Source organism: Enterobacter sp. ECC-175, assembly GCF_043968675.1.
GTDB lineage: Bacteria > Pseudomonadota > Gammaproteobacteria > Enterobacterales > Enterobacteriaceae > Enterobacter.
Window position 1 is genome coordinate 2515949 of sequence record NZ_CP143776.1, and the last position, 922746, is coordinate 3438694.

Genomic DNA, 922746 nt, shown 5'->3' on the forward strand with positions numbered 1-922746 from the left:
CTTCAGCAGGGAGATGAAGGTGATCGGCTTCGCGTCAGCGTGCTCTATTTTTTTATGCGCGGGCTTAAGCGCGAAGGCGGGCAGCATCAGTACCAGCGTAATCGCAAACAGCGTGGCAAAAATCGCCTGCCAGTCAAAATGCGCCAGGATCCAGCTGCCCAGCAGCGGGGCCAGGGCAGGCGAAAGGCCAACCAGCGGCATGATGGTGGCAAAAATTCGGTTCGTGCGCGACGCTGGATAGTAATCGGTCACCAGCGCCTGCCAGGTCACCGCCGCGGCGCAAACGCCCACCGCCTGAATGAAGCGAAGCACCAGCAGCCAGGCGGCATCGCGCACCCACAGCATGCCCAAACAGCCGACGGCGAAAATGGCCAGGCCGAGCAGCAGAACCGGCTTGCGGCCAAAGCGGTCGGAGAGGGGCCCCCACAGCAGCTGTGCGAAGGCAAAGCCTGCCAGGAACAGGCTCAGGCTCGCGCTGATGGCGGCAGCAGGCGTTTGCAGATCTTCCTGCATGGCGGCAAACGCGGGCAAATACATGTCGGTCGCTAAAAAGCCCAGCACGCTCAGGCCGCCGAGCCAGACTAAAAATCCTTTCCTGGGTTGCACTCTTTTTTCTCCTCAAGGAGGCAGGTATACGGTGGCGAAGAGTGTAGGGAGTGCAAAGCAGCTTGTGAAACGCTAATATTTGGCTGTTGCAATCAAAAATTTTGCAGGCAGAAAATGTGGTCAGATTATTCTCTTGAAGTGATTGATGCCGTTGCGCGCAACGGCAGCTTTAGCGGTGCCGCACAGGAGCTGCATCGCGTCCCCTCGGCGATAAGCTATACGGTTCGGCAGCTGGAGGAGTGGCTCGCCGTTCCGCTCTTTGAGCGACGGCATCGGGATGTGGAACTGACGCCAGCTGGGGCGTGGTTTTTGAAAGAAGGGCGTTCTGTTATCAAAAAAATGCAGATCACCCGCGAACAGTGCCAGCAGATTGCCAACGGCTGGCGCGGGCATCTCTCCATCGCCGTAGATAACATCGTCAGGCCGGAGCGCACGCGGCAGATGATCGTCGATTTCTACCGTCACTTCTCGGACGTCGAGCTTAGGGTATCGCAGGAGGTGTTCAACGGCGTATGGGACGCGCTGGCGGACGGCAGGGTAGAGATGGCTATCGGCGCGACCCAGGCAATCCCCGTGGGCGGGCGCTACGCCTTTCGGGACATGGGCATGCTGAGCTGGATCTGCGTGGTCGCGCGCCATCATCCGCTGGCGGCGATGGAAGGACCGCTGAGCGATGACGCGTTGCGCAACTGGCCGTCGCTGGTGCTGGAAGATACGTCGCGATCGCTGCCCAAGCGTATTACCTGGCTGCTGGACAACCAGCGGCGCGTGGTGGCGCCCGACTGGGACTCTTCAGCAACCTGCCTGAGCGCGGGGCTGTGCGTGGGCATGGTGCCCGTCCACTTTGCGCGTCCGCGAATTGACGCCGGAGAGTGGGTTGCCCTGGCGCTGGAAAATCCCTTTCCTGACGCGGCGTGCTGCCTGACCTGGCAGCAAAATGACGTCTCGCCCGCCATGGCCTGGCTGCTGGAGTATCTGGGAGATAGCGAAACGCTGAACAGGGAGTGGCTGAGGGAGCCAGCGTAGCTGGCCCCGAAGAGAATTAACGGCGGTAGTCGCGGAAAGGACCGTCCGCAACGGAGCGGCGCTCAATCAGGCGAGGGTGAACCTCAATGGACTGCGACTCTTCGCGCTTGCTGACGATCCTGTCCATCAGCATGTTAAACGCCGTTTCGCCCAGCGAGTCTTTCGGCTGGTGAATGGTCGTCAGCGCCGGGGTGAAGAAGCGCGCGTTGCGCACGTTGTCATACCCGATCACCGAAATGTCCTGCGGCACGCGCAGGCCGAGCTCGTCTGCCGCACAGAGCGCGCCCATCGCCATGATGTCGCCGCCGCAGAAGACGGCGGTAGGACGGTGCTGCTGGGAGACGATCTGCTGCATCGCGCGGTAGCCGGATTCCGGCTCAAAGTCGCCCTGAACTATCCAGTTTTCCGGCACGTTAATCAGCGCTTCTTCCATGGCTTTCATGAACCCGGCCAGGCGTCCCGCGCCGGTGTTGCGCTCCAGCGGGCCCGGGATGACGCCGATATCGCGGTGGCCGCGCTCGATCAAATAGCGCCCTGCCATATAGCCGCCTTCAAAGGCGTTATCGATAACCGAGTCGGTGAAATCGGCACGCGCTTCGCCCCAGTCCATGACCACCATCGGAATATGGCGATACTCTTCCAGCATGGAGAGAACGGACTCCGGGTACTCGGAGCACATGACCAGCAGGCCATCTACGCGCTTTTGCGCCATCATCGACAGATAGGCGCGCTGTTTTTCAATGTTGTTCCACGCGTTGCCCAGAATCAGGGTATAGCCTTTCTGGAAGCAGTTTTTCTCAACGGCTTCAATAATTTCGGCAAAGTAGGCCGCTTCGCTGCTGGTCGCCAACAGGCCGATAGACTTGGTGTGATTAACCTTCAGGCTGCGCGCAACCGCACTCGGTGAGTAGTGCAGTTCTTTGATCGCGGCCCAGACGGCGTTGCGCGTCTCTTCCGCCACGAAGCGGGTTTTGTTAATAACATGTGATACGGTTGTAGTGGAAACGTTTGCGCGTTTTGCTACGTCTTTAATTGTTGCCATTAAATGTCACTCCAGACCCTATCCTAATATCCTGAAAAATGGGGAGGTAAACGTTTGCCTTCTCTCACCCTTATTACGCAATGTTGAATTGCGACACGCCGGGAAAACGACACAGGACGTCAGGAGGGGGTCAATGGCCGGTACGCTAATAAATTTAGCGTGGAATTTTGTCCTATCTTGAGGAAAAGGGGAAGAGCAAAAGTGGTTATCGTTATAAATCCGGGAAGATTTTTGACGCAAACTGTGCAAAAATGAGCAAGCTCACTTTCCGTGTGGGGATTAAAAGGAGAAAAATTGATGAGTTCCGATCTTAAGTTTTCGCTGATGACCACCGTTATTGTGCTGGCGCTGATTGTTGCCGGCGGGCTGACGGCTGCACTGCACTGATTTTGACGGGGGGAGAGTCCTCTCCCTCCTGCTCGTCTCTAGATTGTTACTTCTGTGGCAAAAATCTTTTGCTAAATTGTTAACTTCTCATTTTTTGTGATTGATGTCATGCTTTTGACTTCTTTGTTCTGTGTCGTGCTATGACGCGGCATTCGGAGTAAGCGCATGAAAATCAATTTTCCCCTGCTGGCCCTCGCCATTGGCGCGTTTGGGATCGGCACCACTGAATTCTCCCCGATGGGGCTCTTACCCGTTATCGCCCGGGGCGTGGACGTCTCGATCCCGGCGGCGGGGATGCTGATTAGCGCCTACGCGATCGGCGTGATGGTCGGGGCTCCGCTGATGACGCTGCTGCTTTCCCATCGCGGGCGCCGCAACGCGCTGATTTTCCTGATGGCTATCTTCACTCTCGGCAACGTGCTGTCGGCGATTGCACCCGATTACACCACGCTGATGCTGTCGCGTATTCTGACGAGCCTTAACCACGGCGCGTTCTTCGGCCTGGGCTCCGTTGTAGCCGCAAGCGTTGTGCCTAAGCACAAGCAGGCCAGCGCGGTCGCCACCATGTTTATGGGGCTGACGATTGCGAACATTGGCGGCGTACCGGCTGCGACATGGCTCGGTGAGGCGATTGGCTGGCGGATGTCCTTCTTAGCGACGGCCGGACTGGGCGTGGTCGCCATGGTGGCGCTGTTCTTCTCGCTGCCGAAGGGCGGTGCGGGCGAGCGGCCAGAGGTGCGCAAAGAGCTGTCGGTACTAGCGCGCCCGCAGGTGCTTTCCGCGCTGCTCACCACGGTGCTGGGCGCGGGCGCCATGTTCACGCTTTACACCTATATTGCCCCCGTCCTGCACGATATCACCCGTGCGACGCCGGCGTTTGTCACGGCTATGCTGGTGCTGATCGGCGTGGGCTTTTCCATCGGCAACTATCTCGGCGGCAGGCTTGCCGACCGTTCGGTCAGCGGAACCCTGAAGGGTTTTTTAACTCTGCTGATTGCCATCATGGTGGCCATACCGTGGCTTGCGCAAAGCCAGGCGGGTGCCGCCGTGGCAATGGTCGTTTGGGGAGCCGCGACCTTTGCGGTCGTTCCGCCGCTGCAGATGCGCGTGATGCGCGTTGCGCACGAGGCGCCGGGGCTGTCGTCTTCGGTGAATATCGGGGCGTTTAACCTGGGGAATGCGCTAGGTGCCGCAGCGGGAGGGGCGGTGATTTCAGGTGGTCTGGGATACGGCTTTGTGCCGGTGATGGGCGCTATCATCGCGGCCCTGGGGCTGCTGCTGGTGCTGATGTCCGGTCGTAAACAGCCGGAAACGGCCTGCGCCGTAGATTAAATAAAAACGCAGAAGGGCGGTCCCTTCTGCGTGTGACTTATGCGGCGAAGTTCTTCGCGACAAATTCCCAGTTTACCAGCGCCCAGAAGTGCTCCAGGTAGTTCGGACGGGCGTTACGGTAATCGATATAGTACGCGTGCTCCCACACGTCCACGGTCATCAGCGGCGCTGCGCTGGTGGTCAGCGGCGTACCGGCGTTCGAAGTCGATACGATAGCCAGCTTGCCATCCGCCTCTTTTACCAGCCAGGTCCATCCGGAACCGAAGTTTTTCACTGCGGCATCGGTAAACTTCGCTTTGAACTCTGCGAAGCTGCCAAATGACGCATTGATAGCGCTCGCCAGCTCGCCGGTCGGTTCTCCGCCTGCGTTCGGTGCCAGGCAGTGCCAGTAGAAGGTGTGGTTCCATACCTGCGCGGCGTTATTGAAAATACCGCCTTCTGAGCTGCGCACGATCTCTTCCAGCGTTTTGCCTTCAAAGTCGGTGCCCTTAATCAGGTTATTCAGGTTGGTGACGTAGGTCTGGTGGTGTTTGCCGTAGTGGTATTCCAGGGTCTCCGCGGAAATGTGCGGGGCCAGGGCGTCTTTTGCATATGGTAGTGCAGGTAATTCGAACGACATTGCTACTCTCCTTATTGTATTTACGTTGCCAATAGCCTTACAGACAACAGGGATAGAGTAGCAAATTGAAAGGGTATGCAAAAGAGGAACTTACCCTGCCGCCGGAGCGGCAGGGCAGGGTTTAGCGGATCGTTTTCGGCGTCATAACGCGGCGTGCGCCGACGTAGTGGCGGACCCAATACTCTTCGCTAAGCGAGGTAATCTGAATGTCGCGCCCGCTGCGCGGTGACTGAATAAACTTACCGTTGCCGACGTAGACGCCAACGTGGTCAGCCGTGCCGCGTCCCTGGGTGCGGAAGAAGACCAGATCGCCGTTTTCCAGTTCGCCGCGGTTAACCGGAGATGCGTCGCGCAGGTGGTACATTTCATTCGCCGTGCGCGGAATGCGGAACTTCACCAAATCTTTATAGGCATAATAGACCAGGCCGCTGCAGTCAAAGCCGGTGCGCGGAGAGGTCCCCCCCCAGCGGTACGGTTTGCCGATTTGCCCCATCAGCTTATTCATCGCCGTTTTTTGCGCTTTCTGCATGCGAACCTTGTGTATGTCGGCCAGCTTCGCGGATTTAACGCATTTTGTTTTACGCCCTTTACGGACGGTACATTTTTCCGTGGTGAGGTTGGCGGCGGTTTTTTGCGCTTTAAGCTTGCTTGATTGGGCTGTTCGGGAGGATTTGACGCTGGTCTTGCTGGATGCGGTTTGCTTTGTTTGCGTGCTGTTTTTTTTCTTTGCCGTTTTGCTGCTGGTTTTTTTCTTACGTTCGGTGCTTTTCGCCAGATGCGTTTTTTGTACGACAGAATGCCGCGCCTGCTGAGATGCGTTCGCCGCTGGCGTGAGAGAAAGAGTGGTAAACAGTAAAGCACAGAGCGTGATCGAGATTTTATTTATCCGCGCCACTGGGCAGTCCCCTGGTAAATGCAGGCTTTCTATAATACCCGCGTGTGATTTACAAAACCTGTCGATTCTAATCTATATAAAGCAGATAAGTTAATAGCATTTTTCAATCTAAAAATGTGTTTCGTTAGCAAGTGCAAAAAAATTCACCGTTCTGTCGCACTATTGGTCACTCCCTAAGCAAAACCTTATAGGGAATAGGGTTAAGCTACATTTCCAATGCAACTTATAGCCGCACGCGTTAAAATATATAACGTGACTAAAATGTTATTTTCCGATGTCTGCCTGAACCGCTACAATGTCAGACGATTGCCGTAACAGAAGTTTAAGGAAGCAAGATATGAGCACCACTATTGAAAAAATTCAGCGCCAGATCGCTGAAAACCCGATTCTCCTGTACATGAAAGGTTCTCCGAAGCTGCCAAGCTGCGGTTTCTCTGCACAAGCGGTTCAGGCGCTCTCTGCCTGTGGCGAGCGTTTTGCTTATGTTGATATCCTGCAAAACCCGGATATCCGCGCCGAGCTGCCAAAATACGCAAACTGGCCGACGTTCCCGCAGCTGTGGGTTGACGGCGAGCTGGTTGGCGGCTGCGACATCCTGATTGAAATGTATCAGCGTGGCGAACTGCAGCAGCTGATCAAAGAGACCGCGGCTAAGTACAAAACCGAAGAGCCGGACGCAGAATAATTTTCTGCTCAAATAAAAAAGCGACCTGAAAAGGTCGCTTTTTTTTTATTCCTCGCTGTCGCCCATCGGCAGCGGCCAGCCGCCCAGGCGCTTCCAGCGATTGACTATCTCACAGAACAGCTCGGCGGTGCGCTCGGTGTCGTAGAGCGCCGAGTGCGCCTGCGTGCCGTCAAACTCGATGCCCGCCGTAATGCAGGCCTTGGACAGGACCGTCTGTCCCAGCGCCAGCCCGCTGAGCGCGGCGGTATCGAAGGTCACAAACGGATGGAAGGGGTTACGTTTCAGGGACGCGCGCTCGGCGGCGGCCATCGTAAAGCTGTGGTCGAAGGTCGCATTGTGGGCCACCATGATGGCGCGGCTACAGTCGTTGTCCTTCATGCCCTTACGCACCATTTTGAAGATGGCGTGAAGCGCGTCATATTCGCTCACCGCGCCGCGAAGCGGGTTTTTCGGATCGATACCGTTAAACGCCAGCGCTTCCGGCTGCAGGTTTGCGCCTTCAAAAGGTTCTACGTGAAAATGCATCGTGGTGTCCGGTGTAAGCCAGCCCTGTTCATCCATCTTCAGCGTGATGGCGGCAATCTCAAGCAGCGCATCGGTTTTAGCGTTAAATCCGGCTGTTTCTACATCAATAACAACGGGATAAAAACCACGAAAACGGTCGCACAGACCGGTAAGTTGAGCGTTATCGGACATCAGGGTCTCTTACAAGGGGAAAAAAGCAGTGCGTATTATGGCAAATTTTAACAGGGGATGCAGTAAAACTACGGGCGCATAGCGCGCCCTGCGGGATCAGTTGCCCAGACCGCGACCGGCGTCTTTGGCTTCAATCAGCTCGATTTTGTAACCGTCCGGATCTTCAACGAAGGCAATGACGGTGGTGCCGCCCTTAACCGGACCGGCTTCGCGGGTCACGTTGCCGCCGTTGCTGCGGATGCGCTCGCACGCCTCGGCAGCGTTGTCCACTTCAAGCGCAATATGGCCGTACGCGGTGCCCAGCTCGTATTTATCTACGCCCCAGTTATAGGTCAGCTCGATAACCGCTTCCTCGCTTTCCGGGCCGTAGCCCACGAACGCCAGCGAATATTTGTATTCCGGGTTTTCGCTGGTACGCAGCAGCTTCATGCCCAGCACGTTGGTGTAGAACTCGATGGAACGTTGCAGGTCGCCAACGCGCAGCATGGTGTGAAGTAGGCGCATAATTTCCTCTTAACCAGTGGAATGGATTAACTTTTTTAACAGAAACGATGTTTGAGTATAGCGGCGAAACGTCGCCGCTATCAATCACTATGGCAGGGATTACAGAGAAGGGTAGTCGGTATAACCTTCCGCGCCGCCGCCGTAGAAGCTTTCCGGACGCTGTGGGTTCAGCTCTGCTTTTTTCTGCAGGCGCGCAACCAGATCCGGGTTAGCAATGTAGTCTCGGCCGAACGCCACGGCGTCGATGAGACCTTTACCAATCAGGTCTTCCGCTTTCTCTGGCGTATAAGCGCCGGCACCGATGATCACGCCGTGGAAGCGCTCGCGCACTTTCTGGCGGAAGCTTTCCGTGTAAGGCTGGCCGCCGGCCCAGTCCGGCTCGGACATGTGCAGGTAGGCGATGCCGCGTTTTGCCAGCTCTTCAATCAGGTACAGCGCATCGGCTTCTTCATTCGGGCCGTTATCCACGTTCTGGAAAGAGCCGATCGGAGAAACGCGGATGCCGATGCGGTCCGGGCTCCATTCCTGACAAACGGCATCCACCACTTCCAGCACCAGGCGGGCGCGGTTTTCAACGCTGCCGCCGTACTGGTCGGTACGATGGTTAGAAGACGGTGACAGGAACTGGTGCAGCAGGTAGCCGTGAGCGGAGTGCAGCTCAATCAGGTCAAAACCGGCTTCGCGCGCGTTTGCGACCGCCTGGCGGAAATCATTAACGATGCCGGGGATTTCGTTCAGCTCCAGCGCGCGAGGCATAGAGGTGTCAACGCGGATGGCGTTGCCGTTTTCATCGCGCAGGGAGGTGCGGGTATTCGCGCTCAGGGCAGAGGCGGAAACCGGGGCTTGACCGCCGGGCTGGATGCTGCTGTGTGAGATGCGGCCGGTGTGCCACAGCTGAACCGCAATACGGCCGTCTTCAGCATGCACGCCCGCGGTGATTTTTTTCCACGCGGCGATCTGTTCCGGGCTGTGCAGCCCCGGCGCGCCAGCGTAGCCTTTCGCCTGTGCGGAAATTTGCGTGGCTTCTGTGATAATCAGGCCCGAGCTTGCGCGCTGGCGATAATATTCACCCATCAGAGGCGTAGGGATGTCACCCGGCTCGATGCTGCGCAGGCGGGTAAGGGGAGCCATAAATACGCGGTTTGGCGCGGTAACGGCACCCACTTTCAGTGGGGTAAATAGTTTTTCAGCGGACATAAAGACTCCTGAGTAGACCAGTCGACTAGTAATGGATTAAATAAAAACGCCTGCTACACGCGAGGCGCTGTGATACTGCTTTTAACATGTGCCAGCGCGCTTTCCAGCGGCACGGCACTGCGAGAAATTTTGGCCTGCAGGTTTGCACCCAGCCAAAGGGAGTACAAAACCTGCGCCTGCGTCAGGGGATCACCCGTGAAGCTGAGCGTTTTCTCCTCGCGGCCTTTATCAAGCGCCTGCGCCAGAAGGGCAATCACGCCGCTGGCGCCTTTATCCATGGCAGTACGCATATCTTCAGAAAGATCGCAGACTTCGGCAGAAAGCTTCACCGTCAGGCAGCCGCTGATGATGCCCTGCTGACAGAACTGCGTCAGCGTCTCCTGATAGTAGTTCAGAACGCGATCGCGGAAGTTGCCTTCACCGCGGGCAAAGTGAACGGCCAGGCGCTGGTGGTAGCCAGCATAGTGCCGCTCCAGCATCGCCACGCCGAAGGCCTCTTTGGACCGAAAATAGTGATAGAACGACCCCTTTGGCACTTCAGCGGTTTTTAACAGCTCGCTCAGTCCCATACCGGTAAACCCGCGATGCATGCAGAGCCGCTCGCCGGTTTCCAGTAGATGTTCGCGCGTATCGTGTTCTGTATTTCTGCTCATGCCGTCACTCTAATAGACCATTCGGTCTAATTCAAGCCCGTTATGATCGACATTGCGCCAAAATATCCAGCTGCTGCTGATAAACGCTTGTTTTTATGTCCATCATTCCCAATACGGTGGAGAACAGATTATCCTGTGAAACCGCATTTTTTGCTGCACGGTCGCGCAGGCACTGCTCGTTGACGCCAAAGTTTTTCGTATAGTCCGGGGACAGCCAGAACATAAATGGAATATGCGTTTGCTGCTCCGGTGCCAGCAGATATGGCGTACCGTGAAGGTAGATACCGCTTTCCCCCAGCGATTCACCGTGATCTGACAGATAGACCAGCGCGGTATTCATGCTTCCCTGACGCGCCTTCAGCGCATCGATGGTTTGACTGACCATGCTGTCGGTGTACAGAATCGTGTTGTCATAGGTATTCATCAGCGCCTGGCGATCGCAATCCTGGATTTCGTTGGTATCGCAGGTCGGCGTGAACCGGCGGAAGTTCTCCGGGTAGCGGCGATAGTAGGCCGGGCCGTGGCTCCCCATCAGGTGAATGACCAGCACCGTATCCTGCTTAAGCCCGTCCAGCACGTTGTCCAGCCGATAGAAGTTCACGTCGTCAATGCACGATTTATCCTTACAGAACTGATCCAGGTTCCACTGGGTCATGTCCGTGTGCGGGATACGGTCACAGGCGCCTTTGCATCCGCCGTCGTTGTCGCGCCAGAGAAGATTCACGCCCGCGTGCTTAAGCACATCGAGCAGGCCTTCCTGGTGACGCGCAAGATCGGCATCGTAATGCTGACGCGTCATCCCGGAGAACATGCACGGAACGGAAACGGCCGTTTCGGTACCGCAGGAGGTTGCCTGCGGGAAGTTAATCACGTTCTGTTTTTTCAGCTGTGGATTTGTTTCGCGCCCATAGCCGTTCAGCGAATAGTTCGCCGCGCGGGATGCTTCCCCCACCATCAGCACCAGCACGGTTTTCTTCTGCTGGCCCGCAATCAGCGGGCCTTTATGGGCGTCTTCCCCAAGGCGCACCAGCGTTTGGTCGCCGGCAAACCAGCGCGTTTTGCTGTATTTCATGAGGGCGCTGACGTAGTTCGCCGGGGTCACCATCTTGACGATGGCCTTGTTATTGCGAAACAGCGACGCGTAATCTTTATAGAATACGGAGGCAACAAGGATAATCACCAGCAGCGCGCCCAGCATCGCGGCAACGCGCGTCAGCAGCGCGTACCACCATTTACCGGTACGAATGCGCGTCAGCGCCAGCACTACAGAGGGCACCAGACCCGCAACCACAATCCACAGAATCATCTGCGGCGTGACCAGCGCGGTGGCTTCCTGCGAGTTGGTCTCAAAGACGTTAACCATCATGTTCTGATCGATAACCGCGCCGTAGGCGTACATAAACCAGGTCGCTGCGGCGCATCCCATCGTCAGCACAATCAGCAGCGGCTTGCGAATATACGGGATATTGAGCAGGCTAAAGACAACCACCCAGCCGCAGAACAGCACCAGCGGCACCGAGGCGGCGAAAAGGACGTCATGCAGCTGCGATGGCGCGATGATCGCCCAGCTGCGTTGAATGAAAAGCGCATTAAGCCCCGTAAAGAAAAGGGCGCAGACCAGAGTGAATTTCGTATCGTTACACTGTAACTTTTTAATAGACCACATTTTCAAAAAAAACCATTCTTTATAGTGATAGCATCAGTATAGGGAGGGAAGATTAGTGAAACCTTAATGCCATAATTCTGTGCTAATCCTCTTGCATGCTGGCCATTTAGCGTCTTCACTGTAGTTGAATATTGGCCTTTTGGAGGTATTTGTGGCAGAGCAGCTGGAATTTTTCCCCATCCAGAGCCCGTGCCGGGGTATTTGTCAGGTTGACGAGCGCGGTTACTGCCGCGGGTGCATGCGTACCCGCGAGGAGCGTTTTAACTGGCAAAACTTTAGCGACACGCAAAAGCAAGAGGTGATTCGCCTCTGCCGGCAGCGTCTGTTGCGTAAATTACGCGCAAACAAAGCCGATCAAACCGAAGAACCTCAGCAACCCTCACTGTTTTAATCCGCTAATTGCGTATACTCAGGGCATGACTTCCTTGAGGAAAATGTAATGGTTCAGCGTATTACCCTTGCCCCGCAGGGCCCGGAATTTTCACGTTTTGTCATGGGCTACTGGCGTTTAATGGACTGGAACATGTCCGCCCAACAGCTTGCCAGCTTTATTGAAGAACATCTTGACCTGGGCATTACGACGGTCGACCACGCCGATATTTATGGCGGCTATCAGTGCGAGGCGGCCTTCGGTGAAGCTCTCAGGCTAGCGCCTGCGCTTCGCGATCGTATGGAGATCGTGACGAAGTGTGGTATCGCTACGACGGCCAGGCCTGAAAACGCGCTGGGCCACTACATTACCGATCGCAACCATATTATTGAGAGCGCCGAACGGTCGCTGGCGAACCTGGCAACCGACCGTATCGATCTGCTGCTCATTCACCGCCCGGATCCGCTGATGGACGCGGATGAGGTTGCGCAGGCGTTTCTTGAGCTGCACCAGAGCGGCAAGGTCCGGCACTTCGGCGTGTCGAACTTTACGCCAGCCCAGTTTGCGCTTCTCCAGTCTCGTCTGCCGTTTACGCTGGCGACGAACCAGGTTGAAATCTCCCCTGTACATCAGCCGCTGCTGCTGGACGGCACGCTCGACCAGCTGCAGCAGCTGCGCATTCGCCCGATGGCCTGGTCGTGCCTCGGCGGCGGCCGGCTGTTCAATGACGATGAGTTCCAGCCGCTGCGCGATGAGTTAGAGGCCGTCGCGCGCGAGCTGAATGCCGAAAGCATCGAGCAGGTGGTTTATGCCTGGATCCTTCGCCTGCCGTCAAAACCGCTGCCTATCATTGGCTCCGGCAAAATTGAGCGCGTCCGCTCCGCGCTGGCTGCGGAAGCGCTGCAGATGACCCGCCAGCAGTGGTTCCGCATCCGCAAGGCTGCGCTGGGCTACGACGTGCCGTAATCTAAAAAAGGGTGACTTTCCGGTGAGTTCTTCGGCCCTGGTATACACTTAAGAGGCTAAAAAATAACCCGGGAGGTCACATGAAGCGTTTTGTTCTGTCTGTAGTTGCATTGGCTTTTTGCGCAGGGGCGCAGGCGGCCAGTGATGAAGTAGAAATGAATCTCGTCACGTCTCAGGGAATCGGCCAGTCTATCGGGACGGTAACCATCACCGAAACCGATAAAGGGCTGGAATTTTCGCCCAATCTCAAAGCACTTCCTCCCGGCGAGCATGGCTTTCACGTTCACGCCAAAGGCAGCTGTCAGCCCGCAATGAAGGAGGGCAAAGCCTCTGCGGCGGAAGCGGCGGGCGGCCACCTCGATCCGCAAAAATCGGGCAAGCATGAAGGGCCGGAAGGCATGGGGCATCTTGGGGATCTGCCCGTGCTGGTGGTCAATAACGATGGCAAGGCCACGGATGCGGTTGTTGCTCCGCGGCTGAAAAAGCTGGATGAGGTTAAAGGCAAAGCGCTGATGATCCACGTCGGCGGGGACAATATGTCCGACAGCCCTAAACCGCTCGGGGGCGGCGGGGCGCGCTACGCCTGCGGGGTGATCTGATCCCCAATCGTTCCCGGTGGCGGAGCCTGTTCCAGCTGCGACAGCGAGCAGTGCAACCGCCAGACGATTGACGCTAAATCGCGCGCGGCCGGAAGGTGATGGCGCGCGAGGCTATCGCAAATTCGCTGCAGTTCGGCAAGCGTCGCGCTGAGCGGGCGCTGCTGAACGCCGCGCTCGCTCATCACGTCTCTCAGCAATGCAATGCAGATATCACGCACCTGCGAAAGCGGGTCTGAGCGCGTTTCCCAGGCGCGCAGCTGCCACACCACGTGCGAGCAGTTAAGCAGCACTACGCCCCAGCGCAGCAGCCAGCGGCGGGACAGGGAGTCCTGACTGGTGTTGAGCTGGCTTACGTGATGATAAACCAGCGACTCATATTCGTTTTCGCTCAGGTGGGGCTTACGGCTGAGCTGATCGACAAAGCCCCGGCGCAGTTCGCGAATATGGCGTCGGCTCTTGCGGGCGTCCGAGCCCGGGCGCAGGACCGCAAACGCCAGCCACGCCAGCCCGACGCCGAGGATCTTCGCCAGGTTGTCGTTGAGGAAATCAGCGTAATCATAAACCGGCGGGTTGGTGACGGAGATGAACGAGCCCATAAAGACGATCAGCTGCCCCCAAAGCCCCGCCAGCTTTGGCATTTGCAGCTTCAGCAGCTGCATAGTGGTTAACAGCGGGAAGAGAAACAGCAGGAATTGCCACAGGTCGCTAATCTGCACCATCAGTCCGAACTTCACCACGAAGCTGAACAGCGAGAGCAGCACCAGCGTGCGCAGCAGCAGCGTCAGGGAGTTGAACGGCGACGCGGCGACGGAGTAGAGCACGCAGCTGATGGCCGCCAGGGTCAGCGCGGCGCTTCCGGCGTCCCACTGGGTGGTAATCGCCCACGCGCCCACGAGCGTGAGCGCGCAAAAGGTGCGAAAGCCGCTCCACAACGCCTCCATGTAGTCCGTGTGCCTCGTTAGCGCAGGGCTGGCGGGTACCGCAAATTCCGTTATCGGCGTGGCGTTCTCAACGGCCTTTATCCAGCGGCTGCTGCGCAAATAGAGGCGGCAAAAATAGTTCAGGCGCTGCCAGAAAGCGCGATGGCGGTAGTCGTATTCGTCCGTAGGGGCGAGCGGGGCGATAATGCGCGCCACGGTGTAGATGTCCGCGTCGGGGCGCGCGAGCGCGGCCAGGAGCGCATCGATCGCCTCTCGGGTTTGCGCCGGAGGCGTTGGCCAACTGAGCAGCATGCGCCGCAGGCTGGAGATGGCGCTGGTCATGCGCAGCTGCTGGTGAAGCAGATAGTTAAGCAGCCGGTTCTGGCGACGGAAGCGGTAATGACTCCAGAAGGCCTGGATGCGCAGAAGGTTCATGGTCAGGATCTGGGCGATGACTTTCTCATGCGCAATGCGGATGTCGTCATTGGTATCCGGCTGCCAGAGAAGGCTGGCGTGCTCAAGCAGGCGGGTATGCATCGTTTTGAGGGCCGTGATGAGCGCCGTGCCATCGGACGTGCTGGGCAGAACCATCATCATCACGCCGCCGCTCAGGATACCGACGATCACCTCACAAACGCGGGCCTGCGCAATGTCCCACAGTTCCGTCGTGTCCAGCACGTTGACCACCGGAAAGGCGATGATCGCGGCGGTGTAGCCCGCCAGCTGAAAGGCGTAGGCGACGTTATTGGTAAAATGGGCGCAGGCCCAGGTGCAGAACCCCAGCCAGGCCGCCATGCTCAATAAGAATAGCCACGGATCGTTGAGGGTATGTCCCGCAATAATCAGCGCCGCCGTAGCTCCCAGCAGGCTACCGGCGACGCGCCCCAGGCTTTTACTGATCACGCCGCCGACGGTGGGGAAGCTCACGACCGCCGCAGAGGTCATTGCCCAGTAGGGCTGATCCAGGTTGAGGTAGTAGGCGACGGTCAGCGCAAGGCACATCGCAATGCCGTTACGCAGCGCATAGCGCCACTGGGGGCGCGTCGCTTTAAGCCACGGCGTATTGCGCCAGGAAAAGGCCTGTAGGTTCATCAAGGCGTACCGATGGAAACGGTACAGGTTGTCCCGGAGACCAGCGTAATGGCCTCCGGCAGCTTGTCAAATTCGACCCGCACCGGGATGCGCTGCGCCAGACGCACCCACGGCACGTTCGGTTTGATGTCGGGGACGAGGCCTGAATCCGTTTCAACGCTCTGGTCGTAAATAGCGCGACCAATACTGGAAACGTGACCCTGTAACGTTTGCGAGCCGCTATAGAGCGTAATGGTGGCAGGGGCGCCTTGCTGTATGTGGCGCAGCTTGGTCTCTTCGAAATAGCCCACCACGTGGAAAGAGTGGCTGTCCACCAGCGCGAAGACCGGCTGCCCCGTGGTCGCATAGTTGCCCACGCGCGTTGAAAGGTTTGTTACCCAGCCGTCAACCGGGGCCTTCACCACCGTTTGCGTCAGCTGCCACTCGGCCTGCTTGAGCGTGGCTTCTGCCACGTTGACGCTGGCCTGCATCGCCTTCACGTTAATGTTTGCGGTGTCTAAATCTTCTGCGGAAATGTAGTTTTGCGATAAATGACGGCGGCGGTTGGCCTCGTTATTGGCTTTCGCCAGATCGGACTGGGCCTTAGCGAGCTGGGCCTGCGCGTTGAGAACCGCGATATGGAAAGGCGTTTCGTCGATACGAAACAGGACCTCCCCCTGCTTAACAAACTGGTTATCCTTCACCAGAAGCGAGGTGATACTGCCTGATACCTGAGGCGTTATGCTGACCTGCTCCGCGCGAATTTTGCCGTCGCGCGTCCAGGGAGACTGCATATAATAATTCCACAGCCACCAGCCCGCGATCAGCGCCAGAGCAAGTACCAACAGGGTGGAAAAATATTTCAACGTTTTCATAGATATATTCACCAGACAATCAATACGGCAAGGCCCAGACACACGGACAGCGCAAACAGGGAGAGATCCATCAGCATGGGATGCCAGATATCGCCGGAATACATCCAATCGCGCAATACGCGATGCGCAACGAGCCAGATCAAAAAGCCCAGCAGAACGGCCTTAAACAGCGGGGGAAAATAGACTGAAGCACCGACGATCAGGTCCTGAAGGGGAAGCCCCGTCGAGCTGTAAGAAAACGTCACGAGCAGTGATCCTTTGCTATGGGTAGAATGTTTTTTCTTAACACACCGAGGCGTCAGCTTTCAGTGTAAGTCATACTTTGTGCGTCGACGAATGCAGTATTGCATTTGTTTTGGCAATACAAATGCTGCACACTATTCTAAAATCAGTATAATAACTTAGCAAGCTAATTATAAGGAGATGAAATTGGAATCGCCATTAGGTTCTGATCTGGCAAGGTTGGTACGCATCTGGCGTGCTCTGATTGACCATCGCCTGAAACCTCTGGAGCTCACGCAGACGCATTGGGTCACGCTGCACAACATTCACCAGCTGCCGCCCGAGCAGTCGCAGATTCAGCTGGCAAAAGCGATAGGCATCGAGCAGCCTTCGCTGGTGCGTACGCTCGACCAGCTTGAGGAGAAAGGGCTCATCTCCCGGCAAACCTGCGCCAGCGATCGTCGCGCCAAGCGGATTAAGCTTACGGAAAAAGCGGAACCGATCATCACCGAAATGGAAACGGTGATCAGCAAGACGCGAGGGGAGATCCTTGCGGGAATTTCTCCTGCTGAACTTGAGATGCTCATCGGGCTTATCGCGCGTCTTGAGCAAAATATTCACGAACTGCAGGCTCGTGACTAGCAGTATTGAAAAAGGCCTTGCACCCGCAAGGCCTTTTGTTAGTGAAAGACCACGACCCGGTTTCGCCCCGTTTCTTTGGCCTCATACATTGCTTTGTCCGCACACTCCACGCACCCTTCAGGTGACATCGCGCCTGACTCTGCGGTGAACACCCCCATACTGATGGTGATCGTCTCCGGCAGTTGACCGCCGCTGCTGGCCTTGTCAAAGCTGCTCAGATGCAGGCGGATACGCTCAGCCACCTGCCTCGCCGCGTCGGACGGCGTGTTAGCCAGCATCAGTACAAACTCCTCGCCGCCGATGCGCGCAGCAATGTCATGCGGGCGCACGGAGTCCATTAACAGATTGGCGACAAACATTAATACCTTGTCGCCCTGCAAATGTCCGTAGCAATCGTTAATGCGCTTGAAACGATCCAGGTCGCTCACAATTACGGAGACAGGATGGTTAGCGTTTGCCTTCGTCAGCGCCTGGGTTAACGATTCATAAAAATAGCTGCGGTTATAGAGCCGCGTGAGCGGATCGCGAATAGAGTTCTGGTATGACTGTTGATATTTTAACGTAGATGCGCGATAGAGATTGAATACATCATAGAGCAGCACAAAAATAATCAATAACGTTGCCACGGTTTCAAATAAACGGGCGCGATACCAGGAAAAATCTTCTGCGTGCCCGCCAAATAACAGCATGGTCAACGTCACGATATAACAGACGCATAAAAAATTACCGGCGTGCCAGAACAGATCGCGCACGCGCGTAATAATCATCAGGGCTAACAGGGTGCCCGTCCAGAGGATAATTAATATGATATTAATGACCTGACTCCAGAGCGTCATAAACTGCAGCGTTTCATTGTCGATCAGGTCAACCCTGAATAAGGGAGATTTGCTGGAGTACAGCCAGGCCAGCGTCACTATGCTGGCGGTAAACAGTACCACGCCCGAGACAACGGCGACATGGAACATCTTTGAGAGCGGACGATGGCGCAGCGTGTAGAGTACGGATGACGCCGTGAACAGGACGGACATCAGGAGGTGGCGGAACGAGAAAAAAACCATTGCGTCGTTGTAGTTAATCGCGTCACGCTTGTAGTAATGCAGCCAGGCCGGGAAGCTGGAAAGTGTTCCCACCATCAGCAATGCCGAACCGACGAATGCAAATGCAATGGCGATCAGATAAAGACGTCTTCTGTCGCATCCGTATCTCATTACCATAAAACAGGCAATAAACAGATGAAATACCAGTAAAAAAATCGTCAGCGTTGGGAAAAGTAATGGTGAAAATGAAGGTACCCACTCGGCGAGTTTTAAATACAAGGCGTTCAAAATACCAATAACCAGTATGCAGCCCATGCAGAAGCAAACATAGCGGTTCTTAATATAGCGATTAATCAATATCATAGGTGTTTTGTAACAAAATAAATTTAATTCATCATTTTTGACGTTGTGCGAAGTTTACCAATTTAAAAACGGGATGTTTTGCGCAGAAACAATATATAGGGCTTATGCCGGAAGTATTATGGGCTTAGATATAAATGGTGTGAATGTATTTGGCGGGATTATATATTTGAATGATGAATACAATAAAAGGTGTAGCCAAAAGACTACACCTTTTAAACATTAACGCGGAGAAACGGTAACCTGGCTACCGTTGCTGGCAAGCACGACGCGCTGACCGGCGGAGAAGCGGGTGTTGCCCTGTTTCTGCACAACCATAATGGTGCTGCCGTCGTCCTTACGGATTTCCAGCTCTACGCCCTGAGTTTTGTTCATTGCACCCTGAACGCCCTGACCGGCTACGCCACCAGCAACCGCGCCAGCCGCGGTAGCCAGCGAACGGCCCGTGCCGCCCCCGATAGTGTTCCCCAGGAAGCCACCCAGCACTGCACCGCCAATAGCGCCAACGACGTTGCTATCATCACCACCCTGGATTTGAACAGGACGTGCATTAACAATCGTACCGTAAGTAACGTTCTGAACCTGTTTAGCTTCAGACGCGCTGTATACGTCGCCAGAAAGAGAGCTGTCATTAACGCAGCCCGCCAGTGTTAAACCAATCAGTGAAACGCCCAGTACACGTAAAATCATTTGAATCTCCTGTTCACCAAAAAGGCCCGCGTCGGGCATCCGTCATGGCTAAATTATATGGCATAAAAAGCCATCATTCCCATCTTTGCACTACCAATAGGAAAATTGTACTTGAATTTCACTTAACGGCGCATCAACAAATGCGCCTCTGTGGTACATCCCTGAGATTGTTAAAAATTATTATTGGCGCATAGCAAAGCACCGCTGTTTATGGTGGAGTGTCTATCCTTAGCCCACATAACGTAAGGAAAGCGCATGAAATCGGGTCGCTATATCGGTGTGATGTCAGGCACCAGCCTTGATGGCGTTGATGTTGTTCTGGCCGCAATTGATGAAACCATGGTGGCACAGCAGGCGAGCCTGACCTGGCCGATCCCCGTCTCGCTGAAAGAAGATATTTTGAATATCTGTCAGGGGCAGCAGTTAACGCTTTCGCAGCTTGGGCAGCTGGACGTGCGGTTGGGCGCATTGTTCGCCGATGCGGTACAGGCGCTGATGGACCGGGAAAAGCTGAAGCCGCAGGATATCGTGGCGATTGGATGCCACGGTCAAACGGTCTGGCATGAGCCGACCGGTGAAGCCCCGCATACGATGCAAATTGGCGATAATAATCAGATTGTGGCGAAGACGGGCGTGACGGTGGTAGGCGATTTTCGTCGTCGCGACATTGCGCTTGGCGGGCAGGGCGCGCCGCTGGTGCCCGCGTTTCATCAGGCGCTGCTGGCACACCCGACGGAGCGTCGCATGGTGCTTAATATCGGCGGGATTGCGAACCTGTCCATGCTCATCCCAGGACAGCCGGTGCGCGGCTACGATACCGGGCCGGGCAATATGCTGATGGACGCGTGGATCTGGCGTCAGTGCGGTAAGCCCTACGATAAGGATGCACGCTGGGCCAGCGAAGGAAAAGTCATTCTGCCGCTGCTTCAGTCCATGCTGAGCGATCCTTATTTCGCGGAGCCCGCACCGAAAAGCACCGGGCGCGAGTACTTCAACTACGCCTGGCTTGAGCGCCAGCTGCAGCCGTTCCCGGCCCTGGCGGCACGGGACGTTCAGGCTACTTTGGCGGAGTTAACGGCCGTGTCCATTTCAGAGCAGGTGCTGCTGAGCGGCGGGTGCGAGCGTCTGCTGGTCTGCGGCGGGGGTAGTCGAAACCCGCTGGTGATGGCGCGTCTGGCAGCGCTGCTGCCGGGGACTGAAGTCACCATCACGGATGAAGCCGGGATCAGCGGTGACGATATGGAAGCGTTGGCCTTTGCCTGGCTCGCCTGGCGGACCGTTGCGGGATTACCGGGCAATTTGCCCTCGGTGACCGGCGCGCGTGAGGCAAGCGTTCTTGGAGCAATATTCCCGGCGAACCCGCGACATAATCAGAGTTAACTGACATTCAGCCTAATGCGAAGTCGTTACTATGGAAGAGAAACGGGAGGGCAGCCATGTCCTCCAGGACCAGGAAAGTCTTTGGAACACGCCCATGAAAAAATATCTTCTTATCGCACTCCCTTTATTGCTGTCCGGGTGCAGCGCCTACAATCAGCTCGTTGAGCGCATGCAGACCGATACGCTGGAGTATCGCTGCGATGAAAAACCGTTGACCGTTAAGATCAATAACCCGCGCCAGGAAGCGAGCTTCGTATACGACAATAAATTGCTCACCCTGAAGCAGGGCATGTCGGCCTCCGGCGCGCGCTACACGGACGGGATCTACGTCTTTTGGTCGAAAGGTGACGAAGCCACGGTGTATAAACGCGACAACATCGTGCTGAACAATTGCCATCTCGAAAATCCGAAGCGTTGAGATTTTCACAGGGGCGGCGCACAATAGCGCCACCCAATGTCTATTTCAGCTAACGCCATGTCAGATAACGACGAACTGCAGCAAATTGCGCACCTGCGCCGTGAATACACCAAGGGCGGTCTGCGCCGCCAGGATCTTCCCGCCGAACCGCTGGTGCTTTTTGAACGCTGGCTGAAACAGGCCTGCGAAGCGAAGCTTGCCGATCCTACGGCGATGGTTGTCGCGACGGTTGATGAAAACGGCCAGCCCTATCAGCGCATCGTGCTGCTCAAGCATTATGATGAAAAAGGGCTGGTGTTCTACACCAACCTCGGCAGCCGCAAGGCCCACCACCTGGAAAATAACCCGCGCATTAGCCTGCTTTTCCCGTGGCATATGCTGGAACGCCAGGTGATGGTGACAGGCAAGGCAGAACGGCTCTCCACGCTGGAAGTGGTTAAATATTTCCACAGCCGTCCGCGCGACAGCCAGATTGGCGCCTGGGTTTCAAAACAGTCCAGCCGAATTTCCGCTCGCGGCGTGCTCGAAAGTAAATTCCTTGAGCTCAAGCAGAAGTTCCAACAAGGGGAGGTGCCGCTGCCGAGCTTCTGGGGCGGATTCCGCATTCCCATTGAGCAGATGGAGTTCTGGCAGGGAGGCGAGCATCGCCTTCATGACCGCTTTTTATACCAGCGCGAGGACGGCGGCTGGAAAATCGACAGACTGGCACCCTAATCCCCGAAATTTGTTGTGTTAAGCGCTAGCGCTACGTGCGCCAGCGCTTTATTCTATGTTCCTTTCGCACCAGGCGAAAAGTCGTGTACCGGCAAAGGTGCAGTCGTTTATACATGGAGAATTTGATGGCAAGCAGTAACTTGATTAAACAATTGCAAGAGCGGGGCCTCGTGGCCCAGGTGACGGACGAAGAAGCGTTAGCAGAGCGACTGGCGCAAGGCCCGATCGCGCTCTATTGCGGCTTCGATCCCACCGCTGACAGCTTGCACTTGGGGCATCTTGTTCCATTGTTGTGCCTGAAACGCTTCCAGCAGGCGGGCCATAAGCCTGTCGCACTGGTCGGCGGCGCTACCGGTCTGATTGGTGATCCAAGCTTCAAAGCCGCCGAGCGTAAACTGAACACCGAGGACACCGTGCAGGAGTGGGTGGATAAGATCCGCAAACAGGTTGCGCCTTTCCTCGACTTCAACTGCGGCGATAACGCTGCCATTGCCGCGAACAACTACGACTGGTTTGGCGGCATGAACGTGCTGACCTTCCTGCGCGACATCGGCAAGCACTTCTCCGTTAACCAGATGATTAACAAAGAAGCCGTGAAGCAGCGCCTGAACCGCGACGACCAGGGGATCTCCTTTACCGAGTTCTCCTATAACCTGCTGCAGGGCTATGACTTTGCCTGCCTGAACAAGCTGCACGGCGTTTCCCTGCAGATTGGCGGTTCTGACCAGTGGGGCAACATCACCTCCGGTATCGATCTGACCCGTCGCCTGCACCAGAACCAGGTCTTTGGCCTGACCGTTCCGCTGATCACCAAAGCGGACGGTACCAAGTTTGGTAAAACTGAAGGCGGCGCGGTTTGGCTCGATCCGAAGAAAACCAGCCCGTACAAATTCTACCAGTTCTGGATCAACACCGCGGACGCCGACGTTTACCGCTTCCTGAAGTTCTTCACCTTCATGGACATTGAAGCCATCAATGCCCTGGAAGAAGAAGACAAAAACAGCGGTAAAGCGCCTCGTGCTCAGTACGTGCTGGCAGACGAAGTGACCAAACTGGTTCACGGCGAAGAAGGCCTGGCGGCAGCAAAGCGCATTACCGCAAGCCTGTTTAACGGCACGCTGAGCGACCTGAGCGAAGAAGATTTCGAGCAGCTGGCGCAGGACGGCGTGCCGATGGTCGAGATGGAAAAAGGTGCCGACCTGATGCAGGCGCTGGTGGACTCCGAACTCCAGCCTTCCCGCGGCCAGGCGCGTAAAACCATCGCTTCGAACGCGATCACCATTAACGGTGAAAAGCAGGCCGACCCGGAATATACCTTCGTCGACGGCGATCGCCTGTATGGCCGCTACACGCTGCTGCGTCGCGGTAAGAAAAACTACTGTCTGGTTTGCTGGAAGTAAGTCAACGTAGCCAGGGGCGTGGGAAACCACGCCCCTTTTGTATTTTCAGGGTGTGGTAAGCAAAAAATGAAGAATATTCTCGCCATCCAGTCCCATGTTGTTTTTGGGCATGCTGGCAATAGCGCAGCGGAATTTCCCATGCGCCGCCTCGGTGCCAACGTCTGGCCCCTCAATACGGTACAGTTCTCTAACCATACGCAATACGGAAAATGGACCGGCTGCGTTATGCCGCCATCTCATCTCACGGAGATTGTGCAGGGCATTGCGGATATCGATCAGCTCAAGCGCTGCGACGCGGTGCTGAGCGGCTACCTCGGCTCGGCGGAGCAGGGTAAACATATCCTGGGCATCGTTCGTCAGGTGAAAGCGGCAAATCCTGCGGCAAAGTATTTTTGTGACCCGGTGATGGGCCACCCGGAGAAGGGCTGCATCGTGGCGCCCGGCGTGGCGGAGTTCCACGTTCGTCATGCGCTTCCTGCGAGCGATATTATCGCCCCGAACCTGATTGAGCTCGAAATTCTCTGTGAGCACCCGGTCAACAGCGTAGAGGAGGCCGTAAGCGCCTCTCGCGAGCTTATCGCGCAGGGGCCCGAAATTGTGCTGGTCAAGCACCTGGCGCGCGCAGGGCTGAGCCAGGACCGTTTTGAGATGCTGCTGGTGACCAAAAGCGAAGCGTGGCACATTAGCCGCCCGCTGGTTGATTTTGGCACCCGTCAGCCGGTTGGCGTGGGCGATGTCACCAGCGGCCTGCTGCTGGTCAAGCTGCTGCAGGGCGCAACCCTGCGCGACGCGCTTGAGCACGTGACTGCGGCAGTGTATGAAATTATGATTGCAACGAAAGACATGCAGGAATACGAACTGCAGGTGGTGGCGGCGCAGGATCGTATTGCGAAGCCGGAACACTACTTTAGCGCGACGCAGCGTTAACTCCCCCCCGGCGCTGCGCTTGCACGGGCCTACGAATGGGTAGGCCGGGTAAGCGTCAGCGCCACCCGGCTACTCAGGCCGCTCGGTTAGTTCAAACCTTCCGCCTTCAGCGCCGCAGCAACCGCAGGACGCGCCGCTACGCGCTCCATATAAGACGCGATATGGTTTAACCCTTCCAGATTCAGCTTAACCGCACGCGCCCAGCGCAGGACGGTAAACAAATACGCATCGGCGATGGTGAATCGCGCGCCGCAGATCCACTGGTCGTCCTTCAGCGCATCGTCAACGTACTTCAGCTTTTTCTCCAGCAGCGCGCGCACGGTGGGTTTGTACTCCTCCGGCGTGTCCGGGCGGAACAGCGGCGTAAAGCCTTTATGCAGTTCGGTTGCGATAAAGTTTAGCCACTCCAGCGTCTTATAGCGCGCTACGCTGCTGGTGGGCGCCAGCAGCTGGCGGTCAGGCACGGTGTCGGCCAGATATTGCATAATTGCCACGCCTTCGGTCAGAAGCGTACCGTCGTCCAGCAGCAGGGCGGGCACTTGTCCTTTCGGGTTAATGGCAAAAAAGTCATCGCCGTTTTCCAGGCGTTTTTTCATCAGATCAACGCCATCAAGCGTAAAATCTTTGCCGCTCTCGCGAAGGGTAATATGGGAAGCAAGAGAGCACGCGCCCGGTTTATAGAACAGTTTCATCGGTAACTCCTTTTTGCTGAGGTTCCAGCTATGTTAGTGCGCGTTCGAATAAAAAAAAAGCCGCTAATGCATTAGCGGCTTTCGATCAGTCGTTTCCCGAAGACGTTACGCGGTAGCGGTTTCTTTCGCTTTCACGTCGTTATCGTCGTCCTGAGTCATGCGGTTCAGCTTAGGCGCAGTCAGCAGCATCAGCGCGGCGATAACCGCAGTGGCGATACCAATCTGCATAAATACGGTGCCGTACACGTTCAACGAGACCAGCGGATCGGTCACGTTTTCTGGAACCGCCATCAGGTTTGCAATCTTACCGGCGATGATAGCCGCGCCAGCGGTGGTCAAGAACCAGCTGCCCATGATGAAGCCCATCAGGCGCTGTGGAACCAGCTGCGCAACCATTGCCAGGCCCAGGCCAGAGATCATCAGCTCACCGATGGACTGCAGGGCATAGCTCAGGATCAGCCAGTTAACGGAGACAATACCCGCGTCGGTCGCGAACTTCGCACCCAGCGGCAGCACCAAGAACGCGCCGGAGCACAGCACCATGCCGATGGCGAATTTGTGCGGCATTGGCAGGCGGTCACCCATCTTGTTATAGATGGCGGCCAGAATCGGGCTACCGATCATGATCCAGAACGGGTTCAGCGCCTGATACTGCTCCGGCTCGAACGCGATACCCAGAATTGAGTGCTCAACGTTACGGATAGCGAAGAAGTTCAGCGAGGTTGGCATCTGGCTGTAGAGCACGAAGAAGACAATCGCTTCTACCATCAGGATAAATGCAACAATCATCTTACGGCGAGCGGCACCCTTCATAGCAAAGGCTTCTTTACCAAAGATAATCACGATACCGAGTGCGACAACGCCCAGCACGGCGCGCGCGATGCCCTGGTTGTGCAGCAGCCAGGTTGCGATAGCGACCAGCACCACTACGCCCGCGATCGTTGCCAGCAGTTTGCCCATGTGTACCGGTGCGAAGTCGGGTTTAGAACCGTAGTCTTTCACCCAGCTGCGGCAGAACAGGAAGTTCACCACGGTGATCAGCATACCCACAAAGCTCAGCGCGAAAGCCACGCTCCAGCCGAACTTCGCCGCCAGCCATGGCGTTGCCAGCATGGAGAAGAAGGAACCGATGTTGATGGACATGTAGTACATGGTGAATGCACCGTCCAGACGCGGATCGTCTTTGCTGTAGCAGGTAGAGAGCAGGGAAGACGGGTTGGCTTTGAACAGGCCGTTACCTACGGCGATAGTCGCCATACCCATGTAAACAACCGCAGCATCGTGTCCAGACCATGCAACCAGCCCGTAGCCAATGGCCAGAACAATGGCACCTAACATAATAACGCGTTTAGTACCGAGCACTTTATCGCCAAGCCAGCCGCCGATAGCGACCAGACCGTAGACCAAAGCACTAAAGGAAGAGAACAGCGTGATGGAATCGGCTTCTGACATACCCAGCTGTTTTACCAGGTAAACCGCCATGATCCCTTGCAGGCCGTAGTAACCAAAACGCTCCCATAACTCAATAGAGAAGATGAGATAAAACGCTTTAGGCTGTTTAAAAGCGTTCATGCTCACGCTTTCATCTGTTGGTTTATTGTTTGCAGTAGACACATATACCTCTTTTTTTACATCCCATATTAACGGGGGTGTTCACAGCGTGATGACCGTAGTCCATCCGCCTTATAGTTATATTGGGAGGGGGAAACGGCAGGTAATGTTCACTATCCTGAACGTTCTGGCAATACGTTTGACATACTCTGTTACATATAACCATGGCGCTATAATCCACCCGTCATCTAAATGTTATTCAGCGTTAAATTTCGATGGTGGATTTTTAGCAGTTTTTTTCACTACTAAAGCCCCGGTGAAACCGCTGTATGGCGATATCTTCTGCTATTTGTCCTTAATGGCAGTGATATAGCCTGTATTCTGAAAAATGACTGGTCTTATCTGCGGTGCAAAATGACTTTGGACCTGTCTGGATAAAGGGTTAACGGGCTTTTGCCAACAAAAAATCAACATGACGTTATCAGAGTGATCTCGATCACATATGTATAGAAATTTTTGGTGATGAAAAAACAATTAACCTGTTTGAGCGTTAAATAGCCGCACGATCGGGCAGTGGGTAGACGAAGCAGACGTACGGGGTGCGGTGAAAAGGAAGGTTATTAGTTGGCCTTCCTTTAGTAAGGTTTTGATTAGCGGGCAGACGTTTGCAAGCTGCGATCAGTCATAGACCTTTTCTTTGTATTCGCATAGATCTTCTATGATGCAGGAACCGCAGCGCGGCTTGCGCGCAATGCAGGTGTAGCGTCCGTGCAGAATCAGCCAGTGGTGGCAGTCTACCTTAAACTCTGCGGGAACCACTTTAAGCAGCTTCTCTTCAACCTGCTCCACGTTCTTGCCCGGGGCGAAGTTTGTTCGGTTTGAGACGCGGAAAATATGGGTGTCAACCGCAATGGTAGGCCAGCCAAACGCGGTATTAAGCACCACGTTAGCGGTTTTACGCCCCACGCCGGGCAGCGCCTCTAGCGCCGCGCGATCTTCCGGAACTTCTCCACCGTGCTGTTCCAGCAGAATGCGGCAGGTTTTAATAACGTTCTCTGCTTTGCTATTAAACAGGCCGATAGTTTTGATGTACGACTTCACGCCGTCAACGCCCAGTTCGAGCATCGCCTGCGGCGTATTCGCGACGGGGTAGAGCAACGCCGTTGCCTTGTTAACGCTGACGTCCGTCGCCTGCGCGGAGAGCAGCACCGCGATCAGCAGTTCGAACGGTGAGGTGAAGTTGAGCTCCGTCGTGGGATGGGGATTCTCATCCCGCAGCCGGGACAGGATCGCGACGCGTTTCTCTTTATTCATACAGCCTTCTCGGGTATCCCTTCCTGGACGCTGCGCTCGGCGGCGCGGCGCTTGCGTTTTTCATCAATGAGGTATTTTACCGCCAGCATCATGCCCAGGCCAATAAACGCGCCCGGCGGCAGCATCGCCAGCAGGAACGGCGTGTCGGTGTGGAAAACTTCAATGCGCAGGGATTTCGCCCAGCCGCCCAGCAGCGCATCCGCACCGTCAAACAGCGTGCCGTTGCCCAGAATCTCGCGCATTGAGCCCAGTACAAACATCGCGCCGGTGGCACCCATTCCGATAGAAAAACCGTCTAGCGCCGACATGGCCGGGCTATTCTTCACCGCAAAGGCCTCGGCGCGACCGACCACGATGCAGTTGGTCACGATGAGCGGGATAAAAATCCCCAGAGACTGATACAGGCCGAACGCGTAGGCGTTAATTAGCATCTGCACGATACTCACTACCGAGGCGATGATCATCACGTAAATCGGAATACGGATTTCCGTCGGCGTCCAGCGGCGCAGGGCAGAGATGGACAGGTTGGTCAGGGTCAGCACCAGCGTGGTTGCCAGCCCAAGGCCAAGCGCGTTCGTTGCGGTGGAGGTCACCGCCAGCAGCGGACACATCCCCAGCAGCTGTACCAGGGCGGAGTTGTTTTTCCAGAGCCCCTGAACGATAACCTCTTTAACCTGGCTCATGATTACTCCTCACAGGGGGTAAGATTGTTAATCTGCGCGGGCAGGGTTTCTGCGTACAGCCCGGCGCGCTTAACGGCGTTAACGACCGCGCGCGGCGTGATCGTGGCACCCGTGAACTGGTCGAACTCACCGCCGTCTTTCTTCACCGCAAACGCGGCGTCATTTTCGCCGTGAATTACCTTGCCGGCAAAGTGCAAAATCCAGTCGCTCAGGCGAGGTTCAATTTTATCCCCGAGGCCTGGCGTTTCGTGATGTTCGGTGACGCGGGTGCCCAGTACGGTACCGGAAAAATCCGTACCGACCAGCAGCTGAATCGCGCCCGAATAGCCGTCCGGCGCCGTTGCTTCCATGACCGCACCGACGGGGGCATCGCCTTTGCGGGCGATAAAGATCCTGTGCGAGCCTTTGCCGAGCTGTGGTGCCTCTACGACAAAGCAGCTTTTCTGCAGGTCATTGTCGTAGAAGTCCGAAGGGATCACCTGATCGAACAGCGCCTTTTGCTGCTTAACCGCCTGCTCGTCGATAGTGGTTTTCGTGAGCTCGTTTACCAGCGCGGTTAATCCCGTCAGGGCTGCGGCGAAAATGGCCAGCGTGACGCCGTGTTTCTGCATTGTTTTTAGCATGACGAGCCCCTTAGCGGTGGCCGTACACGCGCGGGCGCGTGTAGTAGTCGATAAGCGGAACGGTGATATTCGCCAGCAGGACCGCGAAGGCCACGCCGTCAGGGTAGCCGCCGAAGCTGCGGATCAGCCAGACCAGCAGCCCCGCAAGCGCGCCGAAAATCAGACGACCGCGGTTGGTTGTCGACGCGGTGACCGGATCGGTCAGTATAAAGAACGCGCCGAGCATGGTTGCGCCGGAGAGCAGATGCATCTGCGGGCTCGCCAGCGATTCAGGCGAGAAGAGCCAGCCAAGCGTCGAACACGCCGCGAGCGTAACGATAAAGCTGACCGGAATATGCCAGCGAATCGCCTTTTTCCACAGCAGGAATACGCCACCCAGCAGATACGCGAGGTTGACCCACTGCCAGCCTGCGCCCGCCAGCACGCCGCTGTAAATCGCGGATTTCATGATCTGCTCAACGCTCTGTCCGGCGTGAAGAGACGTTTTAAAGGTATCCAGCGGCGTCGCCTGGCTAATGCCGTCTATGCCCATACGCAGCGCGTTCATGTCCGCGCCGAGCGCCGTGTGGCCGGTAAAAATCACCTGCAGCGCGTCCATAAAGCCCGGCACCGTTGCGGCGATGTCATGCGGCGGCAGCCAGCTGGTCATCTGGACCGGGAAGGAGATAAGCAGCACCACGTAGCCAATCATCGCCGGGTTAAAGGGATTATGGCCCAGCCCGCCGTAAAGCTGCTTGGCGATAATGACCGCGAATACGGTACCCAGCACCACCATCCACCACGGCGCAAACGGCGGAATACTGATGGCCAGCAGCAGGCCGGTGAGCAGCGCGGAGTTATCGCCAAGGACGCGGGTAACGTGCATTTTGCGCAACTTGAGCACGGCCGCCTCGGCCGCAAGGGCGCTGGCGCAGCCAAGGACGAGCTGAATAAGCGTACCCCAGCCAAAAAACCAGAACTGTACGGCGATGCCGGGTAAGGCCGCCAGGCAGACCAGCATCATGATGCGCGATGTCTGGCGCTGGTTATGGGTATAAGGGGAACTTGCGATTCTGAAAACCATTTAATCCTCGTTAACTGCTTGCTGCGCGGCTTTCTTTGCCTGAACGCGCGCAATCGCGGCAGCGACTGCGGCCTTGCGCGGGTCATCGTTAGCGGCCAGTTCTTGCTCTTCCTGCTGCGCCGCTTTGCGCGCTTTGGCGCGAGCGATAGCGGCCTCTACCGCGGCTTTGCGCGGGTCAACCGGCGCAGGCGTCTCTTCCGCGGGGGCCGACTGGGCCGCTTTTCGGGCCTTGGCGCGGGCAATGGCGGCTTCAACCGCCGCCTTGCGAGGATCGACCGGTTCGGCCTCAATCACCACGTCCTGCTGCGTAGCTTTACGGGCTTTAGCGCGGGCGATAGCCGCTTCCACCGCGGCTTTACGCGGATCGACGTCCGTTTCAGCCTGCGCGAGCTGCGCTTTCTCAGCCTGGCGAGCGCGGGCCTCGGCCTTACGCGCTTCACGGGCGGCAATCGCTTCGCTGTTGTCCGGCTTTGCGCCTGCAGGGATCACCACGGCCTGCGCCGCGTTGGCCTTTTTCTCACGCACGCGCGCCAGAGCGGCGTTAATCGCATCCTGATCTTTTTCAGCAGGCTGAACGGCGGCCTGCTTATGCCGCTCCTGCCGGGCAAGCTTCTCGCGCTCCAAACGCGCCTGGCGCGCTTCAAAGCGGGCTTTTGCTTCGGCAGCGCGCTTCTCTTCCATGGAGATAGCGTAAATCTCGGCTTTCTCCTGGCGGAAGTATTGCACCAGCGGAATATTGCTCGGGCAAACCCACGCGCAGGCACCGCACTCAATGCAGTCGGCAAGGTTATGCGCCTGTGCTTTATCGTGAAGCTGGCCTTTGCTGTACCAGTAGAGCTGCTGCGGCAGCAGATCCGCCGGACAGGCGTCCGCGCAGGCGCTGCAGCGGATACAGCCTTTCTCCTCCTGCTCTTCGCCCATCTCGGTTGGGGACGGCGCAAGCAGGCAGTTGGTGATCTTAACGACGGGTACGTCCAGCCAGGGCAGGGTAAAGCCCATCAGCGGGCCGCCCATGATGACCATCTGCTCGCTGCCGGGGCAGAATCCTGCCTGCTCAAGCAGATGACGAACCGGCATGCCGAGACGCGCCCAGACGTTGCCCGGGCGGGAGACGGATTCGCCCGTCAGGGTCACCACGCGTTCCGTTAAGGGTTCTCCGTCCACCACGGCGCGCTTCACCGCATAGGCGGTACCGACGTTCTGCATCAGCACGCCGATATCCGAGGAGCGCCCGCCGTGCGGCACCTGCTTACCGGTCAGGATCTGCGTCAGCTGCTTTGCGCCGCCCGAAGGGTATTTGGTTGGGATCACGCGCAGGCTAATGTCGTGGCTGCCCGCCAGCACCGCGCGCAGCATCGAGATGGCCTGCGGCTTGTTGTCCTCAATGCCGATCAGCACCTCGCGGGGCTGGAGGATGTGCGCAAGAATGCGAATGCCTTCCACCACCTGCGCCGCGCAGTCCTGCATTAAGCGGTCGTCAGCGGTGATATAAGGCTCACATTCGGCGGCGTTGATAATCAGAGTCTGGATTTTGTCTCCGCCGCCGCGCAGCTTGGTGCCGGTCGGGAAGCCCGCGCCGCCCAGCCCGGCCACGCCGAACTGATGGATACGTTCGATGAGCACCTCGCGGCTGTGGGCGCGATAGTCGCTCCAGCCGTCACGATCGATCCAGCGATCTTCGCCGTCGGCCTCAATAATCACGCTGAGTTCAGACAGCGCGGAAGGGTGAGCAACGGTATGGGGAGCGATAGCCACCACTTTACCGGAAGTCGGGGCGTGAACCGGCAGCATGCGTCCGCGACCAAAGGTCAGCGGCTGGCCGCGCAGGACGGTATCGCCTTCCTTTACGCACAGCTCGCCCTCGGCGCCGATATGCTGTTTAAGCGGCATCACGTAGCGCGTCGCCAGTGGAATTTGGCGCAGCGGCGTGCCGTTGGACTGGGTTTTCATTTCGGGCGGATGAATACCGCCGTCGAAATCCCAGATCTTCTCTTTTCTGAAAGCAGAAAATAACTTAAGCATGTTGTTCCACAGGAATGATACGAACCGGAATGGTTTGAAGATCCCACTTCCAGCTGTCGGTAGTCGTTTCAACCGGGCGCAATTCTATGCACTGCGTCGGGCAGGGGGCCACGCAGAGGTTGCAGCCGGTGCACAGATCCGCCACCACGGTGTGCATGGCGCGGGTGGCGCCGACGATGGCGTCTACGGGGCATGCCTGAATGCATTTAGTGCAGCCAATGCAGTTGGCTTCGTCGATCACGGCCAGCATCCGAACGGGCTCCTGCACGTCTTCGTCACCTTCTGCAGGCTGAGGATCAACGTTCAGCAGCGCGGCAATTTTCAGCATGACCGCTTCGCCGCCGGGCGCGCAGCGGTTAATTTTTTCGCCCTGAACGCCCACGGCTTCAGCATACGGGCGGCAGCCCGGATAGCCGCACTGCCCGCACTGGCTCTGCGGCAGAAGCTCATCAATTTTTTCGACAACCGGGTCGTCCTCTACCGCAAAACGGCGTGAGGCATAGCCCAGAATGAGGCCAAACACTAAACCCAGCACGCTGAGCGACGCGATGGCAATCCAGATAGTACTCATTACAACTTCACCAGACCGCTAAAGCCCATAAAGGCCAGTGACATGAGCCCAGCGGTCACCAGCGCGATGGCGTTCCCGCGAAACGGCGCGGGGATATCCGCCGCCGCCAGACGTTCGCGGATAGAAGCGAACAGGACCATGACCAGAGAGAAACCGACGGCGGCAGAGAAACCGTAAAGCGCCGACTGCAGGAAGTTATGGCCGAGGTTGATGTTAAGCAACGCAACGCCAAGCACCGCACAGTTGGTGGTAATGAGCGGAAGAAAAATCCCCAGCAGGCGATAGAGCGCCGGGCTGGTTTTGCGTACCACCATTTCGGTAAATTGCACCACCACCGCGATGACCAAAATAAAGGCCAGCGTGCGCAGGTAGATCAGATCCAGTGGGATCAGAATCCAGGTGTCAATCCACCAGGCGCAAATGGACGCGAGGGTCATGACGAACGTGGTCGCTAGCCCCATGCCCATTGCCGTCTCCAGCTTTTTGGAGACGCCCATAAACGGACATAGGCCAAGAAACTTCACCAGCACAAAGTTGTTAACCAGCACAGTGCCGACGAAAAGCAGTAAGTAATCGGTCATTATTTAGCCTGAAATAAAAAAGCCGCCTATTATCGGATAAACCACAACGGGCGACAACAGGTTAACTGTAAGGTTATTACGGATTCACGAACGTATTTTTCACGCGCGTCGAGCGCTTGAAATAGGGCACCAGAAGGGCCGCGGCCAGCAGCGGGAAGAGAAGCTGCCGCACGGCGAGCAGGTCCGAAACTGGTGAAAAGGCAAACGCCTTCACGGCCAGCAGCACGGAGACCAGCAGCCAGATGATGTAATGCTTCGGCACGCTTTTGCGTCGCTTAAAGAAGGCAATCGTCAGCCACAGCGTGTAGTACCACATGGCAATCGCAAACACGAAGGAGACAAACCACATCGTTATGTTCAGCGCGCTCTGCGACATTAAGGTCTGCAGGGCGTGAGGGGTTATTAATGCGGTGGTATAAAGCAGAAGCGCCAGCGATGCGCTTAATAATGCAACCAGCAACCATGCCAGCGGGGCGATTAACCAGCCTCCAATTCTTTCTCCAGGCGATGCGGTCATGAGCTCTCCCATAAGTCTGCGCGAAATGTTGTACGGCTAATTTGCAGGGCGGAGAGTATATAACATTTCGCGCCGATGGCTACTGACTTATACGACGTAGCGCCATACGGACTTCGGCACCTCGCCCACGTTGAACAGACGCCCGCCCGAAACAAGCTCAGCCCGGCGATGGTCGGCGGCGCGATACATATTGATAATGTCCTGATTATCCGACAGCGTGTAGTTCAGGTGATCAAACAGTTTTTCCAGACTCTCAAGCGAATTGATTTTACGAAATTTTAATAAATAGTCCTGAACTGTCATTCTAATAATCTTCCATATAAAAGTGAGTCCTACCCAAGAGGTAATTCGTCAGAATAATAAACGGATTAATAAAGACGTAAACTGCTCACTCAGTTGATGCGCTGAAATTAGGAGTTTTCTCTGAAGAAATTCAGGCATCAGACGATGCCTGGAAAAGAAGGTTAACTCTGTTCAACACCGCTCGCAATAAGTTATCGACAGAATAGTCCATCCGTTATGATAACGTAGGATTACTTAGGCTGTGCGGCCGTAACGGGCTCTGGCGGCTGGTAGTTATCGATATGGCTCGCCACCCCGAGTGAGATAACCGAAACACCCAGAACAACCCATCCCGCTAATTCAATGATTCGAGTAATAATTGACGTCATGATTGGCACTTGCAATTTATCCATAAATTCAGATTGCGGATGTTACAGCGCGTTATTCATCACGGCAAGTGCTTTGGGAACGGTTCCCTTAAACAAAATCAGAAGGTTATATAAATGTAACAAAAATGGCTGACACAGAGTGCTATCTTTAAAGCATAGGCACTGTAATCATCCGTCATGGCGCAGGAAATGCCAGCATGAAATACGAACATCACGAGAGGGTAAGGCTATGAGTGAAAACATTCGTGTCGGACTGGTTGGCTATGGATACGCCGGTAAAACGTTTCACGCGCCGCTGATTTCCGGTACGCCGGGGATGGTGCTGGCCGCGGTTTCAAGCAGCGACGCGGCAAAAGTGCATTCTGACTGGCCCAGCGTTCCGGTGGTTTCCGAGCCTAAGCATCTTTTTAACGATCCAAATATTGATTTAATCGTCATTCCCACCCCTAACGACACCCACTTCCCGCTGGCAAAGGCCGCGCTCGAGGCCGGTAAGCACGTTGTCGTTGACAAGCCCTTTACCGTGACGTTGTCACAAGCGCGTGAGCTGGACGCGCTGGCAAAGGGTCTTGGCAGACTCCTGTCGGTCTTTCATAACCGGCGCTGGGACAGCGATTTTCTGACCGTGAAAGCGCTTATCGCAGAGGGGACGCTGGGGGAGATCTGCTTTTTTGAATCGCACTTCGATCGGTTCCGACCGCAGGTGCGGGATCGCTGGCGGGAACAGGCGGGGCCGGGCAGCGGCATATGGTATGACCTGGCCCCGCACCTGCTCGACCAGGCCGTGACGCTTTTTGGCCTGCCGGTCAGCATGACGGTCGATCTGGCCCAGCTCAGGCCCGGCGCCCAGACGACCGATTATTTCCACGCCGCGTTGAGCTATCCCCAGCGGCGCGTTGTGCTGCACGGCACGATGGTGGCCGCAGCCGAGTCTGCGCGCTATATCCTTCACGGCACGCGCGGCAGCTACGTCAAGTTTGGCCTAGATCCGCAGGAAGATCGCCTCAAAAGCGGCGAGCGCCTGCCGCAGGAGGACTGGGGTTATGACATGCGCGACGGCGTGTTGACGCGCGCGGAGGGGGAGATCATGGTGGAGGAGACGCTGCTGACGATCCCGGGGAACTATCCGGCGTACTATGCGGCCGTCCGCGATGCGCTCAACGGCACGGGCGAAAATCCGGTTCCGGCAAGCCAGGCGATTCAGATTATGGAGCTGATAGAACTGGGGATAGAATCTGCCAAACATCGCGCCACGCTTTGTCTGGCATAACGTAGAAATATTTTGTAGGCCGGGTAAGGCGTAGCCGCCACCCGGCAAAAAGGTTTACGCAGCGGACACCTTGTCCCGCAGCGCCTGCTTCTCTTCCGGCGTCAGGAAGGCCATCTCCAGGCCGTTAATTTGCGCCTGGCGGATCTGCTCGCGGCTCAGGCCGGCCTGTGGCGCGGCGATGTTGTATTCATGAATAATATCCACGCCCTGAACCGCCGGATCGTCCGTGTTCAGCGAGGCCAGCACGCCGTGTTCAAGGAACGTTTTCAGCGGATGCTTATCCAACGTCGCCACGGTGCTGGTCTGAATGTTGGAGGTCAGGCAGGATTCAATCCCGATGCGCTGCTCGGCGAGGAAATCCATCAGCGCGCGATCTTCAACCGCCTTGACGCCGTGGCCGATGCGCTCTGCGCCCAGCTCGCGGATTGCCTGCCAGATGCTTTCCGGACCGGCGGCTTCACCCGCGTGTACGGTAACATGCCAGCCCGCGTCGCGCGCGCGATTGAAGTGGGAAAGGAACAGGCTGCCCGGGAAGCCCAGCTCGTCGCCCGCGAGATCCACGGCGGTAATGCGATCGCGGTGAGCCAGCAGGGCCTCAAGCTCCTGAAGGCAGGCCGCTTCGCCGAAGGTGCGGCTCATAATGCCAATCAGGCGGGCCTGAACGTCGAAGGCCTCGCAGCCTTCGCGAACGCCCTCAATGACCGCTTCCACTACGCCCGCAACGGGCAGGCCGTGGGTCATTGCCATATAGCCCGGCGAGAAGCGCAGCTCAACGTAGTGAAGGCCATTGCGGGCCGCATCCTCAATGTTCTCAAACGCTACGCGGCGGCAGGCGTCCAGCGAGGCCAGCATCTTCACGCCCCAGTCGAGTTTGCTCAGAAAGCTGACCAGATCGGGCTCATTGGAGGTGACCTGAACGTGCGGGATAAGCGTTTCGAGCGTTTGGGCTGGAAGCGTTAAGTTGAACTGGCGGCCAAGATCGAGGATGGTTTGGGCACGAATGTTGCCGTCAAGATGACGATGAATGTCGGTGAGGGGAAGGCGTGTATCAATCATGGTCGCACTCTTTTCTGGTTAAAGTGCGCCACATTATAAAAACAAAACGAGGCAAAAAGCTATTTGCGCAAGGGAATATTCCGTTGCGCAAATGGTTTACAGAAGAGCGTTAATCCCCGCGATAAGCCGCTGAACGCCTTGCTCAAGCTTGGCGCGCGGGCAGCCCGCGTTCAGGCGTACGAAACCACTTCCTTCAGCGCCATAGGTATATCCCGGCATGATCGCCACCTTTTGCTGCTCGATCAGTACTTTTTGCAGCGCGTGCTCGTCGATATTCAGCGGGCGTAAATCAATCCAGGCAAGATAGGTCGCTTCTGGCGGCTGCCAACACAGTTTCGGAAAAGCACTGTTTAACGCGTGCGCAATGTAGTGCAGATTTTCTTCCAGATAGCCGCGCAGGGCGTCCAGCCACTCCGCTCCCTGCTGATAGGCAGCGATGTGTGCGGTCAGCGCCAGCACGGAAGGGGAAGAGAGCCCGTCGCGGCCTTTCAGGGCGCTCAGGTAGGCATTGCGGCTTTCCGCATCGCCGATAAGCCCGTACGCGCCGGTAAGCGCAGGGATATTGAAGCTTTTAGAGCCGGACGTCAGCAGCGCCCATTTTCCCTGCGCCACCGCGCTCCACGGCGTGTGTGCGTGATTGCTCCAGACCATATCCATATGGATCTCATCGCTGATTACGGCGACGCCGAAGCGGGCGCAGAGCGCGGCCATGGTCGCCAGCTCGTCCCGCGTCCAGACCTTGCCGGTCGGATTTTGCGGGCTGCACAGCAGCAGAATTTTGTTCTCTGGCTTCGCCAGCTCGGCTTCAAGCGCTGCCATGTTGCCCAGCCAGCCCGAGGCGCTTTTCTCCATCGCAATCGGCACAACGCGGCGCCCGTTGCCCTCGATGGCTTTGTAGAACGCATCGTAAGCGGGGGTATGAACCACAACGCCGTCACCGGGATTTGACCAGATGCGGATCAGCTCGGACGCCATGTAAATGACGGACGGGCCGTAAACCACGGATTCGGTATCGATATGACAGCCAAAGCGCTGCTGGAACCAGTGGGCCACGGCGGCCAGAAACTCATCGTTTTTCCAGCGGCTGTAGCCAAACACGCCGTGGTTAATGCGCTGGTGCAGCGCCTCGGTGATACAGGGGGCCGTGGCAAAGTCCATATCGGAAATGGTAAAGGGCAGCAGGTCGGCGGCGCCAAAGCGGTCGGCGACGTAGTCCCACTGCGTACACCAGGTGCCGTGGCGATCCACGACGGTGGAAAAATCAAACATGACGGTGCTCCTAAAAGTAAAACCCCCTCGTGGCGAGGGGGCGAGGCATCAGGCTTCTACTGTTCGCATCAGGGTGGCCAGCTCGTCCTTCACTGACTGCACCTGCGGGCCGATGACCACCTGCAAATTGTGCTGATTCAACTGTACCACGCCGATAGCCCGGTTGGCTTTGAGCGCGTCGGTGTTCACTTTAGACATATCCGCTACCGACAGGCGCAGGCGGGTAATGCAGTTATCCAGCGAGGTAATATTATCCGCGCCGCCCAGCGCCGCCAGAATGGCCGGGGTGTTATAGCCGGATTTCCCGACCGTGCCCGCCACTGCCTGCTCTACGCTGGCGGTATCCACGTCGCGACCCGGCGTTTTCAGGTTAAAGCGGGTGATAGCGAAGCGGAAGATACCGTAGTACACCGCAAACCAGATAGCCGCCACAACCGGCACCAGATACCACTTGGTGGAGAGGCCGTGCAGAATGCCGAACACCACGAAGTCGATCACGTTGCCGTCGGTGTTGCCGATGGTTACGCCCAGCACGGCCATCACGGTGAAGCCCAGGCCGGTCAGCACGGCGTGGATCAGGTACAGCACCGGCGCGACGAACAGGAACAGGAACTCGATTGGCTCAGTTGTACCGCCCACAACGCAGGCAATTACGCCGGAGATGAGCAGGCCTTTAATCTTGTGACGGTTTTCCGGGCGAGCGCAGTGGTACATCGCCAGCGCCGCGCCCGGCAGGCCGCCGAGGAAGGCCGGCATTTTGCCCTGAGACAGGAAGCGGGTAGCGCTCTCGGAGAAGCCGTGCGTCGTTGGGCAGCTCAGCTGCGCCTGGAAGATGGTCAGCGCGCCGCTCACGTCGTGGCCGCACACGTCCATGGTGCCGCCCGCTTCGGTAAAGCGGATCAGGGCCACCAGAATATGCTGCAGGCCAAACGGCAGCAGCAGACGCTCGCCGGTACCGAAAATCATCGGGCCGAAATCACCCGCGCCGTTAATGATGCGGCCAATACCGGTAATGCCCATCGCGAAGACTGGCCAAATCAGCGGAATCACCAGGCCGAACAGCCCCATGACCACCAGCGTGATGATCGGCACAAAGCGGGTGCCGCCGAAGAAGGCCAGCGCGTCCGGCAGGCGGATGTTATGGAAGCGCTCGTGCAGCATCCAGATAATCACGCCTGCAATCACCGCGCCGAGGATGCCGGTGTCGATAGACTGAATGCCGATTACGCTCTGGATATTGTTCGCTTTCAGTACGGCTGCGTCGGTGGTCGGCAGAATGCCTTTCGCCGTCAGCCAGAAGTTAACCGCCAGGTTCATGACCGCGTAGCCAACAAAGCCCGCAAATGCCGCAACGCCTTTGTTCTCGCGCGCCAGGCCCAGCGGGATGGCGATGCAGAACATGACGGGCAGGAAGCTGAAGGCAAACGAGCCGACCTTACTCATCCAGATAAAAATCGCCTGCAGCACGGGGTTGCCGAGGAACGGGATGAGGGTAATAACATCGTGACTGCTTAGCGAGCTGCCGATCCCCAGCATGATCCCGCAAAAAGAGAGAAGCGCCACGGGCAGCATAAAGGTTTTACCCAGTTGCTGGAAAAACTCCCACAGCGATATTTTTTGTGCTGCTTTCGCCGTCATAAAACGACTCCTTGGTGGTTTAAACGATAATAACCTGCTTTTGATGGCGAGAAGATAAAACGTTTTACCAAAGTTTAGTGCGCGCTGAATCACATTCCTGTGCTTTGAGTGGTAGTATAAAGAGACCTTATTGATAAAACGTTTTACCGATCTCATTACAGGGAGTCACGCCACGCATGGCTGTAGCGAAAAAAATCACCATTAATGACGTCGCGCTGGCGGCGGGTGTTTCCGTCAGCACCGTTTCGCTGGTGCTGAGCGGGAAAGGGCGCATCTCTTCCGCCACCGGCCAGCGGGTTAACGAAGCCATTGAACAGCTTGGATTCGTACGTAACCGCCAGGCGTCGGTGCTGCGGGGCGGGCAAAGCGGCGTGATTGGTTTGATTGTGCGCGACCTGACCTCGCCCTTTTACGCCGAGCTCACTGCCGGGCTGACCGAGGCGCTGGAAGCGCAGGGAAGAATGGTGTTTTTACTGCACGGCGGGCGGGAGGCGGAGCAGCTTCTCCAGCGGCTGGATATGCTTCTTGCGCAGGGCGTAGACGGCGTCATCATTGCCGGGGCGTCCGGCGTGGGGAGCGAACTGTGCGAGCGTGCCGCAGCGAAGGGCGTACCGTTGGTCTTTGCCTCGCGCGCCAGCTACCTGGATGAAGCCGATACGCTGCGCCCGGACAACATGCAGGCGGCGCAGATGCTGACCGAGCATCTGATCCGCCGCGGCCATCAGCGCATTGCCTGGCTCGGCGGGAAAAGTTCCTCCCTCACGCGCGCCGAGCGCGTCGGGGGCTACTGCGCCACGCTGATTAAGTACGGTCTGCCGTTCCACAGCGAATGGGTGGTGGAGTGTGAGTCCAGCCAAAAGAGAGCGGCAGAGGCGATAGGCACGCTGCTGCGCAGCAATCCCACCATCAGCGCGGTGATTTGCTATAACGACATCATCGCGATGGGCGCGTGGTTCGGCCTGCTGCGCGCGGGACGCCAGAGCGGCGAAGGCGGCGTGGAAACGTTCTTCGGCCAGCAGCTCGCGCTCGGGGCCTTCGCCGACGTGGGGGAAAACGCGCTCGACGATCTGCCGATAGTCTGGGCGACCACGCCCGCGCGGGAGATGGGCTACACCCTGGCAGACAGAATCATGCAGCGGATTGAAAAGGCGGACGTGCAGGTCGGACACCAGATCGTAGCGGCACGGCTGGTAACGGTGAAATAAACGCAACAAGCTGGAATCGTAGGCCGGGTAGGGTGCAGCGCCACCCGGCAATAAAAAGCCCCTCGTCGAGGGGCTTTATTTTTACTGCTGTGGTGCCGGAGGCGCTGCCGGTACCGCGGGCTGCGGCGCGCCCAGGGTTGGCATACCAAACATACCGACAAAGTCTTCCAGCGGCATTTTATCGCCGTTCAGCGTAACCTGGCCACTTGCGTACTGCAGGCTGGTGGAAATGGTGTTGTCTTCCACCTTGGTGATGCGGAACATCTGGCCCATCGCCGCCAGGCCTTTCACCTGCTGGCTCGCCAGCTTGCCGGCGTCCTCATCCCCGTAGCCTTCCAGCTTCGCAATCTGGGTCATAAACTCGGTCGCCATATCCATCGGAATGGTCAGCTTGCTGTCGAGCGACTTCACGCTGCGGTCTACTTCCTGCGCCAGCGTCTGCGGCTCGCCCGCGGCGGCTGCCGGATCTTTCAGGAACAGCGACAGGTTAAGGTTGGTTTCGCCCTTGCTGTTTTTCCAGCTCAGTGGCGCAACGGTAATGACAGGTTCGCCCTTGAGCAGGATCGGCAGATTGTTAAACAGCACGGCCATGGCCTGCTGCTGATACACTTCCGGGTTCTGCTGCAGCGCGGCGTCGGTGAGCAGGGCCTGGCTCTCTTTGCCGTATTTCTGGCTAAATTCATGCCACGCTTTGCCGTCGATATTGCCGATCTTCATCGAAAGCCTGCCGGTGCCCAGATCCTGATTCTGCACCTTCAGGCTCTTAAGGGTGTAATCCAGCTGCGTGTTGATGCTCTTGCCGTCTTTGGAAACGTCGGATTTACCGTCGAGATCCATCCCCTCCAGCACCGCCATCTCTTTGCCCTCAACGGCAATGGCGAGCTTTTCAAGGCTCAGCTTTTGGTCGCCAATACGCTCATCAAAGTCGGTCATGCGGCTGTTGCCGCTGGCTTTGATGTTATTAAAGGTGAGCTGAACCTTCTGGTTGTATTCGTTAACCGCATTGACCAGGCCGCTTCCGGCTTCACCCGTCAGGGAGACGGTTTTACCCTCGCGGTCGGCGTCAAGCTGGAAATTACCGCCGCTGAAGGCCACCTTATCGGTGCCGTTTTCGTAGTTCAGCGCTTTCAGATCGATATCGGAATGGGTATCACCGGAATAGCTGATGCGGGTGTTGATCTCAAACGGAGACGTATTTTTAGCCATGTCAAAGAGCGGTTTCGTTATCTCATTGTTGACCAATACGGTTCTGGCAGACGCCATTGAGGGGATCAGATTAAATCTCTTCAGCTGCGCCAGCGGGAAAGGGCCGTGGCTGACCGCTTCGTCCAGCACCACGCTTTGCCCAGGCTTGAGCCATGAATTTTGGCTGCCCGCGACGGGCTTCACCACGACCTGCATATGGCTGGTAAAGACGCCGCGCTGGTAATTCTGGTAGCTCAGCTCAATGCCCGCTTCAGGCGCGCTGCGCTTAATTTCGCTGTTTGCCTGCGCCATCATCTCGGCCAGACGGCCTTCCAGCTGCTTGCCGGTAAACCATGAAGCACCCGTCCAGACCACGCCTAAAGCAACAATTACGCCTACCGCTACGACCGATTTTTTCATTGCGATTATCCCTAAAATGAAACCAGGCGGTCCATAACCGCCCGGTGATAAAGTCTTTATCTAGCTTAGCAACATTTGTTAAAAAATTCAGTAAACGGCCTATAGCTTATTGAAAACGCGCGCCAGGCGGCCGGTGCCGCTCACGCTGACCGGAGATTCATTTGCCGCCACGAATGCCGACTCGCCGGGCTTAAGGACAAGACGCTGCTCGCCCTTGTGCAGGGTAGCTTCGCCTTCCACGCAGAACAGGATTGCCGCGCTCTCCTGAGCGATAGCCGTTTCTGTCTGGCTCAGATCGTGCAGTGAGAACGCAAAATCCTCTACAGGAATAGGGAAGTCCAGCTCCGCGCCGTGCTGCACGGGCCGGGTCAGCAGCTCGGCCGCCGGCTTGGCGACAAACTTGACGTTGGCAACCAGCTCGGGGATGTCGATATACTTCGGCGTCAGGCCCGCGCGCAGTACGTTGTCGGAGTTGGCCATGACCTCGAGCGCGACGCCCTGCAGATAGGCGTGCGGCGTTTCTGCGAACAGGAACATCGCTTCGCCCGGGTTCAGCTTCACCACGTTCAGCAGCAGCGGGGAGAACAGGCCGCTGTCGTCAGGATAGAATTCTGAAATGAGGCGGATCGTGTCCCACGGCTCGCCCTGATGGTCGTTCAGCGCGGCCTTAAGCACCGCCAGCGCGTGCGATTTCTCCTCGTCCTGCATGTTCAGCAGGCTGGCAAACAGCTGGCTCAGGCCTTCGGCGTTCGGGTTTTCCAGGAAGTGGGCGATGGCGTTGTTGGCGCCCGCGACAGGTTGGAGCAGGGAAATGATCTCTGAAAATTCCCGGAAGGCGTTCATCGCCAGGAAGGGGGTCAGGGCGAAAACCAGCTCCGGCTTGTGGTTAGGATCTTTGTAGTTACGCTCTGCGGCGTCTAGCGGGACGCCGGCGTCATTCTCCTTCGCAAAGCCAATCTCAGAGGCTTTTTTATTCGGGTGAACCTGAATGGAAAGCGGCTGGTCGGCGCACAGAACCTTAAACAGAAACGGCAGTTCACCGAAGCGATTCGCCACCTTTTCGCCCAGCAGCGCGGCTTTATCCGCGTCGATTGCGTCGCGCAGGCTGCGGGTTTCACCGTTTGCGTCAGCAATTTTTGAGCTGCTCTTCGGGTGTGCGCCCATCCACAGTTCTGCCATCGGCAGGTTATCCGGGTTGGCGATACCGTAGAGATCCGTTAACGCAGTTTTACTTCCCCAGGCGTAGTTTTGCACCGAGTTGATGAGTTTTTGCATTATCAAGCCCTGATTTTAATGTGAAATTAACTTCGCGTATTAAAGCAATAAACCGCGTGGAAGTAACCTTCGGATGCAAAAAGTCGTACTAGTCTCAGTTTTTGTTAAAAAATTGTGTAGGATAAGCTAACTCGCTTTTAAGCCGGGCAGCGGAACATCTGCCCTCACTAACCAGACCGAAGCAGTAAGTGAGAGAACAATGTCGAATAAACCCTTCCATTATCAAGATCCTTTCCCGCTGAGTAAGGATCAGACCGAGTATTACCTCTTAACCCGCGATTACGTTTCCGTCTCTGAGTTCGAAGGCCAGGAGATCCTCAAGGTTGACCCGCAGGCGCTCACGCTGATGGCGCAGCAGGCCTTCCACGACGCCTCCTTTATGCTCCGTCCCGCGCACCAGCAGCAGGTTGCCGATATCCTGAGCGATCCGCAGGCCAGCGAAAACGATAAATACGTTGCGCTGCAGTTCCTGCGCAACTCCGATATTGCCGCCAAGGGCATTCTGCCAACCTGCCAGGATACCGGCACGGCGATCATTACCGGCAAAAAAGGCCAGCGCGTCTGGACCGGCGGCGGTGACGAAGCGGCGCTGGCGCACGGCGTTTACAACACCTACACCGAAGACAACCTGCGCTATTCGCAAAACGCGGCGCTGGACATGTACAAAGAGGTTAATACCGGCACCAACCTGCCCGCGCAGATTGACCTCTACAGCGTGGACGGCGACGAGTACAAATTCCTGTGCATCGCCAAGGGCGGCGGCTCGGCCAACAAAACCTATCTCTACCAGGAGACCAAAGCGCTGCTCACTCCCGGCAAGCTGAAGAACTATCTGGTTGAGAAGATGCGTACGCTCGGCACCGCGGCCTGCCCGCCGTACCACATCGCGTTTGTGATTGGCGGGACCTCGGCGGAAAGCACCCTGAAAACCGTGAAGCTGGCGTCAACCAAATATTACGACGGCCTGCCAACCGAGGGTAACGAACACGGCCAGGCTTTCCGCGACGTGCAGCTTGAGCAAGAGCTGCTGACCGAAGCGCAAAACCTGGGGCTCGGCGCGCAGTTTGGCGGTAAATATTTCGCTCACGACATCCGCGTGATCCGCCTGCCGCGTCACGGTGCGTCTTGCCCGGTCGGCATGGGCGTCTCCTGCTCGGCGGATCGCAACATCAAGGCGAAGATCAACCGCGACGGCATCTGGATCGAAAAGCTGGAAAATAACCCGGGAAAATACATCCCTGAAGCGTTGCGTAAAGCGGGCGAGGGCGAGGCGGTACGCGTTGACCTGAACCGTCCGATGAACGAGATCCTGGCGCAGCTTTCCCAATATCCGGTCTCGACGCGCCTTTCTCTGAACGGCACGATTATCGTCGGCCGCGACATCGCGCACGCGAAGCTGAAAGAGCGCCTGGACAACGGCGAAGGCCTGCCGCAGTACATTAAAGATCATCCGATTTACTACGCGGGCCCGGCGAAAACGCCTGATGGGTATGCGTCCGGCTCGTTAGGTCCGACCACGGCGGGCCGCATGGACTCTTACGTTGATCAGCTTCAGGCCAACGGCGGCAGCATGATCATGCTGGCGAAAGGCAACCGCAGCCAGCAGGTGACGGACGCGTGCCACAAGCACGGCGGCTTCTACCTCGGCAGCATCGGCGGCCCGGCAGCGGTGCTAGCGCAGGGCAGCATCAAGAGCCTGGAGTGCGTGGAATATCCGGAGCTGGGTATGGAAGCCATCTGGAAAATTGAAGTGGAAGACTTCCCGGCGTTTATCCTGGTGGATGACAAAGGCAACGACTTCTTCAAGCAGATCCAGTCTTCACAGTGTTCTGCGTGCGTGAAGTAATCTGACCACATTACCCGACCACCGTTTCCGGTAGGTCGGGTAAGCGCCACCCGACACATAAAAGAGCGCACAAAGCGCCATATCGTTTCCCAGAAGTCATCAATACTTATCCTTCAGGCATGTGAGCAATCCCATCTTTGTTATCAAGGAGAAAGTAATGACTACGGTACGCCATGAGAAAGACTCGATGGGCGCAATCGAGGTTCCGGCAGACAGGCTATGGGGCGCGCAAACCCAGCGTTCGCTGGAGCATTTCCGTATTTCTACCGAAAAGATGCCCGTCTCGCTGATTCAGGCGCTGGCGCTTACCAAGCGCGCGGCGGCTAAAGTGAATCAGGATCTTGGCCTGCTGGCGGCAGAGAAAGCCACCGCCATCATCAGCGCCGCCGACGAAGTGCTGGCGGGCAAGCATCCCGAGGAATTCCCCCTTGCCATCTGGCAGACCGGCTCCGGCACCCAGAGCAACATGAACATGAACGAGGTGCTGGCGAACCGGGCCAGCGAGCTGCTGGGCGGCGTGCGCGGGATGGAGCGAAAAATCCACCCGAACGATGACGTCAACAAAAGCCAAAGCTCTAACGACGTCTTCCCGACCGCGATGCACGTGGCGGCGGTTATCGCTATTCGCGAACAGCTTATTCCGCAGCTGAAGGTTCTTAAAACTACGCTTAATGAGAAAGCGCAGGCCTTCCGCGATATCGTCAAAATTGGCCGTACGCACCTGCAGGATGCCACGCCGCTGACGCTCGGCCAGGAGATCTCCGGATGGGTGGCGATGCTGGAGCACAGCCTGAAGCACATCGATAATAGCCTGCCGCACCTGTCGGAGCTGGCCCTCGGCGGTACGGCGGTCGGTACCGGGCTCAATACCCATCCGGAGTACGCGGTGCGCGTTGCCGAAGAGCTGGCGGCGATTACCGGACAGCCGTTCGTGACCGCGCCGAATAAGTTTGAAGCGCTGGCGACCTGCGATGCGCTGGTCCACGCCCACGGCGCGCTGAAGGGGCTGGCGGCGTCGCTGATGAAAATCGCCAACGACGTGCGCTGGCTGGCCTCCGGCCCGCGCTGCGGCATCGGCGAAATCAGCATTCCTGAAAACGAGCCGGGCAGCTCGATCATGCCGGGGAAAGTCAATCCGACCCAGTGCGAAGCCATGACCATGCTCTGCTGCCAGGTGATGGGCAACGACGTGGCCGTGAACATGGGCGGCGGGTCAGGCAACTTCGAGCTTAACGTCTATCGCCCGATGGTGATCCACAACGTTCTGCAATCGGTTCGCCTGCTGGCGGACGGGATGGAGAGCTTTAACGCGCACTGTGCGGTCGGCATTGAGCCTAACCGCGAGCGCATCAGCCAGCTGCTGAACGAGTCGCTGATGCTGGTAACGGCGCTTAATACCCATATCGGTTACGATAAAGCCGCCGAAATTGCCAAGAAGGCGCACAAAGAGGGGCTCACGCTCAAGGCCTCCGCGCTGTCGCTGGGCTACCTGACGGAGGACGAGTTTGACGCCTGGGTCCGGCCGGAAGCGATGGTCGGAAGCCTGAAATAGTTACGCTGCAACGTACAGGTGCAGCCGCGGAATGATAAGACGCAGCGGCTGCGCCTGGGGCTTATAGCGATGCTGAACGTTTTCGGCATCGTAGTTCAGCAGCTCGCCAATATCCGGCACCGCCGCTCCCTGGTCCTCGTCATAGAGCGCAATCAGCGGCGTCGGGCAGGCATACTGCACCTGCTTTTGTTCCCCGGAATACCAGACGCGAGCGATGGGCTGCACCTTCACGGGACGTTTGATCTTCAGGCGGGCCTGCGGCGGCAGCGACGCAATGCTTTGATACTCCTGCTCCAGACGCTCGATCCACTGCTCGCGGGACCACGGCGCCACCGTCCGCGGCGCGCGCAGGCTTTTTTCGAGCAGGGCGAGAACCTCATTGCGGGTAAAGTTTTTGATGATGTGCTTGTTGGCCCAGCCAAAGCGCAGCGTGGCGGGACGGCGCAGCGTCGTCAGCGTGCGGTAGGCGTTAAGCGTGATCAGCCCGGGCAGCTGGCGGTGCACCCATTCAAAGCGGGCGGCGGGGGCCAGGCCTGACTCTACGGTCACGATCTTTTCAAATGCGGCTTTCAGCGCGTTGATATGGGCGATCTGCGCTTCCAGCGACTCCCGCGTCTGCGCATCGGTTTGCAGGCAGATAACGCCGGGCAGGCGCACGGCGGCCTTGCTGCTGCGGTTTTCCGACTGTTGCTGGATAAACAGATGACGATAGTGCGCAAGCGCCAGCGTCAGCCCGGCGCTGCCGATATGCTGTTTCACTTCAATGGTCGCCAGCGGATCGTGCTCAGCGCCCTTGACCACGTCGGGCAGGGAAAAAACGCGCGCGGCCAGCAGCCGGCAGCTCTGCAAATGCTCTGACAGGGTGAGCAGCGCGTGCTCGATTTCCCGGAAGGTGGTGTTCAGCCGCTCGATGAGATCGTAAGTCGCCATAGTGCCTCTCATTAGTTACAACATACTTACGGTATAGCACAGCACGCCGGGTCAAGCCAGCGTGCGGTTAAGGTCATGCAGGAACGGGAAGGGGAATGTTGTGGTAGACCGGCCAGTGAAAGGTAAAGCACGCGCCGCCAAGCTCGCTCTCGCCGCAGCGAACGGACCCACCCAGTGCCTGCGCGATGGAATGGACAATCGCCAGCCCAAGGCCGCAGCCGCCCGTGGCGCGGTCGCGGCTTGGATCAAGGCGCACAAAAGGCTCGAACACCTTCTCGCGCTCCTTGGCGGCAATGCCGGGGCCGTCATCTTCAACCGTCAGCGTGGCCTGGCTTCCCTGCAGATCTAAACCGATCCGCAGGGTTGTGACACTGTAACGCATGGCGTTGTTGACCAGATTATCCAGGACGCGCTCCATCAGGCGCATATCCAGCGCCCCGTAATCTCCCGGTGCGAGGGCGGTCAGCAGCGTGCGCTGCGGATTAACGCTTTGAACATCTTCGATGTGGGTGCGTACCCAGGCGGGCAGATCCAGCGTGGTGAGATTGAGTTCGGTTTGCGGTCGGTCCAGGCGCGCGTAGGTCAGCAGCTCTTCTATCAGCGCTTCAAGCTGACTGATATCGCGATTGAGCGCCAGAGACTCCGCCTCGGTAAGGTTCTCGCTCATCTCGAGGCGGTAGCGCAGGCGTACCAGCGGGGTACGTAGCTCGTGAGCAATACCGTCAATCAGCTGTTTCTTACTGGCAATCAGCGCGTTGATGTTATCCGCCATCTGGTTAAAGGCAATCCCCAGGCGGTCGAAGCTGGACCCACTGTCGAAATGTATCCGCTCGGCCAGATGCCCTTCGCCAAAACGCTGCGCGGCGGATTCCAGCTTCAGCATGTCCTGCCAGTGCGGGCGCATCCAGATGAAGACCGGAAACGCGAGGGAAATGGCGATAAACGCCAGCAGCGCCATGTCCAGCAGCCGCATCTGGTGCAAATAGTAGAGATAGGGCACAGGCCCCACGGCCAGCACGTAGTGGCTGCGGGGAATGCGCTGAATGAAGGTGTACTTCTCGTCAAGCGCCACGATATCGCCGTCGCGCAGCCGCTGCATGGCAGGCGCGTCTAAGTCGAAATCCTTAAGCGGTTCGATACGAAGATCGAATGACAGGTTCAAATCCAGCTCTTTCATCGTCCGCGCCCAGTCGTGCGGCGGAATTTCCCGCAGTTCGCTGCGCATCAGGTAGAGCGAACTTTTCATCAGATCGTCCAGCGACTGCCGGCCCGCGCGCTCGGCGGTGAACTTATAGACCAGCCCGACCAGCATGGTCATCACCAGAAAGCAGACAAACAGCAGAAGATAAAACTGGACAAACAGCTTTTTCATTAAATATCACCGGAAAATCAAGCAATTAACTATTTTGTTTTTAGCTTCAGGGGCACTATGGGGGCATTAGCATATCCGCCAAAGCGCTGATTCAAAAATGATACCTGATCGCTATCGAGAGCATTTATCCACGCAGAGTATACATGGAAGACCATCTCTGCATTCTCATGACCCATCTGATTCGCTATAAAAGCAGGATTAGCACCTGCCGACAACATCCAGCACGCGTATGTATGACGCAATTGATAGGGGCGTCTACGGCGAATGCCCGATCGTCTTACCGTAATATCCCATAGTGACACAATTGAGCTGACTGAATAATAGGCAGCTTGCCTTCCTTTCTGAGGTCGGGGCACAAATACAAAGTGCAGTTTCTGCGTTTCCGTTTTTCCGAACTCCCGGTGGTGAAAAGTGATTGGTACCTTAGGGGCACTCCCGGTAAGTTCTTTTTGAGCTCGCAAAGCTTCCAGAGCCGGCTCCAGTAACTTTATCGTCCGGTATCCAGCTTCAGTTTTGGGTGGTCCAAACAAGCCTTCCTGAGTTAGATTGCGCGCAATGTTGGCTTCGCCGGAATTAAGATCGATATCCTCCCAGGCAAGAGCGCAAAGCTCCCCGGGCCGAACGCCGGTGTAAGCAAAAAATTGCCACATGTTTTTCTGCTGAGCCGGAGCAGTCTCTTTCAACTGCTCAAACTCATGTCTCAGAAGCGGATCTGGTTTTGTTTGCCCTTTGCGAAGCCTTTTAATCCCGACATATGGTTGATATGAAATGACTTTATTTTTAACAGCATAGTCGAGGATTTGTCGCAGGATGGCTAAATAATAATCTACTGTTCTTACGGCGCGGCCGGTTTTATTTTTCCTCTTTTCTGGAGCATAGTTAGTCTCGCCAGTCAGTAATTCCTTTCTCCAGCCCAGAATGTCGCTGTTGGTGATGGATGCAACCAGCGTTTCAGGGCCAATTAGTTTTGTTAACGTTCTTACAGCTATCCCATAGCTTCTTGTCGCATTGGGTGAGAGATCAATTTTATGGTTTTCATACCAGGTTGATGCAAGGTCAGCGAACGTCGTAATATTTTTAGATGTATAAAACTTTGCTGCTACCTTTGACTCCGGAAACACTGTCCGGTAGTCAAAAGTGCCCAGTTGAATCTCGCTAACAATTTTAGCTCTTAGATTCCCAGCTTTTTTAATATTTGAAGCATTTACGATCCATCCCTTCAATGTTTCTCGACATCTCACACCCTGAAACTTGAAGCTTATTCGTATTTTATTGTTGTGGATCTCAACACCCGTTGGCATTGCAGCCATTATGCCTCCTTCACAAACCTGTTAATGTTTGGGATGTTGTACCAAACAAGTCCTCGCTCTTCGGAGCTGCTTCCATCCAATGGGATTCTCTTAAAATGAACACCTTCGACCCAGAGGGTTTGGCGATAGCTTTTAATCTGACGATCTGTGAGGCCTGTCTTCTCTTTTAGTTTTGAAGCAACGCCCCATTCAGAATCGTAAATTACCTGCGACATGTTTCACCTCAGGTAACCGGCACGAGTATATAAGTGCCGGTGTTATGACGTTGATAAATCGTTATCAGGCAACCTGCCCGGGAAGATTGCGCAGCCGGCGCGCACTGTTCATGGCTGTCGCGACGTAGCTGGCCCGGCGGTTAACAACTTCCACGGTGACCTTTATTCCATCCACCACTACGGTGTAGGTGGTCTTGGTCTTCTGCCTTCCAAATTCACCGTAAATTTCCACATGCTTCGCCAGTGCTGCCTCACATGCCCGGCGTGCAAGTGGCGATTGTTTGCTTCGGTTAATTAGTTGCATATCGTTACCGGGAGGGCGGAACCTCCCGCCTCCCTTAGTCCACGTATTCCGGTCTCATATCCGCTAGGGTGATGCTGAACTGATCGTGCAGTTCGTCGCCCAGGTGACGCTTTGAAGATGCCAGCACGCGCTCGGCTTCCGCGAATCGGTCAGCGGCATTCGGCTCGTCGGGCTGGGGCAGGGAGTTGATCGCCGCTTCCAACTTGTTGCGTGCATCCACTAGGTAGTAACGCTTCACGGCTTTGTTTTTCAGCTCGGTGAACAGTGCGGATCCCAGCGTAGCTTTCGCGGTTTCGATGTCGGCACGCAGCGCTTTGGCGCTATCCACATCCTGAGCGGCCTCAATGCGGTCGCGGAAATCCTTGGCCAGGATGTCGATATTTACAGATGGCTCCTGAGAATCCTGCGTGTTTACTACATTTTCACCTTTGATATCAGCCAGGCTCATTTTCTGAACCGGTGCCGGGTTAATTTCCCTTTCGGTGGGCTGTTCAATCTCATCAGGCGTGTAAACGCCTAGGATCACGTGTGGGCAGTACAAGCGCGCCCAATATTTCACGCCGAGGTAGGCTATTTGCTGGTCGGGCTTTGAAACCCACAGCGGCGAATTTCGTGTAACCACCTGCGACAGGTAAAGAGGTTTATCCCAGGTGATTTCACTTTCCCCACGAAGAATTGCTCCGACTTGAACATAGAGACCTTCTTCATCTTCATCAGTCCAGTCGCGAACGCGTTCGGCAACAGTGTACTTACCGTTCTTACCCATTTTTTCACGGGTCACTTCTTTGGTTTTGGTGCAACGTTCCCAGTCGCCGCCGTAGCGATAATGAAAACGGCCTTGAATGGCGCTAGAACTGGTGATTACAGCGTTAACAAGCTGCGCTTCGTAACCCAACTGGCCGTTGACGAGGTGAGTTTTTTGCGCCACCGCGTAAGGGTTCATGCCCCACTGCATGGCTTGCATAACAATCGCCATGCAATCCGCAGGCTTACCTGCCAGGTGCACAGGTACTGTAACGACAGACTGGGCCATCAGCCCGGCAAAAGCCTGCAACTGACCCAATGCCTGAACGTTGAAAATTGAGTTGCTGGCAGAGATAGTGTTAGGAGCCTGCTGCTCAGCAGTTACGATATTCATGTTTTCCATCATCATTCCCCTTATGCCTGTGTACGCAGCGCTTCAAGACGGCGCAGGTCGAAGTCGTTCAGTTCGTCGGTATAGTCGGCTGTGATTGGTGCTGGCCATTCACCTGTGTCGAATCCGGTTGCGATAGCGCGCATCGCTTTGCGGTACTCGAGCATGCCCAGCTCCAGCAGTTCAGCGGATGCCTCGATGATGGCGATCCAATGGTAGTTCTCGTCTTTGTTGACGAAAATCCAGAAGAACTGGTCTAGCGCCGCTGTTTCGCAGTACATGGCCGCGCTCAGGTGGTAGTCGCGGTCAATGATTTCCCGGTGCAGTCTGGCGCGCAGGCTTTCCTGCTTTACGTTCCACATGCTGATAGTTTTCAGGTCTGCGCCGATACGCACACCGTCCAGGTCGATCTCAAGGTCAGGGCGCACACGAACTTCCAGGCCCGTCTCCTCGTCAAAGCCGAAGTAACTCACCTCGACGGCGCGGCTCGGGTGGGTCAGCAGCATGCTGGCGGTCGGGTGAGCCAGAAGCGCTTTTTGAATATTCAGTGCGGTGCCCAGCTGCTGGCGGGTGACCAGCACTTTCCCCTCCGGGTTATCGCGCCAGGCATCCAGCAGCTCGTCGGCAAACACGGCATCTGGTTTGACTGTCTTCACGGCCTGAATCAGATCGGCCTTCGTGCCAGAGACTTTCAGCGGTTGTGGCTTCTGTGCTTCCTGCGCCACCATGTCAGGGTTGATGATCGCTAACTGCTCGAGCAGCGCGTCACGGCTGCCGCTAGTTTTAACCGGCGTCGGCAGGGTGGCGTTGTACTCTTTGATGCAGGCTTTCATTGCCGTTGCCGTCTGCTTCTGGTCTGCATCGATACGCTGGAAGTTAGCTGGAAGCGTCATATAGTTCTGCGCTGTTTCTTCCAGGCTAGCGCCCAGCGGCACCTGAGCGGGCAGGGTAGCGTTGTACTCTTCCAGTAACACCTTGATGTCGTCGGCAGACAGCAGCGCCGGCAGGCTGGCGTTGTACTCATCGATAAAGGTGCGCAGTGTCGCCGTGGTGGTTAATGCGCCTTCAGGGATAACCGGTTCAATGCTGAACTCTGCATCCAGCTGTTCAGGCTGCAACGCCAGCGCATGTACTAAGTTGCCCATGTCCAGAACTGCGGAGCGCTCTTTGACGATGGTTTTTTCAACGTGGCGCGCATTGAAGTACATCAGCGACACGCGCGCATCTTTTACCTGGGTAGAGCTGATGCCGTTAGCGGCGTGGTAAACCTCGTTCGGAAGACCTTCATAGCGGCCTGGCTCGAAATAAGCAGGATACTCAACAGCTGGTTCTCCCTGCGGCACTTCTGGTTCGTTTTGTGCCGATTCTGGCTCGTTCTGGTCTACTGAATCAGAAATTTGGGTTGCATCATCCCGATCCCGGCTGGCGAGACTCGGCGCGCTGGTGGCTAGAATCTCAGCGGCAGACGGCTCTACGGTAGCTGGTTCCTCACCAGCGTCAGCACTGCCGTCACCTGGCTGCAATACGACTTTGCCAGGTGACAGCGCATCACAAGTCGGTTCTTCATTACTGTTATTCTCTTGAACCTGCACATTGCTGGTGGTCTCCACTTCCGTTTTTTCTACTTCATTTGAGGCGCTCTGGTTGAGCAGGACTTCAATGGAAAACATGCCGTTGCCCATACTTGTGATTTCCGGCTGCTCTTTCACTTCCTCAGCGCGGCGGCGCGCACCTTCTTCACGAATCCGTTGTAAATTCTCTTCGTGAGTAGTGGTGGCCATACGGTGGGTTGTTTCCCATTTCGGATCTGTTGGGTCGCTAATACCCTCGACAAATTCTCCACGTTCGGCTGCCAGCTGCTTGTCCACGTCTTCACGTGAAATAACTGGGGCGGCAGAAGGCAGCGGCATTAACTCGGTCGTGGAGTTGAAATTTGTGGTCATTGTTCGATTAACAAATTCCAGATGAGCAGCAGGGGTCTTGTGGATGTTCTCAGGAGCGATACGCACGAGATTGAAGATTGCAGTGCGGTTCACTGCCAGCACCCCCGGTTGATTACGCAGGATGTTGCTCCATGATTTCCACGGTTCCTCTTTTTTAGCGACGATCTCCTTCGCGCGGCGCAGCACGCTACCTGGTATTTCGTGTGGGTTGAAATCCATGGGAAGTAGGGCGCAGGCAATTTCAAGATCAAGAGAATCAAGCGTATGGTGCGCCCCTTCGCCGCGGTCCGTTTTATAGCCCCCGTCGGCATTAGTACCGGAGTCAGTACGCTGCACTGCGCTGATGCGGTTACCTTTGGCCCATTCTTTTGTCAAAATTCCACGATCGAGGTGTGATGTTTCTGCCCACACTTGCGTGAACTTCAAAATCAGAGAGAGCTCGTGACGTTTTTCCATATCGAAAACGTCTCTGACGGCTCGGGTGTACTTCCACAAAAATGGCATATCCAGAGTCTGGATTTTTTCTACTCTTGCGGCTGCCAGCAGCAGGTTCTGGACGTACCCGTTATCAGTGTCCATTTCCAGCGTGCTTATTTCCTGATATTCCGCCTGCGTGAGATGGTAGCGAAGTTCATCCGACGTAAGCTGCGACAGCAGCTGCTTACGGAACGACATCTGCACGATTGGGTAGCGCGTGTTTTCGTCGTCGCCTTCGTCAATCTTCAGATCAGAATTGGTCGGAGGAACTGCATCAGCCTCGTTAAAAGCCTGTTCGTCGACGATTTCACCAGTAGACGTGTCAACGCCATTAACGACCGTGGCTTCGGCCATTTCCGCTTTTTGTGTTGCAGGATGCTCGGGCAGAGAAACCCCAGGGATCTGCTCCCAGTTCATTTTGCCTTTATCGAGCTGATAATAATCACAGAAGGTAAAACTAATTTCGCCTTCCGGTGGAAGTTCGTTTACAACAGGGAAATTAGTTGCGACCGCTTTGTAATAGTCTTTAAATTTGCGACCGGACTTAAGCAGTAAATAATCCAGGGTGGCATTAGCGGTTTCAAAGTCCTCGCTGCACCATAAAACTGCATCAGGCTGACCAGATTGTTTTTTTGCTCTTCGAACAAGAAATACAGGGTTCGTGTTAGTCATGACACTTGATCCTCTTATCGTGTAGACTGGAGGTGCCTGAAAGACACCTCGTATTTACCTGGGGATGTCCGGTTCGCTTTGGTCGGTGAGACCGGACAGGCAGGCCCACTTCGGTGGGCTTTTTAATGGACAGTGATGAATGCACGCTCCATGAAGTTGCGCTTATGCTGGCGATAGCTGCCGTGCCCGCTCATTTCACCATCTTTAATTTTCACGGCCAGCAGGCTGATAGCCTCGATTGCGCAATGCGGACAATCGAACGAGTCAAGAACATAACCGCCATCAAGTACAACGGTTGTTTCACCGTTTTCAGTGGTATGAATCAGGCCAGAAACTTTCTTGTCGCAGTTGAATAAAGCGATGCTTTTGTTAACTGCTTTCAGATTTAATTCGACTTTTAAGATTTCCATAAAATATTCCTTTTGGTTTATTCAGGGTGTAAGAATCCACGCCAAATAAATGGCGAATTTTACTTTTCAAATTAAAGGGCTGTTAATTACGCTTCGTGTGCCATCTGGTCTTTTTCAGCACACTGTTTTGAGCAATACTCTTTTTCTTTACGGGCAAGATTATTGCCACAAAAATAAAGCAAGGTGCGTTTAACTTCTTTCCCCGCCTCAACGGGCTTTCGGCAGTATCCGCATTCTTTCTTCATTTCCGCTCCTTACAGGCTTGCCGGGATCTCGCCGTTACGAATAATTTCCTCGACAGGCCAGCACTCACCATTCACGTTTTGCTCAACAGCAGCTGCCTGGCACTGTTGCTGGCTGTCATAGACATCGATAACTACATTTTGCGATTCACCGTTGAGGGAAATAACCGTCAGAACCAGTGCGAATAAAGTGTTCATTACGGATTTCCTTTTTGAGCCAGTATGTAACAAATCTGGCGGATTCTGACTGTAATCCAGTTGAGGCGAACGGCCTGCTGCTGTGCTGGTTTGCGTGCAAAATCAATCATCTCATCCTCTTTGCCTTGTCGCCGGCCAGCGGAACGTTTTTCACCTGACAACGATGCGCTTGTTGTCGATGGCTTAAATTTACAACCAATTATTTCAATGGTCAAGCGAATTGAAACTAACTTTAGTAATTAAGGGCGTAAAAAAACGCCGGCAATGCCAGCGTTGGAAAGTAGGGAGGGGTTAGCGGTTTAGGTTTTTTATCAGATCACCAACATCATCTTTCAGCTCTTCCAGTTCTTTCAAAACGCCCTTTGCATGAATGATAAGGCGTAATTTTTCAGCTTCGGGGAGCTGATTAAAGATAGCAAGAAGGGCCTCTTCGGTAACATCTAGTTTTTTGGGAATACCGAGCTGAGCCATCACCTCAGGATCATCTGTGTCTGGCTGCATGAAGTACCAGTGTTCGGGCTTTCCAGTTACTTCGGCGAGGGACTTGAGCTTCAGACCGCGCGGTATAGAAATTCCTTTCGCCCACTTCTGTGCCGCCTGCGGCGTAACACCAACGCGGCGGGCTAAATCGGAAAGATTCCAACCATGCTCAGTAAGAGCTTGGTTGAACCTGTATGCGAAAACTTTATTGGTTTCGGTATTCATACTTTCCATTTTACAACCCTATGTTTCAGAAGTAACTGAAACAAATTAGAGTAATTTATTTGAAACGTTCAGTTTCAATGTGTATGCTTGTTCACAACCTAAGGAGGAGTCATGAACGAGCAACTTAAGAAAAAAGTGAAATCAATCACTACTCAAACTGCGCTTGGTGAGGCTATGGGCCTTTCATCTCAGGCGGTTAGTCGATGGATGAATTCTGGAAAAGTCCCAACGTCACGAGTTCGTGCGCTTTGTCAGTTCCTTAATTGGCAAATTACACCTCATGAAATTGATCCCGAAGCATACCCCAATCCCACAGACGGGCTGCCAAAAAAGGAGTCCTGACCATGCATGCCATTTCATATCAACAAAATACCGGATTACCTACGGCGGCGATGATAAATCGCAATCAGCCCAGCGCGGCAGATAAGCATGAACAGATCCGCGACGCCGTTCGTGCCTGGGCAGCGTCACTGGATAACCAGGATGTCGTTGCCGGAATCATCGTTGAGGAATGGGAGCGACAGGGCGGCGCCGGGCTCGATTTTCCTGAAGACCTGAGCCGTAAGCGTCAGAAACTCTTCCGCTGGCTCGATGGTGATACGGAGTATGCACGCAAAAACATCAGCCAGCTGTCGCCCGCGATCATCGCCGTTCTACCGCTTGAGTTCCGTGGACGCCTGGTACCGCAGGACTGCTTTATGACGCGCTATGCAGCGATGGAGAAGGAGATCGGCGAAGCGAAACGCGCGGTGATTCTGAGGGCGCCGCAGCACCAGCTGGTGAAAGAGGTGAGGGAGGGCATTGAACACCTGCTGGCGCTTCTGCCTGGGGAGGCTGTTGTTCAGGTTCTTAGTGGTCTTGCGGTCATGAGCCCAAGCGTAATGTGAGGTGTGCAGTGAATCATGTCGAATTTAAGGTGAAAGCCGCGGTGCGCGAACACCAACGGCTTTCGGATGCAAAAACGGGACGTAATTGCGAGGTCATTATGACAAACGCATGTACTAAACACCAGGCAAAAGGGGCATAGCATGTCAAATGTCGCTTATGCCGATTTTGCGGCACGTAGTGCCATCAGGAGCAACCGGATGGAGAACCATAAGACCGGATTCATCCCGTTGTACCGGAGCGTACTGAAGAAGCCCTGGGCGAAAGATGTGTTCCTGCGCACGTTGTGGGAGAACCTTCTTTTGGGTGCTGCACGTCAGCCCTACACGGCGAACTTTAAAGGCCGTCAATGGCCCTTACAAACCGGACAACTGGTAACCACAACGGCCGATTTGGGGCTGAAATTATGCGACCGGGAAGGGAAGCCGAGTAGTCGTCACGCCGTGGACAGGATGCTTGATGTTTTCGAGCGCGAAGGAATGATCTCTCGTTCTGGAGAGAAGCGAAAAGGCACTGTGATAACCATCACAAATTATGAGCAGTATGCTCAAAAAATAGACGATTTACCCGCACAATTCCCCGCGCATAACGGCGAGCATTACACCGCGCATGACGAAGCCAGTAGTGCCGCGGCTTGCGAGGGTCATGCCGCGCATTTACCCGCGCATAAGACCGCGCAATTCCCCGCGCATCATGAACAACAATATAATAACAACAATATAAATAATAAGATCTCTTCGTCTCGGAATTCTGAAGAATCCCGAAACGAGGCGACTCAAAAATTCCTCTCTCGTCACCCTGAAGCTGCTGACGGAATTTACACCCCGGCAGGTAAATCATGGGGAACTGCTGACGATCTCAAAGCCGCTCGTTGGATTCATTCTCTGCGCCTAACGGTCAATGCCAGCCTGAGCGAACCGAAATGGGTCGAATGGGCTAACACAATTCGCCTGATGCGCGTCCAGGACAAACGTACGCACTTCGAGATTTGCGATCTGTTCAAGTGGGCCAACAAGGATGATTTCTGGAAAGACAACATCCTGAGCCCGTCAAGTCTGCGCAGGAAGTGGGACGACCTAACTACCAAGCGCCTGCGCAGCGGTGGACAGCCAACGAAGACCACCGCGAAGGGCAAGGTCGATTTCAACAACACAGACTGGATCAACGGGGTGTTCGATGAAAAGTCTTTCTGAGCAGATGGTCAGCATAGACCGTGAAAATTTTGCCCGCATAGCCCGCGGCATTCCTGAATTGCGGGATGCGCAGGACACGCCCGCCGAGCAGACCGCTGAAATCTTCAACGCGCTGTTTAGCGCCTTGCGTGCAGCATTCCCGGCTAGCGTGCATAGCTTCAGCGACCAGTCTGAGTTTGACGAACTGCGCCGCCAGTGGGCTTTGGCATTTCGTGAAAACGGGATCACCACCATGGAACAGGTGAATGCCGGGCTGCGCATTGCACGTCGCCAGGAACGCCCGTTCCTGCCGTCGCCAGGTCAGTTCATCGCATGGTGTCGGGAAGGTTATGGCGCTCTCGGTATCACGGTTGACGATGTCATGTCCGAATACTGGCGCTGGCGAAAGCTGGTTTTTCGCTATCCGACCAGTGAGCAATACCCGTGGAGCCAGCCCGTGCTCTATCACATTTGCCTTGAACTGCGCAGACGCGGTACTGACGGCCAGCTCAGCGAGAAAGAACTTGTTCGCGTTGCTGGTGATCTACTCCACGACTGGGAGAAGCGTGTTCTCGATGGGAAACCTGTTCCACCAGTACGCCGGGCACTAACCGCACCGGCTCAGGACCGAGGCCCGACTCCGGCGCAGATGCTGATGGCGAAATACAAACAGCGAAAAGACGCTGGACTGATTTGAGAGGAAATCACATGGAAACCGTAATTCAGGTACTGGAAAAATGGGGCGGGCGACATACCGCGAAGTTGCTGACCGTCTTGAAATCGACCCGGTTGATGCGCTCACCATGTTACGTGAGCAGCGTGATCAGGGGTTATGCGATTTTGGAGACGGCGGCTGGTTCCTCGGTACCGTGAAAGGTCAGTCTCAGCAGTCAACGCCAAAGGCACCTGTTCATCCGGCGCCGCGTCTGAAAGGTGAGGAGCCGGAACCCGTTGATCCTGCCGTCGTCCGAGAGCAACTGCGTGAGCAGGGGGCAATGACGACCGTTTCGCTGGCTGCGGCCGTCAATCGCAATGCCCGCGGAATGGTCTCTGTTCTTCGCGCGCTGGAGCGCCAGGGCGTTGTGGTGAAGAACGGGAAGGGCAAAGGCGTTACCTGGTCCCTTGCTGTTGTGACAGAACCCGTTAAGCAAGAACCGGTACCGGAGGCACCTGCCGCGCCGGAAGAAGCAAAACCGGTCGAACAGATCGTGAGTGAAATCCCCTCGTTCACTGAAGGGCGCGCCGCAGTCGAAGCGGTACCAGCGGTGCGGGATATTTCTCGCGAAATCCGCCGCACCAGAAACAAGCTGGAGCAACTGACCAAACTGCGTGACGCGGTTCGTGTTATTGGTCGCCACAGAAATCTCGTTCAGCAGCTGACAGGGAGGGAATAACCGATGGCCAGAAAGAAAACCGACAAAGAACGCACCCTGATCATCAACCGTATTATCGAACTGGTGAAAGAGCAGGGACGCATCACAACGAATGATGTCGTTGCGATGTTCGGCCTGCACCGGACCACGGCGGAGAAATATCTCCGCGTAGCGGTGGCTCAGGGTGGCCTGGTTCGCCATGGACGCTGCGGTGTCTTCCGTGACCTGCGGGCAACAATCGACTTTGACCTGAAACGTTTTTCGCACAACAAGGCGGCTGCATGAGCACAATTACTAAAGAATTCACCAAAGAGCAGTTGATTGCGCGCACAGAAATGCGACTCGCTATGGTTGCCGGATTCCCTGAGAGCAAGCTGGCGCAGATGGATAAATGCCTGGCTAAAATCGCTCAGGCAGTGTTGAAGGCCGAGCCGTTCCTGTATGCCATAGCTGATTCTGAAGGTGAGGCGCATTTAGATGAGTTCTGCGTTGCTTATCGCGAGGACGCCTTAGTCTCAGAAATTAGCGCCCTCAACGAAATGGCAGAATCATCGGGAGAGGAATACAAAGCGGTACCTGTGTACCGGCTACCAATGCTGGAGGGATTGAAGTGATGAATGCGCCCCTAAAAGAATGGCTAAATCAGACTATCGTGGAGCTTGAAGAAGAGCGCGATGCTACGCCAGGCACAGTAAACGAAGATGTGGCCAATGCGCTCGCTGCGATGTGGTTAGCGCTGGCATCGCTCGAAGCTGATGTCGTTGCGTGGACTGACGAGCAAGAATTGCGTGATGTTGAGAAATACGGCTGCGGCTACCTGTTTACAGCAAACCCTGTCACGCCGAACGCAGACCCGCATCGTGTTATCAAGCTATACACCGCCTCGCCAGCGCCGATGTTGCCGGAGGAAATGCCAAAAGGCCTAGCAGGACAGATTGTCAGCCTGCTGGCGCATAACATTGGCGATAAATTTTTGGCACAGAAAATCTGGAACGCCTGCCGCGCCACCATGCTACATGGTGCCGAACCTGTAACGACGGCTAACAAGTTGGGCAGCTCTCCGGAAATTCCGGATGGTTACGTGCTGGTGCCGAAGGAACCGACGGAGGAAATGTTACGGGCCTCTTATCATGAGGCATCGGTTTATAGCGCTAAGGCGTATCGCGCCATGCTGGCCGCAGCACCGCAGCAGGAGGTGTAGTTTTGGAGCGATTAGGCATATTCCTTAGACTTTATATGGCATAAAATACGCCTTAAACAGTGAGGCGATTGGCTTATGAAATTATTTAGAATTGAAGATGAGGATGACCTCTGGTGTGAATACGGCTCAGCTTACGAAGCAATCCTTACTCTTTTGAGAAGTTCGTTTAGCGAACAGGCGAAATCAAAATGGGCTTTTGACAAGGCTTATGTCAATTGGAGGGGAGATAGTTACACGGTCAACGCAACGTTTACTCGCTTTGATGAATGCCTGAAAGATGTGGTCATGGTCGGTTGTAATGCGGAAGGAAATCGAAAAAGCGAGTTAATCAAGACTTCATGTGGCGAGCCGATTCCAGTTGAGTATGATTGTTGGAAAAAGGAATACACGCCAAAGGTGGCTAGATAAATGTCTGACTGGAATATTTCAGCAAAGCCGCAGGAATAGCGCGACAAAGTTAACGTCGATCTTGCCGCCTCAGGCGTTGCCTGCAAAGAGTGTTTGAATATACCCCTCAACGCGGAGCAGGTGGGCCGAGAACAACCTGAGCAGTACTGGGAGTATTTTATTGAGCGTCTACGGTATTATCAATAACGTTCTATCACTCAGCCGAAAGGCAACGATCCGGTTTATCAGAAGCAGGAGGATGGTAGGTGAAAGTTGAATATCTATTCATTGGTTGTGGTCTCGATGGGGAGATCAAGATGGACGATTATCCCAAACAAAAGTTGCTTGTAGGAGAAGTTACCGTTCAGGCTGCTGGCAATGGAAGCCAAGGCATTCCCCTCAAAACCTTTGAGATTGACCATTTTACGCATAACGGGCATGTGTATGCGGTAGCAATTGGTCGTAGCACAACTGGGCAGGAGATAATCCAGTTCATTGAAAGCTCAGGTGTGAAGCCAATCCCAGATGAGCTGCTGTAACGAAGTTAATAAGGCCCGCTACTCCGGGCCTTTTCAAAACCAGGCTTAAGGGCGCTGGTTTACGTACTCGATGATCGCGTTAATGATCACGAACATCGGGGGTACGATTTTTAACAGCAATGCAACCATAATAGCCTCCTGGGCTTAGGGTTAGCGGTCTTTGAGGTATCCCAGCAGGGCCGTAATGATGGCCGCCACCGGGTGCGCGAGTTTTAAAAACAACAGGAGCAATGCCATGCAGTTTCCTCTTAGTTCATCGCGCCTCGCCGCAAACACCACTGGGCTTGCCTTTGCAGTTGCTGTATCAGTAGTCGCCAGATACATTCAGCACGATTTTTGGTTGGGGTGGGGTTCAAGAATCACCAAAAACCCGGGCAAAAAAATTTACTTGTATTTCAAACTTCAAGGTTCTCTATAGTGTCCAAAAGTGTTCTGGTTCCGTCCCCTCGCTTGAAGAATTCAGTTCATTTGTTTAAGCTAACTTCAGTCGCCAGATACATTTGGCACGGTAAGTGAAGTTCGCACCTCCAGTTACCGATTGAAGAACCCGGTCTAATCAGCCGGGTTTTTTCATTTCTGGCTGGCCGTAAAAATTTAAATGTTAAATACTACATATAGGGCTTGCAAAAAATCTTTTCGCTATATGATGAGTATTCTAGTATCGAATCTTTTCAGCACAAGGGTTGATTTTGGCGTTAAATTGAGGTTGTGAAAGGGTAAAAAAGGCTAAGTCCTCGTACCGTAAGGCCTAGAAGATATGTCAATAATTAAGAAAAAAAATTCAAAATTTGATCGAGTGTCGATTTCTTCAGTGATAGGTCAGAATCTCGTACCATGATGTCGCGCAATCTGCATAAGAGTCGTCAAGTATTGGTGTTTGTTTCATAGGCTGCGTATAACGTATGATTAACACTTTTTTTTTGCAAAGACCTTTGAGTCGCGTAATACAAAGTTTTTACTCTCTATGAAAGTCTCTTGATAATTAGCCAACAGAATCTCCTTTGGCAATCACCACGTAGCGATCACATTTCATCTAAAGAAGTTTCATCTAACCTGCTCGAAAGGGCTGCACAACCCCAGCCAATGGTGACAGTTGCCGCCGGCGGGGGCACGCAGAAGAAGTGAAAACCCTGCTTGCCGTTGATGGGTACGACGAGCAGCGTGCGCAGCAGGTGCTGGAGTTCCTGCGCGAATACTGTGGCCCGGACAGCACTGGCCGGGTGACGCTGGATGGGGTGGTTTACCGTATCGTTGAAATTGGCATGCGCATGCTGCAACCGCATGAGCTATACCGGGCGCAGGGCTTTCCGGAGTGGTACATCATCGACCAGGATTTCCGGGGCGTGAAGTACGCGAAGGATAAGCAGGTGGCACGTTGTGGAAATGCAGTTCCTCCGCCATTCGCTGAGGCGTTGGTGCGCGCTAATCTTTCGGAATTCTGTCGAAACAAGTACATCGCAGCTTAATTACACCCTGCCAAGAGCAGGTATACGATCAACCATTCAATGATAGGCGTTTATTGCGATTTGACTGCTGAGATAACGTTTTTATTAATGTGCTTTATCCATATAGCCAACTTTTCATAGTGATTTATGTGGGGTAATTTTTTAATTATAAAAAATCAACAATGCTGTAACATCGAATGTCCGACGTTACGACATTGTTAGATATAAACTAAAGCACCAATTATTTTATGTATGTATCGCTCTTCTTTCTTCAACTAAATCACATAAGTTATTTAAGCTTTCTAAAAGTTGTTCGTGATCATTTTCTGGATTGTACTCTAAGATATCTATATTATTGGTGTTTTTGAATGCAGCCAATATTGATGGGTGAGAGCCACTTGACATTGTGGCGTAGTGCGGGTTAGCGCTTGGGTAAGTAATAATGTTGTTCTCTAAAATTAATTGTATTTCAGGGTCATTAACGCTATACCCAATAAATAAAATTGTATGTGTTAGAAAGATACTCTCTAATGCTTCAAAGAAACCGAAGTATTTGCTCCGAGCATTAAAGAAATCAGACTTTGTTAAAATTGTTTTTTCGGGCTCGCTTATACACCCATGCGCTTTGATTATTAATCTTGTTGGAGAGCGCATTCTTGCGACTAGGCCATCGTCATAGTATCGTATAACTGAGTATCCATCTCTACCTTGACCTTGACGACATAAACTTTCATATAAAGTATCAAAATTGGTAGTAATTACAACTTTTTGGTCTAAAATTTCAACAGCTTTATGTACCCCAGTAGGTTCATATCCCGAAAATGTTTGAATAATGCAGCGATTGTATTCTGCCCTAGGCAGGCAAGTTGTTCTTATAATTTCAGCACAATCGAGATAATTTTGTTTTTCAAGAAGTGATTCAGCATTTTCTTTCGAACCAATTGCATCCTCAGGAGACCGTTCTAATAATAATTTAAGCAAGCCTGCCCAAGTTGGAGGTGATATGTCATTTTCACCAATCCGCTTTTTAGCTGAAGCAGATGCCCCAGATCCAATGAAAATAACACATCTACGCGAGGCTAATTCATCGATTAAAGAGTCTGGCCAATTTATCATTATTTTACTCCTGAACGGACATGCCAAGATTTTTAAGTAAATTTTCAGCAATTGGGCGTATTTTTTTTGAGAATTCTCGAACTGCTGAAAACTGTGAACCTACAAGGCCATCCGTGCTCGTTAGCGCATGAATAGGAACAGATTGTTTTTGGGCGAGAGGAACCAAACTATATAAGTGTTGAATATCACCCAGCTTAGAACTTTGAGGAGATGCAATTAGGCTGTCAGAGTAAAAATCAATTAGTGATGTTCTGATTTCATTATCAACATCTCCAATAATAGCCTCATAGGCTTTAGTTGCTCGACGTTCTTGCCCATAAGACTTAGTTATATATAATTGAACTGTATAGCCAATAAAGCCCTTTTTAATGCGAGGCTCTGGAAGAACAGAGAATCGTTCTTGAAGAACACTTCTCTCCTCTGGACTTAATGCCGACCAAGAATGATTGTAGTCATCAATCCAGTTGTTCAACCATGAAGAGATATTTTTTACACCAATAATGCTAAATACATCAGAACCTAGGGGAGTGAGGAAATGTTGACATCCCATGAGTACGGATCTATTTATCGAACCCAAGCTTGGACCTAAGTCAAACATAACTAAATCATATTTATCTTCTAAATAATTACATAACAAGGTATTCCAGTTTGTTTGTCTAAAACCTTGTCTGTCTCTCCCTCTGAGTTGCCCCCAGGCAACACCTAATCTGTCTTCAATTATTGCAAAATAAGGATGTCCGGGTAATAAGTCTACTCCAAAACGATTATCGCTTGATTTGAGGAAGGTTAAGTCAGTATTTATAGTTGAATCACCATCTTCTATTGGTTGTAGAACATCTTTAATGGTGCTTATAGTAGGGTTTGGGTCTAGATACAGCCCTGCTGAATTTTCAACACCCATTATCAGTTGTGTGGAATTGCATTGTGGATCGCAATCGACCACCAATACTTTTTTATCAAAATTCATTGCTATAAAAGAGGCGAGGTTACAAGTTAAAGTTGTTTTACCTACGCCTCCTTTATTGTTGAACATCGCTACTGATTTCACTTTTTTTCCTTATTTGTATTCAAAGATTAATAGAGACTCAGCAACACTTCCTTTGCAGTTTTTTCTTGCTCGGCGAGATTCAGGGATCTCGCTTGATATAGTGTCGGTTAACTCATAATCGGGCCATTCATTATTTATCAAGTCAATAACAATTTCATCAAGTCTTTTTTTTGTAGTGTTTGTGGTCGTGCCTACGAAAATAGCAAGTTTGCCACCATGACGTAAGTTTTTACGCCATGAGTTTAAGCATAAACTAAACTCTTCCACAAACCTCGTAGCACTAGGTGAAATTTCTTTATTTAATGCTGACCAGTTTTCCACACCCATAAGATAAAGTCTCAATCTATTATCGCGAGCATAGTCAAGTTGCCCCATATATGGTGGGCTAGTAATGATAGCATCAACCTTGCGCTCAATTTCAATTGATGAAGCGCTTTGCTGATAAATATTTCGGCTCAAAGAAAAATCAAGCGATGGTAATGAGTTATATACCCGGAGTATTTTCTTTTCGAGCCGAGGGAGCACTGGCCTGTACTCATAAAGCTCGGGAAACTCTGATGGCGGAAACTTCTTTGTTCGAAGATAAGGCACAGTATGACTTGAAGGATATGAGAGAAACCCTGGACGTTGGTGATGAGCAAGGGAAAGTAAACAAGCGAGTCCAAAATCATCGTTATTTGATTTCAAAACTTTTACCCATGCTAATAAATCAACTAAAGTTTCTGGGTTGTAAAATTCCCTTACCCATTCAGGAATGTCAGCAAGCGTTATTGTGGGTTTTATTTTCGCTACTAAAGTAGCGTAATAATCTAATTTCTCATGAACATTATCTAAATCATGAGGCATATAGGGGTTCAGTTTTGCCCGTGAAATCAAGCATGCATAGGGATTGAGATCAGTCCCTACAGCATCTCTTCCTTTTAACCATGCCTCAAGAAGGACAGTACCCGAACCACAGAATGGGTCATACACTAAATCGCCAGGCTTAGAGACGGTCTCGATAGCCCAACCTGCAATTTCTGGCCGCATTTTCCCAATATACGGGGCCACTGTGTGTAGTCGCTCAGTCTTCAATGGGATTTCAGCTGTTGTCATTAGATTCTCAAGGCATGTAAGGGTTCAGGTGTGTTAAGGGGCAATGATACAATTGTTTTAGCCGTCTATAAAGTTGTGTTGACCTCATTTTAACGTTAGAAACGAGGCCTACAGCGTAATGGTAATGGCATTTTGAGCTCATAAAGCGTTGACCATTTTTTCATGTAGGTATACTGTATATAAATACAGTACCTTCAAGGAGGGCCACCATGAAAGTTGAGTTAACCATTGATCGCACAAAGAAACTTCCTGATGGAGCAATTCCCGCTCTGGAAAAAGAACTCCTAAAAAGACTCCAGAATCAGTTCGAAGATTGCACCCTTGTTGTCCGACGTGCTGGTTCGGATGGGTTAAGCGTTTATGGTGGGGCAAAGGAAGCGAAGAAGACGGTTGAAGGGTTCCTTCAGGAAACCTGGGAAAGTGCAGACGACTGGTTCTATTAAGGGTGTACACAGGGGTAGCGCGCATTTTCAGAATACCGCAAATTGCGAATCCCTTTGATGCTGCTGCCGACAATTTCTAATCGCGTCTGTATGTCGCTCAGGGGGGATTTCGTGGAGGGTGTAGTTCAGTCAGATCTGCGAGTGACCATAACCGATGGGAAAGGAAGGGAGCTGCTGTCCTTCAAGTTGGGGGCGGAAGAGCGCTATATAATTTCCACCAAAGATAGCTCCATAACTCACAGAAAACTAAGCAGGGACGATCGTTACTGGTCCAAAGAAACCATTATGGAAGTTGTAAGGGAAATGGCTTCTAAAAATTGACTTGTCACTACGTACGCAATCATAATTCTTGAGCTGGCCTGAACAACCAGCAACCTGACCGCGATGCGCCACGGAGTGAACACCATGGCGCAGTTACAACTCATTAAGCAGTCCTCAGGGATCCTGATCCCGGCTACGCCGGAGACCAGCGATTTGCTGCAATCAAAAATCAAGCTCGGCGCCGTGCTGGTGGCCGACTTCAAACAGGTACGCAATCCTGCGTTTCATCGCCGCTTCTTCGCTTTGCTTAATCTGGGCTTCGAATACTGGGAGCCTACCGGCGGGGCAATCTCCTCCAACGAGCGCAAGCTGGTTACCGGCTACGCTAAATTCCTAGCCTCCTATGGCGGAAACGAAGGCGCACTGCTCGATGCCGCTGAGCACTATCTTGAGCAGGTCGCATACCGCCGGGTCACGAATGGCATTAGCCTGTGCAAATCCTTCGATGCTTACCGCTCATGGGTAATCGTCGAGGCAGGGCACTTTGATGCTATTCAGCTACCTGACGGCACACTCAAAAAGCATCCACGTAGCATCTCATTCGCCAACATGGACGAACTCGAGTTCCAGCAACTTTATAAAGCTGCGCTCGATGTTCTTTGGCGCTGGGTCCTGTCTCGTTCATTCCGCAGTCGCGATGAGGCCGAAAATGTCGCCGCGCAGCTGCTTGGCTTTGCGGGGTGATGGGCATGCAACATTCATGGTTCCATCATACCGAATGCAGCACCGAACAGGCCGACGAACTGGTTAAGCGTTACAAAGCGCGCGGCATGCGAGTTGAGCGCAGCCTAAACAAGGATTACGTGACCTGGACTGTCAGTGCTTTCCTTCCGACCTCAAATACACCAGCGCGCCCGCATAGCCGCTGGCGCAACCGGATGTGGGGGTGAACGTGAAAACATATCAAATCACTTTGCCCTGGCCACCGAGTAACAACCGGTATTACCGGCACAACCGCGGGCGTACACACATTAGCGCTGATGGCGTCGCGTACCGCTATGCCGTGGCCAGTGTCATTCGAAGCGCCAGGCTAAACATCCGAACGGCTGCACCACTCAAAATCCGAATTGAATGTCACATGCCCGACCGCCGGCGCCGCGATCTGGATAACCTCCAAAAAGCTGCATTCGACGCTTTAACTAAGGCGGGATTATGGCTGGATGATTGCCAGGTAGTCGACTATCGCGTTGTGAAGATGCCTGTCGTTAAGGGCGGGAAATTAGAACTCACCATTACCGAGCTGGAGACCGCATGAATCTTGAAAATACCCTCAAATATCACTTCGCCAAATCGACAATGATTAGCGACTCTCCGCGTGCTACTGCGTCAGACTCATTAACCGGAACAGATATTATGGCCGCTATGGGCATGACGCAGGAACGGGCCGCCATGGGTTATAGCGCTTTTCTCGGGAAGATGGGGATCAGCAATACTGACCGGAAGAGGGCGATTAAGCTGTTGGCTCAGTACGCGCTGACTAAGTGCGATCGGGTTGCGGCATTACGGAAGCTTGATGCAGAGATTAAACCAATGGTGATGCACCAACTGGCCACCATCGCGTTCGATGATTATTCCCGCAGCGCCGCCAGCGTGAAGCAGTGCGATGTCTGCAATGGGGAAGGGTTTGTTGACGCTGAGGTTTTCAGCACGAAGTCTCACACTCCGGCAAAAGAGAAGAAGTTCGTGAAGATGTCTTTGCTCATGGGCGTCGAAGATGTTCGACCTTCTGAGTTCGAGATTCGCAGACAGGTCAGGGAGATAGCGCGCGTTCTGTGCCCTCAGTGTAAGGGCAAGAAGGTAGTAAGTTGTGCCTGTAGAGATTGCCATGGTCGCGGAAAAGCCATTAATCAGGTTCTTACTGAACAGCGGGGCGTTCCGATTTTAGCTGATTGCAAGCGCTGCGGCGGACGTGGATATGAGCGTATCCCCTCAACTGAGGCTTACGCAGCGGTGCGCCAGATAACGGATACAATCAGCCTAGATACCTGGAAGAAGTCTGTTAAGCCCTTTTACGATCAGCTAATCACCAAATTTGACATCGAAGAGGCATGGGCCGAGGAGCAGTTGAAGCAGATAACAAAATAGGGCGTTATTTTGTCGTGAGCTATTTACTTTTCCCGAATCTGTGGTAATTTTGCTCTAACGATGGTTTATTGCCTTCGTTTAAAGCCCTCCGGTTAACCCCGTAGGGCTTTTTGCTTTATAGCAATTTAAGAATTACTAAAACCATACAATCCCGTAGTAACTTCTAATTTCCCAGCCATGCTGGTGGGAAAATGGAAGAGTGTTTCTACTGGCTACAGCACAACGGCAGAATTCAGGTAGCCTACTACACCGATGGTGTAACCGATGACCTTGAAACGGGCCAGTTGATAACTGGTGTATGGCATCTGACGCAGAGAGACGACATTTGCCACAACGGAGAGGCAGAGGTGATTGAAGGCCTTCTGCCTGTACCATTTAAATGAATATATTCATCTGATTACGTGGCAGATTCTTCATACTGCACATATGCTTTTTAAGCATCCTGAGTAATGGATGTTTCTGAAAGCATTTTTGTGGTGGATCCCCCTAAGCGGAGGGGCAATTCAGCAGGACATTTCTCCAGAGTGTTCAACCAGCGCGCGGAAATGAATGCTGTGATCATTTCCACCGGGAGGCACCCGGCACCACTCCCTCAGTTATTGCCAACTTAGCTATTTATGCCTGCTTTTCCGAGCAGGCTTTTTTTTTCATTTATTAATCATCCATTGACCAGATGAATGTTTCTTGTTTTAGTTATGAATGTGGTGAATCCCATCTAAGCGATGGGGCGTCTGGTTAACTGCTATGTGCAGGTATGCACGCGACTTTGACGACCAGAGATAAGTCACCGGGAGGCACCCGGCGCCACATCCTCAAAAAAACGTTTTGTCGACCACCAGGTTCTGAATCGTCATATACACTTCTAAATGAAACAATTTAAGAGGTGAATTATGAAAGAGGGATATTATTGGATTAGACACAATGACTGCGTCCAGATCGCCTACTTTTCGCACGGTAAAACTGAAGATATGGTTACAGGAAAAATAATCAGAGGCGTCTGGCATCTAACTCGTGGCTACGATCTTTGCCATAACGGTGAAGCGGTCGTTCTGGAAGGCCCCATATCCCCACCTTTATGAACATAATTCGAAGAACACAGGCTGCCTCAGGGCGGCCTTTTTTATTTTCCCTCAAATTTACTGAGAGGATTCACAGCAATATGAGGGGGGGCCGATGTCCGATCCATTTTCAGGCACGGGGCTGGCCGGTTTAGCTTTGACCGGAGCCAGTGTCTACGGTCTATTGACCGGAACTGACTACGGTGTAGTTTTTGGTGCATTTGCGGGCGCCATATTTTACATAGCGACAGCGGCTGACCTGAGTGTGTTACGTCGCCTGGCATACTTCTTCGTGTCGTATATCGTCGGCATTCTTTGTTCGGGGCTGTTGGGTTCAAAACTCACATCCTGGACGGGGTACACCGAGAAGCCTCTGGATGCTATCGGTGCCGTAATAGCTTCTGCGTTAGCCGTTCAAATCCTTACGTTCCTGAACAAGCAGGACATCGGCTCGCTGGTGGCGCTAATAACGCGCCGGGGAGGTTCAGGTGGTACTAAATGATCCAACAGCAACTATCAACGCGCAGCTCTGCGCCGGAGTTGTAATTACTCTGATGTTTTATCGCCGTGGAGATTCGCGGCATCGGCCATGGATTTCGCGTTTAGCCTGGCTGATTACCGTCACCTACAGCGCTGTACCGCTGGCGTACCTGTGTGGGATTTACCCGCATTCATCATGGGCCACCATTGCGGCAAACATCATATCCCTTTCCGTACTGGTGGCCGTCAAAGGCAACGTTGCACGTCTGGTTGATCATCTGAGGCACTAATGAACCAAACACAATTTCAGAAGGCGGCTGGCATCAGCGCCGGGTTAGCTGCGCGCTGGTTTCCGCATATCGACGCCGCTATGAAGGAATACGGCATAACCACACCGCTTGATCAGGCGATGTTTATTGCCCAGATGGGGCATGAAAGCTCCAGATTTACCCGTGTGGTGGAAAATCTTAATTATGCGGCAGAAAACTTGGTGCCGACGTTCGGCAGCCACCGCATCACATCTCATCAAGCCGCTGCACTTGGCAGAACGACAACGCAACCGGCAAACCAGGAAGCGATCGCTAATCTGGTATACGGTGGTGAGTGGGGAAAAGAACACTTGGGCAATCAGGTTGCCGGTGATGGATGGAAATATCGCGGTCGCGGGCTGAAACAGGTTACTGGTCTGAGTAACTATCGCAGTTGTGGCCAGGGGTTGAAACTGGACCTTGTAACCCACCCGGAACTGCTTGAAGAGGATGAATACGCCGCGCGCTCAGCCGCATGGTTCTATGCCTCCCGCGGTTGCCTTCTTCATTCCGGCGACGTTGAGCGCGTGACACTATTAATCAATGGCGGCCGCAAAGGGCTGGAAAAACGCCGTGCGTTGTTTAACCTGGCGAAATCAGTTCTGGTATGAGGTGAGTGTGGGTATCGAGACAATAATCGGGCTGGCCGCACTGGTCATTTCCGCTATCGCCGGCGCTTTTGGCCTAGGCCATATTCGCGGCACCAGCAAAGCAGAAGCCAAAGCCGACCAGCAGCGAACCGAAGATAACGCAGCGGCAATGGTCGCAGCAGCCGAACGCAGGGTAGAAACAACGAAAGAGGCCAGCAATGTACAGCAGACTGTTAATCATATGCCTGGCGACGATGTTGATCGCGAGCTGCGTAACGAATGGAAGCGTCCCGGTGGTGGTTGATACCGGTTGTGATTGGGTGAAGCCAATCTTCCTGACGGATCAAGACATCGACGTTCTGGACCGCCAGACGAAGAAAGACATCCTGGCGCATAACAAAGCATGGAAAGCAAATTGCGGGAAAAATTGAGTCTCATCCCTGAGGTTCGGACACAGTCTCTCCTCTGGACTTTAACCATAGCAAATATTGAGGACTCCATAATACGAATGGACAATTCTTTGAGGGGAGATAATTAAATGGCAGGGAAAAGCTTGAACAAATCAGGGTGGCTCATCCTTGAGCACACGGGTAGTCCTGAACGACGACTTTACCTGACATAGCAAAGTCTGTGTAAGAGTCTAGAAAACAATGAGTATTTATCAAGGCGGGAAAGGAAAAAAAGTCCCTTCCGAAATGAAATCCTGCAATTCGGAAGGGAGACCAAAGGGGTCATCATTACAAGGAGAATGTAAATGTAATCCATTTCTCAAAAGTAAAAAGGTGTATTAAATAAAGCAAAGGAACAAAAAACTGCTTTCTTCTAATGCCTGATGGGTATACGGGATGAATGATTAGCGAAGAATTTCAACAATGCTCACAACTTTATTTTGTCTGTCAGCTACATTTTAATGGCACGAGTGATTCGATATCTCTGCCATACAGATGAATCCCCCTGAGCGGAGGGGCAACCAGTCACTGCTGGACGTAGTGTTGCGGGTTTGCAGAGTGATGCAAGTCCACCGGGAGGCACCCGGCGTCTGAATGCTTGACTAAAGGAATAGGGTACACGTCGAAATGACGTGCGAAGTAATACCTACTTACTGCTAGACCCAGCCAGTTCTGTCCGAGCTGGCTTTTTTTTGAAAAAAAAAGCCCTCTCATCGAGGGCTACAGGAGTCTCAGTTTCGTTGCTCTTTTTATTGATGTTCCCCGGAGTTGGCATTCTCCGCATCAGAGTCATGTATAGCCTGGCAGCCAGGCAGATAACAACAAGCGTAAGCGTGGGATATTAAGAATTTCCTCAGATTGTTGTCATTGGTGGATGGGCTAAAGACCTTGAAGCAGTAAGCGGGTTTACCGCAGCCATAAAGCCATGCAGAAGCCATGATGCTGCCCCGAGTCGCGTAGTGGCGAGCAGGTATAGCAGACCGTGGTGAGGGTTAATAAGGGGAAATGCTCCGATAGGGCAGCGCGAACTCCAGACGCGTAGCGGTTTTAAGCGTCGATGAAACGACGGCAACTAAAGGGCTGGAGCGTGGCCACTCCGGGAGGTGGCAGCAATTACAAAGCTCAGCTGCTGGTGGGCTTAATAAGGTTTTTCTACAACTATCTGAGATGCGGCCTTAGCATAATTAGATAATTTTTATGATGGTTCCGGCATCTTTTAATTTTGTGTAAGTAAAACCCACCGCTCCGTAAAATGATACGCAAAGGAATATCAAAGCGAAGAGCATTACGTAGAAACTGACGTCACCCTTAACAGAAAATTGATAAATTGCAAAAAAACATAGTAAGACGAATGCTGACAGGGAGGATAGTGCAATAAAAGAATAAAGAAAAATCATGAGCATCTCGTCCTGAGGTTAACTTATGTCAAACCATTGTATCTACAGCCTGGCTGATTACCAACCTACATCAGTGCAACGCGCTTCTGAAAGGTTACATACGCATCGCCTTGAGGTACCGTTTACGATGCTGATTTTCGGTTAATTAGCTCACCGCACTGCTTGATGCTTGCAGCCTGCGGGAAAACGCAGGCAGTTTATGTCCCGGCTCCGGTAGTGCCAATAAGCTTTGACCTAATCGCAGACACGTCGATCCCCGGAATGATGGTTCCGTTCACGTGGCAGGCAAGTCTGGAGTTAAACGCTCAGCTCTATACGGCGCTGGGGCAGTGCAATTTGGATAAGGCGGGGATTAGAAAAGTAGAGGTTATGCGATCTGCATAGTAAATAAGAACATATATCCTTGAGAAGTAGTATCGAAGTTGTAATTTATGACTTCCATTTGAATAAAAGGAGGTCGTTATGTTAGAAAGCTATTTTGGAAGCGCTGGCGTTAATAGAGAAGATAAACAGCGTCTCCTTGCTGTTCAGGCAGCATTAGAAATTGCGAAGGCTTCTTCTGGAGCTAGTGGTGCAAATGCAAGGACGGACAAAGTAGAAGAAGATTTAAAACACACAGCAGAAAAAATTGGTGTACTTGCAGATGCTATCCAAGCGGCTTTAGCAAGATGATATGATTTTTGAACGAACCGCCTTCGGGCGGTTTTTATGCCATCACCATGAAAAGTCTCATCGTAATGGCACATGCTTTAGAGGCTATTCAGGTTCTCGCTTAGCTTTTACCATTGCGGGTAACGTAAAGGAGTACGTCAAAAACACCTCTGTAAATTTAAGCAACTGATCGACCTCGTCAGCAGTAAACTCTTCGTCAGAATGAACAGCACCATTAGTATCTATACGTACTATATGAGCCCAGTCAGCCATTTCTTGCGTAATTAAACCAGTCTCCCTAAGCGCTGATATGCGTCTAACAAGCTTATCTTCCTCTTTTAAGTGAAGTACTTTTGTAGCTATATCAATCACTTTTCTGCAATTCATTGCACTAGTTTCATACCTTCCGCGTGTGAAGTCATCTTTTGCTTCAATAAAGAATTTTGCTGCTCTTTCTGGTGTGTTTGCAGGAGCATCTAAGGCCAGTTTCTTGGGGTATGTTCGAAGTACATTCATTCTGTCAGCTGACCTGGCCTCTATAGGATATATTGTGTTGTTTGCCTGTTTCTCAGGGCTGCTATGGGAACCAGTTTGAATTTCAGCGATAAGCAATCTCAAGCAAGATTGGCATTGAAAAACTACAGAGTAAACTCCGGAAGCAAGGGGAGCTTCGTTAATTGAGCTGAGGACGGCATTTTCTTTCAGGCAATGCGGACATGTGTCATTGATAGATAACATTCCCATCTATTAATTCCCTTATTCTAGATAACAATAATGGTGCCCCTCACTGGCAAACTAGGTGGCTCTGAAGCAAGCGGCTTTATGATTTATCCTACTAATATCCATCAACTATAAGCAAAAAACTAGAGGTATCTATGGCAAAACCGGACTGGGGCGAGCTTCAGCAACGGTTCCTGTCCGAACATGCCGCAACCGGCGTTTCACCAAAGGAGTGGTGTGAAGCGCAGGGACTGAATTACGCTACGGCCCGTCGATATATTAAAAAACCTTCTGCGCAAACTGCGCAAAAATCTGCGCAGAAAAGAGTGCGCACTGCGCAGAAAGAACAAAGCGCAGAAGAGCTGGTGGATGATGATGGACTTACTGCTCAGCAACGCTTGTTTGTTGCGGAATACCTAAAGGATGGTAACGCCACACAAGCAGCTATCAGGGCGGGTTACAGCAAAAAATCCGCTGAACAAATTGGTTATCAACTCCTTCAGAAAACTTCAGTTGCCCAGGCTATTGCACAACAGCAGAAAGCATCCATTGCGCGCACGCTTGGCGGTGCCGATGAAGTCCTCGCGCAGATGTGGCAGCTTGCCACCTTCGATGCAAACCAGCTATCGCAGTATCGCCGCGGCGCGTGTCGTTACTGCTGGGGCTTCGGTCACCATTACCAGTGGCGCGATATGGTGGAGTTCGAAGAGAAGCGACTCGAAGCGCTTGAGCGGAAAAGTCGCGAGCCCGCTGATGTTGGTGGCTATGGCTATGACCATAATCGTGAGCCTAACCCTGCCTGCCCACGCTGCAACGGCGATGGTATCGGCCAGCCTTACTTCGCTGATACGCGTAAACTCTCGCCAGTCTCGCGACTCGCTTACTCCGGCGTAAAGGTCGGAAAGAACGGCGTCGAGATAACCGCTATCAGCCGTGAGCGAATGTTTGAAGCGGTAATGAAGCGGCTCGGCCTGGCGGATAGCGAGTTCGCTCAGCGTCTCCAGCAGATCGAAATCGACCGCCGGTTGCTGGAAGTGGAAAAACTCCGCAAAGAGCTGGCCGGTGATGGTGATGATGACGAACCGACCCCAGTGCAGATCAATATCAACGTAGTGGACGCGAGGGCGGAAGATGGGGATCAGCCCGACACTTAACATCCCTCAGGCGCGTTTCCTCGCGATGCAGCACAAATTCAAAGCCTACGTTGCCGGGTTCGGTTCCGGTAAGACGTGGGTGGGTTGTGGCGGCATCTGTAAGGGGATGTGGGAGCACCCTAAAATTAACCAGGGTTATTTCGCGCCGACGTACCCGCAGATTCGTGACATCTTCTACCCGACGATTGAGGAAGTGGCCTTTGACTGGGGGCTGAGCGTCATAATCAATGAGGGGAACAAAGAGGTTCACTTCTACGAGGGGCGACGATACCGCGGGACCACAATCTGCCGCTCAATGGAGAAGCCCGGCTCGATAGTCGGTTTCAAAATCGGTAACGCGATGGTTGATGAGCTGGACGTCATGGCGGCAGCCAAAGCGCAACAGGCATGGCGAAAAATCATAGCCCGTATGCGTTACAAGGTCGATGGGTTGCGTAACGGCATCGATGTCACCACAACGCCGGAAGGCTTCAAGTTCGTATACCAGCAGTTCGTGAAGGCGGTGCGTGAAAAGCCCGAGCTTTCTGCTCTGTACGGTCTGATACAGGCCAGTACGTTCGACAACGCGAAGAACCTGCCCCCGGATTACATCCCGTCGCTGCTGAGTTCTTACCCTGACGAACTGATTCAGGCATACCTGCGCGGGAAGTTCACGAACCTCAACAGCGGGACCATTTACCACACCTTTAACCGTAAGCTGAACAATTGTTCTGATGAGATTCAGGATGGGGATCCGCTGTTCATCGGTATGGACTTCAACGTGGGAAAAATGGCCGCGATTGTTCACGTAAAGCGTAACGGCCTACCGCGCGCGGTTCGTGAACTGGTGAAGGTCTATGATACTCCGGCGATGATTAAGCGTATCCAGGAAGAGTTCTGGCGATATGAGGATGGTCGCTACGTTAAAAGCCGTGAGATTTACATCTATCCGGATGCGTCAGGTGACTCCCGCAAATCGCAGAACGCCAGCAAGACGGATATTGCCCAGCTTAACGATGCCGGCTTCAGCGTCATCGTTGATGATGCCAACCCGCCGGTTAAAGACCGCATTAACTCTATGAACGCCATGTTCTGCAACGCCAACGGTGAGCGCCGCTATCTGGTCAACGTCCAGAATTGCCCGGTCTACACCGAGAGCCTCGAGCAGCAAATCTGGGCGGCTAATGGCGAACCGGATAAATCAGCGGATAACGATCACCCCAATGATGCTGGTGGGTACTTCATTGTGAAGGATTACCCCATCGTGAAACCGGCATATTCAATCACCATGGACACCACTTTCTGATATGGCAAACGACGACATCACCTGGGTTCGACCAGAACACCGGGCGGCTTCTGCTGCCTGGCGGAAATACAGAGACTTTTGCAAAGGAGCTGAGGCCGTAAAAGCGGCGGGCAATAAGTATCTGCCTTATCTCGATCCAACCGATAAATCCACGCGCAATCGCAAGCGCAATGAGGACTATCTGCGCCGCGCTGTATTTTACGCCATTGCCGGCAATACGAAGATCGGCATGCTTGGCATGGCGTATCGCAAAGACCCAACGTTTAACGGCCCGGAGAAGCTGAAATACCTGCTGGATAATGCTGACGGGGCGGGTACCAGCATTTATCAGCAGTCACAGCTGGTGGTCGAGAACGTGCTCGAGGTGGCGCGAGATGGGCTTTATGTTGACTATGCAGAGGCATCAGACGAAGCGATCATTCTCCGCTATCCGACAGAGAACATCATTAACTGGCGAACGAAGCGCATTAACGGACGCGATCAGCTGGTGCTGGTGGTCCTGCGCGAATGCGTAGAAGAGCCGGATGGTTACGCTTACAAGGACGAAATTCAGTACCGCGAGCTGGCGCTGGAAGAAGGGAAGTTTATCTGCCGTGTATGGCGCCTGGCAGGTGGCACTGCAAGCGGAACCTATGCCGTCGACAGCGAATATCATCCGAAGCCTAAAGGAAAGGAATACTGGGATGAAATCCCGTTCACCTTTGTCGGTGCTCAGAACAACGATCCCACTATCGATGATTCACCGCTGGCCGCGCTTGTGGAGATAAACCATGGCCATTATCGAAACAGCGCTGACTATGAGGACAGCGTGTGGTTCTGTGGTCAGGTGCAGCCTTATATGACTGGGCTTGATACCAACTGGCGCGATCACCTCGAAAAGAAGGGCGTGAAAATTGGTTCCCGATCACCGCTTTTGCTTCCTAAAGATGGCTCGTTTGGCTATGCCCAGGCGCAGCCGAACATGCTGGCTAAAGAGGCCATGGACAGCAAGCGCGATTACATGGTGCAGCTGGGCGCCCGACTGATTGAGCAGAACGCCACGGCCAAGACTGCTACCCAGGCCAGCGGTGAGCAGACATCATCAACATCGGTGCTGGGTATCTGCGTTTCGAACGTTTCTGAGGCTTACACGCTGGCGCTGGGCTGGTGTGCAAAGTACCTGGGCATTAATGGGGATGAGCCAGCTTACATCATCAACCAGGAATTTATAGCGAAGGTTGCCGAATCCGGGATGGTCACCGCCATTGTGAACGCCTGGCAGTCCGGCGCGCTGCGCGATACTGACATGATTCGGGCGCTTCAGAAACTCGACCTCATCAACCCGGCAGACAGCCCGGATGATGTGATTGATGCGCTCCGCAATCAGGCTCCCTCATTGACCGGGGGCTGATATGGCAACAGTCAACGAAAGTTTGCGGGATGAGGCCATTGCTCATTCCGTCTGGATTAGCCGCTATGCGACAGGTGTCGCTAACCGGATGGTGAAGCTGCTTAACGAGACGGACGCAGAACTATCTGCCCGTCTGCTGGATGCACTGGATCGGCTTCCGGCTGATAGCTTCACGGTTACTCGTCTGGAAAGCTTGCTCGGCAGCGTACGCGAACTTAACCATCAGGCTGTGGCTTCAATGCAGTCCGGTCTGGAAGGGGAACTGCTGGCGCTTTCCAGGAACGAGGTCAGTTATCAGTTGAGCCTGTTCGATTCCCTTCTTCCCTCACAGGTGCTGGCACGCTACCCGCTACAGGGAATCACCGCCGATATGGTTTATGCCGCGGCGATGGCTCAGCCATTTCAGGGGCGCCTGCTGAGTGAGTGGGCGGAGAATCTGGAATCGGACAGGCTGGCGCGGGTCATAAACCCTGTACGCCGTGGCTACCTTGCTGGCGACACGGTTGAAACCATCGCCCGAAGCGTGCGCGGCCATGCCAATAAAGACTATCGCGACGGCGCGCTGCAAATGAGCAGGGCAAACGCTGCCAGTATTGCAAAAACAGCAGTGAATCACCTGGCGGCTACAGCGCGCAACAGCTTCACCAGTGCCAACAGCGATATCGTGAAGGGCAAGCAATGGCTATCAACGCTGGACAACAAAACCAGTCACGACTGCATTATTCGCGACCTGCTGCGCTATACGCTTGAGAATAAGCCGATAGGGCACAAGGTGCCGTATTTACAGGGGCCGGGGAAAATACATTTCTGTTGTCGTTCTACAGAAACGTTAATCCTGAAGTCCTGGCGAGAACTCGGCATTGATGTTGATGAAATGGACGAGGGTACCCGCGCCAGCATGGATGGGCAGGTACCGGGGAAAACATCATATCTGGAATGGCTCGCGCGCCAGCCGGCACAACGCCAGGATCAGGTTCTGGGAGCTGAACGTGGACGGATGTTCCGGGCGGGTGAAATCGACCTGGGCGAAATGTACACGGACAAAGGCGAGTGGATAAGCCTCGAACAGCTCCAGGAGCGTTCCGGCGGGGTATCAACCGCAGAGTCCTCACGTTCTCTGGATGAGCTGGTGGAGTGGATGACCGGCCGCGTGGCGCAGAATGTGAAGTTCCCGGATGGTGTATCTCTGGATGAAGCGAAACAGGCAGCACAGGCGGCATTCGATGTTATCCAGCGGTTCGGGCTCCAGCCCGTTGCGGCATTCGGTAACACACTGGATGTTCCGGCAACTGCGGCAGGTGCATATGAATCATCGTCACGAATCGTGCACCTTTCCCGGTGGGCAATGGACAGCAGCGAATGGGAAAATATTCTGAAGAACAGCGCAGGGATCGACATGACAATGATGGTAAGGCCATCAGTCGCGTCATCTTCGCTGTCTCAGGGGGTGCTGGATGCTTCCCCTGCGGAGTTGCCGTATGTTGCGGTGGCATCGGTTAAGGGCACCGTGTGGCATGAACTGGGCCACCATCTGTATTATTCCCGGCCTGAAGTTGGTGCTCTGGTTGAAAGTGCTTATGATGATGGCTGGTGGCGTGCTCTCAGCGCCTATGCCGCAGAAGCGCCGAAAGAACTGTTTGCTGAGGTCGTATCGGCGTTTATGAGCGGCCAGAATGACACTATCAACCCCGAGATCCTCAAGTGGCTGAAACAACATTCCCATTCCTGAAAAAAGCGTCAGAGCTGGCTCATACGGAGCCATTGCCGGATAACGTTATCGAACAACTGGATGCTATCTGCAAAGAGGCTGGCGAGGCCACGCCTGAAGGCAGGATGATTGGCGTCCTGATCGGCTCGGTTTACACCCGGCTAAACAATCCTGATTAAGCAATAAACAAACACTCTGAGCCCTGGCAACCGCCGGGGCTTTTTTATGGGCGAGGCCCGGCAAAATCCCGAGGGGTAATTATGTTAATTCGACACATGCTTCTGAAATATTACGCTCCTGAAAATGGAGGTGAAGGTGGTGGTGGTGGTGGTGGTGGTGGTATTGAGATCACCCCCGAAATTCAGAAGCTGATTGATGAGCGCGTGACGAATGAAGTCACCGGGCTTAAATCGAAAAATAATGAGCTGCTGGGCACCATTAAGCAGCAAAAAGAAAACCTGTCCCGCTTTGACGGTATCGACCCTGATGCGGTGCGCGGAATCCTGCAGCGTTTTTCTGACGACGAAGAGGCAAAGCTGATTGCCGCCGGGAAAATTGATGAGGTGCTCGATAAGCGCACAGAGCGCATGCGTGCTGATGTAGATAAAAAGATTAAAGCGGCAAACGAACGCGCGGAAAAAGCCGAAGCGTTCTCCAACAAATTCCGGGACCGCGTCCTGGGTGATGCAATCCGAGCAACAGCCGCGAAGACTGGCGCGTTGCCGGAAGCATCGGACGATCTGATTCTGCGTGCCAAAGGCACATTCCAGCTCAACGACGAAGGCGAGGCCGTAGCGGTTGATGCAAATGGCGATGTTCTGTTCGGCAAAGACGGCAAAACCCCCCTAAGCCCTCTTGAATGGGCGGAGTCTCTCAAGGAGACGGCTCCGCACCTGTTTCCGCGCGCTGAAGGTACTGGCGCTGGTGGACATAAGCCAGGTGGCGGTGGCGGCAGTCTGAAACGTTCAGAAATGAGCGCCAGCGATAAGGCGGATTATATCCGCAAGCATGGCCAGCAGGCCTTCCTCAAACTTCCGAAATAAGGGATTTAAACCATGGCTACGACTGTTAATACCGACCTGGTTATTTATGACGACCTGGCACAGACCGCGTTCCTTGAGCGTCGCCAGGACAATCTGGAAGTGTTCAACGCTTCCTCCAACGGCGCGATTCTGCTGGATAACGAACTGATTGAGGGCGACTTCCGTAAGCGCGCCTTCTACAAAGTGGGTGGTTCCATTGAATCGCGTGACGTGAACTCTGTAGGAAAAGTCACGGGTAAAAAAATCGGTGCCGGGGAAGCGGTATCCGTTAAAGCACCGTGGAAATACGGCCCGTATGAAACCACGGAAGAGGCCTTTAAACGCCGTGGTCGCTCCGTTGATGAGTTCTCAGAAGTGATCGGCGTTGATGTCGCAGATGCCACGCTGGAAGGCTACGTGAAATACGGCCTGAAAGCGCTGACTGCGGCGATTGGTGCTAACGCCGACATGGTCGTAACCGCCGATATTGAGACCGACGGTAAAAAGACCCTGACGCGCGGCCTGCGTAAGTACGGCGACAAGTTCAACCGTGTGGTGCTCTTCGTGATGCACTCTGCCACCTACTTCGACATTGTTGATGAGGCGATTGCCAACAAAATCTACGAAGAAGCGGGCGTGGTGGTTTACGGTGGGCAGCCGGGCACGCTGGGTAAACCTGTGCTGGTGACCGACACCATGGACGCTGATGCGATCCTTGGGCTGGTAGCTGGAGCGGTTACCGTCACCGAGTCTCAGGCGCCGGGCTTCCGTTCCTACGATATCAACGATCAGGAAAACCTTGCGGTTGGCTATCGCGCTGAAGGCGTGGTGAACGTTGATCTGCTGGGCTACAGCTGGGATACCGCCAAAGGTGATAACCCTGACCTGACCGCCATCGGCACTGCGGGCAACTGGAAGAAACACTTCACCAGCAACAAATCCACGGCAGGCGTGCTGATCAAACTGGAATCCGCGGTGGGGGAGTAACGCTGTCAGCGGATAAAACCTCCGCTACTGCTGACAGCACCGACGCGGTAACTGTGTCCCTGAAATACACGCTGAACGGCTCCGGTGTATCCGGTAAAACCGTAGCGTGGACGTCCACAGGGGGCACGCTCAGCACGGCCAACTCTCAAACGGGCTCTGCTGGTGGTGCAACGGTGAAACTCACATCAGACGTGGCTGGAGCCTTCACGGTAACCAGCACGGTTGATGGCGTGGCGAAGACCACAGAGGAGATCACCTTCACTGCGCCTTCCGGTGAATAACGAATGGGGCGAAAGCCCCATAAACTGGATGATTCGATGATCAATTCCGATATCACTTCCCCGGATGCCAACAGCTATGCCACTGAAGACGATTTGATCGCTTTCGGCGCGCTACGCGGCATAGAACTGCCTGACAGTCTGATACCTCTGCTGATTAAAGCAATGGACTACCTCGAAGGGCTGGACTGGGTAGGTTACCGGGCAAACCCCCGGCAGCCGCTGACGTGGCCGCGCGAGAATGTTGTCTTGGACGGCTACGACTTCCCCGCCGATGAGGTTCCACGTGAAGTTGTTACTGCGCAGTGCATGCTGGCAGTAGAGGCAATCGACGGCGATTTACTTTCCAGCTCTCGCGAGGCTGCTGTGAAAACTGAACGCGTGGAAGGTGCTGTCACCATGACCTATGCGGTCGCAGATGGTGAAGTCTTCACACCGTCCTATCCTGCTGTCATGGCGCTGCTGGGCGACCTTGCTGGTGGTCGTGGCTACGCAATCAATTCATTTGCAGAGAGGGCCTGATATGGCGATTGATTACCAACGTATGCAGGCCAGGACGACCCGCATGCTCAGGCAGAACGGCGCGATGTACAACGTCACCCGTAAAGGCTCGGTAACGGTTATCGGCGGCGTTGAGCATAAAACTGAAGAGGTTCGTTTTACTGCTGTGGGCGTGAAGACCGAATACGCGCCTGGCGAAATTGATGGAACGGTCATCGTTAACGGCGACGTGCAGATCGTTTTTACGGCAGAGCAGGAAATTAAAATCGGCGATGTGGTTGATATCGACGGCACAGCCTACCGTGTTGTCAAACCCAACCCGGCAAAACCTGCCGTGCTGGTACTCTGCTATAAAGCGCAACTGAGGGCTTAGCATGGGCGAGAACGCGGCTTTCCTGGCTGAAATCACGGCTTTCGTTAATAAGGCGAAAACGAATCAGGAAGCAGTGGTGCGCGCCGTCGGAATCAAAATTCTTAACCAGCTGGTGGTGATGTCACCAGTAGGCAACCCGGAGTTATGGGAAGTTAACCACACGGCCGTTTCCTATAATCGCGCTGTTTACGACCACAACGAGGCGCAGCGCGCCAATCCCGACAACCTGACCAAAACCGGGCGACTGAAGAAAAAAGCCCGGGTAGTGGATGGGATGGATATCAAAGCACCGCCGGGGTATACGGGCGGACGCTTTCGCGGTAACTGGCAGGTGTCCTTTGATGCGCCAACGACTGACGAGACAGGTCGAATAGACAAGACCGGCGACCTGACAAAAGCGGCCGGGAACTACACGCTGTCGCTCTTCAAAGTCGGGATGAAGGCCATTTATTTCTGCAACAACGTGCCCTATGCCTACCCGCTTGAAATGGGGCATTCCACACAGGCTCCGGGCGGGATGGTCCGCATAACTGTAGCTGAGTTTCAACGCTTCTTTGAGGAAGCTGTAAGGGAGGTGACTAAGTGATCCCTGATATTGCATCTGCACTGGCCGCCAGACTGGGTGCCTGGGCCGATTCTGAGGGCATTTCGGTTGCATGGGAGAACGTGCCGTTTACACCTCCTGCTAACGAGATGTACCTGGCCGTTCACTATATGCCCGTTACGCCGCGAACTATCGATCTTGGATTACGCTGCCGGACTTATTCAGGCGTGTACCAGATTAATGTCGTGGCGCCGGCCGGCTCCGGCCGTACCTCCGTCGTTGCTCTGGCGGGCAGGGTTGCGGAATTGTTCCCAGAGGGGCAGGAAATTGCAGGCAAAGACTATACCTGCTGGATTAGCAGCGCGCCCGGCATATTCCGCGGCATCCTTACACCTGTGTCCTACACCGTTCCTGTCAGCCTGAATTACAGGGCTGACATTATCAGCTGATTCCCTCTTTGATGTTCCACATCTCACCGGCTTAAGGCCGGTTTTCTTGTTTCTGAAGGAGTAACCATTATGGGCTTTGCACTGCCTAACGGCGCTCATGTATATCTGGCGTCGGGCTACGGCCCGGCCATTACTTTCACCGGCGCGACGAATGCAGAGAACGCGGTGATCACCGTAAGCGCCGCGGACGATATTGCGGTCGGCGATATCGTTCACGTGAACTGCAACTGGTCGGGTATTGATAACGTCATCGCGAAAATCGACGCGATTGCTGAGAATGCTGTCACCCTTCGCAACATCAATACTACGAATAAAAACAAATACGCCGCGGGCGGCGGTTCCGGCTCCATTCGCAAGATTGAAGAATGGACCGAGCTGCCGCAAATTACCGAGGTGTCGAAATCCGGCGGTGATCAGAACACCACACAGATTCAGTTCCTGAGCGATGACCGCCAGCGAAACCTGAACACCTATAAATCCGCAGTCTCGCAGACCTACTCGATCGCGCATGACTCCACGCTCCCGGTATATCCATTGCTGCGCCAGCTGGACGAAGACGAAGAGACCGTGGCGGCTTACATGTACGTGCCGAAGGCGAAGGAGAACCGTTACTGGGCGGCCACGGCATCTTTTGACGACACGCCGACTACGGCGGTCAACGAAGTAGAAACGGTAAGCGTCGTGCTGAACCTGCAGTCGCCAGCGATGACGTTCTACAAAATCACAGGCGCCACGGCATAAGCCGGGGCCAACAATAATCAAGGCCACCCATGTGGGGGCCTTTTCGCTAAGAGGTACTGATGGCGACTAAATTCACCCTTCAGCCCAAACCAACTTTCAAGGCCAACGTCTCGATCCCGCGCGCTGGCGATGAGGATGGCGTACTGACATTCACATTCAATCATAAGCCACTCAAAGAGCTGGCTGACTTGGAAAAACTGGAAGGAAAAACCGCCATTGATTTTCTGATGGAAATTATTTCTGGTTGGGCGCTCCCCGATGCATTCAACGCGGAGAATCTGTTGGTGCTGCTGGAAAACTATCCGGCTGCAATGAAGGCTATCCCTGAAACCTACTATCGCGAATTGATGGGGCGGCGCGAAAAAAACTGATAGCGGTTGCCTCTGCGTTCTATACGCCTGAACCCACAGCGGCAGACATGGCGCCCTATGGCCTTTCCCCGGATGACTACGACGATCAATACGTCGACGTCTGGCCAGATGTATGGCCTTCATTCCTGGTCTTTCAGGCTGTCAGTACGCAGTGGCGCACGGGAATGGGAGGCGCATCAGGGCTTGATTACAACGTGCTGCCCTGGGTGATGCGTCTGCACCACGTCGACGACGAGGCAACCGCGCTTTCGGACATCCGAATCATGGAGAGCGCCGCACTAAAAGTTATGCATAAAGAGAGGGCGGAATGAGTAACGACATCGCCACAATTTCCCTGCGCGTGAATACCAGTGAGCTGGAACGTGGTAACCAGGCACTGGATCGCTTTCAGGAAACTGCGACCGCCGCGGCCGGTAAAGCTGATGACCTGAACAGTACGTTCCGTACCGGGATTGATAACCAGAAAAAAAACAGCGAAAGCCTGAAGCAGCAGCGTCAGGAACTGCAGAACCTGTTGAATAAAATCAGCCCGGTAAACAAGGCGCTGGATGAACTGGACACTATCCAGGAGAGCCTGGCGAAATTTCGCGGTAAAGGGCTGGTGGGAGACGAGGACTTTACTCGTTACAACAGCGTGCTTGAGACGACGCGGGCAAAACTGGCACAGGTAATGGAGTCTGAAACCGCAGAGGGGCGGGCTCGCATTGAACAGGCTCAGGCAGCGCAGCGTGCAGCTGCGGCGGGCAAAACCTTTATCGATTCGCTGGAGGAGCAGGTCACAGCAATCGGAAAAACGCGCGCAGAACTGTTAGAGCTAAAAGCTGCCCAACTCGGCGTATCCGATCGTGCTGCACCAATGATCGCAAAGCTGAAAGAGCAGGAGGAAGCGTGGAAGTCTGGGGCTATCAGCGCGGGGCAATACCGCAATGCTATGCGTTATCTCCCGATGCAAATTACCGACATTGTGACCTCACTGGCTTCCGGTATGCCGGTTTATATGGTTGCTATTCAGCAGGGCGGTCAGCTACGTGACTCGTTTGGCGGTGTAGGCAATGCGCTGAAAGCGATGTTGTCGATGGTGACCCCTGCCCGAGTGGCAATTGGCGGCCTAGCCGGTGCTGTACTGATTGCGGCCAAAGCGGGATCGGACTATTTCACCGCCTACGACGAAATCAACAAGGCTATTATCAGAACTGGCAACATTGCCGGCACGTCAGCGCTTCAGGTTATGGCTTCCTCCCAGTCTATTGCTGCTTCTACTGGCGCGACTGTAGGAGCCGTTCAGAGTTTGATGACTGAGCTGGTTGGCATGGGATCGCTGACACAGCAGCAACTTGAAAAAGCAGCGGGCTCCACGGCGCTGGCGGTTCAGACCGGTATAGTCTCGGCGCAGGACATAACCAAAGCCTATAAGGACATCGAAAAAGACCCTGTTAAAGCGCTGCAGAGTCTCAACGAACAATATAATTTCCTGACCGTTTCACAACTTAAGCATGTTGACGATCTGATCAAGCAAAAGGACCAGACCGCGGCCGTTACTCAGGCTATGGACCTGTTTGGCGATACGATGTCAAAGCGCGGAGAACAGGCTTACGACTCGCTGACGCCGTTTGGTCGCCTGTGGCTGGATATTAAAGGCTGGGCGTCTGAGGCCATGCAGAGTATCGGTCAGTGGGTAGCTGAGCTGGCGTCAAACACCCTGAAGGAATTCAACGCAATTTATTACAGCGTTGCGATCGTTTTCCAGAAGCTGAACCAGATCATTTCTTCCTCTATCGCTGCCGCGATTAACCTCGTTCCCGACTGGGCGAAAACCGATACTTTGCAGGGATGGCAGGACTACAACGAACAGATGACCGGCGCTTATGGTGACAGTGTTTCTCAGCTGAAAAAAGACTGGGATGTGGCTGATATCAGTGCAGGTAAATACCTCGATACAACCAGAAGGATAAGTACCGCAACCACCCAGAGGGATCGGGAGGGAGTCGCTTCTTTTGGTAAAAAGACCAAAACCGGAAAGCAGGGTACTTTATCGGCTGGCGATCGCAGCACGGATGCTGCCCAGGCTGAGCTACTGGCGCTTCAGGCACAGTTACGCGCGCTGCAGCAGCATAAAGGGCTTAACGACACTATCAGCCAGCAGCGCAAAGATCTGTGGACGACTGAAGCGAAATTTCAGGTGCTGGAGGAGGCCTCGCGTTCACGTTCACTGACAAAGCAGGAACAATCCCTGCTGGCGAGTAAAGACCAGGTGCTTCAGTTGGCACGGCAGAAAGCCCTGTTAGGTGATCAGATTACCGCACAGGAACAACTGAACAAGCGAATGGATACCTCGCAGAAATACGTCACACAGATGGCAGAGAAGCAGGCTGCATTAGTGAACGGTGCCGGGATGAGTGACCGTCAGGCACAACGTGAGTTGGCAAAAAGCCAGCTTTCCTCTGGCTGGATTAACTCCGGCGGCACGCTTGACGACGAGGGCTACCAGAAGCAGCTTACAGCAGCGAATGATTACTATGATGCAGAGGACAGGTTGCGTGGCGACTGGTTGACCGGCGCGAAAAAGGGCTGGGCTGAATTTGAGGACAGCGCGACCAATGTTTACTCGCAGGTACAGACGATTACCAGCAATGCTTTCACCGGGATGGCCAGCACCCTGACTGATTTCTTCACCACCGGTAAATCTAACTTCTCAGATTTCCTGTCTACCTTCCTGAAGGGCACCGCCCAGATGCTGACGCAACTGGCCCTGGTTAATGGAATGAAGTCAGCCTTTGGTGGCACAGGAATCGGTGCGTTCTTTGGTTTCTCTGGTGGCGGTTTGGTGCCGGGATTCGATAGTGGTGGCTACACCGGTGATGGTGGTAAGTACCAACCGAAAGGCGTAGTTCATGGCGGTGAGTTTGTGTTTACGAAGGAAGCGACCAGTGCGCTGGGTGTCGGTAATCTATATGCGCTTATGCGGGGGGCTCAGGGCTATGCAAACGGCGGGTATGTTGGCACCGCGCCCATGTATGGATTGCAATCAGCTGGCGCTGGCAATGTGACGGTGCAAACGTCTGTTATTGTGCAAAACCAGAACCCGCAACAGCAAACAAGTGCTGGGAGTGATGCGATGTCCCGAGCCTATAAGCAAACTATTGATCAATCTGTACGTGAAGGTATAACGAAGCAATTGAGACCCGGAGGACTTATCTGGAACGCTACAAAATCTAGATGAGCGAACAGTCCGGTTTTTTTCAAATCCCTATCCCTGTTAGGATTATCCTCGATTTTTACTTATGGGATAGGGAAATGAAGAAATTTTGGCTTGTCATTATTTTGCTTGTGGCTGGGTTTACGTTGACCTCGCTGAAGAATCATAATTCATCACCTGATACTGAAGCTGCGAGCGATAAATCTGCAGATAAATCTAAGGAAAGATATGCAATCCAGTACTGCTGGGAGCAGTATGACAGGAAGTCATTAAATGCTGATGAGAAGCGCTTCATCGCCGGCTCATGCGAAAAAATGGAAGCAAAATTTAAGGATAAATATGGTGTTAAACCTTAAACCCAGAACTCGTAACATCTGAGCACAAGCCCACTTCGGTGGGTTTTTTTACGCCCGGAGAAAACATGGCAATAGAAACATTTACCTGGCGAACGCAGATACAAGCGGGCATGGAGGGAACGTTCAGCCATAAAACCCGCTCTGCAACCTTTGGCGACGGCTATGAGCAGATCGCCGGGGAAGGCATTAACCCTGAAAAACAGTCATGGCCTGTCACACTCACGGGGAAAAAAGCGGACCTGCTTCAGGCCCTGAAGTTCTTTCGTTCTCACGTCACCAAATCATTCATCTGGACATCGCCAGTTGGCGAAACTGGGCTCTACCGGATTGAGGCTGAATCAATAAAGTCACAACCTTTATCCAGCAACGTTCTGACAATTTCCGCAACATTCAAACAGGCATACGCGCCATGATTACCGCAGACTATCAAAAGCTTGAACCGGGGGAAAAGATTCGACTTATCGAGGTTGACGGTTCGACGTTCGGCCTTGAAGACGTTCTGCGCTTCCATGCCTATAACCTTCCCCATACAGAGCAAGAAATCAACGCCGCTGGCGGTGATGAATCAAAACTTAAGGTGAAGAGTATTTGGTGGCAGGGAGAAGAGTATGGTGCCTGGCCGTATGAGATTGAGGGCCTAGAAGCTTCAACCGATGGCAGTAGCGCGCAGCCTACACTCACAGTGGCAAACATTGATAGCTCCATCACTGCGCTTTGTCTGGCTTATGACGATATGCTTCAGGCCAAAGTCACGATTCACGATACATTCGCTCGTTACCTTGATGCGCACAACTTTCCCGATGGAAATCCTACAGCCGATCCTCTCCAGGTAAGGAAACGGGTTTTCTACATCGACGGTAAAAATAGTGAGTTGCCCGGCGAAAGCATTGAGTTTGTTCTCACCAGTCCGATGGACCTGCAGGGGTTGATGATCCCGACGCGCCAGCTTCATTCACTCTGTATCTGGTGCATCCGTAACAAATACCGCACCGGCGACGGCTGCGACTATGCCGGTTCCCGCTATTTCGACAAAAACAACAACCCGGTTAGCGATCCGTCGCTGGACGAATGCAATGGCACGCTGACAGCCTGCAAACTTCGGCATGGAGACGGCAACGAACTGCCGTTCGGTGGGTTCCCTGGCACGTCTTTAATCAGGAGCTGATATGCGTCAGAAAACAATTAATGCGATTATGGCGCATGCTGCCGCTGAATATCCTCGTGAGTGCTGTGGCGTGGTGGCGCAAAAAAGCCGTGTTGAACGTTATTTTCCTTGCCGGAATCTTGCCGCGGCGCCGGAGGATAATTTTGTCCTTTGCCCGGAAGATTACGCAGCGGCTGAGGACTGGGGTACGGTGATCGCCATCGTTCACAGTCACCCTGACGCCACAACGCAGCCGAGCGAACTGGATAAAGCGCAATGCGATTCAACCCTTTTACCCTGGCATATCGTGAGCTGGCCGGAGGGGGATTTACGTACCATCCAGCCGCGTGGAGAACTGCCGTTGCTCGAGCGTCCGTTTGTGCTTGGTTACTTTGACTGCTGGGGGCTGGTGATGAGCTATTACCGGCAAACGTACGGGATAGAGCTTCACGATTATCGGGTCGATTACCCCTGGTGGGAAAACGACTATCCCGACAACTTCTATCAGGATTGTTGGTACGAGTGCGGATTCCGTGAATTTAACGGGCCACCGAAACCCGGCGATATGGTGATCATGCAGGTCCAGGCTGATAAGTGGAACCACGCAGGAATCCTGCTGGAGGGGAATATGCTGCTGCACCACCTGTACGGACATCTGAGCCAGCGCGTGCCATATGGCGGCTACTGGCGCGAGCGTACAATGAAAATACTGCGCTTTAAGGAGTGCTTCTGATAACCGTTATTGGCGGTTTTATGGGAGAGAGAATGACTTTATCACTCAATGCTGAACCTGTCAGAACGGTTCGATTATACGGTGTGCTCGGCGCTACCTTCGGACGTGAATATCGTTTATCAGTCGCCTCGCCAAAGGAGGCTATCCGAGCCCTGAGTGTTATCGTGCCGGGGTTTGAGCGTTTTCTAAATACCAGCAAACAGCGCGGCCTGACATATGCCGTTTTTAGCGGCAAGCGTAACCTGAATAATGATGAACTCGTCATGGATCAGAGCTCAGCTGATATCCGAATAGCGCCTATTATGGTCGGGAGTAAGCGTGGAGGCATTTTCCAGACCATCCTCGGCGTTGCACTTGTCGCGGCTGCGATCTGGATGCCTGGAGTTGGTATTGCGGCAAGCAACATCATGTTCCAGATCGGCGGTGCAATGGCCTTAGGAGGCATCGTGCAGATGCTCTCGCCACAGACAACCGGACTCGCCAGCAAGCAATCGGCGGACAACAAGGCCAGTTATGCCTTTGGTGGAGTCACAAATACGACAGCCCAGGGGAATCCGGTACCGCTACTGTATGGTCGCCGGCGTATAGGCGGGGCGATTATTTCTGCCGGAATTTATGTCGAAGATCAGCAGTAGATAAAAACTTTCTTCAGGCCACCTTCGGGTGGCTTTTTTTATGGGCGCAATATGGCTACAGAAAAAGTGATAAAGGGCCGCAAGGGCGGCAGCTCCAGTTCCCGAACCCCTACCGAACAGCCTGATGATCTGCAATCTGTAGCGAAGGCAAAAATTCTCGTAGCGCTGGGGGAAGGGGAGTTTGCGGGGCAGCTAACCGGCAAAGATATCTATCTGGACGGAACGGCCCTGGAGAATGCCGACGGCTCCCAAAACTTCAGCGGCGTGACGTGGGAGTTTCGCGCGGGAACTCAGGCGCAAAAATATATTCAGGGCATTCCCGGCACCGAAAACGAAATAAGCGTGGGAACCGAGGTATCAAGCTCAACTGCATGGACGCGCACCTTGACCAATACGCAGCTTTCAGCGGTTCGCCTGCGTCTGAAATGGCCCTCGCTTTTCAAACAGGAGGACAACGGCGATCTGGTTGGTTACTCGGTTAATTATGCGATTGACCTGCAGACGGATGGCGGCACATGGCAAACGGTACTCAATACCAGCGTAACCGGGAAAACTACGTCAGGTTACGAGCGCAGCCACCGTATTGATCTACCGCAGGCAGGCAGCACCTGGACAATCCGGCTTCGTAAGATTACCTCTGATGCTAACAGCGCGAAGATCGGCGACACGATGACGCTACAGAGCTTTACCGAGGTGATTGACGCCAAGTTACGCTATCCAAACACCGCGCTGCTCTACATCGAGTTTGATTCCAGCCAGTTTAATGGCTCTATTCCGCAGATCTCCTGCGAGCCCCGCGGCCGCGTTATCCGCGTACCGGATACTTACGACCCGGAAACCAGGACGTACAGCGGTACCTGGGCTGGCACATTCAAATGGGCGTGGACAGATAACCCTGCATGGATTTTCTACGACCTGGTGGTTAGCGACCGTTTCGGGCTTGGGGAGCGTCTCACAACAGCTAACATAGACAAATGGACGCTTTATCAGGTTGCTCAATACTGCGATCAGATGGTGCCAGACGGCAAAGGTGGAAGTGGTACCGAACCACGTTATACCTGCAACGTGTACATTCAGGAACGCAACGACGCTTATACGGTCCTGCGTGATTTTGCAGCTATCTTCCGTGGGATGACCTACTGGGGCGACGAGCAGATCGTGGCGCTGGCGGACATGCCGAGAGATGTTGATTTCAGTTACACACATGCGAACGTTATTGATGGCAGGTTTACCTATTCCAGCAGCACCACAAAGAACCGTTACACCAATGCACTGGTTTCCTGGTCCGATCCTGATAACGCCTATTCTGATGCGATGGAGCCTGTATTTGAACAGGCACTGGTTGCGCGTTATGGATTTAATCAACTTGAGATAACCGCAATTGGTTGTACCCGTCAGTCAGAAGCGAATCGGAAAGGGCGATGGGGGATTCTTACCAACAACAAAGATCGCGTTGTTACTTTCAGTGTTGGGGAAGACGGCAACATTCCACAGCCTGGCTATGTTATCGCTATAGCAGACCGGAATCTTTCCGGGCGTGACCTTGGTGGCCGTATCTCTTCAGTGAATAGTCGTGTTATCAAACTTGACCGCGTGGCAGATGCAGCAGCGGGTGATCGCCTTATTCTCAACCTTCCTTCCGGAGCGTCACAGAGCAGGACCATTCAGGCAGTGAACGAGGAATCAGTCACAGTCACTACGGCATACAGTGAGACGCCACAGGCCGAAGCTGTTTGGGTAGTCGAATCTGACGAGCTCTACGCGCAGCAGTATCGCGTTATTACTGTGACGGATAATAACGATGGCACATTTACGATCGTCGGTGCAAATCACGATCCGGATAAATATGCCCGTATCGATACCGGAGCCATCATTGACCAGCGGCCGGTGAGTGTCATCCCGCCGGGTAACCAGTCGCCGCCTGCCAACATCGAGATCAACTCGTTTTCCGTGGTGCAGCAAAATATCAGCGTCGAAACGATGCGCGTGAGCTGGGACCAGTCGCAGAACGCTATCGCCTATGAAGCGCAATGGCGCCGCAACGACGGGAACTGGGTTAACGTGCCGCGCAGCTCCACCACGTCATTCGACGTTCCGGGGATTTATGCCGGGCGCTACCTGGTGCGCGTGCGTGCAATCAATGCCGCAGAAATTTCATCCGGATGGGGCTATTCAGAAGAGAAAACGCTGACGGGCAAAGTGGGCAATCCACCGAAGCCGGTTGGCTTTATCGCTTCTGAAAACGTTGTATTCGGTATCGAGCTGAACTGGGGATTCCCGGCGAATACCGATGACACGCTGAAGACGGAAATTCAGTACAGCCTCACCGGGACCGAAGACGATGCGATGCTGCTGGCCGATGTGCCTTACCCGCAGCGCAAATATCAGCAGATGGGCCTTAAGGCTGGGCAGATTTTCTGGTACCGCGCGCAGGTGGTGGACCGCAGCGGCAACGAATCAGGTTACACAGAATGGGTGCGGGGACAGGCCAGCATCGATGTTTCCGACATCACCGATGTGATCCTGGATGAAATTAAAGACTCCGATACGTTCAAAGACCTGATCGAGAGCGCGGTGGACAGCAACGAAAAAATAGCTGGCATGGCTGACGACATCAAACAGAACGCCGACGACCTTGAGCAGCAGGCGCTGGCCATTCAGGAAAACGCTGATGGTCTTGCGCAGGCCGAGGTGAAAATCGACGAGATTTCAGTTTCGATGGACGGTATGTCCGGAGGGGTGAAGAACTCTGCTATCGCAATTATCCAGAACGGACTGGCGCAGGTGACCTCCCGCCGTTCTCAAACCGTGACCAATGCAGGAAACAGCGCCAGCATCGATCGTATCGATACCACCATTGCAGATACCAGCCAGGCTGTCGCGCGCGCGCTGGTGACGCTGGATGCGTCTGCCGGTGGTAATGTCTCAAACGCGACCGATCTCACCGAAACGCTGGTTGATTTCACGCAGGCCTCTGCAACAAAAATTAACTCGCTCACCGTGACGGTTAATGGGCAGACAGCAGCCATCAATCAGACGGCGCAGGCTGTAGCTGATGTAAACGGCAACCTTAGTGCGATGTACAACATCAAGGTGTCCGTGGATTCGAACGGCCGCCAGTATGCTGCTGGAATGGGTATCGGCGTGGAAAACACGCCTTCGGGAATGCAGTCGCAGGTGCTGTTCCTGGCCGACCGCTTTGCGGTTATGGCTCAGGCAGGTGGAGCCGTCACACTGCCGTTTGTCATTCAGAATGGGCAGACCATTATCCGTGATACGGTCATTGGCGATGGGACTGTCAGTAACCTTAAGATTGGCAGCTATATCCAGTCGTCAACTTGGGACGGGACCGGGAACGTTGGCTGGCACATCAACAAGTCGGGTTATGCTGTTTTTAATAACGTAACCGTGCGAGGCACCGTTTACGCCACGAATGGAGAGTTTACAGGGAAGGTAACAGCAACAAGTGGATCATTTAAGGGGGTTGTGGAAGCTGACAGCTTCGTTGGTGACGTCGCTAATATGTATGTGGCAGCTGATACAGACCCTGGGGTCAGGAACGTGACCAGAACGATCACATTCACCGATAGCACAACAACAGCTAGGTCTAAGTCTATCAGTATTGACTTTGTTGCAAAGGTTCTGGGAAACAACTCGTCAGGGTGGATCGACTTCACGGTAGATATTGCCGGAAACTCAAGACGGTACAGAGTCAGCGGTTCTGATGCGGGAACATCGGCTGTGACATACGTGCCAATAAAACACACGCATACCGGAGTTACTGCCAGAACCGTTACAGCCACCATCACCGTATCAATTAATGGCATGTCTGGTTTTTCAATTTACTCACCAACCATGATCGTTACGCGTGGGTCTGGTGCGTGGTCTTCAACTTAATGGCCTCCGCTTTGAGGGGGAACCAGAAAATATCTGTTTTTTAATCAACCTCGCTTCGGCGGGGTTTTTTATTGCCTGGAGAAAATATGCTTTATAACACTGGCACCATCGCTATTAGCGGAAATACTGCAACCGGCACCGGAACAAACTGGACGGCGCCCGCCAGCCAGGTCCGCGCTGGCCAGACGATTATCGTCATGTCTAACCCGATCCAGATGTTCCAGATTTCAGCCGTGAACAGCGCCACGTCAATGACGGTTACGCCAGCCGCCTCTCCGGCGCTGAGCGGCCAGAAGTACGGCATTCTGGTATCAGACAATATCTCGGTCGATGGCCTGGCGCAGGCGATGTCGCAGCTCATTAACGAGTATGACGAGAATATCGGTGCGTGGGAGACGTTCGCCACTACCACGGCAAACCAGAGCATCACTGTCACCATCAACGGCAAAGCAGTAACCATTCCAGCGATCGGCAAGTTACTGCAGAAAGGAAGCAATAATGCGCTTGCTGTAGCAGACGGCGGAACCGGCGCAACGAAGGCAGAAGACGCTCGCACAAACCTCGGTTTGGGAAGTAGCGCGACAAAGGACGCCGGAACGGCGGCCGGGAACATCATGCAAGTTGGGGCGTTCGGACTTGGAGCTGCAATATATGACAATATACCCAGTACTCCGTCAGCCGAAACGGATGCAAATTACATGGCGGTTAATGGATTTTTTTCTGCACCAGGCGCCGCAGCATTAAACTATGCAGTTCCATATGGTCCGGTAATGGTCATGACTCGCGGATTAACACAGATAGCTCAGGTCCAGGTGAGCGGAATTGGGGGTATATTGGCGAGGTTTAGAGATGCTGGAAACTGGTCATCGTGGGCCACTCACTATCATACAAATAATACAACTAAAGCCAGTGATGGTACGCTTAAGGCGGCATCGCCAGTAGCCCGTATTGTCAAAAGCAGGGAAGAAACTGAACGTACTGATGTGGCAGAGGATGCCTTCACATGGTGCGGCTGCGGCACGGCGAACTCTGAAGCTGCGGGTATAACCCTTTCCCGGCGCGACGTAGGTTTTTACGTACTCACCGGTTCGGCAGGACTGGCATCAGAGGGATGGCAGCTACTGCCACCGATGGACCCTGGCGGCATTGGAGAACTTGGCGTGGTTGAGGCAGAGCAAACCGAGAACGGCGAGCTGATAATTCGCCTGTTTAAGCGCAAATACATGCTGGGCGATGACGGAGAGATCATCAAAACTAAAGGTGAAGCGATGGACGTGCCGGCGAACAGCTGGATCGATGTTCGCCTGGATATGCCTGAAGATTCCCTGTTTAACCAGCGGATGAATCGGCAGCAGCAGATTTAGTTATGAGCTTTTCTAGGGAGTCGATTTTTCTTAATGCAACCTGGAGGGCGCAGAGTAGATCCATTTGCAAAGCGTTGGTGTCGATAACGAGTCGCTCTCTCAATGCCTGAGATATTTTATTTCCCTTTTCGTCGAACTGCTCTGTTCCATCAGGTTCAAACGTACGCTTTACATACAATGGTTCTACTATCTGCGCCTGCTGAGCAATAATCCCTCGTCTTGTTCTTCCTTTTTCATCATCAATGTAAACAAATTTTTTTAATTCAAGCGAAAGAATTTTTTCAACAGAATCAAGACCATCATAATCAACAATATCTTTCTTGTAACTGATATCAGAAGTGCCTGTTAATGCGATCGTGCCTGCAGCATCAGGAAATTGGATTACTTTCTGACCTGTACTGTTTAATTGGTTTCTTCTCACAACATAAAAAAGAGGTTGCGAGCCTGGCACTGACCCGGCCACTTCGAGAAAGTTTTTTGTTCCAACCACACTGTCGTCATTAGACTTCGAGTTCAAGACAAGTGATAGATAACTGCCTGTTGTTTCGAAGGTCTGACTTGCAGAGAAAACGTTACCGGCAGCAAGTAGCGGTACTTGATCTTTGTTCAGTGTGGCGATACTTCCTAAACCGACGTTTTATAGATTGCCCTTTGGCGTCTTGACCGATAACTTCACCTGATTTTTTTGCAGTATTTATTGGGTGAAAAATATGCAAATTGGCTATGTCAGGGTGTCAACAAATGACCAAAATACAGATCTCCAGCGCCAAGCGCTCGAACGCGCAGGATGTGAACAGATTTTCGAAGAAAAAATGAGCGGAACTGTGGCGAACCGACCGGCGCTTAAAAAGCTTCTGCGAACACTTAACGAGGGCGATACGCTTGTAGTGTGGAAGCTGGATCGTCTTGGTCGTAGCATGCGTAATTTGGTGCTACTGGTGGATGAACTTCGTCAGCGTGGTATCCACTTCAAGAGCCTCACGGACAGTATTGATACATCCAGCCCAATGGGGCGATTCATCTTTCATATCATGTCAGCCTTGGCGGAAATGGAGAGGGAGTTGATTGTGGAGCGCACCCGGGCTGGTCTGGCTGCAGCTCGTGAGAAAGGACGAATCGGTGGCAGGCGCCCGAAGCTTACCCAAGAACAATGGGACCAGGCGGGCCGACTGATTGCGAATGGCCTGGACAGGAAGCAGGTAGCGATAATTTATGACGTTGCTGTATGCACGCTCTATAAAAAATTTCCTGTATCAAAGCCGGTTTAATTGTGAGCATAAGTGGTCTTTCCTCGATAATTTACAAAAAATATATTCTGAAGCGAGATAGAAACTTACAAACCAAACGGCGAAGCTTTGCACAGTCCCAGGAACTGGAGCGTCTTGCGCACATACTCAAATAAAACTACTGTATATAAAAACAGTATTTGAGGTATGTATCATGGAGTTCTTCAAGCCAGCAGAATTACGCGAAATTATTGCTATCCCGCTTTATAGCGATTTAGTGCAATGTGGCTTCCCGAGCCCGGCAGCTGACTACGTTGAGCAGCGCATTGATCTCAATGAGCTTTTAGTTGCACATCCGAGTTCAACATATTTCGTAAAAGCCGCGGGCGACTCAATGATAGAGGGTGGTATTAACGACGGCGATCTGCTGGTGGTTGATAGCTCCCGGACAGCTGAACACGGGGATATTGTAATCGCCGCGGTAGAAGGGGAGTTCACCGTCAAACGTCTGCAGCTCCGCCCGACCGTTCAGCTTAATCCGATGAACAGCGCTTATTCTCCGATTATCGTCGGCAGCGAGGACACTCTGGATGTGTTCGGCGTCGTGACTTTCATCGTTAAATCGGCGAGCTGAGCATGTTTGCGCTCTGTGATGTGAATTCATTCTACGCATCATGTGAGACAGTGTTTCGTCCTGATTTAAGGGGACGGCCGGTGGTCGTTCTCTCAAATAATGATGGCTGTGTAATCGCACGTAGCGCAGAAGCAAAAGCGGCCGGAATAACCATGGGGGAGCCATTCTTTAAACAAAAGGAGCTTTTTCGGCGTGCTGGTGTTGTTTGCTTCAGCAGTAACTACGAACTGTACGCAGACATGAGCAATCGGGTTATGACCACACTGGAGGAAATGAGCCCTCGCGTCGAAATTTACTCAATCGACGAGGCTTTTTGCGACCTGACTGGTGTCAGGAACTGCCGGGACATGACGGAGTTCGGTAAAGAGATCCGCGCGACAGTTCTGAAGCGCACGCATCTGACTGTAGGTGTTGGTATTGCTCAGACAAAAACGCTCGCTAAACTCGCCAACCACGCCGCAAAGAAATGGCAGCTGCAGACGGGCGGGGTAGTTGACCTCTCAAATGTCGATCGGCAACGTCGGCTTTTGAATATCGTGCCTGTAGAGGATGTTTGGGGGGTTGGCAGGCGCATCAGTAAGAAGCTGAACGCCATGGGCATTAAAACAGCTCTGGACCTCTCAGAGCAAAGCACCTGGATTATCCGTAAACACTTTAACGTCGTACTGGAGCGAACCGTCAGGGAGCTGCGCGGCGAACCCTGTCTTGATCTGGAAGAGTTTGCCCCCGCAAAACAGGAAATCGTCTGCAGCCGCTCGTTCGGCGAACGCGTCACAGATTACGAGCAAATGCGCCAGGCTATTTGCACCTATGCGGCGCGCGGCGCTGAAAAGCTGCGAGGTGAGCACCAGTATTGCCGTTTTATCTCAGCGTTCGTGAAGACGTCTCCCTTTGCGCTCAACGAGCCATATTATGGTAATAGCGCTTCAATGAAGTTGCTCACGCCAACGCAGGATAGCCGCGACATTATCAACGCCGCGGTAAAGTGCCTGGACAAAATCTGGCAGGATGGACACCGGTACCAGAAAGCCGGAATTATGCTCGGCGATTTCTTCAGCCAGGGAGTGGCTCAGCTCAACTTGTTTGATGAGAATGCGCCGCGAGCCGGTAGCGATAAGTTGATGGAGGTACTCGATCAGCTCAATGCCAAGGGCGGAAAAGGAACACTATATTTTGCCGGGCAGGGCATACAGCAACAGTGGCAGATGAAGCGTGAAATGCTTTCGCCGAGATACACTACGCGCTATTCTGACTTAGTTATTGTTCGATAACTGGTTTGACTGGTTAAGGTTAATATGGAAATTTTATGAACGAAGAAAAAGACGCATATGAAGCCGTTAAAAAATATGATGAAATCATACATCAGAATTTACGAAATTCTTTGATAGATAGTGCAAGCCTAGCAACTATTGAGACTACATCAATTTTGGATAAGTTTAGCATGTGGTTATTAGTTGGCGTGGGTGCGACAGCAACATTAATGATAGCTAATATCGATAAGGTATTGCCTTTTATTACACCTCTAGGATTTAAAATTTCCGTTTTTTTATTGGCTATTTCCTCAATTGCTGGATTTGCATCTAAGTATTTTGCTTTAGTAGTTTGTTCATCTGCAACTGTAACTGTAAGAATGACAGAGTTGATACAGAGTAAAATAAAAGAATACGCAGAAAATTGTAAGATCAGAGACGAGATCGGGCGAGATGTTGGATATGTTAGTGATATAGAATTAAGCATTGATTCTTTTACAGAACAATATGTTAGCCTTTTTCCATTTCAAGGGCTTAGGAATAAGGTAAAAAAAGGAATGAACTTCTACTCAGAAAATAGATCTGGCAATAGAGCGGCAGTACATGGCGTAGTTTTCCAAGGGATTGCTCTTTTTGTGCAAGCCTTATCCTATATTGCATTCTTGATAGTTATTACTTCTTTTATAAATCTACGTTAGCTGAAATAAGCAATTCTGGCCCTTGATTCTTTACATTGCCTACGGCACGCGTAACGGCATGCCAGATAAACTTGTCGGCGGGGACTGTCCCGTCGGCTATTATCTCCTCAGCTTCTTTCCCTCCTACATCCTGACGCATCCATTCCCTTGCAGCTTCCGGCGACAGAACCAGTGGCCGACGGTCATGAATATCGACCAGTCCTTTGTCAGAAGCAGATGTCACGATCAGGAAGCCCTCTGCTTCATCGCCGCGTTCAAATGGCGTGCTGCCGATCGCCGCCATGAATATCGGCTGCCCGTCGGCCCGGTGAATGAAGTAGGGTTGTTTTTTGTCACCTTCCTTCTTCCATTCGAACCATCCATCGGCAAAACAGATCGCCCGGCCATGCTGCCAGAGAGGTTTGAACATGCGGCTCGTGGCCGCCGTCTCGACTCGCGCGTTAATCAAAGGCGCTTTATCCCACCACCCCGGTGCGTAACCCCAGAACACCGGATCGAGGTGCAGCTGCTCGTCGCGTTCGCTCAGTAGCAGGACCTTGGTACCGGGAGCGACGTTGAATCGGCCAATAGGTTCCGGGTCATAAGCGATGTCACGATCGGCTTCATCGGCCAGATATGCCAGATATTCTTCACGGGTTTGGGCTTGTGCAAAACGTCCACACATAGAAACCTCCAGTCAGTCAGACTGAAAGTATAAGGCAGGGAGAAAAGTAGCGCGCGTTGGTTAAGTCTTACAATCGGATCGGTTGTGATTATGCTTAATCGTCAGATGGGCGTAAAGCGGGACGTTGCGAAACTGGAAAGAGCTACGCAAAAGAGGGGGATTTTGGGGGCAGATTTGGGGGCATTTTGAAAGAGGGGGCACCGATAGGGGCACAAAAAAGACCGTGCACGTCCGTAGATGTCCGTTAAACGTTTTTAGCTAACTCATTGAAATGTAATTATTTATTATAATTTCAATGAGTTGCGAATTTCCTGCACACTAAAACTGGACGAACAGCTTTTTCATGGAGTCTCACCGCTCTTTATTAGGACATGACGTAGCATGGGCCGAGGGCTGGTGAATATCCACCAAATTATGCTTTCACGCAATATGTGGCACGCCGTTTTGCAGGGAGGAAAAGGCGAGCACTCTCTCGCCTTCAGTTTCCAAATGACTTTGAATGTGCCCGGTTTCTTTCCGCAACGAGTTCAGCGTAAGCGGCTTCGAGTATCCATAGACAGTTTGCGCCATCGCGCGTTGTCAGCAATGCCATCCGGGTAAGGTGGTAGAACGCATCAATTTCGGTCCATGTTTTCTCCGCTGGGGGAGTACAAACAATTTCGCTCCCGAGCATATGAGGCCATTTCCCGGCATCAATGGTCCGCAGGGCTTCTAGCGTAACGCTGGGATTGGTAACAAGTGCAGCCGCCATTGCATCCTCAAGCAGCTGCGCCTCGCTCGCGTTTGCAACCGCGGCTAACGCGGGCGTCTGATTGAGCCACTGTGCATCACCCGCTGTCACGCCGCGTAACGCAACGGGCCAGTTAACCGTGCCAGCAAATACGGGCAGCGTAATCCCTGTGAACAGTAGAACAGCCGCCGCGCGCTTCACCTCACCACCTCTAACTCACCGCCTTCGCGGAGGATTTTCCTGCGCGTTTTCAATGAGAGAATAATGCACCCTGCTGAAGCATAACCCGCCGGTCCCGTTATGTGTTCACCATGTATGCGAAACGCTGAACGCCCGAAAGTGTCACCCGACGTTTGTTCAAGAATAATGGTCACAGGCCCCACGGAGTTTGAATGCCCCGCAATTTTATACGTGCCGCGCGGTAGCGGACCAAGTCCCTTGACGTGCTGTCTGTCAGGATTATTTTTATTCGTCAGGGCACCCGAGTAGCCGGTTTTTATCAGCGTACCGTCTTTGTATATTTTCCCGGTTGACTGCTCATATTTCCATGCCATTACATTTATTCCTTATGCAGTTACGCGGACGTTCCATCCGTCCCGGTGTATTATATTTCCATCGGCATAGCGCCAGGTGATTTTTTCGTAAAGCATCTCAATAAGCTCTATGTGTCCATGCTTCTCATTGCTGGCGTCTTTAATATCCAGCATCAAAGGACATACGCTAATGATTTTTACCCCTTCCATATATGTTGAGAAGTATTCGACTTCCTGCCCGGCATCGTTGATCTTATAAAATCTCACTTCTGCAGATTCGAGACGCTGACCAGTCGCAACGGCTTTATACAGATAAGGGCTCGATGCATCGATCTCTTTATCAAAAGAGAAGGGCGAATGCGCTCGCAGGCCTGTTGCCTCGCCGCTATGCATGTCTGTGGGCTGCATAACACCATGATTTATGCCGATTATTTCAATGGCGCCTTCTCTTCCTTTCACCGCCACCGAACCCTGGATGGGCATACCGCCCTCATCCTTCAGCCATAAGTAGGCTGGAATTGCCATATTAACTCCTTTTAATATTTCCTCATAATATGCGCGAATATTAATAAGTGATCGGTAAGAGAAGATATTAGGCAGGAAGTGCTATATGTAATATATCCCATGGCATGCGAGAAAGATGTTTTATTTTGATGTTGTAATATACATTCCTTAATGTCTCGATTAATAAAGGGGCGCGTTATGATAAGATGTATTAGGAAACCTTGTTGAAAAATTCTAAATTTTTTTTGGGAATATTTAACGCCTGCAGTACCTCTCGGTATTTTCAGGCGTATTTAAGCATTATTATGCAGATTGCAACGCAATCAGGTTTCCCAGGCGTGCGGCGCAAACAGGTAGCCTTTGTTACGCACGGTCTTAATGCGATACGGTTCCGTTGCATTATCCAGCAGCTTCTTGCGCAGGCGCGAAATGGCAACGTCCACGCTGCGGTCCATTCCATCGTAGCTTACGCCGCGCAGGTTTTTCAGCAGGGCGTCACGATCCATGATTTGCCCGGCGTGCGTGGCCAGCTCCCACAGCAGGTCGAAATCTGCCGTTGAGAGCGCGACGGGCTCGCCGGAAAGCATCACCTGGCGGTTAACCGGATCGATAGAAAGGGTGCCGAAACGCATCGCTTTATGCGGCGTCAAAGAAGAAGGCGCAGGCTCGTGTTCATTGCTGGCGCGCTGGCGCAGGTGCAAGCGCAGGCGTGCCAGCAGCACGGCGGGAGGCGTGGTTTTGAGGATATAATCATTTGCCCCCATCTCCAGCGAAAGAATGTGGTTCATATCGCTGTCCAGCGAGGTTAACAGCACGATCGGGCCGTGCCACTGTGCCCGCAGATCCCGGCAGAGCGTCATCCCGTCTTTACCGGGCAGCATGATATCCAGCAGCACCAGATCCGGGTTTTCGCGCATGACCACCTCTTCTGCGCGATCGCCGCGAGGCTCAACAATAACGTCCATATCGTGTTTGCCGAGATAGGCAGCAATCAGTTGCCCAACCTCTGGCTCATCTTCCACATAAACAATCTTATTCATACAGCGTCTGTTATGGCGAAAAATGCCAACATACACCGCAGAACCTTAACCTTCCATTAATCTTTCAAAATTAACGCCGGTTCCGCTATGCTGCGTTTTATTGTTACTCGAATGTTATAGGGAAAGCGATGGGACTGCTGCTCAAAGCCGCGCTGGGAGCGCTGGTGGTGTTGCTGATTGGCGTGCTGGCGAAAACGAAGAATTACTATATTGCCGGACTTATCCCGCTGTTTCCGACCTTTGCGCTGATTGCGCATTACATCGTGGCGTCCGAGCGCGGCATCGAGGCCCTGCGCGCCACTATCGTGTTCGGCATGTGGTCGATTATTCCCTACTTTTTGTATCTTCTGTCGCTGTGGTATTTCACCGGCGTGATGCGGCTGCCGCTTGCCCTGGGCGGCGCCGTGGTCTGCTGGAGCCTCAGCGCCTGGGTCTTAATCTTCTTCTGGAGCCGATTCCACTAGCGCAGCGGGCGCCCGCCATCCACGGCAAAGGTTCTGCCAGTGACATAACAGCTGGTGAGCAGGTAGTCGATCAGGTCGATCACCTCTTTTTCGCCGGGCGCGATCTTCATCAGCGATTTATTGAGCGCCTGCTGACGGTACTCCGCGTCATCGCCTTCGTTAAACAGAATCATCGCCGGGGCAATGGCGTTCACCTTAACCTCCGGAGCCAACTTGCGGGCAAACGAGCGGGTCATATTATCCAGCGCGGCTTTGCTGGCCGCGTAGGCAATATGCTTGTCGCTCCCGCGCTCCACGACATAATCCGTAAAATGAATAATATCCCCGGCCGCGTGCCCGTGGCCGCGCAGCAGATCCTGCAGAGCATGGTTGAGCAAATAAGGGGCGTTGACGTGGATTTGCAGCATGCAGGAGAGCGTTTCGCCGAGCGGCGTGCCGGGCGTTTCTGCCTGCCATGCGCTGGCATTGTGAACGATCGCCCGCAGCCCGCCGGTTTCAGCTTTTACCTGCTCGGCAAAGCGTAGAATGCCTTCGTCCGTGGAAAAATCGGCCTGAATACAGACGGCGCCCGCTTTGCGTAGCCCCTCAATGGAAGGGTATTCGTTACGATAGCTAACGATAACCGGATGGCGGAGGTTGAGGAAGTGATGGGCGAGGGCGAGGCCGATGCGTCGGCCTCCTCCGGTAATCAAAATTGGGCGTTGCTGTGCGTTTCCCATCATTTTCTCCTTTCAGTTCAACAATGGGAAAGGTTTAATTATCCCATTAACATCCACGTTGCCGGCACGGCCGCGACCAGTAGCAATCCAATCAACGCCATTTCGCGGCGCTTCAGCGCGTTTTCCAGCTGGTGGGTACGACGCGCGTAGATAAACACCAGCAGGCCGGGCGCGTACAACACCACAGACAGCAGCAGGTGCATCGGACCGGAAGCATATAACAACCATAGCCCGTAAATGCAGGCACCGACACCGACAACATAGTGTGCCGGTCGGGTAGCGATTTTTAACAGATATGCACCGACGAGGAAATAGGGTACCAGAATCATTTCGGACGCGATGGTCAGCAGGGTGTTGTAGTCCGAACCTGTGAGCCAGATCAGCACCAGGCAGACCTGCACGCTAATGTTGGTCAGCCACAGCGACGCCGAAGGCGCATTGTTTTTATTCTGGCGCGCGAACAGGCGCGGAAACGCCCGGTGCGTGGCGGCCAGGAACGGTACTTCTGCCGCCATGATCGTCCAGCTCAGGTAAGCGCCGCATACGGAGACGATCAGCCCAGCGGCAATGACCACGTCACCCCATGGACCAAGCATTTTCACCATCAGCCCGGCCATTGACGGGTTACGCATCTCCGCAAGCTCAGGACGTGCGACCACGCCGAGCGAGAGCAGCGTGACCAGCAGATAAACGCCCAGCGCCGCTAAAACGGCCAGCAGCGTGGCGCGTCCTACGTCGCGCTTGTTGCGCGCGCGGGCGGAAACCACCACCGCGCCTTCCACGCCGATAAACACCCACAGCGTGATCAGCATGGTGTTTTTCACCTGTTCCCAGACGGGAACGCCTAGCGCGAGGCCTGTGAAGTCAAGGTTGAAGACGTCCAGACGAAAGGCGATAAACGCCAGCACGATGAACAGGCCCAGCGGCACCAGCTTGGCGAGCGTCGCCACGAGGTTGATGCTGGCTGCGGTCTGAACGCCGCGCAGAATAAGCAGATGGACAATCCACAGCAGCACCGATGCGCCCACTATGGACTGCCAGGTGTTACCGTCGCCGAAAATACGCAGCTCGGGCGTGTCGGTAAAGAAACTGAGCGCCGAGAAGACGATCACCAGATACGATACGTTGGCGATCACCGCACACAGCCAGTAGCCCCAGGCGGAGCAGAAGCCAATCAGCTCGCCGAAGCCCGCGCGCGCGTAGGTGAAAATGCCGCCGTCCAGATCGGGGCGAATACGCGTTAACAGCAGCATCGCAAAGGCCAGCAGCAGGATCCCCACGCCGGTAATGCCCCAGCCAATCAGCAGCGCGGCAGGGCTGGCGACCGCCGCCATGTTCTGCGGCAAACTGAATACGCCCGCGCCCAGCATTGAGCTTAAAACGAGTGCAGTCAAAGCACTCAGGCCAAGTTTCTTTTCCATTGGCTTCCTGTTATGAAAGGTCGAAATCCAGAATAATTATTTCGCACAGGCGCATAAAAATGGTGGATCACACTAAGGCGCGGAATTTTACGGAGAGTCGTGAAGGCATGCAATGATGTGCAACAGAAATTCACATAAAAGTGACAAAAAAAGGGGCAGCATAGCGCTACCCCTGAAGTAAACGACTCGTTATTTGTACAGGTCGGCGCTAATGGTCATGTTGTTACCGCGTTCCTGCCACTGGCGGGTAATGTGGTAATACTTCGCGCCTTTCTTCGCCGCACGCTTGGCAACCTGATAAGACACTTCCGTTCCGTTGCCGTAGTTGCCGGTAAACTTGATGCTGTCGAACGGGACCATCTGCGCAGCAGTGGCGTTGTTCAGCTCTTCAACTTTGGTGCCGTCCGGTAGCGTGACGGTGTAACGGCCACCTTTGGTGGTTTGCGTTTCAAAGAAGCGGCCCACTTCAGCGCTCGGTGACGCCGTGGTGGCGACGCCTGGAATTTCAACTTTCTTCGCTTCTTCACCGCCTTTCGCTAACGCCGCGCGGCCCGCGTCGGAATCAGCAGGGATAGCGTCCGGGCTTTGCAGCACGCGTTTTTTCGCATCTTTTTTATAGATAAATGCGGTAATACGCTGGTTGCCGCCCTGGTTAGCATCAACCTGACGCACGATGTAGAAGGAGTAAGCGCCTTTCGCCTTCGCGGCCTTGGTGATGACGTCATTGACTTCCGGCTGGCTGCGGTAGAAACCCTGAACGGTCACGGTGTCGTACGGCTCCAGGGCAATAGCCTGATCTTTAGGCAGTTCAACGATACCGTTAATCACGCGGTTTTTTGGCTCATCGGCCGACGGCGCATTTTCTTTATACAGCGCAATCGTCACGCGCTGGTTGCCGCTGTTGCCCTGATCGGATTGATCGAGCACGTAGAATGAGGCAGCGCCGTTTTTATCGGCGGCTTTGGATGCCGCGTTAACCGCGTCACCAATGGAGTTGTAACGACCCACAATGACCGTCTGGTCAAAAGGTTTTAACGCTGCCGCTTGCTCCGGCGTTAACTCTGTCGCGGCATTCGCAGACAGGGCGGTCGCAGAAAGAAGAGCGGACGCCAGGAGTGTGTTCTTAAGCTTCATAAAAATAGTCCTTCGCCTTGCGCAAACCATGTACTGGTATTGTTGTTAATTTGAAAACGGCCTCGATTATGGCATTTAAATCCTATTGCTGTCTGCGCCATTTTTCACACCCCGTGCCCATGGCGTGATGCGATTCGATAACATTTGCTCATATGTTGAAAAAACAGACGTTTGACAAGTAAAACTGATAAAGCATATGACTTTTACAAGTTAATTTAATGTTAATGAGTTGTTCTGTTATGGGGCTATATCATGTTTTTACCGCTTCGCTTGCGCGATTTATCGGTTCTGGCAATGATTTAAAGGTAAATATCGCTGTCAGCGACGCCGATCGCCTATTTTTCACAGATAAAGTAAGAAATAGTGTTTTCAGGCGGTAGATCGCAGGCGGTATTTTCAGTAGGTTATAGAAAGTTTGTTACTGTTTTATTTTCCGGGGTTTATCATTCTTCGCGGCTGTCAATAGCGCGAAAAATGACACGGACCGCGGGCATTTATCGACAAACCATCATCAATAACCGATGGAAGGGAAAACTATGCGTATTGGGGTACCAAAAGAACGGTTTGCCAATGAGACCCGCGTAGCGGCCACGCCGAAAACGGTGGAGCAACTGCGTAAACTGGGTTTTACCGTCGCGATTGAAAGCGGCGCGGGCAAGCTGGCGAGCTTCGACGATGAAGCCTTTATTCAGGCTGGCGCGGAAATAGTGGACGGTGCTGAGGTGTGGCAATCACCGGTCATATTAAAGGTGAACGCGCCGGAAGAGAGTGAGATTGCCCTGCTGAACGCAGGCACCACGCTGGTAAGCTTCATCTGGCCTGCCCAGAATCCTGAGCTGATGGAAAAACTGGCGGCGCGCGGCGTGACCGTGATGGCGATGGACTCCGTGCCGCGTATTTCGCGCGCGCAGTCGCTGGATGCCTTAAGCTCGATGGCTAACATCGCCGGCTACCGCGCGATCGTTGAGGCGGCACACGAGTTTGGCCGCTTCTTTACCGGTCAGATCACTGCCGCGGGCAAAGTTCCCCCGGCGAAAGTGATGGTGATTGGCGCCGGCGTGGCCGGCCTTGCCGCCATCGGCGCGGCGAACAGCCTGGGGGCGATCGTTCGCGCCTTTGATACCCGCCCTGAAGTGAAGGAGCAGGTACAAAGTATGGGCGCCGAGTTCCTTGAGCTGGACTTCAAGGAAGAGGCGGGCAGCGGCGACGGCTACGCGAAGGTGATGTCTGAGGCATTCATCAAAGCGGAAATGGCGCTTTTCGCCGCGCAGGCGAAAGAGGTCGATATTATCGTTACCACGGCGCTTATTCCGGGCAAACCGGCACCGACGCTGATCACCCGCGAAATGGTGGATTCCATGCAGCCGGGCAGCGTCATTGTCGATTTGGCCGCGCAGAACGGCGGCAACTGTGAGTACACCGTGCCGAACCAGGTGACCACCACCGCCAACGGCGTGAAGGTCATCGGCTATACCGATCTGCCGGGCCGTCTGCCTACGCAATCCTCCCAGCTGTACGGCACCAACCTCGTCAACCTGCTTAAGCTGCTGTGCAAAGAAAAAGACGGCAACATTACCGTTGATTTTGACGACGTGGTCGTGCGCGGCGTAACGGTCGTGCGCGAGGGCGAAATCACCTGGCCTGCGCCGCCGATTCAGGTTTCCGCGCAGCCTCAGGCGGCACCGAAAGCCGCGCCAGAACCCAAAGAACCGGCCAAACCGGCTTCTCCATGGCGCAAATACGCCATCATGGCGTTGGTCATCGTCCTGTTTGGCTGGCTGGCAGACGTGGCGCCGAAAGAGTTCCTTGGCCACTTCACCGTCTTCGCGCTCTCCTGCGTGGTGGGTTACTACGTGGTGTGGAACGTTTCCCATGCGCTGCATACGCCGCTGATGTCGGTCACCAACGCCATCTCCGGCATTATCGTGGTGGGGGCGCTGCTGCAAATTGGTCACGGCGGCTGGATCAGCTTCCTGAGCTTCATCGCGGTGCTGATCGCCAGTATCAATATCTTCGGTGGTTTCACCGTGACTCAGCGCATGCTGAAAATGTTTCGTAAAGGCTAAGGGGTAGCATATGTCTGGAGGATTAGTGACGGCCGCATACATTGTGGCTGCAATCCTGTTTATTTTCAGCCTGGCGGGGCTTTCCAAACACGAAACGTCTCAGCAGGGAAATAACTTTGGTATCGCCGGGATGGCGATTGCGCTGATTGCCACCATCTTCGGGCCGGACACCGGCAACGTGGCGTGGATCCTGGTGGCGATGATCATCGGCGGTGCGATTGGTATTCGCCTGGCAAAACGCGTTGAGATGACCGAGATGCCGGAGCTGGTGGCGATCCTGCACAGCTTCGTGGGCCTGGCTGCAGTGCTGGTGGGCTTTAACAGCTACCTGTACCACGAACCGGGCTTGGAGCCGATCCTGGTGAACATCCACCTGACGGAAGTGTTCCTCGGCATCTTCATCGGTGCGGTGACCTTCACCGGGTCGATTGTGGCCTTCGGCAAGCTGCGCGGTAAGATTTCGTCTAAACCGCTGATGCTGCCTAACCGCCACAAGCTGAACCTGGCGGCGCTGGTGGTCTCTTTCCTGCTGATGGTGATCTTCGTGCGTACCGAAAGCGTGGGCCTGCAGGTTCTTGCCCTGCTGGTGATGACCATCATCGCGCTGGCGTTTGGCTGGCATCTGGTCGCCTCGATCGGCGGGGCGGATATGCCGGTTGTGGTATCCATGCTGAACTCCTACTCCGGCTGGGCGGCCGCGGCGGCAGGCTTTATGCTGAGCAACGACCTGCTGATCGTGACCGGTGCGCTGGTGGGTTCCTCCGGTGCGATTCTGTCCTACATCATGTGTAAGGCGATGAACCGTTCGTTTATCAGCGTCATTGCGGGCGGTTTTGGTACCGACGGCTCATCTACCGGTTCCGATGAGGAAGCGGGCGAGCACCGCGAAATCAGCGCGGAAGAGACGGCGGAAATGCTGAAAAACTCGCACACGGTCATCATCACCCCAGGCTACGGCATGGCGGTGGCGCAGGCGCAATATCCGGTGGCGGAAATCACCGAGAAGCTGCGCGCTCGCGGCATCAAGGTGCGCTTCGGTATTCACCCGGTTGCGGGGCGTCTGCCGGGCCACATGAACGTGCTGCTGGCGGAAGCGAAAGTGCCTTACGACATCGTGCTGGAGATGGACGAAATCAACGATGATTTCTCCGATACCGACACCGTGCTGGTTATCGGTGCTAACGACACCGTGAACCCGGCGGCGCAGGACGATCCGCGCAGCCCAATCGCCGGAATGCCGGTGCTGGAAGTGTGGAAGGCGCAGAACGTGATTGTCTTCAAACGTTCGATGAATACCGGCTACGCAGGCGTTCAGAACCCACTGTTCTTCAAGGAGAACACCCACATGCTGTTTGGCGACGCCAAGGCCAGCGTGGATGCGATTTTGAAATCACTCTGACAGGGTAAAGCCCGGTGGCGCAAGCTTACCGGGCCTGGCAATCCGTAGGCCGGGTAAGGCGAAGGTGCCACCCGGCAAAAAAAAACCGCCGGTATCCCGACGGTTTTTTTTCATCTTACGGATTAATCGTCTTCGTCGTCGTCCAGCTCAACCGGCGTCTGGTACTGATCCGGCTTGATGACCAGCAGGTCACAGCGCAGGTGGTCGATCACCTGTTCTGCGGTATTGCCCAGGAACGCGGCTGAAATGCCGGTACGCCCCACGGTGCCGAGCACCACAATCCCCGCCTGCAGATGCTCTGCCAGATCCGGGATCACTTCTTCAGGCAAGCCTTTTTCCACGTGCGTCATTTTTTCATCGATGCTGAACTTCTGGCGCAGCGCTTTCATCGCCAGCAGGTGCTGGCCGCGAATGGCGTCGTTATAAACGCTGGGGTCAAACTCCGGAAGTTCGATAGCGATGTTGATAGGCGTTACCGGATACGCGCCGACAAGATGCACTTCGGTGTGGTTAACCTGATCGGCAAGCTGAATGGTCTCCTTCACCAGCTTCTCGTTCAGCGAATTGTGATAATCCTCTTCGCTTGCCAGGTTGACGGCAACGACCGCTTTTCCGCCTTCCGGCCACGGCTGGTCTTTAACCATCCACACCGGGCACGGGCATTTGCGCAGCAGGTGCCAGTCGGTTGGGGTGAAGATAACGGACTCCAGCTTGTCGTGCTGGTGCGCCATTTTCAGCAGCAGGTCGTGTTCGCCGGAGATGACTTCCTGAATGATGGCTTCGAAAGGTCTGTTGTGCCAGACAACTTTGATCTCAATAGGGACGCCCGCTTCCAGGTAATATTTCGCCTGCTCGCGGATCCACGCGGTACGTTGACCGATCACGCCCTGACGCATTGCGGTGCGCTCGTCAGGCGACAGAAGGGTGGTCATTTCGTATGAGAAGTCATAGATCGGCAAAAACGCTTTGATTTTGCCACCAATCCGTTGATGTAAATACACAGCACGCCGTAATGCGGGTTGATCGTCCTGGTTAGGATCGATGGCCACCAGCATGTTTTGATACTTTGCCATACAGGTCTCCTTACAACTGTCACCACAGTCTGTAATTCAAAGAGTAACCTATATATGTTGAATGAAACAGGGGGGAGAAGTTTGCCAGATCAATAATTACGAAAATTTATCGATCTGGCATCGGCGGTGCGGGGAGCGTTAGGCCACGTTGCGAGCGTGACCGGCGAGGATCGCCAGCGCTTCACCGTTTTCAATGGTGATGTACTTACCTTTTACGGCCAGCATACCGCTTTTCTGGAAACGTCCCAGCAGGCGGCTGATGGTTTCAACCGTCAGGCCCAGATAGTTACCGATATCGCCACGCGTCATGGTCAGGCGGAATTCGCGCGGGGAGAAACCACGCTCCGCGAAACGGCGGGAGAGGTTATAGATAAAGGCAGCCAGACGCTCTTCCGCGTTCTTTTTGGACAGCAGCAGGATCATGTCCTGATCGCCTTTGATCTCGCCGCTCATCAAACGCATCATCTGCTGACGCAGGTTAGGCATTTTACCGGACAGGTCGTCCAGCGTTTCGAACGGGATTTCGCAGACCATTGAGGTTTCCAGCGCCTGAGCGAAGCTCGGGTGGTGCCCCGTACCGATAGCGTCAAAGCCGACCAGATCGCCCGCGAGGTGGAAGCCGGTGATCTGCTCATCGCCCTGTTCGGTGATGGTGTAGCTTTTAATGGTGCCAGAACGGATAGCATAGAGCGATTTAAGTTCGTCTCCCGCCTTAAACAGCGTCTGCCCTTTCTGAATAGGCTTCTTGCGCTCGATAATATTATCAAGCTGATCGAGCTCATGCTCATTCAGGGTAAACGGGATACAGAGCTGGCTGATGCTGCAATCCTGGCAATGGATAGCACAACCGCCAGACTGAATGCGTCGTATAATTCGCTTTTCCGGGATCATAGGTTTGCTCAAGCCTTAATTGATATTGGTCAATTTTAACATCTTTTTGGTAAGTACGTAAGCCTGGCAAACCGCCAATAAAGACAAGAGAGGGCAACATGTTGCCATCCCTTTGATATTCCACAGATTGAATAAGGATTTTTAGCCTAACCGGAAGAAAATTAAGCACTAAAAGCCTGGCATTTAGAGCAAAAGATACCCTTCATGGCGCAGCAACCACTCCTTGCGCTGCACGCCGCCGGCATAGCCCGTCATGGTGCCGTTGCGGCCAATCACGCGGTGGCAGGGAACGACAATGCTGACGGGGTTAGAGCCATTCGCCGCGCCCACCGCGCGCGCGGCGCCTGCGCGCCCAAGCTGCTCCGCGAGCTGGCCGTAGTGCATGACGTGTCCACAGGGGATCGCGCGCAGCGCCTGCCAGACTTCGCGCTGGAAAGGCGTTCCTCCCGTCGCGGTGGGCAATTCATTGATGATGCCAAGATCGCCTTCAAAGTAAGCCGTAAGCTTATCGCTCAGCCCGCCGGGGTTAGTCGCGCCAATGCGTTCGTAACCCTGAGCGCGATAATGAATGTTGAGTAACTCCACCATGCGGTCGCTATGCTCTTCCCATTCGACGGCGCGCAGATTGAACTGCTCGTCCGCGAGCACCCACAGCGGCCCAAGCGGGGTGTCGATTTTATCTTCGAGTAATCTCAGCATCCTCTTATCCTATGTGTTCGAGCCTGGCGCGCTTCGCGATCCTGTCGGCAGATCGACACAATATCACGCCAGCGGCGTTTTCAGCCATACTCTGAAATGGTAAGACGCATTCTCTTTAAATAAGTGGATGTTAATTCTGGGGTAATGTTGAGAGGGGAAATAAGTCAGAACCAGACAATAAAAAAATAGAGCCTGTCGACATCAAACAGACCCTATAGAACACACAGCAGTATATCCTTTCGCATATCCCGCGAGTTTTGTCCATCAGGCAGGTATAATGAGTTATAACAGTTAATCGCCAAAAAGAAAGTAAATTGAGTGATTGATTTCACGTATTTTTAACTTAAATTTTATATTTTATCGATGCTGAAATTTTAATTAAGGAACGTTTAATCTTTTCGTTTGCTTATTTGATATATTCTCTCGGTAATTATTTATTAATATTACTTATATTACGATCTTCCCGGTCATTGAGACATGCATCGGGCGCGGGTATAGTACAGGCTCAGATGTAGCCGGAGGATTTCCATGAACCCTGACGACAAATCCCTTTTTCTTGACGCCATGGAAGATGTCCAGCCCCTGAAGCGCTGCGCGGATGTCCACTGGCAGCCGGGCCGCAACGCGCGTCCTCGCCAGGAGATCGACACCGAGCAGTTGGATAACTTCCTGACCCTGGGTTTTCTGGAACTGCTGCCGCTTGACGAGCCGCTGGCGTTTCAGCGAGAGGGGGTACAGCAGGGGGTTATTGATAAGCTCCGCGCAGGTAAATACTCCCGCCAGGCCAGCCTGAACCTGTTACGCCAGCCCGTTGAGCAGTGCCGGCAGATGCTGTTTTCCTTTATCCGCCAGGCAGTCCGCGACGGGCTACGCAATCTGGTGATTGTTCACGGTAAAGGGCGTGAGCAATATTCCCATCCTAACGTGGTGCGCAGCTATCTGGCGCGCTGGCTTGCGGAGTTTGACGACGTGCAGGCGTTTTGCGTGGCGCTGCCGCATCACGGCGGCAGCGGGGCGTGCTACGTATCGCTGCGTAAATCAGATGAGGCTAAGCAGGAGAACTGGGAGCGGCACGCCAAGCGCAGCCGCTAGCCTCCTGATAAACGCGGGCGATTTTACTCGCCCGCGCTTTCATTCAGAACGTTTCCCAGTGGCTATCGCCCGTGCCCGCGCTGGCGGTTGCCGGTCGCAGGAGCTGCGGCGTTTTAATGGCTGCGGCGCGTGGAACCGCGGCGTTTTCCTGCACGTTCAGGCGAAACGCCGCCACGGCCTGGCGCAGCTGCTCGGACTGATCTTCCAGCGCGGCCGCGGCCGTAGCGGATTCCTGCACCAGCGCGGCGTTCTGCTGGGTGACGCTGTCCATCTGCGATACCGCCAGGCTCACCTGCTCAATTCCGCGGCTCTGCTCGTCGGACGCGGATGAAATTTCCCCCATAATATCGGTCACGCGGGTGACGGCAGCGACGATCTCTTTCATCGTATCGCCCGCCTCGCTGACCTGCTCAGAGCCGGTATTGACCCGGTTCACGGAGTTCTCAATCAGCCCTTTGATCTCTTTTGCCGCCTGCGCGCTGCGGCTTGCCAGCGTGCGTACTTCGCCCGCCACCACGGCGAATCCGCGGCCCTGTTCTCCGGCGCGGGCGGCCTCCACGGCGGCGTTAAGCGCCAGGATATTGGTCTGGAAGGCGATGCTGTCGATCACGCCGGTGATGTGGGCGATTTGCTGCGAACTGTCGGCGATTTCGGTCATCGTGCGCACGACGTTATCCACCACGCGGCCGCCGCGCGCGGCGGTATCGGAGGCGTTCTTGGCCAGCAGCGTGGCCTGGCGCGCGTTATCGGAGTTCTGTTTGACCGTGGCGGTCAGCTCTTCCATGCTGGCTGCGGTCTCCTCGAGCGACGCGGCCTGCTGTTCGGTACGGGCGGAGAGATCGTTGCTGCCCGCCGCAATTTCACCTGCACCGGTATAGATTGCGTCGGTGCTGCCGCGCACCGCGCTCACCGTGCTCACCAGCGACTGCTGCATCTCGTCCAGCCCGGCGGCCAGCTGGCCCATTTCGTTATGGCCGGAGAGGGGAATGGTGCGGGTCAAATCACCGCCCGCGATGGTGCGAATATGGTCCATAATGGTTTTAAGCGGCCTTAACAGCAGATGCTGCAGGCCCTGCCAGATCACGACCAGCACGGCGATAACGGCAAGGAAAATGCCCGCAAGCGTCCACTGCATCTGGGTAAAGCTGCTCTGGTTTTCTTCGGCGGCAGCCTTAAGCAGGGTATTGTTTTCCGCGCGCCAGCGGGTGTAGACCGTCTCCATATTATCCTGCGCCTGCTGGGCGTCGAGGTCACCGTAGGCCTGGTAGTTATCCGCACGCAGGTACTCAATCGACAGGCGCATCACCTCATGCATCTGGCTCCAGGATTTCTGCATCTCCTGCGTGAGCGCCGCGTTTTGGCCGTTCACCTGCGGCATTTTTTGCCAGGCGCCGTAATAGGCTTCCGCTTTGGTCAGAGAATCGCTGGCCGTGCCCAGCAGTTTATTGATGGCCTCCAGGGACGCCGGATCGCGCTGGTTTTTCAGATAGCGAATCGCCACGCGGGTGACGGTGACGCGGGTTTTCACCAGCGTGTTAACGCTGTCGCTTAGGCTCTCCTGCTGTGCGTTCAGCACCCCGGAGTTCTGGAAGTTATGTCGGTCATTGTTGACGGCGGAATAGAACAACCCGCCCGTGACAACTTGCAGCAGACAGAATATGGTGAGAGCAAAAATAATTCCGGTAATCACGTGCAGATTTTTTAGCATGGGTTACGTCCGTTATATTGGCTGGGGTTACCTAACTACTATCGTCGTAGCGAAATTAAACTTTAATTTAACTATTGCTTAACTAATGGTTCCGTCACGGAACCTCTTGTAAACCCGAATTTTTTAATGAGGAAGGTCACGATGAGCAGCATCGATCAAAGCGGAACCTGGACGTTAGGCACGCGCACCGTTAAGCGACTCGGCTATGGCGCAATGCAGCTGGCCGGGCCCGGCGTTTTTGGCCCGCCGAAGGATAAAAACGCGGCGCTGGAGGTGCTTCGTGAAGCGGTGGCGCTGGGCGTGAACCATATCGATACCAGTGATTTTTACGGCCCGCACGTGACTAACCAGCTTATTCGCGAGGCGCTCCATCCTTACCGGGACGATCTGACGATTGTGACGAAAATCGGCGCGCGGCGCGGTGCCGATGCCGCCTGGCTGCCGGCGTTTTCCGCGCAGGAGCTGACGCAGGCCGTGCATGACAACCTGCGCAATCTGCAGCTCGACGTCCTGGACGTGGTTAACCTGCGGATCATGTTTAGCGCACACGGTCCGGCGGAGGGATCGATTGCCGAGCCGCTCGCCGCGCTGGCGGAGCTACAGCAGCAGGGGCTGGTCCGCCACGTCGGCCTGAGCAACGTAACCGCCGCGCAGGTTGCCGAAGCGCAGAAGACGGTGTCCGTGGTCTGCGTGCAGAACATGTACAACATTGTGAACCGCGGTGACGATGCGCTGATCGACTCCCTTGCGCAGCAGGGCATTGCGTACGTGCCGTTCTTCCCGCTGGGCGGCTTCACGCCGCTGCAATCATCCGGGCTACAGGCCGTCGCCGATTCGCTGGGCGCGACGGCGATGCAGGTCGCGCTGGCCTGGCTGCTCCAGCGCTCGCCGAATATTCTGCTCATCCCTGGAACGTCTTCCGTGGCGCATCTGCGGCAAAACCTGGCGGCGGCGGAACTTGTTTTACCTCAGGAAGCCCTCGACACGCTAAACGCACTGGTGGAGTAAATATGGACTTTAAGGCAGTAAAGCTTCAGGCGACGATCGCGCCGCGCGGATTCTCCGACGCGGCGCCCGTTCCGCTCACGGACGGGACCCTTCAGGCGCGAAAAGACGCTATTCTTGCCCGAATGGCGGCCGAAGAATTTGACGCGCTGATGATTTATGCCGATAAGGAGCACGGCGCGAATTTTGAATACCTGACCGGTTTTATTCCCCGCTTTGAAGAGGGGCTGTTAATGCTTAAGAAAAGCGGAGAGGCGACCGTTATTCTCGGCAATGAAAATCTGAAGATGGCCGCACACTGCCGTATTCCGGTTACGCTGAAGCACAGCCCTTATTTTTCTTTGCCTAACCAGCCGATGGAAAATGATTTACCGCTGGAAACGCTGCTGCGGGAAACGGGCTTGCAAACAATACATCGCGTTGGGCTAGTCGGCTGGAAAATGTTTACCTCCGCGCGCGCGGATAATAAGCTGCTTTTCGATCTGCCTTATTTTATTGTCGACGCTATTCGCCGCAGCGTTTCAGAAACTGCCGTCCTTGAAAACGCGACGCCTCTTTTTATTGACGGCGATATCGGCGCGCGCACGACTAATAATGCCAACGAAATTGCCCACTACGAATATGGCGCGAATCTTGCCTCGACCTGCATGCTTAACGCCATGAACGCGGTGGTTCCGGGCATTCGCGAGGCCGATCTCGGCGCCGCGCTTGCGGCGGAAGGGCAATATCATTCGGTCGTGACCATTGCCGCCGGCGGGCCGCGCTTTGAAAAAGCCAACCTGTACCCGACGCACAGGCCGATACGGCGCGGCGAGCCGCTTTCGATGACGACCGGATTTAAGGGCGGATTATCCAGCCGCACCGGGTTTGTCATTGCCGATGAAAGCGAGCTGCCGGAGACCCAGAAAGATTATCTCGACCGCGTCGCCAAACCCTATTTTACGGCCGTCGTCGCCTGGCTTGAAAATATCCGCATCGGCATGACGGGTGGAGAGATATATTCGCTGATTGAGGCCGTACTGCCGAAAGAAATATACGGCTGGCATCTTAATCCGGGCCATCTCAGCGCGGACGAAGAGTGGATGTCATCCCCCATTTTTGACCGCTCCGTACAAACCCTGAAAAGCGGCATGATCCTGCAAATCGATATCATTCCTTCCGTGAAGGGCTATTCCGGGACCAGCGCGGAGGAGAGCATCGCCCTGGCGGATCGCGATCTTCAGGCCGAGATCCAGCGTGATTATCCTGAACTCTGGGCGCGCATCGATACCCGCAGGCGCTACATTCGCGACGTGCTTAAGATTCAATTGAGTGACGACGTTATTCCGCTCTCTAATACGGTGGCGTATTTACGGCCTTTCTTCCTGGCGAAGGAAAACGCGTTTACCTGCTGAATAGTGCAGCAAGCGGTTTTTTTCATCGCAACTAAATCCTCACTGACTTCAATACGTTCGAGCCGTTGCAGCAGAAAGCGGCTTGATCGCTGTCCAGGATCCGTAATACTGTATATAAATACAGTGTATGGTGAATAGGGCATTTATGAGCACTCTCATTTCTTATCATTCCGGGCAAAACGTGGAACGTCCGCTGTTCGTCGAGCGCGTTCCCTGCGGCTTCCCTAGCCCTGCGCAGGACTACGTGGAGGAGCGTCTCGACCTTAACCGGCTGGTGGTCAGACACCCCAGCGCGACCTATTTTGTGAAGGTGAGCGGAGACTCAATGATTGGGGCGGGGATCGGCGACGGCGATCTTCTGGTGGTCGATCGATCGCTGGATGCCGTGCATGGCGACATCATCGTGGCGTCGGTCGGCGGAGAGTTCACGGTAAAGGAGCTGCAAACGCGCCCCGCGCTTCGCCTGGTGCCGCACAATCCCGGCTATAGGCCGATTGTCTTTCAGTCCGAGGAGGAGCTACAGATCTTCGGCGTCGTCACCCACGCGCTTAAAACGTATAAACATGTTCGCGCTGGTTGACGTCAATAGCTTTTACGCGTCCTGCGAGACGGTTTTTCGACCGGACCTGAAAGGGAAGCCGGTGGTGGTGGTTTCCAATAACGACGGCTGCATCATCTCGCTTTCGCGGGAGGCTAAACGGCTCGGCATCAAAATGGGAGAACCCTATTTTAAATTCAAAGAGAAGGGCTATCCGCTGCGGGTTTACGTGTTTAGCTCGAACTATGCGCTGTATGCCGATCTCAGCAGCCGCGTGATGCAAACGCTGACGGATATGGCCCCGGCAATTGAGATTTACTCCATCGATGAGGCCTTCGTCAGCGTATCGGGCGTTAACAACTGTATGTCGCTGGAGGCATTTGGGCATCAAATGCGCGATAGCGTCTATAAAAACACCGGTTTGACGGTGGGCGTGGGCATTGCCCCAACGAAAACCCTGGCAAAGCTGGCGAACTTCGCGGCTAAAAAATGGCCTTCAACGGGCGGCGTTGTCGATTTATCCTGCCCCGAACGGCAGCGCAAGCTGCTGGCGGCCGTCCCCGTTGAGGAAGTGTGGGGCGTAGGGCGGCGCATCACGAAAAAGCTTAACGCCATGGGGATCGCGACGGCGCAGGATCTGGCAGCAAGCTCGCTATGGGTTCTTAGAAAACATTTCAACGTTGTTCTGGAACGCACGGCCCGCGAGCTGCGCGGCGAGTGCTGCCTGGGGCTGGAGGAGTTTGCCCCCACAAAACAGCAGATCGTCTGTAGCCGCTCGTTTGGGCACCGCATTACGGAATACGTTGAGATGCACCAGGCCATCTGCGCGTATGCGGAGCGCGCGGCGGAAAAGCTGCGCGGGGAACGCCAGCACTGCCGCCTCATCAGCGTGTTTTTACGCACCAGCCCGCATGCGGACAATGAGGTTTATTACGGCAATCAGGCGTCAACGATACTCATGACCCCGTCCAATGACACGCGCGATATTATCCGCGCCGCGACGACGGCGCTGGATCGCATATGGATCGATGGGTATCGCTACATGAAGGCGGGCGTGATGCTGGCCGATTTTTTCAGCAGCGGCGTCGCGCAGCTGAATTTGTTCGATGCCCAACAGCCGCAGGCCAACAGCGCGGCATTAATGGACGTGATCGACAGCCTGAATCATTCCGGGAAAGGCAAGGTGTGGTTTGCCGGCCAGGGCATTGAGAAAGCCTGGAAAATGAAGCGTGAAATGCTTTCTCCGGCGTATACGACGCGGTATGCGGATTTGCCGGTAGCGAAATAACGCAGCACGCTAACTGCCTGCACCCGCGATACGGGCAGTTGGCGTGCTGTTCAGCATTACTTCTTATTGAGCATCGACTTTAAATCGGCAAACGGATTGTACGTAGCCGCGCCCACGTCCTTCTGCGCATCTTCACCCGCCACGACGGTGGTGCCGTACTGGTCGGCTTCCGTGTACTTTGAGTGCTCGTGGTCGTGGCAGAACAGGCACAGCAGTTCCCAGTTGCTGCCGTCGGCCGGGTTATTGGTATGATCGTGGTCGATATGGTGGACCGTGAGTTCACGAAGGTTTGAGTAAACAAACTCGCGCGAGCAGCGCCCGCATACCCACGGGTAGATTTTTAAGGCTTTTTCACGGTAGCCGCTTTCAAGCTGCGCGTAGTTTCTTGGGATTAAGGCCATGGCCGATGTTACCTGTGACGAAGGGTCCCTTCGCGGGACGAAAGCGTAAGAATAACGCAAAGCGAGGGCGGGATGAAGCGATCGCCGCCGCGCGCTGGCCGTGCCAAATCAACGAGGTGTGGATTACAATGCGCAGGCTATTAAATCCTTAACGTGAGATGCACCGCGTGACCGCCATGGAAAATATTGCTCTTGAGTATCGCCGTTTCGGCGAGCCTGACGTCGTTCTGCAGGCTGAATCCGTTGTCCCCGCGGCGCGGCTGGCAGGGCATCTTCGGGTGCGCATGCTGTTCGCTCCCGTTAATGCCTCCGATCTGATCCCCATCACCGGCGCGTATCGCCACCGGACGCCGCTGCCCGCCGTGGCCGGTTACGAAGGCATCGGCGTTGTCACCGACGCGCCCGCTGGGTTCGCGCATCTGCTGGGCAGGCGCGTCCTGCCGCTGCGGGGGGAGGGTACGTGGCAGCGCGTTGTTGATTGTCCGGCTGAGTATGCGGTTCCCGTGCCGGCAGAGATGGATTCGCTGCTCGCCGCTCGCGCGTATATCAACCCGCTCGCCGCGCAGATGATGCTCACGCGCTATTCTCCTCGGGGGAAAACGGTGCTTTTAACCGCAGCCGGATCGGACTGCGCTATCCTACTCGGCCAGTGGGCGCTGAACGCGGGAGCGCTGGCGGTCTACGGCATTCACCGTTCCCCGATTCATGCCGACAGGCTAGTGGCGATGGGGATTGTCCCGATCGCGCAGGACGATGCGGCAGCCGTTCGCGAGGCCGCCGTGCGCGCGGAAGTGACGTATGACGCCACCGGCGGTAGCCTGGCAGAAGCCATCCTGAGCGTCATGCCGGAGAAGGGTATTTTTGTCTGCTACGGGCTGCTTTCAGGGCAGACGTTCCGCCAGCGCCAGGCGTTGCCGCGCGTGGAATGGTTTCATATTCGCAACTACCTGGATGCGCTAGACGCGCCGGCCTGGCAGGCGCAGTTCATGCAGATCTGGCCTAAGCTTCGCGCCAGCCGGTACAGCGACGCGACGCTGTTCCCGCTGGCGGAATGGCGGGCGGCGCTGGGCGCATACCGCGAGGCCGGAAGGCTCAGCAAGCCCATGCTGGCGATGGAGGGCTGAGCCCGGCCGCTATTTGTGGCTCATGTCGCTCAGCAGAATGGCGATGCTTTGCCCGCCTTCCGTTTGCTCAAGGCCAATCTTCACGATAATGGTCAGCGGAACGGAGAGCAGCATGCCGACGGGGCCGAGCAGCCAGCCCCAGAAAATCAGCGATAAGAACACCACCAGCGTGGACAGCCCCAGGCCGCGCCCCATCATCCGTGGTTCCAGAATGTTGCCGAAAACGAGGTTAATCGCCAGATAGCCCGCCAGCAGGACAAGCGCATCGTACAGCCCGCTGAACACCAGCACCTGGAGGATCGGCGGAATGGCTGCCAGCACGGAACCGATGTTGGGGATATAGTTGAGCGCGAAGGCCAGCAGCCCCCAGACAAACGCAAAGCGCACGTCCAGCGCGACGAGCATCGCCCAGACAACAAGCCCCGTCACCAGGCTGATGGCCGTTTTCAACACCAGGTAGCGAGAGACGCTGTCCAGCGCCCGCTGAATGGCTCCCATACCTTCCACCGGGCGGACCATGATCTGCTGCAGCTTGGCGGGCAGCTGCGGCACCTCCAGCAGCATAAAGACCACCGTCAGAAACAGCAGGAATATCGACGTCATCGCGTTGGAAAGCTGCGTCAGCAGGCCGGTGACGAGCGTCATCGCGGCATTCGGATCGATATACTTCAGCAGCTCCTCCACGGAGATTTCAATGCCCGCGCGCTGCAGCCAGGGTTCAAGCTGCAGCAGGGGGATCGCCAGCGATGAACGGTATTTCGGCAGGGTGCGCGCCAGCTCGTTTAGCGAGGTCCCCAGATACGCCACCAGCAGCACCATGGCGCAAATAATAATGCTGATAAGCAGCGTAATCGCCAGCACGCGCGGTATGCGCAGACGAACCATGCGCTGCACCAGCGGGTTCAGGATCACGGCAATAAACAGCGCCAGAATGAAGGGCACGATGATATCGGCGGCAAAGCGAACGCCGGTGAGAATGATCACCAGCATGCCCAGCATAATAACGATCTTCAGCCCGTTCAGCGTAATGATGGGTTTGGCCATGGAATGTCCTGATTAAACTTTTTATTTATAATAGAGCCTAACCGCCTCGCAATAAACTAACCAAAATCAAACGAACTGGGTAAAGAATTGAAAAGGCTTTGAGTAAAATCTTAGCTTGTGGTACAAATTACGCGTGTTCAACTACTGAGGACAATTTTCATCCGCAAAGACGAGAAGCAACAACGCGGATAATTGTAATTTTATGGACAATTTGTTCAGGACCTATTTTTCAAACAACACCGCAGTATTCTCTACTTCTTTTAGTCTCCTTTCTGCTGAGCAACACTGGCGCAACGCGCTATAGTCACGTCTTCTGCCTGAGCTGGCGCTATGCGCTTAGCTGACCAATCGTATTTCAAATTTTTAGGTTTGCTGTCTGCAGCGAGCCACGATGGACTATATTCTCAAGCAGGAGAAGACTATGTTTTACTGGATTTTATTAGCTCTGGCGATCGTCGCTGAAATTACAGGTACGCTGTCTATGAAATGGGCAAGCGTCAGCGATGGCAACACCGGCTTTATTTTAATGCTGGTGATGATTTCACTCTCCTATATTTTTCTCTCCTTCGCGGTGAAGAAGATTGCGCTGGGCGTGGCGTACGCCCTGTGGGAAGGTATCGGTATTTTATTGATTACCCTCTTTAGCGTTATGATATTTGATGAAGTGTTATCGCCGATGAAAATTGCTGGCTTGACCACGCTGGTCGCGGGCATCGTGCTGATTAAATCGGGTACGCGTAAACCGACGAAACAGCAGAAGGAGAGCGCACATGCAGCAGTTTGAATGGATCCACGCTGCCTGGCTGGCCCTGGCAATCGTGCTGGAAATTGTCGCGAATATCTTTTTGAAATTTTCAGACGGTTTTCGTCGTAAAATGTATGGCCTGATGTCGATTGCGGCGGTGCTGGGCGCGTTCAGCGCCCTGTCGCAGGCGGTTAAAGGTATCGATCTTTCGGTGGCATACGCCCTGTGGGGCGGATTTGGTATCGCCGCAACCCTGGCCGCGGGCTGGGTGATGTTCGGGCAGCGTTTAAATAACAAGGGCTGGATCGGCCTGGTGCTGCTGCTGGCGGGCATGATCATGATAAAACTCGCCTGATTAGCGGGTCGTCACGTAACGGGCAGCGAATTTCGCTGCCCGTTTTGTATTCTGCTATTGAGCCAGCGCCTCGAGCCTGTCGCGGAAACCGGTCACCGAGAGCGCGCGGTTATCGGCTCGCCACCGGTCCTTGGCCGCCGGGGCAGAGCTTTGAACGCCAATCAGCTGCCAGCCATTTTCAGTTTTCAACATAAGCGGCGAACCGCTATCGCCCGGCAGCGTATCGCACTGGTGCGACAGTACGCTGTTCTGCGCCCAGCCGGTGACCAGACAATCCGTATGCGTATAAAGCGTGTCCAGATGATCGACCGGATAGCCCGACTGCGTGACCTTGCGATCCGCGGCCTTTAGCGCGGCGGTCAGCGCGGCTTTATCGCCGTCAAAGAGCGGCAGCGGGGTGATGCCGGACGGCGGGTAGCGCAGCACGATCAGGCCAAAATCCCACGAGGCCGCGCCCGGGGGCACAATCCAGCCGTCGCCGTCAGGCTTTAGCCGTTTACCCAGTGAAGGATCGACCCGGCCTTCAATACCGTGGATCTCATAGCGCCACATCCCTTTTTGCGAGACGAAGCGCAGGGCAACGGCTTTGTCCGGCCTGCCGTTTGGCGGCGTGAGCAGACAGTGGCCTGCGGTCAGCGCAAGTTGAGGGGTGATGAGCGTGGCCGTACAGAGGTTGCCGCTGGCGGTTTCCAGCTGCCCAATCGCATCCCAGGGAGCCTGGGTCGGATCGGTAACGCGCGTGCGGTCGTCATGACCGAAAAAAAGCGTTTTTACGTCCTTCGCGCTGATGCCGTCATCATCGCCGTCATCCGCATGTGAAAAGCCCGCAAAAAGAGTCAACGTTCCCAGTAACAACACTACAGATTTACGCATATCACACTCTGGTGGGGGTAATTATGATTATTAAAAGTGAACCCTATGAAAATACTATAGACGGGACGGCGCGAAAGTGGGAGTAAAATCAGCGTGCTACATTCATGAAAGATAAAAATGGCTGGCGATGATCGCGCATAAAATTAGCACGATAAGAATGAACTCAAACCGATAGCGTCGCAGCATACGCCCTCCGGATAAAAAAACGGCGCCGATCCTTTTCCGGTTCAGCGCCGGTTTACCAACGTGCCCCGAAGGGCACGGTTCAGCCTGTACGCTTACGCAGCTGGCTGTGCAGCCGGTTTAGCAGCTTCGTGTTTTACTGCTTTTTTGTGATGCTTTTTAGCAGCCTGAGCTTTCTGCGCTACAGCAGGCTTAGCGGCTGCTTTGTGGTGCTTTTTAGCGGCCTGGGCTTTCTGCTCTGCAGCAGGCTTAGCGGCTTTTTTGTGATGCTTTTTAGCGGCCTGGGCTTTCTGCTCTACAGCCGGTTTAGCGGCTTTCTTGTGGTGCTTTTTAGCCGCCTGCGCTTTCTGTTCGGTTGGCGCTGCGGTCGCTGGAGCAGCGGCGTCTTTTTTCGCTGCGGCTTTGTGATGCTTCTTGTGGTGAACCGCTTTTGCAGGTGCCGCGGTAGTTGTGGCCGCTGGCGCTGCAGCAGGTGTTGCGGTTGCGGTAGTCTCAGCAGCAAACGCAGCAGAGGACAGACCCATAGCAGCGGCAACAACCAGAGCTAATACTTTATTCATTCTCATACCCTCGAATTTGGTTTTTCATGTAACCCCACTGCGGGGCCGTTGAAAGAACTATATCCCTGTAAACTCGGGGTTTCCGTGAGTGATTGGTATCGGCGTGTAACGGAATGTACAGCGCCGGGCAATAACCCGGCGCGCGGTCTTACAGATAGCGTGCGGTCAAGTGTTCGCGGAAATAGCGGATGTTGAGATCCTCCCCCGTGGCCTGGGTTATCAACTGCGAGGTGCTAAAGCGGCTGCCGTGCTGCCAGATGTTCTGGCGCAGCCAGTCGAACAGGGCGGAGAAATCCCCCTGTGCGATAGCGTCCTGCAGGCCGGGAAGGGCATTTTTGGCGGCGCTGAACAGCTGCGCGGCGTACATCGCGCCCAGCGTGTACGACGGGAAGTAGCCAAAGCCGCCGTCGGTCCAGTGGATATCCTGCATGCAGCCGTTTCGGTAGTTGTCTTTCGTCGACAGCCCGAGCCACGCCTGCATTTTCTCATCCCAGAGCGCCGGAATGTCATCCACCTCAATGTCGCCATTAATGAGCGAGCGCTCAATCTCATAGCGCAATACCACGTGCGCCGGGTAGCTCACCTCGTCGGCATCTACGCGGATATAGCCCGGCTTCACGCGCTGGTTCCAGGCGATGAAGTTTTCCTCGCTGAACGCCGCCTGGCTGCCGAAACGGGCGTGCACGGCAGGGAGAAGATGCTTGAGGAACGCCTCGCTGCGGCCGAGCTGCATCTCAAAGAACAGGCTTTGTGATTCATGAATTGCCGTCGAGCGCGCCAGCGCAACGGGCTGACCGGCCCAGGTGCGCGGCAGGTTCTGCTCGTAGCGGGCGTGCCCCGTTTCGTGGATCACGCCAAACAGCGCGCTGAGCAGCTCATTTTCATCATAGCGGGTGGTGATGCGTACATCTTCCGGCACGCCGCCGCAGAAGGGGTGCGCGCTTACGTCCAGGCGCCCGCCGTTAAAATCGAAGCCGAGCATCGTCATGGCTTCCAGCCCCAGCTCGCGCTGGGTGGCGGTCGGGAAGGGCCCCTGTGGGGGGACGAACGACCGCTGGGCCTGCTTATCTACAACGTTTGCCAGCAGGTCCGGCAGCCAGCTTTTCATGTCGGCAAACAGCGTATCGAGGCGGGCGCTGGTCATGTCCGGCTCAAAAATATCCAGCAGCGCATCGTAAGGCGAGCAGCCTTTGGCCTCGGCGCGCAGGCGGGCCTCTTCGCGGCTCAGCTTGACGACCTCCTTCAGGTTGGCAGAAAAGCCCTGCCAGTCGTTCGCCGGACGCTGCGTGCGCCAGGCGTGTTCGCACCGGCTGCCCGCCAGCGATTTGGCCTCCACCAGCGCTTCCGGCAGCAGCGAGGCCTGCTGGTAATGGCGCGTCATCTCGCGAAGGTTGGCCTGCTCAATATCGTTCAGATCTTCCTGTGCAGCCGCCTCCAGCCATTCACCGACCCGTTTATCGGTCAGGATCTGGTGCTGAAGCACGCTCATTTCGGCCAGCGCTTCACCTCGCGCGGCGCTGCCGCCCGGTGGCATCATGGTGAACATATCCCAGCTGGCGATGGAGGAGAGGTGCGAAAAGCGGGAGAGGCGCTGGAAGGTGCGGGTGAGTTGCTGGTAGCTGTTGTTTTTCATGAAGTCCTCGTGTCTGAATCAGCCGATGACAAAAATTAGCATCGGCTCGATTTAAACACGAAGAGGGCTGAAAGTTAATGCAGACGTTTATGCAGGCTGGCACCTACCAGCAGCGCCGCACACAGCATCAGCGCAATAAACCCGCCGACGCCGTTCCAGCCGTAGTTGTGCCAGAATACGCCGCCTGCCGTCCCGGCAATGCTGGAGCCGAGATAGTAGCTGAACAGATACAGGGAAGAGGCCTGGCCTTTCGCGCGGCGCGCGCGCGGGCCGATCCAACTGCTGGCAACGGAGTGCGCGGCGAAGAACCCGGCGGAGAAAAGCAGCATGCCCGCGAAAATGAGCCACAGGGAAGAAAATAGCGTCAGCAGCAGGCCAAGCAGCATCACCGCCGTGGAGACCAGCATCACCGGGCCGCGGCCAAAGCGCGCGGTCATCGCCCCGGCTTTTGGCGAGCTCCAGGTGCCGGTGAGATAGGCCACGGAAAGCAGCCCCACAACCGCCTGGTTTAAGTGCCACGGCGAGAGCATCAGCCGGTAGCCAATATAGTTAAAGAGCGTCACGAACGCGCCCATCAGCAGGAAGCCCATCAGAAACAGCCGCGGCAGGCCTTTGTCGCGCCAGTGCAGGCGGAAGTTGATAAACAGCGTTTTCGGGCGCAGGGAGGTAGGGCGAAAATGCCGCGACTCCGGCAGGATTTTCCAGAACATTAGCGCCGAGGCGAGGGCAAAGCAGCCTATCACCGCCAGCGCAATGCGCCAGGTGAAGAAGTCGGTAAATACTCCGCTCAGCAGGCGTCCGCTCATCCCGCCGATCGAGTTCCCGCTGATGTACAGCCCCATTGAAAACGCCACGAAGCTCGGGTGGATCTCTTCGCTAAGGTAGGTCATGCCGACGGCGGCCACGCCGCTGAGCGACAGCCCAATCAGCGCGCGCATCAGCAGAATGCCGTGCCAGCTGGTCATCATCGTCGAAAGCAGCGTACACACGGACGCCAGCATCAGGGCCGTCACCATCACCGGCTTGCGGCCAATGGCATCGGACAGCGGGCCGGTAAACAGCAGGCCGATGGCCAGCATGCCGGTGGAGATCGAGAGCGAAATACTGCTGCTGGCGGGGGATACGCCGAACTCGTGGGAGAGCACGGGCAGAATCGGCTGGACGCAATAAAGCAGGGCAAAGGTTGCCAGTCCCGCCGAGAAGAGCGCCAGCGTTACGCGCATAAACAGAGGGGTACCGCGTTTTATAAACTGAACCGGCTGCGATGGGGCGGATAAATCATCGACGTCGCTTGCCGGTGCGATATCAATGGAGGTTGTACGACTCACACAATTTCCTTGCTTAACATCCCCGTGATTCAGGTGACGGGTAAGACCACGCCTTAAGGGTATGAAAATGTAAATATTCTGTCTAATATATTAATAATCTCAAATGATACTTTTAAAATATGAATATCGAGCTGCGTCATTTACGCTACTTCGTCGCCGTGGCGGAAGAGCTGCATTTTGGCCGGGCCGCCGCCCGGCTTAACATCTCTCAGCCTCCGCTTAGCCAGCAAATCCAGATCCTCGAACAGCAGGTTGGGGCGCGGCTGCTGGCGCGAACCAACCGCAGCGTCAGCCTGACGGCGGCGGGCGCGCAGTTTCTTGCCGACAGCCGCCAGATCCTCGCCATGGTGGAGGAAGCTGCCGCCAGAGCGGAACGCCTGTACCTGGGCGAGGCGGGCGAGCTGCGCATCGGCTTCACCTCCTCGGCGCCGTTTATTAGCGCCGTGTCGCACACCCTTTCGTCGTTCCGCCGCCATTACCCGGACGTGCACATTCAGACGCGAGAGATAAACACCCGCGAGCAAATCGCCCCTCTGAACGACGGCGCGCTCGACCTGGGGCTCATGCGCAATACGCAGCTGCCGGACTCTCTGGCGCGGCAGGTCATCCTGCGCGAGCCGCTGATGGCGATGATCCCGCGCGATCATCCTCTCGCCGCGCGGCCAGTCATCACGCTGGCGGAGCTGGCGAAGGAGCCGTTTGTCTTTTTCGATCCGCAGGTGGGCACAGGCCTGTATGACGATATTCTTGGCCTGATGCGTCGCTACGGTCTTGTGCCCTCTATCGCTCAGGAAGTGGGAGAGGCGATGACGATCATTGGCCTGGTCTCGGCGGGGCTTGGCGTTTCTATTCTTCCCGCCTCGTTTAAGCGGGTACAATTGCAGGAGATGCGCTGGGTCTCGCTTGCAGAAGAGGATGCCGTCTCGGAAATGTGGCTGGTGTGGTCGAAGCATCGCGAGGAGAGCCACGCTGCGCAGCGCTTTAAAAACCAGCTGATTAGCGCGTCGCAGGTCGCTTAATTCAGGGAAAAAGTGAGCAAAAATGTGCGTCAAATCACATGGCTAAGTAAAAATTTGACGACGCCTGGTGAAGTGCTTCACCATAGCCCACAGTTTATTTCGAAGCTCGAAAATAAGGGAGTACGAGGTGGTTGCTGATAGTCAGCCAGGGCATATCGATCAGATCAAGCAAACCAATGCGGGCGCGGTGTATCGCCTGATTGATCAGCTTGGCCCGGTTTCGCGTATCGATCTTTCGCGTCTTGCGCAGCTGGCGCCCGCCAGCATAACCAAGATTGTTCGCGAGATGCTGGAAGCGCACCTGGTGCAGGAAACGGAAATTCAGGAGCCCGGCAGCCGCGGCCGTCCGGCGGTGGGGCTGGTGGTTGAGACCGAGGCATGGCACTACCTGTCGATGCGCATCAGCCGGGGAGAGATTTTTCTCGCCCTGCGCGATCTGAGCAGCAAACTGGTGGTAGAAGATCAGCTCGACCTGCCGCTCGACGTCGGCCACTCCCTGCTGGACGCCATTATTACCCACATCGATCGGTTCTTTATTCGCCACCAGCAGCGCCTCGAGCGCTTAACCGCCATTGCGATTACCCTGCCGGGCATCATTGATACCGAAAACGGCATTGTGCACCGCATGCCGTTTTATGAGGGCGTAAAAGAGATGCCGCTGGGCGAGGCGCTGAGAAACCATACCGGCGTGCCCGTCTATATCCAGCACGACATCAGCGCCTGGACGATGGCCGAAGCGCTGTTCGGCGCCTCTCGCGGCGCGCGGGACGTGATCCAGGTCGTTATCGATCATAACGTCGGCGCGGGCGTCATTACCGACGGGCGGCTTCTCCATGCCGGCAGCAGCAGCCTGGTCGAAATCGGCCACACGCAGGTCGATCCCTACGGCAAGCGCTGCTACTGCGGCAATCACGGGTGTCTGGAAACCATTGCCAGCGTGGAGAGCGTGCTGGAGCTGGCGCAGGTTCGGCTGAGCCAGTCGATGAGCTCCTCGCTGCACGGCCAGCCCCTGACGGTCGAATCCCTGTGCGCCGCCGCGCGGGAAGGCGATCTGCTGGCGAAGGACATTATTACCGGCGTGGGTAACAACGTCGGGCGCATTCTCGCCATTATGGTGAATTTATTTAATCCGCAAAAAATCCTCATCGGCTCGCCGCTTGGTCAGGCGGCGGATATATTGTTCCCGGCAATATCGGCCTGCATTCACCAGCAGTCGCTTCCGGCCTACAGCCAGAAGATCGTGGTGGAAAGCACGCAGTTCTCTAACCAGGGGACGATGGCCGGCGCGGCGCTGGTAAAAGACGCTATGTACAACGGCTCGCTGCTGATTCGGCTATTGCAGGGTTAACTCTTTCCCGCAGATGCAAGAAAAATTGCGCTATCTCAAGCCTGATAGCGCACACATCCCGTAGACTTCCCCCTTTGAATTATTTACCTGGTTTATATTTCCGAAGCATACCCAAGAGGTGGAGTGAGTCATGCTTAAGCGTTTCTTTGTTACGGGTACAGATACCTCTGTCGGGAAGACCGTGGTCTCCCGCGCGCTACTGCAGGCCCTGGCGGCGAGCGGTAAATGCGTTGCCGGGTACAAGCCCGTCGCAAAAGGCAGTAAAGAGACGCCTGAGGGGCTGCGCAATAAGGACGCCCTGGTCCTGCAAAGCGTCTCATCCCTTGAGCTGCCGTATCACGCGGTGAACCCCATTGCATTAAGCGAAGATGAAAGCAGCGTGGCCCACAGCGGCCTGATCAATTACGGCCTGCTGTCTGACGGCCTGGCGAACCTGAGCGATAAGGCTGACCACGTCGTCGTTGAAGGCACCGGCGGATGGCGCAGCCTGATGAACGATTTACGTCCGTTATCGGAGTGGGTGGTACAGGAACAGCTCCCGGTCGTGATGGTGGTGGGCATTCAGGAAGGGTGCATTAACCATGCGCTGCTGACGGCGCAGGCCATTGCCAATGACGGCCTGCCTTTCATCGGCTGGGTGGCAAACCGCATCAACCCAGGGCTTGCGCACTACGCAGAAATCATTGACGTCCTGAGTAAGAAGCTGCCCGGACCGCTGGTGGGGGAGCTGCCTTATCTGCCGCGCGCCGAGCAGCGCGAGCTAGCGCAGTACATCGATCTCGCGGCCTTCGGCGGCGTGCTGTCCGTAGATAGAGTCGTGGCGTAACGTCCGCGACAGCACGGACGCCACCACGCAGGCGACCAGCAGGCCGGGCAGTAAAAAATACTGCCCGGTCATTTCACAGACCATCAGCGCAGACATGATCGGCGCATGGGTCGTCGCCGCAAGCAGCGTCGCCATCCCCGTTAATCCCAGCAGAATCGCCGTCTCCGAGCCTGGAAGCCCCCACGCGAAAAGCTGCGCAAACAGCATGCCCGTCGCCATGCCGACAAACAGGGTTGGCGTAAAAACGCCGCCCGGCGCGCCCGAGCCGCTGCTGGCGAGCACCGCCAGCAATTTGCAGATGAATACGCCCGCAATCACCGACAGCAGCGGCGGCGAGATCAAAAACGCCTGCACCACGCTGTAGCCGTTGCCCCAGACCTTCGGCGTCAGCAGCGATAGCAGCCCGACGATCAGCCCGCCCAGCGCCAGCTGCCACGGGGGCGAAAGCCGAAGGCGCAGGAACAGCGCGTGGCTGGCGTCCATCAGCCACATCAGCAGCGGGCCGCAAAGCCCGGCGAGCAGCCCCGTTCCGACGATAAGAGAATAATCCATTGCGGTCAGCGTTTCGCTGAGATGAACGTCATACAGCGTATTGGCCCCCGGGCTGAGCAGCCGCGTGGTCAGCAGCGCGACCACGGCGGCAATCACCACCGGGCCGAGCGAGGCCAGCATGAGGGTGCCAAATAAAATCTCGGCGATGAAAAGGCTTCCCGCGAGCGGCGCGTGGTAGGCGCTTGCCATCCCCGCGGCCGCTCCGCAGGCGATCCACAGCTTCCACTCCGATTTAGGGGTGAAGCGGCGGGCAAACAGCGAGGCGGCGAGGGCGGCGAGCAGGATCATCGCGCCCTCCCGGCCGATGGCGCTTCCGCTGGACACCACCAGCAGCGATGCGAGGGATTTCACCAGGCTGGCCGCGTAGTCAAATTGGCCATCTCCCGTTTCCAGCGCTTCCATATAGTCCGTCGGCGCGTGTGGGCGCTGCGCCGTCATTCGCTGCCATCCCCACAGGAGCAATCCCGCCGCCAGCCCGCCCAGGGCAGGCGTCAGCGCGCGTCGCCAGGGCGAGAGGGCCGCCGCCGCGTTAACCAGGCTGCCGCTTTCGTTACTGAGAAACAGCCATTCCAGCAGATACATGGAATGGCGAAAGATCGCCACGGCGAGGGCGGCCAGAACGCCGGTGACGGTGGCTATCAGAAGTCGGCGAAACATCGCCCGGATGTCAGGGTAAGCGTGAAGGCGCTGCATGGGTTACGCATCAACGGGAAAGATACAATATTGTGGCGGCAAATCGCGGGGTTAGCAAAAGTTATGCGTGCGAAAAAAAACCGGGCAGCGCCCGGTGTGGAGGTTAGCTGTCGCTGTGGATATTGAGCGCCCGCCGCGTGCGGCCCGAGCTGAGGTATTCCGCAATGTAGTCCTGCGAGATTTCGCCGTTGTAGCGTCCGTCTTCGTCCACGATCGGCATCCAGCTGGTGTTGCTCTCATACAGGCGGGAGAGCACCACGCGCAGGTTGTCTTCCGCCTTGCCGGTCATGCGGAACGGGTGCAGCAGATCCGCGCACGTGCCGCTGGCGTGGCGCGCTTCACGGCGCTTCACAAATCCCAGCGGCTTGCCGTGTTCATCGACCACGGTGATGGCGCGAATGTCGTTATCATCCATCAGCGCAAACGCCTCCGGCAGCGGGGTAGAGCTGCGGACCGTAATCGTCGGCTGTTGGTCCGTGACGTCGCCCGCGGAGACCAGTAGCAGGCGCTTCAGGGTGCGGTCCTGCCCAACGAAGGAGCCGACAAACTCGTTCGCCGGCTTCGCCAGCAGCTCGTCCGGGCTGGCGCACTGCACGATGCGCCCCTGGCGGAAGACGGCGATGCGGTCGCCCAGCTTCAGCGCTTCGTCAATATCGTGGCTCACCAGCATCACCGTTTTCTTCAGCTTGCGCTGCATCTCGAGGAACTGGTTCTGGATCACCTCGCGGTTGATTGGGTCGACCGCGCCGAACGGTTCGTCCATCAGCAGCACCGGAGGATCGGCCGCCAGCGCGCGGATCACGCCGATACGCTGCTGCTGGCCGCCGGACATTTCGCGCGGATAGCGGTTGAGGAACTTGTGCGGGTCCATCGCCACCATGTCCATGAGCTCCTCGGCGCGCGTTTTGCAGCGGGCTTTGTCCCAGCCCAGCATGCGCGGCACCACGGTAATGTTCTCTTCGATGGTCATGTTCGGGAACAGGCCAATCTGCTGGATCACGTAGCCAATGTTGCGGCGCAGGGTCACGGTGTCCATTGCGCTGGTGTCTTCGCCGTTGATCAGGATCTTACCGCTGCTTGGCGCAATCAGGCGGTTAATCATCTTAAGCGTGGTGGTTTTGCCGCAGCCGGACGGGCCGAGCAGGACGCACATTTCACCTTCCGGCACGTTCAGATTAACGTTGTCGACGGCCTTAAACGTCTGGCCGTGCTTCTGTGAAAATTGCTTGGTGAGGTTTTCCAGTTTTATCATTATCGAATCCCCTTTGGAGTCAGAGCCACCTGCAGACGGTGCAGCAGCCAGTCGAGCACGATGGCTAAAAGACAAATCATCAGCGCGCCCGCAATCAACATACGAATATCGCTCCCGCCGATGCCGTTAAGCAGCAGCAGGCCAAGGCCGCCCGCGCCGATGACGGCGGCAATTGCCATGACGCCGATATTCATCACCACGGCGGTGCGGATCCCGCCGAAAATGACCGGCAGCGCCATCGGGATTTCAACCCAGCGCAGGCGCTGCCAGAAGGTCATCCCGATGCCGCGGCCCGCCTCGCGCAGGCCCGGCGGCAGGCTGTCCAGCGCCGTGTGGGTGTTACGCACAATTGGCAGCAGCGAATAGAGAAACACCGCGGTCACGGCGGGCAGGGCGCCAATCCCCTGACCGATTAGCGAAAAGAGCGGGATCATCAGGCCAAACAGGGCAATAGACGGAATGGTCAGCACGATGGTCGCAATCCCCAGCACCGGCGTCGCCAGCCATTTGTGCCGGACGATTAAAATCCCCAACGGAACGCCGATGATAATCGCCAGCCCCACGGCCAGCGCTACCAGCCACAGGTGCTGCAGCGTCAGCGTTAAGAGATAGTCCCAGTTATCAATAATGTAGTGAATCGTCTCCATAGCGCCTCCTACAGCAACTGTTTGCTACGCAGGAAATCACGGGCGACCTGCTGCGGTGACTGATGGTCAATATCCACCTTCTTGTTTAGCTCGGTGATGACGTCGTTATTGAGCTGGGCGGAGAGGGTGTTAAGCGCCTCTTCGAGGCCCGGATTGGCCTCCAGCGTGTCTTTGCGCACCACCGGGGTAACCGCATAGCTCGGGAAAAAGCCTTTATCATCTTCCAGCACCTTCAGGTCGAAGCCCTTCACGCGGCCGTCGGTGGTGTAGATGAGGCCAGCGTCAACGAAGCCGTCGCGCACGGCGTTATACACCAGGCCCGGGTCCATCTGGCGGATCTGCGGGCGATCCAGCGCCATGCCATACGCCGCCTGCAGCGGCTTCATGCCGTCGCTGCGCCCGGCAAACTCCAGGTCCAGCCCGAGCAGCCAGTTGTTGTCCGGGTCGGTTTTACGAACCTGTTCAATCTTTGCCACCATCTCCGACATGGTGTTGATATGCTCCGCTTCGGCGCGCTTGCGCTGCATCGCGAAGGCGTAGGTGTTGTTCATGTCCGCGGGCTTGAGCCACACCAGGCCGTGCTTCGCGTCCAGGCGTTTCACGGTCTCGTAGGACTCCTCTGGCGACATACGCTTGTTGATGTGGTTGAAGATAATCAGCGACGTACCGGTGTATTCCCAGGTCATGTCAATCTGCTTGTTGATCATCGCGTTGCGGGAGATGACGGTGGCGATATTGGTCTGCGGCTGTACCTGAAACCCTTTTTTCTGCAGATATTGCACGGTCATCGCCGAGAGGATGTGCTGCTCGGTAAAGCTTTTGGTGGCCAGGATCAGCGGGGCGGCGAGCGCCTGGCTGGAGAAGAGCGCGGCGGCGCACAGCGCCGTCAGGCTGGAAAACAGTCTCATACACAGCTCCTTGTTATTGTTATCGGGCGAGGTGCGGGCTCATCAGGCGGCCCAGCGCGGCCAGCAGCGTATCCAGAATCAGAGCGAACAGGGCGGTGGCCGCCGCGCCGAGGATCAGCGTCGGGAAATCGTTGAGGTAGATGCCCGGGAAAATCAGCTCGCCGTAGCTGCTGGCGCCGATCAGGAACGCCAGCGGCGCGGTCCCCACGTTAATCGCCGTGGCGATGCGGATGCCGGACAGCATCACCGGCCACGCGTTAGGGATTTCAACCTGGCGCAGGCGCTGCCATTTGGTCATGCCGATGCCGTTTGCCGCTTCGAGCAGCGACGCGGGCACGGAGCACAGCCCGGCGTAGGTGTTTCTGACGATAGGCAGCAGCGAGGCGAGGAACAGGGCGATGATCGCCGGCTTATCGCCGATCCCAATGACCACCATCGCCAGGGCGAGGACCGCCAGCGGCGGAAGCGTGTTGCCGACGTTAAAGATCTGCATCACGTATTCCGCAACGCCGCGCGCCGCCGGGCGGCTCAGCAGAATGCCGCTCGGAATACCGACCAGCAGCGCGAAGAACATGGATGAGAATACGAGGATCAGGTGCTGTTGCCCGAGGTAGAGCAAATCAACCTGACGCGCCTTGATCGTTTCCAGCCCAATTCCCCAGACGAGGAGGGCGAGGACCACGATAATCGCGCCGACGAAGAGCAGCGAACGTTTAAGTAATGGGTGCATTGCGGTGTGTCTCCCTGTGCGCATGCGTTATAGCAACCGCCGGTTGCCTGTTGTTATGCCATGTTTCGGCAGGGGTCATTCAGCTATAGCAAGGGAATGGGAAGGGTTCCAGCGAAGGGGTAAAAAGAGTAACCCTATGATAGTAAGGAGATCTTAATTTAAGCCTTATGGGATAAGGGCTGTCAGCGGGTGGGCAGAATAGTCTTAAAGAGAGTCGCCTAAGGTGACGTTGTCACTTTAGGCGTGCAGGATGTCATTATCGGCCGACCGCTGCGCGCACCTTTCGGACGCGCCATGAGATGCGGGCAATCGAGAACGCGGCGACGAGGACCAGCATTATTCCCAGGGCAAGCATGGCGTTAAATCCAAACCCTCTGAAAAGGAGCAGTCCCGCAATACCGCCGGTAATAAACGAAAAAAGGGTCGTCAAATGGGTTTTGAGCTGGCTCTTTTGGGCCGCCGAATCTTTAGAGTAATCCCGACGGAGCATGGCAACCGCAACGGAGGCCAGAGATATGCCCGCATCGGTCAGCGTGCCGGTAATATGCGTCGAGCGTACCCGCCCCCCAGAAAGCTGAGTCGAGGTGGAATTATGGACGCCCATCAGCCCGCAGAGGAAAATAATAATTTCACGGTTCGTGGCGAATGAATGAAAATAGATTTCGTACAGCGACACGCCCGCCAGCAAGAGACCTTCAGCAAAAAGAACCTGACTGAATATCAGCCGAACGTTGTGGATTATTCCCCAAAGGACAGTGATTCTCGCAATAATTGCGCCCGTGACAAACGACAGGATAATGGCGCTAAAGAATAGAATGTCGCTAAGATCGGTAGAGGAGACTTCGCTGGACAACTGTGAGGTGTTGCCCGTCATATGGGAAGGGAAAAAGCCAAAAGCCCCCAGCGCGATAGCATTCAACACGCCCGCTGAGGTTGCCAGCCAGAGCGCGAGCCGGCGATCTTCCCCATGCGTTCGTTCTTTCTTTAGTTTAATCAGCAAAGAATACCTCCGGATTAAGCTTTGCCTGATCTCTCACGCTAGCAAAACGATGCTGCTGGCTGACCAGGATATTGCTTAATTATTATTTGATCGGAAAGTATTCGAGGTTTTGTAATTAATTAAACGCTTACGGTGAATATGCGTGACCGGATGCTAAAGGGTAAGCAAAACTGAACTCAGAGGGCCGACCCTTGGCGTGCGCATCTTACTCCGTCTGGTCTGTAACCGTTTCGGCGTTAAGTTCAGGGAGTTTGCTGGTGCGCAGAATATGTTGCACGGTCTCTTTGTGCTCGGCGAAATAGAGCCCGAGATCCTCCGCCTGCGTTTCGTCCATTTGTATTCCGCTTTGCAACAGCCATTCGGTGAAGGCGTCTGCCATGTCGAGCAGTTTGTCGTGAGCGTCGGCCTCTTTCTTCGTGGCAAATGTCATTTTCTCTTCACCTTTTCTTACGACAACATATTTGATTTCAACAGCCATGATGAACCCCTTATACTGTAATTATATACAGTATATCAGCTTAATGTATCCGTTGCAGCAGAAATGTCATTATAAGACATGCGGCGAGCTAGCTGGCTTGCACATCGGGATGCGCAAGCCAGCGTCTATTAGCGGTACAGCGTTTTTTCAGCAACGGGGATAAGCAGGGTGGACTGCCAGTCCGCGAGCGTCAGCTGGGTGAGCCTGCCCAGCGCGGCATAGAACGGATGCCCGGCGTGGTCGATAAACTCGGAAAGGAAACGCGCGCTCCACGGCAGCAGGTGCCAGGCGAGGAGCTGGTCCCGCTCGGCGTCGCGCCCGTTTTCTGCAAGCCACGCGGCCAGCAGCAGCAGTGTGCCAAAATGGTCTTCCGGCTCATTCTGCTGGACCTCGAAGGCGATATTGTTTTCGCGCATCCACTGGCGTAGGGCCAGCGTAGAGTCGCCAAACAGCACGGACTCGCGGTCCAGCCAGACGGACCCCCACGGCGGCGCAGGCAGCGCGTACGGGCCGATAAACAGGCGCTGCCAGGCGTCTGGCAACGCTTCATCGGAAGGGGTTCTGAACGTATCGGCCACAGGCTGCAGCGCCTCGTTTGCCAGCGGCCAGTCCTGAACCCAGTCTCCCGCCGTCAGCGCATTCACCAGCGGTGCCGCCTGCTCGCTATCAGGCGCAAAATAAAACAACGCGCCCAGCACGCGGGCGCTAAAGGCAAAGGCTTTACGGTCTTCTACTTCACTCATTACTGCATTCCTTACTCGCGCGGGGGTCACCCGCGCGCTTATGTTAACCCGCGATGGCCGTTCCAACGGTCATATGCAGACCGTAGAAAAGGCCGCGGCCAATCAGCTCGCCCAGTACGACCAGAACAACGCCGACAGCGAGACCAAACGCTTTTGGCTCCCGGTGACGAATCAGCGGACAGAGCCAGCAGCCCAAACCGGCAGCAACCAGCACAATACGCCAGACCTGGAGCGTACCATAGTCGGGGAGCAGGGCGCTGGCCTGCTGGATAGCGCTGTGGATCGTGGACAGATCCTGACTTTGCAGCACAATAACGGCACAGCTCGCCAGCAGCGCCAGCGCGCTGACGGCTGCCGCCAGCGTGCCTTTGTACGTTGCGTTCGCCGCGCGCAGCAGCAGCGCCGCCAGCAGTGGGCCACCCAGCGCCGCGGTCAGGAAAAAGGCGGCGGTAGTGTAACCCGTATACCACGTTGGCACGGTGTCGATCTGATACACGCGCGTCATGGCCCAGATAAAAATAATCCCGAGGAGCTGGCTCACCGCCATCCAGATCTTGCCGAGCGCGGGCGGCATTTTACCGATAACCGACAGCAGCCACCAGAATCCCCCGACGGCGAAGAAGAGTGAGCCCGCGGCGATCTCATTGCTGAGCGCCGAGTCGACCACGCGGTTCAGGGAGTTAAACGCGCGCAGCGGCGAGCCGAGGTGCAGCACCGAGGCCATAAACCCGACGCCCATCACCACCCAGAGAAAGAACATGCTGCGAACGATCCGCGCTTTCAACGCCGCGTCTTTTTCGTAAAGCCAGGCCAATCCGGTGACGATTAACGCCCCGGCCACGCACTGCCCAAATACGGTGAAGATCACCAGCGGCCATTCGTGCCATCCACTTCCCATCTCACACCTCCTTCGGGTTTGCCAGGTAGCCGGTGGTGTCACCCGTCGGACGGCTATTGGCGTTAGGTTTAATCACAATGCTTGGCTTCGTAAAGTGCGCGGACGGCAGCGGCGCGACCGCCGCCAGCTGGCCGTGCTTTTGACGCAGCTCATCAATCGGGCCGAAGTCCAGCGCGCGCAGCGGGCAGGACTCGACGCAGATCGGCTTTTTGCCGTCGGCGACGCGGGTATGGCAGCCGTCGCACTTGGTCATGTGGCCTTTGGCGGCGTTGTACTGCGGCGCGCCGTACGGGCAGGCCATGTGGCAGTAGCGGCAGCCGATGCAGACGTCCTCGTTTACCACCACGAAGCCATCTTCACGCTTGTGCATCGCACCGCTCGGGCAAACCTTGGTGCAGGCCGGGTCTTCGCAGTGGTTGCAGGCAATTGACAGGTAATAGGCAAACACGTTCTGATGCCAGACGCCGTTATCTTCCTGCCAGTCGCCGCCCGCGTATTCGTAGATACGGCGGAAGCTGACGTCCGGGGTTAAGTCCTTGTAGTCCTTGCAGGCCAGCTCGCAGGTTTTGCACCCGGTGCAACGGCTGGAATCAATAAAAAATCCATACTGGGTTGTCATGTGCTATTCCTTACGCCTTCTCGATCTGCACCAGGTTGGTGTGCTGCGGGTTGCCTTTTGCCAGCGGCGACGGGCGATGCGTGGTTAAGGTGTTGATGCACGAGCCGTGGTCTACGCGATCCCCGTTCATGTTGGCATCGTGCCAGGCGCCCTGGCCCATGGCGCTGACGCCCGGCATGATGCGCGGCGTCACTTTTGCCGGAATGCGCAGCTCGCCGCGGTCGTTGTAGACGCGAACCATATCGCCGTTCTTAATGCCGCGTTTTTCGGCGTCGACAGGGTTTAGCCACACCTCCTGACGGCAGGCGGCCTGTAGCACGTCGATATTGCCGTAGCTGGAGTGGGTGCGGGCCTTGAAGTGGAAGCCGAACAGCTGCAGCGGATAGGTGCTGCGCTCAGGCGCGTCCCAGCCGTCGAAGGTCGAGGCATAGACCGGCAGCGGGCTGATGGTTTCGTCTTTTTCCAGCTCCCAGGTGCTGGCGATGCTGGCCAGCCTGCTGGAGTAGATCTCAATTTTGCCCGACGGCGTTTTCAGCGGATTGGCCTGCGGATCTTCGCGGAATTTCCTGTAAGCGACAAAATGCCCGTTCGGGTCTTTGCGCTTGTAAATTCCCATTTGCTTGAGCTCTTCGTAAGACGGAAGCGCCGGATCTTTCTCGAGCATTTTGGCGTAAAGGAATTGCAGCCACTGGGCCTGCGTGCGGCCTTCCGTAAACTGCTGATACACGTCCGGGCCGAGGCGTTTTGCCACTTCGCTCATGATCCAGTAGATCGGCTTGCGCTCAAACTTCGGCGCGGTGACCGGCTGCAGGAAAATCAGATACCCCATGTTTCCGGCATAGTCGTTAGGAATAATGTCTTCCTGTTCAACGGTCATCAGGTCCGGCAGGAGTATGTCGGCATACTTTGCCGAAGAGGTCATAAAGTTGTCGATGACCACAATCATTTCGCACTTGCTCTCGTCCTGCAAAATGTCGTGGGTCTTGTTAATGTCGGAATGCTGGTTGGTGATGGTATTACCGGCATAGTTCCAGATGAACTTGATGGGCACGTCAAGCTTGTCTTTACCGCGCACGCCGTCGCGGGTGGCGGTCATTTCGGGCCCGCGGGCGATGGCGTCCGTCCAGCTAAAGCATGAAATCTGCGTTTTCACCGGGTTATCCGGCAGCGGCATACGCTCGATGGTGATGGTGTAGGTGGATTCGCGCGCGCCGCTGTTGCCGCCGTTAATCCCGACGTTGCCGGTTAAGATCGGCAGCATGGCGATGGCGCGAGAGGTGAGCTCACCGTTTGCCTGGCGCTGCGGGCCCCAGCCCTGGCAGATATAGGCCGGTTTTGCGGTGCCGATTTCGCGCGCCAGCTTGATAATACGGTCGGCGGGGATGCCGGTGATGCGCGAGGCCCACTCCGGCGTTTTCGCCGTGCCGTCTTCGCCCTGGCCGAGGATATAGGCTTTATAGTGGCCGTTGGCGGGTGCGCCTTCCGGCAGCGTTTTTTCGTCATAGCCGACGCAGTACCTGTCGAGGAAAGGCTGGTCGACGAGGTTTTCGTTAATCAACACCCACGCGATGCCCGCGACCAGCGCCGCGTCGGTGCCCGGACGAATCGGGACCCACTCGTCTTCGCGCCCGGCAGCGGTGTCGGTATAGCGCGGATCGATAACGATCATCCGGGCATTAGAGCGCTCGCGCGCCTGCTCAAGGTAATAGGTGATCCCGCCGCCGCTCATGCGCGTTTCGGCCGGGTTGTTGCCGAACATCACCACCAGCTTCGTGTTTTCGATGTCCGAGGTGCTGTTACCGTCATTGCTGCCGTAGGTGTACGGCATGGCGCAGGCAATTTGCGCGGTGCTGTAGGTGCCGTAATGGCTCAGGAAGCCGCCGTAGCAGTTCATGAGGCGCGCCACCAGCGAGGCGTAAGGCGAGGAGCGGGTGATGTTACCGCCGACGATGCCGGACGAGTAGTTAATGTAGACCGCTTCGTTACCGTATTTTTCCACCACCCCCTTCAGGCTGGCGGCTAGCGTGTCCAGCGCTTCATCCCAGCTGATGCGCTCAAACTTGCCTTCGCCGCGCTTGCCCACGCGCTTCATCGGGTAGTTGAGGCGGTCAGGATGATTGATGCGACGGCGAATAGACCGTCCGCGCAGGCAGGCGCGAACCTGATGATTGCCGTAAATATCATCCCCGGTATTGTCCGTTTCGACCCAATACACCTCGTCGTCACGAACGTGCAGGCGTAGCGCACAGCGGCTGCCGCAGTTAACGGAGCAGGCTCCCCAGACGACCTTATCTTCAGAAGGGTGAACGGCGCTTTGCACCGCCGCCGCCGCGCTTTTTAAGCCGAAAGGTAACGAAATCCCGCCCGCGGCGAGGGCGAGCGATCCTATAGCGGTGGATTTAACCAGAGAACGGCGGCTAATGCCGCCGTGATGTTCAACATCAGACATGACTCACCCCATCATTGATAGTCGTATTATTTTCGCCCGTGATGATAATCGGGCTAATGGTGGGGTGAATGGTACTTATTTGGAGGTATTAAATATTAATCCTCGTCAATTCAAGGGTATTGATGGGCAATTTTATTGCGGTTCTGCGGGCGCGTTCTCCTGGGTGCCCGCGCCGCCTGCCGTTTCGTTGCCGCCGCCTGTGCGGGTGTACAAAATCTTGAAGGTGTCGTTGGCGCAATGCCCAACAACCTGCGCGTCAGGACGATCCGCCTGATCGTTTGGCACGATGTTGAGGGTAAAGCCAGATTCCGGCACGCCGTTATTGATAATTTTCTGCTGAATATCGCTCTTAACGCGTTCGCAGGAATTCGGGGCGGCCAGAAGGGCCGGTGAAGCGCTCATTAGCAGCAGGGCGGTAATCCAGGGTAACCGTTTCATCTTTAGCTCCTTTTATCTGTGTGTAGATTAATTTTAGCAGGGTTCGTGTAAACATCTGTATTTGCTAATATGATTGGGAATAATCTCCCTGTATCGGTACATGACGTGAAGAAATATGCAGCAATAACGCTTCTGGCAGCGGCGCTGGCAGGCTGTGACAACAGCTCCGCACCGCTGTCGTTTACGCCTGAAATGGCGAGTTTCTCCAATGAGTTTGATTTTGATCCCCTTCGCGGGCCGGTCAAAGACTTTTCCCAGACGCTTATCAACGACAAGGGCGAAGTTTCCAAGCGCGTGACGGGGTCGATGTCCACCGAAGGGTGCTTTGATACCCTCGAGCTTCACGATCTGGAGGCTAATACCGGCGTTGCGCTGGTGCTGGACGCTAACTTCTACGTGGATGCGGAAACCCAGGAGCGAAAGGTGAAGCTTCAGGGCAAATGCCAGCTGGCCGAACTGCCGTCGGCGGGCGTGACGTGGGAGACCGACGACAGCGGTTTTGTGGTCGCCGCGCACGGCAAAGAGATGGAAGTGAAATATCGCTACGACGCGGACGGCTATCCGCTGGGCAAAACGACCGTCTCCGGCGACCAGCACCTGTCCGTCCAGGCCATTCCGTCCAAGGACCTTCGCAAGCGTATGGATTACACCGCCGTAAGCACGCTGAATGAAAAACCGCTGGGGAACGTGACGCAAAGCTGCGATTACGATCGCCATAACAACCCGGTTAGCTGCGATTTGCTGATCGTGGACGACAGCGTTAAACCCGCCGTTGAGCGCAAGTACACCATTAAAAACAGCATTGATTACTATTAATGCCTGCCGTGCAAAAATGGCTCGAGGTGAATAGCGGCACCGCAAAACAGAAAATAGCGCTCAAAGATGAGCGCTATTAATATTATTGAGCCTGACGCCTCCTGGTAATTATCTTTTTATCGATGCGAAATGAACTGCATATAAGCGCAATATTCTACGGGCTTATTTCACTTTAAGCTGGCGAGAATGATTTTCTTTCAGACAGGCGCGTTATTATTGCACCCGTCGTTGGCTTTTAATCAGTGCCTCGCTTATTTCTTTGTTTTATATATTCGCTAATAAATACAGTTGGTTATGTATTGCAGGGTGCTGGACTGTATTTCGGTTTTTTATGCGGTGCCGGGGTTATGGCCTGCGGGGCGCCATGCGTTAAATTAATTCGGCTCGCGTTGTGATAATTCCCGTCAGGTTGTTATTTCATAATGTAGCAATTATCCTAGCCGCCGCTATCGCATACATTATTTCCATCTGCGTTATCAACGTCATGACCTATTTCCGCACGCTGGCTATTTGAGCCAGGGCGCTGGCATGGATGATATTCCGTGCCTTTCAGGGACGGAAGTCAGCCTCGGGCATGTGCCCGGTTAATAAGCCTGAATAATCAGGTTCAATCAGTCATTCATTGAATGAGGAGCATAAATGAAAAAGACGCTTTGTGCAGTTCTGGCTGCGCTGACCCTGGCAGCAGCAGCGCCATCCGCTGTTGCCGCCGGTGAAGCGGCCGCGGGCACCACGGCCGCAACCGCAGGGACCACCGGAGGCGTAGCCGCCGGCGCAGTCGGGGCCGCAACCGTTGCGGGCGTAACTGCCGCCGTTGGCCTCGCGGCGCTGGCCGTCGTTGCGGCTACCGACAGCAGCAACGGTTCGCCAAACACCACCACTACGACCGCCACGCGTTAAGGCGGTCTGCGAAGGGTGATACACCCGTGCCCGTTACCCGGCGCGCAGTTTGCGCCGGGTAATTTACCCCTGATGCATTGGATCATTGAGAAGGACTGACGGTGCGAATACTCATTTTTTCCCTGACGGGGCTGTTTCTGCAAGGGTGTACGCCCAGCCAGCAAAGCATGGTGGAGACCTTCTCGGCTTCGCTGCGCGGCGCGCCGGACGTCACCGTAGCGGATGACGACATACAGTCCCTGCCGTACTCAACGATGTACCTGCGCCTGAACGGCGGCCAGCGCATTTTTGTGGTGCTCGGCTATCGGGAACATGGCCTCGACAAATGGCTGACTCAGGATCGCGCAGTCATCGTGACCCGCAGCGGACGGCTGGTCAAAACCGTAGGCCTGCGCAGCAACCTTCTTGAAGTAACCAACCTTGACGGCGATCCGCTGATGAACGCCGCAAGACTGCACAACGGCGCGCGGTGGCAGCGCGACGTGCGCTGGAGCGAAGAGGGCGAATCGCGTTCCGCCAGGCTGATCTCGACGTTTACCCCCGCAGGCGATGCCGCGCTGACGATTGCCGGCCAGCGCGTGGACACGCACGTCTGGCGGGAAAGCGTGCGTGCGTTCGTGCCGCAGCGCGAATGGCAAAACACCTTCTGGATTGAGAAAACAACCGGGCTGGTTCGTCAGAGCCAGCAGATGATTGGCGCAGGCGTATTGCCCGCAGAAACGATGCTCCTGAAACCTATCCCATGAATATGCGATTCACGCTGCCGATCGGCATTTTACTTTTCGCCACCTGCGCCGGTGCGGCAGAGCAGAACGTGGTAATGCTCTACGGACCGGATGCAGAGCGGCCGATCGCGATAGAGGGCAAGCGGCGCCTCGCCGAGCTCGTGACGTCGCCGGAGGTGAGCGCCAGCGCCTGGTGGCCCGGCGCGATCCTCACAACCGATCGGGCAAACCGGGAGGCCAACGCCCTGCGGCAGCGCGTGTTAGGCGATCTCGCCCGCTGGGAGCTACGGGCAGACGCGCCGCTGGCCGCAACGCTGCGCAGCGTGCGTGAACAGCTGGCCCGCCGCGCGGTGGTTGGCCGTCTGTTTGTGGAACTCGACCCTGACGCCGTGCGTACTCAGCCCGAAGCCAACCTTCGCCTTCAGGGGCAGTACCGGCTTTACCTTACGCCGCGACCTGACGCGGTGACGCTGCTTGGCGCGGTTGATTTACCGGGTCCACAGCCCTGGCGGCCGGGGGCGAGCGTTCGCGACTATCTGAAAGGACGCGCTTTTTTGGCCGGGGCTAACAGCCACAGCGTCACCGTCATCTCGCCGTCCGGGAAGAGTGCCACCGTGCCGATCGCGTTCTGGAACGCGCGCCATCGCGAAGCGGAGCCCGGCAGCCTGATTTGGGTTGGTCTTGCCGAAGACGACCGTGGCCTGAATGCGCAGATTATTCGCCTGCTGGCACAGCGGGAAAACAAATAATGAAAAAACAGATGCTTTTGAGCTGCCTGGCGGCAGCCGTTTCCGGCGCGTGCTATGCGCAAACGGACACCTTCCCGGACCCCGTTGGCCCGTCGCAGTCGGATTTTGGCGGCACCGGCCTGATGCAAATGCCCAACGCCCGCCTTGCGCGTGAAGGGGAGTTCAGCCTCGGCTATCGCGATAACGACCAATATCGCTTTTACTCAGCGTCGGTCGCGCTGTTCCCATGGCTGGAAGGCACCGTTCGCTATACCGACGTCCGCACCCGCCGCTACAGCGGCAACCCGGACTTCAGCGGCGACCAGAGCTACAAGGATAAATCCTTCGATTTCAAGGTTCGGCTGTGGGAAGAATCGACGTGGCTGCCGCAGGCGGCGCTGGGCAAGCGGGATATCGCCGGAACCGGCCTGTTTGACGGCGAGTATCTCGCGGCGAGCAAAATGGCGGGTCCGTTCGATCTGACGGCCGGTATCGCATGGGGATATCCGGGCAACCGCGGCAACGTCAGCAACCCGTTCTGCCAGGTTAGCGATCGATACTGCACCCGCCCCGAACTGCACGATGCGGGCGACGTAAGCTTTAGCGAGATGTTTCGCGGCCCGGCGGCAATTTTCGCAGGCGTGGAATACCAGACGCCGTGGCACCCGCTGCGCCTGAAGCTGGAGTACGACGGCAACGACTATAAGCACGATTTTGCTGGCGTAATTAAGCAGTCCAGCCCCTTTAACGTTGGCATGGTTTACCGCGCCGCCGAGTGGGCGGACCTGATGCTGAGCGTCGAGCGCGGCAACACGCTGACGTTTGGCTTTACGCTTCGCACCAATTTTAACGATCTGCGCCCCGCGCTGCGTGACAGCCCGAAGCCGGAATACCAGCCTGCGCCAGAAACCGCCGGGCTACAGTATACCGCCGTTGCCAGCCAGCTTACGGCGCTGAAATACAGCGCCGGATTTGACGCCCCGGAAATACGCCAGAGCGGCAGCACGCTCCACCTGAGCGGCGAGCAATACCGCTACCGCGATCCGCGCGAGGCCGTCGACCGCGCCAACCGCATTCTGATGAACACCCTTCCGCAGGGGGTTGAGACCCTGAGCGTAACGCAGATGCGCAACCACCTGCCGATGGTGACGACCGAAACGCAGGTCGCCAGCCTGCGCCAGCGGCTTGAGGGATACCCAATCGGGCAGGAAAAGCCGCTGGTGCAGCGGCGCGTCGAGCCGGTGGATTTTTCCGCGTGGGGCCGCGGCTACCGCATCCGGGAGAGTCGCTTCAGTTATTCCCTGTCGCCAACGCTGGCGCAGTCGCTCGGCGGCCCGGAGGATTTCTATATGTTCCAGGTGGGGATGCTGGCAAGCGCCAGCTACTGGCTGACGGACGGCTGGCTTATCGACGGCGGGGTGTTCGCCAATCTCTACAACAACTACGACAAATTTAACTCGTCGCTGCTGCCCGCGGACTCCACGCTGCCGCGGGTAAGAACCCATATCCGCGACTATGTTGCCAACGACGTTTACGTCAGCAATCTGCAAAGCAACGCCATTCGCCGCCTCGGCTCGGGCTTCTACGGCCAGCTTTACGGCGGCTACCTCGAGACGATGTACGGCGGCGTGGGAGGGGAAGTCTTGTACCGCCCGTTGGACGCCAGCTGGGCGCTGGGAGTGGACGTGAACTACGTCAAACAGCGCGACTGGAACAACATGATGCGCTTTACCGATTACGCCGCGCCGACCGGGTTTATCACCGCTTACTGGAACCCGCCGCAGGTCAACTCGGTGCTGATGAAGCTGAGCGTTGGCCAGTATCTGGCGAAAGACAAAGGCGCCACGCTGGATATCGCCCGGCGCTTTGACAGCGGCATCACCGTGGGCGTGTGGGCGGCGAAAAGCAACGTCTCGAAAGAGGATTACGGCGAGGGCGGATTCAGCAAAGGCTTCTATGTCTCCGTGCCGCTGGATCTGATGACCATTTCGCCGAACCGCAACCGGGCCGTAGTCTCCTGGACGCCGCTCACCCGCGACGGGGGGCAAATGCTCAACCGCAAATACCCGCTCTACGGCATGGCCGCTGAACGCGAAACGCCCGTGGGGCAATGACCCTGAACACCTGATAAATGATAGTGAGAAATGAAAAAGCGAACGTTTAAATTTTCCCTGCTGGGCCTGACGCTCGTGACGCTAAGCGGCTGTGCGGTCGTACCGGGCCAGGGGCTGAGCACGCGCGGTAAAGACGTCATTGAGCTGCCGGACAGCAGCGACGACCTCAATAAAATGGTTAACGTTTACCCGCTGACGCCGGGGCTAATCGACAGGCTTCGCCCGCAGCAGGTTACCGCGCGCGCCAATCCGCTGCTGGATGAACAGCTGGCGCAGTATGAGTACCGCATCGGCGTCGGCGACGTGCTGATGGTGACCGTCTGGGATCACCCGGAGCTGACGACCCCCGCAGGCCAGTACCGCAGCGCCAGCGACACTGGCAACTGGGTGAACGCCGACGGGACGATTTTTTACCCGTATATCGGCCGGCTGAAGGTGGCGGGTAAAACGCTGACGCAGGTTCGCGCCGAGATTACCTCGCGTCTGGACAAGGTGATCGAAAGCCCGCAGGTGGACGTCAGCATCGCCGCGTTCCGCTCGCAGAAAACCTACGTGACGGGCGAAGTGGCGAAGTCCGGCCAGCAGCCCATCACCAACATTCCCCTGACGGTGATGGACGCGATTAACGCCGCGGGCGGCCTGACCGCCGACGCCGACTGGCGCAACGTGGTGCTTACCCATCAGGGGCAGGACACCAAAATCTCGCTGTATGCCTTAATGCAGCGCGGCGACCTGACCCAGAACAAGCTGCTGCACCCTGGCGACATTCTTTTCGTTCCGCGCAATGACGATCTGAAGGTCTTTGTGATGGGCGAAGTGGGTCGCCAGAGCACGCTCAAAATGGATCGCAGCGGCATGACGCTGGCGGAAGCGCTGGGCCATGCCGAAGGCGTGAAGCAGGACATGTCCGACGCCAGCGGCGTGTTCGTGATCCGCTCGCTGAAGGGCAAGCAGGGCGGCAAGATTGCCAACGTCTACCAGCTCAACGCGAAAGACGCCTCGGCGATGGTGCTGGGCACGGAGTTCCCGCTTGAGCCTTATGACATCGTGTATGTCACCACCGCGCCGCTGGTGCGCTGGAACCGGGTTATTTCACAGCTGGTGCCAACCATTACCGGCATTCACGACATCACGGAAACCGCGCGGTATATCAACTCATGGCCAAACTAAGCTTCCACTCGATTCTGGTGGTCTGCACCGGAAATATTTGCCGCTCACCGACCGGCGAGCGCCTGCTGCGCCAGATGCTGCCGCACGTGCGGGTTGACTCCGCGGGCACCGCGGGCTTAACCGGGGAACCCGCTGATGCGGTTGCCTGCCAGATTGCGGCGAAAAACGGCGTCTCTCTGGAGGGCCACGTTGCCCGCAAAACCACCTCTGCGATGCTGCGCGAGTATGACCTGATTCTGGTGATGGAGGCCGGGCACATTGCTCAGGTGACGTCCATGGCGCCGGAAGTGCGCGGCAAGACGCTGTTCTTCGGACAATGGCTTAAGGAAAAAGAGATCCCCGATCCTTACCGGAAAAGCCACGAGGCGTTCGAACACGTATACGGCCTGATGCATCGGGCCAGTCAGGAATGGGCGAAAAGGCTCAGCTAATCCACGGAAGCAGTTTTATGTCGACCAAAAACCTTAGCGCGCCGCAGGGCGCTGCCGCAGCGCAGAACGAGATCGATCTTGGGCGTCTGCTTGGCGAACTTCTCGATCACGTGAAGCCGATCGTCGGTATTACCACGCTTTTTACCGCCGTCGCGGTAACCTATGCCCTGTTCTCCACGCCCGTTTACCAGGCGGACGCCATGATTCAGGTAGAGCAAAAGCAGGGCAACGCGCTGCTCAGCAGCCTGAGCCAGATGATGCCGAACGCCTCGCCGGAGGCGGCGCCTGAAATGCAGCTGCTGCAGTCCAGGATGATCCTCGGTAAAACCATTGACGATCTCAGCCTGCGCAACGTGGTTCAGCAAAAATACTTCCCGGTATTCGGCCGCGGCTGGGCGCGCTTAACCGGCGAGCGGCCGGGCGAGCTGGCAATAAGCTGGATGAACATTCCTCGCCTTTACGGCCAGCCGCAAACCCTGACGCTGACCGTCGAAGAGGAAGGGCGTTATCGCCTGGAAGGGGAAAACGTCAGCGCGAACGGCACGCTGGGCCAGCTGCTGGATGTGAACGGTATATCGCTGAAAATTTCGGATATCCAGGCAAGGCCGGGCACGCAGTTTACGCTTAGCCAGCAGTCGGAGCTGGAAGCGATCAACAATTTGCAGCTCAACTTCACCGTCAGCGAACGCAGCAAGGACAGCGGCATGCTGGGGCTGACCATGACCGGTGAGGACCCGCAGCTGATCGCCCGGGTGCTTAACAGCATTGCGGATAACTACCTGCAGCAAAATATTGCCCGCCAGGCCGCGCAGGATTCTCGCAGCCTGGAGTTCCTGCAACGCCAGCTGCCGAAGGTGCGCGGCGATCTAGACGAGGCCGAAGACAAGCTCAACAGCTATCGCCAGGCGCGTGATTCGGTTGACCTCAATCTGGAAGCCAAATCGGTGCTGGAGCAGATTGTGAACACCGACAATCAGCTGAACGAGCTGACCTTCCGCGAAGCCGAAATTTCACAGCTGTATAAGAAAGATCACCCGACCTACAAGGCGCTGATGGATAAGCGCCAAACGCTGGAACAGGAAAAAAAGCGCCTTAACAAGCGCGTTTCCGCGATGCCCGAAACCCAGCAGGAGGTGCTGCGCCTGAGCCGCGACGTGGAGTCCGGACGCGCGGTCTATCTACAGCTGCTCAACCGCCAGCAGGAGCTGAGCATTGCGCAGTCGAGCGCGATCGGTAACGTGCGCATCATCGATCCCGCGGTGGCGCAGCCGCAGCCGATCAGGCCGAAGAAGGCGCTGATCGTGGTGCTGGGGCTGATCCTTGGCCTGTTTGTTTCCGTTGGCCTGGTGCTGGCGCGCGCGATGCTGCGCCGGGGCATTGAATCCCCGGAACAGCTCGAGGAGCAGGGGATAAGCGTGTATGCCACCGTGCCCGTGTCCGAATGGCTGGAGAAAAAAACGCGGCTGCGCAGCAAGAATATCTTCTCCACCACCTTCCGCCACCGCACCAAAAACGTGCCGTTCCTCGCGGTGGATAACCCGATCGATCTGGCGGTCGAGGCGGTTCGCGGCCTGCGCACCAGCCTGCACTTCGCGATGATGGAGTCGTCGAATAATCTGCTGATGATTTCCGGCGCGACCCCGGACAGCGGGAAGACCTTCGTTAGCAGTTCGCTGGCGGCGATCGTGGCGCAGTCCGGGCAGAAGGTGCTGTTCATCGATGCGGACATGCGCCGCGGCTACTCGCACGAGCTGTTTTCACTGGAAAACAGCACCGGGCTGTCGGACGTGCTGGCGGGTACCGCCGAGGCTGAACGGGCGATTCGCTCCTTCGATAAGGGCGGATTTGACGTACTAACCCGCGGGCAGGTGCCGCCAAACCCGGCGGAGCTGCTGATGCACGCGCGTTTTAGCGCGCTGATGACGTGGGCCAGCGAGCGCTACGACATGGTGATTATCGATACCCCGCCGATTCTGGCAGTGACCGACGCCGCGGTGATTGGCCGCATCGCCGGCACCAGCCTGGTCGTTGCGCGATTTGGCATGAACAGCGTGAAGGAGATGACCGTCTGCGTGCAGCGCCTGGAGCAGGGCGGCGTGAACATCAAGGGCGCGATCCTCAACGGGGTAGTCAAACGCGCCAGCAGCCAGTACGGCTACGGCTATCACCACTACGGCTACAGTTACGCGGAAAAAGAGTGACCCACGCCCAGGCGCTGAACGCCGTCCTGGTGCTGTAGTCGGGAAATAGCGAGAGAGGAAAAACCGCGCAGCTTACTGCGCGGTAGGTTTCAGCAGGGTAGAGCCGGCAGGCTTGTGTTCGGCCAGGTGCTGGTGCTGGAAAATGCACATGCGGATAGTGTTGCGGTACTCGCCGTTGATAAAGAACTCGTGAATCAGCTCGCCTTCAACCTGGAAGCCCAGCTTGCGGTAAATGTGGATCGCTTTTTCATTCTCTTTATCAACGATGAGATAGAGCTTGTACAGGTTCAGGACGTTGAACCCGTAGTCCATCGCCAGGCGCGCCGCCCGGGAGGCGAGGCCCTTTCCCTGATACTCCGGGGAAATGATGATCTGAAACTCTGCCCGGCGGTGAACGTGGTTAATCTCAACCAGCTCCACCAGACCGGCTTTCTCTCCGTTACACTCCACCACGAAGCGGCGCTCGCTCTGATCGTGGATGTGTTTGTCGTAAAGATCCGACAGCTCGACGAACGCCTCGTAAGGCTCTTCGAACCAGTAGCGCATCACGCTGGCATTGTTGTCGAGCTGGTGGACGAAGCGCAGGTCCTCGCGCTCCAGCGGACGAAGCTTAACGTCAACTTTGGCGGTCATTTTCACTCCGTGAAATTAAGGGGCAACCGTGCGGCCGGTGCGGCGATCGAGGCAGCGCAGGGTGTTTGGCTCCCAGTAGGCGTTCACGTTCGCGCTCTGCTGGCACTTGTCGCGCGCGTCGAAGGCCACATCCTCTTTGTCCCACTCTTTTTCCGCGCGTTTGTTCACCTTATGGCGAAGATTGCGGGTGTCATTCCACTGTTCTTTGTCCATGGCGGCGTTTTGACGGCTCTGCGCGCTGTCGCCCGACTCAATGATCAGCTTGCTGGTTTCGGCAGATGCCGCGTTGGCGAAGGCGAACGATGACAGCGCCAGCAGGGCGGTCAGACAAAGGCGTTTGCGTATAGTACTCATAACGTGATCCTTAAAAATGGTGCAGACGAGCAGTATAACCCGTTCGAATTTTATACCAAACCGAAATGGCACGATATCCACCCGGCGGATATGGAATATATCGTGTCATTATCGGGTATGATGGTTAAATCAATCCTCACGAAACGCTAAAAATGATCAAAACGACGTTGCTTTTTTTCGCCACCGCGCTGTGTGAAATCATCGGCTGTTTCTTACCCTGGCTTTGGCTGAAAAAGAACGGGTCTGTTTTGCTGCTCATTCCGGCGGGTATTGCGCTGGCGCTCTTCGTCTGGCTGCTGACGCTACACCCGGCGGCCAGCGGGCGGGTTTATGCTGCCTACGGCGGGGTTTACGTATGTACGGCGCTGCTGTGGCTGCGCGTAGTGGACGGCGTCAGGCTGAGCCTGTTCGACTGGGCGGGCGCGCTGATCGCGCTGTGCGGTATGCTGATCGTCGTGGCAGGCTGGGGGCGCGCATAAGCGCCACTGATTTTGTGACCGCTCGCTGATTTTATGATCATTATACTTGTATGGTAGTAGTGTAGTTGCGTAAATTTCCTGCATCACAACACCAGATGTAAGGAATCACCTATGAAGATTGTCGGGGCCGAAGTCTTTGTCACCTGCCCGGGGCGTAATTTTGTCACCCTTAAAATCACCACCGACGAGGGGATCGTCGGCCTTGGCGATGCCACGCTGAACGGGCGCGAGCTGTCCGTTGCCTCTTACCTGAAGGATCACCTTTGCCCGCAGCTGATTGGCCGCGACGCGCATCGCATCGAAGATATCTGGCAGTTCTTTTATAAAGGGGCGTACTGGCGCCGCGGCCCGGTCACCATGTCGGCGATTTCCGCCGTGGACATGGCGCTGTGGGATATCAAGGCCAAAGCGGCCAACATGCCCCTTTACCAGCTGCTGGGCGGTGCGTCCCGCGAAGGGGTGATGGTCTATTGCCATACCACCGGGCATACCATTGACGACGTGCTTGAGGATTACGCCCGCCATAAGGAGATGGGCTTCAAGGCGATCCGCGTGCAGTGCGGCGTGCCGGGAATGAAAACCACCTACGGCATGTCTAAGGGAAAAGGGCTGGCGTACGAGCCTGCGACCAAGGGCGACTGGCCGGAAGAGCAGCTCTGGTCCACCGAAAAATATCTCGACTTCACGCCGAAGCTGTTCGACGCGGTGCGCAGCAAGTTTGGCTTCAACGAGCACCTGCTGCACGACATGCATCACCGCCTGACGCCTATCGAAGCGGCGCGCTTTGGTAAAAGCATCGAGGAGTTCCGCATGTTCTGGATGGAGGATCCAACGCCTGCGGAAAACCAGGAGTGCTTCCGCCTGATTCGCCAGCACACCGTTACGCCGATTGCCGTGGGCGAAGTGTTTAACAGCATCTGGGACTGCAAGCAGCTGATTGAAGAGCAGCTGATCGACTATATCCGCGCCACCATTACCCATGCGGGCGGGATCACCGGAATGCGCCGCATCGCCGATTTTGCGTCACTTTATCAGGTGCGCACCGGCTCGCACGGGCCGTCGGACCTGTCGCCAATTTGCCACGCCGCCGCGCTGCATTTCGACCTGTGGGTGCCGAACTTCGGCGTGCAGGAGTACATGGGCTACTCCGAACAGATGCTGGAGGTCTTCCCGCACAGCTGGCGCTTTGACAACGGCTACATGCATCCGGGCGACAGGCCGGGGCTGGGCATTGAGTTTGACGAAAAGCTGGCGGCGAAATACCCGTACGATCCGGCCTATCTTCCGGTCGCCCGTCTTGAAGACGGCACGCTGTGGAACTGGTAAACGAGGAGCAACCGATGAAAAGCGTAGTCATTCAACAGCCGAACGAGCTGGTCATTGAAGAACGCCCGATCCCCGTGCCGTCTGCGGGCGAGGTCCGCGTCAACATTAAGCTTGCCGGCATCTGCGGTTCAGACAGCCATATCTACCGCGGGCATAACCCGTTTGCCAAATATCCGCGCGTGATTGGCCACGAGTTCTTCGGCATCGTCGACGCGGTGGGTGAAGGCGTTGATGAAGCCCGCCTGGGCCAGCGGGTCTCCGTAGACCCGGTGATCAGCTGCGGCCACTGCTACCCGTGCTCCGTCGGTAAGCCGAACGTCTGCACGTCGCTGGTGGTGCTGGGCGTCCATCGCGACGGTGGCTTCAGCGAATACGCCGTCGTCCCCGCGAAGAATGCGTGGCACATTCCTGACGCCATCCCTGACAAACACGCCGTGATGGTTGAGCCGTTCACCATTGCCGCTAACGTCACGGGCCAGGCAAAGCCGACGGAGCAGGACGTCGCGCTAGTCTACGGCGCGGGTCCGATGGGGCTGGTCACCGTGCAGGCGCTGAAGGGCGTGTATAAGGTGAAGCAGGTCATCGTGGTCGACCGCATCGACGAGCGGCTGGCGATGGCCCAGCGCAGCGGGGCGGACGTGGTGTTCAACAACGGCGAGGCTGCCGTCGCTGCGATGCTCGAAGAAAAAGGCATCAGGCCGACGCTGATCGTCGACGCCGCCTGCCATCCGTCCATCCTTCAGGAGGCGATTACGCTGGCCTCTCCGGCGGCGCGCATCGTGCTGATGGGGTTCTCCAGCAGCCCGAGCGAGATTGTCCAGCAGGGGATCACCGGCAAAGAGCTGTCGATCTTCTCCTCGCGCCTGAACGCCAACAAATTCCCGGTCGTGATCGACTGGCTGGAAAAGGGGCTTATCGATCCGGAAAAACTGGTTACCCACACGTTTGACTACCACCACGTTACGGATGCAATCGAACTGTTTGAAAAAGACCAGCGGCAGTGCTGCAAAGTCTTGCTCACGTTCGACCAATAATAATTCACGCGGTTAGGGGCCCGCACGAGCGGGCTTCGAGTGGTACGCATCTTACCTTTTAGAGATAGCCATTATGACTCAAGCACAACCTCAAAGAACGACTTCAGATCTGGTGAAAGCCGCCGTGTCCGGCTGGCTCGGCACGGCCCTGGAGTTTATGGACTTCCAGCTCTATTCGCTGGGCGCGGCGCTGGTGTTCCACGAAATCTTCTTCCCGGAGCAGTCGGCGGCGATGGCGCTGATCCTGGCGATGGGCACCTACGGCGCGGGCTATATTGCGCGCATCGTGGGCGCGTTTATCTTTGGCCGAATGGGCGACAGCATCGGACGTAAAAAAGTGCTGTTTATTACCATCACCATGATGGGGATCTGTACCACGCTTATCGGCGTGCTGCCGACCTACGCGCAGATCGGTATTTTTGCGCCGGTGCTGCTGGTGACGCTGCGCATCATTCAGGGGCTGGGGGCCGGGGCGGAAATTTCCGGCGCGGGCACGATGCTTGCCGAGTATGCGCCGAAAGGGAAGCGCGGCATTATCTCCTCGCTGGTGGCAATGGGCACCAACTGCGGCACGCTGAGCGCCACGGCTATCTGGGCGGTGATGTTCTTTGCGCTCGATCGTGAAGAGCTGGTCGCCTGGGGCTGGCGCGTGCCGTTCCTCGCAAGCGTGGTGGTGATGATTTTCGCCATCTGGCTGCGAATGAACCTCAAGGAAAGCCCGGTATTTGAGAAGGTGAGCGAAGGCGAAACCGCCGCGCCCGCTGCGGGGCAGGAGGCTTCCCTGGGCGCAATGTTTAAGAGCAAATCCTTCTGGCTGGCAACCGGCCTTCGCTTCGGCCAGGCGGGCAACTCCGGCCTGATCCAGACCTTCCTCGCGGGCTATCTGGTACAGACGCTGCTGTTCGATAAGGCCATACCAACCGATGCGCTGATGATCAGCTCCATTCTCGGGTTTATCACCATTCCGCTGCTGGGCTGGCTGTCTGACAAGATCGGGCGTCGGGTGCCGTACATTATCGTCAACGTTTCGGCCATCATTCTGGCGTACCCGATGCTGTCGATCATCGTTGATAAAAGCTACGCGCCGGGCGTGATTATGCTCTCGATCATCGTTATCCATAACGTCGCGGTGCTGGGGCTGTTCGCGCTGGAAAACATCACGATGGCGGAAATGTTTGGCTCGCGTAACCGCTTTACCCGCATGGCGATCTCAAAAGAGGCCGGTGGGCTGGTGGCGGTCGGGTTTGGTCCGGTGCTGGCGGGGATTTTCTGCAACATGACCGGTTCCTGGTGGCCGATCGTTGCCATGCTGGTCGCCTACTCCGTTATTGGCCTGATTTCCGCCATTTTGATGCCGGAAGTGCGCGACCGCGACCTGAGCGAGGTGGAAGATGCCGCCGAGGTTCAGCATAACGGCTCCGTTGCCTACGGCGCGCTTTCCACCCGGCGTTGATGGTTTATATCTTGCTAAACATGTCGCATAACTTGTGTTTGATGTCACACCACATGGACAAAAGTTAATATAAATCAATATCTGAAAACGATGCATCGGTATGGTTAATGGCAGAACGTTTTACCTCAACTGCCATTCTAGTTGATGTAGTCAGCAGGCGCTGCCGCGCCATTCTCGGCGCGGCAGCGGATCTCCGCTTCACTATTTATGAGTCACCATCATGGAAAATCGGTTATTACAGGCGAAGGCGACGCTGCCTCAGTACGATCGCAACGGCCTTGAAACACGCATTGTGCATTTGGGTTTCGGCGCGTTCCACCGCGCGCACCAGGCGGTGTATGCCGACATTCTTGCGGCCGAGCACGCCAGCGACTGGGGATATTGCGAAGTTAACCTGATTGGCGGCGAGCAGCAGATTGCCGATCTCAAGGCGCAGGATAATCTCTACACCGTGGCGGAAATGTCCGCCGACGCGTGGACGTCCCGCGTGGTGGGCGTAGTGAAAAAGGCGCTTCATGCGCAGGTCGACGGGCTGGAAAGCGTGCTGGCGGCGATGTGCGAGCCGCAGGTGGCGATCGTCTCCCTGACGATCACCGAAAAGGGCTACTGCCACTCTCCGGCGACCGGGAAGCTGATGCTCGATCACCCCTTGATTGCGGCCGACCTGCAAAACCCGCACCAGCCTAAATCCGCGCCGGGCGTGGTGGTTGAGGCGCTGGCGCGGCGCAGGGCCGCCGGGCTTCCGGCGTTCAGCGTGATGTCCTGCGACAACATGCCGGAAAACGGCCACGTCATGCGCAACGTCACCTGCGCCTACGCCCGCGCGCTGGACGCCGAGCTGGCGGACTGGATTGAGGCGAACGTCACCTTCCCGTCGACGATGGTGGACCGCATCGTTCCGGCGGTCACTCCCGAGACGCTGGATAAAATCGCGCAGCTCACGGGCGTGCGCGACCCGGCAGGCGTGTCGTGCGAGCCTTTCCGCCAGTGGGTGATTGAGGATAATTTCGTTGCGGGCCGTCCGCAGTGGGAAAAAGCCGGCGCCGAGCTGGTTGCCGACGTGATCCCGTTTGAAGAGATGAAGCTGCGCATGCTGAACGGCAGCCACTCGTTCCTCGCGTATCTTGGCTACCTGGCGGGATATGCGCACATTAACGACTGCATGGAAGACGAACATTACCGCGCTGCCGCGCGCGCGCTTATGTTGAAAGAGCAGGCGCCGACGCTGAAGGTGAAGGGCGTTGATTTAGCACACTATGCGGATCTGCTGATCGCTCGCTACAGCAACCCGGCGCTGCGCCACCGCACCTGGCAAATTGCGATGGACGGCAGCCAGAAGCTTCCGCAGCGCATGCTGGACTCCGTGCGCTGGCACCTTGTGCATCAGAAAAGCTTCCCGCTGCTGGCGCTGGGCGTGGCGGGCTGGATGCGCTACGTCGGCGGCGTGGACGAGCAGGGCAACGCCATTGAGGTGAGCGATCCGCAGCTGGCGGCAATTCAGGCGGCGGTAAACGGCAGCGCAGAAGGCGAAAGCCGCGTCAACGCGCTGCTGGGCCTTGAGGCTATCTTCGGCAGAGAACTTCCGCAGGAGGCGACGTTTGTCGATGCGGTATTGAAAGCGTATCGGATGCTGCTTGAGAATGGGGCGAAAGCCACGGTGGCGCACTACGCCGCGCAGGTTTAATGCTACACATGCCGCCGTTCGCGGCGGCATGTCTTCTCGCCGGTTAGTGCATTCCCAGGCGAATCAGCTCAATCGGCTCAAATTTTCCTTCACAACCTTCGACTTCCACCGTTTTACCGCGACGCACCTGCGCGGCGTCCAGCCCGGTGCTGTGGATCGCCTTAATAATGCCCGTGCGGCCCGTGCCGTTGATCATTACGCGGCTGCCGGTGGTAATTGCATTTCGGTTACGGTCGTATGTCATCATGATCATTTCTCCTCTCTAACGTATTCGCTGCGGCGCTATTTTGGGCTACGCCGTTCACGGCCACTATAAATACGCCTCTCTTCGGTGAATGTTTTTGTTTTTGATCAAACTCACACTTTTTTCTTTATTTCGGTCGGCGTTGACGCTTCGGGACGGCTATTTACAAAACGGACAAATGTTTTCATGAACTGATAGTTTACCCACGTTATCGTTGAGGGTTTGTTTATATTGCGAGTGGCACTCTGGTAACAGGAAATACCCCTTTCATCTGAATAAGGAGTCAGGCTTATGTACAAAAAGATTTTGATGCCTGTTGATGTGTTTGAAATGGACTTGAGCGATAAAGCGGTTCGCCACGCGGCCAACCTGGCCAAAGTGGAAGGCGCGTCAATTACGCTGGTAAACATTCTGCCCGCCAGCAGCCGCTCTTTGCTGCGCGGCTTTAACGCCGATATTAAGAAGTTTGAAGCGTATATGATTGCCGAGTCAGAGAAAAAGATGACGGCGCTAAAAAGGCTATTTGATATTGCGCCGGAGGATATTCACTGCCTGGTACGCTTCGGCAGTGTGCGGGATGAAATTATCGCCCTGAGCAAAGAAGGGGAATATGACGTCATCGTCATTGGTTCGAAAAACCCAAGCATCACAACGCACCTGCTGGGCTCGAATGCCGAATCTATTCTGCGCTATGCAAGTATTCCGGTTCTGGTTGTCCGCTAATAATAACACCGCATCCGAAGGGATGCGGTGTTATTAATCCTCGCTGAACCACTCGCTATTTTCCTGACGAATAAGCTGCACGGACTCGCTTATTTCCTGCAGGTGCAGCGTCATCGCGTTTTCTACCGCATCGGTATCGCGCTTTTCCAGCGCGCTGAAAATATCATGGTGCTGTCGGAGCAGCATTTCCGGCGGAGAAACGTGATCGAGGCTCATATAGCGCACCCGGTCGATAGTGGCTTTAATATTCTCAACGGTGTCCCACGCCAGCTGGCAGTCCGCGATCTGCGCCAGCTTCTGGTGAAACTCATCGTCGAGCTGGAAGAAGTCGTTTAGCTGCTTGCGCTCTATCGCCACGCGCTGCTGATGCAGGTTTTGCTCCAGCAGATAGCACTGGTTGTCGTCGATCATCGCGGCGGCGCGGCGAACCACCGCGCACTCGATGGCCTGACGCACGAAGCAGCCGTTTCGTACCTGAGAAAGCGAAATCTTATTCACGTAGCTGCCGCGCTGCGGGCGGATCTGAATCAGGCCGTTTTCCGCAAGCTTAATAAACGCCTCGCGCACGGGCTGGCGGGAAACGTCAAACCGAACCGACACCTCTTTTTCCGAGAGCGGCGTGCCCGGCGGGATCAGGCAGTGAACGATATCACGGCGCAAAATGCGGTAGATCTGCTGATTAACGGGCTGGGTAGGATTGAGTTGCGATTCGGCGGCCATGGATATGATTTCTCAGAGAGTTAACCTGAACATACTACCATTCTTTTAACAGTCGTCCCATACCCGGCGCGGGGCCGGGAAGGGCAGTGATGCGCCGCAACTAGCCGCGATGGACGCTTAATCCCGCAAAGCTCTGGCTGACGGGCATCATTTCGACGGTGTTGATGTTGACGTGTTTTGGCAGCGTCGCCACCCACCATACCGTTTCGGTGACGTCTTCCGGGGTCAGGGCGTTGGCGTTTTCGTACGTCTTGCCCGCCTTCGCGTCGTCGCCTTTGAAGCGCACGTTTGAGAACTCGGTGCCACCCACCAGGCCCGGCTCAACGTCGGTCACGCGGATCGCGGTGCCGTGCAGGTCGGTGCGCAGGTTCAGGCTGAACTGGCGAACGAAGGCTTTGGTGGCGCCGTAGACGTTGCCGCCCGCATAGGGCCAACTGCCCGCCGTGGAGCCGATGTTGATGATGTGGCCGCTGTTACGCTCTACCATGCCGGGCAGCACGGCGCGGGTCATGTACACCAGGCCTTTGTTGTTGGTGTCGATCATGTTTTCCCAGTCTTCGACGCTGGCCTTGTGGGCGGGCTCCATGCCCAGCGCCAGACCGGCGTTATTGACCAGCACGTCAATTGCGCGCCATTCTGCAGGCAGGTTGGCAATCATCTCTTCAATGGCGGCGCGGTTGCGCACGTCCAGCTGTGCGGTCAGGATGCTGTCGCCGAGCTCATCCTTCAGCTCCTGCAGACGTTCCTGACGGCGGCCCGTCGCAATCACCTTATGTCCGTTAGCGACGAAGCGACGCGTGATGCATTCGCCAAAACCCGCCGTAGCCCCGGTTACTAAAATAATCATCTCACTGTTCCTCAACGCTTTTTGTGTAGTACTACCATAGCACGCCACCGGGCGCGGCGTTAAGGTCGCATTTGTATGACGGCATTGCAGGCGCGGGCGGCGTGGCCTACTCTGGGGGAATACACCGTTCTCAGGAGTGAAAGATGTCGGTCAATAATCCTTTCTTTGAAATTAGCCTGCTGCCGTATCAGGCCCCGCGCTTTGATGAAATCAACGATAGCCACTATCGCCCGGCCTTTGATGAAGCCCTGCGCCAGAAGCGCGCCGACGTTGACGCGATCGTCGCCCAAGCCGCGGCGCCGAATTTTGACAACACCGTGCTGGCGCTGGAGAAGAGCGGCGCGATGCTGTCGCGCGTGAGCAGCGTTTTCTTCGCCATGACCTCGGCGCACACCAATGATTATCTGCAGGAGCTGGACGAGGCGTTTTCAACCGAGCTGGCGGGGCTGGCTAACGATATCTGGCTGAACGCCGCGCTGTTTTCCCGCGTGGAGGCCGTCTGGCAGGATCGCGACGCGCTGGATGCCGAATCCCGACGGCTGGTGGAAGAGACCAGGCAGCATTTCGTGCTGGCGGGCGCGCGCCTGAGCGACGAGCAAAAGGCCGAGCTTAAGGCGCTGAACACCGAGGCCGCGGCGCTGACCAGCCAGTTCAACCAGCGCCTGCTGGCGGCGGACAAGGCTGGCGGGCTGGTGGTTGACGACGTAACGCTGCTCGACGGGCTGAGCGACGATGACATCGACGCCGCCGCGCGGGCCGCGGAAGAAAAAGGTCTTCAGGGCCGCTGGCTAATTCCGCTGCTGAATACCACGCAGCAGCCTGCGCTCGCGTCCATGCGCAATCGGCAGACCCGCGAAGCGCTCTTCAGCGCGGCGTGGCTGCGCACGCAAAAAGGGGATAATAACGACACGCGCCAGCTGATCCTGCGCCTTACCGCGCTGCGCACGCGGCAGGCCCAGCTGCTGGGCTTTGATAACTACGCCAGCTGGAGCATGGCCGATCAGATGGCGAAAACGCCCGACGCGGCGCTGAGCTTTATGCGCGGGATCGTCCCCGCCGCGCGCGCCCGCGCGGAGCGCGAGCAGGCTGACATCCAGAAGGTGATTGACGGCGAGCAGGGCGGCTTTACGGCGCAGGCCTGGGACTGGGCCTTTTATGCCGAGCAGGTTCGGCTGGCGAAATACGCGCTGGACGAGTCGCAGATCAGGCCCTATTTTGCGCTGAACACCGTGCTGGAGGATGGCGTATTCTGGGCCGCCACGCAGCTGTTCGGCATCCGCTTCGTCGAGCGGTTCGACATTCCCGTTTACCATCCCGACGTGCGCGTGTGGGAGATTTTCGACCAGAACGGTGAAGGCATGGCGCTGTTCTACGGCGACTATTTCGCCCGCGACTCGAAGGGCGGCGGCGCGTGGATGGGGAACTTCGTTGAGCAATCCCGTGAGCTTGCCGCGCGTCCGGTCATATATAACGTCTGTAACTATCAAAAACCGGCCAGCGGCCAGGTCGCATTACTCTCCTGGGATGATGTCATCACGCTGTTCCACGAGTTTGGCCATACGCTGCACGGGCTGTTCGCCAGCCAGCGCTACGCCACGCTGTCGGGCACCAACACGCCGCGCGATTTCGTCGAGTTCCCGTCGCAAATCAACGAGCACTGGGCCAGCCATCCGCAGGTATTTGCCCACTATGCGCGGCACTACAAAACCAACGAGCCGATGCCGGAGGCGCTGCGCGACAATATGCTTAACGCCACGCAGTTCAACAAGGGCTACGACATGACGGAGCTGCTGAGCGCCGCGCTGCTGGACATGAACTGGCACAGCATTGCCGGGGCGGTGGATGACGTGGAAACGTTTGAAGCGGCCGCGCTCAAAAAAGAGGGTCTGGATCTTCCCGCCGTGCCGCCGCGCTACCGCAGCAGCTATTTTGCCCATATCTTCGGCGGCGGCTACGCGGCGGGGTATTACGCTTACCTGTGGACCCAGATGCTGGCGGACGATGGCTATCAGTGGTTTGTCGAGCAGGGCGGTCTGACGCGCGAAAATGGACAGAAATTCCGCGAGGCGATTTTGTCGCGCGGGAACAGCGCTGATTTAGCTGAACTGTATCGCCAGTGGCGCGGGCGCGATCCGAGGATTGAGCCGATGCTGGATAATCGAGGATTGAGCATTTAAGCGCTTTTTTAGGTTGGAAGCAGAACCGGGCGCGATGCCCGGTTTTTCTTTCTGAATCCTTACCTTTTGAAAAATTTGCAGGATGATAGGTGGTCATACCTGAATAATTTACAAAAGATATATTCTGAAGCTCTAGAGAAACTTACAAATCAAACGGCTAAGCTTCGCACAGTCCCCGGAATGGGAGCGTCTTACTATGTCCAGGACCGCTTTGTGCCAAAAGCGGACGTTCACGTCCGTTCTTGAAATATTGGCCCGATAATTCAGCGTTAAATTTTCCGGTTAATACGCAACGCATCCACAACGAGTGAAAACGCTGGGGAAGGCTGTTTACGGCTGGGATAATAAAGATAGTAGCCGGGAAAAGGACGGCACCATTCTTCAAGCACGCGGATCAGTTTTCCTTCCTGCAGATGTGTGCCGAACTCCTCTTCAGGTAAAAAGGCAATGCCCAGTCCGGCAAGAGCTGCGTCAACGACGTGTTCCGATGTGTTAAACGTCAGTTGCCCTTCAACCCGAACGTGAAATTTACCGTTTTCCTGCTCAAACTCCCAGGCGTAAATTTTCCTCGATTGAACCATGCGCTCATTAATACAGCAGTGTTGCATCAGATCGCGTGGCGTCTGAGGGGCGGCGCACCGGGCGAAATACTCAGGGGAAGCTACAGCCGCCATGCGCAGTTTCGGGCCAATGGGTACGGCTATCATATCTTTGTCGATAGTGTCTCCGAGCCGCACGCCGGCATCAAAACGATCCGCAACGATATCCCGGAACCCGTGGTTGGCATCAAACTCAATATGAATATCAGGATATTCCCGTAACAGTGGTGTCAGCTTTGGCAGCAGCGTGGTCTTCAGAACATTAGGTCCACATGTAATACGGACGGTCCCGGCAGGTTTATCACGCAGTGCCGTCAGCATGTCCAGCTCGGCTTCAATCTCATCAATACGATGTCCCACAGACTGCAGCAGTCGTTCCCCGGCAGCCGTCACTGACACACTGCGCGTGGTCCTTGTCAGCAGGCGGATTTGCATCCGTTCTTCCAGCCCGGAAATCGCCTGGCTCAGTGCGGGCTGGGTCACGCCGAGCTGGGCGGCAGCGCGCGTAAAGCTGCCCTCACGCGCCACGGTGACGAAAGAGAGTAAGTCGTTGAGATTGCGTCTGGCCATGCTCGTTTCCGGTCCATTTATAAATTTTACTTATAAGGGTATTAAGTATTCATTAGCTAGTTAACCCGCTGCATATTGGTAACAATAATGCGATGAAAAAGTCAACGCTAACCCTTATGCAAAACGCCTACCGCAGAACGTCACTGCTGCTCCTTGCCGGCCTGCTTTTCGTCACGCAGTCCGCTGTGGCGGGTGGCAACGACCGGGGAGTGGCACAGGAGACGCTAGTGAAAATTGAGATCATTGTGGAGGGAGAAACCGCCACCGCCACCCTCTTTGATACGCCGACAGGCCGGGACTTTGCGTCTCTGCTTCCCCTCAGCCTGACGCTGGAAGACTATGCCGATATCGAGCGCATAAGCAACTTGCCGCGCAGGCTTTCCACGGTGCAGGCACCGGACGGCATAACGCCGGAAGCCGGAGATATCACTTACTACGCGCCCTGGGGCAACCTGGCGATTTTTGCCCGGGGCAGGGCTTACGCCCGTTCACTGATCCTGTTAGGGAAAGTGGATTCCGGACTGCCGGTCCTGCAGCGCCACGGACCTCTTGCGGTGCAGATCAGGGTCGCCAACTGACCCGCAGCACCTTCCGTACCGCGATTATCCCTCTTATCCCGTCCCCGTATGCCGTTTCAGCTCTTCCTGCAGCGCTGAAGGCTCCGGGGCACAGACTTCATGTTATCTACTGAAAAGAAATCCCTGAATGAGTAATAAGACAGACGAAAACAGAAAAAAAAACACCGGAAGCGGGAAACAGCCTGCGCACTGGAGTGGTGTCTTTGCCATGACGCTGTGCGTCTTCGCCCTGATCGCCTCCGAATTCATGCCGGTCAGCCTGCTGACACCGATGGCGCAGACCCTTCGTGTCACCGAAGGCATGGCCGGACAGGGCATCGCCATTTCCGGGGCATTTGCAGTGGTAACCAGCCTGTTTATTTCCGTGCTGGCAGGCACGCTTAACCGGAAAACGCTGCTGCTCGGCCTGACCTGCATTATGGCAATTTCCGGTGCTGTTATTGCGCTGGCACCCAATTACCTGACCTATATGGCGGGTAGGGCCCTGATTGGCATTGTGGTCGGCGGGTTCTGGTCGATGTCGGCCGCGACGGCAATGCGTCTGGTCCCGGTGCATCGTGTTCCGCTGGCGCTGGCTATTTTCAACAGCGGCAATGCTCTGGCTACCGTCGTGGCTGCCCCTCTGGGCAGCTGGCTCGGATCGGTGGTTGGCTGGCGGGGTGCCTTCTTCTGCCTGGTGCCGGTCGCCATCATCGCGTTTGTCTGGCAATTACTCAGTCTGCCTTCCATGCCGGTCACCCGTCAGGCCGCGGCTTCCCGCAACGTATTCATGCTGTTTCGTCGCCGGGTGGTCACGCTGGGCATGCTGGGTGTGGGGATCTTCTTTATGGGGCAATTCACGCTCTTTACCTACATCAGGCCTTTCCTTGAGACGGTGACGCGGGTGGATGCTGCAACGGTGACCCTGGTCCTGCTGGTTATTGGTGTCGCGGGCTTCATCGGCACTACCCTGATTGGCCGGGTGCTGAAACGCGGGTTCTACCCGACCCTGATGGCCATCCCGGTGCTGATGGCCATCACCGCGCTGGCACTGATTGCCTTCGGCAGTCAGGTAGCCATCGTGACGGCGCTGCTCGGGCTGTGGGGGCTGATTTCCACTGCCGCACCGGTGGGATGGTGGGCATGGATTCCGCGTACTTTCCCGCAGAATGCCGAAGCGGGCGGCGGACTGATGGTGGCGATGGTGCAGCTGTCCATTGCCCTCGGTTCGACGGTGGGCGGCCTGCTTTTCGACCATCACGGCTACCAGAGCACCTTCCTGGCCAGCGCCGCGATGCTGATTATCGCAACCGTACTGATCTTTCTGACCTCGCGGGCAGACACTTCTGCCGCAGACCATTCATAAACCCAGGAGTAATGCCATGACAGTTAAAGCTTACGGTGCCCATGCGGGCACACTGCCGCTGGAGCCGATGGATATCACCCGTCGCGCCCCCGGTGCCCATGATGTGCAGATTGATATCGCGTACTGCGGTGTCTGCCATTCGGATATCCACCAGGTACGCGCTGAATGGGCCGGAACGCTCTATCCCTGCGTACCGGGACATGAAATTGTCGGCCGTGTAGTGGCCGTTGGCGATCACGTCTCCGGTTTTTGTGCAGGGGACCTGGTGGGGGTCGGCTGCATTGTTGACAGCTGCAGGCACTGCGGTGACTGTGACGACGGGCTGGAGAACTACTGCGACCATATGACGGGGACATACAATTTCCCGACGCCGGATGCGCCAGGCCACACGCTGGGCGGATATTCGCAGCAGATTGTGGTGCATGAGCGCTATGTCCTGCGCGTCACTCACCCGGAAGCGCAACTGGCCGCCGTGGCTCCGCTGCTGTGCGCGGGGATCACAACGTACTCACCACTGCGTCACTGGCAGGCGGGGCCCGGCAAAAAGGTCGGAGTGGTCGGTATCGGTGGACTGGGGCATATGGGGATCAAGCTTGCGCACGCCATGGGCGCGCATGTCGTGGCCTTTACCACGTCTGAGTCCAAACGTGACGCCGCCAGAGCGCTTGGTGCAGATGAGGTGGTGGTCTCCCGTCATGCCAGCGAAATGGAAGCCCATGCAAAGAGCTTCGATTTCATCCTCAACACCGTTGCTGCACCGCATAACCTCGACGTGTTCACCGCACTGCTGAAACGCGACGGCACGATGACACTGGTGGGTGCGCCAGCCACGCCGCATGACGCGCCAGAGGTGTTCAGCCTCATCATGAAGCGCAGATCGATTGCCGGGTCGATGATTGGCGGCATTCCTGAAACGCAGGAGATGCTCGATTTCTGCGCCCAACACGGCATTGTCGCCGACATTGAGCTTATCCGCGCCGACCAGATTAACGATGCCTATGAGCGCATGCTCAGGGGCGATGTGCATTACCGGTTTGTCATTGATAACGCCACCCTGGCTTAATAATAAGGAGACCATCATGAAAAAATTTACGTTAGCGCTGGGGCTGTTGATCAGTGCATTTGCTTCCTCTGCGGCGGATATGTCCCGTGGGGCCGATAATTTTTATAAAAGCGATAAGGTGACGCAGCAAAAAGTCACCTTTAAAAACCAGTATCAGATGGCCGTGGTCGGCAACCTGTTTATCCCGAAAACGATGGGCCAGAACACCCGACACCCGGCTATCGTCGTGGGTCATCCGATGGGAGCCGTTAAGGAACAGAGTTCAAATCTTTATGCGCAGAAGCTGGCGGAGCAGGGTTTTGTCACGCTGGCTATCGATCTCTCTTTCTGGGGAGAAAGCGAGGGCAAACCGGGGCACCTGATTTCACCGGAAATCTACACAGATGATTTCAGCGCGGCGGTTGATTATCTGAGCACACAGCCGTTTGTCGATCCGGATAACATCGGTGTGCTGGGTATCTGCGGCAGCGGAAGTTTTGTTATCAGTGCCGCCAAGATTGACCCGCGTATGAAAGCCATTGCCACGGTCAGCATGTATGACATGGGGAGCGCGTTCCGTAATGGCCTTAATCATTCCCAGACGGGAGAACAACGTAAGGCCTTTATCCAGTCAGCCATTGAGCAACGGTTAGCCGAGTTTAAGGGCGGCGAGACGGCTTATATCCCTGGCACCGTGAACAAACTGGATGACTCCACACCGGATATTCAGCGTGAGTTCTTTGATTTCTACCGCACAGAACGCGGCGGCTACACCCCGCAGGGTCAGAAAGAAGAACTGACGACGAAACCGATGTTGAGCAGTATTGGCAAGTTTATGAACTTCTATCCGTTCAACGACATTGAAACTATCTCTCCGCGCCCGATGCTGTTTATTACCGGCGATCAGGCACACTCAAAAGAGTTCAGCGAGGATGCTTTCAAACGCGCCGGTCAGCCTAAAGAACTGTACATCGTACCGGGCGCAGGGCATGTCGATCTGTATGACCGTACCGACGTAATCCCTTTTGACAAGCTGACAGACTTTTTCCGTAAAAATCTGAAATAACGTGTTCAGTTAAGGAGCATCTGACATGAACTACAAACATCTTGGTCGTACCGGACTGCGGGTGAGCCGCATCGGTCTCGGTACCATGAATTTCGGTGAGCTGACGGATGAGTCGGCCAGCTTCAGGATCATGGATGAAGCCGTGGATGCAGGTATCAACTTTTTCGATACCGCTGACGTCTATGGCGGGCCGCAGTCGCCGGATATGGCAAAGGGTTACGGAACATCCGAAGAAATCATCGGTAACTGGCTGGCGCGTAGTGGTCAGCGTGACCGGATAGTGCTGGCCACGAAAGTTTACCAGCCGATGGACACGGGCCCGAACGACAAATACCTGTCTGCCTACCATATCCGCCGCGCCTGTGAGGCCAGCCTGAAAAGGCTGAAAACGGACCATATCGATCTCTACCAGATGCACCATATCGACCGGAACACGCCCTGGGAGGAGATCTGGCAGGCCATGGAACAGCTGATCCGTGAGGGTAAAATCAGCTACGTGGGCAGCAGTAACTTTGCTGGCTGGGATATTGCCACTGCACAGTGCAAGGCCGACGCGCGCAACCTGCTGGGGCTGGCATCGGAACAGAGCCTGTACAACCTGACCCAGCGTACGGTTGAGCTGGAGGTCATTCCGGCGCTCCGTCATTACGGCATTGGCCTGATCCCCTGGAGCCCGGTCGGGATGGGGATGCTGGGCGGTGTTCTGAAGAAAATTGCCGGTGGCCGCCGGGCATCACCGCAGTTGCAGGCACAAATCAACCGCCTGCGGCCACAACTGGAGGCCTGGGAAACACTGTGTGATGAGCTGGGGGAAACACCATCAGACGTCGCGCTGGCTTGGCTACTGCAGAACCCGGTGGTTAGCGCCGTGCTCAGTGGTCCGCGTACAGTTGAACAGCTCCGTCAGAATCTCAATGCCCTGACGCTGTCTCTTTCAGACGATACGCTCAAAAGGCTGGATACCATCTGGCCGGGGCCAGGCGGAGAGGCACCTGAAGCTTACGCGTGGTAAAAGGTTATCAGTGTTAACAATTACCGGCCTTCGGGTCGGTAATTACATTATTTCGGCGAAATTTATTTATTACCTGAAGATGTTGTACTTTTCATCAATTCTTGGATGACCGCTTTTCGCTCAAAGCGGCCTTTCAGCTTAGATAACTTGCTCGCTTCGTGCCAGGAGCGGACATTACTCGCGCTATAAAGCAATCATTGTCGAGAGCAGCTCACAGCTTAATCGGGCTGCAGCAGTCGTAAACCTTTTTATATTGCGCCGGGAACCCATTCTCTAACAGGTTCCCAGGTAAAGTTTAAAATCAACAGGCTTAGCGCCGTGACAGGCTGCAAAGGCAGGCTATTGCTGCACACGCGGTAAGGACCAGTCCCAGAAGCTGTACGATACCGGCAAGTCCCAGCATCATTCCCAGCAGGAGATAGTAGACTAATCCAAACAGCGCTCCGGCAGCTCCTGCCTGTTCACGATATTGGCTTAATGCCTGGCTGAGCACGTTTGGAATCGCAATGCCATAGGCAATCACAACCCCGGCCACTGGCACAAGGATCCAAACTGATTGCTGTAAGACCCATGCTGCGATACCCGATAACAGGGCCAGCAGGCAGGCATTTTTCACGAGCTTTTCTGGTGCCAAACCGATAGACAGCAATTTCCGGTTCCACAGGCTCCCCGATAGAGAAGCAAAAGCCAGTAAAACGCCCGTCCATCCGAAAGCCCTTGGACTCCAGCCCAATTGTCCGAAAAGAAACGGTGCAAGGCTGTAGTAACTGAAAAGCATTGTATTCAGCAGTGCGACAAGCATTGCATTTTTCCAAAGGCTTCCATCTCCCGCCATCCGGCAAACCAGCCCGCCAAATCGGGAGCCGGAAGTCTTTTCCGAGCGCGTTTCAGGCAGTAAGAATGCGGTCAGTGCGAGCAGTACCAGTGCCATCGTGACCAGGGCAACAAACACGCCTCTATGTCCGTATAGGCTAACCAGCCAGCCCCCACTTACCAGACCGAAAACGGGACTGATTGCCAACGCCGCCCCCATCACGGAGAAAACGCGGGCTAATGCCGTCGATTCGTAACTATCACGCAGCATCGTCTGAACTACAACGGATCCTGCTGCTGCGCCTACGGCTGCAACCATGCGCGCCAGGAGCAGGACGCTAAAGTCTGAGGCGACAAGCGCCAGCGCGGAACCGGTCCCGTAGCACAGAAGCCCAGCCATCATTGCAGGTCGCCGACCTACGCGGTCGCTTAACCAGCCCCAGAGCGCAACGCCGACGGCAAACGCGACGAAATAGACTGAAAGCGTCTGGGCGGCACGTTCACTGCCTACCTGAAAAGCACGGGCAATGTCTGGCAAAGCCGGGCTGTATATGGTTTCCACAAGCTGTGGAAACATGATCAGTAATGTCAGTAGCCACAGCGGTGGCTGTTTATTGATATTCATAACAACAATCCTTAGATAACAGAATATGCGGCTATTATTGAGGAAGTTGCTATGTCGTTTTATCATGATGGGGACTATTTATATTTAAAATCGGACATGTGATGAAGATTAGCCAGGACGATTATTTTGATCCGGACACGTTCGATGATGGGGTGATCGGAATTGCATCCGATATGGGGGTACACGATTCAGGGATGCACAGCCACCTTCGGCACCAGCTGCTTTTTTCGGCAGCGGGAAGCATCACCATTGAGCTGGATAATACCCTTTGCCTGCTTCCGCCCCGGCGGGCTGCCTGGATACCTGCTGGGACACGTCATCGCGCCATCATGAATGGCTCAATGGCCTATCGTTCACTTTACTTTTCAAGCGCTTTACCGTTATCCACGTTGCCCCTGCAGATCGTTGAGGTTAATCCCTTATTCTTCGAGGTGATTGAGCGGATGGCGTTCTGGCAATGGGGAATGCCTGAAGAGCAACAAAGCAGTCTCATTACCGTATTTTGTGAAGAAATTAAAAATGCCCAACGCGAAAACTGGGCGTTGCGATATCCCTCAGATAGTCGCCTGAGTGCCTGGTTAGACAACGTACGAGGGGGCGAATTACCCCCACGTTTAGTGCAGTTAGCCCAAAAGATCGGTGCATGTGAACGCACGATAAGCCGTATATTTATCCGGGATACAGGTATGAGTTATCGGAGCTGGAGGCAACAGTGGAGGCTGCTGAAAGCGATGGAAATGCTGTGTGATGGCTGGTCGCTAAGTTATGTGGCACAGCAGCTTGATTTTGTCAGTGACAGTGCCTTCATCGTTTTCTTTCGTCAGTATACGGGGACAACACCGACGCGATATCTCCGCCATTCAATCGCTGACCATCAGGACATATCGTTGGTTTCACCGTCGGTAAAACTGATTTAGCCGAGGCCAGCAAAACCTCTATGGCAGGGGAAAAACTCGCCTCCCATCCTGACATTTATCGCAGCAGGCCGCGATCGTTAAGGCTGCTGCCACGGCAGTAGTCCTGCCAGTATAAAAACATTTGCTGCCAATAAATGACAACGTCAGATAACCGTCTAAAATTTTCTTAGGATAAAACTGACTACATGGAATGACGAATGACTTTTCTCGCCGCAATTCTCTTATCTTTACTCCTTTCCGTGACCAGCCTTATCTATATTCTGCTGGAGTTAGTCAGCATTGGGTGCGATCCCGAAAGACATTAGCCACGTACGCGTAAGGGAAAAGCAGCAGAAAAAGCTTAACCTCATGCCGGATGTTCATGCCCGAACAAACGGCATTCAGCCTGGCTTATGCGACGTTATTCTGACACGAGCCACATGTCGGCTTCTTCAAACATCTCCTGAACGGCCCGGCTAATGTGTTCCTTCTCATGCTTGCTCGCGTCCGTATTGATCGCCGGCAAGGTCATCATCGGCTTAACCCGAACCTCTGCATCTGGAAAGATACGGTGAACTCTTTTGCTCAGTTCGGCGAGGATGACTTCTCTCGCACCGGGCAGACCGTCAAAATTCCTTTTGTCATATACGAGTTCCACGAACATGTCTTAACTCCTCTTTGCTGGGGAGCTTAGTATATACTGTGTATTTAAACAGTGCCAATGCGCGTGGGGGTGTGATGCCGTTTTTTTCGCTCGCCGGAGTGCGCCAGATCCGATTCCTTCGTTCAGCGCAACACGAGAGGGGAGCTCTTCGACTTAGCGCGGGTATCCGTATAAGTTAAGCTTGCCCGACAGGTATTCTCCGAGATAAACCTCGCTGATTTTTACGTAGCCTTGCTCCACGACTTTTGACTCCAGCCAGTCAATGTCTTTATCAATGATTTCCAGAACGTCGAAGTTAGCCATTCCATCGACAATAATGGGATAGCGAATATTTTCATCGCCCACTTCGATAATGGTTAACTGACCATTTTGCTCGAGTATGACGCGCTTGAGTTTTTCAATCTCGTAAACACCGTTTGCCCTGAGTTTGAACATTAGGTCGTTCGCTGAAATCCCGTTCCGCAAGCATTCCTGGACGTCAACGCTTCCATTGTGAACCAGGGTGATAGGCTTTCCGTCGACAATCCGTTTAACGAGGTGGTTATGTTCTTTTGAAAACTTGAGGATAAATACCAGCAGGGTCCAGATAATGAGCACCAAAACGAACTGCAAAACGGTAATCGATTCGTTGTAGATGACCCCGCCAATGATGCCACCTAAAACGTAGTTCTGGACCTGATCCATGGCGGAGGTCGGGGCCAGGTTGCCTTTCCCCATAAGGTTAATTTGTATGATTAGACACAATATCCCAAGGCCTAACTTTATTATTATCGGGGTATAAATCAGCATCACTTATCCTTGTTTTTAAGTAAGGTAATGTTGGGGTTGGTTAGCCAGGTTTCTTGCAGGATATAGGTGTTTTGGTCGGCGCTTAGGTTAACCTTATAATAGTTATCTTTAATCTTAATTATCACGCCGTCGACAAGTTGAAATGAGTTGGCGTAAATGTCATTGACGCTGACGTTTTTTTGCTTAGAGAGCACGTTAACGAAGTTAACCATCTGAGATGACTGGGAGTGCGCGCTTTCGCTGTTTGTGTATTCAGAGTACTGTACGCCCAGCATAAAGAGCAGAAACAAGAAGGCGATGATCGTCAGGTCTCGGTATTTGGTTTGTAGCCTGTGTCGCATATACAGGCTGAAAACAACAATCGTCACCAGTAGCGTGCTGAAGATGATGATGTATTTCAAATAATCATTCAGGCTGGACTGTGCCTGAAGATAATTGATTCCATAAAAATTCATTGCGTCCACCTTAATTCATCATCCGTTAATAAAATCTTTATGGTTGCATAAGATAATTCGTATTAAATATATACGCTTACGGAGAAAAACACGAGGCGATTTAATTGAGGGGATTACAGGAGAGCATTCAGGCCGCGAAGTCAGCCTGAACGCATGTCCGTCAGTTGTAGGTGATGGTGAATACCGCCGCGCCGTTCGCCTTTCCGGCCTTAACGTCTGATTCATACTGCACGTAGCGCGCCTTGAGCGGAATGGTGTAGCTGGAGCCATCCACCGTGGGCAGGTTTTGCAGGCTGAACGCACCGGAGCCGTCCAGGTTCAACGACGTGGCGTTGTTTCTCTCCGACAGCTCAATGCCGATGCCCGCGGCAGCCGTTGGCCCGCTCTCCAGCTTCGCCAGCAGGGGATTGCTGTCCACCACCCCGTGTACGCTATTGAAGGTGAGGGCGACCTGGTTTGGCGTGCTCGTGCCGGTAGTCACTCCTGTGGTTTCTCGGTAGGTGTGGTTGCCGTAGCCGACGAAAGCCGGGCAATCGCGCAGGACGATATCAAACTCGGTCCACGGCGTAGTGCTCCCTACGCCGGTAAAGTCGCTGCGCTGGTGGGCGCCGAGATCGACATCCACTACCGACGTCGCCAGCTGACAGGTTTTGGTGTACATCGTGATCGCGCCGCTAAAGCTGAGCGTAACAAAGACGTGCTCTATGATATTGGGCTTTCTCGAACCTGATGTGACCTGAAACGTAGGGAATGACGATCCCAGCACCTGTTGGGTGCCTGTCGCAATTGGACCGGTTTTGATGAGCTGCACGTCCATCCTTGAGAATTGACCCACTCCTTGCGTCAGCGTGCCATAGCCCATTTCCATATCGTTCTCCCAGATTGCCGGAAATTTAGACGTTATGACTGAACCTACAAGGGTAAATATCGCGCCAATGCCCGGTACATTTGTTGGGTAAATCTCGTTTTCACCCGAGAGGGTTGGCGCGCCCGAAGGTGTAGCGATTGCATCTACTCTGCTGTAAACGTTGAATGGCAATAAGTCCGAACCCTCCTCAATATCTTCGATGGTAACGGTGCAGGAATACGACGTCGTTCGGGAAATGCCTAAAAACCGACCGGTGTAGAGAACCTGACCCACGGGCACGTCTTCTCCTACGGTAGACATGCCGGGCCCCACAACAGGAATGGATAGATTATCGTAAAAGAGGGTGTTGAATCCGCAGGTGAACGCCTGAGCCTGCAGCGCCGTCAGGGCTAAGACTCCGCACGCCAGGCGGCTTATCGCCCGACGCGAGTGCGTAATGAGGCTGAAGAAACGCAACGTTATTTTCATCATCTTTTCCTTTAATGCCCGCATTCTGGCTATTCGCAGCGCGAGTTGAATTTAATGGCATTGCTTTTTTCCAGATCGGCGCTGGCGGGCAGCATGTAGCGCACCTGGCACTGCTGGTCAGGCGCCTGGCCCCAGACCACTTTGATTTTGCCTTCCGTCGACGGCACGCGGGCAAACAGCCTGCCACCCTGGCCGACGACGCCAATGTGTCGGCCCTCGCTGTCGTACGCCTCGGCACCGAACGGCAGCGGCTTCCCGCTTGCGGTTGGCGCGCTGATCAGGGCGGGGTAGCCGACGGTAGTCTCATATTTCACCTTCACGACCGCGCCGCTGTAGGGCGCGACCTTTTGGCTGGTGAGGTTCAGCTCGACGTTGTTCGACAGCCCCTTTGGACTGATCTCCACTTCGTTAAGCTGGTATGCCGTCAGATACGGAATCACCGCGTAGCCGAAGCGATCCACCTTGATCCCCGGATAGCTCACCATGCTTGCGCCCTTTGCTCCCTTCGCCTCGACCAGCGCATAGGTATCCCCGCTGTAGGGGGAGAGCGTCAGGCCACCCGAATGGGCCACCATCGCGCCACTCAGTCCGGCGGACCAGGTTTCATAATGTTGACCGCCGCCCGCCAGGGCGCTCACGGTGGTGTACGGCGTGCGCGCGGAGCCGTTCATCACCAGGCTGCTGCTGGCGCTGCCGCCGCTTTGCCGGTTATGGCCCGCGGTGACGCTATAGCTGTATTCGCTTTCGGCGCCGGACGTACCGGAGGCAAAAAGCTGCTCGTTAAGGGTATTGCCCGGCCCGCGCGTGAGCGTGGAGCCCATTTGGCTGAAGCCGAGCAGGCCGTCGAGCGGCAGCGTCAGGTTCAGCATGTAGGTATTTTGAAAACGGCCATACAGGTCCTGAGTCCGGTTAACGCTCAGGCTGTAGCTCAGGCTTTTAAACCGGTTGTTGTAGCCAAACTGATACTGACGTTCGGTCGCGTCGTCGTTCCAGTAGGCCTGCTGCCACGCGCTCACATAAAACTGCCCCCAGCCCGGCGGCAGCGGCTGCGAGGCGCTGACGAGCAGCCTGTCCTTTGCGCGACGGGCGGTTTTACCGCTGCGGTTGCCTGGGTACAGCTCGGCGGTGGACATGGCGGTCATGAAGTCCATGTACCCGTCGGTGGAGTAGCGGTAGGCGGCAATGGACAGGTTGCTGCCGGTGCTCTGTACGACGTTGCTGTACTTAAGCTGGTAGCTTTCGCCGGACATTTTGTCCCATCCCGCGCCGAGGCGCGGGCGCGCGTGCGTCACGTCCAGCGAAAAGGTACCGAACGTCGTGCCCAGCGCCGCGCCGCCCTGAAGCGCCTGGTAGGCCCCGTTGCCCTGCATGCCGCCGTACAGCGTCAACGCGTTATTGATGCCGCGGCGGTAGGTTGCCTCGGCGAGCGTTGGCTCTTCGCGCAGCTGGCTTGAGCGAATTTTCCCCAGGGTCAAGCTGTAGTGGTGCGTGCCGGGGCGCAGCAGGTTGCTGGTGGCCGTGTAGGGTATTTGAAAGTTCTGCAGCGCGCCGTCCGCTTCCTCAATCGACACGTCCAGGTTGCCGCCGTAGCCGGTCGGGTAGAGGTCGGTAATTTCAAAGGGACCAGGCACCACCTGGCGTTCGTAAATCACGTTGCCGTTCTGGCGAATAACGACTCGCGCGGCCGTTCGGGCCGTTCCGCGCACGACTGGCGCATAGCCCCGCACGGAGTTGGGCAGCATTTGCTCTTCGTTAGCAAGCTGCGCCCCGCGAAATGACAGCGTGTCAAAAAGCTCGCCTTTGGTGTTAGCGTCGCCCAGCAGCAGGCGCCCCTGGATCTGCGGAATGTCGCGCTGCAGGTAGGTATTGATGTTGTTGTAATCGCTAACGGTATCCGTCGTTTTGGTGTAGACGCCGTTATGACGAAAATACCAGCCGCCGAGGTTAAAACCGCCGGTGAAATTACCGTACAGGGTGTCGTTGTCTTTGCCGTGATAGCGCGTGGTACCGGCGTTAAGGTTATAGCCCAGCGTCGCCGCCGTGATGCCGGTATCCCACTGTTCGGGGTTCACGTAGCCGCGAGGGCGGGTAATGAGATACACCTCCGGCAGGGTCAGGTTCAGCGCCTGCTCGTTAGCATCGAAGGAGACGCTGTTATCCGGCAGCAGGCGGTTGAGGGCGAGGCAGGCGTCGCTTTTGGCGCTTTTTTGCGCGGCAATCGTGCGCTGCGCCTCGGGGGATAGCTGCTCGACGTTGATGTCCAGCGCGTCCAGCGTCGAAGGCTTCACGCAGATATCCACCTCGGGATGGCTTTTCCCGGCGACGATCCTGTCCTGAACCGTGATGTCATCGCGCCCGATGCGCCGATCGTTCACGATAAGCTCGACGCTATGTCGGCCCGCGGGGGCGAGATCCTGATTATAGCGGGTTAAGTCTATCCGGCTTTGGCTGCCTGGGCTCATGAAGTGGGGGTCAAACTCAATATCGTCGTTGGCCGCGCTTTCTGCGGTGATTGCCAGCATGACGGCGACGGCCAGCGGAGACAGTAAAGGGTGAAAAACGGACATGTGAGTTCCTTTCACTTCAGCGAAGTGATGACGTACGCTGCGGTTAATCATGGCGATGCCGGTACCCGGCCTGAGGGTGTGACTACAGGCCCGGTCTGCGGTGGCCGTTAAGGTGCAACCGGCTGTGGTAGAGGATTAATTCCGCCAAAGTCATTGATATACGATGGATAAATGGTTGAAGGGCTCTTGCTTATGGCAAAGAACATTTTTCCGCCGGGAGCGATCATGCCGCCGCTACCAATCGGTTTTTTTCCGTCCTTGTCTTCAGCAATGTTGGCCAGCGAAACGTAGTAGGGCGTCGGGTTTGTTCCCTCTATGCCGCCGCTCACCTTTTTCCAGGTGACGGATTGCCCGGCGAGGTTTGCGTCTCCCGCCAGCGCGGAAGGGCGGTAGAAAATTTTGATGCGCGAGCGAAACGCCATCTGAAGCTGGCTCTGCTTTTCTTTGCTCATCGGGGGGACTTCAAGCACGTTGAGCCAGAACACGGATTCTTTATCCGCCGGCAGGGCTTCGCCCGTGTACGTTAGGCGCAGCGTTTGGCCTTTTCCAGGATTGATGCGGTTCACCGGCGGCGTAATCGTGAACGGCGCTCGCGCGGTTTCCGGCGTCGCCTCGGCATCGCCGTCATCGACCCAGCTTTGCGCCAGGACAGGCTTATCGCCGCGGTTATCAATTTTGACCGTCACTTCTCGCTCTGCTGCCGGGTAAACCACGCGCGTACCGGTGATGACGATCCCCGCAGCGGCGGGCGATATCAGGGCGACAGAAAACATGCACGCGGTGGCGGCACGGTAAACGGTGCGAAAAATCATACTGCATTCTCCTGGAATGCGGGGAGCCACGTTCGGCTCCCCGCGTGACGCGAGTCAGCTATCTCTCTAATTCAGACGTGATTAGAAGTAGTTGATGGTGAAGTTGACCGAGCTGGCGACCAGACCCGGCGTTGCTGCACCGGTTGCGTAGTATTCCACGGCATAGGGCAGCGTCGCGGAGCCAGAAGAGAGGTCATACGTGGTGGATGAAGTATGCTGATCGGGGCTACCGACCTTAATAGCGTTACCGGTTGGCGCATCGACCAGCTGCAGCTGGACGTTGCTTGCCCCGGTGCCGTCGGTGATGGTGTTGTTCAGGCGATAGCCGATCGGATCAACGGTTGAACCGTTTTCAAAGAACGCCGCCGCGCTGGTCACGGACGCAGAGCCCGAGCAGTTGCTCAGCTCAATATTAAAGCCCGTACGTTTGGCGGTATCGCCGGCTGCGCCCAGCTGGCTCTTATCTACGGCCTGCAAAACAACGGTTGCCGGGCTCGCATTCCCGTCAATCGTGACGTCACAGGTTTTATCCAGCACTTCTCCCGTAAAGTTAACGGTGCCGTTAGAAGCGGCCTGCACGCTCGCTGCGCAGAAGGTGGCTGCGATAGCGATGGCTAAGGAATGCATACTGACTTTCATGGTAAACTCCATTTTCACTTGATAAATAACCCGCGGGCTTTCCCGCAGATACGGATCATCCTGCAGCAAACGGCTAACGCGCTGCCTTAACGTTATGTTTCCAGTTCGTTAAAATAGGTATCTGCCGTATTTTTACCGCTGCTGCTGAATGAACTGTTTTTTAACAGGCACACCTGTTGTTTATTTCACTGAATCGGTTTCATGCCCAGAATATCGCGGCATAATAACAATCCAGCTGAATTACATTTTAAAAGCCCATATTCACGGAAAATGCCGCGCTTAATTTTATAAATGCTCTTTAAGTTTTCCTCCGACGACGTTGCCAGGCTCGACGTCGATTTTCCGGTACACAGTTCATCAAATAGGGTTACGGTTTTCTGATCGACTTTTTCATGATAAATCATCGACCGTACCGCTCTGCTTATGGTTGCACTCAGGGCTTCCATACTGACATTTTTGGGAAGCAGCCAGGGAAAATGAGTCAACTTCGCTGGGATAACGGGAATATCCATCATTACCAGCAGTCGACAGCGCTTTAGCCTCGGGTTACGCAATAGTTTACTGCGCAGCTTAATATCATTAACCGCAATAATAACCACGTCACCGGGTTGCGGATAGAAAAGACGGCGTTCTTCATTAACGTTATGAATAAAGCAATGGTTGCCGTTGATATTAATTTCTTCACATAAGCCGAGTATAAAAAAGCTGTCATCTGAAATTAGATAATAATTCATCAGGTATAGCTCTCCCTAATTCCTTTCAAATTAATTTGAGAGGAATACTCATCTGTCATTCCATTTGTTGTGACGATTAAAACATCGGCTTAGGCAGTTTGGTAATCGTTTTAAGTTATTAAGAATCTACTTATTAATAGCTTTTATCGATCGAATTTAAGCGGTTCTTATTATCTGCAGGAGATGATTAACAATTTATTTTCAGCAGGTTATGCTGCATTTTTATGCGTTAGGAATTTTCCTGGAAGGTCTAACTATAGGAAACTACGAGGAAAAATTTCAAAAGCAGATAAATCAAATGAAAACTATACGATGATGCCAGCATGAAACAATTGTTAACATATATTGTGTTAGTTTTTTATATTGCTAAATGAGTCACTACTGGCGTAAAGATCTTCAAGGGTAAACAATGAAGTGAAAATAATCGGTCAGGAAATGATTATTATAATTAAGAAAATATATCTTTAGAATTGTCTCTATTTAAGAGGTATTTAAAATCAGCCAGGATTATTTCGTGTAGACATTACAATTTATTCACATAAAAGGGCAGGGAAAATAAGTGGCTATTTGCAATATATGTGATCCTTGTCACATATATTAAGGGTGAGAGTCGCGATGTATTATGAAGATGGCCTTTAAAAAAGGCCGTTTTGATAAATCCAAACGATTATTGTAATAGCTATCCCATATTAATCGCTTCAAGACGTATGAAAGGTGTCCGTATTGAGCGTAAGACGCGACGGTTATGCAAAATAATCGGGGAAGAGAAGAGAGGGTAGGAAAAGCCCTCTCAGCGCGATGTGGGAGGGCAGAAGGGTAAAAAGCGTATCGCTACACTAACGCATTAGGACACGCTTCGCCTTTCTCCAGCTGGAGCAGGTTACCGAGCGTAGTTTCTGAAATGCTGATTAGCGCTTCGGCGGTCAGGAACGCCTGGTGGCCGGTGAACAGCACGTTGTGGCAGGCGGACAGGCGGCGGAACACGTCGTCCTGAATCACGTCGTTAGACTTGTCTTCAAAGAACAGATCGCGCTCGTTCTCATACACGTCCATGCCCAGCGCGCCGATTTTCTGGGTTTTCAGCGCTTCAATCGCGGCCTGGGAATCGATCAGCCCGCCGCGGCTGGTGTTGATGATCATCACGCCGTCTTTCATCTGCTCGAACGCGGACGCGTTAAGCAAATGGTAGTTTTCCGGCGTCAGCGGGCAGTGCAGAGAAATCACGTCAGACTGGGAGAGCAGCGTCGGCAGGTCGACATACTCCACGCCCAGCTCGAGCGCGGCCGCGCTTGGGTACGGATCGAACGCCAGCAGGCGCATGCCAAACCCTTTCAGGATGCGCAGGGTGGCAACGCCAATTTTTCCGGTCCCGATGACGCCCGCGGTTTTGCCGTACATGGTGAAGCCGGTCAGGCCTTCCAGAGAGAAGTTAGCGTCGCGGGTGCGCTGATAGGCGCGGTGAATACGACGGTTCAGCGACATCATCATGCCGACGGCGTGTTCCGCCACCGCTTCCGGCGAGTAGGCCGGGACGCGAACCACCTTCAGGCCCAGCTCTTTGGCCGCGTCCAGATCGACGTTGTTAAAACCCGCGCAGCGCAGGGCGATGTACTTAACGCCGTGCTTTTTCAGCTCTTCCAGCACCGGGCGGCTGCCGTCGTCGTTAACAAAAATGCAGACGCCTTCGCAGCCGTGCGCCGTTTTGGCCGTTTTTTCAGTCAGAAGAAAGTCAAAAAATTCAAGTTCGAAGCCGTAAGCCTCGTTAACATGCTGCAGATACTTTTTGTCGTACTGCTTTGTGCTATAAACCGCGAGTTTCATAAGGCTTTCTCCAGTGATTTTACAACCACGTTAGCATGATTAAAATTATCTTACAATTTTTAAAATATTATTGAAATCAATAAGTTCTATCAATTATTTTAGAGCATCTATTCTTAAAAAAGGCATTCTCTTCATCTGACTGGCTAAACATGCGACAATGATCGGCAATGTCGGCTTATTTCTTTCGCTAAATCAGGATATTAACTGCCCATGAAGGGTAAATACAAAGCCGCGATTGCGCTACTTCTGCTGCTGATACTGGTGCCGCTGACGCTGCTGATGACGCTCGCGCAGTGGGTGCCAACGCTGGCGGGCATTTGGCTGCCCGTCGGGACGCGCATCGCCTTCGACGAAAGCCCCAGGCTTACGCGCCATGCCGTTGTGATCCCCGATCTGCGCTATCTCGTTGAAGACTGCGAGATTGCGAAAGTCCAAAACATCACCTTAGCCCATCCCAGCCGCTGGCGCTTAGACGTTGGCTCACTCGATCTCAACTCCGCCTGCCTGAGCAAGCTGCCGCAGTCGGCCCCGTCCGAGGTCGCACCAAAAACGCTGGCGCAGTGGCAGGCCGTACTGCCCAATACCTGGATAACCATTCACCGCCTATCGCTCTCGCCATGGCAGCAGTGGGAAGGGGAGTTTCGCGCGTCGCTGACGCCAGAGCTTCAGTCCATTACCTATCAAGGCGAGCAGGTCAGCCTGAAGGCGAAACTCCAGGGCCAAAAGCTGACCGTGAGCCAGCTTGACGTGAGGCTTCCTGATTATTCCGATCCCGTCAGGCTGGTCGGCGACTTTACGCTGCCGCTGGTCCCGGACGGCGTGCCGGTACAAGGCCACGCGCTTGCCACCTTTAACGTGCCGCAGCTTTCGTCGCTGGTGGATGCCGATCTGGACTGGCAGGAAAATCAGGGGCAGCTGGTGGTGATGGCGCGGGATAACCCCGATCCGCTGCTGGACCTGCCGTGGACGATAACGTCCCAGCAGCTGAACATCAGCGACGGACGCTGGAGCTGGGCGCTGCCCGGCATGCCGCTGAGCGGGCGCGTGGGGCTGAAGATTGATAACTGGCAGCAGGGGCTGGAGAAGGCGACTCTTTCCGGACGGCTCAACGTGCTGACGCAGGGCGACGCGGGCAAAGGCAACGCCGTGCTGAATATCGGCCCCGGCACGCTGAGCATGGACAACAGCAGCATGCCGCTGCACCTGAGCGGCGAGGCCAAGCAAAACGATCTGATCCTCTATGCCAAGCTGCCGGCGACCTTAACCGGCGCGCTCACCGATCCGCAGCTGACCTTTGAGCCGGGCGCGCTGCTGCGCTCGCGCGGGCGGATTATCGATTCGCTGGATATCGACGAAATCCGCTGGCCGCTGGCGGGCGTTAAGCTGACGCAGAAGGGCGTGGACGGTCGCCTGCAGGCGATCCTGCGCGCCCATGAAAACGAGATGGGCGATTTTGTGCTTCATCTTGACGGCCAGGCCAACGACTTTTTGCCGGATCAAGGCCTGTGGCAGTGGCGCTACTGGGGCAAAGGCCGCTTTACGCCAATGGATGCGGGATGGGACGTCGCGGGGAGAGGCGAGTGGCGCGACAACGTCATTGAGCTAACCGACCTGTCGACGGGCTTCGACAAGCTCCAGTACGGCACCATGCGGGTCGATAAGCCGCGCCTGGCCTTAACCCGCCCGGTGCGCTGGCTGCGCGATCCGGCGAATCCCAAATTTAGCGGCACGCTGTCGCTCAACGCCGGAGAAACGCACTTTTCCGGCGGCAGCGTGCTGCCGCCGTCGGTGCTCAACTTCAGCGTTGACGGCACCGATCCAACGATCTTCCAGTTTAAAGGCGATCTGCATGCGGACAGGATTGGCCCGGTGCAGGTCAACGGCCGCTGGGATGGCGAACGCCTGCGCGGCCAGGCCTGGTGGCCAAAACAGTCGCTCACCGTGTTCCAGCCGCTGATCCCGCCGGAGTGGAAAATGACCCTGCGCGACGGCGATCTCTACGCGCAGGTGGCATTCTCCGCCGCGCCCGGGCAGGGCTTCGAAGCCGGGGGCCACGGGGTGGTGAAATCCGGCAGTGCCTGGATGCCGGATAACCAGATTAACGGCGTCGATTTTGTGCTGCCGTTCCGCTTTAGCGAAGGCACCTGGTCGCTGGGCACGCGCGGCCCGGTCACGCTAAGGATCGGTGAGGTGGTCAACCTCGTTACCGCGCACAACATCACGGCCGATTTGCAGGGCGATTATCCGTGGAGCGATGAGCGTCCGCTGCTGCTGACCAACGTAAAGGTCGAGACGCTGGGCGGTAAAATCACCATGCAGCAGCTGCGCCTGCCGCAGCACGACGCGGCCCTGCTGCGCGTGGACAACATCTCCACCAGCGAGCTGATAAGCGCCGTCAATCCTAAGCAGTTTACGATGTCCGGCCCGGTGAGCGGTGGGCTACCGTTCTGGCTTAATAATGAAAAGTGGATCGTCAAAGACGGCTGGCTCAGCAACCCGGGCCCCATGACGCTGCGTCTTGATAAGGACACAGCCGACGCCATCGTGAACGATAATATGGTGGCAGGGGCGGCAATCAACTGGCTTCGCTACATGGAAATCTCCCGCTCGTGGACGAAAATCAATCTCGATAACCTGGGGGTATTGACCCTGGCGGCGACCATTACCGGCATCAGCCGCGTAGACGGCAAAAGCAGCACGGTGAATTTGAACTATACCCATGAAGAGAATGTCTTTACCCTCTGGCGCAGCCTGCGCTTTGGGGACAATGTGCAAACGTGGTTTGAGCAACACGCGGCGTTACCCGGTACCCGCGGTTCGACCGGCAAGGAAAGTGAGGAACAATAATGAACAAGATGGCCGCTAGTCTCACCGTCGCCGCCGTCGCGCTGCTGGCGGGCTGTACGCCGCGCATTGAGGTTGCGGCGCCCAAGGAGCCGATTACCATCAACATGAACGTGAAGATTGAGCATGAAATCCACATCAAGGTCGATAAAGACGTGGAATCGCTGCTCAAATCGCGCAGCGATCTTTTCTGAGGACGCCATGAAACGATTCGCTTTGATTTTACTGGCGCTGGGGATGAACGCGCAGGCCGCGACCCTCACCCTGAACGAGGCCCGCGCGCAGGGGCGCGTGGGGGAAACCCTGAGCGGCTATATCGCGCCGATTACCCATGATGCGCAGACGCTGGAGCTGGTTAACCGCATCAACGCCGCGCGCACGGAAAGCTATCAACAGCTGGCCGACAGCAACAATTTACCGGTCGATGACGTGGCGAAAATGGCCGGGCAAAAGCTGGTGAACCGCGCTCAGCCGGGCGAGTACGTGAAGGGGATTAACGGCAAGTGGCTGAAAAAGTAATTAGCGAAAGCGCCTGCGGTATTCGCCGGGAGACACGCCAAAGCGCTGCTTGAAGGCGGTTGAAAAATGGCTATGGTCGGCAAACCCCCAGCTATAGCCAATGCCCGCCAGCTTTTCATCATCGCTGGCGGCGCGCAGAACCTGCGCGCACCTGTCCAGACGGCGGTTTTTAATATACTGCGCCACCACCAGGCCTTTATCCGCAAACATGCGGTACAGGCTGCGCACCGACACGCCAATTTCCGAGGCGATCCATTCCGGGCGCAGCGCTTCAGACTGAATGTGATCGTCAATCAACGCCAGCACGCGCTGAAACAGGCGCTCCTTGCGCGGCTGCGGCACCTCGCGCTGCTGAAACGCCGGGCGCAGCAGGCAGACCATGGCCTCCAGCGCCGCTTCGCTTTCTCTGTCGCTCAGGTCGGCGTTGCCCATGCTCTCCTGCAGCAGGCGATGGCTCAGCTGTACGGTAGGCAGGGCGCGCGACAGGGGCTGCGCGCAGCTAATTTCCTGAAAACGGCAGTGCTGCTCAATGATCTGGCGCGGAAGGAGAAGCGAAATCTGGCGGGATTTTTGCTGCCAGATAATAGAGCAGGGGCGCGAGGCGTCGAGAAGCGTAATGTCGCCGGCCTTGAGCAGGGAACGGCGATCGTCCTGTTCTATCGCCGTGCTGCCGGCGAGCTGAAACACGGTATAAAACCAGGCATCGTTACCCTGTTTAATTTCCTGACGGGTGCGGAAAAGGTTTACCCCCGCGGCGGTCACGGTGCTGAGCTTCAGGCTACGGGCGTAGCTCGTCTCCAAATCGCCGACAAATTCCCCGTCGGTCGGGCGCGCGTCAAAGCGCCCGCACACCTGGTTAATCTGCGCCAGCCACTGCTGTAACTTTTCCCCTTCGCTTGCACACGCCATGGTTATCTCGCCGCACCGTCAATGTTTTTGCATTGTTGCATTAATGTTGCATTTCGTCAGGTTCCTGAGGCTGACTATAGGAAAGAACGCTTACCGGTAACAGCGTTATAAGCGGGAATTATCGCGATTTGCGGGGCCTGTCACAGGCGGCAAAGCGAATGTCACACAGATAAAAGCAGGAATCAGAAACCCCTTTTAGACTGCAGTAATACCCTGCGAAGAATAACAAAGGAGTTTCTTATGTCTGAGTCACAGGTTGCCGTTCTGCCCGCCGTGCAGCAGTTTTTAGACCGACAGCACGGCCTGTGGATTGAAGGCCAGCAGACCGCGTCCGACGGTGAAAAGCGGCTGAACGTGTTCAACCCGGCGACGGGCGAGGTTATTGCCTCTACCGCCGATGCCAGCGTCGAGGATGTCGATCGCGCGGTGATGTCCGGCTGGCGCGCCTTCGTGGCCCGCAGCTGGTGCGGTAAGCTGCCCGCCGAGCGCGAGCGCATATTGCTGCGCTTCGCCGATCTGGTTGAAAAGCACAGAGAGGAGCTGGCGCAGCTTGAAACCCTGGAGCAGGGAAAATCAATCACTATTTCCCGCATGTTTGAGGTTGAATGCACCCTGAACTGGATGCGCTATACCGCGGGGTTAACCACCAGGATTGCGGGCAAAACGCTCGAGCTGTCAATCCCGCTGCCGCAGGGCGCGCGCTATCAGGCGTGGACGCGCAAAGAGCCGATTGGCGTAGTGGCCGGGATCGTGCCGTGGAACTTCCCGCTGCTGATCGGCATGTGGAAGGTCATGCCCGCGCTGGCGGCCGGGTGTTCTATCGTCATTAAGCCGTCTGAAACCACGCCGCTGACCATGCTGCGCGTGGCCGAACTGGCCTGCGAGGCGGGCGTGCCGGAGGGCGTGTTTAACGTTGTGACCGGCAGCGGCGCGGTCTGCGGCGCGGCGCTGACGTCGCACCCGCATATTGCCAAGGTCAGCTTCACCGGCTCGACGGCAACGGGCAAGCAGATTGCGCGCGCGGCGGCGGACACGCTGACGGGCGTTACGCTGGAGCTGGGGGGCAAAAACCCGGCGATCGTGCTGAAAGATGCTAACCCGGACTGGGTTATCGAAGGGCTGATGATGGGCAGCTTCCTCAACCAGGGTCAGGTCTGCGCGGCAAGCTCGCGTATCTATATCGAAGCGCCGCTGTTTGACACGCTGGTGAGCGGCTTCGAGCAGGCGGTGAAATCCCTGAGCGTCGGTCCGGGCATGTCGCCGGATGCCTTTATCAACCCGCTGGCGTCGCGCGCCCACTGCGACAAGGTTCAGACCTTCCTTGATGAGGCAAAATCCCAGAACGCAGAGCTAATAACCGGAAGCGCAGGCCCCGGCGGAAAGGGCTACTACGTGTCGCCTACGCTGGTGGTCAACCCGACGGCCAGCCTGAAGCTGACCCGCGAAGAGGTGTTCGGCCCGGTGGTGAACCTGATCCGCGTGGCGGACGGCGAAGAGGCGCTGCAATTAGCCAATGACTCCGAGTACGGCCTGACGGCGAGCGTCTGGACGCAGGACGTCAGCCGTGCGCTGGCGTACACCGACCGGCTGCAGGCGGGCACCGTGTGGGTCAACAGCCATACGCTGATAGACGCCAACCTGCCGTTCGGCGGCATGAAGCAGTCCGGCACCGGGCGTGATTTTGGCCCGGACTGGCTGGACGGCTGGTGCGAAACGAAGTCGGTGTGCGTGAGGTATTAATAAATGCAAAAGGCAACCGAATGGTTGCCTTTTTTAGCGTTGGTACTAAGGCTTGGTCAGGCTTGCCGATCGGACTCAATAGCGCCTTCGGTCCTTCGGGGCTGGTAGCGCTGCCACTAATGACTTCTAACTCAGGTATATTCGCTGCGATGGGGATATATGCTTGAGGAATGGTTATTGTTTATTTCGCGGGTTATATACTGACATATCTTTTCGGAACGGAAAACGTTAGTTTGAGTTAAATAAAAAATGGGGGCTTAAGCCCCATTTTTTATGCGCACGTTATCTCATTCCATGAATCTTTGAATACTATATGGCCGTCACAATATAACCATTCTATTGATTCATAACGGATTTCAATCTCTTCCATATGTTTACCTGCAATTCCTAATGGGAATAAAACTGGAGAAATTTTTGTAATCTTTACATTTTCCAGTTTTATATTGAAGTATTCAACTTCAATCCCTGCTTCATTTATGTTATACATCTTTATTAAAGCTTCTTTAAATATTTTACCTTGGCAGATCCCCTTAAAGAAAAGAGGTGTAAGACGATCAATTTCCTTTTCAAATATAATGGGAGCATGAAGTCGTGTTCCCGTAAGTTTCCCCGTGTTATGATCTGTAGGAATCCACACGGAATGATTGAAGGATTTAAGTTCAGTGGAACCTAATCGGGTTGGCATTAAACATTCACCGCGTAAAGGTGAATTATTTTCATCTGTAATCCAAATATGTGCTGGTATAGACATTTTAATTTTTCCCTTTATAAAAAAAATACACTAATGCAAAAACACTCACTACTATAAAAATTATGATTGTAATTGCAACTTTATTACTGTTTACATGATCGAATATAAAGCTTGAAATTGCTATAAAAAGAACTACAGCAACAAATCCTCTTATACGATCAATACAGTCATCTTTAATGCTTATAAATAAACGCTTAATAAAACGCCAAAGAAATTCATTTATTAAATTAAACATTGTCACATCATTTTTTTCAATGCTCTGACAATTTCTTCATCAGAGGATAAGGTAATATTCAAATAACCTGACTTCATAATTATCGGCTCAATCAAGAAATACAGCATTTCTAACCCTTCCACGTATAAAGCATTGTAAAATAATGGGCAGAATTTTTTTAGATTATCTGCGCTTTCAGAAGCACGTTGGACAAGTCCATAAATATTCACACCTCCAATCACCCATCCGATTCTACTTCCTATTTTTTTCATAAATGCGTTTTGGACTACGAAATTCATCTTGTTGCCGTAACATATGTATGCTGCTACAGCATATATTAAACCATTTTTTGAAATGTATTTGATAGAGTAGTTTGTTGTAAATGGTATTAATTTCTCAAGAATTGTTTTCTTTTTTCCTTCACTCTTATTTTTTAGAAGAGTTTCTATATAGATTTTAATCATTCGGAATATAACGTCCCGATGTGTTACAAGTTCTTTTAATGACAACAAAAACCTTACATCCTCAGTTTTAAGTTTATTACATACATCTTGATAATTGTCTGTAAAACAGGATGTATAATAAAGTAATCTTGTTGCGCCATCTTCAAGCCCATTTAAATAATCGGATACACCATCCTTTACGCCTACCATTGCCTTATCTAATCTTGCGGCTAATTCTTTGTCCGTACCTATTTTATCTATAATTTCTTCGCTGTAATACATAACATGTTCCTTGTTATAATCAGTTGATCATCTTACACGTGATGATTTAATCATAGTGATCACGCTCTCACTTCTAAAAAAGATACACAAAAAGGCCACCTGCTTATAACCTTCATAAATAGGTGGCTTTTTTTAGATTTGTCTGGGTAATAATTCGATATATCAGCTATTGTTCATTATTTCTTTTAACTTTGCTTCCCACTTTAAAAGCGCTTCCATCTTTTCTTCATTATAATCGTATCGATCATAGTGAACAGTCGACACGTCATGTAAAGCATGATGCTGTATTCTGTCACGAATTTCATTTGAGATTTTCAATTGACCAGCAAGAGTTTTAAAGGTTCGGCGGAAATCTCTCGGAATAAATTTATTAACTTGCTGCTTCTTACAATAAGGTTTAATGTTATCTGATAGCAGATCACTTGACATATGTTTCGTCGGTTCCTAGGCATGTTTTCCATTCAACCCAGTATCTAATTTTTCTTCCCAGTGTTTCATCTTTTTTTATAACCCTGATTAGGGAACAAATATTCACGTTCAGGATAGCGTTAAATCATTAATTCAATTAATTCAACAGCAGATTCACACAGTATAAAATGATACTATTTTTTAGTTTTTGATAAATGTGGGGGAATTGAAAGAGTTTTGTTTTTACTGTCATAGCATTTTTTGGGAATCCCATAATTTCATACGGGCGCTGGCCCCCGCAAAAGAAAATCAATTAAATTAGTACAGCAACATCAGGATTAAAAAAGTCAACTTGAGTTGTTTTAAGTAACACAGAGAGTTTATCAAATGTTAAAAAACGCTCACCCACATACGATTCTTTATCTGATACCTCAAGAACTTCAAACAGATCGGCAAGTGTGCCGCTTTTTTTGTCACTTTTACAACGTCAGGGCAATTAGCAAGGCTTTCAAACGTTTCAAGAGCACTGAGGAACGACATTTCGGGATATACGCCTAACGTATTGAATTTTGCACGTTTGCCCTCCTTGTCTACAAAATATCGATAGACAAAAGTTTTTCGACCTGACGGAAAAACACGTACTCCCACACGTCCCGAACAAAACTAACGCTTGTAACGTTAAAAATTCAATAAAATCAGAGTATTATTGTTTGGATTTTCTCACATTTTTTCAGTTATTTTGAACTATCTCCCTTAGAAGAGGGCCAGGGTGAGGGCATCAGGCCGCACCGGCTATTTTGTAGGCCGGGTAAGGCGGAGCCGCCACCCGGCATCATTCAACGCGACCACCGATCCCGTCCGGCCTCCTTCGCCCGGTACAGCGCGGCGTCGGCGCGGGCGATGATCTCGGTGCCGGCCAGCCCCTCGGCCATCTCCGCAATCCCCATGCTGACGGTCACGTACTCCTTTACCGTTGAGCCGCTGTGGGGAATGGCAATCCGCCGCAACCCTTGCTGAATCCGCGCCGCCACCTGTTCCGCCATCTTCTTCGGGCAGTTAAACAGGATCACCACAAACTCCTCGCCGCCGTAGCGCGACACCACATCGTCCGGCGAGCGCACCGACTTTCTGAGCACCTCGGCCACGCGGTTCAGGCAATCGTCGCCCGCCTGGTGACCGTAGGTGTCGTTAAAACGCTTGAAGTAATCGACGTCGAGCATAATCAGCGAGAAGGCTTTTTTCTGCTCCACGGCGTTCTCCAGCACCACCTCCATCGCCCTGCGGTTCGCCGTCTGCGTCAGAGGATCCTGATGGGCCAGCGCCGCGAGGCGGGAAATCAGCAGCTGGTTCTGCTGGTTGCGCCGCCACGCCTCGTCGAACCAGCTCAGCAGAATGTAGCGTCCGCAGATCAGGATCAGGGTGAATACCGTCCAGACGGTCACGAAACGAATGCTGAGCCTCTCGTTCAGCACCCAGCTCGCGACGGGCAGGGTAAGCCACAGCGGCAAAGCAAAGGACAACAGCCCACGCGGATAGAAATAGAGCGCGCTGGTACCTGCCATCAGCAGGATTACGCACAGCGGCCAGACGTGGGGCAGCTTCCAGTCGGTGATAAACCAGTAGCAGGACAACGACCAGATCGCGCTGCAGATGAACAACACCACGCTGACGCCGGGGATGCGCCGCCAGCCCATGACGATCAGCGCGGCTGACAGGATGATAATGCCAAGCATAGAGGCATCCACCAGCTTCGTGAAGTGCAAGTGGGCAGGATAAGGAGGGCGGCCCGGGTTGAGCAGCTGGTTACGCAGCAGGATGATGAGCGCGAAGCTCACGTTGATGAACGCCAGCCACGGCAGGTTCATCACCAGGCCGCGCATGACCATCGCCCGGCGGGTTGGCCAGGTTGCACGTTCAGCGGGTGGGCTTTTTCTTTTTTCCATTACTACAGCGCCGGTTAATACATCTTGCTATGTATTATGGTGGCTGCGGGCAAAATTGTGTTATTGAAGGGTAAAAAAACCGGGATTTCTCCCGGCATATGAGTCATTTATCGTCTTTTTTCTTGCCGAGCGTTGGCGTCTCGTCGAAGAAGTTCCACGGCTTAAGCAGGGCATGCACCCATTCCGTTGGCATGATGGGCCACTCCTCCGCGCGGGCTACGTGGGTCGTGCCGGTAGTCATCCAGACCACGTTATCCTGGCCGTTCAGGGACTCATTGTCCTTGCTGTACTGACCTAAACCGGTGTCGCGGGTTGAGCGGTTCGGGAACTTCCCTTCCGGGTACATTTCGTCCGGATGGTAGCGCGTTACCCACAGCTGTTTGTCCATAAAGCTCAGGCGATGATAAATCCACTCGTCGGGTGCGAATTTCGCCCCGGTTGCCACCGGATGCGTACCGCCCGCGTACGGGATTATCTGATACGAGACCGGGTTACCCATGCGGTTCTCTTTGCCGGTATTGCTCAGCAGGCGAATGGTGCCCGGGTCAAACTTTTGCGCCGCCTGCTGCTCGGTGTCGATGTCGTACTGGTTGACCTGCATGGTGCTGGTGCGCGGGCCGCCCGCGGTATTGGGCTTCACTTCCGGATCCATCGCCACCAGCTTGTTACTGGTGCCGTCAACGTCCATATCCAGGCGGAAGTTATAGATGTGCTGGTGCGTCGTGCCCACGATATTGTGATCGATAAGCGTGCCGTACCGGGTGTCGTCTTTGGCGGTGGCATCATGCATGGTTTTCGCCTTCACGCCTTTTACCGCCTCGATGCCCGTCGCGCCCGCGTCGATGCCGATGGTGCCGTTTTCGTGGAACACCCAGTCAAAGATATAGTCGTAGTTGCCGACGGTGCTGACCCAGCGCACCACCAGCTCGCGGCGCTCGGCGCTGACGTTAGGCTGGCCCATCTCCTGGTGCTTATACTCCGGCCCCGCATAGCGTTCGAAGATGGCGATCGCGCGCGGGATCTCCATCGGCGCGCCGGTGTAGTCCGGGATGGTTTCATTGAGCAGCACCGCGTTAGACGGCACGTCCTTGCCGCGCACCAGCGGGGAGGTCAGGGTGCCCATGCCGTAATCGCCCGAGTCCAGATAGGCCTTGAAATACCAGCCCACGTCCGGATCGCCATAAGGGACGATCATGCCGCCCAGCGAGCCCTGATACATGACCTGGCGTTTTTTACCGCTGTCACTGTAGGTCACGGTTGAAATCATCGGGCCGACGCGCGAGTCGAGGCTCAGGTGAAAGTCCCAGTTCTGCCAGTGAACCCTGTCGCCGGTGATGGTGTAGTTTTTGCCTTCCGGCTCACTGATCTCCAGCGGCTTCTTCACCGTCTCTATGCGGTCGCGGCCGTCATACGGGCGCGGAGTCAGCGGAACCGGCACGACGGGGCCTTCCTCTATCTTCTGAATTTTCTTCTGTTCGAGATCGACCACCGCCACCAGGTTTTCAATCGGGTGCGCCCAGTAGTTGCCGTCGCCTACGTCCAGATAGCTCACCACCTTCAGCAGGCGATCTTCCTGCTTCAGGCCGTCCTTGCCGTCGAAAAAACCGACGGTCAGCGGGGTGGTGATAACCTTCTTCGTATCGGTAATGCCGCGCTTTTTCAGCACTTCGGCAAACTCGGTGCTGTCGTTAATAATCTGCTGAACGGTCGCGAAATCGTCCAGCAGCACCATGCCATGCGCGTCTTTCACCGCCTCCCAGTACAGGATTTTCTTATCCTTCAGGTCAACCCGGCTTTCGATGACGTGCTTACCGCTCAGCATGGTCACGTTCGCCTGACGCGGGCTATCCACCGCCGTGCCGTTCAGCACAAAGTCCCAGACCTTGTTTTTTTCCGGCTCGGCCAGCGCAATCTGCGTAAAGCGGGTGTTCGGCTTAAAGTCCGCCGAGGCTTTGACGATCTCGACGGCCTGCTTAATTTCGTCCGCCGTTAGCGCGTTAAGGGGATGCGGGCTTTTTTCAACCTGGAAGGTCTGGTCAAGGCCGGACTGGAACACGTCGTTAATGAAGGTCTCCGGGATAAACGCCTTATTATCTTTCATTACCACCGGAACCTGCAGCGCAAGGGGCTTGCCGTTGACGATAGCGGTTTTCGCCCCCGGCTTGACCTTCACGAACGCGCCGTCTTTGGTGATGGTGAACATCTGCGCGTAGTCATCCCACTGCACGTCGGCGCCAAACGCCTCCAGCGCGTTATCCATCGGTACCATATGCGCCTCGCTGCCGTGCGCAAAAGCGGGGGATTGCCAGGCGCAACACAGCGCAACGGCCATGGCCAGAGCCGTTTTACGGGCGGAAAAAGAAGAAGAGCTTCCCATCGCAGACCTCATATTGTTGTGTTTATTGTGTTGTGTGGATATATCCTGACAGGCGCACATGAAAAGCGTTTGCCTGCATCTGCCAGGTTATTTGTCAGTCTTGCCAGGTTAAAAAAAGAGCGGGGATGCATCACATGCCGGGCTGAGGGATCTTCATAAATTACAGCAGGCACAGGCTACTCCCTCTCCCTTGGGGGCTGAGGAATCCCCAGAAAAATTTTATTCAGAAGCGAATAAGTTTTTATCAACAGAATAAAGAGCTTACAGCGAGCCTGGTCCGGCTGAAAATCGCTGAGGCGTTTCCTGCAGGCCGGGGCGAGGCACAGGGATGCGCCGAGAGGGCGGCTTTACAGGGACGTTGCCTCCGCCCGTCCCCGATAAGCCGGAAGGAATAAGCCGAAGGCACCGCGAAGCGGCGATTTTCTCTGCCGGGAGCCCGGATTGTTAAGGAGGCGGCGGTGAGCCTCCTTAACACGTTCACAAGTATTGTGATTTCAGAGTAGCAACGCTCATAAAGTGAACGGAATAACCACCACTGCCGTATGTTCCCCCCTCACCCCGGCCCTCTCCCTCCAGGGAGAGGGGGGATTCGGTGCCAGACTGTAATTAGTGGGGAACCCTCAGCCCTTGGGGGAGAGGGATGGGGTGAGGGAGAATTAGCTGAAATCACCCTGCTGGCGCGCCACCAGCGTCAGAATGGAGTAGAGCGCAACGGCCTGCTGGTGCTGGTTGAAAATCTCAACCGACCATTCCACCACGCCGGTGGGCTTCTCGTCGGCGGCGCGCTGTTTTTTCAGCGTTTTACGCTTGCAGGTGAGACGCACCTGGATGGTGTCGCCCGGCTTGACCGGCTCGATAAAGCGCAGGTTTTCCATGCCGTAGTTGGCGATGACCGGCCCGACGCCCGCGTCGACAAACAGCCCCGCGGCGGCGGATATCAGGAAATAGCCGTGCGCCACGCGCTCGCCGAAGATTGACTCCGCCGCGCCGATTTTGTCCATATGGGCGTAAAAATGGTCGCCGCTCAGGCAGGCAAAATTGACGATATCCGCCTCCGTTACGGTGCGGCGCGGGGTCAGCAGGCTATCGCCCGGCTGAAGCTCCTCGAAGTATTTGCGGAACGGATGCACGCGGTCTTCCTGCACCCGCGCGCCGCGCACCCACTGTTTACCGATGGCCGCCAGCATCGACGGGCTGCCCTGAACGGCGGTGCGCTGAAGGTAATGCTTCACCGCGCGCAGGCCGCCCAGCTCCTCACCGCCGCCCGCGCGGCCCGGTCCGCCGTGCACCAGCTGCGGCAGCGGCGAGCCGTGCCCGGTGGACTCTTTCGACGACTCCTCGTTGAGGATCTGAATGCGCCCGTGGGCGCGCGCGGCGCCGGCAATGAACCGGCGGGCGATGGCGGCATCCGCCGTCACCAGCGTACCGGCGAGGCTTCCGCCGCCCGCGCGGGCCAGCGCCAGCGCATGGTCCTCGCTGCGGTATGGCATCAGCGTGGCGACCGGGCCGAAGGCTTCGGTGGCGTGGACGGCCGGGGTTTCGTCCGGCTGCGGGCAGAAGAGCAGGGTCAGCGGGAAGAACGCCCCGGCGGCCTGCAAATCGGCCCTGCCGCCTAATCGCACCTGGCAGCCCGCAGAAATCAGCTGGTTAACCTTCTCCTGCACGTCCGCGCGCTGTTCGGCGTTGACCAGCGCGCCCATCTTCACGCCGTCCTGCGCCGGATCGCCAACGACCACCTTTTCAAGGCGGGCGATCAGCGCCTGGCTCACGGCCTCGATCTGGCCCTGCGGCACGATAATGCGGCGGATAGCGGTACATTTTTGCCCGGCCTTGGCGGTCATCTCGCGCACCACCTCGCGAATGAACAGCGCAAACTCCGGCTGTTCCGGGGTCACGTCGTCGCCCAGCACGCAGCAGTTCAGCGAGTCTGCCTCCATGGTGAACGGAATCGACTGCGCCACGATGTTGGGATGCACGCGCAGGCTCTGGCCGGTGCTGGCGGAGCCGGTAAAGGTCACCACGTCCTGGCTGTCGAGATGGTCAAGCAGATCGCCCGCGCCGCCGCAGATCAGGCTAATCGCGCCGTCCGGCACCAGGCCGCTCTCGACGATAGATTTCACCATCGCCTGCGTCACCTGCGCCGTGGCGGTGGCCGGCTTAACGATGGCGGGCATTCCGGCAAGCCACGTCGGGGCCAGCTTCTCCAGCATCCCCCAGCAGGGGAAGTTAAAGGCATTAATATGCACCGCCACGCCGGATTTCGAGGTTAATACGTGGCGCGCCGCAAAGCCGCCTTCCTTCGACAGCGGGATCGGCTCGTCTTCCGGCCACAGCGTATCGTCCGGCAGCTCGCGGCTGCCGAGGCTGGCGTAGGTGAAGAGGGTGCCGATACCGCCTTCGATATCTACCCAGCTGTCGGCCTTCGTCGCGCCGGTCTGCGCGGAGAGCGCGTAAAACGTCTCTTTCTGGCTCATCAGGTGTTTCGCCACCGCCTTCAGCATTGCGGCGCGTTCGATGAAGGTCATGGCGTGAAGCGCCTCGCCGCCGCGCTCAATGGCGTAACGGCGGGCGGCCGCCATATCCAGCCCTTCGCTGGTCACGCTCCACAGGGTTTCCCCGCTGATGGCGTGTTGAATGGTGCGCTCGCGGCCCCGGCCTGACTGCCAGGTGCCGGACAAGAAGCTGGCTAACTGCTGCATCGCGTATCTCCAGATGTTTCGTGATTTCACTATAAATACTTTGATAGCGAATCATAAAAATCAAGCAATGTTTTAACGAAATATTAACACTGTGATCTGGTGTCGTGAAAAGAGGACCCGAGAAGCGCGCCATATGGGGCCTTAGCGAAAAGCCTTGCGAGCGATGTCACAAAATACACAAAGGCTTCTTGGGGTTATATTTAACCTTTGTGTAACTTTTAAGAAACGAAGTGATTCATAATTTAGCTTTGCTTCGCAGATTAACGAATCATAAAGGTGACGACGTGACGCAAGAACAACGCTTTGAGCAGCGCATCGCGCAGGAGACGGCCATCGAGCCTCAGGACTGGATGCCGGACGCCTACCGCAAAACGCTGATCCGCCAGATTGGGCAGCACGCGCATTCGGAAATTGTCGGCATGCTGCCGGAGGGGAACTGGATCGCCCGCGCCCCGACGCTGCGCCGCAAGGCGATCCTGCTGGCGAAGGTGCAGGACGAAGCCGGACACGGGCTGTACCTGTACAGCGCGGCGGAAACGCTGGGCTGCGCGCGGGAAGACATCTACCAGAAGATGCTCGACGGCAAGATGAAATACTCCTCGATCTTCAACTATCCCACCCTGAGCTGGGCCGACATCGGCGTGATCGGCTGGCTGGTGGACGGCGCGGCGATTGTGAACCAGGTCGCGCTGTGCCGCACCTCTTACGGTCCCTATGCCCGCGCGATGGTGAAAATCTGTAAGGAAGAGAGCTTCCACCAGCGCCAGGGCTTTGAGGCCTGCATGGCGCTGGCGCAGGGCAGCGAGGATCAGCGCCAGATGCTGCAGGACGCGATCAACCGCTTCTGGTGGCCCGCGCTGATGATGTTCGGGCCAAACGACGACAACTCGCCGAACAGCGCCCGCAGCCTGGCGTGGAAAATCAAGCGCTTCGGCAACGACGAGCTGCGCCAGCGCTTCGTGGACAACACCGTTCCGCAGGTGGAGATGCTGGGCATGACCGTGCCGGACGCCGACCTGCGCTTCGATGAAGAGAGCGGCCACTACCGCTTCGGCGAGATCGACTGGCAGGAGTTTGACGAGGTCATTAACGGGCGCGGCATCTGCAACCACGAGCGCCTGGAAGCAAAACGCAAGGCCTGGGACGACGGGGCGTGGGTGCGCGAAGCCGCGCTGGCGCACGCGGAAAAACAACGCGCGCGCAGCGCGGCATAAGGGGAATCAAGATGAGCAACGTTTACTGGCCGCTGTACGAAGTGTTCGTACGCAGCAAACAGGGGTTATCCCACCGCCACGTCGGCAGCCTGCATGCCGCCGACGACCGCATGGCGCTGGAGAACGCGCGCGATGCCTACACCCGGCGCAGCGAAGGCTGTTCCATCTGGGTGGTGAAGGCGAGCGAAATCGTCGCCTCCCAGCCGGAAGAGAGCGGCGAGTTCTTCGACCCGGCGGAAAGCAAGGTCTATCGCCATCCCACGTTTTACACCATCCCTGATGGCATCGAGCACATGTGAGGTTAGGGATGAATAACGTATCAGCATATGCCCTGCGGCTCGGCGACAACGGTCTGGTGCTCTCGCAGCGCCTCGGTGCCTGGTGCGGCCACGCGCCGGAGCTGGAGATTGACCTGGCGCTGGCCAACATTGGCCTCGATCTGCTCGGGCAGGCGCGCAACTTCCTGGCCTATGCCGCCGAGCGCGAAGGCAAGGGCGATGAAGACGCGCTGGCCTTTGGCCGCGACGAGCGACAGTTCCGCAACCTGCTGCTGGTGGAGCAGCCCAACGGCAGCTTCGCCGACACGATCGTGCGTCAGTACCTGATGGACGCCTGGCACGTTGCGCTTTACGAGCGCCTGATCGGCAGCAGCGACGCCCGGATTGCGGCGATTGCCGCAAAAGCCATCAAGGAGGTGCGCTACCACCTGCGCTTTAGCCGCGGCTGGCTGGTGCGCCTGGGCGACGGCACCGAAACGTCCGCGCAGAAAATGCAGCAGGCGGTAAATAGCCTGTGGCGCTTCACGGCGGAGCTGTTTGAGGCCGACGAGGTGGATCTCGATTTGATTGCCTCCGGCGTGGCCGTTGACCCGCGCGCCCTGCGCCAGCCCTGGGAAAGCGAAGTGTTTGCTGGCCTGCGTGAGGCCACCCTTCGCGTGCCCGCTGAAGCAGCGTACCGCACGGGCGGCAGGCGCGGACTGCATACCGAACACCTGGGGCCGATGCTGGCAGAGATGCAGTATCTCCAGCGCGCCTATCCCGGCCAGCAGTGGTAACGGAGGAGAACGCCATGCAACGTCTCGTTGAAATCGCACCCGCTGAAATCCCGCATATCTGGTCGCTGCTTGGCCAGATCCCGGACCCGGAAGTCCCGGTGCTGACCATTACCGATTTAGGCATGGTGCGCAGCGTGAGCGCACAGGGCGGCGGCTGGGTGATTGGCTTTACGCCGACCTATTCGGGCTGCCCGGCGACGGAGCACCTGCTGGGCGCCATCCGCGAAACGATGACGGCGCACGGCTATACGCCAGTGCATATCGTGCTCCAGCTTGAGCCGGCCTGGACCACCGACTGGATGACCGCGGAGGCCCGCGTGCGCCTGCGCCAGTACGGCATTAGCCCGCCGGTCGGGCAAAGCTGCTGCGCGCACGCCCCCGCCGAGGTGGCCTGCCCGCGCTGCGCGAGCGCCAACACCTCGCTTATCAGTGAATTTGGCTCAACGGCCTGCAAGGCGCTCTATCGGTGCAACGCCTGCCGTGAACCCTTCGACTATTTCAAATGTATTTGAGGCTGCCATGACAACGTTTCATTCCTTAACAGTGGCAAAAGTAGAGCCGGAAACGCGTGACGCTGTCACGATTACCTTCGCCGTACCGCAGGACCTGCAGGAGGCGTACCGCTTTCGCCCGGGCCAGCACCTGACGCTCAAGGCCACGCTGGAAGGCGACGAGCTTCGCCGCTGCTACTCCATCTGCCGCAGCGCCGCGCCGGGTGAAATCAGCGTGGCGGTAAAAGCCATCGAGGGCGGGCGCTTTTCCCGCTACGCCCGCGAGTCCATCGCCCAGGGCATGGCGCTGGAGGTGATGGTGCCGCAGGGCCATTTTGGCTACCAGCCGCAGCCCGAACGGGAAGGCCGCTATCTGGCCATTGCCGCCGGATCGGGCATTACGCCGATGGTGGCGATCCTCTCCGCTACGCTGGCGACCGAACCGCACAGCCAGTTCACCCTGATCTACGGCAACCGCACCAGCCAGAGCATGATGTTTCGCCGCGCGCTGGCCGATCTTAAGGACAAATACCCGCAGCGCCTGCAGCTGGTGTCCATCTTTAGCCAGGAAACGCTGGACAGCGACCTGCTGCACGGGCGCATCGACGGCGAAAAGCTGCAGGCGCTGGCAAAAACGCTGATCGACTTCCGCCAGTATGACGAGGCCTTCATCTGCGGCCCGGCGGCGATGATGGACGAGGCCGAAGCCGCGCTGAAGGCGCTGGGCATGCCGGAAAAATCCATCCATCTGGAGCGCTTCAACACGCCGGGTACCCTCGCTAAGCGGACGGTCAGCGTACAGGCCGAGGGGCAGAAGGTGACCGTGCGTCAGGACGGGCGCGATCGCGAAATTACCCTGACGACAGACGATGAAAGCATTCTCGACGCGGCCCTGCGCCAGGGGGCAGACCTGCCGTACGCCTGCAAGGGCGGCGTGTGCGCCACCTGCAAATGCAAAGTGCTGCGCGGCAGGGTGGATATGGCAACCAACTACAGCCTGGAGCCGGACGAGCTGGCGGCAGGCTACGTGCTGAGCTGTCAGGCGCTGCCGCTCACCGCCGACGTGGTCGTCGATTTCGACGCCAAGGGGATGGCATGAGCGAGCTGATTATTACCCGTCACGGCCGCGTCCTGCAGCTCACGCTGAACCGCCCGGCGGCGCGAAACGCGCTCAACAACGCGCTGCTTGAGCAGATTGCCGGGGCGCTGGAAGCCGCCGCTGTGGATAACGGCGTCTCAACCTGCGTGATCTACGGCGGCGAGCGCTGCTTCGCCGCGGGGGCCGATCTCAACGAAATGGCGGAGAAAGATCTGCCCGCCACCCTGAACGACGTTCGCCCGCAGCTGTGGGCGCGGATCAACGCCTTCAACAAGCCGCTGATTGCCGCCGTCAACGGCTTTGCGCTGGGCGCGGGCTGCGAGCTGGCGCTGCTCTGCGACGTGGTGATTGCGGGAGACAACGCCCGCTTCGGCCTGCCGGAAATCACGCTGGGCATTATGCCCGGCGCGGGCGGCACCCAGCGGCTGATCCGCTGCGTGGGGAAATCGCTCGCCAGCAGGATGATCCTCACCGGGGAAAGCATCACCGGGCGGCAGGCGCAGCGCGCCGGGCTGGTAAGCGACGTCTTCCCGGCAGCGCTGACGCTGGAGTATGCCCTGAAGCAGGCGGCGCTGATGGCGCGCCATTCGCCTCTGGCGCTGCAGGCCGCGAAGCAGGCGCTGCGCCAGTCGCAGGAGGTGGCGCTTCAGGCCGGGCTTGCCCAGGAGCGACAGCTCTTCACGCTGCTCGCCGCCACCGAAGACCGCCGCGAGGGCATCGACGCCTTCTTACAAAAACGCACTCCCGACTTTAAAGGACACTAACCGTGGAATTTATCTTATGCCAGGTTGAGAACGGCGTGATGACCCTTACGCTCAACCGCCCGGAGCGGCTCAACAGCTTTAACGACGTAATGCACCAGCAGCTTGCCGACTGCCTGAAGCAGGCCGAGCGCGACGAGACCATCCGCTGCCTGCTGATAACCGGCGCGGGCCGCGGCTTTTGTGCGGGTCAGGATCTGAACGACCGCAACGTGGACCCGAACGGCCCGGCGCCGGACCTCGGCATGTCCGTTGAAACCTTTTACAACCCGCTGGTGCGCCGCCTGGCGGCACTGCCGAAGCCGGTGATTTGCGCGGTGAACGGCGTGGCCGCCGGCGCCGGAGCCACCCTGGCGCTCGGCTGCGACATGGTCATCGCCGCCCGCTCGGCCACCTTTGTGATGGCGTTCAGCAGGCTCGGGCTGGTGCCTGACTGCGGCGGCACCTGGTTCCTTCCGCGCGTGGCGGGGCGCGCCCGCGCGATGGGGCTGGCGCTGCTGGGCGAAAAGCTGAGCGCCGAGCAGGCTCAGGCGTGGGGGATGATCTGGCAGGTGGTGGAGGACGAACGGCTCTCCGCCACCGCGCAGCAGCTGGCGCAGCACTTTGCCTCCCAGCCGACCTTTGGTCTCGGGCTGATCAAGCAGGCGATTAACGCCGCGGAAACCAATACCCTCGACGCGCAGCTCGACCTGGAGCGTGACTATCAGCGTCTGGCCGGGCGCAGCGACGACTACCGCGAGGGCGTCAGCGCTTTTCTCGGCAAGCGCGCGCCGAACTTTACGGGGAAATAGCATGGTGACGACGATTCGAACCGTTGCCGTGATCGGCAGCGGAACCATGGGCGCCGGGATTGCCGAAGTGGCGGCCAGCCACGGGCACCCGGTGCTGGTGTATGACATCGCCTCCGAGGCGGTCTTCCGCGCGATTGACGGCATCCGTGAGCGCCTGGCCTCCCGCGCGGCGCGCGGAAAGCTGTCTCCTGAGGCCTGCGGGCAGATCCTCGCGCGGCTAACGCCGGTAACGGATATCGATGCCCTTGCGGCCGCGGATCTGGTCATCGAGGCCGCCTCCGAGCGTCTGGAGGTTAAAAAAGCGCTGTTCGCGAAGCTGGCTGAGATCTGCCCGGCGAAAACGCTGCTGACCAGCAATACCTCCTCTATTTCGATTACCGCAATTGCGGCGGACGTCACGCACCCCGAGCGCGTGGCCGGGCTGCACTTCTTTAACCCCGCGCCGGTGATGAAGCTGGTCGAAGTGGTGAGCGGGCTGGCGACGTCGCCAGAAGTGGCCGACGCGCTGTGCGAGCTGGCCCTGAACTGGGGGAAACAGCCGGTGCGCTGCCAGTCGACGCCGGGCTTTATCGTCAACCGCGTGGCGCGCCCGTTTTACTCCGAGGCCTGGCGCGCGCTGGAAGAGCAGGTTGCCGCGCCGGAAGCCATCGACGCCGCGCTGCGCGAGGGGGCCGGGTTCCCGATGGGGCCGCTGGAGCTGACCGATCTGATCGGCCAGGACGTCAACTTTGCCGTGACCTGTTCGGTGTTCAACGCCTTCTGGCAGGAGCGCCGCTTTCTGCCTTCGCTGGTGCAGCAGGAGCTGGTGCTGGCCGGGCGGCTGGGCAGAAAAAGCGGGAAGGGCGTGTACGACTGGCAGGGCGACAGGCCGGACGCGAAGTGGCTGGATGCGGTGAGCGACAGCGCGCGGCACGGTGAACGAAAAAGTGACGGTGTCACGGAAATTGACGGCGTGCTGCTGGTCGAAACCCAGGGCGAAACCGCCCAGTCGCTGGCGCTGCGCCACGGCCGGCCGGTGGTGGTGGTCGATCGCATGGAGCGCGACGTGGCCGTTATTGCCGTCGCCGCCAGCAACCCAGACTCCGCAAACCAAAAGGCCATCGGCTGGCTACAGCAGCAGGGCAAGCGGGTGATGCAGATTGCCGATTACCCCGGCCTGCTGATCTGGCGCACGGTGGCGATGATCGCCAACGAAGCGCTGGACGCCCTGCAAAAAGGGGTTGCCAGCGAAAAGGACATCGATACCGCGATGCGCCTCGGCGTGAATTACCCCAGCGGGCCAATCGCCTGGGGCGAACGCCTCGGCTGGCAGCGGCTGTTGGCCCTGCTGGAAAACCTGCAACGTCATTACGGCGAAGAACGCTATCGCCCGTGTTCCCTGCTGCGCCAGCGCGCGCTTCTGGAGAGTAGCTATGAGTCATAACGCCTGGCACACCGCCCGCGCCATGTACGAACGGGACGCCTGCGCCCGGGCGCTCGGGATCGACATTATCGAGATGGACGAGGGCTATGCGGTCCTGACCATGACCATCACCCCGCAGATGCTTAACGGGCATCAAACCTGCCACGGCGGCCAGCTCTTTTCCCTGGCGGACACGGCGTTTGCCTACGCCTGCAATAGCCAGGGGCTGGCGGCGGTGGCCTCCGGATGTTCTATCGATTTTGTGCGCCCGGGCTTTGCCGGAGACACGCTTACCGCCACCGCGCGGGTGAAGCATCAGGGCAGGCTGACCGGCGTATACGACATTGAAATTCACAATCAACAGCAGAAAACGGTTGCTCTCTTTCGCGGGAAATCTCACCGCACTGGCGGCAGCGTGACGGGAGAAGCCTGATGAGTAACGCATTTATTTGTGACGGCGTGCGCACCCCGGTAGGCCGCTACGGCGGCGCGCTGGCGGGCGTGCGCGCGGACGATCTTGGCGCCGTGCCGCTGCGCGCGCTGCTGGCGCGCTACCCGCAGCTGGATCAGGAGCGCATTGACGACGTAATTTTCGGCTGCGCCAACCAGGCGGGGGAAGACAACCGCAACGTGGCGCGCATGTCGGCGCTGCTGGCCGGGCTGCCGCAGACGGTATCAGGCACCACGATTAACCGCCTGTGCGGCTCGGGGCTGGATGCGATCGGCTTTGCGGCACGCGCGATCCGGGCCGGAGACGGCGAGCTGCTGATTGCGGGCGGCGTGGAGTCGATGTCCCGCGCGCCGTTTGTGATGGGCAAAGCCACGGCGGCGTTCCAGCGTCAGGCCGAGGTCTTCGACACCACCATCGGCTGGCGATTTGTGAATCCGCTCATGCATCAGCAATTCGGAACTGACAGCATGCCGGAAACGGCAGAGAATGTAGCTGAATTGTTAAATATCAGCCGCGCCGATCAGGACGCCTTTGCGTTCAGAAGCCAGCAGCGCACCGCACGGGCGCAGCAAAACGGCGTGCTGGCCCAGGAGATCGTTCCGGTTATGGTGCCCGGTAAAAAAGGGGCGGTGACGGAAGTGACGGTGGATGAACATCCCCGCGCCGACACCACCCTGGAACAGCTCGCCGCGCTGAAAGCGCCGTTTCGCAGGAACGGGGTGATCACCGCCGGAAACGCGTCTGGCGTCAACGACGGCGCCGCCGCGCTCATAATCGCCAGCGAGCAGATGGCGATTATGCAGGGGCTGGTGCCGCGCACGCGGATTGTGGCGATGGCGACTGCGGGCGTAGAGCCGCGCCTGATGGGGCTTGGCCCGGTGCCTGCCACCCGTAAGGTGCTGGAGCGCGCCGGTCTGAGCATTAACGATATGGACGTCATTGAGCTTAATGAGGCGTTCGCCGCCCAGGCGCTGGGCGTGCTGCGCCAGCTTGGCCTGCCGGACGACGCGGAGCACGTTAACCCGAACGGCGGCGCGATTGCCCTCGGCCATCCGCTGGGGATGAGCGGCGCCCGGCTGGCGCTGGCCGCCAGCAACGAACTGCACCGACGCGGCGGGCGCTACGCGCTGTGTACGATGTGCATCGGCGTGGGTCAGGGCATTGCCATGATCCTTGAGCGCGTTTGATCAAATCACCCTGTGAGCACCCTACAATGACAAATACAACAAAGCTTGACCCGATCGAAACCGCGTCCGTTGACGAACTGCAGGCGCTGCAAACCGCGCGCCTGAAGTGGACGCTAAACCACGCCTACAGCAACGTGCCGATGTACAAACGCAAGTTTGACGCGGCGGGCGTTCACCCTGACGATTTCAACGAGCTGGCCGACCTGCAAAAATTCCCGTGCACCACCAAGCAGGATCTGCGCGATAACTACCCGTTCGACACCTTTGCCGTACCGATGGAGCAGGTGGTGCGCATTCACGCCTCGTCCGGCACCACCGGTAAGCCCACCGTGGTGGGTTATACCCAAAACGACATCGACAACTGGGCAAACATCGTGGCGCGCTCCCTGCGCGCCGCCGGCGGCAGCGCGAAGGACAAAATCCACGTCGCCTACGGTTACGGCCTCTTTACCGGCGGGCTGGGCGCGCATTACGGGGCCGAACGCTTAGGGGCGACGGTGATCCCCATGTCCGGCGGCCAAACCGAGAAGCAGGCGCAGCTGATCCGCGACTTCCAGCCGGATATGATCATGGTGACGCCGTCCTACTGCCTGAACCTGATTGAAGAGCTTGAGCGCCAGATGGGCGGCGACGCCAGCGCCTGCTCCCTGCGGGTGGGCGTGTTCGGCGCGGAGCCGTGGACGCAGGCGATGCGCCGCGAAATCGAGAAGCGGCTGGGCATTACGGCGCTGGATATTTACGGCCTGTCGGAAGTGATGGGGCCGGGCGTGGCGATGGAGTGTCTCGAAACCGCCGACGGCCCGACCATCTGGGAAGATCACTTCTTCCCGGAAATCGTAAACCCGAACGACGGTACGCCGCTGGCCGACGGCGAGCAGGGCGAGCTGCTGTTCACCACGCTGACCAAAGAGGCGCTGCCGGTGATCCGCTACCGCACCCGCGACCTTACGCGCCTGCTGCCGGGCACCGCGCGCACCATGCGCCGCATGGACCGCATCAGCGGGCGCAGCGACGATATGCTGATCATTCGCGGCGTCAACGTCTTCCCGTCGCAGCTGGAAGAGGAAATTGTGAAGTTTGAGCATCTTTCTCCGCACTACCAGCTGGAGGTCAACCGCCGCGGGCATCTTGATTCGCTTTCGGTGAAGGTAGAGCTGAAAGAGAGTAGCTTGACGCTCAGCCACGAGCAGCGCTGCCAGGTGTGTCACCAGCTGCGCCACCGCATTAAGTCGATGGTGGGGATTTCGACCGACGTGACGATCGTGAACTGCGGCAGCATCCCGCGCTCGGAAGGCAAGGCGTGCCGGGTGTTTGATCTGCGCAAGGTGGCGGCGAACGGTTGATGTACCTTATTCCCCTCATCCTAACCTTCTCCCCAGTGGGGAGAAGGGACCGCTCGGTGCCGTCTTTTCCCCTCGCCCCTTTAGGGAGAGGGTCAGGGTGAGGGGGAACATACGGCTCTGGTGGTTATTCCGTTCACTTTACGCTCAGCTCAGCCCCAGAGGGGAGAAGGGACCGCTCGGTGCCGTCTTTTTCCCTCGCCCCTTTGGGGAGAGGGTCAGGGTGAGGGGATTATGCTATGATTCATCCACACCAAAAAACACAGCAGAATGAATCACATGAATAAACTCGACGCCTTTATCCAGCACGCGGTCAGCGCCGTTCCCGTCAGCGGTACGTCGCTTATCTCCTCGTTATACGGCGATGCGCTTTCCCACCGCGGCGGCGAGATTTGGCTCGGCAGCCTGGCGGCGCTGCTTGAGGGCATGGGATTCGGCGAGCGCTTCGTGCGCACCGCGCTGTTTCGCCTGAACAAAGAGGGCTGGCTGGACGTTTCCCGCGTCGGCCGCCGCAGCTTTTACCGCCTGAGCGACAAGGGCCTTCGCCTGACGCGCCGCGCGGAGAGCAAAATCTACCGCGCGGAGCTGCCCGCCTGGGACGGCAAGTGGCTGCTGCTGCTTTCCGAAGGGCTGGACAAAGCCACGCTCGCGGACGTCAAAAAGCAGCTGACCTGGCAAGGGTTTGGCACGCTGGCACCGAGCCTGATGGCCTCGCCGTCGCAGCATCTGGCGGACGTGCAGTCGCTGCTCCACGACGCGGGCGTGGCGGAAAACGTGATTTTCTTCGAAGCGCATTCTCCGCTGGCGCTCTCCCGCGCCGCGCTGCGCGCGCGGGTCGAAGAGTGCTGGCAGCTGACCGAACAAAACGCGATGTACGAAACGTTTATCGACTCCTTCCGGCCGCTGCTGCCGCTGCTGAAAGAGGCCGCGCCGGACGACCTCACGCCGGAGCGCTGTTTCCAGATCCAGCTGCTGCTGATTCATTTCTATCGCCGCGTGGTGCTTAAAGATCCGCTCCTGCCGGAGGAGCTACTCCCCGCGCACTGGGCGGGGCAAAGCGCGCGGCAGCTCTGTATCAACATCTACCAGCGCGTGGCGCCGGGGGCGCTGGCATTTGTCAGCGAAAAAGGAGAAACCTCGGTGGGCGAACTGCCCGCACCCGGCACGCTTTACTACCAGCGCTTTGGTGGCCTTAATTTCATATAAGGAGACGCTATGCCTGTTTACCAAATTGACGGCCTGACCCCGGTCGTGCCCGACGAAAGCTACGTTCACCCCACGGCGGTGCTGATTGGCGACGTGATCCTGGGCAAGGGCGTGTACGTTGGCCCGAACGCCAGCCTGCGCGGGGATTTTGGCCGCATCGTGGTGAAGGACGGGGCCAACATTCAGGATAACTGCGTAATGCACGGCTTTCCGGAGCAGGACACCGTGGTCGAAGAGGACGGGCACATTGGCCACAGCGCGATCCTCCACGGCTGCATTATTCGCCGCAACGCGCTGGTCGGCATGAACGCGGTGGTGATGGACGGGGCGGTGATTGGCGAAAACAGCATCGTCGGCGCGGCGGCGTTCGTGAAGGCCAAAGCCGAAATGCCCGCCAACCACCTGATCATCGGCAGCCCGGCGAAGGCGATCCGCACCCTGAGCGAGCAGGAGATCGCCTGGAAGCAGCAGGGCACCCGCGAGTATCAGGTGCTGGTGGAGCGCTGCAAGCTGACGATGCACCAGGTCGAGCCGCTGCGCGAGGAAGAGCCGGGGCGCAAGCGGCTGGTCTTTGATGAGAACTTGCGGCCGAAGTCGGCGGGGTGAAAATTACCACATCGTATAGGGTGCGTACAGTTGAGGTATTTTCACAATCAAATCCGGATTTATTTTTAGCATTTTAAAGTGAATTCATTGTCATTTAATTCATATTTTTTTAAGATCTAATACCTGAATATGCGCTTAAGAAGTTTTGGATAAATGTAATGAAAATCTCTCGAAGTGTCGGCGTCATGCTTATTGCTGGAGCACAGTTAGGGATGTGCTTTTCGGTTCAGGCTGGGCTTTTTAGCAAACCCATCGATCTTTCAAAGCCCTTTGTTTGTAAAGACATCTCTCCAACACCGATGAGAATCACTGAAAAAGGGCTCATCATAGGAGGCATAGTTTATCCGTTGTACAACCCTAACGCAGCATCCACCCCAACGATGACAAATTCGATTTTCCGTAGTAAGGACAACCTGGAAGAGATTGACATTGTACAATATGCGAGCGATGGCGAAATTAGCGTGAGTTACATGAAATTTTATAGCGATCCCGACCAATTCATGGATGAAGCATTAATCGAAAAAAATAAAATATTCGAGAAGGCCAGTTTCGCCGTGGACAACCCCAATCCCTATTTCCATTCCAAAAACCAGGGTTGTCATCAGTAGCATTTCTCATCAAGGCCGTATTGAGCTGCACAACTTTGCTAAAAAGGAAGCCAGTGAAAATTATCACATCTCCATTCGAAATTGATCTCGCTCTCGTAAAACTCATGCGTAAATACGCAAAATATCATATTGCGACAGCGTGGGCTTCGATGGGCTCAAAAGCGTCATTTGCTCTGCTGAAAAATAAACACAAAATAGTCAAAATGATCGTCGGGACGCATTTTTACCAAACGCATCCTAATTTCATCGATGCCTTTTCAAGTGGTTGTAATGTAAGATTTATACTGAAGACCGATGGCGTTTTTCATCCAAAGCTGTATCTTTTCTCGAACGAGAATGGGGAATGGGAATGTCTGGTAGGAAGCGCCAATTTCACTGCGTCCGCGCTGACAAAAAATCATGAAATGATGACCCACTTTAAGAGCAACGAGCCCGGAGCAGATACGGCCTTAGCGGATATTTTGCAAGCGATTGATCTCTATTGGTCGGAAGCGAGTAAGATGACTTGCCGGGAAATTTCCAATTATAAAAACATATGGAATAAAAACAGGCAAAAGTTAGATGCCTTGAAAGGTGTCTACGGCGAAACCAAAAATAAACGGAGTATATTGAGCTCTGAGATATTCTCACTCACGTGGGATGAGTACTATAAAAGAATTTCCGATGATGAGTTAAATTCCTTTCAGGGCAGGCTTGATGTACTCGACACGGTTCAGAAGTATTTTACGGAGAATTCATCCTTCTCGGCGTTGAGTGACCTGCAGCGTAAACAAGTTGCGGGGGTAATTAATGGCGTAGACATTAACTGGAAATGGTTTGGCAGCATGGTCGGAGCCGGCTACTTTAAAAATGTGATTAACACTAATAATCCCTATCTTTCTGAAGCGCTGGATCAAATACCCTTAACGGGTATTGTTATCGAGGCTGATTATAAAAAGTATGTGAGATTGTTTAGGCTCGCATTCCCCGAGGGCGGGGCAGCCATTGCGACTATGACCAGGATGCTGGCCATGAAGCGTCCAGATTATTTTGTTTGTTTAGACAGTCAGAACCGACGCGCATTATGTAATGATTTTTCCATAGCAATGAATGTAACGCCAGAAAACTACTGGCAAAATATTATTTTGCGCATAACGGATTCAGTCTGGTGGTCTTCACCTTTACCCGACAGTTTTTCCGAAGCACAGGCATGGAAAGGCCGCGCGGCGATGATCGATTCACTATTTTATCAGGGCCTGCCGTAAAGATATTAATCAGACTTACTTCCGCCCATTTCTATCATGGGCGGGCTATGGTGCGTTAAGCCGCAGCGTTCTGCTTCAGCCAGCATCAGACGATCGTTCCTCCCGACCCACCAGCGCCAGCGCGCTTGCGCTGGCCGGGTCAAACAGCGACAGGCTCTCGATGTGGCTCAGCATAATGACTTTTCTAAATGCCATGGCGCTTCGGGGTTCTGAATCCAGCGTGATGCCGTGCGCGTCATACCAGGCGCTGTAGTTATTCTCGATGCGCATGCTCATCGTTTTGACGTCGCGGTAGCCGCTCAGCATCGGGATCAGGACGATATTCGCCGTTTTTTCATATTCCAGGGTGGCGGTATGGATCATGCCGATATAGATCCTGCGCGATTTCAGCGTCACCTGCGCGAGCTCGCCTTCCTCCATGCACTGGTAGAGCAGCTGTTCGATACCGCTCGACTGCGCGAGGCGCTGGTAGAGCTTTTTTCTGCCGCTTCCGTCCAGCCGCGCGCTTCCGGCCCAGTTCGAGCGGTAAAGACAAAACAGAATGGTGAAAGCCAGCATCAGGACTACGGGCGCCTGAATGCCTAAAAAGCTCCAGTTCATAAACTCCATTTGCCAGTTGGCGTAGCGTTCGGAGCTGAAATGGAAGGTGTTATCGGCAGCGGACAGCGCGAGCAGAAGCAGCCACAGCAGCCCCGTCGCGATCACGCCCTGCAGCACGAAAATGCAGCCGTACAGCGCGACAAGAAAATAGACGTCCCAGCCGAAAGAACGCTTGATTTTGAAGCGGGTCGAGAGGTCGCGGCTGGTGTACCAGTATCCGCACACCATTAGCACCATAAAGATCGCCGTTCCCATGTCACGCCCTCTTCAGTGCGTTAACGTGGCGAAGGAAGTCTTCACGCACCTCGTTGCTTTTGAAATTTACGGACGCGTTCCCGTCCTGGTCGATGATAATTCGGTCGCCGTCCTCGACGGCCTCAATGATTTCCTGCTGGCTCATGACCTGCAGCAGGGACTCGGGGCTGGAAAATATCGACATAAACAGGCGTTTCATCGCGCGGTTTCCTTATCAATGAAAAGGATAAGCCTGGTCGACAGGTGAAGATATTTCATTCAGGTTAAGCCGAAAAGTTCGGAATGTTTCAGCGATTACCCATAACGGGTATAATCCCGCCAAATTTCCAACCGGTTTACAACGAACATGTCAAAACTCACCTTACAAGAGCAGATGCTGAAAGCGGGCTTAGTGACCAGCAAGAAAGTGGCTAAAGTCCAGCGCACGGCGAAGAAATCCCGCGTGCAGGCCCGCGAGGCCAGAGAAGCGGTAGAAGAGAACAAAAAGGCGCAGCTTGAGCGCGACAGGCAGCTGAGCGAGCAGCACAAGCAGGCGGTGCTGGCGAAAGAGTTTAAGGCTCAGGTTAAGCAGCTGATCGAGATGAACCGCATCACCGTGTCGAAGGGCAATATTACCTTTAACTTCACCGACGGTAATCTTATCAAGAAAATTGAGGTGGATAAGCTGACGCAAACCCAGCTGATAAACGGCCGCCTGGCGATTGCGCGCCTGGTGGTTAACGCCAGCGGCGACTGCGAATACGCGATTATCCCGGCGGTGGTGGCGGATAAAATTGCCCAGCGCGATGCCGACAGCATCGTTCTGAACAGCGCGCTGAGTGATGAGGCTCAGGATGAAGACGATCCGTACGCAGACTTCAAAATTCCGGACGATTTGATGTGGTAAGCCGGGCTTAAAACGGCGCGGCGTGGCGGGCGTTAACCGCCTCTCCGCTCACCGGATGAACAAAGTCCAGCCCGCTGGCGTGTAGCATTAACCGCGGTGCGTCGGCGGAGCCGGGATAGGTTAACCCGCCGTACAGATCGCAGCCCAGAATAGGGTGGCCCAGCTCCCGGCAGTGAATGCGCAGCTGGTGGGTGCGCCCGGTTTCCGGGGTTAGCAACACCCTCGTTAGCGCTAACCCCGTCTCCTGATAAACACGTTCGATTACCCGATAGCGGGAGCGCGCGGGCTTGCCGTTAACCGCGCTAATCGACATCAGCGGAAACAGTGCCGGATCTTTCGCAATCGGCGCGTCGATACTCCCTTCATCCTCTTTCACATGCCCGCAAAGCAGGGCGGTGTAGACTTTCTCCACGCCGCGCTCGCTGAACTGGCGGCACAGCGCCGCGTTGATCGCCTTGTTGCGCGCCACCACCATCAGCCCGGAGGTGCCAAAATCAAGACGATGCACCAGCGTACAGCCGGGGAAGGTCTGCACCAGGCGAAAGTGAACGGAGTCGAGGTTTTGCGGGTTTTTGCCTGACAGGCTGAGCAATCCGGAAGGCTTGTTAATCAGCACCAGATGGTCGTCCTGATACAGCGTTTCTATTGCCTCGCGGCACGGCGGAGCAATAAAGGTATCGATAATCACTGACATCAGGCAGCCCGGCGGAAGAGTGGGTGCGCATGATAGCGAAAGGTGGGGAAAAGAAAAACCCTCTCACCGGGCGGTGAGAGGGGGAAATCTTACGCTGCGACCAGGCTGTCGATAGCCGCTTTCGCATCGTTTTGCGCTTTGGTCGCCACTTCCGGACCGTAGGCAATACCCTCTGCGAACACGAAGTTCACGTCGGTCAGGCCGATGAAGCCCAGGAACACGCTCAGGTACGGGGTGACCAGGTCGGTTGGGGTATCTTTGTGAATGCCGCCGCGGCTGGTCAGCACGATAGCGCGCTTGCCCTTCACCAGGCCTTCCGGACCGTTTTCGGTATAGCGGAAGGTGACGCCGGCGCGAGCGACCAGGTCAAAGTAGTTCTTCAGCTGGGTGGAGATGTTGAAGTTGTACATTGGCGCGTTGATGACGATAACGTCGTGCGCCTGCAGCTCGGCGATCAGCTCGTCGGAGAGCGCCAGCGCTTCCTGCTGACGCGGGCTCAGCGGCGCATCGCTTGGGCGCAGCGCGCCAACCAGCTCGCCGTCCAGCACGGGAATCGGGTTTGCTGCCAGGTCACGCACGGTGATTTCGTCAGCAGGATGCTGTTCGCGCCACTGTTCAATGAAGTAGTCAGAAAGCTGACCAGACTGAGAGTAACCTGCCAGAATGCTGGATTTCAGAACTAATACTTTGCTCATGGGTGATTCCTGTATTTATTTGATTGAAGGGGGATGCCCCGTTGCTTGTTGACACTTTATTCACAATCCTGCCACAGGGATAGCGCAATATATCGAAGCCTATGTTCGAAATTTTTGAATAAGGCGTGAAAAGCGCGGGTGTGGTACTCTATACCAATCATTAAAAAGAGATTTTATCCGGCAGTGCACTGCCCGTTAACGCTATGACAGAACTCCAAACGCTCACCTTCCCGATGCTCATGCAGCGGCTTGATTCCCTGATGCTGCGCGACAAACAGCGGTTTGCCCGTCGTCTGCACGGCGTGAAGAAGGTTAAAAATCCTGATGCACAACAGGCCATTTACCAGGAGATGGCGAAAGAGATTGACCAGGCGGCAGGGAAAGTTGTGCTGCGCGAAGCCGCGCGCCCGGCGATTACCTATCCGGAAAACCTGCCCGTCAGCCAGAAAAAACAGGACATTCTCAACGCCGTGCGCGATCACCAGGTGGTGATTGTCGCGGGGGAAACCGGGTCCGGTAAAACCACCCAGCTGCCAAAAATCTGCATGGAGCTGGGGCGCGGGGTGAAAGGGCTGATTGGCCACACGCAGCCGCGTCGTCTGGCGGCGCGCACCGTGGCGAACCGCATTGCCGAAGAGCTGCAAACGGAGCCGGGCGGCTGCATCGGCTACAAGGTGCGCTTCAGCGATCGCGTCAGCGACAACACCATGGTCAAGCTGATGACCGACGGCATCCTGCTGGCGGAAATTCAGCAGGACAGGCTGCTGATGCAGTACGACACCATCATTATTGATGAAGCGCACGAGCGCAGCCTGAATATCGATTTCCTGCTCGGCTACCTGAAAGAGCTGCTGCCGCGCCGTCCTGACCTGAAGATCATCATCACCTCCGCGACCATCGATCCGGAACGTTTCTCAAAGCATTTCAACAACGCGCCGATTATTGAAGTCTCCGGCCGTACCTTTCCGGTGGAAGTGCGCTATCGCCCGATTGTCGAAGAGGCGGACGATACCGAGCGCGACCAGCTGCAGGCCATCTTCGATGCCGTTGACGAGCTCGGCAGGGAGAGCGCGGGCGACATTCTGATCTTCATGAGCGGCGAGCGCGAAATCCGCGATACCGCCGACGCGCTGAGCAAGCGCGACCTGCGCCACACCGAGATCCTGCCGCTTTACGCGCGCCTGTCGAACAGCGAGCAGAACCGCGTGTTCCAGCCGCACGGCGGACGCCGCATCGTGCTGGCGACCAACGTGGCGGAAACCTCGCTCACCGTGCCGGGGATCAAATACGTGATCGACCCGGGCACGGCGCGCATCAGCCGCTACAGCTACCGCACCAAGGTGCAGCGCCTGCCGATTGAGCCGGTGTCGCAGGCCTCCGCCAACCAGCGTAAGGGCCGCTGCGGCCGCGTGTCGGAAGGGATCTGCATTCGCCTCTATTCTGAGGACGATTTCCTCTCGCGCCCGGCGTTTACCGACCCGGAAATTCTGCGCACCAACCTCGCGTCCGTCATTCTGCAGATGACCGCGCTGGGGCTGGGCGACATCGCCGCGTTTCCGTTCGTGGAGGCGCCGGACAAGCGCAACATCCAGGACGGCGTGCGCCTGCTGGAAGAGCTCGGCGCGATCGCCACCGACGAGCAGGCGACTGCTTACAAGCTGACGCCGCTGGGCCGCCAGCTGAGCCAGCTGCCGGTCGATCCGCGCCTGGCGCGCATGGTGCTCGAAGCGCAGAAGCACGGCTGCGTGCGCGAGGCGATGATCATCACCTCGGCGCTCTCGATTCAGGACCCGCGCGAGCGTCCGATGGACAAGCAGCAGGCCTCCGATGAGAAGCATCGCCGCTTCCACGATAAAGAGTCCGATTTCCTCGCCTTTGTGAACCTGTGGAACTACCTCGGCGAGCAGCAGAAGGCGCTCTCCTCTAACCAGTTCCGCCGCCAGTGCCGGGTGGATTTCCTCAACTACCTGCGCGTGCGCGAGTGGCAGGATATCTACACCCAGCTGCGGCAGGTGGTGAAAGAGCTGGGCATTCCGGTCAACAGCGAGCCGGCGGAGTACCGCGAAATTCACATCGCGCTGCTGACCGGGCTGCTGTCGCATATCGGCATGAAGGATGCCGACAAGCAGGAGTTTACCGGCGCGCGCAACGCCCGTTTCTCCATCTTCCCGGGTTCCGGGCTGTTCAAAAAGCCGCCGAAGTGGACGATGGTGGCCGAGCTGGTGGAAACCAGCCGCCTGTGGGGGCGCATTGCGGCCCGTATCGATCCGGAGTGGGTTGAGCCGGTTGCCCAGCACCTGCTGAAGCGTTCGTACAGCGAGCCGCACTGGGAGCGCGCGCAGGGCGCGGTGATGGCGACCGAGAAAGTGACGGTGTACGGCCTGCCGGTGGTGGCCGCGCGCAAGGTCAACTACAGCCAGATCGATCCAGCCCTCAGCCGGGAGCTGTTTATCCGCCACGCGCTGGTCGAGGGCGACTGGCAGACGCGCCACGCCTTCTTCCGCGAAAACCTGAAGCTGCGTGCGGAAGTGGAGGAGCTGGAGCACAAAACGCGCCGCCGCGACATCCTCGTGGACGACGAGACGCTGTTTGAGTTTTACGACCAGCGCATCAGCCACGACGTGGTCTCCGCGCGCCACTTTGACAGCTGGTGGAAGAAGATCGCGAAAGAGACGCCGGACCTGCTCAACTTTGAAAAGAGCATGCTGATTAAGGAGGGCGCGGAGTCGGTGAGCAAGCTCGACTACCCGAACTTCTGGCATCAGGGCAACCTCAAGCTGCGCCTGACCTACCAGTTTGAGCCGGGCGCGGACGCGGACGGCGTGACCGTCCACATTCCGCTGCCGCTGCTGAACCAGGTGGCGGAGAGCGGGTTTGAGTGGCAAATCCCCGGCCTGCGCCGCGAGCTGGTGATTGCGCTGATCAAATCGCTGCCGAAGCCGGTGCGCCGTAACTTTGTGCCTGCGCCAAACTACGCCGAGGCGTTTTTAGGCCGCGTGACGCCGCTGGAGATGCCGCTGCTGGACGCGATGGAGCGCGAGTTCCGCCGCATGACCGGCACCACCATCGACCGCGAGGACTGGCACTGGGATCAGGTGCCCGATCACCTCAAAATCACCTTCCGCGTGGTGGACGATAAAAATAAAAAGCTGCTGGAGGGCCGTTCGCTTACCGAGCTGAAGGACGCGCTGAAGGGCAAGGTACAGGAGACGCTCTCTGCGGTGGCGGATGACGGCATTGAGCAGAGCGGGCTGCACATCTGGAGCTTTGGTCAGCTTCCGGAAAGCTACGAACAGAAGCGCGGTAACTACAGGGTAAAAGCCTGGCCCGCGCTGGTGGACGAGCGCGACAGCGTGGCGATTAAGCTGTTCGACAATCCTCAGGAACAGCAGCAGATGATGTGGCGCGGGCTGCGCCGCCTGCTGCTGCTCAACATCCCGTCGCCGATCAGGTATCTGCACGAGAAGCTGCCGAACAAGGCCAAGCTGGGGCTGTACTTTAACCCGTACGGCAAGGTGCTGGACCTGATTGACGACTGCATCTCCTGCGGCGTGGACAAGCTGATTGACGAGGCGGGCGGCCCGGTTTGGACCGAGGAAGCGTTTGCGAAACTGCACGACAAGGTGCGCGCCGAGCTGAACGATACCGTGGTGGAGATTGCCAAACAGGTCGAACAGATCCTGACGGCGGTATTCAACATCAACAAGCGGCTGAAGGGGCGCGTGGACATGACCATGGCGCTTGGCCTGTCGGACGTGAAGGCGCAGATGGCGGGGCTGGTGTACCGGGGGTTTGCCACCGGCAACGGCTTCAAGCGCCTGGGCGATACGCTGCGCTACCTGCACGGAATTGAAAAACGGCTGGAAAAAATGGCCATCGATCCGCACCGCGATCGCGCTCAAATGCTGAAGGTGGAGAGCGTGCAGCAGGCGTGGCAGCAGTGGCTCAACAAGCTGCCGCCCGCCCGCCGCGACGATGAGGACGTGCAGGCGATCCGCTGGATGATCGAGGAGCTGCGCGTCAGCTTCTTCGCCCAGCAGCTCGGGACGCCGTATCCGATTTCGGATAAGCGTATTTTGCAGGCGATGGAGCAAATTTCCGGTTAAAAACAGCGCCCGGTGGCGGTGCGCTTACCGGGCCTACGGAAGAATATGTAGGCCCGGTAAGGCACAGCCGCCACCCGGCACGTTCTCAGGCGCTAACCCAGCCGCCGCCCAGGGCTTTATACAAATCGATCTGCGCCAGCAGCAGGTTGTTTTTCACCTGCACCACGCTGGTCTGTACCGAATAGAGCGTGCGCTGCGCGTCCAGCACGTCCAGATAGGACGAGTAGCCGTTGCGGTAGCGGTTTTGCGCGATCCGCAGCGTTTCATCCGCGACATCCTGCTGCGCCAGCAGCTCGGTCAGCTGTTCCTGATAGCGCGTAATGGCGTCGAGGCTGTTGTTCACTTCAGCGAAGGCGTTGCGCACCGTTTTTTCATATCCGTAGAGCGCCTGGTTGCGCTGCGACTGGGAAATATCCACCTGCGCGTTCAGCGCCTGACGGTTGAGCAGCGGCGTGAGAATGCTGCCGCCAACGCTCCACAGCTGCAGCGGGTTGTCCAGTAGGCCCGAAAGGGTACGATCCTGCACCGATCCGGTGGCGGTCAGGTTGATCGACGGCAGCAGGCTGGCGCGAGACGCCGCGAGCGTCGCGTCTGCCGCAACCAGCTGCCGCTCCGCCTGGGCGATATCCGGGCGGCGGTTGAGCAGGGTGGACGGCAGCTGCGAGGGGATCGCGAGCGGAGTTAACCCGTCGAAATCACTTCCGCGCGTTATGTCGCCCGGATTACTGCCCAGCAGCAGGCTGAGCGCGTTCTCCTGCTGCGCAACCTGGTGCTGAATGACCGGCACCTGCGCCCGCGTGGCGCGCAGCTCGGAGTCGGACTGCATCAGCTCCAGCCGCGAGCTGTAGCCGGTTTCAAACTGACGTTTGGCCAGGTTGTACGCCTCTTCGAGGGATTTCAGCGTGGACTCGGTCACGCTGAGCTGTTCGTCCAGCGAGAGCAGGGTGACATAGCCGGAGGCCACCGCTGACGCGACGGTTAAATCCGCCGCGGCGGCCGCGGCCTTTTGTGCCTCAAGCGAGGCTTCGGCAGCGCTGGCGGTGCTGCGGTTAACGCCCCAGATATCCACGTCGTAGCTGGCTGTCAGGCTGCCTTTATACAGCGTGCCGTACGCGGGCAGCCCGGTTGCGGCTGACTGCGAGCGGGCGCGCGTGCCGGTCACGCCAGCATCCAGCGACGGAAAGAGGCTGCCGTCGGCGGCATAGACCCGCGCCTGATACTCGCTAATGCGTTCGCGCGCGATCAGCACGTCGCTGTTATTCACCAGCGCCTGGTCCACGTAGCGGTTCAGGTTGCTGTCGTGAAAATTGCGCCACCACAGCCGTTGCGCCGGGCTGGCGGGGCCCGCGGCGGCGCGCCACTGCGCGGGGATTTGCAGCGAGGGCTGGGCAGGCTTGACGTCGACCGACTGACATCCGGCGAGCGATATCGCCACCAGCGCGGCGGCCGCTGGGCGAAGGATCATGGCTTCGCCTCCCGCGTATCAATCGTCACCTGTACCGACATCCCCGGGCGCAGCAGCGCCGCGTCTTCCGGCTTGCCGAGCACCTCAATGCGCACCGGAATGCGCTGGGCGATTTTCACGAAGTTTCCCGTGGCGTTATCCGGCGTGATGGCGCTGAACTCGACCCCGGTGGCCGGGGAGATATTCTCTACGCGGCCCTCGTAGGCCCTGTCATTGAGCGCATCGACGGTAAATTTCACCGGCTGCCCGACGCGCAGGTCTGCCAGCTGCGTCTCTTTAATATTGGCGATCACCCAGTGCTGCGGCGGCACCAGCGTGGTCAGGTGCGTGCCTGCGGTGACGTAAGCGCCGAGGCGAACGGCTATTTGCCCAAGCTGGCCGTCGCGCGGGGCAACGATGCGGGTGTTTTGCAGGTCGATTTGCGCCAGCTCCAGCGCCGCTTTGGCGTTTTCGACATCCGCCTCAAGCGCGCCGCGGTTGACGATGACCGTTTGCCGATCCTGGCGCGACATCTCCAGCGTGGCGCTGGCCTGGTCGATATCGGCATTGCCCTGAGCCGCGCTGGCCAAGGCCGCGTCGCGTTCGCGAATCGAGAGCGAGCCGTCGGCGGTCAGCTCTTTCACGCGCTTCAGGTCGGCCTGGGTTTTCAGATTCTGAGCGCGGGCGTTTTTCAGCGCGGCCTCGTTTTTGGCAATCACCGCGTCGGCGCTTTTGCGCTGCTGCAGGTTGTTATTGAGCGCGGCGATTTTCATCGCCAGCTGCGCCTCGGCCTGATGCACGCGCTGGCGGTAGATGCGGTCGTCAATCTGCAACAGCAGGTCGCCCTTTTTGACCTGGGCAAAGTCCTGAACGCGCACCTCGGTGATATAGCCGTTGACCTGCGGGCTGATAAAGGTCGTTTGGCCGCGAACGTAGGCGTTGTCGGTGAACTGCACGTGGCGAGTAAACGGCGGCAGCTGCCACGCGTAGAGGATCACCAGCACCCCAACGATGCCAATGGCCGCGGCGGTGAATATCGACACAATGCGTACGTTTTTGCGCGTGTTGGCCTGCTCTCTGGCGGCATCCTGCTGACTCATATCCTCTCCCGAAAGATCGTTTATTCTTGATTTTTACTTGTCGCCAGTGGCGTGTTTTAACGCCAGACGGGCCGTTATGCGCAGGCGCAGCAAGCGCCATAAAATCCAGACCAGCGTGGCGGCCGCGATGCTGGCCGTCAGCAGATAGGTGTCGTTGTAGGCCAGAATGTTGGCCTCCAGCGCCGTCGCGGTCTGCAGCTGGGTAATCGCCTGCGTGCCGAGCAGCGCGCTGTCGCCAATCAGGCTTTTATACATTTGGGTATAGATCTGAATCCGCTCGTTCACCAACGGATTCAGCGTGGTGAGCTGGTCTGCAAGCAGGCTCGAGTGGTATTTCTCGCGCCACGTCTGGAACGTCCCCAGAATAGCCGAGCCGAGCAGGCCGCCCACGTTCTGGCTCATGCCGAACATCACCGAGAAGCTGACCAGGTTGCGCGGTTCAGCGATCACGCCGCCGATGGCCGCCAGCATCGCCGGGGCGAGGAAAAAGGCGCTGCTAAAGCCGAGCAGGAACTGGCTCACCATCAGCTGGTCCGGGCGGGTCAGGCTGGTGGACTGGCTGTCCAGCAGCGAGGCGACAATCATCAGCGCCAGCGAGGTGATAATCGGCCACGCCAGCTTCGTCGGTTTGATGGTCAGACAGCTGGTGACGATGCCGCAGACGATCCCGGCGAAAATCGACCACGCCAGGCGCGTCATCTGCTCATTCTGTAAGCCCACGTACTGTAGCCAGCCGATAACGCCGGTGTTTTGCTCCGCCAGCACGATGCGGATCAGCAGCATGATCAGCCCCAGGCGCACGATGCTGCCGCTCGACAGCCAGCGGGTGTTGAGCAGCGGGTTGCTGCGGTTGTGCTCAAAAACAATGGCGGAGACGATCAGCACCAGCGACAGCGCGAGCGCCCAGCCGATCCACGGCGCTTCAAACCACCAGTCGAGACGGCCGAGCGAGAGCACCGCGCAGAGCAGCGCCATCCCCGGCGCGAGCAGGAAGAAGGTAATAAAGTCCTTCTTTTCAAATACCTTGCGCCTGTCGCCCGGCGGCAGCTTAAGGACCATCACGCAGGCCAGCGAAATGAGCGCCAGCCCGAGCTCGAAGAAGTACAGCCCGCGCCACTCGTCGAGCTGCAGCAGCTCCGTGGAAAAGAGCCGCGCCAGCGGGATAGCCAGCGACGAGCCGGTGATGCCAATCGTCAGCGCCTTTAGGCGGTGCTTCGCGGGCCAGGCCTGGATTTGGTAGTAAATACCGAGCGAGCTGAGCGCGGCGGCCACCATGCCGTGCGCGGCGCGCACCATCAGCGCCGAGCTAAGGTCGTTCACAAACAGGTGGAAGAAGGTCACCAGCACGTACAGCACCAGGAAACCTTCGGTAAACGCGCGCAGGCCGTACTGCTGCCGGAACTTCACCAGCAGCAGGTTGATGGAGACGTTGGTCATTACGTACACGGCGGGAAGCCAGGCAATCTCCGTAGACCAGGCGGCGAACGTGCCCTGCAGGTTTTGCAGGTTGGCGGCGACGACCGCGTTACCCAGCGCGCCCGTCAGGCACACCAGCAGGCCAACCACGCCATAGGCGATTCGCTTTGGGGTAGGGTGTTCCGGCGTCGAAGGTGAACCCAGCAGGGCGGGTTTTTCATGTGGCTGCCACTCGCGAGGAGCATAAGGATCGCGTTTGGGCAGGCGCATAGCGACGTTTACCTTTGGAAAAGTTGAATAGTGAGCGGGCAAATGATTCGACGATTGGCGTAAATCATAATTCAATTGAATATGATTATCATACATTAATCAAATGACGATCACACACTGAGGGCAGAAGCGGCCCGAAGCGTGCCGCCCGGAGACTAGAGCTCGTGAGGCTGTGCGAGAAGCGCCGGCTGGCGCTTGACGCGGCTGGCGCAGAAGATCGCAACCAGTGAAATAACGACGGTCACCGCTAAATACCAGGCCACCGGCACCCAGTCGCCGTCGTATTTTGCCAGCAGGCCGGTGGCGATCAGCGGCGCCGTTCCGCCCGCCAGCGCCGCGCCGAGCGGGTAACCGAGCGTGATGCCCGTATAGTGGCAACCAGCGCGCCCAGCGTGACCGCCTCAAGCGCCTGCGACTTCTGGTAGGTCAGTGTCGTGGTGGCATAGCTCACCACAAAGGTCGAGAAGATATAGAAGGGCGCGGTTTCGACAACCTTCAGCCCTGCGGCAATCAGCACCTCGCGCCAGTGGTGTTTCAGCGTATCGCGCAGCGGCGCTTTTGCCACCTGACCGGATTTTTTGACCTTCTGAAAGTCCGGCGTTTCGTCGATATCCTTACGTATCCACAGTCCGAGCAGCACCAGCACCGCACTCAGCAGGAAGGGAATGCGCCAGCCCCAGGAGAGGAAATCCTCTTCGCTAAATAGCGTCATCAGCGACAAGATAAAGGTTGCCATCAGCATACCGATGGTGACGCCCGCCTGAGGAATGCTGCCAAAAAAGCCTTTGCGCTTCTCGGGAGCGTATTCGTAGGCCAGCAGCAGCGCGCCGCCCCATTCACCCCCGATGCCCATTCCCTGAATAATGCGCATCAGGATCAGCAGGGCCGGTGCCCACATTCCAATCATGTCATAGGTAGGCAGCAGGCCGATTGCCACGGTTGCACCTCCCATCAGTGAGAGAGTGAGTATCAGCGTTTTTTTACGCCCGATGCGGTCCCCGATGTGGGCGAAGAGCACGCCCCCTATGGGGCGGATGAAGAACGTTAGCGAGAAAGAGAGATAGGAGAGAATGAGCCCGATAACCGGATCGACCATCGGAAAGAAAATCTTGTTGAACACCAGCGCGGCGGCCGTGCCGTAGAGAAAATAGTCAAACCATTCAATGGCGCTGCCGGTCAGGCTGGCAATAAGCACCTTTTTGTTTTTTCACAATACCGTCGCTGTACCTTCATGTTGCGTCATGAGTAAACCTCGCCCCGTTAATGATAGACGCGGTGTCACCTGGCGAGCTCTGGTGCAACCCAATTGTTTTTGGATGTTTCTGGTTATTTCAGAAAAGTGACAAAAACAGGTCGAGCCAGCGGCGTTGGCTTTCAGAGAGATCCTCTTTTCAGATCGCAAGAGTGCGGTACGCTGGGCTTCACTGCCGTAAGGAGGTAACCATGATACCGACAATGTTTCCTGTTCTGCCTGAAAACACGCTTCGCGCCGTTAACACCGTAGGGCGCTGGCTGGCGGAAGATGCCTGGCAACCCGGCCAGCCGGTTGACCTGGTAATTCTGGCGGGCAACGCGGTGATCCCGACGATAGACGCGGCATGCAGCATCGCGGCTGCTCAGGAGAAGCCGCTGCTGATAAGCGGTGGCATTGGGCACTCCACGACGTTTTTATACGCGGCGGTTGCGCGCCATCCCCGATATAACACCATCCCGACCACGGGGCGCGCTGAAGCTGCCGTTCTGGCAGATATCGCGCGCAAATTCTGGCAAATTCCCGAGGAGCGTATTCTTGTGGAGGATCGGTCCACCAACTGCGGCGAGAATGCTCGCTTTAGCCGGGAGATGATGCGTCATCATTATCCTGGCGCGCAGAGGGTATTGGTGGTTCAGGACCCGACGATGCAGCGCCGGACCATGGCGACGTTCGCCCGCGTCTGTCGGGACGAGGCTGCTGCGCCGCAGTGGATAAGCCATCCTGGCGTGACGCCGGTGGTAGAAAATAGCAACGATGGGCTGGTGTTCCCGGGCGGCAGCGACGGGCTGTGGCCGGTGGAGCGTTATTTATCGCTGGTGCTGGGGGAGCTTCCGCGTTTAAGGGACGACCTCGGGGGATACGGTCCGGCAGGGCGTGATTTTATTGACCACGTCGAGATCCCTGAGGACGTTGAGCGTGCGTGGAACGTTCTGCGTGACGACGCCATTCTCACCGACGCGCTGGTCAGCCGTTCGCTGATATGACAGACGCAAAAATAACGGGCCATCGCTGGCCCGTTATGAACAGGTAAAACTAATCGCGTCTAACTATTACAGGTAAACCAGAGTCAGGGTTGCCTGTCCGTCCAGCTGGGTATCGTCAGTGATTGCCAGCGTTGCGGTGTCACGAATGACCAGGTTAGAGTTGAAGTTAAAGGTAGCATTGGTAACTGCCAGCGGTTCCCTGGTAGAGGTAGCCGCGAACGCCATAGTGTTGAATGCATCACTACGTGGAACGCTGGTTTTACCCCATGCAGTTTGGCTCCAGTCACCGTTAACACCAATTGAGTCAACGCTGTTACCATCTGCAGTCACGTCAGACATCCACAGACCGTAGTTACCAATTTTTACACCGCCAGCTGTTTTACCAACACCGTAGGTGTAATACTTATCCGTCACGGCCTTAGTGGTGTTAACATCAACTGGCAGCTGTGCGTTGCTGTCCATACGGTCATCGCTGATGGTAAAGCCAACTTTGGTTGGAGCAGTACAGGTGATGGTTACTGGCAGCTGTTTCTGGCCCAGCACGTTGTTTGCAGTTGCGCTCAGGTTGCCCAGTGCGATACGACCGTAGTCAATCACACCGCCGTTGCTCATGTCTGCAGAGCACGCTGCGTTAGTCAGCACGCCTTTTACTTTCAGAACGGCAGTTTCACCGGCAAAAGCTGAAGTTGTGCATAACGCGATAGCTGTAGCGAGAATTACCTTTTTCATCCTTGATCCTTTCATAGTGTATTTAAGTGCAACAAAGTGTGTCATAATGTATTACCGGTTAAGATTAATATCATTCAACCTCTCCCGGCGGCAGGAATAATATCGTATTTGATATTTATGAAAACTTATTAAAAATAAAAATCTATTTTAGTAAAATTTAGGTTTTGCTCTGCATTATGAATCTTCAATCGGCTATAAATTTAATGAATGTTTTAAAGCAGACATTTTAGAAAGTGAATTATAATTTCTGGATAATAAAATAAACAATAAAATCAATGTGTTAGATGGCGCCCGGGCCGATGGTGAAATAGGGGGTTTAGTGAGGTAGGAGCATGGGGAGGAATTTGTCACCCTTAAAAAATATTATTCGCGGGATGTAAAGCATTTTTGGATACGAAATTATTCCTGGAGCAGATTATTTAATATGTCATTGTGATGAAAAAATGCACAGAAAAATGAATTTGGGATTGGATAGAATACGTCCGCGGCACATTTATTACGTTATTCAAAAGCGATAACGACGTTCCCGCTGGCAATGCTAACGATCGGGGAATAAACAGGGCAGGAAATGAACGGTTCGTCGCGCATTCCTCTGCCCGGGTTGACTTCAGTCTTAGGGTTTTCCCCCTCAGGCGAGGGGGGATCGCCTATAACGCAGCATATTTATCCAGGGTTCGCACCAGCTGCGTTACGAAGCCATATTCGTTGTCGTACCACGCGACGGTTTTAACCAGCTGAAGATCGCCCGCTTCGCTCACCTCCGTTTGCGTGGCGTCAAACACCGAGCCAAAGTGCGAACCGATAACGTCAGAGGAGACGATCTCCTCATCGGTGTAGCCGAACGCGTCATTTCCGTCGGTCGCTTTTTTTAGCGCGGCGTGGATCTCATCTACCGTTACCTTTTTATCCAGAATAGCTACCAGCTCGGTCACGGAACCAGTTTTGACCGGCACGCGCTGGGCGTGGCCTTTCAGCTTGCCGCTCAGTTCCGGGATCACCAGACCAATGGCTTTTGCCGCCCCGGTAGTGTGGGGAATGATGTTTTCCGCAGCGGCGCGGGATGCGCGCAGGTCTTTACCGCGCGGGCCGTCCACCAGCGCCTGGGTACCGGTGTAGGCGTGGATCGTCGTCATGGTGCCAACCTGAATGCCGAACGCGTCGTTCAGGGCTTTGGCCAGCGGCGCGAGGCAGTTGGTGGTGCAGGAGGCGACGGAGACAATGGTGTCGTTTGCGTCGAGCGTGTCGTCGTTAACGTTGAAGACGATGGTTTTCATTTCTCCCGCCGGGGCTGAGATCAGCACCTTTTTGGCTCCGGCATCAAGATGCGCGCGGGACTTCTCTTCAGAAGTGTAAAAACCGGTGCATTCCACAACGATGTCGACGCCCGCTGCTTTCCACGGGATATGTTTGGCCTCTTTTTCGGCATAGACCGAAATCGTTTTGCCGTCGACGATTAGCGCGTCCTCGGTGAAATCCACGCTCCACGGAAAGCCGCCGTAGTTTGAGTCATGCTTAAGCAGATAGGCCAGTACCTTCGGGGAAGTGAGATCGTTGATCGCGACCACGGCGTTGCCGTTCTGGGTTTCGAGAAGACGACGCAGGACAAGGCGCCCGATGCGTCCAAAGCCGTTAATGCCAATGTTGCTCATTATATACTCCTGGTGAAGTGTCAGTATGACAGGGTGAACCTATCCAGGCTTAGACCATGACGGGGAGGGGGGCAAGTCAGAGGGACATCATCACCGGGCATCAAAACGGTCCGCGCGCATTTCACCGCGGTAGCGTAAAAAAAGAAGGGCATCAATATGTTGTATTGCGTAATGTGCGGTTTTAACGGATGGGTATTTCGCGCGGAAGTATATTAGTGGACCGATAGTAGTCTTAAAAAGTACAGATAAAGCTTTAGATTAGTGAGCGGGATTCCGTTAAATTTATTTCGTGGTGAATGCGGCTAAGCGCACGCGGAACAGTTAAGTTTCTCTCTACAGTCCCAATATTATTTCCGGCGATAGGTTGACTGGATATCGTCATCGGGAGGCACCCGACACCACATCCAAATTTCAACACGATGGCGCGAAACGATGTCTATAATTATTACGCATAACGCATTTTTACGCGAAGCATTAAAATGGGTGTTAGAGCACTCTTTCACAACGCGTGAAATCTGTCTGATAGACCTGGAAGGCTGTTCATGCCTGCAGAACCTGATGTGCGAGCTGGAAAAATACGAACTGTCCAGCGACGCGGAATTTTATTTCTTAGGCAGCAGAGGTATTTATTCCGAGCTGCTGGCAAAGTTTGATGTGATAAGCAGTCATTCTTCAATAAATGACGTTTTAAATCAGTTATCCAACAAGCGCGGGATAGGCATGACGGATTTGGTCGAGCATGTTTACGCATGCCGCACGCTTAAAGATCTGACGAAGTCGCAGCTAAGAACCTGTATTATGCGGCGCTATAAATCTAATGCGTCTATCGCACAAACGCTAAGGGTATCTACAAAAACCGTCGACTCTACCTTATATACCGCGATGCAGAGACTGGGATTAAGTTCGGTGACTAACCTTCAGCGCTATATCTCATGTGAATTTAGTGGTTTCGAGCTTGACTGGTTATTATTACGTCATGGCGTATGGTTTTAAACCAGTTGAACCGAATATAGCCCGTTTCAGCACGGACAGCTAAATTTATCTAAGAATGTCCTTATATTATCGGCGGCACTGGCCTCGTCGCCATTGGACGGCGGTAAGTTGGAATTATCCGCGAGGTCAGGCTATATTTTCTGGATTCATCGAACCTACATCTCGACTATACGGTCGATCGCTGCCTAACACCCGCTCCCTGTCACCGCAGGGTCACATCTGCGGGTGTTTTTTTATTCCTGAGATTTACCGCAAAACAGTTAATGAAATTTTAAGGAAAGGTCGTTATGTTGAGGCAGGTAACGTCATTTTTCAGGAAAATTTATGCGCACGAAATATACAGGTCTGCAAATTAGCATCCACTGGCTGGTGTTTTTGTTAGTCATCGTGGCCTATTGCGCCATGGAGTTCAGGGGATTTTTCCCGCGAAGCGATCGGCCGTTAATCAACATGATCCACGTATCCTGCGGGATTTCTATTCTGGTGCTGATGGCGGCACGCCTGCTGATTCGCCTTAAATTCCCTGCGCCTCCTATCCAGCCGAAGCCAAAAGCGATGATCACCGGGCTGTCGCACCTTGGACACCTGGTCGTTTATCTGCTGTTTATCGCGCTGCCGCTGATCGGTATTGTGATGATGTACAACCGCGGCAGCGACTGGTTTGCCTTCGGCCTGACGATGCCGCATGCGGCGGAGGGGAATTTTGACCTGGTCGACATGCTGAAAGCGTGGCACGTCACGCTGGCAAATCTGGGCTATTTCGTCATTGGCCTGCACGCGTTTGCCGCGCTGATGCACCACTACTACTGGAAAGACAATACATTGCTGCGCATGATGCCGAAGAAGCGCCAGTAGCTGAACGTGCCCTGCAACCCGCAGGGCATTTTTTTAGCGCTTATTGAAGCTGCGCGCGCTCCTCCGCCGTGAGTTCAAGCGCCCGGGTTGAGCCGGTTTCGGAGGACGTTACCGCCGCTTCCAGAACCGCCATCACTGCGAGGGCCTCGACCGGATGCACCGGATTATCGATTTTGCCGTTCAGGGCATCGCGCACGTTAACGTAGTACTGGCGCTGATCGCCGTTTGGCGTGGGCAGCTTGCTGGCTTCACCCTGCGCGTTAAACAGCACCATATCGTCATCGTCTTCTCCCCAGCTTTCGCTTCCTGGAACAACGCCCGCCAGCAGCTGCGCTTCCTGGCGATCGATGCGCGCCTTCACCACGCTTGCCTTGTCGCCGTGAACGGTAAAGCGAGAGACGCCCCCGGCAACCAGCATGCTGCAGTGGAGAACCACCTTATGCTCCGGGTAATTCAGCACTACGTGCGCCCAGTCGTTGATTTCCGCGCCGTCGCGCAGCGTGGCGATGTTGCCCTGCACCGACTGCGGCAGGCCGAACAGCTGTAGCGTCTGGTCAATCATGTGCGGACCGAGATCGAACCACAGCCCGCTGCCCGGCACGTTTTGCTCTCTCCAGCGCACGCGAACCTCCGGGCGGAAGCGATCGATATGCGACTCAAAGTGCTTAACCTTGCCGAGCGTGCCGTGCTCAATGGTTTGCTTAATGCCGAGAAAATCGCTGTCCCAGCGCCGGTTGTGGAACACGGAAAGGAGAAGCTGCTTTTCGTCTGCGAGCGCGATCAGATCGCGCGCTTCCTGCATGTCGAGGGTAAAGGGTTTGTCCACCACGACGTGTTTGCCCGCGTTCAGGGCCAGCGTTGCCAGCGGCGCATGGGTGGCGTTCGGGGAGGCAATCACCACCAGGTCTACGTCCGGGTGCTGAATGGCCTCTTCAGGGGTTGCCACGACAATCGCGTTCGGAACGTCGCGCTTAACCTTTTCCTCATCACGGGAGGAAACCACCGCCAGCGTAAGCCCGTCAACGGACTGGATCAGCGGGGCATGGAAGGTCTTGCCCACAAATCCATACCCGATCAGCGCAACGTTTATCGTCTTCTCTTTATTCATGATCTTCTCCAGGTGATGACGCATCTGCCACGGTGACGTGCAGGGCGCTATTGTCCCCAAGCTCTGCCCAGGGACGATCTAAAAACAGCTGTTGTATATCCGCCAGCCCGGAAACCAGATACGGCTCGCAGTGGTTTAGCTTCAAGTGGTCCGCGACGATCCAGCGCTCGCGGCTGGCGGCCAGCATGGCCCGCTTGACGTCCGCATCGGCCTCTTTGCTGGCGCTGAGGCCCAGCTCGGCGTGAATGGCGCACGCGCCGAGAATGGCAATATCCGCCCGATAGCGCGACAGGAGCGAAAGCGTTGCGCTTCCGGCAAACAGGCGCTGCTGCGGGTCCCAGTTGCCGCCGAGCAGGATCAGCTCGATGTCCTCCCGATCGCTAAAGAGCTGCGCAATATCGAGCGAGGTGGTGATTGCCGTCAGCGGCCCTTTGAGGTGCCCGGCAACCGCCAGCACCGTACTGCCCGCGTCCAGAAACAGCGTTGAACCGGCAGGAACGCACTCCGCGACCCGTTTTCCCAACAGCTGTTTCGTCTGCGGCAGCAGGACGCTGCGGCCCTGGCGCGTCATGGCGGAAAGGTTGAGCGCGATCGCTCCGCCGTGGTTCTTCTGGGCTAAGCCTTCCTTTTCCAGGTCGGTCAAATCGCGGCGGATGGTGTCAGCAGAAACCTGCATCCTTTCTGCAAGCTCTGCGATGCTGGCCTGACCCTGTTCGGTCAGAATATCGAGCACGTACTTTTGTCGGGCGGTTTTGTGCATGGGAAAAAAATCCTGCAAAATATTGCAATAGTACGCATATTACAGCAAAAGGAGAAAAAGGAAATGCGTCCTTCTGCGGGCAGGGTTGTACAACGTTTGGTTGACGGGAGGGCTATAGAGGCGCTAAAGGGGGCCGAGTGGCCCCCTTTTTAACGTGCAGCGTTTTGGCTGGTGGTGGTCAACAGGCGGTTAGATGTCGTCTCGGGTGAAGCCCACCACGATTTCAAGCGTGTTGCGGATGACGTCGCAGGCTTCAGGCTCTGGGGTAATTTCCAGCGCGTGGATCAACTGCAAAATGATCTCTTTGTTGGAGAGGTTGTCTCCGCAAAGCAAGATGCAGCGTATTGCTGAACCCAGCACTTCCGCCTCATCGCTGAGATTCTTCCCGGCGTTCTGGAAAAACTCGGCCAGACCCTTGTCATGCAGTGCCTCAAAAATGTAATTCTGCTGTGTACTGACTTTTTCCATGTTGGCGCACCGTGTTAGTTGGAGTTCAATGCTTTTTATTCGGAGAATGGTGAGGCTCGTGATGTAACATCGAACGCACCCTGGAGACGTCATAGTCACCAATGACGCGCCCCCGATCCTGCGACACGCCCGTAATTCGCTCGCGCACTTCATTCTCTGCCGCAATCAATGCATCTTTTCTTTCTGGATTGGTTTCTGCCCGGGCCATCACCAGAAGGCGTGCGGCCAGGGATGAGAAGGTGATAGGACCGTTTTCTTTCAAAATGGACAGCACCGCCTCACCAATCAAATCATCTTTCAGTCGTTCGAATTTAGTTCTATGCATAGCTTTAATCTCACTCTGCTCCAGCGTAACGGCCTGAAGCAGGTTGTTGGTCGCGCGATGATAAGAATATTTCTTCAGCTCAACGAAACCAACTCAGTAAGCTAAAAATCAGACTTGCTTACCGGGCGAAGAAAAGAGCGATCAGGCCGTTGTAATGCGCCTTCTCATCATCGCAGGATGATTCTTCAATGCGACGCAGCAGCTTTGTACAAATTGTCATTCGGCTCAGGGGGAGGTTTTCTTTGATGATCTCGCTAACAATCAACCCAAGCGTTTCCTGCTGTCCTGGAATGTTGTTCTTATTAAAATACAACGTGATAGCGTTCTCTGCTGGCGTTGGATTGTGATTGCGACGCATTGTTTACCCACCGTTTCTTGAACATTTGTGTAACATCGATGTGTTAGAATCTATACCAATAATCGAAATCTGTACATCAAAAATGTACAACTATTTTTCAAATGAACAAAAATGTTCACCACAATGCGACGAACGCAGTGGCGGGCTGGGTCAGAGTGAGGGAGGCTAAAAAAAGAGTGAGGAAGGGTAGAGCAAGGCAGATTAATCAGGCCCCGAAGGGCCTGAAACTACTTACGGCCCAACAGCAGGCCGAGAACAACGCCAACCGCACCGGCGGCAATCAGGCCGGAAAGCGGATTGTTTCTTACGGCTTCAGTAACGTCCGAAACCGCATCGCTGGCCTGCGCCGCGTATTTACGCGCTGCGCCTTTAACCTGATGTTTAGGTGAGTCCACAAAATCACCAAACTGCTGCTGAGCAGATCCTGCGAGCTCATCGAGCTTGTTTTTGGCCTTATCGCCAGCGTATTCCGCATTTTTATCAGCGTCGAAATCAGTCATAACTTCCTCCTTTTGTAGTCAGTTTAAGAATAGACTGCATTTGACGGTTCGGGGCCAGACGGGAGGAAAAGGGCGGTTTTTCGGATATGTCTCTTTGCGCTTAGGGCAGTGTGAAGGGAAAAAGTAAGGGTCGATAAAACCGTTGTTAGCCAATAGCGGAGCAAATAGCGGGCAGACCCGCTGCCCGCCTGAATTATTTACGCAACAGTAAAAATGCACAGAACGTGGACGCGCTGGCAACGCTAATTGCTATAGCGAAAAAACAGTACAAAACAAAATCCATTACCCGCTCATCCCCGTAAAACCCAAAGTACTCCGCCATAGCATATTGTGTTTCAGGGGGCACGAATCTGTAGAGAGAGAGCATCGTCAGGAAGGTTACTGCAAGCCACAATAAAACCAGGAACATGATTTTCATTAGTACACCTGCACAACGCCATGCGCAATCATGAAATTACCAAGGTACATTCCACCCGTTCGAAGCAGGGCGGAGGCGAGAATGTGAAAATCACTCTGGCTGTACAAGGTAATACATCCCTTACTCAGTCCCGATGGCCCAATCGGATGGAGCCGAAATTCACCGCGCCTGACGCTATCAATAAATGTCTCGTCATTTATTGACCCATCATCGCGGTACAATGAAAACCATTCACTTCGATTTGAACCTGTAAAGAACGCGTTAACGCTGTCTTTTGTTTGAGTAAACCAACCGCCGCGTTCCCGCAAAAGAATATAGTAGCGGCCAGGCGGAAGGGGGCCGATGTTCGGAACATTCGCGCTGTCAGGGTCATTCGTCGCGCTGCCATTACCAGAGAATGCAGGGAAATACCCTGTACACGGTACAGCCAGTGTTCCATATTTTCCGCCATTCAGATGGAAATAGCATTGCAGAAGATTCATCAGCGGTCGTTCCAGGAATCTTTGAAAATTATATTACCGTCGCAATGTTTCCACGTGATTTTTTCGTAACGTAGCGAGATATTTTCTAGATGATTATGCTTTTCCGTTGCCGGGTTTTTTACGTCATGCATTAACGGACAAATCGTGACGACTTTTACGTCCTCAAGCAGCATATTGAAGTATTCCACTTCCTGGCCCGCGTCGTTAATTTTGTACCACTTAAACTCAGCGGAGCTGAGCGTTTGGCCCGTTGCGACAGCTTTATAGAGATAGGGGCTTGCGCTATCAAACTCCTTTTCAAATACCAGGGCGCTGTGGACGCGCGTGCCCGTAATTTTCCCGGTGTTATTGTCAGTAGGGAGATGCAGACCATGTCCAAACCCCAACACTTCGATACTTCCTTCACGATCCTTTACGTCTACTGCGCCTATAATGTCTGCACCACCGTCGTCCTTCAGCCATAAATATGCGCGTATTGCCATTCTAAAACTCCTTTTTTAAATAAAAACGCCACCCACTAAACGCTTCCCGAAGAGATATATTTTTACCTTTCGTGTTATATTAAATAGATATAAATCAGTCTGTTAGGATAATCATTCAGAATGGTTTTTGCCCTGGCGGCCCTCGGCTGTCAGCACAGCCAAACCAGAAAGGTTTACACCCTTGGCATAAATATTTACTATACCCCCCTACAGTATCAGGAGGCGCGTATGCCACACTCACCCGAAGATAAAAAACGTATTCTGACCCGCGTTCGCCGCATACGCGGGCAGGTTGATGCGCTTGAGCGCGCGCTGGAGTCCGGCGATCCGTGCCTGGCTATCCTGCAACAAATCGCGGCCGTTCGCGGGGCCGCCAACGGCCTGATGGGCGAAATGGTTGAAATTCACCTCAAAGACGAGCTGGTGACGGGGGAGACAACCCCGGATCAGCGGGCGGTACGGATGGCAGAAGTCGGCCATTTGCTGCGCTCTTATCTAAAATAAATCCACAGTCATCACATAAGGGAAGTCATTATGAAATCACGCGCAGCCGTTGCGTTTGGCCCCGGCCAGCCGTTAAAAATCGTTGAAATCGACGTCGCGCCGCCGAAAAAGGGCGAAGTGCTGATCAAAATTACCCACACCGGCGTATGCCATACCGATGCGTTCACCCTTTCCGGTGACGATCCGGAAGGCGTATTCCCGGCAGTGCTTGGCCACGAGGGCGGCGGCATCGTGATGGAAGTGGGCGAGGGCGTGACCAGCCTGAAGCCGGGCGACCACGTGATCCCGCTGTACACCGCCGAGTGTGGCGAGTGTAAGTTCTGTAAATCCGGCAAAACCAACCTTTGCCAGGCGGTTCGCGCGACTCAGGGCAAAGGCCTGATGCCGGACGGCACCACCCGCTTCTCATACAACGGCGAGCCTATCTACCACTACATGGGCACCAGCACCTTCAGCGAATACACCGTCTGCGCAGAAATCTCGCTGGCCAAAGTTAACCCGCAGGCGCCGCTGGACAAAGTCTGCCTGCTGGGCTGCGGCGTGACGACCGGCATCGGCGCGGTACACAACACGGCGAAGGTCAAAGAGGGCGATACCGTAGCGGTGTTTGGCCTCGGCGGGATTGGCCTGGCGGTCATCCAGGGCGCGGTGCAGGCGAAGGCGGGCCGCATCATTGCGGTAGACACCAACCCGGAGAAGTTCACCCTGGCGGGCGAAATGGGCGCGACCGACTTCATCAACCCGAAAGACTACGACAAGCCGGTTCAGGACGTGATTGTTGAGCTGACCGACGGCGGCGTTGACTTCAGCTTTGAGTGTATCGGCAACGTGAACGTTATGCGCTCCGCGCTGGAATGCTGCCACAAGGGCTGGGGCGAAAGCATCATCATCGGCGTGGCGGGCGCGGGCCAGGAGATCAAAACCCGTCCGTTCCAGCTGGTGACCGGGCGCGTGTGGCGCGGCTCGGCGTTCGGCGGCGTGAAAGGGCGCACCCAGCTGCCGGGCATGGTGGAAGAGGCGATGGTCGGCAAAATTCAGCTCGATCCGTTCATCACCCACCGCCTGCCGCTGGAGCAGATCAACGAGGCGTTCGATCTGATGCACGAAGGCAAATCCATTCGTACCGTGATTCACTTCGGCGATAAGTAACGCTTCTGCCAGCGGTTTTTGCCGCTGGCGTTTTCGCAACAATCTTCTCTAAAGTGTGACCTGCCTTGCGCTTTTAGCCGTAAGCAAATCTCCAGCCGTGCCGATGACTCTTTTACAGGCGTGTTTTTGCGCATCTTACCTATAAAGAGAGTCGACGGTCATGGACAACACAACAACGATGCAGGCGAAGCGCACGCTGGGCTTCCTGCATCATATCCGGCTGGTTCCGCTGTTTTCCTCCATTCTCGGTGGCATTATCCTTCTGTTTGCCTTGAGCTCCGGCCTGGCGGGATACTTCCTGCTGCAGGCGGATACCGATCAGCAGGACGTTACGTCTGAAATTCAGGTGCGCATGGGGCTGTCGAACAGCTCTAACCATCTCCGCACGGCGCGCATCAACCTGATCCACGCGGGTGCCGCGAGCCGTATCGCCGAAATGGACGCGATGAAGCAAAACATCCGTGAGGCGGAAACGCGCATTAAGCAGTCGCAGGACAGCTTTACTGCCTACATGAACCGCAGCGTGCGCACGCCTGCGGATGAAGCCCTGGACGCGGATTTAAAGGCGCGCTACGACGCCTATATCGCCGGGCTGCAGCCGATGCTCAAGTTTGCCAAAAACGGCATGTTTGAGGCCATCATCAATCACGAAAATGAATCCGCCCGCCCGCTGGACGATGCCTACAACGCCGTGCTGCTGAAGGCGATTAAGATCCGCACCGATCGGGCCAGCGCGCTGACGACCCTCGCGCATAAGCGCACGCAGCTTGGGCTAGGGTTCATGCTCGGCGCGTTCGTGCTGGCGCTGCTGCTGACGGCGATGACCTTCGTCGTGCTGCGCAGGACGGTGATACACCCTCTGCAGCGCGCGGCAAAACGCATCGAGAACATCGCCAAAGGCGACCTGACGATGCCGGACGATGCGGCAGGCCGCAGCGAAATTGGCCACCTGACGCGCGACCTGCAAACCATGCAGCATTCGCTGGCGAACACCGTAGGTACCGTGCGCCAGGGCGCCGAGGAGATCTACCGCGGCACCAGCGAGATCTCGGCGGGCAATACCGACCTCTCTTCACGCACCGAGCAGCAGGCCGCGGCGATTGAGCAGACCGCCGCGAGCATGGAGCAGCTGACGGCGACCGTGAAGCAGAACGCCGATAACGCGCACCATGCCAGCAAGCTGGCGGAGGATGCCTCCGGCAAGGCCAGCCGCGGCGGCCAGATGGTCTCCGGCGTGGTAAAAACCATGGGCAACATCTCCAGCAGCTCGAAGAAAATCTCTGAAATTACCGCGGTGATTAACAGCATCGCGTTCCAGACCAACATTCTGGCGCTGAACGCCGCCGTAGAGGCCGCGCGCGCGGGCGAACAGGGGCGCGGATTCGCCGTGGTCGCAAGCGAGGTGCGCACGCTGGCCAGCCGCAGCGCCAACGCGGCGAAGGAGATTGAGGGCCTGATTAACGAGTCCGTCACGCTGATCGACCAGGGCTCGGGCGAAGTCGTGGCGGCAGGCAACACCATGAACGAAATCGTCGACGCCGTGAAGCGCGTCACCGATATCATGCTGGAGATTGCGGCGGCCTCCGACGAGCAGAGCCGCGGCATTGTGCAGGTGAGCCAGGCCATTTCCGAGATGGATAAAGTGACGCAGCAGAACGCCTCGCTGGTGGAAGAAGCGTCGGCGGCAGCGGCGTCTCTGGAAGAACAGGGCGCGCGCCTGACGGAGGCGGTGGGCGCGTTTCGCTTAGGCGGCGCGAAGCCGAACCGCGTTCCGGCATCTGCGCCTGTCCTGCAGAGTGCAGCGCTACGCCCTGCGGCGGCAGTCTCCGGGGAGAATTGGGAGACGTTTTGAGCCTTTCGCAGGTGTCGGGTGGCGCTGCGCTTAACCGACCTACAGCATCAAGCCTGTAAGCCCGCGTAAGGGCAAAAAAAAGGGACCTTTCGGTCCCTTTTGCTTTATTTCTTATCGGGTAACGCGTACGCGATGATGTAATCACCGCGGTCCGGCGACTGGCGCGCGCCGCCGGCGTTGATGATGATGTACTGCTTGCCGGTTTTCGGCGAAACGTAGGTCATCGGGCCGGACTGGCTTCCCACCGGCAGACGGTCTTTCCAGATCTCTTTCCCGGTCGCGGTATCGAACGCGCGCAGGTAGAAATCCTGCGTGCCGGCGAAGAACAGCAGGCCGGACTGCGTAGAAAGCGACGCACCGAGGGTTGGCATGCCGATTGGGATCGGCATGTGCATGCGGATCCCCAGCGGACCGGTGTCTTCAACGGTACCAACCGGAACCTGCCACACCAGCTTGCCTGACTTCAGGTCAACGGCTGACATCGTGCCGAACGGCGGCTTCTGGCACGGAATGCCCAGCGGAGACAGGAAGCGCTCGCGCATGGCGCCGAACGGCGTACCGTCCATCGGCACAATGCCCATCTCGATGCCGCTGGCGTCCTTCGCCACGTTAGCGCGAGGAACCATGTAGTTTGCCAGGCCCAGGCGCATGTCGTTCACGAACATCAGGCCGTTGTTCGGGTCAACCGACACGCTGCCCCAGTTCATCCCGCCGAGAGAGCCGGGGAACTGCAGCGAGCGGTCCAGGCCCGGTGGCGTAAAGATGCCCTGATGGCGCATCTCTTTAAACTGAATGCGGCACAGCAGAAGATCGACAGGCGTCGCGCCCCACATGTCGGATTCGGTCAGCGTCTGGTTGCCGATCATCGGCATGCCGACGGAATACGGCTGGGTAGGGGAATAGCGCTCGCCTTCGACGTTACCGACGGGAACGGGGCGCTCTTCCACTTTCGCAACCGGCTTGCCGGTTTCGCGGTTGAGCATGAAGATCATGCCCTGCTTGCTGGTCTGGACCAGCACCGGCGTGGTGCCGCCCTTACCGTCAGGCAGGTCGTACAGCAGCGGCTGGGACGGCAGGTCGAAGTCCCACAGGTCGTGGTGCGTCGTCTGGAAGTGCCAGCGTACCTTGCCGGTGGTGGCATCTACCGCCACAACGGAGGAGCTGTATTTATCGTCCAGCGCGGTGCGCTCACCGGCCCAGAAGTCAGGCGTGGCGTTACCGGTCGGGAGATAGATCAGGTTAAGCTTTGCGTCGTAAGACATGGCTGACCAGACGTTTGGCGTACCGCGCGTATAGGTTTGCCCTTCAGGCGGCAGGCCGGTCAGGTTCGGGTTGCCCGGGTCCCACGCCCACGCCAGCTTCCCGGAGTGAACGTCGTAGGCGCGGACCACGCCCGGCGGTTCGCCGGTAGAGAAGTTATCCGCCACGCGTCCGCCGACCACCACCACATTGCCCGCCACCAGCGGCGTTGAGGTCTGCTGGTAGTAGCCCGGCTTGATTTCACCCATCCCGACGCTCAGATCGACAGTGCCGCGATCGCCAAAGTCTTCGCAGACCTTGCCGTTATCGGCATTGATGGCAATCAGGCGGGCATCGGTCGTCGGCAGGAACAGGCGGCGCGGACAGGCCGCAGGCTGCGTCGCTTCCTGTGACGTTGTCACGTTCTGGTGCTCTTCATAATAGCCCAGGCCGCGGCAGCGCTGCCAGTTAGGCGCGGTGGCTTTTGAATCGTAGCGCCATTTCTCTTTGCCGGAATCCACGTCCAGCGCCAGCACCTTGCTGTACGGCGTGCACACGTAAAGCGTATCGCCTACCTGAAGCGGGGTGTTTTGATCTTCCGCGCCGGAGCCGTTGCTCTGCGGAATGTCTCCCGTGTGCGCAACCCAGGCGACCTTGAGATCATTCACGTTTTGCTTGTTGATCTGATCGAGCGCGGCGAAGCGATCGCCGTGGGTGGTGTTGCCCCAGTGCTCCCAGTTCTTTTGCTCTTCGCCAGGGACGACGGGCTTAACCGGAACCGCCTCGTTCGCCGCGACCAGCGTCTGCGGCTTAAACATCCAGCCCAGGCTTGCCAGCATGGCGACGGCCAGCACGGCCGCCACCCCGAACGCAGGGGCTTTGGCGACGGGCGCACCGCGCTGTGCCGCGCGCAGATAAGGCCAGACGAGGGCACAAAGGAACGCCAGCACCGCAAGGGTAAACAGGCGTGAGAAAAGCGGCCAGAAGTCCCAGCCCGCGTCGCTCACCGCCCAGAATAGCGAGGCGATAAACGCCACGGCGTAAAGCACGATACCGCTGGTGCGGTTGAGGAAAATCAGGACGGCGGAAACCACCATCACGATTCCTACGATCAGGAAGTACCAGCTTCCGCCTACGGTGGCGAGCTTGAGGCCCAATCCACCTATAGCCAGACCGATGATTGCCATCAGTCCGGCGAGGAGCCACTGAAGAACCCGAGGGGCCCCGCGCGGCGCACTGCCATTAGCCATTTCTGTCTCCTTAAATACTCACGTCTTTTCCGGTCCGTGCAGCGTGTACCAAATGGATAAACCCTGACGAGAGAAATGTTGTTTTATGCCAAATTATTGCGTTGAATTCACCTTTTTGGATGTTATTGCGAACCATATGGTGAATGCGCATATCATAAAACTGTTAAATTGTTTTGCGCAATTGTTAATGAGTGATTTCGCATTTAATGATTAGCGCACGGGACGTTCCCCTCACCCCTTTGGGGGGGAGAGGGTCAGGGGATGAGATTCAGGCGGGCATGGATTTACGAATGGCGCTGAGCAGCGCCTGCGCGCCCGATGAGAGCGGCGCATCCACGCGCGTGAGAATGCCGATCGGTTCGCCGGCTCCGGGCGAGGCCACGGGAAGCGCCGTTAGCGTGCCGTGGCGCAGATCGTCTTTGACCGCACCGGACGGCACGAACCAGACGTAGTCATAGTCGACGGTGAGCTGGCGAGAAAGCGAGGCCGAGAGGGTTTCAATGCAGCCGGACGGCAGCGTGCAGCCCTGAAGCTGCAGGAGTGCCTCCGCGTTGTCCCGCGGTACGGTGCCTTTCGGAGACACCACAACCGGCCACTCCATCACGCGGCTCAGGGTCACGGTGTCGTGCAGCAGCGGGTGATTAGGGCGTACAACCAGCTTGAGCGATTCGAGGAACAGCAGCTCGTAGCTGAGGCCGGTCATGAGCTCCGGGTCCGACATACGGCCGATTCCCAGATCCAGCTCGCCGGACTTCAGGCCCGCCAGCAGCATGGTGTTATTCATCGTGGCGACCTGCAGGGTGGTCTCTTTTTGCTGCTTGTGGAACTGGCCGATTACGGCTGGCAAAATGCCCAGCGCCGCCGTCGGCAGCGCGCCGATGCGGACAATGTCGTTCGCCTGCGGCTCTTTGCGGTTCAGCGCCTGGCCCGCCGTGTTCAGCGCGTCGAGCACTTTTACCGCATGCGTCAGGAACTGTTCGCCAACAAGGGTAAGCTGCGCGCCGAGGCGACCGCGGTCGAACAGGCGGGTGCCGGTAAGCTGCTCCAGCTCGTTGAGGGTTTTGGAGAGCGCAGGCTGGCTCAGGTTAAGGGTTTCAGCCGCACGCCCCAGCGTTCCCTGTTGGGCGACGGCCACAAAAGTATGCAAATGGCGCAAGCGTATGCGCTGACTGAACAGACCATTTTTTTCCATAGGCGATGTTAAAAACAGAGCGATGCGGGTGACAAGTGAAGTTGTTTAATTTTGATAACCAGATAGCAAAATATTTTTAACATTTGATCTGTTTGAGTTACAACATTTTTTTCAACGGCGGGGGTAATGAACGTCCTTGTTCATTTACTGCTCATTGCGGGGGGGGGGGGAAATCACTTTCCCGTTAGATCACGCCGTCACCGCCGTCAGAACACCACACCTGGCCGGACGCAAATGAACATTCATCCGAGGCCAGCGTAACGTAAAGCGGGGCAATCTCGACGGGTTGACCCGGGCGTCCCAGCGGGGTGTCGCCGCCAAACTCCTTCACTTTTTCCATCGGCTGACCGCCGCTTGGCTGCAGAACCGTCCAGTAAGGGCCTGGTGCTACCGCATTAACGCGAATACCTTTCGGGCCCAGCTGTTTGGCTAAGGATTTGGTAAACACGGCCAGACAGGCCTTGGTCTGGGCGTAGTCCAGGAGACCGGCGCTGGGCTTCACCGCCTGAACGGAGGAGGTATTAATGATAACCGAGGACGCTTTCAGGTGGCGCAACGCCGCCTTTGTGATCCAGAAGGGGGCGTAGACGTTAGTTTTAAACGTGGCGTCAAAGTCTTCTGTGGTCAGCTCTTCCAGGGATTCACGGTACTGCTGACGGCCTGCGTTATTGATCAGAATATCCAGTCCGCCCAGTTGAGAGACGGCTTCCTCTACCAACTTCGTACAGAAGGTTTCGTCCCGGATATCTCCCGGCAGCGCGACGGCGTTGCGTCCTTCCGCTTTGATCAGGTCAATGACCTCTGCGGCGTCTTTTTCCTCTTCCGGCAGGTAGTTGATGGCGACGTCGGCCCCTTCGCGGGCATAGGCGATGGCTACCGCGCGGCCAATACCCGAGTCGCCGCCGGTAATCAGCGCTTTTTTCCCTGCGAGGCGACCGTGTCCTTTGTAGCTATTTTCCCCGTGGTCAGGGACGGGTTGCATTTCTGACGCCAGCCCCGGCGGCGATTGTGGCTGCTCCGGGAAAGGGGGTTGCGGATAAGCGTTCTTACGTTGTGAAGTATCACTCATAGCTGACTCCTTAAGCCTTGATGGATAGTTGCAGCGTTAACGCTTTAGCGATCATTTTTGTAAACGATCGACACGAACGACGGCAGGCGAGGATTTTTTGTCAAGTGAACCATTGATACCGATCATCTGGTCGGGTTTTACCGTTCTGCCATCGAAGACTGCCTGCGGAATAATAACGTCGATTTTTCCAGTTTTATCCTGAAAAACATATTTATCGCCGCTACCCTCAATAAGATTACCGCGCAATGAAATAGTCGCACCGTCGTGCATTTCTTTTGCCTGTTCGATGGTCATCATTCGCGCGTCCTCGGTTCCACGATATCCACTATCCAGCGCGTGCGGCGGCGGCGGTGCGTCACCCTTTTGTAGGCCGCCGTTATTATCGGCCCAGGCGGCAGGAACCAGAAATATCAGTAAAGCGGAAACGGGAGCTAATTTCATTTGCTATCCTTTATTTAATCATGCCTTGACTTGTTAAGTATTGTTGCTATTCCTTTATGTGGCAAATGTAATAAGTCCTAAAAGCATTCGCGTTGAAAATCAAAAATATCGGATAATAAGCGAAACGGTGACGATGGCCATGAAACGTGAAAATCAAAAGCTGCCTGGGGTAGATGAAAGTTATCGCTTGCTGTCGTTTGAATACGCGTTTCGTCAGGTAGGTTTTATTGTACTGCTGGGTATTATTATCGCGGCGATCGCCGGTCTGTTTTCACGCGGGTGGATAAGCGATACGGTCAGGAAAAATTCCGCTGCATCACTGAGCATAAACTATGAACGCTTCGGGCGGCGTGAGACCGAGACGCGGATGGCGCTGGCGTTCCCGGTGAAAACAGAGGGGAAGTATGTTCTTAGTATGACCAGCGAGAGCAGCGATGTTTACGAGCCTGGCAGCGTCTGGCCGCAGCCGGACGCCATGTTTAGCCGCGGAAATACCCTCTATTTTGTTTATAACAGCCTTAAAAAGTCAGACAGCTTCTCCATACTACTCTTCACGACACCGTCCAGAGCCGGTAAATGGCACACGATCCTCCGCGTCAACGACGAGCCGGAAATTAACATCTGGCAATTTATCTACCCCTAGGAGGCTGATATGGATATGGTCTTTCGTGCGTTGGCTATTTACCTTTTCCTTGTCGTGGTGTTTAAAGTGGCCGGGCGGCGGGCGCTGCTGCAGATGACCAGCTTCGATCTCATCCTTCTTTTGATAATTAGTGAGGCCACGCAGCAGGCGCTTCTGGGACAAGATTTTTCCGTCACCGGTGCGATGGTTACCATTACCACGCTCGTGGTGGTGGACATTATATTTGGCCTTATGAAGAAATATTTTTCCCCGGTGGAGAATATTCTTGATGGAACCCCTGTCATTCTGGTTGAGAACGGCGTACCTGCAGCCGATAAACTTAAAAAAGTCGATGTATCCTGTGAGGATATACTGGTGTCCGCGCGCCAGAATAACGGCATTACGGAGATGAGTGAGATCAAATATGCCATACTTGAACGTAATGGGCATATTTCGATCATTCCCTTCGAGAAATAAGAGGCGGCAAGATGAGCAATCTTTTTCACGACAGTCATTATACCGTCAGTGAATTAACGAAAACGCTGGCGAGCAAATTAACCGATGCCGGGCTGCGCTTGACCACGGCGGAATCCTGCACCGGTGGAAAACTTTCGGTGGCGCTCTGCGCTGAAGAGAACACGGCCGATTTCTATGACGTTGGACTGGTTGTGTTCAGCGACGAGGCCAAATCGCGGATCCTCGGCGTTAGTCCTGAAACGCTGGCGCGCTATACCGCCGTCAGTGAGCGGACGGTGACCGAGATGGCCGCCAGCATCCGCGACATCGCTCAGGCGGATCTTAGCATTGCCATTAGCGGATATGCGGGCCCGGAAGGGGGCGACGATGGCACGGCGGCTGGGACCGTCTGCTTTGGCTGGAACATACGCGGCGAATCGCAAACCCGCACCGTTCTTTTCTCCGGCGACTGTCAGGACGTCGTGGAAAAAGCGGTCCATTATTCGCTGGCCGAGCTGGTGACAATTCTGTCGGAACGCCCTCTCAGCTGAGCTCACGCGAAGGCGGCAAGGCTGCCATTCCGTCCTCAGTGATAGCCCTCCGTATCAGACACTTTGCCCCGGAAAACGTAGTAGCTCCAGGCGGTATAGACCAGGATGACGGGAATAATCAGTAATGTCCCAACCAGCATAAATAGCTGGCTTGCCGGCGGAGCCGCGGCCTCCCATAGCGTGATGCGCGGAGGAATAATGTTCGGCCACAGGCTGATACCCAGGCCGCTAAACCCGAGGAAGATCAGCCCCAGCGTTAGCAGGAAGGGGCGTGAATGGCTATCCGGATTGCGCGTCAGCCGCCAGATCAGCACGGTAAAAAGCCCAACCAGCAGGGGAACAGGCAGGAACCAGAAGAAGTTGGGCAAGGTAAACCAGCGATCGGCCACGTACTGCCAGCCAAGCGGCGTCCAGACGCTGACCACCGCGATAACCATCACCAGCGCCAGCAGCACGTGGCGGGTCAGCTCGCGCATGCGGGCCTGCAGCGAGCCTTCGCTTTTCATAATCAGCCACGTGGTGCCCAGCAGGGTATAGGCCACGACCAGCCCGACACCGCAGAAAAGATTGAAGGGCGTCAGCCAGTCAAGCGCAGAGCCCACAAACCGTCGCCCCTCCACGTCAAAGCCGTTGATTACCGCGCCAACGACGATCCCCTGGCTAAAGGTGGCGAGCAGCGAGCCGCCGGCAAATGAATAATCCCAGAATTTGCGGTGCGACGGCGTTGCCTTAAAGCGAAACTCGAACGCCACGCCGCGGAAAATGAGCCCGATCAGCATCGCGGTAAGGGGAATCGTCAGCGCATCAATAATCACCGCATAGGCCAGCGGAAAAGCGCCGAACAACCCCGCGCCGCCGAGGACCAGCCAGGTTTCGTTGCCGTCCCACACGGGCGCCACGCTGTTGACCATCACATCGCGCTCTCTGGCATCGCCTACGAAGTTAAACAGCAGACCGATGCCCAAATCAAAGCCATCCATGATGATATACATCAGCGTGGCAAAGACGATGATGGCAAACCAGACCACAGCGATATCGACGCCCATCAGATCCTCTCCTCTTCAGGAACAGACTCAGCGGCAGAAAGCGGACGGGCAGGGGTGCCCGAGGTGTTTGACGTCAGCGTATCGACGGGCTGCGGCCCTTTCTTGATCAGCCGGATGAGGTACACATAGCCCACGCCAAACACCGACGAGTAGACAACGAAGAAGGCCAGCAGGCTGATGCTCATCTGCAGGGTACTGTGGAGTGATACCGCGTCGAGGGTGCGCAGGTAGCCATAGACGACCCACGGCTGACGGCCGACTTCGGTGGTCACCCAGCCGGCAAGCAGCGCCAGCAGCCCGGCAGGCCCCATGCAGAGGGCAAACCAGTGGAACGGGCGCGAGTGGTAAAGCCGCTGGCGATAGCGCAGCCAGACGCTGAGCAAACCGAGGGTTATCATCAGCAGGCCCATGCCGACCATAATGCGGAATGACCAGAAAACGATGGTCGAGTTTGGGCGATCTTCTTTCGGGAAATCCTTCAGCGCCGGAACCTGTTTATCCAGGCTATGCGTCAGGATCAGGCTGCCGAGCGCGGGGATCGCCAGGCCGTATTTGGTGCGCTCCTCTTCCATATCCGGCAGGCCAAACAGCAGCAGCGGGGTGGCCTCGCCGGGCGGATTTTCCCAGTGCCCCTCAATGGCGGCAATTTTAGCGGGCTGATGCTCCAGCGTGTTCAGGCCGTGCATATCGCCGACCACTGCCTGAACAGGGGCCACCAGCAGCGCCATCCACATCGCCATAGAAAACATGGTGCGGATGGCCGGGGTATCGTTACCGCGCAGCAGGTGCCATGCCCCCGACGCGCCGACAAACAGCGCGCTGCTCAGAAACGCGGCAATGGCCATATGAATGAGGCGGTACGGGAATGAGGGGTTAAATACGATCGCCAGCCAGTCCTGCGGAATGACCTGCCCGTTCTCGATAGTGAAACCCTGCGGCGTATGCATCCAGCTGTTCGAGGCGAGGATCCAGAAGGTCGACATCAGCGTGCCGAGCGCCACCATACAGGTGGAAAAGAAGTGTAGCCCCGGGCCAACTTTGTTCCAGCCGAACATCATGACGCCGAGGAAACCTGCTTCGAGGAAAAAGGCGGTAAGGACTTCGTAGGTGAGCAGCGGGCCGGTGATACTGCCCGCAAACTGGGAAAAGCCGCTCCAGTTGGTGCCAAACTGGTACGCCATGACCAGCCCGGACACCACGCCCATGCCGAAATTAACGGCGAATATCTTAAGCCAGAAGTGATACAGCGAACACCAGACGTCGTTTTTGGTGCGTAGCCACATCCCCTCAAGCACCACCAGATAGCTGGCAAGCCCAATGGTGATGGCAGGGAAGAGAATGTGGAAAGAGACGGTAAAGGCGAACTGAATTCTGGCCAGATGAAACGCGTCGAGTTCGAACATGGGCCATGCCTCATATAAGGAAACGGCTATTTTTTAGCTTCAACGCCGTCCGCGTCGGAGCGCATCAGGAACTGCTCCGTCGTTTGCGGAATATGGCGGATCAGCCAGTCGGCCATCTCACGCTCTTCTGCCAGAATGCTTTCAATCGCGGGGATGGACGCGGTGTCGCCCGCTTTTTTCGCGGCCGCCAGTAATGAAGTGTAGCAGGCAATTTCAAACTGCTCGAAGACGTATCCGCTGATGGAGCCTTTGACGATCTCATCCGAGGGGAACATGCCGCCGATAGACTGGCCGAGCGCCGCCATTTTGCTCATGGAGTCTTTTAAGACCGAGCGGGAAATATCGTTGCGATCGAGGATTTCTTCCAGCAGCGTTATTTGACGCTTCGTTTCATTAACGTGCTGTTCAATACGGGCGCGAAGGTCAGGGTAGTTGTCAATACGGCTGGCCATCGATTCGAGCATGGATTCGGCTTGCTTTTCCATCGCATGGGCATCGCGTAGCCAGTCGTGGTAGTGTTCTACGTGATTCATAGTCAGTTCCTCAGGTAAGTCTGCGTATTTGAATACAGAATGGATTGCCGGAATGCGCTCTATTACTTATGCCGTTAAATGGCATCGTATAATTAATTTGAAACTGATGCTCATTAAATTAAACCTGAAAAAAGCGAGATTATTGCGCTTTTTGATTAATATTTCCTACGGCAAGATCGGTGAGTTTAAGGTCGGTGCTTTTTTCTTCTTCAAGCGTTTGAACCAGAAGCTTAACGGCTTTTTTATAGCCGAGCTGTTCTGCCAGGGTGGCCAGGGTGCCGTAGCTGGCTATTTCGTAGTGCTCGACTTTTTGCGCTGCGGCAATTAATGCAGCATCGCGAACTTCATTCTTTTCGGTACTTTCAACCACTTCATTAGCCTCTTCAATGAGGCCTTCCATTGCAACGCACTTCATGCGTTTAATTTTGATACCTGATTCCTGCTCTACGATCTGGTCAATACGTTCAATTTGACCGTGAGTTTCTTCCAGGTGGGCTGTAAACGCGGCGCTGAGTTTTTCACTTGAGGCGGCGCGAGAAAGTTTGCTTAATGCACGCGTAAGCTGTTTTTCTGCGCTATAGGTATCTGACAGGAGATGGATAAAGACGTCTTCAAGAGTTTTCATATTCATATTGGAGTTCCTGGACAAAAGAAGAGGGAACTGCGGACCCTTGGACCCGCAGCCTGCTTTCATAAATAAATGCAAAAGTCGTTATTTCGGTCAGGATTTATCAGACTTACGGCCTCCGCCGTGGCTATTTTCTCCGCCTTTCTTGCCGGCTTCAGATGCGCGTTGCGGATCATTTTTAAAATTCCCGCCGCTGTGCTGACCGCCTTTGCGTCCGGCGTCAGATGCTTTTTCACGGTCCTGCGCGAAATTACCGGAACCACCACGATGCTCTGCCATATAAAACCTCATATATTGGTTATGTCAGTAAGATACGAAAATAATCCGTATCCGTCGTCGTTCGAGTTATAACTGTAGTTGGATATGGCCATCCGTCAAATGCGTTTTGTAAACCCGCGCTTCGTTATGATAATATTTTTTGGCGTTAGCGTTGCGTTTCATGGAAATATATTTTTGACGCAATAAGCGTTAAGTGGGTCTTCTTTATCTGGTTTTTAAAAATATCATCTGAGAATAATTGTTGATGGACCAGATTATTCTCATTAACGCAGCGTGAGAAATAAAGTGGCGCAACGTGGAGAAAGCGAAACGGCAAAGCGAAACTAAAAAGTTTCAGACGCCTCCCGCCGTACAGGGTTTGACCACTCATGTTCAAAGATCACACTTTGTAAATTCTTCCCGCCGGAAGGAACGGGTTTCTCTACACTCCAGGTAGTATTCACTGGAGATATGACATCATGGCGAACACCATCACGGCTGATGATATTCGGGAGCATTTTTCGCAGGCAATGTCGGCGATGTACCAGCAGGAAGTTCCGCAGTACGGCACGCTGCTGGAGCTGGTAGCCGACGTAAACCTGGCGGTGCTTGAGGATAATCCCCTTTTACATGAACAGCTGGCCAATGCCGACGAGCTGGCGCGGCTGAACGTCGAGCGGCACGGCGCGATCCGCGTGGGTACCGCGCGGGAGCTCGCTACGCTGCGCCGAATGTTTGCCATTATGGGCATGTACCCGGTCAGCTATTACGATCTCTCCCAGGCGGGCGTTCCCGTCCACTCCACGGCGTTTCGCCCCGTCGACGACGCGGCGCTCTGCCGCAATCCGTTTCGCATATTTACCTCGCTGCTGCGCCTTGAGCTGATTGAAAACGCCGCGCTGCGCGATCGGGCGGCGGCGATCCTGTCCCGTCGACATATCTTTACCCCGCGCTGCCTTGAGCTTCTCGACCTGCATGAATCGGCGGGAGAGTTTACCGAGGCGCAGGCGCGCGAGTTTGTTAAGGAAGCGCTGGAAACCTTCCGCTGGCACCGACACGCGACCGTGGACCAGGAAACCTATCAGGCGCTGAGCAACGAGCATCGCCTGATCGCCGACGTGGTGTGCTTCCCGGGCTGCCACATTAACCACCTCACGCCGCGGACGCTGGACATTGACCGGGTGCAGGAGCTGATGCCGAAATACGGCATCGAACCCAAGATCCTGATTGAAGGGCCGCCGCGCCGCGAGGTGCCGATCCTGCTGCGCCAGACCAGCTTCAAGGCGCTGGAGGAGCCGGTGCTTTTCGCCGGTGAGCACAAAGGTACGCACACCGCGCGCTTCGGTGAAATTGAGCAGCGTGGGGTGGCGCTCACCCCAAAAGGACGCGAGCTGTACGATAGCCTGCTGGGGCAGGCGGGGACGGGGAAAGATAACCTGACGCACCAGCTTCAGCTGCGCGAGGTGTTTAGCGCCTTCCCGGACAGCGAAATGTTCTTGCGCCGCCAGGGGCTGGCCTATTTCCGCTACCGCCTGACGCCCGCGGGCGAAGCGCACCGCCACGCGTTTCGCGCGGGCGACGATCCGCAGCCGCTCATCGAGCGCGGGTGGGTAATCGCCCAGCCGATTACCTACGAGGACTTTCTGCCCGTCAGCGCGGCAGGAATATTTCAGTCTAACCTGGGCAACGAAACCCAGGCGCGCAGCCACGGCAACGCCAGCCGCGACGCGTTCGAAGCGGCCCTCGGCAGCCCGGTGCTGGACGAATTCACCCTCTATCAGGAGGCGGAAGCGCGCAGTAAACAGCGTTGCGGTTTGCTCTGAAACCGTTACTCTGCAGGGGTGTGATGGAAAAAGAAGGTGGTTATGCAGAATCCCTCCGCCCCTGTGGTTGAAACGCGCCAGGGCGCACTGATTGGTTTTACCGATGAAAATGTCCACGTCTGGTGCGGCATTCCCTATGCCTCTCCGCCCGTGGGCGAGTGGCGCTGGCGATCGCCGCGTCCGCCAGAGCCCTGGGAAGGCGTGCGGCAGGCTACGGCGTATTCCGCGTCAAGCTGGCAAAGCCGCGAGTACTGTGAGGATCTTGGCGGCGGCGATCCGGGGCCGTTTTCCGAAGACTGCCTTTACCTTAACGTCTGGTCGCCTGCGAACCGCCCGGCACCGCTTCCCGTGATGGTCTGGCTGCACGGCGGGGGCTTTACCCTCGGCGCGGGCAGCCTTCCGCCGTACAACGGCAGGGCGCTGGCGCAGCGCGGCGCGGTGGTCGTCACGCTTAACTATCGTCTCGGCCATCTCGGCTTTTTTGCCCATCCGGCGCTGGAGGGGGAAGAAGACCGCGTGGTGCATAACTTTGCGCTGCTCGACCAAATCGCCGCGCTGAACTGGGTGCGGGACAATATTTCGATTTTCGGCGGTGACCCGGACAACATCACCCTGTTTGGCGAGTCGGCTGGCGCGCGCAGCGTGCTGTCTCTGCTGGCCTCGCCGCTGGCAAAAGGCTTATTCCACAAGGCGATTATTCAGAGCGGCTATACCTTACCCGATACCCCGCGCAGCGCCGCGCTGCAAAAAGGAGAGGCGATCGCCGCCCATTTTGGGCTGGAAAACGCCACCGCCGAGCAGCTGCGCGCGCTGCCTCCCGAGGCCTTCTGGCCGCTGACGTCACCGCTGAACATCGCGCCCGCGCCGATCGTCGGCGATTGCGTGCTGCCGGAGGCGATGCTTGACGTGTTTTTCGCCGCCCGCCAGCACCCGGTACCGATTATGGTCGGGTCGAACAGCGACGAAGCCAGCGTAATGGCGGTGTTTGGCGTCGATCTCGCCGGGCAAATTCAAAAGCTGCGCCGCGAAAGGCGGTTTGGCCTGGGGCTAATTAAGCTGCTCTATCCCGGCGTGAAGGGCGATGAGGAGCTGGGCAGGCAGGTGTGTCGCGATATGGCCTTCACCACGCTCGGATACGTGGTGATGCAGGCGCAGCAGCGCGCGGGCGGGCTTTGCTGGCGCTACTGGTTCGACTATGTTGCCGAAGCGGAGCACGCCACCTATGCCAACGGGGCCTGGCACGGCAACGAGGTACCCTACGTCTTCGACACGCTCGGAGAGGTGGAACCTTCCCGGCAGTACGTTAACGAACGCGATCTGGCGTTTGCCGCCCATGTGGCCGACTACTGGGTGAGTTTTGCACGCGATGCGGGCGCTCGCGACAGCCTGCCGGGGCCGACGCGCTGGCCCGCCTGCCGCAAGGGTCGAGATGTGCTGTTACGCATCGGCGTGAATAAACATGCGGGCTTCAGGCTGGAAAATCGCTTTATGCGCGCGCGCATGAGCCTGTTCAAGCGGGTGATGAAACACCACGTTAGCCTCGATTAAGCAGGCAGTCGCGAAAGGCCGAGAGTCCGTTTTCGTCGTTCGGCGCAGCGCGGCACACCAGCCGGTAGCTCGCCCCGGTTTGAACGCTATGTGCAAATGGCCGCGTCAGCCGTCCGGCGCGGACGTCCTCCTCCACCAGCGTTTCGTCCGCAATGGCAACGCCCAGCCCCTGAATTGCGGCAGTGATGGCGAGGTCCATGGTGTCGAAGTGTTGATTTTTATGCATGGCAACCGTAGCCATAGGCTGCTTTGCCAGCCAGAGCGACCAGTCGGTTTTGTCCCGCGTGGGGTGCAGTAAGGTCAATGATTCCAACGGCACGCCCGCGCGCAGCGGGCTGAACACCGGGGTTAACGCCTCTTCAAACAGCAGATCGCCCGCGCTCGTGTGGGTGCCAAACACGATGGCCGCGTCGTAGGACTCCGTTTTGAAGTTGACGTGATGATCGGTCGTGACGGTCAGCGCAATTTGCAAATCCGGCTGTTCCCGCTCCACCTTCAGCAGCCGCGGCACCAGCCAGCGCATGGCGCAGGTCGGCGCCTTGAGCCGGATCACGGTTTGCTGCGCGCGCGCCTGTTCGGCTACGGTCAGCAGATGTTCAAAGGCGGACTGCAGTTCCGGAAGCAGGGCGCTTCCCTGAGACGACAGGCGCAGGCCGCGGGCGTGGCGCTCGAACAGCGGAAAGCCGAACCACGCCTCAAGGGCGGCAATTTTTCGGCTCACGGCGCCCTGCGTCAGGCACAGCTCTTTGGCCGCGTGGGTCAGGTTTAAATGCCGCGCCGTTTTTAAAAAGGCGTCGACGGCATTCAGCGGGAACGAACGGCGTGACATACATTTCCCCAGCTATGCGTTTTTATCATGGCTATTATGACAACAATTCGATTGTCCCGACAGCGGTGATGTTGTTTGAATAGTTATGCAATAGCCATGAGAAGGGATACAGGATGACATTACGAACTCCGGTGCAAACCCGTTCAAAATTGCCCGATGTGGGCACCACCATTTTCACCGTTATCGGCCAGCTTTCCGCAGAGCATAACGCCATTAACCTTTCTCAGGGGGCACCTAATTTTTCCTGCGATCCTAAGCTGGTCGCCGGGGTGACCCGCGCCATGGAGACCGGGAATAACCAGTACGCCGCGATGACCGGCCTTCAGCCGCTCAGGGAGCGCATCGCGGATAAAATCGCCGCGCTGTACGGAACGCGCTACGATCCCGGCAGCGAAGTGCTGGTAACCGCCAGCGCCAGCGAAGGGCTGTACTCGGCAATCAGCGGGCTGGTGCATCCGGGCGACGAGGTGATTTATTTTGAACCCTCATTCGACAGCTACGCGCCGATCGTGCGTTTGCAGGGGGCGAGACCCGTCGCGATTAAGCTGACGGTGCCGGACTTTGCGGTGAACTGGGACGAGGTGCGCGCCGCGATCACTCCGCGCACGCGGATGATCATCGTCAACACGCCGCATAACCCAAGCGGTCAGGTTTTTTCGGCGAACGATCTTGAGCAGCTGGCGGCGCTGACCCGCAATACCGATATCATTATTTTGTCGGACGAAGTGTATGAGCACGTGGTGTTTGACGGCGAGCCGCATCACGGCATGGCAACGCACCCGCAGCTGGCTGAGCGCAGCGTGATTATTTCGTCGTTTGGCAAAACCTATCACGTGACCGGCTGGCGGGTCGGCTACTGCGTCGCGCCCGCCGAGCTGATGGACGAAATCTGCAAGGTGCATCAATTTTTGATGTTTTCTGCCGATACGCCCATGCAGCACGCCTTTGCCGAGCACATGACAGACCCGCAAACCTGGCTGTCGCTGGCGGCGTTTTATCAGCGCAAGCGCGATCTGCTGCAAAGCCTGCTGGCCGAGTCTCCGTTTACGCTGCTGCCGAGCGCCGGATCGTTCTTCCTGCTGGCAGACTACAGCCGTTTCAGCGATGAGAGCGACAGCGAGATGGTGAAGCGTCTGATTACCGAGTGCGGCGTTGCAACCATACCCCTGTCGGCCTTTTACGCCGACGGTACGGATAACAAATTGATTCGCCTTTCGTTTGCCAAAGACGAGGCGACGTTACGGGCAGGTGCCCAGGCCCTGTGCCGGGTTAAACCACGCTGAGGAGTTTGATATGAAATTACGCGCGTTAGCTGTTGGCATCGGTCTGCTGTGCTCGTTCTCGTCGCTTGCGGCCACCGAGCTGCGCTACGGTCTGGAAGCGGAATATCCGCCGTTCGAGAGCCGCAATGCCTCCGGTGAGCTGGAAGGGTTTGACGTGGAGCTGGGCAACGCCATCTGCAAAGCCGCGGCGCTGAAGTGCAGCTGGGTTGAAACCTCGTTCGACGCCTTGATTCCGGGGCTGGTGGCGAAAAAATTTGATGCGATCAATTCCGCGATGAACATCACCGACCAGCGCCGCAAAAGCATCGATTTCACGCAGCCCATCTACCGCATTCCGTCCCAGTTGGTCGGAAAAGCCGGTGCGGCGTTAGAGGCAACGCCGGAAGGCCTGAAGGGCAAAACGATCGGCGTGCTGCAGGGTTCGATTCAGGAAACCTACGCCAAAGAGCACTGGGAAAAGCAGGGCGTCACCGTGGTGTCTTATAAAGATCAGAACATGGCGTGGGGAGATCTGCTGAACGGCCGCATCGACGCTTCGCTGGTGATGTCCGCGGCCGGGCAGGCCGGTTTCCTCAGCAAGCCGCAGGGCAAAGGGTTTGGCTTTATCGGCAAACCGGTGTCGGACGACACCATCCTCGGCAGCGGGATCGGCTTCGGGCTGCGCAAGGGTGACGACGCCACCAAAAAGCAGCTCGATGCCGCGATAGATAAAGTTCGCGCCGACGGCACGATAGCGAAACTCGCTGATAAGTACTTCCCGGGTATTGATGTCAGCGTAAAATAACTCCCTCGTTAAGCCCCGGCTGTTGATGTCCTGCCGGGGCATTTTTTTACGCGCGACATACCTATCTTTACACCACTTTCAGGCCGTTCTGGTCGACAGAAAATATTTTCCACTTTGTTCATATAATCACCGGCCAACAATTGGATTCTTAACCGTTTTTGTTTAGGCTGTGCGTTCTTTCCTGCCGTCATTTCGCCGAGCGCGAAGCTCATTCACACGACCATAAGGACGTTTTCACAGGCATGAATCGCAGACGTTTTCTAAAAGGCTCCCTGGCAATGGCTGCTATTAGCGGCACCTCCGGCCTGTCTTCCCTGTTTTCCCAGGCGGCATACGCTGCTGACTCCGACATCGCCGACGGGCAAAGCCGTCGCTTTGACTTCTCCGTCCTGCAATCCATGGCGCATGACCTGGCGAAGACGCCGTGGGGCGGCGCGCCGCGTCCGCTGCCGGAAACGCTGGCGACCATGACGCCGCAGGCGTACAACGCCATACGCTATGACGAGAAGCAGTCGCTGTGGAATAACGTTGAGGGCCGTCAGCTCGACGTGCAGTTCTTCCATATGGGAATGGGGTTCCGCCGCCGCGTGCGCATGTTCTCGTTGGACCAATCGACCTCTATGGCGCGTGAGATCCACTTCCGCCCGGAGCTGTTCAGCTACGGTGAGACGGGCGTGGACACCAGGCAGCTGGAAGGGCAAAGCGATCTGGGCTTTGCCGGCTTCCGCGCCTTTAAAGCGCCTGAGCTGGCGCGCCGCGATATCGTCTCTTTCCTCGGCGCGAGCTATTTCCGCGCCGTGGATGATACCTATCAGTACGGCCTGTCCGCTCGCGGCCTGGCGATTGATACCTTTACCGACACGCCGGAAGAGTTCCCGGACTTTACCGCGTTCTGGTTTGAAACCGTCAAGCCTGGCGATACCACCTTCACCGTCTATACGCTGCTGGACAGCCCAAGCATCACCGGCGCCTATAAGTTTGTGATCCACTGCGAGAAGAGCCAGGTGATCATGGAGGTGGAAAACCATCTCTACGCGCGCAAGGACATCAAGCAGCTGGGCATTGCGCCAATGACCAGCATGTTCAGCTGCGGCAATAACGAACGCCGCATGTGTGACACCATTCATCCGCAGATCCATGACTCCGACCGCCTGGCAATGTGGCGCGGCAACGGCGAGTGGATCTGCCGTCCGCTGAACAACCCGCAGAAGCTGCAGTTTAACGCCTACATGGATAAGGATCCGAAGGGCTTTGGCCTGCTGCAGCTTGATCGCGATTTTTCCCACTATCAGGACATTATGGGCTGGTACAACAAGCGCCCGAGCCTGTGGGTAGAGCCGCGTAACAGCTGGGGTAAAGGCGCGGTGGGGCTGATGGAGATCCCGACGACCGGTGAGACGCTGGATAACGTGGTGTGCTTCTGGCAGCCGGAAAAACTGATCAAAGCGGGCGACGAGCTGGACTTCAAATACCGTCTGTACTGGAGCGCGCAGCCTCCGGTTCGCTCGCCGCTGGCAAACGTCTACGCGACGCGTACCGGTATGGGCGGGTTCCCGGAAGGGTGGGCGCCGGGCGAAAATTACCCGAAAGTGTGGGCGCGGCGCTTTGCCATCGACTTTGTCGGCGGCGATTTGAAGGCGGCGGCGCCGAAAGGCATTGAGCCGGTGATCACGCTTTCCAGCGGCGAGGCGAAGCAGGTAGAAATTCTGTACGTTGAGCCGTTTGACGGCTATCGCATTTTGTTTGACTGGTATTCAACGTCCGATTCAACCGAACCGGTCGATATGCGCATGTTCCTGCGCTGCCAGGGAGATGCGATCAGCGAAACCTGGCTGTACCAGTACTTCCCGCCCGCACCGGACAAACGTCACTACGTCGACGACCGGATCATGCGTTAACTGCGCGCGGCTGTGCCCGGTAAGCGTGAGCGCCACCGGGCATGACTTATCGCGCTAGAGTGCCCCCAGCAGCGGCGTGCGGGCGATCCGCTCGTCGCCGTTTACCACTTTTTCGCCGCGAAGATGCACGTGCTCGCCGGCAAATGCCTCAACCACCGCGTCGTCCGTTATCTCAACCCGATGTTCGATCAGCACGTCACCTCTGATGCGCGCGCGTCCCTGGATCACCACCTTGTCGTCAATCAGAATCGGACCGCCGCGCAGCCACGCATGGCCGCCAATTAACACGTGATGCTTGATGACGCAGTTGCCCTCAACGACGGCGTTTTCCGCCACCTGCGAGCTGTAGCGCAGGGTGGGGATGGCATCGTCTTCTAAACCGGCAATCAGGCGCGCGCTGCCGTACACCTTTGCGCAGTCGCACACCCAGACGTTATTAAGCTCGTTGCCTTCCAGGATAGCGTTGTCGAATACCTCGGCGCGGTGCTCCACAAAGGCATAATTAACCATCGCATCGCCGTAGATTTGCGCCTGATGCACGATCCGCGACTGGCTCACCGTCGCTCTGTCATAGATTTTCAGGATCTGCTCGCGATCCGGCGTTAGCCCTTTGGCTGCGACAATCATGCTGTTGTGCAGGATGCGCGCTTCCCCGTAAATATGGCATTCTCCGCGCACGCTGGAATTCTGAATGGTGACGTTGTCACTTATTCTGGCTCCGAGGCTCACCTGAGCAGCATCAAGCCAGCTGTTACCGCTAATCTCGGCCTGATGGCTGACCACGCAGGGCCGGGTGAGGCGCGCGTTGCCGGACACGCGGGCGCCCGCGTAAACCACGCTGTTTTCATCGTAGATCCAGCAGTCTCCTTCCTCTGCGAGAGCGCTCGCATCTTCGACCCAGCCGCCTTTCGTCCCGCACGCAACATCGTTAAAATCCGCCGTGGCAATCAGCTGGCGCAGGACGACCGTTCGCTTTTCCTCGCCGTTCTCTTCGTGCCAAAGGCGGGTTTCATCACTCAGACGGTATTTTTTCATGGTCTTTTCTCGTTAAGCGCCTTCACTAAACGTAGCAAAGTTTCCGCATGTCGAAGTGCTGGCGTCCGTTGAGGAAACCCCTTAAAATGGCATTTAAAATACATTTTATATTTTAAAATAAATGCGTAAATCGAACGACACTCAACGGGTTTTGAACCTGCCCGCAGGCTATTTCGGCATGGTGCTGGGAATTATCGGTATGGGCTTTGCCTGGCGCTATGCCAGCACGATCTGGCCGGTGACGCGCTGGCCGGGGGAGAGCCTGGTTGCCCTCGCGGTGGCGATTTGGTTCCTGCTGACGGTCGCGTTTGTCACGCGCGCGGTTCGCTTTCCGCACAGCGTGCTGGCGGAGATGCGCCACCCGGTGATGAGCAGCTTTGTCAGCCTCTTTCCTGCGACGACGATGCTGGTTTCCATTGGCTTCGTGCCGTGGTGCCGTCCGGTTTCGCTTGCCCTGTTCAGCGCAGGCGTCGTCGGGCAGCTGTGCTACGCCGCCTGGCAAAGCGCAGGGCTGTGGCGCGGCAAACATCCGCAGGAGGCGACTACCCCGGGGCTCTACTTGCCGACCGTTGCAAATAACTTTATCAGCGCCATGGCCTGCGGGGCGTTGGGCTACCATGATGCCGGCCTGGTCTTTTTAGGTGCGGGGGTCTTTTCGTGGCTCAGCCTCGAACCGGTGATTTTGCAGCGGCTGCGCAGCGCCGGAGAGCTGCCCGGCGCAATGAGAACTTCGCTGGGTATCCAGCTGGCGCCCGCACTGGTGGCGTGTAGCGCCTGGTTTAGCGTTAACGGCGGCGAGGCGGATACCTTCGCGAAAATGCTGTTTGGCTACGGCCTGCTGCAGCTGCTGTTTATGCTGCGCCTGTTGCCCTGGTATTTATCGCAGCCGTTTAACGCCTCGTTCTGGAGCTTCTCGTTCGGCGTCTCGGCGCTGGCGACTACCGGGCTCCATCTTGGGCAGAGCAGCCCGACGGGCTTCTTTCACGCCATCGCGATCCCGCTGTTTATTTTTACCAACATCATCATCGCCGTGCTGCTGGTTCGTACATTTATCTTGCTGATGCAGGGCAAACTTCTGGTGCGCGCTGATAAGGCACAGCTTATGCAATCTGAGGAAAAACAATGACCGTTGATGACAGCTACTTCACCGAAAAATATGGCCTGACCCGCACCCACTCTGAGGTGGTGTACAGCGCAGGGATCGTCAAGCCAGGTAAAACGCTCGACCTGGGCTGCGGCAACGGGCGCAATAGCCTCTTTCTGGCCGCCAACGGTTATGACGTGACCGCCTGGGACAAAAACCCAATGAGCATCGACAACATCGAGCGCATCAGCGCCGCAGAAGGCCTCGATAATCTCCACGCGGCGGTTAAGGATCTCAACGGCCTGAGCTTTGACGGCGAGTACGATTTTATTCTCTCCACCGTGGTGATGATGTTCCTGGAGGCGAAAACCATCCCGGGGCTTATCGCCAACATGCAGTGCTGCACGACGCCCGGCGGCTCTAACCTGATTGTGGCGGCAATGGACACCGATGATTATCCATGTACCGTGGGCTTCCCGTTCGCCTTCAAAGCCGGCGAGCTGAGCCGCTACTATGAAGGCTGGGAACTGCTGAAATACAACGAAGAGGTCGGCGAGCTGCACCGCACCGACGCCAGCGGCAACCGCATCAAGCTGCGTTTCGCTACCATGCTGGCGCGCAAGCCCGCCTAGCGGGCGGCCAGCAGGCAGAGCTGAAGGGCGGTGTTGTAGGATGCCTCGAACGACGACAGCGGTAAAAACTCAAACTTCGAGTGGAAGTTATGCGCGCCGGTGAAGAAGTTCGGGGTGAGCAACCCTTTGGCAGACAGCGCTGCGCCGTCGGTTCCGCCGCGCATCGGCGTCGGCTTCGGCGTGATGCCGAGCGATTCCATCGCTTCAAACATTAAATCGATGGCGCGACGGTCCTCGCCGATAGTGTTGCTGATATTGCTGTAGGTGTCCTCAATGCGGTATTCCACGTTTGCCGTAGGGTGCTGGGCTGCAATTAGCTCCGCAATGTCGGCGATCTGCTGCTTGCGGGCGGCAAAGGCGTCTTGGTCAAAGTCGCGGATGTTGGCCTTCAGCACCGCGTCGTGTTGCCCGGCCTGAATGCCGTTAAACCAGATGTAGCCCTCGCGGCCTTCGGTACACTCCGGGGTTTGCCGGCGGTCAAAATGGTTAATGAAGTCGGTCGCCATCAGCAGCGGGTTTACCAGCACGCCTTTGGCCGACATCGGGTGCGCCGTCACGCCGGTAAAGCGAATTTCTGCCGCGGCCGCGTTGAAGTTCTCATACACGATTTCACCCCGCTCGCAGCAGTCGATGGTCCAGGCGAAGTCAACGTCGAAGCGCGCCAGGTCCAGCGCTTTTGCGCCGCAGAGCCCAATCTCTTCATCCGGTACAAACGCCACCACGATATCGCCGTGCCGGTGTTCCGCCGTCAGGTTTTCCAGCACCGTCATCACCACCGTAACCGCCGATTTATTATCTGCGCCTAATACGCTGGTTCCGTCGCTGAAAATAATCTCTTCATTCGGGTAAGCCAGAATTTCCGGATGCTCATTGACGCGCAGCCAGACGTCTTTCTCTTTATTCAGGCAGAGGTCTTCTCCGGTAAACGTTAATATTTGTGGATGAATATCCGGTGAAAGCCCGACGTCAACCGTATCAATATGGGTAATAAAACCGACGCGCGGCGCGCCGGGAACACTGCCTTTTTTTACCGCCGTGACCGTGGCAAATTCGTCGATGACGATATCGTCTAAACCCAGCTGCTGCAGCTCCTGCGCCAGCTCGCGGGCCATGTCGTGCTGGCCCGGCGTGGAGGGGAGCGTTTTAACCTTCGCGTCGCTCTGGCTGGTGATGGCGAGATAGCGAAAGAAGCGGTGCGTTAATTGTCTGGAGAGCGGGGAAGCCATAGTGAATCCTTCTCTTTTTGTTTTTCAGGTGTTTGCATAATCACTTTAATGTTATTTATGAAATGGCAAAAGAATTAATTAGCCGTCGAATAAAAAGACAGGAATAAAATATGAATTGCAAACGCACAACCTTAACGCTGGCGCTTGCGGCGCTGACGGTCAGTTCTACCGTCGCGGCAAAAACGCTGGTGTATTGCTCCGAAGGTTCGCCGGAAAACTTCAATCCTCAGCTTTATACCTCCGGCACCAGCGTGGATGCGAGCGCCGTTCCGGTCTATAACCGCCTGGTGGACTTCAAGCCGGGAACGACCGAGCTGGTGCCGAGCCTTGCCGAGCGCTGGGACATCAGCGACGACGGGAAGGTTTATACGTTCTATCTGCGAAAAGGCGTCAAATTCCAGAGCAATAAATTCTTCACGCCCACCCGCGATTTCAACGCGGATGACGTGATCTTTTCGTTTATGCGCCAGAAGGACGTCAATAACCCGTACCACAACGTCTCTAACGGCAGCTATTCCAACTTTGAGAGCCTGGAGTTCGGTAGCCTCATCACGGCGATTGATAAAGTAGACGACCATACCGTGCGCTTTACGCTGGCGCACCCGGAAGCACCTTTCGTGGCCGACCTGGCGTGGTATTTTGCATCCATTCTTTCCGCGGAATATGCGGACGCGATGCTTAAAGCCGGGACGCCGGAAAAGGTCGACATGGAGCCGATTGGCACCGGGCCGTTCAGGCTGGCGCAGTACCAGAAAGATTCCCGCATTCTGTTTACCGTGTTCCCCGACTACTGGCAGGGGAAATCGAAGCTTGATCGCCTGGTCTTTACCATCACGCCGGACGCATCGGTGCGCTTCGCTAAGGTCGAAAAAAACGAGTGTCAGGTAATGCCGTTCCCCAACCCGGCGGATCTACCGCGCATGAAGGCGAACAAGGATATCAACCTGATGAGCAAGGCGGGGTTGAATACCGGTTTCCTGGCATTCAATACCCAGAAGCCGCCGCTGGACAACGTTAAGGTTCGCCAGGCGCTGGCCATGGCGATTAACAAGCCGGCCATTATCGACGCCGTGTTCCACGGCACGGGCACTGCGGCAAAGAATCTGCTGCCGCCGGGCGTCTGGGGGGCCGATAGCGCGCTGAAGGATTACGACTACGATCCCGAAAAAGCGAAGGCGCTGCTCAAAGAGGCCGGGTTTGCCAACGGCGTCAGCGTTGACCTGTGGGCGATGCCGGTTCAGCGCCCGTATAACCCGAACGCTAAACGCATGGCGGAGATGATTCAGGCCGACTGGGCGAAGGTGGGCGTGCAGACTAAAATCGTTACCTACGAGTGGGGTGAATACCTCAAGCGCGTGAAGGGCGGCGAACATCAGGCCGCGCTGATGGGCTGGACAACGGCAACGGGCGACCCGGATAACTTCTTTGGTCCGCTCTTCACCTGTACGTCTGCCAACGGCGGGTCTAACTCGGCGAAATGGTGCTACAAGCCCTTTGATCAGCTTATCGCTGAGGCAAAATCGATAACCGATCGCGATAAGCGCGTGGCGCTTTACAAAGAGGCGCAGCAGATGATGCATGACCAAATGCCCGCCGTCATGATTGCGCACTCCACCATCTTTGAGCCGGTGCGCAAAGAGGTCACGGGCTATGAGATCGATCCGTTTGGTAAACATCTCTTCTGGCAGGTGGATATTCAAAAATAATGAAATCACCCGGCGTGCCGGCGTCGGGTGATTTTTCGCAATATGTGCTATCTGCATCATTTTTTGCTACAACACGCGCACCGACTTTTTGCTATAACTTCAACTGCATACTTGCGTATAACCTGGAATCTCATCATGCGTACTCACTCACTTTTCAAAGTTGCAGTGCTCTCCGGTCTGCTTGCGTTGGCGGGCTGTGCATCTAAAGTCGCCGCACCTGACCAATATTCAGGCTTTTTAAAAGATTATTCTGGCCTTCAGCAAACCACGTCAGCAACGGGTAAACCAACGCTGCGCTGGGTCGATCCTTCCTATAACGAAGCCAATTACGACAGCATTATCTGGACGCCGATTACCTACTACCCAACGCCAAAACCGACGACGCAGATTGGTAAACAGACGCTCGACGAGCTGCTGAACTACACCAATACCAAAATGAAAACCGCCGTGGGCCAGCGCAAGCCGATTGTCACCACGCCGGGCAAGCATAGCCTGATCTTCCGCGGTGCCATTACGGGCGTGAGCTCTCAGAAAGAGGGGCTGCAGTTCTACGAAGTGGTTCCCGTCGCGCTGGTCGTAGCGGGCACGCAGATGGCGACCGGCCACCGCACCATGGACACCCACCTGTTCTTTGAAGGTGAACTGATTGACGCCGCGACCAACAAGCCGGTCATGCGGGTCGTGCGCATGGGCGAAGGCAAAGAGCTGAGCAACGAAAACACGCCGATGACGTTCGCGACGCTGAAGCAGGTTGTTGATGACATGGCGACGGATGCCACCATGTTTGACGTGCATAAAACGGCAAAATAAAGAAAATGGCCTGCTTCGCGCAGGCCTTTTTTTTACGCCGTGCGCAAGCGCCTGAACCAGGTCTCCGGTTTCGTGAACATCACCATATTTCCGCCCAGAATCAGCAGCAGTCCGACGATCCCGTTTATGTGCCACACGTATCCTTCGTAGACCGTCGAAATCGACAGGGCCACCAGCGGGAACAGCAGGGTGCTGTAGGCCGCTTTACCGGGGCCGATGCGCCCGACCAGCGTGAAGTAAGCGCCGAAGGCAATCACAGAGCCAAAGATCGCCAGGTAGAGCAGCGCGCCGACGTAGCTCACGGTCCATTCCGGCATAAAGCTATCGCCTCTTACCACCGCAATCAGCCCCATGACCAGCGTGCCGTAGAGCATCGCCCAGGCGTTGGTGGTCATCGTCTCAAGACCATTGCGCTGGTGGCGCATGCTGATCATGTTCCCGAGCGAGAAGCCGTACGTGCCGAGAGCGGAAAGGCCAATACCCGTCAGCAGCGATGCGCTCCAGCCGCTCGCCAGCAGATCGTCCCAGAAGAGGGTGATGATGCCGATCAGGCCCAGCGCCGCAGCCGTCCAGAACCGCGCCGGAGGCCGCTGGCCGAAGAAAATAAAGCTGTTAATCGCGTTGTACAGCACCGCCATTGAGAAAATGACCGACTCAAGCCCGGTGTTGATATGCGTCGCCGCGGCGTAAAAACACCAGAAGTTGAAGCAGAAAACGCAACATCCTTGAAGAATACAAAACAGATGGTCCTTCAGCGCCAGGCGACGCAGGCGCTTAAGCGCAATCAGCACGATCATCATCGTGGCGCAGGCCACGGCGAAGCGCCAGAATATCGATACGGGCGCGGCAACCGGCCCCTGCTGAAGAAAAATGGCAATCCACGTCGTTCCCCAGATGATCACGACCAGCCCGTACAATAATGCGTTCATGGTTTCTCTCTTTTCATACCGCGAAAAGAGGAGTGTGACGCGGTTTGTCCGGTGCGGCTTTCACCGGTTTGCGGCGCACTTGCAAAATCTTGCGCTTTTTTCTTCGCCCGGCTCTGGTCACGCGATGAAACAGTTCATAGACTGAGATCCTGATTAATGACCTGTTAATGGCTATGTCCCGCGCTTACGACACTTTTGAAACACTTCGCCAGCAGAACGCGGTGCTCCGGGAAACGGTCGCGCTGAACTCCGGCATTCAGCTGGCGGCGTGGTACAACAAGCACGATACCATTACCGTCAAAAGCGACCACCACACCCTCAGCCTGTACGTTGCGGACGGTTACGAGAGCTATCAAAAAACGCCTGGCGGATGGAAGAACGGCGGCGGGCCGGATCGTTTCTGCCTGATGCCAAAGGACAGCGAATCGACGTGGGATATCCGCGACGATCTGTCGTTCGTTCATCTTTACTGCACCGATGAACACCTGCGGGACGTCGGGGAGAAGATCTGGGACAAGCGCCCGCTGAGCCTGTCGCTGGATGAAAAAATCTTCGGCAGCGACCCGAAAATCACCGCGCTGTACCGTCAGTTTTTGCTCGGCTGCGACTGGCAGCAAAAGGCCAACCAGCTCACCCTGAGCACGGCGTCCACGCTGCTGCTCACGCACCTGCTGCAAAACTACGCGAACGTGCAGTGGAAGCTGCCGGTCGTGACCGGCGGGCTCTCGCCGTACGTGCTGCGAAACGTGCTGGCATTTATTGAAGAAAACCTCTCGCAGCCGCTAACGCTTGCGGAACTGGCCGACCAGGCTGCGCTGAGCGAGTACCATTTCGCGAGGATGTTCCGCCAGTCAACGGGGCAAGCGCCGCACCAGTACGTAATGCAGCGCCGGATGGAGAAAGCGAAAGCGCTGGTCCAGTTTAGCGCGATGCCGCTGACGGACATTGCGCTGGCCTGCGGTTTTAACTCTGCCAGCCACTTCAGCAACCGCTTTCGCAGCGCGGTGGGGATAACGCCTTCACAGCTACGCGCGGCCAAGGCGTGACAACACGCTATAGCAGACCCCGCCGATAACCAGCCCCCAGAAGGCCGAGCCCACCCCGAGCAGCGTAACGCCGCTGGCGGTCACCAGGAAGGTGACGACGGCCGCGTCGCGCTCGCCAACATTATTCATCGCCTGCGCCAAACTCCCGCTGATAGTTCCAAGCAGCGCCAGCCCCGCCAGCGTCTGGAGCCAGCTGAGCGGCAGGGCGGACATCAGCCCCGCGATCGAGCCGCCAAAGATGCCGGCCAGCAGATAGAACACGCCCGCCGCCATTGCGGCCAGCCAGCGCCGGCTGGCATCTGGATGGGCATCCGGGCTCTGGCAAATGGCGGCGGTTATCGCCGCGATGCAGATGGAATAGACGCCAAACGGGGAGAGCAGCAGCGCCAGCGCGCCGGTAAACACGATCAGCGGCGAAACCGGCAGCGTGTAGCCGGACGCCTTCATGGTCGCAAAGCCGGGCGCATTTTGTGACGCCATCGTTACGAGGAAAAAGGGCAGGCCGACGCTGACCAGGCTGGTAAACGTAAACGCCGGGGCAATAAATCCCGGCGTGACGACGGAGAGGGTGAGATTATCTGTGACAACGTCACCTCCAGCCCACGCGACGAAACCGCCCACCAGCAGCGACGCGACGATGGCGTAGCGGGGGGCGAGCGCTTTGGCGAGTAGCCATGCCGCCAGCATGCTGCCGCAAAGCAGAAGATGCCCGTCAAGATGGCGAAAGGCCTGAAGGCCAAACTGCAACAGCACCCCGGCCAGCATCGCGGCGGCGAGGGAGTGGGGGATAAGCTTCATCAGGCGGGCAAAAAGCCCGGTCACCCCGCAGAGCAAAATCAGCGCGTTGGCAAAAATAAATATGCCAATGGTTTCCGCAAGCGTGATGCCGTGCAGGCTGGTGGCGAGCAGGGCCGCGCCCGGCGTCGACCACGCGGTCAGCACCGGCGCTTTATACCACCAGGACAGGGCCAGCGTGCTGACGCCCATTCCCAGCCCCAGCGCCGTCATCCAGCCCGCAATCTGCTGCGCGCTGGCCCCGGCTGCCGACGCGGCCTGCCAGATAATGGCCGCCGAGCTGGCGTAGCCCACCAGGACGGCGACGAATCCGGCAAGGATCGTGGGAAATAGCGTTGATGAACTGCGCATAAAAGCTCCAGTGTGCGTTATAACGTCCGGCATAAGGTAACACTGTGCGTTATAGCGTACAAGTGGTATGCTTTCCGCTCACGGGAGGGCCTTATGGACATGACGCAACATCTTGCATATACGTTAAAAACGCAGCGCCAGGCGCGCGGCTGGAGCTTATCGAAGCTGTCGGAAGAGACGGGCGTGTCGAAAGCGATGCTCGGGCAGATTGAACGCAACGAGTCCAGCCCGACGGTCGCGACGCTGTGGAAAATCGCCACCGGGCTCAACGTCCCGTTTTCGACGTTTATCGCGCCTGCGGCCGATCCGCAGGCGGTGTTCGACCCGCAGCAGCAGGCGATGGTCGTCAGACCGTTATTTCCCTGGGATGAGGCGCTGAAGTTCGATCACTTCTCGATTACCCTTGCGCCCGGCGCGCTGAGTGAGTCTACCCCGCATGAAGCGGGCGTCATTGAGCACGTGGTGGTGATTAGCGGCGAGCTGGAGATGAACATTGAAGGCGAATGGCGCACCCTGGCGGCGGATTCCGGCGTGCGTTTCGCCGGGGACAAACCTCACGCCTACCGCAACAGCAGCGGGCAAACGGTCCATTTCCACTCCCTGATCCACTATCCCCGCTGAGGGCTCGCAAAACTGTTTCGCTGACGCAGAGTTCTGACTACAATAGCCGCCATTTTGACCATAACGGATAACGACGACGTATGCGCCTGCACTCCCATCATCTTGAACTTTTAAGCCCGGCCCGCGATGCCGACATTGCCCGTGAAGCGATCCTTCACGGCGCCGATGCGGTCTACATCGGCGGCCCTGGCTTTGGCGCCCGCCATAACGCCAGCAATAGCCTGAGCGACATTGCCGCGCTGGTGCCGTTCGCCCACCGCTATGGCGCGAAGGTGTTCGTGACGCTGAACACCATACTTCATGATGATGAGCTTGAGCCGGCGCAGCGCCTGATTACCGATCTCTACCAGACCGGCGTTGATGCCCTGATCGTTCAGGACATGGGCGTGCTGGAGCTGGATATTCCGCCTATTGAGCTGCACGCCAGCACCCAGTGCGATATTCGCACCGTCGAAAAAGCGAAGTTTCTCTCCGACGTGGGCTTTTCCCAGATTGTTCTGGCGCGCGAGCTGAACCTGAACCAGATCCGCGATATCCACCAGGCGACCGACGCGACCATCGAGTTCTTTATTCACGGCGCGCTGTGCGTGGCGTATTCAGGGCAGTGCAATATTTCACACGCTCAGACCGGGCGCAGCGCCAACCGCGGCGACTGCTCGCAGGCGTGCCGTTTGCCGTACACCCTGAAAGACGATCAGGGCCGGGTGGTGGCGTTTGAAAAACACCTGCTGTCGATGAAGGACAACGACCAGACCGCCAACCTGGGCGCGCTGATCGACGCGGGCGTGCGCTCCTTCAAGATTGAAGGGCGCTACAAAGACATGAGCTACGTGAAAAATATTACCGCGCACTACCGCCAGATGCTGGACGCGATCATTGACGATCGCGGCGATCTGGCGCGGTCGTCGGCGGGGCGCACCGAGCATTTCTTCATTCCGTCTACGGATAAAACCTTCCACCGCGGCAGCACGGACTATTTTGTTAACGCGCGCAAGGGCGATATCGGCGCGTTCGACTCGCCGAAATTTATCGGCCTGCCCGTCGGCGAAGTGCTGAAGGTGGCGAAGGACCATCTTGACGTTGAGGTCACCGAACCGCTGGCGAACGGCGACGGCCTCAACGTGATGATCAAGCGTGAGGTCGTGGGCTTTCGCGCCAACACGGTAGAAAAAACCGGCGAAAACCGCTACCGCATCTGGCCGAACGAAATGCCTGCCGATCTCTACAAGGCGCGGCCAAACGCGGCGCTGAACCGTAACCTCGACCATAACTGGCAGCAGGCGCTGCTGAAAACCTCCAGCGAGCGCCGCGTTGCGGTGGATATTGAGCTTGGCGGCTGGGAAGAGCAGCTGATTCTGACCATGACCAGCGAAGAGGGGATCAGCGTAACGCATACGCTGGACGGCATGTTTGAGGTGGCGAACAACGCGGAAAAAGCGCTGAACAACCTGAAGGACGGCGTGGCAAAGCTTGGGCAGACGATCTACTACGCGCGCAACATTGACGTTAACCTGCCGGACGCGCTGTTCGTGCCGAACAGCCTGCTAAACCAGTTCCGCCGCGAAACGGCGGAAATGCTGGACGCGGCGCGCCTGGCAAACTATCCGCGCGGCAGCCGTAAGGCCGAGGCGGTCCCGGCGCCCGTTTATCCGGATACCCATCTTTCGTTCCTGGCGAACGTCTACAACCATAAGGCGCGCGAATTTTATCATCGTCATGGCGTACAGCTGATTGACGCCGCCTACGAGGCCCACGAAGAGAAGGGCGACGTGCCGGTGATGATCACCAAGCACTGCCTGCGCTTTGCGTTTAACCTCTGTCCGAAGCAGGCGAAAGGCAATATCAAAAGCTGGAAGGCGACGCCAATGCAGCTGGTTAACGGGGATGAGGTCCTGACGCTGAAATTTGACTGCCGCCCGTGCGAAATGCACGTTATCGGCAAGATGAAAAACCACATTTTCAAAATGCCTCAGCCGGGCAGCGTGGTGGCGTCGGTAAGCCCGGATGAGCTAATGAAAACGCTGCCGAAGCGTAAGGGCCGTTAACTAACGCTGGTGGCTCTCTGGTTTGCGCGACTTTTGCCAGGCATGGTGTTCGCGCAAACCTTCAGCAGCTTCCTCCGCCACGCTGCGTAATTCGTCGCTATCGGCTTCATGACGAAGCTGATGGTCGACGTTCTTCACCCACAAATATTCATGACCTTTGTGCCCTGCCATCAGCTGCCCAGAAAACAGCGCGCAGATCAGCATCACCATCGACAACCCTTTATTCACCATTTTTCCGCCACCGAATCATCATTTCCGGCCATGATGAACATAGTTTCGTTTGGTTATTATTCGAATTTCTAAAAAATCGCAAAGTCACTGTCAGATTGTGTAGGCCGCACTATATTTCGGGCAAATGTTGCGCTATTGTTAATAATAACGGTGGTAAATATTCTTACGCCGGTTAAGGATTATTCCTAAAATTTCCAAAAAATTGACGTGCTGCCAGAATTGGTACAACTACGGACATTTGAATTAGAGATTAATCTTATATAATGAGACTTCTCTGGCTAAGGAAAGAATCTCAAACAATGAAGAAAATAATGTCTCTGGTGCTTATTGTCGCTGCCGTCGGGGCAGTCGCCGCGGTGAAGCATAGCTGGAATGATGAGCCAGACTATATCCAGTCCGCAGAAATGCGGGTGGGCTCCTATTTGACCAGTGACTACGGAAGGGTGACCTGTAATAGCGCGAGGGTAAATGCCCAGCGCTGGGAGTTAGGCTGCGTGAACAAGGCCAAAGGAAAAAATTTCCAGTTTGCGGTCTATTCTGCCGACGAAGCCCCGTACGGCGTTTCACGTCCGTTTTACCTTGAAGCGCTCAATGCCGACGCGAAAGAGAGCGCCAGCTACGGCCTGATGCGCTACCTCCAGATTAACACCAAAGAAGGGTAACGGGTCCGTTTAGCTTTCGTTGAATCTATTAATGATAGTTTGTACAAGATCCGCTGCCCGGCATGGAGTGTCGGGGACGTAGAGACCAAAATACAAATCTATCCATGCAAGCATTTACCGCCAGATAATGGCGGTTTTTTTTGTCTTGCTATAGGGATATTGCCGCGAACCGCTTGCGATATTGTACGGGCGACAGGGAAAACTGCTGGCGGAAATGGTGGCGCAGCGTGGCGGCCTGGCCAAAACCCGTTTTTTCGGCGATATGGTCAATACTCATCCGACTATTTTCCAGATAATCTTTTGCCCGCATAAGCCTTTCGTTCAGCAACCACCGCGCGGGCGTTGTGCCGGTCGCATCCTGGAAGCGTCGGAGAAAGGTTCGCTGGCTCATACCGACCCGTCGCGCCAGCGAATCGACGGAGTGCGGCTCCGCCAGCTGCTGGTGGAGATAATCAAAAAGCTGGCCCAGACGCTGGCTCTCGCGCAGCTGCGCTACCGGACGGCTAACCCGCTGCGTTTGCGAACCGTCCCGGTGCGGCTGAATGACCAGACGGTGCGCGACCCGGTTGGCCGCCTCCATGCCGTAGTCCCGGCGCACAACGTGTAAACACAAATCGATGCCCGCCGCGCTGCCTGCCGACGTCATAATATCGCCCTCATCCTGATACAACACATCTTCCACGACCCGAATCGCCGGAAACCGCGCCTTCAGCGTCTCAATGTAGCGCCAGTGCGTGGTAGCCTGGCGATTGTCGAGCAGGCCGGAGGCGGCGAGGACAAACACCCCGGAGCAGATAGACATCAGCTGGCAGCCGCGCGCGTGCGCCTTGCGTAACGCCTCGCACAGACGTTCTGGCACCGGCGCATCGGGCCCGCGCCAGCCGGGAATAATTACCCGGTCCGCGCTCTCCAGCAGGGACAGATCGCCGTCCGTCAGGATGCGCACGCCGCCCGTCGCCCGCAGTTCGCCCTCGTCGATGCTCGCCACCGCAAAGCGGTACCAGCTTTCCCCCATCTCTGGCCGCGGCAGGCCAAAGATCTCCACCGCCACGCCAAACTCAAACGTGCACAGGCCGTCATAGGCCAGCACGACGACCGTTGGGGAAGGGGCGCGAAAGGTTGTCATCTTTTTGCTGTTTTCTGGCATAGGCGGACGCATTCACTCGCTGAATTTCAGAATAAAGTAGTGTTAACACAAACACCCCATCAGGAGGAAGCATCATGAGCTATGTGACTGAATTTCAAGCCGCAGAGCCGCAGGAGGCGGCAGCACATTTTCTGCGTCGCTTGAGCGTGGAAACGGACTGCGCCGACGTGCATTACGCGCTGGCACACGGTGAGCAGGACTTTGTGCTGCTGCACGTTGTCGGCCAGCCAGAACACTTTGCGCGCCGCCATATTCCCGGGGCGATTCATTTACCCTGGCGCGAGATGACCGAAGAGCGAATGGCGCGCTGGCCTGCGGATACGCTCTTTGTCGTTTACTGCGCGGGGCCGCACTGCAACGGCGCGGATCGGGCGGCGCTCAGGCTGGCTCGCATGGGGCTGCCGGTTAAAATTATGCTCGGCGGGCTAACGGGCTGGGGAGACGAGCAGTTTGCGTTTGCCAGCCAATAGCTCGCCACCGCCATGAAGATGAATTTTTTTCATCACAGGTGAAATTTTCTCGTTTGCCGCAACCGGGCGGGTATGACATCTTTTTAGACATATAGACATCCAGAAGTCTAAATGTTCATTATGTTAATTATCACCGGTGGCAATAGTTGCCATCGGTTACAGGAGAAAGTCATGCAGCGACAACACGCCCCGTTCCGCGCCGACGTCGTCGGCAGTTTTTTACGTCCCGACGCCGTTAAGCTGGCGCGTCAGGAATTTGCCCGCGGCGAGATTAACGCCGCGCAGCTGCGCGACGTGGAAGATGAGGCGATCCGCCACGTTGTTGAACAGCAGTGCGCCTGCGGGCTGCACGTGGTGACCGACGGTGAATTTCGTCGCGCCTGGTGGCACTTCGATTTCTTTGACGGTCTTGAGGGCGTTGAGCGTTACGATTCACAGCAGGGCATTCAGTTCAACGGCGTTCAGACCAAAGCGCACGGCGTGCGCGTGACCGGCAAGCTGGGCTTTGGTAACCATCCGATGCTGGAAGACTTCCGCTATCTGAAAAGCGTCAGCGGAGCTGCGCAGCCGAAGATGACGATTCCCAGCCCGAGCGTGCTGCACTTCCGCGGCGGCCGAAAGGATATTGACGCGACGGTTTACCCTGATTTAAGCGTGTATTTCGACGACCTGGCAACGGCCTGGCGCGATGCCATTCGGGCCTTCTATGACGCAGGCTGCCGCTACCTTCAGCTGGACGATACCGTTTGGGCATACCTGTGTTCAGACGAGCAGCGCGCGCAGATCCGCGAACGTGGGGATGATCCTGACGAACTGGCGCGCACCTATGCGCGGGTGCTGAACGCGGCGCTGGAAGGTAAGCCAGACGATCTGACCGTTGGCCTGCACGTGTGTCGCGGCAATTTCCGCTCGACGTGGATTTCCGAAGGCGGCTACGAGCCGGTAGCGGAAGTGCTGTTTGGCAGCGTCAACGTGGACGCCTTCTTCCTTGAGTACGATAACGATCGCAGCGGTGATTTCGCGCCGCTACGCTTTATTCGTCCGGGCAAGCAGCAGGTGGTGCTGGGGCTGATTACCACCAAGAACGGCGAGCTTGAAAACCCGGAGGGCGTGAAGGCCAGGCTGGAAGAAGCGGCGAAATTTGTGGCGAAAGAGCAGATCTGCCTCAGCCCGCAGTGTGGTTTTGCGTCCACCGAGGAGGGCAATACGCTGAGCGAAGCCCAGCAGTGGGATAAAGTACGTCTGGTCACCCAAATCGCCAGCGAAGTCTGGTAACCGGAGCGGTTGCAGATGTTATTGTTATAATATAACATCTCCATTCTTTTCAAACGGAGTGGAGGTGTTGTAGTGCTGGGACATAAAGGAAAATTAGCAATGGCTCTGGGTGCGCTGCTGGCCAGCGGCCCGCTGTTTGCGCATTCGCACGGGCATCAAATGACCGAGGCGGAGCAAAAAGCAGCGAACGGGGTGTTTGAGGATAAAGACGTTCAGGACCGCAAGCTGTCCGACTGGGACGGCGTCTGGCAATCCGTTTACCCGTACCTGCTGGATGGCTCGCTCGATCCGGTATTTAAAAAGAAAGCGGAAAAGGACAAGAGCACCTCCTTCGGCAAGGTTAAAGCCTACTACCGCACGGGATATGCGACCGACGTCGACACCATCGGCATTGAAAATAACGTGATGGAATTTCACAAAGGCAGCGCCGTGAGCCGGTGTCACTACGACTACAGCGGCTTCAAGATTTTGACCTATGCGTCAGGCAAAAAGGGCGTGCGCTACCTGTTTGAATGTAAGGATGCTGGCAGCACCGCGCCGAAGTTTGTCCAGTTCAGCGACCATACCATCGCGCCAAAAGCGTCCTCCCACTTCCATATTTTCATGGGCAACACCTCTCACGAGGCGCTGCTGAAGGAGATGGATAACTGGCCGACGTACTATCCGAACGAGATGTACAAGGAGCAGGTTGTCGACGAGATGCTGCACCACTGATGCTTTGCGTTGCCCGGCCTACGATCGGGGATTTGTGGGCCGGGTAAGCGCAGCGCCACCCGCTTCGCTATACCCACGTACCACGCCCATTCCGCGCAAAATCATCAGCCATGCGGCGACAATAGCCGCCATCATAATGGCAAACAGCGACCAGTGCGGCAGATGGGTGAGGATAATCCCGGTGATCATCGGGTTAGCCGCTGCGCCCAGCCAGCCGAGCGCCTGCGCGGAAAAATAGCTCGCCTTCATGCCCGGCGGCGCAATGTTATCGATCAGCATGTATTCGCCAGGCGCATAGATAATCTCACCCAGCGTAAACACTGCCGCCGCGAGCCCCCAGAAGACTAAATTCTCGCCGGAGAACATAAACCCGCCCAGCCCGAGGATAAAACACAGGGTGGCGGCGGTCATTAACGGGCGAATAGTGGACGCGGAAATTTTCCTGCCGATGAAGTATTGCAGCGACACCACGACCGCCGCGTTGACCGGCAGCACGACCGCCACCACCTTTTGCGCGAAGTCGCTGTCGGCATTGGCCGCCAGAACGTACTGAGAGATGCAGCTGGCAAACGATCCGCCTACGTAAGAGGCGAGCAGGCCGGACAGGGTGAACCAAAACAGCGCGCGGTCTTTCAGCAGAATCGATGGTTGCCACGGCGCTTTCTCTTCCGGCGCGTCAAGCGCAACGCTTTTCTGCACCAGGAAATGGATAAAGCCCAGCGGAAGCGCGGCGCAGAACGCGGCCAGCCAGAACGGCAGCTGCAGGCTGTACATCACCAGCAGCGTGCCGAGCGGCGGCCCGACGGTCCAGCCGATGTTCAGGAAGCTGTAGTTCAGGGAAAACACGCGCGCCTTCTCGCTGGAGGTGAGCACGTCCGCGAACCACGCCTTCAGCACGGTGGAGAAGACGGAGTAGGCGCAGTTGATCAGGGAGAAAAACAGCACCACCAGCGTGACGTTATCCACCAGCGGGATCGCCACAAAGCCGACGATAAACGCCACAATGGAGGTCAGCATGTAGCGCTTTTTATCAAACTTATCGGCCAGAATGCCAAAGCCCAGGCTGAACGCCACGCCCACGGTCAGGGCGATCGTCAATGCATAACCGATGTTCTCAACGCTCATGCCGTAGACGCGCGTGAGATAGATGGTCATGAAGGGCAGCGTTGCCCCCCGGCCGATGGTTAACAGCAATGACGATGCCAGCAGCGCCGCGGTTGAGCGCCTGAGAGATGGTTTCATATTCCTGCCCGACAAATGCTTATCATTTTATTGTTGTGTTCTATCAGGAGTATCACGACATCAGGGGCTTGTATAGCGCCCAATTTTTCCATCCGTGCGCTGTTTTTACCGCCAAAATTAATGATCTTTTCCTGCCGCCTTTTTTTCGCTACTTTGAAGTGTTTACAAAAATTTAATAATCAGGGGCAGGATATGACGCGAAAAGACGGGCTGCTGGCGATGCTGGTGGTCGTGGTGTGGGGGCTAAATTTTGTGGTCATCAAGGTGGGGCTGCATAACATGCCGCCGCTGATGCTGGCCGGCCTGCGGTTCATGCTTGTTGCCTTTCCGGCGCTCTTTTTTGTCGCCCGTCCGAAGATCCCGTTTACGCTGCTGCTAGGCTACGGTTTGACCATCAGCTTCGGTCAGTTCGCATTTTTGTTCTGCGCTATCAAGTTCGGGATGCCCGCAGGGCTGGCCTCGCTGGTACTCCAGGCGCAGGCCTTCTTTACCATCATCCTCGGCGCGTTCGTCTTTGGCGAGCGCTTACAGGGTAAACAGCTGGCGGGGATCGCGCTGGCGATCTTTGGCGTACTGGTGCTGATAGAAGCGAGCCTGAACGGGCAGCACGTGGCGCTGCTCGGCTTTATGCTGACGCTGGCCGCCGGGCTGAGCTGGGCCTGCGGCAACATTTTCAACAAACTCATTATGCAGCACGACGCGCGCCCGGCGGTGATGTCGCTGGTGGTGTGGAGCGCGCTGATTCCGATCGTGCCGTTCCTGGCGGCATCGCTGATTTTCGATGGCCCGGACGTGATGATAAGCAGCCTGGTGAATATCGACCTCACGACCATTCTGTCGCTGATCTATCTGGCCTTCGTCGCCACCCTTGTCGGCTATGGAATTTGGGGTTCGCTGCTGGGGCGGTATGAAACCTGGCGCGTAGCGCCGCTTTCTCTGCTTGTGCCCGTCATAGGCATGGCGAGTGCCGCCGTAATGCTGGACGAAAAGCTAAGCGGGCTTCAGCTGGTTGGCGCGGCGCTGATTATGGCCGGACTCTATATCAACGTGTTTGGCCTGCGGGTGCGCAGGGCGGCGCGGGTGAAAGGGTAAAAAAAGCCCCGCAGCTGCGGGGCAAAAACGAATCAGAGGCCGTGCCGGTTGTAATAAGGCACGCCTAATTCGTCGGATTTATCGCTGCCTGTGCCCATGTGGTTAAAATCATACGGGGAGGCGCTCTGCGCCGTCGGCATCACCATCGCTTCGCGATTGTTTTGCTGAGTAGCAGCGGGTGTTTGCTCCGCAAACGTCTGGCCGGAGACCAGCACCAGCAAGGTGAGGGCGGCGGAGGCGGTGAATTTCATGATTTCCTCGGTTACGTCTTTACAGGCGATAATTAACGACAGTGTATTAACTGCAATGCTTTAACGGATACAGATAGCGGGACTCGCCCGGCATGCTGGTAATGCGGTATTTATGAGGCGGCACGTCGAAGTAGTTCTTAAACGTACGCGTCAGGGTTTGCTGAGACTCAAAACCATAACGCTCCGCCAGATAAAGGATCGGCTCATTGCTTTCTTTCAGTTTTTGGGCAATTTCCGTCAGCTTGCGGCTGCGAATGTATTGTCCTAATGAATGACCGGTCTCTTTTTTGAACATCCGTTGCAGGTGCCATTTAGAGTAACCTGAACGCTCTGACACCTTTTCAAGGGAGAGCGGCGATTCCAGGTTATCTTCGATCCAGTCCAAAATGCTATGAATAGTGATAGCGTCAGTGTTGCGTCTGGACATCGTCATACCTCTTTTCTGTTTACGGCAGTATTTTCTTAAGCAAAAGCTCAAGCGTTGCCACTTCGTCTGCCGTTAAGTTTTTTGTTAGTTCCTGATGCAGTGTTTGTCCTACTAGTTGATGACATTGCTCGCACATAGCCGCGCCGTCGCCGGTGAGTTTCACCAGCACGCCGCGTTTGTCATTCGGGTTAGGGCTGCGTTCAATCCATCCTTTACAGACGAGACGATCCAGCATGCGGGTTAACGCACCCAGATCGACAGAGAGCACCTTTTTCAGCTCAACCGGCGTGATACACACTTCGCAGCGAATGGAACACAGCACTTTGAACTGTGTTGCGGTGATATCCAGCGGTGACAGATAGTCATTGAGCAGGCGATCTTTTTTCTGATTGACCATGTGAATAAGACGACCCAGCGGAATGATTTCGTTGAAGAGGTCACTGGTGTTGTTCACAATGGTTGCCCTGGCAAGTAGTTTAGTCACGGCAGATATTATTGCTCAGGCAAGTATAAGTCAACTGAATGAATTGGCCGATGCCACGAATTGCTAAAACGTTTCATGAACTTTTTTCGAACGCTTTTAAATCAGAAACATAACTTGGAGTTATTCGTCTGTGCGAAAACAATCCTTACGTTGTGCGGATAGCTGTTCCATGCCGTTTAACCCTATAATTGCGGGGAGTCATATGGAAAAGGACAACGACGCAATATGTTGGATTTAATCAAAGCAATTAGTCTCGGGCTGGTGGTATTGCTGCCGTTGGCTAACCCGTTAACCACGGTCGCGCTCTTTCTGGGCCTCGCGGGGAACATGAACAGCGCCGAGCGCAATCGTCAGTCGATGATGGCCTCGATCTACGTGTTTGCCATCATGATGGTGGCGTATTACGCCGGTCAGCTGGTGATGAACACCTTTGGCATCTCCATTCCCGGCCTGCGCATTGCCGGTGGGCTGATTGTCGCCTTTATCGGTTTCCGCATGCTGTTCCCGGCGCAGAAAGCCCACGAATCGCCGGAGGCGAAAAGCAAATCTGAAGAGCTGGAAGACGAGCCTTCCGCCAATATCGCTTTTGTGCCGCTGGCGATGCCAAGCACCGCGGGGCCGGGGACGATCGCGATGATCATCAGCTCGGCCTCAACCGTGCGGGACGGTTCAACGTTCCCGGACTGGGTCATCACCGTCGCGCCACCGCTGATCTTTGCGCTCATCGGGATTATCGTCTGGGCCTCTTTGCGCAGCTCTGGGGCGATTATGCGCTGGGTAGGAAAGGGCGGGATCGAGGCTATCTCGCGCCTGATGGGCTTCCTGCTGGTGTGTATGGGCGTGCAGTTTATTATTAACGGCGTGCTGGAAATTATTAAGACCTATCATTGATGGTTATACCGGGCGATGCTCATGCATGCCCGGTTCATTTGTATAGCCGCTGTGAATATAAATACATTCTGAATTTAAATTAACTGACTGTAATTGCGGGGTTTTTTATCTTTTTCGCACTTGTTCCTTATTAGTGAATAACGTAACGTACGCGGCGTCTACTTTTATCAGGATACCGTCATGAAAAAACGCTATTTACTCGCCTCTGGTGCTTTAATTTTTTCAATGAATGCCAGCGCTGGGCTATTTGATTCAACACCCGAATTCAAATGCGGCCGCGAGGATTCAATTTCAGCCACACAGGCTAAAATCAGAAACGATGCGATAAGCAAGCTGCAGGAAACCTATCTGTCAACGCCTGCTAAGTTTTACGGCAAGCCGCTTCAGTCTTATATAGACAAAGCCAATAAAATTGCCATCGTAATGGAAAATGTCACCACAAGCCCTTACGAAAAAGATAATAGCGTTCGCAACTGTAGCGCTAAAGTCTCGCTGACTCTGCCTCCAGAGCTGCAGTCGGTCATGACGAACTTCCCGGACAAGCTGGCCAGCATTAGCCCCGGCAAAGGGAAAGTGTTAAATGACCGCGTGCAGTGGGAAAACTATCGCTATTCATTATCTTTAGCCGATAATGGAAAAGATATATCCGTATCATATGAATATACCAGCACCGATTATGTTGCTGAGTCATTATTCAACATTACCCTTTTTGCATTAAACAAAGACGATCTGGAGAAGGCCAATCTGCAGGGAAAATTGAGTAGCGCAGCGTACGGTTATGCCGATAGCGATCGCAATTTAAATATGCTGTGGAAATCTCTGCCTGATTCAGTTCGTGCGTCAATGAAAAAAGAACAGAGCGTGTGGATCGGCGATAAAGCGCGTAAGTGCGGTAAAATAAGCGATGCCGCGTCTGAAACTGTTTCGCTGCAAACGCGAATTGATATTTACCAGTGTCAGACAAAAATGACGGAAGAGAGGGTGACCTACCTCGGTGGCGATACCGAAAGGGATTATTAATCGCATCAATGGTTGTTTTCGCCGGGTGAGGACAATCCTCTACCCGGCACAATAACGTTACCCCTGCTGGCCCTGTTGCTCCAGCGCCACCGGCCATTTACGGAAGATAATTACCGACCAGACAAGCGCTACCGCCGCAGGAATCGCCCCCAGATAGCCAATCGCCGACATCGACAGGTGCAGGCTGATCTGATTTCCCACCAGCGCCCCCGCGCCGATCCCGAGATTAAATATCCCCGAGAAGAGCGCCATTGCGACGTCCGTCGCGTCCGGCGCCAGGGCCAGCACTTTTACCTGCATGCCCAGGCCAATAATCATGATCGCCACGCCCCAGAAGAGGCTGAGGATCGCCAGATGGCTCTCGCTACCGGAGGCGGGCATCAGCAGCACAAGGCAGGCCAGCAGCAGGCCGATTGCCCCGCTGACGAGCGCGGAGGCATGCTGGTTGCCGAGCCTGCCAAAAATAACGCTGCCGATAATCCCCGCGCCCCCCAGAATGAGCAGCAGCACGGTGGCAAAGTTCGCGCTAAACCCGGCCACCGTCTGCACGAACGGTTCAATATAGCTGTACGCCGTATAGTGCGCCGTAACCACAATAACCGTGAGCAGGTAAAGGCTCATTAGCGCAGGGCGACGAACCAGCAGCGGCAGGCTTTTCAGCGAGCCGGAATGCTCGCTCGGCAGCTTAGGCAGCAGCTTAATCAGGCAAATGAGAGTGATCAGCGCCCCCATCCCGATGGCGAAAAACGTGGTGCGCCAGCCAAAATATTGCCCGACGATGCGGCCAATCGGCAGCCCCAGCACCATCGCCAATGCCGTACCGGTTGCAATCAGGCTTAGCGCCTGGGCGCGCTTCCCGGGTGGTGCAAGGCGAATGGCAAGCGACGCCGTAATCGACCAGAACACGGCGTGCGCAAAGGCAATGCCCACGCGGCTTATCACCAGCACCGTGAAATTCCACGCCATAAACGACAGCACGTGGCTGGCGATAAACAGCACAAACAGCCCGATCAGCAGCCTGCGGCGCTCCATCTGGCTGGTCAGGAGCATAAACGGCAGCGACATCAGCGCCACTACCCAGGCATAGATGGTCAGCATAATGCCAACCTGCGCCGTCTCCATCTGGAAGCTTTGCGCAATGTCTGACAGCAGCCCGACCGGGACAAACTCGGTGGTATTGAAGATAAAGGCGGCAATGGCGAGCGTGACCACGCGTAGCCACGCGACCCTGCGGGAAACCGTGTTCATTGTCATAGGGAGTATTTTGGCTTAGTTGATGAAAAGACGAGGAGACGATCTTAAAGCCTTAAACGGCTAAAACTCAATCATTATGTGATGCAGATCTCAATATTTGCCCGTTCCCGGCGCTGGCGGCGCGCGGTGTTTTCCGTGAAGATAAAGAACGACACAATAAAAAAGGCGATATAAGCATGCAGGAAATTGATTTCTATCTGGTTGATGCCTTTAGCGACAGGGCATTTGGCGGCAACTCGGCGGCGGTTTGCCCGCTGGAAGAGTGGCTCCCGGACGACATGCTTCTGAAAATGGCGCAGCAGCATAACCAGTCTGAAACGGCTTTTTTCGTGCGCACCGACGGCGGCTTCGAGCTGCGCTGGTTCACCACGCTGCATGAGATAAACCTCTGCGGCCACGCCACGCTTGCGGCATCGCACGTGATCTTTGAATATCTTGACTACCCGCACACTGAAATCGTCTTCTCGACGCGCTTCGTCGGCGAGCTAACCGTCAGGCGCAGCGGCGACTGGCTAACGCTGAACTTCCCGGCGTGGGAGACGCAGGTCGCGGACAACCCGCCAGCGCTGCTATTCCGCGCTTTGGGTATCGAAGGTGCAAGAGAGGTGCGCGTCGGCCGTGACTACATGGTGGTGCTGGAAAGCCAGCGGCAGGTAGAGGCCCTGACGCCGGATATTTCTGCCATGGTCCCGCTGGATAAAATGGTCTGCGTCACCGCGCCCGGCGAGGAGTATGATTTTGTCAGCCGCTTTTTCTGCCCGGGCGAGGGCGTGCCGGAAGATCCGGTGACGGGATCAACCCACAGCATGCTGATCCCGTACTGGAGCGCCAGGCTCGGCAAAACGCAGCTGAATGCCCGCCAGGTTTCAGCCCGCGGCGGGGATTTGCGCTGCGAGCTGAGGGGCGATCGGGTATTGATTGGCGGGCAGGCCACGCTGTACCTGAAGGGCAAAATCTATCTTCGCAACGCTTAAGGTGAGGGCTGCCGCTCGTTCAGCAGGGCGATAAACGCTTCCAGCTGGCGGGTCATGGCGCCGCGCCGCCACACCAGCCAGGTCGTCAGCCAGCGCCAGTTCTCCGCCAGCGGCCACGCCTCCACCTGATGATGCCCCGGCATGCTCTCCAGCATGGAGCGGGGCATTAGCGCAATCCCCGCGCCCGCAATCACGCAGGCCAGCATCCCGTGGTAAGACTCCATCTCATGAATGCGCCCCGGCGTGGCGCGATCGGCGTGAAACCAGCTTTCCAGATGGCGCCGGTAGGAGCAGTTGGCCCGAAAGGCGTAGACGTCGCTGCCGCTCACCTCCGCCGCCCGGGAAACTTTCGCGTGCCCGGCGGGCGTCACCAGCATCATCTCCTCCCGGTAGACGGGCATCCCGTCCAGCTCGGGATGCGACAGCGGCCCGTCAACAAAGGCTGCGCTCAGCGTCCCTTCCAGCACGCCGTCGATCATCGTGCCCGACGGCCCCGTGGAGAGCGCAAACTGAATGCGGGGGTAGCGCTGGTTAAACTGCGCCAGGCTTTCCGGAATACGCACGGCGGCGGTGCTTTCCAGCGCGCCGAGGGAAAACAGCCCCTGCGGCTCGTCTCCGGCCACGACCATACGCGCTTCGTCGACCAGCGCCAGGATCTGCTTGCTGTAGCGCAGAAAATTATGTCCGGCGGGCGACAGCCGCAGGCGCTGGTTTTCACGAATAAACAGCTCTACGCCGAGGTCTGCCTCAAGCTGGCGGATGCGGGTCGTCAGGTTGGACGGCACGCGATGCACCTTCTGCGCCGCCTGGGTGATGCTTCCGGTCTGCGCCACCGCGTTAAACATTTCAAGCTGGGTTAAGTCCATAGCATTCTCGATTCGTGAATAAGGTGGTTAGTATTATTCATTTTTAAGAAATAGCAGAGTGGGCCACACTTAATCAACTCTTACTGCGTGGAGACAATAATGACCTATTCATCTGCAACACATGCCCTCTCCGTTAACCCGGCGACGGGAGAAACCCTGGCCGCTTACCCGTGGGCTTCATCTGACGACGTCGAGCGCGCGATTGCGCGGGCCGATAGCGGTTTTCGCCAGTGGCGTACCGAGAGCGTTGCGCACCGCGCGAAGACGCTGCGCGACGTCGGCGCGGCGCTGCGCCATCGCGCCGAAGAGATGGCGCAGATGATGTCGCGCGAAATGGGCAAACCGATTTTGCAGGCGCGCGCCGAAGTCACGAAGTCCGCCAGCCTGTGCGACTGGTACGCCGAGCATGGCCCGGCGATGCTGCAGGCCGAGCCGACCCTGGTCGAAAACCAGAATGCGGTAATCGAGTACCGCCCGCTGGGGCCAATTCTGGCCGTTATGCCGTGGAACTTCCCGCTGTGGCAGGTGCTGCGCGGCGCGGTGCCTATTCTTTTGGCCGGTAACAGCTACCTGCTGAAACACGCCCCGAACGTGCTGGGCTCTGCCGAACTTATCGCGCAAATCTTCGCAGACGCGGGCGTTCCCGAGGGCGTGTTCGGCTGGGTGAACGCAACCAATGAGGGCGTCAGCCAGGCGATTAACGATCGCCGCATCGCGGCCATTACCGTAACCGGCAGCGTGCGCGCGGGGGCGGCGATTGGCGCGCAGGCGGGGGCCGCGCTGAAAAAATGCGTGCTGGAGCTGGGCGGGTCCGATCCGTTTATCGTCCTGAACGATGCCGATCTCGAGCTGGCCGTGAAGGCGGCGGTGGCCGGTCGCTACCAGAACACCGGGCAGGTGTGCGCCGCGGCGAAGCGCTTTATCGTGGAGGAAGGCATCGCCGAGCGCTTTACACAGCGTTTTGTTGAGATGACCGCTGCACTGAAGATGGGCGCACCGGAGGTTGAAGAAAACTACCTGGGCCCGATGGCGCGTTTCGATCTGCGCGACGAGCTGCATCAGCAGGTTGAGGCTACGCTGGCTGAAGGGGCAACGCTATTACTGGGCGGTGAGAAAGTTGCCGGTAACGGTAACTACTACGCACCAACAGTACTGTGTAACGTCACGCCGGAGATGACCGCGTTCCGCCAGGAGCTGTTCGGCCCGGTGGCGGCGATAACCGTTGCCAAAGACGCGGCCCACGCGCTGGCGCTGGCAAACGACAGCGACTTCGGGCTGTCCGCGACCGTCTTTACCGCCAACGCGGATCTGGCAGATAAATTCTCCCGCGAGCTGGAGTGCGGCGGCGTGTTTATCAACGGCTACAGCGCCAGCGACGCCCGCGTGGCGTTTGGCGGCGTGAAGAAAAGCGGCTTCGGGCGCGAGCTTTCGCACTTCGGCCTGCACGAGTTCTGCAACGTGCAAACGGTGTGGAAGGACCGCGTATAAACGCATGCCGGGCGGGGCTTTCCTGCCCGGTACAGTCCCCGCCTGTCATGTAGCTGCAATGGTTCTGTCATTTTCGTTTCGTAGACTCGTTCGCGTCTAACATATTGTTACCGAAAGAAAATTATGAACCTAACGCAAATTTTTCGCCGTATTGCGCTGCGCATCGTTCCCCGTCGGTTTGGCCTTCTTGCCGGCATCTTCTGTATTATCGGGCTTTTCTCCGCGCTTCAGCTCTCTTCATCCTTCCTGCTGACCTCCTCGCTGCGGGAGGCCCAGCGTAACGAACGTCATAATCAGCTCGCCTGGCAGCAGCAGGGCAAGCTGGATCGGGCGCGGGTTTCGCTGCTGGCGGCAAGCGACCTTCTCAACCGCTCTGGCGTCTATTTTATGCAGGATAAAGAGACCGGCTCGGAGGGGAGCTGGCACAGCCTGATGGACGACGCGCAGAAAGCGCTGGCGGATTCTCACCGGGCGTGGGAAGCGTGGCTGGCGCTCAATCCACCGCGCGACGAGGCGCTGGTGAGCAGCTATCAGCTGTTTTACGGCGCTATTCAGGAGCAGGCGACAGGGCTGGTGGAATCAAATTCCATCGACGCGTTCTTTGCCGTACCGGCGCAGGCGTTTCAGACCGACTTCAACGATAACTACGCCCGCTACCAGCAGGCCAGCGAGAAGCGGGCGATACAGGGGCGGCAGTCCCTGACGGAGGGGCTTTCCAGCCTGCAAACCCTGTTCCTGTTTGCTCCGCTGGCGCTGCTGGCGATCGCCATTGCCGTGTGGTTTGGCATGGCGAAGTGGGTCATTACGCCGCTGCGCCGCCTGATCGCGCATATCAACCAGCTGGCCGCGGGCGACCTGTCCGGAACGCCGCCGGGCGTGGTGCGCTTTAACCGCGAAATTGAACAGCTCCACGGCAGTATCTCCACCATGCAGAACGGGCTACAGCAGCTGGTGACGCAGGTGAGCGACGCTTCGGCGTCTATGGTGGAAAACATAGGCGCGCTGGCGCAGGGCAACGAGAAGCTTTACCAGCAGTCGGCGCGCCAGGCAAAAGCGCTTAGCGACGTGACGGCGCATATTGCCGCGCTGGAAACCCACGTTGAAGGCAATACCGGATATGCGAAGCTCGCCAGCGCGCGGGCGGATGAGGCGCGCCAGGCCGCTGCGGGCGGCGACGCGATGATGTCCACCGTGAATGCGTCGATGCAGACGATCGTTGCCCGATCGTCAGAAATGCGCGGGATCGTGGCGATGATCGACAGCGTGGCGTTTCAGACCAACATTCTGGCCCTGAATGCCGCGATTGAAGCGGCCCATGCGGGAAACCAGGGGCGCGGCTTTGCGGTGGTGGCAAAAGAGGTAGGCCTGCTGGCGAGAAAGAGCAGCCACTCCACGCAAACCATTCAGGAGCTGATTAACCACTCCCTGCAGGGCATCGAAGACGGCTCGAGGGCGGTGAGCCGCATGGAGGACAATCTGCAGCAGGTCACCGGGCTGGTGGCGAACCTTAGTGGTTTGCTCAATGAGATCTCCGCCGCGACGCAGAGCCAGGGGGAGAGCATTTATCAAATGACGCACCGGCTTCACTCCCTGAATCAGGTCTCGCACCGGACGGACGCGCTGGTGTCAGAGGCGTCCGCGGCCTCATCGCGCCTGCACCAGAAGTCGGATCTTTTGCTGCATGCCGTTTCGCGTTTTCGCCTGCCCGCCTGACGTAACGCGGCGGCGTCTGTTATACTCGCAGCCCGTTTTTAGCCTGAGGGCAAGGAGCAAAGTGTGGCTGCGGTCATTCATAATGAGATGCTGGATGAAATTCTGGCGCAGGTGCGCCCGTTACTGGGGCAGGGCAAGGTAGCGGACTATATTCCCGCGCTGGCTTCCGTCAGCGGGGAAAAGCTCGGTATTGCCATTTGCACCGTTGACGGCCAGCGCTTTCAGGCGGGCGACGCGAGCGAGCGTTTTTCCATTCAGTCGATCTCGAAGGTGCTGAGCCTGGTCGCGGCGATGCGTCAGTATGATGAAAACGAAATCTGGCAGCGCGTGGGCAAAGACCCCTCCGGCCAGCCGTTTAACTCGCTTCTTCAGCTCGAAATCGAGCAGGGCAAGCCGCGCAACCCGTTCATTAACGCCGGGGCGCTGGTGGTGTGCGATATGCTGCAAAGCCGCCTCAGCGCGCCGCGCCAGCGGATGCTGGAAATCGTGCGCCAGCTCTCCGGCGTGCAGGACATTGCCTACGATCCGGTGGTGGCTCGCTCCGAGTTCGAGCACTCCGCCCGCAACGCGGCCATCGCCTGGCTGATGAAGTCCTTTGGTAATTTTCACAACGACGTGGCGACCGTGCTGCAAAACTATTTCCACTACTGCGCGCTGAAGATGAGCTGCGTGGAGCTGGCGCAGACCTTTCTGTTTCTGGCACACCAGGGCCATGCGCCTCATCTGTCGCAGGAAGTGGTCTCCTCAATGCAGGCGCGCCAGATCAACGCCCTGATGGCGACCAGCGGCATGTATCAGAATGCCGGAGAGTTCGCGTGGCGCGTTGGGCTGCCGGCAAAATCCGGCGTCGGCGGCGGGGTGGTGGCAATCGTTCCGCACGAGATGGCCATCGCCGTCTGGAGCCCGGAGCTGGACGAAACGGGTAACTCGCTGGCGGGCGTCGCCGCGCTGGAACGCCTCACCCAGCGGCTGGGGCGTTCGGTGTACTGATGTCTGAGCTTGATCCTCTTTTTGCGCGCCTGGCGCGTTCGACGTTCCGCTCGCGCTTTAAGCTTGGCGTAAAAGAGCGGCAGTACTGCTGGGATAAAGGGGCGGAAACCATTGACCAGCACGCGGCTGACTTCGTGGCGAAGCGCCTTGCCCCCGCGCATCCCGCCAATGACGGCAGGCAAACCCCCATGCGCGGCCACCCGGTCTTTATCGCCCAGCACGCCACCGCAACCTGCTGTCGCGGCTGTCTGGCGAAGTGGCACAATATTGCGCAGGGCGAAGCGCTGACCGCGCGGCAGCAGCGATACGTCGTGAGCGTCATTCACCGCTGGCTTGTATTGCAGATGAACGCCCAGAATTGACGGCTGAACAAAGGTGTCAAAGATGTGCTATAGATGCATATAACCTTTCAATAACCCTGCTGGCGACCGAAATAATTGCCATAAGTGATTATGTGGACTGATATTTAATGGGGCCTGCTATCTCATCGTTTACGTTTTTTCGACCAGAGAGCGCACTGCGTAACGCGGTGGGCATTTTCATCCTGACCACGCTGTTTTATTTCATCGGGGCGGAGCTGCGTCTGGTTGAGGCGCTGTCGCTGTTTTGGCCGCTGAACGGCGTGATGGCGGGGATCTTTGCCCGCTATGCCTACCTCAATCGCCTGCATTATTACGCGGTGTCGTATGTCGCCATGCTGCTCTACGATGCCTTCACCACCAGCTGGGGAATGGCCTCTCTGGTCATCAACCTGTCTAATATGGTCTTTATCGTGACGGTAGCCCTGCTGGTGCTGCGCGACAAACGCCTGCGAAAATCGACGCCCGATCCGATTAACGCCCTGAGGCTGTTTAATTACTGCCTGGTTGCCGCGCTGCTCTGCGCGCTGCTGGGGGCCATCGGATCCGTCGGCATCGACAGCCATACCTTCTGGCCGCTGTTTGCCGACTGGTTTAGCGAGCAGTTTTCAACGGGCGTGCTGATCGTTCCCTGCATTCTGGCAATGAAAATGCCCGCGCAGCGCATGCGCGTGCGGCCAGAACAGCTTTTACCGGTGCTGGCGCTGACGGTGTCGGTCATCGCGTCGGTGGTGATTGGCGGAGCAGGGGCGCTAGCCTTTCCGCTGCCCGCGCTGATCTGGTGTGCGGTGCGCTATTCGCTCCCGACCACCTGCCTTATCACCTTCGTGACCGGCGCGACCGAAGTGGTGCTGGTCGCTAACTCGGTGATCAACATTGCCGTTGAGGCGCCGCTTTCAACGCCGCTGATGTTCTCTGCGCGCCTTGGCATTGCGACCATGGCGATTTGCCCGGTGATGGTCTCCGTGAGCGTGGCGGCGATTAACTCGCTGATCCATCAGGTTTCGCTGCGCGCGGACTATGATTTCCTGACCCACGTCTACTCGCGATCCGGCCTGTATGAAGCGCTTAAGCACGAAGAGGCTCACCGTCATTCGCGTTTTCTGACGGTGATGCTGCTGGATATCGACTATTTCAAAAGCATTAACGATAACTATGGACACGAGTGCGGCGACCGCGTGCTGACGACCTTTGCCCACAAGGTGCAGCAGGTTGTCGGCGAGGACGGCATGGTGGCGCGAATGGGCGGAGAAGAGTTTGCCGTTGTGGTAAACGCGGGTGACGAGCAGCACGGCTTTGCGCTGGCGGAGCGTATTCGCCAGGCAATCGCTCACCATCCCTTTACGTGGCGCCAGCAAACCATCTTTTTAACCGTTAGCATCGGGCTGGGAAGCGGCAAAGCAGAATCATGGCAGCTGACGGAGGTTTTCAACAAGCTGATGGCCGAGGCGGATGATTTTCTCTATCGCTCGAAAAAAGCCGGGCGAAACCGCACCAGCGCGCGGCTGTTGCATGAAACCGGGGTGGTCAATGCCGACAGAGGCACGGAGCGGGTATAAACCCTCGTTCCCCGCATGACAAAGCCTCTGCGTAAGCTACGCTTTGATATGAGCCCGGCACAAGGAGACGTCATGAAATCACCGGAAATTCCCGCTAATGAAAAAGAGCGTTTAGATGCGCTGCGTGAGTCAGGGCTGCTTGAGCCCGGCGCGTCCCCCGCGTTCGATCGCCTCACGCGGCTGGCTAAACGAGTCTTCCAGGTCCCTCTGGCGATGGTCAATCTGATAGATGAACATACCCTGATTGTTAAATCTGCCGACGGCAATGCTCCAGAAACGGTGCCGCGCAATATCTCATTCTGCGGCCACACGATCCTCAGCGAGGCGCCGCTGGTGGTCGGCGACATGCTTCGGGACGATCGTTTTGCCGATAATCCGCTGGTGGCCGGTGAGCCGGGCGTGCGTTTTTACGCCGGGTTTCCGCTGCGCCTGCGCGACGGGGCCAGCGTCGGGTCGCTGTGCCTGATTGATTACCAGCCACGGGAGTTTAGCGCCGCGGATCTCGCGGTGCTAAGCGATCTAGGCGCGCTGGCGGAGGACGAGTTTGCCGCCGTCAGCGCGGCGACAACCGACGATTTAACCGGGCTTTTTAACCGACGCGGGTTTAATCAGTTTGTCCAGTTTACCCTCTCGTCTGCCCGCCGTCGGGCGGAGCCGCTCACGCTCGGCTGGATCGACCTGGACCACTTCAAATCGATCAACGATCTTTACGGTCACGAAGAGGGCGACAAAGCGCTAAAGGCGATGGCCTCATTGATGCGCGCCTCCTTCCGCGAGGCCGATCTGCTGGTGCGCTTCGGCGGAGATGAGTTTGCGGTTCTGTTTGCGGACACGGACGAGCAGGGCGGCTGGATAGCGATGCACTATCTCTCCGGGCAGGTCGAGAGCTACAACGCGCGTCGGCTGCACCCGTGGGCGCTGGCCTTCTCGTGGGGCGTGAGCGAGTTTGATCATCAGGGCAACGACGTGCAGCAGTGGCTGAAATGCGCCGACGAGAAAATGTATGCCATGAAGCAGCAGCGCCGCCTGGAAAGGTGACATTGCAAAATCCTATGATAAAGGCCGTTGCGTTAAGAAAATGTTAAAAGCAAAGTAGAGTGCGACATAGCCTTAAAAAAACGGACCTCTTAATGCATATCACATCCCTTACCCGGGACGGTATTTTGTCCCACATTGATGCGCTCTCCGCTGTTCTCGACAATTGCGTGCGCGGCGGCGCATCCGTTAGCTTTATGCTGCCCTTTACCCCCGAGAAGGCGCGCGCGTTCTGGCTCGGCGTGGCCGAGAGCGTCGGACGCGGTGAGCGCACCGTGCTGGCCTGCTTTGATGAGCAAAATGCGCTCATCGGTACGGTGCAGTTAATTACTGACCAGCCTGAAAACCAGCCGCACCGGGCGGACGTGGCAAAGCTGCTGGTGCATGACAAGGCGCGCCGTCAGGGGGCCGCGATGGCGCTGATGGAGGCGCTTGAGGCGCAGGCCCGCGAGCAGGGAAAAAGCGTGCTGATGCTGGATACCGCAACCGGCAGCGGCGCGGAAACCTTCTACCAGCGCGCGGGCTGGCAAAAAGCGGGAGAAATTCCGCGCTATGCCCTCATGCCGGACGGTGAAATGACCGCAACCTCGCTCTTCTATAAGTTTTTGTGAGTGTTTTACACAATGACGCGATGAATTGATCAAAACAGGGTTCCTGGTCGAAATGTTTTGATAAGTTATTACACCAATTGCATGAGGCTGTATGACTAATCAATCAAGGAACCCATTGTGAACACACTCAACCGTCGTGATTTCCCCGGTGCTCTCTACCCTGAACGTATCATTCAGTTTGGCGAAGGCAACTTCCTTCGCGCCTTTATCGACTGGCAAATCGACCTCTTAAATGAACATACCGATCTCAACGCGGGCGTTGTGGTTGTGCGCCCAATTGACAGCGACTTCCCGCCGTCGCTCAGTACCCAGGACGGGCTGTACACTACGATTATTCGCGGCCTGAATGAGAAAGGCGAAGCGGTAAGCGAATCTCGTCTGATCCGCTCCGTAAACCGCGAAATTAGCGTCTATAGCCACTACGATGAATTTCTCAGGCTCGCCCACAATCCCGATATCCGCTTTGTTTTTTCCAACACCACGGAAGCGGGCATTAGCTATCACGCGGGCGATCGTTTTGAAGACGCGCCTGCCGTCAGCTATCCGGCGAAGCTTACGCGCCTGCTGTTCGAGCGCTTCAGCCATTTCGACGGGGCGAAAGACAAAGGCTGGATTATCATTCCGTGCGAGCTGATTGATTACAACGGCGAGGCGCTGCGCGAGCTGGTGATGCAGTACGCGCGGGAGTGGGCGCTGCCGGCTGCATTTTCGCAGTGGCTGGAGGAGGCAAACTGCTTCTGCTCCACGCTCGTCGACCGCATTGTGACGGGCTATCCGCGTGACGAGGTGGCCGAACTGGAAGCCTCGCTCGGCTACCACGACGCGTTCCTCGACACCGCGGAACACTTCTACCTGTTTGTCATTCAGGGGCCCGCGTCGCTTGCGCAGGAGCTGCGGCTAACGGAGTTTCCGCTCAACGTGCTGATCGTCGATGACATCAAGCCGTATAAAGAGCGCAAGGTGGCGATTCTTAACGGGGCGCACACGGCGCTGGTGCCGGTGGCGTATCAGGCGGGGCTCGACACGGTAGGGGACGCCATGAACGATGCCCAGATCTGTTCTTTCGTTGAGCGGGCAATCTACGAGGAGATTATTCCCGTGCTGGATCTGCCGCGCGACGAGCTGGAGTCCTTCGCCCGCGCGGTCACCGGACGTTTTCGCAACCCGTATATCAAGCACCAGCTGCTGTCGATTGCGCTCAACGGCATGACAAAATACCGCACGCGCATACTGCCGCAGCTGCTGAAAGGGGCGAAGCGCGGCAAATTACCGGCCCGGCTGACCTTTGCGCTGGCGGCGCTGATGGCCTTCTACCGCGCGGAGCGTAACGGCGAGCGCTATCCGGTGCAGGACGATGCCCACTGGCTTGAGCGTTATCAGCAATTGTGGGCGCAGCATCATGACGGACAAATCAGCACCCGCGCGCTGGTGCTGGCGGTGCTGAGCGTAGAGGAACACTGGGGGGAAGATCTCACCCAACTGAACGGACTGGTTGACCAGGTGACGCGCGATCTCGATGCCATTCTGCTTCGGGGAATGCGTGAGGCGGTAAAACCGCTCTGCTAATCAGGACAGGGGACGGTCAGCACATGACGTCCCCTTTTAAAACGGATGTACTTAGTTACAACATACTAAATACCCCTTTTTTTAAAAATCACCTCAGCATCGTGCGGTTTTCGCCTCGCAGTAGTTAAATGGCAAACTTCCGTTAACAAGCTTGCAACCGTGATGGCGATCACGTTTAATAGTCGCGCTCTTTATCTTTCCTGAAGCTGACTATGATTGTTCGTCCCCAACAGCACTGGCTACAACTGATTTTCGTCTGGCACGGCTCGGTCCTGCCGAAGATTTACACCCGACTGCTGCTCAACTTCCTGCTTTCCATTGCCGTGATCGCGATGCTGCCGTGGTATACCTCGCTTGGCATCAAATTCACCGTCGCCCCGTTCAGCATTCTCGGCGTGGCCATCGCTATTTTCCTCGGCTTTCGCAATAACGCCTGCTATTCGCGCTACGTTGAGGCAAGGCTGCTGTGGGGGCAGCTGATGATAGCGGCTCGGTCGCTGTTTCGCGAGGTAAAAAACACGCTGCCGGACGATCCGCACCTCGGCGAATTTGTCCGCATGCAAATTGCGTTCGCGCACTGCCTGCGGATGACGCTTCGCCGCCAGCCTCAGTCGGAACGGCTGTCAGGGTATCTCTCCGAGGAAAATCTCAGCAGGGCGATGGCGGCAAGCTCTCCGGCGAACCGCATTCTGCTGATGATGGGCGAGTGGCTGGCCGTGCGGCGGCGGGAAGGGCAGCTTTCGGATATTCTTTTCCACAGCCTCAACAACCGCCTCAACGATATGTCCGTGGTCCTCGCCGGGTGCGAGCGCATCGCCAACACGCCGGTGCCGTTTGCCTATACGCTGATCCTCCACCGCACGGTTTACCTGTTCTGCATCATGCTGCCGTTCGCGCTGGTCGTGGACCTGCACTACATGACGCCGTTCGTCTCCGCGCTGATCTCCTACACCTTTATCTCGCTGGACACGCTGGCGGAAGAGCTTGAAGATCCGTTCGGCACGGAGGATAACGATTTACCGCTGGATGCCATCTGCAACGCGATGGAGCGGGACCTGCTGCAGATGAACGATGAAGAGACTATTCCCGAGCGCATCGTGCCGGACAAGCATTATCAGCTGACGTAGCGGGCGTTCCACTCGTCGCGGGTAATTTCCCACAGCTCGGAGTCCAACAGCCCGCTGACGTACGGTTTCTTTTCCGTGCGGATCAGACGCATGCCGCTGCTGGCAGAGATGCGCTGGGAGCGGGCGTTGGCCGCCGCCTTCGGCGCGCGCAGCACCGGCTTGTTCAGGGTGTTAAACCAGAAGTCGGTCGCCGCGATGCTCGCTTCGCGCATGTAGCCTTGGCCCTGAAACGCCGGAGCCAGCCAAAATCCGCGGTTGTTATCCTCCACGTCGTACAGGCAGATGATGCCCATCAGCTCGTCGGGCGCGTCCTTGCGGCGAATGCTCCAGAACCAGGCAATGCCTTTTTCCATGTCCGGCAGCGCAACGTTATTCACGTAGCTTTCCGCGCCATCGTCCGGGTAGGGCCACGGCACGGATGACACCATGTAGCGCACAATTTCCCAGTGGGGATAGCGCTGCTGGATCTGCGGCGCGTCGTCCGCCGTCAGCGGCTTGAGCACCAGGCGCGCCGTGGTCAGCGTGGGTATCGTCATCTGCAATTCTCCATTTTCATTCTGCCTTCTGGTATGTTGATTTTTACCACACTCCACGCAAGCCTGCTGATATTCATTGGCTTACGCAACATCGAGGACAACATGACCGTAACTATCAGAGCATTGCGCGCAGAAGATTATTCCCGCTGGCGTCCGCTGTGGGACGGCTATACCCATTTTTACGGCTGTAGCCTGGACGAATCCGTCACCGCCTGCACGTGGGAAAGGGCGCTGAACCCGCTTTCATCGCTGTTTTGCCGGGTGGCGGAAATCGACGGCAAGGTGATTGGATTTGCCCTCTGCGTGCTGCATGAGGGCACCTGGTCAACGGCGCCGATCTGCTATCTGGAAGATCTGTTTGTCGATGAAGCCGCGCGCGGTGCGGGTGCCGGTCAGGCCCTCATCGACGCGCTGATAGCCGAAGGCAGAGGCGAAGGGTGGTCGAAGCTGTACTGGGTAACGCGCGAGAGTAACCCGGCACGCAAGCTGTACGATCGCTTTGGCGAAGCCGATGATTACGTCCGCTACCGCATTTCGCTTTAGCCCCCGCGCGGGTTTGTATCACACTGTATCTGCGCCCGAGAGACATACACAGCCTTGCAAAAAGGGCGCTTTCGCACACATCCGCTATACAAAAACTTGGTGTTATATCCCCGTGAACTCAACGCAATCGGAGATAACACCATGTTTAGCAAATTTGCTTCCTCAACCCTGGCTTTAACCGTTTCACTGGGTACCGTCATGTCCTGCCAGGCCGAAGCGACGGGCAAAGACTTCGCTGCCGCATTTAATCAGGTCCATCAAATCAAGACGGGCGTTCTGAACGTCGGCTACGTCGATATTGGTCCGAAAGACGGGCAGCCGGTGATCCTGCTGCACGGCTGGCCGTACGACATTCACAGCTACGCTGAGGTTGCTCCCGCGCTGGCGGCGAAAGGCTATCGCGTGATTGTCCCTTCTTTACGCGGCTACGGCACCACGCGCTTCCTGTCAGATAAAACGCCGCGCAACGGACAGCCTTCGGCGCTGGCAAAAGACGTTGTTGACCTGATGGACGCGCTGAACGTCAGGCAGGCGGTATTCGCCGGTTACGACTGGGGCGCGCGTACTGCCGACATCGTGGCGGCGCTGTGGCCGGAGCGCGTGAAATCGCTGGTCTCCGTGAGCGGATATCTGATCGGCAGCCAGGCGGTGGGTAAACAGCCGCTGCCGCCGAAAGCGGAACAGCAGTGGTGGTATCAGTTTTATTTCGCGACCCCGCGCGGCGCGGCGGGCTATGCCAAAAACACCCATGATTTTGCCCGCCTGATCTGGTCCCAGGCCTCTCCGGACTGGAAATTCAGCGACGCGACCTTCAGCGCCAGCGCCAAATCCCTGGATAACCCCGACCACGTTGCGGTGACCCTGAGCAACTACCGCTGGCGTTTAGGCCTGGAAAAAGGCGAGCGTAAATACGATGGCTACGAGCAAAAGCTTGCCGCGCTGCCGAACATCACCGTTCCGACGATTACCATTGAAGGCGGTAACAACGGCGCGCCGCATCCCGCCCCGCAGGCCTACGCCAGCAAGTTTACCGGTAAATACGAACACCGCACCTTTGGCGCGACCGTGGGCCACAATCCCCCGCAGGAAGACCCGCAGGATTTCGTTAACGCGGTGATCGACGCGGACAAGCTCTGAAATGTGCTATTTTCAATCCGTTACCCCTCATTCAGGAGCCTGCGGTGGAGCATATTGATCATATCCTTGTCGTCGATGACGACAGGGATATTCGCGAACTGATCGTGGATTATCTTGTGAAGTCCGGCTATCACGCCTCGGGCGCGGCCAACGGCAAAGAGATGCGCGCGGTGCTTGAGAAGCAGCATATCGACCTCGTCGTGCTGGACGTGATGATGCCCGGCGACGATGGCCTGACGCTGTGCCGACAGCTTCGCAGCAGCAGGCATAAAGATTTGCCGATCCTGATGCTGACGGCGCGCAACGAAGACACCGACCGCATTCTGGGGCTGGAGATGGGGGCCGATGACTACGTGGTTAAACCCTTTGTGGCCCGGGAACTGCTGGCGCGCATCAAGGCCATTCTGCGCCGCTTTCGCACCATGCCGCCTAACCTTCAGGTAACCGAGGCGGGGCGGCTGGTGATGTTCGGCGACTGGCAGCTTGACACCGTGGCCCGCCACCTTATTGATAACGAGGGGATGATCGTGGCGCTCAGCGGCGCGGAATATCGCCTGCTGCGCGTGTTCCTCGACCATCCTCAGCGCGTGCTGACGCGCGATCAGCTGCTGAATCTTACCCAGGGGCGCGACGCCGAGCTGTTCGAGCGCTCCATCGACCTGCTGGTCAGCCGCGTTCGCCAGCGTTTGAATGAAGATGCGCGAACGCCGGCCTACATTAAAACCGTGCGCAGCGAAGGCTACGTGTTTACGATGCCGGTGACGATCGTTGAGGCCAGCGAATGAGGTTATGGCCGCGCTCATTACTGGCCAGGCTGCTGATCGTGGTGTTGTCAGGACTGATTCTGGCGAACTCGCTCAGCCTGACCCTGGTTATGCTCGAACGCACGCGCAGCGCCCGCAGCGTCATGCTTGGAAACCTGGAGTATGACGTAGCGACCAGCGTGGCCATTCTCGACCGGCTGCCCGCAGGCGAGCGCCCCCAGTGGCTGGAAAGGCTGCAGCGCGGCAACTACCGCTACGTGCTTGGCCCCGGCGAGCCGGGGGCTGCCCCGAAGGATAAGCGCTCGCAGGATGCGATTCGCACCTTAACCAATACGCTTTCTCCTCGCTATCCGCTGACCTTCACGGCCGTACCCGGACCGGTTTCGCACATTCAGGCACATCTTATCCTCGGCGACGGCGAGCCGCTCACCATCGATCTGGTTCCCCGAATGCCGCCCGTCGCCAGCTGGCTGCCCGTAGTCCTGGTGCTGCAGCTTCTGCTGGTTGCGATCTGCTCCTGGATCGCCGTTCGTCAGGTGGTGCGGCCTTTATCGCAGTTTACCCGCGCGGTAGATTCGCTCGACCCGGCGGCGCATTCGCCGATGAGCGAAAAGGGGCCGTCCGAGGTTCGCCGCGCCGCGCACGCCTTTAACGCCATGCAGTCGCGCATTCAGTCCTACCTGCGCGAACGCGCCCAGATCCTGGCCTCGATTTCTCACGACCTGCAAACCCCCATCACGCGGATGAAGCTGCGGGTGGAAATGGCGGAAAGCCCCGATCTGCGCGACAAGCTGCTGAACGACCTCGATAACATGTCGCGCCTGGTGCGGGAGGGCATTGCGTATGCCCGGTCATCAGAATCCCTCGAAGAGACCTCGCTCAAAATGGAGCTGAATGCCTGGATCAACAGCATCGCCAGCGACTACCAGGACATTGGTAAAAGCGTGCAGTTTCGTGCAGCGGACGAGCGCCTTCCGGTAGTGACTCGCCCGCAGGCGCTGCGCAGGGTAATGACCAACCTGCTGGACAACGCGCTAAAATTTGGCGATGAGGCGGTTATCGCGCTGGAAAACCACCGGGACAAAATAGTGATTCACGTTACGGACAACGGGCCGGGCATTCCTGACGCGGAGCTGGAGGCAGTGCTGCAGCCATTTTACCGCGTTGAAACCTCGCGCAACCGCGACACCGGCGGCACGGGGCTGGGGCTGGCGATCGCGGCGCAGCTTACCGCGCAGCTGAAGGGCACCCTGCGTTTGACGAATCGTCAGGAAGGCGGGCTGGACGTGTCCGTCACGCTCCCGCGCGAATAATTGTACGGCTTTGTATCCCGCCTAAGCAGGATACACGCGCAGACAAAACCCGCCTTTTCGAACACATTCGATACACACCCGCACGGTGAAATGACGTCACTGCAACATCGCAGGTGACGTTTCCGTGAGGTCATTATGTTTCTGATAATTGCGTTTTTGGGCGGGATGGTGAGCCTGCTCAGCCCCTGTACGCTCCCCGTCATTCCGCTGCTTTTTGCCGGATTTCAGGGGCAGCGGCGGCATATTCTGGCGCTGCTTGCCGGGATGGTCGCCATGTTTACGCTGGTTGCGCTGGCGGTGACCGCGGCGAGCGACTGGATCGTCAACGCTACCCTGATTGGACGCTGGGTTGCCCTCGTCGCTCTGACCGCCGCGGCGCTTGCCCTGATTTTTCCGTCCGTTGCCCAGCGGCTTGCAGGGCCTGCGGTCAGCGTCGGGAACCTGCTCAATACCGGCAGCAGCAGGACGCGCGGCGTGACGTCCGCATTTTTAGCGGGGCTTGCCGTCGGCCTGCTTTGGTCCCCGTGCGCGGGGCCGATTTTAGGCGCGATTTTTAGCCTTAACGTTGCCGGGCATTCGGCTATCGCCACCGGATTGCTGCTGGCGGCATACGGCGGCGGGTGCGCGCTGATGCTGGGCCTTCTGGTGGCGGGCGGGCGCAAGATTGTAGCGCCGCTGCGCGCAAAATCGGCGCTGATGGAGAGGCTCCGCCAGGGGGCGGGAGTCGTGATGCTGGCCGCCGTCGCGCTGAATGCCACCGGATTATCGTCGGCGCTCAAGGGCGCGAACGGCGTGGCCGACAGGCTGGAGACCACGCTGCTCAGGCTTGCAAAACCCGCGGCGCCCGCGGTGAAGCTCCAGCCCGTTGTCGAGCCGGTGACCAGCAGCGCGTTGCCGTCGCTGAGCGGGGGAACCGGCTGGCTAAACGGTGACCCTGTCACGTCTGAATCGCTAAGGGGCAAGGTCGTACTGGTTGATTTCTGGACGTGGGACTGCATCAACTGCCAGCACGCGCTCCCGCACGTGCGCGACTGGGCGAATAAGTACCGGCAGCAGGGGCTGGTCGTGATTGGTGTCCATACGCCTGAATACCCCTGGGAAAAGCCGCTCTCGTCAGTCAAAAAGGCGATCGATAAGTGGCAACTGCCGTACCGCGTGGTGACGGATAATAACTACACAATCTGGAACGCGTTTGGAAACCAGTACTGGCCCGCGCATTACTATTTCGATGCTAAGGGCCAGCTGCGCTACGCGTCGTTCGGCGAAGGAAATAATGAAAAGCAGGAGCAGGTGATTCAGCAGCTGCTGAAAGAGGCGCGCTCGTAGTTCACGGCTCGCGACGTGCGACCATAAACAGGCGCGGGAAGGCCAGCAGTATTTGCCCGTTTTCCTGGAGCGGATACTGCTCCTCCAGCAGGGCATGATAGCGCTGCAGGAAGCGCTTTTGCTCGCTTTCGCTCAGCTCCTGCAGCCACGGGCGCAGGCCGGTGGCGCTCACCCAGTCGATAATCGCCTGGTGTGACGTCATTTTATGAAAGTAGGTGGTCCGCCAGATATCAACGTCGCAACCGGCTTCCGTCAGGATATCGTAGTAGGCATGCACGCCGGGGAGCGGCTCTCTTCCGCGATCCGGATAGCCTTGCTCATAGGCCACTTCCCGCATGGCGACATGCGTCGGCTCAAGCCAGTTGTCCGGCATTTGAATCGCCAGCACGCCGTTCAGGTGCAGCAGGGAGACCAGGTGCGGAAGAAGGTCGTAATGATCGGGGACCCACTGCAGCGAGGCGTTGGCGTAGATCAGGCTGAGTGGCTGTTCCGGCCGGTACTGGCGAATATCCGCCTCAACAAAATGGCAGTCCGGCAGCGCAGCGCGCGCCTGTTCCAGCATTGCCGGGGAGTTATCCACGCCGGTAACGTGCGCGGAAGGCCAGCGCTGTTTCAGCAACGCCGTGCTGTTGCCCGGCCCACAGCCGAGATCGACAACCTTGCTGACGTCATCCAGCGGGACTCTGGCCAGCAGCTCGGCGGCGGGGCGGGTGCGTTCGGCGCCGTACTGCAGGTACAGGGAAGGGTTCCAGTCGGCCATGATTTCTCTCCTTTATGCATCGTCCAGCAAGCATAGCACAGGCAGATACCCGCATCGGGGCAGGTATCTGAGAGCACGCGGTTATAGCAGATCTTTTAGCGCAACGTGGTACAGCAGCATGATGGTTTTGCCATCAACGATAAGACCCGATTCGATGCCCCGGAGCGCCTCCTCGAGCGGCATTTCCAGCACGGCGATATCTTCTCCTTCAGCCTTAATCCCGCCGCCAGCGCCGGTTTTGTCCTGGGGATGGTACTCCGCCACGTAGAAATAGAGCTTTTCCGTCACCGAGCCGGGGCTCATATACGCCTCAAAAATCTTCTCGACGCGTGAAACCTTAAAGCCTGTCTCTTCCTCGGCTTCCGCCCTGATGCGGCTTTCGGGATCCATGTTGTCCAGCAGTCCGGCTGCGGCCTCAATAAGATCGTCCGGATGCCCGTTGATAAATACCGGGAAGCGGAACTGTCGGGTCAGGATGACGGTTTTCCTATCGCGGTTATAAAGCAGGATAGTCGCGCCGTTGCCGCGATCGTAGACCTCGCGGCTTTGACGCTGCCATTCGCCCTCGCGCCGCTGCTGGTCGAAGGTATATTTTTTGAGGATGTACCAGTTATCAGACAACACTTCGTCCGCGATAATGCGGATATCTGCACGTTTTGATTGCACGTTGACCTCTCCTTACGTAGAGTAAGCATCATAAACAGCATTTTCGTGCAACATCAAGATAAAACATGCAATGTCGGGAAAACAGATGCTCACCAGCCAGCGAAAGCAATTGATCCTTGAAAAACTGGACGCCGAAGGTCAGGTACAGTCAAAGGCGCTCAGTCTTTATTTTGCCGTATCCGAGGACACCATCCGCCGTGATTTGCGCGAGCTGGCGGCAGAAGGGCGACTACAGCGCGTTCACGGCGGCGCGCTGCCGGCGTCCGCTGCCGTCGCACCGTTTGCGTCCCGTCAGTCGCTGAAGCTGGATGCCAAAAGAAAGGTTGCGCAGCGGGGAGCGCGGCTGATCGCTTCCGGCCAGGTCGTGATGATTGACGGTGGAACCACCACGGCGGAGATGGTGACGTTCCTGCCGCCCGATCTCAACATCACCGTTGTGACGCACAGCCCTAACATTGCGCTGGGTTTGGTCAATCATCCCCTAATTGAGGTGATTCTCATCGGGGGGCGCTTATACAAACACTCCATCGTTAGCGTCGGCGCGGCGGCGGTTGAAAGCATCAGCGCAATTCATGCGGATCTGTTTTTCATGGGGGTTACCGGCATTCATCCGGATGCCGGGCTGACCACGGGAGATTATGAAGAGGCGTGCATCAAACGGGCATTTTCAGGCAGAGCCGCGGAGACGGTGGTGTTAGCCTCACCGGAAAAAATCAACGCAGCGTCTTCGTTCGCGATCGGTGGCCTGTCCATGATCAACACCGTGGTAGTTGACGATGATGCGGACCCGGCCTGGATCGAGGCGATAAGAGAAAAGGGCGTTTCAGTGCTGAAAGCCACCGGGTGAAGCGCGGCAGGATGTAACAACCGATCATTGCTTTTGTTAATAATTTACTTGCGGATAGGCTTTGTTTAAGTTTTAGGCGATACACTAGGTCCGCTCGTCTGAGTAAACCATTTCATTCATCGCGAGGTATTTCTATCGAAATCCAGTAAAAAGAGGGTTAGACATGTTAGGCAATATGAACGTATTTATGGCAGTTCTCGGAATGATTCTGTTCTTTGGCTTTATCGCTGCCTGGTTAAGCTATAAATGGGACGACTAATGAACGCTGAGTTTCCCCCACCTACGAAGCCTCCCGGATGATTTATTCGGGAGGCTTTTTCTTATGTATTCAATCTGCCTCAGACTGCCAGTAAGGCGGGGAGCCGAACGCGTCGAGGTAATAATCGATAATCGCCCGCACGTTTAGCGGCGGATGGCGGCTATTTGGGTAGAGTGCCGCAATGTGCTGCGGCTCGGTGTTGATGGATGCCTCCAGCTCGGGAAGGAGCGCGACAAGCTCGCCGCTCTTTAGCCGGTCCCCAATCAGCCAGTCGGGAAACAGCACAATCCCCATCCCTCCGAGCGCGGCAATCAGCAGCGTTTCAGCATTATTGGATGTCATCAATGGCGAGACGGGATAGTGCACCCATTCCTCACCGCGCCTTCGCAGCAGCCAGCGGTTGGGGCCTGACGACCCGCGGTAGACCAGACATTTAAAGCGCGCCAACGCCTCAGGTGATTCAGGCATACCGTGCCTGCGGACGTATTCCGGTGACGCGGCAAGATGATAGAACTGCTGTCCAAACGCGCGCGCATGAAATGAGGAGTCCGTCAGCGTGCCAATTCGAAAAATGACGTCAGCCGGGTCCCGGTGCGGATCGATGTAATCATCGGTCAGCGTGAGATCAATACTGAGCTTCGGATAGCGTTCCGCCAGGCCGGACAGCGCGGGCGCCACGTGCCGCTGTCCGAAGAATACCGGTGCGTTTATGCGGACCATTCCGGAAGGCTCAAACGTTCTCTCATTGAGTTCCCGCCGCGCCTCGTCAAGGCTGCCCGTCATGGCCCGCGCATAGCGAACAAAAAGATGGCCGCTTTCCGTCGGGATGATCGCCCGGGTGTTGCGGTAAAAGAGCTGCTGCCCCAGCGCATCCTCTAACTGATGAATAACGCGCGATACCTGAGAGGCGGATATGCCTTCCCGCCGCGCCACCACAGAGAAATTCTGCGTTTCATAGACATCTATAAAAATCAGCAGGGCGCGCATGCTGATGTTGCCGGGCTCATTCATTAATGCATATCCTGCACAGGTGTTTATCTCATTATGGCATTTTTCTCATCGATGTTAAGGCGTAATCTTCTCCGCCTGATCAACAAGAGACTGATTGCTATGCAACTCATACTGATTTTATTCGTCATTGCCGGAGGCATGGGGCTGTCCGTAGAGGCAGGATTACTCGGGCCGCTGGGAGGAGAGGTCGGTGACCTCTGGGCGACCTTTAGCATCTTTGGCGTGGGCGCGGCGCTGACTTTCCTGCTGATGCTGTTTTTCAGCCCGCGCAACAGCCCGTCGTTCTTTGCGCAGCCGTCCTGGCAGCTGCTTGGCGGCGTGCTTGGGCCGATTTACGTCATCATCCTGACCGTGGCAACCCCGGCCATCGGCATCGCCATGACCATGATAGGCATCCTGGCCGGTCAGATTTTCAAGAGCCTGATTATTGACCACTATGGCCTGCTCGGCACGCCGCACAGGAAAATTGACGGTAAACGCATCATCGCGCTGATTTTCATCATTGCAGCGCTGGCTTTGGTTGCACAAGGGTAGGGTAACACTATGACTATTATCATGATTCTTCTCACCGTCGTCGGTGGCGCTATGTTAAGCATTCAGGCGGCTATCAACGGCCAGCTGGGCAGCAAGGTCGGGGTATTCAAAAGCGCGTTCCTGACGTTTTCGGTCGGTGCGCTGGTGACGGGGCTGCTGATCTTCTTCTTCGAACCCAAACACGCGCTGACCCTGATGGACGTGCCCAAATGGCAGCTGCTGGGCGCTATGTTTGGCGTACCGTACATCGTCATTATGGTGTTGGCCGTTCAGCGCATCGGCGCGGCAGTTGCCACGGTCGCCGTCATCTTTGGCCAGCTGACCATGAGCATGCTGATCGATAACTTCGGCTGGCTGGGCAATGAGTCGATTCCGTTCTCAATGAGCCGACTCGGCGCCATCGTCTGCCTGGGCATCGCGCTGTTCTTCATTTACGCCAGCAGCAGGTCAAAGGTAGCACCGGTAAAACAGACGTCGCAGCAGGCGGAAGCTAATCAATAGGTTCGGCCAGTCCTGATAGCCATACTTTGAAGGATGACGGATCCGACAGTTACCGGGGATGTTTACCGGTATCTGTCAGATGACATCTGGCTTGATTTGGTAGCAGACTTTGGTCAGGATGGAGCGTCAGGATTCAGCTAATATCCCACTGGTGCGCATAATGTATATTATGTTAAATGAGATAAATTGATGTCTTTGTATCTCTACGTTCCTTGCGAGTTGTTCCCACCTTCCCCATAACGGCACAATCTGTCCGCACGCCAACGGCACGCGGACAGATTTTAGTATTGAAGATTGAAATGATGAGAAAGCCACCAGGTGCTGCTAATTCACCGCCGAACAGTTAATGCTTTGGCTGTAACTTAGCCAGTCAATCACGCACTGGTTATTCCCCTTCTCTAAATAGTTAAACTTCACGCTGAATTTATTGGTCGCCAGTATAGATTCAACAGTGGGAACCCAGGTGCCATATTCTCCCGCTACCGCATACTGGGTTCCATTCTTCCAGGGCTGACTGAACCAGTTATCGGTCACGGTAATCGGTCCTCTTGATGGCTGACCACGTACGCCAATTGAGGATCGATTGCTGGTACCGTAGCGTCCATAGTCAAACCAGTTTTGCGTCACTTCCATAAACGCACCGGCCCCTGCGGACTGATACTTATGCATGTCAAACTGATGATAAGCGCCGCGCCCGCCACCATTTAACACCAAATTATGATGCGCAGCATATCCCTCGCCGGACTTGCCGCTTCCGGCAATCGAATGTCTGTTGCTGTTAAAAACATTGCACGCCACCTCCGCCGTGGCATTACCGTTTTGTACAACAACGCCGTAACCGAGTTCAGATTTGATATTGTCATGGATATAGCTGTGATGTACCCGCACATTTGTTGATGTTTTTACGCTCACCGCTGCCCAGGGCCATCCCCAGAGCTCCATATTATCCACCTCGATATTATGGGCGCCTTCCACCGTCTGGATACCAATCGTGGTATTTTTAGTCAGCGTTCCTTTATACGGTCCCTCATAGCGAATGCCGGACATTCGCGTATTGCTGTCCATCACGATAATCGGGAACTGATTATTCTGTTCGCTCAGATAGGGAATGCTGAGGCGAGCCCCCTCGCTGCCGTCTGATCCCCGGTCGCTGAAAATAGTCGTACCGCTTTTAACAAAAAGCGCATTTTTCGTCACCGGTAATTCAATTTCGACATCGCCCGGGATATAGATATAAGGCGTTCCGGCATCAACCAGCGCCTTCAGCGTCGTATAATCGGTCGCCTCCTGATAATTCACGCTCTCTTTATCGATCTGGTTCGCATAGCCCTCGCCCCCACCCACAACAGAGCACTGGCCGCTCGCATCCAGAAGCCGGGTGGTAACGACGACGTTCAGCTCCAGCGGTGAGGATAACCGCCCTCTCTTGTCTACGGCCCGGATCGTAACGGGATATCGGTTTTCCCCGCCTACGACAAAGCCCGGCAGGGTCAATTTGAAGGTTCCCTCTTTCTCCGTAATGGTGCCACCGGCAGATTTGAAGGCGGTAGCATCGATCTCGTAATTCGCCACGCCGTACAGGCTCTGCGCCTGCGGCGTCACCTCGGTTGTACTGCCCTCAAAGCCCGTAACGGCCGTATCCGCGGTGATGACGAACAGAGCCTGACTGACGGCGATCGCTATCTGCGTCGGCTCGCTGATATTGCCGTGCGAATCCTTACCGGTAACCGTGACGCTGTAATGGTTGCTTCCCGTCGCCTGCCAGGCGGGCATGACGAAATGATAGTCAGGCAGCGTGCCGGTAATTTTCCCGCCTGCGGCAAGGAAATCCTTCGCGCTGAACTGGACGTCACTTACGGTGGTTCCCTCTGACACCACGCTAATGGTGGCATCTACCGTCTCCTGCTCGGTCCCCGTCAGCGTGCCGGGCGCCGAAACGGCAATGCTGACCGGCTGCACCTCTAACGTCAGGGTGACCGGTGTCGACGAGCGGCCAGACGTATCCCACGCGACGGCGCGCACGGAATAACGGTTGGTCCCCTCTTTTTTCCATAATGGCAGCGTGAACCGCCAGGCATTTGTACCGTCCTGCGTAATTTTTCCGCCAGCGCTGAAAAATGCCTCACCCTGCCACTCGATGCGATCGATGCCGGACTGGGCGCTGGCCTGCGGCGTAACGACGAGCTCCTCACCCGAGTTGCCCGTCAGGTTTTCATCAAGAACGAGGTTTACGGCCGCGGAGGCCACTGAAACAGTTGCGGTTACCGGCGCGGAACGGTGGTTCTGGTCGTCACCTGCGGTGAGGGTAATAGCATACTGGTTGGAGCCAGAGTCCGACCATGCAGGCAGTTCCAGCCAGACTTTTTCTTTTTCCACGCTGACTTTGCCCCCATGGGCAATAAATTCGGGCGCCTCCCAGTCGAGCCGGGTCACCGCGGTTTTTGCATCAATCGTCAGCGGCAGCGCAATACGCTCCCCCTCATTACCCGCCACCTCTGGCGGAACGGCGAGCACAATAGAGCGGGGTTCAACCACGATTCGGGCTGAGGCGGTGTTCGAAACGTTCCCCTCGCTGTCACTCACCGTCACTTCAATGGGATAACTGTTTTCACCGCCCGCCTTATAAGGAGGCAGAACGGCGCTATAGTTCAGGCTCAGGCTGTCTGCTTTTGCTGCACGCGTCTGAATAAATTTCCCCCCGGCAGCAAGAAATTGAGGCGCCTTCCAGTCTACTTTGCCAATGGTGCCGGTACTGCGAACGTTAAGCCCGATCGCCAGCGTTTGTCCCTCTTCGCCCTTCAGATCGCCCGCCAGCGAGATGTTGACATCCATCGGCAGAACATCCACTTCGAGGCGGAACGGTGCAGAAATATTGCCTTTTTCATCAATGGCGCGTCCTTCGAGCTGGTAATGATTACTTCCATTTGTTTGCCATTCGGGCAGCGCGATAACGTAGGCGCCGTTTACATAAGTAATATCGCCACCGGCGGCGAAGAAATCTTCGCCCTGCCAGCCAATCCCGGTTACGGCATAGCGCGAAGAAATGTCCAGGTTTAGCGAAAGCTGGCTGCTTTCAACGCCCGAAACCTTGTGGTGCGGAGCCACGGAAAACAGGCGATCCTTTTTATATTCCAGAACAATGACGTTGTTTCTGTCCACCAGGTCATAGCGGGAGCCCACCAGCGTGCGGTTAAACCGAACGCGGTCCGGGTCAAGCTGCGCTTTGAGCGGCAAGCCAAACTGCCAGGAGAAGTTCAGCCCTACGGAAAATTCGTCGCCCCCGCCGCGCGTGTTAACCGTTTTTTGCAGTGAAATTCCCGCCAGCGGTACGGGCGTGTAGTTCAGGCCAAAGGTGAGTACCTGAGGATCTTTCTGGAGATCGTCCGGGCCAAATATACCAACCCGATCGCCATAATATCGCGCCCAGGTAATTTTCCCGCCCAGCTGAGGCAAACGAGGAAGCCAGGCCTCTGTCCGGATATCAAAGCCATTCGCGACGCGTTCGTGATAGTCCGTGATATCGCGCGAGGTTTTCCAGCCGGTGAGCCGGTAATAGCCATTAGCAGAAACGCGAAAGAAATCGCGCGCATACTCAAGACCTGTGCCAAGCCGCTTATGCTGGCGACTGACGTCGTAATCGTAAAACATATTGGCACCGAACATGGCGGAGTCAGAAGGCCAGAATCGATAACCTATGCCGAAATTCGCCATGGTCCTGTCGTCAATCCGCCTTATTCCCGTCTGGGAAAAAAACAGATGGCTGCGGCTGTCGTAAAGGGGCAGTAAAAAATCAAACTCACTGCCATCAAGATGTACGCTGCTTAAATTCAGCTTTACTCTTGCCGTGCCAAAAGAAGAAAGGCTTTGCTGAACGGCCGAGCTGAATAATCCTGAGGCCATGCTGCCGCCGACGGCGCTGATGCGATCGGCGGAAGCGTCCTGCCCCAATACCTGAGCCAGCTTAGCGCCTGCGCCAGCTCTTGCCTGGAAAAGCGTTTCTTCGCGGCTGATTTCTTCTTCATGGAGCGCGTGATATATATTCTCTCTGGCGTTCATGGTTTGTTCATTTATATTAAATTCACTTTTGGTCGCCAGCGCGGGCTGCATAAAAAGTACAATATAAAGTCCATGTTTTCGTTTAAGAGAAGGCAAACAGCTGACTACCATACCGATAATTACTCCATAATTTAAATAGTCGCTCTCCATTAATGAGATGAAAGTTCATCCTCACTGGCGACGATATGCAGGTATATATTGTTCATATCCTTCCGGCGTCATCAGACGTACTGGTGCCAGTTAAGGAAAGATCTTCCGGAAGGTATTCCTATTTATTTTCTTCAGAACCGTAAAATGGTCGCTACAATTTTTTCAACATGTATATGTCACAGCTGCCATGGCCCGTATTGCCAAGTCGTGCAGGTATATGCTTGAATCCAAAGGCCTCGTAGAGGCGCACGGCATGCTTCAGCACGGTAAGCGTTTCAAGATAACAGGCGTGGTATCCCATTTCTGAGGCCTGAGAAAGGATAAAAGCGATCGTTCGTCTGCCCAGGCCCATTCCTTGTACTTCGCTTTTGAAAAATAATTTTTGCATTTCGCAAATGCCTGCTTCTCCGCCCAGCGGCGCGAGTCCCGCTCCCCCGACAATCATTCCATTTGCTTCCACAACCCAATATCCGGCACCGGATTGCTTATAGGCTTCACTCAGGGAATCGAGTTCTGGATCATGGAGACTAACGCCTTCGAGGTGATCGATTTTATTCTCACGAAAGCTATTACGGATAATTTCTGCAATTGCGGCGTTATCCTCTGACTGCAGGCGTCTCATATTAATATTTGATTCACGTTGGCGACGCGCGTTGCGCAAACTGCCTGTAAAGTGCAGCAAAGATTGGCGCAAAATCTGAATTTCTTCCTCAGATGATGAAGCGAGAGCGTCCATAGCAAACCTGTCGGCATTTTCCTCAAGCTTAGAAAGAAGTTGCCTTCCGGCGTCGCTTAATCTGTACTGAGAGGCTCTGCCATCCCGCGCGTCATTTTCCTTAAGTAGGTATCCCTCATCGCTAAGATTCTTTAGCGTGCGGCTCATGCTCGCTTTCTCAACGCATAGCTTCGAGGCCAGTTCAGTACACCCCTCAGGATGATTGCTGAGTTCAATCAGAATATGGCTCTGAAGGGGGGATAACTCCGTTCCGCTTGCTTTACGGCTGAGCATACCCAGTTCTCTGACCATTTCACGCAGTGTGGCGCGGAAAGAACGAATATCTGGCTGTACCATGAACTAAACCCTCACTGATTCGATGGCTTATGATACACAGTTTAGTTAACACCGTTAACTATATTTTTTATCATCCGATTCATATCATGAATACGATTGTGATGCTGGCGCTCTGCGTGTTTGAGTTACGCCTGCCGGCGGCAGCGATACGGCGGAAACGACAGAAAGGCAGCGTCTGTCCTTTTCCAGGCAGACACTGCATCTCATAACAATCCAGAATGGCTTCAGACAAGTCGGTTAAGATGTGTGACAGATCGGCCGTCTACCCTCACCGCCTCAAACGATGATTTGCCAGATAGCCGAAATTAGCATCACTAACCCTGACACCAGGAAAAGCGCAGCGATGATTTTGTCAGGTGACCGCTTCATATCCCTCTCTCCCACCGCACGTCACAGCCACTGGCCAAAGCGCTTTATGTAGACATGCTTCATTCCCTGGGCCACCAGACAGTAGCTCAGCAAGGTTGCCACCAGCCAAGGGAAATAGCTCATCGGCAGCGGCTGCAATCCCACCAGCGCACCGAGGGGTGAGAAGGGAATGTAAATCCCGATCGCCATTATCAGCCCCGTCAGCAGCAGCACCGGCAGCGCCGCGCGGCTCTGGATGAACGGGATCTTCTGCGTTCTTAGCATGTGCACAACGAGCGTTTGCGACAGCAGCCCTTCAATAAACCAGCCGGACTGGAATAGCGCCTGAGCTTCTACGCTGTTGGCCGCAAAGACGTACCACATCAGCGCGAAGGTCGTGATGTCGAAAATCGATGACGTTGGGCCAATCCATAACATGAAGCGCCCGATATTTTTCGCATCCCATTTGCGCGGCTTACGCAGGAACTCTTTATCCATTTTGTCCCACGGCAGCGACAGCTGGGAAATGTCGTACATCAGGTTCTGAATCAGCAGGTGAATCGCCAGCATCGGCAGGAACGGGATAAACGCACTCGCGACCAGCACGGAAAAAACGTTGCCAAAGTTAGAGCTGGCCGTCATCTTCAGATACTTGATGATATTGCCAAAGGTTTCGCGTCCTTTGATTACCCCCTCCTCCAGCACCATCAGATCCTTTTCCAGCAGGATGATATCGGACGACTCCCTGGCAATATCCGCCGCGCTGTCGACGGAAATCCCAACGTCCGCATCGCGCAGAGCGGGTGCATCGTTAATGCCATCGCCGAGGAAGCCCACGGTATGGCCATTTTTCTGCAATGCCTGCAGTATGCGGGACTTCTGCATCGGGGTGAGCCGGGCAAACACCGACCGGACTTCAACTTCACGCGCCAGCAGAGTGTCCGACATCGCTTCAATCTGATCTCCCGTCAGCAGGTTATGCGGATCGATACCCACTTCAAGACAAATGCGCGTCGTCACGACCGGGCTATCCCCGGTGAGGACCTTCACGGCCACGCCGCTGTCGCTCAGGGCCTGAATCGCCTTTCCGGCACTTTCCTTTGGCGGATCGAGGAAGGTCAGCATTCCTTCAATGGTCAGCCCCTGCTCATCATCCTTACTGAGCGGAACCGGCTGCGCGGAGCTTTCCAGCTTGCGGGTTGCAACCAGCAGCACGCGAAAACCCTGCGCATTGTAATCGTCCGTTTTTGCCAGAAGCAGATCGCGGCGGGTCTGCGTCAGCGCAACAGTCTTGCCGCCTTCGCGAAGATGTGTCGCCACGGAGAGCATCTCTTCAACCGCGCCTTTGCAGATCAGGCTCTTGTCGCCGTGACGGACATCTTCGACGAGCACCGACACGCGACGACGCTCAAAATCAAAGGGAAGTTCATCAACCTTGATAAAGCGTTTCATCGTTGCCGGGGACACTTTTTCCTCCCCGAAGCGGAGTACGGCTCTGTCCATCAGATTACGCGTACCGCTCTGGTTAGTACTGTTAAGCCAGGCCAGCATCAGGACCCGATCGCTCTCGGCTCCGGACAGGTCAAGAGAATGCGCGAGGATAATATTATCCTGCGTTAGCGTGCCCGTTTTATCGGTACACAGCACGTCCATCGCGCCAAAGTTCTGAATCGCATTGAGGCGTTTAACGATGACCTTGCGCCGCGACAGCGCGATAGCGCCCTTGGCAAGGTTCGAGCTGACGATCATCGGCAGCATCTCCGGCGTCAGCCCAACCGCAACGGCCAGCGCAAACATCGAGGCCTCAACCCAGTCACCCTTACTGAACCCGTTAATCAGCAGCACCACCGGCACCATCACCAGCATAAACCGGATCAGGAGCCAGCTGACGCTGTTTACCCCGCGATCGAATGCGGACTGCCTGCGGGTGCCAACGATCGCTTTCGCCAGCGATCCAAACCACGTCCGCTTGCCGGTGGCGACGACAACCGCCTGCGCCCTTCCGCTGGTCACGCTGGTTCCCATCAGGCAGATATTGCCCAGCTCCAGCAGGGATTTGTCCTTATCCGGCGACGGCAGCTGTTCGCTGTCTTTGCCCGATACGTTTGCCATGACGTCATATTTTTCAACCGGCAGCGATTCACCGCTCAGAATCGACTGGCTGACAAACAGATCGCGGGACTCCAGCAGCCGCACGTCCGCCGGTACCAAATCGCCAGCGGCGAGTACGACAATATCGCCGGGTACAATCTCCTCAATCGGGATCTCTTCCTGCACCGGCCTGCTTTCTCCCGGCCCCCGGCGCAGCACGGTGGCCCTGGTGCGAACCATCGATTTCAGCGCCTGGGCCGCTTTGTTGGTGCGAAATTCCTGCCAGAAACGCAATAATCCGCTCAGGCTCACCATCGTCATAATAATAATGATTTTGGCAAAGCTCGGTTCCTCACCGTTATGGACCGGGACCCAGTAGTCAGTAAAATAGCTGACCGCCGCCAGCGCTATCAGCACATAGATAAACGGATTATTAAATGCCTGCAGTAGCTGAAGCCATGCTGATGGCGCTTTCTCATGCGCCACCTCATTGCGGCCGCATTTTTCCAGCCGGTACAGCGCCTCTTCGGTAGTGAGCCCGAGACGGGTGCTATTCATGCGGGCCAGCGTGTGGTCCGCGCTGTGGTAAGCTTCCGTTTCAATCAGAAAGCTTTTGCGTTGATGCTTATCATTATCTGACGCAGCCCGGCTTATTTTCCGGTTTTCAATTTTCATGTCAGCCATGATCTATCCCCTAAAATTAAGGCGTCGTTATCCCTGCACGGAATTATCCATGCACAGTTTTTTACTCTTCAGCTCGGGTATTACTTTATACGTATGGGAACATCCATCATTCCCTCCTTATGCGCGGCATCGCAGTTTAGTGAATAATGAAAAATTAATGGCCTTCGCAGCTCCAGCGAACGGAGGTGATATTTTCATGTCCGCCAATTTTGGACATAATAAGATTCAGCGTTTTCTGATCGTCCACGACGCTAATCAGCTCGGCGCGAATTTCCCTGCGCCCTTTTTCATCCGCAGAAACCGCATCGAGCCTCTGCATACCAATTGCCAGCTCTTTCGCCATATTCAGCAACAGCTGGCGAATAGCATATTCATGGGCGTCATCGCAGATCACGTTCAGGATATAGCGTTTATCTTCATCGGCGGCGCCGGGGATGCGGTTAATTCGCTGCGCCGCTTCGCGAAGCAAAATATTGGCGCAAAGAATAATGAGCGTGGCCCAGGCCGCATTCCAGAACTGTCCCAGACCGCATAACACACCAATCGCCGCAGAACACCAAAGCGTTGCCGCCGTGTTCAACCCGCGCACGTTCATGCCTTCACGCATGATGACGCCCGCGCCGAGGAAACCAATCCCGGACACAATCTGGGCCGCGATGCGCCCCGGGCTGTCGGGCGATGTCGAGAGTGAGCTAAGAATAAATACCGCGGCGCCCGTGGCAACTAAGGCGTTAGTGCGTAGGCCAGCCATGCGCTGGCGCCACTGTCTTTCTGCGCCAATTAGCGCGCCCAGCAGCATTGCGGCGAGTAAATTTGTAATATCAGGAAACATAAGCATACGTTCCTCCAGATTGTGGAAGAATTGAGTACGTGCTTATTCAGCACACGATAAACGATCGCGAAGAAGAGCGACGATTACCGTGCAGACGGTGGAGGAAACAGTGCGTAGATAAACGTAAACATAACAATTGCCTTCGCGTAATGACGCGATAATCACATTATTGGGTGGCAATCGTCTTCAGGAAGGGATTGCTGCCCGCCGGGTCGGCAAGCAGCGCGGAAATAATCGCGTCAACTTACCGTTTTATGCATTTCGGGATGGTTGTCCAACGTATTACTCCTTTGTGAATTTGGGGCCATTATAATGAATGGGCTAAGTGAGTAAAGTTAAACCTCATACGGATGAGGTTTGTTTAGTCTTTATTGATAAAACCGTTTGCAACGGTGCTACGCATTAATTTTTGATATTTCTCGCGACATCAACCGCATAAAGGAGAGAAGCAGTTCCGTTGAGCGATGTTTAATTACGCCGCGAAGCCCTTACCTTTTAAAGGGTTGTTACTCCATGCGCTATCAGAGACCATAGCGTTTATTTCTTACCGCGTAGCGAAACGCCTATGACCCACCTGCCTGACCGGTCCGTTTTTGACGGACACAACGATCTGCTGCTCAATCTTTGGCTTCATCATGACGACGATCCGGCGAAAGCGTTCTTTTCCCGCGTCTCACCGGGGCACCTCGACTACCCGCGCATGCGGCGGGGAGGATTTTTCGGCGGGCTTTTCGCGGTATTTATCCCGCCGGTTAGCTATATCGCCCGCATGCGCAACCAAACGGATGATGAGGTGCTGGACTACTTTGACCCGCTGGCAATCGTCGAGCGGCAAATTGACATTATGCGCATCCTCGAGCGCAGCTCTGAGGGGCGCCTGAAGATATGCCGCACCGCCAGCGACATCGAGCGCTGCCGTCTTAACGGGCGGATCGCAGCCGTGCTGCATATTGAAGGGGCCGGCGCGATCGACGCGCAGCTAGCGCAGCTGGAAAAATTCTATCAGCTGGGCGTTCGCAGCATTGGCCCGTTCTGGAATACCCCCAACGCCTTCGGCGAGGGGGTTAACGGCGCTTTCCCCGGAACGCCGGATACCGGGCCCGGCTTAACCGCGGCGGGTGAATCGCTGATCCACGCCTGCAACGAGCGCCGTCTTATGATCGACCTTTCCCACATGAATGAAAAAGCGTTCTGGGATACCGCCAGGTTGAGCAACGCTCCGCTCGTCGCCACCCACTCCAATGCCCACGCGCTTTGCCCTCAGCCGCGCAACCTGACCGACGCGCAGCTGGAGGCTATCGCGCATAGCGGCGGGCTGGTCGGGGTCAATTTCGGCACCGCCTTTCTGCGCGCAGACGGCAAGCGTGACGGTGCCGGTACCGATCTGAGTACGATTATTAACCACATTGCGTATTTGATCGCTAAACTTGGAGAAGATCGGGTGGCGTTCGGTTCGGACTTCGACGGCGTGAACGTCCCCGATGCGCTTGAGGATGTTGAAGGGCTCCCTCGCCTCGTGCAGGCGCTGTCGGACGCGGGGTTCAGTGACTCTCTGCTGGAGAAGCTGACATGGCGCAACTGGCTGCGGGTTCTCGCAGAGACCTGGGGTGAATAACTCTGTTACCTTTTAATTATTGTGATAAAAATCACATATATTTAACATAAGCCTTGTCCCGTGTAACAATTTCACTGGGCTAATAACATCAAGATGAACGCAAAGGAGCTTCGCTATGACTACCTGGACTAAACCCGAGTTTGTTGACCTGCGTCTGGGTCTGGAAGTAACGCTGTACATTTCCAACCGCTAATCGCTCGCCTGCCCGCCCTTCGCGCGGGCATTATTTTTTTATTACTCCTGGTTCAGAGATGCAGATAAAAGTTCTCGGCTCGGCAGCGGGCGGCGGCTTTCCCCAGTGGAACTGCAACTGCGAAAACTGCCGCGGCCTTCGCGAAGGCAAGATAAACGCCTCTCCCCGCACCCAGTCCTCTATTGCGGTCAGCGACGACGGCAAAAACTGGGTTCTGTGTAACGTTTCGCCCGACGTTTGCCACCAGCTGCGGGTCTCTCCCGAGCTGAACACCCCTGACGTCCTGCGCGGCACCGGAATAGGCTCCATCATTCTTACCGACAGCCAGATTGACCACTGCGCCGGGCTGCTCAACCTGCGCGAGGGGTGTCCGCATCACGTCTGGTGTACGCCGGAAGTGCATGACGACCTGACCACCGGCTTCCCGGTGTTCACCATGCTCTCCCACTGGAACGGCGGGCTGATTCATCATCCAGTCGAGCCTTTAGACGCCTTCACCACTCTGGTGTGCCCCGGCGTGCGCTTCACCGCCATCCCGCTTTTGAGCAACGCGCCGCCCTATTCTGCCTACCGCGATCGGCCCCTTCCCGGGCATAACGTGGCGCTGTTCATTGAGGACACCGCACGCGGCGTCGGGCTGTTATACGCCCCCGGTCTGGGCGAGCCGGATGAGACGATCATGCCCTGGCTGCGCCGGGCGGACTGCCTCCTGATCGACGGCACGCTGTGGCGCGACAATGAGCTGGCGAACGCGGGCGTGGGGAAAAATACCGGCAAGGATATGGGGCACCTGGCGCTGGCAGAAGAGCGCGGCCTGGCGGCGCTTCTCGCGACCTTACCCGCACGGCGAAAAATTCTGATTCATATAAACAATACCAATCCGATCCTGAATGAAGACTCGGCCGAGCGTCAGAGCCTTAACGACGCCGGCATTGAAGTCAGCTGGGACGGCATGGTCATCGAACTGTAGAGGCTCCGCATGACAGAACTCACCCCTCTCTCTCCTCAGGCCTTTGAAGACGCGCTGCGCGCCAGGGGGGCCTATTACCATATTCATCACCCGTACCATATTGCCATGCACAACGGTGAAGCGACCCGGGAGCAAATTCAGGGCTGGGTGGCGAACCGCTTCTATTATCAGACCAGCATTCCGATTAAAGACGCGGCGATTATGGCGAACTGCCCGCACCCTGACACCCGGCGCAAGTGGGTGCAGCGTATTCTCGATCATGACGGCTATAACGGCGCTGAAGGTGGGATCGAGGCGTGGCTGCGCCTCGGCGAAGCGGTCGGCCTGAGCCGGGAGAGCCTGCTTTCTGAAGAGCGGGTGCTGCCTGGGGTACGCTTTGCCGTGGATGCCTACGTCAACTTCGCCCGCCGCGCCTGCTGGCAGGAGGCGGCGTGCAGCTCGCTAACGGAGCTGTTTGCCCCGCAAATCCACCAGTCGCGTCTGGACAGCTGGCCGCAGCACTATCCGTGGATCGATCCGGCAGGATACGACTATTTTCGCAGCCGCCTCGGGCAGGCCAATCGCGACGTAGAGCACGGCCTGGCGCTGGCGCTGGACTATTGTAATACGGTTGAAAAACAGCAGCGCATGCTGGAGATCCTCCAGTTCAAGCTGGATATCCTGTGGAGCATGCTGGATGCGATGACCATGGCCTACTCCCTGAATCGTCCGCCCTACCACAGCGTGACCGATGACCGCGTATGGCACAAGCAGAGGCTGGTGTAATGACCTTAACTCCCGAACACACCCCTGTTTTCCGCCGCGGCTACCGCATGCAGTGGGAGCAGGTACAGAACTGCCATGTGATCCTCTATCCGGAGGGCATGGCCAGGCTAAACGACAGCGCGGCCGCCATTTTAGCGCTGGTTGACGGAAAGACGTCGCTGGGCGCGATCGTCGCCACCCTGAGCGACCGCTTCCCGGGCGCGGAGGGGCTGGAAGAGGACGTACTGACCTTTTTCCAGCGCGCGTACGAGCAAAAATGGGTGATTTTCCATGAGTGATCTCGCGCCATCCACGGTAAACCCTCCGCTGTGGCTGCTGGCGGAGCTCACCTACCGCTGCCCGCTGCAGTGCCCTTACTGCTCGAATCCGACCGACTTTGCCGCGCAGGATCGGGAGCTCAGCACCGGGCAATGGATCGAGGTCTTTCGCCAGGCCCGGGCGATGGGCTGCGTGCAGCTGGGATTCTCCGGCGGAGAACCCCTGGTCCGTAAAGACCTGCCTGAGCTTATCGCCGCCGCCCGCGAGCTGGGTTTTTACACCAACCTGATCACCTCCGGAATCGGGCTGACGGAGAAAAAGCTGCAGTCCTTCGCCGACGCGGGCCTGGACCATATCCAGATTAGCTTCCAGGCCAGCGACGAGACGCTGAACGCCGCGCTGGCCGGTTCAGAGAAAGCGTTTCATCAGAAGCTGGCCATGGCCAAAGCGGTAAAAGCGCTAGGCTACCCCATGGTGCTGAACTTCGTCCTGCACCGCCACAATATCGACCAGCTTGACCGCATTATCGAGCTGGCGATACAGCTTGATGCCGACGACGTCGAGCTGGCCACCTGCCAGTTCTACGGCTGGGCGCACGAAAACCGCGAAGGGCTGCTGCCAACCCGCGAACAGATCGTTGCAGCCGAAGCGGTGGTGAAGCGCTACCGCGCCCGCATGGCGGAGGAAGGCAGGCTGGCTAACCTGCTTTTCGTCACGCCGGACTACTACGAAGAGCGACCGAAAGGCTGCATGGGCGGCTGGGGGGCGATCTTCATGAGCGTCACGCCGGAAGGCACGGTGTTACCCTGTCACAGCGCGCGCCAGCTTCCCGTTGAATTTCCCTCCGTGCTTGAGCAGGATCTGCAGCATATCTGGTATCACTCGTTCGGCTTTAACCGCTATCGCGGCTACGACTGGATGCCGGAGCCGTGTCGCTCCTGCTCCGAGAAAGAGCAGGACTTCGGCGGCTGCCGGTGCCAGGCGTTCATGCTGACGGGCAGTGCCGATAACGCCGATCCGGTATGCGCCAAATCGCCGCACCACGGCACCATTCTGGCGGCCCGCGAAGAGGCAAACCGAACGCAAAAGAGCATCGAACAGCTGCTTTTTCGCACCCAGGCGAACTCGCGCCTTATCTTCAAGGGCTGACGATGAAGTACGGTGCTGACGCCTGGCGGCTCGCCAGCGGCATGCGGATAAACGCCATCAGCGATCCGTCCGCAACCCGCGCCGCCGCCCTGCTGCTTGTCGATACCGGCAGCGTACACGAGCCGGCTGAGTGGCCGGGGCTGGCGCATCTGCTGGAACATCTGCTTTTTCGCGGCAGCGCGAACGTGGCCGCCGGGGATGGGCTGATGAGCTGGGTGCAGTCCGTCGGGGGCAAGGTAAATGCCAGTACGCAGGCCGTGCAGACCGCCTTCTTCTTTGAAGCGAGCGGCGAACATCTTGCGGGAGGACTCGATCGGCTGAGCGATATGCTCGCCGCCCCCGGGCTTGCCGATCGGGATATCGCGCAGGAAATTGAGGTGATTGACGCCGAATACCGCCTGCTGCGCGACGATCCCGAAACCTGCTGTCAGGCCGCAGAGCGCCAGATGTTTAAGGGCATAGCGGCCCTGCGGCGCTTCCATATCGGCAGCCGGGAAACCTTTGGTACGGATATTCTTCGGCTCCAGCGGGCGCTGCGCCAGTTTCACCAGCGGCGCTTTCGCCCGGCGGGGATGACGCTCTGGCTGCATGGCCCGCAGCCGCTGTCCCAGCTCCACGCGCTGGCAGAGTGCTTCGGCGCGCCTTTTGCGCCTGCCGACGCGCCCGCTGATGACGCGTCAGGCACCCTTTCGCCAGCCGAAGATCTGACGCTCTCCCTGCCCGTCGCGCCCCAGCTTCGGCTGGTCTTCTCTCTTGAGCCTGAGGGCGATCGCGGCTGGCTGAGGCGGCTGGAGCGGTTAGTGCGTGACGACGCGCCCGGCGGGCTAATGGCCCATCTGCGCGCCCATGCCGAATGCGATGGCGTCAGGCTGGCGCATGCGCTGTGCAGCGAAAACAGCATGCTGGTAAGTTTTATCTTCACGCTGAATACCGGCTCGCCAACCGACATCGCGAACATCGAAAGCGCGCTGCTGGCCTGGCTACAGCATCTACGCCGCCTGAGTCCGCTTCAGCGTGAGCACTATGGCCAGCTGGCGAATCGCGACTTCGCGCGGCTTACGCTGCTTGATCAGCTTCGCGCCAGAGCGTTCGGGCTTCCTCCTGTGGAACAGCACGACAGCTGGGACCGGCATATCACCGCGCTGCTCGCGGCACCGCGTCGTCGGCTGGCCGTGCTGCCCGAAAGCGTGGGCGAACGTTGTTATGCAGAAGGGCTGCCGCTGACGCTGAGCCCCTTCGTTAGCGCGCCCCCCACGCGAACCGCGGGCATTTTTCAGTTTTACCCTCGGCCCGAGGCGCTGCCCGCGCCGCCTTTGCCTCGCGAACGGGCACGGCTTCTTCATCTTGCCGACGCGGGATCGGAGCCCGTGCTGCTATTGCGCCCCGCCCCCTTTACCCGCTTCACGGAATGCCAGGCCGCACGCCTGCATGCGGGACTGCGCGCCGGGGCGGCGGAAATTGCGCACTATGGCGGGCATCTGGGCCTGGTCTGCCATCAGGACCGGTGGCTGCTCGAGCTGTCTGGCCGCGAGAGCGTGCTTTGTTACGGCCTGAGCCTTATCAACCCGGCGTTGAACGTGCAGACCCCGGCGCTTCTCAGCGAGGCATCAAGAAGCCTTAGCCGCTCGCGTAAACAGCAGCAGAGCGATATCGCGATCCGGCGCCTGCTGGCACAGTTGCCCGAGGCGCTTGTCTCGCCGGGGAATACTCCCCCGCACTGGCACGCCACGCTTGTCGGCGGCGACAAGCGCTTAAAGACCCGTCTTGCGCACCTGCTGCACGACTTCCCTTTTGCTATCGAAGATGACGCGCAGGCGCCGCCCGCGCCGCCGATCCCGCCGGTTACGCTTGGTGAAAGCGGCGCCGAGAATGCGCTTTTGCAATTTTATCCGCTGGCCGGGCACGATGCACAAGGACGATGGGCGCTGCGGGTGCTGGCTACGCTTTATGCTCCCCGCTACTTCCGCCGTCTGCGCGTGGAGCGAAGCGTCGGCTACGTGGTGCAGTGTGCGTTCCATCGCAGCCGCGGTATTGAGGGTTTGCTCTTTGCGCTGCAATCGCCGAATTACGACCCGGCGCAATTACGTCAGCTAAATGATGAATTTTTACTGCACATGTCTCGCGAACTGCCGTCTTTCGATCTCGCTGAACGGGAGCTGGCGCATAGCACGGTATCCCAACATCTGCGTTGCCTGAGCGCCGACCCTCTTCTGCGGGCGCGTGAGGTTGCGCTGGAAAACCGGGACGGGCTGGAAACCGTCTCGCCGCTGGCGATTGCGGACCTGCTCTACTGGCATCGACTGCTTTTTGCCGCGCCCGCAGGCTGATTGAGCTTTGCCGATACGATCGGGCGCAGCCGAATAGACGGGATTAACGTGAAACCCTTAATATGCTGACGCCATTCTGCTGATTAATTTCTCGTCATAAAAACGTCCGTCGGCATTTAAATTTAAAAACAGAATATTAATTTAAATAAATGCGCGCACAGGTGAACGCTATTCACTGAATAAGCCAGAAGCTATTGTGTAATATTAATCTTGATCGCATTTTATTATTGCGGGACATTGTATTTCTTATTTCCTGTGATATACCTTAAGCAGATGTAAATAACGATGCATGTCTTACACCTCACCCAGCATACCAATGCGGGGTCATAGGTTTCTTTTGCCTATAAGGAGAGAATATATGGATAAAGATGCACAATATAAAACGCTCATGGATAAGGTGTTAAAAGGAACTCGCCATTTATCACAGAAAGGCGTGATAACGGAAAACTTACGCTTTGATGAACAGCAGCGGGAATTTATATCAGCGTCTATGGCGAGGGATGCCTGCGAAGAGGTTATACGCACGCTGGATTTTCATGAATCCTGCCAGCGCGCGGGCCTTGATGACGGTCGTCGCTACTGGTGCTTTCGCCAGAACGGGGAAATCATCGGGCTGACGGGATACCACTATCGCCTGTGGGACCACTCTGACATCGTCTGGTCAGCCTGGTTTGTCGCCGCCCCGCATGCCCCAGCCATGACGAAACTGGGGATGATTTATAACAACATGTACGTCTGCCTGACCCAAACGCGATTTCGCACCATGTACATTGAGCTGTTGGGTAACGGTACAGACTCCAATATCTATAGCATTTTTAAGGCTCTCGGATTGCAGGAGGTCGCTACCTTCCGCCATTTCCACGGCAAGAATAAAGACATGGTCGTGATGAAAATCGATCTTGACGCGCTTCGTGAATTCAGCAGAGAAGAATATGGTCTTAATACTTTATATTGAATCCGGTTCGGGTTCGTTAACCCTTGCGCGAAATATACAGTTCGCGTTAACCCAGGACGGTATCGAAAGTCGCTTACTATCACTGCATGATATATTACCCGCATGGCTTAACGAGGCGCTATTTGGTAATTATCAGCGCTGGTGCAATGAAAATAAAACGTGGTTCGAGAGAATATTTCGTTCACGCTGGTTTTACCCGTGCCTTTATACGCTGCTGCCGCTCATCATTCGCATGAAGAATAAGGGCAAACGGCTGGAAACCCCCTCGGTGTTTAGTAACGTAAAAACCGTGGTTGCCTGCAGCTTTTTTTGCGGCTGGTTCTCCAACTATTGGCAAAAAAACAGCAGCCATCCCCGACCGGTATACGGGGTGTTGGGAGACTACACGGTGTCGCCGGGCTGGAATCTGGCGCTGGAGAGGATTTTCATTCCAATGGCGTTTGAAAGCCCGGTGTTTCGCGCCATTCGCCAAAAGGGCGGAAAGATCACCGCATCCGGCATTCCGGCCTCCCTGAACCAGGTACATGAGGCTGGGGAAAAGGGATGCGTTATGTTCAGCGGCGGCGGCTGGGGGCTTCACCTTAGCACAACGAGTATCGAGTCGCTGCTGGGTATGCCGTCGGTCACCACCCTCATTGTTTTGTGCGGCAGCAATCGGGCGCTGCGTGAAGAACTTAATGCACGTTTTCGCGACCCGATCGGCACCGGCAGGCTTGTGGTGCAACCCTACACCTCTGAGATGCAGAGCCTCTACGCCCGGGCCGAAGTGGTGATTGCTAAAGCAGGCGGGCTCACCCTGACCGAAGTGGCCTTGTGCGGTAAGCCACTCGTGATTAATGGCTATTTGCCCGGGCATGAAGAGGAAAATCTGCGCGTGTTTCTGCGTCATGATGCGGCGCTTTACGCAGATAACGACGGTGAACTCATCAAAGCCGTCCAAACCCTTCTCTCCAGCCCCGAGCGGGCTCTTACCCTGAAAAGACAGGCTGCCGCGCTGGTAAATCAGCAGGCAGGTGCGATCGTTAGCCTACAGATAAAAAAGGATATCAAACATGTGGACGCGTAAATCAACGCATACCGATTATGAGATCATTCCGCAGGAGTACCAAAACTTCATCGCCCGTAATCCGGGCTACACGCGGTACCATGAGGCCAGCACGCTGAGGGTTCAGCAGGCTATTCAGGATTATTTGCAAAGCGGGAAAATCGAAGAGAAAAATATCTGCAAGCTCGTCATCAAGATGACAAATACCTGCAATCTGCGCTGCACCCACTGCTTTCAGTGGCGCGAAGGCGGATTTCACCACGACCAGGACCCCACGGCCATTCCGTTTGATAAATGCCAACACCTGTTCGATTTTGTGGCGCGCAATAAGCCGGACATCATCCTCAACGGCGGCGAAGCGACCATGCACCGTGACTTCGACAAGTTTGTGGAAACGTTCGCCGAAATGGGCTGCTTCATCCATATTTGCACCAACGGGCTAAGCATCAGGAAGTATTACGATCTCTTTACGCGCTGGCACAACCAGCTGGCGTTTCTGATTTCGCTAGACGGCGTGGGAGAAACCCATGACGCTATCCGCGGCAAGGGCACATGGCGTAAAACGCTTGCGTCTATTGACCTTCTGACGGAGGGCAAGCGCAACGGGATGAACTGGCTGATCGGCGTTGAAAACACGTTAATGCCTTCAAATCTTGATGACACGATGGCGCTGAAGGAGATGTGTGAAGAGCGCGGCGTGGACTGGATGATATTTAACCACCTGTGGATCGCCGGGCTGAAGGATCGGCACGAATATAACCAGTTCTGCAAACAGTGGGACATCACGCCCGTCTCTTACTCCGGGTTTGATACGGGTCCCTTCTCAGACGACTACATCGACAAAATTACCCGCACCGTCGAGGCGCTCAGGGCGAGCGAAAAATCTATCCCCGTGCTCTTTGGGCCAGATTATTCAGCGGAGGATCTCGCGCGCTACTATCGCAATGAGATGCCGCCCGCCCCGGCATACCTGAAATTAGGCTGCAAGCTGGATATCGATATCGGTGGTGAACTGGTGCTCACCAAGCAGTTTCCGGATATCGGATTCGGCAGCGTGCTGGACACGCCGGTTGAAGCGCTGCTGGCTTCAGAACGCTACCAGACCGTCGCTGCGGCGTTGCGCAGCTCGTCCCTGAGCATCCTCACGGCCTGCGCAGACACGCACAATTTCCGCATCTAGCCTGCCTTAAGCGCCGGAAATCCGGCGCTATCTCCGCTACTTCGCGCGCCCTTTTGCCCAGTACGCCATAAAATTGATCGCATCGTGCGCCAGCCCCTGTTCACCGACCAGATAGCGGCGCAGCAGCTTCACAACCGTCGATTCGCCCGCCACCCAGCCGTAAAAATCGGTGCTGCGGGTGGATGCTTTATCCCACAGCAGCTCGCCCTCGCTCTCCTCGCGTACCTGCTCGTGCCGGTGGCGCTGAGAAGTGAAAGACGTCGCTCTTACTGCCTCAAGCAGGCATTCTCCGTGCGCCGATCCCGTGCGGCTGCGCGCAAGCCAGGTAATGTCGGCAAACTCAAACACGGTCAAATCGACGCAATCGCCCTCTTCCGGCACCTCAAAAAAAGCGCGAACGTGCGGGGGATTGTCCTGACTGGAGAGCCGCTCGAGGATCCCGCGCGCAGCCGGGAGCGCGGTTTCATCGGCAATAATCAGCGCGCTGCGCAAACCTGCGGGAGGCGTCCACTCGTAGCCGCCGCTGTCTGCTTGATAGGCGGCGTTGGGCGCGACGATCTGAATGGCGTCGCCGGGCGCGGCGTTAATCGCCCACGCGGACGCGGGCCCCTCCAGACCGTGGCGGACAAATTCGACGGTGACTTCCCGGCGAGCCGAATCGACGTGGCGCAGCGTGTAGGTACGCACTACCGGACGCTTCGCTTTTTCCATGTCCTGCACCGCCTGATACCAACTGCTCCCGGCGGGCAGCGACGGCGGCGTGCCGTCTTCGGAAGGAAAAAGCATTTTGATGCGCTGATCCGGCGAATCGGATTTCATTCCCGCCACCTCGGAGCCACCGAAGACCAGGCTCAGCAGCGAGGGGGAAACCTCCGTTTTGCGCAGAAGTTGAACGTTGAACAGACGGTAGCTCTGAACGCCAGCCATATCGTTTCCTTTATTCTTCCTGTGGGGACGGTGAACGGCGGAGCCAGATAACGCCCGACGTCACGCTAAAAAGCACGGCGGTGCAGAGGGCCGCAATCAGCATCGCTACGCTAACGCCGCTTTTCGACACCAGCGGAACCAGCAGCGCGCACAGCCCGTAGCCCAGCGTGTGGCTGGTCGCGATCCAGCCCGCTCCCGCGCCGTCGGCCAGCTTTTCGTTGAGCAAAAGCTGGTAGGCGGGCGTCGCCAGCGCAGCGCCAAACGACAGCAGCGCGCAGCCGATATAAAACAGCCACAGCGGCACGGCCAGCATCAGCAGCAGGCCGCAGAGCATGAGCGCTCCGGCGCTGAGCAGGAGCGCCATCGGCGTCAGCCGCTGGGGGCGCAGCACGCCAAACTGTGCCGCGAGCGACGCGACCGCCGCGGCGCTCAGCAGCCATGCCACCTGGTGGCTAATGGCGTGCGTGTCCATCCCCAGCTGGCGAACCAGCGCGGGAGAAAGGCCAAGCTGCATCAGGCTTACCGTCGCGGAAAGCAGCAGCGCACACAGCAGATACGGCACGCACGCAGGCGTCAGGCCCGCGCGCCTGCGCTCTGCGCCGGGCTGCGGCGGCGTGCCCGGCAGGCGCAGCAGCATAATCAGCGCCAGCAGCGGCGCGACCATCAGCAGCGCCATCGGCGCAAGAGGATGGATCGCGAGCATCGCCGCCGCGCAGAGCGGCCCAAATAGCCGGCCGCAGCTCAGCCCGGAGCTGACGGTCGCCAGCGCCGCCATGCGCCTTCCCTCTCCCGCCCTTTGCAGCGCCCAGACCTGGCAGGCCGGCACCATCGCCGAGACGGTCAGCCCGTAAATCACCCGCGCAACGATCAGCAGGCCAACGCCCGCCGCCGCCGGAACGGCGTGCGTCGCCAGCAGCGCGCTGCCCAGCCCCAGCAGGGTAAAGCTCACGCCATACCCCGCCAGCGCCCAGAGCACCACGGGCTTGCTGCCCACCCGCGCGATCTGTTTCCCCCACCACGGTGAAGACGGCAGGAACAGCATTGAGCCGAGCGTTAACAGCGCGGCCCACACCGACAGGCTGAGGTTTGTCTGGATCACCAGAACGGGAATGGCGACCAGCAGGCCGTTCTGTCCGACGCCCAGCAGCCCGGCGCTGAACGCCATCGGCCAGCAGGACAGCGGTTTTTGCGGGGTTTCCGAGATCTCAAATGTCGTCACAATGTTGCAAATCCATGGATATATTATGTTTATTTGTAAAATTAATTTTATCTATATTAACAATTGCTATTGATAATGAGAAACGTTATCGGCAAAATTCGCATTATCACAACACGTGGAATCTGTTTGATTATGACTTTGCCAAAGACTATTCCGGCCTGGGACGTGGCCGCGCAGTGCTTCCTGAACTCTCTTATCCGTGAAACAAGCGACTGGCGATTAACCGAAGGCCATCCGGCCGAGCTTGTCATTCCGCTTGACGACGGGCGGGCGCTTCACTTCACGGTGGACTATTTCTCACCGACGCAGCACCACCGCTTCGCCTTCCCCGCCAGGCTGGTCAGCGAATCTGGCAGTCAGCCACAGCATTTCACCGATTTCTCCCGACTTATCATCAACAAGCTTCAGCATCAGCTGTCGCTGCCCGCGTCCCATCGCGATGCGTTTTACCAGCGCGTCACGCAGAGCCACGCGCACACGCAGCAGGCCATTGACGCCCGTCACGACTGGGCCGCCCTGCGCGATCGCCCCCTGAACTTTGCCGAGGCGGAGCAGGCATTGCTGGTCGGCCACGCGTTTCACCCGGCACCGAAATCGCACGAGCCGTTTACCCAGCAGGAGGCCGAACGCTACCTGCCGGACTTCGCGCCGCGCTTTCCGCTGCGCTGGTTCGCCGTGGACAAGGCGCAGATTGCCGGCGAGAGCCTCAACCTGAATGTGCAGCAGCGCCTGACGCGGTTCGCCGCCGAGAACGCCCCGCAGCTGCTGCGTGAATTGACCGATAGCCAGTGGCTTTTTCCGCTGCATCCGTGGCAGGCCGCGTATCTGCTCGAACAGCCGTGGTGCCAGCAGCTCGTGGAGAAAAACCTGCTGAAAGATCTGGGCGAGGCCGGCACATTCTGGCTGCCGACCACCTCTTCCCGCTCGCTGTACTGCGCTACCAGCCGCGACATGATCAAGTTTTCCCTCAGCGTGCGCCTGACCAACTCCGTGCGCACGCTGTCGGTGAAAGAGGTGAAGCGCGGCATGCGCCTGGCGAACCTCGCGAAAACCGGGCGCTGGCAGGATCTCCAGACCCGCTTCCCCACCTTCCAGGTGATGCAGGAGGACGGCTGGGCCGGTCTGCGCGATCTCGACGGCAACATCATGGCCGAAAGCCTGTTTGCCCTGCGCGAAAACCTGCTGGTCGATCGGACGCAAAGCCAGACCAACGTGCTGGTTTCCCTGACGCAGGCCGCGCCGGACGGCGGCGATTCCCTGCTCGTTGCCGCGGTAAAACGCCTGAGCGCGCGCCTCGGCATTACGGCGCAGCAGGCGGCCCACGCGTGGGTCGACGCCTACTGTCAGCAGGTGCTGAAGCCGCTGTTCACCGCCGAAGCGGATTACGGCCTCGTGCTGCTGGCGCATCAGCAAAACATTCTGGTGCAGATGCAGCAGGATCTGCCCGTCGGGCTGATCTATCGCGACTGTCAGGGCAGCGCCTACATGCCGCACGCCGCGGGCTGGCTGGACGTCATCGGCGAAGCGCAGGCGGAAAACATCTTCACCCGCGAGCAGCTGCTGCGCTACTTCCCTTACTACCTGCTGGTGAACTCGACCTTTGCCGTTACCGCCGCGCTGGGCGCCGCCGGGCTCGACGACGAGGCGAGCCTGATGTCACGCGTGCGCGCGCAGCTTTGCGCGGTGCGCGAGAAGGTCACCCACACGGCCTGCCTCGACTACGTGCTTGAAAGCCCGGTCTGGAACGTGAAGGGCAACTTCTTCTGTTACCTGAACGATCGTAACGAAAACACCATCATCGACCCGTCGGTGATCTATTTCGATTTCGCCAACCCGCTGCTGGCGCAGGAGTGCTGAATGTCTAAGGCAACTATCGTTCACGGCGGGCACGGCCTGCGCTGTGAAAAACTCGACGTAAACCTGAATCTCGGCTGGGGCATGGACAACAGCGCCGTGCTGCGCTGGCCGGGCCCGCTGCCGGAAGGCTGGCTGCGCGATGCGCTGGACCAGATTTTCATCGCCGCGCCGCAGATCGCGGCCCTCGTCCTCCCCTACGCCGAATGGCGCGAGGAGCCGCAGGCGCAGGCGATTTTCGACACGATCGACAGCGACGTTATCCACCGCGACGCCTTTATGCAGCTGCCGCTCTGGCTCAGCGCACCGGCGAATCGGGCATCCGGGGAGAGGGTTTACGACGCCGAGCGCGAGATCTATTTCCCCCGCCGCCCGGCGCGCCCGCAGGGCGAGGTTTACCGCCGCTACGACCCGCGCGTGCGCAAAACGCTGAGCTTCCGCGTGGCGGACCCGGCGCAGGACGCCGAGCGCTTCACCCGCTGGATGAACGATCCGCGCGTGGAATATTTCTGGGAGCAAAGCGGCTCGCTGGAGGTACAGACCGCGTATCTGGAGCGTCAGCTGACGGGACAGCACGCGTTTCCGCTGATCGGCTGTTTTGACGACCAGCCGTTTAGTTACTTTGAAATTTACTGGGCGGCAGAAGACCGCATTGGCCGCCACTACGCCTGGCAGCCCTACGATCGCGGCCTGCACCTGCTGGTTGGCGAGCAGGCCTGGCGCGGCGCGCACTACGTCCAAAGCTGGCTGCGCGGGCTTACGCACTACCTGCTGCTCGACGAGCCGCGCACCCAGCGCACGGTGCTGGAGCCGCGCGCCGACAACCAGCGCCTGTTCCGCCACCTGGAGCCCGCGGGCTACCGCACGGTGAAGGAGTTCGACTTCCCGCACAAGCGCTCGCGCCTGGTGATGGCGGATCGCCACGCCTTCTTTACGGAGGTTGGCCTGTGATGAACCGCACGGACTGGGAAACGGTAAACCGCCAGCTTGTGGCGAAAATGCTGGCCGAGCTGGAATACGAGCAGGTCTTTAAGGCCGAATCTCTCGGCGAGGGCCGCTACTGCATTAACCTGCCGGGCGCGGAGTGGCACTTTAGCGCCGAGCGCGGCATCTGGGGCTGGCTGTGGATCGACCCCGACACGCTGCGCTGCGCGGATGAAACCGTAGCGGCGCAAACGCTGCTGATGCAGCTTAAGCCGGTGCTTTCCATGAGCGACGCCACCGTCGCTGAACATATGCAGGATCTCTACGCCACCCTGCTGGGCGATCTTCAGCTGCGAAACGCCCGCCGCGGAATGAGCGCGGACGATCTGATCGCCCTGGACGCGGACCGCCTGCAGTGCCTGCTGAGCGGTCATCCGAAATTCGCCTTTAACAAGGGCCGCCGCGGCTGGGGCCAGGAGGCGCTGGCGCGCTACGCCCCAGAGTACGGCAACACCTTCCAGCTGCACTGGCTGGCGGTGAAGCGCGACCACATGGTCTGGCGCTGCGACAGCGAGCTGGACGTCCAGCAGCTGCTGGCGGCGGCCATGGACCCGCAGGAGCTGACCCGCTTTACTCAGGCCTGGCAGGATCGCGGGCTCGACGACGGCTGGCTGCCGCTCCCGGTGCATCCGTGGCAGTGGCAGCAAAAAATCGCCCTTGATTTCGTTGCCGATCTGGCCGAAGGCCGCATGGTATCGCTGGGTGAATTTGGCGACCGCTGGCTCGCCCAGCAGTCGCTTCGCACCCTGACCAACGCCAGCCGCCAGGGCGGGCTGGATATCAAACTGCCCCTGACGATCTACAACACCTCCTGCTATCGCGGCATTCCCGGCAAATACATCGCCGCCGGGCCGCTGGCCTCCCGCTGGCTGCAGCAGATCTTCGCCACCGATAAGACGCTGGTACAAACCGGCGCGGCGATCCTCGGCGAACCGGCGGCGGGCTATGTCTCCCACGCGGGCTACGGCGCGCTCGCGCAGGCGCCCTATCGCTATCAGGAAATGCTCGGTGTGATCTGGCGTGAAAACCCGTGCCGCTGGCTGGAGCCGGATGAAAACCCAATTCTGATGGCGACGCTGATGGAGTGCGACGAGCGCGGCAACCCGCTGATTGGCGCCTATATCGCCCGGTCGGGCATGGAGGCGGAAGCCTGGCTTTCCCACCTGTTCCGCGTGGTGGTGGTGCCGCTCTACCACCTGCTGTGCCGCTACGGCGTGGCGCTGATCGCCCACGGGCAAAATATTACCCTCGCCATGAAGGACGGCGTGCCGCAGCGCGTCCTGCTGAAGGATTTTCAGGGCGACATGCGGCTGGTGAAGGATGAGTTTCCGGAGATGGACTCCCTGCCTCAGGAAGTGCGGGACGTTACCGCCCGCCTGAGCGCCGACTACCTGATTCATGATTTGCAGACCGGCCACTTCGTGACGGTGCTGCGCTTTGTTTCGCCGCTCATGGCGCGCCTTGGCGTACCGGAGAGACGCTTTTATCAACTGCTGGCGGCCGTGTTGAGTGATTACATGCAGGCGCATCCCGACATGTCGGCGCGCTTTGCCCTCTTCACGCTCTTCAAACCACAAATCATCCGCGTTGTGCTGAACCCCGTAAAGCTGACCTGGCCTGACCAGGACGGCGGCAGCCGCATGCTGCCGAATTATCTCGAGGATCTGCAAAATCCGCTGTGGCTGGTAACCAGGGACTAAATCATGACAAACACCGTAGATTTTATTGGCGTCGGCATCGGCCCGTTTAACCTGAGCATCGCGGCGCTGGCCCACGAAGCCGAAGGCTTCAGCACCCGCTTCTTTGACGGACGCACCCACTTTGCCTGGCACCCCGGCATGCTGGTGCCGGACTGCCACATGCAGACCATGTTCCTGAAGGATCTGGTCACCGCCGTGGCGCCGACCAGCCCGTTCAGCTTTGTGAACTATCTCGTGAAGCGCAAAAAGTTCTATCGCTTTTTGACCACCGAGCTGCGCACCGTCTCACGCGACGAGTTTTCCGACTACCTGCGCTGGGCCGCGGAAGGGATGCAAAATCTGCGCTTCAACAACACGGTTGAGCGCATTGATTTCGACGATAAGCGTCGGCTGTTCGCCGTGCAGACCGGCCAGGGGGAGACCTTCGCCCGCCATATCTGCCTGGGCATCGGCAAGCAGCCGCACCTGCCGCCGTGCGTGAAAACCGTGTCGCCAACCTGCTTCCACGCCAGCGAGATGAGCCTGCGCCAGCCGAACCTGAGCGGCAAGCGCGTCACCGTGGTCGGCGGCGGGCAAAGCGGCGCGGACCTGTTCCTCAACGCGCTGCGCGGTGAATGGGGCGATGTCGCCGAAATTAGCTGGGTGTCGCGCCGCAATAACTTCAACGCGCTGGATGAAGCGGCGTTTGCCAATGAATATTTCACCCCGGAGTACGTCACCGGCTTTGTCGGCCTGAATGATGCGGCGCGCGGCGCGATGCTCAACGAGCAGAAAATGACCTCCGACGGTATTACCGCCGACTCGCTGCTGACCATCTACCGCGAGCTGTATCACCGCTTTGAGGTGCTGGGCCTTCCGCGCAACGCGCGCCTGATGCCGAGCCGCTCGGTCACGGGGCTGGAAAGCCGCGGCCAGGGCTGGCGGCTGCTGCTGGAACATCATCTGGACAACGGCTACGACGCGCTGGACAGCGACGTGGTGATTTTCGCCACCGGCTACCGCCCCGCGCTGCCGGAGATGCTCTCCCCGCTGATGCCGCGCATCCCCCTGCGCGACGAGTGCAGCTTCAACGTCCGGGACGATTTCACCGTCGAGTGGGACGGCCCGCAGGAAAACCAGATCTTCGCCGTTAACGCCAGCATGCACACGCACGGCATAGCCGAGCCGCAGCTGAGCCTGATGGCCTGGCGCTCCGCCCGTATTTTGAATCGCGCGGTTGGGCGCGATCTCTTCGATCTCAGCACGCCGCCATCGCTCATTCAGTGGCGCAGCGGCAGCCGGGAAAAACCGCAGCCTGAGGCTGCTTCACACCATCGCTACACGGCATCTTTGGGCTGATTTTTTCCGCCCGTCTGAAGGAATAATGATGATAAGCAAAAAACATACGCTCTGGGCACTGAACCCGCTGCTGCTCGCCATGATGGCCCCCGCGGCGGCGCAGCAGGCCGATGACGAAACGCTCGTGGTATCGGCTAACCGCAGCAACCGCACCGTCGCGGAAATGGCGCAGACCACGTGGGTGATTGAAAACGCCGAGCTGCAGCAGCAGATCCAGGGCGGCAAAGAGTTTAAAGACGCGCTGGCCCAGCTGATACCGGGGCTTGACGTCAGCAGCCAGAGCCGCACCAACTACGGCATGAACGTGCGCGGACGCCCGCTGGTTGTGCTGGTTGACGGCGTGCGCCTGAACTCGTCGCGCACCGACAGCCGCCAGCTGGACTCCATCGATCCGTTTAACATCGATCACGTTGAGGTGATCTCCGGCGCGACTTCCCTTTACGGCGGCGGCAGCACCGGCGGCCTGATCAACATCGTCACCAAAAAGGGCCAGCCGGAAACCCAGGTTGAGTTTGAGACGGGCATCAAGAGCGGCTTTAACAGCAGCAAAGACCACGACGAGCGCGTGGCGAGCGCCGTCTCCGGCGGTAACGACCATATCTCAGGGCGCGCGTCGGTGGCGTATCAGAAGTTTGGCGGCTGGTACGACGGCAACGGCGACGCCACCCTGCTGGACAACACCCAGACCGGCCTGCAGTATTCCGACCGCCTGGACGTGATGGGCACCGGCACGCTGAACATCGATGAAACCCAGCAGCTTCAGCTGGTCACCCAGTACTATAAAAGCCAGGGCGACGACGATTACGGGCTCAACCTCGGGAAGGATTTCTCGGCCATCAGCGGCACCAGCAAGCCTTACGTAAGCAAGGGGCTGAACTCCGACCGTATTCCGGGCACCGAGCGTCACCTGATGAGCCTGCAATACTCCAACAGCGATTTCCTCGGCCAGGAGCTGGTCGGCCAGGTCTATTACCGCGACGAGTCCCTGCTCTTCTACCCGTTCCCGACGGTCAACGCCGCCAAACAGGCGACCGCGTTTTCGTCATCGCAGCAGGACACCAACCAGTACGGCGCGAAGCTGACCCTGAACAGCACGCCGCTGGACGGCTGGCAGCTGACCTACGGTCTGGATGCGGATCACGAGCGCTTTACCTCAAACCAGATGTTCTTCGATCTGGACAAGGCCAGCGCCTCCGGCGGCCTGAACAACCAGTCGATTTACACCACCGGGCGCTATCCGGCCTACGACATCACCAACCTGGCCGCCTTCCTGCAGTCGAGCTATGACATCAACGACATCTTTACCCTCAGCGGCGGCGTGCGCTATCAGTACACCGAGAACAAGATCGACGATTTCATCGGCTACGCGCAGCAGCAGCAGATTGCCGCCGGTAAGGCAACCTCAGCGGACGCGATCCCCGGCGGTACTGTCGATTACGACAACTTCCTGTTCAACGCGGGCCTGCTGGTTCACCTGACCGAACGCCAGCAGACGTGGTTTAACTTCTCGCAGGGCGTAGAGCTGCCGGACCCGGGTAAATACTATGGTCGCGGCACCTACGGCGCGGCGGTGAATGGCCATCTGCCGCTGAACAACAGCGTAAACGTCTCAGACAGTTCGCTGGAAGGCGTGAAGGTCAACTCCTACGAGCTGGGCTGGCGCTACACCGGAGACAATCTGCGCACCCAGATTGCGGCCTACTACTCCATTTCCGATAAAAGCGTGGTGGCCAATAAAGATTTGACCATCAGCGTGGTGGACGACAAGCGCCGCATCTACGGCGTGGAAGGCGCGGTGGACTACTTCATTCCGGACACCGACTGGAGCACCGGGGCGAACTTCAACGTGCTGAAAACCGAGTCGAAGGTGAACGGCAGCTGGGAAAAGTATGACGTGAAGGTGGCGAGCCCGTCGAAAGCGACCGCCTACATCGGCTGGGCGCCGGATCCGTGGAGCCTGCGCGTGCAAAGCACCACCTCCTTCGACGTGAGCGATGCGCAGGGCTATAAGATCGACGGCTACACCACCGTGGATCTGCTCGGCAGCTACGAGCTTCCGGTCGGCAAGCTCAGCTTCAGCGTGGAAAACGTCCTCGACCGCGATTACACCACCGTCTGGGGCCAGCGCGCGCCGCTGTACTACAGCCCGGGCTACGGCCCGTCGTCGCTATACAACTACAAGGGCCGCGGACGCACCTTTGGCCTGAACTACTCGGTGCTGTTCTAAGCGCCACGTCTGCCCGGCGCGTGCCGGGCAGACTCATTTACCGTACCGCGCCGCACACTTCCCGCACCTTCTCCCTCAGCCAGCGATGGCCGGGATCGTTCTCCATTCTCGGGTGCCACATCTGCGACACCGTGATCCTTCGGGTTTTAAACGGCAGCTCAAACAGGTACAGGTTATCCGTCATCTGCTGATTCACTAAATAGAGCGCCGGGACGATGGTGATCAGATCGGAGGCCATCGTCACGGAGAGCGCCGTCGGAAAGCCGGGAACCGCGCTCGCCACCTTGCGCCTGACGCCAAGCTCCGCCAGGGCATCGTCCACAAATCCGTGCAGCGTGCCGTCGGGCGCGGCCACCACGTGGCCCCAGGCGATAAAATCCTCCACGCCAACGTCCTCAAGCGACGCCAGCGGATGGCCCCTGCGCGCCGCGCCGATAAAGCGATCCTGAAACAGCCGCTGCACGCGAATTTCCGGCCCCATGTTGCTCTGAATCCCAATTTCCAGATCGACCAGCCCCTCGCGCAGGTAGCGTGAGGTTTTTTCCGGCTTAGGCGCAAAGCGCAGGCAGACGCTGGGCGCCGCCTCCGCAACGGCGGCAATCAGCGCGGGGCCGAACGCCACCACAAACCCCTCGTTGGCGCGGATGGTGAACAGCCGCTCAAGGCTTTCCACCTTTAGCGCGTCGGTCGACGGCTGTAGCACCGCCCTCGCCTCGAGCACGGCGGTTCTGGCGCGCTCGCGGGTGGCCTCGGCCCAGGGCGTGAGCACCATGTTGCGCCCGGCGCGCACCAGAATGGCATCCCCGGTGGCCTCGCGCAGCCTGCCCAGCGTGCGGCTCATCGCCGAGGTGCTGAGGTTTAGCCGCCGCGCCGCGCCCGCAACGCTCGCTTCGGCCAGCAAAACGTCGAGCGCGACGAGCAGATTGAAATCAGGATCGGACATCATTTAGCCTCTGGCCTGTCAGATAAGGCGTTTAATGCAACTATAAAGTGTAAACGAGGCGTCTTCCGCCCCTTATGGTTCGGGATTATAGTTTTTTCATTACCCCGCTTACCACAGGAATCAACATGAAGATAACGCTCTTTTCAGACCGGCCCGGCGACGACGGGCTGCCGGGCCACGAGCGCGCGCGGGTCATGGCCGCGGTGATGACCACCACGCTGATGAGCGTTTTTGACGGCACGATGATTAACATCGCGCTGCCGTCGATGGCAAAAGCGCTGCGGGTTTCCGCAGACCTCGCGGTGTGGTTCTCAAACGCCTATCTGCTGTCGGCGGCCATGATGCTGGCGGTTTTCGCTGCGCTGTCGATCCGCTTCGGCTATCGCCGGATCTTCCTGTCCGGCCTCACCCTCTTTACGCTGTCGTCGCTGGGGTGTGCGCTCTCCTCAACGCCCGAAATGCTGATCGCCATGCGCATCCTGCAGGGGATCGGCGGCGCGGCGACGCTAAGCATCGCCCCGGCGATACTGCGCTCCGTTTTTCCCGGCAGGCTGCTCGGGCGCGTTCTCGGGCTGAACGCCCTGCTCATCGCGTTCAGCACCGCGGTAGCCCCGGTGCTGGGCGGGACGATCCTGCATGCGCTCAGCTGGCAGTGGCTGTTCGCCATTAACATCGTGCCGGGGTGCATCGCGCTGGTGCTGGCGGGCAACGCGCTGCCGCGGCAGAACGTCTCCACCAGCACCGCGTTCGACGCACCGGGGGCGCTGCTCTCGGCCGTGCTGCTGGGATCGGTGATTATGGCGGCGAACTGCTTTACCGGCGCGCAGCACGCGACAGGCCAGGTGAGCCTTGAGTTCGTCGGCTGGATGGCCGTAGCGCTTGCCGGCGCTCTGGCCTTTACCCGTCGGATCCGCCGCGCCCGCCATCCTCTGCTGCCGCCCGACATGTTTAAAAACGGGCGCTTCACCCTCGCGGCGTTAACCTCGCTGGCCTCGTTTATCAGCCAGGGGATCACCTTCGTCGCCTTGCCCTTCCTGTTCCAGAGCGTGTACGGCTACAGCCCGGTTGTTTCCGCGCTGCTGTTTACGCCGTGGCCGATTGGCATCGTGCTGATTGCGCCGCACGCCGGACGCTGGGCGGATACCCTCTCCGCCCCGCTGATTTCAACGCTGGGCTTAGGGATTTTCGTGGTGGGATTGATCCTGCTGGCGACGCTGCCCGCCAGCCCCTCCGCGTGGGATATCGGCCTGCGCAGCCTGGCGTGCGGCATCGGGTTTGGCTGCTTCCAGAGCCCTAACAACCGGGAGATGCTGTCGAACGTCGTGCGCGAGCATGCGAGCTACGCGTCGGGCGTGCTGGCGATCGTTCGCACCTTCGGCCAGTGCCTGGGTGCCGCCGCGGTGGGCGTCATTCTCGCCGTGATGGCGAGCGAAACGCATCAGGGCCTGGACGGACGGGCCGTCCACGCCGCGCTGTGGGTCGCCGTTGCGGCATCCGCGGTCTCGGTGGCGTTCAGCGTGAGCAGGTTGCGCAAAGCGCACCGTGCGCCAGCATAAGATTCATCAGGCGGCGTGGAACAGCTTAACCGGCTTCCCGTCAGCCATTTCAACAATCAGGCGCGTCGGCTGCGCCTGTTCGATAGCCAGACGCTGGGAGAACTGTTCCAGGCCAAGATGGATGGCCTCGGTCTGCTGCTTTTGCGGCGCAAGATGCAGGGACAGCCATTTATTCAGCATTACCTTATTGGCGTGAGTGGCATTACTGGACTCGGTGACCGGCGAGATCGCATCAATGCGGTTCCGATGCACGTGCGCGACCTCTTCGAGGACTTTTTTGAACTCATCCACGTCCTGCCGAATGCTGCTTTCTCGTGCCTTCAGAAGGGTTTCGTCGCCAGAGAACAGCGAAACCATCTGCAACGCAAACGCGCGCGCCGAGAGCGCCATCTTCCATTCGACGATGCGTTTCTGCTGATCCTGCTGCAGCCCTTTAAGCTTGGTGGTGATTTTATCCGAGCTGAAAAACGTGGAAATCGCGCAATTTTGCACCTCATGGCTGATGGTCACGATCTCCTTCAGCAGGTGGGTCTGAATGCCAATTAGCTCCAGCTCCAAATCTTCCAGCGTCTTTCGAATCGCCGAAGATAATTCACCGTTTTGCAGGCCGGGGGCCGTTTGCCGCAAATACTTTATCGCGGCGTAAATCTTCGACGCGCGTTCATCGGTCTGAAAATTCGCGACCTTTTTGACGTCTTCCGAAATCGTAAGTAATTTCTCATTGATGTCGGCAAGATGCTTCTGCGCCAGCAGTACGGAAGCCGTTTGCAGCAGCAGGCCGGTATTCACCAGATTGCCAAGTTTTTCCGGGTCCATCAGAACCGCATGTTCCTTAATCTTCCCGTTATCTCCCAGGCTAAAGGCACGAAAACCCACGCCGTCTTTGGCTTTCGCGAGAGGCCCGTCAATGATGACCTCCATAAAATGATGCTGAGAGACGTGCTGCGACGTTAACGCCGCGGGAATGGCCTGCAGCAGCGGATTGAGCCGGGAAATACCGCTCACGTCGCCCTCTTCCATAACTGCAAATTGCGGCATATCCGAGGTGGCAATTTCTGAGATAGCGATTGCCGGGTGCTGCGGGTCTTCGCCGATAACCCACTTTTGCGGTACATGATTCATTGGTTATCCCTCTACAGGCGTGCCGCATTGCGGACAGAATTTAATGCTCTCATCGATATGCGCGTTGCAGCTTTTGCAGCGCGCCTGGCGGCTCTTCATGCGGATCCAGGCGATTTGCACAATGCACGGCAGCGTAACGCGAAACGCCGGACTGGCCAGATCGTAGGCGCTGTACAGCCCGGTTAACGCAAATCCGATCGGTCCGGCGAGGACGCCGAGCACGCGCCCCGCGCCAAAACCGGCCAGTAGCGGGATAGCGCGACCTGCAACCATTGCTGCCACGGAACTCGCCACCAGCGCGGTAATCTGGTAGGCCGCTACGCCGCCCATGCCGATACGCGGTAAGATGATCTCAAGCGCGTTTCGTCCCGATGAGGATTTCAGCCCCAGGTCGTCAAGGATCGCTTTGCGCTGCGCATCATCCATCTCTTCCCACGCGTTTTCAAAGACTTTGCTGATGATTAAAGTCTCTTTTCGCTCAAGAGACGCTGATTTCTGTGCCGGGATTTTGAGCCGCCCAAGCACGTCGTCAACGATTTCGGCATAATCTACGCCGTTGCGGCGAAAGAGGTTAACAAAGCTGTTGCCGCCGAAAAGCTGTAATTCCCTGATCAAAATCCGAAGCGTGTCGGCGTCAATCTCATTCTGCTCTTTTGCGCTGGTCAACAGCGTATTCACGCTGCCGGAAAGCGAAACCCGGCCTTTACCATTGTCAGTAATGTAATCAATCAGCAGGTCGAGGTCGCCTTTGTCGGCGCCGAGAAGCAGGTTCACCAGCTCGTGGTCATTTTTTATATTGATATCGCTCATTCGATTTCCTTAATGACGCCAGATTTTCCTTAGGCGCGCAGAGTTATGAGCAAATGTTACTGGAGAAAGGAATTTGAGCAAGCAGACAATCAGAAAATGACTAATTTTGAGGGGCATCCGGCGCAGATATATGATATTGCTATAAAACCCGCCGTTATCGGCGGGTTTTATTTGCGTTATTCCAGCGCCAACAGCGCAAAGCTTGCCAGCCAGTGGCCGCCGCTGTAGTGGCTGCCGACCACGTGCGGCACGCTGGCGGCAAGATGACGCGCGGCGGCATCCGCCAGCGCGGCCTGAGCAGGATGGTTTTCCGGCAGCGCACCGGCGATATGCTTCATGCACCAGGCGCGGCTGAGGTTCAGCCCGTCGAGGTGGGCGATTTTCGGATCGGCGCGATCGCTGACCTCCGCCGGGTTCATCAGCGCGGCTATCGCCCCTACCTCCGGCAGGAAATTATCGAACCACTGCGGGAAATTATCCGCCACCTTGCTCATCAGCAGCGCCTCGGTCAACGCGCCCGAAACGTACTCATCGCCGCCCGGCTCGTAGTGCGCGGGATAGTGCCTGTCGTTCAGGTAGAAGCGGTTTGCCGCACCGATAATGGCCTCCTCAAGCTCGCTGTCCTCAAGCGCCCGGGCGTAGTCCAGCCCCAGAGCCAGCGCAAACGCGGTGTTGTAATGCGTGCCGACGCGAATGGGATACGTCAGCTTGCTGAGGTAGTCCATCAGCCTGGCGCGAATGTCCTGGGTGAGCGGCGAAAGCGTCTCGTACCAGGCTGCCGCCTGCGGCAGCGCGGACTGCTTCAGCTCCTGAGCCAGCGCCAGCAGCCAGCCGTAGCCGTACGGGCGCTCGAACGAGGCGCGAAACGGCGCGTTGAAATAGGCCAGCTCTGTCGCCACGTTCTCGGCCGTTACGTGCTCGTCAAACAGCGCGACGATAGCGTTCCGGCACGGCAGCTCCGGGAACAGCCGCACGCAGCGCAGCAGCAGCCAGTAGCCGTGCACCGCGGAGTGCCAGTCGAAGCAGCCGTAGAAAATCGGGTGCAGCGCGCGCGGCGGCAGAACGTCACCGTCGTCGTTGAGCAGGTGCATAATGTGGTTCGGGTATTCCTGGCGCAAATACGCTAAGGGCATACCGGCAAAGTCGTTAGCCTGTGATGGGGTTAATTGCATAACAGCTCCTTAGCGAAAGACGAGGAAATACATGAGGAACACGTTCACCACCAGCAGGGTTAACGCGGTCGGGATCTGAATCTTGATGACCTGATATTTGTCTTTTAGCTCCAGCAGTGCGGCGGGAACGATGTTGAAATTTGCCGCCATCGGGGTCATCAGCGTGCCGCAATAGCCCGCATACATGCCGATCGCCAGCAGCGGCGCCGGATCGCCGTGGTGGTAGTTGATCAGGAACGGCAAGGCGATGCCCGCGCTCAGCACCGGGAACGCGGCAAAGGCGTTGCCCATAATCATGGTAAACAGCGCCATGCCGATGCAGTAAATCACCACCAGCATGAAGCGGCTGTCCGGGTTCACAAACAGGCTCACCACCTTCTGCACCGAATCGCCGGTATTGGCGACCACGAACACCCCGCCCAGCATGGCGAGCATCTGCGGCAGGATCACCGCCCAGCCGATGGTATCCACCAGGCGGCGGGACTGGCGAATGGCGTGCAGCGGCGTGCCCTTGGTCAGCCACCAGCCGGTGAGGATCGCCGCCACGCAGGCCACGCAAAGCGCGGCGAGCGTCAGCTGCTTTTGATCCAGCAGATACACGCCGCCGATGGACACGCCCTTCAGGAACAGCGTGCCGATCACCGTCACCACCGGGATCATCAGCGCGGGCAGGAAGAGCCAGTTTTTAAGGCGATTTGAAGAGGCAACGCGCTCAGGCTCGGTAGACATTTTGTAATGCCCTTTTCCCACCAGGCCAAAACCCGCCAGCAGCGCAATGGCGATGACGCAACCGCCGATAATCCGGTACGCCAGCGAGCGCCCCAGCTCCTGCACCATCAGATCGCCGAAGAGGAAAATTCCGCCGAACAAGAACCAGAATAGCGCGGTGGTGAAGCGCTTCGGATTGCCGCGATCGCGCAGGGTCATGATCACCAGCAGCATCACCACGAAGCCGATCAGGTAGTACACGCGGTTGATCGTAATCAGCGTCATCATGATGCGATCTCCTGCGTGCCTTGCTCCGCACGCCAGGCCATCACGTCGCGGCGAATGCTGGCGTCGAGCCGCAGCAGGCGCGTCATGTGGATTATCAGCGCGGCAATGGCGGTTGGGATCGCCCACAGCCCGATGTGCAGCGGCTCAATGCCCTGAATGCCGTTCTCCTTCAGGAAGGCGTCAATCAGCAGCACCGCGCCAAACGCGATAAAGATGTCCTCGCCGAAGAAGACCGCGATGTTGTCGCACGCGGCGGCGTGGGCTTTGATTTTGTCGCGAATATGCTGGGGCAGCTCGCCGTATTCGTTCAGCGCCGCCCCTTCCGCCATCGGTGCCAGCAGTGGGCGCACGGTCTGGGCGTGGCCGCCCAGCGACATCAGCCCCAGCGCGGCGGTGCCCTCGCGGGCCACAAAGTAGAGCATAAGAATACGCGCGGACGTTGCGCTGGCGATCTTCGCCACCCACGCCTGCGCCCGCTCCTTGAGCCCGTAATATTCCAGTAAGCCGATGACCGGCAGGATCAAAATAAACGTCGCCAGCGAGCGGCTGTTGACAAACTTCTCGCCGAACGTCTCCAGCAGCATGCCAAAATCCATGCCGACCAGCAGACCCGTCGCCAGCCCCGCGACAACCACCACCAAAAGCGGATTGAAGCGCAGCGCAAAACCAATAACCACTATCGGGATACCGATAAGCGGCAGCAGCGTAGAACCGTCCATAACCCTGTACCCTATCCAAAGTGAGCGTGGCGCACCGGCGGTGTTTTTTTATTTCCTCATCCGCAGATGAAGCGTGACCGTTCCAGCGCGCAATGTTGTGTTTTTCGCCAGGCTTCACAAAACCTGCGCTAAAAAGCTATATCTGATGCGCAAAAACATGTAAACAATTTATCAATAAAATGTTCTTATTTTATCGATGAGTTTACATTTCTGGCTAAGGAACGTTATGACCGCAAAAAAGAGTGTGGCCTCAAACCACGATGATATTACGGATGGACGTATCGTCTCCTCGCATCACCTGGTTTCGGAGCGTTGTGCAGAGCTTTCTGAACTGGAGTACGCGCTGATCATGACCAGCAACGCGTTCAACAAGTGGATGGTGCGCTGCATGACGGCGGCGGGCGAGCCGGATATGGGCGCGTTTGACGTGTCGCTTCTCCACCACGTGAACCACCGCAACCGCAAGAAAAAGCTGGCCGACATCTGCTTCGTGCTGAACGTTGAGGATACGCACGTCGTCACTTACGCCCTGAAAAAGCTGGTGAAGGCGGGCTATGTGACCAGCGAAAAGGCGGGAAAAGAGCTTTACTTCTCGACGACCGAGGAGGGAAAAACGCTGTGCATGAAGTACCGGGACGTGCGCGAGGCCTGCCTGATTTCCATTCAGATGGAGAGCGGTATTCCCGCCGCGTCGATTGGCGAAACGGCGCAGCTGCTGCGCACCATTTCGTCGCTGTATGACACGGCCGCGCGGGCGGCCGCGTCGCTGTAGCGTTTACGGACGTCGGAACAGGGCGATGCTTCGCCCGGCCAGCTCAAAGTCGACGGCGTCGGTTATTACCGCTCCGCGCGCGTCGCCGGCGGTGGAGAGCTCGAGCACCCAGCCGCCTTCGCCAAACTGCGGGATCTGGAACGGCACGGTGCCTTCAAACGGGTTGAACAGCATCAGCACGTCGTGCCAGATACCCTCCTCCTGCTCCAGGTCCGGCCTGCTAATCGAGACGCCGATCGTCGAGCCTTCGTCCCACTGCTCGGACTGCTGCGGCCCGCCGCCCGCGTTGAACCAGCGGATCTCCAGCCCGTCGCGCCAGCTTTCGCGCCTGAGCAGCGGCTGTGCCGCCCGCAGCGCGATCAGCCTGCGGGTAAAATCGCGCAGCGCGTTGTCATGCTCCGTGAAATTCGCCCAGTCTACCCACGAAATCTCGCTGTCCTGACAGTAGCCGTTGTTATTGCCCTTCTGCGTGCGGCCAAACTCATCCCCCGCCAGCAGCATCGGCGTGCCGTGGGAGAACAGCAGCGTGGTCAGGAAATTGCGCTTCTGCTGCTCGCGGATCGCGATGATGTCCGCGTTTTCCGTTGGCCCTTCTTCACCGTAATTGCTGGAGCGGTTGTCGTTATGGCCGTCGTTGTTATCCTCGCCGTTGTCCGCGTTGTGCTTTTCGCTATAGGAAACGAGATCGTTTAGCGTAAAGCCGTCGTGGGCGGTAATGAAGTTGACGCTCGCCCAGGGGCGACGGCCGCGCAGATCGTATAGATCCCCGGAGCCGAGCAGGCGCGCGGCAAAGTCCGTGGTCACGTTCTCCCCGCGCCAGTATTCCCGCACGGTATCGCGGTACTTGTCGTTCCATTCGCCCCAGCCTGGCGGAAAGCCGCCGACCTGATAGCCGCCGGGGCCAATGTCCCACGGCTCGCCGATAAGCTTCAGCCTGGACAGGACCGGGTCCTGCGTGACGGCGTCAAAAAAGCCGCCGCGCGGATCGAACCCTTCCGGCTCGCGCCCGAGGATCGTCCCCAGATCGAAGCGAAAGCCGTCGACGTGCATGGCCTGCGCCCAGTAGCGCAGCGAATCCATGACCATTTGCAGCACGCGCGGGTGCGACGTGTTGACCGTGTTGCCCGTACCAGTATCGTTGATGTAGTAGCGGTGCTGGTCCGGCAGGGTGCGGTAATAGCTGTAATTATCAATACCCTTGAACGAGAGCGTCGGCCCCAGCTCGTTCCCTTCGGCGGTGTGGTTGTAGACCACGTCCAGAATCACCTCGATGCCCGCGTCGTGGTAGGCGCGAACCATATCGCGAAAACCCTGGATCCCCGCAGGCCCGTAGTAGCGCGCCGCCGGGGCAAAGAAGCCCAGCGTGTTGTAGCCCCAGAAGTTTTTCAGCCCCCGGTCAAGCAGGTGCTGGTCGTCCGGAAACCAGTGGACGGGCAGCAGCTCTACCGACGTAATGCCCAGGCTTTTGATGTAGTCCACCGAGGCCTTGTGCCCCATCCCTTCAAACGTGCCGCGCAGCTCGGCCGGTATGGCGGGGTTGAGCTGCGTAAACCCTTTTACGTGGCTCTCATAGACCACGGCGTGCGGCCAGGGAATGGACGGCCGGGCGTCGTCCTGCCAGTCAAGCGCCTGAGGATCAATCACCCGGCATTTTGGGGTAAACGGCGCGCTGTCGCGGTCGTCAAAGCTCAGATCTTTATCCTCGTGGCCCAGCGCGTAGCCGAAGTGGGCATCGTTCCACTGAATATCCCCGACCAGCTCGCGCGCGTAGGGATCGATAAGCAGCTTGTTCGGGTTAAAGCGGTGCCCGTTTTCCGGATCGTACGGCCCGTAAACGCGGTAGCCGTACAGCGCGCCCGGCTTAAGGTCGGGAACGTAGCCGTGCCAGACCTCATCGGTATACTCGGGCAGCTCCAGCCTGGCGATCTCGTTTTTACCCGAGGGATCGTACAGGCAAAGCTCCACGCGCTCCGCGTGGGCAGAAAACAGCGCAAAATTAACGCCCTTGCCGTCATAATTTGCGCCAAGCTGCTGGCCTTGACCGGCCCGTATCTCAAATGCCGTATTCTTTTTCATTGTTATTCCCCAGGTTTATTCGCTGGTCATCAGAACCAGAATGCATCCCGTTTCAGACGACACGTCCAGCGCGTCATGAAGCGTGCGCCGCTCGCCGGTAAACAGATCGCGATAGCGCTTGCCCGCGAGTTCTGGCGCAAGATCGATAACGGTGTTCGCCCACAGCGCCGGGTCAGGCCCGAGCCCGCGCTGCGTGACGTCCAACGCCAGCCGCGGTACCGCCACGATCAGCGCGGCGTCATCTTTGACGCGCGCCCAGGCGATAAGATGATTCTCCCTGTCGCCCCTCACCCGCAGCGGCAGCCAGTCTCCGTAGTGGAACAGCGCGGGCGCGTGCTGGCGCATCCGCAGCAGCGTTGCGGTAACGAACTGCTTCACGCTTCCGTCCCGCCAGCGCGCCTCGTCGCGGAACACGGTTGCATCAAGCCCCGCAAGATTCTCCGCGAGCCAGGCGAAGTCCGGCTCGCGGCGGTTGTCGGGATCGACAAGGCTAAAGTTCAGCGCCTCGCTGCCCTGATAGATATCCGGCACGCCGGGTGCGGTGAGCTTAATCACCGTCTGGCTCAGGCTGTTCATCAGCCCGGCGCGGACAAACGGCTGCAGGGCGTCGTTGAAATCCGTTAGGAACGCGGCGTTGTCCGGCGACAGCATATGCCGGGCATAGCCCAGCACCACGCTCTCATAGCTTTCGTTGCTGTCCGCCCAGTCGGTGCGCTGCTTGGCTTCGCGCAGCGCCTTTTCAACAAAGCCCAGGAAGCGGGTTTCGAGCTCGCTTAACCCCTCACGGTCGTCCGGGCTTTGATTTGCGGGCCAGACGCCCGCCAGCGCCTGGTAAAGCATCCAGGTATCGGCCCCGTCGGGCGCGGTGCCGTCGTTGAGAAAGCGCACGTGCGTCTGGTTCATCTGCCGCCAGCGCGCCAGGTTTTCCGCCCAGCGCGTCGGCGCTTCGGTCAGGGCATATAGTCGTGCCCGCGCGTCTTCTCCGCGCTTGGTGTCGTGCGTCGAGGTGCCCAGCAGCGCGTCCGGCTGCCGCGCCAGGCGAATGCGCATCTCCTGGTGAAAGCGGGAAACGGAAAAGGCGCGCGGCGCCGGGTCGGCCCCCACTTCATTGAGCGCGAGGTCCATGTTGTGGCGAAAGAACAGCGTGTCCTCAATGGATTTCGCCATCAGCGGCCCCGTCAGCTGCTGAAAGCGAGTGCGGAACAACGCGGCGCGCTCGCGATCGCTCTCGTTCAGTTCGCCGCGCAGGATCAGCACAATCAGCGTGAGCGCTCCCGGCTCCGGCACGTCGAGCGTTTCTGCCACGCGCGCCAGCAGCGCCTCGTCGGCAGGCGTCAGCCCGTCCGCGGTGCCGTAGGTGCGATAGACCGGAAACGCGATCAGCAGCTCGCGCAGCGCGTGGTGAAGCGCCTCGCGCGGCACCGCCACGCCGTTGCGCTGCGCCAGTTCGTCGGCAATGTTCAGCAGCGTCGTAAACTCGCCTTCAAAGTTGCGATCGGTCATCAGCCCTTTCGCATCCCGCAGCGCCAGCTCCCGGTCGGTGATTTCGCCGACGGTCTTATCGTGGATCGTTTCCAGCAGCTCAAGGTTGTTATCGTCCACCAGCACCTCGGCCAGCGAGGCGATAAACTCGTATCCCGTGGTGCCCGATACCGGCCACGACTCGGGCAGCTGTTCGCCCCTGGCGAGGATTTTTTCGACGGTGATATAGCAGTCCGGCCCCGCGGCCTGGCGCAGGCGATGGAGATACCCGAGCGGATCGGCCAGGCCGTCGACGTGGTCGATGCGCAGGCCATCAACCACGCCCGCGTGGACCAGCTCGAGGATCAGCCGGTGCGTGTCGTTAAATACCGCCTCGTCTTCAACCCGCACCCCCACCAGCCCCGTAATTTCGAAAAAGCGCCGCCACGAGAGCTGCTTCGGCGCCTCGCGCCAGGACATCAGCCGCCAGCTCTGCTTCTCGTGCAGCGCGGCGATCGCCTCAGGGCCGACGGCGCTAAAATCTTCAAGATCGTCCACGCTGCCGGGATTCAGCGGCCAGTCGGTTTCGTAGTACCTGAACACCGGCTTATTCGTGACACTGTCACGTTTCAGCGTAATCGCGCCCTTCTCCAGCTCGGCTTCAAACGTGTCGCCGAGGAACGGCAGGGTCATCGGGCGGGACCAGTCGATGTCGAAGTAGCGCGCGTAGCGGCTCTGCTCGCCGCGTTCGATGACGTCCCGCCACCAGCGGTTTTCAAGGGAGGTGGACATATGGTTTGGCACAATGTCCAGAATCAGCCCCATGCCCGCCTGCTTTAGCGCCACCGTCATGCGGTCAAACCCCGCCCGGCCTCCGATCGCCGGTTCGATTTCGTTGGGGTCGGTGACGTCATAGCCGTGAGTGGAGCCCGATGCGGCGGTAAAAATCGGCGAAGCGTACAGATGGCTGATTCCAAGATCCTTCAGGTACGGCACCAGCTCGGCCGCGCGGTCGAAGGTCATTCCGTTGCGAAACTGAATGCGCCAGGTTGATAACGGGATCATAACGGGGCCTCTCCTTTTGCAAAGCACACCACAATGCTGTTTGTTTCCAGCGTGTTGAGCTGCGCGGGCCAGCTCAAAAGACGTTCACCGGGAAGCGCGGGCAGCGTCGCGGGCTTCCCGGTATTGAGCGCCAGTGAAAGCGTGCCCGAGGCGAACCGCCAGCTGACGGCGACAATGCCGCGCGCGGTTGCCAGCACCCGGCCCTGCGCCGGTTTACCGTCGCGCAACAGCGGCACGATGTGCTGCTGGCGCAGGGCGAGCAGGCACTGCGTAAAGGCCAGCCACGCTTTTCCCTCGTCGGAGTCGGTTTTCTGCCAGTCCAGCTTCGAGCGCATAAAGGTGTCCGGATCGTTGGGATCGGGAACCGTCTCGTCGTGCCCGGCATGGCCCGAAAATTCGCTGGCGCGCCCTTCGCGCACGGCGCGGGCCAGATCGCCGTGGAAATCGGTGAAGAACAGAAACGGGCGGGTTTCGCCGTACTCTTCGCCCATAAACAGCAGCGGAACGTGGGGCGACAGCAGCAGCGCGGCGAGCAGCACGCGCGTTTTATCCGCTCCGGCGAGCGCGATCAGCCGATCGCCCTGCGCCCGGTTGCCGGTCTGGTCGTGGTTTTGAATAAAATCGACAAAAAACGTCGGCGGCTGCGACGCGCACTCAACGCCGCGCGATTCTCCGGTCTGAAGGGAGATTTCGCCCTGGTAGACAAAGCCCTCCGCCAGCGCGCGGGCAAATTTCTTCTCGGGCTCAAAGGCGAAGTCCTGATAGTAGGCGTGGGTCTCGCCGGTGGCGAAAACGTGCGCGGCGTTGTGGAAATCATCGTTCCACTCGGCGGTAAACAGCGGCGCGTTTCCCCGCTCGTCGCGCGGGTGAAGGAACACCACGTTGCGGCTGTCTTCGGTCGTCAGGTGAACGTGCCGATCGGGGATCGCCTCGCGGATGCGGGCGGCGATCTCCTGCAAAACGTGGGTTTCCGAGGCATCGTGAATTTGATCGATGGCGTCAAAGCGCAGCCCGTCGAGGCCGTATTCGGTGAGCCAGTAAAGGGGCGCCTCAACGATATATTGCCGGGCGGGCAGCGATTCATAGGCGATGGCGTTGCCCCACGGCGTCATGCGGTCCTGATGGAAAAACGCGGGCGACAGCGCGGGAAGATAGTTGCCTTCCGGGCCGAAGTGGTTCAGCACGATGTCCAGCACCACCGACAGCTCCAGACCGTGCGCAGCGTCGATGAGCGCGTGAAAATCTTCCGGCGTACCGTAGGCGGAATGCGGCGCATACAGCAGCACGCCGTCGTATCCCCAGCCGCGCTCGCCGCCAAACTGCGACACGGGCATGATTTCAATCTGGGTGATGCCTAGCTGCGCCAGGTAAGGGAGCCTGTCGATGGCCGCCCGAAAGGTGCCTTCAGGCGTAAAGGTGCCAATATGCAGCTCGTAAATCACCGTCTCTTCCCACGGTCGCCCCTTCCAGCTTTCGCTATCGGACGAAGCGCGGCGGGAATCAACCACCACCGAAGGGCCGTTGACGTCCCCTTTTTGCGCGCGCGAAGCCGGATCCGGCACCGTCATGCCGTCCGCAAGCCGGTACAGGTACTCCGCGCCCGGCTTCACGCCGGGAACGTCGGCCTCGAACCAGCCCTCGCCCGCGGGCGTCATGGGAATATCTTTACCGTCCAGGCACAGCGTCAGTGATTTTTGGCCTTCGGCCCACAGACGAAAACGGACAACGTCATCGGAAAGAAACTCAGCACCCCAGTGCCGTTGAAATAATCTGGATCCCATTCTTATCCCTCGATTGAGCCACATTTTGCGCGACGCGAAATACAAGCTTAGTCGAGGTTTACCCGCGCGCGTCGAACGCTATCTATTCAATCCGTAAACCGCGCGGATTAATCCGAAATAAGAAATTCTGTGATTCTCCTCGCGATCGCTAACTATTCTTACTATTCACATCACGAAGGAGACCGGTATGACGACAGGAAACAACAACACGCTGCATTACCCTCGACCACCGTTTGCTGAACAACCTCAGCAGCCGCCGGGGCTGGCGTCTGAAATGAAGCCGATACCGGATCATGGTGAAACGAGCTACATCGGTTCGGGCAAGCTGGCGGGTAAAAAAGCCCTAATTACCGGCGGAGATTCCGGCATAGGCCGAGCCGTTGCCATTGCCTATGCGCGTGAAGGTGCCGACGTGGCGATTGGCTACCTGCCGGAGGAAGAGTCCGACGCGGCCGCGGTGATCGCGCTGATCCAGGCGGAAGGCCGCAAGGCCGTTGCCATTCCCGGCGATATCCGCGTGGAATCATTTTGCGATACGCTGGTGGAAAAAGCGGTGGCCGGGCTCGGCGGGCTGGACATTCTCGTCAATAACGCCGGACGCCAGCAGTTCTGCAAATCCATTGAGGATCTGTCCACCGCGGACTTTGACGCCACCTTTAAAACCAACGTCTATGCGCCGTTCTGGATCACCAAGGCCGCGCTGCGTCATTTCTCGGAAGGTGCCGTGATTATCAACACCTCATCCGTGCAGGCGTTTAAGCCGAGCGAGATCCTCGTCGATTATGCCCAGACCAAGGCCTGTAACGTCGCCTTTACCAAATCGCTGGCGAAACAGCTCGGTCCGCGCGGTATTCGCGTTAACGCCGTCGCGCCGGGGCCGTACTGGACGCCGCTCCAGTCCAGCGGCGGTCAGCCGCAGGAGAAGGTACAGCAGTTTGGTGAAGATACGCCGCTCGGCAGGCCCGGCCAGCCGGTGGAGATCGCCCCGCTGTACGTGCTTCTCGCATCAGACGCCTGCTCGTATGCCTCCGGCCAGGTATGGTGTTCCGACGGCGGCACGGGCGTAGCCTAAGGTTAGCCGCGCGTCAGCGTGCTGAGAAATTTTTTGAGCACGTCGGAGCGGATGATGCGGTGGCAAACCAGCGTCAGCTCGCTTTCGCTGAGCCTGTCGAGGATGTCGATGTAGACCACGTTCGGCAGGTTCAGCGTCTTCGCCGAGGCGGGAAGCAGCGCAATGCCAAATCCCGCCGACACCAGGGTTAGCACGCCCGGCACGTCGGTCGCATGCTGAACCACTTTTGGCTCGAAGCCCGCGTCACGGCAGACGTCGTAAAAGAACTGCTCCAGCCCCATCCCCTCAGGGTCGCTGAGCGCGATCCAGCTTTCTCCCTTTACGGACGACAGCGTCACCGTGGCCGACGCCGCAAGCGGGTGCTGACGGCTCAGCGCAAGCACCGTTTTCTCAACCGCAAACGGGCGCGCCTGGAGGTCGTCAGGCAGCAGCGGAAGCGGCGCGCGCACGATCGCCACGTCGAGCTGGTTATTTTGTACGTCAGAATAGAGCGCCTGAACGTTGCCCGTCCTCAGCGATAGCGAAATTCCCGGCCACTGGGAATGCAGCGCGCGAAGCGCATCGGGGAGGCGCGCGTCAAACATGGCGCTGGAAACGCACCCCAGGTTCAGAACGCCCTGCTCGCCTCTGGCCGTTTTGCGGGCATCGCTCACCGCCTGATCGACCATAGCGATTGCCAGCCGCGCCTTGTCGAGGAAGGCCTCCCCGGCGGGGGTCAGGGTCAAGCGGCGATGCGCGCGGTTGAACAGGGTAACGTCCAGTCTCGCCTCCAGCGCCTTGATCTGCTGGCTCAGGGCCGGCTGCGCCATGTTTAACCGCTCCGCCGCCCGGTGCATGTGCAGCTCTTCGGCAACGGTAATGAAGTGGCGCATCAGTCGAAACTGCATCCGCGAGCTCTCCTAATCGATAATAAAATTCGTATCAAAATAGCATAAATGATGCAATTGATGATATTTCCCCTTCGATTAAAAATGACGCTATGTCATCGAAGGAGGAAAGTATGGAAAACACGATTAACGACCTGAGAAGCGCCATTGACCTGCTGCAAAAGCACGAAGGTCAATACATTGAAACCGACCATCCTGTCGACCCTAACGCCGAGCTGGCGGGGGTTTATCGCCATATCGGCGCGGGCGGCACCGTTAAGCGTCCGACCCGCATCGGCCCGGCCATGATGTTTAACCAGATTAAAGGCTATCCCGACTCCCGCATCCTGGTGGGCATGCACGCCAGCCGCGAAAGGGCCGCCCTGCTGCTGGGCTGCCAGCCCTCCGAGCTGGCCCAGCACGTGGGCAAAGCGGTGAAAAACCCGATTGCGCCCGTCGTGGTGCCCACCGCGCAGGCGCCGTGTCAGGAGCAGGTGTGGTACGCGGACGATCCGAACTTCGATCTGCGCACCCTGCTGCCCGCGCCGACCAACACGCCGATTGATGCAGGTCCGTTCTTCTGCCTTGGCCTGGTGCTGGCGAGCGACCCCGAAGACCGCTCAATTACCGACGTGACGATCCACCGCCTGTGCGTGCAGGAGCGCGACGAACTGTCGATGTTCCTTGCCGCGGGCCGCCACATTGAGGTGTTCAGAAAAAAAGCCGAAGAGGCGGGCAAACCGCTGCCGGTCACCATCAACATGGGCTTAGATCCGGCTATCTACATCGGGGCCTGCTTTGAAGCGCCGACCACGCCGTTTGGCTACAACGAGCTGGGCGTCGCCGGCGCGCTGCGCCAGCAGCCCGTCGAGCTGGTTCAGGGCGTCAGCGTGAACGAAAAGGCCATCGCCAGGGCTGAAATCATCATTGAGGGCGAGATCCTGCCGGGCGTTCGCGTTCAGGAAGATCAGCATACCCATACCGGCCATGCCATGCCGGAGTTCCCCGGCTACTGCGGCGAAGCCAACCCGTCCCTGCCCGTGATCAAGGTCAAGGCGGTGACGATGCGCCACCACGCGATCCTGCAAACGCTGGTGGGGCCGGGCGAAGAGCACACCACGCTGGCGGGCCTGCCGACGGAGGCCAGCATCCGCAACGCGGTGGAAGAAGCCATTCCCGGCTTCCTGCAAAACGTGTATGCCCATACGGCGGGCGGCGGTAAATTCCTCGGTATTTTGCAGGTGAAAAAACGCCAGCCTTCCGACGAAGGACGCCAGGGCCAGGCGGCGCTTATCGCGCTGGCCACCTACTCCGAGCTGAAAAATATTATCCTCGTTGACGAAGACGTGGATATTTTCGACAGCGACGATATTCTCTGGGCGATGACGACGCGCATGCAGGGCGACGTGAGCATCACCAACCTGCCCGGCCTGCGCGGCCATCAGCTGGATCCTTCCCAGTCGCCCGATTACAGCACCACGATCCGCGGGAACGGCATTACCTGCAAGACGATCTTCGACTGCACGGTGCCGTGGGCGCTGAAATCGCGCTTCGAGCGCGCCCCGTTTATGGAGGTCGATCCGCGTCCGTGGGCGCCCGATCTGTTTCCTGAGGTGAAATAAGCCCGGCGCGGGGACGCGCGGCAGCTGAAAAAGGAAAATTGCCGCCTTCCCCGCTTTCTTGTACCCTTTGAGCGTTCAACCCAACCCCACAAAAAATGAGACATTGGACGCCCTATGAGTGCACATATTTCCAAAGATCCTCTGCATGGCGTAACGCTGGAAATGCAGATTAACGCCCTGGTCGCACGGTACGGCTGGCGCGAGCTGGGGGAACGGATCAAAATTAACTGCTTTCGCAGCGACCCTAGCGTGAAATCCAGTCTAAAATTTCTACGGCGCACCCCCTGGGCGCGCGCGGAGGTCGAAGCGCTGTATCTGAATTCCCTTAGCGATACGGCCCCGGAAGACCAGGACGAACCCGCCTTTAATCCCTGGGCCAACAGCCGGATAACCAAGAGCTAACACATCAATGACGCGACACGTAAAACGGATAGGTGCGCTGGTTGGCTGCGCGCTTTTACTTGTTAGTTGCTCCTCAAAACCACCCAAATCGCTCGTCACGCCGCCTTCGCCGGTCGCTCCCCCTGCCCATCAGGCCAATGAGCCGATGCGCGGCATCTGGCTGGCAACGGTTTCGCGCCTCGACTGGCCGCCGATTTCATCGGTCAACGGCGTCAACCCGCAGCAGCGCGTTGCCCAGCAGCAGCAGGCGCTCAGGGATAAACTCGACAAGCTGAAATCGCTCGGCATTAACACCGTGTTTTTCCAGGTCAAGCCGGACAGCACCGCGCTGTGGGCGTCTAAGATCTTGCCCTGGTCAGATACGCTGACCGGCAATATCGGCGACTATCCCGGTTACGATCCGCTGCAGTTTATGCTGGATGAAGCGCACCGGCGCGGCATGAAGGTACACGCGTGGTTTAACCCGTATCGCGTCTCAACCAACACGAAGCCGTCGACCATCGCCGCGCTGAACCGCACCGCGTCGCAGCATCCTTCCAGCGTCTACGTGCAGCATCCTGACTGGGTGCGCATCTCCGGCGATCGCTTTGTGCTCGACCCGGGCATTCCCGAGGTGCGGGACTGGATCGTGCAGGTGGTCAGCGAGGTGGTCAGACACTATCCCGTCGACGGCGTGCAGTTTGACGACTATTTCTATACCGAAACGCCAAATTCCAGGCTAAACGATGCCCAGACCTTCCGGCAGTACGGACAGGGGTTCGCCTCAAAAGCGGACTGGCGTCGCCACAATACCCAGCAGCTGATCGTGCAGGTTTCGCGCGCGGTTAAGCAGATTAAGCCGGACGTGGCGTTTGGCGTTAGCCCGGCGGGCGTCTGGCGCAACCGCTCGTTCGACCCGGCGGGTTCTGATACCCGCGGCGCGGCGGCGTATGATGAATCCTATGCGGACACGCGCCAGTGGGTGCAGCAGGGGTTACTCGACTATATTGCGCCGCAGATTTACTGGCCGTTTGCGCGCGACGCCGCGCGGTACGACGTGCTGACCAAATGGTGGGCCGACGTGGTAAAACCGACCCACACCCGCCTGTACATCGGCATTGCCTTCTACAAGGTGGGCGCGCATTCCAAAAACGAGCCCGACTGGACGGTCAGCGGCGGCGTGCCGGAGCTGAAAAAGCAGCTGGATCTCAACGACGCGCTGCCGAACGTTAACGGTACGATCCTGTTCCGCGAGGATTACCTCAACCAGCCGCAGACTCAGGACGCGGTGAACTACCTCAAAGGTCGCTGGGGAAGCTGATGCCGCGGGCGGAAACGCAGCGTTTCCGCCCGCGTTTTACTCCGGCTTTGGCCCGAACATCGCCACCAGCTGCTTCTCATCCGGCATGCCGACCACCTGCTGAAGTTCGTTCTGCTCATTCATGTAGTAAATCGCCGGGGTCGCGTTCGCGCCCAGGGAATCCATCAGCGTCTGGTGCTGCTGCAGCACGGCAACGGTTTCGCGGGAGGCCGCCGTTTCGGGCTTAGGCAGCTTTTTCCCGCCGGAAAGCTCGTATTCGCGCCACGCCGCAACGGGATCGCTGGCGTTCAGGATAGCCGCGGCGTTGCGCCCGCTTTTCGGGTTCAGAAACGCCACCAGCAGCGTGTTCAGCTGAACCTTGCCCGCCTTCACCCACGGCTGCGCTTCGGCCCAGAACGCCTTGCAGTACGGGCAGAACGGATCGGCAAAGACAAACACCTTGCGCGGCGCGGCGTCAGCGCCCTCTTTTAACGGCTTAGCCGCGTTAAGCTTCTGCCACATCTCGCGCCCGAGCGGCGCGTAGATCTCCTTCTGGAAATAACCCTCGCTGAGGTTTTTACCCTTGTCGTCATACAGATAGCCGGAAATGACGTGCCTGCCGTCCGGGGTTAAAAACAGCGTGACGCCCATGTCCTGATACTGGCCAAGCCAGGCAGGCGCGCCGCCGGGAGCATCAATTTTCTTGATGATTTTGATCTCCTGCCGATCGCTAAACTGCTTTACCACGTCCGGAATGGCCTCGGCGGCGTGGGCCAGCCCCGACGCCGCAAGCAGCGACAGTAACGGTAATGTTTTCATCTTCTTCTCCGGTATGCAGGGGGCCGAAGCCCCCTGACGTTAGCGTTTTTTCAGCGCGTCGCTGACCATCGCGTCAAACTGCTCGTACGGGATCCAGCCCGAGAGCATCTGCTCGCCAACGATAGTCGCCGGCGTGCCCTGAATGCCCAGCTTTTCCGCCACGGCCAGGCTGCTTTTCAGCGTTTCCATACTTTGTGCGTCCGGCTGGCTGATGCTCACCCCCGCCCGCTTTTTCGCGGCCTCGATGCTGGCATCGTCGTGGTAGCCCTTTTTGGCCATCAGGATATCGTTAAAGGCCATAAATTGCTGCGGCTGCGAGCGCCAGAGCATTAGCGCGTCCCGCGCGGACGTCACCGAGCTTTCGGCGCGATAAGGCAGGAACTTAAACACCACCGCGACGTCCGGGTACTTTTTGACGATCTTCTCCATGTACGGATCGAACTTTTTGCAGTACGGGCAGTTATAGTCCGTGAAAACTACCAGCGTCAGCTTGGGATTTTTTGCGCCAATGCGCGGCGAGTTGGGATCGTTAAATAAGAAATCACCGTTCTGAGCGATGATTTTCTTCATCGCCTCTTCACCCGCCAGCATGTTCTGCTGGTCGAGCTTTTCCGCCGCCTGGGCCAGGATATCGGGCTGGTTGATTAGCGTCTCACGCACCAGTTCCTGAACGCGTTTTTCCTGCTCGGCCGTAAGCGGTCCGGCGGCCATGGCCTGAGCGGAGGCGCTCAGCAGTAAAAGCGTAATAAGCGTTTTTTTCATTTTCGTTAACCTTTGGCGTTGTTCAGTGCGGTCATCAGGGCCTGCTTGTCGAGCAGCGGAGAGAGGATCTCCCCTTCGGGCTTGCCCGGGCCTGATACCTCGTTAAAAGGGATGGCATAGCGGTTTCGCTTCGCTAGGAAGTCGGCAATCAGCGTCGACGGCTTGCTCCAGTCGCCGCGCAGGGCGACCACGTCCGGCGCGTTTAGTGCGGCAATCACCTCCGGCTGATTTAAGACGCGGTGCTCGTTGACCTTGCAGGTCACGCACCAGTCGGCCGAAATGTCCACGAACACGCGCTTGCCCTGACCGAGCGCGGCCTGGATCGCCTCTTCGCTCAGCGGCTGCCAGTTGACCGCGTCGACGCTCGCCCGCGAGGCGGCGGCCTGCGGGGGCTGGACAACGTCGCGCAGCTGATACCCGCCAAGCGCCGCGAGCGCGATGATAACGCCCCAGAACAGCGGCGAGCCTTTTGGCCCGGTGCGGGCAAATATCACAAGGGCAATCACGATCAGCACCAGCATCACGCCCCGGCTCGTCGCCTCGCCCAGGTGCTGGTTCAGGAGCGTGGTCAGCCACAGGCTAGAGGCCAGCATCATCAGGCCAAGAACGACCTTCAGCGTGCCCATCCAGCGGCCGGGCTTAGGCAGCAGCAGCGCCGTTTTGGGGATCAGCGCCACGAACAGCCACGGCAGGCTCATCCCGACGCCGAGCATCAGGAAAATCAGCCACAGGGAGTGCAGCGGCGCCGCGAGCGCAAAAGCGACCGCCGTGCCGAGGAACGGCGCGGAGCACGGCGTGGCGAGCAGCGTGGCAAATACCCCTTCGCAGAAGCTTCCGGCCATGCCCGTGCCGCCCGCCGTCGCCAGACGCCCCGCCGCTGCGGAAGGCAACAGCATCTCAAACGCGCCGAACAGGTTCAGGGCAAACAGGAACGTTACCGCCACCATCAGGCCGATAAACCACGGGTTCTGGAACTGAATCCCCCAACCGAGCGACGCGCCCGTCAGCTTGAGCGCCGTCACCATCGCCGCCAGCAGCGCAAACGAGGTCAGTATCCCGGCGCTGGTCGCCAGGAAGCGCAGGCGGATTTTGCGCGTGTCCGAACCGGCGTGCAGCACGCTGCTGAGCTTCATGCCCATCACCGGCAGGACGCACGGCATCAGGTTGAGGATCAGCCCGCCGAGCAGCGCGAACAGCAGCATGCTGCCCAGGCCGGTTTGCGCGTCATCCGCACGATCCGCTGCCGGACGCGCGCCGACGGTCATCTCGGTTTGCTGCGCCTTTTCGCCGTTTGTCAGCACAAACGACAGCTTTCTTCCTTCCAGCGACGCGGGCCTGTCGCCCCACTCGTCGGTAACGGGCACGGTGACGCGCAGCGTTTCGCCGCGGTGCTTAATGACCGGCTCGCCCGGCAGCACGTCGCCTTCCAGCGGGTCGAAATAGATCCCCGGATTGTCCCAGCCGCCCTGCGCCGACCCGGTAATGACCAGATCGCCGCCGTCCAGCCAGGCGGTAAGGTTAGACGAAATACCGCCATCCCCCGGGATCGCGCGCATCGCCTGCTCAAACGCCGCCTGGAAACCGCCGTCAACCGGCTGGCTAAAGTCGAGGCTGAGCGGATAGTCGGTCAGCAGGCAAACGTTGCTGCAGGTGGAAAGCGTCAGCGTACCGTCAAGGGTGTCGCCGGTTGTCCCGGTAATGACTATCGGGATCGCGACCTTATTGTGATAGCCCTGCGTGGTCAGGCCGGAGATATCAAAGCGCGACGGCACCGGCCAGTACCAGCTGTCCTTGACGCCTTTCGGCCAGACAATCTGCGGGGCGACGCCCCCTTCTCCCGGCGAGCGCCAGTAGGTTTTCCAGCCAGACTGTAGCTCAACGGTGAGCAGGCCGAGAATGCGGTCCTGGCTTTTTTCTGCCTGGAAACGCACCCGGGCATGGTTGTTTTGCGGGGATGTCATCCAGCCGGTATCCGCCGCATGGGCAATGCCCGTGCAGGCGAGCAGAAGGAGGACGAAGCCCCTGAAGACGTTTAACATTTTTTACTCCGTATACAGTGAAAGTTATCGTGTGGTTACGATGGTTTCACTCACGGAAAACGCAGTTTTTGAGGTGTATTCGCGGCGGCGGCGACTGAACGACGCGCTCTCTGAAAACAAGCGTGCGCAGCGGCGTAAAGAGCTGCAGCAGCGCAAAGAAAAGGATGATGGCGGGAAGCGCGCCGTCAAAGAAGATTGGCTGCGCGCACAGCAGAGACTGCGCGCTTAGCTGGCAGGGCGACGGCCCCGCCGACTCCGCATCGCCCCCGGGCTTCGCGGCGTCAACCGTCAGGGACGTCTGCGCCTGCTGCCCCAGCCCCTGTAAAAAATGGTTGAGATAGACCGCGCGTTGGACCAGGCAAAGCGCCATCGCCAGACACGTGATTATCAACAGCCATTTACCCAGAAGCGGACGGTTACGCATAACGTTCCAAAATATAAAGACGCCACGATCATAAACGATACCAATGAATCTACAAGTCCCGAGTGTGTAAGGATTTGTCTTTGTGGGTTATCGCCCCGTCAGCGCGCGGAGCATGTTACGCAGGCAGCCTGAAGCTCGAAATACTTTGCGTCAGCTGCTGCGCCTGTGCCTCCAGCGACGCCGCCGCGGAGGCAGACTGCTGGACCAGCGCCGCGTTCTGCTGCGTGACGCCGTCCATCTCGGTGACCGCCTGGCCAATCTGTCCGATACCGCGGTTCTGCTCCTCGGAGGCGATGGAAATCTGCCCCATCAGCGAATTGACCTTATTCACCGAAGAGATAATCGCGTCGATCACGTCTCCTGAACGATTCACCAGCGCGGCGCCATTTTTGACGCTGGAAACGGACTGCGCGATAAGGTTTTCAATGTCTTTCGCGGCCACCGCGCTTTTCTGCGCCAGCGTGCGCACCTCGGTCGCCACCACGGCAAACCCGCGCCCCTGCGTACCGGCGCGCGCGGCCTCCACGGCGGCATTCAGGGCGAGAATGTTGGTCTGGAAGGCGATGCTGTTGATCACGTTTGTGATATCTTCGATGCGCTTTGAGTTGGCGGCAATGGTATTCATGGTCTCGATGACTTCACGCGTCACCGCCTCTCCGGTGTGGGCGTTGGTCACCGCGTCCTGGACCAGCTTGCCCGCCTCGTAGACGTTGTCGGTGTTGTTTGCCACGGTCGCGTTCAGCTCTTCCATGCTGGCCGCCGTTTGCGTCAGGGCGGCCGCCTGCTGCTCGGTGCGCGAGGCAAGGTCGATATTACCGGCGGCGATTTCCTGCGCGGCGTGGGTGACGCTGTTGCTGGCATCACGCACCTGCGCAATGGTGTCGAGAAGCGCCAGGCGCATCTGCTCCATTGACCCCATCAGGTGGTCAATTTCATTCCCCGCGCTGCCCTTCACCGGCACCGGGATATCCAGCCTGCCCGCGGCGATTTGGCTACAGTGTTCACGGGCCAGGTTGACCGGCGCGAACACGAAGCGGCGCATCAGCAGGCTGACGGCAACGATCACGGCGACGAACAGGAAAGCAATCCCGGCAATGATCGCCAGGCCGGAAACGAAGTTGTTCCGCGCATCTTCGTTCAGGCGTTTGGCATATTTCTGATGAACGGACAGCACCTGGTCGAGGACGACTTCATACCGGCGGTCGAGCTGAGAAACGGTGGGGATCAGAGCGTTAAATTTCGCAACGTCGTGAGCGGCCGCGGCGGCAATAAACGGCTCCAGCCCGCGATCGCGATAGTTGAGCCAGGCTTCCCGATAGGCGCTCACCAGCGGCGCTTCATCCGCCAGGCGCGGCGCCGCCATAAAGGCCGCAAAGGCGCTATCGGCCTTGGTCAGCGCTTCTTTCACGGCATCCAGCCTGGCGGCACCGTCGGCGGTATTCCCCACCTCGACCATCTTCACGTACTCCATCACCCGCACGCGCAGCGTACGGCTGTGGTTGATCGGGTCGATGATGGACAGCACCACCTGAATCTCTTTATTAACGTTATCGAGCGAGTTGTTGCTTTTAAGGATGAGACCAACCGTGGTGATGGTGCTGGCGACAAAGAAAAACAGCAGCGAAAACAGAACGATCAGCGATGATTTTTTTAACGACATAACTACCTCAGGATAAACACTCCCTATAGTTATCGGCTGAATCGTTTCTTTAATTAATTAAAGTTATCGTTGCCGTGCTAACGCAACATGTGCGGCCAGTGAATATCGCCGACGCCGTTGAGCTGCGGACGGGCGAACAGAAACCCTTGAAAGCGGCGTATGCCTGCGGACTCAAGCCATCGCCACTCCTCCAGCTTCTCGATGCCCTCGGCGACGAGCGTGATTTCCAGATCGGTACAGCAGCTGACGATAGACTTAACGATTGCCTGCTTCGGCCCGCTCAAATGCACGTTGCTTATAATTTCGCGGTCAATCTTGATCTTATCAGGCTGAAACTTCGTCAGCAGCGATAGCCCCGCATAGCCGGAGCCAAAATCATCGATTGCGAAACCAATACCCGTGCCGCGAAGCGCTTTGATTGCCTTGTTGAAGGTGTTGAAGCCGGAAATCATCTCGTTTTCGGTCACTTCGATAATGACCTGCTCCGGCTGAAGGCCGCTGAGCTGGATTTGCTCAACCAAAAACTCTACCGCGCCCGGCACGTTGACAAGCGACATTGGCAGCAGATTTACCGCTATTTTATGGCTGCCGATCTTCAGCCTTTTGGCGAGCGCAAAGGCATAGGCCTTGGTCTGCAGGTCGACCTCATAGATCTTCGCGGGATCGAGGTTTGCGAAAAATTGCTCCGGGCTGCCGCCGTCATTGCCGCGGATCAGCATTTCAAACGAGCTGATTTTGCCTTCATAGGGCTCAACTATGGGCTGGAGGGCAAACTGACAGCTTTGGCCAGCGATAAGCCCCAGAGGCTCGCCTAACGGTTGCGGTTCACAGGAGAGCGTCCACGCCTCTGCCGGCTTATCGCGGTGCTGCCGGGCGTTATTTTCGCGGGTGATGAACGACTGTATGAATTTGAATACCCGATCGTCCGATACGATATAGCTTTCAAGCTTGCTGTAGCGCAGCACGGACTGGAGAACGGTCTTTGGGGAGCTTATCTGAAGATCGAACAGCAGCATCCCTACGTTTTCAAAGCGTCGGCGGGGACCGTAATCGCGCATTAGCTCAACGACGAAAGCATGACGCTTATCCATAACGATGCGCTGAAAGAGGGCTTCTACCTGCTCTTCGCTGCCTTCGATCACCTGCAGGATATCCTGCCCGTTGTAGAGCATAATCCCCGTAATGCCGAGCGCCGCGTTGCGTAGCCTTGCCTGTTCAACCAGCACATTCAGCGCGTCAGGACGACAGGATGAATCCAACTGGCTTCGATAGATGAGTGTGGTCAGCACAGTGTCGAGTCCTGTAGTAAGGGGAGCATTACGCTATAGTAAGGATACGTTACTGCCTGACGTTAATATATAAAACCCATGAATGATTTAACGGTTAATCCATTTTTTCATTGATTCTTTCCTCCATGTATCCGTAAAACGGATTCGAGGTGACCCGCATCAGCGCGTCTTTGCTTACGCTGAGCACCGACGTTTCTCCCCACAGCGCAATGGTTCCCAGGCTAATGCCGTAGCGGTTTTTCACCTCCGGGTGGCGGCCGTACAAATCATCATCGGGCGGGAACGGCACGGCAACGTGCGAGAGCGAGTAGATTTCTGCCGGATATGGCGTAGAGAGCGGCTCAACGCGCTCCCGGGGTTGGCCTGCGGGCGTGGTTTTGGCCACCGCGTCAAGGCTGTGCTCGCTGGCGTTGGTTATCGTTGTGACAGTGTAACGCCTCACCTTCGGCGGCAACAGTTCAGACACCGCCGTCCATGATGCCGGTTTGAACAGCGGCCTGAAGCTTGCTGCCTGGTTAATGTCGACGATCACCAGCTCGCTGCCCTTTTGCGGAAGGCGTTCGAACAGCTCGGTCACCACCGCGCGGGTGCTGACCGTGGAATCCATCACCGACTGGAACGCCAGCACGGGCGGCAGACCGTCAAGCCGCTGCTCCCGCGCGTCGCGGCCCAGCTGCTCCTGCAGGGCCTGCGTCAGAAGCCATGACTGGCGCGCGGCGTTCACCGGGAACGAGTTGTATTTATAGGGATTGTATTCCGGTGCAATAGTGAGCCACGCCGCCTTAGCAAACGCGGGCAGCATGGCGGGAAGGCCCGCCAGTCCGGCAAACCGGGCGAAGGACGTGACGCCAATCATCGGCGACAGCAGGACCAGCTGCTGAGGTTTTCGCAGCTGCGGGGAGTCCAGCGCGTCGAGGGCATATTTCATCGCCAGCGCGCCGCCGTTGGAGTACCCCACCAGATGCAGCGGAACCTTGTCCCCTGCAAGGCGGGTGGCCTCGCGCACGGCGAGCCGCGTGGCCGCCATCCACATCTCCCAGTCAACGTTCGTCAGCGCGCCGGGGGCGGTGCCGTGTCCGGGAAGTCGAGGCACCACGGCGACAAAACCGCGACGCTGATAGTTAAGGGCAAGATGCCTCACGCTGTAGGGGGAATCCGTTAGCCCGTGCAGCAGCACAACCGCGCCGCGAGGCGTTCCGGCAGGCATCAGCACAAACGAGCGGTTCGCATCGGGCGCGAACTGTCCCGGCCAGACCAGGCTTTTACGGTAGTAGCGGTTGAGCGGCGTACGCGCCTCCGCCCCGCTTTTCGCGGTGACGCGGTTATCCAGATCGGTAAAGATAGCGTTTTCCCGCGCGACGTAGTGCGCATAGTCGGATTCATCCATCTCCCGCACGGTCATTTCATCCGCTCGCCAGGTGTGCCAGAGATGCAGATCCGGCCCCTGCTGCGAGAGGTAAATTCGCACCGCCAGCAGCACGACCAGCGCGGTTCCCAGCACCAGCGCGATTTTTTTTAAGAGCCCCATGACCCGAACGCTGATGCGCCACGGCAGATTCACCATCCTGCTATCCCTTACCTGTTTGGTCTTTCTCAATCTTACCAAAAATGTGAAGGGACTGACGTATTCATGGTAGTTATCGGCAACGAAGATAATACGGTGCTACAGCCCTCCTCGAAAGGCTGTAGCACCCTCTGCTTTAAATCTGCGCCATCCCGCCGTCTACAAACAGCTCGGTGGCGTTAATAAAGCTTGCCGCATCGGAGGCTAAAAACGCCACGGCTTTACCCACTTCGCCGGGTGCGCCAAGACGCCCCAGCGGCACCTGCGCGGCCAGCGCGTCAAACAGGCCCTGACGCTGTTCCTCCGGAACCAGGTCGCCCAGGCCGGGCGTTTTGACGGGGCCGGGGCTGACCACGTTGACGCGGATACCCCGCCCCTGCAAATCCAGCGCCCACGAGCGGGCAAAGTTGCGCACGGCGGCTTTGCTGGCGCTGTAAACGCTGAAGTTTGCCGTCCCTTTAATGGAGACGGTCGACCCGGTCAGGATAATCGATGCCCCGGCAGAGAGCAGCGGCAGCGCCTTTTGCACCGTAAACAGCAGGCCGCGCACGTTGGTGCCGAAAATGCGGTCAAACTGTTCTTCGGTAATCGCGCCGAGCGGCAGCATGTCCCCGCCTCCCGCGTTGGCGAACAGGATATCCAGCCGCCCTTCGTCTTTTGCTATCCGGGCGTATACCTCATCAAGGTCAGCGAGTTTAGACACGTCGGCGCGAATGCCCACCGCCGATGAGCCCACTTCCGCGACCGCGGCGTCCAGCTCTGCCTGGCGACGGCCTGTGATATAGACCTTAGCGCCCTGTTCAGCCAGCTCCTGCGCGGTGGCAAGACCAATCCCCGTGCTGCCGCCGGTGACCAGTGCGATTTTTCCTGCGAGCGTTGTGTTCATGTTATTTACCTTATTTTCGCGTTGAGAGATGCAGGCTTTCGCCCGCGTTGAACAGACTTTAGCCCTTGCGGGATTAGCGAAAAATGGGCAAAAATGAAAATGACTTTTCACAATGGGAAATAATCAAGGGGAAGCGCGTGGATCAACTCACGGCAATGCGTGCCTTTGCGCGCGTAGTGGAATCAGGCAGTTTTACCCGCGCGGCGGATTCACTGAATATGCCGATCGCCACGCTGAGCAAGCTAGTGAAATCCCTTGAGGCTCATCTGGAAACGAGGCTATTGCACCGCACCACGCGTCGCGTCGTCACCACGCCGGAAGGAATGGAATATTACGAGAAAGCCATGCGGGTGCTCATCGACATCGAAGATATCGACACCTCCTTTCGCGCGTCATGCTGCACGCCAAAGGGGCATCTGCGCATTGACGTCGGAGGCTCAACCGCTCGCGACGTGCTGATCCCCCTTCTGCCCGATTTTATGCAGCGCTACCCGGATCTCCGCATCGACCTCGGCGTCTCCGACCGCCCGGTGGATTTGATCAGCGGCAACGTGGACTGCGTTATTCGGGGCGGCCCGCTGAATGATTCCACCCTGATTGCCCGCCATATTGGCGATGCCGAACTGCTCACCTGCGCGACGCCGCGCTATCTGAAGACGTATGGCGTGCCGGCGTACCCGCAGGAGCTGCGCAACGGCCACCGGCTGGTCAGCTATCTTTCACCGATCACCGGGCGGGCATTTCCGTTTCGCTTCAGGGAAAATGGCGACGCGCTGGAGATCGCCGTGCCGCATTATCTCGGCGTTAATGAGAGTAACGGCCATCTGGCGGCAGCCGTGGCAGGTTTAGGGATTATTCAGACGTTTGGCTATGCCATTCGGGATCGTCTGCAGGCAGGAACGCTGGTTGAGATCCTTCGGGACTGGCGTCCGAAGGCTTATCCTTTTCACGTGGTCTACCCGCAGAACAGGCACCTGACGCACCGCCTGCGGGTCTTTATCGCGTGGCTGGCAGAGGTGTTTCCCGCCGCGCTGAAAAACGAGCCGGGCGATCGCCCGGCCTGAGGTTAATTAAGCGTGTAGTCCAGGGTGATTTCGGCCTTCAGCACCTGAGAAACCGGACATCCGGCCTTCGCCTTTTGGATGATGCCATCAAACTGCTGCGGATCGATGCCAGGCACCGTCACCTTGCTTTGCAGGGCAATTTTGCTGATGGCAAACCCGCCGTCGGTTTTGTCCAGAGAGACGACCGCTTTCGTGTCGATGGAATCAGCCGTGTAGCCCGCCTCGCCCAGCATCAATGACAGCGCCATTGAGAAGCATGCCGCGTGCGCCGCGCCAATCAGCTCTTCCGGGTTGGTGCCCTTTTCCCCTTCGAAACGGGTATTAAAGCCGTAAGGTTGTTGATTCAGGACGCCGCTCTCGGTAGAAACCGTCCCTTTCCCGCGCTTAATATCACCAGACCAGTGTGCCGAACCGTGCTTATGAATCGTCATTCTTGCTCTCCTTTTGGCTTACAAAGGGTTAAGTATAGGACGTGAGCCATATTTTGCCGCGAACACAGACGAGTCTTACCCGAGCGAGCGCGCCAGCGCGTCGAGAAACACGCGCTGGGCGGCGGGCTGATAGTCCCGCGACTGATAAATGCCAAAAATACCGATCGGCTTTGGCGTCAATTCGCTCAGTACCGGTACCAGGGCTCCCTTCTGCAGGGCGTCCTGCGCCTCACGCTCGGGCAGCATGGCAATACCGCAGTGGTTGATGGCGGCATCCATCAACAGGGACGATATGCTCGCGCTCAGATTACCGCTAACGGCCACGGACACCGGTTCGCCTTCGGCGGTAATAAAACGCCACGACTGCCCGGCAAAAAAGCTGTAATGCAGGCAGTTGTGTTCTGCTAAATCCTCCAGCCGCGCTGGCGTGCCGCGCGCGGCAAGGTATTGCGGCGAGGCGCAGAGCACCGAGCGACACTCCCCGAGCCTGCGGGCGATCATCCCCGGCTCGGGGGTATCGGTAATACGGATAGCCACGTCAATGCGTTCGCCCACGAGGCTGACGGGATGATTATTCACGTCCAGCTCGACGCGCATCTGCGGAAAACGGGCGAGCAGATCCGGCAGCACCGGGGCGATCGCCTGCATCGCCGTGAAATGCGCGCAGGCGACGCGCAGCGTGCCGGACGGCATGTCGCTTGCGGACTGACCCTCAATTTCCTGCGATATCTGAGACAGCGTGCGCGTTTTTTGCAGCACCTTTTCCCCTGCGGCGGTCAGCGTGAGCTTGCGCGTCGAGCGGTTAACCAGCCGCGCGCCCGCCCATTTTTCCATCTGTTCCAGGTAGCGGCTGACCATAGGGCGAGAAATCCCCAGCGCTCTCGCGGCGGCGCTTAGGCTTCCCAGTTCACATATGCGGTTGTAGACCTGAGCGGCAATCACGCGATCCATTTGTAGCTCCATCTGCTCGATTTATGAAACTTAGCATCTCCTGTTTCAGGAATAGTGGCAAATACTATGTTCTCTATAATAAAGACTTTCCAGACAACAGAGACACGATGATGAAGCTTACCCACCTTGCCGCGCTTGGCGCCGTTTTTACGCCGGTTGCGTTTGCCGCGCCGCTGACCGTTGATACTTACAATCCGCAGGAGAAAGCGATTTTTGCCGTCTCCTCGACCCTGGTTTCCGGGCCGAAGGAAGCCGTGCTGTTTGACGCGCAGTTCAGCGTGAAGGACGGCGAGGCGCTGGTCGAAAAAATCCGCAAAAGCGGTAAAACGCTGAACAAAATTGTGATTACTTCCGGCGATCCGGACTTCTATTTCGGCCTGCAGCCGCTGGTGAAGGCCTTCCCGAACGCCAAAGTGGTTGCGACCCAGCGCGTTGTTGACCATATCAAGGCCACTAAGGACGCGAAGCTCGCCTACTGGGGCCCGCAGATGAAGGACGGTGCGCCAACGGCGCTGTTCGTTCCGCAGGTTCTGGCCTCAAACACGTTTACCATCGACGGCGAGAAAGTGGACGTTGAAGACGCGGACAGCTATGCCGCTTACGTCTGGATCCCGTCGGCGAAAACCATTTTGGGCGGAACCGGCGTATCGTGGGGGATCCACGTCTGGACGGCGGATACGCAAACCAAAGCTGCGCGCCAGCAGTGGCAGCAAACGCTGGCGGCGATGGCCGCGCACGGACCAGAGCGCGTGATCCCTGGACACTACCTGGGTACGCCGCCAGCGGGAACTGGCGCCATCGACTTTACGCACCGGTATTTGCAGCGCTTTGAAAAGGCGCTGGCGGATAGCAACCATTCCGCGGGCGTCATCACCGCAATGAAAAAACAGTATCCCGACCTGGCGGAAGAGAGTTCTCTGGAACTTAGCGCCAAAGTGAATACCGGCGAGATGAAGTGGTAATAACCTGAATTTCTCCTGCTATATTTATTATTTTATAGCAGGAGAAAAAAATGCCTTCTACGGTAAGAGGAATTGACCACATTGGTATTACGGTACCGGACATTGAACAAGCTACTTTATTTTTTGAACACGCCTTTGACGCGCGCGTTTTATATCACTCCGTCACGCCGAACAGGGATAACATTGACCACGATGCCCAGGAACATACGCTGAGGCTATTCCCCGGCACGCGCATACGCGCAATACGCATGCTTGCCATGCCCCACGGGCCTGGGGTTGAGCTGTTTGAAATGCACGGCCCTGAACAAGGACATCCCGCACGCGCCAGCGATTTCGGGCTACAGCATTTCGCCGTCTATGTCGATGATTTTTCAAAGGCGATTTCGTCATTTACCGCGGCCGGTGGTGAAATGTTCACCGAGCCCAAGCCGCTTACCTTTCCGGATGAACGCGGAGAAGGCAATGCGTTTTGCTATGGGCAAACGCCCTGGGGCAGCATTGTCGAACTGATTTCCTGGCCCTCTCCTATGCCGTATGAAAAAAAGACCGCGCTACGCCGCTGGAAGCCCTAATTTTCATTTCCTTCCTGAGAAAATGTTATTTTATTTCCAGGACGAATCTTAGCCACATCAGCAAAAATATTTGCGACTCTGTTCAGGAATTAAATTTTTGCGAGCCGTACCATTAAACAGACAACGACACGGAGGCAGTATGTTTACTTATTACCCGGCCAATACGACTTCAGCACAGCCCGAACTTGTTAATGCTATTGCACAAGGTCTCCACGCGGAGCGCGGTGCGGTTACTGAAGATGACATTTTAATGGAGCTCACCAAATGGGTTGAGGCCTCTGATAATGACATCCTCAGTGACATCTACCAGCAAACCATTAACTACGTTGTCAGCGGCCAGCATGCCGCTTTCTGAAAATCTGCTAAGCTGGATCTGCAACCTAAGGGGTTACATTTCGCTTGCGCAAGCAGGCTTGTCCTTAAAACTATCAACAGGATTGAGGAGTTAACATGAAATCGAACCGTCAGGCACGCCATATTTTGGGGCTGAACTACAAGCTGTCGAACCAACGTAAAGTGGTGATCGAGGGCGACAGCGAAACGCAAGTCACCCACGCTACCGGCAGAAAACGCCACGCAGGCAAGTAAGTCCCGCTAAGAAATCCACAACACCATCGGCAAAACCGATGGTGTTTTTTTTATGTGGTGCGGTAATTCATATTCAGCTCCTTTATACTATCTCCCGAACCGCAGCCCTCAGCACAGCCCAGAAAGATGATAAACGACAGTGTCAGGGACGGATCTTCAAAAATTGAGTGAGTGACATGGACAACAAACTGAAAAAACATCGTTCCCTTTATATTCCGTACGCCGGACCCGTTCTGCTCGAATTTCCCCTGCTCAACAAAGGCAGCGCCTTCAGCATGGAAGAGCGCAGCAGCTTTAACCTGCTTGGCCTGCTGCCGGAAGTGGTCGAAACCATTGAAGAACAGGCGGAGCGCGCCTGGATTCAGTATCAGGGCTTCAAAACCGAAATCGATAAACACATCTATCTGCGCAACATCCAGGACACCAACGAAACGCTTTTCTATCGCCTGGTGCAAAACCATCTCGAAGAGATGATGCCGGTGATTTATACCCCTACGGTCGGCGCGGCCTGTGAGCGTTTCTCCGAAATTTACCGTCGCTCGCGCGGCGTGTTCATCTCCTGGCCGAACCGTCACAACATGGACGATATTCTGCAGAACGTGCCTAACCACAACATCAAGGTGATCGTAGTGACCGACGGGGAACGTATTCTGGGCCTCGGCGACCAGGGCATCGGCGGGATGGGGATCCCCATCGGCAAGCTCTCTCTGTATACCGCCTGCGGCGGCATCAGCCCGGCCTATACCCTGCCGGTGGTGCTGGACGTGGGGACCAACAACCAGCAGCTGCTGAACGATCCGCTGTATATGGGCTGGCGCCACCCGCGCATTACCGACGACGAGTATTATCAGTTTGTTGATGACTTTATCCAGGCCGTGAAGCACCGCTGGCCGGACGTGCTGCTGCAGTTCGAAGATTTTGCCCAGAAGAACGCCATGCCGCTGCTGAACCGCTATCGCGATGAGATCTGCTCGTTTAACGACGATATCCAGGGCACCGCCGCCGTCACCGTCGGCACGCTGATTGCCGCCAGCCGCGCGGCGGGCAGCCAGCTCAGCTATCAGAAAATTGTCTTCCTTGGCGCAGGCTCCGCCGGGTGCGGTATCGCCGAGCAAATCATCTCCCAGACCCAGCGCGAAGGGTTAAGCGAAGAGCTGGCCCGCTCCCGCGTGTTTATGGTTGACCGCTTCGGCCTGCTGACCGACGGCATGCCGAACCTGCTTCCGTTCCAGACCAAGCTGGTGCAGAAACGTGAAAACCTGAAGAACTGGGATACCGACAACGAAGTCCTTTCCCTGCTTGACGTGGTGCGCAACGTGAAGCCGGACATTCTGATCGGCGTATCCGGGCAAACCGGTCTCTTCACCGAGGAGATCATTCGCGAGATGCATAAACACTGCGAGCGCCCTATCGTGATGCCGCTGTCTAACCCTACCTCGCGCGTGGAAGCGACGCCGCAGGACATCATTGCCTGGACCGAGGGCAACGCGCTGGTCGCAACCGGCAGCCCGTTCGACCCGGTGGTGTGGAAAGATAAGGTCTATCCGATTGCCCAGTGCAACAACTCCTACATCTTCCCGGGGATTGGTCTGGGCGTGATCGCCTCCGGCGCGTCGCGCATTACCGATGAGATGCTGATGTCCGCAAGCGAAACGCTGGCCGGTTATTCTCCGCAGGTGAACAACGGCGAAGGGCTGGTGCTGCCGGAGCTGAAAGATATCCAGAAAGTGTCCCGCGCGATCGCGTTCGCGGTCGGTAAAATGGCGCAGCAGCAGGGCGTGGCGGTGAAAACCTCCGCAGACGCCTTGCAGCAGGCTATAGACGATAACTACTGGATGCCGGAATACCGAAGCTATCGTCGGACGTCGATTTAACGTTGCGCTCGACCGTTTCCTTGTCGTGGGCTTTGATGGACGTTACCTCCGCCCGTCCCCGATAAGCCGGAAGGAATTAGCCGAAGACAAAATTGCCGGGAGCCCGGATTGTTAAGGAGGCGGCGGTGAGCCTCCTTAACACGTTCACAAGTCGTGTGATTTCAGAGTTGCAAGGCTCGTAAAGTGAACGTTACAACCACCACAGTCGTATGTTCCCCCTCACCCCAGCCCTCTCCCTCAAGGGAGAGGGGGTTTTCGGTGCCAGAGTGTAATATGTGGGGAGCCCACCGCCTAGTGCGAGATACCCTCTAGCCAAACTCTCTTTCCCCCGCTACACTCCCTTCATTCATTAACCCACTGAATATATAAGGAGGCCAATTATGCTGTACTGTGAAATTTTCAATGTTTCACATACACTTGGTGATCGCACCAGCTCAAGCGTTATCGGTATCGTGCTGCGATAACTTCTGCTTGAGCGAAGACACCAACCCCTGAAATCCCTTCTCTCGGGCTTACTGAGTTATCGTCAGCGATGTTTGACGAGGCATACACATGCCTGTAACTCTTGGGTAAGCAACAATGAGCACTTTACTCACTGCACAATCTTTACGCGTTGAAACGGCGTTTGGCACGCTCTTCGACTCTCTCTCCTTTACGCTGAAAAAAGGCGACCGCATCGGCCTGCTGGGCGATAACGGCTGCGGCAAAAGCACGCTGTTAAAGATCCTCGACGGCACCGACTCCCCTGCTTTCGGCACCGTTGCGCTGGCCGGGCATTGCCTGCTGGCGCGCGTGGAACAGCACCTGCCGCAGGAAATCCTCTCACTGACTATGCTGGACGCGGTCCTGGCACAACTCCCTGTCGCTGAACGGGAAAGCCTGCGCTGGAAAGCGGAAACGCTGCTGGCGGGAATGGGCTTTACGCCGCACGATATGGCGCTGTGCGCGGCCACGCTCAGCGGGGGCCAGCACACGCGGCTGCTGCTGGCGCGGGCGCTGATTCGCGATCCGGACCTGCTGCTGCTTGACGAGCCCAGCAACCACCTCGATCTGCCAACCCTGCTCTGGCTGGAGCAGTTTTTACTGAGCTGGTCGGGAAGCTTCGTGCTGGTCTCGCACGACCGGCAGCTGCTGGACGCCGTCACTAACGGCAGCTGGATCCTGCGCGATAAAACGCTGCACTACTTTGCCCTGCCCTGCACGACGGCGCGAAAGGCGCTGCTGGCGAAGGACGAAAGCGACGCGCTGCGCCACAAGGCCGAGCAAAAGGAGATTGACCGCGTTGCCGCCAGCGCCAGGCGGCTGGCGACCTGGGGCAAGGTCTACGACAACGAAGATCTGGCCCGCAAGGCGAAGCAGATGGAAAAACAGGTCGAGCGGCTGAAGGTAAGCCAGACCGCGCTCACGGCGGGCAGCCCGTGGACGCTCACCCTGCGCGGCGACGCGCTGCGGGCTGACCGCCTGCTGGAGATGGTAAATCTTGCCGTACCGCCCGCGCCCGGCCTGCCCGCGCTGTTCAACGTGGACATTGCGCGGCTGAAAAGCGGCGATCGCGTGGCGATTGTCGGACGCAACGGCTGCGGGAAATCCTCCCTGATGCGGCTTATCTGGCGCCAGATGACCGAAGAACCGGCGGAGGACGGGCTGAAAATCCACCCTCGCGTTGCTCCCGGCTACTATGACCAGACGCTAAACCAGCTGCCGGACAACGCCACGCTGCTGGACGCGCTTGAGCCGTTTGCGCCCCATCCGCAGGATCGCAAGATGGCGCTGATCGGCGCCGGTTTCCCGTGGGCGCGCCACGGGCAGAAGGTCACCACCCTTAGCGGCGGAGAGCGTTCACGGCTGCTGTTTGTTGGGCTGACCCTCGCCCGGTATAGCCTGCTGATGCTCGACGAGCCGACTAACCATCTGGACATGGAAGGCAAAGAGGCGCTGGCTGAAACCCTGCTGCAGTTTGAAGGCGGGGTTCTGCTGGTGAGCCACGATCGCCAGCTGATTAGCCACAGCTGCAACCGCTTATGGCTGATTGAGGACGGCGCGCTCAGCGAGTGGCACGACGCGGAAGCCGTGTTCGCGCGGCTGCGCGAATCGTCCGGCGTCATGCTGCAGGCGACAATCGACAAGGCAAGCTCAAAGCAACCTTCACCTTCGGACGATCTGCTTGAGCGCCTGGTGACGCTGGAGACGCTGCTTGCCGAGGACCTGGCGCGCAAGCCGAAGCATCAAAAGCCGCAGCTTCAGGCGCAGTGGCGCGAGGAGATTAAAAACCTGGAACAACAGCTGTAGGCCTGCGCCCGGCGGTTATCCCGCCGGGCCAGTCAATCACTCCAGTGCTTTGGCATTTCAGGCAGTTGCATTCCCCCTCTTTATTAGAGGAACGCTCTTTTCTTAATCTGAAATTACCTGAATTTATTAAATAATGTTACGGTTGCCTTGCAATAGTACGCCAAAGTATTAATCCTTGAGGGGTAGCATGCGCAATGCAGAATCTCGTCATGAACAAGGAGAAACCTATGAAGGCTGCTGTAGTTACACACGATCACCAGGTTAACGTCACCGAAAAAACATTACGCCCGCTTAAGCATGGCGAAGCCCTGCTCAAAATGGAATGCTGCGGGGTATGTCATACCGATCTTCACGTTAAAAACGGTGATTTCGGCGACAAAACCGGCGTGATCCTGGGACACGAAGGGATTGGCATCGTGAAAGAGATTGGGCCTGGCGTGACCTCGCTCAAGGTGGGCGATCGCGCAAGCGTAGCGTGGTTCTTTGAAGGCTGCGGCCACTGTGAATACTGTAATACCGGGAATGAAACCCTGTGTCGCGACGTGAAAAACGCCGGTTATACCGTTGACGGCGGCATGGCGCAAGAGTGCATCGTCACCGCCGATTACTCGGTCAAAGTGCCTGACGGACTGGATTCCGCCGCCGCAAGCAGCATCACCTGTGCCGGGGTGACCACCTATAAAGCGGTGAAAATCTCCTACATCAAGCCGGGCCAGTGGATTGCCATCTACGGCCTCGGCGGCTTAGGGAACCTCGCGCTGCAGTATGCGAAAAACGTCTTCAATGCGAAGGTTATTGCCATCGACGTGAACGATGAGCAGCTCAAGCTGGCGGCCAGCATGGGCGCTGATTTAACCATTAACTCGCGCAGCGAAGATGCCGCTAAAATCATTCAGGAGAAAACCGGCGGCGCGCACGCTGCGGTGGTCACGGCGGTGGCAAAAGCGGCGTTTAACTCGGCGGTAGATGCCGTGCGCGCGGGGGGCCGCGTGGTGGCCGTGGGCCTGCCGCCGGAGTCGATGAGTCTCGATATTCCGCGTCTGGTGCTGGACGGCATTCAGGTTGTGGGGTCGCTGGTGGGCACGCGTCAGGATCTGGTGGAAGCGTTCCAGTTTGCCGCCGAGGGCAAAGTGGTTCCGAAAGTGGCAATGCGCCCGCTGGAGGATATCAACGCCATCTTTAAAGAGATGGAACAGGGCCAGATTCGCGGCCGCATGGTGATCGATTTACGTTCGTAAGATCTCTGCCGGGTGAAGGCGTCGCCCTGCCCGGCTTCTCTTCAGGAAGACCGCCTGTCGGCAATCCACTCCTGCACTTCAATCTGAAACGTATCCGGCGCTTTGCGGTACATTTTCCGCGCGAGATCTAAAATCGTGTGCCGCGCCAGCTCCTCCTCCATCCGCTGCTGGGCGCTGTCCATCACCGAGCGCACGCCGCACGGGCCGTCACACGCCCACGCGGGGGGCGCTTCATCGAACACCGCCAGCCGCTGGCGCACTTCCCGACATTCAAACATGTTTTTTTCACCGTCAATGGCGTGCGCCACGTCCAGCACCGAGATCAGCTCGGCCGGACGCGCCAGCCTGAAGCCCCCGCCCTTGCCTTCGGTACTGCTCACCAGACCGGCGCGCGACAGGCGCGTGAAGATCTTGCCCAGGTAGTCGTAAGGCACGCCCTGCAGCGCCGCCATCTCCCGGACGCTCATCTCGCGCTCGTTCCCTTTAGCATCGACCATGCACATCAGGCTATGAATGCCGTATTCCACGCCGGAACTGTAAAAAGCCATGATTAACTCCGAAATTATTTATCCGGGTCATTATAGCGGCGTTCGGCATGATAAACACCGCGATCGTTACCGCAACTGATTAACCTGCTGATTTTTGGAACCATTTAAATTTAACTCAGAAAGGAGTTGTCGCAGTTAACTCCGACAAGTATAGTTGCAGTTATGTCAGACACCCAGCCTGACGACCAAAAGGATCGAAGATGAAAAAGCAGATTTTAATTGTGGGTAGTGGTTTTTCCGGTATGTGGGCTGCGGTCAGTGCCTCTCGCCTGTCCGCGCTGACGGGAAATAACGCTCTGTCGATTGCCGTTCTGGCGCCCGTCGCAGAGTTGCGCGTTCGTCCACGTTTTTATGAAGAAAAGGTCGCCACGCTGGTTGCGCCGCTGAGCGATCTCTTTAGCGAACTGGACATTGAATTTATTGCGGGTAGCGCGGAACGTATTGATACAAATGATAAAATCGTTGTCTGGCGCGATGCGAATGGCCAGGAAATGACCGTAAGCTATGAGCGCCTGGTGCTGGCAACGGGTAGCCAGACTAAACGTCCACCGATTGCCGGGCTGGCTGAATATGCGTTCGATATCGACCAGCTTGGATCCGCTCAGGTCTTTGAGCAGCACCTTGATTCGCTGGTTGCGCGCCCTTCGACGCCCGAGCGTAACACCGTGGTGGTCTGCGGCGGTGGTTTTACCGGTATCGAGCTGGCGACCGAACTGCCTGCCCGCCTGCGCGCCCGTTTCGGCGAAGATACGCAGACTAAAGTCATCGTAGTTGAAAGGGGAGCGGTCATCGGCGGACGCTACAGCGAGGCGCTGCGTAAAACCATTGCGGATGCAAGCCTTGAGCTGGGCGTAGAGTGGCGTTTGAACAGCGAAATTGAAGCGATAGATGACGGCGGCGTGACGCTGAAGAACGGCGAGCGTATTGCGACATCCACCGTCGTGTGGACCGCTGGCGTCGAAGCCAACCCGCTGAGCCGGCAGATCGGCGGCGAACGCGATAGCCAGGGACGCCTTATCGTCAATGAAAACCTGCAGGTGCCGCAGCACCCGGACGTTTACGCCACCGGCGATATGGCGCATGCCCAAACCGACGACGTAGGCAACACGGCGCTGATGACCTGCCAGCACGCCATTCAGCTCGGCAAGTTTGCGGGCCATAACGCCGCGGCCAGCCTGCTTAATCAGCCACCGCTGCCTTACCGTCAGGTGAACTATGTGACCTGTCTGGATTTAGGGGGCTGGGGCGCGGTCTATACCGAGGGCTGGGATCAGCAGGTGAAATCGGTTCGCGATGAGGCGAAGAAAATCAAAATCGCCATCACCAACGAGCTGATTTACCCGCCCGCGGCAGACCGCAGCGTCGCGTTTGCGGCGGCCGATCCGCTGGCGAAATTCGTGTAGGGAGTATCCCGTCAGGCTAGCGCTCGCGCGTTAGCCTGCGTACGTTTAGCCTGTCGGTAGCCGTAGATCAGTAGCGATCCCATTGCCAAGAAGGAGAGCAGCGCCGCGGGCAGCGTGACGTAGCTCCAGCTAAAGCCGAACGTGATCATCATTCCGCCAAAATAGGCGCCAATCGCGCTGCCCAGATTGAACGCCATCTGGCCTCCCGCCGCCCCAAGCAATTCTCCTCCCTTCGCGTTTTGCAGCAGCAGGATTTGCAGCGGCGCAGAGAGCGCAAACAGCCCGGCGCAGCAGATGAACCCCATCGTCAGCGACGCGGTCGGGTGCTCGCCAAATGCGAAGAGCAGCAGCAGCGAGGCGACGATGACCAGGTCGGTGGTGGCCGCAATGCGTAACGGGCTAAAACGGCCGGACAGTTTCCCGCTCATCAGGTTGCCCAGCACCATCCCTAGCCCCATCAGCATCATGATGGCCGTCATTCCCCCTTCGGAGAAACCGGATACGTTGAGCATAAAAGGCTTAACGAAGCTGAACCAGGCAAAGACCCCGGCGTTGCCAAACAGGGTGGCGGCGAAGATAAGCCACGGCTCCGGGCGCTTGAGAAAATGAAACTGTTCGGTCAGCCGGTTTTCCGTTTTGTCATAGACGTTAGGTACCCACGCCAGCACGGACAAAATCACCAGCGCGTCGAAGGCGGCAATCAGCCAGAAGGTGTAGCGCCAGCTGAACGCATGTCCCAGCCAGGTGCCGAGCGGTACGCCCACCAGGTTGGCGACCGTCATCCCGGCAATCATGCCCGCAACGGCCACCGTCACCCTGCCCGGCGGCGCAATTTTCGACAGCAGGATCGCGCCGACGCCAAAGATAGCGCCGTGGGGGAAGCCGGAAATCAGCCGCCCGACCGCCAGCCCGGTGTACGTCGTCGACAGGCTGAAGATGGCGTTACCGATGACGCACATTGCCACCAGAAACAGCAGCGTGGATTTCAGCGAGAACCTGTTAGAAAAGAGCGCCACAATCGGCGCGCCAATCACCACGCCAAACGCATAGAACGAGATCATGTTCCCGGCGGAGGGAATGGATATCCCGGTATCGTGCGCCAGCTCGGTGAGGACGCCCATAATGCCGAACTCGGCCATGCCGAGACCGAACGTGCCGAGCGCCAGCGAAAAGATCGTTTTTTTCATACCGCAACCACAAAGAAAAGAGAAGCAACCGGCATTATTGACCAAACTGGTATGGTGAACCAGTTCAAAACCGATCTCTGACACGTTAGTCCATTTATTCAGGTCGATTACACTTCAGGAAGACCCGCAATGAGGATGACAGGTATGGGCAGCAAAAAGAACGCGAGCAAAGCGGTTGGTGACGCAGCAAAAGCGCCCCTCAAAACCAAAGAGTATGAAAAAGAGCTGCGCCGCCTACACGTAGAGCTGGTGAAGCTCCAGCAGTGGGTGGTCAGCAAAGGCCTGAAGGTGTGCATCGTGTTTGAGGGGCGAGACGGCGCGGGCAAAGGCGGCACCATCAAAGCGATAACCGAGCGCGTCAGCCCCCGAGTTTTCCGGGTTGTCGCCCTGCCGGCCCCCACGGAAAAGGAAAAGAGCCAGCTCTATTTGCAGCGCTACGTTTCCCACCTGCCTTCCGCGGGAGAAATCGTCATCTTCGATCGCAGCTGGTATAACCGCGCGGGCGTTGAGCGCGTCATGGGCTTTTGTACCGAGGAACAGGTGGAGAGATTTCTCGACGGCACGCCGGTGATGGAAAAAGCGATGGTTGATGCGGGGATCATCTTACTGAAATACTGGCTCGAAGTGACGCCAAAAGAGCAGGAGCGCCGCCTTCGCGACCGGATTAACGACGGACGCAAAACGTGGAAGCTGTCGCCGATGGACATTAAATCGTTCAACCTGTGGGATGAGTATACCGTCGCGCGGGATGAGATGTTCAAAGCCACCGACACCGCGTGGGCACCGTGGTTTGTTGCCCGGTCGGAGGATAAAAAACGCGTGCGGCTCAATATTATTTCGCACCTGCTCTCACAGATCCCCTATAAAGACCTGCATATCGAAACGATGGATTTACCGAAGCGTAAAATCGGCAAGGTGAAGCCGACAAAATACCCGTTCAGGTATGTCGAAGAACGGTTTTAGCAAAACGCCGCCGGTCAACACCGGCGGCGCTTACGCTATTTCAGCCCTTTCGTGCTCTCTTCCTGCGCCTCCATGCGCTCAACGTCGCGGTACCAGCGCGGATGGTGCTTCTGCGCCCAGCGGCGGCTCACCTTCCCTTCGATCATCCCCTTAATCGAGCCTTTCACCCAGAATGCCATATACATATGGATCAGGATGGCGTGGATCAAAATGATGGCCGACGTGGCGTGGATAAGCAGCGCGTAGCGCACCACCTGAATCGGGAAATAGTGCGCAAAATACGGACGCCAGATGATCACCCCGGTCACCAGCAGCACGAAAATCATGCTCATGATGGTCCAGAACATCATCTTCTGCCCGGCGTTGTATTTGCCGACTTTTGCGACCTTATGCTCGTTACCCTTCAGAACCTCGACAATCCCCTTCACCCACGGAATGTCCTGCTTGTCCGGGATGTTGTGGTGGACGAAGCGCACGAACATAAACATCAGCACCACGAAAATCAGCACGCCGAAGAACGGGTGCAGGATGCGACCCATCTGCGGCGTACCAAAGGTTTCCGTCAGCCACTGCAGCGTCGGGAAGAAGAACGAAATTCCCGAAACCGCCACCAGGAAGAAGCAGATCACCACCGTCCAGTGACAGGCGCGGTCAATAAACTTCGTGCGCACAATCATCTTCGACTTACTCATGATGCTCCTCCTCGTCGTCGTCCACCTCTTTGTTCGGCCCAATGCCGATGTAGTGATAAATCAGCCCGGCAAAGGTGGCGATAAAGCCCGCCGCGGAGAGCGGCTTGAGCGCCCCTTTCCACAGGTTGATCGAGGTATCGATCGCCGGATCTTTCGGCAGATTGTGGTACAGCTCCGGCTGGTCGTTATGGTGCAGCACGTACATCACGTGCGTTCCCCCCACGCCCTGCGGGTTGTAAATGCCCGCGTTTTCGTAACCGCGCGCCTTCAGCTTGTCCACGCGCTGCTGCGCCACTTCGAGCATCTCTTTCTTGGTGCCGAAGTGGATGGCGCCCGTTGGGCACGTCTTCACGCAGGCAGGCTCCTGGCCCACGCTGACGCGGTCCACGCACAGGGTGCATTTATAGACCCGGTTATCCTCTTTATTGAGGCGCGGGACGTTAAACGGACACCCGGCGATGCAGTAGCCGCAGCCGATGCAGTGGTCCTGCTGGAAATCGACGATCCCGTTAGCGTACTGAATGATCGCCCCCGCGGACGGGCACGCCTTCAGGCAGCCCGGATCTTCGCAGTGCATGCAGCCGTCTTTGCGGATCAGCCACTCCAGCCTGCCGTTCTGGTCGGTTTCGCTAAAGCGCATTACCGTCCACGACTTGGCGCTGAGATCGGCAGGGTTATCGTAAACCCCGACGCAGTGCCCCACCTCGTCGCGAATGTCATTCCACTCCGAGCATGCCACCTGGCAGGCTTTGCAGCCCACGCAGGAGGAGACATCGATAAGCTTGGCGACTTCGGCCTTGTAATCCCGCGCGCGCGGCGCGGGGGTCATGGCGTTTGTCGCGGAGCGTTTAATAATGTCTTGTGTTTCCATCGCCATTTATTCGCTCCTTACGCTTTCTCGATGTTGACCAGAAACGCTTTGTACTCCGGCGTTTGCGAGTTGGAATCGCCGACGTTAGGCGTCAGGGTGTTGGCGATGTAGCCTTTTTGCGCCACGCCCTCAAAGCCCCAGTGCAGCGGAATACCAACGGTTTCCACCTGCTGGCCGTGTACGTTCAGCGTCTGCAGACGGCGGGTCACCACCGCCACGGCGCGAATAAACCCGCGCTTGCTGCTGACCGTCACGCGGTCGCCGTTGGCAATGCCCTTCGCCTTCGCCAGCGTTTCGCTGATCTCCACAAACTGTTCCGGCTGGGCGATGGCGTTAAGCCGCGCGTGCTTGGTCCAGGTGTGGAAATGCTCGGTCAGGCGATAGGTCGTTCCGACGTACGGGAACTTGTCCTTCTTGCCTAAACGCAGCACGTCGTCTTCGTAGATACGCACCACCGGGCTGGAGACCACGTTCGGATGCAGCGGGTTGGTGCCGAGCGGCGTTTCCATCGGCTCGTAGTGTTCCGGGAACGGCCCTTCCGCCAGCTTGTCGAGGGCAAACAGACGCCCCAGCCCTTCCGGCTGCATGATGAACGGCCCGGTTTTGCTGCCCGGCGCGGCGGTGTTGAAGTCCGGGATGTCGTTCCCCGCCCACTTCGATCCGTTCCACTCGATCAGCATCCGTTTTGGATCCCACGGCTTGCCGTTGATGTCCGCAGACGCGCGGTTGTACAGCACGCGACGGTTCAGCGGCCACGCCCATGCCCAGCCCAGCGTATTGCCAAGGCCTGACGGGTCGGCGTTATCGCGGTTAGCCATCTGGTTGCCCTGCTCGGTCCAGCTGCCGGCATAAATCCAGCACGAGGAGGCCGTGGTGCCATCGTCACGCAGCAGCGCGAAGCTGTTCAGCAGCTGGCCTTTCTTCGCCAGCAGGTTGCCGTTGGCGTCATAGAGATCCGCCAGCGCAACGCCGTTGTTCTCTTTGGCCACTTCCTCTGACTCAGGATGGTCCGGCTGCTTGTAGTTCCAGCTCATCTTCAGCAGCGGTTCGGCGCCCTTACCGCCTTCCGTGCGGTACATATCGCGCAGGCGGTGGTAAATACCGGCCAGAATTTCGCCGTCGTTGCGCGCTTCACCCGGTGCGTCCTGGCCCTTCCAGTGCCACTGCAGCCAGCGGCCGGAGTTGGCAATGGAGCCGTCCTCTTCCGCGAAGCAGGTCGACGGCAGGCGGAACACCTCGGTCTGAATCGAGGCCGGATCGACGTCATTGGATTCCCCGTGGTTCTGCCAGAAGGTCGAGGTTTCGGTCACCAGCGGATCGATAACCACCATGTACTTCAGCTTGCTGAGGCTGCGAACCACCTTGTTCTTGTCCGGGAACGACGCAACAGGGTTAAAGCCCTGGCAGATGTAGCCCGTGACGTTGCCTTTATCCATCATGTTGAAATACTTGATGACGTCGTAGGCCTGGTCCCATTTCGGCAGCCACTCAAAGCCCCAGTCGTTCTCTTTCTGCGCCGCATCGCCGTAGAAGGATTTCATCAGGCTGACGGCGAACTTCGGATAGTTACTCCAGTAGTTAACCTGATCCGGCAGCGTGGCTTTTGGCGTATTCGCCGTGAGCCAGGTCTGGAAATCAGTCTGTTTTTCCGACGGCAGCGTCAGATAGCCCGGCAGGCTGGTCGACAGCAGGCCGAGATCGGTCAGGCCCTGAATGTTGGAGTGACCGCGCAGCGCGTTCACGCCGCCGCCGGCCATCCCCATGTTGCCCAGCAGCAGCTGGATCATCGCCATGGTGCGGATGTTCTGCGCGCCCACGGTGTGCTGCGTCCAGCCGAGCGCGTACAGGAACGTGGTGGTTCTGTCGGCCGCGCTGGTAGACGCCAGCACTTCACACACCTTAAGGAAGTCCGCTTTTGGCGTCCCGCAGATGTTTTCCACCACCTCCGGCGTATAGCGGGAAACGTGCTGCTTCAGCAGGTTCCACACGCAGCGCGGATCGGTGAGCGTGTCGTCGCGTTTCGCGTAGCCGTTTTCGTCGAACTGGTAGTTCCAGGAAGACTTATCGTACTGGCGTTTTTCCGCGTCATAGCCGCTGAACAGGCCGTCTTCAAAGGCAAAATCTTCCCGCACCAGCAGGCCGGCGTTGGTGTAATGCTTGACGTATTCAGCGTTAATTTTGTTGTTTTCGATCAGGTACAACAGCACGCCGGAGAGGAACGTAATGTCCGTGCCGGAGCGGATCGGCGCATAAATATCGGCCACCGATGCCGTACGCGTAAAGCGCGGATCGACGACGATAAGCGTCGCATCGTTATTGTTTTTCGCTTCCATCGCCCAGCGGAATCCCACCGGATGGGCCTCAGCGGCGTTACCGCCCATCACCACTACGACGTTAGCGTTTTTGATATCAACCCAGTGGTTGGTCATCGCACCGCGACCAAATGTTGGAGCAAGACTTGCTACCGTTGGTCCGTGTCAGACGCGCGCCTGGTTGTCTACCGCCAGCATGCCGAGCGAGCGCACGAATTTTTGCGTCAGCATGCCGGTTTCATTACTTGCCGCAGACGCGCAGAGCATCCCGGTGGAGAGCCAGCGGTTAACCGTCACGCCCTGCTCGTTCTTTTCGATAAAGTTGGCGTCGCGGTCGGCTTTCATCAGCTTCGCGATGCGGGAGAAGGCTTCATCCCACGAGATGCGCTGCCATTTATCGGAACCCGGCGCGCGGTATTCCGGATAGCGCAGGCGGTTTTCGCTGTGGACATAGTCCAGCAGGCCCGCCCCTTTCGGGCACAATGCCCCACGGCTCACCGGATGATCCGGGTCACCTTCAATGTGGTAAATCGCTTCTTTGGCGTTCTTCGCGCCATCGCCCAGGCTATACATCAGTAGCCCACAACCCACGGAGCAGTATGTGCAGGTGTTGCGGATCTCTTTGGCGCGCAGCAGTTTATAGTTGCGCGCCTGAGCCAGCGCCATTTTGGGAGCGAATCCCAGTGCGGCGACTGTTGTTCCGGCCATACCGCCCGCGCAGATTTTGAAAAATTGTCTGCGGCTGACGTCCATTGCTGTCCTCGTTATCTAATGAGACTTCGCGCCGCAAACTATCAGCAAAGCCCCTGTTTTTTTTGCGTCAAATCAAGGACGCCTGATTTAGCCCCCTAAATAGTCACGCTTGCTGGCTTTGCGTACTCCCTAAGGGCTAATTTCTTAACGGACTATTCGCCGCGCGTATGCAATCGATGCTATAAGTTTTCCCTTTGAATATGAGGATAATGGCGAAGAGATGGACAGAAAGAGAGCAACGCTGATCGGGCTGGCGGCGATCCTGCTGTGGAGCACTATGGTGGGGCTTATTCGCAGCGTCAGCGAGGGGCTCGGCCCGGTGGGCGGTGCGGCGATGATCTACACCGTGAGCGGATTACTGTGCCTGGTCACGGTAGGGCTTCCCGATATAAAACGTTTTTCTCCGCGCTACCTGATGGCGGGCAGCGTCCTGTTCGTCAGCTATGAGATCTGTCTGGCGCTGTCCCTGGGCTATGCGGCCACGCGCGCGCAGGCCATCGAGGTGGGCATGGTCAACTATCTTTGGCCGAGCCTGACGATCGTGTTTGCCATTCTGTTCAACGGGCAGAAATCGACGCTGTGGGTGATCCCCGGCCTGCTCGTTTCCCTTCTCGGCGTCTGCTGGGTGCTGGGAGGCGACCAGGGGCTGAACGTCGAGGACATAGTCCGCAATATCGTCTCAAGCCCGCTAAGCTACGCGCTGGCCTTTGCTGGTGCCTTCATCTGGGCGGCGTACTGCACCGTCACCAGCAGATACGCGAAGGGCCAGAATGGCATTACCCTCTTCGTGCTGCTGACGGCCCTGAGCCTGTGGGTGAAATATGCCTTGAGCGATCAGCCAGAAATGGTCTTTAGCGTGCCGGTGGTGGTGAAACTTTTGCTTTGCGGCGTGGCGCTTGGCTTCGGCTATGCGGCATGGAATATCGGCATTTTGCACGGCAACGTCACGGTGCTCGCCGCGGTGTCCTATTTTACGCCCGTGCTCTCCGCCGCGCTGGCGGCAGCGGTGTTAAGTTCTCCTCTCTCCTTTTCCTTCTGGCAGGGCGCGCTGATGGTGTGCGCGGGTTCGCTCCTCTGCTGGTACGCCACGCGAAGCACCTCGAAATAGCCTCATAAAAAAGGCCTCCCTGAATAACAAGGAGGCCCTGATGCGCGCGTCGCGCGGTTACTGCTGCGGCGCTTTCGCGAGGCTAAACCAAATGCCCACCGCCAGCACCAGCAGCATGGCGCCCGCGCTGCCCAGCGCCACGCTGTGGGAGGTAATAAACGCGGCCTTCGCGGCCCCGATAACCGCATCGGCCATCGACGGCGTGAGCTCCTGCGCTACCTTCACCGCTTCGCCAATCGACGACGAGGCCTTATCGGCAAGCGCTTCGTTAAGCCCCTGCGGCAGCACGATTGACGCCGAGAAGCTGCGGGTCAGCAGCAGGCCAAAAATGGCGATCCCGAGACCTGCGCCCAGCTCGTAGGACATGGTTTCGATTGCGCCCGCCGCCGCCGCTTTCTCCTTCGGCGCGGCCGCCATAATCGCTGAGGTTGACGCCAGCAGCGCGCTGGCGGCGCTGAAGCCGAGCAGCACCATCAGGCTCCACGCCTGCCACTGCTGGGTGCTGAAGTCGAGCGTTGAGAGCCCGATAAAGCTGACGGCGCTAAGCCCCATGCCGCCCGCCGCAACGAGGCGCAGCCCCAGCCGCCCGACCAGAATCCCGGCAATCGGGCCGCTAAAGCCGCTGGCGACCATCACCGGCAGCATAAACATGCCCGCCTCAAACGGCGTGAAGCCGTGAACAAACTGCAGCTCCTGCGCCATCAGCAGCTCAAAGCCTACCAGCGCGATCATCGCGGTCATCGCCATCACCACGCCGCTCAGGATAATGCGGTGGCAGAACAGGCGCATGTCGATCATCGGCACGCGGGCGCGAAGCTGGATGCGCACGAAGGTAAAGAGCATCGCCGCGCCAACCAGCAGCGTGCCCGCCACCAGCCACGGAGACAGCGCCCCCTTCAGGGCCGTTTTCGCGCTGAAGACCAGCAGCAGAATCGCAATTATCAGCATAATCGCGTGGCTGATGTTCAACGGCTGCTCGGGCCGCCCCTGCTGTGCGGGCACAAAGCGCGCGGCCAGCATCACCACCACGAGCACGATCGGCACGTTGATCAAGAAGACCGCGCCCCAGTAAAAGTGCTCAAGCAGCATGCCGCCAATCAGCGGGCCAAACGCCGCGCCGCCGGAGCCTACCGCCGCCCAGACGCCAAGGGCGATATTGCGATCTTTGGCGTCAACAAACAGCGTGCGGATGCCCGCAAGCGTGGCGGGAATGATCATCGCCGCGCCGATTGCCAGCGACGCGCGGGCGGCAATCAGCCATCCCGCCGACGGCGCAAACGCCGCGGCCAGGGACGACAGGCCAAACAGGGTGCTGCCGATAATCAGCAGCCGCTTAAAGCCAATGCGATCCCCAAGCGCCCCCATCGGCAGCACCATACCCGCCATCACCAGCGAGTAAATATCGATAATCCACAGCAATTCGTTGCCGCTGGCACCCAGCGTCATGCTCAATGTCGGCGCCGCCACGTGCAGCACCGTCGCGTCAATCGCTACCGGGATATAAACCAGCACGATAATCACTAACGCTAACCACTGACGAAACATAAATTTCCTTTTCCACCTAAAGCTGGACACATGTCCAGGAGGCGATCCTACGTAATGTTGAACACTTGTCCAGCTTTTTGTTACACTCGTTTCGTTCCCATTGAGAGAGAGTCACTATGCGGTATCTGACCAAGGACGAACGGCGAGAAGCGATTTTACAGGCCGCCATGCGCGTGGCGCTGGCGGAAGGGCTGGCGGCAATGACGGTGCGGCGCATTGCGGCGGAGGCGGGCGTCGCGACCGGCCAGGTTCACCACCATTTTGCCTCCGTCGGAGAGCTAAAATCGCTGACGTTCGTCAGGCTAATCCGCGACCTTTTAGATGCGGAAGTGGTCGGCGAGGAGGCCAGCTGGCGGGAACGCCTGCGGGCGATGCTCGGCAGCGACGAGGGCGGGTTTGAACCGTACATCCGCCTGTGGCGCGAAGCGCAGATCCTGGCGAGCCGCGATGCGGACATCAGGGGCGCCTACGTGCTGACGATGGAAATGTGGCATCAGGAAAGCGTCGCCATTATTCAGGCCGGCGCGTCGGCGGGCGAATTTACCCTTTCCGACCGGGCCGAGAATATTGCCTGGCGTTTGATCGGGCTGGTGTGCGGGCTTGACGGGATCTATGTATTAAATATGCCCGAAATGGACGACAACGCGTTTAATAGCCATCTTGATAAATCTATCACCCTCGAATTGTATTGATACCTCCAACGAGGTATTAAAATCCGCAAAAGGTTACAATTAGTAACACATAAAGCGATACCCTATTCCCATTCCAAACTCGGGGGTTCGCTTTTTTATCTATCCTTTCAGAAGCATCCAAAAACTTCCAATAACGTCAGTACTTCATATCCTGTCATCTATCTGATTTAACTTTACTTTTATCTTTATTTGGTGAAGCAAGAGGGCGATATGTCACAACAAGGTGAGAAAAAAAATCATTATCTGCTTAGCGACTGGAAACCTGAAAACACACAATTCTGGGAGAATAAAGGAAAGCCAATCGCGCGAAGAAATCTGTGGATCTCCGTCGCCTGTTTGCTTCTCGCCTTCTGCGTCTGGATGTTATTTAGCGCCATTGCGGTCAATCTTAATAAAGTTGGATTTAATTTCACTACCGACCAGCTTTTCATGTTAACCGCCCTTCCTTCTCTTTCCGGCGCGATATTGCGCGTGCCCTATTCCTTTATGGTGCCGATATTTGGCGGACGCTACTGGACGGTATTGAGCACGGTGATTCTGATTATCCCCTGCGTCTGGCTGGGGATCGCGATTCAAAACACCGCCACGCCGTACTGGGTATTTATCATCATTGCGCTGCTGTGCGGCTTTGCCGGCGCGAACTTTGCTTCCAGCATGGGCAACATCAGCTTTTTCTTCCCGAAAGCCAAACAGGGCAGCGCGCTGGGCATCAACGGCGGGCTGGGCAATCTCGGCGTCAGCGTCATGCAGCTGGTCGCCCCGCTGGTGATTTTCCTGCCGATGTTTACCTTCCTCGGCGTTCACGGCGTGCCGCAGGAGGACGGTTCCACGATGTGGCTCGCCAACGCGGCGTGGATCTGGGCGCCGCTGCTGCTGCTGGCAACCCTTGCCGCATTTTTTGGCATGAACGATATCGCCAGCTCAAAGGCGACGATTGCCAGCCAGCTTCCGGTGCTCAAGCGCTTTCACCTGTGGCTGCTGAGCCTGCTCTATCTGGCGACGTTCGGCTCCTTTATCGGCTTCTCGGCGGGCTTTGCCATGCTGTCGAAAACCCAGTTCCCGGACGTTAATATCCTGCACCTTGCCTTCTTCGGACCGCTGATCGGCGCGCTGGCGCGCTCTGCGGGCGGGATGATTTCCGACAGGCTCGGCGGGGTGCGCGTCACGCTGATCAACTTCGTCTTTATGGCGATCTTCAGCGCCCTGATTTTCCTCACGCTACCCGGCACGGGCTCGGGCAGCTTCATGGCCTTTTATCTGGTGTTTATGGGTCTGTTCCTCACCGCGGGGCTGGGGAGCGGCTCCACGTTCCAGATGATTGCGGTTATTTTCCGCCAAATCACCCTTACGCGCGTCAAGCAGCAGGGCGGCAGCGACGAGCAGGCGCAGCACGAGGCGGTGACCGAAACGGCCGCCGCGCTGGGCTTTATCTCCGCCATTGGCGCCGTCGGCGGGTTCTTCATTCCTAAAGCCTTCGGCACGTCGCTGGCGATGACCGGCTCCCCGGTCGGGGCGATGAAAGTCTTCCTGGTGTTCTACATCGTCTGCGTGCTTGTCACCTGGCTGGTTTACGGCCGCAAATCCTCACAAAAATAAGAATACCTCTTCGCCGCAGGCGCTACGGCGCCCTGCGGCCACGTTATCGAAGCAGGAGAAATGTCATGAGCAAACTGTTGGACCGCTTTCGTTACTTCAAACAAAAAGGCGACAGCTTCGCCGACGGGCACGGGCAGGTGTATCACACCAACCGCGACTGGGAGGACAGCTACCGCCAGCGCTGGCAGTTCGACAAAATCGTGCGTTCGACCCACGGCGTAAACTGTACGGGCTCCTGCAGCTGGAAGATTTACGTTAAGAACGGCCTCGTCACCTGGGAAACCCAGCAGACCGATTATCCGCGCACCCGCCCTGACCTGCCCAACCACGAGCCGCGCGGCTGCCCGCGCGGGGCAAGCTACTCCTGGTATCTCTACAGCGCCAACCGCCTGAAGTACCCGCTGGTGCGCCGCAGGCTAATTGAGCTATGGCGCGAGGCGCTGGCGCAGCATCCCGATCCGGTTATGGCCTGGGATGCGATTCAAAACGACCCGCAGAAGAGCCAAAGCTACAGGCAGGCGCGCGGCCACGGCGGATTTGTCCGCTCGAACTGGAAAGAGCTTAACCAGCTGATTGCCGCCGCCAACGTCTGGACCATCAAAAATTTCGGTCCGGACCGCGTGGCAGGCTTCTCGCCGATCCCGGCGATGTCGATGGTGTCCTACGCCGCGGGCACGCGCTACCTCTCCCTGCTGGGGGGCACCTGCCTGAGCTTCTACGACTGGTACTGCGACCTGCCGCCCGCGTCGCCGATGACCTGGGGCGAACAGACCGACGTGCCGGAGTCCGCCGACTGGTACAACTCCAGCTACATCATCGCCTGGGGCTCGAACGTGCCGCAGACGCGCACCCCGGACGCCCACTTCTTCACCGAGGTGCGCTATAAGGGCACCAAAACCGTCGCCATCACGCCGGACTTCTCCGAGGTTGCCAAGCTCAGCGACCAGTGGCTGGCGCCGAAGCAAGGCACCGACAGCGCCCTCGCCATGGCGATGGGCCACGTGATCCTCAAAGAGTTCCACCTCGATAACCCGAGCGATTACTTCCTCAACTACTGCCGCCGCTACACCGACATGCCGATGCTGGTGCTGCTCGACGAACAGGCCGACGGCCGCACGGTGCCCGGGCGCATGCTGCGCGCGTCCGACCTCACTGACGGGCTCGGCGAAGCCAACAACCCGGAGTGGAAAACCATCGCCTTTGACGTCGCGGGCAATCTGGTGGCGCCAAACGGTTCAATTGGCTTTCGCTGGGGAGAGAAAGGCAAATGGAACCTGGAGCCGCTGGCGGCGGGCAATGAAACCGAGCTTGCGCTCTCCCTCCTCACCGCGCAGGACAGTATCGCCGAGGTGGCGTTCCCCTACTTTGGCGGCAACGAAAATCCGCATTTCCGCAGCGTGAAGCAGGAGCCGGTGCTCTGGCGCCGCGTGCCGAGCAAAACCCTGACGCTCGCCGACGGCAGCCAAAAGCGCGTGGCCAGTGTGTACGACCTGGTACTGGCTAACTACGGCCTCGATCGCGGCCTGGAGGACGACAACGCGGCGGCAAGCTATGCCGACGTGAAAGCCTATACCCCTGCCTGGGGCGAGCAGATCACCGGCGTTCCGGCGTATCTGATCGAAAAGATCGCCCGCGAGTTTGCCGACACCGCGCACAAAACCCACGGCCGGTCGATGATCATCCTCGGTGCCGGGGTGAACCACTGGTACCACATGGACATGAACTACCGCGGGATGATCAACATGCTGGTCTTCTGCGGCTGCGTCGGGCAGAGCGGCGGCGGCTGGTCGCACTACGTCGGACAGGAGAAGCTGCGTCCGCAGACCGGCTGGCTGCCGCTGGCCTTCGCGCTGGACTGGAACCGCCCGCCGCGCCAGATGAACAGCACGTCATTCTTTTACAACCACGCCAGCCAGTGGCGCTACGAGAAGCTGACCGCGCAGGAGCTGCTCTCCCCGCTTGCGGATACCTCGAAGTTCAGCGGCCACCTGATTGACTTCAACGTCCGCGCCGAGCGCATGGGCTGGCTGCCTTCGGCCCCGCAGCTTAACCTCAACCCGCTGCACATCAAGGCGCGGTCTGATGCGGCGGGCATGACGCCCCAGGACTATACCGTTCAGGCGCTAAAGTCCGGCGACGTGCGCTTTGCCTGCGAGCAGCCCGACAGCGGCAATAACCACCCGCGCAACTTGTTCGTCTGGCGCTCGAACCTGCTTGGCTCGTCCGGGAAAGGCCACGAGTACATGCTGAAATACCTGCTTGGCACCGAGAGCGGTATTCAGGGGGAAGATTTAGGCTCAACGGACGACGTGAAGCCTGAGGAAGTGGAGTGGCAGACCGCAGCCATCGAGGGCAAGCTGGACCTGCTGGTGACGCTCGATTTCCGCATGTCCAGCACCTGCCTGTTCTCAGACATCGTCCTGCCGACCGCGACCTGGTACGAAAAAGACGATATGAATACCTCGGACATGCATCCGTTTATCCACCCGCTCTCCGCCGCCGTCGATCCGGCGTGGGAATCGCGCAGCGACTGGGAGATTTACAAGGGCATCGCCAAAGTCTTCTCTGAAGTGTGCGTCGGGCATCTCGGCACCGAAACCGACGTAGTGCTCCAGCCGCTGCAGCATGACTCTCCGGCGGAGCTTTCACAGCCGTTTGATATTCAGGACTGGCGCAAGGGTGAATGCGATCTTATCCCCGGCAAAACCGCGCCGAACATTGCGGTGGTCGAGCGAAACTACCCGGAAACCTACGAGCGCTTTACCTCGCTGGGCCCGCTGATGGATAAGCTCGGCAACGGCGGGAAAGGCATTTCGTGGAACACCGAGAACGAGGTCGATTTCCTCGGCAAGCTCAATTACGTCAAGCTCGACGGCCCGGCAAAAGGCCGCCCGCTGATTGAGACGGCGATTGACGCGTCGGAAGTGATCCTCGCCCTCGCGCCGGAAACCAACGGTCAGGTGGCAGTGAAGGCCTGGCAGGCGCTGGGAGAGTTAACCGGCCGCGACCATACCCATCTGGCGATCAACAAGGAAGATGAGAAGATTCGCTTCCGCGACATTCAGGCGCAGCCTCGCAAAATCATCTCCAGCCCGACGTGGTCTGGCCTTGAGAGCGAGCACGTCTCGTATAACGCGGGCTACACCAACGTGCACGAGCTGATCCCGTGGCGCACCCTTTCCGGCCGCCAGCAGCTGTATCAGGACCACGCCTGGATGCGGGCCTTTGGCGAAAGCCTGGTGGCCTATCGCCCGCCGATTGACACCCGCAGCGTGTCTCAGATGCGCGAGATCCCGCCGAACGGCTTCCCTGAGAAAGCGCTGAACTTCCTGACGCCGCACCAAAAATGGGGCATTCACTCCACCTACAGCGAAAACCTGCTGATGCAAACCCTGTCGCGCGGCGGCCCGATCGTCTGGATCAGCGAAACCGACGCCCGCGAGCTGGGCATTGAGGATAACGACTGGATCGAAGCCTTCAACGCCAACGGCGCCCTCACCGCCCGCGCGGTGGTGAGCCAGCGCGTCCCGCCGGGCATGACCATGATGTACCACGCCCAGGAGCGCATCCTGAACATTCCAGGCTCTGAAGTGACCGGGCGGCGCGGCGGGATCCACAACTCGGTGACGCGCGTCTGTCCTAAACCGACGCACATGATTGGCGGCTACGCGCAGCTCGCCTACAGCTTTAACTATTACGGCACCGTCGGCTCCAACCGCGACGAGTTCATCATGATCCGCAAAATGAAAAACATTAACTGGCTGGACGGCGAAGGTCGGGATCAGGTTCAGGAGGCGAAAAAATGAAAATACGCTCACAGGTTGGCATGGTTTTGAATCTCGACAAGTGCATTGGCTGTCACACCTGCTCGGTGACCTGTAAAAACGTCTGGACCGGACGCGAAGGCATGGAGTACGCGTGGTTCAACAACGTGGAGACCAAGCCCGGCATCGGCTACCCGAAAAACTGGGAGGATCAGGAGGAGTGGCAAGGCGGCTGGGTGCGCGGCATTACCGGCAAGCTGACGCCTCGCCTCGGCGGCCGCGTCGGCGTGCTGTCGAAAATCTTTTCGAACCCGGTTATGCCGCAGATTGATGATTATTACGAACCGTTCACCTTCGATTATCAGGATCTGCACCGCGCGCCGGAAGGCGATCATCTGCCGACCGCCCGCCCCCGCTCGCTGCTTACCGGCAAGCGCATGGACAAAATCGTCGGTGGACCTAACTGGGAAGAGCTGCTCGGCGGCGAGTTTGAAAAGCGCGCGCGCGACCGCAACTTCGACAAAATTCAAAAGGAAATGTACGGCCAGTTCGAAAACACCTTCATGATGTATCTCCCGCGCCTGTGCGAGCACTGCCTGAACCCAAGCTGCGTGGCGACATGCCCGAGCGGCGCGATTTACAAGCGTGAAGAAGATGGGATCGTGCTGATCGACCAGGACAAATGCCGCGGCTGGCGCATGTGCATCAGCGGCTGTCCGTACAAAAAAATTTACTTCAACTGGAAGAGCGGCAAGTCGGAAAAATGCATCTTCTGCTACCCGCGCATTGAATCCGGCCAGCCTACCGTCTGCTCGGAAACCTGCGTCGGGCGCATTCGCTACCTCGGCGTGCTGCTGTACGACGCGGACCGCATTGAGGAAGCGGCCAGCACCGAGCACGAAACCGATCTGTACGAGCGCCAGTGCGACGTGTTCCTGAACCCGCACGACCCGGCGGTCATCGAAGAGGCGCTGAAGCAAGGTATTCCGCAAAACGTGATTGAAGCCGCGCAAAAGTCCCCGGTCTACAAAATGGCGATGGACTGGAAGCTGGCCCTGCCGCTGCACCCGGAGTATCGCACCCTGCCGATGGTCTGGTACGTGCCGCCGCTGTCGCCGATTCAGTCCTACGCCGACGCCGGCGGCCTGCCGATGAGCGACGGCGTGCTTCCTGCAGTTGAGAACCTGCGCATTCCGGTGCAGTATCTGGCGAACATGCTCAGCGCGGGCGACACCGGCCCGGTGCTGCGCGCGCTCAAGAGAATGATGGCGATGCGCCACTACAAGCGTTCCCAGACCGTTGAAGGCGTCACCGATACCCGCGCCATTGAAGAGGTCGGCCTGACTGAAGCGCAGGTTGAGGAGATGTACCGCTATCTGGCTATCGCCAACTACGAAGACCGCTTCGTGATCCCGACCAGCCACCGCGAAATGGCGCGCGATGCCTTCCCGGAGAAAAACGGCTGCGGCTTTACCTTCGGCGACGGCTGCCACGGCTCCGACACCAGGTTCAACCTCTTCAACAGCAGCCGCATTGATGCGATCAACATCACCGAGGTGCGCGAACACGGGGAGGGAGAATAATGCAGATCCTCAAAATCATCGCGCTGCTGATCGAGTATCCCGATGAGACCCTGTGGGAAAGCCGTGACGAAGCGCTTTCGCTGATCGCGCACGACGCGCCGGTGCTGCTACCTTTTGCTCAGCAGCACCTGAGCGCCGCCCTGCTGGACAAGCAGGCGGAGTGGTGCGAAGTATTCGAGCGGGGGCGCGCCACGTCGCTGCTGCTGTTCGAACACGTTCACGCCGAGTCCCGCGACCGCGGCCAGGCGATGGTCGACCTGATGGGCCAGTACGAGAAAGCGGGCCTGCAGCTGGACTGCCGCGAGCTGCCGGACTATCTGCCGCTGTATCTGGAATATCTGAGCATCGTCACGGACGACGAGGCGCGCGACGGGCTGCAAAACGTCGCGCCGATCCTGGCGCTGATTGGCGGACGCCTCAAGCAGCGCGGCGTGGCGCACTATCAGCTGTTTGACGCCCTGCTCGCCCTGGCCGGAAGCCGCCTGTCAAGTGACAGTGTCACAAAGCAGGTTTCAGGCGAAAAACGGGACGACACCCGCCAGGCGCTGGACGCGGTCTGGGAAGAAGAACAGGTTAAGTTTATTGAGGACAACGCTACGTCGTGCGACAGCTCGCCGATGCAGCAATATCAACGACGCTTTAGCCAGGACGTCGCCCCGCAGTACGTCGACGTCGGCGCCGGAGGCCCAAAATGACGCACTACCTCAACGTGTTTTTCTATGACATTTACCCCTACATCTGCGCCACCGTCTTTTTCCTCGGCAGCTGGCTTCGCTACGACTACGGGCAGTACACGTGGCGCGCCTCGTCGAGCCAGTTGCTCAGCAAGCGCGGCATGAACTGGGCGTCGAACCTGTTTCACATCGGGATCCTGGGGATTTTCTTTGGGCATCTGTTCGGGATGTTAACTCCACACTGGATGTACGCCTGGTTTTTACCCGTGGCCGTTAAGCAGCAGCTGGCGATGATCGCGGGGGGGATTTGTGGCGTGCTGACGCTGATCGGCGGCTCCATGCTGCTGGTCCGCCGCCTGTTTAACCCGCGCGTGCGCGCCACCTCGACCACGCCGGATATCATTATCATGAGTATCCTGTTGATTCAGTGCATTCTCGGTCTGACGACGATCCCCTTCTCGGCGCAGTATCCTGACGGCAGCGAAATGATGAAACTGGTGGGATGGGCGCAGGGCATCGTAACCTTCAAAGGCGGATCGTCGGAAATGCTGAGCGGCGTTGCGCCCATTTTCCGCATCCACCTGGTGCTGGGCATGACCATCTTCCTGATCTTCCCGTTCACCCGTCTGGTGCACGTCTGGAGCGCGCCGTTCGAATATTTCACCCGTCGCTACCAGGTGGTGCGCTCGCGCCGCTAATCGGTGTTTTTCCCCCTCTCCCTGTGGGAGAGGGCCGGAGTGAGGGCATCAGCCCGCACAGGGATCTTTTGCCGGGTGGCGGCTACGCCTTACCCGGCCTACATTCCCCGCCGTTCCGGGCTATTTCCCCGCCTGCGGATGCGTGTCGAACCCTGCCATCACCGCCGTCAGTTCCGCCAGTGAAAATCCATGCTTCGGATCGTCTACGCCCAGGCCAAACCGCGCCTGCATGAGCGAATAAAGCGCTCCGGCGTCCGGCAAATGAATCTGCTCCTCCACGTGCCCGTTCTGCCAGTGGGTGAAGTTGAAATTTGTCAGCGTGAGCTTGCCGCCGTCCGGCAAATGACGACACATCAGCAGGTGGTGACGGAAGTGCGACTGCGGCCAGTGCGCTGACCAAAAGTTCCCCATGACGTAATCGTTGAAATACTGCGTCACGAGGTCAAAGTGGTACATCGACTGCCAGTGCTCGTGATGACGGAACTGGAGCACCCAGTCGTTGCCCTCGCTCAGCAGCCGGTAAAGCCCGTGCGGCGTGGCCTGTTCCTCGTTGGCGATCAGGCGAATCGGCGCCGTCAGCGTTTGCCCGCCAAAGCCGACGTCTGCGATCCAGCGTTCGCCGTTTAGCTCAACCAGCAGCAGGCGGTGCGTGCGCGGCGGCATCTGCGGCGGGTTGGCCAATACCACCCTTCCCAGCACGCTGCGGACCGTGAAGCCCACTTCGCGCAGCGCCCGTTCGAACAGGCCGTTTTGTTCAAAGCAGTAGCCGCCGCGTCGCGCCGTGACCAGCTTGTCGACCAGGCTTTGATCGTCAAGGTGGATCTCGCGCGGCAGAACCACGTCGATATTTTCAAAAGGGATGGCGCAGTTGTGGTGCAGATGCAGCCCGCGCAGGGTGTCGATATCGACAGAAGGCGGTTGCTTCCAGCCGATGCGGGCAAAATAGGCACTCAGAAATGGGGACATGGTGTAATTCCTTAGTAAGATATTCCCTGTTTATAAACTATTTTTTCCTATCCAGATGCGCAAAAGTGCTTTTTCGCCATACTCATCGTTATACATGAGGAGACACTATGAGCCACTTCAAGCCCGTTGAGCTACGCCACGCCAGCCGCCTGCTGAACCACGGCCCTACCGTACTGATCACCAGCCGCGATGAAACGATCGACAGGCGCAACGTGATGGCGGCCGCCTGGTCGATGCCCGTCGAGTTCAATCCGCCGCGCATCGCGATTGTGGTCGATAAAAGCGCCTGGTCGCGGGAGCTGATTGAGCGCAGCGGGAAATTTGGCATCGTGATCCCCGGCGTAGCCGCCGCAAACTGGACCTACGCCGTCGGCAGCGTCAGCGGACGCGAGGAAGACAAGTTCAACTGCTACGGTATTCCGGTCATTAAAGGCCCGGAACTGGGCCTGCCGGTGATTGAAGAGAAGTGTCTGGCGTGGATGGAGTGCCGGCTGTTGCCCGCAACCGCAGCGGCAGAGAAATACGACACGCTGTTTGGCGAGGTGGTTTCCGCCGCCGCGGATGCACGAGCGTTTGCCGCAGGCCGTTGGCAGTTTGACGGGGATAAGCTTAATACGCTGCATCATCTGGGCGCGGGAACGTTTGTGGCGAGCGGCAGGATGGTGAACGCTCCGGATTAAGAAAAAAGGGGGAACGCATGTTCCCCCTTGCCGAAAGCTACTTCGCACGCCGCGCAATTATCTCATCCGCAACGTGCTGTGGCGCTTGCGCAAAATGATGGAACTCCATCGTGTACGTCGCGCGCCCCTGCGACATTGAGCGCAGCGTGGTGGCGTAGCCGAACATCTCCGCCAGCGGCACGTCAGCGCGAATAATCTGGCTGCCGTACTGTTCTTCCATGCCCTGCACCATCCCGCGGCGGGAAGAGAGGTCGCCCATGATATTCCCGGCGTACTCCTCCGGCGTTTCGACCTCTACGTGCATCACCGGCTCAAGGATTGCCGGATCCGCCCTGCGCGCCCCCTCTTTGAACCCGAGGATCGCCGCCATGCGGAACGCCATCTCCGAGGAGTCCACGTCGTGGTAGGAACCAAACGTCAGCGTCGCCTTCACGTCAACCACCGGATACCCCGCCAGCACGCCGGAGTTCATGGCCTCGCGCAATCCCTTCTCAACGGAAGGAATATACTCGCGCGGCACCACGCCGCCCTTGGTGGCATCTTCAAATGTGAAGCCACTGCCGGGCTCTCGCGGCTCCAGGCTCAGCACCACGTGGCCATACTGCCCTTTACCGCCGGACTGACGGACAAATTTTCCTTCGATATCCTTCACCGCCCTGCGCAGGGTTTCACGGTAGGTCACCTGCGGACGCCCGATGCTCGCCTCTACGCCAAACTCGCGCTTCATGCGGTCAACGATGATTTCCAGGTGCAGTTCGCCCATGCCGGAGATGATCGTTTGCCCGGACTCGTCGTCCGTGTGCAGGCGAAACGACGGATCTTCTGCCGCCAGACGCTGCAGCGCGATCCCCATTTTCTCCTGGTCAGCCTTGGTTTTCGGCTCGATGGCGAGCGAAATCACCGGATCCGGGAACTCCATCCGTTCGAGGGTAATCACCGCGTTCGGATCGGTCAGGGTATCGCCGGTGGTGACATCCTTCAGCCCGACGCAGGCCGCGATATCACCCGCCCGCAGCTCGTCTACCTCGTGGCGGTCGTTGGCGTGCATCAGCACGATCCGTCCGATACGCTCTTTCTTGCCCTTTACCGGGTTGTACACCGCATCGCCTTTACGCAGGATGCCGGAATAGACGCGGATAAAGGTCAGCTGCCCGACGTACGGGTCGCTCATCAGCTTGAACGCCAGCGCCGAAAACGGTTCGTCATCGCTCGGGTGACGCTCCGCGTGCTGACCTTTCTCATCCACGCCGTCGATGGCGGGCACGTCAAGCGGGGACGGCATCAGCTCGATAACCGCGTCAAGCATGCGCTGCACGCCTTTGTTCTTGAAGGCGCTGCCGCACAGCATCGGCTGGATTTCACCCGAAATGGTGCGGATGCGCAGGCCCTTAATAATGTCGGCCTCGTCCAGATCGCCCGTTTCCAGGTATTTATCCATTAGCGCCTCGGTGGCCTCTGCCGCCGCGGAAACCATTTTTTCCCGCCATTCACGGGCGGTGCTGACCAAATCATCCGGCACTGGTGCATAGCTAAAGGCCATGCCCTGCGTCGCATCGTCCCAGATGATGGTGCGCATCTTGATCAGATCCACCACACCGCTGAAGCGATCTTCCGCGCCAACGGGGATCACAATCGGCACCGGATTGGCCTTCAGCCGCTCCTGCATCATCCGCACCACGCGGAAAAAATCGGCGCCGGGGCGGTCCATCTTGTTGACGAAGGCGAGGCGCGGCACGCGGTATTTATTCGCCTGTCGCCACACGGTTTCGGACTGCGGCTGCACGCCGCCAACGGAGTCATACACCATCACCGCGCCGTCGAGCACGCGCATGGAGCGTTCAACTTCAATGGTGAAGTCAACGTGGCCCGGGGTGTCGATGATGTTGATCCTGTGCGGCTCGTAGCTTCTGTCCATGCCCGGCCAGAAGCAGCTCACGGCCGCAGAGGTAATGGTGATCCCGCGCTCCTGCTCCTGGGCCATCCAGTCGGTGGTTGCCGCGCCATCGTGTACTTCGCCCAGCTTGTGGCTCATCCCGGTATAAAACAGGATGCGCTCGGTGGTGGTCGTTTTACCGGCATCGATATGCGCGGAGATACCGATGTTGCGATAACGTTCGAGAGGGATGGGTCGGGGCATGATAGATCCTTAGTCATTAAGACAGATGTGACGACCGGGATGGTCGCCTGTACGTTCGTTTGCTATAATAGTCCTATTGTACGAGTATTATCGAACTATTTATTCGCGATTAGCCTATCGTTGATATAGGGGTTCTACGCCGGAACCCCAGATTTTTCCGTTATCCCAGTTTCAGCCCGGCAACCAGCGCATCCAGGTCAATAATCTCATTGCTGCTCTGAAAGGTATAATGCCCGTTCAGCAAAATGTGCTGCCAGGCAACCGGTGATATTCGGGCCAGAGCTTCAATGCCCTTGGCATTGTCTTCCGCTTCCAGTCGTTCCAGCAATCGCGACAGGATCGCCGAGTTGTAATACACGATCGCGTTGGAAATCAGCCGCCCGCACTGGTTACTGATGTCTGTTTCAATGTCATTTTTTCCGGTTAACTCCTTCTTTCCGCCGACTTTGGCCACTGCGGCACGCAGCTGGTGATAAGATTCAATCCGGTTCTGGGAGCGCCGGATGTTGCGTTCCAGCTGCGGATCGCGCAGGTACTTCAGCGTATAGATGCTGCGTACCAGCCGATCATATTCGAATAGTGCCTGCCGGGTCGGATTGGTCGTGGTGTATGTGCACAGTTTGCGGACCAGCGTTCCCTGCGTCATTTCTTTCAGCCCCAGCGTGGCGACGATGCGATCGAGATTGCTTTTCTCGCGGATGATAAGGTCCCGGTCAATCTGTCCGGCGGGCTGGATCAGGCATTTTTTATAGGCCGACGGATCACTGATGCAGTACAGCTCCTGAAACTGCCGGTTCAGGCCCGTAAAATGAGGCTCAAAGCGCAGGCCAAACCAGTGCAGGATCGCAAAGTTGGCTTTATTTATGCTGTGCATGTCGCCGGTGATGGCCGTGGGTTTCACCTCTGAGGTGTTGCGGTACCAGATATCAAAGACATGGTGGGCTTCATAGTCGTTTGTGCCAATCAGATAACCGTTGATCGGGATGTGGTTACACAGCAGCGTGTAGGCCACCAGGCCTTTACCGCGGCCGAAGTATTTACGTGAATGCCGGGCCTTTACTGTCGGCCGCTCAATGCCAAACTTCTGCCCGTCAACGGCACCATAAAGCGTTTCCGGATCAAACGAATAGTGCGGGAAAATCGGCAGTGCCTCTATGGCATCGGTGATGCAGTCATTGGCCGTGACCAGTGAAGCCAGACGGAGGTACTGTTCGTACGTGGTTTCCAGCACATGGAACGGAATATCACTGGTTCGTGCCATCACCTGATTACCGTGATTCATTGCCTGGGCAACGATGACTGCCATCAGGCTGTCTGCATCGGCATTCTTTTTGGCATAGCGTGGCTGCAGCGGCTTCATGGCATGAAGAAACCGGCACTGGCCGTTAACAAACCGGAAGACGTCTGTTACATCGCAGAATGGTAACTGCTCATAAAATCGCCTCTCCTGCGCCTTATGACGGCCGACCACGGATTTATGCCAGGTCAGTTTCTGCGTTTCTTTATCGTATTCCAGATGTTTAAGCTTCCCCTGCTTCAGCTCGCGGTTGAAGGCTTTCCACTGCCGGTGCAGTTCGGACTCCAGCGCCTTGAGCTGCGATTTAACCGGCTTTTGCAAAAACGGGATATTCATTTCAGCCAGCACAGCGGCCTGTTCCCCTTCCGGCACCAGTTCATCAGAAAGATGGCGGTGGCGGAGACTGTCATTGAGGTGGAATTCACCCGCCTGAAAACGCTTTCTTATCTGGCGGTAGAGCCAGAACTCATAGCGCCCGGCGTTTAGGCCTGTGGGCTCGCCATCTTCCCCGAACTCCAGTAGATACGGGCGCAGCCGCTCCGGTAATGTACCCGGCGGGCATTCCGCCAGTGACCGCTGTGAAAGCGTCTGCTTTTTGCTGAACACCATTCTGAGCCAGCTCAGCGCGTCAGCCCACGGGCTGTCGTGGACCACGCTGGTGAGATCGAGTGACAAAAATAATGGCCGCAGGTGACGCCGGATTAATACCGTCATACCGTCCACGGCCTGCCACTACAGCGCCAGTTTACTGACGGGTTTTACACTCATGCGCTGTGCGGTGGTTTTCAGCGCCTCCCGCGGCATGATTTTCCAGGCCGACGACGGACTTCGCCAAAAGTAGTCGGGTCCGGGACGCTATCATCAACGTAAAGCGATAACAGCCGTCCGATTTTAGACGTTTCACGCCGGTGTTTTTCCTGGACGTCAGCCAGAAGCTGTTTGGCCACGCTGCGGCTCTCATCCTCGAGCTGTTTCATATGGAAAAACATCGCATCCACCAGGTTATCGCTGAACTGGCGGTAACGAACCCATGAATAGCACAGCAGGTAAAGGCGGGCCTGATCGGGCTTCAACTCTCGGAGATCATAAACGGTATAGAAATTTGCCAGGCTGGCGTAGTAAAGCAGATTCTGCTGAGAAATATTCAGGGCTGGCAGGATGTCGCAGGCTTTACGGTGCAATGGCGCCAGTATGGCCCGTTTTTCCCGTTCCTGGACAATCTGGCGCCAGCCGAAATCACGAGCATCCTGCCTGAGGACCGCCAGCCGGGAAAGGGTATCATCACGTTCAATCAGCGTGTTCAGACCATCGATGGTGGCGTCATCAAGCTGCTCCGTCAGGATACGCCCCAGCCGCTGCCTTTCATCAGAAAGAGTCCGGCTTACCAGCTCCTGAAGTGTGGTATAGCCAGGTCGGATGATTTTGTGCGCGTTGAGCCAGATGATCAACTCCGTGGCGACAAAGGCGGGAGTGATATCGCGGTGAACAATGTGGGCGGCCTGTTGTTCAAGCGGTGAAGACAGGGCCGATGACCAGGGGCGGTAACCATAGAGCGCGCAGATTTTTTCCCGCTGAGCATAGCGTTCCTGCTTATAGGGCAGTTTGTCAGGCAGTGACTCTCCGGGGAAATAACGGCTTAGGACAAAGCTGCAGTCGTCCGGAACATCGTCCCACCCGAAGCGGAAAAACAGGTGCTTGGCTTTAAAGTAAGCGATCTGGATGATGCAATACATTTGCGCGTGAAGCCCCCGACGGCTGCAGGCCAGCGCCAGTTCGGATTCATTCAGCGCCAGAAACTCCAGTCGCTGAGCATCATCGAAGTCAGGAAGGCCATAAAGCGCCTCCTGCTCAGCGACCGAAAGAATGCTGAGGAGTTTATTTTTGTTGGCCATCCCTGATCCTTATGCTTATACACGCAAATGTAACATTATCATTAAAATGCAACCTTTACGTGTCATAAATTAAATGACGGGTAATGTGACTATTGTTGACAGACATCAGCACCAAAATCAGAATGTCACATAATCGAACGTATATGTGACAGGTGTAAAATGTTAATTGGTTATATGCGGGTATCAAAAGCAGATGGTTCTCAGGCGAATGATTTACAGCGTGATGCGCTGATCGCTGCCGGCGTTGACGCTGCCCATCTTTATAAAGACCGGGCATCGGGCAAGCGAGAAGATCGCCCTGGACTTATTGCCTGTCTTAAGGCCCTACGGCCAGATGACACCCTGATTGTATGGAAACTGGATCGACTCGGGCGCGACCTTCGTCACCTCATTAATACAGTGCACGACCTGACCAGTAGAGGTATTGGTCTGAGGGTGTTGACTGGTCACGGTGCGACTATCGATACCACAACTGCTGCTGGCAAGCTTGTCTTTGGTATCTTTGCAGCACTGGCCGAGTTTGAGCGCGAACTGATTGCTGAGCGAACGACGGCAGGTCTGGCATCAGCAAGATCCCGTGGACGGAAAGGCGGACGCCCATATAAGATGACACCCGCTAAATTGCGCCTGGCGTTGGCCTCAATGGGGAAGTCAGAAACTAAAATCAGTGCTCTATGCCAGGAGCTAGGAATCACACGCCAGACTCTGTACAGGCATGTTTCCCCAAATGGGGAGTTGCGCCCTGATGGGAAAAAACTGCTTGGCCGGGTCTGATTATGTACTTCTATCACCTTGATAACTCACCAGTACTGGCGACTGGAGATCATGTTTACCTTCATTGAACCGTCAAAAAGGGACAATCTCATGACCATAAACATTCGGCTGACTATTGCAGTAACACTCCTTGCTGTGACGCTGCCAATATTCGCTAAAACGCCAGAAAACTTTATCTATACCAGCTCTGGCGACCTCGAAGCAGCATCTGCCATTATGGGGCGTAGCGACATTGGTGGCGCTCAGATCGTTTACAATTGGCGTTCACTCGAACCTGAGAAGAACAAATACGACTTCTCGCAGATTGAAAAGGATCTGGCTCGTCTCAGGGTAGCCAATAAAAAACTCTTCATCCAAATTCAGGACCGTTTTTTCGAACAAGATGCCCGGTACGTTCCTGATTATCTGATGAATGACGCCCGGTATGGTGGTGGAATATCGCCACAATTTGATAATCCAGGCGAAGGGAAGCCAATTGGGGCCGGTTGGGTGGCACAGCAATGGGATCCTGCTGTACGCCAACGTTATCAGGCTTTGTTGGCAGCTATTGCAAAGCGTTTCGATGGTCAAGTCTATGGTGTGAACTTACCCGAAACAGCTATTGATCTTGACAAGAAAAAGCTACCTAAAGGATTCTCCTGCGATAACTATTTCGCAGGAGAAATGGAAAATCTCACCTTTGCGCGAAGGGTGTTCGTCAAATCACACGTAGTACAATATGTCAATTTTTGGCCGTGCGAATGGAACAACGACCACAATTACATGGGGCGGCTGTTTGAGTTTGCCAGTGCCAACAATATTGGACTTGGTGGCCCGGATATCGTCCCCAACCGCAAGGCGCAAATGAAGAACTCATATCCGTTCTTTAATAAATACAAAAGCAAGCTGGCACTCATTGCTATGGCTGTACAGGAGCCGACCTTGACTTACAGGAACCCTAATACCGGTAAGCCATTTAGCAAGGATGAGTTTGTACAATTCGCAGAAGATTATCTCGGTGCAGATATCATCTTCTGGAGCACGACGTCTCCCTGGTTGACTAAAAAATAGGTAATAGTCGCGAGATCATGTTGTAGGGTCTTTTCTGGATAAAATCGCAGCAGCAGTTGGACAACAGCACTAATAACGAGCGTAAGTTATTGTGCAGACTGGTTCGAATGTTGTCGCCTTTGTACCGCGGAAATTTCTGGGATTCCGGCGTAGAACCCCATATAGCTCATTCTGATGACCGATGCAGGAAAACCATGATCCCAAACCATCCCGAGACTGAACAAATACTGCTGGAAAACGTCCTGTTTGCGCTGGGAAACCCGCTGCGCCTGGCGATCGTTCGCCGCCTTGCCGACGGCAGCGAGCTAAGCTGTAACGCGCTGCGCCCGGAGGAAGTGGTCAAATCGACCATGACCCACCACTGGCGCGTATTGCGCGATAGCGGCGTGATTTGGCAGCGCCCGCAGGGGCGTGAAAATATCATTTCGCTGCGAAGAGACGATCTGGATGCCCGCTTCCCGGGGCTGATGGACATATTGCTGAGGAAAAGCTAACGCGGATATTGTATGTCGAGCAGGTAAAATTAATTGCCAAATGATTCAGTGCGCCTGCTTCCGCCGTCTGTCATATGGCAATCGCGGACGGTTAGAGTCGCTGCGTGGATTTAAATAAGGTACTGCAGTGAGGGCAGACAAGCTGGGCCCCTTTTTGAACGCGGGTAAAGCTGTGTTCAGAATCCTTAGAACAGTTTGGGCATGGGCATTTAACTAAATAGTTACGACGAGCTAGCGTGTTTTTACGTCCAGACATAGGCATCTCCTGATTTAAGGGACTGCCACCATACACGCTAAATCAATCAGTTGCTTGCTTTTATTTTTCCACGCTCTCCTTTTAAGAGAATAATACGGCGTTCTATTCTCGTGTTGCCGGGCAACGCTAACCCGCCGCCCGGCAAAAATTTTACATCGAATAACCCGGTTTTTTAATCAGCTCATCCAGCTTCGGTCCTATCTCCGTATCCCAGACCTGCGCCTTCCAGTCCTCCTGCTGCACCTGATTCAGCGCAACCGACACGGAAGCGTCTTTGCTATTAAAATGGCGAATAATCACCTCGGCAATATCCGCGGCCAGCGCGGACTTTTGGTCGTCATTAAAATCGCGGGGGAAACATTTGATATCAACGTGTGGCATGTGCAGGCGTCCTGTTTTTAAGTGGAACTCCACGTTATCAGATTATTTCGTTAGCTTTTAACACCCCGTGCAGTTCTGAAAGCTGGCACACCGCGTCTGCGATGGCCGCTATCTTCGGCGTGTTCGCCGCAAACCACGCGTGGCGCGGCCCCCACGTGCGCATCACCGCGAGATAGACATCAATCAGGGTGAGCTGCTCGCCCAGCGCGAACGGCGCGGCCTTCACCTGATCGTCCAGCCACAGATAGAGAGATTTTCGGTATTCAAGGCAGTGCTGCTTAAGCTGCTCCGGCGCGTCCGGCGCCCATCGTTCCGGATAATCGGCGTAGGTAAAGGTGGGATAAACGTTGGCGACCAGCCAGATCAGCAGGCGCTGAAACTGCTGGCGCTCTGCCTGCCCGACGGGTGGCGCAAGGTCCGGGCATCTGTCGAGCACCATCAGCCCAATCGCCGCCGTTTCGCTCATGATGCTGCCGTTTTCAAGCTCCAGCGTCGGCACCTGGCACAGCGGGTTCAATTTTTGCAGCCGCTCGCGCACGGGGCCGGGCTGGTCAAACCCGTCCACGTCGATGAACTGATAGGGAATGTCGGCCAGGGTCAGCATGACCTCGCTGATTGCCGAGCCCCAGCCGGGTACGCCGTAAAGTTTAATCATGATGCCCCCTCAGGGTTTAAAACCCTAAGTGTAGAGCATGCTTAATACGTTATGCCCGGCGGATTAACGACCGAATTTGCCACCGCTTCGCCCTCCTCGCCCCAGCGCGCCAGCACCTTTTGATACTCTCCACGCTGAATGGCCCCATCCAGCGCGGCCTGCAGGGCATAGACCAGCCCGTTGCCCTTTTTGGTCGTCGTCGCGACGTACGCTTTCTTCGGCCCTAAGCCCACTACGCGGGTTTTGCCCGTCAGCGCCGCCTTATAGGCCGATACGGACTGCGGCCCGAAGAACACGTCAGCCCTACCGGACTGAATATACAAATTGCCGGAAGCATCGTCGGTGAGATAAATGGGCAGCGCAGGCTCACGCCCGGCCTTCCGGTTCTCGTCGTTCCAGCCCAGCAGGATGCGTTCCTGATTGGTGCCAGACCCGACGATCACCTTTTTGCCGGACAGGTCTTCCGCCCGTTTGATTGACTGAATGTCGCTGGTTGATTTGACTGAAAAAGCCAGGGAATCAACGCGGTAGGTTGCAAAATCAAACTTCTCTTTGCGCTGCTCCGTCACGGCGATATTCACCAGCGCCACGTCATAGCGCCCGGCGGCAATCCCGAGGGGCCAGTCCTCCCAGGCCGTAGGCACCAGCTTTAACTTCAGCCCCAGGCTGCCCGCCAGCAGGCGGGCAATGTCCGGATCGCTACCGATGCGGGTGCGGTTATCGCTCGCCAGCAGCGCCAGCGGCGGCGAGTTGAGCGCGGAAACGGCCACCGTGAGCGTGCCCGGCTCAACAAACTTATACCCCGCAGGGATTTTCGCTACCGCCTGCCTGTCGACGGTGACCGGAAGCGGCTGCTCGTTAGCCTTTACATCAATCCCGGCGTGACTGGCCGTCGCAATGGTCAGCCCGATTAAAAGCCCATATTTCATCCGCGCTCCTTACAGCACTTTAGACAGAAACTGGCGGGTGCGCGGATGCGCCGGGCGGTTGAGCACCTCGTCGCTGCTGCCCTGCTCGACGATTTTGCCGTCGACCATAAATACCACCTGGTCCGCCACCTCGCGGGCGAAGCCGATCTCGTGCGTCACCACCACCAGCGTGGTGCCGGAGCGGGCAAGCTTTTTGATGACGTCCAGCACCTCGCCGACCAGCTCCGGGTCCAGCGCGGAGGTCGGCTCGTCAAACAGCATTACGCGAGGACGCAGCGCCAGCGCGCGGGCAATGGCGATGCGCTGCTGCTGCCCGCCGGAAAGATGTCGCGACCAGGCGTCCGCTTTGTCGCGCAGCCCAACTACGTCAAGCAGGTCGTAAGCCCTTTCCACCGCCTCTTTCCTGCTGAGCCTGCCGTGGGCGACGGGCGCCTCAATCAGGTTTTCCAGCACGGTGAGATGTGGGAACAGGTTGAAGTTCTGAAACACGTAGCCCACGTTGACGCGCTGCTTCAGGATTTCTCTCTCCTTCAGCTCGTAAAGCCTGTCGCCCTGACGCCGGTAGCCGATGTAATCCCCGTCGATCTGAATAAAGCCCTCGTCCACGCGCTCGAGGTGGTTGATGGTGCGCAGCAGCGTTGATTTTCCTGACCCTGACGGGCCGAGGATCACCGTGACCGACCCCGGCGGGATCTCAAGCGTAACGTCATCGAGCGCCTTGTGGCGGCCAAAGAACTTGCTCACGCCGGTAATGGAAATGTGTCCTTCAGGAGAGGCTTGCATGGACGGGCTCCTGTGCGGTTGGGGCGGTAACGGAACGGGTGCGGCTGGACGCGCGGTTCTGATTGACGGCGGAACGGCGCTCGCTGCGGGCCAGACCGCGCTCCACGACGTACTGGATAGCGGAGAGCACGGTGGTGATCACCAGATACCAGACGGCACCCACCATCAGCAGCGGGATCACCTCCTGCGTGCGGTTGTAGATCATCTGGATGGTGTAAAACAGCTCCGGCATGGCCAGCACGTACACCATCGCGGTGCCTTTCGCGAGGCTGATGATCTCGTTAAACCCGGAGGGCAGAATGGTGCGCAGCGCCTGCGGCAGGATGATGCGCACGGTGCGGCGCCAGGCCGGCAGGCCAAGCGCGGCGGCCGCTTCATACTGGCCGTGATCGACGCCGAGGAAGCCGCCGCGAATGATTTCGGCGGTATAGGCGCTCTGCACCAGCGTCAGCCCAACCACGGCGGTTGAAAACTGCCCCAGCACGTTGATGGTCTCAAAGCGGCCCCAGGTGATGCCCGTGAACGGCACGCCGAGCGAGAGCGTGTCGTAAAGATAGGAGAAGTTGTACAGGACAATCAGCACCACGATCAGCGGCAGCGAGCGGAACAGCCAGATGTAGCCCCAGGCCAGGCTGCTCAGCAGCCACGACGAGGAGAGCCTCGCCAGCGCCAGCAGCCCGCCGATGGCAACGCTCAGCACCGTTCCGATCAGCGTCAGCAGCAGCGTCTGCCCCACGCCCGCCAGGATCGTCAGATCGAAGAACCAGCGGGCGAAGACCGCCCATTCCCAGCGCGGGTTAAAGGCAACGGACTGGACGACAACCGCCAGCACAAACAGTGCCGCCACGGCCCCGGCCGCGCGCAGCGGATAGCGCGCGGGGACTACCTTTATGGTTTCAACCTTGCTCATCGTCGCTCCTCATGCGGTTTTGCTGAACGCTTCGCGGATCAGGGTTTTGGTGAAGCGCAATCTGCCGTCGAACGGCGGTCGGCTGTACTCCTCCGGATCGCGGTGAAGATCGAACTGCGGCGCGTAGCCCTGGCTGAGATAGAGCCTGACCGCTTCCGGCTGGCGAAAGCCCGTCGTCAGGTAGATCTGGCTATAGCCCGCCAGCACCGCCCGGCGCTCAAGCTCCTGCACCACGCGCGCCGCCAGCCCCTGCTGGCGCAGCGTTTTATCGGTCCAGATGCGCTTGATCTCGGCGGTGCGCTCGTCGAACGGTTTGTACGCGCCGGTGGCGATAATGTTCCCGTCCCGCTCCAGCACGATAAACAGCCCCTGCGGCGCCAGGTACCACTCCGTCAGCTCAACCTCCGCGTCCTTAGAGAAATAATCGCCATAGCGCGCCGCGTACTCGCCAAACAGCCCTTCGATGATGGGCTGAAGATCGGCATCTTCCGGTGAAACGTCACGAAATCGATCGCTCATGCTGGCTCCTTAATCGCCCAGGCCCGCCGGGTTAACTTCTGAACTCGGGATGCGCTCAACGCCTTCCCCCCAGCGGTTAAGCACCTTGTCGTAATCCCCGCTCTTGATAACGCCGTTCAGCGCGGTCTGAACCGGCTCAACCAGGCCGCTGCCTTTCTTCAGCGTGACGGCGATATGCGCCGCCTTCGGCCAGCCCCCGTCAACGCTGCCCACCAGTTTAGTTTTCCCGGTGAGCGCCGCTTTCCACGCGCCAATCACGTTCGGACCAAAGTACGCGTCGGCGCGCCCGGACTGGAGCGCCAGGGTTTGGGCGGCATCGTCTTTGGTGTAGACCGGCGTGAACGGCTTGAGCCCTTTTTTGACGTTCTCCTCATTCCACGCCAGCAGGATCGCCTCCTGGTTAGTGCCCGACCCGACGATGATGCGCAGCCCGGCGATGTCTTCCGCCTTCTCAAGCGACTTTATTGGGCTGGTTGATTTCACGTAGAAGCCGAGTGAATCCTTGCGGTAGGTGGCAAAATCAAACTTCTCCTTGCGCGCTTTGGTCACGGTAATGTTGCTGATCGCCGCATCGTATTTCCCGGACGCCACGCCGAGCGGCCAGTCTTCCCACGAGGTCGGCACCACGTTTAGCTCGAGGCCCAGGCTGTCGGCCACCAGGCGAGCCACGTCTACCTCGCTGCCCAGCAGCGTTTTGTTATCATCGGAGAAGACCGTCAGCGGCGGCTGGTTCAGGCCCGCGACGGCAACGGTAAATTTACCCGGCACCGCAAAGCGGTAGTCTTTCGGCAGCTGCGCCACCGCGGCGTCGTTTTTCGCGGCGTTAATCGGCGTTTTATTGGCCTCGATGCTCACGCCGGTGCCGTTGATATTCACGTTCTCTGCCCAGACGGCAGGGGTAAAGGCCAGCGCAAGCGCCAGGAATAGCGATGATTTCTGCATAGCACGCGTCTCTTTTATTGTTGTGTGAACTGATTTTTAGGTTCGTCCAGCCCCAGGCTTTCGCGCAGCGTGGTGCCGGGATACTCGGTGCGGAACAGGCCGCGCGCCTGGAGAACGGGCACCACCTGCTCCACGAAGTGCGGAAAGGCGTCCGGCGTTCCGCCCTGAATAATGAAGCCGTCCGCCGCGTTGCCGTCGAACCAGGCCTGAAGGCCATCCGCCACCTGCTCCGGCGTGCCGGAAAATCGCGGCCGCGGCGACGCGGCTTCCAGCGCCACCTGGCGCAGCGTCAGGCCGCGCTCGCGCGCGCTGCGCTTGATTTCGTCGGTGGTGCTGCGAAAGCTGTTTTGCCCGAGATCGCCGACGTCCGGGAACGGTTCGTCGAGCGGGTACTGGCTAAAGTCGTGATGTTCGAAATAGCGCCCAAGGTAGTTCAGCGCATCGCGAATGGAGACCAGCGCGGCGGTGGTTTGGTACTGGTTTTCAACGTCGTCAGCGTCTTTTCCGACAATAACGCTCACGCCCTGGAAAATATGCAGGTCGGACGCCCTGCGGCCGTGCAGTTCAAGCTGCTGCTTAACGTCGCGATAAAACGCCTGCGCGTCGCCGAGGGTATCGTGATGGGTAAAGATGGCGTCGGCGTGTTTCGCCGCCAGCTTTTTCCCGTCATCGGATGCGCCCGCCTGAAAGACAATCGGACGCCCCTGCGGGGTGCGGCCAATATTCAGCGGCCCGGCCACCTTAAAGAAATCACCGTGATGGTTGAGGGTGTGCAATTTTTCTGCATCAAAAAACTGCCCGCTCTCCTTATTGCGCACGAAGGCATCGCCCTCCCAGGAATCCCACAGCCCTTTCACCACGTCGAGATACTCATCCGCAATGCGGTAGCGCAGCGCGTGCTCCGGGTGTTTATCACGGGAAAAGTTTTTCGCGGAGCCTTCCAGCGGCGACGTCACCACGTTCCAGCCCGCACGGCCGTTGCTCAGGTGATCGAGGCTGGCAAACTGGCGCGCGGTGGTGAACGGCTCGCTGTAGGAGGTGGATAACGTGCCTACCAGCCCCAGGCGCGAAGTAACGCTCGCCAGCGCGGATAATACCGTCAGCGGCTCAAAGCGGTTTAAAAAATGCGGGATCGATTTTTCGTTAATATAAAGACCGTCGGCCACGAAAATAAAATCAAGCTTGCCCTCTTCCGCTTTTCGCGCCGTCTCCTTAACGAAGTCAAAATTTATGCTGGCATCCGCGGCGGCAACGGGATGGCGCCAGGCAGACATATTTCCGGAGGCACCGTGCAAAATGGTCCCCAGCCGCAGTTGACGAGTTGCAGACATATTCACCTCTTCTGAATTAAACGTGCTGTAATGCTTTTTCCGCAAGCCGGGCAAAATAGCGGGCGGCAGGCTCAATTAACGCCTCGTCGGGATTAAACGCCGGATGATGTAACCCAAACGGGCTGGCGCTGCCGATGCTGACAAATGCGCCTGGAATGGACTGGAGATAGACGGCAAAATCTTCGCCGCCCATGTGCAGCTCCGCGCGGCGCGTTTCGTAACCCGACTCGCGGGCAACCGACGTGGCGAAATCCGCCCAGCGCGCGTCATTGACCAGCGCGGTCGGCCCGGCGTACCAGGTGATATCGATTTGCGCGCTAAAGGCGCTGGCAAATCCGGCGGCAATTTCCCCTACCCGCGTCTTGACGTTCTGCTGCACCTCAGTGCGGTGAGTGCGCAGCGTGCCTTCCAGCTCCACGCTTTCCGGCAGCACGTTCCAGGTATTGCCACCCGCGATCCGCGTGACGCTCAGCACGACGGAATCCAGGGTGTTCACGTTGCGGCTGGCGACGCTCTGCAGGGCCGTCACCAGCTGGCTTGCCAGCACGATGGCGTCGTTGCCCTCGTGCGGACGCGCCGCGTGCGCCCCTTTGCCGGTAATGCGGATCGCGAACCGATCGACGTTGGCATAGAACGGTCCGCCGCGCGTGGCAAACTCCCCGACCGGCAGGCCCGGCTCGTTATGCATGCCGAAGATGGCGCTGACGTCGCGCAGCGCCCCGGCGCGCACCAGGCTTTTCGCGCCGCCAAAGTTCTCTTCGGCAGGCTGAAAAAGGATGCGCACGCGCCCGCCAAGCGTCGCCTCGCGGGCCTTAAGCTGCAGCGCCGCGCCGAGGATCACGCTGGTGTGAATATCGTGCCCGCAGGCGTGCATTACGCCGGGCCGCTGCGAGCTAAACGGCACGCCGCTGCGCTCCTCAATCGGCAAGGCGTCAATGTCCGCGCGCAGGGCGATGCGCTTGTCGCCGCTGCCAATCTCCGCGACCACGCCGGTCGCCAGATCGTAGGGCAGCACCTCGATGCCCGCCGCCGTCAGCCACGCGCGCAGGCGGCGGGTGGTCTCAACCTCTTCCCCGGAAAGCTCCGGGTTCTGGTGCAGCTCGCGGCGCCATTCAATCAGCTGTTGAGCGAAACTCATGCGTTCACCTCCCTGCCCAGGCGCGCCTGCGCCAGCAGACGCAGGGACCGTAGCCGCGCCGCGCCTTCGGACACGGGGGTATCGATAATAAATTCATCGATACCCCACCGCTGGTGCAGATCGTCCAGCTGGGCGATGACCGATTCCGCGGTGCCTGACAGCAATGACTGCGCGCGGCGGGCAATGCGCACCGGCTCGCTTTCCGCCTGCCGCGCAAAGGCGTAGGCCTGCTCCTCGCTGGCGACGGTAACGCGCTGCCCGTTTGCCAGCTCAACGCCCCACACTTCAACCCGCTGCGCCAGCGCGTCGGCCTGCTGCGGGGTGTCCGCCACGATGGCCTGTACGGCCACGATTACGTCCCGGGCGCTGTGTTCGCGCCAGGTGCTGATAACGTCCCGAAGCAGCGCCGGATCGCCGTTAAGGTGCGCCGCAAAGACAAAATCCCAGTCCAGGCTTGCCGCGAGCGCCGCGCTTTCAACGCTCGCGCCCAGCAGAAAGCCACGGGCGGGAACCGGCGGCAGCGGCGTGGCGCGAACGGAGGCGTCTTCCGCCTGGTTTTCCGGTCGTATCCAGCCGTCAAGCTGGGCCAGCTGTTCCGCGAAGCTGCCTTTCTCCTGCGGGTTCAGCCCGCGCTGCAGCGCGCGCGTTGAGAGCGGTAGCCCGCCGGGCGCTTTGCCGATGCCCATATCCACCCGTCCCGGCGCGATGGCGGCAAGCAGGTTGAAGTTTTCCGCCACTTTGTAAGGGCTGTAGTGCTGAAGCATCACGCCGCCCGAGCCGACGCGGATGCGCGCGGTCTGGCCGAGGATCCAGGCGATCACCAGTTCCGGCGAAGGGCTCGCCAGCTGAGGAGTATTGTGGTGTTCGGCGATCCAGAAGCGGTGATAGCCCAGCGCCTCCGCCTGCTGCGCCAGGCTAAGCGTGCGCGCCAGCGCGTCGGCTGCCGTTTCATTTTCCGCGACGGGGCTTTTATCCAATATGCTGATTCGCCAGGACATGTTGACATCTCATTTGACTGAACATGTCACCATTATTAGAGGCGGAATTTAGCGGTGAGAAACAATTAATTTACATTTGGTTTGCCGGAAATCAGATATGTAAAACCCTGCACTGAATAAGCCTTAAGGCGCCCGCGCGGCACCGCGGACGCCGTTTAGGCAGAAAACTACGCGTCTGAATACTGCTCGTCGGTGACCTTTTCCAGCCAGTCCACCGGGCTGCCGTTCACCGATTCGGCGATAGCGATGTGCGTCATCGCCGTTTCGGCACTCGCCCCGTGCCAGTGCTTCACGCCGGGCTCAATCCACGCGATATCTCCCGCGTTCAGCGGCTCGGCGACTTTGCCCCACTCCTGCAGCCAGCCGCGCCCCTGGGTGACAATAAGCGTCTGCCCGAGCGGATGGGTGTGCCACGCCGTGCGCGCGCCCGGCTCGAAGGTGACGGTCGCGCCCCCTACCTTTGCCGGCTCGGTGGCCTGAAAAGGCGCATCGATGCGCACCGTGCCCGTGAACCACGCTTCCGGACCGCGCGCTGAAGGCAGTGAACCGTTACGGATAATTTTCATGATGATCTCCTCGTTGACTGATGTACTAACGGTAGCCTAAAGCCATGCTGAGGATTAGAGTGCATAATCAGAATGGAACCATGAGCTAAATTCATAAATGGGGTGAACCATGATGCTCAAAGACAATTTCAACGATCTGCTCTCATTTATGGTCGTCGCCCGCGAGCGCAGCTTCACCCGCGCGGCGGCGCAGCTCTGCGTGTCGCAGTCGGCCCTGAGCCACGCCATGCGCAACCTTGAGGCCAGGCTCGACGTGCGCCTGCTGACCCGGACCACGCGCAGCGTTGCCCCCACCGAGGCGGGGGAAAAGCTGCTGATGCGCCTCGGCCCGCACCTGCTGGAGATTGAACAGGAGCTCGCGGCGCTGCGCGACACCCGCGACCGGCCCGCCGGAAACATACGCATCACGGCGGGCGAACACGCGATGTCCGCGGTGCTCTGGCCGGTGCTCAGGCCCTTTATGGCGCAGTATCCCGATATTAACGTGGAAGTGACGGTGGATAACGGGCTGACGGACATCGTGGACGGACGCTTTGACGCCGGGGTGCGGCTCGGTGAGCAGGTGGCGAAAGACATGATTGCCGTGCGCATCGCGCCGGAAATGCGAATGGCGGTGGTCGGTTCACCCCACTATTTTCAGCGCGCCGGCGTTCCGGAAACGCCAGAGCAACTCGCGCATCACCGCTGCATCAACATGCGGCTGCCGACGCGCGGCGGGCTTTATGCCTGGGAGTTCGAACGCGACGGGCGCGAGCTGCGCGTGCGGGTGGAAGGCCAGCTGACGCTCAACAGCCTGCCCCAGCGCATCGACGCCGCACAATGTGGGCTGGGCCTTGCCTACGTGCCGGAAGATACGGTGCTGGACGCTCTCGCGCAGGGGCTGCTGGTACGCGTGCTGGAAGAGTGGTGCCCGCCGTTTGACGGGTACCATCTTTACTACCCGAGCCGCCGCCAGCACACCAACGCGTTTGCGCTGCTGGTGGAGGCGCTGCGCCACCGCTAGCTTATTTTCCGACCCGCGCCTGAAGGTGCGCCGGGTAGCGTTCGCCGACAACGTCAACGGCCGCCAGCGCCTGGTTGATGTGGCTCATCTCTTCCCGTGACAACGTCACGTTTACCGCGCCGAGGTTCTCATCCAGACGGTGCAGTTTGGTGGTGCCGGGAATGGGCACAATCCACGGCGCTTTCGCCAGCAGCCACGCCAGGGCGATTTGCGCAGGGGTTACGCCCTGCTCCGCGGCCAGGCGCTTAACCGTCTCAACCAGCGCCTGGTTAGCCTGCCGCGACGCTTCGCTAAAGCGCGGGACGACGTTGCGAAAATCGCTACTGTCGAAGGTTGTGCTGGCATCAATCGCGCCGGTCAGGAAGCCTTTGCCTAGCGGGCTGAACGGCACCAGGCCGATGCCTAACTCCTCCAGCAGCGGCAGGATCTGCTGCTCCGGCTGGCGCCACCAGAGCGAATATTCACTCTGCAACGCCGCAACCGGACAAACCGCGTGGGCGCGTCGGATGGATTCCGGCCCCGCTTCGGAGAGGCCAAAATGCTTCACCTTCCCTTCGGCAATAAGATCCGCGACCGTTCCCGCCACGTCCTCCATCGGCACGTCCGGATCCACGCGGTGCTGATAGTAAAGATCGATAACGTCCGTTTTCAGGCGCGCCAGCGACCCTTCCACCGCTGCGCGTATATGCGCAGGCCGGCTGTTGATCGCCTGCCCCGGCTTATCGCAGTCAAACCCAAACTTGGTGGCGATTGTCACCCTGTCGCGCACCGGTGCCAGCGCTTCGCCGACCACCTCTTCATTCAGGTAGGGACCGTACACCTCCGCCGTATCGAAAAAGGTGACTCCCCGATCGACCGCCGCGCGGATAAGCGCGATAGCCTGCTGTTTATCCGCTGCCGGGCCGTAGCCGTGGCTTAGCCCCATGCAGCCCAGGCCGAGCGCTGACACGTCGGGTCCGTTTTTGCCTAATCGTCTCTGTTGCATTGTCCACCTCGTGATGATGTCTCTGGTGGAATGACTTTAGGCGCGTTTGCTTATGAACACTACAGCGCAAAACCGCTTGTCCTTATGAATCCAGCTCATCAATACCCGGGCTAAACGCTTAAGCATAATTGATGATTAAATCATCAATCTGCTGGTGCATTTGCCTACAATTTCGCCGCGATTCAGCGCCCTACAGGCCCCGTCTGCTCTGACCACACGATTAACTTCGACGCGTATCACTTTCACTACGGTTATATTTTGCGTCGATTATCATTTGCAGGTAGGATGCGACGCCATGTTTCGCCTTATCCATACGCAGAATGACTGGAAAGGCAGCATGTGTCTGCGCAGAGGCAATCGTTTGTTTCGCCGCATGCCAGGTACGACTATCACGATAATGGTTCAGACAGGCAAACAGGTAACTCAATGAAAACAAGCAATAAAAGCGCAGCAGATCATCACGCTGCGAAACGTCGCTGGTTGAACTCCCACGAAGAGGGCTACCACAAAGCGATGGGCAACCGTCAGGTACAGATGATTGCCATCGGCGGCGCTATCGGTACGGGTCTGTTTCTCGGCGCGGGCGCTCGCCTGCAGATGGCAGGCCCTGCTCTCGCCCTGGTCTATCTGGTGTGCGGGATCTTCTCTTTCTTCATCCTTCGCGCGCTGGGCGAGCTGGTTTTACACCGTCCTTCCAGCGGCAGCTTCGTCTCCTACGCGCGTGAATTTCTCGGCGAAAAAGCGGCCTACGTTGCGGGCTGGATGTACTTCGTCAACTGGGCAATGACCGGCATTGTTGATATCACCGCCGTCGCCCTGTACATGCACTACTGGGGCGCGTTTGGCGATGTTCCGCAGTGGGTGTTTGCCCTCGGCGCGCTGGCCATCGTCGGGACCATGAACATGATCGGCGTGAAGTGGTTCGCCGAAATGGAGTTCTGGTTCGCGCTGGTAAAAGTGCTGGCGATTGTGATTTTCCTCGTCGTCGGTACGGTGTTCCTCGGCAGCGGTAAGCCGCTCGACGGCAACGCCACCGGCTTCCACCTGATCACCGACAACGGCGGGTTCTTCCCGCACGGCCTGCTGCCTTCGCTGGTGCTGGTTCAGGGCGTCGTGTTTGCCTTTGCCTCTATTGAGCTGGTCGGCACCGCGGCGGGCGAATGTAAAGACCCGCAGACCATGGTGCCAAAAGCGATCAACAGCGTGATCTGGCGTATCGGCCTGTTCTACGTGGGCTCCGTGGTGCTGCTGGTGCTGCTGCTGCCGTGGAACGCCTATCAGGCGGGCCAAAGCCCGTTCGTGACCTTCTTCTCGAAGCTCGGCGTGCCTTACGTTGGCAGCATCATGAACATCGTGGTCCTGACCGCCGCCCTCTCCAGCCTGAACTCCGGCCTCTACTCTACCGGGCGTATTCTGCGCTCGATGTCGATGGGCGGCTCTGCGCCGAAGTTCATGTCGAAGATGAGCAAGCAGCAGGTTCCGTATGCGGGCATCCTCGCGACGCTGGTGGTTTACGTCTTTGGCGTGTTCCTGAACTATCTGGTGCCGTCGCAGGTGTTTGAGATCGTGCTGAACGTGGCCGCGCTGGGCATTATCGCCTCCTGGGCCTTTATCGTGGTTTGCCAGATGCGCCTGCGCAAGGCGATCAAGGAAGGCAAAGCCGCTGAGGTGAGCTTTAAGCTGCCGGGCGCGCCTGTGACCTCCTGGCTGACCCTGCTGTTCCTGCTCAGCGTGCTGGTGCTGATGGCCTTCGATTATCCGAACGGGACCTACACCATCGCGACCATTCCGCTGCTGGCGGTACTGCTGATCGCGGGCTGGTTCGGCGTGCGCAAGCGCGTGAGCGAAATTCACAGCACCGCGCCGGTTCATCATGATGATGACGCGAAAGACGCGCCGCTCGTGGAAGAGACGTCGCGTTAACAAAAAAGCCGGGCGGCGGCTTCGCCTTGCCCGGCCAGTTTTCACTCTTTTGCATGCCCGGCAAGCACTTCACCACCGGGCAGTTCCCCCCTCACAGCGTAATACGAATCACATCATCAGGCTGGGTCGCCTCCTGCTGGCGCGTCGATTTCTGCTTCACCGTCACGTACAGCGTTTTGCCATCCGGAGAAAGCGCCAGGCTGTTCGGATAGACCGGCGCATCGATGGTGCGAGTCACTTTGTAGGTTTTCGCGTCGATAATGCTCACCTTGCCCGCCTCGCGGTGGGTCACGTAAACTTCGTTGCGCGTCGGGTTAAACAGCACGGCCAGCGATTCCGGCGCGGCAATTTTTTCCATCACGCTGCCGTCTTTCAGGCTGACCACCAGCACTTCCGGCTGCTTTGAATCGGTCACAAATGCGCGTTGCCCTGCGGTGTCCAGGCTCAGGTTCAGATAGAAGTGTTCTTTGCCGTCGTCCTGGAGCTTCTTACGGCTCAGGATCGTGTTGGTCGCGGTATCAATGGTCAGCAGCTCGCCGTCGGCGTTGGTGGTGTACAGGCGTTTAGCCTGCGCGTCCAGCGCCAGCCCGGTGCTGTACTTCCCGGTGCTGCCGATGGTGCCCTTGAGTTTTACCGTCGCGCCGTCCACCACCCAAATCACGCTCTCATTGCCGACCCCGGTGATATAGACGGTGTTGGTGGCGTCATCGGCCACCAGCTGGCGCGGCTGCAGCGGCTTCACCGTTTCGCTGCGCTTGCGATCGTCCAGCACCAGGCGGCCCTTCACGTCGCCCGTTTTTGCGTCTATCGCGGTTACCGCGCTGCTGGTGGTATTGCCGAACCACAGCGTTTGGGTGGCTTTATCAAAGGTCGCGCCGAACGGCTTAAGATCGTTATGAATCGCCTGGGTCACTTCCAGCGTGACCGGATCCAGGCGATAAACAACCCCGCCCTTATCAAGTTTACGGCTTTGTGACGTAGCCACCCACAGCGCGTTTTCCTGCTGGCTGACGGCCATTTCATAAGCCCCTTTGCCGACCGCTTTGCGCAGAACCTCTTCTGCGGCGTGGGCCTGGAAGGCACCCGCGAAAAGCAGTGAACCAATAAGCAGGGAGCCCCGCAGGCGCGGCGAACACAGTTGACGTAAAGACATACCAATTCCTTTTCTAAACCAGGGAGAGTACTGCCGACATCGCTTCCAGCGGGCAAAGTCATGGCTTTGCCGCCTTTTTAATGAGAATAGTAATCATTAATGCAATGGATGTGGAGTTTTTTCTTTGCTGATGCTTTACGCATTAACGCAACGTGCGGTTATAGTTTTCAAAACTTTTACAAAACCTTTAACATGTATGCACATGTTCCATTTGGTTCGTTTTATTCCATGGCTGGATCTTTTCATGAAAATCATATCTGCCCGTAGGGCCACGCTCCCCCTGCTGCTGGTTCCCTGCATTATGGCCCCTCTCGCTGCGGTGGGTGCGGAAGAACAAACGATGATCGTAAGCGCCGCGCCGCAAACGATCTCCGAGCTTGATACCCCTGCCGCGGTCAGCGTGGTGAGCGGCGACGATATGCGCCAGGCCGCACCGCGCATTAACCTGTCCGAGTCGCTGGGCAGCGTACCGGGGCTGCAAATTCAGAATCGCCAGAACTACGCTCAGGATTTGCAAATCTCGATGCGCGGATTTGGCGCGCGCTCAACCTTTGGCGTACGCGGGATTCGCATGTACGTGGACGGCATTCCCGCCACCATGCCGGACGGACAGGGTCAAACCTCGAACATTGACCTCTCCAGCGTGGAGAGCGTCGAGGTATTGCGCGGCCCCTTCTCCGCCCTCTACGGCAACGCATCCGGCGGCGTCATCAATATGACGACCCAAACCGGCAAAGAACCGCCGACCGTTGAGGCCAGCAGCTATTACGGCAGCTACGGCACCTGGCGCTACGGCATGAAGGCGACGGGCGCAATGGGCGACGGGACGCACGCGGGCGACGTGGATTACACCGTCTCTACCACTCGCTTCACCACCAAAGGCTACCGCGACCACAGCGGCGCGCGGAAGAACCTCGCCAACGCGAAGCTGGGCGTGCGTATCGACGATGCCAGCAAGCTAACGCTGATCTTCAACAGCGTGGACATGAAGGCCAACGATCCCGGCGGGCTAACCTACCAGGAGTGGCAGGATAACCCGCGCCAGTCTCCTCGCGCGGAGCAATACAACATCCGCAAGACCATTAAGCAGACCCAGGCCGGGCTGCGCTACGATCGCCAGCTTGGCGAGCAGGACGATCTCAGCGTGATGATGTACGCCGGAGAGCGCGAAATGACGCAGTACCAGTCGATTCCGTATCAGCCGCAGCTCAAGCCGACCCACGCGGGCGGCGTGATTGACATGCAGCGCCACTATCAGGGCATTGATACCCGCTGGACGCACCGCGGCGAGCTGCTGGTGCCGGTCACGTTCACCACCGGCCTGAACTACGAAACCATGAGCGAAGACCGCCGCGGGTATGAAAACTTCGTGATGCACGGCGGCGTGCCGGAGTACGGCGTGAAGGGCGACAAGCGCCGCAACGAGCGCAATCTGATGTGGAACGTTGACCCCTATCTGCAAACCCGCTGGCAGCTGACGCAGAAGCTGTCCGTCGATGCGGGCGTACGCTACAGCTCCGTCTGGTTCGACTCGAACGACCACTACGTGACGCCGGGCAACGGTGACGACAGCGGCGACGCGAGCTACCACAAATGGCTCCCGGCCGGTGCCGTGAAGTACGCGATGACCGACGCGTGGAACCTCTACGCGGCTGCCGGACGCGGGTTTGAAACGCCAACCATCAACGAGCTCTCCTACCGTTCGGACGATCGCGGCGGTCTCAACTTTGGCCTTAAGCCCTCCACAAATAATACCTATGAGGTGGGCAGCAAAACGCGCATCGGCAATGGCGTGCTCACCGCGGCGCTGTTCCGCACCGATACGGATGATGAGATTGTCGTCGACAAGAACAAAGACGGCCGCACCAGCTATAAAAATGCCGGTAAAACCCGCCGTCAGGGCGTTGAGGTCTCGCTGGACCAGCAGTTTGCCGAAAGCTGGAAGCTGAAAATGGCGTGGACCTATCTGGACGCGACCTACCGAACCAACGTCTGCCGCACGGGCGACTGCAGCGGCAACCGCATGCCGGGTATTGCGCGCAACATGGGCTTCGCCTCGTTTGGCTGGCAGCCGGAAGAAGGCTGGTACGCCGGAACGGACGTGCGCTACATGAGCGACATTATGGCAAACGACGCAAACACGGCTAAAGCGCCCTCGTACACCGTGGTGGGCCTGAATACGGGCTATAAGTTCAGCTACGGCAACTGGGGCATGGACGTATTTGGCCGCGTTGATAACCTGTTTGACAAAGAGTATGCCGGCTCGGTAATCGTCAACGAATCAAACGGCCGTTATTACGAACCTGCTCCGGGCCGTAACTATGGCGTTGGGATGTCAGTGTCCTATCGCTTTGAATAAGGCGTCTCCCGGCAGCGTTATGCTGCCGGGAGATCCATAATGAAGGGTAACGTTGTATTCAATTAAATCGTCTTAAAGAAATAATTACCGGTGGAAAGCGTTATTAATTCAAATACTGACGCTGCAAAATGACGCTGGATTGATCAATTAACGTATCAATTGCCTTTTGGCTGGCTTCAACATCGCGTTCCTTCAGGGCCGAAAGCAGATCCTCATAATGAGAAATAAGGCATGCAATATCCTGGCGCTCTCTGTGCAAATAATTGGTGCACGGCCCCACGCGGATCCAGAGCTGCTCAATCAGCGCGCTGAGGGTTGGCATCTCGGCATATTGGTAAAGCGTGAAGCGGAAAAGACGTTCAGCATTCAGCGCGTTCTGAATGCTTCCCTTTTCCAGGGCATCAGCAAAACTGGCGGCCAGCTCGCGCAGCGCGTCGAGCTTGCTATCCGTGATGCGCAGGCAGGCTGCGGCAACGGCCATCGGCTCAAGCTGTTTTCTGATGTTGTTAATTTCGTTATAGCGTTCCATCGTGATTTCCGGCACCAAAAAAGCCTGTGCAGGCGTGGCTTGCAGCGCCCCTGCGGAAACCAGCCGCAATAATGCCTCACGGACCGGCGTAATACTGGTCCCTAATTTATCAGCAATTTCTTTTGTGATCAGTCGCGCGCCTGGCTTGAGTGAACCGGTAATTAATGCCCCTTTCAGGCTAAGTTCAACTTGCATAGTCAGACTGACGCGTTGTGCTTTTTCCAAATTTTCTAAATCAAGCATGTTTATTTCCTGTTACTCAATCAAGACGCGGTTCTTTATTTCAGCGTTATTAACGCTAAAACATGAAATATGATGTTTGTTCTTATGCCTGGAATCAAAATTCAGAGCGACACTATTATTTTTATTCCTGCTACCAAACTGCCTGTTTGGTATTCGGTAATGTTTGAACTCAGAGGAACGTTACCGACAGAGAATAGAATATATTATGGCGACGCTTCTCGCCATAATATATAACAATACCTGCCATTAATGGATGTAATACCTAGACTAGGCGACGCGAATCACCACCTTGCCGAAGTTCTTCCCTTCAAGCAAGCCGATGAGCGTCTCAGGGGCTTTTTCGAGCCCGTCGGTGACCTGTTCCCGATAGTGGATTTTGCCTTCGCTTACCCAGCCACCCATCTCCTTCTGGAACTCGTCGATGCGGTGCCCGTAATCCTGGCCAATGATAAAGCCCTGCATACGGATGCGCTTTTTCAGAAGGGTTGCCATCAGGAGCGGCAGGCGATCCGGTCCGTCCGGCAGGCCCGTCGCATTATAGCCGCTGACCAGCCCGCACACCGGAACGCGCGCAGAGGTGTTCAGCAGCGGCAGCACGGCGTCAAAGACCTTGCCGCCGACGTTCTCATAGTAGATATCAATACCGTGCGGGCAGGCCTCAGCCAGCTGCGCCGCGAAGTCTTCGGCGCGATGATCGATGCAGGCGTCAAACCCCAGCACCTCAACGGCGTGACGGCACTTCTCTGCACCTCCCGCGACCCCGACAACCCGGCAGCCCTTAATCTTACCGATCTGCCCAACCGTTGCGCCAACCGGGCCGGTCGCCGCCGCAACGACCAGCGTTTCGCCCGCTTTCGGCTGGCCGATATCCAACAGCCCCATGTACGCGGTAAAGCCCGGCATCCCGAGGATCCCCAGCGCCCAGGACGGATGCGCGGGGTTGTCGCCAAGCTTGACCAGGCCGCTGCCGTCGGAAAGATCGTAATCCTGCCAGCCGCTGTAGCCCAACACCCACTCACCTTCCTTAAAGTCCGGATGATGAGACGTTTCGACCCGGCTGACCGTGCCCCCCACCATCACCCCACCCAGCTCCACGGGCGGCGAGTAGGATGGCTCATCGCTCATCCGGCCGCGCATGTAAGGGTCGAGCGACAGCCATACCGTGCGCAGCAGGATCTGCCCCTCTGCGGGCGTGGGGATCGGCTGTTCTTCAAGACGAAAATTATCCGCCAACGGGGCGCCGTGCGGTCGCGAGGCCAGCACCCAGCGGCGGTTTTGCGTGGAAGATTGACTCATCGTTCGCTCCTTTTTATGCAAATGTCATTAGAGCCTAGTCATTTATCACGCAAACTGCTTTAGCATTACGAGCCGGACTGATTAAGCCTCACCACCAGATAGACGCACGGGGCATCCGTTTGATTAATAAACCGGCAGTCATTGGGCGGCCCCAGCTCCAGGCAATCTCCGGCCTGCATCTCGTGGCGAGTGTCGCCCTCCTGAAACACCAGCTCGCCGGACTGCAGCCAGATCAGCTGGCGCGCCAGCGCATAGGATGAAGCCGGCATCGGCACGTCGCTGCCGGGCGGAAGCTCAACCTGCACAAGGTCGATAGGAAGATCGGTTCGCGGGGATACGTGGCGGCGAAGGTAGTGCGACTGCGGATCGCGCCAGACGGGCTGGTTCGCCCGCCGCAGCAGTTTCCCCTCCTGCATTTCCGCGCGGGCAATCAGCGTCGACATGCTGATGCCAAACGCGCCGGATAGCCTCGCGAGCAGGGTCGCCGTCGGGCTGCTGTCCCCGCGCTCAATTTTGTGGATCATGGCGCGCGAAACGCCCGCCCGCTCGGCCAGCTCGCTTAAAGACCAGCCGCGCGACTCGCGCTCAATGCGGATCCGGGCGCTGATCCGTTGGTTCATAGTGTCGGTTATCGTATTCATAGCGCTACACTATAGTGTAATATCGTGACATATGCGTAATACTATAGTGAACAACACAGCCAGAGGTTAGCGATGATTATCCGTCATGCCAGCAAAGAAGATTGCGCCGCCATCGGTGAAATATACAACCACGCGGTGCTCCACACCGCGGCTATCTGGAACGATAAAATCGTCGATACCGATAACCGCATCGCCTGGTATGAAGCGCGAACGCTTGCGGGCTTTCCGGTGCTGGTGAGCGAGGAGGACGGCGCGGTAACGGGATACGCCTCCTTTGGCGACTGGCGCGCGTTTGACGGGTTTCGCCACACGGTTGAACACTCGGTCTATGTTCACCCTGACCATCAGGGCAAGGGCATCGGCAGGCAGCTGATGAAGGCGCTAATCGTCGAGGCGCGCAGGTTAGGCAAACACGTCATGGTGGCCGGGATCGAAACGCAAAACCGCGCCTCCATTCATCTTCATGAAACCCTCGGCTTTATTACCACCGGACAGATGCCGCAGGTCGGCACCAAGTTCGGCCGCTGGCTGGATTTAACCTTCATGCAGCTGCAGCTTGACGAGCGCAGCGAGCCGGACGCCCGGCCATGAACCAGTCGTTAACCCTGGCGTTTCTCGTCGCCGCGGGCATTGGCCTGGTGGTACAAAACACGCTGATGGTGCGAATTACCCAGTCCTCTTCCACGATCCTGATCGCGATGCTGCTTAACTCGCTGGTGGGTATTGTGCTGTTCGTCAGCATTTTGCTTATCAAGCAGGGCGTTAGCGGCTTCCATGAGCTGGCGTCCACGGTGCGCTGGTGGACGTTGATCCCAGGCCTGCTGGGCTCATTTTTCGTGTTTGCCAGCATCAGCGGGTATCAGAACGTGGGCGCGGCCACCACGATCGCCGTGCTGGTCGCCAGCCAGCTGATTGGCGGGCTGGCGTTGGATATTCTCAGAAACCACGGCATTCCGCTGCGCGCGCTGGTTGGCCCCGTTTGCGGCGCGGTGATGCTGGTGGTGGGTGCCTGGCTGGTGGCGCGCAGGCAGTTCTAGAGGATCGTGCCGCCCTTCGTCAGCTGCTCGTGGCGCGCCTCCTCTTCTTCCCTGTGCTGCTTGCCGTGGTGGGAAATGGCGGTACGCAGGCGCTGCTGCTGGGTATAGCGATCGTCACGGCTGAGCGCGGCATCATCGCTCAGCTCAATCAGCAGCTCGTTCATGTGGCTAATCACGCCCTCGTCGATGGCGGCATCAACGCGGGAGATAACATCGCTTAAATGTGACATTGTCACTCCTTGTAGATTGCCCGGCAGCGCAGCGCCACCGGGCATAGGATCAGTTCCGCTTCGCTTTCGAGAAATCGCTGCCCATCAGGCTTACGCTATAGCCGGACACGTTGCTGCGCGTGGCATAGAACGTTTTGCCGTTCGCCAGGGCGATCCACGGGGCCTGCTGGTAGAAAATCGCCTGCGCCTGGCCGTACAGCTTCGCGCGGTCCGCTGGCGTGCTGGTCAGCTTCGCTTTTTTCACCAGCTCATCATACCCTTTATCGCACCAGCGCGCGGCGTTCGAGCCGGTTTTAATGCTGTCGCAGCCCAGCAGCACGTCGGCAAAGTTATCCGGGTCGCCGTTGTCGGACATCCAGCCAAACAGCGCGGTGTCGTGCTCGCCCTTGCGCATGCCGGAGAGGTATTCACCCCACTCGTAGGACACGATTTTCGCCTTCACGCCCACCTTCGCCCAGTCGCTCTGGATCATCTCCGCAATGCGGCGCGAGTTCGGGTTATACGGACGCTGCACCGGCATCGACCACAGGGTGACTTCCACCCCCTTCTCCAGCCCCGCCTGCTTCAGCAGCGCTTTCGCTTTTTCCGGATCGTATTCGTAGTCTTTTAGCTCTTTGTTGAAGCCCAGCATGTTCGGCGGGATCGGGGATTTCGCCACCGTGCCGGAGCCCATAAATACCGCGTTCACGATGGCCTTTTTGTCGGTGGCATAGTTCAGCGCCTGGCGCACCAGCACGTTATCAAACGGCTTTTTCTCGGTGTTAAACGCCAGATAGCCGACGTTAAGCGCGTCGACGGAGTGCAGCGTCAGATCCTTGTTTTTCTTGATAACGTCAAACTGGACCGGCGACGGCGCGGGGATAATCTGACACTCGTTGGTCTGCAGCTTCGCCAGCCGCGTCTCCACGTTCGGCGTGATGGAGAAGATAAGGTGCTTCGTCGGCACCTCGCCGTCCCAGTAGTTCGGGTTCGCTACGTAGCGAATCAGCGAGTCCACCTTGTACTGCTGGAGCACGTACGGGCCGGTGCCGATTGGCCAGGTATCGACGTTCTCCGGCGTGCCCTTTTTCAGCATCGCGTCGCCGTATTCCGCCGAAAGAATGGACGCAAAATCCATCCCCCAGTCGGCCAGGAACGCGGCGTTAGGTTCGCTGAGGGTGAACTGGACGTGATAATCGTCGATCTTCTTAACGTCCTGAATCAGCTTGTCCAGCCCCACGTCGTTAAAATACTCATAGTTACCCTGCGAAACGGCGTGGTACGGATGCTTAGGGTCTTTCTGACGCATCACGGAGAAAATAACGTCGTCGGCGTTAAAATCACGCGTCGGCTTGAAGAATTTATTGCTGTTGAATTTCACCCCTTTGCGCAGCGCAAAGGTATAGGTTTTGCCGTCCGGCGAAATGGTCCAGGATTCCGCCAGCGACGGCACCGGCGTATTTTTCACCGGGTCAAAGTTGATCAGCCGGTTATAAAGCACCTGCGAGCTGGCCACGAAAGACGGGCCGGAGCTGGCGATTTGCGGGTTGAATGATTCAGGCGAGGCTTCAGAGCAGTAAATGAGGGTATCGTTATTTGCTGCCAGCGCAGCGCTTGCCGGTAGAAGTGTGCTCAGCGCAAGCGCGAGCAGCGTTTTCCCTGTAGACATGGTTATAACCCTTTCGGTTTTATTATTCAGCAAGGTAATAACAGCACAGCCGTTTTGGCCTGGCAAATAACGAAACACTATCAGGTTATTCTAAAGACGCATTTTCCGCTGATTTTTCCACCCGCTCGCAAACGCGGATTTGCCTTAAGTGCCGTTATGCGTCAAGCACAACCGTCGCGATCTATGCCCTAAGAAATCGGCGATTTGTACGTCTCTTCATCCATTTGTTTGCCTCCCGGTTTCGTTAAAGTAACGGCGTGAAGAAGTCTATGGGAACAGATCGTGGCAAAAACACTTTTACGAAGCGGTAATCTGGATGATTTTCAGGCCGTTGGCGGCGGCGGACAGGCCGTTTTTGAATCAGCGCTGCAAATCCGTGAGGCTCTCCGGCTGCGCAAACAGCAGGCAATTGTCGATTGTCTGGCCATTCCACAGGTGAACGACGGCGGCGATCGCGTTGACTGGTACTCCCCCGTTGACGGACAGGTCAGCACCTGGAAAGCCGCAGACGAAGACGCGCGCGTTCGCGCCCTGAGCTATCTGGAAAATACCCTCGCCAGCGTTGAATCGCTGAGTAAAAAATGTCTTCAGTCCCCGAAAACCTCGCAGCAGCTGTTTGGCTCGCTGCTGTCGAAAGCGTTCCAGTTCCCCGGTGAAAACTTCCTGTACCTGGTTGATGGCAAGCCCGTCCTCTGCTTCTGGGGCTTTGTGAATCTTAACGAGAACGCGCGCGATGACGTTCTCGACTGCCTGCGAGAATCGCTGTTCCCCGAGCCCGCGCCCGTGCTTATCGAAGCGCCTGAACAGGAGCCCGCGCCTGCGCCGGACCCTATTGTCACCTTTGAAAGGGGCGATGAGCCGCTTATCGCCCCCGCGACGCCTGCGGCCTCGGTACGCATTACCGTAGACGATCTCTATACGCCCGAGCCGCTGCCCGCACCGGCTCCGACGATGGACGAACCGGCAGAGGCACCCGCGGTGGCCGCTAAAAAACGCCGCGTGGCGCTGTGGGCGCTGCCCGCTGCTGCCGTCATCGTCGCCGCGGTCGCCGCCCCGCTGCTCTGGCCTAAGGATGCCCCTTCGGCGGAATCTGCGCCCGCAGCCGCTGCCGTCGCCGCACCGGTGGCGATTGCGCCTCAGCCCGTTAAGGTTGTCGAACCGCTGGCGATGACGCTGCCGCTGCACAAGGCCGAGGTGGTTGAGCCGAAGGCGAAAGCGCCGGCGCCTTCTGCGGAACCGGTGGTCATTGCCGCGATCCCCAAAGATGCGATGGTGATGGACGCGGGCCAGGTTAAGGCGGGCTCAACCCGCTTCCTGAACGGCACCTGGCGCGCCGTGCTGGACGTCAAAGATCCGATTACCGGAAAGCCGCCGTCGGTGCGCTACCAGATTCAGAATAACAAAGGCACCGCCCGCGTGGTGCACGGCGACAACGTTGTCTGCCGCGCCGAGGTTTTCTCGGGCCTGCACAGCAGCGGCGAGCTGCTGATTAAAAGCCGCGGCAACGCGCGCTGCGTGGATGGGTCGCGTTACCCGATGCCGGAAGTGTCGTGCAGGGCCGGGACCAGCGATATCGCGCAATGCACCGCCCGCTATGATGCCAACACCGTTGTTCCCCTGACGTTCAAGAAAGCAGGTGCCTGATCCTATGCTGGTAAATCTTTGCGACTATAAACAGAGCGTCACGCTCATTGCCAACAGCGGCGTACAGTTTCTTGATTTTGGCCTCACGCCTCAGGACACCGCCAGCAACGGCCGCTTCGTGCGTAAAACCGCCAATGGCCCGCTGCTGCGCCTGGATTACGATCTGGTAAACAACCGCTACACCCTTCCGGCCACGGAGGGCAGCCAGGCGGAAGTGGTGAAGCCCGAAAGCACGATCCCGCTGCACCACTCGCTGACGGTGCTGGACGGCGTCTGGCTTCCCGTTCCCTTCCTGCGCTTTAACCCGCCGCGCACCTTTGTCGACGGCCCGGACAACTGGGCGCGCGTGCAGGTGCGCAGGCTGGAGGCGCCGGACGGTGCCGGGAATACGCACCGCGTGACGCTCGCGCTCGATAGCCAGATTGCCGACCATGCCACCGGCGATCTCTCCCCCGTCGCCAACGATATTCTCAACGGCACCCGCTTTGCGCTCGCCTGGCGCGACGGCGAAGTGGAAAACTTCCTCGACCAGACGTGGATCGACGGCTGGCTGCGCGAGGCCTTCACCCACTACGCCGCGGACGTTGAGCATCGCTCCGAGCGCGACCTGCACCAGGCGATGCGCGGCTTTGAGTACCAGGCACACTGGCTGAACATCCTGTCGATGCTCGGCGAGCAGCTCACCGTGCCGGAAGTGAAATTTGTCACCCATACGCTCAGCACCCCGGCGATTCCGGTCGATCTGATCCTCGACGTGGGCAACACCCATACCTGCGGCGTGATTATTGAAGATCACGGGGATGCGAACGACGGCCTGCGCCAGACCGCCGAGCTTCAGGTGCGTTCCCTGAGCGAGCCGCAGTTCCTCAACGAGCCACTGTTTACCAGCCGCCTCGAGTTCTCAGAAGCCCGCTTCGGCAAGCAGCACTTCTCCGTGGAGAGCGGCCGCGAGGATGCCTTTGTCTGGCCCTCCATCGTTCGCGTCGGCGACGAGGCGCGCAAGCTGGCCACGCAGCGTCTGGGCACGGAAGGCAACAGCGGCATTTCCAGCCCGCGCCGCTACCTGTGGGATGAAACGCCGGTGGTCCAGGACTGGCGCTTCAGCCAGATGAACGGCAAAACCCAGCGCGAGCCGCTGGCGACCGCGTTCCCGCTGATGAACCTGATGAACGACGACGGCGAGCCGCTCTTTACCCTGCCGCAGGACGAGCGCCTGCCGGTCTTCTCACCGCAGTACAGCCGCAGCACGCTGATGACGCACATGCTGTGCGAGCTGCTGGCGCAGGCGCTGGGGCAGATCAACAGCGTCGCCACCCGCCTGCGCCTCGGCTTTCCGGCCTCGCCGCGACAGCTGCGCACGCTGATCCTGACGCTCCCGTCGGCGATGCCGAAACAGGAGCGCGAGATCTTCCGCCGCCGCATGTTCGAGGCGATTGCCATCGTCTGGAAAGCGATGGGCTGGCACCCGCAGGACGAGGATTTTGCCACCCGCAAGCAGCAGGAAAAAAGCGTGGTGCCGGTACCTGAGATCCAGATGGAGTGGGACGAAGCCAGCTGCGGCCAGCTGGTCTGGCTCTATAACGAAGCCATTTCCCACTTCGGCGGCCAGACGGAAGCCTTTTTTGCCTCCCTCGCCCGCCCGGACCGCGAGCCTGAGCCCGGCGTGCAGCCCGGGCGCGCGCTGCGCGTCGCCTCTATCGACATCGGCGGCGGCACGACGGACATGGCGATCACCCACTACCAGCTGGACGACGGCTCCGGCAACAACGTCAAAATCACTCCGCAGCTGCTGTTCCGCGAAGGGTTTAAGGTGGCAGGCGACGACATGCTCCTCGACGTGATCCAGCGCTACGTGCTCCCCGCGCTGCAAACCCAGCTGCAAAAATCCGGCATCGCCGACGCGTCTCTGCTGATGGCGTCCCTGTTTGGCGATTCGGGCCGCATCGATACCCAGGCGGTGCTGCGCCAGCAAACGGCGCTGCAGCTCTTTATGCCGATCGGCCATGCGATCCTGTCGGCCTGGGAAGCCAGCGACGTGGACGATCCGCTTGCCGGGCTGCACGCCACCTTTGGCGATTTGCTGACAGGCAGGCCGACCCGCAACGTGATGAACTACCTCCAGCAGGCGATCGATCACGCGCTGCCCGCCGGGTCCGACGCGTTCGACCTCTTCGCCGTGCCGGTTCAGGTCAGCTTCCGCGAGATGCAGGACGCGATGCTGGCCGGGCAGTTTACGCTGACCGCGCCGCTGCACGCGGTATGCGAAGCCATATCCCACTACGGCTGCGATATCCTGCTGATTACCGGCCGCCCCGGCTGCCTGCCGGGCGTGCAGGCGTTGATTCGCCACCTGCAGCCGGTGCCCGTTAACCGCATCGTCTGGCTCGATAAATATCAGGTCCATGAATGGTATCCGTTCAGCCAGCAGGGGCGCATCGGTAACCCGAAATCCACCGCCGCCGTGGGCGCGATGCTGTGCAGCCTGGCGCTGGATCTGCGCCTGCCGCGCTTCAACTTTAAGGCGGCGGATATTGGCGCTTACTCCACCGTGCGCTATCTGGGCGTGCTCGATAATACGGTGAATACCCTGCGGGATGAAAACGTCTGGTATCAGGATATCGATCTGGACAAGCCGGGCGCGAAGCTCGACGCGCGCCTGCACTTCCCGCTGCGCGGCAACGTCACGCTCGGCTTCCGCCAGCTGGAGAACGCCCGCTGGCCCGCGACGCCGCTTTACACCCTCAGCATCAACTCCGCCGAGCTGGCGAAGGCGATCGCCGGTGACGGCGTGCTTAACGTTCGGCTGAAGCTTTGCGGCGGCAGCAGGCAGGAAGGACCTGAAGCCTTCGAACTGAGCGACGCCTGGCTGCAGGACGGTACCCCGGTCCCGCCGGACGCCCTGACCTTTAAACTGAATACTTTGGCCGATCGCCGCCACAGCGGCAGCCACTACTGGATCGACAGCGGGAGCGTATACCTGAAATGAGTGCGACGATGACCACCACCCGGGCCCTGATCGGGTGGATTAACGAGACGCGACAGCACGCTCCAATGCTGGATAACGACGCCGATGCCCTGCTGGCACGGATTACGTCCCTACAGGCGCGCGAAGAGGCAATCGAACGCGCGCTTGCCGGGCGCAGCGCAATTGGCCTGTACGGCCACGCCCAGGCGGCGAAAGCCCACCTGCTCTCTACGCTTTGCGGGAGCGGCAGCGGACGCTTAAACGTCGCGCTGGGGCAGCGAACCTTCGACTACTTCTCGCACGTCAATCCCGGGCACGCGGCGACGAATATGGCGATTCGCTTCAGCACCGCGCAAGCTGACGTTACCGACGATGCGTTTCCCCTGCGCCTGCGCCTGATAACCGAGGCGGAGCTGGTGCAGCTGTTTATCGCCCGCACCGCGCTTCACCCGCAGATCCGCCCGGTTGAAAAATCGGTGGTGGAAAGCCGTCTGGAAAAATGGCGCGCGCTGCGCCAGCCGCAGGGCGTGCCGGGGATGACGGCCCGGGAGGTTGGCGCGATTGCCCGCTTCTGGCAAAGTTTGGTGCCCGCCGCCCGCCAGCAAATTGACGATGTGCTGTGGCACCAGCTGGCGCAGCTGGTGCCGTCATTGGATCTCAGCTCCCGCGCCAGCGTCTGGTCGCTGCTGTGGGGCGAACAGCAGGAACTGACCCAGCAGTGGCTGAAGCTGGCGCACGTGCTGCATCAGACCAGCCACGCGCAGGAGCTAGCCGCCCCGCTCAGCCTGCTGGTCGATAATTTTGGCCTGCCGGGAGAAGGCTTCCTGACGCAGGGAGAGTTCGAATCGGATCGGGCACAGGCGTTCCTGCTTCACCCGCTGAACAACGGCGACATGCTTAACGCCGTCAGCATCCCGGTGGACGTGCTGGCGTTTCTGACGCGCGAGCTGGTTCTGCCGGTCGAAAGCTGCGTTCTGGACACGGTTGATATCATTGATATTCCTGCATTAACTGACGATAGCGCGCCGCTGCTGGCGCAGGCCAAGAGCCAGTGGCTGCTGGAGCATTACCGCCAGCAGCTCCAGCCGGACGTGCTGGTTATCTGTAACGCCACCGCCAGGCCGGAGCAGACGACCAAAACGGCAAAAGCGCTGCTCAACTGGGCCAAAGAGACGCAGCCGGCGGAAGAGGCGGCCCTGCCGGGCCTGGTGTGGGCAATCACCCCGCAGGACGCGCGGTTCTCCACCAAACGCAATCTCGACGAGGCCGTGCAGCAGCTGTTAGGCCATCCCGGCGCGCGCTGGGGCACCCTGCAGGCGCTGGACAGCCACAGCCTGCAGCGCGTTATCGAGTGGCTTTCCCAGGCCACGCTGCCCGCGCTGCGCCAGAAGCGGCTACAGACGCTGAAATCGAATCTGCGTCTCGAGCTTTCCACGCTGATGCAGCCGTGGACTGCGCCCCTGACGCAAACCCCGGAAGCGCAACGCGCGCAGGCCGAAAGCATGGTGCGGGCCCTGCAGGGCTGCGCGTCGCGCCACGGTGAAATACTTGAAGGGCTTCTGCCGCCGATGAAGGCGTTTGAGACGCTGCTCGCCTTCCAGCAGCCGCGCGAGGAGCACGTCAGCGGGCTGTTTACCGACGTGATTGACCTGTTTGCCGATAGCGCAGCGGACGCGCCCGGCGCGCCGCAGACCAAAGATAAGGCCCGCCTGGCGCACGGCGTGTGGATCAACCATCTTCGCCAGTGGAGCCGCAGCGACGCCGCCGCAGCCCGCTTAGGCCTGGACGCCGCAACGCTCCAGCAGATTGCCGACGTTTTGGTAACGGCAAGCTACCGGCTGGATCTGGTCCAGCAGCTGCGGCGCATCGTTGAGGCAGACAAAAGCAGCGCGGCGCAGCTGCACGCGGTGATGGGGAACTTTATCGGCTGGCTGGGCTACGAGCAGACGCCGGTGGAGCAGCGCCCCGCCAGCCGCGTGCGTAAAGGCCAGGCGATCTTCGTCACGCCGATTGTCAGCAGCGCCTCACCGCGCCTGACGCGCCTGGGCGAGCAGCCGGTACACGCGGCGACGAGCTATGTTTACGACTGGCTGGTCGCGCTCTACACCCGCGCGATTGAGAATATCGATTATCAGCACCCGCACGACGTGCAGCCCGCCGCACGCAAGGCTCTAAGCGCGATATTGCGCTGAAGCCGCTGTCTTTCTTGCCGGGTGGCGCTGCGCTTACCCGGCCTGCGTTCGTCATTTTGCAACACTGTCGGCCCGTGCTGGCGTAGCGCCGCCGGGCGATACGCTTAACATCCACTTTCCGCTATGCACCCGGCTAAGGTCTGCGCCAGTGCGGCGGGATTTTCCCACGACATTGAATGCCCTGCGGCAGGAATAATTTTCACCTCTACGCCCTTTTGCTTCAGACGTTCGGCATCGCTATCAGGCAGTGAAAGCTCGCCGAAAATCAACGTCACGGGGCAAGTTAGCGAGAGGAATTGCGCCTCCCAGTCAGGATAAACGCCCTCCACGAGGCTCGTTGCAGCGCGCCAGACGGCATACGGGGCATTGCTTTGTAAACACCCCGCCCACGCCGTTTTTTCTGCGCTGAGCAAGGCGTCATAGCCCTGCAATAAAAACTGTTGCTCGGTTTGTGCCGCAATAGACCGGCTGAACATCCCCCCACCCGCGTGAAAATTGGGTTCCGACACCATCAGCCCCTTCACGTGCGGTGCCAGCAGCCCCGCCGTCTCGATAGCAATGCTTCCGCCCATGCTGTGGCCGTATAACCAGAAAGCATCCAGATGAAGATGACGAATCAGCTCCGCGACAACGCGCGCCTGGTCAGTCGTTTTGTAGCTGTAACGCTCGGGCTTATCGCTGTAACCGCTGCCGGGCAAATCAATGAGAATCGCTCTGCGCGCGCCAAACAGCGGGTCACGAACGACGCGGGGATATTCATAGGAAGAGGCGCAGCCCAACCCGTGGATGAATACCACGGGATCGCCGCAGCCGGGCAAATCATGCCAGCGAACGTTGCAACCGGCCTGCTGTGAATAAAAGCTGTTCATAAGCACTCCATTTACGAGATACTGTTTATTTATACAGTTATCGTATCAGGAATGCCATATTCAACGTTTAAAAATGGAAGCGTGCGTCAGAAAAGCGAGATCAGAAGCGCGACGGGGAAGCTCATCGGCCAGGTCGATCCGACCAGAAACGCGCTCAGAAAGCGGATGCGCTTGCGGTCTTTAGAGAGGAACCAGGTAATAAGCGCGCAGATGAAGGCCATAATTGCGTAGAACACCAGCATCTTTTGATACAACGTCATTTCTATTACCCAGGCTGAAAAAATAACCGCGCGCAATATGCGCCATATGTTGATACAGATCAAGTTTTTTGTCACATCATAACCACTTAAATAACAAGGATAATAACAACGAGGTAATTCACGTTACATCCCTGGAGGAGCTCACCTTACCTTTATTGATAAGGTGCATTATAAATGCACTTTTTGATAAATTGACGCTAAGAGAAAGGCGTCTAATAAGGCAGGACTTCAAGAGGGATAAGATATGTTGCGCATTCCGCAAGGCTGTATTCACACCCGCTCCACGCCGTTCTGGAATAAAGACACCGCCCCCGCAGGGATTTTTCAGCGCCATCTCGACAAAGGCACGCGCCCCGGCGTTTACCCGCGCCTCTCCGTCATGCGGGGCACGGTGCGCTATTTAGGCTACGCCGATCGGTTTACGCCCGAGCCCGACAGCGAGCTGATTATCGAGGCCGGTCACTTCGGCGTCTTTCCACCGGAGAAATGGCACCACATCGAGGTGATGACCGACGACACGCTGTTCAATATCGACTTCTTTGTCGAACCTGACGTGCTGAAGTCTATGAGCTTCTGACGCTAAGAAGGAAACCCCTATGCTACGTATTCCTGAGAATTTTGTTCATACCCGCGCCACGCCGTTCTGGAACAAAGAGAGCGCGCCGAAAGCGCTTTTTACCCACCACAACACCAAAGCCGGCGTCTATGGCCGTCTTTCCGTAATGCAGGGCGCCGTGCGCTATTTTGGCTTTCCGGACGCCGACGCAACCGAACCCGACCTTGAGCTGGTGATTGAAGCCGGTTCGTTTGGCATTTCCCCGCCGCAGAAGTGGCACCGCATTGAGCTGTTAACCGACGATACCTACTTCAACATCGACTTTTTTGCCGATCCGAACGTGACGCTTCAGGGCGCGGGTATTGGAAAAGTGGTTAACACGCATAAGGAGTAACCCATGGGCAAAGCAACCTATACCGTCACCGTCACCAATAACAGCAACGGCGTGTCGGTGGATTATGAAACGGAAGCCCCAATGGAGCTGCTGATACCGGACGTTGCCGCCGACGTGGTGAAAGATCTGGTGAACACCGTGCGAGCCTACGACACGGAAAATGAACACGACGTTTGCGGCTGGTAAACGTCCCGCCCGGCAGGCTTGCTGCCGGGCTTTTGTAATCAGTGTTTAATCATGACGTGGCGAACAACCGTGTAATCCTCCAGCCCGTAAACCGACATATCCTTTCCGTAGCCCGAGAGCTTCATCCCGCCGTGCGGCATTTCGCTGACCAGCATAAAGTGCGTATTCACCCAGGTGCAGCCGTACTGCAACCGCGCGCTCATCCGATGGGCGCGGCCCACGTCCTTCGTCCAGACTGACGACGCCAGCCCGTACCGGGAGTCGTTGGCCCAGGCCAGCACCTGCGCCTCGTCGTCAAACTCGGTGACGCTCACCACCGGGCCAAACACTTCCCGCTGGACGATAGCGTCCTCCTGCCGGGCGCCCGCCAGCAGGGTTGGCTGGAAGTAGTAGCCTTGCCCTTCCCGCTTATCGCCGCCGGTCACCACCTGGATATGCCCTAACGCTTTGGCATCATCAACCGCTCTGCAAACGCGGGACAGGTGCGCCGCAGAGCTGAGCGGGCCAAGCTCGGTCGATTCATCCTCCGGCGCGCCCATCTTCAGGCTGGCGACGGCGGCCCCCAGTTTTTCAACCAGCTGCGCGTAAATCCCTTTCTGGGCGTAAATCCGGCAGGCCGCGGTGCAGTCCTGCCCGGCGTTGTAAAAGCCGAAGGTGCGAACGCCCTCCACCACCGCGTCCAGATCCGCATCGTCGAAGACAATTACCGGCGCTTTGCCGCCCAGCTCCATGTGGGTGCGCTTAATCGACGACGCGGTGTGTCCGATAATGTGCTCCCCGGTGGCAATCGAGCCCGTCAGGGAGACCATCCGCACTTTTTCATGACCGGTCAGCGGATCGCCCACGGTTTCCCCCCGCCCGAACAGCACGTTGAGCACGCCAGCCGGGAAGATGTCTTTTGCCAGCTCCGCCAGCCTCAGCGCCGTCAGCGGCGTGATCTCCGAGGGTTTGAGCACCACGCAGTTGCCTGCCGCCAGCGCGGGCGCAAGCTTCCACGCCGCCATCATTAGCGGGTAGTTCCACGGCGCGATAGAGGCCACCACGCCCACCGGATCGCGGCGAATCATCGACGTGTGTCCCTCGAGGTATTCCCCCGCCGCCAGCCCGTTCAGGCAGCGCGCCGCGCCCGCGAAGAAGCGGAATACGTCCACCACCGCCGGAATTTCATCCCCCAGCGCGCAGTGCAGCGGCTTGCCGCAGTTGAGGGATTCCAGGCGCGCAAAGTCTTCCGCGTGTTCTTCAATCGCGTCCGCCAGTGTTAATAAATATTCGGCGCGGGCTTTCGGCGTGGTTTGCCCCCATTCGGCGAACGCGCGATCGGCGGCAAGTACAGCGGCATCAACCTGCGCCGCAGAGGCCTCGGCAATCTCCAGCAGCACCTCTCCGGTAGCGGGGTTATAGACCGGCTGCTTTTCCCCTTCGCCGGCAGTCAGTTCACCATTAATCAGCAGTTGAGTTTGCATAGCTTTATCCTGTTGAAATCAAGGTTATTTCCCGTCCCCGGCGGTGTTGTCGCCGTCGCGGGTGAGCCACCAGGCTCCCAAAATGGGGATCGTGGTCACCAGCATGACGAGCAAGGCAACCACGTTGGTCACGGGCACGTCGCGCGGGCGGCCCAGCTGGTTCAGCAGCCACAGCGGCAGCGTGCGCTCGTGGCCTGCCGTAAACGTTGTGACGATAATTTCGTCAAACGACAGCGCAAAGGCCAGCATGCCGCCCGCCAGCAGCGCGGAGCCCAGATTGGGCAGCACCACGTAGCGGAACGTTTGCCAACCGTCTGCGCCCAGGTCCATCGACGCTTCCACCAGGCTCCAGGAGGTGCGCCTGAACCGGGCGATGACGTTGTTAAACACCACCACCACGCAGAAGGTCGCGTGCCCGACGACGATGGTGAAAAACCCCGGCTCAAGGTTGACGGTCTTAAACGCCGTGAGCAGCGCCAGGCCGGTGATAATGCCCGGGAGGGCTATCGGCAACAGCAGCAGCAGCGAAATCGCGTTTTTGCCGAAGAAAGAGCTTCGCCACAGCGCGGCGGCGGCAAGCGTGCCGAGCACCAGCGCGATAGCCGTTGAGAGCGCGGCAATTTTAAGTGACAACGTCACGGATTCGATAATATCCCCGCGCCCCGCCGCTACGCTAAACCACTTCAGGGTGAAGCCCTGCGGCGGGAAGCTAAAGGCCGCGTCCTCGATATTAAAGGCGTAAATGGCGATGATCAGCAGCGGAAAGTGCAGGAAAATCACGCCGCCCCATGCGGCGATCTTCAGGAACCACGGCGCGCGCTCAGAGTGCATCGAAGGCTCCCAGGCGCTTCACGAACGCCAGATAAAGAGAGATCAGCACAATCGGCACCAGCGTGAACGCGGCGGCCATCGGCATGTTGCCAATGGCGCCCTGCTGGGCGTAGACCATGTTGCCGATGAAGTAGCCCGGCGGGCCGACCAGCTGCGGCACGATAAAATCGCCCAGCGTCAGCGAAAAGGTGAAAATAGAACCCGCCGCAATGCCCGGCACGGCGAGCGGCAGGACCACGTAGCGGAACGTTTGCCGCGGCCGGGCGCCGAGATCGGCAGAGGCCTGCAGCAGCGACGCGGGCAGACGCTCCAGCGCCGCCTGAACCGGCAGGATCATAAACGGCAGCCAGATGTAAACAAACACCAGAAAGCGCCCAAGCCCCGAGGTGGAGAGCGTGTTGCCGCCAACGGCGGGCAGCGTAAGCACGGAGAGTAGAACCGGCTCCAGCCCCAGATGGCTGAGAAACCACTGCGCCACGCCGTCCTTCGCCAGCAGCAGCGTCCACGCGTAGGCTTTGACGATATAGCTCGCCCACATCGGCAGCATGACGGCAATATAGAAAAACGCTTTCCACTTGCCGGTTGTGTAACGCGCCATATACCAGGCCATAGGAAAGGCCAGCACCGCGCTGGCCGCCGTGACCGAAATGGCCATCACCAGGGTGCGCAGAATGATGTCGTAGTTGGCCGGGTTAAACAGCGCCTGAACGTTGGCGAAGGTCAGGTCCGGCGTCACCGACATGGTGAAGTCATCGAAGGTGTAAAAGCCCTGCCACAGCAGCGTGAGCAGCGATCCCAGGTAGACAATGCCGAACCACATCAGCGGGGCAAGCAGCAGCAGGAACAGCCCAAGCGACGGCCTGCGCCAGAACAGCGCGGAGGCGCGGCTTAGGGTGCCGCGCGGTGCGGACGAAAGGCGCATCGTCATCTCACCGCTCCTCGTGCAGCGGCACCATGGCCTCACGCGACCAGGCCGCCTGCACCGGCAGGCCCGGTGCCAGCCCGTCAGAAACCAGAGCGCCGGTGAGATTAGCCTGGCTCACCAGCAGCTTTGCGCCATCACTCAGCTTAAGCTCTATGCGCGTGGCCGCCCCCTGATACTGCACCGCCTGGATTACCCCCTGAACCTGAATCTCACCGCCTTCGTTAAGGCGGATATGTTCCGGGCGCAGCGAATACACGCCCTCCATGCCGCAGACGCGGCGCGAGAGCGCGGCGTCAAACACGTTCGACGTCCCCACGAAGCTCGCCACAAACGGCGTGCGCGGGCGCAAATACAGCTCGCGCGGCGTGTCGACCTGCTCGATGCGGCCGTTGTTGAAAACCGCGACCCGGTCGGACATGGAGAGCGCTTCGCCCTGGTCGTGGGTCACAAAGATAAAGGTGATGCCGAGATCCTGCTGGAGCTTTTTCAGCTCAACCTGCATCTGCTCGCGCAGCTTGAGATCGAGCGCCCCCAGCGGCTCGTCGAGCAGGAGCACGCGGGGCTCGTTGACCAGCGCCCGGGCAATCGCCACGCGCTGGCGCTGGCCGCCCGACAGCTGCGACGGCTTGCGCGCAGCGGCGAAGCCAAGGCCGACCTTCTCCAGCGCCTCGCCCGCCCGGGCGCGGCGCGTTTTCTTATCGATGCCTTTAACCCTCAGGCCGTAGGCAACGTTGTCGAGGACCGACATATGCGGAAACAGCGCATAGTCCTGGAACACCGTGTTGACGTCGCGCTCCCACGGGGGAAGCGCGCTGGCCTCCTGGCCGAAAATCTTGATAGCGCCGCCGCTTAGCTGTTCGAACCCGGCGATCAGGCGCAGGCAGGTGGTTTTGCCGGAGCCCGAAGGCCCCAGCATGGAAAAAAACTCTCCGTCATGAATGCCAATGGTGACCGCATCCACCGCCCGCACGTCGCCGTACAGGCGGGAAACGTCACAAAACTCTACCGCGTAGGTCATGCTCTGCTCCCGGCAATCAGCGCCCGCCCATGATGGCGATGTAATCCTGCGTCCAGCGGCTGTAGGGCACAAACTTGCCGCCTTCCGCTATCGGCGTTTTCCAGAACATGATTTTGTCGAAATAGGTGTAGCCGTTGGTTTCACAGCCCTTATCGCCCAGCAGCGTACTGGCCTTGCATCCTTCCGCCACCACCGGCAGGGAGCCAAACCACGCGGCCAGATCGCCCTGCACTTTTGGCGTCAGCGACCAGTTCATCCATTTGTAGGCGCACATCGGATGCTTAGCCTGCGCGTGCAGCATGGTGGTGTCCGCCCAGCCGGTCACGCCCTCTTTCGGGAAGACGGTGGCGATCGGCTGATTCTCCGCCTTCAGCGCGTTCGCCTGGTACGGCCAGGCGCTTGAGGCCACCACGCCTTCGTTTTTGAAGTCGCTCATCTGAACGGTGGTGTCGTGCCAGTAGCGGTGGATCAGCGCGTGCTGGTCGCGCAGCACCTTCAGCACGGCGCCATACTGTGCTTCCGTGAGCTGGTACGGGTCGGTAATGCCGAGCGCGGGCTGGGTGGCCTTGACGAACAGCGCGGCGTCGGCGATGTAAATCGGACCGTCGTAGGCCTGAACGCGTCCCTGGTTGGTTTTGCCGTCAGGCAGGTTCTGCTTAACGAACACCACGCTCCAGCTGTCCGGCGGGGTTGGGAAGGTTTTGGTGTTGTACATCAGCAGGTTCGGCCCCCACTGGTACGGCGTGCCGTAGACTTTACCGTCGACGTTGAACCACTCGCCTTTGACGAGGCGCGGGTCGAGCGTTTTCCAGTTGGGGATCAGGTCGGGATTAATCGGCTGAACGCGTTTGCCCATAATCAGGCGCAGAGAGGCGTCGCCCGAGGCGGTCACCAGGTCATAGCCCCCCTTCGCCATCAGGCTGACCATCTCGTCCGAGGTGGCGGCGGTTTTGACGTTGACCGTGCAGCCGGTCTCTTTTTCGAACTGCGTGACCCAGTCGTAGCTTTTGTCGGTCTGCCCGCGCTCGATGTATCCGGGCCAGGCGATAATATCCAGCCGCCCCTCGCCGTCGCCAATCGCTTTTGGGGGTTCCGCGGCGTGTGCGGTGACGATCGTCATCGCGAGCGCGCACAGGCTGCTGCGGGCAAATTTTTTGCTCATAAGGTTTACTCCTGTCGCAATGAAATTTGGCGGCAGCCGTGCCGTAAAAATATCTCCTGAATTAAACGTAGCCCGCGCCAATGCGCCGCGATGGGCGGCTCAAGGAAATTTCGTCAAGGTGTGACCGAGGGCGCATTCCCCGTTAACTGGATTATAGACAAGGGGTTAGCCAGGAGAGAGGACATCATGATTTCGTATGACGGGGCCGCAATGGCCCCTTCGGACATTATTCAAAACGGGGGGAAGACGGCGTAACGGTTATTCCATCATCTCGCGTATTAATTTTCCCAGCTGCTGCACCGCGAGCTCCTCGCGCTCTCCCCAGGCCCATGACGTATTAAACCGGAAAAACGGCGCCCAGACGTTTGAAGTCGAAAACATCTTACCGGGCGCGATGCTGATATGGTGAGCTAACGCCTTTTCGCTTAGCGCGCCCGCATCAAGCCGCGCGGGAAGCTCCAGCCACAAAAAATAGCCGCTGTCGCTGTGGTGAATGTTGACGCCCGCGGGCATGTGGCGCAAAAGCGACTGCCAGGCCTGCTGTTTGCGCTCGGCGAGCGTGCGCCGCAGTCGGCGCAGGTGGGCGTCATAGCGTTTGGTCGCCAGATAGTCCACCAGCGCCAGCTGCATCGGTGAGCTGGTCGAAAGCGTGCTCATCAGCTGCAGCTGCTGAATGCGCCGCGCATGTTTTCCCGCCGCCACCCAGCCGATGCGAAAGCCCGCCACCAGGCATTTAGAAAAGGACGAGCAGTGAAGCGTCATGTCCTGCGTGTCCCAGGCCTTTGCCGGGAGCGGCTTTTCGCGGCCAAAGTAAAGCTCGCTGTAAACATCGTCTTCAATCAGCGTGACGTTATGGCTGGCTAACAGCGCAATCAGCCGCGCTTTTTTTTCAGCGCTCAGGGTGAAGCCCAGCGGATTTTGGCTGTTGGTCATGATCCAGCAGGCCTTTACCGGATACTCGTTCAGCGCCTGCTCGAGCGCGTTGAGGTCAATCCCTTCCCGCACGTCGGTGGCCACCGACAGCGCCTTTAGCTTGAGGCGCTCAAGCGCCTGAAGCGCGCCGTAAAAGCAGGGATTTTCCACAATCACCCAGTCTCCCGGCTCCGTGACGGCCTGCAGGCTAAGGTTGAGCGCCTCAAGCGCGCCGGCGGTGATCACGATTTCGTCGGGGGAAATATTCATCCCCTGCTGCGCGTAGCGGCGGGCGATGGCGTGGCGGAGCTCGACGTTTCCGGGCGGCAGGTTTTCGATCACGCTCATCGCCGTGGCGGTTTTACTCACGTTGGCGAGCGAACGGTTGAGCTGCTGGAGCGGAAAGAGGCGGGGATCGGGAAACGCGGAGGCAAACGGCACCACGGAGGCGTCGCGGCTGGCCTGGAGGACATCAAAAATATAGGTATTGATATCGACCACGTCGTCGCGGATGACCTGCGCATGAGGAGAAGGCAGTTGCAGCGTCGGGCGCGAGGCAACGTAATAGCCCGACTGCGGCCTGGCGACAATGTGCCCCTGGCTTTCCAGCATCTGATACGCATGGCCAACGGTCATAAAGCTCATGCCGCTGCTTGCCACCTGCTCTCGCAGCGAGGGCAGCTTATCGCCCGGCAACCACACGCCAAGCTCAATTTGTGAAATGATTTGTTGCGCCAGACGCTGGTATTTTTTCATCAGATTCTCCTTATGCACGATAGTCTATATCAGCAGGAGAAAAAGAGAAGATTTTGCTAACTGTTATGGTTGGGGTTGCGAATTACTTACGGTACTCGGTTACCGCGTTGGCGGCAAAACGCACGGCGGCCAAATGGTCGAGCGTAATCATGGACGATTTGCAAAAAATGCATTTCGCACCGAAAGGATTCTTCTCAGACACATCAAAGGCTGAGATACGATACTGCGAGCCATGACAGCATGGGCAGCGGAAATGGATATTAGAAGTCATAAGATTCTCCTGTAAACGTAAAAACGTAAATAACTAATGGGCCTATCAGGCGATAGTGGTCTGAAACAAAAATGAATCGGAGTGTAGAAAAAGACCCAAGAGGCTGCGGAGAGGCACAACGTGATGAGAACTGCTTTTAAAAAACTACGTCAGATATTCTTTTGAAATCAAAACCAGAGAACCATTAACGCACGGGGGTGGTGACAAAGCAAGCGGTTTAATGCGTAAAAATCATAAAAAGAATTTTTTTATTCGTTTCACGGATGTATATCAGATAAAGAAAAAAGCCGCTCATTGCCAACTGTTATACCTAAATTTCCCCTTTCTGCTTCTGATACGCTTTTCGAAGGCCCTATACCATAACAGCACACCGTTTGACATTGAGGCTGTGCATGTTTGGTTTAGATGCTTTTCACCTTGCGCGGATACAGTTCGCGTTTACCGTATCCTTTCACATTATTTTCCCGGCGATTACTATCGGCCTGGCGAGCTATCTCGCGGTACTGGAAGGCCTGTGGCTTAAGTCTAAGAACCCCGTCTGGCGTTCGCTTTATCACTTCTGGTCCAAAATCTTTGCCGTTAACTTCGGCATGGGCGTGGTGTCCGGCCTGGTAATGGCCTATCAGTTTGGCACCAACTGGAGCGGTTTCTCCCAGTTTGCGGGCAGCATTACCGGCCCGCTGCTGACCTACGAAGTGCTCACCGCGTTCTTCCTCGAAGCCGGGTTCCTCGGCGTGATGCTGTTCGGCTGGAATAAGGTTGGGCCGGGGCTGCACTTCTTTGCGACCTGCATGGTGGCGCTCGGGACCATCATTTCAACGTTCTGGATACTTTCCTCCAACAGCTGGATGCAGACCCCGCAGGGATATGAAATCGTTAACGGGCAGGTTGTCCCCGTGGACTGGTTTGCCGTGGTCTTTAATCCCTCCTTCCCTTACCGCCTGCTGCATATGTCCATCGCCGCGTTTCTCAGCAGCGCGCTGTTTGTCGGCGCGTCGGCGGCGTGGCATCTGCTGCGCGGGAACAACACTCCGGCGATCCGCGCCATGTTCTCGATGGCGCTGTGGATGACGCTCATCGTCGCGCCGCTGCAGGCGCTGGTCGGAGACATGCACGGGCTGAATACCCTAAAGCATCAGCCGGCCAAAATTGCGGCCATTGAGGGGCACTGGGAAAATCCGCCGGGCGAACCGACTCCGCTGCTACTGTTCGGCTGGCCGGATATGGAACAGGAGCGCACGCGCTACGGGCTGGAAATTCCCGCGCTCGGCAGCCTGATCCTGACCCACAGCCTGGACAAGCAGGTTCCTGCACTTAAGGCGTTCCCGAAAGAGGATCGCCCCAACGCCACCATCGTTTTCTGGTCGTTCCGCATTATGGCGGGGCTCGGCATGCTGATGCTGGCGCTGGGCGTCGCCGCCGCGTGGCTTCGCTACAAAAAGCGCCTGTACTCTTCTCGCCCCTTCCTGTGGTTTGCGCTGCTGATGGGGCCATCGGGGCTGATTGCCATCCTTGCCGGATGGGTGACGACCGAGGTGGGCCGTCAGCCGTGGGTCGTTTATGGGCTTCAGCGCACGAAGGATGCCGTATCGGCGCACGGCGACCTGCATATGAGCATCAGCCTGCTGGCTTTCTTCGTGGTGTACACCTCGGTATTCGGCGTGGGGTACAGCTACATGGTGCGGCTGATCAAAAAAGGCCCGCAGCCTCATGAAACCTTCGCCACCGAAGCCGACGGACGTCCCGCTCGCCCGCTTTCCGCCGTCACCACACACCTTGAGGAGAAGCCGTAATGGGTATCGATCTTTCCATTATCTGGTTTGTGATTATTGTCTTCGCCACGCTGATGTATATCGTCATGGACGGTTTTGACCTTGGGATTGGCATTCTGTTTCCCGCGATTCAGGACGCTGGCGATCGCGACGTGATGGTCAACAGCGTCGCGCCGGTCTGGGACGGGAACGAAACCTGGCTGGTGCTGGGCGGCGCGGCGCTGTTCGGCGCATTCCCGCTGGCCTATGCGGTCATTATTGACGCCCTCACCGTTCCCCTGACCTTAATGCTGATCGGGCTTATCTTTCGCGGCGTGGCCTTTGAGTTTCGCTTTAAGGCAACGCCGGCGCACCGCCCTTTCTGGGACAAAGCCTTTATCGGCGGCTCGATTGTGGCCACCTTCGCCCAGGGCGTGACGGTCGGCGCGGTAATAAACGGCTTTTCCGTCACCGGGCGCGCCTACAGCGGCGGTCCGTTTAACTGGCTTACGCCGTTCACGCTGTTCTGCGGCGCGGGGCTGGTTGTTGCGTATGCGCTGTTAGGGTCGACCTGGCTGGTGATGAAAAGCGAGAACCGGCTGCAGCAGCGAATGCGCCAGCTATCGAAAGCGCTGCTGGTTGTTCTGCTGGGGATAATAGCGATAGTCAGCATCTGGACCCCACTGGCGCATCCGGCCATTGCCGACCGCTGGTTTACGCTGCCCGACCTCTATTTCCTGCTGCCCGTCCCGGCGCTGGTCGTCGTTCTGAGCCTGTGCCAGTGGCGAAGCCTGGATAACCCGAATCGCCATAATTTGCCGTTTATACTGACGCTCGGCCTGATTTTCCTCGGCTTCAGCGGCCTTGGGATCAGCATCTGGCCATACATTATTCCTCCGGCCATAACGCTCTGGCAGGCTGCCGCACCCGCGCAGAGCCAGGGCTTTATGCTGGTCGGCGCGCTGCTGATTATTCCCGTAATCCTGGTCTATACCTACTGGAGCTATTACGTTTTTCGCGGAAAAGTACGGCATGGGGAGGGTTATCACTGATGAAACAGCCTGTCTGGAAACGGCTTATGTGGCTGGCGATCATCTGGGGCGGCAGCGTGCTGGCGCTGGCTGGCGTAAGTCTTTTCTTCCGCATGCTGATGGCAGCGGCAGGCTTTAAGTCCCACTGAGCCTGGGCCCGGCGGCCAGGTGCCGCCCGGCCACTTCTCGCACATTCGGATAAACCCCATTAACAGCCGGGAGAGTATCGTTACACTGGTAAAAGATTCACGATATAAATAGTTTGAGAAGAAAAATGAAAAAGCTTGTTGCAGTAAGTTTATTCAGCCTGATCGTTGCGGGCTGCGTCAATCCGGGCAAAGCGTCCGTTCAGCCTGACCAGCTTCAGAACCACCGTTTTATTCTGGAAAACGTTAACGGGAAAGCCGTAAAGGCCGCGTCAGCGCAGCCTGAAATCAGCTTCAGTTCAGAGCACGATCTGAGCCTGATTAAGAACATCGCCGTCTCAGGCGTCATGTGTAACCGGTTCACCGGACAGGGCAAATTGTCCGAGGGCGAACTCAAGGTTAAAAACCTGGCAATGACCCGCAGGCTCTGCACGGAGCCGCAGCTAAACGAACTCGATCAAACGCTCAGCGACATGTTGAGCAAAGGAGCGCAGGTCGATCTGACTGAAGATCAGCTCACGCTGGCAACCGCCGATAAGTCGCTGGTCTTTAAGCGCGCGGAGTAATCAGTAATTACCGCAACTGCCCACGGCGAGCGACTGTTCACTGCAGCGCTTGCCGTTCGGCAAGGCGCACATGCCGGTCGCGCTGCCGTCGAGCTGACGAGCCACTGACAGCGTACCGCCAATCATGGCGCAGTTCGCCTGGCCCGAACTGGACATCGCCGCCTTCATGCCCGGCGACACGTGCGCCGCGGTGGCCTGCTGAACGGGCTCACTGCTGCATGCTGACAATAATAACGCGGCACACCCTACCCAAAACGCTGAACGCATGACTTCTCCCCCATAAAAAGTGCGAAACCTATGCATCATAGGCATCACCCGCCGCGCCGTCGAGAGCGCAGGTGCGTATTAATGCGCTTTAGAAACAATTTCTCGCAATTTTTCTGCCAAAAGTTTGATCTACTCATTGATGCCGAGAATACCCAGGACACAAAAGCGAAAATCGGAAAAACCGCGCTTTGCTAGAATAGAGGGATAATATTCAGGGTCTGCGGACGGATGCAGGCCCCTCTTTTTGCGCAATGTAAGGGTATTGTCCTATGCAAACTATCGACGGTAATGGTGCAGTCGCGTCAGTCGCGTTTCGCACGAGCGAAGTTATCGCCATCTACCCAATTACGCCAAGTTCAACCATGGCCGAACAGGCGGACGCCTGGGCCGGGAATGGGCTAAAAAACGTCTGGGGAGATGTCCCACGCGTGGTGGAAATGCAGTCCGAGGCGGGGGCTATCGCCACCGTTCACGGCGCGCTGCAGACCGGCGCGCTGTCGACGTCGTTTACCTCGTCGCAGGGGTTGCTGCTGATGATCCCGACCCTGTACAAGCTGGCCGGCCAGCTGACGCCGTTTGTTCTCCACGTCGCCGCCCGTACCGTAGCCACGCACGCGCTCTCCATTTTTGGCGATCATTCCGACGTGATGGCCGTACGCCAGACGGGCTGCGCGATGCTCTGCGCCAGCAGCGTGCAGGAAGCGCAAGACTTCGCGCTGATTTCGCATATAGCAACCCTCAAAAGCCGCGTGCCGTTTATTCACTTCTTTGATGGTTTCCGCACCTCTCACGAAATCAACAAAATCGTTCCCCTTGCCGACGACACGATCCTGAACCTGCTCCCGCAGGCGGAGATCGACGCGCACCGCGCGCGCGCGCTGAACCCCGAGCATCCTGTTATTCGCGGCACCTCCGCCAACCCGGACACCTATTTCCAGTCCCGCGAGGCCACCAACCCGTGGTACGACGCCGTTTACGCCCACGTTGAGCAGGCGATGGACGATTTTGCCGCCGCTACCGGGCGCGCATATAAGCCGTTTGAATATTATGGCCATCCGCAGGCGGAACGCGTCATCATCCTGATGGGCTCGGCGATCGGCACCTGCGAAGAGGTCGTGGACGAACTGCTAACCCGCGGTGAAAAGGTGGGCGTGCTGAAGGTCCGCCTCTATCGTCCGTTTTCAGCGAAGCACCTGCTCTCCGCGCTGCCGGAAACCGCGCGCACCGTAGCGGTACTGGACCGCACCAAAGAGCCGGGCGCGCTCGCCGAGCCGCTCTATCTCGACGTAATGACCGCGCTGGCGGAAGCCTTCAACAGCGGCGAGCGCGAAACGCTGCCGCGCGTCATCGGCGGGCGCTACGGTTTGTCCTCCAAGGAGTTTGGACCGGACTGCGTGCTCGCCGTGTTCAACGAGCTGAACGAAGCGAAGCCGAAGCCGCGCTTCACGGTCGGTATTTACGACGATGTGACCAACCTATCCCTCCCTCTGCCGGAAAATACCCTGCCCGCAACGGCAAAGCTGGAGGCGCTTTTCTACGGCCTGGGCAGCGACGGCAGCGTCTCGGCAACCAAGAACAATATCAAGATCATCGGCAATTCAACGCCGTGGTATGCCCAGGGCTACTTCGTCTATGACTCCAAAAAAGCCGGCGGCTTGACCGTTTCCCACCTGCGCGTGAGCGAGCAGCCTATCCGCTCGGCGTACCTGATCTCGCAGGCCGATTTTGTCGGCTGCCACCAGCTGCAGTTTATCGATAAATACCAGATGGCGGAGCGCCTCAAGCCGGGCGGCATTTTCCTGATCAACACGCCGTACGGTGCGGACGAGGTCTGGAGCCGCCTGCCTCAGGAAGTGCAGGCCGTTCTGAACCAGAAAAAGGCACGCCTGTTCGTGGTTAACGCGGCGAAGATTGCGCGCGAATGCAGCCTTGGCGCGCGCATTAACACCGTTATGCAGATGGCGTTCTTCCACCTGACCCACATTCTGCCCGGCGACAGCGCGCTGGTGGAGCTTCAGGGCGCAATCGCGAAAAGCTACAGCAGCAAAGGCCAGGAGCTGGTTGAACGTAACTGGCAGGCGCTGGCGCTGGCCCGCGAATCGCTGTTCGAAGTGCCGCTGCAGCAGGTTAATGCCGCGAGCCCGAACCGCCCACCGGTGGTCTCCGACGCGGCGCCAGACTTTGTGAAAACCGTGACCGCCGCGATGCTGGCCGGGCTGGGCGACGCCCTCCCCGTCTCCGCGCTGCCGCCGGACGGCACCTGGCCCGTGGGCACCACGCGCTGGGAAAAACGCAATATCGCCGAAGAGATCCCCATCTGGAAAGAGGAACTGTGCACCCAGTGCAACCACTGCGTGGCGGCCTGCCCGCACTCGGCCATTCGCGCCAAGGTGGTCTCTCCTGACGAGATGGAAACCGCGCCGGCCAGCCTGCACTCGCTGGACGTGAAGTCCCGCGACATGCGCGGCCAGAAATACGTTCTGCAGGTGGCGCCGGAAGATTGCACAGGCTGTAACCTGTGCGTCGAGGTGTGCCCGGCGAAAGATCGTCAAAATCCGGAAATCAAAGCCATCAATATGATGTCGCGCCTGGAGCACGTTGAAGAGGAGAAAGTGAATTACGACTTCTTCCTCGGCCTGCCGGAAATCGACCGCAGCAGGCTGGAGCGCATTGATATTCGCACCTCGCAGCTGATCACGCCGCTGTTCGAGTACTCCGGCGCCTGCTCCGGCTGCGGCGAAACGCCGTACATCAAGCTGCTGACCCAGCTTTACGGCGACCGCATGCTGATTGCTAACGCCACCGGCTGTTCATCGATTTACGGCGGTAACCTGCCCTCCACGCCGTACACCACCGACGAAAACGGTCGCGGCCCGGCATGGGCGAACTCGCTGTTCGAAGATAACGCGGAGTTTGGCCTGGGCTTCCGCCTGACGGTGGACCAGCACCGCGCGCGGGTCATGCGCCTGCTGGAACAGTTCGCGGATAACATCCCGGCAGAACTGAACGACGCGCTGCACGCGGACGCGACGCCAGAGGTTCGCCGTGAACAGGTTTCCGAGCTGCGCGCTGCCCTCCAGGGCGTGGACGGCGCGGAACAGCTGCTGACCGACGCCGACGCGCTGGTGGAGAAATCCATCTGGCTGATTGGCGGCGACGGCTGGGCGTACGATATCGGCTTCGGCGGGCTGGACCACGTGCTGAGCCTGACCGAAAACGTCAACATTCTGGTGCTGGACACGCAGTGCTACTCCAACACCGGCGGCCAGGCGTCGAAAGCAACCCCGCTGGGCGCGGTGACCAAATTTGGCGAACACGGTAAGCGCAAGGCACGTAAAGATCTCGGCGTGAGCATGATGATGTACGGGCATGTTTATGTTGCGCAGATCTCGCTGGGTGCGCAGCTAAACCAGACGGTGAAGGCGATTCAGGAAGCGGAAGCCTATCCGGGACCGTCGCTGATCATCGCCTACAGCCCGTGCGAGGAGCATGGCTACGATCTGGCGCTCAGCCACGATCAGATGCGCCAGCTCACCGCAACCGGCTTCTGGCCGCTGTATCGCTTCGATCCTCGCCGCGCGGATGAAGGCAAGCTGCCGCTGGCGCTGGATTCGCGGCCACCTTCCGACGCGCTGGCAGAAACGTTAATGCAGGAGCAGCGCTTCCGCCGCCTTAACGCGCAGCAGCCGGACGTGGCCGAGCAGCTCTGGAAGGATGCGGCAGCCGATCTGCAAAAACGGTATGACTTCCTGGCGCAAATGGCCGGTAAAGCGGAAAAATCCGCAAGCGAATAATCGTCTATGCCCGGCCAGTCCGGGCATTTTTTGGACAAAAAAAAGCCCGAAGTCTCAGCTTCGGGCTAATCCAAATTAATCATGAATACTGTTTAGTTATAAGAACAATATTCATTTTTGTTATGGATGAAGAAATCTTAAAGGCATATAACGGGAGGGATATTACTCCTTTACGTAATTGTTGAATAATTTTAATTTCGTATAATTAAGCTCAAACCATTCATTGAAATTATCACTATTTCTAAATACGCAATTCCTTGAGGTTTTACTCAATCGGTAACAATTATATTTTATTGTTCTTCCGCGTGAGTGATTTAGCATGGGACAACTTTCCAGCCAGGAAAGTTCACTACGCAATTAAATAATAAAACTGCAAGGAATAACAAAATGCAAAGAAAAGTACTGGCACTGATGATCCCGGCTATTTTAATGGCCGGCGCGGCACACGCTGCGGAAATTTATAACAAAGATGGCAATAAGCTGGATCTGTATGGAAAAGTAGACGGGCTGCACTACTTCTCTGACAACGCCTCTGCCGACGGCGATCAAACCTACATGCGTCTGGGCTTCAAAGGCGAAACCCAGATTAACGACATGATGACCGGCTACGCGCAGTGGGAATACAACATTCAGGCCAACAACACCGAGGGTTCTGACAACCAGTCCTGGACCCGTCTGGCCTTCGCAGGCGTGAAGGTTGGCGACTATGGTTCATTCGATTACGGTCGTAACTACGGCGTACTGTACGACGTGGAAGGCTGGACCGATATGCTGCCTGAGTTCGGCGGCGACTCCTACAGCAAAGCCGATAACTTCATGACCAACCGCGCGAACGGCGTGGCGACCTACCGCAACACCGACTTCTACGGTCTGGTGCAGGGCCTAAACTTTGCCGTTCAGTATCAGGGCACTAACGAAGGCGGCAGCAATAACGAAGAAGGGTCTGCGAGCCGCAGCGCAAACACCTACGACCAGTATGGCGTAAGCACGGGCAACGACTATCGCTATGACAATGGCGACGGCTGGGGCATTTCCTCCACTTACGACATCGGCATGGGCTTCAGCGCGGGTGCGGCTTACACCTCCTCTGACCGTACCAACGATCAGATCATCCACAGCACGGCGGGTGGCGATAAGGCCGATGCCTGGACTGCCGGTCTGAAATATGACGCCAATAATATCTATCTGGCGACCATGTATTCTGAGACCCGCAATATGACGCCATACGGCGACGGTGACGGCGTAGCGAATAAAACGCAAAACTTCGAAGTCACCGCGCAGTATCAGTTTGATTTCGGCCTCCGCCCTGCCATTTCCTACCTGCAGTCTAAAGGCAAAGATTTGGCAAACGGCCAGGGCGACCAGGATCTGGTTAAATACGCTGACGTTGGCGCAACCTACTATTTCAATAAAAACATGTCCACCTACGTGGATTACAAAATCAACCTGCTTGACGAAGATAAACAGTTCTACAAGGACAACGGTATCAGTACCGATGACGTTGTCGCGCTGGGTCTGGTTTATCAGTTCTGATGTCAATAGCCCGCATTATTGCGGGCTATCTCTTTATATACGTAAAACAGCATCATCCGATTGTTTCAGCTTGCCTGTTTCGACGATTCTGTAACATGATACGTGTTCTGCCCTTGTCGTAAGAGGCCATCGCTATGGTGCATCATCCCGTTAAATCTTCCCGTATCGCCTCGATTGGCTATGACGAACGCAGCGCCACTCTGGAAATCCGCTTTCGCGATCGTACTCTCGTGCAGTATCAGCACGTTCCCGCCCGTGTTTTTTCTGATTTTTTGCGCGTGGTCTCAAAAGGCCGCTTTTACGATGGGGTTGTTAAGGGAAAGTTTAAGGAAAACATATTACAGTAACAGCAGCCCCTCATACGATAAGGATGTACGTGTGTTCACCCGTTTATCACTGGCCCTGCTGGCACTGTTAAGCTGCGTCTGGATTGCCCTGATCTTTGATTTTGGGGGCGTAGTTCAGCATCTCGGCGAACTGCTTAACCTTCTTGATGCTGACTAGTTCGCTTCCTTTTTCCGAAATGTCAGATAGCCCAAAATACCGCTGCTGGCTCCATCCATTGGGTGATTAACGCCATCCGTCACTACGACTTCAGAAAAATCAAAGGGCGATACATTTTCAAAGCATGCGACGTTCACGCCGTATTGATCGGGGTTCGACCGCCGCTGATGGAACGTATAAATCCCGCATACCGAGCAAAAGAAATGGCGCGCCTGTTGGGTATTAAAGCGATACTCCGTGAGCTTATCCTCACCTTGCGTGACCGTGATTCCCGTCAACGGCGCTGAAACGGCAATTGCCCCGCGCATCCGACAGTAAGAACAGTTACATCGACGTGCGGTATTAAAACCGTCGGTCAACTCCACGGTGAACGTCACCGAACCGCAGTGGCACTGCGCATTGCGTTTTTCTGTCATTGCTATACCCCTTTTCTAACCAGTTCGGCGGCCTTCAGATATACCTCGTCCTCGACGCCATCGCCCTTTTGCCTGCCGAGCCTGACCAATTCCGCCACGATACTTTCGCAGCTGATGGGCCTTTGCGCCGCAACGAGTCCAATGACCGCGGCACCAATGGCCAGTCCGACTAATCCTGTTTGTTCATCTTTATTCTTCATGCGAAAGCTCCCTGATACCCAACAAAAGCGTAGCAGGCGTAACGTAAAATGCCCGCGTCATCTCCGCTTTTCCCTGCATTCATTCAGGAATGACAGGCTGAATTGATTTCAGCAGATGGCCGCATTTCTTTACTCATCCGCCTGCACGCTTTTATGAGCAATGCTTTCCCGTGAAAGACGCCAGAAATCATGACCGGCCGGATATTGATATAAACGGAGCGAGAATGTTTCAGCGATAGCGGTAATGTACTCAAAGATGGCCGACTGGGTATTTTCATAGTCCATCCAGAGCGTTGAAGAGGTAAAGCAGTAAATCTCCAGCGGAATACCGGACGCCGAAGGTTTTAATGTTCGTACGACAATATACATGTCCTTGATGATATCCGGCCTTTCGGCGAGATAAGCCATCATATAGTGGCGAAACAGCGTTAAGTTTGTCAGCCCGTTATCAATAAACCAGCTGTCCGGGATCCCCAGCGGATCGCGCCCGTCGACCAGCTTTGCCAGCGGTTCGCTCACGCCGCGTATTGCGAGCATAGGGGCCAGAATCTCCTGAGTGAGAAACGTGACGGAGTGCTGATCGATTGTTGTGCTGCGCATAATCCGGCGCGCGCCGGACGAAAACATGGCCTGCCAGTTGGTATAGGTTTCGGTCAGGAAATTCTTTGTTGGTATACGCGAAATCGTATTATCCCAGTTGCGTATTGTGATCGTGTGCAACGCAATATCGGTGACCTCCCCGCTCAGCCCCTTGTCCGGCATTTCAATCCAGTCACCCAGCTGAAGTACGTCGTTGGATGAAAGCTGCACGTTAGCGACCAGGGAAAGCAGGGTGTGCTGGAACACCAGCATCAGCACCGCGGCCACCGCGCCGAGGCTGGAAATAATGATCGCAGGTGATTTGTTCGACATCACGGCGATAATCATTATTGCCGCAATGATATGCACCAGAATTTTTCCGATCTGGATATACCCTTTGATAGAGTGGTTTTTTCTTTTTGTTTTCCGTAGATAGGAGCTATTAACAATGTCCAGCATCTCGTTGAAAAATACGGACAGAAAAACAAAGAACAATATCCCGCAGATGGTATTTATTGCCGTAACCAGCGACGCAGGCATATTCGGCATGAACTGCAGAACGTAATAGACGATAATAACGGGAACGAAGTTGGAAAGCTTTTCAGCAATTCGGCGATCCTTCTCCAGCGGTACGTCCTGCTTATGGCTTGCAAAGAATACCCTTCTTACGACCTTAATCAGCAGAAATTTGCACATAATATGCGCAAAGAATCCGGAGATAATCAGCAGGATAATGTTGAAACCAATCGCCAGCGCGGGGTTGCTTTCAATAAACGTTAATAAATAGTCCAGATATGCCATCGTCCCTCGCCTGCTTTGCCTGTCGTTCTGTATAATCTGTAACCCGAAATTTATTATACAAAAATTTAACTCATTCGCATCATGGTATAACACGAATAAGCAAGTCCACGCCCCGGCATCCGCCGTGGCCCGCGCTGCGTAACAAGGGTATGTGCCATTAAGCTAAAAACGTGCTGGTATTCGTCGCTGCAATCCGTACCATAATGCGAAGTTGGCGCCTTAGCGGTCCAAAGCGCCCTGCCGGTGCCCCATTTGAGATTTGAGTAAATTATAAATGTCGCAAAATCAAGAGATTAAAAAGAAAGATCAATACAACCTGAATAAGCTGCAAAAGCGACTGCGCCGTAACGTTGGCGAAGCCATTGCAGACTTCAACATGATTGAAGAAGGTGACCGCATCATGGTCTGCCTGTCAGGGGGTAAAGACAGCTACACGATGCTGGAGATCCTGCGCAATCTTCAGCAAAGCGCACCGGTGAAGTTTTCCCTGGTGGCAGTCAACCTTGACCAGAAACAGCCGGGCTTCCCGGAGCACATTCTGCCGGAGTATCTTGAGACGCTGGGCGTTGAGTATAAGATCGTTGAAGAAAATACTTACGGCATCGTTAAAGAGAAAATCCCTGAAGGGAAAACGACCTGCTCTCTCTGTTCTCGCCTGCGCCGCGGCATTTTGTACCGCACCGCGACGGAACTGGGCGCAACCAAAATTGCGCTTGGCCACCACCGCGACGATATTCTGCAGACGCTGTTCCTGAATATGTTCTACGGCGGAAAAATGAAGGGCATGCCGCCGAAGCTGATGAGCGACGACGGAAAGCACATCGTTATTCGCCCGCTCGCCTACTGCCGTGAGAAAGACATCGAGCGCTTCTCGCAGGCGAAAGGATTCCCGATCATCCCTTGTAACCTGTGCGGCTCTCAGCCAAACCTGCAGCGTCAGGTCATCGGCGATATGCTCCGCGACTGGGACAAACGCTATCCTGGCCGCATTGAAACCATGTTCAGCGCGATGCAGAACGTGGTCCCTTCACACCTTGCGGATACCGAGCTGTTTGACTTTAAAGGCATTAATCACGATTCAGACGTAGTAAACGGCGGGGATTTAGCGTTCGATCGCGAAGAGATCCCGATGCAGCCAGCCGGCTGGCAGCCGGAAGACGATGAGGCGCAGTTCGACGAACTGCGTCTGAACGTTGTTGAAGTGAAATAATGCGAAAGCGTCTCAGAATACGTCTCTGAGACGCCTTTTCAGGCTTATTTCAGCAGTCGAACGCGGCAGGTTTTGCCTTTAATTTTCCCACTCTGCAGCTGCTTCCAGGCCTTATGCGCAACAGGCTGGCGAATTGCCACGTACACGTGGGCCGGATGTACCGCAATCTTTCCGATGTCAGCCCCGTCCAGACCAATGTCTCCCGTTAGTGCACCCAGCACGTCGCCCGGACGCATCTTGGCCTTTTTGCCGCCGTCGATGCAAAGCGTGGCCATTTCCGCTTCCAGCGGAACAACGTTGACGCCGACAGGCGCATTGACCCAGTTAAGCTTGAGCTGCAGCATTTCAGACAGAATGTTGGCGCGCTGAGCCTCTTCCGGAGCGCAGAAGCTGATCGCCAGGCCGGTGTTACCGGCGCGCGCGGTACGTCCGATGCGATGAACGTGGACCTCCGGGTCCCAGGCCAGCTCGAAGTTTACCACCATCTCCAGGGATTTAATGTCCAGCCCCCGCGCCGCGACGTCCGTGGCAACCAGAATGCGCGCGCTGCCGTTGGCAAAGCGGACCAGGGTCTGATCGCGATCGCGTTGCTCCAGATCGCCGTGCAGCGATAACGCGCTCTGCCCGGCCGCATTCAGTGCGTCGCATACCGCCTGGCAGTCCTTTTTGGTGTTGCAAAAAACCACGCAGGAGGCGGGCTTGTGCTGGCTGAGCAGCTTTTGCAGCAGCGGAATTTTGCCGTGCTGTGACGTTTCAAAAAACTGCTGTTCAATCGCCGGCAGGGCATCAACGCTGTCGATCTCAATGGTCAGCGGGTTTTGCTGCACGCGCCCGCTGATGGCGGCAATGGCATCTGGCCAGGTGGCAGAGAACAGCAACGTCTGGCGATCTGCCGGAGCGAAGCGAATCACCTCATCAATGGCGTCGCTAAAGCCCATATCCAGCATGCGGTCCGCCTCGTCCATCACCAGCGTCTGCAGCGCATCGAGCGAGACGGTGCCCTTCTGCAGGTGATCGAGCAGACGGCCCGGCGTTGCCACGATAATGTGCGGCGCGTGCTGTAAAGAATCACGCTGCGCGCCAAACGGCTGGCCGCCGCACAGCGTCAGAATTTTAGTGTTGGGCAGAAAACGCGCCAGCCGACGCAGCTCGCCCGCCACCTGGTCGGCCAGTTCGCGGGTCGGACACAGGATCAGGGACTGCGTTTTGAACAAGCCAGCATCAATATGTTGCAGCACGCCCAGACCAAACGCGGCCGTTTTCCCGCTGCCCGTTTTGGCCTGCACGCGGACATCACGTCCTTCGAGAATGGCGGGCAGAGCGGCAGCCTGCACGGGGGTCATGGTGAGATAGCCCAGCTCGTTGAGGTTCTCAAGTTGGGCGGCAGGCAGAATATTAAGCGTAGAAAAAGCGGTCACAATAGTCTCTCGTGGTCATTAGCGCAGACAGATGGCGCGTATCCTCGCAGATCTCCGCTAACGATGCGACATTTTAATCGGCTCTTCATCCGGCGGCGGGTCCGGCATTGGCTGCGGACGCGGGATGGGATCGGGCATTGGCGTCGGATCGGTGGGTACCGGATCGGACTGACGGACGTTCAAGTGCAGCATTCTCATTTCCTCCAGCGTTGGGAAGTGCTCTTTTAGGGTAGACGCTGACGGGCTGGAGGCAAAAAAAAGCCGACTAATTATAGTCGGCGTCGTACGAATCAATTGTGCTATGCAGTAATTCAAAAAAAGGAAGTAAGACAATATGGAGCGCAACGCCCATCGCTTGACGTTGCATTCACCTGCGGGACCAATATTGCACCTTACGGGGCGGATGTTTATTGACTTCGCTCAATTAAAATGTCGTTTTGAGGCGCGTACAGCGGCGAAAAAGCACAATTTTACAACCATTTACTGCGATGCAACCACCATGTTACACCCCCAATCAAAACAACTAACATGATGCAAAAGGCGGAGAAACCGTACCGATAAGCCCCGCCGGGGATCCCTCCCAGATTGACGCCAAAAAGCCCGGTTAAAAAAGTGCTCGGTAAAAACACCATCGCCATCAGCGACATGGTATACGTCCGTCGCGCCAGCGATTCCTGCATCACCTGCGCGATCTCATCGGCCATCACCGCGGTTCTGGCGATACAGGAGTCAATTTCGTCCAGACCGCGTCCGAGACGGTCGGCAATATCCTGCATTCTGCGGCGGTGATCGTCATTCATCCAGCTCAGACGCTCGCTGGCAAGGCGCGCGTAAACATCGCGCTGCGGCGTCATGTAGCGGCGCATCACGATCAGCTGTTTACGCAGCAGCGCCAGAAAGCCGCGCGGCGGAATTTGCTGATCGAGCAGATTATCCTCGAGATCGATGATTTTATCGTGAAGCTCCTCGATGAATTCGCTGGCATGGTCGGTCAGCGCATCGCACACGTCCACCAGCCAGCTGCCGCCATCGGTAGGGCCAGTCCCCTCTTTCAGATCGTTGACCACATCATCAAGCGCCAGCACCTTGCGCTGGCGCGTAGAGACAATCAGCCTTTCATCCATATAGAGACGCATCGCTACGAGCTGGTCAGGGCGTTCGTCGGTGCTGCCATTAATGCAGCGTAGGGTGATCAGCGTTCCGTCGCCCATGCGGCTGACGCGCGGCCTCAGGCTTTCGCCCGCCAGCGCGTCGCGAACGTTATTCGGCAGCAGCGGCGTCGTTTCTAACCACTGCGCGCTTTCAGGGTGCGTATAGTTCAGGTGCAGCCAGCACGGATGTTCACCGTCAATGTCATCACCGTCTTCCAGCGGCCTCGCGCCGCCCCGCCCGTCAAACACCCACGCAAAAACCGCGTCAGGAACGTTAACTTCAGATCCTTTAATGCTTTCCACACCGCCTCCACCTTTCATCTCTTACGGTGTCAGTCTAGCTTTCGCTCAACGTTAAGCAATAATTATGTGGGCATCACGCTGAATAGGTTGAGAAATTGACCGCGGGGAAACGCAAAAGCCAGGCGTAGCCCGGCTTTCTCTTTATCAGAATGAGGATGGTGAAGGGGTGGAGAGCCGCGGTTGCGGCGCAACGCGGGGTGAAAAATCAACTTGCGGAACGTCGCTGCCGAGGTGGAAGTTTCGCGTCCGGCTCTGCAGCTCAATCACCTGGTTACGCAGGACGTCGGACGAACCGTTAAGCTCTTCCGCCATCGCAACATTGCTCTGCGTAACGCGCTCGAGTTCAGACAGCGCAAGGGTAATTTGCGAAATGCCCTTCTCCTGTTCAAACGTTGAGGCCGAGATGTCGTCCATCAGTTTGCTGACGTTACTCGACCCCGCCACAATCTCCTGCATATTTTTTTCAGCCTGCGACACCACGGTGACACCCTGCGTCACGTTATTGCTGGTGACGTCGATAAGCGTTTTGATATTTTTAGCCGCCTCTGCGCTGCGATGTGCCAGGCTTCTAACCTCGCCCGCGACAACCGAGAACCCTTTACCGTGATCGCCCGCCCTGGCAGCCTCAACGGCTGCGTTGAGAGCAAGGATGTTGGTCTGAAAAGCAATGCCGTCGATGAGGGAGATGATCTCCGTCATCTGCTGAGCGCACTCGGTAATGGACTGCATGTTATGCGCAACCTGCCCCATTAGCTCGCCGCCTTTTCGCGCCTGAAGCGTTGCCGCGCTTGCCTGCTCGCTGGCCATGCGGGTGTTATCCGCATTGTTTTTTGTGCTCGCCGCCATTTGTTCCATGCTGGCAGCCGTCTGTACGAGCGAAGCTGATTGCTGCTCGGTCTTAACCGAAAGCTGGGCGCTGCGCGAAGAAAGCTGCTCTGAGAGGGTCATGGCCGTTTGGGATGAGGCCCTGATCTCGCGCACCAGCGTCGCGATATTGCTGGATAAGCTATTAATTCCCGGGATTAAACGGCCAGCGCAGTTATTTCCAAACTCTGGAATCGAAACGGCAAGATTACCGGAGGTGACTTCTTCAATACTTTTTTTCACAGTATTGATCGGCGTCACAAGATATTTTGTCATGTATACCCAAAGCAGGAATAACATAGTGAAGTCTATCACATTGATTGAAATGGCAAGCACGGCGTTATTTGAAAATAAAGCTAACACGACCGCATTTATCAAAAAACCAAACAGCAAAAAATAGACGATAAAGGTTCTGACGCTCATATTTCTAAGCATGATCGTTACCACGACTTTATATTTTGATCGGCATTAGGTTTTATAGCACCACGCCAGAATTTTGTCCTCACGTTCGACGCCTGTTTTTCGTTTCGCTGCTTGATTGGCGCAATTTACCTTAGGGCGTGATAAAGCATCGTATTAGCAGAAATACCTTTCACCTTCCTCCGTTCCGCTGGCTCAGATAATGTAGACGAGATACTCTCCACTTTAGCCATACGATGCGACGTCGCGATTATTTAAGGCGTATTGCAACTTTCTCCGAAAAGTGTTTAGCGACGCTTAATGATGGGCACACAAAAATATATCGTATAGTGCGGACCCGCATAATATCTGTTTTTGTGCTGGTCATTTTAAACGATAAATCACTAATCTTATTGAGCGAGCATGTCATCTCCTGCCATCCGACATGCCCGATAAACCTACTCAGACTCTTTTGGCGCGGGATTGCATAATGCTTAACGTATCGTGGGACCCTATTTTAATAGCCATCTCTTTTCTGGTGGCGTTTATCGCCTCGTTCGTTGCGTTAGACAGCGCGGGCAAGATTCGCCTTTCCAGCCGCAGGGCCGCGCTGTTCTGGCGCGTTGCCGGCGGCGTCACGCTAGGCATCGGAATTTGGTCAATGCATTTTATCGGCATGCTGTCGATGAAAATGCCGATGATCGTGAGCTATCATCTTTGGCTTACCCTGGCCTCGCTGGGCGTAGCGGTGCTCGCCTCTACCCTGGCAATTAATATCGTCGTGCCGGGAAAATCCCTTTCACGCCTTCGCCTTCTCCTCTCCACGCTGATACTCAGCGCGGGCGTGGTATCCATGCATTACGTCGGCATGGCGGCGCTGATGCTTGATGAGGGAATAATGTGGAACGAACGGATGGTTCTGCTCTCTGTCGTGATTGCGATTGTTGCCTCAGGCGCTGCGCTGTGGATGGCGTTTCACCTGCGGGATAAACACAAAGGCGTATTTATCAACCGCATCGCGGCGGCGCTGGTCATGGCCGCCGCCATTTGTGCCATGCACTACACCGGCATGAGCGCCGCGCATTTCCACGATATGTCCCGCACGCTGCCGGGCGGAATTAGCGAGCTGGGCCTTTCAATCTGGGTGTCCGTCACTACCCTATGCCTTCTTGGGATCATGCTGATTATTTCGCTGATAGATTCCCACTGGCGCACCGGTCGGCTGACGGACAACCTGCGGCAGCTAAACCAGCAGCTCGCCCTACAGCCGAATTTTGATACCCTGACGGGGCTGGTGAATCGCCAGCAGATGGACAAGCAGCTCCAGGACTGCCTGCATAATGCGCTGCTGAATAAGAAGCAGTTTGGCCTGGCCTTTCTGGACATAGACCACTTCAGGCGCGTAAATGACACCTGGGGGCATCAGGTGGGTGACGAACTGCTGGTTAACGTTACGCAGCGCATCACCGCCGGGCTGAGCCGCGACATGACGCTGGCGCGTCTGGGCGGTGATGCGTTTATATTACTTCTGCCAGACGCCGACGGCGAAACGCTGAACTCGCTGCTTCCTTCCCTGCTTGAGGATGTGCGCAGGCCGTACACGCTTTGCGGACATGCGCTGACCTGCACGCTCAGCGCGGGCGTCAGTCTTTACCCGGACCATGGTGAAACGCTGCATGAGCTGAAGCTCAAGGCCGATGCTGCCATGCAGCATGTCAAGCGCGAAGGCCGTAACGGCTGGTCGGTTTATCGCCCTGAGATGTCCACCGCGGCCCCCACCGAACCGGCGTTTTTGCAGGAGCTGTCGCAGGCGCTTGCGCGAGACCAGTTTGAACTGTGGTACCAACCCATCTGGCATGCCGAACAAAACGCCATACACGGCTTCGAAACCCTGCTTCGCTGGCGCCATCCGGAGCAAGGCGTTTTGCTGCCGAACCTGTTTTTACCCTCGCTCGAGCAAACCGGTTTAATTATCCCCGTAGGGAACTGGGCCATTGAAGCGGCGTGCCGACAGCTGAACTTCTGGACGGAACAGGGCTTTAGCCAGTGGACGCTATCGCTAAACTTATCCTCTGCACAGTTCGAGCAGCAGGATATCTTCCAGATTGTCTCCGCGGCGCTGCAGAAATATAACCTTTCCCCCTCCAGGCTGATTCTGGAAGTCACCGAAAGTACCGCGCTTAAAAACCTCGACCGCAGCATTGAGTTGCTTAATGCGTTTAACCGGGACGGGATTACCGTCTCTATTGATGACTTCGGCACAGGCTATTCGAACTTATTGATGCTGAGCGTGCTGCCTGCAAAAGAGCTTAAAATCGATAAGTCCTTCATCAGCTCAATGCTTGATAATTCTAAAAACCGTAAACTGGTGGAAACCATTGTAACGATTGCAAGGACGATGGAAATGTACGTTGTCGCGGAAGGTATCGAAACGCAGCAGCAGCGGGACATCCTCACGGAGCTGGGATGTGATTATTTACAGGGCTATCTTTTCTCCCGCCCTTTGCCTGCTGAGCAAATTCCGTGGCTATTGCTGCAGAAAAATTCCGATAAACAAATTATACCTATTGGTAAAGTGCCTACCGAATCGCCTGCCGTTTCGCAGAAAAATCATGGCTGAAGAAAAGGAATGACCTATGCCGCAACATGACTTCGATGCGCTGAACTTGATTCATACGCCGGTATGGGTGATTTCACCCGTTTGCGAACGCATTCTTTTTGCGAATGCGGCGGCCACACGGGTCATGGGAAACCGCACGCTTGAAGAAATGCGCGGTGGACATTATTCCGCCAGCGCGCAAACGTCGCTTTCAATGTATGTGCCTGATTTAAAAAATGCCCGCGAAATCGTTGAAATCTGGACGGTGTGCCGCGACGCGCGGCTCGCTCCCCTCAGCTGTCGCTTAACGCTTTCCGAGCTTGCGCCTTACGGCGAGGTCATCGTTTTTGAAGGTATTGAACCGGGAGCACAGACCGGGCTGAAAGCCAGCCGTTCAGCAAGCTATCAGCGTAAAAAGCAGGGTTTCTACGCCCGATTTTTTTTCACCAACACTGCCCCAATGCTGTTAATCGACCCGGCCCGGGAAGGCCAAATTGTAGATGCAAATCTTGCGGCGCTGAATTTTTACGGTTATTCCCATGACGAAATGTGCAGCAAACATACCTGGGAAATTAACACGATGGGGCGCGATATATTGCCGATTATGACCGAGATATCGCGCCTGCCCGGCGGGCATAAACCGCTCAATTTCGTCCATCGTCTTGCTGATGGAGCAACCCGGCACGTTCAAACCTATGCAGGACCGATAGAGATCTACGGCGATAAGCTAATGCTGTGCATCGTCCACGATATCACCGAACAAAAGCGGCTTGAACTCGAGCTTGAGCATGCGGCGCAGCATGATGCGATGACCGGGCTGCTCAACCGCCGACAGTTTTACAACATCATCGAATCCCAGATACCCAGCCCGCAGCCGCTCAGCCTGCTGCTGGTCGATACCGATCGTTTCAAGAACATCAATGATGTCTTTGGCCATTTGAAGGGGGATGAAGTGCTAATCTCCCTCGCACGCACGCTGGAGGCCTGCTGTCGTGAAGAGGACTATGTGTTTCGCTGGGGCGGAGAGGAGTTCGTGATCCTGCTCCCGTGTACGCCTCTTGATGCGGCGATACATATCGCCGAAACGATCCGCGCCGCCGTCGCGCGCATCACGATCCCCGGCCTGCCGCGTTTTACCGTCAGCATTGGCGTCGCGCGGCATGAACAAAGCGAAAGCATTGACGAGCTTTTCAAACGCGTGGATGACGCACTGTATCGCGCGAAGAATGACGGCCGTAATAAGGTCCTTGCCGCATGACGCTGGAGTATTGATTGAAGCCCCGCTACAATGCCCCACTCAAAAAATACATTAAGGTGGGTAAAGCGTTAAATGGGCAAAACCGAATTAATACTCATCTTAATCATTACCTGCCTGATTATTTTCGGCCTATGGTTTATCTTCAGCGGTGAGATATGGATTTGGGTAAGTTATCTTGAAAATAGCCTGTATCCGACTATTGAGGCACCGTAATACCGGCACACGAATATTTTCTTAACGTGCTATAAGATTGTCCTCGCTTATAAAGTATTTTTCTACAAAAGACAGTTCATGAAAGATCCACGGGGTCCGGTGGTTACGGTCGCGGGAATGATTCACCATGTCTGGGGCCGTATCGCTGTTTCGCGTCAGATGAAAATAAGCGAGGAGTATAACAGGACTATTCCACCGTTTTTTGTTTCAGCAGGTCATAGCGAACTGACAGTAGAGCCAGGGGTGTTCTTCGGGCGCTTCCGCCTGGTACAACTGGCTCAAATCGGCGTACGTCAGGGTCAGCGTGCGCATCACCTGCTGAAGTCGTGTGCTGAGGGTGTTGTGAATTTCCATTCACGCATGGACCGGCTGCGTCCAGAGGTTTCCCCACTGCCGGGAGAGCAGCACTTCCAGAATGCAGCATAATCCGCTAACGTCCGCGGGTCGCCACCGGTTTGGAAGTGGTATTCAGATTGTATTGTCATCACAGTTTTCGCCAGGGTAAGCGCTACATTGCAGAACGGGCGTCAAGATACTGCTGTTGTTTCAGATGCCTGAGCATGACTTTCCCCTCTGGCATAAACTCGGTGTCATACCGCACCAGCCCGACACCACCCAGTTCCGCGTCAATGGCGTAGCGCAATTCACCCGGCACTTGCTGTTCGAGTAAAGTGACATTGAGTGACTGCAAACGGGGTTCATACTTGAGCAGGACACTGGCCAGTATATCGATCAGTTCGTGGGCGGTACCCGGCATGCCTTGCAGAATTTTGGTCATATCGGGTAAACCATAATCTGGTAGATGGGATACAGTACCGGCCCGGGCGTTTAAGATACGCTGGATGTTATCCAGTACAGATAAAATGACCTGGTCGTCTTCGTTTACAACTTCAAGGGGAAGATCCCCTGTAAAGTTGCCAGTAAGTATTTCGTATAGAGACGGTGATTTATATCTCATGCTTATGGGGTTTCCAAATACTTTACGCTAGTTATGCTTTGGACCGGTTTATTTTGCTTTTTCCTGAACATACTTCAATAAAATCACTAATACATATCCTGCCGAACAGGAGATAAGCATTAATATAATCCTGAGAGGATTGGTTTCATGCCATAAATAAATCATGAAGACAGTAACCAAGCCAAAAATTACTGAAGAGTGCTTTGGTTTTATAAATGCAGACAGGAATGTAGTAGGAATGATAACATATCTCATGTAGAACATTACAAATCCAAGCCCTACCCCCCTACTCCTTGGTGTAAAATATGTCCTATACCATTCGTAACCAAAATTGTGAACTACCAGGACGGTGATGCACCCAAGGAAGGCTATCATCAGTTTTGCTATAATGTTTTTATTTTCTTGCATTCAGGTAAAGTCCAGCCTGAAAAACCACTGTCCGAAGGATAAAGAAAGTCGATGCCTGACCATTCAGGCGCAACTAGGTCAGAGAACTGATATTGCCAAAAATACCAAGCTGAACTTTTAATTTTTTCTCCAGTTTTGTCATAGACGACGAAAAATGATTGATTTGAAAAAAGACGCAATACCCGACCCACCCCGCCAAAAGGCTTGTGGTTAGGAATGTAAGTAATGGCATAGCAAGAGCTGCCTTCACTCCATATCTTTTCGCTGGGTGTAGCTTTCTTATAAGCCAGTGTCTTTATTGACAGGAGAATAATGGATATTGATACAAATAAACAGAGTGTCAATTTCACTATAAACTTGATTGAGCTAAGCATGTTTTTAATCCATCAATGAATATTCTTCAATGCCAATATTGTCACATCTGGTGATTTGATTGTTTTAAACATGAATTGCTATAATATTAACCGCATTCAGGAATATTCCATCCGTCCCATCCATCACTTGTAGGATAAGTTGCGTTCTGTCCATGCCATTCTGGCGCCACTAAATCAGAAAATTGAGACTGCCAAAAGTACCATGCAGAGCTTTTTATTTTCTTTCCATTCTGGTCATACACAATAAAGAAGGATTGATTAGAAAACAACCTCAATACTCGTCCAATTCCACCATATGGGCGATAATCAGGAATATAAGTGACTAGCTCGCACTTTTTATCTCGACTCCATACTGAATCATTCTTTATTGCGCCCCTATAAGCCAAGATCTTAACAGCCATCAAAATCAAAGAAAGGATGATGGCTAAGATAAAGATCAGGAGGAATACTTTTTGCAAGTGCTTATTCACTTATATCCTACCCCTTCCAGAATGAATATTCATCCATATTTAACTTGTAAAGTTTATATAGAGAATTTCGGATATTCGAAGCAAATGATGTTGTATGTCTTTAAGTTAACCGTGGAACTTCAAAAATTCAACGATATCATCCGAAAAATTGCTTCGTCCGAGGTATTCATTTCTTTCTCTCTCATTCAAACTTTTCCAAAAAGGTTCCCAATATACATCCCACCAGAACGCTATATCTCCTTGCAGACTACCATAATTACCAAAGTCCTTATCAGGGAAAACACTTTCTGGTTCTGGAGGTTCTAAGCCTTTATCACAAAGACATTTAACAAAATCATTATCATTTGTGATGACTTTTACTATGATTTGCCCAAATTCTGTAAATCTATAACAGATGAGAGTTTTATTGTGATAAACAATTTTTTCTTTTTCCTCATTTATTCTTAGCGCTCCATGAAAAAATAATTCAATAAGATGCTCAATAACTGACAGATCTTCAGGCTTTATCATAAATTGAGCTGAGTGAGCATGTACATCACTTTTCTCCATAGGTAAAAATAACGGATAGCCTCCCTCCTCCTTTGGCAAAGCACTGAACTGACCAATGGGAAAATCACTCTGAATCTTTTTCTTTGTAAACAAACTTAATAAATTAATTTTCATCAATGTAATCCGCAACCCAGTCTGCCCCATAATATCCAGCCGCACCGAATATTATCCCACCAACAAGTCCAGTGATGACTGCACCTGGTCCTGTTTCCACCCCCACAGCGGCTCCAGCAAGAATGCCTATTTTTGCTCCAGCAACAAATCCACCCCAACCACCAGCTTGCCGAATAACTTCTGCACTAATAGATTTTACACTTCCAGTTTTTATGGATTTTTCAGTCGCCTGCTCAAGATCATATGCTGTTAATACTATACCTACAACCTGAACAACACGACCGGCTTTCGCCATACCTTTTGCAAATTAAGGAATGCTATCGTTAGTTTTGCTATATTTTTTCTAAAAAAATTCGCACATAACTTTCAGTGAGTTCATTCCATTTTTATACAAAAAATTATATTTACTACTCAGTAAAAAAATGAGTAGAAAACACTCCACCATTTTTTATTTTTTACTGGAATTGTGTAGCCTTCGGTGAAATCATTAACCCCGTTAAGGGATAGTGATTTTTCTGTACCATCCGCATCATCAGGGAAGAGTATATCATTTCCAAAGATAGTATATTGATCTGTAAATACAAATGGTGAGCTTTGTCCTAAATATTTATTTTCTGCATCATACAATACCAAAAAAACATCGCCTTCGATAGCCCATTGGAAAAACGATACTGGAGTGGTGGGCAAGACATAGTAAGCCACAGTTTTGTATTTCCCATCTTCACTAATTTGTTCGTGTGCTTTGTTGAAATCTCCAAAAAAGGCTGTAGGTGATAGAATCATCCACAATATTAAAATTGGGATGATTACTAGGACTAATTTCAACTTTTTCATTTTCATCATAGAATCACCAGTCGGTCTTTATCTAATGGAGGCATCCAGAGTACATCAGAAAAAACTATATAGTCACCGCCAGTGTTATGTTTATTTTGCCACTTTCTAAAATCCGAGTTAAAAACCGGTACAAAGCCGTAAAACATTCGCACTAATAAACCAAATGCACCTGATCCATACGATGACATATACGATAGCGTTTCCGCCTTATTTAGAATTCGGTCCTTCCCCCAAACACCTAATGATTCCGGTATGTCGATGCCGAATTTATCATCATCTAAAAAGTCATATGTATCTTTAATATAAAATCCTAAAAACTCGATGGTGAGAGTATGTACACCATTGAGCAAGTTGACTGTTCCACGGACACATACCTTTAAATTACAGTTTCCAATCGCGCCATACCAATTATTAACTGTATCGAACTTGCTGCCAATTATAAGAAAGTTGGCTTGCGTTGTTGCATCTAATTCCTTTACATCATCCGAAAACCCAAATTTAACAGTTTCGCCTTCCGAAAGCTTTATATTGGAAATATGCTTCTTTAATACCTTTCTGCTATTTATGGTGTTCCACGATGACCTAAGCTCATTGATGCCATTTTTCACTTGGGGAAACTGATTCGCCCATACCATTTTCACGATGTTATCATTCACCTTAGATAGGGGGATATTTCTTGCATCGCAGTTAAGAAATTCAGTTTTTGATTCTTTGTTAAACGAGTAAGCTGGGGAAATGCTGAACCAATGCTCCATTAATTTGGGTGCCATTTCCCAGCCCATTTTTCTCATTGCACTGGGGATCATATCAATGTGGAAGAAATCAACACTGACTTTCTTTTCCTTATGCTCCTGCTCTTTAGTTGTGGTCGTTGATGAAACTGCCATTACCTTGTCCCCGCTCTGATCTGGAAAACATAATCCAGGTTTACGTTTTCTTCTAAGTCTGAATTAACTGTATGCGTTAGGGCTGAATCAGTTCTTCCCTGCACCTTGCCTGTAGATGTCTGAACTTGATATGCAAACTCCATATCTTCAGTTCCTGTTAAGGAATCTATGACCCTGAAACATGCGGTATTCAGACCACATGATAAATTTGGTAATGGAGCGGGCATTTCAGCCGGTCCCTGATCCAAGGTATTGCTTCCTGCTGCCATCGTCCGCTTCACTTTGCGCATATACGATACTGTCGTACCGTACTCCACCTTTCCTGCTTCAAGACGCAGGTAGCTGCCCCCGCCGATCAGCGTGACACGCTTTTTCCCGGCAAAGGAGATGTCATTCGCCGAGCTCATCGTCAGCTTCTTCTCCGCAAACAGCCGCAGGCTGGCATTCTGCGCCTGCATCTCCACCGGGCCTTCGCTGGCCTTCAGGCTCAGCTGCCCGGTGCGCGCGAACAGCCCCAGTTTTTCTCCCGCCAGGGCCGTCATGTTGCCCATGACGCCGGCGCTGATATCGCCGCCTGCATTGATGGCAACGTTTTTGGTTGCAGCCAGTTGCAGATGCTCACCGCTGGTCAGCGCCATCCCTTCCGGGGCCGACATCATCAGTGCCTCGTTCAGCGGCTTCAGCCGCTGCGCAAACATCGCTATCTGGCTGTCAACGTCCGCCTTCAGGGCCTGCGCCTGTTCTGCCGCCATTTCCAGCTGCTGCAGCTGCTGGTTGAGCCTGTCGATTTCCTGCAGGGCGGCGCTCATGTCCAGCGCCTCGCCCTGCGCCTTTGGCTGTGCGTCCGCGCTGACAAACAGCCCCTTTCCGGCGCGGATAACGCCGTGTTCATCGGTGCGCAGCTCGGCACCCGTGCCGCGAGGCTGCCCCTGCGCGTCCACCAGGTGCCCGCTGCTGAGCTGGGTTTTGCCGTACTCCGTGGCGAGCTTAACGTGCTCCTCGCCGCGCCGGTCCTCCATCCGCAGCTTGTTGTTCGCCGGGGTTCTGAGGATGTTCCGGGTGTGGTTGTCGCGCGTGACGTGGTCAGGGTGTTCGGAGTCGTGCAAGGCATATGCGATGTACGGCAGGTCTATATCGCCGTTGCTGTACGCTATCGCCACCTCGGTGCCGTCGGTAAGCGGCGTGTGCCAGCCCAGCGTATCGCCTGCGGTCGGCTTCGCCATCCGCAGCCACAGGTACCCAAAGCCCTGCTCCGTGCCTTCGCGGTCGAAGTCCAGCCTGACCCGGTAGCGCCCGTGCTCGTCCAGGTGCGCGTAAATGTCGTTCTTCTCCCGGCTCTCAACGCGTGCCGGAAGCGTGCCGTGGATTTCAGGGCGCGGGATTTCCGCCGGACGGAAGCAGTAACGTTCGGTGTAGGGCATGCCCCGGACCGACACGTGCAGCCGGGAATCTCTTGCGCCCCGGAAGGTCACGAGCGTAAGAAGGACGCCCTCCTTCAGGGCCGCAATGACGTTCCCCTGCGGCTCCAGCACCTGCCCGGTCGCGAGGCCTGAGGCATTGCTGAACAGGTGCACGCGGGCTGATTTATTCAGCTCCCGCTCATGGTGGATTCGGGCATAGAACGCCCCGGATTCGGTTTCCGGCTCCGGGTCAGCGTCGTCACCCGCCTCGCGGTAAGGCGCGGCGTAGCGGTAGTGCTCCCCGGTAGTGACCGCATCATTACGCACGCTGACCCCCGCGTCCATCGGCGTGCCGGCGGTACGGTAGTTGTAGTCCCGGGTCGCGACGGAGCCGGGGACCACCCTGTGCCAGGTCCGCACGTCCCACACCGACTCTGCCGCACCGTCAAACAGCCCCGATGGCTCGCGGTAAGGCAGGCGCACGTCAAACCGGTAGTGAAGCTGGCTGTCGGCGAAGATGTACGTATCCAGACCGCGCTCGTCGTCCATCTCGGTGCGCCAGTAAATGCCCACCTCAGACAGAATGCGCTGGATGAACTCCAGGTCCGTTTCCCGCCACTGGGTAATCAGCTCCCGTGCCGGGTAAGTACGTTCCAGCCGGAACGCAAAGTCCGGCCCCTCCAGCCCGTGGCCGCGCAGCACCTGCTCCACCACCTCCGGCACGGACTGGTTCTGAAAAACACGGCACTGCCGCGTGTGCTCCAGCAGCGCCAGGCGGGAGCGGAGCGTGAGCCGGTAGCGGGACTGGTCTGCTGTGGTGGAAAGCCATTCCAGGCGGGTCACCATGCCGTGGACAGTTTTGCCGCTGCGCATACGGAATGACGCATATTTCATCAGCACGTCTTCCGGAACGAGGTTGCCCTGCGGCGTGGTGAACTCGATGTCCCATTTGAACGGCTCGCTCAGCGCCTCCCTGCCGCGAAAGCGCAGGACGTCCGGCTTAACCTGGCTGTCAAAAATATCCAGAAAATAGCGGGTCTGTCCGTCAAATAGCGCCAGCCAGTTATCCATCACGTCACTCCTTTACCGGCACGAGGCTGAGCCAGCCGTCGCCCAGCTCAATCGTGCGGGGTTTGTCCGGGTCGAGGTCGTCACGGGTCAGCACCAGGCGCCAGCGGTTGTCCTGCATATCCGGGCGGTTAAACAGACCCACCACCGCCACAAACTGCGCGTCTTCATCCATCGGCATATTGAGCGTCACGCTGCCGTTGGGCATCACCAGCAGCGCCTTTGACGCCAGCACGTCCTCCTTCAGCACCGTATCAGCCTTGCGCAGCAGCGTCTGGTAATCAGCGGTCTCCACCGCTTTACGATCTTTGAGTTGATAAATCCGCACCATGGTCGCCAGCGGCGTCTGTGCGCCATCGGCGTTAATGGCCGTGCGCGGGGTAAAATCCAGATGCAGCGTGTTAATTTTCTTGTAGAAGATGGATTTCGTGATGCTGACCGTGCCGTCCGTGACGGTCTGCGTCAGGCCGCAGCCTGCGAGCAGACCGCAGGCAATAAGCGTCAGAGCCTGCCAGCGGGTTACTGTTTCCATTCAAAGTTCCTTTATTGAGGGATGGTGTACGTGATCAATCGAAGCGGTAATGTCCGTCTTGAGCTGAAGACCGTACAGAACACTGCAGCCCTTCATAGCGCCCCAGGTTCACGGTCAGGCTCTCACGGCTAATGCTGATCTTGCCTTTTTTCAGCCCTAACAAGCCGGTTCTGCCCAGTTGAATACGCCTGCCTTTATCCAGGCGAGGCTCAGGCAACAGCCTCACGGGTACGGTGAGGCGCAGTCGGGCATCACTGCGGTAGCCAAGATAGACGCGCATCAGAACCAGCAAATCAGTATGAAGGACGCCACCGGGTAACCAGCCTTCCGCCTCGTCCGGATCCTCGGTCTCCAGCGTCACCAGTACCCGGCTACATGCTTCTTTCGCCGTTTTACCCAGCGTGGCGCGCTGAGAAAGACGGACGCGGCTTTCGCGACCCAGGCCGCTGCGGTTGTCGATATGGACCTTAACCGGATCGGGTTCAGTGATCATTGCCCGGGTATTCGGTGCCAGCAGGCTCACCAGGGCCCGGATACCTTCCGCATTACGGGTGGGTAAGCGCATCGTACCGAGTAAGGCCAGAAAGCGGGAAACCGGTGTTGCCACCCGTTCGGCCGTGCCCGGAATACCGAGTCCCACCAGCCCCAGCAGACACTGTGATGTGGCATCGCGCCCACCGGCCTCGAAGGTGGCCGGATACGCGTATTTTCGCCAGATCCGGTAATACTGCGTGGTGATGCGGTGGCTGAAGATGTCCAGAAACGAGGTGACCGCCTCGTGTCCTTCCCGCCGCTGCGCAATATCATCCAGGTAAGCGGTTGGCAGAGGAGAGTCCACGCCATACATGCCCAGGAAAGTGGTGCGAACGGTCGGCGGCAGTTCAGGATGGTCTTCGTCGGTCTCAACCGCTTTCAACGTGCCTACCGGAAACCCCATTCCGGGCCAGGGCCGAAAGCGCACCGGGTCGTTACCCGGATGGCTGGTCGAGCCAAGCTTTGGCGCGCCCGGATTTTCCTGCTCCAGCAGCTGGCAGAAACGATAGAAATTGGCCCGCCAGATATATTTATTAAGGGCCAGCGTCAGCCCGGTACGTGCTGGCTGTGATTCTCGCGCCATCTCAGTCGTTTTCCTGTCGGTTGCAGTACCAGCGTGAGCTGGTTAAAGAGGTGAATATCCGCATAGAGCGCGAAGAACCGGTGCAGCATTTCCCCGAAGAGATTCACATCGCCCTCGCCTGCAAAATTATCCATGTTCAGCGTGACCTCAATGTCCACGCCCCGGAGCATAAAGCCCTTCTCAAAACGGCGGATCGGCGTGTGCTTCACGGCGACGATTGCTTCAAGACGACGTCGGTTCATCTCGTCATCGGTCCAGTCGTACAGCGCCAGCGTGCCGCGCAGCACTTCAGGATTGTCCATCATGCTGAGGAAGTTTGAGCCCAGATGACTCATCACCCGCCAGTGAAAACGGTCGTTTGCCGGGGGATACAGCGGCATCGTCGGTGCGGTAACGTTCAATACCCTGACGGGCACTTTTCCTGCCTTGACCACCCTGTCCAGCAGCGTGCTTTCCAGCGCCTTACGCGGGAGCTGACCGTTGGTGCCGGTTATCCGCATCGAGAGTGACTCCGGTTTTTCGGACAGCTGTTCCAGTTCGAACGAGCGCCCGCCGAGAATGAGCCAGGTGTCATACAGTCCAGAGGGGCCGCGCTTCACCCGGGTGTGGAAGTAACGCTCAGGGGCATCGTGGCGCATCATACCGCCACGGTGTCGGAAGCTGGTGAACGGCACATACGGATGTTTGCCATTCTTCAGCGCGCCATGAATATTATCGACGCTGTAAATCTCGGTGTGGCCATCCTGAAGGCGCAGCGGCCTGAGCAGGTATTCATTTTCCAGCGGGTCAAGCGTCAGCGGGTCGGCTTCCAGCGTGAAGAGGTTAATGACCGGCGCGCAGTGCAGCCGGAAGTTTTCTGTATCAAACGGCAGATCGGATGACCATGCTTCGCTAAGCACAATGTCGATTTCAAACCAGGTGCTGGCCGCAGTGAGCCCGATGGTGTCCAGACCGCGCAGTTCAATAAACATAAACTTCTGGCGGAAGCTGAAATACTCCAGCAGCAGTTGGTAACCGCTGAAAGCGGTATCGGCTTTCTTCCACAGGCCGTCATTGTCATCAAAGCCCATCGGTTTGCACCAGCCGTCAAACGGATGACGTTCAGTGTGCGTCCCGGCATGACGGGCATACATGGTATGTACGCGTCGGGTCATTGCCAGATGCAATGCTGAACTGACCGGGCTCTCCGCGTTGAGGAAGATGGCAACCTTGTCGATCCCGGCTTTGCTCCAGTCCACTTTTTCGGGGCATTCGAAGCGCAGGCGAATCGCCGAACGTCCATTGGTTTCCGTGTGCAGACGGGCGTCCGCAAGGAGCAGGGGCTGCAGCGGAACATCACGGGTCGTCCGGTACTGGCAGGCTGTTTTGTGCGGCCCTACTGGGCGCGACAGAACGGAGAAACCTTCCTCCAGCATTTCGGCTTGGCGCAGGCTACGCCAGTCAGGTGAAAATTCGACGATAGCCAGCGACGGGATAGTCCGCATATAGTGCGGCCACAGCAGGCTCACCAATCCTTCGGTCAGTTCCGGCAGGTCATCATCCAGCTTTTCACGCAGACGGCCCATCAGGAAGGCAAAGCCTTCGAACAGGCGCTCCACATAAGGATCGCGCGCGGCGGTTTTATCCAGATTAAGCATCGCTGCCCGGTCCGGATGGGCCCGGGCAAATTCTTTACCTGCTTCACGCAGGTAGCGCATCTCTGCTTCGTAATAGCGCAGAGTTAAATCATCCATGCACGAATTTCCTGAAAGTATTTAAAAAAATTAGCCACAGAGCACCGTCACGACGCGAATGTCTTTGGCGCATTCGCAAAGACATGTCTGGGCCAGCTCGCACAGCAGCGCTGAATCAGTGCCCGAAAGCTTATTGATCTCTTCGCGCATTAACTGAAAATTATCGTCGTATGCCGGATCGTCCCCGGTTTCAGACCCGGGGATGAACGGGAGCAGCCAGTTATCCCAGTGTGACAGGGCGTCACTTGCCCGGGCGATAAGGCGCTTCTGTTCTTCTGTGTCGTTGGCGCAGGCGGTTAACAGCTCTTCCGGTGAACTCATTGTTTTTCCCGTTTGTTAGTCTCTTTCATAAATCTCACGACCGCTTTCGAAAAGCGTCGTTTTACCCATTGGCGGTGTGCGCTGACGTCGATTGCCCTTCGTCACTGGAATCCTTCTGCGTCAGCGACGTCAGCGGCGACGTCGAAGATCGTTTCAGGAAGAGTGAACCCCTGAAGCTTCAGTAACGCCAGAGGACCGTCGCCAAGCTCGCTGCGCATCACAAACTTCAGCGGATTCCCGTCAGGGGTGATCCACACCAGCTGCGTGCGGCTGGCATCAAGCGGAGTGATGAGTGCCTTGTCCAGCAGGCGAATGAAGCCCCAGTTCCCCTGGTTGCTGGCGTAAAGCTGCATACCGCTGTTAACGCTGCGCCAGTTGAGGCTAACACCCGGATAATACGTATTTCCCGGCCAGGTAAAGCTCTGCCAGCTTTCCATCTGGTTGAAGTAGTCGAGGTTTTGCTCATCAAGCGAAAGCTGTACGCGAGCAACGTCACGAGACGGACGTGCCATCAGCTCGAAATGAACATTCGCATCGCCCTGAGAGAAGACGATATCGGACAGTTCCGCCAGCTGGTTAATCGCCCGGAGGAACCCGGGATCGACCACCATTCCCTGGCTTGCAGACGGATCAACGACCCAGCGATTCCCTTCCTGGTGAAGGATCCCGCCCAGATTAGTTTTCAGGAAGGTGGTGATTCGACCCGAGTCGCTGCGCAGGAACTGCGCCAGCAGCGGCAGGGAGGCATCGCTGCCGGTAGCTTTAAACGGATAGCGTCCCGCAAAAGCCTTATTCCACTGATCGACAATGGTCGACTGCCAGCGGGCATTGAGGCTACCCGCAGCCGGGGCAAGCACCTGTCGCCAGGCCAGATCCAGCGGTTGCACAAACAGCGACTGGCCAAACCCGTTCCACTCCTGGCCCAGGCTCGCCGCAACCAGGCTGCCGTAATCACGGGTATCGGTCAGATCGATGGCTTTTCCCTGAAACACGGTCTGGGCCAGCATCTGCGACATAGCCTGCGGATCCGGTGCGCTGGTGACCTGCTGAAGCTTCAGCCGTACCTGAGTGACGCGGGCAAGCCACGACTGGAAGCTGAGGTTACCGTTGCTACCGGTGCCCTCTTTCCCTTCCATCAGCCCCATCAGCGGGCCAAACACCGCATCAAGCGGGCCTTTAGGGCCCTGCGCCTGTTCAATGAACTGTTTTGCGTTTTTGTTCTTACCGACCAGCTTTTTCGCTGAATCCACTATTGAATCCGCCAGCGCCTCACCTTTCTGTCCGGTTTTGCCCTGCCAGGCCAGCGTGTTCATCAGTGCAACCAGCGGCGACTGGCGGACATCGCCGATCAGGTTGAGCTGGGCAATCGCTTCAGAAAGTGATGTGGCTTCCTGCCACTGAATGCTGTTGACCATATTCAGCCACGCATTGCCAAAATCGGTAAAATAGCGTTCCGTCAGGCGGGCCTTCAGCGCTTCCGGGGAGATATCACTCCCGGCCTGGTGGGTTTTATCCGTCAGTACCCAGTCGATTTCGTCACGGCGGGTTTTGACCACCTCATCAATTGCATCCTGAACCTGCTCTTCCCAGGCCTGGCGCGTAAACATGCCCGGGACGGCGTCGTCGGTGCTGAATACCGTTGAGGCATCGGTATCACCGGTCATGTCCGCCAGCGTCAAATCAGGCCAGTTACTGGCCACGCGCTTAAGCATGTCCTGGTACAGCCCGGACTCAGCGTTCCGCTGGCCAATCTGTTTGAGCAGGATCTGACGTACTGTGCTGATTAATTCTGCATCGGGCTTAATTTTCCATTCCGGGTGCGTCGGGAGGTTCTGCGCATAAAAGCCCAGTAGTTTCGGCGCTATTTCCCGCCACATGCCGTCCGGCACATTCTGGCGTTTTGGCCAGGCCGTCATTACGTTGTTTGCCAGCCACCCCGCGTCCGCTTTGTCCGGACGGGCCATCATCAGGTAACTTTTGAGCACGTCGTAGGTATGCTGGGTGCCCTGCGTACGGGCATCACTGGCGGGAGGAAGCTCCACAAAGGCATTCAGCTGCTGTCTGATACGATCTGCGGTGGCATCTCTCATCAGCTGTGCGTTATTTTTCGCATACAGCGGCCAGAGTGCAGCCAGGGTGTCGCCGTCCTGATTAAGACCAAATCGGGTGTACCACGGCGCACCTGTCTCTTCACGGTGCTGCAGCCGGGCAATGGATTGCTGAAGAACAAGCTGATTACGCAGACGTTCAGCCAGCGGTAGCGAGGTATCCGCCGCCTGCCTCGCCGTTTCCTGCGCCTGATAAATCTGGGTACGGTTAACGATGAGGGACAGCAGCGTACCGGCCCCCCAGAGGACGATCAGGGAAAGCAGAATTAACCGCAGCATCTTCAGCCCGTCGAAGCCAAGCTTTCTGCCGCTGACGGCATCACAGTCATCAACGACGGCTTTCCAGGTCGGCGTGTCGAGGCGCGTGTTCGGCACCGTTCCGGCAGCGGCCAGTTCCGGGCTGAACATGGCACCGCGTAAACGCCAGGCCGCAGACCCCTGCATCAGACCGCTGAGCAAAACGGTCAGACTGGCTTTTAGCTCGTGCCGCAGACGAGAGGACAACTGAAGCAGGCCGTTATGTGCCGGATTATTCAGTATCTGTGCCATACCCGCTTTTTGCAGGTGTAGCGCCAGTGTTGAAAACGCTTCGCCCGCGCCTTTCACGGTACCTTCCGGCCCGAATATGACGCCTGTCGCAGCCGTTTCCGCGTCCTGCTGAGCATCGGTGGCTTTGTCGGTCAGCCACAGCCAGACGGGCGCCTGCCAGCCCAACAGGTAGTCGGCTTTCTGGCGACAGCGCAAGAAGGCATCCCGTTCGTTATCCGTCGGGAGGGCTGAGGTACTCATCACCTGGACGATGCCATCAACCGGTTGCCCGGAACGCAGGCGTTTCAGTTTTGAAAGGAAGATCTCATCCGGGAGTGACTGCGCATCACCGCCATAGATCAGCACGTTGCCGTCGCCTTCCTGCCAGAGGTCATGACACAGGCCCGGGGCCGCTTTCTGGACGTCGTCCGGATTACCCATCACCAGCAGAATTCGTACCTTACGCTGCCAGCGGCGACCATAGCGGAATAGCAGGTGCTCGGACACCGCGTCTTCGCTGAAGACTGGCTCTTCGTCGTCTTCTACGCTGGCGATAGTATTCGCTACGGGAGCGGTAATCTGTGACTTTTTCTGCCCCCAGTGGAGGTACAGCCCCGATTTACCGGCGAAGTCGAAAGCCTTTTCTGTCAGCCAGCCGAGTAAAAACAGCGCGGCAACCAGTATGGCACAGAACGTGAGTATGCGCTGGCCGTCATACGGACCGAATCCGGTGGCCGAGGCGACGTTTTCCGGAAAGGCATAAAACAGAAATGCCACAATAACCTTCAGGAAAAACGCGACAGTCACTACGGAGCCGATGAGTGTTTTAACTTTTACCTTAGACATTCTTAGGCGATTCCTTGCGAACTTCTTCTTTGGTGATGACGGCGATCCAGACGTCGTCTTTGTCGGCAGCGGGTTGCGCGGCGATAACCTGTACTCCGCGCTGCTCAAATGCCGCATCGGCAAGCGTGATGGCGACCCACGGAGCTGCATGGCCGGTGTAGCCCAACACAGGGTCGATACTGAGGTTGTCTTCAGAAAGACTAAATTCCACGCTGCCCGCCTCGCAGGCATTATTCCAGCCGCTTCCTGCGGTCAAACATGGGCCAGAAATCCAGCTTCCCCGGAGTTCGGCAGGACCAATATTGGCCCAGAGCAACGCACGTTTAAGCGTTTTGGTGAGCGTGGCTTCAGTTCCTCTTTCCGGGCGATGAAGACGTAATGCATTCGAATATGCGAGAGCCTTACGGTTGCTGAGTACTACCATCGAGACAGCATCAGCGTCTTCTTCCCGGGGCGAGGCCGGTAACGATAGCGTTATGGCAACCAGAATGCCCGCATTGTCCCATCGCTTGTCCAACCAGGCATCAAATGCGCCCAGTCCTTTTCCGAACATCTGGCGAAATATCCTGCCGGTTTTGAGTGAAAGCTCGGCCTTTAGCTGCTCTTCAACCAGGGGATAAAGGTCATTGTCACAGTCCAGCATCAGCCAGCATGGCAGCTCTGAAGGAAGTGGCTGAACAATTACTTCCACACGCGCGGCCAGCTTGATGACCGCTGCTTTCAACGCTTTCGGTAAATCCATCTGATATTCTGTTAATGCCGCGTACCTGACCGGTTTGTCGCATCCTCTGGGGTGCGAAAAGCCGATAGCGGGAGCGGCGACTTTCATCACCTCCAGCAAGTCGTCGGTTTTGTTTCCCGCCGGACTCTGGATATAAGTACCGAGGATCCAGGCGCAGCGCTGACCGCGCAGAATTTCACTGTCAATGAGTGCTTCTCGCTCGACATTCCTGGACTGGGCCCCCACCTGTTCGGCTTTATAGGCAAACCGGCGTAAACCAAAAATAAGACCCCAGGTGCAAAATGGAAGACCCAGTGCGGTGAACCAAAAGACAAATCCGGTTCGCTCCGACCGCCAGCACCATAGAGTGAGTGCTATGCCCCCCAGCATGATAAATACCAGGAACAGCAGCCAGCGGCGGGTTCCGGGACGTGCTATCTTAGGGGCCTTTTCAGGGATGGCATCCAGCCAAACGGGCATAATCAGGCAACCTTTGCTGCGGCAAATGAACTGATCAACGTACAACCACAGGCGCATTTGTGACCGTGGAATGCAACCGGAATACCATGGTCAAGATAAGCAGGATTGCCTTCTATGATGGTTGTCGGGCCATGTCCCGGAACCGGACAGGACACTTTGTCGCCTTTACGGGCAACACCGATGCCGCCGAATTTCATGGTTTCAGACGCGCTCATTACAGAACCACCGTGAGTAGTCTTATCGCCTTTTCGGATTATCTGAAGCATATTAAGTTTCCTTGCTGTTGAATTTATTAGCGAGATGTGTTTTAGGTACTAGCAGGATTATTTATGTTAGCTAATTTTTGTCAGCCGCCATTATCTATTTCACATTCGCCTTGAAAGATGTTTTGGAATGATTGATGGTCAAATACATATGCACTGTTAGAACATTTCTTATCGCCTAGAGATATTTTACCAACGTTCGATTCTGGGATGTTTTCACCGCCAATCCAAATTAGATTACTATTAGGGTAAAACTCGGCAGAAAATGGATCAGGGGATGGAGTACCATTATCAATAGTTGAGTAATATTTTGTGTTGCCGTTAAATATCGGCAATTCCGAAATTATAGCCCCGGATAATTTATCAATTACCCAACCACATACCCAACCATTAACACCGCAATCTTTGGGTAACTCACCTTTCTCACTTATGTAAAGTCGATAGTGCCCTGCAAAGTTGACTTCCTTGCTGAGTTGACTTTGCATTAACTTTTTCCAGTCATTAGATTTACTAGATTGCTCACCCGTTAATTTTATTTTTGATGCAAATGGCCCATGACTTAATATTACATTGTGTTCTTTAAATTTTGGAGTTTCTCCTACATTAGCTAATGTAGAGAAGCAAATAATAGTGGTAAGAAGGATGGTAAGTTTACATAGCTTCATTTTTTGAATCCTTGAGCACTTTGACCATATCGTCAGGTTTAAGATGAGCTTTATTTATCCCATCACCAGAGTAGTATGATACCCCCTCTACCTGAGCATATCTTTTCTTATGTATCTTGTTACCTTTTTTGTCCCTTACAAAAGAACCATCCGAATTTGTTTCAAATTCAGTTTTCGAAGGGCTAATCTCTTTACCTTTTCGAACTCCAGCAGATGCAAATTCTTTGGCCCAATCATATATAGCATCTTCAACGCTTCCATTCCCTTCGAGATAATTAATGATTGCAGGGCGCTTTAATTTTACAAGATACTCATTAAATATTTTATCCTGCATTTCTTCATCATAGAGAGCATTTACATCTAGGTTAAGTTTACTCACTGCATCTTTAAGAGTTTTGGGAACCACCTGGAATCGTCCAGTGGCAAACATGCCTATAGATGTATCATCTTCCTGAGATGTCATAACCTCTTTGATTGTCATGCTTGTTAATTTTGTTTTGTAATGAGGTTTGTAAGTAACGTGCACATTAAATGCACTGTAGTCATTTTTAGACTCCACTCTACCAAGGAAATCACCAAATTTGCTGTGGGCCCACCCTTTTCTTACTGATTGGCGGATGGAGCCTAAAAAAATAATTGGATGCATATGCCATAACGAAGGTCCTAGCTTTTCTGTTGTAAGATCCTGCATCCATGCCACCTTGTCGAGAAAATCCTCGCTGTACTTTTTCCACTCAGGTGCCTCTTTTTTCAGCGCATTCAGGAATGGTTGCCAGATAGCATCGTCTTTTTTGAAGTACCAGTCGCTGGGATGTTTTACTATCTTTTTCATAATGACGTCACGATAGTCAGGGTTATGGAGGGCTCTCCAGTACTCCATTGGCGAATAATTGTCGCTTCCGCTATCAATTTTATCCAGCAAACGTTGGTAATTATGCTTTACCAGGGCATGACTGGTTCGCTTATCCGCTGAAGCTGACTGATAGAGTGAATCTATGAGGTTACGGAAGAATCCAGTCGGCTGGCTTTTTCCATCCAGATAATCAAAACTGGTCGGCTCTGCGATCTCAGTTCTGAAACCCAGTTTGGCCAGATCATACTGTGACAAAAGCTGTGGTTCCGCCTGCCCTTTGAGTGCATAAGCATTTTCTGGTCGCAGTTGCCAGTATTCCTGTTTGGTCGTCTTATCGATTTCAGTTTGCACCTGACTCAGAGGAAGGATCCCTGTCACGGTGGTCGCTTTGGTATCTTTTGTGAATTTTCCAGTAGCGACATCTTTTTTATACAGAGCAATGCCAGGTTCGTACTTCAGCCAGAGCGGATTCTTCTCCCCCACCTGTTCGGGGTTGGTCAGGAATTTTTCCAGATTGTCGTCCATGCTCGTGCATTCGATATGCACCTGATAACGCGCCTCATACCCACCATCTTTTGGTGCCTGATAATACCCCATGTGACCAACAGGGTCACCGGCGCTAATGGCGTAAGGCGTCGGGCATACAACCTCATCGAACTTCATTGCCTCTTTCGCTGGTGGCATCAGTTTTTGCCACCAGGAAGGCTGGGAGACGCCGCTGGCACCCGGAAATATATTGTTCTTATCAACCAAAATCCAGTATTGCTGACCGGGCTTAAAGGATGTTTTATTGCCTTTTTTTACCGCATCTTCTGACAAACTGACAAAGGTCACCAGGCCGTACTCGCGGTTATTGAACGCGACGGTATGGAGACTTCCGTCAGACTTATTCCATTCTACAATTGCACCTTTCGGCATTGTGCCTTTTAAATAGCTGTCGCTGAGATCTTTGTTTTTTGTGCTGGCAGACATCACCCACTCTGGTTCGTAGGCTGAAAGTGAGTCCTGTAGAGTCCACTTTGTTTCTGCCGGATTGACGGTGTAAGCAGAATATGGGGCCAGATGCATGTATAGGGTGTAGAAATGTAACCCACTAGTTTCTTTCTCACCCGGCTGGATATAGTGCTTCACAAGTACGAAGGACCCTGAAAAACTCAGCGGGCCGGATTCCCACCCCAGCGTCAGGTAATCTTTGCAGACGCGATAGGCAACAACTTCACCATCTGCCATGCAGCGTATCGCCTGTTCACCTTTAAAAGGTACCGGGAAATCCATCACTTCCAGCGGAGCTTTACCACTCAGAGCACACCATGGCGTTGTGGCTTCGGTGATATGGATGCCACCATGCCACATGCCGCTGCGGCCAATTGTGTACAGTCCAGTAGACTCGCCAGCTAAATGGCTGAGGATATCTTCCAAATTATTAAACTCGTTTCCCCGGCTATTAGAGGGGATCGGCCAGACTATTTTGATTTTTCCTTTTTGGGAAACAGATGCATCCTGAACTTGGCTGTTGTTGTCAGAGTACCGGTAAAGTTTATAAGGAGTGTTTTGGTCTCGATATATCTGAGCAGGATAGAAACCTTTTTCCTGAACGAAATCAGATACCCAATGAGTACCATTAAACATCGCCATATGACCATGCACATGATGTGGTGCAGCCTGAATGACAACTACATCACCCGTTTGCTGACCAGAAATTGTGAATACACCGCCGCTACTAACTGTTGTGGCGTTATCTACAACTTTAAAGTTATTTTCTATCAGCCATGGACCATAGTTTTTAGCTGACTCAATCTCAGAATTTTTTACAGATACCCCGCCAGCAATCAATGCTTTTTTAACATAACGGGCACATTTCGACTCGCCGTATTTAAGCTTTTTATCAATTCCTTTCTTAAAATTCTCAGCATTAATTTTGGCTCTAGCGAGCGCCTGTGTGTTCAGAACGCCAACTGCGATATCCTTATTAAGCATTTAGTTATCTCCTTCAAACTGTTGGGGACAATAAATACTGCCTTTGAAAGTAGGCTTAACAGAATCGATCAACCATTTGCCTCCGACTTTTACTAAACTAACAGCATACAGAGACGTACCTTTCCCATAACCTAATCTAAGATTTACCACTGCCATATGATCATTGGCTAGGACTGTTTTGGTACCAATATTGGTTTTCCATTCTTCACATATATCCTGAGCATCGACAAAATAATCTGCACCTGAATCATCATTATCTCGTAAATTTCTAAGATGTTCAGTTGTATATTTAGCAATTGCTTTCAGAGAGAGATCATTAGCTGATTCCATGTCAGACATCTCTTCTGCGACCAGGTAATCATGGTAGAATGTACTTACAACTTCGTCAGGTGACAAAATCTTCTCACCCGAGGCCAAAGCAATATATGGCACAGAAAGTAAATAACAAGCAAGCAAAATTCCCTTCAACATAAACACCTCTTCAAAATATTTAATTCAATATTTCTGTTAATCTAACTGAATAGTTAAATATCACCTCACACAACCTTAATATCATTTCGTTACGCTGATAATTTTCCAGCTGCCATTTTCTTTTTTAAGTGACACTTTAAATCTTGCTTTAGGTTCAGAGCCATTACCCAAAACAACGTCAACCAATGAATCGCTTCCTTTTTGTGTAACATCAAAAGTGTTTATATTTGTCCTCCACGAGGAAAGCACATCTTGTGATTTTGTGAAATAGTTGACATAAGTCTCAACCCAAATCCCACTCCAGTCGCAGCTATAATTATCTTCTTCTTGTTTACACTCGTGCTTCTGTGAACATTTTTTGGCCAACTTTGATTCAGGAATTGAATCATCAGAATCATAATTACACATGGTGGAGTCATTGATGCTTTTTGCTAAATGTTCAGAGACATATGTTTTGATTAATGCTTCGTTACCACCTGATTTATCCTGAAGATATGCAGAATAAAAATCATGTACAACACTCTCGGGGCTTATTGATTCATAAGCTAGTGAAACATTTGAAAATGAAAGCGAAAATAGTAAAAGAAATGCAATGCGGAGTTTATGAGTTAATGATTTCATTTACGACTCTCAATCATTAAATGATTTGCTGCTGATTTTGCTTTCCTGAGTAATATCCGTCAGGCTGAAGTTCGGTGTTTCATTGGGAAGGTTTGCGCCGGTACCCGGCACCAGATAGTTTGAAGTCTTCATTATGAAATCACCGGAGGAACCGTGTTCAATCCCGTTCTTACTCAGCCTCAGGTAAGACCCACCACCGTTAATTGTCAGTGTTTCAGGCGTACTGATAATAATTTCGTCTTCACTACTGGTCACCGTCAGCTGCTTTTCAGAAAACAGGGCCATCGTGTTGTGTTGAGCCTGGATCTCAATATCACCCTGGTTGGCCACCACCTTCGCCCCTTCTTTATGTACGAACAGCCCCAGCGCCTTTTCCACGCTCACGGACAGATTCTTCATCGCACCGACGTCAAGATGCTGGCCTGCATTGATCATCGTATTACGGGTGCTGCTGAGCTGGAGATGTTCACCTGAGGTGAATGCCACCCCCTGCGGGGCGCTCCCCAGAAGTACGGCAGACTGAAGGTCTTTGATTCTGTCGGTCACGAGGCTAATCTGGGTGTTGATATCCGATACCAGCGCCCCGGCCGCTTCAGCTGCACTGTTCAGCGCCTGCATCTGGCTGTTAGCCTGGTTAATCTGACTTATCGCAGGCGCCATCTCCAGCACCGGGCCCTGGGCTTTGGCCTGCGCTTCCGCCGTCAGGAACAGCCCTTTTGCCGCACGTACTGCGCCATGCTCATCCGTTCGCAGCTCAAAACCGGCGCCGCGCTTTTCACGCCGGCCGTTGACCAGGTGGCCCAGGTTCAGCTGCGTTTTGCCATACTCTGTTGCGAGCTTGATATGCTCCTCGCCGCGCTTATCCTCCATCCGCACCTTATTATTCGCCGGCGTGCGCCACACGTTACGCGTGTGGTTGTCGCGGGTGACGTGGTCCGGATGTTCTGAGTCATGCAGGGCGTAAGCGATGTACGGACGGTCAGGGTCACCGCTGTCAAAAGCAACAGCCACTTCCGTGCCGTCGAGAAGCGGTGAGTGGAATCCGCAGGTATCTCCGGCATAGGGCTTAGCCAGCCGCAGCCACAGGTACGCATAGCCCTGTTCGGCACTGCTCCGGTCAAAGTCCAGCCTCACCCTGTAGCGCCCGTCCGGGTCGAGCCAGGAATAGGTGTCGCCTTTCTGCGTGCTTTCCACCCGGGCAGGCAGCGAGCCGGATATCACCGGGCGGTTAAGCAGGGCCGGACGCCAGCAGACGGTTTCGCTGTAGGGGATGCCCTCAAACGCCAGCGTAAAGCTGCTTTTGCGTGAACCACGGGTGCGCACCGTGGTGATGACGATGCCGTCCTTCACGGCATCGGGTAACGTGCCGTCCGTTTCCAGCACCTGGCCCGGCACCAGATGCGGGCTGGAGGAATGCCCGCTGACGCGGTGCTGCGCGTTCAGGATGCGCTCGTGGCGCAGTCGGGCGAAGAAGGCCCCGGTCTCCGGGCTTTCCGCATCGCCTGCCGTCAGGAAAGGCTCCGCGTAGTGGTACGTTTCCCCGGTGGTGATACCGTCCGGGCTGCTGATACTTTCCTTGCTGTCCTGAGGTTTCAGCGCTTCACGGTAGTTGTAGTCCCGGGTGGCCACACTTCCGCTCACCACGTTGTATGCAGTCTGGATATCCCAGATGCTCTCCTGCCCGCTGTCGCTCATCCCGGCCTGGTTGCGCAGCGGCAGGGTGACGCCCGTTTCATACTGCTGCTGGCTGTCCTGAAAAATGATTACATCCTGTTCAAGACGGCCGTCCATTTCAAAGCGCCAGTAAATGCCCACCTCTGCCAGCAGGCGCTGGATAAACTCAAGGTCAGTTTCCCGCCACTGGGTGATGAGCTCACGGGACGGGTATTCCCGGGAGAGCCGGAATGCAAAATCGGGTCCTTCCAGACCGTGTTTACGCAGAACCTTTTCTACCACTTCAGTAACCGACTGGTTGAGGTAAACCTCACTTCCTTTCGTCAGGCCAAGAAGCGCAATGCGGGGAACCAGCGTCAGGGCGTAACGGGTATCCTCGTTCGAGGTGGAGATGCGGCGAAACGACGCCACCACGCCATAAACCGTCCGCACCGGCAGCGCCGGCGTCCCGTCATACACCGGGGTCTGGAAGGCAAATGACGCCGGCTTCAGCAGCAGCGTATCGCAGGCAATATCCGCAGAGGAGCAGGTCACGACCACGTCATAGCGCCAGGGCTGGCTGAGGGATTCCACCGCCCTGAAGCGCAGCACGTCCAGATGTTCAGTACAGCCATGCACGTCAACGCGATAGCGTGACTGGCCCGGCAGTTGTTGTATCTGGCCATTCGCCTTGCTTATTAAAGCATCGATCATGATACTTCTCCTTCAGTCAACTCATCAAATGCCAGCATAGTGCTTATTTATCCGTCCATTATTATGGCTGGAACAGACAAATTTAAATTATTGCTGAGAGTTCATCTCAGATTAACTAACGAATGACACGAGTTTGTTTCCAGCCACTGGGATCCCATATGAATAATTCACTGTGAACTAAGACGTTCCCTGTTGAAGACTTTTTCAGGAGAATTTGCGGTGACGGGGTATCGCATTCAGTGTCTTTGTTATCATCACTGGACCAACTTAGTGCTAACTCTGCACCTTCATTGAACACAGTATATTTACCATCACAGGTAAACGGCGCATGCCATGATGACATGGTAAGGAATGCATTCTTATTGTCTTTTATCGCAATATTCCAAGTAATACTTGCTCTCTGCCCGTCAATAAGCTCTTCACCCTGTTGAGTGAATGAATATATCCCAACAGGGATGTCAATCGCTGACGAGGCGAAAGAAATAACACTCAGAGTAACGCCGATACAAATAGAATGCCAAAAATTTACTTTCATTTGTATACCTCTTGAGAACAATTAGCCTCAACATCATAACCTAAGGAGTAGTAAAGATGTATATTGTCAAGTTTTGATAAAACATGCACACCTTCGGAGCTTAGACAATATGAAATAACATCTTTCACTTTACCTTTTTTGATTGTAAATCTCTGTTTTCCATTGAAATCAACATCACTAGCTTTGATATCACCCCTGGGGAATATAAAAGCCAGACCAATTCCACTCTTTAAATATTGGTTTTTCGGACCATTGAAAGAATATGAATATATGCGTTTCCCTGTCTCAACATCTTCGACAGAGTCATTAGCTTGCACGCTTGAAAAATCACTTTCTTGATAGGTAGTGCAAGAATTTTTCTCCGTCAAACATATTATAATACCGTTCCCACGCAAACTGTCTTTAGTTGTCGAAATTTGCGACTCTGAATTTAATGAAGATACAATACCTATATTTAATGATGTAGGTATTTCATCTGCTTGACTTAGGTTAGAAAAAATCAACAAGAAAAATAACGTTATATAATTCTGCATTTTAAATTCTATCACCATGTTAACGGTCATCATCTGACAAAAGTAGAGGAGCCGAAACTTCTTTTTGGAACCTGGAGTAACGACTCTTTGCGTAAGGGTTGAATATTAAATAAAAGGCTAGTTAGAGCATAAAACTGACAGAGATAGAGATTCACCGTTATCGAACTTTTACGTTCATTCAAATAGGTGGGCAGTCTTCCCTCAAAATTATCGTCAGGGCGAGCCCGCATTTTTCATTCTTGATGTATCCATCCGAAACATTTGGAATAGCCTTTGCACAATATCCCCAGCGGATATGGAAAATTTAATTAATCGGGAAACGACTTAGTCACGACTCGACAACCCTGACTTTCTTTAGCAAAGGAGATCTCTGTTTCTCCTCCCTCAAACTGCTGAGTAATGGTAAGTCTATCAGGACCATCCCATTTATATATAACAGCGATGCATCCATTATTACATTTCATGGAGAAGTCTTTATTTAACTCCATATTTTCTTGGAGATATTTTTTGTTATCAGTAGTTAAGTCACTTCTATATTTTTGATAAGAATCGTAAATATTTTCACCTTTATAAAAACACTCCTCGACATCACCATTTTCAAGTATTTTTTCTGCTGACTGCTCTTTATGCACACATACAGCACCGGGAGCATAAAATTTGTTATTGCTATTGCTATTGCTATTGCTATTGCTATTGCTATTGCTATTGCTATGTGAGTAAATAATTGCACGATTATTAAAAACAAACAATAATGAATTATCAACCTCGATAAAATAAGTAAACGGATAGCCACATTTTATAGAGGGATTTATCGGAGTAATTAAGTTCACCTCCCCCCCTAAATTTATGTTATAAAAAGAAAAGAGTTTTTTATAGAAATCAGCCGTCTTTTTACTATGCCAGTATTCTAAAGGAGTTATAGTTTCCTTACTATATTCATACTTGCAAATATCTCCGACAGTTACATTTTTATCATCAATAATAATTTCTTTTCCTTTGAAAATATTATCAATTAAATCCTTAGTAAAACCTTCCTCGCCAGGAATAATAGGATCGGATATAACATACCCCTGCCAAGCCATTGAGTTACCTGATGGCAATACATCTGCCTTGACATTTTCCGCTCTAAGTTTCATGCAAGATAAAGACAAAAAAAATGACAACATTAGCAGAAATTTATTCACAATAAATATACTCCACATTTAATTATTAAAATTATAGACATTATTTGTAAATAATTCCTTTTCAGATGCGCGTCTTTTCAAAAGACCCAAGTCGCCACCATTTGTTATATCCAAGAATTCATTAGCAGCAGACTCATAGCTTCCTGAATTAATTAATTTAAGTAAATTTGGAGCCCCGCCAGATGAAAAGAAAAACTCCCCACAATTAAACAACAAACTTACAAGAGCATCAAATTCATATTGATGCAAATCGACTTTAATATTTCTTTTGACACCATCTTCAAACCTTACCAAATCCACGTTAAATATTTCACTTGCTTCAGCTTGAGTTATCCCCCCCTGAAACTCAGGTGGCAATGAGATATTCTCACACCTTTTCTTTTCAATTAAATGACCATAACCTATAGTGCAATATCCGTGCGAGTCATTATAAGCACCAAGAAATAATGACTCCCATCCTTTTATAAAAGCTTTCCCATTCTCAGATGTATGTAGACTTGTTATATTAATACGTTCTCCCTTGGAAATGATCTTATCAAATGTATTAGCATATCCTTCTGATAAAATGTCAATAGGATCAACCAAATCATTACGCCTTAAAAAAGGAAGTTTTGCTTTATCTGTAAGTGGAGGATTAATATTACAAGAAACCTTCCCAGTATATAATTCAAGATGGAGCATATAAACAATGGTCCCTCCGAATTTCAATGTTGGTTGACCTGTCTTCGAATTTATAAGTTTGCCTGTATCACCTATATGTTGCCCTTGTTTTACTTCATCGCCAATTTTTACTTTAATGCTTGTCGGATCAAGTTCCCCATATCTAACAATAAATTTACGACCATCTGCTGTTGTATGAAAAATAGCTATCTCATTCGTTCCATCATAGAAAGGATTCGTACCAAGAACTTTGCCATCACAGATTGCGACCACTTTTTCATAAGGTTTAGTATACAAATCACGTGCAGCATGCTTTCTGGCCCCTCCACTACGATTGGCTCCATATGCAGCCATGTTAGACTGATGCATATTTCTCCAGTCATAATGAGACCATATATGTCCGGGATCGTTTTCCGGCTTCACGGTTAGCGGGAAAATTACTTGCTTATCATGTTTCTGCCCAATCGCATCCAAAAACATCACCGGATGAAAATGCCACACAGCCTCATCCTTATCAAACGGCGGCACCTTGCTCATCCATTCCAGATCCGCCTGCCATTTCTCGCAGTACTTTATTTCCAGCGGATCCAGATCCTTATAAAACCCTTCCCAGCGTCCTGTTGAACGCCCCTTACACCATTCGCTGTGATGTTTTACTACCAGTCGGTTCACCACATTCTTCACCAGCGGATCCCGCACTGCCAGCACCTGCCTTATTTCTTCCGCCGTTACTTCCCCGTCTTTGTTACTGTCAATTTCTGCCATCAGATCACGGTAAAATTGCGGCACCAGACCGTACCGATAGCCCGCTCCCTGCTCAGCCGACTGGCTGATCGCTCCAAACGCCTGTGGTACCCAGCCTTCGTACGGGCTTTCCATCACATCACTGCCGCTGTTTTCCTCGAGCGCCTGGAAACCAAGTTTCAGCAGGTCGTACTGACCCGCCTCTTCCACATTACTTTGCGGCAACCAACCACTCCCGCTGACCTTGTACCACCATTGCTGCGATCCATCGGCAACAGGCGTGGTTGATTCCCGTGGTAGCAGGCATTGCGCGCTCAGTCTGGCAGAAATCGGGGTAAATATCGGCTGGCCTGCGTCATCCTGTCGAATAAACAGAGACTTTCCTTTTGGTACCAGGACTGACCTTTTTTCACCCTTAACGCATTCAGGATTGGTCAGGAATCCGGGCATATTCAGGTCCGCACTTATTACCTCCAGATGTACAAACCACTCTTTGTCTACAAGGTTACTTCCTTCTCCGGGTGATTCCGTACATCCCATAAACCCGACAGGCGTTCCGGCGCTGACCTTCCATTCTCCTGTTCCGCCCGTCAGCTCCACGGAGTTAAACGCACCTTTTTGTTTTGCCCTCTGCATCCACTCCGGCATCAGCCCCTGGATTTCACCGTCCGGCTCCATCAACTTCGGATCCAGCGTCACCCAGTACTGTTCTTTTTCCGGAACATTATCTTTCAATACACGGACCAGGCCAAAGGTCGTCAGGGTAGCGTTTCCATTCTTCGCAACATAAAAACGTCCCGTACGCGATGAGACAAAACGATCTCCTGCCTTCAGACTCTTTTGAGTTTTTGCCGGGGCAGGATAAGACCCAGATTCACCGTTATCTTGTTCCCCATCCGGCAGCCCGTTTTGCCCGTTTTTATACTGACGTAACAGTATGCCGCTGTGTCCGTCCCGGACTTTATAACAGGGAGACTTCGGATAATCCGCGACCGGAGCCAAATGCATATACAGGCTGTAAAATTCCAGCCAGCTTTTTTCCTTTTGTGGATCGGGTTTACATTGCGATTTCACCAGAACGAAGCTGCTGCTGTAGCGCAATTGCTGTCCACAGTACGGGGCAGTCAGGTATTCACTGTTTAACCGGTACGCAACAACAGTACCGTCTGCCATGAACTGCAGGGGCACGGGGTCTTCAGTATTCAGGGCATCCGGGTTAAGCGCTGAAAAAGGATTAGTGACATCGCTGATATGGATGCCTCCATGCCACAGGCCATTTGCTGCCAACAGCCATGTCCCATAAGCCTCATCGTCAATAAGCCGCATGACCTCATCCAGCGAGCGGAACTCCTGGCCGTTGGTGTTTCTGATGGGATAGCAAATTTTCATAGATACTCCTTATCGAGAAAATCTTCCACGCCGCAGCTTTGACTGTTGTGGATATTCACTTTGCTGTTGTACTGCAGAAGTAGCCGATCCGAGGCTGCTTTTATTAAATACCTGTGCAACATTCTTCAGTGACGCGCCTGAACCAGGAACAAGGTAATTAGCCACCTTCATCACCATCATCCCCTCAGAACCATGCTCAATGCCGTTCTTACTCAGTTTCATATATGATCCACCACCGTTCAGCGTCAGGGTTTCCGGCGTGCTGATAATAATTTCGCCGTCTTTACTGGTAATGGTGGCTTGCTGCTGAGCAAGTAATGACAAGGTGTTGTGCTGAGCCTGAATCTCAATATCTCCCTGATTCGCGACAACCTTCGCCCCGTCTTTATGCACGAACAGCCCCAGCGCCTTTTCCACGCTCACCGACAGATTTTTCATCGCACCGACATCAAGATGCTGACCTGCATTGATCATCGTATTACGGGTGCTGCTGAGCTGAAGGTGCTCCCCTGAGGTCAGTGCCACGCCCTGCGGCGCGCTACCCAGCAGCACGGCAGACTGAAGGTCTTTGATTCTGTCGGTGACGAGGCTCATCTGGGTGCTGATATCCGATACCAGCGCCCCGGCGGCTTCCGCAGCACTGTTCAGCGCCTGCATCTGGCTGTTGGCCTGATTAATCTGGTTAATCGCAGGCGCCATCTCCAGCACCTGGCCCTGTGCTTTGGCCTGGCCATCCGCCGTCAGGAACAGCCCTTTTGCCGCACGGACTGCACCATGCTCATCCGTGCGCAGTTCAAAACCGGCACCGCGTTTTTCACGCTGGCTATTGACCAGATGCCCCATGTTGAGCTGCGTTTTGCCGTATTCCGTCGCGAGCTTGATATGCTCCTCGCCGCGCTTATCCTCCATCCGCAGCTTGTTGTTCGCCGGTGTCCGCCACACGTTCCGCGTGTGGTTGTCGCGGGTGACGTGGTCCGGGTGTTCTGAGTCATGCAGGGCGTAAGCGATATACGGACGGTCCGGGTCGCCGCCGTCAAAAGCAACAGCTACTTCCGTGCCGTCGAGAAGCGGGGAATGAAAACCGTATGTGTCACCGGCATAGGGTTTCGCCAGCCGCAGCCACAGGTACGCATAGCCCTGCTCGGTACCGTTGCGGTCAAAGTCCAGCCTCACCCTGTAGCGCCCGTCCGGGTCCAGCCAGGAGTAGGTGTCGCCTTTCTGCGTGCTTTCCACCCGGGCAGGCAGCGAGCCGGATATCACCGGGCGGTTAAGCAGTACCGGACGCCAGCAGACGGTTTCGCTGTAGGGGATACCCTCAAACGTCAGCGTAAAGCTGCTTTTGCGTGAACCACGGGTGCGCACGGTGGTGATGACGATGCCGTCTTTCACGGCATCGGGGAGTGTTCCGTCCGTTTCCAGCACCTGACCCGGCGCCAGATGCGGGCTGGAGGAGTACCCGCTGACGCGATACTGTGCGTTCAGGATGCGTTCGTGACGCAGACGGGCGAAGTATGCCCCGGTCTCGGCGCTTTCCGCATCGCCTGCCGTCAGGAAAGGCTCCGCGTAGTGGTACGTTTCCCCTGTGGTGATACCGTCCGGGCTGCTGATACTCTCAGAGCTGTCCTGAGGCGTCAGCGCCTCGCGGTAGTTGTAGTCGCGGGTGGCCACACTTCCGCTCACCACGTTGTATGCAGTCTGGATATCCCAGACGCTCTCCTGCCCGCTGTCGCTCATTCCGGCCTGGTTACGCAGCGGCAGCGTGACGCCCGTTTCATACTGCTGCTGGCTGTCTTGGAATATCACCACGTCCTGTTCGAGACGGCTGTCCATCTCATAGCGCCAGTAAATGCCCACCTCTGCCAGCAGGCGCTGGATAAACTCAAGGTCAGTTTCCCGCCACCGGGTGATGAGCTCACGGGACGGGTATTCCCGGGAGAGCCGGAACGCAAAATCGGGGCCTTCCAGACCGTGTTTACGCAGGACCTGTTCAACCACCTCCGTGACCGACTGGCTGAGGTAAACCTCACTGCCTGTCGTCAGGCCAAGAAGCGCAATGCGGGGAACCAGCGTCAGGGCGTAACGGGTATCCTCATTCGAGGTTGAGATGCGGCGGAATGACGCCACCACGCCGTAAACCGTGCGGACCGGCAGCGCCGGTGTCCCGTTAAATACCGGCGTCTGGAAGGTGAATGACGCCGGTTTCAGCAGCAGCGTGTCGCAGGCAATATCCGCAGAGGCGCAGGTCACGACTACGTCATAACGCCAGGGCTGGCTGAGGGACTCCACCGCGCTGAAGCGCAGCACGTCCAGATGTTCAGCGCAGCCATGCACGTCAACGCGATAGCGTGACTGGCCCAGCAGCTGTTGTATCTGGCCGTCAGCCTTGCTTATTAAAGAATCGATCATGACGCCACCACTTCTGTGTGCTCATCGAAGGCCAGCACAATCCCCTCTTCCTCATCCCAGCCCAGGCTCAGTGATTCAGGTTTCTGCCCCGCAGCCATATGGCTTAACAGCTGCTGGCTCAGCACCGGCAGAATTTGCTGGTTCAGCAGGCTGTCGATGTTGCGCGCCCCGGTATCCGGCAGCAGGCAGGCATCGGTCAGCGCGTCCAGCAGGCTGTCAGCAATCGTGGTTTTCATACCGTAGTGACGCGCCAGACGCTTGCTCACCTGGTTCAGCTTCATCCCGACGATGGTGCGCATCGCCGCCTGCGCCAGCGGACGGTAAATCACCGTCTGGAAGCGGGCCAGCAGCGCGGGCTGGAAGTGGTCGCGAAGGATCGGGCGCAGCAGCTCGTGCAGGTCGCCGTCGGTGGCCTCCGGCTGTTCCTGCAGCAACTGCATCAGATGGTCGCTGCCGAGGTTGGAAGTCATCAGGATCACCGTGTTGCGGAAGTCGATTTCGCGCCCCTCGCCGTCTCGCATAAACCCGCGGTCAAAGACCTGGTAGAACAGGTTCATCACGTCCCGGTGCGCTTTCTCGACCTCATCGAGCAGCACCACGCTGTACGGGCGCTTGCGCACCGCCTCGGTGAGGATGCCGCCCTGGCCGTAGCCGACGTAGCCCGGAGGCGAGCCCTTCAGCTGGCTGACGGTGTGCGGCTCCTGGTACTCGGAGAGGTTAATGGTAATCAGCGATTTTTCGCCGCCGAAGAGTTCATCGGCCAGTGCCAGCGCGGTCTCGGTTTTGCCGGTACCACTGGTGCCGACCAGCAGGAACACGCCCTGCGGGCCATTCTCCGGCGCGAGGCCAGTTTTGGCGGCGCGCAGGCGCTGCGCAATGGCGTTCAGCGCGGCGTCCTGGCCCACCACGCGCGTGGCCAGGCTCTCTTCCAGGCTCAGCAGCTCCGTCTGCTCGTCCTTCATTAACGAGGAGAGCGGCACGCCGGTCCAGTCGGCAATCACCGTTGCCACGGTGCGGGCGTCCACGTCCAGCCCCAGCAGCGGGCTGCCCTGCTGCACGTCGCCGAGCTGGCGCTGCAGGTCCGCGATGTCCGCCTGGCGGGAGATGTCCTGGCGGCAGGCCAGCAGCTGCTCCGTGAGCTTCAGCTCGTCGCCGTACTGGGCTTCCCGCGCCTCAAGCGCCAGAAGGATGCGGCCCTCCTCCTGCTCAATCGCCGCCAGGCGCTCGCCGTGGGAGGTGCTCCCGACCGCGATATCCTCCAGCAGCGCCTGCTTCTCCATATCCAGCGCGGTGAGCTGCGCCTTCATGCGGGTCAGCGGCTCGGGCACGGTGTCGAGGCTCATGCGCACGCGCGCGGAGGCGGTGTCCAGCAGGTCAACCGCCTTGTCCGGCAGCTGTCGGCCCGTCAGGTAGCGTCTTGAGAGGGTGACGGCGGCGCGAACGGCCTCGTCGGTGATGTGCACGCCGTGGTGCTCCGCGTAGCGGGACTTCAGGCCGCGCAGCATCAGGCAGGCGGTGTCGTCGTCCGGCTCGTCCACCTTCACCATCTGGAAGCGGCGCTCCAGCGCGGCGTCGCGCTCGAAGTACTGCTTGTACTCGCTCCAGGTGGTGGCGGCGATGGTTCTGAGCTCGCCGCGCGCCAGGGCGGGCTTGAGCAGGTTGGCGGCGTCCGCGCCGCCCGCCTGGTTGCCCGCGCCGATGATGGTGTGCGCCTCGTCGATAAACAGCAGCACCGGCAGCGGCGACTGCTGCACCGCCTCAATGATGTTTTTCAGGCGCTGCTCGAACTCGCCCTTCACGCCCGCGCCCGCCTGCAGCAGGCCGAGGTCGAGGGTGCGCACGGAGACCGGCTTCAGGCTGTCCGGGACGTTGCCTTCGGCAATGCGCAGCGCCAGCCCTTCCACCAGCGCGGTTTTGCCCACGCCCGGCTCGCCCACCAGAATCGGGTTGTTCTTGCGCCGGCGCGAGAGAATGTCCACCATCTGGCGAATTTCATTGTCGCGGCCAAATACCGGGTCGATTTTGCCGTCCCGCGCGCGGGCGGTGACGTCGAGGGTGAACTTATCCAGCGCGCTCTGCAGCGCCGGGCTGAGCTCCCCTTCCCTGATATCCGCATTCACCGGACGGCCCACGAACGCCACCTCGTCACTTTGGGCTAATTCTTCTTCCTGCTGCACCTCTTCGCGCTCGTCGGACTGCGCGTCCAGCAGCCCGCGCAGGCGCTCAAGCTGGCTCAGCCCGGTGGTGGTCAGCGGCCACAGGCCGTCGCAGCGCGCCAGCGACGGCTTTTCGACAATCGCCATCAGCAGGTGCACGCTGCGGATCTGCGTTTCCCCCGCCAGCGAGGCGTGCAGCCACGCGTTCTGCATCAGGGTGCGGATGCCGTCAGAGAGCTCCGGGCGGCTGCGCACCGAGCGCGGCAGCCGGTCGAGAAACGCCAGCAGGTCCTGCCATATCGCGTCCATGTCCCACTCGTAGCGGCGGGCAATCACCGTGATGTCCCCTTCGCCCTGCTCCAGCAGCTTCAGCAGCCAGTGCTCGGGGAGGATTTCCGCGTGCGCGCGGGTCTGACACAGGGAGGCGGCCCCTTCCATCGCGCGGGCGCAGTAGGGATTAAGACGGCGTAACAGAACGGCAGGATTTTCCATGAGAGTCTCTCTTTATCAGTTCCGGGCATGCTACCGCCCCTCGCTGTTGACTTACCAAAGCGCATCAGGTCAGGCAGGCAGGTTGTGTGTTCTTTGCTGAGCGTCCGCGGGGCAGGCGCTCAGCAAAAACGGCGGACAGGGTTTCCTGTCCGCAAAGACGATTACCCTAAATCATTCGCGTCGCAGGAAGGCGGCAAGTTCGCGAATCCCCGGGAGCATAGATAACTATGTGACCGGGGTGAGCGAACGCAGCCAACGCACCTGCGGCGCGAAGGATGACGGGTAATTACGCAGTTGTGCGTTCGTTCCAGGAATCGGAATGAATAATGTTGCCGTCTTTATAGGTCCAGGTGATTTTCTCGTAGCGCAGCTCAATCTGCTCCAGATGGTTGTGCTTCTCGAAGGACGGATCCTTGACGTCGTGCATCAGCGGGTTCACCTTCACCACCTTCACGTTTTCCAGCCTGGTGTTGAAGTACTCCACTTCCTGGCCCGCGTCGTTGATTTTGTACCACTTGAATTCAGCCGATTTCAGGGTCTGGCCGGTGGTCACCGCCTTGTACAGGTACGGGCTGGAGGAGTCGATTTCCTTGGTGAACAGGAACGGCGTGTGGATACGCGTGCCGGTCAGCTTGCCGGTGTTGTTGTCGGTCGGGATGTACAGGTTGTGCTCCTGCGCCACCACCTCGATGCTGCCCTCGCGGTCCTTAACGTCCACAGACCCTTTGATGTCCGCGCCGCCGTCGTCCTTGAGCCACAGATAGACTGGAATTGCCATGTTATTTCTCCATTTCTTGAGTTGAAACGTCACGTATATCCTGTGACGCGGTTGTTGCGCCCGGCAGCTGGCAGGCGTTCGCCTGCGGCACCAGGCTGATTTCGACACGGCGGTTCAGCGCCCGGCCTTCGGTCGTGTCGTTGGTTGCGATCGGGCGGCTTTCGCCATAGCCCTGCACCGCGAAACAGCTTTCCGGCACGTCGCCGGTATCGCGCATCCAGTCGCGCACCGATTCCGCGCGCTTGAGCGAAAGCACCTGGTTGGATTTGTCGTCGCCGGTGCTGTCGGTGTGACCGGCTACCACGATGAGCCAGCCGGGCTTCGCCTTGATGCCCACCAGCGAGTTCACCAGCAGCTTCGTGGAACCCGGTTTCAGCGCCCATTTGCCAGTGTCGAACAGTGACATGCTGTCGAGGCGGACGATTTTAGGCACCTGTACAGGTTTAGGTGCCGGAGGTGGAACCCAGGTATCAATGGCCTGCTGCACTGCCAGCCACAGGCGTTGTCCCGGGTAATAGCCCAGTCCGTAACGGACCGGTTCCCCTTGCCGCTGCCAGCGCTCAAGCAGGAGCGCATCCTGTTTCAGTACCGCCAACGATTCGGCTTTAGGACCGTAGTGGTTCATCGGGATCGCGTTCCAGCGCTGTAGATCGGTGCCCACCTGACGGATCAGGTCCCGGTTGTTAAGGGCAGACATACCCAGCGCCACCAGGGCACATAACCACATCAGCAGAACGAGACGGCGGGTACGCTGCCCCCCCTGCACCAGAGAGGCAAAAGGGGTCAGCAGCGGCAGAACAGCATCAGGGAATTGGCTGGCCGGAGCAGGCGAATTGGCCTTCCGGGAAAACCGCAGGCAGGTGCGGGAACAGAGCCAGCCTGACCAGACGGACAGCGTTTCTGGATTAACGGAACCCAGACGTATTGCCACGGCAAAGGCATGAACAGGCGGCGTTAACCGATCGGATTTCTCCAGCTCATCAAGCAGGGTATTACGGATAAATGAAAAAGCCTGACCGAGCACCGGCAGCACCTCGACGTTCTCACCTTCCTGCTGCCAGTCGATGAGCGCCTGCGGTGAGGCATTCTCCGCATAGACTACCGGTTTGTCTCCGCGCACGAGCACCCACGGCGTTTCAGGTCCGGAAAATTCGGCACTCACCACAACCGGTAATGTAAAGCCCGTCAGCGAATGTATCTGTTTAATCTGCTGGCGGAGAGTTTTCAGCGTGGAGCGCAGAACGGCTTCATCCTGATGCAGATCGGGCTGGCAGACGTACATCACCGAGAGCTCGCCGATCTGCCGTGGGAACTGAACCTGAATGCTGCGGACAACGTCGGTTAAGCGAGAGACATCACCCGCTCTCAGCCACCAGCCCTGCGCAGTTTTACGCAGAGGTTGCTCCTGAAATAGCGCATCCAGACGGTCACCGCAGACCAGCACCACCGGCCCCTGATTGTCCAGCAATGGCAGATCAACGCTTTCGGCACTAGCGTCGGATTCAGGATCCCCACGTCGACAGTTTTTTAAAACCGTCCAGCATGCCAGACCCACAAGCAGCAGCGTGCCCAGACCTTTCATCACATTCCCTACCGGAATGAAAGACCAGAGCAACCACAGCAGCGTTGCAACACCCGCAAGCGTGTGCAGGACAACCGAAAAAATGACTGATTTACGCATTAGCCGTGCAGCTCCGGTAATTGCGCCGACAACAGCGCCTGGAGCCACAGATGGCCTCCCCACCAGACCACACCCGTCACGATGATGGCCAGTACAATCCAGAACCAGACGGACCGCATCAGGCTCCAGCGGTGTTTACCCGTCCGATGGACAACCAGGGAGAGACCGGCATCTGGCGGAGAAACGCGCTCAGAAAGGGCTTTGACCACCTCATCCCGCTGCGCCTGGCTGACGGCGTTCAGGCTGTACAACCCCTGAAATCCCAGCGCGATCACCCTGTGATAGCAGGTCAGAACCGCTGTATTAGGCGCTGGCTGGCGCAGTACTTCCGCAATGCGGTCCCAGAGTGCTTCACCCGCCCGAAGTGAGCCAAAAAAGCGGGCCTGGAGCGGTGCCCTGCGCCATGCCATCTGTCCTTCATCGACGGCAGTCTCTTCACCTTCTCCGGTGGTTTCAGATTTACGGCTCATCACCGTCTCGTCCAGCAATGCGCACTGTGCATAAGAGATATGGTCCACGCTGGCATCGTCGTATCCGGCACGCTCCAGCGCTTCACGCACGCTTTCAACCTGCTTTACACATTTATCGTAAAGCGCATTGCCATTGTGGGTGACGGCACCTTTCTTCAGCATGGTGACGGTGAGCCAGGTCTCCGTCATCAACTGGTCAATATCAATTTCCGTTCTCATGAGCGCAGCACCGCAAACAGTTCAAGCTCCAGCGCCCCCAGCAACTCGGGAACGTAGAACATACACACTCCCTGCTCCTGCATTTCATGCGCAGCTGCGCTTTCCATATCAAGTGCGAAGTACTGGTTTTCCATACGTACCGGGAGTGCGGCAGGAACCCTGTTTACCGGGATAAGCGGGATACCCTTAAGTGCAGCGCCATAAATGACATTGACGTCATCAGGGGAGCCTGCCTGACAAAGTGCCGGAAACTTATCGGCGATCTGCCAGGCCGGGACATCTGAACGTACGGAAAGATAAAGGTCGGCCTCTTCACGCAGACGGATATCGTGGAGGTTTGCCTTCCAGGTCTGTCCGTCCGGACGCGACATCTCCAGTGCGATAACGCGAGAGGGCAAGCTTGCTTCCAGCAGTTCAGTCACCAGCTCAAAGAGCGGAGGAAAAGCGCTGGCCGGCTCTGCATGGTCATAGCCCGGAATCGCGTCAAGATCGTGTTCCAGCGAGAAGGTCAGCATGCTACCTGCCAGACGGGCGAGCTCAGCCCATACCTGTTCAGGTGGTCGTGCCGGGAAGCGTTCATATTCCGTCAGGACTCTGGCGTGCGAGTTAAGCGCATTGAGAAGCCAGAACAGAGAGACATCGGCAACCGCAAAGTCGGCGAGCCTTTCATTACTTTCACGACGCATGGTCATCAGCCGCTGGCGTCGGGAGCGCAGCTGGCGATTAAGCAGCACGAGACGTTCACGCAGAACCGGACTGGCGGCAAATGACGCAACAGGAGGAATGAAAGATGGATCCTGACGCCAGGCGTTTTGCCCGTCACGAATGAGTCTTGCTACAGGGCAGACCTTCCAGGCGTCATTATTTTCATGGGCAAACCGGATCGTGCAATTGAAGCGGGCAACCGCTATGGACTCTTCTTCAGAACCAAAGGCATCCTGCACGGTTACCCACTCTTCGCGGTAGCGAAGCGGACGATCGGCCCTTGTCCCTTCTTGTTCCACGTTAATCACGCCGGGCTGCATATGCGGTAGCGCAATAACTACCGTTACAGTATCAAGACCCGCCAGTTGAGCAGGATCCAGCTCACGAGGAGCAGGCGGTAAATCGCTTTGTTGAGCATCAATCAGCGTACCGTCATCCAGCCACAGACGTAACTGTGAAATCTGGATCAGGCCCGATGAAAGAAGGCTGTCGTTAAACGCGATCTTTTCCACTCCCCATGGGAAAGGAGAAACCAGCGCCGAAACGCCGGCACTGCGAAAAGACTCCCACTCAGTCTGCTGCTGGAACTGCTGAGGGGACAGCAATGCCCCCTCGTTCCACAGTGGACGATAAATTTTCATCCCTGCTCCCGCCTTACGCTTTCGCTTTCGGCATCTGGCTGACCAGAGACAGATTCACGTCCATCCCTTCCACCTGGAAGTGCGGCACCGCGTACAGACGCACGCGGAAGAAGCCCGGGTTGTCCTCGATGTCTTCCACCACCACCTTCGCGTCGCGCAGCGGGTGTGACGCCTGCAGCTCGTCGCCCGGATCGGTCATTTCCGTCACCAGCCCTTTCACCCAGGTGTTCAGCTCCAGCTCCAGCAGGCGACGGTCTTTCGTCGTACCGATGTTTTCGCGCTGGATCAGCTTCAGGTAGTGCGCAATGCGCGACAGCAGGAAGATGTACGGCAGGCGCGCGTTGATGCGGCTGTTGGCGGTCGCGTCCGCGGTGTCGTACAGGGCCGGCTTCTGGGTGGAGTTCGCCGAGAAGAAGCACGCGTAGTCGCGGTTCTTGTAGTAGGAGAGCGGAATGAAGCCCAGGTTGGCGAACTCGAACTCGCGGGTTTCCGGGATCATCACCTCGGACGGGATTTTCACCTGGTTGCCGGTGCCGAGGTCATACAGGTGGATCGGCAGGTCTTTCACCGCGCCGCCCGCCTGCGGACCGCGAATCTGCACGCACCAGCCGTTGTTGATGAAGCTCTTCACCATGTTGGAGGCGAAGGCGAACGACGCGCTGGTCCACAGGTACTTCTCGTGATCCGGGCCCTTCACCTGCTCAACGTAGTTGAAGCTGCGCACCGGCACGGTGTCCGGACCGTACGGCAGGCGGCCCAGCACGCGCGGCATCACCAGCCCGATGTAGCGGGAGTCGTCGGTGTCGCGGAAGGATTTCCACTTGATGTATTCCGCGCGGTCGAAGTAGTTGCCGATATCCTTAATTGCGGCCACCTCTTCCATCGAATCCTTCAGGAAGAATTTCGGGCCCACGGAGCCGATAAACGGCATGTGCGCAGCGGCAGAGACTTTGGAGATGTTGCGCAGCAGCGCGATGTCCTGCGGGCTGGCGTCGAATTCGTAGGAGGAGATGACCGAACCAATCGGCTCGCCGCCCGGGGTGTCATACTCGGCGGTGTAGGTGTGCCAGTACAGGCCGCTTTGAATCAGTTCAGGCGCATCTTCGAAGTCCTGACGCAGGTCGTCTTTGGAGACGTCCAGGATTTCGGTTTTCACGTTCTGGCGGTAGTCGGTGTTGTCCACCAGCTGCTTCAGGCCGCGCCACAGGGATTCCACCTTCTGGAACTCGTTGTGGTGCATCACCGCGTCGAGCTGGCGGCTGATCTGGAAGTCCAGCTCGGCGATGTGGTGGTCAATCAGCGTTTTGTCGAGTTTTTCCACCTGCTGTCCGGACTTGCGGATGCAGTCCATGAAGACCTGCATCGCGGCGGTCAGGCGTTCGCCCGCCGGGGCTTCGGACAGCGCCGCATCGTCCAGAAACGCGTTGATATCGCCCAGGCTTGACGCCGGAGCAAGATTAATTTTTTCAAAAAGAGACGCGTAAACGCCCTCTTTCTCAAGAACCGTGGTTTGCCCCTGTGCCGGGCTTGTTTCAGTATTAACAGACATCAGCATTCTCTCGTGTAATCCATTAAAAAAACGTGCGCGCCTTATTTCGGGGCAAGCGCGCTCATCTCATCGCGTAATTCCTGGGACAGCGCCGGATCTTTAAGAATTTTCTCGAGCTCTTTTCTGAAAGTGGCGTTATCCAGCAGATTGGATTTGAGGTCGCGTAATAAATTACGCATGGCCAGCATGGCGCGCAGCTGAGGGATCTGGCGTGCAACCTGCTCTGGCTCGAAGTCTTTCATATCTGAGAAGCGTAATTTCACGCTCTCTTCCGAGCCGTCGCCCGCCAGCGTATTCTTGACGGTAAGATTTACTTCCGGGCTGAATTCTGAAAGTACGCTGTTAAAGTTATTTTTGTTGACGTTTATTTTTTCTCTTTCAGATAACGGACGGGACTCTTTGCCATTACTGAAATCACCAACGGTTAATAGCTTCAGAGGTAATTCAACTTTCTTTTGCGCACCTCCGGTATGCAGGCTTAACTTTAAATTAATACGTGCCTTAGGCACTTCGTTCTGGAACGTATTGGCCATAGCGATCCCTTTCCCTGAAGAATGAATGGTTGAGTGGATGGACGTTTCTTTACGAAAGCATGGTAGAACAAAATACCGCACAGCATCAATACTCCAGATACAGACGCTGGAATAAGATAATGCTCAATGACTTTCCTCTAAATTATAATAATGGGAAATGTCGACAAGACTCTATACAGCCGAACCATTCTTTCTTTTTTGAAAAGATAAAGAAATGCCTCCCCTCTAATTAATAATCATCTTAATTATAGTAACACCTAACTAATTCATTGATGCAAATCAAATTTAAGCGGCGCGGATATTATAAGTGAGATGAATATTAATATTAGCAATTGACTTATTTTGTTACACATTCAGATGATGTAAATACTGAATGCAGACCCATCAAAAACACATTAAACTACCGGAGTATGTTATATGATATATCAAAAGGAATCTGAACGGCAGTCGTGATTTAATTATTTAAGCTCCCGGTCAATTAAATAAGAGAGCTTTTCATATCTCCGTAACTGACAATTGCTTTAATTATTCATGTCAAAAATCAGGACAGAAGAGTGGTGCTTTCTGCTGTGGCGGGAGATGCTAAGAAGGAGAAACTGGCGCGGCAAAATGCGCCAGCTCTGGATTTAGCCGTGGTTACCTTGCGTTAACAGGAAACCAAACAAGTATGGCTTGCTGTGCTTACACTCTATGTTCTGGCCGTGCATTTTCACGCGCGATGGTCAGGAAAGCCTGTACAGCGCCGCTATTCTCTATCATTCGGCTGATCAGCATCAGATTAGCCGACAGTTCCGGAGCATCCAACGGACGGTACACCAACCCCGGAATAGAAATATTCAGCAGCGGCTCTGGAACCAGCGCCAGCCCTTGTCCTGCGGCCGCCAGGGTGAGGACGCTCAGGGTGCTGGAGGTACGATGCGCAGTCTGGGGGGCGCGGCCCAGTAGCGTGGTGAGCGCCGTGTAAAGCCGATCATCCGCGCTGTGACTATCGTAAAAAACAATCGGCTCATCCGCCAACATATCCACCGTCAGATAAGGACGTTCGGCCAGCGGATGATTGTCGGCGATTGCCACCAGACGTTTCCAGACACCGACCGTTTCAGACAACAGTCCCGGCGCGTGAAGGAGGCTGTGATCGGGTGTATAACCAATATCGAGCTGCCCGGAGAGGATAGCCTCCGCCTGCAACAGCGGTGCGACTTCACGCGCCACCAGTTCAGCATCAGGATAGGCTTTGCGAAACGCTCGCATATCTTTTGTTAATTTTCCGCTGAACACGGCATTACCAGCAAAACCAACGCGCACCCGACCGCTCTCGCCGCGTATCGAGCGCTGTACCGTCAGTCGGGCGTTTTCAGCCTGATCCAGGGTGCGCTGCGCCTCTACCTGCAACAACCGCCCTGCTTCTGTCAGCTCTACTTTCCGGCTGGTGCGCATAAATAGTGGACCGCCCAGTTCCTCTTCCAGCGCTTTGATTTGCATACTGAGCGCAGGCGGTACAATATTTAACCGCTCAGCGGCGCGCCCAAAATGGCCCTCCTCCGCGACGGCGAGAAAATAGCGCAGGTGACGCAGCTCCATATACTACCCTCATCATTCATTTAAACTGAATAATTGGTCAGTTTGATCTACTGGATTTTATCTATAATCGCGATCAAACTGAAGTCCCTCCTTCATCAAGAGCTGACACGCTATGCATACTTATCTGGACGATCGTCAACAAATTACCGACCTGCTTACAGGATGGATCCACCGCGATCTGGGCGAGTGGGAACAGCTTCGCGATCTGTTCCACCCGGATGGCACTATTGAAATCACCTGGTTTGAAGGTCTGGCCAGTGATTTTGTCGACGGCTCAATGCGCATGGGCGCATCAGACGCTCGGACAAAACATCTGATCGGTACGCCGGTCGTGACCTTCAATGCCGACGCCACCAGGGCGATTGTAGAAACTAACGCGATGATCGTCGCTGAAAATGTGAAGCTGAATATCGGCTGCACCACCCACAACCGCTTTTATGACATGGCAGAAAAACGCAACGGTGTCTGGAAACTGTTTCACCGCCAGAGTATTTACGATATGGGCAGCTTCACCTTCCCGCTCGGCATCGTCGATATTGATCAAGAAACGGTGGCGAAGTATCCGCGCGAATACGCCGCGCTGGCTTATCTGCTGGATAAAAGCGGCTTCCCGGTAAACCGCGTTTTCGCGACTCGCGGCAGCGACCTTGAAAAGCAAATGAAGGAAGCAGGTCAGCGCTGGCTGGCGGATAGAGAGAAGATCTCTCATGGCAACGCCGAATAACGCTTTAATCTTTCACCAACGCGAAGGACACGCATGAAAACTGGATATTCACATAAAACGCTGATGGCCCTTTTACTTACCATATCGCTACTGCCCGCTGCTGCATCAGCTACCGAAATTCTCGCTTACAGCGATCATGAGCCGCTGGGCGGTATGCGTACCCGTTTCATTAACGACGTATTTTTCCCGGCAATTGAAAAAGAGTCGCAGGGTCGCCTGAAGATCGACGCACACTGGGGCGGCGAGCTTAACACCAGCTATGAGGCGTTAGGCAAGGTCAGCATGGGCGATGTTGATATGGCAACCGTTGTGCCGGAGTACAACGCCGAACGGTTACCGCTGCATCAGATCTTCAAAAGCTTTCCTGTCGGCCCAGCGGGTGCACAACAGGTTGCATTCTTCCGCCACGTATACGCTGACATTCCCGCCTTGCCGGCAGAGCTGAAGAAAAATAATGTGGTGAGCGTTTTTATGGAAACCGGCTACCCGCTGGCCTTTTTCAGCAGAAAAGCGATGCCGGATCTGGGCGAGATTAAGGGCGGCACATGGCGCGCTGCCAGCTTCTGGCACCGGGATTTTCTGCAAAATGCTGGCGCGACGCCGGTAACCATGCCCTGGGGCGATCCAACCTATAACGCGCTGAAAACCGGCGCGATTGACGGCATGATGCTGAACGTTGACAGCGGTTACGATCTGAAAGCGTATCAGTACGCGCCAAACGTGCTGATCTCAAGAGATCTGTGGCTAGGACACCTCTACATTCTGGCAATGAACAAAAATACCTGGGACAGGTTATCCCCGGAAGACCAGGCGGCGATCCAGCGCGCAGCGCAAACTGCGTATCAGTCTTTAGGCCCAGTGATGGACCACAGCTTTGATACCCAGATAGATGATTTACGTAAAGCCGGGGCAACAGTGCGCATCTTGAAACCGCAAGAAGTTGCGCAATGGCAAACCACCACCCGCTACCGGGCCGCACAGGCTAAGTGGGTAAAAGAACAGGAAGCGAAAGGCGTGAATGAGGCAGTAACGGTGATGAAGCAGGTTAACGCCATTATGGATGAGGCCATGCAGCAAAACGCACACCACGACTGATAAGCCGTCTGTAGATGAGTTTTTGGAACTTGATGTCCAGTGTTAAGTAGGTCCTGCCTGGATACGGTTTTCCGCACATTTGGCATTAGCGATGGTTGCCTGACATCATCAGGCAACCGGTACTGATGATTAGTGCTTCTCAATATACATCGTTCGGCTGTACGCCACGTCTTCCGGGTTGTTGATCGGATAGCCTTTCACCCACGGTTTGATCAGCCGGCCATTAGTGTATTGATAGATAGGCGCAATCGGTGCTTTCTCCAACAGGATTTTCTCAGCCATGTTGTAGTCCGCGTTGCGCGCTTTCGCCGTGGTTTCAAGCGACGCCTGATTGATTACTTTGTCGTAGGCCGGGTCGTTGAAGCGTGAAATGTTGCCGCTGTGGGTAGAGGTGAGCAGCGACAGGAACGTCGACGGCTCGTTGTAGTCTCCTACCCAGGAGGCGCGGATCACGTCGAAGTTGCCGGTGTTGCGGCTGTCAATGTAGGTTTTCCACTCCTGGTTCTGCAGCTTAACGTCTACGCCAAGATTTTTCTTCCACATCGACGCCACGGCGATAGCAATCTTTTGGTGGTTTTCCGAGGTGTTATAAAGCAGGGTCAGCTTCAGCGGACGCTGCGGACCATAGCCTGCCGCCTGCAGCAGCGTTTTGGCCTGCGCGTTCAGCTCCTGCTGTGACATCTGCTCAAACGGTGAGGTTTCCGGCGTGAAGCCGGCCGTCACGTCAGGCGTGAAGTGCCATGCCGGTTTCTCCCCCGTGCCTAACACCTTGTCCGCCATAATCCGGCGATCGATAGTCATACTCAGCGCCAGACGCACGCGCGCGTCCGCCGTGGGCCCTTTCTGCGTATTGAAAGCATAGTAGTAAGTTCCAAGCTGCGGCGGAGTATAGACCTGCCCCGGAATGTCTTTCAGCAGCTTTTGATACATGTTTTTCGGGAATGATTCGGTGATATCAATGTCACCCGCCAGATAGCGTTTGGTGGCCGATGATTCCTGATTGATTGGGATAAACGTGACCTTTTTGAGCACCGTCTTCGCGTTATCCCAATAGTGCGCGTTCGGCACTACCACCAGCTTCTCATTAACCACGCGATCTTTGAGCACGTACGCGCCGTTCCCCACCAGCGCCCCCGGGCGGGTCCACTCTTTGCCGCTTTCGACATTGGCCTTTTGCACCGGATAGAAAGCGAAGTTGGCCGTCAGGTTGCTGAACCACGGCAGCGGTTTATCCAGCTCAACGCGCAGGGTTTTGGCGTCCACGGCCGTTACGCCGAGCGTATTCGGCGCGGCCTTGCCGTCGATAATCGCCTGCGCGTTGTTAATGCCCGCCAGGGCGGCAAACCAGGCAAACGGCGAGGTCGTTTTCGGGTCAACCAGACGCTGCCAGCTGTATACGAAATCCTGCGCCGTCACCGGCGTGCCATCGGACCATTTCGCGTTATCGCGCAGCGTAAACGTCCAGATGCGGTTATCGTTGCTTTGCCAGCGCGTCGCCACGCCCGGCGTGATTTCCCCTTTTTCGTTCTGATTGACCAGCCCTTCAAAGAGGTCGCGGATCACCTGAATTTCCGGCAGGCCAACGGCTTTCGCCGGATCCAGCGAGGCCGGTTCATCTTTGATATGGCGAACCAGCTCCTGCTTTTGCGCCAGCACCGTTCCCTTTGGCACATCGGCAGCATAAGAGAGTGAAGAGAGTCCGCACAGCCACAGCGCAGAACAGAGTAGCGAAACAGGATGCTTCATGAGATCCCCTTTTAAAAAGTCAGCAAACGAACGGATGCGTAATTATTTGTTTCGACACGGAGAAATGCAAATGACTTGCGCCGGAAAGTTGATATCTGACATCTTCTGCGGACGCTGAAACCATTTGATTAACCGCCAGTTTTGCACAACACTGCCAGAAGTGATTCTACATTGGGATTTGCTATGACACTCACCCGACCAAGAACGGAGCGCGGCGCGTTCCCGCCGGGCACTGAACATTATGGCCGCTCGTTTTTAGGCGCTCCGCTGATCTGGTTCCCTGCCCCGGATGCCGATCGCAGCAGCGGCTTAATCATTGCGGGCACGCACGGTGATGAAAATTCCTCCATCGTCACCCTTTCCTGTGCGCTTCGCACGCTGGCGCCAAACCTGCGACGCCATCACGTCATTCTGACCGTCAACCCGGACGGCTGCCAGCTTGGCCTGCGCGCGAACGCGCGCGGCGTTGACCTGAACCGCAATTTCCCCGCGGCCAACTGGCGCGCCGGGGAGACGGTTTACCGATGGAACAGCTCGGCTGAAGCGCGGGACGTTGTGCTGCTGACCGGCGATACGCCTGGCTCCGAGCCCGAAACGCAGGCGCTGTGCCAGCTCATCCATAAGATCCACCCGGCCTGGGTAGTCTCTTTCCACGATCCGCTGGCCTGCATTGAAGATCCTCGCCATACCGCCCTCGGCCAGTGGCTCGCCGATGCCTTCGCCCTGCCGCTCGTCACCAGCGTGGGGTACGAAACGCCGGGCTCTTTTGGCAGCTGGTGCGCTGACCTGGGCCTGCACTGCATTACCGCAGAGTTCCCGCCCATTTCGTCCGACGAGGCGAGCGAAAAATACCTTAAAGCGATGGTCGAGCTGCTGCGCTGGCAGCCTCAGGGGTGAAGTTCGCCGGTGGTGAAATTGAGGGCTGGCGAGACGTCCACCGCCAGCCACGTCGGGCCATCGAGATCGGCAAATCGCACCTTATTGACCAGCGGCAGCGCCGCGCCGATCGCCCGCGATGTACACAGCATACAGCCCAGCATCAGGCTAAAGCCCTGTGCCTGCGCCGTCGCGGCCAGAGCAAGCGCCTCCGTCAGGCCGCCGGTTTTATCAAGCTTAATGTTCACCATGTCATAGCGGCCTTTGAGCTTTGCGAGGCTGTCGCGGGTGTGGCAGCTTTCGTCGGCGCATATTGGCAGCGGATGAATAAAGTTCTCCAGCGCGGCGTCTTCCTCAGCGGGTAACGGCTGCTCCAGCATCGCGACGCCGAGATCGGCCAGCAGCTGGCAGCGCGCCGCCAGCCCTTCGGCATGCCAGGACTCATTGGCATCCACAATCAGCGTTGCCGTTGGCACCGCCGAACGAATCGCGACCATGCGCTCGCTGATTAGGCGGTCGTCAAGCTTGACCTTTAATAGCGTAGCGCCGGTCTCCACCAGCGCCCGCGCGCTTGCCGCCATCTGCTCAGGCTCGCCAATCACGACCGTTTGCGCGGTGACGATGGATTCCGGCAGCGTCGCGCCCAGCAGCGCTGACAGGGATTGCTGCTGTTTTGCCGCCTCGAGGCTCCACAGCGCGCAGTCGATGGCGTTTCGCGCGGCGCCCCCCGGCAGTTCAGACTGCAGCGCCTCTCGCGAGAGCCCCGTCTGCAGCGCGGGCACCAGCGTCATAATCTGGGCCATCACCGAGGCGAGGCTCTCACCGTAGCGGGGATAAGGCGTACATTCCCCCACGCCCTTCACGCCGTCTTCTTCTATCTCAACCACCACGACGCAGGCCTCGCTGCGGCTGCCGCGGGAGATCACAAACGGGGAATGTAACGGCCATGCTTCTTCATAGACCTTAACGCTTCTCATCACTGACTCCTTGCGGCCCGGTAAGGCGATAAAAATTGGTTTGCCGTGTTATCCGCTGTTGGCATACACTAGCCCCGACGTTAACTATATGTAAACAGGAAGATATCTATGTCACAACTCGTTCATTTCCAGGGCAACCCGGTTGCTGTTGCAGGTTCCATTCCGAAGGCTGGCAGCAAAGCGCAGGCTTTTACTCTGGTGGCTAAAGATCTGTCTGACGTCACGCTGTCTCAGTTTGCAGGCAAACGCAAAGTTCTGAACATTTTCCCAAGCATTGATACCGGCGTGTGCGCCGCATCCGTGCGTAAATTTAACCAGCTGGCGACCGAAATGGACAACACCGTGGTGCTGTGCATTTCCGCCGACCTGCCGTTCGCACAGTCTCGCTTCTGCGGCGCGGAAGGCCTGAGCAACGTCATTACCCTGTCTACCCTGCGCAGCCCGGATTTTCTCGATAACTACGGCGTTGGCATTTCTGACGGTGCCCTGAAAGGCCTGGCTGCCCGTGCGGTTCTGGTTCTTGATGAAAACGACACCGTTCTCTTCAGCGAGCTGGTGAATGAAATCACCACCGAGCCGGATTACGCTGCCGCTCTGGACGTGCTGAAAGCGTAATCTCACGCGTAAAAAAAGCCTCTTTCACAGAGGCTTTTTTTTATTCATCACTTTTTTTCTGATTCAGCCCATATTCGCGCAGCTTGTTCGCAATCGCGGTGTGCGACACGCCAAGACGCTTGGCCAGCTTGCGGGTGCTCGGGTAGCTACGGTAAAGCTGCGTCAGCACCGAACGTTCGAAGCGGCTGGTGATATCGTCCAGCGACCCTTCCATCGCCTCCTCGCCTACCGACACCGTTCCGGCATCGTAATCCGGCAGCAAAATATCCTGCGGCCGCAGCTCGTAGCCTTCGAGCTGAGTGAGCGCCCGATAAACGGCGTTTTTCAGCTGGCGAATGTTGCCCGGCCAGCCGTAGCGCGTGAGCACCGTGCCCAGGTCGGCGGAGAGCTTAGGCCGCGGCACGCCCTGTTCGTCCGCGAAGCGCGCCACGAACAGCTCCGTCAGCGGCATGATGTCCTGCGGGCAATCGCGCAAAGGCGGAATATTCAGCGTCAGAACGTTAAGGCGATAATAGAGATCCTCGCGAAACGCCCCTTTTTGCACCAGCTCGACCAGATTTTTTTGAGTAGCGCAAATCACCCGAACGTCGACGTGCACTTCATGATCTTCCCCCACGCGGCGGAAGGTGCCGTCGTTCAGGAAGCGCAGCAGCTTAGCCTGCATGCGCGGCGACATTTCCCCGATCTCGTCCAGCAGCACCGAGCCGCCGTTCGCCTGCTCGAAGAAGCCTTTTTTCCCCTCCGGCGCGTGGCCGAACAGCTCGCTTTCAACGGCATCTTCCGGAATTGACGCGCAGTTAAGCGCCAGGTAAGGTTTTGCCGCCCGCGGGCTGGCAAGATGCACCGCGTGTGCCAGCAGGTCTTTGCCGGTTCCGGTGTCCCCGGTGATCAGCAGCGGTGCCGTCAGGTTCGCCAGCTTCCTCGCCTGATCGACCACGTGGCGCATTTTAGGGCTTACCGCAATAATCTGGCTAAATGCCCCCACGTCCTGGCTGGAAAGATTTTGCAGCTGGCGGCCCATGCGCACCGTGGAGCGCAGCATAATCACGGCGCCTGTCAGCACGCGATCGTCATTTTCCCCTTTCAGGTAGACCGGCGTAATTTCCATCAGGAAGTTCTGCCCGTTAATCACCACGTGCTCGCTGTGCGTGTTCTGCGGGTTGCTGTCCAGCCAGCGCTGGAAGTTAAAGCCGGGGATAAGCTGGGTGGCGTGGTGATGGCTGAGCTTCTCCTGATTTTGCGCGAAAAGCTGGCAGCTGGCGAGGTTAACGCGCTCAACTTTGCTTTTCAGATCCAGCGACAGGAAAGGCTCCGGCATCGCTTCCAGCAGCGCGCTGAGCGCCAGATGCTCGCGCTCGGACGGCATCCAGGGAATGGTGCGCACATCCGTAACGCCAGCGATACGGCGGATTTCCGCCATCAGGCTGCTGAAGGTGTTAAATTCAATTTCGGCAAAATTGAGGTAAATTCGCCCGACGGGGTCGATCTCAATGCCACGTAAATCAATGCTACGTAAAACAAGCAGATCGAGTAACTCGCGGGTCAGACCGAGTCGGTCTTCACAAAAGACTTCCAGACGCATGGGAAATTCACCGTTTAAGCCATTAACGCTAAAATAATATGTCAGATCGCGGCGATCGGGAAGGTGGCTGTCAAGAATTATTGACAGCCAGCACGAATAGTAAACAAACGAGGTCAGGACGTCGGCTTTTTGTTGAGAGTTTCCTTAAGCTGGCCGATCAGTTCGCGGCGAAAATCACCCAGGCGCGGTTTGTCGCCATCGATCCACGGCAGCGGACGGCAGACTTCCATCGCTTTAATGCCGAGGCGCGCGGTCAACAGGCCGGCGCCAATCCCCTGCGCGGCGCGCGCCGACAGCCTGGCGGCTAAATCCTGCGACATCCAGTCCATGCCCACTTCCCGCACCAGCTCGCTGGCACCGGCAAACGCAATGTTCAGCAGCACCAGCTTGAACAGGCGCAGTCGGCTATAGTAGCCCAGCTCGATGCCGTAGAGGTTAGCGATGCGGTTAATCAGGCGCAGGTTGCGCCAGGCAATAAACGCCATGTCGACCAGCGCGAGCGGGCTGACGGCGATCATCAGCGTTGACTCTGCGGCAGAGCGGCTAATCTCGCGACGCGCCTGCGCGTCCAGCACCGGCTGGACCATATGCGCATATAGCGTGACCACTTCCCGATCGTTTTGCGTTTCGTGGATCGCCGCATACCAGCGCTGGAGCGCCGGATGGGACTGATCGATTCCGGCCTGCCTCGTCAGCGCTTCGCAGAACGCGCGCCCTTTACCGGTGCCGTGGCTGTGCAGCAAATCGCGCGCCTCATCGCGCTCGTGCGCGCGCTGGCGCAGCCGCCACAGCCGACGCCACTCGGTGGCAACCGACCCAACCCCGGCACCGACGATAAGCGCCCCTGCCGCGCAGCCTCCCAGCGCAACCCAGTCCTGGGTTTGCCAGGCGTTGACCGCCCACTGCACGCCCTGCCCAACCACGCTCGCGCCGAACAGTACCAGCCCGGCCGTCACCATTTTGCGCCACAGGCTGCGCTTAGGCCGCAGCGCGGCCTCAACCACCGCTTCGGCCTGCCCCTCTTCAACCAGCGGCTCTTCCGTCAGCGCGGGGGCAAAATTCTCCGCCTGGGTGCCGCTGAACGTCTGGGGCGTTTTAAATACCGTCTGCTGCTCCTGCTCGAGCGGCCCGGTGAAATCAATGCGCGGTTTTAACGGTTCCGTCATCGCAATTTATCTCCAATCAAAAACTCCAGCGCCGCGTCCAGCCGAATATGCGGTAGCGGCTGGTCAACGCTCATCGCCTGCGGGCGAAAGGCCTCAAACTGAAAGCCCTGGCTTTGCCAGAAGGCCTGACCCGGCAGGCGCGCGGGGACTTCCCCCGGATAAACCGTCAGCGGCTCGCCGTCGCTGAGGCGGTTGCCGCGCAGCGCCGGAATTTTCTCGCCGTTAAGATCGATTAGCCCGCTCTGGGTTGCCTGGACCGACGCCAACCCCAGGCAATCCATGCCGATCCCTTCGAACGCCGCGTTTTGCCACGCGTCCTGCACCAGCTGCTGGAGCAGAGAGACCATGTTGGCGTGCTGATCGACCGTGACGTGGTCCGCCTTGGTCGCGGCAAACAGCAGCTTGTCGATCACCGGGGAAAACAGGCGGCGGAACAGCGTGCGCTGTCCGTAGTGGAAGCTTTGCATCAGCTGGGTGAGCGCCAGACGCATATCGTTAAACGCCTGCGGCCCGCTGTTTAGCGGCTGCAGGCAGTCCACCAGCACGATCTGGCGGTCGAAGCGTAAAAAGTGGTTTTTGTAGAAGCCCTTCACCACCTTTTCACAATAATAATTGTACCGCTCGCGCAGCATGCCGGCGTTGGTGTGCTTCTCCGCCTGGGCCAGCGTTGACTCCCCGATGCCGTCTACGTCAGGCCACGGGAAAAACTGCAGCGCGGGCGCACCTGCCAGATCGCCGGGCAGCACGAAGCGGCCGGGCTGGATGAAGTGCAGCCCCTCCTGCTTACACTGATGGAGATACGCCGTCCAGGCCTCAGCGATGCGCGCCAGTCGGTTTTCATCGGCGGGCGCAAGCGGGTCTACGCCCTCGCAGAGCTGTCGCCACCGGGCGGACCATTCCGCGCGCTGCCCCTGAAGTAAGCCGGTCATTTGCCGCGACCAGCTCAGGTAGTCCTGCGCCAGCATGGGCAGGTCAAGCAGCCACTCGCCGGGGTAATCGACAATTTCCAGATAGAGCGTTGAAGTATCCTTGAAGTGGCGCATCAGCGACTCGTTAGACCGAAAGCGCAGCGCCAGGCGGATTTCACTCACGCCGCGCGTTGGGGTCGGCCAGGTGGGCGGATCGCCGTACAGCTGTGCCAGCCCTTCATCGTAGGTGAAGCGGGGAATGCCAAAATCACGCTGGGGCACGCGCTTCACGCCCAGCAGGCGCTCTTCGCGCACGGCGCTCAGCAGCGGCAGGCGCGCCCCCGCATGCAGGTTCAGCAGCTGGTTAACCATCGCGGTGATAAAGGCCGTCTTGCCGCTGCGGCTGAGCCCGGTCACCGCCAGACGCAAATGACGATCCACGCCGCGGTTGACCAGAGAGTTAAGTTCGTTTTTAAGTCGCTTCATCGCCGTCCTTCATCGCGGGGAGCCTGGAATGACACGTTTCAGAATACAATAAATTGGGGCAGACCGTTGATTATCAATTCATAATTATTGCTATTGTCATTTTTTCTCCAGTAAGATGGCCTATAAATAGCTGTCGGTCCGGAGCGAGTAAGGTGTATGTCACCCACCATTTATGATATTGCGCGTGTTGCTGGTGTTTCGAAATCAACCGTGTCCAGAGTGCTGAATAAACAAACGAATATATCCCCTGAAGCGCGCGAAAAAGTGCTAAAGGCCATTGATGAATTAAATTATCAGCCCAACAAACTTGCCCGCGCGCTGACGACCTCCGGCTTTGATGCCATTATGGTCATTTCTACCCGTTCAACAAAAACCACTGCCGGAAATCCCTTTTTCTCTGATGTGCTTCATGCCATTACCGCAAAAGCGGAGCAGGAAGGCTTTGACGTTATATTACAAACGTCGAAAAGCAGTGAAGACGATCTGCTCAAATGCGAAAGTAAAATAAAGCAAAAGATGATCAAAGGGATCATTATGCTGAGCTCGCCGGCAAATGAATCCTTTTTTTCCCGTCTGGATGCTTACGGCGTGCCGGTGGTAGTGATTGGTAAACTTGAAGGTGATTATAAAAATATTTATTCCGTCGATACCGATAATTTCAGCGACAGCTTCACGCTAACGGAAACGTTTATTCAGCGCGGACACCGGAAAATAGCCTGCCTCCACGCGCCGCTCGATTATCATGTTTCCATCGACCGTCTGGCCGGTTATAAAGCCGGACTGGAAAAGCATAATATCGATATTAACCCAGAGTGGGTTATAGACGGTGGCTATACGCATGAAAGTGCCCTTTCTGCCGCCTGCGATTTGCTCTCATCCGCTAATCCGCCAGATGCCGTCTTTGCCACTGACAGCATGAAGCTGTTAAGCCTCTATCGTGCGGCAGACGAATTAAACCTGATGATTCCGGAACAGCTTGCGGTTGCCGGATACGGCGATCCGATGCTGACGCTGATCCTCACGCCCGCGCCCGCCGGGTTTGAGATCCCCATACGCAGGCTCGGTGAAGAGAGCTGCGATATTCTTTTCAAGCGGATATCAGGGAGCCCGGTGCCGCAGAAAGTGCTGATTGATACCCACTTTTCATTTTCGCCATCGCTGCGCTAAACGCCGGGGGCTGCACGCCCCCGGCGTTTACTCGTTAAAAGGCATAATTAACGCCAACGCCCGCATAGTGGAAACGGTCGCTGTCGCCCTCATCGTGGTTTTCCCACTCGTAAGCATATTCGAGCGTCATGGATAAACCATTCGTAAAGTCATAGGCATACAGCAGGCCAAGACGGTTAAAGTCATGACCTTCGCGTTCTGGATCGTCCTGCCAGTCCCAGTTTGACCAGCGGTCCAGGCCAAGCCGCGTATACGGCGTGAGCGTGGTATTGCCCAACGCAATCGGCAAATAGGCACGAATTTCCTGGGTGGAGAACTCGCCGTTATTACGCGAACCATCCATATTGAAACCGCGCTCTAAATAGTAATTCACCTTCGCTGAGAATGTTTCGTTGATGGACCACGTAAACCCTGTTTCAGTTTCTACACGACTATCGGCATAGCCGGTTTTTTCCAGATCGTTAGCGAACTGATACATGGCTAACCAGCCGCTAAAGCGCCAGTCATCCGTGAGTTTAATATCCCAGTCAGGCTGAACTTTATAACGCTGCATATTAGCCGTTCCGGCTTTAGCGCCCTGCTCATCTTTGAAATGGTAGCCATAGTTGCGGAAACCGCCGGTCAGCCCGAGCGTAAAATCATCTGTACCAATAAAACGATAGCGTAATTCAACCTCTGGACGATCGAAATAGGAGCCACGGGTCATACTGCTGTAATCAACCGTCCCCTCCTGATACATGGCAAGAGAAATTGTCCACGCATCCCAGGTGGCGTTAAACCAGACGGAAGGCTCATATAAGCCATCTTTGTCTTCGCCCTGCCCTTCGACGTTTTCAATTTCATACATAGCGCCAATATTAAACTCCCACTGTTTTTCAGTTTCGGCAGCCTGCGCACAGCTAACCCCTGCGCATAAACAAAGCGCAGCACTTCTTAGTAGAGTACTCATGAGTTATTCCTTTAAAATTAAACAAACAAAAAAGCCGGAATAATATTCCGGCGTACAACACCTATCGAATAGCCGCTTCCGTTTCTGCATCGAAGAAATGGCATTTATTCATATCGAACTGAATATTGATATTATCGCCGGCCGCGTAATCATTTGCGGCACCTGCGCGAACGACCAGCTCGTGTCCGCCAACGGTGGCATAGAGCATAAACTCGGCCCCGGTTAGCTCTGCCACGCTCACCCTTGCCTCTGTACCGCCTTCTGAGTCAGCAGTCATAATGTCTTCAGGACGAATGCCAAACACAATGGCTTTACGCTGATACCCCTGCGCATTCAGCGCGGCAAGCAGGGCATCAGGGATTTCCAGACGCAGCGTTTCCGTCACAAAATACCGGTCGTCAATCGCACCGCGAATGAAATTCATCGCAGGCGAACCGATAAACCCTGCGACGAACATATTTGCCGGTTCGTTATAGACCTGCTTCGGCGCGCCCACCTGCTGGATGATGCCATCTTTCAGGATCACAATACGGGTCGCCATGGTCATGGCTTCCGTTTGATCGTGCGTAACGTAAATCATGGTGGTATTCAGCTTCTGGTGCAGCTTGCTGATCTCCGCTCGCATTTGAACGCGCAGCTTTGCATCCAGGTTGGACAGCGGTTCATCCATCAGGAAGACCCCTGCCTCGCGCACAATCGCACGGCCCAACGCTACGCGCTGACGCTGTCCACCGGACAGCGCGCCGGGTTTACGCTTGAGGTATTCTCGCAACCCGAGGATCTGAGCAGCCCAGCTCACGCGCTCTTCGATGATCGAAGGCGCAATTTTTTGCATCTTTAGGCCAAACGCCATGTTGTCGTAGACCGTCATATGCGGATACAGGGCATAGTTCTGGAATACCATGGCGATGTCGCGAGCCTTAGCAGGCACGTCGTTCATGCATACGCCGTCAATCACCAGTTCGCCCGCGCTGATCTCCTCCAGCCCGGCAATCATGCGCAGCGTCGTCGATTTACCGCAGCCTGACGGTCCCACAAAAACGATAAACTCTTTATCCTCGATTTCGAGGTTAAAGTCCTTAACCACGTGGACCTGGTTATCGTAGATTTTCTGGATATGTTTTAGAGAAAGTTGAGCCATTTATGAGTTCCTTATCGATACGGTCCGGGACGTCCAGAAATCCGTCAGGCGGTTCCACGTCAGTTCCCGCGTTGAGCAAAGCTGCAGCGCCGCGCGCTCAAGGCCAGGCCCAATCCCCACGGATAACATGCCCGCAGCATTGATTGCCTCCACTCCCGCAGCGGCATCTTCAATGCCTATCGCCTCTTCTGGACGCACGTTTAGCCCTTCACAGGCCGCCAGGAAAATTTCCGGATCGGGCTTAGAGCAGATGATGCGTGAAGCGTCGGCACAAAAATCAAACGCTGACGCGATGCCTAGCGCATGCAGAATGCCGGGCGCATTAAGGGAAACGGATGCCAGGCCGGTTTTTACCTTCGCCGCGCGAATATCGGCCAGCAGTTCACGAATGCCCGGCAGCATTGACGCCTCGGTCAACGAGGCCAAAGACTGGACGTAGCGCGCATTTTTCTTACCCGCCAACGCGAGGCACTGTTTATCGCTGAACGCGTCCTCTTTTCCGCCGTGACGCAGAATGCGCTTGAGCGACTCCATGCGGCTAATGCCTTTCAGCTCGGCATTAAAGTCCTCGTCGATGGTGATTCCAATCTCTTCCGCTACGCTTCGCCACGCAAGAAAGTGAAGGTGTGCGGTATCGGTAATCACCCCGTCTAAATCGAATATCACCGCTTTAAGCATCATCGCCGCCCTCCCTGGTAGCGGTCCCATTAACGGACGTAAGAAAATCCGCAGCTGCGAACTTTTGCTGTCCCGAAACCTGAATGCGTTTACCCCAAAGCGTCAGCGTGACGGGCTCTGACGTATCCAGGTTTAACGTTTCGCCGTCAAAGGCAACGCGTAGCCGCGCGTTTCGCCAGCGCAGTGGAAACGCGAGCGTCTGCCAGTGCGCGGGAAGCTGAGGCGCAAGATGCAGCTCGCCCTCCATCACCTGCAGCCCGGCAAAACCCTGGACCACGCCTGACCAGATAGCGCCGGTCGCCGCGGCGTGGATGCCCTCATCGCTGCTGTGCGGATCGCTGCCTAAATCAATGGCAACGCCATCGCGCCAGAAGGCGTAAGCGCTGGCAATGTCGCCGCAGCGGGCGGCCACAATGCCGTGAATGGCTTTGCTAAGAGACGAATCATGAATTGTGCGAGGCTCGTAGAACGCCAGGTTGGCGGCGCACTGCTCGCGCGTGAACCGCTCCGGCAGCAGGTAGTTGAGCATCACAACGTCCGCCTGCTTGAGGATTTGCATCTCATTCACTTCCGCGCGGGAATAATCCAGCAGGATAGTTTGCTTACCCGCATGCGCCTTATAGCGGCTCAGGTCGATAACCGGTTTGGAGAGGAACGTATCATCCTGTGGGATCACCCCGTCCTCATCCGCGCGCGGCAGCCAGAGGCGCGTAAGAAAACGCGTGGCATTTTGCGAAAATGCCGGGTCTTCACGCCCAAATCGCGCCATAAACGCCACCGCGCTCGCCACGTTATGCCAGGCAAGGTAGTTGGTGTAGGCGTTGTTATTGACGTGCTCCGTGTATTCGTCCGGTCCAATCACGTCATGGATTTCCAGCCGACCGTTAGCCTCCGTCGCGCGTCCCATCCAGAATGTGGCCGTTTCGATAAGCAGCGTCAGCCCTTCATTGCGCATAAAGGCGTCATCCTGCGTCGCCTGCCAGTAGGCCACTACGGCCCACGCGATATCCGCAACAATGTGGTGTTCCGCCAGCGCGGAAGCGACCTTTTGCCGCATGCCGGTGCGGATATTGATGGCCGCAAACTCCGGCGTCTCTTCCTGACCGCTGGCGGCGCTTTCCCACGGGAACAGTGCGCCAGGCCAGCCGTTGCGCCGCGCCTTTTCGCGCGCGCCAGAAAGATTGAGCCAGCGATATCGCAGCAGGCCGCGCGCGACGTCTGGCCGGGAAAAAAGATGGAAAGGCAGAAGGAAAATCTCGGTGTCCCAGAAGACGTGCCCTTTATACCCTTCTCCGGTCAGCCCTTTTGCCGCAATACTGCAGCGTTCGTCATGCGCGGGCGTCATGGCCGTCAGATGCCAGACGGCATAATCCATCGCTATTTGATCCTGAGGCGCCGAGGACGTCACCGTCAGGCGGCAATCGCGCCAGACGCTGTCCCACGCTCTTGCCGAGCGTTCCAGCAGAGAGGTGTAGCCTGTGGTTGCGCAGGCGGTGAGATCGGCCAGCGCGTTACGGGCAAAAGTGGCCTGCGAAAGCGCCCTGTCGCGGCGATGCGTGACCCAAATCACCTTCTCAAGCGTTACGGTGTCACCTGTTGCGACATTAAGCGCATGATGGTTAAGGATCTGGCGGTTTTTCGCCGTAAAGCAGCTCTCGCTAAGCATCGACAGGCGGCAGCTTGCGGTTATGACCACCTCTGACGTGCGGTCCTGCGTTTCATACACGCCCTGCATGACGTGTTCGTCAAACACCCGCACGGAGGCTTCATCAAGGTGTTGCCTGCCGCTGTTGGTTTGGGTTGCATCAATGCCGGTTTTCAGTACGATGTGCCCTGCCTCATCCAGAGGCGTGATTGAGAGCTGAAGCGCGGCAAGCGGCAGCTGATCTAACGATGCAAAACGTCGGCTCTCCAGGCGGTAGCGTTTCCCTGCGGGGGTACGCCAGACCACACTTCGGGTCAGCTCGCCGTTGGCAAAAGCCAGCTCTCGCTGCCAGCTCAGGCATTCTCCAGACATCAGCGAAAACGGATTGCCGTCCAGTTCGATATCAATGCCCATCACGTCCGGCAGGTTGACCAGCTCGCTGGTCTCATTGCGCCCGGCGCGATGATAAAGCCCGGCGAGATACATACCCCGCGTTTGCTGGGTGTAATCCTCTTCGTGCGCGGCGCGGATACCCATGTAGCCATTACCGCAGGCCATTACGGAGGCGAACTTGTTCAGGCTGTGCGGGCAAAAAGCCGGATCGGTTAATACAGACAGGTTCAGCATAACGTTACGCTTTCTCCTTTTTCCGCCGCCTCATACAGCGCAGCCACCAACTGCTGGATAACCAGCCCCTGCTCCGCATCGGCGATCATTACGGGCTCGCCCATCACGTGACGTACGAACGCATCCATGCTGCGCAAATGCCGCTGGTCATCAGCTTCTTCGCGCGCTAAAAGCGTCTGCAACTCGCCGCCTTCGTCAGTGTAAATCTGCGCTGGAAACAGCGTTGCCCCCGCTTTTTCTCCGCAAAACGACACGTTCATGATCGACTGCTCGCGAATGTTGAGGGCAAAGGAGGTGTCCAGACGGAGAATGCCGCCGTTGCAGAACTCAATCGTGCCAAACAGCGCATCCTCAACGGTAAACTGAGCCGGGTCCCACTCGCCAAACTGGCCGCTGCTTTTACGATTTCCCAGCCGCTGGAAGCTATGCGCCGTCACCCGCTTAACGGCCGGAAAGCCGAGTACGTACATTGCTGCATCCAGCATGTGGATCCCGATATCAATCAGCGGCCCGCCGCCCTGGAGGGATTTATTGGTGAAAACGCCCCAGCCGGGAACGCCACAGCGGCGCAGCGCCTGCGCCGTTGTGAAGTAAATCTCACCGAAGGTCCCGTTCATGACGGCATCGCGCAGCAGCTGCGTATCCAGCGCAAAGCGGTGGTGGAAATCATACGCCAGCACCTTTCCCGCCTTGCGGGCGGCCATGCGCATGAGATCCGCTTCCTGCGGCGTCATGGCAGGCGGCTTCTCGCACATAACGTGACACCCTGCCTCAAGCGCCGCCAGCGCGTGTTCAAAGTGAAAACGGTTTGGCGAACATACGCTCACGATATCGGGTTTCACCGCATGCAACATTTCGCGAACGTCCTGCCATGCAGACGCAATAGCATGACGTTCAGCAAACGCCTGAGCCTGCTCAAGGCGGCTGTCCATGACGGCCACCATTTGAACATCACTGCGCGTGGCGTAATACGTGGCATGCACTTTGTCTGCTACCTGCCCGGCACCAATGATGGCGACGCGCAAAGGAGAAGAGGTTGAAGCACTCATCACGCTTGTCATCCTTAGCATTCACGCAGGTACGTCAGAGAGTCCTGATAGGCCTGCGCCGGATCCTCTGCGCGAACGCGGCACTCGTAGACCACATATCCCTGATAGTTATCCGCACGAAGCTGGTCAAACAGCGCTGAAAAGTCCAGGCATCCGCTTCCCGGCTGGTAGCGGTGATTATCGGCAATATGAACGTGACCGAGCAGGTCGCGGTTGTGATGCAGCGCGTCCGTCAGCGAGTCTTCTTCAATGTTCATATGGTAGAAATCGCCGATGATCTGCACGTGCTTTAGCGCATTCTCTTCAATATAACGACGCGCGTCCGCCAGGGTGTTAATCATGTGATCCTGATAGCGGTTCAGCGGCTCGAGGTACACGGTCGTTCCCGTACGCGCAGCCACTTCATCAAGCCAGCGCAAGGACGCGCTGACCGCTTTGCGATCCCCTTCCAGGCTGCGCGGCGACGTCATCGGCGGCAGGCGGAAGGTGAACATTCCCCATGCGGCAGGTACGATAATGCCCTTCCCACCGACTTCGGCGAGCGCTTCAAGGATGCGTTCAATTTGCTTCAGTCCGTTCAGGCGACGCTCTTCGATGAAGTCGCCAATCCATCCGTCATAGCCGCCGCATGCGGTTGTTACCGGTAAGCCCGTTGCTTTGATGGCCGCTTTTACCTCGTCGAGGTTTTCGACCAGCAGCTTGCCGTCAATTTCGTAGCCATCAAATCCCATTGATTTGATGTACTCAAATTTTTCCAGAATGGTGGTCGGAAAAAAGGCCTGGTTTTGCGTTGCGATTTTCATTATTTGCTCTCCTTAGCTTAAAACGTGACGCCCATTTTGATGCTCAGCTCAGGGTGCTGATCCACGTACTGCATATAGCTTTCCGCACTGGTCTGGAAAGTAACGACCGGATCGATCAGATCCTCACAGTTGAGGTAACCGTTCATCAGCAGCTCCCAGCAGGTTTCTTCGATGCGCTTGCGGCTCCAGCGCGGATAGTCCGGGTTCGGTTCACTGCACGCGCGGGAGAAAACAATCTTTGCGTTGTTGAAGTGGGCTTCACGCCCCAGGTTGAAGCCTTCGGCAAACGGCTTGGCGAAGGCAACGTAGGAGATGGTGCCGCCATACGCCAGGCCGCGCAGCGCAGACTGGAGCGCGTCTGCGAAGCCGCTGGTTTCGATAATCACGTCCGAGCCCTGTTTGCCGGTCAGCTTTTTGATTTCCAGACCGACGTCGGTGCCAATCGGGTTCAAACAGTGGTCTGCGCCATGGCGACGCGCAATGTCACAGCGGTGCGCGATAGGATCAACGCCGATAACGACAGAAGCACCGGCTTTTTTCGCCAGCTGAACCGCGATTTGGCCAATCGCCCCCAGGCCCACGACGACGACAAAATCCCCTACCCGCACGTTGGCATCGCGCACGCCGCTCATGGCGAACTGCGCCGGGTCATAGCACACCGCGTTTTTCCATGACGCGCCCTGCGGCATTTTGCGCAGCTTATAGTTATTGACGGCATTCACGATCACCGTTTCCTGCAGCGGTCCGTAGCTGCAGACGGTATCGCCTAGCTGATAGTCGGTGACGTCAGCACCGCATTCGATCACTTCACCGACGATCATATTTCCCAGCTGAAACTTGCCGAATTCGATACCGCGAGCCGCCCCCGCCTCTCGCGGCGTAAACATCTGCCAGTCGGCGTTAAACTCTTCATCGATAAACGGGCTGGCCGCGCGGAAATCCACAACCTCCGTGCCGTGCTTCGGCGCGCCGAACTGGACGCGGACTTTAACTTCACGTGCCGCAACGGGGCGGTCTTCATACTCTACCAGCGCCGCTACGCGAGGGGCTGTCGCAACTAACTTTTTCATCGTAACTCCTTGTTAAAATTGGCCGCCTTAGCCTTTTACGCCACCGGCGGTCAAACCACTTTTAATAAAACGTTCGGAAAGCGCGTACATGATGACAACCGGAAGCGCGGTCACCAGCGATGCCGCCATCATGCGGCCCCAGATATAATCCGGCGTGCTAAAGAGCGTGTTCAGCCCAACCGGCAGGGTAAAGTTGCTGGCACTGGACAGGAAAATAGAGGCGAAGAGGTAGTCATTCCACGCCACCATAAAGCAGTAGACAAAGACCGACACCAGGCCGGATATCGCCAGCGGCACCGTAATGCGGAAGATGATCTGCAGGCGGTTCAGGCCATCCATCATCGCCGCCTCTTCGATCTCATCCGGGATGGTGTCGAAGTAGCTTCGCAGCATGAACACCGAGGTTGGCAGCGTCTGGGTCACCATGGTGACGATCAGCGCCAGCTCCGTGTCGTACAGCCCCAGTGCCGTGATGATTTTGAACAGCGGCACGACCAGCAAAATCCCGGAAAACATATAGACGGTATAGAAACTGGCGTTGATGGTGGTGCGGCCCTTAAAGCGCAGCTTTGATAAGGCATATGCCCCCAGCGTGCCGAGGAACACCGCAATCACCGACGAGGTCAGCGAAACCACCATGCTGTTTCTGAAATAGTCCACAAACGGAAAGATCAGCGGATTAAAGATGTCGACGTAATGCTGCAGCGTCCACGCTTGCGGCAGAATCGTTGGGTGCAGCGAAATCGCCTCCTTCGCGCTCTTGAACGACGTCATCAACATCACGAAAAACGGGAACAGCGTGATAATCAGGAACACGGCCAGCCCGAGATAAAAACCAATACGGCTCAGAACGCGTTTATTTGTTGCCATTGAGGTTTACCCTTTTTCTGGTCAGCAGAATGACGGCGAAAATAATCACAAACAGAACGACGGATATAGCGGCCGCTTTCCCCAGGTCATTGAACGCAAAGGCGGTTTTATAGAGATAAACGCCCAAAATATCGACCTTGGTGGTCAGCAGGTAGACGTCTGCAAACATGTAGAACATCCAGATCGTCCTGAGCGTCACGACCGTTGCCAGCACCGGCATAATGGCGGGCAGCGTGACGATACGAAAACGCTGCCAGGCGTTCGCGCCATCCATTTCAGCGGCCTCATACAGCGATTTATCCACCGTTTGCAGAATCGCCAAAAAGGAGATAAAGGCGTAGGGGAAGTAGCGCCAGATGGCGAACAGCACCACCAGAACAAAACTGCTGCCCGGGTTGTCGAACCACAGCGGCGCCTGGTCATACAGGTGCAGGAGATCGACGCCCAGATAGTTCACAATCCCGTAGCCGTTGTTGAACATGTATTTCCATGCAAACACCAGCGAAATCGAGGGCGTAACGTAGGACAAAATCACCAGCGAACGCGCGGTTTTGCGCAGTCGAAACTCGCGGTTAAAGAAGATGGCGACAGCCAGCCCCAGCCCCGTGCTGCCCAATACCACCAGCGCGGTGTACCAGAACGTCATCCACAGGGAGTGCCAGAATGCCGCATCCCCCAGAATGCGTAGGTAGTTATCCAGCCCCACAAACACCGCATCAATGCGCGGGTTCAGCGGCAGGCGTAAAAAACTAATTTCAATGTTGGAAATCATCGGCCAGGCCACCAGGCCCCCCAGCAAAATCAGGCTGGGGGCCAACAGCAGCATGGCGAAAGGCATATCTGAACGACCAGAAAACAACGTCTTCATAATTCCCTTTCGCAGAGCGCTCCTAGTGTTGTGAAATGAGATCGCTCAGACGCTTCTGGCTACTGCTTAAGGTTGCGCTGAGATCTTGTTTACCGACCGTGACGTTATGCACCATGGAACTGATAATGCCGGAGCCCGTTACGTCACCCATGCGCGTGAAGTTTTTGTCACCTACGGCACCGAACACCTGCAGGTTCGGGAACTGTGCGATCAGCTCATAGGGAAGCTGGCCAAATGCCTGAATGACGTCATTTGATTTCCAAGTGTCGGTCCCGACGACCAGCTTATTGACCGGCAGCGCGGCACCGGGCGACATCATCACCCAGTCAGTGGCGTTTTGCGCTTTCTCCATCCAGACGACAAACTTCTTCGCCGCGAGGGTCTCCTCTTCCGTTTGACCCGAGGTAAGGGTAAGAGACGTCACCATGCCATAGACCGCGGAGGACCGTTCGGTCGGTACAACAAAGCCCAGGTTGGCGGGATTTCCTTCGCTAAAAACGGCCGGCAAAATGTAGGTGGAGTAAACCGCCATCGGCGCAGAACCGTTCATAAGGCGTCTTTAATTTCCATGACGTCGTTTGAGCCCGGCATCGTGGTAGCCGCCAGGTTTTTATAAAAGGCCAGCGCTTTTGCCATGGCTGGCGTGTCAATCTGCACGTTGCCGTTTTCATCAAAGACGTTCGCTCCACCCGACAGCGCGAACTGTGAAAACGCCTGTTCCGTCATCACGCTTTCCGCCGTGGGCAGCGCGATACCGTAATGTTTACTCGCGGGATCGTTGAGCGCCTGGCTGGCTTTAAGCAACTGCTCCCAGTTGTGCGGCTCCTCAATGCCGGCCGCGGCGAGCGCGTCTTTGTGGTACCAGACGCCTGAAAGCCAGGCGCTTATCGGCACGCCCGTCCACGCCGAGCCATCCTCGGTACGTACGACGCGTAAGATGCCGTCATAAAAGGTCTCTTCCCCGACGGCCTTAACGGCTTCGCCGATGGCGTCCCGGTCGAGCAAATGCTCTTTGTCCATGACCTTCGCGTAGTCATGGCTGATTTCGATAATCTCCGGCAGCGCGCCGGTACGGGCCAGCGTAATGACCTTGGTGTTATAGGCGTCTTCTTCTACCGGAACCTGTTTTACGGTAATGCCGGGGTTTTCTTGCTCGAATTTTTCAATAAGTTTCGTAATGACCGCCTGACGCTCCTGCTCCACCGACGAGTGCATAAATTCGATGGTCACCGCTGACGATTTATCGTCTTTGCAGCCCGATAACAGGGCGCAAGAAACCAGTGCTGATAACAGCACAATCTTAGGTATCTTCATTTTTAGGTCCTTTTTTAGTTTTCTTTAATCCACATAACCTGCCATGGATTCAGGGTAAGTGCCGTGCCTTTAATAATATGTTGCGTCAATAATTCCCGGCCATAGTGCGTATTTGAAAGCAGGGTTTGTTCGGTATTACTGAAATTGAACAACCCTGTAATGCGTTCGCCATCGCCTGCAGTGCGCGTAATTTTCAGAATACATTTATTCACCACATCAAACTCTGCCCTGCTCGCAGGATGAAATGCTTTCTCTTTACGACGAATGACAATAAGCTCACTTAAGCTCTTATAAATTTTATGGCGTAGCGTTTCACTATTTTCCAACTGAGCATCCACTTCGCCTGCTTTAAATTTCTTACGATTGATGGCGCGGTTATATCCCAACCGCTCAACGCCGTCATAATCATTACGCGAACCGAGAATGCTTTGAATATAAACTGCCGGCACGCCTGGGAAACTCAGTAGCACGGCATGCGCCAATATAAATCGGGCAATGCGCTGGTCATCTTCACCGTCGCGAGGGCTTAACGCGTCCAGATAGGTCACATTAATTTCATAAGGGCTTCGCGTACCGTCAGGGTTATTTTTCCAGTTAACCAGCGCCCCTTCCTGCTGGAGCTGTTCTACCAGCGCCAGAATGTCAGGCTCGGGCAAAATGCCGCGCAGCGGGTTCAGGCCAATGCCATCGTGCGAAGCGAGGAAGTTAAACCACGTAGTGTTCGCTGAAGGCAGCGACAGCGACGATGCCCAGCGCACCAGAGCCTGCACATCCTGACGGTGAACCGCATGCAGCACCAGCGGCGGCAGTGAAAACTGATACACCATTTGCGCTTCGTTTTCGCCGTCGCCAAAGTAGGAAACGTTGTCTTTATGCGGGACATTGGTCTCGGTGATAATGACCGTACCCGGGGCTACCGTGTCGGTGATGGCGCGGAAAAGCTGGATCAGGCGGTGCGTCTGTTCAAGATGGATGCAGTTCGTACCGGGGATTTTCCACATAAAGCCAACGGCATCGAGACGAATGTAACGCGCCCCTTCCAAAAGGTAGTGCAGCAGGACGTCTACCATCGCAATCAGCACGCCGGGAGAGGCGAAGTTCAGGTCAATCTGGTCTTCGCTGAAGGTCGTCCAAAGATGTTTGATGCTGCCATCATGCAGCGTAAAGGGTGTCAGAAGCGGTAAAGCGCGCGGACGCGTGACCGCTGATAAGTCAGTCCTGGGATCAACGGCAATAAAGAAATCTTCATAGCCAGGCTTTTGTTGGAGATAATGGCTAAACCATTCGCTTTTCGCTGACATGTGATTACAAACAAAATCAAACATCAGGCTTGCAGAGCATTTTAATTCGGCAACATCTTGCCAGCACCCGGTTTCTGGAGCGACCTGGTGATAATCAATAACCGAAAACCCGTCGTCAGATGACCAGGGATAAAAGGGCAATAGGTGAACATGTGAGAAAGAACCTGAAAGCCATTTATTATAAAAGCGCGTAAAAACAGGTAATGCCTTCTCCCCTTCCTGCGAAAATTGATCCGCATAGGTTATCAGGACAACGTCTTTTTCATCCCAGCCTGTTTTACGATTTTCACTAATTGCGTGACAGGTTTTATCTATTTTCTCAAAAAGCACGCTTCGATGCGTTTCAGAAAACGTTTCACCATAAACAAGATCTAACAAACCATTAATTTTATCGTTCACAATGTTTTCCATGGTAGCGGTCCCACGGAGTGGCAATCTACTCCCAGGATAAATATCTGTCAACGGACCAGGGGTAAGAAAACGGCTATTGCAAAGCAGTGCAAATCATTAATGTGAGCTGCCGCAAAGAAAGGGATCGTCGGGGCGAAAAAAAGCGGGGGCGACAGGCGCTTGCCGGGGGCAATAAGAACGCCTGTCGGATAAAGAGGGTTTAGGACATATAGCGGCGGGAAACGCGTTTTGCCAGCTTTTGCAGCATCGGCTCCAGCGCAACGGCCAGCAGCATTCTGAGCGGCTTACGGGCAACAGATTTTATCGCCCAGCCCGCTACGCCGGCAGGGCCATAGCGCAATGCCGTCAGCAGGACCAGTTTACCTGCGATTTTCAGGCCGGGCTTTACCTTCTGACCGGCCTGTTGCCAGTGTTTATTCATTTGCATTCTCTCTTAAAGCTGACGAAAACGGCTTCTCAGCGTAAAGGTGTCGGACGTGACGTAGCGTTCCATTTCACGCAGGCGGGTCTCCCCTGCGGCCAGCTCCGCGTCTACGGCATTCAGCAGATCGCTGCTGGTCGGCTTCCCTTCGGCATCCAGCTCGCCTTCCGGCATCGGATCGAGCACAAAGGATAAGACCACGTAAGCCACCAGCGTGATAAACGCCAGCCCGAAGAAAATGGACAATACCGTCACCACGCGCACCAGCTTTACCGGCACGTCCAGATAGTGAGCAAGCCCGGCGCATACGCCGCGAACCATGCCCTGCTGCGGTATCCGCCACAGCTTTTTATTCAGATTGAGACCAGCCATTAACGATCCCTCCAGTTCGGGTGTTCCGCATCCAGGATGGCTTCCAGCGCCTGAATGCGCTCGCGCATTTTTTTTGCTTCATCGGACAGCTGCACCAGACGCTGCTGTTCACTTTGCGAAAGATCGCCGCGTGCGGACCGGTTGCTATAGTGCAGCCATAACCAGATCGGCAAAACGAACAGCACGAAAATGGTCAGGGGAATAGCCAGAAAAAGCGCGCTCATGTGTACTCCTTGTCTTGCGTGGCGGCACCTGCGGTGCCGCTTAAATTATTATTGGTTGTCTTGCTTCATTTTGGCTTTCAGCGCGGCCAGCTGTTCGCTGATTTCATCATCCGCTTTCAGGTCAGCAAACTGCTGATCCAGCGTTTTTTGTTTGCCGATGCCGTGGCTTTCGGCTTCCGCTTCCATCTGATCGATGCGGCGCTCGAAGGATTCAAAGCGTGCCATCGCTTCGTCCAGCTTGCCGCTGTCGAGCTGGCGACGCACGTCGCGAGAAGAGCTAGCAGCCTGATGGCGCAGCGTAAGCGCCTGCTGTCGGGCGCGGGTTTCGCTAAGCTTGTTTTCCAGCTCGCCGATCTCTTTCTTCATGCGTGTCAGCGTATCATCGACCAGCGTGACCTCATGCTCCAGCGCGGCGACCATATCCACCAGCTTCTGTTTTTCAATCAGCGCAGCGCGCGCCAGATCTTCTTTATCCTTACGCAGCGCCAGTTCGGCCTTTTCCTGCCATTCCTCACGCTGGGCAGTGGCCTGCTCAATGCGGCGCGACAGCTGTTTTTTCTCAGCCAGCGCGCGGGCAGACGTTGAACGTACTTCAACCAGCGTGTCTTCCATTTCCTGAATCATCAGGCGCACCAGCTTCTGTGGGTCTTCCGCTTTCTCCAGCAGCGAGTTGATGTTGGCGTTCACGATGTCGGCAAAACGAGAAAAAATACCCATAATCTAATCCTCTTCATTTCTGTTATCGGGCGATGCCCTGCTGAACAGGTAATACAATCTCCGTGCCAACTTTTTATCTTGTTGATTTATAAGATAGTGATTGATTTATCACCGCCGACGCTCTACATTCACCTGGTGAATATCACTACGGAGTGGTTAATTTCATCATGGCAGAATACAAAGATAACCTCCTGGGCGAAGCCAACAGCTTTCTCGAAGTGCTGGAGCAGGTTTCCCGCCTTGCCCCGCTGAATAAGCCCGTGCTGATTATCGGCGAGCGCGGCACCGGTAAAGAGCTGATTGCCAACCGGCTTCACTTTTTATCCGGGCGCTGGGACGGCCCTTTTATCTCGCTCAACTGCGCCGCGCTGAACGAAAACCTGCTCGATACCGAACTCTTCGGCCATGAGGCCGGCGCCTTTACCGGCGCGCAAAAGCGCCATCCGGGCCGCTTTGAGCGCGCCGACGGCGGCACGCTGTTCCTCGACGAGCTGGCGACCGCCCCGATGCTGGTGCAGGAAAAGCTGCTGCGCGTCATTGAATACGGCGAGCTGGAGCGCGTGGGCGGCAGCCAGCCTTTGCAGGTCAACGTGCGCCTGGTCTGCGCCACCAACGCCAATTTGCCGGAGATGGTGGCGGAAAATACGTTCCGGGCCGATCTCCTCGATCGCCTCGCGTTTGACGTTGTGCAGCTTCCTCCCCTGCGCGAGCGCCGCAGCGACATCATGCTGCTTGCCGAACAGTTCGCCATACAGATGTGCCGCGAGCTCGGCCTGCCGCTTTTTCCCGGCTTCAGCGAGCGTGCAACCGAAACGCTTCTCGAATACCGCTGGCCGGGCAATATTCGCGAGCTGAAAAACGTGGTTGAACGCTCTGTCTATCGCCACGCCAGCAGCGAAACGGAGCTGGATGACATTATTATCGATCCCTTCAGGCGCGAGCCGCAGCCCGTGCAGAAAACCGCGGCAGCATCGAATGCCCCTTCGCTTCCGCTGGATTTGCGTGAGTTTCAGCACCAGCAGGAACAGCAGCTTCTGGAGCAGAGCCTTAAGGCGGCAAAATATAACCAGAAGCGGGCGGCTGAACTGCTGGGCCTGACCTACCATCAATTAAGGGCATTGCTCAAAAAACATCAAATGCGCTGACATAATCAGCACTTACCCCCAGACATTTTTACGAATCAGGCGTAAGTGCGATACACTTTGCAGATCGAACCTAAAAACCTTAATAAATATGCGCCTGGTTTTATCGTCCCTTTTTGCATTCGGTCTGTTCAGCAACCTGGCTTTTGCTGCGCCAGAGCCTGTTTCGCTGCCTGATATTCGCGACAGCGGCTTCGTCTACTGCGTCAGCGGGCAGGTTGATACTTTTAACCCGCAAAAAGCGGGCAGCGGCCTGATTGTCGACACCCTCGCCGCGCAGCTCTACGATCGCCTGCTGGATGTTGACCCTTACACCTATCGCCTGGTCCCGGAGCTTGCCGAAAGCTGGGAGGTGCTGGACAACGGCGCCACCTACCGTTTCCACCTGCGCAGCGACGTCGCCTTTCAGCACACGCCGTGGTTCACCCCCACCCGCAGGCTGAACGCAGACGACGTGGTGTTTACCTTCGAACGCATCTTTAACCGCAGCCACCCGTGGCACAACGTTAACGGCGGAAACTTCCCCTACTTCGACAGCCTGCAGTTTGCCGACACCGTGAAAAGCGTGCGCAAGCTGGACAATCACACGGTTGAATTCCGCCTGGCGCACCCGGACGCCTCGTTCCTGTGGCATCTTGCAACCCACTACGCCTCGGTGATGTCAGCTGAATATGCCGCGAAGCTCACGAAGATCGATCGTCAGGAGCTGCTCGATCGCCAGCCCGTCGGAACCGGGCCGTTTCAGGTCGCCGACTATCGCGCCGGTCAATACATTCGTCTGCAGCGCCACGAGCACTTCTGGCGAGGCAGCCCGCTGATGCCGCAGGTAGTCGTCGATTTAGGCTCTGGCGGCACGGGGCGTTTGTCCAAGCTGCTTACCGGGGAATGCGATGTGCTCGCATGGCCTGCTGCCAGCCAGCTCAGCATTCTGCGCGACGATCCGCGCCTGCGCCTGACGCTGCGCCCCGGCATGAACATTGCCTATCTGGCCTTCAATACCGATAAGCCGCCGTTGAACAACCCCGCGGTGCGCCACGCGCTGGCGCTGGCGATCAACAATCAGCGGCTGATGCAGTCGATCTATTACGGCACGGCAGAAACGGCCGCCTCTATTTTGCCGCGCGCGTCCTGGGCTTACGACGGTGAGGCTAAAATTACGGAGTACAACCCGGCAAAAGCGCGCGAGCAGCTTAAGGCGCTGGGGGCAGAAAACCTCACGCTGCAGCTGTGGGTGCCTACCAGCTCGCAGGCGTGGAACCCAAGCCCGCTAAAAACGGCTGAGCTGCTGCAGGCCGACATGGCGCAGGTAGGCGTTAGGGTGGTTATCGTTCCGGTTGAGGGTCGTTTCCAGGAGGCGCGCCTGATGGATATGAATCATGATTTAACCCTCACCGGCTGGGCGACCGACAGTAACGACCCGGACAGCTTCTTCCGTCCGCTGCTGAGCTGCGCGGCGATCAACTCCCAGACCAACTACGCCCACTGGTGCAACCGCGAGTTTGATTCGGTGCTGCAAAAAGCGCTTGCCACGCAGCAGCTTGCCGCGCGCATCGACGCCTACGACGAGGCGCAAAACATTTTGGCCCGCGAGCTTCCGGTGCTGCCGCTGGCCTCTTCCCTGCGTCTTCAGGCCTATCGCTATGATATTAAAGGCCTGGTGCTAAGCCCATTCGGCAACGCCTCCTTCGCGGGCGTCTCGCGGGAAAAAGAACAAGAGGTGAAAAAGCCATGATCATTTTTACCTTGCGCCGCCTCCTGCTGCTGCTGGTCACGCTCTTTTTGCTGACGTTCGTCGGCTTTAGCCTGAGCTATTTTACGCCGCACGCGCCGCTGCAGGGCTCATCGCTTTGGGACGCCTGGCTTTTCTGGTTTACGGGCCTGCTGCACTGGGACTTCGGCGTGTCCAGCATCAACGGACAGCTGATTTCCGAACAGCTAAAAGAGGTTTTCCCGGCGACCATGGAGCTGTGCATCCTGGCGTTTGGTTTTGCCCTGATGGTCGGTATTCCGGTGGGCATGCTGGCGGGCATTTACCGCAATAAATGGCAGGACAAGTTCATTAGCGCCCTGGCGCTGCTTGGCTTTTCGATCCCCGTATTCTGGCTGGCGCTGCTGCTGACGCTTTTCTTCTCGCTGACGCTGGGCTGGCTGCCGGTGTCTGGCCGTTTTGACCTGCTGTATACGGTCAAAACGGTGACCGGGTTCTCGGTGATTGACGCCTGGCTTTCCGATTCTGTCTGGCGTCACGAAATGATCGTGAGCGCCTTGCGCCACCTGGTGCTGCCGGTGCTGACCCTCGCCGTCGCGCCGACGACCGAAGTCGTTCGCCTGATGCGCATCAGCACGATCGAGGTGTTCGACCAGAACTACGTGAAGGCGGCCGCCACGCGCGGACTCTCGCGCCTGACGATTTTGCGACGCCACGTCCTGCACAACGCCCTGCCGCCGGTGATCCCGCGCCTGGGGCTACAATTTTCCACCATGCTGACGCTGGCCATGATCACCGAAATGGTCTTCAGCTGGCCGGGGCTTGGGCGCTGGATGATTAACGCGATCCGCCAGCAGGACTACGCCGCCATCTCCGCAGGCGTGATGGTGATTGGCTCGCTGGTGATAATTGTGAACGTGATTTCCGATATTTTGGGTGCCATGGCAAACCCGCTGAAGCATAAGGAATGGTATGCCCTACGATAGCGTATACAGTGAAAAGCGCACGCCCGGCGCGCTGCGCACCGTGTGGCGTAAATTCTATGGTGATACGACGGCGATGATCGGCCTGTACGGCTGCGCCGGTCTGGCTCTGCTGTGCGTCTTTGGCTCGTGGTTTGCGCCCTACGGCATTGACCAGCAGTTCCTCGGCTATCAGCTGTTGCCGCCGTCGTGGTCGCGCTACGGCGAGGTGTCGTTTTTCCTCGGTACGGACGATCTCGGGCGCGACGTGCTGAGCCGCCTGCTGAGCGGCGCGGCGCCAACGGTCGGCGGCGCGTTTATCGTTACGCTGGCGGCGACGGCGTGTGGCCTGGCGCTGGGCATTTTCGCGGGCTCAACCCACGGCCTGCGCTCGGCGGTGCTTAACCATATTTTGGACACTCTGCTCTCTATTCCATCCCTGCTGCTGGCGATCATCGTCGTGGCGTTTGCGGGGCCGCATTTGTCCCACGCGATGTTTGCGGTCTGGCTGGCTATCCTGCCCCGCCTGGTGCGCTCGGTATATAGCCTGGTGCATGACGAGCTGGAGAAAGAGTACGTTGTCGCCGCGCGCCTGGACGGCGCGACCACGTCCAACATTCTGTGGTTTGCGGTGCTGCCCAATATCGCTGCGGGGCTGGTCACGGAGATCACGCGCGCGCTGTCGATGGCGATCCTGGACATCGCCGCGCTCGGGTTCCTCGACCTGGGGGCGCAGCTGCCCTCACCTGAGTGGGGCGCAATGCTCGGCGACGCGCTGGAGCTGATTTACGTCGCGCCGTGGACGGTCATGCTGCCCGGCGCCGCGATTATGATCAGCGTCCTTCTCGTCAATCTGCTGGGCGACGGTATCCGCCGCGCAATCAATGCGGGGGTGGAATAATGCCGTTACTGGATATCCGCAATCTCACGATCGAGTTTAAAACCGGCGAAGGCTGGGTAAAAGCCGTAGACCGCATCAGCATTACTCTGGCTGAGGGCGAGATTCGCGGCCTCGTGGGGGAATCAGGCTCCGGCAAGAGCCTGATCGCCAAAGCCATTTGCGGCGTGGCGAAAGATAACTGGCGCGTCACGGCTGACCGCATGCGCTTCGATGATATCGACCTGCTGCGCCTCTCCCCCCGCGAGCGGCGCAAGCTGGTGGGCCACAACGTTTCGATGATTTTCCAGGAGCCGCAGTCCTGTCTTGACCCGTCGGAGCGCGTTGGCAAACAGCTGATGCAAAACATTCCCGGATGGACCTATAAAGGCCGCTGGTGGCAGCGCCTTGGATGGCGCAAGCGTCGCGCCATTGAGCTGCTGCACCGCGTCGGGATAAAAGATCATAAAGACGCGATGCGCAGTTTTCCCTATGAGCTGACCGACGGCGAATGTCAGAAGGTAATGATTGCCATCGCACTGGCGAATCAGCCGCGTCTGCTGATTGCGGATGAGCCGACCAACGCGATGGAGCCCACTACGCAGGCGCAGATTTTCCGCCTGCTGACGCGGCTTAACCAGAACAACAACACCACCATTTTGCTGATCAGCCATGACCTGCAGATGCTGAGCAAATGGGCGGATAAAATCGACGTTATGTACTGTGGTCAAACGGTAGAAACGGCGGGCAGTGAAGATCTGGTGACCATCCCCCATCACCCGTATACCCAGGCGCTGATCCGCGCGATACCCGATTTTGGCAGCGCGATGCCGCATAAAAGCCGCCTGAACACGCTGCCGGGGGCCATTCCTCTGCTGGAATCGCTGCCGATCGGCTGCCGTCTGGGGCCGCGCTGCCCGTATGCTCAGCGTAAATGCATAGAGACTCCGCGCCTGACGGGCGCGAAAAACCATCTTTACGCCTGTCATTTCCCGCTGAACATGGAGAGAGAGTGAAATGGTCGAAACGTTACTGGAAGTGCGCAACCTGAGTAAGACCTTTCGCTACCGCACCGGCCTGTTTCACCGCCAGACCGTGGAGGCCGTTAAGCCGCTGAGCTTTATGCTGCGCGAGAAACAGACGCTGGCGATCATCGGCGAGAACGGTTCGGGAAAATCTACGCTCGCGAAAATGCTCGCCGGCATGGTGGAGCCGACCGGCGGCGAAGTGCTGATCGACGATCGTCCGCTGACCTTCGGCGACTACTCGTTCCGCAGCCAGCGTATCCGCATGATCTTCCAGGACCCGTCAACGTCGCTCAACCCGCGCCAGCGCATCTCGCAGATCCTGGATTTCCCGCTGCGGCTGAATACAGACCTGGAACCGGAGGCGCGCCGCAAGCGCATCGTCGAGACGCTGCGCCTGGTGGGGCTGCTGCCGGATCACGTCAGCTATTATCCCCACATGCTGGCCCCGGGGCAGAAACAGCGCCTGGGCCTGGCGCGCGCGCTGATCCTGCGCCCGAAGGTGATTATTGCCGACGAGGCCCTTGCCTCCCTGGATATGTCGATGCGTTCGCAGTTAATTAACCTGATGCTGGAGCTGCAGGAAAAACAGGGTATCTCTTATATCTACGTGACCCAGCATCTCGGCATGATGAAGCACATCAGCGACCAGGTGCTCGTAATGCACCAGGGTGAAGTGGTGGAGCGCGGAAGCACCGCGGATGTCCTCGCCTCTCCGCTGCACGACCTGACCAAACGGCTTATTGCCGGACATTTTGGTGAAGCATTGACCGCCGATGCGTGGCGAAAAGATCGATAAGCGCGCGTCAGCAGAGTGGTCGGATTAACTAAGCGCGCGACACGTGATATTATCGCCGCGTTTTAACGACGATTGTCCCCATATGATGACGGTCGCCACAACAATGAATATAAGGATTAAAGCTATGGGTTTTCTTTCCGGTAAGCGCATTCTGGTGACCGGTGTTGCCAGCAAACTGTCCATCGCATACGGCATCGCACAGGCTATGCACCGCGAAGGCGCCGAGCTGGCATTCACCTACCAGAACGACAAGCTGAAAGGCCGTGTTGAAGAGTTTGCCGCACAGCTGGGTTCCAGCATCATTCTGGAATGTGACGTTGCACAAGACGAAAGCATTGATGCGATGTTCGCAGAGCTGGGCAAAACCTGGGAGAAATTCGACGGTTTCGTTCACTCCATCGGCTTCGCGCCTGGCGACCAGCTGGACGGCGACTACGTGAACGCGGTAACCCGTGATGGCTTCAAAATCGCGCACGACATCAGCTCCTACAGCTTCGTGGCGATGGCAAAAGCTTGCCGCTCCATGCTGAACCCGGGCTCAGCGCTGCTGACCCTGTCCTACCTGGGCGCAGAGCGTGCTATCCCTAACTATAACGTTATGGGCTTGGCAAAAGCGTCTCTGGAAGCCAACGTGCGCTATATGGCGAACGCAATGGGTCCAGAAGGCGTGCGTGTTAACGCCATCTCCGCGGGTCCAATCCGTACCCTGGCGGCGTCCGGTATCAAAGATTTCCGTAAAATGCTGGCGCATTGCGAAGCGGTTACGCCGATTCGTCGTACCGTTACCATCGAAGACGTCGGTAACTCTGCTGCATTCCTGTGCTCCGACCTTTCCGCGGGTATCTCCGGCGAAGTGGTTCACGTTGACGGCGGCTTCAACATCGCTGCAATGAACGAGCTGGAAATTAAATAAGCATGACGGCTCTCTTCCCGCCCGGGAAGAGAGTTTTCCCTCCCCCGTCTTTCTCCGTTATTCCGTTCTGCTATTTGTTATCACCTAACAATATTTTTCCCCTTAGCCCCCATGCGCCAGGATATTGATCGCCAATTTGAGATCAAGGAACGCCCATGGAACAGCGCCGCTTTTCCGGCAAAGGCCACTGGTATCATGAAACGCAGTCAAATCACGCGCAGGCGGACGTCCTGCCTCTGGTGCCCGAAGCCGCTAACGTCGAAGACCGTTTTTTGCTCGATTTAGCGTTACCCGAAAAGATTTTGGCGCAGTGTGGCGGATGGCTGACGCCTGCCAGAAGCCTGTGCCATCAGCTCTTTCCCCTGACGACACCCGTAACACGGCTGCACACCCTCAGCGCGTACGATCGGCTCAGCAGCGCGCTGACGGTTGCCCAAGCCTGCGGCGTTCAGCGGCTGTGTAATCACTACGCCGCCCTGCTTGCCCCGCTTCCCGGCCCTGACTCCTCCCGTGAAAGCAATCGACGCCTCGCGCAAATCACCCAGTATGCCCGCCAGCTTGCCTGTACGCCGGACGTTATCGATCAAAAAGCCCTGCAGCAGCTTGATGAGGTGGGCCTTACCCTCTACGACGCGGTGCTCATTAACCAAATCATCGGCTTTATCGGCTTCCAGGCGCGCACGGTAGCCGTGTTTCAGGCCCTGCTGGGCTATTCCGTACGCTGGTTACCCGGCCACCATATCCAGCCGCATACTCTTCCGAACGGCAACGTCAGCGGGCAACCGATTCTGCCGGCGGTTGAAATACGCTTTGCCAGCGCGCACCAGCTGGAGTCTTTGGCTCGCTGGCAGGCGGCACCTGCGCTGCAAAGGATAGCGCCAGTGCTTTGCCATCAGCCCGCGCTTCTGGACCTGACGGGCGCGCTTTTGAGCCAGCTTGAAGATGAAACGCCGCCAAACCTCCCGACGCTGGCCGCCGCCGTTGAGCTGCTGACCCGCTCTCCGGACAGGTTTAGCGCCGCGCAGTTTACGCCCTTAACGGAGGCCGGGCTGACGGCAGCCAGCGCGATCAATTTACTCGTCAAAAGCGCGTTTGACGGCTGGCTTGACCGCCTGAGCGTCGCAATCTGCAACGCAGAATAACCGTACTATTTACCCAAAGAGCGCTTGCTGTAGCAGTGAGATTCGCGTAAAACTGTCAGCCGCTCAATGGCTACGAAAATAGAACATTATGTTTCAGGACAACCCGCTGCTAGCGCAGCTTAAACAGCAACTGCATTCCCAGACGCCGCGTGCAGAAGGGGTCGTAAAAGCCACGGAAAAGGGCTTTGGCTTCCTGGAAGTTGACGGGCAGAAAAGTTACTTCATCCCGCCTCCGCAGATGAAGAAAGTGATGCACGGCGATCGCATCACGGCCGTGATTCACACCGAGAAGGAACGCGAGTCCGCCGAGCCGGAAGCGTTAATCGAGCCGTTCCTGACGCGCTTTGTCGGCAAGGTCACGCGCAAAGACGATCGTCTTTCTATCGTGCCGGATCATCCCCTGCTGAAAGACGCTATTCAGTGCCGCGCGGCGCGCGGCGTTGAGCATGATTTTAAGGATGGTGACTGGGCCGTTGCTGAAATGCGCCGTCATCCTCTGAAGGGCGATCGCGGTTTTTATGCCGAATTAACCCAGTTCATCACCTTCGGCGATGACCACTTCGTGCCGTGGTGGGTCACCCTCGCCCGTCACAACCTCGAGAAAGAAGCGCCAAACGGCGTAGCGACCGAGATGCAGGACGAAGGGCTGACGCGTGAAGATCTCACCGCGCTGGATTTTGTCACCATCGACAGCGCCAGCACCGAAGACATGGACGACGCGCTGTACGCGCAAGAGCTTGCCGACGGCAAGCTGCAGCTGACCGTCGCGATTGCCGATCCGACCGCGTGGATCGCCGAGGGCAGCAAGCTGGACGAAATGGCCAAAGTGCGTTCGTTCACCAACTACCTTCCCGGCTTTAATATTCCGATGCTGCCGCGCGAGCTGTCTGACGACCTTTGCTCCCTGCGCCCTAACGAAGTCCGCCCGGCGCTGGCGTGCCGCATGACCGTAGCCGCCGACGGCACGATTGAAGACGATATTCACTTCTTCGCCGCCACCATCGAATCGAAAGCCAAACTGGTTTACGACGAGGTTTCTGACTGGCTGGAAAACACCGGTAGCTGGCAGCCAGAATCTGACGCCATTGCCGCGCAAATTCGCCTGCTGCACCGCATCTGCCTGAACCGCAGCGAGTGGCGCAAAACCCACGCCCTGGTCTTTAAAGATCGCCCTGATTATCGCTTCGTGCTGGGCGAGAAAGGTGAAGTTCTGAATATCGTCGCTGAACCGCGCCGCATCGCGAACCGCATCGTTGAAGAAGCCATGATTTCTGCCAATATTTGCGCTGCACGCGTGCTGCGCGACAAATTAGGCTTCGGCATTTACAACGTGCATACCGGTTTTGACCCGGCGAACACCGAGGCGCTGGCCGCCCTGCTGAAAACCCACGACGTGCACGTCGATCCGGAAGAAGTGCTAACGCTAGAGGGCTTCTGCAAGCTGCGCCGAGAGCTGGATGCTCAGCCATCGGGCTTCCTCGACAGCCGCATTCGTCGTTTCCAGTCCTTTGCGGAAATCAGTACCGAGCCAGGCCCGCACTTTGGCCTCGGCCTCGAAGCGTACGCGACCTGGACCTCCCCTATCCGCAAGTATGGCGATATGGTTAACCACCGCCTGCTGAAGGCGATCGTCAAGGGCGAGACGGCTTCGCGTCCGCAGGATGACACGACCGTGCAAATGGCAGAGCGCCGCCGCCTGAACCGCATGGCTGAACGCGATGTGGGTGACTGGCTGTATGCGCGCTTCCTGAACGACAAAGCAGGGAGCGATGCCCGCTTCCCGGCTGAAATCATTGATATCAGCCGCGGCGGCATGCGCGTACGCCTGGTGGATAACGGTGCCGTTGCCTTTATTCCTGCCCCGTTCCTGCATGCCGTGCGCGACGAGATGGTCTGTAGCCAGGAAAACGGTACGGTACAAATCAAAGGCGAAACGGTTTACAAAGTTACCGACGTGATTGACGTAAACATCGCAGAAGTCCGCATGGAAACCCGCAGCATTATCGCACGCCCCGCCGCCTGACGGGTGTTTACGCCGCAGGTCATTTCTGCATGAAATGGCCTGCGCATCCTCCTTTTAATACCCTCAGCTTAAACATCCTTTTTCTTACTATTTTCCCGCTTTCCTCACCCAATTTCGCCAGAATTATCTACAGTAAAAGAGTCGTGCTGTATTCGCTTATGTGAATTTTTATACACAATATATTCTTTGCGATCAGATACGCTTTTATTCCATAACCTCGTCAAATCCAAGACGTTTACATCGGAACCGACGACGTTTTGCTGCGGAAAAGCCGATTATAAATGAATAATTTTTTGCGCTAATGAGTAGGTATGGGTGAAAAGATGATGGACGAGTTGGAACAAAATTTGCTGTTTCGATACATGGGAACGCACAGCCCATGGTGGCGGCTTACCGCTGACAGTAACGCTCTCCATTTGGCCGCCAGCGAGCGGGCCGATGCGATTCAGGTGGTTGCGCTGGATGACGAGCAGGCTGACCAGATCCGCCAGCTCACCGTCATTACCTCCAGCATTACCCTGACGCTGTCCCTGTACGGCGCCGACGTCCCGATTCATCTCGTCGGCCGCAAAATCAACAAAAAGGAATGGGCCGGTACGGCATCGGCCTGGAACGATACCCCTTCCGTTGCGCGCGACCTGGTGCAAGGCCTCTCCTTTGCCGAACAGGTGGTTTCTGAGGCCAACTCCGTCATTGTCATCCTCGATCAGCACGGGAATATCCAGCGCTTTAACCGCCTGAGCGAAGAGTATACGGGCCTGAAAGAGCAGGAAGTGATCGGCCAAAACGTCTTCAAACTGTTTATGAGCCGCAGCGAAGCCACGGCGTCAAAACGCAATATCGCCGGTTTTTTTCGCAACGGCAGCTCTTACGAAGTTGAACGCTGGGTGAAAACGCGCAAGGGACAGCGGCTTTTCCTTTTCAGAAATAAGTTCGTTCACAGCGGCAGCGGAAAGAATGAAATTTTTCTGATCTGTTCCGGGACGGATATTACCGAAGAACGCCGCGCCCAGGAGCGCCTGCGGGTGCTCGCCAACACCGACACCATTACCGGCTTACCCAACCGCAACGCCATCCACGAGCTAATTTCCGATGCCATCGCCGCCCGCGGTGATACGCAGCTTGGCGTGGTGTATCTCGATCTGGACAACTTCAAAAAGGTTAACGATGCCTACGGGCATATGTTCGGCGATCAGCTCCTGCAGGCGGTTGCGCTTGCCATTCTGAGCTGTCTTGATCAGGGGCAAACGCTGGCGCGCCTCGGCGGCGACGAATTTATCGTGATGGCCACGGATACGTCGCAAGGCTCGCTGGAAGCCATGGCCTCACGTATCCTGACCCGCCTGCGTCAGCCCTTCCGCATCGGTCTTATCGAAATTTATACGGGATGCTCGTTAGGGATTGCCCTTGCCCCTCAGCACGGTAACGATCGCGAAAGCGTCATTCGCAACGCCGACACGGCAATGTACACGGCCAAAGAGAACGGCAGAGGGAAATTTTGCGTCTTCTCCCCCGAGATGAACCAGCGCGTATTTGAATATCTCTGGCTGGATACCAACCTGCGCAAGGCGCTGGATAACGATCAGCTGCTGATTCACTACCAGCCCAAAATGACCTGGCGCGGCGAGGTCAGAAGCCTGGAAGCCCTGGTGCGGTGGCAGTCTCCCGAGCGCGGCCTGATCCCGCCGCTGGAGTTTATTTCGTATGCCGAGGAGTCTGGCCTGATCGTTCCCCTGGGGCGCTGGGTCATGCTCGACGTTGTCCGCCAGGTCGCGAAATGGCGCGATAAGGGTATCAATCTGCGCGTGGCGGTGAACGTTTCTGCCCGCCAGCTGGCCGACCAGACCATATTCAGCGATCTCAAGCAGGCGCTGAAGGATTTGCGCTTTGAATACTGCCCGATCGACGTTGAGCTCACCGAAAGCTGCCTTATTGAAAACGAAGAGCTGGCGCTTTCCGTGATCCAGCAGTTTAGCCAGCTGGGGGCGCAAATTCACCTCGATGATTTTGGCACGGGATATTCTTCCCTGTCACAGCTGGCGCGCTTCCCTATTGACGCCATTAAGCTCGATCAGTCGTTTGTGCGGGAGATTCATAAGCAGCCCATTTCGCAGTCGCTGGTACGCGCCATTGTTGCGGTCGCGCAGGCGTTAAACCTGCAGGTCATTGCAGAGGGCGTGGAGAGCGCAAAAGAAGACGCCTTTCTGACGAAGAATGGCGTCAACGAACGGCAGGGATTTCTGTTTGCTAAGCCGATGCCCGCTGCCGCATTCGAGCGATGGCTTAAGCGGTATCAGTCAAGAAAGATGCGCTAGCTGGCTTTGCGCAGTCCCGACGCGCGGTGGCGGTTTTGCAGCATCACCAGACGCTCCATATAGGCTATGTCTTTGGGTTCAAGATAAAAGGCCGCGTCAACCCAATCTTCCGTAATGTCCATCAGCTCGCTGCGGGGCAATTGTAAAACGCGCGTCCGGGCGCGCAGCATGGCTCTTACGCCGTTCATCTTTGGGATCAGCGTGTCGATGAACGTGCGCACGGCCACGGAGCTTTGACCGGGTTCAAACAGAACGTCGACTAACCCATGCTGTTCGTACCATTCCGCGGTATGTGATTCCCCTTTATAGATAAGCTCCTCCGCCAGCTTCATGCCGGAACGGCGCGCAACCAGCGAATATCCCCCCATGCCGGGAAATAGGTTAAAGGCAATTTCAGGAAACCCTAAGCGAGCATCGCGCTGCGCCAGTACGAAATGGTGCGCCAGCGCGGCCTCAAATCCGCCGCCCAGCGCGCTGCCTTCGACCATGGCCAGCGAAATAGCCCCGGTGTCGAAACCGCGCGACGCCGCGTGTACGCAATCCACGCAGGCGCGCGCGTAGGCCCGCAGCGCCTCGCGGCGTTTGTTTTGAATGCACTCTACGAAAAACTGTAAGTCCCCTCCCGTATTGTAGATATCCGGCACCAGCGATCCGGTAACCCAAAAGTCGACAATAAAACTTGACTGGCGCACCAGCCAGGAGAGATTCATGATCTCTTCAATAAGCGCGTGGTTGAAGCAGGGGCGCGGCTGCGCGCGAAGCATCATCCAGACGGTATGACGCTCCTCTTCATAATACCCCGCCAGCTGGGTAAAACGTTCAGTATCGGTAAACAGTGTACAGGTTGCTTGGTTGATTACGGTCATGGTCTAATTCCTCATATAAAAAAGCGCGTTGCGCGCTTTTTTAGACTAATCCACGGGTTAAGACCGCATCGCGGGAGTGGCTAGATTTATCACTTTCATTTATGTCATTTGGTTATTGCATTTTTTCCCTTCTCTTTTGAACCTATTTTCTGCATCATTGAAAATATTCACTTTTCGCTCCCGGGGGGACGATTATGCCTAACATTGACTCATCTGCTGTGGCACAACGTATTGATACCGTGCTGGATATTCTTGTCGCGGGTGATTACCAGTCTGCAATTCGCAATCTTGAAATTTTGAAATCTGAGTTACTTGCGCAGCATGACAGCAGCGCCCCTTCAGAAAATGCACAGCCAAAAGCCCCGTGGGAAGTGTAACCACCCTGTTTTCGACCTCTCGTTTTAAATGGATGCTATGAATTCCAGACAACAAATCATTTTGCAGATGGTCATCGATCAGGGACGCGTCAGCGTCGTTGACCTGGCCAAAACTACCGGCGTTTCAGAAGTCACAATCCGTCAGGATCTCAACCTGCTTGAAAAACAGAGCTATCTGCGCCGCGCCCACGGCTACGCCGTTCCGCTGGACAGCGAAGATGTTGAGACGCGCATGATGAATAACTACGCCCTCAAGCGGGAGCTGGCAGAGTTTGCCGCGTCCCTCGTGAATAACGGCGAGACGGTGTTTATTGAAAACGGCAGCAGCAATGCCCTTCTGGCGCGCACGCTGGCCGAGCAGAAAGATGTGACGATTGTTACGGTCAGCAGCTATATTGCCCATCTGCTGAAACAGACGCGCTGTGAAGTGATCCTGTTAGGCGGTATTTACCAGAAAAAAAGCGAGAGCATGGTTGGCCCGCTGACGCGCCAGTACGTGCAGCAGGTCCACTTCAGCAAGGCTTTTATCGGCATTGACGGCTGGCAGGCGGACACTGGCTTTACCGGCCGGGACATGATGCGTTCAGACGTGGTTAACGCGGTGCTTGAAAAAGAGTGTGAAGCAATCGTCCTTACCGACAGCTCGAAGTTCGGTGCAGTCCATCCCTACACGATGGGCCCTCTTTCACGCTTTCGCCGCGTGATCACTGACGACCGTCTGAGCGATGAATACCGCGAGCAGCTCATGAAAGAGGGTCTTATGGTCGATATTGTTAAAAAAACCGCATGATTCCCTACAGCGCCCATAGACGGGCGCTTTTCTGTCTTCTGAGAGAAATCCGACCCTTCGTTTAAGAGTTTTTACCTGTATAACTTCGCGCAAAGACGTAGAATTAATGTTAGCGATATAACAGGAAGTGACTATCACCTGCGTGATTACGTAACGCCTGCGCAACCAGCCTTCACGGAAAATAGAATTTAGGTATTTAAATTAGCTATACTTAAAGAGCACTTCTTTCCGTGAATCGATAATTCAGGAGAAAGTATTATGTCTTTAACCAGCAAAAAATTAGCCGCTGCTGTTCTGGCAATCACTGTAGCAATGTCTCTGAGCGCATGTTCAAACTGGTCTAAACGCGATCGCAACACCGCCATCGGCGCGGGTGCAGGTGCCTTGGGCGGTGCAGTGTTAACGGATGGTAGTACGCTGGGTACATTAGGTGGTGCTGCCGTTGGCGGTATTATCGGACACCAGGTGGGTAAATAATCTACAAAACGGCACTCACCTGTATAAAGATATATTCAGTACGCTTCAGGTCTTGGCCTACGCACGTAAATAAGAGCCACGGTATTCGCCGTGGCTCCTTTATTTTATCCGCCCACCAGTTTGACTTTCATTCCTTTCGCTTCGAGTAGGCTTTTAATGACATCACGCTTGTCGCCCTGAATTTCAATAATGCCGTCTTTTACCGCACCGCCGCAGCCACATTTCTTTTTCAGCTCAGCCGCGAGCGCTGCCAGCGCAGCGTCATCAAGGTCAATGCCGGTAATCAGGCAAACGCCTTTTCCTTTACGGCCGCTCGTCTGACGCTGAATGCGAACAATGCCGTCGCCTTTTGGGCGCTCTGCTTTTGCCTTCGGCTCGTCGATGCGTCCGGTATCGGTTGAATAGACCAGACGGCTGTTTGAATCACTCATTATGCCCCCTTTCTCAACGACGCGTTGATGGCTTTCAGCGTTTGGGCCGGGTTTGCCGACTGCGTAACGGGACGGCCAATCACCATATAGTCTACGCCAGCCTCCAGCGCTTGTTCAGGCGTCATGATGCGTCGCTGATCGCCAGCCTCGCTGCCTGCCGGGCGAATCCCTGGCGTTACTAGCCTGAAGTCCTGGCCCAGTTCAGCCTTGAAGCGCATGGCTTCCTGGGCGGAGCACACTACGCCATCCAGACCGCATGCCTTCGTGAGGCGCGCCAGGCGCTCTGCGTGCTGGGCAGGTGACAACGTCACGCCAAGGTCGCGCAGATCGTTTTCGTCCATACTGGTCAACACGGTGACGGCGATCAGCAGCGGCGCATCGCTACCGAATGGCAGTAACGCTTCACGCGCTGCGGTCATCATGCGCGCCCCGCCCGATGCGTGCACGTTCACCATCCACACGCCAAGCTCTGCGGCTGCGGCGACCGCATGCGCAGTGGTATTCGGGATATCGTGGAATTTCAGGTCGAGAAAAATATCAAAGCCGCGCTGTTGCAGATCGCGGACGATTTGTGGACCAAATAACGTGAACATTTCTTTGCCGACCTTCAGCCGGCAGTCGCGCGGATCGATGCCGTCGACGAAGGCCAGCGCAGCGTCACGGTTATTATAATCGAGAGCCACGACAACAGGAGAATCGGTAACAATGCGGGAAATAGAAGATGTAGCAGACGTCATGACCAGCCCTTTTCGTCTATGGGCGCGCAGCGGCGCGTAACAGATAAACGGCGAGCATTCTACCTGCCAGCGGCCAAAAAGGACAGAATCCATTTTTCCTGCCTGACCGAAGACCGCACCGTGCGGCGTGGTTTGTAAAGCTTAAACAGTATGTTGTAACTAAAATAGCGTGTTTTAAAAAAGACTACTGTCCATCCAGCCCTCGAATCGGCTTGATGGTGGACCAGGCGCGGCAGGAAGGACAGTGCCAGTAAAGCGTATAGGCGGTGAAACCGCACTTCTGGCAGCGGTAGCGCGGCTTGCTGCGCACCTGCTCGCCAACCATATCACGCAGCACCATCAGGCTCTCTTTCGCGCGCCCTTCTTCTGCGTCATTCAGGTGATAATCCATCAGCTTGTGGAACACGCGCATCGTCGGATGACGTTGAAGCTGTCGGGTAATATAGACCTGCGCCGTGTCGCTGCCTTCATGCTGTTCAACGACGTCTGAAAGCATCAGTTCCGCCGTCGCCCCGGTGTTCGCTTCTACACAGCGGCGCAGGAAGGCAACCCACTCATCCTGTTTATCAAGCTGTTGATAGCAGGTTTGCAGCATCTCCAGCGTTTCGCTGACGAGCTCTTTATCCTGATCGATAACGCGCAGCAGGCTTTCTACCGCTTTCGCGTACTCGCCGTTCGCCATGAAGACGCGGCCCATCATGATGGAAATGCGCGCGCTGTTGCGGTCTGCCGCGGCCCCTTTTTTCAGCAGGGACATGGCTTTATCCATGTCTTCATTGCCCATCTGCTGAAGCGCAAGTTCACAGTAGAAATGGGCAATCTCAACGCGCTGCTTGTCTTTCCCAAGCTTGACCAGGCGCTCTGCCGTGTCGATGGCTTTCTGCCAGTCGCTTGTCGCCTGATAGATCTGCAGCAGCTGCTGGAGCGCGCTGATGCGGAAGTCCGTTTCGTCAACCAGCTGCATGAACATATCTTCAGCGCGGTCGTACAGCCCGGCGGCCATGTAGTCGCGACCAAGCTGCTGAACGGCCAGCAGGCGCTGATCGTACGTCAGCGAGGCGCTTTCCATGAGGGTCTGGTGAATGCGGATTGCGCGGTCGACCTCGCCGCGCGAGCGGAAGAGGTTTCCGAGCGTAAGGTGGGCTTCAACGGTACCGGTGTCCTCTTTAAGCATGTCGAGGAACAGGTCTACCGCTTTATCCTGTTGATTGCTCAGGAGGAAGTTTACCCCCGCAACGTAGTCGCGGGAGAGCCGGTTGGCTTCATCCTGCTTTGTTTGTTGCGCACTTCTGCGGCCCATATACCAGCCATAGGCTGCGGCTACAGGCAAAAGCAGAAACAACAACTCCAGCATATTCGATTATTCCTTGGCTACCGGCACACCAGAGCTTTCCGGAACGTCGGACGCGGGCGCAATTTGATGTTCAAGTCGTTTGATTTTACGTTCAGCGCGAACAAGTGAAACACGGACCTTCAACCAGAACAGGCCACACACCAGCCAGCCGATAAAGAAGCCAGCCGCAAAGAGGACGGCCAACAGGCTCGATACACGGTACTCGCCCTGCGCCAGCAGATAGTTAAACGTTACCTGCTGATCGTTTTGTGCGCCTAATGTGACTGAAATGACAAAAATCGCCAACACCAGTAAGAAAATGAGTAAATATTTCACATGACTTCCCGTTATGTGGTTTAAGCGAATAAAGTGTGTTCAACTTACCGCAATCAGCCTTATAAACTACCATTTTAGTGACGGACGCGAAACGGAAAAAGTCGCGCGCCAGTCATGGATTTATGGGCAAAATGCGCAATATCAACCTTCAGGCGCCGCTTTGGTCCCTTTCGGCGATTTCTTCTTTCTCTTGCGGCGGCGGCGTCAGTGGCCCACAAGCCCGTTCAGCAAGCCAGGTTGCCAACGTCACCAGTAGCCATGAGATAAGCGTCGCAACCACCAGATCCCGCGGCCAATGCATGCCTAACAGCAGCCGGCTTCCCATGACGCCCGTTGCCCACACCAGCAGCACTGCAATAGTCACCGTACGGCGTCGCGGCCAAAGCAGGCCCACGCCCAGCAGCGCCCAGCTGGCGGCGAACATGGTGTGCCCGGAAGGAAAGGCAAAACCGGTCTCTTTTTGCCAGTGCTTGCGTAGAAACGCTGGAACATCCTGCTGTTCCGAAAGCTGTTCTTTTACCAGCGCACCGCGATCTTTACGCTTTAAAGTGTAGAACTCATCTACCGGAATATGGTGCGTTTTTTCCAGCCACACCACGAACGGACGCGGTTCCTGCACCCGGTCTTTGACAAAGGACTTCACCCCCTGCCCGACGAGAATGGCACCGCCAAGAATCGCAAAAAGCACCAGTGCAGCCTTAAGCCGAAATCTCAGACACCAGAGAAACCAGGCACAGAGCAGCACGTGGGTGATGATTCCCCACGGTTGCGTCACCGTTTCGGTTATCCAGTAGAGCGTTTTGAGCCATGCGGCGTTATGCCCAGGCTGCCACGTCCAGCCTGACATCCACACGGCAAGAGGCATTATCAGTAATACGGCCGCACCGGCTGCCGTTCGTCTGGCGATAGAAAGCATTTTTTCTCCTTTTTCGCTAAGCCCCCCAATCATAACTGAATTTCTGGATTGCGTTGGATATGTCGGATCGTGCGTTTAACGTTCGTATAGCTCGGCGGCCATTAGGCGAACGCGCTGAGCTTGTGGCAAAATGCGAAGATACAGCAAGCCAAACAGGCTTAAGGCACGAAACGTGTCAGCATACTCTGGAGAATCACATGCAGCTTAAACGTGTGGCAGAAGCCAAACTGCCAACCCCATGGGGCGATTTCCTGATGGTGGGATTTGAAGAACTGGCAACCGGGCAGGATCACGTTGCCTTAGTGTTTGGCGACATTTCAGGGCAGACGCCGGTCCTGGCGCGCGTGCATTCGGAATGCCTGACGGGCGATGCCCTGTTCAGCCTGCGCTGTGACTGTGGTTTTCAGCTGGAAGCTGCCCTTTCCCATATTGCTGAGGAAGGCCGCGGCATTCTGCTTTATCATCGCCAGGAAGGCCGTAATATCGGTCTGCTGAATAAAATCCGCGCCTATGCGTTGCAGGATCAGGGCTACGATACCGTAGAAGCTAACCACCAGCTCGGCTTTGCCGCAGACGAGCGCGACTTTACCCTCTGTGCGGATATGTTCAAGCTGCTGAACGTTGATGAAGTTCGCCTGCTCACCAATAATCCCAAAAAGGTGGAAATCCTCACCGAAGCGGGGATCAATATTGTTGAACGTGTGCCGCTGATCGTGGGCCGTAACTCGAAAAATGCCCACTATCTTGACACTAAGGCCGCAAAGATGGGCCATCTGCTGAAAGAGTAAAATTAAAAAGCCCGACGGCATTTCGCCCGCGCGGGCCTGTAATAAGTTGCACTCTCTTTTTGTAGCTCGTTGTATGCCGGGCATGCGCAGCGCCGCCCGGCAAAACAAGCCGCTACCCCAGCATCTTACGAATCACATAGTGTAAAATACCGTCGTTCTGGTAGTACGTCAGCTCCGTAGCCGTGTCGATACGACACCGACACTCCAGCACCTCCGTTTTTCCATCTTTGCGCGTCAGCTTAACCGGCACCGTTTTGCCCGGCTTAAGCGCCTGCAGTCCGCTAATATCAATCAGCTCTTCGCCTGTAAGCCCAAGCGTTTTGCGGGTCACGCCCTGCGGAAACTCCAGAGGCAGAATGCCCATGCCGATCAGGTTTGACCGGTGAATACGCTCGAAGGATTCCGCGATGACCACGCGCACGCCCAGAAGCCTTGGGCCTTTCGCTGCCCAGTCTCGGCTGGACCCGGAGCCATACTCTTTCCCCGCGATAACCGCCAGCGGCGTACCTTCCTGCTGATACTTAACGGCTGCGTCATAGATGGAGACAACGTCCGCACCCGGAAGATGACGCGTCATCCCCCCTTCCACGCCCGGGACCATTTCATTGCGAATGCGAATGTTGGCAAAGGTACCGCGCATCATCACTTCATGGTTACCGCGACGCGAGCCGTAGGAGTTGAAGTCACGGCGCTCAACGCCGCGTGCCTGGAGATAGCGGCCCGCCGGGCTGTCGGCTTTAATATTCCCCGCCGGGGAAATATGGTCCGTAGTAACCGAGTCTCCGAGCATCGCCAGAATGCGCGCGCCGTGAATATCCCTGAGCGGCTCAGGCTGCGCCTGCATCTCATCGAAGAACGGCGACAGGCGGATATAGGTAGAATCATCCTGCCAGCCGTAGGTATCTGAACCCGCCACCTCGATCGCTTTCCACTCCGGCGTCCCTTCAAAGACTTCCGCATACTCTTTGCGGAACATCTCCGTCGAAACCTGCTCAACGGCGCGGGCGATTTCCTGCGAGGATGGCCAGATATCCTTCAGATACACAGGCTCATTTCTACGGTCGTGCCCAATAGGGTCGCTCGCCAGGTTAATGTTCATATTTCCGGCGAGGGCGTAAGCCACGACCAGCGGCGGCGAGGCCAGCCAGTTAGTTTTCACCAGCGGATGAATGCGCCCCTCAAAGTTTCGGTTACCGGAGAGCACGGCCCCGACGGTGAGATCGCCCTGTTTAATGGCGGTCTCAATGGGGTCCGGCAGCGGCCCGGAGTTGCCGATGCAGGTTGTACAGCCATACCCCACGAGGTTAAAGCCAAGCTCATCCAGATAAGGCGTAAGCTTCGCATGGGCCAGATAGTCTGACACCACCTTAGAACCAGGTGCCAGAGAGGCTTTCACCCACGGCTGGGTTTTAAGGCCAAGCTCCACCGCTTTTTTAGCCAGCAGGCCAGCAGCCATCAGCACGCTCGGGTTTGAGGTGTTAGTGCATGAGGTGATGGCGGCGATAACCACCGCGCCGTCAGGGAGCTGATACTGATGTCCGTTCATGACATAGTCGATCGGGCGATGATCTTTTTGCGCGGCGTTAACTTCCAGCTCGTTGCTGGCCGCAAACGCCTGCGGCACGTTGTGCAGCGCAACGCGGTCCTGTGGCCGCTTCGGCCCTGCCAGGCTTGCCTCGACCGTGCCCATGTCCAGCTCAAGCGTGCTGGTAAAGACCGGCTCGTCGCCGGGGTTACGCCACATTCCCTGCGCTTTGGTGTACGCCTCGACCAGCGCGACCTGCTCCTCGCTGCGGCCGCTGAGGCGCATGTATTCCAGCGTTACGCCGTCAATCGGGAAAAAGCCGCAGGTTGCGCCGTATTCCGGCGCCATGTTGGCAATGGTGGCGCGATCGGCGAGAGGAAGTGAATCCAGGCCATCGCCGTAAAATTCGACAAATTTACCGACGACGCCGTGCTTGCGCAGCATTTGCGTAACGGTCAACACCAGGTCGGTGGCCGTAATGCCTTCCGACAGCTTTCCGGTTAGCTTAAAGCCCACCACGTCCGGGATCAGCATCGACACGGGCTGGCCGAGCATCGCCGCCTCGGCTTCGATACCGCCGACGCCCCAGCCCAGCACGCCGAGGCCGTTAATCATGGTGGTGTGGGAATCGGTCCCCACCAGCGTATCCGGATAAGCGACCCACTCCTTGTCCTGAAGCTCGCTCCAGACCGCTTTGCCCAGGTACTCAAGGTTAACCTGGTGGCAAATCCCCGTTCCCGGTGGAACCACGCTGAAGCGGCTAAACGCCTGTTTTCCCCATTTCAGAAAGACGTAGCGCTCATGGTTGCGTTCCATCTCAAGGCGGACGTTCTCGCCGAAGGCATCGTCATCACCGAAGTGGTCGACGGTGACGGAGTGGTCAATGACAAGATCGACCGGAGAGAGCGGGTTAACTTTTGCCGTATCGCCGCCAAGCCGCTTAACGGCTTCACGCATGGCGGCTAAGTCCACCACGGCAGGCACGCCGGTGAAATCTTGCATCAACACCCTGGCCGGACGATAGGCGATTTCCCTGTCGGCATGGGCGCTTTTAAGCCATCCCGCGAGCGCATGGATGTCTTCAGCAGTAACGGAGTCCTCGTCCTGCCAGCGCAAGAGGTTTTCCAGCAAAACTTTTAGCGACTTAGGTAACCGCGAAATGTCCCCAAGTGTTTTGGCTGCCAGCGGCAGGCTGTAGTAGTGCCAGGTTTTGTTTTCTGCCTGTAGCGTGTCCTTACTGGCTTCGCGTAGGGTTAACGACATAAGCTCCTCCTTAATCACAGAGATACCCTGATAATCATCAGGGCCGTAATTAAAGATAACACAAAGATGTCGTAACGTTTTGATAACAACCCAAATTGATAAATTTCCGACGAGTCCTGGCCCCTCTAAAACAAAAAACCCCGCCGCGGCGAGGTTTTGGGATTTAGACGAAGGCCAGCCAGATAAGCTGGCACCAGAACAGGGTCGACACGGAAAAAACGCCGAGCCATGACCAGTATTTAAGCGTTGTCATGTTATTCACCATCCGTACACCAGGCTTTATTAATTAAACATTCCGAGGCTGGCCTCAGGTCTATATTGCTGATGTGTATTTATCAAAGAGTACAAAGGAACAAAGAGAGTGTTAAGGAATCGGGCCGGATTTAATAGCGCGATAAAAGCAAATTATTGTTTTTTCGGTTCGTCTTCTGCGAACAGATCAATAAAGGCTTGCTGCTGTGGAGTCAGTTTCCATGACGCTGGCACACTGGTTGCCGGCGCCTTTGCAACCTTATGACCACCGTCACGAGGCTGACACATTTGCTTTAGCGTTTCTACACGTGCCGTAAGAGCCATAGTTAACCCCAAAATTTCCAGGCCAGGAGAGCAACCGCCACCCAAAACAGGGCGGAGACGAGAAAGACCGCCAGCCAGGCTTTACGCTTTAGTGCAGGATCCCTTTGCGGTTCTTCACTTCCTGTTGGCATTGCTAACCTCATATAATCGACTACGCTTATCATTTCGAGACCAACAATTGGTACAAGTAATCATCTGATGAGATAAATCCTAAAGAAACTTTAGCCGAAAAGCCAGTGAATTTACGCGTCCTGGGGCGGGAATTATTCATTCTTTTGACCAGAAATAAATAATTGAAAAGAATTATTTGCGAAGCTGTAAAATACTTTCTACTTTTGTCGCAATTCAACGACACATTAACCACACTGTTAAAATGGTTTACGCGATTATATTGGTTAAGCCGCAGATGATGATAATTCTAATTTAGCTTTGAGGGGGATATTTCGGTATCTTCCCTTAAAGGAAAGATACCGGAAGTGATTATTTAGCGGGAAGCTTAATATCTTTAAACATCTCCTCGATATCTTCGTTTGAACGCAATGCCACTGCGGTGTCTACCACGTCGCGGGTTAAATGTGGCGCAAATCGCTGAATAAAATCATACATATAGCTGCGCAGGAAGGTGCTACGGCGGAAGCCTATTTTTGTCGTGCTGTGGCTGAAAACGTCATGGGCGTCAAGACGCACCAGGTCCGGGTCGGAGACGGGATCAACCGCCATGCTGGCGATGACGCCAACCCCAAGCCCCAGACGCACGTACGTTTTGATGACGTCGGCATCCGTCGCGGTAAACACGATCCGCGGCGTTAATCCCGCGCGATTAAAGGCGGTGTCGAGCTCTGAACGGCCCGTAAATCCGAAGGTGTAGGTCACCAGCGGATACTGCGCCAGCTCTTCAATGGTCACGGAGCCCTTCCCGGCCAGCGGGTGATCCGGGGTAACAACGATCGAGCGGTTCCAATGATAGCAAGGCAGCATAACCAGATCGTCGTACAGGTGCAGCGCTTCGGTAGCGATGGCAAAGTCCGCGTTGCCCTTGGAAACCGCTTCCGCGATTTGCGTTGGCGACCCCTGGTGCATATGCAGCGACACGCGCGGGTAACGCTCGATAAAGCCCTTAATAACTCCAGGCAGCGCATAGCGCGCCTGCGTATGCGTCGTGGCGATATAAAGCGATCCTTTATCCGGCCAGGTATGTTCCCCCGCAACCGACTTTATCGCATCAACTTTAGAGAGCACCTCGCGGGCGATACGAATGATCTCCTGCCCTGCTGGCGTGACCTGCGTCAGGTGTTTACCGCTGCGGGCAAAGATTTGAATACCAAGCTCATCCTCCAGCATTCTGACCTGCTTGCTGATGCCGGGCTGGGAGGTATAAAGGCCCTCGGCCGTAGAAGAGACGTTAAGGTTGTGGTTTACCACTTCAACGATATAGCGAAGCTGCTGTAGTTTCATGCCGGACCATCCGATTAGCGCACGGGTCAATCGCTTAATACGATTTAATAATAAGAAAAGGGTTAACTATAACCACTATATCATTTATAGCCCGAGTGTATAGTCCGTAACAAAAAATAATAACAGGTAATAAAAAAGGGCCGGAAGCCCGGCCCTTTAACAGGTAATTTACGGATAATGCAGGTTATTTTTTACCTTCAACCCATTTACCGTCCACGAAGAACGCTGACCACCCCGTTGCTTTACCCTCTTTCTCCGCGGCGACGTACTGCTGCTTCGTTTTACGGCTAAAGCGTACCACGGTCTTGTTACCTTCAGGGTCCTGCTGAGGCGCATCGGCCAGATAGCGCAGTTTTTCCGGCAGGCGATCGCGGAAGCGGTACAGCTCTTCAACCAACGGCGCACGCGTTTCGCGCGATTTCGGGAAGGTGTTAGCGGCGAGGAAGACCCCGGCAGCACCGTCGCGCAGCACGAAGTACGCGTCGGATTTTTCACACGGCAGCTCTGGCAGCGGAACCGGATCTTCCTTCGGCGGCGCGACTTCACCGTTACGCAGGATTTTACGCGTGTTCTTGCACTCGTCGTTAGTACAGGCCATGTACTTACCGAAACGCCCCATTTTCAGGTGCATCTCAGAACCACATTTCTCACACTCAACGATTGGGCCATCGTAGCCCTTAATGCGGAACTCACCTTCTTCAATCTCGTAACCATCGCACGTCGGGTTATTACCACACACGTGCAGTTTACGTTTTGGATCGATCAGATAGCTATCCATCGCCGTGCCGCACTTCTGGCAGCGGCGCTTGGCGCGCAGCGCGTTGGTTTCCGCATCGTCACCTTCCAGCACGTTAAGCACTTCGTTCTCTGGTACCAGGTTAATGGTGGTTTTGCAGCGCTCTTTCGGCGAAAGCGCATAGCCAGAACAGCCCAGGAAGACGCCCGTTGTCGCCGTGCGGATGCCCATTTTGCGACCGCAGGTTGGGCAGTCGATGCTGGTGAGCACCATTTCGTTAGGCAGCATGCCGCCCTCTTCAGGGGCTTTCTCGGCTTTTTCCAGCTGGTTGGTAAAGTCGCTAAAGAAGCTGTCGAGGACTTTCTTCCACTCCGCCTGGTGGCTGGCAACCTGGTCAAGGCTGTCTTCCATCTGCGCGGTGAAATCGTAGTTCATCAGCTCGCGGAAGTTAGCTTCCAGACGATCGGTGACGATCTCGCCCATTTTTTCGGCGTAAAAGCGGCGGCTTTCCACGCGAACGTAACCGCGGTCCTGAATGGTCGAAATGATCGACGCATAGGTCGACGGACGGCCAATTCCGCGTTTTTCCAGTTCTTTAACCAGCGAGGCTTCGCTGAAGCGCGCCGGCGGCTTGGTAAAGTGCTGAGCAGGAACCAGGTCGACCAGGGACAGCTCATCGCCCTTGTTTACCGCAGGCAGCGTTCTGTCTTCATCGCCTTTACGCAGCGCAGGCATCACCTTCGTCCAGCCGTCAAAGCGCAAAATACGGCCGCGCGCTTTAAGGCGGAAGTCCCCTGCGCCAACGGTCAGCGTGGTGGAGTCATATTTCGCCGGCGTCATCTGACACGCCACGAACTGACGCCAGATCAGCTGGTATAGCTTCTGCGCGTCGGCCTCCATATCCTTGAGCGATTCGGCCAGCACGGAAACGTCAGAAGGACGAATCGCTTCGTGCGCTTCCTGGGAATTTTCCTTGCTGGCGTACTGGTTTGCCGCCTCCGGCAGGTATTTTTTGCCGAAGTTGTCGCTGATGTAGTCACGCACCATGCTCACGGCATCCTGGCTCAGGTTGGTAGAGTCAGTACGCATATAGGTGATATAGCCCGCTTCGTACAGGCGCTGCGCCATCATCATGGTTTTCTTCACGCCGTAGCCGAGACGCGTGCTTGCAGCCTGTTGCAGGGTGGACGTAATAAACGGCGCGCCCGGCTTGCTGCTGGTCGGCTTGTCTTCACGCTCCAGTACCTGGTAACGCGCTTTCTCGAGCAGCGCCACCGCGGCCATGGTCTGTTCGCGGTTCTCTGGACGGAACGGTTTATCGTGATGATGGCTTACCTGCAGCGGCAGCGCATCACCGCCCGGCGTGGTGACGTTTGCATCCACCTCCCAGAACTCTTCTGGAACGAATGCCTTGATCTCACGCTCGCGCTCTACGACCAGACGCACGGCAACGGACTGCACGCGACCGGCAGACAGGCCGCGGGCAATTTTTTTCCACAGCAGTGGAGAAACCATGTAGCCCACAACGCGGTCCATAAAGCGACGCGCCTGCTGGGCATTTACGCGGTCAATGTTCAGTTCGCCCGGCTTTTCAAACGCCTGACGAATCGCATTCTTTGTAATTTCGTTAAACACTACGCGACTGTAGCGTTTGTCATCACCCCCGATCACTTCCCGCAGGTGCCATGCAATGGCCTCCCCTTCGCGGTCAAGGTCGGTTGCGAGATAGATGTGGTCAGCTTTTTCTGCAAGCTGCTTCAGCTCGTTAACGACTTTTTCTTTACCTGGCAGCACTTCGTACTGTGCATCCCAGTTGTGCCATGGGTTAACCCCCATGCGGTTGACAAGCGCGCTACGTTCATCCTTTTTAGGCTTTTTAGCCCCTTTGGTGGAGGTAGAGTCTGCGCTCTTTTTGCTGGCTGAGCCACTGGTCGGCAAATCGCGGATATGACCGACGCTGGACTTAACCACGTAGTCATTACCCAGATACTTATTGATCGTTTTGGCTTTTGCCGGGGACTCAACGATAACGAGAGCTTTACCCATATTCACCTTTACCTAATTTAATTCTTCCAGGAATACGCCGCACGTTGATTTCCCTTCCGCTGACGACGAGCCATAGATATTGCGACTTCGCCAGGGGATATCAACCCCTCTGTCTTACCGAACGCCAGATACATGACATCCAGGTCATTGAGTTATCGGGAATTTTTTCACTACGGTGCTAATTCGTGACGAATTTCCGGTCGAATGTCAAGCAATTCTGTTGCCAGAATGACGAAAGCGCACACTGTACCTGATAAAATTCGTTACGCAACTTTATTAGCATGCAAAAGCAAATACCGCCACTTGCTGACACAGCCCTTACCCCCTCAACTTACAGGGAAAATTTGCCCCTACAAGGCCGTCGGCGTAGACTAACGTGTCTGTTTAAGGAGTAGATTATGCAGAAAACAACCCAACCCATCGATCGAGCAACTCTGCTTATCGAAGCGAACAAACTGATTCGCAACCACGAAGACACCCTGTCTGGCATTGAGGCGACCGGCGTGGAGCAACGCAACGGCGTGCTGGTCTTCAGCGGCGAGTATTTCCTTGACGAGCAGGGGCTGCCCACCCCGAAAAGTACTGCCGTATTTAACATGTTTAAATACCTGGCGCACACGCTGTCAGAGAAATATCACCTGGTCGATTAATGCAAAACGCGAGGCAGATGCCTCGCGTTTTTGTTTATAGCAGCGGCTTTTGGCTGCGCTGCAGCCAGCGCAGCAGCAGGCGGTCCGCGCTTTCCGCTGCGCTGTTGGTAAAGCGATCGAGCAGACGCTTGCGCTGGGCAAAGCGTACGCCAATCAGCTCACGGCCCTCCATCAAATTCAGGAGCAAATCGTCGCTGGTGCCAACCTCGTCAACCAGCCCTTTTTCCTGAGCCTGCACGCCGTACCAGTGTTCGCCCGTCGCGACCTGCTCAATGTCGAGCGTCGGACGCATGCGGTGTACAAAATCTTTAAAAAGATGATGCGTTTCGTTCAGATCCTCACGAAACTTCTGACGCCCCTCTTCGGTATTCTCGCCCAGCAGCGTCAGGGTGCGCTTGTACTGACCGGCCGTATGCAGTTCGATATCGATCTCTTTGTTTTTCAGGAAGCGGTTGAAGTTAGGGATTTGCGCCACTACGCCGATGGAGCCAATGATGGAAAACGGAGCCGCGACAATTTTATCCGCAACGCACGCCATCATATAGCCACCGCTTGCCGCCACTTTATCCACGGCAACGGTCAGCGGGATCTGTTTTTCGCGCAGGCGCTGCAGCTGTGAAGCGGCCAGACCGTAGCCGTGGACCACGCCACCGGGGCTTTCGAGACGGACAACCACCTGATCCTGCGGTTTCGCTACCGCCATCACCGCCGTCACCTCTTCGCGTAACGAAGTGACTTCGTGGGCATCCATGCTGCCTTTGAAATCGAGAACATACACGCGCGGCTTTGCTTCATCCTGCGGCGCATTCAGTTTCGCTTTGGCTTTGGCGGCCTTAGCCTCCTGCTTATGCTTTTTCTTCTGCGCTTTCAGCCACAGCTTCTGCTGATGGCTATCCAGCAGGGACAGCGACATCTCTTCCTGCATGTCGGCATACTGTTCGCTCAGGCGGGTTATGCGTAGCTCGCCGCGCTGACGCTTGCGCTGCGTCAGGTTCACAACCAGGACCGCAATCACCGCGATGGCCACCACCACCGTCACGATTTTGGCCAAAAACAACCCATATTGAGAAAGTAATTCCACGCGTTCCACCTTGATTTAACCACGATTCTTTCACGCCAGTGTACAACAGCCCTGTGCAGGCGTCTTGCCCAAGACATTACCCTTGCGAGCCCCCTTCAGGAATCACTACATTCTGGTTTAAATCTTTGCAAATTGTTAATTTCACAGCGATCCCTCCTGTAGACTGATTGAAATCTTAGCCTGTTTCGGGCATAAACCCGAAAAGTCATAAAGTCATATATAAAGAAGGCGCAGTTCACGGCCCGTGCGCCTGAGGAGCCACCGTGCATTATCAACCGCAAAAAAATCTGCTGCAGGACCGCATTATCTTAGTGACGGGAGCCAGCGATGGAATCGGGCGCGAAGCCGCCCTGACCTATGCCGAATACGGCGCGAGCGTCATCCTTTTAGGGCGCAACGAAGAGAAACTCAAAAAAGTGGCCCAGGAGGTTGAACGCGTCGGCGGCAACGTAACCCCGTGGTACACGCTCGATTTATTGACCTGCACGCCTGAAGCCTGTCAGGCGCTGGCACAGCGCATTAGCGCCCATTTTCCGCGTCTTGACGGCGTGCTGCACAATGCTGGCCTGCTGGGCGAAGTACGCCCCATGGACGAACAAAATCCCGAGATCTGGCAGCAGGTCATGCAGGTCAACATCAATGGCACGTTTTTCCTGACCCAGGCGCTGCTTCCTTTATTACTCAAGTCGGAATCCGGATCGCTGGTCTTCACCTCTTCCAGCGTTGGCCGTCAGGGACGCGCCAACTGGGGCGCCTACGCCGTCTCTAAATTTGCCACCGAAGGGATGATGCAGGTGCTGGCCGAGGAGTATCAGAGCCGCCATCTGCGCGTAAACTGCATTAACCCGGGCGGCACGCGCACCAAAATGCGCGCCAGCGCCTTCCCGACCGAAGATCCGCAGAAGCTCAAGACCCCAGCCGACATTATGCCGCTCTACCTCTGGCTGATGGGTGACGACAGCCGCCGTAAAACCGGCATGACCTTTGATGCCCAGCCGGGGCGCAAACCGGGGATTTCTCAATGAGTGAAGAACGCCACCAGCAGCGCCAGCAGCGTCTGAAGGAACAGGTTGATGCCCGCGTGGCCGCAGCCCAGGACGAGCGCGGGATTGTTATCGTCTTTACTGGAAACGGCAAAGGAAAAACCACCGCCGCGTTTGGCACCGCCGCGCGGGCCGTGGGTCACGGCCAGAAGGTCGGCGTGATTCAGTTTATTAAAGGGGAATGGCCCAACGGCGAGCGTAACCTGCTTGAACCGCACGGCGTCGAGTTTCAGGTGATGGCGACCGGATTTACGTGGGATACGCAGAATCGGGACACCGACACGGCCGCGTGCCTGGCCGTCTGGTCGCACGCCAGGCGCATGCTGGCCGATCCTTCGCTAAACATGGTGCTATTGGACGAAATCACCTACATGGTGGCCTATGACTATCTGCCGCTGCACGAGGTGCTGGACGCGCTGAAAAATCGCCCTGCTCACCAGACGGTGATTGTGACGGGACGAGGGTGTCATCGGGATATTCTGGACATGGCCGATACCGTCAGCGAGCTGCGTCCGGTCAAACATGCGTTTGATGCAGGCATCAAAGCGCAAATTGGCATTGATTATTAGAGAAAAAAGCCCGGTGTTTTCACCGGGCTTTTAGATTAACCGTTGTTGTTTCGGCTGCCGGAGCGACGGCCGCCGCTGACCTGGCTGTGGCGCTTAACCGCGCGTCGGATCTGGTTCGCCTTCATACGACGACGATCTTTTTCTACCGCCACTTTAGAGGTGGTTTCCGGCGTCAGGCCCACCAGCTCGCGCAGGTAGTTCGTTTGCGTCAGATCCAGCTCGGTGTAACCTCCGCGCGGAAGGCCTTTTGGCAGCAGGATATCGCCATAGCGAACGCGAATCAGGCGGCTAACCTGCACGCCTACCGCTTCCCACAGGCGACGCACTTCGCGATTGCGCCCTTCGGTCAGGGTGACGTTGTACCACTGGTTAATGCCTTCACCACCGGTAAATTTGATGGTTTTGAACGCCGCGGGGCCATCCTCAAGCTGAACGCCACGCGAGAGATCGCGCAGCTTGTTCTCGTCAACCTGGCCGAACACGCGCACGGCATATTCACGCTCAACTTCACGGCTTGGGTGCATCAGGCGGTTTGCCAGTTCACCGTCAGTGGTGAACAGCAGCAGGCCGCAAGTGTTCACGTCCAGACGGCCAACGGCAATCCAGCGCGCGCCGCGCAGCTTAGGCAGACGGTCAAATACCGTCGGGCGACCTTCCGGGTCGTTGCGGGTACACAGCTCGCCTTCGGGCTTGTAGTAGGCCAGCACGCGGCAAATCTGCTCCGCTGACTCTTTGACGGAGATCAGATGGCCGTCGATACGGATCTTTAGCCCCGGCACGATTTCTACGCGGTCGCCCAGCGTAGCGATTTTACCGTCCACGCTCACGCGGCCGGCTTCAATAATAGCTTCGATTTCACGGCGTGAACCGTGGCCGGCGCGCGCCAGCACTTTCTGTAACTTCTCGCTCATTGAGCTTCCTCAGGTGTCGCCTTCACAGGCGTCGAATCAGGTCAAAACGGGGCCTCGCCCCAATTTGATGGCCGCGTAGTATAGCTGCTTACACCCTTACAAGAAAGGCTTAACATCACCCACGCCTTCGCGGATCACTTCAGGCGCATCTTCGGTCAAATCCACCACCGTCGTCGGCTGCTGACCAAGATAGCCGCCGTGGATAATCAGCTCCACGTGCTTCTCAAGCCGATCTTTGATCTCTTCCGGATCGGACTCGGTAAACTCGCTGCCCGGCAGCATCAGGGAGGTGGAGAGCATCGGCTCGCCCAGCGTTTCCAGCAGCGCCTGCGCAATCGGGTTTGACGGCACGCGCATCCCAATGGTTTTGCGTTTTTCCTGCAGCAGGCGGCGCGGCACCTCTTTCGTCCCTTTCAGGATGAAGGTGTAGTTGCCGGGCGTGTTGTTTTTGATCAGGCGAAACGCCACGTTATCGACATACGCGTAGGTGGAAAGCTCGGAGAGATCGCGGCACATCAGGGTGAAATTATGCCCGTCCGGCAGCTGGCGAATGCGGCAGATGCGCTCCATCGCCCCTTTATCTTCGATTTTGCAGCCCAGCGCGTAGCCGGAATCGGTTGGGTAAACGATCACGCCGCCTTTACGCACGATCTCCACCGCCTGGTTGATCAAACGCGGCTGCGGGTTATCCGGATGGATATAGAAAAACTGACTCATACTTCCCTCTCTTCAATTTGCTGCGGCTGTTCCCAGAGCTGCCAGACGGGTTCCACGCCCGCGGGAAGCCAAAGCTTGCGCCCCAGCTCAATCCACGCGCAGGGCTGATGAAAATCAGAACCCTGTGACGCCAGTAAACCAAACTGGCGCGCATAGGCGGCAAGCTGCGTTCGCTCATGGGGAGCCTGCTGGCACTGGGAGACTTCCATCGCCTCGCCGCCGCATTCGGCAAAGTGTGCCAGCAGTCTTTTCAGCCATTTAGCAGAAAGATTATACCGCCCCGGGTGGGCCAGCACTGCCTTACCGCCAGAATGATGAATCACATCAATAGCTTGTTTTATTGTACACCACTGCGGCGGAACGTAACCGGTTTTCCCGCGCGCCAGATATTTTTTAAAGACGTCCGCCATGGTGTTCGCCTTGCCTTCTGCAACCAGAAAGCGGGCAAAATGGCCGCGCGTCACCGCTCCGCCGTTCGCCAGCTTTTGCGCTCCCGCCAGCGCGCCCGGGATGTGCGCTTTTTCGAGGCGCTCGCCGATCATCTCCGCGCGCTGGTTTCGGCGCGCTTTTTGTTCTTGCAAAAACGCACGCATTGCCGGATGTTCGATATCAATATTCAGCCCAACAATATGAATTTCATGGTTTTCCCAGAGGGTAGAAATTTCAACGCCGGAAATCAGATTTAGCGCGATGCCGCTGCGGGCTATTTCCGCGCGCGCCGCGGGGATGGCGTCTGTCGTATCGTGATCGGTTATCGCCAGCGTGCCGACGCGCATTTCCACAGCCCGGTGCACCAGCGCTTCGGGCGTAAGCAGGCCGTCAGAAGCCTGAGTATGGCTGTGTAAATCATAAATCACGGCATAAGTGTTATCGCTCAAAGCACGTCCTATAGCAGGTTGGAGATATCCAAAAACCCTATAGTAACGACTTAAGGCGAAATTCTGAAATCAAGGGTTGACAACACGCCATCGAACTAGTTAACTAGTACGCAAGTTCACACGAGAGAGGTATCTGCAAATGACGGCATATCGCACCCTGCACGGTTGGTGGCGCACTTCCTGATTATCGGGCAGTGTCACGCGTCTGCGAACAGCAAACAGATACCCAGCCCGCTACCAAGCGGGCTTTTTTTTGAACAGAAAACGAGAACAACATAATGCAAACAGCCAAACCTCACCTCGAACTGCTGACCTGCGAGGCGGTCTATCGCCACAACCCAACCGCGCTGTTTCATCAGGTCTGCGGCGCGCGTCCGGCTACACTGCTGCTGGAATCGGCAGATATCGACAGCAAAGACGATCTTAAAAGCCTGCTGCTGGTCGATAGCGCGCTGCGCATCACCGCGTTAGGTGACACCGTCACCATTAAGGCCCTGTCCGAGAACGGTGCCGCCCTGCTGCCGCTGCTGGACGCTGCCCTCCCTGCGGGTATCGAAAATGAACGCCATCCGGAAATGCGGACCCTGCATTTCCCGCCGGTCAGCCAGCTTTTAGACGAAGACGCGCGCCTCTGCTCTCTGTCCGTGTTCGACGCCTTCCGCCTGCTGCAAAACCTGGTCAACGTGCCGGAAAACGAGCGTGAAGCGATGTTCTTCGGCGGGCTGTTTGCCTATGACCTGGTCGCGGGCTTCGAAGCACTACCGGAAACAGAGCAAGGCAACCGCTGCCCGGACTACTGTTTCTACCTCGCGGAAACCCTGCTGGTGATCGACCATCAGAAAAAATATACCCGCATCCAGGCCAGCCTGTTTACCCCAAGCGGTGCCGAAAAGCAGCGTCTTGAGCACCGCATTGCCCAGCTTCAGCAGCAGATGACCGAGGCGCCGCCCGCGCTGCCGGTTCAGCGCGTCGAGCACATGCAGTGCGACGTGAACCAGAGCGACGATCGCTTTGGTGCCGTCGTGCGCCAGATGCAAAAGGCCATTCGCGCCGGGGAAATTTTTCAGGTGGTGCCGTCCCGCCGCTTCTCTCTGCCCTGCCCGTCGCCGCTGGCGGCCTATGACGTACTGAAAAAGAGCAACCCGAGCCCGTACATGTTTTTCATGCAGGACAACGACTTCACGCTGTTCGGCGCGTCGCCGGAAAGCTCGCTGAAATACGATGCCGCCAGCCGTCAGATTGAGATCTACCCCATTGCCGGAACGCGCCCGCGCGGCCGCCGCGCCGACGGCACGCTCGATCGCGATCTCGACAGCCGCATCGAGCTGGAAATGCGCACCGACCACAAGGAGCTGTCCGAGCACCTGATGCTCGTCGATCTGGCCCGTAACGATCTGGCGCGCATTTGCACCCCCGGCAGCCGCTACGTGGCCGACTTAACCAAAGTCGACCGTTATTCCTTCGTGATGCACCTGGTCTCCCGCGTGGTCGGCGAGCTGCGCAGCGACCTCGACGTGCTGCACGCCTACCGCGCCTGTATGAATATGGGCACCCTGAGCGGCGCGCCGAAGGTTCGCGCAATGCAGCTGATTGCTGAAGCCGAAGGCCGCCGACGCGGCAGCTACGGCGGCGCCGTGGGATACTTTACCGCGCATGGCGATCTGGACACCTGCATTGTGATCCGCTCCGCCTACGTGGAGGACGGCATTGCCACCGTTCAGGCGGGGGCCGGCGTGGTTCTGGATTCTGTTCCGCAGTCTGAAGCTGACGAAACTCGCAGTAAGGCCCGCGCGGTTCTGCGCGCCATTGCTACCGCCCATCACGCACAGGAGATTTTCTGATGGCTGACATTCTGCTGCTCGATAATATCGACTCCTTTACCTATAACCTGGCAGATCAGCTGCGTGCGAATGGCCACAACGTCGTTATCTATCGTAACCATGTTCCGGCGCAAACGCTGATCGAACGTCTCGGCACCATGCAAAACCCGGTGCTGATGCTCTCTCCTGGCCCAGGCGCGCCGAGCGAAGCGGGCTGCATGCCGGAACTGCTGACCCGCATGCGCGGCAAGCTGCCGATTATCGGCATCTGCCTCGGCCACCAGGCGATCGTTGAAGCCTACGGCGGCTACGTCGGCCAGGCGGGCGAGATCCTGCACGGGAAAGCGTCAAGCATTGCACATGACGGCCAGGCGATGTTTGCCGGGCTGCCGAACCCGCTGCCGGTCGCGCGCTACCATTCGCTGGTTGGCAGCAATATCCCGGCGGGCTTAACCATCAACGCCTCGTTCGAAGGCATGGTGATGGCGGTGCGTCACGACGCGGATCGCGTCTGCGGCATGCAGTTCCATCCGGAGTCGATTTTGACCTCCAACGGCGCTCGCCTGCTGGAGCAGACGCTCGACTGGGCGCTGCAGAAGCTGGAGCAAACCAACACCCTGCAGCCGATTCTGGAAAAACTGTATCAGGCGCAGACCCTGAGCCAGCAGGAAAGCCACCAGCTCTTCTCCGCCGTGGTGCGCGGCGAGCTGAAGCCTGAGCAGCTCGCCGCAGCGCTGGTGAGCATGAAGGTGCGCGGCGAAAGCCCGCAGGAGATCGCCGGCGCCGCTACGGCCCTGCTGGAAAACGCCGCGCCGTTCCCGCGCCCGGACTATCAGTTTGCCGACATCGTCGGTACAGGCGGCGACGGCAGCAACAGCATCAATATCTCCACCGCCAGCGCGTTCGTCGCGGCGGCGTGCGGTATGAAAGTGGCCAAGCACGGCAACCGCAGCGTCTCCAGCCGTTCGGGCTCATCGGATCTGCTGGCCGCGTTTGGCATCAACCTCGACATGCAGGCTGAACGCTCGCGTGAAGCGCTGGACGATCTGGGCGTCTGCTTCCTGTTCGCGCCGAAGTATCACACCGGTTTTCGCCACGCGATGCCGGTTCGCCAGCAGCTTAAAACCCGCACGCTGTTTAACGTACTCGGCCCGCTGATTAACCCGGCGCATCCGCCGCTGGCGCTGATCGGCGTTTACAGCCCCGAGCTGGTGCTGCCGATCGCCGAAACCCTGCGCGTGCTGGGCTACCAGCGCGCGGCGGTGGTGCACAGCGGCGGCATGGACGAAGTGTCCCTGCACGCGCCTACCGTGGTGGCCGAACTGCGCGACGGTGAAATTCTTAACTATCAGCTTGAGGCAGCCGACTTCGGCCTGACGCCGTATCGTCAGGAGGCGCTGGCGGGCGGCACGCCGGAAGAAAACCGTGACATTCTGACGCGCTTATTACAAGGTAAAGGAGAGGCCGCCCACGAGGCCGCCGTGGCGGCCAACGTCGCCATGCTGATGCGTTTACACGGTGAGGAAGATCTGAAGATCAACGCTCGAAAAGTTCTGGACGTGCTGCGCTCGGGTGCAGCTTACGACCGCGTTACCGCACTTGCGGCAAGAGGGTAAAACATGCAGACCGTTTTAGCGAAAATCGTTGCCGATAAGGCCATCTGGGTGGAAGCCCGCAAGGCGCAGCAGCCGCTGGCTGGCTTTCAGAACGACGTCGTGCCGAGCAGCCGACGCTTCTATGATGCCCTGCAGGGCGCGCGTACCGCGTTTATTCTGGAGTGCAAAAAAGCCTCTCCGTCTAAAGGCGTCATCCGCGACGATTTCGACCCGGCGCGCATAGCCGGTATCTATAAGCATCATGCGTCGGCCATTTCCGTGCTGACGGATGAGAAATACTTTCAGGGCAGCTTCGACTTTCTGCCTATCGTCAGCGGCATCGCGCCGCAGCCGATCCTGTGCAAAGACTTTATTATCGACCCTTATCAGATTTGGCTGGCGCGCTTTTACCAGGCCGACGCCTGCCTGCTGATGCTTTCGGTGCTCGACGATGAACAGTATCGCCAGCTTGCTGCGGTCGCGCACAGCCTTAACATGGGCGTGCTGACCGAGGTGAGCAACGAAGAGGAGCTGGAGCGCGCGATTGCGCTGGAGGCCAAAGTGGTTGGCATCAACAACCGCGATCTGCGCGACCTGTCCATCGACCTCAATCGCACCCGCCAGCTGGCGCCGCGCCTGGGTCCCGGCGTGACGGTGATCAGCGAGTCGGGGATTAACAGCTACGCTCAGGTGCGCGAGCTGAGCCACTTTGCGAACGGCTTCCTGATCGGCTCCGCGATGATGGAGCATGACGATCTCAACGCCGCGGTGCGCCGCGTGCTGCTGGGTGAAAATAAAGTGTGCGGCTTAACCCGCGAGCAGGATGCGCTGGCCGCGTATGAAGCGGGCGCCATTTACGGCGGGCTGATTTTTGTTGAAAGCTCTCCGCGCGCCGTGACGGTAGAGCAGGCGCGTCAGGTCACTGCGGGCGCGCCGCTTCGCTACGTCGGCGTCTTCCGCAATGCGGATGTTGCAGACGTGGCCGCAAAAGCCGACTCGTTATCCCTGAGCGCGGTACAGCTTCACGGCAGCGAAGACCAGGCCTATATCGACGCCCTGCGCGCCGTTCTGGCGCCTCAGGTACAGATCTGGAAGGCGCAGAGCGTAGGCAGTGCCCTGCCCCCGCGTAACCTGAACCACGTCGACAAATACGTGCTCGATAACGGCCAGGGCGGCACCGGACAGCGTTTTGACTGGTCGCTGCTGAGCGGCGAAACGCTCGACAACGTTTTACTCGCGGGCGGCTTGAGCCCGGATAACTGCGTAGAAGCGGCAAAAGCCGGCTGCGCGGGCCTCGATTTCAATTCAGGCGTAGAGTCCCAGCCCGGCATAAAAGATGCCAGCAAGCTGGCCTCGGTCTTTAAAACTCTGCGTGCATATTAAGGAAGAGAAGATGACGACATTACTAAACCCGTATTTTGGCGAGTTCGGCGGGATGTACGTTCCGCAAATCCTGATGCCCGCGCTGCGCCAGCTGGAAGAAGCGTTTGTGAGCGCGCAGAAAGATCCGGCGTTTCAGGCTGAATTTACCGACCTGCTGAAAAACTACGCGGGCCGCCCGACGGCGCTGACCAAATGCCGCAACCTGACCGAAGGCACGAAAACCACGCTGTACCTCAAGCGTGAAGACCTGCTGCACGGCGGCGCGCACAAAACGAACCAGGTGCTGGGCCAGGCGCTTCTGGCGAAGCGCATGGGGAAAACCGAAATCATCGCCGAAACCGGTGCGGGCCAGCACGGCGTGGCGTCGGCGCTGGCGAGCGCCCTGCTCGGCCTGAAGTGCCGCATCTACATGGGCGCGAAGGACGTGGAGCGCCAGTCGCCGAACGTCTTCCGCATGCGCCTGATGGGTGCGGAAGTGATCCCGGTTCATAGCGGTTCCGCCACGCTGAAGGATGCCTGCAACGAGGCGCTCCGCGACTGGTCCGGCAGCTATGACACCGCGCACTATATGCTCGGCACCGCGGCGGGCCCGCACCCGTTCCCGACCATCGTGCGTGAGTTCCAGCGCATGATTGGCGAAGAGACAAAAGTGCAAATTCTCGAAAAAGAAGGTCGTCTTCCTGACGCGGTCATCGCCTGCGTCGGCGGCGGTTCTAACGCCATCGGCATGTTCGCTGACTTCATCGACGACGATCGCGTGGGGCTGATCGGCGTTGAGCCTGCCGGGCACGGTATTGACTCCGGCGAGCACGGCGCGCCGCTGAAGCACGGTCGCGTTGGGATTTACTTCGGCATGAAGTCGCCGATGATGCAGACGGACGAAGGCCAGATCGAGGAGTCCTACTCCATTTCCGCCGGATTGGACTTCCCGTCCGTGGGGCCGCAGCACGCGCACCTGAACAGCATTGGCCGCGCGGAGTATGTTTCGATAACCGATGACGAGGCGCTGGAAGCCTTTAAAGCGCTTTCACGGCATGAAGGGATCATCCCGGCGCTGGAGTCCTCGCACGCGCTGGCACACGCCCTGAAAATGATGAAAGAAAACCCGGAAAAAGAGCAGCTGCTGGTGGTGAACCTTTCCGGTCGCGGTGACAAAGATATCTTCACCGTTCACGATATTTTGAAAGCACGAGGGGAAATCTGATGGAACGCTACGATAACGTATTTGCAGAGCTGAAGGCCCGCCGGGAGGGCGCGTTCGTCCCCTTCGTTACGCTGGGCGATCCGGGCCCGGAGCAGTCGCTGAAAATTATCGACGCCCTGATTGAAGCCGGAGCCGATGCGCTGGAGCTGGGCATTCCGTTCTCCGATCCGCTGGCGGACGGCCCGACCATTCAGAATGCCACCCTGCGCGCGTTCGCCGCGGGCGTGACGCCGACCCAGTGTTTTGAAATGCTGGCGGCGATCCGCCAGAAGCACCCGACGATCCCCATCGGCCTGCTGATGTACGCCAACCTGGTGTTCAACCGCGGCATTGACGAATTTTACGCCGAGTGCGCGCGCGTGGGCGTTGACTCCGTGCTGGTGGCCGACGTGCCGGTCGAAGAGTCTGCCCCGTTCCGCCAGGCGGCAATGCGCCACGGCGTAGCGCCCATTTTCATCTGCCCGCCAAACGCCGATGACGAGCTGCTGCGCCAGATCGCCTCACACGGACGCGGATATACCTACCTGCTTTCTCGTGCCGGGGTCACCGGGGCAGAAAACAAGGCCGCGCTGCCGCTGCATCACCTGGTTGAAAAGCTGGCGGAATACCACGCGGCCCCGCCGCTGCAGGGCTTTGGTATCTCTTCACCTGAACAGGTCACCGCAGCGATTGACGCTAACGCGGCCGGTGCTATTTCCGGCTCCGCGATTGTGAAAATCATCGAAAAGAACCTCGATAAGCCGGAGCAAATGCTGGCTGAACTGAAAGCATTCGTCAGCGCAATGAAAGCCGCAACGCATACAGCGTAATCTGGTTACCGTCTGGCGCCGCAGCCAGACGGTTCCCCCTCTTCTTTCGCCTGCCCTAAAGGGTTAGCGCAAAATTGATCCCGTCGATATTTTCGGTGTGAATGACTTTTCAAACCTTTCTGTCAGCGTATGATCCGGTTTTCTTTCGGTAACCCCTTCTGAGTTCAGAGGTTTACACATGTCATGGCACCACTTTAAACAGACTTACCTCGTTAAGTTCTGGTCCCCGGTTCCGGCCGTTATCGCCGCCGGTATTCTCTCCACCTATTATTTCGGCATCACCGGCACCTTCTGGGCCGTCACCGGCGAATTTACCCGCTGGGGAGGCCAGCTGCTGCAGCTTGCAGGCGTTCCCGCCGAAGAGTGGGGATACTACAAGCTTATTCATCTGGACGGCACGCCGCTGACCCGCATCGACGGGATGATGATTATCGGCATGTTCGGCGGCTGTTTCGCCGCCGCGCTGTGGGCGAACAACGTCAAAATCCGCATGCCGAAAAGCCGCATTCGCATCATGCAGGCCATTATCGGCGGCATAATTGCCGGGTTCGGCGCGCGTCTGGCGATGGGCTGTAATCTCGCCGCCTTCTTTACCGGAATTCCTCAGTTTTCCCTGCACGCCTGGTTCTTTGCCGTGGCAACGGCCATTGGCTCGTACTTCGGCGCGAAATTTACGCTGCTGCCACTGTTTCGCATTCCGGTAAAAATGACCAAAGTGAGCGCCGCCTCTCCGCTCACGCAGAAGCCTGCTCAGGCGCGCCGTCGCTTCCGCCTCGGCATGCTGATCTTTTTCGCCATGGTGGCCTGGGCGCTATGCACCGCGCTAAACCAGCCGAAGCTCGGCCTGGCGATGCTCTTCGGCATAGGCTTTGGCCTGCTGATTGAGCGGGCGCAAATCTGCTTTACCTCCGCGTTTCGCGATATGTGGATCACCGGGCGCACGATGATGGCAAAAGCGATCATTGCCGGGATGGCGGTGAGCGCCATTGGCATATTCAGCTACGTACAGCTCGGCGTTGAGCCTAAAATCATGTGGGCGGGCCCCAACGCGGTCATCGGCGGCCTGCTGTTTGGCTTTGGCATTGTGCTGGCCGGTGGTTGCGAAACGGGCTGGATGTACCGCGCCGTAGAAGGCCAGGTGCACTACTGGTGGGTGGGCCTTGGCAACGTGATCGGCTCAACGCTGCTGGCCTACTACTGGGATGATGTGTCACCCGCGCTGGCGACAAGCTGGGACAAGGTCAATCTGCTGAACACCTTTGGCACGCTCGGCGGCCTGATTGTTACCTATGCCCTGCTGCTGGCGGCATTTTTACTCGTTGTTGCGCAGGAAAAACGCTTCTTCCGCCGCTCAACCCCTCGCGCTGAAGCGCAGGAGACTATCGTATGAAAGAGATCGTACCGGACTATCGGCTCGACATGGTCGGCGAGCCTTGTCCTTATCCGGCAGTAGCGACGCTTGAAGCGCTGCCGCAGCTGAAGGAAGGCGAAATTCTGGAGGTGGTAAGCGACTGCCCGCAGTCCATCAATAACATCCCTCTGGACGCCAAAAACCACGGCTACACGGTGCTGGATATTCAGCAGGACGGGCCAACCATTCGCTATCTTATCCAGAAATAAAAAAAACGGGTCGTAATGACCCGTTTATCTTTGCGCATAGGCGCTTAATAGACCTCTTCCGTCGAGTGGCTAACGCTTCGTTTATCATAAACTGAAGGTTTACCGTCAGGGCGCGTTTTAAACCGGCGGTGCAGCCACATATATTGCTCCGGCGCGAGGCGGATCGCCGCCTCAATCGCCTGATTCATACGGTGCGCCACCGTTTCTTTATTTTCGTCATACAGCTGCGGGCCGATATCCTCCATGATAATCAGCTCATATCCCTTTCCGTCCGCGCGACGGCGAGGTACAAACGGTATTACCGCCGGGCGTGCGCTTCTTACCAGCATATAGCTGCCTGCGGTTGTCGCCGTTTCGGGCATATTAAAGAAAGGAACGAAGACGCTATTTTTAGGGCCGTAATCATGGTCAGGTGCGTACCAGACAATTTCATCCTGCTTGAGGGCGCGGATCATTCCCTTCAGGTCGTAGCGGTCGAGCATTGTTTTATTCGAGCGCAGGCGTCCGCGGGTTTGCAGCCAGTCGAATAACGCGTTGTTGTTGGGCCGATAAACCCCGATGCCCGGATTGAGCATGCCGAAGATGCGCGCCCCGAGCTCCAGGGTCAGGAAATGCATGCCGATTAGCAGAACGCCTTTTTGCGCGGCTCGCGCCTTCGCCATGTGTTCATAGCCCGTCACCGTAAACCATTTTCTGACGCGTCGGTCAGGCCAGTACCAGGCGATGCCGGTTTCAATAACGCCCATTCCCACGGACTCAAAATTTTTCTCTAGCAGCGTCTCGCGCTGCTCTGCTGAAAGTTCGCGGAAGCAAAGTTCAATGTTGCGCCTGGCAATAGCAACGCGGCGCGGCAACAGCCTCATGGCTAATTTTCCGAGCGATGAACCCAGCCACACTAATACGGGATAAGGGAGCAAAACCACGCAACGCAGCAAAAATACGCCCAGCCACAGTGGCCAGTAGCGCGGGTGCAGAAATGAGAGTGAGAACGTTGGCAGCCTCGTCATTGAGTTAATTCCCTCCGGTATTATGGGTTGATGGCACGCTCGCTTAAAAAGGGTTATCGCGCAGACAACGATCAATATCGTAATTACTTTATAAGAAACTTCCGTATTGGGTTTGTCTTTTTTTGCCGGATTGGCGGAGGGGAGTTTACTGCAAAAAAAAGCTGGTTACCCGATAACCAGCTTTATATTGACGTGCGGTTTAACCTGTCAGAAACGGTAGCCCGCAGAGAACATAAATACCCACGGATCAAGACGCGTGCTAATACTTTGCTGTTCGCCGCCGGCCTTGAAGCGTACGTCGGTATCGATATCCATATACCAGACGGACATATTCAGCAGCCAGTCGCGGTTAATCAGATAATCCATACCAACCTGACCCGCCACGCCCCAGGAATCTTTAAGACTCAAATCTGAAAGCCCCGCCGCTTTGCCCGTGTCGTTAAATTTCTCGTCAAAGAAGGTGGTGTAGTTCACCCCTGCGCCCACGTAAGGACGCACTTTGCTGTTGGCGTCGCCAAAGTACCATTGCGCCATCAGCGTAGGCGGCAGATGGTGAACCGTGGCGATATCCCCGGTCGGGCCAGTACCGACACGGTGGCGGAACGGCGTTGCGGCCAGAAGCTCAACGCCGATGTTGTCCGTCGCCATATAGGTGAACGTTAATCCCAGCTGCGTGTTGTTGCTGACGTTAAAGCCCCCTAACCCCAGCACGTTATCGGAACCTTCCGTTGGACGCACCGTTGCTGAACCCGCACGGATGAAGAATTCACCCGCTTCGTGCGCGTACGCACCGCCAGAGAGACTGCTAAGAACAAGGGCTGCCACCGCTAATTTTTTCATATCCCGCTCCATCGTTGTGGTTTTATTCGCGGGGTGAATATACTCACAATTAAGTAATAAGTGATCCTACACAGATCACATTAAAACCAGTAACTTAACATTCATTGATCTGAGTTAATTTTTGGTGACTCATTCGAAGCGCAAAAGTTGTCTCTATATCAATTTTTGCAACTCAATCACCATCAAAATGGGCATAACGAGATGACGAAAACGGGGTGGCGATTGTTTTTCGAGCAGCCCATTACCGGCGCTTTACAAAGATATGCTTTTCCATACAAGCCTTGATGCTGCCACCGGCGCGATATCCGGTGTACAATTGCCGGCTAATTAACACCTGCAATACTCAAGGAGAGTGCATGTCTATCACGGCGCAGTCTGTCTACCGTGACACGGGAAACTTTTTCCGCAATCAGTTCGTTACGTTTTTACTGATCGCATTGTTATGCGCCTTTATCACGGTGGTGCTGGGTCACGCCTTCTCGCCGAGCGACGAACAGATTGCCAGCCTCAGCCAGGGCGATCACCTGACGGGTAGCGCCGGGCTGTTCGAGCTGGTGCAGAATATGACGCCGGAACAGCAGCAGATCCTGCTGCGGGCCTCGGCCGCATCCACCTTTTCAGGCTTGATTGGAAACGCTATTCTGGCCGGCGGCGTGCTGCTGATGATCCAGCTCGTTTCCGCCGGGCACCGCGTGAGCGCCCTGCGGGCGATTGGTGCCAGCGCGCCCGTTCTGCCTAAACTGTTTATCCTCATTTTCTTAACCACGCTGCTGGTACAGATGGGGATCATGCTGGTCGTTATTCCGGGCGTGCTGCTCGCCGTCGTCCTCTCGTTTGCGCCGGTGATGGTTGTCCAGGAAAAAATGGGCATTTTTACCGCCATGCGTACCAGCATTAAGCTGGCGTGGGCGAATATGCGTCTGGTGGCACCTGCCGTGATCGGCTGGCTGTTGGCTAAAACGCTCCTGCTGCTGTTTGCCCCAAATTTTGCCGTGCTGACGCCAAACGTTGGAGCTGTGGTCGCAAATACGCTGAGCAACCTGATTTCAGCTGTACTGCTGGTCTACTTGTTCCGCCTGTATATGTTACTTCGTCAGTAATCCTGATGGCCGGATGCGCTTCTGCCTCTGGCCCCACTCAGAAGATGGAATCGTAGAATGAAGCAGTTTCTTGATTTTTTGCCCCTCGTAGTCTTCTTTGCGTTTTACAAGCTGTACGACATTTATGCCGCGACAACGGCCCTGATCGTCGCCACGGCAATCGTGTTGATTTACAGCTGGGTGCGTTACCGTAAAGTCGAAAAGATGGCGCTGATTACCTTTATCATCGTCGCCGTCTTCGGCGGGCTGACGCTCTTTTTCCATAACGATGAGTTTATCAAATGGAAAGTGACCGTGATTTACGGCCTGTTCGCAATGGCTTTGCTGATCAGCCAGTGGGTAATGAAAAAGCCGCTGATCCAGCGCATGCTGGGTAAAGAGCTTACCCTGCCGCAGGAAGTGTGGTCCCGGCTGAATATCGCCTGGGCGGTATTCTTTATTCTCTGCGGCCTCGCCAATATCTATATTGCGTTCTGGCTGCCGCAGAATATCTGGGTTAACTTTAAGGTCTTCGGCCTGACGGCCCTGACGCTGATCTTTACGCTTCTGAGCGGCGTCTACATCTACCGACATATGCCGCAGGACGATAAGCACTGATAATATTCACCGCAGCGTGCTCCCAGTGCGCTGCGGTCTATTCTCTCCGGTTGAAAATCATAGTAGCATCCCGCCTGAAGTCTTTCTTTACGAGTTAAATCAATGACAATAAATAACGCCCCTCAGGGCGAACTGGTTTTACGCACGCTGGCAATGCCCGCTGATACTAATGCCAACGGCGATATTTTTGGCGGCTGGCTGATGTCGCAAATGGATATGGGCGGCGCGATCCTGGCAAAAGAGATTGCCCACGGGCGCGTGGTTACCGTGAGGGTGGACGGCATGACGTTTCTGCGCCCCGTTGCCGTCGGGGATGTCGTTTGCTGCTACGCGCGCTGCGTGAAGCGCGGCAATACGTCAATTTCTATCAATATTGAAGTGTGGGTGAAAAAAGTCTCTTCTGAGCCCATCGGTCAACGCTATAAGGCGACCGAAGCGCTGTTTATCTACGTTGCGGTAGATAGCGATGGCAAGCCCCGCGCGCTGCCCCAGGCCTGAATAAAAAAGCCTCCGCATGGAGGCTTTTCTGTTTATTCCATCTGTGCTCCGCCGTTCATGCGGAACACGATATTCACCACCAGCCCTCTTCCCGGCTTGCCTGGCTCGTATCGCCACTTGCGCATTGCCGCTTTCACGTCGCGTTCGAACATGTTCGACGGCTGCGCGGAAACAATCTCGACGTTGTCCACGCGCCCCTCTGACGTGACGTCAAACTTCACGCGAACGCGCCCTTCAATGCGCAGCGCCTGGGCGCGCGCAGGATACTGCGGCTGGTTACGGCTCAGCGCGCGCGGGCCAGCCGGCGCTGAGATGACGGGTTTCGACGTGGCTGGCGTATTGTTCATCAACGGTCGAGACGGCGCGGTGCTTTCGGTCGTCTGCGTGGCGCGAGGCTCAACCGGGCGCTCTTCGCGTTTCGGACGCTCCTCCACCTTTTTCACCGGTTTAGGCTTCGGCTTAGGTTTAGGTTTGGGTTCCGGCTTGTGGATCACCACCGGCGCTTCCTTTGGAGGCTCGGGAATCGGTTCGGGCTCAGGCTCCGGCTCGGCTACCGGCTGCGGTGGCGACGGAGCGACCTGCGGCGGCTCAAGGTCCGACGGCGCAACCATGGTCACCGAAATCGGCTGCGAGGGCGCTGGCATTTCAATAACCTGATGAACCGAAGTATAGAGCAGACCCGCCACCACGGCACCGTGAATAACGACGGAAAGCAGCGTCGGCCAGGGAAAGCGGCGAGGTAAATCAAGGGTCATCGAAGTCATCATCATCAACGTTAAAAAAACCGAACTCTGATTTTAAATGCAAATAGCAATCATATTCAATAAGACACTTTGTCCGGGCGCAATTTAAGCGTGAAAGCGGCCAAAAAAGCTGCATTCAGATCAGGGTTTTAACATTGATTTTATCTTTACATTGCAGACGAAGGTGCTTTCACATAACGTAATTGCCACTTTTACTGGTTAAGGAGTTTCTCCGTGCTTTATGTCATTTATGCTGAGGATACAGCCGATTCCCTGGAAAAACGTCTCTCCGTGCGCCCTGCGCACCTGGCGCGCCTGCAGCTGCTGCAGGATGAGGGCAGATTGCTCACCGCAGGCCCAATGCCAGCGGTCGACAGCAACGACCCCGGCGCAGCGGGTTTCTCGGGCTCAACGGTGATTGCGGAGTTTGAATCACTGGAAGCGGCAAACGCCTGGGCAGAAGCCGACCCGTACGTGGCCGCGGGGGTTTATCAGAAGGTCACGGTAAAACCCTATAAGAAAGTGTTTTGATGAAAAAGGCTCCCTCAGGAGCCTTTTCTCAGTGCAGCGACGCCAGGCGCGCCGCGAATCCTACGAATAGCAGACCTATCAGCCCGTTACCCAGCTTAGCCAGTTTCTTTTTGGTTTTAAGGTAGCGGGTCACGAAAGCGCCGGAGAAGATCAGGAAGCTCATGTACATAAAGCTGATCAGCTCAAGCGTGGTGGCGAGGATCAGGAACGAGGTTCCCGTGTTTGCTGCGTTCACGTCGATGAACTGCACGAAGAAAGAGACGTAGAACAGGATCGCTTTCGGGTTGGTCAGGCTGAGCACCAGCGAACGTTTCATGATCATGCTTGCCGGTTCTGCGCCGCTCTCATGCGCGGCATTCTGACGGGTCACTACCGACCAGAGCATTTTCCCGCCCAGCCACAGCAGATAAAACGCGCCGAGATAGCGCACGATGTTAAACAACACCGGCGTCGTCTGAATCAGCGCCGCCACGCCGGCCCACGCCAGAAACATCAGCACCGCATCGCCAATAAATACGCCCGTCGCGGCCAAATACCCTTTTTTGACGCCGTGGCCAATCCCTGTTTTCAGTACAAACAAGGTGTTTGGTCCTGGAACCAGCACGATGAAAAATGCGCCGACAACATACGTCCAGAAATTCAATACACCAAACTCCGCAAACACTGCCCTCTCCTTTTGAAAAAACAAAGGGAATATCGCAATAGCGGCAATATTCCCAAAACGGTATTGCTATTGTACGCCGTTATAGCCGTCAAGATAAGTCGCCGCCAGCGCGTTACCAAATAAAATCGCGTCTTTCTCTTCCATCCGCGTCGACCAGGTGTCGTTCGCGTTGCCCGTATAGGCATGGTCGGTATTCGCCTCTTTCTTTAGCTGGTCGCGGATGCTTTGCGCATATTCACCGGCTTCTGCCGCCGTTCGCCCGGCCGCGCGGTCTGATTTTCCGCGTGCATAGAGCTCTCGGAACTGGGGGACGTTTAAACGATAGTTTTGCCCAACGCTAGACGTATAATTTCCGCCAATAAAGCTGGATTTATGCGATACAAAATAATACGCATGTCTTTCCGGTGACGTTTTGCTACTGGTACATCCGCTTAATAAGGCGATCCCTAGCAGAGCGATTCTCCATTTTCCCTTCATTGCCATTTCCTCGAACGTTAGCCATTGTTTCTAAAAATAAGAGACAGTATATCGCGGGTATTAAGAGGGAGAGACTGCGAAATTTAATAGCCCTGAAAAACGATGGGCACCTTAGCGGTGCCCTCATGGTGCTCAGATATCCTGGGAGATGAACAGCAACGCGTTGCGGTGTCGGTTCAATCCACATTTTCTGATGGCGTGAATACGCATATTGCGGCGAGATTGTGCTTCCAGCCAGCGGGCCTTGCGACGACTGACCTGTCGCAACATGCGCCAGCGCCCTACTTCTGTTCTACTGCGCTTCATGTTTACAACTCATCCTCTAACGGAAACGCCATTATAAACCCAACCCTGCGGCAAACCAGCGCTTTTATCTGCCGTTTTTATTTGCCAGATGAATCCTTATGCGTACACTCTTAACAATACGCTTTCAAAAGGATTTTTTACCTATGACAACCTTCTACACCGTGGTGAGTTGGCTGGTCATTCTGGGATACTGGCTATTAATCGCGGGGGTGACGCTGCGCATCCTGATGAAGCGCCGAGCCGTCCCTTCCGCCATGGCCTGGCTATTGATCATCTATATTCTGCCGCTGGTCGGCATCATCGCCTACCTCTCATTCGGTGAACTGCACCTCGGCAAGCGCCGCGCCGAGCGGGCGCGCGCCATGTGGCCCTCGACGGCAAAGTGGCTTAACGATCTGAAGGCCTGTAAACACATCTTCGCGGAAGAGAATAGCAGCGTGGCGTCTTCGCTGTTCAAGCTCTGCGAGCGCCGACAGGGCATTGCGGGCGTGAAGGGAAACCAGCTGCAGCTGATGACCACTTCCGACGACGTTATGCAGGCGCTGATCCGCGATATCCAGCTGGCGCGGCACAACATCGAGATGGTTTTCTATATCTGGCAGCCGGGCGGTATGGCCGACCAGGTGGCCGAATCCCTGATGGCCGCCGCCCGCCGCGGCATCCACTGCCGCCTGATGCTGGACTCCGCCGGAAGCGTCGCGTTTTTCCGCAGCCCCTGGGCGGGGATGATGCGCAACGCGGGCATTGAGGTGGTTGAGGCGCTGAAGGTGAATTTGTTCCGCGTGTTCCTGCGCCGCATGGACCTTCGCCAGCACCGTAAAATGGTCCTGATCGATAACTACATTGCCTACACGGGCAGCATGAACATGGTCGATCCACGCTTCTTTAAGCAGGACTCCGGCGTTGGGCAATGGATTGACCTGATGGCCCGCATGGAGGGCCCGGTCGCGACCGCTATGGGCGTGGTTTACTCCTGCGACTGGGAGATTGAAACCGGCAAGCGTATCCTGCCTCCGCCGCCGGACGGCAATATCATGCCGTTTGAAGAGGCCAGCGGGCACACTATCCACACCATCGCCTCCGGCCCGGGCTTCCCGGAAGACCTGATTCACCAGGCGCTGCTGACCGCAACCTACGCGGCGCGTGAATATCTCATCATGACCACCCCGTATTTTGTGCCGAGCGATGACCTGCTTCATGCCATTTGTACCGCCGCACAGCGCGGCGTAGACGTGAGCATCATTATGCCGCGTAAAAATGATTCGCTGCTGGTGGGCTGGGCAAGCCGGGCCTTCTTCAGCGAGCTGCTGGCCGCGGGCGTGAAGATCTACCAGTTTGAAGGCGGGCTGCTGCACACCAAGAGCGTGCTGGTGGACGGAGAGCTGAGCCTGGTGGGGACGGTCAACCTGGATATGCGCAGCCTGTGGCTCAATTTTGAGATTACGCTGGTGATCGACGACGCCGGATTTGGCGGTGATTTAGCCGCCGTTCAGGACGACTATATCTCCCGATCTCGCCTGCTCGATGCCCGCCTGTGGGTGAAACGTCCGCTGTGGCAGCGAATTGCCGAACGACTGTTTTACTTCTTTAGCCCGTTGCTGTAAAACGTGCCCAACGATGTTAAACAGGGTGTCATCATGGAAATGGATCTGAACAATCGCCTGACCGAGGACGAAACGCTCGAGCAGGCTTACGACATTTTTCTCGAACTGGCGGTTGATAACCTCGATCCCGCGGACGTGATTCTCTTTAACCTGCAGTTTGAAGAACGCGGCGGCGCCGAGCTGTTCGATCCTGCCGAAGACTGGGCCGAGCACGTCGACTTCGACCTCAACCCGGACTTCTTCGCGGAGGTGGTTATCGGCCTGGCCGATGAGGACGGCGGCGAAATTAACGACATATTCGCCCGCGTGCTGCTGTGCCGCGAGAAAGACCACAAGCTGTGCCATATTCTCTGGCGCGAATAATAAAAAAGGCTGCTGACGCAGCCTTTTTTATTTATTCAGGCAGTTCGTTTCCGCAGCGGTTGCAAAACCGCGCGTCGTGCTCGTGATTGCCCTGCTCGCACTTAGGGCATTTTCGCTGCTGCTTGCGGCTCTGAAACGCGCTGCTCATGTGCGTGGTAATTAACCCGGTCGGGATGGCAATCACCGAATAGCCGATCAGAATTAGCACCGATGCCACAATCCGGCCAAGCGGCGTGTGCGGCGTAATATCCCCATAGCCCACCGTTGTAACGGTAACAATCGCCCAATAGACGGACGCGTTAAGGGTGGTAAAACCGTATTTAGGCCCCTCAATTAAATACATCAGCGAGCCGAATACAATCATCACGATGGCGATGAAAGCATAAAAGAGAATCAGCTGGTGACGCGCGCTCTTTATCGCCACCCAAAATACCCGCAGCGATGGCATAAAGCGCAGCAGCTTCAGGATGCGTAATACGCGAATAACGCGCATTGCCCGCCATGCAAAAACATAGCTCAGGCTAATCTCCGGCCACAGCCACATGACGTACAGCGGCAGAATAGTGGCGAGATCGATAAATCCCCAAAAGCTAAACACATACTTTTTTGGATCGGGCCAGCAAATCACCCGCAGAACGTATTCCGCCGTAAATACCAGAGTGACGATCAGCTCCAGCCAGACAAATATGTGCCACTCGTCAAAGGTCAGGTGATATTGCGTCCCGGCACCGGACTCCACAAAAATGATCGCTACGCTCAGCAGCGCAAACAGCCCACATAGCCCCTCGAAGCGGCGGCCCGAGACGGTTTCAGGATCAAATAATAAATGATAAAGCCGTCGGCGAACCGACGTGAATAATCGCGACACATTGACCTCGCAAATAATAAGGGCTGACGTCATGTCAGCCCTTGCGATTATAACGGGTCTACTTTAAGGCAGGAAACCGCATGTCGGAAACTGCCCTCCAGTACCGGTCGCGTTTGTGCGCATTCCGGCCCGGCCATCGGGCAGCGCGTGCGGAACACACATCCCGAAGGTGGGTTGATGGGTGACGGCAACTCCCCTTCCAGAAGCTGGATCGTTTTATTCTTCTCCAGGTCCGGGTCCGGAATGGGCACCGCAGACATCAGCGCCTTCGTGTAGGGGTGCAGCGGATTGTGGTACACCTCGTCGTAGGTGCCCAGCTCCACCGCATGTCCCAGATACATCACCAGAACGCGGTCCGAAATGTGCTTAACCACGGCCAGATCGTGAGCAATAAAGATTAACGACAGCCCCATTTCACGCTGGAGCTTTTGCAGCAGGTTGACCACCTGCGCCTGAATCGACACGTCAAGCGCGGAAACCGGCTCGTCGCAGATAATCAGCTTAGGCTCCAGAATCAGCGCGCGGGCAATGCCGATACGCTGGCACTGGCCGCCGGAGAACTCGTGCGGGTAGCGGTTGATCAGGTTAGGCAGCAGCCCGACCTTCATCATCATCGCCTTCACGCGGTCGCGCACTTCCTGACGGGACATTTTTGGATGATAGGTGCGAAGCGGCTCGGCGATAATTTCGCCGATGGTCATGCGCGGGTTAAGCGACGCCAGAGGATCCTGGAAAATCATCTGGATGTCGCTGCGCACGGCGCGCCACTCGTCCGGCTTCATGCCCAGCAGATCTTTACCCAGCCACGCCACGCGGCCGTCGGTCGCCTTCACCAGGCCGATTATCGCGCGCGCAAACGTTGATTTACCGCAGCCCGATTCGCCCACTACGCCCAGCGTTTCCCCTTCGTACAGGCGCAGCGTCACGCCATCGACCGCCTTCAGGGTTTTCGATGGCTGCCAGAACCACTGTTTGCCGTCTTTAATATCAAAATGCACTTTGAGATCGGCAATTTCGAGCAGTACGTTTCTTTTTTCATCAACCGCGTTCATACCAGCTCCTCCTGCGGCTTAAAGCAGGCGCGCAGGCGGCCTGGTGCAAATGGCTCCAGCGGCGGTGCGCTGTTGCAAATTTCCATCGCGTGCGGGCAGCGCGGCTGGAACGGACAGCCTTTCGGCAGACGCAGCAGGTTTGGCGGATTGCCCGGAATGGTCAGCAGCGAGTCCCCTTCGGCATCAAGGCGTGGGACGGCATTCAGCAGGCCAATTGAATACGGGTGCGCGGGCTGGTAGAACACATCGCGCGCGTTGCCGTACTCCATGGTGCGCCCTGCGTACATCACCAGCACTTTGTCACAGATCCCGGCGACAACGCCCAGGTCATGGGTGATCATGATAATGGCGGTGTTGAACTCGTGCTTAAGCTCGTTAAGCAGGGTCATGATCTGCGCCTGAACGGTCACGTCCAGCGCGGTAGTAGGTTCGTCCGCAATCAGCAGCTTTGGCCGGCACAGAAGCGCCATCGCAATCATTACGCGCTGGCGCATGCCCCCGGAAAACTCGTGCGGAAACATACGCATGCGCTTGCGCGCTTCGGGCATTTTCACCGCATCCAGCATTCTGACTGACTCTTCGAAGGCCTCGGCTTTGCCCATCCCTTTGTGGAGCATCAGCACTTCCATCAGCTGCTCGCCGACGCGCATGTAGGGGTTCAGGGACGTCATCGGGTCCTGGAAAATCATGGAGATCTGCTCGGCGCGAAGCTTGTTCAGCTCATGCTCCGGCAGGTTAAGGATCTCCCTGCCGTTAAAGGTGGCCGAACCGCCGATGCGCCCGTTTTGCGCCAGCAGCCCCATGAGCGCAAAGGCCGTTTGCGATTTTCCGGAGCCTGATTCCCCTACGATCCCCAGCGTTTCACCCGCGCGCAGGTTGAAGTTGAGATCGTTAACCGCCGTTACGTCGCCGTCTGGCGTGCCGAAGGTGACGCGGAGGTCTTTAACATCCAGCAAAACGTTGTTCTGCTGCTGCGCCCGTGGCGCTGGTGCCGTTTCTATAATCGTCATGACGGCGCTCCTTAGCGGTCTTTCGGGTCGAGGGCATCACGCAGGCCATCGCCGATAAAGTTGAAACAAAACAGGGTCACGACCAGGAAGCCCGCGGGATACAGCAGCAGCCACGGCGAGACTTCCATCGAGTTTGCGCCGTCGCTCAGCAATGCGCCCCAGCTGCTGAGCGGCTCCTGCGTGCCCAGCCCCAGGAAGCTCAGGAAGGATTCAAACAGGATCATGCTAGGCACCAGCAGCGAGGCATAAACCACCACCACGCCGAGCACGTTCGGGACGATGTGGCGCACCACGATATTCCCCGTAGAAACACCGCCAACCTGCGCGGCTTCGATAAATTCTTTGCGCTTAAGGCTCAGCGTCTGACCACGCACGATACGTGCCATATCAAGCCACGACACCATCCCGATAGCGACGAAGATCAGCAGAATGTTTTGCCCGAAGAAGGTCACAAGCAGGATGACGAAGAACATGAACGGGAAGGAGTTTAAGATCTCCAGTATGCGCATCATTACGGAATCCACCTTGCCGCCCAGGTAGCCGGAGAGCGAACCGTAGAGCGTGCCCAGCACTACCGCCACCAGCGCAGCGGCGATACCCACCATCAGCGAAATGCGCCCACCAATCGCCACGCGGACCAGCAGGTCGCGGCCGGATGAGTCGGTGCCAAAATAGTGTCCGGACTCCATATCCGGGGCGCTCGACATCATGCCCCAGTCGGTATCAAAATAGCTGAACTGCGACAGCATTGGCGCCAGCGTTACAAACAGCGCGATAATGACCAGCACGATCAGGCTGGCGACGGCCGCGCGGTTATGCATGAAGCGCCGACGCGCATCCTGCCAGAGGCTACGGCCTTCCACTTCCAGTTTTTCACTGAAGTTTTCCAGCGCCTCGCTGTTTTTCTTACTCAACATCATGGCGTGCCCCAGTTAGTAACGGATTTTCGGGTCGATAACGGCATACAGCACATCGACAACGGCGTTGAAGAGAATGGTCAGCGCTCCCACGAGGATCGTCAGGCTCAGCACCAGCGAATAGTCGCGGTTCAGCGCCCCGTTCACAAACAGCTGCCCAATGCCCGGCAGACCATAAATGGTTTCAATCACCATTGAGCCGGTGATGATACCGACGAAGGCAGGCCCCATATAGGACAACACCGGCAGCAGCGCGGGCTTAAGAGCGTGGCGGAAAATAATTCGGCGCATCGGCAGACCTTTAGCGCGCGCGGTGCGGATGAAGTTCGAGTGTAAAACCTCAATCATCGAGCCGCGGGTAATTCGCGCGATGCTCGCAATATACGCCAGGGACAGCGCCACCATAGGCAGGATCATAAATTTCAGCGCCCCGCCGTTCCAGCCGCCCCCGGGCAGCCACTTCAGCGTGATAGCAAATATCATGACCAGCAGCGGCGCAACAACAAAGCTGGGTATGACGACCCCGGTCATTGCCACCCCCATCACCGCGTAATCCCATTTGGTATTTTGATTCAGCGCAGCGATAACGCCCGCAGTGACCCCGAGAACCACCGCGAGAATAAATGCCGCCGCGCCTAATTTGGCCGATACCGGGAAGCTCGACGCCACCAGATCGTTCACGGAATAGTCTTTGTATTTAAATGATGGACCAAAATCACCGTGGGCCAGCTGCTTCAGATAGTTGAAGTACTGGGTGGTGATGGGATCGTTTAAATGGTATTTCGCTTCGATGTTTGCCATGACTTCTGGTGGCAGAGTGCGTTCACCGGTGAATGGACTTCCCGGCGCCAGGCGCATCATAAAGAAGGAAATAGTGATGAGAATAAAGAGTGTTGGAATCGCTTCAAGACAGCGACGAAAGATAAATTTTAACATTGCCCGTACCTTCTGGCGTGTGCCTATATTATGTGACGATGGTTAGACACCGTGGGGCGAGGTTACCCGCCCCACTCATTGCCATTAATGCTTGATAATATACAAGTTTTTAACAGAGATATTATCCATCGGGTCTTTACCGGTATATCCACCGACCCACGGCTTCACCAGACGGGCGTTGACGTAGTAGTAAACCGGAACGATCGCAGAATCCTTATCGAGCTGTGCTTCAGACTTCGCGTACAGATCGGCGCGCTGCGCATCGTCTGTCGTTTTCAGCGTATCGGCGATCAGCTTGTCAAACGCCGGGCTCTTATAGTGCGCCGTGTTGTTAGAACTGTCGCTCAGCATGGTGTTCAGGAAGGATGTCGGTTCGTTATAGTCCGCACACCAGCCCGCACGCGCAACGTCGAAGGTGCCCTGGTGACGCGTGTCGAGGAAGGTTTTCCACTCCTGATTCTCCAGCTTAACGTTGACGCCCAGGTTTTTCTTCCAGATTGACGCCACGGCAATCGCCAGTTTTTTATGCAGATCGGAGGTGTTGTACAGCAGGCTGAAGGTCAGCGGCTTGTCAGAAGTATAACCGGCTTCGGCCAGCAGTTTTTTCGCCTCTTCGTTGCGTTTTTCCTGCGTCCAGCCGAACCACTCTGGTTTATCCAGCTTCATGCCGTCGGTATAAGGCGGGGTGTAGCTGTATGCCGGCAGATCGCCCTGGTTTTTCACCTTATTAACGATAATATCGCGGTCCAGAGCCAGCTTCAGCGCGGTACGCACGCGCACGTCGGTGAACGGTGCCTTCTGGTTGTTGATTTCGTAGTAGTAGGTGCACAGGTATGGGTCTACGTGCACTTCTTTCGGGATCTCTTTTTTCAGCTTCTGGAACAGTTCAATCGGCATGTTGTTATAGGTCATGTCGATTTCACCGCTACGGTAGCGGTTAACGTCCGTCACTTCGGAAGAGATTGGCAGATAGGTTACCTGGTTAATGACGGTTTTCGCGTTATCCCAGTACTGCGGGTTACGCTCCAGCACCATGCGCTCGTTGACCACCCAGTCCTTCAGCTTGTACGCGCCGTTGGTCACGATATTGGCCGGCTGCGTCCACTTCTCACCGAATTTTTCAACGGCGGATTTTGGAACCGGAGAAACGGATGGGTGAACCAGCAGCTTATAGAAGTACGGAACAGGCTCGCTCAACGTCACTTCAAAAGTATTCGCATCAATTGCTTTAACGCCCAGATCGGTAACGGGTTTTTTACCGGTGATGATGTCATCGATATTGGCGATATGACCATACTGCAGGTAGCTCGCATACGGGGAGGCGGTATTTGGATTCGCCAGGCGCTGCCAGCTATAAACGAAATCTTCTGCGGTAACAGGCGTTCCGTCGGACCATTTCGCATCTTTACGCAGATGGAAAGTCCACACTTTAAAATCTTTATTTTCCCACTTTTCCGCAACGCCCGGCGCCGGGTGGCCGTCTACGTCAGTCACCAGCAGACCTTCGAACAGATCGCGGTTAACGTTAGATTCCGGCACGCCTTCAATTTTGTGCGGATCAAGAGATTGCACTTCTGCCCCGTTATTACGCACCAGCGTTTGCTTCTCTGCCAGCTGAACCCCTGCCGGGACGTCTGCAGCCATTGCAACGTTGCCCGCGATTAGCGCACTTAAAATACCCGCCGCTACCAGGCTTTTTTTTGTGATGATGGTCATTGTGTTGATACTCCACTCATTATAATTACCGGCCTTCGCCAGCTGTGTATTCCCCTGTCGGGGCCTGTGCAGCGCAGGAGATTTTTTTGCTGCCGCCAGGTTCTTTTTACTGCTTGCTATCACCGACTTTTTTATTACTGACCGCTCGTACGGGGTCTTGCGTCGATTCGTCACGCGCCCCCTGTCGAAGCGCGATGTTGAGAGATGAGAAACATTTCTATGATAACTATTCTCATCTACTTGTTTAATGCCGCAAAATATAAGGCCGGAAAGTACCAAATGGCGCAGGCTCCCGCCAATACATTTTGCAAATTTGTTAAGCAATTCTCTTTTACAGAGCGAGGTTTTGCGTGGGGGCAGCCATGCCGAACATTTAATACCTTAAAAAAACTTAGGTATTCAGTTAGATAGAGATAAAGTCCTCTCTGCGCGCGTCGCTGCGCTACCATCAACCGATTTTGTACAAAAGTTTAACAATTGATTATTATTTAGCACATTCCTCTAAGGGAATCTTGAATTTACTAATATCATTTCGGGTATCGCGCAGCAAGCCCCAGAGTATGGTGTGAGTAAAATAACAGTGTGATTGAATGGATTATGCTCAGAGCAGTGTGGGTAGAGTAGGTAACCGGCTGAAATGTAACGAAGGTTCATTATTAGCGGAATTTATTATAGCCTGTGTGATATTCAACTTTATTTATATGATTTACTGATAATCACGTAAAAAAAACGGAGCCACAGGCTCCGCTCTTTCAAATGAAATTGTTAATGCAGGAGGCCAGGGAAAATACTTTTGATCCCGGTCACAATAAATTCGATGCCCAGCGCCATCAGCAACAACCCCATGATACGGGTTATCACGTTAATACCCGTCTGCCCCAGCAGGCGAACGAGCCAGGGAGCCATACGGAATACCCCCCAACAGCAAAGCGCAAAAAGCGCAATCGCCACGGAGAAACCGATGAGGTGAACCCAGTTGTGATAACGCGTCCCCCACACGATGGTGGAGCTGATTGCGCCAGGGCCTGCCATCAGCGGCAGAGCCAGCGGCACCACGCCGATGCTTTCGCGGATCGCGGTTTCTGATTTTTCCTGTTTGTTTTGTTTGTCTTCGCCCAGCTTGCCGCTGATCATCGACATCGCGATGGTCACGACCAGAATTCCGCCCGCAATACGAAAGGAATCAATCGAGATCCCGAACACCTGGAGTATCGCATCACCAAGGTACAGAGAGGTAAGCAGAATAATGGCCACCGACAGGTTTGCCGTCAGGTTGGTTTTATTTCGCGCCGCGGCTGTTTGGTAGCTGGTCATACTGATAAAGACGGGAATGATCCCCACCGGGTTTACCAGCGCAAACAAACCGATAAAAAACTTAAAATATGTAGGAAAATCAAAGAGCGTTTGAATCACATTTTGCTCCGCAAATGCGCATGTTCAGGGTCCAGAAAGCCGTCATGGTAAAACCGTGCTGAAGATACGCTTTTTATTCGAACACTTCACCTGATATCTACACCAAAACGGTGTCAATTCATCATGTTAAACATTTGTATAATTAATGATAGCGTCACTTCCAATAGTTTCGTAATTATTTAACACTGGAAAAATCTCAAAGAAATAACCCTGCTGAAAGGTATCAGCTTAGGTATAAATTGACGCAGATCATGATTTCGGTACTCAGAAGTGAGTAATCTTGGCTACGCCGCCAGGGAGATCACCTATCAAAAAGGTATGATGCTAAGGTAAGGCTCTTTTAGTAAATTAGTGATCAGGAGCAGCAAGTAACCCTTTGTTTTAATGTGGGTTACGCAAGTAGCACCCGCTCTTACTATACTGTCTTTCGTATTGAGCGCTGGTTTACTAAAAGAGTTTAAACATTATCAGGAGAGCATTATGGCTGTTACTAATATCGCTGAACTGAACGCACTCGTTGAGCGCGTGAAAAAAGCCCAGCGTGAATATGCCAATTTCACCCAAGAACAGGTTGATAAAATCTTCCGCGCGGCCGCTCTGGCTGCTGCAGATGCTCGAATCCCTCTCGCTAAAATGGCCGTTGCCGAATCTGGCATGGGTATCGTTGAAGATAAAGTGATCAAAAACCACTTTGCTTCAGAGTATATCTACAACGCCTATAAAGATGAGAAGACCTGCGGCGTACTGTCTGAGGATGATACCTTCGGCACTATCACCATCGCAGAACCCATCGGCATCATTTGCGGTATCGTTCCAACCACCAACCCAACCTCTACTGCTATCTTCAAATCGCTTATTAGCCTGAAGACCCGCAACGCAATCATCTTCTCTCCGCATCCACGTGCAAAAGACGCAACCAACAAAGCGGCCGATATCGTTCTGCAGGCAGCCATTGCCGCCGGTGCGCCGAAAGACCTGATTGGCTGGATCGACCAACCTTCCGTTGAGTTGTCTAATGCGCTGATGCATCACCCAGACATTAACCTGATCCTCGCGACCGGTGGTCCAGGCATGGTTAAAGCTGCATACAGCTCCGGTAAGCCAGCCATCGGCGTGGGCGCGGGTAATACGCCTGTTGTTATCGACGAAACCGCCGATATCAAACGTGCTGTTGCATCCGTTCTGATGTCCAAAACCTTCGACAACGGCGTTATCTGTGCGTCTGAACAGTCTGTGGTTGTTGTTGATTCCGTTTACGATGCCGTTCGCGAACGCTTCGCGAGCCACGGCGGCTACCTGCTGCAGGGTAAAGAACTGAAAGCCGTTCAGGACATCATCCTGAAAAATGGCGCGCTGAATGCCGCTATCGTGGGTCAGCCAGCGTACAAAATCGCTGAACTTGCTGGCTTCACCGTACCGGCTACCACCAAGATTCTGATTGGTGAAGTGAAGGTTGTTGACGAAAGCGAGCCGTTCGCACACGAAAAACTGTCCCCTACTCTGGCAATGTACCGTGCAAAAGATTTCGAAGACGCGGTAGAAAAAGCAGAGAAACTGGTTGCGATGGGCGGTATCGGCCACACCTCATGTCTCTACACTGACCAGGACAACCAGCCAGAACGCGTTGCTCACTTCGGTCAGATGATGAAAACAGCACGTATCCTGATTAACACCCCTGCTTCTCAGGGTGGTATCGGCGACCTGTATAACTTCAAACTCGCACCTTCCCTGACTCTGGGTTGTGGTTCCTGGGGTGGTAACTCCATCTCTGAAAACGTTGGTCCAAAACACCTGATCAACAAGAAAACCGTTGCTAAGCGAGCTGAAAACATGTTGTGGCACAAACTTCCGAAATCTATCTACTTCCGCCGCGGCTCACTGCCAATCGCGCTGGATGAAGTGATTACTGATGGCCACAAGCGTGCGCTCATCGTGACTGACCGTTTCCTGTTTAACAACGGCTATGCAGATCAGATCACCTCTGTGTTGAAAGCTGCTGGCGTTGAAACTGAAGTATTCTTCGAAGTTGAAGCTGACCCAACCCTGAGCGTAGTGCGCAAAGGTGCGGAGCTGGCCAACTCCTTCAAACCAGATGTGATTATCGCTCTGGGCGGTGGTTCCCCAATGGACGCCGCGAAAATCATGTGGGTTATGTACGAACATCCAGAAACCCACTTTGAAGAACTGGCTCTGCGCTTTATGGACATCCGCAAGCGTATCTACAAGTTCCCGAAAATGGGCGTAAAAGCGAAAATGATCGCCGTTACTACCACTTCCGGTACGGGTTCAGAAGTGACGCCGTTTGCGGTTGTAACTGACGATGCAACAGGTCAGAAATACCCACTGGCTGACTACGCATTGACGCCAGATATGGCTATCGTCGATGCCAACCTGGTCATGGAAATGCCTAAGTCACTGTGTGCCTTCGGTGGTCTGGATGCCGTAACTCACGCACTGGAAGCTTACGTTTCCGTTCTGGCATCTGAGTTCTCTGACGGTCAGGCCCTTCAGGCACTGAAACTGCTGAAAGAAAACCTGCCAGCGTCTTACAACGAAGGGGCTAAAAATCCTGTAGCACGTGAGCGTGTACACAGTGCGGCAACCATCGCCGGTATCGCGTTTGCGAACGCCTTCCTGGGTGTTTGCCACTCAATGGCGCACAAGCTGGGCTCTCAGTTCCACATTCCTCACGGTCTGGCGAACGCCCTGCTGATCAGCAACGTTATCCGCTATAACGCTAACGACAACCCAACCAAGCAGACTGCCTTCAGCCAGTATGACCGCCCTCAAGCGCGTCGTCGTTATGCTGAAATCGCCGATCACCTGGGTCTGAGCGCACCGGGCGACCGCACTGCTGCTAAGATCGAGAAACTGCTGGCATGGCTGGAAAGCCTGAAAGCGGAGCTGGGTATTCCTAAGTCTATCCGTGAAGCTGGCGTTCAGGAAGCTGACTTCCTCGCTCACGTAGACAAACTGTCTGAAGATGCGTTCGATGACCAGTGTACCGGTGCCAACCCGCGCTACCCGCTGATCGCCGAGCTGAAACAGATTCTGCTGGATACCTACTACGGACGTGAGTTCAAAGAAAGCGATACTGTCGCAGCGAAAGTTGAAGCACCTGTTGTTAAAGCTGACAAGAAAGCCAAGAAAAACGCTTAATTGGTAGCCAAATAATAAAACCCGCCGATGGCGGGTTTTTTATTACCTGAAAATAACCATGTGGAATTATTTCTGGTTCTCATTCTGCAGCGCCGTCAGCGAGCCTACCGCTAGCGCTTCCTTATAATGTTTGCGACAGACCGAGACATAGCGCTCATTGCCCCCTATCACCACCTGTTCGCCATCAGCATAGGGTTTGCCTGCCTGATCCAGACGAAGCACCATACTCGCTTTACGACCGCAAAAGCATATTGTCTTAAGTTCAACCAGCTTATCTGACCAGGCCAGGAGATATTGGCTGCCTGGAAATAACTCGCCCCTGAAATCGGTGCGCAAACCATAGCAGAGAACGGGAATATCCAGCTCGTCTACTACTTCAGAAAGCGCGTGAACTTGCTCGCGCGTCAGGAACTGGCTTTCATCCACCAGCACGCAGTTAATGGCCTTAGAGGCGTTCTCAGTCCGGATATCCTGCAGAAGGTCGGTGGTGGGATTAAACAGCCTTGCAGGGGACGAGAGGCCGATTCTCGAGCTCACCTTGCCTGCACCATAGCGATCGTCAATTTCGGCGGTGTAGACAACGGTACGCATGCCTCTTTCCTGATAATTGTAGGAAGACTGCAGTAACGCCGTGGATTTCCCTGCATTCATTGCTGAATAGTAGAAATAAAGTTGTGCCATTGGCATAAAACCCTAATCAAAGTGTAATAATCCCGATGAGTCATTGTACCATGTTTTGTAGGTTTTTAAGTGACGTGCTGCGCGCGGCAGACTCTCTCCATACCAAATCTGCCATCAGAGCAGGTAGAAAATAATCCGTGAAAACAGGCATTAACGTTTTAATGGGGGTCTATAAGCAAAGCGTGAAATCAGGGATAACACTTCTTTTTATACTGGAATCATTGTTCATTAAAATTCACTATTTATTAACTCACCGGGACACCACCACGCTTTACCGGAGTAATACAAAAGGCTGATATTTGTCCGCTGCAACTATAATTCCTGCGTGAAACGTCACAAAACAAACAGATAGCGCCTTGCCTTAGTCGTTGTATGCATATCTCCGGGCCCCGATAAACGCCAAAATTTAAGTTAGCGTAATTAATAATGGGGAATTTTATTTTGTATTTTTTGAATTCCTTACATTCCCGCCTATTGCACAACTGAATTTATCGCTCTATTATTAGGACAACAAACCACCCCCATTATAAGTTTGAGATTACTACAATGAGCGAAGCACTTAAAATTCTGAACAACATCCGTACTCTTCGTGCGCAGGCAAGAGAATGTACCCTTGAAACGCTTGAAGAAATGCTGGAAAAATTAGAAGTTGTCGTTAATGAGCGCCGCGAAGAAGAAAGCGCTGCCGCTGCTGAAGTTGAGGAACGTACTCGTAAATTGCAGCAATATCGCGAAATGCTGATTGCTGATGGTATCGATCCAAACGAATTGCTGAACAGCATGGCTGCAGCAAAAACCGGCACCAAAGCAAAACGTGCTGCTCGCCCGGCTAAATATAGCTATGTTGACGAAAACGGCGAAACTAAAACCTGGACCGGCCAGGGCCGTACTCCTGCTGTTATCAAGAAAGCAATGGATGAGCAAGGAAAACAGCTGGATGATTTCCTGATCAAGGATTAATCCGAATAACGCTTTTTAAAATCCCGCTTTTAGCGGGATTTTTTGTATCCATAATTTGCCGCCGTCACGCCCGAATGGGTCGCCATATAGCCGTATCGACCACACCCGAGGACAAATTCATTAGGCTGCAGGCATAAAAAAGACCGACGGGCACGGCCACATCGGTCTGGTTAGCGCGAATAAGAATATTACTTAGCCATCACGCTGTCTTTAAGCCAGGTCTTAAATTCTTCACCCAGGCTATTATGACGAATGCCATATTCGACGAACGCCTGCATATACCCCAGCTTATTACCACAGTCGTGGCTTTTGCCTTTCATATGGTAGGCTTCAACGGTTTCTTTCTCGATCAGCATATCGATTGCATCAGTCAGCTGGATCTCGTCACCTGCGCCAGGAGGCGTTTTCGCCAGCAGCGCCCAGATTTCCGCGCTCAGGACATAACGCCCCACGACCGCCAGGTTAGATGGCGCAACGTCAGCTTTTGGTTTCTCAACGACACCGACCATCGGCACGCTTTCGCCAGGCTCAAGAGGAGCACCTTTGCAGTCAACGACGCCGTATGCGGTCACATCCTCAACAGGCTCAACCATGATCTGGCTGTTTCCGGTTTCGTCAAAACGCGCGATCATCTCTGCCAGGTTATCCTGGGAGAGATCGGACTCATATTCATCAAGAATAACGTCAGGAAGGATAACCGCGACAGGCTCATCACCAACAACTGGATGCGCGCAGAGCACGGCGTGGCCCAGGCCTTTAGCCAGGCCCTGGCGCACCTGCATAATAGTCACGTGCGGAGGGCAAATAGACTGTACTTCGGCTAACAGCTGGCGTTTGACACGCTTTTCCAGCATCGCTTCAAGTTCAAAACTGGTATCAAAATGGTTTTCGATCGAGTTTTTAGATGAATGGGTGACCAGCACAATTTCAGTAATGCCCGCCGCGATACATTCATTCACGACATACTGGATTAATGGCTTATCAACCAAAGGCAGCATCTCTTTAGGGATTGCCTTCGTCGCGGGTAACATCCTGGTCCCCAATCCCGCCACCGGGATAACGGCCTTTCTGACTTTCGAATTTAGGGCAGCCATTGAAATTCTCCTGAACTGTTCAAGTTTTGAACTTTTATGCAATTAATAACGCGTTGAGTATATCAGCCACACCCGCTAGTCAGGGTCTGAAAAGAACGCGTTGCCGATCAATTAGGATAAATACGTATGATTCTGGCAGTGATAGTAGCACTGCCATCAAAACACGGGTAAAGCATTCTGCTGAATAAAATCCAACTGCTTATTCCGTGGACAACATTAAGCGTAACCGCCCTCCCGCTCCCCAAACCTGACACTGCCAGGATGAGCAACGATGGCTAATTTGATTAAGATAGGCTGTTCCTAACGTTCCCAGCGGCACGCCGCTGCTCACCTGAATATGGTGCTCCCCCGTATTCAGGGTGGCGTTTAAACCCGCAGAAACCAGGATGAGATTATTTAATTCACTGTGATAATAGCCTACCAATAGCGGAAACTGGCCGGGCAAATTGGCCTGTCGGAAAAGCTGATTGACCTGTTTAAGTAAGCTGCCGAGTTCCGGCAGTCGTTGCCCCTGGTGAGATAACTGTTCCTGAAGCAATCCATTAAAAAGCGCGCGAAGTAATAACGCAGCTAAAACACCATTATCCCCTGCCCGCGTCACGTCCAGACAATAAAAAGCGAGATCGTTATCGGAAAGCGGCGCAATATCCAACACCAGCCCCGGCTGATCTGCTGCCACAAGCTGTCGATAATTTACTCTGCAGTGTGATATCGATTGTTGTACCGGCGGCTGCAGCTCCTGCAATAATTTCGCTGCGGCATGAGGGTTGCTTACCAGGGCATCCCAGTCCTGGAATAATCGCTCTTCTTCTTCGACGCGAGAATTAAACATATTGGGATACAAACACGCCAGCACCGTTTCACGCAGCCGGTTTAAATCCTTAACGGGCTTGAGCAGAATATCCTGCACGCCGAGGCGCAGCGCTTTTGCAATATCAGCCATCTCCTCCGTGGCAGAAATGACCAGAATGGGCATTTGATTACCATCGGCACGAAGGCGTTCAACCAGCATCAAACCGTTCATGCGCGGCATAGCGAGGTCGCAAATCATGAGGTCATGGGTAACGCTGGCCATTTTCTCCAGCGCATCAATACCGTCTGTTGCCAGCGATGTGTCTGCTCCCAGTGAGGTTAACCACGAATCCAGCAGCGATCGGAAAACGGGCTCGTCTTCAACTATCAAAATGTGTTTTCCGGCCAATGGCTGCGTCATGATTCCTCCCAGGCAGACAGTTAGTAAATAGTGGCACGCTATCGGTACTATCGCCTGTCCGATTTTGCTGAAAAAAACAAAAAAAATGCTCAGTGAGTTGACCGGATAAACGGCAGCAACTCATCCATTTTCTTCTCTACGGCTAACGAGCCCGCTGCGATGGCGGCCTCAGCGCGGTGGAAATCAAGCGTCGAAATTTGAGGGCAGTACGGCTGTATCAAAATATCCGGTGGGTCCCCTGCCATACGGTTTCGCTTCAGGCGATTCTCAAGAACCTGAATGGAGGTGGTCATGATTTCCATTGCGGTCGGCGCCGCAACGGCGCGACGTGCGGTAAAGCGGCCTATGCGCCCTCTCAGACGTTCGTGCCAGGCACGTTTTTCCGCTTCAACGTCTTCGCTATGCAGATTGACCGGCAAAAGGTCCTGCTGCATCAGATGAGCATCGTGCTGCAGGTCGACGGCAATGACGATATCCGCGCCCATCGCGCGCGTCAGAGAAATAGGTACGGGATTAACCACCCCGCCATCGACCAGCCAGTAGCCATTGTGAGGCACGGGCGCCATCAGTCCGGGTATGCTGCAGGAGGCGCGAACGGCCAAATGGATATCCCCTTCGGTCAGCCACAGCTCTCTGCCGGTGCTGAGGTTCGTCGCCACGGCACCGAACGGCATTTGGCAGTGGCTGAAATCATCGAGGGGCATAACCTGACGGAATTGATTAAAGACGCGTTCGCCGCGCAGCAAGCCGCCGCGCTGCCAGGAGAGGTCCATCAGGCGCAGCACGTCCCAGTAGCTAAACGAGCGAACCCACTTTTCCAGCTCCGGGAGTTTACCGCAGGCATATGCAGAACCGACCAGCGAACCAATCGAACATCCCGCTACGATATCAACGTCCACGCCCATCTTGTTCAGGGCATTAATCACGCCAATGTGTGACCAGCCCCGGGCCGCACCTGAGCCCAGCGCAAGACCAATTTTTACCTTTCTCATCAGACCTGTTTTACTTCCCCTGGATTCCTGACATAGCATCAACGCACGTGCTCAGTTAACATGTTGCTACCCTAAGCGTTAAACGCCCTTATTTTTTGTTCCAGGAAGAGAATTGTGTCTCAACTCTGCCCCTGTGGTAGCGCTCTGGAGTATAGCCTATGTTGCCATCGATATCTTTCCGGCGCGCAGGTTGCACCAGACCCATCACACCTTATGCGCTCGCGGTATACTGCTTTTGTGATCAAAGACGCAGACTACCTTATTAAAACCTGGCACCCATCCTGTCAGGCGGACGAATTTCGCCAGGATATTGTTGCCGGATTCGCCAAAACCGTGTGGCTTGGGCTGACCGTATTTGAAACCGCTAACGGCCGCGATGACAGCGAAGGCTACGTCAGTTTCGTCGCACGGTTTTCCGAGAATAACACGTCCGGCGCCATCATCGAACGTTCCCGGTTCTTAAAGGAAAGCGGGCGATGGTATTATATTGACGGAACGCGTCCACAGTTTGGCCGTAACGATCCCTGCCCCTGCGGTTCAGGTAAAAAATTTAAAAAGTGCTGCGGGCAGTAACGCCTGACAGCCCAGACTTCGCAAATACTCAAACAGGATTTCCCGGCAATGCAATCACTACAACGTAAAGTTCTGCGCACCATCTGCCCCGATCAAAAAGGGCTCATCGCACGAATTACCAACATCTGTTACAAGCATGAGCTGAACATCGTGCAGAACAACGAATTCGTTGACCACCGTACCGGACGCTTTTTCATGCGTACCGAGCTCGAAGGTATTTTCAACGACACCACCCTGCTTGCCGATCTTGACAGCGCCCTGCCGGAAGGTTCCGTACGCGAACTGACGCCAGCGGGACGTCGCCGCATTGTCATTCTGGTGACCAAAGAGGCGCACTGCCTGGGCGACCTGCTGATGAAAGCTAACTACGGCGGGCTGGATGTCGATATTGCCGCCGTCATTGGTAACCACGAGACGCTGCGTTCGCTGGTTGAGCGCTTCGATATTCCCTTCGAGCTGGTGAGCCATGAAGGCCACACGCGCGAAGAGCATGACCAGCTGATGGCTGACGCCATCGAGGCGCATAACCCGGACTATGTCGTTCTGGCGAAATATATGCGCGTGCTGACCCCGTCATTTGTGGCGCGCTTCCCTAACAAAATCATCAATATTCACCATTCGTTCCTGCCGGCCTTTATCGGCGCGCGTCCTTACCATCAGGCCTACGAACGCGGCGTGAAGATCATCGGCGCCACCGCGCACTACGTGAACGACAACCTGGACGAAGGCCCAATCATCATGCAGGACGTCATTCACGTGGATCACACCTACACGGCGGAAGACATGATGCGTGCCGGGCGCGACGTTGAGAAAAACGTGTTAAGCCGCGCGCTGTACCAGGTGCTGGCGCAGCGCGTCTTCGTGTACGGCAACAGAACGATTATTCTTTAATCCTTCGTAAAATGAATTGATTAGCTTTGCGCCTTTACGGATAAAAAGCAGCCAAACGACCGCTATTACGTAAAGGAAAGCTTTACAGGGGCGCCTCATTTGATATGATGCGCCCCGCTTCTCACCGAAGCAGGCCAGTAAAAAGCATTACCCCGTGGTGGGGTTCCCGAGCGGCCAAAGGGAGCAGACTGTAAATCTGCCGTCATCGACTTCGAAGGTTCGAATCCTTCCCCCACCACCATCTCTCAGCTTCATCTCAAAATATGAATTACCCCTGGTGGGGTTCCCGAGCGGCCAAAGGGAGCAGACTGTAAATCTGCCGTCATCGACTTCGAAGGTTCGAATCCTTCCCCCACCACCATCACTTTCAAATGACTACAAACCTTCTGTTTGCACCAGGCTTCATGCCCGCCCAAATACGCTTCACATATCGTTTCTTGCTAACCTTCAGTTTTCGTAGGCCGGGTAAGGCGCAGCCGCCACCCGGCAACAGACAACGTCACAAGTTGCGGGAAGGCACCTGCCATGGGGCAAAAAAAACCCCGCGAGCGCGGGGTTCAAAGTAAAACGCAGAGCTAGCGGCGGGCGCGCACAACCTGATATTTGCGCGTCAGGTACTCCACCGGCACGCTCCAGATGTGCACCAGGCGCGAGAACGGGAACAGCACGAACAGCGTCATCCCCAGCACCAGGTGCATGCGGAAGATAAACGCCACGCCGTCCAGGTGCTCAGACGCGCCGCCGTGGAAGGTCACCACGGACTGCGCCCAGCCCACCAGCTTCATCATCTCGCTGCCGTCCATATGCTGCGCCGAGAACGGAATGGTCATCAGGCCCAGCGCGCACTGGATCACCAGCACCGACATCACCAGAATGTCCGCCGCGGTTGTGGTAGCGCGAATGCGCGGGCTAAAGAGGCGGCGCTTGAGCAGCAGCAGCCCACCCACCAGGCACATCAGGCCCGCGGCGCCGCCGCCGAACATCGCCATCTTCTGCTTAACGTCCAGCGGCAGCCAGGATTCATACACCCAGTGCGGCGTCAGCATCCCGAAGGCATGTCCCGCGATAACGCCAAGAATGCCGATGTGGAACAGGTTGGACGCCAGGTTCATCCCTTTGCGATCCAGCATCTGGCTGGAGGCCGCACGCCAGGTGTACTGACCATAGTCATAGCGAAGCCAGCTTCCCACCAGGAACACGGTGCCCGCAATGTACGGGTAAATGTCAAAGAAGAACATATTCAGGAAGTGCATTATTGCCGTCCTCCGTTAGAGATATTCAAATATTGCGGGGCAACAGCACCGGCAAAACGACGCTGGTGAGCAGAGATTTCAGACTCGCCGCAGTTCTGGTCTGCAAAGAATTTCACCTGCTCCTCTTCCCAGACCGCGTCCAGCGCTTCCGGCGTGTCGTCACGCGCTTCATCCGCGATTTTCTCCGCGACTTTCTTACCGTCGACGGCGGCGTTAGCCAGCTTGACGAGCAGATCGAACAGCACCGCATAGCGGCTTTCACGCTGCTTGAGGCGCGCGCTCAGCAGGGCCAGAATCGGTGCGACGTCCTGCAACCCGCCTAGCGCCTCTTCTTTCGGCAGCTGTGCCAGGTACTCCAGATACAGCGGCAGATGATCCGGCAGCTCGCGGCTGTCGAGCTGCAGGCCGTGCTGTTCGTACTGGGCCATCAAATCCACCATCGCCTGTCCGCGGTCGCGGGATTCGCCATGAACGTGTTCGAAAAGAAGCAGCGAGGTTGCGCGACCCCGGTCGAAGAGCTGGCTGTAATCTGACTGCGCGTCGAGAAGATCGCGCGCGAGCAGGTCACGGAGGAAAACGCCCAGATTATGGGCATCCTCTTTATCCAGGTTTTCAGATGACGCGAGTGCATCAAAGAGTTCCTGCTGATGCTGCGCAAGCGCAGCATCCGGGTACTCGAGCAGACGCGAAACAATGACGAGTTCAATCATTGGTGCGGCTCCGTTTTGCTGGTCACATCCAGGGCATCGATGCGGCGGCTGTTGAACAGGTTGAATTTGGTGTCAGACCCGTGGCAACCGTCGCCAAAGCTGAAACCACACCCGCTTTTCTCCGGGAAGGCATCGCGTGCCTGCTCGCGGTGGCTGCTCGGCACCACGAAACGATCTTCGTAGTTCGCAATCGCCAGGTAGCGGTACATCTCCTGAGCCTGCGCTTCGGTGAGCCCCACCTCTTCCAGCGCGCGGGTATCGCTAACGCCGTCAACGGTTTCCGCACGCTTAAAGTGGCGCATCGCCAGCATGCGCTTCAGGGCCAGCAGAACCGGCTGGGTATCGCCTGCGGTCAGCAGGTTTGCCAGGTACTGAACCGGAATGCGCAGGCTTTCCACGTCCGGCAGAATGCCGTTGCTGCCCAGCTCGCCCGCGTCAGCGGCGGACTGAATCGGAGACAGCGGCGGCACGTACCACACCATCGGCAGCGTGCGGTATTCCGGGTGCAGCGGCAGGGCCAGCTTCCAGTCCATCGCCATTTTGTACACCGGAGACTGCTGCGCCGCGTCGATCACGCTCTGCGGGACGCCGTCCTTCAGCGCCTGCTCGATCACTTTCGGATCGTTCGGATCGAGGAAAACGTCCAGCTGGCGCTGGTACAGATCTTTCTCGTTCTCGGTGCTGGCTGCGGTTTCAATCGCGTCCGCATCGTACAGCAGCACGCCGAGGTAGCGAATGCGGCCTACGCAGCTTTCGGAGCACACGGTCGGCATGCCCGCTTCGATACGCGGGTAGCAGAAGATGCACTTCTCGGACTTGCCGCTCTTCCAGTTAAAATAGATTTTTTTGTACGGACAGCCGGTGATGCACATGCGCCAGCCGCGGCACTTGTCCTGGTCGATCAGCACGATGCCGTCTTCTTCACGCTTGTAGATGGCACCGCTCGGGCAGGTCGCCACGCACGCCGGGTTCAGGCAGTGTTCGCACAGGCGCGGCAGATACATCATGAAGGTGTTTTCGAACTGGCCGTACATCGCCTTCTGCATGTTTTCGAAGTTTTTGTCTTTCGACAGCTTCTCAAACTCGCCGCCGAGATCGTCTTCCCAGTTCGGGCCTTTTTCGATTTTCGCCATACGCTGGCCGGTGATCAGCGAGCGCGGGCGCGCAATCGGCTGATGCTTGCCTTCCGGCGCGTTGGCCAGGTTTTGGTAGTCGAAGTCAAACGGCTCGTAATAATCGTCGATGCCCGGCAGGTGCGGGTTAGCGAAGATTTTACCCAGCAGCATGGCGCGGTTACCCATGCGCGGCTGAATTTTGCCGTTGATTTTGCGGATCCAGCCGCCCTTGTATTTCTCCTGGTTTTCCCAGTCGGTCGGGAAGCCGGTGCCCGGCTTAGTCTCAACGTTGTTGAACCAGGCGTATTCGGTGCCTTCGCGGCTGGTCCAGACGTTTTTACAGGTGACCGAGCAGGTATGACAGCCGATGCATTTATCCAGATTCAGCACCATGCCGACTTGTGAACGAATTTTCATTTTACGCTCTCCTGTACCTGGTCATTACCTTCGCCGTCTAACCAGTTAATATTCTTCATCTTACGGACCACCACGAACTCATCGCGGTTAGACCCTACCGTACCGTAGTAGTTAAAGCCGTAGGCCAGCTGCGCATAGCCGCCGATCATGTGGGTTGGCTTCGGCGTAATGCGGGTCACGGAGTTATGAATACCGCCGCGCTGTTCCGTTATCTCTGAACCCGGCAGGTTCACGATACGTTCCTGAGCGTGGTACATCATGGTCATCCCGGCCGGCACGCGCTGGCTCACGACCGCACGCGCGGTCAATGCGCCATTGCTGTTGAACACTTCGATCCAGTCGTTATCGACAATGCCCAGCTCCTTCGCGTCCGCTTCACTCATCCACACGATCGGACCACCGCGACCCAGGGTCAGCATCAGCAGGTTGTCGCTGTAGGTAGAGTGAATGCCCCACTTCTGGTGCGGCGTCAGGAAGTTCAGCGCTTTCTCCGGATTGCCGTTGGATTTATCGCCCATCACCTCTTTTACGGAGCGGGTGTCAATCGGCGGACGATAAACCAGCAGGCTTTCACCGAAGTCGCGCATCCACTGGTGATCCTGATACAGAGACTGGCGGCCTGACAGGGTCCGCCACGGGATCAGCTCGTGAACGTTGGTGTAACCGGCGTTGTAAGAGACGTGCTCGTCTTCAAGCCCAGACCAGGTCGGGCTGGAGATGATTTTGCGCGGCTGGGCCTGAATATCGCGGAAGCGAATTTTCTCTTCCTCTTTATTCTTCGCCAGATGCGTATGGTCGCGTCCGGTAAATTCGCTCAGGGCCGCCCACGCCTTCACCGCTACGTGGCCGTTGGTTTCCGGCGCCAGGGTCAGGATCATCTCTGCCGCGTCAATTGCCGTGTTCAGCATCGGCTGGCCTTTGGCCGGGCCTTCCGCCTTGGTGTAATTGAGCTTGCGCAGCAGATCCATTTCGCTCTGCGTATTCCACGCGATGCCTTTACCGCCGTTGCCGATTTTCTCCATCAGCGGGCCGATAGAGGTAAAGCGCTCGTAGGTCGCCGGATAGTCACGCTCAACCGGAATGATGTGCGGGGCGGTCACGCCCGGGATCAGGTCGCATTCACCTTTTTTCCAGTCCTTCACGTCCAGCGGCTGCGCCAGCTCGGCGGCAGAGTCGTGCTGGATTGGCAGCGTCACTACGTCGGTCTCTTTGCCGAGGTGCCCTACGCAGACTTCAGAGAATTTCTTCGCGATGCCCTTGTAGATCTCCCAGTCGCTTTTGGATTCCCACGCCGGATCAACGGCGGCAGACAGCGGATGAATAAACGGATGCATGTCCGAGGTATTCATATCGTCTTTTTCATACCATGTCGCGGTTGGCAGCACGATGTCGGAGTACAGGCAGGTGCTCGACAGGCGGAAGTCCAGCGTCACCACCAGATCCAGCTTGCCGTCCAGGCCGTTGTCCTGCCATTCCACCTCTTCCGGCTTCACGCCGCCCTGCTTGCCGAGATCTTTGCCCTGGATACCGTGCTCGGTGCCCAGCAGATACTTCAGCATGTACTCGTGGCCTTTACCGGACGAGCCCAGCAGGTTTGAACGCCAGATAAACAGGTTGCGCGGGTGGTTTTTACCGTTTTCAGGCTGTTCCGCCGCGAAGCGAAGGGAGCCGTCCTTCAGGGACTTAACGGTGTAATCCACCGGCGTCATGCCCGCCTTCTTCGCCTCTTCCGCGATACGCAGCGGGTTGGTGCCCAGCTGCGGCGCGGACGGCAGCCAGCCCATGCGCTCGGCGCGCACGTTGAAGTCAATGAGGTGGCCGCTGTAGCGGGATTTATCCGCCATTGGCGACAGCAGTTCCTGCGCGGTCACCGTCTCGTAGCGCCACTGGCTGGAATGGTTATAGAAGTAGGAGGTGCTGTTCATGTGGCGCGCCGGACGCTGCCAGTCAAGGCCAAACGCCAGAGGCTGCCAGCCGGTCTGCGGACGCAGCTTTTCCTGGCCCACGTAGTGCGCCCAGCCGCCGCCGCTCTGGCCCACGCAGCCGCAGAAGATCAGCATGTTGATCAGGCCGCGGTAGTTCATGTCCAGGTGATACCAGTGGTTCAGACCGGCCCCGACGATGATCATTGAACGGCCGTGGGTCTTGTCGGCGTTTTCCGCAAACTCGCGCGCGATGCGGACGATCTGCGCGCGCGGCACGCCGGTGATCTTCTCTGCCCACGCGGGGGTGTACGCTTTAATATCGTCATAGCCGGTTGCGCAGTTTTCATCGTTCAGGCCGCGCTCAAGGCCGTAGTTCGCCATGGTCAGGTCGTAAACGGTGGTCACCAGCGCGGTAGAGCCGTCGGCCAGCTGCAGGCGCTTCACCGGCAGCTTGTGCATCAGCACGTTTTGCAGCTCAACCTTGTTGAAGTGCTCGGTGCCGTCGCCGCCGAAGTACGGGAAGCCGACTTCCGCGATGTCGTCCTGGCTGCCCAGCATGCTGAGGCGCAGCTCGGTTTCCGCGCCGCTCGTGCCGTCGCGCTGCTCGAGGTTCCATTTACCCTTTTCACCCCAGCGGAAGCCGATAGAACCGTTAGGCGCTACCATTTCGCCGTCGCTGTTAAAGGCAACGGTTTTCCATTCCGGGTTGTTTTCCTGGCCCAGTGAATCCACCAGGTCGGCGGCGCGCAGCATGCGGCCTGCGGCGTAATAGCCGTCGCGCTCTTCCAGCATGACCAGCATCGGCATGTCGGTATAGCGGCGCACGTAGTCGGTGAAGTACTGGCTTGGCTTATCGAGGTGGAACTCGCGCAGCATGACGTGGCCCATCGCCAGCGCCATCGCCGCATCTGTGCCCTGCTTCGGCGCCAGCCACAGGTCGCAGAGCTTGGCGATTTCCGCGTAGTCAGGGGTGACCGCGACGGTTTTGGTGCCTTTGTAACGCACTTCGGTAAAGAAGTGGGCGTCCGGGGTACGGGTCTGCGGGACGTTAGATCCCCAGGCAATGATGTAGCTGGAGTTATACCAGTCCGCGGATTCCGGCACGTCGGTCTGCTCGCCCCAGGTCTGCGGAGACGCAGGCGGCAGGTCGCAGTACCAGTCATAGAAGCTCAGGCAGGTCCCGCCAATCAGGGAGAGGTAGCGCGCGCCGGACGCGTAGGAGACCATCGACATCGCCGGGATCGGCGAGAAGCCCGCCACGCGGTCCGGGCCGTAGGTTTTGACGGTATAGACGTTGGAGGCCGCAATCAGCTCGTTGACTTCTTTCCAGGAGGAGCGCACAAAGCCGCCGCGACCGCGAGCCTGCTTGAAGCTTTTCGCTTTGTCGGCGTCTTCAATGATGGATGCCCATGCGTCGACCGGATCGCTGTGCTGCGCTTTTGCTTCGCGCCACATCTTCATCAGGCGCTTGCGCATCAGCGGGTATTTAAGACGGTTGGCGCTGTACAGATACCAGGAGTAGCTCGCGCCGCGAGGGCAGCCGCGCGGCTCGTGGTTTGGCATATCAGGGCGCGTGCGCGGATAGTCGGTCTGCTGCACTTCCCAGGTCACCAGGCCGTTCTTAACGAAAATCTTCCAGCTGCACGAGCCCGTGCAGTTTACGCCGTGGGTAGAGCGGACAACCTTGTCATGCTGCCAGCGCTGACGGTAGCCGTCCTCCCAGTCCCGGTTGGTTTCCAGAACCTGGCCGTGCCCATCGGCAAAGGTTTCGCCCTTCTGCTTGAAGTAGCGGAACCGATCCAAAAATTTGCTCATCGGGTATCTCCTGTGTGGAGCCTGTGGCTCTCTAAATCGACATTGCTGATTTGCAGCGAAGGTAACGCTCTGAAACCTGTGGAGAATTGATAACGATCAAGGCTGGGGGGCTCTCTGTAACGAGGTATTACATGCACTACCACCAAAGCGGTATAATTTTTAATTTTATATATTATTGATATATATAGAAAAAATAGTTTTATCGTACAAAAGGCACGGCGTTTTTTAACATCTTAGGTATTAAGGGGTAGGCATCCCTATAGAGTGATGGCGATCGCAGTGCCGCGCCGGGCGGTGGGAGAGCATCTTTAAGTATGTTGTAACTAATAGAAGGTTAAAAAAAGCGCGGCACTGCGGCCGCGCGAACGGATAATCAAACTTACTTGTTTTTCTTGGTATTACGTCCATATACCAGCCACGTTATGGCAACGCAGGCGATATAGAAGATGAGGAAGACTTTCATTGCGCCCGCCGGAGAACCGGTAAGATCCAGCGAAATGCCGAACGCTTTTGGAATAAAGAAGCCGCCAATTGCGCCAATCGCAGAGATAAAGCCCAGCGCTGCCGCGGTGTCCGTTGCCGCTTCACGCATCGCCTGCTCCTCAGAGCCGCCCTGCGCCTTCACGCGGTTCATCGTCAGCTTGCGGAAGATCACGGAGATCATCTGGAAGGTGGACGCACTGCCCAGCCCGGCCGTCAGGAACAGCACCATGAACACGCCGAAGAAGGCAATAAAGTTACCGCCCTGGCCGTTGACCGGCAGCGTCAGGAACAGCAGCGCGCAGAAGATAGCCATCACGATAAAGTTCACCAGCGTAACGCGCGTGCCGCCCAGGCGGTCGGAAATCATTCCGCCGGTAGAACGGGCCAGCGCGCCGATGAACGGGCCGAAGAACGCGTACTGCAGGATCTGCACGTCAGGGAACTGGGTTTTAGACAGCATCGCAAAGCCCGCAGAGAACCCGATAAAGGAGCCGAAGGTCGCCAGGTACAGCAGTGCCATGACCCAAAGGTGGCCGCGCTTCAGCACCGGCAGCTGCTCGCTTAGAGAAGCCTTAGAGGCGGACAGATCGTTCATGAAGAACCAGGACGCCAGCGTAAAGACCACCAGCAGCGGCACCCAGATCCAGGCCGCGTTTTGCAGATAGAGGGATGAACCGTCCGGCTGCTCAACGCCCGTACCGCCGAAGGCCGCGAAGATGGACACGGAGATCGCCAGCGGCGCAATCAGCTGCATCACGCTCACGCCCATATTGCCCAGACCGCCGTTAATGCCCAGCGCGCCGCCCTGCTTCTCTTTCGGGAAGAAGAAGCTGATGTTCGCCATGCTGGACGCAAAGTTTGCGCCGGCAAAGCCGCACAGCAGGGAGATGATCACGAAGACGCTAAACGGCGTGGAGGTATCCTGCACGGCGAAGCCCAGCCACACGCACGGAACGATCATGATCCCGGTACTGAATGCCGTCCAGCGGCGGCCGCCAAACAGCGGAACCATAAATGCGTAAGGCACGCGCAGCAGCGCGCCGGACAGCGCCGGAAGCGCGGTCAGCATAAACAGCTGATCGGTCGTAAAGAAGAAACCCACCTTCGGCAGGTTAACCGCCACGGCACTAAACAACATCCATACGCAAAACGCTAACAGCAAACATGGAACTGAAATCCACAGGTTGCGGCTTGCAACCTTGTGACCCCGCTGCTGCCAAAACGCCGGATCTTCCGGACGCCAGTCAGTAATAACGGCACCATTTTCCCTTTCGGGAGCGGATGAGTGACTCATAGACACCTCTGATTCTCGAATGATGCTGCAAACATTAGGGGTTTAGGCGGGCGGTAAGTTGATATAAATCAAAGGAAAAGGCAGTGGTTTTGCGGCGAAAAAAAAGTCATTACCCTTAGTGAGTAGAGATTTACGCTCAAAAAGACGTGGTTTTTCACCGCGCTGAGGCGCTGGGATACTCCCCCTCTTCAAAACCTAACCCCACCGGCAATTTAGAGGTAATCCTTTATTGGTATGGGTATACTCCAGGGTATGCACCAGAATATCGCCATTCCTGCAGTCAGGTCACGTCAGGAGCCCGGCAACTCTATGTTAAAAAGATGTTTATCTCCACTCACGCTGGTTAACCAGCTGGCGCTTATCGTTTTGCTGTCCACCGCGATCGGTGTGACCGGCATGGCGATCTCTGGCTGGCTGGTACAGGGCGTACAGGGTAATGCGCATGCCATCAACGAGGCAGGTTCGCTACGCATGCAGAGTTATCGCCTGCTCGCCGCGGTGCCTTTGACCCAGGACGACCTGCCGCTCATCGCCGACATGGAGCATACCGCCTTTAGCCCGGAACTGGAAAGAGCCGCGAAGCGCGACGGACAAGAGGCGCAGCTGAAAGCGCTGCAGGGCTACTGGCACACGCAGCTCAGGCCGGGCCTGCAGCAGGCCAAAAGCCAGGATACGGTTGCGGCGGACGTCGCGGCCTTTGTTTCGCGCATTGATGCCCTCGTCTCTTCGTTCGACCACACCACCGAAATGCGTATCGACAGCGTGGTTAGAACACACGTCATCATGGCGATGTTTATGGCCATGCTGCTGATTTTCACCATCATCTGGCTGCGCGCGCGGCTTCTGAAGCCGTGGCGAGCGCTGCTGGTCATGGCGCGCGCCGTCGCCGACCGGGATTTTAGCCAGCGCACGCACATTCACGGGCGCAATGAAATGGCGATGCTCGGCCAGGCGCTGAACACCATGTCGGAAGAGCTCTCCGAAAGCTATGCGGTGCTGGAAAAACGGGTTCAGGAGAAAACCGCCGGGCTGGAGCAGAAAAACGAAATTCTCTCTTTCCTGTGGCAGGCCAACCGCCGCCTGCACATGCAGGTGCCGCTGTGCGAGCGGCTCTCGCCGGTCCTTAACGGCCTGCAAAACCTTACCCTGCTGCATGACCTTGAGCTGCGCGTTTACGATATCGAAGATGAAGAAAACCATCAGGAGTTTACCTGTCAGTCGGACGTGTCCTGCGACGAAAAGGGTTGCCACCTGTGCCCGCGCAGCCTGCCCGCGCAGAATACCAGCGGAACAACCCTGAAATGGCGATTGACGGACAGCCACACCCAGTACGGCATCCTGCTGGCCACGCTGCCAGCCGGGCGTCATCTTAGCCACGATCAGCAGCAGCTCGTGGACACGCTGGTCGAACAGCTGACCGCCACGCTGGCGCTTGACCGTCATCAGGAAAAGCAGCAGCAGCTCATCGTGATGGAGGAGCGCGCGACCATTGCCCGCGAGCTTCATGACTCCATCGCCCAGTCGCTCTCCTGCATGAAGATGCAGATAAGCTGTCTGCAGATGCAGGGGGAAGGCATGCCGGAGAGCAGCAAGCAGTTGCTCAGCCAGGTGCGCAACGAGCTGAATACCTCCTGGATACAGCTTCGCGAGCTGTTAACCACCTTCCGCCTGCAGCTGACCGAGCCGGGTTTACGCCCGGCGCTTGAGGCCAGCTGCAGCGAGTTTAGCGCCCGCCTGGGCTTCCCGGTGAAGCTGGACTACCAGCTGCCGCCGCGGTTCGTCCCCTCCCATCAGGCGATTCATCTGCTGCAAATCGCCCGCGAAGCGATGAGCAACGTGCTCAAGCATTCCGAAGCGACGGCGGTGACCGTCACCGTGAGCCACCAGAACAATCAGGTGAAGCTTAGCGTCAGGGATAACGGCCGCGGCGTGCCGGAAAATGCCGAAAGAAGTAACCACTACGGCCTCATCATCATGCGAGACCGCGCGCAAAGCCTGCGCGGTGATTGCCAGGTTCGCCGGGCTGAAACGGGCGGCACCGAAGTTGTCGTCACCTTTGTTCCCGAAAAACCGCTCATAACTGCTCAAGGAGAAAACCATGACTAATCAGGAACCGGCCTCTATCCTGTTGATCGATGACCATCCGATGCTGCGCACCGGCGTGAAACAGCTTGTCAGCATGGCGCCCGATATCACCGTCGTCGGTGAAGCCAGCAACGGCGAACAGGGGATAGAGCTTGCCGAGTCGCTCGATCCGGATTTGATCCTGCTCGATCTCAACATGCCGGGCATGAACGGTCTGGAAACGCTCGACAAGCTGCGTGAGAAATCGCTTTCTGGCCGCGTGGTGGTCTTTAGCGTCTCGAATCATGAGGAAGACGTGGTCACGGCGCTCAAGCGCGGGGCCGACGGCTATCTGCTGAAAGATATGGAGCCAGAGGATCTGCTCAAGGCGCTGCAGCAAGCGGCCGCCGGAGAGATGGTGTTGAGCGAAGCGTTAACGCCGGTCCTGGCCGCCAGCCTGCGAGCTAACCGCGCCACCTCTGACCGTGACGTCAGCCAGCTCACCCCGCGCGAGCGCGACATTCTGAAGCTGATTGCCCAGGGCCTGCCGAACAAGATGATCGCCCGCCGCCTGGACATCACCGAAAGCACGGTTAAGGTCCACGTGAAGCACATGCTGAAGAAAATGAAGCTCAAATCCCGCGTTGAAGCGGCGGTGTGGGTCCATCAGGAGCGTATTTTCTAAGGCTACTCGTCCGGCAGCAACTTCCACCGCGGATCGTCGTTCGTTAATGCAACGAGCGGCTGCACCACGGTAAGCGCGATCTCATTGGAGGAGACGCGCTGCCCCCGTTCATCTTCCACCACCACCGACAGCCGCCAGCGGTTTTTCGCTCCCTCGCTATCGTCCCAGGCGGGCATTATCACGCTCCAGCCATCGCTGCTGCGCCCGTTAGCCGGCGACGTCAGGCTCAGCGCCTGCGTATCACCCTGCCAGTGAAGCTGACGAATACCGTGCGCGCTGCGGATCTGCAGCTTAAGCATAACCGTTTCCCCGGGCTTCAGGTCCCACGGCGGCGTCGCCAGATAGACCGACAGCGTTTTGCGCTGGCGGAACTCCATCACCGGCAGGCTGTCCCGCTCCGGGGCGTCGTAACGGCTGCCGCGCAGCGAGCGTGCCGCGGCGACCTCGCTGGCGGAGAGCTGTTTTGCCAGCGGCACGCCGAAGCGATAGTTAAGCTTCAGGCCGAGGTTATTCTGGCTGACCCCGCTCTCTCCCTGCTTGTGGGCCGCGGTTAGGGTCACCAGCGGAACGGGCGTGTAGTTCAGCCCAAGATTCACGGCCACCGGGTTGTGGTAGCCGGTGCCGCTGTTGAACAGATCGACGTTATCGCCAAAATACTGTTCAAAGCTGACGCTGGTATTGAGATGGTGAAACCACGGCAGCCATGCCTTCGCCGTGACGTCGTACCCGCGCGCCATGCGCTGTTCTTTTGTCTCGGTGCTTTCGCGCCATCCGGCGAGCGGCTGATAGTAGTTTGCGGAAAGGCGCAGGTTCTCGCCCCACGCTTCCGCGCCCAGCCCGGCTCGCTGGAGGTTTTCGTCAAGCAGGTTATCGTAGAAGGTGTTGTAGCCCAGCAGCCAGGAGCCGGCCACCCAGCGCTGACCGACGCCGGCATTGCTCACCAGGCCGTCCGTCTGCTGCGTCAGGCCAAGCTGGCTCCAGGTTAAGTAGCGGTTAGTGTCATTCCACGGCACAAACCAGCTCCCGCTGCTGCCGTTGAATTTGCCGTCGTTGTCCACCAGCACGTTAACGCTGGCATTACCCCACGGCGAGAGCCAGGACTCGATGTGCTGATTCACTTCACCGCTCAGGGCATCGCGCACCTGACCGAACGCAAACTGGCGCGCCTGCTCCCCGGTGGTGAGGCCGTTGTCGGTCATGCTGGCTTCACCGAAGGCTTTCGCCATCTCCGCGAGGTGCTTCTCCCCTTCCCCCGTAGGCGCGGCAAGGCCGAGATCCGGCAGGCTGTCGCCGTCATTATCAAACGGGTTCTGCGCCTGCTGGATAAAGGAATGCGGCGCACCGTGAACGGCTCCAGCAGCAAGTAGGGGGAGTAATACTAAAAAACGAATGCGGGACGATACGGCCATCAACGTCGTAAATGAAAACCTGAATTTATGAGTAAACTCTTATTATGTTAACGCCATTAGCCCTGAAAACCAGCCTTAACAGAAATTTCAGGAATAACCTGAACAGAACCGTCGGGTGTCGGCTTCGCCTTACCCGACGTCCTTACACTCTCCCAACAGCCCTTTCAGCTCCGGCACGCAGGAGCCACAGTTCGTGCCGCAGCGCAGCTTCACGCCCAGCGCTACGGCAGAATCACAGCCTCCGGCTATCGCCTTGCGTATCGTATTTTCACCTACGCTGAAGCAGCTACAGATGATTCGCCCGGGATCGGCATCTTTGCCCGGCCGTTGTCCGTGCAGCAGCGCATGGCGTTCAGCGAGTTGTACGGGCGCAGCAGCAAAGGCTTCTTCAATAAACGCATGCGCCAGCGCCGGCAGCGTATGGCCCTCCCAGTAGCCCAGCATCAGCTCGCCGTGCTGCCAGGCGAGAACGCTGCTGCGTTCTCCCGTCTGTGCCACCTGCAGCTGCCAGCCTCGACCGCTGGCGTACGCCAGCAGCGGCGCATCTCCGGCCAGCGTCAGGCGCGAGGCTTTTCGCCACCAGTAGACCTCAGGCGGCAGCTCCGGCAGCTCGCGGGCGTAAAGCTCGCCCTGCCAGCGCGGCCGCCACGGCATAATCCTGACCGCCGTCTGCTTGCTTTCCGGCTGCCCGGAAAGCGGATCGCAGCGGGTGTCTACCAGCGCGTTTACCTTGCCCTGCCGCGCGAAAACGCGGTTCCAGTGCATGGGAACGAACAGCTCTCCGGGCCGCTGCGCGTCGCCGATCGCCACTCTGGCGACCATCACCCCGCGCGGAGAGCTCACTCGGGCGAGCTGCCCGGCGCTAAGCGAAAAGCGCGCCGCATCAAGGACGTTCACCTCCACGCGCGGCTCGTCGATATGCTGCATCAGCCTGTCCACGTACCCCGTGCGGGTCATGGTGTGCCACTGATCGCGGATGCGTCCGCTGTTAAGAAGCAGAGGGTAAAGCGCGTCTACCTCTGCGCCGTGCTTTTGCGGTTCGACGGGCACTATTTTCCGCTGCGGAAAATCACCCGCGGGCCACCGCCACGGCTCCAGCGAATCCCACGCCTCGCGGCTGAGCCCCGCCAGCGCGCCGAGGTTAAACGCCCGCGCCCCGTCGTTTTCAAACGCCGAGAGCGCGGCGTGTTCGCTAAAAATCTCGTGCGGATGCGCCCAGGAAAACGCGTCGGCATAGCCCAGCCGGGTTCTGTCGCATTAAGAACTGGTCGGGTAACATACTGTTTTTTTTTGCAATGTTGTCCGACCATGTCTCTGATCCAAAAATCCTTTAAACGGCTGCATTATCCCGTTGATGTCATTGCTCAGTGCGTTCGCTGGTATCTGGCTTATTCCCTCAGCCTGCGCAACCTGGAGGAGATAATGGCTGAGCGCGGCGTTATCGTTGACCATTCCACGCTTCACCGCTGGGTTATCCGTCTGGTGCCCCTGTTAGATAAAGCGTTCCGGCGGCATAAACGTCCGGTGGGTCGCCGCTGGCGCATGGATGAAACCTACATAAAAGTCAGAGGCCAGTGGAAGTATCTGTACCGGGCGGTCGATACCGCGGGTCAGACAGTCGACTTTCTGCTGTCGGCGAAGCGTGATGCGGCAGCTGCCCTGCGTTTCTTTCGCAAATCCATTCGACACCACGATAAACCTGAGACGGTGACCATCGATAAAAGCGGCGCCAATACGGCGGCACTGGCCATGCTCAGAATCATCATCAGGCAGAGCAAATACCTGAACAACCTGGTTGAGCAGGATCACCGAAACATCAAACGGCGGATACGCCCGATGCTGGGATTCAAATCGTTCCGGCGTGCGCAGACGATACTGGCGGGTATAGAGTTAGTGCACATGATACGCAAAGGGCAATATCAGCATCCACAGGGTGCGGGGTTATCACTGGCGGAACAGTTTTACCTGTTAGCTGCCTGAAAAACCGGCAGCGCAACTTTTGCTACCCCGCTGTCGTTAATGCGACAGAACCGTATATCGTCCGGTATTGTAGATGCTCGGGAAGGTAAAACTGTTGACTGAGTTATCAACACACTACCTTCAAACTCTCCCTCAAGATCATTAAGTAAAGCTTGTGAGTTGAAAAATACACTTTGATCGATACTACTCATAATATTCGCTCTCTAATAATTACATGGTATATTTAATATGGGGCGCTTTCGACCCATGAGCTAAATTTAGCTATAAATAAATTACTAAATAGCTGCGCCTAATACCGCTACACTTTTGCCAGCCCATGTTTACCTCCGGGGAATGGACTCACCGTTTCCATAAAATGGCGAACTGAATAGCCACGGATAATCCAGACACTTCTGAGCCGTTGATAATATTGATTTTCATATTCCGTCGGTGGCATCTGATCACTCGAACCATGCCGACGCTTACTGTTATAAAACATTTCGATGTAATCAAAAATATCGCTGCGTGCTTCTTCCCGTTTTCCGTAGATCTTTTTCTTTATCCGTTCACGCTTCAGTAGCTGGAAAAAACTTTCTGCTACTGCGTTGTCGTGACAGTTGCCACGACGGCTCATACTGCCCTCCAGACCGTGTGATTTCAGGAACGACTGCCACTCATGGCTTGTGTACTGACTGCCCTGGTCTGAGTGAGCCAGCACCTGTTTTTGGGTATTACGTCGCCACACGGCCATCAAAAGCGCATTCAGAACAATATCTTTTGTCATCCGGGGTTGAACTGTCGCTGGAGCCTGTTGGGTGTCACGATACTGGCTTCACCTTTACACGCTCGCGGGCTTCGATACCCTACCTGGGCCTTTATCCCGGCACGCTTCATCAGCCGCCAGACCCGGTTAATCCCGCATTGTTGCCCGCTATCTCGCAGATCGAGATGGATCTTGCGATAGCCATAAACAATAGGCAATTACACAATTTTAATTACAGTCTCCCTTATATTTTATTACACAGTTTGAGTTCTCTTAAATCTTCGCTTGTTGCCATATTCAGAAGGTACTTCAGCATTTCCTTGGACAATCGTTACTCGCTGCTGATCTGGGTTCTTTCCAAGAAATAGTTCTCGCTTAACATAATCCCATAGACCAACGGCTTCACCCCTGGTTGTATTCATTACTTCGCCCTTGTAGCCAATGCAGCCACCAATTTTCCCGCCGCCTGACGTGAAGGCTTCAAAGAAATCATAGAGGAAAGATCCATTTCCCAAATCACATGCCTTAAAAGATATAAGGCCTACCTCGTTAACTTTATATTGATCTTTTAAGAATAAAGCCAACTGCGATGGGCTGTATTGCATTTTTACGCCGCCAATAGCAGGGGGAGATTGCCTTCCATGACCAATAATCATTAGTTTGTCACTCAACCCAATACCTTTAAGGAAATCGTAGTTTAAATGCGGGAAACCATTAATAGGTTGGGTGGTATTTATATTTTCCACTGGTATATTGTAACGCTCAATTAAATATATTGCATTTTCAAAGCACTGCTTATCATTCTCAAGGATTAGTAAATAATAGTTCGCCCATTTCATAATATCACCATTTATTCAAATAAAATAAGACCTATGTGTCTTCGCCATACTTTTGCATGCTTATCAAATTGTGCTGAAAGCAATCTACCAGCAACCGGACTCCAACCAGAACTGTTTGATTTGTCCTGTCAGTCTGAGATCCGCCTGAAGCCGTAGTGAATGCGGCTGCTGAAGCCAGGTGTAAAACCCACTCGGATGAACATTCAGCACCCGACTGAGTAGATGAACAGGCCAACAGCAGGAGTTGTCACGGATAAAGGCGTACCTCAGTCGGACAGCTTTGCGAAGTATATTCCAGACCGACTCGTGGTTCATTTGAGCGTCCATGCTCGCCCTGAACTTCGGGCACACTGTAAGTGATGTCTGTGACCAAGACCTGATTGGCCCGGACAACAGTAAACTGCCGCTAATTCCCGGGCATGCTGCTCGCTGTTATCGGGTTTAATAGCCCGTAACCACTTATAGAGACTGTGTGCTGAAACGCCCAGCCGGTCAGAAACTTCGGCAACGGAATAACCGCGTTCCGTGTGAACATAGTCGGCTTTGGACACATACCGCGTGCTTCCGTCCCCGAAGTCCAGCACATGAAGCGTTATGCTGCGGACCGGCGTGCTGCCACTCAGCGAAACCGTAAAATACTCATTTCTCCCCGGATCCGGTAACAGGATAAGCTGGTCTGCCACCCTCCCCGTTCCTGTGTGTTTCAGAAACAGTGGACGGGCTTTCCCCAGACGAACCGCCAGCGCTCCGGCTTTCAGCTGTGCTTTCTGCGCCCCGTCCAGCGACGCCGTCAGCGCCGGAGACCGCTCTCCTGCAAGGTCATCCAGCCGGGTATTCAGCAGCCATTCCAGCCTGAGCACCAGCGTTGCCGTCAGTTCCGGATCCTGCTGCCACTGGCCCGCAAACTGATCCCACTGTTGGCGGAACCTGTCCGGCGTGGATAAAACCCTGAACATCTGCCGCAGCGGGCGGCTGTTCTCCACTTCCGGCGGGTACTGTATATTGCAGGTGACCACCTCTGCCCCCACCGGCACGTCCGCCATTGTCCGTCGACGACACCAGGGGGGAAGCTCTTCTCCCCGTGCTTCCAGCAGCCTTTTCCAGTGCTGACCCACATCCGCCCCGTCACACCGCTCATTCCCACGGGGTAACGTACGGGCAGCAAACCACAGACTTTTCTGATAGCTGAAAGCATAGCGCTCCCGGCCGCCGTCCAGCCCCGGGCAAATCACTCTCATCATCGCCTGACCGCTGACGGTGATACTTTTTTGCAGAATATCCGCCGGCACACCGTAGGTATCCGCCAGCCAGCGCCCGGCAAATGTCGTCACATCCGCCACTTCGTTAATTCTTTTTTCATTCAGCATGGTCTGCAATGTCTGCACCGCGTTAAGCGCCCCGCCCGCCGTCGTCATATTTCCCACGTCAGAAAGACGGTCATGTGCGGCGATAAACGCCAGTCGCTCCGCCACCGGGGCCGTTTTCATCCAGCGGCGCTCATTTGCCGACAGCCCTGCCGGCAGCCACCCGTTGACGACCGCCAGAAGCTGTTTCACCTCCCCCAGAACGGTTTCAGTGTTCAGCTCCGCATGGAAAATATCCGGGGTATCCCCCTCCAGCGTCAGCCGCAGCGATTCATGAGAGTGCAGCTCCGTATATTTCGCCGTCTGCTGCGGGTCTGCGGCATCACGGATAAGCTCCTGCAGACGGATATCCGTCACGCTCTGTTCAAAATCACCGCTCAGGTCGTTCGCCGTATCGGTCCATTTTGAGATGTGCAGCTGCGGGAGCAGCATCTGAGCCGATTTTCCGGTACTCGCGTTCAGCGCAACCAGCGCACGCTGCAGCCCCGGAGCCTCCCGGCGGATGTAATCCATTTCAGCAAAAAGAATCCGCGCGGGTTTTGAATTCGTGGGCGGCATTAATCCAGACGCTGGCCGTTCATCAGCGTCAAGTGCTGGCTGGCAATGACCAACTGCCGTCCTGAATTTCCCCGGAGAGCAGTCGGTGGAGCCGACACCAACTGCGGCATCTACTCCGCACGGCTCAAACGGCAGCCGGGGAGGTATCCAGCTGTACCATGTCGCGCCGGCGGCCCGGCTCCAGGTCATAATCCGGGTCAGTAAATCGTCCGTCCGCGCCGCCGGCATACTGTCTTCCGCAATGATTTCTTCAGCAGCATTTGCCGCTTCTGCCGGGGCTTGCACCGGAAGCATGGCGGCCCCGGAAGCCCCCCGGCAAGAAACGCCATCGCCTCGCCCGGCGCCGTATCAGGAAAATTCATCACCGCAGCGACCTGCTGGTCGTCCAGCAATCTTTCGAATGCCGCTTTTTGTGTTTCCCCCATGCGGGCTACCCAGCGAAACGTCTGAATTCCGTTGCCGTTGCCGTTGCCCTGCGACAGCCAGCCAGCCAGTCAGCACGATATCCCATACGCCTCTGATTTCATCCGGACCGGGCTGGCGCATCAGGCCGTGCGTTCCCTGAAAGGCCTCCGACATCCTGTCTGCCTCCGGGCTGAGCTGGCGCATCAGACAGTGCACTCCCCGGAAGGCCTCCGGGGTTTTGTCTGCCCTGTTCAGTTCCCGGGATAAGAACAGACTGACCACCGGGCTGGTCTGCCTCCCCCCTTCTCCCCCTGACGGAAACGGCACCGCCGGGGATGACGGCAACCAGAGCCTGTCCTGTGCGGCCTGTACAGCCTCATAGTCCTCCTCCGGCCTCCTCACCTCCACGCTGTCAATTTGTGGGCCCGTCAGTGCCTACTGTTCCCGGGCAATCTGCAGAACCGGCGTGACGGGCACAGAAGGTAAATGCGCACTGCCCGGCAGACGGCCCGAAATATCTGCCGGGTCAGCGTACAGGGATGCCGCAGTGCCGGACTGACGGTAAGGAACAGCAGAAAACAGGCTGATGATTTTGTGCAGGGATGTCAGCAGTTCCGGCAGCCCGGTCAGAAACCGGCCGATTTCGGTGACCGGCCCGTCAGGCCGGGCGCCGGGCGTAAGCAGGCGCCAGGTCACCGCCAGCAGCGCCGTTACCGTCAGCAGGATGGGGGTGGCCGGGGTGGCCCCCCCCCCACTCTGCTTCAGCCCGGGCAGCATCGCTAAACACGGACGGCACCGCTCTTACCGGGCTGCCTTCCGGCATCAGCGAAAGCGTGTGGAGGATAAGCGCAGTCACCTGCCGGACACCCAGCCCCAGAATAAAACGGACCGCGCCGTTAAAGACATGATGCTCAGTCAGGGCTCCCATCAGGCTGAGAAGCGGACTGGAATGCATCACATGGCTGCACGCCTCTCTTATCACGCCATGCACAATCCCCTGACTGGTCAGCTTTATTTCCTGCCAGACCTCGGCCCAGCTGACGATGGAGCTTGGTATGAATGTCTCCCACGTCGCACGCCTGCACGGTATTCAGCCCAGTCTGCTGTTCAAGTGGAAGAAGCAATATCAGGAAGGCAGTCTCACCGCCGTAGCGGCCGGAGAGGAAGTCGTTCCTGCTTCAGAGCTCACTGCTGCGCTGAAGCAGGTCCGGGAGCTCCAGCGCCTTCTGGGCAAGAAGACGATGGAAGTTGAGATCCTGAAAGAAGCCGTGGAGTACGGTCAGTCGCGAAAATGGATAGCGCACGCGCCCTTGTTGCCAAAGGATGGGGAATAGCTCTGCCTGGCCGCGCCATGGGTGTGTCGCGTGCGCAACTATCACTGCGGGTAAAGCGTTCTGCCGACTGGCAGGACAGGCGTCGTAACCGGCGTAATAACGAAGCAGACGCTGAAATACTGTCAGATATCCTCGATATCATCAGCGATATGCCGAGTTATGGCTATCGCCGCGTGTGGGGTATCCTGCGTAAGCAACGCCGTACTGAGGGGCTGCCGCCGGTCAATGCCAAACGGCTTTACAGGATCATGAGCGAGCATAATCTGCTGTTACTGCATGACAAACCCGAGCGGCCGACGCGTGAGCATAAAGGTAAAATCGCAGTTGCGGAAAGCGATATGCGCTGGTGTTCAGATGGCTTTGAGTTCGGCTGCGATAATGGTGAAAAACTGCGTGTAACGTTCGCACTGGACTGCTGCGACCGCGAGGCCATAGACTGGGCAGCAAGCACGGGAGGCTACGACAGCTCGACCGTGCAGGATGTCATGCTGAGGTCGGTAGAAAAGCGCTTCGGCGATAAGTTGCCGGACACAGCGGTTCAGTGGCTGACGGATAATGGTTCCGCGTATACCGCGCATGAAACGCGGAGGTTCGCAAGAGAGCTGAATCTGGAACCCTGTACAACAGCGGTGAGCAGCCCGCAGAGTAATGGCATAGCGGAACGGTTCGTGAAGACGATGAAGGAAGACTATATCGCGTTCATGCCAAAACCGGATGTAAGAACAGCCCTGCAAAACCTTGCAGCAGCATTCACGCATTACAATGAAAATCACCCGCACAGTGCGCTGGGATACCTCTCACCACGAGAATACCGGCAACAGCGGGCATTGTTAACTTAAGATACAAAAGCTGTCCGGAGATGGCGGGTCAAGATCAAAAAACCTGAATTGTTTGCAGTTATATTCAATTTATTTCCACAATGCAAATTTTTTCTTCTTTCGTGGTGTACGCAACATAATCTGGGGTTCTGTCGCATTAAGAACTGGTCGGGTAACATACTGTTTTTTTTGCAATGTTGTCCGACCATGTCTCTGATCCAAAAATCCTTTAAACGGCTGCATTATCCCGTTGATGTCATTGCTCAGTGCGTTCGCTGGTATCTGGCTTATTCCCTCAGCCTGCGCAACCTGGAGGAGATAATGGCTGAGCGCGGCGTTATCGTTGACCATTCCACGCTTCACCGCTGGGTTATCCGTCTGGTGCCCCTGTTAGATAAAGCGTTCCGGCGGCATAAACGTCCGGTGGGTCGCCGCTGGCGCATGGATGAAACCTACATAAAAGTCAGAGGCCAGTGGAAGTATCTGTACCGGGCGGTCGATACCGCGGGTCAGACAGTCGACTTTCTGCTGTCGGCGAAGCGTGATGCGGCAGCTGCCCTGCGTTTCTTTCGCAAATCCATTCGACACCACGATAAACCTGAGACGGTGACCATCGATAAAAGCGGCGCCAATACGGCGGCACTGGCCATGCTCAGAATCATCATCAGGCAGAGCAAATACCTGAACAACCTGGTTGAGCAGGATCACCGAAACATCAAACGGCGGATACGCCCGATGCTGGGATTCAAATCGTTCCGGCGTGCGCAGACGATACTGGCGGGTATAGAGTTAGTGCACATGATACGCAAAGGGCAATATCAGCATCCACAAGGTGCGGGATTATCACTGGCGGAACAGTTTTACCTGTTAGCTGCCTGAAAAACCGGCAGCGCAACTTTTGCTACCCCGCTGTCGTTAATGCGACAGAACCGCCGGAAGCGCCACGCCACAGGTTTTTCACGGTCAGCAGCGCGCGCGCGATATCCACCATGCGCTGATTTTTATCCATCGCCATTTTGCGCAGGGCGGCCCACGCCTGCTCTTCGCTCATTTTCTGGTGCGTCATGAGCACGCTTTTGGCCTTATCGATGATTTTTCGCTCTTCAAGAGCGTCGCGCAGGGAGGCGAGCTGGCGGGAGAGCTGTTCAATTTCGCGCGCCTGCTGGCGCACCAGCGGCAGGAGGTGTTTATCAGGAAAACGCAGCACGGGATAGTCGGCGTCGGCCTGAGCACTTTCACTCCGGCCGTTAAGCCCGTCGTCAACGGCGATCATCAGATCGGCTATTGCGCTTTCCTCCAGCGTGCGCAGATGTTCAAGGCGCGTCGTCTGGATCGTAAACCATCTTCGCGCCGTCTCGCCCTTTTCCGGCGCGGGCTGGCGGGTGCAGGCAACCCGGCGCAGCTGTTCAATTTCCAGATCGGGCTGACAGTTCAGGATAAAGGCTTCACGCGCCGCGTCCGGGCAGTGCGATAAAAACACCTCAAAGCAGGCCTGCTGGCCGTCTATTCGGTCAACAAGCTTCTGGCGGGTGTCGTTATCAAACTCCCCCTGCGTGAAGCCGATGGCGCCCAGGGCGCGCTCCTGGCCCACCAGCTCTTTGCCCTGCATGAGGCTATAAAGTGATACAAAACGCTCCGCAATGTGCGGATCGTCAATGCTATCATTGAGTTGGGGAATGATGCTGAGCAAGTGGCTTAGCATGGCGCTGTACTGCTCCATTGCGCGGGGCGCGGGCAAATGCAGCCCGTTTACGGCGTCACGCAGCGCGTCAAGCCCCTCCAGGTGCGAAAGCGCGAAGGCAATGCGCTCGCAGACGGCGCTGCACGGCATCGCGGTCTGCGTATCAAGGATGCCGTTCAGCGCCTTTAGGCTATCGTCAGCCAGCGCCCGGCTTGCCCTGCACTCGAGGACGTAAAGTTCGCCCCGCGAGCAGAGCCAGACGTTTGACGCACCGCGCTCGCACTGGAGCATATGCATCAGGCGGCTGATACCCGTTACCAGCGTCCCCAGCTCTGCCAGCCTGCTGAGCTGTTGGCGCCGCAGCTGTCCGGCGCGCCGAAACCATTCGCTCGCGCCCGATGTATGGTCCGCTACTACTTTCATACGCTCTCTCCGGATCGGTTTCTTCCGAAGAGATAAGCAATATCCGTGCCTTAAAAGAACAGGAGTCACTATGCAAAAGATTACCATCGTCGCCAACGGCGCAGCCTATGGCAGCGAATCCCTTTTTAACAGCCTGCGTCTCGCCATTGCGCTACGCGAAAAGGAGAGCGATCTTGACCTGCGCCTCTTTTTGATGTCGGACGCGGTGACGGCAGGCCTGAAGGGGCAAAAGCCCGCGGAGGGGTACAACATTCAGCAGATGCTGGAGATCCTCACCGCGCAGAATGTGCCGGTTAAGCTGTGCAAAACCTGCACCGACGGGCGCGGGATTAGCGGGCTGCCGCTGATTGACGGAGTGGAAATCGGGACGCTCGTCGAGCTGGCGGAGTGGACGCTGGCCGCCGATAAGGTGTTAACGTTTTAAGAGCCTGACGCGTGGTTATTGTCTGATTGATGCGGTCCCCGTGCTTCACGGAGACCGCCCACGGCGCTGATTGTGCGGCGCTTACATGCCGTGAGCCCGACGCAGCGGCGTGTTCAGCGCGCTCCCTTCCACCAGCGCTTTTACCTCGTTCACCAGCTCGTTCAGGCAGTCGTCCCTCATGCCGAGGCGCGTGAGCTCCCGGTCGAGCGAGAAGAGATACTGGGCGTTGGTGCCGAGCGGCCCGCTGGCGGCGGCAATGAGCGGGGCAATAACCTGCGTGCGCGTGTCGGCCTCATACAGCGGATGGCGCGGATCCATAATAAACACCAGCGCATTCACGGTGCGACCGTCGTCGAGGTCGAGCTTGCACCAGCAGGGCATGTAGCAGCCGGTGATCATCTCGCGCTTCCACAGCAGGGTAAGCTCCTCTTCAAGCGTCGCGGTCGGAAGCTGGTATGCGACGCCCGTGGTGCGACCGCCCTCTTTCAGTGCAAGCATTCTCCCCGGCTGGCAGGCGCTGCCGCGCCCGGCCGTCAGCCGCAGGCAAAAGGCGCGATGCCAGCCAGGGAGCGTACCGGTTGCCGATTCAACAAAGTTGAGCGCCGGGTTCCACATCAGGGAGCCGTAGCCAAAAATCCATACCGGGCCATCGTCAGGGCGGCAGGCCAGCGTGCCCGCAAGCGATGCCGCACGTTGTTCAGCCGACCAGAGAAGCGATTCCTCAATATCACCAAATGCCGTCTTACAATCTGCCTTCATTAAGAAATCACGCGTTAACACCTTTCACCTCCGCCACTGCATGCTTCCTTGCGACATCTGTAATTCGCCTTCCCGGCATCGTCTACTGGTCATTTTACCAGCAGGGCGTTAACGATAAGCAATTCACAGGCCAGTTGCAATACGGCGGCGGATCAACCGCCTGAAAAGTCAAACTTCAGGCGGCCTGTTGTTTCAGCGTTATTTCTTTTTATGCCATTTATCGTCGTCGCCTTTTTCATAATCATGCTTTACCGCCGCCCACGCGACCTTGTGCGCCGTCTCTTCCCGGCTGGCGTCGTCCCGGCGGTCGTCCTTATCTTTGTACTGTTCCCACGCGCTGTTAAAGGCTTCTTTGTAAATATCCTGCGCATGCGACGGGAGAACATGCTGTACGCTCTCGGGTAAATCGCGTTTCGTTTTATAGGGCATCTCTCACCTCTCTTTTGCTAAAACATTAAGTGTGGTTCAGCCCGCCGACTCGCGCCAGAAAGTTTCGAATTATGTATTTCATAAGACATTAATCCTCTGTTATTCAATATATATTTATACAAAGCATGCCATTATGGATAACATAGCGAAATAAACCACGAAGCGGTAAAATTAAGTAAACTTTCATCAATATTAGCCACAAATCTGTTAGTTTATCGACCTCAAAAATACTCTCTATAATTACAACCACCTGCACTGATGGAGAAGCACATGACAGCAGCACATGAGGCGGTGAAGACCCGCCACAAGGAGACATCTCTCATTTTCCCTGTTCTGGCACTGGCGGTGCTGCTCTTCTGGGGAAGCAGCCAGTCACTGCCAGTGGTTGTGGGGATCAACGCTCTTGCCCTGGTGGGCATTTTAACCAGCGCCTTCAGCGTGGTCCGCCATGCGGACGTATTAGCCCACCGTCTGGGCGAGCCGTACGGTTCTTTAATCTTAAGCCTTTCCGTTGTTATTCTTGAAGTTAGCCTGATTTCCGCACTGATGGCCACGGGAGACGCTGCGCCAACCCTGATGCGCGACACGCTCTATTCCATCATCATGATTGTGACGGGCGGCCTGGTCGGGTTTTCACTCCTGCTGGGCGGGCGCAAATTTGCCACCCAGTATATGAATCTGTTCGGCATCAAACAGTATCTGATCGCCCTGTTCCCGCTGGCGATTATCGTTCTGGTCTTCCCGATGGCGCTGCCGGGCGCTAACTTCACCACCGGTCAGGCGCTGCTGGTCGCGTTGATTTCAGCCGCAATGTACGGCGTGTTCCTGCTGATTCAGACCAAAACGCACCAGAGCCTGTTTGTTTACGAGCACGAAGATGACGGCGACGATGACGACCCGCACCACGGCAAGCCGTCCGCCCACAGCAGCCTGTGGCACACCGTTTGGCTGATCGTCCATCTTATTGCGGTGATTGCCGTAACCAAGATGAACGCCAATCCGCTGGAGACCCTGCTGACCGAGCTGAACGCGCCCGTGGCGTTTACCGGCTTCCTCGTTGCGCTGCTGATCCTCTCCCCGGAAGGGCTGGGGGCGCTGAAGGCGGTGCTGAACAATCAGGTGCAGCGCGCGATGAACCTGTTCTTCGGTTCCGTGCTGGCAACCATTTCACTTACCGTACCGGTGGTGACGCTGATTGCGTTTATGACCGGCAACGAGCTGCGGTTTGCGCTGGGCGCGCCTGAGATGATTGTGATGGTGGCGTCGCTGCTGCTGTGCCAGATCTCGTTCTCCACGGGCCGCACGAACGTGTTGAACGGCGCGGCGCACATGGCGCTGTTTATTGCCTACCTGATGACGATCTTTGCGTAACGCACGGTGGGGAGCGGACCCTTCCCTCCCCACCGCTGAACGCGCCTAGCGTAATGCCTGGTCAAAATCCGCGATCAGGTCTTCAACATCTTCCAGCCCTACCGAGACGCGCACCAGGCCATCCGGGATATTCATTAGCTTGCGCATCTCCGCGCCGGACTCCCAAAACACGGTTGGCGCCACGGGGATGGCGAGCGTGCGCGTATCCCCCATTCCCGTGGCGCGCGATACGATGCGTAGCCGGTTCATCATCGGCAGCAGCGCCTCAATATCCGCGACCTCAAACGAAAGCAGCCAGGAGCCCGCGCGAAAATGACGCAGGGCATATTCATGTTGAGGATGGCTGGGTAAAAACGGATAAAGCACGTTTTTTACCTTCGGATGCGTTTCCAGAAACTGAGCCAGCGCGAGCGCGCTTGCGCTACTCCGTGCCACCCTCAGCTCCAGCGTTTCCATCCCAATGGCTATCTGATGCGCATGTTCCGACGAAAGCGATGCGCCCATATCCCGAAGCGCTTTCTTGCGCAGCTGGTTAAGCCCCCACTGTTTGCTGTCGCCTTTGCGGTAGCTTTCTGAAATCGCGGCGTAGTTGCGCCAGTTAAATAGCCCGGTATCCGTTACGGCCCCGCCTAATGCAGCACCATGTCCCCCCAGCGTTTTGCTGAGCGAGTTGATGGCCAGCCCGGCCCCTACCTTTTTAGGGCTAAAAAGCACCGGCGAGGTGATGGTGTTGTCGATGACAAACAGGATCCCGTGTTTTGCGCACAGCTCGCCGATCCCCTGCAGGTCGGGAACTTCCGTGCCCGGGTTCGCAATGGTTTCAAGGAAGACCATTTTGGTCTGCGGCGTGATGGCGTCTGCCACTTCCTGTAGCTGCGTCGAGTCGACCTTGCTCACGCCGACGCCCAGCCCGGACAGCGTATCCAGCAGGCTGTTGGTGCCGGCAAAAACATAGCGGCTCGTCACCAGGTGGTCGCCGGCGCGCAGCATCGTCAGGAATACCGCCGCAATGGCCCCCATGCCGGTGGCGAAACACACGCTCCCGATCCCCTCTTCCAGCATGGTCATTTTGGATTCAAGGGCGGCGGTCGTCGGGGTTCCGGTACGGGAATAATTAAACGCGCCTTTCAGCTTGCCCTGAAAAACATCCAGTAAATCTTCAATCCGCTCGAAATCATATTGAACGGCAGTGTGAATAGGCTTGCGGATCGCCCCGTGCTCGACGCCAAAGTGACGGTCTGCGTGGACGATACGGGAGGTTAATGATTGCTTAGACATACAAAATCCTGTTTATAAATAGGGTCAGAGAATTACTCTTCCACTGACGTCAAAGAAGGCGTCATATCCGGCGCGGGAATTACCCGATAACGTTCGAGAAAAGCGCTATAGCTTTCAAAACCCGTAACCGTTTCTTTTACGTTGTTATATCCGCGCTTGCGATTGCGCTGAATGTCCTGCAGCTCATTTAACCGATGACGGAATGTGTCGGTCATCGGAATGCCCATTTCGGCGTAGACTCGCCCAAGGGTGCCCGGAATATCTTCCAGCAGCTGCGCATAATCTACGTAGGTGATTGCCCCTTTCGCTTCTAATTCCTGGCAGAATTTCATCTGCTGCTGGCACTGGCGTATGCGGAAATTGAGGTTATCTTCGTGATAGCCCGTCAGAGAATGCGGGTTAATGCCGTGCTTTGCGCGGATGGAGGCTTCCGATGCCGAAATATACGAGTTCACGAAGCCGCCGGGCTCACGCCCGATGCAGAGGAAACGGGCGTGAGGGAAGGCAGCGTAGAGCTCACGATAGAAATCCGCGTTCTCATTCTCTTTCGTTAACCACATGCGGCCGTTGCCCCGATGATATGCGCCCCGGCGCACGACGCCGGCCAGTCCCCGGACCATTTTCTTTTTGGCATAAGAAGAGAGTGAGTCCACCGCCTCGATCCGGCGCAGTACCTTCGCAAACGGAAAGCGACGCCAGGTGAAATAGTGGTGGTACATATTTTCTTCGAGAAATACGCCGTGTCCTTCAATCGAGCCTAGCGTATGCGCGTGCATTTTTGAGGCCAGCCGGCCCTGCTCCGTATTGGGCCAGTAATCAATTTTTTCCAGCCGCTCGCGGATGCCCAAAAAATCAAATAAGCGCCACGCAAGGATGCTCGGAACGCGCCAGTCGAGGTGTTTTAAGGTGAAAAAGTTCGTTTCATCCTCTGCGAGCGTGCGCAGCAAAAAGGTGGTGCCGCTGCGCGGCTGGCTGATAATAAATAAAGGGCCAGCGACCTCCTGCTTGCGATATCCCCGAACGAAGACGTCGTCCAGTCGATACAGCAGGCCGGAAAGCGGCAGATAAAAGAAGCTTTTGATTAAGTAACCCAGCAGCGCTCTCTTTTCCTTCCCCGATATTTCAGTGCTTTTAATGCTTGAGAAAAAAATAATAAAGTACGAATGCCAAAGCGGAAACGGACTGCTGATATAGATCAGTGCAATAACGCCAATAATCGAAAGCGCGGGATACATTCCTCTCTCCTTTAAGACGTAGGTCGTAAAATGGCTCGTTATTTGAGTAACAGGTAATCTTCGCCGGAGCGACGAAGCGCCAGCTTCGTTTTTTCAGCGGCCGTCATGACGATCCATTCCGCCAGCAGGCTGACCTCGACGGCTGACGGACTGACCAGCTGAAAATGCCAGGGGTACCAGGTGCTGTTCATGTCGGGCACGTGCATGCCCCGCGTGTACTGATATGAAAACTGAGACAGCAGCGGGCGAAATTCGGCGTCCCAGTCCTGTTCGCTGAAGTCGTCGGCTAAACGCGCGGGATGTTTTGGCCCCAGGCTGCGGGTAGCTGCCGCACGCACGGGATTGATATCCCGACAGATCGCCGGCATCCGCCCCGTGAGGAAAATCTCCAGCAGCACGTCATAGGGGTCGATATCCGTGGCAAGGTTAAATACCGCCGGAATATTCCCCCCCATAATGCGCGGGTTAATTTCCACCAGTACCGGGCCGTCTGCGCCATAAATCAGTTCAATGTGAAAAACGCCCAGGTTCAGCTTACAGGCACGCACCACGCTGGCCGTGTACTCAAACATGGCATCGCGGATCGTCGTTGATACGGGGGCCGGGATAACGGTGCCAAGCTCAATGGCCGGATTTTCCGTGCAGCGTTTGCGCCACGAGAGCACCATGGGCTGAATTTCCCCCCCGGCAACCGCAATTTCAACCGAGAACAGCGGCCCCTCCACGTAGTGTTCCAGAAGCGTCTCGGCGGACATCGCGTCAATGTAGCCTTCCGGCCCTTCGACCGCGCCGCTCAGGCTGGCGAAATAGCTCACCAGCTCATCGTCATTCTCGACCTTCAGCGCGCGAAGACTCGCCGCGCCGACCTTCGGTTTGGCAATCATCGGGTAACCTATGCGCAGGGCTGCCTCCCGGGCCGCGTCAAGGCTATCCACCACCGCGTACGCCACCGACGTCAGGCCACAGGCTGCAATTTGCCTGCGGCAAATCGCCTTATCCTGTGAAAGATGCACGGCTTCAGGGTCAGTGCCCGGGAGCCCTAACGCCTTCGCGCATCTGGCCACCGAGGCCACATTGACTTCGATGACGGTAAACAGCGCGTCAATTTTCCGCCCGGCGTCGAGCGATTTTAGCGTTGCCAGCAGCGCTGCTTCGTCCTGCGCGGTATCGAGGGTGACAACCTGGTCGGTTAGCTCGGGATCGCGAAGATGGTCAAAGCTGACCACCAGCTCCTCTAGCCGCCGTGAACCGATAAACGTGACATAGTGCCCCGCTCGCTTAGCGGCGCGGAGCGCGCGCAGACCGATACGGTTAGAATCGACGATAACGACATGCATGACTTACTCTCCTTCACTCAGGGCGCTGGATTCACGTTTCTTGCCAAGAAACACGTTGATGAGAACGGGCACCATCAGCGCGAGCACGATAAAGCTCACCGTAACGGCACCAAAATTAAGATGCTCAACCAGGATGCTGCCCAGCAGCGCGACCACGATCATTAACCCCAGCCCCAGCGCGTTGGCATTGGCGACGATTTTTGAAAGCTGCTCAGGCGGGGCAGCGACAATCATGTAACGCTGGTGAACGGCCCAGGCGACCTCAAACATCAGTGCAAACAGGCCATACACCGCCAGGCCAGGGACTGCGGCGGTAATAAAGGGGAGCGGCAGCATCAGCAGCAGGGTGAGCACATGGGAAACCGGAGCGGCAACGGCATAGCGATTGCCGGAGAGATCCAGGCGGGCGGCAAAAATCGCGCCCACAATATAGGCAAAGCTGGCGATGGTTTGTATCAGCGCAATGCCAGAGGGATCCATGCCAAGCTGGTCCGTCGGGAAAACCGAACGCGCAACGTTCTGATACCCCTGGTAAAGCGCAACGGTCGAAACGTAGTAGATAATCGACATGCGCAGACGGGTGTCGCGCACGGTTGTGCTCTGCGATGCCGCGGCGGCTGGCGCCGCTTTTGCCATGCTGGCCGTCGCCGGCAGGCGCGTATAAAGATAACCCGCCACGAGATGACACAGCGTACAGAGCCCCAGAATGGCCTCAAGAGGGAGCACCGACAGCAGCAGCGCCCCCATCAGCGCGCCCACGCCGGCACCGGCCAGCATGGCCGTGTTGTAGTACGACGCCGCCTGATTCAGCGCCTGGCCTGAAAAATAGCTCTTCAACGCCACGGCCCGCGACATCTTGGACAAAGAATCCAGCCCGCCCTTCAGAAGAAGAAGAACGATCATCGCGTAATAAGAGCCGGAAACGAACGCAATGGCGGGAACAATCAACGCGCTCACGAATTCGGAAGTGAGCAGCAGGTTACGGGCAGAATAGCTGGCCCCCGCCCGGCGGATAAGCGGCAAAGCCAGAACGGCAGGCAGCCACTGGGTCAGCACAATCATGTTTGCCGCCAGCGGAGAAGCGCTATCGTTAAACACGCGCGCGGCCAGGACCATAAGCAGGAAAAACGTCGCCAGGGAGGCCAGGAAGATGGCCGCCCAGATTTTCAGAAAAATTGAGCGCGTTGAACGGTCAAGCCCCTTTTCTGCGAGCGCCACCGGACGATCCCACGTGCTGGCGCGAAGATGGAACCGGCGTTCAAACCGACCGTGGCCAAGGAGCTTACGCCATGCCCATGTCGGGATGAAAAGAAGAATATACAGAGCAGTAGTCATTGCTTTCAGCATGGTTGCTTGCCTCTTAACTTAATCAAGCGCGATTTCCGTACGCCAGTCGGTGTCATTCTCCAGGGCGGGCTGATCGTCCTTACGCAAGATACAGTTGCCCAACACCAGAAGGTCGATATTTGTTCGCATAAAGCACAGGTAGGCTTCGGCCGGCGTGCAGACAATTGGCTCACCTCTGACGTTGAAAGAGGTATTGACCAGCACGGGGTATCCCGTCATGTCATCAAATCGCTGTAAAAGCTGCGCCAGGAGCGGGTTGATTTCCGGATGGACGGTTTGCACGCGCGCGGAGTTATCGACATGCGTGATGGCAGGCATCGTCGAGCGGACGTCATTGATCGAGCCAAGATGACGGCTTGAAACAGGCTTAAGCCACCGTTCGCGCACGTCAGAAACCACGAGCATATAAGGGCTATCCTGACGAACATCGAAGAACTCCGCCGCACGCTCGGCCAGCACCATAGGGGCAAAGGGCCGGAAGGACTCGCGGAATTTGATCTTCAGATTCATGGTCTTTTGCATTTCGACATTGCGAGGGTCGCCCAAAATAGAGCGCGCACCTAACGCCCTTGGCCCAAACTCCATTCTTCCCTGGAACCAGCCAACCACCTTTCCGGACGCCAGGGCTTCGGCCGTCGTGTTCAGCATCTGCTCTTCTGATAACCGCTGATAGGGTGCCCCCTGCGCATCCAGATAGCGCACCACTTCGTCGTCGCTGAATGCCGGACCAAGATACGCTCCCTGCATCGCATCCCGATGCCCGGACGCGGGGATCATGCGTTTTTGCTGGTGTTTCGCATCCTGTTCGAGCGCAACGCCCAGGGCACATCCCGCATCGCCTGCCGCAGGCTGGATCCAAATCTCATCGAAGATCCCCGCCCGAGAGAGGCAGCCGTTCGCCACGCAGTTCAGGGCGACGCCGCCGGCAATACACAGCCGTGATTCCCCCGTCATTTTCTTCGCGGCGCGCGCCAGTCCCAGGACCACCTCCTCGGCAACCTTCTGAATGGAGGCGGCAAAATCGCAATCATCCTGGGTAATCTCGCTCTCCGGCTGGCGCTTTGGACGCCCAAACAACGCCTCAAATTTTTCGCCCACCATGTTCCGCCCCTGCAAAAAGGCAAAATATTTCATGTTGAGGGAGAAAGAGCCGTCTTCACGCAGCGTAATAAGCTCATCGAGTATTTTTTGCGCATAGCGGGGTTCACCATACGGCGCAAGCCCCATCAGCTTGTACTCGCCGGAATCCACCTTGAAGCCGCAAAAATCGGTAAACGCGGAATACAGCAGGCCGAGCGAATGCGGGTAGGAAATGGCGTTTTTCAACGTGAGGTCGTTGTTCTTTCCATGCCAGATGCTGGTGGTCTGCCACTCGCCCACCCCGTCAATGCAGAGAACGGCAGCGCTGTCATACGGGGAGGGATAAAATGCGGAGGCCGCATGGGAGCGGTGGTGCGTCCCGAAGATGATCTCTCCTTTTGGCTGCCCGCGGTTGATTTCCCGTAACGCAGACAGGAGCCGCTTTTGTGGCCTGGCCTTCCAGCGGATCCACTGCGGGAATACCTGCTGAAAAACGGCAAGACCGCCTGGCCCCGCGCTGGCAAAGGAAGAGATTAAACGCCTGAACTTGAGGTTGGGCGCATCGTAAAAGCTCAGCGACGTCAGGTCCTCAAGCGTAATGCCCGCCTCATCCAGACAGTAGCGGATGGCATCCGCAGGGAATCCGCTGTCGTGTCGTTTCCTGCTAAATCTCTCCTGCTGCGCGGCGGCAATAATTTTCCCTTCTGATATCAGGGCTGCCGCGCTGTCATGATAGTAGGCCGAAATGCCTAAATGGTACTGTCTCACTCTGCCACCTCGAAAGAATGCAATTGGCGATGTAATAAGGGGGAAAGATTGGCCGTAGCGTCCGGCCCTGGCGCTCGGGAAGAAAAGAAGTTCAGCCGTTCCGGGGCATCAACTTCCGGCGCGAGGGATTCATACCCTCGCCGTATGCGCGCCCAGGATTCTGTTACCGGCAGCAGATCCCGCGTATGGTGCATCCAGGCGTCGATGGCCTCAGCGGCCCAGGCTGCGTGTCCGGTAGAGACGTTATCTATCGTGTTGTGCAAATCGACAAAGGTGGTCGGCAGGCCATGGTGCTTGAGGAAACGGTGGGCATTTCGGTAAGTACCGCCGACGCCCGACAGCTCCATCGCCAGATTCATGCCTAAAATTTCCGGGCGGTACGTCAGCGGGAATTTACCGAGGCACAGCCAGTAAACCGGCAGCTGAAACGCCGCATCGTCGAAGCGTGGATCCTGCGCAAACGCCAGCGAGCCGGTTGCCGGCAGGGTTATCGACATGGCGGCCAGAACATCACGGTAAATCTTGGGATGATTCAGCCGCCATTGGCCGTTCCCCAGCTCGTCCCAGTACGTCTCAAATAGCCGACTTCCCGTGCGGGTGGAGGCAAGCGTGATATCGGTAAAGCCCTGAAGCCATGCGCCATCAATCAGGGTGAGCGGCGCCAGCTGTAGCGTCTGCGCAATCACCGCCTCCCGGGTGGGCATTTCAGCATCCTGCGAGGCGCTAAAGCGCTGGGCATGCGCATCGTGCGAGGCCAGCAGCCATTCCCGAAGCACGCCCGGAGACCACGCCGGCGGGAAAGCGCGGGCGCTTTTGTCGACGGAATCTTGTGATTTTTCCAGCCAAAAGGAGCAGTACCTTCTGGCAAACTCGCGCACCCCGGGAGTGAGCGCTCTGCCCTGCAGCAGATAAAACGCGCTACGGATGTCGCCGGGCCGGACGCCAAGCGAGCAATCGCCCGCCCGGACCTCTCGATAGGCAGACGCAACGCGCGCTTCGGCCGGTAACGGCGCTTCATCGGCAGCGGGGGCATCGGCGAGACTGAGGATCCAGCGGCGGATCGTCAAAATATCTTTCTTGCTGAAGATGCGGAACATCGGCCCATTGTCCGACACCAGTCCGTTGACCAGGGCGCTGCGCTCCGGCATACCGGGGCGAACCAGGCGGCTACGCCCAATCGCATCCACCAGGGGCAGTGGATTATCGCGGGCTTCTGCAAACCATCGGCTAAGGGGGCGCCCCTCAAGGCTGAATCCTTCATGATAAACCTGAGCTTCGCGGGCGCGCTCCTGAATGAGGATCGCCATCGCCAGGCGCGGGTTGCACTGCGAGCGCACGATCGTCAGCACGGCCTCGTCCAGCTCCTTCATTAGCGCCTCGAAAAGCGCAATGCCGAAGGCACACCGCTTTTGCGCAGCTGGCTGAGCGCCCAGGCCATCGATCAGGGCCTGGCTATACGGCAAAAGGTTTTCCCCGTCAGAAAAGGCGGCTCCCTGCCCTCGCCCCATGTTGAGGCTTGCCAGCGCAGGATCGGCCGCGTCGAGCGACTGCCAGACGGGCAGAAGACCGGCGGTTCGCCAGGCATAATCAAATCCAATCAGCTCATAATCGAAGGCATCGCTGCGCCTGCTCATTGCGTAGAGCGTGGCGGGAAACCGAAAGCAAATATCGCGGATATCGCGGTTATCGCGTAATTCCCGACCGGCGGTGGCAACGTCATAAGCCCCGTGGACGCGCGCCAGGGCGCAGAACCGGTCAAATCGCCCATTTTCGGCATGACCTACCCCAACGTCATCAGCAAGCAATGTCAGAAGATGAAGATGCGCCGCGTCCTCAAAAACGCCCGGTGCGCTCATCCCATGAAGCGCCGCGCCCATACAGGCAGCCAAAGGGGCCGTCTGTTGAAGAATGATATTCTGGACAGCCGTGCCAGGTTCGGCCTGCGCAAGAAATTGTTTCCAGCGTAAGCCGGATTGATGTATTGCCCCGGAAAGAGAGGACAACTGCGTTGAAATACTCTCGACCGGCTGACCGAGTTCAGGAAATAAACTGCAAATATTATCCGCATCCAGATAAATTTCTGGACGCTTAGAATAAGCAAATACATCGCGCCACATAACGTCTTATTTTCCTGTCAATTAACGGCAAAAACCCTTTGCAACGAGGAACATTCAGTTCCTAAAACATGGGGTAAATAGATGGATCGTCTTTTTTCTTTTTATTTTTCTTTCGGCGCTGGAACAACGATTTGATTGCGCGGATAAGTTTCTTCATGGTTCCCCCTCTCTTTTTGCAAGTTGTTCAAGCAGTATGCGGGCAACGAAATCATGCCCCTCATCGGTAAAATGAATACGATCGACAAACAGCCAAAAATCATCGGTAATGACGGACTGAATAGCGGGCGTCAGGTCAATAAAAGTAATACCCAGTTCATGACACGCCGCAGCGAGCCTGTCGCGATACGTTTTGTAGGCTGCCTGCGTCAGAATATCGCCATACTGTTGGGCAAAGCCGCCCTGCTTTTCACGCTCCTCGAAGAGCAATTGTTCTTCTTTAGAGCCGCGGCTGCGCACCCAATTAGCCAGAGGCTGGAGTACAAACGTTAAGGGAGCCTTCATATCCGCACACAGCGCCGCCCAGTTTGCTAAATTCCTTCGGGTCAGGCTGACGGCGTACGCTATTTGCGCCTCGAGCGTGGGCACATCATCCTGCGCTTTTTCGTCCTTACGGCTAAGCCAGCGGGAAAAGCGAGACGCGCCTGCGCTCTCCATGGCGTTCTGGTAGATGTTTCCCATGAAAAACGCGCCATGATCTTGCCTCAGCCGCGCGGGCAAGCGCGCCAGGCCCAGATCGTTAAAGCCGGACATCAGTACGACTTCGTCAACCTCTGGCAGCAGGTGGCGGTTAAGCGAAAACAGGATCATCTCCTGAGTGGAGTTAAAGCTTCGCCCGCCGAAATTCATCCACGGCGCGCCGGAAGCCTCATTTTCAGTCAGCCGCGATGCCAGCGTATTGCTATCGGCACTGGCGCCAATGCCAAATACCGTTGAGCTTCCCGCGATAACCCGACAGCGGCTAAGCTGGCTGCAATCCCCGACGGAATAACGTTCTCCGCGGGCGTAACTGTACCTGAACCCCCGGCTATCCGTATTAATGACGGGCGACCGATAATTATACGGATGAAAGTACATGATATATGGAAGCCAATTAATCTTGCCATCATCAGCAAATTCTTCTGAATATGCCCGCATGTATGGCGTTAATTGTTCCACCGAAGTCATCATTTCTCCCAGTTCATATCAGATGTCTGATTATCACAGACGCTAAAGTGAAATTACGTTTAACCGCAGTTATGTAACGTTAGACGTGACCAAAAATATTACTTTCTTAATTTTTATGCCCACCCATAAGGCTTTCTAAGAATATATTCTGTATCCTCTTAAAAATAACACGCCTTAATTAGGACGTTTTGAATGTATATCTATCGTCAAAAACAAGTCAATCACAAAAATTTAACATGCCGATTGAGCCATTTTCATGCAAATGATGATTCACCTCTTATGGCAGAATATTCACCTGTTATATTTGTCATGCCAGATACTATTCGCTTAACTTTGGTAAATTACCGCGCGCCTGAATGAGTTGAAAATTTTTCATCTTGTCTAATCGTGATAATTGACGGTGGATTATTAGCGATACTAATACGGTTTTTCGGCGCGATATTTGCCTGACAGGATTAAACCCTTATTGTCACGGTAAGTAACAATATTGAAACTGAACAATTATTTCGGATATAAAAAAACCCGCCGAGGCGGGTTTCGCTAAATGCGCTGATAGCGAGCGCGGATCAGTTGCTGGTATCCAGCTCTTCGAAGCTTTTCACCAGGTCGTCAATGGCTTTGATCTGCTTCAGGAACGGCTCCAGCTTGGCCAGCGGCAGCGCGGACGGGCCGTCGCACTTCGCGTTGTCCGGGTCCGGGTGAGCCTCAATGAACAGCCCCGCCAGGCCAGTTGCCATACCGGCGCGCGCCAGCTCGGTTACCTGCGCACGACGACCGCCGGACGCGGCGCCAAACGGGTCGCGGCACTGCAGGGCGTGGGTGACGTCGAAAATGACCGGAGACTGGTTAGAAACGTTTTTCATCACGCTGAAGCCCAGCATGTCGACAACCAGGTTGTCGTAACCGAAGTTTGCACCGCGATCGCACAGGATCACCTGGTCGTTACCGCCTTCAATGAACTTATCGACGATGTTACCCATCTGCCCTGGGCTTACAAACTGTGGTTTTTTCACGTTGATCACGGCGCCGGTTTTCGCCATCGCGGCAACGAGGTCGGTCTGGCGCGCCAGGAACGCGGGCAGCTGGATCACGTCAACCACGTCGGCGACGGGCTGCGCCTGGGACGCTTCGTGCACGTCGGTGATCACTTTCACGCCAAACGTCTGCTTCAGTTCCTGGAAAATTTTCATCCCCTCTTCGAGGCCCGGGCCGCGGTAGGAGTTGATGGAGGAACGGTTGGCTTTGTCAAAAGAGGCTTTAAACACGTACGGAATGCCCAGCTTCTGGGTCACGGTCACGTAGTGCTCGCAGATACGCATGGCGAGATCGCGGGACTCCAGCACGTTCATACCGCCAAACAGCACGAACGGCAGGTCGTTTGCTACCTTGATGTCACCAATGCTAACCACTTTTTGTTTCATAGGATCGCCTTATTCAGGTGTGAATCGGAATTTAGATTAATGCAGTGTAATTTGTTTGTGCGAGATAGCGTTGATCTGCGCGCGGATCATTTCGCTAATCGGATCTTCCGGGCACTGCTCAACGAAATAGCTCAAATCGTTCAGCGCGACGTGCTCGCAGTCAAGCTGAGCGTAGATAAGCCCGCGGTCGCGTATTTCATACGGATCTTCAGGATTAAACTGCAGCAGCACTTCGCTGGCGCGCAGCGCAAGCTCCATCTGCCGCTCCTCCATCAGCGCCGACTTCAGCGTATCCAGCAGCTTGCGGATCACTTCCGCGTTATCGGCCTCATCGAGATCTTCGTTGAACAGCTCGGCAACAGGACTGATATTGCCTTTCAGCCACACGTCCAGCGTATGCTCATCCAGCGTGTCGCCGTTAAACGGATTGATTAACCACATTTCGCCGTCCAGCCACTCGGCGCGCAGAATCATCTGCGTCGGGAAGATAACCGGCACCAGCGGAATATCCAGGCGATGTGCAACCCACAGCAGAATAGCGCCCAGCGCCACGGCGCTGCCCTGACGATTTTTTAAGACCTGGTCCAGCCATAACGCGTCAGACAGGCGATACACGCCACGCGTGTCGCAGAAACCCCATTCGCCGTAGAAAAGCTCAATCAACTTCTCTAACTGCCAGTCCTGCGGCCGAGCCTGATTAATCTCTTCGCGCGCAAGGCTGACCAGACTTTCCAGTTCCTCGTACACGTACTGCGACGTGAAATCGTCGCGGATCATCTCAGAAATCAGAATCATGCCATCGCAGAGCGGCACTTTATTAAATTCGAAATCGGCTAAGGACCTCATGACTTACCCCAGTAACGGTATTCTTGTGGTGGCGAGTTTAATGATGATGTACAGCACCACCAGACCCAGCAGAAAAGCGATAAAACCCGTCTGCTGGCTGCGCGGACGACGACGCCCAAGCGCGATAAAACCCAAAACGATGTAGATGATAACGCCAAACAGCTTTTCAGTCAGCCATGCGCCTTTATCAGTAAATGGCAGATAGCCCGTCTTCCACATTAATCCGGCGCCGGAAAGAAACAGCACCGTATCAATACAGTGCGGCGCAATGCGTACCCAGCGGGCGTCAATGCGCGGACTACCGCTGTAACGCCACCAGTAGCGCAAGACGAAAAAGCTTACGGTCAGCGCAACGGCCGCCAGGTGAACGCCGAGGAGCGCGTGAAACAGGCTCACGCCCATTGCCCCAGCGTCAGGCGCTCGTTGCCGCCGTAGTCGCGGCAGGTTTCCACCGAGCAATAGCCTGCACGCGAGAAGAGCGAACGCACGGCCTCCCCCTGCGTCCAGCCGTGCTCCACCAGCAGCCAGCCGCCGGGCAGCAGATGCTGTCGTGACATGGTCACAATGTGTTCAATATCCGCCAGCCCCTCGTTACCGGCCACCAGCGCGGTGAGCGGCTCGAAGCGCACGTCGCCCTGCGCCAGATGCGGATCGCGCTCATCGATGTACGGCGGATTGCTAACGATGGTTGCGAACGCGCGGTTTTCAAGCGCGCTAAACCAGCTGCTTTGCAGCACCGTGACGTTGTTCAGCCCCAAACGCTCCACGTTGCGCTGCGCCAGCGCCACGGCGTCGGGCATGACGTCCACCGCCGTGACGGCGCAGTCCGGACGCTCGCTGGCCAGCGCCAGCGCAATCGCCCCGGTACCGGTGCCAAGATCGAGAATGTCGCAAGCCACAGCGGGCAAACGCGCCAGCGCCTGCTCCACCAGACATTCGGTGTCCGGCCGCGGGATCAGGGTTGCCGCCGACACGTACAGCGGCAGCGACCAGAACTCCCGCTCGCCCACCAGATGCGCCACCGGCTCGCCGTTTTTGCGCCGGGCAAGCAACGCCTCAAGCTGGGCTTCCTGTTCAGGGCCAAGCGCCGTCTCGCCGAAGGCCAGCAGATACGTGCGGGCTTTACCCGTCACGTGTTCCAGCAAAATCTCGGCGTCACGCTTGGGGCTTTCGCTTTCGGTCAGTTCGCTGACGGCGTGGCGGAGCCAGTGCTGAAAATCCATTATTCCTGCTCGGACAGCGCCGCGAGCTGGTCGGCCTGGTATTCTTGTACGATAGGCTCAATCAGCATATCGAGCTTGCCTTCCATCGCTTCGTCCAGACGATAGAGCGTCAGGTTGATGCGGTGGTCGGTTACGCGCCCCTGCGGGAAGTTATAGGTGCGGTTACGATCGCTGCGATCGCCGCTGCCAAGCAGGTTGCGGCGCGTTGAGGCTTCCGCCTGCTGACGTTTCGCCATTTCGGCCGCGTGGATACGCGCCCCCAGCACGGAAAGCGCCTTGGCCTTGTTTTTGTGCTGGGAACGTTCGTCCTGGCACTCCACCACGATGCCGGTTGGCAGGTGGGTAATACGGATGGCGGAGTCGGTGGTGTTAACGTGCTGACCACCCGCCCCGGAGGAGCGGAAGGTGTCGATGCGCAGGTCCGCCGGGTTGATATCCGGCAGTTCCGCTTCCGGCAGCTCGGGCATCACCGCAACCGTACAGGCCGAGGTGTGGATACGCCCCTGGGATTCGGTGGCAGGCACGCGCTGCACGCGGTGGCCGCCGGATTCAAACTTGAGGCGGCCGTATACGCCGTCGCCGCTGATCTTGGCAATCACCTCTTTGTAGCCGCCGTGCTCGCCTTCGTTGGCGCTCATGATCTCCACGCGCCAGCGGCGGGATTCGGCGTAGCGGCTGTACATGCGGAACAGATCGCCCGCAAACAGCGCCGCTTCGTCACCGCCGGTCCCGGCGCGAACCTCCACAAACGCGTTGCGTTCATCGTCTGGATCTTTCGGCAGCAGGAGTACCTGGAGCTGCTGCTCCATCTCTTCGGAACGCGCCTTCGCGTCCTGGAGCTCTTCCTGCGCCATCTCGCGCATTTCCGGGTCGTCGAGCATCATCTGCGCGGTTTCAATATCTTCCTGAACCTGTCGCCAGTCGGTAAAGCATTTAGAAACATCACTTAACTGCGCGTACTCGCGCGAAAGCGCGCGAAAACGTTCCTGGTCTGCAATGGTCCCGGCATCGCCGAGCAGCGCCTGGACTTCCTCATGGCGCTCGTGCAGAGCTTCCAGTTTGGCGACGATAGAAGGCTTCATAGGCGTAAATGCACCTTGTAATAGAAAATGGGTAGGGGGCGCTATTCCAGCCCGAGGCTGTTGCGCAGAATAGTCAGGCGTTCATCATCCCCGTCTCGGGCTGCCTGCTGAAGAGATTTGGTTGGTGCATGGATCAGGCGGTTGGTCAGTTTCCACGCCAGATCCTGCATGATTGCCTGCGCGTCGCCGCCCTGTTCAAGAGCCGCTAGCGCTTTAGCGGTCAGGTCATCACGCACCTGCTCCGCCTGTCCGCGATATTCACGGATGGTCTCGCTGACGCTTTGCGCGCGCAGCCAGGCCATAAACTCGCTGGTTTCCTGCTCGACGATCGTTTCCGCCTGCACCGCCGCCGCTTTACGCTGCGCAAGGTTGTGCGAAATGATGCTTTGCAGGTCGTCCACGCTGTAGAGATAGGCGTTAGCCAGCTTGCCGACTTCCGGCTCGACGTCGCGCGGAACGGCGATATCCACCAGCAGCATCGGCTGGTTGCGGCGCGATTTCAGCGCGCGTTCCACCATGCCTTTTCCGATAATCGGCAGCGGGCTGGCGGTCGAGCTAATAATGATGTCCGCCTCTTTAAGCCGTTCATCGATATCGCTTAACGCCACAACCTCTGCGCCCACTTCGTCCGCCAAAACCTGCGCGCGCTCGCGGGTACGGTTGGCAATAATCATTTTTTTGACTTTATGCTCGCGCAGGTGGCGCGCCACCAGTTCGATGGTTTCACCCGCGCCAACCAGCAGAACGGTCACCGTCGAGAGGGATTCGAAGATCTGACGCGCAAGCGTACAGGCTGCGAAGGCAACGGAAACGGCACTGGCGCCAATGTCGGTTTCGGTTCGCACTCGCTTTGCCACAGAGAAGGACTTCTGGAACATACGCTCCAGCTCGCTGGCCTTCAGGTGCCCCTTTTGCGAATCCGCAAAGGCCTTTTTGACCTGGCCGAGAATTTGCGGCTCGCCCAGCACCAGCGAATCCAGACCGCTGGCCACGCGCATCAAATGGCTGACCGCATCGTTGTCCTGATGCCAGTACAGGCTGTTGCGCAGCTCTTCTTCGTTGAGGTTGTGGTAGTCGCAGAGCCAGCGGATCAGCGCTTCGTGGAGGTCATCCTGCTCTTCCACGCTGAGATAAAGCTCGGTACGGTTGCACGTCGAGAGCACCACCCCGCCCTGCACCATCGGCTGTGCAAGCAGGCTGTCCAGCGCCAGGTCGAGCGTATCCGGCGAAAACGTAACGCGTTCTCGCAGAGAAACCGGGGCTGTTTTGTGGTTAATGCCGAGTGCTAATAAGGTCATGTGTGCGGGAGTAGTACCAGCGTTAATAAGGTTAGCGAAGGCATCATACAGGATGCGCGAGATCAATAAAAGAGACTGCATCCTTTCGGAGTAATCGCTATCTCCGTCATGTAGCTCAAATTATTTACGGCCCGGACAACGCTTTGAGATAATTTGAACGTAGACGCTGCAACAACGGGGCGCTAGCATTAACAGTTATAACTGCAACGTATCTCAAGGATTTGTCATCATTATGACCCGAATGATTCGCCTGCTGCCTCTGGCGGCTCTCGTCCTGACCGCGTGTTCCATCACCCCGCCGAAAGGCCCGGGTAAAAGCCCTGACTCCCCTCAGTGGCGTCAGCACCAGCAGGACGTGCGCAATTTGAGCCAGTATCAGACGCGCGGCGCGTTTGCCTATCTGTCTGATGAACAAAAAGTGTATGCCCGATTCTTCTGGCAGCAGACGGGGCAGGACAACTATCGCCTGCTGCTGCTGAATCCGCTGGGCAGCACCGAGCTTGAGCTGATTGCCAAACCGGGCGAAGCGCAGATCACCGACAATAAAGGCCAGCACTACACCGCGACCGATGCCGAAGAGATGATCGGCAAGCTGACCGGGATGCCTATTCCGCTTAACAGCCTGCGCCAGTGGATCCTCGGCCTGCCGGGCGACGCGACGGATTATACGCTCGACGACCAGTACCGCCTGAGCCAGGTCAACTACGCGCAAAACGGCAAAACCTGGAAGGTGGTTTACGGCGCCTATGACAGCAAGAGCAAACCGGCCCTGCCGTCCAACATGGAACTGACCCAGGGCACCCAGCGCATCAAGCTGAAAATGGACAACTGGATCGTTAAATGATGACCCAGTGGCCTTCTCCAGCAAAGCTGAACCTGTTTTTATACATCACCGGGCGGCGAGCCGACGGCTATCACACCCTACAAACCCTGTTTCAGTTTATTGACTATGGCGACACGATCTCCATCGGGCTGCGCCAGGACGGGCAGATTCGTCTGCTCACGCCGGTCGACGGCGTTGAGCATGAGGACAACCTGATCGTGCGCGCCGCGCGTCTGCTGATGAAAGCGGCAGACGACGCCGGTCGCCTGCCTGCGGGAAGCGGTGCGGATATTGAAGTTGCAAAGCGCCTGCCGATGGGCGGCGGCCTGGGCGGCGGGTCTTCCAATGCGGCGACCGTGCTGGTTGCCCTGAACCATCTCTGGGGCTGCGGGCTGTCGACGGACGAACTGGCGGCGCTGGGCCTGACTCTCGGTGCGGACGTTCCGGTCTTCGTGCGGGGCCATGCGGCGTTTGCCGAAGGCGTGGGCGAAATTCTCTCGCCGGTGGAACCGCCCGAGAAATGGTATCTGGTCGCTCACCCCGGCGTTAGTATTCCTACTCCGGCTATCTTCAACGATCCCGACCTCCCGCGTAATACCCCCGTGCGGTCAATAGACACGTTATTAAATTGTGAATTCAGCAACGATTGCGAGGTTATCGCAAGAAAACGTTTTCGCGAGGTTGATGCGGTGCTTTCCTGGCTGTTAGAATACGCGCCGTCGCGCCTGACTGGCACAGGGGCTTGTGTCTTTGCTGAATTTGACACCGAGTCCGCCGCTCGTCAGGTGCTTGAGCAAGCGCCGGTTTGGCTGCATGGTTTTGTAGCACGCGGGATGAACACCTCCCCCCTACAGCAGGCCATTCTGGCGCAGACTGAGTTTCGGTGACAACGTCACCCTGTTCCAGACGTTGCATCGCGCTCTTTAATACACCGCCTGGATAGCTATTCGCCTGGCCCGCACAGTTTGCGGCGAACGCTATCCACCACTGGACGCATGCCTGAGGTTCTTCTCGTGCCTGATATGAAGCTTTTTGCTGGTAACGCCACCCCGGAACTAGCACAACGTATTGCCAACCGCCTGTACACTTCCCTCGGCGACGCCGCTGTAGGTCGCTTTAGCGACGGCGAAGTCAGCGTACAAATTAACGAAAATGTACGCGGTGGTGATATTTTCATCATCCAGTCCACCTGTGCTCCAACCAACGACAACCTGATGGAATTGGTTGTTATGGTCGATGCCCTGCGTCGTGCTTCCGCAGGCCGTATCACTGCTGTTATTCCTTACTTCGGCTATGCCCGCCAGGACCGTCGCGTCCGTTCCGCGCGTGTACCTATCACCGCAAAAGTAGTTGCTGACTTCCTCTCCAGCGTGGGCGTTGACCGCGTTCTGACCGTTGACCTGCACGCAGAGCAGATCCAGGGCTTCTTCGACGTTCCGGTTGATAACGTATTCGGCAGCCCAATCCTGCTGGAAGACATGCTGCAGCTGAACCTGGACAACCCAATTGTGGTTTCTCCGGACATCGGCGGCGTGGTGCGTGCGCGTGCGATTGCCAAGCTGCTGAACGATACCGACATGGCGATCATCGACAAACGTCGTCCGCGCGCTAACGTTTCTCAGGTGATGCACATCATCGGTGACGTTGCAGGCCGCGACTGCGTGCTGGTTGACGACATGATCGACACCGGCGGTACGCTGTGTAAAGCGGCTGAAGCGCTGAAAGAACGTGGTGCCAAGCGCGTGTTTGCTTACGCAACTCACCCAATCTTCTCCGGTAATGCGGTGAATAATCTCCGCAACTCTGTTATCGATGAAGTGGTCGTGTGCGATACCATCCCGCTGAGTGACGAAATCAAAGCGCTGCCAAACGTGCGCACTTTGACCCTGTCCGGGATGTTGGCCGAAGCGATTCGTCGTATCAGCAACGAAGAATCTATCTCTGCAATGTTCGAACACTGATCGAACACGGCCAAAAAACCCGCTGCGGCGGGTTTTTTTGTTTATAGTTTTTATTTGTATGACTAATGCCTCCTTCACCTGCCATTCACATGACAGATGATGCGCACATGGATGAAAGATTATTGTGAAAAACGCAACTTCCTCACAAGTTCTCCCCTTCCGCGCCCTCATCGACGCCTGCTGGAAAGAGAAATACACCTCGTCGCGCTTTATTCGCGACCTGATCGCCGGTATCACCGTTGGGATCATCGCGATCCCGCTCGCGATGGCCCTCGCCATCGGCAGCGGCGTGGCCCCACAGTACGGGCTGTACACCTCGGCCGTTGCCGGGATCGTGATTGCGCTAACGGGCGGTTCGCGCTTTAGCGTCTCCGGCCCGACCGCCGCCTTCGTGGTGATCCTCTATCCGGTATCGCAGCAGTTTGGTCTGGCGGGGCTGCTGGTTGCCACCCTGATGTCCGGCGTCTTTTTAATTCTCTTCGGGCTGGCCCGCTTTGGCCGGCTGATTGAGTATATACCCCTTTCCGTGACGCTGGGGTTCACCTCCGGGATCGGCATCACCATTGGGACGATGCAAATAAAAGATTTCCTCGGCCTGCATATGGCGCACGTCCCCGAGCATTATCTGCAAAAGGTCGGCGCGCTGTTTATGGCGCTGCCTACCGCCAACCTGGGCGATGCGGCGATCGGGGTTGTCACCCTGGGCACGCTGATCGTCTGGCCGCGCTTAGGCATTCGTCTACCGGGGCACTTACCTGCGCTGCTGCTGGGCTGTGGGGTGATGGCTATCGTCAACCTGCTCGGCGGGCACGTGGCAACCATCGGCTCGCAGTTTCACTACGTGCTGGCCGACGGCTCGCAGGGCAGCGGTATTCCGCAGCTGCTGCCGCAGCTGGTGCTGCCGTGGGATATGCCCGGCTCTACCTTCACCTTAAGCTGGGACTCGCTGCGCGCGCTGCTGCCGGCGGCGTTCTCGATGGCGATGCTGGGCGCGATTGAATCGCTGCTCTGCGCGGTAGTGCTGGACGGCATGACCGGCACCAAGCACAAGGCCAACAGCGAGCTGGTGGGCCAGGGGCTTGGCAACATCGTGGCGCCGTTCTTCGGGGGCATAACCGCGACGGCGGCCATCGCCCGCTCCGCGGCCAACGTGCGCGCGGGGGCAACCTCCCCGGTCTCGGCGGTGATCCACTCCGTGCTGGTGATCCTCGCCCTGCTGATCCTCGCGCCCCTGCTCTCCTGGCTGCCGCTGTCCGCCATGGCGGCGCTGCTGCTGATGGTGGCGTGGAACATGAGCGAAGCGCATAAGGTTGTCCACCTGCTGCGCCGCGCGCCGAAAGACGACATTATCGTCATGCTCATCTGCATGTCGCTGACCGTGCTGTTCGATATGGTTATCGCCATCAGCGTGGGCATTGTGCTGGCGTCCCTGCTGTTTATGCGCCGGATTGCACAGATGACGCGTCTCTCACCGGTAAACGTCGACGTGCCGGAAGACGTGCTGGTGCTGCGCGTGATTGGGCCGCTGTTCTTTGCGGCGGCAGAAGGCTTGTTTAGCGACCTGGAGTCCCGCATCGCGGGTAAACGCGTTGTGGTGCTGAAGTGGGATGCCGTTCCGGTGCTCGACGCAGGCGGGCTGGACGCCTTCCAGCGCTTCGTTGCACGCCTGCCGGAAGGCTGCGAGCTGCGGGTCAGTAACCTGGAGTTCCAGCCGCTGCGCACGATGGCGCGCGCGGGCGTGCAGCCCATTCCGGGCCGCCTGGCCTTTTATCCAAACCGCGAAGCGGCGCTCGCCGATCTGTAAACCATAAAAAAACGACTCCGAAAGGAGTCGTTCACATATTCTTTAATCCGTTCTGTTAGCTATGCTTATGCTGGTCGCGGCGACAGCGTTTATCGTAGTGACGCACCCACCAGTATCTGTCGCTGACCTGCTCGTGACCGCTTACGCGCGCCCCAGCAAGCCACAATACGGCACCGAGGAAGATGCTCAGCACCGCGCCATGGGCGAAGTATTGTGGGAGGTCAAGCTGCGGTAGCTGGTTTAAGATGGAGTAACCCACGCCGCCGACCATTACGAACAGTCCCAACCCCATCAGCACGTTACCGAGTATCGAAGCGTTTTTGCGTTTCATATGTCACCTCCGGAACTTCTGGGTTGTAAGGGGTAAAGCCCCTATTCCTTGTGTGTAAAGTATAGACAACGCTGCTTTTATGAGTTGCGTCAACGATCACAATTACGTAACGCGCCCAGACAAAAGTTTACAAATAACCGCCTGAACAACATGAAATTCTAATGGTTCAAATCAGTCATTATTCATCTCTTGTGGTTTATGGCGCGGAATTTTGTCAAGCGGCGCGACAGACAGTAAACTACGCGCCAAATCTGGAACCCCTTAGGAACTGAAACGTGACGATTAAACTGATTGTCGGCCTTGCCAACCCGGGCGCAGAATATGCCGCAACCCGCCATAATGCCGGAGCATGGTATGTTGATCTGCTCGCCGAACGGCTGCGCGCCCCTCTGCGTGAAGAACCCAAATTCTTCGGCTACACCTCCCGCGTCAATCTTGCGGGTGCGGACGTCCGCCTTCTGGTTCCCACCACCTTTATGAATCTGAGCGGCAAGGCCGTAGCCGCCATGGCGACGTTTTACCGCATTAATCCGGACGAAATTCTGGTGGCGCACGATGAGCTGGATCTCCCCCCCGGCGTGGCGAAATTCAAGCTTGGCGGCGGGCACGGCGGCCATAACGGATTGAAAGACATTATCAGCAAGCTGGGGAATAACCCGAATTTCCACCGTTTGCGCCTTGGAATTGGCCATCCGGGCGATAAAAACAAAGTTGTCGGTTTTGTCCTCGGTAAGCCGCCGGTTTCTGAGCAGAAATTAATTGACGAAGCGGTAGACGAAGCGGCACGTTGCACCGAAATTTGGCTCCAGGATGGCTTAACCAAAGCGACAAACCGCCTGCACGCCTTTAAAGCGCAATAATCCGCGCGCGAAGGCTTTTTTACCGCGCGCCGTGCGGGTTACGTGTATAATAGGCGTAGTTATTTACTTTTCATCAATCGGTTTGAATTAACGGATTGATTATCAAGACATTAAGGTGATTTAAAAATGGGATTCAAATGCGGTATCGTTGGTCTGCCTAACGTCGGCAAATCCACCCTGTTTAACGCGCTCACGAAGGCGGGTATCGAAGCGGCAAACTTCCCGTTCTGTACCATTGAGCCAAACACCGGCGTTGTCCCAATGCCCGATCCGCGCCTGGACCAGCTCGCCGAAATCGTCAAGCCGCAGCGCATTCTGCCGACCACCATGGAGTTCGTAGACATCGCGGGGCTGGTAAAAGGCGCATCCAAAGGCGAAGGCCTGGGCAACCAGTTCCTGACCAACATCCGTGAAACCGAAGCGATCGGCCACGTGGTGCGCTGCTTCGAAAACGACAACATCATCCACGTAAACAACAAAGTGGACCCGGCTGACGATATCGACGTCATCAACACCGAGCTGGCGCTGTCTGACCTGGACACCTGCGAGCGCGCGATCCATCGCGTGCAGAAACGCGCCAAAGGCGGTGACAAAGACGCGAAAGCCGAGCTGGCCGCGCTGGAAAAATGCCTGCCGCAGCTGGAAAACGCGGGCATGCTGCGCGCGCTGAAAACCCTGACTGACGAAGACAAAGCGGCGATCAAATACCTGAGCTTCCTGACCCTGAAGCCAACCATGTACATTGCCAACGTCAACGAAGACGGCTTTGAAAACAACCCATACCTGGATAAAGTCCGTGAAATCGCGGCGGCGGAAGGTTCCGTTGTGGTTGCCGTGTGCGCTGCCGTTGAAGCAGACATCGCCGAGCTGGACGACGCCGACCGTGAAGAATTTATGGCCGAAATGGGTCTGGAAGAGCCGGGGCTGAACCGCGTGATCCGCGCAGGCTACGAGCTGCTTAACCTTCAAACCTACTTCACCGCAGGCGTGAAGGAAGTGCGCGCGTGGACGATCCCTGTCGGCGCGACCGCTCCGCAGGCGGCGGGTAAAATCCACACTGACTTCGAGAAAGGCTTCATCCGCGCGCAAACTATCGCGTTTGAGGACTTCATCACCTACAAAGGTGAGCAAGGTGCGAAAGAAGCGGGCAAGATGCGCGCTGAAGGTAAGGACTACGTCGTGAAAGATGGCGACGTGATGAACTTCCTGTTCAACGTCTAAACAGCGTTTATGAGGATCTTCAGCGCCTCATAAAGCAGCCAAAATATTAAATCCACGCCGGTGCGTGGATTTTTTTATGCGTTAGATACTTGAGACGTTGCGTTCACAACACTGTAGCGGGAAAAGTCCCCTTCCCGCTGGGTTTTTGGGCAAAGGGCGGGCCAGTTATTCTTCCACACCCGCAGCAGCGAATTCAGCGTAAGTGCATTACGGATGCCGAGCTTACGAAGCGCTTTTACCTTATGCGAGCTATACGTTTTTCGGTTGAAACACAGCAGCTCGGCCATGTCATCGGCGTCAGATTCTCCGCACATCACCCTAATCGCCCACTCTTCTCTCTCGGTTAATCGCGATCTCCCCAGAGCATTGACCCGATGACCAGCCAGGTAATAGGCATATGTCTCCAGGGGCACATCGCGGTTAAAATAAAAACTGCGGCAGTGCAGCAACGCGCTGTAGGGATCGAATATTCTGTTTCTTCGCAATTCCCCAGAATCAAAAATATACGCCGAGCGCAGCCCGGTATCAAAAATGACCAGATGGCGGGTATTCACAGCCGACATCTCTTCCGCGATAGCCTTCAGCCCCCCGATAAAATAGTTATCATTTGAAATAATTCGCACCTGTCCGTCCGTTTTAAATTGCTGAATTATAGAAAGGCGCCCTCAGTGGCGCCTTGCGTTATTAATTAAAGACTATCTGGAACAATGCTCCATCAGAACAAACAAAGCGTCGTTGCATTTCGCTGGAGCGCGCATATAGGCTTCAGGCGAAAAAATCTGCAGCGGCAGTCCCGCATTCGTCAGTACGGTGAGATTATAAGGAGACGTTGTGTCCACCCCTTTTGTCTCGCAGATCTCTTTATATCGCTGAGGAACGGAAAGTAATGAACAGAAGATATCGTAACGCTGCGCATCTGTGCCCATTCGTTCGGAGATCAGGTCTTTTACGGCCTGCGAATTGTATTTAAGAGCGTTAATACTCTCAATTTCTGCCGCCGTGAGCTTATTTTCACCGATCGTTTCCCCCAGCCAGCGCTTGATGCAGGCCGAGGCGTTCGTGCCCGAAACGTCACCGCGCTGGATAGCCTCGGTCATCTTTTCCGGCTGCTTTAACGCGGCGTTGATCGTCCGAATTTTATCCTGCTCGAGGCTTTCCCTGAACATACCGGCCATATAATCCGGATTGTTGTCCATGCGTTGCGTCATGGCCAGGCGTAGCGCTTCCGCCGTAGCCGGTTGGATAGTATTCAGCTTCGGGTTACCCGCAGCCTTACTCTTATTCGGCAAAAGCGAGCCTAGCGCCGAGGCAACGTGCCGCAGACCGGACTGAACGTACCTGCCCATCGTTTCCAGCGAGTTTGCAACACATTCCAGACAGGAAAGAAAGCCTTGCTTAATCGTTCTCAGGCCATCGCCAACGGCGGTCGTCACGGAATGTAAAACGCTATGATCTATTTTTCTCGGCTCAGAGCCTGAGTTAATTGTCATGGACGCCATAAATATACCTTTAGTTTATGAAAAATGTCGCCATCCAGAGAAAATGGCGACGGTGAAAATAGAATCAGTGAAGTGACGCCACGTGAGTGACAATATCCCCCACCGTCAGCTCGCTCGTTATTTCAGACTCATGAATAGCGACGCCAATTTCCTCAAGACGCATCAGCAGGTCGATCAGCTCAATCGAATCCATAAGCAGGTCATTTACAAGGCTATGGTGTAATGAAATATCCTTCGGCAGCACGCCGTTCACCTGGTAAATAAGGTTAGCAACCAGCGATTCTGCATGGTTATCCACTACGACATCACTCATCGTCGCGCTCTCCAGCCGGGTTAGCGTTCGTCACGCTGCCGGAAGCCGGCGCCTCGGTATTTCTTGGAACGAAGGATTTGGGTTCAGGGACGGCAAAATTCCACTGGCTGCGCGTTCTTACCGTGGAGAACACCTGCCCCGGCGCGGTGCTGCTGGTCGGTCGGGACACTCTGGCAGATGCGGGCTGCGCCCCGGCCTTCTGCGCCTCTTCGAAATATTTAATTCGCTCAGCGATGCTAAATGGATTTGCGGCATTCGCCCGCGGCGACGCAATGCCCGACGCGGCAGTCTGCACGCGGCCATCCGCTTCGTCCACGGACGCGGAGGCTGACGGATCCTCCTGGCCTACGTCGCTCAGGGTGACACGTTCGGCAACGCTGGGCTCAGGCAGGTATGAAGACGTGACCCTTACCGCCTGGCGAACGGTCGCTCCGTCGCGCAGTACGTCACTGGTCGATATCATGGGCTCGTCCACGGGCGGCGGCGTCACAGGTTGTCCGGCCGTCGGCGATGCTGCCGGGCGTGGACCATTCACCGGCCTCAGGGTGGGGAACGCTTCCAACGGCTTATTCATCGGCGCGAAGTGATGCACCTTCGGTTCACGGCGGTTCCACGGGTCCAGCGTGCGCTCGGTGGTGTAAATCTGGGTCGTTTTATTTTCTCCAGCAGAACGGGTTGCTGGCGTTTGCGTTGCTACGCTGCGCGTGGCCGCTGGCGACGGCTGCTCATCCTGCGAGCGAGTACGGGGCTCTTCCACTCGCGGCGGTGCTTCCTGCCGACGGGTTGAAAGGTCCCTGGCCGGGTCTGGGATCCGCGCATCCGGATCCTGCTCGCGCGCGCGCGTCCTTTGGGAGTCAACGTCGTCAGGGCGCGTGTTTACGCTATCATCGACGGGCGGAGCCTCGCTCTGCTGAGCGAAAGGAGGAATGACCGGAGGCGGTTCGGTCACGCTATCCTGATTATCCACCCTGACGCTTTCGATATGATCAATTACGCGAGAACCATACTGCGAGCGGAGAATGAGCGAAGCCAGCTCAGCCTTTTCCTTTGAGCTAATGTCTAGCTCCCCAACGATTTCAAGCCTTCTGGTGTGCGGATCGACGGGCGCAGATTGGCCGCCCGGGTACACCGGGGCATTGGAAATGTCACCGTTGCGGTTCGAGTTAGAGTTATTGATGTGAAGCGTCACGCCGCCCTTGTCTGCTCCACCGTAAATATCGTATCTGCGGCCATCCGGCGTCGCTTTTACCGGTTCAGGCGCTGGCGCAGGCTTTTCGGGCTCAGCGTCAGCGGGCGGTGCGTCGAAGTCATGCCTGATCAGCGCCTTTGAGACGGCCGCGCATTCGTCTATCAGCATGCTCATATTCTGAGTCAGCAATTCCCAGGGCTTACCCGACTCGCTCATCACGTCCAGACGCCTGTTCAACACGGTGCTGCAGGCATGCAGCTGTTCGTTAAACGTCTCTTTATCCTTAACGTCAATGCCCTGGCTTTCGTGATACTTGAGCCATGCCGGATAACAGTACGTTTCCATAAAGTTATTAATGAACTTTTCACCCGCGCCACGGGCAAATTTGGACACCAGATCGTCAAGCTGACCGGCGATTTTCTTCTCATCCTTCTCGCGCCCGGCCAGATTCGCCAGCTTGTTGCTGATGCTCTCGAGCTTTGCTTTATCCGCCGGCGTGCCGTGCTCATTCACCTGTTCAGAGATGAATCCGATAAGATCCCTTGCCCGCGTCCCGTTATAGGTCAGGCTGGCATTGTGCAGTTTATCCGGCACGCCTAATTGAATTTCAGAGCGCAGGGCGTCGCGAGCAAGCGTTTCGTCATGAGGTTGAGTAATAAAACTCTCGCGCGCCGAATTATTAACGTGCTTGAGCTTCGCAAGCAGCTCGTGCTGCTGCATGGCGTTTTTTGCCACCCCGTTGCTTTGCGCGTTTGGGCGTATTAATTCTATTTGTGAGAAACTTCGGGTAATTCCGCGCATTCAGTTATTCTCCCAGTGAGTTATTTTTGAAACTTGACGCAGGGTAAAAGGCATTGGAGCAGCCCCTGCCAGAAACGCTGAAAAAATGATTTAGGTTTTGAGCTGCATTCCGGGGCTTTATAATGATGTACTTCCGGGGGCGCGATTGATTCGCGCCACGTTTGTTCCGGCTGGACATGCGCCGAAAATAACTGCGCGGGTAAACGCTGCTGCGGAAACATCACCACGTTATGGGATACGCGATCTGTTGGCGGCAATTTCGCACCGGTGCAATAGCTAAGTACGCGCACATCCTCTCTCTTTGTGTCTTCGTTATCAGACCATGCGAGCGTTTCGGTGCTGATTGCCGCGCTAAATTTAAGCCCGCCCATGCGGGCATAATATGCAGATGCGGTTTCACCAACCCCCTGCCCCGGCAAGCATGCAAGAGTCGCGTTAGAATAGTCAGTATTCACTGGCATGGCTGTTCACCTGTTAACTCACCCCAGTGCTTTAAGCACGTCTTTAGCGCTGTCGGCCATTGAGCTAATGGCGCCGCTCAGCACTTTATTCAGGTTATCGAAGGTGCTGTTGGCCTGCGTATATCGCTGGGCGAACGACTGCATATTACTTTGCAGCCCGGTACCAACGGCGTTAAAGGACGCCAGCCATGCCTGGTAGCTGGAGGTAGAAACTTTTCCGCCGCCATCGCTTGGATAATAAGGACGGCCGTTATATTGATCGAGATTGAAGCTTATTTTTCCGGTGCTCTGGTCAACCTTAAAGGCTGGCTCAAGCGTGGCCGTCATGCTGGCCTTTTGCGCATCGGTCATTTTATCCCAGTTGTCGACGCTGCCGAGATCCATGCCCTTAACGGCATTATCAAATTTATCGTATCCCCCCTTCATCGTGTTGTTATTAAAGTCGACGTTATTACCATCCTCACCGGCCTTTACCGCATCGGCGCTGGCTTTCTGCACATATTCGTTGTAGGCCTCATACATCTCCGTATATTTCTGCATCAGACCGGCATAGAAATCGACGTAGTTGGTTCTGATATTTTTAATGGCTTCGGCCATCACCGCCCAGAGCTTGCTGTAGCTGGTATGAACCGAAATCTCGTTATCGCCCGTCCTGGCTTTCGCGGCCTCTTCAGCTTCGGCAATTTCGTGGAGCGAGGTTTGTATCGTTGCGTTGAGCTGGTTCTCAGAACGCCTGGCCTTAATGCGGTTCTGCGCTAACTCATCTTTAACCGTCCCCAGGGCAGCGGCCGTTTTATCAACCTGCTCGTACTGGGCGGAGATCACCTTTGCCACGGTGGCCTTGTCATCCCTGGCTAACGTGCCGACCTTGTTATTTGCCGCCTCTATGTCTGCCAGCGCGGTGCCCACCTTGCTTTTGAGTAAATCCGCATCGCCGTCGTCCAGACCGTGCTGCTTCAGCACGTTTCTCACATCCTCAAGCTGATTATTACTGTCCGTCGAGGTTAAGGCGGACATGAGCTGTTTTAATAACACCGTATTCAGTTCCGAGGTTGAGCCCACGCTAACTTCCGCGACCTGCGAAGCTGAAATCATCGGCGTTTCAACAACTAAAGAACGAACGGGCGCTGTCGCGCTGCCGCTAACTGGAAGCATATCTCTATATCCTTTACGAAAAGGGCGGGATGACTCCCGCCGGGAAAGTGAGCCGATAATTAACGCATGCGCTCGGCGATGGTTGAGGCCGCGCTGTTGTTAGCGTTGAGCACATTTTCAGCAGCCTGGGCAAGCGCGGCGCGGGTATCCGCCGCTTTTTTCGCCACTTCTTTATGGGTATTGGCCAGTTCGCTGTTCTGGTTGCCGTCGGCGCGGGCTAAATCTGCCTCGCCCTGCATTTCGGCGGCGTTAACGTTATATGCCCCTTCGGTGATATTGCGGGTGGTATTCGCCAGCTGGTTGCCCAGCTCGGTGACCACGCGCACTTTCTGCGTGTTGTTCTGCACTTCATTGTGCTTGAGGTGCTTCTGCGACGCGGAAAGCTGCTCTTCGCCCTGGGTTTTGCTCATGGTTTCTTTGACCTTGCCGTCCATGCGCTGTCCTTTCATGACCATGCTGTCGCCGGCGCTGCCGATGGCATTTTTCTGCTGGGTAATACCGAATTCCTGGTTTTTCGCCACGGCGACGTTGTTTTTCAGCGATGCATTCTCCTTACGAAGCGCGTTGGTGGACGCCACCGCCATGCCGCCCTGGGCAACCGCAGCGGTTACGCCGCCCACGATGGCGCCATCACGGCGCTCCTCGGCGGCCTCAACCCCTTTCTGCGCGCTGCGCGCCGTGGATTCGATAAAGCGGTTCGAGGCTTTCGCCGCCGACATATTCTGCGTATTTTCACTTTCCAGCAGCGCAACGGTCAGCTTATTGCTCAGGACGATCTGGCTCATCGGGCCAACGACGTTGATAAAGGTCGGCTTGACCGAATCGGCACCGGTAATATCCGTGCCGCCAGCAACCGTTGGCTGAGAGCGGGTCTGCCCCACCGCGTTGGTGGTGGTATTGCCAGACGTGTCAACCGCGCTTTTGCTTTCTGCCGCTTTGTTATTGGGCTGGGTGATGTTGGTCTGCGCCGCCATCACGCTCGGCATTGCGGACGCCATACGCTCAGACTTATTCGCGTCCCCTTCTCCGGCGGCAGAAAGTGTGACGGTTGACATCGCGCTTTGGCTGTTAACATTATTGCCGGCGTTACGCTGCGCCACGGCGGCGGCCTGAGCCTCATCGCGTCGGGCGCTTTGCATATCCATGACGGATGACAGCATGCCCTTTTCGCTGGCCCACTCGGACACGGTCTGCAGGCTGCGCGTTTCCGGCTTGGCATTTTCCGTCTTTTGACTCTCGGTGAAGTCGATCTGAACGGGACGTACGGATACGTTAGAAATAGACGTGGTCATTGAATTAGTTACTCCTGTTATGAATCGCTCTGTAAAAATGCACGTTGCTTATCCGGCAACGGAACTCATCTGCTTAGTGATGTATCTGCCGGCCTGCAGCTGGGTGTCAGCCACGGCGGAAATGTTTTTCACAATTTGGTTAACCGTCTCCATGCGGTGCGTGAAGGTATCGATGGCACGATTCATCATCTCGTTGAGCAGCTCCTGCAGCGCGGCGTCTTTCATCATCTGAGCCTTGGTCTTAGAGGCCTCAACCATCATGTCGGCCACCACGATGCTGCCAGCGACCTGAATGGAGGTGTTCACCACCGCCGCGCCGGTCACCGCCATCTGCGTACGGTTGTAAATTGTGCCCATTTTGACTTCGTCCATGCCCGCTGCCCGGCCAAAGCCCTGGAACACGCGCTTGAAGGCCTGCGCAAAGGCGCTGTCCATCAGCCGCTGCATGGTGGTTTTCGTTGCCTGTTCGGTCACCTCTTTCGCCACCTCCTCAGACACCTCCTTCGCGGCGGTGCGCAGGGTGGTTTTCGCCAGATCCTGAGTCACCTCTTTCTGCACTTCGGCGGCCACGCTTTTGCCCATGGTCTTGCTGGCTTCTTCACCCACTTCGAGGCCGATCTTCTTCATGACGACGCCAAACACCTTGCTCAGCGCGCTGCCGGCGACGATCACCCCGGCGACCAGCACCGCGGCAGCGGCAATAGCGCCCAGGATCTTGCCGACCATTTCGGCCGTCTCTTTATCGACGCCCATCGCCTCAAGGATGCCGGCAAACATCTTGCCCATCAGCTCCATCAGCGGCTTGACGATCGCATCCATCAGCGGCTTCATCGCGTCGGCCATAAAGGAGTTGCCGGTGATCGCCTGGTTAATCTCGTCACCGATCGCCAGCGCCAGGCCGACGGCGGCCAGCGCCAGCGACGCCCCGCCGGTGAACGCGGCGGCAACAAAGCTCACGGCGGTGATAAGCCATCCGAGGACCTTCCCGATGCAGCCCATCGTTTTTTGCATTTCCTCAGCCTTACGTACCTCTTCTTCGTACTCTTTGGCCTTTTTCTCCGCGTCCTTGGCCGAGGCTTCCGCCAGCTTCTGCTTCAGCTCTGCGGTAGCCTGCAGATCGTCACTGGAGCTTTTGGCAATCAGCTGGGACATCAGCGCCATCAGGAAGTTGAGGCTTTTCGACTGGTCATCGTTTTGCTTGCGCTGAAACTCCACGGCGCTCTGCTGCTGCGGCGTGAGCGTGTTAATCAGCGCCTGGGATTTGGTTTGCGTCGCTTCCAGCGCCATGCGCGAATTTGATTCAGCGGCTTTTGCCGGGTTCAGGGTCTTTTCAACGAATCCGTTATACAGACCGGTAGCCGTCGTGAGCGCGAGCTGGGCGCTGTTCACCGCTGTCTGGGCCTTGTCGATTTGCTTTTGCAGATCGTCAGGCACCGGATCCTGCCCGGCGGCCTGATTCTTGAGCGCGTCCAGCTCCGACTGCGCGCTATCAAGCGCCTTTTGCGCGGCATCGACGTCGCTGGAAAGCCCGTCGGCCTGCTGCTGCGCCGCCTTGAGGGCGTCGGAATCGGCGGCCCACTGGGTTCCCTGCTGCTCCAGCATCGCGGCCATTTCAGACCATGCGCTGGTGGCGCCCAACATCATCGCGTTGAAGCTGTTGAGCTGAGAGAGCATTTTCTCAAGCGACGTATTCGCCGTGAGCTGGGTAATTTTCCCCAGCAGCTCGGTCAGCTCGGCCGCGCTGGAGCGCTGGCCGCCACCGCTGGCCGCGGCCTTTTCATCACCGCCCTGCGGCGACTGAAGCACGGGCATCTCCTGGGCGTTAATGGCCGCCTTGCCGCCATTGCCCCCCAGCGCCTGCTGGGTATTTTTCAGCACCGCCAGCAGCTGCTCCGGCTGTAACGATTGCACGGCGCTTTTAACGCTTCCCGCCTGCGCGTGGTTTTTGTAGCCGTCATTCCCAAGACGCCTGGCCTGTTCAGACTGCTTTTTAAGTTCGTCTTTTCCTATTTCCAGACTAACCTGGTGATAACTCCCGGCATCCTGGCTATCGACACGCATATTCATTACAATTCCTCATATTCATTTTTCTGCTCCATCTCATTAGGCTGTTCGCGCTTTAATTTATTCATCGCGGAAAGATAAGCTGCAGTTTTCTCGATTAATAACGGATCGCGACAGCGTTCCATTACAATTTCAAAACATTTTCGGGCCTGCGCAGCCTGACGCTGCATTAAATTACACTGCCCGGCGTAAAACATCGGTCGATAATCTTCCTTCGATAAGGAATAGGCGAGAGCGTAGAAATCAATGGCTTTCGCATAATTTTTTTTCAGCTGATACACAGCCGCCAGCCCCATTGCGTATTCGGGGTTGTAAAAGTCATAAATACAGAGGAAACGGAACAATGACTCAGCGTCATTCAGCTTTCCCTGGTGATAAAAATCATATGCGAGTTTATAAACATCCTGCATCGTGTCGCTGGATACGCCGTGGATATCCTTCATCGTTGCGCCATTCTGAAGGGCATCCAGCAAGCGGTCAGAATAAACATCCAACTCTTCATCCGTTTTATAAGTCTCATCATCGGTGAGAAATTCAAGCATATTTCTATCAACCATCTGTGTCTCTTCCCTTATTAATAAGCAACGTATAAGTCACGCAATTGACGTATGGACAGACAGCCAAGAAGATATAAACATCTTACTGTTGTCCATGGGTCGTTAATACAAAAAAACCGCACAGCCCCCGGGGCAGAACTATGGAAGGGGGCCGTTCTCAGAATCAGGCTGTGGTGGGGCGGTTTCTGCCTCGAGGGGAGCGATCCCTGCCGCTTCGACCTGGCGTAGCCAGATGAGCACGTCCATCACGTCCATCAGCACATCATCATCCAGCGAAATGAAGCTGTACTGGCTGTAGGTATGATAAAGCCGCCGCGTCAGCGGAATATTACGTACCACCGGCACGCCAACTTTCTCGGCGTAGGCAATCGCCGCCTTCGCTTTCAGATTGGTACAACGCAGGGCAATAAAGGGCAGCGACGCGACCTCAGGGTTAAAATAGACCCCCATGGCGATATGGGTCGGGTTCGCCAGCACGACTTCTGAATTGCGTACCGCCGCCATCTCCTCCCCGGTAAGGAGCTCCTGATGCGCACGGCGCCGCGCGCTTTTAATTTGCGGGTTGCCGTCGCTCTCCTTGTGCTCCTGCTTCACCTCGTGTTTATCCATTTTCATATCTTTAAAATGGAGGAAGTACTCAACCAGAAGATCGGCCAGCAGCACAAAGATGGACCAGGCAATAAATACCACTACCGCCTTCACCGCCAGCGCTACCCACACGGCGACCAGTCCCGGCATGTCGGCGCGATACAGCGTCAACGCCTGGCGGAGATCCTCCTGAATCAGGCTATGGCAGGTGGCGGCGAACACCACGAGATAGCAAAGCGACTTCACCAGCTCCTTAACGGTGCGCATGCTAAATATTTTCTTGATCCCCTCCACGGGGTTTAGCGCCTTAAAATTCAGCTTGATGGCTTCGGTCGCCAGCGTAAATCCCGTTTGCAGCAGGGTGGCAGCAAAACCGACAAGGGTACATACCGCAATAAAAGGCAAAGCCAGCGTGAAAAAAATCCTGGCGAGCTCCAGCAGGAATACGCCCATGCCGGGCCGGGTCGGATACTGCAAGAGATGCGTATAAAATGAGATAAACGGGCCGAAGCTCACGGCGTGCGCCAGAAAATAAATCCCCACCAGCAGAATAACGGTGGTAATGACGTCTTTACTTTTGAACGTCTGCCCTTTTTTTGCCGAATCTTTCCGTTTTTTACTGGTAGGTTGTTCTGTTTTTTCAGCCATTGCGTCCTCTCAGGAAATAAACTGACGGAAGTCGGCAATGGAAAACAGCTGCAGCGGTTTCTCGGTTAATGCCTGGAAACCGTAAAACAGAAAAACGATAAAGGCGATGGTGCTTTTCACCGTAAGCGACAACGAAAAGGGGTTGAGCTGTGGGCAGTAGCGAGCAAATACGCCGAGCAGCATCTCCGCCGTCATCATCACCAGCATGATCGGCGCTGCCAGCATGATGCTGTTTTGCATGAGCACCTGAAGCAGTACGCCCGCATGCTCCCAGCGTATGCCGTCCAGCGAACTGCCTCTCGGCAGCATTTCGTAACTCTGGACCATCACCTCCATCAGCTTCAGCATGCCCCCGCTGACGAAAAAAATCGCGCCGAAAGCAAAGCTGAGAAAGCCGGACAATATTGAACTTTGCACGCCGTTCACGGGGTCGATACTGTCGCTGATGGTGGCCCCGCGCTGGTTATCAAGGATTTCACCCAGGCCCGTGACGATCCAAAAGGGAATACACAGCGTGACCGCCAGAATTAATCCAACGACGAACTCTTTTATCAGAATAATAAACCAGCCCTGCTCCGGCGTGACCACCGTGGCAAAACTCGGCCACAGCCCGATAATCGTCAGCGCAATAATCGTATTCTTGATAACTAAATTGGATAAGACCCGTTCGCCTAGCGCTGGCAGCATATAAAAAACGATTGCCAGCCGTGCGTACACCATCACAAACGTCAGCACGCTGTGCTGAAAATTAAGATACAACGCAACAAACAGCATAGTGATTCCGTGTTAGCGAAAAGCCATATAAAAAGCCTGGTTAGCAAAGTTCATCATTTCTGCCGAGAACCATTCAATCAGCATAAAAATGCTGGCGAAGACCGCCAGCATTTTCAGGCCAAACGGCAGCGTTTGCTCCTGAATTTGCATAATGGTCTGGAATAAGCCAACAATAATGCCCACCACGGTGGCAAAGGCAATAGGTACCGCGGTCAGTTTCAGCACCACGATCAGCGCCGTATTTCCAATAAATAAAACGTTATTCATGATGTCATCAGATCCGCATATTGAGCGATCAATCCTTTGGTTAATAAGGCCCAGCCGTTCATCGACACAAACAGGATGAGTTTAATTGGAATGGAGATCGTCACCGGGCTCATCATCATCATCCCGAGCGCCAGCAATATGCTGGAGACCACCATATCAATCACGACAAACGGCACGTACAGGTAGAATGCGATTTTAAACGCGCTCTGAATTTCGCTTAATGCATACGCGGGCATCAGCGTCATGAGCGACAGCGTGCTCAACTCATGATCTTCCACTTCCGGCACCGGCTCGCCGCTGCGCTGCTGCTGGACCTTATTGAAGAAGCGGATCAGGTCGTGGTCGGAGTAGCGCACCAGATAGTCGCGGTAGCTCCCCAGCCCCTGCTCCATCAGCTGCGTGACCGACGCGCTGCTGTTAAAGTCGATATGGTTCGATTCGATGTACTCGGAGATGCGCTGGCACACCGGCATCATCACAAAGGCGCTTAAAATCAGCGCCACGCCGTTTAGCGTCAGGGTTGAGGGAACCTGCTGGATCCCCAACGCGTTACGCACCATGATCAGAACAATCGAAAATTTAATAAAGCAGGTGCCCCCTGCGATAATAAAAGGCAGCAGGGTAAAGAACGACAGTAGGGCAATGAGGGAAATATCGTTACTCAGCATCGGATGCGCCCATATTTCCGATAAGCCCAGCGTTGACGTGGTTCACCTCGACGGCCAGCGCGCCATTTTCCAGCGCCACCAGCTCGCCGCGCGCAAAGAGCTTCTTGTTCAGGTAAATCTTCATGTTTTTTTCCACATCCTGCGGCAGAGGCAGCGCGGCCCCCGGTCGAATATCCTCAAGTTCGACCAGCGTTACCCTGCTGCCGTCGAGAACAAACTCAATCTCGACCGGCAGGCTGGCCCATTCGTACAGCGCGTCATCCTCATCGCGGTACTCTTCTTCATGTTCAACATACAGATCTTCCACAATAACCTCCTGATTCAGGGTATAGCTCACTCGATAAATGCGGCGCGCGCCGACGGTCAGATACGCCTCGGGGCGCTTGATTAACAGCAGATCGCCTGGCGCAACGTCCATCAGCTGCGACAGGCTGAGCCGGCTGCTTCCCAGGCTAAACTGCAGCGGGTACGGAATAAGCCACGCCGGGATGCCCGGGGAGCGGTATCGCTCAAGGGGATCTTCTGGCCAGTCCAGGCACCACAGCGGACAGGGATCCGCGTGCAGCAACAGCGCAGCGGGAGGGAGCTCTGCCACCGCTGGCGTAATCTCCTCAACGGACCAGACCGTTTCGGCGAAATAAAAATTCAGCCCGAGCCTGGCCAGCCAGCTCGCCAGATAATCCACCGGCACCTCCTTCCACGGGATGCCGGGAAGATGGAGATTCATCTGCCTGAGCCAGGCGTCGACGTCAAACCAGGCTTGCGCCTGGTCGTCGTTTTCATTACGCAGCCTCAGCGGCAGATAGCGCGCATCCGGTGCCGGGTGCGAAACTTCACTGCCGGGAAGCCGGTTATGCAGCTGCAGCAGCTGCTGCTGGTCCTCACAACGCTTGCGCAAATGGCGGCGTAAACTCATTCTTGCTCCTCATCCTGCTGGGGCTGCTGCTCGCGCTTTTGCTGTTCGTCCCGCTCCTGCCTCGGCTGCAAAAGCTCCGGCGAATGCCCCGCCAGCGTGCCCAGATTGCGCGAGAGCGCATCCGCCGCGCGGGCGTCCGACGGCAGCAGCGTCATGTTGCCCTCCCGCAGGGCCTGGGCGGGGATGGTTACCTTCACCGAGTGGTCGCCAGACCAGCGCTGGAACGAATAATCCACCTCGAGCGTTTGCGCCTCTTTGGCCGACGGCGCTGCCGTCGCGGCGTTCACCTGGCCCTTGAGCTGCTGCAGGGTCGCCGGTACGGCCCTGGCCTGCACCTGCCGTTCGCTCTGCGCGTTTGTTCTGAAATCTACCGCCCTGCCCGGCGCAAAAATCGGCTTCTCCTCGTTCAGCTCATCCTTACGCCGCGGGCTGCTCTCAGGGTGACGGCTCGCGCCCTCACGCTGCGTCACCCGCGCGGTTAGCGGCTGAGAAATGACGGTCGTCTCTGCCCCTGCGGGCTCGACGGCCACCGGCTGGGCGATCGCCCTGGCGTCCGCCTGCCTGACCGGGGCGATCGCCGCGCGAGGCGTTGGTTCCCCCTCTTTCGCCGGGCTGCCTGCGGCTGTCGGCCTGTCGCCGGTGGCCAGCGGCTTGACCGGCGCGGCTTCATGCCGGGCGGAAGCCGCCAGCATCACCTTCTGGCGCAGGCCGTCATCGCTGTGGCTGTGGTTCAACGGCCGTGCAGCCTCGGGCACCGCCGCGGCGCTGGCCGCCTTATTCTCCTTTGACTGCCACCCGCCGCCGGTGAGCGCGCCGTAGAGCACCTGCACCAGCATCTGCGCGGTCACCGCCGCTGAAGCGGGCTGTTCATCGAGCCGGTTTTGCTTTTTCTTCTTATCCACCCATTCCAGTAAAACGCTGTCATCCGACGCGGAGCCGCTATTTAGCGCGGTATTAACGTTAACCTCAGAAACTTTTTCGACCATATCCCGCCATCTCCTGGATTTCATTTTCAGCAGCGTTGTCACAGCGGCGAAGATAATCTCGGCGCAGCGGCTGCAAATAATAATTCAGTTTGTAATGCTTCTTATCCAGCCGGGTCATTGAGGCGCGCAGCTGTTCTTTATTGTGCTCAAGCTTCTGCTGTTCACTCTCGAGCTGATTGATCTTATGGAAGACATATTGCTGGTGCGTGAGTAACGCGCCCTGCTGCCTTATACCTTTATAAATATCCGCCCGGCTCATTACCCCCGCGGGGGTCAGCATTTTTATTTGTTGATTAATATCTGAAAACTCCTTCTGATATTGCTGAATCTGCATATTCACCTGGGCCAGGCTATTTTCGGTTTTAACGATATCCTGCTGTAATACCTGCTGCTTGCGCTCGAGCATGCCGACAAATTCGCGCCCTTTACGCCACGCTTCCATATAACGCCTCCAGACAGGCCTGCATGCCCGTTTTTTCGCTCATCCGCTGTTGCAGAAAAGCCTCCATCTGGTTTTTACGATCGAAGGCGGCATCATTCTCCGTATTTTCACCCCGGCGATATTCCCCCAGGTCGAGATAGAGCTGCATATCCTTCTGGCGCACGAGGTATTCGCGAAAACGCGTTGCCAGAACCTGATGATCCTCGCTGGTCACCTGGGTAAAGACGCGGCTGATGCTTTGCATGACGTCGATGGCGGGATAATGCCCCTTTGCCGCCAGCTTTTTGCTGAGATAAATATGTCCATCGAGAATTGACCTCACCTCATCGCCGATGACGTCCGACTCTTCCTCGTTTTCAATCAGGACGGTATAAAACGCGGTAATCGAGCCGCTTAGAAAGCGCCCCGGGCGCTCCAGAAGCTTGGGCAGCGCCTCAAACACCGAGGCCGGATACCCTCTTCGCGCCGGCAGCTCGCCCATGCTTAACGCGACGTCGCGCAGGGCGCGCGCGTAGCGGGTAATGGAATCCACGAACAGCAGAACGTTTTTGCCCTGTTCACTGAAAAACTCCGCAATCGTGGTGGCGATCTGCGCCGCGTTGCAGCGCTCCACGCAGGAGCGGTCGGACGTGGCGTAGACCAGGATAACTTGTGAACGCCGGGAGGAGCGCTTAAGCTCCTCGACAAACTCCGTCACCTCGCGGCCACGCTCGCCGATCAGGCCAATAACGTAAATATCCGCTTCTGAATGTTCGATTATCATGCTCATCAGGGACGTTTTGCCGCAGCCCGCCGCGGCGAAAATCCCCATACGCTGGCCCTGGCCGCAGGTCAGCAGCCCGTCAATCGCGCGGACCCCGGTCGCCAGCGCGTCGGCGATCGGCTTACGCTGGGTAAAGTCTCGCGGCGAGCCGCTGGCATCAAGGCTTACGCCGCCCGTTAGCGGTGGCTGGACGGTTTCATCCAGCCGTCCACGGATGGTTCCGGTTGCGTCAATGATGGCCCCGGCAATGTTTTCATGCACCTCGATACGAAACGGCTTACCGGTAGGTAAAAGCACATTGCTGCGGGAAAAACCCTGATTGTCATTAAGCAGGCTTAACAACGTATGTTCTTTGTTAAACCCGATAACCTGGGCAAAGCCCATAACCTGCGGTTCGAGCAGGGATTTCTGAATCTCACAGACCTCACCAATACGCGTTCCCGGCAAATGTGCTTCTATGACATTTCCCTGAATACGCAGCGGGTGTGCAAGATGAACCAGACATTGCGCAACCATCGAATTCGCCTCCGGAGTTAAACGAGCACGGACCGGTAGTCCTGCAGGATGGTCAGGAAGTGGTCGAGCACCGGCAGAAACGCGTCGGGACTGGACATATGCTTCTCTTTGACCTGCGCGCGAAGCTCAAGGTGACCGTCAATCGGATACAGGCAGGGCTGACCAATATGGAAGAATTCCTCCTGATGATTCATCATCAGCGGCAGCAGGCTGGCGCTGCAGTAGGCCAGGCTGGTGGGCGCATTTTCCATGACTTTCGCCCATACCCAGACTTCTTCATTTTCCTCGCGGATATGAATAGTCGGAATGTCGTCTTTCATGGTCAGCGAAATTGTCGAATGGTTATTTAAATCACTGTCCAGAATATCGCTAATACCTGCATCGTTTAGCAATCTGGACAGTAATTCGACGATATCGTATTTCATTCTTACCTCTGTTATTTCTCTAATGTACCAATTACATCAACATCCACACCGGAAGCGACGTCACCATAAGAAAGCACTTCCATTTCTGGATAGCTGCCTTCAATTATTTTCTTCACAAAACGACGGATATCTAATGACACCATTAATATAATGTCGCGCGCGTTTACGCCGTTCCTGCGAATACAACTTTCAAGACTCTGGATAATATTTTCCGTTTCTGGCGGGGCCAGATTAATAAAGGTACCGCCGGACGTCTGACGAATGCCGCCGCGTACCAGGCTTTCCATGTCATGCGACATCACCAGCGTGCGAATCTGCCCATTCGCGGCAAAACGGTTGGAGATATAGCGCGATAAAACGCCGCGAACGTGCTCAACCAGCATAATGGGATCCTTTTCTTTAGGTGCCCATTGCACCAGCGCTTCAAGAATCAGACGCATATTGCGGATTGAAATACGCTCCTGCAGCAGCCGCTGGAAGACTTCGGTAATACGCTGAACGGTATTGTTGCGATAGCACTCCTTTAACAGCTCGGGGTATTTCTTTTCCAGATCGTCCAGCAGCGTTTTGGCTTCCTGTATGCCAAAAAACTCCGAAATATTGTGCACCAGCAGGGTGGATATGCAGGCATAACACTCATCCACCGCCGAGCGGGAGTAGAATCCAAGCTCCAGCGCCGTCTGGCTATGCGATTCAGGGATCCAATAGGCCACGCCCTGGGCGGTTTCCACGGCCTGCACGCTGTCGTCCATCACCTGTAGCTCTTCGCCGCGCAGCAGCACCTTGCACATTCCCGGCAGAATATCGTAGGCGGCAACCCGAATTTCGTTTATGGCCACGGTCAGCTTGCCGCGCTCGATGTGCTCGTCATAGTTCATGACCACTTCCGGCAGGCGGACGCCGTACTCAATAAAGAAATTACGCTTCAGCAACGAGCAGAGATTATGTTCATTAAAATACTCCTCGTAGCCTTTCCACGCGGAAATAATCAGCGGAATGGTTTCCGGAATATATTCACCGTCAATCATCACCGGCTTACTTTTTAATACCGGTTGTTCATCCTCTTCTTCTGCCGGTGCGGCCGGTTTTTTACCTCTTTTCTCGTCAATTTTATCTTTGATGTAAATGCCAAACAAAATCGCCGCGAGCAGCAGGAATACGGGCAGCGGGAACCCCGGCAGCAGGCCAAGCGCGATGGCGAGCACGGCGGTAACCAGCAGAATAAATTTATTGGAGAACATATCCTGGAGGATCCTTGCCCCCAGGTTGCTGTTCTCGCTGTTATTCACGCGGGTCACGATCAGCCCGCCGCTTATCGAGATGAGCAGCGCCGGGATCTGCGCCACCAGCGCATCGCCGATGGTCAACAGCGTAAAGACCGACATGGCGTGGGAGAGATCCATCCCGTGCTGCAGCACCCCGACGGAAATACCGCCGATAAGGTTCACGAAGATAATAATGATCCCGGCAATGGCGTCACCTTTAATGAACTTCATTGCCCCGTCGAGCGCGCCGTACAGCTGGCTTTCTGCCTCCAGGTCGCTACGGCGTCGCTTCACCTCTTTTTCATCGATCACCCCGGCCTTCAGATCGGCATCAATGCTCATCTGCTTGCCCGGCATTGCGTCAAGGGAGAATCTCGCCGCCACCTCGGCAATACGCTCCGACCCTTTGGTGATCACGATAAACTGCACGATGGTCACGATGAAGAAGATAACGAAGCCGACCACCAGGTTATCGGCAATCACGAACTCACCGAAGCTGGCAATAATTTCACCGGCATCGGCATCGGTCAGCACCAGACGGCTGGTACTGATCGATATGGCCAGGCGGAAGATGGTCGTAATCAGCAATATTGACGGGAAGGTTGAAAACTCCAGCACCCGCGTAATATAGAACGAGCCGATGAAAATCAATAATGCCATAGTCAGGTTTAGACCAATAAGAAAGTCCACCAGGTACGTTGGCAAGGGAATAATCAACATCACCACCACCATGATCATTATCGACAGGATAATGAGTTCTGGCCGGCTGCGAAGCTGCAGAATAAACTTTTCAATCATTTTATTTACGCATTAAGTTGGAGGCGATGGTTCACCATCGGCAATTATTTATAGTGTTCGTTCCAGATGCCCGTGGTTTTCTCTTTTTCAGCCATTTTGCGTAATATCATGGATAAATGATCCACAATAATTTCGCGATACATGATGTCCGCAAAGAGAAATTCAGGCGTCAGGTTAAAAATATTGCGTAATGCCTGCATCACCGTCGCACGCTGTTTAAGCAACAGCAGGGACATAAATTCTTTACTGAAACGCTTAAGGACGCTCTTAAATTCATCAGTATCCACGAGGCCCGTAATATACAGCGCGACAATTTCGGCCTCTCCCGCCAGAAGATGCTGATTTCGCATTTGCTCGCGAAACGGAAACTGCGCAAAATTTTCATTCAGCAGCTTGTCGAGCGTGTTTAATACCCGCGCGTCTGACAGCTTGGCGCTCAGCGGGCCGAACTCCGAAGAGTGCACCCCAGGCTCGTTCGCCTTCATATCCGCGACCAGTGCCGCCAGGGTAAAGGCGAGCAGCCGGGTGCGGTTTTCATAGCCGTACACATCAACCCAGTCTTTGTAGATAAACCCCGCCGGCATATCCAGCTCGAGAAAGTTAAGGTAGCTGTTGCGCAGATCTTTCGCCGACAGCGGCTTGCCTTCGCTTTCCTGACTAAAACGCCTGGCCAGACGGCCAACGTTTATCCCGGACTGCATCTTCTTGCTGTCGCCGAACTTCTCCAGATCGGCAATGGCCTCTTTGATTTTCTTTTTCTGCAGCTCTGACAGCTGGCGGCTCAGCAGCATTTCCCGCAGCGCCAGCATCAAATCGCTGTCGTTGGGGAAAAGCTGGCGGGCAAAATTAATCAGCGTATTAACGTCGCGCAGCTTTGCCACCTGGCGAATGAGCGTATCCAGCTTCTCATCGGCCTGGTCCTCAAGCATGGCGGAGACGAAATCATTGTCCGCGCTGTCGTTTTTTCGCCCCAGCTTGCTGAATCGACCAAAGGCGCTGAGGATGTCGGCCATCTCCTCCGCCGCATTGCTTAGCTCCTGCTGCAGGTTAAGAGGCTGTACTTCCTCTCCCCCGTCCGCCATCAGCGACCCGGAGTGGCTCTGCGGCGCCGGGGTATCGATGCGTTTAAAATCAACGCCGGGAACAGAACGAATATTAATCACGAGAGAAGCCCTTAATTACCTTTCATCGTTTCGCGCAGCATGGAGACCGCCGATTTCAGGGTCACCTCGTTGCCCGTCCAGGTACGTCCCAGAACCGGGTTGTTTTCCGTGCGCCCCTGCCAGGTTTCACCGCTGGTGAGAAGGCCCGGCTGGATCAGGAACAGGCGCACCATCTTTTTGTGGCTGGTGTAGCTGTAGTCAAACAGCTTGCCGACAAACGGGATGTCGCGCAGAAGCGGGATCCCGAGGCTATGGTGCTCATCCTGGTCGCGGCTATAGCCGCCGACCAGCAGGCTATAGCCCACCGGCACGCGCGCCTCGGTGCTGATCTGGGTATTGTTGACCATCGGCAGGCTGTCGATATTTTCCGTGGAGCCATCGGCGTTCAGCGGCAGGCCGCCGTCCTGAATATTGAGGATCATCTCGATTTCCTGCTGACGCTGGGCCAGACGCGGCAGCACGCTTATCATCGTGCCGTAGGTGATCTTCTCCAGCGACGAGGTGCGTTCGCCGATCAGCTTCGCGTAAAAGCTGCTGTTGTTGTCAAACAGCGCCGGAACGTTTTCCTGGGTGAGGATCTCCGGGCGAGACACCACCTGCGCGCTCCCTTTTTTCGCCAGCGCGGAGATGTCCGCCAGGAAATGAAGGCTGCCTTCCGGCGTCAGGGAGCTGGTGTTGAACGTCACCCCGGTATTGCCCATCTTCGCCGCGCCCTGCCAGCGAATGCCCAGCTCGTTGATATCGTCTTTAGAGATATCAATAATCCACAGGGAGAGCTGGATCTGCTGTTTAGGAATGTCGATAGCGTTTACCAAATCCTCAACGAAGCTCACCTGGCGCTCGGAGCCCTGAATAAGCAGGCTGTTGGTGTCGGAATACCCCACGATGTTGATGGTCTGCTGGCTGGGAATATCCCGGTCTACCGCCCCGCTCCTCGCCGCAGGCGCCGCGTTAAATGACGGCAGCGGAGGAAAGTTGCCTTTTTGCGTCGCCGACGCCGCCTCCAGCGCGCTGCGCGTATCGTTATCAACGGTAATGTTCGCGCCCGCCGGCGCTGAACGCCCGCCCTCGCGGCTGCTGGTGTTGTTTAACAGCTGATTCAGCACCGTCGCCACGCCGGGCACGGTGATAGGCACGTCGCGCTGGGTATAGTTACGGTCGTTGACGAAGGTATTTTTCAGCTTAATTACGCGGATCGTGGTCTCTCCGGTTCCCGGCCTGGCGTAGGTAGCATCAATATACTTTGCCGCGGCGGAGACAAGCTCGACGTAAACCGGCGGGCCCGAAACGTAAAACGATCCCGAACGTCCGTCGGAACGAAGTGGAAATCGCGGATCGTACAGGCCCGAAGACTGCAGATAAGCGACCAGCCGGTCATAGGGCGCAAAGGCCAGCCGCACGACGCTACTTTGTATTTCGCTGGTGTCGTAGATGTAGACCGAGCTGCCGTCGTCATACCAGATAAGGCCGGTTCGGGCGGCCACGGTATCGAGCACCGACTTCGGGTCGTTGAGGTCAAAATTACCGGATACCCGCTTCTTCGCCGCCTCGACGCTGACGATAAAAGGCTTATGGAGCGCGCCGCCAACCACAAAAAAGAGCTGCTGAACGCTGTTGTTGCTCGCGACATAGGTATTTTCCGCCGTCGACTGAACGGACGTCGCGGGCGCCGAGGAGGTATTCAGCATATTTGCGCCAGCCGGCACGCTGGACAATACCGTCAGCAGGAGACAAGGCACTCTGCAATTCAGCGTTTTGCGAACAAACTTATTCATGAAACAAACCTTCCAATTTTTTTAAACTCCCTGGGGGTGATGCCAAACAGCGACTTAATTTCGCTGGAGAAATGCGAGGACGAAGCGTAACCATTGTCACCCGCGATAGTGGCAATGGACTGGTCATTCTCAATCAGCTGCAATGCGCTATTCGCCGCGCGCCATAAGCGCAGCTGTTTTTTTGGGCTTCGTGTAAAGGCGTTGTGGCACAGCTTTCTGAAATAGGATTCTGAAACGCCATAGATTCGACTGGCATTATAAATTTTGTGCGTTTCGCTCTCTTTATCTTCATTCATGACCTGCGACAGCAAAAAATACGCAATCCAATAACTCTCGACGTTACGCACAAAGGTGAACAGACTTTCCAGACGACGGTCCTGCGGTTTTAATAGCGTTGAAATAAGCAGCGCTATCAGCGAATGACTTTCTTGCTCAACCTTTAATACCAGATGAGAGGCGTTAAGCAGCATCACATTATTCTGCCCCACGATATTCTCGCCGCTGGCTTCCGGGCATTTCGCCTGATAGTCGAGAAACGAAAAAAGCGTCGTCGCCTGGGGCATCGACATAACCTCAACAATCCATTCCCCAGAAAAACATAAGTGCATTTCGCTCAGGGTGGCAATTATTACAGCATGACGAATAGCATCGAACGCCACTGCGCTCTCTTCCTCCGTTTGGTCGACAGAGAGTGACATAACGGAATGCTGATTAACCGGCCGTGCAAATAGAATCGCTGAGTGACACTTGATATCTTTACCATCAATTTTATGCGTTTTCCCTCTGAGCATATCATCAGACAGGAGCGGCTGTGATTTTTGCTCCAGATGGCATTGTTTCTGATTATTTATCATCGTTGCACCCTAGGTGAGTAAGCATGTCTATCAATACTAACGAATCAGATAAAGACAAATAAACGAGCACGGATTTTAGGAATTTCCGTAAAATTATCAGAAAATTCCGTACGGTCAACGGCGTAAAATAAGATTAAATTTTTAATAATTTTTATTATAAAAACTTCAAAAAAAGATCAAAACGAATTGTTGCAGATTATTCCTGGTGTCCGTATATTCATTTTCCCGAAGACGACTGTTGTTACGCGGCGCAATCGGGATGCAATAGAAGATCAAATATCATTTATATTTTGATTGACCCAACAGTCTATTAACAGCAACTGGCCCGTATATTGAAACCGGTGGCAAACAATTTAACGGTAGCAGATTAAATATACAATCGTACGGATGCCGCATCCGTTTGATTGTTTTTTTATATTGAATGGTCCTTTTCGATGAACAGCGACATGAATGAAATAACTGAAGCGATGCCTGTTGTGCCAGAGACAAAGAAAAGCTACACACTGAAGGTGCTGTTTGGCCCTATGTTTGGCTGTGAATTAAACCTGCCAGCAGATGACTATTTTATCATTATTAATCAAGGCATTGCTATCGACGATGCCGGTAGCGCAGCGATATCAAGCGGTGAACATGCCGCGGCATATACCCATAATACGCTCTATATCCCTTGCGATCGGCCATCACCGAATCTCATTTTACGCCTTTCGGCGCCAGCAGAAGACGGCGAAGGCCCGGGCAGCTTTCGGATAGAGGTTCAGGATGAGAATAACAGTTTCCCGACCACCGTTAATGAAAACGAAATATTTACCCGCGAGCATATTCGTTTCGCCCTTAAGCGCAGTGAAGATGAGTGGCCGGAAAGCGTCCGTAATTTTGCGCTTCCCCCTAATGTTGATGCAGAATTTAACGCTCAGGAGACGATTGCCGAGTTTAATGCGAAAAAGCATCATACGCTGATCGTTGGCGCGGCCATTCTGCTGGTATTAATCATTACCGCTGCCGTTATCTGGTATAAAAAACTGGAAAGCGATCGTCAGGTATTAAACCTGAATGAGGCCCTCGCCGGCGCGCCTGCGGCTATCGATATTTATCGAGGCCGTGAGAACAGCACAATTTACGTTCTGGCAAGCAAATACCAGGCGCTGGAGTGGGTCAAAGAGGCCTTATTCAAGCTGGGTGAGAATAATAACGTCACTCCCTTATGGTTAGTTCAGCACCAGAAAGCCACGGTCGAAGCGCTGATCAAGTCAGGCTATCCGGTTGTGCAGATCGATTACGGCAAGCCCCAGCACCCTGTCATTATTCTCTGGCAGGATCTGTCTTCCATTCAGCGAGAGCAGCTGACGTCATTAGCCCTTAAGAAAATACCGTTTGCGCTTGATATCCAGGTATTTATTAAAAGCAAACAGCAGCTCCTGCAGGATGCCCGTCAGGGATTAGACCGCATGCACATTCATTATCGCCAAATAACGTCGCCCAGCGGCTACGCCTTAGTGATCCGCGACGCGCTCAGCGATAATGCCCTTTCGGCACTGCAGCGCTTTATCAATGATTTCAATCGTCAATGGGGAACCCACATCATTAATTTTTCGATTAACCTCAATGAGAATTGGCTAGAGAATAAATCTTACCTTGACTCATCGAACGGTTATTTGTTTTTAAACCCTCGTCACTGGTACTTTCCATTAAAGCAAGGAGATATAAATGGCTGATACAAATCCAAACCCAACCACCCCCACGAGCAACGGTTATTTTCTTGATGACGTCTCGGTCGCGTTCGAAGCCGGTGCGGCTGAAATGATGAAGCAGCTTCAGGATGCCCAAACGGCGCTTGAAGCCGACCCATCCGATCCCGCCGTGTTGGCAAACTATCAGGCGAAGCTGCAGGAATACACGCTGTTCCGTAACGCCCAAACCAGTACGGTTAAAGCCTATAAGGATATTGGCGCAGCCATTATTCAGAACTTCCGTTAATTATAAGTGGTACGAATTTTTCGTACCCTTTCCTTTTGTTGGAGATTTTATGAGTCAGCCAATTGAAGCATTGTCAGCATTAACTCGCCTGAGCCCACACGGTATTAATCCTGAGGACAATACCTCCGTCACGGTACATGACCAGTATTTCAATAATCTGGTTGCCAGCACGTTTAATAAAATCAGCGACACCGACATGCAGTTCAAGAACGTCATTAACACGCTCAGCCAGTCGCCCCAGTTCACCAGCGATCCGCAAAAGCTACTGATGCTGCAGAGCTATATCGGCGAGTACAGCAACTATGTCTCTTTGGTGAGCACGCTGGCGCGTAAGGGGGTGAGCACCATTGAAACCCTGGGAAAATCGCAATAATGAGCAATAAATATTTCCGCGCCCTGGCGGTAGTCCTTTTTGCGTTGATGCTGAGCGCCTGTAATGACGAAAAGCTGCTGTTTAACCTGACCCAGGAACAGGCCAATCAGGTGCTGGCCGTCCTGCAACAGCACAACATCTCTGCCAATAAGGAAGGCACGCTCAAGGCGGGCTATACCGTTGCGGTGAACAAGTCCGAAAGCACCGCCGCGCTGTCAATCATCAACCAGTACCAGCTGCCGTGGTCCGCAGACGTGCAGATAGCCCAGGCCTTTCCCGAGGGCGCGCTCGTCTCCTCCCCTAATGCTGAACAGGCGCGCGTTCTTTCTCTCCAGGAGCAAAGGCTTGAGCAATCTTTGCGCATGATAGCGCAGGTCGTTAACGCGCGCGTTCACGTCAGCTATCCGGCGTTCAACAACGACAGCGGCAGAACGCCAACCGGTCACGTCGGGGTGATCATCACCTACAAGGGTGAACTTGATGATAATCTCTTCATTTCACAGGTTAAGTCTCTGATTAAAAACAGCTTTGATGACGTGCGTTATGAAAATATCTCGGTTGTGCTCTTCCCGGCGCCGATGATCCAGTACGTTACGCCAACCAAAGTCCCTGACGCTCTGCCGGCCACCTGGATCCTCATTCTCGCTGCGCTCGCGCTCTGCGGAGCGGTCACATCAGGCTATATGCTTTATCGCGTGAGCCGCCGCCCGCCGGTTGAAAAAGAGCACGGCCAGGAGCCGCTCGCGCCGGAGACCGCGGAACCATGAGAGCCGACGATCAGCATATGATGTCCATTCTCTATGCGCCGGCCGGGTACGCCCACATGAGCCATCTCCCGCCAGCGCTAGCCGGTGGCGAGATCGACTGCCCGACGCTGCGTAACCTGTGGCTTCTCCGTCAGGGTAAGCTCAGCCATCTTCCGCCAGCGTGGCGATCCGATAATGAAACCCTGTCGCAGATGCTGTCCTGCTGGCATCTGATTCCGGAAACGGCGCACCTGATTGGCGGCTATCTCATGCGTAATCATCTGCTGAAGCGCGGCGCGCTGCTGATGTCCGATCCGCGGCTTCTGGCCTTTATTTCATTGCCAATGCCCCACGGGATTGTGCTCAATCCCGGCAGCCAGACCTCAATGGCAACCACCTCCTGTGGGCTGGCATTTATTCTAAGCCAGTTCCCCGGGTTACCTCAGGCGCTACGCCAGCGCCTGCTCCTGCACTTCCCCGTGGGGATATCGATTGAGCCGCTGCCGGTGGGAAAAACGCTTAACCATATCAATCTACTCCGAATGGCCCTGACCTATGCGAACCATTACTACTGATACCCTTCCTGAAGATATCGATAACCAGGTTGTGGTTAAGTCCGGTGAACGGACTCGCCATCAGCGAATGACCGTAGCGCTTGAGCGCACCCTCAGCCGCTGCAGTGAAATTCACGCGGAATATGAATTACAGACCATCAGGCTGCGAGAGAGCTGTGAAAAGCAGGGCTTTGAAGCCGGTTTTCGCCTGTTCTTCGACCAGCTGGTGACGCTGATTGATGAATATCAGCGCCTGCAGCGCCAGCACCAGACGCAGTTTCGTGAGCAGGTCGGCAGTGCGCTGAAAAGCGCGCTGCACGACACAACGATCGTGCATCGAATTATTCACCACCTGCAGGAAAAGTGCGGTCACCAGAAGGCGCTGCGGATCATCATCCCCGCTGCCGTGAAGCTGCCGGAAGGTGCCGACGCCTCAAACTATCAGTTCACCGATGACAACCATATCACCGTGCAAAATGATATGGATGCCATCCGCTTTCCCAGTGAATCACTCTGTCGCCAGTGGCTACATCATGCCGATGAACAGGTCGCGCCCACCGAGGCGGTAATGGCGCATCTGGCCCCTGACGTGCTGCGAGACATCGCCAGCCAGCTTATTGGCCTCAGCAATCAAATTCCCCTCACATCCACCTATTCAGAACATCAACAGGAAGAACACGATGAGTCAGATTAACCCAGCCTCCCCTGCTGCCCTTGCCGCTTACTCCAGCGCATCCGATGAAGAAAATGCGACGGGCAGCAGTTTTAACGATAAGGTGCTGGACTTTTTTAAGCAAAATCAGCCTGAAGGTACTTTAAACGACGTGATCGACCAGCTTAAACAGCTGGCCGAACCGGGTGAGAAGATCTCAATGCAGGAGCTGAACTCGGCGATCCTCATCGCTGACGGCATCCTGCGCAAAGACGAAGAATATAAGACATACACCGACAGCACCCTCGACAGGATGACGACCCAGATGCTCGGCGTGAATATGTTTTACAACAACATGCTCTACAAAAGCTTCACCAAAACCGACGACGACGCGTCCTTCTAATTCATTTAACCCAAACCCGGCGTAGTGCCGGGTATTTACATCATGAAGATCAAAACCGTTATTGCTCTCGTCAGCCCTTTATTTCTCTCTTTTAATGCTTTCGCTCAGGGCGGCGATTGTATTACTCAGGCAGCGCAGTGTTTCCAGGTTAACCCACTGCTTATCAAAGCGATAATCTGGCACGAATCGAAGAATCAGCCTCAGGCGCTGAATATCAATAAGAATAAAACCGTGGACGTTGGCATCATGCAAATTAACACGGTGCATTTTAACAGCCTGAAAAGCCGGGGGATTGATGAGCAGCGCCTGCGCAGGGACAGCTGCGCCAATGTGTTTTCGGGGACCTGGATCCTGAAGCAGAAAATTGAGCAGTATGGCTATACCTGGGACGGGATTGGCAGCTACCATTCGCGAACGGCCGTTCTGCGTGAAAAGTATGTGCGGAACATTGTCTCACTTATTGCCCACCAGACGGCCACCCTCGACAAAATTGCGGTTCCTCCCTCGCCCAGCGTCCCAACGCTCTTCTCATGCAGGTAAGGTAAAGCAATAACGCAGGCGCTGGCCTGCGTTATTGCTTTAATCAGCATGACGAGAATAGTCGGTTAAATAACGCCGTCACTTATCGTAAATTAAGGCTGATGTAACGGGTAAACAATGCAGAGCCTGAGGTTAATCTTCTTTAATTACTTCGGTAATCAGCGTGCATTTTCCTGAAAGCATCGACGCCTTAGGACTGCAAACGAGTCCGCGATCCGTTTTGCAGCAATATAAATAGCTATCCACTAGCCTTGTCTTACTGTATTGCGCAAGCAGTGCGCCAGAAAAAAATACCTTCTTTTCTTCAAACAGATCCTGGGCATATCCCCTGGCCCCCATGGCCACGCCCACAAGAATGATGCTTAGCGTCGCGACGGCGAAAAAAAACCACTTTCTTGACGTCAGCTTTCGTTCTACCGGCCTGCGCCGCGGCGCATAGGTTACCACCGTCATTGACGTGGTGGGAAGCGCGGGCTGGTAGTTGATAATGGGATTAGCTGAATAAGAGATGTTGTCCAGTTCGAGCTTGCCAGCCGCCGGAGCACGTTCGCTTAGCGTGTCCGGCAACAGCTCGGGCTGGGACAGCGACGCCTCCCAGGTGGGTTCGGCGGTAAGCTGATAGCCTAGCTTTGGAATAGTGACGATGATGTTCTTGGATTCATCTTTAAGGCTAATGCGCAATGAGCGAATCATTTGCGCAATACTCTGGGAGGTAACATAGCTGCCATCCCAAACTTCCGAAAGAAACTCGTCCTGAGAAACCGGGGAGGGATATTTCGCGCAAAGCAGGGCCAGAACGTCTGACTGTTTTTTTCTCAACTGCAGGATTGTATCACCGCGCTGTAAGGTTCTTAATGCTGGATTAAAAGTGTAATCAAGAAAGAAAATCTTTCCTTGCTTTGTTGAGCTATTTTTCAATTTCAGATCCCTCAGTCATTTCATTTCATGAGTGAACATACCATCAAGAAAATGCATGGCCGAAAGCCTCAACCCACGCCTCAAGACATTTAATCGACAACTGATTAGTTCATATCACATTTATTTCATTAAATAATACCTAAACGGAAATTATACTGTCAGCTCGCCAATATAATTACCCGCGGTATTAATAGGTATCAAAATGAATATTATAGATAATGCTTTACCCTGTAAAAATATTATCTTAGCACAGTGAATCCATAGTTTTATAATTGATTTAAACGATCGATGCCAATACGTTAATCGTCAAAACAAATCACTCTGTTTATTTAGAATCAATTAAAACCATCTTCATATACTCCTTCCGTAAGCTGAAAAATAGTATATGATTCACATCTTCAAATTAGGCTAAATCTGACGCTGATAGGCATTTTAACGCGTACCGTTAAAAAAATTGCGGAACATCCTTGTCCGCCAATAAAGCAATGTCCTCACGCTACATGAATAGTCACTTCATTTCGGAGTCGAACCTGTCGTAAACCGTGATTCCATTTCCCCCCGACTCAATCCATGGCCGAAATTTAACATATATCCAGGAAACCACTCTATCAAAAAACGCCACTTAGCCCGTCAGTACTGCGTCAGAATCATCGTTGCCGATGCAGAAAATGATCCGGTAGTAATATTCTCGTAGCTGACCGAAGCCGGTTTCACCGGCGTAAAGCTTAGCGGCACGCTTATACTGCCATTCGTAACGCTGATCTTCTGGCTATCGCCGTTGGCGACCGCATTTCCATTCCAGCGCATTTCCACGGCCAGATTATCATTATTGGTTTTAATCGCCTTATTATTCCACGAAGGAGACATCAGGCTCATCTTGACATCAAAATCCACAGCGTGCGCCGCGTCACAAACAATATTGAAATCTTTTCTCACCGTTTGCGATGACGTCCCGCCTGAGACAATATCCCCGCGCTCAATCTGCCCTAAATCGACGTTAAAGGTCGAACCAGACATCACGCTGCAGGTTGAGGTATTAATATCCGCATCGTTCGACGCGTAGAGGGTCCAGGTATAGTTATGGCGTTCGCCTTTATTATTGGTCTGCACGAATCGCAGGCTCCCCAGCTTATCGCCGGTTTTGATGTGAATCTCCTCCCCGAGCGACGTCAGCTCAAAATAGAGCACCACCGGTAATTGTCTGGATTCACCGTTGTTCAGATCGAAGATTTTCGTTTCGGCTACCGGCGCAGGATGATCGGTTCCCGAAATCGTGACGCCATATTTGAGGTTTTTAAAAATACCGCTTTCAAGCTTTACCCCGTCGGCCCCCATCCACATGGTGTCGATCCAGCCGTCCTGCCCCGCCGTATTCTTGCAGGTAATTTGGGGCGCCAGATCGACGATGCTGTTTTTACCGGTATTCACATCGGAGCTGACGTTAATATGGATATCGGCGTCGCCGCCGTGCCAGCCAATCGTGTCGCATTCATAGGCCGACGCCGCCACGCTTTTCAGCAGCAGAAGCGCCAGTAGCGGCATTGTTATCTTCATAAGATTTTCCCTAGGGATAATTAAGCTCAAACGTCGCCAGCGCGCTAAACTCGCCGCGGCGCAGGGTTTTGTTGGCGAGCGCGCCCGGCTCACCCATCACGTACCCCTCCAGCGTCAGCTCGCTGGTGCCGCTCTGGAGTGAAAAGGCAGGCACCGTCTGGTTAAACGGTAAAGGCGTGCCGTCCGGCAGCGACATGCCGATGGCCAGGCCGCTATCGGCGGGAGACGTCACGGCCAGCAGGCCGGGAAGCTCCCCGCTCTCCGCACCCTTAAAGGTCACCTCAACCTGGTTGCCCAGCGTCAGGTCGCACTCTTTAAGCCTGATAACGAACGGCTGCGCGTGGGTGCGGGTATGTAAATAGAGGTACGTGTCGATTACCGTACCAAAATCGAGGGTAATGGCCGCGGAGGCGGGATCGAGCTCGCAGGGATCGGCCACCAGCTGGCCGTCAAACCGCAGATTGTTACTCACCTCTTTTAGGCCGCCCTCCGCCGCGAAGACGGCGTGGGTGGCGATGAGCAACAGTAATCCCAGCGCCCCGCGCCGCGTGTAGAGTGTGTTCATGCTGTTTCCTTACAGGTATTCCGCCAGCAGCGTCGCGGTTGCGCTAAACGCGCCTTCGCTCAGCTCGCTGACGTTCGGATCTTTTACCGGCACCGCCTCCAGGGTTGGCGGATTTTGATAGGTAATATCCAGCGCCTTGTTGATCTCGAACGGCTGCCCGTTCTGCAGGATCTTGATCCCCAGCCCCGGGGCGTTGGTGCTGAGCGCGCTGGCGTCAAAGGAGGCGGCGCTGCCCTTCACAATCATGGTCAAACGCCAGGTCGGATCGATGTCATCGCAAACCAGCTGGTAGCCAATGGTCTGCCTGTAGCGCTGACCGTCCACCTTGTGGATACCGACATTGTCGAAATGAATGCTCAGGTCACGGTCGTTATTGATGTGGCAGGGGTGGATCTTCAGCGTGCCGTGAAACGCGATGTCGCTGCTGTCTCCGGTCGCGGCGGCGAAAGCAGGCCCGCAGGCGCCGAGCGCCAGGGTAAAAATTGCGCCGCGCAGACGCGTCCGGCTGCGGATAAAGGAGGTGTGAATCATCGTCTCGCCTCAGTTGTAGGCCACTTTCAGGGTTGCCGTGGCGTTAAACGCCTGGCCGTCCTGAAACCGGGCGCCGCTCGCTTTTTCCAGCACCGCATACAGCGAGGGCGGGCTGCTGCTGTCAAAATCGATCCAGCGATTAAGCGGCAGGGTCGCGCTGCCGTTTTGGATCGTTATCGTCAGCCCGCTGGCATCGGTTTGCAGCCTGCTGGTATCGCCGCCCGCGGCCGTGCCGGATACCTGCATCTGCACCGTTTTGCCGTCCGGGTCGCCCTTGCAGCTCACCTGATACGGGATCGCCTGGCGATACGCGGTCCCCACGATCTCATTGATGTACACATCGCCAAATTCGACCCTAATCGGCTCGCTGCTGGAGAAGGTACAGGACGCGGTCGCAATCACCTCGCCGGTAATGGCGATGTCCACGTTGCTGGCCCCCGGCCCGGCGGTCGCGCCGGCGGCGGCCAGCAGCATCAGCGCGCTCGCGACGCGGCTTAGACGTTTCATGAGGCGCTCCTTAGTCATAGTCCAGTTCAAATCCTACCGTCGCGCGCCACTCGCCGGACGACAGCGCCTGCGCCGTGCGTTCCGGCTGCACGCGGTACAGCAGCGCACCGTTTCCCGGCACGATGAAATGCGGCACGCCGCGCTGGCCGAGACGAACGTCGCGGCCCTCGCTGTCGGTGATGCGCAGGCCCATCCCGCTTACGCCGTTGACCTTGACCAGCTCGGGCGTATCCGGATCGGCGGGAGCAGTAAAGGTCACGCTGACCATTGGCTGTTCGCGATCCCAGTAGCGGTTGCCCGTGCGCATATCAAGCATGTTACCGCCGACGTGGACGCAGTCGCGCAGCCGCAGGATAAACGCCTGCGCTTCCCCGCGCGCACCCACCGTTTGCAGCAGCGACGTGGTGATGCGCCCCAGATCGATCTCCTGATTTTGCGAAACCATCTCGAGGCGGCAGGCGCCCTCTACAAACTCGCCGTAGACGTGCAGCTCGCCGTGCTGCCCTTCCACATCCCAGCCGTCCGCATCGGCGAAGGCCGGCATTGCCGGACAGAGGGCGCTGGCGAAAAGCAGCACCGCGGCGCGTGTTGTCGTTTCATTCATCGTGCTTATCCAGCCCTGCTGTCCACAACCCGGCAAACGTCGTGCGCGCAGCTGAACATCAGCTTTGGCCGACCGCCGTAGTCATTAATCCAGGTCATGATGGGCTTACTGCCGAGCGCGCCCGCCTTCACGGTGAGCGGCGATTCAGAGAACGGGGCAATCATCACCGGGTCAAACCCGGCAATGGGCGCGCCGCCCGGCTGATTGTACGCGGCGGCCAGCGTCACGTAGTACGGGCTGGGGTTGCTGACGCGGTAGCCTTCGCCGTGGCGGGTCAGAACCAGCTTTTTCTGCCAGAGATCCGGGGCCTTATCGCGGTCAAGCTGCAGCGCGGCCGGACGGTAGAAAAGCTTGATGCGCGTTTGCAGCGCAATCTGCAGGGTATTGGCCTTGCTGCTTTTGGGCGGAATTTCGCGCAGGTTAAAGTAGAAGATGGATTCCCTGTCCTGCGGCAGCGACCGGGCATCGTCGGTAAGCTGCAGCTTTACCTGCCCCTTCCCCACGGGCTCTACCCGCTGCAGCGGCGGCAGCGCCGCCAGCGGACCGCTGATTTTGTTCCCCTTTTCATCCTCAATCCACGCCTGCGCCAGGTAGGGCAGCGCCTTGTTCTGGTTGGTGATGTTCAGGCTCATCGATCGGTTTGCGCCGTTGAACACGGCCCGCGTGCGGTCGAGCGTAACGGCCGCCTGCACGCTCTGGCAAAGCAGCCCGGAGATCAGCACTGCACCAATCCCCGTGAGCGATAAATGATGATTCATATGGATATACTCGCTGTTGTTGAGCCATCGCAAAGTACGGTGGCCCGGTTGTTTTTCCCGCGGTCGCGGAGGGCTGAAATGCTATATCTGCTGCGGTTGGCAGGTTAACGGCAGAATGCGGACGTCGGTCGGCAGGGGCTTCGGCAGCGTCACGACGCACTGCGTTTGCCCATCCCACATCACCCGCATCGACTCTCCGCTGACCATCCCCGTGAGCCATACCATGCCGTCATCGTCGACGATCCCGGCCTGGCCCTCGCGATGGCTGAGCACCGTCGCGCCGAACGGTGGAACGCTGCCGTTCGCAAGACGCAGCCGCACCATCGCCTTTTCGCCGGCAATCATGCCAAAGCGGCGATAGCCGATGGCCCCTTCCGTCAGCGTCCCCTGCACTACCGACCGCGTTGCCTCGACGTTGTCGGCCAGGTTGTTCACGTCCACGCTGACGCTGCTGCGGTAGCCATTGCTGATATCCGCCACCACCGCCTTGCCAAAGCGGTTCGTCTGCGTTGCCGCGCCGTATCCGCGGACGGGGACCCCGGCAATGCCCGCCGTATCAACCATCATGCGCGTCCCGCCCATGCTGCTCACCCGGTGCATCGCCACGCCCTCCGGCGTCGCCGTCAGGCCGCCCTGAATCGCGCCGCCCCAGGAGCGGTAGCGCCCCTCCTCATAGGTGGTATTGGCGGTCATCTCGGCAACGTCGCCCTTGTGCGTAAAGTACCCGCTGCTGACCGCCCGGCCCTGCCGTGCAACCCCGGCCTTAATCCGGTAGGTATTGTTTGCGTCAATGGTGTCGAAATAGCCGACCGTCGCCCCGTTGCCTGAACTGCCCGCCTGACCGTCGACGTTGAGCGTGCCCCCGTTGCCCCACGGCACCGAGAGGCTAAGATAGGCGCCATCGTCGCGCGTGTGGTTATAAAGGGTGCGATAGGCCGACAGGGTCAGGCCAAGGTTTTTAAGCTCTCCGGCATCGAAAAAGCGCGATAGCGAGAGGTTGTAGGTATCGTTATCCGGGCGGTCCCAGTAGGTCTGGTGGCTGTAGTTCACGTAGGCGCTCAGCCCCAGCTGCCGAAACTGCTTGTTAAACGCAATGGTGTAGAGCTCTTTGTTGTTATTCCCGGCGATGCCGTGATAGCGCGCGTTTAAATACTCGGCCATGTTCATAAAGTTACGCTGCGAGAAGCGATAGCCCGCAAAGGTGACCTGGCTGTCGTATTCGTCAAAGCGCTTGGAGTAGCTGAGGCGCCAGGAGCCGCCGGACCGGCTGCCGGTCTGCGGCAACACCGCACGCGACTCGGTGAAGTCAAACGAGACCGCCCCCAGGGCCAGCAGGTCACGCCCGACGCCGGTCGCCAGCGCGTTATAGTCGCCCGCCAGCAGGCTGCCGCCGTAGAGCGACCAGCCGTTGTTGATCCCCCACGAAAACTCCCCCGTGGCAAATCCTGGCCCCACGCTGTTGTGGCGGTAGTCCGACGGCTTGCCCAGCGCCAGCTTGTAACGCACCATCCCCGGACGCGTCAGGTAGGGAATATTGGCGGTATCCATCTGGAAATGGCGAACGGTGCCGTCCTGCTCCTGTATCTCCACGTCCAGCGTACCGGAAACCGCCGTGTTCAGATCCTGAATGCGAAACGGACCTGCCGCCACGGTCGTTTCGTGCAGCACGCGTCCCTGCTGGCTAATCGTGACCTTCGCGTTAGTCTTCGCCACGCCGACCACCTCCGGCGCATAGCCGCGCAGGTTGGGCGGCAGCATATTGTCATCCGACTCCAGACTGCTTCCCGTGTAGCGGAAACTGTCAAACAGCCCAGAGTTGAGGTAGTTCTCCCCCATCATCAGCTTCGACTTCAGCGACGGCAGCGCCCGCCACGCGTAGTAGCGGCTCCACGTCCACTCGCGCTGGCTGTCCTGATACATCCCGTCGCTATGGCTATAGCGCGCCTGCCAGTCCGCGCGCACCCGCCAGCCGCCGACGTTAAATCCGGTCGTGCCGTTGCCCGTTAGCGATTTCATCTCGCGGCGGCTCCCCGTCGCATACCGCGAGGACTGGCCGTTGAGGTTATAGTCAAAAATGGCCCCGCCAATCCCCTCATCCCAGCTGCCGGGAGGATCCCAATTCTCGGCGGTGTATTCGAGGTAGGCCTGAGGAATGCTCAGGTAAAGGGTGTTTGATCCCAGGTCCGCGCGCTGGCTGGCCCCCGGCAGGCTCGCCAGCTGCAGGCAGGTGCCGTCATGCCACCAGGTGAGCGAACTTTGCAGCGTGGATTTAAGCCCAAGCTGCGCCACGAGGTCGCGCGTCAGGCACGCCTCGCTGCCCTTTGGGTCATCGTCCGGCGCCAGAAAACCGAGCGGCTGTTCGGGCAGCTCGGTTTTGTTCAGGCGAACCACCATCTGGTACTTTCCCGGCATAATAAAACCGGCGCGGGAAAACTGACTCAGGTCGATATGCGCCCGATCGCTGACGTCCAGCACGTCGGTATTAAACTGAATGCTTTGCGCCGCATACCCCTTAGTCATTCCTCCCTGCAGAGCCAGGCTGACCACCACCGCAATGCCCGAATAGTTAAAAACGTGCCTCATCAAAAATAATCCAGTTTGAAACGCACCGTCGTCTGGTACGCACCCGCGCGCAGCTTCTGGTGGTTACCCACCAGCCGCAGGCTGTAATCAAGGCGCATGGTGCCGGGCTGTAGCTGCCCCGACGAAGAGGCGATACCCGGCTGCATGCGGTTGCCTGCGGCGTCCAGAATTTCCAGACCGATCCCGCGGGCCTCGCCGCGAAGCGCGAAGAGCGAGCCATCGGTGATGGCCCCGTCGAAGGTGACGCGAAAATGTGACCAGTCAGGATGGTTTGGCAGCATCGGCTCCAGCGCGCAGTTCTCGAGGTGAATGCTGAACGGCTTTGATGGCCCGACCCCAGCATTGATGATCTGATCCAACGGCATCGTGATGAGGTCGATCGCCTGATCGCGGCTATCGACCTTGATCGCGCAGGGCGTATCGATAATCGCCCCCTGCATGCTGACCTTGCCATGCCCCTGGCCGGTGGCGTTCGCCGCCGCTGCGCCCGCGCAGACGAAGGGCAACGTCAGCCACAGCAGCCGCACAGGCGTGACAAATGAAGCGCTACGTTTCATAGATTTCCCGCAAAAAACCGAACCAGACGGCCGCTAGGCCAACGTCGTCTTACTGGTAAGCCAGGGTGAAGTTGGCAACCGAGGTAAACTCGCCCGGCACCACGGAGGACGTGGCGCCGTTCCCCTGCAGGTAAGCGGCATAGGTCAGGGTGTTATCACCCTGCTGGGTTTTGGTAGCCGAGCTCGGCGTGCCAAGCGGGATATTGGTGCCATTGTCATTGGTAATGCCGATGGCCGCGCCGCTGGCCGTGCCCACCAGCGCCAGGTAGCCCGGCTGGGCGCTGGATTCTGAACCGGTGAAGGTGATGGTGACCGTTTTATCCGTCAGGCCAGCGAGATCGCAGCTTTCCAGCTTGATATCAAACGGACGCGGACGCGATTTCCCGCCGTTCGCCAGCGCTTTGTTGGAAATTTCACCCAGGTCTACGGTCTGTTCAATGGTATCGGGGGTAATTGAACAAGGGGCGTCGATAATAGCGCCGGTAAATGTGACCTTGCCGTGACCCTGATCGGCCGCCTGCACCTGTCCGGCGAGTACGGTGGTCGTCATGCCGAGCGCCCAGGCCCATTTGGTTAATTGCATCGTTGTTCATTCCTGTAAAAGTTAATAGATAACACCAACACACACGTTATCCGCATAGAGTTAGTGGCTTTAATCTACTTAATTTTTACCGGCACAACTTTCAAAAAACGACACCGTAAAAATAGGCCCTTTTCAGTAAAAAGCGTTTTTTGCAAGAAGCTTGCAATAGCGCATGACACTATACATCCCGTTAGCTAAACCGCTCCTGTGAACGGTTTTATATTTTGATTTAATGCCAAGCGAGGAAATTATGTCGTTAACCGTACGTGAAACAAATCGATTTATTGCTGCCCTTGATAGCCTGGGAACTTCAGAACGGGTGCATAAAAGCGATCTTAAAACCATTAATAAAACGCTGGATAAAATGGGCGGCGTGGCGAACAGTAAAGAATTACTCGCCAGCCTGAGCGATCGAATGAGTAAAAACTTCGACATTAAAGATTCTAAAAACGTCGAGTCATTCATTGAAAATGTTAAGGTCAAGCTTGAGAAGCAGGAATCAAATATCCACGACAAGAAGCTCGCCCAGCTGAACAATATTGGCGACCGTATTTTCCAGGCTAGCCAAAACATTGAGGTTGAACACCTTAGCAAAGAGATTGCATACAAGACGAAAGCGGCAAACAGCCAGGTTGAAAGCGCCAAATCTGATAAAAACCTGGTGCATGAAATGATTGATAAACGAAATGAAGCAAAAGATTTCGTGGCTGTTGAGAAGCAGAAATTAGAGCAGATCACTCCACAGCAAATTAGCGAAGATCAGGAAAAACGCATTGATAAATTAACCCAAAAAATGAACAGCGACATTGACAGGCTGAAGGTAGACATTCGCAGAATTAATAAACGCGAGCCTGAGCTTGTTAATTTCCTGACTAAACATGGAAAAACCGATGTATTAAATGATTTGGCCAAAGCGCAAACCAATAAATTCCTTAAGGAAAAAATGGCTACGTCTGCGTATGCTGAAAAGATGTTTGGCACCAAGACCATTGTGGTAGAGGGTCGACGCACCTATTCCGCTACGACCACAAAAGAGGTGCTAAGCGATAGCGGCGCAGCGTTCCTTACCCGCATTAAGAAATATAATAATGCGCAACATGAGGTCGCGAACATTAAGCATGACATTCGCCGCCTGGAATCATCCCGAGACGCGCAGATCGCGGCCATTAAGGCTGAAGAGCGTTCGCCGCTACAGTCAAAATATGACGCACGAATTGCGCAATATCAGGAAGGTTTCCAGGAGATGGGTGAAACCGGTAACCGCGCGCTGAACACGTTAGCGAAGCGAATTAATTTTATCGATAGCACAATTAATAATGCAGCCGCGCTTAAGAAGGATATCGAAGAAAAAGCCGAGCGTATGGCCGACCCTGAAGTTAAACAGTCAGCTGCGCGTCATGATGACAGCATCAGCAGGCTGGTCGTCAAGAAAGAGAAGCTGGAAAACAGCTACCAGCGACTCCTTGAGGCGGCAAAAACCGGTAATAACTACGTCAGCGACGTTGAGTCCGACAGCGGTAGCGATTACGAAAGCCACGTCTAACCGCGCCTGACCCTCTCCACGAGAGTCACGTTTAAAATCCACGCCCCGGCGTGGATTTTTTTTGTTAATTCCCCTGCGCTCTTATTAAGCGCTAAAGCCTGGACACCCGCTGCTTTTCGGCCTCCCCGCGCCAGTCGAGCAGAAGCGAATACGGCTGGCGCGACATCGCCCTAAAGCCGCCAATCAGCATTGAGTCACACACATCTTTATACCGCGGCGCGCTGGCCAGCGTATGCAGCGCATCGCGCAGGATCGCCAGCGTTTCAGGCGACGTTTTCCCGGAAGTAATCAGCGGCAGCCCCGGCGCGAGCGGCGTTTGCCCCATCACCGCCAGTCCCTCAAGCAGCTGCGGCTCATGCCGCGCCAGCAGCGCCCAGGTGACGCAGTCTACGGCGGCGATATCCCCTCGCCCGCTAATTACATCGATCAGCGACTGACGGTGGCTGCCGCTGAAGTGAAGGCGTTCGAAAAACCGCCCCTTCACCGCAAGCGGCGCGATCGTCTTCAGCAGCGCGTTGTAGCCGGACTGGGAGTCCGCCGAGTTGCACACCGCCCGCCGCCCGCGAAAGTCGGCAAGCGCGAGGCGCTTATCCTCCTCGCGCACCGCCAGCAGGCTCCGGTAGTCAACGCCCTCGCAGCCGGGCGCGGTGTATTCAAAGCAGCCCACGACCTGAACGTCCGGCAGCGCGGTCACCAGCGGATAGCCGCAGGTCTGGCTCAGGATCAGATCCGGCTGACGCCAGTGGCTCAGCAGGTCGCCCTCCGGCCAGGCCGGGGAGCGCTCGGGAATGATTACGCCGCGCGCCTGCAGCAGGGCGAAAACCGCCTGCCGCAGCGCCAGCGTCTCACTGCGGTTCACCGCGTACATGGGAAAGGCGAGCACGCTACTCATGGTGGTCTTTTTTCACTCTGGGATGAACGGTGACGTCAATGGGTTTTCCCCAGAACTGGCGCAGCCATTCGCTGTAGCCGTTGACGACAAAACCGTGGTTTTGCCGCCGGTACGCTTCACGATTTTGCTCATAAACCGTCTTAAGCCCGTACCAGGGCACGCCGGGGAGATCGTGATGTACTGAATGGTAGTTGAGATTCAGAAAGAGAACGCGCCAGAACGCGCCCGCATCGTTGATCGCCGATCGTGCCAGCGGATCGTCCGCCGCGCGGTGTTCCATGAAGGATCGGATCTTGGTCAGCGCCAGCGCGGGGTAGCTTACCGCCAGCAGATACCAGACCGGCGAAAAGCCAAGGTGCACCATTCCGGCGAGCAACAGCGCCAGCAGCCCGAGGTGGATCAGCCACATCGCGATGCTCCGCCCGTCGCGCTGGCGAAACGCTGCCGCCGCGCTGCCCAGCGTCTGGATAATATCCAGCAGCAGGCGTCCGGGGAAGGTATTGCGCGCGCGAATGAGCCGCTTGCGCCAGGGGGAAAACCCCGCCCAGCTCCGCTCGGTGAAGTAGTAGGATTCGGGATCGTCCTCTGGGACGGTAAGCGTTTCATTGCGATGGTGCGCCAGGTGGGAATCGCGGTACAGCCCGTAGGGATACCACACCGCCAGCGGCAGCGTGCCGAACAGCTGGTTCAAACGAGGATATCGCGTCGGATGACCGTGGATCAGCTCGTGCTGGAGCGCCATATACCAGGCGGTAAGAACGATCAACAGCAGCGTGGCGGGCAGCAGCCCCAGCGTTTCCCAAACGGCGAGCGTGGCAAACCAGCCGCCGTAAACGGTGAGAATCACGCCCCAGGTCGGCAGCTCCGTGCGCCACAGGAAGCGGCGGGAAAGTCGGTGGATCTGGTTGCGCTGCTGCTCGTCTAAATAGTGGCTCATTCCTTCAGGTGCCCTTCCCGTCAGTGACAATAGCCTCTGACGATCCGGGAACGCGCCTGAATGCACAACGAACTTATATCGCGTTGCTTTGCCGAAAAGCGGTGAAGCCGCGCGTGTGAAGTACCTCAGCCCTTTGGCCCGGCCCCTTTAGCGACCGGGCCAGCCGTTTACGCCGCTTTGACCTTTACGCCCATAAAGACGATGATCATTGCGGTGACCAGCAGCAGGCCGCTTCCGGCAAACACGCCGCTGGCACCGTTGAGGTCGAACACCACACCGCCGCCCGCCGCGCCCGCGCTTATCGCCAGCTGGATAGACGCCACCAGCAGGCCGCCCGCGCTTTCAGCCTCGTCCGGCACGGTGGTCGCAAGCCACGTCGACCAGCCCACCGGCACCAGGCCAAAGGCAAAGCCCCACATCGCCACCAGCAGCCCGTCGAGCATCGCCAGATGACCGAACGCCACCATCATCAGCGCCAGCACGCCCATGGCGAACGGCACCAGCGCCAGCGTCAGGCGCAGGTTGCGCGCCAGCAGATGCCCGGCGATTGAGGTGCCGACAAAGTTTGCTACGCCAAAGCCCAGCAGGATCAGCGAGATGGTTTCGACGCTGGCCTGCCCCACCGTTTCGAGGAACGGGCGCAGATAGGTAAAGAAGGCGAAATGGCCGCTGAAGATCAAAATGGTCGCCAGCATCCCGCCGATCATTCCCGGACGGCGCAGCACGCGGAACAGCGTCGCCAGCCCGCCGCTGCTCTCCGGCTTCATCGACGGCAAAACCCACAGCTGCCACAGCAGTGCCACCATGCTCGGCACGATGCAGAGGATAAAGACGTTGCGCCAGCCGATCAGGCTCCCGAGATAGCTGCCGAGCGGCGCGGCGACCACCGTGGCAATGGAGACGCTGGAGAAAATCACCGCCAGCGCCTTCGGCACCTTATCGGCGGGCACCAGGCGCATCGCCGTTGCGGTAGACATGGCCCAGAAACCACCGATAGCGACGCCCAGCAGCAGACGTCCTAACAGCAGTACGTGCAGCGTCGGCGCAAAGGCCACCAGCAGGCTGGAGATGATTTGCAGCACCGAAAAGAACATCAGCACCCAGCGGCGGTCGATGCTTTTGGTCGCCGAGGTGATAAGCAGCCCCGTGACCAGCGCCACCAGCGCCGTGGCGGTTACCGCCTGCCCGGCCATGCCTTCCGATACGCCCAGGCTTGCGGCCATCGGCGTCAGCAGGCTGGCGGGCAGAAACTCGGCGGTGATCAGGCCAAACACGCCCAGCCCCAGTGAATAGACGGCCCGCCAGGCGGGCTTTGCAGGCGCAATCGCCTCGCTCGCCGCGACACATTGATTCATCTGTTGTACTCCCGTTATAAAAATGTGACTAATGTCGCAAAAGCATAGAGCGTTCCCCGTGGACGATCTATGACATATAATCTTCACTTATTGATAATTCGTCCGGAGTTACCTTCATGACCGCCCATTCCCCCGATTTAATTAGCGAACTTCTGCGCGGCATGCGCCTGTCCGGGGTGAAATACCGGCGGATCGAGGCCAGCGCACCGTTTGGCGTGGCGTTTCACCAGTCGCCCGGCAAGGCGCAGTTTCACTTCGTGAGCCGCGGCACGGCGCTGCTGCGCATGGAGAGCGGCGCGACCTTTGCGCTCGGCGGCGGCGACGCGCTGTTTATCCCCAACGCTAACGCTCACGTGCTGCTCTCGGACGAACAGGCCGAGGTGACGCCGGTCAACGCCTTCCCCAGCGAGGCCATCTGCAATACGGTCTGCGCCATCTCCTGCAAGCCGTGCCCGGAGCGCGAGAACACGGTGATTTTCAGCGGCTGCATGGACTTTGAGCTTGGCGGCATGCAGCCGTTAATCAAGGCGATGCCGGAGGTGATGATGGTCAGCCGGTTGATGTCGACCTGGCCGGAGATCCACCCGCTGCTGGCCGCGATGGAGCGCGAGTCCATGACGCGCCAGGTGGGCTATGCGGGCATCCTCGCGCGCCTCGCGGACGTGGTGGCGGCGCTTATCGTGCGCGGCTGGGTAGAGGCGGGATGCGGCAAAGCGACCGGCTGGGTGCAGGTGCTGCGCGATCCGCGCCTGAGCCGGGCGATTTACGCCATGCACCAGCAGCCCGGCGTCAACTGGAGCGTGGCGGACCTGGCCAGGGAGGCCGGAACATCGCGCTCGGTCTTTGCGGAGCGTTTCCTCTCCGCCACGGGCACCACTCCGGCGAAATACCTTAGCGAGCTGAGAATGCGCCTCGCGGTGCAGTACATTCGCCACGAGCATCAGCCCATCGAAACCGTGGCGCTGCGCCTGGGCTACGGATCGCTGGCCGCGTTTAGCCGGGCGTTTAAACGGATTGTCGGGCACGCGCCGGGCGCGCTGCGGGAATCGATCCCATCCGCGGAGGAAATCTGACCGGGAAATCGTCTGGTTATGTGCAAAATGGGAGATGGAACACGCGAAGCCGCGCAAATTCGTCTAAGGTTTTCAGGTGATTGACAACAGTGGCCACGCTGCTCATCGAATACAGGAGAATAACCGATGACAAGACCTCATACACTCCGCCCCGCGCTTTTGCATCTTGCACTGGGAGGCGCTCTACTGGGATTTTCCGCGTGGGGTTACGCAGACGATCTGCCCGCGGGGCAGAAAAATTCCCCCGACGTTCTGCTCGGTCCCCTCTTTAATGACGTGCAGAGCGCGAAGCTGTTCCCGGATCAAAAAACCTTCGCCGACGCCGTGCCGAACAGCGATCCGCTGATGATCCTCGCGGACTACCGCATGCAGCGCGTCCAGTCCGGTTTCGATCTTCGCCGCTTTGTTGACCTGAACTTCACCCTGCCAAAAGAGGGTGAGAAATACGTCCCGCCCGCGGGCCAAACCCTGCGCGAACATATTGACGACCTCTGGCCCGTGCTGACCCGCACAACCGACAAGGCCGAGAAGTGGGATTCTCTCCTGCCTCTGCCAAAACCGTACGTTGTGCCGGGCGGACGCTTCCGCGAGGTTTACTACTGGGACAGCTACTTCACCATGCTGGGGCTGGCCGAGAGCGGCCACTGGGATAAAATCAGCGATATGGTGGACAACTTCGCCTATGAAATCGACACCTACGGGCATATTCCCAACGGTAACCGCAGCTACTATTTAAGCCGCTCCCAGCCGCCGTTCTTCTCGCTGATGGTTGAGCTGCTGGCAACCCACGACGAGGGCGCGCTGAAAAAATACCGTCCGCAGATGGAAAAAGAGTACGCCTACTGGATGGACGGCGTCGATGCCCTGCAGCCCGGACAGGCTAACAAGCGCGTGGTCAAGCTGGACGACGGCACGATCCTCAACCGCTACTGGGACGACAGCGACACGCCGCGCCCGGAGTCGTGGCTTGACGACGTGACGACAGCAAAAAGCAACCCGAACCGCCCGGCCACGGAGATTTACCGCGACCTGCGCTCCGCCGCCGCGTCCGGCTGGGACTTTAGCTCCCGCTGGATGGACGATCCGCAAAAGCTCGGCACCATCCGCACCACCAGCATTGTTCCCGTGGACCTGAACGCGCTGATGTTCAAAATGGAGAAGCTGCTGGCGCGCGCCAGCCAGGATGAAGGCGATGCCGCCAGCGCCAGCAAATACGACGCGGCGGCAAGCGCGCGGCAAAAGGCGATTGAAAGCCACCTGTGGAACAGCAAGGAAGGCTGGTACGCCGATTACGATCTCAAGAGCAAAAAGGTGCGCAATCAGCTGACGGCCGCGGCGCTGTTCCCGCTTTACGTGAAGGCCGCGGCGCAGGATCGTGCGGATAAGGTTGCGGCGGTTGCCTCCTCGCGCCTGCTCAAGCCCGGCGGCATTTCGACCACCACGGTCAACAGCGGACAGCAGTGGGACGCGCCGAACGGCTGGGCGCCGCTGCAGTGGGTGGCGGTAGAGGGGCTGCAAAACTACGGGCAGGACAAGGTGGCGATGGACGTAACCTGGCGCTTCCTGAAAAACGTGCAGCACACCTATGACCGTGAGAAAAAGCTGGTGGAGAAATACGATGTCTCCTCCACCGGGACGGGCGGCGGCGGCGGTGAGTATCCGCTGCAGGACGGCTTTGGCTGGAGCAACGGCGTGACGCTCAAAATGCTGGACCTGGTCTGCCCGAAAGAGAAGCCGTGCGACAGCGTGCCGGAGAATCAGCCTGCGGCGAATGACGAGGCTGCACCGCAGAAAAGTGCGGCGCAGTAAGCGAGCACTGCCGGGTGGCGGCTACGCCCTACCCGGCCTGCGCTGAACGTTCAGGCCCGGTAGGCATTAGCGCCACCGGGCTTTTTTTTAGAAGCTGTAGCTCGCCCCGAGCTGATACGTCCGGTCGCGCCCGATCCAGCAGTTGGTCGCGTCGTAGCAGGTTAGCGTCTCCTTGTTGGTGACGTTCTGCGCGCTGGCCTTGAGCGTCAGCCCCTTGAGCGAAGGCGAGATTTCCCCCATCTGATACGACGCCGCAAGATCGTACTGCGTCGTTCCGCCCAGCCTGCCCGCGTCGTTGGTCGGCGATATTTCCATCGGCCCGGTGTAGCGCGCGCCCGCGCCCAGGGTCAGCCCCTTCAGCGGCGTGCTGTCGAAGGCGTAGTCTCCCCACAGGTTGAACGCATTTTCCGGCACCTGCGTTGGGCGTTTGCCCTGATACTTATCGTCCTGCGTGTTGATGGCGTGGGTATAGGCGTAGTTAGCAATCAGCGTCAGGCTGTCCGTCGGGCGGCTGATTGCCGACAGCTCAGCCCCTTTCGATTCCACTTCCCCGGTCTGACGGTAGTTCAGGAAGCCCGGATCGGACGTCACCACGTTCTTCTGGCGAATGTTAAACACCGAGGCGGTGAAGGTCGTCGCGTAGTCGGCCAGCAGGTATTTCACCCCGCCCTCCACCTGTTTGCTGGTGGTTGGCTTGACGTCTTTTGCCGTCAGGGTGCCCTGCGGCGAGACGGGCGCAAAGCCTTCCGAATAGCTGATGAACGGGGACAGGCCGTTGTCGAACGCGTAGAGCGCGCCCAGACGCTTGGTCACGCGGTCCTGAGAGACCCACGCCTTGTCGCCGTTTTTCAGGTAGTCGGTCGTGACGGAGCGATAGTCGTCGTAGCGCAGGCTGGCCAGCAGGTTTAATCCGCCAAACTCAATCTGATCCTGAACGTAGTAGCCGTTTTGCTGGTAGCTAAGGCGGTTTTTCTGCGCCGTGTACAGCCCCAGCGCCCCCTCGTCAATCTGTGAATAGTCCGGATTGCGCATATCGATGCCCGGCGTCGCGGCCGACGCGTAGCGGTAGTGGAAGTGCGAATCCATCTTCTGGTAGTCAAAACCGGCCAGCAGGTGGTGCTGCCACTCGCCCAGCGCCACGGTCTTCGTCACCTGGTTATCAATATTGAAGCTCTTAAGATCCTCATCCGTGGTGTAGGCAAAGCGGTTCAGCTCATAAACCTCGCTGCCGGTGCCCGTGGCGTACACGCTGCGCTGGTGGGTATCGACGTCAAAGTAGCGCGCCTTCTGGCTGAATCCCCAGCCGCTGTCGAACTCGTGCTCAAAGCTGTAGCCCAACATCCACTGGCGCTGCTTAAAGCCGCTCCACTCATCCCCGGCGAAAGCGCGGCGATCGGCGTACTGCGAGCGCAGGTATGACAGCGGCAGCGGGTTAGACGGCGACAGGCTCGGGGTGTTTTGCGCCAGCGCGTCGACGGTGAGCCGCGTTTTGCCGTCCGGCTGCCAGGTTACGGACGGAGCCACCAGATAGTTTTCGTAGCGCGTGGTGTGCGGCTGGTCGTCGTTCTCCGTCGCTTTGCCCAGCAGGCGGTAGCTCCAGTCGCTGTCGGCAATCTGGCCGGTGGAGTCGAGATAGCCCTCCTTCAGATTGCGGTTTCCGGTGGTAAAGCCCAGCTCGGTTTTCGCCGCCTTCTGCGGCTTTTTACTTTGAATATTGACCAGGCCGCCCGGCGAGCCGCCGCCGTACAGCACCGAGGAAGGCCCTTTGAGGATATCGACGCTCTCAATCAGCAGCGGATCAATGCGCGCCTTGGTGTTGCCCGTGACGTTATACGGCAGCTGCAGCCCGTTATAGAACTCTTGGTCGACCGTGAACCCGCGGATTTTGTATTCGCTCATGTAGGAGGTGTTGCCGCGCACTTCTGTCGATACGCCCGGCGCGTAGCGGAGGATCTCGTTCACGGAGCTGGCGTGGCGCTGCTCGATTTGCGGGGCAGAGACGGTATTGATCACCTGCGGCGTTTTACTTTCGGCCACCGCGGACTTGGTGGCGCTGTTGGTCCAGGCGGGCAGGTCGCTTCCCTGCTCTGCGCCGGTAACCAGAATGGTGGATTCTTCAGCGAACGCGGGAATCTGCAATGCCAGCGCTACGGCTCCTGCCAGCGCGCCTGACGCGAAACGAGTGGTATTCATAGTGTCGTCTTGTTATATATAATATTGTGAACGACAATTATTATCATTTCGATTAGCAAATCAAGACAAAACAAAAAAACGGCCCTCCGAAGAGAGCCGCCTGAGATTTTTTATGCGCGCCTGAGCAGCCGAAACACGATCAGGACCACGACGGCACCGACCACGGCCACCAGGAAGCTGTGCAGGTTGAAGCCGCTGATGCTCCCTCCTACGCCGAACATCGTCGCCAGCCAGCCGCCAACAACCGCACCCACGACACCCAGGACACAGGTCAAGATAAAGCCGCCGCCGTCGCGCCCCGGCATAAGCAGTTTGGCGATAGCGCCGGCAATAAGACCAAAAACAATCCAGGCGATAATACCCATAGCGATGCCCTCTTGCAGATGAATGCATGCACAGAAGCCCTTCTGCGCAGGTTACTTAAGTATAGGCCATCGGCAGAAAATCAGTTTCAACTCACCGACTTAAATTGGCCTGCGCATAAAAAAAATCATCGGTTTGTATTAAGTTTCACCCCGCGCTGCCGATAACCCACAGACAGTCCGTCACCTAACGAGGAGCCATCTGGCGTGAGTCATTACAGTGAGCAGTTCCTGAAACAAAATCCGCTGGCTGTGCTAGGCGTGCTGCGCGACCTGCAAAAAGGCGACGTGCCGCTGCGCATCAGCTGGGCCAGCAGCCAGTTCATCAGCAAAATTCTGGACGCCTCGCCGGACGCGCTGATTATCGACCTGGGCAGCCAGGAGCAGGAAAACCGCGCCGCCCTGCGCGCCGAGAACATTTCGGTTACGGCGGAAACCCAGGGCGCAAAAGTCGAGTTCGTCCTGCCGCGTCTTGAGCCGAGCGTCTTTCAGGGGCTGCCCGCCTTTACCTCTTCGTTACCCACTAACCTGTGGTTTATTCAGCGCCGGGAATATTTTCGCATCAGCGCGCCTCTGCATCCCGCCTACTTCTGCAAAGCCAAAATGCCGAACAAAAATGAGATCCGCTTTCGGCTTTTCGACCTGTCTTTAGGCGGCATGGGCGCGCTGTTGGACACGCCCAAGCCCGACGGGCTGGTCGAGGGCATGCGCTTCTCGCAGATTGAGCTGGATATGGGGGGATTTGGCCGCTTCTGGTTCGACGCCCAGCTGATTGCCATCAGCGAGCGCAAGGTGGTGGACGGTAAAAATGAGACCATTACCACCCCGCGATTGAGCTTCCGCTTTCTGAACGTGGGGCCTGCGGCCGAGCGTGAGCTTCAGCGCATCATCTTCTCGCTGGAGCGCGAGGCGCGCGAGCGCGCTAATAAGGTTCTGTAAGGCGCGTCGGGCAGGATGGCCGCCCGACGGCGGCATTACATAGCGTCCATCGCTTTCTGCACTTTCCAGATGTAGCGAGGCGCCTGCGGTGCCGGGTGGTTTTTCGCGACGTGCTCGACGAACTCGTCTTTGTCCATGTCGTTAATCTCCTCGATGGCTTCCTTACGATCGGACGAGAAGGTGCGCAGCAGCGCCCCTGCCCCGTTGACGTAGGAGACCACCAGCGCGTACTGCATCACCTCGGGATCTTCAATCCCCTTCAGCACGCCGTGTTCAAGTATGCTCAGATACGCCGTACCCATAGAGATGTTACGCTCCGGGTTTTTCAGCTCGCTGGTCGACGGCTGCCCGCTCCAGCCCATATAGCGGTAAACCTCTCTGCCCGCCGTTGACGCCTTAATCTGCATCAGGCCCACCGCGTTCGATTTGCTCACCAGCGTAGGGTTACCACCGGACTCCACGGCGATGATCGCCGTGATCAGGCGCGGGCTGACGCCCCAGGCTTTCCCGGCCTGCTCGCTGATCGGCATCCACTGCATGGCGCGTTTCACCGGCACCTCAGGATTCCAGGGGGGATTTTTGTAACCCTGCTTTGAACTACAGCCAGCCAGCAGCACAATCAAAAAAGCAAACCATCTCAATTTCACGTCATCTATCCTTATAGCCGGTGATCGCGGTACGCCCCCCTTGAAGCGGGCAGCGGATAAGCGGCATGATATAGACTATTCGCTTCTCATTCAGCAAGGAATTGCCATGTCTCAGATTCATCTTATCGCCCCCTCCGGCTACTGCATCAATCAGGAGGCAGCGCAGCGGGGCGTCCAGCGCCTGCGCGAATCCGGCCACCGGGTGGAAAATCAGGCAATCCTTCCCCGCCGCGCCCAGCGGTTTGCCGGGACGGAAGCGCAAAGGCTGAACGATATCAACGGCCTGGTGAATCTTGAGGGCGCGAACAACATCGTGCTGGCGGTGCGCGGCGGCTACGGCGCCAGCCGCCTGCTGGAGAGCATCGACTGGCAGGGGCTGGCCGCGCGCCAGCAGCGCGATCCGCTGCTGATCTGCGGGCACAGCGATTTCACCGCCATCCAGCTTGGGCTGCTGGCAACGCATAACGTCATCACCTTTAGCGGCCCGATGCTGGCCGGGAACTTCGGCGCGCCGGAGCTTAACGCGTTCACCGAGGAGCACTTCTGGCGAGCGCTGCAAAACCCAACCTTCAGCGTGGAGTGGCAGGGCAGCGGGCCGCAGTGGGCGTGCGAGGGCCAGCTGTGGGGCGGAAACCTGGCGATGCTGGTCTCGCTTCTCGGCACGCCGTGGCTGCCGCAGATTGAGGACGGGATCCTGGTGCTGGAAGACATCAACGAACACCCGTTCCGCGTCGAGCGCATGCTGCTGCAGCTCTATTACGCCGGGGTTCTGGCGAAACAGTCGGCGATTATTTTAGGCAGCTTCAGCGGCTCAGAACCTAATGATTATGACGACGGCTATACGCTGGAAACGATGGTTGATTTTATCCGCTCGCGCCTGGATATTCCGGTCATTACCGGGCTGAATTTCGGCCACGAGCAGCAAACCGTGACTCTGCCGCTCGGCGCGCAGGCCTCCTTTGTGCACGATAATTCCGGCTGCAGATTAACGTTAAGCGGACATCCGGTCATAAAGGCATAAAAAACCAATCATTCCGCCTTAATTAAACGCTGTTCGTGCCGTTAATATGTTAGGGTTTTAATAGAGACAGCTTGATTAAGGTGGGAGTAAAACAACATTGGATGCCGCAGCAATAATTAGCCTTTTCATTATCGGTTCGGTCCTCGTGACCTTTAGCATTTTATTAAGTTCTTTCTCATCGCGCCTCGGCATACCCATCCTTGTGATTTTTCTCGCTATCGGCATGCTCGCCGGTATTGACGGCATCGGCGGAATTCCGTTCGATAATTATCCCTTTGCCTATATGGTGAGTAACCTCGCGCTGGCGGTGATCCTGCTGGACGGCGGGATGCGCACCCAGGCCAGCTCGTTTCGCGTCGCGCTCGGTCCGGCACTGTCGCTGGCAACCGTGGGCGTGCTGATCACCTCCGGCCTGACGGGCATGATGGCGGCGTGGCTGTTTCATCTGGACATCATGGAAGGCCTGCTGATCGGCGCCATCGTCGGCTCGACGGATGCGGCAGCGGTGTTTTCGCTGCTCGGAGGCAAAGGGCTGAACGAGCGCGTCGGATCTACGCTCGAAATTGAGTCCGGCAGCAACGATCCGATGGCGGTCTTTCTGACCATCACCCTGATTGAGATGATTCAGCAGCACGAAACCGGGCTGAGCTGGCTCTTTGCCTGGCATATCCTGCAGCAGTTTGGGCTGGGGATTATCCTCGGCCTCGGCGGCGGCTACCTGCTGCAGCAGATGATCAACCGCATCTCCCTCCCGGCGGGCCTCTATCCCCTGCTGGCGCTGAGCGGCGGGATCTTGATTTTCGCGCTGACGACCGCGCTCGACGGCAGCGGCATTCTGGCGGTGTATCTCTGCGGCTTCCTGCTCGGCAATCGCCCTATTCGCAACCGCCACGCCATTCTGCAAAACTTCGACGGGCTGGCCTGGCTGGCGCAAATCGCCATGTTCCTGGTCCTCGGCCTGCTGGTGACGCCGTCCGACCTGCTGCCGATTGCCATCCCGGCGCTGATTCTTTCGGCGTGGATGATCTTCTTCGCCCGCCCGCTGTCGGTGTTTGCGGGCCTTCTGCCGTTTCGCGGGTTTAACCTGCGCGAGCGCGTCTTTATCAGCTGGGTCGGACTGCGCGGCGCGGTGCCGATCATCCTTGCCGTTTTCCCGATGATGGCCGGCCTTGAAAACGCCAGGCTATTCTTCAACGTGGCGTTCTTCGTGGTGCTGATCTCGCTGCTGTTCCAGGGTACCTCGCTCGGCTGGGCGGCGAAAAAGGCGAAGGTCGTCGTGCCGCCGGTTGGCCTGCCCGTTTCGCGCGTGGGGCTGGATATTCACCCGGAAAACCCGTGGGAGCAGTTTGTTTACCAGCTCAGCGCGGACAAATGGTGCGTGGGCGCGTCGCTGCGCGATCTGCATATGCCCGCCGAAACGCGCATTGCCGCCCTGTTCCGCGACAACGTCCTGCTGCATCCAACCGGCAGCACGCGCCTGCGCGAAGGGGATATACTGTGCGTTATCGGGCGCGAGGCGGATCTTCCCGCGCTGGGCAAGCTGTTCAGCCAGTCGCCGCCCGTCGCGCTGGACCAGCGCTTCTTCGGCGATTTCATTCTGGAAGCCAGCGCCAAGTTCGCCGACGTAGCGCTGATCTATGGCCTGGACGAGGGGCTAGAGTACCGCGATAAGCAGCAGACGCTGGGCGAGATCGTTCAGCAGCTGCTGGGCGCAGCCCCCGTCGTGGGCGACCAGGTTGAGTTCGCCGGAATGGTCTGGACGGTGGCGGAGAAAGAGGATAACGCGGTGCGGAAAGTCGGCGTGAAGCCGATGGACGAGGAGTCGGAGTAGCTCTTTATTGCCGGGTGGCGCTTACGCTTACCCGGCAGAACCGATGTTACACCGTCACAACCGGCACCCGTGGTGCCAGCGCGGTCAACAGCTCGTACCCGACCGTTCCCGCCGCGGAGGCCACATCGTCAATCTTGATTTCGTTGCCCCACAGCTCGACCGGCGAGCCGATCCCCGCCTGCGGGCACGGCGTTAAGTCAACGGCCAGCATGTCCATTGATACCGTACCGACCGTTCCGGTCCTCACGCCGTCAACCCATACCGGCGTGCCGGTAGGCGCGATGCGCGGATAGCCGTCCGCATAGCCGCCCGCCACGATCCCAATGCGCTGCTCGCCCGATGCGCGATAGCGGCTGCCGTAGCCAACCGTGTCTCCCGCCTTCAGCGTCTGCACGCCGATGATTTCGCTGCGCAGGGTCATGACCGGCCTGAGGCCGCTATTGGCAACGTCCTGCCACTGGCCGGACGGGGATGCGCCGTAGAGGATTATGCCGGGGCGTACCCAGTCGTAATGGGCTTCCGGGTGCCACAGCGTCGCGGCGGAGTTGGAGAGCGAGCGCGGGCAGTCCAGCCCTTCCGCGGCCTGCTCCACCCGCACCATTGCATCGACTATGCCATCCGGCTTTTCCGCATCGGCAAAGTGGGCCATCAGCGTCATCTCGCCCACGTTCTTTAGCCCGCGCAGCTGCTGCCAGACCGTGTGCACCCGCTCGGGCTGAAAGCCCAGGCGATTCATGCCGCTGTTGACCTTAAGGTAGATATCCAGCGGCGCATGCAGCTTCGCATCCTGGAGGGCTTTCACCTGCCAGTTGCTGTGCACGCTGGTGGTGAGCCGGTATTTATCCAGCAGCGGAAGGTCGCCCGCGTGGAAGAACCCTTCCAGCAGCAGAATCGGCCCCTTCCAGCCGCGCTCGCGCAGCAGAATGGCCTCCTCAAGATTCAGCAGGGCAAAACCGTCGGTGGCGCCGAGCGCGCTCCAGATGCGGTCGATACCGTGGCCGTAGGCATTCGCTTTCACCACCGACCAGACGCGGGAACCCGGCGCGGCGCGGCGGACAATTTGCAGGTTATCCTTCAGGGCCTGCAGGTCCAGCTGAGCCAGAACAGGACGGGACATGACGACTCCTTAGCTATGCGCGCCGTGAAGATGCCGGGCGCGCGAAGGGGTAAACCCCGATTGATAGCGCGCGACGCTGAGATCGTCAAACGGAATTGCCGGCGTGCGTCCGGAAATGAGGTCGCTCAGCAGCTGGCCGGAACCGCAGGCCATCGTCCAGCCGAGCGTGCCGTGGCCGGTGTTGGTCCACAGGTTTTTAAACGGCGTGCGGCCCACGATCGGCGTGCCGTCCGGCGTCATCGGACGTAGCCCGGTCCAGAAGGTCGCCTCCTCAACGGTGCCGCCGCGCGGGAAGAGATCGCCCACCACCATCTCCAGCGTTTCGCGTCGCGGCTGCAGCAGCTCGGTGTTAAAGCCCACGATCTCCGCCATGCCGCCCACGCGAATGCGGTTATCAAAGCGGGTGATCGCGATTTTGTAGGTTTCATCCAGAATGGTGGAGACCGGCGCGCCGCTGTCCTCTTTAACCGGCAGCGTCAGCGAGTAGCCCTTCAGCGGGTAGACGGGAATATCGAGAATGCCCTTCAGCATCGCGGTGGAGTAAGAGCCAAAGGCCATCACGTAGGCGTCGGCCTTAATCACCTCTTCCCCGCACTTCACGCCGTAGATGTTTTGCCCTTCTGACAGCAGCTTGTCCACGGCGGTGTTAAAGCGGAACGTTACGCCCGCCTGCTCGCACATCTGCGCCAGGCGCTGGGTAAAGAGCTGGCAGTCGCCGGTTTCATCGTTCGGCAGGCGCAGGCCGCCGGTCAGCTTGTGCGCCACTTCCGCGAGCGCGGGTTCAACCTGGCCTAGCTGGCTCGCCTCAAGAAGCTGGTACGGGACGCCCGCGTCTTCGAGAACGGCGATATCGCGGGTGGCGTTTTCATACTGCTGCGCGGTGCGGAAAAGCTGAAGCGTACCGCCCTGGCGCCCCTCGTAGGCGATGCCGGTAGAGGCCCGCAGCGCCTTCAGGCAGTCGCGGCTGTACTCCGCCAGGCGCACCATCCGCCCCTTGTTTTCCATGTAGTGGCGGGTGTCGCAGTTGCGCAGCATCTGCCACATCCACTTAAGCTGGAACTGGGTGCCGTCGAGGCTGATAGCCAGCGGCGCGTGGCGCTGAAACATCCATTTGATCGCCTTCAGCGGCACGCCCGGCGCCGCCCACGGCGCGGCGTAGCCGGGAGAGATTTGCCCGGCGTTCGCCGCGCTGGTTTCCAGCGCGGGGCCCGGTTCACGATCGATGACGGTAACCTCATGCCCCGCCTGACTTAAATACCAGGCGCTGGTTACGCCAACCACACCACTTCCCAGTATGACAACACGCATAGCCACTCCGTTAATGAGCAAAAGAACAATCTTCTAATTACAGATTGATAACCTAGATGAAAATATTATTCAACATACGGCTTTTTTATGGTGACATACCTCACATCTCTCCCTGCGGGCGGGGATAGCGGTTATTTGGAATCTCCTGCTGCGCGTTATTTTTAACCAGAATAATATTCTGTCGACACGGCGTTATTTGCGGTATCGAAAACGCGAAATCGCAAAGAAAAAATTTCTGCTTAAGCACGCTTTTCAACGCGTTGTTCTATGCTTGAAAAGAGGTTCTCCAGTCAGAGAGAGCCATCCACAATGAGGGCGCGCTAATGGCTACTATTGATTCCATATCCAAGGACAACACTCGTCTGAGCGATGGACCCGACTGGACCTTCGAGCTGCTGGACGTCTACCTCGCCGAGATCGACCGGGTCGCCAAACTCTACCGCCTCGATACCTATCCGCATCAAATCGAAGTCATCACCTCCGAGCAGATGATGGATGCCTATTCCAGCGTCGGGATGCCGATTAACTACCCGCACTGGTCGTTCGGTAAGAAATTCATTGAGACCGAGCGGCTCTACAAGCACGGCCAGCAGGGGCTGGCGTATGAGATCGTCATTAACTCTAATCCGTGCATTGCCTATTTAATGGAAGAGAACACCATTACCATGCAGGCGCTGGTGATGGCGCACGCCTGCTACGGACATAACTCCTTCTTTAAAAACAACTACCTGTTCCGCAGCTGGACGGACGCCAGCTCTATCGTCGATTACCTGATTTTCGCCCGTAAATACATCACCGACTGCGAGGAGCGCTACGGCGTGGACGAGGTGGAAAAGCTGCTCGACTCCTGCCACGCGCTGATGAACTACGGCGTTGACCGCTACAAGCGTCCGCAGAAGATCTCCCTCCAGGAGGAGAAGGCGCGGCAGAAGAGCCGAGAAGAGTATCTGCAAAGCCAGGTGAATATGCTCTGGCGCACCCTGCCGAAGCGTGAGGAAGAGAAAACCGTCGCCGAGGCGCGCCGCTATCCGTCGGAGCCGCAGGAAAACCTGCTCTATTTCATGGAGAAGAATGCCCCGCTGCTGGAGCCGTGGCAGCGTGAGATCCTGCGCATCGTGCGTAAGGTAAGCCAGTATTTCTACCCGCAGAAGCAGACGCAGGTGATGAACGAAGGCTGGGCGACCTTCTGGCACTACACCATTCTTAACCACCTCTATGACGAAGGCAAAGTCAGCGAGCGCTTTATGATGGAGTTCCTGCACAGCCATACCAACGTGGTGTTTCAGCCGGCCTATAACAGCCCGTGGTACAGCGGGATTAACCCGTACGCGCTCGGCTTTGCCATGTTCCAGGACATTAAGCGCATCTGCCAGTCGCCGACGGAAGAGGATAAGTACTGGTTCCCGGATATCGCCGGGTCGGACTGGCTGGAGACGCTGCATTTTGCGATGCGCGACTTTAAGGACGAGAGCTTTATCAGCCAGTTTATGTCGCCGAAGATCATGCGCGACTTCCGCTTCTTTACCGTGCTGGACGACGACAGAAATAACTATCTGGAAATTTCCGCCATTCATAACGAGGAGGGCTATCGCGAGATCCGCTCCCGCCTCTCTTCCCAGTACAACCTGAGCAACCTGGAGCCGAATATTCAGGTCTGGAACGTGGATCTGCGGGGGGATCGCTCCCTGACGCTGCGCTATATCCCGCACAACCGCGCGCCGCTGGACAAAGGGCGCAAGGAAGTGCTGAAGCACGTTCATCGCCTGTGGGGGTTTGACGTGCTGCTGGAGCAGCAAAACGAGGATGGCAGCGTCGAGCTGCTGGATCGCTGCCCGGCGCGGTTGAATACGCTGTAGTGGAGGCTCTTGAGCCGGGTGGCGGCTGCGCCTTGCCGGCCTATGGAGTTTGTAGGCAGCGTCACACGACGAAAAAAAACCTCTCATTCGAGAGGTTTTTCTTTTAGCGCGTCTGAATCGCTAAATCACCCGGCAGGGTTTTCTGCATCCGGTGCCAGATCTCGCCGGAGTCACGTCCGTAGCAACGAACGGTGTCATACACCCGATCGTGCTGGGCGGAGGAACAGAGTTCGCTCAGCTTGTGATAGAACCCCAGCGCCAGGCTGCGGGCTTCCGGGTTGGCAAAATAGTGGCGGCCAATGCGGGTGTAGAGCCCCTTCATGCCGTTAAGAATCAGGCCATAAATGGGGTTGCCGGAGGCGAACGCCAGGCCGCGGAAAATGTTGTAGTCAAGCGCCGCGAACGCATCGGCATGATCTTCCACCTCGTTGGCGCTGGCCAGCACCTTAAGCGCGTCTTCAGGATGCTGGCGAAACGCGGTGCGGATAAAGATGGTGGAGATGTTGGTACGCACAGAGAGCAGGTTATCAATCAGCTGGGGCACGCTCTCGTGGTCAAGGCGCGCGAGCGTTTCAAGAATATTCAGCCCGGAGGTTTCCCAGAAGTTGTTCACCTTGGTTGGCTTGCCGTGCTGAATGGTCAGCCATCCATCGCGCGCCAGGCGCTGCAGCACTTCGCGCAGCGTGGTGCGGGTGACGCCAATCAGTTCAGAGAGTTCGCGTTCAGCAGGTAGAATTGATCCCGCGGGGAAACGATTATTCCAGATGCTTTCAATGATGTACTCTTCCGCGAAACCCGCCGGGCTCTGCGCCTTAATAACCATAGTGAGATTTCCATTACACAGCTTTAGCAAATGGCACTCATCATACCAGAGGCGGGCAGAGGCAGATAGCGCAGCAAGGAGAGAAAAGAGGGATCGTCGTTTCATTTTTATGAAATTTACGCGACGGCGTATACTGATGTTTTGTCTTCGTTGACGGTGAAGGACATCTGTCGTGGAAATTTCTGTTGGACGCGCTCTGTGGCGCAACTTTTTAGGTCAGTCACCTGACTGGTACAAACTGACGCTGCTGGTCTTCCTGGCGGTCAATCCCCTTCTCTTTCTGGTTAACCCTTTCGCTGCCGGGTGGCTGCTGGTGGGTGAATTTATCTTCACGCTGGCGATGGCGCTGAAATGCTATCCGCTGCTTTCGGGCGGACTGCTGGCATTTGAAGCAGTCGCCATCGGCATGACCAGTGCCGAACACGTTAAAGAAGAACTGGCGAGCAATCTTGAGGTTCTGCTGCTGCTGATGTTTATGGTGGCGGGGATCTACTTTATGAAGCAGCTGCTGCTGTTTATCTTCACCCGCCTGCTGCTGAGCATTCCGTCTAAAACAATGCTGTCCGTGGCCTTCTGCCTGGCCGCCGCCTTCCTGTCCGCGTTTCTTGACGCGCTGACGGTGGTTGCGGTGGTGATTAGCGTCGCCGTCGGGTTTTACGGCATTTATCACCGCGTGGCCTCGTCTCGTCCGGGAGAAGATCTTCAGGACGACAGCCATGTGGACGTACACAACCGTGAGGTGCTCGAGCAGTTCCGCGCGTTCCTGCGCAGCCTGATGATGCACGCGGGCGTGGGTACTGCGCTGGGCGGCGTGATGACCATGGTGGGCGAGCCGCAAAACCTGATCATCGCCAAAGCGATGGGCTGGAACTTCGGCGAGTTCTTCCTGCGCGTGGCGCCGGTCAGCGTGCCGGTATTAGCCTGCGGGATCGCCACCTGCATCCTGGTGGAGCGCTTCAAGGCATTCGGCTACGGCGCGCAGCTGCCGGAGCCGGTGCGCCAGGAGCTGGAAAAGTTCGACCGGCAGAGCCGCAGCCAGCGCACCCGCCAGGAGACGCTGCGCCTTGTCGCCCAGGGCGTGATTGGCCTGTGGCTGATTGCGGCGCTGGCGTTTCACCTTGCCGAAGTCGGCCTGATTGGGCTTTCCGTTATCATTCTGGCTACCACCTTTACCGGCGTAACGGACGAGCACGCCATCGGCAAAGCGTTTACCGAAGCCCTGCCGTTTACCGCCCTGCTGGCCGTATTTTTCGCCGTTGTGGCGGTCATTATCGACCAGCAGCTGTTTTCGCCGATTATTGCCTACGTGCTGCAGGCGGAGACGGATGCGCAGCTGACGCTGTTTTATTTGTTCAACGGCCTGCTCTCGTCGATTTCGGATAACGTATTTGTCGGTACGGTCTACATCAACGAGGCAAAAGCGGCGATGGAGCACGGGACGATTAGCGCCGGTCAGTTTGAGCTGCTGGCGGTGGCGATCAACACCGGAACGAACCTGCCGTCGGTAGCAACGCCAAACGGACAGGCCGCATTCCTGTTCCTGCTGACCTCCGCGCTGGCGCCACTCATACGACTTTCTTATGGAAGAATGGTCTGGATGGCGCTGCCGTACACGCTGGTGTTAACCCTGGTCGGGCTGCTGTGCGTCAAAATTACCCTCATTCCCTATACGCAATGGTTAATACAAGCGGGTATACTTGCTGCGCCTTAAACCTTATGTTTCGGGCAGTTCGCTGCCCGTTTGACTTTTCGCACGATAAACATCCGATTACGCTTTATTTCTTCAGGTTCGGGTGGCGCGAAAAACGAATTGGTTTACACTGCGCTTTCTAAGCATGTTCCAGGGAAATGATTATGTTGAGATTTTTAAACCAGTGCTCCCGCGGTCGCGGAGCGTGGTTGTTGATGGCCCTGACCGCCTTTGCGCTGGAAATGGTCGCGCTGTGGTTCCAGCACGTGATGGGCCTCAAGCCCTGCGTGCTGTGCATCTACGAGCGCTGCGCGCTGTTCGGCATTATGGGCGCGGGTCTGGTGGGTGCCATTGCGCCGAAATCCCCGCTTCGCTATGCCGGTATCGCTATCTGGCTTTACAGCGCGTGGAAAGGCATTGAGCTTGCCTGGCAGCACACCATGATGCAGCTGCATCCGTCGCCGTTCATGACCTGCGATTTCGCGGCCCGCTTCCCGGGATGGCTGCCGCTGGACAAATGGCTGCCGCAGGTGTTCGTCGCGTCCGGTGATTGCTCCGTTCGCCAGTGGGAATTTTTAACGCTGGAGATGCCGCAGTGGCTGGTGGGCATTTTTGTCGCCTACTTCGCGGTTGCCCTGCTGGTGCTGGTTGCCCAGGCGTTTAAACCGAAGAAACGCGATCTGTTCGGAAGATAAAAGCGTAGCGTTTGCGCCCTCTCCCGTGCGAGAGGGTTAGGATGAGCGCATCAGGCCGCACGGCCACAATAAAAAACCCGCCTCGGCGGGTTTTTTCATCTCAACGGGTGGGGTGATTCATGATGTGATCTTCCCAGTCCTGCACCTCGGACTCTTTCACCGCAATGTGGCGCACGGAAATCCGCTCGCCGTGCATCGCCGCTTTAGACCCCGTCAGCAGCGGATGCCAGGCCGGCAACGCCTTCCCTTCCGCCAGCAGGCGGTATGCGCAGGTGTGCGGCAGCCATTCGAACGTCGGCAGGTTATCGCGGGTTAATTTGATGCAGTCTGGCTCAAACTCAAAGCGGCGCTCGTAGTTGCGGCACTGGCAGGTTTTGATGTTGAGCTGCTTGCAGGCGACGTTGGTGAAATAGATTTCGTCGGTGTCTTCATCCATCAGCTTGTGCAGGCAGCACTGCCCGCAGCCGTCACACAGCGATTCCCACTCCGCGTCCGTCATGTCGTCAAGCGTTTTGGTTTGCCAGAAAGGGAGTTCGTTCATCAGGATGTCCACACGTCAAAAGAAAGCGCACCTTATAACGAGTCTGGCACGATGATGCAAGTTTTGCCGCCCTTTCACGGCGGCAAGAGGCTTTTACAGCACGCGGGTTTTCAGCGACAGACCGTTAAAACTGAGCTCCAGTTCGTCACCGACGCTCAGCGGGCCCACGCCTTCCGGCGTGCCGGTCAGGACCACATCGCCCGGCTTCAGGGTAAAGAAGCGGCTCATGTAGGCTATCAGCGGCACGATCTTGTGGATCATGTCTGCCGTCGTGCCCTGCTGTCGCACCTGGCCGTTGATCTTCAGGCCGAGCGCGGTATTTTGCGGGTCGCCCTCAAAATCTGCCGCAGGAATAAAACCGGAAATCGGGCATGCGTTGTCAAACGCCTTGGCCTTTTCCCACGGCTGCCCCGCCTTTTTCATTTTTCCCTGCACGTCGCGCAGGGTGAGATCCAGCGCCACGCCGTAGCCGGCGATCGCTTTCTGCACATGCTCTTCGGAGGCCTGACGCAGCGTCGCGCCAATCAGCACCGCCAGCTCTACCTCATGATGAACGGACCCCAGCCCCTGCGGCAGTACCAGCGGCTGGCGGAGATCGCACAGCGCGGTTTCCGGCTTGATAAACAGCACCGGCTCTTCCGGCGTCGCACTGCCCATTTCCTGGATATGTTTTGCATAGTTACTGCCCACGCAAACCACTTTGCTTACGGGATAATCCAGCAATGCGCCCTGCCAGTTATGATGTTGATACATGGTCGCTCCCTAAACGGTTGTTGTGTTACGCCCGAACGTCCGCGGATCTATTTCTTTCCGTTCACCTCAAGGTGCTGTTTTAATAAATTCTCGGGCGGGGGTGGAAGCTGTAAATAATAGCCTTGATCGGTTAAGGCCATTTTTACTTTTTCCAAATCAGCATTGACCAATTTTTTACGACCGTCCAGCGGCAGCAGCATCGCCAGCTGCGGGCGCCCGAAACTCTTCATTAATTCTTCAGGCACGCGTGAAAAATCGTCTTTCTTTTCGACATAAAGGTAGGTCTGGTCACGGCTTGTACTTCTGTAGATCACACAAAACATGTTTTTACTCTGAATTAATGGGTGGCGGCTTGCCTCAATATACTCCTGACTATAACATGCCTGATACTCTTCGGAATATCGCAGCGCGTTGCTGCGGTTAATAGCAAATTGAGTAAGGCCAGGATGTCAAACACGCCCATCGAGCTTAAAGGCAGTAGCTTCACCTTATCAGTGGTACATTTGCACGATGCAAAACCCGAGGTTATTCGTCAGGCGTTAGAAGACAAAATCGCCCAGGCTCCCACTTTTCTTAAGCACGCCCCTGTTGTGGTCAACGTCAGCGATCTTCATTCGCCCGTCAACTGGAATCAGCTTCAGCAGGCCGTGTCATCGACAGGGCTGCGCATTGTCGGCATCAGCGGCTGCAAGGACGTTGAGCTGAAAGCGGAAATTGAACGCGCGGGTCTACCGCTTCTCACCGAAGGTAAGGAAAAAGCGCCCCGTTCTGCGCCCGCCGCCGCTCAAACACCGCCGCCTGCGGTACAAAACGTTACGCAACTCACAAAAACGCGATTGATTGATGTGCCGGTTCGTTCCGGTCAGCGAATTTATGCGCCAAACTCTGATTTGATTGTCACCAGCCACGTTAGCGCTGGCGCTGAACTGATTGCGGATGGCAACATACACGTCTACGGTATGATGCGTGGCAGAGCACTCGCGGGCGCGAGCGGCGATCGAGAGGCACAAATATTTTGTACTCACCTGACGGCGGAACTGGTTTCCATTGCAGGTGAATATTGGCTGAGCGATAAAATCCCAGCCGAATTTTATGGCAAAGCGGCGCGTCTGCAGCTGGCAGATAACGCTTTGACCGTTCAACCGTTGAATTGATCCCTTTTTAACAAGGAATTTCTATGGCACGCATTATTGTTGTGACTTCGGGTAAAGGAGGCGTTGGCAAGACCACCTCCAGCGCGGCCATCGCTACAGGTTTGGCCCAGAAGGGAAAGAAAACGGTCGTTATCGATTTTGATATCGGCTTACGTAACCTGGACCTGATCATGGGCTGTGAGCGCCGCGTCGTCTATGACTTCGTTAACGTCATTCAGGGTGATGCCACGCTCAACCAGGCGCTGATTAAAGACAAGCGCACCGAGAACCTCTATATCCTTCCCGCTTCTCAGACGCGTGATAAAGACGCGCTGACACGTGAAGGCGTGGAAAAGGTCCTTGAAGAGCTGAAAAAGATGGAGTTCGACTTTGTGGTCTGCGACTCCCCTGCCGGTATCGAAACCGGTGCCCTGATGGCGCTGTACTTCGCCGATGAAGCGATTATCACCACCAACCCTGAAGTCTCCTCTGTACGTGACTCAGACCGTATTCTGGGCATTCTGGCCTCGAAGTCCCGCCGTGCGGAAAATGGCCAGGAACCGATTAAAGAGCACCTGCTGCTGACCCGCTACAACCCGGGCCGCGTAAACAAAGGTGACATGCTGAGCATGGAAGACGTGCTGGAGATCCTGCGCATTAAGCTGGTCGGCGTGATCCCGGAAGATCAGTCCGTACTGCGCGCCTCTAACCAGGGCGAGCCCGTGATCCTGGATACCATGGCAGACGCGGGTAAAGCGTATGCGGATACCGTTGACCGTCTGCTGGGAGAAGAACGTCCTTTCCGCTTCATTGAAGAAGAGAAGAAAGGTTTCCTCAAACGCCTGTTCGGAGGATAAGTTATGGCATTACTGGACTTTTTTCTCTCGCGGAAAAAAAGCACCGCCAACATCGCAAAAGAACGTCTGCAAATCATCGTTGCGGAGCGTCGCCGCAGCGACGCCGAGCCGCACTACCTGCCGCAGCTGCGTAAGGACATTCTGGAAGTGATCTGTAAATACGTGCAGATTGACCCGGAAATGGTCACCGTACAGCTTGAGCAGAAAGACGGGGATATTTCGATTCTGGAGCTGAACGTGACGCTGCCGGAAGCGGAAGAGTCGCGTTAATCCGTCTGTGATTTCGTAGCCCCGGTAGGCGCAGCGCCACCGGGGGAATATGCCGGGCACAGCGCCCGGCACATTTTTTAGCGTGGATACCCTTCCAGCAGCGTATTCAGGCGATCGGCCATCAATTCACCCCGCCATCCCGCCACCATCTCCGGCAGCCCGCTCTGCGGCTTCAGCTTCCAGTGCCAGTTCAGCAGCTGGTTAATCTGACGACGCGAGGCCAGCAGCTCCGCGCTCAGCTTGCTTTCCGTTGCCACCGCCTGTACCAGCGCTTTAATGTCCTTAAACGCCTTGCGATAGCCCGGCATATCCATCAGGTTCAGCAGTGGCTCCGGCAGGTCTTCATCCGCCGTTTGCTGCGCCTGCGCCACCAGCGCCAGCAGCGTTTTCCCGTGGAAGCGAATTTCGCTCCCGGAAAGACCGATGCTGTCCAGCTCGCCCAGACTGGTTGGCATATAGCGAGCAACCGCCCACAGATGTTCTTCACGAACAACGAAGTTCACGGCCAGGTCGCGCTCGCGCGCTTTGCGCAGGCGCCAGTCTGCCAGCAGCTGAAGGCAGGCGAGCTGGCGGGTGCGCAGCTGCCACGCGTTGCTGATGTCGCGCCACGCTTGTTTTGGGTCAACCACTTCCTGTCGACGCTGCTGCGTCATGCGGCACTCGTCCAGCGCCGCATCCAGCCAGCCGGAGGCTTCCGCTTCTTTCATTAGCTGTCCGGCAATCGGCAGGAGGTAGAAAACGTCTGCCGCCGCGTATTCAAGCTGACGCTCGGTCAGCGGACGGGCCAGCCAGTCGGTACGGGATTCGCTTTTATCCAGCGCCACCCCCGTGTACTCCTCTACCATCGCCGCAAAGCCCCAGGAGAGCGGGCGATTGCTGAAGGCCGCGAGGATCTGCGTATCGATAAGCGGCTGCGGCATAATGCCAAAGGTATTCAGGAACACTTCCAGATCTTCACTGCCTGCGTGCAGGTATTTGGTCACGGCAGTATCGAGCAGCAGATCGCGCATCGGTGACCAGTCGGTAATGCCGAGCGGATCGATCAGCGACACATGCTTTCCGTCATACATCTGGATCAGGCCCAGCTGCGGGTAGTAGGTGCGCGTGCGAACAAACTCGGTATCTAGTGCGATGGCAGGAAAGTCGCGCGTCACTTCGCACAGCGAAGCCAGCTCGTCGTTAGTGGTGATAATCTGGTAATTCAAAACGGATTCTCTTTTGTTTGCGCCCATAAAAAACGCCGGCATAACCGGCGTCTGGGCGATTAGCGTGAAGCTCAGTCCTTATTGTCCACTTTGGCACGGGCTTCGTCACGTAATTCTCGTCGTAATATCTTCCCGACGTTCGATTTCGGCAGTTCATCCCGGAACTCAACCAGCTTAGGTACTTTATATCCCGTAAGCTGGCGGCGGCAAAACGTGACAAGCTCCTCTTCGGTGAGGGCGGCATCTTTCTTCACCACAAAAATCTTCACCGCCTCTCCGCTGCTGCTGGACGGCACGCCAACGGCGGCCACTTCCTGAACGCCGTGGTGCTGCATCACGACGTCTTCGATTTCGTTTGGATAAACGTTAAACCCGGAGACGAGGATCATATCCTTTTTACGATCGACGATGCGCAGGAAGCCTTCGTCATCCATCACCGCGATATCCCCGGTGTGGAGCCAGCCGTCCTTAATGATCTCATCCGTAGCGTCCGGCCGCTGCCAGTAGCCGAGCATGACCTGCGGCCCCTTCACGCACAGCTCCCCCGGCTCACCCGGCGCAACTTCATTATCGTCATCGTCCACCAGCTTCGCTTCGGTAGAGGGCACGGGCAGGCCGATGCTGCCGCTGTGGTAGTCGATATCGTGAGGATTAACGCTGACCAGCGGCGCGCACTCCGTCAGGCCGTAGCCTTCCAGCAGATACTGTCCGGTGAGCTTCACCCAGCGCTCGGCGACCGCCTGCTGAACCGGCATGCCGCCGCCTGCGGAGAGGTGCAGCGTCGAGAAATCGAGCTGCTGGAACTCTTTGTTGTTAAGCAGCGCATTGAACAGGGTATTCACCCCGGTCATGGCGGTGAACGGGTATTTCGCCAGCTCTTTCACCAGGCCTGGAATATCGCGCGGGTTGGTGATCAGCACGTTCTGGCCGCCCAGCTCGATAAACAGCAGGCAGTTCATGGTGAGCGCAAAAATGTGGTACAGCGGCAGCGCCGTGATCACCAGCTCTTTGCCCGGGTGCAGCAGCGGCCCGTAGGTCGCATTCACCTGCTCAAGGTTCGCCAGCATGTTGCGGTGCGTGAGCATCGCGCCTTTCGCAACCCCCGTCGTCCCACCGGTGTATTGCAGGAACGCGAGGTCTTCAGCCACGACGTCCGGTTTGACATACTGCATTCGATAGCCCGCGTGCAGCGCGCGGCGGAAGGAGATCGCATCCGGCAGATGATACTTTGGCACCAGGCGCTTCACGTATTTCACGACGAAGTTGACCAGCGTCCCCTTGGCCGTTGAAAGCTGGTCACCCATGCGCGTCAGGATAACGTGCTTAATCGGCGTGTTTTCGACGACTTTTTCCAGCGTGTGGGCAAAGTTCGACACAATCACAATGGCGGCGGCACCGCTGTCGTTGAGCTGATGCTCCAGCTCGCGCGGGGTGTAGAGCGGGTTGACGTTAACGACGATCATCCCGGCGCGCAGGATACCGAACAGCGCCACCGGGTACTGCAGCAGGTTCGGCATCATCAGCGCGACGCGATCCCCTTTTTGCAGCCCCAGACCTTCCTGTAAATAGGCGGCAAACGCCCGGCTGCGCTCTTCCAGCTTGCGGAAGGTCATGACCTCGCCCATGTTCACAAACGCGGGCTGGTCGGCGTAGCGCCGCACCGAGTGTTCAAATAACTCAACCAGGGATTGATAACGGTCAGGATTGATCTCCGCAGGGACATCCGCGGGATAACGGTTAAGCCAAACCTTTTTCAATGCATCACCTCTGAAATGAGTGTTCGTCGTCATCACAACCCCGATAATAAACAGTTCGTTAACATTATATTAACTCAGCGTACCAGTTTATTAATTGTTCGGATTTAAGGTTGCGAAGCGCGTCACTCTTTTTTTTCGTTTTATCCGTAAAAAAACAGAGACAGCGGCCGAGCCGCTGCCTCTTTCCTAGTAATAACAGTAAGTTACTCAGTTACAATTGTCTGGACCTGCGCCGGGCCTGGGTTATACCAGCCCCAGCCCGGGTAGCCATAGCGGTACGGGTGCGGGCCCCACATCCACGGATCGATTGGCTGCGGCGGCATCACGACCTGCTGAACAATCCGCCAGCGCTTGTACCCGTTCACCTGCATAGTCATAAATTTATACGGCGTATTGCCGATTTTCCCCTGCGCCGTTCCGGTAATGGGGCCGACAACCGTCACCAGCTGTCCGCGGAAATCGACCGGATCGAGGAACCCGCCGACGTCAGCGTAAATTCGTCCGCGCGAAGGCTCGCCTAACGCTGGCCGCGCGCCGCTGTCCAGCGGCACCGTGGCGATTTCAAGGCGGGTTTTGCCCTGCTGATTGATAACATTGACAACCTTGCCGCCGAAACGCGCCTCCTGCCCAACGTACAGCTCGGGGGCATTCATCACGCGAACCAGATCCTGCTGTGGCGTCGGGCTGCTGCCCTTAATCGCATCAGGAACGGTGACGCAACCGCTCAGCGTTATGGCAAACGCGCCTGCCATCAATAGACTTACAACGTTAGTTTGAACCGTCATGGTGCGACTCCTTTTTCTCAGTTCCTGTTACTGAGATTCACTCGCGGCCCGGAAGTTTCTTCCACGCAACGGTGTTTCGCAAATAAACTGGTTCAGCCTGTTCCACGGCGACGGTTTTTCCTGCCGCCAGCTGCTGGCAGGCAATCGGGAGCATGTCTTCCGCCGCGGGCAGAAGCATTTGGCCATCCACGAGCGTAAGCCCCGCGTCGTTTGCCATCTCCGGCCACGCCGCCCAGCCCGTTCCTACCGTTGCCCATTCGCCGGAGAGCTGCTTCAGGCGTTCGGTCACCGCTTCCGGCTTGAGCACCGCTTCAGTCTCTTCGCCGTGCCAGACGCCCTGCTCGTCGCGGACGTACTCGGCCCAGTAGACTTCGCCCATGCGCGCGTCGATGGCCGCCAGCACGCGGGACGCGCCTGTCATACGCCATGCGCCCTGCGCCATCGTAGCCAGCGTGGAGACGCCGATCATCGGCAGATTTGCGCCCAGCGCCAGGCCCTGCGCAATGCCAATGCCAATGCGCACGCCGGTAAAGCTTCCCGGGCCGCGGCCATAGGCCAGCGCGTCAAGCCCGGTCAGGCTGGCGTTTCCTTCGGTGAGGATCTGTTTTACCAATGGCAGGATCCGCTGGGTGTGTTCGCGCGGGCACTCTTCAAAGTGCGCGCAGATAGCGCCGTCGTTCCACAGGGCGACGGAACAGGCTTCCGTCGCGGTATCGATAGCCAGAATTCGCATCAGTTGTCGCGCTCTCGCAATAGTCAGTCACAAAATGGCGCGCATAGTAGCACAGTTACGCGCAAATTACTCCGCCGTTGGGTTCGCCAGGAAGCGGACCGCGCGTTTAATATCCCGCGTGCGGGGCGCGGGCGGCAGGCTCGCGAGGAAGGTTGCGCCGTAGGGGCGCATCACCAGACGGTTATCGCAAATCACCAGCACGCCGCGATCGGTGACGTCGCGGATAAGACGCCCTACACCCTGCTTGAGGGTAATGACCGCATCGGGAAGCTGGACCTCATCAAACGGATCGCCTCCGCGCAGGCGGCAGTCTTCCATGCGCGCCTTCAGCAGCGGATCGTCCGGGGACGTGAACGGCAGCTTATCGATGATCACCAGCGAAAGGGTATCGCCGCGCACGTCCACCCCTTCCCAGAAGCTGCTGGTCGCCACCAGAAGCGCGTTACCGGCGGAGACAAACTGCTCAAGCAGCTGGCCTTTGCTGGTTTCTCCCTGCAGAAGAACGGGAAGCGTCATGGTGGCGCGGAACTGCTCGGCCAGGTCGCGCATCATGGCGTGAGAGGTGCAGAGCATAAAGCAGCGGCCGTTGTTGGCCTCGATCATCGGCCTGAGCATCGCCGCCAGATGGCGCGCCGCCCCCGGCTGGTTAGGTAAAGGAAGATTACGCGGTACGCAGAGCAGCGCCTGCTTTTCATAATCAAACGGGCTTGGCAGCAGAAGCGACTCCGCCTGCTCAATGCCCAGACGTTCGGTAAAGTGATGAAGATCGTCGTTAACCGAGAGCGTCGCGGAGGTAAATATCCAGCTCCCCGGCTTTTGCGCCATCACCTCTTGGAATTTATCCGCCACGGTCAGCGGCGTCAGCGCCAGCGTGAAGTGGCGGGAGGTGCATTCATACCAGTAGCTGTATCCCGGCTGGCCGATCTCTTTCAGCCTTTTCAGCCGCGCGCGATAGAGCGTCGCGCGTTCAAAGGCCGCATCCAGCAGGGCCGAACGCCCGAGCGACAGCTTCGCCACGTCGTAACAGAGTTCAAGGGCATCGTCGAGGAGCAGCAGCGCGCGCTGGATGTTTTTGTCCGCCAGCAGCTCGCGCAGGTTGCCCCGGTAGCCCGGCTCGCCGAGCTGCAGGCGGAAGTCCTGTGCGCTTTGCGCCAGGCGGTCTGCACACTTTTGCAGCTGCTGGGTGTCTTTGAGTTCCGTGCGGTAGGCAATGGTGAAATCTTTCGCCAGGTCCTGAAGCTGACGGCTGGAGAGCGACTGGCCAAAATACTGGCTGGCGATATCGGGCAACTGGTGCGCTTCATCGAATATCATGACGTCCGCTTCCGGGATAAGCTCGCCAAAGCCGCTGTCTTTGACCACCATGTCGGCGAGGAAGAGATGGTGGTTAACCACCACCACGTCCGCGTCCATCGCGGTTTTACGGGCTTTCACCACAAAGCAATCTTTATACAGCGGGCAGTCGCTGCCGAGGCAGTTATCGTTAGTGCTCGTGACCAGCGGCCAGGCGGGTGAATCTTCCGGCACGCTGGCGCAGGTGCTGATATCACCCTCTTCGGTCTGGTTCGCCCATGCGCGCAGCACGATCACGTCGCTCAGGGTTTGTACGGGCAGGTCGCCGCCGGCCAGCGCCTGCTGTTCAAGGCGCTCGAGGCAAAGATAGTTAGAGCGCCCTTTCAGTAGCGCCAGACGGCCTTTGTACTTCAGCGCCTTCGCGACCGTAGGCAGGTCGCGGCTGTAGAGCTGGTCCTGCAGCGCTTTCGACCCGGTCGAGATGATGACTTTTTTCTTCGCCCGCAGCGCAGGCGCGAGATAGGCGTAGGTTTTCCCCGTGCCGGTACCGGCCTCAACCACCAGCGGTTGTGCCTTGTCGATGGCGTGCGCAACGGCATGCGCCATCTGCCGCTGAGGTTCACGCGGCTTAAAGCCGGGAATCGCCTGTGCTAACTGGCCTTCGGGGGAAAAATCGTCTGCCACGGTGCTCTCTCACTGTATTTTTGCACAGGGATTATGTCAGCCCATCCTCTCCTGTGCCAGCCCAAATAGTGACGACGCGACAACAATATGGCAGTCTTGCCGCCTGAATACGCAAAATAACGAGGAAACGTTTATGACAATTGTGCGCATTGATGCCGAGGCACGCTGGTCTGATGTGGTAATTCATAATCAGACGCTGTACTACACCGGCGTACCGGCCAATCTCGACGCCGACGCCTTCGAGCAGACGGCCAATACGCTGGCGCAAATTGACGCCGTGCTGGAAAAACAGGGCAGCGATAAATCCCGCATTCTGGATGCCACGATTTTCCTGGCGAATAAAGAGGATTTCGCGGCAATGAACAAAGCCTGGGATGCATGGGTCGTCGCGGGCCACGCGCCTGTACGCTGCACCGTACAGGCCACGCTGATGAAGCCGGAATATAAAGTTGAGATTAAGATTATCGCGGCGGTCTAGGCCCGATTACTCTTCATCCTCATCTTCAAAACGCGCCACGATCCGCTCGCCGGTATGGGTGGCGCGAAGCTCTTCCGCCACCTGGGAAATCGCCTGCCCGCTGCTCATCCCCTGGGACATCAGTTCCTGGATACGTTCAACCGCTTTCTGCTGTTGGTCATGACTGAGGGAAGGTAAACCTGCAAACATCGTCAACTCCTGCTAAATTATTCGCGCTAATTATTTCACGCTGCCCGGTAGTATGCCACACATGAACATGCGCTTCCCCACTGTTATTACCTTGCCCTGGCGCGCTGACGCCGCCGAGTTCTGGTTTGCCCGTCTGAGCCATCTGCCGTATGCAATGCTGCTGCACTCCGGCCATGCGGATCACCCCTACAGCCGCTTCGACATTCTTGTCGCCGACCCGGTTAGCACGCTGATCACTCAAGGAGACGTTACGCAGACCGCGCGCGGCCCGTCGACGGACGATCCGCTGACGCTCCTTCAGCAGGCCGTTGACGCGCTGAACCTGTCCGCCGCACCACATCCCGATCGGCCGTTCCAGGGCGGCGCGCTGGGGCTGTTTGGCTACGATCTGGGGCGGCGCTTTGAAACGCTGCCCCAGAACGCGGAAAGCGACATGTCGCTGCCGGACATGGCCGTCGGCCTGTACGACTGGGCGCTGATTGTTGACCATCAAAAGCAGGCCGTTACGCTCCTGAGCCATAAGGACGTCGAGGCCCGGCTAGCCTGGCTTGAGGCGCAACAACCCGCCGGGCGCGATGCCTTTACGCTCACCTCATCATGGCGCTCAAACATGAGCGAGCAGGAGTATGCAGATAAATTCAGCCGCGTGCAGAGCTACCTGCAAAGCGGCGATTGCTATCAGGTGAATCTCGCGCAGCGCTTCGAAGCCACCTACGCAGGCGACGAGTGGCAGGCATTTACGCAGCTTAATGACAGCAACCGCGCGCCGTTCAGCGCCTTTATTCGCCTGGAGCAAGGCGCGATTCTGAGCGTATCGCCGGAGCGTTTTATTCATCTGGCTGAGGGCACCATCCAGACGCGCCCGATCAAAGGCACGCTCCCGCGCCTGAGCGATCCCGCCGCTGACCGCATGCAGGCTGAAAGGCTGGCCGCCTCGCCGAAGGACCGCGCCGAAAACCTGATGATTGTCGATCTGATGCGAAACGACATTGGCCGCGTGGCCGAGCCGGGAAGCGTTGCCGTGCCCGAGCTGTTCGTCGTCGAGCCCTTCCCTGCCGTTCACCACCTGGTCAGCACCATTACCGCACGGCTGCCCGCGTCTCGCTCCGCCTGCGACCTGCTGCGCGCCGCGTTTCCGGGCGGCTCCATCACCGGCGCGCCCAAGGTGCGGGCGATGGAAATTATTGACGAGCTGGAGCCGCATCGGCGCAACGCCTGGTGCGGCAGCATTGGCTATGTGAGCCTTTGCGGCACGCTGGATACCAGCATCACGATTCGCACGGTCACCGCAAGCCAGGGCAAACTTTACTGTTCGGCGGGGGGCGGCATCGTCGCCGATAGCGAAGTTGGGGCTGAATATCAGGAAACCTTTGATAAAGTTAACCGTATCCTGAAGCAACTGGAGAATTGACGGGTGGAGAAAGAGAATCTGACGCTGGATGATTTTTTATCGCGCTTTCAGCTATTGCGTCCGCAGGTCAGCCGGGAAACGCTCAACCATCGTCAGGCCGCGGTGCTGATCCCCGTCGTGCGCCGCGATCGGCCCGGACTGCTGCTCACGCAGCGCGCGCCGCATATGCGTAAACACGCCGGGCAGGTCGCTTTTCCCGGCGGCGCGGTCGACAGCACGGACGCCTCGCTAATCGCCGCGGCGCTGCGCGAGGCGCAGGAAGAGGTCGCCATTCCTCCTGAAGCCGTGGAGGTGATTGGCGTACTTCCGCCGGTCGACAGCGTGACAGGTTTTCAGGTTACCCCCGTGGTCGGCGTTATTCCGCCCGATCTTCAATACCATGCCAGCGTCGACGAGGTGTCCGCGGTGTTCGAAATGCCGCTGGAAGAAGCCCTTCGACTTGGCCGTTATCACCCCCTTGATATTCAGCGCCGGGGGCACGATCACCGGGTGTGGCTGTCGTGGTATCAGCATTATTTTGTCTGGGGCATGACGGCAGGCATCATTCGTGAGCTGGCGCTGCAAATCGGCCTGAAACCTTGACTATACTTTACATTCACTAATTTGACGTAAGTTTGCGAGGCGCCTCTCAACATTAGTAAATTGGGGGTTACTCATTAGTTTAATTCATGTGAATAGTTAAGCCGACGCTGACGTTCCCTCATACACTATGCGCAGTTAAAACATCGTTACCGGGAAGTCTGGTAACCCTGTCAGGAGTGTGAAAGTGATTAGTATATTCGACATGTTCAAAGTGGGAATTGGTCCTTCTTCTTCCCATACCGTAGGGCCGATGAAGGCCGGTAAACAGTTCGTCGATGATCTGGTCGAAAAAGGATTACTGGAAAGCGTTACCCGTGTCGCCGTGGATGTCTACGGCTCGCTGTCATTAACGGGTAAAGGCCACCACACCGATATCGCCATTATTATGGGTCTGGCAGGCAATATGCCGGACACGGTTGACATTGATGCCATTCCGGCATTTATTCGCGACGTTGAAACGCGCGGTCGCCTTCTGCTGGCAAACGGCCAGCACGAAGTGGACTTCCCGCAGGACGACGGCATGCGTTTTCGCAGCGACAACCTGCCGCTGCATGAAAACGGGATGACGATCCACGCGTTTAGCGGCGAAAAAGAAATTTACAGCAAAACGTACTACTCCATCGGCGGCGGTTTTATCGTTGATGAAGAGCATTTCGGCAAAGACAGCGTTGGCGACGTGAACGTGCCGTATCCGTTCAAATCCGCGACGGAAATGCTGGGCTACTGCAAAGAAACCGGCCTGTCGCTCTCCGGCATGGTAATGCAGAACGAGCTGGCGCTGCACAGTAAACAAGAGATCGAAGACTATTTCACGAACGTCTGGCAAACCATGCGCGCGTGCATCGATCGCGGGATGAATACCGAAGGCGTCCTGCCGGGGCCGTTGCGCGTGCCGCGTCGCGCCTCCGCCCTGCGCCGCATGCTGGTCACGACGGACAAGTTCTCTAACGATCCGATGAACGTGGTGGACTGGGTAAACATGTTTGCCCTGGCGGTCAACGAAGAGAACGCCGCGGGCGGGCGTGTGGTTACCGCGCCAACCAACGGCGCATGCGGCATCGTTCCGGCGGTGCTGGCGTACTACGATCACTTCATCGAACCCGTCACCCAGGATATCTTCATTCGCTATTTCCTCGTAGCGGGTGCGATCGGCGCGCTGTACAAAATGAACGCCTCGATCTCCGGCGCTGAAGTGGGCTGTCAGGGTGAGGTTGGCGTCGCGTGCTCCATGGCGGCGGCAGGGTTGGCCGAGCTGCTGGGCGCAAGCCCGGAACAGGTCTGCGTGGCTGCGGAAATCGGCATGGAACACAACCTTGGCTTAACCTGCGATCCGGTTGCGGGCCAGGTGCAGGTGCCGTGCATCGAGCGTAACGCCATCGCATCGGTAAAAGCGATCAACGCCTCGCGTATGGCCATGCGCCGTACCAGCGAGCCACGCGTCTCGCTGGATAAGGTCATTGAAACCATGTACGAAACCGGCAAAGACATGAACGCGAAGTACCGCGAGACGTCCCGCGGTGGCCTGGCAATCAAGGTGCAGTGCGACTAATACTCCCCTCGCCCATCTGCAAAAGATGGGCGAAATTTCTTCTTACATCTCGTCTCCTTAGGTTTTCCCCACTACACTCACTCTGTTACTTCCGGCTTTTGGGGCTGGTGGCCTGACGGGCGAGCGGTTATGCAAACTGCACAAACGATCATCAAAAAATATCGCCGAAAACGCGTCATCGTCTGCGTCGCGGTTGCGTTTCTTACGCTCATTCTGACGCTGGGTATTCGGTTTATTTCTCAGCGAAATATCAATCAGGACCGCATCCTCAACTTCACCAGCCATACCGTCCGCGCGCTCGACAATGTTTTAATCTCGCTAGAAAGCCGTCGCGACATGCTCCTGTCAATGGTGGGAGCCCCCTGCGACCAGGCCCATCTGATCCTGCGTAAGCAGGCCGCCATTCTTCAGACCGTGCGATCGATTGCGCTGATCAAGGACGGCATGCTGTATTGCTCCAGCGTATTCGGCAGCCGCAACGTTCCCGTGAGTGCGTTTCTTCCGCCCCAGGCCGTCAGCAAGCCGGCGCTGGTGCTGTCGACCGATCGGTGGCTGCTGGAGGGAAGCCCCATTCTAATTCAGTGGTATCCCGTTTCGCCTGACGGCGAAGACGGCGTGGTCGAGGTGGTGAATATCGATCTGATCTCGCGGATGATCCTTGAACCACAGCCGCCGCTCATTACCGATGCGGTTCTGCGCGTCGGAAACCAGTCGCTTCGCTATGGGCAGCAGGTTTCGGATGCCCTGGACATTGACAGCGGCGATACGCATTTCCAGCAGGCCTCTCCCCGCTTCCCCTTTAGCATCACCGTTAGCGGCCCCGGTCCGGGCGAAATGGCACTAAAAAACCTGCCGACCCAGCTACCGCTGGCGATGATGCTTAGCCTGCTGCTGGGCTATATCGCCTGGCTGGCGACGGCGCGCCGGATGAGCTTCACCTGGGAGATAAGCATGGGGCTTGCCGCGCGAGAGCTTGAGCTGTTTTGCCAGCCGCTTGTGGATGCCCGCACCCAGCAATGTATCGGCGTGGAGATCCTGCTGCGCTGGAACAATCCGCGCCAGGGATGGATCTCTCCGGACGTGTTTATCCCGCTGGCGGAGGAGCACAACCTGATTGTTCCCCTGACCCGCTACGTGATCGCCGAAACGGTTCGCCAGATTGGCGTCTTTCCCGCCTCCTCAAGCTTTCACATTGGCATTAACGTTGCCGCAAGCCATTTTCGCCGCGCGGTGCTTTTGCAGGATCTTAACCGCCTGTGGTTCAGCGCCGGCCCGTGCCAGCAGCTGACTATCGAGCTAACCGAGCGCGATGCGCTGCTTGACGTGGACTACCGCATCGTCCGCGAGCTGCATCGCAAAGGGGTTAAGCTGGCCATTGACGACTTTGGTACCGGAAGCAGCGCTCTCTCCTGGCTCGAAAAACTTCACCCGGACGTGCTGAAAATTGATAAATCGTTTACCGCCGCAATTGGCACCGATGCCGTAAATTCGACGGTGACGGACATTATTATTGCGCTGGGGCAGAGGCTGAATATTGAGCTGGTGGCTGAAGGGGTTGAAACCGAAGAGCAGTCGCGCTATTTGCGCCGCCACGGCGTACATACTCTGCAAGGTTATTTATACGCGCGGCCTATGCCGCTGCGCGAGTTTCCCAAGTGGCTGGCGGAGAGTTCTTCTCCGCCAGCACAGCATAATGGGCGCATCGTGCCCTTAATGCCGTTGCGCTAGTGAAGCTTATTCTTCTTCGTCATGCGCCGATTGCTCTTTAACAATTCGCACCATATCAACACGGTAGTCGTTAGCGTCGACAATGGTGATATGCAGCGGCGGCATTTCGATGACGTCACCCGTGCGCGGTATCTGACCATTCACGGCGATAACAAGCCCCGCCACGGTGGCAATGTCTTCTTCATCATTCACCACGTTTTCAACGCCCAGCGTATGCGAGAGCGCGTGCAGGTCGGTGGTGCCTTTCACCAGCCAGCCGTCACCGTCTGCGACGATCTCAGGCGTTTCATCGGCGTCCGGAAACTCACCGGCAATCGCTTCCAGCACGTCAAGCGGCGTGACCAGCCCCTGCACCACGCCAAACTCGTTGGTGACGATAACGAAACTGCCGCGCGCGCGGCGCAGCACGCCAAGCAGGTTGATCGGATCCAGCGTTTCAGGCACAACAATCGCAGGTGAGGCGGCTGCGATGGCTTCGACGTTCACACCCTCTTCCAGCGCGACCAGCATCTCTTTCGCGCGCACGACGCCGATAATTTCGTCCAGCTCGCCGCGGCACACCGGGAACAGGCTGTGCGGCGAAGAGAGCAGCTGCTGTCGGATCTCATCCACGCTCAGGCTGGCATCTACCCAGCTGATTTCACCTCGCGGGGTCATGATCCCTCGCAGCGAACGGGAGGCTAATGAGAGCACGCCGTTAATCATATAGCGCTCTTCTTCCACAAAAGCGCCTTCCGGCACCGGCACCGGGTTGCGATTCTCGTTATCAGACTGCACGTTCACCTGGCGACGGCCGCCCATCAGGCGCAGGATCGCGTCTGCGGTACGGGCCCGCAGCGGCTGATTCGACTGCTGCTTGATGAAGTTACGACGCGCAATCTGGTTAAACAGTTCGATCAGGATCGAGAAGCCAATCGCCGCGTACAGGTAGCCTTTTGGAATATGGAAGCCAAAACCTTCCGCAACCAGGCTCAGACCAATCATCAGCAGGAAGCTCAGGCAGAGCACCACTACCGTTGGATGTTCGTTGACAAAACGCGTCAGCGGCTTAGAGGCCAGCAGCATTACCGCCATGGCAATGACAACGGCGGCCATCATCACCGGGAGATGGTTAACCATGCCGACTGCGGTGATCACGGCATCCAGCGAGAAGACGGCATCAAGCACCACGATCTGCAGTACCACCACCCAGAAGCTGGCGTAGCCTTTTCCGTGCCCATCATCGTGCTGACGGTTCTCAAGCCGCTCATGTAGCTCCGTTGTCGCTTTGAAAAGCAGGAATATCCCCCCGACAAGCATGATCAAATCACGCCCGGAGAAGGTGTAATCCATGACGGAGAAAAGCGGTTTTGTCAGCGTGACCATCCACGAAATAACAGACAACAGGGCCAGTCGCATAACCAGCGCCAGCGAAAGGCCAATCAGGCGCGCTTTATCACGCTGCTTTGGCGGCAGTTTGTCTGCAAGGATGGCGATAAACACCAGGTTATCAATACCGAGAACGATTTCCAGGACAACCAGCGTGAGTAATCCCACCCAGATTGACGGGTCCATTAGAAATTCCATGACAAGCTCCTGCTAAAGGAATGACAAAACGGTGCCCTGCAAAACGTGGGCAAATCGAAGGCAAACGGCGTTGAAGCGTGGCGAGAATCGCCGGTGTAAGAGGCGCGGGATGGCCTGAAGGATGACTGACGTCGGTGACGGTCCATATAGTGGGCTGTAGCCCTATACTCCTGATCGATTAAACGGAGGCTAAACATATCAGAGAGAATAATCTTTTGGCAAAGATTTACTTTCCTTTGCAATAGATGGAAATGACTAATTTTTCGCCGCGTAATTTCTATGTTACGAAACCTAAATTACGGATCTTCATCACATAAATTATTTTTTCACTGTCTAAAATAAATCGCGGAAGTCTTCGTTAATTTTACCCTAACCCTTATCTGAATCGATTCGGTCAGCGAATACGATTCTCAGTACGACTGCCCGGCAGGCGTATTAATGATAATAAAAGGAGGTAGCAAGTGACCATTGCTATTGTCATAGGCACACATGGTTGGGCTGCAGAGCAGTTACTCAAAACGGCAGAAATGCTGTTGGGCGAGCAGGAAAACGTCGGCTGGATCGATTTCGTTCCAGGCGAAAACGCCGAGACGTTAATCGAAAAGTACAACGCTCAGCTCGAGAAGCTAGATACCAGTAAAGGCGTGCTGTTTCTCGTTGATACGTGGGGCGGCAGCCCGTTTAATGCCGCCAGCCGCATCGTCGTCGATAAAGAGCACTATGAAGTCGTCGCCGGGGTAAACATCCCAATGCTGGTGGAAACCTTCATGGCGCGAGACGACAACCCGAGCTTCGATGAGCTGGTGACGTTGGCAGTTGAAACCGGCCGCGAAGGCGTGAAAGCGCTGAAAGCCCAGCCGGTTGAGAAGCCCGCCCCGGCTGCGGCTGCGCCGAAAGCCGCAGCGCCGGCAAAACCGATGGGCCCGAACGATTACATGGTTATCGGCCTTGCGCGTATCGATGACCGTCTGATCCACGGCCAGGTGGCGACGCGCTGGACCAAGGAGACAAACGTTAAGCGCATTATCGTGGTCAGCGACGAAGTTGCCGCCGACACCGTGCGTAAAACCCTTCTGACCCAGGTTGCTCCTCCGGGCGTGACCGCGCACGTGGTGGACGTCGACAAGATGATCCGCGTCTATAACAACCCGAAATACGCGGGCGAGCGCGTGATGCTCCTGTTCACGAACCCGACAGACGTCGAGCGCATTGTTGAAGGCGGCGTGAAAATCACCTCCGTTAACATCGGTGGTATGGCTTTCCGTCAGGGCAAAACGCAGGTCAACAACGCCATTTCAGTTGATGCGAAGGATATCGAGGCATTCAACAAGCTGAATGCGCGCGGTATCGAGCTGGAAGCCCGTAAGGTTTCCACCGATCAGAAGCTGAAAATGATGGACTTGATCGGCAAAGTGGGGAAATAAGCCCGCGCCGGTTTTTCACATAAAGATAATGTAATAGGAGAAGTACAATGGAGATTACCACTCTTCAGATTGTGCTGGTGTTCGTCGTCGCATGTATTGCGGGTATGGAATCCGTACTTGATGAATTTCAGTTCCACCGTCCGCTGGTGGCCTGTACGCTGATCGGTGCCGTTCTCGGTGATATGAAAACCGGTATCATCATCGGTGGTACCCTGGAAATGATCGCCCTCGGCTGGATGAACATCGGTGCGGCGGTTGCGCCCGATGCGGCTCTGGCATCCATTATTTCTACCGTTCTGGTTATCGCCGGGCATCAAAGTATCGGTGCAGGCATCGCGCTGGCCATCCCTCTGGCCGCTGCGGGCCAGGTGCTGACCATCATCGTTCGTACTATCACCGTGGCCTTCCAGCACGCGGCAGATAAAGCGGCGGATAATGGCAACCTGACGGCGCTCTCATGGCTTCACGTCTCGTCCCTGTTCCTGCAGGCGATGCGTATCGCGATCCCAGCGGTTATCGTTGCTATCTCCGTCGGTACGAGCGAAGTGCAGAGCATGCTGAACGCCATTCCAGAAGTGGTGACCGGCGGCCTGAACATCGCGGGCGGTATGATCGTCGTCGTAGGTTACGCGATGGTTATCAACATGATGCGCGCAGGCTACCTGATGCCGTTCTTCTACCTCGGCTTCGTTACCGCCGCTTTCACCAACTTCAACCTGGTTGCGCTGGGTGTGATTGGTGCGGTCATGGCGATTCTCTACATCCAGCTTAGCCCGAAATATAACCGCGTAGCGGGTGCTCCGGCGCAGGCTGCTGGTAATAACGATCTCGATAACGAACTGGACTAGCAGGTGAGCGACATGGTTGATATGACAAAAACTACCACTGAGAAAAAACTCACTCCGGGTGATATTCGTGGCGTGTTCATCCGTTCTAACCTGTTTCAGGGTTCATGGAACTTCGAACGTATGCAGGCGCTGGGCTTCTGTTTCTCCATGGTGCCGGCGATTAAACGCCTGTATCCGGAAAACAACGAAGCGCGTCGTCAGGCGATTAAGCGTCACCTGGAATTTTTCAACACCCATCCTTATGTCGCCGCGCCGGTACTGGGCGTTACCCTGGCGATGGAAGAGCAGCGCGCAAACGGCGCCGAGATTGACGACGGTGCGATCAACGGTATCAAAGTCGGTTTGATGGGCCCGCTGGCGGGCGTAGGTGACCCAATCTTCTGGGGTACGGTTCGTCCGGTATTTGCGGCACTAGGTGCGGGTATCGCGATGAGCGGAAGCCTGCTTGGCCCGCTGCTGTTCTTCATTCTGTTCAACGCCGTGCGCCTGCTGACCCGCTACTACGGCGTGGCTTACGGCTATCGCAAAGGCGTGGACATCGTTAAGGACATGGGCGGCGGCTTCCTGCAGAAACTGACCGAGGGGGCGTCAATCCTCGGCCTGTTTGTCATGGGGGCGCTGGTTAACAAGTGGACGCACGTGAACATTCCGCTGGTGGTATCAACGATCACCGGACAGGACGGTCAAACCCGTGTGACCACCGTGCAGACGATTCTGGACCAGCTGATGCCTGGCCTGGTTCCGCTGCTGTTGACCTTCGCCTGTATGTGGCTGCTGCGTAAGAAAGTTAACCCGCTGTGGATCATCGTTGGCTTCTTCGTCATCGGTATCGCGGGCTACGCTGTCGGCCTGCTCGGTCTGTAAGAACGTGTTATAAGCCGGGGGCTTGCCCCCGGCTTTTTTTCGGAGGATGAATGACTGTCACGGACATCGTACTGGTTTTGTTTATTGCCGCCCTTCTGGCTTTCGCCATCTATGATGAATTCATCATGCCGCGCCGCCGCGGCGAAACCCTGCTCTCCCTTCCCCTTCTCCGCCGCAGCCGCGTCGATGGTTTTATCTTCGCCGGCCTGGTCGTCATTTTAATTTACAATAACGTCACCGCGCACGGTGCAATATTAACCACATGGTTATTATGTGCGCTGGCATTAATGGCCGTTTATCTCTTTTGGATACGTACACCTAAAATCATTTTCAAAAGCAGCGGCTTTTTCTTCGCCAACGCGTGGATAGAATATGGCCGAATTAAAGAGATGAACTTATCTGAAGACGGCGTGCTGGTGATGCAATTAGAACAGCGCCGCCTGCTTGTGCGCGTTAAGAATATTGACGATCTCGAAAAAATATACAAATTACTTCTTAAAACTCAATAGTTTAAAAATCATAGCAATGGCTATATATTGCGGTGTTCGCACATAGAAAATATAGCCAAAGCTATAACGCTTGCCTTAATTCACTTATATTTATTAACGATACCTTCACTCATTTTTCTAAATGAAAATCGTTATCAATTAATCAGATAAAATAAACCACTCTGTTTATTGTTTTATATTCTCAAATTATGTTAAGGTTGCGCCCGTCGTTGGGGAGTAGCCGATTTCCTGTTCGCAGGAAATGTACGTGTCAACATACTCGTTGAAAAACGTGGCACGTACGGATCGCTTTCAGCACGCTTAGCGTGCGGTGCGATCAGGCGAGACCATAGATACATCAACTGCTGTTTACTGGGGGCAGTGGTGTGTCATATGGATATCTCCCGGTCTGGACGCTGTTATGAATATCTCCGCTACAATTCTTCTCGCTTTCGGCATGTCTATGGACGCGTTTGCTGTCTCCATCAGTAAGGGCGCCACGCTCCACAAACCAAAATTTTCAGAAGCGCTGCGCACCGGCCTGATTTTCGGCGCGATCGAAGCGATTACTCCGCTGATCGGCTGGGGGCTTGGCATGCTCGCCAGCCAGTTCGTGCTCGAGTGGAGCCACTGGATCGCGTTTATTCTGCTGGTCTTCCTTGGCGGTCGAATGATGATCGAGGGTTTTCGCGGGAACGGCGGTGAAGACGAGGAGCCGCAGCACCGACACGGCTTCTGGCTGCTGGTCACGACGGCGATTGCGACCAGCCTTGACGCCATGGCCGTCGGTGTTGGGCTGGCGTTCCTTCAGGTCAATATTATTGCAACCGCGCTGGCTATCGGCTGCGCTACGCTGATTATGTCGACGCTGGGTATGATGGTCGGCCGCTTTATTGGCCCGCTGCTGGGCAAGCGAGCCGAAATTCTGGGGGGTATCGTATTAATCGGTATTGGTGCCCAAATCCTCTGGGCGCACTTCGCCGGTTAACCCTCGCGCTGCCAGCAGTGGATGCTGAAGTCCGTCTGGCAGCGAAACGCCGTCTGCTTCGCTAACGTTTCCCATACCTCCGGCTTTGCCCGCCAGGCAAACGGCGTCATTTGCAGCAAAGCGACGGCTTCATCCCCCGTCAGGCACATTTCATAAGCAACCGTTTTTTCCTGCTTCAGCACAAAGCCTGCCAGCATCTCGGAATGCGGCGCGTGAAGGCGCACTTCATCGTATATAAGACCCTTTAGCTCCATCAGATGACGCGGGCCCGGCGTGACGGTGATGACCCTTCCTCCGGGTTTTACCACCCGCGCGAGCTCTTCTGCCTTACAGGGTGCATAGATGCGGACCACGGCCTCCATGCTGCCATCCTCAAACGGCAGGCGGTGGCTGGACGCTACGCAGAAGGTCGCCGATGAATAGCGCTTTGCCGCCGCGCGGATAGCCACCTTCGAGACATCCAGCCCGTAGGTCTGCGCGCCCTTCTCCCCTGCAACCGACGCAAAGGCATTGGTGTAGTAGCCCTCACCGCAGCCGATATCCAGCAGCGCGCCCGTGCCCGGCCTGAACATTTCTGCCAGCAGCTGCGAAACGCGCTCTCTCAGGGGCAAATAGTGCCCGGCATCCAGAAACGCACGGCGCGCCTGCATCATCTCAGCGCTGTCACCCGGGTCGCGCGAGCGCTTGTGCTGAACCGGAAGAAGATTCACGTACCCTTCCTTTGCCATATCAAACTGATGTCCTTCAGGACAGGTAAAGCTTTTCTCCGCGCGCGTTAGACGGGCATGGCAAAGAGGACAGCTGAAAGACATGAATACTCCGGGACGTGATGTAAAGGGCGAAAGTGTAACGCTATTCGCCCGGGTTATAAACGGCTGGATTAACGCATGACGATCAGGTGGTCAGAATCTGCCGGAAGGCCGTCCGGTTTGACGTTTTCCAGACGCAGCACGTTGCCCATAATCTCACTGAACACCGGCGCGGAAACGGCTCCGCCGTAATAAGCTCCGTTCTGCGGATCGTTAATCACCACCACCAGCGCAAAGCGCGGATTGCTTGCTGGCGCCACGCCTGCGGTATAGGCAACGTATTTGTCGACATATTTTCCATTCTCATCGATTTTCTTCGCCGTGCCGGTTTTCACCGCCACGCGGTAATCCCGCACCGCGGCTTTTACCCCGCCGCCTCCCGGCAGCGCGACGCTTTCCATCATGTGTTCCACCTCATGGGCTATCTCCTCCGACATCACCCGTTGCCCAATGACCGGCGGATCGATGCGGGTGATCGATAAGGGCCGAGAGAGCCCGTAGCTGCCGATAGTCGCGTAAACGTGCGCCAGCTGCAGCGGCGTCACCATCAGGCCATAGCCAAACGCAAACGTCGCGCGGTCGAGCTGGCCCCAGTATTTACGCTGCGGCAGCAGACCGGCGCTTTCTCCGGTCAAGCCCAGCCCGGTGCTGGTCCCAAAGCCAAAGTTTTTGTAGGTTTCAAGCAGGCGCTGAATGGGCATCGCCAGGGATAGCCGGGAAACGCCCGTGTCGCTGGATTTTTGCAGAATGCCGGTCATCGTAAGTTCGGGGTAATAGCCAACGTCGCGAATGCGGTGGCCATCAAGCGTGTAGGGTCGGGTATCGATTACGCTGTCCGGCTGCACCAGCCCCTGCTGAAGCGCGGTCATCAGCACCAGCGGTTTGACCGTTGATCCCGGCTCGAAGGTATCGCTGATCGCCCGGTTGCGAAAGTCATTCAGCGTCGACCCTTCCCGGTTATTGGGGTTAAAGTCCGGAAAGCTCGCCATCGCCAGAATCTCGCCGGTCTGAATGTTAATGAGCACCGACGCCCCGGACTCGGCCTTGTTCCACGCTACCGCGTTATCCAGCGCGTCTTCAGTGATGGTTTGCAGACGCTCGTCAATGCTCAGCTGGATGTTATGTGCGGGCACGGCAGGCACCTCCGTCAGATTTTCGACCACGTGGCCGTAGCGATCCTTCCTCACCTGCCTGACGCCCGGTTTGCCCGTGAGCTGCGCGTTAAAGCTTTTTTCTATTCCCTCAATTCCCTGCCCGTCGATGTTGGTGAAGCCAATCAGATTCGCCGCCACGTGGCCGGCGGGATAAAAACGGCGCGACTCGTCGCGCAGGCTGATGCCCGGCAAACGAAGCTTATCGATCCACTGCGCCTGTGACGGATCGACCTGGCGCGCAAGATAAATAAATCGCCCCTGAGGGTTACTGTTAATGCGCGAAGCCAGCGTGCCGAGGGAAAGATGCAGCGCATTTGCCAGCGCCTGCCAGCGGTCGTCATAGCCGACGCCCCCCTTTGCCAGCACGGTTTTGGGATCGGCCCAGACGGCCCTGACGGGGACGCTCACGGCAAGAGGTCGCCCTTCACGGTCAACGATCATTCCGCGCGGGGCATCAATCGGCACTTCGCGCAGCGAACGCATATCTTCCTGCTTCACCAGGTTATCGGGTTTGACGATCTGCAGCCAGGCAACGCGGCCCAGAAGAAAGGCCAGACTACAAAAAATGGCAAAACAAAGTAGCGCAAAGCGCACCGGCGTGAAGCTTCCGGTGTTTAACATCGTTTTCTTTTTCACCTGAACCTCAGGACTGTTTATCAACGCCCTGATTTAACGAGAAAAACCTTATGGAAGGAGGGAGGGTAATGCTAATACCTTCGCATATTTGCAACAAGGTGCGAATGAGGCAGGCTTTCGACATACTTTGAAAGATACAGCGCTAAAAAAGCCCCGCTTAAGCGAGGCTTTATGTCTGAGATTGAAGCGCTTACGCCCTTCAGTCAGCAGCGATTCGATCAGATAGCAGTTACGTTAACTGCAGCAGGGCCTTTCTGGCCGTCCTGAATTTCGAACTCTACGTTCTGGCCTTCAGCCAGAGTTTTGAAGCCGTTACCCTGGATTGCAGAGAAGTGTACGAACACGTCTTTGCTGCCGTCAGCAGGAGTAATGAAGCCAAAACCTTTAGATTCGTTGAACCACTTAACTTGACCTTTAATCTTTGCCATTTTGCAAAATTCCTTAGAGTGTTTTCTTAGCCCGCAGGCATTAACTGAGATAAAACTGAGACATTACTGCATGAGGCACTAATATAAGGTTCGGCAGAGAAGCGGTATTCAACGACAACGTGTTTACTCAGGACTTCTTTACTGAAAATGCCACACATAAACAGAACTGTACCTCGTTTGACCCAAAACGTGTTATCACATACAACGTTTAATATGGCAAGCCATTTTTAAACGTGTCTCGATCCGCCGCACAAATTCTGGCACTCTCCCGTGCTGCTTTGCGCATTTATGCGCTAAGAATTGGGCACGCTGCCAGCCCTGACCGCCTAACCGCTGCATTCGCAACCGCTGTAATCTAAGACTTTTTTACCATAGCTCAATCATTTCAAACCGTCCAGGCGAAATGGAAACTTTCTTTAATGCTCTGCCTGAGTTAGAACAAATTGTGAAAAGTTATGCAGGAAACGGTACAACGCCAAGAAAGTGCGTCTATGTAAGCCACGCGTTTTAAACACGCGTAAGCTGTATTAAAAAGCAACAGTTAATAACAGGTGTTATGCACTAAAATAATGAAACTTTTATGACTTTGCCTCAAAAAAAGGCAAGCAAAACGTTTCGATAAAAATAAACGTTATGTTGAAGTTTTCAAATACAGAATATATGCAAAGTGCATTTCTTTTTTACAAGGATAAATATTCACCAATTTTCAGTGATCTAAAAGAGGGATTAACCGGAGCTAAATCATTTAGCGCCTGCGCGAGCTCATGAACCGGCTCATCGAGCGATTCATCCCCCAGCTCAAACACGCCCCAGTGGATGGGAAATGCCAGCGGCTGGCCTAAAGCGGTCCAGAGATCGACGGCGCTCTGCGGGTCCATATGGTGGATGGACATGAACCATCGCGGTGCATATGCACCAATAGGCAGCGCGGCGGCGTCTATCTTTCCCAGCCGCTCGGGGATCGTCAGCAGCTCCGGGGAGTATCCCGTGTCGCCGCTAAACCAAAAGCGTCGCTGACGCCCCTCAAACACCCAGCCGCACCACAGGGAACGATTGCGATCCCACAGGGTTCGCATACTCCAGTGCTGTGCCGGGACGGCGGTAAAGGTCATTCCCCGCCACGTTATGCTCTGCCACCAGTCGAGCTCAACGATGTTTCGTGCGCCGCGCCGACGAAACCATTCCCCCAGGCCAAGCGGGATAAACACGGTAAGGGCTGGAAAACGCCTGAGGAGACAGCGCACCGTCGCGGTATCAAGATGATCGTAATGATTATGGGAAATGACCAGCGCATCCAGATGGGGCAGGCGTTCAGGAGTGATACAGGGTGGCGTTTTGCGCCGGGGCCCCATAAACGGCAAAGGAGACGCGCGTTGGGAGAGAACCGGATCGGTCAGGATAGTGTTGCCGTCCATTCGCAGCAGCACGCTGGCATGGCCAAGCCACCATGCTCCATCTTCAGCGAAGTTATTAAGCGCGGCGGGCTGCCACCAGCGCTTGAGAAATGCGTCGTATCCCAGCGAGGGGGGCTTTGGCAAACCGGTGGCTTTACGCGCTTTGCGCCACCGTTCAACGTCGCCTGGCTGATGCCCGACAGACGCCGTGTTGCGAAAACCCTCTTCAGTATGGTGCTTCAGAGAGGCGTCGTACCAGGGATTTTTCCAGACCACGGCCACCTCCTGCAAATCACCGGTTAGCGCTCCGCCACCAGGCGAATAAAATCGTCTTCATCTTCCCGACCGCCCGCTACGGCCGCGTTAGCATCAGCCTTCTCTTCCGGCTCGTTCGCTTCGCACAGACGGCGCAGCAGCGCAGTCTGACGCTTTTGCTGATCGAGCAGCGCTTCCAGCAGTTCAATGTGTTCATTCGTACGGGAGCTGGCGCGGTTAACGAAAAACCACAGGATTAGCCCAACGACCAGAACAACGAACGACACCACCAGGGAAGCCATACCCAGCAGCCCCGAATTGATTAACTCACCCATTTTACCACCTCATAAAAACGGCTAGTTTACCACTGGCGGGAAGGAAGGAAATCACCTGGCAGAAAAATGCTAACTACCAGGGAATAAACTGGTTAATTGCACAAACGCCGCTAAAAAATTGTACGTCCTGATCGCACATCACGTTGATTGTTTGCGTCCACAGCAGCACGCATGCAATCAATACAATAATCAGAACCACCCAGCGTATTTTTTTCACTCCACACTCCGTTTTATGACCCGATGCGACCAGGTTAACACGGCCACCTTAAACAGAAACTAACCGTAAGCCAACAGGCTCATTTCAGAATCATGCACTTGTTTCCCCCGCCAAACGCTTTACGCTTACTGTATGAAAACAACGATAAAAGAGGCAATGATGCGTTTAATCATTCGTACTGTTATAGCGGTCGCTATTTTATGGATTGGCCTGCTGTTAACGGGCTATGGCGTGCTTGTGGGGAGCACCGAAAATGCGGCAGGCTTAGGCATTCAGTGCAGGTATTTAACCGCTCAGGGCATGAGCACCGCACAGTACATCCATTCGGACAGCGGCATCATCGGGATGACCCACTGCCCGGTCCTGCGTAAATCATCCGTCGTGATTGATAACGGCTAATTCTGCCTGCCGGACGCATAAAAAACGCCGCAAAACATGCGGCGTTTTTATTTTTGTGTAAGGTTTAGAACGGATAGTCGTTATAGCCCATCTGCTCAGAAATTTTGCGCGCGGCAGTGTGCAGCATAGCAACGTACTCGTGCAAACGTTCTTCCGAGAAGCGCAGCGTCGGGAATGAGATGCTCAGGCCAGCAATCACCACGCCAAACCGGTCGAATACCGGTACGCCGATACAGCGCAGCCCTTCTTCCTGCTCTTCGTTATCTTCGCCATAGCCCTGCTCACGCACTTTATCGAGCACCGTTAATAGTTCGTCAGTGGTCGTGATGGTGCGCTCGGTGCTGCGCTTATAATCAACGCCCCCAAGGATCTGCTTCACTTCTTCACGATCGCGCCACGCCAGCAGCACTTTACCAATCGCGGTGCTGTACAGCGGGTTGCGGCGACCAATGCGTGAATACATGCGCAGGTTGTACATGGAGTCGATTTTGTGGATGTAGACAATGCTGTCTTCGTCCAGCGCCCCCAGGTGAATAGTCTCTTTGGTCAGGCGAGATAGCTCACGCATCTGGATATCTGCGCTGCGGACCAGATCCACGTTCTGCAACGCACGAGCGCCTAACTCAAAGAGCTTAAGCGTGAGGGAATACTTTTCTGACTCCCCTTCCTGAGCGACATAGCCTAACGACTTCATGGTTTGCAAAAAGCGATAAACGGTGCTTTTCGACATCATCACACGCTGTGATAACTCTGTAATACCAATTTCACGCTCTTCTCCAAGCGCCTGTAAGATGCCAAACACCTTCAGCACGGAAGAAACAGAATCTGGCTGCTTATCCAAATCTGCAATTGCCATTTATCACCTCATGGAGAGTGTTTTATAAAAATCAGAACGATTTTTTATTATAATTTCAAGCGGTCCCTGCCGCAATCAGTCTGGATGCACTTCGTTAGAAATCTGCGACATAACCTCGCGGCAGCGCTCCTGTCAGAGGGATACCATACAGGCGTAAAAAAGCCGGGCAATTGCCCGGCTCATTTAACGTTTGCTGTTACTTAAGATACTCACCGCTGCGCAGCGCTTCAATGCGCTTATCCAGCGGCGGGTGTGACATAAATAGCTCACTCAGCGATTTGGATTTACCGTTAATGCAGAAAGCCATCATGCTGTTTGCTTCCTGCGGCTCATAGCTGGTTTTCAGGCGCTGGAGCGCAGCAATCATCTTCTCACGGCCAACAAGCTTCGCAGAGCCCGCATCCGCGTGGAACTCGCGGTGGCGCGAGAACCACATGGTAATGATGCTCGCCAGAATACCGAACACCAGCTCCAGCACCATCGATACCGCGAAATAGATCAGCGGGTTGCCGTTGCTCTCTTCGCCTTCGTCGCGGTTGCCGCCCATGAAACCGGCCGCAATCTGCGCCAGAATACGCGAGATAAAGATAACGAAGGTGTTCACCACGCCCTGAATCAGGGTCATGGTGACCATGTCACCGTTGGCAATATGGCTGATTTCATGGGCGATAACGGCTTCGGCTTCGTCACGGCTCATGTTCTGCAACAGCCCGGTGCTCACCGCCACCAGAGACGCATCGCGACGGGCACCCGTTGCAAAGGCGTTAATATCCGGCGCATGGTAAATAGCCACCTGCGGCATAGCGATGCCTGCCTGGCGGGACTGCTGGGCAACCGTATCCACCAGCCAGCGTTCCATATCGTTGCGCGGCTGCTCAATCACCTCCCCGCCTACGGATTTCAGGGCCATCCACTTTGACATCAGCAGGGAAATGAAGGACCCGCCAAAACCGAACAGCAGCGCCATAATCAGCAGACCCTGAACGCTGCTCGATTGTATTCCCGTCAGGCTTAGCACGAGCCCAAAGACCACCATAACCGCCAGGTTGGTGAGCAGGAAGAGCGCGATTCGCATCATAATTTTCTTTTAACCTCTGTTTAACAAAACGCACTATGCGATTACCCACATCGTATGGGTATTGTGGCTATTTTCAAGGATTCAGGGGGCGTAAGTCACCAGAAAGACACAACTTTACACAATTGAAGCATGGACTGACGGGACGATGCAGAACTAAAAAAACAGGCACAATGTCTTGTGCCTGTTGGGGAGTTATTTTGCCGGTGCGGGCTGCACGGCAGGTTTGTCTTTTTCCAGACGGGCCAAATCGAGTGCGATATGTACCGTTTCATCCAGATAGGGATCCGGCTCCTGGTAATCTTTAGGAAGATCGTCCAGTTTCTTGAGCAGCGGTTTGCCTTCACGTTTGAAGCGGTCATTGACTCGCGCAAGGCGTGTTGCATCGTCCTCATTGTTCTCTTTTTCACGCTGGGCGTAGTTCAGAGAAACAATATTCCGCTTGTCTTTCAGGGCATTGAAGCGAGCAATGTCCTTCATGATGTACTGGAACTCAGGATCTTTAGCAATACGCTCGTTATGACTTTTCAGCAGCTCAGGACCAAACGGCGTCATGTCACCGGATTTCACGAACGTTGCGGCGTTAATGCTATCCCACGGCAGTGCGTTGTCTTCAAACTTCTCGCCCGTTTCGGTCTCTTCCGTGCCCGTTGGCATCAGGATATCCGGCGTGACGCCTTTACGCTGGGTACTGCCACCGTTCACGCGATAGAACTTCTGAATGGTGTACTGTACGGAACCCAGTGCAGGCCACTCAGGACGCAGCATCTGGTCGTAAATGCGGTTCAGCGAACGGTACTGCTGAACGGTACCTTTACCAAACGTCGGTTCACCGACAATTAGCGCGCGTCCGTAGTCCTGCATAGCGGCAGCAAAGATTTCAGATGCCGAGGCGCTGAAGCGATCGACTAAGACTACCAGCGGGCCTTTGTAGTAGACCACGCCATCGGTGTCCGCATCTTCACGCACTTTACCGTTGTTATCCCGGACCTGAACAACCGGTCCAGAAGGAATAAACAGGCCAGACAGGGAAACCGCTTCGGTTAATGCCCCGCCGCCGTTGGTGCGCAGATCGATGATAACGCTGCTGACATTTTGCTTTTCAAGCTTCTGCAACTGTACCTTTACATCGTCCGTCAGGCCAACGTAGAAGCCCGGAATATCCAGCACGCCAACCTTTTCTTTACCCACGGTTTTCACCGACATTTTCACCGCGCGATCTTCCAGACGGATACGCTCACGGGTCAGGGTAACGATGCGGGTTTTGGTGCCCTTGCCCGCAGGCAGGATTTCAAGACGCACCTTGCTGCCTTTCGGACCTTTAATCAGCGCAACCACGTCATCAAGACGCCAGCCGATCACGTCAACCATGCCCTTACCGGTTTGGCCTACGCCGACAATACGGTCACCCACGCTTATCGCTTTGCTTTTCGCAGCAGGGCCACCGGCGACCATTGAGTTAATAACGGTATAGTCATCGTCCATTTGCAATACCGCGCCGATACCTTCCAGAGACAGGCTCATCTCGGTATTGAACTGCTCGGTGTTGCGCGGAGAGAGGTAGTTGGTGTGCGGGTCGATTTCGTGCGCGAACGCGGTCATCGCCAGAGAGAACACATCTTCGCTGTTGGTTTGCGCCAGACGACGAATGGCAAACTTGTAGCGGCGATTGAGGGTTTCACGAATTTCTTTTTCGTCTTTCCCCGCCAGCTTCAGGCTGAGTTCGTCATATTTAACTTTCCCGTCCCACAGCGCATTCAGCTCGGCTTCGTCTTTTGGCCAGGGCGCTTTGCTGCGGTCCAGGTTGAAATTGTCGTTGCCGGTAAAGTCCATCGGACGTTCCAGCACTTTCAGCGCGTATTGATAACGTTCAAAGCGGCGCTTTTGCGACAGATTATAGAGATCGTAAAACAGATCCAGCTTGCCGGAGCGCAGCTCATCACCCACTTCGGTTTTGCGTTTGGCAAACTGTTCGACGTCGCTGGCCAGAAGCACGTTATGGCTGTAATCCAGCAGGTTCAGATAACGGTCGAAAATTTTGGCCGAAAAGGCCTGATCAAGATCGAACTGACGATAGTGCGAACGAGTGAAGCGCGACGTCACGCGCTCACTCACCGTCGCGTGCTGGGTCTCTTCCTTTAAAACCGGAAGCTGATCGGCACGCGTAATATCGTCCACAGCGAAAGCGTGGCCTGTTATAGCAAACAGGCCAGCCAGCGCGGTGAGCTTAAAAAAAGTGTTCATGCCAGGCTTGGCCTCCGTTTCAGAACAACAAGTGTTCTGCGCGTACAATCATTGACATACCAGAAGTCAGCTGTACACGAACGCCATCTTTGGTGATTTCCGTTACGGTGGCGTCCATCGCGTTGTTGCCCGCTTTGACCTTCAGCGCCTGGCCTACGTTCAGCGCGTTGATGTCAGAGACAGGGGTATGCTGCTGTTCTTCACGCGGTGCACGCGGGGCTTTTGCCGGTTTGTCAGCACGCGGTTTACGATCGTTATTGTCGTTACGACGCGGTGCAGGGCGCGGTTTACGCTCACGACGCGGCGCTTCTTCACCGTTCGCCGCGGCGGCTTCGCGTTTCTTCGCCTGCTGCTCGGCACGCTGTGCCTGAACGCGCGCTTTGGCTTCTTCAAGCTGCTTGCGGGCATGCTCTACGTGCTGCTCATCCAGCTCACCGCACGGGTTGCCATCAAGATCGACACGCGTTGCGCCCGGTTTAATACCGTAAAGGTAACGCCAGCTCGAAGTATAAAGACGTAAAGCAGAGCGGAGCTGAGTTTTGCTGAGATTCATCTCACCCTCAACGCGCGCTACCAGATCCTGAAAAATACCGACCTTCAGGGGACGCGCCTCACCCTCAGCGCTGAAGCACTGTGGGAAACGCTCTGCCAGAAATGCGATAACTTCTTTACTGCTATTCAACTTAGGTTGATTTTCCATGAAATTTCCTGATTACAACGGACGTTGCCAACTCGCGCAGGCATGAACAGGCGACATTATAATGACGTCATCCGTAAATGCTACGTTATCCGTTGATTATCCTGCGACGCTCGCAAAGAATTTATGATAATCGGTGGCTTCGAGCACCGTCTCCAGATTAGCCACCAGCTCGCGCAGCCCCTGCTCATCCTCGGCGGTAAAGCGGCCGAAGGCAGTGCTGTCGATATCCAGAACGCCAATAATCTGATTTTTTACCACCAGCGGCAGTACGATTTCAGCGTTGCTCGCCGCATCGCAGGCAATGTGCCCGTCGAATGCATGCACGTCTTCCACGCGCTGAACCTGGTTAGTCGACACGGCTGTACCGCAAACGCCGCGGCCCACCGGAATACGCACGCAGGCAATTTTGCCCTGAAATGGCCCGAGCACCAGCGTTTCACCTTCAAGAAGATAAAAGCCGGCCCAGTTAACCTCAGCAAGGCGTTCAAACAGCAGCGCGCTGGTATTTGCCAGAGTGGCTAAGAAACTGGTTTCACCTGCCATTAATGCCTTAAAATCGCGGTTGAGATCCGCGTAAAATTCTGTTTTGTTCATTCTTAAACCATTTAGTTATCTTACAAATTTTCCGCATAGCCTATTAAAATAAGCATTAAATGCGCTCATGCTCAAGATGAATCCGTACATGAGTTATTATAACTATCAACAATACATTTCTCTGTGCAACCGATGGCCTTAAAAATACCCAGAATTACGCCGGCAAAGAAGATTACCGTTCATACGGTCAGCGAAGCGTTGCCTCGTGCACATTATCAGCGTTGTCCGCAATGCGATACGCTTTTTATGCTGCCAAAAATGAAATCGCACCAAAGCGCTTTCTGCCCCCGCTGCGATGCCAAAATTCGCGACGGCCGCGACTGGTCCTTAACCCGGCTCGCGGCAATGGCGACGGCGATGCTGCTCTTGATGCCCTTCGCCTGGAGCGAACCGCTGCTGAAACTCTACCTGCTTGGTCAGCGCATTGATGCTAACGTCCTGCAGGGCATCTGGCAGATGACGCGCCAGGGCGACCCGCTGACCGGCGCAATGGTGCTTTTCTGTACCGTTGGCGCGCCACTCGTGCTGGTTGCCGCTATCGCTTACCTTTGGTTTGGCAATATTCTGGGCATGAACCTGCGCCCCGTACTGCTGATGCTGGATAAGCTCAAAGAGTGGGTGATGCTGGATATCTATCTGGTCGGCGTTGGCGTTGCCTCTATCAAGGTGCAGGACTATGCGTTTTTACAGCCGGGCATTGGCCTTTTCGCCTTTATCTCGCTCGTTTTGCTCAGCATTCTCACGCTCATTCACCTGAACGTTGAGCAGCTATGGGAACGATTTTACCCGCAGCGCCCCGCTACCCGGCCTGACGAAAATCTCCGCGTCTGCCTGGGCTGCCACTACACCGGCCTGCCCGACGCGCGCGGCCGCTGCCCGCGCTGCCATATCCCGCTTTTGCTCAGGCGTAACAGCAGCCTGCAAAAATGCTGGGCCGCGCTGATTGCCTCGCTGGTGTTTCTGATCCCGGCCAATCTGCTGCCGATTTCGATTATTTATGTCAACGGTGGACGCCAGGAAGACACTATACTCTCGGGAATTATCTCCCTCGCCCACAGCAACGTTGGCGTCGCGGCGATTGTGTTCATCGCCAGTATCCTGGTGCCGTTCACCAAAGTTATCGTCATGTTTACGTTGCTCATCAGCATTCACTTTAAATGTGAGCAAGGACTGAGAACGCGGATTCTGCTCCTGCGATTTGTCACCTGGATAGGTCGCTGGTCGATGTTGGATTTGTTTGTGATTTCGTTGATGATGTCGCTCATCAATCGCGATCAGCTACTTGCATTTACTATGGGACCCGCGGCTTTTTATTTCGGCTCAGCGGTGATATTGACTATTCTTGCAGTTGAATGGCTGGACAGCCGCTTACTTTGGGACGCACATGAGTCAGGAAACGCCCGCTTCGCCGACTGAAGCGAGAATTAAAACGAAACGCCGCATTTCACCTTTCTGGCTGCTGCCCGTCATCGCACTGATGATTGCTGGCTGGCTGATCTGGACGAGCTACGAGGATCGCGGAAACACCATTACCATTGATTTCCAGTCCGCCGACGGGATCGTCGCCGGACGCACGCCCGTTCGCTTCCAGGGCGTTGAGGTCGGTACCGTTCAGGATATTTCGCTCGGCAAGGGGCTGAATAAAATTCAGGTCCGCGCCAGCATAAAGTCCGATATGAAGGACGCGCTGCGCAGCGAAACGCAGTTCTGGCTGGTCACGCCAAAAGCCTCCCTGGCCGGGGTTTCCGGGCTGGATGCGCTGGTTGGCGGTAACTACATCGGGATGATGCCGGGCAAAGGCGAGCCGCAGGAGCATTTCGTTGCGCTGGATACGCAGCCGAAATATCGCCTGAACAACGGGGATTTGATGATCCACCTGCAGGCACCTGACCTTGGCTCGCTGAACAGCGGCTCGCTGGTCTATTTCCGTAAAATTCCCGTCGGGCGCGTCTATGACTACGCCATTAATCCGAACAAACAGGGCGTCACTATCGACGTGCTGATTGAGCGCCGGTTTACTAACCTGGTGAAGAAAGGCAGCCGCTTCTGGAACGTCTCAGGGGTGGATGCGGACCTGAGCCTGAGCGGCGCGAAAGTGAAGCTTGAGAGCCTGGCCGCGCTGGTTAACGGCGCGATTGCCTTCGACTCCCCGGAAAACTCCAGCCCAGCCACCGCCGACGACACCTTCGGGCTGTATGCCGACCTGGCGCACAGCCAGCGCGGGGTGATCGTCAAGCTGGCCCTGCCCGACGCCAAAGGGCTAAAAGCTGGATCCACGCCGCTTATGTATCAAGGGCTGCAGGTCGGTCAGCTGACCAAACTTACGCTCAACCCGGGGGGTTCCGTGACCGGGGAAATGACGGTCGACCCGAGCGTGGTCGATCTTCTGCGTGAAAAAACCCGCATTGAGATGCGCAGCCCTAAACTGTCGCTGAACGATGCCAGCCTCAGCACGCTGCTCACCGGGAACACGTTCGAACTGATCCCGGGCGAAGGCCAGCCGAGCAACAGCTTTACGATTGCTCCTGCGGATAAAGCCCTGCTGCAAAAACCGGGCGTGCTGACGCTGGCGCTTAACGCACCTGAAAGCTACGGCATCGAAGCCGGCCAGCCGCTGATTTTACACGGCGTTCAGGTGGGGCAGGTTCTTGAGCGCGAGCTCACGGAAAAAGGGGTCAGCTTCTCTGTTGCCATCGATCCGCAGTATCGGGATTTAATCCACGGCGACGCTAAGTTCGTGGTAAACAGCCGCGTTGACGTGAAGGTAGGCTTAGACGGCGTTGAGTTCCTTGGCGCCAGCGCCAGCGAGTGGGTTAACGGCGGCATCCGCGTGCTGCCGGGTGAAAAAGGCGCCATGCGTGAGAACTACCCGCTGTACGCCAACCTCGATAAAGCGATCGAAAACAGCATGAGCGACATGCCGACCACCACGCTGACGCTCAGCGCCGAAACGCTGCCGGACGTGCAGGCAGGCTCCGTCGTGCTCTATCGAAAGTTTGAGGTCGGCGAGGTGATCGTCGTCCGTCCGCGCGCCGATGCGTTCGACATTGAGCTGCACATTAAGCCCGAGTATCGCAAGCTGCTCACGCCCAACAGCGTGTTCTGGGCCGAAGGTGGTGCGAAGGTACAGCTAAACGGCAGCGGCTTAACCGTACAGGCATCACCGCTGTCCCGCGCCCTGCGCGGCGCGATCAGCTTTGATAACCTGAGCGGCGCGGGGGCAAATATCCGCAAGGGCGACAAGCGCATCCTCTACCCTTCCGAAACCGCTGCTCGCGCGGTGGGCGGGCAGATTACGCTTCACGCGTTTGACGCGGGCAAGCTGGCCGAAGGCATGCCAATCCGCTATCTCGGCATCGATATCGGTCAGATTCAGAAGCTGACGCTGCTAACCGCGCGGAACGAAGTGCAGGCAACCGCCGTGCTTTACCCCGAATACGTCCAGACGTTTGCCCGCAACGGCTCGCGCTTCTCGGTCGTCACGCCGCAAATCTCCGCGGCAGGCGTTGAGCATCTCGACACCATTTTGCAGCCCTACATCAACGTCGAGCCGGGACGGGGCAACGCCCGCCGCGACTTTGAGCTGCAGGAAGCCACCATTACCGACTCGCGCTATCTTGACGGCCTGAGCATCGTGGTGGAAGTCCCGGAAGCCGGTTCGCTGAACATCGGCACGCCCGTTCTGTTCCGCGGCATCGAAGTGGGTACGGTCACCGGCCTGACGCTCGGCACGCTGTCTGACCGCGTAATGGTTGGCCTGCGCATCAGCCAGCGCTACCAGCACCTGGTGCGCAATAACTCGGTGTTCTGGCTTGCCTCCGGATATTCTCTGGATTTCGGCCTGACGGGCGGCGTGGTGAAAACCGGTACGTTTAACCAGTTCATACGCGGCGGAATTGCCTTCGCCACCCCACCGGGAACGCCGCTGGCGCCGAAAGCGCAGCCGGGGAAACACTTCCTGCTGCTGGAGAGCGAGCCGAAAGAGTGGCGCGAGTGGGGAACCGCCCTGCCGCGCTAATCAGCAAGGCTCCGGTGTCAACGCGCCGGAGCCTTTATGCTACACTGCGCACCTGAATTTTTCCCTGTGGTGTGCCCGTGGCTCAAAACTCCGTATTTCTTCCTGAACAATTCCTGACGCAGATGCGCGAGGCGCTTCCCGCTCATCTCTCCTTCGACGATTTTGTCACGGCCTGCCGGCGCCCGCTTCGCCGCAGCATTCGCGTGAATACGCTGAAAATTAGCGTTGCCGATTTCCTGAACCTGGTGTCGCCGTACGGCTGGCAGCTCGCGCCCGTTCCGTGGTGCGAAGAGGGCTTTTGGATCGAGCGCGACGACGAGGATGCGCTGCCGCTGGGCAGCACCGCCGAGCATCTGAGCGGCCTGTTCTACATTCAGGAAGCCAGCTCGATGCTGCCGGTTACGGCGCTGTTTGCCGATGGCAATACGCCGGAGCGGGTCATGGACGTTGCCGCCGCGCCGGGCTCGAAAACGACGCAAATCGCCGCCAGAATGGGAAACCGCGGCGCGATCCTCGCCAACGAATTTTCCGCCAGCCGCGTTAAGGTTCTGCACGCCAATATCAGCCGCTGCGGCATTCACAACGTCGCCCTTACCCACTTCGACGGCCGCGTGTTTGGCGCGGCGCTGCCGGAGGCATTTGACGCCATCCTGCTGGATGCCCCCTGCTCGGGCGAAGGCGTGGTGCGTAAAGATCCCGACGCGCTTAAGAACTGGTCGGTTGAAAGCAACCTGGACATCGCGGCGACGCAGCGCGAGCTGATTGACAGCGCTTTCCACGCCCTGAAGCCGGGCGGCACGTTGGTCTACTCTACCTGTACGTTAAATCGCGATGAGAACGAGGCGGTGTGCCTGTGGCTTAAAGCGCAGTATCCGGACGCCGTTGAATTTCTGCCGCTGGACGAACTTTTTATCTCCGCAAAAGACGCCCTTACCCCGGAAGGGTTCCTTCACGTCTTCCCGCAAATTTACGACTGCGAAGGCTTCTTCGTCGCGCGCATGCGTAAAACCCGCGCGGTTCCCGCCCTGCCCGCGCCCGGCTTTAAGGTCGGTAAATTCCCGTTCGCGCCGCTAAAAGGCCGTGAAGCCGCGCAGGTTGAGGCCGCTGCAAGCAGGGTCGGGCTGGTCTGGAATGACGGTCTGCATCTCTGGGCGCGTGACAAGGAGATTTGGCTTTTCCCGGCAAACATCGAGCCGCTGATTGGCAAAGTGCGTTTTTCGCGGCTGGGCATTCGGCTGGCAGAGGTGCACAACAAAGGCTATCGCTGGCAGCATGAGGCCGTTATCGCCCTCGCAGGTAGCGATAACACCTTTGCCCTGACGCATCAGGAAGCAGAAGAGTGGTACCGCGGGCGGGACGTTTATCCGGACAGCGCGCCGGAGCAGGATGAGGCGATCGTGACGTATCAGGGATATCCGCTGGGCCTGGCCAAAAAAGTGGGCTCGAGGCTTAAGAATAGCTACCCGCGCGAGCTGGTACGCGACGGACGTCTGTTTACCGGTAACGCGCCTACCGCGTAAAAAAACGCACTTTTTTACTGGCGATATTGCTCTCCTTGGCTACGCTAAAAAATGGACGCCCATACTGGTCGTACCAGATTTTTCCCAAACCCGGAGAGCATTATGACGAAAACCAGCGTGCGGATTGGCGCTTTTGAGATCGACGACGCAGAACTGCGCGGCGAAGCTCAGGGCGAACGAACGTTAAGTATTCCCTGCAAATCCGACCCGGATTTGTGCATGCAGCTGGATGCCTGGGATGCCGAAACCAGCGTCCCGGCAATTCTTGATGGCGAACATTCCGTTCTTTACCGCGAGCACTACGACCGTAATACCGATGCCTGGGTCCTGCGTCTGGCCTGACCCAAAGAGAACCCGCCCGAAGGCGGGTTATTTATTACTGCAGCTGCACCAGCGTTAGCACGCCGCCAAATACCGCCCCGGTATCGATATAGTGCAGGTTGCCAAAATCATAGCGTTTATCAACGGGCGTATGCCCAAACCAAAAGTGGTCAGCGCCGCTGATTCCCTGCCCTTTGCCGATCATAAACCCCATCAGCCGCTCGCGATCCCACAGAGTATGCTGAGCGCTCACCGGCTTATTCCAGACGTATTCCGCAGACGGATAATCCGCATGGGCGATAACGTTGAGGCCATTCGCACAGCGGATTTCAATAATATGCGGCAGTGAACGGCACGCTTCCAGCAGCGCCAACGCCTTTTTTCGCTCGCCGACGCCAAGCTCAGAAAACCAAATACCGCCGTTCAGCGTCCAGAGCGAAAAATCATTATCGTTAATACTGTCCAACGCCATTTGCTCATGATTACCGCGTACGGCGCAAAACCATTTTTCCTGCATAAGCCGCAGGCATTTAACGCTGTCTGGCCCGCGATCGATAATATCGCCAACGGAGATAAGCAGGTCATGCCTGCGATTAAAATGGCGCCGGCTAAGTTCGTCCATAAGCCATTGATAGCAGCCATGTATATCGCTCACCACCCAGATATGGCGCCACTGTTCGCCGTCGAGTCTCTGATACATTATGCCTCCGCTATAAGTATAGCGCCCTAATTGATGAGCATCGGATGATTCCTGGCTTTCACAAATCCCAACGAACGGTAAACCAAGCGTGAATAAAGACGCCGGGCCTATTACACCTCTTTTACCGCGCATTTAGAATAGCGGCAAAATAACGAGAGGTATTAACGTGTCTAACACTCAATTACAAAGCGAAGCGTTATACCCGCATCGCACAAATATTATTTCAGAGCTGGTGAAAGGTAATCGCGTTCCCGGCCCAATATGGCAAAAGCGCGATTATCGGCTGAAGTTTCTTTTACGCACGCTTGTTTTCTGGTCATCCACCCACCGCATGCTGGACGCCTTATCCAGCCGGAGTGACTTTGACAGACTGCTGGCCTCCCAGATCACGCTGCCAAGCAAAACGCATCGCCAGTATCTGATGCGCGGCCTGAACGCCCGCGACCGCGCGGAGGCTATCGTAAGCCACTACTGCTGGATCGACAGCCTGAAAAACGCGGCTCTGGCACACGCCCTGACGAGCCCGGAAGAACAGCCGATTGTGCATTTTCACGCGAAAAATGCCGCCCGCTTTAGCGTCAACGCGTCGTCGGCCCGCAAGGCAGAGCGTGAAGGTGAAAGTACGCTGTGGCTGCACGATAGCGAAAATACGCTGCTTGCCAGCCTGACGTTTACCGTCACCCGCCGAAACGGCCAGTCTGCCCTGATCGTGGGTGGCCTGCAGGGCCCCCGTCGCGACGTCTCCCGGGATGCCATCAAGCAGGCAACGCGCGCGTGCCACGGGCTGTTCCCCAAGCGCATCCTGCTGGAGGTGGTCTACCAGCTGGCGGCGCAGTCCAACATTAGCGCCATTTTTGCCGTGGGCGATGAAGGGCACGTGTTTCGCGCGCTGCGCTACCGCCTGAGCAAGGGCCGCCACTTCCACGCCAGCTACGACGAGTTCTGGGGCTCCCTCGAAGGCAAAAAGCTGTCGCCCTTCTGCTGGCAGCTGCCGCAGCGGCTAGAGCGTAAATCCCTTGATGAGATCGCCAGTAAAAAACGCGCCGAATACCGCCGCCGCTTCGAACTGCTTGATGAGATTGAGGCGTCCGTGACGTCGCGTTTTTAAACGCCCCGCCGCTTTTGCCGGTCAGAGACTAAAATCTTACAAGACGGTTATTAGGGCGGGACTTTCACCTGGCGTAGCGTGAAGAGGTTTCTCAAATTTGCTGGGACATAGTTCACCCACATGTTTCAGCGCATTCTGCTACAGCCAAATTTCACCGCTTCGAGCTCACGGTTCCTGGCACCTTAATGTTTCAGCAAATCATATTGATACGCTAACTGTATTTGGTTGTATATATCACCATCACTTAAACTTTCAGCATGATTCAACTCAAAGAAAGGAAAATCTGAAGATGTCATAAATTTCGGACACTCACAGGATTTTTCTTAATGAAATACGTCATTACTTTTGCATTAGCCTTTTTTTACTCAGTTACATCCCATGCTTTATCCCTCGAAAACTCTGACATCAGGTTGCTTTGCCCACACCGTGGCAAGATTGAAGTCATCCTTCACCGTTACGATCATACGCAAGAGTCATGGGGTGTTAATCAGTTTGAAACAGGAGGAGGACACTTTCGTAAGGGGCCACTTCTTATGTTCCAGTTTGCCAATCTTGATCAGATGATTTATGACCAGACCACCGGGCAATTTTCGTTCTGGTTTGCAGACATGAAAAAGCTGGTCGGCTGCCGATTGATCGGTCTGACAAATACTTACCCTACCGATATACCCTATTTTCGCGAATAAGCGTCGAAGGGAGAACATATCAAAAGGCGTAGTTATCCCCTTCTGACCTTACGGCTCGCCGCAGCGATAAGAAATTGAACCGGGTTAAAATGAGCCCCCTCTCCACGAGATCGGAAGCCCGGCAGGTGGGCTCAATGAAAAGCAGCGTGGAGAAGAATATGCGCAACGTTTACTCGGCCACAAAAATTTAACAATCACCCAAAAATACCTGGACGCACGCGGTATAGTGTATGTTATGGTTTAGAGAGAATATGGAATGTTCGGTTAATTTTCGGGGGGATTTCATGTTATGGCTGAAAAAGCCCTCGATGAACAAAGAGATAAAAAGAGACCGAATACGATTCCTGTATTCGGTCCAGGGAAATGGCTCTTGGGAGAGAGCCGTGCGCTAAAAGTTGGCATTAATGCAGGCTCAATCGCCTTGCCCTTTAAGAATAGATGACGACGCCAGGTTTTCCAGTCCACGGTAAAAGTGTGCTGAAAAAAGGCGAATGAGCATCATCAAAAACAAAAAACCGCAGAGCGTTCGCACGCGACTGCGGTTTTTTATTGGAAGCAGAAAACTAGCAGAGCTTTTCGGCGCGCTCGACAAACGGAGCCAGGCTCATCTTTTGGCCTGGGTTTGCCGGATCGTCAATCTGAATCACGCTGATAGGCTGCCCGTTACTTTTACCGCTGGCCACCTGCTGCTCTGCAACGTCGTTTAACGGATACTGCACCAGTGTGCTGGGGTTGATCGCGTACAGCGCGTGACCCGGACGGCAGGTGAGCATCACCTCTTCGCGATTAAACGCCCATTTGTCTTTGCCCACTTCAAAACGGCTGACGGTAATCACCTGCGGCGCGGCCAGCGCGCTTCCCGCGCAGGTTAACAGTAAAAGGGAAAGCAGTGTCTTTTTCATAATTAAACCTTGTCAGAAGGGTTCCCAGGTCGCAAACAGGCTGACCGCTGCCAGTACGGCCGCGCCAAGCGCCACCTCGGCCTGTGTCATCCTGATAAAAATCTGCTGTGCACGTCCGGCGTCCGAACGAAAGCGAGGTACCAGAAAATACCGATTCACCAGCGCAATTGCCACCATCATCGCCACCAGCGCACATTTGAACAACAGCAGCTGAACGTAGCCGGTGCGCCAGGGTACGCTAAACCCCAGGATAAAGAGCGCGTTGAAAATGCCGGTTAGCAATACGCCCGCCACGGCGTAATGCCCCACGCGGGAAAAGCGCATCATGGTATAGATAGCCGCGTTCTGCCAGCGCCCCTTTGCCAGCCGCATGCAAAACAGCAGAGGAAGGAGTCCTCCCAGCCACGCGGCGGCACAAAGCAGATGCACGGCGTGGTTAAGGCGCTGTGCGGCCCCCGCCAGCCCCTCGTTCATGGTCGCGTGCCCTACCCCGGCCAGCAGCATAAATTGCCCCATGGCGAGCAGCAGCATCCGCGATCCTTTCATCGGCGCGAGCCACGCCGCGCAGGCGGTAACAAAAGCCAGGATGATTTGCCATAGCCAGACGCTGCCAAACTGGGTTTGAAGCACAATGCGCCAGACGTCAGGACGCGGCACGTCGCCCCAGCCGTTGCCCATTAACCCGCCCTGCAGGGCGAACATGGCCAGCGCGGTCGCCAGGCCCAGCAGCGCGGCGATCTTTTGCTGCGTCTGAAAGCGGTGCGTCATCAGGCGATGCAGCGAAGAAGGAGCAAACCAGGCGCTGTACAGCGCGTTGCCGAAGAGGAGCATCAGTGCGCCAAAGTGAACAAAGCGCAGCGCGACGTAGCAAAGCGCCAGCATGTTATTTGACGCTAAAGCTGTAGCTGCCTTTGGTTTTGTGGCCGTCCACGGAGACCACGTGCCAGTCAACCCGGTAGGTACCTGTCGTCAGCGCCTGGTCAAGCGGAACAATCAGCCGTGCCTTATCCTTTTCATCGCGTTTAACCGCGCCGGTCTTTACAACCTGCTGCTGCGCACCGGTGATAACAACGCCGCTGAAGCCAGGCTCTATGCCTTCAGAAAATGCCAGCGTAATGCGCTGCGGTGCCTCAACCACGCTGTCCACGGCGGGCGTAGGCTGCTTCAGATGCGCATGCGCCCAGACGGACGGTGCTATGGCGGTGGAAGCCAGAAAAACGAGCGCGCAAACCGCGCGAGATGCGGAAATGCCCATAGAAATCATTCCTTTTTGTTATGCCTGTATGGCCAAGAATAACTCTGTATAATAACCGAGTCGAGGATCATCCTGCGCCCGCTTGTCATCGTCATGCAATCGCGGTAACGTTGCCGCCGCATAAAAAGGAGAAGGAAATGAAGATCAATCTGGCCGCCCTTCCTCAGGACGAGATGGATAAAGTGAACGTCGATCTCGCCGCCGCAGGCGTCGCCTTTAAAGAGCGTTACAACATGCCTGTCGTGGCGGAAGTGGTTGAGCGTGAACAGCCTGCACACCTGCGCGACTGGTTCCGCGAGCGACTCATAGCACACCGCCTCGCCTCGGTTAACCTGTCGCGCCTCCCCTACGAGCCGAAAGTTAAATAAGCTTAACGTGACGTTACACTTCCTTACACGGATTATGGCAGGATTAGAAGACCCTTATTAATTTAGGTGTATTCTTAAATTCTGCGACTCTGTGCATAAGGAAATCACGATGTCACGATGGAATATTGCCGCTGCCCAATACGCAGCGCAGCATCATCACGTTGAAGAACACGTAGAACACCATCTGCGGTTTATTGTCGAAGCCGCCCGCCAGCAGTGCGATTTACTGGTCTTCCCCGAGCTTTCGCTGACGGGGCCCGCGACGGCCTCTCTCCCCGCGCCGCCGGACGACCGCCAGCTTGCCCCTCTGCTGGCCGCCGCCAGGGAGCATCGCATCACGCTCATTGCCGGTATCACGATCGACAGGCACGGCCAACGTCACAAAGGGCTCGCCCTGTTTTCACCCAAACGCGATACCCTTCTGCGCTATCCACAGGGAAGCGGCGCAAGCCTGATCCCGGGGGACATACAGCTCACCCTTATCGACCCTCAGTCCGACGAGCCGAACCTCGATCCGCAGGCAGCGCTGTTTACCAGCAGCCAGGCGGTCGGCGATCGTCGCTGGTGCCAGTCGATCGGCATGCTGCAGCGCTTTGCACATAAATACGCCATTGCCGTGCTGATGGCGAACGCACGCAGCGGCAGCGCACTGTGGGATGAAAAAGGCCAGCTTATCGTTCGCGCGGACAAAGGGGAGCTGCTGTTAACCGGTTCGTTGAGCCGACAGGGTTGGCAAGGCGATATCATTCCTTTAGGCTAAACGTTTTATGGTCAGGAGCGATCAATGCTGCGCGTCATCGACACCGAAACCTGCGATCTCCAGGGCGGAATAGTGGAAGTGGCTTCTGTCGACGTTATCGACGGAAAAATAGTCAACCCAATGAGTCATCTTGTCCGCCCGGATCGTCCGATTAGCCCGCAGGCGATGGCGATTCACCGCATTACCGAGTCAATGGTGGCGGATAAACCGTGGATTGAAGAGGTTATTCCCCACTATTACGGCAGCCCATGGTACGTGGCGCACAACGCCAGCTTTGACCGCCGCGTGCTGCCCGAAATGCCCGGCGAGTGGATTTGCACCATGAAGCTGGCCCGCCGCCTGTGGCCGGGCATCAAATACAGCAATATGGCGCTCTATAAGTCCCGCAAGCTGAGCGTGCGCACCCCGGAAGGGCTACATCATCACCGGGCGCTGTACGACTGCTACATCACCGCCGCGCTGCTGATTGATATCATGAACGCGTCCGGCTGGACGCCGGATGATATGGCGACGATCACCGGCCGTCCCGCGCTGATGACCACCTTCACCTTCGGCAAATATCGCGGAAAACCGGTGTCGGAAGTGGCGGATAAAGATCCGGGCTATCTGCGCTGGCTGTATAACAACCTCGACAAGATGAGCCCGGAACTGCGCCTGACCCTGAAGCACTATCTGGGCGAAGCCTGACCTTCACTGCGGCCTGGCAGCGTCCCCTGCGCCAGGCCAATCAGAAACGCATACTCCAGCGCCACGCCCTCATAGGATTTAAAGCGTCCCGATTTCCCGCCGTGCCCTGAATCCATATCCGTACAAAGCAGCAGCAAATTATCATCGGTTTTCAGCTCGCGGAGCTTTGCGACCCATTTTGCCGGTTCCCAGTACTGCACCTGCGAATCGTGAAGCCCCGTCGTCACCAGCAGGTGCGGATAGGCTTTTGCCTCCACGTTGTCGTAAGGGCTGTACGCTTTCATGTAGCGGTAGTAGATTTCGTCCTGCGGATTTCCCCACTCTTCAAATTCGCCGGTGGTCAGCGGAATCGACTCGTCCAGCATCGTGGTCACCACGTCCACAAACGGCACCTGGGCGATAACGCCTTTGAAGCGTTCGGGGCGCAGGTTGATTGCGGCCCCCATCAGCATGCCGCCCGCGCTGCCGCCCATGCCGAAACAGCGCGACGGATCGCCGTAGCCTTGTTCAATCAGCGCGTCGCAGACGTCGAGATAATCGTTAAAGGTGTTTTTCTTTTTCAGGAATTTGCCGTCTTCATACCAGTGCTGCCCAAGTTCGCCGCCGCCGCGGATATGGGCAATAGCGTAGACGAACCCGCGGTCAAGGAGGCTTAAGCGGCTGCTGCTGAAGTCGGCATCGATGCTGGAGCCGTAGGAACCGTATCCGTAGACGAGAATCGGGTTTTCCCCCTTCTGGAAGCAGTCCTTGCGGTACACGAGCGAGACAGGAACTTCCACGCCGTCGCGGGCAATCACCCACAGGTGCTCGCTGCGGTACAGGTCGGAATCGAAGCCGCCGATCTCGGCCTGCTTGATCACCTGCCGCTGGCCGGTGTCCATATCAAGCTCAAACAGCGTGTCCGGGGTGGTCATCGAAGAATAGCCGTAGCGCAGGCGGGATGATTCCGGCTCGGGGTTAAAGCCGATCCACGTCACGTACGCCGGATCGTCGAAGGCGATCCCCACCGCCTCGCGCGTTTTGCGATTGATCTGCCGGATGCTGGTGAGCCCGCGCTGGCGCTCTTCCACCACCAGCCAGTCGGTAAACAGCGTAAAGCCTTCGAGCATCACCTGCTCGCGCGCCGGAATGAGCACCTCCCACCTGCGCTCGTCGCGCACCTTGGTTTTGTACAGGCCAAAGTTTTTGCCCTCGCGGTTAGAGCGCAGGTAAAAGCTGTGCTGGAAGTGGTCGAGGCTATACTCATGGTCCTTACGACGCGGCAGGAAGCAGAGCGGCTGCGCGTCCGGCAGCTCGGCGTCCAGCAGCAGCACTTCAGAGGTCGTCGCGCTGGCGAGGTGAATGATGACGTAGTGGCGCGACGAGGTTTTATGCAGGCTGACGTAAAACGTCTCGTCCTTCTCCTCATACACCAGCTCGTCCTGGGCGGACGCGCTCCCCACCGTGTGCCGCCAGACCTGGTAAGGCAGCAGCGTGGAGGCATGCTTTTTGACGTAGTAGACCGTTTCCGAATCGTTTCCCCAGACAAAGTCCGGAGAGACGTTGTCGAGCATTTCCGGATACCAGTTACCCGTCTCCAGGTTGCGGAACCGCAGGCCGTACTGCCTGCGCGAGAGATAGTCTTCGGCCAGCGCCATGATGGCGTTATCCGGGGAGATCGACATCCCTCCCAGGGTATAAAACTCGCTGTGTGCAGCGCGCTGATTGGCGTCCAGCAGCAGATCCCACGCGTCCCACTCCGCGCTCAGCACCGACTGGCGCTGATAAATGGGATACTCGTTGCCCGGCTCGTAGATATGGCGGTAGCGGTAGCCGTTTTTGGTCCACGGGGCTGAAATATCGCGCTGGGGAATGCGCTGCACCATCTCGGCCAGAAGCGCGTCCTGCAGCGCCTGCTGGCTGGCCATGACCTTGCGGCCATAGTCGTTCTCGGCGTGGAGATAGTCGAGCACGTCCGGCTGGGAACGCGTGTCGTCCCGCAGCCAGTAGTAGTTGTCGATGCGCGTATCGCCGTGGGTGGTGATGGCGTAGGGAGTTCGTCGGGCTTTCGGTGGCATAGCGTTTTACTTGTCAGTTTCACACCCTATAAGGGTGGCAAAACCCACGCATGATGCAAGCGAAACGTGACCGCCACCGCTGTCGCTACCCCTGAATCGCCTGCTTTTGCGCCTGGATATCTTTTTCAATACCGTCGCGAACGTCCTGCGGGATCTTCAGCGCATCGCCCAGCGCGTTCAGGTAGCTACGCTCCATAAAGTGGTCGACATCGATGGCGGCGCAGCTCAGAAAATAGAGCTCGAGCGCCTCCTCTTCGTTTTTGACGCTCTGCGCCAGGCGCTGGGGATCGAGCGGCTGTTCGATAGCCTGGGCAACCAGCGCTCTGCCCTGCTCCTCAACGCCCGCCTCGCGCATCTGCTGTTCGATGGCGGCCCGTTCCCTGTCGTCAATATGCCCGTCGCTTTTGGCCGCGAAAACCAGGGCGAGGATCAGCCTTTCCGTTCGCAGATCTAAAGGAGAGGTATGCTCGCCATAGTGAGGCTCGTCCCGGTGCGCGGTACGCACCTTGTCTTTGTACTTGTTCCACAGCACCGAGCCGGCAATGGCGCCTCCCCCCGCCAGCAGCGCGCCGGTGCCGTACTTCGCCAGCAGCTTGCGCGATGATTTATTGGCTACCAGCAGCCCTGCCAGCCCGCCAAGCGCGCCGGGCACAAGCAGCTTGCTCAACCCCTGCTCGCCGGAAGATGACGTTTTCTGACCCAACATCGATTGCAATTGATTCAACCAGCCTGACATGACTTCCCTCACTTAACGGTGATTAACGATCACAGCCTATGCGAGTGGACGTCAGGAAATGTCTGGTTGCGCTAAAGAAGCGCAAATTTCCTCTCGCCATTGCCCATGTGCAGCCATGACATACGCAAACGTTTTCGTTTATACTGCGCGCAACTTTTTTTAGGGAGATGCTATGACTCGTTTAGGAACCGCGCTGCGCCCTGCCGCCACGCGCGTCATGCTGTTAGGATCGGGTGAACTGGGCAAAGAGGTTGCCATTGAGTGCCAGCGCCTGGGCGTAGAGGTCATTGCCGTAGACCGCTATGCCGACGCGCCCGCCATGCACGTTGCCCACCGCTCGCACGTTGTTAATATGCTCGACGGTGATGCCCTGCGCGCGCTGATCGCACAGGAGAAGCCTGATTTCGTCGTGCCGGAAATCGAAGCGATTGCCACCGACACGCTGGTGGCGCTTGAGCAGGAAGGCCAGCGCGTGGTACCCACCGCGAACGCCGCGAAGCTCACCATGAACCGCGAGGGCATTCGGCGGCTGGCTGCCGAAGAGCTGGCGCTGCCGACCTCCCGCTACCGTTTCGCCGGAAATAAAGAAGAGTTCGTGCAGGCGGTCAGTGAAATTGGCTACCCGTGCATCATTAAGCCCGTCATGAGTTCGTCCGGTAAGGGGCAGAGCTTTGTTCGCGATATGACGCAGCTTGATAAGGCCTGGGACTATGCGCAGCAGGGCGGGCGCGCCGGAGCCGGACGCGTAATTGTGGAAGGCGTCGTGAAGTTTGACTTCGAAATCACCCTGCTGACCGTCAGCGCCGTCGACGGCGTTCACTTCTGCGAGCCTATCGGCCACCGTCAGGAAGACGGCGACTACCGTGAATCCTGGCAGCCGCAGCGGATGAGCGATCTGGCGCTGGAGCGCGCGCAGGAGATTGCCCGCAAGACCGTGCTGGCGCTCGGCGGCTACGGCCTGTTCGGCGTTGAGCTGTTCGTCTGCGGCGACGAGGTCATTTTCAGCGAGGTTTCTCCTCGCCCGCACGATACCGGGATGGTGACGCTGATTTCGCAGGATCTTTCCGAGTTCGCCCTGCACGTGCGCGCCTTCCTCGGCCTGCCCGTTGGCGGCATCCGCCAGTATGGTCCGGCCGCATCGGCGGTGATCCTGCCGCAGCTGACCAGCCAGAACGTCACGTTTGATGGCGTTGACGGCGCGGTCGGCGCAGGATTGCAGCTGCGCCTGTTCGGTAAGCCGGAGATTGACGGCGCGCGCCGTCTGGGCGTGGCGCTCGCGACGGGAGAAAACGTTGACGATGCGGTTGCGAGAGCCAAAGCTGCCGCGGCAGCCGTTAAGGTTGCGGGATAAAAAAACGGGCCGCTTGGCCCGTTTTTTTTACGCATAAGGGTCGCTTACTGCTTCGCGCCTTCAACCGCTTCGCGAGCCAGCTTAGTAATGCGGTCCCAGTCGCCGGCTTCCAGCGCATCCGCCGGAACCAGCCACGAGCCGCCGATGCACAGCACGCTTTTCAGCGCCAGGTAGTCGCGGTAGTTGGCTGGAGAGATACCGCCGGTCGGGCAGAAACGCACCTGAGAGAATGGACCCGCGATCGCCTGCAGCGCCTTGGTGCCGCCGTTCGCTTCCGCCGGGAAGAATTTGAACTCCTTCAGGCCGTAGTCCATGCCCAGCATCAGTTCAGAAACGGTGCTGATGCCCGGGATCAGGGGAATGGTGCCTTCGGTGGCCGCTTTCAGCAGCGGCTCGGTCAGGCCCGGGCTAATCGCAAACTGCGCGCCGGCTTCGGTCACGTCCGCCAGCTGCTGGGCGTTCAGTACCGTACCCGCCCCGATAATGGCGTCCGGCACCTCTTTGGCGATAGCGCGGATGGCGTCCATCGCGCAGGCGGTGCGCAGCGTCACTTCCAGCACGCGCACGCCGCCGGCAACCAGGGCTTTCGCCATCGGAACGGCGTGCTCCAGTTTATTCACCACGATAACCGGCACGACAGGGCCAGTGGTCAGGATTGCTTCTGCACTTGTTTTCCAGTTTTTCATCAGAGTTTTCTCTCGCCAGATCGATTAAATCACGTCGTCTTAAAACGTCATACAGGTTGCGCCCTGCTCCGCGCCGGACAGCTTCTCACGCAGCGCACTGAACATTTCGCGTCCGGTGCCCACGCGTGACGCGCTCAGGTCAGGAATATGTGGCTGACGCGCAGCCAGCTCAGCGTCATCGACCAACAGGGTAAGTTCGCCCGTCTGGCCGTTCACGCGAATCATGTCGCCGTCGCGAACCTTCGCCAACAGGCCGCCGTCATACGCTTCCGGAGTCACGTGGATCGCAGAAGGCACTTTACCGGATGCACCAGAGAGGCGACCGTCGGTGACAAGCGCAATTTTGAAACGGCGGTCCAATAATACACCAAGCGGCGGCATAAGTTTATGTAATTCTGGCATGCCGTTCGCTTTCGGCCCCTGATGACGCACCACCACTACGCAATCCTTATCAAGCAGCCCGGCGTCAAACGCGGGCAGAACGTCGTGCTGGCTTTCAAACACCACGGCCGGGGCTTCGATGATTTGATTCTCTTCCGGCACCGCAGAGGTTTTCATCACCGCGCGGCCCAGGTTGCCGCTCAGCACCTTCGTGCCGCCGTGATGGGAGAACGGTTTGTCGAAGGTGGCGATGACCTGCGGGTCAAGAGACGCCTCAGCCCCTTCGCGCCAGTCCAGCTCGCCGTTGTTCAGCCACGGCTCAAGGGTGTAACGCTGCAGGCCAAATCCGGCCACCGTGTTCACGTCTTCATGCAGCAGGCCGCCTTTCAGCAGCTCGCGCATTAGCACCGGCACGCCGCCCGCGGCCTGGAAGTGGTTGATGTCCGCCGGGCCGTTCGGGTACAGGCGCGCCATCAGCGGCACCACGGCAGAGATGTCGGAGAAGTCATCCCAGTTGATTAAAATGCCCGCCGCGCGCGCCATCGCCACCAGGTGCATGGTGTGGTTGGTTGACCCGCCGGTTGCCAGCAGCGCCACGATGCCGTTGACGATAACTTTCTCGTCAACCATTTTGCCCAGCGGCATCCACTCGTTGCCGTTGCCGGTCAGGCGGGTAACCTGACGCGCGGCGGCCTCGGTCAGCGCTTTGCGCAGCGGCGCATCCGGCTGAATAAAGGATGAGCCCGGAAGCTGCATCCCCATAAATTCCACCACCATCTGGTTGGTGTTGGCAGTGCCGTAGAACGTGCAGGTTCCCGGCGCGTGGTAGGACGCGGCTTCGGCTTCCAGCAGCGCCTGACGATCCGCCTTGCCTTCAGCGTACAGCTGGCGAATGCGCACCTTCTCTTTGTTTGGCAGGCCGCTGGCCATCGGGCCGGACGGCACGAAGATCGCCGGCAGATGACCAAACGACAGCGCCGCCATCGCCAGCCCCGGGACAATTTTGTCGCACACGCCGAGATAGAGCGCGCCGTCGAACATGTTATGGGAGAGGCCAACGGCCGCGGACATCGCGATCACTTCGCGGCTGAGCAGCGAAAGCTCCATGCCGTCCTGCCCCTGGGTTACGCCGTCGCACATGGCCGGCACGCCGCCCGCCACCTGGCCTACCGCATTTACGCTGTGCAGAGCTTTACGGATGATGTCCGGGTAGACCTCGTAGGGCTGGTGCGCGGAAAGCATGTCGTTATAGGAGGTGATGATGGCGATATTGTTACGCAGCATGCTCTTCAGCGAGGCTTTATCGTCGGCCTGGCAGGCCGCGAAGCCGTGGGCCAGGTTACCGCAGGCGAGCTGCGAGCGGTGAACGGTGTCACTTTTTGCCTGCTCGATGCGGGCGAGGTAGGCTGAACGGGTCGTTCTCGAGCGTTCGATAATGCGTTGTGTTACGCGTAACAATGTCGGATTCATAAATGCTCCTCTAAATTATCTGGCCGGGCTCGGGAGTCTACAAAGTGTCTGACGGTTGTTAACAACGCTGAAACGCTTGATGTCCGGAGCTCAGGGGCAAAATCACTTCCGGCAGTGTAATAAAAAAAGCTCCGCGGGTGAATCCACGCGGAGCTTAAAATTTAAATATTATTCCACTAGCTGTGTTAGATCATGTTACCGGTAAAATAATACCTGTGGAGTAAAGCGCAATTACTCAAACTCGTTCCAGGAACGACCGTCACGGGTGATCATTGCCACGGACGCCACAGGGCCCCAGGTTCCCGCCTGATACGGTTTTGGCGCATCCTGGTCGGCAGCCCAGGCTTCGGTGATGGAGTCAACCCACTTCCACGCCTCTTCCACTTCGTCACGGCGAACAAACAGCGCCTGAATGCCGCGCATGGTCTCCAGCAGCAGGCGCTCGTAGGCGTCGGCCAGGTGCGTCTGATTGAAGGTCTCGGAATAGCTCAGGTCCAGCTTGGTGGTCTGCAGGTTGTGCTTGTGATCCAGGCCCGGAACTTTGTTCAGGATCTGAATATCCACGCCCTCGTCCGGCTGCAGGCGGATGGTGAGCTTGTTCTGCGGCAGCTCCTGCCAGGACTCTTTGAAGAGGTTCAGCTCTGGGTTTTTGAAATAGACCACGACTTCGGAGCATTTGGTCGGCAGACGCTTGCCGGTGCGCAGGTAGAACGGTACGCCCGCCCAGCGCCAGTCGTCGATATCAACGCGGATCGCCACAAACGTCTCGGTATTGCTGGCCTTGTTGGCGCCCTCTTCTTCCAGGTAGCCCGGCACTTTTTTGCCCTGGGCAAATCCGGAGGTGTACTGACCGCGCACGGTTTTCTCGCGAACGTTTGAGCGGTCAATGCGGCGCAGTGATTTGAGCACTTTCACCTTGGCGTCGCGAATGCTGTCTGCCGTCAGGTCGGACGGCGGTGACATGGCGATCATGCACAGGATTTGCAGCAGGTGGTTCTGGATCATGTCGCGCATCTGGCCGGCCTGGTCAAAATAGCCCCAGCGCCCTTCGATACCCACCTCTTCCGCCACGGTAATTTCCACGTGGTCGATGGTGCGGTTATCCCAGTTGTTCACGAACAGGGAGTTGGCAAAACGCAGCGCCAGCAGGTTCAGCACCGTCTCCTTACCGAGATAGTGGTCGATACGGTAAACCTGGCACTCTTCGAAATATTCACCGACCTGATCGTTGATTTCGCGAGAGGTGGCAAGCGACGTGCCCAGCGGTTTTTCCATCACCACGCGCGCTGGCTTAGCGTTGAGCTTCGCTTCGCCTAGGCCTTTGCAAATCGCGCCGAAGGTGCTTGGCGGCATGGCAAAATAGTTAATGGTAACGCGGTTTTTCTGGTCGAGCATGTCGCCCAGGCGTTTAAACGCCTTCACGTCGTTAACGTCCAGGTTACAGAAATCGAGACGTCCGCTCAGCGTATCCCACAGCGCTTCGTCAATTTTCTCTTTCATGAAGGTTTCGAGCGCTTCGCGCACGATTTTTGTATACGCGTCCTTGTCCCAGTCGGCGCGCCCTACGCCCAGGATACGGGTATCCGGATGAAGTTGGCCCGCTTTCTCCAGTTGGTACAGGGAAGGCAGCAATTTCCGGCGTGCAAGGTCGCCTTTCGCGCCGAAAATGACCAGGTCACATGCCTGGGCTGTTTGCGTTACCGCCATGTCATTCTCCTCAGTTGGATAACCTGGTGCTTTTGCCAGGTATCGTTGTAATTTTATTACAATGCACTGTACTGCTTTTACGTCATTCCCGAAACCATTAGCGCTTAACGTCGCGTGCGATAACGCGATTTTTTGGCCGTCCGGCGCATGTGGGGCGGAAATGCCGCAACAATCCGTTTATTCTTTGCTCCGTCACGCTTCTGTAAAACCCGACAGCGATCAAGTTATGAAAAAAAACAACACCTTTTCGTGTCGCCTGATACCCTATAAAGAGACCACAGGGGTAATATCGGCTAAATCGAATCAACATTTCATCTATAGATGAAATCGTTTTGTCCCCACGAGCGCCGTGTTAATGATGAACATGCTGGAAAAAATTCAGTTTCAACTGGAACACCTTAGCAAATCCGAGCGAAAAGTGGCTGAAGTTATTCTCGCCTCTCCCGCGCAGGCCATTCATTCAAGCATCGCCGCTTTGGCGCAGGAGTCAGGCGTCAGCGAACCCACGGTTAACCGGTTCTGCCGGAGCATGGAAACCCGCGGCTTCCCGGATTTTAAACTGCATCTGGCACAAAGTCTGGCAAACGGCACCCCGTATGTTAATCGCAACGTGGATGAAGACGACAGCGTTGATGCCTATACCGCAAAAATTTTTGAATCCGCCATGGCAACGCTCGACCACGTTCGTCAGTCGCTGGATATGAGCGCGGTGAATCGCGCCGTCGATTTGCTGACGCAGGCTAAACGCATCGCGTTCTTTGGCCTGGGCTCCTCTGCCGCCGTGGCGCATGATGCCATGAACAAATTCTTCCGCTTTAACGTGCCGGTTATCTATTCTGATGACATTGTCCTGCAACGCATGAGCTGTATGAACTGTAGCGAGGATGACGTTGTAGTCCTGATTTCTCATACCGGACGAACCAAAAGCCAGGTTGAGCTGGCACAGCTGGCGCGTGAAAACGATGCGATGGTTATTGCCCTGACCACCGCGGGCACGCCGCTGGCCCGGGAAGCGACCCTGGCCATCACCCTGGACGTGCCGGAAGACACCGACATGTATATGCCGATGGTGTCCCGCCTGGCGCAGCTGACGGTCATCGACGTGCTGGCGACCGGTTTTACCTTACGACGCGGCGCAAAATTCAGAGATAACTTGAAGCGGGTCAAAGAAGCGCTTAAGGAATCGCGTTTTGATAAAGAATTGCTTATAAAGAGCGATATATCCTAATAGTTAATAACTAAGTTGTAACGATTCACGGCATCCGGTCAGTTCCCTGCTGCCTTGCAGCAGAAAGAAGATCGATTCAATGTTCACGCAACACCAAAGTTGTTTCAGTCAACGGAGTATTACATGTCCAGAAGGCTTCGCAGAACCAAGATCGTCACCACCTTAGGCCCGGCCACCGACCGCGATAATAACCTCGAAAAAATTATCGCCGCAGGCGCCAACGTGGTGCGAATGAACTTCTCTCACGGTACGCCAGAAGACCATAAGTTACGTGCCGATAAAGTCCGTGAGATTGCGGCAAAACTGGGCCGTCACGTCGCGATCCTCGGCGACCTTCAGGGTCCCAAAATTCGCGTTTCCACGTTTAAAGAAGGCAAAGTTTTTCTCAACATTGGCGATAAATTCCTGCTGGACGCCAACCTGAGCAAAGGCGAAGGTGATAAAGAGAAAGTCGGTATCGACTATAAAGGCCTGCCGGCTGACGTTGTGCCCGGCGACATCCTGCTGCTCGACGATGGGCGCGTACAGCTGAAAGTGCTTGAAGTTCAGGGGATGAAGGTCTTTACCGAAGTGACCGTCGGCGGCCCGCTTTCCAACAACAAAGGCATCAACAAGCTCGGCGGCGGCCTTTCAGCGGAAGCGCTGACCGAGAAAGACAAAGCGGACATCGTCACCGCGGCGCAAATCGGCGTGGATTACCTGGCCGTCTCCTTCCCTCGCTGCGGTGAAGATCTGAACTACGCCCGCCGCCTGGCGCGCGACGCAGGCTGCGATGCAAAAATTGTGGCCAAGGTTGAGCGCGCGGAAGCCGTCTGCGATCAGGACGCGATGGACGACGTAATCCTGGCGTCCGACGTGGTCATGGTTGCCCGCGGTGACCTCGGCGTTGAAATCGGTGACCCTGAGCTTGTCGGCATTCAGAAAGCCTTAATCCGCCGCGCGCGCCAGCTGAACCGCGCCGTGATCACCGCGACCCAGATGATGGAGTCGATGATCACCAACCCAATGCCAACGCGTGCGGAAGTGATGGACGTGGCGAACGCCGTGCTTGACGGTACCGATGCGGTGATGCTGTCTGCGGAAACGGCGGCGGGCCAGTACCCGGCGGAAACCGTCGCGGCAATGGCGCGCGTGTGCCTGGGCGCTGAAAAAATCCCAAGCATCAACGTCTCTAAACACCGCCTGGACATCCAGTTCGACAACGTGGAAGAAGCGATTGCGATGTCCGCAATGTATGCCGCTAACCACCTGAAAGGCGTGACCGCGATTATTACCATGACCGAGTCAGGCCGCACCGCGCTGATGACGTCGCGCATCAGTTCCGGCCTGCCAATCTTTGCGATGTCTCGCCACGAGCGCACGCTGAACCTGACGGCGCTATACCGCGGCGTGACGCCGGTTCACTTCGACAGCACCAATGACGGCGTAGCCGCCGCGCACGACGCCGTTAACCTGCTGCGCGACAAGGGCTATCTGGTGTCCGGTGATATCGTCATCGTGACCCAGGGCGACGTGATGAGCACCATCGGCTCAACCAACACCACCCGCGTATTGACCGTCGAATAACGTACGCCCCCCTCTCCCCCGCTGGGGAGAGGGGCAACGTGAGGGGAAATTTTATTTCTTCGGGAACAGTTCGTTGCGCTTGTACGGCTCCGTTTCGCCCGGCTTGCGCGTCTTGAGCAGCTTCAATATCCACGTGTACTGTTCGGTATGCGGCCCTACCAGAATCTCGACCTCTTCATTCATCCGACGCGCGATAGTGTTATCGTCTGCGGTCAGCAGGTCGTCCATCGGCGGACGCACCTCAATGCTCAGACGGTGCGTTTTACCGTCGTAAACCGGGAATAGCGGAATGACGCGGGCGCGGCACACTTTCATCAGTCGGCCAATGGCGGGCAGCGTCGCTTTATAGGTAGCGAAGAAATCGACAAACTCGCTGTGCTCGGGGCCGTGATCCTGGTCCGGCAGATAGTAGCCCCAGTATCCCTGTCGCACGGACTGGATAAACGGCTTAATGCCGTCGTTGCGCGCGTGCAGGCGCCCGCCGAAGCGGCGGCGAACCGTATTCCAGACGAAATCGAAGATTTTATTTCCCTGGTTGTGGAACATCGCCGCCATTTTCTGGCCCTGGGACGCCATCAGCATCGCAGGAATATCCACGCCCCAGCCGTGCGGCACGAGGAAAATCACCTTTTCATCGTTGCGGCGCATCTCTTCAATGATTTCCAGCCCTTTCCAGTCGACGCGGTTAACGATCTTTTCCGGCCCGCGCAGCGCCAGCTCGGCCATCATCGCCATCGCCTGCGGCGCGGTTGTATACATCTCATCAATGATTGCCTCGCGCTCGGCGTCGCTTTTTTCAGGGAAACAGTAGTACAAATTGATCTGTGCCCGGCGGCGCGCGCTTTTGCCTAAACGCCCGGCGATGCGGCCGATTTTACCCAGCACCGGATCGCGCACGGTGGCGGGCAGCAAAGCAATGCCCGCAAAGGCATACACGCCCAGCCACGAGCCCCAGTTGCGCGGATGGCGAAATGATTTTTCAAACTCAGGAATGTATTCACTATTATTTTTTTTGGGTTCCATGCTGGTTCCAGGGTCTGGTGACGCAAATATATGGCAATAGTGTAGCGAGGCAGTGGCTCGCACACAAAAGAAAAAGCCGGCGCAATGAGAGGCCGGCTTTATGATTAAATTCAGGGCTTAGTCGAAGCGCAGCTGCGGCAGAACCTCTTTTACCTGCGCCAGGTATTCGGAACGATCTTTACCCGTCAGGCCTTCGGTGCGCGGCAGTTTCGCCGTCAGCGGGTTCACCGCCTGCTGGTTGATCCACACCTCATAGTGCAGATGTGGCCCGGTCGAACGCCCGGTATTGCCCGAAAGCGCGATGCGATCGCCACGCTTCACCTTCTGGCCCGGCTTCACCAGCAGCTTGCGCAGGTGCATATAGCGGGTGGTATAGGTACGACCATGACGAACCGCCACGTAGTAACCTGCCGCACCGCTACGTTTCGCAACAACCACTTCACCATCGCCTACCGCCAGCACAGGCGTCCCCTGCGGCATGGCGAAGTCTACGCCTCGATGCGGCGCGACGCGCCCGGTGACCGGGTTGAGACGACGCGGGTTAAAGTTGGAAGAGATGCGGAACTGCTTCGCCGTCGGGAAGCGCAGGAAGCCCTTCGCGAGGCCGGTACCGTTACGGTCGTAGAATTTTCCGTCCTCTGCGCGAACGGCATAATAATCTTTACCGTCTGAACGCAGGCGCACGCCCAGCAGCTGGCTCTGCTCGCGCTTACCGTCGAGCATTTCTCGGGACATCAAAACGGAGAACTGATCGCCTTTTTTCAGCTTGCGGAAGTCCATCTGCCACTGCATCGCCCGGATCACCGAGCTGATTTCAGCGCTCGTCAGGCCAGCATCGCGCGCGCTGGCAACAAAGCTTCCGCCAACGGTGCCTTTCATCACGCTATTGACCCAGTCGCCCTGCTGCATCTCGCTGGTCATCTTGAAACCGTTTGCAGTGCGATCGTAGGTGCGCGTTTCGCGACGAGACATTTCCCAGGTCAGACGCTGTAAATCACCGTCTGCGGTCAAGGTCCAGGACAGCTGCTGACCAATTTTCAGGTTACGCAGCTCTTTATCCGAGGCGGCAAGCTGGCTGATATCACCCATATCGATGCCGTACTGGTTGAGCACGCTGCTTAAGGTATCGCCCGTTGAGACGACATACTCGTGGATGCCCGCTTCGTTGGCGGTTTTATCATCCAGCTCGTCCTGAGGAATCGCTTCGTCTTCCTGCGCGGCCTGATCGATTGGCTCACTGGCCTCAGGCAAAAGTGAACGAATCTCGCTCTTTTCAAGCTCGATCGTCTTGATGATAGGGGCAGAACTGGGGTGGTACACATACGGCCGCCAGACGGCGACCGCAAGTGTGAGAACGGTAAGCGACCCCAGCATAACGCGATGGGGACGCGGCAGATTGTTAAATGCCAGAGCGACAGAGCGGGCTATCTGTTGCACGTATTCACTTCCTCGTTAATCTCCTTTCAGGCAGCTCGCATACTGGTTCGCCAGTTGGCTGAGGAACTGCGAGTAGCTCGCTTTGCTCAACTGGATATTCGTTCCTAGCGGGTCAAGGGTTCCCATGCGCACGGAAGTTCCCCTGGCCACGGCTTCTACGACCGCTGGCCTGAACTGTGGCTCAGCAAAAACGCATGTCGCTTTTTGCTCAACCAACTGTGTTCTGATTTCATGTAAACGCTGCGCACCAGGCTGAATTTCAGGGTTGACGGTAAAGTGACCCAGCGGGGTCAGGCCGTAGTGTTTTTCGTAATAGCCGTAGGCGTCATGAAAAACGAAATACCCTTTTCCTTTCAGCGGCGCGAGCTCGTTACCCACCTGCTTATCGGTTGCGGCTAATTGTGCCTCAAAATCCTTCAGGTTGGCGTCTAGTTTGGCTCGACTTTGCGGCATAAGTTCCACTAATTTGTCATGGATTGCAACCGCCGAGAGCCGCGCTATCTCTGGGGAGAGCCAGAGATGCATGTTATATTCTCCGTGATGGTGATGTTCGTCACCTTTTCCTTCGTTTGCGCGATCGTGCCCATGCTCGTCTTCGTCGTCGTCGTCACCTTTCATAAGCAGCGGTTTAACGCCCGTCAGCTCGGCGATGGTCACCTTGTTTTGAGCGGGAACCTGCTTAGCTGACTTTTGCATAAACGCTTCCATTTCTGGACCAATCCAGACAACTAAGTCTGCGTTTTGTAAGCGTTTTACATCAGAAGGGCGCAGTGAATAATCATGCTCGGAAGCACCATCAGGCAGTAAAACCTGGGTCTCTGTCACCCCATCAGCGATGGCTGATGCAATGAACCCAAGCGGCTTGAGCGATGCAACAACGGCAGCGTTAACATCTTGTGCTGTTGTGCCCCAAAGGGCGGTGGATAATGCTGCGAAAAGAAGCGTATTTTTATGTAACATAATGCAACTTATCATCGTAATGAATGCGGGGAATGTGATATTATAACATTCGTTGACTTCTGCAAGCATAAATTGACATGACTACTCTGGTTTCTCTTGAAAATGTTTCGGTCTCTTACGGCCAGCGCCGCGTCCTCGCTGACGTCTCTTTGCAGCTTAAGCCTGGAAAAATACTGACGCTGCTGGGTCCTAACGGCGCGGGTAAATCGACGCTGGTGCGCGTAGTCCTTGGCCTCGTAGCACCCGACGCAGGCGTCATCAAGCGTGACGGCCAGCTGCGCATCGGCTACGTGCCGCAAAAACTGCATCTTGACGCGACCCTGCCGCTAACGGTCAGCCGCTTCCTGCGGCTGCGCCCCGGCACGCGCAAAGCGGATATCCTTCCGGCGCTCAAACGCGTGCAGGCGGGCCATCTTATTGACGCGCCCATGCAAAAGCTCTCCGGCGGCGAAACCCAACGCGTGCTTCTTGCCCGCGCCCTGTTGAGCAGCCCGCAGCTGCTGGTGCTGGACGAGCCGACTCAGGGCGTGGACGTCAACGGCCAGGTTGCGCTTTACGATCTTATCGATCGGCTGCGTCAGGAGCTTAACTGCGCGGTTTTGATGGTGTCGCACGACCTGCATCTGGTGATGGCAAAGACGGATGAAGTGCTGTGCCTGAACCACCATATTTGCTGTTCCGGCACGCCGGAAGTGGTCTCTATGCATCCCGAGTTTATCTCTATGTTTGGCTCTCGAGGCGCCGAACAGCTCGGCATTTATCGCCATAATCACAATCACCGCCATGATTTACAGGGACGAATCGTCCTGCGTCGGGGAAATGGACACTCATGATTGAACTGTTACTGCCCGGCTGGCTGGCCGGGATTATGCTTGCCTGCGCCGCGGGCCCGCTTGGCTCGTTCGTAGTATGGCGCAGGATGTCTTATTTCGGCGACACGCTGGCCCACGCCTCTCTGCTTGGGGTGGCCTTCGGGCTGCTGCTGGACGTGAATCCGTTTTATGCGGTGATTGTCGTCACGCTGCTGCTCGCGGCGGGCCTTGTCTGGCTGGAAAAGCGCCCTCACCTTGCCATTGATACCCTGTTAGGGATCATGGCGCACAGCGCGCTGTCGCTGGGCCTGGTGGTCGTCAGCCTGATGTCAAACATACGCGTTGACCTGATGGCCTACCTGTTCGGGGATTTACTCGCCGTCACGCCGGAGGATTTACTTTCCATCGCGATTGGGGTGGCGATCGTGCTCGGCATTCTGCTGTGGCAATGGCGTAACCTGCTGGCGATGACCGTCAGCCCCGATCTGGCGTTCGTTGACGGCGTTAAGCTGCAGCGCGTTAAGCTGCTGCTGATGCTGGTGACGGCGTTAACGATTGGCGTGGCAATGAAGTTTGTTGGCGCGCTGATTATTACGTCCCTGCTGATCATTCCGGCCGCTACGGCGCGCCGTTTCGCGCGCACGCCGGAGCAAATGGCGGGCGTAGCGGTAATTATCGGAATGATTGCCGTCACCGGCGGGCTCACCTTCTCGGCGTTTTATGATACCCCTGCGGGGCCGTCGGTGGTGTTGTGCGCGGCGGTGTTGTTTATCTTCAGTATGTTGAAGAAGCCGGCAAGTTAGCATTGAGGGCGCTGATGCCCTCATCCTCCCCCTCTCCCACCGGGAGAGGGAACAAAGCACTACGGCATTGCAGGCGGCGTAATCCCGAAATGATTCCATGCCCTGACCGTTGCCATCCGCCCGCGCGGGGTTCGCTGCAGGAACCCCTGCTGGATCAGATACGGCTCCAGCACGTCTTCAATGGTCTCACGCTCTTCACCAATCGCCGCCGCGAGGTTGTCCAGCCCCACCGGACCGCCAAAGAATTTATCCAGCACCGCCAGCAGCAGCTTGCGGTCCATATAGTCGAACCCTTCCGCATCCACGTTAAGCATGTCCAGCGCCTGTGCGGCAATCTCGGCGGAAATGGTGCCGTCGTGCTTCACTTCGGCGAAGTCGCGCACGCGGCGCAGCAGGCGGTTAGCGATACGCGGCGTGCCGCGGGAGCGTTTAGCCACCTCAAACGCGCCCTCTTCGCTCATCTCCAGCCCCATATAGCGCGCGCTGCGCCCGACGATATGCTGAAGGTCTGGAACCTGGTAGAACTCGAGGCGCTGCACGATGCCGAAACGGTCGCGCAGCGGTGAGGTCAGTGACCCGGCGCGCGTCGTGGCCCCGATCAGCGTGAAGGGCGGCAGGTCGATTTTGATCGAGCGCGCGGCCGGTCCTTCGCCAATCATGATATCCAGCTGATAGTCTTCCATCGCCGGATAAAGCACCTCTTCAACGACAGGAGACAGTCGGTGGATTTCATCGATGAACAGCACGTCATGCGGCTCAAGGTTAGTCAGCATCGCCGCCAGATCGCCCGCTTTCTCCAGCACCGGGCCGGAGGTGGTGCGCAGGTTAACGCCCATTTCGTTGGCGACGATATTCGCCAGCGTGGTTTTACCTAACCCCGGCGGACCAAAAATCAACAGGTGATCGAGCGCGTCGCCGCGCAGCTTGGCCGCCTGGATGAAGATTTCCATCTGGGAGCGAACCTGAGGCTGACCAATGTATTCATCCAGCAGTTTAGGGCGGATCGCGCGATCCACCACATCTTCCGGCATGCTGGTGGCGGCCGAGACCAGGCGGTCTGCTTCAATCATCCTTTACCTCACAATGCGGCGCGTAGCGCTTCACGAATCAGGGTTTCACTGCTGACATCCGGCGTGGCAATTTTGCTTACCATTCGGCTGGCTTCCTGAGGTTTATAGCCCAGCGCCACCAGCGCGGCAACCGCTTCCTGCTCGGCGTCGTCGGAGGTTGGCGCGCCCGGCGAGGTCAGCACCAGGTCGGCAGCAGGCGTAAAGAGATCGCCGTGCAGGCCCTTAAAGCGGTCCTTCATTTCAACTATCAGGCGTTCTGCGGTTTTCTTACCGATGCCCGGCAGCTTAATCAGGGCCGCGGGATCTTCGCGCTCAACGGCGTTCACAAACTGTTGAGCAGACATTCCGGACAGGATCGCTAGCGCCAGCTTTGGCCCAACGCCGTTGGTCTTAATCAGCTCACGGAACAGCATCCGCTCCTGCTTGTTGTTAAAGCCGTAGAGCAGCTGCGCGTCTTCACGCACAACGAACTGGGTAAAGACAATCGCCTCTTTGCCCGCATCCGGCAGCTCGTAGAAGCAGGTCATCGGCATATGGACTTCGTAGCCTACGCCGCCCACTTCCAGCAGCACTAGCGGGGGTTGTTTTTCAAGGATGATGCCTCTGAGTCTGCCTATCACGTGACGCTCCTGCGTTCTGGAAAAAATTTACTGACGACATATACCCTAAATAATTCGAGTTGTAGGAAGGCGGCAAGGGAGTGAATCCCCAGGAGCTTACATGAGTAAGTGACTGGGGTGAACGAGTGCAGCCAACGCACATACAACTTGAAGTATGACGGGTATAATAAAAAAAGGCTGGATAAACATCCAGCCTGATTTGTCATTATCGCAACCTGCCTCGCGCCAGATTGAGCCGCGACTCGCTCATTTGCATCGCGTTCTGGCTGACGTGACAGTGGGTAATCGCAATCGCCAGCGCATCGGCGGCATCCGCCTGAGGGTTGGCGGGAAGCTTTAGCAACGTGCGCACCATGTGCTGCACCTGGCTTTTCTCCGCGCTACCAATCCCCACCACCGTCTGCTTGACCTGTCGCGCGGCGTATTCAAACACCGGCAAATCCTGGTTCACCGCGGCAACAATCGCGACGCCGCGCGCCTGGCCGAGCTTTAGTGCTGAATCGGCATTTTTCGCCATAAAGACCTGCTCGATGGCAAAAAAGTCCGGCTGGAACTGGGTGATGATCTCCGACACGCCCGCATAAATGAGCTTCAGGCGCGACGGCAGATCGTCCACTTTAGTGCGAATACAGCCGCTGCCGAGGTAGGTTAGCTGGCGTCCCACCTGACGGATAACGCCATAGCCGGTGACGCGCGAGCCGGGGTCAATCCCGAGGATAATCGACATCACGCGTCTCCCGTAAACGGCTTATACGCTCTCATCAGAGAGTCGCTGCAACCTCATCAGAGATTTCACCGTTGTGATACACTTCCTGCACGTCGTCGCAGTCTTCGAGCATGTCGATCAGACGCAGCAGTTTCGGCGCAGTTTCCGCATCCATGTCCGCTTTGGTGGACGGGATCATGGAGACTTCAGCGTTGTCCGCCTTCAGGCCCGCGGCTTCCAGCGCATCGCGCACGACGCCCATCTCTTCCCATGCGGTGTAGACGTCGATAGCGCCGTCGTCGTAGGTCACTACGTCTTCTGCGCCCGCTTCCAGCGCGGCTTCCATGATCGCATCTTCATCGCCCTTCTCGAAGGAGATCACGCCTTTTTTGCTGAACAGGTAGGCTACGGAGCCGTCGGTGCCCAGGTTACCGCCGGTTTTGGTGAACGCGTGGCGCACTTCGGCAACGGTACGGTTACGGTTGTCGGACAGACACTCAACCATGACGGCAGTACCGCCAGGGCCGTAACCTTCATAAATGATGGTTTCCATGTTCGCGTCTTCATCACCGCCCACGCCGCGCGCGATGGCACGGTTCAGGGTGTCACGCGTCATGTTGTTGGACAGCGCTTTATCAACCGCCGCGCGCAGGCGTGGGTTAGAGGCCGGATCGCCGCCGCCCAGGCGTGCTGCTGTTACCAGCTCACGAATGATTTTGGTAAAGATTTTACCGCGCTTAGCATCCTGTGCCGCTTTGCGGTGTTTGGTGTTGGCCCACTTACTATGACCTGCCATAAAAAGTTCTCCAAAAATCGCGCCCTCTCAGGCAGCGTTAATTACAAATTCTTCAATCGCCTGCCGGTTACTCCACGACTTGGTGAGCGCGGCGGCATCCGCCGCATTCACCCAGCGGTAGGTCAGGTGCTCAGTGAACACAATCTCCCGCTCGTGGGGAAGCGCGAGACAGAACCACGATTCCGTATTGCGCTCTATGCCCGGCGCATAGCGATGACGTAAATGGCTAAAAATTTCAAACTCCACCGTGCGCTGACAGTCCTTCAGGGTCAGTTGCTCACGAGCAACGTCGATGGTGACCTCTTCCTTTACTTCACGCGCGGCGGCCTGCGGCGCGCTCTCCCCGTCTTCCAGACTGCCGGTAACCGACTGCCAGAAATCAGGGTCGTCTCGCCGCTGCAACATCAGCACCCGCTTCGTGTCCTGGGCGTAAATTACAACTAAGACAGAAACGGGACGCTTATATGCCATATCAGTTTTTCTCTTCCTTCTTCACCACTTCAATGCCCAGCTCCGCCAGAGAGGCAGGGTTAGCAAAGCTCGGCGCTTCGGTCATCAGACACGCCGCGGCGGTGGTTTTCGGGAAGGCGATAACATCGCGAATGTTGTCGGTGCCGGTCAGCAGCATGGTCAGACGGTCAAGACCGAACGCCAGGCCCGCGTGCGGCGGCGTACCGTATTTCAGCGCGTCCAGCAGGAAGCCGAACTTCTCGCGCTGTTCCTGCTCGTTAATGCCCAGAATGCCGAACACGGTCTGCTGCATTTCACCGCTGTGAATACGCACGGAACCGCCGCCCACTTCGTAGCCGTTAATGACCATGTCATAGGCGTTCGCCACCGCGTCTTCCGGTGCCGCTTTCAGCTCAGCCGCCGTCATGTCTTTTGGCGAGGTGAACGGGTGGTGCATCGCGGTCAGGCCGCCTTCACCGTCGTCTTCAAACATTGGGAAGTCGATAACCCACAGCGGCGCCCATTTGCTTTCATCGGTGATGTTCAGGTCTTTGCCGACCTTCAGACGCAGTGCGCCCATTGCATCCGCAACCACTTTCCTGTTGTCCGCGCCGAAGAAGATCATGTCGCCGTCCTGTGCGCCGGTGCGCTCAAGGATCGCTTCCACGATGTCCGCATTCAGGAATTTCGCCACCGGGCTGGTGATGCCTTCCAGGCCTTTCGCACGCTCGGTCACTTTAATATAGGCCAGGCCTTTCGCGCCGTAGATCTTAATAAAATCGCCGTAGCCGTCAATCTGCTTACGGCTCAGAGCCGCCCCGCCCGGCACGCGCAGGGCCGCCACGCGACCTTTCGCATCGTTAGCCGGACCGGCAAAGACCGCGAACTCGACGTCTTTCACCAGGTCCGCCACGTCCACCAGCTCCATTGGGTTACGCAGGTCCGGCTTGTCGGAGCCGTAGCGGCGCTCGGCTTCGGCGAAGGTCATGACGGGGAAATCGCCCAGCTCTACGCCTTTTACGTCGTTCCACAGGCCACGCACCAGCGCTTCCATCACTTCACGCACCTGTTCGGCGGTCATGAAGGAGGTTTCCACGTCGATCTGGGTAAATTCTGGCTGACGGTCAGCGCGAAGGTCTTCGTCGCGGAAGCATTTAACGATCTGATAGTAGCGGTCAAAACCGGACATCATCAGCAGCTGTTTGAACAGCTGCGGTGACTGCGGCAGCGCGTAGAATTTGCCTTTATGAACGCGGGACGGGACCAGGTAATCGCGCGCGCCTTCCGGCGTGGCTTTGGTCAGCATCGGGGTTTCGATATCAAGGAAACCGTGGTCATCCATAAAGCGGCGCACCAGGCTGGTGATTTTCGCACGGGTTTTCAGGCGCTGTGCCATCTCCGGGCGACGCAGATCCAGGTAGCGATATTTCAGACGCGCTTCTTCCGTGTTGACGTGGTTGGAGTCCAGCGGGAGCGCTTCGGCACGGTTGATGATCGTCAGATCGGACGCCAGCACTTCAATTGCGCCGGTCGCCATGTCGGCATTGACGTTTTTCTCGTCACGCGCACGCACGGTGCCGGTGACCTGAATGCAGAACTCATTACGCAGCTCGGAGGCCAGCTTCAGCGCGTCCGCGCGATCCGGATCGAAGAACACCTGTACGATACCCTCGCGGTCGCGCATATCGATGAAGATAAGGCTACCGAGATCGCGACGACGATTGACCCAACCACACAGGGTAACCTGCTGCCCGACGTGGGACTGACGCAGCTGCCCGCAATATTCTGTACGCATGAGATATCCCTTAATTAGCCGCAGGCTAAACGTTGCCTGATTTCAGGCTACTATGTCGCAGCTTTCTGTATGTCACAACTGGATGAAAAAAGGCGGCTATTATACTGGAAATTCCGCCGGACGATAAGTGCGAAGCGCGCTCTGACGCTCGTTTGCTGCGCTCTTATTGCGCATTCTCACAAAAATTAACAAAATTATCCGAACGATAACAGCGCATCACGTCGTAAGGTGTAGGCAAAGCGATTAATTTTACTGGAGTTACTATGTTTACGCTCGACGCCACCAAAACCGCACTCGTTGTAATTGATCTACAGGAAGGGATCCTGCCGTTTGCCGGCGGCCCGCACGGCGCTGACGATGTGGTCAGCCGCGCCGCACGCCTGGCGGAAAAATGCCGCGCCGCGGGCGCGCCTGTGGTCATGGTGCGCGTCGGCTGGTCCGCTGATTTTGCCGAAGCGCTGAAACAGCCCGTCGACGCGCAGGCCCCGGCGCATGCGCTGCCGGACAACTGGTGGACGTATCCGGTCTCGTTGGGTAAACGCGATACGGATATCGAGGTGACCAAACGCCAGTGGGGCGCCTTCTACGGCACCGATCTCGAGCTACAGCTTCGCCGTCGCGGCATCGACACCATCATCCTGTGCGGAATTTCGACCAACATCGGTGTGGAATCCACCGCGCGAAACGCCTGGGAGCTGGGCTTCAGCCTGGTCATTGCGGAAGATGCGTGCAGCGCCGCCTCTGCGGACCAGCACCAGGGCAGCATGACGAACATCTTCCCGCGCATCGGCCGCGTGCGCAGCACCGACGAGATATTACGCGCGCTATGATCTACGTGGGCCTGCCCCAGTGGTCGCACCCGAAATGGGTGCACCTGGGCATCACCGGACTCGAGGAGTATGCCCGACACTTTAACTGCGTCGAAGGCAATACCACCCTGTACGCCCTGCCGCGGGCGGAGATCGTCGAGCGCTGGCGCGAGCAAACCACCGACGCGTTTCGCTTCTGCTTTAAGTTTCCGGCCACCATTTCACACAACGCCGCGCTGCGAAACTGCGGTGATTTGACGGAAGAATTTTTTACGCGAATGTCGCCGCTGGCTAACCGCATCGGCCAGTACTGGCTCCAGCTTCCCGCCGCGTTTGGCCCGCGCGATATGCCCGCGCTGTGGACGTTTCTCGACGCGCTCCCCCGCGAATTTACCTATGGCGTTGAGGTCAGGCATCCCGAGTTTTTTGCCAAGGGAGAGACGGAAAAAGCGCTCAACCGCGGGCTGCACGAACGCGGCGTGAACCGCGTGATTCTGGACAGCCGCCCGGTGCACAGCGCCGTGCCGCACAGCGAAGCCATCATCGACGCGCAGCGCAAAAAGCCGAAAGTACCGGTTCACGCGGTCGTGACGGCGCAAAACCCGATGGTGAGGTTTATCGGCAGCGACAACATGGAGCAAAACAAAGAGCTGTTCGCCGTCTGGCTACAAACGTTGCCGAAATGGGAACACGCCACCACGCCGTATCTCTTTTTGCACACCCCGGATATCGCGCAAGCGCCTGAACTGGTCGATGCTCTCTGGCAGCCCTTGCAGGACGCGGTTCCATCGGTAGGAAGCGCCCCGTCCATTCCACAACAATCTTCTCTTTTCTGAGTAAGACACCTATCATAGTGACGTGCCATCTGCCAAAAACAGGGAGTAAGTATGGTCAGCGCGCTGTATGCCGTGTTAGGTGCATTACTGCTGATTAAGTTTTCTTTTGACGTCGTGCGCCTGCGGATGCTGTACCGCGTTTCCTACGGTGACGGAGGCTTTTCAGAGCTGCAAAGCGCTATTCGCGTTCACGGCAACGCCGTCGAGTACATTCCCGTTGCGCTGATCCTGCTGCTGTTTATGGAGATGAACGGCGCGGAAACGTGGATGGTGCACGTCTGTGGCCTGCTGCTGATTGCCGGCAGGCTGATGCATTACTACGGTTTTCACCACCGCTTATTCCGCTGGCGTCGTTCCGGCATGAGCGCAACCTGGTGCTCGCTTTTGCTGATGGTGCTGGCTAACCTTTGGTATATGCCGTGGGAGTTGGTTTTCTCCTTCCATTAGCGCACAATACGCCACTTTATTTTTCCCGGATTTTTACGTTATGTCAGATCGCGACACGCTTTTTTCCGCGCCTATCGCCAGCCTGGGCGACTGGACCTTTGATGAACGGGTAGCCGAAGTCTTCCCGGATATGATCCAGCGCTCTGTCCCAGGCTATTCCAACATCATTTCCATGATCGGCATGCTGGCTGAGCGCTTCGTTCAGCCAGGCACGCAGGTTTATGATCTGGGCTGTTCGCTCGGCGCGGCAACGCTGTCGGTACGTCGTAACGTTCGCCAGGACGGCTGTAAGATTATTGCGGTCGATAACTCTCCGGCGATGATTGAACGCTGCCGCCGCCATATCGACGCCTACAAGGCGCCGACGCCGGTTGAGGTTGTGGAAGGCGATATCCGCGATATCGAGATTAAAAACGCCTCAATGGTGGTGTTGAATTTTACCCTGCAGTTTTTGGTGCCTGAAGAGCGCCAGCTGCTGCTGGACAAAATTTATAAGGGCCTGAACCCCGGCGGCGCGCTGGTGCTGTCTGAGAAGTTCAGCTTTGAAGATGCGGACGTCGGCGAACTGCTGTTCAACATGCATCACGACTTCAAGCGCGCTAACGGCTACAGCGAACTAGAGATCAGCCAGAAGCGCAGCATGCTGGAAAACGTGATGCTGACGGACTCCGTTGAAACGCACAAGGCGCGCCTGCGCAAGGCCGGCTTCCAGCACAGCGAACTGTGGTTCCAGTGCTTTAACTTTGGCTCGCTGGTGGCGCTGAAGGGCGAGGACGCGGCATGATCGACTTTGGCAACTTTTATCAGCTTATCGCCAAAAACCACCTCTCCCACTGGCTGGAAACCCTGCCTGCGCAAATCGCCACCTGGCAGCGCGATCAGCAGCATGGCCTGCTGAAGCAGTGGTCAAACGCGGTGGAGTTTTTGCCCGAGCTGACGCCCCACCGTCTTGACCTGCTGCACAGCGTGACGGCGGAAAGCGAAGCGCCGCTCTCTGACGGGCAGCGAAACCGCATCGAAACGCTGATGCGTAACCTGATGCCGTGGCGCAAGGGCCCGTTCTCACTCTACGGTATTGATATCAATACCGAGTGGCGTTCGGACTGGAAGTGGGATCGCGTGCTTCCGCATCTCTCGGACCTGAGCGGGCGCACCATTCTCGACGTTGGCTGCGGCAGCGGCTATCACATGTGGCGCATGATTGGCGCGGGCGCGCACCTGGCGGTCGGTATCGACCCGATGCAGCTGTTTCTCTGCCAGTTTGAAGCGGTGCGTAAGCTGCTCGGCAACGACCAGCGCGCTCATCTTCTGCCGCTGGGCATTGAGCAGCTCCCTGCCCTAAAGGCCTTTGATACCGTATTTTCCATGGGCGTGCTCTACCATCGCCGCTCCCCGCTTGAGCACCTGTGGCAGCTGAAAGATCAGCTGGTCAGCGGCGGCGAGCTGGTGCTGGAAACGCTGGTCATTGAAGGCGATGAAAATGCGGTGCTGGTGCCGGGCGATCGCTACGCACAGATGCGCAACGTATACTTTATTCCTTCCGCGCTGGCGCTGAAGAACTGGCTGGAGAAGTGCGGGTTTGTGGACGTGCGCATTGCCGACGTCTGCGTGACTTCCATCGAGGAACAGCGCCGCACGGACTGGATGATCACCGAATCGCTGGAGCAGTTCCTCGATCCGGACGACCACGGCAAAACCATTGAAGGCTACCCGGCCCCGATGCGTGCAGTGTTGATTGCAACCAAGCCGTAGTTTTCCCCTCACCCCTGCCCTCTCCCCATAGGGGCGAGGGAGATAAAGACCGCACCGTGCAGTCCCCTCTCCCCAATGGGGAGAGGGTTAGGGTGAGGGGGATAAAAAAAGGCCCCTGTTGAAATTGCAGGGGCCTGGTACAAGCAAGCATCATATTGGGCGACATGATGCGCGGTAAAAATCGGTACGCTGCTACACGTGATAACGCTCAATTATCGATTTCATTACCGCAACCGACTCTCCCTCCACGCCGAAGCGCGAGTACTCATCCGCTTCGGCATCCGTCGACATAGACAACCCTGTATTGCGATAACGCATGGGCGAAGGCATCCACTTGCCCGCAGAGCTGTGAAGCTCCTCTACCCCTGCGTCTAAAAACAGTTTCAGATTTCCGGCGCGTACACCTGCGCCAGCCATAAGTATTGGAACACGAGAGTGTGATTTTAGTTCCGTAATTAATTTTAAACCTTTATCAGCGGACGACTGCTGCCCCGAAGTCAGAACGCGCGCCACGCCCAGTTCTGCAAGCGTTTCAAACGCTTGCAGAGGAGTTTTACACATATCAAATGCGCGATGAAAAGTGACCGCCATCCCCGTTGCCGCATCCATCACCTGACGCATACGGGGCAGATCGATATTGCCGTCTTCATCGAGCAGGCCGGTGACCAGCCCAGGGAACCCTAAATCACGCACGACGGCGATATCTTCAAGCATGGCAGCAAATTCATCCGCCGTGTAACAAAAATCACCGCCGCGGGGGCGGATGATGGGGTGTACCGGGATCGTAACTTCCCGGCGGGCAGATTTCAGCACGCCGTACGACGGCGTCAGCCCGCCCTCTTTCGGTGCTGCACACAGCTCAATGCGGTCGGCCCCGTGCTTTTGCGCCGTGACGGCACACGCCACGCTGTAACAGCAAATCTCCAGTAGCGCCATCTTTTCCTCCCTAAAATCGATTCAACACGCTATCGTGACACGCTCGCCGCAAGGGGTCTTCGCGTAGCGTCACAACTCTGATGCTTCGCTGGCCACGATCTGTTCGATCGTCCACGGATGAAACTTCACCGTGACCTGCCCATCCGTCACCGCCAGCGTCGGGTTAGGCAAGCGCTCGCGCTCGCCTTTTGGCGAGCTGGTTTTCACGAAAATCCCCGGCTTGCTTAAGCCTTCATCAGAAAGCAGCGCCAGCGCGCGCGCGTTCAGGGTTTCAGGCTCGCCCGGCAGCACAATCTCAATATGCTCCCAGCCCTCGTGCGGGTAGCGTTTCTCTCCCGGCCACGGCAGCTCAATTACCGTAAACCGCCAGTGCGCCACGCATACCGGCTCGTGCAGCTTAAACAGGCAGATAGGCCGACCGTTGATAATATTTTCAGAAAGCAACACGCCGCACTGCTCGAAACCGCGACGCCAGCGCTCGGCGGTAGCGTTCTGGTGGCAGCGCAGGGAAATGTGATCGGCCTCAAGCGGCGCAATATCCAGCCCCAGACGGGTGGCAAGTTCTGTGAACGCCTGAGTGAAGCGCGGTAAATCTGCGGAAATATCATGCAGTTCGTCAATGGATTGCCAGTTCGCCATACGTCAGCCTCTTATCGTGTCGCAAAGCCGCTAATTTACTCCGTTGCCGGGCTTCAACCAACCGCAGATTGGCAGATTTGAGGACTGCATGATTATGCACGCTTTCTCCGCTTATTTTCTGAGCGAACTCGGCGGCGCGCGGTGCTGACGGCAGAGGCCATTTGCAGTATACTCCCGCCCTAAATTCTTAAACTGGCGCGGGTTGTTTTTTCCCCGCATCAAAAACGTAAGGTATCCAGGTGAATATTCAGGCTCTTCTCTCAGAAAAAGTCAGTCAGGCACTGATTGCCGCAGGCGCGCCTGCGGATTGCGAACCGCAGGTTCGTCAGTCAGCAAAAGTACAGTTTGGCGACTATCAGGCTAACGGCGTGATGGCAGTGGCTAAAAAACTGGGCATGCCGCCGCGACAGCTCGCTGAGCAGGTACTGACGCATCTGGATCTCACCGGCATTGCCAGCAAAACCGAAATCGCCGGGCCGGGCTTTATCAACATCTTCCTGGAGCCTGCGTTCCTGGCAAGCCACGTTGACGCGGCGCTGAAGTCCGATCGTCTGGGCGTTTCCCAGCCGGAGCCGCAGACCGTGGTGATCGACTACTCTGCGCCAAACGTGGCGAAAGAGATGCACGTTGGCCACCTGCGCTCCACCATTATCGGCGATGCGGCAGTACGCACCCTGGAGTTCCTCGGCCACAAGGTGATCCGCGCGAACCACGTCGGCGACTGGGGCACCCAGTTCGGCATGCTGATCGCTTACCTGGAAAAACAGCAGCAGGAAAACGCGGGCGAGATGGCCCTGGCGGACCTGGAAGGCTTCTACCGCGAAGCGAAAAAGCATTATGACGAAGACGAAGCCTTCGCCGAGCGCGCGCGCAGCTACGTCGTGAAGCTGCAGGGCGGCGATCAATACTTCCTTGAAATGTGGCGCAAGCTGGTCGACATCACCATGTCCCAGAACCAGCTGACCTATAACCGCCTCAACGTTACCCTGACCCGCGACGACGTCATGGGCGAAAGCCTGTACAACCCGATGCTGCCGGGCATCGTAGCGGATCTGAAAGCGAAAAATCTGGCGGTTGAAAGCGAAGGCGCAACGGTCGTGTTCCTTGATGAGTACAAAAACAAGGAAGGCGAACCGATGGGCGTAATCATCCAGAAAAAGGACGGCGGCTACCTCTACACCACCACCGATATCGCCTGCGCGAAATACCGCTACGAAACCCTGCACGCCGACCGCGTGCTGTACTACATCGATTCCCGTCAGCACCAGCACCTGATGCAGGCGTGGACCATCGTGCGCAAAGCGGGCTACGTGCCGGATTCCGTGCCGCTGGAGCACCACATGTTCGGCATGATGCTGGGTAAAGACGGCAAGCCGTTTAAAACCCGCGCGGGCGGCACCGTTAAGCTTTCCGACCTGCTGGACGAAGCGCTGGAGCGCGCCCGCCGCCTGGTGGCCGAAAAGAACCCGGACATGCCTTCCGACGAGCTGGAAAAACTGGCGAACGCCGTGGGTATCGGCGCGGTGAAATACGCGGATCTCTCCAAGAACCGCACCACCGACTACATCTTCGACTGGGATAACATGCTGGCGTTTGAAGGCAACACCGCGCCGTATATGCAGTATGCCTACACCCGCGTGCTCTCCGTGTTCCGCAAGGCAAATATCGACGAAAGCGTGCTGGCAAACGCAACCGTGACCCTCACCGAGGATCGCGAAGCGCAGCTGGCGGCGCGCCTGCTGCAGTTCGAAGAGACGCTGACCGTCGTCGCCCGTGACGGTACGCCGCACGTCATGTGTGCCTACCTCTACGATCTGGCCGGCCTGTTCTCCGGCTTCTACGAGCACTGCCCTATTCTGTCCGCCGAGAGCGAAGCGGTGCGCAACAGCCGCCTGAAGCTGGCGCAGCTGACGGCTAAAACGCTGAAGCTGGGTCTGGATACCCTGGGTATCGAAACCGTAGAACGCATGTAATACAAAAAACCCGGCAAGCGCCGGGTTTTTTATTATCAAAAATATTTCCGCAAATATTCCGTCAGGCAAAGGATCGCCATCGCCTGGCCGTACGGCATCGACGTCAGCGGTATCTGGCGATAAAACTCAAGATCGCTCCCCATTCCCGTACCGAACGACGTCTGCAGCAGCTCCCCCTCCGGCGAGATATTGTTCACGATCCCGCGAATCGCCCTCTCGGCCACGTCGGCATACTCCGCCCCAACGTAGCGCTTGCGCACCGCTTTCAATATCCCGTAGGCAAAGCCTGCCGTTGCCGACGCCTCAAGATAGGAGTCCGGGTCGTCGAGCAGCGTATGCCAGAGGCCGCTGTCGTCCTGGCACGTCGCCAGCGCGGCGATTTGCGCATTGAGCACCTGTACCAGATAGCGGCGCACGGCGTTGTTTTCCGGCAGATCCACCAGCTCAAGGAAATCGGGGATGACGATGGTCAGCCAGCTGTTGCCGCGCGCCCAGCGGGCGTTGGCGAAGTTATGATTGCCGTCGTAGCTCCAGCCGTGGAACCACAGCCCGGTTTCCCGATCCATCAGGTTTTGCACGTGCAGCAGGAACTGGTACACCGCTTCCTCAACGTATTCGGGCCTGTTCAGCAGCTTGCCGATTTTCGCCAGCGGCAGCACGGTCATCATCAGCGTGTCGTCCCACATCTGCTGATGATTCTCTTCCGCCAGCGTAATGTGCTGCATGCCGCCGTGCTCGGTGCGCGGCATTTCGTTCATCGCCCATTCTGCCCAGCTCTCCAGCCACGGCAGCCACGCCGGGTTACGCGTCTCTTCGTAGCGATAGGCCAGGGTTAAAAAGGGCGACATGGTATTGACGTTTTTAGTGGTCGCGCCCTCCGCAAACCGGGCGGCGAACCAGCTGTCAATCACGTCGCGCATCCCCTCGTCCCCGGTCTGACAGTAATACTGCCAGATGCCGTAAAGCGCCACGCCGTGCGTCCATTCCCATCCCGCCCAGCCCTTGGTGTCTATCACGCGCCCGTCGTCCAGCCGAAGCAAAAACTCCCCCGTTTTGTCGTGAATATTGACCAGGCTGTGCGTCACCTTTTCGATCAGCGCCTTCAGCTCGTCGCGGGCGATAAAGCGCTCGGGCTGGCACAGGAGTGGGCTATGTTTGACAGGCCAAACTTTCATCTTCTTAACCTCTGTTGAATGTCGAATTGAGTACCGCGCTCTCGGTCAGCGGCGGCGCGGCCGGCTTATTGCGGTTGAGATAACCGATGTTGTTATTGCCCCACAGCGAGGCAAACGGCATGCCGGCAAGCATTTCCACCGTCGCACGGGCCTGCGGCGTCGCGGCTTCCGGCACGGCGCGGCCGGACTCGCGCATTTTCACCGTCTCTTCGCGCAGCATGCTGTGCGTTTGCAGGTTGAGCTTAAAGCGCAGCGAGACCATGAAGCCGCAGAACAGCACCAGAATCGTCCCCACGCTGAGGATCATCAGAATGGTGTGGCTCACCTCGGCGGGCTGAACCTTCTGGCCGCTGACGAAGCCGGACATCTGCATAACGATCCCCACCAGCATCACCGCCCCGGCCTGAGACGCCTTGCGGGTCAGGGTCATGATCCCGGCAAAAATGCCTTCCCGACGCTGGCCGGTGATCACCTCATCCACGTCCGCGATATAGGTATAGGTGTTCCACGGCACGTAGTTGATGCCGCCGCGTCCCAGACCGGCCACCGCGGAAAGCAGCAGCAGCAGCGCGTAAACGTCGCTCAGCCCGGCGTAGTACAAGACGGCGTAAGAGAGCGACGCCAGGCCAAAGAGCACCACCACCATGCGGTAAGACGGCGCGGGCCCGAAGCGGATGCAAAGCGGGATCATGGCGATCACGGCGATGAACTGGAAGATGGCCATCGTCCCCAGCAGGTTGGACGCCATCGACGCCTCCTGCATCAGCACGAACACCACGTAATAGGTAAACACCGCGTTAAAGACGTCCTGCGCGATGTAGCCGCCGAGGTACATGCCGAGGTGCTGGCGAAAGATTTTGATGCGCAGGGTGGAGCCTAACTCCACGAACAGGCGGTTGAGGCTTTGGCCAAGCGTGAGTTTTTTCTTCTCTTCTTCCGCGCGCAGCGCCGCTTCGGACCACTCTTCGCGCGGGCGCTCCCAGGTAAAGCACCAGACGAAGGTCAGCATCAGCGCGCACAGCACGGAGAAGACCAGGCTGGCATAGAAGAAGGAGATCGCGTTGTCTTTGCCAAACTGCGTCAGCAAAATGCCCGGCAGGAAGGAGGCCAGGATCGCGGACATTTGCGCCATCGAGATGCGCGCGCCGGAAAACTTGGTTTTCTGCTTAAAGTCATCGGTCATTTCCGGCACCAGCGTTTCGTACGGCACCAGAATCATGGTGTAGACGATGTCGAAGACCAGGTAGGTCAGCAGGTAATACCAGAAGCTCATGTCCCCGACCCACATCAGCGAGTAGCTGAACACGCAGGGGATCCCCAGCAGGATGAAGAACTTACGGCGGCCGAAGCGCTTGCCGAGCCACGTCGTGCCGAAGTTATCCGTCAGGAAGCCCATCAGCGGGCTGACCACGGCGTCTAAAACCCTGGCCGCGGCGAAAATGAAGGTCGCCTCAATCGGCGTAAGTCCACAGAAGGTGGTATAGAAGTACAATAGCCAGGCGGCCGTCAGAGCGGTCGTTCCCGCCCCGAGGAAATCCCCTGACCCGTATGCAAGATAGTTTGCGAGTCCAATTTTACGTGTTTTCATTGCCGTCAACCCTACGAAGTTTTGGGAGACTCCCTGTAAGCAAGCCTCATCCAGGAGTTTTTACACGGCTACAGTAAAAGTATCGCTTTGTTGATACCTTTTCGTTTCTGCCACCGCGGCGCGGCGGATGGCAAAAATGCAAAGAGCGTCGTTACGCGTGTCACTGATTTATAAAACAGCGTTTCTATTGCATCAAAAGGCGTTGTCAATTTTGCGAGCCAGCCATCAGAATCGACTGATGACTGGCGAAAAGGCAGGCAGTTAGCGGTAGTTAACGATGACGGAATTGCTCTGAACTTTCAGCGCCGGGATCAGCCGACCGCCGCCGGGCACCTCCCAGATAAAGCGCAGCGGCTCAACGGCCGGCACGCCGCTGAAGGCCTGGGTGCTGCCGTTTTCCCCGTCGAGTTCGGTACAGCGGGTCTGGGAGCAGAGGCGCACGCGCAGCCCGGCCGGCGTCGGGCCAATCAGCCTATAGTTCCAGACCACCAGGCTCATCAGGCCGTTTACCGGCTCGCCCGCCGAAAGCGGGTTCGAAGACATCGACTCGCCGCGATGATTCAGGGTGATACCCATGCTGCTGGCCTGCCACATCCCCTCGCCTGCGGCCTGCGCCGCCAGCGGGAAAAGTAAAATGACTAACCATTTGCGCATTATTTCCCTCCAATGGTTGCCGTCATGCGAATATGACGATTGTCCGACAGCTCCAGGTTCGACAGCACCACCAGCTGGCTCAGGCTGCGGCGCAGGAAGCGCGACAGCAGAGGACGCAGCGCGTGGTTAACCAGCAGCACCGGCGGCGCGCCCAGCATCTCCTGGCGCGCGAGCGCCTCCTGCGTTTGTTCCAGCAGGCGGTCGGCAAGGCCCGGCTCCAGCCCGCCGCCGCCCTGCAGGGCCTGCAGCAGCAGGCGCTCAAGCGGCGTGTCGAGGCCGATAACCTGCACTTCCCCCGTACCCGGGAACCACTGCTGGGTAATCGCGCGGCCCAGCGCCACGCGCACCACGGCCGTCAGCTCGTGCGGATCGCTTTGCAGCGGCGCGTGCTCGGCCAGCGTTTCCAGAATGGTGCGCATATCGCGAATCGGCACTTTTTCGTCGAGCAGGTTTTGTAGCACCTTGTGCAGCGTGGTTAATGTCACCACGCCCGGAACCAGATCTTCCGTCAGCTTCGGCATCTCCTGGGTGACGCGGTCAAGCAGCTGCTGCGCCTCCTGGCGGCCAAACAGCTCCGCCGAGAACTGCCCGATCAGGTGGTTGAGATGGGTCGCCACCACGGTGCTCGCCTCAACGACGGTGTAGCCCTGAATCTGCGCCTGCTCTTTGAGCGCGCTCTCAATCCAGATGGCGGCCAGGCCAAAGGCCGGGTCGATCGTCTGCTCGCCCGGCAGCGTCCCCGCCGCCGTGCCGGGGTTAATCGCCAGCCAGCGCCCCGGATAGGCGTCACCGCTGCCAATTTCCACCCCTTTCATCAGGATGCGGTAGCGCGCGGGCGGCAGGTCCATATTGTCGCGAATGTGAACTACCGGCGGCAGGAAGCCCATGTCCTGGGCGAATTTCTTACGGATGCTGCGAATGCGCCCCAGCAGCTCGCCGTCCTGCTGGAAGTCCACCATCGGGATCAGGCGATAGCCCACCTCCATCCCCAGCGTATCTTCCAGCTGAACGTCGTTCCAGGTCGCCTCGACGGCCTGGGTATTTTCCGGCATTTTGACGGGCGCAGGCTCTGCGGCCGGTCGGGTTTCGCGGCCGCGCATCCACCACGCCAGGCCCAGCAGCGCGGCGGTAAACAGCAGGAATACCAGGTTCGGCATGCCTGGCACCAGCCCCAGCAGCCCCAGCACCGCGGCGGCCAGCAGCATTACGCGCGGGTTGCTGAAGAGCTGCCCCACCATCTGCTCGCCCACGTCCTGGTCGGTGCTGACGCGGGTCACGATCACGCCCGCCGCGGTGGAGATCACCAGGGCCGGGATCTGCGCCACCAGGCCATCACCGATGGTGAGCAGCGTATAGCTTTCCGCCGCGTGGCCCATGTCCATGCCGTGCTGCAGCACGCCCACCAGCAGGCCGCCCACGACGTTAATCACCATGATCAGGATGCCCGCGATGGCGTCACCGCGCACGAACTTGCTCGCACCGTCCATGGAGCCGTAGAAGTCCGCCTCCTGGGTCACCTCGGCACGGCGCTTTTTCGCTTCATCCTCGGCGATGATCCCGGCGTTCAGGTCGGCGTCGATCGCCATCTGCTTGCCCGGCATCCCGTCCAGCACGAAGCGCGCGCCGACCTCGGCGATACGCCCGGCGCCCTTGGTGATGACCATAAAGTTGATGATAACGAGGATCACGAATACCACGATGCCGATGGCGAAGTTGCCGCCCACCAGGAAGTGGCCGAAGGCTTCAACCACCTTCCCCGCCGCCGCCGCGCCGGTATGGCCCTCCATCAGGATGATGCGCGTGGAGGCCACGTTCAGCGCCAGGCGCAGCAGCGTGGTAAACAGCAGGATGGTCGGGAACGCGGCGAATTCCAGCGTGCGCTGGGTGAACATCGCCACCAGCAGCACCATAATGGACAACGCAATGTTGAAAGTGAAAAGCAGGTCGAGGATGAACGCCGGCAGCGGCAGTACCATCATCGACAAAATTAGCAGGATGAGAATCGGCCCGGCAAGGATCTGCCATTGCGTCGATTTCAGGTTGCCGGGCAGGCGCAACATTGCCACCAGATTAGCCATCAGTGTCCTTCTCGTTCAAAAAATCCAGCGCATCAGGCACCGGAAGGTTCTCAGGTTTCGCAGGCCGTTGACCGCCCGCCAGGCGCCAGCGCTTCAACTGCCATACCCACGCCAGCACTTCCGCCACGGCGGCGTAAAGCTGGCCCGGGATCTGTTGTCCGATTTCCGCGTGGCGGTACAACGCACGCGCCAGCGGCGGCGCTTCAAGAATGGGAACGCGGTTCTCGGTTCCAATCTCGCGGATGCGCAGCGCAATCAGCCCCGCCCCTTTAGCCACCACCTTCGGCGCGCTCATTTTGTTTTCGTCATAGCGCAGCGCAACGGAATAGTGCGTCGGGTTGGTGACGATAACGTCCGCCTTCGGGACGTCTTCCATCATCCGACGGCGCGCGGCGGCGCGCTGCATCTGGCGAATGCGTCCCTTAATGTGCGGGTCGCCTTCCATTTGCTTATATTCATCGCGAATGTCCTGGCGGGACATGCGCAGCTTCTTGATGTGGGTATAAATCTGGAAGATGACGTCAAACCCCACCATCGGAATAATGCTCAGCGCGACCAGCAGCGCGCACAGGCCGACCAGGTTCATCGCGTTGCTCATCGCGCTCAGCGGCGATTCGCCGATCAGGCGCATCATCTCGGGCCAGTGATGCAGCAGGAAAAAGCCCGCGGCGCTGCCCATCAGCGCGGATTTGAGAATCGCCTTCACCAGCTCGGCGCCGGTCTGGGCCGAGAACATGCGCGCAATGCCGGGGAGCGGATTCAGCTTGGAAAACTTGGGCTGGAGGGATTTACCGCTAAAGACCAGGCCACCGAGCAGCACGGGCGACACCAGCGCCACCAGCACCAGGCCGACGATCAGCGGCAGCAGCGCCACCATCGCCCCTTTCACCAGCAGGATTATCTGGCTCAGGATCAGGTTCGGGTCGTTGACCATGCTGTGGTCGAAGCGCAGCCCGGCAGAGAGCATCCCCGCCAGCCTGCGGGCAAGCCACTCTCCTCCCCACCAGATAATGCACACGCCAACGACCAGCATCAGCAGGGACGTCAGCTCGCGGGATCGGGGGATTTGCCCTTCCTCACGCGCTTTTTCAAGCCGGTGGGGTGTGGGGGCTTCCGTTTTGTCGTCGTTCTCTTCTGCCACAGTGCCTGCTCGCAGCCCATTAATTCAGGGGTATCATGCCACTGCGTCACGCTTCCAATGGGCGAATAAAGGCACATAACCGGGTCTTTTTAGTCAGTTTAGGATTGAGGAGGTACCGCCTGGCGGCTTAAAGAAAAGTGAAAAACGCAAGCGCCGCTGAGCGGCGACATTTGTAGATTATTTTTAGTTCAAAATAAATTAAGAAAAACTTAATTCACCGCTGACTTTGATCACAATAGTGGATATATTCTTACATACCACGCACAAAGTGTTTTGTGAATTTACTGAGATGATAAAAACATGTAAACCACATAAACCATGGATATAAGATATTTATTTTTTATTAATTAGCAGAGTAATAAATCTCTTGAGGGATATTTAATATATCCTCCATCGCCTTACCTCGATATAAATAATCGTTATACTTCCCTGCGGCGATAATCCTTCAGCTTTTTTATCGCCAACTAAAATGTTTTTCAACTCAGGAAATTATTCAGATGGATTTTACAAAAAACATTATTGCGGGTGCCATATTCGCAACGCTGTCGATGAGCGGCTTCGCAGCGGAAATGAATGCGGGCACCATCCACTTCACCGGGGAAATTATCGAGCCAAGCTGCACCATTCAGGGTGACAGCGGCACGGACAGCACCGTTCCTTTAGGCACCTTTCCTACGACGTTCTTTACCGAAGTCGGTAAAGAGTCCACGCTCGTTCCTTTTTCCATTATTCTCGCCAACTGCCCGTTAAAAAGCGACGGACTGCCCGCCATACAGCTCACCTTCAACGGCCCAACGGCGCTGACCGGTTCAAACACGCTGCTTGACGTGAGTAAAATCACCACCGCGCGCGACGAAGCGGCAACGGGCATCGGCGTCGCCGTTAGCCCGGCAGGCAAAAACGACCGCTTTATTACCATGGACGGCGCGGAAGAACAGGTCTATATCGAGCTGGCAACTCGCACCTCGGACACCATCAAAGCCGATTTTAATGCCCGGTATAAATCCTTTGCTGCTGACGTGACAGCGGGTGCGGCCGATGCCGATATGACGGTTAATATTCTCTATCGTTAACGCCGTTCACGCGTAATTTATACTTCTCGATTATCGCAATATGCCGTTTGAGGAGAATTGACAAGATAATAGTTCGGTTCATTTCCGGACTATTATCTCCTTTCCCCTTTTTATTTAAGGTTTCCCCATGCGCACATCAGTAAAAATATTATTATGCTTTCCCGTCATGGCGAGCATGTTTTGTCACGCAGCGGGCGTGCAAATTGGCCGTACGCGCATAATCTACGATGCCGCGAAAAAAGAAGTGTCCCTGCCTTTGCAGAATAATGAAAAAGAGCTGCCGTGGCTTATTCAATCCTGGACAGATACCGGTGACGGAAAAACGCGCGGGCCGTTTATTGTGACGCCACCGCTTTTTCGTCTCGACGCGCAAAAAGAGCAAAGCCTGCGCATAACGTGGAACGGCACGCCGCTTCCCACGGATAAAGAGACGCTGTTCTACCTGAACGTGCGCACCGTTCCCGCAACCAGCGCGGATGATGAAGATAAAAACGTCCTGCGCCTGATCTACAAAACGCGTCTGAAGCTGTTCTGGCGCCCGACAGGGCTTGTCGGCTCGCCGTCAGAAACCTGCCAACGCCTGCGCTTCGTCCGCCGCGCGGGTCAGCTCACCGTCATTAACGACGGCGCGTTTTACAGCGTGTTTGACTCGCTGTCCCTTGGGACAACGAAAATAGAAAAAGCGGATATGGTCGGGCCCGCGTCCAGCGTCACGCTTTCCCTCCCGGACGTCGCGGTGGGTAAAAACGTCAGCTGGCGCTGCATCACGGATTACGGCAATGCATCCGACAAATTTACCTCTCCCCTTGTGCAGGATGACTAAACCACCATGTTTACAGGACGTAACGCACGGTCATACAGCAGGGCCTTCCCGCTCAACCCGCTACTGCGCTGCCTGGGAGGCGTTATTTTCGTGGCAAGCTGCTCCCTTGAGGCACGAGAGTATCGCTTTTCCCCCTCCTCTCTGGAAGGCGACATGCTGAGCGAGCAGGAAATTGACCTTTCCCTGTTTTCAAAATCGAACGCGCAGCTTCCGGGCACCTACGCGTCAAAAGTGACGATCAATACGCGCCGTCGCGCCGATGCCAAAATCACCTACGTCAGCTCGCCAGGCGGAGCGTTGGCGCCACAGCTCACGCCAGACATGCTTCGCGCGTGGGGGATTAACGTCGATCGCTATCCCTCGCTGCTGGCGATTGCGCCCGACGAGACGCTGCCTGAACCGCTGGGCCACTATATTCCTCTGGCGTTCGCTCAGCTGGATTTCTCGACGATGACGCTGGCGCTAAGCATTCCGCAGGCCGCAGTTGGCCAGGCCAGTCCTGACTATATCGATCCGTCGCGCTGGGACGACGGCGTGCCCGTGCTATTCAGCGACTATACGCTTTCCGGCGCGGAAAACCGGAGCGACGGCAGCGACCGCACGGCTAATCGCTACCTGAACGTCCGCACTGGGGCAAACCTGCTGGGCTGGCGGGTGCGTAACTACAGCACGTGGAGCCTGTCTGACTCCGAAAGTCAGTGGGCGAACCTCAGCACCTACGTGCAGCACGACGTCGATGCACTTAAGGCGCAGTTCACCGCAGGCGAAAGCAGCACGCGGGGCGAAGTGTTTGATAGCGTGCAATATCGCGGCGTCAACCTCGCGTCCGATGAGGAGATGCTGCCCTACAGCCAGCGGGGCTTCGCGCCCGTCATTCGCGGGATTGCCAGTTCAAATGCGGAAGTTTCCGTGCGCCAGAACGGCTATCTCATCTATCAGCAGAACGTTGCGCCGGGCGCGTTTGAGATTAACGATCTTTACTCGACCACCAACAGCGGCGATCTGGAGGTCACGGTCAAAGAGGCCGACGGTACCGAGCACCGTTTTACGCAGCCCTACTCCAGCATCGCCGTTATGCAGCGCCCCGGGCACGTTAAATTTGAGATGACGGCCGGTCGCTATCGCGCCGACAGCGCCAGCAGCCAAAAGGAGCCCGAGTTCCTGCAGGGCAGCGCCATTTACGGCTTCAATAATTTCATGACCTGGTTTGGCGGGCTGACGCTCTCCCAGGATTACAATGCGGCCAATACGGGCGCAGGCGTGTCGCTCGGCCCGTTAGGATCGCTTTCGGCGGACCTCACGCTTGCACGCACTCATCTCGACAACGACAGTGAGCACACGGGTCATTCCCTGCGCGTGCTCTACACCGGAAAAATAGACGCCACCGACACCAACCTCACGCTCGGCAGCTACCGCTACTCCAGCCGCGGCTACTACAGCTTTACTGACGCCAATCAGAAAATGGACGAGCATGAGGACGATCTGCTGTTTCGATACAACAAGCGCAGCCGCATCCAGGCGAGCCTAAGCCAGACCGTCTCTGGCGTTAGTCTCTATCTCAACGGCTATCAGCAGGACTACTGGGGAACGTCGAAAACAGAGCGCAGCCTGTCGGCAGGCTTTAACACCGTTATCAGCGGCGTCAGCTACCACATGGCCTACAGCTACAGTAAAGCCGATGGGGAAGCGACCGATCGGATGGTGTCGTTCGGCCTCAGCGTCCCACTGTCAAAATGGCTACCCCGCGCCTGGAGCAGCTATAACATCAGCAATAGCCAGCACGGCTCAACGCGTCAAAATATCGGTCTTAGCGGCACGCTGCTGGACGACGAACGCCTGAGCTACTCTTTGCAGCAGAGCTACGCCAACCACGGCGAAGACGATACCAGCAGCCTCTACGGGAGCTACCGTTCGCAGTACGCCAACCTCAACGCCGGGTATTACACCGCCACCAACGGCTCTCAGCAGCTTAGTTACGGCATCAGCGGTGGGGTTGTGGCCCATCCGCACGGCGTCACGCTTTCACAGCCGCTCGGCAGCCAGTTTGCCATCGTAACGGCCAACGACGCCGCCGGGGTTCGTTTTCAAAACCAGCGTGGCGTACAGACGGACTGGCTGGGCAACGCCGTGATCCCTTCGCTGACGCCTTATCAGGCGAACACCATTCGTATCGACACCGCTACCCTGCCGGACGACGTTGACAGCAGCGATACGGCGGCCACCGTCATTCCCTCACGTAACGCCGCGGTGGTTGCCCGCTTTGATGCGCACGTGGGCTATCGGATGCTGATCGCCCTGTCGCGCCCGGGCGGACAGCGCGTACCTTTTGGCGCCGTCGCCAGCTGCGAGGCCGCGGCGACAAGCGGGATTGTGGGCGATACCGGCACCGTCTATCTGGCGGGCGTCGGGGAGTCGTCACGGCTTGCGGTGCGGTGGGGCAACGCGCCCAGCCAGCAGTGTACGGCCCTCATTTCACCTCAGACAACACGGCAAAGCGTCAGCCCTAACGGTATTTATTCGGTCAGCGCGCTTTGCCAGCAGGAACCCATTCATGATGAAAAACGTTAAGAAACATGCGGCAACCTGCCTCCTCGGTGCCGCGCTAAGCCAGGCCCCGCTGGACGCCTGCCGGGCCGCAACCCTGCTAAAAAACTGCTTCAGCGTACCGCAAACCTATACCATCTCATACGATCACGCGATTTCGTCCACCGAAAACAAAGCGGGTCGCGATTACGATATTCCCGATCATCTGGTTGGAGCAGGCGGATCCGTTGAGGCAAACTGCTCCTGCCCCGGGAATCTTTTCTCCTCAAGCCGGGTCTACGAAGTCACCTACGCCGGGAGTCCGCTTAGCTCGGGAATAAACGGTTACGGCTATCTTACGGATAAAATAGACGCCGATATCACCGGCTACTCGGACGCCATTCACTCTCCGGACGGTAGCTATCTGGTCCCCATTCATATCAACCAGTACCCGACGTCGCGCGGAAATATGTCCAGCGTGCTGGAAACGGTCCTGTCGGTTCCCGTGAGTGAAGCCAGCGTCTGCAGCGCGGATACGCAGCCCGACGGGGCCAGCGAGATTAAGCGCAAGTTCCGCTGGAACGTCGTGGCGATGTTGCTCCACATCAAGAAGCCCATCCTGGGGGAAGAGGTCATTCCGCCAACGCTCATCGCCCAGAACTATGCGTGCCTTCAGTTTGGCAGCGGTTCAGCCTGCGATCCCACGCAGGCTGAACACGTTTCTGATATCTGGTTTGGCGGCACCCTTTCGGCTCCCCTCAGCTGCACCATCAACGAAGGCAGCACCATTGAGGTCGAGTTTGGCTCTATCGTCAGCAAGCAGTTCGTCAGTAAAGGGCAACCGCCTCAGGGCTTCGCACTAAAGAACGTCGATATCGCCTACCATTGCGACGATAACGCGGTGGGCAATTCCGATCGCATAAAGCTTACCCTCTCGGCCGATCAGGGGGTCGCGGACAGCAGCGCGCCCTATATCGCAAAGCTGCTTAACCGAAACGACCTCGGGGTGCGCATTTATGATGAAAACGGCAAAAACGTCGATCTGGACGGCAGCTTCGAGTTTCCGGTCACGATGGATGAACAGGGAAATGGCGTGGTGAAAATTCAGGCCGTGCCGGTGAGCACGACGGAGGCGACGCCCGAGCCGGGCAGTTTTGAAGGCAACGTGACGGTGAAGATGGATCTTCGCTAACGCGGCTACCCTCAGGTTGAACAACCAACCTGGGGGTAGCCGCTGTGCGTCAGAAGCCGAGGCTGTCCAGCAGGTCGTCGACCTGATCCTGGCTTGCCACCACGCCCGCTTTAGACGCGTCGAGCTGCGGCCCGTTGAGCAGGCTTTCGTTCTCGCGCTTCGGACGGGCAGCTGGCTCCGGCATGTTCTCCAGCAGCACCATCAGCAGCTGGCGCTCAATCTCCTGAATCACGTCCATCATGCGCTTGATCACCTGACCGGTCAGGTCCTGGAAATCCTGCGCCATCATGATGTCCAGCAGCTGGGCGTTGGTGAAGCTGGTGTGCCCCGGCACGTCGCCGAGATACTGCCGCGTATCGGTGACCAGCTCGCGGGCGTCGGCCAGCTCGATGGGGTTTTCGAACCACGCATCCCAGCGCTTGCTCAGCGCCTTCGCGCCCTTCTCCATCGCGTCCTGGTGCGGCTGCGAGGCCTCGACGCTGTTCAGCGCGCGCTCTGCCGCCTGCGCGGTCATCTGTACCACATAGTCCAGACGGTCGCGCGCGTCGGGTATTGCTTCCGCCGCTTCGGCGATAGCCTGGTCCAGCCCCAGCTCGCGCAGGCTGTCGCGCAGCATGCGCGTCAGGCTGCCGATTCGGACGATGATGTCGGTGGGCGAATGTTCTTCAACGGGTTTCATTGCAGGTTGCATCATGACCTTCACCTCACATGCCGAGTTTCTCGAAGATTTTGCCGAGCTTCTCTTCGAGGGTCGCCGCGGTGAACGGTTTCACCACGTAGCCGCTCGCGCCCGCCTGCGCGGCCGCGATGATATTCTCTTTCTTCGCTTCCGCGGTGACCATCAGCACCGGCATCGCGGCCATGCCCGCATCGGCACGAATGGTTTTCAGCAGCTCCAGGCCGTCCATGTTCGGCATGTTCCAGTCAGAGATAACAAAGCCAAACCCGCCCGCCTGCAGCTTGTTCAGCGCGTCAACGCCGTCTTCTGCCTCTTCAACGTTGTTGAAGCCCAGCTCTTTCAGCAGGTTGCGCACAATGCGGCGCATGGTGGAAAAGTCATCCACAACCAAAAACTTAAGCTCTTTATCCGCCATCTAATTCTACTCCTGAGTCAAATACGTATTGCCTGTCCGGCACTGATTTTCGCCAGCATCTGCTGGCTTACCTGGCTAAGATCGACCACTTCGCTCACGCCACCCATATTGATGGCCTCGCGCGGCATGCCGAACACCACACAACTTGCTTCATTCTGCGCAATCGTCCAGGCTCCGGCCTGGTGCATTGCAAGCATTCCGGCGGCGCCGTCGTTGCCCATCCCCGTCAGGATCACCCCAACGGCGTTGCGCCCCGCGTGTTTCGCCACCGAATGAAACAGCACATCCACCGACGGACGGTGCCGGTTAACCGGCGGCCCGTCATGAATTCTGATTTGATAGTTCGCCCCGCTGCGCGCCAGCTCCATATGCTTGTCGCCCGGCGCGATGTAGGCATGCCCCGGCAGCACGCGCTCGCCGTCTTCCGCCTCTTTCACGCCGATCTGGCACAGCTTGTTCAGGCGCTCCGCAAACGAGCGGGTAAAGCCCGGCGGCATGTGCTGGGTAATCAGAATACCCGGGCTTGAGAGCGGCAATGGCTGGAGTACGTGGCGAATTGCCTCTGTTCCTCCGGTTGACGCGCCAATCACCAACAGTTTCTCCGAGCTGAGCAGCGGCCCTGCCTTCAGGGCGGCCGGTGCCGCCATCGGCTTATGCGCCGCCAGCTTCGCCCGCGACGCGGTGCGGATCTTCTCGGCAATCATTTCGCTGTAGGCCAGCATCCCCTCGCGGATGCCGAGCTGCGGCTTGGTCACAAAGTCCACCGCCCCCAGCTCCAGCGCGCGCAGGGTAATTTCCGAGCCTTTCCCGGTCAGGGAGGAGACCATCACCACCGGCATCGGGCGCAGGCGCATCAGCTTTTCGAGGAAATCAATGCCGTCCATGCGCGGCATTTCGACATCCAGCGTCAGCACGTCGGGGTTGTATTTTTTGATTAAATCCCGCGCAACTAAGGGATCGGGCGCCGTTGCCACCATCTCCATATCGCTGTGGCTATTGATGATTTCGGTCATGATCTGGCGCATCAGCGCCGAATCATCGACCGACAATACCCTGATTTTACTCATGCTTTTTCCTTACTCAGCGCATACACCGTCTGCCCACGCAGGCTAAACTCGCGCGCGAGGTTGCTAAAGTTTTCCGAGTGCCCGGCAAACAGTAAACCGTCAGGTTTGAGCAGCGGCACAAAGCGACGCAAAATGTCCTGCTGCGTCGTTTTATCAAAATAGATCATCACGTTACGGCAAAAGATGGCGTCAAACGGGCCCGGCACGCTGTACTGCTTGTCGAGCAGGTTGAGCGAGGCAAATTCGACGCAGTTCGCCAGCTCCTGGCGCACGCGTACCAGCCCCTCATGCGGGCCGGTGCCGCGCATGAAGTAGCGCTGCAGCTGCTGGGGCGACAGCGTTTTGAGTTCGTCCTGGCGATACACGCCGCTGCGGGCTTTCTCCAGCACCTCGGTGTCGATGTCGCTGGCGTATACCTTCCAGCGTCCCGGCGCCATGCCCAGCGTATCCGCCAGGGTGATCGCCAGCGAGTAGGGCTCCTCCCCGGTGGAGGCCGCCGCGCTCCAGACGCGATACTCTCCGGTGCGACGACGCGCGTGCTCCGCCAGGACCGGAAAGTGATGGCCCTCGCGGAAAAACGCGGTCAGGTTGGTGGTCAACGCGTTGATAAATGCCTGCCATTCGGCGCTGTTCTGGTTCGCTTCGAGCATGCTCAGGTAGCGGCCAAAATCATCCAGTCCCAGCGTACGCAAACGCCGTACCAGACGGTTGTAAACCATGTCTCGCTTATGGTCGGCAAGCACGATCCCCGCACGCAGGTAGATTAACTGACATATCCGACGAAAATGCGCGTCGGACAGCGCGAGGCGCTGTGTCATCTGCTGCAATAATGACGTTTGCCCTGAGGGCATAGGTGATGTCATAGCGCCTTCTCAATCACATTCAGGATACAACTGGCACGGCCTGCGACCGACCAACTTCTGTTACTGCTTCGACCTGCTCTTTCACGTTAAACACGGCGACCAGTCCCGTAAGATGGTCCGCCTGATTCGCCAGCTCTCCGGTGGCGGCAGCCGCCTCCTCAACCAGCGAGGCGTTCTGCTGCGTCACCTGGTCCATCTGGCTCACCGCCTGGGCGACCTGCTCAATGCCCCGGCGCTGCTCGTCGGAGGCGGAGGCAATCTCGCCCATAATGTCGTTGACCCGGGTGACGGAGGTGACGATTTCCGTCATGGTTTGCGCAGCGATGTCCACCAGCGCCGACCCCTGCTGTACGCGGGTGACCGACTCTTCAATCAGCCCCTTAATCTCTTTCGCCGCGTTGGCGCTGCGGCTCGCCAGGCTGCGAACTTCCCCCGCGACCACGGCAAACCCGCGCCCCTGCTCGCCCGCCCGCGCGGCCTCAACCGCGGCGTTGAGCGCCAGAATGTTGGTCTGGAAGGCAATCCCGTCAATCACGCTGATAATGTCGCCAATTTTCTGCGAGCTGGCGGCAATCGCCTGCATGGTACTGGCCACGTGCGACGCCTGGTCGCCGCCCTTCTTCGCCGTCAGCGCCGCCTGCTTCGACAGGTCCGACGCCTGACGCGCGTTGTCGGCGTTCTGGCTCACCGTCGCGGTAAGCTGCTCCATGCTGGCCGCCGTCTGCGCCAGCGATGCCGCCTGCTGCTCGGTGCGCGAAGAAAGGTCGTTATTGCCCGCCGCAATCTCGGAAATGCCGGTGTGCATCGCGTAGCTGCCCTGACGCACGTTGCTGACCGTCTCGCGCAGCGCGCCCTGCATCGCCTTCAGGCTGGCAAAAATGGCGGAAATCTCGTTCTTGCCGTACACCGCCACCGGGCGCGCCAGGTTGCCCTTCGCAATGCTGTCAAAGTGGCTGCTGATAATCGCCAGCGGTTGCACAATCATCCGGCGCGACCAGAGCAGCGCGCCGCCGGTCAGCAGCGCGGCAAGGATCACCATCACGGCGAACACCACGCCCGACATGCGGTAGCTTTTGCGGCTGTCGTCACCCGCGCGCTGGACGAACTGGTTAATGTCCTGCTGCCAGGCGTCTAAACTGCCGTCAAACGCGGCCTGAGAGTCCTGCACCGGCGCGGTCAGAAAATCAGAAAGCTGGTTGTTCTCAAGCCAGGTGGCCTGATGCTCCAGATCCGTGTGCCACCGGGCATAGTTTTTCTCCATGGCGGCCTTTAGCGCCTTCCCTTTTTCACTCACCGCCTCCTGCGCGATAAACGCCTTAAACTGCGCGTCGGCCTGCTTCAGGCTGGTACGCGCCGTCGCCATCAGCCCCTTGATGTCGTCCGGCGGATAGCTCAGCGCGGTTAACGTCCCCGCCTTGTTCAGCGCGGTGCTTGCCTGCAGCAGCACGGCGCGCGTTTGCGCCAGCGCGGAGCGCTGCTGATTACTCGCCTCGACTTCCCGTAAGTTCTGATAACCATCGCGAAACGCCCAAAAAGACAACCCGTTACTGCCAACCTGCAATACCCCACACATAATCAGAATCAAAAACAGTGTGGTCGAGATACGAATACGATTTAACATCCACGCTCCCATCAAGCGGCAGCCGCCGCGGTTTAACAGTCAGTCAAAATGTTTCCCAGTTTTCTTCTTGTCCGGTCGCGGCATGGCGGGGGCCCGCTGCCGCTGGTGCGGAGGCCGGTTCGCGATACGCCGCCTGCGCGCTGGCCGCGTTAACGGTGGAGGTCAGGCGGAAGGCCGAGACGGCCTGCCTGAGCAGGCTCGCCTGTTCTTCCAGCGCGGCCGCCGCCGTCGCGGATTCCTGCACCAGCGCGGCGTTTTGCTGCGTCACGCGGTCCATTTCCGATACCGCCAGCGCGACCTGGTCGATACCCCGGCTCTGCTCGTCCGACGCAGAGGCGATTTCCCCCATGATGTCCGTCACCCGGGTCACGGCATTCACGATGTCATTCATGGTTTCGCCCGCGCTTTCCACCAGCACCGAGCCGGTATCCACGCGCGAGACGGAGTCTTCAATCAGCGCTTTAATTTCTTTCGCCGCGTTGGCGCTGCGGCTGGCGAGATTGCGCACTTCCCCCGCCACCACCGCAAAACCGCGCCCCTGCTCGCCCGCGCGCGCCGCTTCCACGGCAGCGTTGAGCGCGAGGATGTTGGTCTGGAAGGCGATGCCGTCAATGACGCTGATGATGTCGGCAATTTTCTTCGAGCTGTCGGCAATGTCGTGCATGGTTTTCACCACGCCGTCCACTACGCGTCCGCCGCGCTGCGCCGTGTCGGAAGCGCTTTCGGCAAGCTTAGAGGCCTGACGCGCGTTATCCGCATTCTGCTTCACGGTGGCGGTGAGCTGCTCCATGCTCGCCGCGGTCTCTTCGAGGGCGGAGGCCTGCTGCTCGGTGCGTGAAGAGAGGTCGTTGTTGCCCATCGCAATTTCGCTGGTGCCGGTGTAGATGGCGTCCGACCCGCTGCGCACGTTAGAGACGGTTTCCACCAGCGCGCGCTGCATATGATCGACGCTGCCGGCAAGCTCGGTAATTTCGTTGCGCCCGGACACCGCCAGCGTTTTGGTCAGGTCACCGCTGGCAATGTCGCGAATATGGGCAATGACGCGCCCCAGCGGGTTAAGCAGGATATGGCGAATGCCGTACCACACGCCCAGCAGCACGACGGCGAGGGCAATGGCCATCACCGCCATCTGCCATTTGGCGAAGCGATAGTCGTTCTGGCTTTGCGAAAAGGCGCTGTGGTAAAGCTGGCTGCTGGCGTTGGCGTACTCGCCCAGCGCCGCGCCGAGAGCGTTTTGCATTCCCTGCGTGGGCTGTGCGAAATAGCCGTCCATATTCCCACTCTCCAGGAACTGGATAAGCTCCGTCAGCCCGGCAAAGTAGGCGTTGTATTTTTCATCTATGCTGGCGCTTACCTGCGCCATGGCGGGCTGCGGAGCAATTTTTTTGAAGGCGTCGTAGTGTTTCGCGGCGTCGGCAAGCGTGGCGCGCGCGTTTTTCAGCAGATCGGTTTTGGCGCTGCTCTGCTGGTTCGCCGGGTCCATCATCATCCGCGCGGAGGAGCGGCTGAGGTTGATGCGCGTTTGCAGCATCAGGTCCCAGGTCGAGGTGAGTTCGCCCTGCTGCAGGCGCAGGTCGTTAGACGCGGCAAAGCTATCCTGATTCTGCTTAAGCGACGAGAAAAACAGCCCGCCGGAAATGAGCTGAAGAAGTGCGAAAATGACCAGCACCATCATCAGCAGGGTGACAACGCGTATACGGTTCAACATACAACACCTTCTTATAGGTTTATTAACGGTATTATCGGCACAGGCCACAGGAACTTTACATTTGCGAAAGGGAAAAGCGCGGGGTCAGAAGGCGACGTCAACGATCAGCGTGTCGCTGTAGGTTCCGGCAGGAGGGGTTGTCTGGCCGGTCAGCACTTTGGCGGTATAGTTGTAGGTGCGCAGCAGCCCGTCGGTGCTGACCTGCGACGAGGTGGCGCTGGTCCAGCGCTCCGCCCCGCTGCCGCCCCAGCGGTTGGTCGTGGCTTCTTTATAGATGTCGTAGCTCATCGCATTGCTGCCGCTCACCATGCGCCGCACGTTGTTCAGCGCGTTCGCGCCGTTGTTGATGCCGATGGTGTAGGTGCTGCCCTTGGTGCAGGTCACGGCAATCGCCTGCGAGACGGTAGGAAAGTTTTGCACCAGCGGCGCGCTGTTGAAGTTGATGTCCGGCGTGGTCATCGCGCTACAGTCGTTGGTTACGGTCAGATTGAGCAGGATGGTGGTGGTCGCCGTGCCGGTTTGCGGCGTCAGGCACAGCCCCGCCGCGCCCACCGCGCAGACGTTATAGTTGATGTTGAAGGTAAGTAGCACCTGATACGGCCCGGCGGTGACGTTTTGCCCGGCGACGGTCCTGAAGTAGAGCGGGATGTTGTACTGCTTTGAGCCGAGCAGCCCCAGCAGCGTGCTGCCGCCCCAGGTATAGGTCTTGCTGATTTGCACCTCGCTGCTGCTCGCGCAGCCGGAGAGGCCGCACAGCCGGGTGGGAATGACGTCAGGAACGGTGGCGTTATCGGTGCGCTTCATCGTGGCGCGGCCGTTGGCCGACACCGACGCCGCCGTGTAGGTGAGCGTGATGGAATCGTTGGTCAGCAGGTTGAGCACCGTATCGCAGGCCACCACCAGGGTGCCGGTGGTTTCCACCTCGCCGGTACCGCTCAGCGCAAAGGAGGTCACGCTGCCAAACGACGCGTTGACCGTGCTGACGGTGCAGGCGGCCCAGCTTCCGCCGGAGGCCAGCAGCAGCACCAGCAGCAGCAGGCGCCTCACGGGGCCTCCCGGCAGGTCAGCGGCCCGTAGGTTTGCAGCTTGTGCTCGGGGTTGGCCCCCACCGTCAGCGTCGCCTTGCACCGTTTTCCCTTCGGCGTGGCGATCTCCAGCGCGTTGACGTCGCTAAGGTTTTCCAGCCAGGCGATGCCGTCGTAGCCTACCACCGCGCTGGGGCGCGAGGCGCGACGCACCTGGCTGCCAACGGGGATCGCTTCGCCGTTCGCGTCATGCAGGATCACGCTGGCCACCCGCTCCTGCTCCATCGGGAAGTCCACCAGGTAACCGCTGTGGCGGCGGATAGCCACGCGCCGCTCGGTCTCTTTCAGCCGCGTGTCCGCGGGAAGATCCAGCGTATCAATGCTGTAGCTTGCCGGATAATAGGCCGATACGCCGCTGACCAGCAGGTAGCCGTTGCGGTTAGTTTTACCCACCGGCTGGTTTTCATAGCTCACCGGCACGTCCGGATGGCCGTCGGTGCTGATCACCACGAAGGCATCGTTGATTTTGTTGGCGGCAAACATTTCGCCGTCCATGAGAACCAGGGAGCCCATCGCCTCGCCCCACCAGGTCATCATGCCCTGCTCGCCGTAGCCGCCGCCCTGTAGCTCAACGTTGTTGTTGCGCCAGCCCAGCGTCCCCTGCTGGTAGTTGCTGGCGCGCGACTGGTTGGCCCACGCCATGTTCCAGCTAAAGCCGCCGTCGGACGGCATGGCGTGGTTATAGTTGATACGCTGGGTGTTGCCCGCGCTGGGGGTATTCTCAACGGTCACGGCGGCGCTGTCGCGCTCGCCAAACGGCACCTGAATAGAGAGCGCGACGGTCCAGTCGCCGCGCTGCTGGTCGCGGCTGCCGGCCACGTAAATATTGCTGGCCCCCCACAGGCTGCGGCTCCAGGAGAGGTTAAGCAGCTCGGTTTTCTGATTGTCGAAGCTTTCGACGCCGATCCAGGCCGCGCCGATGTTTCCGTACTGTCCGAGGTTAAAGGTCAGTGAATACTGATCGGTGTTGCGGCTCAGGCTGGCGATCGGGTCGTTGTTTTCATCATAGATCGTTGGCTGATCGTACAGCGCGAGGTTGCCAAACCCGCGGTCGCGCCGGCTGTGCTGGGTGGCGAGGCTAAAGGCGCTGGTGCTGTACTGATAGCCCCAGTTGACCTGGCCGCCGTCGTCTCCGCGCATCCGGCTGCGGGTGTAGGATGAATTGACGACGCCAAAGTGGCCAAGCTTAACGACGCCGCCCGCGCCGCCGAGCGCCAGCTCCTCCGCCGCTTCGCTGTGCCCTTCCAGCGTTAGCCAGTCCGTCAGCCCGTAGCGATACGACCCGCTCGCCGCCGCCGGGCCGTAGTCGAAATTGTCTATGCCGTAGTTTCGCCGCAGGCTCCCAAGGGTAACGGCCCCGTCGCTCAGCCCCGCCTTCAGCAGATCGCTGGTGACGTAAAACGGCAGCGTGGTGCTGACCTGACGGCCCAGCGCGTCGGTGGTGACCAGGACGGCGTCGCCCGCGCCGTTGATGTAAGGCAGGTTGGTCAGCGTAAACGGCCCCGGCTGAAGCTGCGTTGAGCCGGAGCGGTAGCCGTTGATAAACAGATCGACCGACGTCGGCACCGCCGCGTCACCGGAAAACTCCGGCAGCGGCCAGGTCACCAGATCCGGTCGCAGGGAGAAATCGCGCCCGTAGCTGATGCCGCCCATGCGCACGCTGGAGCTCCAGCTTAGCGCATCGCTGATCACGTCCCCCGCGCTCCAGGTCACGGCATCGTCTTCGTTGGTGATCAGCAGCGTGGTGTCGTAACGTACGTACCCCTCCTGCTGCCCCTGGCTGCCGGTAAAGTTTTGACGCACGTAGCCGGTTGAGGAGAGCGAGCCGCTTTCGTTGAAGTAGCGAAACTCATGCCACAGGGACGCCTGTCCGCCGACGTGCTCGGTATGGTTGGTATAGAAATCGTAATTTAGCAGCGCCCCGGTGCCGAAGTGGGGCTTGCTTTGGGCGGTTTGTCCGTTAAAGGAGGTCACGCGGGAGGCCACCCAGTCGCGGGGGACGGTCAACAGCAGGCGCTGCGCGGTGCTGTCATACTCCACCCGCACGGGCGATAGCGTGGAAAGATTGACCTCTCCGGCAGGAATATGCTCCGGCGGCAGCCCGGCGCGCAGCAGGTCGGCGCTGGAGATAAAGAATGCGCCGTCGCGCTGCGTAACGGGCACCACCAGCCCCGTATCGTAGTGGTTCAGCACGATGGCGAGCTGGAAAACGGCCTCGCCGTTCATCGCCTGCGCGCCCGGCGGCGGCGGTAAGCTGTCGTCGCCGCTTTCGGCCCAGGCACTCGTACTGACGCAGAGCAGGATCATCATCGCCGGCTTCAGTTGACGGGGGGCGACTGCCATAGCGTATCCCTGGCATTAATTTGCGCACTTAGCTGGCTGGGCTGGCGGATCCCGGCGGGTATCGGCCAGCGGCGGGTGCTGTCCGGCAGGACATAGCCGAGCAGCCCCTCGGCCACCGTGCGCGTCTGCCCGTTCTGCGTGAGCGACACCTGGCTCAGCTTAACGTGGACATCCCCCTGGTTGCGGACCTCCAGCACCGGATGACCGTCCTCCTGCGCCACCCGCCAGCTCAGATTTCGGGTGTCCACCAGCGCGTGGTGCGCCCCCTCTTTTAGGGTTTCGATCCCCTGCCCGTACGCGAACAGCGGAATGGAGTAGCGCATCTGGAGCTTGAGGCCGATAGCGGGCTCGGCCGTGGACGCGGGCTGGGGGATCTCATCCACGATAATGCGGTAGGCCTGTTCAACGCCGGGCGCAACGTTGCCCTGCTTGATCAGCCGGATAAGCTGCTTGGCCCCTTTATCGATGGTGACGATCGGCGGGCTGGCCACCACCTCCTGCTGGGCGGCGTAGCGCTCGAAGCCATTTTCCTGGCGCCAGCGCACGATGCGCACCTGCATCGTCGTGGCGGCGTTGCCCTGGTTCTGGATCCACAGCTCCGTGGCCCGGGTGTCCGGCGCGAGCCAGGGATCGATGGGCCACAGGAGGATCGTCGCGGCGGCGTGCGCATAGCTCGTTGCCCCTAGCGCGCCTATCAGGCAGACGGATGTGAAGGATGGCTTCATGAACGTTCTCCCTTAATCACCATGACAAGGTCACGGTGAGCTGATCTGAATACGTGCCTGCGGGGCTAAACCCCGTCAGGAGCGCGACGCCAAACAGAGGCAGCGCAATATTGTTGCTGTTGGTATAGGTCACGGCCACCGGCTGGTTAACCCCGATTTCGCTGTTCGCCGCCAGCGAGCTATTGCTGTAAAGCCGATACCCCACCACGCTGGTTCCGCCCGCTATCTGCATGCGCCGCACGGAGGAGTAATACTTCCCGCCGTCAATGCTCATGCTGAGTGCCACGCCCGGCGTGCAGGCAATCGACAGCGCGCCGTTGGGCACAAAGCTGGTGCTGACCGGCGCGCTTTCCACGCCCGTATGCGTGCCAAAGTTAAGCGTGCCTAAAATCCCCCCGGTTCCGGCCGTGACCGAGCAGCCCGGAACGATCGTCGCGCTGACCTTAAACGACTGCGACGTCACCGCTCCGGCCGGAGGCATCATCACGATTGCCGCCGCCAGGAGAAAAAAAGGGTGTACGCGTCCCTCCGCGCCGCGGCGCAGACCTGCAAAAAGTGCCTTCATGGCAGGCGCGGGACTAGTAGTTCACGCTAACGTTGATGGTGTCGGTGTAGGTCCCCGGTAATACGCTCACGCTGTTGCCGCCGCCCGTTATACGCCCGTAAAGGGTATAGCTATCGACGCCGTTGGCCGTAGAGGCGATCGGCAGCGCCGCGTTATTGGCAACAACGTTGTTAAAACCGCTGTCGCTATAGAGGCTATACGCCACGCCGCGGGTGGTGCTGGTCGTATTGATCAGATAGCGTGCCGGCGTCCCCGGCGTTCCCGCGACGGTGCCGGGCGCGGTGGTGTTGGTGTTGCCGGTAACCGCGACCGTGTAGCTGGCGGTGGTACACTGGATCGTAAAGGTGTTACCGCCGCTGGCGCCGGTGAGCTGGGTCGTCAGCGTGGAGAAGGTTGCGGGGTGAGTGCCAAAGTCCAGGGTCCCGAAGTTGATGCCGTTTTGCGACGGCGAGCCGTTAATCAGGCAGCCGTTCGTCAGCGTCAGCGTGACGCCGATAGAGCCGCTGCTGGTGACCGCCTGCGCCTGCATCGCCAGGCCGCCGGACAGCAGAGCGCCAGCGCAAATCAAAAGACGTTGTCGTTTCATTTACCACCCTCCAGAAGAAGTTTCCGTTCGCTTTCCACATTTTATTTATACTGCTCAATATGTTAGCCCCGCTTAACTCTCCTTCGAGGGGGTTATGGAGAATTTAGTTTATGGAGATGACTTCAACCACTTCCCACGCTTGCCCTACAACTTTCACCGTATTGACGCCAGAATTTGATTTAAATCAAATAATTAACCTCTTAAACCGGCATGTTTACCTTGCAGGCGCAGACGATATATCTCATGAAACGTGATAAGCATCACAATATATCCTCACCCGGTAAGCAACAAAACTAATAAAAATTAAAAACAAGTTGTAACCCACCCCGCTTTACTTCAATTTATATGATGAATAAATCACTGCGTTTAAATAATAAATGTGCATGTATTAGCGCAGATGAAATCTTACGCGCATCAGAGGATCTTTTTTTCGTGGCAAGTGCAAACAAACTCACTCTCTTCATCGTGATATTTATGCTGGCGGGCATTCTTTCCGGGGCGGCGATTCACGAATATGCCTCGCAGGAAGCGATTAAAGGCTGGTCGGAAAATATTACCCTCCTGACGGATATCTTCCTTCGGCTGATCAAGATGGTGATCGCCCCGCTGGTGTTTAGCACGCTGACGGTAGGGATTATGAAGCTTGGCGAAACCTCGACCATTGGCCGCGTCGGCGGCAAGGCGATGGTGTGGTTTATCAGCTCATCGGTACTGTCGATCCTGGTCGGGCTTTTTATCGTCACCCTTGAACAGCCGGGCAGCGGCCTGAACCTGACCATTCCAACGGAGTCCGTAGAGACCGGGCTTGCCGTGGGCGGCATGACTCTGAAGGGCTTTTTATCCCATACCATCCCCACCAGCATCGTGGGGGCAATGGCCGATAACGAGATCCTGCAAATCGTGGTGTTCTCGATGTTCTTCGGCATTGGCGGCGCATCGCTGGGCGAAAAGTTCAACGCGCCGCTCGTTGCTGCGCTCGACGTGGTGTCGCACATTATGCTGAAGGTGACCGGCTACGTGATGTACGTTGCGCCGCTGGCGATATTCGCCGCCATTTCGTCGGTTATCGCCACGCAGGGGCTGGGCATTCTGCTTAACTACGCCTCGTTTATTGGCGGATATTATGCGGCCATTATCCTCACCTGCCTGGTGCTGCTGGCGGTCGGCTACATGGTGCTGAAGCGCGAGATTTTCCGCCTGGTCAGCATGCTGAAAGATCCGGTGCTGGTCGCGTTTACCACCAGCAGTTCAGAAGCGGCCTACCCGAAAACGCTGGAGCAGCTCGTGCGCTTCGGCTGCTCGCGCAACATCGTGTCGTTCGTACTGCCGATCGGCTACTCCTTTAACCTGGTCGGTTCGATGGTGTACTGCTCGTTTGCCTCAATGTTCATCGCCCAGGCGTACAACATTCACCTGAGCTTTACCGAGGTGGCGGTACTGATGCTGACCCTGATGCTGGCGTCTAAGGGGATCGCGGGCGTGCCGCGTTCGGCGCTGGTGGTGCTGGCGGCCACCATTCCGAGCTTTAATATTCCGGTGGCGGGCATTTTGCTGCTGATGGGTATCGATCATTTCCTCGACATGGGCCGCTCGGCGATTAACGTGCTGGGAAATGGGATTGCGACGGCGATGCTGGCGCAGAATGAGGGGCTGCTGGAGGAAGGCGCGGAGCTGGTGGAGCAGGAGGCGTAGACGCTTTAAGCGGGGTGCGGCCTGATGCCCTCACCCCGGCCCTCTCCCACAGGGAGAGGGAGAATGGGGAGCCCTCAGCCCACAGGGAGCGGGCGCAAACATTAAAAACGGCAACCCGGTTGCCGTTTTGCATTTACTTACGCGACGTGGCTCGCCGCGATATCCAGCAGCGCCATCTCGTCGCTGTTCAGCAGCTTCTCAATGTTCACCAGAATCAGCATGCGTTCGCCCAGCGCGCCAAGCCCCGTCAGGTACTCGGTCGACAGAGTGACCGCGAACTCCGGCGCGGGACGGATTTGATCGGCGGTCAGGGACAGCACGTCCGAAACGCCGTCAACCACAATCCCCACCACGCGCTGGCCCAGGTTGAGCACAATCACCACGGTATTGTCGTTATAGTCGACGTCGCCCTGGCTGAACTTCACGCGCAGGTCAACGATAGGCACGATCACGCCGCGCAGGTTGGTGACGCCCTTGATAAAGGCCGGGGTGTTCGCAATGCGCGTTACCTGATCGTAACCGCGAATTTCCTGCACCTTCAGGATGTCGATTCCGTACTCTTCGTCACCCAAAGTAAAGACCAGGAACTCTTGTCCTGATGGCTCGCCCGCCAGCTTCGTTACGTTACTCATACCGGTCATGTTATTACCTTTTACTTAATCAGGCGGCGGTGCACGCCACACGTTGTTCACGATTTAATCCCTGCAGCGCCGAGACGTCCACGATCAGCGCGACGCTACCGTCACCGAGAATGGTCGCCGCAGAAATGCCCGGCACCTTGCGGTAGTTGCTTTCAAGGTTCTTGACCACCACCTGGTGCTGGCCAATCAGCTGGTCAACCAGCAGCGCGTAACGGCGGCCCGCGCTTTGCAGGATCACCACGATGCCCTGGGTCGCTTCGGTTTTTGCCCCGTCCACTTCAAAGACTTTCCACAGCTCGACCAGCGGCAGGTATTCGCCCCGCACTTCGAGCACGCGCTCGCCGCCCGCCAGCGGATGCAGGTCTTCCTCGCGCGGCTGCAGCGATTCCATCACCGCGTTCAGCGGCAGAATGAAGACCTCGTCAGCGACCTTAACGGACATGCCGTCGAGGATCGCCAGCGTCAGCGGGAGCAGAATGCGAATGGTGGTGCCGGCGCCCTGCTTTGATTTGATCTCAACGTGGCCGCCCATCTCCTGGATGTTACGTTTCACCACGTCCATGCCCACGCCGCGCCCGGACACGTCGGTCACCTGCTCGGCGGTGGAGAAGCCCGGCGCGAAGATCAGCATGCCGACCTCTTCGTCGGTCATGTTTTCGTTGACCGCCATGCCCTGCGACATCGCCTTCGCCAGGATGCGCTCGCGGTTGAGGCCCGCGCCGTCGTCGGTCACTTCAATGCAGATATTTCCGCCCTGATGTTCCGCAGACAAAATCAGGTTGCCGACCGGGGATTTCCCGGCCGCCACGCGGTTTTCCGGCAGTTCAATACCGTGGTCGAGGCTGTTGCGCACGAGGTGCGTTAGCGGATCGATAATGCGCTCGATCAGGCTCTTATCCAGCTCGGTGGAGCTGCCCATCAGCGTTAGCTCAATCTGCTTGTTAAGCTTTCCGGCCAGATCGCGCACCAGGCGCGGGAAGCGGCTAAAGACGTACTCCATCGGCATCATGCGGATCGACATCACCGATTCCTGCAGGTCGCGGGCGTTACGCTGTAACTGGCCCATGCTGGTAATGAGATCGCCGTGGGTCACCGGGTCCAGCTCGTTGGAGCGCTGGGCCAGCATCGACTGGGTGATCACCAGCTCGCCGACCAGGTTAATCAGCTGGTCAACCTTCTCAACCGCCACGCGGATGCTGGTGGACTCGCTGGCGCGCGCCGCGGGCTTTTCGGCCCGAACGGGCGCGGGCGTCTCTTTCGGCACGGCCTTGAGCACCGGCGCGGCCGGCGCAGCAGCAGGCTCTTCCACCGCGACCGGCACCGCTTCACATACCGTTTCGGTTTCAAACGCGATCTGATCTGCTTCGATCACGAAGCACAGCACGGCCACGATGTCGTCTTCGCTAATCCCGTCGTCCAGCGTGGCGGCCAGGCTGTCTTTGCCCTTGACCACGTTGCTCAGCGTCGCAAGGTTACCCAGCTCCTCTTCAAGCAGGCTGACCTCGCTCTCTTTCAGACGAGACAGCACCACGCGCAGCTTGCCCGCCTGCGCGGGGGCAGGCGCCGCGTCCTGAACGTCAACCTCGCCCACAACGCTCAGAGTGGCCGCCGGGACGGCCACTTCACCCTTGGCTTCCAGCGCAAGCTGGCGCAACGCGTTGCAGATGTATTCAAAGCTGGCGGCATCAGGCTCTGCCGAGCTTTTATAGGCGTCGAGCTGTTCCTGCATAATATCTTTGGTTTCCAAAAACAGGTTAATAATGTCGGTATTGAGCTGCATCTCACCGCGTCGTGCTTCATCAAGCAGGTTTTCCATCAGGTGCGTGGTTTCCTGCAGGACGGTAAATCCAAACGTCCCCGCGCCGCCCTTAATCGAATGCGCCGCGCGGAAAATGGCATTGAGCTGCTCGGAATCCGGCGCTTCGGGCACCAGGTCCAGCAGGTGTTGCTCCATATCGGCCAACAGTTCGTCGGCTTCATCAAAGAATGTCTGATAAAAATCGCTAATATCCATGCTCACGCTATCACCTCGGATTGGCTGGTGGCGATGTTGGAACGGCAGCCGAAGGCACGGCCCCAGGCTGTTTTAAATCGTCCAGTGACTCATTCTGACTTTCGGCGTTTTCGTGCAGGATGGCCTGCTCCGCCTGCTGGTTCAGCACTAATAGACTGATACGACGGTTGATGGCATCATCCGGCCCGCGGTCGGAGACACGCATAGTCGCCGCCATGCCGACCACGCGCAGAACCTTGCCATCATCAAGCCCACCCGCCACCAGCTCGCGACGCGAGGCGTTGGCGCGATCGGCAGAAAGCTCCCAGTTGCTGTAGCCTTTCTCTCCGTTGGCATACGGGAAATCATCCGTGTGGCCGGACAGGCTGATGCGGTTTGGAATGCCGTTCAGCACCGGCGCAATGCCGCGCAATATGTCGCGCATGTACGGCTCAACCTCCGCGCTGCCGGTTTTAAACATCGGGCGGTTCTGGCTATCGATAATCTGGATACGCAGCCCTTCCTGCACGAGGTCAATCTTCAGGTGCGGGCGCAGCGCGCGCAGCTTCGGATCGGCCTCAATCAGCTGGTCCAGATCGCCGCGCAGCTTCTTCAGGCGCGCCTGCTCCATCCGCTTTTTCAGCTCGTCGATGTTGGGCTCTTTTTTCACCTCACCCTTCTGCTGAGTGTAGTCATCGCCGCCGCCGGGGATCGGGCTGTCGCTGTTGGAGATGCGCTGCCCGCCGGTCACCGCCGTCGCCAGCGGCGTTCTGAAATATTCCGCGATCTGGATAAGCTCCTTCGGGCTGGAGATGGAAATCAGCCACATCACCAGGAAGAAGGCCATCATGGCGGTCATAAAGTCGGCGTAGGCAATTTTCCAGGAGCCGTGCGCGCCGTGGCCGTGCCCCTTATGCTTGCGCTTTTTTACGATGACGATCGGATGGGACTGGTTTTTCATGCGTCCTCAGTGGTCGTCTGTTGGTTTGGGTTTTTCACCGCGCGCACGTGTTCCTCCAGTTCGATAAACGAAGGACGCTCGCTGGAATAGAGGGTTTTACGACCAAACTCAACGGCAATCGGCGGTGCATAGCCGTTCAGGTTTGAGAGCAGCGTGATCTTCACGCACTGCATCATCTTGGTGGTTTCCGCGCTTTTCTGGCGCAGAACGCTGGCCAGCGGAGAGATAAAACCGTAGGCCAGCAAAATGCCGAGGAACGTCCCCACCATCGCGTGGGCAATCAGCGCGCCCAGCTCTGCCGCCGGGCGATCCGCCGAGGCCAGGGCGTGAACGACCCCCATCACCGCCGCCACGATGCCGAACGCCGGGAGCGAGTCACCCACCAGCGCAAGGCTGTTGGCCGGCACTTCGGATTCGCTTTCGTGAGTTTCAATCTCTTCATCCATCAGCGCTTCGATTTCGAAGGTGTTCATATTGCCGCTGATGATGAGGCGCAGGTAGTCAACGATAAAGTCGAGCATCATGGCATCCGCAAGAATGCGCGGATAGCTGGCGAAAATTTCGCTCTCTTTGGGGTTCTCAATGTCTCGCTCCAGCGAGAACATTCCCTGCTGACGCGACTTCGCCATCAGGCGATAGAGCAGCGCCAGCAGATCCATATACATGCTTTTGGTGTATTTCGAACGGCGGAACAGCAACGGAATTGCTTTCAGCGTGCCCTTGATCGATTTACCGTTATTGCCAACGATAAATGCCCCTACCCCTGCGCCGCCGATGATAATAAGTTCAGCCGGTTGATAGAGTGCTCCAAGGTGCCCGCCGGTCATCATGTAACCGCCGAAAACTGTACCGAGAACTACCAGGTAACCTAATAAGATAAGCACGACATCATCCTTCCGCTAGTGACTAAGGCAGGACGTTCAGGCCGACGCGTTTCCCGGTTTGCAGGGTAAAAAAAAGCAGCGGTAATCGCTTACCGCTGCTGGAATCTTGCCCACGCGTTCGGGTTAAACAGCTTGTTCGATCTGTTCATCCAGCAGTTGTGGAATAATATCGGCAGCATCCCGGGAAAGTTTACGTCTTTTTACTGCACGGGATGGAGGCTGGCATAAACTACAGGCGAAGCTGCCAGCAGGCTGATGAGCATGGGTAATAAAATTGCCGTCACAGCTGTTGCAGCGCGACAATTCAAGCATCCCACTTTCAACAAAACGCACCAGCGTCCATGCGCGGGTTAGCGCCAGCAGAGGGCCTTCTTCCTGCTGTGGGCATTGCTCAAGGTAAAGTTTGTAGGCTTTGATCACGGCATCAACGCCGCTGCACAATCCCGTTTTCAGCAGATACTGCCAGGCGTTACAGAACATCGATGCATGAATATTCTGCTCCCACGTCATGAACCAGTCGGTTGAAAACGGCAGCATGCCTTTTGGCGGAGGGCTGCCCCGCAGTTCTTTATACAGCTTGATGAGACGGCCACGGCTCAGCTGCGTCTCACTTTCCAGCATTTGCAAACGCGCACCCAGGGTGATGAGCTCCATCGCCAGCTGGATGTCTCTTGCTTCCTGAACAATGCTTTTTTCGCTCATGATTAAGCCCTTTTTTTCCGGGCTGCGTCATCTGGCTGGCTTATCTCACTAAGCAGGCGAGTCGAGAGCAGAATACCGGTATGGATCTGTTGAAGATCGTCAACGCGGGATTCCTGGGTCAAACGCGTGATGGTCTGGGCATTATCAAAGCGGAACTGGCAAACGAGTTGATTGGTTTCAGCCAGTTTTACCATTTGTGGGAGTGTTAATCCGCCAAGCATGGTTGCCATTTCTTCGTTAATGCCGAGACGAAACATCGCGGACGCCTTGTCCTGACTTATCAAACGCTGCGCGAGCAGTAAATATGACAAGTTGATGTCATAAATATGTTTTAGCAACTCGGATGTATGCATTTTTCCCATCCCGAATAACCAACTATTATTTTTATGCGGAAAGACCGCACCCCGTGATGTCGCCGGGAAATCACCCGGTATAAAAAAGAAAAGGCCAAATGCATAGTTGAATTAAGATTTGTATGCAGCAAAACGCGCAACGGTCGACACGCAGGTGTGACGCTTACACGCTTTATCATTTCTTACAAATAACTAAGATTTTTCCTAATTCGCCGCAAACTCTACTCGTCAGTTTTGACACATACAATGCAGCCCTCCCTGAATTTTAAAAAAAATGTGATCTCCGTCACATAATTATGGAGAATATATCCAATTAATCCATCAGCGCGACTTGTTGTTTGGTTATTTTGCATACAATCTGGCGCAGTATATATTCTGACAGGCCGAATACTCATGCATAGGCATGAAGAAAAGCGGCACGGGAATTGCCGGCTGGGTTCACAGATTGGCAGAGGGGCTTTAAAGACGAAACGGCTGAAAAGGCAGGTTTTAACCGTGTTAAAAAACAGAGAGTTATCATATTAACCCTGCAACATACTCCCGCATCGTGATCATTCCATTTGCGTTAATAACGCGTTAAAATCAATTAGTGATTGTGACCAAGATTCGTGAGATTTGCGTTAAGTTGTTAATGTTTGTGATTCAGACAAACTTTTGCATTATTCCTCTTATAAGAATAATTAATGAATAATTATGATAAGCTTCACACTAATGTCGCATTGCCCTCTTGCAGAAGCCGATAATTCGCGGTAAAGCTGAAAAAACGTTGTCACGACGACATCTCAGGAGCGCGCGATGAGCTACGCCCATGTTCTTGTTTCAGTTGCCCTTTCCCCCGAAAGCCACCAGCTCGTTGCCCGAGCGGTTTCTATCGCCGGTCCAACCAACGCCCGCATCAGCCTGATCACACTGGCCGCCGAACCGGAAATGTATAATCAGCTGGCTGCGCCGATGCTGGAAGATATTCGTGGCGTTTTGCAGGAGGAAACCCAGCAGTTTTTGCGCGAACTCGTCGAACGCGCAAATTATCCTATTCACCAGACGGTGATCGCGACCGGGGAATTAAGCGAGCATATTCTCGATATGTGTCACAAACAGAATATTGATCTGGTTATTTGCGGGAATCATAACCAGAGCTTCTTTTCGCGCGCGGCCTGTTCGGCAAAATCCATCGTTGCGTCAAGCAAAGTCGACGTACTGCTGGTTCCGCTCGGGGGCAAATAATGCCCCCGTGGCAAATCACGCCAGTTTAGGGAAGGTCGCGATCTTTTTTTGCAGCTGATGCTCGCTGCTTTGCGGAGAAATGTCCCGCAGATCGCGTATAAACCGCGCCTGCCAGTGGTTGATGTCGTTCTTACGCAGGGTGTCCATCATTTCCGCGTGGCGCGAGATGCGTTCCGTCAGCGGCATGGTTAGCGCACGGTTGAGCGCGTTAGCCACGTCATCGCTGTCGTAAGGGTTTACGATCAGCGCCGACGTCAGTTCATTTGCCGCACCGGCAAACTGTGACAGCACCAGCACGCCGGGGTCGGCAGGATCTTGTGCTGCAACATACTCTTTTGCCACCAGATTCATCCCATCGCGCAGGGGCGTTACCAGCCCCACGTCCGCATAGCGATATACCTTCATCAGGATCTTACGTTCGAAGTGCTGGTTCAGATAGAACAGCGGCGTCCAGCCGAGCTGGCCGTAGCGGCCGTTGATGCGCCCGGCTTCCGTTTCCAGCTGATGGCGGATGTCCTGATACGCCTGGACTTCCCCGCGGGAGGTTGGCGCGATTTGCGTATAGCGGATTTTACCGTGGTGCTGAGGGTATTTATCCAGCAGCGTTTCATAAGCCAGAAAACGCTCCGGCAGGCCTTTGGAATAGTCCAGCCGCTCGACCGAGAAGATATTCTGCACGTGCTTAAGCTCGTTCTTGAGCTGCGCCAGCTTCGGCGGAAGCGGGCCCGAGGCCTGCTCGGCGATCTCGTCCGGCTCGATGCCGATCGGGTAGACCTCGGTGTGGAACGATTTGCCCCATGCGGTATGCGTTTTACCGCCGTTCGTCACCAGGCGCGTCTTGCCCGAAATGCTGTCGAGGAACGCCAGGCGGTCGTTTTCCGTCTGGAAGCCCAGCAGATCGTAATCCGCCATCGCCTCAAGTAGCTCCTCGTGCGGCGGCAGCGCGGTGAAGATCTCCGGCGTTGGGAACGGAATATGCAGGAAGAACCCGATGCGGTTATTCACGCCGCGCTTTCTGAGCTCTTTGGCAAACGGCAGCAGGTGATAATCGTGGATCCATAAAATATCGTCTTCCTTGAGCAGCGGCAGCAGTTTATCCGCCAGCAGCGCATTCACGCGCATATACCCTTCAAACGATTCGCGCTGAAACTTAACCAGATCCAGACGGTAATGGAATGCAGGCCACAGGACGGCGTTCGAGAAGTCGCTGTAATAATCCTTGTGATCCTTCTCGTTCAGGGCAAAGGAAGCCCAGGTGATATTGTCCTGCGTTACCCGATCGAGGGGTTTATCATCTTCACTGATTTCACCGTTCCAGCCAAACCACAGGCCCCCTGCGGCTTTTAAGGCACCTAATACCCCAACCGCCAGGCCACCCGCGCTGGCTTTTTTATCGTCCGGCGGTGCGATGCGGTTAGAGACGACGACTAAGCGACCCATAATGATTTCTCCCGTTGTGTTGCGCTATTTGTTGTTGTTGCTGGTTAGCGACGTTATCTATCCACTGCCAGACGCCGGCAACGCTGCCCAGACGCCATTTGGCAGCCGTGTCTCCAGGCCCAATCTTGACGGCGATCCCTCCGGCCTGGTTGACGACCCTAAAGCCGGCCTCATCGGTGAGATCGTCACCAAAGAAGACCGGCGTTCTGCCCTTAAACGGCTCTTCAGCCATAAATGCGCCGATGGCGGCGCCTTTGTTGATCCCTTCCGGCTTGATCTCTACCACGCATTTACCCGGCTGGAGCGCCAGCTCCGGGTGCGCATCGGCCAGGCTTCTGGCGAGGGCAACGATCGCCGCCTCGTGGTGAGGCGCCTGGCGATAGTGCAACGCAAACGCCATGCCTTTGGCCTCCAGCTCGGTGCCGGGAAGCGCGTCGAGTGCCGATGAAAGATGCGCGTGCAGCGCCGAAATCAAGGCGTCGGGGAGTGAAACAATATGCAGTTGATCATGGATATCGCGGCGCTCCGCTCCGTGCACACCGGCCAGCGGAAAGTGGTATGGACTGGCGAGCACGTCCAGCTCGGCCATTGAGCGCCCTGAAATCAATGCCAGTGCTCCCGCGTTCATCAGCGAGAGCTGATGCAAATTCTCCAGAACAGCATCCGGTATCACGACGTCATCCGGATGGGGTTTAATCCCGGCGAGCGTGCCGTCGAGGTCAAAAAAATAGGCATAGTTTCCGGTTGGTACAGGCGGTGCGGTTAACAGGTCAGCCACCCTTTTCCTCCTTACTGGTTTAGGGACGGGTAAAAATCTTTACCCCCTTCATAGCCATGTAAGTATAGAAAGTGTGACGGCGCTCGCCATTTGGCAACCGCCCCGCCGGGGAAACTGGCGGGGCGGCAGGAGGCTCAGCCAGGATTAATAGTTGAGCATAAATCGAACGGGGAAATGCTCAGACGGTACGCTTCGCTTTTTGCTTGTAACGGTCGAATATCACCGCCGCCAGCAGGATCAGGCCACGCACGACGTACTGCGAGAACGGCGAAATATTCAGCAGGTTCATGGCGTTCTCCACGGTCCCCAGAATCAGGATACCGGCCACCACATATGAGATTTTTCCGATGCCGCCTTTCAGAGAAACCCCACCCAGCACGCAGGCTGAAATGACGATCAGCTCGTATCCGATGGAGGTCATCGGCTGGCCGCTGGTCATGCGCGAGGCCAGAATAATCCCCGCCGCGGCGGAGACCAGCCCGGAAAGCACAAAGATGATGATCTTGGTGCGCACGACGGGAACGCCCGCCAGGCGCGCCGCCTCCTCGTTGCCGCCGATGGCCAGGGTGTTGCGGCCGAACGTGGTGCGGTTAAGCAGGAAGCCAAACACGATCAGGCAGGCCACCGTCAGCCAAATCGGCGCGGGCAGGCCCAGCCAGTTGGCGTACCCGAGGGTGAAGAAGCGCTCGTCTTCAATCCCCACCGCTTTACCGTCAGAGATAATGTAGGCCAGCCCGCGCACGATTTGCATCGTCGCAAGCGTGGTGATCAGGGCGTTAATCTTCAGGCGGGCAATGACGAAGCCGTTTACCAGGCCGCTTAGCACGCCCAGCATCAGCCCCGCAAAGACGCCAATCCACAGGCTTTCGGTCATGTTGATGACCACCGCGGCGGTCACGCCCGCGCAGGCAATCACCGAGGCCACGGAGAGGTCGAAATCACCGGAGGCCAGGCAGAACAGCATGCCGCACGCCACCATCCCGGACATTGAGATAGCCAGCCCCAGGCCCTTCATGTTGATGAAGGTGGCAAAGTTCGGTACGAAAATCGCGCAGGCGAGGAACAGCACCGCAAACACCACCAGCATGCCGTAGTGATCCCAGATGCGCCCAAGGCTGAAGGCCGACTTCGGCGTACCGGTTGTAGTAACAGAGGACATCATTAGCTCCTTACTCAGGCGACAGCCTGGCTGACTTTAGGCATGGCGAGACTCAAGGCCCGCTGTTCATTCGCCTGCTCATGCAGTAACTCCCCGGCGATTTCGCCTTCGCGCATCACCACGATGCGGTCGGCCACGCCAAGCACCTCAGGCAGATCGCTGGAGGCGAACAACACCGCCACGCCGCGCTTTGCCAGTTCATATATCACGTTGTAGATTTCGTGCTTCGCCCCAACGTCAATCCCGCGCGTCGGCTCGTCGAGCAAAATCACCTTCATCTCTTCCGACAGCCAGCGGCCGAGGATCGCCTTCTGCTGGTTGCCGCCGGAAAGGTTCATGATCAGCTGCTCCGCGCCCGGCGTTTTGATATTGAGCGAGCGGATATGGCGGTCGGCATTGCTCTCCTCCCAGCCGTCGTTAATCAGGCAGCCCGCGCGGATGTTTTTGCGCCGCGCCGAAATGTTGATGTTGTCCCGCACCGAGTGGACCGGGATGATGCCGTCGGCTTTCCTGTCCTCCGGGCAGAGCATCATCCCCGCGCGGATGGCGTGGGCGGGCTTCTGGATATCCACCGCCTCGCCGTCGATAAACACCTGCCCGCCGGTGATGCGCGTGCCGCCGAACAGCCCTTTCATCAGCTCGCTGCGCCCGGCGCCCACCAGGCCGAAAAGGCCGACGATTTCGCCGCTGCGCACCGTCAGGCTCACCGGCATGCGCACCCCAGCCGCTTTGACCTGCTCCAGGCGCAGCCGCTCGCCGCCGTACTCGCGCGGCTGCCTGTGGTAAATGTCGCCCAGCTCGCGCCCCACCATTGCCTGCACCAGCACGTCGTGGTTGACCTGCGCCATGTCGTCGAATGTGCGCACGTAGCGCCCGTCCTTAAAGACCGTGATCGCGTCGCTGAGGGCAAAAATCTCCTCCATGCGGTGCGAAACATAGAGGATCACGCGGCCCTCTTTGCGCAGCTCGCGGATCACGCGGAACAGGTTTTCAATCTCCCGCGCCGACAGCGAGCTGGTCGGCTCGTCAAAGGCGATGACCTTGGCGTTGCGCGCCAGCGCCTTGGCGATCTCGACCATCTGCCACTGGCCGATGGAAAGGTACTTCAGCGGCGTTTGCGGATCGATGTCCAGGCCCAGATGCTGCAGCTGCAGCCCCGCTTCGTAGTTGAGCAGCGAGCGGTTGACCAGCCCGCCCCGGTGGGGAAGCTGGCCTAGGTAGATGTTCTCGGCGACGGTCATCTCCGGGATCAGATGCAGCTCCTGATAGATGATCGCCACCCCGGCGTTCAGCGCCTCGGTGGTATTGGCAAACGCCAGCTCTTCACCGCGGAGCGCGATCGCGCCGGTGGTCGGCGCATAGTTACCGCTGAGGATTTTGAGCAGCGTGGATTTTCCCGCACCGTTTTCCCCCATCAGGGCGTGAACCTGACCGGCATAGCAGTCAAAGCTGATATCGGTCAGCGCGTTAACGCCGGGGAACGTCTTGCCGATGCCGCGAAACGAAAGATACGGATCAGACTGTTGCATAACGTCTCCGTGAGTCGTGTTGTGTGAACGTCTGGCCCCTCACGGCGCGCGAGGGGCGCAATCACGGCGTATTACTTACCGCCCAGTCCTTTTTTCGCTAGCTCTTCCTTGAAGTTGTCGCGGGTGATCAGCACCACGTCGGTCACTTCGGTGAATTTCGGCGGCTCTGCCCCTTTGGTGACCCAGTTGTAGAGCATTTCGCTGGACTTATAGCCGTGCACGTCCGGGCTTGGCAGCAGCGAGCCAAAGAAGCCGGTGGCCTGCGCTTTGGAAAGCTCGCTCACCGCATCGACGCCGTTAATGCCGATACCGATCACGTCAGGCGCCTTAAAGCCCTGTCCTTCCGTTGCGCGCACGCCGCCCAGCACGGTGTTGTCGTTCATGCCGACCACCAGCCAGTGTTTGACTTCCGGATGCTGAACCAGCATGGAGTTAGCGGCATCGAATGCGCCCGGGATATCGTTAGATTTGGTAGGCACTTTGTAGATCTGTTTTTCCGGGAACCCGGCCGCCTTCAGGGCCTCCATCGAGCCGGAGGTGCGGCGGCGCGCGGTGTCGAGCTCATCGGCAGTAATCGCCATGACGCCGGTCTCTTTCACGTCCCACCCGCGCTTTTGCATCTCCTTATAGAGTTCTTGCCCCTGACGCTCGCCGATTTTGGTCGCCGCCATCATGACCAGCGGGACCGTATCCATCGGCTTGCCCTTAGCGTTTACGAACTGGTCGTCAACGGCGATAACCTTCATATCGTAGCCGCGCGCTTTCGCCATAATGGCGGAGCCCAGTTTCGGATCCGGCGTACAGATGACGAACCCTTTCGCGCCGCTGGCCGCCAGGCTGTCGATGGCGTTCAGCGTTTTTTCCCCGTCAGGCACGGCGATTTTGATGACGTCAAACCCCAGGTCTTTCCCGGCCTTATCGGCAAATTTCCATTCGGTCTGGAACCAGGGCTCTTCAGGCTGCTTGACCAAAAAGCCCAGCTTTAAATTTTCGGCGATAGCGGATTGTGACATAACGGCGGCGAGGCCAATGGCCGCCAGCGCTTTAGTGAATTTGTGCATGGTTAACTCCAGCTTTAGCGTTTTAATCTGTAGGGAATATCAGCGTGTTTCTTATTTAATCGGACGTAAAACAAGGCATTAGCGCTTAACGGGTGATAAGCGTGAGTGCTGGGATAGTTTTAGCGGGAAATTAATCATCCATAAGAGAGCGGCATCACACCGCAGAATTACAGTAATTGCGTACATAAATTCAGCGGAAAAAGACATAAAAAAGGCCGCTTTTGTCCTACAAATAGCAGTGGGTTAAGCAGAATTATCCATAAGATCAGTCAGGACGTCCCTGTCTGCCGGGCGCCGCTGCGCCCGGCGGGAAAATTACCAGCGGTAATAGATGTGATCCGCGTGGTCGCGTACGGGCGTTTCGTCCCCCAGCAGCCGCGCAGCGAGCGTCAGCGCAAAGTCGAAGGCGTGCCCCAGCCCTTTGCCGCTGATCAGATTTTTATCCTCAACAACCGGTGCATCAACGTACTGCCCGTCATCGACGGATTGCCATAGGTCGCCCGAGCAGACGTAGCGCCGCCCCTTCAGCAGGCCGTTACCGCCGAGCACGCGCGCTGCCGCGGAGCAGATCGGGCAAATGAGCTTTCCACTTTCATCGTGCGCGGCCACGAAGCGTATGACCTCCCGACTGGCTGCAAGATTATGGCTCCCCTGCGGCCCGCCGGGCAGTACAACGGCGTCATAGCGCGTTGCCATTCGCTCGGATAACGTGCTGTCGGCCACCATCGGGATGTTGTGGTAGCTCACCACCGCGCGCGAGTCGGCGCAGGCCAGCGTTTCGACGTCAATCTGCAAACGGCGCAGTATATCAATCGTGATAACGGCTTCCGCCTCTTCGAAACCAGGAGCGAGCAGTACGGCCACTTTCTTCATTTTTCAACCTCAATAATTCAGCAATTAAAACAATGTTTCATTTTATTATCATGCGTCTACACATTCTCCCGTGACGATCACACTTCACTGAATAAGAGGCAAAATGATCTGTATCAATTTTCACCCTGCATAATATATTTTCAACGATTAGTCTGAATTGCTTTTTTGATTCAGAATTTTCGCTATGCCGCAAACTGCCGCGTCAATCAAACCTGCCAACGAAAGACGATATATACAATAAAATCAATATTTTAATTAATTTATAATTTCTCAGATAATGTTGAAATTTTCAACTATATTAAACATTGTAATGTACGGTAAACACAGCCTACTTAAGAGTTTTCTTAGACCTATGATGAAGGTATGCTTATTTATAGTGCACACGGGAAGTGAATTAAGGTCATGTATTTTTCAGCAGCAAAACCCTTTATGTAATCAGGTCACGTGCGGCTCTGGACGTTAATCTCCCCCTCAGGGTTGACTAGCTTTTCACCGGCCTCACGCTCTATAAGGATATTTGTATGGCTACTCAAACGATGATTCAAAAATTGAACGCCCAGATGAACCTGGAGTTCTACGCTTCAAATTTGCACCTCTCGCTGAGCAAGTGGTGTTCCGAAAATAGCCTGTTGGGTACGGCAACTTTCTTTCGTACCCAGGCGCAAAATAACGTGACGCACATGATGCGCGTTTTCAACTTTATGAAAAACGCCGGGGGTAACCCCATTGTGAAAGCACTCGACGCGATGGACGATGATTACGATTCCCTGGAAGCATTGTTCCAGAAAACGCTGGAGGAGCACGAGCAGCGCCGCCTTACCCTCAGCAGCCTGGCGGCAGAGGCAAAGGCGCAGCACGACAGCACCACGCTGAATTTCCTGCGCGACATGGATAAAGAGCAACGCCTGGACGGCGCGCTGCTTAAGACGCTTGCTGAAGAAATTCGCAGCGCAAAACGCGCGGGAATTTGTCAGGAGCAGACCGATCGCCATCTTCTTGAGATTGCAACCGAGCAGCAGCACTGATCCACGCCGTCTGTCGCCCGCTCTCCCGATATGCGGGCGACAGCCTCCCGGTTAATCTGATTCTCCCTCCCCTATCTGCCAGCAACCCCCTGCTTTTATTCAGTTTTAACAAATCAGATCTCGCTCCCAATGAATAACCCTACATCGTGTAATGATTTACATAATTTCATTATCATCGACGAGGGAGCATCATGATCACCATTGAGTTTATTGTTATTATCCTCTGCCTGCTGGTGGGAACGCGGTATGGCGGCATGGGGCTTGGGCTGATAAGCGGCATCGGCCTGTTTATCCTGACGTTCGCGTTTGGCTTACAGCCGGGCAAACCGCCGGTCGACGTGATGCTGACCATTCTCGCCGTCATTGGCTGCGCGGCCACGCTGCAAACCGCCGGCGGCCTGAACGTGATGATGCAGTTTGCCGAGCGCCTGCTGCGCAAACATCCCCAGCACATCACCCTTCTCGCGCCGTTTACCACCTGGACGCTAACCTTTCTCTGCGGCACCGGGCACGTTGTGTACACCATGTTTCCCATCATCGCCGACATCGCGCTAAAAAAAGGCATCCGCCCCGAGCGCCCCATGGCCGTGGCCTCCGTTGCGTCGCAAATGGCCATCACCGCGTCTCCCGTTTCGGTCGCCGTGGTCTCACTGGTGTCCATTCTGGCCGCTCAGCACGGCATCGGCCAGGGCTGGGGAATTCTTGAAATTCTGGCGGTGTCCGTACCGGCCTCGCTGTTTGGCGTGGCGATCGCCGCGCTCTGGAGCCTGCGTCGCGGCAAAGACCTGGCGGACGACGCCGAGTTCCAGCAAAAGCTCACCGATCCGAAGCAGCGGGAGTTTATCTACGGCGGTACGGAAACCCTGATGAATCAGCGGTTCCCTAAGCAGGCCTACTGGTCAACCTGGATTTTCTTCGCCGGGATCGCGGTGGTTGTGCTGCTGGGCGCGCTGCCCGACCTGCGTCCGGCCTTCGAGGTGAAGGGCAAAATGACCGCCCTGTCGATGAACCTCGTCATCCAGATGATGATGCTGATTGCCGGTGCGGTCATGCTGATCGCCTGTAAGGTAAACGCGGCAGCGATCTCCAGCGGCGCGGTGTTTAAGGCCGGCATGGTGGCGATTTTCTCGGTGTTTGGCGTGGCGTGGATGAGCGATACGTTTTTCCAGGCGCACCTGGACGAGCTGAAAATGGCGCTGGAAGGCGTGGTAAAAAGCCATCCCTGGACCTACGCCATCGTGCTGTTTCTGGTGTCCAAGCTGGTGAACAGCCAGGCGGCGGCGCTGACGGCCGTCGCGCCGATGGGGCTGATGCTGGGGGTTGAGCCGAAGATGCTGATCGCCTTCTTCCCCGCGTCCTACGGGTACTTTGTGCTGCCAACCTATCCCAGCGACCTGGCCTGCATTGGCTTCGACCGTTCAGGAACGACCCGCATCGGCAAGTTTATCATCAACCATAGCTTTATCCTGCCGGGGCTGATTGGCGTGAGCTGCGCCTGCGCGGCGAGCTACCTGCTGGTGCAGACCTTCTTCTGATGCAGCCGAAGGGCGACATCGCGGTCGCCCTACGTCATGGCCTAGTGGGACTCGCCCTGCGGCGTGAAGCGCAGCTCAATCAGCGCAATGGCCTTCTGGATCGCACGGAGCGTAACCGGATCGGCCGCCGCGGGATGGCTGGCGAAATCGATGTTTTTCAGCTGCGTGGACATCTTTTCACGCACTTCGACCGGGGCGATAACGTCAAGGACGTCGAGGATTTGCTTAATGACCAGCTGGCATGCAACGACGTCAGACACCAGTTCCTGATCGGCGCTCAGGTTTTGCGACATGGGGGTTCTCCTTTTTCAAAGGCGGTCATAGTAGCAAAACGCGCGCCCCGACATCTCCCCCGAGCGAGGCGCAGAGACAAAAAAACCTGCCGAAGCAGGTTTTTTCATCAAAACATCGCGCCCGGCGGAACGTCTTTGAAGGTTTTGCAGTAGTTCGCCCACATGCTTTTCAGGATTTTGCGCAATTTCATGATGGTGCTCCGGTAACGTGGTGTGCAGGTATTATTGTCAATGCGCTTATAATATGACCATCATCACAAAAATCAATCTTTTTGTGATGCACATCACACTTATGGATAGGTTACGGCGGAGTGGAGTGACTACGAGGGGGTATATGCCGAACGGCGCAGCGCCGCCCGGCGGGGATCGGTTAGCCAACGATGCCGCGCACGAACGCGTCGATCGCTTTATCCTGGCAGTTTTCAAAGAAGCACTGCTGGAAGCGCTGGCCGGAGACCGCGGTCTTCACCAGTTCAGGATCGATGGCGCGCAGCGTGTCCAGATAGTTCTCTTTCACGACGGCCGCTTTGACCTGGTTAAGAATACCGGCGTTGCGCACCTGAGGTTCTTTACGCTCCGGCGGGTAGCCTTCGCCGTTGCGGCCGGTGAACGCTTTTTCAAAGATAAAGCGCACGTTCAGCTCCGCTCCCCAGCCAAAGCCTTTGGCAAACGGCAGCGAGAGCGCGTTGCCGTTGTTGATCTGGGCAAACAGGAACGCATCGGCCGGATCGATGCAGTAGCCGCACACGACGCCCGGATGAATGTTCAGGGACATCAGCGCCCCCTGCCCGGTGCCGCACCCGGTCACGACAAAGTCCACGGCCTTTGAGTTCAGCAGAATGCTCGCCATTATGCCCAGATGGATGTAGGTCAGATGATGATCGTTCTCGTCGCTCATGCCCACGTTATAAACCGGGAAGCCTTTTTCATCCGCGACGGTCCTGAGTTCGTTAAGAACGATCGCATTTTTGGCTGCCTGGCTGTTTTCCATCATCAGTGCAATTTTCATTCGTTTCTCCTGAATGCGTGGCGGGACATCCCGCTTTGGATACCTTTACGCTATTACCTTACTATCACCCAAACAACATTTCAAATTATATGAAAAGATGTTTTAAAAAATAAAGATAACCTCACAGTTTTACGAACCGTCGCCCGCCGCGCAAACGTTAATATAAAGTAAAAAATCGCTACTCCCGGCCTCGCCACTTAGCTAGACTTCATCTCAAGACAATAATGCCACATGGGGATACCTGTGAATCTGCGACGCGGGAAGCCACGCACCGTCTCACTCCTCTTTATCTTCTCCTTATTCTGGGCTTGCAGCCCGTTTCTTCATGCCGCTGAGCCAGATAAGCCGGTCCCCGTCTGGATTTATGATGCCAATGATTTCGAATCCTGGCGCACGCCGCAGGGCGAGCTGCGCGGCTTCTACCCCGATTTGATCGCCGCCATTAATAAGAAGCTCGGCACGCGCCTTGAGCTAAAGCCGCTTTCGGGCAGCGATATCGGGCAGCGCTTTGCCCACGACGACTACGGCATCTACGCGGGCGTATTGAGGACGGAGAAACGCGCCAGAACCAAGATCCTTTCCGCGCGCCTGTTTGATAATGAAGTGGTCGCGGCAAGCCCGTCGATGACGGTCACCAGCGTGGAGCAGCTCAACCACGCGCGCGTCCTGTTTCGCCGGGACGACGCCACGCTCGAAGGCGTGCAGCAGCGCTATCCCAATCTCACCTTCCGCGCGCTGAGGCTCGTCTCTTCGAGCGATGAGGCCTTTAGGCTGCTTGCCGATCGCGAGGCTGATTTTTATATCAATGATGCCTCAGAGATGGAGAACACCCAGCGCTATTACCTTATCTCCCGCCCCTTCCCCGAGCTGCGCATACCTGTCGTGCTGGGCTTTAGCCCCGAGCTGCTCCCCCTGCGCGAGAAAATTAATACCTTTATCGCCGAATGGCACCGCAGCGGAGAGCTGCAAAAGTCCCTCGACGAGAGCAGACGAAACTATCTGCTGAGCCGCATCGTCATTTCGCCGACGGAAAAGCGCTGGATCGCCACCCATCGGCTGAGCGTCACGCTGCCGAAAAATGAAAACTTTGCGCCGCTGATCTGGAAGGACCGCCAGGGCTATCACGGAACGGCCATTGACCTGATTAACGACATGCGCGACCTGCTGGGCCTGACGGTCGACGTCCACTACGTCGATAATTACACCCGCGCGCTCCGAGGCGAGGCCTGGCCGGTGCGCCTGGTGGACATCGCCGAAAGCACCAGCCCGGAGCATGCCGCCGGGCGCATCGGCCCGGACGTTGCCTGGCACAACGCCTATTACAACCGCATCGGTCAGCCTTTCCTGTGGGATGAAGAGAGCGTGCGCAACCAGCGCGTCGGCGTGCTGGAAGGATCGTTTTCCGCCGCCTACCTGCGCCAGCGGTTTGGCAACGACGCAACCGTCGTGACGCGCCGCAGCGTCGACGCGCTTATCGATACCATTGAAAACAATAAAATTGATTACATTCTCGGCGACCTCAGCTCCCTTGAGTCGTCGCTGCGGGGAAACGAGCTGTTCCGCGGCGTGCTGAAAGTGGCCGGGGTGACGCGAACGGAATTTGTCATTGGCCCATGGGTACAGCCGGATCACCCGCTGTTCAGCCTGCTGTCGCAAATCCATCGCCTCTCTGAATTCAGAACCCAAATTGAACGCCGGGAGGAGCAAAGCGCCTTCCCGGAACTCACCCGCAACACGCTGAAGGTCATCAGCGTGATGTTGCTGATAACGGTGCTGTTCAGCCTCGGCATGCTGTTAATGATGCGCCGCCATATCAGGCAGAACCGCATCGTGAACCGCAACATGGTTCAGGCGCTGGAAAAGATTAACCGCGCCCACGATGACGAAACCGGAAGCCACATTCAGCGGGTGGCGCAGTACTGCGGCCTGATGGCGCGCGAGCTGGGCCTTTCGCGCAGGATGATTCGGGATATCGAACATTTCGCCTCCCTTCACGACGTGGGTAAAATTGCCGTCCCGGACCGCATACTGCGCAAGCAAGGCCCGCTCACGGCAGAAGAGTTTGAGGAAATGAAGCTCCACACCCTCAAGGGCTGGCGCATCATCCAGGGGCTTGGGCTGGGCGCGATAGCCGAGAATATCATTCACTTCCACCATGAAAAATGGGACGGCAGCGGTTATCCGCAGGGGTTACGCGGTGAACAGATCCCGCTTGAGGCGCGGATACTGGCGCTGGCGGACGTCTATGACGCGCTCCGGCAAAAGCGGGTGTATAAACCGAGCTTTACGCACGAGCGCGCCTGCGAGCTGATACTCGAAGGTGCCGGACGGCATTTCGACCCGCAGCTGATCGCCCTGTTCCGCCAGCACCACCTGCGGTTCAAAGCCATTTTTGACAGCATGGCCGATTAACCCGCCCCGTTAAAAAGAGAGAGGGCAGATTGTCCGGCTATTCCTGCCATTGTGCCGGACGTCTGCAGGTACGATAGGGTATCTTCATTCACCAATGAGCGACATATGAACAAATTATTCGTTGCCGGTGCCCTCCTGCTGCTCGCGGGATGCAGCGTGACCCGCCAGGCTGAGGTAAGCAATAAGGATGCGCCAAACGGCATCGTTCGCCTCGACTACGGCCAGGCCATGCTGCAAAACGCCCGATACGATGAGTATGTGACGAACGGCACCGCGGCTAAAGCCTGTCAAAGCATGGGGTATGCCACCGCGTCCGCCTACGGACAGCCCATCACCACCTGCAGCCTGACGAGCGGCTCCGTGTGCCTGAACGACACCATCACCCTCCAGTACAAATGCATGGGCTATGCCGTTAACCCGAGCGCAGCGAATCCATGGTATTAATTAATGCTGCCAGCGCCGCTGGCAGTTTTGCTGATTAAGAACGTAAGTAATTCGCATTAATAAATAACATATTCCGCTAATGCGTTTTATTCCCATTCGTATTTTTAATAAATGAAAGTATTTATTTTACTTTTTGCAAATAATTAAATAACAAATTATAGTGTCGCCCATCGTCATTCAGACATAATAAAACGGAGCGGCACCATGTTGAAAAATGAAATGATCGACAAGCTTAATGCGCAAATGAACCTTGAGCTATTTTCCTCTCTGCTCTATCAGCAGATGAGCGCGTGGTGCAGCTTCCACAGCCTTGAAGGCGCCGCCGCGTTTTTGCGCCGCCACGCGCAGGAAGAGATGACGCACATGCAGCGCCTGTTTGATTATCTTACGGATACCGGCAGCCTGCCGCGCATCGAAACGGTCCAGTCTCCCTTCGCGGAGTATGCGTCTCTGGACGAGCTGTTCCGGGCGACCTACGAGCACGAGCAGCTAATTACCCAGAAAATTAACGAGCTGGTTCACGCCGCGATGACCAGCCAGGATTATCCTACCTTTAATTTCCTGCAGTGGTATGTTGCCGAGCAGCATGAAGAAGAGAAGCTGTTTAAATCCGTGCTGGATAAACTCTCTCTGGCGGGCAAATCCGGCGAAGGTCTTTACTTTATCGATAAAGAACTGGCGACGCTCGATACGCAGAATTAATAATAAAAACGGTGCTGTTCTTTCAGCACCGTTTTTATTTATGCGGCCACATTTTCTTTTTCGCGTTGAATCCTCTTCTCCCGCAGTAATTTCTCCTTCACCGCCCGCTCTTTAGGTCCAGCTCAACACTGTAATTTTATCGTTACACGCCTTGTAACGCTGATTTGACGAGTGTGCACTTTTCCCTTACTCTGCGCCGCAGAATTGGTCGCGATACGGCACCGTTGTAGAGGAAAGCGTGAAAAACAGAACTCTGGGAAGTATTTTTATCGTTGCGGGTACGACGATTGGCGCAGGAATGCTGGCGATGCCGCTGGCGGCAGCAGGCGTTGGGTTTAGCGTGACATTACTGCTGCTGGGCGGCCTGTGGGCGCTGATGTGCTACACCGCCCTGCTGCTGCTTGAGGTTTACCAGCACGTTCCGGCCGATACCGGGCTCGGCTCGCTTGCCGCGCGCTACCTCGGGCGCTATGGCCAGTGGATCGCGGGCTTTAGCATGATGTTCCTGATGTACGCGCTGACCGCGGCCTACATCAGCGGCGCCGGCGAGCTGATTGCCTCCAGCATTAACGACGGGTTCGGTACTTACCTCACGCCCACAGCGGGGGCCATTTTCTTTGCCCTCATCGGCGGCGGCGTGGTTTGCGTCGGCACGTCGCTGGTCGATCTGTTCAACCGCTTCCTGTTCAGCGCCAAGATCGTTTTCCTTGTCGTGATGCTGGCCCTTCTCGCGCCGCACGTGCACAAGGTCAACCTGCTGACGATGCCGCTTGAAAAAGGGCTGGCGCTTTCCGCCATCCCGGTAATTTTCACCTCGTTTGGCTTCCACGGCAGCGTGCCGAGCATCGTCAGCTATATGAATGGCGATACCCGCAAGCTGCGCCGCGTGTTCGTTATCGGCAGCGCGATCCCGCTGATTGCCTATATCTTCTGGCAGCTGGTGACGCTGGGCAGCATTGACTCCTCAACCTTTGTTGGGCTAATGGCGGAGCACTCCGGGCTGAACGGTTTCCTGGTGGCGCTGCGCAACGTGGTGACCTCGTCTCACGTTGAGCTGGCCGTGCATCTGTTTGCCGACCTGGCGCTGGCCACCTCCTTCCTCGGCGTGGCGCTCGGCCTGTTTGATTATCTGGCCGACCTTTTCCAGCGCCGCAACACCGTTGCCGGACGTTTACAGACCGGGGCGATCACCTTCCTACCGCCGCTGGCCTTTGCGCTGTTTTATCCGCGCGGGTTTGTGATGGCGCTGGGGTATGCGGGCGTGGCGCTCTCCGTGCTGGCCCTGCTGCTGCCGTCGCTACTGGCGTGGAAAAGCCGCCAGCAGCATCCTGAGCAAGGCTATCGCGTAGCGGGAGGCAAACCGCTGCTGTGCATCGTGTTCGCCTGCGGCGTGGCGATTATTCTGGTGCAGTTCCTGATCGCAGCGGGGCTGCTGCCGGAAGTGGGGTAAGAATACGGGGCGCATCATGCGCCCCGTATTTTTTCAGTGCAAACAACAGCTCTTAAACTTCTTCCCACTCCCGCAGGGACAGGGATCGTTACGTCCGACCTTCGTGCCGTTAACGATCGGCTTTTGCGCCTCGGGCTGCTGCGGATTCTCAACCCAGTAGTTGTACAGGCGAAGCGCCGCTGGCTGAATGCGTTCAATGCTGGCGGTGTACTCCTCTTCGGTCAGCTCGTCCAGCGTCTCGCTGTACTCTTCCGACCCGTGCAGCGCAATCGCGTCAAGATCCGCCTTCAGCGCGTCCGGCAGTGCGGACCAGTCGGTCAGCGCAACGCCGCGCATGTAGCCGTAGCACCACTCTTCCACCACCGTAAAGCTCTGTCCGTCCACGTCGTTAAAGCCAAACATCGGCTCAAACTGATCCGGGTACTCGCTCAGACGCTCGGCGATATCGTTCATATGCTTGAAGCAGAGATCGATAAAACGGTTCATCTCACGATCGTTTTTCCAGCGCGGGATGTGCTTTTCGCCGCCCCAAACGGCAACCAGCCAGGTATCCGGCTCAACCACGCGCGGACCTGATAGCACTGCGGTAAGCATGCCGTCGAGCTCGGACACGTCAATCACGGACGCATCGTCATGGCCGTAGGACATGAGCGTCTCTTCCAGCCATGCCATTTCGCTTTCATTTAATGGGCCTTCCGTCATTGCTGTCACTCCTGATAAAAAAGGAAACGATCCTGACACAGTTCATCCCGCATGCCTATCTGAAGTTTAGGCCTTTATTGCTGCATAAATGTGCAAATCGTGACGCTTGCACAACTTATGGGCATCGTTGTTAACGAGATGTGATCTCCGCTGTAATTTCACGCTCTCCCGCAGGGCGGCGCGAAACGGCGCTCTATACTCAACGTGTCGCAACCCGCTCTCTGCGGTTGGCCCTTCTGGCAACATTTTTGCTTATTGTTTTACGTGCCGACATGCACAAGGAAACCTCGCCGTAATAAGCAGGCTGATATTTGTGTCCCGCTCACTTGGTGCATTTTGTTCTTGCTTTTGTTTTTGGATTGACGACGCCGTCAGGCGCTCGGGTACAGACCGTGGTGCAAAAACCTCTTTGCTAAGGAACAACATAATGTCGCTGAAATTTATCAGAACTCCTCTCTCTCTCGTGCTGGCAGGCTGTCTGGTGACGGCGTTTTCCGCCCGGGCCGATATTGTTATAGGCGTTGCCGGACCGTTCACCGGGCCGAATGCCACCTATGGCGATCAGTACTGGCACGGGGCAACGCAGGCCGCGGAGGACATTAACGCGGCGGGCGGGATCAACGGCGAGAAAATTAAGCTGGTTCAGGGCGATGACGCCTGTGAACCTAAACAGGCCGTGGCCGTCGCTAACCGCCTTGTCGACCAGGACAAGGTGAAGGCCGTCGTGGGCCACTTCTGCTCCTCTTCCACCATGCCCGCCTCGGAGGTGTATAGCGATGCGGGGATCCTTGCCATCACTCCGGGCTCGACTAACCCGCTCATTACCGAACGCGGCATGAGCGATATGTTCCGCATGTGCGGGCGCGACGACCAGCAGGGCCAGGTCGCCAGCGATTTTATTATCGATAAGCTGAAGGCCAAACGCGTGGTCATCATCCACGATAAAGACACCTACGGACAGGGGCTGGCAGACGCCACCAAGGCCGCGCTGGCCAAGCGCGGCGTGCAGGACGTGATGTACGAAGGGCTATCGCGCGGCGAGAAAGATTTTAACGCCCTGGTCACCAAAATCGGCGCGCAAAAGCCGGACGTGGTCTTCTTCGGCGGCTGCCATCCGGAGGCCGGCCCGCTGGTGCGCCAGATGCGTGAACAAGGCCTGCAGGCGAAGTTCTTCTCCGGCGACTGCATCGTCAACGAAGAGATGGTAACCGCCGCCGGAGGTCCGCAGTACACCAACGGCATCTACATGACCTTTGGTAAAGATCCGCGCCTGATCCCGGACGGCAAAGCCGTTATCGAAAAATTCCGCGCGGGCAAGTTCGAGCCTGAAGGCTACACGCTTTACTCCTACGCCTCTATTCAGGCCATCGCCGCCGCGTTCAAGGCCACAAAGGGGACGGACTCCGCCAAGGCCAGCGAGTGGCTGAAGGCCAATCCCGTCGAGACCGTGATGGGCAAAAAGGCGTGGGACAGCAAGGGCGATCTGAAGGTCTCTGACTACGTGGTGTACCAGTGGGACGATAAAGGAAAGTATAAGGAAGTGCCGTAACGGGACGGAGTCACGCTCAGCGTCGACGGGCTCGCCCGCCGGCGCGTAATAAACAGCAGCCCGCGCGCAACGCGCGGCATATAACACGAGCGCGCGATGATGAGCACATTCTTCCTGCAACAGCTAGTGAATGGGTTAACGCTGGGGTCCGTCTACGGGCTGATCGCCATCGGTTACACCATGGTGTACGGCATTATTGGCATGATTAACTTCGCCCACGGCGAGGTGTATATGATCTCCGCCTATCTCTGCGCCATTGGCCTGGCGCTACTGTCGTTCTTCGGCCTGCAGTCATTTCCCCTGCTTATTCTCGGCACGCTGGTCTTCACCATCGTGGTGACGGGGGTGTACGGCTGGACCATCGAGCGCATCGCCTACAGGCCGCTGCGCAACTCGACGCGGCTGGCGCCGCTGATCTCCGCCATCGGGATGTCCCTGATCCTGCAAAACTATGCCCAGCTCAGCCAGGGGCCGCGCCAGCAGGGGGTGCCCACCCTGCTTGACGGCGTGTTCCGCGTCCATCTGGGAGAGGGCTTCGTTCAGATCACCTATACCAAAATCTTCATCCTTTTAGCGTCGCTTGCGGGCATGCTGCTGCTGACGTGGATCATCAGCCACACCAGGCTGGGCTGCATGTGCCGCGCGGTGCAGCAGGACCGTAAAATGGCGTCGATCCTTGGGATTAATACCGACCGGGTGATCTCGCTGGTGTTTGTGATCGGCGCGGCGATGGCGGGCCTTGCCGGCGTGCTGATCACCATGAACTACGGAACCTTTGATTTCTACGTCGGGTTCGTCATTGGCATTAAGGCCTTTACCGCCGCGGTGCTGGGCGGCATTGGCTCTCTGCCCGGCGCCATGCTCGGCGGGCTGATACTGGGGGTCGCCGAAGCGCAGTTTTCCGGCATGGTGAACTCCGACTACAAAGATGTGTTCTCGTTTGGATTGCTGGTCGTGATCCTGATCTTCCGCCCCCAGGGGCTTCTTGGCCGCCCCGTCGTCGCCAAAGTATAAGGAACAGAGAGATGACACCATCCGAGGGTTTCTCCCTGAAGCGCTGCGTGCTGGACGCGGTTTTCTCCGGCCTTATCGCGCTCATTATCTTTGGCCCTGTCGCCGGCGTTGTTCTGGACGGCTACAGCTTCAACGTTGAGGGAAAGCGGCTGGCGTGGATTATCGCCATCGTGATGCTGGGACGCTTTCTGCTGAGCGCATTTTTAGCCACCCCGCCCGGCGCGCGGTTTCAGGCGCGCTTTGAGGCCGACAGCGCGGGGGTTTACGTTCGCCCGCCGGAGTACAAAAGCCGCCTGCGCTGGATCGTTCCGCTGATTATCGCTCTTGCGATCTGCTTTCCCTTTGTCGCAACCAAATACGTGTTGACCGTCGCCATCCTCGGGCTGATCTACGTCCTGCTCGGCCTTGGCCTGAACATCGTGGTTGGCCTGGCCGGTCTTCTGGATCTGGGGTACGTCGCCTTTTACGCCATCGGGGCCTATGGCCTGGCGCTTGGGTACCAGTATCTTGGGCTGGGTTTCTGGAGCATGCTGCCGCTGGCCGCGCTGATGGCCGCCGCCGCGGGCGCGCTGCTCGGCTTCCCGGTGCTGCGCATGCACGGCGATTATCTGGCGATCGTGACGCTCGGCTTCGGCGAGATTATTCGCCTGATCCTTAACAACTGGCTGACCTTTACCGGCGGCCCGAACGGCGTCTCTGCCCCGCCTCCTACCCTCTTCGGCCTCGAGTTTGGCCGACGCGCAAAAGAGGGCGGCGTGCCGTTTCACGAGTTCTTCGGCCTGACCTATAACCCGAACATGAAGTTTATCTTCATCTACGCGGTGCTGTTTATCGTGGTGCTGCTGGTGCTTTACATCAAGCACCGGCTGACGCGAATGCCGATCGGCCGGGCGTGGGAGGCGCTGCGCGAAGACGAGATTGCCTGCCGCGCGATGGGCCTGAACCACGTGCTGGTGAAGCTATCGGCTTTTACGCTGGGCGCATCGACGGCGGGCATTGCCGGCGTGTTCTTCGCCACCTACCAGGGCTTCGTTAACCCCACCTCGTTCACCTTTTTTGAATCCGCGCTGATCCTCGCCATCGTGGTGCTCGGAGGGATGGGCTCGACCGTGGGCGTGGTGCTGGCGGCGTTTGTCCTGACGGTCACCCCGGAGCTGCTGCGCAGCTTTGCGGAATACCGCGTGCTGCTGTTCGGCATGCTGATGGTGGGCATGATGATTTGGCGGCCCCGCGGCCTGATCCGGATAAACCGCAGCGGTTTTACCGTGCGTAAGGGCGTGGCGCCATGAACGCAACCATACTGCGCGTAGAGCACCTGATGATGCATTTTGGCGGCATAAAGGCGCTGAATGACGTCAATCTGGAGGTGCGCCGCGGGTCGATCACCGCGCTTATCGGTCCGAACGGTGCGGGAAAAACCACGGTGTTTAACTGCCTGACAGGCTTTTACAAGGCCTCCGGCGGCGCTATCCAGCTGAACACCCGCCGAAAAACGACCGACGTTATCCAGGTGCTCGGGCAGGCGTTCCAGCCGGGCGACTGGGTTAACCCGGCGCAGCTGGGACAGCGGCTGTTCTATAAAATGTTTGGCGGGACGCACCTGGTGAACCGCGCCGGGCTTGCACGCACCTTTCAGAATATCCGCCTGTTCCGCGAGATGTCGGTGGTTGAGAACCTGCTGGTCGCGCAGCATATGCGCGTTAACCGCAGCCTCCTCGCTGGGGTGCTCAACACTCCCGCCTACCGCCGCGCGGAAAGCGACGCGCTGGATCGCGCATTTTACTGGCTGGAAGTGGTGGATCTGGTGGATTGCGCTAACCGCCTGGCGGGTGAAATGTCCTACGGCCAGCAGCGGCGGCTCGAAATCGCACGCGCGATGTGCACCGGGCCGGAGATGATCTGCCTCGACGAGCCCGCCGCCGGGCTGAACCCGGTTGAAACGCACAGGCTGAGCAGCATCATCCGCTTTCTCCGCGACCATCATGCGATGACGGTGTTGCTGATTGAGCATGATATGGGGATGGTCATGGACATTTCCGACCGCATTATCGTGCTCGACCATGGTGACGTGATCGCTGAAGGAACGCCGGAGGAGATCCAGCATAATGAAAAAGTCATCGCCGCCTATCTGGGGACCGACGAAAGCGAGGTAGCCCTGTGAACGAGCCGATGCTGGAGTTTCGTGAAGTCGACGTGTTTTACGGCGCGATCCAGGCGCTAAAGCAGGTCTCCCTGCAGGTGAATCAGGGAGAAACCGTGGCGCTGATCGGCGCGAACGGCGCGGGAAAATCGACGCTGCTGATGTCTATTTTTGGCCAGCCCCGCATACGCGGCGGGCAGATCCTGTTCCGCGGGGAGGATATTAGCCACCGCTCAACCCACTACGTCGCCTCCGGCGGCATTGCCCAGGCGCCCGAGGGGCGGCGCATCTTTCCGGATATGACCGTGGAAGAGAACCTGCTGATGGGAACCATTCCGATCGGAAACACGCACGCGGCGGAAGACATGCAGAAGATGTTCGACCTGTTTCCGCGCCTCAAGGAGCGGCGCAAGCAGCGCGCCATGACGATGTCAGGCGGCGAGCAGCAAATGCTCGCCATCGCCCGCGCGCTGATGGGCCGCCCTAAGCTGCTCCTGCTGGATGAACCCAGCCTGGGCCTCGCCCCGATTGTGGTGAAGCAGATTTTTCAGACGCTGCGCGAACTGGCCCAGGGCGGCATGACCATTTTTCTGGTCGAGCAAAACGCCCATCACGCGCTGAAGCTTGCCGATCGGGGCTACGTGATGGTCAACGGCCAAATCCGCCTCAGCGGTAGCGGCGACGAGCTGCTGGGAAATCAGGAGGTGCGGAGGGCGTATTTGGGCGGGGTGTGAGTGAAGAGGAGAATTTCAGGCACAAAAAAACCACCCGTAGGTGGTTTCACGACACTGCTTATTGCTTTGATTATTCTTTGTTTCCCATGGTAGCCGGAGTGGGACTTGAACCCACACAGCGCGAACGCCGAGGGATTTTAAATCCCTTGTGTCTACCGATTCCACCATCCGGCCAGGGAAGAAAGTGGAGGCGCGTTCCGGAGTCGAACCGGACTAGACGGATTTGCAATCCGCTACATAACCGCTTTGCTAACGCGCCGTAAAATCTTTCAAACTGACACCCGCTGTTGCGCATGTCTTTAATTTGGAGCGGGAAACGAGACTCGAACTCGCGACCCCGACCTTGGCAAGGTCGTGCTCTACCAACTGAGCTATTCCCGCATGTCATCAGGTGTTATCTAATCACTTGATTTCATTATCGTCTGGCGAACCGTGCCGCCGTTCGATGCGTTGCATTCTACTGATATGGCGTTTTGAGTCAACGTTATTTTTTGCATCCCCGGATCGTTTGCTGAAAATTACGGCGAAACGATCACTGTTCAAGCAAATCGCCGCGGGCGGCGTTTAAATATTGCAGCATTGACCACAGCGTAAGCACCGCCGCGACCCACAGCAGGCCGATCCCCGCCCACTCAACCCAGGCGTTTGGACGCCACAGCATCCACACCAGCGCGGCCATTTGCGCGGTGGTTTTGACCTTGCCGATCCAGGAGACCGCCACGCTGCTGCGCTTGCCCAGTTCCGCCATCCACTCGCGCAGCGCGGAGATGATGATCTCACGGCCAATCATCGTTGCCGCAGGCAGCGTCACCCACCAGGTGTGATAGTGTTCAGCCACCAGCACCATCGCAATCGCCACCATCACTTTGTCCGCCACCGGATCGAGGAACGCACCAAAGCGGGTGCTCTGGTTCCAGCGGCGCGCCAGATAGCCATCAAACCAGTCCGTGACGGCCGCAATCAGGAAAATGAGCGCACAGGCAAAGGGAGCCCAGACAACCGGCAGATAAAACGCCAGTACAAAGAACGGGATAAGTACGACGCGAAAGAGGGTAAGCAACGTAGGGATATTATATTGCATGATGACGGTAACTGTCTGTTGTCAGTAAAATTTAGCTCTATGTTGCTACAGAGCCCTCAATGTTTCAACGAGTAGTAGATCTTTTCTGCCAGCGCTTGCGAAATACCTGGCACTTTTGCAATTTCTTCAATGCTGGCATTGAGTAAGCCTTGCAATCCGCCCATATATTTTAGCAGCATCTGTCGACGCTTCGGCCCCACGCCTTCGATGGTTTCCAGCGTGCTGGTATTTTTGACTTTGGCCCGTTTCTTACGGTGGCCGCCGATCGCATGATCGTGCGACTCATCGCGAATATGCTGGATGACGTGCAGCGCGGGAGAATCCGGCGGCAGGCTGAAGCCCTCGCCTTCCGGCTCAAAGAACAGCGTCTCGAGCCCGGCTTTACGATCGGCCCCTTTTGCGACGCCTAACAGCAGCGGATGGTTTTTATCCCATTCCACGTCAAGCGAGGCAAAGACCGCTTTCGCCTGGCCGAGCTGCCCTTTCCCGCCGTCGATCAGAATCACGTCCGGGATCTTGCTCTCTTCAATCGCTTTGCCGTAGCGACGGCGAAGCACCTGATTCATTGCCGCATAATCATCGCCCGGGGTAATGCCGGTAATGTTGTAGCGGCGATACTCCGCGCGCAGCGGGCCATTCGCATCAAACACCACGCAGGAAGCCACCGTCTGCTCGCCCATCGTGTGGCTGATGTCGAAGCACTCCATGCGTTTAACTTCCGGCAGCTGGAGCACCGTCGCGAGCGCGCTTAGGCGTTGATGCACCGTCGACTGCTGGGAGAGTTTCGTCGTGAGCGCCGTCGCGGCGTTGGTGCGCGCAAGCTTGAGGTAGCGCGCGCGGTCGCCGCGCGGTTTGGTCTGGACGTTCACCCGCCGCCCGGCAAGTTCAGAAAGCGACTCCGCCAGCAGGGTTTTATCGTCCAGTTTGAAGTCGAGCAGGATCTCCGAGGGCAGCGTGCGCATCTGGCTTCCCTGGAGGTAGAATTGCCCAACGAACGTTTCGACCACTTCGCCAAGCTCCGTGCCGCCCGGCACTTTCGGGAAGTAGCTGCGGCTGCCCAGCACTTTTCCCTGGCGGATAAACAGCACGTGAACGCAGGCCAGCCCGGCGTCAAAGGCGACGCCGATCACGTCCAGATCGTCGCCCGTATTCGAGACAAACTGTTTCTCGGTGACCCGCCGCACGGCCTGGATCTGGTCGCGAATGCGCGCGGCCTCTTCAAATTCCAGCGCGCCGCTGGCCTTTTCCATGCGGGCAATCAGCTGCGTTAGGACCTGGTCATCTTTACCGGCTAAAAACAGGCGCACATATTCCACCTGCTGCGCATACTCCTCTTCGCTGACCAGCCCCGCGACGCACGGCCCGAGGCAACGGCCAATTTGATACTGCAGGCACGGGCGCGACCGGTTGCGGTATACGCTGTTCTCGCACTGGCGAATCGGGAAAATCTTTTGCAGCAGCGCCAGCGTTTCGCGCACCGCGTAGCCGTTCGGAAACGGCCCAAAGTATTCCCCTTTCGCATGCCTGGCGCCGCGGTGCATCGCCAGACGCGGATGGGTGTCCCCGCTCAGAAAGATGAAGGGATAGGACTTATCGTCGCGCAGCAGGACGTTATAGCGCGGCTGGTAGAGCTTTATATAGTTGTGTTCAAGCAGCAGCGCTTCCGTCTCCGTGTGCGTTACGGTGACGTCTATATTCTGGATGAGGGCAACGAGGGCTTCGGTCTTCCGGGAGGCCAGATTGCTGCGGAAATAGCTGGAAAGGCGCTTTTTGAGATCTTTCGCCTTACCAACATAGATAACCGTACCACCAGCATCATACATGCGATAAACGCCAGGCTGGCTGGTAACGGTTTTGAGAAACGCTTTTGAATCGAAAACTTCACTCACTGACTGACTAACGACTCCGCATTGCACAGACCATGACGAATAGCCAGGTGCGTCAATTCGACGTCACCGTGAATGTTCAGTTTACTGAACATCCGATAGCGGTAGCTGTTAACCGTTTTCGGGCTGAGATTCAACTGCTCGGAAATCTCATTCACCTTCTGACCTTTAGTGATCATCAGCATAATCTGCAATTCGCGCTCAGACAAACTGGAAAACGGAGAATCCGTTTTATCGGGCTCGATCTGGCTCAGCGCCATTTGCTGTGCAATGTCCGAAGCGATGTAGCGCTGTCCGGCAAAGACAGAGCGAATGGCGTTAACCACTTCCTGGGGCGCGGCGCCTTTACTGAGATAGCCAGCCGCGCCCGCCTGCATGACTTTCGCCGGCAGCGGGTTCTCGGTATGTACGGTCAGCATGATGACTTTGGTATCAACAAACGTACGGGCAATTTTGCGCGTAGCTTCAAGCCCGCCAATGCCGGGCATGTTCATATCCATCAGCACCACGTCTGCCGAGTTGGCGCGACACCATTTCACGGCATCTTCGCCGCAGCAGGCCTCACCGGCGACTTTAATACCCTTTATATCTTCAAGAATGCGACGTATCCCTGCGCGCACCAGTTCGTGGTCATCAACAAGAAGGACGTTGATCAAAGGAAATGTCTCCAGAATAGGGATAACGCTACTGACTGCTAATTGCGTTTATATTAACGTTTTTCGGGGAAAGATTAAAACGTTAAAATCCGGCGAGTGGACGTTGCTCTCGTTTTTGGAAATGAGCCTGTACAGAGGCTGGAAACAGCTCCCGCAAAATAGAGGCTGTACCACTCTTTTTAAGCACCTGTATTCAAAAAGTTACAAAACGTTTTCACGAAAGACGAGCAAAATAGTCTCTTCTATTTTTTGTAACAACAATTAACGGAACGAACACGTCAGATAAACATTTAATAGACTTTATATGCTATATGCTGCTCAGATTACCCAACGACCGCGGCGTGGTAAATAAACGAAGCGATGAAAAGTACAAAAAACAACCGCTGCATTTTTTGCTAAAGCTTGTGGTATACTCCGCCGCCTTAACGTTCATCGTCGCGCTCGAGCGCTGTTTTATAATGAGGAAAATAAATGAGCACACCTGAATTCGCCACGGCAGAGAATAACCTGGAGCTGGCTCAGGAAGTCAACTGCCTGAAATCCCTTCTGACGCTCATGCTGCAAGCGATGGGCCAGGCCGATGCAGGCCGGGTGATCATTAAGATGGAAAAACAGATCGCGCAGATGGAAAACCAGGCGGAATCCGCCGTTTTTGCCAATACCGTTAAGCAAATTAAACAAGCCTACCGTCAGTAAAAAAATAACGGCTGGATGCGAAGCATTCAGCCGTTGTCTTGTCTGGCACGCAGAACGTATTATCCGATCAGATCAGCCCCGTGGCGGCCGCATAGCACGCTATCTGAGTTTTATTCGGCGCGTTGAATTTCTTCTGCATATTCTTCTGATGGAAATTAACCGTATTTTCCGAAATAGAAAGAATGATAGCGATTTCCGCCGACGTCTTCCCTTCTGCGGTCCACTTCAGAATTTCCCGTTCGCGCTTGCTGAATTTCATTTCCGGCGGCATCACCGTTTCGTGCTCAAAGCGAAGCAGCGAGGTAAGCGCCATTTGCACCAGCATCTGCAGCCGCAGCTCTATTTCTTCGTTGGACAACGGCGTGGCTCTGGCGCTTTCGCGCGAGACGGACAAAAAGCCCATCGCATGGTTTGGCAGCATCAGGCACTGCGTTATTCCTGAGCGCAGGCCGTGATCGCGCGCGCCGTCCCACAATACCTGCGCATCGGCGAATAATTCATCGGACCACGGCAAATGGCCCTGAATGAAATTCTCCGGTTTTAATACCGGATCGATTGCGAAATAATTCTCCGCCTGATAGTGCTTCATCCACGGCTGCGGATAGCTGGCGTAAACGGAAACTCTTGGGCGCGTAAACGGCACAGGGTGACGCACGCACAGCGAGTAATAATCAAATTCCAGCGCCTGCGTTTGCTGCTGCAGCTCCTGATAAACCTCGTCGGCACTGGTCAATGCCTGAAACCGTAGATAACATTCCCGTCGCCAGGTAAAAAAGTCTGTATCCCTCATACGTACTGAATAAAGCCTCTGCTAAAGATAATCATTATTATGGTGAATCTAACCTATCACATAAAAACTTTTTTAGGACCATAAAATATCGGCAATATTATGATTAACTTTAGATTAAATAGGGTTTATTTAAACTGAATGGAATAAAAAAACACGGTGGCGGTAAAAGCAGAGAGAATAATTTGCTCCAGATAAACAATCTGGAGCAAACCGGTGCAAAAATGCTACTGCATGAGGAATTTTTCAAGGAACTGGCGGGTGCGCGGCTGCTGCGGGTCGGCAAACAGGCTTTTCGCCGGCCCCTGCTCAACGATGCGTCCCTGGTCCATAAAGATGGCGCGGTCGGCAACGTCGCGGGCAAAGCTCATTTCGTGCGTCACGATCACCATCGTTCGCTTCTCCTGCGCCAGCTGGCGAATGGTGTTGAGCACCTCCCCCACCAGCTCAGGGTCAAGCGCGGACGTCGGCTCATCGAACAATATCACGTCCGGGCGCATGGCGAGCGCGCGCGCAATGGCCACGCGCTGCTGCTGCCCGCCGGAGAGACGGCGCGGATAGCTCGTCTCTTTGCCGGCCAGTCCGACCTTCGCCAGCAGTTCACGCGCGCGCGCCGAGGCCTCTTCTTTCGATTCGCCCTTAACGATAACCGGCCCTTCGATGATGTTCTCCAGCACCGTACGGTGCGGAAACAGGTTAAAGCTCTGAAATACGAAGCCCACGTGCTGGCGCAGGCTGCGGATCAAACCCTTTTGCTGGCTGATGGATTTGGCGGTGTCGATGGTGATATCCCCCACGCGAATCGTGCCGCCCTCAGGCTGTTCCAGCAGGTTGATGCTGCGCAGCAGCGTGGTTTTCCCCGAGCCGCTCGGCCCGATGATGGCGACGACTTCCCCCTGCTCCACCTCGAGATCAATGCCGTGGAGCACCGTTTGACCGTGGAATTTTTTTACCAGGTTTTTAACGTCGATAGCACTCATTTCGGATCACGCTCCTGGCGGTTCAGCTGGTTTTCAAAATAGTTTTGCAGCGCGGACAATATCGTCGCCATCACCCAGTAAATCAGGGACGCGGCCAGGTACATGGTGAACACCTCCAGCGTGCGCGAGGTGATGAGCTGCGCCTGGCGGAACAGCTCCGGTACCTGAATCGTGGCCGCCAGAGAGGTGTCCTTCACCAGGCTGATGAAGCTGTTGCTCAGCGGAGGCAGCGCGACGCGTGCCGCCTGCGGGAGGATCGCACGGCGCAGGGTTTGCCACGGCGTCATGCCGATACTGGCGGCCGCTTCCCACTGCCCTTTGTCGATAGACGAAATGGCCGCGCGCAGCGTTTCCGAGGTGTATGCCGCCGTGTTCAGGGACAGACCGATCATCGCCGCCGGGATTGGATCAAGCTCAATGCCGAACTGCGGCAGGCCGTAGTAGATCATAAAAAGCTGGGCGATGAGCGGCGTGCCGCGAAAAACGGAGATGTAAAACCGCGCCAGCCAGCGCACAGGCCACACTTGCGACATGCGCATCAGCGCCAGCACAAACCCGAGCACCAGCCCGAAGAACATCCCGCCGATGCTGAGCTGCAGCGTAAACACGGCGCCTTTCAGCAGATACGGCAGAGAATCAATAACCAGTTGAATACTTTCTTGCATTATTATTTTTCGACCTGATTTTAGACCTGAGGATGGTAGGCGAACAGCGCGGGCGCCCCGCCGGTATGGACAAATAAAATCGGCCCTTCATCCTTAAAGCGCTTTTGAGCGATCCCGTCGATCAGCCCCGCCATCGCCTTGCCGGTGTAGACCGGGTCCAGCAAAATGCCCTCGAGACGGGCCAGCACCTTCACAGCCTCCATCCCTTCATCGTTTGGCGTGCCGTAACCCGGCGCGAAATAGTCATCCCAGAGCAAAATATCGGCCTTTGCCTGAAGCTCAAGCTGCCCGGCCACCGCCTGCTGGATCGTAACGACCTTAGGCTTTTGATCCGCCACGCTGCGGGAGACCGTCACGCCGATCAGCTCCACGTCCGGCAGGAGCTGCTCCAGCCCCACCGCCAGCCCGGCGTGCGTGCCCGCGCTTCCGGAAGCCACCACCACGGAGGATAAACTGACCGCCCCTTCGCACTGCTGGGCAATTTCCAGCGCGCTTTCCACGTAGCCCAGCGCGCCGAGCGCGTTTGAGCCGCCCACCGGAATGACGTACGGGCGGAAGCCCTGCGCTTCCAGACGCGTCGCCAGCTCGTCGAGCTGCGCCGCCGGGTCGGTCAGGGCATCAACCATTTCGACCTGCACGTTGAACAGGTCCAGCAGCAGGCGGTTACCGTTGGTGAGGTAGTTTTCAGCCGTCGTGCCGATGGGGTTTTCCAATAGCGCCACGCAGTGCAGGCCCAGCTTCGCCGCGACCGCCGCGGTCTGACGCACGTGGTTGGACTGAATAGCGCCCGCGGTAATCAGCGTATCTGCGCCTTCGCGCAGCGCGTCGGCGGCGAGAAACTCCAGCTTGCGCAATTTGTTCCCGCCCATCGCCATGGGGGTTACGTCGTCACGCTTGATAAAAATATCGCGCCCCACGTAGTCGGAAAAGCGCGGCAGGTACTCGAGCGGCGTCGGCGCGCCGATAAACTCCAGCCGGGGAAAGCGCGTTAAATTCTGCAGTGACATGAAACCTCCGGTAACTCTGTATTTATATAATATTTTTATTATGCACGTTGTCGCACCAGAAATAAAAAAGGCGCTTTTAAAAGCGCCTTTTTTTAACGGTCAACGACTTATTTGGTCACGTCAGCGCCAAACCATTTTTCGGAGAGCGCCTTCAGGCTACCGTCCTTCTGCATGTCAGCAATCGCGGAATCGATCGCTTTCAGCAGGTCTTCATTGCCTTTGCGCACCGCCACGCCGGATTCCTGACGGGAGAACGCATCACCGGCTACCGCCAGGGTATTGTTGGTTTTCTTCACCAGATCCAGCGCCGCCAGACGGTCAACCAGGATTGCGTCGATACGGCCAACGCGCAGGTCCTGATATTTGGTCGGGTCATCGTCATAGGTGCGAATGTCCACGCCCTGCACGTTCTGGCGCAGCCACTCTTCGTAGTTAGTGCCCAAGCCGACGCCCACCTTTTTACCTTTCAGGTCGGCAGCGGATTTAATCGTGCCCTCATTCCCTTTTTTCACCAGCGCCTGAATACCGGACACGGTGTACGGCGTGGAGAAGTCGTATTTCTTCTTACGCTCGTCAGAGATCGTGACCTGGTTAATCACCACGTCAATACGTTTGGAGTCCAGCGACGCCAGCATGCCGTCCCATTTGGTCGGCTTCAGCGACGCCTTCACGCCCAGATGCTTGGCCAGCTCTTCGGCAAATTCCACTTCGAAACCGGTCAGCTTGCCGTCATCGCCCTGGAAGCTAAAGGGAGGATAGGTGCCTTCCAGCCCCACCAGCAGCGTGCCGCGCTCTTTCACTTTATTCAAAAGATTGTCCGCCGCGAACGTTTTCACGCTCATTCCCGCGACCAGCGCAACGGCCATCATCCCCATCATCGCCTGACGACCCAGAAGTGCTAATTTCATAAGTACCCCGATACAGTGGAATTTTTGAGTAGTGTAGAGAATTCGCCCGTAACGTCAAAGGCGACTTCTCTACATCTTATTCATTTTTAATATATATCAGAAGTTGTTTCGGCGTGGACTTTCTGCTTCATCGCGCCGGGCATTTGAACCTTATATTGCGCGTACTTGCGCAGCGCGATGCGGTAGTTATTGGTGCTGGTTGCGGGCAGCCACGGCTCCAGATTTTCATCCAGATACCCTGTATGCAGCAGATCGCGGGAGATGTTTTGCACGGACAGATGCTGGCCCAGGCGGCGCAGGCGAACCACGTATTCGCGCACGGTGCCGTGGCTCATTTCCGTCTGTTCGAACAGAAATTGCTTAAAGCCGATGATATCAAAGAAGTCGCTTTGCTCTTTGCAGTGGAGATCGCCACAGAAACGGCAAAGCGCTACCCACTCCCGCTGCTCTTCGAGCCAGGCGGCTTCGTCCAGCAGGGTGTCGAGACGAGAAATCGCGATTTTGTTGACGATTTCGCCGCGACGCACCAGCGTGATGCGGTCGAGTAGCTTGTTGCAGTGCGCGCAATGCGTCTGGCTGTGCTTAAAGTCTTTCAGGTAGCGGCTTAGTGGCCGTCTTTTAAGGTGCTGCACCGTCATGATAACTCCTGGTTGTCAATACGTTGTGCGGCATTCGTTAGATGAATCAATCACCTAGAGCTTACCCAGTTTGGTCCGTAAGCGTTTAATGGCCTGGCTGTGCAGCTGGCTAACCCGCGACTCCCCCACTTCCAGCACCGCGCCAATCTCTTTGAGGTTGAGCTCTTCCTGGTAATAGAGAGTCAACACCAGCTGTTCGCGCTCGGGCAAGGCCTCGATGGCTTCCATCACGCGCTGGCGTAAATTACCTTCCATTAAATGGTGTAACGGGTTTTCCTGCTGGTGCTCATCCGTCACCAGCTCGATGCTATCGCCATGCTCTTCGCGCCACTCGTCATAGGAGAAGAGTTGGCTATTATTGGTATCGAGCAACATCTGGCGATACTCTTCAACAGCAATACCCAGACGCTCCGCCACTTCGGTTTCCGTCGCGTTGCGCCCAAGCTCCTGTTCCAGCTGCCCCATCGCATGCGCCACTTCGCGCGCGTTGCGGCGAACGCTGCGCGGCACCCAGTCGCGGCTGCGCAGCTCGTCCAGCATCGCACCACGAATACGCTGAACTGCGTAAGTCGTAAATGCCGTTCCTTGCAGAGCGTCGTATCGGTCAACTGCATTCAATAACCCGATACCGCCCGCCTGTAGCAGATCGTCCAGTTCCACACTCGCCGGCAAACGCACCTGGAGGCGCAATGCTTCGTGACGCACCAGCGGGACATAACGCTGCCACAGCGAGTGTTTATCCATTACACCTTCAGCGGTATAGAGTGTATTCACGATAAACAGCCCTGCGTTAATTGAGTTATCGGCATGATTATCCGATTCTGCAGGGCGTTCAATTGGATGAAAAAGGGGGATAAAGTGAGGTTATTCTGGGGTTGCCCCATGCAGGGGCATTTTCAGGCGCTAAATTAACAGCTGCAGCAGGGAAAGATCGTCTCCCATCCTCACGTTTTCTATTTGCTGGTGAAAGAGCTTTTGCACATCGGCATTATGCTGGCTAAGAGAATGAAAACTATAAATAACGTCGATGACGTTGTCCTGACAAATTTCCCCCGCCACCTTCGCCTGGCCCGCCAGCAGCGTTTTAATGTAATAGTATTCCGCCACGATCAAATAGAGGTTATTCAGCATGCCGCGGCCGTTATTTTGCGGGAAGCCCTGCTGCCACAGCTTATATTTGAAAAAGTTCTTAAACAGGTGGTCATTCTGAATCAGTAAATCCGCGGAAGCGCTACGCCATGCCGCTTCGATATCCTGCATGATACGCTGCGCGTCGTCCGCCGCGTCAAACTGAGCGTACAGCTGCCTGAAATAGCGGTTCAGCACCGCCCCGCCCCGGCTCGCCATTTTTTGCGAGAAGTAGCTTTGCATCAGTGAGATAAGCGAGAATTTAAGACCGTAGTTTTGCGAGAAGCCCTGTAGTTCGGCCTTTATTTTGCCGCTCTGAAGCTCGTTCACCAGCGCGAAATAGACCGTTTCAAGCGTGGAAATACCGTCTTCAATACTCTCAAGCTTTTCGGCCACCATGAGGAATTTCACCATGGCGTAAATTTGCTCTTCAACGCTGACGTTCGCCACGTTCAGGATATTCTGGCAGAAGAGGTTAATCACCTTCGTGCGCATATTCAGCGGCGGCGCGTTATTGACGTCCTGCTGCACGTGCGTGGATTCCATCAGCGCCATCGACTCGCGGTCGCTCAGTAAAAGCCGCGTCACCTCGGGGCACGACAGGTTCAGTGATTTTTCAACGTCGTTTTTATAGATTCGGTTAGCGCGCGGAAAAGTTGAGCAGGTTGGGCTAAGCGCCTCGGCGCCGAGAGATGCGTGGATCGCGCAGAGTTTTTCCGCGTCCATAAACGGGCAGCTATTGCTTTCCGTATGGAATATCACTTCGCCCCAGTTCTCGTACTGCTTTTTAGTTACCTTTATGCCCGTTTTCGCAATATGGCGAATCGCGGCGTTTTTGCTGTTCTGATAGCGATTAACCGACGATTTATCAAACGAGATGGTCCAGCCCTGGCAGCAGTGCTCGCGGCACGCGCCCCCGATGCAGGAAAAATCTGCGACCAGCTTTGGTTGGGTAACACTGATTTGTTTCATCGGCGGATACTCAAATAGCAGAGACAAAAAAACCCCGCCGAAGCGGGGCTTTACGCGTAAATTAACGCAGCAGAGACAGAACGGTCTGTGGAACCTGGTTTGCCTGTGACAGAACGGAAGTACCAGCCTGCTGCAGGATCTGCGCGCGGGACATGTTAGACACTTCAGTTGCGTAGTCAGCGTCCTGGATACGGGACTGAGCAGCAGACAGGTTAGTAGAGGTATTGTTCAGGTTGTTGATAGCAGAGGTGAAGCGGTTCTGCACAGCACCCAGGCCTGAACGCGCTTTGTCTACGGTCGCGATAGCAGCATCAATAGTTGCCAGGTCAGTTGCTTTAACCGCTTTCAGGTCGAGGGTGTCAACTTTCAGAGTGGTTGTATCAGCTTTCGCACCGCTCAGGTCCAGATCGATGGTGTCGCCGTCGTTCACGCCAACCTGAATTTTAACCACGCCAGCTGCGCCTGCAGAACCGTCCAGCAGCTTGATGCCGTTGAAGTCGGTTTTGCCCGCTACGCGGTCAATTTCTTCCAGACGTGCGGTGACTTCATCCTGCAGGGAAGCCAGGTCAGACGCGCTGTTGGTACCGGTGCTTGCCTGAACCGCCAGCTCACGAACGCGCTGCAGGTTGTTGTTGATTTCGTTCAGGGAACCTTCAGCGGTCTGCGCCATGGAGATACCGTCGTTGGCGTTACGCGCAGCCTGGTTCATGCCTTTGATTTGAGCGGTCATGCGGTTTGCAATCGCCTGGCCAGCAGCATCGTCTTTCGCGCTGTTGATACGCAGACCTGAAGACAGACGCTCAATAGCCGTGCCCAGAGAAGACTGAGATTTGTTCAGGTTGTTCTGAGTAGTCAGTGACATCAGGTTAGTATTGATAACTGCCATAATTTTCTTTCCTTCAAAAATTGGGTTTTAGGTCCGGTGCCTAACACTCACAGCGTCTCTCACCGTCAACAAGGTTATCGACGGGTCCCCAAAAGACTTTAGAAATCAATTTTGAAAAAATTACATCACCTTGATTTTAAAGAATTTTAATTTCAAAAAAGGATTTAAAGCCATAAATTACGCCTAATTCTGCGGGCTATTTTGGTCTTTATTTGCCCGCGCTCAAGGCGTACTTTTCTTGCGGTTTTTATCCTTCAAATATATTCCCTTAAGGACAATCCTTTCATTTACTGCTTAATGCAGCGCCTATTCCTGGGATTATTTTTTTCTCTTATACGTAAACTTTTCGCTCAAGAGGCCGATAAGAGTCCTGAACTACTTTCGTATTTTAAGGAAAATATGCATGGCTACTATCAGTAACCTCGGGATAGGTTCTGCAGGACTCGGGGATTTATATAATCAGTTGGATGCGGCAGAAAGAACCAAGCTGACGACGATTACTTCCCAGCAATCGACGTATAACGCACAGTTAAGCGCTTACGGCAAGCTGCAGAGCGCCATGACTTCGCTGCAAACCGCGACCGCCGCGCTCGGTAAAACGGCCACCTGGAACTCCACGTCCGTGAGCAGCACCAACACGGCGTTCACCGCGACAACGGCGGCAAACGCCTCCGTGGGCACCTTTGTGGTAAACGTGAACCAGGTGGCGAAAGCGCAGGCGCTGACCACCGGCTCCTATGCCAGCAATACCGCACAGCTGGGCGACACTACGGGCACCACGCGCAAGATCACCATTACCCAGCCGGGCACCAAAACGCCGCTGGAAGTGAACGTCGCGGACGATGACACCTCGCTGGCCGGGATCGCCAGCGCGATCAACAAGGCCAACGGCAACGTGACGGCCAGCGTGATCAAAGCGAAGGACGGCGATTACCGCCTGATGCTGACCTCGAAAACCACCGGTACCGACGGTGAGATGACCATCAGCGTCACCGGCGACGACAAGCTGCAAAGCGCGATTGGCTACGACTCTACGGCGAAGACCGGCGGGCTGACGGTCAACACCCCGGCGCAGAACGCCATCGTGGTGGTGAACAACATTGAGATTGAGCGTCAATCCAACACCATTACCGACGCCCTGCCCGGCGTGACGTTTACGCTAAAAGCAGAAAGCAAAGCGGATGAAATGCTGGAAGTGTCGCGCGCGACCGACGCTAACCAGAAGGCGATTACCGACTGGGTAACGGCCTACAACTCGCTGCAGTCCACCATCAACAGCCTGACCAAATACGTGGCTGTCGATCCGGGCAAAGGCAGCCAGTCCTCCAGTAACGGCGCGCTGGTGGGCGACGCGAACGTGCGCGGCATTCAGTCCCAGCTGCGCGGCCTGCTGACCGAAGCGCAAAGCGGTTCGATCCAGATTATGGCGCAGCTCGGCATTACGCAGGACCCGACCAAGGCCGCGGACGGCACCGTCGGCAACCTGAAGGTCGACACGGATAAGCTGAAAAAAGCCCTGACGGATAACCCGGACGCCATCCAGCAGTACTTTATTGGCGACGGCAAAACCACCGGCATGGCCACTAAGATGAGCAAAACGCTGGATTCGATGCTGAGCACCAGCGTGGGCAACGCGGGCGTGATTCAGAACGCCAAAGACGGGATCAACAAAACGCTGAAAAGCCTTGGCGAGCGTTACGACGCGATGGAAGCGCAGATTGATGCCACCATGGCGCGTTACAAAGCGCAGTTCACCAGTCTGGACGTGTTAGTGACGAAAATGACCAACACCGCCAACTATTTGACCCAACAGTTCTCACAGAAATAATCGTTGTTTCAGGAGTGGATATGTATAGCACCTCTGGTGTTCAGTCCTATCAAAAGATAGGCGTTGAAAGTGCAGTGATGAATGCCAGTCCACACCAGCTGATCGTGATGTTGTTTGACGGGGCGCACAGCGCCCTTGTCCGCGCGCGCCTGTTTCTCGAGGCCGGACAAATTCGGGAAAAAGGCGAAGCCTTATCCAAAGCCATCAACATTATCGACAACGGGTTAAAAGCGGGGCTGAACATGGAGGTTGAAAGCGAGCTGTCCGGTAATCTTGCCTCCTTGTATGAATATATGGTTCGACGTTTGTTACACGCAAATGTGAGTAACGACGTAGACGCAATTGTTGAAGTCGAGGGTTTATTAAACAACATTGCGGATGCGTGGAAGCAAATAGGCCCCAATGCGTCCTCTATCTCAGGATAATTTTGATGAATATTCCCAGCGCAGCGCTTAGTCACTGGCATGCTTTGCATGCCCAGAGCATTGCTATGCTAAATCTTGCTCGTTCCGGCCAATGGGATGAGCTTATCGAGCAGGAAATGCATTACGTCCAACTGGTGGAGCGTATTTCGCAAAACCCCATCACGTCATGCCCCCCCGCTCAGGTTGAGCAAGCGCGTTTTCTGTTGGAGAAGATCCTCGAAAACGAGAACCAGCTTAAGGCCATGCTCAAGTCCCGCATGGACGAGCTGCGCAGCCTCATCGATCAAACCGGCAAACAGCAATCCGTTACGTCGACCTACGGAAAGCTGTCGGGGAATATTCTTTATCCAGAAAGTTTGACCCGCGACACACAATTATGATTTCTTCATCCATACTCCAGAAGTCAGCCAAACGGCTTCTGGAGCACGGACGATGAAAAACCCCACGCTATTACAATGCTTTCACTGGTACTACCCCACGGGCGGTGAACTGTGGCCTGAGGTCACGGCGCTTGCCCCCAACCTGAACGAAATCGGTATCAATATGGTCTGGCTACCCCCTGCGTATAAAGGCGCATCGGGCGGCTATTCCGTTGGATACGACTCCTACGATCTTTTCGATCTCGGCGAGTTCGACCAGAAGGGCAGCGTGGCCACCAAATACGGCGACAAAGCGCAGCTGCTGGAAGCCATCAGCGCCTTAAAGAGCAACGACATTGCGGTGCTGCTGGACGTGGTGGTGAACCACAAAATGGGCGCCGACGAAAAAGAACGGGTGCGCGTTCAGCGCGTGAACGAACAGGACCGCACGCAAATTGACGATGAAATCATCGAGTGCGAGGCCTGGACCCGCTACACCTTCCCGGTGCGCGCCGGGCAATACTCGCAGTTCGTCTGGGACTATAAATGCTTCAGCGGCATCGACCACATCGAAAACCCCAGCGAGGACGGCATCTTTAAAATCGTCAACGACTATACCGGCGAGGGCTGGAACGATCAGGTTGACGGTGAGATGGGCAACTTCGACTACCTGATGGGCGAGAACATCGATTTCCGCAACCACGCGGTCACCGAGGAGATCAAATACTGGGCGCGCTGGGTCATGGAGCAGACACAGTGCGACGGCTTCCGCCTGGATGCGGTCAAACACATTCCCGCCTGGTTCTACAAGGAGTGGATCGAGCACGTTCAGGAAGTGTCGGAAAAGCCGCTGTTCGTGGTGGCAGAATACTGGTCGCACGACGTCGGCGCGCTGAAGAACTATATCGACCAGGTTGAGGGCAAAACGATGCTGTTCGACGCCCCGCTGCAGATGAAGTTCCACGAGGCGTCGCGCATGGGCCGTGACTACGACATGAGCCAGATCTTTACCGGCACGCTGGTGGAAGCCGATCCGTTCCACGCCGTAACGCTGGTCGCCAACCACGACACCCAGCCGCTGCAGGCGCTGGAGGCTCCGGTCGAGGCCTGGTTCAAGCCGCTGGCCTACGCCCTGATCCTGCTGCGCGAAAACGGCGTGCCGAGCGTCTTTTATCCCGATCTGTTCGGCGCCAGCTATGACGACACCGGCGGCGACGGCGAGAGCTATCACATCGACATGCCGGTTATCGAGCAGCTGCACGAGCTGATCCTCGCCCGCCAGCGCTTCGCTCACGGCGTGCAGACGCTGTTCTTCGATCACCCCAACTGCATTGCCTTTAGCCGCAGCGGCACCGAGGACGACCCCGGCTGCGTGGTGGTGCTCTCCAACGGCGACGAGGGAGAAAAGGCGATTTGCCTGGGCGAGAACTATGGGAATAAAACGTGGCGAGATTTCCTCGGCAATCGCGAAGAGACCGTCACCACCGCGGCGGACGGCGAAGGCACCTTCACCTGCAACGGCGGCAGCGTCAGCGTGTGGGTGATTGAGGACGCGCTGTAATACTGGAAAAATGCGGGCTGATGCCCTCACCCCGGCCCTCTCCCTGAATGGAGAGGGAGTATTCTGTGCCAGGCTGTAATTTGTGGGGTTCCCTCACCCCACAGGGAGAGGACGCAAATACCAAAAACGGCAACAAGGTTGCCGTTTTGCGTTTACCTTCAGGGTAGTTGACTCTCCAGCGGGTTTTTGCTCAGGTAATCTGCGCACTCCACCGTTGGGCGGTCAACCCTGCGCAGCTCCATGCCGTCATACTCCAACAGCGAACCGTCTCGCTCGAGCGGATAAACGTCCAGCTTGCGGGTCACGTTGTAGTAGTCGTCTGAGCGCAGCATGATTTTACCCGGCACGGCGATCACGCGCTGCCACTGACGGCAGTCCAGCGTATCGCCCTCTTGCGTCACCACCAGCGTGGCGATCGCCTCCGGACTGACCAGGCTGCTCTGCGGCCCTGCCGACTGCCAGTAGCCCGCCAGGCTCGCCGGAGCCGGATGCTTAATCACGTCCTGGTAGTTATCCACCTGAGCACAGCCGGTCAACGCCAGCAGCGCGCCAACAATTGCTATCTTTTTCATCATCTTTCCTGCATGCGAAGAAAAAAATATTGTGGCATTAAAGCGATGGCGCCGCCAGCGTAAGTTCGACGGCTACACCTGCATGGACATCACTTCCTGGTACGCCGACACCAGCTTGTTGCGCACCTGGATGCCCATCTGCAGGGACACCGAGGATTTTTGCAAATCGGTCATCACATCGTTAAGCGCGACGCCCGGTTCGCCGAGGGTAAATTTCTCCGCCTGCGCGCGCGCCGCGGTCTGCGTGTCGCTGATGCGGTCCAGCGCAGCGTGCAGCTGGCCGGCAAAGCTGATGCTCTGCGGCTGTTCCGCCATGCTCTGGTTGCGGGCCGACATTGCCGTTGCCTGTAGCTGGCTGATAACCCCTTCGATGCCCTGTATAGCCATGACTCTCCCCTGAATGGTTTTTTACGCGGTCAAGACTAACAGCTTGTCAATAAGATAAAGGCGGTAAATAGCGTTAAAAAACCAGGTTATTTGACCCATAGAAAATCCGGAATCATCAAATAATGGCAGGGCCATCAGTATGGAACTTTTGTCGTGTTTGCCGACCCGGGAGTCAGTTTTGTTTCTCTACACGAATAACGTAAACCACCAGGATTTAAGAGGTGCGCAATGAGTGCAACAGCATCAACGGCGCCACAGAATAAATCAGCAGAGTGGATAAACCGCCTTCGCGCGAACCCTAAAATCCCGTTGATCGTGGCAGGCGCAGCCGCCATTGCGATCCTTGTAGCGATGGTCCTGTGGGCGAAAAGCCCTGATTACCGCACGCTTTACAGCAACCTCTCCGATCAGGATGGCGGCGCCATCGTCACCCAGCTGACCCAGATGAACGTCCCGTATCGCTTTGCCGATAACGGCGGTGCGCTGGAAGTGCCTGCCGATAAAGTGCATGAGCTTCGCCTGCGCCTGGCGCAGCAGGGCCTGCCGAAGGGCGGCGCGGTCGGCTTCGAGCTGCTGGATCAGGAAAAATTCGGCATCAGCCAGTTCAGCGAGCAGGTCAACTACCAGCGCGCCCTTGAAGGCGAGCTGGCGCGCACGATCGAAACCTTAGGCCCGGTGAAAGCCGCCCGCGTGCACCTGGCGATGCCAAAGCCGTCGCTGTTCGTGCGTGAGCAAAAATCACCGTCCGCTTCCGTGACCGTCAACCTCGAACCGGGGCGCGCCCTTGACGAGGGGCAAATCAGCGCGGTCACCCACCTGGTCTCCAGCGCGGTGGCGGGCCTGCCGCCGGGCAACGTCACGCTGGTCGATCAAAGCGGCCGCCTGCTAACCCAGAACAACAGCGCCGGGCGCGATCTTAACGACGCGCAGCTTAAATATGCCGCTGACGTTGAAGGCCGCCTCCAGCGCCGCATTGAAGCAATCCTCGGCCCGGTTGTCGGCAACAATAACGTCCACGCGCAGGTGACGGCGCAGATCGACTTTGCCAATAAAGAGCAGACCGAAGAGCAGTACAGCCCGAACGGCAACCCGTCTCAGGCGGTGATGCGCTCTCGCCAGGTGAATGAAAACGAGCAGGTTGGCGGCCCTTACCCGGGCGGCGTGCCGGGCGCGCTCTCCAACCAGCCTGCCCCGGCTAACTCGGCGCCGATCTCTACGCCTCCGGCCAACCCGCAGAACGGCCAGCAAAACAACCCGCAGACGACCTCGACGGCGAACGCCTCCGGCCCGCGCACCAGCAGCCGAAATGAAACCACCAACTACGAAGTCGACCGCACGATTCGCCATACCAAGCTAAACGTGGGCGACGTTCAGCGCCTCTCCGTGGCCGTGGTCGTGAACTACAAAACCCTGCCGGACGGCAAGCCGCTGCCGCTGACCGCCGAGCAGATGAAGCAGATCGAGGACCTGACCCGCGAGGCGATGGGCTATTCCGAGAAGCGCGGCGATACCCTCAACGTGGTCAATTCGCCGTTCACCACCACGGACGAGTCCGGCGGCGAGCTGCCGTTCTGGCAACAGCAGGCGTTTATCGACCAGCTGATCGCGGCGGGCCGCTGGCTGCTGGTGCTGATCGTGGCGTGGCTGCTGTGGCGTAAGGGCATTCGCCCGCAGCTGCAGCGCCGCGCTGAAGCCGAGAAGGCCGCGCTGGAGCAGATGAGCTCCCGCCAGGAAACGGAAGACGCGGTTGAAGTGCGCCTCAGCAAAGATGAACAAATGCAGCAGCGCCGCGCCAACCAGCGCATGGGCGCCGAGGTGATGAGCCAGCGCATTCGCGAAATGTCAGATAACGATCCGCGCGTCGTCGCGCTGGTCATCCGCCAGTGGATGGGTAACGAACATGAGTAATACGCTTACGGGCACCGATAAAAGCGTCATCCTGCTGATGACCATTGGCGAAGATCGCGCGGCGGAGGTGTTTAAGCACCTCTCCCAGCGCGAGGTGCAGATCCTCAGCGCGGCGATGGCAAACGTCCGCCAAATCTCCAACAAGCAGCTGACGGACGTGCTGTCCGAGTTTGAACAGGAAGCCGAGCAGTTTGCCGCGCTCAACATCAACGCCAACGACTACCTGCGCTCCGTGCTGGTCAAGGCGCTGGGTGAAGAGCGGGCCGCCAGCCTGCTGGAAGACATTCTGGAAACCCGCGATACCGCCAGCGGCATCGAGACGCTCAACTTTATGGAGCCGCAGAGCGCCGCCGACCTTATCCGCGACGAGCACCCGCAGATCATCGCCACCATCCTGGTTCACCTCAAGCGCGGCCAGGCGGCGGACATTCTGGCCCTGTTCGACGAGCGCCTGCGCCACGACGTGATGCTGCGTATCGCCACCTTCGGCGGCGTGCAGCCTGCCGCGCTGGCAGAGCTGACCGAGGTGCTGAACAACCTGCTCGACGGCCAGAACCTCAAGCGCAGCAAAATGGGCGGCGTGAGAACCGCGGCAGAGATCATCAACCTGATGAAAACCCAGCAGGAAGAGGCGGTCATTACGGCCGTTCGCGAGTTCGACGGCGAGCTGGCGCAGAAAATTATCGACGAGATGTTCCTGTTCGAAAATCTGGTCGAAGTGGACGACCGCAGCATCCAGCGCCTGCTTCAGGAAGTGGATTCCGAATCCCTGCTTATTGCCCTCAAGGGCGCCGAGCAGCCGCTGCGCGAGAAGTTCCTGCGCAACATGTCCCAGCGTGCGGCGGATATCCTGCGCGACGACCTGGCCAACCGCGGACCGGTGCGTCTGTCTCAGGTGGAAAACGAGCAGAAAGCGATCCTGCTTATCGTTCGTCGCCTGGCGGAAACCGGCGAGATGGTAATCGGCAGCGGAGACGACACCTATGTCTAACGAGCTGTCCTGGACCCGCTGGACGCCCGACGATCTGGCCCCTCCCCTGACGGAGTTCACTCCGGCGATCGTCAAGGCCGACGCGGGTGAAGATGAGGCCGACGCGCCCGAGCTGAGCGAAGAAGAACAGCGCGCGCAGATGCTGGCGCAGCTGCAGATGCAGGCCCATGAACAGGGCTATAACGCCGGCCTCAGCGAAGGCCGGCAGAAAGGCCACGAGCAGGGCTACCAGGAAGGGCTGGCGCAGGGGCTGGAGCACGGTGCCGAGCAGGCCCGCCAGCAGCAGGCGCCGATCCACGCCCGCATGCAGCAGCTGGTCAGCGAATTTCAGAACACCCTCGACGCGCTGGACAGCGTGATTGCCTCCCGCCTGATGCAGATGGCGCTGGAGGCCGCGCGTCAGGTGATCGGCCAGACGCCGTGCGTCGACAACTCGGCGCTGATCAAGCAGATCCAGGGCCTGCTCCAGCAGGAGCCGCTGTTCAGCGGCAAGCCGCAGCTGCGCGTGCATCCTGATGATTTACAGCGCGTTGAGGAGAGCCTCGGCGCAACCTTAAGCCTGCACGGCTGGCGGCTGCGCGGCGATCCGTCGCTGCACCACGGCGGCTGCAAGGTTTCGGCAGATGAAGGCGATCTTGACGCCAGCGTGGCGACCCGCTGGCAGGAACTGTGCCGCCTGGCCGCGCCGGGAGTCGTCTGATGACCGCTCGCCTGACCCGCTGGCTTAACACGCTCGACAACTTTGAAACGAAGATGGCGCAGCTGCCCGCCGTGCGCCGCTACGGCCGCCTGACGCGCGCCACCGGGCTGGTGCTGGAAGCCACCGGGCTTCAGCTGCCGCTGGGGGCAACCTGCGTGATTGAGCGTCAGGACGGGCTGGAGACGCGCGAAGTGGAAAGCGAGGTGGTCGGCTTTAACGGCCAGCGCCTGTTCCTGATGCCGCTCGAAGAGGTGGAAGGCATTCTGCCCGGCGCGCGAGTCTACGCCAAAAACATGAGCGGCGACGGCCTGCAGAGCGGCAAGCAGCTTCCGCTCGGCCCCGCCCTGCTCGGCCGCGTGCTGGACGGCAGCGGCAAGCCGCTCGACGGCCTGCCCGCACCGGACACTACCGAAACCGGCGCGCTGATTACGCAGCCGTTTAACCCGCTGCAGCGCACCGCCATTGAGCACGTGCTCGATACCGGCGTGCGCCCAATTAATGCCCTGCTCACGGTAGGCCGCGGGCAGCGCATGGGCCTGTTCGCGGGCTCCGGCGTCGGTAAGTCGGTCCTGCTCGGCATGATGGCGCGCTATACCCAGGCGGACGTGATCGTCGTGGGGCTGATCGGCGAGCGCGGGCGCGAAGTAAAAGACTTTATCGAGAACATTCTCGGCGCGGACGGCCGCGCCCGCTCGGTGGTGATCGCCGCCCCGGCGGACGTGTCGCCGCTGCTGCGCATGCAGGGCGCCGCCTACGCCACGCGCATTGCGGAAGATTTCCGCGACCGCGGCCAGCACGTCCTGCTGATCATGGATTCCCTGACCCGCTACGCGATGGCACAGCGTGAAATTGCCCTCGCCATCGGCGAGCCGCCGGCCACCAAAGGCTACCCGCCTTCGGTCTTCGCCAAGCTGCCCGCTCTGGTAGAGCGCGCGGGGAACGGCATCAGCGGCGGCGGCTCCATCACCGCGTTTTATACCGTGCTGACCGAAGGCGATGACCAGCAGGACCCGATCGCCGACTCCGCGCGCGCGATCCTCGACGGCCACATCGTGCTCTCGCGGCGCCTGGCCGAGGCCGGGCACTACCCGGCCATTGATATTGAAGCGTCGATCAGCCGCGCGATGACGGCGCTGATTACCGAGAAGCACTACGCCCGCGTGCGTAACTTCAAGCAGCTGCTTTCCAGCTTCCAGCGCAACCGCGATCTGGTCAGCGTCGGGGCGTACGCCAAAGGCAGCGATCCGATGCTCGACAAGGCGATTGCCCTCTGGCCGCAGCTGGAGGCGTTTTTGCAACAGGGTATTTTTGAACGTGCCGACTGGGAGGACTCTCTCCAGGCTCTGGAGCTGATTTTCCCGCAGATGTAACACAGGTGGAGGGCGAAGGTTATGGCGCAAAACAGCGCGTTATCAACGCTAAAAGATCTGGCTGAAAAAGAGGTGGAGGATGCCGCGCTGCAGCTTGGTGCAATGCGGCGCGGATGCCAGCAGGCCGAAGAGCAGCTGAAGATGCTGATCGACTATCAGCACGAGTATCGCACCAACCTTAATACCGACATGACGCAGGGCATTGGCAGCCAGCGCTGGATTAACTATCAGCAGTTTATCCAGACGCTTGAAAAGGCGATTGAGCAGCACCGCCAGCAGCTGCACCAGTGGACTGAAAAAGTGGACACCGCGCTCACCTTCTGGCGCGAGAAAAAACAGCGGCTGCAGGCGTGGCAAACCCTACAGGACCGGCAGGTGGCCGCCACGACCCTGGCGGAAAACCGTCTGGATCAGAAGAAAATGGATGAGTTTGCCCAGCGCGCATCAATGAGGAAACCGGAATGATCACACTACAACAGCTGCTGATGACCGACAGCGACCTGCCTGGCGGCGCGCCAGCGGGGAAAGGCGCCGAGGCCGCGCAGGATTTTCTCTCCCTGCTCGCGGGCGCGCTGACGGAGGCGACCGGCCAGGACAAGGATGCGCCGCTCACCCTGGCCGACCTGAAGGCCGCCGGGAGCAGGCTATCGAGCGCCACGGATAAAGACGGCGACGCCTCGCTGCAGGCGAAGCTTGCGGATCTCCTCTCGCGCCAGGAGAGCCTGCCTGAACATGGCGCATCGCCAACGGATGCGCTGCAAGGCCTGGTGTCCGGTTTAGCGCCCGCCGCACACGGCGACGCGCTGAAGTCTCTGACGCAGGCGGTAGCGAAAGATGACGGCAAAACCGACCTGACCGACGAAGAGCTGGCGGGGCTCAGCGCGCTGATGGCGATGCTGCCGCACCAGCAGGCGGCAATGGCGGTGCCTACCGCGCCGACCACCCGCGCCGAGGGCGTGAGCGCGCGGGCGCAGGTTTCGCCGGGACTGGCCCAGCAGACCGCGCTGAACGGTGCTTCTGCGGATCATGAAAAGGCGCAGGCTGGCTATCAGCCTCTGGCGCAGAGTGCGGACAACGCGCTGCCTGCGGCGGCCCCGGCGGTTGCCGCGGCGGACAAGCCGGACGTCGCCAGCGCGGCCACGTCCACAAGCCCGACCGCCACCCTGGCGCCGGTAATGGGCAGCCATTCCGTGCCGCAGGCCGCCGCCACCGTTGCCACCGCCCCCGTGCTGAGCCAGCCGCTCGGCACCGGCGAATGGCAGCAGGCGCTCGGCCAGCACATTACGCTGTTCACGAAGCAGGGCCAGCAGACCGCCGAGCTGCGCCTGCACCCGGAAGATCTGGGCCAGGTCCACATCTCCCTCAAGCTGGACGATAACCAGGCCCAGCTGCAGATGGTTTCCCCGCACAGCCACGTGCGCGCCGCGCTGGAAGCCGCGCTGCCGGTGCTGCGCACCCAGCTGGCTGAAAGCGGCATTCAGCTTTCGCAGAGCAGCGTCAGCAGCGAGAGCTTTGCCGGGCAGCAGCAGTCCTCTTCCCAGCACCAGCAGCAGGCGTCGCGCTCCGGCCAACAGGGCGGATTTGGCGATGACGCCGACGAGCTGCTGCCGACCCCGACCGCCCTGCAATCCGCCGCGCGCGGTAGCGGCGCCGTCGATATCTTCGCCTAAACGCCAGAGGTAGCGTGATTATCCCCGTCTTTTCCACGCTTTGACGCGGACAGGACACGGGATAATCACCGTATTAGCTGTACCGAAACAGGAAGCTCGTATCAGATGACAGACTCCGCTATCACCAAAAAAAGCAAGCGTTCCATCTGGATCCCGCTGCTGGTGTTGATCACGCTCGCGGCCTGCGCCACCGCTGGCTATAGTTACTGGCGTATGCAGCAGGAACCTTCAACCGCTGCGGCCAAAGCCGAAGCGCCTCCTCCGCCCGCGCCGGTCTTCTTTGCGCTTGATACCTTTACGGTTAACCTGGGCGATGCGGACCGCGTGCTGTACGTCGGCATTACGCTGCGCCTGAAAGACGAAGCGACCCGCGCGCGCCTGAACGACTATCTTCCGGAAGTGCGTAGCCGCCTGCTGCTGCTGTTCTCTCGTCAGGACGCCTCTACGCTTGCCACCGATGACGGCAAGCAAAAGCTGGTCGAGGCCATTAAGCAGACGCTGGCAACGCCGCTGGTTAACGGTCAACCTAAGCAGGAAGTCACTGACGTTCTGTACACAGCTTTCATTCTGCGGTAACGACATGGGCGACAGCATTCTTTCTCAGGCAGAAATCGACGCGCTGCTCAACGGCGACAGCGATAAAACCGACGATCCGCAACCGGGTCTGAGCGGCGACGACAATATTCGTCCCTACGATCCCAATACCCAGCGCCGCGTGGTGCGCGAGCGCCTGCAGGCGCTGGAGATCATCAACGAACGCTTTGCGCGTCAGTTCCGTATGGGGCTGTTTAACCTGCTGCGCCGTAGCCCGGACATTACCGTCGGCGCGATCCGCATCCAGCCCTACCACGAGTTTGCCCGCAACCTGCCGGTGCCGACCAACCTTAACCTGATTCACCTGAAGCCGCTGCGCGGCACCGGGCTGGTGGTGTTTTCCCCAAGCCTGGTGTTCATTGCGGTGGATAACCTGTTCGGCGGCGACGGTCGTTTCCCGACCAAGGTTGAAGGTCGCGAGTTTACCCACACCGAGCAGCGCGTCATTAACCGCATGCTGAAGCTGGCGCTGGAGTCCTACAGCGACGCGTGGAAGGCGATCAACCCGCTTGAAGTGGAGTACGTGCGTTCCGAGATGCAGGTGAAATTCACCAATATCACCACTTCCCCGAACGATATCGTGGTGAACACGCCGTTCCACGTGGAGATCGGCAACCTGACCGGCGAGTTCAACATCTGCCTGCCGTTCAGCATGATCGAACCGCTGCGCGAGCTGCTGGTGAACCCGCCGCTGGAGAACTCCCGCCACGAGGATCAGAACTGGCGCGAAAACCTGGTGCGCCAGGTGCAGCATTCCCAGCTGGAGCTGGTGGCGAACTTCGCCGATATCTCCATGCGGCTCTCGCAGATCCTGAAATTACAACCCGGCGACGTGCTGCCGATAGACAAACCCGACCGCATCATTGCCCATGTGGATGGAGTACCGGTACTGACCAGCCAGTACGGCACCATTAACGGTCAGTACGCGCTACGCGTTGAGCACTTGATCAACCCGATTTTAAATTCGCTGAATGAGGAACAGCCCAAATGAGTGACATGAACAATCCGTCCGATGAGAACAGCGGAGCACTGGACGATCTGTGGGCTGACGCGTTAAACGAGCAGAAAACGACCCCGAGCAAAAGCGCGGCGGACGCCGTGTTCCAGCAGTTAGGCGGCGGCGACGTGAGCGGCACGCTTCAGGATATCGATCTGATTATGGATATTCCGGTAAAGCTGACCGTTGAGCTGGGCCGCACCCGGATGACCATCAAAGAGCTGCTGCGCCTGACGCAGGGTTCCGTGGTGGCGCTTGACGGGCTGGCCGGCGAGCCGCTGGATATCCTGATTAACGGCTATCTGATTGCGCAGGGTGAAGTGGTGGTGGTGGCCGATAAATACGGCGTGCGCATCACCGACATCATCACCCCGTCTGAACGTATGCGTCGCCTGAGCCGCTAAGCATGAAAACCCAGGCAACCGTATCGCAGCCCTCCGCCGTTCCGGGCTCACCGCTGCTTCAGGTGAGCGGCGCGCTGTTCGGTATTATTGCCTTCATTCTTATCGCCGCGTGGCTGGCGAAGCGCTTTGGCCTGGCGGGCAAAACCGCCGCCGCGCGCGGCCTGAAGGTCAGCGCCAGCGCCTCGCTGGGGCCGCGCGAGCGCGTGGTTATCGTTGACGTTGAAGACGCGCGCCTGGTGCTGGGCGTCACCGCCTCGAACATTAACCTGCTGCATACCCTGCCGCCTGCCCCCGCCGCCGAAGATGCGCCGGCAGAAAACCCGGCAGATTTTCAGTCCGTCATGAAGAGTTTGCTTAAGCGTTCCGGGAGATCGTAATGCGCCGTTTGTTGTCCCTTTCGCTTGCGGGCGTTGGCCTGTTTGCTCCCGCCGTCTACGCACAGCTGCCCGGCCTGGTCTCCACCCCGCTCGCCGGAGGCGGCCAGAGCTGGTCGCTGCCCGTTCAGACGCTGGTTTTCATTACCTCGCTGACCTTTATTCCGGCCATTTTGCTGATGATGACCAGCTTTACCCGCATCATTATCGTGTTTGGCCTGCTGCGAAACGCGCTCGGCACGCCCTCGGCCCCGCCTAACCAGGTGCTGCTGGGCCTGGCCCTGTTTCTGACCTTTTTTATTATGTCCCCGGTCATCGACAAGATTTATACCGACGCCTACCAGCCCTTCAGCGAAGACAAGATCTCGATGCAGGAGGCGCTGGACAAGGGCGCACAGCCGCTGCGCGAGTTTATGCTGCGCCAGACGCGCGAAGCGGATTTGGCCCTGTTTGCGCGCCTGGCGAATACGGGCGAAATTCAGGGGCCGGAAGCCGTGCCGATGCGCATTCTGCTGCCCGCCTACGTGACCAGCGAGCTGAAAACCGCGTTTCAGATCGGCTTTACCATTTTCATTCCGTTCCTGATCATCGACCTGGTCATTGCCAGCGTCCTGATGGCGCTGGGGATGATGATGGTGCCCCCGGCCACCATCGCCCTGCCCTTTAAGATCATGCTGTTCGTGCTGGTTGACGGCTGGCAGCTGCTGGTGAGTTCGCTGGCGCAAAGTTTCTACAGCTGAGGAGCGCGAAATGACGCCAGAATCGGTCATGATGATGGGCACGGAAGCGATGAAAGTCGCGATTGCCGTCGCCGCCCCGCTGCTCCTCGTTGCGCTTGTCACCGGCCTTATCATCAGTATCCTGCAGGCCGCCACGCAGATTAACGAAATGACGCTGTCGTTTATTCCGAAAATTATCGCCGTCTTTGTGGCGATTGTCGTCGCCGGGCCGTGGATGCTCAACCTGCTGCTGGACTATATGCGCAACCTGTTTACTAACCTGCCGTACATCATCGGCTGATAATACGATGCTGCACTTCACCAGCGATCAATGGATGCAGTGGCTCGGCCTGTACTTCTGGCCGATGCTGCGCGTGCTGGCGCTTATTTCAACGGCCCCCATTCTGAGCGAGAAGGCCATTCCCAAGCGCGTCAAGCTGGGCTTGGGGATCATCATCACCGTCATCATTGCCCCGTCGCTGCCGCCGGTGAATATTCCTATTTTTTCCGCCAACGCGGTATGGGTTGCCCTGCAGCAGGTGATGATCGGCGTGGCCGTAGGATTCACAATGCAGCTAGCCTTTGCCGCCGTGCGTACCGCCGGGGAGCTGATTGGCCTGCAGATGGGGCTGTCTTTCGCGACCTTCGTTGATCCGGGAAGCCACCTCAACATGCCCGTCATCGCCCGCATCATTGATATGCTGGCGATGCTGCTGTTTCTGTCGTTCAACGGCCATTTGTGGCTGATCTCCCTGCTGGTCGATACGTTCCACACCCTGCCGATTGGCGAAAACCCGGTAAACAGCAACGCGTTTCTGGCGCTGGTGCGCGCGGCGGGCCTGATTTTCCTCAACGGGCTAATGCTGGCGCTGCCGATCATCACCCTGCTGTTGACCGTCAACCTCTCATTAGGGCTGCTGAACAGAATGGCGCCGCAGCTTTCGGTATTTGTCATCGGTTTTCCGATTACCCTGATGGTCGGACTTTTATTACTGTCATTCCTGATGCCACTTATCGCCCCCTTCTGCGAACATTTATTCAGCGAGATATTCAACCTCTTAGCGGATATAGTCAGCGAATTGCCACGCAAATAATAAACCGCACTTTCTGCAATGTCTTTCTGAGGATATTCCTAAAATAAATCCTGAAAAACATCTACCAGGATATAACTGGTGCGGTTTAAATGTTTCTAACCACTTCACAATACTTAATATTTACTTTACTTTAAGAAGATTCCTGGCAAATTATACGTAACTTTACGGGATAGTGAGTGCCGCCTGAAAGTCTTTGTCATGCTCACAGGTTTATTACGTTTTTCCATCCCGTATGGCTGTTTATGAGCTCTCAGGCAGATGGTGAATTATCGTTACGCATTGAGTGAGGGTATGCCATGTCAACGATCATTATGGATTTATGCAGCTACACCCGGTTAGGGCTAACCGGGTATTTGGCAAGCAGAGGGGTACGAAAGAGAGAAATCAACGATGCGCACACCGTTGACGAACTTGCAGCCGCTTGTGAGGAGTTCAAGCCAGGCGTGGTGTTTATTAATGAGGACTGTTTCATACACGACCCAGCCAACAGTCAGAAAATTAAGCTAATCATTAATCAGCATCCGAAGACAATGTTTATTGTTTTTATGGCGATAGCCAATATTCACTTTGACGAATATTTGCTGGTCAGGAAAAATTTATTGATCAGCTCAAAATCGATAAAACCGGAGTCACTGGACGACATTTTGGGCGATTATTTGAATAAAGAAGTAAAAAATGTTGGGGTAGTTAACTTGCCCACCCTGTCATTAAGTAGAACTGAATCAAGCATGTTGCGTATGTGGATGGCCGGACAAGGTACTATTCAGATTTCCGATCAGATGAATATCAAAGCCAAGACCGTTTCATCGCACAAAGGAAATATTAAAAGGAAAATTAAAACCCATAATAAGCAAGTCATATATCATGTAGTGCGCCTGACCGATAATGTGACGAATGGGATATTCGTTAATATGCGCTGATCGGCTTTTTACCTGCTGTCCCCTACCTTCTATCTCTGGCCTGGCCAGAGATTTTTGCTATTTATCGTTCGCTACCGGCGTCGGGCGTGTACCCGACATCGCGCTATTCGGCCATTTCGACAAAGATACCGTCCGGATGCCCCAGCTCGTTAAAGAACCAGATGCCCATCGGGTAGTCTTCCAGCGAGACCAGGTACATGGTGCCTTCACTAAACTCTTCAATCGCCAGCACGACGCCCGGGCGGCGCGGTCCGCCGTCCGTTTTAACAGTAACCCGATCGTTGACCTTCATAGATTCCTCCTGTGGTTTTGAGCCAGTGTAGAACAAAACGCATTAACTGACACCGTTCTCCCGGCGCGAATGGCGTTTTTCTGCGCGGTCTATACTGTGTAGGACATGCTTAACGGAGGTAACTGCAATGAAGACCGATAAAGAGTACAGCGACACCATCAAACGTGAGGTTGAAGTGGACGTCGATGCCCTGCTTGCCGCGATCAATGAGATCAGCGAGTCCGAGGTGCGTCGAACGGAGGATGGCTCTGACCGGGTCATTGTCAACGGGAGGGACTATCACACCTATCGCGAGCTGGCCGAGGCCTTTGAGCTCGATATTCATGATTTCAGCGTCTCTGAAACGAACCGCTGAGGCGAAAAAAATCCCGGCCATGGGTATGACCGGGATGAAACTTGCTTATGCAAGAAGCACTTGAAAATTCGTTACACCAGGAAATCCGATGCAGCAGCCACAGTATCCTCTACCAATATGGCTGACAAGCATATATTCTTTTCGTGAATGTATAACTTATCGCCAGTCATTTTCCTAAAAGAGAGAAGTGCGCGCAGAATGCGGGCCTCACGAGACGAGCTAAGAATTTTCGCCAACTTAACGGCAATTTTTTAGGAATAATCTTAATAAGCCTCACCTCATGCATCAGCGTTTCTTATGCTTTCCCCTCATCGCGCCAGACCACCCGGTTGCGCCCCCGCTGTTTGGCCTGATACAGCCTGTCGTCAGCAATCGATTGGAGCTGCTCGAAGCTATAGTTGCCCTTTTCATGCGCGCAGCTTACGCCAAACGATGCGCTGATGCGGATCGTGGTGCTCTTTTTCACGAGGATCTCTTTGGCGTCAATGCGCATGCGTATCCGCTCGGCAATCGTCGCCGCTTCCGCAAGCGCAATGCCCGGCAGGACCACGCAAAACTCTTCTCCCCCAACGCGTCCTGCTACGTCGTTGTCGCGCAGCCCGCTGGCGATGATGCCCGCGGCGTGGGACAGCACCTTATCCCCCGCCTGGTGGCCGAAGCGGTCGTTGATGCCCTTGAAGTGGTCGAGGTCGATCTGAATAACGGAGAACGGCCGCGACTGCTTCTGGCACTTTTCCCCCAGAATTTTCGCCTGCTCGAACAGCGCGCCGCGGTTATTGAGGCGCGTGAGCGGGTCGTGCCAGGCCTGCCACTGCAGCGAGTGCTGAAGCGTGTACATGTTGCTGACCATCCGGCGAATAACCAGCCACGAGATCAGCAGCATCGCGGTGAATAAGGCCCACAGCAGCGCCAGCACGATGCTGATGCTGCCGAAATCGCCGCGCACGCCTTCATCCAGCGTGTGGACGCGCAGCATGACCCCGTCAAAGTGATCCAGCCGCTCCCAGCTGACGAAGCGGCTGCCCAGGCGCACGCCGCCTTCGGTGTCACTTTCTATCGCATGGGCAATCTGGGCCAGCTCCGCCGCGTCAAACGGGTTGATGCTGTCGGCTGACGGCGCTGAGGAGGCGATCAGCGACAGCCGGGTGTCGTAAAGCTGATATTCCCCTTCCGTACGATCGTCTACCGCATCCACCAGCAGGCGCCGTATGGTGTCGTTGGAAAAATCCATCGCCACCACGCCGTACCAGTAGTTATCGAAATAGACCGGCACGCTGGCGGTGATCGTTCCGGCATGCTGAGTCGAGGAGGCGAAAAACCAGCGTACGGCGCGGGCGCGGTTTTCGCGCTCTGACTGGAGGGTAAACCACGGCTGAGTGACAAACTGATAATAGCGAGACACCGCGTCGGCATTCTTCGCGGGGGTGTCGGTGGCGAGCCAAAAGCCGGCGCGGGAGACGTACATGCCGCGCGCTTCTTTTTTGACTGCCGACGAGGCCAGGCGCAGCAGATAGCCCACTTCCAGCGCGGCGGAAATTTCACGATCGATCCGCGCGTCGTCGCGGTTGAGAAGCGTCGTTTTGCTTACAAAGGCGTCGGACACGCCGTTAATCGGCAGCGTGCGGTTCTTATCAACCGCTAGCTGCCACGAGGCGCGAGTCCGCACTAGGTTGAAGCGCGAAACGGCATCCTGCAGCACGGCAAAGGCCAGCGGCGTTTGCAGCGCTTCGCCCATGCTCTTTCGGAAGAAAAGCAGCTTATCAACGCTGAACTGCAGCTGCCTGTCCAGCGAACTGGCGACCGTCTCAAGGTGATTGCGCTGGCTTGAGACGTACGCCCCCTCCAGCACCACGACTTCACGCCAGGTCAGAAGGGTTGAAAAAATGAGCACTACCAGAAAACAGAGATTAACAATCAGGCCGGGATTGCTGCGCTTACGCAGCCATTGCAGAACCGTTCGCTTCACGTCATAGGTATCGCGCTGCACACACACTCCCTGATTGCCATTTAACACCCCTTCACACGTACCCCGGACATGCGAAACCCGGCGGTATGATAGCCAGCCGTAAAAACGCCCGGCAAGCCGGGCGTCGCGTGATTAAGTCTTATCGTGCCTTTGCCCCGCGTCTCCCGGCTGAAGCTCATCTTCACGAAAAGCTTCCCGCTTGATGCCATAGCCATCGTGCCAGCGGCATTCCACCATTCCGCTGGCATACCCGGTCACGATCATGCTCGGGCCGCCATTCTTAGGCTTAACTTCATCACTGACCAAAAAGACCATACCTGCCTCCCGTATCAGGGTGAAACGTTTTCAATTTAGACGAGGAACGGCCTTTTTGCCTCCTTAGTAAGGTAACAATTAATGCGATGAGCCGCGCGCTTTTTCCACCAGGTTCACGGCGCCGACCACGATGCCGCCGATGATAAAGCCCAGAACCAAATTCAGCAGCGTAGGCAGAATCGAGGCCACAACCGCACCCTGGGAGGAGGCGAAATGCTCAATCGCATGGTGGAGCGGCGCAATCCCATGGACCACAATGCCGCCGCCCACCAGGAACATGGCTAAAGTTCCGACGACCGACAGGCTTTTCATCAGCCAGGGCGCCATCACCAGCAGGCCTTTGCCGATGCCCCGCGCCACGGCGCTTTTTTTCTGCTCCAGCCAGTAGCCCATATCGTCCAGCTTGACGATAACCCCCACCAGGCCGTACACCCCTATCGTCACCAGAATCGCAATGCCCGCCAGGATCAGCACCTGGTTAAGCAGCGGCGACTCGGAGACAATGCCGAGCGTGATCGCCACAATTTCCGCCGAGAGAATAAAATCGGTACGAATAGCGCCTTTGACCTTATCGCGCTCAAAGGTTTTCGGGTCCTGCGCGGCAAGCGACTCGAGGCGCTGCTGGCGCACCTCCGGCGTGTCGCTCTCCTTACGGGAAGACAGCGTATGCACCACCTTCTCGACCCCTTCGTAGCATAAAAATGCGCCGCCAATCATCAGCAGCGGCGTGATGGCCCAGGGGATAAAGGCGCTGATCAGCAGCGCCAGCGGCACGAGGATCACCTTATTGAGCAATGAGCCCTTCGCCACGGCCCACACGACGGGCAGCTCGCGGTTCGCCCGCACGCCGCTCACCTGCTGGGCGTTCAGCGATAAATCATCGCCCAGCACGCCGGCCGTTTTCTTGGCGGCCAGTTTTCCCATGACGGAAATATCGTCCAGCAAGGTGGCAATATCGTCCAGTAATGTTAATAAGCTACTTCCTGCCAAAATCACTATCCTTCTTTTTTTAGTAATGACATGAATAGTATGGAGCAAAAGCGGCAACCCGGAAACAGGCACATTAAGTCAACATAAAATTCACATCTCGCGCCAGTTAAAGCACTCGCCAGCCCGATAGTTTTGGCGTTTACTATGAGCGACCTTTTTATTCCGTCGTGAGGGACTATGCGTTTTCGGCAATTATTACCGCTCATTGGGGCACTTTTTTCGCTGTATATCATTTGGGGTTCCACCTATTTCGTTATTCGCATCGGCGTAGAAAGCTGGCCGCCGCTGCTGATGGCCGGCGTGCGTTTTCTTTCCGCCGGGATCGTGCTGCTGGCCTTTCTGCTGCTTCGCGGCCACAGGCTCCCGCCGCTTCGCCCGATGCTGAACGCCGCCCTGATTGGCCTGCTGCTGCTGGCGGTCGGCAACGGGTTCGTCACCATTGCGGAGCACCGCAACGTGCCCTCCGGCATCGCGGCGGTGGTGGTGGCGACCGTACCGCTGTTTACGCTCTGCTTTAGCCGCCTGTTTGGCATTCGTACCCGCAAGCTGGAGTGGCTGGGCATTGCTATCGGGCTTGCCGGGATCGTGATGCTGAACAGCGGTGGCAACCTAAGCGGCAACCCGTGGGGCGCGGTGATTATTCTGATCGGCTCGATGAGCTGGGCGTTTGGGTCCGTGTACGGCTCGCGCATTGCGCTGCCGACCGGGATGATGGCGGGAGCGATTGAGATGCTGGCGGCAGGCATCGTGCTGCTTATCGCCTCGCTGCTGACCGGTGAAAAGCTGACGGCGATGCCGCCGCTTTCGGGCTTCCTCGCCGTGGGCTATCTGGCGCTGTTTGGCTCGGTGATCGCCATCAACGCCTATATGTTCCTGATCCGCAACGTCTCCCCCGCCGTCGCCACCAGCTACGCCTACGTTAACCCGGTTGTTGCCGTGCTGCTGGGAACCGGTTTTGCCGGTGAAACGCTCTCCACCATCGAATGGCTGGCGCTGGGAGTAATCGTGTTTGCGGTGGTGCTGGTGACGCTGGGCAAATACCTGCTGCCCGCGAAGCCGGTGGTGACGCCCTGTGAGGTTAAGAAATCGTAACCGGGTGAATGCCCTGCGTGTCGATCTGCGCGGCCTGACCGCCGCCGCAGATCCACTCTTCCAGGCGCTCCGCCAGCGCCGCATCCTTCAGCTTTAACTTCCCGCGCAGCGCGCACTCCCACACCACCAGTACCCGCCAGCCCTGCGCGATCAGCGCGGCGGTATCGCGGGCGTCGCGCGCCACGTTCTTGCCAATCTTCTCCAGCCAGAAGTCGGTGCGCGTCGCCGGCACCTTGAAGAGGTAGCAGTCGTGATGATGCCAGAAGCAGCCGTGGGTAAAGATGATGCACCGATAGTCATCGACAACGAAATCGGGACGTCCGGCGAGCGCCTTGTCCTGCACGCGATAGGTAAACCCGGCCTGGGTCAGCAGGCCCGCAAGGCGCTTTTCAATCGCGGTGTCGCGCGTGCCGATGGCACGCATGTTTTTACTGCGCGTGGCTTTATTATGCACGTCCGTCATTGACGGCCTCGCGCGCGCGCAGCGCCACGGCCTGCGCAATCCGCGAGGCCAGCAGCTTAGCCACCGCGGCGAACGCGGGCACAACCACGGAGTTACCAAACTGGCGGTAGGCCTGCGTGTCCGACACCGGAATGCGGAAGCTGTAGCCGTTCGGCGTTTCGAACCCCATCAGTCGCGCACACTCTCGCGGCGTAAGGCGGCGCGGGCGGTGAAGCTGGTTTTGCGGATCGTCAAAATCCTTCTCGCCGAGCGCCTTATCCCAACCCCGGTCGATGAGGATTTCGGCCCCGTCCTTGTAGTAGCGCGCCGACAGCGTGCGCGTGACGCTGTGCGGATCGGTGGGATCGACCATCCCGAAGCCAAAGCCGTTCCCCTTCGCCTGATGCTTTTTGGCATAGCGGTAGAGGTATTTCCACAGCACCGGAGTCAGAATAAATTTCGCGTCAACGGCAGGCTCCAGCAGATCGGCCACCGTCGGACGGCGCGCGGGATACAGCGCCGGAATATCGCGCAGGGTAAAATCGCCCTTCAGGTTCAGATCGCGACGGAACCCCACCAGCACGATGCGCTCCCGGTGCTGCGGCAGGAAATGCTTGCCGTCGATGATTTTCGGGTCGTCGGCGCCCATATGCTCGGCATCGGCCACGTCGTAGCCCAGCTCGTCCAGCGTTTGCATAATGATGCGGAAGGTTTTACCGCCGTCGTGGCTTTTCAGGTTCTTCACGTTCTCAAGCACGAAAATGGGCGGACGACGCGCGTCGATGATGCGCACGACGTCAAAAAAAAGCGTGCCCTGCGTGTCGCAGGCAAAGCCGTGCGCGCGGCCCAGCGCGTTTTTCTTCGATACGCCCGCCAGCGAAAACGGCTGACACGGAAAGCCCGCCAGCAGAACGTCGTGCGCCGGAATCGCCTTGCGAATATGCTCTGCGGCCTCCTCATCGCTGACGCCGCTTTTATGGCTCAGGGTCACGTCGCGGATATCGGCGTTGAAGCGGTGCTCCAGCGGGTCGCAGTACCAGTTGGCCTTGTAGGTGCGCACCGCGTGCTTGTTCCACTCGCTGGTAAAGACGCACTGGCCTCCGATGGCCTCAAACCCGTGACGGATACCGCCAATGCCCGCAAAGAGATCGATAAAACGGAAGGCGTAATGAGGGTGCGCGGCAGACGGGCGCGGAAGCAGGTGCTGCAGATAGCGGAACTCACCTTCGCTCAGGCGATGCCCCGCGCGGTCGCTGGTGAGCAGTCTTTTGAGAATGGCGGGGCTCCAGTGGCTCTCGCCGTGCGCCTCGAGCTGGTTTGCCAGAGTTTTGGCATCATAAATATCCAGCAGCTGGCGCAGCAAGGCCTGCACCGTCGCCGTTGATTTCACCACCCGCTCGGACGCGGGCTCCATCACTGTGTGTAATTCCTGCATTCTCTCAACCGCACAATATAGACTGAAAACAGAGTAACACAGTTCAGGATATCAAACTGTGGCGAAAGCGGCTCAGCACCCGGCCATCAACGCCCAGGCAGTCCCCCTGCAATTCTGCGCTGAGTTTGGCCATAAAGTGAATCAGAAAATCGGCATTGTGGCGCGCCAGCTCGCGCCCGGCAGGCGTCTGCATCGTTTCGGGCAGGCGCAGCAGCTTCGTCTGGAAATGATCGAGCGCGTACGCGGCATCATTCAATTCCCGCGCGTCGGCGAAGGGATCGACGGCGTCGAACAGCGGCACGCCCAGCGCGCCCGACACGGCAAAGACGCGCGCGAGGCCGATCGCCCCAAGCGCTTCCAGCCGATCGGCATCCTGCACGATTTTGGCTTCAGGCGTGACGGGCGCAATGCCCGCGCTAAAGCTATGCGCTTCGATGGCGTGCTCCACGGCGGCATAGGCCTCGACGGGGAAATCCGGGAAATCACGCCTGAGTATGTCGCGCGTTTTCCGCGCCGCCAGCTGCGAGGAGCGGCTGCGCTGCGGGTGATTTTTCGGCAGGCTCACGATGTCATGAAAATAGCAGGCGGTAAGGGTCACCAGCGGATCGGCCGCCTGGTCACCCATGATTTTCTGCGCCGTCATCCAGACGCGTCGAAAGTGAGAAATATCATGCGCGCTGTCGTCCGTCGCATGGTGTTGCTCAAGCCAGCCTTCAAAGCGGTGTTGCCACTGCGCAAGTTCCATCGTTATGCCTCGCGAGTAAAAGAAGTACGATAACAATATTCATCCGGGCTGACACTCAGAGAAATTCATCGCGACGACATTATTCTTGATGGCGTATTTTCCTCAGGTCTTGAAATTTTAATTAGGATATTCTCATTTAATTAAGGATTTTCTATCACACGCTGCAAGGCATGACGAAAATTATCTTACCCGCTGAGCAAAGCGCCTGTAAAAATATAATCACCGAAGAAATAACAACTCAAAGACGCATTCAAAAAGACAATAAATACATATAGATATGAAAAATGCGATCAACAAAAACATTCACATGAAAAATATTGAGATTTATAAACACATTTTGAAATACTTATTATGATTTAATTACATTTATTTCTGAACTAAAAAGAGATGTCCTGGAATAGTATCCATGCTGTAGTCACGGAGGGTGACTACATATATTCAAATCTATTATAGTTTAAGGGAATATATAATGAACAGAAAAGTATTGGCGATTTTAGTACCCGCTTTATTAATGGCTGGCGCGGCAAATGCGGCAGAGATCTACAGCAAGAACGGCAACAAGGTCGATCTGTACGGTAAAGTTGATGCGCGTCACACCTTCTCCGACAACCCGGGCGACGACGGCGATGAAACCTACGTTCAGGTTGGTTTCAAAGGCGAAAGCCAGATCACCAACGATCTGATCGGTTATGGCCAGTGGGAATACAAAACCTACGCAAACAATACTGAAAGCGCTGGCGACAAATCCTTCAACCGTCTGGCCTACGCTGGCCTGAAGCTTGCCGACTACGGATCATTTGACTACGGCCGTAACTACGGCGTGGTGTACGACGTTGAAGCGTGGACCGATATGCTGCCCGTGTTCGGCGGTGACTCTTACACCTGGACCGACAACTTCATGAACGGCCGCGCTAACGGCCTGGCAACCTACCGCAACACCGATTTCTTCGGCCTGGTTGACGGCCTGAACTTCGCGCTGCAGTACCAGGGCGCGAACGAAGGTGCTAACGCTAAAGAAAATCAGGAAGGCACCAAAAACGGTCACGACAACGTTCGCTTCCAGAACGGCGACGGCTACGGCATGTCCACCTCCTACGACTTCGCGGGCGATCTGTCCGGCCTGAGCCTGGGCGCGGCGTACTCTTCTTCTGACCGTACTAACGCACAGGTTGCTTACGGCAGAAGCTATGAAGGCTATGGCGTAGCCGCTGGCGATCGTGCAGAAGCCTGGACCGTTGGCGCGAAGTACGACGCGAACAACGTTTACCTGGCCATGATGTATGCGGAAACCCGCAACATGACGCCATTCGGCGACACCGGCATTGCTAACAAGACCCAGAACTTCGAAGCGGTTGCACAGTACCAGTTCGACTTCGGCCTGCGTCCTTCCCTGGCATGGGTTTACTCAAAAGGTAAAGACCTGAACGGTCAGGGCTACAGCCAGGATCTGGTTAACTACATCGACCTGGGCATGACCTACACCTTCAACAAGAACTTCTCCACCTACGTTGACTACAAAATCAACATGCTGGATTCTAATGACGAGCTGTATACCGACTTCGGCATCTCTACCGACGACATCGTTGGTATCGGTATGACCTACCAGTTCTAATTGGTAAAAATAGCAAAGGCCGCGATTGCGGCCTTTTTTTTGTGTCTTCACCACAGCGCTACGGCGCTTCCTGCAGCGCCACGCGAATAAACCCGTTATTCTGCGCCAGCAGCTCGTGCGCTTTCCACGCGTCCAGCCCGGTCAACACCATCAGCACCGCCGTTTTGCAGTTTTGGTTGCAGCTTTCCAGCGCCGCTTTCGCCACGGCGCGCGTACAGCCGCCCGCTTCCATCACGATGGCGATCTGGCGCTCCTGCCATTTGGTGCTGCTGGCGTCCAGGTCGACGCGCAGGTTGCTGTAGACCCGTCCGCTGCGCACTGCCAGCCCGGTCATGACCATATTCATGACCATTTTCTGCGCAACCCCCGCTTTCGGATGGCTATAGCCTGCGACGACTTCCGCCCCCAGCGCGGGCGCAATCACCATGCTTGCCAGCTGCGCGGCTTCGCTTTGCGCGTCCACGGTCACCACCGCGACGGATGCGCCTAACGACCACGCGTGGCGCATTGCTCCCCAGACCCACGGCGTTTTCCCGCTGACGGTCAGCGCCAGCATCATGTCATGCTCGCCGAACGCCATCGCCTGCAGGCAGGCCACGCCGCGCTCGTAGCTTCCGGCGTCGTCGCCCGCGCAAAGGGCGATAACGGGATGTTTGCCCGGCGCAAATTCGTCCGCCGCCTGCTGCGCTATGCGCCCGGAAGCGCCCGCCCCCACCAGCACCAGACGGCCGCCGTGGCTAAGCGTCGCCGCCGCGTTATCCACCACGCGGGCGAGGGTTGGTAAGAACGGAGTGAGAGATTCAGAGATAAGGGCATCGTCCTGGTGGATAACGTTCAGCATGTCCAGCGTGGACAATCTGTCGATATTTATCGTGCTGGCGTGCCGTCTTTCCTTGACCAAACCGGTAAGCATAGTGCTCATAAACAGCCTCCTTATTATGAGTTCCCACACACTATAAAGTGTTTTATATGGCTGACCTGCGAGGGGGCTCACGAAAAAGCGGCGCAACGGCCAGATTTACATGGCTTTAAGAAATGGCCGTCATCGGTAATAATTACCCCCTTTTCTTCTTCATCGCGGAGCGGTAATGAGCGATTTGCAGCCTTTCCCTGAGACGCGCAGGCGCCCCATGAAACTGTACACCCTGGTCACGCTGATGGTCTGCGCCATTATCGGCTCCGTGCTGCTGCTGGTCTTTGCGCTCTATTCCGTGCAAATCACCCACGCCACGCGGGATGACGTCAAGGACACCGCTCTCGGCATTGCCCGCACGCTGGCCGACAGCCCGGAGATCAAGCGCGGGCTGTTGCAGCCGCCGCAGGCGGATATCATTCAGCCCATCGCGCAGGCCGTTACAAAGCGCAACGGCCTCCTGTTTGCCGTCGTCACCGACATGCGCGGTATTCGCTATTCGCACCCCAACGAGGCGCTGCTGGGGCTGCATTTTATCGGCGACGACCTGCCCCCGGCGCTGGAAGGGAAAGAAAACGTGTCCGTTAACCGCGGCGTCCTCGACGAAGCGCTGCGCGTATTTACTCCCGTCTACGACGACCAGCACGACCAGATTGGCGTCGTGGTCGTGGGCATTTCGCTGAAAAAGGTCGAGGAGCAAATCACCCGCGGGCGGCTGAACGCCGTCTGGACCATCCTGTTCAGTATTCTGATGAGCTCGCTGGCGATCTGGGGCCTGGTGCGCATCCTGAAGCGTATCCTGTTCGGCCTGGAGCCATACGAAATCTCCGCGCTTTTTGAGCAGCGCCAGGCGATGCTGCAGTCGCTGCGTGAAGGCGTCGTGGCGGTGGATATTCAGGGTCGCGTGACGATGATCAACCACGCCGCGCGCGAAATACTGCTTCTGCCATCGGGTCAGCATGCGGACGGCAGCGGCAACCCGCCCCACGCGGCGCTGCTCGCCAGCCTGCGCGAGGTGTCACAAACCGGCATCGCGCGTAAAGATCAGGAGATCGGCTGCAACGGGCGTCTGCTACTCTGCAATATGGTGCCCGTTAAAAGTCAGAACCGGGTGATTGGCGCGATCAGCACCTTCCGCGATAAAACGGAAATCAGCCAGCTGATGCAGCGTCTGGACGGCATGGTGAACTATGTCGACGCCCTGCGCGCGCATACCCACGAGTTTATGAACAAGCTGCACGTAATCCTGGGCCTGCTGCACATTAAGCGCTACGACAAGCTGGAAGAGTATATTCTCCAGACGGCGCACATCTACCAGACGGACATCGGCACCGTTCAGCGCAAGATTAAATCGCCGGTGATTGCGGGCTTCCTGCTGGGGAAAATCAACCGGGCTAAAGAGGCGGGCATCACCCTGACGCTGGCGGACGAGTGCCACATCCCCGATACGGCCAGCGAAGAGCAGGTCGCCGTGCTGGTAACGGCGCTGGGGAACCTGATTGAAAACGCCCTCGACGCCATGGCCGATCAGGCCGAGGGCGAGATAACCCTGCTTTTGCACTATCAAAACGGCTGGCTTAGCTGTGAAGTCAGCGACGACGGTCCGGGCATCGATCCTGAGCATCTGGACGACGTCTTTATCCGGGGCTTCTCAACGAAAGGTGAAAACCGCGGCGTTGGGCTGTTCCTGGCGCGCCAGCAGATCCAGAACCTTGGCGGAGACATTATCGTCGAGTCTGAGCCTGGCGTATTTACCCAATTTTTTGTTCACATCCCCTGGGATAGCGAGAGGAATATCGCGTGATAAATGTATTAATTGTCGATGATGACGCCATGGTAGCCGACCTCAACCGTCTGTACGTTAACCGCGTTGAGGGTTTTAGCTGCTGCGGCGTCGCCTCCACGCTCGGCCAGGCGGAGGCCATCATTAATGATCCCGCTCAGCCCGTCGATCTGGTGCTGCTGGACGTCTATATGCAGCAGGATAACGGCCTCGATCTGCTGCCGGTGATTCGGGCGTCGGGCCGCCAGATCGACGTGATTATGATTTCAAGCGCCTCGGATGCCGCCACGATCCAGACCTCCATGCACTACGGCGTGGTGGATTATCTGATCAAGCCGTTCCAGTTCCCGCGCTTTGAAGAGGCGCTCAACGGCTGGAAGGCCAAGCGCAATCTGATGGGCTCGCACCAGTATTACGAGCAGGCCGACGTGGACAGGCTGCTGCACGGCGGCGCGCCGGAGCTGGCGGACAGCAAAAAGCTGCCAAAAGGATTGACCCCGCAAACCCTGCGCACCATCTGCCAGTGGATTGACGCGCACCCGGAGAGCGAGTTTTCTACCGACGATCTGGCAAACGCGGTCAACATTTCCCGCGTTTCCTGCCGCAAGTATCTGATCTGGCTGGCGCAGATTAATATCCTCTTCACCAGCATCCACTACGGCGCCACCGGGCGTCCCGTTTACCGCTACCGGCTCCAGCCGGAGCATACCGGCCTGCTCAAGCAGTACTGCCAGTAACCCTGTAGCCGTTGTCCAGCAGGGTAAAGCGGAAGTGGTGTTCTGAAGAGAGCACCACTTCTTTTGCTTTGGTGACAAAGATAGCCTCGATATCGGGCCGGGCGCGCAGCGCGGCGCAGCCCTTCTCCACGCCCATGCCGAACATCAGCGTGGTCCAGATATCGCCGTCGATAGAATCCGTCGAAATGAGGGTGACGCTGTCCAGCGCGTTGTCCAGCGGGTAGCCGGTGCGCGGGTCAAGAATGTGGTGATAGCGCCTGCCGTTCTGCTCGAAGTAGCGCTCGTAGGTGCCGGAGGTGACGACCGAGCGGTTTTCAACCGTCAGGGTGCCGATCAGCGCGTCACCGGCGAACGGCTTTTTCAGCCCGATGCTCCAGCCGCCGTCCGGCGATCCCAGCGTCTGAACGTTTCCGCCGAGGTTAATCAGGCCGAGATCTGCGCCTTCTTTTCGCAGGTAATCCCGCACCCTGTCGGCGATATAGCCTTTGGCAATCGCCCCCAGGTCAATCTCCATGCCGGGACGCGCTAAAAACACGCTGCTGCTGGCCTCGTCCAGCATCACCTCTTCAGGGCGCGTTATCGTGAGCAGCGCCGCAATCTCATCGGCGGGCGGCACGCTGTCGCCCTGAAAGCCGATCTTCCAGCGCTTCACCAGCGGGCCAATGGCCAGGTTAAACGCGCTGTCCTTTATCATGCTCGCCGCTTTGGCGCAGCGTATTAGCTCGAATACCGGACGGCTGACCGCCACGGCGTGCTTCCCGGCGGCGTGGTTAATATCCATCACCTGCGACTGGGCGCGGTTTACCGTAAGCAGGTCTTCGTAGCGTTTGATGAGGCGAAAAACGCGGGAGGCGAGCGCCTCGTCGTGGGAAAAGAGCTTAAGGAGAATGGGCGAGCCCATCAGGACGGTGGAGTAGCTGTAGACGCGGTTGTCATCAGACATGGCAGTTTCCTTAGCTGTAGCCCCGGCAGGCACCGCGCCGCCGGGGAAATTGCCGGATAACGCTGCGCTTATCCGGCCTACAAAACAGGTGCCTTAGCGTTTTTTCGAACGCATCGCCGCCTGATGTCCTGCAAGGGTACCAAATATAATGATATCTGCCACCGCGTTACCGCCAATGCGGTTGCCGCCGTGAATGCCGCCAACGACTTCACCGGCCGCGTAAGCGCCTGGCAGGACGTTGTGGTTGGCGTCCAGCACGCAGGTATCGGTGTTGATGGTCACGCCGCCCATGGTGTGGTGCACGCCCGGCGCAATCTGAATGGCGTAGAACGGCCCTTCGTTGATTGGCGCACGCAGCGCGGTGGTACGGCCAAAATCATCGTCGTGCTGTTTCTCAACGAAACCGTTGTAGCGCTCCAGCGTGGCGAGGAAGGCGTGGGGATCCATGCCGAGCGCTTCAGCGAGCGCCTTAGGCGAGCTGGCGCTGGTAACGAACCCTTTGGCGATATACTCATCCGCCGCTTTGTTTTTAGCGCGCACGTGCTCGTCGAACACGATGTAAGCGTATTTTTCCGGAAGGGCGATAATCTGCGCGGAGACTTTATCGCGGGTCGACATTTCGTTGTAGAAGCGCTCTCCTTTCTGATTGACCAGAATCGCCCCGCCGCCGCGGATGGATTCGGAAATCAGGTACGAGGTTTTCTGCTCCACGGTGGGGTGGATCTGAATTTCGCCCATATCCACGGTGCCCGCCCCGATGCGTTCCAGCAGCGCGATACCGCCGCCGGTCGCCCCTTTGTGGTTGGTGGTGACAAACCCCTCCAGGTCCGGACGGTATTTCACCACCATCTGGCTGTTGGCGCTGAAGCCGCCGGTCGCCACGATGACGCTTTTGGTCGCCACGGTCAGCGTTTCGTTCTCTTCGGTGGTCAGGCGCACGCCGGTGACTTCACCGTTTTCAAAGACAATCTCGCTGACGGAGGTATCCAGCATCACCTCGATATTGCGTTTGTTCACGTTCCGCACCAGGCCGCTGATCAGATAGCCGCCCACCGCGGAGCCGTCTTTTGGACGGTGGGTACGGTCGATGCTCATCCCGCCGGTGGTGGTGATGTCGTTAAGCATAATGCCGCGGGTTGCCAGCCACTCGATGGCCTGCGGCGCGTTTTCCACGAAGCGGCGCAGCAGTTCCGGGTTGTTCTTGTTTCCGCCGCCCTTCAGCGATTCCTGATAGAACAGCTCTTTGCTGTCCTGAATCCCCTTCACGCGCTGGAAGCGGGTTTCCGCCGCGTTCATCCCGGCGGAGGCTTTGATGGTGTTCCCGCCGATGGTCGGCATTTTTTCAACGATCAGCACGCTTGCGCCTTCGTCGTGCGCCTGAATCGCCGCCGCCAGACCGGCGCCGCCGCTGCCGACCACCACAACGTCAACGCGTTTGGTTTCGTTCGGATCGACACCCTCTTCCGCCGCCAGCGCCTTGCTGGACTTCAGCATCGCTTTCGACACCGCTTTTTTCACCGCTTCGCTCTGGCTGGTTGCGCCAGTGATAGCGTCCACGTGCGGCGTATTGGCGTCCAGAATGCGCGAGCGGATCTCTTCAAAGCTGGTGACGAACTCAACGTCATCGGACGGGCCGGAGGCCAGCTCGATATCGGCGATACGGTCGGTTTCGAGGCTGACGTTAACGATCAGCTCGTTGGCATCATCCTGGACTTTCTCAACGAACAGGCCCGGCTTGAATTTGGATTCGCCCATGCTCATGTCGCGGATCATCGCTTCAACCAGCGAGAAGCGCCACAGCGGCTCAGGAATGCTCAGCGCCTCGCGCTGAGTGCTGTCCATAAACAGCTCCAGCGTTTCGCCCGCGGCGATGCGGTCGGTCCAGTCAGGGTAGGCAATGGTCGCGCGGCCCACGGCCACCAGATCGTAACCGTGATCCAGCGCCTCATTGACGTCAGCGGCGTTCACCACGCCGCCCACGCCCATCACCGGCACCTGCGCCAGCGTGTCGGAGCGCATCGCGCAGTATTTTTCGATAAGCGGAGTGGGGTCCTGGGTATCGACAATGGAAGGACGCAGGGTTGCGCCTACCGAGAAGTGGAGATAGTCCACCCCGCGCGCCGCCAGTTTTTCCAGCAGGTACATGGTGTCGTCAAAGCGAATGCCGGGGACTTCCATCTCTTCCGGCGAGAAGCGGTAGCCGACAATGAAGGCATCGTCCGCGTACTGGCGCACCATTTTATGGGTGATATCCAGCACCGCCAGCGGGAATTTGGCGCGGTTGTCGCGGCTGCCGCCCCACTCGTCGTCGCGCTGGTTGGAATTGGGGGAATAGAACTGCTGAATCAGGTAGGTATTTGCCCCGTGGATTTCCACGCCGTCGAAACCTGCCTGGATCGCGCGGCGAACCGCCTCGCCAAACTTGCCGATCATACCTTCAACTTCTTCGCCGGTCAGGGCTACCGGGGTGGCGGCACCGTCGCGCGGCGCGGCAACGGCGCTTGGGCCAACCGGGGTACGGCCACCGATCAGTTTCGGGTCAACCATGCGGCCGCCGTGGTAGATCTGCAGCAGCGCTTTTGAACCTTTGGATTTGATCGCCTCGGCGATTTTCGCCAGCCCGGCGATTTTTTCGTCGCTATCGATGCCGATCGCGCCCGGGAAGGCCAGGCCAAGATCGTCAACGAAGCAGCACTCAACGATAATGGTGCCGATGGTACCCGCGCGTTCGCGATAGTATTCCACCAGCTCGCCGGTGACCGTACCGTCATAGTAGCCGGTGCAGGTGGTCATCGGTGCCATAAACAAACGATTTTTCAGCTCGGTGCCATTGGGTAAGGTAAATGGGCTTAACATGCGTTCGTTCGCGTTCATAATAAAACTCCAAACTTTAAAAATTAAGAATTCGTTATCAGGCTCGTTTTAGTTCGATATTTTTATGCTGATGTCATGTTATTAATATAACGCTTTCTTTAGTTACTAAAGAAATTACGTTAGTTAATAAACTAATTAATCCCTTCAGTAACATTAATAACACATTGGTGTTAGTCATCTAAATAAGTTAATTCACAACATTTTAAACAATGTTAACCAAACGCTAACGTCAAAATCGCTCTACAAAGCAATAAAAAACATGAAAAACAGAAGCATATACACAACACCACTTTCTCAATGTTACCAAAAAGATACACAAGGCTGACTTAATATGTCATTAACCACATAGCTCTGTAGGGTTATTTCATGGCGATGAAAAATACCTCTCCAATTCTCTTTTTTTGATCGCGATCAATTGTAATAGCATCCAAAGGCGCAATATATAAACATCATCTTTTTTTAATTTAACGCCGACAAAAAAGCGTTAATTCGTATTTATGGAAAATGTAGCGACGCGCTTTAATAACTAAAGAAAGAAAAGAAACTAAAAAAAGCGAGCGAGCATTTTTCAGAACAGCATTCTTAACAACTTAAGACGTGAAACTATGAATACAAAAACTGCTGTAACGCCTCCTGCGGCGAGTAAAGCATCTGACGGTAAAGCAAAACGTCTGGTGATGATGGCGCTGCCCATCGTCGTCGCCGTGCTGCTGCTGTTTGTACCGGTACCGGAAGGCCTGCCTCCTTATGCCTGGCACTACTTCGCGATCTTTGTCGGCGTGATCGTCGGCCTGATCTTCGAACCGCTGCCGGGTGCGGTGATTGGCCTGACCGGCGTGGTCGCCATCGCGCTGTTCAGCCAGTGGGTATTGTTCAGCCCCGAACAGCTGGCTGACCCAAAATTCAAGCTGGCGGGCGCCTCCTTTAAGTGGGCCGTAAGCGGCTTCGGCAACTCGACCGTATGGCTGATTTTCGGCGCGTTCATGTTCGCCGCGGGCTACGATAAAACCCGCTTCGGCCGTCGCCTGGCGCTGATTCTGGTGAAATACCTGGGCCGCCGCAGCCTGACGCTCGGCTATGCGATTACCTTCGCGGACCTGCTGCTCGCGCCGTTCACGCCGTCCAACACCGCGCGCAGCGGCGGGACAATCTACCCGATCATCGCTAACCTGCCGCCGCTGTACGGCTCAAAACCTAACGATCCGAGCGCGCGCCGCATGGGTTCTTATCTGATGTGGGTTGCCATTACCGCCGCCTGTATCACCAGCTCTATGTTCCTCTCCGCGCTTGCGCCGAACCTGCTGGCGCTGGCGCTGGTGAAAAGCATCGTCGGAATTAACATCTCCTGGGGCACCTGGTTCATCGCCTTCCTGCCGCTGGGCGTGCTGCTGATTCTGACCATGCCGCTGCTGGCCTACTGGTTCTACCCGCCTGAAGTGAAGGTGAACAACGAAGTCCCGCTGTGGGCAACCCGCGAGCTGGAAAAGCTGGGCAAGCTGTCCCGCAATGAGATCCTGCTGCTGGTGTTTGTCTGCTGTGCCCTGCTGATGTGGATCTTTGCTGCCGCGTGGATTGAACCGGCGATGGCCGCCCTGCTGATTGTCGGCCTGATGCTGTGGACCGGCGTGCTGGAGTGGAACGACATCACCGGCAACAAGGCCGCCTGGAACACCTTCGTGTGGTTCGCCACCCTGGTTGCGCTGGCGGATGGCCTCTCCTCTACCGGCTTTATCGGCTGGCTGGGTAAAGAAGGCGGCATGCTGATGAGCGGCATCTCTCCGGGCGTGGCGACCATCGTCCTGCTGCTGGCGTTCTACCTGCTGCACTATCTGTTTGCCAGCACCACCGCGCACACCACCGCGCTGCTGCCAGCGATGCTGACCATCGCCTCCACCATTCCGGGCATGAACATGGAAGTGTTCGTCCTGCTGATGGTGACGTCTCTGGGCATCATGGGGATTATCACCCCGTACGGCACCGGCCCAAGCCCGATTTACTACGGCAGCGGCTACCTGCCAACCAAAGACTACTGGCGCCTGGGCACTATCTTCGGTGCCATCTTCCTGGCGGCCCTGCTGCTGATTGGCTATCCGTGGATGTCCATGATGTTCTGATTCATAACCGTCGGTGGGCAACCTCCGGCGGTTTTATTTTTATGGAGTGAAGAGCTATGTCAAACAAACCCTTTGTCTACCAGAACCCCTTCCCGCTGTCTCACGACGACACCGAATACTACCTGCTGACCAAAGAGCACGTCTCCGTTGCCGAATTTGACGGTCAGGAGGTGCTGAAGGTTGAGCCAGAAGCGCTCACCCTGCTGGCCCAGCAGGCCTTCCACGACGCGGCGTTCATGCTGCGCCCTTCCCACCAGCGGCAGGTTGGCGCCATTCTTAACGACCCGGACGCCAGCGATAACGATAAATACGTTGCCCTGCAGTTCCTGCGCAACTCGGAGATCGCGGCAAAAGGCGTGCTGCCGACCTGTCAGGACACCGGCACGGCCATCATTATGGGCAAAAAGGGCCAGCGCGTCTGGACCGGCGGCGGTGACGAAGCGGCGCTGAGCCAGGGCGTGTATAACACCTATATTGAAGACAACCTGCGCTACTCCCAGAACGCCGCGCTGGATATGTATAAAGAGGTGAACACCGGCACCAACCTGCCGGCGCAGATCGATCTCTACAGCGTGGACGGCGACGAGTACAAATTCCTGTGCATGGCAAAAGGCGGCGGCTCCGCCAACAAAACCTACCTGTACCAGGAAACCAAGGCGCTGATCACCCCGGCGAAGCTGAAAAACTACCTGGTCGAGAAGATGCGCACGCTCGGCACCGCGGCCTGCCCGCCGTACCATATCGCGTTCGTCATTGGCGGTACGTCCGCAGAAGCCACGCTGAAAACCGTGAAGCTGGCCTCAACCCGCTATTACGACGCGCTGCCAACCGAGGGCAACGAGCACGGCCAGGCGTTCCGCGACATCCAGCTTGAGCAAGAGCTGCTGACCGAAGCGCAGAACCTCGGCCTCGGCGCGCAGTTCGGCGGCAAATACTTCGCCCACGACATTCGCGTGATCCGCCTGCCGCGCCACGGCGCGTCCTGCCCAATCGGCATGGGCGTCTCCTGCTCTGCTGACCGCAACATCAAGGCGAAAATCAACCGCGACGGCATCTGGATCGAGAAGCTGGAGCACAATCCGGGGCAGTATATTCCCGAGTCACTGCGCCAGCAGGGCGAAGGCGATGTAGTGAGCATTAACCTCGACAAGCCGATGCCCGACATCCTGGCACAGCTCTCTGCCCATCCGGTGTCAACCCGCCTGTCGCTGAGCGGCACCATCATCGTGGCGCGCGACATCGCCCACGCGAAGCTGAAAGAGCTGCTCGACAACGGTGAAGAACTGCCGCAGTACGTCAAAGATCATCCGATTTACTACGCGGGTCCGGCAAAAACGCCGGAAGGCTACGCGTCCGGCTCGCTTGGCCCAACCACCGCAGGCCGCATGGATTCGTACGTCGATCTGCTGCAGTCGCACGGTGCGAGCATGATCATGCTGGCGAAAGGCAACCGCAGCCAGCAGGTGACGGACGCCTGCCACAAGCACGGCGGTTTCTACCTCGGCAGCATCGGCGGCCCGGCAGCGGTGCTGGCGCAAAACAGCATTAAGAGCCTGGAGTGCGTGGCGTATCCTGAGCTGGGAATGGAAGCTATCTGGAAAATCGAAGTGGAGAACTTCCCGGCCTTTATCCTCGTGGATGACAAAGGCAACGACTTCTTCCAGCAGATCCAGAACACGCAGTGTAAAGGGTGTTCACAGCGCTGAGTAAACGATCGGGCAGACCGCGGTCTGCCCGGCTTTCGCTCTGCATTTACAACACAAAATCGTAGTGCGTGCCGTCCGGCAGCTCTACGTCAAGACGCAGTTTTCCCCCCGCCGCCTCCACGTAGCGCTTTAGCGTTGACAGTTTTACATCGCGCCCCGGTTTTTCCATGCTGGCAACGGTAGGCTGCCGGATACCCAGCGCCTGCGCCATTTCAACCTGCGTTTTCTGCACCTTCTCACGCAGCTCGGCAAGATGGATGTTGAGCAAAATATCGTTTGCCATTGCCCTGGCATCGGCCACAACGTCCGGTTTTTCATCCGCAAGAAGCTGTTCAAGCGTTCTGCCCATTGCGTTACTCCTTATTAGCCAGCCTGTCCAGGTAATCGGTAAATTCCCGGTCTGCAAGCGGAATCATCTGGTCATAGAAACGTTTTTCATGACCGACTTTGCTACCGGCGCAAAGCAAAATGCCGGTACGAAAGGGATCAAAGGCGAAAAAAGCCCGTATCGGGTCTCCCCGGCTCTGAACGCGTAATTCTTTCATATTGCCAAAGCGGGAACCTTTAACCGTATCCGCATAAGGCCGTCGCAGGCCCGGTCCCTTTTCGCGTAGCACCAGTAGCGATGCTAGTACACAGGCGCGATCGGCAGCACAAAGTGCGCTAAACCAGCTGTCAAAACAATCCGTCGTCTTAATTGCCCACACAGGGCCTCCTTATCAATATAGATCACAAGCTATATAGATGCAAATCGATAAAGGAGATACTGCTGTTTTCAAAGACCAAGTGCATGTGCGTTTGCCGGGAAAGGGAACGAGGCTTCAGGCCAATCGTTGAGGCCAGTGAAAACGTTGCACCGGGTTGCGGCGCAGTGCGCAAAAGCCTCCGTACAGTTAGTGCCCATCGCACTGCCAGAGCGTCGGCAATCGCGTCAGAAGATCGTGGATCACCGCCCGCTTGTCGCTGCCCGGCTTCCAGATGGTCACCATCGTCTGGCTGATCCCCTGATTGCCCACTTCGGCATTAAGCCTTTTAACCTTTTGCCAGCGCGCGGCGTTAAGGTGCGTTGGCAAAAACCCCCAGCCGCATCCCTGCTCCAGCAGCCCGCGCAGCATCTCCAGCTCGTTGGTAAATATCGTGTGCCCGGAGATTTGCAGCCGCCTGGCAACGGGCTCGTCGGAGGACGCATGCATGATGACCTGCGGAACCAGGGAGAGATCGAGCAGCGAAAGCGGCTCCGTCGCGGCTGAAAAAAGGGTTTCTGAGGCATAGAAATCCATATCAATGGCGCCCAGCGCCCGCCACTCCATTTCATTGCCCACGCTGCGGTTGCGCGCCTGGCAGATGCCTAAATCCGCACTGCCTTGCGCAAGCGCGCGCTCCGCCTCGTCGCGCGACGCACAGGTCAAACTCAGGCGGACGCTGCGCCTGGCCATGTCGGCAATCAGCGTCTGCAAAAACGCCCGTGGGGTAAAAGGATCGTAAACGAGGGAAATCTCCTGCGTCGCGCCGGAAGGCACCTCTCTGGCAAAGGCTTCAAACGCCCGCACCTGGCGCATCAGCAGATGAGCCTGACGCTGAAGCTGCTCCCCTTCAGGGGTGAGCCGCAGCGTGCGCCCTTCGCGCACGAACAGCGTATAGCCCAGCCCGTCCTCAAGAAAATCAATCAGATCGCGCAGCGTGGTGCGATCTTTCCCAAGCTTAACCGCCGCCTGGCTCAGGCTGCCCTGCTCGGCCACGGCGGTAAACGCCTCAAGCTGGGCAAAAGAATAAATTAGCGCCGCCACGTTACTCTCCGTTCGATATTTTGGGGGAATTTCCCCCATTACGCGTTTTTTATTATAGGCCGGAGGTTCTTAAACTGAAGCCATTCCTGAGCCAAACGAGATCAACATGAAAAACAAATCCTTAAATTACACCCTGCTGGCGGGCCTGGTTTTCGGCAGCCTGCTCTCCCCCGTCGCGATGGCGGCCTGCGAAGGCACGGAGCTTAGCGCCTGCCCCGCGCCGTTTGATAAAACGCTCCCGGACGCGCACAACATGCTGACCTGGAGCCAGGCCGACCGCGTGGTCGGCTTTCGCAACGACTACCGCAACTACGCGGGCGACGTGTTCCGCCACGGCAAATCCACCCCGCTCGTCGCCGCCGATAAGCCGCTCGCCGACGCGCATTATCAGGTAAACGGTAAAACCTATAGCCTGAAGGATTACCTGCAGCGCCAGAACGTCAGCGGCCTGCTGGTGCTGAAGGACGGCAAAATCGCGTACAAATACCTGGGCGAAGGCAATACCGACACCACGCTGTGGACCTCCCGCTCGGTGGGCAAATCCGTGGTTTCGACGCTGGTCGGCATTGCCCTCAAGGAAGGGAAAATCCACTCTCTGGACGATCTCGTCACCCGCTACGAGCCTGATCTAAAAGGCACCGCGTGGGACGGCGTGACCCTGAGGCAGCTGATCACCCACACCTCCGGCGTGGCGTGGAACGAAGACTACACCAACCCGACATCGGATTTCGCGCAGCTGACCGAGTGCGAGGCTAAGCCGGGCACCTACGACTGCGTGCGCAGGCTGGTTTCCGGCCTGCACCGCGCGCATCCGGCGGGAGAAAACTGGTCCTACTCTTCCGGCGGCGCGTGGCTGCTGGGCGACGTGCTGGAGCGCGCCACCGGCATGACGCTGGCAGCGTATCTGGAGAAAAGCATCTGGCAGCCGTACGGCATGGCGAGCGACGGCGTCTGGCACGCCTACGCGAAGGGCGAGCATGACGTGGGCGCGCACGGCTTTAACGCCACGCTGGAGGACTGGGGGCGCTTCGGCGAATTTATCCTGCACAACGGCACGCTGCCGAACGGCCAGCAGATCCTGCCGGACGGCTGGGTAGCCGACGCCTCGCGCTGGACGCAGGCCAGAGGCTCGGTTTCTGACGCCCACCCGAACGGCCTCTACGGCTACCAGTGGTGGAACAACGAAGTGCCCGTCAATGCCGAAAACGTCACGCCCGCGGCTAAAGACTCGCTGAAGAACTCCCTGTGGGCGTTAGGCATTTACGGTCAGATGATCATGGTCAACCAGGCGGAAAATCTGGTGATCGTGCAGTGGTCTACCTGGCCGCAGGCCGAGCCGTCGTTCAGCGCCCAGCCGCTTGAGGCCTCGCTGATGTTTAGCGCGATAGGCAACGCGCTGCGCTAGCGTGGGAAGCCGGGCGAGGCCCGGCTTTGCATCTGCGTGACGTCACAAAAACGCACAATCAATGACTTAGCAAAACATGACGCGTGTAAAAGCGCCCATTTGTTAAGTTATTGTTGCTTATGTAACTTTTCGTCAACGATACGTCATTAATGCGCAAAACGCATCGGCCGATGCGTTTATTGCGCTTATCTCTTTCCGCTTCCTGATCCAGTTTTCAAAGACAGACGCGCAAAAACGTCAATGATAAAACTGGAGATAACCATGTATCCCTCAACCTCACCTGCAACCGTCCGGAGCAAGGCGGGCGCGATCCTTCGCGTCACCTCCGGGAACTTTCTTGAGCAATTCGATTTCTTCCTGTTCGGCTTTTACGCCACCTATATTGCCCACACCTTCTTCCCCGCCAGCAGCGAATTTGCCTCGCTGATGATGACCTTCGCGGTCTTCGGCGCGGGCTTTTTGATGCGCCCGATTGGGGCCATCGTGCTCGGCGCGTATATCGACAAGGTAGGCCGTCGAAAGGGGCTTATCGTCACCCTGACGATCATGGCCGCGGGAACGTTCCTGATTGTGCTGATCCCCTCCTACCAGAGCATCGGGCTGTGGGCGCCGCTGCTGGTGCTGACGGGCCGCCTGCTGCAGGGGTTCTCGGCGGGCGCCGAGCTTGGCGGCGTCTCGGTCTATCTGGCGGAAATCGCCACGCCGGGGCGTAAAGGCTTTTACACCAGCTGGCAGTCCGGCAGCCAGCAGGTGGCAATTATGGTGGCCGCCGCGATGGGCTTCGCGCTCAACGCGCTGATGGAGGAGAGCGCCATTCGCGAGTGGGGCTGGCGCCTGCCGTTCCTGTTCGGCTGCATCATCGTGCCGTTTATTTTTTTCCTGCGCCGCAGGCTCGAAGAAACCGAAGAATTTAGCGCCCGCCGCCAGCATCTGGCGATGCGGCAGGTCTTTACCACGCTGCTCGGCAACTGGCAGGTCGTGCTCGCAGGCATGCTGATGGTGGCAATGACCACCACCGCCTTTTATCTGATCACCGTCTACGCGCCGACGTTCGGCAAAAAGGTGCTGATGCTCAGCGCCTCCGACAGCCTGCTGGTCACGCTGCTGGTCGCAGTTTCCAACTTCATCTGGCTGCCCATCGGCGGCGCGCTGTCGGACCGCTTCGGGCGCAGGCCGGTGCTGATTACCATGGCGCTGCTGGCGCTCGCCACCAGCTATCCGGCGCTGACGTTCTTAGCGCACGCGCCGAGCTTCTCCATGATGCTGGCCGTGCTGCTGTGGCTCTCGTTCCTGTACGGCCTGTACAACGGCGCGATGATCCCGGCGCTGACCGAGATCATGCCCGCCAACGTGCGCGTGGCGGGCTTCTCGCTGGCCTACAGCCTGGCGACCGCCGTCTTTGGCGGCTTTACCCCGGTTATCTCCACGGCGCTGATTGAGTATACCGGCGATAAGGCCGCGCCCGGCTACTGGATGAGCTTCGCGGCCGTCTGCGCCCTGCTCGCCACGCTCTACCTTTATCGCCGCCGCGCGCTGGCCCTGCAAACCGCCCGCTGAGGAGTCGTTCATGATGACATTTTATCGTTCCTGCATTGCCGCGCTGATCGCGTTATCCGCCAGCACCGCCGCCGTCGCCCAGGACGTGACGGTGATGATTTCCGGCGGCTTTAGGGCCGCGCTGGAGAAGCTGGCCCCGGCGTATGAGGCCCAAAGCGGCGATCGCATCGTGCTGGTTTCCGGCCCGTCGATGGGCAAAACGCCGCAGGCCATTCCGAACCGGCTGGCGCGCGGCGAGCACGCCGACGTCACGATCATGGTCGGCAGCGCGCTTGAGCAGCTCGAGCGCGACCGCCTCGTCGCGGCGGGTTCGCGCGTCGAGCTGGCGGATTCGCCAATTGGCGTGGTGGTGAAAAAAGGCGCGCCGGTGCCGTCAATCGGCACGGACGCCGAGCTGCGGCAAACGCTGCTGGCCGCGAGCACGATTGCCTATTCCGACAGCGCGAGCGGCAGGTACGTTGAAACGCAGCTGTTCAAAAAGCTGGGCATTGTGCAGCAGGCAGGCGCGAAGGCGCAGAAGGTCGAGCGTATTCCGGTCGCTGAAGAGGTGGCAAAAGGGAAATACGCGCTGGGCTTTCAGCAGGTCAGCGAGCTGCTGCCCGTGCCGGGCGTGACCTTCGTCGGCAGGCTGCCGGACAACCTTCAGTACATCACCCGCTTCGCGGGGGCGGTTACCCAGCGGGCGGACCATCCCGCGCGGGCGAAAGCCCTGCTGGCGTACCTTTCGTCCGCGCAGGCGCAGGCGGTGATTATCAGCACCGGCCTGCAGCCGGTCAGGGCTCAGCGTCCTTAGGCAGCTGATACCGCTCGGTGATGAGCTTTTCCAGCTCGACCGCAATATAGGACTGGATCCGCCCGCTCTGGCGGATCAGGCCAACGGTGCGCTTCACGACCGGCTCCGTCAGGGGAATGTGGGCCAGAAGCGAGTGTTCGGCGCGCGGCATCGACATCGCGGGCACCGCCGCAATGCCCACGCCCGCCTCCACCATGCCGAGCATGGTCGTCACGTGCCGGGTTTCGCACAGGCTGGGCCGCGCGGGATGGATATGCCCGAGCAGCTGGTCCAGCAGGTTGCGGTTGCCCGACGTTTTATCCAGCCCGATGTAGTCCTGCTGGTAGAACGCTTCCCAGGTCAGGCTTTTTCGTTTCGCCAGCGGGCTATCGCGCCGGCAGGCGGCAACGTAGACATCCTCCACCAGCGGCACAAACTCGACGCCGGGAGGGAGGTTGCCCGCAAAGCAGATGCCAAAATCCGCCTGCCCGCCGGTGACCGCCTCAATCACGTTTCCGGCGCTGCTGTCGATGAGCTTGATGCGCACGCGCGGGTAGCGCGCCTGAAAGCGGCGGATCACGTCCGGCATAAAGTAGTAGGCCGCCGAAGGCACGGCGGCAACGGTGACCAGCCCCGTGCGCTCCTCGCTAACCTTGTCGATATCCGCCAGCATGGATTCGACGTTATCGAGGAGCTGCGCCGACCTTTCGGCAAAATTCTGCCCGTAGAGGGTCAAGGTTACCCGGCGGGTGGTTCTGTCAAAAAGCTTTGCGCCGAGCGCGGCCTCCAGCTTTTCAATCCTGCGGCTCAGCGCCGACGGGGACAGGCAGATGGACTCAGCGGCAACCCGAAAGTTGCCGTATTCCACCAGGGCTCTGAAGGCGTAAAGATCGTTAAGGTCAAAATTTACGGGCATGGCGTCGCGGTTTTCCGTTATCGGGATGACCATCATGACGGGTTTGAGCCGATTTTAACAGACCCTTAACACTTCTCCGGCTCGCCGCACGCGTCGGCGACGGCATCCACCAGCGCCATCTCTTCCCGGCTCAGCAGCATCTCAATGTTGACCAGAATAATCATTCGGGTCTCGAGCACGCCAAGGCCCAGCAGGTAGCGCCCGGAGAGCACCGAGGCCACGTCCGGCGTCGGTTTAATTTGCTCCGCCGCGACCGACAGCACGTCGGCGACGCCGTCAACCACGATGCCAACCACCCGCTCGTTGAGGTTGAGGACAATCACCACCGTGCTGTCGTCCTGCGACGGGTTGGGCAAATTAAAGCGCACGCGCAAATCGACGATCGGCACAATCACGCCGCGCAGGTTGGTCACGCCGCTGATGAACGGCGGCGAGTTGGGAATACGGGTCAGGCGATCGCAGCCGCGGATCTCCTGCACTTTCAGAATATCGATGCCGTACTCTTCATTCCCCAGGCGAAAGACCAGATACTCCTGGGCGATCGCGTCGGCGCTGGCGGGCTTCGCGGCGGTTGCTACATTCATGCTTTTCTCCCCTCCCTGTGGGGCTGTGAAACGTTGAGCGTGGAAAGCTCAACCACGTCAAGGATTAGCGCCACGCTGCCGTCGCCAAGAATGGTGGCAGCAGAGACGCCCGGTACTTTGCGGTAGTTCTGTTCGAGGTTTTTAACCACCACCTGCTGCTGGCCAATCAGCTGATCGACCCACAGCGCGTAGCGGCAGCCCGCGCTCTGCACGATAACGACAATGCCCTCATCGGCCGACGCCTCGCCCGCCACGGAGAGCCGCTGGCGCAGCAGCACCAGCGGAAGATATTCCCCGCGCACCTGCAGCAGGCGCTCCTCGCCGACAAAGCGGCACAGCATCTCCTCGGCAGGACGCAGGGATTCCATCACCGCGCCGAGCGGCAGCACGTAAATTTCATTGCTGACCTTCACCAGCATGCCGTCGAGGATCGCCAGCGTCAGCGGCAGGATAATGCGGATGGTGGTGCCCGCGCCCGGCGTGGAGAGCACGTCGACGTGGCCGCCCATCGCCAGGATGTTGCGTCGCACCACGTCCATGCCCACGCCGCGCCCGGAGACGTCCGTCACGCTTTCAGCGGTTGAGAAACCGGCGGCGAAGATCAGCATCCACACGTCGTCGTCGCTCATGGAGTCGCTGAGCGTCATGCCCTGGGCGCGCGCCCTGGCGAGGATCTTCTCGCGGTTCAGCCCCGCGCCGTCGTCGCTGACCTCAATCACGATATTGCCGCCGTGATGCTCGGCAGAGAGCGTCAGATTGCCGACCGCGGACTTGCCCTTCGCCACGCGCACCTCTTTCTCTTCGATGCCGTGGTCAAGGCTGTTGCGCACCAGGTGGGTCAGCGGATCGATAATGCGTTCAATCAGGCTCTTATCCAGCTCCGCCGACCCGCCCTTCAGCGTCAGCTCCACCTGCTTGTTGAGGCGGCTGCCGAGGTCGTGCACCAGGCGCGGGAAGCGGCTGAAGACGTAGTCCATCGGCATCATGCGGATGGACATCACCGACTCCTGCAGCTCGCGGGTGTTTCGCTCCATCTGCGCCACGCAGCCGGAGAGCAGATCGTAGCTGGCCGGATCCAGCGTGCGCGACAGCTGCGACAGCATCGCCTGGGTGATGATCAGCTCGCCCACCTGGTTAATGATCTGATCAACCTTGCTGACCGCCACGCGAATGCTGCCCGATTCCTGGTTGACCGCGCGCGCGGGCGACGGCGCTTTCGGTGCGGCGGGCGCAGGCGCTGATGCAGGCTTTGCCGCTGCCAGCTTCACGGCGGCCGGCGCAGGCGCAGGCGCGTCCACAATGGGCTTGACCTCAATCTGGCTGGCGTCCAGCACGAAGCAGAGCACGGCGGTGATATCGTCCGCCGTCGCGCTGGTCAGCAGGGTGGCGTGCAGGCTGTTGGCGGTCGTCTCGATCGCCAGGAGCTCCCCCATGTTGACCAGCTCTTCGCGCAGCATCGCCTGCTCGCGCGCGTCGATGTTGCTCAGGCCGATGCTGAGCGTGATTTCATCATTCGATGCCTCATCAGCCGGCTCTGGCGTCGCTTCAGGGGCAGGCGCCGCCTGCGGCGCCTCGCCGTCAAGGGCGATCTGCCTCAGGGCTTCACAGATATAGCGGAAGCTAGCCTCATCCGGCTCCTGAGAAGTCTGATAGGCTTCCAGTTGCGCTTGCATAATGTCTTTACATTCCAGAAAAAGGTTAATGATTGTCCGGTTCAGCGTTCGCTCCCCTGCCCGCGCCTGGTCAAGCAGGTTCTCCAGCAGGTGCGTGGTCTCCTGTAACGCGGTGAAGCCAAACGTGCCCGCGCCGCCCTTCAGCGAGTGCGCGGCGCGAAAAATGGCGTTCAGCTGCTCTTGCTCTGGGGCATCGACGTCAAGCTGGAGCAGCAGCTGCTCCATTTCAGCCAGCAGCTCTTCGGCCTCGGTGAAAAAAATCTGCGAAAAATCATTAATGTCCATCGGTATAACCCTGCACGTTTTGCAGTTCCACGTCGCCGAGCACGCTCTCCGCGCGCTGCGCCTGCGTATCTTCCAGGCGGATCTCCTGCTCTTTCGAGCGGCTGAGCACCAGAATGCTGATGCGGCGGTTTACCGCGCTGTCGGGCGAGGTATTTTCCAGCGGCATTCGGCTGGCGGTGCCAATCACGCGCAGGAAACGCGCGTCGTCAAGCCCGGCCCGCACCAGCACCCGCCGCGCGGCGTTGGCGCGCCCGGCGGAAAGCTCCCAGTTGCTGTAGCCCGCCCCGCCGCCCGCATAGGGCAGCGAATCAGTGTGCCCCGTCAGGCTCAGCGCGTTCGGCAGCTCCTGAAGCAGCGGCACCAGCGCCTGGAGAATGCCGTTCATGTAGCTTTCCGGCAGCTCGCTGCCCACGCGGAACATCGGCCTGTCCTGGGAGTCGGTGATCTGGATCAGCAGCCCGTCGTTGGTCAGGTTCAAAAGGATGTTGGATTTGAAGTTGTTCAGCCGCGGGTCCGTTTCGATCATTTTTTGCAGCTTTTCCTTCGCCTGCTTCAGGCTTTCGATGCGCTTGTGCCTGTCGATGCCGTTGATCTGGCTTTTGAACACCTCGCCCTGCTGCTTGAGAATGTCATCTCCGCCGCCGGGAATGACGCTGTCGCTCAGGCTGGTTTTGTTGCCGTTCGCCATTGACGGCTTCAGCGGCATGCGGAAGTAGTCGGCAATGAGCTCTCTTTCCATCTCCGTGGACTGCGAGAGCAGCCACATCACGAGGAAGAACGCCATCATGGCGGTCATAAAGTCGGCATAGGCAATCTTCCACGTCCCGCCGTGGTGCGCGTGTTTTTTCCTTTTACGCTTGCGCGAAATGATGACAGGCGTGACGTTTTTCATGCTGCGCTATCCGCCGATTTGGTTTTCAGCGTGGCGCTGGATTTTACTTCGCGAACGTGTTCTTCCAGCTCTTCAAACGACGGGCGCTCGCTGCTGAATATGGTCTTACGGCCAAACTCAACGGCGATCTGCGGGGCGTAGCCGTTGAGGCTGGAGAGCAGCGTGACCTTAATGCACTGCAAAATCTTGACCTGGTCCGAGCTTTTCTGGCGCAGCAGCGTCGCCAGCGGCAGAACGAAGCCGTAGGCGATAAGTATGCCGAGGAAGGTGCCCACCAGCGCGTGACCAATCAGCATGCCGAGCTCCGCGGCCGGGCGGTCGGCGGAGCCGAGCGCGTTGACCACGCCCATCACCGCCGCCACGATGCCAAACGCCGGAAACGCGTCGCCGACGGTATTCAGGCTGTGCGCAGGCACTTCCAGCTCCTCTTCGCAGGTCTCGATCTCTTCATCCATCAGGGCTTCGATTTCGTGCGAGTTCATGCTGCCGCCGATCATCAGGCGGAAGTAGTCGAGGATGAAGTTGCTGAGCATCGGGTCGCTCATCAGGCGGGGATAGGCGCTAAAAATATCGCTGTTCTGCGGGTCTTCGATGTCCTTTTCCAGCGACATCAGCCCGTGAACGCGGCTTTGCGACAGCAGCAGGAACATCAGCGCCATCAGGTCCATATAAACCGCTTTGCTGTAGCGCTTGCCGACAAACAGCTTAACCAGCGCTCTGCCGGTCGCCTTGAGGGATTTCACGTTGTTGCCAACGATAAACGCCCCCACACCGGCCCCGCCGATAATCAGCAGCTCCAGCGGCTGGAACAGCGCCATAAGATTACCGCCGGACAGAATAAAACCACCAAAAACGGTCAGTATGACAACAAGATAGCCAACAATAACTAACACACTCTCTCCTTTTACTTTTTTGACCGATGCCGGCTTCCCGGCATCAGGTAAACGCCATCTTGCGCCCTGCCGCCGTGAGGGTTATGCCGTCATCATTTCCGGCGCGGCGAAGTTACCCAGCAGCCCGGCCGGGCTCACCTGGGACTTCTTCAGCGCGCGCGACGGCGGGCTGCACAAACTGCAGGTAAATGGGTTTTTAATAAATTCCGTGGTGACGATAAAACCGCCGCCGCACACGCTGCAGGCCTTACGCGAAATAATGCCGCAGTCGATAAAACGCAATAATGTCCAGGCGCGGGTTAAGCCCAGCACCGGCTTTTCATCGGAGCAGGTGCTACACTGCTCCAGATAAAGACGATAGGTCTTCATCAGCATTTCAATCGGACGCCCCTGCTCGGTCTTTTTCAGATACAGGTAAATGTTGTAGAACATCGAAGAGTGAATATTTTGTTCCCACGACATAAACCAGTCCTCGGAAAAAGGCAGCATGCCTTTTGGCGGCGGACATCCGCGTAATTCTTTATATAAGCGCAGGAGGCGACGACGGCTTAATGAGGTTTCAGATTCCAGTACCTGCATCCGCGCGCCGAGGGAAATTAACCCCATGGCGATGTTCACTTCATGAATTTCCTGCAGCAGGCTTTTTTCATCACACATATTATGCCTCCTGTGCCGCAACGGTATCTTCATCGCTTAATGCGTTCAGCAGATGCGTTGACAGAATAATACCGGTGTGGATCTGCTGGAGCGCCTCAATACGAGAATCCTTGGTCAGATTTTCAATTACCACTTCATCATCTACGCGCAGACGACAAATAAGCTGATTTGTCGTCGCCAGCTTCATGAGCTGCGGCAGCGAAAGTTCTTTGAGGTTGTCAATGGTTCCCTCGGATAAGCCGAGGCGAAAACCGGCCGCAAATTTATCCTGTCGAATCAGCTGCTGGGCCAGCAGTAAATAGGACAGATTAATGTCATGAATATTTTGCAGGTATTCGTCGAAGTTGGACACAGGCGAAAGCTCCCAATGTTGTTCAGGCCAAAAATTGGCATATCAGTTCAAAGGATTAAAACAACTTAACTGATGCAGAGGGTCTTTTGGTATTGATATTCACTGAAGTAAGTCATTCTTCTTCAATAAATGATTTAACGTCATTCAATGCCAAAGGAGGCTACATCTCAAAACTGCAAAAATCATAAACATTAAGAATTTTCTGAACAAGCGTCAGTAATCGCCACAAATCAAAGAATTGATGTTAACCACTTGATTTAAATGACATTAACATCGTTGTTAAACGTTATTAAACCTCACTATTAATCATTAATCCGCCTCTTTCCACCTTTTAACCGCGTGAAAGTTAACGCGCAATGCTTACTGAGAAGAGGACTCCATCCGGCTTCTTAACCTTTTTAGCGCGAGGCTGTGGAGCTGGCTGACCCGCGTTTCGGTAATATCGAACACCAGCCCAATTTCTTTCATGTTCATATCCTGAAGATAATAAAGCTGCAGCAGCACCTGCTCTCTTTCGGGAATAAACTGAATATGCTGTGTAATTTTTTCTATCAGGTTTTGCTTTACCGCATCATGCACCGGATTAAGCGATTCATTCTCATCGTCACAGGATTCCCAGCTGTCGGCGTAGTTTTCCTGCAGCTCGTCGACGGAATACATCTGGCTGCTGTTATTATCCGCCAGCATCTGCTGAAATTCTTTCAGCGTCACGCCCATGCGCTCTGCAATATCCGCTTCGGTGGCTTCACCGCCTTTTTCCTGCTCTATCTGCTGTATTATCGCGACAATTTCCCGCGAATGCGTTCTGACCCGGCGCGGCACCCAGTCGCTTTCTCTCAGCTCGTCTAATAATGCCCACTTCACGCGCTGCGTAATCCACGCGCTGAGGGCAACGCCTTTTTTCGGATCAAACGTCTCTACCGCATTTAAAAAACCTATCGATCCGGCCTGAATTAGATCATCCAGCTCGACGCTGGCAGGAAGCCGCTTATGCAAGCGCAGCGCTTCCTGCCGGACAAGATAGTGATACTTTGACCAGACTACCGATTTATCTTCCAGCCCTTCGGCCGTATAAATACCATCCACGATTGTATTCCACCCGCTATTCTCTTTGAGAATTATCCGGGGAAACGGCGCATTCAAATAGTGCGATAAGCCTTTATAAAAATGCGCATTCTGTTACTTTATTTCGCGCTAATCTTTACTGCTATATTAGGCGTGAAGGCTGGCGGTATTTATCAGAATTAAAACGTTTCCCACTGGGCTAGCGCATCATCCTGCTGGCGCAGCGGCTTGCGCTGCTCATTGGAAACCTTCTCCTGTGCCCGGGCGTTATCCAGCCTGAACTGCGCCACCAGGGTTTCCAGCGCGTCTGACTGGGATTCCAGCTCGCTTGCCGCCAGGGCCGCCTCTTCTACCATCGCCGCGTTCTGCTGCGTCACCAGATCCATTTCGTTAACTGCCTGGGAAATCTGGTTAATGCCCGCGCTCTGCTCGTCCGACGCGGAGGTGATTTCGCCCATGATCTGGGTCACCTGCGCCACGGAGGTGACAATATCCTGCATCACCGTGCTGGCCTGTCCGACCTGGCGCGAGCCACGATCGATGGTGCTCACGCTGGTGTTAATCAGCTGGTTAATCTCTTTCGCCGCGTCGGCGCTGCGCTTCGCCAGGTTACGCACCTCTTCCGCCACGACCGCAAATCCGCGGCCCTGCTCGCCGGCGCGCGCCGCTTCCACCGCCGCGTTGAGCGCCAGAATGTTGGTTTGATTCGCAATGCTGTCAATCACGCCGTTAATGTCGGCGATCTGACGGGAGCTGGTGGTGATCTGCGCCATAATCTGCTCCAGGCTTTGCATCACCTCCCCGCCGCTGTGGGCGTTCGCGCTCGCCCCTTCCGCCAGCTCGCGCGCCGCGTGGGCGTTGTCCGCATTCTGACGCACGGTGGTTTTGATCTGCTCCATGCTGGCCGCCGTCTCCTGCAGCGCCGCCGCCTGCTCTTCGGTACGGGAGGAGAGATCGTTATTGCCGTGGGCGATTTCCTGGGCGTTGCTGTGAATGCGCTGCACGCTTTCGCGGATCCCCAGGATGGTGCCGGTCAGGGAGGTGCGCATGGTTTCCAGCTCGGTCAGCATGCTGCCAATTTCGTTCTGGCTGCCGCTCTCAATGGCCTGGCTCAGATCGCCCGCCGCCACGCTGCGAAGCGATGCCACGGTGCTTTCCATCCGGCGCACCAGCGTTTCGCGCAGCCAGTAGCGCACGGCGAGCAGCATTACCGCAGCGGCGATCAGCACCGCAATCCCGACGCCCAGCATAATCTGGTAGCCGCGCTCGGACTCGCGAATATAGCTCTCGCTCAGGCGCGCGCTTTCATCAGTATACTGCTCAACCTTATTGCGCAGCGTGGTGCGCATGTCCATATCGTGCTCGATCGAGCCGGTATATCCCGCCGGGTTGTTCAGGTAGCCCAGCTTCGCTTGTGCGGCCTTATAGACCTCGTTGAACGCCGCGTTTACCTCTGCCGCCAGGCGGCTCTCTTCCGGCGTGTTGAACGGCGATGCCATAAATTCGTCCATGTTGCGGCGGGCGATTTTCACCACGTTATGGGTATGCTTAGTGACGTTCTCCGATACCGGATTGCCCAGCGCGGCCTGCAGCATCAGGCCGTTGGTATTCGCCATTACGGCGCTGATGTTGTAGGCCGCGTCGCGCATCTGGTCGTTATTTTCAGCGGCCAGCGCCATGCGCTTGAAGTTATTATTGTTATTTACGGCGTCGTAGACCGAATAGGCCGTAGTACCGAACAGCAAGGCGGCGAAAAGCCCGATAATCAGGCTTACCGCGGTATAAATTTTAAGTTTCTTTAACATAGCGTCTCACCTGCCGCGCGCGGCTAAGCCGTACGCGGCGGCACAAGTTGAGGTTGGGTTGCGAAATAAATTAGCTGCTGAACAGGTTCATCTTCTGCATGTTTTTGTAGACGTACATCGAGGCGTTCAGCGCCAGCTCGGACATCTGCGAGTCCGCCATCAGCGACACCAGCACGCCCGTATCGGCGCCGATGGCGGTATCCACCTTGACCTTCATGTCGATGATCATCACGTCACCGGACATATCCAGCGCGTCCAGCTGCTGCAGCTGGGTGCCCAGCTCGGCCTGAGCTTTGCCTAAACGGTCAATGCCGGAATCAACGGCCTGGCTCGCAGCTTCCAGCGCGGCCCTCATCGCGACGGGATCAATTTCCTCTTTAGAAAGCTCATCGATGGCGGTCTGAAGAATGCCAAAGATATCGTCAAAGATTTCGCTTCCCAGATGGCCTACCTGCATTTCCGTGCCGTCGGCAACGGTTTGCCTGCGCGCTTCGTCACCGCCGTCATAGGTGCCGTCTTCCAGAAACGCGGGCTTACCCGTCTGAAAACCGCCAAAAATATAGCGGCCGCTGCCGTCGCGGCTGTTGGCGAGATCCAGCATATTCTGGCGAATGCCCTCGATCTCTTTACCCAGGGCATTGCGGTCGGGGTCAGAATAGGCGTCCGACCCCGCCGCGACGAGCTTCTCCTTCAGCGAGGTGGTCAGCAGGTTCCCTACCCCGCTCAGGATGTTGTCCTCGTGCTCCAGCGCGCCGCGCGTTCTGGATCGGACGTCGCTGTACAGCTCAAGCTTTGCCAGCGCATCCTTATACTTCACCGCGTCGGTGGCCGCCGCCGGATCGTCCGAGGCTTTGAGCAGCGTTTTGCCTGCCGACATCCGCAGGTAGGTTTCATTGCTCTGGCTCATGCGCGCCGACATGCTTTGCGCGCTCTGCTGGTACATATAAAGGGTACTTAATCGCATTTTTTATTCCTTTATCGGATCGCCAGTAGCGAATCAAACATGTTGTTGGCGGTCTGCAGAAGCTGCGCGTTGGCGCGGTAGTACTGCATAAACATGTCGAGGTTGATCTTCTCTTCGTCCATGCTCACGCCGGAGAGCGCCTGCTGGGCATCAAACTTGGTCTGCATATCCGTTTTCGCGCTCTCGAGGTTGGATTTGACGCTGCGCGCGTTATCCCCAATGGTGCCGACCAGGCTGGCGTAGGCCTCTGCCAGCGTGCTGTTGCCAATGAGCTTTTCGTCCTGGATCTTCAGCATCGCCAGCAGGTTATTGTTGTTGCCTTTATCTTCGGGATTATCTGAGTCAGAGGCCGCAAAGCCCTGGGCGTCGGTAATCTTACGGCTCAGGCCCTCTGCCGCACCGGACATCGGGTTAAAGGTGAAGCTGTCGCCATCTCTTACCGTTGCCGGATCGGGAAGCTGCACCTTGAGACCGTCGAACTGGATCCCATCAGGCCCGGTCGCATACGGGATGTCCCGACCGTCCGCGCCCGTCACCCGCCAGCTGCCCGCGGCATCGTCGTAGCTGATGGTGTACTCTTCGGCGTTCACGCTGCGAAAGGAAGTCACCTCAATTTTTCCGAGCTTGCCCGTCCCCTGATTGTTGCCGTTCGCGCGCGCGGTGATATCCGGAAGGGAAAAGAGATCGCCACCCGCGGAGCCGTCCGGCAAGAAACCGGCCCGGTTCTGCTCGTTCATCCGGCTGGCCATGACGAACGCCATCTTGTCCAGCTCCTCGCGCGCCAGCGCCAGATCCTCGTTGCGGAATTTAAACAGCCCCGCCAGGCGGCCTTTGGTAATGCGGTCTTCGTCGAGCGGCGTCTCGGTGCCGTTGCCATCCACGTAGGAGACGATGGTTTTGTTCGGATCGTTGTCAGACATCGAGGTTTTCAGCGCAAAGGCTTTGTCGCCGGAGACCAGCGGACGCCCGTCAGACAGAGCGACGTCAACGCGCCCGCTCTGGGCGTTCTCCGACACCTCAATCCCGATATGGTTGCTGATCTCTTCCAGCAGCACGTCGCGGCGGTCCAGCAGGTCCGCTGGCGGCGTGCCGGCGCCCTGGGCGCGCTCGAGCTGCTTGTTGATCTCCGCCAGCTGTTTGGTGTAGCTGTTGAGATCCTTAACGCTCTGCTCAATCTGGGTATTGGTGCTTTTTTCCAGCCCGCTAAGGCGCTTGCCGCTGGCGTTGTAGCGGCTGGCAAGCGAGCCTAAGGAGTTATACACCGCCGAACGCGCCGCCGCGTCTTCCGGAGTGGTGCTCAGCGTCGACATCGCCTTGAACAGGTTACCGAGCGACACCGAAACGTTATCCGACTCGTCCGCCAGCATGTTGTCGATATCCGCCAGCTGCTCCATGCGCCCGTTGAGGAAGGAGTACTGAGAGATGGCGCCGCGAAGCTGGTTGTTGGCAAACTCATCGTAGGCGCGCTCAACGCCGTTCACCCGCGCGCCAAAGCCGTAAAAGCCCTGCTGCGTCGACATGCCGCCCAGCTCGCCGATGATCATGTTGCGGCGGCTGTAGCCGTGCGACATCCCGTTGGTCAGGTTATCACCGGTCACCCGGAGCGCCGCCTGCGCAACGCTCAAGCCGCCTCGGGCCAGGTTATATAAATTATTCATAGGGTCTGGATAGCCTCCGTTCGCAGACCCGCTGCCTATCTCCGGGCCTGAATGTTCATGGTTCTGCTTATTTCATCGGTGATAAAAAAAATCTCTAAAAAATTTTATCGAGATCGTTTTTATAGGCGTTCACGCCCTGCTGAAGATCGCCCTTCACCTTCTGAATAATGGTGATGAGCTTTTTGGCGTAGGCCGGGTCCGTCGCGTAGCCGCCCGTCTGTAGCGCTTTCGCCCCCTGCTCCGCGGAGCCAGACTGCATCACGCCGCGGTAGCGCGGATTTTTGGTCAGCAGCCTGGCGTAGTCGGTGAGCGCGTGCGCGTAGGAGTCATAGACGCGGAAGGCGGCCTTCACCTTCTGCTTCACGCCGTTGATGTATTCGGTGGTGGTAATTTCGGTGGTTTTGCCGCGCCAGTCGCCGGTGGCCTTAATGCCGAACAGGTTGTGGCTCGGCGAGCCGTCTGCAGCGGGGATTTCGCGCTTGCCCCAGCCGGACTCCAGCGCCGCCTGCGCCAGGATCAGGTGCGGATGCAGCCCGCTTTCCCTCGCGGCCTCCTGCGCCGGACGCAGCAGGCGGGCGATAAACGGATGCGCCCCTTCGGCGGGCTTTTCGAACGAGACCGGCGCGGGCAGGCGCAGCGGCCCGGTGGCGGGAACGGGCGACAGGCCGGGACGGGAGAAATCGCGCGCCGGCGCGGTCACCGCTGGCGTATCGCTTTCGCCGCCCAGCTGTCGGACGATAAGATCGGCAAAGCCGAGCTGACCGCTCCCGGCAATGTTCTGCGCGACCTGCTGGTCGTGCATGGCGGTGTACATTTCGGCGGACTGGCTGTTCATCAGCTCGTCCTTGAAGGTGGCGTCGCGCATGCTTTTCATCATCATCTGCACGAAAATGCCCTCCATCTGCTTCGCCGCCGCCTTAAGCGCGCCGGGCGACGCGCGCCCGGCCTCCCGCTTCAGCGCGTCGAGCGAGCGCACGTCAAAGGCGGGCTGGTCGAATTTATCAAAGGCGTTCATCAGTTCACCTCCAGCTTCGCGCGCAGGCAGCCGGCGTTTTTCATCGCCTGAAGCACGGACATCAGCTCGTTCGGCGTGGCGCCGAGGCCGTTCAGCGCGCGGATCACCGCGTTGAGATCGGTGCTGCTGCGCACGTGCTGCAGCGAGCCGCCGCTGTCGCGCACGGAGATGTCCGTCTGCGGAACCACCACCGTTTCGCCGCCGCCGAACGGCGTATCCGGCTGGCTGACCACGTTGTTCTGCATCACCTCAACGGTCAGCGAGCCGTGCGCTACCGCGCAGGAATCCAGCGAGACGTGGCGGTTCATCACCACCGATCCGGTGCGGGAGTTGACGATCACCTTCGCGTCCTGCACGTTCACCCGCAGCGGGATGTCCTGAATATTGGCGAGGAACCGCACGCGGGACGGCCCGTCCGGCGGCGCAAACAGGCGCACGGTGCGCGCATCCTCCGGGATGGCCGCCCCGCCGCTGTAGCGCTGGTTGATGGCGTCGCTGATCTGCTGCGCCAGCGAGAAATCGCTCTCGTTGAGCTGCAGGCGGACGATATTCTGCGTGGCGAAATCGTTCGGCACCTCGCGCTCGACGGTCGCGCCGCCGCTGATGCGCCCGCCGTTAAGCTGGTTGACCTGCACGCGGCTGCCGCCCGCCTGCGCGCCTGCGCCGGAAATCAGGATATTGCCCTGGGCAATCGCGTAGATCTGGTTGTCCGCGCCCTTGAGCGGCGTCATCAGCAGCGTCCCGCCGCGCAGGCTTTTGGCGTTACCGACGGAAGACACCACGATATCGAGCTTATCGCCGGGGCGGGCGAACGGCGGCAGCTCGGCGGTCACCATCACCGCCGCAATGTTTTTAAGCTGCATGTTGGTGCCCGCCGGCACGGTGATGCCAAGCTGGGAGAGCATGTTGTTCAGGCTTTGTCCGGTAAACGGCGCCTGCATGGTCTGGTCGCCCGTGCCGTCGAGGCCGACGATCAGGCCGTAGCCCATCAGGGCGTTCGAGCGCACGCCCTGCACCGTCGCCAGATCGCGAATGCGCTCCGCGTTGGCGAGCTTGGGCACGCTCAGCATCATGCCGTAGAGCAGGATGCTTAAGAAAAACAGGATAGATTCTTTTTTCATGGTCATATCAGAAAGGAGAAAGGTTCAGGAACAGGCGCTGCAGCCAGCCCATGTTCTGCGCTTCGTTGATGTAGCCGTTGCCGACGTACTCGATCCGCGCGTCCGCCACCTGGGTGGAGGGCACGGTGTTGCCGCCGCTGATAAAGCGCGGGTTCACTACGCCGGAAAAGCGGATAAACTCCGTGCCCTGGTTAATGGCGATCTGCTTTTCGCCCACCACGCGCAGGTTGCCGTTGGGCAGAAGCTCGTTGACGGTCACGGTGATGGTGCCGGTAAAGGTGTTGCGCGCCGCCGCGCCGCCCTTGCCGGAAAAATCATTTTTGCCTTCGGCTTCAAAATCCGCCTTGCCGTCGCCCAGCCAGCCGTTAAGTTTGGTCGGCACCGCGATCAGCCCCATCCCGGCCGATCCATTACGGTTGGCACTGGCGGAAGAGCTTTTGCTGGCGCTCACGTTCTCCTGCAGCAGGATCGTCAGCGTATCGCCGACGTTACGCGGGCGGCGGTCTTCGAACATCGGCTGATAGCCGTAGTTCATCCCCTGCCCCGCCTGGAACAGCGAGCCGCCGGTCGCTGCCGGTGCCATCGGTAATGGTGTTGCCGTCGTCGGGCCTTCAACGAGCTTGCTTTGCATAATGTGCGCGCAGCCGCTCAGCAGCAGCACGCTTGCCGCCAGCGCAAAACGCGCCACGGCAGGAGGATTCATTGAGAGTGTTTTCATGTCAGTGTCGATAAAATATCTGGCCGCTCGCGCGGCCAGAGAGAGGACATTACAGCTGGGAAAGACGCTGCAGCATCTGGTCCGATGCCGAAACCGCCTTGCTGTTGATTTCGTAGGCGCGCTGCACCTGAATCATCGTCACCAGCTCTTCCGCCACGTTGACGTTGGAGATTTCGACGTAGCTCTGCTTCAGCGTGCCCGCGCTCTCCATGCCGGGGTTCAGCTCGTTCGGGGCGCCGGAGGCCTGCGTCTCCCTGTAGAGGTTGCCGCCCACGCTTTCGAGGCCCGCGTTGTTGACGAAGGTGGTCAGGGTCAGCTGGCCGATCTGCTGCTCTTCCGCCTGGCCGGGGATCTTCACGCTCACCATGCCGTCGCTGCCGATAGTCAGACCTTTGGCGTCCTGCGGGATCACGATGCCGGGCTGAATCGGATAGCCTTCGGCGTTCACCAGCTGCCCGTCCGGGCTTTTGGAGAAGTGGCCGTCGCGGGTGTAGGCGGTGCTGCCGTCCGGCATCTGCACCTGGAAGAAGCCTTCCCCTTCAATGGCAACGTCAAACTCGTCGCCGGTCTGGTTCAGCCCGCCCTGGGTATGCACGCGCTGGGTCGAGACCGGGCGCACGCCGGTACCGAGCTGTAAGCCGGCTGGCAGGGTATTCTGCTCCGTCGCCTGCGCGCCGGGCTGGCGCATGTTCTGGTACAGCAGGTCCTGAAAAACCGCGCGCTGGCGCTTGAAGCCGTTGGTGTTGACGTTCGCCAGGTTGTTGGAGATGACGTCCATGTTGAGCTGCTGTGCTTCCAGCCCGGTTTTAGCGATCCATAAAGAGCGAATCATGTTGAGACTCCTTGCGCGAGCTTAGCTCACGCTCAATAGCTGGTTAGCCTTCTGGGCGTTTTCGTCGGCGGTGCGGATGACCTTCATGTTCATGTCAAACCCGCGGGAATTGGCGATCATCTGGGTCATGGCGTGGACCGGGCTGACGTTGCTGCCCTCGAGGGCTTCCGGCGTCAGGCGCAGGGTTTCATCCTGCGCCAGCAGGTTGCCCGCCGCCGGGCGAAACAGGCCGTCGTCGCCGTGCCGCAGGTCGCCCATCTCCGCGTTGACCAGCTTGATGCGCCCAACCGGGACCAGCGCCGTCGGGTCATCGCCCATGCCGAGCGCGGAAACGGTGCCGTCCGTACCGATGGTGACGTGGGACTGCGGCGGCACTTCCAGCGGGCCGCCGTCGCCGATCAGCGGACGCCCGTTGACGCTCAGCGCCCCTGCCTGATTGACCTCAATCGCCCCGTTGCGGGTATAGCCTTCGCTGCCGTCGCCCATCGCCACCGCCAGCCAGCCGTTTTGCGGCAGCGCCACGTCCAGGCTGCGCCCGGTGTGGGTGATTGGCCCCATGGTGTCGTCGTGAAACGGCGTGGATTCCGCCACCAGCGCGCGGGTGCGCAGGGTTTCGCCTTCAACAGGCACGGCACGAAAGGCGGCGAGCTGGGCGCGGAAGCCCGCCGTCGAGCTGTTCGCCAGATTGTTTGAGGTGACCGCCTGGCGGTTAAGCGCCGCGTTGGCGGCGCTCATGGCGGTATAGATAGCGCGATCCATAGCTCAAGCCCTAGCGCAGGTTAACCAGCGTCTGAAGCACTTCAGACTGGGTTTTGATGGTTTGCGAGTTGGACTGGTAGTTGCGCTGGTAGACGATCATGTTGACCATCTCGTCGCCCAGCTCGACGTTAGACTGCTCGACCATACCGCCTGAGATGGCGCCGAAGCTGCCGCTGCCGGAGGTGCCGATAAACGGCGTGCCGGACTGTACGCTCTCTGCCCACAGGTTGTTGCCCTGCTGCTCCAGGCCGCCCGCGTTGGCGAAGTCCGCCAGCACCACTTGCGCCACGACCTTACGCTGGCCGTTATTGTAGATCGCGGTAATTTCACCGCTGTCGCTGACCTCGTAGCCATTGAACTTGCCCAGCTTCTGGCCGTTTACCTCGGATTTTGCGACGTCGTCCGACGCATACTGGGTCATTTTGCTCAGATCCAGCTCCATCTCGATGGGCGCGCCGCCGTTCCATGAAACCCCTTTCACGGTGCCGATGCCGGAAGTCGTGAGTTTGCCGTCATCGCTGAACGTCAGGGGGATCTCGGTAAATTTCGGGTCTGCTCCGTCCATTTCAGGGGCGGTGCCGTCCTGCGCGAAAGCCGTCCACTGGTTGTCACCGGTCTTGACGAAATAGACCTTAATCGTGTGCTCATTGCCCAGGCTGTCGGTGGCCCTCATTTCGCTGAAGTAGCTGTAAGTATCGCCGTTTTCCGGATCGAATTTAGCAGGATCGAGGGGGTCATGACCTGACTTAAGGTTCCCGCTCATGGCGCCTTTCGTGGTGGCCTCAGGCGGGGCATCTTCTTTCGGTATGCGGATAGGCCCTACCGGCGCGCCGGGGTTGATGACCCCGTCCGTCGCCTGATAGCCAGTTAAAAACAGGCCGTTGGTTCGGTTGACGATGTAGCCGTTCTCGTCTTCCTTAAACTGGCCGTTACGCCCGTAGAACACGCTCCCGGCGGCGTCCACCATGCGGAAGAACCCTTTACCGTTAATTCCCATATCGAGCGGGGAGCTGCCTCCCGCCAGGATGCCGTTGCCGAAGTTCTGATCGACGCTGGCTACCTGCACCCCCATGCCGTTCGAACCGGCGAAGATGTCGGCGAAGGAGACGGAACCCGCCTTAAAGCCAACGGTCTGCGAGTTGGCGATGTTGTTGCCCACCACGTCCAGTGCTTTTGCCGCGGCGCTGAGGCCGCTAAGACCTTGTGAAAAACCCATGATTAATTTCCAGAAGTAAGATTATTTTTGGATGACGAACACTTTGTTCATGCCGATCGGATCGTGATTCAGCAGATGCAGAATCGGCCCGCCTGGATCCATGGTGACGCCCTGAACCTGCTCCTGAACCAGGCCAAACACCTCAGGCTTTTCGCCCTCAGGGTTGCTGGCTTCATAGGACACCGTGTACTCCCTGTCGCGCGGAGGCTGGCTCGGCTTGAAGTCCTTCAGATCGTCCAGGTTGAACGTGTTCATCCCCTGCTTCACCTTTTTCAGCTCGGCGGTATAGGCCTGGTCACCGTCGTGCAGCGTCACGGTCACCGTCTCGGCATCCGCGCCCAGCGCGAAGTGAAGATCGTCGGAGTTGCTCGGCAGCTCGACGCCTTCCTGCATAATGCCGATCGGCGCGTCGCCGAAGGAGACCTTCGCTTCCCCCTCAATCAGCACGCTGCGCCCCACCCAGGACGAGGCGCTCATGCTGCCGAGCTGAACCATCATCGCCTGCATGGTGGTCATCGAGGCGTTGAGCTTTTCTACGCCCGCCGCCATGTTGAACTGCGCCAGCTGCGAGGTGAGCTGGTTGTTGTCCATCGGGTTGGTCGGGTCCTGGTTTTGCATCTGCGCCACCAGCAGGGTCATAAACTGATTCGACAGATCCGCCGCGCTGCTGCCGGTGCCGCCGTTATCGGCACCGCTGTTGTTGTTAATCGAAGAGACCGCCATACGCGTCCTTACTGCCCAAGAGTGAGTGTTTTCAGCATCAGGCTTTTGGCGGAGTTCATCACTTCCACGTTGGCCTGGTAGCTGCGGGAGGCCGAAATGGTATTGACCATCTCGTTCATGACGTTGACGTTCGGCATGCGCACGTAGCCCTGCTCGTCGGCGAGCGGGTTGCCCGGCTCGTAGACCAGGCGGTCCGGCGCGGTGCTTTCCGTTACCTCATCCACCTTTACGCCACCAATCTCCTGGCCGGCGGCGCTGTCCACCTTGAACACCACCTGACGGGCGCGGTACGGCTGGCCGTCCGGCCCCGCCACGCTGTCGGCGTTGGCCATATTGCTGGCGCTAACGTTCAGGCGGCGTGACTGGGCGGCCATTGCCGAGCCCGAAATATCAAATACGCTAAAGAGCGACATCGTTAATTACCCCTGACTTAATACAGTCATCATTTTCTTAATATCCGCACCGAGGAACGTCAGCCCCGACTGATATTTCACGGCGTTATCCGCGAAATTAACGCGCTCGCGATCCATATCTACGGTATTCCCGTCGGCGCTCGGCTGATCCGGTACGCGATAAAGCAGCTGGCCGTCGTCAAACGGCTGCGCTTTGGCTTCAATATGTCGGTTCGACGTTAACGCCAGCGAGACGGGTGTTTTCGCCATTGACGCGTTTTCCATCGCCTGTTTTAGCTGGCCGGTAAAATCAATATCGCGCGCCTGGTAGCCCGGCGTATCTGCATTCGCAATATTCGACGCCAGAATATCCTGACGGCGCGAAAGCAAACCTAACGCCTGCTGCTGAAAGCGAAAGGCATCATCGAGTTTATTCATAACGATAGAGTTCCTGCTTCGCATTATTTAAACTGCGATAGTGTAGTCACCGCGGGTGAAATATCACACTGCAAAGACTCAACACAAATAAGCGCATTTAGCGAAATAGAAATTAATAGCGAAAAGTTAAAACGCCGATGAATTTAATTGCCGACAAAAGTGTCACCATTTAATTCAATAAAAGCGCCGTCAGAACGTATATAATTTATCCACTTATTATTTATTCATTCCGCACGATAAAGGCAATCAGATGACGCATCGATTATTCAGCACGGCGCTGGCCGTTTTACTTTGCACGGCATCGGCGAGCGCCAGCGTACCGTCGGACCAAACGGCAAAGCAGCGGCTGATGCTCAAGCTCGATGCCTTAATCCAGCAGCCTGAACGGGACGCCGAGGTGGTCCGCACGGTGTCGTTGCTCGCCACGCCCGCGCAGCTGGCCGCGGTATGCGATAGCCCGGCGCTGAGCCTGGTCGGGCGCGACAGCCGCCTGACCGGCAAGCGTACCGTGCTGGCGCAGTGCGGGGCGCGCCGGCACTTCCTGCCCGTGCGCATCAGCGCTCAGGGCACGTGGTGGGTTGCCAGCCAGAGCCTGCCGGGCGGTGCGATCGTACAGCGCAGCGACATCGAGCCGGTCACGGGCGCGCTTGACCACCAGCCGAACGGGCTGATTTTCAACCCAGACGCCATCGTCGGCCAGCGCCTGACGCGCGCCGTGGCGGCGGGCAAGCCGCTGCTGGAAAACCAGCTGCGCCAGCAGTGGCGGCTGCGCGCCGGGCAGACGGTGGACCTGGTGACGGCAGGAGACGGCTTTCGCATCCGCAGCCAGGGAAAGGCGCTGAACAACGCGGCGGTGGATGAAACGCTCAGGGTCAAAACCGCGGGCGGGCGCACCGTGAGCGGAAAGGTAGACCCGGCGGGCCAGGTCATCATTTTTTCACAACAATAAATTTTAGGTTTTTTTTGAATCACCGATGAATGAAGTATCAGTCACATAAATGATTATCTGTGAGGACAATTATGAGCATCACCAGCAGCCAGAACGCCGCGCCGATTGCGGGCATCTCCCCCGCTCAGGATCTGCGCGCCCGCATCCACCCTCAGGACAACGACGCCCCGGTTAGCGTGTCGCAGCCGCAGAAAAATGATAAAACCGACGTCACCCTCAGCGCGCTAACGAAAAAGATCCAGACCGACGACAGCCGCGATATCAACTATGCGCACGTTGAGGCGATCCGCACCGCGCTGGCGACAGGCACGCTGCGCATTGAGCCTGAGAAAATCGCCCAGGCCATGGTGCAGGATATTTTTCAGTTTTAACCGCAAGCAGGACCGTTATGGACAAGCTTTACCCAATACTCACGCAAATGAAAACGTCTCTGGATGAACTGGAGGCGATCATGATTGAAGAGGTTAATCAGCTCAACCGCTCGCAGATCAACCCGGTTTCTCTGCAGGTGTTGGCTGATAATAAAAATCAGCTGCTGTCGACCATTCAATACTACGACGACATGCGCCGCCAGCAGGAGCAGCAGAGCGCCACGCAGGCACCCTACTCCGGCAACGGCAGGCTGTTTTCAAGCTGGCAGCAGGTGACGGAGAAAGTGCGCAGCTCGAAGGCGCTTAATCAACAGGTGGAATCGCTGCTGCAAAACCATATGAAAAAGAACCAGCACATCCAGAAAGCGATTGACCACGTTGGCCGCGCCAGCGCCCTCTACGGCCCGGCGGGCGAATCCAGCCAGGTCTCGACCGGGCGTAAATACAACATCAGCATCTAACTCTTCTTGTCTGCGTTGTCCTCTTTTGCTCGCCTCTGGCGGGCTTTTTTTTGTCTAGTGGATGCATACCCCTCACCCCGGCCCTCTCCCTCCAGGGAGAGGGGGTATTCGGTGCCAGACTGTAATTAGTGGGGAGCCCTCAGCCATCGGGGAGAGGGAAAAAACCGCACGTGACTGTCCCCTCTCCCCTGTGGGGAGAGGGTTAGGGTGAGGGGGTTAAGTCTAAACCGCGGTATACGCTTTTGCCGACGCGCTAGATTTACGCATGGCGGAGAGTTCGGTGCCAATCTCGGTGAGGCGGCACTGCATGGCGCGGGTGAGCTGCACGTCATTTTCCAGCAGCTGCGCCAGCCGGGCCGCCACCAGCGGCCTGTTGTGCTGCGCCATCTGGGTCAGATCGATGTCGCACAGCGTGCGCATCCCCAGCGTGTACGCCGCCGTTTCGTCTAAAAATGCGTCCCACTCGCCGGCTTCGGCCTGACGTTGGAGCGTGGCGTTGCTCGCCATGAGCTGGCCAATAAGCTCAATGACGGTCTTATCCATGCTTCACCTGCTTGCCCTGCGGGCCGATGGCCTGCCAGGTTTCGGACATCCCGGTCATCAGCGAAATCAGGTGCGGCAGCTTTTCGCCGCTCTTGCTGAGGTTCGCCTCCAGCAGCGTGCGCGAAATGTACTCGTACAGGCTCTCCAGCTCGGCGGCTATCTGGCCGCCCTTCTCGTGGTCCAGCCCGGCGCGCAGGCCGTTGTCGATAATGTTAATCGCGCGGGAGATCATCTCCCCGCGGCGGGCAATATTGCCGGACTGGAAGTAGATCTCCGCCCGGCGCATGGCGTTAATCGCGCCGTCATACAGCAGAACGATCAGCTGATGGGGCGTGGCGCCCGCAATCTGGCCGTCGAGCGAGACGGCGGTATAGGCGTCAAAGCCTTTCTTCGTGTACATCGTCAGATCCTGCCGGGCAGCGCGCTGCCCGGATAGTGGTGAAGATTAAATCAGTCCGGCCAGCGAGCTCTGAAGCTGAGACTGCATGTTGTTCATGTCGCTAATCGCCTTATCCAGACGCTGATACTCTTTTTCGCGGCGCAGCATGGTCTCTTCGATACGCGCCTCAACGGCGGTGATCTGCTTGCCGATGCGCTTTTCCTGTTCGCGCAGGGTTTCGAGCGCGGTTTCGATCACCCCCTCTTTTTTGGTAATCGAAGATTTATCGCCGAGGTAGGTATTGAATATCCCCTCCATGCGGTCTTTTATCCCGTCATTGCCGTCTTTCCCCAAAAACAGCGCTTCCACCGCTTTCGGGTTGTCCTTCAGCGCTGCATCCAGCTTTTTGCTATCGATGGACAGCTCGCCCAGTATCCCGCCGCGCTCGTCGCCAATCTTCCCGTCAAACTTTACGGTAATCCCAATGCTGCCCAGAGACTGGATAAGCGCATCGGCGTCAGGATAGTTGCCGCCAACGGTCGATTTCAGCTGGGTGGTAAGGCGACGCAGCGAGCCGTCGCTAAAGAGCGCGCCGTTGGTAGAATCAGGCGTCGTTGACTGGCTTTCGCGATCCGGCGCGGTATATTTGGTCGCGCTGGCGACGGTGCTGAGGTAGCTGTTGTAGTTCTTGACGAACTCTTCAATCAGCGTTTTCACCTTTGAGGTGTCTTCGGTGATGGTGAGGGATTCGGTTTTGTAGCTGGCCGGTTTGGTTGGGTCGAGCCCAGACTCCTTCAATTCGGAGACTTCCCGCAGCTCCAGCGTCACCCCGCCGATAAGATCGCTAATGGTATTCGAGCTGCGCGTAACCAGTTTACCATTCAGAAAAATCTCGGCATTTTTCGGCTCGTCCGAGACGGCTCCGCTCAGTTTTTTCTCAACTTCCCCATCACCCGACACCTCCATCGTCATCTTGCCCGCATCACCGGTTTTTTTAGACGTCAGCACCAGCTTATGCTCGGTATCACTGACCGTGATGACTTCCGCCACCACGTCACTTTTCTGCGCGTTAATCTTTTTCGCGATCTGCTCGAGGGAGGTTTCATCCGGTTTCAGGGTGACTTCAAGCGGCTTATCGCTGCCTTCCAGCGAAATTTTTACCGTGGTATCTCTGGCGCTCGTTGCTATCTGCTTGTCTCGTGAACCATGGCTGACGCTCAGCTGATGCGCTGTCGCCAGCTGCTTCACCGCAATGGAGTAGCTGTTAGGGATCGCCCCGCTGCCCGCCGTGGCCTTAAAGGTTTTGTTATCGCTGACGCTGACGCCGTTGAATCCTTCGTCCTCAAGCTTGCCGAGATTGTCCTTCATGGTGCTCAGCGCGCTGGAGATAGAGCCCCACGCGGAAATCTGCCCTTTATAGGTGCTCTGCTTTTGCAGGTAAGGGTTCAGCTTTTGGGTAATGCCCTTGCGCTCGTCCGCCAGCCACTGGTCAAACGGCAGCCCGGAACCGACGCCTAAGAAATTGGTTGAAGCCATAATGAATAGTCCTGTTGAAATAAATTAGCCTGACGCTATTCCTATCGGGTAATAGAGAGGGAAGTTTAATTTTTCATTTATAGGCCAACAATCATTACCCTTCACGAAAACATAACTGCGGGCTTATTACGCTATTGCGCTGAATGATTTATGAAATAGACGTCAGATATGCGCGCATTTCCCTCGTTTATAAAAAACCTGAAAAAATAATTTAGTCATTTTTATTTCCCCCGATGAATTCAGTATGCGCATCAACGAACGCATATCACATACAGTCGTTATTACTTAGAAGGATATAACAATGGCACAGGTCATTAATACCAACGCACTGAGCCTGATGGCTCAGAACAACCTGAACAAATCCCAGTCTTCCCTGGGCACCGCGATCCAGCGCCTCTCTTCCGGTATGCGTATCAACAGCGCAAAAGACGACGCGGCGGGCCTGGCGATTTCTAACCGCTTCACCTCTTCTATCCGCGGCATGACCCAGGCGGCGCGTAACGCCAACGACGGTATCTCCCTGGCGCAGACCACCGAAGGCGCGCTGGAAGAAGTGACCGAGAACATGCAGCGTATCCGTGAGCTGACTGTACAGGCGAAAAACGGCACCAACTCCACCAGCGATCTGGACTCTATCAAGAAAGAGATCGGTACCCGACTGGAAGAGATCAGCCGCGTTGCGGAAGTGACTAACTTCAACGGCGTAAAAGTGTTTGACGGCTCTCAGGACAAAATTTCCATTCAGATCGGCGATAAAGACGGCGATACCATCGACATCAAACTGAACAAGCTGGACATGGAAACTCTGGGTCTGGATAAATTTATGGATGATTTCGCGGATATCGGGATTACCGTGAATGGCGCAGGTATTACTTCAAGCCAGTTCGATAAAGCCGCCACATTAAAGGCCAATGGTGATATTACGATTGCTGGTCAGGCAGATCCGTGGAAACTTGATGACACTGTCCGAGGAAACCTGAAAGGACTGGTGAGTGAAAATACTGACACAGATGTTGAAGTCTACACACTGGAAGACAACGGTACTACACGCATTTTTGCCTATGGTAAGACTTCCAAAGAAATGGTCGAAATTGATGACCCGAAGTGGGATACCGCAACAGCTGGCGAAATTAAACTGGGTGCTGGCTTTACCAATGCCAAAATCTCCGACCCGGCTGATATCGACATGCTACTGAAAGGTCCAAGCCAGCTGACCAACCCAACCAAACTGGGTCTGGGTGACACAATGAAAGCAGCGGATAATGCCGATGTTACGTTGGATCAAACTCAGCTTGATGCCATCGCCAACTCGGCTTTCGGTCAGAAAGCAAAGGACGCGGGTATGCAGCTCTTCTCAGTGACTGAAGGTGGTGCAACTAAGGTCTTCGCCTATGGTAAAGACGGTGGTGGCGATTCGATTGTTACCGAGGTAAGATTCGCCACTGGTGGTGCCACACCTACCGGTCTGACCACTCCTGCTGCGCGCGTTGCTGATGCTGAGTTTATTAAGAAGGAAGCAGGTGAGGCCCTCGCCGATGGCCTGCTGGCAGACCTGGATGCCGCACTCACCAAAGTCGCCGACTTCCGCGCCGACCTGGGTGCCGTTCAGAACCGCTTCAGCTCCATCATCGCGAACCTGAACACCAACATCATCAACACCACCGAAGCGCGCTCCCGTATTCAGGACGCCGACTTCTCCGTGGAAGTGTCCGCCATGAGCCGCGCGAACATCCTGCAGCAGGCAGGCGTGTCCGTACTGGCCCAGGCTAACCAGGTTCCGCAGAACGTGCTGTCCCTGCTGCGTTAATCTGCTTAACCGCCTCAAACAATTACGCGCATGCCCTCCGTGCGCGGTTGCCCTCCCTGGTGGAGGGCTTTTTTTATTCTATAAACGCCACGCCTTCCTGCGTGCGTATCCAGCGCGGGAATTTCAGCCTTTCGGCAAAGTAGCCCGTCAGGTCGTACAGTAAATCCGTCATTACTCGCGCGCTGCTTTCTGAAAGCCCTCCTCCCAGCAGCAGCTGAGTAAACACTTCGCAGTAGCGGCAAAGCTGATCGGTTTCTGGGTTAAATTCCGGGTACGTTACGGGTTCACTGTCCACGGTCAAATAGCCCACCAGGTGAGGTGGAACCGGATCGGTTAACGTCGGCTTAAGTAGGGTCAAACAGGCGTTCAGGCGGCCGCATAGCGCTGCTATTACGAGAGGATCGCTTTCTTCAACCAGCACTTCGCAAAAGCGCTCGCAGTGGTCGGCGAGCTCGGTGAAATCGGTATAGTGGTCGAACGGGGTGGTGAAGAGATGATGTAAGGACATAATGCAAACTCCAGTGAATTTCAAAAATCCGCCACTGAAGAGGTCAATCTTGCGGGTGGCGGAACCAGACAGGGTTGACCTTACCGGCTCACTGATACCGGCGCGCTTTACAGCGCCCCCGCCTGGCCCACCATTGAGGTGTGACAAAGCGTACGGCACTATAACACGTGCCGACAGTGAGTTCATTCAGGAGGTCAATCCCGACGCCAGCTGTGGCTGACGTGAGAGCACATTACGCCCGGCCATTAGGGATTAACAGAGGATCGTCAGGAAGAAATTTAAACTTGCGAGGCGGCTTCAGAAAAGCGGGGAAAGGCATGAAGTCTGAGGCTGTGTTTTCCCCCTCACCCCAGCCCTCTCCCTCAAGGGAGAGGGGGGAGTATGTGCCAGGCTGGAGTTCCTCAAGGGAGAGGGGGCAGTATGTGCCAGGCTGTCACTCTTCCAGGGAGAGGGAGAGGCCAACGCCTACCCTTTCACCCTCTGCGTCAGCGCGTTCGCCACCGTATAAACTTCTTCAATCAGCACGCTGTTGTTGTGCGCCACGGACGGTACGCCGCTCTGCGCCTGCATCATCGCGTCTTCAATCAGCGCCCGCAGCTCTTTCGAGGAGCGCGCGCAGCGGCTGGCGAGATTGCGCGACTCGACGGCAAACACGCTCTCTTCGTTATGCAGGGAGTAGCTGTAGGCGCGGCTGGCGAGCTGGACCAGCGTCCCGCTGCTGTCGGCAATCGCGCGGGCGGCCTCGTTCAGCGTGCCCATTGCCTGGACCACGCTGGTCGCGCTTTCGCTCAGGGTGGCTAATACGTTCGGGTTGGGCTCCGGCACGCGCAGCAGGCGTTCGTTCTCCTGAGCAATGGTGACGGCGGCGCGGGCCACGGCGTTCACCTGCTCGCCTATCTCCTGCATCAGCGGCGGCAGGTGCTCTCCGTGTTCGCTTTTCAGCTGGGAAGGAAGCTCTTCGTTCAGGCGGGAAAGGTGCAGGTTCAGGCTGCGCAGCAGCGTGAGGGTGGAGACCAGCAGCAGCGCCGCCAGCGGCCAGGGCTTGCGAAGGAGAATGCCCGCGCGTTCGCCCATCCGGCGGGTAGGTACGTCAATCGCCAGCAGCCACGGGGTTTCAGCCACCGGCATGACGACCAGCGTGTGCTCGCCGCTGGCGCTGCGAAAGCTGGTGTGCCGCAGGCCTTCGCCCGACTGCGCCAGCAGCGAGCGCAGCGGCACCGCCATCGGCAGATCGGTATCGTTGAGCGACTGGACGTTAGGTGCGCCTGCGGCATCGCCGATGATGCGCCCGGTGTCTTCGACAATCCACGCCCGCCCGCCCAGGCGTTCGCCCATCTCCTTCACCAGCGCCCCGTAGAACGGGCGGCTGCTGCCCGCCTCTTCGGCGAGGTCGGACTCGCCCGGCGTGCTTTTGTCGAGCGCGAAGCTTTTAAGCGTAACCACGCTCTCGGTCATCGAACGCTGCTGCGCCTCCACGCGGTCGAGCTGCTCCCGAAGCTGGGTTGCGAGCGTATCCACCTGCGAGCGCAGGCGATCCCCTTCGGTGCGGATAAACCAGGGGATCACCCCGGTCTGCACCAGAATAAGTAACGTAATAAAGATAATGACCAGTATGACTGTTAAAACCATGTGCTTAGCGCCTGTACGTTAAACGGCAGCAGAGCGCTGCCTTTTCTTCAGGGCTATTTTATTATGCGGGGGTCAGGAAATATGCTCTTCAAACCGTTGATAACAGCGCATTCCTGCTATCCCTCAACAAAAACAATTTTGCGGCCGTTCTGCCAGCGCTTCACCAGCCAGCCGTCGAGGCTGTAATAGGTTCCCCCCCAGGCGATAACGATCAGGCTCAGCACCATATAAAGCGTTTCCGGCAAATAAAACAGCCAGCTGAGCCAGGCAATCACATTAAGCCCCTGCGGAATGGTGTAAATACCAATCGTCACCAGCGCCACGCCGCTAATGGTAAACAGCGCCAGGGCGCTCAGGCGGCTGAGCAGCCCCAGCATCAGCAGGAAGCCCATCGCACACTCCAGAAATGAGACCACTACCGCCATCATCGCGGGAAAAGGGATGCCCGCGTCGTGCATGGTGTCCAGCATCAGGAGCTGGTTATCGGGAACAAATAATTTATTGAATCCGGTAGTAAAGAAAAATACGCCGAGCACCAGGCGGCAAATAAAGACGGGAAACATCGACGGGGCATCGGAAGTGTGTAAACAGCGTTTGAGTGTTAACATAAGCCATCCTTGTAATTAATTTCTGCGTAATAAATTCAATAACATGTGTTTCACACCAGTATAAATTTCCCCATCGCGTTCGCAACCGCTCGCATACCGTTATCCATACAATTAATAATTTCCTGGTTATTAAACTTTGTTAACGGTAAATGCGCGTTGCGTATCGTTCTCAACGCCAAAAAAGCCCTAAGATTTCAACAATAAAACTAAACGCTTGGTTTTAATGAATTTAAAGCAAAACCGCCAAAGGCGCATTTTTAATAAGGTTAATGAGCCCGCCGTTAATAACCTTAAAGTTACCAGGGGCGTTATGACTTAATGGTTGCAAAAATAAGACGTAAGACATAAAAAGCATGTCGCTTTCGGTCCGCTGGCTAGCAGGAAGATGTTTTCATTACTATTAATTACAACAGCCGGAAGCGTTACCCATGACATCAGAAGAATCAGATAACTATGCTCAATAACATTGCGATTGGAACGGGCGTAACGCTGGATATTCACACGCGCACCCTCTCCCGCACGGACGGTCAAGAGAGCGTTACGCTTCCGCAAAGCGCGTGCCTGTGTCTCGCCGCTATGGTAAATGCGCCGGGCGAAGTGCTGTCTCAGGAACAGCTTATGGATATCGGCTGGCGCAGCGCCGGCGTGGAAGTGACCGACAACAGCGTGCGGGTGATGATCACCAAGCTCCGCCGCGCGTTTATCCAGCTTGGCGTACATGAAACCATCACCCTCGTCGCCGTGACGCGCAGCGGTTACCGGCTGATTGTGCGGGAGAATAGCGGCGGGCAGCCCGAGCCCGCCGCGGACGCTCCCGCGCTGGCGCCTGCGCCGGACGCCCCTCCTCCGGCCGTTTCTCACGTTCTGCCCCGCGCCCGTAAAGGCCTTCTACGGGCCGCAGGCGTGGTTGTCGCCGGTCTGCTGGTCGGCGTAGGGTTGTCCATGCTGATGCGTAGCCTCTTTTTCTTTACCCCGGTGCCGGTCCACTTTGTGCCCTGGTCCGGGCCGGGAGTGCCGCCCGGGGCCGAAGTGCTGGTGCAGGCGAGCGAAGAGAACAAACAGGCGCTCATTGAAGCCACGCTGCAAACCTATATGCAGCACGTGCTGGATAAACGGGCCGGGGAGAAGCCCGCGCCGGTGCTGTACGTCACGACAGGCTCAGAAAAGATGAGCACGTTTCAGGGGCTCATCGCCTGCCAACAACGCTTAAAGGACTCGGGAAATGACTGCGAATCGTTCTTTTTTCGCCTCTACTAAATTCAGGCTCGGGCTGCTGTTCTTCTTCAGCCTGTTGGCCGGGTTCGGCGGGATGGTGTTCTACACCTTTTATCATCTGCCGTATAAGTCGGCGTGCGTCGCACCGACCTCCTATTACACCATTGAGGATAAGGACAACGCGACGCTGGCGCGCGGCATCTACCGCTCGTACCGCGACGACCTGTTCAGCGGCCATACGACCTACATCGGCAGCCTGAGCCGCTTTGTGGACGGCCGGCTGGCGGGACGCCCAACGCCGATACACCGCGAGGTACGTTTTGACACCGAGGTAGAAGGCAAGCGCATTCATCTGACGGTGACCAGCCAGCATCGCAAGCTGGGCGACCAGAGCACCGATCAGGAGGTGAAGGATTATATTTACCCGCAGATCGGCAAGGGGGAAGTGGGCACCAGCACCCTTTATCTGCTGGACAATAAGGTTCTGGCCTCCGGCACCGAATCGGTGGCCCGCATCGTCTGCACCAACTAGCGCCGCTACGCCAGCGCCTGGATAAGCTGCGCCAGATGGTCAAACCCCGTCGCCATCAGGCGTTCAAAGAACGGCGTCAGGGTTTGCGCCAGCAGGAAAAGCGCCAGCATGCCGAAGCTCAGCGTCAGCGGGAAGCCGATCACAAACACCGAGAGCTGCGGCGTCAGGCGGTTCAGCAGCCCGAGGACAAAGTTAATGCACAGCAGCAGGGAGATAATCGGCAGCCCGAGCATCAGCCCCTGGCTGAAGATCAGCCCGGCGTGCGTGACCAGGTACAGGAAGCCGCCCGCGTGCAGCGGCGCGGCGTCAATCGGCAGCGTGTGAAAGGTTTCCGCCAGCAGCGCCAGCAGCCAGAGATGGCCGTTAAGCGCCAGAAACAGCAGGGTCACCAGCAGGTTGAGAAACCGGGAGATCACCGGGCTGTTCCCGGCACCGGGATCGAAGAAGGTGGCAAACGACAGGCCCATCTGCATGCCGATGATTTCGCCCGCCATGCGCACGGCGGCGAACAGCAGCTGAAGCGTCAGCCCCATCGCCGCGCCGATGATGACCTGTTTGCCCATCACCCACGCCCCTTCCCACGAATAGAGCCCCACCCCGGCGTCCGGCAGCGTGCCGCCAATCAGAATAGCGATCAAAAGGGAGAGGCCCGCGCGCAGCCGCTTGCTCACCGCTTTCTCGCTGAAAATTGGCGCAACGTGCAGCAGCGCGCCAACGCGCACCAGGATGAAAACGTAGTGGCTAATCAGCCCGTAGAGCTGATCGAGAGGAAGTCCGAAGGCCATCAGCCGATCGCGTAGGGAATGCTGGCAAAAACCGCGCGGGTATATTCGATAAAGATTTTCATCATCCACGGGCCGAGCGCCACCGCAATCCCGACGATCGTCAGGATTTTGGGGATGAAGGTCATGGTCATTTCGTTGACCTGGGTCGCGGCCTGCAGGATGCTGATAATCAGGCCGGTGACCAGCGCGGCCACCAGCAGCGGGCCGGAGACCATCAGCCCGACCTTTATCGCCTGCATGCCCACTACCATGACGCTTTCAGGGGTCATCTTTGTCTCCTAACTGTAAAAGCTTTGGGCAAGCGAGCCCACCAGCAGCTGCCAGCCGTCCACCAGCACGAACAGCATCAGCTTGAACGGCAGGGCGATGGTCGTTGGCGGGACCATCATCATCCCGAGCGCCATCAGAATGCTGGCGACCACCAGATCGATAATCAGGAACGGAATGAAGATGGTGAAGCCAATCTGAAACGCGGTCTTCAGCTCGCTGATAATAAACGCGGGCACCAGGATGCTGAGCGGGACGTCTTCCGGCGAGGCGACGTCCGGCGTTTTGGCAATCTGGGCCAGCATCGCCAGATCGCTTTCGCGGGTCTGGTCGAGCATAAAGGCCCGCAGCGGCTTAACGCCTTCGGCCAGCGCCGCTTCCATGGTGATTTTATTTTCCTGCAGCGGCTGCCAGGCCTTCTCGTAAATCTGGCTGAACACCGGCGACATCACGAAGAAGGTCAAAAACAGCGACAGCCCGACCAGCACCTGGTTTGGCGGCGCGGTCGGCGTGCCGAGGGCGTTACGCATCAGGCCCAGCACGATGATGATGCGGGTAAAGCCGGTCATCATCAGCAGCACGGCGGGAATAAAGGTAAAGCCGCTCAGCAGCAGCAGGGTTTGCACCGGCAGCGTCCAGCCGCCCTCGCCCGTCGGCTGGCCGAGGGTGATGTCAGCGTTGGCCGCCGTTGCGCAGGCCGCTGGCAGCAGCAGGCCGATCGCCAGCAGCGCGTTCAGCGCGTAACGTTTCACCGCTCGCCTCCCGGACGGTACTTCTGGCGCAGCTTTTCCAGCATCTGCGGAAATGCCGCCACCGGCGCGGCGGCCTCGGGCACGCTTTCCGGGCGCGGCTGCGCGGTAAGGCAGGTAATCTGCGTGGCGGTCACGCCCAGCACCAGGCGCTGCTCGCCCACGTCCACCAGCACCAGGCGCTCGCGCGGGCCCAGCGACTGCGTCGCCACCAGGGTCATGGTGCCGCGGGCGTCGTTGAGGCGGCGCGTCAGCCCGCTGCGGCGGGCGGCCCAGGCCAGCGCCGCCATCAGCAGGACGATCAGCGCCAGCGCGCCGGTTACGGTCATCAGCACCGAGCCCGTAGCCGGGAGGGAGTTCGTTGCGTTCATTAGCGGCTCAGGCGGTGCATGCGCTCGGACGGGGTAATGATGTCGGTGATGCGGATGCCGAACTTGTCGGACACCACCACCACTTCCCCCTGCGCGATCAGATAGCCGTTGATCAGGATATCCAGCGGTTCGCCCGCCAGCCCGTCCAGAGACACCACCGAGCCCTGGCTTAAGCGCAGCAGCTCCTTGATGGTCATTTTGGTGCGCCCCAGCTCGACGGTCATTTTTACCGGAATATCGAGGATCAGGTTCATTTCGTCCGAAAATGCTGGCGCAGCCATCGTGTCGGTAATTCCCGCAGCGTGTTGTTCGGTCATGGCGTCACCCCACAGATTATCAATGGACTGACCGTCAGGGCCCGATGAGGTGTTCATGTCGCTCATGGGGAAATTACTCCTTGTTGAATGATAGTAACGAAGGCTGAATCATCTGCTCGACCTTCAGGGCATATTGGTTGTTAACGGCACCGTATCTGGCGGTAAAGACCGGCACGCCGCCCACGCTGGCTTCGATAAATTCCTGCTTGTCCAGAGCGATCACGTCGCCTTTTTTCAGCTGCATCACGTTGGACAGCCGGGTGCCGATGTCGGCAAAGCGCGCCGTCAGCTCCAGCTCGGTTTCGCGCATCTGGCTCGCCAGCATGCCGCGCCACTCGGTGTCCTCATGCCGGGAGTTGTCCATCGGCGGGTTGCTCAGCAGCTCGCGCAGCGGCTCAATGGTGCTGAACGGGATACAGATGTTGAACTCCCCGCGGTGCGAGCCGATCTCCACCGAAAACGGCGTGGTGACCACCACATCGTTCGGCGAGGAGGTGATGTTGGTAAACTTCACCTGAATTTCAGAACGGATATATTCCGTCTTGATTTTGTAAATCGAGCTCCAGGCAAACTCGTAGGCCTCGCGCGCCATCGACAGCATGCGGTGGATCACGCGCTGCTCGGTCGGGGTAAATTCGCGCCCGTCCGCTTTGGTCGGAAAACGCCCGTCGCCACCGAAGAGGTTGTCCACGGCCATAAACACCAGCCCCGGCGAGAACGCCATCAGCGAGGTCCCGCGCAGCGGGTTAAGGTGCAGCAGGTTGAGGTTTGTCGGCACCGGCAGGTTGCGCGCAAACTCGTGATACGGCTGGATCTGGATATTTCCCGCCGTGATGTCCGGGCTGCGGCGCAGCAGGTTAAACAACCCCATGCGGAACTGTCTGGCAAAACGCTCGTTGATAATTTCCAGCGAGTGCAGACGCTCGCGGATCACCCGGCGCTGCGTGTGCGGATCGTAGGGTTTTATCCCCGCGTCGGCCCTGCTGCTGTTCGGATCGCGGCTGCTGTCTGCATCCGCATTCAGCAACCGGTCGATCTCATCCTGAGATAAAAAGCTGTCAGCCATAATAATTACCGCAGAATAAATTCATTAATAAGGACGTCAGTGACGCGAATAGACTGGTTAAACGCCAGAGGTTTATCAAGCTCGGCCCTGATGTTATTAATCAGACGTCGCTTTCCTTCATCCGTGGATAAATCGTCATAGGTTTGCTGGGTCAGCAGCATAAATACGCGGCTGCGGTATTCCGGTAAATATTTTTGCAGCGCGGCCAGCGACGCTTGTTCCGCGACCCGAATCGACAGGCCCAGATAGAGAACGCGATCCGACTCACTGGTCGTCGGCTTCAGGCTAACGGTAAAGGTATTCATCGAGGCGTACAGCGGCTCGACTGGCACAGGGGCCGGTGCAGGCCGCGCCGCTGTTTCAGCCTCAGCCGCCGCCGCGGGCCTGGCGAACTTCAATTCCCAGAACAGGTAGCCCGAAAAACCGCACGCGGCAACGGCAGTCAAAAACATGAACGTCATCAGAAGCGAGCGAGATCCTCCGCCGCTGGCGACCTTTTTATTTTTATTACTCATTGAACGTACACCTGATAAATAAGTGAGGGTAGTCGATTACCCTCGGGTCAATATGGCGGATATTGTAGTCCAGATCGTCATCCTGATAATCAGGCGATAAAATTTCATTACTGAACGTAATTCAGCACTTCACGCAAAGGTATTAATTCCATATATATTTCCCGGCGTGGTGGTTAATAGCGTTGGCACCACGTCGCCCTCAGCGTCATTCTCTTCACCTTCCCTCTGCACCTGCGGCTCTCCACGGGCGTTGCCCTCCTGCCCATTCGCGGCGGCCTGCTGTCCCTCCGCGCTGACGTTGGCCTGG

884 protein-coding genes, 5 tRNA genes, 17 pseudogenes, 1 riboswitch and 1 other annotated feature (2 of these 908 only partly in view) are annotated in these 922746 nt (G+C 56.8%); of the genes and pseudogenes, 396 read left to right on the forward strand and 510 right to left on the reverse strand.

Features of this window, described 5'->3' with window-relative positions; translation table 11 throughout:
• Positions 1-606: the 5' portion of a purine nucleoside transporter PunC gene (punC, locus tag V1599_RS11925; protein ID WP_112009512.1), read on the reverse strand. Its footprint begins 594 nt before the window's first position; 606 of the gene's 1200 nt are visible here — the first part of the coding sequence; its start codon is at positions 604-606; the stop codon falls past the left edge of the window.
• Positions 607-720: 114 nt separating this feature from the next.
• Here punC and punR point away from each other — a divergent pair, with 114 nt between their 5' ends.
• Positions 721-1632, forward strand: a complete 912-nt coding sequence (gene punR, locus V1599_RS11930) for a DNA-binding transcriptional activator PunR (protein WP_112009513.1) — start codon at positions 721-723, stop codon at positions 1630-1632.
• 16 nt (positions 1633-1648) lie between these two features.
• Here punR and purR read toward each other — a convergent pair whose 3' ends face one another.
• Positions 1649-2674 carry an HTH-type transcriptional repressor PurR gene (purR, locus tag V1599_RS11935; protein WP_112009514.1) on the reverse strand — a complete coding sequence of 342 codons (1026 nt, stop codon included), beginning with the start codon at positions 2672-2674 and terminating at the stop codon, positions 1649-1651.
• Between the two features lie 297 nt (positions 2675-2971).
• Between purR and V1599_RS11940 the strand changes: the two genes are divergently transcribed.
• The gene (locus V1599_RS11940; RefSeq protein ID WP_112009515.1) at positions 2972-3061 is read left to right on the forward strand and encodes a YnhF family membrane protein; all 90 of its coding nucleotides are present in this window, start codon (positions 2972-2974) and stop codon (positions 3059-3061) included.
• A 165-nt stretch (positions 3062-3226) separates the two neighbouring features.
• Complete coding sequence (locus V1599_RS11945; protein WP_112009516.1) at positions 3227-4393, forward strand: MFS transporter; 1167 nt, start codon at positions 3227-3229, stop codon at positions 4391-4393.
• Positions 4394-4430: 37 nt separating this feature from the next.
• On the opposite strand, the gene sodB is transcribed toward V1599_RS11945, so the two are convergent.
• Together sodB and V1599_RS11955 are read right to left on the reverse strand one after the other, a co-directional pair.
• Positions 4431-5012, reverse strand: coding sequence for a superoxide dismutase [Fe] (sodB, locus tag V1599_RS11950; protein WP_297117569.1), 582 nt, complete (start codon positions 5010-5012; stop codon positions 4431-4433).
• A 121-nt stretch (positions 5013-5133) separates the two neighbouring features.
• Complete coding sequence (locus V1599_RS11955; RefSeq protein WP_395300092.1) at positions 5134-5907, reverse strand: C40 family peptidase; 774 nt, start codon at positions 5905-5907, stop codon at positions 5134-5136.
• Between the two features lie 337 nt (positions 5908-6244).
• Between V1599_RS11955 and grxD the strand changes: the two genes are divergently transcribed.
• Positions 6245-6592: a monothiol glutaredoxin 4 gene (grxD, locus tag V1599_RS11960; protein WP_003832760.1), complete on the forward strand. Its 348-nt coding sequence runs from the start codon at positions 6245-6247 to the stop codon at positions 6590-6592.
• Between the two features lie 45 nt (positions 6593-6637).
• Here the strand turns inward: grxD and rnt are convergent, their stop codons facing one another.
• The 5 genes from rnt to eptA form a co-directional block, all read right to left on the reverse strand.
• A complete protein-coding gene (rnt, locus tag V1599_RS11965; protein ID WP_297117560.1) occupies positions 6638-7288 on the reverse strand; it encodes a ribonuclease T in 651 nt (216 codons plus the stop codon).
• 96 nt (positions 7289-7384) lie between these two features.
• Positions 7385-7792 carry a lactoylglutathione lyase gene (gloA, locus tag V1599_RS11970; protein WP_112009520.1) on the reverse strand — a complete coding sequence of 136 codons (408 nt, stop codon included), beginning with the start codon at positions 7790-7792 and terminating at the stop codon, positions 7385-7387.
• A gap of 99 nt (positions 7793-7891) precedes the next feature.
• On the reverse strand, positions 7892-8989 hold the full coding sequence (locus V1599_RS11975; RefSeq protein ID WP_112009521.1) for an alkene reductase: 1098 nt from the start codon (positions 8987-8989) through the stop codon (positions 7892-7894).
• A 53-nt stretch (positions 8990-9042) separates the two neighbouring features.
• The gene (locus V1599_RS11980; protein ID WP_112009522.1) at positions 9043-9642 is read right to left on the reverse strand and encodes a TetR/AcrR family transcriptional regulator; all 600 of its coding nucleotides are present in this window, start codon (positions 9640-9642) and stop codon (positions 9043-9045) included.
• Between the two features lie 40 nt (positions 9643-9682).
• Complete coding sequence (eptA, locus tag V1599_RS11985) at positions 9683-11308, reverse strand: phosphoethanolamine transferase EptA (protein ID WP_395300093.1); 1626 nt, start codon at positions 11306-11308, stop codon at positions 9683-9685.
• Positions 11309-11459: 151 nt separating this feature from the next.
• Here eptA and V1599_RS11990 point away from each other — a divergent pair, with 151 nt between their 5' ends.
• The 3 genes from V1599_RS11990 (at position 11460) to sodC (ending at position 13243) form a co-directional block, all read left to right on the forward strand.
• Positions 11460-11699, forward strand: coding sequence for a DUF1289 domain-containing protein (locus V1599_RS11990; RefSeq protein ID WP_112009524.1), 240 nt, complete (start codon positions 11460-11462; stop codon positions 11697-11699).
• A 48-nt stretch (positions 11700-11747) separates the two neighbouring features.
• Complete coding sequence (locus tag V1599_RS11995) at positions 11748-12644, forward strand: aldo/keto reductase family oxidoreductase (protein ID WP_297117548.1); 897 nt, start codon at positions 11748-11750, stop codon at positions 12642-12644.
• An 80-nt stretch (positions 12645-12724) separates the two neighbouring features.
• Positions 12725-13243: a superoxide dismutase [Cu-Zn] SodC gene (sodC, locus tag V1599_RS12000; RefSeq protein ID WP_297117545.1), complete on the forward strand. Its 519-nt coding sequence runs from the start codon at positions 12725-12727 to the stop codon at positions 13241-13243.
• On the opposite strand, the gene V1599_RS12005 is transcribed toward sodC, so the two are convergent.
• Genes V1599_RS12005 through V1599_RS12015 form a run of 3 tightly spaced genes read right to left on the reverse strand, consistent with a single transcriptional unit; the run spans position 13222 to position 16354 of the window.
• Positions 13222-15255, reverse strand: coding sequence for an FUSC family protein (locus tag V1599_RS12005; RefSeq protein ID WP_395300094.1), 2034 nt, complete (start codon positions 15253-15255; stop codon positions 13222-13224). The genes sodC and V1599_RS12005 overlap by 22 nt on opposite strands.
• Positions 15255-16115, reverse strand: a complete 861-nt coding sequence (locus tag V1599_RS12010; RefSeq protein WP_395301576.1) for an efflux RND transporter periplasmic adaptor subunit — start codon at positions 16113-16115, stop codon at positions 15255-15257. The genes V1599_RS12005 and V1599_RS12010 overlap by 1 nt, the downstream gene beginning before the upstream one ends.
• Positions 16116-16117: 2 nt before the next feature.
• Positions 16118-16354: a DUF1656 domain-containing protein gene (locus V1599_RS12015; protein ID WP_112009529.1), complete on the reverse strand. Its 237-nt coding sequence runs from the start codon at positions 16352-16354 to the stop codon at positions 16118-16120.
• Between the two features lie 178 nt (positions 16355-16532).
• Between V1599_RS12015 and slyA the strand changes: the two genes are divergently transcribed.
• The gene (gene slyA / locus V1599_RS12020) at positions 16533-16973 is read left to right on the forward strand and encodes a transcriptional regulator SlyA (RefSeq protein ID WP_112009530.1); all 441 of its coding nucleotides are present in this window, start codon (positions 16533-16535) and stop codon (positions 16971-16973) included.
• A 38-nt stretch (positions 16974-17011) separates the two neighbouring features.
• Here slyA and V1599_RS12025 read toward each other — a convergent pair whose 3' ends face one another.
• Entirely contained in the window at positions 17012-18373 is a 1362-nt protein-coding gene (locus V1599_RS12025; RefSeq protein WP_112009531.1) for a GGDEF domain-containing protein, read from the reverse strand.
• Positions 18374-18592: 219 nt separating this feature from the next.
• Positions 18593-19060 (reverse strand): outer membrane lipoprotein SlyB, encoded by a 468-nt coding sequence (gene slyB / locus V1599_RS12030; RefSeq protein ID WP_112009532.1) that lies wholly within the window; start codon positions 19058-19060, stop codon positions 18593-18595.
• A gap of 255 nt (positions 19061-19315) precedes the next feature.
• Between slyB and anmK the strand changes: the two genes are divergently transcribed.
• From anmK to pdxY, 5 genes are all read left to right on the forward strand, one after another.
• Entirely contained in the window at positions 19316-20440 is a 1125-nt protein-coding gene (anmK, locus tag V1599_RS12035) for an anhydro-N-acetylmuramic acid kinase (RefSeq protein ID WP_112009533.1), read from the forward strand.
• A gap of 94 nt (positions 20441-20534) precedes the next feature.
• Positions 20535-20858: a C-type lysozyme inhibitor gene (gene mliC / locus V1599_RS12040; RefSeq protein WP_112009534.1), complete on the forward strand. Its 324-nt coding sequence runs from the start codon at positions 20535-20537 to the stop codon at positions 20856-20858.
• Positions 20859-20915: 57 nt separating this feature from the next.
• On the forward strand, positions 20916-21572 hold the full coding sequence (gene pdxH / locus V1599_RS12045) for a pyridoxamine 5'-phosphate oxidase (protein WP_112009614.1): 657 nt from the start codon (positions 20916-20918) through the stop codon (positions 21570-21572).
• Between the two features lie 125 nt (positions 21573-21697).
• Entirely contained in the window at positions 21698-22972 is a 1275-nt protein-coding gene (gene tyrS / locus V1599_RS12050) for a tyrosine--tRNA ligase (protein WP_371187094.1), read from the forward strand.
• 66 nt (positions 22973-23038) lie between these two features.
• Complete coding sequence (gene pdxY, locus V1599_RS12055) at positions 23039-23899, forward strand: pyridoxal kinase PdxY (protein WP_395300095.1); 861 nt, start codon at positions 23039-23041, stop codon at positions 23897-23899.
• 86 nt (positions 23900-23985) lie between these two features.
• On the opposite strand, the gene gstA is transcribed toward pdxY, so the two are convergent.
• The 12 genes from gstA to blr form a co-directional block, all read right to left on the reverse strand.
• Entirely contained in the window at positions 23986-24591 is a 606-nt protein-coding gene (gstA, locus tag V1599_RS12060) for a glutathione transferase GstA (RefSeq protein WP_395300096.1), read from the reverse strand.
• 105 nt (positions 24592-24696) lie between these two features.
• Entirely contained in the window at positions 24697-26205 is a 1509-nt protein-coding gene (gene dtpA / locus V1599_RS12065; RefSeq protein ID WP_112009538.1) for a dipeptide/tripeptide permease DtpA, read from the reverse strand.
• A 615-nt stretch (positions 26206-26820) separates the two neighbouring features.
• Positions 26821-27456 (reverse strand): endonuclease III, encoded by a 636-nt coding sequence (nth, locus tag V1599_RS12070; RefSeq protein ID WP_112009539.1) that lies wholly within the window; start codon positions 27454-27456, stop codon positions 26821-26823.
• A complete protein-coding gene (locus V1599_RS12075; protein WP_112009540.1) occupies positions 27453-28139 on the reverse strand; it encodes an electron transport complex subunit E in 687 nt (228 codons plus the stop codon). The genes nth and V1599_RS12075 overlap by 4 nt, the downstream gene beginning before the upstream one ends.
• Positions 28140-28141: 2 nt before the next feature.
• Positions 28142-28762, reverse strand: a complete 621-nt coding sequence (rsxG, locus tag V1599_RS12080) for an electron transport complex subunit RsxG (RefSeq protein ID WP_112009541.1) — start codon at positions 28760-28762, stop codon at positions 28142-28144.
• A gap of 10 nt (positions 28763-28772) precedes the next feature.
• Entirely contained in the window at positions 28773-29825 is a 1053-nt protein-coding gene (gene rsxD, locus V1599_RS12085; RefSeq protein WP_112009542.1) for an electron transport complex subunit RsxD, read from the reverse strand.
• Positions 29826-31847, reverse strand: coding sequence for an electron transport complex subunit RsxC (gene rsxC / locus V1599_RS12090; RefSeq protein WP_395300097.1), 2022 nt, complete (start codon positions 31845-31847; stop codon positions 29826-29828).
• Complete coding sequence (rsxB, locus tag V1599_RS12095; protein ID WP_112009544.1) at positions 31840-32418, reverse strand: electron transport complex subunit RsxB; 579 nt, start codon at positions 32416-32418, stop codon at positions 31840-31842. The genes rsxC and rsxB overlap by 8 nt, the downstream gene beginning before the upstream one ends.
• On the reverse strand, positions 32418-32999 hold the full coding sequence (rsxA, locus tag V1599_RS12100) for an electron transport complex subunit RsxA (RefSeq protein WP_112009545.1): 582 nt from the start codon (positions 32997-32999) through the stop codon (positions 32418-32420). The genes rsxB and rsxA overlap by 1 nt, the downstream gene beginning before the upstream one ends.
• A 76-nt stretch (positions 33000-33075) precedes the next feature.
• Entirely contained in the window at positions 33076-33516 is a 441-nt protein-coding gene (locus V1599_RS12105; RefSeq protein ID WP_112009546.1) for a DUF2569 domain-containing protein, read from the reverse strand.
• 87 nt (positions 33517-33603) lie between these two features.
• Positions 33604-33819: a transcription modulator YdgT gene (gene ydgT / locus V1599_RS12110; protein ID WP_000217941.1), complete on the reverse strand. Its 216-nt coding sequence runs from the start codon at positions 33817-33819 to the stop codon at positions 33604-33606.
• A gap of 230 nt (positions 33820-34049) precedes the next feature.
• A complete protein-coding gene (blr, locus tag V1599_RS12115) occupies positions 34050-34187 on the reverse strand; it encodes a division septum protein Blr (protein ID WP_181573190.1) in 138 nt (45 codons plus the stop codon).
• Between the two features lie 229 nt (positions 34188-34416).
• On the opposite strand from blr, the gene V1599_RS12120 reads away from it, so the two are divergent.
• Entirely contained in the window at positions 34417-35457 is a 1041-nt protein-coding gene (locus V1599_RS12120) for an oxidoreductase (RefSeq protein ID WP_395300098.1), read from the forward strand.
• A gap of 54 nt (positions 35458-35511) precedes the next feature.
• Here the strand turns inward: V1599_RS12120 and add are convergent, their stop codons facing one another.
• The 3 genes from add to malX form a co-directional block, all read right to left on the reverse strand.
• Complete coding sequence (gene add / locus V1599_RS12125) at positions 35512-36513, reverse strand: adenosine deaminase (protein WP_395300099.1); 1002 nt, start codon at positions 36511-36513, stop codon at positions 35512-35514.
• 96 nt (positions 36514-36609) lie between these two features.
• Positions 36610-37782, reverse strand: coding sequence for a MalY/PatB family protein (locus V1599_RS12130; protein WP_395300100.1), 1173 nt, complete (start codon positions 37780-37782; stop codon positions 36610-36612).
• Positions 37783-37830: 48 nt separating this feature from the next.
• Positions 37831-39420: a maltose/glucose-specific PTS transporter subunit IIBC gene (gene malX, locus V1599_RS12135; RefSeq protein WP_112009551.1), complete on the reverse strand. Its 1590-nt coding sequence runs from the start codon at positions 39418-39420 to the stop codon at positions 37831-37833.
• Between the two features lie 176 nt (positions 39421-39596).
• On the opposite strand from malX, the gene V1599_RS12140 reads away from it, so the two are divergent.
• Positions 39597-40625, forward strand: a complete 1029-nt coding sequence (locus tag V1599_RS12140; protein WP_112009552.1) for a Mal regulon transcriptional regulator MalI — start codon at positions 39597-39599, stop codon at positions 40623-40625.
• Positions 40626-40706: 81 nt separating this feature from the next.
• Here the strand turns inward: V1599_RS12140 and V1599_RS12145 are convergent, their stop codons facing one another.
• Both V1599_RS12145 and manA read right to left on the reverse strand, forming a co-directional pair.
• The gene (locus V1599_RS12145; RefSeq protein WP_297117469.1) at positions 40707-42230 is read right to left on the reverse strand and encodes a YdgA family protein; all 1524 of its coding nucleotides are present in this window, start codon (positions 42228-42230) and stop codon (positions 40707-40709) included.
• Between the two features lie 99 nt (positions 42231-42329).
• Positions 42330-43505 carry a mannose-6-phosphate isomerase gene (manA, locus tag V1599_RS12150; protein ID WP_395300101.1) on the reverse strand — a complete coding sequence of 392 codons (1176 nt, stop codon included), beginning with the start codon at positions 43503-43505 and terminating at the stop codon, positions 42330-42332.
• A 199-nt stretch (positions 43506-43704) separates the two neighbouring features.
• On the opposite strand from manA, the gene fumA (V1599_RS12155) reads away from it, so the two are divergent.
• Complete coding sequence (fumA, locus tag V1599_RS12155; protein ID WP_395300102.1) at positions 43705-45351, forward strand: class I fumarate hydratase FumA; 1647 nt, start codon at positions 43705-43707, stop codon at positions 45349-45351.
• Between the two features lie 157 nt (positions 45352-45508).
• Positions 45509-46903, forward strand: coding sequence for a class II fumarate hydratase (gene fumC, locus V1599_RS12160; RefSeq protein ID WP_395300103.1), 1395 nt, complete (start codon positions 45509-45511; stop codon positions 46901-46903).
• On the opposite strand, the gene tus is transcribed toward fumC, so the two are convergent.
• The 12 genes and pseudogenes from tus to V1599_RS12220 all read right to left on the reverse strand — a co-directional run bounded on the left by tus (position 46904) and on the right by V1599_RS12220 (position 56816).
• Positions 46904-47833 (reverse strand): DNA replication terminus site-binding protein, encoded by a 930-nt coding sequence (tus, locus tag V1599_RS12165; protein WP_395300104.1) that lies wholly within the window; start codon positions 47831-47833, stop codon positions 46904-46906. It lies immediately after the preceding gene.
• A gap of 73 nt (positions 47834-47906) precedes the next feature.
• Positions 47907-49205: a two-component system sensor histidine kinase RstB gene (gene rstB / locus V1599_RS12170; protein ID WP_395300105.1), complete on the reverse strand. Its 1299-nt coding sequence runs from the start codon at positions 49203-49205 to the stop codon at positions 47907-47909.
• Positions 49206-49234: 29 nt separating this feature from the next.
• Positions 49235-50515, reverse strand: coding sequence for an Arm DNA-binding domain-containing protein (locus tag V1599_RS12175; protein ID WP_395300106.1), 1281 nt, complete (start codon positions 50513-50515; stop codon positions 49235-49237).
• Positions 50515-50730 (reverse strand): excisionase family protein, encoded by a 216-nt coding sequence (gene xisR, locus V1599_RS12180; RefSeq protein ID WP_017693537.1) that lies wholly within the window; start codon positions 50728-50730, stop codon positions 50515-50517. Before xisR ends, V1599_RS12175 begins: the two co-directional genes overlap by 1 nt.
• Positions 50731-50794: 64 nt before the next feature.
• Positions 50795-51034, reverse strand: a complete 240-nt coding sequence (locus V1599_RS12185) for a DUF4060 family protein (protein ID WP_063138764.1) — start codon at positions 51032-51034, stop codon at positions 50795-50797.
• A 34-nt stretch (positions 51035-51068) separates the two neighbouring features.
• Positions 51069-52218, reverse strand: a pseudogene (locus tag V1599_RS12190) (RecT family recombinase).
• Positions 52193-55261: a RecE family exodeoxyribonuclease gene (locus V1599_RS12195; protein ID WP_395300107.1), complete on the reverse strand. Its 3069-nt coding sequence runs from the start codon at positions 55259-55261 to the stop codon at positions 52193-52195. Before V1599_RS12195 ends, V1599_RS12190 begins: the two are co-directional and overlap by 26 nt.
• A gap of 122 nt (positions 55262-55383) precedes the next feature.
• Positions 55384-55671 (reverse strand): DNA breaking-rejoining protein, encoded by a 288-nt coding sequence (locus tag V1599_RS12200; RefSeq protein WP_395300108.1) that lies wholly within the window; start codon positions 55669-55671, stop codon positions 55384-55386.
• A gap of 86 nt (positions 55672-55757) precedes the next feature.
• The gene (locus V1599_RS12205; protein ID WP_017693532.1) at positions 55758-55916 is read right to left on the reverse strand and encodes a YdaE family protein; all 159 of its coding nucleotides are present in this window, start codon (positions 55914-55916) and stop codon (positions 55758-55760) included.
• 9 nt (positions 55917-55925) lie between these two features.
• Positions 55926-56111 (reverse strand): YebW family protein, encoded by a 186-nt coding sequence (locus V1599_RS12210; protein WP_017693531.1) that lies wholly within the window; start codon positions 56109-56111, stop codon positions 55926-55928.
• Positions 56111-56291 (reverse strand): annotated as a pseudogene (locus V1599_RS12215) (hypothetical protein); the annotation flags it as partial. The gene V1599_RS12210 and the pseudogene V1599_RS12215, both read right to left, overlap by 1 nt.
• 111 nt (positions 56292-56402) lie before the next feature.
• Positions 56403-56816 carry a transcriptional regulator gene (locus V1599_RS12220; RefSeq protein ID WP_047736768.1) on the reverse strand — a complete coding sequence of 138 codons (414 nt, stop codon included), beginning with the start codon at positions 56814-56816 and terminating at the stop codon, positions 56403-56405.
• Positions 56817-56927: 111 nt separating this feature from the next.
• Between V1599_RS12220 and V1599_RS12225 the strand changes: the two genes are divergently transcribed.
• From V1599_RS12225 to V1599_RS12280, 12 genes and pseudogenes are all read left to right on the forward strand, one after another.
• The gene (locus tag V1599_RS12225; RefSeq protein ID WP_395300109.1) at positions 56928-57158 is read left to right on the forward strand and encodes a transcriptional regulator; all 231 of its coding nucleotides are present in this window, start codon (positions 56928-56930) and stop codon (positions 57156-57158) included.
• A gap of 2 nt (positions 57159-57160) precedes the next feature.
• On the forward strand, positions 57161-57703 hold the full coding sequence (locus tag V1599_RS12230) for a toxin YdaT domain-containing protein (protein ID WP_395300110.1): 543 nt from the start codon (positions 57161-57163) through the stop codon (positions 57701-57703).
• 198 nt (positions 57704-57901) lie between these two features.
• The gene (locus V1599_RS12235) at positions 57902-58894 is read left to right on the forward strand and encodes a replication protein (RefSeq protein ID WP_395301577.1); all 993 of its coding nucleotides are present in this window, start codon (positions 57902-57904) and stop codon (positions 58892-58894) included.
• A complete protein-coding gene (locus V1599_RS12240) occupies positions 58878-59570 on the forward strand; it encodes a replication protein P (protein ID WP_017693524.1) in 693 nt (230 codons plus the stop codon). Before V1599_RS12235 ends, V1599_RS12240 begins: the two co-directional genes overlap by 17 nt.
• A gap of 40 nt (positions 59571-59610) precedes the next feature.
• Positions 59611-60267, forward strand: a complete 657-nt coding sequence (locus V1599_RS12245; protein ID WP_395300111.1) for a DUF1627 domain-containing protein — start codon at positions 59611-59613, stop codon at positions 60265-60267.
• A gap of 3 nt (positions 60268-60270) precedes the next feature.
• Positions 60271-60531 (forward strand): DUF977 family protein, encoded by a 261-nt coding sequence (locus V1599_RS12250; RefSeq protein ID WP_044704647.1) that lies wholly within the window; start codon positions 60271-60273, stop codon positions 60529-60531.
• Positions 60528-60860 (forward strand): hypothetical protein, encoded by a 333-nt coding sequence (locus tag V1599_RS12255; RefSeq protein ID WP_395300112.1) that lies wholly within the window; start codon positions 60528-60530, stop codon positions 60858-60860. The genes V1599_RS12250 and V1599_RS12255 overlap by 4 nt, the downstream gene beginning before the upstream one ends.
• Positions 60860-61261, forward strand: a pseudogene (locus V1599_RS12260) (hypothetical protein); the annotation flags it as partial. The gene V1599_RS12255 and the pseudogene V1599_RS12260, both read left to right, overlap by 1 nt.
• Positions 61262-61522: 261 nt before the next feature.
• Positions 61523-61855, forward strand: a complete 333-nt coding sequence (locus V1599_RS12265) for a hypothetical protein (protein WP_395300113.1) — start codon at positions 61523-61525, stop codon at positions 61853-61855.
• Positions 61856-62038 (forward strand): annotated as a pseudogene (locus V1599_RS12270) (DNA polymerase III subunit theta); the annotation flags it as partial.
• Positions 62039-62100: 62 nt separating this feature from the next.
• Complete coding sequence (locus tag V1599_RS12275) at positions 62101-62373, forward strand: hypothetical protein (protein ID WP_395300114.1); 273 nt, start codon at positions 62101-62103, stop codon at positions 62371-62373.
• A 1006-nt stretch (positions 62374-63379) separates the two neighbouring features.
• A pseudogene (locus V1599_RS12280) lies at positions 63380-63839 on the forward strand (DNA cytosine methyltransferase); the annotation flags it as partial.
• Positions 63840-64064: 225 nt separating this feature from the next.
• Here the strand turns inward: V1599_RS12280 and V1599_RS12285 are convergent.
• From V1599_RS12285 to V1599_RS12295, 3 genes are read right to left on the reverse strand one after another with little or no spacing between them, the layout of a single operon-like run.
• Positions 64065-64934, reverse strand: coding sequence for an SIR2 family protein (locus V1599_RS12285; RefSeq protein WP_232949376.1), 870 nt, complete (start codon positions 64932-64934; stop codon positions 64065-64067).
• 4 nt (positions 64935-64938) lie between these two features.
• On the reverse strand, positions 64939-65982 hold the full coding sequence (locus V1599_RS12290) for a ParA family protein (RefSeq protein WP_395300115.1): 1044 nt from the start codon (positions 65980-65982) through the stop codon (positions 64939-64941).
• A 9-nt stretch (positions 65983-65991) separates the two neighbouring features.
• Positions 65992-67077, reverse strand: coding sequence for a DNA methyltransferase (locus V1599_RS12295; RefSeq protein ID WP_395300116.1), 1086 nt, complete (start codon positions 67075-67077; stop codon positions 65992-65994).
• Between the two features lie 209 nt (positions 67078-67286).
• Here V1599_RS12295 and V1599_RS12300 point away from each other — a divergent pair, with 209 nt between their 5' ends.
• From V1599_RS12300 to V1599_RS12355, 12 genes are all read left to right on the forward strand, one after another.
• Positions 67287-67520, forward strand: coding sequence for a DinI-like family protein (locus tag V1599_RS12300; RefSeq protein ID WP_395300117.1), 234 nt, complete (start codon positions 67287-67289; stop codon positions 67518-67520).
• A gap of 405 nt (positions 67521-67925) precedes the next feature.
• The gene (locus V1599_RS12305; protein ID WP_395300118.1) at positions 67926-68525 is read left to right on the forward strand and encodes a DUF1367 family protein; all 600 of its coding nucleotides are present in this window, start codon (positions 67926-67928) and stop codon (positions 68523-68525) included.
• Positions 68525-68731, forward strand: a complete 207-nt coding sequence (locus tag V1599_RS12310) for a hypothetical protein (RefSeq protein WP_395300119.1) — start codon at positions 68525-68527, stop codon at positions 68729-68731. Before V1599_RS12305 ends, V1599_RS12310 begins: the two co-directional genes overlap by 1 nt.
• A 2-nt stretch (positions 68732-68733) precedes the next feature.
• A complete protein-coding gene (gene rusA / locus V1599_RS12315; protein ID WP_209783227.1) occupies positions 68734-69096 on the forward strand; it encodes a crossover junction endodeoxyribonuclease RusA in 363 nt (120 codons plus the stop codon).
• The gene (locus V1599_RS12320) at positions 69093-69926 is read left to right on the forward strand and encodes an antitermination protein (protein ID WP_395300120.1); all 834 of its coding nucleotides are present in this window, start codon (positions 69093-69095) and stop codon (positions 69924-69926) included. The genes rusA and V1599_RS12320 overlap by 4 nt, the downstream gene beginning before the upstream one ends.
• A 191-nt stretch (positions 69927-70117) precedes the next feature.
• Complete coding sequence (locus tag V1599_RS12325; RefSeq protein WP_395300121.1) at positions 70118-70309, forward strand: hypothetical protein; 192 nt, start codon at positions 70118-70120, stop codon at positions 70307-70309.
• Between the two features lie 790 nt (positions 70310-71099).
• A complete protein-coding gene (locus V1599_RS12330) occupies positions 71100-71486 on the forward strand; it encodes a phage holin family protein (protein WP_395300122.1) in 387 nt (128 codons plus the stop codon).
• The gene (locus V1599_RS12335) at positions 71473-71754 is read left to right on the forward strand and encodes a phage holin family protein (protein ID WP_395300123.1); all 282 of its coding nucleotides are present in this window, start codon (positions 71473-71475) and stop codon (positions 71752-71754) included. Before V1599_RS12330 ends, V1599_RS12335 begins: the two co-directional genes overlap by 14 nt.
• Positions 71754-72383, forward strand: a complete 630-nt coding sequence (locus V1599_RS12340) for a glycoside hydrolase family 19 protein (protein ID WP_063138781.1) — start codon at positions 71754-71756, stop codon at positions 72381-72383. Before V1599_RS12335 ends, V1599_RS12340 begins: the two co-directional genes overlap by 1 nt.
• Positions 72384-72390: 7 nt before the next feature.
• Positions 72391-72666 carry a hypothetical protein gene (locus tag V1599_RS12345; RefSeq protein WP_062937964.1) on the forward strand — a complete coding sequence of 92 codons (276 nt, stop codon included), beginning with the start codon at positions 72391-72393 and terminating at the stop codon, positions 72664-72666.
• A complete protein-coding gene (locus V1599_RS12350; protein WP_063135099.1) occupies positions 72656-72793 on the forward strand; it encodes a hypothetical protein in 138 nt (45 codons plus the stop codon). The genes V1599_RS12345 and V1599_RS12350 overlap by 11 nt, the downstream gene beginning before the upstream one ends.
• 1877 nt (positions 72794-74670) lie before the next feature.
• Positions 74671-74880, forward strand: a complete 210-nt coding sequence (locus tag V1599_RS12355) for a hypothetical protein (protein WP_395300124.1) — start codon at positions 74671-74673, stop codon at positions 74878-74880.
• A gap of 84 nt (positions 74881-74964) precedes the next feature.
• Here V1599_RS12355 and V1599_RS12360 read toward each other — a convergent pair whose 3' ends face one another.
• A complete protein-coding gene (locus tag V1599_RS12360) occupies positions 74965-75603 on the reverse strand; it encodes a DUF4145 domain-containing protein (RefSeq protein WP_166714686.1) in 639 nt (212 codons plus the stop codon).
• 131 nt (positions 75604-75734) lie between these two features.
• On the opposite strand from V1599_RS12360, the gene V1599_RS12365 reads away from it, so the two are divergent.
• The 23 genes and pseudogenes from V1599_RS12365 to V1599_RS12475 all read left to right on the forward strand — a co-directional run bounded on the left by V1599_RS12365 (position 75735) and on the right by V1599_RS12475 (position 97707).
• Complete coding sequence (locus tag V1599_RS12365) at positions 75735-76733, forward strand: terminase small subunit (protein WP_395300125.1); 999 nt, start codon at positions 75735-75737, stop codon at positions 76731-76733.
• Positions 76711-78018: a terminase large subunit domain-containing protein gene (locus V1599_RS12370; protein ID WP_017693498.1), complete on the forward strand. Its 1308-nt coding sequence runs from the start codon at positions 76711-76713 to the stop codon at positions 78016-78018. The genes V1599_RS12365 and V1599_RS12370 overlap by 23 nt, the downstream gene beginning before the upstream one ends.
• A 1-nt stretch (position 78019) precedes the next feature.
• A complete protein-coding gene (locus V1599_RS12375) occupies positions 78020-79408 on the forward strand; it encodes a DUF4055 domain-containing protein (protein WP_063138784.1) in 1389 nt (462 codons plus the stop codon).
• A gap of 1 nt (position 79409) precedes the next feature.
• Positions 79410-80495, forward strand: a pseudogene (locus V1599_RS12380) (hypothetical protein); the annotation flags it as partial.
• Between the two features lie 614 nt (positions 80496-81109).
• Positions 81110-81295 (forward strand): hypothetical protein, encoded by a 186-nt coding sequence (locus tag V1599_RS12385; protein WP_395300126.1) that lies wholly within the window; start codon positions 81110-81112, stop codon positions 81293-81295.
• A gap of 81 nt (positions 81296-81376) precedes the next feature.
• Positions 81377-82159, forward strand: a complete 783-nt coding sequence (locus V1599_RS12390; RefSeq protein ID WP_395300127.1) for a hypothetical protein — start codon at positions 81377-81379, stop codon at positions 82157-82159.
• 12 nt (positions 82160-82171) lie between these two features.
• Positions 82172-83125, forward strand: coding sequence for a major capsid protein (locus V1599_RS12395; protein ID WP_395300128.1), 954 nt, complete (start codon positions 82172-82174; stop codon positions 83123-83125).
• A gap of 53 nt (positions 83126-83178) precedes the next feature.
• The gene (locus V1599_RS12400; protein ID WP_395300129.1) at positions 83179-83406 is read left to right on the forward strand and encodes an Ig-like domain-containing protein; all 228 of its coding nucleotides are present in this window, start codon (positions 83179-83181) and stop codon (positions 83404-83406) included.
• A 36-nt stretch (positions 83407-83442) separates the two neighbouring features.
• Positions 83443-83925: a DnaT-like ssDNA-binding protein gene (locus tag V1599_RS12405; protein WP_395300130.1), complete on the forward strand. Its 483-nt coding sequence runs from the start codon at positions 83443-83445 to the stop codon at positions 83923-83925.
• A gap of 1 nt (position 83926) precedes the next feature.
• Positions 83927-84277 (forward strand): hypothetical protein, encoded by a 351-nt coding sequence (locus V1599_RS12410; RefSeq protein WP_395300131.1) that lies wholly within the window; start codon positions 83927-83929, stop codon positions 84275-84277.
• Between the two features lies 1 nt (position 84278).
• On the forward strand, positions 84279-84863 hold the full coding sequence (locus V1599_RS12415) for a hypothetical protein (protein WP_395300132.1): 585 nt from the start codon (positions 84279-84281) through the stop codon (positions 84861-84863).
• Positions 84860-85270 (forward strand): DUF4128 domain-containing protein, encoded by a 411-nt coding sequence (locus V1599_RS12420; RefSeq protein WP_395300133.1) that lies wholly within the window; start codon positions 84860-84862, stop codon positions 85268-85270. Before V1599_RS12415 ends, V1599_RS12420 begins: the two co-directional genes overlap by 4 nt.
• A 69-nt stretch (positions 85271-85339) precedes the next feature.
• Positions 85340-86011: a phage tail protein gene (locus tag V1599_RS12425; RefSeq protein WP_395300134.1), complete on the forward strand. Its 672-nt coding sequence runs from the start codon at positions 85340-85342 to the stop codon at positions 86009-86011.
• A gap of 59 nt (positions 86012-86070) precedes the next feature.
• Complete coding sequence (locus V1599_RS12430; RefSeq protein WP_395300135.1) at positions 86071-86382, forward strand: phage tail assembly chaperone; 312 nt, start codon at positions 86071-86073, stop codon at positions 86380-86382.
• Positions 86383-86429: 47 nt separating this feature from the next.
• The gene (locus V1599_RS12435) at positions 86430-86693 is read left to right on the forward strand and encodes a DUF1799 domain-containing protein (protein ID WP_395300136.1); all 264 of its coding nucleotides are present in this window, start codon (positions 86430-86432) and stop codon (positions 86691-86693) included.
• Positions 86690-89602 carry a phage tail tape measure protein gene (locus V1599_RS12440; protein WP_395300137.1) on the forward strand — a complete coding sequence of 971 codons (2913 nt, stop codon included), beginning with the start codon at positions 86690-86692 and terminating at the stop codon, positions 89600-89602. The genes V1599_RS12435 and V1599_RS12440 overlap by 4 nt, the downstream gene beginning before the upstream one ends.
• Positions 89599-89934, forward strand: a complete 336-nt coding sequence (locus V1599_RS12445; RefSeq protein ID WP_395300138.1) for a hypothetical protein — start codon at positions 89599-89601, stop codon at positions 89932-89934. The genes V1599_RS12440 and V1599_RS12445 overlap by 4 nt, the downstream gene beginning before the upstream one ends.
• A 65-nt stretch (positions 89935-89999) precedes the next feature.
• Positions 90000-90347: a phage tail protein gene (locus V1599_RS12450; RefSeq protein ID WP_395300139.1), complete on the forward strand. Its 348-nt coding sequence runs from the start codon at positions 90000-90002 to the stop codon at positions 90345-90347.
• On the forward strand, positions 90344-91099 hold the full coding sequence (locus tag V1599_RS12455) for a phage minor tail protein L (protein WP_395300140.1): 756 nt from the start codon (positions 90344-90346) through the stop codon (positions 91097-91099). Before V1599_RS12450 ends, V1599_RS12455 begins: the two co-directional genes overlap by 4 nt.
• Before the next feature lies 1 nt (position 91100).
• Positions 91101-91811 (forward strand): C40 family peptidase, encoded by a 711-nt coding sequence (locus tag V1599_RS12460; RefSeq protein ID WP_395300141.1) that lies wholly within the window; start codon positions 91101-91103, stop codon positions 91809-91811.
• A gap of 32 nt (positions 91812-91843) precedes the next feature.
• A complete protein-coding gene (locus V1599_RS12465) occupies positions 91844-92446 on the forward strand; it encodes a tail assembly protein (protein WP_395300142.1) in 603 nt (200 codons plus the stop codon).
• A 51-nt stretch (positions 92447-92497) separates the two neighbouring features.
• Complete coding sequence (locus V1599_RS12470) at positions 92498-96343, forward strand: host specificity protein J (RefSeq protein WP_395300143.1); 3846 nt, start codon at positions 92498-92500, stop codon at positions 96341-96343.
• 86 nt (positions 96344-96429) lie between these two features.
• Positions 96430-97707: a pyocin knob domain-containing protein gene (locus V1599_RS12475; RefSeq protein WP_395300144.1), complete on the forward strand. Its 1278-nt coding sequence runs from the start codon at positions 96430-96432 to the stop codon at positions 97705-97707.
• Here V1599_RS12475 and V1599_RS12480 read toward each other — a convergent pair.
• Positions 97673-98197 carry a tail fiber domain-containing protein gene (locus V1599_RS12480; protein WP_395300145.1) on the reverse strand — a complete coding sequence of 175 codons (525 nt, stop codon included), beginning with the start codon at positions 98195-98197 and terminating at the stop codon, positions 97673-97675. The two genes, V1599_RS12475 and V1599_RS12480, sit on opposite strands and share 35 nt — an antisense overlap.
• A gap of 220 nt (positions 98198-98417) precedes the next feature.
• Between V1599_RS12480 and V1599_RS12485 the strand changes: the two genes are divergently transcribed.
• The 4 genes from V1599_RS12485 to V1599_RS12500 all read left to right on the forward strand — a co-directional run bounded on the left by V1599_RS12485 (position 98418) and on the right by V1599_RS12500 (position 101515).
• A complete protein-coding gene (locus tag V1599_RS12485; RefSeq protein ID WP_395300146.1) occupies positions 98418-98975 on the forward strand; it encodes a recombinase family protein in 558 nt (185 codons plus the stop codon).
• A gap of 172 nt (positions 98976-99147) precedes the next feature.
• Complete coding sequence (locus V1599_RS12490) at positions 99148-99567, forward strand: translesion error-prone DNA polymerase V autoproteolytic subunit (RefSeq protein WP_395300147.1); 420 nt, start codon at positions 99148-99150, stop codon at positions 99565-99567.
• 2 nt (positions 99568-99569) lie between these two features.
• A complete protein-coding gene (locus tag V1599_RS12495) occupies positions 99570-100838 on the forward strand; it encodes a Y-family DNA polymerase (RefSeq protein WP_395300148.1) in 1269 nt (422 codons plus the stop codon).
• 35 nt (positions 100839-100873) lie between these two features.
• Complete coding sequence (locus V1599_RS12500) at positions 100874-101515, forward strand: hypothetical protein (RefSeq protein WP_047056335.1); 642 nt, start codon at positions 100874-100876, stop codon at positions 101513-101515.
• On the opposite strand, the gene V1599_RS12505 is transcribed toward V1599_RS12500, so the two are convergent.
• From V1599_RS12505 to rstA, 5 genes are all read right to left on the reverse strand, one after another.
• Positions 101499-102179 carry an SOS response-associated peptidase gene (locus V1599_RS12505; protein WP_395300149.1) on the reverse strand — a complete coding sequence of 227 codons (681 nt, stop codon included), beginning with the start codon at positions 102177-102179 and terminating at the stop codon, positions 101499-101501. The two genes, V1599_RS12500 and V1599_RS12505, sit on opposite strands and share 17 nt — an antisense overlap.
• A gap of 478 nt (positions 102180-102657) precedes the next feature.
• On the reverse strand, positions 102658-103110 hold the full coding sequence (locus tag V1599_RS12510) for a hypothetical protein (protein WP_395300150.1): 453 nt from the start codon (positions 103108-103110) through the stop codon (positions 102658-102660).
• Positions 103107-103463 (reverse strand): tlde1 domain-containing protein, encoded by a 357-nt coding sequence (locus V1599_RS12515; RefSeq protein WP_112009560.1) that lies wholly within the window; start codon positions 103461-103463, stop codon positions 103107-103109. Before V1599_RS12515 ends, V1599_RS12510 begins: the two co-directional genes overlap by 4 nt.
• A 12-nt stretch (positions 103464-103475) precedes the next feature.
• Positions 103476-103967 carry a type VI secretion system tube protein TssD gene (tssD, locus tag V1599_RS12520; protein WP_395300151.1) on the reverse strand — a complete coding sequence of 164 codons (492 nt, stop codon included), beginning with the start codon at positions 103965-103967 and terminating at the stop codon, positions 103476-103478.
• A gap of 302 nt (positions 103968-104269) precedes the next feature.
• Positions 104270-104986, reverse strand: coding sequence for a two-component system response regulator RstA (gene rstA / locus V1599_RS12525; RefSeq protein ID WP_112009561.1), 717 nt, complete (start codon positions 104984-104986; stop codon positions 104270-104272).
• Positions 104987-105114: 128 nt separating this feature from the next.
• Between rstA and V1599_RS12530 the strand changes: the two genes are divergently transcribed.
• The gene (locus V1599_RS12530) at positions 105115-105450 is read left to right on the forward strand and encodes a GlpM family protein (RefSeq protein ID WP_297117446.1); all 336 of its coding nucleotides are present in this window, start codon (positions 105115-105117) and stop codon (positions 105448-105450) included.
• Here V1599_RS12530 and folM read toward each other — a convergent pair.
• The 3 genes from folM to ydgH all read right to left on the reverse strand — a co-directional run bounded on the left by folM (position 105447) and on the right by ydgH (position 108724).
• Complete coding sequence (gene folM, locus V1599_RS12535; RefSeq protein WP_395300152.1) at positions 105447-106169, reverse strand: dihydromonapterin reductase; 723 nt, start codon at positions 106167-106169, stop codon at positions 105447-105449. The two genes, V1599_RS12530 and folM, sit on opposite strands and share 4 nt — an antisense overlap.
• Before the next feature lie 38 nt (positions 106170-106207).
• Positions 106208-107590, reverse strand: coding sequence for an amino acid permease (locus V1599_RS12540; protein WP_297117441.1), 1383 nt, complete (start codon positions 107588-107590; stop codon positions 106208-106210).
• Between the two features lie 189 nt (positions 107591-107779).
• Positions 107780-108724, reverse strand: coding sequence for a DUF1471 family protein YdgH (gene ydgH / locus V1599_RS12545; protein ID WP_112009566.1), 945 nt, complete (start codon positions 108722-108724; stop codon positions 107780-107782).
• Between the two features lie 536 nt (positions 108725-109260).
• On the opposite strand from ydgH, the gene pntA reads away from it, so the two are divergent.
• A complete protein-coding gene (pntA, locus tag V1599_RS12550) occupies positions 109261-110790 on the forward strand; it encodes a Re/Si-specific NAD(P)(+) transhydrogenase subunit alpha (protein ID WP_395300153.1) in 1530 nt (509 codons plus the stop codon).
• A 10-nt stretch (positions 110791-110800) separates the two neighbouring features.
• A complete protein-coding gene (pntB, locus tag V1599_RS12555) occupies positions 110801-112189 on the forward strand; it encodes a Re/Si-specific NAD(P)(+) transhydrogenase subunit beta (protein WP_395300154.1) in 1389 nt (462 codons plus the stop codon).
• Between the two features lie 122 nt (positions 112190-112311).
• Here the strand turns inward: pntB and uspE are convergent, their stop codons facing one another.
• The 3 genes from uspE to ogt form a co-directional block, all read right to left on the reverse strand.
• On the reverse strand, positions 112312-113262 hold the full coding sequence (gene uspE, locus V1599_RS12560; protein WP_112009569.1) for a universal stress protein UspE: 951 nt from the start codon (positions 113260-113262) through the stop codon (positions 112312-112314).
• A gap of 138 nt (positions 113263-113400) precedes the next feature.
• Positions 113401-114153, reverse strand: a complete 753-nt coding sequence (fnr, locus tag V1599_RS12565; protein ID WP_112009570.1) for a fumarate/nitrate reduction transcriptional regulator Fnr — start codon at positions 114151-114153, stop codon at positions 113401-113403.
• Positions 114154-114336: 183 nt separating this feature from the next.
• The gene (ogt, locus tag V1599_RS12570; protein ID WP_112009571.1) at positions 114337-114852 is read right to left on the reverse strand and encodes a methylated-DNA--[protein]-cysteine S-methyltransferase; all 516 of its coding nucleotides are present in this window, start codon (positions 114850-114852) and stop codon (positions 114337-114339) included.
• A gap of 528 nt (positions 114853-115380) precedes the next feature.
• Between ogt and smrA the strand changes: the two genes are divergently transcribed.
• On the forward strand, positions 115381-115944 hold the full coding sequence (smrA, locus tag V1599_RS12575; protein ID WP_112009572.1) for a DNA endonuclease SmrA: 564 nt from the start codon (positions 115381-115383) through the stop codon (positions 115942-115944).
• A gap of 43 nt (positions 115945-115987) precedes the next feature.
• Here smrA and V1599_RS12580 read toward each other — a convergent pair whose 3' ends face one another.
• Positions 115988-117652, reverse strand: a complete 1665-nt coding sequence (locus V1599_RS12580; RefSeq protein ID WP_112009573.1) for a methyl-accepting chemotaxis protein — start codon at positions 117650-117652, stop codon at positions 115988-115990.
• A 141-nt stretch (positions 117653-117793) separates the two neighbouring features.
• Between V1599_RS12580 and V1599_RS12585 the strand changes: the two genes are divergently transcribed.
• The 4 genes from V1599_RS12585 (at position 117794) to umuC (ending at position 121877) form a co-directional block, all read left to right on the forward strand.
• Positions 117794-118660 carry an aldo/keto reductase family oxidoreductase gene (locus V1599_RS12585; protein ID WP_395300155.1) on the forward strand — a complete coding sequence of 289 codons (867 nt, stop codon included), beginning with the start codon at positions 117794-117796 and terminating at the stop codon, positions 118658-118660.
• Positions 118661-118662: 2 nt separating this feature from the next.
• Positions 118663-120051 carry a M24 family metallopeptidase gene (locus V1599_RS12590; RefSeq protein ID WP_395300156.1) on the forward strand — a complete coding sequence of 463 codons (1389 nt, stop codon included), beginning with the start codon at positions 118663-118665 and terminating at the stop codon, positions 120049-120051.
• A gap of 145 nt (positions 120052-120196) precedes the next feature.
• The gene (umuD, locus tag V1599_RS12595) at positions 120197-120631 is read left to right on the forward strand and encodes a translesion error-prone DNA polymerase V autoproteolytic subunit (RefSeq protein WP_395300157.1); all 435 of its coding nucleotides are present in this window, start codon (positions 120197-120199) and stop codon (positions 120629-120631) included.
• Positions 120615-121877 (forward strand): translesion error-prone DNA polymerase V subunit UmuC, encoded by a 1263-nt coding sequence (umuC, locus tag V1599_RS12600; protein ID WP_395300158.1) that lies wholly within the window; start codon positions 120615-120617, stop codon positions 121875-121877. Before umuD ends, umuC begins: the two co-directional genes overlap by 17 nt.
• A 56-nt stretch (positions 121878-121933) precedes the next feature.
• Here the strand turns inward: umuC and yajD are convergent, their stop codons facing one another.
• Entirely contained in the window at positions 121934-122278 is a 345-nt protein-coding gene (gene yajD / locus V1599_RS12605) for an HNH nuclease YajD (RefSeq protein ID WP_112009578.1), read from the reverse strand.
• 176 nt (positions 122279-122454) lie between these two features.
• On the opposite strand from yajD, the gene V1599_RS12610 reads away from it, so the two are divergent.
• Positions 122455-123402 (forward strand): zinc-dependent alcohol dehydrogenase family protein, encoded by a 948-nt coding sequence (locus V1599_RS12610; RefSeq protein ID WP_395300159.1) that lies wholly within the window; start codon positions 122455-122457, stop codon positions 123400-123402.
• A 9-nt stretch (positions 123403-123411) separates the two neighbouring features.
• Here V1599_RS12610 and V1599_RS12615 read toward each other — a convergent pair whose 3' ends face one another.
• Positions 123412-124446, reverse strand: coding sequence for an AI-2E family transporter (locus tag V1599_RS12615; protein ID WP_297117406.1), 1035 nt, complete (start codon positions 124444-124446; stop codon positions 123412-123414).
• Between the two features lie 421 nt (positions 124447-124867).
• Here V1599_RS12615 and mdtJ point away from each other — a divergent pair, with 421 nt between their 5' ends.
• Positions 124868-125230 (forward strand): multidrug/spermidine efflux SMR transporter subunit MdtJ, encoded by a 363-nt coding sequence (gene mdtJ, locus V1599_RS12620; RefSeq protein ID WP_112009580.1) that lies wholly within the window; start codon positions 124868-124870, stop codon positions 125228-125230.
• A complete protein-coding gene (gene mdtI / locus V1599_RS12625) occupies positions 125217-125546 on the forward strand; it encodes a multidrug/spermidine efflux SMR transporter subunit MdtI (protein WP_112009581.1) in 330 nt (109 codons plus the stop codon). Before mdtJ ends, mdtI begins: the two co-directional genes overlap by 14 nt.
• A gap of 54 nt (positions 125547-125600) precedes the next feature.
• Here mdtI and V1599_RS12630 read toward each other — a convergent pair whose 3' ends face one another.
• The 4 genes from V1599_RS12630 to V1599_RS12645 all read right to left on the reverse strand — a co-directional run bounded on the left by V1599_RS12630 (position 125601) and on the right by V1599_RS12645 (position 130123).
• Positions 125601-126419, reverse strand: a complete 819-nt coding sequence (locus V1599_RS12630) for a serine protease (RefSeq protein WP_112009582.1) — start codon at positions 126417-126419, stop codon at positions 125601-125603.
• Positions 126420-126697: 278 nt separating this feature from the next.
• Entirely contained in the window at positions 126698-127162 is a 465-nt protein-coding gene (gene asr / locus V1599_RS12635; RefSeq protein WP_112009583.1) for an acid resistance repetitive basic protein Asr, read from the reverse strand.
• A gap of 148 nt (positions 127163-127310) precedes the next feature.
• Entirely contained in the window at positions 127311-128795 is a 1485-nt protein-coding gene (locus V1599_RS12640) for a carboxypeptidase M32 (RefSeq protein WP_395300160.1), read from the reverse strand.
• Positions 128796-128869: 74 nt separating this feature from the next.
• The gene (locus V1599_RS12645) at positions 128870-130123 is read right to left on the reverse strand and encodes an MFS transporter (RefSeq protein ID WP_297117395.1); all 1254 of its coding nucleotides are present in this window, start codon (positions 130121-130123) and stop codon (positions 128870-128872) included.
• Between the two features lie 119 nt (positions 130124-130242).
• Between V1599_RS12645 and V1599_RS12650 the strand changes: the two genes are divergently transcribed.
• The 3 genes from V1599_RS12650 (at position 130243) to bioD (ending at position 133316) form a co-directional block, all read left to right on the forward strand.
• Positions 130243-131142 carry a LysR family transcriptional regulator gene (locus V1599_RS12650; RefSeq protein ID WP_395300161.1) on the forward strand — a complete coding sequence of 300 codons (900 nt, stop codon included), beginning with the start codon at positions 130243-130245 and terminating at the stop codon, positions 131140-131142.
• Positions 131143-131269: 127 nt separating this feature from the next.
• On the forward strand, positions 131270-132490 hold the full coding sequence (mlc, locus tag V1599_RS12655; protein ID WP_112009587.1) for a sugar metabolism global transcriptional regulator Mlc: 1221 nt from the start codon (positions 131270-131272) through the stop codon (positions 132488-132490).
• Between the two features lie 130 nt (positions 132491-132620).
• Positions 132621-133316, forward strand: a complete 696-nt coding sequence (gene bioD / locus V1599_RS12660; protein ID WP_112009588.1) for a dethiobiotin synthase — start codon at positions 132621-132623, stop codon at positions 133314-133316.
• Here the strand turns inward: bioD and clcB are convergent.
• The 12 genes from clcB to V1599_RS12720 form a co-directional block, all read right to left on the reverse strand.
• Positions 133251-134561 (reverse strand): voltage-gated ClC-type chloride channel ClcB, encoded by a 1311-nt coding sequence (gene clcB, locus V1599_RS12665; RefSeq protein ID WP_395300162.1) that lies wholly within the window; start codon positions 134559-134561, stop codon positions 133251-133253. The two genes, bioD and clcB, sit on opposite strands and share 66 nt — an antisense overlap.
• 103 nt (positions 134562-134664) lie before the next feature.
• A complete protein-coding gene (gene osmV / locus V1599_RS12670) occupies positions 134665-135813 on the reverse strand; it encodes an osmoprotectant ABC transporter ATP-binding protein OsmV (protein ID WP_395300163.1) in 1149 nt (382 codons plus the stop codon).
• Positions 135813-136460, reverse strand: a complete 648-nt coding sequence (gene osmW / locus V1599_RS12675; RefSeq protein ID WP_112009591.1) for an osmoprotectant ABC transporter permease OsmW — start codon at positions 136458-136460, stop codon at positions 135813-135815. The genes osmV and osmW overlap by 1 nt, the downstream gene beginning before the upstream one ends.
• Before the next feature lie 8 nt (positions 136461-136468).
• Positions 136469-137368 (reverse strand): osmoprotectant ABC transporter substrate-binding protein OsmX, encoded by a 900-nt coding sequence (gene osmX / locus V1599_RS12680; protein WP_112009592.1) that lies wholly within the window; start codon positions 137366-137368, stop codon positions 136469-136471.
• Positions 137369-137387: 19 nt separating this feature from the next.
• Positions 137388-138098 carry an osmoprotectant ABC transporter permease OsmY gene (gene osmY / locus V1599_RS12685; RefSeq protein ID WP_297117378.1) on the reverse strand — a complete coding sequence of 237 codons (711 nt, stop codon included), beginning with the start codon at positions 138096-138098 and terminating at the stop codon, positions 137388-137390.
• 256 nt (positions 138099-138354) lie between these two features.
• A complete protein-coding gene (locus tag V1599_RS12690; protein WP_297117376.1) occupies positions 138355-139098 on the reverse strand; it encodes a YoaK family protein in 744 nt (247 codons plus the stop codon).
• Between the two features lie 205 nt (positions 139099-139303).
• Positions 139304-139576, reverse strand: a complete 273-nt coding sequence (locus V1599_RS12695) for a YebG family protein (RefSeq protein ID WP_297117373.1) — start codon at positions 139574-139576, stop codon at positions 139304-139306.
• 128 nt (positions 139577-139704) lie between these two features.
• The gene (gene dmsD, locus V1599_RS12700) at positions 139705-140319 is read right to left on the reverse strand and encodes a Tat proofreading chaperone DmsD (RefSeq protein WP_297117370.1); all 615 of its coding nucleotides are present in this window, start codon (positions 140317-140319) and stop codon (positions 139705-139707) included.
• Between the two features lie 43 nt (positions 140320-140362).
• Entirely contained in the window at positions 140363-141217 is an 855-nt protein-coding gene (locus V1599_RS12705; protein ID WP_395300164.1) for a dimethyl sulfoxide reductase anchor subunit family protein, read from the reverse strand.
• Between the two features lies 1 nt (position 141218).
• Positions 141219-141836 (reverse strand): DMSO/selenate family reductase complex B subunit, encoded by a 618-nt coding sequence (locus V1599_RS12710; RefSeq protein ID WP_395300165.1) that lies wholly within the window; start codon positions 141834-141836, stop codon positions 141219-141221.
• A gap of 10 nt (positions 141837-141846) precedes the next feature.
• Positions 141847-144285, reverse strand: coding sequence for a selenate/tellurate reductase subunit YnfE (gene ynfE, locus V1599_RS12715; RefSeq protein WP_395300166.1), 2439 nt, complete (start codon positions 144283-144285; stop codon positions 141847-141849).
• Between the two features lie 132 nt (positions 144286-144417).
• Positions 144418-144723, reverse strand: a complete 306-nt coding sequence (locus tag V1599_RS12720) for a DUF1161 domain-containing protein (protein ID WP_112009887.1) — start codon at positions 144721-144723, stop codon at positions 144418-144420.
• Between the two features lie 69 nt (positions 144724-144792).
• Between V1599_RS12720 and V1599_RS12725 the strand changes: the two genes are divergently transcribed.
• From V1599_RS12725 to etk, 8 genes are all read left to right on the forward strand, one after another.
• Positions 144793-145539: a YnfC family lipoprotein gene (locus V1599_RS12725; protein ID WP_395300167.1), complete on the forward strand. Its 747-nt coding sequence runs from the start codon at positions 144793-144795 to the stop codon at positions 145537-145539.
• Between the two features lie 639 nt (positions 145540-146178).
• Positions 146179-146439, forward strand: a complete 261-nt coding sequence (locus V1599_RS12730) for a hypothetical protein (protein ID WP_112009888.1) — start codon at positions 146179-146181, stop codon at positions 146437-146439.
• 101 nt (positions 146440-146540) lie between these two features.
• The gene (locus V1599_RS12735) at positions 146541-147185 is read left to right on the forward strand and encodes a YjbF family lipoprotein (RefSeq protein ID WP_395300168.1); all 645 of its coding nucleotides are present in this window, start codon (positions 146541-146543) and stop codon (positions 147183-147185) included.
• Positions 147182-147913 (forward strand): capsule biosynthesis GfcC D2 domain-containing protein, encoded by a 732-nt coding sequence (locus V1599_RS12740; protein WP_395300169.1) that lies wholly within the window; start codon positions 147182-147184, stop codon positions 147911-147913. The genes V1599_RS12735 and V1599_RS12740 overlap by 4 nt, the downstream gene beginning before the upstream one ends.
• Positions 147913-150006, forward strand: a complete 2094-nt coding sequence (locus V1599_RS12745) for a YjbH domain-containing protein (RefSeq protein WP_395300170.1) — start codon at positions 147913-147915, stop codon at positions 150004-150006. The genes V1599_RS12740 and V1599_RS12745 overlap by 1 nt, the downstream gene beginning before the upstream one ends.
• 30 nt (positions 150007-150036) lie before the next feature.
• Positions 150037-151176, forward strand: coding sequence for a polysaccharide export protein (locus V1599_RS12750; protein ID WP_112009891.1), 1140 nt, complete (start codon positions 150037-150039; stop codon positions 151174-151176).
• Positions 151164-151607 (forward strand): protein tyrosine phosphatase, encoded by a 444-nt coding sequence (locus V1599_RS12755; RefSeq protein ID WP_395300171.1) that lies wholly within the window; start codon positions 151164-151166, stop codon positions 151605-151607. Before V1599_RS12750 ends, V1599_RS12755 begins: the two co-directional genes overlap by 13 nt.
• Before the next feature lie 17 nt (positions 151608-151624).
• Positions 151625-153808, forward strand: a complete 2184-nt coding sequence (gene etk / locus V1599_RS12760; protein WP_395300172.1) for a tyrosine-protein kinase — start codon at positions 151625-151627, stop codon at positions 153806-153808.
• Positions 153809-153880: 72 nt separating this feature from the next.
• Here etk and speG read toward each other — a convergent pair whose 3' ends face one another.
• Together speG and V1599_RS12770 are read right to left on the reverse strand one after the other, a co-directional pair.
• Positions 153881-154441, reverse strand: coding sequence for a spermidine N1-acetyltransferase (speG, locus tag V1599_RS12765; protein ID WP_112009894.1), 561 nt, complete (start codon positions 154439-154441; stop codon positions 153881-153883).
• Between the two features lie 15 nt (positions 154442-154456).
• Positions 154457-154795, reverse strand: coding sequence for a DUF1283 family protein (locus V1599_RS12770; RefSeq protein WP_395300173.1), 339 nt, complete (start codon positions 154793-154795; stop codon positions 154457-154459).
• 152 nt (positions 154796-154947) lie between these two features.
• Between V1599_RS12770 and V1599_RS12775 the strand changes: the two genes are divergently transcribed.
• The 5 genes from V1599_RS12775 to V1599_RS12795 all read left to right on the forward strand — a co-directional run bounded on the left by V1599_RS12775 (position 154948) and on the right by V1599_RS12795 (position 160771).
• Complete coding sequence (locus V1599_RS12775; protein WP_112009896.1) at positions 154948-155274, forward strand: YnfA family protein; 327 nt, start codon at positions 154948-154950, stop codon at positions 155272-155274.
• 111 nt (positions 155275-155385) lie between these two features.
• Entirely contained in the window at positions 155386-156600 is a 1215-nt protein-coding gene (manD, locus tag V1599_RS12780; protein WP_297122630.1) for a D-mannonate dehydratase ManD, read from the forward strand.
• Positions 156601-156614: 14 nt separating this feature from the next.
• Positions 156615-157634, forward strand: coding sequence for a Zn-dependent oxidoreductase (locus tag V1599_RS12785; RefSeq protein WP_297122631.1), 1020 nt, complete (start codon positions 156615-156617; stop codon positions 157632-157634).
• 73 nt (positions 157635-157707) lie between these two features.
• Complete coding sequence (locus V1599_RS12790) at positions 157708-159087, forward strand: MFS transporter (RefSeq protein ID WP_395300174.1); 1380 nt, start codon at positions 157708-157710, stop codon at positions 159085-159087.
• Between the two features lie 220 nt (positions 159088-159307).
• Positions 159308-160771: a mannitol dehydrogenase family protein gene (locus V1599_RS12795; RefSeq protein WP_395300175.1), complete on the forward strand. Its 1464-nt coding sequence runs from the start codon at positions 159308-159310 to the stop codon at positions 160769-160771.
• Between the two features lie 43 nt (positions 160772-160814).
• On the opposite strand, the gene ydfZ is transcribed toward V1599_RS12795, so the two are convergent.
• Positions 160815-161018 carry a putative selenium delivery protein YdfZ gene (gene ydfZ / locus V1599_RS12800; RefSeq protein ID WP_371187262.1) on the reverse strand — a complete coding sequence of 68 codons (204 nt, stop codon included), beginning with the start codon at positions 161016-161018 and terminating at the stop codon, positions 160815-160817.
• Positions 161019-161306: 288 nt separating this feature from the next.
• Here ydfZ and V1599_RS12805 point away from each other — a divergent pair, with 288 nt between their 5' ends.
• On the forward strand, positions 161307-161738 hold the full coding sequence (locus V1599_RS12805) for a universal stress protein (protein ID WP_371187264.1): 432 nt from the start codon (positions 161307-161309) through the stop codon (positions 161736-161738).
• Between the two features lie 33 nt (positions 161739-161771).
• Here V1599_RS12805 and V1599_RS12810 read toward each other — a convergent pair whose 3' ends face one another.
• Positions 161772-162458: a GntR family transcriptional regulator gene (locus V1599_RS12810; protein WP_395300176.1), complete on the reverse strand. Its 687-nt coding sequence runs from the start codon at positions 162456-162458 to the stop codon at positions 161772-161774.
• A gap of 100 nt (positions 162459-162558) precedes the next feature.
• Positions 162559-163305, reverse strand: a complete 747-nt coding sequence (gene ydfG, locus V1599_RS12815; RefSeq protein WP_006175045.1) for a bifunctional NADP-dependent 3-hydroxy acid dehydrogenase/3-hydroxypropionate dehydrogenase YdfG — start codon at positions 163303-163305, stop codon at positions 162559-162561.
• Positions 163306-163448: 143 nt separating this feature from the next.
• Between ydfG and dcp the strand changes: the two genes are divergently transcribed.
• Positions 163449-165482 (forward strand): peptidyl-dipeptidase Dcp, encoded by a 2034-nt coding sequence (gene dcp / locus V1599_RS12820; protein WP_395300177.1) that lies wholly within the window; start codon positions 163449-163451, stop codon positions 165480-165482.
• Between the two features lie 269 nt (positions 165483-165751).
• Here the strand turns inward: dcp and V1599_RS12825 are convergent, their stop codons facing one another.
• Complete coding sequence (locus V1599_RS12825; RefSeq protein ID WP_395300178.1) at positions 165752-166651, reverse strand: LysR family transcriptional regulator; 900 nt, start codon at positions 166649-166651, stop codon at positions 165752-165754.
• Between the two features lie 92 nt (positions 166652-166743).
• Here V1599_RS12825 and V1599_RS12830 point away from each other — a divergent pair, with 92 nt between their 5' ends.
• The 5 genes from V1599_RS12830 (at position 166744) to V1599_RS12850 (ending at position 171694) form a co-directional block, all read left to right on the forward strand.
• A complete protein-coding gene (locus V1599_RS12830) occupies positions 166744-167229 on the forward strand; it encodes a cyclophilin-like fold protein (RefSeq protein ID WP_395300179.1) in 486 nt (161 codons plus the stop codon).
• A gap of 127 nt (positions 167230-167356) precedes the next feature.
• Positions 167357-168574, forward strand: coding sequence for an MFS transporter (locus tag V1599_RS12835; protein ID WP_395300180.1), 1218 nt, complete (start codon positions 167357-167359; stop codon positions 168572-168574).
• Positions 168575-168590: 16 nt separating this feature from the next.
• The gene (locus V1599_RS12840) at positions 168591-169637 is read left to right on the forward strand and encodes an NAD(P)-dependent alcohol dehydrogenase (protein ID WP_395300181.1); all 1047 of its coding nucleotides are present in this window, start codon (positions 168591-168593) and stop codon (positions 169635-169637) included.
• 16 nt (positions 169638-169653) lie between these two features.
• The gene (locus V1599_RS12845; protein ID WP_077227020.1) at positions 169654-170682 is read left to right on the forward strand and encodes an alpha/beta hydrolase; all 1029 of its coding nucleotides are present in this window, start codon (positions 169654-169656) and stop codon (positions 170680-170682) included.
• A 25-nt stretch (positions 170683-170707) separates the two neighbouring features.
• Positions 170708-171694, forward strand: a complete 987-nt coding sequence (locus V1599_RS12850; protein ID WP_395300182.1) for an aldo/keto reductase — start codon at positions 170708-170710, stop codon at positions 171692-171694.
• A 310-nt stretch (positions 171695-172004) separates the two neighbouring features.
• Here the strand turns inward: V1599_RS12850 and V1599_RS12855 are convergent, their stop codons facing one another.
• Positions 172005-173132, reverse strand: coding sequence for a Bcr/CflA family efflux MFS transporter (locus V1599_RS12855; protein WP_395300183.1), 1128 nt, complete (start codon positions 173130-173132; stop codon positions 172005-172007).
• Between the two features lie 101 nt (positions 173133-173233).
• On the opposite strand from V1599_RS12855, the gene V1599_RS12860 reads away from it, so the two are divergent.
• Positions 173234-174049 carry an AraC family transcriptional regulator gene (locus tag V1599_RS12860; protein WP_395300184.1) on the forward strand — a complete coding sequence of 272 codons (816 nt, stop codon included), beginning with the start codon at positions 173234-173236 and terminating at the stop codon, positions 174047-174049.
• 400 nt (positions 174050-174449) lie between these two features.
• Here V1599_RS12860 and V1599_RS12865 read toward each other — a convergent pair whose 3' ends face one another.
• From V1599_RS12865 to V1599_RS12905, 9 genes are all read right to left on the reverse strand, one after another.
• Positions 174450-174692 (reverse strand): DinI family protein, encoded by a 243-nt coding sequence (locus V1599_RS12865; protein ID WP_112009908.1) that lies wholly within the window; start codon positions 174690-174692, stop codon positions 174450-174452.
• A 153-nt stretch (positions 174693-174845) separates the two neighbouring features.
• Entirely contained in the window at positions 174846-175481 is a 636-nt protein-coding gene (locus V1599_RS12870; protein WP_112009909.1) for a DUF421 domain-containing protein, read from the reverse strand.
• A complete protein-coding gene (locus V1599_RS12875) occupies positions 175481-175936 on the reverse strand; it encodes a DUF3290 domain-containing protein (RefSeq protein WP_112009910.1) in 456 nt (151 codons plus the stop codon). The genes V1599_RS12870 and V1599_RS12875 overlap by 1 nt, the downstream gene beginning before the upstream one ends.
• Before the next feature lie 160 nt (positions 175937-176096).
• The gene (locus V1599_RS12880; RefSeq protein ID WP_395300185.1) at positions 176097-177272 is read right to left on the reverse strand and encodes a fimbrial protein; all 1176 of its coding nucleotides are present in this window, start codon (positions 177270-177272) and stop codon (positions 176097-176099) included.
• A 29-nt stretch (positions 177273-177301) separates the two neighbouring features.
• Positions 177302-179839, reverse strand: coding sequence for a fimbria/pilus outer membrane usher protein (locus tag V1599_RS12885; RefSeq protein WP_395300186.1), 2538 nt, complete (start codon positions 179837-179839; stop codon positions 177302-177304).
• A gap of 107 nt (positions 179840-179946) precedes the next feature.
• The gene (locus tag V1599_RS12890) at positions 179947-180651 is read right to left on the reverse strand and encodes a molecular chaperone (protein WP_395300187.1); all 705 of its coding nucleotides are present in this window, start codon (positions 180649-180651) and stop codon (positions 179947-179949) included.
• An 81-nt stretch (positions 180652-180732) separates the two neighbouring features.
• Positions 180733-181290 carry a fimbrial protein gene (locus V1599_RS12895; RefSeq protein WP_297122653.1) on the reverse strand — a complete coding sequence of 186 codons (558 nt, stop codon included), beginning with the start codon at positions 181288-181290 and terminating at the stop codon, positions 180733-180735.
• Between the two features lie 185 nt (positions 181291-181475).
• Positions 181476-182024, reverse strand: a complete 549-nt coding sequence (locus V1599_RS12900) for a hypothetical protein (RefSeq protein WP_297122654.1) — start codon at positions 182022-182024, stop codon at positions 181476-181478.
• Positions 182025-182855: 831 nt separating this feature from the next.
• Positions 182856-183845, reverse strand: coding sequence for a 2-hydroxyacid dehydrogenase (locus V1599_RS12905; protein WP_112009911.1), 990 nt, complete (start codon positions 183843-183845; stop codon positions 182856-182858).
• 210 nt (positions 183846-184055) lie between these two features.
• Between V1599_RS12905 and V1599_RS12910 the strand changes: the two genes are divergently transcribed.
• From V1599_RS12910 to V1599_RS12920, 3 genes are read left to right on the forward strand one after another with little or no spacing between them, the layout of a single operon-like run.
• On the forward strand, positions 184056-186692 hold the full coding sequence (locus V1599_RS12910; protein WP_112009912.1) for a YdbH family protein: 2637 nt from the start codon (positions 184056-184058) through the stop codon (positions 186690-186692).
• Complete coding sequence (locus tag V1599_RS12915) at positions 186692-186883, forward strand: YnbE family lipoprotein (protein WP_112009913.1); 192 nt, start codon at positions 186692-186694, stop codon at positions 186881-186883. Before V1599_RS12910 ends, V1599_RS12915 begins: the two co-directional genes overlap by 1 nt.
• Positions 186884-186890: 7 nt before the next feature.
• Positions 186891-187208 carry a YdbL family protein gene (locus tag V1599_RS12920; protein ID WP_112009914.1) on the forward strand — a complete coding sequence of 106 codons (318 nt, stop codon included), beginning with the start codon at positions 186891-186893 and terminating at the stop codon, positions 187206-187208.
• On the opposite strand, the gene feaR is transcribed toward V1599_RS12920, so the two are convergent.
• Positions 187209-188117, reverse strand: a complete 909-nt coding sequence (gene feaR, locus V1599_RS12925; RefSeq protein WP_112009915.1) for a transcriptional regulator FeaR — start codon at positions 188115-188117, stop codon at positions 187209-187211. It abuts the gene before it with no gap.
• 240 nt (positions 188118-188357) lie between these two features.
• Between feaR and V1599_RS12930 the strand changes: the two genes are divergently transcribed.
• Entirely contained in the window at positions 188358-189857 is a 1500-nt protein-coding gene (locus V1599_RS12930; RefSeq protein WP_112009916.1) for an aldehyde dehydrogenase family protein, read from the forward strand.
• 271 nt (positions 189858-190128) lie between these two features.
• On the opposite strand, the gene V1599_RS12935 is transcribed toward V1599_RS12930, so the two are convergent.
• The 7 genes and pseudogenes from V1599_RS12935 to paaZ form a co-directional block, all read right to left on the reverse strand.
• Positions 190129-190608 carry a type VI secretion system tube protein TssD gene (locus V1599_RS12935; protein ID WP_112009917.1) on the reverse strand — a complete coding sequence of 160 codons (480 nt, stop codon included), beginning with the start codon at positions 190606-190608 and terminating at the stop codon, positions 190129-190131.
• Positions 190609-190845: 237 nt separating this feature from the next.
• Positions 190846-191547 (reverse strand): hypothetical protein, encoded by a 702-nt coding sequence (locus tag V1599_RS12940; protein WP_395300188.1) that lies wholly within the window; start codon positions 191545-191547, stop codon positions 190846-190848.
• 162 nt (positions 191548-191709) lie between these two features.
• Positions 191710-191913: pseudogene (locus tag V1599_RS12945) on the reverse strand (hypothetical protein); the annotation flags it as partial.
• Between the two features lie 432 nt (positions 191914-192345).
• On the reverse strand, positions 192346-192603 hold the full coding sequence (locus V1599_RS12950) for an Arm DNA-binding domain-containing protein (RefSeq protein ID WP_349254572.1): 258 nt from the start codon (positions 192601-192603) through the stop codon (positions 192346-192348).
• A gap of 188 nt (positions 192604-192791) precedes the next feature.
• The gene (locus V1599_RS12955; protein ID WP_395300189.1) at positions 192792-193898 is read right to left on the reverse strand and encodes a membrane-associated sensor domain-containing protein; all 1107 of its coding nucleotides are present in this window, start codon (positions 193896-193898) and stop codon (positions 192792-192794) included.
• Between the two features lie 103 nt (positions 193899-194001).
• The gene (gene tynA / locus V1599_RS12960; RefSeq protein WP_395300190.1) at positions 194002-196275 is read right to left on the reverse strand and encodes a primary-amine oxidase; all 2274 of its coding nucleotides are present in this window, start codon (positions 196273-196275) and stop codon (positions 194002-194004) included.
• Between the two features lie 656 nt (positions 196276-196931).
• Entirely contained in the window at positions 196932-198974 is a 2043-nt protein-coding gene (gene paaZ, locus V1599_RS12965; RefSeq protein WP_395300191.1) for a phenylacetic acid degradation bifunctional protein PaaZ, read from the reverse strand.
• A 284-nt stretch (positions 198975-199258) separates the two neighbouring features.
• On the opposite strand from paaZ, the gene paaA reads away from it, so the two are divergent.
• The 15 genes from paaA (at position 199259) to V1599_RS13040 (ending at position 212428) form a co-directional block, all read left to right on the forward strand.
• Positions 199259-200188: a 1,2-phenylacetyl-CoA epoxidase subunit PaaA gene (gene paaA / locus V1599_RS12970; RefSeq protein ID WP_258458365.1), complete on the forward strand. Its 930-nt coding sequence runs from the start codon at positions 199259-199261 to the stop codon at positions 200186-200188.
• An 11-nt stretch (positions 200189-200199) separates the two neighbouring features.
• Positions 200200-200487 carry a 1,2-phenylacetyl-CoA epoxidase subunit PaaB gene (paaB, locus tag V1599_RS12975; RefSeq protein WP_003857353.1) on the forward strand — a complete coding sequence of 96 codons (288 nt, stop codon included), beginning with the start codon at positions 200200-200202 and terminating at the stop codon, positions 200485-200487.
• A gap of 8 nt (positions 200488-200495) precedes the next feature.
• A complete protein-coding gene (gene paaC, locus V1599_RS12980; RefSeq protein WP_297122682.1) occupies positions 200496-201242 on the forward strand; it encodes a 1,2-phenylacetyl-CoA epoxidase subunit PaaC in 747 nt (248 codons plus the stop codon).
• Positions 201243-201256: 14 nt separating this feature from the next.
• Entirely contained in the window at positions 201257-201754 is a 498-nt protein-coding gene (paaD, locus tag V1599_RS12985; protein ID WP_112009923.1) for a 1,2-phenylacetyl-CoA epoxidase subunit PaaD, read from the forward strand.
• A 7-nt stretch (positions 201755-201761) separates the two neighbouring features.
• Complete coding sequence (gene paaE, locus V1599_RS12990) at positions 201762-202832, forward strand: 1,2-phenylacetyl-CoA epoxidase subunit PaaE (protein ID WP_112009924.1); 1071 nt, start codon at positions 201762-201764, stop codon at positions 202830-202832.
• Positions 202829-203596, forward strand: coding sequence for a 2,3-dehydroadipyl-CoA hydratase PaaF (gene paaF / locus V1599_RS12995; RefSeq protein ID WP_395300192.1), 768 nt, complete (start codon positions 202829-202831; stop codon positions 203594-203596). Before paaE ends, paaF begins: the two co-directional genes overlap by 4 nt.
• Positions 203597-203598: 2 nt before the next feature.
• Positions 203599-204384 (forward strand): 2-(1,2-epoxy-1,2-dihydrophenyl)acetyl-CoA isomerase PaaG, encoded by a 786-nt coding sequence (gene paaG, locus V1599_RS13000; protein ID WP_112009926.1) that lies wholly within the window; start codon positions 203599-203601, stop codon positions 204382-204384.
• 1 nt (position 204385) lies between these two features.
• Positions 204386-205807 carry a 3-hydroxyacyl-CoA dehydrogenase gene (locus V1599_RS13005; protein WP_297122694.1) on the forward strand — a complete coding sequence of 474 codons (1422 nt, stop codon included), beginning with the start codon at positions 204386-204388 and terminating at the stop codon, positions 205805-205807.
• Entirely contained in the window at positions 205797-206219 is a 423-nt protein-coding gene (paaI, locus tag V1599_RS13010) for a hydroxyphenylacetyl-CoA thioesterase PaaI (RefSeq protein ID WP_112009928.1), read from the forward strand. The genes V1599_RS13005 and paaI overlap by 11 nt, the downstream gene beginning before the upstream one ends.
• The gene (gene pcaF / locus V1599_RS13015; RefSeq protein ID WP_112009929.1) at positions 206219-207424 is read left to right on the forward strand and encodes a 3-oxoadipyl-CoA thiolase; all 1206 of its coding nucleotides are present in this window, start codon (positions 206219-206221) and stop codon (positions 207422-207424) included. Before paaI ends, pcaF begins: the two co-directional genes overlap by 1 nt.
• Positions 207425-207450: 26 nt before the next feature.
• Complete coding sequence (gene paaK / locus V1599_RS13020) at positions 207451-208767, forward strand: phenylacetate--CoA ligase PaaK (RefSeq protein ID WP_112009930.1); 1317 nt, start codon at positions 207451-207453, stop codon at positions 208765-208767.
• 267 nt (positions 208768-209034) lie between these two features.
• On the forward strand, positions 209035-209970 hold the full coding sequence (paaX, locus tag V1599_RS13025; protein ID WP_395300193.1) for a phenylacetic acid degradation operon negative regulatory protein PaaX: 936 nt from the start codon (positions 209035-209037) through the stop codon (positions 209968-209970).
• A 9-nt stretch (positions 209971-209979) separates the two neighbouring features.
• Positions 209980-210576: a phenylacetic acid degradation protein PaaY gene (gene paaY, locus V1599_RS13030; protein ID WP_112009932.1), complete on the forward strand. Its 597-nt coding sequence runs from the start codon at positions 209980-209982 to the stop codon at positions 210574-210576.
• Positions 210577-210734: 158 nt separating this feature from the next.
• The gene (locus tag V1599_RS13035; RefSeq protein WP_146745742.1) at positions 210735-211184 is read left to right on the forward strand and encodes a hypothetical protein; all 450 of its coding nucleotides are present in this window, start codon (positions 210735-210737) and stop codon (positions 211182-211184) included.
• 53 nt (positions 211185-211237) lie between these two features.
• On the forward strand, positions 211238-212428 hold the full coding sequence (locus V1599_RS13040; RefSeq protein ID WP_112009934.1) for a phospholipase D family protein: 1191 nt from the start codon (positions 211238-211240) through the stop codon (positions 212426-212428).
• A gap of 75 nt (positions 212429-212503) precedes the next feature.
• Here the strand turns inward: V1599_RS13040 and V1599_RS13045 are convergent, their stop codons facing one another.
• Positions 212504-213283 (reverse strand): hypothetical protein, encoded by a 780-nt coding sequence (locus tag V1599_RS13045; protein WP_112009935.1) that lies wholly within the window; start codon positions 213281-213283, stop codon positions 212504-212506.
• A 1-nt stretch (position 213284) separates the two neighbouring features.
• Positions 213285-213482 carry a hypothetical protein gene (locus V1599_RS13050; RefSeq protein ID WP_112009936.1) on the reverse strand — a complete coding sequence of 66 codons (198 nt, stop codon included), beginning with the start codon at positions 213480-213482 and terminating at the stop codon, positions 213285-213287.
• Positions 213483-213629: 147 nt separating this feature from the next.
• Between V1599_RS13050 and V1599_RS13055 the strand changes: the two genes are divergently transcribed.
• Positions 213630-214169, forward strand: a complete 540-nt coding sequence (locus tag V1599_RS13055; protein WP_112009937.1) for a DUF2058 domain-containing protein — start codon at positions 213630-213632, stop codon at positions 214167-214169.
• 7 nt (positions 214170-214176) lie between these two features.
• On the opposite strand, the gene V1599_RS13060 is transcribed toward V1599_RS13055, so the two are convergent.
• Both V1599_RS13060 and azoR read right to left on the reverse strand, forming a co-directional pair.
• On the reverse strand, positions 214177-214863 hold the full coding sequence (locus V1599_RS13060; RefSeq protein ID WP_112009938.1) for an RluA family pseudouridine synthase: 687 nt from the start codon (positions 214861-214863) through the stop codon (positions 214177-214179).
• Between the two features lie 89 nt (positions 214864-214952).
• Positions 214953-215558 (reverse strand): FMN-dependent NADH-azoreductase, encoded by a 606-nt coding sequence (gene azoR / locus V1599_RS13065; protein WP_112009939.1) that lies wholly within the window; start codon positions 215556-215558, stop codon positions 214953-214955.
• A gap of 203 nt (positions 215559-215761) precedes the next feature.
• Between azoR and hrpA the strand changes: the two genes are divergently transcribed.
• Positions 215762-219664: an ATP-dependent RNA helicase HrpA gene (gene hrpA, locus V1599_RS13070; protein ID WP_395300194.1), complete on the forward strand. Its 3903-nt coding sequence runs from the start codon at positions 215762-215764 to the stop codon at positions 219662-219664.
• Positions 219665-219749: 85 nt separating this feature from the next.
• Here hrpA and V1599_RS13075 read toward each other — a convergent pair whose 3' ends face one another.
• The 4 genes and pseudogenes from V1599_RS13075 to V1599_RS13090 all read right to left on the reverse strand — a co-directional run bounded on the left by V1599_RS13075 (position 219750) and on the right by V1599_RS13090 (position 225089).
• Positions 219750-221129 (reverse strand): efflux transporter outer membrane subunit, encoded by a 1380-nt coding sequence (locus tag V1599_RS13075; RefSeq protein ID WP_395300195.1) that lies wholly within the window; start codon positions 221127-221129, stop codon positions 219750-219752.
• Positions 221126-222208: an HlyD family secretion protein gene (locus V1599_RS13080; protein WP_112009942.1), complete on the reverse strand. Its 1083-nt coding sequence runs from the start codon at positions 222206-222208 to the stop codon at positions 221126-221128. The genes V1599_RS13075 and V1599_RS13080 overlap by 4 nt, the downstream gene beginning before the upstream one ends.
• Positions 222209-222241: 33 nt before the next feature.
• Positions 222242-223894 carry an MFS transporter gene (locus V1599_RS13085; protein ID WP_395300196.1) on the reverse strand — a complete coding sequence of 551 codons (1653 nt, stop codon included), beginning with the start codon at positions 223892-223894 and terminating at the stop codon, positions 222242-222244.
• A gap of 155 nt (positions 223895-224049) precedes the next feature.
• Positions 224050-225089: pseudogene (locus V1599_RS13090) on the reverse strand (MFS transporter).
• A gap of 248 nt (positions 225090-225337) precedes the next feature.
• Between V1599_RS13090 and V1599_RS13095 the strand changes: the two are divergent.
• On the forward strand, positions 225338-226132 hold the full coding sequence (locus tag V1599_RS13095) for a YdcF family protein (protein ID WP_112009943.1): 795 nt from the start codon (positions 225338-225340) through the stop codon (positions 226130-226132).
• Positions 226133-226198: 66 nt separating this feature from the next.
• On the opposite strand, the gene V1599_RS13100 is transcribed toward V1599_RS13095, so the two are convergent.
• Positions 226199-226861, reverse strand: a complete 663-nt coding sequence (locus tag V1599_RS13100; protein ID WP_395300197.1) for a DUF1120 domain-containing protein — start codon at positions 226859-226861, stop codon at positions 226199-226201.
• Between the two features lie 647 nt (positions 226862-227508).
• Positions 227509-228510 (reverse strand): type I glyceraldehyde-3-phosphate dehydrogenase, encoded by a 1002-nt coding sequence (gene gap, locus V1599_RS13105; RefSeq protein ID WP_395300198.1) that lies wholly within the window; start codon positions 228508-228510, stop codon positions 227509-227511.
• Between the two features lie 432 nt (positions 228511-228942).
• Here gap and V1599_RS13110 point away from each other — a divergent pair, with 432 nt between their 5' ends.
• Both V1599_RS13110 and cybB read left to right on the forward strand, forming a co-directional pair.
• Entirely contained in the window at positions 228943-229503 is a 561-nt protein-coding gene (locus V1599_RS13110; RefSeq protein WP_395300199.1) for a helix-turn-helix transcriptional regulator, read from the forward strand.
• Positions 229504-229827: 324 nt separating this feature from the next.
• Positions 229828-230358, forward strand: a complete 531-nt coding sequence (gene cybB, locus V1599_RS13115) for a cytochrome b561 (protein ID WP_112009947.1) — start codon at positions 229828-229830, stop codon at positions 230356-230358.
• A 40-nt stretch (positions 230359-230398) separates the two neighbouring features.
• Here the strand turns inward: cybB and V1599_RS13120 are convergent, their stop codons facing one another.
• From V1599_RS13120 to V1599_RS13160, 9 genes are all read right to left on the reverse strand, one after another.
• Positions 230399-231466 carry an oxidoreductase gene (locus V1599_RS13120; RefSeq protein ID WP_112009948.1) on the reverse strand — a complete coding sequence of 356 codons (1068 nt, stop codon included), beginning with the start codon at positions 231464-231466 and terminating at the stop codon, positions 230399-230401.
• The gene (locus tag V1599_RS13125) at positions 231459-232226 is read right to left on the reverse strand and encodes a DeoR/GlpR family DNA-binding transcription regulator (RefSeq protein ID WP_112009949.1); all 768 of its coding nucleotides are present in this window, start codon (positions 232224-232226) and stop codon (positions 231459-231461) included. The genes V1599_RS13120 and V1599_RS13125 overlap by 8 nt, the downstream gene beginning before the upstream one ends.
• Before the next feature lie 189 nt (positions 232227-232415).
• On the reverse strand, positions 232416-232694 hold the full coding sequence (locus V1599_RS13130) for a biofilm development regulator YmgB/AriR family protein (RefSeq protein WP_112009950.1): 279 nt from the start codon (positions 232692-232694) through the stop codon (positions 232416-232418).
• A 25-nt stretch (positions 232695-232719) separates the two neighbouring features.
• Positions 232720-233019 (reverse strand): hypothetical protein, encoded by a 300-nt coding sequence (locus tag V1599_RS13135; RefSeq protein WP_112010155.1) that lies wholly within the window; start codon positions 233017-233019, stop codon positions 232720-232722.
• A gap of 118 nt (positions 233020-233137) precedes the next feature.
• Entirely contained in the window at positions 233138-233377 is a 240-nt protein-coding gene (gene ycgZ / locus V1599_RS13140) for a regulatory protein YcgZ (protein ID WP_112009951.1), read from the reverse strand.
• Between the two features lie 227 nt (positions 233378-233604).
• Positions 233605-233877 (reverse strand): CsbD family protein, encoded by a 273-nt coding sequence (locus tag V1599_RS13145; RefSeq protein WP_112009952.1) that lies wholly within the window; start codon positions 233875-233877, stop codon positions 233605-233607.
• 193 nt (positions 233878-234070) lie between these two features.
• Entirely contained in the window at positions 234071-234295 is a 225-nt protein-coding gene (locus V1599_RS13150) for a hypothetical protein (RefSeq protein ID WP_112009953.1), read from the reverse strand.
• Positions 234295-234777, reverse strand: coding sequence for a DUF2778 domain-containing protein (locus V1599_RS13155; RefSeq protein WP_112009954.1), 483 nt, complete (start codon positions 234775-234777; stop codon positions 234295-234297). The genes V1599_RS13150 and V1599_RS13155 overlap by 1 nt, the downstream gene beginning before the upstream one ends.
• Positions 234777-235259 carry an Hcp family type VI secretion system effector gene (locus tag V1599_RS13160; RefSeq protein ID WP_112009955.1) on the reverse strand — a complete coding sequence of 161 codons (483 nt, stop codon included), beginning with the start codon at positions 235257-235259 and terminating at the stop codon, positions 234777-234779. The genes V1599_RS13155 and V1599_RS13160 overlap by 1 nt, the downstream gene beginning before the upstream one ends.
• Positions 235260-235487: 228 nt before the next feature.
• On the opposite strand from V1599_RS13160, the gene V1599_RS13165 reads away from it, so the two are divergent.
• From V1599_RS13165 to V1599_RS13175, 3 genes are all read left to right on the forward strand, one after another.
• Positions 235488-235763, forward strand: a complete 276-nt coding sequence (locus tag V1599_RS13165; protein ID WP_003857256.1) for a metal/formaldehyde-sensitive transcriptional repressor — start codon at positions 235488-235490, stop codon at positions 235761-235763.
• Between the two features lie 30 nt (positions 235764-235793).
• Complete coding sequence (locus tag V1599_RS13170; protein WP_395300200.1) at positions 235794-236912, forward strand: S-(hydroxymethyl)glutathione dehydrogenase/class III alcohol dehydrogenase; 1119 nt, start codon at positions 235794-235796, stop codon at positions 236910-236912.
• Positions 236913-237072: 160 nt separating this feature from the next.
• Positions 237073-238764 carry a methyl-accepting chemotaxis protein gene (locus V1599_RS13175; RefSeq protein WP_395300201.1) on the forward strand — a complete coding sequence of 564 codons (1692 nt, stop codon included), beginning with the start codon at positions 237073-237075 and terminating at the stop codon, positions 238762-238764.
• Positions 238765-238868: 104 nt separating this feature from the next.
• Here V1599_RS13175 and V1599_RS13180 read toward each other — a convergent pair whose 3' ends face one another.
• The 4 genes from V1599_RS13180 to V1599_RS13195 all read right to left on the reverse strand — a co-directional run bounded on the left by V1599_RS13180 (position 238869) and on the right by V1599_RS13195 (position 243955).
• A complete protein-coding gene (locus V1599_RS13180) occupies positions 238869-241253 on the reverse strand; it encodes a glucose/quinate/shikimate family membrane-bound PQQ-dependent dehydrogenase (RefSeq protein ID WP_395300202.1) in 2385 nt (794 codons plus the stop codon).
• A 268-nt stretch (positions 241254-241521) separates the two neighbouring features.
• Positions 241522-242445 (reverse strand): LysR substrate-binding domain-containing protein, encoded by a 924-nt coding sequence (locus V1599_RS13185; RefSeq protein ID WP_112009959.1) that lies wholly within the window; start codon positions 242443-242445, stop codon positions 241522-241524.
• A 184-nt stretch (positions 242446-242629) separates the two neighbouring features.
• Positions 242630-243514 (reverse strand): SDR family oxidoreductase, encoded by an 885-nt coding sequence (locus tag V1599_RS13190; protein WP_395300203.1) that lies wholly within the window; start codon positions 243512-243514, stop codon positions 242630-242632.
• A 51-nt stretch (positions 243515-243565) separates the two neighbouring features.
• Positions 243566-243955: a YdeI family stress tolerance OB fold protein gene (locus tag V1599_RS13195; protein ID WP_395300204.1), complete on the reverse strand. Its 390-nt coding sequence runs from the start codon at positions 243953-243955 to the stop codon at positions 243566-243568.
• Between the two features lie 139 nt (positions 243956-244094).
• On the opposite strand from V1599_RS13195, the gene V1599_RS13200 reads away from it, so the two are divergent.
• From V1599_RS13200 to V1599_RS13210, 3 genes are read left to right on the forward strand one after another with little or no spacing between them, the layout of a single operon-like run.
• Positions 244095-244598 (forward strand): hypothetical protein, encoded by a 504-nt coding sequence (locus V1599_RS13200; RefSeq protein ID WP_112010156.1) that lies wholly within the window; start codon positions 244095-244097, stop codon positions 244596-244598.
• Between the two features lie 9 nt (positions 244599-244607).
• On the forward strand, positions 244608-245054 hold the full coding sequence (locus tag V1599_RS13205; RefSeq protein ID WP_112009962.1) for a DUF421 domain-containing protein: 447 nt from the start codon (positions 244608-244610) through the stop codon (positions 245052-245054).
• An 11-nt stretch (positions 245055-245065) separates the two neighbouring features.
• Entirely contained in the window at positions 245066-245584 is a 519-nt protein-coding gene (locus V1599_RS13210) for a 2-oxo-tetronate isomerase (protein ID WP_112009963.1), read from the forward strand.
• Positions 245585-245619: 35 nt separating this feature from the next.
• Here V1599_RS13210 and cydB (V1599_RS13215) read toward each other — a convergent pair whose 3' ends face one another.
• The 5 genes from cydB (V1599_RS13215) to V1599_RS13235 all read right to left on the reverse strand — a co-directional run bounded on the left by cydB (V1599_RS13215) (position 245620) and on the right by V1599_RS13235 (position 249473).
• On the reverse strand, positions 245620-246630 hold the full coding sequence (gene cydB, locus V1599_RS13215) for a cytochrome d ubiquinol oxidase subunit II (RefSeq protein ID WP_112009964.1): 1011 nt from the start codon (positions 246628-246630) through the stop codon (positions 245620-245622).
• Positions 246630-248033 (reverse strand): cytochrome ubiquinol oxidase subunit I, encoded by a 1404-nt coding sequence (locus V1599_RS13220; protein ID WP_395300205.1) that lies wholly within the window; start codon positions 248031-248033, stop codon positions 246630-246632. Before V1599_RS13220 ends, cydB (V1599_RS13215) begins: the two co-directional genes overlap by 1 nt.
• Positions 248034-248059: 26 nt before the next feature.
• Complete coding sequence (locus V1599_RS13225; RefSeq protein ID WP_112009966.1) at positions 248060-248566, reverse strand: ferritin-like domain-containing protein; 507 nt, start codon at positions 248564-248566, stop codon at positions 248060-248062.
• Between the two features lie 139 nt (positions 248567-248705).
• Positions 248706-249197 (reverse strand): ferritin-like domain-containing protein, encoded by a 492-nt coding sequence (locus tag V1599_RS13230; protein ID WP_112009967.1) that lies wholly within the window; start codon positions 249195-249197, stop codon positions 248706-248708.
• 90 nt (positions 249198-249287) lie between these two features.
• Positions 249288-249473 (reverse strand): general stress protein, encoded by a 186-nt coding sequence (locus V1599_RS13235; RefSeq protein WP_112009968.1) that lies wholly within the window; start codon positions 249471-249473, stop codon positions 249288-249290.
• A 458-nt stretch (positions 249474-249931) separates the two neighbouring features.
• On the opposite strand from V1599_RS13235, the gene V1599_RS13240 reads away from it, so the two are divergent.
• Positions 249932-251275 (forward strand): VOC family protein, encoded by a 1344-nt coding sequence (locus V1599_RS13240; RefSeq protein ID WP_112009969.1) that lies wholly within the window; start codon positions 249932-249934, stop codon positions 251273-251275.
• A 42-nt stretch (positions 251276-251317) separates the two neighbouring features.
• On the forward strand, positions 251318-252823 hold the full coding sequence (locus V1599_RS13245) for a carboxylesterase/lipase family protein (protein WP_112009970.1): 1506 nt from the start codon (positions 251318-251320) through the stop codon (positions 252821-252823).
• On the opposite strand, the gene V1599_RS13250 is transcribed toward V1599_RS13245, so the two are convergent.
• Positions 252810-253652 carry a LysR family transcriptional regulator gene (locus V1599_RS13250; protein WP_112009971.1) on the reverse strand — a complete coding sequence of 281 codons (843 nt, stop codon included), beginning with the start codon at positions 253650-253652 and terminating at the stop codon, positions 252810-252812. The two genes, V1599_RS13245 and V1599_RS13250, sit on opposite strands and share 14 nt — an antisense overlap.
• Positions 253653-253765: 113 nt before the next feature.
• Between V1599_RS13250 and V1599_RS13255 the strand changes: the two genes are divergently transcribed.
• The 3 genes from V1599_RS13255 (at position 253766) to V1599_RS13265 (ending at position 257617) form a co-directional block, all read left to right on the forward strand.
• A complete protein-coding gene (locus V1599_RS13255) occupies positions 253766-254935 on the forward strand; it encodes a pyridoxal phosphate-dependent aminotransferase (protein ID WP_112009972.1) in 1170 nt (389 codons plus the stop codon).
• 10 nt (positions 254936-254945) lie between these two features.
• A complete protein-coding gene (locus V1599_RS13260) occupies positions 254946-255719 on the forward strand; it encodes a transporter substrate-binding domain-containing protein (RefSeq protein WP_112009973.1) in 774 nt (257 codons plus the stop codon).
• Between the two features lie 242 nt (positions 255720-255961).
• Positions 255962-257617, forward strand: a complete 1656-nt coding sequence (locus V1599_RS13265; RefSeq protein ID WP_395300206.1) for a glucan biosynthesis protein D — start codon at positions 255962-255964, stop codon at positions 257615-257617.
• 54 nt (positions 257618-257671) lie between these two features.
• On the opposite strand, the gene ydcK is transcribed toward V1599_RS13265, so the two are convergent.
• Positions 257672-258652 carry a YdcK family protein gene (ydcK, locus tag V1599_RS13270; protein ID WP_112009975.1) on the reverse strand — a complete coding sequence of 327 codons (981 nt, stop codon included), beginning with the start codon at positions 258650-258652 and terminating at the stop codon, positions 257672-257674.
• A 121-nt stretch (positions 258653-258773) separates the two neighbouring features.
• On the opposite strand from ydcK, the gene tehA reads away from it, so the two are divergent.
• Together tehA and tehB are read left to right on the forward strand one after the other, a co-directional pair.
• Entirely contained in the window at positions 258774-259778 is a 1005-nt protein-coding gene (gene tehA, locus V1599_RS13275; RefSeq protein WP_112009976.1) for a dicarboxylate transporter/tellurite-resistance protein TehA, read from the forward strand.
• Entirely contained in the window at positions 259775-260368 is a 594-nt protein-coding gene (gene tehB / locus V1599_RS13280; RefSeq protein WP_395300207.1) for a tellurite resistance methyltransferase TehB, read from the forward strand. The genes tehA and tehB overlap by 4 nt, the downstream gene beginning before the upstream one ends.
• Here the strand turns inward: tehB and pepT are convergent.
• The gene (pepT, locus tag V1599_RS13285) at positions 260365-261594 is read right to left on the reverse strand and encodes a peptidase T (RefSeq protein WP_395300208.1); all 1230 of its coding nucleotides are present in this window, start codon (positions 261592-261594) and stop codon (positions 260365-260367) included. The two genes, tehB and pepT, sit on opposite strands and share 4 nt — an antisense overlap.
• A 110-nt stretch (positions 261595-261704) precedes the next feature.
• Between pepT and V1599_RS13290 the strand changes: the two genes are divergently transcribed.
• Together V1599_RS13290 and V1599_RS13295 are read left to right on the forward strand one after the other, a co-directional pair.
• Positions 261705-263300, forward strand: coding sequence for an ABC transporter substrate-binding protein (locus V1599_RS13290; protein ID WP_112009979.1), 1596 nt, complete (start codon positions 261705-261707; stop codon positions 263298-263300).
• A gap of 135 nt (positions 263301-263435) precedes the next feature.
• Entirely contained in the window at positions 263436-264110 is a 675-nt protein-coding gene (locus V1599_RS13295) for a DUF3313 domain-containing protein (RefSeq protein WP_112009980.1), read from the forward strand.
• A gap of 32 nt (positions 264111-264142) precedes the next feature.
• Here V1599_RS13295 and V1599_RS13300 read toward each other — a convergent pair whose 3' ends face one another.
• The gene (locus V1599_RS13300; RefSeq protein WP_112009981.1) at positions 264143-265039 is read right to left on the reverse strand and encodes a DMT family transporter; all 897 of its coding nucleotides are present in this window, start codon (positions 265037-265039) and stop codon (positions 264143-264145) included.
• A gap of 173 nt (positions 265040-265212) precedes the next feature.
• Between V1599_RS13300 and V1599_RS13305 the strand changes: the two genes are divergently transcribed.
• On the forward strand, positions 265213-266085 hold the full coding sequence (locus V1599_RS13305; RefSeq protein ID WP_112010157.1) for a helix-turn-helix domain-containing protein: 873 nt from the start codon (positions 265213-265215) through the stop codon (positions 266083-266085).
• Here V1599_RS13305 and V1599_RS13310 read toward each other — a convergent pair.
• On the reverse strand, positions 266065-267231 hold the full coding sequence (locus V1599_RS13310; protein ID WP_395300209.1) for a benzoate/H(+) symporter BenE family transporter: 1167 nt from the start codon (positions 267229-267231) through the stop codon (positions 266065-266067). The two genes, V1599_RS13305 and V1599_RS13310, sit on opposite strands and share 21 nt — an antisense overlap.
• Positions 267232-267324: 93 nt before the next feature.
• Here V1599_RS13310 and V1599_RS13315 point away from each other — a divergent pair, with 93 nt between their 5' ends.
• Together V1599_RS13315 and V1599_RS13320 are read left to right on the forward strand one after the other, a co-directional pair.
• On the forward strand, positions 267325-267852 hold the full coding sequence (locus V1599_RS13315; protein ID WP_112009983.1) for a helix-turn-helix domain-containing protein: 528 nt from the start codon (positions 267325-267327) through the stop codon (positions 267850-267852).
• An 80-nt stretch (positions 267853-267932) separates the two neighbouring features.
• Entirely contained in the window at positions 267933-269897 is a 1965-nt protein-coding gene (locus V1599_RS13320) for a U32 family peptidase (protein ID WP_395300210.1), read from the forward strand.
• Here V1599_RS13320 and V1599_RS13325 read toward each other — a convergent pair whose 3' ends face one another.
• Complete coding sequence (locus V1599_RS13325) at positions 269898-270128, reverse strand: DUF2554 family protein (RefSeq protein ID WP_112009985.1); 231 nt, start codon at positions 270126-270128, stop codon at positions 269898-269900.
• 299 nt (positions 270129-270427) lie between these two features.
• On the opposite strand from V1599_RS13325, the gene V1599_RS13330 reads away from it, so the two are divergent.
• The gene (locus V1599_RS13330; protein WP_112009986.1) at positions 270428-270790 is read left to right on the forward strand and encodes a hypothetical protein; all 363 of its coding nucleotides are present in this window, start codon (positions 270428-270430) and stop codon (positions 270788-270790) included.
• A gap of 148 nt (positions 270791-270938) precedes the next feature.
• Here V1599_RS13330 and ftrA read toward each other — a convergent pair whose 3' ends face one another.
• Positions 270939-271937, reverse strand: coding sequence for a transcriptional regulator FtrA (gene ftrA / locus V1599_RS13335; RefSeq protein ID WP_112009987.1), 999 nt, complete (start codon positions 271935-271937; stop codon positions 270939-270941).
• Between the two features lie 74 nt (positions 271938-272011).
• On the opposite strand from ftrA, the gene V1599_RS13340 reads away from it, so the two are divergent.
• From V1599_RS13340 to zinT, 3 genes are all read left to right on the forward strand, one after another.
• A complete protein-coding gene (locus tag V1599_RS13340) occupies positions 272012-272407 on the forward strand; it encodes a rhodanese-like domain-containing protein (RefSeq protein ID WP_112009988.1) in 396 nt (131 codons plus the stop codon).
• Positions 272408-272578: 171 nt separating this feature from the next.
• The gene (locus tag V1599_RS13345) at positions 272579-273682 is read left to right on the forward strand and encodes a cobalamin-independent methionine synthase II family protein (RefSeq protein ID WP_112009989.1); all 1104 of its coding nucleotides are present in this window, start codon (positions 272579-272581) and stop codon (positions 273680-273682) included.
• A gap of 72 nt (positions 273683-273754) precedes the next feature.
• The gene (zinT, locus tag V1599_RS13350; protein WP_395300211.1) at positions 273755-274396 is read left to right on the forward strand and encodes a metal-binding protein ZinT; all 642 of its coding nucleotides are present in this window, start codon (positions 273755-273757) and stop codon (positions 274394-274396) included.
• An 18-nt stretch (positions 274397-274414) separates the two neighbouring features.
• Here zinT and ydeE read toward each other — a convergent pair whose 3' ends face one another.
• A complete protein-coding gene (gene ydeE / locus V1599_RS13355; protein ID WP_112009991.1) occupies positions 274415-275638 on the reverse strand; it encodes an efflux MFS transporter YdeE in 1224 nt (407 codons plus the stop codon).
• Between the two features lie 192 nt (positions 275639-275830).
• On the opposite strand from ydeE, the gene eamA reads away from it, so the two are divergent.
• Positions 275831-276730 carry an O-acetylserine/cysteine exporter gene (eamA, locus tag V1599_RS13360; protein WP_395300212.1) on the forward strand — a complete coding sequence of 300 codons (900 nt, stop codon included), beginning with the start codon at positions 275831-275833 and terminating at the stop codon, positions 276728-276730.
• Between the two features lie 32 nt (positions 276731-276762).
• Here eamA and marB read toward each other — a convergent pair whose 3' ends face one another.
• From marB to marR, 3 genes are read right to left on the reverse strand one after another with little or no spacing between them, the layout of a single operon-like run.
• Complete coding sequence (gene marB / locus V1599_RS13365; protein ID WP_112009993.1) at positions 276763-276981, reverse strand: multiple antibiotic resistance protein MarB; 219 nt, start codon at positions 276979-276981, stop codon at positions 276763-276765.
• A 46-nt stretch (positions 276982-277027) separates the two neighbouring features.
• Positions 277028-277408, reverse strand: coding sequence for an MDR efflux pump AcrAB transcriptional activator MarA (gene marA, locus V1599_RS13370; protein ID WP_001303241.1), 381 nt, complete (start codon positions 277406-277408; stop codon positions 277028-277030).
• 19 nt (positions 277409-277427) lie between these two features.
• The gene (marR, locus tag V1599_RS13375) at positions 277428-277862 is read right to left on the reverse strand and encodes a multiple antibiotic resistance transcriptional regulator MarR (protein ID WP_112009995.1); all 435 of its coding nucleotides are present in this window, start codon (positions 277860-277862) and stop codon (positions 277428-277430) included.
• A gap of 255 nt (positions 277863-278117) precedes the next feature.
• Between marR and V1599_RS13380 the strand changes: the two genes are divergently transcribed.
• Both V1599_RS13380 and V1599_RS13385 read left to right on the forward strand, forming a co-directional pair.
• Entirely contained in the window at positions 278118-278783 is a 666-nt protein-coding gene (locus V1599_RS13380; protein WP_371187470.1) for a MarC family NAAT transporter, read from the forward strand.
• Between the two features lie 180 nt (positions 278784-278963).
• Positions 278964-279803, forward strand: a complete 840-nt coding sequence (locus tag V1599_RS13385) for a lysozyme inhibitor LprI family protein (RefSeq protein ID WP_395300213.1) — start codon at positions 278964-278966, stop codon at positions 279801-279803.
• 57 nt (positions 279804-279860) lie between these two features.
• Here V1599_RS13385 and V1599_RS13390 read toward each other — a convergent pair whose 3' ends face one another.
• Positions 279861-281057: a sugar transporter gene (locus V1599_RS13390; protein ID WP_395300214.1), complete on the reverse strand. Its 1197-nt coding sequence runs from the start codon at positions 281055-281057 to the stop codon at positions 279861-279863.
• 176 nt (positions 281058-281233) lie between these two features.
• On the opposite strand from V1599_RS13390, the gene V1599_RS13395 reads away from it, so the two are divergent.
• Positions 281234-282031, forward strand: coding sequence for a PhzF family phenazine biosynthesis protein (locus tag V1599_RS13395; protein ID WP_112009999.1), 798 nt, complete (start codon positions 281234-281236; stop codon positions 282029-282031).
• On the opposite strand, the gene V1599_RS13400 is transcribed toward V1599_RS13395, so the two are convergent.
• Positions 282028-282897 carry a LysR family transcriptional regulator gene (locus tag V1599_RS13400; protein WP_112010000.1) on the reverse strand — a complete coding sequence of 290 codons (870 nt, stop codon included), beginning with the start codon at positions 282895-282897 and terminating at the stop codon, positions 282028-282030. The two genes, V1599_RS13395 and V1599_RS13400, sit on opposite strands and share 4 nt — an antisense overlap.
• A 99-nt stretch (positions 282898-282996) precedes the next feature.
• Between V1599_RS13400 and sad the strand changes: the two genes are divergently transcribed.
• From sad to V1599_RS13445, 9 genes are all read left to right on the forward strand, one after another.
• Complete coding sequence (sad, locus tag V1599_RS13405; RefSeq protein ID WP_395300215.1) at positions 282997-284385, forward strand: succinate-semialdehyde dehydrogenase; 1389 nt, start codon at positions 282997-282999, stop codon at positions 284383-284385.
• Positions 284386-284508: 123 nt separating this feature from the next.
• Positions 284509-286098, forward strand: coding sequence for a methyl-accepting chemotaxis protein (locus V1599_RS13410; protein ID WP_395300216.1), 1590 nt, complete (start codon positions 284509-284511; stop codon positions 286096-286098).
• A gap of 63 nt (positions 286099-286161) precedes the next feature.
• A complete protein-coding gene (gene glsB / locus V1599_RS13415) occupies positions 286162-287088 on the forward strand; it encodes a glutaminase B (RefSeq protein WP_112010003.1) in 927 nt (308 codons plus the stop codon).
• Positions 287088-287450, forward strand: a complete 363-nt coding sequence (locus tag V1599_RS13420; RefSeq protein ID WP_112010004.1) for a DUF4186 domain-containing protein — start codon at positions 287088-287090, stop codon at positions 287448-287450. The genes glsB and V1599_RS13420 overlap by 1 nt, the downstream gene beginning before the upstream one ends.
• A 107-nt stretch (positions 287451-287557) precedes the next feature.
• Positions 287558-289006 carry a diguanylate cyclase domain-containing protein gene (locus V1599_RS13425; protein ID WP_395300217.1) on the forward strand — a complete coding sequence of 483 codons (1449 nt, stop codon included), beginning with the start codon at positions 287558-287560 and terminating at the stop codon, positions 289004-289006.
• 72 nt (positions 289007-289078) lie between these two features.
• Entirely contained in the window at positions 289079-290044 is a 966-nt protein-coding gene (locus tag V1599_RS13430; protein WP_395300218.1) for a sensor domain-containing diguanylate cyclase, read from the forward strand.
• A 92-nt stretch (positions 290045-290136) separates the two neighbouring features.
• The gene (locus V1599_RS13435; protein WP_112010007.1) at positions 290137-290652 is read left to right on the forward strand and encodes a GNAT family N-acetyltransferase; all 516 of its coding nucleotides are present in this window, start codon (positions 290137-290139) and stop codon (positions 290650-290652) included.
• Between the two features lie 117 nt (positions 290653-290769).
• Positions 290770-292218, forward strand: a complete 1449-nt coding sequence (locus V1599_RS13440) for a tagaturonate reductase (RefSeq protein WP_112010008.1) — start codon at positions 290770-290772, stop codon at positions 292216-292218.
• A gap of 212 nt (positions 292219-292430) precedes the next feature.
• A complete protein-coding gene (locus V1599_RS13445; protein WP_112010009.1) occupies positions 292431-293345 on the forward strand; it encodes a bestrophin family protein in 915 nt (304 codons plus the stop codon).
• On the opposite strand, the gene V1599_RS13450 is transcribed toward V1599_RS13445, so the two are convergent.
• Complete coding sequence (locus V1599_RS13450) at positions 293333-293881, reverse strand: GNAT family N-acetyltransferase (protein WP_112010010.1); 549 nt, start codon at positions 293879-293881, stop codon at positions 293333-293335. The two genes, V1599_RS13445 and V1599_RS13450, sit on opposite strands and share 13 nt — an antisense overlap.
• Positions 293882-293983: 102 nt before the next feature.
• Between V1599_RS13450 and V1599_RS13455 the strand changes: the two genes are divergently transcribed.
• The 5 genes from V1599_RS13455 (at position 293984) to V1599_RS13475 (ending at position 298964) form a co-directional block, all read left to right on the forward strand.
• Entirely contained in the window at positions 293984-294424 is a 441-nt protein-coding gene (locus V1599_RS13455; protein ID WP_395300219.1) for a GNAT family N-acetyltransferase, read from the forward strand.
• A 141-nt stretch (positions 294425-294565) separates the two neighbouring features.
• Positions 294566-295561 (forward strand): alpha/beta fold hydrolase, encoded by a 996-nt coding sequence (locus V1599_RS13460; protein WP_395300220.1) that lies wholly within the window; start codon positions 294566-294568, stop codon positions 295559-295561.
• A 44-nt stretch (positions 295562-295605) separates the two neighbouring features.
• A complete protein-coding gene (locus V1599_RS13465) occupies positions 295606-296346 on the forward strand; it encodes a response regulator (RefSeq protein WP_112010012.1) in 741 nt (246 codons plus the stop codon).
• Positions 296343-297638 carry an ATP-binding protein gene (locus V1599_RS13470; protein WP_395300221.1) on the forward strand — a complete coding sequence of 432 codons (1296 nt, stop codon included), beginning with the start codon at positions 296343-296345 and terminating at the stop codon, positions 297636-297638. The genes V1599_RS13465 and V1599_RS13470 overlap by 4 nt, the downstream gene beginning before the upstream one ends.
• Positions 297639-297773: 135 nt before the next feature.
• The gene (locus V1599_RS13475; RefSeq protein ID WP_297122882.1) at positions 297774-298964 is read left to right on the forward strand and encodes a cytochrome c biogenesis protein/redoxin; all 1191 of its coding nucleotides are present in this window, start codon (positions 297774-297776) and stop codon (positions 298962-298964) included.
• Between the two features lies 1 nt (position 298965).
• Here the strand turns inward: V1599_RS13475 and tam are convergent, their stop codons facing one another.
• Positions 298966-299724, reverse strand: coding sequence for a trans-aconitate 2-methyltransferase (tam, locus tag V1599_RS13480; protein ID WP_395300222.1), 759 nt, complete (start codon positions 299722-299724; stop codon positions 298966-298968).
• Positions 299725-299805: 81 nt separating this feature from the next.
• Positions 299806-300390: an NUDIX domain-containing protein gene (locus V1599_RS13485; protein ID WP_112010016.1), complete on the reverse strand. Its 585-nt coding sequence runs from the start codon at positions 300388-300390 to the stop codon at positions 299806-299808.
• An 85-nt stretch (positions 300391-300475) separates the two neighbouring features.
• Between V1599_RS13485 and V1599_RS13490 the strand changes: the two genes are divergently transcribed.
• Positions 300476-301237: a DeoR/GlpR family DNA-binding transcription regulator gene (locus tag V1599_RS13490; RefSeq protein ID WP_112010017.1), complete on the forward strand. Its 762-nt coding sequence runs from the start codon at positions 300476-300478 to the stop codon at positions 301235-301237.
• Positions 301238-301400: 163 nt separating this feature from the next.
• A complete protein-coding gene (mgtS, locus tag V1599_RS13495; protein WP_112010018.1) occupies positions 301401-301496 on the forward strand; it encodes a protein MgtS in 96 nt (31 codons plus the stop codon).
• A gap of 69 nt (positions 301497-301565) precedes the next feature.
• On the opposite strand, the gene V1599_RS13500 is transcribed toward mgtS, so the two are convergent.
• The gene (locus tag V1599_RS13500; protein ID WP_395300223.1) at positions 301566-302507 is read right to left on the reverse strand and encodes a LysR substrate-binding domain-containing protein; all 942 of its coding nucleotides are present in this window, start codon (positions 302505-302507) and stop codon (positions 301566-301568) included.
• Between the two features lie 99 nt (positions 302508-302606).
• Here V1599_RS13500 and V1599_RS13505 point away from each other — a divergent pair, with 99 nt between their 5' ends.
• Both V1599_RS13505 and V1599_RS13510 read left to right on the forward strand, forming a co-directional pair.
• The gene (locus V1599_RS13505) at positions 302607-303041 is read left to right on the forward strand and encodes a DMT family transporter (RefSeq protein WP_395300224.1); all 435 of its coding nucleotides are present in this window, start codon (positions 302607-302609) and stop codon (positions 303039-303041) included.
• A gap of 9 nt (positions 303042-303050) precedes the next feature.
• Positions 303051-303542, forward strand: a complete 492-nt coding sequence (locus tag V1599_RS13510; protein WP_395300225.1) for a DMT family transporter — start codon at positions 303051-303053, stop codon at positions 303540-303542.
• A 324-nt stretch (positions 303543-303866) separates the two neighbouring features.
• Here the strand turns inward: V1599_RS13510 and V1599_RS13515 are convergent, their stop codons facing one another.
• The 5 genes from V1599_RS13515 to V1599_RS13535 all read right to left on the reverse strand — a co-directional run bounded on the left by V1599_RS13515 (position 303867) and on the right by V1599_RS13535 (position 312793).
• Positions 303867-307598, reverse strand: coding sequence for an inverse autotransporter beta domain-containing protein (locus tag V1599_RS13515; protein WP_395300226.1), 3732 nt, complete (start codon positions 307596-307598; stop codon positions 303867-303869).
• Between the two features lie 301 nt (positions 307599-307899).
• Complete coding sequence (locus V1599_RS13520; protein WP_395300227.1) at positions 307900-308820, reverse strand: GNAT family N-acetyltransferase; 921 nt, start codon at positions 308818-308820, stop codon at positions 307900-307902.
• Positions 308821-309096: 276 nt separating this feature from the next.
• On the reverse strand, positions 309097-309189 hold the full coding sequence (gene mgtR, locus V1599_RS13525; protein ID WP_112010023.1) for a protein MgtR: 93 nt from the start codon (positions 309187-309189) through the stop codon (positions 309097-309099).
• 21 nt (positions 309190-309210) lie between these two features.
• A complete protein-coding gene (gene mgtA / locus V1599_RS13530) occupies positions 309211-311943 on the reverse strand; it encodes a magnesium-translocating P-type ATPase (protein WP_395300228.1) in 2733 nt (910 codons plus the stop codon).
• Positions 311944-312097: 154 nt separating this feature from the next.
• Complete coding sequence (locus V1599_RS13535; RefSeq protein WP_112010025.1) at positions 312098-312793, reverse strand: MgtC family protein; 696 nt, start codon at positions 312791-312793, stop codon at positions 312098-312100.
• A gap of 547 nt (positions 312794-313340) precedes the next feature.
• Here V1599_RS13535 and V1599_RS13540 point away from each other — a divergent pair.
• The 10 genes from V1599_RS13540 to V1599_RS13585 all read left to right on the forward strand — a co-directional run bounded on the left by V1599_RS13540 (position 313341) and on the right by V1599_RS13585 (position 323232).
• Positions 313341-314390, forward strand: coding sequence for a dipeptidase (locus tag V1599_RS13540; protein ID WP_395300229.1), 1050 nt, complete (start codon positions 313341-313343; stop codon positions 314388-314390).
• Positions 314391-314505: 115 nt separating this feature from the next.
• Complete coding sequence (gene pqqA / locus V1599_RS13545) at positions 314506-314583, forward strand: pyrroloquinoline quinone precursor peptide PqqA (RefSeq protein WP_004937827.1); 78 nt, start codon at positions 314506-314508, stop codon at positions 314581-314583.
• A 58-nt stretch (positions 314584-314641) separates the two neighbouring features.
• Positions 314642-315553, forward strand: coding sequence for a pyrroloquinoline quinone biosynthesis protein PqqB (pqqB, locus tag V1599_RS13550; protein WP_395300230.1), 912 nt, complete (start codon positions 314642-314644; stop codon positions 315551-315553).
• Between the two features lie 9 nt (positions 315554-315562).
• On the forward strand, positions 315563-316318 hold the full coding sequence (gene pqqC, locus V1599_RS13555; protein ID WP_395300231.1) for a pyrroloquinoline-quinone synthase PqqC: 756 nt from the start codon (positions 315563-315565) through the stop codon (positions 316316-316318).
• Entirely contained in the window at positions 316318-316596 is a 279-nt protein-coding gene (pqqD, locus tag V1599_RS13560; protein WP_297122915.1) for a pyrroloquinoline quinone biosynthesis peptide chaperone PqqD, read from the forward strand. The genes pqqC and pqqD overlap by 1 nt, the downstream gene beginning before the upstream one ends.
• Complete coding sequence (pqqE, locus tag V1599_RS13565) at positions 316589-317725, forward strand: pyrroloquinoline quinone biosynthesis protein PqqE (RefSeq protein ID WP_112010030.1); 1137 nt, start codon at positions 316589-316591, stop codon at positions 317723-317725. The genes pqqD and pqqE overlap by 8 nt, the downstream gene beginning before the upstream one ends.
• 2 nt (positions 317726-317727) lie before the next feature.
• Positions 317728-320052, forward strand: a complete 2325-nt coding sequence (gene pqqF, locus V1599_RS13570; protein ID WP_395300232.1) for a pyrroloquinoline quinone biosynthesis protein PqqF — start codon at positions 317728-317730, stop codon at positions 320050-320052.
• Positions 320053-320410: 358 nt separating this feature from the next.
• Positions 320411-321007 (forward strand): hypothetical protein, encoded by a 597-nt coding sequence (locus V1599_RS13575; protein WP_112010031.1) that lies wholly within the window; start codon positions 320411-320413, stop codon positions 321005-321007.
• Positions 320985-322073, forward strand: coding sequence for a glycosyltransferase (locus tag V1599_RS13580; RefSeq protein ID WP_395300233.1), 1089 nt, complete (start codon positions 320985-320987; stop codon positions 322071-322073). Before V1599_RS13575 ends, V1599_RS13580 begins: the two co-directional genes overlap by 23 nt.
• Positions 322060-323232, forward strand: a complete 1173-nt coding sequence (locus V1599_RS13585) for a radical SAM protein (RefSeq protein WP_112010033.1) — start codon at positions 322060-322062, stop codon at positions 323230-323232. The genes V1599_RS13580 and V1599_RS13585 overlap by 14 nt, the downstream gene beginning before the upstream one ends.
• 36 nt (positions 323233-323268) lie before the next feature.
• Here V1599_RS13585 and V1599_RS13590 read toward each other — a convergent pair whose 3' ends face one another.
• Together V1599_RS13590 and V1599_RS13595 are read right to left on the reverse strand one after the other, a co-directional pair.
• Positions 323269-324159 carry a siderophore-interacting protein gene (locus V1599_RS13590; protein WP_112010034.1) on the reverse strand — a complete coding sequence of 297 codons (891 nt, stop codon included), beginning with the start codon at positions 324157-324159 and terminating at the stop codon, positions 323269-323271.
• A 10-nt stretch (positions 324160-324169) separates the two neighbouring features.
• Positions 324170-325324: an MFS transporter gene (locus tag V1599_RS13595; RefSeq protein ID WP_395301578.1), complete on the reverse strand. Its 1155-nt coding sequence runs from the start codon at positions 325322-325324 to the stop codon at positions 324170-324172.
• A 186-nt stretch (positions 325325-325510) separates the two neighbouring features.
• Between V1599_RS13595 and iucA the strand changes: the two genes are divergently transcribed.
• From iucA to iutA, 5 genes are read left to right on the forward strand one after another with little or no spacing between them, the layout of a single operon-like run.
• Positions 325511-327235: an aerobactin synthase IucA gene (gene iucA, locus V1599_RS13600; RefSeq protein WP_395300234.1), complete on the forward strand. Its 1725-nt coding sequence runs from the start codon at positions 325511-325513 to the stop codon at positions 327233-327235.
• On the forward strand, positions 327236-328183 hold the full coding sequence (gene iucB, locus V1599_RS13605; RefSeq protein ID WP_112010036.1) for a N(6)-hydroxylysine O-acetyltransferase: 948 nt from the start codon (positions 327236-327238) through the stop codon (positions 328181-328183).
• Positions 328183-329916, forward strand: coding sequence for an aerobactin synthase IucC (gene iucC, locus V1599_RS13610; RefSeq protein ID WP_395301579.1), 1734 nt, complete (start codon positions 328183-328185; stop codon positions 329914-329916). The genes iucB and iucC overlap by 1 nt, the downstream gene beginning before the upstream one ends.
• A gap of 3 nt (positions 329917-329919) precedes the next feature.
• A complete protein-coding gene (gene iucD / locus V1599_RS13615; RefSeq protein ID WP_395300235.1) occupies positions 329920-331254 on the forward strand; it encodes an NADPH-dependent L-lysine N(6)-monooxygenase in 1335 nt (444 codons plus the stop codon).
• A gap of 25 nt (positions 331255-331279) precedes the next feature.
• Positions 331280-333481, forward strand: a complete 2202-nt coding sequence (iutA, locus tag V1599_RS13620; RefSeq protein WP_395300236.1) for a ferric aerobactin receptor IutA — start codon at positions 331280-331282, stop codon at positions 333479-333481.
• Between the two features lie 37 nt (positions 333482-333518).
• Here iutA and V1599_RS13625 read toward each other — a convergent pair whose 3' ends face one another.
• Positions 333519-334424: a LysR family transcriptional regulator gene (locus V1599_RS13625; protein ID WP_395301580.1), complete on the reverse strand. Its 906-nt coding sequence runs from the start codon at positions 334422-334424 to the stop codon at positions 333519-333521.
• A 131-nt stretch (positions 334425-334555) separates the two neighbouring features.
• On the opposite strand from V1599_RS13625, the gene V1599_RS13630 reads away from it, so the two are divergent.
• Positions 334556-335980 carry an MFS transporter gene (locus V1599_RS13630; RefSeq protein WP_395301581.1) on the forward strand — a complete coding sequence of 475 codons (1425 nt, stop codon included), beginning with the start codon at positions 334556-334558 and terminating at the stop codon, positions 335978-335980.
• A 6-nt stretch (positions 335981-335986) separates the two neighbouring features.
• Here V1599_RS13630 and V1599_RS13635 read toward each other — a convergent pair whose 3' ends face one another.
• From V1599_RS13635 to V1599_RS13655, 5 genes are all read right to left on the reverse strand, one after another.
• Positions 335987-337102 carry a hypothetical protein gene (locus V1599_RS13635; RefSeq protein ID WP_112010041.1) on the reverse strand — a complete coding sequence of 372 codons (1116 nt, stop codon included), beginning with the start codon at positions 337100-337102 and terminating at the stop codon, positions 335987-335989.
• A gap of 3 nt (positions 337103-337105) precedes the next feature.
• Positions 337106-337912: a zinc-ribbon domain-containing protein gene (locus tag V1599_RS13640; protein WP_395300237.1), complete on the reverse strand. Its 807-nt coding sequence runs from the start codon at positions 337910-337912 to the stop codon at positions 337106-337108.
• A 176-nt stretch (positions 337913-338088) separates the two neighbouring features.
• Complete coding sequence (locus tag V1599_RS13645; protein ID WP_395300238.1) at positions 338089-339084, reverse strand: DUF2891 domain-containing protein; 996 nt, start codon at positions 339082-339084, stop codon at positions 338089-338091.
• Between the two features lie 9 nt (positions 339085-339093).
• A complete protein-coding gene (locus V1599_RS13650) occupies positions 339094-340080 on the reverse strand; it encodes a DUF979 domain-containing protein (protein ID WP_297122972.1) in 987 nt (328 codons plus the stop codon).
• Positions 340077-340799 (reverse strand): DUF969 domain-containing protein, encoded by a 723-nt coding sequence (locus tag V1599_RS13655; RefSeq protein WP_112010044.1) that lies wholly within the window; start codon positions 340797-340799, stop codon positions 340077-340079. The genes V1599_RS13650 and V1599_RS13655 overlap by 4 nt, the downstream gene beginning before the upstream one ends.
• Positions 340800-341025: 226 nt before the next feature.
• Between V1599_RS13655 and V1599_RS13660 the strand changes: the two genes are divergently transcribed.
• Positions 341026-341571, forward strand: coding sequence for a winged helix DNA-binding protein (locus tag V1599_RS13660; RefSeq protein WP_112010045.1), 546 nt, complete (start codon positions 341026-341028; stop codon positions 341569-341571).
• Positions 341572-341574: 3 nt separating this feature from the next.
• On the opposite strand, the gene glgX is transcribed toward V1599_RS13660, so the two are convergent.
• The 3 genes from glgX to treZ are packed head-to-tail and all read right to left on the reverse strand — an operon-like array spanning position 341575 to position 347954.
• Positions 341575-343647, reverse strand: coding sequence for a glycogen debranching protein GlgX (gene glgX / locus V1599_RS13665; protein WP_395300239.1), 2073 nt, complete (start codon positions 343645-343647; stop codon positions 341575-341577).
• A 15-nt stretch (positions 343648-343662) separates the two neighbouring features.
• On the reverse strand, positions 343663-346173 hold the full coding sequence (treY, locus tag V1599_RS13670) for a malto-oligosyltrehalose synthase (RefSeq protein ID WP_395300240.1): 2511 nt from the start codon (positions 346171-346173) through the stop codon (positions 343663-343665).
• Positions 346170-347954, reverse strand: coding sequence for a malto-oligosyltrehalose trehalohydrolase (gene treZ / locus V1599_RS13675; RefSeq protein WP_395300241.1), 1785 nt, complete (start codon positions 347952-347954; stop codon positions 346170-346172). The genes treY and treZ overlap by 4 nt, the downstream gene beginning before the upstream one ends.
• Positions 347955-348141: 187 nt before the next feature.
• Between treZ and V1599_RS13680 the strand changes: the two genes are divergently transcribed.
• Complete coding sequence (locus V1599_RS13680) at positions 348142-349026, forward strand: SDR family oxidoreductase (RefSeq protein ID WP_112010049.1); 885 nt, start codon at positions 348142-348144, stop codon at positions 349024-349026.
• A 2-nt stretch (positions 349027-349028) separates the two neighbouring features.
• On the opposite strand, the gene V1599_RS13685 is transcribed toward V1599_RS13680, so the two are convergent.
• Positions 349029-349913: a LysR substrate-binding domain-containing protein gene (locus V1599_RS13685; protein WP_395300242.1), complete on the reverse strand. Its 885-nt coding sequence runs from the start codon at positions 349911-349913 to the stop codon at positions 349029-349031.
• 113 nt (positions 349914-350026) lie between these two features.
• Between V1599_RS13685 and V1599_RS13690 the strand changes: the two genes are divergently transcribed.
• The 3 genes from V1599_RS13690 to V1599_RS13700 all read left to right on the forward strand — a co-directional run bounded on the left by V1599_RS13690 (position 350027) and on the right by V1599_RS13700 (position 353216).
• Positions 350027-351514 carry a UbiD family decarboxylase gene (locus V1599_RS13690; protein ID WP_395300243.1) on the forward strand — a complete coding sequence of 496 codons (1488 nt, stop codon included), beginning with the start codon at positions 350027-350029 and terminating at the stop codon, positions 351512-351514.
• A 114-nt stretch (positions 351515-351628) separates the two neighbouring features.
• The gene (locus tag V1599_RS13695) at positions 351629-351916 is read left to right on the forward strand and encodes a VF530 family DNA-binding protein (protein ID WP_112010052.1); all 288 of its coding nucleotides are present in this window, start codon (positions 351629-351631) and stop codon (positions 351914-351916) included.
• Between the two features lie 7 nt (positions 351917-351923).
• On the forward strand, positions 351924-353216 hold the full coding sequence (locus V1599_RS13700; protein WP_395300244.1) for a glycoside hydrolase family 10 protein: 1293 nt from the start codon (positions 351924-351926) through the stop codon (positions 353214-353216).
• A gap of 36 nt (positions 353217-353252) precedes the next feature.
• Here the strand turns inward: V1599_RS13700 and dsbG are convergent, their stop codons facing one another.
• From dsbG to V1599_RS13740, 8 genes are all read right to left on the reverse strand, one after another.
• Positions 353253-354014, reverse strand: a complete 762-nt coding sequence (dsbG, locus tag V1599_RS13705) for a thiol:disulfide interchange protein DsbG (RefSeq protein ID WP_297122997.1) — start codon at positions 354012-354014, stop codon at positions 353253-353255.
• A gap of 39 nt (positions 354015-354053) precedes the next feature.
• Positions 354054-354776, reverse strand: a complete 723-nt coding sequence (locus V1599_RS13710; RefSeq protein WP_395300245.1) for a DsbA family protein — start codon at positions 354774-354776, stop codon at positions 354054-354056.
• 5 nt (positions 354777-354781) lie between these two features.
• Positions 354782-356815: a protein-disulfide reductase DsbD family protein gene (locus tag V1599_RS13715; RefSeq protein WP_395300246.1), complete on the reverse strand. Its 2034-nt coding sequence runs from the start codon at positions 356813-356815 to the stop codon at positions 354782-354784.
• Between the two features lie 46 nt (positions 356816-356861).
• Positions 356862-357239 (reverse strand): hypothetical protein, encoded by a 378-nt coding sequence (locus V1599_RS13720; RefSeq protein WP_395300247.1) that lies wholly within the window; start codon positions 357237-357239, stop codon positions 356862-356864.
• Positions 357240-357354: 115 nt separating this feature from the next.
• Positions 357355-358899, reverse strand: coding sequence for a methyl-accepting chemotaxis protein (locus V1599_RS13725; RefSeq protein WP_112010058.1), 1545 nt, complete (start codon positions 358897-358899; stop codon positions 357355-357357).
• Positions 358900-358976: 77 nt separating this feature from the next.
• Complete coding sequence (locus tag V1599_RS13730) at positions 358977-360188, reverse strand: diguanylate phosphodiesterase (protein ID WP_395300248.1); 1212 nt, start codon at positions 360186-360188, stop codon at positions 358977-358979.
• A 94-nt stretch (positions 360189-360282) separates the two neighbouring features.
• Complete coding sequence (locus V1599_RS13735) at positions 360283-361752, reverse strand: alpha/beta hydrolase (RefSeq protein WP_395300249.1); 1470 nt, start codon at positions 361750-361752, stop codon at positions 360283-360285.
• Between the two features lie 136 nt (positions 361753-361888).
• Positions 361889-362638 carry an SDR family oxidoreductase gene (locus V1599_RS13740; protein ID WP_112010061.1) on the reverse strand — a complete coding sequence of 250 codons (750 nt, stop codon included), beginning with the start codon at positions 362636-362638 and terminating at the stop codon, positions 361889-361891.
• Positions 362639-362775: 137 nt separating this feature from the next.
• On the opposite strand from V1599_RS13740, the gene V1599_RS13745 reads away from it, so the two are divergent.
• Complete coding sequence (locus V1599_RS13745) at positions 362776-363702, forward strand: LysR family transcriptional regulator (protein ID WP_395300250.1); 927 nt, start codon at positions 362776-362778, stop codon at positions 363700-363702.
• Between the two features lie 2 nt (positions 363703-363704).
• Here the strand turns inward: V1599_RS13745 and V1599_RS13750 are convergent, their stop codons facing one another.
• On the reverse strand, positions 363705-364133 hold the full coding sequence (locus V1599_RS13750; RefSeq protein ID WP_112010062.1) for an OsmC family protein: 429 nt from the start codon (positions 364131-364133) through the stop codon (positions 363705-363707).
• Between the two features lie 75 nt (positions 364134-364208).
• Entirely contained in the window at positions 364209-365084 is an 876-nt protein-coding gene (locus V1599_RS13755) for a LysR family transcriptional regulator (RefSeq protein ID WP_297123012.1), read from the reverse strand.
• Between the two features lie 110 nt (positions 365085-365194).
• Between V1599_RS13755 and V1599_RS13760 the strand changes: the two genes are divergently transcribed.
• The 7 genes from V1599_RS13760 (at position 365195) to adhP (ending at position 372607) form a co-directional block, all read left to right on the forward strand.
• On the forward strand, positions 365195-366046 hold the full coding sequence (locus V1599_RS13760) for a Vmh family MBL fold metallo-hydrolase (RefSeq protein WP_297123259.1): 852 nt from the start codon (positions 365195-365197) through the stop codon (positions 366044-366046).
• Between the two features lie 50 nt (positions 366047-366096).
• Entirely contained in the window at positions 366097-366618 is a 522-nt protein-coding gene (locus V1599_RS13765; RefSeq protein WP_395300251.1) for a VOC family protein, read from the forward strand.
• 139 nt (positions 366619-366757) lie between these two features.
• Complete coding sequence (bdm, locus tag V1599_RS13770; protein WP_297123019.1) at positions 366758-366973, forward strand: biofilm-dependent modulation protein; 216 nt, start codon at positions 366758-366760, stop codon at positions 366971-366973.
• A 95-nt stretch (positions 366974-367068) separates the two neighbouring features.
• Positions 367069-367206 (forward strand): stationary-phase-induced ribosome-associated protein, encoded by a 138-nt coding sequence (gene sra, locus V1599_RS13775; protein ID WP_013096533.1) that lies wholly within the window; start codon positions 367069-367071, stop codon positions 367204-367206.
• A gap of 176 nt (positions 367207-367382) precedes the next feature.
• On the forward strand, positions 367383-369080 hold the full coding sequence (locus tag V1599_RS13780; RefSeq protein WP_297123023.1) for an NAD-dependent malic enzyme: 1698 nt from the start codon (positions 367383-367385) through the stop codon (positions 369078-369080).
• A 579-nt stretch (positions 369081-369659) separates the two neighbouring features.
• Positions 369660-371369, forward strand: a complete 1710-nt coding sequence (locus V1599_RS13785; protein WP_395300252.1) for an ABC-F family ATP-binding cassette domain-containing protein — start codon at positions 369660-369662, stop codon at positions 371367-371369.
• 227 nt (positions 371370-371596) lie between these two features.
• Entirely contained in the window at positions 371597-372607 is a 1011-nt protein-coding gene (adhP, locus tag V1599_RS13790; RefSeq protein ID WP_112010069.1) for an alcohol dehydrogenase AdhP, read from the forward strand.
• A gap of 41 nt (positions 372608-372648) precedes the next feature.
• On the opposite strand, the gene V1599_RS13795 is transcribed toward adhP, so the two are convergent.
• Positions 372649-373155, reverse strand: coding sequence for an Rrf2 family transcriptional regulator (locus tag V1599_RS13795; protein WP_112010070.1), 507 nt, complete (start codon positions 373153-373155; stop codon positions 372649-372651).
• Between the two features lie 200 nt (positions 373156-373355).
• Between V1599_RS13795 and V1599_RS13800 the strand changes: the two genes are divergently transcribed.
• A complete protein-coding gene (locus V1599_RS13800; protein WP_395300253.1) occupies positions 373356-374558 on the forward strand; it encodes an NAD(P)/FAD-dependent oxidoreductase in 1203 nt (400 codons plus the stop codon).
• 11 nt (positions 374559-374569) lie between these two features.
• Here V1599_RS13800 and araJ read toward each other — a convergent pair whose 3' ends face one another.
• Positions 374570-375745, reverse strand: coding sequence for an MFS transporter AraJ (araJ, locus tag V1599_RS13805; protein ID WP_112010072.1), 1176 nt, complete (start codon positions 375743-375745; stop codon positions 374570-374572).
• A gap of 144 nt (positions 375746-375889) precedes the next feature.
• On the opposite strand from araJ, the gene ppk2 reads away from it, so the two are divergent.
• The gene (gene ppk2 / locus V1599_RS13810) at positions 375890-376708 is read left to right on the forward strand and encodes a polyphosphate kinase 2 (protein WP_395300254.1); all 819 of its coding nucleotides are present in this window, start codon (positions 375890-375892) and stop codon (positions 376706-376708) included.
• A gap of 35 nt (positions 376709-376743) precedes the next feature.
• Here ppk2 and fdnI read toward each other — a convergent pair whose 3' ends face one another.
• The 3 genes from fdnI to fdnG are packed head-to-tail and all read right to left on the reverse strand — an operon-like array spanning position 376744 to position 381336.
• A complete protein-coding gene (gene fdnI, locus V1599_RS13815; protein ID WP_297123040.1) occupies positions 376744-377400 on the reverse strand; it encodes a formate dehydrogenase-N subunit gamma in 657 nt (218 codons plus the stop codon).
• Positions 377393-378277 (reverse strand): formate dehydrogenase subunit beta, encoded by an 885-nt coding sequence (fdxH, locus tag V1599_RS13820; protein WP_112010075.1) that lies wholly within the window; start codon positions 378275-378277, stop codon positions 377393-377395. Before fdxH ends, fdnI begins: the two co-directional genes overlap by 8 nt.
• 11 nt (positions 378278-378288) lie before the next feature.
• Entirely contained in the window at positions 378289-381336 is a 3048-nt protein-coding gene (gene fdnG / locus V1599_RS13825) for a formate dehydrogenase-N subunit alpha (protein WP_395300255.1), read from the reverse strand.
• Between the two features lie 220 nt (positions 381337-381556).
• Between fdnG and yddG the strand changes: the two genes are divergently transcribed.
• On the forward strand, positions 381557-382444 hold the full coding sequence (gene yddG / locus V1599_RS13830; RefSeq protein WP_395300256.1) for an aromatic amino acid DMT transporter YddG: 888 nt from the start codon (positions 381557-381559) through the stop codon (positions 382442-382444).
• 57 nt (positions 382445-382501) lie between these two features.
• On the opposite strand, the gene V1599_RS13835 is transcribed toward yddG, so the two are convergent.
• Positions 382502-383989: an MFS transporter gene (locus tag V1599_RS13835; RefSeq protein WP_297123047.1), complete on the reverse strand. Its 1488-nt coding sequence runs from the start codon at positions 383987-383989 to the stop codon at positions 382502-382504.
• Between the two features lie 116 nt (positions 383990-384105).
• Between V1599_RS13835 and V1599_RS13840 the strand changes: the two genes are divergently transcribed.
• The 6 genes from V1599_RS13840 (at position 384106) to narI (V1599_RS13865) (ending at position 392996) form a co-directional block, all read left to right on the forward strand.
• Entirely contained in the window at positions 384106-384681 is a 576-nt protein-coding gene (locus V1599_RS13840) for a TetR family transcriptional regulator (RefSeq protein WP_395300257.1), read from the forward strand.
• A gap of 210 nt (positions 384682-384891) precedes the next feature.
• The gene (locus V1599_RS13845) at positions 384892-386277 is read left to right on the forward strand and encodes a NarK family nitrate/nitrite MFS transporter (protein ID WP_395300258.1); all 1386 of its coding nucleotides are present in this window, start codon (positions 384892-384894) and stop codon (positions 386275-386277) included.
• Positions 386278-386342: 65 nt separating this feature from the next.
• Positions 386343-390083 (forward strand): nitrate reductase subunit alpha, encoded by a 3741-nt coding sequence (locus V1599_RS13850; protein ID WP_395300259.1) that lies wholly within the window; start codon positions 386343-386345, stop codon positions 390081-390083.
• Positions 390080-391624 carry a nitrate reductase subunit beta gene (gene narH / locus V1599_RS13855; protein WP_112010082.1) on the forward strand — a complete coding sequence of 515 codons (1545 nt, stop codon included), beginning with the start codon at positions 390080-390082 and terminating at the stop codon, positions 391622-391624. The genes V1599_RS13850 and narH (V1599_RS13855) overlap by 4 nt, the downstream gene beginning before the upstream one ends.
• The gene (gene narW, locus V1599_RS13860; protein WP_395300260.1) at positions 391624-392319 is read left to right on the forward strand and encodes a nitrate reductase molybdenum cofactor assembly chaperone; all 696 of its coding nucleotides are present in this window, start codon (positions 391624-391626) and stop codon (positions 392317-392319) included. Before narH (V1599_RS13855) ends, narW begins: the two co-directional genes overlap by 1 nt.
• Positions 392316-392996 (forward strand): respiratory nitrate reductase subunit gamma, encoded by a 681-nt coding sequence (narI, locus tag V1599_RS13865; protein WP_112010084.1) that lies wholly within the window; start codon positions 392316-392318, stop codon positions 392994-392996. Before narW ends, narI (V1599_RS13865) begins: the two co-directional genes overlap by 4 nt.
• 120 nt (positions 392997-393116) lie before the next feature.
• On the opposite strand, the gene nhoA is transcribed toward narI (V1599_RS13865), so the two are convergent.
• Complete coding sequence (gene nhoA / locus V1599_RS13870) at positions 393117-393962, reverse strand: N-hydroxyarylamine O-acetyltransferase (RefSeq protein WP_112010085.1); 846 nt, start codon at positions 393960-393962, stop codon at positions 393117-393119.
• 107 nt (positions 393963-394069) lie between these two features.
• Here nhoA and V1599_RS13875 point away from each other — a divergent pair, with 107 nt between their 5' ends.
• Complete coding sequence (locus V1599_RS13875; RefSeq protein ID WP_395300261.1) at positions 394070-394642, forward strand: flavin reductase family protein; 573 nt, start codon at positions 394070-394072, stop codon at positions 394640-394642.
• Between the two features lie 37 nt (positions 394643-394679).
• Here V1599_RS13875 and fusA read toward each other — a convergent pair whose 3' ends face one another.
• Both fusA and V1599_RS13885 read right to left on the reverse strand, forming a co-directional pair.
• Positions 394680-396779 (reverse strand): elongation factor G, encoded by a 2100-nt coding sequence (fusA, locus tag V1599_RS13880; RefSeq protein ID WP_395300262.1) that lies wholly within the window; start codon positions 396777-396779, stop codon positions 394680-394682.
• A 160-nt stretch (positions 396780-396939) separates the two neighbouring features.
• Positions 396940-399968 (reverse strand): annotated as a pseudogene (locus V1599_RS13885) (Tn3 family transposase).
• Between the two features lie 159 nt (positions 399969-400127).
• On the opposite strand from V1599_RS13885, the gene V1599_RS13890 reads away from it, so the two are divergent.
• The 3 genes from V1599_RS13890 (at position 400128) to V1599_RS13900 (ending at position 402286) form a co-directional block, all read left to right on the forward strand.
• Positions 400128-400742, forward strand: a complete 615-nt coding sequence (locus tag V1599_RS13890) for a recombinase family protein (RefSeq protein ID WP_112010088.1) — start codon at positions 400128-400130, stop codon at positions 400740-400742.
• Between the two features lie 90 nt (positions 400743-400832).
• Positions 400833-401792, forward strand: coding sequence for a hypothetical protein (locus V1599_RS13895; protein ID WP_112010166.1), 960 nt, complete (start codon positions 400833-400835; stop codon positions 401790-401792).
• Between the two features lie 194 nt (positions 401793-401986).
• A complete protein-coding gene (locus tag V1599_RS13900) occupies positions 401987-402286 on the forward strand; it encodes a helix-turn-helix transcriptional regulator (RefSeq protein ID WP_112010089.1) in 300 nt (99 codons plus the stop codon).
• Between the two features lie 91 nt (positions 402287-402377).
• On the opposite strand, the gene V1599_RS13905 is transcribed toward V1599_RS13900, so the two are convergent.
• The 11 genes and pseudogenes from V1599_RS13905 to V1599_RS13955 all read right to left on the reverse strand — a co-directional run bounded on the left by V1599_RS13905 (position 402378) and on the right by V1599_RS13955 (position 411694).
• Positions 402378-402548, reverse strand: a complete 171-nt coding sequence (locus V1599_RS13905; protein ID WP_309300350.1) for a YnfU family zinc-binding protein — start codon at positions 402546-402548, stop codon at positions 402378-402380.
• 144 nt (positions 402549-402692) lie between these two features.
• The gene (pptA, locus tag V1599_RS13910; protein ID WP_297123067.1) at positions 402693-402923 is read right to left on the reverse strand and encodes a tautomerase PptA; all 231 of its coding nucleotides are present in this window, start codon (positions 402921-402923) and stop codon (positions 402693-402695) included.
• Between the two features lie 37 nt (positions 402924-402960).
• On the reverse strand, positions 402961-403578 hold the full coding sequence (locus tag V1599_RS13915; RefSeq protein WP_112010091.1) for a glutathione S-transferase family protein: 618 nt from the start codon (positions 403576-403578) through the stop codon (positions 402961-402963).
• A gap of 41 nt (positions 403579-403619) precedes the next feature.
• Complete coding sequence (locus V1599_RS13920) at positions 403620-404507, reverse strand: transporter substrate-binding domain-containing protein (RefSeq protein WP_112010092.1); 888 nt, start codon at positions 404505-404507, stop codon at positions 403620-403622.
• Between the two features lie 9 nt (positions 404508-404516).
• Positions 404517-405290: an amino acid ABC transporter ATP-binding protein gene (locus V1599_RS13925; RefSeq protein WP_112010093.1), complete on the reverse strand. Its 774-nt coding sequence runs from the start codon at positions 405288-405290 to the stop codon at positions 404517-404519.
• The gene (locus tag V1599_RS13930) at positions 405274-406200 is read right to left on the reverse strand and encodes an amino acid ABC transporter permease (protein WP_112010094.1); all 927 of its coding nucleotides are present in this window, start codon (positions 406198-406200) and stop codon (positions 405274-405276) included. The genes V1599_RS13925 and V1599_RS13930 overlap by 17 nt, the downstream gene beginning before the upstream one ends.
• 9 nt (positions 406201-406209) lie before the next feature.
• Complete coding sequence (locus V1599_RS13935; protein WP_112010095.1) at positions 406210-406719, reverse strand: GNAT family N-acetyltransferase; 510 nt, start codon at positions 406717-406719, stop codon at positions 406210-406212.
• Positions 406720-406728: 9 nt separating this feature from the next.
• A pseudogene (locus V1599_RS13940) lies at positions 406729-408992 on the reverse strand (NtaA/DmoA family FMN-dependent monooxygenase).
• 16 nt (positions 408993-409008) lie between these two features.
• Positions 409009-410130 (reverse strand): amidohydrolase, encoded by a 1122-nt coding sequence (locus V1599_RS13945; RefSeq protein WP_112010098.1) that lies wholly within the window; start codon positions 410128-410130, stop codon positions 409009-409011.
• Positions 410127-411128: an LLM class flavin-dependent oxidoreductase gene (locus V1599_RS13950; protein WP_112010099.1), complete on the reverse strand. Its 1002-nt coding sequence runs from the start codon at positions 411126-411128 to the stop codon at positions 410127-410129. Before V1599_RS13950 ends, V1599_RS13945 begins: the two co-directional genes overlap by 4 nt.
• A gap of 167 nt (positions 411129-411295) precedes the next feature.
• On the reverse strand, positions 411296-411694 hold the full coding sequence (locus tag V1599_RS13955) for a cupin domain-containing protein (protein WP_112010100.1): 399 nt from the start codon (positions 411692-411694) through the stop codon (positions 411296-411298).
• 112 nt (positions 411695-411806) lie between these two features.
• Between V1599_RS13955 and V1599_RS13960 the strand changes: the two genes are divergently transcribed.
• Entirely contained in the window at positions 411807-412697 is an 891-nt protein-coding gene (locus V1599_RS13960; protein WP_395301582.1) for a LysR family transcriptional regulator, read from the forward strand.
• Position 412698: 1 nt separating this feature from the next.
• On the opposite strand, the gene V1599_RS13965 is transcribed toward V1599_RS13960, so the two are convergent.
• A complete protein-coding gene (locus tag V1599_RS13965; protein ID WP_112010101.1) occupies positions 412699-413682 on the reverse strand; it encodes an aldo/keto reductase in 984 nt (327 codons plus the stop codon).
• A gap of 426 nt (positions 413683-414108) precedes the next feature.
• On the opposite strand from V1599_RS13965, the gene ansP reads away from it, so the two are divergent.
• Positions 414109-415605 carry an L-asparagine permease gene (gene ansP / locus V1599_RS13970; protein ID WP_395300263.1) on the forward strand — a complete coding sequence of 499 codons (1497 nt, stop codon included), beginning with the start codon at positions 414109-414111 and terminating at the stop codon, positions 415603-415605.
• Between the two features lie 91 nt (positions 415606-415696).
• On the opposite strand, the gene V1599_RS13975 is transcribed toward ansP, so the two are convergent.
• Positions 415697-416758 (reverse strand): YncE family protein, encoded by a 1062-nt coding sequence (locus V1599_RS13975; RefSeq protein WP_112010103.1) that lies wholly within the window; start codon positions 416756-416758, stop codon positions 415697-415699.
• A 244-nt stretch (positions 416759-417002) separates the two neighbouring features.
• Between V1599_RS13975 and pqqU the strand changes: the two genes are divergently transcribed.
• Positions 417003-419117, forward strand: coding sequence for a TonB-dependent receptor PqqU (gene pqqU, locus V1599_RS13980; protein WP_395300264.1), 2115 nt, complete (start codon positions 417003-417005; stop codon positions 419115-419117).
• A 103-nt stretch (positions 419118-419220) separates the two neighbouring features.
• On the opposite strand, the gene V1599_RS13985 is transcribed toward pqqU, so the two are convergent.
• The 3 genes from V1599_RS13985 to V1599_RS13995 form a co-directional block, all read right to left on the reverse strand.
• Complete coding sequence (locus V1599_RS13985; RefSeq protein WP_112010104.1) at positions 419221-419889, reverse strand: GntR family transcriptional regulator; 669 nt, start codon at positions 419887-419889, stop codon at positions 419221-419223.
• A gap of 267 nt (positions 419890-420156) precedes the next feature.
• Positions 420157-421185: an NADP-dependent oxidoreductase gene (locus tag V1599_RS13990; RefSeq protein ID WP_395300265.1), complete on the reverse strand. Its 1029-nt coding sequence runs from the start codon at positions 421183-421185 to the stop codon at positions 420157-420159.
• A gap of 65 nt (positions 421186-421250) precedes the next feature.
• Entirely contained in the window at positions 421251-421826 is a 576-nt protein-coding gene (locus V1599_RS13995) for a helix-turn-helix domain-containing protein (RefSeq protein ID WP_112010106.1), read from the reverse strand.
• A gap of 72 nt (positions 421827-421898) precedes the next feature.
• On the opposite strand from V1599_RS13995, the gene V1599_RS14000 reads away from it, so the two are divergent.
• Positions 421899-422417, forward strand: coding sequence for a GNAT family N-acetyltransferase (locus V1599_RS14000; RefSeq protein ID WP_395300266.1), 519 nt, complete (start codon positions 421899-421901; stop codon positions 422415-422417).
• Complete coding sequence (locus V1599_RS14005; RefSeq protein WP_297123095.1) at positions 422414-422863, forward strand: DMT family transporter; 450 nt, start codon at positions 422414-422416, stop codon at positions 422861-422863. The genes V1599_RS14000 and V1599_RS14005 overlap by 4 nt, the downstream gene beginning before the upstream one ends.
• Here V1599_RS14005 and V1599_RS14010 read toward each other — a convergent pair.
• A complete protein-coding gene (locus V1599_RS14010; protein WP_112010109.1) occupies positions 422860-423093 on the reverse strand; it encodes a DUF2526 family protein in 234 nt (77 codons plus the stop codon). The genes V1599_RS14005 and V1599_RS14010 overlap by 4 nt on opposite strands.
• A gap of 49 nt (positions 423094-423142) precedes the next feature.
• Positions 423143-424741 carry an ABC transporter substrate-binding protein gene (locus tag V1599_RS14015; RefSeq protein WP_112010110.1) on the reverse strand — a complete coding sequence of 533 codons (1599 nt, stop codon included), beginning with the start codon at positions 424739-424741 and terminating at the stop codon, positions 423143-423145.
• A gap of 282 nt (positions 424742-425023) precedes the next feature.
• Here V1599_RS14015 and V1599_RS14020 point away from each other — a divergent pair, with 282 nt between their 5' ends.
• From V1599_RS14020 to V1599_RS14030, 3 genes are read left to right on the forward strand one after another with little or no spacing between them, the layout of a single operon-like run.
• Positions 425024-426385, forward strand: coding sequence for an SrfA family protein (locus V1599_RS14020; RefSeq protein WP_395300267.1), 1362 nt, complete (start codon positions 425024-425026; stop codon positions 426383-426385).
• A gap of 4 nt (positions 426386-426389) precedes the next feature.
• Entirely contained in the window at positions 426390-429371 is a 2982-nt protein-coding gene (locus tag V1599_RS14025) for a virulence factor SrfB (protein WP_112010112.1), read from the forward strand.
• On the forward strand, positions 429368-431542 hold the full coding sequence (locus V1599_RS14030; RefSeq protein ID WP_112010113.1) for a virulence factor SrfC family protein: 2175 nt from the start codon (positions 429368-429370) through the stop codon (positions 431540-431542). Before V1599_RS14025 ends, V1599_RS14030 begins: the two co-directional genes overlap by 4 nt.
• Positions 431543-431646: 104 nt before the next feature.
• Here V1599_RS14030 and V1599_RS14035 read toward each other — a convergent pair whose 3' ends face one another.
• Positions 431647-432411 carry an alpha/beta fold hydrolase gene (locus V1599_RS14035; RefSeq protein ID WP_112010114.1) on the reverse strand — a complete coding sequence of 255 codons (765 nt, stop codon included), beginning with the start codon at positions 432409-432411 and terminating at the stop codon, positions 431647-431649.
• A gap of 86 nt (positions 432412-432497) precedes the next feature.
• The gene (locus tag V1599_RS14040) at positions 432498-432671 is read right to left on the reverse strand and encodes a GhoT/OrtT family toxin (RefSeq protein WP_112010169.1); all 174 of its coding nucleotides are present in this window, start codon (positions 432669-432671) and stop codon (positions 432498-432500) included.
• 244 nt (positions 432672-432915) lie between these two features.
• Between V1599_RS14040 and V1599_RS14045 the strand changes: the two genes are divergently transcribed.
• From V1599_RS14045 to V1599_RS14055, 3 genes are read left to right on the forward strand one after another with little or no spacing between them, the layout of a single operon-like run.
• The gene (locus tag V1599_RS14045) at positions 432916-433248 is read left to right on the forward strand and encodes a DUF1971 domain-containing protein (RefSeq protein ID WP_395300268.1); all 333 of its coding nucleotides are present in this window, start codon (positions 432916-432918) and stop codon (positions 433246-433248) included.
• Positions 433249-433267: 19 nt separating this feature from the next.
• Entirely contained in the window at positions 433268-433621 is a 354-nt protein-coding gene (locus V1599_RS14050; protein WP_371182662.1) for a DUF1971 domain-containing protein, read from the forward strand.
• A 3-nt stretch (positions 433622-433624) separates the two neighbouring features.
• The gene (locus V1599_RS14055; protein WP_063449914.1) at positions 433625-433807 is read left to right on the forward strand and encodes a DUF1869 domain-containing protein; all 183 of its coding nucleotides are present in this window, start codon (positions 433625-433627) and stop codon (positions 433805-433807) included.
• Positions 433808-433845: 38 nt separating this feature from the next.
• Here the strand turns inward: V1599_RS14055 and patD are convergent, their stop codons facing one another.
• From patD to V1599_RS14090, 7 genes are all read right to left on the reverse strand, one after another.
• Positions 433846-435270: an aminobutyraldehyde dehydrogenase gene (gene patD, locus V1599_RS14060; RefSeq protein ID WP_395300269.1), complete on the reverse strand. Its 1425-nt coding sequence runs from the start codon at positions 435268-435270 to the stop codon at positions 433846-433848.
• Positions 435271-435294: 24 nt separating this feature from the next.
• Positions 435295-436101 carry an ABC transporter permease gene (locus V1599_RS14065; RefSeq protein ID WP_395300270.1) on the reverse strand — a complete coding sequence of 269 codons (807 nt, stop codon included), beginning with the start codon at positions 436099-436101 and terminating at the stop codon, positions 435295-435297.
• Entirely contained in the window at positions 436091-437029 is a 939-nt protein-coding gene (locus tag V1599_RS14070; protein ID WP_395300271.1) for an ABC transporter permease, read from the reverse strand. The genes V1599_RS14065 and V1599_RS14070 overlap by 11 nt, the downstream gene beginning before the upstream one ends.
• 1 nt (position 437030) lies before the next feature.
• Positions 437031-438044, reverse strand: coding sequence for an ABC transporter ATP-binding protein (locus V1599_RS14075; protein WP_395300272.1), 1014 nt, complete (start codon positions 438042-438044; stop codon positions 437031-437033).
• 16 nt (positions 438045-438060) lie between these two features.
• Positions 438061-439206 (reverse strand): putative ABC transporter substrate-binding protein YdcS, encoded by a 1146-nt coding sequence (gene ydcS / locus V1599_RS14080; protein WP_395300273.1) that lies wholly within the window; start codon positions 439204-439206, stop codon positions 438061-438063.
• 258 nt (positions 439207-439464) lie between these two features.
• On the reverse strand, positions 439465-440874 hold the full coding sequence (locus V1599_RS14085) for a PLP-dependent aminotransferase family protein (protein WP_395300274.1): 1410 nt from the start codon (positions 440872-440874) through the stop codon (positions 439465-439467).
• 82 nt (positions 440875-440956) lie between these two features.
• A complete protein-coding gene (locus V1599_RS14090; RefSeq protein WP_112010123.1) occupies positions 440957-441145 on the reverse strand; it encodes a cold-shock protein in 189 nt (62 codons plus the stop codon).
• Positions 441146-441537: 392 nt separating this feature from the next.
• On the opposite strand from V1599_RS14090, the gene V1599_RS14095 reads away from it, so the two are divergent.
• The 4 genes from V1599_RS14095 (at position 441538) to hslJ (ending at position 444639) form a co-directional block, all read left to right on the forward strand.
• Positions 441538-442938, forward strand: coding sequence for a cytochrome ubiquinol oxidase subunit I (locus V1599_RS14095; protein ID WP_395300275.1), 1401 nt, complete (start codon positions 441538-441540; stop codon positions 442936-442938).
• Positions 442938-443948, forward strand: coding sequence for a cytochrome d ubiquinol oxidase subunit II (cydB, locus tag V1599_RS14100; RefSeq protein WP_395300276.1), 1011 nt, complete (start codon positions 442938-442940; stop codon positions 443946-443948). The genes V1599_RS14095 and cydB (V1599_RS14100) overlap by 1 nt, the downstream gene beginning before the upstream one ends.
• Entirely contained in the window at positions 443948-444076 is a 129-nt protein-coding gene (locus V1599_RS14105; protein WP_112010126.1) for a DUF2474 domain-containing protein, read from the forward strand. The genes cydB (V1599_RS14100) and V1599_RS14105 overlap by 1 nt, the downstream gene beginning before the upstream one ends.
• Before the next feature lie 125 nt (positions 444077-444201).
• Positions 444202-444639, forward strand: a complete 438-nt coding sequence (hslJ, locus tag V1599_RS14110) for a heat shock protein HslJ (RefSeq protein WP_395300277.1) — start codon at positions 444202-444204, stop codon at positions 444637-444639.
• Here hslJ and V1599_RS14115 read toward each other — a convergent pair whose 3' ends face one another.
• Positions 444640-444906, reverse strand: coding sequence for a DUF333 domain-containing protein (locus V1599_RS14115; protein WP_395300278.1), 267 nt, complete (start codon positions 444904-444906; stop codon positions 444640-444642).
• Between the two features lie 269 nt (positions 444907-445175).
• Between V1599_RS14115 and nifJ the strand changes: the two genes are divergently transcribed.
• From nifJ to V1599_RS14135, 4 genes are all read left to right on the forward strand, one after another.
• Positions 445176-448700 carry a pyruvate:ferredoxin (flavodoxin) oxidoreductase gene (nifJ, locus tag V1599_RS14120; RefSeq protein ID WP_395300279.1) on the forward strand — a complete coding sequence of 1175 codons (3525 nt, stop codon included), beginning with the start codon at positions 445176-445178 and terminating at the stop codon, positions 448698-448700.
• A 387-nt stretch (positions 448701-449087) separates the two neighbouring features.
• Positions 449088-450233 (forward strand): porin OmpC, encoded by a 1146-nt coding sequence (gene ompC, locus V1599_RS14125; RefSeq protein WP_297123139.1) that lies wholly within the window; start codon positions 449088-449090, stop codon positions 450231-450233.
• Between the two features lie 134 nt (positions 450234-450367).
• On the forward strand, positions 450368-450580 hold the full coding sequence (locus tag V1599_RS14130; RefSeq protein ID WP_112010131.1) for a KTSC domain-containing protein: 213 nt from the start codon (positions 450368-450370) through the stop codon (positions 450578-450580).
• 31 nt (positions 450581-450611) lie between these two features.
• A complete protein-coding gene (locus tag V1599_RS14135; RefSeq protein WP_297123142.1) occupies positions 450612-450737 on the forward strand; it encodes a hypothetical protein in 126 nt (41 codons plus the stop codon).
• On the opposite strand, the gene V1599_RS14140 is transcribed toward V1599_RS14135, so the two are convergent.
• The 3 genes from V1599_RS14140 to V1599_RS14150 form a co-directional block, all read right to left on the reverse strand.
• Positions 450734-451153: a GFA family protein gene (locus V1599_RS14140; protein ID WP_112010132.1), complete on the reverse strand. Its 420-nt coding sequence runs from the start codon at positions 451151-451153 to the stop codon at positions 450734-450736. The genes V1599_RS14135 and V1599_RS14140 overlap by 4 nt on opposite strands.
• A 2-nt stretch (positions 451154-451155) precedes the next feature.
• Entirely contained in the window at positions 451156-451353 is a 198-nt protein-coding gene (locus tag V1599_RS14145) for a hypothetical protein (RefSeq protein WP_112010133.1), read from the reverse strand.
• A 129-nt stretch (positions 451354-451482) separates the two neighbouring features.
• Positions 451483-452733, reverse strand: coding sequence for a mechanosensitive ion channel family protein (locus tag V1599_RS14150; protein ID WP_112010134.1), 1251 nt, complete (start codon positions 452731-452733; stop codon positions 451483-451485).
• Between the two features lie 274 nt (positions 452734-453007).
• On the opposite strand from V1599_RS14150, the gene ttcA reads away from it, so the two are divergent.
• Positions 453008-453943, forward strand: coding sequence for a tRNA 2-thiocytidine(32) synthetase TtcA (gene ttcA / locus V1599_RS14155; RefSeq protein ID WP_112010135.1), 936 nt, complete (start codon positions 453008-453010; stop codon positions 453941-453943).
• Between the two features lie 44 nt (positions 453944-453987).
• On the opposite strand, the gene dbpA is transcribed toward ttcA, so the two are convergent.
• From dbpA to V1599_RS14175, 4 genes are all read right to left on the reverse strand, one after another.
• Positions 453988-455361 (reverse strand): ATP-dependent RNA helicase DbpA, encoded by a 1374-nt coding sequence (gene dbpA / locus V1599_RS14160; RefSeq protein WP_395300280.1) that lies wholly within the window; start codon positions 455359-455361, stop codon positions 453988-453990.
• A 57-nt stretch (positions 455362-455418) separates the two neighbouring features.
• Positions 455419-455553, reverse strand: a complete 135-nt coding sequence (locus V1599_RS14165) for a hypothetical protein (protein ID WP_258458377.1) — start codon at positions 455551-455553, stop codon at positions 455419-455421.
• 278 nt (positions 455554-455831) lie between these two features.
• Positions 455832-456815, reverse strand: coding sequence for a zinc transporter ZntB (zntB, locus tag V1599_RS14170; protein WP_112010138.1), 984 nt, complete (start codon positions 456813-456815; stop codon positions 455832-455834).
• A 144-nt stretch (positions 456816-456959) separates the two neighbouring features.
• Positions 456960-457955, reverse strand: a complete 996-nt coding sequence (locus V1599_RS14175) for a methyl-accepting chemotaxis protein (RefSeq protein WP_395300281.1) — start codon at positions 457953-457955, stop codon at positions 456960-456962.
• A 613-nt stretch (positions 457956-458568) separates the two neighbouring features.
• Here V1599_RS14175 and V1599_RS14180 point away from each other — a divergent pair.
• From V1599_RS14180 to V1599_RS14195, 4 genes are all read left to right on the forward strand, one after another.
• Positions 458569-460698 (forward strand): putative bifunctional diguanylate cyclase/phosphodiesterase, encoded by a 2130-nt coding sequence (locus V1599_RS14180; RefSeq protein WP_395300282.1) that lies wholly within the window; start codon positions 458569-458571, stop codon positions 460696-460698.
• A gap of 16 nt (positions 460699-460714) precedes the next feature.
• Positions 460715-461935: a diguanylate cyclase domain-containing protein gene (locus tag V1599_RS14185; protein ID WP_395300283.1), complete on the forward strand. Its 1221-nt coding sequence runs from the start codon at positions 460715-460717 to the stop codon at positions 461933-461935.
• 72 nt (positions 461936-462007) lie between these two features.
• Positions 462008-462148 (forward strand): Ecr family regulatory small membrane protein, encoded by a 141-nt coding sequence (locus tag V1599_RS14190; protein ID WP_146745745.1) that lies wholly within the window; start codon positions 462008-462010, stop codon positions 462146-462148.
• A 117-nt stretch (positions 462149-462265) separates the two neighbouring features.
• Entirely contained in the window at positions 462266-462574 is a 309-nt protein-coding gene (locus V1599_RS14195; RefSeq protein ID WP_395301603.1) for a hypothetical protein, read from the forward strand.
• Between the two features lie 82 nt (positions 462575-462656).
• On the opposite strand, the gene tssE is transcribed toward V1599_RS14195, so the two are convergent.
• From tssE to V1599_RS14360, 33 genes and pseudogenes are all read right to left on the reverse strand, one after another.
• Positions 462657-463106, reverse strand: a complete 450-nt coding sequence (tssE, locus tag V1599_RS14200) for a type VI secretion system baseplate subunit TssE (RefSeq protein ID WP_395300284.1) — start codon at positions 463104-463106, stop codon at positions 462657-462659.
• 383 nt (positions 463107-463489) lie between these two features.
• Positions 463490-463888, reverse strand: a complete 399-nt coding sequence (locus V1599_RS14205; RefSeq protein ID WP_395300285.1) for a hypothetical protein — start codon at positions 463886-463888, stop codon at positions 463490-463492.
• 86 nt (positions 463889-463974) lie between these two features.
• On the reverse strand, positions 463975-464358 hold the full coding sequence (locus V1599_RS14210; RefSeq protein WP_395300286.1) for a hypothetical protein: 384 nt from the start codon (positions 464356-464358) through the stop codon (positions 463975-463977).
• Positions 464359-464463: 105 nt separating this feature from the next.
• Entirely contained in the window at positions 464464-465021 is a 558-nt protein-coding gene (locus tag V1599_RS14215; RefSeq protein WP_395300287.1) for a hypothetical protein, read from the reverse strand.
• Positions 465011-465316 carry a hypothetical protein gene (locus V1599_RS14220; protein ID WP_395300288.1) on the reverse strand — a complete coding sequence of 102 codons (306 nt, stop codon included), beginning with the start codon at positions 465314-465316 and terminating at the stop codon, positions 465011-465013. Before V1599_RS14220 ends, V1599_RS14215 begins: the two co-directional genes overlap by 11 nt.
• A gap of 116 nt (positions 465317-465432) precedes the next feature.
• Positions 465433-465864 carry a DUF6201 family protein gene (locus V1599_RS14225; RefSeq protein WP_112010147.1) on the reverse strand — a complete coding sequence of 144 codons (432 nt, stop codon included), beginning with the start codon at positions 465862-465864 and terminating at the stop codon, positions 465433-465435.
• The gene (locus V1599_RS14230; RefSeq protein ID WP_395300289.1) at positions 465861-466742 is read right to left on the reverse strand and encodes a DUF6402 family protein; all 882 of its coding nucleotides are present in this window, start codon (positions 466740-466742) and stop codon (positions 465861-465863) included. The genes V1599_RS14225 and V1599_RS14230 overlap by 4 nt, the downstream gene beginning before the upstream one ends.
• Positions 466742-469213 carry a type VI secretion system Vgr family protein gene (locus V1599_RS14235; protein WP_395300290.1) on the reverse strand — a complete coding sequence of 824 codons (2472 nt, stop codon included), beginning with the start codon at positions 469211-469213 and terminating at the stop codon, positions 466742-466744. The genes V1599_RS14230 and V1599_RS14235 overlap by 1 nt, the downstream gene beginning before the upstream one ends.
• 4 nt (positions 469214-469217) lie before the next feature.
• Positions 469218-469742, reverse strand: coding sequence for a type VI secretion system lipoprotein TssJ (gene tssJ / locus V1599_RS14240; protein WP_395300291.1), 525 nt, complete (start codon positions 469740-469742; stop codon positions 469218-469220).
• A gap of 34 nt (positions 469743-469776) precedes the next feature.
• Positions 469777-470859 (reverse strand): type VI secretion system baseplate subunit TssG, encoded by a 1083-nt coding sequence (tssG, locus tag V1599_RS14245; protein WP_395300292.1) that lies wholly within the window; start codon positions 470857-470859, stop codon positions 469777-469779.
• A complete protein-coding gene (tssF, locus tag V1599_RS14250; RefSeq protein ID WP_395300293.1) occupies positions 470823-472592 on the reverse strand; it encodes a type VI secretion system baseplate subunit TssF in 1770 nt (589 codons plus the stop codon). The genes tssG and tssF overlap by 37 nt, the downstream gene beginning before the upstream one ends.
• A gap of 45 nt (positions 472593-472637) precedes the next feature.
• A pseudogene (locus tag V1599_RS14255) lies at positions 472638-472913 on the reverse strand (type VI secretion system protein TssA); the annotation flags it as partial.
• Between the two features lie 101 nt (positions 472914-473014).
• Entirely contained in the window at positions 473015-476395 is a 3381-nt protein-coding gene (locus V1599_RS14260) for an ImcF-related family protein (RefSeq protein WP_395300294.1), read from the reverse strand.
• Positions 476388-477596 (reverse strand): hypothetical protein, encoded by a 1209-nt coding sequence (locus V1599_RS14265; RefSeq protein ID WP_395300295.1) that lies wholly within the window; start codon positions 477594-477596, stop codon positions 476388-476390. The genes V1599_RS14260 and V1599_RS14265 overlap by 8 nt, the downstream gene beginning before the upstream one ends.
• Positions 477597-477598: 2 nt before the next feature.
• Complete coding sequence (locus tag V1599_RS14270) at positions 477599-477862, reverse strand: PAAR domain-containing protein (RefSeq protein ID WP_112013251.1); 264 nt, start codon at positions 477860-477862, stop codon at positions 477599-477601.
• An 80-nt stretch (positions 477863-477942) separates the two neighbouring features.
• Complete coding sequence (locus V1599_RS14275; protein ID WP_146745804.1) at positions 477943-478524, reverse strand: hypothetical protein; 582 nt, start codon at positions 478522-478524, stop codon at positions 477943-477945.
• Entirely contained in the window at positions 478511-481012 is a 2502-nt protein-coding gene (locus V1599_RS14280; RefSeq protein ID WP_395301583.1) for a hypothetical protein, read from the reverse strand. Before V1599_RS14280 ends, V1599_RS14275 begins: the two co-directional genes overlap by 14 nt.
• A gap of 342 nt (positions 481013-481354) precedes the next feature.
• Complete coding sequence (locus tag V1599_RS14285; RefSeq protein WP_395300296.1) at positions 481355-481825, reverse strand: DUF3828 domain-containing protein; 471 nt, start codon at positions 481823-481825, stop codon at positions 481355-481357.
• Positions 481826-481906: 81 nt separating this feature from the next.
• Positions 481907-482446 carry a DUF3828 domain-containing protein gene (locus V1599_RS14290; protein WP_112013253.1) on the reverse strand — a complete coding sequence of 180 codons (540 nt, stop codon included), beginning with the start codon at positions 482444-482446 and terminating at the stop codon, positions 481907-481909.
• A 9-nt stretch (positions 482447-482455) separates the two neighbouring features.
• Entirely contained in the window at positions 482456-484813 is a 2358-nt protein-coding gene (locus V1599_RS14295; RefSeq protein WP_395300297.1) for a type VI secretion system Vgr family protein, read from the reverse strand.
• A gap of 115 nt (positions 484814-484928) precedes the next feature.
• The gene (locus V1599_RS14300) at positions 484929-485348 is read right to left on the reverse strand and encodes a hypothetical protein (RefSeq protein WP_395300298.1); all 420 of its coding nucleotides are present in this window, start codon (positions 485346-485348) and stop codon (positions 484929-484931) included.
• Entirely contained in the window at positions 485345-485899 is a 555-nt protein-coding gene (locus V1599_RS14305; protein ID WP_395300299.1) for a hypothetical protein, read from the reverse strand. The genes V1599_RS14300 and V1599_RS14305 overlap by 4 nt, the downstream gene beginning before the upstream one ends.
• Positions 485900-486189: 290 nt before the next feature.
• Positions 486190-487065, reverse strand: coding sequence for a hypothetical protein (locus tag V1599_RS14310; RefSeq protein WP_395300300.1), 876 nt, complete (start codon positions 487063-487065; stop codon positions 486190-486192).
• Between the two features lie 18 nt (positions 487066-487083).
• Positions 487084-489858, reverse strand: coding sequence for a glycoside hydrolase family protein (locus V1599_RS14315; protein ID WP_395300301.1), 2775 nt, complete (start codon positions 489856-489858; stop codon positions 487084-487086).
• A gap of 9 nt (positions 489859-489867) precedes the next feature.
• Positions 489868-492264, reverse strand: coding sequence for a type VI secretion system Vgr family protein (locus tag V1599_RS14320; RefSeq protein ID WP_395300302.1), 2397 nt, complete (start codon positions 492262-492264; stop codon positions 489868-489870).
• On the reverse strand, positions 492261-494912 hold the full coding sequence (tssH, locus tag V1599_RS14325) for a type VI secretion system ATPase TssH (protein WP_395300303.1): 2652 nt from the start codon (positions 494910-494912) through the stop codon (positions 492261-492263). The genes V1599_RS14320 and tssH overlap by 4 nt, the downstream gene beginning before the upstream one ends.
• 286 nt (positions 494913-495198) lie before the next feature.
• Positions 495199-495690 carry a type VI secretion system effector Hcp gene (hcp, locus tag V1599_RS14330; protein ID WP_233802084.1) on the reverse strand — a complete coding sequence of 164 codons (492 nt, stop codon included), beginning with the start codon at positions 495688-495690 and terminating at the stop codon, positions 495199-495201.
• 1 nt (position 495691) lies between these two features.
• Positions 495692-497371, reverse strand: a complete 1680-nt coding sequence (locus V1599_RS14335; RefSeq protein WP_395300304.1) for an OmpA family protein — start codon at positions 497369-497371, stop codon at positions 495692-495694.
• Positions 497371-498060, reverse strand: coding sequence for a type VI secretion system protein TssL, short form (tssL, locus tag V1599_RS14340; protein ID WP_395300305.1), 690 nt, complete (start codon positions 498058-498060; stop codon positions 497371-497373). Before tssL ends, V1599_RS14335 begins: the two co-directional genes overlap by 1 nt.
• Positions 498057-499406 carry a type VI secretion system baseplate subunit TssK gene (gene tssK, locus V1599_RS14345; RefSeq protein WP_112013274.1) on the reverse strand — a complete coding sequence of 450 codons (1350 nt, stop codon included), beginning with the start codon at positions 499404-499406 and terminating at the stop codon, positions 498057-498059. The genes tssL and tssK overlap by 4 nt, the downstream gene beginning before the upstream one ends.
• A gap of 13 nt (positions 499407-499419) precedes the next feature.
• A complete protein-coding gene (gene tssC, locus V1599_RS14350) occupies positions 499420-500955 on the reverse strand; it encodes a type VI secretion system contractile sheath large subunit (RefSeq protein WP_395300306.1) in 1536 nt (511 codons plus the stop codon).
• Positions 500956-500996: 41 nt separating this feature from the next.
• Positions 500997-501488 carry a type VI secretion system contractile sheath small subunit gene (gene tssB / locus V1599_RS14355; RefSeq protein WP_395300307.1) on the reverse strand — a complete coding sequence of 164 codons (492 nt, stop codon included), beginning with the start codon at positions 501486-501488 and terminating at the stop codon, positions 500997-500999.
• 681 nt (positions 501489-502169) lie between these two features.
• Positions 502170-503069 carry a LysR substrate-binding domain-containing protein gene (locus V1599_RS14360; RefSeq protein WP_395300308.1) on the reverse strand — a complete coding sequence of 300 codons (900 nt, stop codon included), beginning with the start codon at positions 503067-503069 and terminating at the stop codon, positions 502170-502172.
• Positions 503070-503181: 112 nt separating this feature from the next.
• Between V1599_RS14360 and V1599_RS14365 the strand changes: the two genes are divergently transcribed.
• Positions 503182-503793, forward strand: a complete 612-nt coding sequence (locus tag V1599_RS14365) for a nuclear transport factor 2 family protein (protein ID WP_112011719.1) — start codon at positions 503182-503184, stop codon at positions 503791-503793.
• Positions 503794-503826: 33 nt separating this feature from the next.
• The gene (gene dctP / locus V1599_RS14370; RefSeq protein ID WP_112011718.1) at positions 503827-504888 is read left to right on the forward strand and encodes a TRAP transporter substrate-binding protein DctP; all 1062 of its coding nucleotides are present in this window, start codon (positions 503827-503829) and stop codon (positions 504886-504888) included.
• Positions 504889-505017: 129 nt separating this feature from the next.
• On the opposite strand, the gene V1599_RS14375 is transcribed toward dctP, so the two are convergent.
• Positions 505018-506634: an ABC transporter substrate-binding protein gene (locus tag V1599_RS14375; RefSeq protein WP_112011717.1), complete on the reverse strand. Its 1617-nt coding sequence runs from the start codon at positions 506632-506634 to the stop codon at positions 505018-505020.
• Between the two features lie 183 nt (positions 506635-506817).
• Between V1599_RS14375 and mpaA the strand changes: the two genes are divergently transcribed.
• A complete protein-coding gene (mpaA, locus tag V1599_RS14380) occupies positions 506818-507531 on the forward strand; it encodes a murein tripeptide amidase MpaA (protein ID WP_112011716.1) in 714 nt (237 codons plus the stop codon).
• On the opposite strand, the gene ycjG is transcribed toward mpaA, so the two are convergent.
• Positions 507522-508487, reverse strand: a complete 966-nt coding sequence (gene ycjG, locus V1599_RS14385; protein ID WP_395300309.1) for an L-Ala-D/L-Glu epimerase — start codon at positions 508485-508487, stop codon at positions 507522-507524. The genes mpaA and ycjG overlap by 10 nt on opposite strands.
• A 108-nt stretch (positions 508488-508595) precedes the next feature.
• Between ycjG and tpx the strand changes: the two genes are divergently transcribed.
• Positions 508596-509102: a thiol peroxidase gene (tpx, locus tag V1599_RS14390; RefSeq protein ID WP_112011714.1), complete on the forward strand. Its 507-nt coding sequence runs from the start codon at positions 508596-508598 to the stop codon at positions 509100-509102.
• Between the two features lie 40 nt (positions 509103-509142).
• Here tpx and tyrR read toward each other — a convergent pair whose 3' ends face one another.
• The 3 genes from tyrR to V1599_RS14405 all read right to left on the reverse strand — a co-directional run bounded on the left by tyrR (position 509143) and on the right by V1599_RS14405 (position 513244).
• Positions 509143-510684: a transcriptional regulator TyrR gene (gene tyrR, locus V1599_RS14395; RefSeq protein ID WP_112011713.1), complete on the reverse strand. Its 1542-nt coding sequence runs from the start codon at positions 510682-510684 to the stop codon at positions 509143-509145.
• 113 nt (positions 510685-510797) lie between these two features.
• Complete coding sequence (locus V1599_RS14400; protein WP_395300310.1) at positions 510798-511850, reverse strand: TIGR01620 family protein; 1053 nt, start codon at positions 511848-511850, stop codon at positions 510798-510800.
• Positions 511847-513244: a YcjX family protein gene (locus V1599_RS14405; RefSeq protein WP_395300311.1), complete on the reverse strand. Its 1398-nt coding sequence runs from the start codon at positions 513242-513244 to the stop codon at positions 511847-511849. The genes V1599_RS14400 and V1599_RS14405 overlap by 4 nt, the downstream gene beginning before the upstream one ends.
• Before the next feature lie 156 nt (positions 513245-513400).
• Between V1599_RS14405 and V1599_RS14410 the strand changes: the two genes are divergently transcribed.
• Positions 513401-514411 (forward strand): LacI family DNA-binding transcriptional regulator, encoded by a 1011-nt coding sequence (locus V1599_RS14410; RefSeq protein ID WP_395300312.1) that lies wholly within the window; start codon positions 513401-513403, stop codon positions 514409-514411.
• Between the two features lie 34 nt (positions 514412-514445).
• Here V1599_RS14410 and V1599_RS14415 read toward each other — a convergent pair whose 3' ends face one another.
• The 15 genes and pseudogenes from V1599_RS14415 to pspA all read right to left on the reverse strand — a co-directional run bounded on the left by V1599_RS14415 (position 514446) and on the right by pspA (position 528871).
• Positions 514446-515360: an OmpG family monomeric porin gene (locus tag V1599_RS14415; protein WP_112011709.1), complete on the reverse strand. Its 915-nt coding sequence runs from the start codon at positions 515358-515360 to the stop codon at positions 514446-514448.
• 61 nt (positions 515361-515421) lie between these two features.
• A complete protein-coding gene (locus V1599_RS14420; protein ID WP_297120878.1) occupies positions 515422-516501 on the reverse strand; it encodes an ABC transporter ATP-binding protein in 1080 nt (359 codons plus the stop codon).
• Positions 516502-517182, reverse strand: a complete 681-nt coding sequence (gene pgmB, locus V1599_RS14425) for a beta-phosphoglucomutase (protein WP_395300313.1) — start codon at positions 517180-517182, stop codon at positions 516502-516504.
• Positions 517172-519451 (reverse strand): glycoside hydrolase family 65 protein, encoded by a 2280-nt coding sequence (locus V1599_RS14430; RefSeq protein ID WP_395300314.1) that lies wholly within the window; start codon positions 519449-519451, stop codon positions 517172-517174. The genes pgmB and V1599_RS14430 overlap by 11 nt, the downstream gene beginning before the upstream one ends.
• The gene (locus tag V1599_RS14435) at positions 519445-520503 is read right to left on the reverse strand and encodes a Gfo/Idh/MocA family protein (protein ID WP_395300315.1); all 1059 of its coding nucleotides are present in this window, start codon (positions 520501-520503) and stop codon (positions 519445-519447) included. Before V1599_RS14435 ends, V1599_RS14430 begins: the two co-directional genes overlap by 7 nt.
• A gap of 11 nt (positions 520504-520514) precedes the next feature.
• The gene (locus V1599_RS14440; RefSeq protein ID WP_112011705.1) at positions 520515-521303 is read right to left on the reverse strand and encodes a sugar phosphate isomerase/epimerase; all 789 of its coding nucleotides are present in this window, start codon (positions 521301-521303) and stop codon (positions 520515-520517) included.
• Between the two features lie 17 nt (positions 521304-521320).
• Positions 521321-522373 carry a zinc-binding alcohol dehydrogenase gene (locus V1599_RS14445; RefSeq protein WP_395300316.1) on the reverse strand — a complete coding sequence of 351 codons (1053 nt, stop codon included), beginning with the start codon at positions 522371-522373 and terminating at the stop codon, positions 521321-521323.
• A gap of 27 nt (positions 522374-522400) precedes the next feature.
• Positions 522401-523243: a carbohydrate ABC transporter permease gene (locus tag V1599_RS14450; protein ID WP_112011703.1), complete on the reverse strand. Its 843-nt coding sequence runs from the start codon at positions 523241-523243 to the stop codon at positions 522401-522403.
• A complete protein-coding gene (locus V1599_RS14455; RefSeq protein WP_112011702.1) occupies positions 523230-524111 on the reverse strand; it encodes a carbohydrate ABC transporter permease in 882 nt (293 codons plus the stop codon). The genes V1599_RS14450 and V1599_RS14455 overlap by 14 nt, the downstream gene beginning before the upstream one ends.
• Before the next feature lie 22 nt (positions 524112-524133).
• Positions 524134-525425: pseudogene (locus V1599_RS14460) on the reverse strand (ABC transporter substrate-binding protein).
• Positions 525426-525439: 14 nt separating this feature from the next.
• On the reverse strand, positions 525440-527137 hold the full coding sequence (locus V1599_RS14465; RefSeq protein WP_395300317.1) for a sugar phosphorylase: 1698 nt from the start codon (positions 527135-527137) through the stop codon (positions 525440-525442).
• Positions 527138-527336: 199 nt separating this feature from the next.
• On the reverse strand, positions 527337-527558 hold the full coding sequence (pspD, locus tag V1599_RS14470; RefSeq protein WP_395300318.1) for a phage shock protein PspD: 222 nt from the start codon (positions 527556-527558) through the stop codon (positions 527337-527339).
• Positions 527559-527570: 12 nt separating this feature from the next.
• Positions 527571-527930: an envelope stress response membrane protein PspC gene (gene pspC / locus V1599_RS14475; protein WP_112011698.1), complete on the reverse strand. Its 360-nt coding sequence runs from the start codon at positions 527928-527930 to the stop codon at positions 527571-527573.
• Positions 527930-528154 carry an envelope stress response membrane protein PspB gene (pspB, locus tag V1599_RS14480; RefSeq protein WP_112011697.1) on the reverse strand — a complete coding sequence of 75 codons (225 nt, stop codon included), beginning with the start codon at positions 528152-528154 and terminating at the stop codon, positions 527930-527932. Before pspB ends, pspC begins: the two co-directional genes overlap by 1 nt.
• Before the next feature lie 48 nt (positions 528155-528202).
• Positions 528203-528871, reverse strand: coding sequence for a phage shock protein PspA (gene pspA, locus V1599_RS14485; protein ID WP_112011696.1), 669 nt, complete (start codon positions 528869-528871; stop codon positions 528203-528205).
• 152 nt (positions 528872-529023) lie between these two features.
• Here pspA and pspF point away from each other — a divergent pair, with 152 nt between their 5' ends.
• From pspF to pdeR, 10 genes are all read left to right on the forward strand, one after another.
• Positions 529024-530016 carry a phage shock protein operon transcriptional activator gene (pspF, locus tag V1599_RS14490; protein WP_297120844.1) on the forward strand — a complete coding sequence of 331 codons (993 nt, stop codon included), beginning with the start codon at positions 529024-529026 and terminating at the stop codon, positions 530014-530016.
• Positions 530017-530104: 88 nt separating this feature from the next.
• Positions 530105-531745: an ABC transporter substrate-binding protein SapA gene (gene sapA / locus V1599_RS14495; protein WP_395300319.1), complete on the forward strand. Its 1641-nt coding sequence runs from the start codon at positions 530105-530107 to the stop codon at positions 531743-531745.
• Positions 531742-532707: a putrescine export ABC transporter permease SapB gene (sapB, locus tag V1599_RS14500; protein WP_112011693.1), complete on the forward strand. Its 966-nt coding sequence runs from the start codon at positions 531742-531744 to the stop codon at positions 532705-532707. The genes sapA and sapB overlap by 4 nt, the downstream gene beginning before the upstream one ends.
• Positions 532694-533584 carry a putrescine export ABC transporter permease SapC gene (sapC, locus tag V1599_RS14505; protein WP_395300320.1) on the forward strand — a complete coding sequence of 297 codons (891 nt, stop codon included), beginning with the start codon at positions 532694-532696 and terminating at the stop codon, positions 533582-533584. Before sapB ends, sapC begins: the two co-directional genes overlap by 14 nt.
• Positions 533584-534576: a peptide ABC transporter ATP-binding protein SapD gene (gene sapD / locus V1599_RS14510; protein ID WP_112011691.1), complete on the forward strand. Its 993-nt coding sequence runs from the start codon at positions 533584-533586 to the stop codon at positions 534574-534576. The genes sapC and sapD overlap by 1 nt, the downstream gene beginning before the upstream one ends.
• Before the next feature lies 1 nt (position 534577).
• On the forward strand, positions 534578-535384 hold the full coding sequence (gene sapF / locus V1599_RS14515) for a putrescine export ABC transporter ATP-binding protein SapF (protein WP_112011690.1): 807 nt from the start codon (positions 534578-534580) through the stop codon (positions 535382-535384).
• A gap of 124 nt (positions 535385-535508) precedes the next feature.
• On the forward strand, positions 535509-536297 hold the full coding sequence (fabI, locus tag V1599_RS14520; RefSeq protein WP_112011689.1) for an enoyl-ACP reductase FabI: 789 nt from the start codon (positions 535509-535511) through the stop codon (positions 536295-536297).
• A gap of 155 nt (positions 536298-536452) precedes the next feature.
• Complete coding sequence (locus V1599_RS14525) at positions 536453-537439, forward strand: CMD domain-containing protein (RefSeq protein WP_395300321.1); 987 nt, start codon at positions 536453-536455, stop codon at positions 537437-537439.
• An 88-nt stretch (positions 537440-537527) separates the two neighbouring features.
• Positions 537528-539462 carry an exoribonuclease II gene (locus V1599_RS14530; RefSeq protein ID WP_395300322.1) on the forward strand — a complete coding sequence of 645 codons (1935 nt, stop codon included), beginning with the start codon at positions 537528-537530 and terminating at the stop codon, positions 539460-539462.
• Between the two features lie 323 nt (positions 539463-539785).
• Complete coding sequence (pdeR, locus tag V1599_RS14535) at positions 539786-541777, forward strand: cyclic di-GMP phosphodiesterase (RefSeq protein WP_112011727.1); 1992 nt, start codon at positions 539786-539788, stop codon at positions 541775-541777.
• Here pdeR and V1599_RS14540 read toward each other — a convergent pair.
• Complete coding sequence (locus V1599_RS14540) at positions 541774-542643, reverse strand: crotonase/enoyl-CoA hydratase family protein (protein ID WP_112011686.1); 870 nt, start codon at positions 542641-542643, stop codon at positions 541774-541776. The two genes, pdeR and V1599_RS14540, sit on opposite strands and share 4 nt — an antisense overlap.
• 194 nt (positions 542644-542837) lie before the next feature.
• On the opposite strand from V1599_RS14540, the gene V1599_RS14545 reads away from it, so the two are divergent.
• The 3 genes from V1599_RS14545 to osmB all read left to right on the forward strand — a co-directional run bounded on the left by V1599_RS14545 (position 542838) and on the right by osmB (position 544287).
• Positions 542838-543020, forward strand: a complete 183-nt coding sequence (locus tag V1599_RS14545; protein ID WP_112011685.1) for a hypothetical protein — start codon at positions 542838-542840, stop codon at positions 543018-543020.
• Positions 543021-543057: 37 nt separating this feature from the next.
• Positions 543058-543810 carry a DNA-binding transcriptional regulator YciT gene (locus V1599_RS14550; RefSeq protein WP_112011684.1) on the forward strand — a complete coding sequence of 251 codons (753 nt, stop codon included), beginning with the start codon at positions 543058-543060 and terminating at the stop codon, positions 543808-543810.
• A gap of 258 nt (positions 543811-544068) precedes the next feature.
• A complete protein-coding gene (gene osmB / locus V1599_RS14555) occupies positions 544069-544287 on the forward strand; it encodes an osmotically-inducible lipoprotein OsmB (RefSeq protein WP_112011683.1) in 219 nt (72 codons plus the stop codon).
• A gap of 104 nt (positions 544288-544391) precedes the next feature.
• On the opposite strand, the gene yciH is transcribed toward osmB, so the two are convergent.
• From yciH to pgpB, 5 genes are all read right to left on the reverse strand, one after another.
• Positions 544392-544718, reverse strand: coding sequence for a stress response translation initiation inhibitor YciH (gene yciH, locus V1599_RS14560; protein WP_112011682.1), 327 nt, complete (start codon positions 544716-544718; stop codon positions 544392-544394).
• Positions 544718-545455, reverse strand: a complete 738-nt coding sequence (pyrF, locus tag V1599_RS14565) for an orotidine-5'-phosphate decarboxylase (RefSeq protein WP_112011726.1) — start codon at positions 545453-545455, stop codon at positions 544718-544720. Before pyrF ends, yciH begins: the two co-directional genes overlap by 1 nt.
• A gap of 184 nt (positions 545456-545639) precedes the next feature.
• A complete protein-coding gene (gene lapB / locus V1599_RS14570; protein WP_112011681.1) occupies positions 545640-546809 on the reverse strand; it encodes a lipopolysaccharide assembly protein LapB in 1170 nt (389 codons plus the stop codon).
• Between the two features lie 6 nt (positions 546810-546815).
• Complete coding sequence (locus V1599_RS14575; protein ID WP_112011680.1) at positions 546816-547124, reverse strand: LapA family protein; 309 nt, start codon at positions 547122-547124, stop codon at positions 546816-546818.
• A gap of 148 nt (positions 547125-547272) precedes the next feature.
• The gene (gene pgpB, locus V1599_RS14580) at positions 547273-548040 is read right to left on the reverse strand and encodes a phosphatidylglycerophosphatase B (RefSeq protein ID WP_112011725.1); all 768 of its coding nucleotides are present in this window, start codon (positions 548038-548040) and stop codon (positions 547273-547275) included.
• Between the two features lie 197 nt (positions 548041-548237).
• On the opposite strand from pgpB, the gene ribA reads away from it, so the two are divergent.
• Positions 548238-548828 (forward strand): GTP cyclohydrolase II, encoded by a 591-nt coding sequence (gene ribA / locus V1599_RS14585; protein ID WP_112011679.1) that lies wholly within the window; start codon positions 548238-548240, stop codon positions 548826-548828.
• A gap of 112 nt (positions 548829-548940) precedes the next feature.
• Here the strand turns inward: ribA and acnA are convergent, their stop codons facing one another.
• The 5 genes from acnA to topA form a co-directional block, all read right to left on the reverse strand.
• Entirely contained in the window at positions 548941-551616 is a 2676-nt protein-coding gene (acnA, locus tag V1599_RS14590) for an aconitate hydratase AcnA (protein ID WP_395300323.1), read from the reverse strand.
• A gap of 163 nt (positions 551617-551779) precedes the next feature.
• Positions 551780-551878: a small membrane protein YmiC gene (gene ymiC, locus V1599_RS14595; protein WP_349254576.1), complete on the reverse strand. Its 99-nt coding sequence runs from the start codon at positions 551876-551878 to the stop codon at positions 551780-551782.
• A gap of 316 nt (positions 551879-552194) precedes the next feature.
• Positions 552195-552335, reverse strand: a complete 141-nt coding sequence (locus tag V1599_RS14600; protein WP_220092928.1) for a YmiA family putative membrane protein — start codon at positions 552333-552335, stop codon at positions 552195-552197.
• A 337-nt stretch (positions 552336-552672) separates the two neighbouring features.
• Entirely contained in the window at positions 552673-553647 is a 975-nt protein-coding gene (cysB, locus tag V1599_RS14605) for an HTH-type transcriptional regulator CysB (RefSeq protein WP_010431770.1), read from the reverse strand.
• A gap of 184 nt (positions 553648-553831) precedes the next feature.
• Entirely contained in the window at positions 553832-556429 is a 2598-nt protein-coding gene (topA, locus tag V1599_RS14610) for a type I DNA topoisomerase (protein ID WP_297120801.1), read from the reverse strand.
• A gap of 398 nt (positions 556430-556827) precedes the next feature.
• On the opposite strand from topA, the gene V1599_RS14615 reads away from it, so the two are divergent.
• Positions 556828-557079, forward strand: a complete 252-nt coding sequence (locus V1599_RS14615) for a YciN family protein (protein WP_112011675.1) — start codon at positions 556828-556830, stop codon at positions 557077-557079.
• Positions 557080-557113: 34 nt separating this feature from the next.
• Here V1599_RS14615 and sohB read toward each other — a convergent pair whose 3' ends face one another.
• Complete coding sequence (gene sohB / locus V1599_RS14620) at positions 557114-558160, reverse strand: protease SohB (RefSeq protein ID WP_112011674.1); 1047 nt, start codon at positions 558158-558160, stop codon at positions 557114-557116.
• 263 nt (positions 558161-558423) lie between these two features.
• On the opposite strand from sohB, the gene V1599_RS14625 reads away from it, so the two are divergent.
• Together V1599_RS14625 and cobO are read left to right on the forward strand one after the other, a co-directional pair.
• On the forward strand, positions 558424-559185 hold the full coding sequence (locus tag V1599_RS14625) for a YciK family oxidoreductase (protein WP_112011673.1): 762 nt from the start codon (positions 558424-558426) through the stop codon (positions 559183-559185).
• Positions 559182-559772 (forward strand): cob(I)yrinic acid a,c-diamide adenosyltransferase, encoded by a 591-nt coding sequence (gene cobO, locus V1599_RS14630; protein ID WP_112011672.1) that lies wholly within the window; start codon positions 559182-559184, stop codon positions 559770-559772. Before V1599_RS14625 ends, cobO begins: the two co-directional genes overlap by 4 nt.
• 35 nt (positions 559773-559807) lie before the next feature.
• On the opposite strand, the gene rluB is transcribed toward cobO, so the two are convergent.
• From rluB to rnm, 3 genes are all read right to left on the reverse strand, one after another.
• The gene (gene rluB / locus V1599_RS14635; protein WP_112011671.1) at positions 559808-560683 is read right to left on the reverse strand and encodes a 23S rRNA pseudouridine(2605) synthase RluB; all 876 of its coding nucleotides are present in this window, start codon (positions 560681-560683) and stop codon (positions 559808-559810) included.
• 96 nt (positions 560684-560779) lie between these two features.
• Entirely contained in the window at positions 560780-561400 is a 621-nt protein-coding gene (locus tag V1599_RS14640) for an L-threonylcarbamoyladenylate synthase (RefSeq protein WP_297120784.1), read from the reverse strand.
• Positions 561397-562278 (reverse strand): RNase AM, encoded by an 882-nt coding sequence (gene rnm / locus V1599_RS14645; protein ID WP_297120781.1) that lies wholly within the window; start codon positions 562276-562278, stop codon positions 561397-561399. The genes V1599_RS14640 and rnm overlap by 4 nt, the downstream gene beginning before the upstream one ends.
• A gap of 160 nt (positions 562279-562438) precedes the next feature.
• Positions 562439-562533, forward strand: a sequence feature (Trp leader region).
• A 23-nt stretch (positions 562534-562556) separates the two neighbouring features.
• Between rnm and V1599_RS14650 the strand changes: the two genes are divergently transcribed.
• From V1599_RS14650 to yedF, 7 genes are all read left to right on the forward strand, one after another.
• Positions 562557-564119: an anthranilate synthase component 1 gene (locus tag V1599_RS14650; protein ID WP_395300324.1), complete on the forward strand. Its 1563-nt coding sequence runs from the start codon at positions 562557-562559 to the stop codon at positions 564117-564119.
• Complete coding sequence (trpD, locus tag V1599_RS14655) at positions 564119-565714, forward strand: bifunctional anthranilate synthase glutamate amidotransferase component TrpG/anthranilate phosphoribosyltransferase TrpD (protein WP_395300325.1); 1596 nt, start codon at positions 564119-564121, stop codon at positions 565712-565714. Before V1599_RS14650 ends, trpD begins: the two co-directional genes overlap by 1 nt.
• Before the next feature lie 3 nt (positions 565715-565717).
• Positions 565718-567076, forward strand: a complete 1359-nt coding sequence (gene trpCF / locus V1599_RS14660) for a bifunctional indole-3-glycerol-phosphate synthase TrpC/phosphoribosylanthranilate isomerase TrpF (protein WP_112011666.1) — start codon at positions 565718-565720, stop codon at positions 567074-567076.
• A 10-nt stretch (positions 567077-567086) separates the two neighbouring features.
• Positions 567087-568280: a tryptophan synthase subunit beta gene (trpB, locus tag V1599_RS14665; RefSeq protein WP_395300326.1), complete on the forward strand. Its 1194-nt coding sequence runs from the start codon at positions 567087-567089 to the stop codon at positions 568278-568280.
• Positions 568280-569089 (forward strand): tryptophan synthase subunit alpha, encoded by an 810-nt coding sequence (gene trpA / locus V1599_RS14670; protein ID WP_112011664.1) that lies wholly within the window; start codon positions 568280-568282, stop codon positions 569087-569089. Before trpB ends, trpA begins: the two co-directional genes overlap by 1 nt.
• Positions 569090-569267: 178 nt before the next feature.
• On the forward strand, positions 569268-570479 hold the full coding sequence (gene yedE / locus V1599_RS14675) for a selenium metabolism membrane protein YedE/FdhT (RefSeq protein WP_112011663.1): 1212 nt from the start codon (positions 569268-569270) through the stop codon (positions 570477-570479).
• The gene (gene yedF / locus V1599_RS14680; RefSeq protein WP_112011662.1) at positions 570476-570709 is read left to right on the forward strand and encodes a sulfurtransferase-like selenium metabolism protein YedF; all 234 of its coding nucleotides are present in this window, start codon (positions 570476-570478) and stop codon (positions 570707-570709) included. The genes yedE and yedF overlap by 4 nt, the downstream gene beginning before the upstream one ends.
• Before the next feature lie 44 nt (positions 570710-570753).
• Here the strand turns inward: yedF and V1599_RS14685 are convergent, their stop codons facing one another.
• Together V1599_RS14685 and ompW are read right to left on the reverse strand one after the other, a co-directional pair.
• The gene (locus V1599_RS14685) at positions 570754-571716 is read right to left on the reverse strand and encodes a Kdo(2)-lipid IV(A) acyltransferase (protein ID WP_395300327.1); all 963 of its coding nucleotides are present in this window, start codon (positions 571714-571716) and stop codon (positions 570754-570756) included.
• A 207-nt stretch (positions 571717-571923) separates the two neighbouring features.
• Positions 571924-572556, reverse strand: coding sequence for an outer membrane protein OmpW (ompW, locus tag V1599_RS14690; protein ID WP_112011660.1), 633 nt, complete (start codon positions 572554-572556; stop codon positions 571924-571926).
• Between the two features lie 241 nt (positions 572557-572797).
• On the opposite strand from ompW, the pseudogene V1599_RS14695 reads away from it, so the two are divergent.
• The 4 genes and pseudogenes from V1599_RS14695 to yciA form a co-directional block, all read left to right on the forward strand.
• A pseudogene (locus V1599_RS14695) lies at positions 572798-572887 on the forward strand (YkgJ family cysteine cluster protein); the annotation flags it as partial.
• A 25-nt stretch (positions 572888-572912) separates the two neighbouring features.
• Positions 572913-573656: a YciC family protein gene (locus V1599_RS14700; protein ID WP_112011659.1), complete on the forward strand. Its 744-nt coding sequence runs from the start codon at positions 572913-572915 to the stop codon at positions 573654-573656.
• Between the two features lie 57 nt (positions 573657-573713).
• Positions 573714-574253, forward strand: coding sequence for a septation protein A (locus V1599_RS14705; protein WP_112011658.1), 540 nt, complete (start codon positions 573714-573716; stop codon positions 574251-574253).
• A 102-nt stretch (positions 574254-574355) separates the two neighbouring features.
• Positions 574356-574751: an acyl-CoA thioester hydrolase YciA gene (gene yciA, locus V1599_RS14710; protein ID WP_297120753.1), complete on the forward strand. Its 396-nt coding sequence runs from the start codon at positions 574356-574358 to the stop codon at positions 574749-574751.
• 32 nt (positions 574752-574783) lie between these two features.
• Here the strand turns inward: yciA and tonB are convergent, their stop codons facing one another.
• Complete coding sequence (tonB, locus tag V1599_RS14715; protein ID WP_395300328.1) at positions 574784-575506, reverse strand: TonB system transport protein TonB; 723 nt, start codon at positions 575504-575506, stop codon at positions 574784-574786.
• 222 nt (positions 575507-575728) lie between these two features.
• On the opposite strand from tonB, the gene V1599_RS14720 reads away from it, so the two are divergent.
• On the forward strand, positions 575729-576025 hold the full coding sequence (locus tag V1599_RS14720) for a YciI family protein (protein ID WP_112011655.1): 297 nt from the start codon (positions 575729-575731) through the stop codon (positions 576023-576025).
• Positions 576026-576053: 28 nt separating this feature from the next.
• On the opposite strand, the gene leuE is transcribed toward V1599_RS14720, so the two are convergent.
• The 3 genes from leuE to V1599_RS14735 all read right to left on the reverse strand — a co-directional run bounded on the left by leuE (position 576054) and on the right by V1599_RS14735 (position 577472).
• Positions 576054-576689 (reverse strand): leucine efflux protein LeuE, encoded by a 636-nt coding sequence (leuE, locus tag V1599_RS14725; RefSeq protein WP_112011654.1) that lies wholly within the window; start codon positions 576687-576689, stop codon positions 576054-576056.
• A 66-nt stretch (positions 576690-576755) separates the two neighbouring features.
• Positions 576756-577166: an Exc2 family lipoprotein gene (locus V1599_RS14730; RefSeq protein ID WP_395300329.1), complete on the reverse strand. Its 411-nt coding sequence runs from the start codon at positions 577164-577166 to the stop codon at positions 576756-576758.
• A 132-nt stretch (positions 577167-577298) separates the two neighbouring features.
• On the reverse strand, positions 577299-577472 hold the full coding sequence (locus tag V1599_RS14735; RefSeq protein ID WP_146745774.1) for a YciY family protein: 174 nt from the start codon (positions 577470-577472) through the stop codon (positions 577299-577301).
• A gap of 143 nt (positions 577473-577615) precedes the next feature.
• Here V1599_RS14735 and cls point away from each other — a divergent pair, with 143 nt between their 5' ends.
• On the forward strand, positions 577616-579076 hold the full coding sequence (gene cls, locus V1599_RS14740) for a cardiolipin synthase (RefSeq protein WP_112011652.1): 1461 nt from the start codon (positions 577616-577618) through the stop codon (positions 579074-579076).
• A 33-nt stretch (positions 579077-579109) separates the two neighbouring features.
• A complete protein-coding gene (locus V1599_RS14745; RefSeq protein ID WP_003856748.1) occupies positions 579110-579439 on the forward strand; it encodes an HI1450 family dsDNA-mimic protein in 330 nt (109 codons plus the stop codon).
• Positions 579440-579470: 31 nt separating this feature from the next.
• Here the strand turns inward: V1599_RS14745 and V1599_RS14750 are convergent, their stop codons facing one another.
• From V1599_RS14750 to V1599_RS14780, 7 genes are all read right to left on the reverse strand, one after another.
• Positions 579471-580340, reverse strand: coding sequence for an ion transporter (locus V1599_RS14750; protein WP_395300330.1), 870 nt, complete (start codon positions 580338-580340; stop codon positions 579471-579473).
• Positions 580341-580354: 14 nt separating this feature from the next.
• Positions 580355-581359, reverse strand: a complete 1005-nt coding sequence (gene oppF, locus V1599_RS14755) for a murein tripeptide/oligopeptide ABC transporter ATP-binding protein OppF (RefSeq protein ID WP_112011651.1) — start codon at positions 581357-581359, stop codon at positions 580355-580357.
• Positions 581356-582369, reverse strand: a complete 1014-nt coding sequence (locus tag V1599_RS14760; protein ID WP_297120700.1) for an ABC transporter ATP-binding protein — start codon at positions 582367-582369, stop codon at positions 581356-581358. The genes oppF and V1599_RS14760 overlap by 4 nt, the downstream gene beginning before the upstream one ends.
• Positions 582370-582380: 11 nt before the next feature.
• A complete protein-coding gene (oppC, locus tag V1599_RS14765) occupies positions 582381-583289 on the reverse strand; it encodes an oligopeptide ABC transporter permease OppC (RefSeq protein WP_112011649.1) in 909 nt (302 codons plus the stop codon).
• A gap of 12 nt (positions 583290-583301) precedes the next feature.
• The gene (gene oppB, locus V1599_RS14770; protein ID WP_112011648.1) at positions 583302-584222 is read right to left on the reverse strand and encodes an oligopeptide ABC transporter permease OppB; all 921 of its coding nucleotides are present in this window, start codon (positions 584220-584222) and stop codon (positions 583302-583304) included.
• Positions 584223-584306: 84 nt separating this feature from the next.
• Positions 584307-585938, reverse strand: a complete 1632-nt coding sequence (oppA, locus tag V1599_RS14775; protein WP_112011647.1) for an oligopeptide ABC transporter substrate-binding protein OppA — start codon at positions 585936-585938, stop codon at positions 584307-584309.
• 765 nt (positions 585939-586703) lie between these two features.
• Positions 586704-587351, reverse strand: coding sequence for a YchE family NAAT transporter (locus V1599_RS14780; RefSeq protein ID WP_112011645.1), 648 nt, complete (start codon positions 587349-587351; stop codon positions 586704-586706).
• Between the two features lie 480 nt (positions 587352-587831).
• On the opposite strand from V1599_RS14780, the gene adhE reads away from it, so the two are divergent.
• Positions 587832-590510, forward strand: a complete 2679-nt coding sequence (adhE, locus tag V1599_RS14785; RefSeq protein ID WP_112011644.1) for a bifunctional acetaldehyde-CoA/alcohol dehydrogenase — start codon at positions 587832-587834, stop codon at positions 590508-590510.
• A 66-nt stretch (positions 590511-590576) separates the two neighbouring features.
• On the opposite strand, the gene tdk is transcribed toward adhE, so the two are convergent.
• Positions 590577-591191 (reverse strand): thymidine kinase, encoded by a 615-nt coding sequence (gene tdk / locus V1599_RS14790; RefSeq protein WP_112011643.1) that lies wholly within the window; start codon positions 591189-591191, stop codon positions 590577-590579.
• Between the two features lie 546 nt (positions 591192-591737).
• Between tdk and hns the strand changes: the two genes are divergently transcribed.
• Entirely contained in the window at positions 591738-592151 is a 414-nt protein-coding gene (gene hns, locus V1599_RS14795) for a histone-like nucleoid-structuring protein H-NS (RefSeq protein ID WP_112011642.1), read from the forward strand.
• A 188-nt stretch (positions 592152-592339) separates the two neighbouring features.
• Here hns and galU read toward each other — a convergent pair whose 3' ends face one another.
• From galU to rssA, 3 genes are all read right to left on the reverse strand, one after another.
• Positions 592340-593245, reverse strand: coding sequence for a UTP--glucose-1-phosphate uridylyltransferase GalU (gene galU / locus V1599_RS14800; protein ID WP_112011641.1), 906 nt, complete (start codon positions 593243-593245; stop codon positions 592340-592342).
• Positions 593246-593444: 199 nt separating this feature from the next.
• Positions 593445-594458 carry a two-component system response regulator RssB gene (gene rssB / locus V1599_RS14805; RefSeq protein WP_112011640.1) on the reverse strand — a complete coding sequence of 338 codons (1014 nt, stop codon included), beginning with the start codon at positions 594456-594458 and terminating at the stop codon, positions 593445-593447.
• Positions 594459-594547: 89 nt separating this feature from the next.
• Positions 594548-595450: a patatin-like phospholipase RssA gene (rssA, locus tag V1599_RS14810; RefSeq protein ID WP_112011639.1), complete on the reverse strand. Its 903-nt coding sequence runs from the start codon at positions 595448-595450 to the stop codon at positions 594548-594550.
• A gap of 114 nt (positions 595451-595564) precedes the next feature.
• Between rssA and V1599_RS14815 the strand changes: the two genes are divergently transcribed.
• From V1599_RS14815 to V1599_RS14830, 4 genes are all read left to right on the forward strand, one after another.
• Positions 595565-596023, forward strand: coding sequence for a YchJ family protein (locus V1599_RS14815; RefSeq protein WP_112011638.1), 459 nt, complete (start codon positions 595565-595567; stop codon positions 596021-596023).
• A 48-nt stretch (positions 596024-596071) separates the two neighbouring features.
• Positions 596072-596914 (forward strand): formyltetrahydrofolate deformylase, encoded by an 843-nt coding sequence (purU, locus tag V1599_RS14820; RefSeq protein WP_112011637.1) that lies wholly within the window; start codon positions 596072-596074, stop codon positions 596912-596914.
• Between the two features lie 156 nt (positions 596915-597070).
• A tRNA-Tyr gene (locus tag V1599_RS14825) sits at positions 597071-597155 on the forward strand.
• A gap of 35 nt (positions 597156-597190) precedes the next feature.
• Positions 597191-597275: transfer RNA gene (locus V1599_RS14830), tRNA-Tyr, on the forward strand.
• 214 nt (positions 597276-597489) lie between these two features.
• On the opposite strand, the gene narI (V1599_RS14835) is transcribed toward V1599_RS14830, so the two are convergent.
• The 5 genes from narI (V1599_RS14835) to V1599_RS14855 all read right to left on the reverse strand — a co-directional run bounded on the left by narI (V1599_RS14835) (position 597490) and on the right by V1599_RS14855 (position 605926).
• Positions 597490-598167 carry a respiratory nitrate reductase subunit gamma gene (gene narI, locus V1599_RS14835; RefSeq protein ID WP_006175857.1) on the reverse strand — a complete coding sequence of 226 codons (678 nt, stop codon included), beginning with the start codon at positions 598165-598167 and terminating at the stop codon, positions 597490-597492.
• Positions 598167-598877, reverse strand: a complete 711-nt coding sequence (gene narJ, locus V1599_RS14840) for a nitrate reductase molybdenum cofactor assembly chaperone (protein ID WP_297120684.1) — start codon at positions 598875-598877, stop codon at positions 598167-598169. Before narJ ends, narI (V1599_RS14835) begins: the two co-directional genes overlap by 1 nt.
• Positions 598874-600409: a nitrate reductase subunit beta gene (narH, locus tag V1599_RS14845; RefSeq protein ID WP_297120681.1), complete on the reverse strand. Its 1536-nt coding sequence runs from the start codon at positions 600407-600409 to the stop codon at positions 598874-598876. Before narH (V1599_RS14845) ends, narJ begins: the two co-directional genes overlap by 4 nt.
• Positions 600406-604149 (reverse strand): nitrate reductase subunit alpha, encoded by a 3744-nt coding sequence (locus V1599_RS14850; protein ID WP_395300331.1) that lies wholly within the window; start codon positions 604147-604149, stop codon positions 600406-600408. The genes narH (V1599_RS14845) and V1599_RS14850 overlap by 4 nt, the downstream gene beginning before the upstream one ends.
• 379 nt (positions 604150-604528) lie before the next feature.
• Positions 604529-605926: a NarK family nitrate/nitrite MFS transporter gene (locus tag V1599_RS14855; RefSeq protein WP_395300332.1), complete on the reverse strand. Its 1398-nt coding sequence runs from the start codon at positions 605924-605926 to the stop codon at positions 604529-604531.
• Between the two features lie 309 nt (positions 605927-606235).
• Between V1599_RS14855 and narX the strand changes: the two genes are divergently transcribed.
• Both narX and narL read left to right on the forward strand, forming a co-directional pair.
• Positions 606236-608032: a nitrate/nitrite two-component system sensor histidine kinase NarX gene (gene narX, locus V1599_RS14860; RefSeq protein ID WP_395300333.1), complete on the forward strand. Its 1797-nt coding sequence runs from the start codon at positions 606236-606238 to the stop codon at positions 608030-608032.
• On the forward strand, positions 608025-608675 hold the full coding sequence (gene narL, locus V1599_RS14865; RefSeq protein WP_003856701.1) for a two-component system response regulator NarL: 651 nt from the start codon (positions 608025-608027) through the stop codon (positions 608673-608675). Before narX ends, narL begins: the two co-directional genes overlap by 8 nt.
• Before the next feature lie 2 nt (positions 608676-608677).
• On the opposite strand, the gene V1599_RS14870 is transcribed toward narL, so the two are convergent.
• Together V1599_RS14870 and V1599_RS14875 are read right to left on the reverse strand one after the other, a co-directional pair.
• Positions 608678-610084 carry a YchO/YchP family invasin gene (locus V1599_RS14870; protein ID WP_395300334.1) on the reverse strand — a complete coding sequence of 469 codons (1407 nt, stop codon included), beginning with the start codon at positions 610082-610084 and terminating at the stop codon, positions 608678-608680.
• 129 nt (positions 610085-610213) lie between these two features.
• A pseudogene (locus V1599_RS14875) lies at positions 610214-611329 on the reverse strand (molybdopterin dinucleotide binding domain-containing protein); the annotation flags it as partial.
• 63 nt (positions 611330-611392) lie between these two features.
• On the opposite strand from V1599_RS14875, the gene V1599_RS14880 reads away from it, so the two are divergent.
• Positions 611393-612064 carry an IS6 family transposase gene (locus tag V1599_RS14880; protein ID WP_112011630.1) on the forward strand — a complete coding sequence of 224 codons (672 nt, stop codon included), beginning with the start codon at positions 611393-611395 and terminating at the stop codon, positions 612062-612064.
• A gap of 298 nt (positions 612065-612362) precedes the next feature.
• On the opposite strand, the pseudogene V1599_RS14885 reads toward V1599_RS14880, so the two are convergent.
• From V1599_RS14885 to V1599_RS14900, 4 genes and pseudogenes are all read right to left on the reverse strand, one after another.
• Positions 612363-613015: pseudogene (locus V1599_RS14885) on the reverse strand (IS3 family transposase); the annotation flags it as partial.
• A 45-nt stretch (positions 613016-613060) separates the two neighbouring features.
• Complete coding sequence (locus V1599_RS14890) at positions 613061-613645, reverse strand: hypothetical protein (RefSeq protein WP_112011629.1); 585 nt, start codon at positions 613643-613645, stop codon at positions 613061-613063.
• A gap of 311 nt (positions 613646-613956) precedes the next feature.
• Positions 613957-615861 carry a transposase gene (locus V1599_RS14895; protein ID WP_395300335.1) on the reverse strand — a complete coding sequence of 635 codons (1905 nt, stop codon included), beginning with the start codon at positions 615859-615861 and terminating at the stop codon, positions 613957-613959.
• 546 nt (positions 615862-616407) lie between these two features.
• On the reverse strand, positions 616408-616749 hold the full coding sequence (locus V1599_RS14900) for a hypothetical protein (protein WP_112011626.1): 342 nt from the start codon (positions 616747-616749) through the stop codon (positions 616408-616410).
• A gap of 257 nt (positions 616750-617006) precedes the next feature.
• Here V1599_RS14900 and V1599_RS14905 point away from each other — a divergent pair.
• Together V1599_RS14905 and V1599_RS14910 are read left to right on the forward strand one after the other, a co-directional pair.
• A pseudogene (locus V1599_RS14905) lies at positions 617007-618145 on the forward strand (IS3 family transposase); the annotation flags it as partial.
• A gap of 186 nt (positions 618146-618331) precedes the next feature.
• Positions 618332-619003 carry an IS6 family transposase gene (locus V1599_RS14910; RefSeq protein ID WP_112011630.1) on the forward strand — a complete coding sequence of 224 codons (672 nt, stop codon included), beginning with the start codon at positions 618332-618334 and terminating at the stop codon, positions 619001-619003.
• 22 nt (positions 619004-619025) lie between these two features.
• Here V1599_RS14910 and nasR read toward each other — a convergent pair whose 3' ends face one another.
• Positions 619026-620228, reverse strand: a complete 1203-nt coding sequence (gene nasR / locus V1599_RS14915) for a nitrate regulatory protein NasR (protein WP_395300336.1) — start codon at positions 620226-620228, stop codon at positions 619026-619028.
• A gap of 70 nt (positions 620229-620298) precedes the next feature.
• On the opposite strand from nasR, the gene V1599_RS14920 reads away from it, so the two are divergent.
• Entirely contained in the window at positions 620299-620652 is a 354-nt protein-coding gene (locus V1599_RS14920) for a DsrE/DsrF/TusD sulfur relay family protein (RefSeq protein ID WP_112011623.1), read from the forward strand.
• Positions 620653-620733: 81 nt separating this feature from the next.
• Here the strand turns inward: V1599_RS14920 and V1599_RS14925 are convergent, their stop codons facing one another.
• Both V1599_RS14925 and chaB read right to left on the reverse strand, forming a co-directional pair.
• Positions 620734-621432: a gamma-glutamylcyclotransferase gene (locus V1599_RS14925; protein ID WP_297120651.1), complete on the reverse strand. Its 699-nt coding sequence runs from the start codon at positions 621430-621432 to the stop codon at positions 620734-620736.
• Between the two features lie 177 nt (positions 621433-621609).
• The gene (chaB, locus tag V1599_RS14930; RefSeq protein WP_112011621.1) at positions 621610-621840 is read right to left on the reverse strand and encodes a putative cation transport regulator ChaB; all 231 of its coding nucleotides are present in this window, start codon (positions 621838-621840) and stop codon (positions 621610-621612) included.
• A gap of 270 nt (positions 621841-622110) precedes the next feature.
• Here chaB and chaA point away from each other — a divergent pair, with 270 nt between their 5' ends.
• Complete coding sequence (gene chaA, locus V1599_RS14935) at positions 622111-623211, forward strand: sodium-potassium/proton antiporter ChaA (protein ID WP_112011620.1); 1101 nt, start codon at positions 622111-622113, stop codon at positions 623209-623211.
• Between the two features lie 45 nt (positions 623212-623256).
• On the opposite strand, the gene V1599_RS14940 is transcribed toward chaA, so the two are convergent.
• From V1599_RS14940 to hemA, 13 genes are all read right to left on the reverse strand, one after another.
• A complete protein-coding gene (locus V1599_RS14940; protein WP_395300337.1) occupies positions 623257-624489 on the reverse strand; it encodes a cystathionine gamma-synthase family protein in 1233 nt (410 codons plus the stop codon).
• A gap of 32 nt (positions 624490-624521) precedes the next feature.
• Entirely contained in the window at positions 624522-625724 is a 1203-nt protein-coding gene (locus V1599_RS14945; protein ID WP_395300338.1) for a sulfotransferase, read from the reverse strand.
• Between the two features lie 38 nt (positions 625725-625762).
• Positions 625763-627061, reverse strand: coding sequence for an ATP-grasp domain-containing protein (locus V1599_RS14950; RefSeq protein WP_395300339.1), 1299 nt, complete (start codon positions 627059-627061; stop codon positions 625763-625765).
• A 3-nt stretch (positions 627062-627064) separates the two neighbouring features.
• A complete protein-coding gene (locus V1599_RS14955; protein WP_112011616.1) occupies positions 627065-628408 on the reverse strand; it encodes a hypothetical protein in 1344 nt (447 codons plus the stop codon).
• A gap of 18 nt (positions 628409-628426) precedes the next feature.
• Positions 628427-630256: a carbamoyltransferase gene (locus V1599_RS14960; protein ID WP_395300340.1), complete on the reverse strand. Its 1830-nt coding sequence runs from the start codon at positions 630254-630256 to the stop codon at positions 628427-628429.
• Complete coding sequence (locus V1599_RS14965) at positions 630253-632145, reverse strand: iron-containing redox enzyme family protein (RefSeq protein WP_181573236.1); 1893 nt, start codon at positions 632143-632145, stop codon at positions 630253-630255. The genes V1599_RS14960 and V1599_RS14965 overlap by 4 nt, the downstream gene beginning before the upstream one ends.
• A gap of 381 nt (positions 632146-632526) precedes the next feature.
• Positions 632527-633447 carry a GDSL-type esterase/lipase family protein gene (locus V1599_RS14970; protein WP_220092927.1) on the reverse strand — a complete coding sequence of 307 codons (921 nt, stop codon included), beginning with the start codon at positions 633445-633447 and terminating at the stop codon, positions 632527-632529.
• Between the two features lie 656 nt (positions 633448-634103).
• Positions 634104-634958, reverse strand: a complete 855-nt coding sequence (kdsA, locus tag V1599_RS14975) for a 3-deoxy-8-phosphooctulonate synthase (RefSeq protein ID WP_112011612.1) — start codon at positions 634956-634958, stop codon at positions 634104-634106.
• A 36-nt stretch (positions 634959-634994) separates the two neighbouring features.
• Positions 634995-635804: an invasion regulator SirB1 gene (gene sirB1, locus V1599_RS14980; RefSeq protein ID WP_112011611.1), complete on the reverse strand. Its 810-nt coding sequence runs from the start codon at positions 635802-635804 to the stop codon at positions 634995-634997.
• Between the two features lie 3 nt (positions 635805-635807).
• Complete coding sequence (sirB2, locus tag V1599_RS14985) at positions 635808-636200, reverse strand: invasion regulator SirB2 (RefSeq protein ID WP_112011723.1); 393 nt, start codon at positions 636198-636200, stop codon at positions 635808-635810.
• The gene (gene prmC, locus V1599_RS14990) at positions 636197-637027 is read right to left on the reverse strand and encodes a peptide chain release factor N(5)-glutamine methyltransferase (protein ID WP_112011610.1); all 831 of its coding nucleotides are present in this window, start codon (positions 637025-637027) and stop codon (positions 636197-636199) included. Before prmC ends, sirB2 begins: the two co-directional genes overlap by 4 nt.
• The gene (gene prfA, locus V1599_RS14995) at positions 637027-638109 is read right to left on the reverse strand and encodes a peptide chain release factor 1 (RefSeq protein ID WP_112011609.1); all 1083 of its coding nucleotides are present in this window, start codon (positions 638107-638109) and stop codon (positions 637027-637029) included. The genes prmC and prfA overlap by 1 nt, the downstream gene beginning before the upstream one ends.
• A gap of 41 nt (positions 638110-638150) precedes the next feature.
• Complete coding sequence (gene hemA, locus V1599_RS15000) at positions 638151-639407, reverse strand: glutamyl-tRNA reductase (protein ID WP_112011608.1); 1257 nt, start codon at positions 639405-639407, stop codon at positions 638151-638153.
• A 232-nt stretch (positions 639408-639639) separates the two neighbouring features.
• Here hemA and lolB point away from each other — a divergent pair, with 232 nt between their 5' ends.
• The 4 genes from lolB (at position 639640) to dauA (ending at position 643995) form a co-directional block, all read left to right on the forward strand.
• The gene (gene lolB, locus V1599_RS15005; protein WP_297120619.1) at positions 639640-640251 is read left to right on the forward strand and encodes a lipoprotein insertase outer membrane protein LolB; all 612 of its coding nucleotides are present in this window, start codon (positions 639640-639642) and stop codon (positions 640249-640251) included.
• On the forward strand, positions 640248-641117 hold the full coding sequence (gene ispE, locus V1599_RS15010; protein WP_112011606.1) for a 4-(cytidine 5'-diphospho)-2-C-methyl-D-erythritol kinase: 870 nt from the start codon (positions 640248-640250) through the stop codon (positions 641115-641117). Before lolB ends, ispE begins: the two co-directional genes overlap by 4 nt.
• Positions 641118-641243: 126 nt before the next feature.
• On the forward strand, positions 641244-642191 hold the full coding sequence (prs, locus tag V1599_RS15015) for a ribose-phosphate diphosphokinase (protein WP_003856663.1): 948 nt from the start codon (positions 641244-641246) through the stop codon (positions 642189-642191).
• A 124-nt stretch (positions 642192-642315) separates the two neighbouring features.
• On the forward strand, positions 642316-643995 hold the full coding sequence (gene dauA, locus V1599_RS15020) for a C4-dicarboxylic acid transporter DauA (RefSeq protein WP_112011605.1): 1680 nt from the start codon (positions 642316-642318) through the stop codon (positions 643993-643995).
• Positions 643996-644050: 55 nt separating this feature from the next.
• On the opposite strand, the gene ychH is transcribed toward dauA, so the two are convergent.
• On the reverse strand, positions 644051-644326 hold the full coding sequence (gene ychH, locus V1599_RS15025) for a stress-induced protein YchH (protein ID WP_112011604.1): 276 nt from the start codon (positions 644324-644326) through the stop codon (positions 644051-644053).
• A gap of 275 nt (positions 644327-644601) precedes the next feature.
• Between ychH and pth the strand changes: the two genes are divergently transcribed.
• Entirely contained in the window at positions 644602-645186 is a 585-nt protein-coding gene (gene pth / locus V1599_RS15030) for an aminoacyl-tRNA hydrolase (protein WP_112011603.1), read from the forward strand.
• A 126-nt stretch (positions 645187-645312) separates the two neighbouring features.
• Positions 645313-646407, forward strand: a complete 1095-nt coding sequence (gene ychF, locus V1599_RS15035; RefSeq protein ID WP_112011602.1) for a redox-regulated ATPase YchF — start codon at positions 645313-645315, stop codon at positions 646405-646407.
• Between the two features lie 74 nt (positions 646408-646481).
• Here ychF and V1599_RS15040 read toward each other — a convergent pair whose 3' ends face one another.
• The 22 genes from V1599_RS15040 to V1599_RS15145 form a co-directional block, all read right to left on the reverse strand.
• Positions 646482-647030 carry a response regulator transcription factor gene (locus tag V1599_RS15040; protein WP_112011596.1) on the reverse strand — a complete coding sequence of 183 codons (549 nt, stop codon included), beginning with the start codon at positions 647028-647030 and terminating at the stop codon, positions 646482-646484.
• A gap of 72 nt (positions 647031-647102) precedes the next feature.
• Complete coding sequence (locus V1599_RS15045) at positions 647103-647906, reverse strand: hypothetical protein (protein ID WP_297120599.1); 804 nt, start codon at positions 647904-647906, stop codon at positions 647103-647105.
• A gap of 64 nt (positions 647907-647970) precedes the next feature.
• On the reverse strand, positions 647971-648219 hold the full coding sequence (locus V1599_RS15050; RefSeq protein ID WP_297120596.1) for an acyl carrier protein: 249 nt from the start codon (positions 648217-648219) through the stop codon (positions 647971-647973).
• Entirely contained in the window at positions 648212-650143 is a 1932-nt protein-coding gene (locus V1599_RS15055) for a hypothetical protein (RefSeq protein ID WP_395300341.1), read from the reverse strand. Before V1599_RS15055 ends, V1599_RS15050 begins: the two co-directional genes overlap by 8 nt.
• Positions 650144-650229: 86 nt before the next feature.
• Entirely contained in the window at positions 650230-650670 is a 441-nt protein-coding gene (locus V1599_RS15060; protein ID WP_297120591.1) for a hypothetical protein, read from the reverse strand.
• Positions 650671-650688: 18 nt separating this feature from the next.
• Positions 650689-651825, reverse strand: a complete 1137-nt coding sequence (locus tag V1599_RS15065; protein WP_297120587.1) for an IpaD/SipD/SspD family type III secretion system needle tip protein — start codon at positions 651823-651825, stop codon at positions 650689-650691.
• Between the two features lie 59 nt (positions 651826-651884).
• Entirely contained in the window at positions 651885-653117 is a 1233-nt protein-coding gene (locus tag V1599_RS15070; RefSeq protein WP_297120584.1) for a type III secretion system protein, read from the reverse strand.
• Between the two features lie 48 nt (positions 653118-653165).
• On the reverse strand, positions 653166-655184 hold the full coding sequence (gene sctE / locus V1599_RS15075) for a type III secretion system translocon subunit SctE (protein ID WP_297120581.1): 2019 nt from the start codon (positions 655182-655184) through the stop codon (positions 653166-653168).
• A complete protein-coding gene (gene sicA, locus V1599_RS15080) occupies positions 655184-655738 on the reverse strand; it encodes a type III secretion system translocator chaperone SicA (RefSeq protein WP_112011588.1) in 555 nt (184 codons plus the stop codon). The genes sctE and sicA overlap by 1 nt, the downstream gene beginning before the upstream one ends.
• A gap of 138 nt (positions 655739-655876) precedes the next feature.
• Positions 655877-656974: an EscU/YscU/HrcU family type III secretion system export apparatus switch protein gene (locus tag V1599_RS15085; protein ID WP_395300342.1), complete on the reverse strand. Its 1098-nt coding sequence runs from the start codon at positions 656972-656974 to the stop codon at positions 655877-655879.
• Positions 656975-656983: 9 nt separating this feature from the next.
• The gene (gene sctT / locus V1599_RS15090) at positions 656984-657748 is read right to left on the reverse strand and encodes a type III secretion system export apparatus subunit SctT (RefSeq protein WP_297120574.1); all 765 of its coding nucleotides are present in this window, start codon (positions 657746-657748) and stop codon (positions 656984-656986) included.
• 12 nt (positions 657749-657760) lie between these two features.
• Positions 657761-658015 carry a type III secretion system export apparatus subunit SctS gene (gene sctS, locus V1599_RS15095; protein WP_044243276.1) on the reverse strand — a complete coding sequence of 85 codons (255 nt, stop codon included), beginning with the start codon at positions 658013-658015 and terminating at the stop codon, positions 657761-657763.
• Positions 658012-658680, reverse strand: a complete 669-nt coding sequence (locus V1599_RS15100; RefSeq protein ID WP_371182804.1) for an EscR/YscR/HrcR family type III secretion system export apparatus protein — start codon at positions 658678-658680, stop codon at positions 658012-658014. The genes sctS and V1599_RS15100 overlap by 4 nt, the downstream gene beginning before the upstream one ends.
• On the reverse strand, positions 658673-659599 hold the full coding sequence (locus tag V1599_RS15105; RefSeq protein ID WP_297120566.1) for a FliM/FliN family flagellar motor switch protein: 927 nt from the start codon (positions 659597-659599) through the stop codon (positions 658673-658675). Before V1599_RS15105 ends, V1599_RS15100 begins: the two co-directional genes overlap by 8 nt.
• Positions 659596-660585, reverse strand: coding sequence for a hypothetical protein (locus tag V1599_RS15110; protein WP_297120563.1), 990 nt, complete (start codon positions 660583-660585; stop codon positions 659596-659598). Before V1599_RS15110 ends, V1599_RS15105 begins: the two co-directional genes overlap by 4 nt.
• Entirely contained in the window at positions 660566-661027 is a 462-nt protein-coding gene (locus tag V1599_RS15115) for a type III secretion system protein (RefSeq protein WP_112011582.1), read from the reverse strand. The genes V1599_RS15110 and V1599_RS15115 overlap by 20 nt, the downstream gene beginning before the upstream one ends.
• On the reverse strand, positions 661011-662306 hold the full coding sequence (gene sctN, locus V1599_RS15120) for a type III secretion system ATPase SctN (protein WP_297120558.1): 1296 nt from the start codon (positions 662304-662306) through the stop codon (positions 661011-661013). The genes V1599_RS15115 and sctN overlap by 17 nt, the downstream gene beginning before the upstream one ends.
• A gap of 17 nt (positions 662307-662323) precedes the next feature.
• Entirely contained in the window at positions 662324-662731 is a 408-nt protein-coding gene (locus tag V1599_RS15125) for a hypothetical protein (protein ID WP_297120556.1), read from the reverse strand.
• 11 nt (positions 662732-662742) lie between these two features.
• Positions 662743-664794 carry an EscV/YscV/HrcV family type III secretion system export apparatus protein gene (locus tag V1599_RS15130; RefSeq protein WP_112011579.1) on the reverse strand — a complete coding sequence of 684 codons (2052 nt, stop codon included), beginning with the start codon at positions 664792-664794 and terminating at the stop codon, positions 662743-662745.
• 44 nt (positions 664795-664838) lie between these two features.
• Positions 664839-665957 (reverse strand): type III secretion system gatekeeper subunit SctW, encoded by a 1119-nt coding sequence (sctW, locus tag V1599_RS15135; protein ID WP_112011578.1) that lies wholly within the window; start codon positions 665955-665957, stop codon positions 664839-664841.
• An 11-nt stretch (positions 665958-665968) separates the two neighbouring features.
• Complete coding sequence (gene sctC / locus V1599_RS15140) at positions 665969-667732, reverse strand: type III secretion system outer membrane ring subunit SctC (RefSeq protein ID WP_395300343.1); 1764 nt, start codon at positions 667730-667732, stop codon at positions 665969-665971.
• Positions 667729-668586: a helix-turn-helix domain-containing protein gene (locus V1599_RS15145; RefSeq protein ID WP_395300344.1), complete on the reverse strand. Its 858-nt coding sequence runs from the start codon at positions 668584-668586 to the stop codon at positions 667729-667731. Before V1599_RS15145 ends, sctC begins: the two co-directional genes overlap by 4 nt.
• A gap of 446 nt (positions 668587-669032) precedes the next feature.
• Between V1599_RS15145 and V1599_RS15150 the strand changes: the two genes are divergently transcribed.
• Genes V1599_RS15150 through V1599_RS15185 form a run of 8 tightly spaced genes read left to right on the forward strand, consistent with a single transcriptional unit; the run spans position 669033 to position 673828 of the window.
• On the forward strand, positions 669033-670298 hold the full coding sequence (locus V1599_RS15150) for a PrgH/EprH family type III secretion apparatus protein (RefSeq protein ID WP_395300345.1): 1266 nt from the start codon (positions 669033-669035) through the stop codon (positions 670296-670298).
• Complete coding sequence (locus tag V1599_RS15155) at positions 670291-670560, forward strand: type III secretion system needle complex protein (RefSeq protein WP_112011575.1); 270 nt, start codon at positions 670291-670293, stop codon at positions 670558-670560. Before V1599_RS15150 ends, V1599_RS15155 begins: the two co-directional genes overlap by 8 nt.
• 49 nt (positions 670561-670609) lie before the next feature.
• On the forward strand, positions 670610-670933 hold the full coding sequence (gene sctI / locus V1599_RS15160) for a type III secretion system inner rod subunit SctI (RefSeq protein ID WP_112011574.1): 324 nt from the start codon (positions 670610-670612) through the stop codon (positions 670931-670933).
• Positions 670933-671700 (forward strand): type III secretion system inner membrane ring lipoprotein SctJ, encoded by a 768-nt coding sequence (gene sctJ, locus V1599_RS15165; protein WP_112011573.1) that lies wholly within the window; start codon positions 670933-670935, stop codon positions 671698-671700. Before sctI ends, sctJ begins: the two co-directional genes overlap by 1 nt.
• Positions 671697-672254 (forward strand): type III secretion protein, encoded by a 558-nt coding sequence (locus V1599_RS15170; RefSeq protein ID WP_297120541.1) that lies wholly within the window; start codon positions 671697-671699, stop codon positions 672252-672254. Before sctJ ends, V1599_RS15170 begins: the two co-directional genes overlap by 4 nt.
• Positions 672235-672927, forward strand: coding sequence for a type III secretion protein (locus tag V1599_RS15175; RefSeq protein WP_258458735.1), 693 nt, complete (start codon positions 672235-672237; stop codon positions 672925-672927). Before V1599_RS15170 ends, V1599_RS15175 begins: the two co-directional genes overlap by 20 nt.
• Positions 672914-673288: a type III secretion system protein gene (locus V1599_RS15180; protein ID WP_112011571.1), complete on the forward strand. Its 375-nt coding sequence runs from the start codon at positions 672914-672916 to the stop codon at positions 673286-673288. Before V1599_RS15175 ends, V1599_RS15180 begins: the two co-directional genes overlap by 14 nt.
• Before the next feature lie 42 nt (positions 673289-673330).
• Positions 673331-673828, forward strand: coding sequence for a lytic transglycosylase domain-containing protein (locus V1599_RS15185; protein WP_112011570.1), 498 nt, complete (start codon positions 673331-673333; stop codon positions 673826-673828).
• A 132-nt stretch (positions 673829-673960) separates the two neighbouring features.
• On the opposite strand, the gene V1599_RS15190 is transcribed toward V1599_RS15185, so the two are convergent.
• The 10 genes from V1599_RS15190 to V1599_RS15235 all read right to left on the reverse strand — a co-directional run bounded on the left by V1599_RS15190 (position 673961) and on the right by V1599_RS15235 (position 682988).
• A complete protein-coding gene (locus V1599_RS15190) occupies positions 673961-674746 on the reverse strand; it encodes a winged helix-turn-helix domain-containing protein (protein WP_112011569.1) in 786 nt (261 codons plus the stop codon).
• A gap of 630 nt (positions 674747-675376) precedes the next feature.
• Positions 675377-676300 carry a fimbrial protein gene (locus V1599_RS15195; RefSeq protein WP_112012503.1) on the reverse strand — a complete coding sequence of 308 codons (924 nt, stop codon included), beginning with the start codon at positions 676298-676300 and terminating at the stop codon, positions 675377-675379.
• 10 nt (positions 676301-676310) lie between these two features.
• Entirely contained in the window at positions 676311-676865 is a 555-nt protein-coding gene (locus tag V1599_RS15200; RefSeq protein ID WP_395300346.1) for a fimbrial protein, read from the reverse strand.
• A 9-nt stretch (positions 676866-676874) separates the two neighbouring features.
• Positions 676875-677396 carry a fimbrial protein gene (locus V1599_RS15205; protein ID WP_395300347.1) on the reverse strand — a complete coding sequence of 174 codons (522 nt, stop codon included), beginning with the start codon at positions 677394-677396 and terminating at the stop codon, positions 676875-676877.
• Positions 677397-677405: 9 nt separating this feature from the next.
• The gene (locus V1599_RS15210; protein WP_395300348.1) at positions 677406-677903 is read right to left on the reverse strand and encodes a fimbrial protein; all 498 of its coding nucleotides are present in this window, start codon (positions 677901-677903) and stop codon (positions 677406-677408) included.
• A gap of 10 nt (positions 677904-677913) precedes the next feature.
• The gene (locus V1599_RS15215) at positions 677914-678507 is read right to left on the reverse strand and encodes a fimbrial protein (RefSeq protein ID WP_395300349.1); all 594 of its coding nucleotides are present in this window, start codon (positions 678505-678507) and stop codon (positions 677914-677916) included.
• 5 nt (positions 678508-678512) lie between these two features.
• Positions 678513-679265 (reverse strand): fimbria/pilus periplasmic chaperone, encoded by a 753-nt coding sequence (locus tag V1599_RS15220; protein ID WP_395300350.1) that lies wholly within the window; start codon positions 679263-679265, stop codon positions 678513-678515.
• Between the two features lie 81 nt (positions 679266-679346).
• Positions 679347-681848 (reverse strand): outer membrane usher protein, encoded by a 2502-nt coding sequence (locus tag V1599_RS15225; RefSeq protein WP_395300351.1) that lies wholly within the window; start codon positions 681846-681848, stop codon positions 679347-679349.
• On the reverse strand, positions 681848-682405 hold the full coding sequence (locus V1599_RS15230; protein WP_112012496.1) for a fimbrial protein: 558 nt from the start codon (positions 682403-682405) through the stop codon (positions 681848-681850). The genes V1599_RS15225 and V1599_RS15230 overlap by 1 nt, the downstream gene beginning before the upstream one ends.
• A 49-nt stretch (positions 682406-682454) precedes the next feature.
• The gene (locus V1599_RS15235) at positions 682455-682988 is read right to left on the reverse strand and encodes a fimbrial protein (RefSeq protein ID WP_112012495.1); all 534 of its coding nucleotides are present in this window, start codon (positions 682986-682988) and stop codon (positions 682455-682457) included.
• Between the two features lie 250 nt (positions 682989-683238).
• Between V1599_RS15235 and V1599_RS15240 the strand changes: the two genes are divergently transcribed.
• A complete protein-coding gene (locus V1599_RS15240) occupies positions 683239-684531 on the forward strand; it encodes a hypothetical protein (protein ID WP_395300352.1) in 1293 nt (430 codons plus the stop codon).
• 91 nt (positions 684532-684622) lie between these two features.
• Here V1599_RS15240 and V1599_RS15245 read toward each other — a convergent pair whose 3' ends face one another.
• From V1599_RS15245 to V1599_RS15255, 3 genes are all read right to left on the reverse strand, one after another.
• The gene (locus V1599_RS15245; protein ID WP_395300353.1) at positions 684623-685423 is read right to left on the reverse strand and encodes a phosphate/phosphite/phosphonate ABC transporter substrate-binding protein; all 801 of its coding nucleotides are present in this window, start codon (positions 685421-685423) and stop codon (positions 684623-684625) included.
• A complete protein-coding gene (locus V1599_RS15250; RefSeq protein WP_395300354.1) occupies positions 685416-686360 on the reverse strand; it encodes a fatty acid desaturase in 945 nt (314 codons plus the stop codon). The genes V1599_RS15245 and V1599_RS15250 overlap by 8 nt, the downstream gene beginning before the upstream one ends.
• A 167-nt stretch (positions 686361-686527) precedes the next feature.
• A complete protein-coding gene (locus V1599_RS15255) occupies positions 686528-687715 on the reverse strand; it encodes an MFS transporter (RefSeq protein ID WP_112012491.1) in 1188 nt (395 codons plus the stop codon).
• A gap of 116 nt (positions 687716-687831) precedes the next feature.
• Between V1599_RS15255 and V1599_RS15260 the strand changes: the two genes are divergently transcribed.
• Both V1599_RS15260 and V1599_RS15265 read left to right on the forward strand, forming a co-directional pair.
• Positions 687832-688788 carry an AraC family transcriptional regulator gene (locus V1599_RS15260; protein ID WP_395300355.1) on the forward strand — a complete coding sequence of 319 codons (957 nt, stop codon included), beginning with the start codon at positions 687832-687834 and terminating at the stop codon, positions 688786-688788.
• A gap of 126 nt (positions 688789-688914) precedes the next feature.
• On the forward strand, positions 688915-690597 hold the full coding sequence (locus V1599_RS15265; protein WP_395300356.1) for an alpha,alpha-trehalase: 1683 nt from the start codon (positions 688915-688917) through the stop codon (positions 690595-690597).
• 87 nt (positions 690598-690684) lie between these two features.
• Here the strand turns inward: V1599_RS15265 and V1599_RS15270 are convergent, their stop codons facing one another.
• Complete coding sequence (locus V1599_RS15270; protein WP_395300357.1) at positions 690685-692790, reverse strand: TonB-dependent siderophore receptor; 2106 nt, start codon at positions 692788-692790, stop codon at positions 690685-690687.
• A 110-nt stretch (positions 692791-692900) separates the two neighbouring features.
• On the reverse strand, positions 692901-693155 hold the full coding sequence (locus V1599_RS15275) for a GlsB/YeaQ/YmgE family stress response membrane protein (RefSeq protein ID WP_112012487.1): 255 nt from the start codon (positions 693153-693155) through the stop codon (positions 692901-692903).
• A gap of 204 nt (positions 693156-693359) precedes the next feature.
• Between V1599_RS15275 and V1599_RS15280 the strand changes: the two genes are divergently transcribed.
• A complete protein-coding gene (locus V1599_RS15280) occupies positions 693360-694091 on the forward strand; it encodes a flagellar brake protein (RefSeq protein ID WP_395300358.1) in 732 nt (243 codons plus the stop codon).
• Between the two features lie 35 nt (positions 694092-694126).
• On the opposite strand, the gene emtA is transcribed toward V1599_RS15280, so the two are convergent.
• Positions 694127-694738 (reverse strand): membrane-bound lytic murein transglycosylase EmtA, encoded by a 612-nt coding sequence (gene emtA, locus V1599_RS15285; RefSeq protein ID WP_395300359.1) that lies wholly within the window; start codon positions 694736-694738, stop codon positions 694127-694129.
• Between the two features lie 106 nt (positions 694739-694844).
• Between emtA and ldcA the strand changes: the two genes are divergently transcribed.
• A complete protein-coding gene (ldcA, locus tag V1599_RS15290; protein WP_112012484.1) occupies positions 694845-695759 on the forward strand; it encodes a muramoyltetrapeptide carboxypeptidase in 915 nt (304 codons plus the stop codon).
• Between the two features lie 97 nt (positions 695760-695856).
• On the forward strand, positions 695857-697590 hold the full coding sequence (locus V1599_RS15295; RefSeq protein ID WP_112012483.1) for a potassium/proton antiporter: 1734 nt from the start codon (positions 695857-695859) through the stop codon (positions 697588-697590).
• A 46-nt stretch (positions 697591-697636) separates the two neighbouring features.
• On the opposite strand, the gene dadX is transcribed toward V1599_RS15295, so the two are convergent.
• Positions 697637-698707 (reverse strand): catabolic alanine racemase DadX, encoded by a 1071-nt coding sequence (gene dadX / locus V1599_RS15300; RefSeq protein ID WP_112012482.1) that lies wholly within the window; start codon positions 698705-698707, stop codon positions 697637-697639.
• A gap of 9 nt (positions 698708-698716) precedes the next feature.
• Positions 698717-700015: a D-amino acid dehydrogenase gene (locus tag V1599_RS15305; protein WP_395300360.1), complete on the reverse strand. Its 1299-nt coding sequence runs from the start codon at positions 700013-700015 to the stop codon at positions 698717-698719.
• Positions 700016-700338: 323 nt separating this feature from the next.
• On the opposite strand from V1599_RS15305, the gene V1599_RS15310 reads away from it, so the two are divergent.
• Positions 700339-701871: a SpoVR family protein gene (locus V1599_RS15310; protein ID WP_395300361.1), complete on the forward strand. Its 1533-nt coding sequence runs from the start codon at positions 700339-700341 to the stop codon at positions 701869-701871.
• Positions 701872-701974: 103 nt separating this feature from the next.
• Here the strand turns inward: V1599_RS15310 and fadR are convergent, their stop codons facing one another.
• On the reverse strand, positions 701975-702694 hold the full coding sequence (gene fadR, locus V1599_RS15315) for a fatty acid metabolism transcriptional regulator FadR (protein ID WP_395300362.1): 720 nt from the start codon (positions 702692-702694) through the stop codon (positions 701975-701977).
• Between the two features lie 172 nt (positions 702695-702866).
• On the opposite strand from fadR, the gene nhaB reads away from it, so the two are divergent.
• Positions 702867-704405, forward strand: a complete 1539-nt coding sequence (gene nhaB, locus V1599_RS15320; protein ID WP_112012478.1) for a sodium/proton antiporter NhaB — start codon at positions 702867-702869, stop codon at positions 704403-704405.
• A 143-nt stretch (positions 704406-704548) separates the two neighbouring features.
• Positions 704549-705079 carry a disulfide bond formation protein DsbB gene (gene dsbB, locus V1599_RS15325; RefSeq protein WP_112012477.1) on the forward strand — a complete coding sequence of 177 codons (531 nt, stop codon included), beginning with the start codon at positions 704549-704551 and terminating at the stop codon, positions 705077-705079.
• A 100-nt stretch (positions 705080-705179) separates the two neighbouring features.
• Here dsbB and V1599_RS15330 read toward each other — a convergent pair whose 3' ends face one another.
• From V1599_RS15330 to V1599_RS15340, 3 genes are all read right to left on the reverse strand, one after another.
• A complete protein-coding gene (locus V1599_RS15330; RefSeq protein ID WP_112012509.1) occupies positions 705180-705620 on the reverse strand; it encodes a YcgN family cysteine cluster protein in 441 nt (146 codons plus the stop codon).
• Between the two features lie 93 nt (positions 705621-705713).
• The gene (locus tag V1599_RS15335) at positions 705714-706373 is read right to left on the reverse strand and encodes a fumarylacetoacetate hydrolase family protein (protein WP_112012476.1); all 660 of its coding nucleotides are present in this window, start codon (positions 706371-706373) and stop codon (positions 705714-705716) included.
• Between the two features lie 47 nt (positions 706374-706420).
• Positions 706421-706696, reverse strand: a complete 276-nt coding sequence (locus tag V1599_RS15340; RefSeq protein WP_112012475.1) for a YcgL domain-containing protein — start codon at positions 706694-706696, stop codon at positions 706421-706423.
• Between the two features lie 123 nt (positions 706697-706819).
• Here V1599_RS15340 and minC point away from each other — a divergent pair, with 123 nt between their 5' ends.
• Genes minC through minE form a run of 3 tightly spaced genes read left to right on the forward strand, consistent with a single transcriptional unit; the run spans position 706820 to position 708633 of the window.
• The gene (gene minC / locus V1599_RS15345; RefSeq protein ID WP_112012474.1) at positions 706820-707527 is read left to right on the forward strand and encodes a septum site-determining protein MinC; all 708 of its coding nucleotides are present in this window, start codon (positions 706820-706822) and stop codon (positions 707525-707527) included.
• Between the two features lie 23 nt (positions 707528-707550).
• Positions 707551-708363 carry a septum site-determining protein MinD gene (minD, locus tag V1599_RS15350; RefSeq protein WP_112012473.1) on the forward strand — a complete coding sequence of 271 codons (813 nt, stop codon included), beginning with the start codon at positions 707551-707553 and terminating at the stop codon, positions 708361-708363.
• Positions 708364-708366: 3 nt separating this feature from the next.
• Positions 708367-708633: a cell division topological specificity factor MinE gene (gene minE, locus V1599_RS15355; RefSeq protein ID WP_003859937.1), complete on the forward strand. Its 267-nt coding sequence runs from the start codon at positions 708367-708369 to the stop codon at positions 708631-708633.
• Positions 708634-708710: 77 nt separating this feature from the next.
• Here minE and rnd read toward each other — a convergent pair whose 3' ends face one another.
• From rnd to V1599_RS15380, 5 genes are all read right to left on the reverse strand, one after another.
• Positions 708711-709838 (reverse strand): ribonuclease D, encoded by a 1128-nt coding sequence (rnd, locus tag V1599_RS15360; protein WP_395300363.1) that lies wholly within the window; start codon positions 709836-709838, stop codon positions 708711-708713.
• Positions 709839-709909: 71 nt separating this feature from the next.
• Complete coding sequence (gene fadD / locus V1599_RS15365) at positions 709910-711595, reverse strand: long-chain-fatty-acid--CoA ligase FadD (protein WP_395300364.1); 1686 nt, start codon at positions 711593-711595, stop codon at positions 709910-709912.
• 203 nt (positions 711596-711798) lie between these two features.
• Positions 711799-712380 carry a Slp/YeaY family lipoprotein gene (locus V1599_RS15370; protein WP_395300365.1) on the reverse strand — a complete coding sequence of 194 codons (582 nt, stop codon included), beginning with the start codon at positions 712378-712380 and terminating at the stop codon, positions 711799-711801.
• Positions 712381-712417: 37 nt separating this feature from the next.
• The gene (gene tsaB, locus V1599_RS15375) at positions 712418-713113 is read right to left on the reverse strand and encodes a tRNA (adenosine(37)-N6)-threonylcarbamoyltransferase complex dimerization subunit type 1 TsaB (RefSeq protein ID WP_112012470.1); all 696 of its coding nucleotides are present in this window, start codon (positions 713111-713113) and stop codon (positions 712418-712420) included.
• A 66-nt stretch (positions 713114-713179) separates the two neighbouring features.
• Complete coding sequence (locus tag V1599_RS15380) at positions 713180-715090, reverse strand: ATP-dependent DNA helicase (protein WP_395300366.1); 1911 nt, start codon at positions 715088-715090, stop codon at positions 713180-713182.
• Positions 715091-715223: 133 nt separating this feature from the next.
• Between V1599_RS15380 and V1599_RS15385 the strand changes: the two genes are divergently transcribed.
• Positions 715224-715568 (forward strand): RidA family protein, encoded by a 345-nt coding sequence (locus V1599_RS15385; protein WP_023312193.1) that lies wholly within the window; start codon positions 715224-715226, stop codon positions 715566-715568.
• 6 nt (positions 715569-715574) lie between these two features.
• Here V1599_RS15385 and V1599_RS15390 read toward each other — a convergent pair whose 3' ends face one another.
• On the reverse strand, positions 715575-715757 hold the full coding sequence (locus V1599_RS15390; RefSeq protein ID WP_003859925.1) for a YoaH family protein: 183 nt from the start codon (positions 715755-715757) through the stop codon (positions 715575-715577).
• 61 nt (positions 715758-715818) lie between these two features.
• On the opposite strand from V1599_RS15390, the gene pabB reads away from it, so the two are divergent.
• The 4 genes from pabB (at position 715819) to V1599_RS15410 (ending at position 721027) form a co-directional block, all read left to right on the forward strand.
• The gene (gene pabB, locus V1599_RS15395) at positions 715819-717168 is read left to right on the forward strand and encodes an aminodeoxychorismate synthase component 1 (RefSeq protein ID WP_395301584.1); all 1350 of its coding nucleotides are present in this window, start codon (positions 715819-715821) and stop codon (positions 717166-717168) included.
• Between the two features lie 3 nt (positions 717169-717171).
• Positions 717172-717750 carry a CoA pyrophosphatase gene (locus tag V1599_RS15400; protein ID WP_112012467.1) on the forward strand — a complete coding sequence of 193 codons (579 nt, stop codon included), beginning with the start codon at positions 717172-717174 and terminating at the stop codon, positions 717748-717750.
• A 184-nt stretch (positions 717751-717934) separates the two neighbouring features.
• Positions 717935-719299 (forward strand): L-serine ammonia-lyase, encoded by a 1365-nt coding sequence (gene sdaA, locus V1599_RS15405; protein WP_395300367.1) that lies wholly within the window; start codon positions 717935-717937, stop codon positions 719297-719299.
• Between the two features lie 129 nt (positions 719300-719428).
• The gene (locus tag V1599_RS15410) at positions 719429-721027 is read left to right on the forward strand and encodes an EAL domain-containing protein (RefSeq protein ID WP_395300368.1); all 1599 of its coding nucleotides are present in this window, start codon (positions 719429-719431) and stop codon (positions 721025-721027) included.
• 6 nt (positions 721028-721033) lie between these two features.
• Here the strand turns inward: V1599_RS15410 and yoaE are convergent, their stop codons facing one another.
• Positions 721034-722593 (reverse strand): CNNM family cation transport protein YoaE, encoded by a 1560-nt coding sequence (yoaE, locus tag V1599_RS15415; RefSeq protein WP_112012464.1) that lies wholly within the window; start codon positions 722591-722593, stop codon positions 721034-721036.
• Positions 722594-723054: 461 nt separating this feature from the next.
• Between yoaE and manX the strand changes: the two genes are divergently transcribed.
• The 5 genes from manX (at position 723055) to mntP (ending at position 727205) form a co-directional block, all read left to right on the forward strand.
• Complete coding sequence (gene manX, locus V1599_RS15420) at positions 723055-724017, forward strand: PTS mannose transporter subunit IIAB (RefSeq protein WP_395300369.1); 963 nt, start codon at positions 723055-723057, stop codon at positions 724015-724017.
• 47 nt (positions 724018-724064) lie between these two features.
• A complete protein-coding gene (gene manY / locus V1599_RS15425; RefSeq protein WP_112012461.1) occupies positions 724065-724865 on the forward strand; it encodes a PTS mannose transporter subunit IIC in 801 nt (266 codons plus the stop codon).
• 12 nt (positions 724866-724877) lie between these two features.
• The gene (locus tag V1599_RS15430) at positions 724878-725729 is read left to right on the forward strand and encodes a PTS mannose transporter subunit IID (RefSeq protein ID WP_006810994.1); all 852 of its coding nucleotides are present in this window, start codon (positions 724878-724880) and stop codon (positions 725727-725729) included.
• Positions 725730-725779: 50 nt separating this feature from the next.
• Positions 725780-726238: a DUF986 family protein gene (locus V1599_RS15435; protein ID WP_112012460.1), complete on the forward strand. Its 459-nt coding sequence runs from the start codon at positions 725780-725782 to the stop codon at positions 726236-726238.
• A 199-nt stretch (positions 726239-726437) separates the two neighbouring features.
• Positions 726438-726628: riboswitch (yybP-ykoY riboswitch) on the forward strand.
• Positions 726629-726638: 10 nt separating this feature from the next.
• Positions 726639-727205 carry a manganese efflux pump MntP gene (mntP, locus tag V1599_RS15440; protein ID WP_297120439.1) on the forward strand — a complete coding sequence of 189 codons (567 nt, stop codon included), beginning with the start codon at positions 726639-726641 and terminating at the stop codon, positions 727203-727205.
• Here the strand turns inward: mntP and rlmA are convergent.
• The 7 genes and pseudogenes from rlmA to mgrB form a co-directional block, all read right to left on the reverse strand.
• Positions 727202-728017, reverse strand: coding sequence for a 23S rRNA (guanine(745)-N(1))-methyltransferase (gene rlmA, locus V1599_RS15445; RefSeq protein ID WP_297120436.1), 816 nt, complete (start codon positions 728015-728017; stop codon positions 727202-727204). The genes mntP and rlmA overlap by 4 nt on opposite strands.
• 68 nt (positions 728018-728085) lie before the next feature.
• The gene (ftsI, locus tag V1599_RS15450) at positions 728086-729789 is read right to left on the reverse strand and encodes a peptidoglycan glycosyltransferase FtsI (RefSeq protein ID WP_395301585.1); all 1704 of its coding nucleotides are present in this window, start codon (positions 729787-729789) and stop codon (positions 728086-728088) included.
• Between the two features lie 233 nt (positions 729790-730022).
• Complete coding sequence (cspE, locus tag V1599_RS15455) at positions 730023-730232, reverse strand: transcription antiterminator/RNA stability regulator CspE (protein WP_001062678.1); 210 nt, start codon at positions 730230-730232, stop codon at positions 730023-730025.
• Between the two features lie 13 nt (positions 730233-730245).
• A pseudogene (locus V1599_RS15460) lies at positions 730246-730390 on the reverse strand (DUF2627 domain-containing protein).
• A 522-nt stretch (positions 730391-730912) separates the two neighbouring features.
• Positions 730913-731902: an MBL fold metallo-hydrolase gene (locus V1599_RS15465; protein WP_395300370.1), complete on the reverse strand. Its 990-nt coding sequence runs from the start codon at positions 731900-731902 to the stop codon at positions 730913-730915.
• A 23-nt stretch (positions 731903-731925) separates the two neighbouring features.
• A complete protein-coding gene (locus V1599_RS15470; RefSeq protein ID WP_112012455.1) occupies positions 731926-732216 on the reverse strand; it encodes a YebO family protein in 291 nt (96 codons plus the stop codon).
• 73 nt (positions 732217-732289) lie between these two features.
• Entirely contained in the window at positions 732290-732433 is a 144-nt protein-coding gene (gene mgrB, locus V1599_RS15475; RefSeq protein WP_112012454.1) for a PhoP/PhoQ regulator MgrB, read from the reverse strand.
• A 159-nt stretch (positions 732434-732592) separates the two neighbouring features.
• On the opposite strand from mgrB, the gene V1599_RS15480 reads away from it, so the two are divergent.
• A complete protein-coding gene (locus V1599_RS15480; RefSeq protein WP_112012453.1) occupies positions 732593-732832 on the forward strand; it encodes a YobH family protein in 240 nt (79 codons plus the stop codon).
• A gap of 64 nt (positions 732833-732896) precedes the next feature.
• Here V1599_RS15480 and kdgR read toward each other — a convergent pair whose 3' ends face one another.
• From kdgR to V1599_RS15505, 5 genes are all read right to left on the reverse strand, one after another.
• On the reverse strand, positions 732897-733688 hold the full coding sequence (gene kdgR / locus V1599_RS15485; RefSeq protein ID WP_112012452.1) for a DNA-binding transcriptional regulator KdgR: 792 nt from the start codon (positions 733686-733688) through the stop codon (positions 732897-732899).
• Between the two features lie 196 nt (positions 733689-733884).
• The gene (gene htpX / locus V1599_RS15490) at positions 733885-734766 is read right to left on the reverse strand and encodes a protease HtpX (RefSeq protein ID WP_297120412.1); all 882 of its coding nucleotides are present in this window, start codon (positions 734764-734766) and stop codon (positions 733885-733887) included.
• A gap of 192 nt (positions 734767-734958) precedes the next feature.
• Entirely contained in the window at positions 734959-737007 is a 2049-nt protein-coding gene (gene prc, locus V1599_RS15495) for a carboxy terminal-processing peptidase (RefSeq protein WP_112012450.1), read from the reverse strand.
• Positions 737008-737026: 19 nt separating this feature from the next.
• Positions 737027-737707, reverse strand: coding sequence for an RNA chaperone ProQ (proQ, locus tag V1599_RS15500; RefSeq protein ID WP_112012449.1), 681 nt, complete (start codon positions 737705-737707; stop codon positions 737027-737029).
• A 96-nt stretch (positions 737708-737803) separates the two neighbouring features.
• Complete coding sequence (locus V1599_RS15505; protein WP_395300371.1) at positions 737804-738301, reverse strand: GAF domain-containing protein; 498 nt, start codon at positions 738299-738301, stop codon at positions 737804-737806.
• A gap of 132 nt (positions 738302-738433) precedes the next feature.
• Here V1599_RS15505 and yebS point away from each other — a divergent pair, with 132 nt between their 5' ends.
• The 4 genes from yebS to V1599_RS15525 all read left to right on the forward strand — a co-directional run bounded on the left by yebS (position 738434) and on the right by V1599_RS15525 (position 744181).
• Positions 738434-739717, forward strand: coding sequence for a membrane integrity lipid transport subunit YebS (gene yebS / locus V1599_RS15510; RefSeq protein WP_395300372.1), 1284 nt, complete (start codon positions 738434-738436; stop codon positions 739715-739717).
• Positions 739686-742319, forward strand: coding sequence for a PqiB family protein (locus V1599_RS15515; RefSeq protein ID WP_112012447.1), 2634 nt, complete (start codon positions 739686-739688; stop codon positions 742317-742319). Before yebS ends, V1599_RS15515 begins: the two co-directional genes overlap by 32 nt.
• Before the next feature lie 77 nt (positions 742320-742396).
• Positions 742397-743839: a 16S rRNA (cytosine(1407)-C(5))-methyltransferase RsmF gene (gene rsmF, locus V1599_RS15520; RefSeq protein WP_395300373.1), complete on the forward strand. Its 1443-nt coding sequence runs from the start codon at positions 742397-742399 to the stop codon at positions 743837-743839.
• 102 nt (positions 743840-743941) lie between these two features.
• Positions 743942-744181, forward strand: a complete 240-nt coding sequence (locus tag V1599_RS15525) for a YebV family protein (RefSeq protein WP_112012445.1) — start codon at positions 743942-743944, stop codon at positions 744179-744181.
• Positions 744182-744215: 34 nt separating this feature from the next.
• Here the strand turns inward: V1599_RS15525 and pphA are convergent, their stop codons facing one another.
• A complete protein-coding gene (gene pphA, locus V1599_RS15530; RefSeq protein WP_395300374.1) occupies positions 744216-744860 on the reverse strand; it encodes a protein-serine/threonine phosphatase in 645 nt (214 codons plus the stop codon).
• A gap of 166 nt (positions 744861-745026) precedes the next feature.
• Between pphA and V1599_RS15535 the strand changes: the two genes are divergently transcribed.
• From V1599_RS15535 to V1599_RS15545, 3 genes are all read left to right on the forward strand, one after another.
• Positions 745027-745968, forward strand: coding sequence for a VirK/YbjX family protein (locus tag V1599_RS15535; protein WP_112012443.1), 942 nt, complete (start codon positions 745027-745029; stop codon positions 745966-745968).
• Between the two features lie 326 nt (positions 745969-746294).
• Positions 746295-746654 carry a hypothetical protein gene (locus tag V1599_RS15540; RefSeq protein ID WP_395300375.1) on the forward strand — a complete coding sequence of 120 codons (360 nt, stop codon included), beginning with the start codon at positions 746295-746297 and terminating at the stop codon, positions 746652-746654.
• A 289-nt stretch (positions 746655-746943) separates the two neighbouring features.
• Positions 746944-747096, forward strand: coding sequence for a hypothetical protein (locus V1599_RS15545; RefSeq protein WP_181573258.1), 153 nt, complete (start codon positions 746944-746946; stop codon positions 747094-747096).
• A 121-nt stretch (positions 747097-747217) separates the two neighbouring features.
• Here the strand turns inward: V1599_RS15545 and V1599_RS15550 are convergent, their stop codons facing one another.
• Genes V1599_RS15550 through yobA form a run of 3 tightly spaced genes read right to left on the reverse strand, consistent with a single transcriptional unit; the run spans position 747218 to position 748811 of the window.
• Complete coding sequence (locus V1599_RS15550) at positions 747218-747559, reverse strand: YebY family protein (protein ID WP_112012441.1); 342 nt, start codon at positions 747557-747559, stop codon at positions 747218-747220.
• Between the two features lie 9 nt (positions 747560-747568).
• On the reverse strand, positions 747569-748438 hold the full coding sequence (gene copD, locus V1599_RS15555; protein ID WP_395300376.1) for a copper homeostasis membrane protein CopD: 870 nt from the start codon (positions 748436-748438) through the stop codon (positions 747569-747571).
• Position 748439: 1 nt separating this feature from the next.
• Complete coding sequence (yobA, locus tag V1599_RS15560; RefSeq protein ID WP_395300377.1) at positions 748440-748811, reverse strand: CopC domain-containing protein YobA; 372 nt, start codon at positions 748809-748811, stop codon at positions 748440-748442.
• 137 nt (positions 748812-748948) lie between these two features.
• Between yobA and V1599_RS15565 the strand changes: the two genes are divergently transcribed.
• The 3 genes from V1599_RS15565 to exoX all read left to right on the forward strand — a co-directional run bounded on the left by V1599_RS15565 (position 748949) and on the right by exoX (position 750626).
• Positions 748949-749179, forward strand: coding sequence for a DNA polymerase III subunit theta (locus V1599_RS15565; RefSeq protein WP_008500465.1), 231 nt, complete (start codon positions 748949-748951; stop codon positions 749177-749179).
• A gap of 109 nt (positions 749180-749288) precedes the next feature.
• Positions 749289-749939 (forward strand): nitrilase-related carbon-nitrogen hydrolase, encoded by a 651-nt coding sequence (locus tag V1599_RS15570; protein ID WP_112012438.1) that lies wholly within the window; start codon positions 749289-749291, stop codon positions 749937-749939.
• 24 nt (positions 749940-749963) lie between these two features.
• Positions 749964-750626 (forward strand): exodeoxyribonuclease X, encoded by a 663-nt coding sequence (exoX, locus tag V1599_RS15575; RefSeq protein ID WP_112012437.1) that lies wholly within the window; start codon positions 749964-749966, stop codon positions 750624-750626.
• Here the strand turns inward: exoX and ptrB are convergent.
• Both ptrB and V1599_RS15585 read right to left on the reverse strand, forming a co-directional pair.
• Entirely contained in the window at positions 750608-752683 is a 2076-nt protein-coding gene (ptrB, locus tag V1599_RS15580) for an oligopeptidase B (RefSeq protein WP_395300378.1), read from the reverse strand. The genes exoX and ptrB overlap by 19 nt on opposite strands.
• Positions 752684-752768: 85 nt before the next feature.
• Complete coding sequence (locus V1599_RS15585) at positions 752769-753419, reverse strand: tellurite resistance TerB family protein (RefSeq protein WP_297120388.1); 651 nt, start codon at positions 753417-753419, stop codon at positions 752769-752771.
• 172 nt (positions 753420-753591) lie between these two features.
• Between V1599_RS15585 and purT the strand changes: the two genes are divergently transcribed.
• Positions 753592-754770 (forward strand): formate-dependent phosphoribosylglycinamide formyltransferase, encoded by a 1179-nt coding sequence (purT, locus tag V1599_RS15590; RefSeq protein ID WP_395300379.1) that lies wholly within the window; start codon positions 753592-753594, stop codon positions 754768-754770.
• 44 nt (positions 754771-754814) lie between these two features.
• On the opposite strand, the gene kdgA is transcribed toward purT, so the two are convergent.
• The 3 genes from kdgA to zwf all read right to left on the reverse strand — a co-directional run bounded on the left by kdgA (position 754815) and on the right by zwf (position 759014).
• Positions 754815-755456: a bifunctional 4-hydroxy-2-oxoglutarate aldolase/2-dehydro-3-deoxy-phosphogluconate aldolase gene (gene kdgA / locus V1599_RS15595; RefSeq protein ID WP_006176036.1), complete on the reverse strand. Its 642-nt coding sequence runs from the start codon at positions 755454-755456 to the stop codon at positions 754815-754817.
• Positions 755457-755495: 39 nt separating this feature from the next.
• Positions 755496-757307: a phosphogluconate dehydratase gene (gene edd / locus V1599_RS15600; protein WP_395300380.1), complete on the reverse strand. Its 1812-nt coding sequence runs from the start codon at positions 757305-757307 to the stop codon at positions 755496-755498.
• A 231-nt stretch (positions 757308-757538) separates the two neighbouring features.
• Positions 757539-759014, reverse strand: a complete 1476-nt coding sequence (zwf, locus tag V1599_RS15605; RefSeq protein ID WP_112012432.1) for a glucose-6-phosphate dehydrogenase — start codon at positions 759012-759014, stop codon at positions 757539-757541.
• A gap of 358 nt (positions 759015-759372) precedes the next feature.
• On the opposite strand from zwf, the gene V1599_RS15610 reads away from it, so the two are divergent.
• Positions 759373-760242, forward strand: coding sequence for a MurR/RpiR family transcriptional regulator (locus V1599_RS15610; RefSeq protein WP_112012505.1), 870 nt, complete (start codon positions 759373-759375; stop codon positions 760240-760242).
• 123 nt (positions 760243-760365) lie between these two features.
• Complete coding sequence (gene pyk / locus V1599_RS15615) at positions 760366-761808, forward strand: pyruvate kinase (protein WP_112012431.1); 1443 nt, start codon at positions 760366-760368, stop codon at positions 761806-761808.
• 51 nt (positions 761809-761859) lie between these two features.
• Here pyk and lpxM read toward each other — a convergent pair whose 3' ends face one another.
• The 3 genes from lpxM to znuA all read right to left on the reverse strand — a co-directional run bounded on the left by lpxM (position 761860) and on the right by znuA (position 765228).
• A complete protein-coding gene (lpxM, locus tag V1599_RS15620) occupies positions 761860-762831 on the reverse strand; it encodes a lauroyl-Kdo(2)-lipid IV(A) myristoyltransferase (RefSeq protein ID WP_297120376.1) in 972 nt (323 codons plus the stop codon).
• A gap of 117 nt (positions 762832-762948) precedes the next feature.
• Entirely contained in the window at positions 762949-764268 is a 1320-nt protein-coding gene (mepM, locus tag V1599_RS15625) for a murein DD-endopeptidase MepM (protein WP_395300381.1), read from the reverse strand.
• A 15-nt stretch (positions 764269-764283) separates the two neighbouring features.
• Positions 764284-765228 carry a zinc ABC transporter substrate-binding protein ZnuA gene (gene znuA, locus V1599_RS15630; protein ID WP_146745791.1) on the reverse strand — a complete coding sequence of 315 codons (945 nt, stop codon included), beginning with the start codon at positions 765226-765228 and terminating at the stop codon, positions 764284-764286.
• A gap of 77 nt (positions 765229-765305) precedes the next feature.
• On the opposite strand from znuA, the gene znuC reads away from it, so the two are divergent.
• Both znuC and znuB read left to right on the forward strand, forming a co-directional pair.
• Entirely contained in the window at positions 765306-766061 is a 756-nt protein-coding gene (gene znuC / locus V1599_RS15635) for a zinc ABC transporter ATP-binding protein ZnuC (RefSeq protein ID WP_112012428.1), read from the forward strand.
• Positions 766058-766843 carry a zinc ABC transporter permease subunit ZnuB gene (znuB, locus tag V1599_RS15640; RefSeq protein WP_297120372.1) on the forward strand — a complete coding sequence of 262 codons (786 nt, stop codon included), beginning with the start codon at positions 766058-766060 and terminating at the stop codon, positions 766841-766843. The genes znuC and znuB overlap by 4 nt, the downstream gene beginning before the upstream one ends.
• A gap of 59 nt (positions 766844-766902) precedes the next feature.
• Here the strand turns inward: znuB and ruvB are convergent, their stop codons facing one another.
• The 6 genes from ruvB to aspS form a co-directional block, all read right to left on the reverse strand.
• Complete coding sequence (ruvB, locus tag V1599_RS15645; protein WP_112012426.1) at positions 766903-767913, reverse strand: Holliday junction branch migration DNA helicase RuvB; 1011 nt, start codon at positions 767911-767913, stop codon at positions 766903-766905.
• An 8-nt stretch (positions 767914-767921) separates the two neighbouring features.
• Entirely contained in the window at positions 767922-768533 is a 612-nt protein-coding gene (ruvA, locus tag V1599_RS15650; RefSeq protein WP_395300382.1) for a Holliday junction branch migration protein RuvA, read from the reverse strand.
• 205 nt (positions 768534-768738) lie between these two features.
• The gene (ruvC, locus tag V1599_RS15655; protein WP_014884319.1) at positions 768739-769260 is read right to left on the reverse strand and encodes a crossover junction endodeoxyribonuclease RuvC; all 522 of its coding nucleotides are present in this window, start codon (positions 769258-769260) and stop codon (positions 768739-768741) included.
• A 34-nt stretch (positions 769261-769294) separates the two neighbouring features.
• Positions 769295-770035 (reverse strand): YebC/PmpR family DNA-binding transcriptional regulator, encoded by a 741-nt coding sequence (locus V1599_RS15660; RefSeq protein WP_395300383.1) that lies wholly within the window; start codon positions 770033-770035, stop codon positions 769295-769297.
• Between the two features lie 27 nt (positions 770036-770062).
• Entirely contained in the window at positions 770063-770506 is a 444-nt protein-coding gene (gene nudB / locus V1599_RS15665; RefSeq protein WP_112012423.1) for a dihydroneopterin triphosphate diphosphatase, read from the reverse strand.
• A gap of 1 nt (position 770507) precedes the next feature.
• Positions 770508-772280: an aspartate--tRNA ligase gene (aspS, locus tag V1599_RS15670; protein ID WP_297120359.1), complete on the reverse strand. Its 1773-nt coding sequence runs from the start codon at positions 772278-772280 to the stop codon at positions 770508-770510.
• 263 nt (positions 772281-772543) lie between these two features.
• Here aspS and V1599_RS15675 point away from each other — a divergent pair, with 263 nt between their 5' ends.
• The 5 genes from V1599_RS15675 to cmoB are packed head-to-tail and all read left to right on the forward strand — an operon-like array spanning position 772544 to position 776124.
• Positions 772544-773110, forward strand: coding sequence for a hydrolase (locus V1599_RS15675; protein ID WP_112012421.1), 567 nt, complete (start codon positions 772544-772546; stop codon positions 773108-773110).
• A complete protein-coding gene (locus V1599_RS15680; protein WP_395300384.1) occupies positions 773107-773925 on the forward strand; it encodes a DUF72 domain-containing protein in 819 nt (272 codons plus the stop codon). The genes V1599_RS15675 and V1599_RS15680 overlap by 4 nt, the downstream gene beginning before the upstream one ends.
• Before the next feature lie 51 nt (positions 773926-773976).
• Entirely contained in the window at positions 773977-774372 is a 396-nt protein-coding gene (locus V1599_RS15685; protein WP_112012419.1) for an MAPEG family protein, read from the forward strand.
• 40 nt (positions 774373-774412) lie between these two features.
• Positions 774413-775156 (forward strand): carboxy-S-adenosyl-L-methionine synthase CmoA, encoded by a 744-nt coding sequence (gene cmoA / locus V1599_RS15690; RefSeq protein ID WP_395300385.1) that lies wholly within the window; start codon positions 774413-774415, stop codon positions 775154-775156.
• Positions 775153-776124 carry a tRNA 5-methoxyuridine(34)/uridine 5-oxyacetic acid(34) synthase CmoB gene (gene cmoB / locus V1599_RS15695; protein ID WP_112012417.1) on the forward strand — a complete coding sequence of 324 codons (972 nt, stop codon included), beginning with the start codon at positions 775153-775155 and terminating at the stop codon, positions 776122-776124. The genes cmoA and cmoB overlap by 4 nt, the downstream gene beginning before the upstream one ends.
• 192 nt (positions 776125-776316) lie before the next feature.
• Here cmoB and cutC read toward each other — a convergent pair whose 3' ends face one another.
• A complete protein-coding gene (gene cutC, locus V1599_RS15700) occupies positions 776317-777060 on the reverse strand; it encodes a copper homeostasis protein CutC (RefSeq protein ID WP_112012415.1) in 744 nt (247 codons plus the stop codon).
• Between the two features lie 69 nt (positions 777061-777129).
• The gene (locus V1599_RS15705; protein ID WP_112012414.1) at positions 777130-777699 is read right to left on the reverse strand and encodes a VOC family protein; all 570 of its coding nucleotides are present in this window, start codon (positions 777697-777699) and stop codon (positions 777130-777132) included.
• 239 nt (positions 777700-777938) lie between these two features.
• Here V1599_RS15705 and argS point away from each other — a divergent pair, with 239 nt between their 5' ends.
• Positions 777939-779672 (forward strand): arginine--tRNA ligase, encoded by a 1734-nt coding sequence (argS, locus tag V1599_RS15710; protein WP_395300386.1) that lies wholly within the window; start codon positions 777939-777941, stop codon positions 779670-779672.
• A 35-nt stretch (positions 779673-779707) separates the two neighbouring features.
• Here argS and V1599_RS15715 read toward each other — a convergent pair whose 3' ends face one another.
• The 5 genes from V1599_RS15715 to flhB all read right to left on the reverse strand — a co-directional run bounded on the left by V1599_RS15715 (position 779708) and on the right by flhB (position 786308).
• Positions 779708-780847 (reverse strand): glycoside hydrolase family 105 protein, encoded by a 1140-nt coding sequence (locus V1599_RS15715; protein WP_395300387.1) that lies wholly within the window; start codon positions 780845-780847, stop codon positions 779708-779710.
• A gap of 4 nt (positions 780848-780851) precedes the next feature.
• Positions 780852-782435, reverse strand: coding sequence for an MFS transporter (locus tag V1599_RS15720; protein WP_395300388.1), 1584 nt, complete (start codon positions 782433-782435; stop codon positions 780852-780854).
• A 261-nt stretch (positions 782436-782696) separates the two neighbouring features.
• Positions 782697-783092 (reverse strand): flagellar protein FlhE, encoded by a 396-nt coding sequence (locus V1599_RS15725; protein ID WP_297120899.1) that lies wholly within the window; start codon positions 783090-783092, stop codon positions 782697-782699.
• Complete coding sequence (flhA, locus tag V1599_RS15730) at positions 783089-785167, reverse strand: flagellar biosynthesis protein FlhA (RefSeq protein WP_112012409.1); 2079 nt, start codon at positions 785165-785167, stop codon at positions 783089-783091. Before flhA ends, V1599_RS15725 begins: the two co-directional genes overlap by 4 nt.
• Positions 785160-786308 carry a flagellar biosynthesis protein FlhB gene (flhB, locus tag V1599_RS15735; protein ID WP_112012408.1) on the reverse strand — a complete coding sequence of 383 codons (1149 nt, stop codon included), beginning with the start codon at positions 786306-786308 and terminating at the stop codon, positions 785160-785162. The genes flhA and flhB overlap by 8 nt, the downstream gene beginning before the upstream one ends.
• A 497-nt stretch (positions 786309-786805) precedes the next feature.
• Here flhB and V1599_RS15740 point away from each other — a divergent pair, with 497 nt between their 5' ends.
• From V1599_RS15740 to V1599_RS15755, 4 genes are all read left to right on the forward strand, one after another.
• Positions 786806-787381: a fimbrial protein gene (locus V1599_RS15740; protein ID WP_112010709.1), complete on the forward strand. Its 576-nt coding sequence runs from the start codon at positions 786806-786808 to the stop codon at positions 787379-787381.
• A 175-nt stretch (positions 787382-787556) separates the two neighbouring features.
• Complete coding sequence (locus tag V1599_RS15745; RefSeq protein ID WP_395300389.1) at positions 787557-788204, forward strand: molecular chaperone; 648 nt, start codon at positions 787557-787559, stop codon at positions 788202-788204.
• Between the two features lie 6 nt (positions 788205-788210).
• Complete coding sequence (locus V1599_RS15750) at positions 788211-790772, forward strand: fimbria/pilus outer membrane usher protein (protein WP_395300390.1); 2562 nt, start codon at positions 788211-788213, stop codon at positions 790770-790772.
• The gene (locus V1599_RS15755; RefSeq protein ID WP_258458408.1) at positions 790756-791919 is read left to right on the forward strand and encodes a fimbrial protein; all 1164 of its coding nucleotides are present in this window, start codon (positions 790756-790758) and stop codon (positions 791917-791919) included. Before V1599_RS15750 ends, V1599_RS15755 begins: the two co-directional genes overlap by 17 nt.
• Before the next feature lie 49 nt (positions 791920-791968).
• Here V1599_RS15755 and cheZ read toward each other — a convergent pair whose 3' ends face one another.
• The 11 genes from cheZ to V1599_RS15810 all read right to left on the reverse strand — a co-directional run bounded on the left by cheZ (position 791969) and on the right by V1599_RS15810 (position 803576).
• On the reverse strand, positions 791969-792613 hold the full coding sequence (gene cheZ, locus V1599_RS15760; protein ID WP_112010706.1) for a protein phosphatase CheZ: 645 nt from the start codon (positions 792611-792613) through the stop codon (positions 791969-791971).
• Between the two features lie 10 nt (positions 792614-792623).
• The gene (cheY, locus tag V1599_RS15765) at positions 792624-793013 is read right to left on the reverse strand and encodes a chemotaxis response regulator CheY (RefSeq protein ID WP_112010705.1); all 390 of its coding nucleotides are present in this window, start codon (positions 793011-793013) and stop codon (positions 792624-792626) included.
• 17 nt (positions 793014-793030) lie between these two features.
• Positions 793031-794080 (reverse strand): chemotaxis response regulator protein-glutamate methylesterase, encoded by a 1050-nt coding sequence (locus V1599_RS15770; protein WP_395300391.1) that lies wholly within the window; start codon positions 794078-794080, stop codon positions 793031-793033.
• Positions 794077-794943, reverse strand: coding sequence for a protein-glutamate O-methyltransferase CheR (cheR, locus tag V1599_RS15775; protein WP_395300392.1), 867 nt, complete (start codon positions 794941-794943; stop codon positions 794077-794079). The genes V1599_RS15770 and cheR overlap by 4 nt, the downstream gene beginning before the upstream one ends.
• A 19-nt stretch (positions 794944-794962) precedes the next feature.
• Complete coding sequence (tap, locus tag V1599_RS15780) at positions 794963-796564, reverse strand: methyl-accepting chemotaxis protein IV (protein ID WP_395300393.1); 1602 nt, start codon at positions 796562-796564, stop codon at positions 794963-794965.
• Between the two features lie 43 nt (positions 796565-796607).
• The gene (gene tar / locus V1599_RS15785) at positions 796608-798272 is read right to left on the reverse strand and encodes a methyl-accepting chemotaxis protein II (protein ID WP_395300394.1); all 1665 of its coding nucleotides are present in this window, start codon (positions 798270-798272) and stop codon (positions 796608-796610) included.
• A gap of 84 nt (positions 798273-798356) precedes the next feature.
• The gene (locus V1599_RS15790) at positions 798357-799319 is read right to left on the reverse strand and encodes a spore coat U domain-containing protein (RefSeq protein WP_297120325.1); all 963 of its coding nucleotides are present in this window, start codon (positions 799317-799319) and stop codon (positions 798357-798359) included.
• Entirely contained in the window at positions 799316-801700 is a 2385-nt protein-coding gene (locus tag V1599_RS15795; protein WP_395300395.1) for a fimbria/pilus outer membrane usher protein, read from the reverse strand. Before V1599_RS15795 ends, V1599_RS15790 begins: the two co-directional genes overlap by 4 nt.
• The gene (locus V1599_RS15800; protein ID WP_395300396.1) at positions 801676-802425 is read right to left on the reverse strand and encodes a molecular chaperone; all 750 of its coding nucleotides are present in this window, start codon (positions 802423-802425) and stop codon (positions 801676-801678) included. The genes V1599_RS15795 and V1599_RS15800 overlap by 25 nt, the downstream gene beginning before the upstream one ends.
• Before the next feature lie 16 nt (positions 802426-802441).
• Positions 802442-802990: a spore coat U domain-containing protein gene (locus tag V1599_RS15805; protein ID WP_112010697.1), complete on the reverse strand. Its 549-nt coding sequence runs from the start codon at positions 802988-802990 to the stop codon at positions 802442-802444.
• 13 nt (positions 802991-803003) lie between these two features.
• Entirely contained in the window at positions 803004-803576 is a 573-nt protein-coding gene (locus tag V1599_RS15810; protein ID WP_112010696.1) for a spore coat protein U domain-containing protein, read from the reverse strand.
• Positions 803577-804008: 432 nt separating this feature from the next.
• Between V1599_RS15810 and V1599_RS15815 the strand changes: the two genes are divergently transcribed.
• Positions 804009-805268 carry a dicarboxylate/amino acid:cation symporter gene (locus V1599_RS15815; protein WP_112010695.1) on the forward strand — a complete coding sequence of 420 codons (1260 nt, stop codon included), beginning with the start codon at positions 804009-804011 and terminating at the stop codon, positions 805266-805268.
• A 137-nt stretch (positions 805269-805405) separates the two neighbouring features.
• Here V1599_RS15815 and cheW read toward each other — a convergent pair whose 3' ends face one another.
• The 6 genes from cheW to flhD (V1599_RS15845) form a co-directional block, all read right to left on the reverse strand.
• Positions 805406-805909 carry a chemotaxis protein CheW gene (cheW, locus tag V1599_RS15820; protein ID WP_112010694.1) on the reverse strand — a complete coding sequence of 168 codons (504 nt, stop codon included), beginning with the start codon at positions 805907-805909 and terminating at the stop codon, positions 805406-805408.
• 19 nt (positions 805910-805928) lie between these two features.
• Complete coding sequence (gene cheA, locus V1599_RS15825) at positions 805929-807929, reverse strand: chemotaxis protein CheA (protein ID WP_112010693.1); 2001 nt, start codon at positions 807927-807929, stop codon at positions 805929-805931.
• 4 nt (positions 807930-807933) lie between these two features.
• Positions 807934-808863: a flagellar motor protein MotB gene (motB, locus tag V1599_RS15830; RefSeq protein ID WP_297120309.1), complete on the reverse strand. Its 930-nt coding sequence runs from the start codon at positions 808861-808863 to the stop codon at positions 807934-807936.
• On the reverse strand, positions 808860-809747 hold the full coding sequence (motA, locus tag V1599_RS15835; protein WP_008500417.1) for a flagellar motor stator protein MotA: 888 nt from the start codon (positions 809745-809747) through the stop codon (positions 808860-808862). The genes motB (V1599_RS15830) and motA (V1599_RS15835) overlap by 4 nt, the downstream gene beginning before the upstream one ends.
• A gap of 123 nt (positions 809748-809870) precedes the next feature.
• Positions 809871-810449, reverse strand: a complete 579-nt coding sequence (flhC, locus tag V1599_RS15840) for a flagellar transcriptional regulator FlhC (RefSeq protein ID WP_112010691.1) — start codon at positions 810447-810449, stop codon at positions 809871-809873.
• A 2-nt stretch (positions 810450-810451) separates the two neighbouring features.
• Positions 810452-810802 carry a flagellar transcriptional regulator FlhD gene (gene flhD / locus V1599_RS15845; RefSeq protein ID WP_181573207.1) on the reverse strand — a complete coding sequence of 117 codons (351 nt, stop codon included), beginning with the start codon at positions 810800-810802 and terminating at the stop codon, positions 810452-810454.
• Positions 810803-811597: 795 nt separating this feature from the next.
• On the opposite strand from flhD (V1599_RS15845), the gene uspC reads away from it, so the two are divergent.
• The gene (gene uspC / locus V1599_RS15850) at positions 811598-812026 is read left to right on the forward strand and encodes a universal stress protein UspC (RefSeq protein ID WP_297120301.1); all 429 of its coding nucleotides are present in this window, start codon (positions 811598-811600) and stop codon (positions 812024-812026) included.
• A 15-nt stretch (positions 812027-812041) separates the two neighbouring features.
• Here uspC and otsA read toward each other — a convergent pair whose 3' ends face one another.
• The 6 genes from otsA to V1599_RS15880 all read right to left on the reverse strand — a co-directional run bounded on the left by otsA (position 812042) and on the right by V1599_RS15880 (position 818866).
• Complete coding sequence (otsA, locus tag V1599_RS15855; RefSeq protein ID WP_112010688.1) at positions 812042-813466, reverse strand: alpha,alpha-trehalose-phosphate synthase; 1425 nt, start codon at positions 813464-813466, stop codon at positions 812042-812044.
• Positions 813441-814244, reverse strand: a complete 804-nt coding sequence (gene otsB / locus V1599_RS15860) for a trehalose-phosphatase (RefSeq protein ID WP_395300397.1) — start codon at positions 814242-814244, stop codon at positions 813441-813443. The genes otsA and otsB overlap by 26 nt, the downstream gene beginning before the upstream one ends.
• Positions 814245-814422: 178 nt before the next feature.
• Positions 814423-815403 (reverse strand): L-arabinose ABC transporter permease AraH, encoded by a 981-nt coding sequence (araH, locus tag V1599_RS15865; RefSeq protein WP_112010686.1) that lies wholly within the window; start codon positions 815401-815403, stop codon positions 814423-814425.
• 14 nt (positions 815404-815417) lie between these two features.
• A complete protein-coding gene (gene araG, locus V1599_RS15870) occupies positions 815418-816932 on the reverse strand; it encodes an L-arabinose ABC transporter ATP-binding protein AraG (protein ID WP_395300398.1) in 1515 nt (504 codons plus the stop codon).
• A 71-nt stretch (positions 816933-817003) separates the two neighbouring features.
• Positions 817004-817993: an arabinose ABC transporter substrate-binding protein AraF gene (araF, locus tag V1599_RS15875; RefSeq protein WP_112010684.1), complete on the reverse strand. Its 990-nt coding sequence runs from the start codon at positions 817991-817993 to the stop codon at positions 817004-817006.
• A 315-nt stretch (positions 817994-818308) separates the two neighbouring features.
• Entirely contained in the window at positions 818309-818866 is a 558-nt protein-coding gene (locus tag V1599_RS15880) for a DJ-1 family glyoxalase III (protein WP_395300399.1), read from the reverse strand.
• 521 nt (positions 818867-819387) lie between these two features.
• Between V1599_RS15880 and V1599_RS15885 the strand changes: the two genes are divergently transcribed.
• Positions 819388-819891: a non-heme ferritin-like protein gene (locus V1599_RS15885; protein WP_112010682.1), complete on the forward strand. Its 504-nt coding sequence runs from the start codon at positions 819388-819390 to the stop codon at positions 819889-819891.
• 191 nt (positions 819892-820082) lie between these two features.
• Complete coding sequence (locus V1599_RS15890) at positions 820083-821426, forward strand: anaerobic C4-dicarboxylate transporter (RefSeq protein WP_395300400.1); 1344 nt, start codon at positions 820083-820085, stop codon at positions 821424-821426.
• Between the two features lie 41 nt (positions 821427-821467).
• On the opposite strand, the gene V1599_RS15895 is transcribed toward V1599_RS15890, so the two are convergent.
• The 3 genes from V1599_RS15895 to V1599_RS15905 all read right to left on the reverse strand — a co-directional run bounded on the left by V1599_RS15895 (position 821468) and on the right by V1599_RS15905 (position 822728).
• Complete coding sequence (locus tag V1599_RS15895; protein WP_008500405.1) at positions 821468-821719, reverse strand: DUF2766 family protein; 252 nt, start codon at positions 821717-821719, stop codon at positions 821468-821470.
• Positions 821720-821826: 107 nt separating this feature from the next.
• Entirely contained in the window at positions 821827-821910 is an 84-nt protein-coding gene (gene azuC / locus V1599_RS15900; RefSeq protein ID WP_112010680.1) for a stress response protein AzuC, read from the reverse strand.
• A gap of 179 nt (positions 821911-822089) precedes the next feature.
• On the reverse strand, positions 822090-822728 hold the full coding sequence (locus V1599_RS15905) for an RpiB/LacA/LacB family sugar-phosphate isomerase (protein ID WP_395300401.1): 639 nt from the start codon (positions 822726-822728) through the stop codon (positions 822090-822092).
• A 243-nt stretch (positions 822729-822971) separates the two neighbouring features.
• Here V1599_RS15905 and V1599_RS15910 point away from each other — a divergent pair, with 243 nt between their 5' ends.
• From V1599_RS15910 to tyrP, 4 genes are all read left to right on the forward strand, one after another.
• A complete protein-coding gene (locus V1599_RS15910; RefSeq protein ID WP_395300402.1) occupies positions 822972-825140 on the forward strand; it encodes an HD domain-containing phosphohydrolase in 2169 nt (722 codons plus the stop codon).
• Positions 825141-825245: 105 nt separating this feature from the next.
• Positions 825246-825584, forward strand: coding sequence for a YecR family lipoprotein (gene yecR / locus V1599_RS15915; protein WP_297120278.1), 339 nt, complete (start codon positions 825246-825248; stop codon positions 825582-825584).
• 204 nt (positions 825585-825788) lie between these two features.
• Positions 825789-826286, forward strand: a complete 498-nt coding sequence (ftnA, locus tag V1599_RS15920; protein ID WP_395300403.1) for a non-heme ferritin — start codon at positions 825789-825791, stop codon at positions 826284-826286.
• 238 nt (positions 826287-826524) lie between these two features.
• Positions 826525-827736 (forward strand): tyrosine transporter TyrP, encoded by a 1212-nt coding sequence (gene tyrP / locus V1599_RS15925; protein ID WP_395300404.1) that lies wholly within the window; start codon positions 826525-826527, stop codon positions 827734-827736.
• Positions 827737-827769: 33 nt separating this feature from the next.
• Here the strand turns inward: tyrP and V1599_RS15930 are convergent, their stop codons facing one another.
• Positions 827770-828438, reverse strand: a complete 669-nt coding sequence (locus V1599_RS15930) for a YecA family protein (protein WP_395300405.1) — start codon at positions 828436-828438, stop codon at positions 827770-827772.
• Positions 828439-828865: 427 nt separating this feature from the next.
• Here V1599_RS15930 and V1599_RS15935 point away from each other — a divergent pair, with 427 nt between their 5' ends.
• The 5 genes from V1599_RS15935 (at position 828866) to V1599_RS15955 (ending at position 833875) form a co-directional block, all read left to right on the forward strand.
• Positions 828866-829987, forward strand: coding sequence for a branched-chain amino acid ABC transporter substrate-binding protein (locus tag V1599_RS15935; RefSeq protein WP_112010673.1), 1122 nt, complete (start codon positions 828866-828868; stop codon positions 829985-829987).
• 99 nt (positions 829988-830086) lie between these two features.
• Positions 830087-831001, forward strand: coding sequence for a branched-chain amino acid ABC transporter permease LivH (locus V1599_RS15940; protein WP_395301586.1), 915 nt, complete (start codon positions 830087-830089; stop codon positions 830999-831001).
• Between the two features lie 11 nt (positions 831002-831012).
• The gene (gene livM, locus V1599_RS15945) at positions 831013-832290 is read left to right on the forward strand and encodes a high-affinity branched-chain amino acid ABC transporter permease LivM (protein ID WP_395300406.1); all 1278 of its coding nucleotides are present in this window, start codon (positions 831013-831015) and stop codon (positions 832288-832290) included.
• Positions 832287-833162, forward strand: a complete 876-nt coding sequence (locus tag V1599_RS15950; RefSeq protein WP_112010671.1) for an ABC transporter ATP-binding protein — start codon at positions 832287-832289, stop codon at positions 833160-833162. Before livM ends, V1599_RS15950 begins: the two co-directional genes overlap by 4 nt.
• The gene (locus V1599_RS15955) at positions 833159-833875 is read left to right on the forward strand and encodes an ABC transporter ATP-binding protein (protein ID WP_112010670.1); all 717 of its coding nucleotides are present in this window, start codon (positions 833159-833161) and stop codon (positions 833873-833875) included. The genes V1599_RS15950 and V1599_RS15955 overlap by 4 nt, the downstream gene beginning before the upstream one ends.
• Before the next feature lie 87 nt (positions 833876-833962).
• Here the strand turns inward: V1599_RS15955 and V1599_RS15960 are convergent.
• From V1599_RS15960 to uvrY, 6 genes are all read right to left on the reverse strand, one after another.
• A tRNA-Leu gene (locus V1599_RS15960) sits at positions 833963-834049 on the reverse strand.
• A gap of 11 nt (positions 834050-834060) precedes the next feature.
• Positions 834061-834134: transfer RNA gene (locus V1599_RS15965), tRNA-Cys, on the reverse strand.
• A gap of 46 nt (positions 834135-834180) precedes the next feature.
• Positions 834181-834256, reverse strand: a tRNA-Gly gene (locus V1599_RS15970).
• Positions 834257-834407: 151 nt separating this feature from the next.
• The gene (gene pgsA, locus V1599_RS15975) at positions 834408-834956 is read right to left on the reverse strand and encodes a CDP-diacylglycerol--glycerol-3-phosphate 3-phosphatidyltransferase (RefSeq protein WP_112010617.1); all 549 of its coding nucleotides are present in this window, start codon (positions 834954-834956) and stop codon (positions 834408-834410) included.
• 56 nt (positions 834957-835012) lie between these two features.
• Positions 835013-836845 carry an excinuclease ABC subunit UvrC gene (uvrC, locus tag V1599_RS15980; RefSeq protein WP_297120260.1) on the reverse strand — a complete coding sequence of 611 codons (1833 nt, stop codon included), beginning with the start codon at positions 836843-836845 and terminating at the stop codon, positions 835013-835015.
• On the reverse strand, positions 836842-837498 hold the full coding sequence (uvrY, locus tag V1599_RS15985; protein WP_112010615.1) for a UvrY/SirA/GacA family response regulator transcription factor: 657 nt from the start codon (positions 837496-837498) through the stop codon (positions 836842-836844). The genes uvrC and uvrY overlap by 4 nt, the downstream gene beginning before the upstream one ends.
• Positions 837499-837969: 471 nt before the next feature.
• Here uvrY and V1599_RS15990 point away from each other — a divergent pair, with 471 nt between their 5' ends.
• A complete protein-coding gene (locus V1599_RS15990; RefSeq protein WP_112010614.1) occupies positions 837970-838194 on the forward strand; it encodes a DUF2594 family protein in 225 nt (74 codons plus the stop codon).
• 67 nt (positions 838195-838261) lie between these two features.
• On the opposite strand, the gene sdiA is transcribed toward V1599_RS15990, so the two are convergent.
• From sdiA to V1599_RS16035, 9 genes are all read right to left on the reverse strand, one after another.
• Positions 838262-838984 (reverse strand): transcriptional regulator SdiA, encoded by a 723-nt coding sequence (sdiA, locus tag V1599_RS15995; protein ID WP_297120254.1) that lies wholly within the window; start codon positions 838982-838984, stop codon positions 838262-838264.
• A 224-nt stretch (positions 838985-839208) separates the two neighbouring features.
• On the reverse strand, positions 839209-839961 hold the full coding sequence (tcyN, locus tag V1599_RS16000) for an L-cystine ABC transporter ATP-binding protein TcyN (RefSeq protein WP_112010612.1): 753 nt from the start codon (positions 839959-839961) through the stop codon (positions 839209-839211).
• Complete coding sequence (gene tcyL / locus V1599_RS16005) at positions 839958-840626, reverse strand: cystine ABC transporter permease (protein WP_112010611.1); 669 nt, start codon at positions 840624-840626, stop codon at positions 839958-839960. The genes tcyN and tcyL overlap by 4 nt, the downstream gene beginning before the upstream one ends.
• A 20-nt stretch (positions 840627-840646) precedes the next feature.
• Positions 840647-841633, reverse strand: coding sequence for a D-cysteine desulfhydrase (dcyD, locus tag V1599_RS16010; protein ID WP_395300407.1), 987 nt, complete (start codon positions 841631-841633; stop codon positions 840647-840649).
• Positions 841634-841740: 107 nt separating this feature from the next.
• Positions 841741-842541, reverse strand: coding sequence for a cystine ABC transporter substrate-binding protein (gene tcyJ / locus V1599_RS16015; RefSeq protein WP_112010609.1), 801 nt, complete (start codon positions 842539-842541; stop codon positions 841741-841743).
• An 86-nt stretch (positions 842542-842627) separates the two neighbouring features.
• Positions 842628-843179 carry a flagella biosynthesis regulatory protein FliZ gene (fliZ, locus tag V1599_RS16020; protein WP_112010608.1) on the reverse strand — a complete coding sequence of 184 codons (552 nt, stop codon included), beginning with the start codon at positions 843177-843179 and terminating at the stop codon, positions 842628-842630.
• A 54-nt stretch (positions 843180-843233) separates the two neighbouring features.
• Positions 843234-843953 carry an RNA polymerase sigma factor FliA gene (locus V1599_RS16025; protein WP_112010607.1) on the reverse strand — a complete coding sequence of 240 codons (720 nt, stop codon included), beginning with the start codon at positions 843951-843953 and terminating at the stop codon, positions 843234-843236.
• Between the two features lie 129 nt (positions 843954-844082).
• Positions 844083-845279: a flagellin lysine-N-methylase gene (gene fliB / locus V1599_RS16030; RefSeq protein WP_395300408.1), complete on the reverse strand. Its 1197-nt coding sequence runs from the start codon at positions 845277-845279 to the stop codon at positions 844083-844085.
• 61 nt (positions 845280-845340) lie between these two features.
• Positions 845341-846165 (reverse strand): flagellin, encoded by an 825-nt coding sequence (locus V1599_RS16035; protein ID WP_297120233.1) that lies wholly within the window; start codon positions 846163-846165, stop codon positions 845341-845343.
• Between the two features lie 403 nt (positions 846166-846568).
• Between V1599_RS16035 and fliD (V1599_RS16040) the strand changes: the two genes are divergently transcribed.
• Genes fliD (V1599_RS16040) through amyA form a run of 4 tightly spaced genes read left to right on the forward strand, consistent with a single transcriptional unit; the run spans position 846569 to position 850338 of the window.
• Positions 846569-847993 (forward strand): flagellar filament capping protein FliD, encoded by a 1425-nt coding sequence (gene fliD / locus V1599_RS16040; protein ID WP_395300409.1) that lies wholly within the window; start codon positions 846569-846571, stop codon positions 847991-847993.
• Positions 847994-848013: 20 nt separating this feature from the next.
• A complete protein-coding gene (gene fliS / locus V1599_RS16045; protein ID WP_112010603.1) occupies positions 848014-848418 on the forward strand; it encodes a flagellar export chaperone FliS in 405 nt (134 codons plus the stop codon).
• Positions 848419-848423: 5 nt separating this feature from the next.
• On the forward strand, positions 848424-848798 hold the full coding sequence (fliT, locus tag V1599_RS16050; protein WP_112010602.1) for a flagella biosynthesis regulatory protein FliT: 375 nt from the start codon (positions 848424-848426) through the stop codon (positions 848796-848798).
• A gap of 52 nt (positions 848799-848850) precedes the next feature.
• Positions 848851-850338 (forward strand): alpha-amylase, encoded by a 1488-nt coding sequence (gene amyA, locus V1599_RS16055; protein ID WP_395300410.1) that lies wholly within the window; start codon positions 848851-848853, stop codon positions 850336-850338.
• A gap of 158 nt (positions 850339-850496) precedes the next feature.
• On the opposite strand, the gene yedD is transcribed toward amyA, so the two are convergent.
• Positions 850497-850910, reverse strand: a complete 414-nt coding sequence (yedD, locus tag V1599_RS16060; RefSeq protein WP_112010600.1) for a lipoprotein YedD — start codon at positions 850908-850910, stop codon at positions 850497-850499.
• A 72-nt stretch (positions 850911-850982) separates the two neighbouring features.
• The gene (gene fliE, locus V1599_RS16065) at positions 850983-851297 is read right to left on the reverse strand and encodes a flagellar hook-basal body complex protein FliE (RefSeq protein WP_112010599.1); all 315 of its coding nucleotides are present in this window, start codon (positions 851295-851297) and stop codon (positions 850983-850985) included.
• A 228-nt stretch (positions 851298-851525) separates the two neighbouring features.
• On the opposite strand from fliE, the gene fliF reads away from it, so the two are divergent.
• The 14 genes from fliF to rcsA all read left to right on the forward strand — a co-directional run bounded on the left by fliF (position 851526) and on the right by rcsA (position 863038).
• Entirely contained in the window at positions 851526-853205 is a 1680-nt protein-coding gene (gene fliF / locus V1599_RS16070; protein ID WP_395300411.1) for a flagellar basal-body MS-ring/collar protein FliF, read from the forward strand.
• On the forward strand, positions 853198-854196 hold the full coding sequence (gene fliG / locus V1599_RS16075) for a flagellar motor switch protein FliG (RefSeq protein ID WP_112010597.1): 999 nt from the start codon (positions 853198-853200) through the stop codon (positions 854194-854196). The genes fliF and fliG overlap by 8 nt, the downstream gene beginning before the upstream one ends.
• Positions 854189-854896 carry a flagellar assembly protein FliH gene (gene fliH / locus V1599_RS16080; protein ID WP_112010596.1) on the forward strand — a complete coding sequence of 236 codons (708 nt, stop codon included), beginning with the start codon at positions 854189-854191 and terminating at the stop codon, positions 854894-854896. The genes fliG and fliH overlap by 8 nt, the downstream gene beginning before the upstream one ends.
• Complete coding sequence (fliI, locus tag V1599_RS16085; protein WP_395300412.1) at positions 854896-856266, forward strand: flagellar protein export ATPase FliI; 1371 nt, start codon at positions 854896-854898, stop codon at positions 856264-856266. Before fliH ends, fliI begins: the two co-directional genes overlap by 1 nt.
• 21 nt (positions 856267-856287) lie before the next feature.
• Positions 856288-856731: a flagellar export protein FliJ gene (gene fliJ, locus V1599_RS16090; protein WP_112010594.1), complete on the forward strand. Its 444-nt coding sequence runs from the start codon at positions 856288-856290 to the stop codon at positions 856729-856731.
• A complete protein-coding gene (fliK, locus tag V1599_RS16095) occupies positions 856728-857936 on the forward strand; it encodes a flagellar hook length control protein FliK (RefSeq protein WP_395300413.1) in 1209 nt (402 codons plus the stop codon). Before fliJ ends, fliK begins: the two co-directional genes overlap by 4 nt.
• A gap of 105 nt (positions 857937-858041) precedes the next feature.
• The gene (gene fliL / locus V1599_RS16100; RefSeq protein WP_395300414.1) at positions 858042-858512 is read left to right on the forward strand and encodes a flagellar basal body-associated protein FliL; all 471 of its coding nucleotides are present in this window, start codon (positions 858042-858044) and stop codon (positions 858510-858512) included.
• Positions 858513-858516: 4 nt separating this feature from the next.
• The gene (gene fliM, locus V1599_RS16105; RefSeq protein WP_112010591.1) at positions 858517-859521 is read left to right on the forward strand and encodes a flagellar motor switch protein FliM; all 1005 of its coding nucleotides are present in this window, start codon (positions 858517-858519) and stop codon (positions 859519-859521) included.
• Positions 859518-859931 (forward strand): flagellar motor switch protein FliN, encoded by a 414-nt coding sequence (gene fliN / locus V1599_RS16110; protein ID WP_101737389.1) that lies wholly within the window; start codon positions 859518-859520, stop codon positions 859929-859931. The genes fliM (V1599_RS16105) and fliN (V1599_RS16110) overlap by 4 nt, the downstream gene beginning before the upstream one ends.
• A gap of 2 nt (positions 859932-859933) precedes the next feature.
• On the forward strand, positions 859934-860308 hold the full coding sequence (gene fliO / locus V1599_RS16115) for a flagellar biosynthetic protein FliO (protein ID WP_112010590.1): 375 nt from the start codon (positions 859934-859936) through the stop codon (positions 860306-860308).
• Positions 860308-861045 carry a flagellar type III secretion system pore protein FliP gene (gene fliP, locus V1599_RS16120; RefSeq protein ID WP_112010589.1) on the forward strand — a complete coding sequence of 246 codons (738 nt, stop codon included), beginning with the start codon at positions 860308-860310 and terminating at the stop codon, positions 861043-861045. The genes fliO (V1599_RS16115) and fliP (V1599_RS16120) overlap by 1 nt, the downstream gene beginning before the upstream one ends.
• 10 nt (positions 861046-861055) lie before the next feature.
• Positions 861056-861325: a flagellar biosynthesis protein FliQ gene (gene fliQ / locus V1599_RS16125; RefSeq protein ID WP_112010588.1), complete on the forward strand. Its 270-nt coding sequence runs from the start codon at positions 861056-861058 to the stop codon at positions 861323-861325.
• Positions 861326-861332: 7 nt separating this feature from the next.
• Positions 861333-862118, forward strand: coding sequence for a flagellar biosynthetic protein FliR (fliR, locus tag V1599_RS16130; protein WP_395300415.1), 786 nt, complete (start codon positions 861333-861335; stop codon positions 862116-862118).
• 296 nt (positions 862119-862414) lie between these two features.
• Positions 862415-863038, forward strand: a complete 624-nt coding sequence (gene rcsA / locus V1599_RS16135; RefSeq protein WP_112010586.1) for a transcriptional regulator RcsA — start codon at positions 862415-862417, stop codon at positions 863036-863038.
• Positions 863039-863141: 103 nt separating this feature from the next.
• Here rcsA and dsrB read toward each other — a convergent pair whose 3' ends face one another.
• Positions 863142-863330, reverse strand: coding sequence for a protein DsrB (gene dsrB / locus V1599_RS16140; protein WP_395300416.1), 189 nt, complete (start codon positions 863328-863330; stop codon positions 863142-863144).
• A gap of 127 nt (positions 863331-863457) precedes the next feature.
• Here dsrB and yodD point away from each other — a divergent pair, with 127 nt between their 5' ends.
• Positions 863458-863685 (forward strand): YodD family peroxide/acid resistance protein, encoded by a 228-nt coding sequence (gene yodD / locus V1599_RS16145; protein WP_112010584.1) that lies wholly within the window; start codon positions 863458-863460, stop codon positions 863683-863685.
• Between the two features lie 295 nt (positions 863686-863980).
• Here yodD and dgcQ read toward each other — a convergent pair whose 3' ends face one another.
• The 3 genes from dgcQ to V1599_RS16160 all read right to left on the reverse strand — a co-directional run bounded on the left by dgcQ (position 863981) and on the right by V1599_RS16160 (position 866962).
• A complete protein-coding gene (dgcQ, locus tag V1599_RS16150) occupies positions 863981-865672 on the reverse strand; it encodes a cellulose biosynthesis regulator diguanylate cyclase DgcQ (protein WP_395300417.1) in 1692 nt (563 codons plus the stop codon).
• Between the two features lie 111 nt (positions 865673-865783).
• Positions 865784-865966 carry a YodC family protein gene (locus V1599_RS16155; protein ID WP_112010582.1) on the reverse strand — a complete coding sequence of 61 codons (183 nt, stop codon included), beginning with the start codon at positions 865964-865966 and terminating at the stop codon, positions 865784-865786.
• Between the two features lie 78 nt (positions 865967-866044).
• Entirely contained in the window at positions 866045-866962 is a 918-nt protein-coding gene (locus tag V1599_RS16160) for a DUF808 domain-containing protein (protein ID WP_395300418.1), read from the reverse strand.
• Positions 866963-867133: 171 nt separating this feature from the next.
• Here V1599_RS16160 and yedA point away from each other — a divergent pair, with 171 nt between their 5' ends.
• The gene (gene yedA, locus V1599_RS16165) at positions 867134-868048 is read left to right on the forward strand and encodes a drug/metabolite exporter YedA (protein ID WP_112010580.1); all 915 of its coding nucleotides are present in this window, start codon (positions 867134-867136) and stop codon (positions 868046-868048) included.
• Here the strand turns inward: yedA and V1599_RS16170 are convergent.
• From V1599_RS16170 to V1599_RS16180, 3 genes are read right to left on the reverse strand one after another with little or no spacing between them, the layout of a single operon-like run.
• Positions 868035-868511, reverse strand: a complete 477-nt coding sequence (locus V1599_RS16170) for a very short patch repair endonuclease (protein WP_112010579.1) — start codon at positions 868509-868511, stop codon at positions 868035-868037. The two genes, yedA and V1599_RS16170, sit on opposite strands and share 14 nt — an antisense overlap.
• Positions 868495-869925, reverse strand: coding sequence for a DNA cytosine methyltransferase (locus tag V1599_RS16175; RefSeq protein ID WP_112010578.1), 1431 nt, complete (start codon positions 869923-869925; stop codon positions 868495-868497). The genes V1599_RS16170 and V1599_RS16175 overlap by 17 nt, the downstream gene beginning before the upstream one ends.
• A gap of 43 nt (positions 869926-869968) precedes the next feature.
• Positions 869969-870670, reverse strand: a complete 702-nt coding sequence (locus V1599_RS16180) for a phosphohydrolase (RefSeq protein ID WP_112010577.1) — start codon at positions 870668-870670, stop codon at positions 869969-869971.
• A gap of 469 nt (positions 870671-871139) precedes the next feature.
• On the opposite strand from V1599_RS16180, the gene ompC (V1599_RS16185) reads away from it, so the two are divergent.
• Entirely contained in the window at positions 871140-872282 is a 1143-nt protein-coding gene (ompC, locus tag V1599_RS16185; protein WP_112010576.1) for a porin OmpC, read from the forward strand.
• A gap of 58 nt (positions 872283-872340) precedes the next feature.
• On the opposite strand, the gene V1599_RS16190 is transcribed toward ompC (V1599_RS16185), so the two are convergent.
• Entirely contained in the window at positions 872341-873204 is an 864-nt protein-coding gene (locus V1599_RS16190) for an N-acetylmuramic acid 6-phosphate etherase (protein ID WP_395300419.1), read from the reverse strand.
• Positions 873205-873370: 166 nt separating this feature from the next.
• On the opposite strand from V1599_RS16190, the gene V1599_RS16195 reads away from it, so the two are divergent.
• Complete coding sequence (locus V1599_RS16195) at positions 873371-874999, forward strand: sensor histidine kinase (protein ID WP_395300420.1); 1629 nt, start codon at positions 873371-873373, stop codon at positions 874997-874999.
• A complete protein-coding gene (gene dcuR, locus V1599_RS16200) occupies positions 874996-875715 on the forward strand; it encodes a two-component system response regulator DcuR (protein ID WP_112010573.1) in 720 nt (239 codons plus the stop codon). Before V1599_RS16195 ends, dcuR begins: the two co-directional genes overlap by 4 nt.
• Here the strand turns inward: dcuR and V1599_RS16205 are convergent.
• Positions 875696-876658: an FAD:protein FMN transferase gene (locus tag V1599_RS16205; RefSeq protein ID WP_395300421.1), complete on the reverse strand. Its 963-nt coding sequence runs from the start codon at positions 876656-876658 to the stop codon at positions 875696-875698. The genes dcuR and V1599_RS16205 overlap by 20 nt on opposite strands.
• A 93-nt stretch (positions 876659-876751) precedes the next feature.
• On the reverse strand, positions 876752-879532 hold the full coding sequence (locus tag V1599_RS16210; protein WP_395300422.1) for a flavocytochrome c: 2781 nt from the start codon (positions 879530-879532) through the stop codon (positions 876752-876754).
• A 605-nt stretch (positions 879533-880137) separates the two neighbouring features.
• Here V1599_RS16210 and V1599_RS16215 point away from each other — a divergent pair.
• Both V1599_RS16215 and fumA (V1599_RS16220) read left to right on the forward strand, forming a co-directional pair.
• A complete protein-coding gene (locus V1599_RS16215; RefSeq protein ID WP_112010570.1) occupies positions 880138-881646 on the forward strand; it encodes an anion permease in 1509 nt (502 codons plus the stop codon).
• Between the two features lie 56 nt (positions 881647-881702).
• Positions 881703-883352 (forward strand): class I fumarate hydratase FumA, encoded by a 1650-nt coding sequence (gene fumA / locus V1599_RS16220; RefSeq protein WP_395300423.1) that lies wholly within the window; start codon positions 881703-881705, stop codon positions 883350-883352.
• Between the two features lie 46 nt (positions 883353-883398).
• Here the strand turns inward: fumA (V1599_RS16220) and V1599_RS16225 are convergent, their stop codons facing one another.
• The 3 genes from V1599_RS16225 to V1599_RS16235 all read right to left on the reverse strand — a co-directional run bounded on the left by V1599_RS16225 (position 883399) and on the right by V1599_RS16235 (position 885178).
• Positions 883399-883701 (reverse strand): helix-turn-helix domain-containing protein, encoded by a 303-nt coding sequence (locus tag V1599_RS16225; RefSeq protein ID WP_297121518.1) that lies wholly within the window; start codon positions 883699-883701, stop codon positions 883399-883401.
• 4 nt (positions 883702-883705) lie between these two features.
• Complete coding sequence (locus tag V1599_RS16230) at positions 883706-884059, reverse strand: type II toxin-antitoxin system RelE/ParE family toxin (protein WP_395300424.1); 354 nt, start codon at positions 884057-884059, stop codon at positions 883706-883708.
• A gap of 186 nt (positions 884060-884245) precedes the next feature.
• Complete coding sequence (locus tag V1599_RS16235; RefSeq protein ID WP_112010566.1) at positions 884246-885178, reverse strand: LysR family transcriptional regulator; 933 nt, start codon at positions 885176-885178, stop codon at positions 884246-884248.
• 67 nt (positions 885179-885245) lie between these two features.
• Here V1599_RS16235 and V1599_RS16240 point away from each other — a divergent pair, with 67 nt between their 5' ends.
• The 3 genes from V1599_RS16240 to V1599_RS16250 all read left to right on the forward strand — a co-directional run bounded on the left by V1599_RS16240 (position 885246) and on the right by V1599_RS16250 (position 888894).
• Positions 885246-886544 carry a serine hydrolase domain-containing protein gene (locus tag V1599_RS16240; RefSeq protein ID WP_395300425.1) on the forward strand — a complete coding sequence of 433 codons (1299 nt, stop codon included), beginning with the start codon at positions 885246-885248 and terminating at the stop codon, positions 886542-886544.
• 261 nt (positions 886545-886805) lie between these two features.
• A complete protein-coding gene (locus tag V1599_RS16245) occupies positions 886806-888101 on the forward strand; it encodes an MFS transporter (protein WP_112010564.1) in 1296 nt (431 codons plus the stop codon).
• Positions 888102-888111: 10 nt separating this feature from the next.
• Entirely contained in the window at positions 888112-888894 is a 783-nt protein-coding gene (locus V1599_RS16250) for a substrate-binding domain-containing protein (protein WP_112010563.1), read from the forward strand.
• Here the strand turns inward: V1599_RS16250 and V1599_RS16255 are convergent.
• From V1599_RS16255 to flgB, 20 genes are all read right to left on the reverse strand, one after another.
• The gene (locus V1599_RS16255) at positions 888875-889789 is read right to left on the reverse strand and encodes a LysR family transcriptional regulator (protein WP_112010717.1); all 915 of its coding nucleotides are present in this window, start codon (positions 889787-889789) and stop codon (positions 888875-888877) included. The two genes, V1599_RS16250 and V1599_RS16255, sit on opposite strands and share 20 nt — an antisense overlap.
• Positions 889790-889854: 65 nt before the next feature.
• Positions 889855-890373: a chemotaxis protein CheW gene (locus tag V1599_RS16260; protein WP_395300426.1), complete on the reverse strand. Its 519-nt coding sequence runs from the start codon at positions 890371-890373 to the stop codon at positions 889855-889857.
• Positions 890370-892331: a chemotaxis protein CheA gene (cheA, locus tag V1599_RS16265; RefSeq protein ID WP_395300427.1), complete on the reverse strand. Its 1962-nt coding sequence runs from the start codon at positions 892329-892331 to the stop codon at positions 890370-890372. Before cheA (V1599_RS16265) ends, V1599_RS16260 begins: the two co-directional genes overlap by 4 nt.
• Positions 892321-893223, reverse strand: a complete 903-nt coding sequence (gene motB / locus V1599_RS16270) for a flagellar motor protein MotB (protein ID WP_112010560.1) — start codon at positions 893221-893223, stop codon at positions 892321-892323. Before motB (V1599_RS16270) ends, cheA (V1599_RS16265) begins: the two co-directional genes overlap by 11 nt.
• Complete coding sequence (motA, locus tag V1599_RS16275; protein ID WP_395300428.1) at positions 893220-894116, reverse strand: flagellar motor stator protein MotA; 897 nt, start codon at positions 894114-894116, stop codon at positions 893220-893222. The genes motB (V1599_RS16270) and motA (V1599_RS16275) overlap by 4 nt, the downstream gene beginning before the upstream one ends.
• 81 nt (positions 894117-894197) lie before the next feature.
• Complete coding sequence (gene flhC, locus V1599_RS16280) at positions 894198-894773, reverse strand: flagellar transcriptional regulator FlhC (protein ID WP_112010558.1); 576 nt, start codon at positions 894771-894773, stop codon at positions 894198-894200.
• A gap of 1 nt (position 894774) precedes the next feature.
• Complete coding sequence (gene flhD / locus V1599_RS16285) at positions 894775-895125, reverse strand: flagellar transcriptional regulator FlhD (RefSeq protein ID WP_112010557.1); 351 nt, start codon at positions 895123-895125, stop codon at positions 894775-894777.
• 360 nt (positions 895126-895485) lie between these two features.
• Positions 895486-896211, reverse strand: coding sequence for an RNA polymerase sigma factor FliA (gene fliA / locus V1599_RS16290; RefSeq protein ID WP_112010556.1), 726 nt, complete (start codon positions 896209-896211; stop codon positions 895486-895488).
• 158 nt (positions 896212-896369) lie between these two features.
• Positions 896370-897995, reverse strand: a complete 1626-nt coding sequence (locus V1599_RS16295) for a methyl-accepting chemotaxis protein (RefSeq protein ID WP_112010555.1) — start codon at positions 897993-897995, stop codon at positions 896370-896372.
• Between the two features lie 70 nt (positions 897996-898065).
• The gene (gene flgL / locus V1599_RS16300) at positions 898066-898959 is read right to left on the reverse strand and encodes a flagellar hook-associated protein FlgL (RefSeq protein WP_112010554.1); all 894 of its coding nucleotides are present in this window, start codon (positions 898957-898959) and stop codon (positions 898066-898068) included.
• A gap of 11 nt (positions 898960-898970) precedes the next feature.
• Positions 898971-900617, reverse strand: a complete 1647-nt coding sequence (gene flgK / locus V1599_RS16305; RefSeq protein WP_112010553.1) for a flagellar hook-associated protein FlgK — start codon at positions 900615-900617, stop codon at positions 898971-898973.
• Positions 900618-900711: 94 nt separating this feature from the next.
• A complete protein-coding gene (gene flgJ, locus V1599_RS16310) occupies positions 900712-901632 on the reverse strand; it encodes a flagellar assembly peptidoglycan hydrolase FlgJ (RefSeq protein ID WP_395300429.1) in 921 nt (306 codons plus the stop codon).
• Complete coding sequence (locus tag V1599_RS16315) at positions 901632-902759, reverse strand: flagellar basal body P-ring protein FlgI (RefSeq protein WP_112010551.1); 1128 nt, start codon at positions 902757-902759, stop codon at positions 901632-901634. Before V1599_RS16315 ends, flgJ begins: the two co-directional genes overlap by 1 nt.
• Position 902760: 1 nt before the next feature.
• Positions 902761-903471 (reverse strand): flagellar basal body L-ring protein FlgH, encoded by a 711-nt coding sequence (locus V1599_RS16320; protein ID WP_112010550.1) that lies wholly within the window; start codon positions 903469-903471, stop codon positions 902761-902763.
• A gap of 49 nt (positions 903472-903520) precedes the next feature.
• Complete coding sequence (gene flgG / locus V1599_RS16325) at positions 903521-904303, reverse strand: flagellar basal-body rod protein FlgG (protein WP_112010549.1); 783 nt, start codon at positions 904301-904303, stop codon at positions 903521-903523.
• Positions 904304-904324: 21 nt separating this feature from the next.
• On the reverse strand, positions 904325-905062 hold the full coding sequence (locus V1599_RS16330) for a flagellar basal body rod protein FlgF (RefSeq protein ID WP_395300430.1): 738 nt from the start codon (positions 905060-905062) through the stop codon (positions 904325-904327).
• Between the two features lie 10 nt (positions 905063-905072).
• Positions 905073-906278 carry a flagellar hook protein FlgE gene (gene flgE / locus V1599_RS16335; RefSeq protein WP_112010547.1) on the reverse strand — a complete coding sequence of 402 codons (1206 nt, stop codon included), beginning with the start codon at positions 906276-906278 and terminating at the stop codon, positions 905073-905075.
• A 21-nt stretch (positions 906279-906299) separates the two neighbouring features.
• Positions 906300-907001 carry a flagellar hook assembly protein FlgD gene (locus V1599_RS16340; RefSeq protein ID WP_395300431.1) on the reverse strand — a complete coding sequence of 234 codons (702 nt, stop codon included), beginning with the start codon at positions 906999-907001 and terminating at the stop codon, positions 906300-906302.
• Positions 907002-907009: 8 nt separating this feature from the next.
• Complete coding sequence (gene flgC / locus V1599_RS16345; protein WP_112010545.1) at positions 907010-907414, reverse strand: flagellar basal body rod protein FlgC; 405 nt, start codon at positions 907412-907414, stop codon at positions 907010-907012.
• Positions 907415-907420: 6 nt separating this feature from the next.
• On the reverse strand, positions 907421-907855 hold the full coding sequence (gene flgB, locus V1599_RS16350) for a flagellar basal body rod protein FlgB (protein ID WP_297121563.1): 435 nt from the start codon (positions 907853-907855) through the stop codon (positions 907421-907423).
• 226 nt (positions 907856-908081) lie between these two features.
• Between flgB and flgA the strand changes: the two genes are divergently transcribed.
• The 3 genes from flgA (at position 908082) to V1599_RS16365 (ending at position 909612) form a co-directional block, all read left to right on the forward strand.
• A complete protein-coding gene (gene flgA / locus V1599_RS16355; protein ID WP_112010543.1) occupies positions 908082-908780 on the forward strand; it encodes a flagellar basal body P-ring formation chaperone FlgA in 699 nt (232 codons plus the stop codon).
• A 71-nt stretch (positions 908781-908851) separates the two neighbouring features.
• Positions 908852-909151, forward strand: a complete 300-nt coding sequence (flgM, locus tag V1599_RS16360; RefSeq protein ID WP_395300432.1) for a flagellar biosynthesis anti-sigma factor FlgM — start codon at positions 908852-908854, stop codon at positions 909149-909151.
• Positions 909152-909168: 17 nt separating this feature from the next.
• Positions 909169-909612, forward strand: a complete 444-nt coding sequence (locus V1599_RS16365; RefSeq protein WP_112010541.1) for a flagella synthesis protein FlgN — start codon at positions 909169-909171, stop codon at positions 909610-909612.
• Positions 909613-909834: 222 nt separating this feature from the next.
• Here the strand turns inward: V1599_RS16365 and V1599_RS16370 are convergent, their stop codons facing one another.
• Genes V1599_RS16370 through fliD (V1599_RS16380) form a run of 3 tightly spaced genes read right to left on the reverse strand, consistent with a single transcriptional unit; the run spans position 909835 to position 912070 of the window.
• Complete coding sequence (locus tag V1599_RS16370; protein ID WP_395300433.1) at positions 909835-910155, reverse strand: flagellar protein FliT; 321 nt, start codon at positions 910153-910155, stop codon at positions 909835-909837.
• Positions 910148-910555, reverse strand: a complete 408-nt coding sequence (gene fliS, locus V1599_RS16375; RefSeq protein ID WP_112010539.1) for a flagellar export chaperone FliS — start codon at positions 910553-910555, stop codon at positions 910148-910150. Before fliS (V1599_RS16375) ends, V1599_RS16370 begins: the two co-directional genes overlap by 8 nt.
• A 45-nt stretch (positions 910556-910600) precedes the next feature.
• Positions 910601-912070: a flagellar filament capping protein FliD gene (gene fliD, locus V1599_RS16380; RefSeq protein WP_395300434.1), complete on the reverse strand. Its 1470-nt coding sequence runs from the start codon at positions 912068-912070 to the stop codon at positions 910601-910603.
• Between the two features lie 301 nt (positions 912071-912371).
• On the opposite strand from fliD (V1599_RS16380), the gene V1599_RS16385 reads away from it, so the two are divergent.
• Complete coding sequence (locus V1599_RS16385) at positions 912372-913877, forward strand: FliC/FljB family flagellin (RefSeq protein ID WP_395300435.1); 1506 nt, start codon at positions 912372-912374, stop codon at positions 913875-913877.
• A gap of 73 nt (positions 913878-913950) precedes the next feature.
• Here V1599_RS16385 and V1599_RS16390 read toward each other — a convergent pair whose 3' ends face one another.
• From V1599_RS16390 to V1599_RS16400, 3 genes are all read right to left on the reverse strand, one after another.
• Positions 913951-914385: a hypothetical protein gene (locus V1599_RS16390; RefSeq protein WP_395300436.1), complete on the reverse strand. Its 435-nt coding sequence runs from the start codon at positions 914383-914385 to the stop codon at positions 913951-913953.
• 465 nt (positions 914386-914850) lie between these two features.
• Complete coding sequence (locus V1599_RS16395; protein WP_395300437.1) at positions 914851-916014, reverse strand: methyl-accepting chemotaxis protein; 1164 nt, start codon at positions 916012-916014, stop codon at positions 914851-914853.
• A 116-nt stretch (positions 916015-916130) separates the two neighbouring features.
• A complete protein-coding gene (locus V1599_RS16400) occupies positions 916131-916622 on the reverse strand; it encodes a DoxX family membrane protein (protein WP_395300438.1) in 492 nt (163 codons plus the stop codon).
• Between the two features lie 453 nt (positions 916623-917075).
• Here V1599_RS16400 and V1599_RS16405 point away from each other — a divergent pair, with 453 nt between their 5' ends.
• Positions 917076-917879 carry a transcriptional regulator gene (locus V1599_RS16405; RefSeq protein WP_395300439.1) on the forward strand — a complete coding sequence of 268 codons (804 nt, stop codon included), beginning with the start codon at positions 917076-917078 and terminating at the stop codon, positions 917877-917879.
• Entirely contained in the window at positions 917845-918369 is a 525-nt protein-coding gene (locus V1599_RS16410; protein ID WP_112010532.1) for a hypothetical protein, read from the forward strand. The genes V1599_RS16405 and V1599_RS16410 overlap by 35 nt, the downstream gene beginning before the upstream one ends.
• 5 nt (positions 918370-918374) lie before the next feature.
• Here the strand turns inward: V1599_RS16410 and fliR (V1599_RS16415) are convergent, their stop codons facing one another.
• From fliR (V1599_RS16415) to V1599_RS16450, 8 genes are all read right to left on the reverse strand, one after another.
• The gene (gene fliR, locus V1599_RS16415; RefSeq protein WP_297121593.1) at positions 918375-919154 is read right to left on the reverse strand and encodes a flagellar biosynthetic protein FliR; all 780 of its coding nucleotides are present in this window, start codon (positions 919152-919154) and stop codon (positions 918375-918377) included.
• Positions 919154-919423 carry a flagellar biosynthesis protein FliQ gene (gene fliQ / locus V1599_RS16420; protein ID WP_112010530.1) on the reverse strand — a complete coding sequence of 90 codons (270 nt, stop codon included), beginning with the start codon at positions 919421-919423 and terminating at the stop codon, positions 919154-919156. The genes fliR (V1599_RS16415) and fliQ (V1599_RS16420) overlap by 1 nt, the downstream gene beginning before the upstream one ends.
• A 9-nt stretch (positions 919424-919432) precedes the next feature.
• Positions 919433-920173, reverse strand: a complete 741-nt coding sequence (gene fliP / locus V1599_RS16425; RefSeq protein WP_395300440.1) for a flagellar type III secretion system pore protein FliP — start codon at positions 920171-920173, stop codon at positions 919433-919435.
• Positions 920170-920541 carry a flagellar biosynthetic protein FliO gene (fliO, locus tag V1599_RS16430; protein ID WP_395300441.1) on the reverse strand — a complete coding sequence of 124 codons (372 nt, stop codon included), beginning with the start codon at positions 920539-920541 and terminating at the stop codon, positions 920170-920172. Before fliO (V1599_RS16430) ends, fliP (V1599_RS16425) begins: the two co-directional genes overlap by 4 nt.
• Positions 920541-920924, reverse strand: a complete 384-nt coding sequence (fliN, locus tag V1599_RS16435; protein ID WP_112010528.1) for a flagellar motor switch protein FliN — start codon at positions 920922-920924, stop codon at positions 920541-920543. The genes fliO (V1599_RS16430) and fliN (V1599_RS16435) overlap by 1 nt, the downstream gene beginning before the upstream one ends.
• 7 nt (positions 920925-920931) lie before the next feature.
• Positions 920932-921924: a flagellar motor switch protein FliM gene (fliM, locus tag V1599_RS16440; protein WP_112010527.1), complete on the reverse strand. Its 993-nt coding sequence runs from the start codon at positions 921922-921924 to the stop codon at positions 920932-920934.
• 5 nt (positions 921925-921929) lie between these two features.
• Positions 921930-922439 carry a flagellar basal body-associated FliL family protein gene (locus tag V1599_RS16445; protein WP_395300442.1) on the reverse strand — a complete coding sequence of 170 codons (510 nt, stop codon included), beginning with the start codon at positions 922437-922439 and terminating at the stop codon, positions 921930-921932.
• Positions 922440-922568: 129 nt separating this feature from the next.
• Positions 922569-922746 carry the end of a flagellar hook-length control protein FliK gene (locus tag V1599_RS16450; RefSeq protein WP_395300443.1) on the reverse strand. It continues 914 nt past the right edge of the window, so 178 of the gene's 1092 nt are visible here — the last part of the coding sequence; its start codon lies off the right edge, out of view; it ends in the stop codon at positions 922569-922571.

Excerpts from the sequence above, each read along its gene's own strand:
- V1599_RS13265 (WP_395300206.1), top strand. The coding sequence starts at position 255,962 with ATGAATCGCAGACGTTTTCTAAAAGGCTCCCTGGCAATGGCTGCTATT.
- marB (WP_112009993.1), bottom strand. The coding sequence starts at position 276,981 with ATGAAATTCACCGCCTCCGCCGCCCTCACCTTGCTGGTGCTGGTCTCC.
- V1599_RS12410 (WP_395300131.1), top strand. The coding sequence starts at position 83,927 with ATGGCGATTGATTACCAACGTATGCAGGCCAGGACGACCCGCATGCTC.
- V1599_RS13645 (WP_395300238.1), bottom strand. The coding sequence starts at position 339,084 with ATGCAATTAACCCCATCACAGGCTAACGACTTTGCCGGTATGCCCTTA.
- patD (WP_395300269.1), bottom strand. The coding sequence starts at position 435,270 with ATGCAAACTCAACTGCTGATTAATGGTGAACTGACTGCCGGCGAAGGG.
- cysB (WP_010431770.1), bottom strand. The coding sequence starts at position 553,647 with ATGAAACTACAGCAGCTTCGCTATATCGTTGAAGTGGTAAACCACAAC.
- V1599_RS13725 (WP_112010058.1), bottom strand. The coding sequence starts at position 358,899 with ATGTCGTTAAAAAAATCATCGCTGATCGTTCTGTTTTCGCTGCTGTTT.
- sicA (WP_112011588.1), bottom strand. The coding sequence starts at position 655,738 with ATGGTTGATAGAAATATGCTTGAATTTCTCACCGATGATGAGACTTAT.
- V1599_RS12300 (WP_395300117.1), top strand. The coding sequence starts at position 67,287 with ATGAAAGTTGAGTTAACCATTGATCGCACAAAGAAACTTCCTGATGGA.
- V1599_RS13785 (WP_395300252.1), top strand. The coding sequence starts at position 369,660 with ATGAGCACTTTACTCACTGCACAATCTTTACGCGTTGAAACGGCGTTT.
- fliQ (WP_112010588.1), top strand. The coding sequence starts at position 861,056 with ATGACGCCAGAATCGGTCATGATGATGGGCACGGAAGCGATGAAAGTC.
- V1599_RS14285 (WP_395300296.1), bottom strand. The coding sequence starts at position 481,825 with ATGTTGAAGGGAATTTTGCTTGCTTGTTATTTACTTTCTGTGCCATAT.
- V1599_RS15060 (WP_297120591.1), bottom strand. The coding sequence starts at position 650,670 with ATGCCAGTGAATACTGACTATTCTAACGCGACTCTTGCATGCTTGCCG.
- V1599_RS13160 (WP_112009955.1), bottom strand. The coding sequence starts at position 235,259 with ATGGCAATACGCGCATATTTATGGCTGAAGGACGACGGTGGTGCAGAC.
- asr (WP_112009583.1), bottom strand. The coding sequence starts at position 127,162 with ATGAATAAAGTATTAGCTCTGGTTGTTGCCGCTGCTATGGGTCTGTCC.
- V1599_RS13210 (WP_112009963.1), top strand. The coding sequence starts at position 245,066 with ATGAGCAATCTTTTTCACGACAGTCATTATACCGTCAGTGAATTAACG.
- mgtS (WP_112010018.1), top strand. The coding sequence starts at position 301,401 with ATGTTAGGCAATATGAACGTATTTATGGCAGTTCTCGGAATGATTCTG.
- V1599_RS13900 (WP_112010089.1), top strand. The coding sequence starts at position 401,987 with ATGATCCCAAACCATCCCGAGACTGAACAAATACTGCTGGAAAACGTC.
- paaY (WP_112009932.1), top strand. The coding sequence starts at position 209,980 with ATGCCTGTTTACCAAATTGACGGCCTGACCCCGGTCGTGCCCGACGAA.
- V1599_RS15570 (WP_112012438.1), top strand. The coding sequence starts at position 749,289 with ATGTCACGATGGAATATTGCCGCTGCCCAATACGCAGCGCAGCATCAT.
- trpCF (WP_112011666.1), top strand. The coding sequence starts at position 565,718 with ATGCAGACCGTTTTAGCGAAAATCGTTGCCGATAAGGCCATCTGGGTG.
- V1599_RS16385 (WP_395300435.1), top strand. The coding sequence starts at position 912,372 with ATGGCACAGGTCATTAATACCAACGCACTGAGCCTGATGGCTCAGAAC.
- fumA (WP_395300102.1), top strand. The coding sequence starts at position 43,705 with ATGTCGAATAAACCCTTCCATTATCAAGATCCTTTCCCGCTGAGTAAG.
- hemA (WP_112011608.1), bottom strand. The coding sequence starts at position 639,407 with ATGACCTTATTAGCACTCGGCATTAACCACAAAACAGCCCCGGTTTCT.
- V1599_RS14420 (WP_297120878.1), bottom strand. The coding sequence starts at position 516,501 with ATGGCTCAACTTTCTCTAAAACATATCCAGAAAATCTACGATAACCAG.
- sctI (WP_112011574.1), top strand. The coding sequence starts at position 670,610 with ATGAGTCAGCCAATTGAAGCATTGTCAGCATTAACTCGCCTGAGCCCA.
- V1599_RS15050 (WP_297120596.1), bottom strand. The coding sequence starts at position 648,219 with ATGAGTGATGTCGTAGTGGATAACCATGCAGAATCGCTGGTTGCTAAC.
- ftsI (WP_395301585.1), bottom strand. The coding sequence starts at position 729,789 with ATGTTAAACACCGGAAGCTTCACGCCGGTGCGCTTTGCGCTACTTTGT.
- V1599_RS12425 (WP_395300134.1), top strand. The coding sequence starts at position 85,340 with ATGGGCTTTGCACTGCCTAACGGCGCTCATGTATATCTGGCGTCGGGC.
- lpxM (WP_297120376.1), bottom strand. The coding sequence starts at position 762,831 with ATGGAACCCAAAAAAAATAATAGTGAATACATTCCTGAGTTTGAAAAA.
- iucC (WP_395301579.1), top strand. The coding sequence starts at position 328,183 with ATGAACCGCACGGACTGGGAAACGGTAAACCGCCAGCTTGTGGCGAAA.
- ydgT (WP_000217941.1), bottom strand. The coding sequence starts at position 33,819 with ATGACAGTTCAGGACTATTTATTAAAATTTCGTAAAATCAATTCGCTT.
- V1599_RS15755 (WP_258458408.1), top strand. The coding sequence starts at position 790,756 with ATGATGAAAAACGTTAAGAAACATGCGGCAACCTGCCTCCTCGGTGCC.
- V1599_RS13935 (WP_112010095.1), bottom strand. The coding sequence starts at position 406,719 with ATGAGCGATCGATTTCGTGACGTTTCACCGGAAGATGCCGATCTTCAG.
- V1599_RS13950 (WP_112010099.1), bottom strand. The coding sequence starts at position 411,128 with ATGTCCTGGCGAATCAGCATATTGGATAAAAGCCCCGTCGCGGAAAAT.
- V1599_RS15505 (WP_395300371.1), bottom strand. The coding sequence starts at position 738,301 with ATGAACAAAACAGAATTTTACGCGGATCTCAACCGCGATTTTAAGGCA.
- V1599_RS15115 (WP_112011582.1), bottom strand. The coding sequence starts at position 661,027 with ATGGAAGCGTGGCGTAAAGGGCGCGAATTTGTCGGCATGCTCGAGCGC.
- V1599_RS12205 (WP_017693532.1), bottom strand. The coding sequence starts at position 55,916 with ATGAAGAAAGAATGCGGATACTGCCGAAAGCCCGTTGAGGCGGGGAAA.
- flgK (WP_112010553.1), bottom strand. The coding sequence starts at position 900,617 with ATGAATAATTTATATAACCTGGCCCGAGGCGGCTTGAGCGTTGCGCAG.
- V1599_RS14235 (WP_395300290.1), bottom strand. The coding sequence starts at position 469,213 with ATGGATAACTGGCTGGCGCTATTTGACGGACAGACCCGCTATTTTCTG.
- V1599_RS12390 (WP_395300127.1), top strand. The coding sequence starts at position 81,377 with ATGTTAATTCGACACATGCTTCTGAAATATTACGCTCCTGAAAATGGA.
- proQ (WP_112012449.1), bottom strand. The coding sequence starts at position 737,707 with ATGGAAAATCAACCTAAGTTGAATAGCAGTAAAGAAGTTATCGCATTT.
- mgtA (WP_395300228.1), bottom strand. The coding sequence starts at position 311,943 with ATGGCTGACATGAAAATTGAAAACCGGAAAATAAGCCGGGCTGCGTCA.
- V1599_RS15720 (WP_395300388.1), bottom strand. The coding sequence starts at position 782,435 with ATGAAAACACGTAAAATTGGACTCGCAAACTATCTTGCATACGGGTCA.
- topA (WP_297120801.1), bottom strand. The coding sequence starts at position 556,429 with ATGGGTAAAGCTCTCGTTATCGTTGAGTCCCCGGCAAAAGCCAAAACG.
- narX (WP_395300333.1), top strand. The coding sequence starts at position 606,236 with ATGTTAAAAAGATGTTTATCTCCACTCACGCTGGTTAACCAGCTGGCG.
- V1599_RS14115 (WP_395300278.1), bottom strand. The coding sequence starts at position 444,906 with ATGCGTTCAGCGTTTTGGGTAGGGTGTGCCGCGTTATTATTGTCAGCA.
- V1599_RS13125 (WP_112009949.1), bottom strand. The coding sequence starts at position 232,226 with ATGCACAAAACCGCCCGACAAAAGTACGTGCTCGATATTCTGACCGAA.
- V1599_RS16175 (WP_112010578.1), bottom strand. The coding sequence starts at position 869,925 with ATGCAGGAATTACACACAGTGATGGAGCCCGCGTCCGAGCGGGTGGTG.
- V1599_RS12195 (WP_395300107.1), bottom strand. The coding sequence starts at position 55,261 with ATGACTAACACGAACCCTGTATTTCTTGTTCGAAGAGCAAAAAAACAA.
- V1599_RS13835 (WP_297123047.1), bottom strand. The coding sequence starts at position 383,989 with ATGTTTCGTCAGTGGTTAGCGTTAGTGATTATCGTGCTGGTTTATATC.
- V1599_RS14140 (WP_112010132.1), bottom strand. The coding sequence starts at position 451,153 with ATGACAGAAAAACGCAATGCGCAGTGCCACTGCGGTTCGGTGACGTTC.
- nth (WP_112009539.1), bottom strand. The coding sequence starts at position 27,456 with ATGAATAAAGAGAAACGCGTCGCGATCCTGTCCCGGCTGCGGGATGAG.
- V1599_RS15740 (WP_112010709.1), top strand. The coding sequence starts at position 786,806 with ATGGATTTTACAAAAAACATTATTGCGGGTGCCATATTCGCAACGCTG.
- V1599_RS16255 (WP_112010717.1), bottom strand. The coding sequence starts at position 889,789 with ATGCCCGTAAATTTTGACCTTAACGATCTTTACGCCTTCAGAGCCCTG.
- punR (WP_112009513.1), top strand. The coding sequence starts at position 721 with ATGTGGTCAGATTATTCTCTTGAAGTGATTGATGCCGTTGCGCGCAAC.
- mgtR (WP_112010023.1), bottom strand. The coding sequence starts at position 309,189 with ATGAAGCGGTCACCTGACAAAATCATCGCTGCGCTTTTCCTGGTGTCA.
- V1599_RS12750 (WP_112009891.1), top strand. The coding sequence starts at position 150,037 with ATGAAAAAGCGAACGTTTAAATTTTCCCTGCTGGGCCTGACGCTCGTG.
- V1599_RS15270 (WP_395300357.1), bottom strand. The coding sequence starts at position 692,790 with ATGAATACCACTCGTTTCGCGTCAGGCGCGCTGGCAGGAGCCGTAGCG.
- V1599_RS12855 (WP_395300183.1), bottom strand. The coding sequence starts at position 173,132 with ATGAATATCAATAAACAGCCACCGCTGTGGCTACTGACATTACTGATC.
- V1599_RS12615 (WP_297117406.1), bottom strand. The coding sequence starts at position 124,446 with ATGGCCAAACCCATCATTACGCTGAACGGGCTGAAGATCGTTATTATG.
- znuC (WP_112012428.1), top strand. The coding sequence starts at position 765,306 with ATGACTACTCTGGTTTCTCTTGAAAATGTTTCGGTCTCTTACGGCCAG.
- pdeR (WP_112011727.1), top strand. The coding sequence starts at position 539,786 with ATGATGGACGAGTTGGAACAAAATTTGCTGTTTCGATACATGGGAACG.
- pgsA (WP_112010617.1), bottom strand. The coding sequence starts at position 834,956 with ATGCAATATAATATCCCTACGTTGCTTACCCTCTTTCGCGTCGTACTT.
- V1599_RS15310 (WP_395300361.1), top strand. The coding sequence starts at position 700,339 with ATGGCTACTATTGATTCCATATCCAAGGACAACACTCGTCTGAGCGAT.
- V1599_RS12590 (WP_395300156.1), top strand. The coding sequence starts at position 118,663 with ATGGACTTTAAGGCAGTAAAGCTTCAGGCGACGATCGCGCCGCGCGGA.
- tssK (WP_112013274.1), bottom strand. The coding sequence starts at position 499,406 with ATGAAAATTTATCGTCCACTGTGGAACGAGGGGGCATTGCTGTCCCCT.
- V1599_RS15200 (WP_395300346.1), bottom strand. The coding sequence starts at position 676,865 with ATGAACACACTCTACACGCGGCGCGGGGCGCTGGGATTACTGTTGCTC.
- ompC (WP_112010576.1), top strand. The coding sequence starts at position 871,140 with ATGAACAGAAAAGTATTGGCGATTTTAGTACCCGCTTTATTAATGGCT.
- V1599_RS12720 (WP_112009887.1), bottom strand. The coding sequence starts at position 144,723 with ATGAAACGGTTACCCTGGATTACCGCCCTGCTGCTAATGAGCGCTTCA.
- V1599_RS14970 (WP_220092927.1), bottom strand. The coding sequence starts at position 633,447 with ATGTACTTTCATCCGTATAATTATCGGTCGCCCGTCATTAATACGGAT.
- V1599_RS12200 (WP_395300108.1), bottom strand. The coding sequence starts at position 55,671 with ATGGAAATCTTAAAAGTCGAATTAAATCTGAAAGCAGTTAACAAAAGC.
- pabB (WP_395301584.1), top strand. The coding sequence starts at position 715,819 with ATGAACATGCGCTTCCCCACTGTTATTACCTTGCCCTGGCGCGCTGAC.
- V1599_RS14085 (WP_395300274.1), bottom strand. The coding sequence starts at position 440,874 with ATGAAAAAATACCAGCGTCTGGCGCAACAAATCATTTCACAAATTGAG.
- fliM (WP_112010591.1), top strand. The coding sequence starts at position 858,517 with ATGGGCGACAGCATTCTTTCTCAGGCAGAAATCGACGCGCTGCTCAAC.
- V1599_RS12930 (WP_112009916.1), top strand. The coding sequence starts at position 188,358 with ATGTCTGAGTCACAGGTTGCCGTTCTGCCCGCCGTGCAGCAGTTTTTA.
- fliH (WP_112010596.1), top strand. The coding sequence starts at position 854,189 with ATGTCTAACGAGCTGTCCTGGACCCGCTGGACGCCCGACGATCTGGCC.
- rlmA (WP_297120436.1), bottom strand. The coding sequence starts at position 728,017 with ATGTCTTTCAGCTGTCCTCTTTGCCATGCCCGTCTAACGCGCGCGGAG.
- V1599_RS14000 (WP_395300266.1), top strand. The coding sequence starts at position 421,899 with ATGATTATCCGTCATGCCAGCAAAGAAGATTGCGCCGCCATCGGTGAA.
- slyA (WP_112009530.1), top strand. The coding sequence starts at position 16,533 with ATGAAATTGGAATCGCCATTAGGTTCTGATCTGGCAAGGTTGGTACGC.
- V1599_RS11945 (WP_112009516.1), top strand. The coding sequence starts at position 3,227 with ATGAAAATCAATTTTCCCCTGCTGGCCCTCGCCATTGGCGCGTTTGGG.
- V1599_RS14940 (WP_395300337.1), bottom strand. The coding sequence starts at position 624,489 with ATGTCTAAGCAATCATTAACCTCCCGTATCGTCCACGCAGACCGTCAC.
- V1599_RS14745 (WP_003856748.1), top strand. The coding sequence starts at position 579,110 with ATGGAAATGGATCTGAACAATCGCCTGACCGAGGACGAAACGCTCGAG.
- V1599_RS13890 (WP_112010088.1), top strand. The coding sequence starts at position 400,128 with ATGTTAATTGGTTATATGCGGGTATCAAAAGCAGATGGTTCTCAGGCG.
- ftrA (WP_112009987.1), bottom strand. The coding sequence starts at position 271,937 with ATGCCAGAAAACAGCAAAAAGATGACAACCTTTCGCGCCCCTTCCCCA.
- V1599_RS12455 (WP_395300140.1), top strand. The coding sequence starts at position 90,344 with ATGATTACCGCAGACTATCAAAAGCTTGAACCGGGGGAAAAGATTCGA.
- V1599_RS15145 (WP_395300344.1), bottom strand. The coding sequence starts at position 668,586 with ATGATAAATAATCAGAAACAATGCCATCTGGAGCAAAAATCACAGCCG.
- V1599_RS16340 (WP_395300431.1), bottom strand. The coding sequence starts at position 907,001 with ATGGCGGTCTCTTCGATTAACAACAACAGCGGTGCCGATAACGGCGGC.
- V1599_RS13955 (WP_112010100.1), bottom strand. The coding sequence starts at position 411,694 with ATGAAAATTATCCGTAACGGTTCACTGCCTTCAGCGCGCGGTCCGGAA.
- V1599_RS15895 (WP_008500405.1), bottom strand. The coding sequence starts at position 821,719 with ATGTCGCAAAACCTGAGCGCCGATCAGGAACTGGTGTCTGACGTCGTT.
- fliS (WP_112010539.1), bottom strand. The coding sequence starts at position 910,555 with ATGTACACGAAGAAAGGCTTTGACGCCTATACCGCCGTCTCGCTCGAC.
- V1599_RS13425 (WP_395300217.1), top strand. The coding sequence starts at position 287,558 with ATGGGGCCTGCTATCTCATCGTTTACGTTTTTTCGACCAGAGAGCGCA.
- motB (WP_112010560.1), bottom strand. The coding sequence starts at position 893,223 with ATGAAAAACGTCACGCCTGTCATCATTTCGCGCAAGCGTAAAAGGAAA.
- V1599_RS12710 (WP_395300165.1), bottom strand. The coding sequence starts at position 141,836 with ATGACAACCCAGTATGGATTTTTTATTGATTCCAGCCGTTGCACCGGG.
- V1599_RS12705 (WP_395300164.1), bottom strand. The coding sequence starts at position 141,217 with ATGGGAAGTGGATGGCACGAATGGCCGCTGGTGATCTTCACCGTATTT.
- V1599_RS14180 (WP_395300282.1), top strand. The coding sequence starts at position 458,569 with ATGCTTAACGTATCGTGGGACCCTATTTTAATAGCCATCTCTTTTCTG.
- V1599_RS15880 (WP_395300399.1), bottom strand. The coding sequence starts at position 818,866 with ATGAAGAAAGTGGCCGTACTGCTCGCTCCTGGTTTCGAAGAGGCGGAA.
- V1599_RS12360 (WP_166714686.1), bottom strand. The coding sequence starts at position 75,603 with ATGGGAATGTTATCTATCAATGACACATGTCCGCATTGCCTGAAAGAA.
- V1599_RS14700 (WP_112011659.1), top strand. The coding sequence starts at position 572,913 with ATGTCTATCACGGCGCAGTCTGTCTACCGTGACACGGGAAACTTTTTC.
- V1599_RS15385 (WP_023312193.1), top strand. The coding sequence starts at position 715,224 with ATGACAATTGTGCGCATTGATGCCGAGGCACGCTGGTCTGATGTGGTA.
- V1599_RS15175 (WP_258458735.1), top strand. The coding sequence starts at position 672,235 with ATGCGAACCATTACTACTGATACCCTTCCTGAAGATATCGATAACCAG.
- V1599_RS12365 (WP_395300125.1), top strand. The coding sequence starts at position 75,735 with ATGGCAAAACCGGACTGGGGCGAGCTTCAGCAACGGTTCCTGTCCGAA.
- paaI (WP_112009928.1), top strand. The coding sequence starts at position 205,797 with ATGAGTCATAACGCCTGGCACACCGCCCGCGCCATGTACGAACGGGAC.
- rssA (WP_112011639.1), bottom strand. The coding sequence starts at position 595,450 with ATGAGAAAGGTAAAAATTGGTCTTGCGCTGGGCTCAGGTGCGGCCCGG.
- V1599_RS13920 (WP_112010092.1), bottom strand. The coding sequence starts at position 404,507 with ATGAAATATGGGCTTTTAATCGGGCTGACCATTGCGACGGCCAGTCAC.
- V1599_RS13250 (WP_112009971.1), bottom strand. The coding sequence starts at position 253,652 with ATGTCACGCCGTTCGTTCCCGCTGAATGCCGTCGACGCCTTTTTAAAA.
- V1599_RS13085 (WP_395300196.1), bottom strand. The coding sequence starts at position 223,894 with ATGCGCCTGCCCAAACGCGATCCTTATGCTCCTCGCGAGTGGCAGCCA.
- V1599_RS15370 (WP_395300365.1), bottom strand. The coding sequence starts at position 712,380 with ATGACGGTTCAAACTAACGTTGTAAGTCTATTGATGGCAGGCGCGTTT.
- araJ (WP_112010072.1), bottom strand. The coding sequence starts at position 375,745 with ATGAAAAAAACGATCTTTTCGCTGGCGCTCGGCACGTTCGGTCTCGGC.
- amyA (WP_395300410.1), top strand. The coding sequence starts at position 848,851 with ATGAAAAACCCCACGCTATTACAATGCTTTCACTGGTACTACCCCACG.
- V1599_RS13575 (WP_112010031.1), top strand. The coding sequence starts at position 320,411 with ATGGATAAAGATGCACAATATAAAACGCTCATGGATAAGGTGTTAAAA.
- paaD (WP_112009923.1), top strand. The coding sequence starts at position 201,257 with ATGCAACGTCTCGTTGAAATCGCACCCGCTGAAATCCCGCATATCTGG.
- V1599_RS15275 (WP_112012487.1), bottom strand. The coding sequence starts at position 693,155 with ATGGGTATTATCGCCTGGATTGTTTTTGGTCTTATTGCCGGCGCTATC.
- V1599_RS14010 (WP_112010109.1), bottom strand. The coding sequence starts at position 423,093 with ATGTCACATTTAAGCGATGTTATCTCCCGCGTTGATGCCGCCATCGAC.
- V1599_RS16370 (WP_395300433.1), bottom strand. The coding sequence starts at position 910,155 with ATGGATAAGACCGTCATTGAGCTTATTGGCCAGCTCATGGCGAGCAAC.
- V1599_RS15745 (WP_395300389.1), top strand. The coding sequence starts at position 787,557 with ATGTTTTGTCACGCAGCGGGCGTGCAAATTGGCCGTACGCGCATAATC.
- hcp (WP_233802084.1), bottom strand. The coding sequence starts at position 495,690 with ATGGCAATTCCAGTCTATCTGTGGCTCAAGGACGACGGCGGCGCGGAC.
- V1599_RS13130 (WP_112009950.1), bottom strand. The coding sequence starts at position 232,694 with ATGGAAAAAGTCAGTACACAGCAGAATTACATTTTTGAGGCACTGCAT.
- V1599_RS14870 (WP_395300334.1), bottom strand. The coding sequence starts at position 610,084 with ATGGCCGTATCGTCCCGCATTCGTTTTTTAGTATTACTCCCCCTACTT.
- V1599_RS12285 (WP_232949376.1), bottom strand. The coding sequence starts at position 64,934 with ATGATAAATTGGCCAGACTCTTTAATCGATGAATTAGCCTCGCGTAGA.
- V1599_RS12515 (WP_112009560.1), bottom strand. The coding sequence starts at position 103,463 with ATGGCATGGAAATATGAGCAGTCAACCGGGAAAATATACAAAGACGGT.
- V1599_RS16295 (WP_112010555.1), bottom strand. The coding sequence starts at position 897,995 with ATGTTAAAGAAACTTAAAATTTATACCGCGGTAAGCCTGATTATCGGG.
- V1599_RS13420 (WP_112010004.1), top strand. The coding sequence starts at position 287,088 with ATGTCTGAGCTTGATCCTCTTTTTGCGCGCCTGGCGCGTTCGACGTTC.
- V1599_RS15340 (WP_112012475.1), bottom strand. The coding sequence starts at position 706,696 with ATGTTTTGTGTGATCTACAGAAGTACAAGCCGTGACCAGACCTACCTT.
- V1599_RS13510 (WP_395300225.1), top strand. The coding sequence starts at position 303,051 with ATGACTATTATCATGATTCTTCTCACCGTCGTCGGTGGCGCTATGTTA.
- V1599_RS16365 (WP_112010541.1), top strand. The coding sequence starts at position 909,169 with ATGGACAAGCTTTACCCAATACTCACGCAAATGAAAACGTCTCTGGAT.
- tcyN (WP_112010612.1), bottom strand. The coding sequence starts at position 839,961 with ATGAGTGCTATCGACGTTAAAAACCTGGTAAAAAAATTCCACGGTCAA.
- V1599_RS13740 (WP_112010061.1), bottom strand. The coding sequence starts at position 362,638 with ATGAACACAACGCTCGCAGGAAAAATCGCACTGGTCACCGGCGGCAGC.
- V1599_RS12370 (WP_017693498.1), top strand. The coding sequence starts at position 76,711 with ATGGGGATCAGCCCGACACTTAACATCCCTCAGGCGCGTTTCCTCGCG.
- uspC (WP_297120301.1), top strand. The coding sequence starts at position 811,598 with ATGAGCTACGCCCATGTTCTTGTTTCAGTTGCCCTTTCCCCCGAAAGC.
- V1599_RS13945 (WP_112010098.1), bottom strand. The coding sequence starts at position 410,130 with ATGAGTTTCGCTCAACAGCTGATTGAATGGCGCCGCGAGCTGCACCAG.
- V1599_RS13035 (WP_146745742.1), top strand. The coding sequence starts at position 210,735 with ATGAAAATCTCTCGAAGTGTCGGCGTCATGCTTATTGCTGGAGCACAG.
- iucB (WP_112010036.1), top strand. The coding sequence starts at position 327,236 with ATGTCTAAGGCAACTATCGTTCACGGCGGGCACGGCCTGCGCTGTGAA.
- V1599_RS12810 (WP_395300176.1), bottom strand. The coding sequence starts at position 162,458 with ATGGCCGCCGAATCGCAACTCAATCCTACCCAGCCCGTTAATCAGCAG.
- V1599_RS14315 (WP_395300301.1), bottom strand. The coding sequence starts at position 489,858 with ATGAAAATTTGCTATCCCATCAGAAACACCAACGGCCAGGAGTTCCGC.
- V1599_RS12935 (WP_112009917.1), bottom strand. The coding sequence starts at position 190,608 with ATGTCTATACCAGCACATATTTGGATTACAGATGAAAATAATTCACCT.
- V1599_RS13975 (WP_112010103.1), bottom strand. The coding sequence starts at position 416,758 with ATGTCTTTACGTCAACTGTGTTCGCCGCGCCTGCGGGGCTCCCTGCTT.
- V1599_RS12900 (WP_297122654.1), bottom strand. The coding sequence starts at position 182,024 with ATGAATTATTATCTAATTTCAGATGACAGCTTTTTTATACTCGGCTTA.
- V1599_RS14055 (WP_063449914.1), top strand. The coding sequence starts at position 433,625 with ATGGGCAAAGCAACCTATACCGTCACCGTCACCAATAACAGCAACGGC.
- V1599_RS13985 (WP_112010104.1), bottom strand. The coding sequence starts at position 419,889 with ATGCTTGATTTAGAAAATTTGGAAAAAGCACAACGCGTCAGTCTGACT.
- V1599_RS12870 (WP_112009909.1), bottom strand. The coding sequence starts at position 175,481 with ATGCTGATTTATACCCCGATAATAATAAAGTTAGGCCTTGGGATATTG.
- flgE (WP_112010547.1), bottom strand. The coding sequence starts at position 906,278 with ATGGGTTTTTCACAAGGTCTTAGCGGCCTCAGCGCCGCGGCAAAAGCA.
- V1599_RS14335 (WP_395300304.1), bottom strand. The coding sequence starts at position 497,371 with ATGCGTAAATCAGTCATTTTTTCGGTTGTCCTGCACACGCTTGCGGGT.
- motB (WP_297120309.1), bottom strand. The coding sequence starts at position 808,863 with ATGAAAAACCAGTCCCATCCGATCGTCATCGTAAAAAAGCGCAAGCAT.
- V1599_RS13695 (WP_112010052.1), top strand. The coding sequence starts at position 351,629 with ATGAGTGCACATATTTCCAAAGATCCTCTGCATGGCGTAACGCTGGAA.
- fliK (WP_395300413.1), top strand. The coding sequence starts at position 856,728 with ATGATCACACTACAACAGCTGCTGATGACCGACAGCGACCTGCCTGGC.
- V1599_RS12790 (WP_395300174.1), top strand. The coding sequence starts at position 157,708 with ATGACTCAAGCACAACCTCAAAGAACGACTTCAGATCTGGTGAAAGCC.
- V1599_RS14750 (WP_395300330.1), bottom strand. The coding sequence starts at position 580,340 with ATGACGTCAGCCCTTATTATTTGCGAGGTCAATGTGTCGCGATTATTC.
- V1599_RS14430 (WP_395300314.1), bottom strand. The coding sequence starts at position 519,451 with ATGCTGAACCTGTCTGTATTAACCGATCCGGCTTTTTGCCCGCACAGC.
- V1599_RS14225 (WP_112010147.1), bottom strand. The coding sequence starts at position 465,864 with ATGATGAAAATGAAAAAGTTGAAATTAGTCCTAGTAATCATCCCAATT.
- pcaF (WP_112009929.1), top strand. The coding sequence starts at position 206,219 with ATGAGTAACGCATTTATTTGTGACGGCGTGCGCACCCCGGTAGGCCGC.
- purR (WP_112009514.1), bottom strand. The coding sequence starts at position 2,674 with ATGGCAACAATTAAAGACGTAGCAAAACGCGCAAACGTTTCCACTACA.
- xisR (WP_017693537.1), bottom strand. The coding sequence starts at position 50,730 with ATGTCGCAGGTAATTTACGATTCTGAATGGGGCGTTGCTTCAAAACTA.
- V1599_RS13165 (WP_003857256.1), top strand. The coding sequence starts at position 235,488 with ATGCCACACTCACCCGAAGATAAAAAACGTATTCTGACCCGCGTTCGC.
- V1599_RS12640 (WP_395300160.1), bottom strand. The coding sequence starts at position 128,795 with ATGAAAAACAACAGCTACCAGCAACTCACCCGCACCTTCCAGCGCCTC.
- fusA (WP_395300262.1), bottom strand. The coding sequence starts at position 396,779 with ATGCCCCGACCCATCCCTCTCGAACGTTATCGCAACATCGGTATCTCC.
- V1599_RS12495 (WP_395300148.1), top strand. The coding sequence starts at position 99,570 with ATGTTTGCGCTCTGTGATGTGAATTCATTCTACGCATCATGTGAGACA.
- V1599_RS15585 (WP_297120388.1), bottom strand. The coding sequence starts at position 753,419 with ATGTCAGGCTGGTTGAATCAATTGCAATCGATGTTGGGTCAGAAAACG.
- cmoB (WP_112012417.1), top strand. The coding sequence starts at position 775,153 with ATGATCGACTTTGGCAACTTTTATCAGCTTATCGCCAAAAACCACCTC.
- V1599_RS14030 (WP_112010113.1), top strand. The coding sequence starts at position 429,368 with ATGAGTGCGACGATGACCACCACCCGGGCCCTGATCGGGTGGATTAAC.
- tcyL (WP_112010611.1), bottom strand. The coding sequence starts at position 840,626 with ATGCAAGAAAGTATTCAACTGGTTATTGATTCTCTGCCGTATCTGCTG.
- cybB (WP_112009947.1), top strand. The coding sequence starts at position 229,828 with ATGCGCACGAAATATACAGGTCTGCAAATTAGCATCCACTGGCTGGTG.
- tyrR (WP_112011713.1), bottom strand. The coding sequence starts at position 510,684 with ATGCGTCTGGAAGTCTTTTGTGAAGACCGACTCGGTCTGACCCGCGAG.
- V1599_RS16235 (WP_112010566.1), bottom strand. The coding sequence starts at position 885,178 with ATGGGGGAAATTCCCCCAAAATATCGAACGGAGAGTAACGTGGCGGCG.
- V1599_RS15260 (WP_395300355.1), top strand. The coding sequence starts at position 687,832 with ATGACCGCCCATTCCCCCGATTTAATTAGCGAACTTCTGCGCGGCATG.
- smrA (WP_112009572.1), top strand. The coding sequence starts at position 115,381 with ATGAACCCTGACGACAAATCCCTTTTTCTTGACGCCATGGAAGATGTC.
- minC (WP_112012474.1), top strand. The coding sequence starts at position 706,820 with ATGTCAAACACGCCCATCGAGCTTAAAGGCAGTAGCTTCACCTTATCA.
- araH (WP_112010686.1), bottom strand. The coding sequence starts at position 815,403 with ATGTCCTCTGTTACTACAACCGGTACGCCGAAGTCGGCCTTCAGCCTT.
- malX (WP_112009551.1), bottom strand. The coding sequence starts at position 39,420 with ATGACGGCGAAAGCAGCACAAAAAATATCGCTGTGGGAGTTTTTCCAG.
- V1599_RS12265 (WP_395300113.1), top strand. The coding sequence starts at position 61,523 with ATGAAATTATTTAGAATTGAAGATGAGGATGACCTCTGGTGTGAATAC.
- gstA (WP_395300096.1), bottom strand. The coding sequence starts at position 24,591 with ATGAAACTGTTCTATAAACCGGGCGCGTGCTCTCTTGCTTCCCATATT.
- V1599_RS15810 (WP_112010696.1), bottom strand. The coding sequence starts at position 803,576 with ATGAAACGACAACGTCTTTTGATTTGCGCTGGCGCTCTGCTGTCCGGC.
- V1599_RS16215 (WP_112010570.1), top strand. The coding sequence starts at position 880,138 with ATGAATACAAAAACTGCTGTAACGCCTCCTGCGGCGAGTAAAGCATCT.
- manY (WP_112012461.1), top strand. The coding sequence starts at position 724,065 with ATGGAGATTACCACTCTTCAGATTGTGCTGGTGTTCGTCGTCGCATGT.
- mpaA (WP_112011716.1), top strand. The coding sequence starts at position 506,818 with ATGACACTCACCCGACCAAGAACGGAGCGCGGCGCGTTCCCGCCGGGC.
- V1599_RS12505 (WP_395300149.1), bottom strand. The coding sequence starts at position 102,179 with ATGTGTGGACGTTTTGCACAAGCCCAAACCCGTGAAGAATATCTGGCA.
- V1599_RS13760 (WP_297123259.1), top strand. The coding sequence starts at position 365,195 with ATGAAGCTTACCCACCTTGCCGCGCTTGGCGCCGTTTTTACGCCGGTT.
- V1599_RS12885 (WP_395300186.1), bottom strand. The coding sequence starts at position 179,839 with ATGTCCGTTTTTCACCCTTTACTGTCTCCGCTGGCCGTCGCCGTCATG.
- ruvB (WP_112012426.1), bottom strand. The coding sequence starts at position 767,913 with ATGATTGAAGCAGACCGCCTGGTCTCGGCCGCCACCAGCATGCCGGAA.
- osmB (WP_112011683.1), top strand. The coding sequence starts at position 544,069 with ATGTCTTTAACCAGCAAAAAATTAGCCGCTGCTGTTCTGGCAATCACT.
- V1599_RS12465 (WP_395300142.1), top strand. The coding sequence starts at position 91,844 with ATGACTTTATCACTCAATGCTGAACCTGTCAGAACGGTTCGATTATAC.
- speG (WP_112009894.1), bottom strand. The coding sequence starts at position 154,441 with ATGACCGCCAAAGTTGACGTTAAGCTTCGTCCGCTGGAGCGCGAGGAC.
- V1599_RS14130 (WP_112010131.1), top strand. The coding sequence starts at position 450,368 with ATGGTGCATCATCCCGTTAAATCTTCCCGTATCGCCTCGATTGGCTAT.
- gloA (WP_112009520.1), bottom strand. The coding sequence starts at position 7,792 with ATGCGCCTACTTCACACCATGCTGCGCGTTGGCGACCTGCAACGTTCC.
- V1599_RS13795 (WP_112010070.1), bottom strand. The coding sequence starts at position 373,155 with ATGGCTTTTTACAGTTCCGGCGTGGAATACGGCATTCATAGCCTGATG.
- treY (WP_395300240.1), bottom strand. The coding sequence starts at position 346,173 with ATGATCCCGTTATCAACCTGGCGCATTCAGTTTCGCAACGGAATGACC.
- V1599_RS15470 (WP_112012455.1), bottom strand. The coding sequence starts at position 732,216 with ATGGGTGAGTTAATCAATTCGGGGCTGCTGGGTATGGCTTCCCTGGTG.
- V1599_RS13305 (WP_112010157.1), top strand. The coding sequence starts at position 265,213 with ATGTCCCGCGCTTACGACACTTTTGAAACACTTCGCCAGCAGAACGCG.
- V1599_RS14730 (WP_395300329.1), bottom strand. The coding sequence starts at position 577,166 with ATGAAGGGAAAATGGAGAATCGCTCTGCTAGGGATCGCCTTATTAAGC.
- manD (WP_297122630.1), top strand. The coding sequence starts at position 155,386 with ATGAAGATTGTCGGGGCCGAAGTCTTTGTCACCTGCCCGGGGCGTAAT.
- V1599_RS13710 (WP_395300245.1), bottom strand. The coding sequence starts at position 354,776 with ATGAAAAAAACGCTTATTACGCTTTTACTGCTGAGCGCCTCCGCTCAG.
- V1599_RS13410 (WP_395300216.1), top strand. The coding sequence starts at position 284,509 with ATGAACCTAACGCAAATTTTTCGCCGTATTGCGCTGCGCATCGTTCCC.
- manA (WP_395300101.1), bottom strand. The coding sequence starts at position 43,505 with ATGCAAAAACTCATCAACTCGGTGCAAAACTACGCCTGGGGAAGTAAA.
- flgA (WP_112010543.1), top strand. The coding sequence starts at position 908,082 with ATGACGCATCGATTATTCAGCACGGCGCTGGCCGTTTTACTTTGCACG.
- V1599_RS13990 (WP_395300265.1), bottom strand. The coding sequence starts at position 421,185 with ATGAGTCAATCTTCCACGCAAAACCGCCGCTGGGTGCTGGCCTCGCGA.
- dctP (WP_112011718.1), top strand. The coding sequence starts at position 503,827 with ATGAAAACTGGATATTCACATAAAACGCTGATGGCCCTTTTACTTACC.
- V1599_RS15540 (WP_395300375.1), top strand. The coding sequence starts at position 746,295 with ATGAAATACGTCATTACTTTTGCATTAGCCTTTTTTTACTCAGTTACA.
- V1599_RS13515 (WP_395300226.1), bottom strand. The coding sequence starts at position 307,598 with ATGAACGCCAGAGAGAATATATATCACGCGCTCCATGAAGAAGAAATC.
- tyrS (WP_371187094.1), top strand. The coding sequence starts at position 21,698 with ATGGCAAGCAGTAACTTGATTAAACAATTGCAAGAGCGGGGCCTCGTG.
- nifJ (WP_395300279.1), top strand. The coding sequence starts at position 445,176 with ATGCAAACTATCGACGGTAATGGTGCAGTCGCGTCAGTCGCGTTTCGC.
- V1599_RS13190 (WP_395300203.1), bottom strand. The coding sequence starts at position 243,514 with ATGAGTGATACTTCACAACGTAAGAACGCTTATCCGCAACCCCCTTTC.
- V1599_RS12755 (WP_395300171.1), top strand. The coding sequence starts at position 151,164 with ATGGCCAAACTAAGCTTCCACTCGATTCTGGTGGTCTGCACCGGAAAT.
- dsbG (WP_297122997.1), bottom strand. The coding sequence starts at position 354,014 with ATGAAAACATTACCGTTACTGTCGCTGCTTGCGGCGTCGGGGCTGGCC.
- V1599_RS16210 (WP_395300422.1), bottom strand. The coding sequence starts at position 879,532 with ATGAACGCGAACGAACGCATGTTAAGCCCATTTACCTTACCCAATGGC.
- pqqU (WP_395300264.1), top strand. The coding sequence starts at position 417,003 with ATGAAAATCATATCTGCCCGTAGGGCCACGCTCCCCCTGCTGCTGGTT.
- V1599_RS13540 (WP_395300229.1), top strand. The coding sequence starts at position 313,341 with ATGACCCACCTGCCTGACCGGTCCGTTTTTGACGGACACAACGATCTG.
- V1599_RS15940 (WP_395301586.1), top strand. The coding sequence starts at position 830,087 with ATGAGCACATTCTTCCTGCAACAGCTAGTGAATGGGTTAACGCTGGGG.
- V1599_RS12230 (WP_395300110.1), top strand. The coding sequence starts at position 57,161 with ATGCATGCCATTTCATATCAACAAAATACCGGATTACCTACGGCGGCG.
- yobA (WP_395300377.1), bottom strand. The coding sequence starts at position 748,811 with ATGGGCATTTCCGCATCTCGCGCGGTTTGCGCGCTCGTTTTTCTGGCT.
- V1599_RS15390 (WP_003859925.1), bottom strand. The coding sequence starts at position 715,757 with ATGTTTGCAGGTTTACCTTCCCTCAGTCATGACCAACAGCAGAAAGCG.
- fliB (WP_395300408.1), bottom strand. The coding sequence starts at position 845,279 with ATGAAACAAATCAGTGTTACCCAACCAAAGCTGGTCGCAGATTTTTCC.
- tssC (WP_395300306.1), bottom strand. The coding sequence starts at position 500,955 with ATGTCTGTTAATACTGAAACAAGCCCGGCACAGGGGCAAACCACGGTT.
- fabI (WP_112011689.1), top strand. The coding sequence starts at position 535,509 with ATGGGTTTTCTTTCCGGTAAGCGCATTCTGGTGACCGGTGTTGCCAGC.
- V1599_RS13315 (WP_112009983.1), top strand. The coding sequence starts at position 267,325 with ATGGACATGACGCAACATCTTGCATATACGTTAAAAACGCAGCGCCAG.
- iucD (WP_395300235.1), top strand. The coding sequence starts at position 329,920 with ATGACAAACACCGTAGATTTTATTGGCGTCGGCATCGGCCCGTTTAAC.
- tdk (WP_112011643.1), bottom strand. The coding sequence starts at position 591,191 with ATGGCACAACTTTATTTCTACTATTCAGCAATGAATGCAGGGAAATCC.
- V1599_RS13455 (WP_395300219.1), top strand. The coding sequence starts at position 293,984 with ATGACCGTAACTATCAGAGCATTGCGCGCAGAAGATTATTCCCGCTGG.
- prmC (WP_112011610.1), bottom strand. The coding sequence starts at position 637,027 with ATGGATTTTCAGCACTGGCTCCGCCACGCCGTCAGCGAACTGACCGAA.
- flhC (WP_112010558.1), bottom strand. The coding sequence starts at position 894,773 with ATGTGTGATGAAAAAAGCCTGCTGCAGGAAATTCATGAAGTGAACATC.
- V1599_RS13170 (WP_395300200.1), top strand. The coding sequence starts at position 235,794 with ATGAAATCACGCGCAGCCGTTGCGTTTGGCCCCGGCCAGCCGTTAAAA.
- ydcK (WP_112009975.1), bottom strand. The coding sequence starts at position 258,652 with ATGAAAAAATACCGTCTGAGTGATGAAACCCGCCTTTGGCACGAAGAG.
- V1599_RS15305 (WP_395300360.1), bottom strand. The coding sequence starts at position 700,015 with ATGCGTGTTGTCATACTGGGAAGTGGTGTGGTTGGCGTAACCAGCGCC.
- flgJ (WP_395300429.1), bottom strand. The coding sequence starts at position 901,632 with ATGAACGCCTTTGATAAATTCGACCAGCCCGCCTTTGACGTGCGCTCG.
- pqqB (WP_395300230.1), top strand. The coding sequence starts at position 314,642 with ATGCAGATAAAAGTTCTCGGCTCGGCAGCGGGCGGCGGCTTTCCCCAG.
- V1599_RS15410 (WP_395300368.1), top strand. The coding sequence starts at position 719,429 with ATGCAAACTGCACAAACGATCATCAAAAAATATCGCCGAAAACGCGTC.
- V1599_RS12295 (WP_395300116.1), bottom strand. The coding sequence starts at position 67,077 with ATGACAACAGCTGAAATCCCATTGAAGACTGAGCGACTACACACAGTG.
- lapB (WP_112011681.1), bottom strand. The coding sequence starts at position 546,809 with ATGCTGGAGTTGTTGTTTCTGCTTTTGCCTGTAGCCGCAGCCTATGGC.
- V1599_RS12005 (WP_395300094.1), bottom strand. The coding sequence starts at position 15,255 with ATGAACCTACAGGCCTTTTCCTGGCGCAATACGCCGTGGCTTAAAGCG.
- oppA (WP_112011647.1), bottom strand. The coding sequence starts at position 585,938 with ATGACCATCATCACAAAAAAAAGCCTGGTAGCGGCGGGTATTTTAAGT.
- V1599_RS15525 (WP_112012445.1), top strand. The coding sequence starts at position 743,942 with ATGACGAAAACCAGCGTGCGGATTGGCGCTTTTGAGATCGACGACGCA.
- V1599_RS12310 (WP_395300119.1), top strand. The coding sequence starts at position 68,525 with ATGGGCATGCAACATTCATGGTTCCATCATACCGAATGCAGCACCGAA.
- V1599_RS13320 (WP_395300210.1), top strand. The coding sequence starts at position 267,933 with ATGCGCCTGCACTCCCATCATCTTGAACTTTTAAGCCCGGCCCGCGAT.
- V1599_RS13995 (WP_112010106.1), bottom strand. The coding sequence starts at position 421,826 with ATGAATACGATAACCGACACTATGAACCAACGGATCAGCGCCCGGATC.
- oppB (WP_112011648.1), bottom strand. The coding sequence starts at position 584,222 with ATGTTAAAATTTATCTTTCGTCGCTGTCTTGAAGCGATTCCAACACTC.
- ribA (WP_112011679.1), top strand. The coding sequence starts at position 548,238 with ATGCAGCTTAAACGTGTGGCAGAAGCCAAACTGCCAACCCCATGGGGC.
- fumC (WP_395300103.1), top strand. The coding sequence starts at position 45,509 with ATGACTACGGTACGCCATGAGAAAGACTCGATGGGCGCAATCGAGGTT.
- chaB (WP_112011621.1), bottom strand. The coding sequence starts at position 621,840 with ATGCCCTATAAAACGAAACGCGATTTACCCGAGAGCGTACAGCATGTT.
- osmV (WP_395300163.1), bottom strand. The coding sequence starts at position 135,813 with ATGATAAAACTGGAAAACCTCACCAAGCAATTTTCACAGAAGCACGGC.
- V1599_RS15255 (WP_112012491.1), bottom strand. The coding sequence starts at position 687,715 with ATGAATCAATGTGTCGCGGCGAGCGAGGCGATTGCGCCTGCAAAGCCC.
- V1599_RS14880 (WP_112011630.1), top strand. The coding sequence starts at position 611,393 with ATGTCTCTGATCCAAAAATCCTTTAAACGGCTGCATTATCCCGTTGAT.
- V1599_RS12450 (WP_395300139.1), top strand. The coding sequence starts at position 90,000 with ATGGCAATAGAAACATTTACCTGGCGAACGCAGATACAAGCGGGCATG.
- V1599_RS16170 (WP_112010579.1), bottom strand. The coding sequence starts at position 868,511 with ATGACGGACGTGCATAATAAAGCCACGCGCAGTAAAAACATGCGTGCC.
- V1599_RS12415 (WP_395300132.1), top strand. The coding sequence starts at position 84,279 with ATGGGCGAGAACGCGGCTTTCCTGGCTGAAATCACGGCTTTCGTTAAT.
- narH (WP_297120681.1), bottom strand. The coding sequence starts at position 600,409 with ATGAAAATTCGTTCACAAGTCGGCATGGTGCTGAATCTGGATAAATGC.
- narH (WP_112010082.1), top strand. The coding sequence starts at position 390,080 with ATGAAAATACGCTCACAGGTTGGCATGGTTTTGAATCTCGACAAGTGC.
- V1599_RS13960 (WP_395301582.1), top strand. The coding sequence starts at position 411,807 with ATGCTCAAAGACAATTTCAACGATCTGCTCTCATTTATGGTCGTCGCC.
- cls (WP_112011652.1), top strand. The coding sequence starts at position 577,616 with ATGACAACCTTCTACACCGTGGTGAGTTGGCTGGTCATTCTGGGATAC.
- V1599_RS15795 (WP_395300395.1), bottom strand. The coding sequence starts at position 801,700 with ATGGCAGTCGCCCCCCGTCAACTGAAGCCGGCGATGATGATCCTGCTC.
- V1599_RS13055 (WP_112009937.1), top strand. The coding sequence starts at position 213,630 with ATGTCAAAACTCACCTTACAAGAGCAGATGCTGAAAGCGGGCTTAGTG.
- ppk2 (WP_395300254.1), top strand. The coding sequence starts at position 375,890 with ATGGGCAGCAAAAAGAACGCGAGCAAAGCGGTTGGTGACGCAGCAAAA.
- ydgH (WP_112009566.1), bottom strand. The coding sequence starts at position 108,724 with ATGAAGCTTAAGAACACACTCCTGGCGTCCGCTCTTCTTTCTGCGACC.
- V1599_RS15680 (WP_395300384.1), top strand. The coding sequence starts at position 773,107 with ATGATCTACGTGGGCCTGCCCCAGTGGTCGCACCCGAAATGGGTGCAC.
- V1599_RS15430 (WP_006810994.1), top strand. The coding sequence starts at position 724,878 with ATGGTTGATATGACAAAAACTACCACTGAGAAAAAACTCACTCCGGGT.
- V1599_RS14540 (WP_112011686.1), bottom strand. The coding sequence starts at position 542,643 with ATGACCGTAATCAACCAAGCAACCTGTACACTGTTTACCGATACTGAA.
- V1599_RS14600 (WP_220092928.1), bottom strand. The coding sequence starts at position 552,335 with ATGAGGTTAGCAATGCCAACAGGAAGTGAAGAACCGCAAAGGGATCCT.
- paaZ (WP_395300191.1), bottom strand. The coding sequence starts at position 198,974 with ATGCAGCAGTTAGCCAGCTTCTTGTCCGGCACCTGGCAGTCAGGCCGG.
- V1599_RS15545 (WP_181573258.1), top strand. The coding sequence starts at position 746,944 with ATGGCTGAAAAAGCCCTCGATGAACAAAGAGATAAAAAGAGACCGAAT.
- ychF (WP_112011602.1), top strand. The coding sequence starts at position 645,313 with ATGGGATTCAAATGCGGTATCGTTGGTCTGCCTAACGTCGGCAAATCC.
- tonB (WP_395300328.1), bottom strand. The coding sequence starts at position 575,506 with ATGACCCTTGATTTACCTCGCCGCTTTCCCTGGCCGACGCTGCTTTCC.
- V1599_RS13045 (WP_112009935.1), bottom strand. The coding sequence starts at position 213,283 with ATGGGAACGGCGATCTTTATGGTGCTAATGGTGTGCGGATACTGGTAC.
- V1599_RS12440 (WP_395300137.1), top strand. The coding sequence starts at position 86,690 with ATGAGTAACGACATCGCCACAATTTCCCTGCGCGTGAATACCAGTGAG.
- marA (WP_001303241.1), bottom strand. The coding sequence starts at position 277,408 with ATGTCCAGACGCAACACTGACGCTATCACTATTCATAGCATTTTGGAC.
- V1599_RS15935 (WP_112010673.1), top strand. The coding sequence starts at position 828,866 with ATGTCGCTGAAATTTATCAGAACTCCTCTCTCTCTCGTGCTGGCAGGC.
- fliR (WP_395300415.1), top strand. The coding sequence starts at position 861,333 with ATGCTGCACTTCACCAGCGATCAATGGATGCAGTGGCTCGGCCTGTAC.
- blr (WP_181573190.1), bottom strand. The coding sequence starts at position 34,187 with ATGACGTCAATTATTACTCGAATCATTGAATTAGCGGGATGGGTTGTT.
- V1599_RS14900 (WP_112011626.1), bottom strand. The coding sequence starts at position 616,749 with ATGCTGCCCGGGCTGAAGCAGAGTGGGGGGGGGGCCACCCCGGCCACC.
- yciA (WP_297120753.1), top strand. The coding sequence starts at position 574,356 with ATGACAATAAATAACGCCCCTCAGGGCGAACTGGTTTTACGCACGCTG.
- V1599_RS13685 (WP_395300242.1), bottom strand. The coding sequence starts at position 349,913 with ATGCAGTTTCGACTGATGCGCCACTTCATTACCGTTGCCGAAGAGCTG.
- V1599_RS13300 (WP_112009981.1), bottom strand. The coding sequence starts at position 265,039 with ATGAACGCATTATTGTACGGGCTGGTCGTGATCATCTGGGGAACGACG.
- tssB (WP_395300307.1), bottom strand. The coding sequence starts at position 501,488 with ATGGCCAATACGTTCCAGAACGAAGTGCCTAAGGCACGTATTAATTTA.
- V1599_RS15205 (WP_395300347.1), bottom strand. The coding sequence starts at position 677,396 with ATGATTCACACCTCCTTTATCCGCAGCCGGACGCGTCTGCGCGGCGCA.
- fumA (WP_395300423.1), top strand. The coding sequence starts at position 881,703 with ATGTCAAACAAACCCTTTGTCTACCAGAACCCCTTCCCGCTGTCTCAC.
- pspC (WP_112011698.1), bottom strand. The coding sequence starts at position 527,930 with ATGGCTGGTCTCAATCTGAATAAAAAGCTGTGGCGGATACCGCAGCAG.
- V1599_RS12145 (WP_297117469.1), bottom strand. The coding sequence starts at position 42,230 with ATGAAAAAATCGGTCGTAGCGGTAGGCGTAATTGTTGCTTTAGGCGTG.
- V1599_RS13905 (WP_309300350.1), bottom strand. The coding sequence starts at position 402,548 with ATGCCTATGTCTGGACGTAAAAACACGCTAGCTCGTCGTAACTATTTA.
- rstA (WP_112009561.1), bottom strand. The coding sequence starts at position 104,986 with ATGAATAAGATTGTTTATGTGGAAGATGAGCCAGAGGTTGGGCAACTG.
- V1599_RS14760 (WP_297120700.1), bottom strand. The coding sequence starts at position 582,369 with ATGACGATTATAGAAACGGCACCAGCGCCACGGGCGCAGCAGCAGAAC.
- mliC (WP_112009534.1), top strand. The coding sequence starts at position 20,535 with ATGAAAAAATATCTTCTTATCGCACTCCCTTTATTGCTGTCCGGGTGC.
- ptrB (WP_395300378.1), bottom strand. The coding sequence starts at position 752,683 with ATGCCACCGAAAGCCCGACGAACTCCCTACGCCATCACCACCCACGGC.
- fnr (WP_112009570.1), bottom strand. The coding sequence starts at position 114,153 with ATGATCCCGGAAAAGCGAATTATACGACGCATTCAGTCTGGCGGTTGT.
- yecR (WP_297120278.1), top strand. The coding sequence starts at position 825,246 with ATGAACAAATTATTCGTTGCCGGTGCCCTCCTGCTGCTCGCGGGATGC.
- V1599_RS14465 (WP_395300317.1), bottom strand. The coding sequence starts at position 527,137 with ATGGAAAACATTGTGAACGATAAAATTAATGGTTTGTTAGATCTTGTT.
- fdxH (WP_112010075.1), bottom strand. The coding sequence starts at position 378,277 with ATGGCGATGGAAACACAAGACATTATTAAACGCTCCGCGACAAACGCC.
- flhD (WP_181573207.1), bottom strand. The coding sequence starts at position 810,802 with ATGCATACATCCGAGTTGCTAAAACATATTTATGACATCAACTTGTCA.
- V1599_RS13650 (WP_297122972.1), bottom strand. The coding sequence starts at position 340,080 with ATGATGACGCTGATTACGATCAACCGCGTGTACTACCTGATCGGCTTC.
- cheA (WP_395300427.1), bottom strand. The coding sequence starts at position 892,331 with ATGGACATTAATGATTTTTCGCAGATTTTTTTCACCGAGGCCGAAGAG.
- glgX (WP_395300239.1), bottom strand. The coding sequence starts at position 343,647 with ATGAAAAAGAATACGGCATTTGAGATACGGGCCGGTCAAGGCCAGCAG.
- V1599_RS13095 (WP_112009943.1), top strand. The coding sequence starts at position 225,338 with ATGATACCGACAATGTTTCCTGTTCTGCCTGAAAACACGCTTCGCGCC.
- V1599_RS14415 (WP_112011709.1), bottom strand. The coding sequence starts at position 515,360 with ATGAGTACTCTACTAAGAAGTGCTGCGCTTTGTTTATGCGCAGGGGTT.
- V1599_RS14260 (WP_395300294.1), bottom strand. The coding sequence starts at position 476,395 with ATGTCTAAGGTAAAAGTTAAAACACTCATCGGCTCCGTAGTGACTGTC.
- pqqA (WP_004937827.1), top strand. The coding sequence starts at position 314,506 with ATGACTACCTGGACTAAACCCGAGTTTGTTGACCTGCGTCTGGGTCTG.
- rssB (WP_112011640.1), bottom strand. The coding sequence starts at position 594,458 with ATGACGCAGCCATTGGCCGGAAAACACATTTTGATAGTTGAAGACGAG.
- V1599_RS16245 (WP_112010564.1), top strand. The coding sequence starts at position 886,806 with ATGTATCCCTCAACCTCACCTGCAACCGTCCGGAGCAAGGCGGGCGCG.
- V1599_RS16190 (WP_395300419.1), bottom strand. The coding sequence starts at position 873,204 with ATGAGCACTATGCTTACCGGTTTGGTCAAGGAAAGACGGCACGCCAGC.
- V1599_RS13135 (WP_112010155.1), bottom strand. The coding sequence starts at position 233,019 with ATGCATAGAACTAAATTCGAACGACTGAAAGATGATTTGATTGGTGAG.
- narI (WP_006175857.1), bottom strand. The coding sequence starts at position 598,167 with ATGCACTTCCTGAATATGTTCTTCTTTGACATTTACCCGTACATTGCG.
- V1599_RS14400 (WP_395300310.1), bottom strand. The coding sequence starts at position 511,850 with ATGACGGAACCGTTAAAACCGCGCATTGATTTCACCGGGCCGCTCGAG.
- V1599_RS13735 (WP_395300249.1), bottom strand. The coding sequence starts at position 361,752 with ATGGTGAATCTGCCGTGGCGCATCAGCGTTCGGGTCATGGGGCTCTTA.
- V1599_RS12225 (WP_395300109.1), top strand. The coding sequence starts at position 56,928 with ATGAACGAGCAACTTAAGAAAAAAGTGAAATCAATCACTACTCAAACT.
- pgmB (WP_395300313.1), bottom strand. The coding sequence starts at position 517,182 with ATGATGCTTAAAGCGGTGATATTCGATTTAGACGGGGTGATTACCGAT.
- V1599_RS13110 (WP_395300199.1), top strand. The coding sequence starts at position 228,943 with ATGTCTATAATTATTACGCATAACGCATTTTTACGCGAAGCATTAAAA.
- iutA (WP_395300236.1), top strand. The coding sequence starts at position 331,280 with ATGATGATAAGCAAAAAACATACGCTCTGGGCACTGAACCCGCTGCTG.
- V1599_RS13430 (WP_395300218.1), top strand. The coding sequence starts at position 289,079 with ATGAAATCACCGGAAATTCCCGCTAATGAAAAAGAGCGTTTAGATGCG.
- fliD (WP_395300409.1), top strand. The coding sequence starts at position 846,569 with ATGGCTACTATCAGTAACCTCGGGATAGGTTCTGCAGGACTCGGGGAT.
- tehB (WP_395300207.1), top strand. The coding sequence starts at position 259,775 with ATGACCGTTGATGACAGCTACTTCACCGAAAAATATGGCCTGACCCGC.
- fliJ (WP_112010594.1), top strand. The coding sequence starts at position 856,288 with ATGGCGCAAAACAGCGCGTTATCAACGCTAAAAGATCTGGCTGAAAAA.
- V1599_RS15675 (WP_112012421.1), top strand. The coding sequence starts at position 772,544 with ATGTTTACGCTCGACGCCACCAAAACCGCACTCGTTGTAATTGATCTA.
- V1599_RS15065 (WP_297120587.1), bottom strand. The coding sequence starts at position 651,825 with ATGCTTCCAGTTAGCGGCAGCGCGACAGCGCCCGTTCGTTCTTTAGTT.
- V1599_RS16330 (WP_395300430.1), bottom strand. The coding sequence starts at position 905,062 with ATGGATCGCGCTATCTATACCGCCATGAGCGCCGCCAACGCGGCGCTT.
- otsA (WP_112010688.1), bottom strand. The coding sequence starts at position 813,466 with ATGGGTCGCTTAGTCGTCGTCTCTAACCGCATCGCACCGCCGGACGAT.
- pdxY (WP_395300095.1), top strand. The coding sequence starts at position 23,039 with ATGAAGAATATTCTCGCCATCCAGTCCCATGTTGTTTTTGGGCATGCT.
- V1599_RS12430 (WP_395300135.1), top strand. The coding sequence starts at position 86,071 with ATGGCGACTAAATTCACCCTTCAGCCCAAACCAACTTTCAAGGCCAAC.
- V1599_RS14290 (WP_112013253.1), bottom strand. The coding sequence starts at position 482,446 with ATGAAATCATTAACTCATAAACTCCGCATTGCATTTCTTTTACTATTT.
- paaX (WP_395300193.1), top strand. The coding sequence starts at position 209,035 with ATGAATCACATGAATAAACTCGACGCCTTTATCCAGCACGCGGTCAGC.
- V1599_RS14040 (WP_112010169.1), bottom strand. The coding sequence starts at position 432,671 with ATGACGTTGTATCAAAAGATGCTGGTGTTCTACGCAATTATGGCCTTC.
- V1599_RS14320 (WP_395300302.1), bottom strand. The coding sequence starts at position 492,264 with ATGATCGATTCTTTAATAAGCAAGGCTGACGGCCAGATACAACAGCTG.
- V1599_RS12075 (WP_112009540.1), bottom strand. The coding sequence starts at position 28,139 with ATGAGCCAGGTTAAAGAGGTTATCGTTCAGGGGCTCTGGAAAAACAAC.
- adhE (WP_112011644.1), top strand. The coding sequence starts at position 587,832 with ATGGCTGTTACTAATATCGCTGAACTGAACGCACTCGTTGAGCGCGTG.
- V1599_RS14195 (WP_395301603.1), top strand. The coding sequence starts at position 462,266 with ATGATTCACCATGTCTGGGGCCGTATCGCTGTTTCGCGTCAGATGAAA.
- V1599_RS14685 (WP_395300327.1), bottom strand. The coding sequence starts at position 571,716 with ATGACGAGGCTGCCAACGTTCTCACTCTCATTTCTGCACCCGCGCTAC.
- V1599_RS14175 (WP_395300281.1), bottom strand. The coding sequence starts at position 457,955 with ATGACAAAATATCTTGTGACGCCGATCAATACTGTGAAAAAAAGTATT.
- V1599_RS14850 (WP_395300331.1), bottom strand. The coding sequence starts at position 604,149 with ATGAGCAAATTTTTGGATCGGTTCCGCTACTTCAAGCAGAAGGGCGAA.
- exoX (WP_112012437.1), top strand. The coding sequence starts at position 749,964 with ATGCTGCGCGTCATCGACACCGAAACCTGCGATCTCCAGGGCGGAATA.
- V1599_RS13750 (WP_112010062.1), bottom strand. The coding sequence starts at position 364,133 with ATGACGATTCATAAGCACGGTTCGGCACACTGGTCTGGTGATATTAAG.
- V1599_RS12920 (WP_112009914.1), top strand. The coding sequence starts at position 186,891 with ATGAAACGATTCGCTTTGATTTTACTGGCGCTGGGGATGAACGCGCAG.
- V1599_RS12955 (WP_395300189.1), bottom strand. The coding sequence starts at position 193,898 with ATGGAAAAAAGAAAAAGCCCACCCGCTGAACGTGCAACCTGGCCAACC.
- V1599_RS13230 (WP_112009967.1), bottom strand. The coding sequence starts at position 249,197 with ATGAATATGAAAACTCTTGAAGACGTCTTTATCCATCTCCTGTCAGAT.
- V1599_RS12185 (WP_063138764.1), bottom strand. The coding sequence starts at position 51,034 with ATGCAACTAATTAACCGAAGCAAACAATCGCCACTTGCACGCCGGGCA.
- mdtI (WP_112009581.1), top strand. The coding sequence starts at position 125,217 with ATGCAGCAGTTTGAATGGATCCACGCTGCCTGGCTGGCCCTGGCAATC.
- pqqD (WP_297122915.1), top strand. The coding sequence starts at position 316,318 with ATGACCTTAACTCCCGAACACACCCCTGTTTTCCGCCGCGGCTACCGC.
- V1599_RS13240 (WP_112009969.1), top strand. The coding sequence starts at position 249,932 with ATGGCGAACACCATCACGGCTGATGATATTCGGGAGCATTTTTCGCAG.
- fliN (WP_112010528.1), bottom strand. The coding sequence starts at position 920,924 with ATGAGCGACATGAACACCTCATCGGGCCCTGACGGTCAGTCCATTGAT.
- grxD (WP_003832760.1), top strand. The coding sequence starts at position 6,245 with ATGAGCACCACTATTGAAAAAATTCAGCGCCAGATCGCTGAAAACCCG.
- V1599_RS14525 (WP_395300321.1), top strand. The coding sequence starts at position 536,453 with ATGGAACAGCGCCGCTTTTCCGGCAAAGGCCACTGGTATCATGAAACG.
- flgC (WP_112010545.1), bottom strand. The coding sequence starts at position 907,414 with ATGTCGCTCTTTAGCGTATTTGATATTTCGGGCTCGGCAATGGCCGCC.
- adhP (WP_112010069.1), top strand. The coding sequence starts at position 371,597 with ATGAAGGCTGCTGTAGTTACACACGATCACCAGGTTAACGTCACCGAA.
- osmY (WP_297117378.1), bottom strand. The coding sequence starts at position 138,098 with ATGCACCCATTACTTAAACGTTCGCTGCTCTTCGTCGGCGCGATTATC.
- iucA (WP_395300234.1), top strand. The coding sequence starts at position 325,511 with ATGACTTTGCCAAAGACTATTCCGGCCTGGGACGTGGCCGCGCAGTGC.
- V1599_RS16225 (WP_297121518.1), bottom strand. The coding sequence starts at position 883,701 with ATGGGCAGAACGCTTGAACAGCTTCTTGCGGATGAAAAACCGGACGTT.
- V1599_RS14895 (WP_395300335.1), bottom strand. The coding sequence starts at position 615,861 with ATGCTTCCGGTGCAAGCCCCGGCAGAAGCGGCAAATGCTGCTGAAGAA.
- tpx (WP_112011714.1), top strand. The coding sequence starts at position 508,596 with ATGTCACAACTCGTTCATTTCCAGGGCAACCCGGTTGCTGTTGCAGGT.
- fliS (WP_112010603.1), top strand. The coding sequence starts at position 848,014 with ATGTATAGCACCTCTGGTGTTCAGTCCTATCAAAAGATAGGCGTTGAA.
- yedA (WP_112010580.1), top strand. The coding sequence starts at position 867,134 with ATGCGTTTTCGGCAATTATTACCGCTCATTGGGGCACTTTTTTCGCTG.
- V1599_RS14365 (WP_112011719.1), top strand. The coding sequence starts at position 503,182 with ATGCATACTTATCTGGACGATCGTCAACAAATTACCGACCTGCTTACA.
- V1599_RS15225 (WP_395300351.1), bottom strand. The coding sequence starts at position 681,848 with ATGAGGCACGTTTTTAACTATTCGGGCATTGCGGTGGTGGTCAGCCTG.
- ompW (WP_112011660.1), bottom strand. The coding sequence starts at position 572,556 with ATGAAAAAATTAGCGGTGGCAGCCCTTGTTCTTAGCAGTCTCTCTGGC.
- flhA (WP_112012409.1), bottom strand. The coding sequence starts at position 785,167 with ATGGCTAATCTGGTGGCAATGTTGCGCCTGCCCGGCAACCTGAAATCG.
- V1599_RS12850 (WP_395300182.1), top strand. The coding sequence starts at position 170,708 with ATGAACTACAAACATCTTGGTCGTACCGGACTGCGGGTGAGCCGCATC.
- V1599_RS12905 (WP_112009911.1), bottom strand. The coding sequence starts at position 183,845 with ATGAAACTCGCGGTTTATAGCACAAAGCAGTACGACAAAAAGTATCTG.
- V1599_RS13450 (WP_112010010.1), bottom strand. The coding sequence starts at position 293,881 with ATGACGATACCCACGCTGACCACGGCGCGCCTGGTGCTCAAGCCGCTG.
- V1599_RS14650 (WP_395300324.1), top strand. The coding sequence starts at position 562,557 with ATGCAAACAGCCAAACCTCACCTCGAACTGCTGACCTGCGAGGCGGTC.
- V1599_RS13700 (WP_395300244.1), top strand. The coding sequence starts at position 351,924 with ATGACGCGACACGTAAAACGGATAGGTGCGCTGGTTGGCTGCGCGCTT.
- V1599_RS14945 (WP_395300338.1), bottom strand. The coding sequence starts at position 625,724 with ATGTATCCCGCGCTTTCGATTATTGGCGTTATTGCACTGATCTATATC.
- V1599_RS13595 (WP_395301578.1), bottom strand. The coding sequence starts at position 325,324 with ATGGCGTTCAGCGCCGGGCTGCTGGGCGTCGGACAGAACGGCCTGCTG.
- V1599_RS15250 (WP_395300354.1), bottom strand. The coding sequence starts at position 686,360 with ATGAGCCACTATTTAGACGAGCAGCAGCGCAACCAGATCCACCGACTT.
- flgL (WP_112010554.1), bottom strand. The coding sequence starts at position 898,959 with ATGCGATTAAGTACCCTTTATATGTACCAGCAGAGCGCGCAAAGCATG.
- fliN (WP_101737389.1), top strand. The coding sequence starts at position 859,518 with ATGAGTGACATGAACAATCCGTCCGATGAGAACAGCGGAGCACTGGAC.
- htpX (WP_297120412.1), bottom strand. The coding sequence starts at position 734,766 with ATGATGCGAATCGCGCTCTTCCTGCTCACCAACCTGGCGGTTATGGTG.
- V1599_RS15170 (WP_297120541.1), top strand. The coding sequence starts at position 671,697 with ATGAGAGCCGACGATCAGCATATGATGTCCATTCTCTATGCGCCGGCC.
- hns (WP_112011642.1), top strand. The coding sequence starts at position 591,738 with ATGAGCGAAGCACTTAAAATTCTGAACAACATCCGTACTCTTCGTGCG.
- purU (WP_112011637.1), top strand. The coding sequence starts at position 596,072 with ATGCAATCACTACAACGTAAAGTTCTGCGCACCATCTGCCCCGATCAA.
- V1599_RS13395 (WP_112009999.1), top strand. The coding sequence starts at position 281,234 with ATGCAGGAAATTGATTTCTATCTGGTTGATGCCTTTAGCGACAGGGCA.
- V1599_RS15685 (WP_112012419.1), top strand. The coding sequence starts at position 773,977 with ATGGTCAGCGCGCTGTATGCCGTGTTAGGTGCATTACTGCTGATTAAG.
- dcyD (WP_395300407.1), bottom strand. The coding sequence starts at position 841,633 with ATGTCACTGCAGAATTTAACGCGCTTTCCCCGGCTGGAGTTTATCGGC.
- sodB (WP_297117569.1), bottom strand. The coding sequence starts at position 5,012 with ATGTCGTTCGAATTACCTGCACTACCATATGCAAAAGACGCCCTGGCC.
- V1599_RS12840 (WP_395300181.1), top strand. The coding sequence starts at position 168,591 with ATGACAGTTAAAGCTTACGGTGCCCATGCGGGCACACTGCCGCTGGAG.
- V1599_RS12860 (WP_395300184.1), top strand. The coding sequence starts at position 173,234 with ATGAAGATTAGCCAGGACGATTATTTTGATCCGGACACGTTCGATGAT.
- fliO (WP_395300441.1), bottom strand. The coding sequence starts at position 920,541 with ATGAACGCAACGAACTCCCTCCCGGCTACGGGCTCGGTGCTGATGACC.
- dsbB (WP_112012477.1), top strand. The coding sequence starts at position 704,549 with ATGTTGAGATTTTTAAACCAGTGCTCCCGCGGTCGCGGAGCGTGGTTG.
- yoaE (WP_112012464.1), bottom strand. The coding sequence starts at position 722,593 with ATGGAATTTCTAATGGACCCGTCAATCTGGGTGGGATTACTCACGCTG.
- V1599_RS13400 (WP_112010000.1), bottom strand. The coding sequence starts at position 282,897 with ATGGACTTAACCCAGCTTGAAATGTTTAACGCGGTGGCGCAGACCGGA.
- V1599_RS13245 (WP_112009970.1), top strand. The coding sequence starts at position 251,318 with ATGCAGAATCCCTCCGCCCCTGTGGTTGAAACGCGCCAGGGCGCACTG.
- V1599_RS14545 (WP_112011685.1), top strand. The coding sequence starts at position 542,838 with ATGCCTAACATTGACTCATCTGCTGTGGCACAACGTATTGATACCGTG.
- V1599_RS12805 (WP_371187264.1), top strand. The coding sequence starts at position 161,307 with ATGTACAAAAAGATTTTGATGCCTGTTGATGTGTTTGAAATGGACTTG.
- V1599_RS16315 (WP_112010551.1), bottom strand. The coding sequence starts at position 902,759 with ATGACCATGAAAAAAGAATCTATCCTGTTTTTCTTAAGCATCCTGCTC.
- tynA (WP_395300190.1), bottom strand. The coding sequence starts at position 196,275 with ATGGGAAGCTCTTCTTCTTTTTCCGCCCGTAAAACGGCTCTGGCCATG.
- V1599_RS12865 (WP_112009908.1), bottom strand. The coding sequence starts at position 174,692 with ATGTTCGTGGAACTCGTATATGACAAAAGGAATTTTGACGGTCTGCCC.
- V1599_RS15660 (WP_395300383.1), bottom strand. The coding sequence starts at position 770,035 with ATGGCAGGTCATAGTAAGTGGGCCAACACCAAACACCGCAAAGCGGCA.
- nasR (WP_395300336.1), bottom strand. The coding sequence starts at position 620,228 with ATGAAAGTAGTAGCGGACCATACATCGGGCGCGAGCGAATGGTTTCGG.
- V1599_RS12330 (WP_395300122.1), top strand. The coding sequence starts at position 71,100 with ATGTCCGATCCATTTTCAGGCACGGGGCTGGCCGGTTTAGCTTTGACC.
- V1599_RS13185 (WP_112009959.1), bottom strand. The coding sequence starts at position 242,445 with ATGGAAAAAAATGGTCTGTTCAGTCAGCGCATACGCTTGCGCCATTTG.
- sctN (WP_297120558.1), bottom strand. The coding sequence starts at position 662,306 with ATGGTTGCGCAATGTCTGGTTCATCTTGCACACCCGCTGCGTATTCAG.
- V1599_RS12650 (WP_395300161.1), top strand. The coding sequence starts at position 130,243 with ATGAATATCGAGCTGCGTCATTTACGCTACTTCGTCGCCGTGGCGGAA.
- V1599_RS13050 (WP_112009936.1), bottom strand. The coding sequence starts at position 213,482 with ATGAAACGCCTGTTTATGTCGATATTTTCCAGCCCCGAGTCCCTGCTG.
- sctT (WP_297120574.1), bottom strand. The coding sequence starts at position 657,748 with ATGCTGTTTGTTGCGTTGTATCTTAATTTTCAGCACAGCGTGCTGACG.
- V1599_RS12375 (WP_063138784.1), top strand. The coding sequence starts at position 78,020 with ATGGCAAACGACGACATCACCTGGGTTCGACCAGAACACCGGGCGGCT.
- V1599_RS13845 (WP_395300258.1), top strand. The coding sequence starts at position 384,892 with ATGTCACAACAAGGTGAGAAAAAAAATCATTATCTGCTTAGCGACTGG.
- V1599_RS12355 (WP_395300124.1), top strand. The coding sequence starts at position 74,671 with ATGTTAGAAAGCTATTTTGGAAGCGCTGGCGTTAATAGAGAAGATAAA.
- V1599_RS13680 (WP_112010049.1), top strand. The coding sequence starts at position 348,142 with ATGACGACAGGAAACAACAACACGCTGCATTACCCTCGACCACCGTTT.
- V1599_RS13585 (WP_112010033.1), top strand. The coding sequence starts at position 322,060 with ATGTGGACGCGTAAATCAACGCATACCGATTATGAGATCATTCCGCAG.
- sra (WP_013096533.1), top strand. The coding sequence starts at position 367,069 with ATGAAATCGAACCGTCAGGCACGCCATATTTTGGGGCTGAACTACAAG.
- gap (WP_395300198.1), bottom strand. The coding sequence starts at position 228,510 with ATGAGCAACATTGGCATTAACGGCTTTGGACGCATCGGGCGCCTTGTC.
- uspE (WP_112009569.1), bottom strand. The coding sequence starts at position 113,262 with ATGGCAAAGTATCAAAACATGCTGGTGGCCATCGATCCTAACCAGGAC.
- ynfE (WP_395300166.1), bottom strand. The coding sequence starts at position 144,285 with ATGTCTGATGTTGAACATCACGGCGGCATTAGCCGCCGTTCTCTGGTT.
- V1599_RS13200 (WP_112010156.1), top strand. The coding sequence starts at position 244,095 with ATGAAACGTGAAAATCAAAAGCTGCCTGGGGTAGATGAAAGTTATCGC.
- flgB (WP_297121563.1), bottom strand. The coding sequence starts at position 907,855 with ATGCGAAGCAGGAACTCTATCGTTATGAATAAACTCGATGATGCCTTT.
- fliZ (WP_112010608.1), bottom strand. The coding sequence starts at position 843,179 with ATGACGGTGCAGCACCTTAAAAGACGGCCACTAAGCCGCTACCTGAAA.
- dcp (WP_395300177.1), top strand. The coding sequence starts at position 163,449 with ATGTCGGTCAATAATCCTTTCTTTGAAATTAGCCTGCTGCCGTATCAG.
- V1599_RS13295 (WP_112009980.1), top strand. The coding sequence starts at position 263,436 with ATGCGTACTCACTCACTTTTCAAAGTTGCAGTGCTCTCCGGTCTGCTT.
- V1599_RS12940 (WP_395300188.1), bottom strand. The coding sequence starts at position 191,547 with ATGTATTACAGCGAAGAAATTATAGATAAAATAGGTACGGACAAAGAA.
- V1599_RS14220 (WP_395300288.1), bottom strand. The coding sequence starts at position 465,316 with ATGGCGAAAGCCGGTCGTGTTGTTCAGGTTGTAGGTATAGTATTAACA.
- V1599_RS12775 (WP_112009896.1), top strand. The coding sequence starts at position 154,948 with ATGATCAAAACGACGTTGCTTTTTTTCGCCACCGCGCTGTGTGAAATC.
- fliF (WP_395300411.1), top strand. The coding sequence starts at position 851,526 with ATGAGTGCAACAGCATCAACGGCGCCACAGAATAAATCAGCAGAGTGG.
- oppF (WP_112011651.1), bottom strand. The coding sequence starts at position 581,359 with ATGAACGCGGTTGATGAAAAAAGAAACGTACTGCTCGAAATTGCCGAT.
- V1599_RS15235 (WP_112012495.1), bottom strand. The coding sequence starts at position 682,988 with ATGCAATTAACCAAATGGGCCTGGGCGCTCGGCATGACGACCACCGTA.
- galU (WP_112011641.1), bottom strand. The coding sequence starts at position 593,245 with ATGGCTGCCCTAAATTCGAAAGTCAGAAAGGCCGTTATCCCGGTGGCG.
- pepT (WP_395300208.1), bottom strand. The coding sequence starts at position 261,594 with ATGGCTTCCCCGCTCTCCAGACAATTAACGCACCGCTTCTTTCGCTAT.
- V1599_RS12745 (WP_395300170.1), top strand. The coding sequence starts at position 147,913 with ATGAAAAAACAGATGCTTTTGAGCTGCCTGGCGGCAGCCGTTTCCGGC.
- V1599_RS15905 (WP_395300401.1), bottom strand. The coding sequence starts at position 822,728 with ATGAAAATTGCACTGATGATGGAAAACAGCCAGGCAGCCAAAAATGCG.
- ftnA (WP_395300403.1), top strand. The coding sequence starts at position 825,789 with ATGTTGAAAAATGAAATGATCGACAAGCTTAATGCGCAAATGAACCTT.
- V1599_RS13765 (WP_395300251.1), top strand. The coding sequence starts at position 366,097 with ATGCCTTCTACGGTAAGAGGAATTGACCACATTGGTATTACGGTACCG.
- V1599_RS12475 (WP_395300144.1), top strand. The coding sequence starts at position 96,430 with ATGCTTTATAACACTGGCACCATCGCTATTAGCGGAAATACTGCAACC.
- V1599_RS13290 (WP_112009979.1), top strand. The coding sequence starts at position 261,705 with ATGAATTGCAAACGCACAACCTTAACGCTGGCGCTTGCGGCGCTGACG.
- fliL (WP_395300414.1), top strand. The coding sequence starts at position 858,042 with ATGACAGACTCCGCTATCACCAAAAAAAGCAAGCGTTCCATCTGGATC.
- V1599_RS12140 (WP_112009552.1), top strand. The coding sequence starts at position 39,597 with ATGGCTGTAGCGAAAAAAATCACCATTAATGACGTCGCGCTGGCGGCG.
- kdgR (WP_112012452.1), bottom strand. The coding sequence starts at position 733,688 with ATGGCAATTGCAGATTTGGATAAGCAGCCAGATTCTGTTTCTTCCGTG.
- tssH (WP_395300303.1), bottom strand. The coding sequence starts at position 494,912 with ATGGAAAATCCTGCCGTTCTGTTACGCCGTCTTAATCCCTACTGCGCC.
- V1599_RS15435 (WP_112012460.1), top strand. The coding sequence starts at position 725,780 with ATGACTGTCACGGACATCGTACTGGTTTTGTTTATTGCCGCCCTTCTG.
- mntP (WP_297120439.1), top strand. The coding sequence starts at position 726,639 with ATGAATATCTCCGCTACAATTCTTCTCGCTTTCGGCATGTCTATGGAC.
- V1599_RS15180 (WP_112011571.1), top strand. The coding sequence starts at position 672,914 with ATGAGTCAGATTAACCCAGCCTCCCCTGCTGCCCTTGCCGCTTACTCC.
- V1599_RS15245 (WP_395300353.1), bottom strand. The coding sequence starts at position 685,423 with ATGAGTAGCGTGCTCGCCTTTCCCATGTACGCGGTGAACCGCAGTGAG.
- tssE (WP_395300284.1), bottom strand. The coding sequence starts at position 463,106 with ATGAGATATAAATCACCGTCTCTATACGAAATACTTACTGGCAACTTT.
- cmoA (WP_395300385.1), top strand. The coding sequence starts at position 774,413 with ATGTCAGATCGCGACACGCTTTTTTCCGCGCCTATCGCCAGCCTGGGC.
- trpD (WP_395300325.1), top strand. The coding sequence starts at position 564,119 with ATGGCTGACATTCTGCTGCTCGATAATATCGACTCCTTTACCTATAAC.
- ldcA (WP_112012484.1), top strand. The coding sequence starts at position 694,845 with ATGTCTCAGATTCATCTTATCGCCCCCTCCGGCTACTGCATCAATCAG.
- V1599_RS11940 (WP_112009515.1), top strand. The coding sequence starts at position 2,972 with ATGAGTTCCGATCTTAAGTTTTCGCTGATGACCACCGTTATTGTGCTG.
- V1599_RS15150 (WP_395300345.1), top strand. The coding sequence starts at position 669,033 with ATGAATGAAATAACTGAAGCGATGCCTGTTGTGCCAGAGACAAAGAAA.
- V1599_RS12875 (WP_112009910.1), bottom strand. The coding sequence starts at position 175,936 with ATGAATTTTTATGGAATCAATTATCTTCAGGCACAGTCCAGCCTGAAT.
- V1599_RS12585 (WP_395300155.1), top strand. The coding sequence starts at position 117,794 with ATGAGCAGCATCGATCAAAGCGGAACCTGGACGTTAGGCACGCGCACC.
- ttcA (WP_112010135.1), top strand. The coding sequence starts at position 453,008 with ATGTCGCAAAATCAAGAGATTAAAAAGAAAGATCAATACAACCTGAAT.
- V1599_RS13580 (WP_395300233.1), top strand. The coding sequence starts at position 320,985 with ATGGTCTTAATACTTTATATTGAATCCGGTTCGGGTTCGTTAACCCTT.
- V1599_RS15130 (WP_112011579.1), bottom strand. The coding sequence starts at position 664,794 with ATGATTGAAAAGTTTATTCTGCAGCTTCGCAGCCGGCCAGAACTCATT.
- chaA (WP_112011620.1), top strand. The coding sequence starts at position 622,111 with ATGACAGCAGCACATGAGGCGGTGAAGACCCGCCACAAGGAGACATCT.
- paaK (WP_112009930.1), top strand. The coding sequence starts at position 207,451 with ATGACAAATACAACAAAGCTTGACCCGATCGAAACCGCGTCCGTTGAC.
- V1599_RS14185 (WP_395300283.1), top strand. The coding sequence starts at position 460,715 with ATGCCGCAACATGACTTCGATGCGCTGAACTTGATTCATACGCCGGTA.
- feaR (WP_112009915.1), bottom strand. The coding sequence starts at position 188,117 with ATGGCGTGTGCAAGCGAAGGGGAAAAGTTACAGCAGTGGCTGGCGCAG.
- V1599_RS12580 (WP_112009573.1), bottom strand. The coding sequence starts at position 117,652 with ATGCTAAAAAATCTGCACGTGATTACCGGAATTATTTTTGCTCTCACC.
- V1599_RS13655 (WP_112010044.1), bottom strand. The coding sequence starts at position 340,799 with ATGGACGGTTCTACGCTGCTGCCGCTTATCGGTATCCCGATAGTGGTT.
- paaC (WP_297122682.1), top strand. The coding sequence starts at position 200,496 with ATGAATAACGTATCAGCATATGCCCTGCGGCTCGGCGACAACGGTCTG.
- V1599_RS12255 (WP_395300112.1), top strand. The coding sequence starts at position 60,528 with ATGAGCACAATTACTAAAGAATTCACCAAAGAGCAGTTGATTGCGCGC.
- fliM (WP_112010527.1), bottom strand. The coding sequence starts at position 921,924 with ATGGCTGACAGCTTTTTATCTCAGGATGAGATCGACCGGTTGCTGAAT.
- V1599_RS13875 (WP_395300261.1), top strand. The coding sequence starts at position 394,070 with ATGAGCCACTTCAAGCCCGTTGAGCTACGCCACGCCAGCCGCCTGCTG.
- V1599_RS12500 (WP_047056335.1), top strand. The coding sequence starts at position 100,874 with ATGAACGAAGAAAAAGACGCATATGAAGCCGTTAAAAAATATGATGAA.
- V1599_RS14165 (WP_258458377.1), bottom strand. The coding sequence starts at position 455,553 with ATGCTGCACTTGAACGTCCGTCAGTCCGATCCGGTACCCACCGATCCG.
- V1599_RS12235 (WP_395301577.1), top strand. The coding sequence starts at position 57,902 with ATGGAGAACCATAAGACCGGATTCATCCCGTTGTACCGGAGCGTACTG.
- bdm (WP_297123019.1), top strand. The coding sequence starts at position 366,758 with ATGTTTACTTATTACCCGGCCAATACGACTTCAGCACAGCCCGAACTT.
- V1599_RS15045 (WP_297120599.1), bottom strand. The coding sequence starts at position 647,906 with ATGGCGTCCATGACAATTAACTCAGGCTCTGAGCCGAGAAAAATAGAT.
- V1599_RS13690 (WP_395300243.1), top strand. The coding sequence starts at position 350,027 with ATGGAAAACACGATTAACGACCTGAGAAGCGCCATTGACCTGCTGCAA.
- V1599_RS12630 (WP_112009582.1), bottom strand. The coding sequence starts at position 126,419 with ATGCGTAAATCTGTAGTGTTGTTACTGGGAACGTTGACTCTTTTTGCG.
- ydfG (WP_006175045.1), bottom strand. The coding sequence starts at position 163,305 with ATGATTATTTTAGTAACCGGGGCTACGGCGGGTTTTGGCGAATGCATC.
- V1599_RS12245 (WP_395300111.1), top strand. The coding sequence starts at position 59,611 with ATGGGGCGGGCGACATACCGCGAAGTTGCTGACCGTCTTGAAATCGAC.
- V1599_RS12485 (WP_395300146.1), top strand. The coding sequence starts at position 98,418 with ATGCAAATTGGCTATGTCAGGGTGTCAACAAATGACCAAAATACAGAT.
- dmsD (WP_297117370.1), bottom strand. The coding sequence starts at position 140,319 with ATGAGTGAAGTAGAAGACCGTAAAGCCTTTGCCTTTAGCGCCCGCGTG.
- V1599_RS14375 (WP_112011717.1), bottom strand. The coding sequence starts at position 506,634 with ATGAAGCATCCTGTTTCGCTACTCTGTTCTGCGCTGTGGCTGTGCGGA.
- cheY (WP_112010705.1), bottom strand. The coding sequence starts at position 793,013 with ATGGCGGATAAAGAGCTTAAGTTTTTGGTTGTGGATGACTTTTCCACC.
- tam (WP_395300222.1), bottom strand. The coding sequence starts at position 299,724 with ATGGCCGACTGGAACCCTTCCCTGTACCTGCAGTACGGCGCCGAACGC.
- rluB (WP_112011671.1), bottom strand. The coding sequence starts at position 560,683 with ATGAGCGAGAAGTTACAGAAAGTGCTGGCGCGCGCCGGCCACGGTTCA.
- ycgZ (WP_112009951.1), bottom strand. The coding sequence starts at position 233,377 with ATGCGTCGCAATCACAATCCAACGCCAGCAGAGAACGCTATCACGTTG.
- flgM (WP_395300432.1), top strand. The coding sequence starts at position 908,852 with ATGAGCATCACCAGCAGCCAGAACGCCGCGCCGATTGCGGGCATCTCC.
- V1599_RS16260 (WP_395300426.1), bottom strand. The coding sequence starts at position 890,373 with ATGAATGTAGCAACCGCCGCGAAGCCCGCCAGCGCCGACGCGATCGCC.
- yodD (WP_112010584.1), top strand. The coding sequence starts at position 863,458 with ATGAAGACCGATAAAGAGTACAGCGACACCATCAAACGTGAGGTTGAA.
- sad (WP_395300215.1), top strand. The coding sequence starts at position 282,997 with ATGACCTATTCATCTGCAACACATGCCCTCTCCGTTAACCCGGCGACG.
- V1599_RS14090 (WP_112010123.1), bottom strand. The coding sequence starts at position 441,145 with ATGACTTCTAATATCCATTTCCGCTGCCCATGCTGTCATGGCTCGCAG.
- V1599_RS12445 (WP_395300138.1), top strand. The coding sequence starts at position 89,599 with ATGAGCGAACAGTCCGGTTTTTTTCAAATCCCTATCCCTGTTAGGATT.
- V1599_RS13500 (WP_395300223.1), bottom strand. The coding sequence starts at position 302,507 with ATGAATGAGCCCGGCAACATCAGCATGCGCGCCCTGCTGATTTTTATA.
- V1599_RS15885 (WP_112010682.1), top strand. The coding sequence starts at position 819,388 with ATGGCTACTCAAACGATGATTCAAAAATTGAACGCCCAGATGAACCTG.
- ompC (WP_297123139.1), top strand. The coding sequence starts at position 449,088 with ATGCAAAGAAAAGTACTGGCACTGATGATCCCGGCTATTTTAATGGCC.
- V1599_RS14025 (WP_112010112.1), top strand. The coding sequence starts at position 426,390 with ATGCTGGTAAATCTTTGCGACTATAAACAGAGCGTCACGCTCATTGCC.
- nudB (WP_112012423.1), bottom strand. The coding sequence starts at position 770,506 with ATGGCATATAAGCGTCCCGTTTCTGTCTTAGTTGTAATTTACGCCCAG.
- V1599_RS13590 (WP_112010034.1), bottom strand. The coding sequence starts at position 324,159 with ATGGCTGGCGTTCAGAGCTACCGTCTGTTCAACGTTCAACTTCTGCGC.
- osmX (WP_112009592.1), bottom strand. The coding sequence starts at position 137,368 with ATGAGACTGTTTTCCAGCCTGACGGCGCTGTGCGCCGCCGCGCTCTTC.
- pspA (WP_112011696.1), bottom strand. The coding sequence starts at position 528,871 with ATGGGTATTTTTTCTCGTTTTGCCGACATCGTGAACGCCAACATCAAC.
- V1599_RS14280 (WP_395301583.1), bottom strand. The coding sequence starts at position 481,012 with ATGGCGATGTTTAATGGTACTCATTGGGTATCTGATTTCGTTCAGGAA.
- pyk (WP_112012431.1), top strand. The coding sequence starts at position 760,366 with ATGTCCAGAAGGCTTCGCAGAACCAAGATCGTCACCACCTTAGGCCCG.
- V1599_RS14735 (WP_146745774.1), bottom strand. The coding sequence starts at position 577,472 with ATGAAGCGCAGTAGAACAGAAGTAGGGCGCTGGCGCATGTTGCGACAG.
- flgG (WP_112010549.1), bottom strand. The coding sequence starts at position 904,303 with ATGATTCGCTCTTTATGGATCGCTAAAACCGGGCTGGAAGCACAGCAG.
- pspB (WP_112011697.1), bottom strand. The coding sequence starts at position 528,154 with ATGAGCGCGCTTTTTCTGGCTATTCCCCTGACCATTTTCGTGCTGTTC.
- prfA (WP_112011609.1), bottom strand. The coding sequence starts at position 638,109 with ATGAAGCCTTCTATCGTCGCCAAACTGGAAGCTCTGCACGAGCGCCAT.
- narJ (WP_297120684.1), bottom strand. The coding sequence starts at position 598,877 with ATGATTGAACTCGTCATTGTTTCGCGTCTGCTCGAGTACCCGGATGCT.
- V1599_RS16205 (WP_395300421.1), bottom strand. The coding sequence starts at position 876,658 with ATGTCTGATGACAACCGCGTCTACAGCTACTCCACCGTCCTGATGGGC.
- V1599_RS16400 (WP_395300438.1), bottom strand. The coding sequence starts at position 916,622 with ATGTTAACACTCAAACGCTGTTTACACACTTCCGATGCCCCGTCGATG.
- V1599_RS16240 (WP_395300425.1), top strand. The coding sequence starts at position 885,246 with ATGAAAAACAAATCCTTAAATTACACCCTGCTGGCGGGCCTGGTTTTC.
- fliD (WP_395300434.1), bottom strand. The coding sequence starts at position 912,070 with ATGGCTTCAACCAATTTCTTAGGCGTCGGTTCCGGGCTGCCGTTTGAC.
- V1599_RS12210 (WP_017693531.1), bottom strand. The coding sequence starts at position 56,111 with ATGAACACTTTATTCGCACTGGTTCTGACGGTTATTTCCCTCAACGGT.
- tssL (WP_395300305.1), bottom strand. The coding sequence starts at position 498,060 with ATGAGAACGGAAATTGATATTGACCAGTTGATGACGGAGACCTGGCTC.
- kdsA (WP_112011612.1), bottom strand. The coding sequence starts at position 634,958 with ATGAAACAAAAAGTGGTTAGCATTGGTGACATCAAGGTAGCAAACGAC.
- V1599_RS13965 (WP_112010101.1), bottom strand. The coding sequence starts at position 413,682 with ATGCAACAGAGACGATTAGGCAAAAACGGACCCGACGTGTCAGCGCTC.
- pptA (WP_297123067.1), bottom strand. The coding sequence starts at position 402,923 with ATGCCACACGTTGATATCAAATGTTTCCCCCGCGATTTTAATGACGAC.
- V1599_RS15715 (WP_395300387.1), bottom strand. The coding sequence starts at position 780,847 with ATGAAAGTTTGGCCTGTCAAACATAGCCCACTCCTGTGCCAGCCCGAG.
- rsxC (WP_395300097.1), bottom strand. The coding sequence starts at position 31,847 with ATGCTTAAGTTATTTTCTGCTTTCAGAAAAGAGAAGATCTGGGATTTC.
- umuC (WP_395300158.1), top strand. The coding sequence starts at position 120,615 with ATGTTCGCGCTGGTTGACGTCAATAGCTTTTACGCGTCCTGCGAGACG.
- V1599_RS12340 (WP_063138781.1), top strand. The coding sequence starts at position 71,754 with ATGAACCAAACACAATTTCAGAAGGCGGCTGGCATCAGCGCCGGGTTA.
- sapF (WP_112011690.1), top strand. The coding sequence starts at position 534,578 with ATGGTCGAAACGTTACTGGAAGTGCGCAACCTGAGTAAGACCTTTCGC.
- tap (WP_395300393.1), bottom strand. The coding sequence starts at position 796,564 with ATGTTAAATCGTATTCGTATCTCGACCACACTGTTTTTGATTCTGATT.
- V1599_RS13175 (WP_395300201.1), top strand. The coding sequence starts at position 237,073 with ATGGACAACACAACAACGATGCAGGCGAAGCGCACGCTGGGCTTCCTG.
- V1599_RS14405 (WP_395300311.1), bottom strand. The coding sequence starts at position 513,244 with ATGAAGCGACTTAAAAACGAACTTAACTCTCTGGTCAACCGCGGCGTG.
- V1599_RS14450 (WP_112011703.1), bottom strand. The coding sequence starts at position 523,243 with ATGGCAACAAATAAACGCGTTCTGAGCCGTATTGGTTTTTATCTCGGG.
- V1599_RS14615 (WP_112011675.1), top strand. The coding sequence starts at position 556,828 with ATGCAGAAAACAACCCAACCCATCGATCGAGCAACTCTGCTTATCGAA.
- V1599_RS16180 (WP_112010577.1), bottom strand. The coding sequence starts at position 870,670 with ATGGAACTTGCGCAGTGGCAACACCGCTTTGAAGGCTGGCTTGAGCAA.
- V1599_RS13640 (WP_395300237.1), bottom strand. The coding sequence starts at position 337,912 with ATGAGCGATATCAATATAAAAAATGACCACGAGCTGGTGAACCTGCTT.
- V1599_RS13180 (WP_395300202.1), bottom strand. The coding sequence starts at position 241,253 with ATGGCTAATGGCAGTGCGCCGCGCGGGGCCCCTCGGGTTCTTCAGTGG.
- V1599_RS13120 (WP_112009948.1), bottom strand. The coding sequence starts at position 231,466 with ATGAATAAAGAGAAGACGATAAACGTTGCGCTGATCGGGTATGGATTT.
- V1599_RS14105 (WP_112010126.1), top strand. The coding sequence starts at position 443,948 with ATGAAACAGCCTGTCTGGAAACGGCTTATGTGGCTGGCGATCATCTGG.
- ycjG (WP_395300309.1), bottom strand. The coding sequence starts at position 508,487 with ATGAGAAGCGTTAAGGTCTATGAAGAAGCATGGCCGTTACATTCCCCG.
- V1599_RS13100 (WP_395300197.1), bottom strand. The coding sequence starts at position 226,861 with ATGAAAAAGGTAATTCTCGCTACAGCTATCGCGTTATGCACAACTTCA.
- pyrF (WP_112011726.1), bottom strand. The coding sequence starts at position 545,455 with ATGACGTCTGCTACATCTTCTATTTCCCGCATTGTTACCGATTCTCCT.
- acnA (WP_395300323.1), bottom strand. The coding sequence starts at position 551,616 with ATGTCGTTAACCCTACGCGAAGCCAGTAAGGACACGCTACAGGCAGAA.
- sctJ (WP_112011573.1), top strand. The coding sequence starts at position 670,933 with ATGAGCAATAAATATTTCCGCGCCCTGGCGGTAGTCCTTTTTGCGTTG.
- V1599_RS13435 (WP_112010007.1), top strand. The coding sequence starts at position 290,137 with ATGCATATCACATCCCTTACCCGGGACGGTATTTTGTCCCACATTGAT.
- V1599_RS13385 (WP_395300213.1), top strand. The coding sequence starts at position 278,964 with ATGAAAAAACGCTATTTACTCGCCTCTGGTGCTTTAATTTTTTCAATG.
- V1599_RS15950 (WP_112010671.1), top strand. The coding sequence starts at position 832,287 with ATGAACGCAACCATACTGCGCGTAGAGCACCTGATGATGCATTTTGGC.
- kdgA (WP_006176036.1), bottom strand. The coding sequence starts at position 755,456 with ATGAAAAACTGGAAAACAAGTGCAGAAGCAATCCTGACCACTGGCCCT.
- rsxB (WP_112009544.1), bottom strand. The coding sequence starts at position 32,418 with ATGAGTACTATCTGGATTGCCATCGCGTCGCTCAGCGTGCTGGGTTTA.
- V1599_RS12025 (WP_112009531.1), bottom strand. The coding sequence starts at position 18,373 with ATGATATTGATTAATCGCTATATTAAGAACCGCTATGTTTGCTTCTGC.
- V1599_RS15210 (WP_395300348.1), bottom strand. The coding sequence starts at position 677,903 with ATGAAACGTCTAAGCCGCGTCGCGAGCGCGCTGATGCTGCTGGCCGCC.
- V1599_RS12220 (WP_047736768.1), bottom strand. The coding sequence starts at position 56,816 with ATGAATACCGAAACCAATAAAGTTTTCGCATACAGGTTCAACCAAGCT.
- cutC (WP_112012415.1), bottom strand. The coding sequence starts at position 777,060 with ATGGCGCTACTGGAGATTTGCTGTTACAGCGTGGCGTGTGCCGTCACG.
- ydcS (WP_395300273.1), bottom strand. The coding sequence starts at position 439,206 with ATGAGCAAAAAATTTGCCCGCAGCAGCCTGTGCGCGCTCGCGATGACG.
- V1599_RS15265 (WP_395300356.1), top strand. The coding sequence starts at position 688,915 with ATGACAAGACCTCATACACTCCGCCCCGCGCTTTTGCATCTTGCACTG.
- paaF (WP_395300192.1), top strand. The coding sequence starts at position 202,829 with ATGAGCGAGCTGATTATTACCCGTCACGGCCGCGTCCTGCAGCTCACG.
- livM (WP_395300406.1), top strand. The coding sequence starts at position 831,013 with ATGACACCATCCGAGGGTTTCTCCCTGAAGCGCTGCGTGCTGGACGCG.
- araG (WP_395300398.1), bottom strand. The coding sequence starts at position 816,932 with ATGCAACAGTCTGATCCGTATCTTTCGTTTCGCGGCATCGGCAAGACG.
- fadR (WP_395300362.1), bottom strand. The coding sequence starts at position 702,694 with ATGGTTATTAAGGCGCAGAGCCCGGCGGGTTTCGCGGAAGAGTACATC.
- V1599_RS12695 (WP_297117373.1), bottom strand. The coding sequence starts at position 139,576 with ATGGCTGTTGAAATCAAATATGTTGTCGTAAGAAAAGGTGAAGAGAAA.
- sapD (WP_112011691.1), top strand. The coding sequence starts at position 533,584 with ATGCCGTTACTGGATATCCGCAATCTCACGATCGAGTTTAAAACCGGC.
- V1599_RS13255 (WP_112009972.1), top strand. The coding sequence starts at position 253,766 with ATGACATTACGAACTCCGGTGCAAACCCGTTCAAAATTGCCCGATGTG.
- V1599_RS11975 (WP_112009521.1), bottom strand. The coding sequence starts at position 8,989 with ATGTCCGCTGAAAAACTATTTACCCCACTGAAAGTGGGTGCCGTTACC.
- V1599_RS13660 (WP_112010045.1), top strand. The coding sequence starts at position 341,026 with ATGACCGCAAAAAAGAGTGTGGCCTCAAACCACGATGATATTACGGAT.
- V1599_RS14205 (WP_395300285.1), bottom strand. The coding sequence starts at position 463,888 with ATGCTTAGCTCAATCAAGTTTATAGTGAAATTGACACTCTGTTTATTT.
- V1599_RS13930 (WP_112010094.1), bottom strand. The coding sequence starts at position 406,200 with ATGAGCAAGGTTGAAACCATAAAGGTAGTCCCCGCGCGCTATCCGCTG.
- bioD (WP_112009588.1), top strand. The coding sequence starts at position 132,621 with ATGCTTAAGCGTTTCTTTGTTACGGGTACAGATACCTCTGTCGGGAAG.
- sodC (WP_297117545.1), top strand. The coding sequence starts at position 12,725 with ATGAAGCGTTTTGTTCTGTCTGTAGTTGCATTGGCTTTTTGCGCAGGG.
- V1599_RS12610 (WP_395300159.1), top strand. The coding sequence starts at position 122,455 with ATGGAAAATATTGCTCTTGAGTATCGCCGTTTCGGCGAGCCTGACGTC.
- narW (WP_395300260.1), top strand. The coding sequence starts at position 391,624 with ATGCAGATCCTCAAAATCATCGCGCTGCTGATCGAGTATCCCGATGAG.
- V1599_RS14910 (WP_112011630.1), top strand. The coding sequence starts at position 618,332 with ATGTCTCTGATCCAAAAATCCTTTAAACGGCTGCATTATCCCGTTGAT.
- V1599_RS14270 (WP_112013251.1), bottom strand. The coding sequence starts at position 477,862 with ATGCTTCAGATAATCCGAAAAGGCGATAAGACTACTCACGGTGGTTCT.
- V1599_RS16395 (WP_395300437.1), bottom strand. The coding sequence starts at position 916,014 with ATGGTTTTAACAGTCATACTGGTCATTATCTTTATTACGTTACTTATT.
- ychH (WP_112011604.1), bottom strand. The coding sequence starts at position 644,326 with ATGAAACGCAAAAACGCTTCGATACTCGGTAACGTGCTGATGGGGTTG.
- V1599_RS13625 (WP_395301580.1), bottom strand. The coding sequence starts at position 334,424 with ATGTCCGATCCTGATTTCAATCTGCTCGTCGCGCTCGACGTTTTGCTG.
- fliR (WP_297121593.1), bottom strand. The coding sequence starts at position 919,154 with ATGGCCTTCGGACTTCCTCTCGATCAGCTCTACGGGCTGATTAGCCAC.
- pntB (WP_395300154.1), top strand. The coding sequence starts at position 110,801 with ATGTCTGGAGGATTAGTGACGGCCGCATACATTGTGGCTGCAATCCTG.
- hslJ (WP_395300277.1), top strand. The coding sequence starts at position 444,202 with ATGAAAAAGCTTGTTGCAGTAAGTTTATTCAGCCTGATCGTTGCGGGC.
- V1599_RS12740 (WP_395300169.1), top strand. The coding sequence starts at position 147,182 with ATGAATATGCGATTCACGCTGCCGATCGGCATTTTACTTTTCGCCACC.
- fliG (WP_112010597.1), top strand. The coding sequence starts at position 853,198 with ATGAGTAATACGCTTACGGGCACCGATAAAAGCGTCATCCTGCTGATG.
- V1599_RS12795 (WP_395300175.1), top strand. The coding sequence starts at position 159,308 with ATGGAAAATCGGTTATTACAGGCGAAGGCGACGCTGCCTCAGTACGAT.
- rsxA (WP_112009545.1), bottom strand. The coding sequence starts at position 32,999 with ATGACCGATTACTTACTGCTTTTCGTCGGCACTGTGCTGGTTAACAAC.
- V1599_RS14950 (WP_395300339.1), bottom strand. The coding sequence starts at position 627,061 with ATGCATGTCGTTATCGTCGATTCTAACCGTATCGGTCTGCGCGCGCTC.
- V1599_RS15195 (WP_112012503.1), bottom strand. The coding sequence starts at position 676,300 with ATGAAGATAACAATGCCGCTACTGGCGCTTCTGCTGCTGAAAAGCGTG.
- V1599_RS14440 (WP_112011705.1), bottom strand. The coding sequence starts at position 521,303 with ATGAAAATCGCAACGCAAAACCAGGCCTTTTTTCCGACCACCATTCTG.
- V1599_RS12240 (WP_017693524.1), top strand. The coding sequence starts at position 58,878 with ATGAAAAGTCTTTCTGAGCAGATGGTCAGCATAGACCGTGAAAATTTT.
- V1599_RS14075 (WP_395300272.1), bottom strand. The coding sequence starts at position 438,044 with ATGACCTACGCGGTAGAGTTTTGTGACGTTTCCCGCCTGTACGGCGAC.
- purT (WP_395300379.1), top strand. The coding sequence starts at position 753,592 with ATGACTCGTTTAGGAACCGCGCTGCGCCCTGCCGCCACGCGCGTCATG.
- V1599_RS14295 (WP_395300297.1), bottom strand. The coding sequence starts at position 484,813 with ATGATCGATGCTTTAATAAGCAAGGCGAATGGCCAGATACAACAACTG.
- V1599_RS13235 (WP_112009968.1), bottom strand. The coding sequence starts at position 249,473 with ATGGCAGAGCATCGTGGTGGTTCCGGTAATTTCGCGCAGGACCGTGAA.
- V1599_RS12120 (WP_395300098.1), top strand. The coding sequence starts at position 34,417 with ATGAGTGAAAACATTCGTGTCGGACTGGTTGGCTATGGATACGCCGGT.
- V1599_RS13460 (WP_395300220.1), top strand. The coding sequence starts at position 294,566 with ATGTTTAGCAAATTTGCTTCCTCAACCCTGGCTTTAACCGTTTCACTG.
- V1599_RS13330 (WP_112009986.1), top strand. The coding sequence starts at position 270,428 with ATGAAGAAAATAATGTCTCTGGTGCTTATTGTCGCTGCCGTCGGGGCA.
- V1599_RS16445 (WP_395300442.1), bottom strand. The coding sequence starts at position 922,439 with ATGAGTAATAAAAATAAAAAGGTCGCCAGCGGCGGAGGATCTCGCTCG.
- trpB (WP_395300326.1), top strand. The coding sequence starts at position 567,087 with ATGACGACATTACTAAACCCGTATTTTGGCGAGTTCGGCGGGATGTAC.
- V1599_RS16195 (WP_395300420.1), top strand. The coding sequence starts at position 873,371 with ATGAGCGATTTGCAGCCTTTCCCTGAGACGCGCAGGCGCCCCATGAAA.
- V1599_RS15800 (WP_395300396.1), bottom strand. The coding sequence starts at position 802,425 with ATGAAGCCATCCTTCACATCCGTCTGCCTGATAGGCGCGCTAGGGGCA.
- V1599_RS14445 (WP_395300316.1), bottom strand. The coding sequence starts at position 522,373 with ATGAAAAAGTTAGTTGCGACAGCCCCTCGCGTAGCGGCGCTGGTAGAG.
- V1599_RS14095 (WP_395300275.1), top strand. The coding sequence starts at position 441,538 with ATGTTTGGTTTAGATGCTTTTCACCTTGCGCGGATACAGTTCGCGTTT.
- V1599_RS12915 (WP_112009913.1), top strand. The coding sequence starts at position 186,692 with ATGAACAAGATGGCCGCTAGTCTCACCGTCGCCGCCGTCGCGCTGCTG.
- pntA (WP_395300153.1), top strand. The coding sequence starts at position 109,261 with ATGCGTATTGGGGTACCAAAAGAACGGTTTGCCAATGAGACCCGCGTA.
- V1599_RS13075 (WP_395300195.1), bottom strand. The coding sequence starts at position 221,129 with ATGATCCTTCGCCCAGCGGCCGCCGCGCTGGTGGCGATATCGCTCGCC.
- V1599_RS14530 (WP_395300322.1), top strand. The coding sequence starts at position 537,528 with ATGTTTCAGGACAACCCGCTGCTAGCGCAGCTTAAACAGCAACTGCAT.
- V1599_RS12320 (WP_395300120.1), top strand. The coding sequence starts at position 69,093 with ATGAATCTTGAAAATACCCTCAAATATCACTTCGCCAAATCGACAATG.
- V1599_RS13220 (WP_395300205.1), bottom strand. The coding sequence starts at position 248,033 with ATGTTCGAACTCGACGCGTTTCATCTGGCCAGAATTCAGTTCGCCTTT.
- V1599_RS14045 (WP_395300268.1), top strand. The coding sequence starts at position 432,916 with ATGTTGCGCATTCCGCAAGGCTGTATTCACACCCGCTCCACGCCGTTC.
- pqqF (WP_395300232.1), top strand. The coding sequence starts at position 317,728 with ATGAAGTACGGTGCTGACGCCTGGCGGCTCGCCAGCGGCATGCGGATA.
- V1599_RS14890 (WP_112011629.1), bottom strand. The coding sequence starts at position 613,645 with ATGAAATGGGCGAACTATTATTTACTAATCCTTGAGAATGATAAGCAG.
- etk (WP_395300172.1), top strand. The coding sequence starts at position 151,625 with ATGTCGACCAAAAACCTTAGCGCGCCGCAGGGCGCTGCCGCAGCGCAG.
- rsxD (WP_112009542.1), bottom strand. The coding sequence starts at position 29,825 with ATGGTTTTCAGAATCGCAAGTTCCCCTTATACCCATAACCAGCGCCAG.
- V1599_RS14305 (WP_395300299.1), bottom strand. The coding sequence starts at position 485,899 with ATGGTGATAGAATTTAAAATGCAGAATTATATAACGTTATTTTTCTTG.
- V1599_RS11995 (WP_297117548.1), top strand. The coding sequence starts at position 11,748 with ATGGTTCAGCGTATTACCCTTGCCCCGCAGGGCCCGGAATTTTCACGT.
- V1599_RS12725 (WP_395300167.1), top strand. The coding sequence starts at position 144,793 with ATGATTGGGAATAATCTCCCTGTATCGGTACATGACGTGAAGAAATAT.
- V1599_RS12845 (WP_077227020.1), top strand. The coding sequence starts at position 169,654 with ATGAAAAAATTTACGTTAGCGCTGGGGCTGTTGATCAGTGCATTTGCT.
- trpA (WP_112011664.1), top strand. The coding sequence starts at position 568,280 with ATGGAACGCTACGATAACGTATTTGCAGAGCTGAAGGCCCGCCGGGAG.
- V1599_RS13005 (WP_297122694.1), top strand. The coding sequence starts at position 204,386 with ATGGTGACGACGATTCGAACCGTTGCCGTGATCGGCAGCGGAACCATG.
- nhoA (WP_112010085.1), bottom strand. The coding sequence starts at position 393,962 with ATGTCCCCATTTCTGAGTGCCTATTTTGCCCGCATCGGCTGGAAGCAA.
- cheW (WP_112010694.1), bottom strand. The coding sequence starts at position 805,909 with ATGACCGGTATGAGTAACGTAACGAAGCTGGCGGGCGAGCCATCAGGA.
- V1599_RS13205 (WP_112009962.1), top strand. The coding sequence starts at position 244,608 with ATGGATATGGTCTTTCGTGCGTTGGCTATTTACCTTTTCCTTGTCGTG.
- V1599_RS13755 (WP_297123012.1), bottom strand. The coding sequence starts at position 365,084 with ATGGATCGCGTGATTGCCGCTCAGGTCTACAACCGCATATGTGAACTG.
- V1599_RS15335 (WP_112012476.1), bottom strand. The coding sequence starts at position 706,373 with ATGTATCAACATCATAACTGGCAGGGCGCATTGCTGGATTATCCCGTA.
- paaB (WP_003857353.1), top strand. The coding sequence starts at position 200,200 with ATGAGCAACGTTTACTGGCCGCTGTACGAAGTGTTCGTACGCAGCAAA.
- tssF (WP_395300293.1), bottom strand. The coding sequence starts at position 472,592 with ATGGATGATTTAACTCTGCGCTATTACGAAGCAGAGATGCGCTACCTG.
- paaE (WP_112009924.1), top strand. The coding sequence starts at position 201,762 with ATGACAACGTTTCATTCCTTAACAGTGGCAAAAGTAGAGCCGGAAACG.
- yebS (WP_395300372.1), top strand. The coding sequence starts at position 738,434 with ATGGCCTTAAAAATACCCAGAATTACGCCGGCAAAGAAGATTACCGTT.
- V1599_RS14145 (WP_112010133.1), bottom strand. The coding sequence starts at position 451,353 with ATGAAGAATAAAGATGAACAAACAGGATTAGTCGGACTGGCCATTGGT.
- ruvC (WP_014884319.1), bottom strand. The coding sequence starts at position 769,260 with ATGTCGATTATCCTCGGGATTGACCCCGGCTCGCGCGTCACCGGCTAT.
- znuB (WP_297120372.1), top strand. The coding sequence starts at position 766,058 with ATGATTGAACTGTTACTGCCCGGCTGGCTGGCCGGGATTATGCTTGCC.
- fdnI (WP_297123040.1), bottom strand. The coding sequence starts at position 377,400 with ATGAGTAAGTCGAAGATGATTGTGCGCACGAAGTTTATTGACCGCGCC.
- V1599_RS13390 (WP_395300214.1), bottom strand. The coding sequence starts at position 281,057 with ATGACAATGAACACGGTTTCCCGCAGGGTCGCGTGGCTACGCGTGGTC.
- V1599_RS12250 (WP_044704647.1), top strand. The coding sequence starts at position 60,271 with ATGGCCAGAAAGAAAACCGACAAAGAACGCACCCTGATCATCAACCGT.
- tcyJ (WP_112010609.1), bottom strand. The coding sequence starts at position 842,541 with ATGAAATTAGCACTTCTGGGTCGTCAGGCGATGATGGGGATGATGGCC.
- fliO (WP_112010590.1), top strand. The coding sequence starts at position 859,934 with ATGAAAACCCAGGCAACCGTATCGCAGCCCTCCGCCGTTCCGGGCTCA.
- V1599_RS12830 (WP_395300179.1), top strand. The coding sequence starts at position 166,744 with ATGAAAAAGTCAACGCTAACCCTTATGCAAAACGCCTACCGCAGAACG.
- V1599_RS14455 (WP_112011702.1), bottom strand. The coding sequence starts at position 524,111 with ATGAAGACGTTGTTTTCTGGTCGTTCAGATATGCCTTTCGCCATGCTG.
- V1599_RS12325 (WP_395300121.1), top strand. The coding sequence starts at position 70,118 with ATGGAAGAGTGTTTCTACTGGCTACAGCACAACGGCAGAATTCAGGTA.
- fliI (WP_395300412.1), top strand. The coding sequence starts at position 854,896 with ATGACCGCTCGCCTGACCCGCTGGCTTAACACGCTCGACAACTTTGAA.
- V1599_RS15070 (WP_297120584.1), bottom strand. The coding sequence starts at position 653,117 with ATGACCACGTCTATTTCTAACGTATCCGTACGTCCCGTTCAGATCGAC.
- tssG (WP_395300292.1), bottom strand. The coding sequence starts at position 470,859 with ATGGCGCGAGAATCACAGCCAGCACGTACCGGGCTGACGCTGGCCCTT.
- V1599_RS13325 (WP_112009985.1), bottom strand. The coding sequence starts at position 270,128 with ATGGTGAATAAAGGGTTGTCGATGGTGATGCTGATCTGCGCGCTGTTT.
- clcB (WP_395300162.1), bottom strand. The coding sequence starts at position 134,561 with ATGCAGCGCCTTCACGCTTACCCTGACATCCGGGCGATGTTTCGCCGA.
- V1599_RS15105 (WP_297120566.1), bottom strand. The coding sequence starts at position 659,599 with ATGAGTTTACGCCGCCATTTGCGCAAGCGTTGTGAGGACCAGCAGCAG.
- V1599_RS13080 (WP_112009942.1), bottom strand. The coding sequence starts at position 222,208 with ATGAGTCAGCAGGATGCCGCCAGAGAGCAGGCCAACACGCGCAAAAAC.
- V1599_RS16405 (WP_395300439.1), top strand. The coding sequence starts at position 917,076 with ATGCTCAATAACATTGCGATTGGAACGGGCGTAACGCTGGATATTCAC.
- V1599_RS12470 (WP_395300143.1), top strand. The coding sequence starts at position 92,498 with ATGGCTACAGAAAAAGTGATAAAGGGCCGCAAGGGCGGCAGCTCCAGT.
- ispE (WP_112011606.1), top strand. The coding sequence starts at position 640,248 with ATGATGACCCAGTGGCCTTCTCCAGCAAAGCTGAACCTGTTTTTATAC.
- V1599_RS13155 (WP_112009954.1), bottom strand. The coding sequence starts at position 234,777 with ATGAATCTTCTGCAATGCTATTTCCATCTGAATGGCGGAAAATATGGA.
- V1599_RS16250 (WP_112010563.1), top strand. The coding sequence starts at position 888,112 with ATGATGACATTTTATCGTTCCTGCATTGCCGCGCTGATCGCGTTATCC.
- V1599_RS14015 (WP_112010110.1), bottom strand. The coding sequence starts at position 424,741 with ATGTCTACAGGGAAAACGCTGCTCGCGCTTGCGCTGAGCACACTTCTA.
- ydeE (WP_112009991.1), bottom strand. The coding sequence starts at position 275,638 with ATGAAACCATCTCTCAGGCGCTCAACCGCGGCGCTGCTGGCATCGTCA.
- V1599_RS12785 (WP_297122631.1), top strand. The coding sequence starts at position 156,615 with ATGAAAAGCGTAGTCATTCAACAGCCGAACGAGCTGGTCATTGAAGAA.
- V1599_RS16320 (WP_112010550.1), bottom strand. The coding sequence starts at position 903,471 with ATGAAAACACTCTCAATGAATCCTCCTGCCGTGGCGCGTTTTGCGCTG.
- V1599_RS12835 (WP_395300180.1), top strand. The coding sequence starts at position 167,357 with ATGAGTAATAAGACAGACGAAAACAGAAAAAAAAACACCGGAAGCGGG.
- rsxG (WP_112009541.1), bottom strand. The coding sequence starts at position 28,762 with ATGCTAAAAACAATGCAGAAACACGGCGTCACGCTGGCCATTTTCGCC.
- slyB (WP_112009532.1), bottom strand. The coding sequence starts at position 19,060 with ATGATTTTACGTGTACTGGGCGTTTCACTGATTGGTTTAACACTGGCG.
- V1599_RS13260 (WP_112009973.1), top strand. The coding sequence starts at position 254,946 with ATGAAATTACGCGCGTTAGCTGTTGGCATCGGTCTGCTGTGCTCGTTC.
- V1599_RS15155 (WP_112011575.1), top strand. The coding sequence starts at position 670,291 with ATGGCTGATACAAATCCAAACCCAACCACCCCCACGAGCAACGGTTAT.
- V1599_RS14300 (WP_395300298.1), bottom strand. The coding sequence starts at position 485,348 with ATGAAAGTAAATTTTTGGCATTCTATTTGTATCGGCGTTACTCTGAGT.
- yedD (WP_112010600.1), bottom strand. The coding sequence starts at position 850,910 with ATGAAAAAGATAGCAATTGTTGGCGCGCTGCTGGCGTTGACCGGCTGT.
- anmK (WP_112009533.1), top strand. The coding sequence starts at position 19,316 with ATGAAATCGGGTCGCTATATCGGTGTGATGTCAGGCACCAGCCTTGAT.
- V1599_RS13195 (WP_395300204.1), bottom strand. The coding sequence starts at position 243,955 with ATGAAATTAGCTCCCGTTTCCGCTTTACTGATATTTCTGGTTCCTGCC.
- oppC (WP_112011649.1), bottom strand. The coding sequence starts at position 583,289 with ATGATGTTGAGTAAGAAAAACAGCGAGGCGCTGGAAAACTTCAGTGAA.
- umuD (WP_395300157.1), top strand. The coding sequence starts at position 120,197 with ATGAGCACTCTCATTTCTTATCATTCCGGGCAAAACGTGGAACGTCCG.
- V1599_RS13895 (WP_112010166.1), top strand. The coding sequence starts at position 400,833 with ATGACCATAAACATTCGGCTGACTATTGCAGTAACACTCCTTGCTGTG.
- V1599_RS15240 (WP_395300352.1), top strand. The coding sequence starts at position 683,239 with ATGTCGTTAACCGTACGTGAAACAAATCGATTTATTGCTGCCCTTGAT.
- dsrB (WP_395300416.1), bottom strand. The coding sequence starts at position 863,330 with ATGAAGGTCAACGATCGGGTTACTGTTAAAACGGACGGCGGACCGCGC.
- V1599_RS16155 (WP_112010582.1), bottom strand. The coding sequence starts at position 865,966 with ATGGTCTTTTTGGTCAGTGATGAAGTTAAGCCTAAGAATGGCGGCCCG.
- V1599_RS13635 (WP_112010041.1), bottom strand. The coding sequence starts at position 337,102 with ATGAATCATGTACCGCAAAAGTGGGTTATCGGCGAAGACCCGCAGCAC.
- V1599_RS12540 (WP_297117441.1), bottom strand. The coding sequence starts at position 107,590 with ATGGAAAAGAAACTTGGCCTGAGTGCTTTGACTGCACTCGTTTTAAGC.
- pgpB (WP_112011725.1), bottom strand. The coding sequence starts at position 548,040 with ATGCTTTCTATCGCCAGACGAACGGCAGCCGGTGCGGCCGTATTACTG.
- V1599_RS15805 (WP_112010697.1), bottom strand. The coding sequence starts at position 802,990 with ATGAAGGCACTTTTTGCAGGTCTGCGCCGCGGCGCGGAGGGACGCGTA.
- tssJ (WP_395300291.1), bottom strand. The coding sequence starts at position 469,742 with ATGGAAACAGTAACCCGCTGGCAGGCTCTGACGCTTATTGCCTGCGGT.
- rstB (WP_395300105.1), bottom strand. The coding sequence starts at position 49,205 with ATGAAAAAGCTGTTTGTCCAGTTTTATCTTCTGCTGTTTGTCTGCTTT.
- V1599_RS12405 (WP_395300130.1), top strand. The coding sequence starts at position 83,443 with ATGATCAATTCCGATATCACTTCCCCGGATGCCAACAGCTATGCCACT.
- V1599_RS15565 (WP_008500465.1), top strand. The coding sequence starts at position 748,949 with ATGAAGATCAATCTGGCCGCCCTTCCTCAGGACGAGATGGATAAAGTG.
- V1599_RS13800 (WP_395300253.1), top strand. The coding sequence starts at position 373,356 with ATGAAAAAGCAGATTTTAATTGTGGGTAGTGGTTTTTCCGGTATGTGG.
- pphA (WP_395300374.1), bottom strand. The coding sequence starts at position 744,860 with ATGTATCAGAGACTCGACGGCGAACAGTGGCGCCATATCTGGGTGGTG.
- V1599_RS13505 (WP_395300224.1), top strand. The coding sequence starts at position 302,607 with ATGCAACTCATACTGATTTTATTCGTCATTGCCGGAGGCATGGGGCTG.
- pqqC (WP_395300231.1), top strand. The coding sequence starts at position 315,563 with ATGACAGAACTCACCCCTCTCTCTCCTCAGGCCTTTGAAGACGCGCTG.
- V1599_RS12175 (WP_395300106.1), bottom strand. The coding sequence starts at position 50,515 with ATGGCTGCAATGCCAACGGGTGTTGAGATCCACAACAATAAAATACGA.
- yajD (WP_112009578.1), bottom strand. The coding sequence starts at position 122,278 with ATGGCCTTAATCCCAAGAAACTACGCGCAGCTTGAAAGCGGCTACCGT.
- V1599_RS12880 (WP_395300185.1), bottom strand. The coding sequence starts at position 177,272 with ATGAAAATAACGTTGCGTTTCTTCAGCCTCATTACGCACTCGCGTCGG.
- V1599_RS14230 (WP_395300289.1), bottom strand. The coding sequence starts at position 466,742 with ATGGCAGTTTCATCAACGACCACAACTAAAGAGCAGGAGCATAAGGAA.
- V1599_RS12490 (WP_395300147.1), top strand. The coding sequence starts at position 99,148 with ATGGAGTTCTTCAAGCCAGCAGAATTACGCGAAATTATTGCTATCCCG.
- V1599_RS14050 (WP_371182662.1), top strand. The coding sequence starts at position 433,268 with ATGCTACGTATTCCTGAGAATTTTGTTCATACCCGCGCCACGCCGTTC.
- V1599_RS14150 (WP_112010134.1), bottom strand. The coding sequence starts at position 452,733 with ATGGCATATCTGGACTATTTATTAACGTTTATTGAAAGCAACCCCGCG.
- V1599_RS16035 (WP_297120233.1), bottom strand. The coding sequence starts at position 846,165 with ATGGCAGTTATCAATACTAACCTGATGTCACTGACTACTCAGAACAAC.
- V1599_RS15215 (WP_395300349.1), bottom strand. The coding sequence starts at position 678,507 with ATGAATGAAACGACAACACGCGCCGCGGTGCTGCTTTTCGCCAGCGCC.
- tehA (WP_112009976.1), top strand. The coding sequence starts at position 258,774 with ATGCGTAAATCGAACGACACTCAACGGGTTTTGAACCTGCCCGCAGGC.
- tsaB (WP_112012470.1), bottom strand. The coding sequence starts at position 713,113 with ATGCGAATTCTGGCTATCGATACCGCGACGGAAGCCTGTTCCGTCGCC.
- cydB (WP_112009964.1), bottom strand. The coding sequence starts at position 246,630 with ATGGGCGTCGATATCGCTGTGGTCTGGTTTGCCATCATCGTCTTTGCC.
- V1599_RS12435 (WP_395300136.1), top strand. The coding sequence starts at position 86,430 with ATGGCGCCCTATGGCCTTTCCCCGGATGACTACGACGATCAATACGTC.
- V1599_RS14190 (WP_146745745.1), top strand. The coding sequence starts at position 462,008 with ATGGGCAAAACCGAATTAATACTCATCTTAATCATTACCTGCCTGATT.
- V1599_RS12460 (WP_395300141.1), top strand. The coding sequence starts at position 91,101 with ATGCGTCAGAAAACAATTAATGCGATTATGGCGCATGCTGCCGCTGAA.
- tar (WP_395300394.1), bottom strand. The coding sequence starts at position 798,272 with ATGTTGAACCGTATACGCGTTGTCACCCTGCTGATGATGGTGCTGGTC.
- ydfZ (WP_371187262.1), bottom strand. The coding sequence starts at position 161,018 with ATGATGACATACGACCGTAACCGAAATGCAATTACCACCGGCAGCCGC.
- pspD (WP_395300318.1), bottom strand. The coding sequence starts at position 527,558 with ATGAATAAACACTGGCAACAGGCCGGTCAGAAGGTAAAGCCCGGCCTG.
- V1599_RS13915 (WP_112010091.1), bottom strand. The coding sequence starts at position 403,578 with ATGATTAAACTTTACGGCGTACCCGGCTGGGGCTCGGCAATCAGCGAG.
- V1599_RS14410 (WP_395300312.1), top strand. The coding sequence starts at position 513,401 with ATGTCACCCACCATTTATGATATTGCGCGTGTTGCTGGTGTTTCGAAA.
- rnt (WP_297117560.1), bottom strand. The coding sequence starts at position 7,288 with ATGTCCGATAACGCTCAACTTACCGGTCTGTGCGACCGTTTTCGTGGT.
- V1599_RS12910 (WP_112009912.1), top strand. The coding sequence starts at position 184,056 with ATGAAGGGTAAATACAAAGCCGCGATTGCGCTACTTCTGCTGCTGATA.
- V1599_RS13715 (WP_395300246.1), bottom strand. The coding sequence starts at position 356,815 with ATGTTAAACGTCTTCAGGGGCTTCGTCCTCCTTCTGCTCGCCTGCACG.
- minD (WP_112012473.1), top strand. The coding sequence starts at position 707,551 with ATGGCACGCATTATTGTTGTGACTTCGGGTAAAGGAGGCGTTGGCAAG.
- V1599_RS13490 (WP_112010017.1), top strand. The coding sequence starts at position 300,476 with ATGCTCACCAGCCAGCGAAAGCAATTGATCCTTGAAAAACTGGACGCC.
- V1599_RS15185 (WP_112011570.1), top strand. The coding sequence starts at position 673,331 with ATGAAGATCAAAACCGTTATTGCTCTCGTCAGCCCTTTATTTCTCTCT.
- V1599_RS15085 (WP_395300342.1), bottom strand. The coding sequence starts at position 656,974 with ATGGCTGAAAAAACAGAACAACCTACCAGTAAAAAACGGAAAGATTCG.
- yedF (WP_112011662.1), top strand. The coding sequence starts at position 570,476 with ATGAAAGAGATCGTACCGGACTATCGGCTCGACATGGTCGGCGAGCCT.
- V1599_RS13780 (WP_297123023.1), top strand. The coding sequence starts at position 367,383 with ATGGACAACAAACTGAAAAAACATCGTTCCCTTTATATTCCGTACGCC.
- fliE (WP_112010599.1), bottom strand. The coding sequence starts at position 851,297 with ATGGCTATACAGGGCATCGAAGGGGTTATCAGCCAGCTACAGGCAACG.
- V1599_RS15220 (WP_395300350.1), bottom strand. The coding sequence starts at position 679,265 with ATGAATCATCATTTATCGCTCACGGGGATTGGTGCAGTGCTGATCTCC.
- cheR (WP_395300392.1), bottom strand. The coding sequence starts at position 794,943 with ATGACATCACCTATGCCCTCAGGGCAAACGTCATTATTGCAGCAGATG.
- V1599_RS14275 (WP_146745804.1), bottom strand. The coding sequence starts at position 478,524 with ATGAAGCTATGTAAACTTACCATCCTTCTTACCACTATTATTTGCTTC.
- V1599_RS12395 (WP_395300128.1), top strand. The coding sequence starts at position 82,172 with ATGGCTACGACTGTTAATACCGACCTGGTTATTTATGACGACCTGGCA.
- hrpA (WP_395300194.1), top strand. The coding sequence starts at position 215,762 with ATGACAGAACTCCAAACGCTCACCTTCCCGATGCTCATGCAGCGGCTT.
- yddG (WP_395300256.1), top strand. The coding sequence starts at position 381,557 with ATGGACAGAAAGAGAGCAACGCTGATCGGGCTGGCGGCGATCCTGCTG.
- rcsA (WP_112010586.1), top strand. The coding sequence starts at position 862,415 with ATGTCAACGATCATTATGGATTTATGCAGCTACACCCGGTTAGGGCTA.
- V1599_RS14705 (WP_112011658.1), top strand. The coding sequence starts at position 573,714 with ATGAAGCAGTTTCTTGATTTTTTGCCCCTCGTAGTCTTCTTTGCGTTT.
- sapA (WP_395300319.1), top strand. The coding sequence starts at position 530,105 with ATGCGCCTGGTTTTATCGTCCCTTTTTGCATTCGGTCTGTTCAGCAAC.
- V1599_RS12130 (WP_395300100.1), bottom strand. The coding sequence starts at position 37,782 with ATGTTTGATTTTTCCACCGTCGTGGATCGCCACGGCACCTGGTGTACG.
- V1599_RS13340 (WP_112009988.1), top strand. The coding sequence starts at position 272,012 with ATGAGCTATGTGACTGAATTTCAAGCCGCAGAGCCGCAGGAGGCGGCA.
- V1599_RS14640 (WP_297120784.1), bottom strand. The coding sequence starts at position 561,400 with ATGAGTCAGTTTTTCTATATCCATCCGGATAACCCGCAGCCGCGTTTG.
- V1599_RS15125 (WP_297120556.1), bottom strand. The coding sequence starts at position 662,731 with ATGAAATACGATATCGTCGAATTACTGTCCAGATTGCTAAACGATGCA.
- copD (WP_395300376.1), bottom strand. The coding sequence starts at position 748,438 with ATGCTGGCGCTTTGCTACGTCGCGCTGCGCTTTGTTCACTTTGGCGCA.
- sctS (WP_044243276.1), bottom strand. The coding sequence starts at position 658,015 with ATGAATAACGTTTTATTTATTGGAAATACGGCGCTGATCGTGGTGCTG.
- V1599_RS14550 (WP_112011684.1), top strand. The coding sequence starts at position 543,058 with ATGAATTCCAGACAACAAATCATTTTGCAGATGGTCATCGATCAGGGA.
- V1599_RS14035 (WP_112010114.1), bottom strand. The coding sequence starts at position 432,411 with ATGAACAGCTTTTATTCACAGCAGGCCGGTTGCAACGTTCGCTGGCAT.
- dadX (WP_112012482.1), bottom strand. The coding sequence starts at position 698,707 with ATGTCCCGTCCTGTTCTGGCTCAGCTGGACCTGCAGGCCCTGAAGGAT.
- V1599_RS13145 (WP_112009952.1), bottom strand. The coding sequence starts at position 233,877 with ATGACTGATTTCGACGCTGATAAAAATGCGGAATACGCTGGCGATAAG.
- V1599_RS15480 (WP_112012453.1), top strand. The coding sequence starts at position 732,593 with ATGCGTTTAATCATTCGTACTGTTATAGCGGTCGCTATTTTATGGATT.
- sctE (WP_297120581.1), bottom strand. The coding sequence starts at position 655,184 with ATGAATATGCGTGTCGATAGCCAGGATGCCGGGAGTTATCACCAGGTT.
- V1599_RS12890 (WP_395300187.1), bottom strand. The coding sequence starts at position 180,651 with ATGATTTTTCGCACCGTTTACCGTGCCGCCACCGCGTGCATGTTTTCT.
- V1599_RS13850 (WP_395300259.1), top strand. The coding sequence starts at position 386,343 with ATGAGCAAACTGTTGGACCGCTTTCGTTACTTCAAACAAAAAGGCGAC.
- yciH (WP_112011682.1), bottom strand. The coding sequence starts at position 544,718 with ATGAGTGATTCAAACAGCCGTCTGGTCTATTCAACCGATACCGGACGC.
- tus (WP_395300104.1), bottom strand. The coding sequence starts at position 47,833 with ATGGCGACTTACGATCTCATCGAGCGGCTGAACACCACCTTCCGGGAA.
- V1599_RS14070 (WP_395300271.1), bottom strand. The coding sequence starts at position 437,029 with ATGACGATGCGCCTTTCGTCCGCACCGCGCGGCACCCTAAGCCGCGCC.
- V1599_RS13345 (WP_112009989.1), top strand. The coding sequence starts at position 272,579 with ATGCAGCGACAACACGCCCCGTTCCGCGCCGACGTCGTCGGCAGTTTT.
- V1599_RS12530 (WP_297117446.1), top strand. The coding sequence starts at position 105,115 with ATGGGACTGCTGCTCAAAGCCGCGCTGGGAGCGCTGGTGGTGTTGCTG.
- V1599_RS11980 (WP_112009522.1), bottom strand. The coding sequence starts at position 9,642 with ATGAGCAGAAATACAGAACACGATACGCGCGAACATCTACTGGAAACC.
- sapC (WP_395300320.1), top strand. The coding sequence starts at position 532,694 with ATGCCCTACGATAGCGTATACAGTGAAAAGCGCACGCCCGGCGCGCTG.
- ogt (WP_112009571.1), bottom strand. The coding sequence starts at position 114,852 with ATGCTGAGATTACTCGAAGATAAAATCGACACCCCGCTTGGGCCGCTG.
- V1599_RS13475 (WP_297122882.1), top strand. The coding sequence starts at position 297,774 with ATGTTTCTGATAATTGCGTTTTTGGGCGGGATGGTGAGCCTGCTCAGC.
- V1599_RS15990 (WP_112010614.1), top strand. The coding sequence starts at position 837,970 with ATGAGCACACCTGAATTCGCCACGGCAGAGAATAACCTGGAGCTGGCT.
- V1599_RS14955 (WP_112011616.1), bottom strand. The coding sequence starts at position 628,408 with ATGCTGAAAGCAATGACTACTGCTCTGTATATTCTTCTTTTCATCCCG.
- V1599_RS13060 (WP_112009938.1), bottom strand. The coding sequence starts at position 214,863 with ATGTCAGTGATTATCGATACCTTTATTGCTCCGCCGTGCCGCGAGGCA.
- osmW (WP_112009591.1), bottom strand. The coding sequence starts at position 136,460 with ATGGAGACGATTCACTACATTATTGATAACTGGGACTATCTCTTAACG.
- tssD (WP_395300151.1), bottom strand. The coding sequence starts at position 103,967 with ATGGCAATTCCAGCCTACTTATGGCTGAAGGATGAGGGCGGTATGCCC.
- aspS (WP_297120359.1), bottom strand. The coding sequence starts at position 772,280 with ATGCGTACAGAATATTGCGGGCAGCTGCGTCAGTCCCACGTCGGGCAG.
- V1599_RS15110 (WP_297120563.1), bottom strand. The coding sequence starts at position 660,585 with ATGGTCGAAAAAGTTTCTGAGGTTAACGTTAATACCGCGCTAAATAGC.
- azoR (WP_112009939.1), bottom strand. The coding sequence starts at position 215,558 with ATGAGCAAAGTATTAGTTCTGAAATCCAGCATTCTGGCAGGTTACTCT.
- V1599_RS14005 (WP_297123095.1), top strand. The coding sequence starts at position 422,414 with ATGAACCAGTCGTTAACCCTGGCGTTTCTCGTCGCCGCGGGCATTGGC.
- flhC (WP_112010691.1), bottom strand. The coding sequence starts at position 810,449 with ATGAGCGAAAAAAGCATTGTTCAGGAAGCAAGAGACATCCAGCTGGCG.
- V1599_RS13720 (WP_395300247.1), bottom strand. The coding sequence starts at position 357,239 with ATGCGTAACCGTCCGCTTCTGGGTAAATGGCTGTTGATAATCACGTGT.
- V1599_RS12105 (WP_112009546.1), bottom strand. The coding sequence starts at position 33,516 with ATGACCGCATCGCCTGGAGAAAGAATTGGAGGCTGGTTAATCGCCCCG.
- V1599_RS14920 (WP_112011623.1), top strand. The coding sequence starts at position 620,299 with ATGCAAAAGATTACCATCGTCGCCAACGGCGCAGCCTATGGCAGCGAA.
- fliQ (WP_112010530.1), bottom strand. The coding sequence starts at position 919,423 with ATGACCCCTGAAAGCGTCATGGTAGTGGGCATGCAGGCGATAAAGGTC.
- pqqE (WP_112010030.1), top strand. The coding sequence starts at position 316,589 with ATGAGTGATCTCGCGCCATCCACGGTAAACCCTCCGCTGTGGCTGCTG.
- V1599_RS13310 (WP_395300209.1), bottom strand. The coding sequence starts at position 267,231 with ATGCGCAGTTCATCAACGCTATTTCCCACGATCCTTGCCGGATTCGTC.
- narI (WP_112010084.1), top strand. The coding sequence starts at position 392,316 with ATGACGCACTACCTCAACGTGTTTTTCTATGACATTTACCCCTACATC.
- V1599_RS15770 (WP_395300391.1), bottom strand. The coding sequence starts at position 794,080 with ATGAGTAAAATCAGGGTATTGTCGGTCGATGATTCGGCGCTGATGCGC.
- V1599_RS15930 (WP_395300405.1), bottom strand. The coding sequence starts at position 828,438 with ATGACGGAAGGCCCATTAAATGAAAGCGAAATGGCATGGCTGGAAGAG.
- V1599_RS13470 (WP_395300221.1), top strand. The coding sequence starts at position 296,343 with ATGAGGTTATGGCCGCGCTCATTACTGGCCAGGCTGCTGATCGTGGTG.
- azuC (WP_112010680.1), bottom strand. The coding sequence starts at position 821,910 with ATGAAATTGCGCAAAATCCTGAAAAGCATGTGGGCGAACTACTGCAAA.
- V1599_RS15330 (WP_112012509.1), bottom strand. The coding sequence starts at position 705,620 with ATGAACGAACTCCCTTTCTGGCAAACCAAAACGCTTGACGACATGACG.
- znuA (WP_146745791.1), bottom strand. The coding sequence starts at position 765,228 with ATGTTACATAAAAATACGCTTCTTTTCGCAGCATTATCCACCGCCCTT.
- prc (WP_112012450.1), bottom strand. The coding sequence starts at position 737,007 with ATGAACACTTTTTTTAAGCTCACCGCGCTGGCTGGCCTGTTTGCTATA.
- V1599_RS12730 (WP_112009888.1), top strand. The coding sequence starts at position 146,179 with ATGAAAAAGACGCTTTGTGCAGTTCTGGCTGCGCTGACCCTGGCAGCA.
- V1599_RS13925 (WP_112010093.1), bottom strand. The coding sequence starts at position 405,290 with ATGCAAGCCTCTCCTGAAGGACACATTTCCATTACCGGCGTGAGCAAG.
- V1599_RS13445 (WP_112010009.1), top strand. The coding sequence starts at position 292,431 with ATGATTGTTCGTCCCCAACAGCACTGGCTACAACTGATTTTCGTCTGG.
- yedE (WP_112011663.1), top strand. The coding sequence starts at position 569,268 with ATGTCATGGCACCACTTTAAACAGACTTACCTCGTTAAGTTCTGGTCC.
- eptA (WP_395300093.1), bottom strand. The coding sequence starts at position 11,308 with ATGTGGTCTATTAAAAAGTTACAGTGTAACGATACGAAATTCACTCTG.
- sdiA (WP_297120254.1), bottom strand. The coding sequence starts at position 838,984 with ATGAGGGATACAGACTTTTTTACCTGGCGACGGGAATGTTATCTACGG.
- V1599_RS15515 (WP_112012447.1), top strand. The coding sequence starts at position 739,686 with ATGAGTCAGGAAACGCCCGCTTCGCCGACTGAAGCGAGAATTAAAACG.
- V1599_RS14215 (WP_395300287.1), bottom strand. The coding sequence starts at position 465,021 with ATGAAAATTAATTTATTAAGTTTGTTTACAAAGAAAAAGATTCAGAGT.
- V1599_RS12770 (WP_395300173.1), bottom strand. The coding sequence starts at position 154,795 with ATGAGTACTATACGCAAACGCCTTTGTCTGACCGCCCTGCTGGCGCTG.
- V1599_RS12305 (WP_395300118.1), top strand. The coding sequence starts at position 67,926 with ATGGCGCAGTTACAACTCATTAAGCAGTCCTCAGGGATCCTGATCCCG.
- V1599_RS12895 (WP_297122653.1), bottom strand. The coding sequence starts at position 181,290 with ATGAAAGTCAGTATGCATTCCTTAGCCATCGCTATCGCAGCCACCTTC.
- fliP (WP_112010589.1), top strand. The coding sequence starts at position 860,308 with ATGCGCCGTTTGTTGTCCCTTTCGCTTGCGGGCGTTGGCCTGTTTGCT.
- V1599_RS15890 (WP_395300400.1), top strand. The coding sequence starts at position 820,083 with ATGATCACCATTGAGTTTATTGTTATTATCCTCTGCCTGCTGGTGGGA.
- zwf (WP_112012432.1), bottom strand. The coding sequence starts at position 759,014 with ATGGCGGTAACGCAAACAGCCCAGGCATGTGACCTGGTCATTTTCGGC.
- cobO (WP_112011672.1), top strand. The coding sequence starts at position 559,182 with ATGAGTGAAGAACGCCACCAGCAGCGCCAGCAGCGTCTGAAGGAACAG.
- V1599_RS13520 (WP_395300227.1), bottom strand. The coding sequence starts at position 308,820 with ATGGTACAGCCAGATATTCGTTCTTTCCGCGCCACACTGCGTGAAATG.
- lolB (WP_297120619.1), top strand. The coding sequence starts at position 639,640 with ATGACCCGAATGATTCGCCTGCTGCCTCTGGCGGCTCTCGTCCTGACC.
- treZ (WP_395300241.1), bottom strand. The coding sequence starts at position 347,954 with ATGGGATCCAGATTATTTCAACGGCACTGGGGTGCTGAGTTTCTTTCC.
- V1599_RS14855 (WP_395300332.1), bottom strand. The coding sequence starts at position 605,926 with ATGAGTCACTCATCCGCTCCCGAAAGGGAAAATGGTGCCGTTATTACT.
- V1599_RS15230 (WP_112012496.1), bottom strand. The coding sequence starts at position 682,405 with ATGAAACGTAGCGCTTCATTTGTCACGCCTGTGCGGCTGCTGTGGCTG.
- araF (WP_112010684.1), bottom strand. The coding sequence starts at position 817,993 with ATGCACAAATTCACTAAAGCGCTGGCGGCCATTGGCCTCGCCGCCGTT.
- edd (WP_395300380.1), bottom strand. The coding sequence starts at position 757,307 with ATGAATCCGACATTGTTACGCGTAACACAACGCATTATCGAACGCTCG.
- V1599_RS16390 (WP_395300436.1), bottom strand. The coding sequence starts at position 914,385 with ATGTCCTTACATCATCTCTTCACCACCCCGTTCGACCACTATACCGAT.
- minE (WP_003859937.1), top strand. The coding sequence starts at position 708,367 with ATGGCATTACTGGACTTTTTTCTCTCGCGGAAAAAAAGCACCGCCAAC.
- V1599_RS14265 (WP_395300295.1), bottom strand. The coding sequence starts at position 477,596 with ATGCCCGTTTGGCTGGATGCCATCCCTGAAAAGGCCCCTAAGATAGCA.
- V1599_RS14360 (WP_395300308.1), bottom strand. The coding sequence starts at position 503,069 with ATGGAGCTGCGTCACCTGCGCTATTTTCTCGCCGTCGCGGAGGAGGGC.
- pdxH (WP_112009614.1), top strand. The coding sequence starts at position 20,916 with ATGTCAGATAACGACGAACTGCAGCAAATTGCGCACCTGCGCCGTGAA.
- cspE (WP_001062678.1), bottom strand. The coding sequence starts at position 730,232 with ATGGCAAAGATTAAAGGTCAAGTTAAGTGGTTCAACGAATCTAAAGGT.
- V1599_RS15750 (WP_395300390.1), top strand. The coding sequence starts at position 788,211 with ATGTTTACAGGACGTAACGCACGGTCATACAGCAGGGCCTTCCCGCTC.
- fliT (WP_112010602.1), top strand. The coding sequence starts at position 848,424 with ATGAATATTCCCAGCGCAGCGCTTAGTCACTGGCATGCTTTGCATGCC.
- V1599_RS13225 (WP_112009966.1), bottom strand. The coding sequence starts at position 248,566 with ATGAATCACGTAGAACACTACCACGACTGGCTACGCGATGCCCATGCG.
- sapB (WP_112011693.1), top strand. The coding sequence starts at position 531,742 with ATGATCATTTTTACCTTGCGCCGCCTCCTGCTGCTGCTGGTCACGCTC.
- eamA (WP_395300212.1), top strand. The coding sequence starts at position 275,831 with ATGACGCGAAAAGACGGGCTGCTGGCGATGCTGGTGGTCGTGGTGTGG.
- folM (WP_395300152.1), bottom strand. The coding sequence starts at position 106,169 with ATGGGAAACGCACAGCAACGCCCAATTTTGATTACCGGAGGAGGCCGA.
- ansP (WP_395300263.1), top strand. The coding sequence starts at position 414,109 with ATGAAAACAAGCAATAAAAGCGCAGCAGATCATCACGCTGCGAAACGT.
- sirB1 (WP_112011611.1), bottom strand. The coding sequence starts at position 635,804 with ATGAGGTCCTTAGCCGATTTCGAATTTAATAAAGTGCCGCTCTGCGAT.
- V1599_RS13150 (WP_112009953.1), bottom strand. The coding sequence starts at position 234,295 with ATGAAAATCATGTTCCTGGTTTTATTGTGGCTTGCAGTAACCTTCCTG.
- sctC (WP_395300343.1), bottom strand. The coding sequence starts at position 667,732 with ATGAATAAGTTTGTTCGCAAAACGCTGAATTGCAGAGTGCCTTGTCTC.
- narL (WP_003856701.1), top strand. The coding sequence starts at position 608,025 with ATGACTAATCAGGAACCGGCCTCTATCCTGTTGATCGATGACCATCCG.
- V1599_RS15610 (WP_112012505.1), top strand. The coding sequence starts at position 759,373 with ATGAACATGCTGGAAAAAATTCAGTTTCAACTGGAACACCTTAGCAAA.
- cheZ (WP_112010706.1), bottom strand. The coding sequence starts at position 792,613 with ATGATGCAACCTGCAATGAAACCCGTTGAAGAACATTCGCCCACCGAC.
- V1599_RS12825 (WP_395300178.1), bottom strand. The coding sequence starts at position 166,651 with ATGGCCAGACGCAATCTCAACGACTTACTCTCTTTCGTCACCGTGGCG.
- V1599_RS16410 (WP_112010532.1), top strand. The coding sequence starts at position 917,845 with ATGACTGCGAATCGTTCTTTTTTCGCCTCTACTAAATTCAGGCTCGGG.
- V1599_RS13380 (WP_371187470.1), top strand. The coding sequence starts at position 278,118 with ATGTTGGATTTAATCAAAGCAATTAGTCTCGGGCTGGTGGTATTGCTG.
- cydB (WP_395300276.1), top strand. The coding sequence starts at position 442,938 with ATGGGTATCGATCTTTCCATTATCTGGTTTGTGATTATTGTCTTCGCC.
- V1599_RS14065 (WP_395300270.1), bottom strand. The coding sequence starts at position 436,101 with ATGCACTCTGAGCGCGCGCCGTGGTTCCTGAAGATCGCCGCATGGGGC.
- mdtJ (WP_112009580.1), top strand. The coding sequence starts at position 124,868 with ATGTTTTACTGGATTTTATTAGCTCTGGCGATCGTCGCTGAAATTACA.
- V1599_RS13840 (WP_395300257.1), top strand. The coding sequence starts at position 384,106 with ATGCGGTATCTGACCAAGGACGAACGGCGAGAAGCGATTTTACAGGCC.
- add (WP_395300099.1), bottom strand. The coding sequence starts at position 36,513 with ATGATTGATACACGCCTTCCCCTCACCGACATTCATCGTCATCTTGAC.
- V1599_RS15705 (WP_112012414.1), bottom strand. The coding sequence starts at position 777,699 with ATGGCGAACTGGCAATCCATTGACGAACTGCATGATATTTCCGCAGAT.